768 protein-coding genes, 6 tRNA genes and 4 pseudogenes (2 of these 778 running past the window's edge) are annotated in these 922,746 nt (G+C 40.2%); 292 read left to right on the top strand and 486 right to left on the bottom strand.

Translation table 11 applies throughout. The features are described from left to right. From ABFX33_RS16265 to ABFX33_RS16275, 3 genes are all read right to left on the bottom strand, one after another. Positions 1 to 97, bottom strand: partial view of a redoxin domain-containing protein gene (locus tag ABFX33_RS16265; protein WP_346086875.1) — the 5' portion only. 1,058 nt of this gene lie to the left of the window's left edge; the window shows 97 of its 1,155 coding nt (coding positions 1-97); the start codon lies at positions 95 to 97; the stop codon falls past the left edge of the window. A 71-nt stretch (positions 98 to 168) separates the two neighbouring features. After that, positions 169 to 831, bottom strand: a complete 663-nt coding sequence (locus ABFX33_RS16270; RefSeq protein ID WP_346086876.1) for a hypothetical protein — start codon at positions 829 to 831, stop codon at positions 169 to 171. Positions 832 to 873: 42 nt separating this feature from the next. Next, the gene (locus ABFX33_RS16275) at positions 874 to 3,315 is read right to left on the bottom strand and encodes an ABC transporter permease (RefSeq protein ID WP_346086877.1); all 2,442 of its coding nucleotides are present in this window, start codon (positions 3,313 to 3,315) and stop codon (positions 874 to 876) included. Between the two features lie 138 nt (positions 3,316 to 3,453). Between ABFX33_RS16275 and ABFX33_RS16280 the strand changes: the two genes are divergently transcribed. From ABFX33_RS16280 to ABFX33_RS16290, 3 genes are all read left to right on the top strand, one after another. Continuing rightward, a complete protein-coding gene (locus ABFX33_RS16280; protein WP_257090902.1) occupies positions 3,454 to 3,906 on the top strand; it encodes a DinB family protein in 453 nt (150 codons plus the stop codon). A 46-nt stretch (positions 3,907 to 3,952) separates the two neighbouring features. Continuing rightward, positions 3,953 to 4,420: an OsmC family protein gene (locus ABFX33_RS16285; protein WP_346086878.1), complete on the top strand. Its 468-nt coding sequence runs from the start codon at positions 3,953 to 3,955 to the stop codon at positions 4,418 to 4,420. A 164-nt stretch (positions 4,421 to 4,584) separates the two neighbouring features. Further along, on the top strand, positions 4,585 to 5,820 hold the full coding sequence (locus ABFX33_RS16290) for a TCR/Tet family MFS transporter (protein ID WP_346086879.1): 1,236 nt from the start codon (positions 4,585 to 4,587) through the stop codon (positions 5,818 to 5,820). A 331-nt stretch (positions 5,821 to 6,151) separates the two neighbouring features. On the opposite strand, the gene ABFX33_RS16295 is transcribed toward ABFX33_RS16290, so the two are convergent. Next, on the bottom strand, positions 6,152 to 7,246 hold the full coding sequence (locus ABFX33_RS16295) for an agmatine deiminase family protein (RefSeq protein ID WP_346086880.1): 1,095 nt from the start codon (positions 7,244 to 7,246) through the stop codon (positions 6,152 to 6,154). Positions 7,247 to 7,337: 91 nt separating this feature from the next. After that, entirely contained in the window at positions 7,338 to 8,165 is an 828-nt protein-coding gene (locus tag ABFX33_RS16300; RefSeq protein ID WP_346086881.1) for an AraC family transcriptional regulator, read from the bottom strand. A 108-nt stretch (positions 8,166 to 8,273) separates the two neighbouring features. Here ABFX33_RS16300 and ABFX33_RS16305 point away from each other — a divergent pair, with 108 nt between their 5' ends. Continuing rightward, positions 8,274 to 9,569: a DUF389 domain-containing protein gene (locus tag ABFX33_RS16305; RefSeq protein ID WP_346086882.1), complete on the top strand. Its 1,296-nt coding sequence runs from the start codon at positions 8,274 to 8,276 to the stop codon at positions 9,567 to 9,569. A gap of 307 nt (positions 9,570 to 9,876) precedes the next feature. Here ABFX33_RS16305 and ABFX33_RS16310 read toward each other — a convergent pair whose 3' ends face one another. Next, positions 9,877 to 10,803, bottom strand: coding sequence for an SRPBCC family protein (locus ABFX33_RS16310; RefSeq protein ID WP_346086883.1), 927 nt, complete (start codon positions 10,801 to 10,803; stop codon positions 9,877 to 9,879). Positions 10,804 to 10,998: 195 nt separating this feature from the next. Here ABFX33_RS16310 and ABFX33_RS16315 point away from each other — a divergent pair, with 195 nt between their 5' ends. Next, positions 10,999 to 11,988 (top strand): GlxA family transcriptional regulator, encoded by a 990-nt coding sequence (locus ABFX33_RS16315; protein WP_346086884.1) that lies wholly within the window; start codon positions 10,999 to 11,001, stop codon positions 11,986 to 11,988. Between the two features lie 168 nt (positions 11,989 to 12,156). Next, positions 12,157 to 12,486, top strand: a complete 330-nt coding sequence (locus ABFX33_RS16320; RefSeq protein ID WP_120257434.1) for a DMT family transporter — start codon at positions 12,157 to 12,159, stop codon at positions 12,484 to 12,486. A gap of 35 nt (positions 12,487 to 12,521) precedes the next feature. Here the strand turns inward: ABFX33_RS16320 and ABFX33_RS16325 are convergent, their stop codons facing one another. Continuing rightward, a complete protein-coding gene (locus tag ABFX33_RS16325) occupies positions 12,522 to 13,244 on the bottom strand; it encodes an SDR family NAD(P)-dependent oxidoreductase (RefSeq protein ID WP_346086885.1) in 723 nt (240 codons plus the stop codon). Positions 13,245 to 13,376: 132 nt separating this feature from the next. On the opposite strand from ABFX33_RS16325, the gene ABFX33_RS16330 reads away from it, so the two are divergent. Further along, positions 13,377 to 13,664 carry a hypothetical protein gene (locus ABFX33_RS16330; protein ID WP_147430503.1) on the top strand — a complete coding sequence of 96 codons (288 nt, stop codon included), beginning with the start codon at positions 13,377 to 13,379 and terminating at the stop codon, positions 13,662 to 13,664. Positions 13,665 to 14,101: 437 nt separating this feature from the next. Here the strand turns inward: ABFX33_RS16330 and ABFX33_RS16335 are convergent, their stop codons facing one another. The 5 genes from ABFX33_RS16335 to ABFX33_RS16355 all read right to left on the bottom strand — a co-directional run bounded on the left by ABFX33_RS16335 (position 14,102) and on the right by ABFX33_RS16355 (position 23,180). Continuing rightward, a complete protein-coding gene (locus tag ABFX33_RS16335; protein ID WP_346086886.1) occupies positions 14,102 to 14,893 on the bottom strand; it encodes a phosphatase PAP2 family protein in 792 nt (263 codons plus the stop codon). An 89-nt stretch (positions 14,894 to 14,982) separates the two neighbouring features. Next, on the bottom strand, positions 14,983 to 17,013 hold the full coding sequence (locus tag ABFX33_RS16340; protein WP_346086887.1) for a heavy metal translocating P-type ATPase: 2,031 nt from the start codon (positions 17,011 to 17,013) through the stop codon (positions 14,983 to 14,985). A 37-nt stretch (positions 17,014 to 17,050) separates the two neighbouring features. Continuing rightward, on the bottom strand, positions 17,051 to 18,361 hold the full coding sequence (locus ABFX33_RS16345) for an efflux RND transporter periplasmic adaptor subunit (protein WP_346086888.1): 1,311 nt from the start codon (positions 18,359 to 18,361) through the stop codon (positions 17,051 to 17,053). A 7-nt stretch (positions 18,362 to 18,368) separates the two neighbouring features. Beyond that, entirely contained in the window at positions 18,369 to 22,700 is a 4,332-nt protein-coding gene (locus tag ABFX33_RS16350; protein ID WP_346086889.1) for a CusA/CzcA family heavy metal efflux RND transporter, read from the bottom strand. A 150-nt stretch (positions 22,701 to 22,850) separates the two neighbouring features. Then, the gene (locus ABFX33_RS16355) at positions 22,851 to 23,180 is read right to left on the bottom strand and encodes a DUF6660 family protein (RefSeq protein WP_306429380.1); all 330 of its coding nucleotides are present in this window, start codon (positions 23,178 to 23,180) and stop codon (positions 22,851 to 22,853) included. 681 nt (positions 23,181 to 23,861) lie between these two features. Between ABFX33_RS16355 and ABFX33_RS16360 the strand changes: the two genes are divergently transcribed. Both ABFX33_RS16360 and ABFX33_RS16365 read left to right on the top strand, forming a co-directional pair. Continuing rightward, positions 23,862 to 25,481, top strand: a complete 1,620-nt coding sequence (locus ABFX33_RS16360; RefSeq protein WP_346086890.1) for a hypothetical protein — start codon at positions 23,862 to 23,864, stop codon at positions 25,479 to 25,481. 57 nt (positions 25,482 to 25,538) lie between these two features. Beyond that, positions 25,539 to 25,706, top strand: coding sequence for a hypothetical protein (locus ABFX33_RS16365; protein WP_257090927.1), 168 nt, complete (start codon positions 25,539 to 25,541; stop codon positions 25,704 to 25,706). A gap of 88 nt (positions 25,707 to 25,794) precedes the next feature. Here the strand turns inward: ABFX33_RS16365 and ABFX33_RS16370 are convergent, their stop codons facing one another. The 6 genes from ABFX33_RS16370 to ABFX33_RS16395 form a co-directional block, all read right to left on the bottom strand. Next, positions 25,795 to 26,964 (bottom strand): alpha-hydroxy acid oxidase, encoded by a 1,170-nt coding sequence (locus tag ABFX33_RS16370; RefSeq protein WP_257090928.1) that lies wholly within the window; start codon positions 26,962 to 26,964, stop codon positions 25,795 to 25,797. An 89-nt stretch (positions 26,965 to 27,053) separates the two neighbouring features. Then, on the bottom strand, positions 27,054 to 27,824 hold the full coding sequence (locus ABFX33_RS16375) for an SDR family NAD(P)-dependent oxidoreductase (RefSeq protein WP_257090929.1): 771 nt from the start codon (positions 27,822 to 27,824) through the stop codon (positions 27,054 to 27,056). A gap of 60 nt (positions 27,825 to 27,884) precedes the next feature. Then, positions 27,885 to 29,522 (bottom strand): sodium:solute symporter, encoded by a 1,638-nt coding sequence (locus tag ABFX33_RS16380; RefSeq protein WP_346086891.1) that lies wholly within the window; start codon positions 29,520 to 29,522, stop codon positions 27,885 to 27,887. A gap of 9 nt (positions 29,523 to 29,531) precedes the next feature. Beyond that, positions 29,532 to 30,752, bottom strand: a complete 1,221-nt coding sequence (locus ABFX33_RS16385) for an enolase C-terminal domain-like protein (RefSeq protein WP_257090932.1) — start codon at positions 30,750 to 30,752, stop codon at positions 29,532 to 29,534. A 43-nt stretch (positions 30,753 to 30,795) separates the two neighbouring features. Then, positions 30,796 to 31,842 carry an alpha-L-fucosidase gene (locus ABFX33_RS16390; protein ID WP_346086892.1) on the bottom strand — a complete coding sequence of 349 codons (1,047 nt, stop codon included), beginning with the start codon at positions 31,840 to 31,842 and terminating at the stop codon, positions 30,796 to 30,798. 41 nt (positions 31,843 to 31,883) lie between these two features. Continuing rightward, a complete protein-coding gene (locus tag ABFX33_RS16395; RefSeq protein ID WP_346086893.1) occupies positions 31,884 to 32,321 on the bottom strand; it encodes an L-rhamnose mutarotase in 438 nt (145 codons plus the stop codon). A gap of 184 nt (positions 32,322 to 32,505) precedes the next feature. Between ABFX33_RS16395 and ABFX33_RS16400 the strand changes: the two genes are divergently transcribed. Next, positions 32,506 to 33,372, top strand: coding sequence for an AraC family transcriptional regulator (locus ABFX33_RS16400; protein ID WP_120257419.1), 867 nt, complete (start codon positions 32,506 to 32,508; stop codon positions 33,370 to 33,372). Positions 33,373 to 33,422: 50 nt separating this feature from the next. Here the strand turns inward: ABFX33_RS16400 and ABFX33_RS16405 are convergent, their stop codons facing one another. Next, positions 33,423 to 33,983: a DUF4230 domain-containing protein gene (locus ABFX33_RS16405; protein ID WP_257090936.1), complete on the bottom strand. Its 561-nt coding sequence runs from the start codon at positions 33,981 to 33,983 to the stop codon at positions 33,423 to 33,425. 201 nt (positions 33,984 to 34,184) lie between these two features. Between ABFX33_RS16405 and ABFX33_RS16410 the strand changes: the two genes are divergently transcribed. Continuing rightward, positions 34,185 to 34,258 (top strand) — tRNA-His (locus ABFX33_RS16410). A gap of 110 nt (positions 34,259 to 34,368) precedes the next feature. Here the strand turns inward: ABFX33_RS16410 and ABFX33_RS16415 are convergent. After that, positions 34,369 to 35,709: a M60 family metallopeptidase gene (locus ABFX33_RS16415; protein WP_346086894.1), complete on the bottom strand. Its 1,341-nt coding sequence runs from the start codon at positions 35,707 to 35,709 to the stop codon at positions 34,369 to 34,371. Positions 35,710 to 36,158: 449 nt separating this feature from the next. Beyond that, positions 36,159 to 36,788 carry an NAD(P)H-dependent oxidoreductase gene (locus ABFX33_RS16420; RefSeq protein WP_257090939.1) on the bottom strand — a complete coding sequence of 210 codons (630 nt, stop codon included), beginning with the start codon at positions 36,786 to 36,788 and terminating at the stop codon, positions 36,159 to 36,161. A gap of 199 nt (positions 36,789 to 36,987) precedes the next feature. On the opposite strand from ABFX33_RS16420, the gene ABFX33_RS16425 reads away from it, so the two are divergent. Continuing rightward, complete coding sequence (locus ABFX33_RS16425) at positions 36,988 to 37,341, top strand: winged helix-turn-helix transcriptional regulator (RefSeq protein ID WP_346086895.1); 354 nt, start codon at positions 36,988 to 36,990, stop codon at positions 37,339 to 37,341. Positions 37,342 to 37,687: 346 nt separating this feature from the next. Here the strand turns inward: ABFX33_RS16425 and ABFX33_RS16430 are convergent, their stop codons facing one another. Next, entirely contained in the window at positions 37,688 to 40,099 is a 2,412-nt protein-coding gene (locus ABFX33_RS16430) for a TonB-dependent receptor domain-containing protein (RefSeq protein ID WP_346086896.1), read from the bottom strand. Positions 40,100 to 40,946: 847 nt separating this feature from the next. After that, positions 40,947 to 43,193, bottom strand: a complete 2,247-nt coding sequence (locus ABFX33_RS16435; RefSeq protein ID WP_346086897.1) for a TonB-dependent siderophore receptor — start codon at positions 43,191 to 43,193, stop codon at positions 40,947 to 40,949. A 94-nt stretch (positions 43,194 to 43,287) separates the two neighbouring features. On the opposite strand from ABFX33_RS16435, the gene ABFX33_RS16440 reads away from it, so the two are divergent. Then, positions 43,288 to 44,313 carry a helix-turn-helix domain-containing protein gene (locus ABFX33_RS16440; protein WP_346086898.1) on the top strand — a complete coding sequence of 342 codons (1,026 nt, stop codon included), beginning with the start codon at positions 43,288 to 43,290 and terminating at the stop codon, positions 44,311 to 44,313. 126 nt (positions 44,314 to 44,439) lie between these two features. On the opposite strand, the gene ABFX33_RS16445 is transcribed toward ABFX33_RS16440, so the two are convergent. The 3 genes from ABFX33_RS16445 to ABFX33_RS16455 all read right to left on the bottom strand — a co-directional run bounded on the left by ABFX33_RS16445 (position 44,440) and on the right by ABFX33_RS16455 (position 47,375). Continuing rightward, entirely contained in the window at positions 44,440 to 45,150 is a 711-nt protein-coding gene (locus ABFX33_RS16445; RefSeq protein WP_346086899.1) for a hypothetical protein, read from the bottom strand. Positions 45,151 to 45,263: 113 nt separating this feature from the next. Next, positions 45,264 to 45,530: a hypothetical protein gene (locus ABFX33_RS16450; protein WP_346086900.1), complete on the bottom strand. Its 267-nt coding sequence runs from the start codon at positions 45,528 to 45,530 to the stop codon at positions 45,264 to 45,266. A gap of 39 nt (positions 45,531 to 45,569) precedes the next feature. Continuing rightward, positions 45,570 to 47,375, bottom strand: a complete 1,806-nt coding sequence (locus ABFX33_RS16455; RefSeq protein WP_346086901.1) for a serine hydrolase — start codon at positions 47,373 to 47,375, stop codon at positions 45,570 to 45,572. A gap of 480 nt (positions 47,376 to 47,855) precedes the next feature. Here ABFX33_RS16455 and ABFX33_RS16460 point away from each other — a divergent pair, with 480 nt between their 5' ends. Both ABFX33_RS16460 and ABFX33_RS16465 read left to right on the top strand, forming a co-directional pair. Beyond that, positions 47,856 to 48,044, top strand: a complete 189-nt coding sequence (locus tag ABFX33_RS16460) for a hypothetical protein (protein ID WP_257090955.1) — start codon at positions 47,856 to 47,858, stop codon at positions 48,042 to 48,044. A gap of 84 nt (positions 48,045 to 48,128) precedes the next feature. Continuing rightward, positions 48,129 to 49,811 (top strand): FISUMP domain-containing protein, encoded by a 1,683-nt coding sequence (locus tag ABFX33_RS16465; protein WP_346086902.1) that lies wholly within the window; start codon positions 48,129 to 48,131, stop codon positions 49,809 to 49,811. Between the two features lie 134 nt (positions 49,812 to 49,945). On the opposite strand, the gene ABFX33_RS16470 is transcribed toward ABFX33_RS16465, so the two are convergent. Together ABFX33_RS16470 and ABFX33_RS16475 are read right to left on the bottom strand one after the other, a co-directional pair. Further along, positions 49,946 to 50,167 (bottom strand): hypothetical protein, encoded by a 222-nt coding sequence (locus ABFX33_RS16470; protein ID WP_257090958.1) that lies wholly within the window; start codon positions 50,165 to 50,167, stop codon positions 49,946 to 49,948. After that, complete coding sequence (locus ABFX33_RS16475) at positions 50,157 to 50,477, bottom strand: hypothetical protein (protein WP_257090959.1); 321 nt, start codon at positions 50,475 to 50,477, stop codon at positions 50,157 to 50,159. The genes ABFX33_RS16470 and ABFX33_RS16475 overlap by 11 nt, the downstream gene beginning before the upstream one ends. Positions 50,478 to 50,853: 376 nt before the next feature. Here ABFX33_RS16475 and ABFX33_RS16480 point away from each other — a divergent pair, with 376 nt between their 5' ends. The 3 genes from ABFX33_RS16480 to ABFX33_RS16490 all read left to right on the top strand — a co-directional run bounded on the left by ABFX33_RS16480 (position 50,854) and on the right by ABFX33_RS16490 (position 55,052). Further along, positions 50,854 to 51,777 (top strand): alpha/beta fold hydrolase, encoded by a 924-nt coding sequence (locus tag ABFX33_RS16480; RefSeq protein WP_346086903.1) that lies wholly within the window; start codon positions 50,854 to 50,856, stop codon positions 51,775 to 51,777. A gap of 237 nt (positions 51,778 to 52,014) precedes the next feature. Then, complete coding sequence (locus tag ABFX33_RS16485; RefSeq protein WP_346086904.1) at positions 52,015 to 53,592, top strand: Na+/H+ antiporter; 1,578 nt, start codon at positions 52,015 to 52,017, stop codon at positions 53,590 to 53,592. 377 nt (positions 53,593 to 53,969) lie between these two features. Then, on the top strand, positions 53,970 to 55,052 hold the full coding sequence (locus ABFX33_RS16490) for a S41 family peptidase (protein ID WP_346086905.1): 1,083 nt from the start codon (positions 53,970 to 53,972) through the stop codon (positions 55,050 to 55,052). A 42-nt stretch (positions 55,053 to 55,094) separates the two neighbouring features. Here ABFX33_RS16490 and ABFX33_RS16495 read toward each other — a convergent pair whose 3' ends face one another. Together ABFX33_RS16495 and ABFX33_RS16500 are read right to left on the bottom strand one after the other, a co-directional pair. After that, on the bottom strand, positions 55,095 to 56,000 hold the full coding sequence (locus ABFX33_RS16495; protein WP_257090964.1) for a hypothetical protein: 906 nt from the start codon (positions 55,998 to 56,000) through the stop codon (positions 55,095 to 55,097). Between the two features lie 281 nt (positions 56,001 to 56,281). Next, a complete protein-coding gene (locus ABFX33_RS16500) occupies positions 56,282 to 56,665 on the bottom strand; it encodes a YidH family protein (protein ID WP_257090965.1) in 384 nt (127 codons plus the stop codon). 438 nt (positions 56,666 to 57,103) lie between these two features. Between ABFX33_RS16500 and ABFX33_RS16505 the strand changes: the two genes are divergently transcribed. Next, positions 57,104 to 58,285 carry a glycosyltransferase gene (locus ABFX33_RS16505; protein ID WP_257090966.1) on the top strand — a complete coding sequence of 394 codons (1,182 nt, stop codon included), beginning with the start codon at positions 57,104 to 57,106 and terminating at the stop codon, positions 58,283 to 58,285. Positions 58,286 to 58,386: 101 nt separating this feature from the next. Further along, the gene (locus ABFX33_RS16510; protein WP_104381542.1) at positions 58,387 to 58,539 is read left to right on the top strand and encodes a lmo0937 family membrane protein; all 153 of its coding nucleotides are present in this window, start codon (positions 58,387 to 58,389) and stop codon (positions 58,537 to 58,539) included. Between the two features lie 165 nt (positions 58,540 to 58,704). On the opposite strand, the gene ABFX33_RS16515 is transcribed toward ABFX33_RS16510, so the two are convergent. The 4 genes from ABFX33_RS16515 to ABFX33_RS16530 all read right to left on the bottom strand — a co-directional run bounded on the left by ABFX33_RS16515 (position 58,705) and on the right by ABFX33_RS16530 (position 61,048). Continuing rightward, complete coding sequence (locus ABFX33_RS16515; protein ID WP_346086906.1) at positions 58,705 to 59,289, bottom strand: TonB-dependent receptor domain-containing protein; 585 nt, start codon at positions 59,287 to 59,289, stop codon at positions 58,705 to 58,707. Beyond that, entirely contained in the window at positions 59,222 to 59,926 is a 705-nt protein-coding gene (locus ABFX33_RS16520; RefSeq protein WP_346086907.1) for a hypothetical protein, read from the bottom strand. The genes ABFX33_RS16515 and ABFX33_RS16520 overlap by 68 nt, the downstream gene beginning before the upstream one ends. 111 nt (positions 59,927 to 60,037) lie before the next feature. Further along, positions 60,038 to 60,337: a hypothetical protein gene (locus ABFX33_RS16525; RefSeq protein WP_346086908.1), complete on the bottom strand. Its 300-nt coding sequence runs from the start codon at positions 60,335 to 60,337 to the stop codon at positions 60,038 to 60,040. Between the two features lie 339 nt (positions 60,338 to 60,676). Next, positions 60,677 to 61,048 (bottom strand): DoxX family protein, encoded by a 372-nt coding sequence (locus ABFX33_RS16530; protein WP_257090970.1) that lies wholly within the window; start codon positions 61,046 to 61,048, stop codon positions 60,677 to 60,679. Between the two features lie 94 nt (positions 61,049 to 61,142). Here ABFX33_RS16530 and ABFX33_RS16535 point away from each other — a divergent pair, with 94 nt between their 5' ends. Then, positions 61,143 to 61,493 (top strand): winged helix-turn-helix transcriptional regulator, encoded by a 351-nt coding sequence (locus tag ABFX33_RS16535; protein WP_257090971.1) that lies wholly within the window; start codon positions 61,143 to 61,145, stop codon positions 61,491 to 61,493. Positions 61,494 to 61,533: 40 nt separating this feature from the next. Here the strand turns inward: ABFX33_RS16535 and ABFX33_RS16540 are convergent, their stop codons facing one another. From ABFX33_RS16540 to ABFX33_RS16555, 4 genes are all read right to left on the bottom strand, one after another. After that, positions 61,534 to 62,631: a DUF2891 domain-containing protein gene (locus tag ABFX33_RS16540; RefSeq protein WP_346086909.1), complete on the bottom strand. Its 1,098-nt coding sequence runs from the start codon at positions 62,629 to 62,631 to the stop codon at positions 61,534 to 61,536. A gap of 61 nt (positions 62,632 to 62,692) precedes the next feature. Further along, positions 62,693 to 63,400: a Sir2 family NAD-dependent protein deacetylase gene (locus ABFX33_RS16545; RefSeq protein ID WP_346086910.1), complete on the bottom strand. Its 708-nt coding sequence runs from the start codon at positions 63,398 to 63,400 to the stop codon at positions 62,693 to 62,695. 86 nt (positions 63,401 to 63,486) lie between these two features. Further along, positions 63,487 to 63,945, bottom strand: coding sequence for a hypothetical protein (locus ABFX33_RS16550; protein WP_346086911.1), 459 nt, complete (start codon positions 63,943 to 63,945; stop codon positions 63,487 to 63,489). A 124-nt stretch (positions 63,946 to 64,069) separates the two neighbouring features. After that, entirely contained in the window at positions 64,070 to 65,905 is a 1,836-nt protein-coding gene (locus tag ABFX33_RS16555; RefSeq protein WP_346086912.1) for an alpha-L-fucosidase, read from the bottom strand. Between the two features lie 209 nt (positions 65,906 to 66,114). Between ABFX33_RS16555 and rnhA the strand changes: the two genes are divergently transcribed. Beyond that, positions 66,115 to 66,609, top strand: coding sequence for a ribonuclease HI (gene rnhA / locus ABFX33_RS16560; RefSeq protein WP_108633818.1), 495 nt, complete (start codon positions 66,115 to 66,117; stop codon positions 66,607 to 66,609). A 193-nt stretch (positions 66,610 to 66,802) separates the two neighbouring features. Here rnhA and ABFX33_RS16565 read toward each other — a convergent pair whose 3' ends face one another. The 11 genes from ABFX33_RS16565 to ABFX33_RS16615 all read right to left on the bottom strand — a co-directional run bounded on the left by ABFX33_RS16565 (position 66,803) and on the right by ABFX33_RS16615 (position 82,154). Continuing rightward, positions 66,803 to 68,425, bottom strand: a complete 1,623-nt coding sequence (locus ABFX33_RS16565) for an arylsulfatase (protein ID WP_346086913.1) — start codon at positions 68,423 to 68,425, stop codon at positions 66,803 to 66,805. Positions 68,426 to 68,466: 41 nt separating this feature from the next. Further along, positions 68,467 to 70,059: an arylsulfatase gene (locus tag ABFX33_RS16570; RefSeq protein ID WP_346086914.1), complete on the bottom strand. Its 1,593-nt coding sequence runs from the start codon at positions 70,057 to 70,059 to the stop codon at positions 68,467 to 68,469. 33 nt (positions 70,060 to 70,092) lie between these two features. After that, a complete protein-coding gene (locus ABFX33_RS16575) occupies positions 70,093 to 71,562 on the bottom strand; it encodes a RagB/SusD family nutrient uptake outer membrane protein (RefSeq protein ID WP_346086915.1) in 1,470 nt (489 codons plus the stop codon). Between the two features lie 14 nt (positions 71,563 to 71,576). Beyond that, positions 71,577 to 74,630 (bottom strand): SusC/RagA family TonB-linked outer membrane protein, encoded by a 3,054-nt coding sequence (locus tag ABFX33_RS16580; RefSeq protein ID WP_346086916.1) that lies wholly within the window; start codon positions 74,628 to 74,630, stop codon positions 71,577 to 71,579. 580 nt (positions 74,631 to 75,210) lie between these two features. After that, positions 75,211 to 76,167 (bottom strand): thioredoxin-disulfide reductase, encoded by a 957-nt coding sequence (gene trxB / locus ABFX33_RS16585; protein WP_120257380.1) that lies wholly within the window; start codon positions 76,165 to 76,167, stop codon positions 75,211 to 75,213. Between the two features lie 27 nt (positions 76,168 to 76,194). After that, positions 76,195 to 77,148 (bottom strand): exonuclease domain-containing protein, encoded by a 954-nt coding sequence (locus tag ABFX33_RS16590; RefSeq protein ID WP_346086917.1) that lies wholly within the window; start codon positions 77,146 to 77,148, stop codon positions 76,195 to 76,197. 71 nt (positions 77,149 to 77,219) lie between these two features. Next, positions 77,220 to 78,542 carry a M16 family metallopeptidase gene (locus ABFX33_RS16595; protein WP_257090993.1) on the bottom strand — a complete coding sequence of 441 codons (1,323 nt, stop codon included), beginning with the start codon at positions 78,540 to 78,542 and terminating at the stop codon, positions 77,220 to 77,222. Beyond that, a complete protein-coding gene (locus tag ABFX33_RS16600; protein ID WP_346086918.1) occupies positions 78,532 to 79,791 on the bottom strand; it encodes a M16 family metallopeptidase in 1,260 nt (419 codons plus the stop codon). Before ABFX33_RS16600 ends, ABFX33_RS16595 begins: the two co-directional genes overlap by 11 nt. Before the next feature lie 17 nt (positions 79,792 to 79,808). Then, positions 79,809 to 80,708: an oxygen-dependent coproporphyrinogen oxidase gene (gene hemF / locus ABFX33_RS16605; RefSeq protein ID WP_346086919.1), complete on the bottom strand. Its 900-nt coding sequence runs from the start codon at positions 80,706 to 80,708 to the stop codon at positions 79,809 to 79,811. A gap of 17 nt (positions 80,709 to 80,725) precedes the next feature. Beyond that, positions 80,726 to 81,730, bottom strand: a complete 1,005-nt coding sequence (locus ABFX33_RS16610; RefSeq protein WP_120257375.1) for an NAD(P)H-dependent glycerol-3-phosphate dehydrogenase — start codon at positions 81,728 to 81,730, stop codon at positions 80,726 to 80,728. 76 nt (positions 81,731 to 81,806) lie between these two features. Beyond that, entirely contained in the window at positions 81,807 to 82,154 is a 348-nt protein-coding gene (locus tag ABFX33_RS16615) for a Rieske (2Fe-2S) protein (RefSeq protein WP_257090994.1), read from the bottom strand. A gap of 68 nt (positions 82,155 to 82,222) precedes the next feature. On the opposite strand from ABFX33_RS16615, the gene ychF reads away from it, so the two are divergent. Further along, on the top strand, positions 82,223 to 83,323 hold the full coding sequence (ychF, locus tag ABFX33_RS16620; protein WP_346086920.1) for a redox-regulated ATPase YchF: 1,101 nt from the start codon (positions 82,223 to 82,225) through the stop codon (positions 83,321 to 83,323). A gap of 99 nt (positions 83,324 to 83,422) precedes the next feature. On the opposite strand, the gene ABFX33_RS16625 is transcribed toward ychF, so the two are convergent. Beyond that, positions 83,423 to 83,719: a YgaP family membrane protein gene (locus ABFX33_RS16625; RefSeq protein WP_120257372.1), complete on the bottom strand. Its 297-nt coding sequence runs from the start codon at positions 83,717 to 83,719 to the stop codon at positions 83,423 to 83,425. Between the two features lie 134 nt (positions 83,720 to 83,853). Here ABFX33_RS16625 and ABFX33_RS16630 point away from each other — a divergent pair, with 134 nt between their 5' ends. Next, positions 83,854 to 84,699: an ATP cone domain-containing protein gene (locus tag ABFX33_RS16630; protein ID WP_346086921.1), complete on the top strand. Its 846-nt coding sequence runs from the start codon at positions 83,854 to 83,856 to the stop codon at positions 84,697 to 84,699. Between the two features lie 72 nt (positions 84,700 to 84,771). Here ABFX33_RS16630 and ispE read toward each other — a convergent pair whose 3' ends face one another. The 5 genes from ispE to ABFX33_RS16655 all read right to left on the bottom strand — a co-directional run bounded on the left by ispE (position 84,772) and on the right by ABFX33_RS16655 (position 89,925). After that, positions 84,772 to 85,593, bottom strand: coding sequence for a 4-(cytidine 5'-diphospho)-2-C-methyl-D-erythritol kinase (gene ispE, locus ABFX33_RS16635; RefSeq protein ID WP_346086922.1), 822 nt, complete (start codon positions 85,591 to 85,593; stop codon positions 84,772 to 84,774). Positions 85,594 to 85,627: 34 nt separating this feature from the next. Beyond that, on the bottom strand, positions 85,628 to 86,155 hold the full coding sequence (locus ABFX33_RS16640) for an adenine phosphoribosyltransferase (RefSeq protein ID WP_120257369.1): 528 nt from the start codon (positions 86,153 to 86,155) through the stop codon (positions 85,628 to 85,630). Continuing rightward, complete coding sequence (locus ABFX33_RS16645; RefSeq protein ID WP_346086923.1) at positions 86,142 to 87,110, bottom strand: ComEA family DNA-binding protein; 969 nt, start codon at positions 87,108 to 87,110, stop codon at positions 86,142 to 86,144. Before ABFX33_RS16645 ends, ABFX33_RS16640 begins: the two co-directional genes overlap by 14 nt. Positions 87,111 to 87,219: 109 nt before the next feature. Beyond that, a complete protein-coding gene (locus ABFX33_RS16650; RefSeq protein ID WP_346086924.1) occupies positions 87,220 to 88,524 on the bottom strand; it encodes an efflux RND transporter periplasmic adaptor subunit in 1,305 nt (434 codons plus the stop codon). 21 nt (positions 88,525 to 88,545) lie between these two features. Beyond that, on the bottom strand, positions 88,546 to 89,925 hold the full coding sequence (locus ABFX33_RS16655; protein WP_346086925.1) for a TolC family protein: 1,380 nt from the start codon (positions 89,923 to 89,925) through the stop codon (positions 88,546 to 88,548). Positions 89,926 to 90,047: 122 nt separating this feature from the next. Here ABFX33_RS16655 and ABFX33_RS16660 point away from each other — a divergent pair, with 122 nt between their 5' ends. Next, positions 90,048 to 90,590, top strand: coding sequence for a polysaccharide deacetylase family protein (locus ABFX33_RS16660; protein WP_428835650.1), 543 nt, complete (start codon positions 90,048 to 90,050; stop codon positions 90,588 to 90,590). A gap of 3 nt (positions 90,591 to 90,593) precedes the next feature. On the opposite strand, the gene ABFX33_RS16665 is transcribed toward ABFX33_RS16660, so the two are convergent. The 4 genes from ABFX33_RS16665 to ABFX33_RS16680 form a co-directional block, all read right to left on the bottom strand. Continuing rightward, positions 90,594 to 91,391: a DUF4249 family protein gene (locus ABFX33_RS16665; protein WP_346086927.1), complete on the bottom strand. Its 798-nt coding sequence runs from the start codon at positions 91,389 to 91,391 to the stop codon at positions 90,594 to 90,596. A 6-nt stretch (positions 91,392 to 91,397) separates the two neighbouring features. Beyond that, a complete protein-coding gene (locus ABFX33_RS16670; protein WP_346086928.1) occupies positions 91,398 to 93,722 on the bottom strand; it encodes a TonB-dependent receptor in 2,325 nt (774 codons plus the stop codon). A gap of 152 nt (positions 93,723 to 93,874) precedes the next feature. Further along, on the bottom strand, positions 93,875 to 94,702 hold the full coding sequence (locus tag ABFX33_RS16675; RefSeq protein WP_346086929.1) for an alpha/beta hydrolase: 828 nt from the start codon (positions 94,700 to 94,702) through the stop codon (positions 93,875 to 93,877). Positions 94,703 to 94,780: 78 nt separating this feature from the next. Beyond that, a complete protein-coding gene (locus ABFX33_RS16680; RefSeq protein WP_346086930.1) occupies positions 94,781 to 95,677 on the bottom strand; it encodes a hypothetical protein in 897 nt (298 codons plus the stop codon). A 38-nt stretch (positions 95,678 to 95,715) separates the two neighbouring features. On the opposite strand from ABFX33_RS16680, the gene ABFX33_RS16685 reads away from it, so the two are divergent. Next, positions 95,716 to 96,603: a DUF4377 domain-containing protein gene (locus ABFX33_RS16685; RefSeq protein WP_346086931.1), complete on the top strand. Its 888-nt coding sequence runs from the start codon at positions 95,716 to 95,718 to the stop codon at positions 96,601 to 96,603. Positions 96,604 to 96,856: 253 nt separating this feature from the next. Beyond that, entirely contained in the window at positions 96,857 to 97,810 is a 954-nt protein-coding gene (locus ABFX33_RS16690) for a glycoside hydrolase family 43 protein (protein WP_346086932.1), read from the top strand. A 105-nt stretch (positions 97,811 to 97,915) separates the two neighbouring features. Here the strand turns inward: ABFX33_RS16690 and ABFX33_RS16695 are convergent, their stop codons facing one another. Next, the gene (locus ABFX33_RS16695; RefSeq protein ID WP_346086933.1) at positions 97,916 to 100,135 is read right to left on the bottom strand and encodes an NADP-dependent isocitrate dehydrogenase; all 2,220 of its coding nucleotides are present in this window, start codon (positions 100,133 to 100,135) and stop codon (positions 97,916 to 97,918) included. Positions 100,136 to 100,408: 273 nt separating this feature from the next. On the opposite strand from ABFX33_RS16695, the gene ABFX33_RS16700 reads away from it, so the two are divergent. Next, positions 100,409 to 101,248, top strand: coding sequence for an aldo/keto reductase (locus tag ABFX33_RS16700; RefSeq protein WP_257091014.1), 840 nt, complete (start codon positions 100,409 to 100,411; stop codon positions 101,246 to 101,248). A 545-nt stretch (positions 101,249 to 101,793) separates the two neighbouring features. Continuing rightward, a complete protein-coding gene (locus ABFX33_RS16705; RefSeq protein ID WP_257091016.1) occupies positions 101,794 to 102,429 on the top strand; it encodes an HdeD family acid-resistance protein in 636 nt (211 codons plus the stop codon). A 61-nt stretch (positions 102,430 to 102,490) separates the two neighbouring features. On the opposite strand, the gene ABFX33_RS16710 is transcribed toward ABFX33_RS16705, so the two are convergent. Then, entirely contained in the window at positions 102,491 to 103,132 is a 642-nt protein-coding gene (locus tag ABFX33_RS16710; RefSeq protein ID WP_346086934.1) for a peptidylprolyl isomerase, read from the bottom strand. A gap of 107 nt (positions 103,133 to 103,239) precedes the next feature. Here ABFX33_RS16710 and mgrA point away from each other — a divergent pair, with 107 nt between their 5' ends. Then, positions 103,240 to 104,277, top strand: coding sequence for an L-glyceraldehyde 3-phosphate reductase (mgrA, locus tag ABFX33_RS16715; RefSeq protein WP_346086935.1), 1,038 nt, complete (start codon positions 103,240 to 103,242; stop codon positions 104,275 to 104,277). A gap of 102 nt (positions 104,278 to 104,379) precedes the next feature. Here mgrA and ABFX33_RS16720 read toward each other — a convergent pair whose 3' ends face one another. The 3 genes from ABFX33_RS16720 to ABFX33_RS16730 all read right to left on the bottom strand — a co-directional run bounded on the left by ABFX33_RS16720 (position 104,380) and on the right by ABFX33_RS16730 (position 105,634). After that, positions 104,380 to 104,907, bottom strand: coding sequence for a DUF1697 domain-containing protein (locus ABFX33_RS16720; RefSeq protein WP_346086936.1), 528 nt, complete (start codon positions 104,905 to 104,907; stop codon positions 104,380 to 104,382). Between the two features lie 14 nt (positions 104,908 to 104,921). Continuing rightward, positions 104,922 to 105,218 (bottom strand): MGMT family protein, encoded by a 297-nt coding sequence (locus ABFX33_RS16725; protein WP_257091019.1) that lies wholly within the window; start codon positions 105,216 to 105,218, stop codon positions 104,922 to 104,924. Between the two features lie 342 nt (positions 105,219 to 105,560). Continuing rightward, positions 105,561 to 105,634, bottom strand: a tRNA-Arg gene (locus ABFX33_RS16730). A 185-nt stretch (positions 105,635 to 105,819) separates the two neighbouring features. On the opposite strand from ABFX33_RS16730, the gene ABFX33_RS16735 reads away from it, so the two are divergent. Together ABFX33_RS16735 and ABFX33_RS16740 are read left to right on the top strand one after the other, a co-directional pair. Then, positions 105,820 to 106,338 carry a YceI family protein gene (locus ABFX33_RS16735; protein WP_120257352.1) on the top strand — a complete coding sequence of 173 codons (519 nt, stop codon included), beginning with the start codon at positions 105,820 to 105,822 and terminating at the stop codon, positions 106,336 to 106,338. 55 nt (positions 106,339 to 106,393) lie between these two features. After that, positions 106,394 to 106,478: transfer RNA gene (locus ABFX33_RS16740), tRNA-Ser, on the top strand. Positions 106,479 to 107,063: 585 nt separating this feature from the next. Here the strand turns inward: ABFX33_RS16740 and ABFX33_RS16745 are convergent. The 5 genes from ABFX33_RS16745 to ABFX33_RS16765 form a co-directional block, all read right to left on the bottom strand. Then, complete coding sequence (locus ABFX33_RS16745; RefSeq protein WP_257091020.1) at positions 107,064 to 107,426, bottom strand: response regulator; 363 nt, start codon at positions 107,424 to 107,426, stop codon at positions 107,064 to 107,066. A 72-nt stretch (positions 107,427 to 107,498) separates the two neighbouring features. Further along, complete coding sequence (locus ABFX33_RS16750; RefSeq protein WP_346086937.1) at positions 107,499 to 108,329, bottom strand: CheR family methyltransferase; 831 nt, start codon at positions 108,327 to 108,329, stop codon at positions 107,499 to 107,501. 2 nt (positions 108,330 to 108,331) lie between these two features. After that, complete coding sequence (locus ABFX33_RS16755; protein ID WP_120257349.1) at positions 108,332 to 108,703, bottom strand: response regulator; 372 nt, start codon at positions 108,701 to 108,703, stop codon at positions 108,332 to 108,334. A gap of 13 nt (positions 108,704 to 108,716) precedes the next feature. Next, positions 108,717 to 112,316, bottom strand: coding sequence for a response regulator (locus ABFX33_RS16760; RefSeq protein ID WP_346086938.1), 3,600 nt, complete (start codon positions 112,314 to 112,316; stop codon positions 108,717 to 108,719). Beyond that, the gene (locus tag ABFX33_RS16765; protein WP_346086939.1) at positions 112,306 to 113,790 is read right to left on the bottom strand and encodes a hybrid sensor histidine kinase/response regulator; all 1,485 of its coding nucleotides are present in this window, start codon (positions 113,788 to 113,790) and stop codon (positions 112,306 to 112,308) included. Before ABFX33_RS16765 ends, ABFX33_RS16760 begins: the two co-directional genes overlap by 11 nt. A gap of 215 nt (positions 113,791 to 114,005) precedes the next feature. On the opposite strand from ABFX33_RS16765, the gene ABFX33_RS16770 reads away from it, so the two are divergent. The 4 genes from ABFX33_RS16770 to pdeM are packed head-to-tail and all read left to right on the top strand — an operon-like array spanning position 114,006 to position 119,683. Continuing rightward, positions 114,006 to 114,989 carry a ligase-associated DNA damage response exonuclease gene (locus ABFX33_RS16770; protein WP_346086940.1) on the top strand — a complete coding sequence of 328 codons (984 nt, stop codon included), beginning with the start codon at positions 114,006 to 114,008 and terminating at the stop codon, positions 114,987 to 114,989. Further along, the gene (locus ABFX33_RS16775; protein ID WP_346086941.1) at positions 114,986 to 116,566 is read left to right on the top strand and encodes an ATP-dependent DNA ligase; all 1,581 of its coding nucleotides are present in this window, start codon (positions 114,986 to 114,988) and stop codon (positions 116,564 to 116,566) included. Before ABFX33_RS16770 ends, ABFX33_RS16775 begins: the two co-directional genes overlap by 4 nt. Position 116,567: 1 nt before the next feature. After that, positions 116,568 to 119,030, top strand: a complete 2,463-nt coding sequence (locus ABFX33_RS16780; protein ID WP_346086942.1) for a ligase-associated DNA damage response DEXH box helicase — start codon at positions 116,568 to 116,570, stop codon at positions 119,028 to 119,030. Next, positions 119,027 to 119,683 carry a ligase-associated DNA damage response endonuclease PdeM gene (pdeM, locus tag ABFX33_RS16785; protein ID WP_346086943.1) on the top strand — a complete coding sequence of 219 codons (657 nt, stop codon included), beginning with the start codon at positions 119,027 to 119,029 and terminating at the stop codon, positions 119,681 to 119,683. The genes ABFX33_RS16780 and pdeM overlap by 4 nt, the downstream gene beginning before the upstream one ends. Here the strand turns inward: pdeM and ABFX33_RS16790 are convergent, their stop codons facing one another. The 4 genes from ABFX33_RS16790 to ABFX33_RS16805 all read right to left on the bottom strand — a co-directional run bounded on the left by ABFX33_RS16790 (position 119,684) and on the right by ABFX33_RS16805 (position 123,486). Next, complete coding sequence (locus ABFX33_RS16790; RefSeq protein WP_120257342.1) at positions 119,684 to 120,646, bottom strand: helix-turn-helix transcriptional regulator; 963 nt, start codon at positions 120,644 to 120,646, stop codon at positions 119,684 to 119,686. A gap of 121 nt (positions 120,647 to 120,767) precedes the next feature. Next, positions 120,768 to 121,559, bottom strand: coding sequence for a heme ABC transporter ATP-binding protein (locus ABFX33_RS16795; protein WP_346086944.1), 792 nt, complete (start codon positions 121,557 to 121,559; stop codon positions 120,768 to 120,770). 32 nt (positions 121,560 to 121,591) lie between these two features. Beyond that, on the bottom strand, positions 121,592 to 122,623 hold the full coding sequence (locus ABFX33_RS16800; protein WP_346086945.1) for a FecCD family ABC transporter permease: 1,032 nt from the start codon (positions 122,621 to 122,623) through the stop codon (positions 121,592 to 121,594). Between the two features lie 5 nt (positions 122,624 to 122,628). Continuing rightward, positions 122,629 to 123,486 (bottom strand): heme/hemin ABC transporter substrate-binding protein, encoded by an 858-nt coding sequence (locus tag ABFX33_RS16805; protein WP_346086946.1) that lies wholly within the window; start codon positions 123,484 to 123,486, stop codon positions 122,629 to 122,631. 311 nt (positions 123,487 to 123,797) lie between these two features. Here ABFX33_RS16805 and ABFX33_RS16810 point away from each other — a divergent pair, with 311 nt between their 5' ends. From ABFX33_RS16810 to ABFX33_RS16850, 9 genes are all read left to right on the top strand, one after another. Next, complete coding sequence (locus tag ABFX33_RS16810) at positions 123,798 to 126,176, top strand: TonB-dependent receptor (protein WP_346086947.1); 2,379 nt, start codon at positions 123,798 to 123,800, stop codon at positions 126,174 to 126,176. Positions 126,177 to 126,226: 50 nt separating this feature from the next. Next, positions 126,227 to 126,982, top strand: a complete 756-nt coding sequence (locus ABFX33_RS16815) for an HmuY family protein (protein WP_346086948.1) — start codon at positions 126,227 to 126,229, stop codon at positions 126,980 to 126,982. A gap of 30 nt (positions 126,983 to 127,012) precedes the next feature. Continuing rightward, positions 127,013 to 127,600, top strand: a complete 588-nt coding sequence (locus tag ABFX33_RS16820; RefSeq protein ID WP_346086949.1) for a hypothetical protein — start codon at positions 127,013 to 127,015, stop codon at positions 127,598 to 127,600. A 292-nt stretch (positions 127,601 to 127,892) separates the two neighbouring features. Further along, entirely contained in the window at positions 127,893 to 128,681 is a 789-nt protein-coding gene (locus ABFX33_RS16825; RefSeq protein ID WP_346086950.1) for an HmuY family protein, read from the top strand. Positions 128,682 to 128,805: 124 nt separating this feature from the next. Further along, the gene (locus ABFX33_RS16830) at positions 128,806 to 129,513 is read left to right on the top strand and encodes a hypothetical protein (RefSeq protein WP_120257335.1); all 708 of its coding nucleotides are present in this window, start codon (positions 128,806 to 128,808) and stop codon (positions 129,511 to 129,513) included. A gap of 89 nt (positions 129,514 to 129,602) precedes the next feature. After that, positions 129,603 to 130,406, top strand: coding sequence for a hypothetical protein (locus ABFX33_RS16835; protein ID WP_346086951.1), 804 nt, complete (start codon positions 129,603 to 129,605; stop codon positions 130,404 to 130,406). 87 nt (positions 130,407 to 130,493) lie between these two features. Further along, positions 130,494 to 131,501 (top strand): hypothetical protein, encoded by a 1,008-nt coding sequence (locus ABFX33_RS16840; protein WP_346086952.1) that lies wholly within the window; start codon positions 130,494 to 130,496, stop codon positions 131,499 to 131,501. Between the two features lie 102 nt (positions 131,502 to 131,603). Further along, a complete protein-coding gene (locus ABFX33_RS16845) occupies positions 131,604 to 132,167 on the top strand; it encodes a biliverdin-producing heme oxygenase (RefSeq protein WP_346086953.1) in 564 nt (187 codons plus the stop codon). A gap of 28 nt (positions 132,168 to 132,195) precedes the next feature. Further along, a complete protein-coding gene (locus ABFX33_RS16850; protein ID WP_279634384.1) occupies positions 132,196 to 132,330 on the top strand; it encodes a hypothetical protein in 135 nt (44 codons plus the stop codon). A gap of 199 nt (positions 132,331 to 132,529) precedes the next feature. On the opposite strand, the gene ABFX33_RS16855 is transcribed toward ABFX33_RS16850, so the two are convergent. The 5 genes from ABFX33_RS16855 to ABFX33_RS16875 form a co-directional block, all read right to left on the bottom strand. Continuing rightward, entirely contained in the window at positions 132,530 to 133,261 is a 732-nt protein-coding gene (locus ABFX33_RS16855) for a hypothetical protein (protein ID WP_346086954.1), read from the bottom strand. A 616-nt stretch (positions 133,262 to 133,877) separates the two neighbouring features. Continuing rightward, positions 133,878 to 135,383 carry a hypothetical protein gene (locus tag ABFX33_RS16860; protein WP_346086955.1) on the bottom strand — a complete coding sequence of 502 codons (1,506 nt, stop codon included), beginning with the start codon at positions 135,381 to 135,383 and terminating at the stop codon, positions 133,878 to 133,880. 62 nt (positions 135,384 to 135,445) lie between these two features. Next, positions 135,446 to 135,952, bottom strand: a complete 507-nt coding sequence (locus ABFX33_RS16865; RefSeq protein ID WP_346086956.1) for an STM3941 family protein — start codon at positions 135,950 to 135,952, stop codon at positions 135,446 to 135,448. 133 nt (positions 135,953 to 136,085) lie between these two features. Beyond that, entirely contained in the window at positions 136,086 to 136,745 is a 660-nt protein-coding gene (locus ABFX33_RS16870; protein ID WP_346086957.1) for a hypothetical protein, read from the bottom strand. A 272-nt stretch (positions 136,746 to 137,017) separates the two neighbouring features. Further along, on the bottom strand, positions 137,018 to 138,304 hold the full coding sequence (locus ABFX33_RS16875; protein ID WP_346086958.1) for a GH36-type glycosyl hydrolase domain-containing protein: 1,287 nt from the start codon (positions 138,302 to 138,304) through the stop codon (positions 137,018 to 137,020). A 710-nt stretch (positions 138,305 to 139,014) separates the two neighbouring features. On the opposite strand from ABFX33_RS16875, the gene ABFX33_RS16880 reads away from it, so the two are divergent. From ABFX33_RS16880 to ABFX33_RS16895, 4 genes are all read left to right on the top strand, one after another. Next, complete coding sequence (locus ABFX33_RS16880; protein WP_120257324.1) at positions 139,015 to 139,335, top strand: ArsR/SmtB family transcription factor; 321 nt, start codon at positions 139,015 to 139,017, stop codon at positions 139,333 to 139,335. A 1-nt stretch (position 139,336) separates the two neighbouring features. After that, complete coding sequence (locus ABFX33_RS16885; protein ID WP_346086959.1) at positions 139,337 to 139,801, top strand: SRPBCC domain-containing protein; 465 nt, start codon at positions 139,337 to 139,339, stop codon at positions 139,799 to 139,801. Between the two features lie 26 nt (positions 139,802 to 139,827). Next, positions 139,828 to 140,412 carry a YdeI/OmpD-associated family protein gene (locus ABFX33_RS16890; protein WP_346086960.1) on the top strand — a complete coding sequence of 195 codons (585 nt, stop codon included), beginning with the start codon at positions 139,828 to 139,830 and terminating at the stop codon, positions 140,410 to 140,412. A 174-nt stretch (positions 140,413 to 140,586) separates the two neighbouring features. Further along, on the top strand, positions 140,587 to 142,146 hold the full coding sequence (locus ABFX33_RS16895) for a sulfatase family protein (protein ID WP_346086961.1): 1,560 nt from the start codon (positions 140,587 to 140,589) through the stop codon (positions 142,144 to 142,146). Positions 142,147 to 142,306: 160 nt separating this feature from the next. On the opposite strand, the gene ABFX33_RS16900 is transcribed toward ABFX33_RS16895, so the two are convergent. The 3 genes from ABFX33_RS16900 to ABFX33_RS16910 all read right to left on the bottom strand — a co-directional run bounded on the left by ABFX33_RS16900 (position 142,307) and on the right by ABFX33_RS16910 (position 143,980). Then, the gene (locus tag ABFX33_RS16900; RefSeq protein ID WP_259181473.1) at positions 142,307 to 142,996 is read right to left on the bottom strand and encodes a hypothetical protein; all 690 of its coding nucleotides are present in this window, start codon (positions 142,994 to 142,996) and stop codon (positions 142,307 to 142,309) included. Positions 142,997 to 143,113: 117 nt separating this feature from the next. Next, positions 143,114 to 143,638 (bottom strand): hypothetical protein, encoded by a 525-nt coding sequence (locus tag ABFX33_RS16905; RefSeq protein ID WP_346086962.1) that lies wholly within the window; start codon positions 143,636 to 143,638, stop codon positions 143,114 to 143,116. A 42-nt stretch (positions 143,639 to 143,680) separates the two neighbouring features. Next, entirely contained in the window at positions 143,681 to 143,980 is a 300-nt protein-coding gene (locus tag ABFX33_RS16910) for a hypothetical protein (RefSeq protein ID WP_120257318.1), read from the bottom strand. 138 nt (positions 143,981 to 144,118) lie between these two features. Here ABFX33_RS16910 and mazG point away from each other — a divergent pair, with 138 nt between their 5' ends. The 4 genes from mazG (at position 144,119) to kdsB (ending at position 147,463) form a co-directional block, all read left to right on the top strand. After that, positions 144,119 to 144,931: a nucleoside triphosphate pyrophosphohydrolase gene (mazG, locus tag ABFX33_RS16915; protein ID WP_346086963.1), complete on the top strand. Its 813-nt coding sequence runs from the start codon at positions 144,119 to 144,121 to the stop codon at positions 144,929 to 144,931. Positions 144,932 to 145,008: 77 nt separating this feature from the next. Next, positions 145,009 to 146,007, top strand: a complete 999-nt coding sequence (gene trpS / locus ABFX33_RS16920) for a tryptophan--tRNA ligase (RefSeq protein ID WP_120257316.1) — start codon at positions 145,009 to 145,011, stop codon at positions 146,005 to 146,007. Positions 146,008 to 146,022: 15 nt separating this feature from the next. Continuing rightward, positions 146,023 to 146,640, top strand: coding sequence for a deoxynucleoside kinase (locus ABFX33_RS16925; RefSeq protein WP_257091063.1), 618 nt, complete (start codon positions 146,023 to 146,025; stop codon positions 146,638 to 146,640). Positions 146,641 to 146,719: 79 nt separating this feature from the next. Continuing rightward, positions 146,720 to 147,463: a 3-deoxy-manno-octulosonate cytidylyltransferase gene (kdsB, locus tag ABFX33_RS16930; RefSeq protein ID WP_346086964.1), complete on the top strand. Its 744-nt coding sequence runs from the start codon at positions 146,720 to 146,722 to the stop codon at positions 147,461 to 147,463. A 4-nt stretch (positions 147,464 to 147,467) separates the two neighbouring features. Here the strand turns inward: kdsB and ABFX33_RS16935 are convergent, their stop codons facing one another. Genes ABFX33_RS16935 through ABFX33_RS16945 form a run of 3 tightly spaced genes read right to left on the bottom strand, consistent with a single transcriptional unit; the run spans position 147,468 to position 150,085 of the window. Beyond that, complete coding sequence (locus ABFX33_RS16935; protein ID WP_346086965.1) at positions 147,468 to 148,373, bottom strand: aldo/keto reductase; 906 nt, start codon at positions 148,371 to 148,373, stop codon at positions 147,468 to 147,470. Then, positions 148,360 to 149,091: a BamJ family beta-barrel-assembly machinery protein gene (gene bamJ, locus ABFX33_RS16940; RefSeq protein ID WP_346086966.1), complete on the bottom strand. Its 732-nt coding sequence runs from the start codon at positions 149,089 to 149,091 to the stop codon at positions 148,360 to 148,362. The genes ABFX33_RS16935 and bamJ overlap by 14 nt, the downstream gene beginning before the upstream one ends. A gap of 7 nt (positions 149,092 to 149,098) precedes the next feature. Further along, complete coding sequence (locus ABFX33_RS16945) at positions 149,099 to 150,085, bottom strand: glycosyltransferase family protein (RefSeq protein WP_346086967.1); 987 nt, start codon at positions 150,083 to 150,085, stop codon at positions 149,099 to 149,101. A 174-nt stretch (positions 150,086 to 150,259) separates the two neighbouring features. Between ABFX33_RS16945 and ABFX33_RS16950 the strand changes: the two genes are divergently transcribed. Continuing rightward, a complete protein-coding gene (locus ABFX33_RS16950) occupies positions 150,260 to 151,207 on the top strand; it encodes a zinc dependent phospholipase C family protein (RefSeq protein ID WP_346086968.1) in 948 nt (315 codons plus the stop codon). A 229-nt stretch (positions 151,208 to 151,436) separates the two neighbouring features. Continuing rightward, entirely contained in the window at positions 151,437 to 153,323 is a 1,887-nt protein-coding gene (locus tag ABFX33_RS16955; RefSeq protein ID WP_346086969.1) for a TonB-dependent receptor plug domain-containing protein, read from the top strand. A 170-nt stretch (positions 153,324 to 153,493) separates the two neighbouring features. Here the strand turns inward: ABFX33_RS16955 and ABFX33_RS16960 are convergent, their stop codons facing one another. From ABFX33_RS16960 to ABFX33_RS16970, 3 genes are all read right to left on the bottom strand, one after another. Further along, positions 153,494 to 154,207, bottom strand: a complete 714-nt coding sequence (locus ABFX33_RS16960; protein ID WP_346086970.1) for a ThuA domain-containing protein — start codon at positions 154,205 to 154,207, stop codon at positions 153,494 to 153,496. A 137-nt stretch (positions 154,208 to 154,344) separates the two neighbouring features. Beyond that, positions 154,345 to 155,412, bottom strand: a complete 1,068-nt coding sequence (gene aroB, locus ABFX33_RS16965) for a 3-dehydroquinate synthase (RefSeq protein WP_346086971.1) — start codon at positions 155,410 to 155,412, stop codon at positions 154,345 to 154,347. A gap of 50 nt (positions 155,413 to 155,462) precedes the next feature. Beyond that, positions 155,463 to 155,669: an RNA-binding S4 domain-containing protein gene (locus ABFX33_RS16970; protein ID WP_120257306.1), complete on the bottom strand. Its 207-nt coding sequence runs from the start codon at positions 155,667 to 155,669 to the stop codon at positions 155,463 to 155,465. A 95-nt stretch (positions 155,670 to 155,764) separates the two neighbouring features. Here ABFX33_RS16970 and ABFX33_RS16975 point away from each other — a divergent pair, with 95 nt between their 5' ends. The 3 genes from ABFX33_RS16975 to xpt all read left to right on the top strand — a co-directional run bounded on the left by ABFX33_RS16975 (position 155,765) and on the right by xpt (position 159,684). After that, positions 155,765 to 156,961, top strand: a complete 1,197-nt coding sequence (locus ABFX33_RS16975; protein ID WP_346086972.1) for a proline dehydrogenase family protein — start codon at positions 155,765 to 155,767, stop codon at positions 156,959 to 156,961. A gap of 314 nt (positions 156,962 to 157,275) precedes the next feature. Next, positions 157,276 to 159,054 carry an AMP-dependent synthetase/ligase gene (locus ABFX33_RS16980; protein WP_346086973.1) on the top strand — a complete coding sequence of 593 codons (1,779 nt, stop codon included), beginning with the start codon at positions 157,276 to 157,278 and terminating at the stop codon, positions 159,052 to 159,054. Between the two features lie 54 nt (positions 159,055 to 159,108). Beyond that, entirely contained in the window at positions 159,109 to 159,684 is a 576-nt protein-coding gene (gene xpt / locus ABFX33_RS16985) for a xanthine phosphoribosyltransferase (RefSeq protein WP_120257303.1), read from the top strand. A 73-nt stretch (positions 159,685 to 159,757) separates the two neighbouring features. Here the strand turns inward: xpt and ABFX33_RS16990 are convergent, their stop codons facing one another. Further along, the gene (locus tag ABFX33_RS16990; protein ID WP_346086974.1) at positions 159,758 to 160,243 is read right to left on the bottom strand and encodes a hypothetical protein; all 486 of its coding nucleotides are present in this window, start codon (positions 160,241 to 160,243) and stop codon (positions 159,758 to 159,760) included. 181 nt (positions 160,244 to 160,424) lie between these two features. Between ABFX33_RS16990 and mnmE the strand changes: the two genes are divergently transcribed. Together mnmE and ABFX33_RS17000 are read left to right on the top strand one after the other, a co-directional pair. Further along, positions 160,425 to 161,804 carry a tRNA uridine-5-carboxymethylaminomethyl(34) synthesis GTPase MnmE gene (gene mnmE, locus ABFX33_RS16995; RefSeq protein ID WP_346086975.1) on the top strand — a complete coding sequence of 460 codons (1,380 nt, stop codon included), beginning with the start codon at positions 160,425 to 160,427 and terminating at the stop codon, positions 161,802 to 161,804. Positions 161,805 to 162,196: 392 nt separating this feature from the next. Next, positions 162,197 to 163,504 carry a G protein-coupled receptor family protein gene (locus tag ABFX33_RS17000; protein WP_346086976.1) on the top strand — a complete coding sequence of 436 codons (1,308 nt, stop codon included), beginning with the start codon at positions 162,197 to 162,199 and terminating at the stop codon, positions 163,502 to 163,504. 18 nt (positions 163,505 to 163,522) lie between these two features. Here the strand turns inward: ABFX33_RS17000 and ABFX33_RS17005 are convergent, their stop codons facing one another. The 6 genes from ABFX33_RS17005 to ABFX33_RS17030 all read right to left on the bottom strand — a co-directional run bounded on the left by ABFX33_RS17005 (position 163,523) and on the right by ABFX33_RS17030 (position 167,673). Beyond that, positions 163,523 to 164,320, bottom strand: coding sequence for a DKNYY domain-containing protein (locus ABFX33_RS17005; RefSeq protein WP_346086977.1), 798 nt, complete (start codon positions 164,318 to 164,320; stop codon positions 163,523 to 163,525). 16 nt (positions 164,321 to 164,336) lie between these two features. Then, entirely contained in the window at positions 164,337 to 164,720 is a 384-nt protein-coding gene (locus ABFX33_RS17010; RefSeq protein WP_257091077.1) for a hypothetical protein, read from the bottom strand. 150 nt (positions 164,721 to 164,870) lie between these two features. Then, positions 164,871 to 166,076, bottom strand: a complete 1,206-nt coding sequence (locus tag ABFX33_RS17015; RefSeq protein ID WP_346086978.1) for a hypothetical protein — start codon at positions 166,074 to 166,076, stop codon at positions 164,871 to 164,873. A 5-nt stretch (positions 166,077 to 166,081) separates the two neighbouring features. Next, positions 166,082 to 166,423: a hypothetical protein gene (locus ABFX33_RS17020; protein WP_257091081.1), complete on the bottom strand. Its 342-nt coding sequence runs from the start codon at positions 166,421 to 166,423 to the stop codon at positions 166,082 to 166,084. Continuing rightward, positions 166,405 to 166,911, bottom strand: coding sequence for a hypothetical protein (locus ABFX33_RS17025; protein ID WP_346086979.1), 507 nt, complete (start codon positions 166,909 to 166,911; stop codon positions 166,405 to 166,407). Before ABFX33_RS17025 ends, ABFX33_RS17020 begins: the two co-directional genes overlap by 19 nt. Positions 166,912 to 167,265: 354 nt before the next feature. Beyond that, complete coding sequence (locus ABFX33_RS17030) at positions 167,266 to 167,673, bottom strand: hypothetical protein (protein ID WP_346086980.1); 408 nt, start codon at positions 167,671 to 167,673, stop codon at positions 167,266 to 167,268. 359 nt (positions 167,674 to 168,032) lie between these two features. On the opposite strand from ABFX33_RS17030, the gene ABFX33_RS17035 reads away from it, so the two are divergent. Beyond that, a complete protein-coding gene (locus ABFX33_RS17035) occupies positions 168,033 to 170,504 on the top strand; it encodes a TonB-dependent receptor domain-containing protein (RefSeq protein WP_346086981.1) in 2,472 nt (823 codons plus the stop codon). Positions 170,505 to 170,544: 40 nt separating this feature from the next. Here ABFX33_RS17035 and ABFX33_RS17040 read toward each other — a convergent pair whose 3' ends face one another. Next, positions 170,545 to 170,880: a nuclear transport factor 2 family protein gene (locus ABFX33_RS17040; RefSeq protein WP_120257291.1), complete on the bottom strand. Its 336-nt coding sequence runs from the start codon at positions 170,878 to 170,880 to the stop codon at positions 170,545 to 170,547. Between the two features lie 335 nt (positions 170,881 to 171,215). Here ABFX33_RS17040 and ABFX33_RS17045 point away from each other — a divergent pair, with 335 nt between their 5' ends. Beyond that, a complete protein-coding gene (locus tag ABFX33_RS17045; RefSeq protein ID WP_346086982.1) occupies positions 171,216 to 171,473 on the top strand; it encodes a hypothetical protein in 258 nt (85 codons plus the stop codon). 105 nt (positions 171,474 to 171,578) lie between these two features. Here the strand turns inward: ABFX33_RS17045 and ABFX33_RS17050 are convergent, their stop codons facing one another. Beyond that, on the bottom strand, positions 171,579 to 171,926 hold the full coding sequence (locus tag ABFX33_RS17050; RefSeq protein ID WP_346086983.1) for a winged helix-turn-helix transcriptional regulator: 348 nt from the start codon (positions 171,924 to 171,926) through the stop codon (positions 171,579 to 171,581). Between the two features lie 91 nt (positions 171,927 to 172,017). On the opposite strand from ABFX33_RS17050, the gene ABFX33_RS17055 reads away from it, so the two are divergent. The 4 genes from ABFX33_RS17055 (at position 172,018) to ABFX33_RS17070 (ending at position 176,315) form a co-directional block, all read left to right on the top strand. After that, a complete protein-coding gene (locus ABFX33_RS17055; protein WP_346086984.1) occupies positions 172,018 to 172,872 on the top strand; it encodes a DNA alkylation repair protein in 855 nt (284 codons plus the stop codon). Positions 172,873 to 172,965: 93 nt separating this feature from the next. Next, on the top strand, positions 172,966 to 173,805 hold the full coding sequence (locus tag ABFX33_RS17060; RefSeq protein ID WP_346086985.1) for a DUF6597 domain-containing transcriptional factor: 840 nt from the start codon (positions 172,966 to 172,968) through the stop codon (positions 173,803 to 173,805). Positions 173,806 to 173,846: 41 nt separating this feature from the next. Continuing rightward, positions 173,847 to 174,803: a nitrilase family protein gene (locus ABFX33_RS17065; protein ID WP_346086986.1), complete on the top strand. Its 957-nt coding sequence runs from the start codon at positions 173,847 to 173,849 to the stop codon at positions 174,801 to 174,803. Positions 174,804 to 175,001: 198 nt separating this feature from the next. After that, a complete protein-coding gene (locus tag ABFX33_RS17070) occupies positions 175,002 to 176,315 on the top strand; it encodes a sensor histidine kinase (protein ID WP_346086987.1) in 1,314 nt (437 codons plus the stop codon). 92 nt (positions 176,316 to 176,407) lie between these two features. Here the strand turns inward: ABFX33_RS17070 and ABFX33_RS17075 are convergent, their stop codons facing one another. The 4 genes from ABFX33_RS17075 to ABFX33_RS17090 form a co-directional block, all read right to left on the bottom strand. Continuing rightward, a complete protein-coding gene (locus tag ABFX33_RS17075; protein ID WP_346086988.1) occupies positions 176,408 to 177,448 on the bottom strand; it encodes an endonuclease/exonuclease/phosphatase family protein in 1,041 nt (346 codons plus the stop codon). 99 nt (positions 177,449 to 177,547) lie between these two features. Then, the gene (locus ABFX33_RS17080) at positions 177,548 to 179,074 is read right to left on the bottom strand and encodes a SusD/RagB family nutrient-binding outer membrane lipoprotein (protein ID WP_346086989.1); all 1,527 of its coding nucleotides are present in this window, start codon (positions 179,072 to 179,074) and stop codon (positions 177,548 to 177,550) included. A gap of 16 nt (positions 179,075 to 179,090) precedes the next feature. Beyond that, positions 179,091 to 182,393 (bottom strand): SusC/RagA family TonB-linked outer membrane protein, encoded by a 3,303-nt coding sequence (locus ABFX33_RS17085; protein WP_346086990.1) that lies wholly within the window; start codon positions 182,391 to 182,393, stop codon positions 179,091 to 179,093. A gap of 56 nt (positions 182,394 to 182,449) precedes the next feature. After that, complete coding sequence (locus ABFX33_RS17090) at positions 182,450 to 183,469, bottom strand: FecR family protein (protein WP_346086991.1); 1,020 nt, start codon at positions 183,467 to 183,469, stop codon at positions 182,450 to 182,452. A 66-nt stretch (positions 183,470 to 183,535) separates the two neighbouring features. Here ABFX33_RS17090 and ABFX33_RS17095 point away from each other — a divergent pair, with 66 nt between their 5' ends. Further along, on the top strand, positions 183,536 to 184,114 hold the full coding sequence (locus tag ABFX33_RS17095) for an RNA polymerase sigma-70 factor (RefSeq protein ID WP_257091104.1): 579 nt from the start codon (positions 183,536 to 183,538) through the stop codon (positions 184,112 to 184,114). Between the two features lie 304 nt (positions 184,115 to 184,418). Here ABFX33_RS17095 and ABFX33_RS17100 read toward each other — a convergent pair whose 3' ends face one another. From ABFX33_RS17100 to ABFX33_RS17115, 4 genes are all read right to left on the bottom strand, one after another. After that, the gene (locus tag ABFX33_RS17100; protein WP_257091105.1) at positions 184,419 to 185,288 is read right to left on the bottom strand and encodes a pirin family protein; all 870 of its coding nucleotides are present in this window, start codon (positions 185,286 to 185,288) and stop codon (positions 184,419 to 184,421) included. A 191-nt stretch (positions 185,289 to 185,479) separates the two neighbouring features. Next, on the bottom strand, positions 185,480 to 186,211 hold the full coding sequence (locus tag ABFX33_RS17105; RefSeq protein WP_346086992.1) for a DUF6796 family protein: 732 nt from the start codon (positions 186,209 to 186,211) through the stop codon (positions 185,480 to 185,482). A gap of 306 nt (positions 186,212 to 186,517) precedes the next feature. Next, entirely contained in the window at positions 186,518 to 186,802 is a 285-nt protein-coding gene (locus ABFX33_RS17110) for a hypothetical protein (protein ID WP_346086993.1), read from the bottom strand. Positions 186,803 to 186,895: 93 nt separating this feature from the next. Further along, positions 186,896 to 187,465 carry a hypothetical protein gene (locus ABFX33_RS17115; protein WP_346086994.1) on the bottom strand — a complete coding sequence of 190 codons (570 nt, stop codon included), beginning with the start codon at positions 187,463 to 187,465 and terminating at the stop codon, positions 186,896 to 186,898. 230 nt (positions 187,466 to 187,695) lie between these two features. Between ABFX33_RS17115 and ABFX33_RS17120 the strand changes: the two genes are divergently transcribed. Further along, complete coding sequence (locus ABFX33_RS17120; protein WP_346086995.1) at positions 187,696 to 187,857, top strand: hypothetical protein; 162 nt, start codon at positions 187,696 to 187,698, stop codon at positions 187,855 to 187,857. 618 nt (positions 187,858 to 188,475) lie between these two features. Then, positions 188,476 to 188,970, top strand: coding sequence for a DinB family protein (locus ABFX33_RS17125; RefSeq protein ID WP_346086996.1), 495 nt, complete (start codon positions 188,476 to 188,478; stop codon positions 188,968 to 188,970). Between the two features lie 86 nt (positions 188,971 to 189,056). On the opposite strand, the gene ABFX33_RS17130 is transcribed toward ABFX33_RS17125, so the two are convergent. Continuing rightward, positions 189,057 to 191,489, bottom strand: coding sequence for an outer membrane beta-barrel protein (locus ABFX33_RS17130; RefSeq protein WP_346086997.1), 2,433 nt, complete (start codon positions 191,487 to 191,489; stop codon positions 189,057 to 189,059). 203 nt (positions 191,490 to 191,692) lie between these two features. Between ABFX33_RS17130 and ABFX33_RS17135 the strand changes: the two genes are divergently transcribed. After that, positions 191,693 to 192,712 (top strand): LacI family DNA-binding transcriptional regulator, encoded by a 1,020-nt coding sequence (locus ABFX33_RS17135; RefSeq protein WP_120257273.1) that lies wholly within the window; start codon positions 191,693 to 191,695, stop codon positions 192,710 to 192,712. On the opposite strand, the gene nagA is transcribed toward ABFX33_RS17135, so the two are convergent. From nagA to ABFX33_RS17170, 7 genes are read right to left on the bottom strand one after another with little or no spacing between them, the layout of a single operon-like run. Next, positions 192,713 to 193,897 carry an N-acetylglucosamine-6-phosphate deacetylase gene (gene nagA, locus ABFX33_RS17140; RefSeq protein ID WP_346086998.1) on the bottom strand — a complete coding sequence of 395 codons (1,185 nt, stop codon included), beginning with the start codon at positions 193,895 to 193,897 and terminating at the stop codon, positions 192,713 to 192,715. A gap of 3 nt (positions 193,898 to 193,900) precedes the next feature. Continuing rightward, positions 193,901 to 195,214, bottom strand: coding sequence for a sugar MFS transporter (locus ABFX33_RS17145; protein ID WP_346086999.1), 1,314 nt, complete (start codon positions 195,212 to 195,214; stop codon positions 193,901 to 193,903). Between the two features lie 9 nt (positions 195,215 to 195,223). Next, positions 195,224 to 195,955, bottom strand: coding sequence for a glucosamine-6-phosphate deaminase (locus tag ABFX33_RS17150; RefSeq protein WP_120257270.1), 732 nt, complete (start codon positions 195,953 to 195,955; stop codon positions 195,224 to 195,226). Between the two features lie 6 nt (positions 195,956 to 195,961). Further along, a complete protein-coding gene (locus ABFX33_RS17155) occupies positions 195,962 to 197,395 on the bottom strand; it encodes a Gfo/Idh/MocA family protein (protein WP_346087000.1) in 1,434 nt (477 codons plus the stop codon). A gap of 5 nt (positions 197,396 to 197,400) precedes the next feature. Beyond that, on the bottom strand, positions 197,401 to 199,413 hold the full coding sequence (locus tag ABFX33_RS17160) for an alpha/beta hydrolase family protein (protein ID WP_346087001.1): 2,013 nt from the start codon (positions 199,411 to 199,413) through the stop codon (positions 197,401 to 197,403). A gap of 13 nt (positions 199,414 to 199,426) precedes the next feature. Continuing rightward, positions 199,427 to 200,974: a SusD/RagB family nutrient-binding outer membrane lipoprotein gene (locus tag ABFX33_RS17165; RefSeq protein ID WP_346087002.1), complete on the bottom strand. Its 1,548-nt coding sequence runs from the start codon at positions 200,972 to 200,974 to the stop codon at positions 199,427 to 199,429. 11 nt (positions 200,975 to 200,985) lie between these two features. Then, positions 200,986 to 204,069 carry a SusC/RagA family TonB-linked outer membrane protein gene (locus ABFX33_RS17170; RefSeq protein WP_346087003.1) on the bottom strand — a complete coding sequence of 1,028 codons (3,084 nt, stop codon included), beginning with the start codon at positions 204,067 to 204,069 and terminating at the stop codon, positions 200,986 to 200,988. A gap of 291 nt (positions 204,070 to 204,360) precedes the next feature. On the opposite strand from ABFX33_RS17170, the gene ABFX33_RS17175 reads away from it, so the two are divergent. The 3 genes from ABFX33_RS17175 (at position 204,361) to ABFX33_RS17185 (ending at position 208,388) form a co-directional block, all read left to right on the top strand. Continuing rightward, a complete protein-coding gene (locus ABFX33_RS17175; RefSeq protein ID WP_346087004.1) occupies positions 204,361 to 205,833 on the top strand; it encodes a tagaturonate reductase in 1,473 nt (490 codons plus the stop codon). After that, the gene (locus ABFX33_RS17180) at positions 205,830 to 207,464 is read left to right on the top strand and encodes a UxaA family hydrolase (RefSeq protein WP_346087005.1); all 1,635 of its coding nucleotides are present in this window, start codon (positions 205,830 to 205,832) and stop codon (positions 207,462 to 207,464) included. Before ABFX33_RS17175 ends, ABFX33_RS17180 begins: the two co-directional genes overlap by 4 nt. A 285-nt stretch (positions 207,465 to 207,749) precedes the next feature. Next, complete coding sequence (locus tag ABFX33_RS17185) at positions 207,750 to 208,388, top strand: isochorismatase family protein (RefSeq protein ID WP_346087006.1); 639 nt, start codon at positions 207,750 to 207,752, stop codon at positions 208,386 to 208,388. 168 nt (positions 208,389 to 208,556) lie between these two features. Here the strand turns inward: ABFX33_RS17185 and ABFX33_RS17190 are convergent, their stop codons facing one another. Further along, positions 208,557 to 209,150: a YdeI/OmpD-associated family protein gene (locus ABFX33_RS17190; RefSeq protein WP_120257262.1), complete on the bottom strand. Its 594-nt coding sequence runs from the start codon at positions 209,148 to 209,150 to the stop codon at positions 208,557 to 208,559. Between the two features lie 333 nt (positions 209,151 to 209,483). Between ABFX33_RS17190 and ABFX33_RS17195 the strand changes: the two genes are divergently transcribed. Then, a complete protein-coding gene (locus tag ABFX33_RS17195; RefSeq protein ID WP_120257261.1) occupies positions 209,484 to 209,966 on the top strand; it encodes a DUF4199 domain-containing protein in 483 nt (160 codons plus the stop codon). A gap of 148 nt (positions 209,967 to 210,114) precedes the next feature. Here ABFX33_RS17195 and ABFX33_RS17200 read toward each other — a convergent pair whose 3' ends face one another. From ABFX33_RS17200 to ABFX33_RS17210, 3 genes are all read right to left on the bottom strand, one after another. Further along, the gene (locus ABFX33_RS17200) at positions 210,115 to 210,687 is read right to left on the bottom strand and encodes an NAD(P)H-dependent oxidoreductase (protein WP_120257260.1); all 573 of its coding nucleotides are present in this window, start codon (positions 210,685 to 210,687) and stop codon (positions 210,115 to 210,117) included. A gap of 64 nt (positions 210,688 to 210,751) precedes the next feature. Then, positions 210,752 to 211,897, bottom strand: coding sequence for a hypothetical protein (locus tag ABFX33_RS17205; protein ID WP_346087007.1), 1,146 nt, complete (start codon positions 211,895 to 211,897; stop codon positions 210,752 to 210,754). Between the two features lie 11 nt (positions 211,898 to 211,908). Then, positions 211,909 to 212,787, bottom strand: coding sequence for a TssN family type VI secretion system protein (locus ABFX33_RS17210; RefSeq protein ID WP_346087008.1), 879 nt, complete (start codon positions 212,785 to 212,787; stop codon positions 211,909 to 211,911). Positions 212,788 to 212,887: 100 nt separating this feature from the next. Here ABFX33_RS17210 and ABFX33_RS17215 point away from each other — a divergent pair, with 100 nt between their 5' ends. Continuing rightward, on the top strand, positions 212,888 to 213,838 hold the full coding sequence (locus ABFX33_RS17215; protein ID WP_346087009.1) for a hypothetical protein: 951 nt from the start codon (positions 212,888 to 212,890) through the stop codon (positions 213,836 to 213,838). A 7-nt stretch (positions 213,839 to 213,845) separates the two neighbouring features. Here ABFX33_RS17215 and ABFX33_RS17220 read toward each other — a convergent pair whose 3' ends face one another. From ABFX33_RS17220 to ABFX33_RS17350, 27 genes are all read right to left on the bottom strand, one after another. Next, a complete protein-coding gene (locus ABFX33_RS17220; protein WP_346087011.1) occupies positions 213,846 to 215,696 on the bottom strand; it encodes a type VI secretion system baseplate subunit TssF in 1,851 nt (616 codons plus the stop codon). 10 nt (positions 215,697 to 215,706) lie between these two features. Next, complete coding sequence (locus ABFX33_RS17225) at positions 215,707 to 216,138, bottom strand: GPW/gp25 family protein (protein ID WP_120257255.1); 432 nt, start codon at positions 216,136 to 216,138, stop codon at positions 215,707 to 215,709. Between the two features lie 10 nt (positions 216,139 to 216,148). Next, complete coding sequence (locus tag ABFX33_RS17230) at positions 216,149 to 217,534, bottom strand: DUF5458 family protein (protein ID WP_120257254.1); 1,386 nt, start codon at positions 217,532 to 217,534, stop codon at positions 216,149 to 216,151. 7 nt (positions 217,535 to 217,541) lie between these two features. Then, complete coding sequence (locus ABFX33_RS17235) at positions 217,542 to 217,988, bottom strand: type VI secretion system contractile sheath small subunit (protein ID WP_120257253.1); 447 nt, start codon at positions 217,986 to 217,988, stop codon at positions 217,542 to 217,544. A gap of 122 nt (positions 217,989 to 218,110) precedes the next feature. After that, positions 218,111 to 220,615: an ATP-dependent Clp protease ATP-binding subunit gene (locus ABFX33_RS17240; protein ID WP_346087013.1), complete on the bottom strand. Its 2,505-nt coding sequence runs from the start codon at positions 220,613 to 220,615 to the stop codon at positions 218,111 to 218,113. Next, positions 220,612 to 223,008: a type VI secretion system protein TssR domain-containing protein gene (gene tssR, locus ABFX33_RS17245; RefSeq protein WP_346087015.1), complete on the bottom strand. Its 2,397-nt coding sequence runs from the start codon at positions 223,006 to 223,008 to the stop codon at positions 220,612 to 220,614. Before tssR ends, ABFX33_RS17240 begins: the two co-directional genes overlap by 4 nt. Positions 223,009 to 223,023: 15 nt before the next feature. Further along, the gene (locus ABFX33_RS17250; protein WP_257091152.1) at positions 223,024 to 223,980 is read right to left on the bottom strand and encodes a PKD domain-containing protein; all 957 of its coding nucleotides are present in this window, start codon (positions 223,978 to 223,980) and stop codon (positions 223,024 to 223,026) included. Between the two features lie 27 nt (positions 223,981 to 224,007). Beyond that, positions 224,008 to 224,502 carry a type VI secretion system TssO gene (tssO, locus tag ABFX33_RS17255; RefSeq protein ID WP_120257249.1) on the bottom strand — a complete coding sequence of 165 codons (495 nt, stop codon included), beginning with the start codon at positions 224,500 to 224,502 and terminating at the stop codon, positions 224,008 to 224,010. 3 nt (positions 224,503 to 224,505) lie between these two features. Then, positions 224,506 to 225,033 (bottom strand): hypothetical protein, encoded by a 528-nt coding sequence (locus ABFX33_RS17260; protein ID WP_120257248.1) that lies wholly within the window; start codon positions 225,031 to 225,033, stop codon positions 224,506 to 224,508. A 1,025-nt stretch (positions 225,034 to 226,058) separates the two neighbouring features. Further along, entirely contained in the window at positions 226,059 to 226,823 is a 765-nt protein-coding gene (locus tag ABFX33_RS17265) for a hypothetical protein (protein WP_257091155.1), read from the bottom strand. Between the two features lie 5 nt (positions 226,824 to 226,828). After that, positions 226,829 to 227,428, bottom strand: a complete 600-nt coding sequence (locus tag ABFX33_RS17270) for a hypothetical protein (protein WP_346087018.1) — start codon at positions 227,426 to 227,428, stop codon at positions 226,829 to 226,831. A gap of 7 nt (positions 227,429 to 227,435) precedes the next feature. Then, the gene (locus tag ABFX33_RS17275) at positions 227,436 to 230,219 is read right to left on the bottom strand and encodes an OmpA family protein (RefSeq protein WP_346087019.1); all 2,784 of its coding nucleotides are present in this window, start codon (positions 230,217 to 230,219) and stop codon (positions 227,436 to 227,438) included. Between the two features lie 3 nt (positions 230,220 to 230,222). Then, entirely contained in the window at positions 230,223 to 230,696 is a 474-nt protein-coding gene (locus tag ABFX33_RS17280; protein WP_257091163.1) for a DUF4280 domain-containing protein, read from the bottom strand. A gap of 5 nt (positions 230,697 to 230,701) precedes the next feature. Further along, entirely contained in the window at positions 230,702 to 231,700 is a 999-nt protein-coding gene (locus ABFX33_RS17285) for a hypothetical protein (RefSeq protein WP_346087022.1), read from the bottom strand. Positions 231,701 to 231,705: 5 nt separating this feature from the next. Continuing rightward, a complete protein-coding gene (locus ABFX33_RS17290) occupies positions 231,706 to 231,882 on the bottom strand; it encodes a hypothetical protein (protein WP_257091165.1) in 177 nt (58 codons plus the stop codon). Positions 231,883 to 231,903: 21 nt separating this feature from the next. Then, positions 231,904 to 233,244, bottom strand: a complete 1,341-nt coding sequence (locus ABFX33_RS17295; protein WP_346087024.1) for a T6SS phospholipase effector Tle1-like catalytic domain-containing protein — start codon at positions 233,242 to 233,244, stop codon at positions 231,904 to 231,906. Positions 233,245 to 233,251: 7 nt separating this feature from the next. Continuing rightward, complete coding sequence (locus ABFX33_RS17300; protein ID WP_346087026.1) at positions 233,252 to 234,214, bottom strand: DUF2931 family protein; 963 nt, start codon at positions 234,212 to 234,214, stop codon at positions 233,252 to 233,254. Between the two features lie 150 nt (positions 234,215 to 234,364). After that, entirely contained in the window at positions 234,365 to 236,236 is a 1,872-nt protein-coding gene (locus ABFX33_RS17305; RefSeq protein ID WP_346087027.1) for a type VI secretion system Vgr family protein, read from the bottom strand. A gap of 87 nt (positions 236,237 to 236,323) precedes the next feature. Then, positions 236,324 to 236,719, bottom strand: a complete 396-nt coding sequence (gene tssD / locus ABFX33_RS17310; protein WP_346087029.1) for a type VI secretion system tube protein TssD — start codon at positions 236,717 to 236,719, stop codon at positions 236,324 to 236,326. 61 nt (positions 236,720 to 236,780) lie between these two features. Continuing rightward, positions 236,781 to 237,176 (bottom strand): type VI secretion system tube protein TssD, encoded by a 396-nt coding sequence (gene tssD / locus ABFX33_RS17315; RefSeq protein ID WP_120257239.1) that lies wholly within the window; start codon positions 237,174 to 237,176, stop codon positions 236,781 to 236,783. Between the two features lie 244 nt (positions 237,177 to 237,420). Continuing rightward, a complete protein-coding gene (locus ABFX33_RS17320; RefSeq protein WP_346087031.1) occupies positions 237,421 to 238,236 on the bottom strand; it encodes a hypothetical protein in 816 nt (271 codons plus the stop codon). Between the two features lie 11 nt (positions 238,237 to 238,247). After that, the gene (locus ABFX33_RS17325) at positions 238,248 to 239,219 is read right to left on the bottom strand and encodes a T6SS effector amidase Tae4 family protein (RefSeq protein WP_346087032.1); all 972 of its coding nucleotides are present in this window, start codon (positions 239,217 to 239,219) and stop codon (positions 238,248 to 238,250) included. 277 nt (positions 239,220 to 239,496) lie between these two features. Next, positions 239,497 to 240,276, bottom strand: a complete 780-nt coding sequence (locus tag ABFX33_RS17330; protein ID WP_346087034.1) for a proline and serine-rich protein 1 family protein — start codon at positions 240,274 to 240,276, stop codon at positions 239,497 to 239,499. A gap of 140 nt (positions 240,277 to 240,416) precedes the next feature. Next, positions 240,417 to 240,944 carry a TlpA family protein disulfide reductase gene (locus ABFX33_RS17335; RefSeq protein WP_346087035.1) on the bottom strand — a complete coding sequence of 176 codons (528 nt, stop codon included), beginning with the start codon at positions 240,942 to 240,944 and terminating at the stop codon, positions 240,417 to 240,419. Between the two features lie 200 nt (positions 240,945 to 241,144). Further along, positions 241,145 to 243,151: a BCCT family transporter gene (locus ABFX33_RS17340; protein ID WP_346087037.1), complete on the bottom strand. Its 2,007-nt coding sequence runs from the start codon at positions 243,149 to 243,151 to the stop codon at positions 241,145 to 241,147. A 68-nt stretch (positions 243,152 to 243,219) separates the two neighbouring features. Further along, positions 243,220 to 244,068 (bottom strand): mechanosensitive ion channel family protein, encoded by an 849-nt coding sequence (locus tag ABFX33_RS17345; protein WP_120257234.1) that lies wholly within the window; start codon positions 244,066 to 244,068, stop codon positions 243,220 to 243,222. Positions 244,069 to 244,419: 351 nt separating this feature from the next. Then, on the bottom strand, positions 244,420 to 244,857 hold the full coding sequence (locus tag ABFX33_RS17350) for a hypothetical protein (RefSeq protein WP_346087039.1): 438 nt from the start codon (positions 244,855 to 244,857) through the stop codon (positions 244,420 to 244,422). A 198-nt stretch (positions 244,858 to 245,055) separates the two neighbouring features. Between ABFX33_RS17350 and ABFX33_RS17355 the strand changes: the two genes are divergently transcribed. The 3 genes from ABFX33_RS17355 (at position 245,056) to ABFX33_RS17365 (ending at position 246,243) form a co-directional block, all read left to right on the top strand. Then, entirely contained in the window at positions 245,056 to 245,289 is a 234-nt protein-coding gene (locus tag ABFX33_RS17355; RefSeq protein WP_120257231.1) for a thioredoxin family protein, read from the top strand. Positions 245,290 to 245,360: 71 nt separating this feature from the next. Then, a complete protein-coding gene (locus ABFX33_RS17360; RefSeq protein ID WP_346087042.1) occupies positions 245,361 to 245,624 on the top strand; it encodes a DUF2024 family protein in 264 nt (87 codons plus the stop codon). Next, a complete protein-coding gene (locus tag ABFX33_RS17365) occupies positions 245,617 to 246,243 on the top strand; it encodes a MarR family winged helix-turn-helix transcriptional regulator (protein WP_346087044.1) in 627 nt (208 codons plus the stop codon). The genes ABFX33_RS17360 and ABFX33_RS17365 overlap by 8 nt, the downstream gene beginning before the upstream one ends. Before the next feature lie 181 nt (positions 246,244 to 246,424). Here the strand turns inward: ABFX33_RS17365 and ABFX33_RS17370 are convergent, their stop codons facing one another. The 5 genes from ABFX33_RS17370 to ABFX33_RS17390 form a co-directional block, all read right to left on the bottom strand. Then, a complete protein-coding gene (locus ABFX33_RS17370; protein ID WP_346087046.1) occupies positions 246,425 to 248,596 on the bottom strand; it encodes an alpha-amylase family protein in 2,172 nt (723 codons plus the stop codon). Positions 248,597 to 248,678: 82 nt separating this feature from the next. Beyond that, the gene (locus tag ABFX33_RS17375) at positions 248,679 to 250,370 is read right to left on the bottom strand and encodes a RagB/SusD family nutrient uptake outer membrane protein (protein ID WP_346087048.1); all 1,692 of its coding nucleotides are present in this window, start codon (positions 250,368 to 250,370) and stop codon (positions 248,679 to 248,681) included. A gap of 29 nt (positions 250,371 to 250,399) precedes the next feature. Further along, positions 250,400 to 253,816, bottom strand: a complete 3,417-nt coding sequence (locus tag ABFX33_RS17380; protein WP_346087050.1) for a SusC/RagA family TonB-linked outer membrane protein — start codon at positions 253,814 to 253,816, stop codon at positions 250,400 to 250,402. A gap of 5 nt (positions 253,817 to 253,821) precedes the next feature. Further along, entirely contained in the window at positions 253,822 to 254,805 is a 984-nt protein-coding gene (locus tag ABFX33_RS17385; protein ID WP_346087052.1) for a FecR family protein, read from the bottom strand. Between the two features lie 60 nt (positions 254,806 to 254,865). Beyond that, a complete protein-coding gene (locus tag ABFX33_RS17390) occupies positions 254,866 to 255,435 on the bottom strand; it encodes an RNA polymerase sigma-70 factor (RefSeq protein WP_346087054.1) in 570 nt (189 codons plus the stop codon). Positions 255,436 to 255,725: 290 nt separating this feature from the next. Between ABFX33_RS17390 and ABFX33_RS17395 the strand changes: the two genes are divergently transcribed. Together ABFX33_RS17395 and bla (ABFX33_RS17400) are read left to right on the top strand one after the other, a co-directional pair. Continuing rightward, positions 255,726 to 256,175, top strand: coding sequence for a DUF6265 family protein (locus ABFX33_RS17395; protein ID WP_346087056.1), 450 nt, complete (start codon positions 255,726 to 255,728; stop codon positions 256,173 to 256,175). 9 nt (positions 256,176 to 256,184) lie between these two features. Next, positions 256,185 to 257,072, top strand: a complete 888-nt coding sequence (gene bla, locus ABFX33_RS17400; RefSeq protein WP_346087058.1) for a class A beta-lactamase, subclass A2 — start codon at positions 256,185 to 256,187, stop codon at positions 257,070 to 257,072. A 106-nt stretch (positions 257,073 to 257,178) separates the two neighbouring features. Here the strand turns inward: bla (ABFX33_RS17400) and ABFX33_RS17405 are convergent, their stop codons facing one another. From ABFX33_RS17405 to ABFX33_RS17415, 3 genes are all read right to left on the bottom strand, one after another. Next, a complete protein-coding gene (locus ABFX33_RS17405) occupies positions 257,179 to 257,397 on the bottom strand; it encodes a DUF4287 domain-containing protein (RefSeq protein ID WP_346087060.1) in 219 nt (72 codons plus the stop codon). Positions 257,398 to 257,457: 60 nt separating this feature from the next. After that, positions 257,458 to 258,306, bottom strand: a complete 849-nt coding sequence (gene estT, locus ABFX33_RS17410; RefSeq protein ID WP_346087062.1) for a macrolide hydrolase EstT — start codon at positions 258,304 to 258,306, stop codon at positions 257,458 to 257,460. A gap of 99 nt (positions 258,307 to 258,405) precedes the next feature. After that, positions 258,406 to 259,206, bottom strand: a complete 801-nt coding sequence (locus tag ABFX33_RS17415; RefSeq protein WP_346087064.1) for a helix-turn-helix domain-containing protein — start codon at positions 259,204 to 259,206, stop codon at positions 258,406 to 258,408. A gap of 226 nt (positions 259,207 to 259,432) precedes the next feature. Here ABFX33_RS17415 and ABFX33_RS17420 point away from each other — a divergent pair, with 226 nt between their 5' ends. Continuing rightward, complete coding sequence (locus ABFX33_RS17420; RefSeq protein WP_346087066.1) at positions 259,433 to 259,723, top strand: hypothetical protein; 291 nt, start codon at positions 259,433 to 259,435, stop codon at positions 259,721 to 259,723. Positions 259,724 to 259,736: 13 nt separating this feature from the next. On the opposite strand, the gene ABFX33_RS17425 is transcribed toward ABFX33_RS17420, so the two are convergent. Continuing rightward, complete coding sequence (locus ABFX33_RS17425) at positions 259,737 to 260,606, bottom strand: hypothetical protein (RefSeq protein ID WP_346087068.1); 870 nt, start codon at positions 260,604 to 260,606, stop codon at positions 259,737 to 259,739. A 320-nt stretch (positions 260,607 to 260,926) separates the two neighbouring features. On the opposite strand from ABFX33_RS17425, the gene ABFX33_RS17430 reads away from it, so the two are divergent. Then, positions 260,927 to 261,673: a hypothetical protein gene (locus ABFX33_RS17430; RefSeq protein WP_346087070.1), complete on the top strand. Its 747-nt coding sequence runs from the start codon at positions 260,927 to 260,929 to the stop codon at positions 261,671 to 261,673. A 276-nt stretch (positions 261,674 to 261,949) separates the two neighbouring features. Here the strand turns inward: ABFX33_RS17430 and ABFX33_RS17435 are convergent, their stop codons facing one another. After that, on the bottom strand, positions 261,950 to 262,186 hold the full coding sequence (locus ABFX33_RS17435; RefSeq protein WP_120257209.1) for a hypothetical protein: 237 nt from the start codon (positions 262,184 to 262,186) through the stop codon (positions 261,950 to 261,952). Between the two features lie 259 nt (positions 262,187 to 262,445). On the opposite strand from ABFX33_RS17435, the gene ABFX33_RS17440 reads away from it, so the two are divergent. From ABFX33_RS17440 to ABFX33_RS17460, 5 genes are all read left to right on the top strand, one after another. Continuing rightward, positions 262,446 to 263,054: an RNA polymerase sigma factor gene (locus ABFX33_RS17440; RefSeq protein ID WP_346087072.1), complete on the top strand. Its 609-nt coding sequence runs from the start codon at positions 262,446 to 262,448 to the stop codon at positions 263,052 to 263,054. A gap of 75 nt (positions 263,055 to 263,129) precedes the next feature. After that, positions 263,130 to 264,293 (top strand): FecR family protein, encoded by a 1,164-nt coding sequence (locus ABFX33_RS17445; protein ID WP_346087074.1) that lies wholly within the window; start codon positions 263,130 to 263,132, stop codon positions 264,291 to 264,293. 152 nt (positions 264,294 to 264,445) lie between these two features. Next, the gene (locus ABFX33_RS17450; RefSeq protein WP_346087076.1) at positions 264,446 to 267,868 is read left to right on the top strand and encodes a TonB-dependent receptor; all 3,423 of its coding nucleotides are present in this window, start codon (positions 264,446 to 264,448) and stop codon (positions 267,866 to 267,868) included. 9 nt (positions 267,869 to 267,877) lie between these two features. Continuing rightward, positions 267,878 to 268,681, top strand: coding sequence for a hypothetical protein (locus tag ABFX33_RS17455; protein ID WP_346087078.1), 804 nt, complete (start codon positions 267,878 to 267,880; stop codon positions 268,679 to 268,681). 9 nt (positions 268,682 to 268,690) lie between these two features. Further along, positions 268,691 to 269,482: a hypothetical protein gene (locus ABFX33_RS17460; protein WP_346087080.1), complete on the top strand. Its 792-nt coding sequence runs from the start codon at positions 268,691 to 268,693 to the stop codon at positions 269,480 to 269,482. Between the two features lie 167 nt (positions 269,483 to 269,649). Here the strand turns inward: ABFX33_RS17460 and ABFX33_RS17465 are convergent, their stop codons facing one another. Next, positions 269,650 to 272,433 carry a family 78 glycoside hydrolase catalytic domain gene (locus tag ABFX33_RS17465; RefSeq protein ID WP_346087082.1) on the bottom strand — a complete coding sequence of 928 codons (2,784 nt, stop codon included), beginning with the start codon at positions 272,431 to 272,433 and terminating at the stop codon, positions 269,650 to 269,652. Positions 272,434 to 272,592: 159 nt separating this feature from the next. Between ABFX33_RS17465 and ABFX33_RS17470 the strand changes: the two genes are divergently transcribed. Next, complete coding sequence (locus ABFX33_RS17470) at positions 272,593 to 273,417, top strand: helix-turn-helix domain-containing protein (protein ID WP_346087084.1); 825 nt, start codon at positions 272,593 to 272,595, stop codon at positions 273,415 to 273,417. Between the two features lie 75 nt (positions 273,418 to 273,492). After that, positions 273,493 to 274,785 carry a serine hydrolase domain-containing protein gene (locus ABFX33_RS17475; protein WP_346087086.1) on the top strand — a complete coding sequence of 431 codons (1,293 nt, stop codon included), beginning with the start codon at positions 273,493 to 273,495 and terminating at the stop codon, positions 274,783 to 274,785. A 106-nt stretch (positions 274,786 to 274,891) separates the two neighbouring features. Here ABFX33_RS17475 and ABFX33_RS17480 read toward each other — a convergent pair whose 3' ends face one another. From ABFX33_RS17480 to ABFX33_RS17500, 5 genes are all read right to left on the bottom strand, one after another. Next, positions 274,892 to 275,998 (bottom strand): glycoside hydrolase family 88/105 protein, encoded by a 1,107-nt coding sequence (locus tag ABFX33_RS17480; protein WP_346087088.1) that lies wholly within the window; start codon positions 275,996 to 275,998, stop codon positions 274,892 to 274,894. Between the two features lie 91 nt (positions 275,999 to 276,089). Next, positions 276,090 to 278,108, bottom strand: a complete 2,019-nt coding sequence (locus ABFX33_RS17485) for a RagB/SusD family nutrient uptake outer membrane protein (RefSeq protein WP_346087090.1) — start codon at positions 278,106 to 278,108, stop codon at positions 276,090 to 276,092. 19 nt (positions 278,109 to 278,127) lie between these two features. Continuing rightward, positions 278,128 to 281,484 (bottom strand): SusC/RagA family TonB-linked outer membrane protein, encoded by a 3,357-nt coding sequence (locus ABFX33_RS17490; RefSeq protein WP_346087092.1) that lies wholly within the window; start codon positions 281,482 to 281,484, stop codon positions 278,128 to 278,130. A gap of 494 nt (positions 281,485 to 281,978) precedes the next feature. Beyond that, positions 281,979 to 282,437 (bottom strand): DinB family protein, encoded by a 459-nt coding sequence (locus ABFX33_RS17495; protein ID WP_257091235.1) that lies wholly within the window; start codon positions 282,435 to 282,437, stop codon positions 281,979 to 281,981. A gap of 31 nt (positions 282,438 to 282,468) precedes the next feature. After that, a complete protein-coding gene (locus ABFX33_RS17500; RefSeq protein ID WP_346087095.1) occupies positions 282,469 to 282,870 on the bottom strand; it encodes a winged helix-turn-helix transcriptional regulator in 402 nt (133 codons plus the stop codon). A 107-nt stretch (positions 282,871 to 282,977) separates the two neighbouring features. On the opposite strand from ABFX33_RS17500, the gene ABFX33_RS17505 reads away from it, so the two are divergent. After that, a complete protein-coding gene (locus tag ABFX33_RS17505) occupies positions 282,978 to 283,769 on the top strand; it encodes an alpha/beta hydrolase (RefSeq protein WP_346087097.1) in 792 nt (263 codons plus the stop codon). 122 nt (positions 283,770 to 283,891) lie between these two features. Here the strand turns inward: ABFX33_RS17505 and ABFX33_RS17510 are convergent, their stop codons facing one another. Genes ABFX33_RS17510 through ABFX33_RS17525 form a run of 4 tightly spaced genes read right to left on the bottom strand, consistent with a single transcriptional unit; the run spans position 283,892 to position 292,888 of the window. Next, positions 283,892 to 286,063, bottom strand: coding sequence for a S9 family peptidase (locus tag ABFX33_RS17510; RefSeq protein WP_346087098.1), 2,172 nt, complete (start codon positions 286,061 to 286,063; stop codon positions 283,892 to 283,894). Beyond that, positions 286,053 to 288,206 carry a M14 family zinc carboxypeptidase gene (locus ABFX33_RS17515; RefSeq protein WP_346087099.1) on the bottom strand — a complete coding sequence of 718 codons (2,154 nt, stop codon included), beginning with the start codon at positions 288,204 to 288,206 and terminating at the stop codon, positions 286,053 to 286,055. The genes ABFX33_RS17510 and ABFX33_RS17515 overlap by 11 nt, the downstream gene beginning before the upstream one ends. Before the next feature lie 11 nt (positions 288,207 to 288,217). Next, the gene (locus ABFX33_RS17520) at positions 288,218 to 289,669 is read right to left on the bottom strand and encodes a RagB/SusD family nutrient uptake outer membrane protein (protein WP_346087100.1); all 1,452 of its coding nucleotides are present in this window, start codon (positions 289,667 to 289,669) and stop codon (positions 288,218 to 288,220) included. 12 nt (positions 289,670 to 289,681) lie between these two features. Beyond that, positions 289,682 to 292,888 (bottom strand): SusC/RagA family TonB-linked outer membrane protein, encoded by a 3,207-nt coding sequence (locus ABFX33_RS17525; protein WP_346087102.1) that lies wholly within the window; start codon positions 292,886 to 292,888, stop codon positions 289,682 to 289,684. 448 nt (positions 292,889 to 293,336) lie between these two features. Here ABFX33_RS17525 and ABFX33_RS17530 point away from each other — a divergent pair, with 448 nt between their 5' ends. The 4 genes and pseudogenes from ABFX33_RS17530 to ABFX33_RS17545 all read left to right on the top strand — a co-directional run. Then, the gene (locus ABFX33_RS17530; RefSeq protein ID WP_346087104.1) at positions 293,337 to 293,633 is read left to right on the top strand and encodes a hypothetical protein; all 297 of its coding nucleotides are present in this window, start codon (positions 293,337 to 293,339) and stop codon (positions 293,631 to 293,633) included. Positions 293,634 to 293,927: 294 nt separating this feature from the next. Next, positions 293,928 to 295,478: a PAS domain-containing sensor histidine kinase gene (locus tag ABFX33_RS17535; RefSeq protein ID WP_346087106.1), complete on the top strand. Its 1,551-nt coding sequence runs from the start codon at positions 293,928 to 293,930 to the stop codon at positions 295,476 to 295,478. A 6-nt stretch (positions 295,479 to 295,484) separates the two neighbouring features. Beyond that, positions 295,485 to 295,850 carry a response regulator gene (locus ABFX33_RS17540; protein WP_346087108.1) on the top strand — a complete coding sequence of 122 codons (366 nt, stop codon included), beginning with the start codon at positions 295,485 to 295,487 and terminating at the stop codon, positions 295,848 to 295,850. A gap of 125 nt (positions 295,851 to 295,975) precedes the next feature. Further along, positions 295,976 to 296,431: pseudogene (locus ABFX33_RS17545) on the top strand (linear amide C-N hydrolase); the annotation flags it as partial. 100 nt (positions 296,432 to 296,531) lie between these two features. Here the strand turns inward: ABFX33_RS17545 and ABFX33_RS17550 are convergent. The 6 genes from ABFX33_RS17550 to ABFX33_RS17575 are packed head-to-tail and all read right to left on the bottom strand — an operon-like array spanning position 296,532 to position 304,987. Then, positions 296,532 to 298,448 carry a TlpA family protein disulfide reductase gene (locus ABFX33_RS17550; protein ID WP_346087110.1) on the bottom strand — a complete coding sequence of 639 codons (1,917 nt, stop codon included), beginning with the start codon at positions 298,446 to 298,448 and terminating at the stop codon, positions 296,532 to 296,534. Then, positions 298,441 to 299,805 carry a RagB/SusD family nutrient uptake outer membrane protein gene (locus ABFX33_RS17555; protein ID WP_346087112.1) on the bottom strand — a complete coding sequence of 455 codons (1,365 nt, stop codon included), beginning with the start codon at positions 299,803 to 299,805 and terminating at the stop codon, positions 298,441 to 298,443. The genes ABFX33_RS17550 and ABFX33_RS17555 overlap by 8 nt, the downstream gene beginning before the upstream one ends. Positions 299,806 to 299,834: 29 nt before the next feature. Beyond that, positions 299,835 to 303,080, bottom strand: coding sequence for a TonB-dependent receptor (locus ABFX33_RS17560; RefSeq protein WP_346087113.1), 3,246 nt, complete (start codon positions 303,078 to 303,080; stop codon positions 299,835 to 299,837). Between the two features lie 39 nt (positions 303,081 to 303,119). Continuing rightward, positions 303,120 to 304,172 (bottom strand): FecR family protein, encoded by a 1,053-nt coding sequence (locus ABFX33_RS17565; RefSeq protein WP_346087114.1) that lies wholly within the window; start codon positions 304,170 to 304,172, stop codon positions 303,120 to 303,122. Between the two features lie 44 nt (positions 304,173 to 304,216). Beyond that, positions 304,217 to 304,744: an RNA polymerase sigma-70 factor gene (locus ABFX33_RS17570; RefSeq protein ID WP_346087115.1), complete on the bottom strand. Its 528-nt coding sequence runs from the start codon at positions 304,742 to 304,744 to the stop codon at positions 304,217 to 304,219. A gap of 60 nt (positions 304,745 to 304,804) precedes the next feature. After that, complete coding sequence (locus ABFX33_RS17575; RefSeq protein WP_346087117.1) at positions 304,805 to 304,987, bottom strand: hypothetical protein; 183 nt, start codon at positions 304,985 to 304,987, stop codon at positions 304,805 to 304,807. 52 nt (positions 304,988 to 305,039) lie between these two features. Here ABFX33_RS17575 and ABFX33_RS17580 point away from each other — a divergent pair, with 52 nt between their 5' ends. After that, a complete protein-coding gene (locus ABFX33_RS17580) occupies positions 305,040 to 305,288 on the top strand; it encodes a hypothetical protein (protein ID WP_120257188.1) in 249 nt (82 codons plus the stop codon). Positions 305,289 to 305,538: 250 nt separating this feature from the next. Here the strand turns inward: ABFX33_RS17580 and ggpS are convergent, their stop codons facing one another. Next, positions 305,539 to 307,788, bottom strand: coding sequence for a glucosylglycerol-phosphate synthase (ggpS, locus tag ABFX33_RS17585; protein WP_346087119.1), 2,250 nt, complete (start codon positions 307,786 to 307,788; stop codon positions 305,539 to 305,541). A 1-nt stretch (position 307,789) separates the two neighbouring features. Continuing rightward, positions 307,790 to 308,779 (bottom strand): NAD(P)H-dependent glycerol-3-phosphate dehydrogenase, encoded by a 990-nt coding sequence (locus tag ABFX33_RS17590; RefSeq protein WP_346087121.1) that lies wholly within the window; start codon positions 308,777 to 308,779, stop codon positions 307,790 to 307,792. A 178-nt stretch (positions 308,780 to 308,957) separates the two neighbouring features. Between ABFX33_RS17590 and ABFX33_RS17595 the strand changes: the two genes are divergently transcribed. The 4 genes from ABFX33_RS17595 (at position 308,958) to ABFX33_RS17615 (ending at position 313,443) form a co-directional block, all read left to right on the top strand. Continuing rightward, positions 308,958 to 310,268 (top strand): mechanosensitive ion channel family protein, encoded by a 1,311-nt coding sequence (locus ABFX33_RS17595; protein WP_346087123.1) that lies wholly within the window; start codon positions 308,958 to 308,960, stop codon positions 310,266 to 310,268. A gap of 239 nt (positions 310,269 to 310,507) precedes the next feature. Then, the gene (msrB, locus tag ABFX33_RS26760; protein WP_428835651.1) at positions 310,508 to 311,611 is read left to right on the top strand and encodes a peptide-methionine (R)-S-oxide reductase MsrB; all 1,104 of its coding nucleotides are present in this window, start codon (positions 310,508 to 310,510) and stop codon (positions 311,609 to 311,611) included. A gap of 248 nt (positions 311,612 to 311,859) precedes the next feature. After that, positions 311,860 to 312,588, top strand: coding sequence for a ferritin-like domain-containing protein (locus ABFX33_RS17610; RefSeq protein ID WP_120257183.1), 729 nt, complete (start codon positions 311,860 to 311,862; stop codon positions 312,586 to 312,588). A gap of 21 nt (positions 312,589 to 312,609) precedes the next feature. Next, on the top strand, positions 312,610 to 313,443 hold the full coding sequence (locus ABFX33_RS17615) for a ferritin-like domain-containing protein (protein WP_346087124.1): 834 nt from the start codon (positions 312,610 to 312,612) through the stop codon (positions 313,441 to 313,443). Positions 313,444 to 313,554: 111 nt separating this feature from the next. Here ABFX33_RS17615 and ABFX33_RS17620 read toward each other — a convergent pair whose 3' ends face one another. The 9 genes from ABFX33_RS17620 to ABFX33_RS17660 all read right to left on the bottom strand — a co-directional run bounded on the left by ABFX33_RS17620 (position 313,555) and on the right by ABFX33_RS17660 (position 321,107). Continuing rightward, the gene (locus tag ABFX33_RS17620) at positions 313,555 to 314,406 is read right to left on the bottom strand and encodes an anti-sigma factor (RefSeq protein ID WP_120257181.1); all 852 of its coding nucleotides are present in this window, start codon (positions 314,404 to 314,406) and stop codon (positions 313,555 to 313,557) included. A 2-nt stretch (positions 314,407 to 314,408) separates the two neighbouring features. Beyond that, entirely contained in the window at positions 314,409 to 314,975 is a 567-nt protein-coding gene (locus tag ABFX33_RS17625) for an RNA polymerase sigma factor (RefSeq protein WP_346087126.1), read from the bottom strand. Positions 314,976 to 315,207: 232 nt separating this feature from the next. Further along, entirely contained in the window at positions 315,208 to 317,046 is a 1,839-nt protein-coding gene (locus ABFX33_RS17630; RefSeq protein WP_346087128.1) for a glycoside hydrolase family 2 protein, read from the bottom strand. A 239-nt stretch (positions 317,047 to 317,285) separates the two neighbouring features. Further along, positions 317,286 to 317,468: a hypothetical protein gene (locus ABFX33_RS17635; RefSeq protein ID WP_346087130.1), complete on the bottom strand. Its 183-nt coding sequence runs from the start codon at positions 317,466 to 317,468 to the stop codon at positions 317,286 to 317,288. Next, on the bottom strand, positions 317,455 to 317,691 hold the full coding sequence (locus ABFX33_RS17640) for a hypothetical protein (RefSeq protein WP_346087131.1): 237 nt from the start codon (positions 317,689 to 317,691) through the stop codon (positions 317,455 to 317,457). Before ABFX33_RS17640 ends, ABFX33_RS17635 begins: the two co-directional genes overlap by 14 nt. Before the next feature lie 298 nt (positions 317,692 to 317,989). Further along, positions 317,990 to 318,394: a DUF5675 family protein gene (locus tag ABFX33_RS17645; protein ID WP_346087133.1), complete on the bottom strand. Its 405-nt coding sequence runs from the start codon at positions 318,392 to 318,394 to the stop codon at positions 317,990 to 317,992. A gap of 1 nt (position 318,395) precedes the next feature. Then, on the bottom strand, positions 318,396 to 319,040 hold the full coding sequence (locus ABFX33_RS17650; protein ID WP_223583110.1) for a DUF6266 family protein: 645 nt from the start codon (positions 319,038 to 319,040) through the stop codon (positions 318,396 to 318,398). Between the two features lie 593 nt (positions 319,041 to 319,633). Beyond that, a complete protein-coding gene (locus ABFX33_RS17655; RefSeq protein WP_346087135.1) occupies positions 319,634 to 320,080 on the bottom strand; it encodes a helix-turn-helix domain-containing protein in 447 nt (148 codons plus the stop codon). Further along, positions 320,043 to 321,107, bottom strand: a complete 1,065-nt coding sequence (locus tag ABFX33_RS17660; protein ID WP_346087137.1) for a hypothetical protein — start codon at positions 321,105 to 321,107, stop codon at positions 320,043 to 320,045. The genes ABFX33_RS17655 and ABFX33_RS17660 overlap by 38 nt, the downstream gene beginning before the upstream one ends. A gap of 394 nt (positions 321,108 to 321,501) precedes the next feature. On the opposite strand from ABFX33_RS17660, the gene ABFX33_RS17665 reads away from it, so the two are divergent. Beyond that, a complete protein-coding gene (locus tag ABFX33_RS17665; protein WP_346087139.1) occupies positions 321,502 to 321,903 on the top strand; it encodes a hypothetical protein in 402 nt (133 codons plus the stop codon). A gap of 50 nt (positions 321,904 to 321,953) precedes the next feature. After that, complete coding sequence (locus ABFX33_RS17670; protein WP_346087140.1) at positions 321,954 to 322,964, top strand: helix-turn-helix domain-containing protein; 1,011 nt, start codon at positions 321,954 to 321,956, stop codon at positions 322,962 to 322,964. 531 nt (positions 322,965 to 323,495) lie between these two features. Here the strand turns inward: ABFX33_RS17670 and ABFX33_RS17675 are convergent. From ABFX33_RS17675 to ABFX33_RS17695, 5 genes are all read right to left on the bottom strand, one after another. Beyond that, positions 323,496 to 323,645, bottom strand: coding sequence for a hypothetical protein (locus ABFX33_RS17675; RefSeq protein ID WP_346087142.1), 150 nt, complete (start codon positions 323,643 to 323,645; stop codon positions 323,496 to 323,498). Between the two features lie 68 nt (positions 323,646 to 323,713). Next, positions 323,714 to 324,925 carry a TlpA family protein disulfide reductase gene (locus tag ABFX33_RS17680; protein ID WP_346087144.1) on the bottom strand — a complete coding sequence of 404 codons (1,212 nt, stop codon included), beginning with the start codon at positions 324,923 to 324,925 and terminating at the stop codon, positions 323,714 to 323,716. Next, positions 324,925 to 326,277: a RagB/SusD family nutrient uptake outer membrane protein gene (locus tag ABFX33_RS17685; RefSeq protein ID WP_346087146.1), complete on the bottom strand. Its 1,353-nt coding sequence runs from the start codon at positions 326,275 to 326,277 to the stop codon at positions 324,925 to 324,927. The genes ABFX33_RS17680 and ABFX33_RS17685 overlap by 1 nt, the downstream gene beginning before the upstream one ends. Positions 326,278 to 326,288: 11 nt before the next feature. Beyond that, positions 326,289 to 329,582, bottom strand: coding sequence for a SusC/RagA family TonB-linked outer membrane protein (locus ABFX33_RS17690; RefSeq protein WP_346087147.1), 3,294 nt, complete (start codon positions 329,580 to 329,582; stop codon positions 326,289 to 326,291). A 16-nt stretch (positions 329,583 to 329,598) separates the two neighbouring features. After that, the gene (locus tag ABFX33_RS17695; RefSeq protein ID WP_346087149.1) at positions 329,599 to 329,973 is read right to left on the bottom strand and encodes a hypothetical protein; all 375 of its coding nucleotides are present in this window, start codon (positions 329,971 to 329,973) and stop codon (positions 329,599 to 329,601) included. Positions 329,974 to 330,925: 952 nt separating this feature from the next. On the opposite strand from ABFX33_RS17695, the gene ABFX33_RS17700 reads away from it, so the two are divergent. From ABFX33_RS17700 to ABFX33_RS17740, 9 genes and pseudogenes are all read left to right on the top strand, one after another. Beyond that, positions 330,926 to 331,198: a helix-turn-helix domain-containing protein gene (locus tag ABFX33_RS17700; RefSeq protein WP_346087151.1), complete on the top strand. Its 273-nt coding sequence runs from the start codon at positions 330,926 to 330,928 to the stop codon at positions 331,196 to 331,198. Between the two features lie 87 nt (positions 331,199 to 331,285). Continuing rightward, positions 331,286 to 332,080, top strand: coding sequence for an HNH endonuclease (locus ABFX33_RS17705; RefSeq protein WP_346087153.1), 795 nt, complete (start codon positions 331,286 to 331,288; stop codon positions 332,078 to 332,080). Positions 332,081 to 332,086: 6 nt separating this feature from the next. Continuing rightward, positions 332,087 to 332,485 (top strand): (deoxy)nucleoside triphosphate pyrophosphohydrolase, encoded by a 399-nt coding sequence (locus ABFX33_RS17710; RefSeq protein WP_346087154.1) that lies wholly within the window; start codon positions 332,087 to 332,089, stop codon positions 332,483 to 332,485. Between the two features lie 114 nt (positions 332,486 to 332,599). Then, positions 332,600 to 333,973, top strand: coding sequence for a hypothetical protein (locus tag ABFX33_RS17715; protein ID WP_346087156.1), 1,374 nt, complete (start codon positions 332,600 to 332,602; stop codon positions 333,971 to 333,973). An 89-nt stretch (positions 333,974 to 334,062) separates the two neighbouring features. After that, positions 334,063 to 334,287 (top strand): annotated as a pseudogene (locus ABFX33_RS17720) (IS256 family transposase); the annotation flags it as partial. 207 nt (positions 334,288 to 334,494) lie between these two features. Then, positions 334,495 to 335,127: a hypothetical protein gene (locus ABFX33_RS17725; protein WP_333889186.1), complete on the top strand. Its 633-nt coding sequence runs from the start codon at positions 334,495 to 334,497 to the stop codon at positions 335,125 to 335,127. Then, complete coding sequence (locus ABFX33_RS17730; protein ID WP_333889185.1) at positions 335,120 to 337,132, top strand: coiled-coil domain-containing protein; 2,013 nt, start codon at positions 335,120 to 335,122, stop codon at positions 337,130 to 337,132. The genes ABFX33_RS17725 and ABFX33_RS17730 overlap by 8 nt, the downstream gene beginning before the upstream one ends. 9 nt (positions 337,133 to 337,141) lie before the next feature. Continuing rightward, positions 337,142 to 339,043, top strand: coding sequence for a hypothetical protein (locus tag ABFX33_RS17735; RefSeq protein ID WP_346087159.1), 1,902 nt, complete (start codon positions 337,142 to 337,144; stop codon positions 339,041 to 339,043). An 81-nt stretch (positions 339,044 to 339,124) separates the two neighbouring features. Next, positions 339,125 to 340,357: a hypothetical protein gene (locus tag ABFX33_RS17740; protein ID WP_346087161.1), complete on the top strand. Its 1,233-nt coding sequence runs from the start codon at positions 339,125 to 339,127 to the stop codon at positions 340,355 to 340,357. Between the two features lie 366 nt (positions 340,358 to 340,723). On the opposite strand, the gene ABFX33_RS17745 is transcribed toward ABFX33_RS17740, so the two are convergent. The 6 genes from ABFX33_RS17745 to ABFX33_RS17770 form a co-directional block, all read right to left on the bottom strand. Continuing rightward, positions 340,724 to 341,239 (bottom strand): hypothetical protein, encoded by a 516-nt coding sequence (locus tag ABFX33_RS17745; protein ID WP_346087163.1) that lies wholly within the window; start codon positions 341,237 to 341,239, stop codon positions 340,724 to 340,726. A gap of 9 nt (positions 341,240 to 341,248) precedes the next feature. Continuing rightward, the gene (locus ABFX33_RS17750; RefSeq protein WP_346087164.1) at positions 341,249 to 342,319 is read right to left on the bottom strand and encodes an AAA family ATPase; all 1,071 of its coding nucleotides are present in this window, start codon (positions 342,317 to 342,319) and stop codon (positions 341,249 to 341,251) included. 448 nt (positions 342,320 to 342,767) lie between these two features. Continuing rightward, positions 342,768 to 343,085: a hypothetical protein gene (locus ABFX33_RS17755; protein WP_346087166.1), complete on the bottom strand. Its 318-nt coding sequence runs from the start codon at positions 343,083 to 343,085 to the stop codon at positions 342,768 to 342,770. Between the two features lie 236 nt (positions 343,086 to 343,321). After that, the gene (locus tag ABFX33_RS17760; RefSeq protein ID WP_346087168.1) at positions 343,322 to 343,546 is read right to left on the bottom strand and encodes a hypothetical protein; all 225 of its coding nucleotides are present in this window, start codon (positions 343,544 to 343,546) and stop codon (positions 343,322 to 343,324) included. Continuing rightward, entirely contained in the window at positions 343,537 to 343,884 is a 348-nt protein-coding gene (locus tag ABFX33_RS17765) for a hypothetical protein (protein WP_346087169.1), read from the bottom strand. Before ABFX33_RS17765 ends, ABFX33_RS17760 begins: the two co-directional genes overlap by 10 nt. A 23-nt stretch (positions 343,885 to 343,907) precedes the next feature. After that, positions 343,908 to 344,945 carry a hypothetical protein gene (locus ABFX33_RS17770; protein ID WP_346087170.1) on the bottom strand — a complete coding sequence of 346 codons (1,038 nt, stop codon included), beginning with the start codon at positions 344,943 to 344,945 and terminating at the stop codon, positions 343,908 to 343,910. A 171-nt stretch (positions 344,946 to 345,116) separates the two neighbouring features. On the opposite strand from ABFX33_RS17770, the gene ABFX33_RS17775 reads away from it, so the two are divergent. After that, positions 345,117 to 345,287, top strand: coding sequence for a hypothetical protein (locus tag ABFX33_RS17775; protein ID WP_346087172.1), 171 nt, complete (start codon positions 345,117 to 345,119; stop codon positions 345,285 to 345,287). A gap of 226 nt (positions 345,288 to 345,513) precedes the next feature. Here ABFX33_RS17775 and ABFX33_RS17780 read toward each other — a convergent pair whose 3' ends face one another. From ABFX33_RS17780 to ABFX33_RS26765, 5 genes are all read right to left on the bottom strand, one after another. Continuing rightward, positions 345,514 to 346,242 carry a hypothetical protein gene (locus tag ABFX33_RS17780; protein ID WP_346087174.1) on the bottom strand — a complete coding sequence of 243 codons (729 nt, stop codon included), beginning with the start codon at positions 346,240 to 346,242 and terminating at the stop codon, positions 345,514 to 345,516. Positions 346,243 to 346,695: 453 nt separating this feature from the next. Further along, positions 346,696 to 347,103: a hypothetical protein gene (locus ABFX33_RS17785; RefSeq protein WP_346087176.1), complete on the bottom strand. Its 408-nt coding sequence runs from the start codon at positions 347,101 to 347,103 to the stop codon at positions 346,696 to 346,698. A gap of 144 nt (positions 347,104 to 347,247) precedes the next feature. Then, positions 347,248 to 347,949: a hypothetical protein gene (locus ABFX33_RS17790; RefSeq protein WP_346087178.1), complete on the bottom strand. Its 702-nt coding sequence runs from the start codon at positions 347,947 to 347,949 to the stop codon at positions 347,248 to 347,250. 44 nt (positions 347,950 to 347,993) lie between these two features. Further along, positions 347,994 to 348,692: a hypothetical protein gene (locus tag ABFX33_RS17795; protein ID WP_346087180.1), complete on the bottom strand. Its 699-nt coding sequence runs from the start codon at positions 348,690 to 348,692 to the stop codon at positions 347,994 to 347,996. Positions 348,693 to 348,743: 51 nt separating this feature from the next. Further along, positions 348,744 to 348,995, bottom strand: a complete 252-nt coding sequence (locus ABFX33_RS26765; protein WP_428835652.1) for a DUF5378 family protein — start codon at positions 348,993 to 348,995, stop codon at positions 348,744 to 348,746. A gap of 260 nt (positions 348,996 to 349,255) precedes the next feature. Here ABFX33_RS26765 and ABFX33_RS17800 point away from each other — a divergent pair, with 260 nt between their 5' ends. Further along, the gene (locus tag ABFX33_RS17800; protein ID WP_346087182.1) at positions 349,256 to 349,417 is read left to right on the top strand and encodes a hypothetical protein; all 162 of its coding nucleotides are present in this window, start codon (positions 349,256 to 349,258) and stop codon (positions 349,415 to 349,417) included. Positions 349,418 to 349,728: 311 nt separating this feature from the next. Here the strand turns inward: ABFX33_RS17800 and ABFX33_RS17805 are convergent, their stop codons facing one another. The 5 genes from ABFX33_RS17805 to ABFX33_RS17825 all read right to left on the bottom strand — a co-directional run bounded on the left by ABFX33_RS17805 (position 349,729) and on the right by ABFX33_RS17825 (position 359,865). Next, positions 349,729 to 350,526, bottom strand: coding sequence for a hypothetical protein (locus ABFX33_RS17805; RefSeq protein WP_346087184.1), 798 nt, complete (start codon positions 350,524 to 350,526; stop codon positions 349,729 to 349,731). 141 nt (positions 350,527 to 350,667) lie between these two features. Continuing rightward, entirely contained in the window at positions 350,668 to 352,929 is a 2,262-nt protein-coding gene (locus tag ABFX33_RS17810; RefSeq protein ID WP_346087186.1) for a hypothetical protein, read from the bottom strand. Positions 352,930 to 353,192: 263 nt separating this feature from the next. Beyond that, positions 353,193 to 355,325, bottom strand: coding sequence for a hypothetical protein (locus ABFX33_RS17815; RefSeq protein WP_346087188.1), 2,133 nt, complete (start codon positions 355,323 to 355,325; stop codon positions 353,193 to 353,195). A 215-nt stretch (positions 355,326 to 355,540) separates the two neighbouring features. Next, a complete protein-coding gene (locus ABFX33_RS17820; protein WP_346087189.1) occupies positions 355,541 to 357,649 on the bottom strand; it encodes a hypothetical protein in 2,109 nt (702 codons plus the stop codon). Positions 357,650 to 357,831: 182 nt separating this feature from the next. Next, positions 357,832 to 359,865 carry a right-handed parallel beta-helix repeat-containing protein gene (locus tag ABFX33_RS17825; protein ID WP_346087191.1) on the bottom strand — a complete coding sequence of 678 codons (2,034 nt, stop codon included), beginning with the start codon at positions 359,863 to 359,865 and terminating at the stop codon, positions 357,832 to 357,834. Between the two features lie 273 nt (positions 359,866 to 360,138). Here ABFX33_RS17825 and ABFX33_RS17830 point away from each other — a divergent pair, with 273 nt between their 5' ends. Beyond that, positions 360,139 to 360,621, top strand: a complete 483-nt coding sequence (locus ABFX33_RS17830; RefSeq protein ID WP_346087193.1) for a hypothetical protein — start codon at positions 360,139 to 360,141, stop codon at positions 360,619 to 360,621. Positions 360,622 to 360,974: 353 nt separating this feature from the next. Here the strand turns inward: ABFX33_RS17830 and ABFX33_RS17835 are convergent, their stop codons facing one another. From ABFX33_RS17835 to ABFX33_RS17855, 6 genes are all read right to left on the bottom strand, one after another. Continuing rightward, on the bottom strand, positions 360,975 to 361,472 hold the full coding sequence (locus tag ABFX33_RS17835; protein ID WP_346087195.1) for a hypothetical protein: 498 nt from the start codon (positions 361,470 to 361,472) through the stop codon (positions 360,975 to 360,977). A gap of 210 nt (positions 361,473 to 361,682) precedes the next feature. Beyond that, complete coding sequence (locus ABFX33_RS17840) at positions 361,683 to 361,982, bottom strand: hypothetical protein (RefSeq protein WP_346087197.1); 300 nt, start codon at positions 361,980 to 361,982, stop codon at positions 361,683 to 361,685. Positions 361,983 to 362,004: 22 nt separating this feature from the next. Next, on the bottom strand, positions 362,005 to 362,160 hold the full coding sequence (locus ABFX33_RS26770) for a DUF7677 family protein (RefSeq protein WP_428835653.1): 156 nt from the start codon (positions 362,158 to 362,160) through the stop codon (positions 362,005 to 362,007). Continuing rightward, positions 362,141 to 362,413, bottom strand: a complete 273-nt coding sequence (locus tag ABFX33_RS17845; protein ID WP_346087199.1) for a hypothetical protein — start codon at positions 362,411 to 362,413, stop codon at positions 362,141 to 362,143. Before ABFX33_RS17845 ends, ABFX33_RS26770 begins: the two co-directional genes overlap by 20 nt. A 601-nt stretch (positions 362,414 to 363,014) precedes the next feature. Further along, positions 363,015 to 363,278, bottom strand: a complete 264-nt coding sequence (locus tag ABFX33_RS17850) for a SemiSWEET transporter (RefSeq protein WP_346087201.1) — start codon at positions 363,276 to 363,278, stop codon at positions 363,015 to 363,017. A 26-nt stretch (positions 363,279 to 363,304) separates the two neighbouring features. Then, complete coding sequence (locus tag ABFX33_RS17855; protein ID WP_346087203.1) at positions 363,305 to 363,490, bottom strand: hypothetical protein; 186 nt, start codon at positions 363,488 to 363,490, stop codon at positions 363,305 to 363,307. A gap of 227 nt (positions 363,491 to 363,717) precedes the next feature. Here ABFX33_RS17855 and ABFX33_RS17860 point away from each other — a divergent pair, with 227 nt between their 5' ends. Beyond that, positions 363,718 to 364,089, top strand: a complete 372-nt coding sequence (locus tag ABFX33_RS17860; protein ID WP_346087205.1) for a hypothetical protein — start codon at positions 363,718 to 363,720, stop codon at positions 364,087 to 364,089. Positions 364,090 to 364,183: 94 nt separating this feature from the next. Here ABFX33_RS17860 and ABFX33_RS17865 read toward each other — a convergent pair whose 3' ends face one another. The 4 genes from ABFX33_RS17865 to ABFX33_RS17880 all read right to left on the bottom strand — a co-directional run bounded on the left by ABFX33_RS17865 (position 364,184) and on the right by ABFX33_RS17880 (position 365,858). After that, positions 364,184 to 364,630, bottom strand: coding sequence for a DUF2225 domain-containing protein (locus ABFX33_RS17865; RefSeq protein WP_346087207.1), 447 nt, complete (start codon positions 364,628 to 364,630; stop codon positions 364,184 to 364,186). A gap of 2 nt (positions 364,631 to 364,632) precedes the next feature. After that, positions 364,633 to 365,409, bottom strand: coding sequence for an exodeoxyribonuclease III (gene xth, locus ABFX33_RS17870; protein WP_346087209.1), 777 nt, complete (start codon positions 365,407 to 365,409; stop codon positions 364,633 to 364,635). An 11-nt stretch (positions 365,410 to 365,420) separates the two neighbouring features. Continuing rightward, the gene (locus ABFX33_RS17875; RefSeq protein WP_346087210.1) at positions 365,421 to 365,672 is read right to left on the bottom strand and encodes a hypothetical protein; all 252 of its coding nucleotides are present in this window, start codon (positions 365,670 to 365,672) and stop codon (positions 365,421 to 365,423) included. Positions 365,673 to 365,750: 78 nt separating this feature from the next. Next, the gene (locus ABFX33_RS17880) at positions 365,751 to 365,858 is read right to left on the bottom strand and encodes a DUF3606 domain-containing protein (protein WP_346087212.1); all 108 of its coding nucleotides are present in this window, start codon (positions 365,856 to 365,858) and stop codon (positions 365,751 to 365,753) included. A gap of 727 nt (positions 365,859 to 366,585) precedes the next feature. Here ABFX33_RS17880 and ABFX33_RS17885 point away from each other — a divergent pair. After that, the gene (locus tag ABFX33_RS17885) at positions 366,586 to 367,134 is read left to right on the top strand and encodes a DUF4382 domain-containing protein (RefSeq protein WP_346087214.1); all 549 of its coding nucleotides are present in this window, start codon (positions 366,586 to 366,588) and stop codon (positions 367,132 to 367,134) included. A 16-nt stretch (positions 367,135 to 367,150) separates the two neighbouring features. On the opposite strand, the gene ABFX33_RS17890 is transcribed toward ABFX33_RS17885, so the two are convergent. Next, positions 367,151 to 367,765, bottom strand: coding sequence for an alpha-ketoglutarate-dependent dioxygenase AlkB family protein (locus ABFX33_RS17890; protein ID WP_346087216.1), 615 nt, complete (start codon positions 367,763 to 367,765; stop codon positions 367,151 to 367,153). A 453-nt stretch (positions 367,766 to 368,218) separates the two neighbouring features. On the opposite strand from ABFX33_RS17890, the gene ABFX33_RS17895 reads away from it, so the two are divergent. From ABFX33_RS17895 to ABFX33_RS17955, 13 genes are all read left to right on the top strand, one after another. Then, the gene (locus tag ABFX33_RS17895) at positions 368,219 to 369,100 is read left to right on the top strand and encodes a DJ-1/PfpI family protein (RefSeq protein WP_346087218.1); all 882 of its coding nucleotides are present in this window, start codon (positions 368,219 to 368,221) and stop codon (positions 369,098 to 369,100) included. A 396-nt stretch (positions 369,101 to 369,496) separates the two neighbouring features. After that, positions 369,497 to 370,849 carry an aldehyde dehydrogenase family protein gene (locus tag ABFX33_RS17900; protein ID WP_346087909.1) on the top strand — a complete coding sequence of 451 codons (1,353 nt, stop codon included), beginning with the start codon at positions 369,497 to 369,499 and terminating at the stop codon, positions 370,847 to 370,849. Between the two features lie 5 nt (positions 370,850 to 370,854). Next, positions 370,855 to 371,679 carry an AraC family transcriptional regulator gene (locus ABFX33_RS17905; RefSeq protein ID WP_346087220.1) on the top strand — a complete coding sequence of 275 codons (825 nt, stop codon included), beginning with the start codon at positions 370,855 to 370,857 and terminating at the stop codon, positions 371,677 to 371,679. A 17-nt stretch (positions 371,680 to 371,696) separates the two neighbouring features. Then, positions 371,697 to 372,494, top strand: coding sequence for an SDR family NAD(P)-dependent oxidoreductase (locus tag ABFX33_RS17910; protein WP_346087222.1), 798 nt, complete (start codon positions 371,697 to 371,699; stop codon positions 372,492 to 372,494). A 339-nt stretch (positions 372,495 to 372,833) separates the two neighbouring features. Then, positions 372,834 to 374,123, top strand: a complete 1,290-nt coding sequence (locus ABFX33_RS17915) for an epoxide hydrolase family protein (protein ID WP_346087223.1) — start codon at positions 372,834 to 372,836, stop codon at positions 374,121 to 374,123. Between the two features lie 156 nt (positions 374,124 to 374,279). Then, a complete protein-coding gene (locus ABFX33_RS17920; RefSeq protein WP_346087225.1) occupies positions 374,280 to 374,741 on the top strand; it encodes a protein-disulfide reductase DsbD domain-containing protein in 462 nt (153 codons plus the stop codon). A gap of 56 nt (positions 374,742 to 374,797) precedes the next feature. Then, positions 374,798 to 375,571 carry a DUF1223 domain-containing protein gene (locus tag ABFX33_RS17925; protein WP_346087227.1) on the top strand — a complete coding sequence of 258 codons (774 nt, stop codon included), beginning with the start codon at positions 374,798 to 374,800 and terminating at the stop codon, positions 375,569 to 375,571. A 126-nt stretch (positions 375,572 to 375,697) separates the two neighbouring features. Next, positions 375,698 to 376,729, top strand: coding sequence for a heme-binding domain-containing protein (locus ABFX33_RS17930; protein WP_346087229.1), 1,032 nt, complete (start codon positions 375,698 to 375,700; stop codon positions 376,727 to 376,729). Continuing rightward, the gene (locus tag ABFX33_RS17935; RefSeq protein ID WP_346087230.1) at positions 376,695 to 377,129 is read left to right on the top strand and encodes a hypothetical protein; all 435 of its coding nucleotides are present in this window, start codon (positions 376,695 to 376,697) and stop codon (positions 377,127 to 377,129) included. Before ABFX33_RS17930 ends, ABFX33_RS17935 begins: the two co-directional genes overlap by 35 nt. Before the next feature lie 44 nt (positions 377,130 to 377,173). Then, the gene (locus ABFX33_RS17940) at positions 377,174 to 378,208 is read left to right on the top strand and encodes an alpha/beta fold hydrolase (protein WP_346087232.1); all 1,035 of its coding nucleotides are present in this window, start codon (positions 377,174 to 377,176) and stop codon (positions 378,206 to 378,208) included. A 69-nt stretch (positions 378,209 to 378,277) separates the two neighbouring features. Next, positions 378,278 to 378,676 carry a DoxX family protein gene (locus ABFX33_RS17945; RefSeq protein ID WP_257097999.1) on the top strand — a complete coding sequence of 133 codons (399 nt, stop codon included), beginning with the start codon at positions 378,278 to 378,280 and terminating at the stop codon, positions 378,674 to 378,676. Positions 378,677 to 378,753: 77 nt separating this feature from the next. Beyond that, on the top strand, positions 378,754 to 379,785 hold the full coding sequence (locus ABFX33_RS17950; protein ID WP_346087233.1) for a sensor histidine kinase: 1,032 nt from the start codon (positions 378,754 to 378,756) through the stop codon (positions 379,783 to 379,785). Continuing rightward, positions 379,766 to 380,530, top strand: a complete 765-nt coding sequence (locus tag ABFX33_RS17955) for a LytR/AlgR family response regulator transcription factor (RefSeq protein ID WP_346087235.1) — start codon at positions 379,766 to 379,768, stop codon at positions 380,528 to 380,530. The genes ABFX33_RS17950 and ABFX33_RS17955 overlap by 20 nt, the downstream gene beginning before the upstream one ends. A 369-nt stretch (positions 380,531 to 380,899) precedes the next feature. Here ABFX33_RS17955 and ABFX33_RS17960 read toward each other — a convergent pair whose 3' ends face one another. From ABFX33_RS17960 to ABFX33_RS18020, 13 genes are all read right to left on the bottom strand, one after another. Continuing rightward, positions 380,900 to 381,847, bottom strand: a complete 948-nt coding sequence (locus ABFX33_RS17960; protein ID WP_346087236.1) for an alpha/beta fold hydrolase — start codon at positions 381,845 to 381,847, stop codon at positions 380,900 to 380,902. A gap of 474 nt (positions 381,848 to 382,321) precedes the next feature. Continuing rightward, positions 382,322 to 383,032, bottom strand: coding sequence for a 6-phosphogluconolactonase (gene pgl, locus ABFX33_RS17965; protein ID WP_346087238.1), 711 nt, complete (start codon positions 383,030 to 383,032; stop codon positions 382,322 to 382,324). Between the two features lie 17 nt (positions 383,033 to 383,049). Then, positions 383,050 to 384,531 (bottom strand): glucose-6-phosphate dehydrogenase, encoded by a 1,482-nt coding sequence (gene zwf, locus ABFX33_RS17970; RefSeq protein ID WP_346087239.1) that lies wholly within the window; start codon positions 384,529 to 384,531, stop codon positions 383,050 to 383,052. A 9-nt stretch (positions 384,532 to 384,540) separates the two neighbouring features. After that, positions 384,541 to 385,959 (bottom strand): NADP-dependent phosphogluconate dehydrogenase, encoded by a 1,419-nt coding sequence (gndA, locus tag ABFX33_RS17975; protein WP_346087241.1) that lies wholly within the window; start codon positions 385,957 to 385,959, stop codon positions 384,541 to 384,543. A gap of 247 nt (positions 385,960 to 386,206) precedes the next feature. After that, the gene (locus ABFX33_RS17980; protein WP_346087242.1) at positions 386,207 to 388,045 is read right to left on the bottom strand and encodes a carbon starvation CstA family protein; all 1,839 of its coding nucleotides are present in this window, start codon (positions 388,043 to 388,045) and stop codon (positions 386,207 to 386,209) included. A 31-nt stretch (positions 388,046 to 388,076) separates the two neighbouring features. Beyond that, complete coding sequence (locus tag ABFX33_RS17985) at positions 388,077 to 389,726, bottom strand: FAD-dependent oxidoreductase (RefSeq protein ID WP_346087244.1); 1,650 nt, start codon at positions 389,724 to 389,726, stop codon at positions 388,077 to 388,079. A gap of 6 nt (positions 389,727 to 389,732) precedes the next feature. Continuing rightward, positions 389,733 to 391,739 (bottom strand): FAD-dependent oxidoreductase, encoded by a 2,007-nt coding sequence (locus ABFX33_RS17990; protein WP_346087245.1) that lies wholly within the window; start codon positions 391,737 to 391,739, stop codon positions 389,733 to 389,735. Positions 391,740 to 391,745: 6 nt separating this feature from the next. Further along, the gene (locus ABFX33_RS17995) at positions 391,746 to 393,437 is read right to left on the bottom strand and encodes a RagB/SusD family nutrient uptake outer membrane protein (protein WP_346087247.1); all 1,692 of its coding nucleotides are present in this window, start codon (positions 393,435 to 393,437) and stop codon (positions 391,746 to 391,748) included. Between the two features lie 11 nt (positions 393,438 to 393,448). Further along, complete coding sequence (locus ABFX33_RS18000) at positions 393,449 to 396,490, bottom strand: SusC/RagA family TonB-linked outer membrane protein (protein ID WP_346087249.1); 3,042 nt, start codon at positions 396,488 to 396,490, stop codon at positions 393,449 to 393,451. A gap of 67 nt (positions 396,491 to 396,557) precedes the next feature. Further along, positions 396,558 to 397,640, bottom strand: coding sequence for a FecR family protein (locus ABFX33_RS18005; protein ID WP_257091383.1), 1,083 nt, complete (start codon positions 397,638 to 397,640; stop codon positions 396,558 to 396,560). An 88-nt stretch (positions 397,641 to 397,728) separates the two neighbouring features. Continuing rightward, the gene (locus ABFX33_RS18010) at positions 397,729 to 398,322 is read right to left on the bottom strand and encodes an RNA polymerase sigma factor (protein WP_346087251.1); all 594 of its coding nucleotides are present in this window, start codon (positions 398,320 to 398,322) and stop codon (positions 397,729 to 397,731) included. Between the two features lie 389 nt (positions 398,323 to 398,711). Continuing rightward, positions 398,712 to 401,207, bottom strand: coding sequence for a hypothetical protein (locus ABFX33_RS18015; RefSeq protein WP_346087252.1), 2,496 nt, complete (start codon positions 401,205 to 401,207; stop codon positions 398,712 to 398,714). A 223-nt stretch (positions 401,208 to 401,430) separates the two neighbouring features. After that, complete coding sequence (locus ABFX33_RS18020; RefSeq protein WP_346087253.1) at positions 401,431 to 401,952, bottom strand: hypothetical protein; 522 nt, start codon at positions 401,950 to 401,952, stop codon at positions 401,431 to 401,433. Positions 401,953 to 402,491: 539 nt separating this feature from the next. Between ABFX33_RS18020 and ABFX33_RS18025 the strand changes: the two genes are divergently transcribed. Continuing rightward, positions 402,492 to 403,100: a hypothetical protein gene (locus tag ABFX33_RS18025; protein WP_346087254.1), complete on the top strand. Its 609-nt coding sequence runs from the start codon at positions 402,492 to 402,494 to the stop codon at positions 403,098 to 403,100. Between the two features lie 216 nt (positions 403,101 to 403,316). Here the strand turns inward: ABFX33_RS18025 and ABFX33_RS18030 are convergent, their stop codons facing one another. The 8 genes from ABFX33_RS18030 to ABFX33_RS18065 form a co-directional block, all read right to left on the bottom strand. Further along, positions 403,317 to 404,693: a DUF3472 domain-containing protein gene (locus tag ABFX33_RS18030; protein ID WP_346087255.1), complete on the bottom strand. Its 1,377-nt coding sequence runs from the start codon at positions 404,691 to 404,693 to the stop codon at positions 403,317 to 403,319. 12 nt (positions 404,694 to 404,705) lie between these two features. Then, a complete protein-coding gene (locus ABFX33_RS18035) occupies positions 404,706 to 405,977 on the bottom strand; it encodes an RICIN domain-containing protein (protein ID WP_346087257.1) in 1,272 nt (423 codons plus the stop codon). Positions 405,978 to 406,009: 32 nt separating this feature from the next. Then, positions 406,010 to 406,891, bottom strand: a complete 882-nt coding sequence (locus ABFX33_RS18040) for a metallophosphoesterase (protein ID WP_346087259.1) — start codon at positions 406,889 to 406,891, stop codon at positions 406,010 to 406,012. Further along, the gene (locus ABFX33_RS18045; protein ID WP_346087261.1) at positions 406,882 to 408,645 is read right to left on the bottom strand and encodes a RagB/SusD family nutrient uptake outer membrane protein; all 1,764 of its coding nucleotides are present in this window, start codon (positions 408,643 to 408,645) and stop codon (positions 406,882 to 406,884) included. The genes ABFX33_RS18040 and ABFX33_RS18045 overlap by 10 nt, the downstream gene beginning before the upstream one ends. A gap of 72 nt (positions 408,646 to 408,717) precedes the next feature. Further along, positions 408,718 to 412,182, bottom strand: coding sequence for a SusC/RagA family TonB-linked outer membrane protein (locus tag ABFX33_RS18050; RefSeq protein WP_346087262.1), 3,465 nt, complete (start codon positions 412,180 to 412,182; stop codon positions 408,718 to 408,720). Positions 412,183 to 412,298: 116 nt separating this feature from the next. Continuing rightward, positions 412,299 to 413,282: a FecR family protein gene (locus tag ABFX33_RS18055; RefSeq protein ID WP_346087264.1), complete on the bottom strand. Its 984-nt coding sequence runs from the start codon at positions 413,280 to 413,282 to the stop codon at positions 412,299 to 412,301. Positions 413,283 to 413,358: 76 nt separating this feature from the next. Next, positions 413,359 to 413,928 (bottom strand): RNA polymerase sigma factor, encoded by a 570-nt coding sequence (locus tag ABFX33_RS18060; protein WP_120257119.1) that lies wholly within the window; start codon positions 413,926 to 413,928, stop codon positions 413,359 to 413,361. A 471-nt stretch (positions 413,929 to 414,399) separates the two neighbouring features. Continuing rightward, positions 414,400 to 416,190, bottom strand: coding sequence for a hypothetical protein (locus ABFX33_RS18065; RefSeq protein WP_346087266.1), 1,791 nt, complete (start codon positions 416,188 to 416,190; stop codon positions 414,400 to 414,402). 173 nt (positions 416,191 to 416,363) lie between these two features. Between ABFX33_RS18065 and ABFX33_RS18070 the strand changes: the two genes are divergently transcribed. Next, on the top strand, positions 416,364 to 416,822 hold the full coding sequence (locus ABFX33_RS18070) for a hypothetical protein (RefSeq protein WP_346087268.1): 459 nt from the start codon (positions 416,364 to 416,366) through the stop codon (positions 416,820 to 416,822). 68 nt (positions 416,823 to 416,890) lie between these two features. On the opposite strand, the gene ABFX33_RS18075 is transcribed toward ABFX33_RS18070, so the two are convergent. The 5 genes and pseudogenes from ABFX33_RS18075 to ABFX33_RS18100 all read right to left on the bottom strand — a co-directional run bounded on the left by ABFX33_RS18075 (position 416,891) and on the right by ABFX33_RS18100 (position 421,857). After that, positions 416,891 to 417,664: a leucine-rich repeat domain-containing protein gene (locus tag ABFX33_RS18075; protein ID WP_346087270.1), complete on the bottom strand. Its 774-nt coding sequence runs from the start codon at positions 417,662 to 417,664 to the stop codon at positions 416,891 to 416,893. A gap of 56 nt (positions 417,665 to 417,720) precedes the next feature. Next, complete coding sequence (locus tag ABFX33_RS18080) at positions 417,721 to 418,362, bottom strand: hypothetical protein (protein ID WP_346087272.1); 642 nt, start codon at positions 418,360 to 418,362, stop codon at positions 417,721 to 417,723. A gap of 335 nt (positions 418,363 to 418,697) precedes the next feature. After that, positions 418,698 to 419,647, bottom strand: a pseudogene (locus ABFX33_RS18085) (Rpn family recombination-promoting nuclease/putative transposase). Between the two features lie 331 nt (positions 419,648 to 419,978). Then, the gene (locus ABFX33_RS18095; protein WP_346087277.1) at positions 419,979 to 420,569 is read right to left on the bottom strand and encodes a DMP19 family protein; all 591 of its coding nucleotides are present in this window, start codon (positions 420,567 to 420,569) and stop codon (positions 419,979 to 419,981) included. A gap of 178 nt (positions 420,570 to 420,747) precedes the next feature. Continuing rightward, on the bottom strand, positions 420,748 to 421,857 hold the full coding sequence (locus ABFX33_RS18100; protein ID WP_346087278.1) for a serine hydrolase domain-containing protein: 1,110 nt from the start codon (positions 421,855 to 421,857) through the stop codon (positions 420,748 to 420,750). A gap of 457 nt (positions 421,858 to 422,314) precedes the next feature. On the opposite strand from ABFX33_RS18100, the gene ABFX33_RS18105 reads away from it, so the two are divergent. Further along, complete coding sequence (locus tag ABFX33_RS18105; protein ID WP_120257109.1) at positions 422,315 to 422,785, top strand: DinB family protein; 471 nt, start codon at positions 422,315 to 422,317, stop codon at positions 422,783 to 422,785. An 82-nt stretch (positions 422,786 to 422,867) separates the two neighbouring features. Here ABFX33_RS18105 and ABFX33_RS18110 read toward each other — a convergent pair whose 3' ends face one another. Then, a complete protein-coding gene (locus tag ABFX33_RS18110; protein WP_346087281.1) occupies positions 422,868 to 424,082 on the bottom strand; it encodes a DUF3472 domain-containing protein in 1,215 nt (404 codons plus the stop codon). Positions 424,083 to 424,460: 378 nt separating this feature from the next. Here ABFX33_RS18110 and ABFX33_RS18115 point away from each other — a divergent pair, with 378 nt between their 5' ends. Further along, positions 424,461 to 425,054 (top strand): hypothetical protein, encoded by a 594-nt coding sequence (locus tag ABFX33_RS18115; RefSeq protein ID WP_346087282.1) that lies wholly within the window; start codon positions 424,461 to 424,463, stop codon positions 425,052 to 425,054. Between the two features lie 7 nt (positions 425,055 to 425,061). Next, entirely contained in the window at positions 425,062 to 425,562 is a 501-nt protein-coding gene (locus ABFX33_RS18120; protein ID WP_120257106.1) for a GNAT family N-acetyltransferase, read from the top strand. Here ABFX33_RS18120 and ABFX33_RS18125 read toward each other — a convergent pair. From ABFX33_RS18125 to ABFX33_RS18145, 5 genes are all read right to left on the bottom strand, one after another. Continuing rightward, positions 425,557 to 425,694: a hypothetical protein gene (locus ABFX33_RS18125; protein WP_257091420.1), complete on the bottom strand. Its 138-nt coding sequence runs from the start codon at positions 425,692 to 425,694 to the stop codon at positions 425,557 to 425,559. The genes ABFX33_RS18120 and ABFX33_RS18125 overlap by 6 nt on opposite strands. Positions 425,695 to 426,020: 326 nt before the next feature. After that, positions 426,021 to 426,911: an alpha/beta fold hydrolase gene (locus ABFX33_RS18130; protein WP_346087284.1), complete on the bottom strand. Its 891-nt coding sequence runs from the start codon at positions 426,909 to 426,911 to the stop codon at positions 426,021 to 426,023. 7 nt (positions 426,912 to 426,918) lie between these two features. Beyond that, on the bottom strand, positions 426,919 to 427,347 hold the full coding sequence (locus tag ABFX33_RS18135; protein WP_346087286.1) for a hypothetical protein: 429 nt from the start codon (positions 427,345 to 427,347) through the stop codon (positions 426,919 to 426,921). Positions 427,348 to 427,356: 9 nt separating this feature from the next. Then, positions 427,357 to 427,770, bottom strand: coding sequence for a MarR family winged helix-turn-helix transcriptional regulator (locus tag ABFX33_RS18140; protein ID WP_120257102.1), 414 nt, complete (start codon positions 427,768 to 427,770; stop codon positions 427,357 to 427,359). 230 nt (positions 427,771 to 428,000) lie between these two features. Next, positions 428,001 to 428,918 (bottom strand): endonuclease/exonuclease/phosphatase family protein, encoded by a 918-nt coding sequence (locus ABFX33_RS18145; protein WP_346087288.1) that lies wholly within the window; start codon positions 428,916 to 428,918, stop codon positions 428,001 to 428,003. Between the two features lie 579 nt (positions 428,919 to 429,497). Here ABFX33_RS18145 and ABFX33_RS18150 point away from each other — a divergent pair. Continuing rightward, positions 429,498 to 430,481, top strand: coding sequence for a type I glyceraldehyde-3-phosphate dehydrogenase (locus tag ABFX33_RS18150; protein ID WP_346087290.1), 984 nt, complete (start codon positions 429,498 to 429,500; stop codon positions 430,479 to 430,481). Positions 430,482 to 430,564: 83 nt separating this feature from the next. Beyond that, positions 430,565 to 432,106 (top strand): protein adenylyltransferase SelO, encoded by a 1,542-nt coding sequence (locus tag ABFX33_RS18155; RefSeq protein ID WP_346087292.1) that lies wholly within the window; start codon positions 430,565 to 430,567, stop codon positions 432,104 to 432,106. 337 nt (positions 432,107 to 432,443) lie between these two features. On the opposite strand, the gene ABFX33_RS18160 is transcribed toward ABFX33_RS18155, so the two are convergent. The 5 genes from ABFX33_RS18160 to dinB all read right to left on the bottom strand — a co-directional run bounded on the left by ABFX33_RS18160 (position 432,444) and on the right by dinB (position 439,473). Next, a complete protein-coding gene (locus tag ABFX33_RS18160) occupies positions 432,444 to 433,238 on the bottom strand; it encodes a hypothetical protein (protein ID WP_346087294.1) in 795 nt (264 codons plus the stop codon). 3 nt (positions 433,239 to 433,241) lie between these two features. Beyond that, complete coding sequence (locus ABFX33_RS18165; protein ID WP_346087296.1) at positions 433,242 to 433,901, bottom strand: SanA/YdcF family protein; 660 nt, start codon at positions 433,899 to 433,901, stop codon at positions 433,242 to 433,244. An 87-nt stretch (positions 433,902 to 433,988) separates the two neighbouring features. Continuing rightward, a complete protein-coding gene (locus tag ABFX33_RS18170) occupies positions 433,989 to 435,080 on the bottom strand; it encodes a hypothetical protein (protein ID WP_346087298.1) in 1,092 nt (363 codons plus the stop codon). Between the two features lie 231 nt (positions 435,081 to 435,311). Further along, a complete protein-coding gene (locus tag ABFX33_RS18175; protein WP_346087300.1) occupies positions 435,312 to 438,248 on the bottom strand; it encodes a DNA polymerase III subunit alpha in 2,937 nt (978 codons plus the stop codon). Further along, positions 438,229 to 439,473, bottom strand: a complete 1,245-nt coding sequence (dinB, locus tag ABFX33_RS18180) for a DNA polymerase IV (RefSeq protein WP_346087302.1) — start codon at positions 439,471 to 439,473, stop codon at positions 438,229 to 438,231. Before dinB ends, ABFX33_RS18175 begins: the two co-directional genes overlap by 20 nt. A 260-nt stretch (positions 439,474 to 439,733) precedes the next feature. Between dinB and ABFX33_RS18185 the strand changes: the two genes are divergently transcribed. After that, on the top strand, positions 439,734 to 440,660 hold the full coding sequence (locus tag ABFX33_RS18185; protein WP_346087304.1) for an SRPBCC family protein: 927 nt from the start codon (positions 439,734 to 439,736) through the stop codon (positions 440,658 to 440,660). A 3-nt stretch (positions 440,661 to 440,663) separates the two neighbouring features. Continuing rightward, on the top strand, positions 440,664 to 441,083 hold the full coding sequence (locus ABFX33_RS18190) for a luciferase domain-containing protein (protein WP_346087306.1): 420 nt from the start codon (positions 440,664 to 440,666) through the stop codon (positions 441,081 to 441,083). 1,098 nt (positions 441,084 to 442,181) lie between these two features. Here the strand turns inward: ABFX33_RS18190 and ABFX33_RS18195 are convergent. The 3 genes from ABFX33_RS18195 to ABFX33_RS18205 form a co-directional block, all read right to left on the bottom strand. Next, a complete protein-coding gene (locus tag ABFX33_RS18195; RefSeq protein ID WP_346087308.1) occupies positions 442,182 to 443,384 on the bottom strand; it encodes a Ca2+-dependent phosphoinositide-specific phospholipase C in 1,203 nt (400 codons plus the stop codon). A gap of 12 nt (positions 443,385 to 443,396) precedes the next feature. After that, on the bottom strand, positions 443,397 to 446,201 hold the full coding sequence (locus tag ABFX33_RS18200; RefSeq protein WP_346087310.1) for a TonB-dependent receptor: 2,805 nt from the start codon (positions 446,199 to 446,201) through the stop codon (positions 443,397 to 443,399). 251 nt (positions 446,202 to 446,452) lie between these two features. Continuing rightward, on the bottom strand, positions 446,453 to 447,625 hold the full coding sequence (locus ABFX33_RS18205; protein ID WP_346087311.1) for an AraC family transcriptional regulator: 1,173 nt from the start codon (positions 447,623 to 447,625) through the stop codon (positions 446,453 to 446,455). A gap of 181 nt (positions 447,626 to 447,806) precedes the next feature. Here ABFX33_RS18205 and ABFX33_RS18210 point away from each other — a divergent pair, with 181 nt between their 5' ends. Continuing rightward, on the top strand, positions 447,807 to 448,598 hold the full coding sequence (locus ABFX33_RS18210; RefSeq protein ID WP_346087313.1) for a hypothetical protein: 792 nt from the start codon (positions 447,807 to 447,809) through the stop codon (positions 448,596 to 448,598). Positions 448,599 to 448,794: 196 nt separating this feature from the next. Here the strand turns inward: ABFX33_RS18210 and ABFX33_RS18215 are convergent, their stop codons facing one another. The 7 genes from ABFX33_RS18215 to ABFX33_RS18245 form a co-directional block, all read right to left on the bottom strand. Beyond that, positions 448,795 to 450,303 carry a RagB/SusD family nutrient uptake outer membrane protein gene (locus ABFX33_RS18215; protein WP_257091447.1) on the bottom strand — a complete coding sequence of 503 codons (1,509 nt, stop codon included), beginning with the start codon at positions 450,301 to 450,303 and terminating at the stop codon, positions 448,795 to 448,797. A gap of 19 nt (positions 450,304 to 450,322) precedes the next feature. Next, positions 450,323 to 453,484 (bottom strand): SusC/RagA family TonB-linked outer membrane protein, encoded by a 3,162-nt coding sequence (locus ABFX33_RS18220; protein WP_346087315.1) that lies wholly within the window; start codon positions 453,482 to 453,484, stop codon positions 450,323 to 450,325. A 31-nt stretch (positions 453,485 to 453,515) separates the two neighbouring features. Then, positions 453,516 to 454,514 carry a TlpA disulfide reductase family protein gene (locus ABFX33_RS18225; protein WP_257091453.1) on the bottom strand — a complete coding sequence of 333 codons (999 nt, stop codon included), beginning with the start codon at positions 454,512 to 454,514 and terminating at the stop codon, positions 453,516 to 453,518. 213 nt (positions 454,515 to 454,727) lie between these two features. Next, positions 454,728 to 457,397: a M14 family metallopeptidase gene (locus ABFX33_RS18230; RefSeq protein WP_346087318.1), complete on the bottom strand. Its 2,670-nt coding sequence runs from the start codon at positions 457,395 to 457,397 to the stop codon at positions 454,728 to 454,730. 503 nt (positions 457,398 to 457,900) lie between these two features. Then, a complete protein-coding gene (locus ABFX33_RS18235) occupies positions 457,901 to 459,259 on the bottom strand; it encodes a hypothetical protein (protein WP_346087320.1) in 1,359 nt (452 codons plus the stop codon). A 167-nt stretch (positions 459,260 to 459,426) separates the two neighbouring features. Then, the gene (locus tag ABFX33_RS18240; RefSeq protein ID WP_257091459.1) at positions 459,427 to 460,194 is read right to left on the bottom strand and encodes a hypothetical protein; all 768 of its coding nucleotides are present in this window, start codon (positions 460,192 to 460,194) and stop codon (positions 459,427 to 459,429) included. Positions 460,195 to 460,239: 45 nt separating this feature from the next. Beyond that, a complete protein-coding gene (locus tag ABFX33_RS18245) occupies positions 460,240 to 460,965 on the bottom strand; it encodes a hypothetical protein (protein ID WP_346087321.1) in 726 nt (241 codons plus the stop codon). Positions 460,966 to 461,373: 408 nt separating this feature from the next. Between ABFX33_RS18245 and ABFX33_RS18250 the strand changes: the two genes are divergently transcribed. Further along, positions 461,374 to 462,009, top strand: a complete 636-nt coding sequence (locus tag ABFX33_RS18250) for a carbonic anhydrase family protein (protein ID WP_223582887.1) — start codon at positions 461,374 to 461,376, stop codon at positions 462,007 to 462,009. 159 nt (positions 462,010 to 462,168) lie between these two features. On the opposite strand, the gene ABFX33_RS18255 is transcribed toward ABFX33_RS18250, so the two are convergent. Further along, positions 462,169 to 463,014 (bottom strand): DUF5694 domain-containing protein, encoded by an 846-nt coding sequence (locus ABFX33_RS18255; RefSeq protein ID WP_346087323.1) that lies wholly within the window; start codon positions 463,012 to 463,014, stop codon positions 462,169 to 462,171. A gap of 161 nt (positions 463,015 to 463,175) precedes the next feature. Here ABFX33_RS18255 and ABFX33_RS18260 point away from each other — a divergent pair, with 161 nt between their 5' ends. Both ABFX33_RS18260 and ABFX33_RS18265 read left to right on the top strand, forming a co-directional pair. After that, positions 463,176 to 464,447 (top strand): sialate O-acetylesterase, encoded by a 1,272-nt coding sequence (locus ABFX33_RS18260; RefSeq protein WP_346087324.1) that lies wholly within the window; start codon positions 463,176 to 463,178, stop codon positions 464,445 to 464,447. A 513-nt stretch (positions 464,448 to 464,960) separates the two neighbouring features. Beyond that, complete coding sequence (locus ABFX33_RS18265) at positions 464,961 to 465,359, top strand: DUF1801 domain-containing protein (protein ID WP_120257073.1); 399 nt, start codon at positions 464,961 to 464,963, stop codon at positions 465,357 to 465,359. Positions 465,360 to 466,207: 848 nt separating this feature from the next. Here ABFX33_RS18265 and ABFX33_RS18270 read toward each other — a convergent pair. The 4 genes from ABFX33_RS18270 to ABFX33_RS18285 all read right to left on the bottom strand — a co-directional run bounded on the left by ABFX33_RS18270 (position 466,208) and on the right by ABFX33_RS18285 (position 470,438). Further along, on the bottom strand, positions 466,208 to 467,674 hold the full coding sequence (locus tag ABFX33_RS18270; RefSeq protein ID WP_346087326.1) for a sigma 54-interacting transcriptional regulator: 1,467 nt from the start codon (positions 467,672 to 467,674) through the stop codon (positions 466,208 to 466,210). 65 nt (positions 467,675 to 467,739) lie between these two features. After that, the gene (locus tag ABFX33_RS18275) at positions 467,740 to 468,861 is read right to left on the bottom strand and encodes a vWA domain-containing protein (protein ID WP_346087328.1); all 1,122 of its coding nucleotides are present in this window, start codon (positions 468,859 to 468,861) and stop codon (positions 467,740 to 467,742) included. A gap of 129 nt (positions 468,862 to 468,990) precedes the next feature. Then, positions 468,991 to 469,590: an NAD(P)H-dependent oxidoreductase gene (locus tag ABFX33_RS18280; RefSeq protein ID WP_346087330.1), complete on the bottom strand. Its 600-nt coding sequence runs from the start codon at positions 469,588 to 469,590 to the stop codon at positions 468,991 to 468,993. A 92-nt stretch (positions 469,591 to 469,682) separates the two neighbouring features. Further along, positions 469,683 to 470,438 (bottom strand): helix-turn-helix domain-containing protein, encoded by a 756-nt coding sequence (locus ABFX33_RS18285; RefSeq protein WP_257091470.1) that lies wholly within the window; start codon positions 470,436 to 470,438, stop codon positions 469,683 to 469,685. Between the two features lie 203 nt (positions 470,439 to 470,641). Between ABFX33_RS18285 and ABFX33_RS18290 the strand changes: the two genes are divergently transcribed. Then, positions 470,642 to 471,358: a DUF3667 domain-containing protein gene (locus tag ABFX33_RS18290; RefSeq protein WP_346087331.1), complete on the top strand. Its 717-nt coding sequence runs from the start codon at positions 470,642 to 470,644 to the stop codon at positions 471,356 to 471,358. A 212-nt stretch (positions 471,359 to 471,570) separates the two neighbouring features. Next, positions 471,571 to 473,157 (top strand): discoidin domain-containing protein, encoded by a 1,587-nt coding sequence (locus ABFX33_RS18295; RefSeq protein ID WP_282253790.1) that lies wholly within the window; start codon positions 471,571 to 471,573, stop codon positions 473,155 to 473,157. Between the two features lie 248 nt (positions 473,158 to 473,405). Here the strand turns inward: ABFX33_RS18295 and ABFX33_RS18300 are convergent, their stop codons facing one another. The 4 genes from ABFX33_RS18300 to ABFX33_RS18315 form a co-directional block, all read right to left on the bottom strand. Further along, positions 473,406 to 473,831 carry a DUF3995 domain-containing protein gene (locus tag ABFX33_RS18300; protein ID WP_346087333.1) on the bottom strand — a complete coding sequence of 142 codons (426 nt, stop codon included), beginning with the start codon at positions 473,829 to 473,831 and terminating at the stop codon, positions 473,406 to 473,408. 94 nt (positions 473,832 to 473,925) lie between these two features. Continuing rightward, a complete protein-coding gene (locus tag ABFX33_RS18305) occupies positions 473,926 to 474,840 on the bottom strand; it encodes a hypothetical protein (protein WP_346087335.1) in 915 nt (304 codons plus the stop codon). Positions 474,841 to 475,126: 286 nt separating this feature from the next. After that, a complete protein-coding gene (locus tag ABFX33_RS18310; RefSeq protein WP_120257064.1) occupies positions 475,127 to 475,522 on the bottom strand; it encodes a VOC family protein in 396 nt (131 codons plus the stop codon). 106 nt (positions 475,523 to 475,628) lie between these two features. Next, complete coding sequence (locus tag ABFX33_RS18315; protein WP_257091476.1) at positions 475,629 to 476,156, bottom strand: hypothetical protein; 528 nt, start codon at positions 476,154 to 476,156, stop codon at positions 475,629 to 475,631. Between the two features lie 530 nt (positions 476,157 to 476,686). On the opposite strand from ABFX33_RS18315, the gene ABFX33_RS18320 reads away from it, so the two are divergent. From ABFX33_RS18320 to ABFX33_RS18335, 4 genes are all read left to right on the top strand, one after another. Then, complete coding sequence (locus ABFX33_RS18320) at positions 476,687 to 477,199, top strand: sigma-70 family RNA polymerase sigma factor (protein ID WP_120257063.1); 513 nt, start codon at positions 476,687 to 476,689, stop codon at positions 477,197 to 477,199. Positions 477,200 to 477,265: 66 nt separating this feature from the next. Beyond that, positions 477,266 to 478,459, top strand: coding sequence for a FecR family protein (locus ABFX33_RS18325; RefSeq protein ID WP_346087338.1), 1,194 nt, complete (start codon positions 477,266 to 477,268; stop codon positions 478,457 to 478,459). A 147-nt stretch (positions 478,460 to 478,606) separates the two neighbouring features. After that, entirely contained in the window at positions 478,607 to 481,864 is a 3,258-nt protein-coding gene (locus ABFX33_RS18330; protein WP_346087340.1) for a SusC/RagA family TonB-linked outer membrane protein, read from the top strand. A 10-nt stretch (positions 481,865 to 481,874) separates the two neighbouring features. After that, entirely contained in the window at positions 481,875 to 483,470 is a 1,596-nt protein-coding gene (locus tag ABFX33_RS18335; RefSeq protein ID WP_120257061.1) for a RagB/SusD family nutrient uptake outer membrane protein, read from the top strand. Between the two features lie 166 nt (positions 483,471 to 483,636). Here ABFX33_RS18335 and ABFX33_RS18340 read toward each other — a convergent pair whose 3' ends face one another. The 9 genes from ABFX33_RS18340 to ABFX33_RS18380 all read right to left on the bottom strand — a co-directional run bounded on the left by ABFX33_RS18340 (position 483,637) and on the right by ABFX33_RS18380 (position 491,614). Beyond that, positions 483,637 to 484,143 (bottom strand): 4'-phosphopantetheinyl transferase family protein, encoded by a 507-nt coding sequence (locus ABFX33_RS18340; RefSeq protein ID WP_346087343.1) that lies wholly within the window; start codon positions 484,141 to 484,143, stop codon positions 483,637 to 483,639. After that, on the bottom strand, positions 484,140 to 484,394 hold the full coding sequence (locus ABFX33_RS18345; RefSeq protein ID WP_346087345.1) for an acyl carrier protein: 255 nt from the start codon (positions 484,392 to 484,394) through the stop codon (positions 484,140 to 484,142). The genes ABFX33_RS18340 and ABFX33_RS18345 overlap by 4 nt, the downstream gene beginning before the upstream one ends. Positions 484,395 to 484,398: 4 nt before the next feature. Then, positions 484,399 to 485,670, bottom strand: coding sequence for a beta-ketoacyl-[acyl-carrier-protein] synthase family protein (locus ABFX33_RS18350; protein WP_346087347.1), 1,272 nt, complete (start codon positions 485,668 to 485,670; stop codon positions 484,399 to 484,401). After that, positions 485,667 to 486,104, bottom strand: a complete 438-nt coding sequence (locus ABFX33_RS18355) for a 3-hydroxyacyl-ACP dehydratase FabZ family protein (protein ID WP_120259159.1) — start codon at positions 486,102 to 486,104, stop codon at positions 485,667 to 485,669. The genes ABFX33_RS18350 and ABFX33_RS18355 overlap by 4 nt, the downstream gene beginning before the upstream one ends. Before the next feature lie 17 nt (positions 486,105 to 486,121). Further along, positions 486,122 to 487,174: a type III polyketide synthase gene (locus tag ABFX33_RS18360; RefSeq protein ID WP_346087349.1), complete on the bottom strand. Its 1,053-nt coding sequence runs from the start codon at positions 487,172 to 487,174 to the stop codon at positions 486,122 to 486,124. Then, positions 487,171 to 487,884: a methyltransferase domain-containing protein gene (locus tag ABFX33_RS18365; protein WP_120259157.1), complete on the bottom strand. Its 714-nt coding sequence runs from the start codon at positions 487,882 to 487,884 to the stop codon at positions 487,171 to 487,173. The genes ABFX33_RS18360 and ABFX33_RS18365 overlap by 4 nt, the downstream gene beginning before the upstream one ends. Continuing rightward, positions 487,875 to 489,008 (bottom strand): NAD(P)/FAD-dependent oxidoreductase, encoded by a 1,134-nt coding sequence (locus tag ABFX33_RS18370; protein ID WP_346087352.1) that lies wholly within the window; start codon positions 489,006 to 489,008, stop codon positions 487,875 to 487,877. The genes ABFX33_RS18365 and ABFX33_RS18370 overlap by 10 nt, the downstream gene beginning before the upstream one ends. 279 nt (positions 489,009 to 489,287) lie before the next feature. Continuing rightward, the gene (locus tag ABFX33_RS18375; RefSeq protein WP_346087354.1) at positions 489,288 to 490,940 is read right to left on the bottom strand and encodes a carboxylesterase/lipase family protein; all 1,653 of its coding nucleotides are present in this window, start codon (positions 490,938 to 490,940) and stop codon (positions 489,288 to 489,290) included. Positions 490,941 to 491,098: 158 nt separating this feature from the next. Next, a complete protein-coding gene (locus ABFX33_RS18380; protein WP_257091495.1) occupies positions 491,099 to 491,614 on the bottom strand; it encodes a hypothetical protein in 516 nt (171 codons plus the stop codon). 303 nt (positions 491,615 to 491,917) lie between these two features. On the opposite strand from ABFX33_RS18380, the gene ABFX33_RS18385 reads away from it, so the two are divergent. The 3 genes from ABFX33_RS18385 to ABFX33_RS18395 all read left to right on the top strand — a co-directional run bounded on the left by ABFX33_RS18385 (position 491,918) and on the right by ABFX33_RS18395 (position 494,576). After that, positions 491,918 to 492,562: a DNA alkylation repair protein gene (locus tag ABFX33_RS18385; protein WP_346087357.1), complete on the top strand. Its 645-nt coding sequence runs from the start codon at positions 491,918 to 491,920 to the stop codon at positions 492,560 to 492,562. A 408-nt stretch (positions 492,563 to 492,970) separates the two neighbouring features. Next, positions 492,971 to 493,207 carry a hypothetical protein gene (locus ABFX33_RS18390; RefSeq protein ID WP_120257052.1) on the top strand — a complete coding sequence of 79 codons (237 nt, stop codon included), beginning with the start codon at positions 492,971 to 492,973 and terminating at the stop codon, positions 493,205 to 493,207. Between the two features lie 301 nt (positions 493,208 to 493,508). Continuing rightward, positions 493,509 to 494,576 carry a 2,3-butanediol dehydrogenase gene (locus ABFX33_RS18395; RefSeq protein WP_257091497.1) on the top strand — a complete coding sequence of 356 codons (1,068 nt, stop codon included), beginning with the start codon at positions 493,509 to 493,511 and terminating at the stop codon, positions 494,574 to 494,576. A 132-nt stretch (positions 494,577 to 494,708) separates the two neighbouring features. Here the strand turns inward: ABFX33_RS18395 and ABFX33_RS18400 are convergent, their stop codons facing one another. The 7 genes from ABFX33_RS18400 to ABFX33_RS18430 all read right to left on the bottom strand — a co-directional run bounded on the left by ABFX33_RS18400 (position 494,709) and on the right by ABFX33_RS18430 (position 504,325). Continuing rightward, complete coding sequence (locus tag ABFX33_RS18400; RefSeq protein ID WP_346087360.1) at positions 494,709 to 496,157, bottom strand: arylsulfatase; 1,449 nt, start codon at positions 496,155 to 496,157, stop codon at positions 494,709 to 494,711. A gap of 20 nt (positions 496,158 to 496,177) precedes the next feature. Next, entirely contained in the window at positions 496,178 to 497,959 is a 1,782-nt protein-coding gene (locus ABFX33_RS18405) for a RagB/SusD family nutrient uptake outer membrane protein (RefSeq protein ID WP_346087362.1), read from the bottom strand. 23 nt (positions 497,960 to 497,982) lie between these two features. After that, positions 497,983 to 501,444: a SusC/RagA family TonB-linked outer membrane protein gene (locus tag ABFX33_RS18410; RefSeq protein WP_346087364.1), complete on the bottom strand. Its 3,462-nt coding sequence runs from the start codon at positions 501,442 to 501,444 to the stop codon at positions 497,983 to 497,985. Between the two features lie 147 nt (positions 501,445 to 501,591). Continuing rightward, complete coding sequence (locus ABFX33_RS18415) at positions 501,592 to 502,680, bottom strand: FecR family protein (protein ID WP_346087366.1); 1,089 nt, start codon at positions 502,678 to 502,680, stop codon at positions 501,592 to 501,594. 86 nt (positions 502,681 to 502,766) lie between these two features. Then, complete coding sequence (locus tag ABFX33_RS18420) at positions 502,767 to 503,333, bottom strand: RNA polymerase sigma-70 factor (RefSeq protein ID WP_120257046.1); 567 nt, start codon at positions 503,331 to 503,333, stop codon at positions 502,767 to 502,769. A 226-nt stretch (positions 503,334 to 503,559) separates the two neighbouring features. After that, positions 503,560 to 503,955, bottom strand: coding sequence for a nuclear transport factor 2 family protein (locus tag ABFX33_RS18425; RefSeq protein ID WP_257091510.1), 396 nt, complete (start codon positions 503,953 to 503,955; stop codon positions 503,560 to 503,562). 1 nt (position 503,956) lies between these two features. Beyond that, on the bottom strand, positions 503,957 to 504,325 hold the full coding sequence (locus tag ABFX33_RS18430; protein ID WP_346087369.1) for a hypothetical protein: 369 nt from the start codon (positions 504,323 to 504,325) through the stop codon (positions 503,957 to 503,959). Between the two features lie 128 nt (positions 504,326 to 504,453). Between ABFX33_RS18430 and ABFX33_RS18435 the strand changes: the two genes are divergently transcribed. Continuing rightward, on the top strand, positions 504,454 to 505,461 hold the full coding sequence (locus ABFX33_RS18435) for an AraC family transcriptional regulator (RefSeq protein ID WP_346087371.1): 1,008 nt from the start codon (positions 504,454 to 504,456) through the stop codon (positions 505,459 to 505,461). 868 nt (positions 505,462 to 506,329) lie between these two features. After that, entirely contained in the window at positions 506,330 to 506,470 is a 141-nt protein-coding gene (locus ABFX33_RS26775; RefSeq protein ID WP_373564931.1) for a helix-turn-helix domain-containing protein, read from the top strand. 17 nt (positions 506,471 to 506,487) lie between these two features. Here the strand turns inward: ABFX33_RS26775 and ABFX33_RS18440 are convergent, their stop codons facing one another. The 3 genes from ABFX33_RS18440 to ABFX33_RS18450 form a co-directional block, all read right to left on the bottom strand. Further along, complete coding sequence (locus ABFX33_RS18440) at positions 506,488 to 506,853, bottom strand: hypothetical protein (protein ID WP_346087373.1); 366 nt, start codon at positions 506,851 to 506,853, stop codon at positions 506,488 to 506,490. Between the two features lie 387 nt (positions 506,854 to 507,240). Further along, complete coding sequence (locus ABFX33_RS18445) at positions 507,241 to 508,299, bottom strand: DNA polymerase beta superfamily protein (RefSeq protein WP_346087375.1); 1,059 nt, start codon at positions 508,297 to 508,299, stop codon at positions 507,241 to 507,243. Next, a complete protein-coding gene (locus ABFX33_RS18450; protein ID WP_257091516.1) occupies positions 508,296 to 509,042 on the bottom strand; it encodes a nucleotidyltransferase domain-containing protein in 747 nt (248 codons plus the stop codon). Before ABFX33_RS18450 ends, ABFX33_RS18445 begins: the two co-directional genes overlap by 4 nt. A gap of 759 nt (positions 509,043 to 509,801) precedes the next feature. On the opposite strand from ABFX33_RS18450, the gene ABFX33_RS18455 reads away from it, so the two are divergent. Continuing rightward, complete coding sequence (locus ABFX33_RS18455; protein ID WP_257091517.1) at positions 509,802 to 510,857, top strand: 3-oxoacyl-ACP synthase III family protein; 1,056 nt, start codon at positions 509,802 to 509,804, stop codon at positions 510,855 to 510,857. Positions 510,858 to 511,066: 209 nt separating this feature from the next. On the opposite strand, the gene ABFX33_RS18460 is transcribed toward ABFX33_RS18455, so the two are convergent. Further along, positions 511,067 to 511,189 (bottom strand): hypothetical protein, encoded by a 123-nt coding sequence (locus ABFX33_RS18460; protein WP_262508746.1) that lies wholly within the window; start codon positions 511,187 to 511,189, stop codon positions 511,067 to 511,069. 645 nt (positions 511,190 to 511,834) lie between these two features. Here ABFX33_RS18460 and ABFX33_RS18465 point away from each other — a divergent pair. The 3 genes from ABFX33_RS18465 to ABFX33_RS18475 all read left to right on the top strand — a co-directional run bounded on the left by ABFX33_RS18465 (position 511,835) and on the right by ABFX33_RS18475 (position 512,979). After that, positions 511,835 to 512,011: a hypothetical protein gene (locus ABFX33_RS18465; protein WP_346087378.1), complete on the top strand. Its 177-nt coding sequence runs from the start codon at positions 511,835 to 511,837 to the stop codon at positions 512,009 to 512,011. A 15-nt stretch (positions 512,012 to 512,026) separates the two neighbouring features. Further along, positions 512,027 to 512,206, top strand: coding sequence for a hypothetical protein (locus ABFX33_RS18470; protein WP_257091519.1), 180 nt, complete (start codon positions 512,027 to 512,029; stop codon positions 512,204 to 512,206). A gap of 131 nt (positions 512,207 to 512,337) precedes the next feature. Continuing rightward, positions 512,338 to 512,979, top strand: a complete 642-nt coding sequence (locus ABFX33_RS18475) for a hypothetical protein (protein ID WP_346087380.1) — start codon at positions 512,338 to 512,340, stop codon at positions 512,977 to 512,979. A gap of 34 nt (positions 512,980 to 513,013) precedes the next feature. On the opposite strand, the gene ABFX33_RS18480 is transcribed toward ABFX33_RS18475, so the two are convergent. Beyond that, the gene (locus ABFX33_RS18480; RefSeq protein ID WP_120257032.1) at positions 513,014 to 513,382 is read right to left on the bottom strand and encodes a VOC family protein; all 369 of its coding nucleotides are present in this window, start codon (positions 513,380 to 513,382) and stop codon (positions 513,014 to 513,016) included. 95 nt (positions 513,383 to 513,477) lie between these two features. Between ABFX33_RS18480 and ABFX33_RS18485 the strand changes: the two genes are divergently transcribed. Next, positions 513,478 to 514,740 carry a metallophosphoesterase gene (locus ABFX33_RS18485; protein WP_346087382.1) on the top strand — a complete coding sequence of 421 codons (1,263 nt, stop codon included), beginning with the start codon at positions 513,478 to 513,480 and terminating at the stop codon, positions 514,738 to 514,740. A gap of 121 nt (positions 514,741 to 514,861) precedes the next feature. On the opposite strand, the gene ABFX33_RS18490 is transcribed toward ABFX33_RS18485, so the two are convergent. From ABFX33_RS18490 to eat, 5 genes are read right to left on the bottom strand one after another with little or no spacing between them, the layout of a single operon-like run. Continuing rightward, a complete protein-coding gene (locus ABFX33_RS18490) occupies positions 514,862 to 516,238 on the bottom strand; it encodes an aldehyde dehydrogenase family protein (protein ID WP_346087384.1) in 1,377 nt (458 codons plus the stop codon). Next, on the bottom strand, positions 516,216 to 516,992 hold the full coding sequence (locus tag ABFX33_RS18495) for a gamma-glutamyl-gamma-aminobutyrate hydrolase family protein (protein ID WP_346087385.1): 777 nt from the start codon (positions 516,990 to 516,992) through the stop codon (positions 516,216 to 516,218). Before ABFX33_RS18495 ends, ABFX33_RS18490 begins: the two co-directional genes overlap by 23 nt. Beyond that, positions 516,976 to 518,124, bottom strand: a complete 1,149-nt coding sequence (locus ABFX33_RS18500; RefSeq protein ID WP_346087387.1) for an iron-containing alcohol dehydrogenase — start codon at positions 518,122 to 518,124, stop codon at positions 516,976 to 516,978. The genes ABFX33_RS18495 and ABFX33_RS18500 overlap by 17 nt, the downstream gene beginning before the upstream one ends. 7 nt (positions 518,125 to 518,131) lie before the next feature. Next, positions 518,132 to 519,493, bottom strand: coding sequence for a glutamine synthetase family protein (locus tag ABFX33_RS18505; protein WP_346087388.1), 1,362 nt, complete (start codon positions 519,491 to 519,493; stop codon positions 518,132 to 518,134). Then, positions 519,490 to 520,812, bottom strand: a complete 1,323-nt coding sequence (eat, locus tag ABFX33_RS18510; protein ID WP_346087389.1) for an ethanolamine permease — start codon at positions 520,810 to 520,812, stop codon at positions 519,490 to 519,492. Before eat ends, ABFX33_RS18505 begins: the two co-directional genes overlap by 4 nt. Before the next feature lie 189 nt (positions 520,813 to 521,001). Here eat and ABFX33_RS18515 point away from each other — a divergent pair, with 189 nt between their 5' ends. Then, positions 521,002 to 521,466: an Lrp/AsnC family transcriptional regulator gene (locus tag ABFX33_RS18515; RefSeq protein WP_120257026.1), complete on the top strand. Its 465-nt coding sequence runs from the start codon at positions 521,002 to 521,004 to the stop codon at positions 521,464 to 521,466. Between the two features lie 57 nt (positions 521,467 to 521,523). On the opposite strand, the gene ABFX33_RS18520 is transcribed toward ABFX33_RS18515, so the two are convergent. From ABFX33_RS18520 to arr, 4 genes are all read right to left on the bottom strand, one after another. Then, positions 521,524 to 521,808: an Ada metal-binding domain-containing protein gene (locus ABFX33_RS18520; RefSeq protein ID WP_257091533.1), complete on the bottom strand. Its 285-nt coding sequence runs from the start codon at positions 521,806 to 521,808 to the stop codon at positions 521,524 to 521,526. Between the two features lie 81 nt (positions 521,809 to 521,889). Further along, entirely contained in the window at positions 521,890 to 522,603 is a 714-nt protein-coding gene (locus tag ABFX33_RS18525) for a 2OG-Fe(II) oxygenase (RefSeq protein ID WP_346087391.1), read from the bottom strand. A gap of 532 nt (positions 522,604 to 523,135) precedes the next feature. After that, a complete protein-coding gene (locus tag ABFX33_RS18530) occupies positions 523,136 to 524,191 on the bottom strand; it encodes an NAD(P)-dependent alcohol dehydrogenase (RefSeq protein WP_120257022.1) in 1,056 nt (351 codons plus the stop codon). 307 nt (positions 524,192 to 524,498) lie between these two features. Then, entirely contained in the window at positions 524,499 to 524,912 is a 414-nt protein-coding gene (arr, locus tag ABFX33_RS18535; protein WP_346087911.1) for an NAD(+)--rifampin ADP-ribosyltransferase, read from the bottom strand. Between the two features lie 607 nt (positions 524,913 to 525,519). On the opposite strand from arr, the gene ABFX33_RS18540 reads away from it, so the two are divergent. Together ABFX33_RS18540 and ABFX33_RS18545 are read left to right on the top strand one after the other, a co-directional pair. Further along, positions 525,520 to 526,089 (top strand): dihydrofolate reductase family protein, encoded by a 570-nt coding sequence (locus ABFX33_RS18540; protein ID WP_282253750.1) that lies wholly within the window; start codon positions 525,520 to 525,522, stop codon positions 526,087 to 526,089. A 219-nt stretch (positions 526,090 to 526,308) separates the two neighbouring features. After that, entirely contained in the window at positions 526,309 to 526,875 is a 567-nt protein-coding gene (locus ABFX33_RS18545) for a YceI family protein (protein ID WP_257091538.1), read from the top strand. Positions 526,876 to 526,926: 51 nt separating this feature from the next. Here the strand turns inward: ABFX33_RS18545 and ABFX33_RS18550 are convergent, their stop codons facing one another. Then, the gene (locus tag ABFX33_RS18550) at positions 526,927 to 527,673 is read right to left on the bottom strand and encodes a DeoR/GlpR family DNA-binding transcription regulator (protein ID WP_120257019.1); all 747 of its coding nucleotides are present in this window, start codon (positions 527,671 to 527,673) and stop codon (positions 526,927 to 526,929) included. Positions 527,674 to 527,783: 110 nt separating this feature from the next. On the opposite strand from ABFX33_RS18550, the gene ABFX33_RS18555 reads away from it, so the two are divergent. Further along, complete coding sequence (locus ABFX33_RS18555; protein ID WP_346087394.1) at positions 527,784 to 528,335, top strand: 5' nucleotidase, NT5C type; 552 nt, start codon at positions 527,784 to 527,786, stop codon at positions 528,333 to 528,335. A gap of 56 nt (positions 528,336 to 528,391) precedes the next feature. On the opposite strand, the gene ABFX33_RS18560 is transcribed toward ABFX33_RS18555, so the two are convergent. Beyond that, a complete protein-coding gene (locus ABFX33_RS18560; protein WP_346087396.1) occupies positions 528,392 to 529,591 on the bottom strand; it encodes an MFS transporter in 1,200 nt (399 codons plus the stop codon). Positions 529,592 to 529,936: 345 nt separating this feature from the next. Here ABFX33_RS18560 and ABFX33_RS18565 point away from each other — a divergent pair, with 345 nt between their 5' ends. Continuing rightward, positions 529,937 to 530,395, top strand: a complete 459-nt coding sequence (locus tag ABFX33_RS18565; protein ID WP_346087397.1) for a hypothetical protein — start codon at positions 529,937 to 529,939, stop codon at positions 530,393 to 530,395. Positions 530,396 to 530,553: 158 nt separating this feature from the next. Here the strand turns inward: ABFX33_RS18565 and ABFX33_RS18570 are convergent, their stop codons facing one another. From ABFX33_RS18570 to ABFX33_RS18595, 6 genes are all read right to left on the bottom strand, one after another. After that, positions 530,554 to 531,051: a hypothetical protein gene (locus ABFX33_RS18570; RefSeq protein ID WP_257091545.1), complete on the bottom strand. Its 498-nt coding sequence runs from the start codon at positions 531,049 to 531,051 to the stop codon at positions 530,554 to 530,556. A gap of 24 nt (positions 531,052 to 531,075) precedes the next feature. Beyond that, a complete protein-coding gene (locus ABFX33_RS18575; RefSeq protein WP_257091546.1) occupies positions 531,076 to 531,519 on the bottom strand; it encodes a hypothetical protein in 444 nt (147 codons plus the stop codon). A gap of 18 nt (positions 531,520 to 531,537) precedes the next feature. Continuing rightward, positions 531,538 to 532,176: a hypothetical protein gene (locus ABFX33_RS18580; protein ID WP_346087400.1), complete on the bottom strand. Its 639-nt coding sequence runs from the start codon at positions 532,174 to 532,176 to the stop codon at positions 531,538 to 531,540. A gap of 27 nt (positions 532,177 to 532,203) precedes the next feature. Continuing rightward, entirely contained in the window at positions 532,204 to 532,380 is a 177-nt protein-coding gene (locus tag ABFX33_RS18585) for a hypothetical protein (protein WP_167457157.1), read from the bottom strand. A gap of 62 nt (positions 532,381 to 532,442) precedes the next feature. After that, positions 532,443 to 532,910 carry a hypothetical protein gene (locus ABFX33_RS18590; RefSeq protein ID WP_346087402.1) on the bottom strand — a complete coding sequence of 156 codons (468 nt, stop codon included), beginning with the start codon at positions 532,908 to 532,910 and terminating at the stop codon, positions 532,443 to 532,445. A 19-nt stretch (positions 532,911 to 532,929) separates the two neighbouring features. Then, entirely contained in the window at positions 532,930 to 533,253 is a 324-nt protein-coding gene (locus tag ABFX33_RS18595; protein ID WP_120257012.1) for a magnetosome magnetite crystal formation protein family, read from the bottom strand. A gap of 219 nt (positions 533,254 to 533,472) precedes the next feature. Between ABFX33_RS18595 and ABFX33_RS18600 the strand changes: the two genes are divergently transcribed. The 3 genes from ABFX33_RS18600 (at position 533,473) to ABFX33_RS18610 (ending at position 536,985) form a co-directional block, all read left to right on the top strand. Next, positions 533,473 to 535,317 carry a helix-turn-helix transcriptional regulator gene (locus ABFX33_RS18600; protein ID WP_346087403.1) on the top strand — a complete coding sequence of 615 codons (1,845 nt, stop codon included), beginning with the start codon at positions 533,473 to 533,475 and terminating at the stop codon, positions 535,315 to 535,317. A 209-nt stretch (positions 535,318 to 535,526) separates the two neighbouring features. Further along, positions 535,527 to 536,387: an AadS family aminoglycoside 6-adenylyltransferase gene (locus ABFX33_RS18605; RefSeq protein WP_346087405.1), complete on the top strand. Its 861-nt coding sequence runs from the start codon at positions 535,527 to 535,529 to the stop codon at positions 536,385 to 536,387. A 61-nt stretch (positions 536,388 to 536,448) separates the two neighbouring features. Further along, positions 536,449 to 536,985, top strand: a complete 537-nt coding sequence (locus ABFX33_RS18610; protein WP_257091554.1) for a hypothetical protein — start codon at positions 536,449 to 536,451, stop codon at positions 536,983 to 536,985. A gap of 28 nt (positions 536,986 to 537,013) precedes the next feature. Here the strand turns inward: ABFX33_RS18610 and ABFX33_RS18615 are convergent, their stop codons facing one another. The 7 genes from ABFX33_RS18615 to ABFX33_RS18645 form a co-directional block, all read right to left on the bottom strand. Further along, positions 537,014 to 537,271: a hypothetical protein gene (locus ABFX33_RS18615; protein ID WP_120257007.1), complete on the bottom strand. Its 258-nt coding sequence runs from the start codon at positions 537,269 to 537,271 to the stop codon at positions 537,014 to 537,016. A gap of 234 nt (positions 537,272 to 537,505) precedes the next feature. Continuing rightward, positions 537,506 to 538,306, bottom strand: a complete 801-nt coding sequence (gene dapB, locus ABFX33_RS18620; protein WP_257091556.1) for a 4-hydroxy-tetrahydrodipicolinate reductase — start codon at positions 538,304 to 538,306, stop codon at positions 537,506 to 537,508. A gap of 33 nt (positions 538,307 to 538,339) precedes the next feature. After that, complete coding sequence (locus ABFX33_RS18625; RefSeq protein WP_120257005.1) at positions 538,340 to 539,140, bottom strand: class I SAM-dependent methyltransferase; 801 nt, start codon at positions 539,138 to 539,140, stop codon at positions 538,340 to 538,342. Between the two features lie 87 nt (positions 539,141 to 539,227). Beyond that, entirely contained in the window at positions 539,228 to 540,025 is a 798-nt protein-coding gene (locus tag ABFX33_RS18630; protein WP_346087408.1) for a hypothetical protein, read from the bottom strand. 70 nt (positions 540,026 to 540,095) lie between these two features. Then, positions 540,096 to 540,638, bottom strand: coding sequence for a hypothetical protein (locus ABFX33_RS18635; RefSeq protein WP_257091559.1), 543 nt, complete (start codon positions 540,636 to 540,638; stop codon positions 540,096 to 540,098). Positions 540,639 to 540,905: 267 nt separating this feature from the next. Next, positions 540,906 to 541,433: a hypothetical protein gene (locus tag ABFX33_RS18640; RefSeq protein WP_346087410.1), complete on the bottom strand. Its 528-nt coding sequence runs from the start codon at positions 541,431 to 541,433 to the stop codon at positions 540,906 to 540,908. A 190-nt stretch (positions 541,434 to 541,623) separates the two neighbouring features. Then, the gene (locus tag ABFX33_RS18645) at positions 541,624 to 541,980 is read right to left on the bottom strand and encodes a winged helix-turn-helix transcriptional regulator (protein WP_257091561.1); all 357 of its coding nucleotides are present in this window, start codon (positions 541,978 to 541,980) and stop codon (positions 541,624 to 541,626) included. A gap of 140 nt (positions 541,981 to 542,120) precedes the next feature. Here ABFX33_RS18645 and ABFX33_RS18650 point away from each other — a divergent pair, with 140 nt between their 5' ends. Further along, entirely contained in the window at positions 542,121 to 543,005 is an 885-nt protein-coding gene (locus ABFX33_RS18650) for an NAD(P)-dependent oxidoreductase (protein WP_346087412.1), read from the top strand. 118 nt (positions 543,006 to 543,123) lie between these two features. Here ABFX33_RS18650 and ABFX33_RS18655 read toward each other — a convergent pair whose 3' ends face one another. Then, positions 543,124 to 544,008: a bestrophin family protein gene (locus ABFX33_RS18655; RefSeq protein ID WP_346087414.1), complete on the bottom strand. Its 885-nt coding sequence runs from the start codon at positions 544,006 to 544,008 to the stop codon at positions 543,124 to 543,126. Positions 544,009 to 544,247: 239 nt separating this feature from the next. Between ABFX33_RS18655 and ABFX33_RS18660 the strand changes: the two genes are divergently transcribed. Continuing rightward, complete coding sequence (locus ABFX33_RS18660; protein ID WP_346087416.1) at positions 544,248 to 544,838, top strand: methyltransferase domain-containing protein; 591 nt, start codon at positions 544,248 to 544,250, stop codon at positions 544,836 to 544,838. A gap of 1 nt (position 544,839) precedes the next feature. Here the strand turns inward: ABFX33_RS18660 and ABFX33_RS18665 are convergent, their stop codons facing one another. Further along, the gene (locus tag ABFX33_RS18665; RefSeq protein WP_346087417.1) at positions 544,840 to 546,372 is read right to left on the bottom strand and encodes a SulP family inorganic anion transporter; all 1,533 of its coding nucleotides are present in this window, start codon (positions 546,370 to 546,372) and stop codon (positions 544,840 to 544,842) included. A gap of 168 nt (positions 546,373 to 546,540) precedes the next feature. Between ABFX33_RS18665 and ABFX33_RS18670 the strand changes: the two genes are divergently transcribed. Continuing rightward, a complete protein-coding gene (locus tag ABFX33_RS18670; RefSeq protein ID WP_346087418.1) occupies positions 546,541 to 548,130 on the top strand; it encodes a DUF3943 domain-containing protein in 1,590 nt (529 codons plus the stop codon). Positions 548,131 to 548,185: 55 nt separating this feature from the next. Here ABFX33_RS18670 and ABFX33_RS18675 read toward each other — a convergent pair whose 3' ends face one another. Continuing rightward, the gene (locus tag ABFX33_RS18675) at positions 548,186 to 549,634 is read right to left on the bottom strand and encodes a L,D-transpeptidase family protein (protein WP_346087420.1); all 1,449 of its coding nucleotides are present in this window, start codon (positions 549,632 to 549,634) and stop codon (positions 548,186 to 548,188) included. A 118-nt stretch (positions 549,635 to 549,752) separates the two neighbouring features. Continuing rightward, the gene (gene fbp, locus ABFX33_RS18680; RefSeq protein ID WP_346087421.1) at positions 549,753 to 550,760 is read right to left on the bottom strand and encodes a class 1 fructose-bisphosphatase; all 1,008 of its coding nucleotides are present in this window, start codon (positions 550,758 to 550,760) and stop codon (positions 549,753 to 549,755) included. Between the two features lie 268 nt (positions 550,761 to 551,028). Here fbp and ABFX33_RS18685 point away from each other — a divergent pair, with 268 nt between their 5' ends. The 5 genes from ABFX33_RS18685 (at position 551,029) to ABFX33_RS18705 (ending at position 555,586) form a co-directional block, all read left to right on the top strand. Continuing rightward, positions 551,029 to 551,262, top strand: a complete 234-nt coding sequence (locus ABFX33_RS18685; RefSeq protein ID WP_346087423.1) for a hypothetical protein — start codon at positions 551,029 to 551,031, stop codon at positions 551,260 to 551,262. 265 nt (positions 551,263 to 551,527) lie between these two features. Then, entirely contained in the window at positions 551,528 to 554,395 is a 2,868-nt protein-coding gene (locus tag ABFX33_RS18690) for a heavy metal translocating P-type ATPase (RefSeq protein WP_346087424.1), read from the top strand. Positions 554,396 to 554,482: 87 nt separating this feature from the next. Next, the gene (locus ABFX33_RS18695; RefSeq protein ID WP_257091574.1) at positions 554,483 to 554,761 is read left to right on the top strand and encodes a hypothetical protein; all 279 of its coding nucleotides are present in this window, start codon (positions 554,483 to 554,485) and stop codon (positions 554,759 to 554,761) included. A 141-nt stretch (positions 554,762 to 554,902) separates the two neighbouring features. Then, a tRNA-Lys gene (locus ABFX33_RS18700) sits at positions 554,903 to 554,978 on the top strand. A 365-nt stretch (positions 554,979 to 555,343) separates the two neighbouring features. Next, positions 555,344 to 555,586 carry a hypothetical protein gene (locus ABFX33_RS18705; protein ID WP_257091575.1) on the top strand — a complete coding sequence of 81 codons (243 nt, stop codon included), beginning with the start codon at positions 555,344 to 555,346 and terminating at the stop codon, positions 555,584 to 555,586. Between the two features lie 86 nt (positions 555,587 to 555,672). Here the strand turns inward: ABFX33_RS18705 and ABFX33_RS18710 are convergent, their stop codons facing one another. From ABFX33_RS18710 to ABFX33_RS18720, 3 genes are all read right to left on the bottom strand, one after another. Continuing rightward, positions 555,673 to 556,008 carry a hypothetical protein gene (locus ABFX33_RS18710; RefSeq protein ID WP_346087427.1) on the bottom strand — a complete coding sequence of 112 codons (336 nt, stop codon included), beginning with the start codon at positions 556,006 to 556,008 and terminating at the stop codon, positions 555,673 to 555,675. Then, positions 556,005 to 556,511: a DinB family protein gene (locus ABFX33_RS18715; protein WP_346087428.1), complete on the bottom strand. Its 507-nt coding sequence runs from the start codon at positions 556,509 to 556,511 to the stop codon at positions 556,005 to 556,007. The genes ABFX33_RS18710 and ABFX33_RS18715 overlap by 4 nt, the downstream gene beginning before the upstream one ends. A gap of 326 nt (positions 556,512 to 556,837) precedes the next feature. Then, positions 556,838 to 557,734, bottom strand: a complete 897-nt coding sequence (locus tag ABFX33_RS18720) for an NAD(P)-dependent oxidoreductase (RefSeq protein ID WP_346087430.1) — start codon at positions 557,732 to 557,734, stop codon at positions 556,838 to 556,840. Positions 557,735 to 557,856: 122 nt separating this feature from the next. Between ABFX33_RS18720 and ABFX33_RS18725 the strand changes: the two genes are divergently transcribed. Next, on the top strand, positions 557,857 to 558,171 hold the full coding sequence (locus tag ABFX33_RS18725) for a winged helix-turn-helix transcriptional regulator (protein ID WP_346087431.1): 315 nt from the start codon (positions 557,857 to 557,859) through the stop codon (positions 558,169 to 558,171). A gap of 870 nt (positions 558,172 to 559,041) precedes the next feature. On the opposite strand, the gene ABFX33_RS18730 is transcribed toward ABFX33_RS18725, so the two are convergent. The 4 genes and pseudogenes from ABFX33_RS18730 to ABFX33_RS18745 form a co-directional block, all read right to left on the bottom strand. Then, positions 559,042 to 559,275 (bottom strand): hypothetical protein, encoded by a 234-nt coding sequence (locus ABFX33_RS18730; protein ID WP_346087433.1) that lies wholly within the window; start codon positions 559,273 to 559,275, stop codon positions 559,042 to 559,044. Then, positions 559,265 to 560,104 carry a class I SAM-dependent methyltransferase gene (locus ABFX33_RS18735; RefSeq protein WP_346087435.1) on the bottom strand — a complete coding sequence of 280 codons (840 nt, stop codon included), beginning with the start codon at positions 560,102 to 560,104 and terminating at the stop codon, positions 559,265 to 559,267. The genes ABFX33_RS18730 and ABFX33_RS18735 overlap by 11 nt, the downstream gene beginning before the upstream one ends. Before the next feature lie 269 nt (positions 560,105 to 560,373). After that, positions 560,374 to 560,562 (bottom strand): annotated as a pseudogene (locus ABFX33_RS18740) (hypothetical protein); the annotation flags it as partial. 228 nt (positions 560,563 to 560,790) lie between these two features. Next, complete coding sequence (locus ABFX33_RS18745) at positions 560,791 to 561,432, bottom strand: GNAT family N-acetyltransferase (RefSeq protein ID WP_346087437.1); 642 nt, start codon at positions 561,430 to 561,432, stop codon at positions 560,791 to 560,793. A 285-nt stretch (positions 561,433 to 561,717) separates the two neighbouring features. Between ABFX33_RS18745 and ABFX33_RS18750 the strand changes: the two genes are divergently transcribed. Both ABFX33_RS18750 and ABFX33_RS18755 read left to right on the top strand, forming a co-directional pair. Beyond that, on the top strand, positions 561,718 to 562,197 hold the full coding sequence (locus ABFX33_RS18750; protein ID WP_257091587.1) for a Crp/Fnr family transcriptional regulator: 480 nt from the start codon (positions 561,718 to 561,720) through the stop codon (positions 562,195 to 562,197). A 74-nt stretch (positions 562,198 to 562,271) separates the two neighbouring features. Beyond that, a complete protein-coding gene (locus tag ABFX33_RS18755; RefSeq protein ID WP_346087439.1) occupies positions 562,272 to 562,706 on the top strand; it encodes a hypothetical protein in 435 nt (144 codons plus the stop codon). Between the two features lie 402 nt (positions 562,707 to 563,108). Here ABFX33_RS18755 and ABFX33_RS18760 read toward each other — a convergent pair whose 3' ends face one another. Then, positions 563,109 to 564,134: a ligand-binding sensor domain-containing protein gene (locus ABFX33_RS18760; RefSeq protein ID WP_346087441.1), complete on the bottom strand. Its 1,026-nt coding sequence runs from the start codon at positions 564,132 to 564,134 to the stop codon at positions 563,109 to 563,111. Between the two features lie 416 nt (positions 564,135 to 564,550). On the opposite strand from ABFX33_RS18760, the gene ABFX33_RS18765 reads away from it, so the two are divergent. Further along, positions 564,551 to 566,941: an ABC transporter permease gene (locus ABFX33_RS18765; RefSeq protein ID WP_346087443.1), complete on the top strand. Its 2,391-nt coding sequence runs from the start codon at positions 564,551 to 564,553 to the stop codon at positions 566,939 to 566,941. 364 nt (positions 566,942 to 567,305) lie between these two features. Here the strand turns inward: ABFX33_RS18765 and ABFX33_RS18770 are convergent, their stop codons facing one another. The 12 genes from ABFX33_RS18770 to ABFX33_RS18825 all read right to left on the bottom strand — a co-directional run bounded on the left by ABFX33_RS18770 (position 567,306) and on the right by ABFX33_RS18825 (position 587,541). Then, a complete protein-coding gene (locus ABFX33_RS18770; RefSeq protein ID WP_346087444.1) occupies positions 567,306 to 568,157 on the bottom strand; it encodes an alpha/beta hydrolase in 852 nt (283 codons plus the stop codon). Positions 568,158 to 568,705: 548 nt separating this feature from the next. After that, on the bottom strand, positions 568,706 to 570,466 hold the full coding sequence (locus ABFX33_RS18775; protein ID WP_346087445.1) for a LamG-like jellyroll fold domain-containing protein: 1,761 nt from the start codon (positions 570,464 to 570,466) through the stop codon (positions 568,706 to 568,708). Between the two features lie 6 nt (positions 570,467 to 570,472). Continuing rightward, entirely contained in the window at positions 570,473 to 572,497 is a 2,025-nt protein-coding gene (locus tag ABFX33_RS18780; RefSeq protein WP_346087447.1) for a M60 family metallopeptidase, read from the bottom strand. A 7-nt stretch (positions 572,498 to 572,504) separates the two neighbouring features. Beyond that, a complete protein-coding gene (locus ABFX33_RS18785; protein WP_346087448.1) occupies positions 572,505 to 574,247 on the bottom strand; it encodes a LamG-like jellyroll fold domain-containing protein in 1,743 nt (580 codons plus the stop codon). 2 nt (positions 574,248 to 574,249) lie between these two features. Beyond that, positions 574,250 to 575,863: a DUF5008 domain-containing protein gene (locus tag ABFX33_RS18790; RefSeq protein WP_346087450.1), complete on the bottom strand. Its 1,614-nt coding sequence runs from the start codon at positions 575,861 to 575,863 to the stop codon at positions 574,250 to 574,252. A 2-nt stretch (positions 575,864 to 575,865) separates the two neighbouring features. Continuing rightward, entirely contained in the window at positions 575,866 to 576,612 is a 747-nt protein-coding gene (locus ABFX33_RS18795) for a fasciclin domain-containing protein (RefSeq protein WP_257091611.1), read from the bottom strand. Between the two features lie 20 nt (positions 576,613 to 576,632). Next, positions 576,633 to 578,204 carry a RagB/SusD family nutrient uptake outer membrane protein gene (locus ABFX33_RS18800; RefSeq protein WP_120260902.1) on the bottom strand — a complete coding sequence of 524 codons (1,572 nt, stop codon included), beginning with the start codon at positions 578,202 to 578,204 and terminating at the stop codon, positions 576,633 to 576,635. An 11-nt stretch (positions 578,205 to 578,215) separates the two neighbouring features. Then, on the bottom strand, positions 578,216 to 581,380 hold the full coding sequence (locus ABFX33_RS18805) for a SusC/RagA family TonB-linked outer membrane protein (protein WP_346087452.1): 3,165 nt from the start codon (positions 581,378 to 581,380) through the stop codon (positions 578,216 to 578,218). An 11-nt stretch (positions 581,381 to 581,391) separates the two neighbouring features. Beyond that, positions 581,392 to 582,378: a DUF5007 domain-containing protein gene (locus tag ABFX33_RS18810; protein ID WP_120260900.1), complete on the bottom strand. Its 987-nt coding sequence runs from the start codon at positions 582,376 to 582,378 to the stop codon at positions 581,392 to 581,394. Then, positions 582,379 to 583,044, bottom strand: coding sequence for a fasciclin domain-containing protein (locus ABFX33_RS18815; RefSeq protein ID WP_244211805.1), 666 nt, complete (start codon positions 583,042 to 583,044; stop codon positions 582,379 to 582,381). Then, complete coding sequence (locus tag ABFX33_RS18820; protein WP_346087454.1) at positions 583,041 to 584,582, bottom strand: RagB/SusD family nutrient uptake outer membrane protein; 1,542 nt, start codon at positions 584,580 to 584,582, stop codon at positions 583,041 to 583,043. Before ABFX33_RS18820 ends, ABFX33_RS18815 begins: the two co-directional genes overlap by 4 nt. Before the next feature lie 4 nt (positions 584,583 to 584,586). After that, complete coding sequence (locus ABFX33_RS18825) at positions 584,587 to 587,541, bottom strand: SusC/RagA family TonB-linked outer membrane protein (protein ID WP_346087455.1); 2,955 nt, start codon at positions 587,539 to 587,541, stop codon at positions 584,587 to 584,589. Between the two features lie 568 nt (positions 587,542 to 588,109). Between ABFX33_RS18825 and ABFX33_RS18830 the strand changes: the two genes are divergently transcribed. From ABFX33_RS18830 to ABFX33_RS18840, 3 genes are all read left to right on the top strand, one after another. Beyond that, the gene (locus tag ABFX33_RS18830; protein ID WP_346087456.1) at positions 588,110 to 588,898 is read left to right on the top strand and encodes a hypothetical protein; all 789 of its coding nucleotides are present in this window, start codon (positions 588,110 to 588,112) and stop codon (positions 588,896 to 588,898) included. A 159-nt stretch (positions 588,899 to 589,057) separates the two neighbouring features. Next, a complete protein-coding gene (locus tag ABFX33_RS18835; protein ID WP_346087457.1) occupies positions 589,058 to 591,385 on the top strand; it encodes a TonB-dependent receptor in 2,328 nt (775 codons plus the stop codon). 101 nt (positions 591,386 to 591,486) lie between these two features. Next, on the top strand, positions 591,487 to 592,272 hold the full coding sequence (locus ABFX33_RS18840) for a DUF4249 domain-containing protein (RefSeq protein WP_346087459.1): 786 nt from the start codon (positions 591,487 to 591,489) through the stop codon (positions 592,270 to 592,272). Positions 592,273 to 592,362: 90 nt separating this feature from the next. On the opposite strand, the gene ABFX33_RS18845 is transcribed toward ABFX33_RS18840, so the two are convergent. The 4 genes from ABFX33_RS18845 to ABFX33_RS18860 form a co-directional block, all read right to left on the bottom strand. Next, the gene (locus ABFX33_RS18845; RefSeq protein ID WP_346087461.1) at positions 592,363 to 593,085 is read right to left on the bottom strand and encodes a LytR/AlgR family response regulator transcription factor; all 723 of its coding nucleotides are present in this window, start codon (positions 593,083 to 593,085) and stop codon (positions 592,363 to 592,365) included. 7 nt (positions 593,086 to 593,092) lie between these two features. Then, on the bottom strand, positions 593,093 to 594,175 hold the full coding sequence (locus ABFX33_RS18850; protein WP_346087463.1) for a sensor histidine kinase: 1,083 nt from the start codon (positions 594,173 to 594,175) through the stop codon (positions 593,093 to 593,095). A 1-nt stretch (position 594,176) separates the two neighbouring features. After that, the gene (locus tag ABFX33_RS18855; protein ID WP_346087465.1) at positions 594,177 to 594,299 is read right to left on the bottom strand and encodes a hypothetical protein; all 123 of its coding nucleotides are present in this window, start codon (positions 594,297 to 594,299) and stop codon (positions 594,177 to 594,179) included. 163 nt (positions 594,300 to 594,462) lie between these two features. Continuing rightward, positions 594,463 to 595,131: a hypothetical protein gene (locus ABFX33_RS18860; protein WP_346087466.1), complete on the bottom strand. Its 669-nt coding sequence runs from the start codon at positions 595,129 to 595,131 to the stop codon at positions 594,463 to 594,465. 227 nt (positions 595,132 to 595,358) lie between these two features. Between ABFX33_RS18860 and ABFX33_RS18865 the strand changes: the two genes are divergently transcribed. The 7 genes from ABFX33_RS18865 (at position 595,359) to ABFX33_RS18895 (ending at position 606,930) form a co-directional block, all read left to right on the top strand. Further along, complete coding sequence (locus ABFX33_RS18865; RefSeq protein ID WP_346087467.1) at positions 595,359 to 596,531, top strand: FecR family protein; 1,173 nt, start codon at positions 595,359 to 595,361, stop codon at positions 596,529 to 596,531. Positions 596,532 to 596,757: 226 nt separating this feature from the next. After that, positions 596,758 to 600,150: a SusC/RagA family TonB-linked outer membrane protein gene (locus ABFX33_RS18870; RefSeq protein WP_346087469.1), complete on the top strand. Its 3,393-nt coding sequence runs from the start codon at positions 596,758 to 596,760 to the stop codon at positions 600,148 to 600,150. A gap of 20 nt (positions 600,151 to 600,170) precedes the next feature. Further along, on the top strand, positions 600,171 to 601,826 hold the full coding sequence (locus ABFX33_RS18875) for a RagB/SusD family nutrient uptake outer membrane protein (RefSeq protein WP_346087470.1): 1,656 nt from the start codon (positions 600,171 to 600,173) through the stop codon (positions 601,824 to 601,826). Positions 601,827 to 601,880: 54 nt separating this feature from the next. Then, complete coding sequence (locus tag ABFX33_RS18880; protein WP_346087472.1) at positions 601,881 to 603,404, top strand: sulfatase family protein; 1,524 nt, start codon at positions 601,881 to 601,883, stop codon at positions 603,402 to 603,404. Further along, positions 603,401 to 604,891 carry an arylsulfatase gene (locus ABFX33_RS18885; RefSeq protein ID WP_346087473.1) on the top strand — a complete coding sequence of 497 codons (1,491 nt, stop codon included), beginning with the start codon at positions 603,401 to 603,403 and terminating at the stop codon, positions 604,889 to 604,891. The genes ABFX33_RS18880 and ABFX33_RS18885 overlap by 4 nt, the downstream gene beginning before the upstream one ends. Positions 604,892 to 605,099: 208 nt before the next feature. Beyond that, a complete protein-coding gene (locus ABFX33_RS18890; protein WP_120260886.1) occupies positions 605,100 to 605,693 on the top strand; it encodes an RNA polymerase sigma factor in 594 nt (197 codons plus the stop codon). Between the two features lie 646 nt (positions 605,694 to 606,339). Further along, the gene (locus tag ABFX33_RS18895; protein ID WP_346087475.1) at positions 606,340 to 606,930 is read left to right on the top strand and encodes a riboflavin synthase; all 591 of its coding nucleotides are present in this window, start codon (positions 606,340 to 606,342) and stop codon (positions 606,928 to 606,930) included. A 139-nt stretch (positions 606,931 to 607,069) separates the two neighbouring features. Here ABFX33_RS18895 and ABFX33_RS18900 read toward each other — a convergent pair whose 3' ends face one another. Then, positions 607,070 to 608,869 carry a chloride channel protein gene (locus tag ABFX33_RS18900; protein WP_120260884.1) on the bottom strand — a complete coding sequence of 600 codons (1,800 nt, stop codon included), beginning with the start codon at positions 608,867 to 608,869 and terminating at the stop codon, positions 607,070 to 607,072. A 6-nt stretch (positions 608,870 to 608,875) separates the two neighbouring features. Then, the gene (locus ABFX33_RS18905) at positions 608,876 to 609,814 is read right to left on the bottom strand and encodes a hydrogen peroxide-inducible genes activator (RefSeq protein WP_120260883.1); all 939 of its coding nucleotides are present in this window, start codon (positions 609,812 to 609,814) and stop codon (positions 608,876 to 608,878) included. Positions 609,815 to 610,041: 227 nt separating this feature from the next. Between ABFX33_RS18905 and ABFX33_RS18910 the strand changes: the two genes are divergently transcribed. After that, positions 610,042 to 612,204, top strand: a complete 2,163-nt coding sequence (locus tag ABFX33_RS18910; protein WP_346087478.1) for a S46 family peptidase — start codon at positions 610,042 to 610,044, stop codon at positions 612,202 to 612,204. A gap of 97 nt (positions 612,205 to 612,301) precedes the next feature. Here ABFX33_RS18910 and ABFX33_RS18915 read toward each other — a convergent pair whose 3' ends face one another. Continuing rightward, entirely contained in the window at positions 612,302 to 613,474 is a 1,173-nt protein-coding gene (locus tag ABFX33_RS18915) for a MalY/PatB family protein (protein WP_346087480.1), read from the bottom strand. Between the two features lie 259 nt (positions 613,475 to 613,733). Here ABFX33_RS18915 and ABFX33_RS18920 point away from each other — a divergent pair, with 259 nt between their 5' ends. After that, positions 613,734 to 614,129: a diacylglycerol kinase family protein gene (locus ABFX33_RS18920; RefSeq protein ID WP_346087482.1), complete on the top strand. Its 396-nt coding sequence runs from the start codon at positions 613,734 to 613,736 to the stop codon at positions 614,127 to 614,129. On the opposite strand, the gene ABFX33_RS18925 is transcribed toward ABFX33_RS18920, so the two are convergent. From ABFX33_RS18925 to ABFX33_RS18970, 10 genes are all read right to left on the bottom strand, one after another. Beyond that, on the bottom strand, positions 614,109 to 614,576 hold the full coding sequence (locus ABFX33_RS18925) for a hypothetical protein (protein ID WP_257091650.1): 468 nt from the start codon (positions 614,574 to 614,576) through the stop codon (positions 614,109 to 614,111). The genes ABFX33_RS18920 and ABFX33_RS18925 overlap by 21 nt on opposite strands. Positions 614,577 to 615,235: 659 nt before the next feature. Then, a complete protein-coding gene (locus tag ABFX33_RS18930; RefSeq protein WP_244211804.1) occupies positions 615,236 to 616,969 on the bottom strand; it encodes a thiamine pyrophosphate-dependent enzyme in 1,734 nt (577 codons plus the stop codon). A gap of 257 nt (positions 616,970 to 617,226) precedes the next feature. Beyond that, positions 617,227 to 619,008 carry a DUF4091 domain-containing protein gene (locus ABFX33_RS18935; RefSeq protein WP_346087485.1) on the bottom strand — a complete coding sequence of 594 codons (1,782 nt, stop codon included), beginning with the start codon at positions 619,006 to 619,008 and terminating at the stop codon, positions 617,227 to 617,229. A gap of 74 nt (positions 619,009 to 619,082) precedes the next feature. Beyond that, on the bottom strand, positions 619,083 to 619,865 hold the full coding sequence (locus ABFX33_RS18940; RefSeq protein ID WP_346087487.1) for a M90 family metallopeptidase: 783 nt from the start codon (positions 619,863 to 619,865) through the stop codon (positions 619,083 to 619,085). A gap of 1 nt (position 619,866) precedes the next feature. Next, on the bottom strand, positions 619,867 to 620,622 hold the full coding sequence (locus ABFX33_RS18945) for a hypothetical protein (RefSeq protein WP_346087489.1): 756 nt from the start codon (positions 620,620 to 620,622) through the stop codon (positions 619,867 to 619,869). A gap of 63 nt (positions 620,623 to 620,685) precedes the next feature. Then, a complete protein-coding gene (locus ABFX33_RS18950; RefSeq protein WP_346087491.1) occupies positions 620,686 to 621,969 on the bottom strand; it encodes a glucose-1-phosphate adenylyltransferase in 1,284 nt (427 codons plus the stop codon). A 6-nt stretch (positions 621,970 to 621,975) separates the two neighbouring features. Continuing rightward, complete coding sequence (locus tag ABFX33_RS18955) at positions 621,976 to 623,388, bottom strand: glycogen synthase (RefSeq protein WP_346087493.1); 1,413 nt, start codon at positions 623,386 to 623,388, stop codon at positions 621,976 to 621,978. A gap of 87 nt (positions 623,389 to 623,475) precedes the next feature. Then, complete coding sequence (gene glgB, locus ABFX33_RS18960; RefSeq protein WP_346087495.1) at positions 623,476 to 625,434, bottom strand: 1,4-alpha-glucan branching protein GlgB; 1,959 nt, start codon at positions 625,432 to 625,434, stop codon at positions 623,476 to 623,478. 2 nt (positions 625,435 to 625,436) lie between these two features. Continuing rightward, on the bottom strand, positions 625,437 to 627,896 hold the full coding sequence (locus tag ABFX33_RS18965) for a glycoside hydrolase family 31 protein (protein ID WP_428835654.1): 2,460 nt from the start codon (positions 627,894 to 627,896) through the stop codon (positions 625,437 to 625,439). Between the two features lie 141 nt (positions 627,897 to 628,037). Continuing rightward, a complete protein-coding gene (locus ABFX33_RS18970) occupies positions 628,038 to 628,511 on the bottom strand; it encodes a Dps family protein (protein ID WP_120260870.1) in 474 nt (157 codons plus the stop codon). Positions 628,512 to 628,660: 149 nt separating this feature from the next. Between ABFX33_RS18970 and ABFX33_RS18975 the strand changes: the two genes are divergently transcribed. Continuing rightward, positions 628,661 to 630,349, top strand: coding sequence for an RluA family pseudouridine synthase (locus ABFX33_RS18975; RefSeq protein ID WP_346087497.1), 1,689 nt, complete (start codon positions 628,661 to 628,663; stop codon positions 630,347 to 630,349). Between the two features lie 301 nt (positions 630,350 to 630,650). Next, entirely contained in the window at positions 630,651 to 633,248 is a 2,598-nt protein-coding gene (locus ABFX33_RS18980; protein WP_346087499.1) for a DUF5686 family protein, read from the top strand. Positions 633,249 to 633,741: 493 nt separating this feature from the next. On the opposite strand, the gene ABFX33_RS18985 is transcribed toward ABFX33_RS18980, so the two are convergent. Next, a complete protein-coding gene (locus tag ABFX33_RS18985) occupies positions 633,742 to 634,722 on the bottom strand; it encodes an IS3 family transposase (protein WP_346087501.1) in 981 nt (326 codons plus the stop codon). Then, on the bottom strand, positions 634,719 to 635,096 hold the full coding sequence (locus ABFX33_RS18990; protein ID WP_346087502.1) for a transposase: 378 nt from the start codon (positions 635,094 to 635,096) through the stop codon (positions 634,719 to 634,721). Before ABFX33_RS18990 ends, ABFX33_RS18985 begins: the two co-directional genes overlap by 4 nt. Positions 635,097 to 635,181: 85 nt before the next feature. Between ABFX33_RS18990 and ABFX33_RS18995 the strand changes: the two genes are divergently transcribed. After that, on the top strand, positions 635,182 to 635,313 hold the full coding sequence (locus ABFX33_RS18995; RefSeq protein WP_346087504.1) for a hypothetical protein: 132 nt from the start codon (positions 635,182 to 635,184) through the stop codon (positions 635,311 to 635,313). On the opposite strand, the gene ABFX33_RS19000 is transcribed toward ABFX33_RS18995, so the two are convergent. Continuing rightward, positions 635,310 to 636,989 (bottom strand): protein-disulfide reductase DsbD family protein, encoded by a 1,680-nt coding sequence (locus tag ABFX33_RS19000; protein ID WP_346087506.1) that lies wholly within the window; start codon positions 636,987 to 636,989, stop codon positions 635,310 to 635,312. The two genes, ABFX33_RS18995 and ABFX33_RS19000, sit on opposite strands and share 4 nt — an antisense overlap. Positions 636,990 to 637,112: 123 nt before the next feature. Continuing rightward, entirely contained in the window at positions 637,113 to 638,180 is a 1,068-nt protein-coding gene (locus ABFX33_RS19005; protein WP_346087508.1) for a PLP-dependent cysteine synthase family protein, read from the bottom strand. A 161-nt stretch (positions 638,181 to 638,341) separates the two neighbouring features. On the opposite strand from ABFX33_RS19005, the gene ABFX33_RS19010 reads away from it, so the two are divergent. Continuing rightward, on the top strand, positions 638,342 to 638,800 hold the full coding sequence (locus ABFX33_RS19010) for an Lrp/AsnC family transcriptional regulator (protein ID WP_262903069.1): 459 nt from the start codon (positions 638,342 to 638,344) through the stop codon (positions 638,798 to 638,800). Between the two features lie 95 nt (positions 638,801 to 638,895). Here ABFX33_RS19010 and ABFX33_RS19015 read toward each other — a convergent pair whose 3' ends face one another. The 3 genes from ABFX33_RS19015 to yihA all read right to left on the bottom strand — a co-directional run bounded on the left by ABFX33_RS19015 (position 638,896) and on the right by yihA (position 642,240). Beyond that, entirely contained in the window at positions 638,896 to 640,572 is a 1,677-nt protein-coding gene (locus ABFX33_RS19015; RefSeq protein WP_346087510.1) for a PNGase F N-terminal domain-containing protein, read from the bottom strand. A gap of 80 nt (positions 640,573 to 640,652) precedes the next feature. Further along, positions 640,653 to 641,507, bottom strand: a complete 855-nt coding sequence (locus ABFX33_RS19020; protein WP_346087511.1) for a UbiA-like polyprenyltransferase — start codon at positions 641,505 to 641,507, stop codon at positions 640,653 to 640,655. Between the two features lie 103 nt (positions 641,508 to 641,610). After that, positions 641,611 to 642,240: a ribosome biogenesis GTP-binding protein YihA/YsxC gene (gene yihA / locus ABFX33_RS19025; RefSeq protein ID WP_346087513.1), complete on the bottom strand. Its 630-nt coding sequence runs from the start codon at positions 642,238 to 642,240 to the stop codon at positions 641,611 to 641,613. Between the two features lie 193 nt (positions 642,241 to 642,433). On the opposite strand from yihA, the gene ABFX33_RS19030 reads away from it, so the two are divergent. Continuing rightward, a complete protein-coding gene (locus ABFX33_RS19030; RefSeq protein ID WP_346087514.1) occupies positions 642,434 to 643,369 on the top strand; it encodes an ABC transporter ATP-binding protein in 936 nt (311 codons plus the stop codon). Beyond that, positions 643,362 to 644,687: an ABC transporter permease gene (locus tag ABFX33_RS19035; protein ID WP_346087515.1), complete on the top strand. Its 1,326-nt coding sequence runs from the start codon at positions 643,362 to 643,364 to the stop codon at positions 644,685 to 644,687. The genes ABFX33_RS19030 and ABFX33_RS19035 overlap by 8 nt, the downstream gene beginning before the upstream one ends. Before the next feature lie 154 nt (positions 644,688 to 644,841). Here the strand turns inward: ABFX33_RS19035 and ABFX33_RS19040 are convergent, their stop codons facing one another. Next, positions 644,842 to 645,369, bottom strand: a complete 528-nt coding sequence (locus ABFX33_RS19040; protein ID WP_346087517.1) for a DUF962 domain-containing protein — start codon at positions 645,367 to 645,369, stop codon at positions 644,842 to 644,844. Positions 645,370 to 645,509: 140 nt separating this feature from the next. Here ABFX33_RS19040 and ABFX33_RS19045 point away from each other — a divergent pair, with 140 nt between their 5' ends. Further along, positions 645,510 to 646,163, top strand: coding sequence for an HAD family hydrolase (locus ABFX33_RS19045; RefSeq protein ID WP_346087518.1), 654 nt, complete (start codon positions 645,510 to 645,512; stop codon positions 646,161 to 646,163). Positions 646,164 to 646,320: 157 nt separating this feature from the next. Here ABFX33_RS19045 and rny read toward each other — a convergent pair whose 3' ends face one another. From rny to pheT, 4 genes are all read right to left on the bottom strand, one after another. Next, positions 646,321 to 647,874, bottom strand: coding sequence for a ribonuclease Y (gene rny / locus ABFX33_RS19050; RefSeq protein WP_120260856.1), 1,554 nt, complete (start codon positions 647,872 to 647,874; stop codon positions 646,321 to 646,323). A gap of 417 nt (positions 647,875 to 648,291) precedes the next feature. Continuing rightward, positions 648,292 to 648,582: a cell division protein ZapA gene (locus tag ABFX33_RS19055; RefSeq protein WP_077432704.1), complete on the bottom strand. Its 291-nt coding sequence runs from the start codon at positions 648,580 to 648,582 to the stop codon at positions 648,292 to 648,294. 57 nt (positions 648,583 to 648,639) lie between these two features. Beyond that, complete coding sequence (locus ABFX33_RS19060; protein WP_077432703.1) at positions 648,640 to 648,945, bottom strand: hypothetical protein; 306 nt, start codon at positions 648,943 to 648,945, stop codon at positions 648,640 to 648,642. A gap of 40 nt (positions 648,946 to 648,985) precedes the next feature. Further along, positions 648,986 to 651,382, bottom strand: coding sequence for a phenylalanine--tRNA ligase subunit beta (pheT, locus tag ABFX33_RS19065; protein ID WP_346087521.1), 2,397 nt, complete (start codon positions 651,380 to 651,382; stop codon positions 648,986 to 648,988). A 573-nt stretch (positions 651,383 to 651,955) separates the two neighbouring features. Between pheT and purL the strand changes: the two genes are divergently transcribed. Continuing rightward, on the top strand, positions 651,956 to 655,630 hold the full coding sequence (gene purL, locus ABFX33_RS19070) for a phosphoribosylformylglycinamidine synthase (protein ID WP_346087523.1): 3,675 nt from the start codon (positions 651,956 to 651,958) through the stop codon (positions 655,628 to 655,630). A 47-nt stretch (positions 655,631 to 655,677) separates the two neighbouring features. On the opposite strand, the gene ABFX33_RS19075 is transcribed toward purL, so the two are convergent. Beyond that, positions 655,678 to 656,124 (bottom strand): DoxX family protein, encoded by a 447-nt coding sequence (locus ABFX33_RS19075; RefSeq protein ID WP_346087524.1) that lies wholly within the window; start codon positions 656,122 to 656,124, stop codon positions 655,678 to 655,680. Positions 656,125 to 656,260: 136 nt separating this feature from the next. Further along, positions 656,261 to 657,175, bottom strand: a complete 915-nt coding sequence (locus ABFX33_RS19080; protein WP_346087526.1) for an AEC family transporter — start codon at positions 657,173 to 657,175, stop codon at positions 656,261 to 656,263. Between the two features lie 109 nt (positions 657,176 to 657,284). On the opposite strand from ABFX33_RS19080, the gene ABFX33_RS19085 reads away from it, so the two are divergent. After that, a complete protein-coding gene (locus tag ABFX33_RS19085; RefSeq protein WP_257091691.1) occupies positions 657,285 to 658,115 on the top strand; it encodes an AraC family transcriptional regulator in 831 nt (276 codons plus the stop codon). A 39-nt stretch (positions 658,116 to 658,154) separates the two neighbouring features. Here ABFX33_RS19085 and ABFX33_RS19090 read toward each other — a convergent pair whose 3' ends face one another. The 12 genes from ABFX33_RS19090 to ABFX33_RS19145 all read right to left on the bottom strand — a co-directional run bounded on the left by ABFX33_RS19090 (position 658,155) and on the right by ABFX33_RS19145 (position 673,172). Next, positions 658,155 to 660,479, bottom strand: a complete 2,325-nt coding sequence (locus ABFX33_RS19090) for a mechanosensitive ion channel family protein (RefSeq protein WP_346087528.1) — start codon at positions 660,477 to 660,479, stop codon at positions 658,155 to 658,157. Between the two features lie 137 nt (positions 660,480 to 660,616). Next, on the bottom strand, positions 660,617 to 662,020 hold the full coding sequence (locus tag ABFX33_RS19095) for a radical SAM protein (RefSeq protein WP_346087530.1): 1,404 nt from the start codon (positions 662,018 to 662,020) through the stop codon (positions 660,617 to 660,619). A gap of 14 nt (positions 662,021 to 662,034) precedes the next feature. Beyond that, on the bottom strand, positions 662,035 to 662,271 hold the full coding sequence (locus tag ABFX33_RS19100; RefSeq protein WP_120260848.1) for a hypothetical protein: 237 nt from the start codon (positions 662,269 to 662,271) through the stop codon (positions 662,035 to 662,037). Positions 662,272 to 662,274: 3 nt separating this feature from the next. Then, positions 662,275 to 663,036, bottom strand: coding sequence for a prolipoprotein diacylglyceryl transferase (locus ABFX33_RS19105; RefSeq protein WP_346087532.1), 762 nt, complete (start codon positions 663,034 to 663,036; stop codon positions 662,275 to 662,277). A gap of 103 nt (positions 663,037 to 663,139) precedes the next feature. Next, positions 663,140 to 664,300, bottom strand: a complete 1,161-nt coding sequence (gene lysA, locus ABFX33_RS19110) for a diaminopimelate decarboxylase (RefSeq protein ID WP_120260846.1) — start codon at positions 664,298 to 664,300, stop codon at positions 663,140 to 663,142. Positions 664,301 to 664,314: 14 nt separating this feature from the next. Next, on the bottom strand, positions 664,315 to 665,628 hold the full coding sequence (locus ABFX33_RS19115) for an aspartate kinase (protein WP_223582656.1): 1,314 nt from the start codon (positions 665,626 to 665,628) through the stop codon (positions 664,315 to 664,317). 124 nt (positions 665,629 to 665,752) lie between these two features. Beyond that, positions 665,753 to 666,700: a D-2-hydroxyacid dehydrogenase gene (locus tag ABFX33_RS19120; RefSeq protein WP_346087535.1), complete on the bottom strand. Its 948-nt coding sequence runs from the start codon at positions 666,698 to 666,700 to the stop codon at positions 665,753 to 665,755. Between the two features lie 158 nt (positions 666,701 to 666,858). Further along, on the bottom strand, positions 666,859 to 667,926 hold the full coding sequence (gene serC, locus ABFX33_RS19125; RefSeq protein WP_257091700.1) for a 3-phosphoserine/phosphohydroxythreonine transaminase: 1,068 nt from the start codon (positions 667,924 to 667,926) through the stop codon (positions 666,859 to 666,861). Between the two features lie 187 nt (positions 667,927 to 668,113). Beyond that, entirely contained in the window at positions 668,114 to 668,371 is a 258-nt protein-coding gene (locus ABFX33_RS19130) for a hypothetical protein (protein WP_257091701.1), read from the bottom strand. Positions 668,372 to 668,427: 56 nt separating this feature from the next. After that, the gene (gene icd / locus ABFX33_RS19135) at positions 668,428 to 669,690 is read right to left on the bottom strand and encodes an NADP-dependent isocitrate dehydrogenase (RefSeq protein WP_346087537.1); all 1,263 of its coding nucleotides are present in this window, start codon (positions 669,688 to 669,690) and stop codon (positions 668,428 to 668,430) included. A 25-nt stretch (positions 669,691 to 669,715) separates the two neighbouring features. Beyond that, positions 669,716 to 671,839 (bottom strand): cation:proton antiporter, encoded by a 2,124-nt coding sequence (locus tag ABFX33_RS19140; protein ID WP_120260840.1) that lies wholly within the window; start codon positions 671,837 to 671,839, stop codon positions 669,716 to 669,718. Between the two features lie 115 nt (positions 671,840 to 671,954). Continuing rightward, positions 671,955 to 673,172 carry an ABC transporter permease gene (locus tag ABFX33_RS19145; RefSeq protein WP_346087539.1) on the bottom strand — a complete coding sequence of 406 codons (1,218 nt, stop codon included), beginning with the start codon at positions 673,170 to 673,172 and terminating at the stop codon, positions 671,955 to 671,957. 149 nt (positions 673,173 to 673,321) lie between these two features. Between ABFX33_RS19145 and fmt the strand changes: the two genes are divergently transcribed. After that, positions 673,322 to 674,239 carry a methionyl-tRNA formyltransferase gene (fmt, locus tag ABFX33_RS19150; RefSeq protein ID WP_346087541.1) on the top strand — a complete coding sequence of 306 codons (918 nt, stop codon included), beginning with the start codon at positions 673,322 to 673,324 and terminating at the stop codon, positions 674,237 to 674,239. On the opposite strand, the gene ABFX33_RS19155 is transcribed toward fmt, so the two are convergent. Beyond that, entirely contained in the window at positions 674,236 to 674,457 is a 222-nt protein-coding gene (locus tag ABFX33_RS19155) for a helix-turn-helix domain-containing protein (protein ID WP_120260837.1), read from the bottom strand. The genes fmt and ABFX33_RS19155 overlap by 4 nt on opposite strands. A gap of 387 nt (positions 674,458 to 674,844) precedes the next feature. Here ABFX33_RS19155 and ABFX33_RS19160 point away from each other — a divergent pair, with 387 nt between their 5' ends. Further along, positions 674,845 to 675,705 (top strand): sigma-70 family RNA polymerase sigma factor, encoded by an 861-nt coding sequence (locus tag ABFX33_RS19160; RefSeq protein WP_028068906.1) that lies wholly within the window; start codon positions 674,845 to 674,847, stop codon positions 675,703 to 675,705. Positions 675,706 to 675,849: 144 nt separating this feature from the next. On the opposite strand, the gene ABFX33_RS19165 is transcribed toward ABFX33_RS19160, so the two are convergent. After that, positions 675,850 to 678,705 (bottom strand): M16 family metallopeptidase, encoded by a 2,856-nt coding sequence (locus ABFX33_RS19165; protein ID WP_346087542.1) that lies wholly within the window; start codon positions 678,703 to 678,705, stop codon positions 675,850 to 675,852. Positions 678,706 to 678,940: 235 nt separating this feature from the next. On the opposite strand from ABFX33_RS19165, the gene xerD reads away from it, so the two are divergent. Beyond that, positions 678,941 to 679,843, top strand: a complete 903-nt coding sequence (gene xerD, locus ABFX33_RS19170; protein WP_223582638.1) for a site-specific tyrosine recombinase XerD — start codon at positions 678,941 to 678,943, stop codon at positions 679,841 to 679,843. Positions 679,844 to 680,234: 391 nt separating this feature from the next. After that, positions 680,235 to 680,306 (top strand) — tRNA-Arg (locus ABFX33_RS19175). 123 nt (positions 680,307 to 680,429) lie between these two features. Here the strand turns inward: ABFX33_RS19175 and ABFX33_RS19180 are convergent. The 3 genes from ABFX33_RS19180 to ABFX33_RS19190 all read right to left on the bottom strand — a co-directional run bounded on the left by ABFX33_RS19180 (position 680,430) and on the right by ABFX33_RS19190 (position 683,833). Beyond that, on the bottom strand, positions 680,430 to 681,524 hold the full coding sequence (locus ABFX33_RS19180) for an acyl-CoA dehydrogenase family protein (RefSeq protein ID WP_346087544.1): 1,095 nt from the start codon (positions 681,522 to 681,524) through the stop codon (positions 680,430 to 680,432). Continuing rightward, on the bottom strand, positions 681,499 to 682,119 hold the full coding sequence (gene pnuC, locus ABFX33_RS19185) for a nicotinamide riboside transporter PnuC (protein ID WP_346087545.1): 621 nt from the start codon (positions 682,117 to 682,119) through the stop codon (positions 681,499 to 681,501). The genes ABFX33_RS19180 and pnuC overlap by 26 nt, the downstream gene beginning before the upstream one ends. A gap of 214 nt (positions 682,120 to 682,333) precedes the next feature. Beyond that, the gene (locus ABFX33_RS19190) at positions 682,334 to 683,833 is read right to left on the bottom strand and encodes a malate:quinone oxidoreductase (protein WP_346087547.1); all 1,500 of its coding nucleotides are present in this window, start codon (positions 683,831 to 683,833) and stop codon (positions 682,334 to 682,336) included. A 316-nt stretch (positions 683,834 to 684,149) separates the two neighbouring features. On the opposite strand from ABFX33_RS19190, the gene fabG reads away from it, so the two are divergent. Further along, positions 684,150 to 684,893, top strand: coding sequence for a 3-oxoacyl-[acyl-carrier-protein] reductase (gene fabG, locus ABFX33_RS19195; RefSeq protein ID WP_346087548.1), 744 nt, complete (start codon positions 684,150 to 684,152; stop codon positions 684,891 to 684,893). A gap of 171 nt (positions 684,894 to 685,064) precedes the next feature. Continuing rightward, positions 685,065 to 686,045 carry a LuxE/PaaK family acyltransferase gene (locus tag ABFX33_RS19200; protein WP_346087550.1) on the top strand — a complete coding sequence of 327 codons (981 nt, stop codon included), beginning with the start codon at positions 685,065 to 685,067 and terminating at the stop codon, positions 686,043 to 686,045. Positions 686,046 to 686,118: 73 nt separating this feature from the next. Here the strand turns inward: ABFX33_RS19200 and ypfJ are convergent, their stop codons facing one another. After that, positions 686,119 to 686,988 (bottom strand): KPN_02809 family neutral zinc metallopeptidase, encoded by an 870-nt coding sequence (gene ypfJ, locus ABFX33_RS19205; protein ID WP_346087552.1) that lies wholly within the window; start codon positions 686,986 to 686,988, stop codon positions 686,119 to 686,121. A gap of 173 nt (positions 686,989 to 687,161) precedes the next feature. On the opposite strand from ypfJ, the gene ABFX33_RS19210 reads away from it, so the two are divergent. Next, on the top strand, positions 687,162 to 687,743 hold the full coding sequence (locus tag ABFX33_RS19210; RefSeq protein WP_120260825.1) for a PhnA domain-containing protein: 582 nt from the start codon (positions 687,162 to 687,164) through the stop codon (positions 687,741 to 687,743). A 93-nt stretch (positions 687,744 to 687,836) separates the two neighbouring features. Here the strand turns inward: ABFX33_RS19210 and ABFX33_RS19215 are convergent, their stop codons facing one another. Then, positions 687,837 to 688,763, bottom strand: coding sequence for a polysaccharide deacetylase family protein (locus ABFX33_RS19215; protein WP_120260824.1), 927 nt, complete (start codon positions 688,761 to 688,763; stop codon positions 687,837 to 687,839). Between the two features lie 308 nt (positions 688,764 to 689,071). After that, complete coding sequence (locus ABFX33_RS19220) at positions 689,072 to 689,608, bottom strand: hypothetical protein (RefSeq protein WP_346087553.1); 537 nt, start codon at positions 689,606 to 689,608, stop codon at positions 689,072 to 689,074. 217 nt (positions 689,609 to 689,825) lie between these two features. Here ABFX33_RS19220 and ABFX33_RS19225 point away from each other — a divergent pair, with 217 nt between their 5' ends. Beyond that, positions 689,826 to 690,401 carry an NADPH-dependent FMN reductase gene (locus ABFX33_RS19225; protein ID WP_259180645.1) on the top strand — a complete coding sequence of 192 codons (576 nt, stop codon included), beginning with the start codon at positions 689,826 to 689,828 and terminating at the stop codon, positions 690,399 to 690,401. Positions 690,402 to 690,441: 40 nt separating this feature from the next. On the opposite strand, the gene ABFX33_RS19230 is transcribed toward ABFX33_RS19225, so the two are convergent. Further along, entirely contained in the window at positions 690,442 to 691,308 is an 867-nt protein-coding gene (locus ABFX33_RS19230) for an aminotransferase class IV (protein WP_346087555.1), read from the bottom strand. Between the two features lie 20 nt (positions 691,309 to 691,328). Next, a complete protein-coding gene (locus ABFX33_RS19235) occupies positions 691,329 to 692,375 on the bottom strand; it encodes an RluA family pseudouridine synthase (protein ID WP_346087556.1) in 1,047 nt (348 codons plus the stop codon). Between the two features lie 18 nt (positions 692,376 to 692,393). Between ABFX33_RS19235 and ABFX33_RS19240 the strand changes: the two genes are divergently transcribed. The 7 genes from ABFX33_RS19240 to ABFX33_RS19270 all read left to right on the top strand — a co-directional run bounded on the left by ABFX33_RS19240 (position 692,394) and on the right by ABFX33_RS19270 (position 698,967). Next, the gene (locus ABFX33_RS19240; protein WP_346087558.1) at positions 692,394 to 693,329 is read left to right on the top strand and encodes a 1-aminocyclopropane-1-carboxylate deaminase/D-cysteine desulfhydrase; all 936 of its coding nucleotides are present in this window, start codon (positions 692,394 to 692,396) and stop codon (positions 693,327 to 693,329) included. Positions 693,330 to 693,437: 108 nt separating this feature from the next. Then, complete coding sequence (locus ABFX33_RS19245; protein ID WP_257091729.1) at positions 693,438 to 694,001, top strand: NADPH-dependent FMN reductase; 564 nt, start codon at positions 693,438 to 693,440, stop codon at positions 693,999 to 694,001. Between the two features lie 77 nt (positions 694,002 to 694,078). Next, entirely contained in the window at positions 694,079 to 694,657 is a 579-nt protein-coding gene (locus tag ABFX33_RS19250; protein WP_120260819.1) for a DJ-1/PfpI family protein, read from the top strand. 10 nt (positions 694,658 to 694,667) lie between these two features. Beyond that, positions 694,668 to 695,045, top strand: coding sequence for a hypothetical protein (locus ABFX33_RS19255; RefSeq protein ID WP_120260818.1), 378 nt, complete (start codon positions 694,668 to 694,670; stop codon positions 695,043 to 695,045). A gap of 166 nt (positions 695,046 to 695,211) precedes the next feature. Continuing rightward, a complete protein-coding gene (gene ppk1 / locus ABFX33_RS19260; RefSeq protein ID WP_346087560.1) occupies positions 695,212 to 697,281 on the top strand; it encodes a polyphosphate kinase 1 in 2,070 nt (689 codons plus the stop codon). Between the two features lie 202 nt (positions 697,282 to 697,483). Continuing rightward, complete coding sequence (locus tag ABFX33_RS19265; protein WP_257091735.1) at positions 697,484 to 698,092, top strand: M15 family metallopeptidase; 609 nt, start codon at positions 697,484 to 697,486, stop codon at positions 698,090 to 698,092. A 2-nt stretch (positions 698,093 to 698,094) separates the two neighbouring features. Beyond that, positions 698,095 to 698,967 carry a helix-turn-helix domain-containing protein gene (locus tag ABFX33_RS19270; RefSeq protein WP_346087562.1) on the top strand — a complete coding sequence of 291 codons (873 nt, stop codon included), beginning with the start codon at positions 698,095 to 698,097 and terminating at the stop codon, positions 698,965 to 698,967. On the opposite strand, the gene ABFX33_RS19275 is transcribed toward ABFX33_RS19270, so the two are convergent. From ABFX33_RS19275 to ABFX33_RS19300, 6 genes are all read right to left on the bottom strand, one after another. Next, a complete protein-coding gene (locus ABFX33_RS19275; RefSeq protein ID WP_346087564.1) occupies positions 698,968 to 699,675 on the bottom strand; it encodes an HAD family hydrolase in 708 nt (235 codons plus the stop codon). 2 nt (positions 699,676 to 699,677) lie between these two features. Then, a complete protein-coding gene (locus tag ABFX33_RS19280) occupies positions 699,678 to 700,667 on the bottom strand; it encodes a lysylphosphatidylglycerol synthase transmembrane domain-containing protein (protein WP_346087565.1) in 990 nt (329 codons plus the stop codon). After that, the gene (locus ABFX33_RS19285; RefSeq protein ID WP_346087567.1) at positions 700,657 to 701,610 is read right to left on the bottom strand and encodes a CDP-alcohol phosphatidyltransferase family protein; all 954 of its coding nucleotides are present in this window, start codon (positions 701,608 to 701,610) and stop codon (positions 700,657 to 700,659) included. Before ABFX33_RS19285 ends, ABFX33_RS19280 begins: the two co-directional genes overlap by 11 nt. Continuing rightward, positions 701,591 to 702,475 (bottom strand): ATP-grasp domain-containing protein, encoded by an 885-nt coding sequence (locus tag ABFX33_RS19290; RefSeq protein WP_346087569.1) that lies wholly within the window; start codon positions 702,473 to 702,475, stop codon positions 701,591 to 701,593. The genes ABFX33_RS19285 and ABFX33_RS19290 overlap by 20 nt, the downstream gene beginning before the upstream one ends. A 13-nt stretch (positions 702,476 to 702,488) precedes the next feature. Then, a complete protein-coding gene (locus tag ABFX33_RS19295) occupies positions 702,489 to 703,229 on the bottom strand; it encodes a nucleotidyltransferase family protein (protein WP_346087570.1) in 741 nt (246 codons plus the stop codon). A 198-nt stretch (positions 703,230 to 703,427) separates the two neighbouring features. After that, a complete protein-coding gene (locus tag ABFX33_RS19300; protein ID WP_120260811.1) occupies positions 703,428 to 704,756 on the bottom strand; it encodes an inositol-3-phosphate synthase in 1,329 nt (442 codons plus the stop codon). 500 nt (positions 704,757 to 705,256) lie between these two features. On the opposite strand from ABFX33_RS19300, the gene ABFX33_RS19305 reads away from it, so the two are divergent. Further along, positions 705,257 to 707,116 carry a CocE/NonD family hydrolase gene (locus tag ABFX33_RS19305; protein ID WP_346087572.1) on the top strand — a complete coding sequence of 620 codons (1,860 nt, stop codon included), beginning with the start codon at positions 705,257 to 705,259 and terminating at the stop codon, positions 707,114 to 707,116. A gap of 123 nt (positions 707,117 to 707,239) precedes the next feature. Here the strand turns inward: ABFX33_RS19305 and ABFX33_RS19310 are convergent, their stop codons facing one another. Beyond that, positions 707,240 to 708,448, bottom strand: coding sequence for a CynX/NimT family MFS transporter (locus tag ABFX33_RS19310; RefSeq protein ID WP_346087574.1), 1,209 nt, complete (start codon positions 708,446 to 708,448; stop codon positions 707,240 to 707,242). Between the two features lie 96 nt (positions 708,449 to 708,544). Here ABFX33_RS19310 and ABFX33_RS19315 point away from each other — a divergent pair, with 96 nt between their 5' ends. The 3 genes from ABFX33_RS19315 (at position 708,545) to ABFX33_RS19325 (ending at position 712,291) form a co-directional block, all read left to right on the top strand. Continuing rightward, on the top strand, positions 708,545 to 709,390 hold the full coding sequence (locus ABFX33_RS19315; RefSeq protein ID WP_346087575.1) for a helix-turn-helix domain-containing protein: 846 nt from the start codon (positions 708,545 to 708,547) through the stop codon (positions 709,388 to 709,390). Between the two features lie 425 nt (positions 709,391 to 709,815). Beyond that, positions 709,816 to 711,126 carry an NYN domain-containing protein gene (locus tag ABFX33_RS19320; RefSeq protein WP_346087577.1) on the top strand — a complete coding sequence of 437 codons (1,311 nt, stop codon included), beginning with the start codon at positions 709,816 to 709,818 and terminating at the stop codon, positions 711,124 to 711,126. Between the two features lie 319 nt (positions 711,127 to 711,445). Further along, positions 711,446 to 712,291, top strand: a complete 846-nt coding sequence (locus ABFX33_RS19325) for a hypothetical protein (protein ID WP_346087579.1) — start codon at positions 711,446 to 711,448, stop codon at positions 712,289 to 712,291. Between the two features lie 5 nt (positions 712,292 to 712,296). Here the strand turns inward: ABFX33_RS19325 and ABFX33_RS19330 are convergent, their stop codons facing one another. Continuing rightward, a complete protein-coding gene (locus ABFX33_RS19330) occupies positions 712,297 to 712,962 on the bottom strand; it encodes a DUF2625 domain-containing protein (protein ID WP_346087581.1) in 666 nt (221 codons plus the stop codon). A 224-nt stretch (positions 712,963 to 713,186) separates the two neighbouring features. Here ABFX33_RS19330 and ABFX33_RS19335 point away from each other — a divergent pair, with 224 nt between their 5' ends. Next, the gene (locus tag ABFX33_RS19335) at positions 713,187 to 713,723 is read left to right on the top strand and encodes a YfiT family bacillithiol transferase (RefSeq protein ID WP_257091754.1); all 537 of its coding nucleotides are present in this window, start codon (positions 713,187 to 713,189) and stop codon (positions 713,721 to 713,723) included. 66 nt (positions 713,724 to 713,789) lie between these two features. On the opposite strand, the gene ABFX33_RS19340 is transcribed toward ABFX33_RS19335, so the two are convergent. The 9 genes from ABFX33_RS19340 to ABFX33_RS19380 form a co-directional block, all read right to left on the bottom strand. Continuing rightward, complete coding sequence (locus tag ABFX33_RS19340) at positions 713,790 to 714,020, bottom strand: hypothetical protein (RefSeq protein ID WP_346087583.1); 231 nt, start codon at positions 714,018 to 714,020, stop codon at positions 713,790 to 713,792. Between the two features lie 8 nt (positions 714,021 to 714,028). Continuing rightward, on the bottom strand, positions 714,029 to 716,602 hold the full coding sequence (locus tag ABFX33_RS19345) for a tetratricopeptide repeat protein (protein WP_346087584.1): 2,574 nt from the start codon (positions 716,600 to 716,602) through the stop codon (positions 714,029 to 714,031). Between the two features lie 9 nt (positions 716,603 to 716,611). Then, positions 716,612 to 719,089, bottom strand: coding sequence for a tetratricopeptide repeat protein (locus ABFX33_RS19350; protein ID WP_346087586.1), 2,478 nt, complete (start codon positions 719,087 to 719,089; stop codon positions 716,612 to 716,614). Between the two features lie 209 nt (positions 719,090 to 719,298). Continuing rightward, the gene (locus ABFX33_RS19355; protein ID WP_346087587.1) at positions 719,299 to 720,111 is read right to left on the bottom strand and encodes a hypothetical protein; all 813 of its coding nucleotides are present in this window, start codon (positions 720,109 to 720,111) and stop codon (positions 719,299 to 719,301) included. Positions 720,112 to 720,286: 175 nt separating this feature from the next. Further along, positions 720,287 to 720,991 (bottom strand): NUDIX hydrolase, encoded by a 705-nt coding sequence (locus ABFX33_RS19360; RefSeq protein ID WP_120260801.1) that lies wholly within the window; start codon positions 720,989 to 720,991, stop codon positions 720,287 to 720,289. 4 nt (positions 720,992 to 720,995) lie between these two features. After that, a complete protein-coding gene (locus ABFX33_RS19365) occupies positions 720,996 to 721,910 on the bottom strand; it encodes a cysteine hydrolase family protein (RefSeq protein WP_346087589.1) in 915 nt (304 codons plus the stop codon). Between the two features lie 63 nt (positions 721,911 to 721,973). Beyond that, complete coding sequence (gene nadE, locus ABFX33_RS19370) at positions 721,974 to 722,756, bottom strand: NAD(+) synthase (protein WP_346087590.1); 783 nt, start codon at positions 722,754 to 722,756, stop codon at positions 721,974 to 721,976. Continuing rightward, entirely contained in the window at positions 722,746 to 724,254 is a 1,509-nt protein-coding gene (locus ABFX33_RS19375) for a nicotinate phosphoribosyltransferase (protein WP_346087592.1), read from the bottom strand. The genes nadE and ABFX33_RS19375 overlap by 11 nt, the downstream gene beginning before the upstream one ends. Then, entirely contained in the window at positions 724,247 to 725,056 is an 810-nt protein-coding gene (locus tag ABFX33_RS19380) for a phosphoribosyltransferase family protein (protein ID WP_257091771.1), read from the bottom strand. Before ABFX33_RS19380 ends, ABFX33_RS19375 begins: the two co-directional genes overlap by 8 nt. A 399-nt stretch (positions 725,057 to 725,455) precedes the next feature. Between ABFX33_RS19380 and ABFX33_RS19385 the strand changes: the two genes are divergently transcribed. The 3 genes from ABFX33_RS19385 to ABFX33_RS19395 all read left to right on the top strand — a co-directional run bounded on the left by ABFX33_RS19385 (position 725,456) and on the right by ABFX33_RS19395 (position 727,896). Further along, the gene (locus ABFX33_RS19385) at positions 725,456 to 725,950 is read left to right on the top strand and encodes a hypothetical protein (RefSeq protein WP_257091772.1); all 495 of its coding nucleotides are present in this window, start codon (positions 725,456 to 725,458) and stop codon (positions 725,948 to 725,950) included. Beyond that, entirely contained in the window at positions 725,943 to 726,899 is a 957-nt protein-coding gene (locus ABFX33_RS19390) for a hypothetical protein (protein ID WP_346087593.1), read from the top strand. The genes ABFX33_RS19385 and ABFX33_RS19390 overlap by 8 nt, the downstream gene beginning before the upstream one ends. A 319-nt stretch (positions 726,900 to 727,218) precedes the next feature. Next, complete coding sequence (locus ABFX33_RS19395) at positions 727,219 to 727,896, top strand: YiiX family permuted papain-like enzyme (RefSeq protein WP_346087595.1); 678 nt, start codon at positions 727,219 to 727,221, stop codon at positions 727,894 to 727,896. Between the two features lies 1 nt (position 727,897). On the opposite strand, the gene ABFX33_RS19400 is transcribed toward ABFX33_RS19395, so the two are convergent. Next, a complete protein-coding gene (locus ABFX33_RS19400; RefSeq protein ID WP_257091777.1) occupies positions 727,898 to 729,088 on the bottom strand; it encodes a M20 metallopeptidase family protein in 1,191 nt (396 codons plus the stop codon). A gap of 264 nt (positions 729,089 to 729,352) precedes the next feature. Here ABFX33_RS19400 and ABFX33_RS19405 point away from each other — a divergent pair, with 264 nt between their 5' ends. Continuing rightward, positions 729,353 to 730,552 carry an MFS transporter gene (locus ABFX33_RS19405; RefSeq protein WP_346087597.1) on the top strand — a complete coding sequence of 400 codons (1,200 nt, stop codon included), beginning with the start codon at positions 729,353 to 729,355 and terminating at the stop codon, positions 730,550 to 730,552. 303 nt (positions 730,553 to 730,855) lie between these two features. Here ABFX33_RS19405 and ABFX33_RS19410 read toward each other — a convergent pair whose 3' ends face one another. From ABFX33_RS19410 to ABFX33_RS19455, 10 genes are all read right to left on the bottom strand, one after another. Further along, complete coding sequence (locus ABFX33_RS19410) at positions 730,856 to 735,031, bottom strand: hybrid sensor histidine kinase/response regulator transcription factor (RefSeq protein WP_346087599.1); 4,176 nt, start codon at positions 735,029 to 735,031, stop codon at positions 730,856 to 730,858. A 62-nt stretch (positions 735,032 to 735,093) separates the two neighbouring features. Continuing rightward, the gene (locus ABFX33_RS19415; RefSeq protein WP_346087601.1) at positions 735,094 to 737,799 is read right to left on the bottom strand and encodes a glycoside hydrolase family 88 protein; all 2,706 of its coding nucleotides are present in this window, start codon (positions 737,797 to 737,799) and stop codon (positions 735,094 to 735,096) included. A 73-nt stretch (positions 737,800 to 737,872) separates the two neighbouring features. Continuing rightward, positions 737,873 to 739,060 carry an alginate lyase family protein gene (locus tag ABFX33_RS19420; RefSeq protein ID WP_346087602.1) on the bottom strand — a complete coding sequence of 396 codons (1,188 nt, stop codon included), beginning with the start codon at positions 739,058 to 739,060 and terminating at the stop codon, positions 737,873 to 737,875. A gap of 19 nt (positions 739,061 to 739,079) precedes the next feature. After that, positions 739,080 to 741,650 carry a glycoside hydrolase family 95 protein gene (locus ABFX33_RS19425; RefSeq protein WP_346087603.1) on the bottom strand — a complete coding sequence of 857 codons (2,571 nt, stop codon included), beginning with the start codon at positions 741,648 to 741,650 and terminating at the stop codon, positions 739,080 to 739,082. A gap of 4 nt (positions 741,651 to 741,654) precedes the next feature. Beyond that, the gene (locus ABFX33_RS19430; protein WP_346087605.1) at positions 741,655 to 744,174 is read right to left on the bottom strand and encodes a glycoside hydrolase family 2 TIM barrel-domain containing protein; all 2,520 of its coding nucleotides are present in this window, start codon (positions 744,172 to 744,174) and stop codon (positions 741,655 to 741,657) included. Next, entirely contained in the window at positions 744,167 to 745,621 is a 1,455-nt protein-coding gene (locus ABFX33_RS19435; RefSeq protein ID WP_346087606.1) for an alpha-L-fucosidase, read from the bottom strand. Before ABFX33_RS19435 ends, ABFX33_RS19430 begins: the two co-directional genes overlap by 8 nt. Positions 745,622 to 745,639: 18 nt before the next feature. Next, complete coding sequence (locus tag ABFX33_RS19440) at positions 745,640 to 747,205, bottom strand: RagB/SusD family nutrient uptake outer membrane protein (RefSeq protein WP_346087608.1); 1,566 nt, start codon at positions 747,203 to 747,205, stop codon at positions 745,640 to 745,642. Between the two features lie 12 nt (positions 747,206 to 747,217). Further along, positions 747,218 to 750,307: a SusC/RagA family TonB-linked outer membrane protein gene (locus tag ABFX33_RS19445; RefSeq protein WP_346087609.1), complete on the bottom strand. Its 3,090-nt coding sequence runs from the start codon at positions 750,305 to 750,307 to the stop codon at positions 747,218 to 747,220. Between the two features lie 289 nt (positions 750,308 to 750,596). Beyond that, positions 750,597 to 752,111, bottom strand: a complete 1,515-nt coding sequence (locus ABFX33_RS19450) for a RagB/SusD family nutrient uptake outer membrane protein (RefSeq protein ID WP_346087611.1) — start codon at positions 752,109 to 752,111, stop codon at positions 750,597 to 750,599. Positions 752,112 to 752,226: 115 nt separating this feature from the next. Next, entirely contained in the window at positions 752,227 to 755,328 is a 3,102-nt protein-coding gene (locus tag ABFX33_RS19455; RefSeq protein WP_346087612.1) for a SusC/RagA family TonB-linked outer membrane protein, read from the bottom strand. 319 nt (positions 755,329 to 755,647) lie between these two features. On the opposite strand from ABFX33_RS19455, the gene ABFX33_RS19460 reads away from it, so the two are divergent. From ABFX33_RS19460 to ABFX33_RS19495, 8 genes are all read left to right on the top strand, one after another. Beyond that, positions 755,648 to 758,533, top strand: coding sequence for a helix-turn-helix and ligand-binding sensor domain-containing protein (locus ABFX33_RS19460; RefSeq protein WP_346087614.1), 2,886 nt, complete (start codon positions 755,648 to 755,650; stop codon positions 758,531 to 758,533). A gap of 258 nt (positions 758,534 to 758,791) precedes the next feature. Beyond that, complete coding sequence (locus tag ABFX33_RS19465; RefSeq protein WP_346087616.1) at positions 758,792 to 761,818, top strand: SusC/RagA family TonB-linked outer membrane protein; 3,027 nt, start codon at positions 758,792 to 758,794, stop codon at positions 761,816 to 761,818. A 20-nt stretch (positions 761,819 to 761,838) separates the two neighbouring features. Continuing rightward, positions 761,839 to 763,368 carry a RagB/SusD family nutrient uptake outer membrane protein gene (locus ABFX33_RS19470; RefSeq protein WP_346087617.1) on the top strand — a complete coding sequence of 510 codons (1,530 nt, stop codon included), beginning with the start codon at positions 761,839 to 761,841 and terminating at the stop codon, positions 763,366 to 763,368. Between the two features lie 49 nt (positions 763,369 to 763,417). Next, on the top strand, positions 763,418 to 764,788 hold the full coding sequence (locus ABFX33_RS19475; protein WP_346087618.1) for a glucoamylase family protein: 1,371 nt from the start codon (positions 763,418 to 763,420) through the stop codon (positions 764,786 to 764,788). A 3-nt stretch (positions 764,789 to 764,791) separates the two neighbouring features. Then, positions 764,792 to 766,537 (top strand): family 43 glycosylhydrolase, encoded by a 1,746-nt coding sequence (locus ABFX33_RS19480; protein WP_346087620.1) that lies wholly within the window; start codon positions 764,792 to 764,794, stop codon positions 766,535 to 766,537. Between the two features lie 13 nt (positions 766,538 to 766,550). Continuing rightward, a complete protein-coding gene (bglX, locus tag ABFX33_RS19485; protein ID WP_428835655.1) occupies positions 766,551 to 768,830 on the top strand; it encodes a beta-glucosidase BglX in 2,280 nt (759 codons plus the stop codon). A gap of 1,374 nt (positions 768,831 to 770,204) precedes the next feature. Further along, complete coding sequence (locus ABFX33_RS19490; protein WP_346087624.1) at positions 770,205 to 771,650, top strand: M43 family zinc metalloprotease; 1,446 nt, start codon at positions 770,205 to 770,207, stop codon at positions 771,648 to 771,650. An 83-nt stretch (positions 771,651 to 771,733) separates the two neighbouring features. Next, the gene (locus ABFX33_RS19495; protein ID WP_257091829.1) at positions 771,734 to 772,075 is read left to right on the top strand and encodes a hypothetical protein; all 342 of its coding nucleotides are present in this window, start codon (positions 771,734 to 771,736) and stop codon (positions 772,073 to 772,075) included. Between the two features lie 178 nt (positions 772,076 to 772,253). Here ABFX33_RS19495 and ABFX33_RS19500 read toward each other — a convergent pair whose 3' ends face one another. Together ABFX33_RS19500 and ABFX33_RS19505 are read right to left on the bottom strand one after the other, a co-directional pair. Then, a complete protein-coding gene (locus ABFX33_RS19500; protein WP_346087626.1) occupies positions 772,254 to 773,630 on the bottom strand; it encodes a sulfatase-like hydrolase/transferase in 1,377 nt (458 codons plus the stop codon). 291 nt (positions 773,631 to 773,921) lie between these two features. Further along, positions 773,922 to 774,908 carry a hypothetical protein gene (locus ABFX33_RS19505; RefSeq protein ID WP_346087628.1) on the bottom strand — a complete coding sequence of 329 codons (987 nt, stop codon included), beginning with the start codon at positions 774,906 to 774,908 and terminating at the stop codon, positions 773,922 to 773,924. A gap of 137 nt (positions 774,909 to 775,045) precedes the next feature. Here ABFX33_RS19505 and ABFX33_RS19510 point away from each other — a divergent pair, with 137 nt between their 5' ends. Both ABFX33_RS19510 and cydB read left to right on the top strand, forming a co-directional pair. Beyond that, complete coding sequence (locus tag ABFX33_RS19510; protein ID WP_223582495.1) at positions 775,046 to 776,383, top strand: cytochrome ubiquinol oxidase subunit I; 1,338 nt, start codon at positions 775,046 to 775,048, stop codon at positions 776,381 to 776,383. A 6-nt stretch (positions 776,384 to 776,389) separates the two neighbouring features. Continuing rightward, positions 776,390 to 777,466 (top strand): cytochrome d ubiquinol oxidase subunit II, encoded by a 1,077-nt coding sequence (gene cydB, locus ABFX33_RS19515; RefSeq protein WP_346087630.1) that lies wholly within the window; start codon positions 776,390 to 776,392, stop codon positions 777,464 to 777,466. 18 nt (positions 777,467 to 777,484) lie between these two features. On the opposite strand, the gene ABFX33_RS19520 is transcribed toward cydB, so the two are convergent. From ABFX33_RS19520 to ABFX33_RS19540, 5 genes are all read right to left on the bottom strand, one after another. Beyond that, positions 777,485 to 778,108: a LuxR C-terminal-related transcriptional regulator gene (locus ABFX33_RS19520; protein ID WP_257091839.1), complete on the bottom strand. Its 624-nt coding sequence runs from the start codon at positions 778,106 to 778,108 to the stop codon at positions 777,485 to 777,487. Positions 778,109 to 778,122: 14 nt separating this feature from the next. Next, positions 778,123 to 780,045, bottom strand: coding sequence for a sensor histidine kinase (locus ABFX33_RS19525; RefSeq protein WP_346087631.1), 1,923 nt, complete (start codon positions 780,043 to 780,045; stop codon positions 778,123 to 778,125). Positions 780,046 to 780,328: 283 nt separating this feature from the next. Next, a complete protein-coding gene (locus ABFX33_RS19530) occupies positions 780,329 to 780,901 on the bottom strand; it encodes an NADPH-dependent FMN reductase (protein ID WP_346087633.1) in 573 nt (190 codons plus the stop codon). A 6-nt stretch (positions 780,902 to 780,907) separates the two neighbouring features. Further along, the gene (locus ABFX33_RS19535) at positions 780,908 to 781,399 is read right to left on the bottom strand and encodes a DUF2480 family protein (RefSeq protein ID WP_346087634.1); all 492 of its coding nucleotides are present in this window, start codon (positions 781,397 to 781,399) and stop codon (positions 780,908 to 780,910) included. A gap of 45 nt (positions 781,400 to 781,444) precedes the next feature. Then, complete coding sequence (locus tag ABFX33_RS19540) at positions 781,445 to 782,071, bottom strand: superoxide dismutase (protein WP_346087636.1); 627 nt, start codon at positions 782,069 to 782,071, stop codon at positions 781,445 to 781,447. A gap of 197 nt (positions 782,072 to 782,268) precedes the next feature. Between ABFX33_RS19540 and ABFX33_RS19545 the strand changes: the two genes are divergently transcribed. The 3 genes from ABFX33_RS19545 to fabF all read left to right on the top strand — a co-directional run bounded on the left by ABFX33_RS19545 (position 782,269) and on the right by fabF (position 784,874). Further along, positions 782,269 to 782,895, top strand: a complete 627-nt coding sequence (locus tag ABFX33_RS19545) for a helix-turn-helix transcriptional regulator (RefSeq protein ID WP_346087638.1) — start codon at positions 782,269 to 782,271, stop codon at positions 782,893 to 782,895. A gap of 84 nt (positions 782,896 to 782,979) precedes the next feature. Further along, complete coding sequence (locus ABFX33_RS19550) at positions 782,980 to 783,573, top strand: TetR/AcrR family transcriptional regulator (RefSeq protein ID WP_346087640.1); 594 nt, start codon at positions 782,980 to 782,982, stop codon at positions 783,571 to 783,573. Positions 783,574 to 783,635: 62 nt separating this feature from the next. Continuing rightward, positions 783,636 to 784,874 (top strand): beta-ketoacyl-ACP synthase II, encoded by a 1,239-nt coding sequence (gene fabF, locus ABFX33_RS19555; RefSeq protein ID WP_257091848.1) that lies wholly within the window; start codon positions 783,636 to 783,638, stop codon positions 784,872 to 784,874. A 341-nt stretch (positions 784,875 to 785,215) separates the two neighbouring features. On the opposite strand, the gene ABFX33_RS19560 is transcribed toward fabF, so the two are convergent. Continuing rightward, on the bottom strand, positions 785,216 to 786,100 hold the full coding sequence (locus ABFX33_RS19560; RefSeq protein ID WP_346087642.1) for an AraC family transcriptional regulator: 885 nt from the start codon (positions 786,098 to 786,100) through the stop codon (positions 785,216 to 785,218). A gap of 481 nt (positions 786,101 to 786,581) precedes the next feature. Here ABFX33_RS19560 and ABFX33_RS19565 point away from each other — a divergent pair, with 481 nt between their 5' ends. The 3 genes from ABFX33_RS19565 to ABFX33_RS19575 all read left to right on the top strand — a co-directional run bounded on the left by ABFX33_RS19565 (position 786,582) and on the right by ABFX33_RS19575 (position 791,893). Next, entirely contained in the window at positions 786,582 to 787,970 is a 1,389-nt protein-coding gene (locus tag ABFX33_RS19565; RefSeq protein ID WP_346087644.1) for an aminopeptidase P family protein, read from the top strand. A 70-nt stretch (positions 787,971 to 788,040) separates the two neighbouring features. Then, positions 788,041 to 790,215, top strand: a complete 2,175-nt coding sequence (locus ABFX33_RS19570; RefSeq protein ID WP_346087645.1) for a S9 family peptidase — start codon at positions 788,041 to 788,043, stop codon at positions 790,213 to 790,215. A 4-nt stretch (positions 790,216 to 790,219) separates the two neighbouring features. Then, positions 790,220 to 791,893 carry a M1 family metallopeptidase gene (locus tag ABFX33_RS19575; protein WP_346087646.1) on the top strand — a complete coding sequence of 558 codons (1,674 nt, stop codon included), beginning with the start codon at positions 790,220 to 790,222 and terminating at the stop codon, positions 791,891 to 791,893. A gap of 146 nt (positions 791,894 to 792,039) precedes the next feature. Here the strand turns inward: ABFX33_RS19575 and ABFX33_RS19580 are convergent, their stop codons facing one another. The 4 genes from ABFX33_RS19580 to ABFX33_RS19595 all read right to left on the bottom strand — a co-directional run bounded on the left by ABFX33_RS19580 (position 792,040) and on the right by ABFX33_RS19595 (position 796,990). Next, complete coding sequence (locus ABFX33_RS19580) at positions 792,040 to 793,305, bottom strand: NAD(P)/FAD-dependent oxidoreductase (RefSeq protein WP_346087648.1); 1,266 nt, start codon at positions 793,303 to 793,305, stop codon at positions 792,040 to 792,042. Between the two features lie 22 nt (positions 793,306 to 793,327). Next, complete coding sequence (locus tag ABFX33_RS19585; protein ID WP_346087649.1) at positions 793,328 to 794,326, bottom strand: 4-hydroxyproline epimerase; 999 nt, start codon at positions 794,324 to 794,326, stop codon at positions 793,328 to 793,330. Between the two features lie 225 nt (positions 794,327 to 794,551). After that, positions 794,552 to 796,009, bottom strand: a complete 1,458-nt coding sequence (locus tag ABFX33_RS19590) for an aldehyde dehydrogenase (NADP(+)) (protein ID WP_346087650.1) — start codon at positions 796,007 to 796,009, stop codon at positions 794,552 to 794,554. 81 nt (positions 796,010 to 796,090) lie between these two features. Beyond that, positions 796,091 to 796,990: a dihydrodipicolinate synthase family protein gene (locus ABFX33_RS19595; RefSeq protein ID WP_346087651.1), complete on the bottom strand. Its 900-nt coding sequence runs from the start codon at positions 796,988 to 796,990 to the stop codon at positions 796,091 to 796,093. A 483-nt stretch (positions 796,991 to 797,473) separates the two neighbouring features. Here ABFX33_RS19595 and ABFX33_RS19600 point away from each other — a divergent pair, with 483 nt between their 5' ends. Next, on the top strand, positions 797,474 to 797,866 hold the full coding sequence (locus ABFX33_RS19600; protein WP_259180490.1) for a helix-turn-helix domain-containing protein: 393 nt from the start codon (positions 797,474 to 797,476) through the stop codon (positions 797,864 to 797,866). Between the two features lie 50 nt (positions 797,867 to 797,916). Beyond that, entirely contained in the window at positions 797,917 to 798,672 is a 756-nt protein-coding gene (locus ABFX33_RS19605; protein ID WP_346087654.1) for an SDR family oxidoreductase, read from the top strand. Positions 798,673 to 798,773: 101 nt separating this feature from the next. Here the strand turns inward: ABFX33_RS19605 and ABFX33_RS19610 are convergent, their stop codons facing one another. Continuing rightward, positions 798,774 to 799,304: an NAD(P)H-dependent oxidoreductase gene (locus ABFX33_RS19610; protein WP_346087655.1), complete on the bottom strand. Its 531-nt coding sequence runs from the start codon at positions 799,302 to 799,304 to the stop codon at positions 798,774 to 798,776. 156 nt (positions 799,305 to 799,460) lie between these two features. Here ABFX33_RS19610 and ABFX33_RS19615 point away from each other — a divergent pair, with 156 nt between their 5' ends. Next, a complete protein-coding gene (locus ABFX33_RS19615; protein ID WP_346087657.1) occupies positions 799,461 to 799,820 on the top strand; it encodes a winged helix-turn-helix transcriptional regulator in 360 nt (119 codons plus the stop codon). Between the two features lie 175 nt (positions 799,821 to 799,995). Here ABFX33_RS19615 and ABFX33_RS19620 read toward each other — a convergent pair whose 3' ends face one another. From ABFX33_RS19620 to ABFX33_RS19635, 4 genes are all read right to left on the bottom strand, one after another. After that, on the bottom strand, positions 799,996 to 801,678 hold the full coding sequence (locus ABFX33_RS19620) for a glycoside hydrolase family 32 protein (RefSeq protein WP_346087659.1): 1,683 nt from the start codon (positions 801,676 to 801,678) through the stop codon (positions 799,996 to 799,998). 298 nt (positions 801,679 to 801,976) lie between these two features. Further along, positions 801,977 to 803,392: a Gfo/Idh/MocA family oxidoreductase gene (locus ABFX33_RS19625; RefSeq protein ID WP_259180481.1), complete on the bottom strand. Its 1,416-nt coding sequence runs from the start codon at positions 803,390 to 803,392 to the stop codon at positions 801,977 to 801,979. Positions 803,393 to 803,398: 6 nt separating this feature from the next. After that, positions 803,399 to 804,790, bottom strand: coding sequence for a 3-keto-disaccharide hydrolase (locus ABFX33_RS19630; RefSeq protein ID WP_346087660.1), 1,392 nt, complete (start codon positions 804,788 to 804,790; stop codon positions 803,399 to 803,401). 482 nt (positions 804,791 to 805,272) lie between these two features. Next, complete coding sequence (locus ABFX33_RS19635) at positions 805,273 to 805,773, bottom strand: DUF2199 domain-containing protein (RefSeq protein WP_257091873.1); 501 nt, start codon at positions 805,771 to 805,773, stop codon at positions 805,273 to 805,275. 944 nt (positions 805,774 to 806,717) lie between these two features. Here ABFX33_RS19635 and ABFX33_RS19640 point away from each other — a divergent pair. After that, on the top strand, positions 806,718 to 807,203 hold the full coding sequence (locus ABFX33_RS19640) for a hypothetical protein (protein WP_346087662.1): 486 nt from the start codon (positions 806,718 to 806,720) through the stop codon (positions 807,201 to 807,203). A gap of 25 nt (positions 807,204 to 807,228) precedes the next feature. Here ABFX33_RS19640 and ABFX33_RS19645 read toward each other — a convergent pair whose 3' ends face one another. Continuing rightward, entirely contained in the window at positions 807,229 to 807,828 is a 600-nt protein-coding gene (locus ABFX33_RS19645) for a Crp/Fnr family transcriptional regulator (RefSeq protein ID WP_346087664.1), read from the bottom strand. A 246-nt stretch (positions 807,829 to 808,074) separates the two neighbouring features. Here ABFX33_RS19645 and ABFX33_RS19650 point away from each other — a divergent pair, with 246 nt between their 5' ends. Then, positions 808,075 to 808,401 carry a LytR/AlgR family response regulator transcription factor gene (locus ABFX33_RS19650; protein WP_120261017.1) on the top strand — a complete coding sequence of 109 codons (327 nt, stop codon included), beginning with the start codon at positions 808,075 to 808,077 and terminating at the stop codon, positions 808,399 to 808,401. Between the two features lie 105 nt (positions 808,402 to 808,506). Then, positions 808,507 to 808,896: a DUF2255 family protein gene (locus ABFX33_RS19655; RefSeq protein WP_346087665.1), complete on the top strand. Its 390-nt coding sequence runs from the start codon at positions 808,507 to 808,509 to the stop codon at positions 808,894 to 808,896. A 23-nt stretch (positions 808,897 to 808,919) separates the two neighbouring features. On the opposite strand, the gene ABFX33_RS19660 is transcribed toward ABFX33_RS19655, so the two are convergent. The 5 genes from ABFX33_RS19660 to ABFX33_RS19680 all read right to left on the bottom strand — a co-directional run bounded on the left by ABFX33_RS19660 (position 808,920) and on the right by ABFX33_RS19680 (position 813,855). Next, positions 808,920 to 809,411, bottom strand: a complete 492-nt coding sequence (locus ABFX33_RS19660) for a CPBP family intramembrane glutamic endopeptidase (protein WP_346087667.1) — start codon at positions 809,409 to 809,411, stop codon at positions 808,920 to 808,922. 325 nt (positions 809,412 to 809,736) lie between these two features. Next, complete coding sequence (gene folK, locus ABFX33_RS19665) at positions 809,737 to 810,270, bottom strand: 2-amino-4-hydroxy-6-hydroxymethyldihydropteridine diphosphokinase (RefSeq protein ID WP_346087668.1); 534 nt, start codon at positions 810,268 to 810,270, stop codon at positions 809,737 to 809,739. 337 nt (positions 810,271 to 810,607) lie between these two features. Further along, positions 810,608 to 811,717, bottom strand: coding sequence for an AAA family ATPase (locus ABFX33_RS19670; protein WP_346087672.1), 1,110 nt, complete (start codon positions 811,715 to 811,717; stop codon positions 810,608 to 810,610). Continuing rightward, a complete protein-coding gene (locus tag ABFX33_RS19675; RefSeq protein ID WP_346087673.1) occupies positions 811,717 to 812,415 on the bottom strand; it encodes an RNA ligase family protein in 699 nt (232 codons plus the stop codon). Before ABFX33_RS19675 ends, ABFX33_RS19670 begins: the two co-directional genes overlap by 1 nt. Before the next feature lie 264 nt (positions 812,416 to 812,679). Continuing rightward, on the bottom strand, positions 812,680 to 813,855 hold the full coding sequence (locus tag ABFX33_RS19680) for a hypothetical protein (protein ID WP_346087675.1): 1,176 nt from the start codon (positions 813,853 to 813,855) through the stop codon (positions 812,680 to 812,682). Positions 813,856 to 814,190: 335 nt separating this feature from the next. Between ABFX33_RS19680 and ABFX33_RS19685 the strand changes: the two genes are divergently transcribed. After that, positions 814,191 to 814,589, top strand: a complete 399-nt coding sequence (locus ABFX33_RS19685; RefSeq protein WP_257091884.1) for a hypothetical protein — start codon at positions 814,191 to 814,193, stop codon at positions 814,587 to 814,589. Between the two features lie 143 nt (positions 814,590 to 814,732). Further along, positions 814,733 to 815,344, top strand: coding sequence for a hypothetical protein (locus ABFX33_RS19690; RefSeq protein WP_257091885.1), 612 nt, complete (start codon positions 814,733 to 814,735; stop codon positions 815,342 to 815,344). 43 nt (positions 815,345 to 815,387) lie between these two features. Here the strand turns inward: ABFX33_RS19690 and ABFX33_RS19695 are convergent, their stop codons facing one another. The 3 genes from ABFX33_RS19695 to ABFX33_RS19705 all read right to left on the bottom strand — a co-directional run bounded on the left by ABFX33_RS19695 (position 815,388) and on the right by ABFX33_RS19705 (position 817,788). Further along, the gene (locus ABFX33_RS19695) at positions 815,388 to 816,548 is read right to left on the bottom strand and encodes an MFS transporter (protein WP_346087678.1); all 1,161 of its coding nucleotides are present in this window, start codon (positions 816,546 to 816,548) and stop codon (positions 815,388 to 815,390) included. Between the two features lie 66 nt (positions 816,549 to 816,614). Continuing rightward, the gene (locus ABFX33_RS19700; RefSeq protein ID WP_346087680.1) at positions 816,615 to 817,460 is read right to left on the bottom strand and encodes a helix-turn-helix domain-containing protein; all 846 of its coding nucleotides are present in this window, start codon (positions 817,458 to 817,460) and stop codon (positions 816,615 to 816,617) included. A 31-nt stretch (positions 817,461 to 817,491) separates the two neighbouring features. Continuing rightward, positions 817,492 to 817,788 carry a hypothetical protein gene (locus ABFX33_RS19705; RefSeq protein WP_346087681.1) on the bottom strand — a complete coding sequence of 99 codons (297 nt, stop codon included), beginning with the start codon at positions 817,786 to 817,788 and terminating at the stop codon, positions 817,492 to 817,494. A 455-nt stretch (positions 817,789 to 818,243) separates the two neighbouring features. Here ABFX33_RS19705 and ABFX33_RS19710 point away from each other — a divergent pair, with 455 nt between their 5' ends. The 5 genes from ABFX33_RS19710 to ABFX33_RS19730 all read left to right on the top strand — a co-directional run bounded on the left by ABFX33_RS19710 (position 818,244) and on the right by ABFX33_RS19730 (position 821,885). Beyond that, positions 818,244 to 818,648, top strand: a complete 405-nt coding sequence (locus ABFX33_RS19710; protein ID WP_257091890.1) for an NUDIX hydrolase — start codon at positions 818,244 to 818,246, stop codon at positions 818,646 to 818,648. 140 nt (positions 818,649 to 818,788) lie between these two features. Then, the gene (locus ABFX33_RS19715) at positions 818,789 to 819,727 is read left to right on the top strand and encodes a hypothetical protein (RefSeq protein WP_346087683.1); all 939 of its coding nucleotides are present in this window, start codon (positions 818,789 to 818,791) and stop codon (positions 819,725 to 819,727) included. A 157-nt stretch (positions 819,728 to 819,884) separates the two neighbouring features. Further along, on the top strand, positions 819,885 to 820,283 hold the full coding sequence (locus ABFX33_RS19720; protein WP_346087684.1) for a hypothetical protein: 399 nt from the start codon (positions 819,885 to 819,887) through the stop codon (positions 820,281 to 820,283). Positions 820,284 to 820,573: 290 nt separating this feature from the next. After that, a complete protein-coding gene (locus ABFX33_RS19725) occupies positions 820,574 to 821,110 on the top strand; it encodes a GNAT family N-acetyltransferase (RefSeq protein WP_257091894.1) in 537 nt (178 codons plus the stop codon). Between the two features lie 244 nt (positions 821,111 to 821,354). After that, positions 821,355 to 821,885 carry an NADPH-dependent FMN reductase gene (locus ABFX33_RS19730; RefSeq protein WP_120260739.1) on the top strand — a complete coding sequence of 177 codons (531 nt, stop codon included), beginning with the start codon at positions 821,355 to 821,357 and terminating at the stop codon, positions 821,883 to 821,885. Between the two features lie 93 nt (positions 821,886 to 821,978). Here ABFX33_RS19730 and ABFX33_RS19735 read toward each other — a convergent pair whose 3' ends face one another. The 7 genes from ABFX33_RS19735 to ABFX33_RS19765 form a co-directional block, all read right to left on the bottom strand. Further along, positions 821,979 to 823,127, bottom strand: a complete 1,149-nt coding sequence (locus ABFX33_RS19735; RefSeq protein ID WP_346087686.1) for a redoxin domain-containing protein — start codon at positions 823,125 to 823,127, stop codon at positions 821,979 to 821,981. Positions 823,128 to 823,135: 8 nt separating this feature from the next. Further along, positions 823,136 to 824,326 (bottom strand): thioredoxin family protein, encoded by a 1,191-nt coding sequence (locus ABFX33_RS19740; RefSeq protein ID WP_346087687.1) that lies wholly within the window; start codon positions 824,324 to 824,326, stop codon positions 823,136 to 823,138. A gap of 78 nt (positions 824,327 to 824,404) precedes the next feature. After that, complete coding sequence (locus ABFX33_RS19745) at positions 824,405 to 825,853, bottom strand: RagB/SusD family nutrient uptake outer membrane protein (protein WP_346087689.1); 1,449 nt, start codon at positions 825,851 to 825,853, stop codon at positions 824,405 to 824,407. Positions 825,854 to 825,865: 12 nt separating this feature from the next. After that, positions 825,866 to 829,528 (bottom strand): SusC/RagA family TonB-linked outer membrane protein, encoded by a 3,663-nt coding sequence (locus ABFX33_RS19750; RefSeq protein WP_346087691.1) that lies wholly within the window; start codon positions 829,526 to 829,528, stop codon positions 825,866 to 825,868. Between the two features lie 90 nt (positions 829,529 to 829,618). Further along, a complete protein-coding gene (locus tag ABFX33_RS19755; RefSeq protein ID WP_346087693.1) occupies positions 829,619 to 830,761 on the bottom strand; it encodes a FecR family protein in 1,143 nt (380 codons plus the stop codon). A gap of 99 nt (positions 830,762 to 830,860) precedes the next feature. Continuing rightward, a complete protein-coding gene (locus ABFX33_RS19760) occupies positions 830,861 to 831,454 on the bottom strand; it encodes an RNA polymerase sigma factor (protein WP_346087694.1) in 594 nt (197 codons plus the stop codon). Between the two features lie 144 nt (positions 831,455 to 831,598). Then, positions 831,599 to 831,940: a winged helix-turn-helix transcriptional regulator gene (locus ABFX33_RS19765; RefSeq protein ID WP_244211796.1), complete on the bottom strand. Its 342-nt coding sequence runs from the start codon at positions 831,938 to 831,940 to the stop codon at positions 831,599 to 831,601. Positions 831,941 to 832,052: 112 nt separating this feature from the next. Between ABFX33_RS19765 and ABFX33_RS19770 the strand changes: the two genes are divergently transcribed. From ABFX33_RS19770 to ABFX33_RS19850, 17 genes are all read left to right on the top strand, one after another. After that, complete coding sequence (locus ABFX33_RS19770) at positions 832,053 to 833,117, top strand: NADH:flavin oxidoreductase (protein ID WP_346087696.1); 1,065 nt, start codon at positions 832,053 to 832,055, stop codon at positions 833,115 to 833,117. Positions 833,118 to 833,348: 231 nt separating this feature from the next. Beyond that, the gene (locus ABFX33_RS19775) at positions 833,349 to 834,011 is read left to right on the top strand and encodes an alpha/beta hydrolase (RefSeq protein WP_346087698.1); all 663 of its coding nucleotides are present in this window, start codon (positions 833,349 to 833,351) and stop codon (positions 834,009 to 834,011) included. Positions 834,012 to 834,286: 275 nt separating this feature from the next. After that, entirely contained in the window at positions 834,287 to 834,874 is a 588-nt protein-coding gene (locus ABFX33_RS19780; RefSeq protein ID WP_346087699.1) for an RNA polymerase sigma factor, read from the top strand. A 98-nt stretch (positions 834,875 to 834,972) separates the two neighbouring features. Continuing rightward, positions 834,973 to 836,115, top strand: coding sequence for a FecR family protein (locus ABFX33_RS19785; protein ID WP_346087701.1), 1,143 nt, complete (start codon positions 834,973 to 834,975; stop codon positions 836,113 to 836,115). Positions 836,116 to 836,259: 144 nt separating this feature from the next. Beyond that, a complete protein-coding gene (locus tag ABFX33_RS19790) occupies positions 836,260 to 839,889 on the top strand; it encodes a SusC/RagA family TonB-linked outer membrane protein (protein ID WP_346087703.1) in 3,630 nt (1,209 codons plus the stop codon). 17 nt (positions 839,890 to 839,906) lie between these two features. Beyond that, the gene (locus ABFX33_RS19795; protein WP_346087705.1) at positions 839,907 to 841,457 is read left to right on the top strand and encodes a RagB/SusD family nutrient uptake outer membrane protein; all 1,551 of its coding nucleotides are present in this window, start codon (positions 839,907 to 839,909) and stop codon (positions 841,455 to 841,457) included. Between the two features lie 81 nt (positions 841,458 to 841,538). After that, positions 841,539 to 842,651, top strand: a complete 1,113-nt coding sequence (locus ABFX33_RS19800; protein WP_346087707.1) for a TlpA family protein disulfide reductase — start codon at positions 841,539 to 841,541, stop codon at positions 842,649 to 842,651. Between the two features lie 393 nt (positions 842,652 to 843,044). Beyond that, positions 843,045 to 844,100: an L-dopachrome tautomerase-related protein gene (locus ABFX33_RS19805; protein WP_346087708.1), complete on the top strand. Its 1,056-nt coding sequence runs from the start codon at positions 843,045 to 843,047 to the stop codon at positions 844,098 to 844,100. 26 nt (positions 844,101 to 844,126) lie between these two features. After that, positions 844,127 to 845,134 (top strand): alpha/beta fold hydrolase, encoded by a 1,008-nt coding sequence (locus ABFX33_RS19810; protein WP_257091924.1) that lies wholly within the window; start codon positions 844,127 to 844,129, stop codon positions 845,132 to 845,134. Between the two features lie 357 nt (positions 845,135 to 845,491). Continuing rightward, the gene (locus ABFX33_RS19815) at positions 845,492 to 845,806 is read left to right on the top strand and encodes a hypothetical protein (RefSeq protein ID WP_346087710.1); all 315 of its coding nucleotides are present in this window, start codon (positions 845,492 to 845,494) and stop codon (positions 845,804 to 845,806) included. Positions 845,807 to 845,854: 48 nt separating this feature from the next. Continuing rightward, a complete protein-coding gene (locus ABFX33_RS19820; RefSeq protein ID WP_346087712.1) occupies positions 845,855 to 846,175 on the top strand; it encodes a hypothetical protein in 321 nt (106 codons plus the stop codon). A gap of 11 nt (positions 846,176 to 846,186) precedes the next feature. Beyond that, positions 846,187 to 846,519, top strand: a complete 333-nt coding sequence (locus tag ABFX33_RS19825) for a hypothetical protein (protein ID WP_346087714.1) — start codon at positions 846,187 to 846,189, stop codon at positions 846,517 to 846,519. Between the two features lie 173 nt (positions 846,520 to 846,692). Continuing rightward, the gene (locus tag ABFX33_RS19830; RefSeq protein ID WP_257091928.1) at positions 846,693 to 847,223 is read left to right on the top strand and encodes a sigma-70 family RNA polymerase sigma factor; all 531 of its coding nucleotides are present in this window, start codon (positions 846,693 to 846,695) and stop codon (positions 847,221 to 847,223) included. Positions 847,224 to 847,267: 44 nt separating this feature from the next. Continuing rightward, complete coding sequence (locus ABFX33_RS19835; protein ID WP_346087716.1) at positions 847,268 to 848,302, top strand: FecR family protein; 1,035 nt, start codon at positions 847,268 to 847,270, stop codon at positions 848,300 to 848,302. A gap of 23 nt (positions 848,303 to 848,325) precedes the next feature. Further along, entirely contained in the window at positions 848,326 to 851,682 is a 3,357-nt protein-coding gene (locus ABFX33_RS19840; RefSeq protein ID WP_346087718.1) for a SusC/RagA family TonB-linked outer membrane protein, read from the top strand. Between the two features lie 11 nt (positions 851,683 to 851,693). Then, positions 851,694 to 853,199, top strand: a complete 1,506-nt coding sequence (locus ABFX33_RS19845) for a SusD/RagB family nutrient-binding outer membrane lipoprotein (RefSeq protein WP_346087720.1) — start codon at positions 851,694 to 851,696, stop codon at positions 853,197 to 853,199. Positions 853,200 to 853,455: 256 nt separating this feature from the next. After that, entirely contained in the window at positions 853,456 to 854,556 is a 1,101-nt protein-coding gene (locus tag ABFX33_RS19850) for a glutaminyl-peptide cyclotransferase (RefSeq protein WP_346087722.1), read from the top strand. A gap of 104 nt (positions 854,557 to 854,660) precedes the next feature. Here ABFX33_RS19850 and ABFX33_RS19855 read toward each other — a convergent pair whose 3' ends face one another. From ABFX33_RS19855 to ABFX33_RS19865, 3 genes are all read right to left on the bottom strand, one after another. Then, positions 854,661 to 855,371: a WG repeat-containing protein gene (locus ABFX33_RS19855; protein ID WP_257091938.1), complete on the bottom strand. Its 711-nt coding sequence runs from the start codon at positions 855,369 to 855,371 to the stop codon at positions 854,661 to 854,663. Positions 855,372 to 855,514: 143 nt separating this feature from the next. Continuing rightward, positions 855,515 to 856,234 carry a hypothetical protein gene (locus ABFX33_RS19860; RefSeq protein WP_346087724.1) on the bottom strand — a complete coding sequence of 240 codons (720 nt, stop codon included), beginning with the start codon at positions 856,232 to 856,234 and terminating at the stop codon, positions 855,515 to 855,517. Positions 856,235 to 856,420: 186 nt separating this feature from the next. Next, positions 856,421 to 856,924 (bottom strand): hypothetical protein, encoded by a 504-nt coding sequence (locus ABFX33_RS19865; RefSeq protein ID WP_257091941.1) that lies wholly within the window; start codon positions 856,922 to 856,924, stop codon positions 856,421 to 856,423. A gap of 297 nt (positions 856,925 to 857,221) precedes the next feature. Between ABFX33_RS19865 and ABFX33_RS19870 the strand changes: the two genes are divergently transcribed. From ABFX33_RS19870 to ABFX33_RS19880, 3 genes are all read left to right on the top strand, one after another. After that, positions 857,222 to 857,455 carry a hypothetical protein gene (locus tag ABFX33_RS19870; RefSeq protein WP_346087726.1) on the top strand — a complete coding sequence of 78 codons (234 nt, stop codon included), beginning with the start codon at positions 857,222 to 857,224 and terminating at the stop codon, positions 857,453 to 857,455. Between the two features lie 93 nt (positions 857,456 to 857,548). Beyond that, positions 857,549 to 858,052 carry a YfbM family protein gene (locus tag ABFX33_RS19875; protein ID WP_346087727.1) on the top strand — a complete coding sequence of 168 codons (504 nt, stop codon included), beginning with the start codon at positions 857,549 to 857,551 and terminating at the stop codon, positions 858,050 to 858,052. Between the two features lie 40 nt (positions 858,053 to 858,092). Then, positions 858,093 to 858,635, top strand: a complete 543-nt coding sequence (locus tag ABFX33_RS19880; protein ID WP_346087729.1) for a GNAT family N-acetyltransferase — start codon at positions 858,093 to 858,095, stop codon at positions 858,633 to 858,635. Between the two features lie 82 nt (positions 858,636 to 858,717). Here ABFX33_RS19880 and ABFX33_RS19885 read toward each other — a convergent pair whose 3' ends face one another. From ABFX33_RS19885 to ABFX33_RS19895, 3 genes are all read right to left on the bottom strand, one after another. Beyond that, complete coding sequence (locus ABFX33_RS19885; RefSeq protein ID WP_346087730.1) at positions 858,718 to 860,961, bottom strand: GH92 family glycosyl hydrolase; 2,244 nt, start codon at positions 860,959 to 860,961, stop codon at positions 858,718 to 858,720. Positions 860,962 to 860,993: 32 nt separating this feature from the next. Further along, positions 860,994 to 863,243: a GH92 family glycosyl hydrolase gene (locus tag ABFX33_RS19890; protein WP_346087732.1), complete on the bottom strand. Its 2,250-nt coding sequence runs from the start codon at positions 863,241 to 863,243 to the stop codon at positions 860,994 to 860,996. A 478-nt stretch (positions 863,244 to 863,721) separates the two neighbouring features. Then, positions 863,722 to 866,859 (bottom strand): GH92 family glycosyl hydrolase, encoded by a 3,138-nt coding sequence (locus ABFX33_RS19895; RefSeq protein ID WP_346087734.1) that lies wholly within the window; start codon positions 866,857 to 866,859, stop codon positions 863,722 to 863,724. Positions 866,860 to 867,636: 777 nt separating this feature from the next. On the opposite strand from ABFX33_RS19895, the gene ABFX33_RS19900 reads away from it, so the two are divergent. Beyond that, complete coding sequence (locus tag ABFX33_RS19900) at positions 867,637 to 868,398, top strand: response regulator transcription factor (RefSeq protein ID WP_346087736.1); 762 nt, start codon at positions 867,637 to 867,639, stop codon at positions 868,396 to 868,398. Positions 868,399 to 868,412: 14 nt separating this feature from the next. Here ABFX33_RS19900 and ABFX33_RS19905 read toward each other — a convergent pair whose 3' ends face one another. Beyond that, positions 868,413 to 869,102, bottom strand: coding sequence for a hypothetical protein (locus ABFX33_RS19905; RefSeq protein ID WP_346087738.1), 690 nt, complete (start codon positions 869,100 to 869,102; stop codon positions 868,413 to 868,415). 110 nt (positions 869,103 to 869,212) lie between these two features. After that, positions 869,213 to 869,962, bottom strand: coding sequence for a HesA/MoeB/ThiF family protein (locus ABFX33_RS19910; RefSeq protein ID WP_346087739.1), 750 nt, complete (start codon positions 869,960 to 869,962; stop codon positions 869,213 to 869,215). A 225-nt stretch (positions 869,963 to 870,187) separates the two neighbouring features. On the opposite strand from ABFX33_RS19910, the gene ABFX33_RS19915 reads away from it, so the two are divergent. Then, positions 870,188 to 870,757: a hypothetical protein gene (locus ABFX33_RS19915; protein ID WP_346087741.1), complete on the top strand. Its 570-nt coding sequence runs from the start codon at positions 870,188 to 870,190 to the stop codon at positions 870,755 to 870,757. Positions 870,758 to 870,819: 62 nt separating this feature from the next. Then, a complete protein-coding gene (locus ABFX33_RS19920) occupies positions 870,820 to 871,170 on the top strand; it encodes a DUF2200 domain-containing protein (RefSeq protein WP_257091956.1) in 351 nt (116 codons plus the stop codon). A gap of 32 nt (positions 871,171 to 871,202) precedes the next feature. Here the strand turns inward: ABFX33_RS19920 and ABFX33_RS19925 are convergent, their stop codons facing one another. Continuing rightward, a complete protein-coding gene (locus tag ABFX33_RS19925) occupies positions 871,203 to 872,459 on the bottom strand; it encodes an outer membrane protein assembly factor BamB family protein (RefSeq protein ID WP_346087743.1) in 1,257 nt (418 codons plus the stop codon). 108 nt (positions 872,460 to 872,567) lie between these two features. Beyond that, positions 872,568 to 873,776, bottom strand: coding sequence for an exo-beta-N-acetylmuramidase NamZ family protein (locus ABFX33_RS19930; RefSeq protein ID WP_346087744.1), 1,209 nt, complete (start codon positions 873,774 to 873,776; stop codon positions 872,568 to 872,570). Between the two features lie 378 nt (positions 873,777 to 874,154). Here ABFX33_RS19930 and ABFX33_RS19935 point away from each other — a divergent pair, with 378 nt between their 5' ends. Beyond that, positions 874,155 to 875,021: a helix-turn-helix domain-containing protein gene (locus tag ABFX33_RS19935; RefSeq protein WP_077432563.1), complete on the top strand. Its 867-nt coding sequence runs from the start codon at positions 874,155 to 874,157 to the stop codon at positions 875,019 to 875,021. Positions 875,022 to 875,200: 179 nt separating this feature from the next. Further along, positions 875,201 to 876,724 carry an acyl-CoA dehydrogenase family protein gene (locus ABFX33_RS19940; protein ID WP_346087746.1) on the top strand — a complete coding sequence of 508 codons (1,524 nt, stop codon included), beginning with the start codon at positions 875,201 to 875,203 and terminating at the stop codon, positions 876,722 to 876,724. Positions 876,725 to 876,772: 48 nt separating this feature from the next. On the opposite strand, the gene ABFX33_RS19945 is transcribed toward ABFX33_RS19940, so the two are convergent. After that, positions 876,773 to 878,686, bottom strand: coding sequence for an AAA domain-containing protein (locus ABFX33_RS19945; RefSeq protein ID WP_346087748.1), 1,914 nt, complete (start codon positions 878,684 to 878,686; stop codon positions 876,773 to 876,775). 224 nt (positions 878,687 to 878,910) lie between these two features. Between ABFX33_RS19945 and ABFX33_RS19950 the strand changes: the two genes are divergently transcribed. The 3 genes from ABFX33_RS19950 (at position 878,911) to ABFX33_RS19960 (ending at position 880,215) form a co-directional block, all read left to right on the top strand. Further along, positions 878,911 to 879,249, top strand: a complete 339-nt coding sequence (locus ABFX33_RS19950) for a cupin domain-containing protein (RefSeq protein WP_257091966.1) — start codon at positions 878,911 to 878,913, stop codon at positions 879,247 to 879,249. A 66-nt stretch (positions 879,250 to 879,315) separates the two neighbouring features. Then, the gene (gene bla, locus ABFX33_RS19955) at positions 879,316 to 880,065 is read left to right on the top strand and encodes a BlaB/IND/MUS family subclass B1 metallo-beta-lactamase (protein WP_346087750.1); all 750 of its coding nucleotides are present in this window, start codon (positions 879,316 to 879,318) and stop codon (positions 880,063 to 880,065) included. A gap of 76 nt (positions 880,066 to 880,141) precedes the next feature. Then, positions 880,142 to 880,215 (top strand) — tRNA-Ala (locus ABFX33_RS19960). A 97-nt stretch (positions 880,216 to 880,312) separates the two neighbouring features. Here ABFX33_RS19960 and ABFX33_RS19965 read toward each other — a convergent pair. After that, the gene (locus ABFX33_RS19965; RefSeq protein ID WP_120260678.1) at positions 880,313 to 880,741 is read right to left on the bottom strand and encodes a nuclear transport factor 2 family protein; all 429 of its coding nucleotides are present in this window, start codon (positions 880,739 to 880,741) and stop codon (positions 880,313 to 880,315) included. A 352-nt stretch (positions 880,742 to 881,093) separates the two neighbouring features. On the opposite strand from ABFX33_RS19965, the gene ABFX33_RS19970 reads away from it, so the two are divergent. Beyond that, on the top strand, positions 881,094 to 882,287 hold the full coding sequence (locus tag ABFX33_RS19970; RefSeq protein ID WP_346087751.1) for a BamA/TamA family outer membrane protein: 1,194 nt from the start codon (positions 881,094 to 881,096) through the stop codon (positions 882,285 to 882,287). A 3-nt stretch (positions 882,288 to 882,290) separates the two neighbouring features. Here the strand turns inward: ABFX33_RS19970 and ABFX33_RS19975 are convergent, their stop codons facing one another. Next, the gene (locus ABFX33_RS19975; protein ID WP_346087752.1) at positions 882,291 to 883,415 is read right to left on the bottom strand and encodes a lipid II:glycine glycyltransferase FemX; all 1,125 of its coding nucleotides are present in this window, start codon (positions 883,413 to 883,415) and stop codon (positions 882,291 to 882,293) included. Positions 883,416 to 883,674: 259 nt separating this feature from the next. Between ABFX33_RS19975 and ABFX33_RS19980 the strand changes: the two genes are divergently transcribed. Together ABFX33_RS19980 and ybaK are read left to right on the top strand one after the other, a co-directional pair. After that, positions 883,675 to 885,333, top strand: a complete 1,659-nt coding sequence (locus ABFX33_RS19980; protein ID WP_346087754.1) for a helix-hairpin-helix domain-containing protein — start codon at positions 883,675 to 883,677, stop codon at positions 885,331 to 885,333. Between the two features lie 11 nt (positions 885,334 to 885,344). After that, positions 885,345 to 885,821: a Cys-tRNA(Pro) deacylase gene (gene ybaK, locus ABFX33_RS19985; protein ID WP_121123917.1), complete on the top strand. Its 477-nt coding sequence runs from the start codon at positions 885,345 to 885,347 to the stop codon at positions 885,819 to 885,821. Positions 885,822 to 885,842: 21 nt separating this feature from the next. Here ybaK and ABFX33_RS19990 read toward each other — a convergent pair whose 3' ends face one another. The 8 genes from ABFX33_RS19990 to ABFX33_RS20025 form a co-directional block, all read right to left on the bottom strand. Continuing rightward, complete coding sequence (locus ABFX33_RS19990; protein ID WP_346087756.1) at positions 885,843 to 886,610, bottom strand: methyltransferase domain-containing protein; 768 nt, start codon at positions 886,608 to 886,610, stop codon at positions 885,843 to 885,845. Positions 886,611 to 886,652: 42 nt separating this feature from the next. After that, positions 886,653 to 887,636, bottom strand: coding sequence for a lipoate--protein ligase (gene lplA / locus ABFX33_RS19995; protein WP_346087758.1), 984 nt, complete (start codon positions 887,634 to 887,636; stop codon positions 886,653 to 886,655). Positions 887,637 to 887,880: 244 nt separating this feature from the next. Continuing rightward, positions 887,881 to 888,894 carry an ATP-grasp domain-containing protein gene (locus tag ABFX33_RS20000; RefSeq protein WP_346087760.1) on the bottom strand — a complete coding sequence of 338 codons (1,014 nt, stop codon included), beginning with the start codon at positions 888,892 to 888,894 and terminating at the stop codon, positions 887,881 to 887,883. Positions 888,895 to 888,907: 13 nt separating this feature from the next. Beyond that, positions 888,908 to 890,740 (bottom strand): peptidase MATCAP family protein, encoded by a 1,833-nt coding sequence (locus ABFX33_RS20005; protein ID WP_346087762.1) that lies wholly within the window; start codon positions 890,738 to 890,740, stop codon positions 888,908 to 888,910. After that, entirely contained in the window at positions 890,730 to 891,509 is a 780-nt protein-coding gene (locus tag ABFX33_RS20010) for an N-formylglutamate amidohydrolase (protein WP_257091982.1), read from the bottom strand. Before ABFX33_RS20010 ends, ABFX33_RS20005 begins: the two co-directional genes overlap by 11 nt. Positions 891,510 to 892,298: 789 nt before the next feature. Beyond that, entirely contained in the window at positions 892,299 to 893,567 is a 1,269-nt protein-coding gene (locus ABFX33_RS20015; RefSeq protein WP_346087764.1) for a Glu/Leu/Phe/Val dehydrogenase dimerization domain-containing protein, read from the bottom strand. Further along, complete coding sequence (gene hppD / locus ABFX33_RS20020; protein WP_120260669.1) at positions 893,539 to 894,666, bottom strand: 4-hydroxyphenylpyruvate dioxygenase; 1,128 nt, start codon at positions 894,664 to 894,666, stop codon at positions 893,539 to 893,541. The genes ABFX33_RS20015 and hppD overlap by 29 nt, the downstream gene beginning before the upstream one ends. 29 nt (positions 894,667 to 894,695) lie before the next feature. After that, positions 894,696 to 895,853: a homogentisate 1,2-dioxygenase gene (locus ABFX33_RS20025; protein WP_346087766.1), complete on the bottom strand. Its 1,158-nt coding sequence runs from the start codon at positions 895,851 to 895,853 to the stop codon at positions 894,696 to 894,698. A 313-nt stretch (positions 895,854 to 896,166) separates the two neighbouring features. On the opposite strand from ABFX33_RS20025, the gene ABFX33_RS20030 reads away from it, so the two are divergent. Together ABFX33_RS20030 and ABFX33_RS20035 are read left to right on the top strand one after the other, a co-directional pair. Further along, entirely contained in the window at positions 896,167 to 897,141 is a 975-nt protein-coding gene (locus tag ABFX33_RS20030) for a fumarylacetoacetate hydrolase family protein (RefSeq protein ID WP_257091992.1), read from the top strand. Positions 897,142 to 897,154: 13 nt separating this feature from the next. Next, on the top strand, positions 897,155 to 898,057 hold the full coding sequence (locus ABFX33_RS20035; protein ID WP_346087768.1) for a flavin reductase family protein: 903 nt from the start codon (positions 897,155 to 897,157) through the stop codon (positions 898,055 to 898,057). 101 nt (positions 898,058 to 898,158) lie between these two features. Here ABFX33_RS20035 and ABFX33_RS20040 read toward each other — a convergent pair whose 3' ends face one another. The 10 genes from ABFX33_RS20040 to ABFX33_RS20085 form a co-directional block, all read right to left on the bottom strand. Continuing rightward, positions 898,159 to 899,787, bottom strand: coding sequence for an FAD-dependent oxidoreductase (locus ABFX33_RS20040; protein ID WP_346087770.1), 1,629 nt, complete (start codon positions 899,785 to 899,787; stop codon positions 898,159 to 898,161). Further along, positions 899,765 to 901,279, bottom strand: a complete 1,515-nt coding sequence (locus ABFX33_RS20045) for a polyamine aminopropyltransferase (protein ID WP_346087772.1) — start codon at positions 901,277 to 901,279, stop codon at positions 899,765 to 899,767. The genes ABFX33_RS20040 and ABFX33_RS20045 overlap by 23 nt, the downstream gene beginning before the upstream one ends. Continuing rightward, positions 901,272 to 901,490 carry a DUF350 domain-containing protein gene (locus tag ABFX33_RS20050; protein WP_257092000.1) on the bottom strand — a complete coding sequence of 73 codons (219 nt, stop codon included), beginning with the start codon at positions 901,488 to 901,490 and terminating at the stop codon, positions 901,272 to 901,274. The genes ABFX33_RS20045 and ABFX33_RS20050 overlap by 8 nt, the downstream gene beginning before the upstream one ends. A 14-nt stretch (positions 901,491 to 901,504) precedes the next feature. Further along, a complete protein-coding gene (locus tag ABFX33_RS20055; protein WP_346087775.1) occupies positions 901,505 to 902,941 on the bottom strand; it encodes a hypothetical protein in 1,437 nt (478 codons plus the stop codon). A gap of 3 nt (positions 902,942 to 902,944) precedes the next feature. After that, positions 902,945 to 903,304 carry an S-adenosylmethionine decarboxylase family protein gene (locus ABFX33_RS20060; RefSeq protein ID WP_120260662.1) on the bottom strand — a complete coding sequence of 120 codons (360 nt, stop codon included), beginning with the start codon at positions 903,302 to 903,304 and terminating at the stop codon, positions 902,945 to 902,947. A gap of 81 nt (positions 903,305 to 903,385) precedes the next feature. Then, positions 903,386 to 905,143, bottom strand: a complete 1,758-nt coding sequence (locus tag ABFX33_RS20065) for an aromatic amino acid hydroxylase (protein WP_346087777.1) — start codon at positions 905,141 to 905,143, stop codon at positions 903,386 to 903,388. A gap of 132 nt (positions 905,144 to 905,275) precedes the next feature. Beyond that, positions 905,276 to 906,478 (bottom strand): tyrosine--tRNA ligase, encoded by a 1,203-nt coding sequence (gene tyrS, locus ABFX33_RS20070; RefSeq protein ID WP_346087778.1) that lies wholly within the window; start codon positions 906,476 to 906,478, stop codon positions 905,276 to 905,278. A gap of 317 nt (positions 906,479 to 906,795) precedes the next feature. Then, positions 906,796 to 907,665: a hypothetical protein gene (locus ABFX33_RS20075; RefSeq protein WP_346087779.1), complete on the bottom strand. Its 870-nt coding sequence runs from the start codon at positions 907,663 to 907,665 to the stop codon at positions 906,796 to 906,798. Positions 907,666 to 907,843: 178 nt separating this feature from the next. Then, entirely contained in the window at positions 907,844 to 908,263 is a 420-nt protein-coding gene (locus ABFX33_RS20080) for an SH3 domain-containing protein (RefSeq protein ID WP_120260658.1), read from the bottom strand. Between the two features lie 13 nt (positions 908,264 to 908,276). Continuing rightward, entirely contained in the window at positions 908,277 to 908,783 is a 507-nt protein-coding gene (locus ABFX33_RS20085; RefSeq protein WP_346087782.1) for a BON domain-containing protein, read from the bottom strand. Between the two features lie 362 nt (positions 908,784 to 909,145). On the opposite strand from ABFX33_RS20085, the gene ABFX33_RS20090 reads away from it, so the two are divergent. Both ABFX33_RS20090 and ABFX33_RS20095 read left to right on the top strand, forming a co-directional pair. Then, complete coding sequence (locus ABFX33_RS20090) at positions 909,146 to 910,249, top strand: DUF695 domain-containing protein (protein ID WP_346087783.1); 1,104 nt, start codon at positions 909,146 to 909,148, stop codon at positions 910,247 to 910,249. A 62-nt stretch (positions 910,250 to 910,311) separates the two neighbouring features. Next, complete coding sequence (locus ABFX33_RS20095) at positions 910,312 to 910,932, top strand: murein L,D-transpeptidase catalytic domain family protein (RefSeq protein WP_257092012.1); 621 nt, start codon at positions 910,312 to 910,314, stop codon at positions 910,930 to 910,932. Here ABFX33_RS20095 and ABFX33_RS20100 read toward each other — a convergent pair. Beyond that, a complete protein-coding gene (locus ABFX33_RS20100; protein ID WP_346087785.1) occupies positions 910,926 to 912,434 on the bottom strand; it encodes a hypothetical protein in 1,509 nt (502 codons plus the stop codon). The genes ABFX33_RS20095 and ABFX33_RS20100 overlap by 7 nt on opposite strands. A 141-nt stretch (positions 912,435 to 912,575) precedes the next feature. On the opposite strand from ABFX33_RS20100, the gene yiaA reads away from it, so the two are divergent. Further along, positions 912,576 to 913,043 (top strand): inner membrane protein YiaA, encoded by a 468-nt coding sequence (gene yiaA / locus ABFX33_RS20105; protein WP_120260653.1) that lies wholly within the window; start codon positions 912,576 to 912,578, stop codon positions 913,041 to 913,043. 425 nt (positions 913,044 to 913,468) lie between these two features. Here yiaA and ABFX33_RS20110 read toward each other — a convergent pair whose 3' ends face one another. Then, positions 913,469 to 914,809: a sigma-54-dependent transcriptional regulator gene (locus ABFX33_RS20110; protein WP_257092018.1), complete on the bottom strand. Its 1,341-nt coding sequence runs from the start codon at positions 914,807 to 914,809 to the stop codon at positions 913,469 to 913,471. Positions 914,810 to 915,083: 274 nt separating this feature from the next. Here ABFX33_RS20110 and ABFX33_RS20115 point away from each other — a divergent pair, with 274 nt between their 5' ends. From ABFX33_RS20115 to ABFX33_RS20125, 3 genes are all read left to right on the top strand, one after another. Further along, complete coding sequence (locus tag ABFX33_RS20115) at positions 915,084 to 916,676, top strand: ABC-F family ATP-binding cassette domain-containing protein (RefSeq protein ID WP_346087787.1); 1,593 nt, start codon at positions 915,084 to 915,086, stop codon at positions 916,674 to 916,676. A gap of 303 nt (positions 916,677 to 916,979) precedes the next feature. Next, positions 916,980 to 918,716 (top strand): GMC family oxidoreductase, encoded by a 1,737-nt coding sequence (locus ABFX33_RS20120; protein ID WP_346087789.1) that lies wholly within the window; start codon positions 916,980 to 916,982, stop codon positions 918,714 to 918,716. Positions 918,717 to 918,719: 3 nt separating this feature from the next. After that, complete coding sequence (locus ABFX33_RS20125) at positions 918,720 to 919,352, top strand: gluconate 2-dehydrogenase subunit 3 family protein (protein WP_346087791.1); 633 nt, start codon at positions 918,720 to 918,722, stop codon at positions 919,350 to 919,352. Between the two features lie 81 nt (positions 919,353 to 919,433). Here ABFX33_RS20125 and ABFX33_RS20130 read toward each other — a convergent pair whose 3' ends face one another. Continuing rightward, positions 919,434 to 920,312: an OmpA/MotB family protein gene (locus tag ABFX33_RS20130; protein WP_346087793.1), complete on the bottom strand. Its 879-nt coding sequence runs from the start codon at positions 920,310 to 920,312 to the stop codon at positions 919,434 to 919,436. A 102-nt stretch (positions 920,313 to 920,414) separates the two neighbouring features. Beyond that, positions 920,415 to 920,939, bottom strand: a complete 525-nt coding sequence (locus tag ABFX33_RS20135; protein WP_346087794.1) for a hypothetical protein — start codon at positions 920,937 to 920,939, stop codon at positions 920,415 to 920,417. A gap of 438 nt (positions 920,940 to 921,377) precedes the next feature. Here ABFX33_RS20135 and ABFX33_RS20140 point away from each other — a divergent pair, with 438 nt between their 5' ends. Both ABFX33_RS20140 and ABFX33_RS20145 read left to right on the top strand, forming a co-directional pair. Further along, positions 921,378 to 921,752, top strand: coding sequence for a hypothetical protein (locus ABFX33_RS20140; protein WP_257092029.1), 375 nt, complete (start codon positions 921,378 to 921,380; stop codon positions 921,750 to 921,752). A 67-nt stretch (positions 921,753 to 921,819) separates the two neighbouring features. Next, positions 921,820 to 922,746, top strand: the 5' portion of a protein-coding gene (locus ABFX33_RS20145) for a DUF3857 domain-containing protein (protein WP_346087796.1). The gene runs 1,050 nt beyond the window's last position; 927 of the gene's 1,977 nt are visible here — the first part of the coding sequence; the start codon lies at positions 921,820 to 921,822; its stop codon lies off the right edge, out of view.

Consider the following 922,746-nt stretch of genomic DNA (forward strand, 5'->3'; position numbering starts at 1 on the left):
ACTGATCTACTTTACCTGTAATGACGTAATTATTCTGGGCAAAGGTCAAAATAGGAAATAGCAAAAATATCGATAAACACAATAAAAAAGTTCTCATCAAGCTTGCCTTTAGATCTATTAATCAATTAATTACTAAAAATAACAAATTTTTTTCGATCAAACGAACATTTAAATATCCTGGGATATGCGTGTATTGGAAAATAACTTTTTCACGACGGCAATCAATTGCTCAACCTGTCTCATATCCCCCCCAATTGGAACAGCTATATACGAATCTTTTAAGCCATACAATGCCGGATCTTTTATCTTCAGCAACATTTTGCATGTACTCTTTCCAAGATGGCGTTTAAAATTAATTTCCTGAATATCATTGATAAAGACAAACTGATAATCACTCATGTATATCCCGTTGGGAGCTAACTTAATGATTCCTTTCTGGTTAAATGGAGCGAGGAGAAAATTCCCACCAAGAAATAAGACGAGAACACCAAAAATTGATTTCTCGTAAAACATACCAATTGCCGAAAAGCAAATAATTGATCCAAAGATCATCATCGCTAATACGCTTGTACTTACAGTATATGTCTCTTTATAATTTATTGTGGCTTTACTCAACGAGCGTTGATGAAAAGCTTTGTACTTTCGTACAAACTGCCCTTTTTTTGCATCTTTCTTCCATTCCAGAAAATAATATAAATTGATCAGTGCCAGGCCAACGGCACAAAAGCTCAATCCTGTCGCCTTCATATCGAATGGATAATATAACAAAAGACTGGTTACTACGTACAGTACATTGTAACCTATGATCCTATAAACTTTTTTACTATCCATTCCCTATTTATCAATTATCTGTAAAGATAATCATTCCAACTATCATTCATCCCTTAAACAATCCACAGGATTAGCCATTGAAGCACGTATGGATTGATAACCCACCGTTAATATTGTAATTCCGATCGCCAAAATTCCTGTTGCTGCAAAAAGCTCCCAGCCCATGTTAATTCGATAAGCATATTCCTGAATGTAACTATCCATCGCCCAATACGCAATTGGAAATGCAATCAAACAGGCGACACTAACCAATAGCACGAATTCACTCGATAGCATCCGGACAACAGAAAAGATAGAGGCACCATGAATTTTGCGGATACTAATTTCTTTTGTTCTACTTTCAGCCATATAAGCCGCCAATCCAAACAGACCAAGACAAGAAATGAAAATGGTAAGCGCTGCAAAGATACTGGCTAATTTCCCTGTTCGCTGTACCTCCTGAAATTTCCGGGCATATTCAGTATCTAAAAAATGATATTCAAAGGGATAATTGGGATTATATTCTTTGAATATTTTCTCCGTCCTATTCAATGCTTCTGCAGTTGCTAATTTTGGATTGAATTTAATATGAACAACGCCTAAAGGTGCAGCAGCACCTTCTATTACTGTTGGTGTAACTGGATTAAATGGAGATTCCTGAATAAAGTCTTTGACAACACCGATAATAATAAATTTTTCATCACCATCCATGATATAGCTGCCAATAGGCTGATCAAGTTTCATGACCTTGGCTGCTGTTTCATTGATAATCGCAGCCATCGAATCCGTGGGAAAACGTTTTAAATCAAAATCACGTCCTTTAAGTAGTTTTAGCCCAGTGGTCTCGATCAATCTATCATCTGCCGACTGCCGATTAAACGGGATAATGCTATTTGGATCTTTCCCCTCCCAGGATGCCCCACTCCATCCACTCCACCTTTCAGTCATTGGTGACATCGTCCGGGTGACAGCAGTCGCTATTCCCTGATCGAGTAATGCTTGCCGGATCAATGCGATATTTTGTGTTATGGTTCCCACCTCAGCGACATAGACCAAATTCTCTTTTTCAAAACCTACATCACGCTGCTGAGCATGCTGAATCTGTTTTCGGATAACAAGCGTACTAACGATCATAACAACAGCAATGACAAATTGAGTGACGACAAGAAGCTTACGTGGATTTATTTTTTGCCGGATATAAACAAACCTTCCTTTCAGTACCCGAACTGGATGAAAAGAAGACAGAAAAAATGCAGGATAGCTACCCGCCAATAAGCCGGTTAAAAGAATAAAAGCAAGGATAGTTATAAAGAAATAAGCTCGATCAATCGGAAGCGCCAATTTACGCCCTATTAAATCACTAAACTCCGGCAATAGCAGAATTACGATAATGATAGCAATAAGTGTTGACACCAATGCCAGTGCAATAGATTCTGTTAAAAACTGTCCGATCAGCGATCTCCTTTGTGCACCGACAACTTTTCGGACCCCAACCTCTTTAGCTCTTTTTTCGCTCTGCGCAGTACTTAGATTCACAAAGTTGATACAAGCAATCAAAAGAATAAATACCGCTATACAGATAAATATTCTTACCATGTCTATTCTTCCACCGACAACAACCCCATTTTTGTAGTTGTTGTAAAGGTAACTTTCGCCGATAGGTTTGAGAAAATTATCGTTCTTAACATCCGCATGTGCTTTCGAAATATGTTGCAGTTTCTGCTGGACAGCTGTCGTGTTCGTATTTGGAAACAGCTCAACAAAGGAATACACCGAACTGTTATACCAATTATTATCTGCAAAACCCATTTTTTCCAAAAATACCCAAGGAAAAAAATATTGAAACTCCGCAAATCGACTATTGCTGGGTATTTCATCCAAAATAGCAGCAACCTGCACAAGTTCAATACTATCAATCTGAATATTTCTGCCAATAATATTGTCTGTTGAGCCAAATAGCGAAAGCGCGAGATCTTTGGTTAAAACAATGTTTGATGGATCATTTAGTGCTTTTTCTATATTCCCTGCCAGTACTGGCAGTTGAAACATATCCATAAAGGTCGAATCCACAAATCCGCCACTCCCGGCAATCATCTTCTTTTCGTTGACTGTAAATAGAAAACCTCTGGTTTTATTTAATCTGCAAGTCTGCTTAACCTCGGGAACAGCTGCTTTAACCGCAGCAGCCAAAGGCTCAGGACTCACAAAATAAACGGATCGTTCGTCATTAGTTTTACCGATAGATCCGATAATATGAAGACGGTCCGTTTTTGGATATCCCCTGTCAAAATGAAGCTGAGAATCTACCCATAACATGATCAACATCGCCGCAGCCAGACCGATCGCTAGACCGATAATGTTGATCGCTGTAAATCCCTTCCTCCTCATCAGACTGCGGAAGGCTATCTTGACATAATTGCTCATCATAATTAAATCCATAATCAATCCGCCTACCAATTTAAGTAAAAAACTAATATACAGCGAATTACGAAATTTAATAATCATGTTACATGTCCGCTTTCGGACGATTATTGTTCGTTTGCGGACAGCCTTCACCTACCGGACAGCAATAAAATTTATGCTTCAACCTACCTTTAAATACTTAACTTACGTATATTTAATACCACAACTAAGTCATTCGAGATGTCAACTCCGCTAGTACAATTATGGTTATATAACGATTGGGCGAATAACATGCTCATCGAGAAAATGAAACAGGAAGCCGAAAAAACGCCTTCCGTGTGTTTACGATTATTCAGTCATATAATGAATGCACAGCTGATATGGTTATATCGACTGAATGGAGAAAAACCTCCAGTAGGTGTTTGGGACGAGCATAGTTTATTAACATGTGAACACTACCATCAACTGGCTTCTTCGGGATTTAAGGAAAAGGTCTACGCTGATGCGACTGAGATTGCAACAATCATATCCTATACCAATACGAAGAATGAACAGTTCCAAAATTCGTTTGGAGACATTCTCTTACATGTATTTAATCATGGTACTTATCACAGAGCACAAATAGCCTCAGAAATGAGAAGAAATGGCCTTGATCCGATCAACACGGATTATATTTCATTTGTTCGGACATAAAGGTGATAACACAAGTAGAAATTAATAAAAAACGCTATTTCATAGAATGAGTTTCAATCATTATTTTAAGGCCAGTTTAACCTGGTTTCAGCAAGAACAATCTACATCCTTACCAAAGGTATATAACAAGAGCCATCGGATTTCCATCCAGGGTAAAGCAGATTTACAGGTCTCTGCGGCAAAAGCCTTCAAAGGGGACCCGACATTATATAACCCCGAAGATCTTTTACTGAGTAGCCTTGTTTCCTGCCATATGATGTCTTATCTATATGTCTGTTCCAAAAATAACATCGAAGTGATTTCGTACACGGACAATGCAGAGGCGATATTAGAAACTAGCCCTGATGCAAGTGGCAGATTTGTGCAGGTTGACCTGTTTCCAGAAGTCGTTATTTCAGATCCTGATAAAATAGCATTGGCGACATCACTACATCAAGAAGCAAATCAACTTTGTTTTATTGCCAATTCCTGTAACTTTCCCGTACGACATCATGCTGTTTGCCGCACTATTTAAGTGCGGCAAACAGGTGGAAGACAACTTATTTTTTCCAGTAGATTTGACACTACAACATGCACAGTGCCTTATCGACCAACTTTCCCAATTAGCCCAATAGTTTACCAGAAATTAACCTTTTAAAATTTAGGTGAATTTTTTCAGGAATTTTCTATTTTTAGGCCATGATTGACAACTCCAAGAAAAAGGCCGCCATAGGCTTTATATTTATCACTTTACTCATTGATATCACAGGATGGGGTATTATCATTCCAGTGGTTCCCAAATTAATTGAAGAACTGATCCATAGTGACATCAGTGAGGCTGCAAAGTACGGTGGTTGGCTGGGTTTCGCTTATGCTTTCACACAGTTTATATTCTCACCTGTAGTAGGTAATCTGAGTGACAAATATGGACGAAGACCGATTATTTTGATTTCTTTGTTCGGTTTTGCAGTAGACTACATTTTTCTAGCCCTCGCTCCTTCGATAGGTTGGTTATTCTTGGGACGGGTTATTGCTGGATTGACCGGAGCAAGTTTCACAACCGCCAGTGCTTATATCGCGGATATTTCTACCGATGAGGATCGGGCCAAAAATTTTGGATTAATTGGCGCTGCCTTCGGATTGGGTTTTATTATTGGCCCCGTAATCGGAGGATTACTTGGACATTACGGCGCACGGGTTCCTTTTTATGCTGCGGCAGGCTTATGCCTATTGAATTTTCTGTATGGGTATTTTATTCTCCCCGAAAGCTTGGACAAAGATAAGCGACGGGCTTTTGACTGGAAGCGCGCTAACCCCATTGGATCCTTTCGCTTTCTGGGAAAACACCCCGAGATTTCTGGCTTGATCGTCGCATTAATCCTGATCTATATTGCAGGCCATGCTGTACAGAGTAACTGGAATTTCTTTACCATGTACAAGTTTGATTGGACAGAAAGGATGGTTGGTATCTCCCTTGGGGTTATCGGTCTCTTGATTGGTCTGGTACAAGGTGTCTTAATACGTTGGACCACACCAAAACTCGGTGAGCAAAAAAGCATTTATTATGGTCTGATATTTTATGCGGTTGGATTATTGTTGTTTGCATTTGCCAATCAGGGTTGGATGATGTTTGTCTTTCTTATCCCTTATTGCCTGGGAGGAATATGTGGTCCTGCACTGCAATCTGTCATTACCAAAAATGTGCCATCAAATGAACAGGGAGAACTCCAGGGGGCGTTAACCAGTTTAATGAGTGCGACATCGATTATAGGTCCTCCAATGATGACCAATCTGTTTTACTTTTTTACACATGATAATGCCCCATTCAAATTCTCTGGAGCACCCTTTTTTCTCGCATTTATTCTAATGACAATCAGCGTCATTATCGTATATTCAGCCTTTAAACGAAAGCGCAAAGAACAGTTTGATAATTAAATTTCGAAGACTATACCATCCAATAAAGGCCAGCCCATCTTTTGGTGGGCTGGCCTTTGCTTTTATAAGATATCAATCTGATACATTTAACGAATTAAAATACAACAGTCTACTTTCGAATACCAAATCTTTTATTTTTAAAATCAATAACAATGGTTTTATCCATAAAGAAGACATTGCCGATAATCCCATCAATATTCTCCTGTTTAAAGGAAAAGAAATCATCTTCTGTATACCAGAATTCCTTCAACCCAAATGTGTTATCTCCAATCTGGACTTTCGTATTTGTCTCAACAGATTCTCCAATTTAAATTTAGATCTCCGAAGCAGATTATTGAGGTTGTTGCTGAGTAACACAGTGAATCATTCCGCCGTTCGCGTATAGATTTCGGACATCAATACCGATGACGACTCGTCCCGGATAGAGGCTTTGGATAATCTTATTGGCGATAAGATCATTGGGGTCATTATAATTAGGCACCAATACACAGGTATTTCCGATATAATAGTTTACATATGAGCCTTTATAATCTAATTTTTTACCATACGTTGTTTCCACATTATTTTGCGTTAGCGGAAGTTTAACAATCGGATAAGCGATATCCGCACTATTTTTTGCTGCATATAGTTTGTTAATATCCTGTTGTGGAACTTCCCATTCGAGCAAATCCTCGGCATCCATCGTCACTAAAATATTCGGACTGGCAAATCTCGCAAAGCCATCAATATGCATGTCCGTAATTTCCAGACCTGCCCTACCTTCCAACCAGATAAAATTGGTTGCCCCCAGATATCTGGTAAAGATCGCTTCCGCCTGTGTCTGTGTCATGCCAGGGTTTCGATTACTGTTCAATATCGCACTTTTGGTCGCGAGCAGTGTGCCTTTACCATCTATTTCTACGGCTCCACCCTCGTTAATCATCAACTTGTTTAGATCAACGCGCTTAAGCCCTTGGTCTTTTGCTATTTTAGCTGGAACCTGATCACAGTTTTCAAATTCTGCTTTTTCACCCCATCCATTAAAACCCCAATCTTGAATCACCAATTCACCCGCTTGGTCATGCACATAGATAGGACCGTTATCCCGCACCCAGACATCATCTGTCGGATAAACTTTAAAATCAATACGGTTTAGCGAAATTCCTGCATCACGCAGCAAGGCGGCAATCCTATTTTTTTCGGTATCATCATAGGCGATGATATGGACTTTTTCCCCTCTAACCAACGCCTCAGTCATCTTGACCCAAGTGGCCTCCAGCTGACTACGGTAGGTAATACCATACTGATATTGATGTGGCCATTGAAGCCAGGTCCCCTCATGCAACGACGATTCTTCAGGCATGCGATATTGGATTGTAGTATCCGTTGAAGGACGATAATTTTCTTCTTGCTTACAGGAAGAAAGAATGCTTAATAACGTGATCATTACGATTTGCATGTTTTTTATCATTTTAAAAATTCTTATTTCCGACAAAAAACGGGATAAATCCCAATCATGTGTTGTCCAAAATTGACAACTATTTTTTCTGTAGCGGAATTAGAATTTCGGTGACATAATCGTTAACATGAGCTGTATTGGTCTCATTCTTCACATAGTGCTCCAGAATAGGATCATTGTCAAATGCGTAAGCACCTTGCAAAAGACTCTCTTTATAAATCCGTCTATACGTATCCATTATCCCGTGATAGTCCCCTTTGTGAATATATCGGAGGTATCGTCCCCCCATAATATCCCGTGGGAAAAACAACGGACTTGCAGGATCTTGATCCACACAGGCTTCGTATCTACATTTCAGCCGGTCGGTAATCAAAGGCTGATCCACGATAATGCCGTAATAATGCGCACTAAAATCTGCGGCAACCAAGGTATCAATATCCGCCCATAACTGATCAATTTCTCTATTTCGGTAGTGGTCCGTATGTATTCCAATACTAAAAACCTGTTGTGCCCTCAAAAAGACAATATCATGATGGGGAGATTGATGTTCTACTGCTAGTCCAGCAATAAATTCCTGAAAAATGCTTGTCTTCTCATCCCGTGCATCACTGGGCGAATGTGCAAATTGTTTTTTGAAGGATTTGGAAAAAGATTGTAGACTATCAAAACCAACCGAATAAGCAATCGAGCTAATGGATTCATCTGTATAAATCAGTTTCTTATACGCGTTTTCAAGTTTTAATCGTTTTTGAAAGGCCCCAATCGATTCATTGAAAATCCCTTTAAATATGCGTTGTGTATTTCGGTAGGAATAATTAGACAGTTGCTCCAGTCTTTCAATGGAAAGGTTTTCATTGTAATGTTCTTCAATGTACCTAATGATCTGTTGAATCCTTGCTAAACTCATCCTGTAATGGTAACGCTACCTATTCGGCTTTTCTAAGTTAGTAAACTTCTTTCATTTAAGAACAATCAGTTCTCTTATGTATATTCGCATAGAGAAAAACAATCTGTTATGAATAAGATACTCCAATTTTTCGATTTACATCCAGGGGAAGAACGAAAAGAAGCCGTTCTTGATAATGTAATCAACAATATTTCATTCCGCGGTGCCAATGCATGGATTTTAGCCTGTGCCATAGTGATTGCCTCTGTCGGCCTCAATGTGAATTCAACCGCAGTAATCATTGGCGCTATGCTTATTTCCCCACTGATGGGGCCGATTGTGGGTGCTGGTTTTGCACTGGGTACATTTGATTTTCAACTCTTAAAGAAATCAATCAAGAATTTATTGATTGCAACGTTGATCAGTCTGATTGTATCATACTGCTATTTTCTCCTGAGCCCATTCAAAGAGGCGCAATCCGAGTTGCTCGCCCGTACCTCGCCCAACATCTATGATGTACTTATTGCACTTTTTGGCGGATTGGTGGGGGTTATCGCCATAACCAGGGTAGACAAAGGGAATCCAATACCAGGCGTGGCCATTGCGACGGCGCTGATGCCTCCACTTTGTACAGCAGGTTATGGATTGGCCATTGGAAACCTAAGTTATTTTGCTGGGGCTTTATTTCTCTACATCATCAATTGTGTATTTATATGTATAGCGACATTTACGATCGTAAAATACCTCAGATATCCCAAGAAACATTATGTCGATCCAAAGAGGGAAAAAAGAATAGGTCAGAGTATTACACTGATTATTCTTGCCTTGGTAATACCAAGCTTATACTTCGCCTATAATCTGCTACAAGAGAAGAAATACACGAATAAGGTTAAACAATTTGTTCAACAACAATTTAGTGATAAAGGTTACACGGTCGTCTACGAAAAATTGCTTACTAAACCTAAACGTTTAGAACTAGCCTTTTTAGCGAAGAAATTTAGTGACCAAGAAATCGCTGCTTTAAAAAAATCCATGGAATCATTTGGTATCGCGCAGACTGATCTGATCATTCGACAGGATAGCCTCGATTTAAAAACAACTATTCTTAGTGAAATCGACAAACGAAGCGCTGCTGTAAATGATAAAGATCTAACCATACGGGCGCTCAACAATGAACTTGCGAAATATCAGGTAGCAAGTCCACAATTAGATAAAGATCTAACAGTACTTTTTCCAGAACTACAATCCTATAGCATAGGACAACAGCAGTATTATGCAAAAAAAGATAGTTTAGCGAATGTTGTTGCTTTTATTTATTCGTCAAAAAATCCTTTAGCTGAAGGACAACAATTAAAATTACGTCTTTGGCTAAAAAACCGTTTTCCAAAAGACAGCCTCCAGATCATAGACAGGAAGGTCAAATAGGCGATGCACTAATCGATTTCCAAGTATGAACTTTGGTCGAAATACCGACACCCTGTCGAGCGATTCCGGTATTTACCAGTTCTGTTGTCCAGTTCTGGTTCTATTTGCACAAGTCTGTCAGCGCAAAACCTCGTCGTGGACAATCCGTCTCCCACTAGATATGACAGTCCCAATTATTACGATATAATTGGGACTGCTCTTGCATCTGCGCCTAATTAAATATTTCCAGCGCTTTCTTAAAGAAGTCAATGCTCATACGGTGAGCGAAAACTGCCCCCCAATCTGAATCCAGTTGAAGCGGTCTGCTTTACTGATTGAATTCGGGGTAAGGAAAACCTTTTCCTGTTTCACACAAAAATTTGAGGCTCCTGAAGAACAATGCCCAATCATAGCTACAGGAGGCAAATTCCCCACTATAATTGTCCCAACCATCGTGATGGAATAAAAGTGTACAGCCTTGCTGATGTGGTATCAATTCAAATGTCAGTGTTGTGCCTATCCATTCCTCAAAGCCTTCCTTACATTGCCAAGCGACAAGTGCATAGGGATATAACGCAAGGACTTCCATCTTTTTAAAATAATCAGGGCCAAAGCCAAACCGCAAGATGCTTCCTACCGCAGGTGCAGCAATAGTATCGGGTGTCCACCAGCCTGCCAACCCTTCCTGAGTCGTGATTGCCCAATATACTTTTTCAACTGGGGTTTTAATCAGCAATCTATGATAGATACTTTTACCCTTTTGTTTCGCTAATAATTGTTCTTTAACTTCCGCCAGGGACAGCACGCTCTCTTTGGGCGTAGCAAGTCCCTGCCCTGTTAGAATCAATTGTTTCAGCCTTTCATGGATATAATATGTCCAGGCAGCCTGACAGACATCATAACATTCCATATCAGGTACCAGCCCCTGATGCGTAAATTTTAATTGCGTCTTACCGCCAAGATCAATAATATCAAAGATTACATAGCTCTCCACCCATTCCTGTTTATCGGTCGTAAATTTGAAATCGTTCTCCAACACCTGCCATACAACTTTGACGTCGTGCTGTATTTCAACGACCTTTACCTTACACTGGTGTATATCCTGGTAGTGATAAGAAAATACATCATCTAGTGCCTCTGTAGCTCCCTCAATGTTCTCCGACCACCAGCCACGAACATTGATAATCGCATCAAATACCTGCTGCGGTTTCGCTTCAACGATTATATCGGTTGTAAAATCCAGTTTTTTCATCATCTATTTTTTTTTGTTAGTATTTATTTTTCAATCACTTAATCATCAACTCTACCATATATAAATCAAAGATATCGACATTTTAAATCTAAAACAGGGTGCCAAATAGACATTGTGAACGGTTGATTTGGACAACACATTTTCTTATATTTGAGTAATAGATCAGCAATTAGATTAAGCAATGTTAAACCAAGAAAGATGAAACACCTAACAATTTTGGTCCCCGAAGTTCAGACTGGCCCCAATACACTGTCATGCATTGTGGGTACCTATCATATCTTTACCGAAGCCAATAGGTACTACCATCAGAATCATGATAAGACGATGTTTAAAATTGAACTGGTCGGTCTTTCAAAGCAGTCCGTTTTCTTGAACGGCTTACTTGCGGTGATGCCGCAGAAAGAAATTACCGACATCATCAAGACCGATCTAATCGTAATTCCTGCCGTCGCCCCGAACTTTACAGCATTGGATGCTCAAAACACCCCGTTTCTTGACTGGATACGCAATCAATATACCCATGGTGCCAATGTGGCCAGCATGTGTACCGGAGCCTATATACTCGCCTCTACAGGTCTGTTGGAAAAGAAAAACTGTTCGATCCATTGGAGTGCTGAAACAAATTTTAAGCAGTTATTTCCCAATATCATCATGAAGACTGACAGCATTATAACAGATGAAGAAGGCATTTGTACCAATGGTGGTGGATATTCATTTTTACACTTGCTCATTTATCTGGTTGAAAAGTATTATGATCGGCCGACAGCAATCTATTGTTCCAAGATATTCCAGATTGATCTTGACCGACAACAACAATCTGATTTCGTCATCTTTAATGGGCAAAAAAGGCATGGAGATGAAATGATCATCAAAGCGCAGGAGTATATTGAGCATAACTTCGCTGAGAAGATTTCCATTCAACAACTTTCAGAACGCTTTACTGTAGGCCGACGGAATTTCGACCGGCGATTTATAAAAGCGACCGGTAATACCCCCATTGAATATCTACAACGTGTCAAAATCGAATCTGCAAAAAAAGAACTGGAAATCTCTGGAAAAACAGTGAACGAAGTCATGTATGAAGTAGGCTATTCCGATTCAAAAGCCTTTAGGGAAATATTTCGTAAAGTTACCGGCCTCTCTCCTTTGGCCTATCGCAACAAATACAACAAATCTGCAATGAAATAATATTTTTTTGTGGTGCATGCTCGGCAATACTAGTTTATTTTGTCGCTATTTTAAGCGAAACGCAGGCCTGTCCCCCAAAAAATTCCGCGATGATTAGCCCCTTGTTTTTTAACATTTGTAAAATGTTAAAAAGATATCATTACTGATCTTTGTATAAAATAATACAATATGAATTGGGTAATTTTAATCATCGCCGGACTCTTTGAGGTTGGATACACTTACAGTTTGGGAAAAACAAAAGAGGTATCAGGCAATGCCATCTATACCTGGTACGGTATCTTCGTATTATGTCTCATCGTCAGTATGGTGTTATTGATCAAATCCGTACAAGGACTTCCCTTAGGAACCGCTTATGCAATATGGACGGGTATCGGAGCTGTCGGCACAGTCATTATAGGAATTCTTGTATTTAAAGATCCCGTAAGCTTCTGGCGTCTATTCTTTATCGGTACGCTAATCGCCTCTATTCTTGGATTAAAGTTTGTAACTGGCCATTAGAACAATAGGGATCTACATCTCCTGCATTCGGATCATTATACATTCCTGTCATTCATTGCCGGCATATGAATCTCTTTTACACAACTTGCTTTTGATGTCGAGCTAATAAATCTTAACGCCTGAATGACATCCGATAATGGAATAAGATCGCCATTTGTTTCTTGAGTGGTGGTTTCCAGATTATTCTCCTCATCAGGCGCTGTTGCGAGATAACCAAGGTTCAATATAGATACTGCAATCTGATCAGGTCGGAGTTGTTCTCTCAATGCATGAACCACACCCCGAAGCGCAAATTTTGTTGCTGAAAACGCAACCTCCCTTCCATTGTGGTTGTCAAGCCCCCATGTAGAACCGATCAAAATAATTTTGGCATTTTCGGCCTGCTTCAAATTTTCCAATGCTGATTGAATATTTAAAATACATGAAGTGACATTGGTATTGATCAGGCCGCTAATCTCCGCTACCGGAGAAGACGCAAAATCATAGTCGTCACTAAAAGCGTTATTCTCCCAAATACCGACATTATAGATAAAATAGTCAATTTTCGTATTTTTTATCCTGTCTTTGATTGCGTTAACAGCCTCCACAGGGTTGGATAGATCAGCCGGCACCCAACACACATTAGCGTTGTCCTCCAAATAATCGGGTTTACTTCTGGACACTCCAAATACAACATCAGACGGATCTGGAAGATGCAGTGTGATTGCCCTTCCCAATCCTTTACTAATGCCAAAAATAAGATATGTTTTCTTTTCCATTGTATTACAAATATAAGGTAAGCCCCCCTTTTCTATGGAATATTCCGAACTATTTTAAATTATTTTCGATCGCATGAAGGCAGAAAATAGCTAAAAAAAACAACAAATTGATATTTCCAGTGTTCTATGCTTATGGAAAGACATTATAACAAAGGAAACACAATTTCTAGTGGTCATAGCACCCACAAAGGTAAGGCTGCAAGAAAGTATATTGTCAGTGAAATTATTCTCAATGGCGAGCTTGTTGGTGTGGGCATTTATTATGATGGAACCGACGAACTTCGGGCCGCTGTTGTGGTAAATGACCAGGGACAGGGTGTCGAAATCCGCAATCTCCATGATGAACACTATCCAGAAGCACAATCAGATGATGACCTTGCGGAACTTTGGCCACTCTATGAAAAACTCGTGGCAAAATAAATGTCAGCTCTTTCAATTCAGCAACCTTTGAAAAATATATAAAATCTATACTTATATATGGATAAATTTAAATATTTCAATTTTAACGTATTTAATATTTATACGATTGTATTTATACATTACACATTTTACTTGATTAACACACTATACGTTTAGCTTTCCGGAACGATATCCGTGTCTTATCCTTTATTCGATTTAAGTTCGGACCTGATTTGGGACAGAATATGCCCTTCTTCGCCCCTCAATCGACATAAGACCATAATGAGTACATCTTCATACCACTGTTATACCGTGTTTAACTCGGACTCACCATGGACTCATGTCGGATGCATAGTGGACGCAATACGAAGCAGGTAAGACGAAAGCTATACGCAGGTTCGACCAAAAATCCTATAAGGGCTTGCTATTTTACAAGAAATTAGTGTTTAAAAAGTTTATTAAAACGATCTTACAGCATTTATTCCAAACCTATTATGTCCTATATAGGGTATAAATGCTGATTGCCCTGGTCGCTGTTCTCCCCCTTTAAATAAACCTGTCATCTTTGGGTACAACCAATAGGCGAGCTCAGTGGAGGCGATACCTATTCCCGCGCCTGCAACGATATCGCTCACCCAGTGTCTATTATTGATCACTCGATATATACCAGTAAATACCGCAAAAGGATATCCTGCAAGACCGAGCCATATATTTTTATCACGATATTCTTTATACATAAAATGGGCTGTCGCAAATGCGGTCGCCGCATGGCCTGAAGGAAAGGATTTCTTATTGGTTCCATCGGGACGCTCTTCAGCTATAAACTGTTTGGCAGGAAACACAATCGCCCCTGAAATCAGCTGCGAAGTAAGATAAATAAGCGTGCGGTGCTTAAAATCGTGAAGTCCTTCAACATTAAATGCATTGAGACCGTACACCATCACCGCAGGGAAATATTGGGTATAATTGTCTATTGTTGTCCTTGCCGGATTCTTATGCAGCACTTCATTCCGGGTCTGTAAGTCCCATTTCTTCATTTTCGGGATGGCAAAGCTACTCGCACCATAGGCTATAAGCGCTGTTGGAACGACAAACTTCCGCAACTGGAAATCGTGGTTATCAACAGCGGAAAATTGCATTCCCCTACTTGTTTTAAGTGTAAGACTATCCTGAGCGCTCAACAATATAGGGAACATTAGAAATACAAACCATAGGACAAATAGGGTCGATATAAATTGGACTATATTCATGTAATGGAGAATTAAAAATTGCACAATAGAAGACCTACCCTTCCAATATTTCAACTTGAAGGGTAAGCACATCATAAATGAAAATTGATTTAGAACTTCATCTTCTGGATACGGATGGCGTTCAGTATAGCGATTAGAGATACACCCACATCCGCAAAGACCGCTTCCCACATCGTTGCCAATCCGCCAGCGCCAAGGATCAAAACCACCCCCTTGACCACAAATGCCAATCCTATATTTTGGTAAACCACTTTTTTGGTCTGTTTACCAATATTAATTGCCATTGGTATCTTAGATGGTTTGTCATCTTGTATGACTACATCGGCCGTTTCAATGGTTGCATCACTGCCCAGTCCCCCCATAGCTATACCAACATCACTCAAGGCCACTACGGGGGCATCATTGACGCCATCACCAACGAAAGCCACACTTTCACCAATAGCCTTTATCTCCTTGACTTTATTTACCTTATCTTCCGGAAGAAGATCTCCATAGGCTTTATCAATCCCCAATTCCTTCGCTACATAAGTGACGACCGTACTCTTATCGCCACTTAGCATGGTCGCTTTCACTCCAAGTTTGTGCAAAAGTTGTATGGTCTGTGCGGAATCTTCTTTGATACTATCTGCAATGGTAATATATCCAACGAAGCGATTATCCAATGCAATGGCTATTGTGGTATAAACGATCGTATTGGGATCGATGGTATAGCGGATATTAAACTTGTCCAAAAGCTTAAAGTTACCAACCAAAAACACCTTATCATCCACACTACCCTTCAGTCCATGCCCCGGTATTTCTTCGACATCACTCAAATTTACAGATTCATCGACTTCACCCGCATATTCCCTGATTGCTGTCGCTACCGGATGACTGCTATGACTTTCAATTTTATTGACCAATTTGAGAATTGTCGCTTCATCAAAATCTGGTTCTAAACGAACTTCCTGCACTTTGAAAACGCCTTCAGTCATCGTACCGGTTTTATCCATAACAACATTCTGTATCGCTGCCATCGCATCCAAAAAGTTACTTCCCTTGAACAGGATACCGTTTCTACTAGCAGCACCGATACCACCAAAATAGCCCAATGGAATCGAGATCACCAAGGCACATGGGCAGGAAATCACGAGAAATACGAGCGCTCGATAAAGCCAATCGCTAAATACGTATTGTCCGACAAAAAAGTAAGGCAGCAGACAGATCGCTATCGCCAATAGCACCACAATCGGCGTATAGATTTTCGCAAATTTCCGGATAAAGAGCTCCGTAGGTGCCTTCTGCGAGGTCGCATTTTGTACAAGCTCAAGGATTTTGCTTAATTTACTGTCTTGATATGCTGTTGTAACCTTTACCAGACTCACGGTATTCATGTTGATCATTCCGGCCAGCACTACTTCACCTTTTGTCTTTGTGTCAGGTTTACTTTCTCCCGTCAACGCCGCCGTATTGAAGGAGGCCGTATCGGAGATAAGTTCCCCGTCCAAGCCCAACTTCTCCCCGGGCTTCAGTTGGATCAAATCACCTATTGCTGCAGCCTCAGCTTTGATCACCCGGCTACTGTTTGCTTCAACAATGGTCACCTCATCCGGGCGCTGATCCAGAAGCGCCTTAATATTGCTCTTAGCACGGCTGACAGCCAATGTCTGAAACACTTCCCCTACCGCATAAAAAAGCATGACAGCAACACCCTCTGGATATTCTTTGATTGCAAAAGCACCAATGGTGGCGATGCTCATCAGTAAGAATTCAGAGAAAATCTCTCCTTTTCCGATACTCTTCAATGCATCTTTAATCACTGGAAATCCAACCGGAATGTAAGCCAGTACATACCAAATGATCCGGATCCAGCCCTTGAACCATTCCTGTGGTACCCAATTGTCCATTGCAATGGCCACAATCAGCAGGACAAATGAAATTATTGCTGGCAGAAAGAGCTTCAATGTACTGCCTTCCGCCACCGAATGATCATGACCGTCATCATCACTGTGACTATGTCCCTGATCCTGGGCAGGCGCGCCCTGTATTAAACGTTGGGCGCCTGCCTGATTATATATTTTTTCCGTCTGTGTACAACAAAGTTGTTTACCTTGTGCATCATAAATATGTTTGTGTTCCATACCTTATCATGATTACTTCGTTAACAAATGCTACTACTTAATGTTCATGCCCACCTGTATTGCTCATCTTAGCATTGATAAAAAATGCTCCTTTCACAACGATTCTTGTTTGCGCAGGAATTTCCTGTACTGGTGTAATTGCTGTATATCCCAATGCTGAGACACCTTTTTGAATTTCAATTTTCTCAAAATTCACATTCTTACCCTGTTCAGTTGCATGTTTAGCAGCTTCTGATTCATTTTTATGTTCGTGCTTAGCCTCACCCTCATCATGCGCATGTCCATGATCATCGTGTCCCTCTTCATGCTCCTCGGCCTGCTTGCTTGTTTCTACGAAAATGTAGAACTTACCATCCGCTTCCACAATCGCATCATTCGGAACCGCCGGAGTGGTCACATTATTGACGCCGATCATCCCTGTAATATTCATCCCGTCTATCAGACCAACCTTGCTACCGATCACAGTACTATGAACAGCAATTGTTTTACTATCATTTTCAAAAGACGATCCTATCGTAAATACTTTAGCCGAATACGTTTTATCAGGGTTGTTTGTCAACTGAAAATTAATAATCTGCCCAATTTTGATCATAGGAAGGTCTTTTTCAAAAACCTGAAGATCAAGGTGCAATAGACTATTATCTATAATCTCAATAACCGGTGATGAAACATCCACATAACTACCTATCTTGGCAAAGACATTACTCACAGTACCGTTAATCGGACTTGTCACCACGAGCGACGCCCGCAAATTGGAAAGGCTCACAGTGTTGGGATTGATGCCCATGAGTTGAATCTGCTGCTGCAGCGACGCCTTTCTGGCGCGAAGGCTATTGAAATCTGCCGTCGCAGACTGCAGATTTTTTCTTGCTCCTGCGTTGCCCTCATTGAGCTCTTGCTGCCTTGCCATCTCCTGTTCTGCAAGCGTAATTTTGCTCGCCAGAGCAACATATTCTTCCTGAAGCTGAATAAATTGCGGATTCGTAATGGTTGCAATTACCTGGCCTTTGCGCACGATGTCACCTAGTTGCACATTTAAAGTCTTAATTACGCCACCATACAAGGTTGTCGCATTGGCTTTGTTGTTATTGGGAACACTGAGAAGACCATTGGCTTTGATTGTCGCTGTCAGCTCCTTTTCCTCTATAGTTCCAAAAGCAATACCTACAGCCTTTATCTGTTGTTCACTCAATGCCGCTACCGTCACAGGCCCTTCCTCATGGCTTTCTTCGGCAGCACCTTTCCCTTCCTCCTTCTTGGCATCGCCAGCACCTTTTGAATCTGATCCGCAGCTATATAAAACTGTTGTAATCGCTAGTGCAAAAAATATTTTTATGATAACTCTCATTGTTGACTTATTTATTATTGAAGTAATTGTATTGGATTGCTGATTGATTATATTGATTGAGCACGTCTAAATAGTTCTGTCTGATCCCTATCGCCTGACTTAAGAACTGGCTCATCTCCGCAAAACTTATTTCACCGGTTCTGTAACCGAGGCTCGCGGCTTTGATGATGGCGTCAGCTTGCTTGAGGCCTGCGGATTCATAGAACTGCAACAGCGCAGCATTTTTCTCAATATCAGCCAATGCATTCACCTTCTTCGTCTGAAAAACTTGTGTATCATATTCCAGTTGTCTTTGTTGTGCCTCCATTTCTGCGTTTGCAGCTTTCACCTTGCTTTTATAAGCGCCAAGGCCAAATACAGGAAATGATGCTGATACCGAGAATCCCGTAAACGGATCTTTTGCCCCCCAAAGGCGCTGCGAAAAGAATCTGCCCGAAAATTCAGGCTTATTTGTATTTTTCTGTACCGCAATATTGGAGGATGCAATATTGACATTCTGTTGCTGCAAAGCTAAAACAGGATGTGAGGCATCAACTGACGGGTTTTGGACATCCACGTCCATTTTTATCTTTTCCAGCGATTGCTCTACAGGTAATATCCATTCATTGCGGTTGAGAAGCATCATCAATTGCTGCTGCTGAACCAACATATTCTGCTTATTTTGAACCAATTGAGCCTGCAATTCCCTTAATTTCGCCTCCGCGGCAATTTTATCCAATGCTGCGACATCTCCGGTTTTGAAACGTAATTCAGTCGCCTTAAACATCGCCGAGTAGATACTGTCCAACTCCACATAGAGCTTCTGTCTATCTTGAAGATACCAGAGCTGATAATATGCTGTGCGCACATCTTTCTTAATATTAGCATTGAGTACTTCGGTATTCAGATTGGCATATTTTAGCTGTTGCTTAAAATATTCCTTTCGTGCCGCGTAGAGTCCCGGCCAAGCAATGCTTTGCGTGATACCGATTTTCATGATCCCTGTCTTATCGCTGGGTCGGTAATCTTCATTCTCCACAAAAACACCCGTCTTTGGAATTTCATTGGCGGTTTTGACATTATAAGTTGCTCCGGTTATTTCGGCCTCATTGACCTGAAATTGGCGATTGCTCTTCAATGCCATACCGATTGCGTTGTCAATCCCGATCCGTTCCTGTGAAAAAGCCTTAAATCCAATGGTAGAAAATAGGAAAACCAATACCGTCGCAATGGTCTTACCCGCATTTCCTTTTTTCATATTCAGTTTTGAGTTAAAAATAATATACAGCAAAGGCAGTACAAACAACGTTAAGAAGGTTGCTGTCACCAATCCGCCGATAACAACAGTCGCCAGCGGTTTCTGAACTTCCGCTCCAGCACTCGTACTAATTGCCATAGGCAAAAAGCCCAGCGAAGCTACGGTAGCGGTCATCAATACAGGGCGCAACCTTGTCAATGTTCCCTCCTTCACGCGCTGAAAAATATCATCCATACCTTCCTTCTTCAGTTGGTTGAAAGTTCCGATCAGTACAATACCATTTAGTACAGCAACACCAAACAAAGCAATAAAACCGATTCCGGCACTGATGCTGAAAGGCATACCGCGGAGCATCAGGGCAAAAACACCCCCAATTGCACTCATTGGAATGGCCGTAAAGATCAGGGCTGCTTGCTTAAAGGAATGGAATGTGAAATACAATAGCATAAAGATCAGCAAGAGGGAAACAGGCACTGCAATCATCAGACGAGCACTTGCTTTCTGTAAGTTTTCAAACTGCCCTCCATACGTGAAATAATAACCAGCAGGCAATTTTACTTTTGCCGACAGCTGTTGTTGGATATCCTTGACCACACTCTCCACATCTCTTCCCGAGACGTTGAAGCCAATGACGATCCGACGCTTTCCGGCTTCTCTACTGATCTGTGCGGGGCCAAGTTTATAATCAATGGCCGCTACCTGCGACAGTGGAATCTGAATACCTGTATCAGTTGGAATCATCAGATTGCGCACATCGTCTATACTATTACGGTGTGTCGTATCCAAACGAACAACTAAATCAAAACGACGTTCATTTTCATAGATCTGTCCCGTACTGCGACCAGCGAAAGCCGTACTTACAACATCATTGACATCTTGAATCGTAAGACCGTAATTGGCAATGCGTGTACGATCATATACAATATTGATCTGTGGCAGCCCCGATACTCGCTCCACCTGCGGGGAAGTAGCACCTTTAACGGACTGAATCTGTGCCGCCACGATATTCGCATAAGATGCCAGAGAGTCGATATTTTCGCCAAAAATCTTCACGGCAACATCCTGACGAATTCCTGTCATTAACTCATTGAATCGCATCTGTATTGGCTGGTTCTTTTCAAAGAAAACGCCTGGGATAACTTCTAGTTTTTCAAGGATGGCTGCGCCGAGTTCATTATAACTTCGGCCGGACTTCCATTCCTTCTGGGGTTTCAGTACAACCATCAAATCGGTCGCTTCGGGTGGCATAGGATCCGTCGGTACTTCCGCCGCTCCGGTTTTCCCAACAACCATTTTTACCTCCTCAAACTCTTTAATGATACGGGAAGCCTGCATAGAAGTTTCTATACTTTGCGAGAGAGAGCTTCCTTGTGGTAATATACAGTGAAAGGCATAATCCCCTTCCTGCAACTGCGGGATAAACTCACCACCCATACTTTTAAAGAAGAAAACAGCTATGGCAAAGAAAGCCACTGTCAAGCTGACGATAATATATTTGAAACGGATAGCTTTCTGCAATAAAGGCGCATAGATACGCTGAAGTTTTTCGATAAAACGGTCACTGAAGGTTTTCTTGTCATGATGTTTTTTAGGTAAAAACAGGGCACACATCATTGGAATGTATGTCAGCGAAAGGATCAATGCGCCAAAGATCGCAAAACCTACGGTCTGTGCCATCGGGCGGAACATTTTGCCTTCCACCCCGACCAATGTCAAAATAGGAATATAGACAATCAGAATGATGATCTCTCCAAATGCCGCACTGGTCCGGATTTTTGAAGCAGATTCGAATACCTCATGATCCATTTCCGATTGTGACAGCTTTTCAGTAGACTTGCGCAGGCCAAGATGGTGGAGTGTTGCTTCCACAATAATTACCGCACCATCGACAATAAGACCAAAGTCTATGGCACCTAGACTCATTAAATTTGCGCTCACACCAAAAACATTCATCAATCCCAAAGCAAAGAGCAGGGATAATGGGATGGCTGAAGCAACGATAAGACCAGCACGAAGATTTCCCAAAAACAGCACCAAAACAAATATAACAATCAGTGCACCCTCGATTAAGTTCTTCTCAACAGTGCCTATTGCACGACCAACAAGATCCGTACGGTCCAGATAGGGCTCGATCACCACATCATTGGGCAGAGATTTTTGGATCGTAGGCAGCTTCTCTTTTACACGCTTGACCACTTCATTGCTATTCTCACCCTTCAGCATCATCACTACACCGCCCACGGCATCCACTTCCCCATTATATGTCAGGGCACCGTACCTGACCGCATGTCCAAAACGCACATCGGCCACATCTTTGACGTAAATAGGTACAGCACCAGTTTTTTTAATCGCAATATTTTTCACATCCTCCAGCGACGTAGCCAGTCCAATGCCACGAATGAAGTACGCGTTCGGTTTTTTGTCAATATAAGCACCACCCGTATTCTGATTATTTTTCTCCAGTGCGGTGAAAATTTCCGGAATAGTAATATTCATCGCCTTAAGGCGATTAGGGTCAACAGCGACCTCATATTGTTTCAATTCACCACCAAAGCTATTGACCTCAGCAATACCGGGTGTACCGTAAAGCTGGCGCGCAACGATCCAGTCCTGCATGGTCCGTAGATCCTTCGCGTTATACTTGCTTTCGCTGCCTTTTTTGGGGTGAATGATATATTGATAGACCTCTCCCAAACCCGTACTAACGGGAGCTAGTTCGGGTTTACCGATACCTTGTGGAATTTGGTCCACAGCTTCTTTTAGACGCTCGCTGATGAGCTGACGCGCAAAGTAGATATCGACATCATCGTCAAAAACGACGGTAATCACCGAGAGTCCAAAACGGGAAATACTTCTGATTTCTTCGATCTTCGGTACCGTAGCGATACTCTGTTCGATCGGGAAAGTAACCAGTTGCTCCACTTCCTGCCCCGCCAGGGTCGGACAGGACGTAAAAATCTGTACTTGATTATTGGTAATATCGGGAACGGCGTCTATGGGCAGCTTTGTGGCACTCCAACCGCCCCAAATAATAAGTAACAAGGTCATTAAACCAATAATGATCTTATTCTTGATGCTAAATTTAATTATACTATCTAACACAATATGCTTGATTAATGCTTAAATAATAGATATATAGAATATCTTATTTCCCTGTAACCTCGAAAGTTACAGCTACACACCGATGGCCAACATTCATTAGAAAAGCAAAATTCCTCAATAATGTTTGCGTACGGCTATAAAAAGTGATAATTAAGCATCTACCTTAGGCGGCTGCCAGATAGTTCCGAAGTAGTTAGATAGAATAGGTGTGTCTAGAACCGGCATACGATTATCAAAATAAATTGAAATCGGAATACCTTCAATTTTTGGTAACTGATATTCGAAGACTGTAATATTTCCGCTACAACAGTTGCAATAACAGAAAATAGAACAGGCATCGGTGGAATCTTCACTATGATTATGAGGTTCATTGAATTGTGTTTCCACGGCTGCCACCTCGCTGCGAATGTTCGCATCGCTGCATGGGACAAAGGAAAGCCCCAAGATATAGGTGATCAATATGAAAACAATTACTCTCATTATTATACAAATTTAGAAAAATATTTCAAAAATTTATTCTTTTATAATAACATCGCCTAGTTAACGCGCTAAATTAGTTGTGATTGCAGCAACCTCCAATTCCTATCTCCCACGGCCAATCACAAACAATTTCCTGTATAGGTACTTATTATTCACAACTTAAAACTTTTCAATTTCAAACTATGCTATCTCCTTAGCGAGAAGCTCTAAGCTTTGCCCAAATTGACTTACACAGGCCGCGTTCCTTAAAATACTGTATTTACTCAGTCATATAAATAGTCTACACGAAAACTGTGCCATAATAGCAGACTTTCTATCATTATAGTCCATTCCGTCGGATTATCTCCCTAAAAACCTAAAATTAATCTACACGAAAATATTAATCCATTAGAACTATAAATAAAACAACAAGCAACACTTTCCAAAACACTTAAAATCAACGTCTAAACATCAATGGTCGTTTGTAGAACTCTCGCTACAGGAAAAATTACTTATTGAAAATCATAATGATTAAACAGAAAGCTATATCTATAATTGCATCAATAAATTTCGACATCTATCAAAAAAACAAACATGAAAATAGGCTTAGCTATTAAGCCTATAAATAAAAAGTAAAAAATCACACAAGTACAAATCAATCAAAAACACTAAGAAACGAAGTAAAATTAAATGTCTACTTACATGAAAACGAAAAATTATCGCAACCTTAAAAACGTACTAATGTTGGGATGCATTATACTGGTTGCTTCAAGTATCTTCTCTTGTAAAAAGAGTGGTGAAACCACAGCCCTAGCAGGGGAAACTGTGGTCAAAATCAATCTTCAGGGAGTTGAGGCTTATAGCGAGGAGGAAAGCAACGCCGTTGGTCAAAAGCAGGGATCCACAAAAGCCGCTACTTCCGTAAACAATGCTTCTGAAGTACAAGAGATGACTGTTCCTTTTGGCAGTAGTTCTTCCATTGACGTTGTATTGACAAATAGCTCAGCTACAACTTCCAATAAAGGATTGATGGCCTCATCGGGCAGCAAAGCAGCAACTACTCCTCAGGTAACGGAGAAACAGCTGGAGAAAGATGTTAAATATAAAGTAGTTGTTTACAATAGTCAAGGGAATTACGTTACAGAAAAGACCTATAGCTATGGTGGAGAAGCTGTAGCGGCCGGAATTGTACTTGATGCCGGAAAATCCTATACGTTTGTAGCTTATTCAACAAATAGCACAAGTACAGTACCTAATATTAACAATCAAAGTACGTTGTCCTCAGCAAGTCTCAATAATATCAATGGTGACTTAATGTATTTTACAAACACGCTGAAATTAACCCCGGGTGTTAATAACCTAAACGTTGTATTGAAACACCGTTTCAGTCAAATTACCACAACCTTGACAATGGATGCCAATATGACCGGGTCAATCACTAAGCTTGAAAACTCTGTGTTTAAACCAAGTCATACATCAGCCAATCTGAAACTTTCGGATGGAGCGCTTACATACAATGGATTGAATGATGCAGGTGTGCAAGCACAATTTCCTGCATTGGGCATTGGACTACGTACAGTTGTCAGCACCCCTTCCCTATTAATCCACCCAGGGACTAGTATAGGAGCACTTAACTTAGGAACATTGATGATCGATGGTGAAACCAAATCAAATCTTAACATTCCAAATGTAAAGATCAATCCAGGACAAAAGTATGATCTGAAACTTAATTTTAAAACTTGTACCCAAGATGTGACCAGTGATGGTCTAAACTGGAGCTACCCCGCTGTTGTCGTTAATGGTAAAACTGGAATCCGTATTGATGGTGTATTTTATCCAAGTGGAACCACTATCTCCAGAAATTTCACTGCGCCAGCTGCTGATTACGGATTTGTGTTTGATATCACCGAACTGGACAATGCTTTCAATATGGAAATTAATGGTGTAAAACTGGCAAAAAATGAAATCCAGTTTGAAGTTGGTGCTTCCTCAGCACAAAATATCCAGTTTCTTGACGGAAGTAAATATGCAGGAACTAATGTAGAAACAAATGGTAGAATTGCTCAAATCTATAATATGCAAGGAACTGCAGCCAATCCGTTGATCAAAGTTGTGATCAGCAGAACCGGTAAAGTAACCATGTTTGGTAGCAAGGTCAATGGTGGACCTTTATATGAACTTGTATTGTACAATGGTAACTCCTTCAATACTTTTCCTTGGGGAAGTACACAGAGCAACACAGTTAAAGTAACTCAGCTTGTTGATGGTCGTACGATCATTAAAGGTGTGGGTGCAGGAAAGAAGAAAATATCTTGTAGCTAGGGACGGAACAAGAATAAATTTAGCAAAAATCGAATAGAATACAATAAATAAAAGACTATGAAAAAGAAATTGGCCTATATCGCACCCAAAGTTAAGACGCTCCTGATCGAACTCGAGCAAGGTATCGCGGCCGCTTCAGCAACCGCTAGACCCGAAAACTCCAAAGGACAAGTCAGTGAACAATGGGAGGTTAGCGACACTGACAACCGAACAATAGATTGGTAACAAACCCATAGAATCAATATGTATAAAGCCGTATTAAACAACGCAAAAATACTGTTTAATACGGCTTTATTACTCCTATAGGAATATATTAAGATAATATCTTCTGTAAACGTTTTGGAAACTCGTCTATCTTCGAAATGCTCAGCTGTTTCATCACCTGAAATAAATGTGCTTTGAACATATTGATGGTATGTTCACCGCCTGCATTTCCTAGGGCACCTACGCCGTACATAAATGGTCGCCCCATGAAGTTAAATTCAGATCCCACAGCATGTGCACGGGCAAGGTCTACTCCAGAACGAATACCACCATCCAACATAATCTTGATTTTGCTTTTATAATCTGGGTTGGCTGCCAGATGAGTCAATGAATTAATGGATGATTCACTGGCGTCAAGCTGTCTTCCACCATGATTAGAGACGATAACACCATCCACGCCCAATGCAATAGCAGCCTGCATATCCTCATCTGTCGCAATTCCTTTTAACACCAAAGGTCCCTTCCATAAATCCCGAATGGCTTTGATCTTTTCAACATCTACTTTACCGGTAAACGTTCTGTTCATAAATTGTCCCAGCTGCGCTAGATCCAGTCCTTTCTCCATATAAGGCTTTAAGGTTGCAAAAGATGGAATACCATGTCTAAGTGTTTCAATTCCCCAGGTAGGACAAGCAAACGTCTGTAAGATATTAGCGATGTTCATCTTTGGTGGCATAGACAATCCACTTTTAATCTCTTTGTACCGAAGTCCAAAAGCAGGAACATCGACCAGAACAACAAGCACAGGACATTCTACCTCTTTCAGACGTCGCAGGATATCATCACGCAGCTTATTTTCTGTAGGATGATAAAGCTGAAACCAAGCTTTACCTTGTGATACCTCAGCAATACGTTCAATACTACTTGTCGATACGGTACTCAATATATAAGGGATATCATTTTCTGCAGCGGCTTTTGCTAGAATTTCTGGAGCATTGGGCCACATTAAGCCCTGTAAACCAATTGGCGAAACACCAAATGGCGCACTGTAATGGCGACCAAAAAGTTCTACAGACATATCAATTTCCCCACTCGTCTGAAGATATTGCGGCTTTAATAAGATATTGTCAAAATCATTTTCATTTCTGGCAAGATTCAGCTCTTCATTGCAACCGCCTATTAAATAGTCAAACGCAAATTTTGGAATTCTTTTCTTTGCCTGTTTTCTCAAGTCTTCAACAGCAGGAAATCGGGTATTGTATGTAAACTTTTGGCTCATGATTGATGTATTAAATATTGGCAGTGATTTATCTGCGCGCCAAATATACTATATAATTTGAAATTAGTTCGCTATTTATCAATAATCTCCTAGCTATTCCGACGGTAGCCAAGCTCGGCACCACCACTCACAGGCAGGTTTACCCCGGTAATAAACCGGGCACTGTCTGACAATAAAAACAGGCAGGTATCTGCGATTACATCCCCTTCCGGGCAATAACCCAAGAGGTGGATATCTTTTAGAAAACCAAATACCTGTTCCGGCTCCGCCTGCTCCGAAGCCCATTGCTGAAGCATAGGCGTCATCACCGCTGCGGGCATGACAGAATTCACCCTGATCCCCAATGCTGCGTAATCTATTGCCATTGATTTGGTCAGGGCATTGACAGCCCCTTTTGTTGCGGCATAAGCAGCATGGTTTTCCTGGCCAATTTCCGCCACTAGGCTACTTGTATTTAATATACATCCTCTTGAGGCTTTCAAGTGAGGAAAACCATATCGTGTTGTCAACAAAATACTTTTTACATTGACATCGAACAATCTGGTCCATTCCTGCTCCGTGGTGTCATGCAATGGCTTTGATGGACTCGCAAGACCAGCGTTATTGTGAATGGCATCTAATCGCCCAAAGGTTGCAACGGTTTGGTCTATCGCTGCCTTCACATCCTCCTCCTGGGAAAAATCAGCACAGATACCCAGATGTGGAGCACCCAATAATTCGCCTGTAGCAGCAACGGAGGCCTGATCAAGGCCGATAAAAACAACTTGGGCCCCAGCCTTTGCATAGGCCTGCGCACATGCCAGACCGATTCCAGCAGTACCACCACTGATTAATATCACTTTATCCTTCAATCTATTCACGATAAATCTATAAAAGCTTATTCAATTAATTCTAAGATCTAAAATACGACAAGTAACTTCTTACCTGAAAATTATGTATAAAATTGTGACAATAGCCAACAATAGTCCCGATAAAACGCGGTAATTCCCGATTCCTTTCCATGCGGCCCCACGAAGTGGCTCCAATGGACTCTTCCAATAGAGCTGTTCGCTTTCCGCGTTGTGTTGTACCGGATACCAATATGATAAGATAATCTGAATGATCATACAGGTCAAGAAAAGGTAGAATGCCATCATCATAAATGGAGTTTGTCCGATCCAGGAATCTGGCAGAACCTTATTCAGAATAAAGACCCCCATACCCAAAAAAGATCCAATCCAGAGGGTCAATTTAGCCGATACCGCCGAAGCTTTCCGCCAGAAGACGCCTAAGAGGAATACACAGGTTATGGGAGGCGCAATATGGGCGATCACGTCGTTGATCCCATTAAAAATACTCTCATATCTGTCCAGTAATGGCAGTAGAGCCAGCGAAAAAGCCATCGCGATCACAGCGGATATTTTCCCGATACGGATAAGCTGCTTATCCGTGGCCTGTGGCTTCCGTTGCTTAAAAATGTCGTAACTAACCATCGTGGAAATCGAATTAAGGGCGCCAGAAATCTGACTCATCAACCCGGACAACAAAGCCGCCACAAGGATCCCGATCAGGCCAGAAGGCAACAGCTGCGTGATCATCAGCGTGTATATTCCTTTGGAATTCACATGGCCTGCCGCGTCCAAGCCCAGGCTACTTAGATCAAGATGCCCACTCTTAAAGAGGGTGTAGGCGAATAATCCGGGCAATACAAAAATAAATACGGGCAAAATTTTCAGAATACCACAGAACAGCGCGCCCACACGACCATGATTCTCATCCTTCGCCCCCAGTACACGTTGGACAATCGTCTGATCTGCGCACCAATACCAGATCCCCAGAATGGGATAACCAAAGAACACTGCATACCAGGGCATGCCACTGCTGTCATCAGCGCCACGGAGCATGGACAACCGGTCGAGTCCACCTTCAGCGATCAGTACATCTTTCATCGGTATCCACCCACCCATGCGATCGAATGCTGCAAAACTGATGATAAATGCGCCGGCTAATAATACAATGGTCTGAATGGATTCCGTGACAACTACCGCACGCAGCCCACCAAGGATAGTATAGATTCCGGTAATAACACAAATTACTGTAATACTCAAATACATATTAATCCCAAAAAGTGTCTTCAGCACGATACCTCCTGCCAACATCGAAAAGGCGATATGGATCACTATGGCAGATATTATGGAAATAAATGTCAGCCAATCTCTACTGGAACGGTCATACCTTCTTTCCAGGAAATCCGGGAGCGTTGCCACACCGGACTTGAGGTAGAACGGTACAAAAAACAAAGCCAATAGGACCAAAGTAAATGCGGCCATCCATTCAAAGTTTCCATTAAGCAAACCCGTATCAAATCCACTTTGCGCAAGACTTACCAAGTGTACAGTGGATATATTTGTCGCAAAGAGTGCTAATCCGATTGCTGGCCACCGCAAGCTTTTGCCGGCGAGAAAATAACCTTCGGCCGTCCCTGTATTTCTCTTACTGCCGATACCGGCGCGGATACCGACAATCAGAATCAATGCAATATAGGCTACTGCGATACCCAAATCTATATTTCCTAACATAAGTTAATTTTAGATTAAGTCACAACTACTTCCAGCTTCCATCGGCGTCCGATAAACACCATTTTCGATGACTACGGGATGTACGAAGCGAGATTTGAGATGTGGAATATGTTCAAGAAACAGGGCTTCATGCCCAAGACTAATGTGATTAAACAACACCAGGTGCTGGTGCAGTTGTCCCATATCGCCTACATGCGGTACCACAGGGATGCCATATTTGCGACAGAGTAAACTGACCGTAATAAATTCGCTCACCCCGCCGACACGGACTGCATCTACCTGTACAAAACCTGCGGCTCCCAACTGGAGGTAGTTTTTGAATAAAATCCGATTAGGGACATGTTCCCCCATAGCGACCTTTATCGGCGCAATGGCATCGGTCAGTATCTTATGCGCAACAATATCATCTGGATGTGTCGGCTCTTCCACCCAAAATGGATTCATTGCCTTGAGCTCTTGACATATTGCCAGCGCCTGCGGTAATGTCCATTGTTGATTGGCATCCAGCATGACTGTTGCCTGATCACCAGCAACCTCCCGAACAATATGGGCCCGTCTGATATCACGGAGCGGATCCGCGCTACCCACTTTCAGTTTCATGGCCGTAAAGCCCTTTGCAATAGCCCGTTTACAGTTTTCTCTGACCTGGGCGTCCGAATAGTTAAACCAGCCAACAGAGGTATCGTAACCCGTATATCCCTTTTCGATAATTTTCATTCGTTCCTGACGACCCTCTCTATTTGTAGCAATCAGCGCAATAGCCTCTTGCTTTGTCAGCTCATCTTCCAGATAGGAAAGATCCAGGGTATTGACAATTTCCTCTGGCGTTAGATCAACCAATAATTTCCAGAGCGGAACAGCCCGGGTTTTCGCCCATAAGTCAAAACAGGCATTTGTCACCGACGCCAGCGCTAGATGCACAATACCCTTGTGCGGTCCTAACCAACGAAACTGCTGCTCATTGCTCAGTGTATTGAAGATCGCGCCAAAGTTTGCCATCAGCTCTTCGATGGCTATTCCTTTGAGCCGCTCGGCATAAAACGCTGCAGCCTGACAGACCAGTTCATTTCCAGCACCTATGGTGAATGCCAAGCCAGTGCCCACACGTCCTTTATCATCTAACAAATGGGTAACTGCATAAGAATATACAGGATCTTTATGTATAGCATCGCTACCTGCTCCGGTATTTAAGGGAAATCGGCGATCCTGGATATCGTACGTTGTAATCATACTAATACTAATTTTTATAATCTATGGATAAGTGGATTCTGCTTTATAATTTTAATTTTTCTTTCAACTGGAGCAGCAACGCGACATCTGTCTCCTTGATACGTCCTTCCCTATTGGGGCCAACATTCAAAATCAGTATATTATCCTGCGCGGTTGCTGTCCGGTAGATATCTTCCAGTTCTGCAAGCGTCTTGTACTTTTTGTCTGTTGTATTATAAAACCAGCGCTCGCCAAGTACAACCGTTGTCTCGAAAGGCATGTAGTAGATATTCCCCTGTGCGGTAAAGAGTTTGGGATCAGGTGTGCCTGGCAAATATGGATCACCTAAACGGAAGTCACTTGGGAAATAACGTATTGGGAACAAATTCTGTTGATCCTTGGGCTGCACAACGTGTTTATCCGCATTTTCGGGACTACCAATGGTCCAATTGATACCCACCTGACACTGAGGAGCCTTACTTTTGACCAGGGTATATATTTCCTGTGCGGGCCATCTATAATTCTCCTTTTCCCAGCCACCATCCAACCAAAGTTCGACGATATCTGTATACTTCTTGGTCATATCCAGCAATTCCGTCAATTGATTGAGCATATAGGTATTATAGGCTCTATCCGCTTTTCTGTCATTTACATTCCCATTCTGTTTCCGGTCCCACAAGGAATAATAAAGTCCCAGACGGATGCCTTGCTTACGGCATTCCTTTGCCAGCGCCTCCACAACATTCGTCTTGTTAGCTGAATTTGCCACATCATAATCGGTATATTTACTATCCCATAAGCAAAAACCATCGTGATGCTTGCTTACCAATATGATATATTTCATTCCAGCAGCTTTCGCCGTAGATACCCATTGTTTTGCATCAATGGTTGTTGGCGCATAAGAACTGGCAGGTTTCGATCCGTCCGTCCACTCCTGATCGTGAAAGGTATTTATACCAAAATGGATAAACATCCCATACTTGCGATCGATCTGCTCCTGTTGGTATCGATTGGGTTTATCGGATGCTGTGGGTATAACAACTTTCGTCTGGGCGAATACTTTAGCGGCCAATAAGCATAAGGTTAAACTAAAAAACACATGCTTCTTCATAATTTTTTTTGTTTTAGGTTATTATTCGGATTTTGTTTCGGTTAGTTGGTATGAAATACCTCTTCCATATCCGACCAGACCGCTCCTTTTGCACGGGCATCCGGGAGTGGCATCTGGCAAGGATCTGTTTCCTTCCACCAACGTTGCGTTTCGGGATCAGCGGCCATCCGTTGCATATCGGCATCAAAATCCGCTCCGGTATACTCAAAATAACTGAATAGATAATGCCGCCCATCGACCTCTTTCAGAAAAATAGAATAGTTCTGGATATGGCATTCCTTAATTTTCCCCAGCACCGACGGCCATGCACCCGCGTGAAGTTTTTTGTAATATTCCAATTTTTCGGCTTTTAAACCTGTAATGGAAGCATAGCGTTTAACAGATTTAGATTCCTGACCCCGTCCACAGCAAACCATTAAAATGGAGATTGCACACACGAGCGTAAAGGATACAAATGGAACTAACTTTTTTAATATCATATTTAGGTATTCTTGTTATCAATACTCCTTTTTACATAAAGCTAAACTACTACTCTTAGGACAATAAAACTGTGCCTAGATTGCTCAATATTGACACTATATTAACGACATTTCGACTATCGTTTCGTATTTATGACAAAATAAGCTATATTTAACATCCATTAAATAACATAATAACCAGTAAATGAAACCCATCTTCACTAAAATATTGGAGGGATCCGAGATAGCGACATTTGCAACAAAAGAAGTTTGCCAGCCTTTTTTTTCCACGGAATTCCATTTTCACAGTGCCTGTCAGATGACTTATATTGTCCAAAGTGAGGGTAAACGTATTATAGGGGACAGTATCGACAGTTTTTCGACCGATGAGTTGACTTTTGTGGGACCTGACCTACCCCATGTTTGGCACAATGACAGCTCGAATCAGGATTCAACAGATCTATCGCGCTCAATGGCACTTTATGTCGAACCTAAATTACTCTTAGAAGTATTGGGACAGCTTTTTAAAACACATAAGATAGAGGCTTTTCTGACTGCCTCCAAGCGGGGACTTCTATTTCGGGGAGAAACAAAGCAGCAGCTAAAACACAAACTGGAACAAATAGTTCATCTCGACTACGGTTTTAAAAAAACAATATTGCTGCTTGAAATCATCGAATTGTTGATTACAACTGATGAATATGAATATCTTTCCAGTCCAGGTTACACACACAATTACAGTTCGATGGACAATGAGAAAATCGACCGTATCTTTAAGTTTGTGTTCAACAACTTTACAAAAGAGATTCCGCTGGACCAGGTTGCGACCCTAGCGAATATGTCCAAACATTCGTTCTGTCGTTATTTTAAGTCCCGTACACAAAAGACCTTTGTTCAGTTTGTCAATGAAGTACGCATCAGCGAATCATGCCGGCTGATTACCGAAAATAAATTACAGATCACCAACATAGCCTTTGCCTGTGGTTTCAATAGCCTTTCGAATTTTAATAAAATTTTTAAATCCATTAAAGGTATTACCCCAAGTAGGTACAGATCACATATACAGCGTTAAAACAAAGCTTTCTGAGGGCAAGAAAAAATCAACATGAGCCTAACACCCATCTACTCAAAAGTAAGGTTGATCTTCGAAAAGCCCAATCCTTGCAACAATGGTTTGAACACAGTTGTTGCATTTGCTTTGGTTTGTTGCAGGATATCGGATTTCTTCACGTCATCCGCTACAGCTTTTTCAGCAGTTTTATAAGCTTCATCAACCAATTCTGCCTCTCGCAGGAAGGCCATTTTGGTATCATATACCTTTGATGCCTCGTGGTCAATCTTAATGTAACAGATCTCCGGGGCCGGCAATTTAATGGAAACAGAGTCCCCTACCACCTTAATATCCTCCGGTGTCAGTTTTGTTAAGTTCACACAGCCAACAGCATCCGCTTTGACAATTAGCAATACACTTGCTGTAGGCAAGAAGGTATTGATATTTTTATGTTCAACAACATCGCTGTAGCGATATTTCACCAATTCCAATTTCCCCATAGCTTCAATGCGATCAACCAGAAGCTGATGCTTGCTTTCCACCCGTGGTCCGCTGTTATATTTTTGATAGACAAACCAAGCTCCCACTGCCAAAATGGCTACGACAATTAAAAATTTCAAAAATTTTCCCATAAATAGTATAATACAAATAATAGACCAAGGTCCAATTATGGCCATTTGAACCGAAAATGTTACGCGAATATTATCTTTTGTCGCCTTTCAATATGCTCCGATAAAAATATACCATTTGATAGACAATTGTTTAATCAAAAAGTTTAAAAAACATTTGGAAGATATGGGCTATAATACTACTTTTGTGACATCAAAATCACGGTAGGTATAGCTCAGTTGGTTAGAGCACTAGATTGTGGTTCTAGGGGTCGTCGGTTCGAGCCCGATTACTTACCCAAAAGGCAGATCATTAAAATGATCTGCCTTTTTTGATTTTCAATATGTCCAGTCTTCGAAACCTATTGAGACAATTTGGACGCTGTAGGGGACAATGATATCAAATCATTTAATCCCTTAACAAGGTAATATCCTGAGCCGGTGCAGTTAAACTAAGGTTAGCGATTTCTGTATACACAGATTCATCAACTTTGAAGCCCCATTTTCTAAAGAAATCTGAGAGATCCTTTTGTGTAATCTGACAGGCTGAAAGCATAAAATAACGCATCTTTTCGGCATCGGTAGAAACGGTTGGTCGATTTTCACGTGTAGATCTACTCAAATTAATATAGAGGTTATCGCCAAATGCCAACCATAACTGATGGAACATAATCATTTTTAGATCATTATCACCCGCATTAAAATTACGGTCTGCTATATTCTTTTGAAAGTAAGTATCTAATTTTGGCCAGGAATTATTTGCGGTTATACGGCTCACAGGAATACCAAATCCTCTTTCGCTGGCCAATGAATAGACATTGACTGTTGTTTCGGTGAGATTGCCCCAAGTCCAGGCCTTTTGCTGATAAGTGTGCCCCACTTCATGCCAGATTCCCCAACCGTTTGTATTGGAAAGATACTTAGGTTGCAGCATTCGATACGATAAAGATTCTGTAAAATAAATAGAAATACCAGCTGCCATATACCCTCCAGCAGAAGAATCTCTAACCGTAATCAAATGTTTGTTATAAGGAATTGCATGTACGCCACTTGTTCCGCTCAATCCACTAATATAATTTGAAAAGCCGATGATAGAGTCCAGTCGGTCTACAATTAACTGCTGATCTTCGTTCTGATATAAAAGGGCTTCATCCATATTGGCGACCATAATCGTACGGTCAGAAGAGAACATGACATCCGGCGCGCTGTTTTTTAACGAGTCTAGTGTGACCAGCCATTGCGCATGTGTTGTTTTTCCCTTCTGAAAATACGGAACAGGAATAAAGCCATCTCCAAAGGTCACTTCAATTTCTCCCGGAGTACTGTAATTGTTGGCGGTATAAATCACATACACCAAACCTCCATACTGATCAGCCGTGAAGGTCTGCGTTCCAGCCTGAAGATTAAAATACTGTCTAACAGGTCGAATATTATCTCGAAAAGGCGTACCAATTGCCAGACGGGCAACAGTAGTACCCGTATTGATTTTTACATTCAGTGTAATTGTGCTATTGGGAGCGACATAAAATCCCGTCGCCTGCATATCGTTGTGATTTGCTCTGAATTGTAGCCGATCCACCTCTGTGGATGCCGATGGTGTAATTTTGAAGATCTGTACGCTGTCTGCAATGGCCAGTGCTGGGGATTGTAGATCAGCAAGAGCAGAAACCATCCGCCCAGCATCCTTTTTGCAGGATGAAAATACAGCAATACAACAGAGTGCAATAACATAAAAAATGTTCTTTCTCATTGGTTTTTAAATTAAGTTTATAAATTGTGTTAATTATTTTATTCGCAAGAATACCATCCCAGATTTTTATGTCCGTTACGTATTTTCATCATATTTTTAAATTTCTATAACAAGAAATTTCGTGGTTTAAAATCGGTGGCAATATAGGCGGAAAAGTTTTATAAAATTTCATCAAACGATTGCGTAATTACCGAAAACGTTATAGTGTACAACAAACTCTATAATACAAAAACATGCAAGCTATTATAATTAAATATTAATTATTTTAATTTCCAAAAATTAATTGTGAAAAATTAAAAAAAACTACCCTATAGGTAGTGATGCTGAGCAGGATTAAATGAATTCCAGAAAGTCAATTCCGGCTAATCCAACGGGAAGGAAACTATCCCCTATAATAAATAACAAAAAAAGGGAGCCCAGGCTCCCTTTTTAACAATTAAACGAATGATCTATAGTTCAATAAATAGCTCTTCGTGCGGTCTGCGTACCCGATCTAATTTTGACCACCAGTCATTCTCATCGTCACGATGTCCCAAGGCCATCATGACTGTACTTCTTAATCCTTGCGACTTTAGATCCAGTAGTTCATCCAAAGCATTATTGTCAAAGCCCTCCATCGGGGTTGCGTCAATTTTAAGATCGGCGGCTGCCAATAATCCAAAGCCTAACGCAATATAAGATTGTCGCGAAGCATCGATAAATTGCTCTTCTTTCGTTTTCTTATCCAGTAACCTCAAAAGGTTCAATCTATAAGCGTCAGTTGCTGTTGAAGGAAGGTTGCGGACCTGATTACTATATTCAAAAAAACCATCTACCCGATCCACGGAAATAGCATCCCATGCTGCGAAAACAAGAATATGGGAGGCTTGTAAAATCTGAGGTTGTCCCCAGGCTATTGGCGTCAATTTCGCTCTGATGTCTCGATTACTGACCACAAATACCTTGAATGGCTGAAGACCAGAACTTGTTGGCGCTAAGCGAATGGCCTCAAGGATCTGATCCAATTTTTCTTTCTCAATTGTTTCTCCGTTAAAACTTTTGGTTGCAGATCTCCAATTAAGGGCTTCTTTTAATGACATAACTTTTATCTTTTAATCGTCTTAAAATTCCAATTAATGTAATTCTTTCATTGAAATAGAATCACCTAATTCTTTTTGATGCAACAAAGTTAAAAGTTATTAAGTATCAAATTGCTACTTGTTACCTAGAGGAAACTAGTTACTTTGGAGTAACCAAGTATTGCATAAAACATTTTATACCTTTGTTTTTTATTGCATTATGAAAAAAGAAAAGATTGAAATTGCGCCGGAATGCAACGAACATATTCGTGGTGTCAGGGATACGATGTCCCTATTGGATGGAAAATGGAAAACCTTGATCATTAGTCATCTTTATTATGTCGGTAAAATGCGGTTTATGGATCTCAAAAGACAAGTGGAGGGCGTGGCGTCAAAAACGCTTTCAAAAGAACTAAAAGACCTTGAACTGAACAGGCTTATCACTAGAACACAAAATAATACCATGCCTGTATCGGTTGATTATGAACTGACTGAATTTGGAAAAAGCCTCCATCAGATTATTGATACCATGGGTGCATGGGGAATTAGGTATAGGGAACAGATCTTAAAGTAGCCTGGCTCCCATCTCGCATTAAACTATTTAGCAGAATGCTTTCTCTGTCTAGCCACAGAGGCACTTCAGTTGATCACAACCCTGAATATAGATGGTTTTACGAACAGTGATAAGAAAGCCTTATTTTCAAATCCTAAGGTAATCTCATCAGCTGTATCCGCCACAACGATGAGTGAAATCAGGGGAAAATATCTTCAATTGACTTGTGTGATAAGAAAGATAAATCGACGGTAAAATCCCGCTGTTTATAGAAACAAAAACGACAAATCAATACAATGATCTGCCGTTTTGGGGAGTCTTGGAAAGATTTCAGTTGAATCTACTCCAATTTGATAAGAATCTTCAATTACAGTTTATAGGAAACCGTCGCGACAAAATTTCTTTTTTGCTGTGGATTAACGGACCAATAACCGATATAGTATTGTTTATTATTGATATTGTTCATATTAAAGTTTACGCGGAATTTATGAAAAGAATAAAAAATACTGCCGTTTAAAAGCGCATAACTCGGAAGTTCAAATACACCCGTCACACTATTGTCTATTACCTTATATTTTCCACCGCAGTTACCTCCGATTCCAAAACCGAGATTCCGCAGGTTCCCATGCTGAATCTGATAACTTCCCCAAAGGTTTGCTAAAGTACCTGGCCCTTGTCCTCCGGGAGCACGTCCTTTTTCATTATAGAAATCATTTCCGTTTCCGGCAATTATCTGAATATCATTATAGCTAAATCCGGCCTTTACCGAAACTCCTTGGTAAGGAAGTGCTTCAATATCAAAATCAAAGCCCTTACTTTCTACCTTCCCGCCTTGTACAGATCCGGTTGGTGTACTGTACACCCTATTTGCCACAGTAATGTCGTACAATGCTAATGTGGTCCATAGTCTATCTTTGATCAGGTTCGCTTTGGCACCGAATTCCCATTGATTGGCTCGCTCAGGCTTAAATGACTTTATGCCTATTTTTACATTATTGCCGTCATAGGTTATGTTTGGAGCAATGTTATAGAAAGCGTTCATATAATTAGCAAATACAGAGACTCTATCTTTTACGATCTGGTAAACGATACCGAATTTTGGAGATAGTGCCCATTGGCTATAATCATCGTCTTTATTAGAAACATCACCTTTTGAGTCAAAATAATCTGCGCGCAAGCTCAGCATAACGGAGAGTTTATCCGTAAGATCCACTAGATCGGAACCATACACGCTAAATGAACTATTTTTAATATGGGAGGGATCTCCGGCTTTTGTCTCCGCCAGCAACTTATCTATGGCATCCTTGGTCAATGGAACAGGATCTAATACTGTTTCGTTTTCACCCAATGGTCCTTTTATTTCCCCCTGCGGGCTTACCCTACGTCCAAGCCCCCAACCAGACCCATTTTCCTTGACATCCCTCGAGAAATAGTCAACACCAACCAAAAGTCTGTTCCTTAAACCGGCCAATTTAAAATCACCGTTGAAGTTTTGCTGCAGATCATAAGTTCTTGTCTTTTGATTTTCATTGTGAAAGTACTGGTCAAAAAAATTGCCCTGATTACCCCATATATAGCTGTATATTCCATTCGACTTTACCTTTCCGTATGAAACAACAGTCTGCGAATTCCAGCTCTCATTGATTTTATAAAGCACTTCGCCCTGGATATTGGTCCGTGGGTTTTTGATCGTCAATTCATTGCTTGTAAAGGAAAGCTTGGGATCAAGGTTTAGTTCGTCTATATTTTTAAAGGTAAGCCGTGCTACCCTATCCGAATGGAAAAAAACGGGAGCGACAGCCCTTTTCATATCAAGCAATTCGGTCATCAGATTAACGGTCAACCTGTCATTTACCTGATAGGTCAACGATGGTGCAAAATAAAAGGATTTTTTAAATCCGGCATCCTGAAAACTGTGTTCATGATGATAGGCTGAATTGATCCTGAGTGCCAGGGTTTTACTTTTATTCAGGACGCCATTGAGATCAACTGTCGCCCGATGCAGCTTATTGCTACCGTAGTTGTAGGAAATTTCACCACCATTTTCAAAATATGGTCTTTTCATAATCGTATTGATTACACCACCATACCCATAAAAGCTGGCACCGAATAAAGTCCCAGAAGGTCCTTTCAGGACTTGAATCTCCTCTATTCCGGCCGGATCAAGGATACCGCTTGATAAGCCGGGAAGCCCGTTAACAAGATTACTTTGTGCTTCAAAACCCCGTAAGGAAAAATATGCGCCGCCATCCCCAGCTCTACCCGTAGATTCCCATGTCCGGCTGAGCCCCGAGACATTGCGGATCAGGGCATCATCAAAACTTGTGATTGCCTGTTGTTTTAATAGCTCATGTGAAACGGTGCTATAGACCTGCGGATTCTCTATATTGTTCAATGGCATTTTGGCTACAGCGCTGGTCGTTCGGTTGACTTTGAAAGCAGATACCAGCACCTCCTGCAGTTGTGCGTAGTTCTCATTTAAAGCGAAATCCAGGATAACAGGTTTGTTATTTTCAACGATTACTTCCTTTTCAATCGGATTTAGTCCGGTGAAACTGGCCACAATCTGGTAACTTCCAGGTTTCAATCGGTCAAATTTGTAGTTCCCACTTTTATCCGTCCGAGTCTGTCGGTTAATTCCTTTGATGGTCAAATTGACCGACTCCGCCGGATTACCATCAATTGTCGTTATTTTACCAAAGATACTCGCTGTCTGCGCATTGGCGACTCCTGTAAGCGAAAATATCGCTACTGCAATAGGTATAGATCTGATTCCCATAAAAAAAATTATGGAGCCGAATATAGTACATCCAATGGTATAAATGAAATTAATTAGACTAATTATAAATAATAAAACATTTTGCTATTGACTAACAGGTTAAATAATAGAAATAAAATGATTGCTAAGTAGTGAAAAAATTAGTAAATCGATTATCAGGTCTTTGAGTAGAACCGGTACATTGATAAAATAATTATCCCAAAAAGTATAAATTGCCGATTGGTCTTTTGTAACGATTCTTCCCCTTCTGACAGCTCTCCTGTTGATCATCATGAAATTATATATTGATCGTTTATTATAAATGCGATTTACAGATGGAGCAAATCGGCCAGAATTAGCTGTATTTATTTGAAGCTACTTTGATAGCTCTGCCCTATCCATTTGGAGTCATTTGAAGCCAATTCAGCATATTAACTATATTTAAATAATAAATATTTTTGATTAAGACAAACCTCTACAAACGGATAAAATTATTTCTCCATACGACGAAACAGTTCCCCAGTACAGATATAGTACCTCTCCAGTACAGATAAAGCACAGATAAAGTACTACTTTGTTACAAAACGATATGTGCCTTTATGGTACTATAAGGGTACATAAAGGTAGATTTCAGCTGGTTAATGGTAGACTTGTATTTTTTTCCATTTTTTAACCTATAGATAAACCAAAATCCGATCAATGCACTTGTATATGTATTGCTTTTACTTATGATCCATCTGGTATGGAATAGTATGATAAGAATATCTCAGGAAGTAAGCAGAACTGCATAAAAATAGGGATGCCCCAATTTTTTTGGACATCCCTCAGTAAAATGTGACAAATAATTTTTACTGTGTAACGGCATGTATTAGAACTTATAGGCCAGGTTCAACCTAAAGCCCTGCGGATTGACTGCCCGCCATCCATAGTGCGTATATCTCCAGGCTCCGGGATAGAAACCGACGTAATTATAACGGTTGGTCACATTGTTGACCAATAGTGCAATGTGATAGTTATTTTTTTGATAGGACGCCCCCAAGTCTATGGAAAACAAGTCATCAGGAAGGTACTTATGGTCTTGGACAACTGGCCAGGTAGCACGCTTCGCCTGATATTCATAACCTGCAGAAAATCCGAGACCTTCTAAATTCCCGTCTGCAATGGTATACTTTATCCAGGCATTGCTAATATGACGGGCTGTACCATACAACATTCCGCCAATCTTCTTGGGATCCTTATCTTTTGTAACTTTGGCATCGGTATAGGCATAATTGAATACCACATTCCAGTTTTTGTTGATAACCCCATTGACGTCTAACTCAATACCTTTAGATGTTGCTTCGCCCGATTGTTCAAATCTTCCGGGATTGTCAACTCCAGCCGCAGTGAGCATATTGGTCTTTGTCAAGTGGTAAGCTGTCAAATTGGTCATCAATTTATTCTGAAACCAGGTTTTCTTCAGCCCAATCTCTCTATTTCGCCCGTATGAAGGATCTGCTGTCCCTCCATCCAACAACAATCCTACTTGCTCCTGAAATGTTTCATCATACAACGCATAAAGGGTAAAAGTAGGTGTCAACAACCCCGTCACACTAAACCGCGGTGTAAATGCTTCATTTTTAACTTCATTACCATTATTGGCAATAGATACCTTCTTTGTTGCAGTATACCGTAGACCAGCAGCGACCCTAAGTTTGTCCTGCAAAAAACGAACTTCATCCTGAATATGGACAGAACTGTATGAGTAATCCGATAGATAATTGGCACCACGTTCCCGTAGTGATTTGGAGCGGTCATATACCGGTAACATATCCTTGGTCAAATTGCCATAAACCGGATTATAGATATTAAAGATTACCTCACCATCGGCATTGACCGGCAGCTTTTTGCTTGGATCAACAATACTACCTGCTTCAGACCAATCCGCGACATAGAACTTTTTGCCCATATCTAAACCAGCCAAAATATTGTGGTTGACCTCTCCTGTTTTGAATTTTCCCCGTGTAAATACCTGCCCGACAGTCGAAGTATTCAAAGCATCATTGATACTCAAATTACGTGTTACATCGCCCTTCTTAACACCGTTAGCACCATCTTTTAAAGCAATCGTATTGTAATTCGCATACAGGGAGGCTCCTTCCATTTCAGACCGTACATAACCGAACTGTGCTGTCAACAGCCAATCCTCATTAAAGTTATGGTTGATTGTTCCATAGATATTATGTTCCCAGGACTTGGTCGGATCCATAATCGGATCGCTAAATGAAAAGTTCTTTTTCACCTCCTTAAAACCGTCGATGCCATAGGCATATTTTGAAAATCCACCTTCAAAATTATTTTGAGAGAGGATATATTCGAATATTACATTTGTATTTTCGCTGGCATTATACTTAAAGGATGGGTTCAAAACAAATTGTTCGTGACCGACATTTTGCTGAAAATTTCCCTTCTTGGTTCCCATGACGTTAAACCGTCCTAAAAACTTACCGTCAGTGCTCAACCGCTGGTCAATATCAACCGCAGCGCGCAATAAATTGTAACTCCCCAGGGTCATTTGTGCTGTTCGTTGATTATTTCCCGATGGTTTTTTGGTCACGATATTATAGAAACCACCGGGCTGTGTATTACCCATCATAAAACCTGCTGGTCCCTTCACAAATTCTACGCGCTCCACGAAAGCCATGTCTTCACGTAGTGGCCCGAAACTACCACTTACGTCCATCCCATTACGGAGATTCGACGCTTGAAATCCACGTACTGCAATCCCTACACTCCCCTCTTCCTGATGTGTGATCGTCCGTACACCACTTACGTTCCGCGACAGACCTTCAGCAGTCGTTAATATCATTTGATCATTGAGTAGACGCTGGTCTATAACCTGAATATTTTGCGGTGTGACCAAAAGATTTTCGCCCAGACGTAAAGTCGAAGATGGTATTGTTGTTCTGTTGGCAACAACGTTCGCGGTCGACAGCACATAGGATTTTGTGCTATCCACCTTCGTGGAGTCGACAGCCGGATTTATTTTATTCTTCTCTTTTTCCGTCTTGCCGCTCTGAGCCAGTACCACAGTGGGCAAAACCAAGATGCTCCAGAGAATACTTTTCTTTAACATACTCTATTTAGAATTAATATAATTAAATTTACAACGCAAAAGTAGAGCACATTTGGGCAATCAAATTTCGAATTCGGGAGAAAAACATTAGAATATGGGAGAAATTAAAACAAATCGGGAACTGATGGACGAAGTATTATGCTTTTATGATCAGGACGAAAATGACCAGACGATAAAACATCTAGAAACTCCTTTGGGAAATTTTACCACAACTTATATCTATGACAGTCCGGAATTTATCATTAGGGATTACGCTTATACTTACGCACAAGATATCACATTAACGTATAGAACTTCTACAAAAAACTATATTCAGATTGCCTTTTTCCTGAATCAGCAGGTGCTAAAGGATAGCATTAACAACAGGGAAAACAGCTATCTGCCGCAGCACAATTATATCTATTTCACACCATCTGAATCCGATGTGGAGATATTTTTCAGGAAAGACATTGCCTATCGCAATTTTGATATCTATGTGGAATCCGACTATTTTCATCAGTTTGTTGCCGAAATGCAGGTGGTAGACTCATTTATCGCCCAGGTCGACAAGAATAATTTTGTTCGTTTGGTTGAAGAGGGCGTTCCCCTCAGTCCACAGATGCTTCATATCCTACAGGAGATGAAATCCTGTCGCAAAACAGGCATTCAACGACAATACTTTATGAAAGGCAGAACAATGATCCTCCTGCAATTGCTATTTGAATGGATTGATCAAGAAAAAAAACAAAGTGATATAATTAGTAGTTATGGAGAGACTGAGGCCAATATCTTCTATACAGTTCAGGATTTTATTGTAAAAAATACTGGTGAATTTTATACCATCGAGCAACTGGCTATCAAATTTGGCGTCAATGAATACAAATTGAAAAAAGGATTCAAGGAAAGATTCGGTATGGGTCTCTTCCAATTTGCAACTCAAGTACATATTCAGGAAGCAATCTCCCTCTTGAGAACAACTGATCTATCCATTAAAGAGATTGCCTTCAGAACAGGGTACTCGTCGCCCTCGTCCTTTTCCGTCGCATTCAAAAAGCAATGTGGCATAGCGCCCAATCAGATTCGAAAGAAATCGCATACTGTGCATGAAGAAAAAGCTTCTTTTAAAAGGTCTGATAATTGATTCAGACGACTTTTGTTCTATTACTTCAAATAGATTATAGTAAATTTCCAAAAGCTATACAGAAACTCAATCTTGTCAATCCGGATGCTGAGAAATATTCCATAAAATAAAAATTACGGCAATCTGCTATTCTTCTATCACCGGTTTATTGTTTTCACAACGTACGTTTTTGTGAGAAGCAAGTAAATTTTCACATTTTACATAGTTGGGATCTAATTTAGCCAGTCTACGAGATAAGGCTTTATGTTGACGATAAATAGCATTAAAATCCTTTCTGCTTTCGCTATTTGAATCATTTTGAAATAGCACATATTTCAATTTGCAGTCTTTAGCTATTGGTAGCGCATACCAATTACTCGGGTTATGACAGATTGGATTAGCATAGAAAGTTTCCAATGCCCTTATATTCGTATTCAATTTTTCTCTCGTTTGCTCAAGATTGAAATCCGATGCCAACAGTACTTTTGGAGAACCATCAATACAACCGATGCCAAAATGAGGTTCGGATTCGACTAACATATCAAATATTGGCCGTTCATCTATTTTTCTAGCGGCCTCCAGCAACGATATATATTCTGATTTTAGTTTATTGTAGGCATTTTTTATCTCATTACCTACAGGGAAGTATTTGTAAACGCTATTGTAACCGCCATTATACCCTCCAATAACACTATCAATTTGCAAACTGCTAAGATCGTTACAAGATGATGTTTTGACCAACTTTTCTATTTCAACAAGTTTCGCATCGGCTTTTTTATAGTGCTCTTCGTAGGACTGATTATCTTTTTTACAAGCTACGCAAAGAACTATCAGGAAAAATAGTCGGATTAATTTCATAATTATCAGGTTTACTATATAATGTGTTATTTACATAATACGTAAAACATACCCTCCTTGCTACAAAAAATAAAAAAACTGACATAACGGTATTATAGAACCGTCCAATCCACTTAATCCTCTTCCAAATAAATATTGTGGACGACAAACTTAACATTCTTACTGAATAATAGCATATCATCGACATCCTCCGAATCTATCGCATAAAGTGTATCGAGTTCTCCCCCATCCAAAAGCTCCGAATCAGGTATCAGCTCAAAAAAGGTGATCCCCTCGATGGTAGACAACTCTTCTACCTTAATATAGGACACATCTTGGTTCTTCCAGGTCGATAGAATCTCTTTGGAAAATAATTGATAGGTATTTGCTTGCATTGACATGGGTGCAAATTAGCAAAAAATTGGTTCATTACACTTTTATTATAAGGTTTCTAAAATCTTACTTACTTTTTCGTTTTTAGGATTGATTTCAAGCAACTTTATATAGTTCTGCTTTGCTTTGTCTCTTTTGCCCGCTTTCAGATAAGCTTCTGCCAGGCTATCATATACATTTTCGCTCATCGGATATAAAATCGTATTGACCCTAAAAATATCGATCGCCTGGATCAATTTCTTTTGAGAAAGGAGCTCATAACCTGTACCATTCAGAAAACCTTCTGAAAGCAGCCTATGCTCACTATCCTCTTGTTTTGCACGTTGATAAGCTTTTACGCCCTGTTCAAAATGACCTTCCAAAATCAGCTCCAGCGGAATAACATCGCCTGCATTAAGTTTTGGATTTCTGGCATGGATTGTTTTATCACGCAAAACCTGAACAAGCTCCTGCTTACCTGTAGCTTTATTCTTTACAAAGGCCATTTTATAATCCCAGTCATGCATCGCGAATGTGTCTACCCCCACTTTAATCAGTTCGACAGGGGCGTCTAGATTCTGTATGGCCATCAGTTTGCCATTTTCTTTGTAGACTTTGATTAATCCATATTTATCGGCACGATAACGTCCGATATAGGAGCTTAGCTCTTGTGCGGTTGATGGTAAAATTTTATTAGCTGGAGCAATGTAATTGGGCCATTGATAGGTTAAAGCGACCGCGCGAACGAGTTCGTTGATAAATAGAGGTTTGTTGGTATTTGTCAATACGACAACCCCGTCACCACTTGTCTTGCTTGCTATAAAATAAGAACTAAAACCTTCATTCCAGCCACCATGACAAAAGTAAACAGCTCCCGCATAGTTTTCAATGAACAGCCCTAGACCGATAAAGGATTCAATGAAAGGGCTGGTAAACTCTTCTGCTGTCCTTTTGGAAATAACAGTGCTGCTTTTGCCTGCCAATGTATGTTGAATATCGATCACAAACTTGGCATAATCTTCAGCTGTAGACCACAATCCTGCAGCAGCCTGCTCCGGATAAACATGATATCTTCCTTCAACAGGCTTTCCATCTTCGGAATAGGCTGTGGCGGCAAACTCTGCTTGTGTAGCTGGAAGTGGTTGTGCGAAAGTGCTATTCTTCATTCCCAATGGCAGCAGCACTTTCTCATTCATAATGCTTGTGTAATCTTTCCCTTCGATATCCATAAGCATCTGTTGCATTACCGTATATCCACCTCCTGAATAGCGAAAATTTGCTCCAGGAAGCTTATCGACAAATACCGCAGGGGTGTTGGCGGGTTTTCCTCCATTCAACACCTCCACTGCCGTGGGCATCGGATCCGTTACCTTATAGCCCGGAAATCCACTTACTGTAAAACCAGCAGTATGGCTGACGATATTCTTGAGGGTGACTTTTTTCGTTTTAGTCCATTCGTTGTCTGGAACTTTCCACGACGTTAGGAATGAATTCACATCCGTATCTGTAGCTAATTTACCAAGCTCTACCTCCTTGAGCGCAGCGTAAGCACTGACAGGCTTGCTCATCGAAGCAACCTGAAACAATGTTTTAGCGGTGACTGGAGCCTTGGACTCAAGATCTACAACGCCGTAGCTCTTACTCCAGATGACCTTAGAATCTTTGATAACAGCTATACTCACACCGGGAATATTATAAAACTTCATGCGTGAGGCAATATCCCAAGATCGCTCCCCCACAAAGCGTACAGGTGGTATCAGCCCTGATTCAACCCCGGAAATTTCTTTTTGGAGCTGACTTTCGGTTTGCGCACAAGCTGTTGAGACCATTAGTCCGAAAATAAGGGCAATAGGTAAAGATTTTATGATTTTCATAATATGTTAAGTTTAAGACGCCGAATAACATGATCCATGTCGTTTTTTTTGGTGTTTGTGACAAAAAAGGCGATGGCTTCCGCGTCATCTTTTACACAATTTTCTCGATTAACTTCCTTATCAACTCGCTTGCCAAAACAGTATACTACTGTTAAACAGCACACTAAAACATATTTATAATCAGAGATTGATCATAATCGGACACCGAATGTTCAGAATCGAACGATACAACAACGAATCCAACATCAAATCTACAAACCTAAAATGCAAAGCAAAAAATCGCTAGTACTAGCGATTTTCCCTCATTTGGATCTTCTGTAAATTTGGATAAAATCTACGGTCATGAAAACTGTGTCATTCTTAGCCGATTTTCTTTGGAATCCTCCATTGCATTCCGTTAAGTTAATTGACAACGATATAACACAACAAAATTTACGACCTCAATCATCAAGCAATAGTAAACCTATAAAAAATTGAATAATGAGAACCTCAAATAGAAACAAACTTGTCGATTCGACAAAGGAGAAGTACGAGCGACCTCAAATTAAGACCGTTCAAGTGAAAATGGAGAATGGCATCGCCGCAGATTCCGCAACCACCAAACCTAATAATAGCGTAAGTACGGAATGGCAGCAAATGCCAGAAGCTTCAGCCGACTTAGATTGGTAGATACTTCTGATCGTAATAAAGATAAAAGGATTATTTGATACAAATAATTGATTAAGGGACTTATTAGTAACCGAAAGAGAAAAAATGAAAAATAAGATTTTAAACAACAGAATCAATTCTACCATGGAAATGGGTGCGTTTCTTTTTTTTGTTTTATTTGCCCTAATTGGCTGTCGTACGAAAGATGATCATCCTACTGTCTCAACAGAGAAGGCTGTGGTTAAAGTCAATATACTTGGTAATCATTATGACAATCAGGAAAGTATAGAGAAGAAATCCACAGCAGGGATTCCTGCAACAGAAATGAGCAGGATCCAACGACAGGAGGTTGCCTTCAATGGTGAATATACCCTGGAGGCTGAACTGGCTCCAGCAAGTTCGTATGAGCCTATAGGCGCAAAAGCAAGTACCAAAGCCAGTACAGAAACAAAACCGCTTGATCCGGGAATACGCTATAAAATGGCTGTGTATAAATCTTCAGGTGAATACGTCACCGAAAGGGATTATATTCGTGGTAATGAGGGTAACACCTTACAATTGAGTTTAGATGGCGGACAAAGTTATACCTTTGTCGCTTATTCCGTAAACAGCGCTACAGATCTTCCGCCAATAACCTTTGCGAATCCAGCGAACAAAACATTAGTGACATCAAGTTTAGAGGGACTTTCCGGCAGTGCCGACTTGATGTATTACAAAAAAGATAATATGGTTGTCAGTGGCAATACGGTCAATTATGTGGATATTACATTGACACATAAGATGAGCATGATCACCACAATCATTGACGCTTCGGCAACGGGATACGATGTTACTGCCATAACTGCTTCTATTACTCCTCATTACCCGACAACAGCTATTCAATTGTCTAATGGCACACCAGCACAATCAGGGCAGATCGGGAATGCTCCGATCATATTTCAAGCACTTAATGCGGGAACTGTTGTTTCGGCACCATTGATCTTAAATGCGATAACAGTTACAGGCACTCTGAATTTAGCATCTATTACGGTAGGTCCTATGACACAACAGAATATTGTAGCCCTTAATAACGTAGTCATCAACCCAGGTGTGAAATATGATCTCCGAATCCGTATCAATCCAAAAGATGTTTTTCTGGATCATCAGGGACAAAAAGCAGCACGTATCAACGGTGTCGTCTGGATGCGTTATGACTTGGGCGCCCCTGGTTCAACTTCCAACATCGACCCCGATCAGGATCCGTCAATCATGGATCTCTATGGTAATTTTTATCAATGGGGAAGGATACCAGCAATAGGGACAGCAAATTGGCCCGGTGTATCGAGTTGGAGTTCAAACATTGTACAACCCGATAATGCATGGAATAGTGGAACTGAAATTGCTCCAGTAAAAACGGCTACTGACCCATGTCCGAGTGGTTACCGTATCCCCACCAAAAGAGAAGCCGAATCCCTGATCAGTGGCACAACAGCAAGTAATATTGGCTTATGGGCCGCTAGCCAGACGAATTATAGTGCTGCAAAAGTACTGACCAGTATCCGCAACAAAAATGTAAAATTGACCCTTCCTGTCGGTGGACGTGTTCAAACACATGACTATGGAGGTATTTATGCTCCCCTGGGCTATGAACAGCGCGGACAATTTGCCTATTTCCATACAAGTTATACCGAGGGAAATAATATCTATTATCTTCAGGGATCTTCTACGGGTATGATGGTAAATACACCCGGCGATAATAATACTATGAATAAATTTCAGGCTTTTCCAATCCGTTGTGTAGCGGAGTAACGAATTTAATTTGTTGATTTTTTTAACTGACTTTAGCCGTTATCATAGAAAAGAGGAACTATAGTCCCTTTTTTCTATGATATGCCTATTGTACCGTATGAGATCTCTTTTGATGTAGTCAAAATAGAGTTGATTTATGTATTGGTCATTACATCTTTAGACCCAAATAATAGCACGACAAAATTAATTCCGCCATCACCAATTAGAAGTACATCATCCTTCCCATTGGCCATAAATGGCGTCACATCTTTACCATTTAAAAGCAAAAGGCAGCTTTCGACGTCGTCATCCGATTTTACAAATCGCGCAGTTCCCTTATTAATATTACGGATCCACCTGTCAATGTTAAATATCATAATGCTTTGTTTTATTTAACTCAACCATTTGTTCGACCAATAACTTCAGCACCGATCTCTCGGCAATCAGGTTGAAACTCCAGATATCGTCTGTAATAAACACATAATGACCGGAAAAACTGTAGATGTAATCCCCTCCTTCTATTCCTGTTGACCAGTTTTCCTTTTTTAAATCAGGAAAAGTCCTTAGTACACGCCAGCAATATTCCTTTATTTCGCTTTCACTCCAAGTAGCGTCCAAGCTATCGATCAAACTCTCATCTGTACTAAGCCCATACATTTCCAACATTTTCGCAACGGTATTTCCCATGGTTGACCGATTATCCTAATTGTATCTAAATATATTGTAACGTTTGATGCTCCTCTTTCTTTCACTAAAATAGTGAAAATAGTACGTGTACAATAACATCTTACGTTTTTCAATTTCTCCAAATTTTAAAATGCAAACTCCTTAAAATATCCACTAAGAAGTAAAAGTGTCAACGGCACTAAAACAATAAGGAGCATGTCTTGTCTACCTTGTTCTATTTTACCCTCTTATTTGAATTGATAATAATTATTACCCTAGTTTGATCGGGTATTTATTCTTTTGTCGTTTTTCCCCCTTGAAATTGTCGGATATCCGGTCTAAACTCAATATCAAAAATGAATAGATTTGCTTATAAACTTTTAACAATCAAATAAATATGAAAACAAGAAAGACATTAGGGCTAATAATAACACTAGTTTTTGGGTTATTGCTATCCTGTCAACACACGAACGATCGAACAGGTACTTCAGAAAATTCATCAGTTGCTAAATCAGCTAAACCATCAGAAACGGGTTATGTGGATGTAAATGGGTTAAAAATGTATTATGAAGTTTATGGCGAGGGCAAACCTCTTGTATTGCTTCACGGATCTTATATGACGATCCCATTGAACTGGTCTCATGCTATCCCCATGTTTAAAGGTCGGAAAGTAATAGTCGCGGAGATGCAGGGACATGGACGTACCAGAGACATTGCACGAAAAATCAGTTATGAAGGGATGGCCGATGATGTATCCGGTCTATTGAAATATCTTCAAATAGATAGTGCCGATATATTGGGCTACAGCATGGGTGGTGGCGTAGCTTTTCAAATGGCTATACGTCATCCCGAGCAGGTACGAAGACTTATCGTGCTGTCCGGCAGTTACGCACATGATGGATGGTGGCCCGATGTCGAAGCATCTTATTCATCGATAACTGCGGATATATTTAAAGGTTCACCCATTGAGAAGCAATACGACAGTCTTGGCAATGATCCAAAACATTTCCCCGAATTTGTAAAGAAAGTAATTAGTATTGACCTGGAACCTTACGACTGGTCCAAAGAAGCAAAAAAAATAAAAGCGCCCCTATTTATGGCCATTGGTGATGCCGATGGCATACAATATGAACATGCATTAGCATTATTTCGTGCCTTGGGCGGTGGGAAAATGGGTGATATACATGGATTACCTAAATCTCGTTTAGCCATCCTACCGGGGACTACACATATCGGTATGATGTACCGCATGGATTGGTTAGTTCCGATGATTGATGACTTCCTGAATTCTGACCTAAAAACTACGGCACCAACTTTTTAGTGTTTTCTGACAGATCAACTTCATTTTTATGCTATCGTAGCCAAGAGCCAACTCGTTGGGGTTGACTCTTGGCTACAGAATGGAAAGGTGTTTTATGCTTCCCTAGGCCCCGCTCCAGTCACTAAGAGAACGATATCCCTAAAACGGAGATCGCAGCTTTTAACTCGGTTTAAATTTTAAATGAGCTTTAAATGTTTTTAAAAATTTAATATATATTTATGTATCTAAAACGAATACATGTTAGAAAATTTCGCATTCTATCTCTTTTTGGTTCTGTTGATTACCATGCTCATTATGCTGGCTAAAAAAATTCAGGTTGCATACCCTGTTTTGCTTGTGTTGGCGGGACTTTTAATAAGCTTTATTCCGGGAGTACCGCCTATAAAAGTAGAACCTGAATTAATATTTATTATTTTTTTACCACCATTATTGTATGAAGCAGCTTGGTCAACCTCCTGGAAGGAACTCTGGCGATGGCGCAGAATTATTTTCAGTTTTGCTTTCGTCGTTGTGTTTTTCACCGCATTATCGGTTGCAGTTTTCGCAAACTATTTTATCCCCGGATTCTCTTTAGCCTTGGGATTTTTATTGGGTGGAATCGTTTCTCCTCCTGATGCAGTAAGCGCAGGTGCAATTTTAAAATTTGTAAAAGTACCAAAAAGACTGGCTTCAATTCTCGAGGGCGAGAGCTTACTGAATGACGCTTCTTCACTGATTATTTTCCGATTTGCTATGATTGCTGCTGCAACGGGGCAATTTGTATGGTATGAGGCTGCAGGAAGCTTTGTCTGGATGTGTGTCGGTGGCGTAGGTATTGGACTTACACTTGCGTATATTTTCTTGAAAATGCACAAAATTTTGCCAACCGATCCGAATACAGATATATTACTGACTTTTATCGCACCATTCTCCATGTATCTAGCGGCAGAGGAGCTCCATGCTTCCGGAGTTTTGGCCGTGGTAAGTGGTGGATTATTTCTCTCCTACCGTAGTCACGATTTTTTGAGTAGCGCATCCAGAATACGCACAGTAACAGTCTGGGAAAGTTTTTGCTTTTTGCTAAACGGGATTGTGTTTATGCTCATTGGTTTGGATTTACCCGAAATAGTGAACGGTTTAGGGGATACTGATATTTACACCGCAATTGGATATGGAGTTGCAGTTACTGCAGTACTCGTTGTTGTGCGAATTTTAGCGGGCTATGCAGCAGTCATTACCACTTTAGTGATGCGCAACTTTATCACTGTGGCAGATGCACAGTCTCCAGGCTGGAAAACGCCCATGATCATTGGTTGGACTGGAATGCGGGGCGTAGTCTCCTTGGCTGCGGCACTTTCAATTCCCCTAACTTTAGAAAATGGGGTTCCTTTCCCACAAAGAAATCTGATCCTTTTTATCACATTTGTCGCTATTCTGTTAACACTGCTTGTACAGGGACTTACGCTTCCTTTTTTATTAAAGAAATTTCCGCCAATAGATCGAGATTTTGTGCGGACAGAAAAGGAAATCGATTACGAGATCCAAAACAAACTTGCCCAAGTAGCTGTAGAGAAAATTCGTAAAGATTACGCGGACAAAGTAGACAGCTTTCCGACATTGAAGGATCAATTGCAGAAATATGAAAACCAATTGACAAGTTCGGAAATCATCATTAACTATGCTGAATATAGAAAAATCTATATCGACATCATAGAAACTCAAAGAATGTGGTTGATCAATAAGAATCGTGAAGAGCTTTTATTGGACGAAGAAATCATTAGAAAACACCTTCGCATACTCGATCTCCAAGAGGAAAGAATGAATATGAAAAGCTAATCTTCCTTTTGAACAGCAATCCTACGAATTGCTGTTCAAAAGAGGATTAAATCGATACTAGTAGGAATTAGTGTTGCCGCTCTTCAAGCTCTAGCAACCATTTTTTTCGCCAGATACCTACGCCGTAGCCGCTTAGGTGACACATTTGTTCGAAACTTAATTCCATAATGCAATTATTTATAATGATAGAACAAATCTATAGCGAATACATTCCTTCTACAACCGAAAAATTGACAAGTATTTTTTTATTTACGAGGGATTGCAGGATATCTTCTTTTTTGCTATTTTATCCAACAAATATCTGTTGGAGCATTTGATAACCACGACTATTTTGGTCTTATATTAAACGCACGAAACGATATTCACTAACAAGTAACATGAAGAGAGCCTTTCTATTTTTTATTGTATTATTCTGGGTGCCGAAGCTACATGCACAGGTCAATCAAACACAGCAAATGGTGATCCAATTTCTGGATACCCTACAAAAAAATGCCTATATGGGAAAATCTATGCAGTGGGATTCCATCAGGCCAGCGTTCATAGCGGAGACTCGTCATATTAATGAAGTCAACCAATTAAAACCATATTTTGAGAAATTGTTAAAGACTTTAAAGGATGGTCATTCTAGCTTGTTCTTTGAAGAAACGGGACAGGATAAGGAATCAGAACAGGACCAATTTGAAAAAATGGCGGTCATGACGGACAAAGAAGCAGGTATACCTCCGAAAAACTTTCAGCATTATATGATCAATAGCAAATATGCTTACATCAATGTACCTCCCGTAATGCTGGAAAACAGAAAATATGTGGATACCATAGGCATACAACTGAAAAACTTGGACGCTCAGGAACCTAAAGCGTGGATCATAGATCTAACGGAAAACAACGGTGGAAATATCATGCCGATGATCTGGCAGTTTCCGTCCTTATTGGACACCGATAAAACATACGCTTATATAGATTCGCAAGGCAAAGAAACGACGGCTATTACTTATTATACTGTTGAAAGTCCCGAAGATCTCACATATTTCCAACTTTTTCAATTGGAACCTGATCAGGTAAAGCCCATAAAATTGCGGCATAATGATATCCCTATTATTTTATTGACAAGCAACATTACCGCTAGTTCCGGAGAGTTCTTTACCGCTCACTTCAAAGGACAGAAAAATGTAAAAGTAATAGGGCAAAAAACTGGTGGTCTCACTTCTGGCAACGCTCCTTTCAATATCAACAAGAATTGTATGGTCATGCTTACAACCTCAGTCCTAAAAGACCGGAATGGCAAAGTATACAAGATCGCCGAGGGTATAGAGCCTGATATTGTTTTTCCCATCGACATGAAGCCAAAAAATGGTAAGACCAAACTGACCTATAACGAAATGCAGGAAGTCATAAAAAATGCAAAACAACGTTACATAGATCAGGCAATAGCGGTCATCGAGAATAAATCTGGACGCTGATTCCAGGGACACGATCAAGCTTGGCGATTGCCTGATGAATATTTATCTTACAATTTGCAATGCCGTTTCTCCTTTGGGGATGTATAACAGCATATCTACGAATGTTTTTCTGTTCATACCATTTTTATCTGTATCCATATAGCCCAATAAAGATTCTCCCCTATCAACACCTTTTCGTGGTTCAAGTCGAACCATTCTACCCTCAGCATAGAATTTCATGATGTAATCCTCCAGTACATAAAATGTTCGGGAATTTGGCTTCGAGTTCGAAAACCTTGTTGCGACAGATTTGCCTTTTCGACCTTTCACTGTTTGAAACTTAGTAATTATATCTTGGGAAAAATACTCAGATTGGTACCATTCAGCATCTGCCTTCAAAAATCGTGCATTTAAATCATCGTAGTCACCTGTTTCAAAAGCAGCTATCATCTCCTTATAAAAACTAAGTACATGCTCTTCGAGCTGTTGAGAATCCAACTGAGTCAAATCTTGGCCATTCTTCCATCCGGCAAGTTGATAGGGAACAGTAGCCGTAAAGCTAATATCGGTTTTATATGCTGTCCGTTTGGTTAAATCCACTTTTTCGTCAACAGCCTTATAAGACACAATTTCTTCAGGCTCCTTTAAAAGACCATCTTTCCCCCAACCAGTTTTCTCTATTTTAAGTGTAAATTTATCACCTGCTTCAAGATAGGGCTTACTAATTCCTTGATCATCATAACCCGGATAGAGTTCAATGGTAACTTGTTGTTGCCCACTTTGAAGAATATAGGGATTGATATTTATCCTCCCCATTCCCGGAATTTTATCGAAATTTGAATAAACCGGACAACCGTTTACCAATACGCTGAAACTAAACAGGCTTTCAACTTCCAGTTGATAAAGAGGTTCATCTTTGAATCTGCGAACTTTTTCTGAAAGATAGCTTATACGATTAGTTGTTGGCATCGTCCTCTCTTTTTTTTCTTGTGCACATCCCCCACCACATATTACCGTTAATAGCAAAACCATTATCAATTTCACCATATCTATTGAACTTTGAGCATATTTATTCTGTCGCATCGTACAAAGTAAATAGATATTTTCACCTGTTAAGTATTCTTTTAAAATTCGCTGTAGTTCATTTAATATCCGTAACGCCAGTCATGGCATTCCTACTCATGAGATTTATGGTCTATTCTTCAACAGCACCTGATATAAATCGTATTATCCAATGGCAGATATTGATTTTATAAGCTATCTATCAAATGCCACCCGAGGAGAAGACCGATAATAAGAAAACATGCAGACATCAAAGCAATACCGTATGACCCATAAGTAAAGTTTTCTGACTCAATCTGTTTTGCAACTTTTCTATACTTAATATAAGCTAGAACAACTGTAATGGATCCTATAATAACGATTGAGACACCGACAACTCCGGAATATTCGGGTTCTATGTCCATGGACGTCTTTGAATTCAACATCAATGTGATCTGCTGTATAAATAAGGAAAATTTGACAACAACAAAACCAAAGCCCATGATCCCCAAACTCGTTGTTATCCAAGCTAAAAATGTACGTTCATTAGCTAAATGGTCGTTGATTTTTTCGGTGTTATTTTTTTCTATCATAAGGTAAAAAAGCGAATGTAGTGGAAGTTTCACATGATAATTCCCTAGTCAATCTTGTACGGTAAACCAACAGTTGACCTGTTTTGTTTAGGCCGCATGTAAAAATAGTTGGAAGGCCAATTTGAAGAGCTAACATAAATTTTCTTTCATGAGGGAAAAATACCTACTCCTGTAGTGTTTGTGCGGTAAACACTGTATCACTTTACGGATTACGCCTTTGTAAACTACGGATATGAAATAAATGCCCCGCTTTGGGTACAGCTTTTGATGCATAAAACGAAACAAGATACCACCTTATATTATTAAAATGTCATATGGAAAATATAGATCAAAAAGCAAAGAAAATGGGCCTGGAAAAAGGATATTATCTACTACTCATGGCTATTTTGGATATTCCGGTAAATAATGAGGAAGACAAGGAAAAAGAGGATTAAATGTATGAAAAGAATCGTTATTATAAGTACCTTTCCACCCCAGGAATGTGGATTGGCGACTTTCACGAAAGACCTCAGAAAAGGAATGGGATTGGACCAGACGGCATCCATCGATGTAATTGCTGTATCCAAATCCGGTTCCGAACAGTTTGATCCGGCAGTACGCTTTGTTATCGACAAAGAACGACTTGATAGTTATATCCAAGCCGTACATATTATCAATGGCGAATACGATTATTGTATTATCCAACACGAATATGGAATATTCGGTGGCGCTGATGGTATATTTATCAATCAACTGGTCAATCACTTAAACATTCCTTTATTGACAATATTTCATACCATATTGCAATCTCCATCCTTGCGACAAAAGGAAATCATGGAATTGCTGCTTAGCAAATCCCAAGCAGTAGTTTCGCTATCGCCGAAAGGACGTGAATTATTAAAAGATCTCTTTCCACTGGTCGACAGACAGAAAATTCATGTCATCGCCCACGGTGTACCCCAATTTGATTACAATCAGGGATTGGCAAAATACAGATTGGGCCTACAGGATAATTTTGTGATGATGACTTTTGGTCTGATAGGGCGAAGTAAAGGCTTAGAATATGCGATCCGCTCATTGGTAGGGCTCGATTTACCAAATTTTAAATATTTAATTATGGGCAAGACGCATCCGAATGTACTGGCACATGAGGGTGAATCGTATCGTTTTGAATTACAAAGTTTAGTAGATCAGTTACAATTGCAGGATAAGATTATTTTTATTGATGAATTTATTAATGATGATCAATTGAAAGAATACTTAACAGCCTGCGATATCTACCTTTCTCCTTATCAACATGAACAGCAGATCAGCAGTGGGACATTATCGTTTGCGGTCGGTGCCGGTGCTGCCGTAATCTCAACACCCTACTGGCACGCAGTAGACCTATTGACGGATGAACGGGGCATCCTCACACCTTTCAATGATGTCCAAACCATGGGTGCTCATATCAAATTATTGTATAGATCGAAACGATTACTTGCATGGCATCGTTTCAAAGCACGTTGTTATGGGGAACAGACGACCTGGAAGACGATCGCCAAAGTATATCTAGAACTGCTTTCAACACTCGCTACGCCTGTACGATCGCTGGTACATTATAAGAATTACCATACGTTTGATTTAAAACAAGAAGCATAACGACGAAGCGTTGAACAGCAGTCATGCATAGATAGTTTGATTTATTTATTATAAAACATTATTCAAATGGATGTTGTTCTAATTAAAAAAACATTAATATTATGGGAAATTTATTATACATCATTGCCGTTATTTTAGTTATCATCTGGGCAATAAGTTTTTTCGGAGGTTACGCGACAGGAAATATAATCCACACGCTTTTGGTCATCGCAATTATTGTGGTGCTGTTACGTGTTATTCGCGGTGCCGCATAAGCGGTGTCAGGATGGGACAAAATATAGAATGTACCTGAAAAAGATCTCTTGAAAAGGCTAATTTGATCGACTATGGAATACGGTAGTCTTTGCATCCCTCTCATGGCCTGCAAATTCACCGTATTCCATTGTAATAGTCAGCCCAAAATCAACTATTACCACGGTTTAAAATTTGTAGCTCAAACCTGCTTTGATCATAAAAGGCGTTCCAGGTGTAAAATGCATTTCTGAAACAGGTTCTCGTTCATTACGAAGACGGGTTTCGGTTTCAAATTGTGCATCATTCCATTTCGTATTGAATAGATTCTGCGCCTGGATCAGGAAATTCCATTTTCCTGAAGCATAATTTAATAGAAGATCATTGACAAAATAGCCTTTTGCCTGTACAGTGTTATCTTCAGTCGCGGGCTTTGTGTTCATATAACTATACCTCAGATTTGCCGAGATTCCCCAAGGCAATTGCACAGCAACCCCACCTATACTGGTCAACGAAGGCACCAATGGGATATAGTCCTCTCCTTTCGGTTCACCAACTGCTCTCGCATAGGCGTAATTGATATCACCATCCACATATAACCAAGGTGTTGCCTGATAACGAAGACTCAGGTCAGCTCCCAAACGTCTGGTCTTGCCCGATGGCTCCACCACAGCCTCATCGCCAACATATACAATCGCCAACAGATTACCAACCAAGAAATAGCATACCCGCTCCACAAATGGATAGTACGCTGCCACTAATAGCATGCACATAGCGATCTATCTTTTCTGTATCGAGCAAATTGTAACCATAGATTCCCAACAGCACCATACCGACCATCGTGATCACTGTTGTAATAGTAAACACACTGATCAGTGTAATGACTTCGGGTATAGACCGATGTGCTCCCGAGAAAAACAAAAGCGGTATCAAAGGCTCTGAAGGCCCCATAACGAAAATTGCAAATAATACAAAAGGTGTAACTTTTGTCTTGTGATGGTGATGAGTATGGGAACTTTTACCATGACTATGTTCATGCACATAAACTTCATTGCCGATCACATCAAAATGCTTATGGGATTTTTTGCTATAGATCTTCCAGATACCATAAGATAGATAACCGAGACCAAAGATAAACAGCGCCCAACTGGAAAGATTTCCACGTACATCTTGCAACCAGCTAATTTTATTTAGCTGCCAGCCCAGATATACGCCGATAATTCCTAAGATAACCGAACTAAAAACATGTCCCAAACCGCAGACCACGGTCCAAAGGATTGTTTTACCGAGCGACCATTTTTTGGATTTGGATAATACTATAAAAGGCAGATAATGGTCAGGACCAGATGCCGTATGAAAAAAACTGATTGTAATGGCCGTGATGGCCAATGCGTAAAGTGTCGTACTCATGTGTACAGATGATGTTGATGTTAAAGAAGCGTGACTTCCAAAACAAGAGTGAAACATCACATAGCAATAAAAAATGCGCTATGTGTAATTAACCAAGAAATAGCAGGAAGTTTAGCAGTAAAGTCTAAAGGAATGGTAAAGGATATACCGATCAGGAATCCTATTGGACAGGTATTTATTCTGAAAATCATAAAAGCTGTACCAGGCTTTCTTCGCCATAAAGAAAAAAGCGATCGACAGAAGTAAGCCCAAACTACATAACCACAAAGCATAGGCTAAATGTTGTTCATAGCTCAATTCAAATGAACATTCTTCTGTTGAGCCTAAATAAAAATCATCATGTTTCTGTCCTGATGCAACAGTAGTAACGGAATGATGGTGACTAGCTTTCGCAGCGGTTTCTCTACTCATTTTTCCTGCAGGTGAGCTACAACAAAAAATGAGCATAATGACTATAAAAAAATGTCTGATATACCTGTGCATAATACCGTCAATCCATGCTGGATTTGCTTTCAAATTTATTACATGAACCAAAGCTTCAAGTAGCACAAATCTTGAATTTTATAGTCTTTTTATAATCAAGATATATTTCATGATCATAGTGCTATTTCATTCAAAAATTCATTAAAAACTATTTTAAATAGCAATATAACCAAATAAAACACGAAATAGTATGGATCAAAATAATTAAAAAGTAGCACAAATCATGAATATATATCAATTAATTTCGATTTGTTCTACACAAAAAAACTAGACGGTGATTTTAAACTGTTTGTCTGTCGCCAATAAGACAATACTCAGCACACACATGATTAGCGAATTATAGAAATGATGGTATTCCTGATGAGCCATATGTGCTGTCAACGCCCCCACCGCAAACGGAAACAGAAGCAAGATACCGATATTCTTAAACTCTGGTTTGTATAAACCGATCAGAAGAAGTACAACACCGAACAACTCTCCTATTCCAATGCCCAACGTCCATGTTTTATTAAAGCCTAATGAATCCATGCTCTGCATCATAGACTGTTTCTGAAAGACTTTAAACAATGAGGCGTATCCAAATACGTATAGGTAATAGGCATAACTCAACCAATGTACAATAGATTTTATAGTTTCCATTTTTATATTTTATTAGATGAGCTACAAATTTCTTTATTAAATTGCATGAATAACAGTACGTACCAAATTGTATGATACCAACAAAAAAGTAAGTATGAAAAACAGAAAAGAGAATTCCACCAATACAATCAATGAAACGTATTGGAAAGATCATTGTGGTATTGCATTTACCTTATCTACTATTGGTGGAAGGTGGAAAATAAATATACTGTCTTATCTCCTCCATGAGGAAAGGCTACGTTATAGTGAGTTGCGAAAAAGATTGGTTGGCATTTCGGAGCGCATGCTTATCGCTAAATTGAAAGAACTGGAGCAGGACGGATTGATTAATCGAATTGTCTATCAACAAGTACCGCCCAAAGTAGAATATGAACTGACCGAGCTTGGTCGCTCACTGGAAAAAATTTTGGTCCTCATAGATGAATGGGGTGAGAAAAACATGTAAAATACAGTCCTTATATCAATGGAAATATAAGGACCGTATATTAATTTTTAGAAAGCGCATATAGGGCAAAAGTACCCAGCCAATGCGATCCCATATAATCATCTTTGGAAGTGATATTGGGTAATGAATATTTTAAATGTTTATTGGCCAAACCATGCAGATGCTTCAATTCAGGGAGTGCCTTAGCGATGCCATTCAGACAGGTAGCCCGGCTAAAATTCAATCCATCCAAATGAACCAGATGTCCATCCGTACGATCTTTTACGATACCTGGCTCCAAATTAAAATCCGGATTAAAAATTTCAGGAAGAAAATCTTTCAACCATTTTCGATATTGGTCCTCTCCTAAAACTACACTCATGCAGAGCGCTTCCTCAAGGCAGGGTGAAAGGAAATCGCTTCCACTGGGTTCAAAAGAGATATTACAGTTTTTATCATGATCATATAGTCTCACAGCGTTTGTCGTCAACGATTTTTCGAAGGCGACATTGTTTGTCCCCCGTGCATAGTCCAATGCCAATGAAAGACCAAAAGCTGAATTGTCGTGATAGCCTGTCCGGATCGGATAGACCAATTTCGGTAAATATTCCTGGTAAGCTTTCATAATATGTTTTGCCATTGGATCCAGAATTTTTGCCCAACGTTCCGCATCCGGATCTTTCCAGGTCAATAATTCTTTTTGCAACTGTAAGAGCCAAGCCCAACCGTATGTTCGCTCAAAGTTCTTATTATTTTTATCCTGAAAGAAAGCTAATTCTATTGCTGCATTTTCGGCAGTGATATTGTGATTAAGTTGCTTCCGTATAACTCCAGATTTATCCAAATCCGGAAATTGCTTCAAAATCCGCACGATGGACCAATAGCCGTGGACAGATGAATGCCAGTCAAAACAGCCGTAAAAAATGGGGTGCAGCGTCCTTGGTCCCTTCAAATCCTGATCACTTCCAAGCACCTGTCCCAATTTGTTCGGGTATTCAACTTCAATACAGTGCAGGGGCAATGTAAGGAGATGTTTTGCCTGTGCGCTATCCAATTGTATCGGCGCATTGTTTGTACTTGTGTTTACTTTTACCTCCGAGTTGTTGTGGCAGGAAATCGCCAAAACAGAACCACAGAACAATCCTATTATTCTTTTCATTTTTTAAAAATTTTATTCCATTTAATTCACAACCAAGACAGGTTCATAATTCATTATTGTATTAGCTTTTACCCGAGGCTTCCTGAAGTAGCTGTGTTACCAAATTTGGTACTGCCACCGTCGCAGCCTGTTCAAAACATTGTACACGGCCCAACGCTGTACTATTCGGGATCTGTTTGTCTATTAAAAACGATCGGCAATGGCTCGGTGCAAATTCCCGAAGTCCCGCGGCAGGATAAACCTGTAACGAAGTTCCGATAATAATCAGGATGTCTGCCTCAGCAACGTGCAACATCGCCCGCTCAATCTCGGGGACAGCCTCACCAAACCAGACAATATTTGGTCGCAGTTGACTACCTTTTTCGCAGAGTTCGCCCATTTTTATCTCGTCCCCCTGAATTGGATAAATCAATCGATCATCAAGGGATGACTTGGATTGATCCAAACGGCCATGTAAATGGATAATCTTTGTGGAACCAGCCCGCTCATGCAATAGGTCAACATTTTGTGTAATGATCGTCACCTGGTAAGCTGACTCTAATTGACGCAAGGCCAGATGTGCTGCATTTGGCTGTGCGGCCAATGCTACTTTCCGTCTAAGGTTGTAGAATTCCTGCACCAGTACTGGGTTTTTGTTCCAGCCTTCGATGGAGGCTACAGCCATCACGTCATGCCCTTCCCATAGTCCATTCGCATCCCTAAAAGTAGGTATACCACTTTCGGCAGAAATACCCGCTCCTGTTAATACAACGATCTTTTTCTTTTCCATTTGGCTTTTTAGTCAGTTAAAAATAAGAAAATCTCCCGATTCTGATAGATTCAGACATACTTTCTTTTGAAAATGAACAACCTGTCTTATTCTCTTATCAACCTAGTGGCATAATCATCTGGAAGCTCCAACCGAATCGAATCCCTGCTAGCGGCAGCCTTTCGGTTCATCTCATCAAAAGACCGTTGGTAATAGACAAATGCTTTGTTGGGTATATGTAGATCCTTGGCTTGTTTTACAGCAAATTGATATCTGTTATCAACAAGTTTGACATGTTTGTAAATCCGATAAGTCACAAGCTGAATCTGTACCTTATCAAAAACAGGAATTGTTTTCAAATCGGAAGGCTCATGAAAATATTTTTCATCGAAATACATAAATTCATCGGATTCCGCCAATTGCTCCAGGTTTAATTTTCCATTGATTACTTCATTGCACAACGAATCCGCCCGTTGTCGTTCCATGTTATTTCCATCTCCGGCACTGCAGGAAGCTAAGAGTATAACCGTTAACAAAGACAGCCGAAAAATATACGATAGACTCATCTGCCTAAGTTAATATAAAAAATGCTTCTCTCCATAAGATAAACATCAAATATTATCAATCAACTAGAACTAAAAAGCCCAAGATAGGGTTATCTTGGGCTCGAAATAAATTAATAAAAGGGAGTTACAGATTATTTTCAATTGCGCCTACCTTTTCGCGGTGCAATGCTAAAGGCGAATCCAACAATACCGCAATCACTGTCATATTTTTATCCAAACGCTCTTTTGGTGCCTGGATATAAACTATCCCTGGAATGCTGCTCCAATACAGTTTATTGAAAATCTCATGGTTGATCATAGAACCTTCACCTACGACTCGAATACGTGCGATACCATTCTTTATTCCTTTAAGTGCAATAGGTCCTGTCGGAGTTCCTTCCACAAAAAGATAGAGGGTCTGACGATCCTTGGAAAGTGCACTTAAGCCTTCATAATGTCCCTCTGGCAAGCCTTTTCCGGTTTCATAAAGTGCTTCAGCATTCTTTTTGACCCAATCCAACACGGCTGGATTTGTCAGGTTGCCTGTAGGCAACTTAGTCTCCATACCGTCTAATGTCAAACCGGAATGATCGAAGATATTCTTTCCAACATGCAACGTTGACGCAATTTGATTTAACGCACTACCAATATGCTTGTTATTTAAAACATTTTCCAGACTTGCCTCTTTTTCCTGAGGTGCTTGCCATTGAACCTTATCTTTGAATTTCAACGCCAAAACAGTAACATCTTGGTCGAAGTTAACTTTTGTTAGATCCAATTGGATTGCGGCATCGGCAGCCGTTGCTGTCACCTTTGAGGCGGCGTCCCCCACAACGGAAAACTCCGGAAGAGCTGTATTCAGCAAGCCCTTTAGTTGTAATTGCGATTTTTGCTCATATACATAGAGATAAAGGGTTTTCCCATCTTTTGACAAAGCGGACTTTCCTTGATAATTCTCAAATGGAATGCCTGCTCTTGTCCCATAGATAGCCGATGCGTGTTTATTTGTCCATCTTCCCAACCGCTTCAAAATATTCATTTGCTCTTCAGGAATGCTTCCATCGGCTTTTGGACCGATATCCAACAACAGATTTCCACCCATCGAGATACAATCAACCAAGGTGCGGATAATCATGTTGGGTGATTTGTATTTCTTGTCAAATGGTTGATAGCCCCAGGAGTCGTTCATGGTGTAGCAGAGTTCCCAAAACTTAGTTTCCGGACGGGTTACAGGAATACCTTGTTCAGGTGTTTCGTAATCACCGTGATGGTTCAATCGCGAATTAATAATGATATTCGGATTATGTTTACGCAACAGCGCCAGAGTTTCCTTTGCTTTCCACTCTTCGGCACTATGCTCCCAGTCCCCATCAAACCAGATCAGTTCGGGTTTATATTGCTGTGATAACTCGCTGAGTTGTTTCTGATAATATTCTACATAATGGTTCCAACGGTTGGGTTCTTTGGCCAGTTCATAACGCTTTCTTGCGCGAGTAAACACATCATAATAGGGATGGCTCCAATCTGGCAATGAATAATATAAACCTGTATGCAGGCCCTCTTGCTGTATAGCTTGCACAAATGGTGTAATAACATCCTGTTTTGCAGCAGCATCTTTCACTGTTGTAATAGCCTTATCCGCTTTGGTATTCCATAAGGAAATCCCATCGTGATGTTTTGTTGTGATAACCGTATACTTTGCCCCAGCCTGTTTGATCAATTTAGCCCATTCCTTAGGTTTATAATTTTTGGCTGTAAATCCATCAAGCTGCTTGATATAATTATCGTGGTTAATATAATTATTGAAGAATGACCACGACTCTGAGATTCCATCAACGGAGTAAATACCCCAATGAATAAAAATCCCCAGTTTGGCATCCTCAAACCATTCCATTTTTTGTGCTGGTACATTGTTCTGGGCGGTGACGTTTAGGCAGGTCGACGCCAAAAGAACAAAAAGAGAAACCTTTTGAAACTTCATAAAGCTAAATTATCAATTACATAACGAGTTTAAGACGGCAAAATACATATAAATCGTCAGAATCCTATTGTGTAAGCGATAATTTACAGCGAGGAAGCCTTTGCTAAACCGTATAACTCCTCAATATTAGTGACAGAGTACCAAGCTGTAGAGGCAATGAGCATAATTATAATTGTATTTCAACACAAATTTATCTAAGTTTGAAGGGTATGATCGAATTATATACAGACGGGGCCTCAAGCGGAAATCCGGGACCAGGTGGTTATGGAACCATTTTGAGGACCATTTATACAGGCGACAACGAAGCATTTAAAGGAAAACTCATCGAAAAGGAATTTTCAGGGGGGTATCGAAAAACGACAAACAACCGAATGGAGCTAATGGCTGTTATTGTGGGGCTGGAAGCATTAAAAAATTTAAACCAAGCGGTTACTGTATATTCCGATTCCAAATATGTCATTGATGCGATTGATAAAAAATGGGTCTATGGCTGGATCCAAAAAGGATTTGCCGGAAAAAAGAATAAGGACTTATGGATGCGTTTAATGAACGTTTATAAATTACATAAGGTCAAGCTGGTATGGGTCAAAGGGCATGCTGGCCATCCTTTGAACGAACGTTGCGACCGCCTGGCTGTTGCAGCTTCCAAAGATAAGAGTAACTGGAAGATTGACACAGTATTTGAAGTCGAAGAAAACAAATAGTGAATGTAACTATTCCAAAAGTCAGCTTTCTAAAATTGAACCCAATTAGGATTGAATATCGAATGTTCAATTGTTATAGCAGAGCAGCAAATCCTTTGGATTTGCTGCTCTTTTGTTTGGTCTAGACTTCTTCGGATCAATTTGCATGTTCTCCCGTATACCTGACGTTCAGTTTTATCAATTTTTCCACCTCCTAAAAGCGAAACGCTGGTACAGCGATTTCTTGGGTTTTACTCGCTCTAAATTCCTTCATACTGACAGGTTCCTTGCGCTCCAATTCGGCGAAATCCACCACCCCATTATCCCTTGCCCAGCGAAAATAAGCTGTTGATAAACGTGATACAACTTCGTGATGTTGGCTCGCTATATCTTTTCGCTCTGTAGGGTCTTGTTCCAGATCGTATAATTCCCATTTATAGGAAGGCCAGGTTGACACCAATTTCCACTTTCCGATCCGCGCGGCACGATTACCTGCCCGTTCCCAAAACAGACCTTCTTCCCGTTTGACCGTATCCTGCTGCTGTAACAGTACGGGAACCAGGCTTTTCCCGGGAAGCTTATTCGCCTGATGTCCTTGATATTCTTTTGGATACACAGCTCCAGCCAAATCATAGAAGGTCGGCGCCAAATCTATGATATGCCCAGTACCCTTTTTAATACCCTGTGCGATCTTGCCCGGAAACCAAGCTATAAACGGCGCGTTGATACCACCTTCATAGGTATAATCTTTAAAGGCCTTGAATGGTGTGTTTGATGCATAGGACCAGTTTTTACTTTGTGATTCGAATGAGCCCACCGTGCCAACCGGACCATTATTTAATCGAGCACCATGAAACCAACGAACAAGATCCTCTGCAGGTGCTCCATTATCAGACAGAAACACGATTAAGGTATTGTCCAATTGTCCGTTGTCTTTCAGTTTTTGCAATAGTTTGCCTACAGTCTGATCCAAACGGTCGACCATCGCGGCAAATACCTCCATTTTCTTGGCCCATAACTGTCTTTGATCAAAAGATAAACGCTCCCAATCGTAAATATCCTCATCAGCAACAGAGAGTGCTGTCCCATTTTCAACAATACCCAATTGCTTCTGACGCTCAAATCGCTCACGACGGATACTTTCCCACCCTTTATCATAGCGTCCTTTGTACTTGGCAATATCTTGTGGTAGGGCAACTAAAGGCCAGTGTGGCGCAGTATGTGCCAAATACAGAAAGAAGGGTTTATCTTGACCTTTGATCTGATCCAGAAAGCCTTCGGCTGCCCGATTGATCAGCTCTGTGGAAAAGGAACTTTCCAAAGGATAACCTGCGGAATCTGTTGTTTTATGGAAAGTTGGAGCGCCCGAATCAGCATTCTTTTCCTCTCTCGGGAAAACTAAGTCAAAACCGCGATCCCAAGGAAGACTCTTGCCTTTACCAGACACATGCCATTTGCCTGATGTCGCTGTGATGTAGCCATTGGAGCGAAGGACTTCAGCGATGGTCAGCGACTCTGCATTGATATAACCTTGATAAGCCGGTAGGCCCAGATCATTTGAGAAATACCCCACCCCTGCTTTGTGCTGATACTGCCCCGTAATCAGCGATGCACGTGTAGGTGCGCAGATGGAGTTATTGTAAAACTGTTTCAGGCGTATCCCTTCATTGGCCAAACGGTCGAGATTGGGGGTTGCAATCTCTGAGCCGTAGGCACCCAAATCTGAATACCCAAGGTCATCCGCGAGAATCAAGATAATATTTGGCTTTTTACTTTGTGCCAGAACAGTACCTGCCCATCCAAAAATAAGGGCTATATATAATGTTATCTTTTTCATCCGTATAAATTATTTGTTCATCAATTAGTTACTTCCTGCGCTTAGCGGAATTGACCGGTCGGTTTCAGCAGTCTATAATCTACTACACCATTCTCTTTTGCCCAGACTGTATAACGAGCTTCGAGGTCTTTGACGATCTCAGGGTATTGATCCGCGAGATCTCTATTTTCTCCGCGGTCTTCGTCGATATTATAAAGCTGCGGCTTATTTCCTTCTTTAAATAAGGAGACAAGTTTCCATTTACCATAGCGAACAGCTTTGTTCCCGGCCCGTTCCCAAAACAAGGGCGCTTGACGGTCAACCTGGTTTTTGTCCGTATGCAATAGTTGCCGTAGACTTATACCTGGTAGTGGGTTGGTGGTCAAGTCTCCTTCTTTCGAAGGATATTTCGCTTGTGCAAAATCATACAATGTAGGCGCAATATCAATCAGGTGTCCTGTTCCCCGCTTCACAACATTGGCTTTAACTTCTTTGGGATACCAGACAATAAATGGTGAACCAATACCCCCTTCGTAAGGATTGTCCTTATAGCTTCGCAAGGGTGAATTGCCTGTTTGGGACCAACTGCTATTTTGTATATCATAGGAGCCTGGCAAACCAACGGTTTCGGTATTTCGGGATGTATAAATGCGATTACGCTCACCACCTTGAGCGCCGTTGTCTGATAAAAAGATGATAATCGTGTTCTTATCTTTTTTTAGTTCTTTTAATGTCTGCCGCACCTTTCCAATGCTCTGATCCACGCGATCGACCATTGCGGCAAACACTTGTTGCCGACGTTGCCAATATTGTTGTTCATCATAGGTAAGCTTGTGCCATTCTTGCACACTGGAATCCTTCGCAGCGATCAGCTGACCTTTAGGAAAAACACCTTTTTGAAGTGCATTTTCGTAGCGTTTCACACGCAGGCTATCCCAACCTTGTTGGTATACGCCATTATATTTTTGGGTTTCCTCTTCCGGAGCCTGCAAAGGCCAATGTGGTGCATTAAAGGCGAGGTATAAGAAAAATGGTTTTTTATCCTGTGCTTGCTCGCGCAGAAAACCGATTGCCTGATCAGTGATTTCGTCTGTTAGATACCGATTTTTAGGTAAATAGAAGGCTTTATTGTTTCTATACAATGGTACGGTAGGATTTTCGGGATCATTGATTTCATAAAAATTAGAGGCTCCCCCCACAAAATTAAAGGAGCGTTCAAACCCACGTTGTGCAGGCCATTGATCATTATCATCGCCGACATGCCATTTCCCGGAAATAATAGTCGAATAACCTGCTCCTTGCAGTATTTCGGCCAATGTCCGCGATTCGTGATTCAGAAATCCCTGATAGGCCGGCAAGCCGAGGTTAACGTTAAAATAGCCCATACCGGCACGATGGGCATATTGCCCTGTCAACAATGTTGCTCGTGTTGGGGCACAGATCGAATTGTTATAAAACTCCTGAAAACGTGTGCCCTGTTGTGCCAATTCCGTCAAATTTGGTGTATGAAAATCCGTTCCGCCATAAGGCTCGATATCTGAAAAACCCAAATCGTCGACCAGAATCAAGACAATATTTGGTCGCTTATCCTGCGCTGTACTTCTATTCAGCAAGCAACTTAAACCGGTCAATAAAAGAATAAATACTGTTTTCATAAATTATCTCGTTTTGTTGAACTTATATCTTTATTATTTCGCCAGCCAATCTGGATGTTGGACCAGTTTTGGGTTTAAATTCAGCTCTCGCTGCGGAGTTGGAAAATGAAGATGTCTAGCTGCTGCGTTTGTTTTTCCGGCTGCTTTGAGTTTTGTGATGTAATAGTTTGCTCCCCGACGTACGAGGTCAAACCAGCGCTGGTATTCATACACCAATTCCTTGCGGCGTTCTTCAAATACAAGCTCCCGAAAACTATCTTTATTCTCCTTATCCAGCACGTTCTCCACCCCTGCCCGTGTACGTACCGCGTTGATTGCATCTCTTGCTTCCTTAGTGGAACCATTTAACTCATTTTCCGCTTCAGCAAAAATAAGTAAGACTTCAGCATACCGGATGATGGGTGTATTCTTCCCAGACTGTGACTGGTTACCGACCACGGTTTCATCGTAATACTTATTGAATTGTGGCTTAGCCAATGCATAGTATTTCCCGTCGGTAGGTGATGTCATGCCAGTTGTAAATGTGATGGGGAGACGTTTATCGGTTGCTACGAAGCTTTTGTAAAGTCCGCCTTCGGCATGTAGGGCGTCGGCGTAATCCCCATTGATACCTGGTATATCGGCTGGTGCCGAACGACTGGCCAATGAATTGCCCTGATAGCCACTGTTCCCTTTAAACTGTGCCGAGAAAATATGTTCAACACCATTTTTTTTCTCTATATCGAAGACATCAGCGAAGTTCGGAAAAAGTGCATACCCCTCTTTATCAATCACCTCCTTAGCAAGCAGTTTGGCATTTGTCCAATCCGCTCGGGTTAGATATACCTTAGCCAAAAGACTTCTCGCCGCTCCGGATGTAGCACGCCCCTTATCTGCATCGCTATAATTCTTATAATTTGGTAGACTGGAGGCCGCTTTCAGATCAGTGATGATCTGTGCATACACATCATCTTCAGAAGCCTTTGTCACATACAACTCTTGCGTGGATAAGGTTTCTATAGGACGTACCACAAGTGGAACTGGACCAAACCAGCGCACCAGGTTGAAGTAGTGCAATGCACGGAGAAATTTTGCCTCATTGATCAGACGCTGCTGTACTGTTGCATCAATCTGATTTTGCGTCATCGCTTCGATATGGACAATGTTTAGGTTTGATGCATTAATTGCATCGTAGCTCTGTTTCCAGAGTTGCTCCATTCGATCATTTGAGGCGTCATGGGTCAGATTGCTTAGGGCACGTACATGGGCATTTCGTGCTCTGGGTCCAGCTTCATAGTCATCTGTTGCCATCTCCACACCAATCTGGAATAGGCTGTTGTAAAGGGATTGCCCTGTCTCATACAATTTTCGATAAGTACCGGTTACAGCGGCAACTGCCTGCCCCTGATTGAGGTAAAACTGTTCTGAAACCAATGCGCTTTCGGGGTTTTCGGTCAATTTTGAGCAGGATATCCCTGTCAGCAAAATCAACACTACAGTAAGATGGAAATGTATTTTTTTCATTGGTATCTGTAAAATTAAAAGGTTAAGGAAACACCTAAGGAAACAGATTTGGCAGCTGGGTAAATGCCGGCATCCGTCCCAATCTGAACATTGCTACCCGAAGTTACCTCTGGATCGAACCCCCTATAGTTCGTCCAGGTCAATAGATTTTGCGCTGCCAGGTACAGATTCAGATTTGTAATGTGCGCATTCTTTAGCCATTCTTTTGGAAAGCTATAGCCAAGTTGTAAGGACTTCAATCGTGCGAATGAACCACTTTCAACAAATTGATCCGAAAATATTGGGGCGGGATCTAGTTTCGCTCTAGGATACAGTTGACTTGGATTACCCGCGGTCCAGCGGTCAAGCGCATCGATGGATGCATTCTGTTGCCCCGTAAACATCTCAAGATTTTGACGGTTGATATTCAGTAGATCGTTACCAACTGTTCCTTGAATCAAGAAAGAGAGATCAAACCCCTTATAGGAAAAAGTATTGCCGATACCGAATATAAAATCAGGTTGGGCATTACCGATTAGTGTGCGATCATTGGCGGTTGTAAATTGACCGTCTCCATTAATATCCTTATATAAGCGATCCCCAGCCTTTGGATTTGCATTTCCCGTCAATGCACCTTTACTACTTTCCTCCCCGAACTGTAGAATACCGTCGGTAACGGTACCATAAAAAGTGCCCAAAGGCTCACCTACCTTAATAATGTAGTTTCCAGAAATATAAGATGTCGCACCTTCACCGATAGTTAGTACTTTATTGCGGTTAAACGAAATATTCAGGTCGGTATTCCAGCTCAGATTGCCTTGTAAATTTTTTGATTTCAAACCAAACTCCACGCCTTTATTGGAAACTGAACCAAAGTTTTGCAATGAAGTGGCATAACCCGAAGTCCAGGGGATCTCCACGTTCAATAATAGATCCTTTGTCTTTTTATAATAATAATCAATCGTAAACTGTAGTCTATTGCTCAGGACGGCAAGATCAAAACCAGCGTCGTATTGAAAGGTTGTTTCCCAACCCAGGTTTTTGTTGGGTATCCGTTGCGATGCAAAGCCTGTGACTACATTATTTCCAAAGAGGTAATTTAAACTATACAGGGTTGAAAGTGACTGGTATTGACCGATCTCCTGATTTCCTGTGGTACCGAAACTGGTCCGTATCTTAAAATCACTGATGCCGGGAAAAGCTTGCTTAAAAAAAGACTCATTCGCGACACGCCAGGAGAATGCCAAGGAGGGGAAATTTCCCCATTTATTGTCGGCACCAAATCTGGAACTTCCATCGCGGCGTATGCTCGCTGATGCATAGTATTTATTTGCATAATTATAGTTAACCCGCGCCAGGTACGAATGGAGCACCCAATTGTAGGTATCCGAAGAAGGGCGTGTAATGGTGGAGCCGCTTTGTAGGCTATTGAAAAGCAAATCGTCGGTAACAAAATTCTGTGCTCCAGCCCTAAAAACTTCATTTTTATTTTCCTGCTGTGTAAAACCAAGCAAAGCATTAAAATTATGCTGTCCGATAGCGCCGGTATAGGTTAAGGTATTTTCATTCAACCAGGATGTTCCATCTAAATTTCCTAGACTTGCCTCACCTTTTGATCCACTCCCTTCATAGATGTAGGATGGTAGATAGAATTTATCATTACGGCTGTTGAGATCAACCCCAAAGAGCACTTTAGCTTGTAGGCCCTCTAATATACGATACTGTGCAAAGGAAGTGCCCAGAATACGTAAACCATTTGATGTATTTGTGGTTTCTTTCAATGTCGCAATGGGATTTGCAAAAATATTTTCAAATGGATTGCGTAGGGTATACGCACCATTTGGCTCGTAGATTGTTGCTGTGGGCGGCATAATGAGCAAGGCATTGACAATACCCGTTGGTGCAATCTGTGCATTGGTTTTATTGATAGATACATTGGCTCCTACCTGCAAACGGTCAAAAGGATTTGCATTGATATTGGAACGAAAACCCAAACGTTTGAAATCTGTATTTACGATAACACCCTGTTGATCAAAATAATTGGCACCGAGAAAATACTGTACTTTTTCAGCACCACCAGACAGTGCAAGTTGATGATTTTGTATGTTACCTGTCCGAAAAGCTTCTTTTTGCCAATTCGTTCCTTCGCCTAATTGATCTATCTCTGCCTGTTTACGATATTGATATGGACCTAAGCTGGGATTAGCATCATATAAAGCTTCGTTACGAAGGATGGCAAAATCATGGGCATTCAAGACATCAATTTTCTTGAGAACACGCTGTACACCAATACTACCGTCATAGGTCAATTGTACATGGCCAGCCTTACCTTTTTTAGTCGTGACCAAGATAACGCCATTTGCTCCACGAGATCCATATATTGCCGTTGCAGCGGCATCTTTTAAGACCTCAATGCTTTCTATATCTGCTGGATTTATGCTGGCCAGCGGATTGACAGGGGTGCCGCTTCCAACACCAGTACTTTCTGTCTGGTTGTAGACTGGAAATCCATCGATGACATACAGCGGTTCATTTCCGCCTTGTATGGAAGCCCCACCCCGAATGCGGATGCTCACTCCCCCGCCAGGTTGTCCCGAAGTTTGTGTAACCTGAACACCAGAGACACCTCCTTTCAAGGTCTGATCTAGCGAAGAAACAGGCTGCCGGAGCAGATTTTCTGGCACAGATGCCACAGCTCCTGTCAGATCACGACGCTTTTGAGTTCCGTATCCCACCACGACGACCTCCTCCAGATCTTCGGATGAAGGAACCAACTCAATAATTGCCGGTGATGTGTTGACGATGATTCTTTTCTTCTGGTAGCCAACAAAAGTTAAGATTAATGTAAAAGGCAGTTTTTGCCCGGTTACGAATTGGAATTTCCCTTTCTGATCTGTTTTTACACTATGTGTAACAGCCTCCAACTGTATGGTCACCCCCTCGATGGGTTCTTTGGTCGTTGCGTCAATAACTGTACCTATTAGGGACGCGTTGATAATCGGTTGAGGTTGCTGTGCCTCCGCAAATACGAATGTATTGAGAATAAGCACGACTAAAATAGCATACGGAAGTACACTGAAATTTTTCATTGTCAGTTCTATTTAATATGAATATGCAAACAAGTGCCAACGCCATTTGGTACTCTTGTTTTTTTAAAACTCGAATTCCTTGTTTAATGATTTATAAACAAGAAAGATGGTTGTGTTTAACTACACATTCGCATTCGACAAATGAAGAAGAAAAGATTAAAAGTTGGGATAGGTTTTAGGTTGCTTGTTAGCGGTTTTAGATAGTCGTTTTTCATACTTGTTCAAAATTTGTAGTCTAGTTTTTATGTTCGTTGCCAACGCCAATTGTTAACGACAGTACAAATATATAAATAGTTTTCAAAAAGACTACTAAACAAGTAGTCTTTTTGAAAACTATTTATGATTTTCTTATAAAGGTCTGTTTATCGTGGTGAAATGAATTAATCAGGGAGATTAGTGGCAGTTCTTTTTTAAAAAGATTATTTATTGTCGTAGGATAAATCTATCAGGAGGATTATTGTAGAAGAGAGTGCCTAAAACAACATAAGCCCGATATTGGATCGGGCTTATGTTTACAATTTTTTTGAGAATTTATCCTCACTAGAGCAGATATCCCAAAGGTATTTACTATTTGGGGATCTTATTCTCCACTTTCTTTTGCAGCAAGATATCTTTCTGCTTCAAGCGCAGCCATACAACCTGTACCAGCCGCAGTGATCGCTTGGCGGAATATATTATCTTGTACATCTCCACAGGCAAAGACTCCTGGTATATTGGTTGCAGTACTATCTGGCTTGGTAATCAGATAGCCTGTTTCATCCATTTCCAATACGCCAGTAAATAACTCCGTATTCGGTTTATGACCGATTGCAACGAAGAAACCTGTTACTTCAAGATCTTTCTCAGATTGATCTTTATTATTGATTACACGGATTCCTGTCACCACTTGACCATCCCCTAAAACCTCTTTAGCTTCGGAGTTGTAATGTACTTCGATATTCGGTGTGTTCATGACGCGGTGCACCATTGCTTTTGATGCGCGGAACTCATCACGACGCACCAACATGTGTACTTTCGAACACAATTTTGCGAGATAGGTCGCTTCTTCTGCAGCTGTATCGCCAGCACCTACGATGGCAACTTCTTGATTTTTAAAGAAGAAACCGTCACAGACAGCACAAGCTGACACACCAAAACCATTATATTTTTGTTCAGATTCTAAGCCCAACCACTTCGCTGTTGCTCCTGTAGCAATAATCACCGTGTCGGCAGTAACCTGAACTGTTCCATCAATTTCTACGCGGTGTACATCACCTGTGAAGTCTACTTTTGTCACATAACCAAAGCGTACGGATGTTCCAAAGCGTTCAGCTTGTTCCCGTAAGTCTTCCATCATAACTGGACCGGTAATCCCTTTTGGATATCCCGGAAAATTGTCCACTTCTGTGGTTTGTGTTAACTGCCCCCCCGGTACAATACCTGTATATACCACCGGTTTCATATCCGCACGGGCAGCATAAATTGCTGCAGTATATCCCGCCGGTCCTGAACCAATAATCAGACACTGTACATGCTCCACTTCTTGTTTGAATTCCATAATCCTTTTTCTAAGCTATTAATAAAGTTATTTTTTAAATTTATCTTGCAATCCTTTCAACATGTCCAAAGAAATATTTTGAGGTTTCTCCTCTTTTTGTTGATTAAATTCCTTTTTAGCAGTTTTTTTATCTTCTACTGAATGCGTCGGAGCCGCTTTAGCTTTTTGCTCGCTTTTTTCTTTCTTATATCTGATCCAGATATTTTCCAGTACTTTTTTGGTATATAAAGGGAAATCACCGTTCTGCATCCAAGCATAATAGCTAGGCTCCTGTTCAAAGACTTCTACAATCGGTTTTCCTTTGTGCTTACCAAAATTAATAGTCTCCAATCCATCTTCGTTGTAGACGATGCGGCCTGCAAAATCCACGGGTTTACTTAAATTTGTAAATTCGTGCAATGCGGCAACATCATTAACAACAGGATAAGATACAACGCCATGACGATCTTCAAATGCTGATCCTTCGTATTTCGTCAACTGTGCTTTTAAGACTTCATACGTAGCACGCACATCCGCTTCAGCAGTATGTGCATTTTCAAGATTTTCATTACAATAAAACTTATACGCTGCCTTTAAAGTACGCTGTTCCATTTGATGGAAGATGTTCTGTACATCAACAAAAGCACGCCCTTCCAACGAAAAATCTACACCTGCACGCAAAAATTCTTCCATAAGCATAGGCACATCAAACTTATTTGAATTGTATCCTGCCAAATCCGCATCGCCAATAAATGCAGCTAATTCTACTGCAATGGCTTTAAACGTCGGTGCATCTTTGATATCTTCATCACGAATACCATGAAAGAAGGTTGATTCTGCAGGAATCGGTCTTTCTGGATTAATTTTCTTCGTATATACAGTTTCTTCACCACTGGGCATCACTTTCAAAAATGATACTTCTACAATACGATCTGTCGCGACATTAACTCCCGTCGTCTCTAAATCGAAAAATACCAATGGTCTTTTTAATTTTAATTCCATGCTGGATAGTATGCTTTTTTTACAAAAACCAAAAATACAAAGTTGAATTTGATTTTTGTAGTCTGTGAAATTTAATTTACAACCGCTTGATGAATCGGTTCCAACTGATTGAATTTACCTACGACAACCTTAATCATTTGGTTAAAATCGAGATATTTATTTGCGATATCACGAACTTTCTCGGGTGTCATGTTTTTGACCTGCTCCATGTAATAAGAATAATACGTTAAGCTCATATCGTTCAACAAGACATTTTTGAATTTATCCGCGTGAGAAAAGATACTCTCCAACGAACCCAACATCGATCCCTCCATATAGGTTTTCACCAGCTCGACTTCTTCGTCCAGGGCTAATGTGGTCTTCAACAGGTTGATTTCTTTCTCGATCTCTCCTAATGTTGCATTTGTTACATCGACACCAACTTCCGTAGCAATTGTTAAAAAGCCAGTATGTTTTAAGGTTGCAACCGCCGAACCAATACTGTAGGTATATCCTTTTTCCTCACGGATATTTCGCATCAATCGCGAACCGAAAAATCCACCCAGCAATGTATTTACAAATTGTAGCGCAGGGTAATCGGGATGGATTCTCGAAATGGTTTGATTCCCTAGACGAATAGCTGATTGTAGTGCATTTTCTTTTTCTTCGTAAGCTATACCACCGGCATCTTGAATAAATACCGGATTATTTGCCGTAGTGACTGCTACATCTTCTAGCCATTCGAATCCAAAAATCTGCTCCAACTCTTTCATCAAATTATTAGAAACATTTCCAGACACAATCAATGTACAATTACTCGGTACAATTTCTTTCTGATATAATGCAATCAATTGATCACGGTTAATCGCATCATAATCATCTATTTTTGGTGTACGACCATAACGGTTGCTTTCACCAAAAACCAAGTTGTAAAACTTACGTCTTGCCAGATAATCATTTTTTTGAATGGATACCTGAAATTTTTGTTTGTTGTTACGGAGATACGTATCAAGTTCCTCCTGTGGAATAGATGCTTCTGTCAGTATATCTTTGACAAGGGGCAGCAGAACCTGGCTATGTCTGTTCAATGTGTACAAAGACAAGGAGGTTACATCAAAGGAGTATTCGGGGACAAGAAATGCACCATAAAAATCTACTTTGTCCGCAATCTCGGCACTTGACATACTCATTGTACCCTCTTTTAACAATGCACTTAATACACTATTCAGGAGCGGATTTTCATTTTGTGTATCGAGGTATTTATTTTCAAAAATCCATTCAATGCGGACAAGTTCCTGTTCAGGAGAATGAAATACATACACTGGCAATCCGTTTGCGAACTGCTTTTTGACAGGTTCTTTCAAACTTATATGACCAATTTCACGGAATTCAGGTGCTTTTGTTCTATCCAACATGTCGTATCTCCTCCTCTTGTGCTTTATACATTAATACTGATGCGTTTTCGGGATTAAAAATAGCTTGTGCTTGTGCTTGTACTTCTTGGGCGGTTACAGCCAAATATTTCGACACTTCGGTATTGATACCATCGGCATCACCAAGCAACTCATGAAAGGCCAAATTCATTGCTTTATCTAAAATTGATAATTCAGCAAATACATTGGTTGATTCGATTTTATTTTTAACTTTTTCCAGTTCGGTATCCGACACCAATTCTTTTTTCAACAGATCGAGTTCACCCCATACTGCACGTTCGGCTTCTTCCAACGATATTCCTTCGGAAGGTTTACCTTCGATAACAAACAGATTATTATCGATACTGCCCATCACGTAAGCATTTAACTCACTAAAGAGTTGTTCTTCTTTTACTAGTCTACGATATAGTCTTGATGAAGATCCTCTGGAAAGGATATCTGAGAGTAGATCCATGGCAAAGTAACCATCTTCCAGTCGTGCTGGTCCGTGAAAAGCCATGTAAAGTGCATCTAATGGTACTGGAGCAAAGGCCGTTTCCCTTCTTAGTTCCTTTTGTATCGGTTCTTGCGGTAGCTGACGATTATATTTTTGACCGGGATCAATATCACCGAACCATTTCTGAACCAATGATTTAACTTCTTCATAATATACATCACCAGAGACAACCATAATTGCACTCTGTGGATTGTAATGCAATTTGAAGAAAGCCTTAACATCCTCCATGGTCGCATCTTCAATATGTTTTAGCTCTTTACCGATGGTAGCCCAACGGTATGGATGCACCTTATACGCTAAAGGACGTAATTTGAGCCAAGCATCCCCATAAGGTTGATTGAGATAACGCTGTTTAAATTCTTCACTTACTACATTCCGCTGCACTTCAAGACTTTGAGCTGAGAATGCTAAACTTAACATGCGATCCGATTCTAACCAAAGTGCTGTTTCCAGATTTGAAGAGGGTAAAGTAATATAGTAATTGGTGATATCATTGCTTGTAAAGGCATTATTCTCACCACCTACTTTTTGTAATTCTGTATCAAAACTAGGGATATTGACGCTACCGCCAAACATTAGGTGCTCAAATAAATGAGCAAAACCAGTCTGCTCCGGCGATTCGTCCCTTGCACCTACATCGTACAATATATTTACACAGGCCATTGCCGTGTTATGATCCTCGTGTACCAAAACACGTAGGCCGTTTTCTAAGGTAAATTTTTGGTATGAAACCATCTAGTTCTTTTTCGATTTTATGAAATCCAGTTAATACCTTTTCGCAACAAGGATAAGGTTTTGGCTTCTTCGGAGCCTTCTTCAGGGTGATGATCGTATACCCAATTGGCTTGAGATGGTAGACTCATCAATATGGACTCGATACGGCCATTTGTTTCCAGTCCAAATTTAGTACCAGAATCCCAGACCAAATTAAACTCAACGTAGCGTCCCCGACGGATTAATTGCCAATTTTTCTGCGTTTCGTTATATGCTTTATTTCTATTTTTTTCGACCAGCGCAGTATAGGTCGGCGCAAAGCTACGTCCTAAGTCACAGGAAAATGCCAAGATATCTTCCATAGCCATGCCCGTTTTGGCTGTATTTAATTTATCGTAGAAAACTCCTCCTATTCCACGGGTCTCTTGTCTATGACGAATAAAGAAATAGTCATCTGCCCATTTTTTAAATTCATCATAGAAAGTCGGATTATGCTTATCACAGACTGTTTTCAATTGTTGATGGAAAAACTGGGCGTCGTCTTCATTCACGTAATGTGGTGTCAGATCAATCCCCCCTCCAAACCAACGCACCTGTTCATTCAATTCGAAATATCGGATGTTCATATGAATGATCGGTACCCATGGATTATTGGGATGAATGACAATCGAAACCCCTGTGGCGAAAAAATCATCTTCATCGACACCAAACGCTTTTTTAATTGTTTCAGGCAGTTTGCCATGCACAGCGGAAAAGTTGACCCCACCTTTTTCCAATATATTGCCGTTCTGAATAATCCGTGTTCGGCCACCACCACCACCTTCTCTTTCCCATAGTTCCTCCTCAAATCGGGCCGAACCATCCAAGCGTTCCAAAGCCTGGCATATTTCATCTTGAATTTCTTTATAAGCTAAAGCTATCGCTTCTTTTGTAATCATCTACTCTATCACTACGTTTATGTTAATTTTTCGCTCAGGGCTTGAATAATTTTAGATGCAGGCTGATGTTGATATAAAATTTGGTATACGGCATCACAAATAGGTAATTCGACAGCATATTTTTCGGCATATTCCTGAATACAAGCAGAAGCATAATAACCTTCGGCCACCATATTCATTTCGAGTTGAGCCGATTGCACGCTATACCCTTTACCGATCATATTACCAAATGTTCTATTTCGGCTAAACTGCGAATATGCCGTGACCAACAAGTCTCCCAAATAAGCTGAGGTATTGACATCCCGAGATGTATCGCCATCTACTTTAGCAACAAACCGACGCATCTCGCGGATAGCATTGGAAACCAAAACTGCCTGAAAGTTATCACCATAGCCCAACCCATGGCATATACCTCCAGCAAGGGCATAAATATTCTTTAATACCGCTCCAAATTCAATTCCTAAAATATCTTCCGATAAGATCGTTTTAATGACTCTGGAAGACAAAAACGAAGCAACCAGGGCTGCACTATCCAAGTTTTTGCATCCAAATGTCAGGTAAGACAGCTTACCTAAGGCGACTTCTTCCGCATGGCAAGGTCCTCCGACCACACAGATCCGTTCGATATCGACTGCGTAATGCTGTTCCAAAAACTCACCGATAATCAGGTTATCTTTAGGAATTATCCCTTTGATGGCTGACACGACTATTTTGTCTTTAAAATCTTCCTTTGTGACTCCTCTCAATGCATCTTTTAAATAAGCTGCTGGCGTATTTAAAATAACAATATCTGAATTAACAACAACATTTTTGGCATTGGTATCGATGGTTGTAATACTCAAATCAACAGAAACACCACTCAAATAAGTCGGGTTGTGTTTGAATTGTTGAATATACTCCGCATCTTCCTCTTTTCTAATCCACCAAAAAATATGTTTGTCTTGGTCATTTTCGCATAGCATCTTGATCATGGCCGTCGCCCAGCTTCCGCTACCAATTATACCAATCTTTTTCCCCTGCATGTTTTTAATTTGTTTTCGAAAGCAAATATACTTATTTACTGCTTAGATATGCGATTGCATCAAGAGATATGATACTTTAGTTACTTTTAGAACCGAGAAAACTTTGCCAAAACCCTTTCTCAATACCCACATAATAGGCGTTTTCTTCCTCTTTAACAGGGTAAATATGAATAAAGTCATGTTGGGTAGGATTACCCTTGCCTGTTACAAGATCAAATTCATGGCGATGAAAGGGACAGATCACTTTACCACGTTCACACCAACCATTTTTGAGCGGAGCGCCCGCATGTGGACATTTCCTGGAGAAGGCATGTAATTGATCTTCAAACCAAGTAAGACAAATGGTTTTTCCGCCAAACTTATGCTCTGTTATCCCCTCGTCCTTTAGAAATTGGGCATTATCAATTTTGTACCATCGAAGCATTCCACAAGATAGTTAAAAATTACAGTGAATTTTCTATCTTTGTGCAATTTCAAAAATTTGCACTATATATGGCTTTACAATGCGGTATCGTAGGTTTACCAAACGTTGGTAAATCAACATTATTTAACTGTCTGTCGAATGCGAAAGCGCAGGCAGCAAACTTTCCATTTTGTACTATTGAACCGAATGTTGGGGTAATTACCGTACCGGATGCCCGTCTAAATAAATTAGCTGAGTTAGTCAATCCACAACGTATCGTTCCAAATACCATTGAAATCGTCGACATCGCCGGGTTGGTAAAAGGAGCATCAAAAGGTGAAGGATTAGGTAACCAGTTTTTAGGAAATATCCGCACAACAAATGCGATTATCCACGTTTTGAGATGTTTTGATGATGGTAATGTTATCCATGTGGATGGTTCAGTAGATCCAATCCGAGATAAAGAAATCATCGATACAGAATTGCAACTTAAGGATTTGGATACTGTGGTAAAACGTATCCAAAAAGTGGAGAAAATGGCAAAAACGGGTGGAGATAAAGATGCTAAAAAGACTTTTGATATCCTATCTGTCGTTAAAGAACATTTGGAGGCAGGCAAGTCAGCACGTACAGCACCTATTGAAGCAGAAGATTTTGAATTTATCCAAGACTTAGCCTTGTTAACCGCAAAGCCAGTACTTTACGTATGTAATGTGGACGAAGGCTCTGTCAATACAGGCAACGCTTATGTCGATCGTGTAAAAGAAGCCGTGAAAGATGAAAAAGCTGAAGTATTGGTTATATCTGCGCAAATTGAGTCTGAAATCGCTCAATTGGAGAGTTACGAAGAGCGTAAGATGTTTTTGGATGACCTTGGATTAGAAGAATCTGGTGTCCATAAATTGATCAGAGCAGCATATTCCTTATTAAATTTAGCGACCTACTTTACAGCAGGCGTTCAGGAAGTACGTGCCTGGACAATTGAGAATGGTTTTACAGCCCCTCAGGCAGCTGGTGTCATTCATACAGATTTTGAGAAAGGGTTTATCCGTGCTGAAGTAATCAAATATGATGACTTTGTTAATCTAGGTTCAGAAAGTGCAGTAAAGGAAGCCGGAAAATTGTCTGTAGAAGGAAAAACTTACATTGTACAAGATGGTGATATTATGCACTTCCGTTTTAATGTATAAATAGCTGATTAAACAGCGGGATTTAAAACATAAACGGCCGAAAAGATGATTTTCGGCCGTCTATTTTTAAAATCTGTTTTAGCCCCCCAATACCTATCGTTATTTAACAAAATAACGATGTTCTATTACCTCAACTTTTTTAACATCTTTATCTTCCAACAATTTTTTGACATCACAATGTCCTGTCACACCACGATAAATTAACGTCCCGCCAAGGGTCAATCCTGAAAGCCCAGCCAGTGGAGATTTAAATATCTTTTTTACGCCCAAACCTAAAATAAAGCCCCCCGCAATTACAGATAATACGCGTTCGGAAGCACCGATATTCTCCTCAATGCAATCATCTTTTATCTTAGCTTTAATCTTGTCAAATGCAAATAGCAATAGGTTACTCATAATTATCTATATTTAAGTATTGTTTCTTTATGTAAACAAATTATGATCCAAAAAAGTTTAGAAATAGAATAATAGTTTTTATATGATTTCTCGGATCACATCCCTTATATTCGTATTTATCAAATTAAATATCCATGCAAGTCAAAAAATATTCCGGTGAATTAGTCCCTTTTAATGGAGATGCCCTACGGCATTCGCTTTCCCGTTCGGGAGCAAATAACGATCAAGTAAACGAAGTATACAGCAGTGTTTTAGGTGAAATATACGATGGCATTTCAACCAGGGAGTTGTATCAGTTGGCTTTCGATACACTGAAGACTGTACGAAACTCTTTTGCCGCGCGATACAGCCTAAAAAAAGCACTACGTGATCTTGGACCTGAAGGTTTCTATTTTGAAAAATACATCTCCCATTTGCTTCGTTCAATTGGATATGAAAGCACCACTGGGCAGACCGTACAAGGCCATGCTGTTTCCCATGAATTGGATGTGGTTGCTTATAAAGATGGTAAGTTGATGACAGCGGAGTGTAAGTTTAGAAATGACATTGACGCCAAGATCTCCGTTACCACAGCAATGTACTACCTATCGCGATTCAAAGATATCAGTGGAATTGACTATAATTTCTTTGGCAAAAAATTACAATTTCAGGAAGGTTGGTTGATCACTAACGCGTACTTTACATCAGATTCAATCGATTTTGCAACCTATTACGGCATCAACTTGCTCTCTTGGGATTATCCTAAAGAGAATAGTATCAAAAGAAGAGTCGATAAAGCCGTCTTTTATCCGGTCACCTGTTTGACTACCCTTTCGGACCTGGAAGAACAGCAGCTGTTAAAAAATCAGCTGATTTTGGTAAAAGACATTGTAAACAATCCGGATAAACTGGATATTCTTGGACTTAACAAGGAAAGAAAAGAGAAGGTCCTCAAAGAAGCCACTGAACTATTAGATTACAAAGTGGAGGAAGAATATTAATATCATCAATGTAAAAAGCAATAGGCATACATGCAGACTGAAGTATGGTCTATTGCTTTTTACAAACTGTAATTATCTGTCTAATGCAATGGGATAGTAAACCTTACCATATCTGGAAAACTCGCTTAAATCCATCTTTTCCCAAAAAATGGCATAGATTGCAGCACCGGAGCCTGACATTGACGTGTATATTGCCCCTTTATGATACAAGGCCTCTTTAATTTCTTTGAGCAAGGGATAACGCTCAAAAATAGATTCTTCAAAATCATTTCGAATATGGAATTTCCATTCCTGAATAGGCAATCGGATCGCCTCCTCCAAATTAACATCTGAGAGCATCGGTTTCACCCCACTATAAGCTTCGGCAGTAGAGACATGGATATCAGGCATAATAACTGCAATGTGGTATTCATCCAGATCAAGCGATATCTCCGTAAATTCTGTCCCTATCCCAGTTGCAAATACGGGTTTATTTGCGATAAAGAATGGGCAGTCTGCCCCCAATTGTGCGGCATATTTCGCTAATTGCGTACTTGTCAAATTTAGCTTAAACAGCTCATTAAGTCCTTTCAGTACAAAAGTTGCATCCGCAGATCCGCCACCTAATCCAGCTCCAATTGGAATTTGTTTGATCAGACCAATCCTGACTGCAGGAATATCAAAATCTTTTTTTAACAATGCGTGCGCCCTTAAACAGAGATTATCTGCGGAATCCCCAGGTATGCGGTTCCCCTGGAGTGTCAGCGTGCAATCTTGTGCATCCGTCTCCAGTATCTCTATAATATCATAGATTGGTAAGGGGTAGAAAATGCTATTCAATTCATGATAGCCATCCGGTCGCCTGGCAACTACCTGCAGTCCGATATTTATTTTAGCATTTGCAAAGAGTATCATACGATATCGTCTAAATCAACACTTAAATTCTACATTAATAGCTCACCAGTGAGGAGATCGTATCACTAAACCGAGACAATCTGCCTTTTGCTTTGAGAAAATCCAATGAAATGATAAAACTATAGGCCGCAATCACTCCACCCAATTTTTCAATAAGTTTGCTGGCTGCGACGACAGTTCCGCCCGTTGCCAACAGATCATCATGGATCAAAATGCGGCTACCCTTCTCGAAGGCGTCTTCATGGATTTCTATCGTTGCCTGACCATATTCCAGGGCGTAAGACTCAGAAATCGTTTTAAATGGTAGTTTTCCTTGCTTACGAATTGGAATGAAGGGCAACCCTAATCTGTTGGCCAGTAAAAACCCGAAAAGAAATCCACGGCTTTCAATACCTGCAATAGCATCAATTTCTATTCCTTGAAGTTGGTCAATAATCGCGTCGATCATTTCATTGCAAAGTTCAGCATCTTTCAACAAGGGGGTAATATCTTTGAATACAATACCCGGCTTTGGAAAATCCACAATATCCCGGATTTCCAGTTTCAATTTATCTTGAATCATTCTCAAATATTAAATACGGTGCGATTTTAGCAATAGCAAGATCTGAAAGTGTACCTATCTTGGTAAAATCTTCTATATTAGCGTAATTGCCATGTTGATCTCGATAATTAACTATTAATTTCGCATCCTTTGGGCTAAGATACGGATGTTTGCCCAATGAATTGGCATCAATATGGTTAATATTGATTTTTTTGATTCCTTCTAAATTAGACACCATAATATAATCCTTGATGAGGTCATATGTTTCCGGAGTGACTCCATATACTTCCTTTAACTGCTCTATTCGATAGAACCCACCAAGCACCTCTTTATACTTCAAAATGCGCTTAGAAAGAATTGTACCGATCCCTTTGAGGCTCATCAAGGCTATTGTATCGCAGGTATTAAGATCTATAAGTTCAGCATGATTGGTTTCAAATTTATCATAAAGTAAGGGGGCTTTAGTTGCCGTACTTGGTCCTGCTGTCTCTGCTTTAATAGCAATATAGGGTTCGAGCTTTTTATATAATTTCGCGTTGATGGAATATATTTTTCTAACATCATTTTTATCTTTAAACCGGCCACCTTTTTTCTCATAATTCTTGATCACGGCAATTTGCTTATCCGAGAGACCGAGCTCGCGCCATGCCTCGACAGATAAATTATTGGGATCAAAATAAAATAGCTTAGTATCTACAACGTTATTGTCTGTACTGGGATCCGGATCCGAACGAGCCCCCCTCTTTTCCAAATGAACATCGGCTACATTAAATTTCTTATTTGGATAATCTGCAGCATCGGTTGAGTCATGAAATGACTGTTCAAAAACCCGTGCCTGATGAGCAATCGGATCACTTTTATCTTCTCTACTAACAAGGGAATATATAATACTAAAGACAATGATTATCACCAATATAACGAAGAACCCATTTTGCTCTGTTTTGTTAAATTTAAAGTAAGTCAATAGCCTTTTCATAAGCTGTTAGGGATTGGGTTGTATAAATTTAATAAATTAGAAGGAAAATAAAAAGGGAGATATTAAAAAAACACCTCCCTTTTGTTATAAATAATGTACCGATATAATTTTACAACGCGGATTTATCTACTTTTTCCACTTTACTACCATCCTTTAGCGTTTTAGAGATCGCATCAAATGGTCGAGAAACAACTTGATCTCCTTTTTTCAATCCGGATAGAATAATAATGTTTTTATCATCTTGAATCCCAGTTTTGATCGGAACTTGTTTTACTGTCTGATCTTTTAAAACGAATACATATTCCTGTATCTTCTTATTTGTATTCGTAGAATCTTTATCATCCGATCTTACGGTAACCGACTGTATAGGTACTACCAAACCTTTATCATGTTTTGTAAAAATCTGTACAGTAGCGGATAATCCAGGTTTGAACGGCGAAGCGACATTTTCTTTGATCAGATCCTGATAAGATTCTGCGCTGATACGCACTTTTACATTAAAATTTGTGACTTGATCTGTTGATGAGGTTGCAGCTGTTGTTGTTGCAATATTTTTGGACGAACTTGCTATTTCAGTCACAATGCCTTTAAATTTTCTATCTTGAAAAGCATCTACTTCAATTTCAGCTTGATTTCCTACTCTGACGTTGTTGATATCATTCTCATTGACATCAACATTTACCTCCATCGAAGACATATTGGCGATGCGCATAATTTCAGTACCAGCCATTTGTGCTGTTCCCACCACACGCTCTCCCTGTTCGATAGACAATAAAGAGATAATACCGTCTGTCGGAGCATAAATGGTTGTTCTATTTAGGTTATCCTGAGCTTCTTTGACAGAAGCTTGTGATTGATCAATACCATATCTACTTGATTTTACAGTCTCTCTTTGTGCCTGAATGGCCGCAAGAGTCGAAAAGTACTCAGAAGAACTCTTATCCATTTCAGCTGCGGAAATAACCCTTTTTTCAAAAAGTTCTTGGTTTCTCTTGTAAGTAGCAGCTACATTTTTGAAATTTTCTTCCTGTTGTTTTAGCTGTTGTTGTGCAGCAGCGAGATTGGCACGTTGCGAATTCATTGCTGCTACAGAGCGATCATAGCCGGACTGTAAGATATCGGGTTTGATCCGACAGAGTACTTGTCCTTTTTTTACAAAGTCACCTTCTTTGATATTTAGTTCAACAACCTCACCTGAAACTTCCGAACTCAGCTTAACCTCTATTTCCGGTTGTATTTTTCCACTGGCAGACACCAATTCATCTACATCCGTTTCCTTCACGACGTCTACAGCGACTTTAGTAATCTCTCCCTTTCCAAACCAACCGGCCTGAAAGCCGATAAAAACAAAAATTGCCAGGAGCGCTACGACTATTAATAGAATCTTTACTACACTACGTTTTTTCTTTGCCATTGTTTTTGCTAATCAAATAGGTTAATTGTTGTCGAATTGAATTGGATTTCCCAAGTAATAATCGATAATCTTAGATCTGAATATTACGTTATATTTTGCTTGAATCAGATCAAATTCTGCTTTGTTCCGTTCAGTTTGCGCGGTAAATAATTCAAGGGAATTTGCCATGCCGATATCGTATCGTTCTTTGGTAGCTTTGTAAGCCGTTTCAGCACTTTCAAAGGCTGTCGTTGCCGAAGTATATTTTTGTTTGGCGGCATTAACGTCCAATACAGCTTGGTTTACAGCTTTATTTAAATTGTTCTTGGCTAATTGCTCAGCAGCTTCAGCCTGTTTTAGCCCGATCTTAGCTTTTGCAACGTTAACCTTATTCTGATTCTTAGAAAAAATTGGAACTGCAAGTGATAAACCAGTAAAAAATGATTTGTTTTCTGATATTTGATCACTAAAAGGCACACGATATCTCGTTTTGATATCTAATGGATCGGTTTGTCGTGTTGTGGCAGAAGAATAATTTGTGCCGTAACTCACACTCAAATTGAGTGTTGGGTAATATCCCCCTTTGGCAATATCGATCTGTTTTAACGCGACCTCCTTATCCAATGCAGATTTAAGGATATCCGGTTGCCTTATTAAAGCCTTTTGGTATACGTCTATGGCATTTTTATCTTCGGCATTTACCAAAACAGATTCTAAGCTCGGACGTTCCAAAGAAATAACTGTTTCTGGAGGCATTTCCATCAATTGTTTCAAAGTTAACAAGGACATCTCATAAGAATTCTTCAAATTTACTTTGTTCAATTCATTCGTAGCAACCTGATTCTTTGATTTTGCAATATCAGCGATAGTCTTATTCCCAACAGCAAACTGTATGGAGTCTAATGAAAATTGTTGTTTTGATAAAGCAATCTGATCTTCACTGGCTACCATCAATTCATGATTAGTAATAGCTTCCAAATAATTCACCAGGACATTTAGAACAAGGTCATTTTTCACTTTCTCCACCTGTGTAGCAGAGGATTCCAACTGAAACTTATTTGCTTTTATCTGATTAACCTGTTGAAAACCTTGAAATATATTCACACTGGACCCTACCGATCCATTCGTAGTTCTGGTCCAGGCATTGTTAACAATTTGGGCCGAAGTCAAATCGAAGGCAAAGCCATAACGGAAATTCTGTTCAACGGAAGCTCTTAAATCAGGCAATAAATTACTTTTTGATTGAAATAAATCCTGAGCAGCGAGATCTTTACTCAGTTCGGCTTGCTTAATTTGCACATTACGTTCCAAAGTCATGCGTATCGCTTCGGCTACCCCAACGACCTGTTGAGCTTGGATTAGGTTGTTCGTTCCAAGAAAAAAACCAGTAAATATTACTGCAGAATAATAAAATCTTTTCATGTTCATATGTAGAACCATACAATTTTTATAGATTTGAACTTCATTTATCGGTTATGTATTTTGTCAAATCCCCTTTCTTCCTTCGTTGGCTTTACCCCAGATCAGTCTGGCATATGCCGAGGATGGAAAAAAAAGTCTATCTTACTTTTGATGATGGTCCAATTCCTGAAATTACACCTTTTATACTCGATATCCTAAAAAAATATCAGGTCAAGGCAACATTTTTTTGTGTTGGTGAAAATATTAAAAAAAATCCACATTTGTTTCAAAGAATTTTACAAGAAGGACATCAAGTAGGTAATCATACCTACAATCACCTCAAGGGCTGGGATACAAATGACGAGGTCTACATCGACAATGTAACTCAATGTCAGGAGCTAACACAAACCGATCTCTTTCGTCCACCTTATGCAAAAGCAACAAAATCACAGCTTAAAAAGTTATACAAAAATTATCGTGTGGTAATGTGGGATATCATGTCCGGCGACTTTGATCAGAAGCTAAGTCCTGAAAAATGCCTTGAAAATGTACTTCCCAATATACAGAATGGCTCGATTATCATCTTCCATGACAATATCAAAGCCATTCCCCGAGTTGAATACGCTTTACCTAGAACGATTGAATTTCTCCTAGCAAATCAATATCAAATAGTAAGACTAGAATAAGTATTAGGGCCTAGATCGCGATAAAACCACTTCAGATTCGTAATATTTACCTACACTCACACTGAAATATCCCAAAACATTATTGGACAGATTTGAAATCGGATTGGAAGGTGACGCTGCTCCAGGATTAATCATCTGGAAGCTATTCCAATAGTTATATGCGCCCAGATCAATGCATTGACGCAAAACCCGTACCCGATCTCCTATCTTGAGATCTCTATCGCGGTCGACAATATCATGTTGTACTTGCAGCCCATTATTATATTTATCACTAAACACATCGATAAAGCGCAACTCTCCCCCGTTCACAGACATCTTATACTTATAATAGTTCCCTTTTTCTGGGGGATCGTTAAAGACCAGTGTAGGATAATATATGGTGTCTGTAAATATGATCCGTTCGGAAAGTCCTATCGAATCCACATCCACATAGGACGGTACTGTCGAAGTTCCTTCAATTTCTTTGCCATCAGCGGTTTTGACATACAGTCGATAACTGGACTTTTCCTGTAGTCGCAATGTCTTATTGGTATACACACCATCGGATCCAGGCAAAAAGGTATATATACGATTATTTTGCAGATTTCTTATGTAAACTTCCGCATCTGTTATTGGAGCTAACATTGATTCTTTTAAACTGACGACTTTTTGAATACGGATCTCATGTAGTTGATCCGACACCATTAGATCAGCTGTAATCACGAGCTGGCCCGTGTTTTCAGGTAATTTCAAATCAATTTTATCTTCACAACCAATCAAAGTTATCCAAGCTATGGCGATCAATCCTACTATCTTTCTCATGTTGTGCTAAAATTTAAAGTTCCAAGTAATGGAGGGTATAGTTCCAAACAACGCAATCCTATAGATCTCTGTTATATTGGATTGTCCTTCTTTCTCTCTAAAATCAATCAAATAAGCATTTTTGCGATTATAAGCGTTATAAATTCCGAAAGATAAACTGGAATAAGTATTTTTTGTACGCTTGATATCATAGGTCGCGGCGAGATCCAAGCGGTGATAAGCCGGCATACGTTGGCCATTCCGCTTATCGTAATAGAAGATGGTTCTATCGTCAACAAAATATTTCCCAGCAGGCATGGTTACCGCATCACCCGTATAATAGACAAAGTTTGCGCTTAGATTCCATTTAGGATTCAATTGATATTGTGCCACGACTGCGATATTATGAATCTTATCCTGACGCGCGTTAAACCACTCTCCATCATTGATCTGGTCAAATTGTCTTTCACTTTTGGATAATGTATAACTTATCCATCCACTAAGCCTCCCCAATCGTTTCTTTATAAACCACTCAACGCCATATGCTCTTCCTTTTCCAAATAGCAGTTCACCATCCAGGAGTTCATTCGCCTGTAGATCAGCTCCATTCCTATAGTCGATCTGATTTTTAAGGTCTCTATAGTAACCTTCTACAGAAAACTCATACCTATTAGACGCAAAATTCCGAAAATAACCCAAGGAATATTGTGTTGACAATTGCGGTTTTATGGTATTGTTGCTTAACACGTACTGATCTGTTGGCAAGCTACTTGTTGTATTGCTCAATTGATGCAGGTACTGGACATTCGTATTATAAGAAGCCTTTAATGTTGTTAATTCATTCAAGGCGTAGTTCAGCGAAAGACGTGGCTCCAGGTAAACATATTTTTTACCCATTTCTCCACTCCCCACATAGGTTGAATCAACAGCCTCTCCAGCATTATCATAGGTATAGAACATCCCCGGTCCTAAAGCGGCATACGCTGTTGCCCTAATACCATAATTCAGTTTGAATTTATCATTTATCGCCCAATCATCCGAAATGTATGCGGCAACATCCAACCCTTTGCGTTCTTGAATACGTAATGAATTTACTTTGGAATCTTCACCGGCTTCGATACTTGCTGGACGAATCTCCTGTAAGGCCGCCTGTAGACCAAACTTTATATTGTGATGGTCCGAGAGGCTATATTGAAAATCCTGTTTAAAGTTATAATTGAAGATATCCGAACGAATCTTGAAATTATTGTCGTCTTCAATCTTCACCTGATAATTAAATTTACTGAATATCAATGTAGTATTACTGAATAAGCGATTGCTCCAAACATGATTCCAGCGCATCGTTCCGGTTGCGTTCCCCCAATTGAAGTCAAATAAATCATGGTAAGCCATGGCATCTTTACCGAAATATCCCGATAAATAAAGGGTATTCTTATCGTTAATCCTATAATTCAACTTGGCATTCAGGTCATAGAAGAATAATGCGCTTTTCTTAATGTTCTCATCACTTGAAAGCTTCAGGAATAAATCGGCGTAGGTACGTCTACCGGATATCATAAATGAACTCTTCCCTTTTTGTATAGGCCCCTCGACCTTCAGTCGTGACGCTATTAACCCTAATCCCCCTTCAACATTAAAATGCTGGTTATTTCCATCCAAGGTTGTTATTTCCATGACCGAAGAGATCTTTCCTCCATACTGCGCGGGTACACCACCTTTATAAAAGTTGACATCTTTGATGGCATCAGAGTTAAAGGTTGAAAAGAAACCAAAAAGGTGAGAGCTATTGTAAACTGGGGCTTCATCCAACAAAATCAGATTTTGGTCTCCACCACCTCCACGAACATAAAAATTGCTACTTCCTTCGCCGCCACTTGTCACGCCTGGAAACAATTGAATTGTCTTTAAAATATCTTTCTCTCCAAATAATACAGGAACTTTCTCAATCTCCTTCGGACTAAATTGCGTCAAGCCGGGAGTCAAATCTTTGATCGATTTTCTTCTATTTCCAGTGACAACCACCTCAGCCAATTGATTTTCTTCGGGTACCAATTGTACAATGTAAGTAGAGTCTTTTCCTATTTGGACCGGTAAAACCTTTGTTCTATATCCCATTGAGGAAACTTCCAAGAAGGCCTCCTCTCCACGAAGGGATAAACTAAAAAATCCATATTTATTGGAAGCCGTCGATTTTCTTTCTGTGTCATTACGGACCAAGGCGCCAATAATATTTTCACCACTTATACTATCTCTGATAAATCCTGATATAGATTTGGATTGTTGACCATAGGATTGCTGTGCGCAAAACAAAATAGAAGAAAAATAAAAAACAACCTTTATAGGTTTAAGCATAACAGATTGAAATCAAAAATTTATTGAAAATAATAAAAAAGCCTTACAATTTGCAAGGCTTAATAATAAGTTTATAATTTGTTAGTCAAGATCTTCTGGAAACAAAAATAGCATTTTATTCATTTAAGCCAAATATTTATCTATTTTTAATACTATTTTTTTTCTGGCTGATTGAAAAATTCGTTAAAAAAAGCCATTTGATAGATAATTGAGCGTGACCAATAGGCCCAATTATGCCCACCCTCACTTGTAACAAAGGTGTGGTTGATGTTGTGATACATGAGTTTGTCATGCAGCGCGATATTGACAGTATAGAAAAAATCCTCTTTACCACAATCAATCATCAGACGAAGTTTATTATTCAGCAATTTCGGGATCATATTGATCACCACTCGATCGTCCCAAGCCTGTGGCACATCTGCATAATTACCGATACGATCCTTAATTTCCCAATTTAAAGGGAAGGGTCTAAAATCAACACCACCTGCTGTACTACCCGCTGCTCCATAGAGATCCTGATGTTTTATCGCAAGCGATAAGGCCCCATGCCCTCCCATACTCAGTCCGGTAATTGCTCTACCTTTTCGATCTTTGACTGTCGTGTAATGCTGATCGATATAATCAACGAGTTCTTTGGAAACAAATGTTTCATATTGATAATTCCGATCGTTGGCACTATCCCAATACCAACTTCCAAATCCCCCATCCGGACAAACCACCATATATCCATATTGGTCTGCCAAAGAAGCTACAGTGGTATTTTTAACCCAATTACTATAATTACCTGAATATCCGTGAAGTAAGTAAAGCACAGGATATTTCGTATTCGCTGAATAACCTTTGGGGAGAATAACGACTGTTTTAATCTCTTTTGCCATACTCCGACTTGGAATATTCAAGGTATCCACCTTGGCAGCCTTACTAGCCCATACAAAGCAAAATAGCGCAAGTGATAAAAGTAAAATTTGTTTTAAATTCATGATGTTAGCAATTGGTATATATGTTCATTCGATCTATTCAGACCGCTATCAATGATCTGTTTTACTGAATTGAGCTTGTTACTTATCCGCTGATTTAGAATTTTTTTCAAAATAATAAAGATAGGATTTTAATCCAAATGGACGTTCACTAATTGTATAAAAGCCAGTCCCCTTATTATCAAAAGTGATCGCTTCCCCCTGGGGCTCTACCGTATAAGGCACCTCGATTGGTTTCCGTTGCAGTGCACCTCCCCAAGATTCCCCCGGTTTTCTCTTCCAATAAAAGATATGTGTAATATTCTTGATAAGCATCTCTCTTCCTGTTGGATCGATAGCCGAAGCTGTAGCAAAAGTAAAAGGAAGTTCGGCGACTTTGGTTAACGTAAAATACTGTTGTTGAACACCTTTAAAAACAGCAGCAGCATATACTGTGGAATGAAATTCACGCTTAGAAACGATATACAACATATTATCACGGGGATCAACCATAATGGATTCCGCATCTAAACGTTTTTGCCCCGGAAATTTGACAAATATGGTTTTAATATCTTTTTTGGATATGACGAGCGAATCATTGGCTGAAGGCTCAGGAAATACATACAGGCTTGCCCAAGTCCGCTTCCCAAGATTATTGCCGATATCAGCCAAAACCAGGTAATTTTTACCATTGATTTTGACGCGATCCATATCCTCACAATCAACCACATCCACACCTTCGAGTCTAAACTTTTTGAGTAGATTGGCCTGACGATCGATCAGATAGATGTTTGCACCATCCCCACTATCATTATGAACCCAAAAACAGCCCTCTTCTTGAGCCGCCACAATTCCAGACACTTCTTTTAACTGTGCATCTTTCAATTCGCCTAAGGGGATTTGTGTTTTAAAATAATCCTTGTTATTTTGGGCATATATCCGTAAGCCGGACAAAAAAAGTACAATCATCACGAGTACTTTTGTTCGTGCAATATTCATGTTTAAAGATACGTTTTTATTGATATTTAATGCCCATTATGAAGAAATCCATTAAATCAAGTTTGTTTTTTATCCTATTATTTCTATTCCAATATACTTTACAGGCACAAAGCACTTCGTTTCGGATAAAAGTAAAATCTGGACTTGACAATACGCCACCTTATCTTGTAAAGTATTACAATAGTAAAAACTGGGAGAATTTTTATGCGGAAATTCAACAGTTTAATTACAATGCCGCGTTTGAGTACAATATTCGTGTAAAAAAGACAAAAACAGCACAAGCGTCAATCTACACATTGGAGGAAATTATTAGCAAATTGAAAGTTGATCATTCTGACATCACCATTTGGGATGTCGGTGAGAATTATGTCAATGACCCAGTGTCTGGAAAATTGACCTGTCTACAGATAAAATCCAACAAAAAAAACAAATGGGAATATATTTCGGTACCCATTCTCGGTTTTGATTACCAGGAACAGTATCGTTATCGCATCAAAGTAAAGCAAACGAAAGCAAAAGATACCGACAGTATACATTATGAATTGCTTAATATTATTTCCAAAGATAAAGTCACCGAGCTCCCCAGTGTTGCCTCATTCCTCGCCAGATTTAAGTGGAATTTGCTGCAGTTAAATGGCAAAGATGTAACAAGCAACAGCGCCAACATTGGTTTCGACGCAAAAAATGGAACGATCGCCGGATCGACGGGATGTAATAAATTTTGGGGAAATTTTAGCATTAAAGGCAATATGATAAGCTTTCCGAACTTGGCAAGCACCATGAAGTCTTGCAATGGACCCAATATTGAAAATGATTTCTTCGCGGTTGTTGAGCAAAAACAGATTCAATTTGATATCGCCGAGCAGACACTAAACTTATATATAGACGGAAGGCTAGTGATGATCTTCGGCTTGGAGCGTGAATAAAAAAAACACCCGAAGTCTGGGGGACTCCGGGTATCTTAGCCATATTATTAACCTATTTTATGAAAAGTATTTATGCCATTTGGAAATGACATAAACAAATATGTGAAATAAAGCGGAAAGAATCGAAAGTACCACCTCATTTTAACATAATTTTAACACTTTGAAAATATTGAGAAAAATCCGCATAAAAATGATTTTTTTTTGAATATCCCAACCGACAAGATATCCTATCTTAACCATTTAAAGCATAACGATGATCAGAACATTTTTTACGACAACATCTCTATTATTGGCAACGACACTCTTTGCACAACAGAATCCCGTCATTCGTGGAAACTATGCAGATCCGGAGGGTATCATCTATGGAAACAAATATTGGATTTTTCCCACCTATTCGGCACCTTATGAAGAACAGGTATTTTTTGATGCTTTTTCTTCATCAGATCTGACTAGCTGGACAAAACATCCCCGTGTACTTCAAAACAATCAGGTAACATGGGCAAAAAAAGCGATGTGGGCTCCTGCTGTCCTCGAAAACAAGGGCAAATATTATTTATTCTTTAGTGCAAACGATGTCCATCAGGGCGAAATCGGCGGAATTGGTGTCGCTGTAGCAGACAAACCTGAAGGGCCTTATACAGATTTACTTGGCAAACCTTTGATCAATGACATTATCAATGGTGCGCAGCCTATAGATCAGTTTGTATTTAAAGATAAGGATGGAACATTCTACATGTATTATGGTGGCTGGAAGCATTGTAATTTGGTCAAACTTAAACCTGATTTTACGGGCTTGCTTCCCTTCGATGACGGGACCTATTACAAGGAAATTACACCAAAGGATTATGTAGAAGGGCCATTTATGTTTATTAAAAATGGTAAATACTATTTTATGTGGTCCGAAGGTGGTTGGACTGGTCCGGATTATAAAGTGGCTTACGCAATTGCCGATTCTCCTTTTGGACCATTTGAACGTATCGGAACAATTCTCGAACGTGATCCAAAGGTTGCTGTCGGTGCTGGGCATCATTCCGTTATCAAAGTACCCAATAAAGACAAATATTTCATCGTCTATCACCGTAGGCCATTAGGAAAGGAAGGAGCCAATGAACGTGTCACCTGTATCGAAGAGATGAAATTTGACAAAAATGGTCATATTCTCCCGGTCGAAATGACCTTTAAAGGTGTCAAATACCCATTAAAATAGATTATTTTTCCCAAGGGAGTAAGAAATATACATACAACCAAACCTAAACAGAAGAGCCCCGATCGATGACCGGGGCTCTCATTATTTAATTAAGACAATTAGCAATTAAATACCCGCTATTGCACTATTTAATGTCTCTGAAGGACGCATAGCTTTTGTTGCTAATTCGTCATTAGGGAAGTAATAACCACCGATGTTTTGTGCCTGACCTTGTGCTCCGATCAATTCTTCATTGATTTTAGCTTCGTTATCTGTCAATACTTGTGCAACACCTGCAAATCGATTTGCTAAATCTGCATCTTTCGTTTGAGCAGCTAAAGCCTGAGCCCAATATAATGTTAAATAAAAATGAGATCCACGGTTATCAATCTGCCCCACTCGACGCGCCGGAGATTTATCATTTGCCAAGAATTTCTCTGTTGCTTCGTCTAACGTCTCTGCTAAAACCAGCGCTTTAGCATTATTTTGCGTTTGCGACAAGTGCTCCAAAGAAGCACCCAGTGCCAAAAATTCGCCTAATGAATCCCAACGTAGGTAACCTTCCTGAAGAAATTGCTCTACGTGTTTTGGAGCCGAGCCACCTGCACCAGTTTCAAACAAACCACCACCATTCATCAATGGTACAATAGACAACATTTTTGCTGAAGTACCAACTTCCAAAATAGGGAATAAATCTGTCAGATAATCACGTAATACGTTACCTGTTACAGAGATTGTATCTTCGCCTTTACGGATACGCTCCAAAGAGAATTTAGTAGCTTCTATTGGTGAAAGGATTCTAATATCCAAACCTGTTGTATCAAAATCAGGCAAGTATTTCTCTACTTTCTTGATGATCTCTCTATCGTGAGCACGGCCTTTATCTAACCAGAATACTGCTGGAGTACCAGACAAACGCGCGCGGTTTACTGCTAATTTTACCCAATCTTGAATAGGTGCATCTTTTGTTTGACACATGCGGAAGATATCACCTTCATCAACCTTTTGCTCCATGTATACATTACCTTCGGCATCTACGACACGGATCACACCATTACCAGCAGCCTGGAAAGTTTTGTCGTGTGAACCATATTCTTCCGCTTTCTGAGCCATCAAACCAACATTTGGAACAGAACCCATTGTTTTGGGATCCAAAGCGCCATTTGCTTTACAGTCTTCTATTGTAGCTTCATAAACACCTGCGTAAGAACGGTCGGGAACCATGGCGATGGTATCTTCTTCTTGGCCTTCCTTATTCCACATTTTACCACCGATACGGATCATTGCTGGCATAGAAGCATCAATAATTACATCAGAAGGAACATGGAAATTTGTAATACCTTTATCTGAGTTAACCATTGCCAAAGCAGGACCTTTTGCGATCGCAGCATCGATAGCAGCTTTCACTTCCGCTTCCTTTGCGTGACCTGCAATTTTAGCATATACTTCACCTAAACCATTGTTTTTGTTGACCCCCAGTTCTTTGAACAAGTCGCCATACGCTGCAAACACATCTGCAAAGTATGTTTCAACCACTGCTCCAAAGATAATTGGATCGGAAACTTTCATCATTGTTGCTTTCAAATGCGCAGATAACAATACACCAGCAGCTTTCGCTTCTGCTATTGCATCAGCAACAAAACCTTTCAATGCATTCAAGCTTAAGGTCGAAGTATCTATTACTTCACCAGCTTTCAACGGAGAAAGACCTTTTAATTCAGTAACAGCACCTTGTGCATCCACAAATTCAATTTTGAATTGACCTGCTTTTTCTACTGTTACAGATTGCTCTGAACCATAGAAATCACCAGATGTCATCGATGCTACCTTCGTTTTTGAATCCTTTGCCCAAGCACCCATCTTATGTGGATTTGCTTTAGCATAATTCTTCACCGCCTTAGGTGCGCGACGGTCAGAGTTACCTTCACGTAATACCGGGTTTACAGCTGATCCCAATACTTTCGCATATTTAGCCTTGATGGATTTTTCTTCCTCAGTAGTTGCTTCATCTGGATAGTTTGGAATAGCATAACCAGCTTTTTGTAATTCGGCAATAGCACCCTTCAACTGTGGAATAGACGCAGAAATATTTGGCAACTTGATAATGTTTGCCTCTGGAGTTGTTGCCATCTGCCCCAACTCTGCCAATGCATCGGCAATTTTTTGATCTTCTTTTAAAAATTCTGGAAAGCTTGCAAGAACACGACCTGCTAAAGAGATATCTCTCAATTCAACATCGATATCAGCTGTAGCTGTAATCGCTTGTACAATAGGCAAAAACGAGTAAGTCGCCAACAAAGGTGCTTCGTCTGTTTTTGTCCAAACAATTTTTGATTTGTTTGACATAGTAATCTATTAGAAATATGTTTAATTTTTAATGCTATGTGAAATCAGTGAAAAATCTAAATTTCTCAAAATTTCGCCTAAAGATAAGAATTAATGCTATAAACCATGCGTTAATCCGACCTTTTTGACAATAAAATTGTGAAAATAAATATATTTTGGCAATACAGAATAAGTTTGCCATCATCGCTTTAAAAGACAGCCCTCTTGACATTTCAGTGACGAGATAATAGGATTGAAATCCTAATTTAGTCAAACAAAAAATTATTATTAAGCATGAAATCATTCAAATTGAACAATGGAATTGATATTCCAGCAATTGGATTTGGAACCTGGCAAATTCCGGAAGGAGAAGACGCATACCAAGCTGTTAAGGAAGCTCTGGCAGCAGGATATACACATATTGACACTGCGGCAATTTATGGTAATGAGAAAAGTGTCGGCAGAGCGATCAAAGATAGCGGAATAGCTCGTAATACGTTATTTATAACAACCAAACTTTGGAATACTGAACGTGGTTATGATAAGACAATAGCTGCATTTGAAAAATCCCTTGCAGACTTGGAATTGGAATATCTGGACCTGTATTTGATACACTGGCCAGCCAACGAAACTCAATTTGAGGATTGGGCAGCGATTAATGCCGATACCTGGAAAGCCCTTGAATATTTATACCAACAGGGAAAGGTGAAAGCTATTGGGGTTAGCAATTTCCCGAAAGAGTATCTCGCCAAATTATTGGAAACAGCAACGATCATCCCGGCTGTCAATCAAATTGAATTCCACCCTGGTTATCTGCAAGAGGAAACTGTCGAGCTTTGCAAATCAAATGATATTTTGGTGCAGGCATGGTCTCCACTAGGCTCAGGAAGAATATTGCAGGATGAGACCCTGATCGCTTTAGCGGAACAGAAGTCTACCAGTGTCGGACAGATCTGTATTAAATTTGCTCTCTCGCAGGGCATTTTACCACTACCAAAATCCACCAATCCGGCAAATATTAAACGAAACTTGGATATTGATAGCTTCGATCTTACGGAGGAGGATATCAGGACAATTCGGACATTACCAGCAATGGGCTTCTCCGGATCGGATCCTAAAAAAGTAGCATTCTAAATCATCGATAGTATTCCAAATCACATAGCAAGAGTCCTCCAAGCGAATATGCTTGGAGGACTCTTTTTTTATCTTTTTTCCACCTCGAACCTGTTGATTTTGAATTGCGACAGCAAGTTCCCCAACTACATGCTGCCTGTGAATAAATTGACAGCTTCCCGTTGTTGATGCGGCAAGTTCCATTCTTTTAGCCCTACCCCACGCTCTTAACACGATTTGCAAATTCCAAAAAACAAGAAATATAGGCTTGCTCGAAACAAAAGTTTAGCGCAACTGTTAATACTGCATACATTAAATACAATAAGGCCTACCCACGACGTGATGTGTCGATATACAACAAAACGTTTGCTGATAGGAAGTAGTATATTATTGAAAAAAAGTATTTGAACCAATTGGCGAGTTGACACGAATAATCTATACCATAGGCACTTCCATTTCTAAATTCGCAGCGGGATTGAAGTCTGCAAATGCTGAAGTCAATATTGTATAGGCATCTTACACTATTTTTAAAGAATCCGGAAAGATTTAAATTTAACAACACTATTATGGCAAATTCATTTTTAAAAACAATCAGGTCCTCCATTAAACATTGGTATATTCCGCTTATCATTGGAATTCTTTTGATTTTATTGGGTTTCTATACGATATCCACGCCAGTCGCATCCTTTCTCGCATTGAGTATGTTGTTTTCCTGGTCATTCATTGTTTCTGGGATACTAGAAATTATTTTTGCCTTACAAAACAAAAATGAGGTTGACGGTTGGGGCTGGTACCTTACCGGTGGTATCCTTTACGCCTTATTTGGAATTTTATTGATGACCAATCCCCTGTTATCTGCAGGAACTTTGGCTTTTATTGTCGGATTTTATGCTTTGTTCAGATCTTTTCAATTGTTGTCTTTCTCCTTTGATCTCAAAAACTATGGCAGTAAATCTTGGGGCTGGATTACATTATTTTCGGTACTAGGTATTGTCTTTAGCTTTATTTTACTTTGGAACCCGCTTTTTGCAGGGTTATCTCTTGTGATATGGACCGGAATGGCAATTAGTACCGCTGGCTTTGCTGCCTGTGTATTTGCTTTTCAGCTGAAAAGCCTGAAAAATATCCCCGACAAACTTCCTAACGAATGGAAAGAACGTTACGAAAAATTAAAAGAAGAGTTTGAACAACACAACAAATAGAGAAAGGTATATAAAAAGATAGCTTCCTACTATAAGAATAAAACCATCTTAAAAGATGGTTTTATTCTTTGATCTCCACGATGCTAAAAGGAACTTTTTCTAAAGGGAAGTCCTGTTGATCTGTTTTCACCTGGCTAATCTTCAAGATCACATCAAGACCCTGATATATTTCGCCAAAGACTGTAAAATCATGATCAAGCCTAGGTTGTCCACCGTGCGCTAAATATTCCTTGCGCTGTTTTTTACTGTATTTTATACCCTTTTTTATTTCCAGACTATCGAGATCAGCAGAACTGATCTTCTTTCCAACGACAAAATAGATTTGATTCAAGAAAGAGGCTTTTTCAGGGTTACCATCACGTCCCGCCCCCAATGCGCCCATTTTGTGAAAAGCACGTTGGTCGAATTCGGCAGCCAAACGGGGTTTGCGGTGCTGGGGATCTACCGCCTCTCTCTTTTCAATATCTATATCGTGCTCACCACCTTGTACCACAAAATTTTCAATAATGCGATTAAATAATGCGCCTTGGTAGACAGTATCCTTTATGGACTTTAAGATCAGATCCCGATGATTTGGCGTAAAATCATAGAGCACCACCTTAAATTCTCCAAATGCGGTTTTAAATAACAGCCGTTTTGACTGGGCATTACTGTTACTCATGCAGATGAACAACAGGCCTATAATCAGTGTGATTTTCTTCATATTTATTAACAGAATCAACTTATTCAAAATTTCGTATAAAAATACACTAAATTTCAATTCGAGGAAATCCGTTTATTATTATATTTGGATTATAACAATTCAAATTTATGCAGTATATCCCAAACCCTGATCGCTACCAACAGATGATATACAATCGTTGTGGTAAATCCGGTCTTCAGTTACCAGCTATTTCTTTAGGTCTATGGCACAACTTTGGAAACGACACAGCCCACCAAACCAAAGTTGATATCTGTACGACAGCTTTTGATCTTGGAATCACGCATTTTGACCTTGCCAATAATTATGGTCCGCCTCCAGGAAGTGCAGAAACCGCATTCGGACAAATTCTTAAGCAACAGTTCGCTGGCCACCGGGATGAATTGATTATTTCGTCGAAGGCAGGGTACCACATGTGGGATGGTCCTTATGGCGAATGGGGCAGCAGAAAGTATATTATTTCCAGCTGTGATCAATCTTTAAAACGTCTAGGTACAGATTATGTTGACATTTTCTATTCACATCGCTTTGACCCAAACACACCATTAGAAGAAACCATGTTGGCTTTGGATCAACTTGTACGGAGTGGAAAAGCCCTTTATATTGGTATTTCGTCTTATAATTCGCAACGTACCAAAGAGGCTTACGCAATATTGAAATCCTTAGGAACACCGTTTATAATCCATCAGCCCAGCTATTCTATGTTAAACCGATGGGTGGAGACAGATGGGCTATTGGACACACTGGATGAAATCGGTATTGGCTCTATTGTTTTTTCGCCACTCGCCCAGGGCATGCTAACGGACAAATATTTACATCATATCCCAGAGGATAGCAGGGCATCACAATCAAAATCCTTGCAGACAAAGTTTTTAAGTGAGGAAAACAGACAGAACATACAGGCACTTCATGCTATTGCACAACGCAGGGGGCAGTCTTTGGCCCAAATGGCCATCGCTTGGGTCTTTCGCAACCAGCAAGTGACTTCGGCACTGATCGGCGCATCCAAGCCACAACAGGTCATCGATTGCGTAGGGTCGCTCAAGAACCTATCATTTAGTCCAGAAGAAATTCATGAGATTGATCTGTATGCAAAAGATGGACATATCAATATATGGGCTCAATCTGCGGAGATTAATAAAGGCTAGATCAAAGTATAAATTACTTCATTAACATAAAAGCGTATTGATTATCTTAAGGTAATTAATACGCTTTTTACATATAATTCCATTAAATCAACACACATTGATTTAATGCATGATCTTCAAAATTTTCTCAAATGTATTCACATTCCTGCTTGTGAACTTATCTTTCAGATTTTTCTTACCCAATACTTTTCCGAATGTTGAATCCAATGTATTTCCTTTAGGGACCTGCCAGTAAAACAGTCCATTGATCACTTCCGCTTTTTCATTATTGGCTTTGGTACTTTTATTAAATTCATCTAGGAGAACTTCTTCTATCCCATGTAAACCTACAAAACCATAAATATGAAAATCAGGATGTTTTTCAAAGGGAATGTTACTCCAAAATAAACTCGTTTCTTCCTGCGACTTAATGAAAAGGAAGGATTCATAGGAAAAATAACTGGACATCGCTGCTTCCAGAACTATTTTAAGTTCTTCCGCGGACCTATCCGAAGAAAAAACAATATTTCCGGAAGCCAACACCGAACTTACCTGATCCATCCCAGCATCTTTAAATACCTGGCATACATCGACCATCTTCATGTTGGTTCCCTTTACATTTACCCCTCGTAAAAACGCGCAGTATTTCATCTTTTATCGATTTATTAAACTTCATCCATCGGATTCCAAAATATCTTTTTAAAATCCTTGATCCTGAGATTATTTATTCCAACGCCTTCGTTTTCGAGTTTAGACTGAAACTCTGGAACCGACAGTACTCCGCCACTTGAAATCACCCGATGCGCAGGCACATCTTTGGGACATCCTCCCATTGCTTTTCCAACATGGCGGGAATGATTTGGATAACCCAGCGCTTTAGCAATTGCGCCATATGTTGAAACTCGCCCTTTTGGAATTAATCTCGCCAATTCATACACTTGCTGTTTAAATGTTTCATCCATATTGTATCTATTAGATCCCTAACTCAACTTATCATTAGGCCCTACAGATCGTTCAGATCAGTAATGATAAGCCAAAATCAATATAATTCAATGTCGACTAAAGATACAAAAAAACAGATGCTTAACGATAGCATGACTAAACTTAAATTGTGGATAAATTTATCCTCAGGCTGCATAGTTCCGCTAAAAACAGTGCGTGTTTTAATAAAGGAGATAACTTCAAAAGGAAAACAACACCTGTTCAGATCCTAGGTTAAGAAAGATTCATCTAGCATGGCTACAAATTGCTAATAAGTAAAAAAGGTCCTTAATATAATTATTAAGGACCTTTTTACAATTTTGTACGCCAATCAGGATTCGAACCTGAGACCGTCGGTTTAGAAAACCGATGCTCTATCCAGCTGAGCTATTGGCGCGTCGTTTTCGGTAATGCAAAAGTAGACATTTGTTCAACAATTCCAAAATATCATATGCTTTTTTTTGCGGTTTTTCAATAACTGATTGCTTTTCAATAAGATTATTTTATTGATCTAGGTCAAACAAAAATTTAAAAGCTGCTGTTACCTTTGTATTATTAAACAAATAAGAAAACACAAAAATTATGGCACAAGGAAAATGGGAATTAGACGCTGCACATAGCGAGATAGAATTCAAAGTAAAACACATGATGATCACAAATGTTAAAGGAAACTTTGACAATTTTAAAATAGATCTTGATACAGACGATGATAATTTTGATAATGCTCTTGCAAAAGTAACTATCGATACAGCATCAATCAATACACGAAATGAACAACGGGATGGACACTTAAAAAGTGCTGATTTTTTTGACGTAGAAAAATATCCAGCGATAACATTTGAAGCAACAAGCTTAGCGAATGAAGAAATCAAAGGAAATCTGACTATCCGGGACGTGACTCGACCTGTCGTATTTGAATTGGAATTTGCAGGTATTCAGAAAGACCCTTGGGGAAATACCAAAGCTGGATTTATCGTAGAAGGAAAGATCAAACGCTCAGAATTTGGACTTAATTGGAATGCAGCTCTTGAAACAGGCGGTGTGATGGTGAGTGATGACGTAAAATTTAGTGCTGATATCCAGTTTATAAAAGCAAAATAAGAAGTATTTCTAAAATAAAATTTGGCAGGAGAGCAAAAATTCGTACTTTTGTCGCGGAGAGTTGGCAGAGTGGTCGAATGCGGCGGTCTTGAAAACCGTTAACTGTCACAGGTTCGGGGGTTCGAATCCCTCACTCTCCGCAGAATAAGCCTTTCAGAAATGAAAGGCTTTTTTCGTTGTATTTGGATGCGAACCAGAAGGGTTGGCCGGGGTTCGAACTTTATCATCGCGGGTTATGGCAAGGGGGTGTGGGACGCGATAAATCCCTCACTCTCCGCAGAAAAAGCCTTTCAGAAATGAAAGGCTTTTTTCGTTGTATTCGGATGCGAACCAGAAGGGTTGGCCGGGGTTCGAACTTTATCATCGCGGGTTATGGCAAGGGGGTGTGGGACGCGATAAATCCCTCACTCTCCGCAGAATAAGCCTTTCAGAAATGAAAGGCTTTTTTCGTTGTATTCGGATTCGAACCAGAAGGGCTGGCCGGGGTTCGAACTTTATCATCGCGGGTTATAGCAAGGGGGTGTGGGACGCGATAAATCGCTCACTCTCCGCAGAAAAAGCCTTTCAAAAATGAAAGGCTTTTTTCGTTGTATTTGGATTCGAACCAGAAGGGTTGGCAATTGGGGAGGCATAATACACTTCTCCATGTACGGTACAATAAGTCTACAAAGGTCTGTAGGCTATAAATCGTTTGTCAGTAGGACATATCAATAGTACGATTTTTGTTAGATATGTTTATTAACAATACCTTCCAGATCATCAAGATCAAAGGGCTTGGACAGGAAATCATCTGCCCCGGCACGAGCAGCTAATGATTCAATATCGTTATTGGCGGACACATAAATAACAGGAATATGTTTGAACCGGTCATCGGCCTTCAACAGCCGGGTTGCCTCTACTCCCCCAATATTTGGGATCCAATTGTCCATCAAAATAAGATTAGGTTCTGTAGTTTCAACCTTCTGAATAATATCGTGTGAAGTCTCGGAGACTTCTACATGAAATCCCAAATCTGTCAGCACGACTGTTATGACCTCTAAAATAATCGTATCATCTTCAAATATCAGTACAGTTTTTCTTTTGCTCATATAGCTTAATTTATGTCTTTTATAGGGGCCTACTATGGTCTGAATGTCATACCATTTCTAAATAGAACCATATTATAACGAATAAAGTTTTTTCCAAATTTTTTGATCACCCACTGCGGTGAAATTCTGTTGTATACTGGAGAACCTTATGGTTTCCTTGCTGCCCAATGCAAGATATCCCAAATTTTCCAGACTCGCATCAAACAGTTTAAAAACCCGGTCCTGCAAATCCTTGTTGAAATAAATCAACACGTTCCGGCATAGTATCAATTGAAAGCTGTTAAACGATGTATCTGACACCAAGTTATGGGTTGATAGGATCATTTTTTGTTTCAGCTCTGGGTTAAATTTTGCCCATTCATAATTTGCCGTATAATAGTTAGAGAAGTCCTGCTTTCCGCCGGATTCAATATAGTTTTCTGAAAACGACTTAATCTGGCTTAAAGGATAGATTCCATTACGCGCTATTTCTAATACGCGCGGATTAATATCGGTAGCATAGATTAACGATTTATGATGCAGATTGGCCTCCTTCAATAAAATTGCGAGCGAATAAGCTTCCTCTCCACTTGAACATCCAGCGATCCAAATCCGTATCAGCGGATAGGTCCCCAGTTGCGGCAAAATCTCCTCACGCAATTGCCTAAAAAACAGCGGATCCCTAAACATCTCAGTCAAATTAACCGTAATCTCCTCAACAAAATGCTGAAGAAACTGCGGATCGTCTCTTAGCGCAAACCGGAGTTCCGCAAAACTCGCAAATCGGTCATTCGTCATGATTCTATTAATCCTTCTTTTGATCGAAGCCCGACTATATTGTATAAAATCGTAGCCATAGCGTTGGTAGATATCTTCCAGTAAAATATCTATCTCCTCATCTTTAATTATATTATGGCCCAACATCGCTAAATTAACTGTTCTATTTCAACCATTAGTATATCCACATCAATTGGCTTTGACACGTACGCCTGTGCCCCCGCTGCGAGGCATTTTTCTCGGTCTCCACTCATTGCCTGTGCTGTCACCGCTATAATGGGAAGATCTTTAATAGCGGTAGAACTGCGAATCAAACGAATAGCCTCATACCCATCTATTTCAGGCATCATCATGTCCATCAAAACCAATGAAACATTATTTTCAGCCTCCAATAATTCTATTGCTTCCTTTGCCATGGCGCAACTAACGACCTGATAACCCCTCGCTCTTAAGGTTAGCCCCAGCGCGAAAATATTTCGGTTGTCATCGTCCACAATTAATATTACCTTATTTCGATTCATTAAACCGTCTCCATTAATTCTCGTACAACCATACCCGCAACAATGAAAGAAGCTGATCTATATCAACAGGTTTTGAAATATAGTCTGAAGCTCCCGCTTGTATACATTTTTCCCGATCGCCAATCATAGATTTGGCCGTAACCGCAATGATAGGCAATGTTGCAAATGGAGGTGTCTGTCTAATATTCTTGATCGTTTCATATCCATCCATTTCAGGCATCATCATATCCATCAGCACAATATCAATAGCCTCGCCCGAGTTCAGCACTTCTAGGGCTTCCTTGCCGTCCATTGCCGGAATGACTTGCACCTGAAATTTTTCCAATGCCTTTGTCATCGAAAATATATTGCGTACATCATCATCGGCCACTAATACTTTTTTCCCTTTCAGCACATCGGTCAAAGCCCCCAAGCCATTGTTTTTCCGTCTCACATCATCTGAATTGTTAATTTCAATCAAATGCAGAAATAAGCCAACCTCATCAAGGATACGCTGATAGGAATGCGCAGTTTTGACAACAACAGAGTCTGCATATTTTTTAATTTTCAGCTCCTCAGATTTCGATAGATTTTTGCCAGTAAATATGATTATAGGTAGATTTTCAAGTCCTTCATGCTGTTTGATGGCTTCCAATGTATTGTAGCCCATTTCATCAGGTACCCCCATATCCAAGATTACGCAGTCTACCTCGGCCGTTCCCAATGCATCGATACTATCAGCCACATTATCCTTTACTTCAAGTGAAATATTAAAACTACTTAAAAAATAAGCGAGTGCACTTGCATGTTTAGGATTTTCTTCGACAATAAGAACCTTTTTCGGGGACCTACTCAATGCGGATTCAATTTTCTGGAACACAGATGTCATCTGCTCTAGTGCTACGGGTTTATTGATAAAATCAATCGCACCTTTGAGCAGACTTTCCTTTTTCACTTCAAGCGAAGACATGATATGTACAGGAATATGCCGTGTCTCCTTATCCCCTTTTAATTCATCCATCACAGCCCAACCATCCATTATGGGTAACTGAATATCCAATAACACAGCCTGCGGATGGTACTTCTTGGCTGCTGGTAGCGCGTGATCTCCCCGTACCACAACAACACCTTTATAGTGCTGGCTATGCGCATATTTCAATAGTGCTTTCGCAAAATTGATATCATCTTCGACAATCAGAATAACCTTATCTCCATCGGTAATATGATTCCGATCATCAGGCAGCTCTTCAGGTATACGTATTGTCGCAGGATTATAGACATCGTCCATGACAAGCTCACGCACCTCCTCAATTTCAGAATGGATCTCTTCCACGAGCTGCTGCTCCTTTGAGCGAACTTCATCAGGTTCCACTTGATGATTCGGAATGATAAATAAAAACGTACTACCTTTCCCTTCCTCACTCACTAATCTGATTTCCCCTCCGAGCAAGCGGGCAATCTCCCTGCTAATGGATAAACCTAATCCTGTACCACCAAATTTCCTCCGCGTGGAACCATCTGCTTGTTGGAAAGCTTCAAAAATTATCTTTTGTTTCTCTAATGGTATCCCAATACCGGAGTCTACAACTGCAAAAACAAGTTTATCTTTAGCTGCACTGTCCTCATAAATATCCAATCTTACTTCGCCTGCCGCAGTAAATTTAATCGCATTAGAGATCAGATTACGCAATACCTGATCTATTCTAAGCCGATCTCCCTGAAAACGTTGGTTGAGGTTGGGATCAATATTGATCGTGAAGGCCAAGCCTTTCTCATTGACCAATGGCAAGAATAAATTATTCAGATCTGCAGAAATATCGTTTAAATTTAGACTCGCATATTCCAAGGTCATCTTACCAGATTCAATCTTTGAAAGATCCAATATCTCGTCTATTAATGTCAATAGACTTGTTCCGGAACTTTGGATCACTTTAGCCGATTCAATCTGATCCGAACTCAGATTCTGTTCATTATTTTCGGATAACAGGCGAGAAAGTAGCAGAATAGAATTTAGCGGCGTACGCAGTTCATGAGACATATTTGCTAAAAATTCCGACTTATATTTTGTACTCAACGCAAGTTCTTCCGCCTTCTGTTGAATTTCCTGATTCCGTTCGGCAATCAATAGATTTTTATCCTCCAACAATCTTGAACGTTCCTCTAACTCCTGGTTAGATTGCATCAATTCTTCATGTTGTACCTTCAGTTCCTCTTCAGACGACTGTAAGCGCAGGGTCTGGGCCTCCAATTCCGTATTTAGATTCTCAAGTTCAGCATGTTGTGACAATAATTCCTCCGATTGAACCTGTGTTTCCTCCAAAAGTGCCTGGATTTTGGCACGACCTTTTGCAGATGCTATAGCGATACCAAGTTGTCGGGCACATTCGGTCAGAAAGGTTATTTCTATTTCTGTAAATGGCTGACCATGTCCAATCTCCAAAACACCCAATACTTGATCTGCCGATACGATAGGTACAAAAATAAGATGTGGCACATTGATTTTGCCACTGGCAAAACTAACCAGATAATCTTCTGTACGGATATTATTGACGACTTTTAATTCCTTATCGACGAATACTTGTCCCACATAGCCTTCACCCGGAAGGAAGTAGAGCTGTGTTTTCGGATCCAATCCATAACATCCTGATCGTTCAAGTTTTTCTTCATTGAATATATATATCGCTCCCGTGATAGCGCCAATATAATTTACTAATCCTTTTATTGCATCTGTGGTGAGTAATCTTTCGGTTTTGTTGCCGACCAATCCCGTATAGAGATCAGCATATCCCATATGTAACCAGTCATTATCTTTAAGCTGATCAAACGATTTTTTCAAGGATTTTGACATCCGATTCACAGATTTTGCGATCGCACCGAGATCATCTTCCTCGATATCTTCTGCTTTTACATTGTAATCACCGGCAGCAATACGATTGGTGATTTGTTGAACCAGATTTAGTCTACGTGCAATTCCTTCATCCTTTTCCACCAGCGATTTTTCCAGTGCTAAACGTTTTAGAAAGTCAGCCCTCAGCCGAAAATAAAAGTATGCTGTAATAATCAAAGATAGTAAAGCACTGATAACGATAAATAAGGTCGTTATAAAAGAAGAGTTATCTAAATTGGCAGATTTCTGATCGATATCGTCATCTTCATAGTGAATAATATCCTTGATAATGGTCCGGCATTTGTCCATGGCGGATTTGCTCTCGTCGAGATGTGCCAGACTTACAGTCCCGCCATTCCTTTTGATATTCACTGATTCTTTTAATACAGCTAACCTTTGCTGAGCCGCTGTAAATAAACTATCTACGCGAACCTTTTGGTCCGGATCTGCTTCCGTCAGCTCCTTTATTTCCTTCAATTCAATCGGCAGGTTCTCTAAAGCTTGGTTGAATGGCTCCAGGTAATTCTCTTTCCCTGTGAGCAAATAGCCCCTGTTTCCCGTTTCAGCCCCCTGTAAAGAATTCAGGATAATATTTGATAAACTGATTATTTTCCGGGTAGCGGTCAACTCCCGACGATGTTTATTCTGCTCTTTAATCCCTAGATAGGAGGCTGTGGAACTAACCAACAGTACAAATAAGGATAAGCCAATTCCTATAGATAAGTTATTCAGTGTTTTATTTGGCATCTGTAGGCAGATTTAATGGTATTGTAAAATAAAAAGTGGCTCCCTTACCGGCTGAACTTTCGACGGCAATTGTACCTTGATGGCTACGTATAATTTCCGAACAAATATAAAGGCCTATTCCCAGGCCCTGAAAATCAAACGAAGTTTCTTCTACGCGGTAAAACTTATCGAAAACTTCAGACTGCTTGCTTTCGGGTATTCCGATTCCGAAATCTATCACACTCACTTTGACAAAGTCTACCATGATTTCACAATCAACGATTACCTTCTCTGTTCCAGCCGCGTATTTATAAGCATTGGTTAAAAAATTAACGAGCACCTGTTCAAGTCGTATCTCATCTCCATATATCATTAAGTCGGAAATATCTCCTTGCCGATATAATTCCATATTGCTCTGATCATGGGTCTGCACGATGGAATCAATGGCGTTCTGAACCATACGTTCAAGCGAAAAGACTTTTTTATTGATACCTAATTTGCCATTGTCAATTTTTGATAAATCGAGCAAATCGGTAATCAGACTATTGAGTTTTTCCACTTGATCCTGAACTCTGTTGACATATTTGGCCTCAGCACAACCTTTGTCAAGTTTTAGCTTTCGGGCAAGCAACTGCATATAAGCTTTAATACTCGTCAATGGAGTCTTGAGTTCGTGACTGGCTATACTTAAAAATTCATCCTTTTCTTTCTCAGCTTTCTTTTGGACATCTATATCAGTAAAGGTTCCTACCCAATTATTTTCACCATTCTCTAAAATTGGCCAAACCCTTAATAATTGATAAGAATACCCCGATTCATCCCGCTTTTTGACCCGTACCTCCATTTCCAGAGGTTTGCCGGATTCAAGACTTTCTTGCAACTCGGTAGCAATCGGTCTGTCATCAGGATGTGTCTGCGGAAATGTATGCTCATTGTCCGAAAATTGAAACCAACGACCATTGACAAAGCCGATATTCCCACGATGGTCACAGGTAAACGCAATTTGGGGCAATGATTCCAGTAACGTATGCAAATAATCCACTTTCGAACGAAGCTCTTTTTGTGCCTGCTTTCGTCTCTCTACCTCCATCTCCAAGGTCTGCTGGATATCTTTTAACGCTTGCGTCTGCTCATATAGCCGGTAGAATGTTTTGACTTTGAGCATCAGGATATCCGGATCAACAGGTTTGGTTACATAGTCCAAACCTCCAGAATCATAACCCTTTGTAATAAAGCGTTTATCTGTATTGACGGCAGACAAGAATATGATAGGCGTCTCCTTGGTCTTACTGAATCCAGCAATGTTCTCGGCAACTTCAAAACCGTCCATATCGGGCATCTGCACATCCAATATGATTAAAGCATAATTATATTTTAAAATCTTCTTTAAAGCTTCTTCGCCAGACTGGGCGGTATCGACTTTAAAATTTTTGGATTCTAATAACTTTTGTAACGAATAAATATTATCTGGGTTGTCATCGACTATTAATATCATAGAGAGCTAAAACTAAGAATCAAAGTAAACAAATGTAAAGAAATTAACCGAATCCACGCGAGAATCATTTCAGGCAAAAATTTCATTACAGCCGCAATTTAAATACTAGGATTGACTTTCACTAAAAAATAAACAAAACTTTAACTTATTGCTACCTGTTTGAATACATAACATACTAGAGACAGAAGTTATGTTGTCAAAAACAAGGATTCAATATGATTCAATTCACATCAAAAGGCATTTATTGTATCCCAGGCAAATTTTACCTGGATCCATGGCAACCAGTTGATCTTGCCATCATTACACATGGACATGCAGATCATGCGCGTCCAGGTATGAAAAAATATCTCTGTCACCATTTTACAGTTGGTATACTGAAAAGTCGTATTGGCCCCGATATCCAGGTGGAAGGCTTAGCTTACAACGAATCTATCCATATCAACGGTGTAAAAATTTCTTTACATCCTGCTGGGCATATCATTGGATCGGCGCAAATACGTATGGAATACAGAGGAAAAGTGACGGTCTTTACTGGAGATTACAAGCTCCAGGATGATGGCCTCTCGACCCCATTTGAACCCGTAAAATGTCATGAGCTAATTACTGAAAGTACCTTTGGTCTACCGATTTATCGCTGGGAAAGTGTTGAAATGCAAAATCAACGCTTGAATGCATGGATCATGCAAAACCAGGGATACAAAAAAACATCCGTATTTATTGGTTATTCATTAGGCAAATCCCAAAGGATATTAAACGCAGTAAAGGATATGGGCGAAATATATGTACATTACAGTATCGCCAAATTAAATATGGCCTATAGTGATGCTGGTATAAATTTACCGTCTTATCAAATTATCGACCCTACCACAGATATGAAACACCTAGACGGCAAGATTATATTACTCCCTCCAGCATTACTCGACACGAAGTTGCTTCAAAAGATACCACATGTTGCCTATGCAATCTGTTCTGGCTGGATGCAAATTCGCGGCGCACGGAGGTGGCGCAGCGCAGATGCTGGCTTCGCTATCAGTGATCATGCAGACTGGAACGGATTGTTGCAAGCGGTGAAGGAAAGTGGAGCCGAAAAAGTATATGTAACCCATGGACAGACGGCCTCATTTAGCAAATACCTAAATGAAATAGGCATTGGGGCTGAAGAGGTTAACACAAATTACGGGGAAGAGTTAAGCGTATGATAGAATTTGCAACATTGGTCAATGCGCTGGATAGCACCAATAAAGCCAGCTTAAAAAAAGAAGCTATTATACGCTTTCTAACCTTTGCACCTGAGAAAGACAAACTTTGGTTTCTGGCCTTAATGACTGGCAAAAGGCCAAGGCGCCCAATTTCCACTAAAGAGCTTAAAACGTGGGTACTGGAAATTACCAATATCCCAGAATGGTTGTTTGTAGAATGTTATGCCGCTGTCGGTGATCTCTCAGAGACCTTAGCACTATTACTGCCCCCCGCTTCTGAAAAAATAAACAAAAGCCTCAGTGAATGGATGGAAGACATCCTGCAGTTGGCAAATGTTTCAATGGCAGAAAAAAAAGCATTTGTGCTCGCTTCCTGGAATAGGCTAAACAGCATTGAGCGTTTTATTTTTAATAAATTGCTAGGCGGCAGCTTTCGTTTAGGGGTTTCTTCCAAAGGGCTAATAAATACAATTGCGACACATTTCCAGATCGAACCAAGCGTTGTCACCCATAGTATTATGGGGGAATGGAACCCTCATGCCTACGCATTTGACAAACTCGTTCGAGGTGAATATAGCAATACAAACCTTTCAAAACCTTATCCCTTCTGTCTCGCTTACCCTATTGAAAAAGAAGTGGAAGAACTTGGCGCAATTACAGAATGGCAATGCGAATACAAATGGGACGGTATACGCGGACAGCTGATCAAACGAGACAACGAAACTTTTATTTGGTCAAGAGGTGAAGAACTTGTCACCATACAGTTCCCCGAGATTACCGATGCGCTCAAAAAATGGAAAGGAAGTTTTGTTCTAGATGGCGAAATCCTTGCCGCAAAAGACGGTCAAATATTGAATTTTAATGAACTACAAAAAAGGATCAATCGTAAGCTAATTTCCAAGACTTTACGTGAAGAAGTCCCCATTGTTGTATACCTTTATGACCTATTGGAGCTAGATGGTCAAGACCTCCGATCTGAGCCGCTGCAAGAAAGACGCAAGTTATTGGAACAGCTGTACCAATGCAATATTGGTCCTACGATATTATTGTCTCCACTTATTTCTTGCGAAAATTGGGCCGATCTACGGATCTTACAACTTGCATCGCGTGAGCTAAACAGTGAAGGTATTATGCTTAAAAAGAAAGACTCCGTATATTATGTTGGCCGAAAAAAAGGTGGTTGGTGGAAATGGAAAGTCAACCCCATGACCATAGATGCGGTGTTGATATATGCGCAGAAAGGCAGTGGGCGAAGAAGTGCGCATTATACGGACTATACCTTTGCGGTTAAAGATGGTGATCATTTAGTAAGTATCGCAAAAGCATATTCAGGCCTTACAGATAAAGAAATACTTGAGGTTAGCCGCTATATTCGACAGAATGCACTGGAGAAATTCGGGCCAGTAAGAACTGTCAAACCCGAGCTGGTATTTGAAATTGCCTTTGAAGGAATAGGTTACAGTAAACGTCACAAATCTGGTGTAGCTTTGCGTTTTCCACGAATTTTGCGTTGGCGTAAGGACAAAAAGGCAGCAGATATAGATACATTGGAAAACATCAAAAAATTAATAACATAAATTGAGTCAGAAGATAATACATAGTGAAGGATTCAAGATCGTCAATCGTTATTTTGAATCCTTGGGTAATACCCCTTTTGGCTTTCAGGTTAAGACCTGGGATCGGTACATGCTGGGATACAGCGGAATGGTGATTGCTCCTACAGGATTTGGTAAGACATTTTCGGTATTTATGGCTGTCTTGATCGACTACATGAATCATCCTGAATGCTACCAAAAAGGATTAAAGTTACTTTGGGTCACGCCTTTGCGCTCTCTGGCAAAGGATTTGGCCAAAGCAATGCAGACCGCTATAGATGATATCGGATTAGATTGGGTTGTACAAGTGCGTAATGGGGACACTGATCCAAAGATCAGAGTGCAACAGACCAAGGCAATGCCCGATATTCTTTTGGTAACTCCTGAAAGCCTTCATCTCTTGCTCGCCCAAAAACAACGTGACAAATATTTCAAGAATATACGCTGCATTACTGTAGATGAATGGCACGAACTTATTGGAAATAAACGTGGTGTCATGGTAGAACTGGCATTATCATACTTAAAACACCACCATAAAAATCTCCAGATTTGGGGCATCACCGCCACCATAGGTAATCTGGACCAAGCAATGGATGTACTGTTGCCGGGAGAAAAAAAGAGCGTGCAGATTGTCGCAAAGGAGAAAAAGAAAATTGCAATCAAATCCATCTATCCAGATAAAGTAGAGCTCCTTCCCTGGGCAGGCCATCTTGGTGGCAATCTCGTGAATCAGGTCGTCCCTATCATACTGCAAAGCAAAAGCACCATCCTTTTCACCAATACCCGTAGTCAAAGTGAACTGTGGTATCAGCTATTGCTGCAAGCACATCCAGATTTTGCCGGACAGATTGCATTGCATCACAGCTCGGTAGATGCTCACATCCGCGAATGGATCGAAGACAATCTGAGCAATGGAAAGCTAAAAGCGGTGGTATCCACTTCATCACTTGATCTGGGCGTAGATTTTAAGCCTGTCGATACCGTAATTCAAATCGGATCAAGCAAAGGTGTCGCCAGATTTATGCAACGTGCCGGAAGAAGTGGACACAGCCCTTTTGAAACATCGATCATCTACTTTGTCCCGACACATTCATTGGAGCTCATTGAAGTGGCCGCATTAAAGGAAGCTGTCAAAACCCAAACGATAGAAAACCGCGACCCCATGGTCCAGAGTTTTGATGTGTTGGTACAATTTATGGTCACGATCGCTCTCGGAGGTGGTTTCCAATCGACAGAACTCCATCAGATCGTTGCCCGGACCCATGCCTTCAACTACATGGAAGATGAGGAATGGCAGTGGTGTATGTACTTTATCACCGCGGGTGGCAAAATCGGCAAGCGCTATGAGGAATTTCACAAAGTAGTACAAGACAGTGATGGCAACTGGGTTATAAAAAATAGACGCATTGCCCTTCTCCATCGATTGAATATCGGTGCTATTGTTGGAGACGCCATGATGCGTGTAAAATTCCTCTCAGGTGGATATATTGGTATGATTGAAGAATATTTTATCAGCAAATTGAAGAAAGGCGAACGATTTAACCTTGCTGGGCGAATTCTTGAACTCGTTATGGTCAAGGATATGACCGTATTTGTCAAGAACTCATCCGGTAAAGCCATCACACCAAGCTGGTTGGGAGGCAGATTGCCCCTATCTTCCAATCTGAGCCATTTTCTCCGTAAAAAACTTGCGGAGGCAATAAACCCCGACAACGCCGAAAAAGAACTACGCTTCCTGGCACCGTTGATCCAGAAGCAGCAAAGCCTTTCGGCTGTGCCTAATGAATCAGAATTTCTTGTCGAACATATTAAGACCAACGAGGGGAATCATCTGTTTTTCTATCCACTGGAGGGTCGATTGATCCATGAAGTCATGGCCGCATTGATCGCTTACCGCATCAGCAAACGTTATCCCATTAGCTTCTCCATGGCCATGAACGACTATGGTTTTGAACTCTATTCCGACCAAGAAATCCACTTGGACCAAACGCAATTAACTGAGATCTTGAGTCGGGAGAATCTTATGCAGGATGTGATCAGTAGCATCAACTCCGCGGAAATGGCGAGCCGTAAATTTCGCGATATTGCTGTAATTTCCGGATTGGTAGTACAAAACTATCCCGGCACACAACAAAACAACAAATCCTTACAAGCTTCCTCCGGAATTATATTTCGTGTTTTGATGGATCATGATCCTGACAATCTATTATTAAAACAGGCTTTCACCGAAGTGTTCAATCAACAACTCGAAGAATACCGTCTGATAAAAGCATTTGAAAGGATAAACAATAGCCAAATCATCTATACCTTTGTAGAGGAATATACACCACTAAGTTTTCCGATCAAAGTGGACAGTTTACGTCAGTCCCTTTCTAGTGAAGCGTTGATCGAACGAATTCAACGCATGGAGCATGCAAATAAATCAAAACGTGGACGAAGAAAATGAATATACAGGAACAGCACATTACATTCAATAAACAAAAACTTATCCTTAATAATCAACGTACTATCTTTTGGCCGAAGCAGAACACCCTCATTCTATCTGACCTTCATCTTGGTAAAGCTGCGCATTTCCGTAAAAATGGTATTCCGATTCCTTCAGATATATCTAGCCTCGACCTGCAAAGACTAGCTTCTTTAATTGATTACTACCGAGCAGAAAACATTTTGGTTGTCGGTGATCTTATTCATGCGGGCATCAATCAGGAAGTCCTTCTACTGGAAGAATTTAAACAAAACCATGCCAGCCTCAATTTTCATTTGGTGATAGGCAACCATGATCGACAGGTGGAAAAATTAGCTAAGCAGATTAATATAATCTATCATCACGACAAATTCGAGCTGGAGCAAATCCACTTTGTACACGAACCGGCAATAGATCTTTCGCTTTTCAACATCAGTGGACATATTCATCCGGGCGTCAGTATCAAACTTCCACCCAACAAGCATCTCCGTCTACCCTGTTTTTGGGTTTCTCCACAACAGATTATTCTACCGGCATTTAGCAAGTTTACGGGACTGGATAGCCGAAAAATGTCAGAAGAATACGATTGCTATGCTTTGCACGAAGAAATAATCCTCCCACTAAAGAATAGCTAGTTACATTTTTAGTTCGCCCGGCGAGATTCCATAGTATTTTTTAAAGGCACTGCTAAAATTATTCTGATGACCATAACCTGTTAATAAAGCAACTTCATAAACGGTCATCTTATCATCCAACAGGTAGCTTTTTGCTTTTTCCATGCGGATTCTCGTCAGATAGTCGTGAATGGTCACTGAAAAATATTCTTTAAAATCTTTTCGCAACTTACTTTCGCTCGTCAATACCTCTGCCGCCAGTTCTTTTTGTGTTGGCGGATTGGCAATGCGCTGTTCGAGAATCTGCCGCGCCATTTCCAAACGTTGTACATCCTCTTCGTGGAATAAAGAGACAACCTGTTCACTTTTCTCGTTGTACTGCTCAAATTGATACATCAGCAACTCAACAATACGAGATTCGGTATGAAGCCTTCGTATCTCACCTTTTTTCTTGGATTCAATAAGCTCCGCTATGGTATGCTGCATCTCGTAGGTTGCCATCAGATCTTCTTCTGAAAACGATGTATACTCTCCTTTCTCGATTTCATGCACAAATTGCTGGTGCAATAACGAATCCCGCTTAATAAGATTCAGGTAATATTCCTTGGATATAACAGCAATAAAATACGTATACTCAATACCGGGTTCCACTTGATGAACCGATTTGACAGAAGGAATATATCGGATATTATGCCTACTCATCCCATAGGGCAATTTACTGGCCGCCGGTTTAAAAAATATAAATTGACTGGTAATGGTCTCCCCTTCGATCTCGGTCAATATTTGAACAGGCCGATCAAATTGCATTTTCGAATGCAATATAAATAAGCCCGATGTAGAGAGCTGAAAATTCTCCATGTGAACGGGCTCCGTATGGATTGTGATTTTATTTTCAACCAAAGGCTTGTCTGGCACATAGCCATCCGGTATTTCTTCTTCAAAAAGCCAATCAGCCAACTCAACTATTTTACTTTTCACCAACATGATTTCAATCCAAATAAGCCCGAAGCAATTAAAATTAACAAATTAGAGTGGTAATTAAAAATTATTTATAATCTATCTAAATAATTTTTTGTAAGACATAAAAAAATAGAAACCATTAGATCTACTCTAGATCAATCTCCATCTCCTCCAATTGTACATAAGGTTTTAATGTACGTGGATTCATGATCACATTGGATTCAACCGAAAAAATGGTGTAGATTTCCTTCTGTGCTAAAACCTCCACTGGCGTTCCATGAAAGAGTTTACGTCCATGTTTAAGCATCAGGATCCGGTCGGCATACATCGCTGCAAAATTAACATCATGGACAACCAAAATAACCATAAATCCTTTACGGGCCAGTGCTCTGGCTATAGCAAGTACTTTTTGCTGATAATGTAAATCTAAGGCAGAGATAGGTTCATCCAATAATAAAAGGGCATCCGGATTATCCCATATCTGTGCTAAGACACGTGCAAGATGAACCCGTTGTTGTTCCCCTCCCGAGAGGTTCAGAAAATCCCGATCGGCAAAAGCGGTTACACCACAGAGTTCCATCGTCTCGGCCACCACCTTATAGTCGTGCGCTGTGGGCGTATTTCTATAATGGGGGTATCTGCCCATTAAAACAATTTCTTCCACCTTAAAACTCAATGTCATCTGTTGCTGCTGACTTAAGAGCGCCCTGCATTTGGATAATGCTGCTGCATCATACGCAGATAGTAGCTTTCCATTGAAATGGATCTGTCCAGAATCAGGTTTTTTCTCCCCACATAATACCCCCATCAAGGTGGACTTTCCGGCCCCATTGGCACCAAGTACAGCCAAAATCTCACCTTTACGCACCTGAAAGGTGATATCTTTCAGTAGTTTTCGGCCTTTCAGCTCATAGTTGATTTTCTCTACACGCAACATAAGACAATATTATTTAGACATCCGAACGAAGACTATTTATCCTTGATTAAAATATACAAAAATATAGGTGTCCCTAATAGGGCAGTAATCACACCAATAGGCAATTCTATCGGTGCTACCGATACGCGGGCGATAACATCTGCCAGTGTCAGCACCAGAGCCCCTAAGAGCAGTGAGCCTGGAAGCACAAAGCGGTGATCTGCCCCCCCCATCAGGCGTACGGTATGCGGAACAATAAGTCCTACAAAACCTATAATTCCCGATACAGCCACTGAGGCCCCAACGGCCAAAGTCGATAAGATGACCACCCATCTTTTTACGCGATCACTACGCATCCCCAATAAATCCGCTTGAAGTTCGCCCAGCGCAAATGCATTCAAAGATTTTCCAAAAAATGGAAGAATAAACAAGGAAATACCTATAAATGGGCCTACAGCTAATAAATTATCCCAGGTTGCACCGCCCAAGCTGCCTAGCATCCAAAACGTAATGGTGCGGAGCTGCTGTTCTGTAGACATGTAAGTCATCAAACCTGTAAGTGCACCCGCAAATGCATTAATGGCTATTCCCGCCAACAGCATCGTAGTCACATTGGGGCGACCATTTTTACTGGCAATACGATATACCAAAAAGGCGGTTAATCCAGCTCCTACAAAAGCCCCCAAAGCCAAAATATAATAACCTATCCATGCTGAAAGTGAAGTCAGCAAGAACGTTTCAAATGCAATAATCAATACCGCAAACAAGGAGGCACCAGAAGAAATACCGATTAATCCGGGTTCTGCAAGCGGGTTTCGAAAAATCCCCTGAATGGCAGCACCTGAAATACCTAAGGCGGCACCGACCAACAACCCCAGTAATAAGCGTGGCATGCGGATCTCAAATAAAACGTTGGTCTGCATACTATCCTGATCTGGTGCTGTAGACAGATGCAGCTTCTGCATGAGCATGGATAAAATATCTCCTGCCGGTATATGATAAGCACCTAAACCTAATGCGACAATACAAGTAATAAATAATATCAGGCTCAAAGCCAGCAATATTAACTTTTGTTTCTTCTGCACCTGATCTATTTTGAATCCATTACCTTTCCAAATCCACGGTGCAGTTCCAAGATCGCATCAGGCAGCCGATTACTGAAATTAACGAGCAAGGAAGCATTCATTACCAATATGCGGTCGTTTTTACCCGCATTTGTAATTCGCATCCCTGGCAATTTAAGAATAGCTTCCTCCCCTCCCAGGCTACTCGCACCAAAATCAAACAATAATATTATATCTGGATTGGCCTGAACTAATGCCTCTGTCGTATAGGGCTTAAAATCCGAAAACTCCTGTATAGCGTTCTTTCCACCGGCTAAATTGATCATCGCATCCAAGCTACTACCCTTTCCTGCAACACTCATTGTTCCTGTTCCGCGTGCATACAAAAACAACACTTTGGGAACAGCTTTTCCTTTATTTTCCTTTTTTACCAGCTCCAATGTGCGATCCAGGCTTATTTTTGTACGGGATACCAAGGCTTTTCCCGAAGCAGGTTCACCGACACCATTAGCGACTTCCTGAATATAGCGCAGAGCTCCAGCGGCAGAATAATCTGGTTTGACTGCAATAAACTTTACGCCAGCTGCTCGGATCTGCTGGATTACGGCATTGGCCACATCGCCCTCATTTGCCAGAACCAGTGTAGGCTTAAACGACAATAAACCTTCAGCCGAAACAGAACGGTTTTTGCTTACCCTTGGCAATGCCGCCGCAGCCTTTGGTGATATACTGGTCACATCTGTCGCAATCATACGATCCCCTATCCCGAGCCCGTAAATTGTTTCTGTCAGTGAACTGTTCAATGTAATAATCCGTTGCTGTACACTTGCCCATCCTCCAAGATGTAGCAAACAACAGAGCATAATTAAGTAAATTCTACGCATCTCTTTCTGTTAACTCCATTAGAACCACACAAGATTTTGTTCCTTGTTTTCTTGTATGGCAATCATATTTGATTACAAAACAAATCAATAATCAGTCTAAATACAAATTATTTTCAATTCACCTAAATAAAGGCATACAGCAAAATAAACAAGCTATCACACTGTAATACAACAAAGTAGCACACAAAACTAAGCTCATTATGAATAACAAAAATCGGATTAAATAGAATTTATGACAATTTGCATATAGAAAAATCCAATAGTATTACCTTTTTTTGCAACATTATTTAGAATGATTAAAAATAAAAATAGTGTCTAAAAGCCTCTCTTCTATTCGAATAAGTACAGTAATCGCCCTATGTTCCTGCCAGATCTTAGCTGTGCAAGCGCAGGAAAAATGGAAGCTATCCGGAACCTTAAAAAACGAGTCCAACAAAGCGATAGCCAATGCAACTGTTTACCTCTATCCGGATAAATATGCTTTCAAAACAGATACCGCTGGAAAATTTCAATTCAATAAACTTTATGCTGGCCGTTATGAACTTGTCGCACAAGCGTTAGGCTATAAGGAGCTGCGTCAATTTGTAGACTTGACGGATAAGAACCAGGAACTGACCCTTACGGTACAGGCAGATAGTCGTCAAATCGGCGAGGTCGAAGTAAACCGTAAATTGGAGGCCGTCGATAATCTTATCAAAGCCGAAAACGCTGCTATGCCGGTCAAGGTCATCACAAAAAGAGAGATTGAGCTTATGGGCAGCCGTAGGTTAGACGAAGTCCTGAAAGAGCAGACTGGTATTGCTATCGTCAATGATATCGCCGGTGGCTCTAGAGCTGTTGGCGTTCAAATTCAAGGCTTTAGCAGCAACTATGTCATGGTATTGGTCGATGGACAACCCATGCTTGGCCGTAATAGTGGCAATTTTGATCTTTCACGTATTTCGGTGACCAACATTGAGCGTATCGAGATTATCAAGGGTGCATCCTCCTGTCTCTACGGCAGTGATGCACTTGGTGGCGCCATCAATATTATTACCCGTCATGGCGCCATAACCCCACAAGTACATGCTTCCCTCCTCTATGGCAGCTTAAACACAGTTGACGCAACATTAGAAGGCGAAACACCATTTTCCAATCAACGGGGTAGCGCCGTTGTTTCCGGAAATTATTACCGTACAGATGGATTCAATACGGACAAACAATACCTCAACTCAAAAAGTACAACATTCCCGCCTTATACCAATTACAGTTTTCAGGGGCGAGTACGCTATCGCACGAGCAAAAATGGTACAGTGGGAATGACAGGCCGATTTGCTGCCCGCGAATCTGAAATGATCAATGCCTGGTCTGAAGACCGCACCCTGCAGGACAAGCAAAAAGATCAAGATATCAATCTGTCAGTCAGCTATGACCATAATTTCGAATCAGGACTACGCAGCATGACACGTTATTATTTTTCCAGGTTCCATTCCCAGATCGCGGCACAATGGTTACGACAAGGGGTTTTGGCCAATGCTGAAGAGTTTGGTCAAAATGTACACCGCATTGAGCAGCAGTTCGCCTACAGTCCAATCCAACAGGTCAAGTTTACGGGTGGAATTGGTGGTAGTCTAGAGCAGATGGATAATCAGGACCTGGATGCCAAACGCTCGTTGAACAGTGCGTTTGTCTATCTCCAAACGGAGTGGAAACCGGTAGACCGCATGCTGACGACACTAGGGCTACGTTATGACCAGACCAATGTTTATAACGGGCATCTGAGTCCAAGTCTAGGTTTACAGTATCATATCAGTCCAACATTATTGGTCAAAGGAGGTGTTGGCGCCGGGTTCAAAGCGCCGGACTATAAGATGCGTTATCAGGTATTTTTCAATCCTGCCGCCAATTATTTAGTTGTAGGCACCGAACGGGTAGCCGATGTGGTTGCTGCCATGGACCAAGCGGGTGAATTAAGTTACAAGAACAGCTATATGCTGAATTTAGTCGCAGGTAACTTAAAGGCCGAAACTAGCCTCTCCAACAATATTGGGCTTACCTGGAATCCTTCAACCAAATTTCAGGCAGATTTTTCTCTTTTCTATCACCGTATCAACAATCAGATCAATACGGTCAGTGTAGGCAATGGTACAAGTATCGCGCAGATCTATAGTTACCGTAATTTACCGAAAGCGATGAATAAGGGTTTTGAAGTTTCAATGAGTTATCAGGCTACCAGGGATCTGCAATTATCCATGGGCTATCAATACCTCATCGCAAAAGATCTTAGTGTATTGGATAGTATCGCAGCGGGCAACTACCCTTATAATCAGATCAATGATGCTGCAAGCGACCTCTATCGACAGAGCAAAAAATCGGACTATTGGGGCATTGAGGATCGCTCGCGCCATATGGTCAATTTCAAAGCACAATATGAATACAAACCCTGGGGAGTCAATGTTAATGCCCGCGTCAATTTCAGAGGCAACACCCCTTTTCAGGAGAATAATGGAAATCAATTTATTGACAAGTATGACATCTTTATCCCCTACCATACACTCCTGAACATGACGATCGAAAAAAGTCTGATGAACCGGAGGTTAACCTTTCGTCTGATCGGGGACAACCTGTTCAATTTTACCAGCCGCTACCTATTGGGTCAGCCCGGTAGAGTGATTATGGGCGGAGTCAGTTATCGATGGATGAAGGATTAGAGATTGGAGATTAAAGCTAAAGAGAAGTACACAAAATAGTAGATAAAACAATGAGAACAATTAACATCATTATAGCGGAATGCAGCATCTGGCTTTCATTTCATAAGATTGGACGTTGTATTTTTTCAGGTTTTCTGGCATTTATGTTCCTTTCCTGCGGGAAGGACAAAGACTATACGATTGGACTAGAAGATGGCAAGAGTATTGTCATCAAAGATCTGGCCGGTGACACCGATGCCGCCATGGGTGACGGTGCCGAGGGTAAAGAAAAACGACCCTTCTATACATTTCTATTTCGTTTTAAGGATAAAAAACAGATATGGATCAAGACAAAGGCCGATTCTGTACAATGGCTGAAGACAAAAGACTGGGATATTGCATTTACTGGGCCCTATAATTCTGAGGTTTTTGTCAACAATGCCATGGATGAGTTTAACCCAGGTTATCAAGGTGAAGCCAACAATACAGCTGTCATGCTCCTGAAACAATCCTACCAAAGCCTTATGGTCGCCCCTTCGGATGAGGAGTTCAATAAGAACGGTACCGGTAAAATCGGCTGGGCGTCCAATTCCGAATCGCTCGGCTGGTTTCAGTATAGTCTAAGTACCCATATTATGCAAGCGCTGCCAAATCGCACCTATGTTATCCGACTTCCCGATGGTAAATATGCCAAGTTACAATTGATCAATGCCTATAAAGGAAATCCATCGGCAGTGACCAATATGAACTGGCCGGCTCCCTATTACACCTTTAAATATTATGTACAGGAAGATGGCAGTAAAGATTTAAATACAAACACATTATAAATAAGGAAAAATTACACAAATAAATTAAAGATGAACAAATTATTTACAACAGCGGCACTTTTATGTGCATTGAGTCTAGGTTTTACTTCCTGTAGCAAGGATGATGATAAAGTTGAAGAAAGCAAACTTAACGATGCAACGGCTATAACTGCAGTTGCAAAAATTGAAGTTCCCGCAGGCGCAAAAGTTTTTTATGATTTCAAAACAAATAGTGTTCAGGAGGAAGCAAAAAGTATGATAAATCTATCTGGCATGTATGGTTCTACTTTGCAAAATACATCAACTGAAAACTATAAAATGGGATATTTCGATCAAGAGAATACAAATATTGAAAAATTGACATTAGCGGCAGTACTAGGTGCCAATATAACCTCCACAGAAAAATTAGGCATAGATGCTTCCAATGCTGGTGCTCCAGCCACAGGCCCCACATGGATAATCTATGACTTTAAGAATAATCATGCAGTATACCCCACCCCTAACCGTTACATCGTAATGTATAAAGGGGAAAAGCTAAGCGATAAGAGCGACGAACTCTTTGTGATTCAGGCAGCTGGAATTACTGCTCTCAATGGAAATGCAACGTACAATATTAATTTTAAAAAGTTTGTAAAATAATTTATTAAAAGGTACGATCAATCTACTCAAGTAGTTAATGTCTCCAAATATATTTAAATCAAAAAAACCTACATCAATTAAATTTGGAGACATCATTATTATTTTTCCGATCAAAAAGCTCTTAATTGAAGTTCCATTAACATTATATGCAAAGAACATATAACATATTAAGTCAAACGGCTAAAATCAAAATTAATATATAAAATATCATTTTTCATACACAAGTAATGGGGTAAACTCTTTACCTTTACTATTATTTAGAATGATTTTAAATAAATATAAAATGTAACACATGAACATATCAAGACAGCTTACCAGAACAAAATATATTGCATTGCTCTGCATCGGTATGGCAATCCATACTGCTTGCAGCAAATCGGATCCAGTAACCGAACCCGTTGTGGAGCCGCCGAAAGAAGAAGAGAGCAATACCGGGCTTTACAATAAATTGATTACCGTACGCGATTTCGCTGCTACAGATAAAAACGATGGCCAAAATGCTGCCCCTACAGTATATTATAGCTTGGAAACCAATAAAGGTATCGCGGAAACAAATCGTCAAACGCGGAACTGGGACATTGCATTCAGCAATATCTTCAACAGCCACGTGTCTGGAAATAACGGGACGAACAATACGAATTTTGGTTACGGCAATAACGCAACCGGTGGTATCCTAATCGTTGAAAAAGCATTTGATGAAGTAACAGAAGTACCGGCTGACACTGAATTCAAGGTAATCGGCGATGCGATCGGAATGGATCAGAATGGTGATGAAGGAAATGGAGTTGGCTGGTTATTGTATGACTTTTATGGTCGTCTGGTTCGGCAGCACGCTGTTCAGAACGAACATGTTGCTTATGCGCTTGGAAATGGACTAACATTACTGAATGGAAAAGTAATCAAACCACGAACGTTAATTGTTCGTACGGCAAAAGGCAATTATGCGAAAATTAGACCGATTTCAATGTATAAAGGTCTCTATAAACCCGAGCAATGGCTTAAAGACTCCCCCCATGTATTTATCTCTTTTGATTACGTTATCGTACCAAAAGGCAGCAAAACATTTGAGATAAAACCTTAAATAGTACAATTCTTATTCAAAAAAAACCGGATATACGGTCGAGGTACATCCGGTATCAAATTGACTAATTAACATATATTTATTAACTAGCCCACTGTAGAAGTGGCAAAATTACGAAAAAGAAATGAAAATCAAATTCAGAACTTTATCAATTGCCTTAGGTATTGCCGCGATTGGCATGACCGCATCATGTAGTAAAGACAATTCACTTGCTCCTAGTATCGAAGAGCAATCACTCAGCAAACGTGCTGTTACTCCTTCGACGACAATTGGCGGTACGGTAAACTTTACCGCAACCGGTACAAAAGGATATTTAAAAACGATCGCTACAGGCACCTATGGTGCACGCAATTTCCACCAAGGTACAGTGCCAGATTTGGTGGACACAACGCAATGGAAAAACCCAGCCAGCACCTATTACTACAACTTGATTACCAATGACGGTGGTACATCCACTAGCTATGATTTTCAATTTAGTGGTACAGCAAATGCGAGTTTGACCGTAAATACGACGAAGTATAACTTGTATTATGTAAATACAGCTTTTGAATCTGTTTCTTCAAGTACTACAGGAACATTAATTGCAAACGGTACAGCAGCTTCCAATAGTACAAATGGAACAGGCAACCCGAGCAGTACTGGCTGGTACATCTATAACATTAGCAATCATATTATGAGCAGTTATGGGCCGAGAACGTATATTTTAGAAAACAAGACAACCGGCGATCAATGGAAATTGCGTCTAAATAGTGTTTACAAGGACGAAACTCCAAATGCGAGCTACGCCGCAACAAACTTTCCGTTTATGAGTTTCGATTATAAGAAACTATAATAAGCCTTAATACCCTTATTTTTTAATAAGAATTGTAAATTTTAAATCCGGTGCCAGCCTTGCTGGTACCGGTTACTTTCCAGACTAAAATGAAAAATCAGTTATTAACCACCCAAAAATTTAAGATCGCTACGGGCCTTATATTGAGCAGCTTGTATTTAAGTTCTTGTACCAAAACAGAAATTCAACCCTATGAACCCGAGAGCATGGCCCGGATCAGTAGTTTCAAGATTGTCAATACCAGCAAAGAAGTCATTGGCGCTATTGACAATGACGCCAAGACCATTACGGTTACGCTGCCCGAAGGACTCTATATGTCCAGCCTGGAGCCTGAAATAAAAGTTGCCAAAGGCGCAACCCTAAAACAAGGCTCGGATACACTGATCACCAATATGGTCGATTATTTTTCCAAAGGTCGTACCATTCAATACCCTGTTGCCGCTACAGATGGCAGTACAGCCACCTATACGCTGATCGTCAAAAGTGATCAACCATCGCTCAATTTGCAGGAGGTTAGTTCGAACTCAAATGAACCAGTTGAATATGATCAATCATACTGGTATACCTCAAATGATATTTACATTTACAATAACTTCGCTAGTTACCCCTATATCGCGACTTATGAGAGTGATCTGGAACTAGTTCGTGCTAGCTTAGTGGATAAAGACGGGAAAGAGTATCCATTTAATATAGCTGTGACCGGAACTCCCCCCTCGATCGAAAAATCCTATATGCATCTTGTTCTAAATGATATTAAAGGACGCGTCACAGGCAGCGGTAGTTCCCTGACATATAACAAAGTGCCGGCAGCAGGTGATTATTATGTCAAATTGCGTTACTACAGCCGCGAGGAAACCTTAAAAAATCCTATCCGAATTATTTACAACAACTAATCATTGTTTTCAAAAGCGAGGTCATGACCGCATTCGCTTTTAGGTATTGACGGAAACACTCCCCGGCGATAGAAATTTACCCCAAATATGAAAAAAACAACCACATTATATCGCATTCCTACCCTATTGTTAGCAGTAGGAATCACACTATTCTCCGCTTGTAAAAAAGAGTACGAAACTGCGCTAACGCCTTACACAGAAATCACTTCTTTTAAAATCCCTTACAACGCAGGCAAAGATACCATTGTAGCAGCTGTGGATGGTGAAAACATTTATGTCTCCTGGCCCGGATCAACCGAATGGCCTATTCCGGAGACTGTTGCTCCGATTATTAATATTTCAAAAAATGCAAGCATAAGCCCTGCCTCAGGAACGGCAATCGCACTCAAAGATGGACTGCAATATCAGGTAAAAGCCCAGGATGGCACCATAAAGACCTATACGATAAAATTGTCAAATGGGTCACTATTACCTTCCTTTCGAGACGAAGAAACGCAGATTACTGCTATCGTGGGTCAAAGCAATTTCAGTATCCCAATGAATAATCTTATGCTGGATGGAAGTGATAGTCTGTACCTCGTCAACGATCAAAATAAAGCCTATAAACTTATGCTGAATAAAGTTGAAAACGGACTTATTATTTTCTATGTGGATCAGCAAGATGGCTCGGGGATTCCTTCAGGTGATTATTATGCACAGGTGATGAACAAATTTGGTATTCCTGTTAAAAGCAGTAAAAAGTTCGTAAGCGTTGCAGCCGATCAGGCACTTCCTTATGTCTATTTTAACCATGCAAAAGAATGGCAGGTCAAAAGAGGCGAAATTATAAATCTTCCTGCAAGACATTTGAACAAAACGTCAGATATTAGAGTTGTAAATTTAAATTACACCGAAGATGGTTTCCCCAACAGTTTATCTTTGAACTTTCTCGGTATTTCAGATGATTTAAAATCCATTAAAGTGCAGATACCCGAAGATGCTCCAATAGGCATTTCTTCGGATTTAAACAATGGTATTAGCATACGGGTCCGTCTTGATCGTTTTATTACACAAGTGACTCCCTATTATAATTATCCAATCAAAATCGTAGAATAAAAATCCTGTCGTTTTTCATAGATGATAAATCAGAAAACAGCATAAATATTTGGAAATAAATACGAATCTTTGTATAGAATCGTTATAAATAAAAATAAGAACATGTTAAGTCAACATATCAAAGAGCAAACGCACGCTGCTCACCAAAACGTAGAAGGAACGATCGTGCGTCAATTAAAAAATATTCGTTCTGAAGCAGATTATGCTGAGGTATTAAAAGGGTTCTATGCTTATTTCCGTGCCGTAGAAGATAACATCGCTCCTTTTGTTACGGCTGAAGTATTACCAGATCTTGCCGAACGCCGCAACTCGTCCTATATTAAAAATGATATTGAGACGCTAGGTGGCAACGTCGATAGCCTCCCTGAGGCAACAGCACCTACTGTTAACAATGTGTTGGAAGCGTTGGCATCTTTATATGTGCTGGAAGGTTCTATCATGGGTGGTCCGTATATCGTACAGATGCTGAACAAATATGGTGTCAACAAGGGAACCTCTTTCTTCGAAGGTTATGGTGAAAATAGCCGCGAGATGTGGGCTGGCTTTACGGCTGTATTAAATAAATATGCTGAAGATCCCGCAACTTATGATCACGCAGTAGAAATTGCAAACCAAACTTTTTATAACTTTGGAGACGTATTCACTCCGATCACAAGTGCAAACTAAAAAGGCGTGATATTGTTTAATCCTTCAGATGGAGCAAAAAGACAATAAATCAAAATGGTTGAAGCGTGCCGGCATGGGGGCATTCCTCTTCTTCCTGGCAAAAGGACTTGTATGGCTTGCGGTATTTTTCTTCGCGGCTAAGTCCTGCAGTGTATCTATTTAGTATTAAATAAGAAGCCGTCTCCCAATTGTATTAAAGAACAATTTCGGAGACGGCTTCTATTTTGTTTCCCTTTCTTGTTGTTATTTCTTTAGATCCGCCATAAGTTCTGCGGCATCTGGCATAAATAGTTGCAATATTTTTTCATATACACAATACATTCCTCAACTAACTTTTTAATAAGATACTGTTCACCATATCCCTAGGATAGCTGAAAGGCAGCTAGAATCGAAGCTGGATTAAAATCTATTTCGTTGAGCACATTCGACCGTCGGCTACTTTTTTCCAGATACAGTATGGTAAATCCAACAAATATGGAGCTACCTACAAAATCGCTACATTTGATAGTTAAGGTCTTTGCTGGTATCCCATCCGATTTAACATCGTATTCCCACTCGATATCTTTTATCTCTGTAGGCTCAAACTCGTCGAAGTCAAATGAGACTGCAAAAAATTTAAATACTACCGCATTGCATTTTTCAGGAAGGACCAGCGCTCTTTTTATATCAAAATCCGGAAATGATATTTTAAGCTCATTCTTCTTGTTCAGGGAGATTACCGGATCGATAAAAAGATAATCCTGCATATGACAGTTTTCATTGAACTGAAAATTTACCAAGCGATCCAATACGCAGTTGCTCAGCGTCCGGCTGCCCTTTTCGCAATCAAGATTTGTCTTTATCGCGCGATAGACCTGCCTATTTAACCGATTGCCCATCTGTCCATCATGGAGATCCTGGTGGACTTCCCCAAAACACGTGCGGATCATTGCACCCGCGCGGCTTACCTTTCCAAAATCTTTACCTGCCCGTTTGGTATCATCCGTCTGTTTAACGCGATATGGTCTGCTTTGCAGGTAGTTTTTATTGCCAACTTTTCTATTCACCAGCGGGCCAACCAGACCCCTGATAAATCCATTATCATTTATTCCCATACTTAAAGATACGACTGTAAATAGCTGATGTCAAGCATCTTATATATTTTTAGCAAATTTCAAATTCGAGTAAAATGACAATTATAAATATTGTAATTTTAAAGGGACTTCGTTGTAAATAACTTAGGGACAAGTTCGCCACAAGCTCGCCCTCCTGCCGACTTGTAAAAAACATGCAGGCACAGTGAAAGCACCTTAAAAGGTGGACTCAAGGTGGACTCACTGTGCATTCAATCTGCTTACAGGCCGAACTTGGTAATAACTTGGTCTTAACTTGGTCACCACCAGTCCCCTCTCCCAACCAAACGTCACCATCAAACATCAACAAGAAACCTGTTTACGCTTTTCTTATCTGAACCCCCTGATTCTCTCATCTGACAACTTCATTGCCACTCTATCCCGTTTATCCTCAGGGCAAAAAAGCTTCTAGAGTATACTTCAAATTGTGAGGCCCTTTTATTTCTCTTATTTTGCAATTTTTAATAAAAATAGACTTCGAATACATAACGTCCAATTTTTTAAGCGAATACAATTGAACAACCTAAAAACGTCAACCTATCTCAGGCCAATTTAGCAATAGCGGCATTTCAAAGTAAAGAATAAGCGTGTCAACGCATCAATTTTTCATTTTTTTCTGCAATTCCCTCAACTGCTCGTAATTATCTTTTTCTATAGTATGAGGTCCAATAGCCTTAATTAATGTCAACGTCCGGTCACCGGAGTGGTAAACATAGATATGATTTTTATCGCGAAAAAAATAGTTGTATTCAATCACCACGGGTATCTGCCCCCTGCCCCCATCGCAACCTTCAATAACATCTACAGTAGAACCGAGCAATTCCATGCTTTCCCGATCTGCGCTGTTGGGGATCTCTTTATTTTCTATCAGCAATTTATCGTCATAAGCGTAAGCTAGTTTCAGATCTTTTAAAGTGGACTGATGTGTTATTGTTCTTTTCTTGGTCAAGGTATTATCGTCAAATACCAATTGCCTACCATCATCAAAGAAATTGGGAATTCCTTTTTGATAAGAATAGACTCCATTGACAAACTTGCTATCTTTATTGAGCCAGGTCACAGGCTCTAATGTTCCCGCTCCATCTTGGTCCTTATAAAAAGCTGTGCCATCAAAATAGAATCCAGAGGCAGTGATCTCCAATGATCTTGGTTGTGCAACAGCTTTCAGGTTCATTGGTGGCTGGTCATTGATCAGATCCCAACCATTATAATATATCTTACCTTCTTTATCGATAAGTTCATGTTGTTTATTCAGCCATTGTGCTTTTACTGGATACAAGTAAGCAGTTGTACCATCCTGCAATCCCAGTCCCGCCGAAATATAGCACCAGATATTTCCATCATTAAAATCAACAAACGAATTCAGCCAGTTTCGTGCCACCTCTTTAATTGTAAATGGCCGTTTCAGATCAAGATTCAGAAGTAATTCGGTAATATCCATTTGATCAAAAATACTGACATCATAAATGTAGGCCATATTCCCATCCGTAAGCAAATATTTATCCTCATTATTTTCTAGTTTGAGGCATTGTATGGTCGCAGGGTTCAGTCCCTCAATTATTTCAGCCGTTAATTGTCTACCTTCATAGCAATAGACATGCTTATCGTCCTTGAGCAGATATCTACGGTTTTGGAATTGAGCGAGTACAACAGGTTTATCAGGAAACACCCTGGTAGCTGTCTTGGTTATTTTTTTTGCGTATGGATCAAAGGAAAAAGAAAACCATTTTCCATGCACATAAAGTAGATCTGCGTCAAATGTAGCCTGCACATCTTTTCTAGCTGCAATTTTTACTGGCGTTACTTGGTTAACATCAGAGAATTCGGCCGCAAGTAAATAGTAGGCATTATCATCCATCAGGAGCATATTATCTCCATTTCGATTGATCATTTTCACATCCTTACCGACCTGTGACATGGATATACACCGTTGATGCGCCATACTCATACCATTAGGATCCATAACAGTAATCTCTAAAAAAGGGCTACCTTTTACCTGAACAATTTTATAGGTTGTCTTTGTATGGTAATGATAACATTCGCTCGCCCGCAGCACAACCTGGGCGAGCAGCAAGAATAAGGTGATTACAATTACTTTTTTCATTTCCTAAAGCTATTATTTTATCAAAATTACTGCCCAGCATTGGCTAATCACGCTATCCATTATTAGCGATACCGTTGGTGGTAATCTGCAATCAGATTTTTAAGTTCATAGAAATCAACAGACAATTGATCGGCCGTCACGGCTATTCCATTACTAATAACAAATTGTTGCAACTGCGATGAGAGATTTTGAAAATGATCTTCTGGATTCCGCAATTTCAAAGAGATAAATGGAGCACGATGGGCAACTCCCTCCGATACAGACTGCACTGCAGTCCATTTTATTAAGCCAATCGCTTTCCCCAGGGGTGTTCCCTTAAAATGGATACCATCTGCATTCAAAATAAGACCTGTTTGGTCTTTATCAAACATACTCTTTGTACCGGAAATTAAACCATAACAACCAAGGCAGCCCATCATAAACATCAATGTACCAAAGGTTATATTTATTCTTTGAGCTACAAAGAAAATGTAATAAGCAAAGGTCAACGTCGCGACAGTAAGCACCATACCGAACACGACTAATTTTAGGCACTTTTTGCTGTCAAATTCTATAATAGTCTCATTCATATATCTGTTTTTTAAACTTGTTTACAGGTCACTATTTCCTTATTGGGCTTTTCACTAATTCCATTGGCTGCTGCTTTCAACTTTGATCTATCTGAAGGAAAACGGCTCATCTCATATCGGCATTATGGTCAATTTATTGACCAATTAATGAAGCATCCGAACCAGCAAACCAAATAAACAGAATAATCAACCACTGCATAGCGATACAGATCCAAAAAGGCTTATTGTTGGCCTCAGTCAGCATTTCCAGTACATCGATGAATTTGGACTTTACAATATCGTAGAAGTTGTTATTGTTATCGAGATCTAAGCTGTCGAAGCTTATTTTGTTCAGGCCAAATACCACAATACGCTTGATCCATGGATTTTCAATCTTTGTGTTTTTCACTTCATTGATCAATTTGAGTTTCGCAAAAGTATAATCCCCCGCATTCTGAATAAGATCAGGCTGGTTGGATTGAAAAACAAGTAACACCTTGTCCAAAACAGGAATAATTAAATCATCCTGCCGCTCTTCAACAACTTTACTGGCAACAGTCGAGAAAACATATTTATTGCTAAATAGGAAAAGCAAGATCGGCAACAAGATCAACCCAATCAACCACAGAAACTTTCCAACGGTCTGTATAGACCCGGTCATTGAAAAGAAGGCGCCATCTGCGTTGCTCCTGAGCAGAAAGTATCCGACTATGAGGTACAATATTGTTGACAGAATAGCCAACAAATAGCACTTCAATAAAGTTTTTGTTCCTAGAATAGTTAATTTTTTAATATAGGCCAAATGTGTATTCATAAAGTTGTCATATAATTTATAGTACTAAATTAAAACTATTCCCTTCAAATTTATAAGCCAACTCCAATTCGCCTAGAACCATTTTAAATTCGCTACAATTTCGCGTCTATTCGCTTTTCCGCGATCTGCATTTGGGTAAAATAGAATAAGGTCCAAATTCATTAAGAACTTGGACCTTATCCATTCATTAAACTGAGATTCCAAAATTTTATCTGGTCATATATACCAATATTTGTTTTTTGGGTAGTCGCTCCTTTAGTGCTTCGAGACTATTAACTCTTTTTTTTCTCAAGATCTGTAATCGCAGTCCACAAAACACCAGCTTCTCCCCTGAAACTAGCTGACCCCTGTGGTTTGTTGTCTGGTGTATACCACTCATAAAAACCTTTATTTTTAAGTACACGATCTAACATTGGTTCAAGTGCCTCACAAGCTTCAACAATAAGACCATAACGGATCAATTGTGAGATCATACGTCCACCAAACCAGGTCCAGTCACCGCCATTCTGGTAGGAATATGGTCCCATACCGCCGTTTTTAAAGAAGCCCTGTGGATATACCGGATAAATTGTCAATCCTATGGTTGCCGCATTTGCTTTCTTGACGTTCTCCTGCATCTTTCTATACGCCACTTTTACCTCAGCCTTACTGAGCAATCCCGCTTCTATTGCCACAGCTGTTCCGCCGTGATAGTAAATTTCGGACTCATTGAATGAATCTGGAAAAGGCGAACCGTTCAGATAAATATGTGGTATAAATTTCTCATTCTTTTTATCCCAAAGGTGCTTACGGACATTCTTCGCAATCTTGTCTTTAATATCCTTCCAATGTTTCTGTTCAGCCTTGCTCAGGTCTGCAATCTCCAGAAAATCATTAATGGCAATGATAAACATCGCATTATCATAGATGTCAAGTGTCAGGTGGGAATTTTCATCCAAAACAACCCCCCAGTCGTGTTCCGGCTGAACATCACCCCAATCGACAGTTGTCGCTCCCCATAATAATCCATATTTTTCATTATACCGTTTGGTCAATAGAAAATCCATTGCCCGCTCAAGCCCCTTCTGTACAGAAACTCCACCAATCTTATTATTCAAAATACTTTTATCTCCTGTACTTCTGACGTATTTTGCCACTGCTTGGATTAATGAAGTTTCCTGATCAGTCTCCACCGTATTCTTATGTCCGGCATACTCCGGCGCTAATGCGGAATGATAATAATTGTAAGGAACGGCGCCTTTCTTGACGGGTACATAGCCATCCAGAATACCACCATCAGGCTGTTGAAACTGAAAAAAAGTAAGCAAATGCTTTTTTATTAACTCTTTATCATTAACTGTACTGGCAACGGTGACAAAAGTATTCAGGTCTCTTATCCAGACTTCACCATAGCCATCACCTGCGGTAAAGCCTTTTTTAACCAATTGCTCCGCCATTGTTTTGACAACATCCGCTTTGGGTTTAATTTCAACTCTTCCTGAGTTCTTCACGGCTTTCACATGCTGTCCATAACTGCTCTTACTCACGGTAAAAGTACATAGACCTACTAGCACTAACATTTTTACATTCATTTGTATCTGATAATTTATAATTGATTTAAACTTTTTATTTATTCCTGTTTTTGGTATATACATTCAGTTCCCCTATCGTGGAAAAACTATTTCCAGCACCTTGATGCAACAGAAATACGGCAGCATTATCTTCCCTTCCTACTTTCCCTCCCATTTTAATTGTCAAACGAGTAGACAAAACTATACACGATTGTATATATTCACGATCAAAAAACAAACGGCGAAATAATCCCATTCTAATATAAGAAATGATACTTCAGCGCTTAATTCTGGCTGGGTTTAACTTGGTTTTCATAAAACAAATTTTAATTTGTATATACATAATTACTCATTAAAGTTTTAATTTCAAATTTTTTTTCTGTTTTTAAACAGAAAAAACTCAAGCAAGCTTTTAGACAAAATAACACGTATAGAGCTAAAAACAAGTACATTAATGTAAAAAGCAGTTGTTAACAAGATAAATTCAAATCAATCTCGCTTCTTATTAGCTATTCTATGGGCATTATGTAAAAAATTAATTGTATACACATATATGATATTTATAGCTGCTAGTCTCTTTTTAATCTTAAAAACAGACTAGACATTGGTCAGTTTAACCAGATCATCTTTTCTTGAAGTACAGCGAATTTCGAAAAAATACAAAAAACACTTGCGTAGTTAAACGGCAACATATAAATTTGTAGTCAAATAACTTCACAATGAATTTAAGACGAGATGTTTTTCAAGCTATTGCGGATCCAACCAGAAGAGCTATACTTCTTCTTCTGGCTTCACAAGCGATGACTGCAGGGGCTATTGCCGCAAACTTTAATACCGCAAGGCCAACGGTTTCTAAGCACCTGCAGATTCTAAGCGAATGTGAGCTACTAAAATCCGAGCAAAATGGCCGTGAAATTTACTATCAGCTCAATCCATCAAAATTGAAAGAAATAGCTGATTTTATTGAACCGTTCCGCGACATGTGGGATGTGCGATTTAACAAATTGGAAGAAATTATGAAAAACTATAAAGACAAATAAGATGGAAAAGAAAACAAAAATCCATGCCGAAGAGGGTAAACAGGAGATTTTGATCACCAGAGAATTTGACTTACCACTAACCCTCTTATTCAAAGCATATGAACAACCTGAAATCTTTGAACAATGGATGGGAACCAAGGTTTTAAAATGGGAAAATAGAAAGCATGGCTCTTATGCCTTCGAAACCTCCCATGACAATCGTGTTGTATTTAAAGCGAACGGAACGATACACGAATTTATTCCCAATGAGAAAATCACACGAACATTCGAAATGGAAGACAGCCCCTTCCCAGTGCAATTGGAATATCTGAGCTTCGAAAAAATAACCGACAATAGCAGCAAACTTCTCATGCATATTGTATTTCAATCTGTGAGCTCCCGCGATCAGCTTCTTCAAATGCCCTTTGCTCAAGGCATCAATATCGCACATAACAGGCTTCAGGAAATCGCAACCAAACTTATCTAACCCTCCATTATCTAAACCAAAATAGAATGATAAACCTAAAAGCAGAACAGTTCTTCGAGAATACCAAAAGATGGAACGAAGAATTCAATTTACTACGGGAAATTGTCCTAGAAAACCAATCGCTCGTAGAGGATTACAAATGGATGCACCCATGTTATACCTTTGAAGGAAAAAATGTTGTCTTGATCCACGGTTTTAAAGATTACTGTGCCTTATTATTTCACAAAGGCGTCCTATTGAAGGATACGGCGCAATTATTAATTCAACAGACTGAAAACGTCCAATCAGGCAGACAGCTCAGATTTACACATATCGGACAAATTGCAAACCTCAGAGAGACAATCGCAAATTATATCCAGGAGGCTGTAGCAATTGAAAAGTCCGGTGCTAAAGTCAACATGCGAAAAACGGAAGACTACCCCGTTCCCGAAGAATTCACGAAAGCCTTAAATGGGGATAAGGAATTGCAACATGCATTTCTATCGCTAACTCCCGGTCGTCAAAAAGGATATCTATTTTATTTCAACCAGGCAAAACAGGCAAAAACACGTGAAGCAAGGATTGAAAAATATTATCAGCATATTCTGGATGGGAAAGGCATAGATGACTAAGAGAATGGAAAAAGCTGGAGTCAATGCAGACGCAACCTGGACTTTTGGCAGTCACAGCATGAATATGACTGGAATTTGGTAGCTTTGTTATACAACATGAAACAGAGCCTAAACCAGTATCTGTTCTGTTGATGCACTACGCGGAATTACATAGCACAAACAAGGAGAATATACATGAATAAAAAACTATTTTTGTTTATCTGTGGCTTACTACCATTTATAACACAAGCCCAGCAGAAAATCGACAACAAAACTCGCCCAAACATTATCTTTATCCTGACTGACGACTTCACTGCGCAAGCTTGGGGTGTTTATGGCGGAATTTTAAAAGATATTGTAAAGAATCCAAACATTGATAGCCTTGCCAAACAAGGTGCGATACTCAATAACGCATTCTGTACAAATTCCATCTGCACCCCCAGCCGGGCAGCCATTCTTACAGGGCAATATAGTAACAAAAACCAAGTTTACACGCTCGATGATGCACTGGATCCAAACAGAGCGAATATCGCCAAAGACCTACAGCATGCGGGCTATCAAACGGCTGTTTTCGGGAAATGGCATCTTAAAAAGAAACCTTCAGGATTTGATGATTTTAAAGTATTGCCGGGACATGGTGTTTACCACAATCCAACATATCTTTCCAAAGACAACTGGAATGACAATGAAGAGGCTGGCACGCCATACAAAGGTTATGTAGATGATATTACAACACAGCTGAGCCTAGACTGGTTGTCCCAGCGCAGCCCTGACAAGCCATTCTTTTTGATGTGCCATTACAAAGCAACGCATGAGCCTTTTGACTTCGCAGATAGATTCAAGGACTTGTATCAGGGTATTGAATTCCCCTATCCTGCAACTTTTCTGGATTCTGGTGCAACGACAACCGGACGATCTTTTGAAGGCCAGCCGCTCGAAGAGCTCGGCAACCGTTACGAACAAGCATCCACAGGCCCCTTCTGGACCTCCTACCCCGATCTCCCCTTCTCCACCAAAGGCATGAGTGCCCTCGACGCCCGCAAAAAAATCTATCAAAAACTTATGAAGGATTATTTACGTTGTGTCGCAGGTGTCGATGATAATCTCGGAAAAATTATGCGCTATCTGAAAACAGCTAAAATTGACGAAAATACGGTGATTATCCTTGCGTCCGATCAAGGTTATTTTCTTGGGGAACATAATTTTATGGACAAACGCCTGATGTATGAAGAATCGCTACGAATGCCATTTGTTATCCGCTACCCAAGGGAAATTAAGGCAGGTAGTAAAATTAATGATATGATCCTTAATATTGACTTTGCAGCGCTTTTTGCAGACTATGCCGGCATAAAAAAACCTGCGTATATACAGGGAGAGAGTTTTCGTAAAAACCTAGCGGGTGACACGCCAAACAATTGGCGTAAATCTATGTACTACCGATATTGGCAACATGCTCCTATCCGCCCGGCTCATCTTGGTGTACGTGACGAACGCTACAAGCTCATCTATTTTTATGGCCAACCACTGGAAATGACCGGCAGTGATAAAAAAACTACAGCACCAGCTTGGGAATTCTACGACCTTCAAAATGATCCTATGGAAACGCATAATGCGATCAATGACAAGCAATACACAAAAGAAATTAGTCGATTAAAAAAGAAACTCATTAAACTTAAAGCCGAAGCTGGAGACAGTGATGTAAACCGTCCTTTTTTCCAGCAACAGTTGATCAATGAAAGTTTAGTCAAAAAATAACAAGGTCATGAACCAACACCGTTCATTATTTTTTTATTGATTACCTGAAGAATCGACTATTGGAGTAGCCGATTAAAAAGTGCGGCGCCATAAAGATAGATGGCGCCGCACTTTTTAATATTATAGGTACAATAAAGAAGTATCCTCACCGTTAGTCTAACTAGTTTTGCTCCTGAAGCTGTGGGTATTTTTGATACAACCTGTTCAGAAAAAAACGTCCCATCAGCTGAAGCTTCGACTGTGTTTCAAACATACCAGAACCGGGAGATATGATACCATCAGGCATTCGTTGCACAGCACCATAATAGATGATGTCAAGGCCATTTCCATTGATATCAAGATGCATTTTTTTAGGCTTTAATCCCATAATGGATCCCATACGGGTGACCTTTTCCGAATTACTGATTTGAGCGGGGCGCGCATTCAATAGAGATTCATGGTCAAAAACCAAATGATCTTTGGCTTCACCATCGTCAAAAAAGACATAATGCAGTTCATTGTTGCTGAGCACAAGATAGGAGGCGTTGTCACGTTCGCTATATCTCGCTTTTACACCTACTGCGGCCCAAGCTACAGTTTTAGCTGCCGTCGCTGCCGCCGAAGCCACCTTATCACCAACTGTAGCAATGTAGGCACATTGTGTGAACGCCTCGATTGGAGCTCCATTCATTTGTTTGGTTAATTCTTGAAACTCTTGAAGCAACAGTTCATCTTTGATACCCGGAGCCAAAGCAATCCCTGCATCTCCTTCATACTTCCGAGCTGTCTCTTTTTGCTTTTTCATCATCATAAGAGAGATAAAAACACAGACAACTACGATCACAGCAAAAATACCGATGTATAAAATCATATTAATTCTAATTTAGAAAATGGTTAATAATTCAACAATAAATTTAGCGTCAAAAAAGAGGATACTGAAAATCATTATCCTCTTGTCGTGTTTGTTAATAACAAAAATTTTGCCAAACTAGAGTATCCGATCCGGATAGTGGATATTGTTCAACGCAGTCTGATGCATATCTACCCAAACATCATTATAAGGCTGCTGTAACAACCAATTTGGGGAACTACGCATATCCGCGTCTTGATCATTGTTGTAAATAGAAGGAAACTCTGATTCCTTCGCACGGAGTAGTACTACTATTGTTCCTTTCATATATAGTGGGAGATCTCCTAAAATGAGATTATAAAACCCTTCTTCAACCAGCCCCGGGCTAAATCGTTCAAGGCTATCGTAACTCCTTTCCAGTTTACCAATGAGCTTTTCCAGTTCCTGCGGATAATGTCGCTCGACGTAAGCCTCAAAAAGCCCTGTACCTTTATTATAAAACCCTGCTTTCATTAAGTTGAGCGCTTCATTGCGGTATACCTGCAACAGACGATCCCCATTTAGATCGGTATAGCCTCCATCCAAAGGTTTACCATCGCGACGCAAAGCCCATATCTTAAGTTCTTTGAGTCTTTCAGATTCAGTAAAACTATTTCCTTCCATACCTTAATTATATTAAAAGCTACTATTAGGATAGCTTTATTACTAATGTTCTCTTTCTTTTAGTTCAAGCTGCAGTAGAATATCCCGCTTTTTTCCTTCAATCAGTGATAAATTGCCCGCTACAAAAACACCTTTTTCTCCTGAATTTCGGCTTATTCCATATACAGTAGACTCATCATCGGGATCTGACGCTCCCTCATAACGAAACAGGTAATCAATCTTAAACTGGTCTGCATGGGCCAATAAATCATCAAATTCGATGTTGTAATCTATTTTATATCCCAAGCCGCTTAACTTCTCCAATGCCACACTAGCTGACGAGTACCCATGCATTCTTTCCATAACTAATTCTTCTTAAGTTGATCTAAATAATCTTTTTTTATTATAAAACGACCATTTACCCCCTTTTGTTTTCCTCAATTTCAAATAGTTTATTCAAAATCATATTTCTATTTTTGTAAGACGAAAACTCAATATCATATGGCAAATCTCGCAGCTCCGGCTTATCAGCATACCCCTCAACTAGCATTCCAACGTCTACTCGATGTCTTGTACACCTTAAGGCTTGAATGCCCCTGGGACAAGAAACAAACCATGGAATCTTTGCGTCACCTGACGATGGAAGAGTTATACGAGCTGACAGACGCTATCCTGGAACAGGATTATCCCGAAATAAAAAAGGAGCTTGGTGACGTTCTGATGCACCTCTTATTCTATGCCCGTATCGCGGAAGAAGAAGGGCATTTTAATATCGTTGATGTCCTGAATGCAATCTGTGACAAGCTAATTACCCGCCATCCCCATATCTATGCTGATGCGAGTGCAAGCACGGAAGATCAAGTGAAATCCAACTGGGAAGCCATCAAGCTTCAGGAGGGCAATAAATCCGTCCTTGCAGGTGTTCCAAAAGGACTACCGGCTCTGGTCAAAGCCTACCGTATCCAAGATAAAGTCAGAGGTGTTGGTTTTGACTGGGAAGACAAAAGACAAGTATGGGAAAAAGTCGAAGAAGAACTTGCCGAATTTAAAACAGAATTCAATATCGAAACCACCGAAGCCATCGACCGTGAAAAAGCAGAGGCTGAATTTGGCGACCTATTATTTTCGCTCATAAATTATGCAAGGCATATTGGTATCAATCCAGAAAATGCCCTGGAACGCACCAACAAGAAATTCATCACCAGGTTCACCTATTTGGAGCAAAAGGCTACGGAAAACAAGCAACAATTGCAGGATATGAGCCTTGAAGAAATGGATGTTTATTGGAATGAAGCAAAAAAAATAAAAAAATAACAACAATCCATTAAAAGGCACCGGAGTCAAGGAATTTAATTCTACTTTGTCAAATTTATCCGTAAATTCGCAGGAATATGGAAACAGTTGTTAGTGGTATCAGAAGTACCGGAAAATTACATTTAGGGAATTACTATGGCGCATTGAGCAATTTTGTGAAAATGCAAAATGAATATAATTGCTTTTTTTTTATTGCGGATCTGCATTCTTTGACGACACACCCTACACCACATGGTCTTCAGGGCACTGTACGTCAAGTTATCGTTGAATATCTAGCTGCGGGTATTGACCCCGAAAAATCAACTATTTACGTTCAGTCTGACGTCCCCGAAGTTGCTGAGCTTTACTTGTATATGAACATGAACGCTTACTTAGGCGAACTTGAGCGAGCGACAGCATTTAAAGATAAAGTACGCAGCAACCCCGACAATGTCAACGCTGGCTTGCTAACCTACCCTGTGTTAATGGCTTGCGACATTCTGATCCACCACGGAACCAAAGTACCTGTTGGAAAAGACCAGGAACAACATCTGGAAATGACACGGACATTTGGTAATCGCTTTAATCGTTTATATAATGTAGATTATTTTAAAGAAGCATTTGCTTTCTCCTACTCGGACAAATTGGTTAAAATACCAGGGTTAGCAGGTCAAGGTAAAATGGGTAAATCCAATGGTGAGGCTGATTGCATTTATCTTTCGGATTCTGCTGATGCTATCCGTAAAAAAGTCATGCGTGCGGTTTCTGATTCAGGTCCAACTGAAATGAACCAACCCAAACCCGAAGCGATCCAGAATCTATTCGATCTAATGAAAGTGGTTTCAACAGCCGATACATTGCAACACTTTGACGAGCTTTACAATAAATGTGAAATCCGTTATGGAGATTTCAAAAAGCAGTTGGCAGAAGATATGGTATTGGCTACAAATGATGTACGTCTTCGTATTGAAGATATATCGAACGATGATGATTATATTGCGAAAGTTGCAAAATTGGGAGCCGAGAAAGCCAGTGAGTCTGCACGCAAGACACTGAAAGAAGTTCGTGAGATTATTGGTATCAAGAGATTTTATTAAACAAGGAAAGAGAATATGCATATTGCTATCGTAGGAAATATAGGTGCTGGAAAAACGACGCTAACGGAATTATTGGCGAGTCATTTCAAATTTGAACCTCAATTTGAGGCCGTGGACAATAATCCCTATCTAGAAGATTTTTATTCAGACATGAAACGTTGGGCCTTCAACCTTCAGATCTTCTTCTTAAATAGCCGTTTTAGGCATATCGTAAAGCTTCAGGAGACGGAGATTAATATGATTCAGGATCGTACAATCTATGAAGATGCCTATATCTTTGCCGAAAACTTATATGATATGGGCTTAATGAGTGCCCGTGACTTTGAAAACTATAGCAACATATTCCAAAGTATTATTCACTACATTAAACCTCCGGATCTATTGATCTACTTAAAAGCTTCTGTCCCCACTTTGGTTAATAATATCCAAAAAAGAGGCCGTGATTATGAATCGGCCATCCGATTAGATTATTTGTCCAAATTGAATGATAAATATGACAAATGGATCAACAATTACAAGGAGGGTAAAGTAATGATCTTAGATAAAGATAATCTTGATTTCACAACTAATCCAGAGGATCTTGGTGGAATCATACAAAAGATAGAAGCCGAATTATTCGGATTATTTGAATAACAATATATAACAGATAGATAAAAGCCTGTAAATTGATAATTTTACAGGCTTTTTATTAAATAGAAATTCACAAAGTATCATGAAATTTTTAGGCATTATTCCTGCTCGATATGCTTCAAGCAGATTTCCGGGCAAACCTTTGGTTGATATTGAAGGCCAGACCATGATCCGACGGGTATATGAGCAGGTAAAGAAATCAAAAAAATTGACCGAAGTAATTGTCGCGACCGATGACCAACGTATAGCAACAGAAGTGCTCTCCTTTGGCGGCAATGTAGCCATGACGTCCGACACACATCAGTCCGGTACAGACCGTTGTGCTGAAGTCATTGCCAATGATCGAGCATATGATGTTGTGATCAATATCCAGGGCGATGAACCTTTTATCAATCCTGATCAAATAGATCTTTTGGCAACTTGTTTTGAAAATCCGCAAACAAAAATTGCAACCTTAGTAAAAGAAATCGGGACTCCAGAGGAATTATTCAATCAGAATATTCCAAAAGTTGTCCGAAACACATTTGGGGAAGCAATTTATTTCAGCAGGCAAACGATTCCTTTTTTAAGAGGAGTTGATCAGGAACAATGGCTTAAGAAACAGACTTTCTACAAGCATATTGGCATTTATGCCTATCAAGTGGGTACTTTAAGAGCTTTGACGCAATTGCCCGTATCTATACTTGAGGAAGCTGAAGCGCTCGAACAATTACGTTGGATAGAAAATGGGTACGCAATCCAAACGGCAGTTACCACACATGAAACTGTAGCAGTCGATACGAAAGAAGATCTCAATAAAATTTTAAAACTATTTTTTAATAAATAGACACTTACCGGTGTTCGGTGTAATATAAAGACCGGACACCGTCCAGTAATTTCTTCTTGTCTAATTTATCCAATTGCTTAATCCGTTGTGTTGTCGATAGCAATTCATCCAACTGCAATTTAGTGCTCACACCTACTACAGCTGTTGCTACTGCGGGATTGGATAGCACATAGGATAGCGCTTCAGTCGCCCTACCTTCTCCTGATTTTTTTGCCCTATTATCCAGATTGCGAAGTATATGCGCGACCTCTCCAGAACTATATTGAAGATAAGGTTCCACAGGCTTATTCACCAAAAGTCCTTTTGCTAATGCTCCTCGTGCCAGCATACTGGCACCATTGTTAGCCAATAATGCATCGATCTCCTCCTCTGGTCTCCTATCCAAAACACTATATTGCATCATCACTGACGCAATAGAAGATTTTGATAGAAATGCCTTAATGACATTCGGACGAATAGACGATAGCCCGTAGGCACGGATCTTTCCTTGTTTCTTCAGCAATTCAAAAGCTTCAATGATTTCGTCAATTGGATCATCAATTGTACCACCATGCAATTGATAAAGATCAATATAATCTGTTTTCAATCGTGATAACGATCCTTCAATAGTCCTGATGATATAATCTTTCGACGCTTTCCAGTCCCAGCCTGAACCGTCAGCCCACCAGAGATTACCGACTTTACTAGCCAAAACAATTTGCTTGCGAAAAGCCTGTACGCTCTCACCAACAACGGTCTCATTTTGACCTTTGTCATAGAGATCAGCGGTATCAAAAAATGTGATTCCCTTATCGAAAGCCTTTTGGATTATATCTTTGGATTGTTTGGGTTGATTGCTTTTTAACGACATACAACCCAAACCAATTTCCGAAACCATTAGACCACTTTCGCCTAATCTACGTTGTTCCATTTGTATTGAAATCAATCAATTCCACCTCAAATACTAACGTACTATTGGCTGGAATCTCGCCTGTAGCTCTTTCACCATAGGCCAGTCTGCTTGGTATAAAAAATTTATACTTAGCCCCTTTGGACATCAATGGAATACCAATTTGCCAACCTTTAATCACTTGTCCCAATGACAGTTTTAATGGCTCATTGCGATCATACGAGCTATCAAATTGTTTACCGTTTAATAATGTTCCTTTATAATGCACAGTAACCTCATCATTCACAGTAGGCTTCGCTCCTTCTGTCTGGGTCAAAATAAGATATTGAATACCCTCAGCCGTTGTTTTCATTCCCGCTATTTTCGCATTTTCAGCGAAGAATTTATCTTCTTGGGCACGACTTACGGCTTCTTTTTCAGCGCGTATATCCATAATGGCTTTTTGGATGACTTCTCTTGTTTGTCCATCTTCCAATAAGGTTTTCTCATTTTTCAAGGTGGCAGCAATCGCTTTTGCAATAACATCAGCTTTTAAATATTCTACTTCAGTAGATTTTAATGACTTTCCAATATCCATACCGAATGCATAGGATACAGAATCCGCTTTGGTTACCAACAAATTTGCTGCGTTTGTTTTTGTTGTCACTGTTTTTTTCTTGACCGAACTGGTCTTTTTTTTCTGCTGAGCAAATCCAGTTACGGTAGTCAGAGACAATAGGGCTAATGCGATGTACTTCATGTTTTATTTAACGGTGCTTTTGCACAATTTCTTCAATAATTTCCTGTGTTATATTAGGGTAATCAACTTCAACCCTTGATTTACTGTTGAGCCAAGCCTCAATGGCTAGCATATTTTTCTGTTTTAAACTGGATATCACTGGCACCCCCATTTCTTCGAGTGATGCCGCATTTAGATGCTGTTCATACTGATTTTTCATCGGGACAACCAATAGTTTCTTTTTCAAATATAACGCTTCTGCGGGGGTTTCAAAACCCGCACCGCATAAAACTCCGGCGGAAGAAGCCATACTTTCAATAAAAGCTTGGTTATTGATCGGTTTTATGGTCACATTTTTCATCTCAAAAGGCCGGGAATTGTGCTTGCTGAATACATCCCATTTCACGTCCGGAAACTTCATTAAGTGTTTCAACAGATGCGCATCATCATAAGCGGGCAAATAAACGGTGTAATGCCCTTGGTCAGTAACAGTAAGATCACGGACAGCATTACGGATAACTGGAGGAAAAATATTCTTGGCGTATCTTTTAAAATGGAAGCCATATGAATGTGTTGCAGGTGCATAATTTTTCATAATAAACTTGCCCAACATATCACTTTCTTCCGGTTTAGGACTTGCGGGATCCAAAGCCCCGATCTGATGACTTAGTCCAATGCATTCCAGGTCCTTGGAGTGACAGGCCCATGCTGAAATCGGCTCAAAATCATTGATAACCAAATCGTATCCTTCGATTGGCAGACTTTTGATCTCGTTGGTAAATTTACGAATGGTTGAACTCATAAATGTTTTCCATAAGTCTACGCCTCCCGATTTTCCGAAAATAAAGCTTAAACCATGAAAACGATACTTTACTTCAAAAGGTAGGGAGAGATCTGCCTGAATTCCACTGACCAAAACATCCACTTCTCCCAAAGCTTTCAAACAGGGAACAATGTCCATGGCACGACTCAGATGTCCATTGCCAGTCCCTTGTACGGCGTACAATATCTTCATAACGACTGTATTTGTGTCGGCAAATTAATGAATTTTAACGACTATCAATATTATTTTATTGTTTAGTTATATTAAGAAAAGATAAATTAATACAATGAATCTATAGCGTTAACACGGTTTTTCTTCTATTTTACGTATATTTAGTATTAACAATTATTTAATAACCAATTTACTATGACAAAGTCTCCTCTCCTTTGGATACTTTCCATTGTTGCACTGTTTACATTTAACTCATGGGGATTTTTTGCACATAAAAAAATCAACCATTACGCAGTCTTTGCACTCCCTGCAAAATTGGCCAAATTTTACAAGACCAATATCGACCTTATTACGGAAAAAGCCGTAGATCCAGATAAGCGTTGTTTTATTGACAGTACTGAGGGGCCACGGCACTTTATTGATATTGAAGATTACCGAGAAGATAGGCAGATCGACTCAATACCCATACATTGGTCACAAGCAAAGGATAAATTCCAGGAACGACAACTACTTAAAAACGGAATTATTCCTTGGCAAATTAACTTTACCTATCTAAAGCTTGTTAAAGCCTTTCAATCCAAGGATTATGATAAAATCGTCAAACATTCAGCAGATTTAGGTCATTATATCGCCGATGCCCATGTCCCCTTACATACGACCAAAAATTATAATGGCCAATTAACTGGGCAGATCGGCATTCATGCTTTTTGGGAGAGCCGTCTACCCGAAATGTTCGCCGGCAAGTATAACCTACTTGTTGGAAAAGCCATTTATATCGCAGATCCTTTAAACGAAGCATGGGATATTGTTCGCGAAAGCAATCAACTCGTCGATTCTGTACTCCGTATTGAATCGCTTCTCAACAAAGGGTTTAAAGCGTCTCAAAAGAACTCATTTATCGAACGGAACAATCAATTGTTATGGACTTATTCCGATAGTTATGCTAAAGCCTATCATCATGCATTGAACGGGATGGTAGAACGGAGAATGCGTAAAACAGTTCTTCGCGTAGCCTCCTACTGGTACTCAGCCTGGCTTGAGTCTGGTCAACCCGATCTTTCTAGCACCATCAAAATTGAAAATAAGCAGGATAGCATTACTACAAACGGTAAAAAGCCTATCGGCCGCGAGGAATGGATGTAAATAGACCGCAGATAACCGACCGGACTACACACAATATTAGTACCGGACTATTTACTTTCTTAATCAACTGAACTAGTTTTGCGGCATAAAACCTATGAATTGCCCTCTAGTGATTTTACAAACAAGACAAAATACTATAATGGCGTAAATCAAAAACAGGTAACAAGGATATATCGAATCCCTTTACGGACTACCGGTTTATGATTAAATAGGATAATTAAAAGAAATCATGTTGAATAAAAAAATAGCGTTAACAAAGCTCGCCATCGTCTTGACTGTAGGTGCTACCCATGCGCAAATGAGGGATACGACAGCATTGAATGAAGTCATTATTAATCAGAACAGACTCCAGATCCCCTTCTCAAAGCAAAACAAAAACGTACAGATACTGACACAAGAAGACATCCAACGGCTACCCAATCGTTCGATAAACGAACTACTAACAAATATACCCGGTGTAGATGTACGTCAAAGAGGACCTTTTGGTTCACAGGCTGATGTAAGTATAGATGGTGGCTCATTTGAACAAACTGCTATCCTATTAAATGGTGTTAAAATTACAGATCCACAGACTGCACACCACAATATGAACCTCCCCGTACCTGTAGAATCTATTGAGCGTATCGAAATTATCAGAGGCCCAGCCTCCCGTATCTTCGGTATCAATGCGCTAACAGGTGCGATCAATATTGTTACAAAAAAAATCGAATCCAATCAGATCAGTGCACAGGTCTATGGTGGATCGTCATTTAAAGACAATGAACAAGCAAGCTCTGGTAGATATTACGGCAAGGGAGCCCAATTAGGCGCGCAGTTCAACAGCGGACGCACCAGTCACGGCTTATATTTTGGTCACGAAGATTCCAACGGCCAGCGTTATAATACAGCCTCCAATAATAACAAATTGTATTACGACGGAACTTATCAGCCCAATGAATCCAATCAGATAAAAGCAAACTTTGGCTATATCGACAATCAGTTTGGGGCCAATGGATATTATGCTGCCCCGACGGACAAAGAAGCTTATGAACATGTTAAAACAGCATTCGCATCCCTACAGTCGAAACATCAATTGAGCAAGGACTTTTCTATCAGCCCTCGACTCAGTAACCGATATAATGAAGATGAATATTGGTATTTGGGAAGGCAAAACAGCAAAGGTAGATCCAAACATTATAGCAATGTTTTTGGGGCCGAAGTAAATGCCGCATTAGAACAGCATTACGGAACTTTTGGTTTGGGACTAGAGAGCCGATTCGAGCGAATCAATAGTACTGCCATCGGCTCCCATAACCGTGAAAACTATGGTGGTTATCTGGAATTCAAAACTGAAGCGATTGCCAAACTAATGGTCAATGCGGGAGCCTACGTAAATTATAACTCAAAATTTGGCTGGCAGGTATTCCCTGGCCTCGACCTGGGCTATAGTATAACCGAACGCTGGAAATTTGTACTGAGTGCAGGATCTGCCCAGCGTATTCCATCATTTACCGACCTCTATACCAATCAGACGGCCAATATTGGAAATCCAGCGCTAACATCAGAGAATGCCTATCAGATTGAGGGTGGTATCAAATACCTGTCCAACCGTATCGTTGCTCAGGCGAGCTATTTTCACCGAAATATAAATGATTTTATAGACTGGCAAAAAACCGAGGGCGCTGTTGCTGAGGGAACCGTGGTTCCATGGAAACCCTCCAATATTGGAAAAAATACTGTTGATGGAGTCAATGGATCTTTTCGTTATCAGCTCAATGATCCAATGGCCACCACACGATATTACACGACAATAAGTTACAACTATCTAAATCCAACGATCAAAGTTGAAGATGGCATCCGCTCTAAGTATGCCATTGAAAATTTAAGACATCAGGTTATTCTCAATTTTACGGTGAATCATAAAAATTGGATGCTGACAACAGCTAATCGTTTCAACGAACGTATCAGTTACAAAAATTATTTTATTGCAGATGTAAGAGCTTCCTATCAGCTTATCAACCTCAATATTTTTGCTGATATTCAGAACATTTTTGACAAGAGCTATATTGAAGCGGCAGCTGTACCAATGCCAGGAAGGTGGTTTAGTCTAGGTGCAAGATATAAATTCAGTTACTAAAAACTTAAAATCGTCGCAAAGAGATACTTCTGAATAAAAATACATACTGTCTCTTATAGCTAAAATACCCCATAAATGATGATCAATATGGGGTATTAGACGTTTATTGGATCTTTAGCATTAAAGCACGCAGACTTTTGGATGATTATCCTAACTTTGGGCTAATGACATTATTTTTTCGGAAGTACTGATAAAATCCCGCCAATCAAGTGTTTTTGGAATGCAGGTTCATCATAAGACTCTTCTGTATGCCCCAGTCCTGTATAAAAAACCTTTCCTCCATCATAATTTTGGCTCCAGGAAATCGGATGTTGATCCCCCATTTTTCCGCCATTATAACTCTTCTCATCCAAATTCATCAATACATGTAGACCTTCTTTAACATCTTTAAAATTGTACCATTCATCCTTATGCCACCATACGGGATCAAGATGTTTGGTAGCGATATGTTTTCTATCAACAACATCTATTTTAGCATTCTGTACAGCAGGATGTGATGCAAAATAAGCCCCAACCAAACCATTATACCATGGCCAGTCAAATTCAGTATCCGTTGCTGCATGGATCCCCACAAAACCTTTGCCCGATTGAATATAACGGACAAACGCATCTTGTTGTGTCTCATCCAAAATATTACCTGTAGTACTTAAAAAGATAATCGCATCATACTTTTTCAAACCTTGGTCCGTAAACAGCCCTGCATCTTCGGAATGATCAGAGGTGATCTTTTCCTTGTCCAACAATTGTTTCAGCACCTGAGCACCTTTTTCGATACTACTGTGCCTAAACCCTTGGGTTTTACTAAAAATCAGCACTCTTTTTTGTGCAATGGCGGTCATGGTCACCGCAAAAAAGAAAAACAGAAAAATGAAGAATTTATTCATGATATAGTTGGTTATTATTAAAACTTAGTTTAGGTTTTTTTATGAGCTAAGGTCATAATTTTCGGCAGTTCATTTAAACCTTAGATCATAATAGAAAAAGCTGTATACTCTCCCCGTACACAGCTTTTTCCAAAATTCTAACCGGCGGTTAGCTCACGGTAAAAATCAAGACTTTCAATAATATCATCCTCAGAAACGAAAATATCATACTGACAGCTACCTATTTTATCAAGGAGTGCAAAGCCGATCTGATTAGATAGATTTTTCTTATCATTTCGCATCAGATCCAATAGCGTTGTATCGATAGCCGAACTGAACGTATAATCTTCAAAGTATCTTCTGAAAGTAGCAATGAGATCATTTAATTCATCCAAAGAAAGTCCATTCAGTTTATGAGAAAGGTACCCTTCACAGATCATTCCAACAGCAATTGCTTCCCCATGTAATAAAGGATTGCGATCGTTCAACAGCGAATATCCCTCAATAGCATGACCTATGGTATGTCCAAAATTTAGGATTTTACGAAGTCCTTTTTCTTTGGGATCTTCTAGGACTACTTGATTCTTTATGGAAACAGAATGTTTAACCAGTTCATTATCTACCTGTGTTATATCCAGTAATTTAATACGTTCGTAATACGCATGATCAAAGATCAGTCCGTGTTTAATGACTTCAGCAAATCCGGAGATCAACTGCCTTCTATCCAATGTTTTTAAAAATTGGCTTGAGATAAATACAGCCTGCGGTTGTGTAAACGTTCCGATTATATTTTTCACGCTTCCCATATCTATTCCAGTCTTTCCACCGACAGAAGCATCTACTTGCGAAAGTAAAGTTGTCGGAATCTGAATAAAGTCCATCCCCCGCTTAAACGTGGATGCCGCAAAACCACCCATATCAGTGACAACACCACCGCCAAGATTGATCAGCAACGAGTGTCGGTCAGCTCCAAAATCAAGCATATTCTGCCACACTCCGATGCAGAAATCTATATTTTTATTCTCTTCCCCCGGATCTACCTCTATGACGTCATAGTTGGATAAATTAGGTAAAGCTTGTTGAAACAATGGTAAACAATTGTCTAAGGTATTGGTGTCTACCAAAACTATAATTTTTGAATAATTCCGTTCCGCTAAAAACGTCTCCAAAGAGGCCAACGTATCATCAAAATATACTTGATAGCCCAAACTTTCTATGACTTCCATTCTACGATTCTTTAAGGTTTAAGTTTTCTATTTACCAATATTGTTTAATATTACACCAATTTTACTTCCATCCCATCAAATTCAACAACATCACCAGGCTTCAATTTCAGTCTTTTCCGATAATCAACCTGACCATTATACTTCACGTACCCTTCAGCGACAACCCATTGAGCCATAGCACCATGCTCCACCCAATTTAAAGCTTTAAGTAACTGAATAAGCTGTATATATTCCCCTTCGATTTTAAATTCTTGCATTTCACAAAAATAGTGGTTTAACCGAGGAATACAAGAATAATCATCGTTTTAATGCTTACTAAATTACTACATTTGCCTTATTGCAAATAAAGATTATGATTGAGAATTCTGAGCCCAGAACATTGTCCTTTGATAATACAGAGATCGCTTTTAAAAGTAAAAGTGATAAGGATTTAGAAAGAGCGTATTGGTTATTCAAAATAATAGCGAATAACTTTTTAACAAAAGTAGGTCCATCAATGACCAACTTTGCGCTGAACATTGGATTGCCGATCCAGGGTATAATCCGTAGTACAATCTTCAAGCATTTTTGTGGAGGAGAAACCATTGAAGGCTGCGAAACCGCCATCAATGAATTGGGTGAAAATGGCGTTGGAACCATATTAGACTATTCGGTTGAAGGCGAAGAGACCGAAAGTGCTTTTGATGCCTGTTGCGAAGAAGTACTACGTACGGTATCCGCTGCCAGCAAAAACAAGTATATCCCTTTTTCAGTTTTTAAACCAACGGGATTAGGTCGTTTTGAATTGTTCGAGAAGGTTAATGCCAAAGAAACATTAACAGAATCAGAGCAAGCAGAATACCAACGCATGTTGGATCGCACAGACCGTATCTGTAAAGCTTGTCATGAAGCCGGCGTAAAGGTATTGGTTGACGCTGAACATTCCTGGATCCAGGATGCTATTGATGACATCGCGCGCGAAATGATGGAAAAATACAATATGGAAAAACCTATTGTTTATAACACCTATCAGCTTTACCGCAGTGATAAATTAGCTTCTTTAAAAGCTGATTTTGAATATGCCAAGGTCAGAGGCTTTCACATGGGAGCAAAAATTGTACGAGGTGCCTATATGGAAATCGAACGTGCACGTGCTACACAAATGGGCTATGCTGACCCTATCCAACCGAATAAAGCTGCATCTGATACAGATTACAACGAAGCTATTGAGTTTATATTGGACCACTTGGACAATTTCGGACTGATGGCAGGTACACACAATGAAGACAGCAGTATGTTATTGGCCGAGGAAATAGACAAACGTGGTATCGACAGATCGACAGATCGGATCTACTTTGCTCAACTATTGGGAATGTCAGACAATTTGAGCTTTAATTTGGCTGCCCACGGCTATAATGTTGCTAAATATATGCCTTATGGACCGGTTAAAGCTGTGATGCCTTACCTATTCAGAAGAGCACAAGAAAACACCTCCGTTGCCGGAGCCACTGGTCGGGAGCTTGGGCTATTGATCAAGGAAAAACAAAGAAGAAAAGCTAGTCGTCGATAACGACTAGCTTTTTCTTTTTCAGCGTGTATCCACCCATTCGATCTCTACGATTCAATACCCCATCTTCGTCTCCAATGAGAGCAGCGATTATCTCGTGACTACCTTCTCCCGCTCTACTTTCCTCATTTATTATAAATAGCGATAATGTTTCATAAAAACAGAGTTCCTATTTCAGCTTCTCGACATTGGAATAAGCTAATTACAAATTGATTCCAAATTATTGAAACAATTATTTATGTTTGCAAACTTTTCCCTTAAAATAAAGTTCATAGGGAAATGATGTTCCCCAGGAACAATAAGTATATATATTTGAAATGGAAGAAAAACTTAGATTATTTGATCTTGCACGTCATCAGGTCAGCAAATATCCCGATCTTAACATGTTTGCTCACAAACTGGATGGCAAGTGGAACTATATCAAAACGGCTGATTTTCTTAAAAATGTGGACAATCTGTCCAAAGGACTGATTGAACTCGGTGTCAAGCCCAACGAAAAGGTTGGTCTTATTGCAGGCAGTAGTATGGAATGGCACATGATAGATTTTGCTATTCAACAAATTGGCGCAGTGGTGGTAGCCATTTATCCCAATATTACCGACGCCGATTACCAATATATTTTTAACGATGCTGAAATCAGGGTCTGTATCGTCAGTAATAAGAGTCTATATGACCGCTTGATGAACCTAACGGAGTCCATCTATACATTAAAATATATCTTCTGCATTTCGGAACAGGAATCTACCCGAAGCTGGAATGAGCTCAATGATCTAGGGGTCAACTGTCCAGAAGATAAACTGATTCAGTTACGTGATCAGATCAAACCTGAAGATCTGGCTACATTAATTTATACTTCTGGCACAACTGGTAAGCCGAAAGGTGTTATGCTTTCCCATAATAATATTTTTTCCAATGTGCTTGGAGCAGCAGAAATCACACCCTGCAAGGCTTATGATCGAGGACTAACTTTTCTCCCTCCTTGTCATGCCTATGAGCGAATGGTACTCTATACCTACATGTATCTGGGCTTTACCATACATATTGCAGAGTCTTTTGATAAAATTGGCGATAACCTAAAAGAGGTAAAACCACATATCATGACTGTGGTTCCCCGTATCCTCGAGAAGGTCTATGAGAAAATCATGAAAACAGGTCATGAGCTTACCGGATTCAAAAGAAAAGTATTTGATTGGGCCGTTAATATCGCTGAAGAATATGATCCTAATCCTATCAAGAGAAGTTTCACTTATAATATGAAGCTTAAACTTGCCAAACAGCTTGTACTCAATAAATGGTACGAAGCCTTGGGTGGTGAGCTGTTAACTGTTGCTTCTGGTTCGGCCTCGCTGCATAACAGACTAACGCGAGCTTTTTTGGCTGCTGGAATTCCATTATATGAAGGATATGGTATGACTGAGGCATCACCTTTGATCTCGGTTAACCATTACATTAAAGGAATACGTATAGGTACTGTTGGGCTCCCCGTTCGGTTCGTAGAAATCAAACTAGCTGAGGATGGTGAAATTTTGGTCAAAGGGCCTAATGTGATGATGGGCTATTACAAAAATAAAGCCGAGACAGACAAAACGATTATTGATGGTTGGTTGCATACAGGCGACATTGGCAAATGGGAAGATGAGAAATTCCTAAAAATTATAGATCGCAAGAAAGAAATGTTCAAGATTTCAGGTGGCAAGTACGTTATCCCGCAACCTATAGAGACCAAACTTGTCGAATCTAAATTTATTGAACAAGCTATGGTGATTGGTGATGGGATGAAATTTGCTTCTGCATTTATTGTACCCAATTATTCCCACCTATTGGATTGGGCTAAAAACGATGCTCCAGAACTTGCAGATATGACCAAAGAGGACTTCTTGACTAATCCTGCAATTATCAAAAAGGTAAATCAGGAAGTACGCCACGCCAATCAGCACTTTGGCAACTGGGAGCAAATCAAAAAGCCTATTATTTTAAGGGATGAATTCACGATTGAAAACGGAGAACTAACACCGACATTGAAAATGAAGCGTAAAGTTATTCTCGAACATCATCAGGAAGAATTTAATAATCTATATCAAATGGAGATCGATTAACCAAAGTCACTCCTATTTTTATATATCTTCGCACTTATTTATAAAAAGTATCACATGAAATTATTAAAGGATAGAATCCTTAATGACGGCAAAAGCCTCGCTGGAGGCATACTCAAAGTAGATAACTTTATCAACCATCAGATGGATCCTGTATTGATGAAGTCTATTGCAGTAGAATTTGTACGTCGTTTCGCAGATCTACCCATCAACAAGATCATAACAATTGAAGCAAGTGGCATTGCACCGGCGATTATGCTGGGCTACCTATTAGAACTGCCTGTTGTTTTTGTTAAAAAGGCAAAACCTAAGACTATGGGGGACATGTATGTTAGTGAAGTACATTCTTTTACCAAAAATCGAACCTACGATATCTGTGTGAGTAAGGAGTTTCTCTCCGCAGATGACAAAGTGCTCTTTATCGATGACTTTCTTGCCAATGGAAATGCAGCGTTTGGTATGCTAGATCTCATCCAACAGTCTGGTGCCGCATTATTGGGTATGGGCTTTATTATCGAAAAATCCTTTCAGGAAGGTGGTAAAAGATTACGGGAATTATCCGATATCCGAATAGAATCTTTAGCACGTATAAAATCTTTGGAAGTAGATAAAGTCAGCTTCGAAGAAGATTAACAACACAAACAAAAGCCTCATTTCTGTAAAGAATGAGGCTTTTTAAGTTTAAACAACAAGATAAATTATATTTCTAATCCCAACGATAGTCGTTGTAAAAATCTTCTGGATGTCTACTGATCGGCACATCCTTCACCACACGTATGTTGGCTGCCCCTAAGTTAACGTTTAACATGAAAGAAGGTACATTAGCCGAAAAACTCCAACGTCCGTTTCTCATATAAACATATCCATTGCGATAAGGATCATAAAATGTTTTATAGTCTCTAAAATAAACGTGATGTCTATTATCATATCGATGTGCTCTCGCCCAAGCTGGCGGACCATGCCTATATTCCTTACGATAATACTTGGCTACTTTTTTATGATATTTCCGATCTTCTTTATCTCTTTTTTCCCAGTATTTCCGTTCTTCCTTGTCCCTTTTTTCCTCGTATTTCCGATGCTCTTTCTCATGCTTCCATTCGCGGTCATTTCCACGACGCTGAGCTGACGATTCCTTTGGAGTTATTAATGCAAGTCCTCCTATTGCTAGTGCGAAGTATATTATCTTTCTCATAACCAGACAATTTAAATTTATAAATCAAGTACAATACCGCCTATTTTTTTTCACCGTTTTATAAGCGTTTCTATTGGTATGACATGCGTGTCTAAACAAAGGTTTAATTCCCCATCGAAAATTTAATTTGCTGGGATATTTATGCACTTTCATTCCAGCCAATTTAACGTATCTTTGCAGCATGTCCAATACAGGTTATATTACTGAAGATACAATTGTCGCATTGGCGACATCGGCTGGTGCCAATGGTGCGATTGCTGTAATTCGCGTTTCAGGTCAACAGGCTATTAAAATCACCAACGACATTTTCAAGGGTAAAGATCTGCTCCAGCAAGCCTCCCATACCATTCATTTTGGAACCATTCGCGATGGAGAAGAGATTATAGATGAAGTGCTCGTATCCCTTTTTGTAGCTCCAAACTCTTACACAAAAGAAAATTCTGTAGAAATCTCTACACACAATTCCAAATATATTATTGAGCGTATTATTAGTTTGCTCATCAAAAAGGGAGCTCGAGCTGCCCGTGCTGGTGAATTTACGCTTCGCGCTTTCCTCAACGGTGGAATGGATCTTTCACAAGCCGAAGCTGTAGCCGATTTAATTGCTTCCAATTCGGCAGCATCCCATCAAATTGCCATGCAGCAGATGCGCGGCGGATTTTCCAATCAGCTTAAATCCCTCCGTGAAGACCTGATCCACTTTGCATCCCTTATTGAACTAGAATTGGATTTTTCAGAGGAAGACGTAGAATTTGCGAATAGAGATCAGCTCAAAAATCTAATCAATAAAATAAAAGTAATTGTTCAAAAACTGGTTCAGTCTTTTGAACAAGGAAATGTGTTAAAAAATGGTGTACCTGTAGTCATTGCGGGGAAACCAAATGTAGGTAAATCAACCCTATTGAATGCTTTCTTAAACGAGGAACGTGCCATTGTCTCGGACATCGCCGGGACTACACGTGATACTATTGAAGATGAAATTAATATCCATGGTGTGACCTTCCGGTTTATAGATACAGCGGGTATTCGCGAGACGGCAGATATCATCGAAGCGAAGGGAGTTGAGCGTACACGCGAAAAAATGAAACAGGCGAGATTGATTATCTATCTTTTTGATCCAATGCAAGATAAAATAGATGACGTTCAATCACAGTTGTTAGAAATTAAAAATCTTCAAATTCCATTTTTGACCATCATCAATAAATCTGATTTATTATCTGACAAACAAAAAGCAGAATATGAACCGCTCAATCCGCTTTATATTTCAGCAAAAGAGCAGATAGGCGTAGAAGAATTGAAGGATGAACTGATCAACAGAGTACAGCTGGGAAATTTAAATACAGACGATGTCATGGTAACTAACATCCGACATGTAGAAGCCTTGCAAAAGACATCCGATTCTCTGGAGCGCGTATTATTCGGTATTGATAATCCGGTTACTTCAGATTTCCTAGCTATGGATATCCGTCAAGCCTTATATCACCTTGGAGAGATCACAGGCAGTGTGTCTACAGATGATTTACTCGATAATATCTTTTCCAAATTCTGTATCGGAAAGTAACTATATTATAATAACCTTTGGCAGCCCAAACAAGGTATTGAATGTTTCCTTTTACTTACAAGAAAAGGAAACATTCACGACTTCTTTGACTTTTCTTTCCACAGAAAGAAGATATTCATAAAACACATCGCATATTTCTTGAATGCTATTGAGTTAGCAAAAATAATGATAGCTGCTTAAGGCCGGAATCAATTATTGAACAAGACTGGACAAATAGCGATTAAAAAATGGTCTACATGGTGTCGGGGCTCATTGTCATATTTCCAAGTATTATCCTTTACGGTTTAACCAATGGAGAAGCGATTTCCACCCTCAACACTTGTCTATGATGAGGCAATTATTTACCTTAGAAGACAGAAAATAGACTTAACTCAGTTATTATATTGGAGCACTTGAATAAAGGAACAGAGCGCCCTAGAAAGGGTATTCTATTAAAATCTTTTTGGGTATGTTTAATATTTATGGCACTCTATGTCATTGGTTTTTATACACTACCCCTACCTGGTAATAACGAATTAAACTATATTATATTTTCCCCCATTGTATTTGTTCTTAGCTGGGTGTTCTTCTATGTCTTTATCCTCCTGAAAGGTGGGAGTCAACTAAAGTACTTTCTACTCGGATGTTTGCTGCTCGCTTGCTTTTTCATCTATGTAAATGGAATTTTTAATGTTGATATTAGGTTGGAGAATGCATTCAATTTCTCAAAATTGCCAAAAGAGTATGAAAAATATGTGGATATCAACAACTCAAAAAACACATTTGGCAAACATGAAATAGATCTGTTTATAGCAAGTGACAATCCTGTTTATCAATTGTTGACCCAAAATAATGAATTAATTATACACAGCACAACAAGTCCACAACATACAAATGATCCTTTTCCAACCATCCATGATTTTTGCAAGCTTGACAAAAATGGCAATCAGATAGATCACTATTCTTTTCGGCAGGATAGCGATGATGATAAAGAAGTTTTATTTGAGGGCTATCTGATTAATGTTTCTAAAAACTATTTTCGGAACTGGCCGTTACGCGGTGATACGATAAGAAAGACGATCGAGATATTCAATGAAGACTTAAAATGGTCAAGAGATCAGCAGCGTCAGAAATTAACAGAAATAGAAAAGGAAGCGACCTATCTGATGTCAACCCCCGTTTATCATTCTGATCGTAATAATGAATACGCTGGCTCTTATTATAAGATAACCTATTTAATAAACGATAAATGGTATACATTTTATGAGAACTTTTCAGATGAGGAATATTTCCCTTACAAGATAGAGCCAAAAGGTAATCTCGTTAATGATCTTTTTGGTCAATGGGAAGAAGATCAACTTGAACCGTCCGATAATGCTCCCCCTCCAAATATCAGATCTGTATATTATCAAAAAGTACAACGTATGCGCGATCGACATGATGCTAAAACTGGAGAATATGACCGTGGGGATGCATGGCAGGGATATTTATTTTCGCAGCTGATTGTAGACAATGATACACTGAAATTTAAAGATAAGTTATACTTGGATGAGGAATGGCATTGGTCAAAAATTGAAATAAACAATAAGAATATTGGGGCGCTTTCCTTTGAAAATACCGAACAATTTAAGGTATACAGTTTCTATTCAAATCCAGCTTTAAACTATCAACTTTTCACCAATCAACGCAACCGGTTATACCTGATAAAGAAGATCAAATAGTAATATGAGCTCACTGTATTATTTATCCAATTCGCTAATCGCCTGTTTTACATATTCATCATTGAGATCCTCCTCTGTAATCCGATCACCCCAGGACAAATAGCCATCTTTATCTTTGGCAAAACAACCGGACATCGTACTTTTTACTTTAAAGGTCTTATAGTCTACATGATCCAAAATACCTTGGCGATTCTCATAGATATGCCTTTTATCTTTAGCATAACAATCACCAAGTGCTACAAAAGTTGCCTGATCAGCTTCTTCAAAAGTAGAAAAGCTTCCGCCATAAGCCATTGCATAATAGCGATAAATATGTTTTTTATCTTTATAAAATGCACTGTTTAGCTTTTGAAAGGTACTAGTATCAATAATAGCATGCAATGGTTCTTCTGTATTAAAGCCCATTCTTGTAAGATAACTATCAACAAAAGTAATACCTTCATTTCCAACAGGGATCATTTCCTTTAATCCGATATCTCCATTTTTATTAATCCATAGATCATCTTTCAAAAGCCTCCATTTTAAGCTCCTATTTGTGCTATCAATAGCTTGTGCAAGCATTTTGTCCCGCTGTCTATCCTTCTCATTAGGGCACCCAATATCCTGTATTCCAGCAAAGGACAATAGCCCACCAAGTTTCTTCAGTTTCTTTTCTTTAATAATATTCGTATCTATCTGATAGATTCCCATGCGATATCGGTATAGATTATCCTCACCGCAGCTGTTGGAATATGGTATCGGCTTCAAAAATGAAATCAGGCAAAAAATACATGCCAATAGTATCACCACCACAAATATAAATTTCAATAATTTCATATTAGGAAGTCTTTTATCAAGAATAGGGCTTCCGGCGTATCAATATCACGAAAACGATCAATATCAATTGCAATACAATGATCAAAAGAGCTAATATTTGTGTTTGAAAAGCCCGCCCCGAAATCTGCCTTTCATTAGCACGCTTCAGATCTATTTGATTTTTAATAATTTGTTTTTCGCAGGAATCGATATCGCTCCGTTGATCCACCCGCCACTTTTGCTCACTTGCAAACTGATCATTTTTATTGGACGGAATATCCAAAGAGCTCACCAGACCAAGGATGAGCCAACCACAGATTAAAATAGTCATAGCGGCCAAAACAATAACAACACTTTTCTTTATCATAACACCATAGCTCCCATGATTTCGATCTATACTACCATTGCTTTCATTTTCCATAATCATTAAGATAATAGAATAAATATTTTCGGTTAAACTGTCTATCCAAAAGAAAAATGTTATAGATAACCCCTATGCTAATTTTTTTAATACATATAGCCTTCTTTATCACTAAATATGATTTAATATACATTTTGTTGGCAATTTCCATTAATTGTTATTGACTATTTTATAAGAGGCTTCCATAACCCCATCCAACGAACTATTTTCAAATAAATATTTCTCCTTTTTCATCTTAAATATCTTAGTTTTGACAGGCATCTCTTCCTTTGTTGTATCCGTTATTTCCTCCGTCAATTCTCCTTTTACCACATCATAGTAAAGCGATTGCCAAGAGCCAGCACCCACATTATAAGTCTCTACATAAGTCAACACCAGATCATCCCCAAAATATTTAAAATGCCCCCAAATATTGCCCTGCACACCAGCAAGCCCATAGAAATTAAGGTGAAGCTCGCCATTTACGATATTAATATCCTCTGTTCCATATATTTTTGATCCATCCTTATTAAATTCAACCGGCATGAGGAGGTTCGAAATTTTGTCCAAACGATAAGATTTGTCTTTATTCTGAAGTAGTACCAAGATTGATCTGATCGCCATTTTATTTGTTTTATCTCTTCGCACCATCACGATATCAGACAGACCATCCGCATTTAAATCTCCTTTTGTTTCATATTGAATCTCAAAAACAGTAGGATCGACAATAAAGTCCAAAGCCTTTTCCCCTGTTAAGGGGAATGTAAATGCTGGATCTTCATCTGATTCAACATAATCAGGATTAGTTAATATCAAATCCTTAGGTTTGCTAATTTCCACAAACTTTTCCTTTTCTAAGTCAATACGCCATATCCTGCTTATTTGAGTAATCTTCTCACTATCATTATTATAAAACGCTACGATATAGTTTTCCTCTCTGTCATCTTCGATTGCCAATCGGAAATTCCCAAAGCAGATTGCCGGATAGTTGGCCACCACATCCAGTTCATCCACAATCAAAAACACAGATCTACCATTCGCATCATGACGCAGAAATCGTTCAATGACAAATTTGCTTTGTCCGTGTTGGCAATGATCGATGATAGCGGAATACTGCGCAAGTGCATACTTATCTTTCAATGCATTTTCGGATAACATTACTCCCAAGCATTCATGCATCTTTGACAAGTCAATATCGGTAGTTGTTAGACCAATAAAAGAGCGAATTGAAGTATCAGCCTTGTTTAGGCTATCAAGTTGTATTACGGCTTCCTTTGTTGTTGGAACTACCCCTTCTTTGACATGATCTTGTGTTTTATAACGACAAGATTGCAAGAAGGTACTAACCGCTAAAATAAATATGAAGACTCTTTTCATAACACTTATTGTTTGCCGAGGTTTTTAGTTCGATCCTGATTCTTAGCTATTAAATTCCGCCAAAGGAATAGGAGACTTAATATAACAGAAAGCCCGACGATAATCACGGTGGACAGATCAAACAAAACCTGACCAAAGACCTTACTATCGCCAAAACATTGCACGGAATCACCCCAAATATCAGTTCCCATTGCACCTTCGGTATCGCAACCGACACAAGCAAGGTATTCAGGTACAATAAGGCCAAGGTAAAACAGAATAACCAGAATATAGATCCCTCCAAGAATAACTTGGACGACTTTGAGGATGTTAATTCCTACATTATTCTTTATTGCTCTTGCTCCCATAGCTTTTCAATATCTTGAGGTGTCAATCTCCGTTTAAAAATCAATGTTTTTCTTTCAAATGGAATTGCAATTACACGTTTAAAATATTGACCGCCACTATAAAAGTAGTTGGCCTTTCCCGCTAAAACCTCTACGGTAATAATCTCATCATTTAGGATAACAAGCTTCAATTTGACAGTCTTGCTTTCCGCACTGAATCCATTATTGCGATATCTAAGTTTCAAACGATAATCTGCTTGTATTCCAAAACTGGCTGCAGGTGTTTGTGTATGCTCTCCAATCTGATAGCAGATCGTATCATTTGATACAATAAGTGTTCTTCTGATGGTTTTCTTTTCAAAGTTTAGCAAATTCTCTCTTCCCTTTCCAAGGGTATCAGGCGAAGTAATATCAGTAAATTCGTATACACCACTCTTTAAAGAAGCTTGGGCAAACGCTGCATTCGTTTCCATTATCACAAAAATCAATATGCAAAATATCCACTTCATACCAGATTAGTTTTCCAGCAATATACAGTTGATTTTTGTAGTGTATAAGGTTATTTTATAATTCGTTAGCAGATATTTATTATTCGCTATGGCCTCATCATTATCCGTATAATCTCATTCTGGTAAATTTCTTCTAAAGACCAAACTGATCAACCAACAAAAAAATGATCCCATACATAGATAAATAAGTGTTTTGATTAAAAAGAAAGGCCATGAAATAATTGCTAGCCCAAACTGATCGTCAATTGGAGCCGTATCGGAGTAACTAACCATGGTATCCCAAAAAGAAAACAAAACACCTGCTATTCCGCCAATAATAATAAAAATAAGTCTCATTCAAGGACGCTTAAAAAATCATCTTTTCTTTGAAATAGATCGAATCTGTTTAATTGAAAGATAGATGAGCATAATAGAAAAACCTATAAAAACAACAGTCTGAAAAGCAAATCGTATAGGTCTGGTAGTCCACTTGATCATTGTATACCCACCACCTGTTTTGCTAAACCTCAACTTATATTCGCCCATTCCTAGTCCGTCAATAGCCATACTGGCAGTCATGCCCGCTAGCGCCAGCAGAAATATTATCATACCTATCTGCAGTACATAATATGCTATGGTAAAAAGCTTTGCAATCAAATTTTCCCAAAAGCTCTTTTCTGGTAAAAGCGTAAGAGCAAAATACAATAACATCAAAATTATGCCAGCAACTAAGCCGACAATTCCAATGCACAGTATGACCACAAATATTTCTGTTATACCCACTATCTGTTATGCTTTAGTGATTTCTATCCTATTATCCGAAATAGCACAAATTACTGTTCCAATCCATTAACTTTCAAAGAAAGATCTTTAACAAGAAAGGCCTCAATCCCCCTGAATAATAAATGAACAACTGCCGAATCAAAGATATCAAGTTATTTTCGGTCAACACGAAACGAATCTTAAGTCAATCTCGGCGAATCGTAATTGTTTGTAATGACAACAGGAGCCATTCGTACATTCAAAAAAATATTGCAAGAGAGATATTCCAAACTTACACCATATTATCCTGCAACATAATACTAGCTTATACGACATACAACTAACGGAGTAGACATACAACGTTGATAGAAATATAAAAAATGCGAATTCAACGAAACCTCCACATGATCATGCTCAACCATTCGAAAGCAAGTTGCATTTTGATCATATTCATAACCTTGCTACTGTCTGTATCGGCAACCAAGATCATGGCACAACAGGTTCAGAGAAATGACTTTATATTATCTGGAAAAATAGCGACCACAGAAATTGCCTCACTGGAAATTAACCTATTCAATGCAGAGGCTAAGCTGATCAGAACTGAATTTCCCAATCAGCAAGGTGAGTTTCGATTTGATGCCCTTAGCAAAGGAGCTTATTACTTCAAAATTCGTCGTGGTCAATCAGACCTCTACAATTCGGAGGTCATTCAAGTGACGGACCATGATATAGGTTTACCTGAAATTCGGATAAACGAACAACGACTGGAGACCGTCGTCATCAACAAATCACGTCCTTTTATTGAACGACATGACGGTAAAATGATCTTAAATGTAGAAAGTAGTCTTCAAAATACGGGTGGATCTGTGTTAGAAATACTGGGAAAAGCACCTGGTGTTACAATAGATGGGAATGACAACGTTATTTTACGGGGGAAAAATAATATTTTAATACAGATTGATGGGAAAAACTCACCACTTACCGGCGATGAGCTAGCCAATTACCTCCGCGGACTCCCCGCATCTGCGATTGACAAAATTGAACTCATCACCAACCCATCTGCAAAATATGACGCTGCCGGAACTGCCATTATTAATATAAAACTAAAAAAAGGAACAAATAAGGGAACCAACGGAAGCTTTTCTACAGCGTTAGGTGCAGGTAGATACGTTAAAAATAACAACAGTTTTAATATCAACCATCGTAATAATAAGCTCAACCTCTTTGCCAATTATAATTTTGCTTATCGCAAAGCATTTAACGAGCTCATGATCGATCGAAAGTTTTACACGGAAGGCAATTTAGAGAAAACATACCTACAGGACAATTTCTTTAAGTTCAATACCCGTAACCATAACGGTAAAATCGGCTTCGATTACAATCTAACTGAAAAAAACCTACTGGGTGCATCTGTCAGCTTCACAAGTAATGTCTTTAAACCACGTGGGGATAGCAAAACGGCCATCCTAGGTCCCAACGATCAGCCACTCAGTCATACCGTCACCTTAAGTCAAACGGCCAATACCTTGAAAAATATCTCTGCTAATCTCAATCATAAATACAGTATGGATACACTGGGGTCCGAACTTAGCACGGATATAGATTTCATTCGCTATGTCAATACATCGAACCAAAGTTTTGATACCAAAACCAACAACAACGAAGATGAACCTATAGGTATACCCTATATCTTGAGAGGAAAGACTGATGGCGGTTTGAACATCTATGCACTAAAAAGCGACTGGATTAAGATCTTCCCTAAAAACCTCAAACTGGAAGCCGGCTTTAAAACGAGTTACGTTAAATCAGATAACGATATTGAATTTTATAATCATAGTACCTCGCCTGCTGTAAGGGACACCAATAAATCGAATCATTACATCTACCAGGAGCACATCTACGCAGCCTACGGTAATGTATCAAAAAAATGGAATAAGCTGAAAACCGTATTAGGTCTACGTATTGAAAAAACCGATGTGACAGGAACACAACTAACCACTGCACAAATTAATAAAAGGCAATACACTCAGCTATTTCCAAGTGCCGTTTTTTCCTATGAGTTCACAACAGATCATAATCTCGAAGTCAATCTCAGCCGTCGCATCAACCGTCCTAATTATCAACAGCTCAACCCCTTTAAATACTATATTAATGCGACAACATATCGTGTTGGCAACCCCGATCTAAATGCACAAACATCGCAAAACTATGAACTCACCTATAGTTTCAAAAGTAGATATATAGCCACCCTGAGTTATAGCAAAATAAGCAACAATATCACGACTGTCATAAAACCCGTAATCGAAAATGGGGAAAATATCACCGTTCAGACAGAAGAGAACCTAAAATCAGCATCCTATTACTCTCTGAATCTCATTCTACCGATCAAGCCGACCAATTGGTGGGATATAAACAATAGTGCAAACTTCTATTACGGTTCATATACAGGAAACGTCTCAGGGACACAGATCAATAATATTGGCAATTTTACCCTCGACATGAATAGCCTCCATACCCTTAAATTGGGTAAAAATTTCGTCGCCGAATTAGCGGCCAATTATAAAGCTACCGAAGTATATGCCTTCGTCCGTATTGACCCTTATTGGTATCTCAATATCGGGTTACAAAAGAAATTTAGGGACAAAAACACCTTGAAGCTCGCCCTAAGTGATCTATTCAACAGCAATACCATAAAGGGAGTGACTGTCTACAATGATTACAAAGAAAATTTTAAAAGCAGAAGAGAACCCCGCGTTGTGATGTTGTCCTATAGCTATAATTTTGGATCCACCAAAACAGGACAGTCTCGAAAAACAGGTGCCGCCGACGATCTCAAACGAAGGGCCGAATAGCTTGACTCAAGAGTTTGGATTCACAAACTCTTGAGTCAAGCTATTTATCTTTCAGAAGCGGCCGTGGATCAAAGACAACCTTTATCTTCAGGATCAGCTCGTTTTCTACTTGATACCAGCCTGCACTAAAGATCTCCATTCCCCCCATATCAATGTTATAGAAGATAGCCACATGATTACCATTTGTCATTACTTCTTTAATATTGTATTTAAACTTCATTTTCTTCATATCCGCAATATAATGATCTGCAGTATGCCGACTCCCAAGCACCCCCTCGAACACCATATCACTATCCAATAATTCATATGCAGCAGTAAAATCTTCTTTATTCAGACTTTCGAGAAAACTGAGCACAATGTATTTCGCTGATTTCATTTCTTTCTTTATTATGGTTATTTATACTATTCCTTATCTGGCCATTACTATTATGAATACTTAAATAGAAATTCACAACATCCAGTCCCTAGACTAGTTAAATAAAAGAACAACAAAGTTGACCAAGCGTTTGATAATTTTTTATTTTTTCCTTCCCTTCTATCATTTATACCCTTATATTCCCGGCAACCCAAAGATTCAGCCTTGAAAAGCAGCTCTTATCTAGCTTTACCACCGGCATCAAAAAAACTTGATAGGGTCAAAAATTTATTTAAATTTGTTTCTAACAAGAGAAGTATATAACCCTTCTTTATAAACCCTAACACAATTGAACCATGCCAGAGAATAAAGTTTTATCTCAATTGACCAACGAGGAGTTAAACAAAAAGAAAAAACAGTCCATTGGAGTCATGATATCTTTTGGTGTTGTCATGTTTATAGCTATTGTAGTTTTGGTCTACCTCTCCTTTAAAACAAAAAAGTACGCTCTTTCAGGTATTGCAGCTTCCTTATTTTGTGTGTTTATACCGATTTATGTGAATAATATACAGATCAACCAAGAACTCAAATCGCGCCAATCCAAGAAGGACTAAATTGCAATTTTGTAGCTGTATAGATCGCTGTAACGACTATAGAAACTAAGTACGTGATGTATTGGAACAATATGGCCCACTATCGATCATAGAATGAGTAGGCTTTTAACAGTGAGAATCATTTTTTTCAACTAAAAGCGATTCACCCCAGTCGTTTAATTTCCAGAGCACCTCTACCAGACTTTTACCTAGCGGTGTCAGTGTATATTCTACCCGCGGGGGCAGCTCTTTAAAGACCTCCTTGCGAAGTATTCCGTCACGCTCCAGCTCCTTTAGCTGTTGATTCAATACACGCCGATCTACTTTAACAATACCACGCAACATTTCGCTTGGACGCTTTTCACCCTGATTGATACGCCAGACAATCGGAATTTTCCATTTCCCACTGATCGCATTGACTGCAAATTCTAATGGGCATATTTTTTCTTCTATGGCTCTATCCGTTTTTTTCATAATGTTGACTTTTTTAGCCCATAGTGACAATTTTATGCGTTATTGTACTTATGGATTAACTTTCGAATCTTTGCAAAGATTAGGAATAAATATGAAAAATAGACAAGAGGATATGCCAGTATTAAATAAAAATTCAGCAAAAAAGTTGTCAAAACCAAAACGAACAGGTGCACGAAAAACAAGTGAGATACCAGTATCTATTCTGGAACAATTGAACAAGGGCGAGATTGAAACTGCCAATCTTGTCGAATGGCTAGCCGTAGACCAACCTGTTTTGCTAAACCATCTACTCACACAGCATGATCGGACAGCCTATCTTAAGCCTATATTGAAAAGAATTAACCAGTTAAAAAAACAGACTGTTAACAGCATCAATGAAGCCATCGGAACCGGACTTCTTGAACAGATCACGCAGCAAAACGACGCTGTTTTCCTCCAGACGATATCGCTTCATCCTGCTGATCTGGTTCGTTGTTGGGCCGCATATACTGTTGGGAAAAATAAGGATCTAAGTACCTCCGAAACACTAAACCGGATACAACAGTTTGCTGCTGACCAACATTTTGGTGTTCGAGAAATCAGCTGGCTAGCCGTACGAGAAAAAATAAGCAGCAACTTGCAAGAAAGCATTTATATTCTTACCGAATGGACCAACAACGTCGATGAAAATATTAGGCGCTTTGCTTCAGAGGCTATACGGCCCAGAGGTGTATGGTCTGCACATATTGATGCGTTAAAACAAAATCCCGCCATCGCCTTATCAATATTGGAAGCCTTGAAGTCCGATCCATCCCGATATGTGCAAAATAGCGTGGCCAATTGGCTGAATGACGCCGCCAAGACCTGTCCGTTATTTGTTAAAGAATTATGTACCAGATGGGAAAGAGAAAGTAAAAGTAAAGAAACCATATACATCGTAAAGCGAGCGATCAGAAACCTCAGTTGAGACGACAGATAACGCTAAATATCAAATCATTTTTAATTTTTCATACAACAGGAAATATGTACATTTGGTATACATCAACTCACGGATTAGGCCATGCAGATACTCCCGCCAAAAGAATTATTGCCTTACATCAAACACTACCTCTTTTTGGAAAGCGCTGCCGATTCGCAAAAAACGCTACGCTTATTCTCGGACGGCAATACAGGAATGGTATTTCTTTTGAATCAAGGCCGATTATCCATCAACCGAAACGATCATCTCCCGCAGTCATTTTTGTATGGTCAGATCAGTCATTTTAAAGATCTCTGTGTAGTCGAACGCATTTCCTTTATTATTGTTGTATTTCAACCCGATGGTCTCTACAAATTACTGGGTATACCGGCACATGAGCTAAGAGATCAAATCATTGGCTTAAAGGATATCTTTGGACAGTCAGCAGACCGGCTTTACGATCAGCTTATGTACTGCAAGTATCCAACAGCTAAATTAAATGCATTAAACACCTTCTTTTATACACTCGCCATTCAACACAAATCGCCAGGTCAGACCTGCTTTTCTAACGTATTAAAATGTATTACCGACCACAAAGGGCTCCTCTCTGTGGAAGAATTACTCAAACTCAGTGGTCATAATGAGCGGCAGATGGAACGGTTATTTGCCGAACAGGTCGGTATGAGTCCCAAAAAATTCGGAAGCATTGTCCAACTCCATTTCTTTTTGAAGTTACTTCGCAATAAACCTGATGGTACAACACTGACGACCATCTCCTACGAAAGCGGGTATTTTGATCAATCTCATCTCATCAGGACATTTAAAAAATATACTGGTTTTACACCATCCATATATTTGAACAATACAAGCAGACTGGCAATCAATTTTATGGAGCTCCAAGCCTTGCCTGATCGTTTGTCGGATTTGTACAATTTATCTTAACAACTTACAAGTAGATTTGTCAATAGATCAAAGAAAGAAATATGGACAAATTAAGAATTGCTACAGCACAATTTGAGCATAAAAGTGCGGATAAAGCCTATAATCTGACAATCATCGACACCCTTGCGCAACAGGCCGCAGCCCAAGGTGCTGATGTGATTGCTTTTCACGAATGCTCCATTACTGGTTATACTTTCGCAAGAAATTTAGATAAACAGCAAATGCTCGATATTGCCGAACTCGTTCCTGAAGGAAACAGCACCCAGAAGTTGATCGAGATAGCAACCAAATACAATATCACCATTCTTGCCGGTTTATTTGAAAAAGATGAAAACGATAATTTATATAAGCCCTATATCTGTGTCGACAAAGATGGCTTAGTCGCCAAACATCGCAAATTACATCCCTTCATAAACCCCTATCTGACCCCAGGTCAAGCTTATACGGTATTTGAGATCAAAGGATGGAAATGTGGCATTTTGATCTGCTACGACAATAATGTCATTGAAAATGTACGCGCAACAAAATTATTGGGAGCTGACATTATCTTTATGCCACATGTGACCATGTGTACTCCTTCATCTAGACCTGGAGCGGGCTTTGTGGATCCTCAGCTCTGGCATAACCGTGAAAATGACCCAACCTCCCTGCGATTGGAGTTTGATGGAATGAAAGGACGCAGCTGGTTAATGAAATGGTTGCCAGCCAGGGCCTATGACAACGCGGTTTACACCGTGTTTTCAAACCCCATCGGAATGGATGACGATCAGTTAAAAAATGGTTGTTCAATGATCTTAGATCCTTTCGGGGATATTCTCTCAGAATGCCATACATTTGACGATAGTTTTGTCATAGCCACAGTCACACCCGAAAAACTGATACAGGCTGGCGGACATCGTTATATCAGCGCCCGACGACCAGAACTCTACCGCAACATTATTGGTCAGCAACATGAAGCAGAGCAAAAAGTAGTCTGGTTACATACAGAAAATAGCTAATCTCCATCAATCCAGCAACTGATTTAAGGTCTCTCAACCGAAGTCTTAAATCAGTTGTCTCACGATTATCCACCAGAGGTACCCCAGCCATCTGTCAATTAAAGTATTGCGAACATTTTTTTCGCTAAGCATCGCGCTACAACACCTTATTTATGTTAATTTAGCGGATTAATATTCACTAGCAGTTTAAATAAAATTATGAACTATATCCGAAGATATTGGAACATACTCACGAATATCGGAACGCATCCGGATATGTCCTATATCGACCTCAAAAGGATACAGATGGTCAATTTGATTGCCATACTTTGTTTATTGCCCACACTTTGCTTTTTTATCCTTAATATCATCGACCAACGTTATCTGCTGTCAACGATCAACCTATCCAATACCATTTGTTCTATTTCGGTACTCTTTCTACAATATGACGGTAAACATAACTTTGCGAAGGCGATGTTATTGGTCAGCAATTTCATCTTTTTTCTTTTGGGTGCTATGTTATTTAAAAATGGCGGCGAATATTTTCTATTATGCACCCTGATCGCGTCCATGTTACTCTATGACGACCGTCGTATCCATATCTTTTTCTGCCTTGCTACTGCTTTCGCCATTGCATTGCTCTATTTCTTTCCGACCATTGTTCCTGTAGCCCAACGTGTCCCCAGGCTAAGACTGATCTTCAACATTAGCAATGCACTTGCCTTTATTGTTATCGCTGTCAACTCCTTCCTACAGATTATTTACAACAATATGGAGAAGATTGAGGAACAGCGTCGAAAACTGGAATCTATGAATCGCGATAAGGAGAAAATATTTTCCATTGTCGCTCATGATATCAAAAGTCCATTTGCCAGTTTGGAGGCATTGGTATTGATGCTTCGCGACCAGATTCTCAACAATACCGTATCTAGAGAATACATACAACAGCTTTATCAACAGATTGTACATCAAAATCAAGCGCTGGACGACTTTCTGCAATGGGGAAGTAGCAGTATGCGTGGGATTACCAGCCCTGCTATTTTAGTACTGATCGAACCATTGATCCGCGAAATCATCATATTGTTTACCGATCAAATACAAGCAAAACAGCTCAAGATAGAAGTTGCTATACCCGAAGGAACACATATCTTCGCCAATAAGGATCATACCTCCATTATTCTCCGAAACCTTATTAGTAATGCAATCAAATTTAGTTATGTGGCCGGAAAGATAAGTATTTATTGCAGTAGAAATGAGATTCATACCAACATTCATATCCAAGATGAGGGGGTTGGAATTAATCCCTCCAAATCGGCCTTACTCTTTAATGTAATACAGCATAAATCATTCGGTACGGAAGATGAACCCGGATCGGGCTTAGGGCTCGTATTATGTAAAGATCTGATCGAGCGCAACAAAGGTACAGTCGATATTCAGAGTATTCCCAATAAAGGTTCAATTTTCACTGTTGGCTTACCGTCATACCCCACCAGAAACCAGGGCTCCAAAAAAGAAGCACAGACCTATTGCTAAAAACCTGTCCGTGCTTCTTATGCCGTGCAATATCCCCATGTATTCCTTTAGCACCGTATTCAATCAACAGCAGTGCAATTGAATTTCCTTTCCTAAAAGGTAAAAGTCACCAACAGGGCCTTATGATCTGTAGGCCATATTCCTTTTGGAAGCAAAAATTCATCTTCGCTATCTTTTTCCTGCTTTTTGGCATATTTCACCGTTTCCGCAGGTCCCACAATTCTCGCCCTCACCACTTTTAATGGTAGCTTACTACGATAATAGACATAGTCTATTCTGTCCCGATCATCCGCTGTAGGTGCCCAGACCAACTTATCAATAGGCACATCCTTATTGAACGCCGGATAGGTAAAGCCGGGATGACTTACCGGGTTAGGATACTGCACACGAAAACTATCTTTAAATCCTGCCTTTTCCAATAGAACTGAACAGTCCCAAGGCACTACAGCACCCCGATGGTCAAACAGATCCTTTGTCGCTACAGTCCAATCCAGATGTGAAGGTTCATTAAAATCACCCGCAACAATAAAAGATTGCAATTGCTTCTCCCCCTCCACATCGTGTATAATATCACGTATCGCCTCATCCCTTTTGCTTTTACGATTGGCTTCCACAATTGCCGATACCTCAGTAATCGGATTTTCCATTTTCTTCCAGGTTACACCATCATACCCCCTAGGTAGGTAACAGGCATAATTGGTATAATCCAGGTGTAAAGAATAAAAGACAAAATCGCGTTTGCCAACTTTGATCTTACTTTTCAACACACCTCCCATCCCACTATCTTTGCCATACAATGCGTGTTGGTCCGTCACTGGAAATTTGGAGATCAATCCAACATCCAGCTTTTCATCACTTGACTTACCAAAATAGCTTGCTCCTTTGGATTTTAATTCTGCTAATATCCGCTGGATATAGTCTGTCCCTTTGTAATTACGTACCTCACTAAAGAGCACGATATCCGCATGCTTGTCGATGATTTCATCTGCAATAGCCGGGAAACCATTGGGTACGACTGTCCCCTCCTGCCAAATATTGATCTGCAACACTTTCAATTCGGTTTTCCCCTGAGCGACTATGAACTGCCCAATGCTGAGCAGTAGCAACAGCATTATAAATTTTCCTATTTTCATCTATGGTATATATTAATGCATCAGTATATAAAACTTGCCCTAGCGAACTAAGGCAAGTCTAATCTTCAAATATCCAAAGACTTTGGCACAAGTCCTATTTTATTTTTGTAACAACCATATGATTTTGTCTACATTGTCTACACCACCCCATTGACGTTGTATCGCCGCATCCACATTCTCCCGATTGGTATCAAATTCTGAGCTTGGATACATCCAGCGCATCGGCATTTTTGTATTCGTGATATTCTGATTCGTATTCGGATTAATCGGAAATTTCGGATATCCTGTACGTCTATAGTCATAATACGATTCCCACTCGCGTTGCATAAAAGACAACAGGTATTTCTGATACATAATTTTCTCCAAATCTGTCTCAAAGTTTCCGGTTAAAAGGTTTGACGGATGGTTTTGTACAGCTTGTATATTGGCACCATCAATCTTTTTATTATGGTGATAGTCCGCAACATCCGGTGTATTATCGGCCACAAATAGCATACTCGCACGGATGGCTTCATTGTAGTAGCTACTCGCCTGGCCTGGAATCCAGCCACGCAAGGCAGCTTCTGCCAAAATAAATTGCTGTTCAGCATAGCCTAACTTAACAATAGGCTCCCCGCTAGGCAATTGCGTATAACGTGCATTAATTCCTGAGAATTGACCAGAAGACCATCTTTTGCTGATCACATCAAATGAAGCTGAAGGGTCAACACTTAGATAAGCATCCGGACTATTGGCTGGCACCTGTTTATCTGTTTCGCTTTTTGCCGGTTTGGCAAAGTAATACAATCTGTTATCTGAGCTTTCCTTCAATTTATCGATGATTAGATAACTCAACATCGCATAGGGATTATGATTAAGCCGTGTAAAATATACAGGATAATATTCTTTGGCATTATTGGAATAAATGCGTTGAAAGTTGTCCGCATTAGAGGTCATCAAATCCGATTTCGCATAATTTTGAAAGCGGCTGGCCACTTTCAGGTCATTATCAGTCTGTTTAATAGACAAATGCATTAATACTTTAAGCTGAAAAGCGCGCACAGTCTTTCGCCATTTGACCGGATCACTCTTAAAAATTGGATCAGCCTCCAGCTTGACTCCTTTACCAAAAGCCTCATAAGATCGATCCAGATCATTTAAAATAGCCAACAAGGCTTCTTTCTGCGTATCATATTTAGGTTTCAAAATCCCGCTTTCCCCTTGGAACGCTTCAGTATAAGGGATATCTCCTAAAGTCATCGTTAGATAAAACATCTGATAGGCTTTAGCAAAGTAATATAGTCCCTCATAAGCCGGCCTATTTGCATCAGTCGTCAACTCCAACATTTTATTACCGTTGATTACTGTACTGTAGCCGCTCAGGTCCGATCGACCAAAAGAATTATATTGGTTGCCATCTGCGCTTTCTCCCCAGGCCAAGCTTTTAGATACCAGCTGGTTGGCGTAAAATGGCTTACCCATACTACTCGAAGTCAAATCCAAAATAATATTTGTCGCTAATAGCGGCCTTGACGCTAGTGTTGATCCATTGGGATCAGTATTGATATCCTCAAAATTATTACACGATGTAAAAGTTGTACCCAAGGTCAATACTAGTACAAATAATTTATTTATTTTCTGTTTCATGATGCTGCTGTTTAAGTTAAAATTGAAGTTTTACATTCATCCCGATATATCGGATTGACGCTGAGTTTAAGTTTTCTTTACCGATATCCGGGTCCGAATATTTAAAGTCCTTGGCCCACATCCACAGATTCTGCCCGATTAAACCTACCGATGTATTTTTGGCTTTGATCTTCTGTGACCAGGCAACTGGCAAACGGTATTCTAAGCTCAGATCTCTTAATTTGACAAAGGTCTGCGAAAACATAAATTGTGATCTTGGACTACCAATATAAGGTGCCATACGAATTTGATAGTTTTCATAGGACACTGGTACATCATTGGCAGTAAATACACGGTCATCTCTGGTGATATTACCATACGAATCGTAATCAACCGAACCAGAAAGCACCTTCACACCTTGACCTACATAATTATTCTTTCCATTGACCACCATATCATAGCGGTATTCGTTATCACTATCAGGGTGACTTCCCGAATTCCACATGGCCTGATCAGTCACACTTTGAGCAATACCACCAACACGACCATCAAAAGATAGGTTTAAGGTAAACTGCTTGTATGAAAAAGTATTTGACCAGCCCCAGATAAAGTCAGCTTCGTTAAATCCAGCGACAGTTTGGTAGGCACTCGCTCTAGGTAATCCGCCATAATGGATAATATTACCACTAGGGTCTCTTTCCCAATCATTAATAGCCACCCAGTTCCATCGAGCACCATCTTTTACCCAAGGTCTATCTGTGGAGTAATCCGGATCCACCCGATCATACGTATAGCGTTCTCGAGACCAGTTGATTTTGGAATTCCAATTAAAGTCAGCACTTTTTATAACGTCCGCACCTAGCATAATCTCCACACCGCGTCTGCGTAGGTCTTCTTTGATATTGATCTGTGTTCTAGAAAATCCTGAGGCAGAGCTGATAGCCGCATCACGCTGTTGGTTAAATGTTAATGCGTCATAGTAGGTAAGATCAAATTGTATTCTATTTTTCAGTAAATTGATTCCAGTACCCAATTCCCATGAATCCATTGTGACTGGTTTAATCGAAGCATTTCTTAACGTGGATGGATAAGAAGCTGTTCCTAACCCCTGCCAAACATCGCTATTAATTGTATACTGTTGGTTAATGGCGTAGATATCGGGAGCCGTTTTTGTCCTTGTCCAAGAGCCTCTTACCTTCCAGAAACTAATGGCTGAAGGCAGATTCAATAAGTCAGAGAGTACCACACTGGACAATACCGAAGGATAGAAAAATGAACGATTATTTTTGTCCAATGTAGAGCTCCAATCGTTACGTCCCGTCACTTCCAAAAAAACGGCATTTTTCCATGAAGCAGTAAATCGTCCATATATTGCATTCTCCTGGCGCCGCTCGAGTTGAGATGTTGTTGTTGCTGGATTGACCGAAGCTTTTAGCGAATAGAATCCTGGAATCGTTAGCCCACCTGAGGTGCTTCCATTTTGGTTATCCTTATTGCGGTAGTTTATTCCCGTACCCACGAAGCCCTCAACATTGAATTGGCCAAACTGTTTCTTTGCTGTTGCCATCAAATCTCCATTCACACTATAGCCACCCTCACGGCTTGTTGAGAAATAGCCTAACCGGTGCCATCCCCCCACGGCACCAATTGGATTTTGGTATTGGTCGAGCTGCGAATAAACATCCGAACCCAGACGTGCCGTGATTGTCAGCCAGTCGTTTGACTTAAACTCGGTATTTAGGTAGCCATTTAGGATATTGTAATCACCGGAATGCACAATTTCATTAGCGATAAAATACGGGTTATCATACCAGGAAGCATCCATCCAGTTCTGTTTTTCATTAGGTGTCACCCAATAATTCTTATAATCCCTAATATCGTATTCGGTTCCCGACCAAACAGTTAAGTTGTAAAGAATACCGCCACCACCATACCCTGTGGCTCCCATATTTGGATAGTACCGCTTATTATAATTCAGCCCGCCCTCAAATTTAAATTTACCAGCAGTCATATCACCGGAGACGGAGTAAGTCATCTTGTTCAGCTTGTTGTTTTCATACTGGCCTTTATTATATACATGCGTAAAAGAAGCTCTGACGCCACCATTTTCACCCCGTTGAGCGATACTTATATTATTATTGGTAATAAAGCTTTGTTGTTGAAAATTTTTCAGATTATCTTTTCCTACAGATCGTAATTCGGTATCCTCTTCCTGAAAAGTATAAGGGTTATAAATCTTTGCGGTTCTTCCGATATCCAACTTATCGCCCCAGACATAACTTCCCGGTTTATATTTACCGCCCTGTCCTGTACTATAGGATGTCTGGACCTCTGGTCTCCGCAGATAACCCGCATTAAACATTGTACTACTATTAAGCTGCACATCCAATCCCTTTCCCTTACTCTTTTTTGTGGTAATCATGATGGCTCCGGCACCGCCTCTGGAACCATATAACGCCGCAGCTGTTGCTCCTTTCAATACGCTGATATCTTCTATATCATCTGCCGGAACATCCCGTAGACTAACAAATTGCGACGCTACCCCATCAATTACAATCAAGGGTGTACGCCCGCGTAGTTCAATTGTTGGCGTAGTGTTAAACTCAGTGCTATTTTTAATATTCAGACCGGCCACACGCCCTGTCAACGAAGTCGCTACATCCACACCTTTAGCTGAAGAAAGTGCTGCTCCACCTACCTTTTGGACAGCATAACCCAACGCTTTCTGTTCACGTTTTACCCCTAAGGCGGTCACCACGACTTCATCCAATGCCCTGTTTCCTGTGTTCAACTGGACACGAAGTTCATGTGAGCTTGAAGGGCTCAGCTCCACACTTTCAAAACCAAGAGCATTGACGAATAGATTTTGATCAGCTTGAACACGGATCGTAAATTTCCCCAGTTGATCCGTACTTGTTTTTCGTTCCCCTTGACTTACCGTTGCTCCGGAAAAGGGCTTTTGTGATTCATCCAATACGATACCACTGACCGTAATCAGCTGCTGTTGCCCTTCCGATTTCGTAACACTTGATTTTTCCTTTACCGAAAGGATGATATTTCCTTCCATAATACGGTAACTGATTTCAGTGCCTTTAAAAAGTCGCTCAAGCACGGCATTGATATCCTCGCCCTTGGCATTGACCGAAAAACTACGCTTAGTGTCAATCTGATTGTTGTTGTAGAAGAATCGAAAACCCGATTTCTTTTCAATTTCATCCAGGATTGTCTGCATGCTTTTGTTGCTGACAGACAAAGTCAGTGACTTCTGCTGGGCTTGGACAAATTGGAATGCAGAGATTCCAAAACCCAATAAGATCAGTTTTAATCTTAACTTGTTCATGATAATGGTTAATAAATTGTATAAGTAGAATTTTATTGTTTACATAGTAATAAGGCTTATTTATAGAGTTCCACCGTGATCGAACCATCGGTTTTGCTACCATCATTGATCATATTATATTGGATCTGCGAGGATATTTTGATATGCTCCAACACCGTAATCAATTGTTGCGAATCAAACACACCCGTAAACCGTTCGTCATTCAGTTTCGACGATTTCAAATTAAACTTGACATTGAATCGCTTGGATACAATTGTCAGTAACTCAGTTAGACTCGTGTTCTTGAGTACGATCTGATTATCTTTCCAGGAGGTCAGGGTCTTCTCATTTAATTCGTTAGGCACTATCGACTGATTTTTCCTGTTATAGACTATAGTCTGGCTCGGTTGCAGTAGCAAGGATTTAGACCCTGTATTGGATTGGTAATTAAACTGTACACTTCCCTCTTCAAGCGTTGCCCGCACAGTCGAGTCCGTATGGTAGGCATCTACATTAAAACGGGTTCCCAATACCTCAATAGCCGCCTGCGCAGGAGTCTGTACTTTAAATTTCTTTTCAGGATTTTTTGTTACATCAAAAAAGGCTTCACCGTCCAGTTTGACAAGTCGCTCTTTATTGAATTTCTGCGGATAGCTGATCACTGTATTTGCATTCAACCACACCGTTGAACTATCTGGCAATCGTATTGAAGCTACCATTCCTGGATTGGTCCGCATGGTAACCCAAGCTTCGGAACCAGAACGGTTGTCGTACCATTGATACAACTGAACCAGCAACAGTGGAATAAACAGTACAGCCGCTGCACGTTGGAGTACCCGGAGATAGCTCAGCGATCGAACCGGCCTAAATTCACCGATTTTCCCGGTCATTTTCTCAAATGCCTGATCAGTATCAGTGCTCTCCAAAGTTGTGTAGGCATCGATCTGATGGTAAAATTCACAGAAGGCACGTGCTCTGTCTCGATTGCTTTCTGATTCCAGCAGCCAACCCCGCAAAAACTCCTCTTCATCTGCCGCTAAATTATTATTAACAAAATTCAAAAGCAGAGTTTCTATATATTCATCATTTTTATGCATTTTTACAATGATTTTAAAGGATGACTATTTAAGGGGAGTATATCCTAAAAATTTTTTTATTATTTTATGAATACGAGTTTAGGCGACGAGATCCTCGTCGAAAATCTGGTTAAAGGAGATAAATACGCATTCGAGTCTATTTTCAAAAAGTACTATGCCCCGCTATTGGCTTATGGGAAGCAATATGTGGAATTAGCTGATGCACAAGAAAATGTACAGGACTTGATGTTATGGCTCTGGAACAACCGTGAGAACCTCTATTTTAGTACTTCCCTAAAAAGCTATCTATTTGCAGCTGTACGCAACCGCTGTTTGACAGCAATCAAGAAGGAAAAAACAAAAGCAAGTTCTTTTTATGAATTAAGCCAGCTGAGTGGATTCGAGCTATCGAGCCAGGATCTCTATTTTGAAAAGGAACTGAAAGAGAAGATCGATAAAGCAATCGCCAATCTGCCTAGTCCGTTTCGTGAGGCTTTTGAATTGAATAGGTTTGAGAATTTCACCTACAAAGAGATTGCGTTAAAATTAGGAGTTTCACCCAAGACCGTTGATTACCGCATCCAACAAGCGCTGAAAATCCTGAGGAAAGACCTCAGGAATTACCTGCCTTTATTGGTCTATTTTTACCCCATGCTACGCATATAACTTTCCCGGTTTCTATACTCGACCCTTACGCATCAAGTTGAAATACCTTTTTGTTATTGAGCTTATTTTTTACTGGATTATCTGCTACCATTTAAAGCAAGAAAGCGTCTTAGTCGCTATTCGAATACTAGGCCTATCTATAAACAAAAAAACAGAGAGGCTTGTTATAAAGAGTACATTATTCAAAAAATATCCCCTAAGCTTTTGAGCTTAGGGGATATTTTCATAACGAAATCAATTAACCGATAATTATATTCGGCAACCGTTTTTAGCAGAGAATAGTACAGTGGTTTTCCATTAATGATTATTCAAGTGTACCAAATTTACCAGCCTGAAAGTCTTCAAAAGCCTGATAGATTTCCTCTTGTGTGTTCATTACAAAAGGGCCATAGCTTACAATAGGTTCGTCAATAGGTTCTCCACTCATAAACAATAAGACAGCTTGCTCATTGGCCTTGATCACGACTTCTTCACCATCGTTTTCAAACAGCACAAAACTATGTTCTTTGGCCAACTGTCCATTGACCTCCGCTTCTCCATTGACCACCAGAATGGCGGAATTGTGATGTTGCGGAACACTAAATGCTGTCTGATGTCCCTTTTCCAATTTAATATCAAAGAGATTGACTGCAGTATAAGTTTCGGCAGGTCCCTTTATATCCTGAAATACACCGGCTATGATATTGACGATCCCGCCATTTTCAGGCAACTGTACTTTGCCCATCTGATCTGCCGTAATACCCTGATAATGTGCTTCGGTAGATTTATCCTTTGCAGGAAGATTAACCCAAAGCTGTACCATTTCAAAGGGGCCACCAGCTCTGGAGAAATTCTCCTCATGATACTCTTTGTGCAATATTCCTGCTCCAGCTGTCATCCATTGAACATCCCCAGGATTGATCACTCCGCTGTTGCCTGAACTGTCGTGATGCGCTACACTGCCTTTATAGGCGATTGTAACTGTTTCAAACCCTTTATGCGGATGAACATCTACCCCACGAATATGATCTGATGGACCAAAATCAAATTCCGCATTGAAATCCAATAAGAGGAAAGGACTCATCCGTCTCTTGGTAATGCCGTTACCGGGAACCATATTATAAACACGGAATCCGTCACCTACCATACCGGGCTGTGCAGGACGAGGGAAGATTTTTTCAATTGATTTTTTCATTTTTAATACTCCTATCTTTTGAATTCATACATCACCGAATACGCTCCGCTTGCTTGCTTGCTTGCTTGCTTGCTTGCTTGCTTGCTTGCTTGCTTGCTTGCTTGCTTGCTGTTCGATTTTGTATATTCAAATTTACGCAAACAAAGAGGTATAAGCCAATAACCTAGCTTAAGCTAAAAGCTTAATGTAGATTAAGAATCCTTCAGCGTCTCTTGAGCTGCAGGTTTTTTAAAAAGCAGCCACAACAAGATAAAAAAAATCAGGTAGGCAATATTAAATCCCGCTGCGAGTAACCAACCCTTCAGTACAGACGAGGGTAGGAATCTCAAGGGCAACTGATATATAGTGATAAAAACAGGACTGATAAAGGCTGCCCAGCGAGGTAACTGTGTCCTCCGCATAAAAACCAGTATCGAAAACAGCAGCCAGCCTACCATCAACACCACAATAGCCGTCCCCCAAGCAATATACAGTACCTTCGTAAAGCCTGATGCTGTCTCCAACAGATATGGATGAGCGACCGGATCGCTGTGGTATATCGCTTTATATATTTCACCCGTATAATAAAAGTCCGCATGACCTAGCGGCATCAACATAACACTGACTATTAACACAAAATAAGTCCCCCAGGCATACCACCTTGATTTGTCGTTAAAATACTGATAGGCCAGCCACACGCCCGGTAAGAATAAAGTAGCTGTCATCGAGGCAATCAGTGCACCAAACATGAGACGTTCGCTCGACCCTTTCAGCATGAGTACCGCAATACCCACATCCACCTGCTCCGCATAAGTCTTCGAAAAAAGTGGATATTCCCCAGGATCTACATCAAAACCCGCGACAAACATATCTCCGATAATCCAACATACCGCTGCCAGTATACTAGCAATAAATGACCATTTAATTTTTGTTGTGTAAAGCATATCAAGAATTATTCTAAATAATATAAATATGCTGCAAAGATATTGTTAAGGAAGCTATACAGAATCCGTCTAAAGGAGCAATTTATCCGCAGAAGGGATTTTTTGAATGGATACTGAGAATACGCAACAGTCGTCTCTGCTTAAAAAACATTAAATCACTCAAAAAACAACCATAACCATTGGTTATAAGCATGCATTTTTAGCACTACACTTTTAATTCATATAAACAATATAACCAACTAGATTACAAACAGAAAACACACACAAAACACAATTAAAAATCCCAAGTTCATCGCTACAAATCCATTATGGATATCCGACTCCATAGGAATCTATATTACCGATTTTATCATGCACAAAATAGTATTTTATCAAAGCAGTCGCTTCGCTCATCGTCACTGCTGTGACGGCAAATTTGATCAGATATTCATCTATTAGTATCTCCACTTTGATTACTTTATTATCCGCTACTTCAGTCCTATCTAAGGGTTTCAACTGTAAATAAGAATCCCCGAATTCTTGGTTGTAAAATGTGTTTTCATCATCCCAATTCAGCGTATAGAACAATGCAAGAGCCTCTTGATAATTCATAGTTATTCCATAATGACCTTTGGATTTACTATGTATTATTTTCCGTAATATCATATTAAAAGCGAATTATTGAATTTAAAATAAAAGCTCCAGTCAGAATTCCGCAATGGAATAGTAGATCCTGGTTATTCCTTTCCTGTTTTCTACCATTTTGTTAAAGCCTCTTTCTTTGGTAAAGATAGTATCCAGTTTATCTCTTTCCTCCAAAATAGGTTTGCCAAAGATCAAATTAGCGAAACCTACATGATACTTGATCAACTTATCCTGGTAGTTGATCACGATTTTAGCATAGTCGGAATCATTCCAAATATCAAAACTCACGATCTTGTCCAAATTAAACTGTCGTACCCCGTCCCCTTGCACCACGATGCGATCTGAATAAAATGCCATGATATATTTTTTAGCGAGGAATTTCGAAAAAATAAATGCGACACAAACAAAGGACACAATACCTAAGCCTCCCATAATACCGATTATTTGTCCCCTATTCAAATCGGTGATATTATTGTGCATTACAAAACCCATAAAGGCTGCTACCGGGATCAGAATAGCCATCAGGATCAGTCCAATGGCTATCTGATATCTTTTGCTGCTAAGTGCTCTAAATGTCAGATTTCCGATCACTGTCAACGATATGGTATTATTTTCAATATTTTTTTCCATGTCTTAATTTTCCGATTTATAGAATTTATCTTTTATTCCCCTACTAATAAGCACCGCCCCATGACCACTATTTCAAACTAGCCATTAGCATATAGCAGTTCAATACCGACTAATACCCTTTTACAAAAAAACATAATAACAATTAATAATCAACACACTACAATAACCAAATTAAACACAAACTTCACCACTATCCATCCATCAGATCGGTGAAATTATGTGAGGCAGAAATGACTAAAAAAGTTATTCCATTGTCCACTATCTATGGAGTTACGTTTAAATATAAGGCAATTACAGACCGGCAACAGCGGCAAATTGATATCCGGTACATCTTATTTACCATTCGTTGTATGCAAACTATTATCCGTGTAAATGGATGTACGCTTTCGTAAATACCTGGGAATGCTGGCTAATATGGATTTCTACTTTTTTATACTATTCTTGACAACAAAGCTATTTGTGTAATATAAGGTATCAGATAATATTATATTAAATTTTCGTTAAGCGGTAAAGTCATTCATAGCCCTATTTATCATATCATATGAAAATAATATACAAAAACTTAAGTCGAAATATATTATTTTCATCTTTAACCACAACATCGCTACATGCCCAAGAGAAGGTCAATGTGATCCTTCTTGGAATATACCATTTTAATAATCCAGGTAATGATGCGATGAGAATCGCTGAGCGAAATATTTTGTGTAAAAAAGATCAGTTGGAGCTTGAGGAAATAATCCTCTGAAAAACACAAGCCTTATCAAGTAGTTGTGGAGAGCGCGTTTTCCAAAAAGAAACATTTGAATTACCTACCGATTATATCAGGGTAATCAATACAATCTTTATACAGATACCTTGCAGAACAAAAGATCTAAGCGCTATACATTGAGGGCGAGACCTTTCAGCTTGCGTGATGATCGCTTTAACCCAAAACACACATACACAAACTTTAAACTATCCCCTTCTAACAATTGTTCCTTTCTAAAAAAGAAGAACTAAAACTGACAGTCATGAATGATATTTTGATAAAAGATCATATTCAACAATTAAAGGATGTCGAAGCAGCTGACCTCTGGATCGACGAAAATTTTGCAAAGAAACTAGCTCAGGTGGACGGAACAACAGCTTTTGAGCGTCCCATCCCTGAAATGCACAGCATCGCAGAACTAGCATCCCATTTAATCGAGTGGCGCAGGGAAGTTTTAAGCCGCCTAAAGGGAAATCCAAGAGGACTTGAGATGAGTGATGCAGCAAACTGGCGAAATAATGATGAGTTAAGAAAACGTGGTTGGGAAAATCTAATGCAGGATCTTCACGCAACACAGCAAAATATTATTTCTTTTCTGGAAGGAAAAGATGATTCTTTCCTTCATACTGCTTACCCACATGCTGACAGCTCCTTTCCGCACAATTACAAGTACCTGTTAACGGGTTTAATTCATCATGACATGTACCACCTCGGGCAGATGGGTATTACGATTAAGTTTCTGAAAATTCAACATTGAGATGTTAACACATCCATTCTCAATGGCTTTACAAGAACGCGATATTTAGAAAACACAGGAGCTGATTGACATCCTTTATTTTTTCGTTACTGTATTCGGCCACTTTCACTTTCGAGCGCTGACTTTCGACTACGCTGTTCCTTTGTCGCCCCACGGCTAAATCTATAGCCAAAACTAAGACGCACCTGCCTTGACTCATAATAACCATAGCTTGATGACTGCAAGCCGGGTAAATTCTGCGTGTATTTAATCTGGTTGCCTTTATAGACATCCGTCACGGCTAGTCTAAGCGTCGCCTTGTCCTTCAATAAACTCTTTTGTAATGCAATATCCACTTGACTGATCGGTCTACTTATCGTATTTGCTCCACCCAGCCGCTTCGAGTTGTAGACCATTGAAATCTCACACCGCATCTTATTCGGCAGCTTAAAAGACTGAAGAAGGCTAACACGTCCAGCAGTCTGCTTTAAATTGAGGTTTTGGTACTGGTCAAATGAAACATCATTGTGAATATAATATAGCAACCCATTCAAGGTAATATCCCACCAAGGTTTTGGTGATAGCGTCTGAGTCAAGGATAGCGACCAATGCTTTTGTGTACCCACATTTTTGCTGATCATCATTATTTTATCAGCTTCCAATGTATCCGTTATTTTGGCATTCAATTGATCCGTATACGCATAATTTAAGCCGACAACCGTCGAGCTCTTTAGGGAATAAAGTAAGGAAAATCGTTGGGTCAGTGAAGGGATCAAAAAAGGGTTTCCTTTCCAGAAAGACAGCTCATCGAGCATATAGACAAAAGGATTCAAATCCTGATAGGCTGGTCGTTCAATACGCTTAGCGTATGACAGTGAAATCGTCTGTTTATTGGCCAGTTGCCTAGTGATAGATAAAAAAGGGAAAAGATTAGTGAAATTTCTATTGATTTGATCATCCAGATCCTTTTCTTGCTCCCTATAAAATAAAACACCCTTGGAATTCGCATTTTCTAGCCTTAGTCCAGCTTGGAGAGACCATTCTCCGATCGTTCTTTTATAGTCAAGATATGCACTAGCTATGCGTTCGTCAAAATGAAAATCATTGGACCGTCTATTATCGAGACTATCACTTACAGGGCCGACATGATAAAACCGGGAATTGTTTTTAGAACCTACAGCCGAATATTTGGCACCTGCTTCCAATTTTCCGTCCCACAGTTTCGTAGCGTAATCCACCTTTAGCCCTTTTAGATCAATATCGATATCATTCAGCGTACGGTACAGATTCTCGTCAAAGACATTTCCCCCATTGTCCCGATAGGTATTCGATTGCAGGTTTTTATTCCATTTATCAAAAAGACCGTAATCCAAATCCACATTTAAGCTACGGCCCAACGTATCTTCATATTTGTAGTTCAGATTAAAGTTGTAGCGCTTGGTGCTCTGGCCGTAGTAATCGTTGATAGCATCAAGAGATCCTTCCAACACTACCGAGGGAAGTGTAGCAATCGTCGTAGCTGTATTGGTCAGTCCGCCACCGAAGATAAAATTACCGTTTACCAAAAGACCTATTGTATTTTTATCATTGAGAAAGTAATCTATCCCCACCTGAGCGCCCATTTTCTGGCGCTTATCCACATCGACCGTGTGGCTGTCATAGGATTTGCCGTTTTGCTGACGATTAGTGCCATACAAGTAATTGTAGTGGCCAAGTGTATGGTTATAACTCCCAAATACATTAAGTTTATTCACCCGGTAATTGAAGGTCATATGCTGCAATTGCTTCGGGCTGACACCATAAGCAAAGGCACTTGTTATACTTCCATTCAAGCCCTTCAACTGATTTTTCTTCGTTTTGATATTGATAATACCAGCTGCACCGCTCGCATCATATTTAGCCGAGGGACTATTGACAATTTCGATGGATCTGATGTTATTCGATGACATCGACTTCAATAGATCGCTGAGCTCCTTGCCCGAAAGAAAAGTTTGTCTTCCATCCAACAGTATCTGCACCCCGCTTTTACCATTGAGCGTAATATCGACTTCATTTTCGATCTGTACACCAGGAGCTCTTTTCAATGCATCAAAGGCCGAAATATCCTGTGCTCCGATACTATTTTCTACCTGATAGACAATGGTGCCGCCATCAACCGTCAGCACCGCTCTTTTGCCTTCGACTGTCACTGCTTCCAGCTTATTTTCCTGTCGGGAGAGTTTTACTATCTCCAAATTACTATTGGCAAGGTCAAATAGCGTGCTCCTATAATCGTGGTAGCCAAGGTGTTTCACTGCGATAAAATATTTACCCGGAATTTTACCCCGAAGCTGAAAAGTCCCGAGACTATCGGTGTTTGTACTGGATACCAATATCCCACTGCTACTGTACAGGCCTACTGTAGCCAAGGCAACAGGTGACATCCCCGGATCAACCACCTTGCCTTTGACCAGGTCACTATCATTCTGCCCATAGAGTATTCCACTCCATAAGAAGACAGTTGCAATCAATACGAGTTTTATAAAATCAAATAGGATCATTGGCTACCCTTAATCGTACGTAATAACAGATAAAAAAGCAAGCTAAGCAATAAAACGCAAAAAACCTCTTCTTTATTGATGCTCAATAAAGATAAAAAAATCATAGTAACTGAATTCTGACAGGGCAATATCATATATCACAATCATATATAAATAGTTTTTAGTAAATTGTAAATCGAATAATTCGAACCAACCTTTTATCTATGAAAAATCCCATCGGCATCAAGGATATTGCTGAAATGCTTGGCATTTCTGTTTCCACTGTTTCACGAGCGTTTCGAGACACGCATGATGTCAACCCCACAACACGTCAGAAAGTATTGTCACTGGCCAGGGAACTTAATTTTAAGCCCAACAAAAATGCAGCGGCATTAGCCTCAGGTTCAACAAAAAATATTGGCGTTGTCATTCCATTCATTACCAACTATTATTTCTCGACAGTTATTTCAGGTATTCAGGAGGAAGCCTATGAACAGGATTACAATATTATTCTTTATGTCACCAACGATAGTATGGCCCGTGAGCAGAGCCTACTGGAAAACCTATCGACCAGTAGCCTCGACGGACTTCTAGTCTCCATATCTTCGGATTCCTATATCAACGAACATTTTGAACGACTGATGGCTAAAGGGCTACCTATTGTATTTTTCGACCGGGTCCCAAATAATATCGTAGCATCGAAAGTTGTACAGGATGACTTTGCGGGCGCTTTTCAGGCAACAAGATTTCTACTCGAGAATGGCGCCAACCGTATTGCCCATATTGCTGGTCCGAAAGACCTCAAATTTACACAACAGCGGCTCAACGGTTATATTGAAGCATTGAAACAGTGCAACAGACCTTTAGAAGAGAACCTGATCGTACATTCCGGTTTCTCGCAAATTCACGGCAGTGAGGATACAACCAAACTACTGGCACTACCTCAGCGTCCCGACGCCATCTTTGCCGCCAATGACCGCAAAGCTGTCGGTGCAATCTTGTGCATCAAAAAACACAACTTGCGCGTAGGTATTGATATCAGCGTTATTGGTTTTACAAATGACCCCATCTGCACCGTAGTCGAACCCAATCTGACCACCATAGAGGAACCCGCCTTTGATATCGGAAAACGTAGCTGTGCCCTGCTGATCCGTCACATAAAAAATAAAGACTTCGAAATTCAGGATATTATACTTCCCGGAAAACTGGTGGTTCGTGATTCAGTGATCAACAAGATCACCTAATTAATTTTTATAACATAATTTGCCGGATATAAAAGTATAGTGTACCCGTATATCTTGATCAAACAGAACAATATCCGCATCCTTGCCGATATCTATCGCACCCATACGATCGTCGCAGCCAAGTAATCTTGCAGGGTTTAGCGTCATCATCTTTATGGCCGTTATAAGATCTAAACCAGCCATATTGATCATAGTCCTGATTAGCCGATCGGCGGTAGCGACACTCCCGGCAAAAGAAGAGTAATCAGGTAGTTTAGCAACGCCATCTTCAACAATAACTTCAATTCCACCTGTAAGACTTCCCAATATACTTTTTCCTTCGGGCATACCTGCGGCCCGCATGGCGTCTGTAATCAGAATGATTTTATCATCACCCTTGATTTTATGGATCAATTTTAAAAAGGGTTCTGGCAAATGAACACCATCGGCGATAATCTCGACATCAATAGCATCTAGAAGCAGACAGCTTTCTATTGCCCCAGCATAACGATAAGCATTCCGTCGTGTCATTCCAGACATTCCCGAATACAAATGAGTTGCCAACCGATAGCCGTGTTCAACTGCAGGGAGGATTTCTTCATAGATAGCATCTGTATGAGCCAGGGCCAGTAAAATTCCATAGTCATGGACTTTCTGTCCAAAATCAAGCGCCCCCGGAAGTTCAGGAGCGGCACTCCATCGTGCAATCAGGTGATGATACTGCTCGAGAATAGGCAGATACTCATTCGGGTCTGGATTTCGAATATAACGTGGATCCTGTGCCCCCCGCTGGTTCATCGCAAAATAAGGTCCCTCCAAGTGCAACCCCAAAAAGCGCGAGCCGTGCACGTTGCGGTTTAAAGCCTCCATATAGGTATCAAACAAAGCCAATAACTCACTTGGCTCACTGGTCAGTGTCGTCGGCAACATCGCTGTGGTACCATAACAGACATGTGTCTGTGCAACTTTTAGAAAAGCATCAACCGTATTATCCATAAAATCGGCACCACCACCCCCATGCACATGGATATCAATAAATCCCGGGGACAAAAAAAGCCCCTTGGCATCCAGCCATTCACCTGGCTGCTCTTCCGCTGAAACTCGCTGCGTAGCGATATCCACAATTTTTCCCTCAGCAATCCTTATTGTTCCATTTTCAATGATGCGATTGGGCGTAATGATGTTAGTGTTTGTAATCGTTAGCATAGCTCAATTTTGTTTATTAAATATATTCCATGTGCGTAACCTATGGCCTTTGAATGCATAGAAAACTAAATATAGAAAACAAGGTATCAATATCCAATAGGCAGACCTTACATCAACAGCATCTGCCCATAATCCATACAGCAACGGTAATACGGCATTCCCACTCAGTCCCATAATCAACAATGCAGACCCCTGTTTTGCATAACTTCCCAAGCCTTCCAATGCTAGGGGCCAAATTCCAGCCCAAATCAGGGCATTAGGTAGCCCGATCAGTACGATGAACCAAACCGAAATATCCAAATCTTTATTCAAAAAATAGACAGAGCCATGCGATGTACAAACTAATAACGCCAGCATTAACCCAAGGATCGTACAAAATTTAAGCGCGAGTCGTTGGCTGCAGATCTTTGGGATCAGCACAATACCACAGAGATATCCACAGATCGTAGCAGTTAATGTATAAGATGGCAGAGCTTTGGCTTCCAACAGGGATACCCCCATCGATCCGGCATAATTAATTATGGTATCGATCGCAATGACTTGCGTTCCCACATGCAAAAAAATTGCCAGTGCCCCAAGTACGAGGTGAGGGAACTGAAAGATTCCTTTTTTGTTTATCCTTTGTCCATCCGCTATAGGGGCTTCCTGTTGATCCAATTCTGGGAGAATGGAAAACTTGACTAATACCCCAATCAGAAACAGCACCCCACTTACGACAGTGTAAGGCCAGACGACACGTAAAATCAACTCATCCAACGCAATGGCACGGGACACCTCATCCATTGCTTCCAGTTGATTAAAAAGCGTATTGTCCTGAGGCCGCAGGATAACATATGAAAAGATCAGCGGAGCCAGTATCCCGGCTCCTTTGTTACAGATCCCCATCATGCTGATTCGTTGTGCTGCCCGCTCTTTTTCACCAATCAGTGTAATATACAGGTTAGCGACAGTTTGCAGCACCGTCAATCCGGTACCCAAAGTAAAGAGACCTACTAAAAAAATAAGGTATGTACGTCCATAAGCAGCCGGGACGAACAACAATGCTCCCATTGCCATAATCCAAAAACCGACCATAATCCCATTTTTATAACCCAGCTTCTTTAATATATAAGATGCAGGCATCGACATCAACAAGTAGGAAATGTAAAACGCAAACGCGACCAAATACGACTGAAAATTACTTAATTCACATGCGATTTTAAAATAAGGAATCAGTATCGCATTTACCCAGGAGACAAATCCAAAAATAAAGAACATCAGTCCTATGATCCCTATGGATACCAATGTTGTCTTTCGATCTAAAGCAGTTGATGTCATCGCAGCGGATTATAGTAAAGAAGCTGATTCTTTGTCGAGATAGCAAGTACTATCCGTGTGTTGCTGTAATATGCTCGCAGGGTGCCAGTTCGAGATCATCCCGGAGAGGCAGTTCCGCACCGCCTCTGCTTTTCGTTTATCTGGTACTGCACATATAATTTTTCGGGATAACATAATCTGTCGAATAGACATACTGATAGCCTGAGCAGGAACTTCGTCAATCGATGCAAACCATCCCTCGCCCAGCTGTTGCTGCCTGCACTGTGTATCAAGGTTTACTACCAGATAAGCTCCACTGGCATCAAAATCCGCAGGCGGATCGTTGAAAGCTAGGTGTCCATTTTCGCCTATCCCGACAAAGGCAACGTCAATGGGATGTGCTCCGATTTTTTTGTCGAGACGTTCACATTCAGCTTGGGGATCCCCTTCTCCATTAATGAGCACGACCTCTTTTAAAGGAGCTACAAGATTAAGAAAGCGCTCGGTCAAATACTTACGGAAGCTTGCTTTATGTGTTACCGGAATACCGATGTATTCATCCAGATGAAACATCCGTACTTTGCCCCAATCAATATCCGTCGCCGCTACCAGCGTTGCCAAAGTTTCAAACTGGCTCTGTCCTGTCGCCAGAATAATATTTACCTCACCATTTTCCGCTATTGCAGTTTTAATAGCCTCGATTCCGGCCTTTCCAGCCGCCAAACCCAGTTCTTCGCGTGTTTTAAAAGTTTTTAAGTTCACTTGATTTTATTTAGTTGATTTCAATACTTGTGTTGTTCCACCTTTTGTTAAGTTGATATCATGTACCAGATTATCTTTCCAGAGGCCATTTGTAAAATCTGGTATTTCAATCGGTTGAGAGCCATTAGCCACAGACCATTCGCTCAATGGGCCGATAACACTCCAGCTTGCGGCATCGTAGACATCCATATCGACTGGAAGCCCATTTCTAAGACAGTCGATCAATCGCCAATCCATCATAAAATCCATCCCCCCATGACCACCAATTGCTTTTGCTAGCTCGCCGATCCTGGTGATAATACCAGGAGCATACTTCTTTTCCAATTCAGCCATCTCGGTTGCTCCTAAAAAATCATCATGCCCTATAGCAATCTTTCCAGGCAATGGATATTTTTGAGCAAAAGCCTTTGTACCACTCACCAGATGAATACGCGAATACGGACGCGGTGAACTTACGTCATGCTGCAACATCATCGTACTACCGTCTGAATTCATAATGTTCGACACATTAATATTTCCGCGGAAAGGTTTATCGACATAACTTTCAAACTGCTTATCTACCTGTGCCATTTCCTTTGCTTTGGAATTAAGCATAAAGTCCTTTGAAGACATTGAGTTCATATAGTCCATTTTGTTGCCACGATTGATCCGAAGTATCTGGCAAATCGGCCCCAGTCCATGGGTTGGATATAGATTTCCGTTTCGAGCAGCATTTTCTTTGAGCCGCCAAAAATCGTATCGCTTTTTCTCATCAAAAAGGCTGTCCATGATATCATGGATATAAGCCCCCTCACAGTGGATGATATCACCGAAAAACCCCTGTCTTGCCAAGTTGAGCGTCAATAGCTCAAAATAGTCGTAACAGCAATTTTCGAGCATCACACAATGTTTTTTTGTTGCTTCGGAGGTTCTCACCAATCTCCAGCAGTCCTCCACGGTAATTGCCGCGGGGATCTCGAGTGCGACATGTTTACCCTGTTCCATGGCATAGATCGCCATATCAGCATGCATGCTCCAATGTGTAGCAATATAGATCAGATCAAATTGATCCGATTCACACATCCTTTTCCAATCTTCTCCAGTTTTGGCATAAATTGTGGCAATATGCCCTGACGTCTTAATCCGCTCTTTGGCTTCATGGGCTTTCTCCGGCCTGATGTCACAGATACCATGAATGCTGACACCAGCAATCTGGCTCATTCGTTCTACCGCCGCCGAGCCCCGGTTTCCAACACCAATAAAACCCACGCGTACAGTTTCAATTTTGGGTGCGGCATAGCCCGACATGTTAAAAATGCTGTTATATTTTTTAGATGCTTCCAGCCGGATATGATCGAGTTTAGTACCCGAGGTTTTCTTTTCCTGTGCAGTGCAACCGGTTATTAGTCCAAAACCGGCTAGACCAGATAATTTTAAAAATGATCTTCTATTTGTTCCCATGGTCACTAATTGATCTGGAGAGTTCCTCCAATGTTAAACTTTCTTTTATACGCATTTACCTTATTCAATAATTGCTTTTTATCCTTTTCTGGGCAGCTTTTACCACTCCAGGGCATCAGCTCATCCACATTAATATCTTCCCTACTCAATGCCAACAACAAGGGTATATCGCCCCACTTTAAAATTCCAGGAATATGGACGGCCATGTTGAAATTTTCCAGACTGCCGGTCATATCTGGCAGGTAACTGGCGGGCAATCGCCGGAGCTGCAGTATCCGTTGTTGTGGCGATAAGTCGCTGCTGATCAAGGCGGCCAAAGCAGTTTCGCGATCGGCATGAACAATCATCTTATGGTTACCGTAATGTTGCTGCAGATAGTCACTTACGAGCGTAATCTCGTTGGCCCATATTCCCATCATAGTTTGTCCCATCCAAAGCATTGAACGTGAGATGGTATGAAAACGAGGTAGCGCCCCATCAATATGTTCGGCACTGGCTGAAGCTCGCTCCCCGAGGCCAAAGAGATCTACGATCGCAATGCCCTCGCCCCTCGCGACCATCTGGTCAATTTCCGTAAGATTAAGTCCCTGTTTGCCCTGATCGGGGAATAGCACGTGCATCATCTGCCCTCCTCCAGCAGGCTCCTTAACGAGCAGAGGAATCAGTTGCCGCTGAGCCGTTTCGAGAATAATTCGTCGCCATCCTGCCTCAGGTAATAACGTTCTTACCGAAAGCAGTCGATCCGATTCGACCTTGGAGAGCAGCAGGCGGAGCTCCTGCAGATAGGTTTCTGTGCTCCGCCCATTAGTAATGATTAACTTATTTTCAGCTAGTTTGAACTCCCTATTCACAAAGGCTGGTATCGTCATTATTTTTTCGCTTTTAATCCCATATTGCAACACCGACAAACGACTGGTATCGAGCATATGTACCGCATTTAGCTCAATTGGTAAGGACTGGCGATAATTAAAGCTTTTATTAAACCAAGAGAGCATAGCTTTATTCATTTCAATTGTATAGCTGTGCGACTCATCAAATAATTCATACGCTAATCGATCAGCCGAGTCCTGTTGTTGATATGCTAACTTGCCAAGACGATACGACTTCAGCATCTGATGAACGTTAAATGCGGCGTTCCCATCTTTTAGGGCTGTAATGATCTTTACAGCCTTAGGAGCCATCGCCTGCAAGAGCTGCCCCTCTTCAAAATGCTGCAGGCCATTAGGATGTAACTCACAGACACAGTTGCTATTCATAATATAAGAGCGGAAGGTACCTACACTGACTACCGGGACAGCAGCTTTGACGCGAGCATCCATTGCTGTTAGCCACATGGTCTGATTGCCACCACCACTGGCACCAGTAGCGCCAATTTGCTCTTTATTCACATAATCCAAGCTGCATAGCAGATCTATAGCACGTTTATTTTCCTGCAGCTGTATCCCCATTAGGGGTGTCCCCATATCCAGTAATAATGACCCCAGATTGGCCCCATGATATTCATGTTCGTGTCGACGTCCACGTTCCCCCGCCCCCATAGCATCGATACTAAGGCATACATAGCCATTGCTTGCTAGTATTTGAGATGTCCGTTGCACGATTTCACTACGACGTCCCGGTGCCCAATGACCGTGGCTGTTTAATATCGCTGGAAAAGGCCCTTGCCCTTTGGGAACATAGAGGTTGGCTGGGACGTATACGCCCGGCAGACTTTGAAAGATCAGATTATATACCGTATAGCCACCACAGTCCAGGCTAGCAACAACCCGCATATCCAGATCGCTATCGTCGCTGTTACCCAATTGAAGATTGGTATGAATCTGATTTAAGAGTTGTTCAGGGTCTACAATACGATCCATCGGCAGTTTATACAAGAGTTCATCCGCCTGACTTTCGATTAATTCCTTGAGCGGATCAATGTCCTTTGGGATGGATAGTATTTCCGGTAGGGCTGTCTGTGCAGCTACCTGCTGTCCGAATGTCATCATAAGCGTGACTGTATATAGTTTAAAATTCATCCTTATTTAACCCTTAATCCACGTCCCACCAAAGTTTAGTTGCGGCGTTATCCGCTCCACCGAGCAAGGCACGACCCTTTGTCAATTCGGCAAAGTTGTCTGTCACTTCCGTCAAAGGGTAAGGCAACCTCTTGATAAATGTTCCAGCCGGCAGGTCGGGATTGTCGGACTGTAGCACCGCATACATCTTTGGGTATCCTGAACGACGGTATTCAGCCCATGCTTCCATACCGTTGGGATAGATTGCAAGCCACTTCTGTACACCAATCTGTTCACGCTGTTCAGCCTCCGTACCGCTCCATTTAATTGGAGTTACGGCAACTGCTGGAGAATTATGGTAATCGCCCGGAGCGGTCGGTCTATTCGTTGAGGAAAGGTAATTGCGGATGATTGTTTCATCATTGACACCCCATTGCGCCATACTCAGACGTATTCCTTGTTCGTAGAGCACCTGTGCTGTACCATCCATATTCCAACCATTCAGAGCGCCTTCCGCACGCAGCATAAACGATTCGGCGGCACACATAATATGAAAATTCTGTGTAAAATTACCTTCAAGCACTTCGCCATTGTAGCGCACCCAGTAGGTACCCACATTGGAATTGGCTCTCGACTGATTTCTTGGCTGCCCAAGATCGGTGGCTATAGCTCCATTACGTACGCTGTTAAAGACTTTTCCACTCAAGCTGGGTTGAAAATAAATACCCAATCTTGGATCTTCATAGCCTTTGAGATATGAGGCTATCGTTGAACTCATCGAAAATTCGTTCCAAACAGCCACCTGCGACAGACCGTTGGTATCGTTGCCCGAGAGTGACTTGAGCATGGTGGCATTTTGACCATTACTGGTCATCACACCTGCTGCCACCGCAGCTTCAGCTTCAAACTTTGCCTTTATGGGATCTACTTTTGATATCCGAAGAGCGAGCCGTAGGCGCATGGAATTCGCAAAGCGGATCCAATTTTCCACATTTCCGTTATACATTAGATCATATCCCTGAAAGATTGTTGCACTCGCAGGCAGGGCTTTCAGCTGGTCTACCGCTGTCGTAAGACGAGTAAAAAAATCCGCATAGATCTTATCCATCGGATCGTAAGGAATGACATCGCGAGCCTCTGCTGCTGCAAAATAAGGGATCGGACCAAAATGATCAGTCAAGCGGTGAAAGGCATATACCCACATAATATTCGCGAGTGCCGCTTCCCCTGTACCAGACTCGGTATTATCCATAATACTTTTAAGCTGCGGCGCGGTATCAACATACACCACAGTCCAGAATCGCCGCTGCCAGTCAGGTGTCAGCAGGTAGCGATCCGTACTGAAAGAATTAGTTGTCAATGCAAAATACTGTCCATAGAGATCGGCGCCAAGATTCTGTACGGTTTGGTAAAAAGAACGGTTCATCGCAGCCGAAGACTGTGCTTTTGCAAACATAAAGGGCAGCTCACGCTGTGTGATCACCGTGATGTTGTTGGGATCGCTGTTAATCCGATCAAAATCTTTGCTGCAAGAAATAAGGCTCAATCCTAGCAAAGCACCATATAGCATGTTTCTTCTCATGTTTACAACTGTTAAAAGGTTAATTTTAAGTTTAGCCCGAATGTCCGTACCGACGGTGGTAGTCCAACTTCCACACCCTGATAATTGCCAGCTCCCAGCGCAGCCTCGGGGTCTATCGGGTTTTTTGTCTTCCCAATGCCCGGTATATCCAGTTTGGATTTTCCGCGGTAGATGAAAAAGAGGTTACGTCCTGTTAGGGATAGCCCAGCATTCTTGAATACCGAGGTATTCTTTAAGTCCAACCTATAAGTAATGGACAATTCCCGGAGCCGCACATTAGTCATGTCATAAGTAAAAAACTCACCCCAACCATCCCGGCCATTTTGCGATACACGTGTCCACAACTGCTGCGCGGTGATGGCTTGTGTATTGGCGGCACCATTGGCATCCACAGCATCCAGTACGAGACCACCTTCGCGATACATTGAGGTGTAGTCTGCTACACCAAAGGCTGCGAGGTAGGCTGAAGTTCCTGAGACTATTTCTCCTCCAATTCTTGCATCCACTAATGTATTGAGCGTAAAACCCTTGTATGAAAAGGAATTGGACCAACCCAATAAAGCCTTGGGATTAAAGTTACCTAATTTTTGATTCGCTTCTACCACCGGCAGCCCACTACCATCCACCACAAATTTTCCACGCTGTGGATCACGTTTCCAAGCATAACCGTAGAGGTCACCATACTTCTCTCCTTCGTTTACCACAACTGTGGCATACCTGTTATTGTCGGTAATATTGGCTCGTTTTGTTTTATCGTGCAATGCGATTATCTTGTTGGTGTTACTGGCAAAATTCAACGTCGTCTCCCAAGAAAAATGTTCGCTTTTTATAGGCGTTGCCATCAGCTGCAGTTCAAGTCCTCGGTTTTCAATATCCCCTGCATTGATGTATTGCCGGCTATAACCGCTAGCCATAGGCAGCCCCAGAAAGAGTAGCTGATTTACCGTATTGCTTTTGTACAAAGTCAGGTCAAAACCTAGTCTGTTTCCAAAGAATTTCATATCAAGACCTGCTTCAAATGACTTGGTCAATTCGGGTTTTAGGTCTGGAATAGCTTTAATCGGCGAGCGGGAAATAAATCCATTTCCGGCTCCCAATCCAAATGAATAAAGCTGTCTGAGCAGATACGGATCAGCATCATTACCGACCTGAGTATAAGATGCTCTAATTTTTCCAAAATTGACCCAAGCAGGCATCTGTAACAACTCATTGAATATCGCAGACATACCAACAGAAGGATAAAAATAACTGTGCGGTGCTTTCAATGTTGAGGTCCAGTCATTACGGGCAGTCATATCCAAAAAAATAGTATTGTCAAAGGATAGCTGTGTACTGGCATAAACGGAATTGAGGCGGCGCTCGTAGCCTGCTATAGCTAAAAACTCAGGCGTCGTTGCCATTTTCAGGCTAAACTCATTTGGAATGGATAGACCATTGGCCATATTCTGAAAACTACTGTATTTCCGACGTAATGTACTAGCCCCGAGATTGTAGGTAATGGCGATATGTTCTGTCAACGGATTTTTACCGTTGATCAGAAAGTCAAGGTTACTTTCTTGGTACCGGGCATTCGTCTCATAATATTTCCCCCCTTTGCGCACATCGCCAACAGATACTGTACTCGCAAAAAAGGAACCATCCGTATTATCAATATATTTATCAAAGCTATATCTGCCCATGATGCTGATCCAGTCCCTAAGCTGATAAGTCGCCGAACCCAGTGCTGTAATGCGATCACGTACTTCATTGACAGATGTACGGTTGATACTCCAATAAGGATTATCGTAAATGGCCGATCCCGACCAGTATTTACGTAGGGGCTGACCTGTATTGGGATCGATGGTCTCATAATCCATCAGTTCATTTTTATCCATGTCCCGTGGAATAATATAGGCTTCAACAGGAATCCCCATATCCCCCAGGCGTGGCCGGTTGTCAATCTGCTGATTGACATAATTGAGTTTGACATCCGTTTTCAATTTGGGAATAAGCTCCGTATTGACGCGCAGATTAAGGCTGTTACGTTTAAGTGAGTTACCCTGGATAATCCCGCCGATTTTGTTGTTGGCATAGGAAACATATCCCTGCAGCTTCTCTGTACCACCATAGGTGCTGATACTGTTATTGAAAGTTGCCGAATTTTCATAGAAGTCCTTAACATTATTTTTATAGGTTTGTGCCTTTGGTCCCCAACTCTCCCCGATGTTTGTCCCGCTGACACCACCATTTCCTCGGCCATAGGTATTTTGAAACTCGGTAAGTAGGTTGACCTGATCAAAGAAGGCACTTCCGTTGTAATCTATCGTATATCGTCCCGACTTTCCCTGTTTGGTCGTGATCAGAATTGCCCCGTTTGCAGCTCTGCTTCCATACAACGCCGCTGCTGAGGGACCTTTGAGTACGTTGATGGATTCCACATCATCCGGATTGATATTGGCAGCACCATCACTGGTACCGTAGTTATAGGTCGTACCAGTCGCCTGCTGTGCACTTGAATTGTCATATGGTACGCCATCGACAACGATCAGGGCATTATTATTTCCTGAAATGGATTTGTTACCGCGGAGAACCACCCGTGCTGAAGCACCGGGACCGGAGGCGGCAGTGGTAATAACAGCACCGGCCACTTTACCCGTGAGACTGCTCATGATATTCCCGCTATTGTCCCTAGCGTCATTAACGGCACTGCCACTAAGCTGCTGTGTTGCATAGGTAAGTCCTCTCGTTTCCCTTTTGATACCAAGTGCTGTTACCACAACCTCATCGATGGTAAAATTCTCCTGTGCAAGGCCAACGGTCAATAAGCCTGCTGCCGTCACAGGCAACTCCGCCGATTTATACCCGATCAAAGAGAACTTGAGTCTATCCCCCACCGCAGCCCTGATACTAAAATTACCTTCTTGGTCTGTGTGCTCCGCCAGCTGCGTGCTGAGGTTTAGCACCGTCACTCCCAGTAGCGGTTTCTGATCCGTCGTGCTGATCACCTTTCCTATCCGGGTGCTTGGCTGTGCATGAGCTCCCTTGGTAAAAAGGAAGAAATAACAGCCAATTAGCCCCACAAAAAACAAATGTTTACTGTCGATACGAGCTATCATAATTTATCGATTTAAATTGTTGGATTTTAGTTTATTTCCATTGCGTTATACCCAAAGAAAGACCTTTGGAGAAAGAAATCCAACAGATTGCCCGAATAAAGTAGCGGTAGCGTTACCGAAAATCCGCCCTCTATATAAAGCGTTCAAACGACCAACAAAACTTTTCTGACAGTTTGATCAGAGCAAATCGGACCGATAACGTTATCATTGATTTTCATTGTTGCTTTTCATAATAAACAGTAGAATTGTAAATCAGATCAAAACCCAATTGCCGCGCTAAAAAAACGAACAATGGAAAATAATAAAGCCACATTATCTTGGAAGCAGCTGAACGCTATAGATCCCACATGGGTCGATATCCCCGAGCTGTCTCTATTGACACTACCTGAACGGGTGATCCAATTTGGCACTGGAGCCCTTTTGCGTGGCCTACCTGACGACTATATCCACCGAGCCAATCTCGCTGGCATCTTTCAAGGCCGAATTTTAGTCGTCAAGTCGACCGATCAAGGCAGTACAACAGCCTTTGAACAGCAAAATTCGCTCTATACTTTACTTGTACAGGGGTACGAAGATGGACAGCATATCGTCTCTAGACAGGTCAATGCTGCTATTTCCCGCGTATTGTCTGCGCAGCAACAATGGCATGAAATCTTAAAGACCGCCAGATCTCCCGAAATGGAGATCCTAATTTCCAATACCACCGAAGCTGGTATTGTCGGCTCCGAAGGTACAATCCATGACAGTCCTCCAATAAGCCTTGCCGCTAAAATACTTGCTTACCTATACGCTCGTTATCGGCATTTCGATGCGGATCCGACCAAAGGGTTGGTCATTATACCTACCGAACTCATTACAGACAATGCTGCTGTACTTAAAGATATTATCCTCAATTTATGTCATCAGCAACAACTTGAAGACACCTTTATCGATTGGGTTGATCAAGCAAACTACTTCTGTAATTCGCTAGTAGACCGGATTGTCCTCAATAAGGTAGCCCCAGAGACACTGCCCTATGTGGATTCACTTGCGATAATGGCAGAACCCTACCGGCTATGGGCCATCGAATCGGATAGCAGTGTTGTACACAACAAGCTGTCTTTTGCAGCCCTGGATCCATCGATCAAAATAGTTCCAAATATCACTAAGTACAAAGAGATTAAGCTCCGCCTGTTAAATGCGACTCATACACTCTGCTGTGGTCTGGCTATACTTTCCGGTATTGCAGATGTCAAAACATTCTTTACAGATGCAGTCCTGGACTGTTATATCCGTCAGATCCTTTTCAAGGAAATTGGCCCTAGCCTCCTGCAAACAGGAATCCTAACTACAGAAGCTGACCAGTTTGCCCATACCGTCATTGACCGTTTCAAAAATCCATTTCTGTCCCATCAATGGATTTCCATTGCCATACAATTCAGCAGTAAGATCAAGACCCGTGTGCTTCCTATACTGCCTTATTGGTATGGCCAGCATCAAGCTCCCCCCACAGGGGTCGCCATCGGCTTTGCAGCCTATATTTTGCTGATGCAGCAGACCACTGAAGAAAACGACTTTCATGACGATTACCGCACTGCAGTGCAATTACATCTGCAACAGCCTGATCCCGTTCAATCCTTACTAGCAGACCAGCAGATCTGGGGTGAGTCTCTCCTAAACTACTCTGGACTTGCCTGCATGGTCAGTGAAATTTTACAACGTATTAAACAGTTGGGACTACGCAGCACCATAGTTGATTATCTTTTCGAACAGCAAACAGTATGAATACACTTAAAATACATCCCAAAGACAATGTAATTGTCGCACTGAGGGATTTATACGCACAGACTACCGTAAGAAACGGATCCAACACGTATTACCTCCATAATGATATTCCGGCCAAACATAAATTTTTTATAGAGGACCTGAAAGCTGGGCAAGAGGTCCTGATGTATGGTGTCGTCGTTGGCCGTTTAACGCAAGATGTGACACAAGGCAGTCTGATGGACACTGCCAATACCCAACATGCTGCGGATTCCTTTCAATACCGAGGATTTTCACAACAATGGACACCACCAGATGTCAGCTCATTCAAAGATCGACATTTTATGGGTTACCGCCGTGCAGACGGTCGTGTAGGCACTGCGAACTACTGGCTATGTATTCCAACCGTTTTTTGTGAAAATAGAAATATTGATGTCCTCCGGCAGGCCATGGAGGAAGAACTGGGTTACGGCAGTTCCAATATATATAAAAATTATACCCGGGCTCTATTGCGCGCTTATGATTCTATTGAAAACCTAGAGCAAGTGGATCTATCACCCGAAAGCACGCAACATGAAGCACGTGTTTTTACGCACGTTGACGGCATTAAGTTTTTACAGCATCAAGGTGGTTGCGGGGGAACCCGGCAAGACGCAACTGTACTTGCCCATTTATTAGCCGCCTATGCAGATCATCCCAATGTTGCTGGTGTTACTGTATTGAGCCTAGGCTGCGAGAATCTACAAGTCGAAGACTTTCGCGCTGCACTATTCCATCGCAATCCCCAATTTAACAAACCGTTGCTTGTATTTTCGCAGCAGCAAATAGGAAGTGAAAGAGCTCTTATGCAGCATGCCATTAAAGAAACATTTATTGGCATGGTCGATGCCAATAAACTGCGACGAACACCACAACCAATCAGCAAACTTACCCTTGGCGTCAAATGTGGTGGTAGCGATGGCTTCAGCGGCATCTCTGCCAATCCCGCAGTAGGTTACTGCTCGGATCTTCTGGTTGCTCTGGGAGGCAAGGTTCTCCTGGCCGAATTTCCTGAACTCTGCGGGGCCGAACAGCAGCTCATCGACCGCATGCAAGATGCACAAACCGCTCATAAATTTATAAAGCTGATGAGTGACTACAGCTTTGCAGCTGAACAGGCTGGGTCCGGCTTTCATATGAATCCTTCACCTGGTAATATTAAGGATGGCCTTATTACTGATGCCATAAAGAGCAATGGAGCTGCAAAAAAAGGAGGTACTTCACCTGTAGTAGCTGTTCTGGATTATACCGAACCGGCAAACAAAGCTGGACTCAGTCTTGTCTGCACCCCTGGCAATGATGTGGAAGCAACGACAGGAAAAGCCGCCGCTGGAGCAACCCTCATGTTATTTACTACAGGTCTAGGCACACCGACAGGCAATCCAATCTGCCCGACGATCAAAATAGCCACCAACAATCGACTAGCCACCCACATGTCTGATATCATCGATATCAATACAGGAGCCATTATCGAAGGCCAGAAGACAATTGAGCAAATGGGAATAGAAATCCTTGAATATTGTATTTTGGTAGCCAGCGGAAAAATCATTCCTAAAGCAGTACAACTTCGACAGGACGATTTTATTCCTTGGAAACGTGGCGTGAGCCTTTAAGTCTTCTTTCCATCAAACAGAACTATTTTAATATCCACTTGAGAAGACTTATAATTTGTTAACCGTAACTAAATTCTCCCATTTGCATACTAAGGTGCCCATGAAGGGTTGTTCCATCAGTTCCGAACTAGAATGTATTCCTAATGAACGGCCTCTTTCGAAACAGTTCATTTCCTAAGACTTAATGTACCTTAAGTCTTAGGCTTAATCTGCTTTATTTTCCACTACAAATACGCTGCCTACCTTTAACCAAAGATTTATTATACAAATTAAAATTTTAAAATTATGGCACTTACAACAAGAATCAATGCAGATGATGTTGCATTTTTACTAATCGACCACCAGAGTGGTCTATTCCAAACAGTCAAAGATATCGAAGTACCTACATTACGAAACAATGTCGTGGCACTAGCCCAAATTGCCGCAATAGAAAATATTCCGGTCATCACTACCGCATCAGAACCCAAAGGCCCCAATGGACCATTAATGCCCGAAATCCACGAAAATGTGCCACAGGCTGTATATGTTGGTCGTACTGGAGAGGTTAATGCCTGGGATACTCCGGCTTTTGTTCAAGCAGTGAAGAATACCGGGAAGAAAAAATTAGTGATTGCGGGAGTACTGACCAGTGTCTGTGTTGCCTTCCCTGCTATTTCAGCGATCGCCGAAGGTTATGAGGTATTTGCGGTCATTGATGCCTCTGGCGATATGAGCCCGCTATCGACTCAGGTAACTCTTGCAAGACTACAGCTGGCAGGAGTTATCCCAATCACAACTACTGCTGTTATCAGTGAGGTATTAAAAAGCTGGCAACACAAGGATGCGACGAAATATGCCAAAGCACTTTCCATGGTCATGCCAAATTACCAGGCCTTGATTGAAAGTTACTACAAAGCGCAGGAAGTTGCACTTGAGAATAAATAATAACCACACATTAGACTGTCGTAAAAATTATGGCAGTCTAAATAAAAAAAGACTAATCTCACGACTAGTCTTCCTATGAAACAACAAATTTAAGTGCTTATGTCGTCTCGAAGATAAGTGTTATTTAGAATAATTACAAATAATAATTTATTTATTCAATCATTAAGATTATCGAAATTGCTTTGGTTTCATTTGGCAAGCAGCCTGTTCCGCAATTTCCACGATCCGTTTGTTTCGGGTTTCAGGACGCTTCGCTAACGCAATCCATTGCAGCAACATTTTTTTTGCTGATTTACTCAAACCGGCAAAGAATGCTTCAGCCTCGGGATAGCTCTTCAATGCACTGTCTAGATCTTCCGGAATAAACAGTTCCTCTACACTATCGAGAGCGGACCACGAGCCGTTTTCCTGGGCCAATCTGATTACTTCCAGTCCTGCTGGAGTCATCTGTCCATTCGCAATAAGCTTCACTATTTTTTCCTTGTTGACCCTAGACCAAGTTCCCTTGGACTTACGTCTGCTGAATAACTGCTTAAAAGAGCCTTTCTGAATTGTTTTTCTTGTACTATCAATCCAGCCGAAACACAATGCTTCATCCACCAATTCACTCCAGGCTACAGCCGGCTGCCCCGAATTCTTTGTATGACAGATAATCCACACGGATTTCTCCACAAGATGGTTATCCATTAGCCACTGCCGCCATTCCGCCTGTGTGTGAATACTGATGGACTGCACTTCCTTTACCTGATGTATCTTATTCATTTGTAGTTTATTTATTACTTCCGGATCTCGACGGGATTATCCCCACAGAAATATTTCTACAGGGTTCAGCATTTTACTGCATTATCAACCCGCCCTCCCTATTATTGGTATATAAAATTAGTAAAACAAAAGACAACAGTTTGTCAGTACGGAATAATTCTACAGGATTACCTCGGAGATGAATCGCTTTAGATGGGGAGTTTAGTCAATTTAGATACCGCAAAAAAGCAGGTAAAGCCTTGTTTTTTCTATCCAAATTAATATTATATTTAATAAACCGATTATTGATGGTTTTCCAGAGAAATAACAAGATACTGTCTAAAACTGAGCATTATGAAAAATATTAAAATTGAGATTAAATGGGCTATTTTTTTCACACTGATGACTTTAGTGTGGATGCTATTAGAAAAAGTGTGTGGGCTCCATGGCAAGTATATTGACTATCACCTTTACCTAACCAATCTTTTTGCCATCCCGGCAATCCTATTTATGGTACTGGCACTGAAAGATAAGAAGAAAAATTTCTACAACGGTAATATGAGCTATATCCGGGGATTAATTTCGGGCTTAGTGCTTTCTGCTATTATCGCTTTATTAAGTCCGCTGACACAATGGATTATTTCTTATGTCATCAGTCCGGAGTATTTCCCCAACGTCATCAAGCGATCGGTCGAAATAGGTTATTATAAAACAACAGCCGAAGCGGAAGCAAATTTCAACTATAAGAATTATGCCATTAATTCTACTATTTTTGCTTTCATTTTCGGTGCTGTCACCACAGCGATCGCGATGATTTTTATACGTACAAAAAAGTGATCCCCTACCCAGAACTTTTAAATGTCTGAATAAAGTTGGATAACAAAAATTTACAGGGAAGTATCACTTTTCAATTGGGAGTACAAGAAATTAATGGACAGATTTATAACAAGGGTCATCAAGACAAAAAAGAAGCAAGCCTTAACTTTTAGAGCAAGTCTATTCTTCCAAACCGAGCTAACTTTTCGGCCCATTTTTCACTGTATGAATTTTTTAAGTTATGCAACTCTCCCATTGCCGAAGTTCGCACCGGAGAGATATGACACCTTTCAAAAACATCCTTCTTGATACTCATAAAGTTTGTTTTCTTAAACTGACTATATTCATGAAAAAGCTCATTATCCAATATACTAACAATACGTGCAGATTTCCCATAAAAGTTATTGTCAATGCGATTAGGGTCTAAGTTGCTCTGATTGGACAGGAATAAACGATCAAAGAACCCTCTTATTTTGGAAGGTATATAGGAGCGATAGACTGGGCAAAATAAGACAATATGTTTTGCCCAATGTAGCTCACGCAGTGCATCCTGAAGATCAATCTCTAATGGACTTGAGTAGATGGACGGAAGTTTGATATTATAATTAAAAAGCAAGTCAACGATTTTCAGATCATGCACAATACCATCGGCTTGGTAAACACCAGCGCGGTAAGCATCCATCAAAAAATCAGTGGACGCTGTTTTAAAAAGGTCTCCGTTGATTAACAATACGTTCTTCATCTTCTGCTAACATAAGCAAAAAAATAAAGATTCAAAGGCCTTACTTATTAAAATAATAAATATGTTAATCTAACAAAGACCAAGTACGTCTTGTCTGCACTTCCTGAACAACCTTCTGCTCCGCAACAACAATATTTTCCCGTCGCTGACCGATATATTCCAATGTTGCTAATTTGCCCCATAGCGACACCATAACATCCATAAAATCAGCAACACAGCTCATGGCCTCAGCAATCTCAAAATGATTATACCGCATTTCAATGAGATTGGATAGGCGTTCCTCAAAATTACCTGGTGTCACATCTTTCCATTCATAGAAATATTTAAGCATTTCTTCCCGTTCAGCAGGTTCAACTAAACGTACTGCATTGAAAAATACATGGGCAAAATCAGAAAAATATTTTAACAGATATATGGGTGCCCGTTGTGGGAGAACAGATCTATATTCAAAAAATGTCGTAGCCATATATTCCAAGATCTTTTCAGTAATAAAGCGGATATTCAGCCCCAATTCCGTGATTTTAGGTCTGTTAACTGTTTTATCCATGATCTTATAGGCAGCCGTTTGAAATTCATTCAGCAAGCGATAGAAGCGATTGTGATAATCCATCAATAGCGGATGACTCTCGACGTACATACTTGGAATAATGTATTGCTGTATCAATATGGTCTCCTGTGCTTCTTGAAACAACTTACCAATCGGCAGAAATGATCCTGTCACTTGCCTTTGATTGACATCAGATTTACTCACAATATCGATTGTATACTCTTTTTTAACATAGGGATAACGGAGCGGAGACTCTTCCGGATTAGGTTCGCCAAAAGCTGATCTTTTAAAGGGATTTACATGTAAAACCACATAATGCTCGCCGAGGGCCAATTTAGAAACATCCATATAGGCACTGAAACTTGCTTCAACTGCCCCTTGCTGATATGCTATGTTGATTCGGTTACCATCGCTGGTCACCGCATTACAAAATCGAACTTCAACTTCCAGATAACTTGTTGTTTTTTTGATAAGCGATATATCGTATGAACGTTCATATCCCGCAAAAGCTGGTAATAAACCAAAATTAGTACCATTCAGCCCCACCGAAATGCTATCGCGCACGAGATCCTGCGTAAAAAGATCCGTATGAACAAAATCCCCGCTGGAAAGTTTCATACCATCAATCCAGTTGATGCCTTCGTAATTTAATGGTTTTTGCATATCCTTCTTTGTTAACCTATTGTTTCTGAAACACGCTTAGCGTGTATGGTCATTTTTTCTGTAATCTGATTTCCCGAAATATCCAAACTTGGATCGATATAGACATTTCGCTTGAAAACAGACCGTTTCACAACAAATATCCATTTCTGATATTCTCCGCCAATATCGGCATAGCGAACTGGCGCATTGGGAAATTTACTATTGTAATCTTCGATAAATTTTTGAAACCACAAACCGAAATTCATCTTTTCAGGGGCTTTTACCTTTACACGTAATGGTTCGACATCTTTGCTATCCTTGTATAATTCCAGTTCCAATACCAGCAATTTGTCAAAATCCAGGTGGTCCAAATTAATTTCTTCAGGAAATCGTGGATACTCCCAGACTCGATGGATCTCCATCGGAATAGAAAGCAACGCAATATAAGTCCACCAAAAAAACATCGGCACAAAGAAAATCGAAACGCTAGTCGCTGCCCACCACCCTAATCGGAAAGGACTCATCCAATCAAAAAATAGTTTATAGATGTATAGTCCGAGCAACAACATGACCAACATCACAAAAAACACGAAAACCTTTCTATTTTCTAAGCTATTCAAGTCCCATTTGCTAAGCAGATATACCCATAAAACCCCCAGCCCAAATGCATAGATCATTGTCATGAAATAGCCCCAGGGCATAAATGCAAAACCCAAAAATCCGAAAAAACCAGGCAATGCCAATGCCAATCCTCCCAACAAGATCGAAATGATAAGCTTCTTATTACTCAGAAGACTATTCTTTTTATTCCAGACCGACATTACAATGGCCGAAATAAATACCAATAAAGGCGCAAGGATGTACCTTAAAAAAACTGTTTGAACTTCCATTTCAACTGTTGCACTATTCACAAACAAATATACTATCTTTAAACAAAAATTTACAATACTGATCACTCATCTCAGTTAAATTAGCTGATCGAGTTTTAGGGTTCAAGAAATAATTCTTTCAATGAAAAAAAAGGACAGTTTATTTTCAAGCAATAGTATGGTTTCGGATATCAAAGCAAGCCAAAAAGCCGCCGACTTGATTCAGCGCGGTGTTGATCCAGATCACATCATCTTTCGCTGCGCGGGTTCGAGCCGTCGTCCTTTCTCGAAAGAAATCCAACAGGTTGACACCTATCTATCTGAAAGCAGCAATGAAGAGTTTGTCCGAATCAATATGAACCGGGAAGGACTTTATGATATGCTTCCAGAAGGTCTCTTTCATACCCTACATGCGGGCAGTGAAATCCTTGACGAAGATGTTATGATTCAGGATGTGCGCAACAAAAGACGCCAAGAACAGAATGCAAGAAAATTCTTCGCTCCATTTGAAAACGAATTATTTTATCTACGTACTCTGTTGGATCAATATGAAAGCCGTCTTGACATGCAGACAAGCCATCAAGAAATGAGCGACCTACTTTTGTCCAACTGGCCTGAATTACAGAAACTCAATGCACGCCAACGTGTGATCTGGATGCATTTTATTCCTGAAATTCATACTCATAAAAATGATCTCGGCTATGCACAACAGCTCTTGCGCAATCTGCTCAATATTCCCATCGATCTCAAGCTATCAACGCGTGACCGTGTCCTAGATTGGACTGAGATAGATATATCTTCTGGCCGACTAGGTCATTGTCAGCTTGGAGTCGATAGTTTGACGTCCATGACATATGAAATTAACGAGACTTATCTCGCGATTCTGATAGGTCCTTCCTATCCCCAACTATTAAAGAACTATTTGCCTAATGCCAAGGATGAATATATTATTCATCTTGTGCTAGACCATCTATTCCCCGTTCAATTAAACGTTCATATTACATATGATCTCCTACCCGAAGTAAAACACAGCTACTTAAGTGACAAACATGGCCACAATCAAAGTATCCTCGGGCATACGTCATACTTATAAAACTAGGCTATTTTACTAATAATCTATAATGTACTTCCATACTGCTGCGTACCTGTAATTTCCCCAGCACTTGGGCTAATAATTCCTTCCATTCCGAGCCTTCTAAATCAAAAGCCAGATCCGGTTCTACATAGATATCCGTTGTCTTTTGAAATCCTCTCCTCGGATCACTGTCCATAACCACTCCAGGCTTTATTTCAATACGTTTTACCACATTGCCAAGCTCAAGCTTGATAAAATTGATGATATCGTTTTTACTGACAATACGATCTCCGGTAGTTACATTGTATTTGAAAGCTTGTAAACTATCTCGCCGGTTGAGTCTAGAGCGACCACCTTTACTATTGGTCAACAATACTAGCTGTTCATAATTTTTTGCGGCCCCCAGCTGTAGCTGCAATTGACTGCCAACACTGATTCCGTTTGCCAATTCAGCATGTGTCAGCCACATTTTTGTGAACACGAGATCACCGTCATTTTTGGCGTTCATAACAATATATTGTTTAAACTCATTCTGGCTCAAATGCAGTGCTTTACCCTTTTGCTGGATTAACGCTAGGTTTTTATCCAACTCACGAAGTATAGTATTCAGAAAATCAGCATTATAAGATGCAAATGCCGCTTTCTCATCTCTAATCAACTCAAATAAGTAATCCAATAGGTCTTTGGCTGTCCGACCGTCCAATCGCTCAACGCCGCCCTGCCGCACGGTATAAAATCCAGCATCGGCATGTACCCCAGACCGGTTGTAGGGCACTTCGCTATAGCGTTCGCCCTCCTGATCCACGACATCCTCTACCGTGAGCAGCTGTTCAAGTTCGGCAGTTTCTATTGCGACAATATTTTTAAGCGCCTTCACCCGATGTTTGCCTTCAACCAGACGTTTATTAACAACTGGAAACGCATTTATCTGTACATGTAGTTCCTCCAAAAGCTGATTTGGGAGCGAAGTAGGCATATCAATTCTGATCCAGTCCAGATCCTGATCCAGTTTGCTGACGATCTGCGCATCAAAATTAGCCGTAATTCCCTCAGGTATACTTTGTTCCTTTCCAAAACAGGTCTCGTCCAGATCATCATCCAACGTCAAAAAATGCTGCTGGTAGTACCCTTCGATATCTTGGCTCAGATTAAAAAGATAATTTTTACGGCCAAAGAGCTCTTCTTCTGATCGCCAATTTTTCTTTAGGAATCTATTCTGATGATGCTTCACTGGGACTCCATTGAGATACCATTTTCCCAAGTTCAGTACTTTGTACATCTCTCGGTTAACTTGGTAATTTCCCCAGTCAAAATAAAAATTCAATCCTTCAAAAGATTTCATCTTATGCTCCTCCAAGCATTTGATCCCCAAATAAATGGCATGTTCTGTCGTCAGGTGTACCGATTTCCCCAATACTTTTTTCGAGTTGGGCTGCACTTCGTACAATTGGCGGGCCGTAGCCATATAACGGATCTTCCCATGAAACAGATCAACCTCCTCCAAACTTGAAAAATTCATTTCCATCATCTTCTCTCCTTTTGAGCCCCCAGCTGCAATTTTCTTCTTCATGTTCATCTGAAGATAAGGGCTTACACGCACCTCATTTTCATTGGGTTGATAAAATAGAATAGCATGAGCCGGTAGCGGAGCGACAAGATAATCCGGTGCCAGTAGACGACCGATCTTATCGAAAATTCGGTTTTCAAAATCGTGCACATCATTGGAAACTTGAAAAATCTCACTGCTCAGTACCTCCATTAATAACAGAACCAAAGGATCAAAGTCAAAGACCTTTTGAATCCCCCAAAGTTCTTGTGCTTTCTTGATGATCCTGTTCCGAATCTCCTCTTTGCTCGAATAAAAAATATCGTTCATTTAAATCTCACTATTTAGATAATGGGCTTAGAAAAAGCGAAGTGCTGAACGCATATCGTTCGCCCGTTTCCACCATCTTTCCTTCCACATAGATCATCACCTTCTTTTTAATTTCAGCCACATTCCGTTTTGGAAAAAAAGTCTCCACTTCAGAAATATTGACCTGTACCGTAACCTGCTGAATACGCCATTCATATCGCGTGATCGAGTCCAGCAACGATTTTCGGAACTTCTCTTCCCAGAGGCTTTCGCTGACAATAAGCTCAAAATCAAGATCCCAGATTGCACAGCCAAAATCGGCGTTGAATCGATGTTCACCTTTTCGCGTAAATATGATCAGCTCCAGGTAGTTTGAAATGGATCTCCCCAGGTCGGCCTCTTTTAAGCGTTGACTTTGAACCGGAAGGTCCAGCTGCAGTGGTTTATCTAAGTAAAAATCCATTTCAAATCACTTATTGTTGGTTATATTCACTTGCCCAAGTTGTGCTTTCATCCTCCCCTTTATAACCATCAAGTTTTACCATAAAACTTTTTGCCGGAAAATAAGGTGTGATGTGAATGTCCAAGTGAATCTTATCTTTCTGCTGATCATCACGTTCAAAACGCATAATCTTAAATCGTTCAATTAGTCTGTCTGGTCCTTGGATACTGTCCAGAAACTTAACGATCTGTGCACGAAGGTCTTTTTCGGTTTTGGTTGTCCAGTTCTCAAAAGCTCTTCTGTTTAAGAAATCAAACAAGACTTTGGTGACATAATCAAATACGCGGACAACCGAATAAGTTTGTAGACCAATATTATCGCCATTGAACAATGTTTTGGCCGAGAAAGCCATTACTTTACCATATTCATTGACCATCGGTACTAGACCGATACGTTCAAGATGGGAGATCTCACTTTTTTTCAAGTCGAATTTTACACCATCGACCTCATTGATTGTACCATGTTTTTTACCAGCAGTCACCTGCGACATCAATGTGTAGTACATTTTCCCCGCCAAAGCAGCAGAGCCTGGTACAGTCAGATCCTCCTCTTCGCCAACAGTGGTATTTTTTTCACGCCCGATCAACCAATTGGTTGTCATAATGACATTCGACTTATAGGCTTCGGCACTGGTATAATTACCTGAAGTAAACAGATCGATGACATCATCAGGTTGATCCAGATCCGCAAAGTCTGTTACCAGCATTGCTTTATTGACATTGGCAATCTTTGCCCAACGGTCCAACACCTTATTGGAACCTAAATAGCCAGGGACCACTAATAGCGAATAATTATCCCGAAGATCCAGACGATCATAATTTTGTTTAAATTCTTCGGAAACATATTCGATAAATCGAGGATTGTCCAGGTCCGTCAGTTGATCCATACTTGCATTCATCAAGACCACGTTGTCCAGTTTATCCGACTCTGTATTTTTGTAGAATAAATGTACCGAACGGTAAGATTGCTCCAGTTCACGGCTAGCTTCCAATGCCACCCCCAAATTACGATTCAAGGTCTCTTCAGCAACTTTTAATTTTTCAGCACTTTTCTCCACCATTCCAGCAACAGAATCCGAGTTCTCCAAAAGATCCACCCATAACTCCATCTTCTTCTTCAGCTGCTCCCGTTCTTTCTTTTTCTGATCATCACTCAAAAAAATCTGCTTCCGTGCCTTCCTTTCAGGATTCAAATTCTGAATCCCGTCCACAGAGGCTTCCAAAAGGTCAAAACCACCGACACGAACCAATTTATCCAAGCTATCTTGCAGGTTCTCTTTCGCTGACCTATCTTTTACTTCTTTATATCCGGCAGCGGTACCCGCTTGCGCCGCTTTTTCTTGTTGTGTATTTGCCATCTGTTTCCTATTTATTTGCTTCCAATTCTGCGATGAAATTTTTTAGCACATTAATAAATGCTTCTTTAGTCTCCGCGTTTTCAATTGCTGATTTCAACGTTTTATTTGACTTCAGCTGTTTGATTACACTCGCAGAAAGATCTTTCTGTACACTAATGTTAGATAAAAAATCGCTTTGTTGCGTTAGATTCTTGGCCGAAAAATCGCCAAGATTTTGAAACTTCAAATTCTCGTTTACTGCCGCTCCATCTTCGTCCTCAAACGATACATCCACATTCGGTTTAAAATGTGCAAAGACATCATCTACTTTCTTTAGTCCTTCAACTTTTTCAGGCCTTAAAGGCTCGTTGTCAGTCAGCTTCTGAATAAACATCGTTTTATTGAACGAGATGTCCACAATGGACTCCGAAGTCTCTACTTTTCTTTCGTTTCCACCAATTTCGTACTCAAACATATTTCAAAAAATTAAGTTTATACTTATTTAAATTTTTCCTATTTTATATACAATATAACAAAATATTGGTAAATATTCATTATTTACGTCCGCTATTCCACTGTCCTAAAACGACATACAGGTTATTTCTGTTTTATATCCCAGATCAATTTTTCTGCCTTTTCATCCCAGTCCACCGTCAACAGATCGCCCCGGTTCAGTTCGCCCGCGATCAGCATTTTGGAAATGGGTCTTCGCAGTTCATTTCTGATTCCTGCAGCAAGTTGTCGTGCACCATATTTAGGTGTAAATCCTTTCAGCGCAATCGCCTTTTTCGCCTCTTCTGTCAATTGCAGTGCTACAGCCTGCTTATCCAATAGTTGGATAAGCTGCCGCAATTGTATATCAAATATCTTCACGACATTACCTTCAGATATAGGTGCAAAAGGCACAATTTCAGATATTCTGGCCAAAAACTCAGGTCTAAAATGAGCGGTCATAATATCCATGAGTTGATTATGTTTTGGAAAGCCCTGCCCTGATTCAATTTGCCCTGCAATCCATTCACTACCGATATTGGAGGTAAACAAGATCAGCGCATTGCTAAAATCACCTTCTTTACCCAAACGATCATGCATAAGCCCCTCATCCAATATTTGAAGAAAAGTATCAAATACCGACGGATGCGCTTTCTCAATTTCATCGAACAATAATACAGAATAGGGCTGCTGTCTAATTTTGTTGACCAATAATCCACCCTCCTCATAGCCCACATATCCCGGAGGAGCACCATACAGCAATGCGGCACTATGCTCTTCCTTAAATTCGGACATATCAAAACGAATCATTGCTTTTTCGTCATTAAACAAAAATTCAGCAATTGATTTAGCGAGCTCCGTTTTTCCCGTTCCAGTCGGCCCCAATAAGAAAAACGAACCTATCGGCTGACCTTTTTTATTCAGCCCACTTCTTGATTCTAATATCGCTTCGGACACTGCTTTCACAGCCTGATCTTGTCCCACAACACGTTTTTGGAGGTAACCTTCGATCTGTAGCAGCTTTTCCTTTTCTCCGGCCTGCAGTTTACCCATAGGGATCCCTGTTTTATAAGCCATCACTGCCACAATATCCTGTTTAGTAACCGTATCTGAGAGCTGTTGGGCCTGCTCCTTTAACAGAGGAACAATCCGCGTCAGATAGTCATTGAATTGCGCTGCGGAGTCAAAATCTTCAAAACTTGTTTCTTCAGTCAGCAAGCCCAACAGAATCGGACTTAACTTATTAAAAAGTACCTCCGTCAGCCATTTGTAATCATTCAGGAGCTGAATTTCATTTTTTTGCTGCTGATCCGATTTCAATACTTCAAATTCCTTATCGGCATTTTCAAGAATTTCCAGTGAACCACTTTGTGCCAGTTTTAATGCAGCCATACTACGGTCCATCAGATCAAATGCCGAGTCTGGCAAATGTCGGTCTTTCATGTAGCGCTTTGCCAGTGTCACTATGACAGGAAGTGCATCTAGCTCAACTTTTAGACCATGGTGTTGTTCGTATTTATCCAATACTTTCTCGAGCATCTTGATGGTTTTTTCTTCTGAGGGTTCTGCCACCTGGAGCAACTCAAAGCGTCGGTTAAATGCCTGTTCAGGTTCGATGATCTTTCGGTACTCATCCAAGGTTGTTGCTCCTATTACCGTGATTTCACCCCTTGCCAATTCGGGCTTCAGCAGATTTCCGGCACCAGAGCCTATCGGTCCTTTATTGTCCAACAACGTATGGATTTCGTCGATAAACAAAATCGCCTTATCAAAACCTTTTATTTCTGTGATAATCTTTTTTAAGCGATCTTCGATTTCCCCCTTGTAACTTGCCCCGGCGATCAAAGCCCCCAAATCCAGTTCGAATAATTGAGCATCTTTCAACAGTGCCGGCACATTTCCATTCACAATATCAATCGCAAAACCATCCACTAGCGCAGTTTTACCCACCCCGGCTTCACCAGCAATAATAACATTGGGTTTGTTGCGCCGACAGAGGATCTCCATCATCATCCGGATCTCCTTATCCCGCCCCACAATCGGGTCAGATTTACCTTCACGCACCAATTGCAGACGATCCACACAATACTGATGCAATGCTCCTTTTACCGTAGCGCTACTATTCATATCGCTACTTTCATTTCCACCTTTCGAAACAGCCTGACCGATTTGATTCTGATCTACGTAGAGGTCATATATTTCTTTCTCCTTGATCGGGAAGGATTTTAATTGATTGACATCAAAAGCAATTCCTGCCTTTGAAATGGCCGTGAGCAAACAGATGGGTGTGATTAAATCAAGCCCGAGTTTGATCCTGACGAGATCAGCCTCATCCAGCAAACGAATGACCCCTTCATTTCCTTTTATTTCTTCGGCTGGAACCGCAATATTCGATCGCTCCAACTCGTCCATACGAATTTCGGCCCACTCAGCGATATACTGATCATCTTTATGAATAGACTGAACAAATTGGCGCAAGCCAACATCCTTATGCATCAACGCTTTCAGCAAATGAGCTGGACCAAATTGGTTCTGATGATATTCCTCCGCTAAAGCTTGAGCAATATGAATGGCTAATTTAACAGATTCACTAAAGTTGCTGATCGTCATTTGCTGGTTGTTTGAGGTGCATTGATATTAAAGAAACTACCACGGACACGGTAATATTGCTCCCCGTTAGAGAAAAATTTACCTTGATTTTGAGCATACGATCTAGTCATTGCCATCACCTGCTGCAGATAAACAATATAAGCTTCAAAAGTTTCCAGTGTCATTTCCTTCTTATTTTTTAATGCTTCCACTTTCATATCTGTAAATGTATTGTGGATAATAGGAAGCCCTAACATAACTGAAAAATACTTTCCAATGGTCCATTTGTCGACAGCTCCAGCACTATACATTGGCCATTTCTTCTTATAGGCCTCAATGTAATTCTGATACAGTTTCTTTCTGAATGAATTATCATCTTTGACCAAATTATCTCCGGTCATCACAGACAAGGTGCTGTTGAATTCGTTGAACTCCCCCGTATTCAAAACAAGATCAAAATCCAAACCCTTAGTTAATTGGTACTGCAAATCAGGGCTAAATTTCAGCATAGAAGCAAACTTAAAGGCATTATGTGGCATTGATTCACCGACATCCTGGTTAAACTTGCCACCCAATGACTTAGCAACACTTGGATTGATGTTGGCATTTTCTATTCCCGTTAGGCGAAAGGCACTATCCAAGCTGTGTATATGTGAGCGTATATCCTCGCGGGTTTCATCCATGAAACGGTAAAACGCCACATTGAAACTCTTGTTGTTGAGCGATGAACCCCGGGTTGGAAACACCACTCCGCCCTGGATAAGGCTATTTTTCGGAAAATCCAAGTAATACGATATTGAATCCGTCAGATTAAAATCGTAGGATTGATTTCCGAAAGCTTCTCCTTTAACCAATTGAAATTTACGTCGTTCAGCAGCATAATAAGCTTCGCTGGACACCAGTTTTCTCGATTGTACGATGAAATCATTGAATGTTGTCTGCGTGCTATTATACGCTTGTAACATAACCATCCGACCTTCTACATCCGCAACCCTTCGGGCAATAGAGGAGATCTGACTGGGATTGGCACCGCCTAAATTGCCTGTAGATCCTACAATTACAAATAGATTCGTTTGCTTTGCCACATCTTTAACCAAGTTGGTCGCCTCGCCTATGCCTTCAAAAAGAGGTTGTTCAGAATTACCGCGATCGCAGTTGCTTGTGATCTTGGATTGCTCGCGCAAGAAGCCCGTCAACTTGCGGAAGTCTTCGGTAAGTTCCATTTTTGCGGTTCGTCCACCACAAGAAGAAGGGTTTCGGAAGACCACACTACCATACTTTATGTTCTGCTTGTTAAAAATCGTTTCAACACTATTTTCAAATCCTTGAATAGTATTAGTCAAGCTCGCAAAGTGGTTGCGCATGGCATTTCCACCATCGATAACAAAAATAATATTGATTTTCGATCTATTTTTAATGAGGTTAATTAACCCAGGGTAAGTCAATTCGGCACCGTTGATCGTCAATAGTTTATTATTAGTTTTATTGAATACGTCAATGGCATAGTTTGTCACGATTCCCGATTCATCTACCGTTTGCACAGGTACGCCCAATAAAGTAATGTTTGCCGTATCGATCAATGGGTCTATTTTGTAAGGCTCAAGTCCATCGATACGATCTTTATTGATCTTCTCCATAACAACATCAGCTTCTGGAGACTGGAAAGTATAGGGCGCAAAATACAAACGGTGGCCCCAGTTCTGAACAACAGATGAGGATACCCATCCTTTCACATATTTGCCAGCCTCTCTGGGAACAAACTGATCAGCCGAACCGATAAGCAGCTGCTTGCCATCATCCGATTTTTTAAAGACATATACATAATTATGAAGTGCAACTTTCGCTTTTCCATTTTTCAGATCTGGTCCATCAAAAACATAAATCGAATCTTTTTTGTCAAAATAATATTGTCCGGCGACCAAAGGTTCAACATCATTAATAATCGTCAATGCCTTATTTGGAAAACGGGTCGCGACATCAACAAAAGAGCGTTGCCATAACAATAATTTATCTTTAGCAATCCATCCCACACTTTCTGCATGTTTTTTGTCTTTCAATTTAAGCCCACGCACCATATTCTCGCTGAAGCGTAACAGCTTTAGATAACCATCTTTTTCTTCCGAAACATAGAATGGCTGCATAAAGGTCAACTTCTCCATCATCAGTGTTCCTCCTGGCGAGGTCGTGGTGTAATTATCATTACGGTCAGAAAACACAATCCAAGGAAGATTAGATTTGCCCAGAGACAATTTAGTCGAGGTCGCAGGATTGGGTTCAAGATAAGGCACGGGTAGACCGACAACACTTCCACCAAAGGATGTTGCAGATTGCGCTTTGATAGCATCTGTACCCAACGCTCCCCATAACAAGCCAAGGCATAAGGTATAAGGCAGGAAATATTTAGCTATACTCATAGTAAGACTTTGCTATTATTTTGATTGTTTAACTTTGATTAATGTAGGACATTCTTTTGTTGCATTTGGTGTCGAAGCACTTTCTACAGTTACCTCATTGATCGTGACACCTTTGGAAAAAGTAAGTCCCATCAGATAGGTGTAGATATCCATTTGCTTCTTTTTCCCGTCCATCTCTACATTTACCTTGACCTTTTCATCTCCACACAGATATTTTGAAAGGATATAATTATACTTTGCATTAAAATCTGCGCCATTTGCAATATCCTGTATTTTTTCTTTCAGATCATTGAGTGCATCCTGAGCTCCTTTTCCTGGAGTGACAAGCTGGTTGATATCAGCTGTTGGATCGACGATACGTATCGTGTGAAAAACAAATTTTGGGCTTTTATCCGAACGGAGCTGCACCTTATAGATACCAGGTTTTGTATAGGTATAGAGCGCAGATTTACCTATTGCATCCACTTTTCCTGTCTCTCCAAACCACCATTCAAACACTTCGCCAGGACCATTTGCTTCCAGTCGTATCTCCTCCAGTACAATGCCATTGGTCGAACCACTGATAAATAAGGTTGTATCCTGTGCCAAAGAATGAACGACACTGTCTTTCACCGACACAAAAAACTGTTCACGGAGTTTATCGTTTACCGTGAGCCTTAAGACATAGGAGCCTACAGCCGGAAAGCGATAAGTCCCTTGTTGTTTTGTCGATTTATCGCCATTTCCAAACTCCCAAACCCATTTCTTTGCACCATTGGTATTATCTGCATAGATCAGATCCTCATTCAAATAAATTTCAGTCTTGTTTATCTTGGCGCTGATCTTCTCTTCTGCTTTGGTATAGATTTTAAAGAAATATAGCAATCCCGCTAAAATCGCAATGACTAAAAAGATGATGATAAACAAATAGATACGAGGGTTACTCTTGGAAACCTTCTGTACTGACTCCTCTTCAATAAAATTATTATCCATTTAGCTATAATTGATTATTTATATGTATTAACGCGCATTCATCATATTGATGGTCTGCTGCAATTGTTTCCTGTTTACGATGCAATCATCCAGATTTTTAGATATACGGTCTATATCATTTATATTGCCTTTAAGCTCCCGACGGTCAACATAGTAATTCTCATAGAGGACTGCTGCCTGTGCAAATATGCCATATCTGTTGTCGAAACTATTCTGCGCATAAATGGCATTGACATCATTAAATGTTTTTTTAATATCATTTTCAATGAATACAGCCTGCACTGATGGATCAAATCGCTTGATCTGCAAGGAGGCACTATCCACATAGCGTAAGGCCATTTTTGCAGACTCTTCAAATTTCTGGTCATCCTGGATACGCAATGCAAGGTCTTCTTTTGATATTGCAAACCGAGGACCGTCACTATAGAAAAGAACAAAGCCTAATATTGTCATTGCCAGTACAAAAGCTCCCAGCAATAAAAGAAAATGTTCACGTCTTTCAGCTAAACTAAGTTTTATCATATTTTACCTCCCTACAATCGAGCCTTGGTTTACAACTTTGTTAATTTGGTTATTCATTAGGATACAACTTTCGAGCTGCATACGTTTACTTTCAATCAGATTTTTGGTAGAAAATAATGAATCTTGTAAGCGGGAAACTAAAATCACATCTCTATTTAACTGTCGATAAAATTTCAGGCTAGCTCTGCTACTATCTGCCTTTAAACCATCAATTACTCGACTGATATGGCCCGAACTTTTGGCAATTTCATTCTGAAGCACCCGTTTTCTGGCGATAGCTGACATATCCGCATTCCCCTGACCAATATCTCTAAAATATTGATTGATCTGTGCAAATTGTCTATTGATATCCGCCCTCGAATTCATCAGATTTTCGACCTCTTCATACTGCTCTTTCAAGACCACATACTCTTTCTCAGCAGCTTTCAAGTAGAGAAAAAAACTCGATAGTGATACCAGTAAAAGCATCGTAAACAAAATAATAAACTTGCGATAAGCCGCACTTATTTCCTTTTGGTTTATTGGTTTCATAATTTCAATACTCCTTTTTCTAAAACTATCGCAATCATATATTCCAGCATTTGGATAATTAAAACAGATCAAAATAAACCTAGTGGCACAAGCATTAATCTATTCAATATATGAACTAACGTTAGTATGATACTTCAAAATACTTCGTTGAACGTAAAAGCAAAAAACAGGCCACAAATAGGTAATTATTTATACTAGACACCTGATTTAGCATATTGTAATACTGCAACGGAGAACTACAATACCTGTTTTTCCTTTTGATCACACAAGCTAAAATGCTCAAAAAGCATAGCGGTAAAACATTAATAATCAAAATCATATTTCTTAAAAAATATCCCCACAGCACTTTTCGTATAATATCCTAAAACAAGTAAAAAAGACAAGTTTCCATAGTTATATTAATTTATTATTATTATTTAAGCGGTGATTTTTTTATTTTCTTCCCGATCCTTATAACCTATCGCAGGCTAACTCTTTTCTCCTACCACTACGACAATTCTTTTAAGTGACTAATCTATTTGTTGTAAAGTTGAACTTACCTTATCGTTAACGCTTCTTATCCTGACACATTCCAACACCTAAGCTACTGCAACAAAACCAATGTAATATTAAGGCATTGCCTGTTAGAAACAAACAACGGTTTAAAATCCGTCAGTTATCATCTTAAATCCGTTGGATATTTCCTTAAATTCGTATCAGCCCCAACATTGGATGAAGATTGCTATAAAAAAGCCCAACAAATATGCTGGGCTTCCGAAATACTATGCGAATTAGTTTTACCTTATTCTTTACTCTTTTTCTATAAATTCAAACAGATCATTTTTATCCCCTTCGCTGCTTGCTACATTTTTAATATTTTTTGGGGCTGCTTTACCTAACTACAGAAAAATCTACTTGTTCATTTGGGTTATTAGCTGTACAACCGATCAAAAAACACAAAGACAGCAGTATAAATAGCACACAAACCCCACGCCTATTTAGTTCAAATTCTTACCTTACCCCTCGAACAATCCTAGTCAGTTTTACTAGAAAACAGTTAAATTGTTATTTTTATCCTGGCTTAGCCAAAGTTCAATAATAAGCTCCTCCGCTGTTTCATTATTTTCTAATGCCAATGCCGAATTTCCATCTATCCGTACCAAGCGGCACAATCGACCATTGCCAGCTACTTCAACAACACTGTGTTTATCCAGATCCATCATCTTGAAGCCCTCCTTAATATCCTTCCTTATGGCATCTACTCTGCTTTTCACCTCTACTTCAGAAAGATAAAGAGTCAAAGCATTCCTCCTTTCGGTGAGCTCAATAGCAGCAAACAATTTGTTATAGTCACCTTTTTTACCAGCGTCTATGATCTCGCGATATATCCTAAATAATCTCTCTTTGAGATCATCTTCATTTACATTCCCGAGATCTCCCCAATTGGATACAACATAGGGAACATCCGCATGAAAGACACCCTTGCTCAGAAGAAAAGGTTTAGGTTCTGGCTCAGGTCCAATCTGATGTTTTCCAAAACTTTTTATAAAATCCCAATTTGGTGTATTTACGTCAACAGCTTTTACTTGGTAATGAAAATTTGCTTGCGGATTGAGCAGTTTTTCACCCTCCAGAGGCAAGGCCCTAATTTCAATATGTTGTTCACCACTACCGAATATTCCACCATTCAAAGGTATTTCAGAAGCCACTTGGCCATCAATATTTAACATAAAGACCTCAAGATCATTCACTTTAATTTGAAGTTTACACATCGTCGCTCCAAAATCCAAATTGTAATATGGCTTTTGCATGAGTTTTAATTTTTAGGATACATCATATTAAAATTGTCCAAAATGGTATTGTAACTCGTATCCTGACTATTCTCTACACGAGTTCCTTTCTTTACATAGAGGAAATTAGAATTTAGGAAATCTTTGCCATTGCTATCCACAGAAACACTTGGATAATAGAAAAGCCAGGCATTTAAAGATTCTATATCCCAAAAGTAAACCTCACCGGTTGAATCTTTTCTTTGTTCAAATTTTGGATATTTTTTCTTCAGATAATTAACTAATTCCTTTATTTCATCCTGTTTTACCGTAGTATACCGGAAACCTAAATATTGCTGAGAAGTTCGGTCGTCCACATATACTTGTATTCTATTAAAATCTGCTACTGGGCCATTCGGATACTTGTAGGTCGACAAATCTATATCTCCGATTTTGAATCCTTCCAACTTATCTGTTTTAAACGTATAGATTCCATAATTCGGATCTTGGAATTCTTCCAATTTTTGCGCACTAATCAAGGTGGAAACGGATTGATTAAAATGAATTGCCAGCAAATCATTCCTATTTTGAGAATTACAGGAAGTAACTCCAATTAGACATAGTAACATCAATAAATATATTTTCATAGTTTTTTTAGTTTGTAATTAACGGAATATTTGCGTCAACATTGAAGGTCTTTTCAATTTTTTCTATTATATCAAATTTTGGAATAACGTTATCATAATTACCCTCTGCGAGCACGACTTTCTTTTCCTCAGTCATTTCCATTTTCGTTTGATCTTTTTTAATTTTCTTTGCCAAAGAGAGCGATACAGCTACAATATATTTGGCATTCAAACCATCAAATCCTAGAATAGGGCGATAGTATAAGCCTTTAGCATCATAATTTAATTTATGTCCAAACGTTATAGATCCTTCTGCGGATGCAGATGCTTCGAAATATCCTTGCACTTTAACCACAACCAGAGAAAGTTCACCTTTGACTTTAATACCTACCTTCAGTTCTACTTTCAATCTGCCTTTTGCGGATATATCAATTTTAGAGTCAGAAGGTTTTCCTACCGTATTAAAAGCAAAAGTACTATCAACTAATATTTCGTTCGTTATAACCAAGTCCATATATATATCTACACTCGCTTTAAACCCCAAATCGTCTGTCCCAACATTCGCGCCAGTCATCAACTGGTCTTTGATTTTTTGATACAATTTTAACACACCTGGTGCCGCTGCGCCCCCCGAGATTGCTCCCGAAACTCCCCAAACAATTGCTCCTAGCAGGTCTATTGTGATTTCCAAGGCTATTAGTGGATTAGCAGCCAACTTAATTGAAACCTCCGTTCCGATCTCGTCAACATTTGCACTATTCTTCACTTTTTTAAGAAACCATTCCCCTTCCAAGCTCAAATTAGGTGGTTTGACCGCTATCATCACTGGAACACCTGGAATACTCGTTTTGACGGCCCCCTTTGTTTCAGCAGTAATGCTTTTTGCTAAATCCCCCATCGAGGAGAAGATATCATAAAGCTTCTTGAACTTTCCTTCATATGAAGTTTTGAGTTCTAGTTTTGAGCCATAATTTTCACCAGACTTGTTCCATTGAGCCAACAAGCCAAAACCAAATGAAGCATCTTTTTGCTTCCACCTATTCTCCGCGCCAATTTTACCAGCTTTGCTCTGGTATTCTCTATGTTGCTCTGGTGTAACATTCTGCCACTTAACACTTAAGTCATTTGTTAAATTAAGAAAGAAATTTAGTTTCCATTTGATATCTGGGAACACCCTGATTTTTAGAGGTGGATTATTCTCAACAGAAAAGTACCTGCAGGAATGAAAATGAACTATATAATCGTTAGCCGAACTGAAAGACCCTATATTGGTCAGACAGTACCTCGGCCAGATATAATTCAGTGGTACGAGATTCGTATCTGATAGACGAGAGATAGCTGGAATACTGCCCCCAAGTCCATTTTTGATATTGGTGTTCGAAAACTTAATTTCTTTTTTGTGTTTGGTTTTACTAAAACATGCCTTTGTATCAAAATTGACAGGATCAACGGTTATGGTTGTGGGTTTACTACCCAAAATTGTATCATAAACAATTGTATCAGCATTATGTCCGTAATATTCAAATGAAATATCAACCCTACGATTATTGATATAATCTTTTTCATCCTTATATTTTAGATTGTCCCTTCCTTTTTTATCGTCGGTAGGATTTAGTTCGCCATGGCCCACCGTTGTGATCCGGCCTCCCGCCAATTTTCCTTTAATAAAGAATTCCTTAACCGTCTTTGACCTATTTTCCGAGAGCACCTGGTTGTCAATCTGCTTACCAATCACACAAGCGTAACCATCCAATCGGATAGAAGAACCATTATGTTCCAAAATAAATTGTAAAATGGTATCCATCTTCTTGCGACTATCCGGGGTTAATTCTGTTTTTCCTATTTCAAAGAATATCGATTCCAACACAGGTTCCCTAGGGTTTGATTTATTTTTGACACCGCCGCCGTGATCAAATACGATAACAGGCGTTTTCCCTACTTCGGTAATTTTAATTTGCTCAAATCTGCAGGGCTCAAATCTGGCCGCATTCTTATCCGGTTCATAAATCGTTACAGGCACCCTATTTTGAGGGGTTTCTATTACTTGGGAAACCTCATTATCCTTGATTCTTAAAAACCGAGCATGAGCTGTACTGGGCTTCGGCATCGTATCTGCGATATATTTCTTGGTGACGGGATGTACTACCCTAACGTAAAATTCCTCCACAGATGCCCGATCGGGTATACTCTTACCCCAAGAATAAGTATTTGGGATACGCAAATTAATCTCCCCATTGATAACCTGGCATAAATAGATTTTCCGGGTTACTTCATCATCTTTCGGAAGCAGGCCAAATGCAGATCTCAATCGTCTAAAGACACGTACTTCCACATTATTATACCCGTTTAGCCCTTCGGTAAAAAGACGGAGCCAAATCAATTCACCATACGAAAATTGATATGTTTTCCGCACGTCTTCCCCTCCTTCATTTCTCGTCCATCGGCTATCAACAATTCGCGCTGGAGCTTCTCCACGGAGACTTAAGCCTGCTTTACCATCAAAGTTGCCACTCCAAGAAGCCTCCACATAAAAGGTATAAGGGCCACATAATTTTCTGGAAAGACGAAACCCATATTTGTAGTTCCATCCTAGCGTCTTTTGGTATTCTATTCTTCCTTCTTTATTTTGTACAGCCCATTTCAGATCCTTCTTTTTTTCCGTTTCGGTAGTACCCGGATGCCAATCCCCCACCTGAAACCATACGTATTCTCCGGGAGCTATTACAAGTAAAGAATTTGGAACAGATCCTTTTGTCCCGTTGTAAACTGGCCCCTCCCCAGTCCATTTTATTTTTCTAACACCTTTAGCCATAATTTATCGTGTTGCGACTTCAATACCTTCAAAAGATCCTTGATCAGTTATCATATTTGCCATAGGATTCAATTGTCCCTGTACTTCTTTCGAGCTGTTGTCTATATTTTTTTGAGACGGTTCCGCTTGCTGACCATGTTGAATCACACGGATACAGTCAGCCCCTCCTATTGGACAGCTCGCTTTGCTATCCTCCAATAGTACTTTTCCACCATTCGATAAAATAGTATCCGGATAGAACCCCGACCAACTCTGTACAACAGCATTACAAGGTTTGTTATTCATTTTGGAACAGGATCCAAACATATTTTTTTCGAATGTAGTTCCAATATCTTTTGTTGTAGCAATCGGTTTCTTACTTCCTTGGCTATCATTTGCAAAGTCCTTATCATTCGTTAGCACCTTCAGTTTATCAGGCGCTGTACCGAAGTTGCACATACATTGTGCCCCTTGAACAACTACATGTTTTTCTGCCATCTTTTTTAAAGGTTAAATAATTTCGCCCAGGTACTCTTTTCATCTTTTTGTTTATTCAGGCTTCCCGTACCAAGATCGGCCTGTGCAGTTGTATTATTTTTTTTATTATAATCAAACACAAAATCGCCATCCTCTTCCGGCAGATAGAACATCCTCAGCCCCACTAGCACCTGGTTACCTTCGACCTTGGACTCCCAATAGCCATTGGCAGCCAATAAAATCCGCGTTTGTGGATGAAAAATATAATGTGCTTCGCTACGACCAGAACAGATTATTCCGTAATCAGCATCTTGTTCCAACAGCCCCTGTTGTATTAATTCTATTGCCCCGAAATGATTCAATTCTGGCATCATGTTTTCTATGAGTTGATACTGCATCGACAATGTTGGAAGGTTTGGAAAAAATTGCCTTCTAGCAATATTTTGAGCAGGATACAACTTATAGAAAGGTTGAAAAAACACACGTATAAACCAATCTGTCCTGTTGATCGCCGAAAATATATTATGCTCATGAAGCATCAGTTTTTCCATCTTTTGAAGATACTCTTCAAAGAAATCTCCTTGGAAGTAACTTCTGAGTGCATCTTTCACGCCAGGCCAACGACTCTGTATCTGGTTTGTATTGGCAATACCGCGTAATTCACCGGATGGATCAACCATCAAATGCAAGGGATAGAAAACCTTACCTACTTCAAAAGCCAATTTATCTGCTATCAGATCGGGTAGTATTTCGTCAATATATACTGCACTTGTCCTATTCAGCTCAAACACAAAATTGCCTTCAGCATCGTTGGAAAGTCTAGTCAAACTGCAGGTATATTTTAATTCTGTCTGCTTGGATTCAGGTCCAAAATTCAACAGCATACCGTAATCCATTTTTTGACCAACCCTCCAATTGAACGACGACAACACACTCTCGAGCAGCAATTTGTTTTCTTCAACTACCGCACCTACGGGATCCAGCTCCCCTTCTTGAAAGAAAATACTTTTGCTTTTGTTGAACATAATGGTTACACCTCCTTATTTCCTCTTCCATGTATGACTTTATTACAAGCCAATACCAGATTGCCTTCTCTAGCTTCTACATTCAGCTTGTCAGCAAGCTTTTGCACCTTACCAGCCACCTCTAAATTATAATCAGACTGAACACGTATCTTGATATTAGCTGCTTGTTTTAATATTGCCATAGCCTATTTATTTTAATCAAATTATTCCTCCAGTTCCACTCTCTTCCAATCGTTGTTTGGATCCATTCCAACACCTTCCCTTCGCGCCGAACGATGGAAATAGCTGTAACGCAGTGTTTTTAACTCATTTAAATTCGCTGCATTCAGTTCCCTGCCAGCATAGGGATAAGGAGCACCATCAAAAACATAGGCTTTCAGCTTTGCTTCCACACTGACCAAGGTAGGATGCCCTTGTATGCTATACTTGCCTTTCATTTTTTCTTGGTCTATTTGTGCATTATGATCTTTACTAAAATATCCCATAAAATGCAATGGAATAAAGCTATACTCCTTGTATACCAATTGTTTCTCTCCACGCAACGCCCAATACCAGCCACCAGTGATTGTCAACTCCCCAGGCTTGTACCATCCATCTGCAATCAAACGGTCCCGAAGAGTTTCTAACTTTCCATAAGAGAGCTTCGCCGTTTCGATTTCTTCCTTCACCTCGCGACCGGTCAGGTAGCTCCCCCCGATATCGGAGTGCACCCCTGGCAAATCTCTTTCGAGCCCCTTTGGCGATCGAGTCAGCGAAAAATTTTCCCGCATCTCGTCCCTAGCGGTAAAATGGACGACATGCTGTGCTTTGCCCAGCGTATTGAGGTTCAATTCGCCGATATCGTTTGAAAATCGGGGTACAGGAGTCGGTGAATAAGAAGCTACAGTATCAAAAATGCCCAGAAAATTCACTTTCACAAAAGCCGGATTTAAGGTTACCCCTTTGACTTTGAGCGCGTAACCTAAGTGTCCACCTGCGGGCATTTCTTCCCGACCGGGCATATTGTCGCTATCGGAATAGGTTGTCACCTCTTCGGTTTCAGTTTTTCGCCCTTTATAAGCAGCCTTCCCAATTTCATAGACAAAATTCCGCGCAGCAGCGGCACCGCGACTGAAGCCATATACATTAAATATAATTTCCCGCAACACTTTCCCCTGATTGGCATCCATTTCTTTTTTGATAATAGCGGCCGCTTGTTCACAACCCTTACGCACTTTAAACCGAATACCTGTCCAGCCCGACCCAAAAGCGTAGCCCATTGTCGAGTCACCCTTAAGGTCTGTAGTACCTATCCCCTCAATATACAAGAGATTCGGATTGGTACAGTTCTCCCATAATCGGGCAACATTGGACCAGTCATTCTGGTAACTGGACTCATCGTCCGATTTACCGTATTTTTCAAATGAACTGTGATTGTTCACTCGGGCATCCGAATTACTCTTATTGTTTTTGGTGCCATCAAAAAATATATTTATCGTTACTGAATACGTTTTTTGCGTATTCCGAGGCGATGGATTATAGTCTTTAAATACAACATTTGCCATAAATTCATTAATTATCTACCGGTACCAAGGCCAGATCATATCCAACAATTTTAACCTGCTTTGAGGATGACTTCAGATAAGTATTCAATACATTTGAAGCAATATCCACCTGAATCAGAAGATCTATTTTTTCTGCAGGATCAAATTGTTCAAAAGCTTTTTTTATCACATCATATTTAAATCTTGTATCTGCAACCCAATGCTGCTGTTTGCTATCCTGCCATTTGACAGATATATGTTCAGGGATCGCTTTCGGCAGATCCGTATTGCCATCACTTGTATTGAGCAACTGATCTCTTTCACCATTAAAGCATTTGTAATAAAAATAATCTTTGGGACCTATGCCAATACCTTCCACTGCAAATTTCCACGCATACTTTTTGTTATAATCGAGGTATAGCTTAGGATCCGGCCACCCTTTGCCCTGCAATTGCGCGTAAAGCTCAGTGCCGTATAATTTTTCCGGTGTATACGCCACATCCCTATATTCTTGACGAAAGAAATGCTCAAAATCCGGATTTGCAGTTTCTTTATTGATTGTAGTATCATGTGCCTGAAAAGTAGCCAATAGCACTTGCCGTGCCCCTTCGGCCCACAATGCGACATTCCCTCCGGGCGCTAAACCAACAATTAGTGTTTCAAACTCTTCTTTAGTCCCTGTTTTTACATTTAGGCTTCCCTCCTGCCAGACCTTGGAAATTTGCTCTTTATCCAATTTCCAATTTCCCGTATAGAATTTTTGTTCTTGAATAGCGTACCAAGTCATCTTTAGTTCATCCGGAAATTCAATGGGCGTATCCGGTCTACCCATACTTTTACCTGACGAACTCCAGCCCTGTTTAAGTATCCCGTAGATCGGGCCAAAGTTATAAGCGTACTCATTACTGCTCAATGCACCATTATAAATCTCTACTGGATATTCCTTGGGCGCAACAACAGCACCAGCCCACACTTGTTTTTTTTCGTTCATCTTTGATTCTTGACAACTGGAAACCACACTCAGTAACATGAATAATAACAAGAATATCTTGTCTGCACAGATCGATTTCTTGCCAGACCCTTGCTGTCTAGGCGAAGGATTTATTTCAATATTCCATGTTCCTTTAATCTCCCACATTCATTAAAAGAGTTTAGATTTCTCGACACTATTTATTTCTATGGTTTTTCCACTCTGCAGCGTCATATTCTCTTTGTTGCTGAACATGGTCATTTCAGAAGCGAGTTCATTCGATGTTTCAGATTGTCGGCTAAAATCCTTGCTGGCAATTTCAGTCCGATTGTCTGAGTCTTCAGAGATATCTCCTGTCGCCGAAAGTGAATAGTTATTTCCGGCTGTCGTAGCGATATCTTTAGTGACTGATACAGTTTGATTGTTGCCCACGGAGGTACTCTGATCTTTTCCGACCTGTACATCCATATTTTCAGTCACATTGATCTGCATATTCTTACAATTCAAGGTCATATTTTCGAGTGCAGTAATGGTTACATTGCTACCCTGGCTGTCTATATGGACAATATTCCCTTTGATATCTGTGATTTTGATCCCTTGACTGGACTGGCTGTCATCAAATTCGATTAAATGTCCTGTGCGTGTCGTGATGCTTTTTAGATGATTTTGAATCTGCGGCGTGCTATCTGCTGTACTTTGGTTATATAAGCTCCCCAGTACAACAGGGCGGGCTACACTTCCTTCTTCGAAGGCTACAATAACATGGTCGCCGATCTCGGGTATGGACATAAAACCACGGTTCATGCCACGGTCTCCGGTGCCCGCATTTGGCGTGATCACGCGCAACCATTCGGTTTCATCGTTATTTGCACATTGCCATTTGAAGCGCACACGAATTCTTCCCTGTCCACTGGGATCGTTGTTATCAATTACGTCAGCCATCTGCATATCCGCTTGCGGGCGCAGGTAATCACGTACAGGAATACGTTCTGTGGTCGCTAGGATGCCATCAAAGCGGTTGGTATATCGGCCGACATCATCAAAGTGATGCTCGACATTTGTGATCAAAAACTTACCCAAAGTATCCGTTACGAAGTTGAGATCCTGGCGCAAGCTGGTTTCGATTTCCACTTGTGCACCGAGCCTGATCTGTGGCGAGTCGCTATCGCATGATACCTGCAGCAACTGACCAACATTAGCTTCTTCTTGCTGTTGTACAACACGTTGCAGCTCACCTTGGCTATCCACCCGGATATCCAGTGGCTGGCTAAATACTTTACTAAAGGTTTCCGAAGCCCGCTGCATCGCAAAAACCTGATCCGGATGGCCTTCAGCTTTGATGTTACTTGTGCTTTCAAGCAGTTGATCATGTAGCGGTATATAGCTAAAACGGCAGTGATTGACAGGACGGATCTGGATTCCATAATCCAGTCGGCTCACTTCGCGGCCATAGGTCACTTTTCCAGCGGGCAATTCTGCCGGCTTCCCAAAGTGTAAACGTTCACCATCATAGAAAAACCATTCCAGATATTCTGCGGAAAGTCTATTCAGAAACTCAAAGTCGCTTTCGCGGTATTGGATCAAGTAGTCTATAGGTTCAGAACGCGTTGGATTTACATTCATATGCAGGTCGTTCTGTACGATATCTTTGGTTGCAAGCTTTACAATATCGTTCAGGGTCTTACCATAGTAGGATCCCAGATCCTTACCACGGTCGATCAAGATGGTGGGGCTATATCCTTTGATCAGCAATATCCCCTGGTAGCCATGGCTCTGCGTTAGGGACACATCTGTGATGATACCCGAAAAATTCTGCATGCTGGATTGCGCATATCCAAAGGAAATGGCCAAGGTGCGGCCCACATATGATCGGCTATCCTGCAGATTGATCAATCCCGGAATCCCCAATTTGCCATGTTCGATACGAAGTTCAAATTCGTGGTGGGCATTGAATCGCTGACGGATATTAAAAGAAAGAAAATGCGTTACCTCCTTCCCCTCAATATGCATCTCAATGATTAATTTTGGTTTATCAAAATACATAACATTACCTTTTAAAGGAGTTTATAAAAAAGACGGTCTTCAACTTGATAGACCGTCTTTCCAAATTTCATGGTCTAATCTTTAAGACTAAGCTTTAGGCCAATCGTTTTCTAATGTTGCATTTTGCATTTCCAATACTCGGGACGACAGCACCAGTGTCAATGTCATTGGTCGATCGTTCGTGATAGAGATGCCCTCGTTGTACTGGATGATATAAGCGTCTTGAAATTTCAGCTCTTTCATGGTTGCATCTTCTTCGCTCTTTTTGAAAGTGATTTTACCATTGACAGTTTTGTACTGGTTGTTCACCATAGCTTCAATGACCGAAGTATCTTCTGTAGACTCAACCTCTACTTTGATTGTTCCACCATATACTGAAGATGAAGGACGTCCTTTGGAGTCCACATCACGATGTAATGAAAATTTACATTGGATAACATCGTATTCTTTCCCGCCTAGGGATAATCTTGTTTTAAATGACATAATCGTAATTTTTAATGGTTACAAATCTTTGTTAAATCTCCTGGTGCAAAACCTCCTGTGGTTAAGCTTTAGGCCAATCTTGTTCGCTCGTTGCCTCGCCGATACTGATCGATCGCGCAGAGATCACAAACTTGTAGGTCATTGCATGCGATCCTACAATATTGATTCCCTCTTCGTAGCGGATAATGTAACCATCTTCAAATCTGATCTCTTTCATTTTGGCATCTTCGTCCGGTTTTTTGATCAATAGTGTACCAGCGATCGGCTTGTATTGGTTGTTCACCATTGCCTCGATCACCGAAGTGTCTTCTGTAGATTCTACCTCTACATTGATCGTTCCACCATAAACTGAAGATGAAGGACGTCCTTTTGAATCGACGTCACGTGTGAAGGAATAGTCAGCATTCAGTACGTCATACTCGTTACCTGAAAACTGGAGTCTTGCTTTGAAAGCCATAACTTGTGTTTTTAAGTTTAAAAAAATTAGTGAAATCTTTCCATGATTCCTGTTGTTCTAAGTTACATCAAACTGCATTCCAAAGAACAAACTTATCGTTAAAAAAAATGTTAAATCCTACCAAGCCTTGCAAAAAACCGCGCTTACGCTGCAAAAAAAAGCATTCATACGTCAATTATTTTTTGTGCAGAATAAATTGATATGTAACAAAACACATACATTTTTCTATCCGGCCATATATTTATTATTGTTGCACAGGAACATTTTGGGTTCCCGCTTTATCGGTATACAAGATGTACATAACCTCTCCCGACGTCAGATCTTTCAGCAGGATCTCATTTTCCCTTCTGTCCATTTTATATGTTTTTTCGGGTCCCTGACGGTCACTTATTCCTACGTAATAGACTGGTTTAGACATTCCTGAGCCTGTTTGTACGGGATAGTCATAACCTAGTTTGTATTTAAACAGCGTGCTATCGCACATGCAATATGCGGCATCCGACCAGCTTCTTTCAGTACATATTATCCCATTCTCCACTTTGTGGCTCCCTTTGCTCATACGCTCAAGCCTCTTTGTCGGCAACAAAGTTTGCAATAAAGATTTACTGATATCTGGCATTCCATTTTCGTTGGCCCGCCGTAGGACAAAGGTAAAATCATCCCCATTTTTCATCTTGAGGTCAATGACCGAGTCTGCCACCGTGGTCAAGGTCATATCTTGATAGTTAAAATCCTTCATTCCCAATTTAAACGGAAAATAAGATCGTGTACCCTCGTAGCGATAACTCAGAAAAGCTCCCTTTTCGTCTATTGTCAGCACCATAGGCGAACGATCCGGCAATACTGAATCCTTGCCCAATAGGTAGTCCTCTAGACGGCTGTTTATCCATATTTGTTTGTCTTTGCGCTCTTTGTGCGAAAGCAAATCCATTGAATCTTTTGCTATAAAAGCATTCAATGCTACCAGCGAATCAGTTCCACCAATTTTATCCTTGTTGCCTTTGGTATTGCAGGCCCAACAAAAAAGTAATATGCCACCAAAAAAAGTAAATCTTATCATCCGTTCTAGTCTTATTCTATTTCAAAAAAAACAATGGTCGTTGCGTCAAACATCTGTATATCGAATCCACTGACCAATGCAGATCCATTCCAAACTTCGATGTGCGCATATGAATGGCTACGTCGTGGTCGTTCATTTTCAATTTCGATGAAATTCTCAAAATAGAGTATGCCTGTTTTATCCCGTACAATATCATAAACACGCTGCTTTGTTCCATCATACGTTGTTCGTCTTTTCCAAAAGTGTAAGGTGCCGATATGTTTCATTAAGTTGAATGCACCAAGTACATGCTTGTGCCCGCAATAGGTCTGACCACCAGGATTGGAAAGATTCTTTACGTTATCGAGTGCGATTCCAGATTTCATTAAGGCTATACTCATCCGGATAGCACATTGATTAAAATGACCTTCGTTACAAGGCTTGGATGTATATGGCTTTGGATAATTCGCATAAATTTTTGGAAACAAAGGTTCATAATATGTCAGACTGACGCGACCACAGAAAACATTGCTCACATTATAAAAATAGAAATCATCATCATCGGCATAAAAATCAATAAACGATTCGGTCTTATCCTTGATATTATTGGCGACAATAGACAAACTGAAACTCGAACCATAGGTTTGCTTTAGCTTGATCGAAGACTGCGCATCGCTAGGCTTTTTGCCTGGCGGAACAAATTTCAGTTTATCCGATTTCACGGTAATATTACCCCGGTTATCGTTCGCGCCATTATTGCCCTTATCAACTTTAAAATTTAGGATCATATAATTTTCCCTGTAATACAATTGCTCCAAATTTTGCTTCACCTTATCCGAATCCAGATGCGAAGATAGTGTTGTGATTCTCTTCTGTGGATTTTCCACATAGAAGCAATTAATTGGATCACCCCAGTTTCTATTGTGCGACACAATCGGAATAAAGTCATTTTCTACTTTCTCCACCTTTTGTGGGGAATAGCTACCAAATTTTACATTCGCCATATTACCAAAAACCTATCTTTTACAAGGTGCCGCTCACATTTGGTTCACGTAATTTCTATCAAACTACATTCCAAAGTGTAAGCATAGGCATCAAAATCAATGTAATATTAAGTCATTGGTCATTAGGAACAAACTAGCGTTTTAAATCCGCCGGACATCAACTTAAATCCGTTGGATATCAACCTAAATTCGTCCAGCCCCCGCTGATGGGATTGAGGTGCTTATAAAAAAAGCCCAACAAATATGCTGGGCTCACTGTATACCTTAAGAATTAGTTCTACCTTATTCTTTGCTGCTTTTCAATGAAGTCAAGCAGATCGTTTTTATTACCCAGGAAAGTAAAGTTTCCTGTCAATGTGGAATAATTTCTTTTGTCCGAACAATTTCCGTAGGCAGCCTTGGCGACTTTCAGCTTTTCGTCATCCCATTGAAAACGTTTCATGATTTCACTAATCTGTTCAACGCGAAGTGTTGTCTCAGAAAAGATCGGGTTAATTATTTTGAATTTTGCATCGTCAAAAGGTTCCCTGTTCATAAGACTGAATAAACGATCCAATTCTGCCCTGCTGATCGGTGTAATGGAATTTATTGGTGGAATCCCCATATCCGGATTATCCCCCAGATGAATAGGTCTGCCCGGCGCACCGTAAGCATAAGCCACGCCATTGCCATTGTCTACCAATGACATGTCTATTGGAATTTGAGCAAATAGATTAATAAGCTGGCCACGGCTCCGTGTATTACGCTGGCTTCCGACTTTAAAGATCATCTCCACAAAATCACCATTTTCATTACGTACGGTAATCTGTCTCCGTTCCATTTCCCGCTGTCCTCTTCCACTTATCAGGGTGCTAATCGCATACAATTGATCCGAAAGTCCATCTATGGTCACTTGCAATTCCGGCCGATCGTTATAGGCGACCCCATTCAAGGAAAGGATAAAGGGCTGACTGTCGGAGACAACTGTAATTCTTCCCATATTGGAAGGACGATATTGGGCTTGTAGATTAATTCCGATCAACTGAACCAGAAAAAAAACGAGGGTATATTTCAACATAAAATACAGATTATTTAAGACTATGACTCTTTCGCTCGTATAAAGATTAATTCACCCCACAATTTTTTAATAAATTTATTTAATCAATCATACCGCTGCATCGTGTAGCCCACTAGCAGCACTATTTAAAGCCGTTATTCTTACTTTTTACTATATTTTTTTATAACGTTAGTGAGTACGGTTTCTGTCAGTTCGTGGTCTTCCAAGGTCGGAAATCCTTCCCAACGGACAATACCATCAGGATCTAGCAAAATGCAATGTGGTATCCCCTGTACTTCAAGTTCTTTTTTCAGCTTGCCTTTAGTATCTACAGCACTGTAATAATCAATTTTAATTTCCTTGGCATTTTGAACTACAGAAGCCGCTTCGTCCGAAACACCGATTATCGCGAGCTTGTCCCCATACTTTTTATGCCACTCATTCAATTCCGGAATGACCCTGCGGCAAGGTCCGCACCATGTGGCCCAGAAATCAATGAGCACAAATTTGCCCTTTGTGTCCGGCGCATCAGACAGCCACTGCTCTACCTCCAGCTTTGGTGCCTTCTTATTCAAAATTGATTTTGCCCATAATTTTTTATTATTGTTGCTCTCCTGTGCATGACCAATGGTACATAACAGACAAAGGGACATCAGCGCAATAGCTTTTATTTGTGTTTTTACATTCATAAAATTGATCCTATATTTTCTACGCTAAATATAGGATTAATATCTCCTATTATTAAACCAAAAAAGTACTTAACGATACCTGTGTTGAATCCTCTACGTCGATATCGTTAAGTACTGATGTCAGTGTTTTTTTAATAAATAAGTGCTTTTTACTTTTTCAACAGGCAAAATCCAGCGACGGTAAAAGTATCACCATCGTTTCAACTCATTTTCTTGTTTGCATTACTGCTGATAAACATTTCATTTTTCTCTTCTGAAATAATTTCTAAAAAGCGTTCATAATGTTTGAGTACATCGCTGATCAACTCGTTTTTAGTAAAGTATTGTACGTCATACCCCTCACGTGCATCGCCAAAATAAGATTTCGGAAAATAGGTCTTCTTATCTTGAAGATCCGGAAGGTTTTCCTCCTCCATAACATAGTCAGAAACCACTTTAACTTGGTTTTTGACACCATATATAAAGTTGTTGACCAGATCGTAGCGGATTTCGATTTCCACTCTTTTGGGATTATCCAATAGTTTTATCTTGGCTTCAATATCGTTCTGTTTAAATTCTGCCTGCAGCTCTTCGAAGGCGGCCCCTACCGTAGTTTCGATAAATTGATCGACAGATTCGCGGCTTTTGAACGAAACAATTTGTTTTAGTCGATCCTTCCAAAACTCTCCAGACCAAGGCACTGTGCTGGCCGAAAAATCCCGTTCATAATAGCTACTGTCGATCACCAAGGCTTTCACCAAGCTGACACAGAAAAGCAGCATAATAATGGAGAATGGCAAAGCCGTAATCAGCGTCATGGTCTGCAAGGCCTGCAATCCGCCTGTATTCAACAACATTAACGCTAGAATGGCCAACAAGGCTCCCCAAAAGACCATCTGCCATTTTGGAGACTTCATGGCATTCTTGGTGGCGATACTGTTCATCACAAATATTCCAGAATCTGCTGATGTCACAAAAAATATGATAATGATCAGGATGACCAAGTAGTTGACCAAGCCTGATAAGGGCATATAATCCAAAAATTTAAACATCAGCGCATCCGGATTATCCGCTAAAGCACTCAGTGCTCCTTTGGCGATATTGATGTCAAACCAGATGGCGCTATTTCCAAAAACAGACATCCATATAAAATTGAACAATGTTGGAATAATTAGCACGGCGGCAATAAATTCGCGTATCGTCCGTCCTTTTGAAATTTTTGCAATAAACAATCCCACGTAAGGAGACCAGGAGATCCACCAGGCCCAGTACAGAATTGTCCAGCTGTAGAACCAAGGTAAAGTAGCTTCATCATAGACGTGGGTATCAAATGTCAGGCTAAAAAAATTATTGATATAGTTGCCGATTCCCTCCGTAAAACTACCGATCAGATAAACCGTTGGGCCGAGCAGGAGGACAAACAATAACAGCACGACCACCGTAATGATATTGATCTTACTCAATAGCTTCACGCCCTTATCCACCCCTGAGGTTGCCGATATAATGGAAAGCAAGGTCAAAACGCCGACAATAATGATCTGATAAGTAAAACTACTTTCAGAGACAACACCCAGTGTCTGAAGACCTGCATTGACCTGAACTACACCAAAGCCCAAGGTTGTCGTAATACCAAAGAATGTACTACACAGTGCAAATACATCAATGGCATTCCCCCATTTTCCATTGATTCTGTTTTTCAATAGCGGATAAAAACAACTGCGTAAGGAAAGCGGGAGCCTGTAGCGGTAGGCAAAATAAGATAGCGCCAATCCCACCACCCCGTAGATGGCCCAAGCATGGATACCCCAGTGGAAGAAGGTATAGAGCTGCGCATTCTTTGCACGATTGATATAATGATTTGTAGCAAATACTTCAGTCGAATAATGTTGCATGGGCTCAGCCACACTAAAATACATCAATCCAATACCCATCCCAGCGGCAAACAACATGGAGATCCAGGAAAAGAAAGAATATTCAGGTTTACTATCATTGCTACCCAGTTTGATATTCCCAAACTTACTGAACATCAGGTAGACCAGAAAGATCACAAACAAGGTCACCCCCCATACGTAGACCCAGTTGAGGTTAATAAAGATAAATTCCTTGACAGTATCTAAGATATGTACTGTCAATGTTGGGAGAAATACCGATAACAAGCAGATCCCGATAATAAAGATCAGACTGGGGATAACAATTCCTTTTTTAAAAGTCGATTTGGATAAGAACACTAAATTTTATTTATATAATGGAAATAAACGGAGATTAAATCATAATCTCCGCTTGTGATTTTTAACGATTATGCGTTGCTTCTGATGTGAATATCGCGTTGCGGAAAGGGAATTTCAATTCCGGCCTTATCCAAGGCCTCCTTACTATCGATAATCAGTTGTTCCTGCATGGTCCAAAAGTTTGCGTTTGAAGTGGAGACCCTCACGGAGAGATTGATCGCGCTGTCACCGAGCTCAGTCACCACCACCTGTGGAGCGGGTTCCTTAAAAGCGAATTCATTTTTCTGGGCAACATCAAGTAAAATTTCCTTGGCTTGTTTTAGGTCAGAATTATAGGCAACGCCGATATCAAACCAAGTACGTCTCGTACCGAGCTGGGTAAAATTGGTAATGCTACTGTTTGATAAAACTCCATTTGGAACAACCACTTGTTGATTTTGCGGCGTGGTCAATTTGGTATTGAAAATATCTATTTCATTAACGGTTCCAGATACATTCGCACTCGATGAAATATAATCACCTACACGAAAAGGCTTTAGCAACAAAATAAGAATCCCACCAGCAAAATTGGACAATGACCCCTGTAGCGCCAGACCGATGGCCAATCCGGCAGCACCGATAATCGCGACAAAAGCTGAAGTTTGTACCCCTAACTGGGTGACGACAACGATAAATAATAATATATTTAAGATCCAACTGATCAGATTGCTTAAAAATCGTCGCAGAGAAATATCCATCTGGCGCTTTTCAAAGCCTTTATCAATCATCCGCTTGATCAAACGGATGATCCACGAACCTATCAAATAAATGAGTAAAGCGGAAATTACGGCAGTGATAACACGAGGAGCCCAAGCAATCGCTGAGGAAATAAAGTTATCCCAATGTTGCTGGACATCGTTCAATTCTAAATTGTTCATAGCACTAAAAGTTATTAAAAATGTAAAGTAAGGGGCTCAATATAATCAAAGATTAATTATTCTTCAAACAACAGCTATTTTATTTACATTTTCAACAATCAAAGCGCATAATTGTTCACAACAATTATGAAATTAATAAGACTCCATTACCGTTAAACCAAGAGTATAGAGACAATAGATACATAAAAACGATCTTATCAATATAATCTATGTATTATTTAGAAAGCGACAGAAACCCACGATAGATCCGTTATTTGACAACAGCAAATTTAAGTTTCCGAGTACGGAGTTCTGGTCTAAAAAAACAAGATTGAAGCATATGCGGTAATGGCAAGCTACAGGCCCTTACCTTTAAATAAAATCATAAACACCATTCTTCCAGCCCAATATTTTGGAAGAATCTGCACCTAGCCAGTTTTTCAATAGCGTGGCATACACTTTTCTGAAATCCTCCGAATAAACCAGATCTCCTGCAAAGTTGAGTTGACCACGCAGCTGATCCTCCGAATGAACCATGGCTGTCAGAAAATTAAGGTTGATCTCAATATTCCGTTGTCGGTTTCGCTGCTGTATTTGTTTTTTCGCTACAGCATCCAATGTTGAAAGTGCGGCATAATCAGCGTCCCTGTCCGTACTGTTGAAACTTATTGGTTCGAAGTCGCGTGCCCTCGCATAGCTTTGCCAAACCTCGGCGGTCGACTGCCGTTCGAAAGTCGCGATCTTTTCAAGGCTAATTCCAAATCCGGCACGATTCGCCAAATGTTTATTTTTGATAAATTCAGAAACCATTTTATTCCCGTTTATTGCTAATTAACAACTTAAATTACAAATGTTTTTGAAGCCAGGCAGACATTTAACAAACCTTAAGGTAAATTAACAATACCCACCAGTTTGCGCTAAATTTCGACATTCTGGATCAGCCACAAGTTAGGACACCTAACTAAGTTTGTATTGACAATAAGGTCATCACTTAATGATTCAATTATCATGAAAAAATCAATTTTTTATCACGCCGGCTGTCCGGTTTGTGTCAGCGCAGAACAAGACATTATTGGCCTTATCGGCGAAGCGAATGTAGAAGTTGTCAATATTGGCGAAGACCGGGCACGTATCGGCGAAGCGGAAACAGCAGGGATCCAGTCAGTACCGGCGCTGGTCACACCCAATGGAAATGTTTTACATATCAACTTCGGCGCCTCCCTGGCAGATGTAAAGGGCTAGCTGCAAAGGCTGCAAGAGCACCACTACCTTGCAGCCTTTTTTCTTGTTTTCAATCTTAAAAAATTAAAAAAATGAAAGTAACAGTTTGGGATACCTATGTAAAAAAACAAAATGGCGATACGATGCATTTTGATATTATTGCTCCGGAGTACATCCGTGAGGAGGCCATTATCCATCAAATGGGGAAAGAATACCTGGCCACAAAACAACATGCAGGTTTGCTGTTAACAGCCAAGGAATGCCGCTTATGCCATCAGGAAATTGCCAGTGCGGAGATGCTGGAGAGCCTGCATACAAAAGGTTATTTTATTATCGAAATGGAAGGTTGTGATTAGCTCCTCCAAAACAGCAGTCAGCACTCCGACAACGATCGACCGTAAGATCGCATCTGCCCTGGAGAAAGTATCGCAGGTGCTGCGCACGCTTGCCTGGAAGAAGGCGACCGAACAGTCCATCAACCCGATACAGCTACAGATCCTTATTTTCCTGCTCCAGCGTCCGGAGCAGCAGGTTAGCGTAAGTCTACTTTCCGGCACGTTTAATATCTCCAAAGCCAGCATCAGCGACACCATTAAACTACTGGAACGTAAAATGCTGATTGAAAAAGTATACAATCCTTCGGACTCCAGAAAGTTTACGATCCAGCTACTTGCGAAAGGCCGTACGAGCGCATTGGAGGCCGCTCTTTTTGACAGGGCGCTGCTGTCGGGCATCGGAGAAATGGCTGATACAGATAAAGAAAATCTCTTTTCCACCCTTTCGCAGCTCCTGCACAAGCTATACTGTATCAATGTCATCAGTCATCAGCGAATGTGTCAGACCTGCCAGCATTACCGAAAGAAAGAAAACCTTCACTACTGTAATCTGCTGCAACAGTATATGGCTGTCGCAGCATTACAGATTGATTGTCCCGAACATCTGGCCCTAAATAGTAGACAAAGGCTTGAAACATAAAAAGCCCCTCCAAAAATAGAGGGGCCATGCAGCCTGTTAAAAGCACACCCTACTGTAACAGATACCACGCCTATTCTTTTGCTGGAATCTTCACCCCCAGCTTCAGGATATAATCCCTATTCTAAGCGATCACCATAGTCGCTCATACCCCTGTGCTCAAGCGATACCGCATCCAGGGGATTTACTCCACCGTAAACCAACGGTAGCTCTCAGCCGGTATGGTGATAGTCATTGTTGTTTTAGCCAGATGATCTAAAGACGCCGTTTTTACCGTCTTGTCATCAAAAGTTATTTTCGCACTTCCCTTTAATCCCGTGTAGTAAAGAGGGATCTCAATGGTCCTTGTGATGGCAGTTTTCAACGGATTAAACAGCATCCCCAATCCCTTGCTCCCTTTCTCAGCTGCATTCACATGCAAAAAGCCATCCCAATCGCGGCCATCTGCACGGCGCAAGTGGATCAGGTCGGCATTGAGGATCGTACGGTATTTTTTATACCATTGGATCACATCAATCACTGTCTGCTTGGTCTGCTCCGTATCATAGAGACGGGGACCGCGGTAGCAGGCCTGCACCCCAGCACCATAGTATTGCATCATCAGCTGCTTATAATCCTCCTGATGCTCATGCAGTGGTTCCAATACCGCCTCTTTTCCTCCTCCCTGATAAGCAGTTAAGGGTACAAATCCCCAGCCCATGGATGGGTTCTGTTCCCAAAGTGCATCAAAGATATTCTGCCTGTTGAGGATACGCTGATTTTCGCGAGGGAGTGAAAAGTTCACTTCCCGATACCCTATTCCCGTCTTGTTGGAACCGTCCAAAAAGTACCAGTCCGGAGAATTGATATATACGCCACGGGCATTCAGCCAATGATAGAGCTGCTTTTGCATATTAAATTGCACCCATTGGCTATCTTCGAGTCCATGATGACCAGGGTGGCTTGTTGAAGCACATTGATCCCCCGGAAAAGGGCCATCATTTTCCCAGATATCAAATCCTGTTTTCTCAAAAAATGTTTTGATCCGTTGGGCATAACCTATCCCCCAGTTTGAGCCAAAACAAGGTGCATTCCCGAAAAACGTTCCACCTGTCTTTCCCGTCTTCGGATTGATAATATCATCCGCTTCACTGATCTTGCGCGAACTAAATAAAGAGTAGGCTCCGATTTTTATGTTTTTGCTATGCGCATAATCTGCCAGCTTTTTCAAGGCCACAAGGTTTCCGGCTGTTGTATCCTCCATATTTACATGGCTACCAAAGCTTAGGATGAGTGCTTCGTACCCTGTGGCGGCGCACTGGTCAATGGCGGTGTAAACCTGCTCATCTTTTTTGCTCACCAGGTGCATAAAGATCGGATTAGCGGTAGTCCATGGCGCGATGGTCCGATACATCTTTCGGATGGCCAGTCCACGACGCTCCCGATCATAACTATCCATCAGCAGCTCCCAGGAGCGGATCGAGCTGAAGTTGTCCTTTGCGGCAAGTTTGATGCCTACACCCACCGTCGGGTACACCTCCATGATCGCGGGAGTTTTTAAGTCGTAGTTCACCTGTGAGGTATAAGTAGAATCCGCTTTCCAATGTAAAGACTGATCGCTCAAATGATACCGCATGGCATTATTGAAAGCAAAATTACTTTCGACGTAAAGGCCATGTTGTTTTTTCATGTCCTCCACCGAACCTACCACCGCACTTTCTTCTTCAACCAGCGCCAGCTTCTCGTTGATCACCTGATTGATCTGCACGGTCTGGTCGCCGCTGTTCTGAATGGTTACCCATTTACTGATCAGCGGGATTCCATCGTAGATGGCATAATGTACTTTCACTTCAATTCCGGGTAATGCGGCGGCGGCCGGAGCAGCATAGGTAAAAGTCAGGACCTTCCCTTTTCCGGCAGCCTTATGTGTAGACCACCACTTGTCCCCCTTCCAGGGCAACAGTGGATCCAGTTCACTGATCTCATATTTGACATAACTAAAATCTTCAGGTTTTGCCGTAAATGTAGGCATCCATTCCGGTCGCAGGTAAGCGCGTTCCTTCTGCCCATCCACCCCACCGACATTATACCACTTGCCGTTGAGCTGCAGCTGAGCTTCAGGCTCTACGGCACGAATCAACTGTTGTCCTGTAGTTAAGTTGGTAAAATCATAGCAGAAGGCATTCGGCTTGATCCAAAAAGAGCGGCGCACGAGCCCGTTGTCCAAGACGATATTCTGGCCATCGACCGCAATGCGGGATTGGTAAGGTGCAGCACCACTGATCAGCCAGTCCTGCGGCTTATTCTCCTTTTTCTGTGCGAATCCATTTTCCGCGGCTATTAACGCTAATGCAACTAAAAGTAACTTCAATCTCATGTTCTGTATAAATTAGGAAAGTAATCGTCGTTTCAATGTTGCCCTGCTGGTGTTGGAGCAGGGCACTCGTATGTTATTGGGTTTATAATCCTGCCAATGGATCAAATATACCATTTCCCCAACCCTTTGTCTGCTGCAATTTTGCATTGCCCTGCATGGTCGCTGTAGATAAGGGTAGAAAATACATATTCTGGTTATAGATCATCGGTGAAAAATCACGTTCGGTCAGGGTATACGTATACCCTCCCGGCGCTCCTGCCTGCTGATGCAATACCAAAGCGAAACGTTTCTGTTGGCCTACCATGATCTGATCCATGGCTTTCCATCTACGGAGATCCCAGAGGCGTTTCTGTTCAAAGGCAAATTCAATATAACGCTCATCCCGTACTGCCTGCCGCATTTCTGTCTGTCCCATAGCAGGGTTCAGTCCATAAAGCTTACCCGCCAGTTCGGGATCCCCGGCCGTCGTTTCGGTGATGCCCGCCCGTTTGCGAATGGTTTTCAGCACATCAAAAGCTTCAGCCAGACGGCCTGTCTCCAGGGCCGCTTCAGCCATATTCATCAGCACTTCGGCATAGCGCATTTCGATAAAATCCGTTCCCGAGATCTGAGAATTGGTGATATCCAAAGATTCATCGATCGCCTTACGCGAATAGTAACCTGTCAGTGAACCATTTTGCTTACCATAAGCGTAGCCATTTTGTGCATTATCATAGAGCGCCATGGTCGTCCCCAGGTAACTGGCACCATTGTACACAATGGTGGTGTAAAAGCGGTCATCCCGATTTTGCCAGCTCAGCGATGCATTACCGTTAAATTGTGGGCTATTCCACTGTACTTTCTTGCCGCTTTTGAGCGGAAAGGCATCCACGAGTTTCTGTATTGGATGGCAGCCGCCCGTTGCATTGGCCGTAAAATCAATGGGGCGAACCGCAGCATCCCGGTTTTGGCTTCGTCCAGGTTGCAAGTAGCGGATGGCAAAGACCACCTCTTTGTTCATCTCGGCCAGGAATAAACTTGTGTTGTCATATTTGTCTACCAAACCATAGCCATTGGCATTTAAAAACGTTAGTGCCTCCTGATTGGCCTTGTAAGCTGTCTCCCAGGTCGATGCTGTATTATTGGGGTTAAACTGTGGGCTGGCGCGAAACAGCAGCACACGACCTTTCATCGCCACTGCCGCAGCCTTGGTAACCCGTCCCAGATCATCTGCGGATGTATATTTTGCAGGAAGCTCATCAGCCGCCAGATTTAGTTCATTGACGATAAAATCAAAACATTCCTTTGTGCTGTTACGCTCCACGAGCAAATCCTCGGTACGCTCCTGTGGTGTTAAGATCAACGGTACACCACCATAACGTTTTACCATCTCAAAATAGGTATATGCCCGGATAAAGCGTACCTGCCCTTTCAGCACCTGACGTGTTTCTGGGGCAATGGTACTCTGAGGCCCATCAATTTCCTTCAGGAAAATATTCATTTTCCGGATATCACTATAGGGCCAATATCCAGGTCCACCATTATCAATAGTCGTTGTTCCGTCGATCCAGCTTGTTTTTCTGGACGCTTCATCCGTAGCGTCTGCAAGACCGACATCCCAACCGGGCAGTGTCATGTATATATTGTTGACAAAGGCAGTCGCCAATTTGGGATCCGACCAGACCACAGGTTCACTGATCGCCGATAGATCGTTCTTGTCCAATACCTTGCTGCACGAACTCATCACGAGTACCCCAGCGGCTAATAAACTATATAATGTGTTAAAATTTTTCATTGCTCAAAAAGATTAATTGATCATTGGGGTTAAAATTTGAAGGATAAACCAGCCGTAACACTCTTCATAATCGGATACTGGTATACGCCATAGTCACCCGCTATTGCCTCCGGATCGGCCACCTTGATGCTGTCAAATGTCAGCAGATTGGTTCCCGACACATACACCCGCAATCCACCAATCCCCAGGCGTTTGATCAATGAGTCACTGAGCGTATAGCCAATCTCCAGATTTTTCAAACGCATGTAGTTGCCGTTCATCAACCAGAATGACGAAGCGTCCCTGCTGGCGCCAAGACTACTGGCACCGATTCCACCTACCCGAGGATATTTTCCATTCGGCGTCTCCGGCGACCAGCTATCCGTGAAAATACGGAGTACAGCTTGTTCGTCCCATAGGTCCGCTCGATTAGGAAACATAATTTCGCGGTTGGCCACGCCTTGGAAAAATGCATTTAAATCAAGTCCTTTCCATTTTCCACCCAAGGTAAATCCGTAGATGATTTCCGGATTGATGCTTTTTTTACTTAAGACCACATTATCCGCACCAGTAATATTACCGTCACCATTTTGATCCTTGAGCATTACATCGCCTAGGCTATAAGCAAATCCATTATAGGTAGGTAGCCCTGCAAGGTCAGCGGCTGTACGAGCGATCCCTTCCGATTGGTAGCCCGTAATGAAATCGATCGGTCTTCCCACACGCTGTTGATAGTCAAATGCTCCGGCCAGGACATCCCATTTTTCCACTTTGTTACGTGCAAAACTGAAGTTTCCACCCACAAAATAACTCAGGTCTTTATTGATCTGCCGATCGTGGCGCAGCGAAAGCTCGATCCCATAGTTGTTCACAATACCATAATTTTCTCTTGGCAACAGGGCGCCAAAGGTATTTGGTGTTGACGCTAGCCGTTGGCCAAGGATATCATACGTGTGTTTTTGAAAATATTCCAGGGCACCACTAAGTCCACCTTTTAAAAAACTAAAGTCAACTCCGGCATTGGTAATACGGGTCTTCTCCCAGGTAATATCGTAATTCGGTAAGGCACCAGGCATAATTCCCGCTGTGGCGCCGCCAAATACAGCACCTGGTGTGATTGAATAACGATTGATATAACCATATTCAGCCACATTGTCGCCACCATCATTCCCCAGAAGTCCATGGGAAATACGGAGTTTGAGATTGTCCACAAAACTCCATCTATCTTTAACAAAAGATTCCTCTGACAACACCCAACCTACTGCAACAGAAGGAAAAAAACCCCAGCGTCCTTCGGGTGCAAATTTTAATGAAGCATCGTACCTGAAATTGGCTTCCAGGAGATAGCGATTGTCATAGCCGTACGTAAAACGGCCTACGTAGCCCAGCCGACCAGTTTCGGTTTCACTACCCGTCGCATCTTTATTTTCTGCGGCGGCATCACCAATAAAGAGCTGTTCGATCGAGGTCGACAGCATTTTATTGCGGAATCCGTAGAGATAAGCGGTATTGCCCTCGCTCTGTTCATACAGGAAAAGTCCGGTCACCGCGTGCTTACCAAAGATGCGGTTATAATCCAACGAGAGATTCAGGGTATAGGAATTATTCTGATTAAAGGATGCATAGGCACTGTTTTCCCAGTCCCCCAGCTGCAAAGTCCGGATCACCTTATCTGTCGTGATGTGATTGTGTCCACCTGTTGTTTCAAATTCAGCCACATTATATTTCTTCCGGACGGTCTTATTATAATCATAGTATTTCCGGTAGTTCATCGTCGCATTGGCTTTCAGTCCTTCAATACCCGGTATTTTATAATCCAGACGCAAAAGCCCATTGAAGGTATTGCGGTTCCATTTGCTAAAACCTGCATTATCAATCAATGCAATTGGATTCCATTGCTGGTAGGCCCGCACATAGTTATCCCCGATTTTCCAGGGCATCATCGGCGGTTTGTTGAGTAGGCCACGATAGAGGTCAAACATTCGGTCATCATCACCACCATCGTAAGGCCAATAAGGTCTTGAGCGCCCTTGCAGGGAGGCATCCAGGTTGAGCGAAACACTCAGCCTTTCGGAGATCTTTGCATCGACATTCGACCTCAGGTTATAGCGGTTATAGTCCAGGTTGTTGAACGCCCCGTCCTGATAATAATAGCCAATGGATGAGAAATAACGAATATTTTCGCTCCCGCCATTCACCGTCAGGTCATGCTTGGTATAAACGGGATCATGCCAGGCACCTTTAAACCAGTCGTAATTGGTCTGATTGTCCTTAAAATATTGGATTTCATCATCCGTATAATAACTTGGATCCGTCAGAGGGAGATTATTGAATTTGGCTACCCTATTTCTATAGATCGAATGTTCATAGGCGTTCATTCTTTCGGGCACACGGGTATAGGTATCTTTTCCCACAAAAGAGGAATAGGTGATGACGGGCGCCTGCGTACTGCCGCGTTTGGTGGTGACCAAGACGACACCATTTGCCGCCCGGGCCCCATATACGGCTGCCGATGTGGCGTCCTTCAGAATGGAAATCGTTTCGATCTCTTCCGTGCTCAGCGCCTGAAAATCATTGAGCGTACGCGGGATACCGTCGATGACATACAGCGGAGCGGTACCATTGGTCGTGCTTTTACCGCGGATGACAATGTCCGAACCCGAACCGGGGCCGCCACTGCGCTGGCTGGCAAATACCCCATTCACACGCCCAGCAAGGGCATTGGTGATATTGGATGTTGGGAAGGTATTCAAATCCTTGCCTGACACGCTGGAAATGGAGCCTGTGATATTTCGCTTCTTTTGATTGCCATAACCGACGACAACCACCTCATCCAGACCGACGTTAGAAGATGATAATACGATTTTTAGTTCACCTAGATTTTCTAGAATAAGTTCCTGCCGGTCGTAGCCCACCGAGCTAAAGACCAAGCGGTCACCAATTGCAGCTTTTTCTAATGTGAAACTACCATCTTCGGCCGTCTTGGTGCTAGTTGCCTTGCCCAATACAGCGACGCTGACACCGCTGATCGCTTCCCCTTTGTCGTTTCTTACGGTCCCCTTGATCCCCTGCTGTTGTGCAGTGATGTTATTTGTGGCAGATTCCATCGCATTTAAATTTGTCGTACGACGTTCGCGGGGCGCAATGGAGTACAGCTCATTATTTAGTTTGGTGACTGTGGCATCCGGCATCAGTTCTTGCAAAAATTGGATCAGCTCCCCTTTTGACTTTGGCGCTTCAGATCCATTGGCCGAAATCTCTTTAAGCAAATCCGGGCTGTAGCTAAATTTTACGTTGAATTTTCGCTCAATTTTGTTCAGCAACTGGATGATAGATTTTGACGTTTCCACACGTTGCATGGCGACTCCTTCACGCCAGGTACTCCCCCAGGCCAGGGCAGCAGGAGACATTGCCAGTGCCGTAAGGACAAATGTCGGCCCAGCAATTCCTTTCAGAATTTTACTCATAATAATTAGTTTAATTGGTTGGGTTCAATAATATATTTGCCGTCGATGAGCTCCACGGTACAATTCAATGATTTACTTAAGGTATTCAACGCCAGGTTCAGGTCATTCCGCGGTATATAGCCCGTAAATGTCATCCGCGATAAATTGGTATCTGCGATTTCAATGGAGCAGGAATATTGACGTCCTATTTTCCGCACCACGTCTTTCAGCAGATCGTTATCAAAGGCCAGCAAGTTATTTTTCCAGGCATTATAGAAGACCGTATCGACCGATTTTTTTTCCATGCGCTGCTCCAAAGTACTGAAAAGAGCCCTCTCCCCTGGTTGCAGCCGCAGCTGCTGATCCGCAGCATTCACTTCGACACTACCTTTATTGAGCACCACATATGCTTTATCTTTCCAGGCGCTCACATTAAATTCGGTACCCAATACCTTGACATTCATGCCAGCAAGGGTATGCACGATAAAAGGCTTTTTCTTGTCATGGGCGACACTGAAGTAGCCATCCCCTTTGATCCAGACCTCCCGGATGGAATCTATGCCGAAATGGTTGGATACCTCAAGCTCGGAACCCTTGTCCAGCGTAACTGCTGTCCCATCCGGAAGCTGATAGATTTTCTTTTCATCTGCTGCACGATAGACCGTTTTAATACTTTTGGGGATCTGCTGTACCGTAAAGAGATAATATATTCCTGATAGCATCAGCAATGAGGCAGCCACCGCCCACCACCTTCCGGGCCTGAAACGTGGATCTGCAACTGGCTGAGCTGGAATTTCCGTCGCGACAATCGCTGCAAAAATACGGCCCGAAGCATCCGCTGTCAGTACATCTTTTTTGGAAATAAATGGGGCAATCTGGTCATATTCAGGAAAGGCATCCCTATACTGTTCCTCTTTAAGGACTGATAGCAATACATCTATTTCAGCCTGGGTACACTGCCCATGGATAAACTTGATATAAAGCGCGGTTACTTCTTGGTTGGTCATCATATTTACTCGGTTATCTAGAGCTAATACAACCAAGTCAGCTAGAGGGACGATCCTCTTTTTTTATTTTTTTTGAATATAATGATAAAACACTAACAATAAGCTTGTTAAATTTGCATTTACCTCCAGGTAATGGCGAATAAACTTAAGTGATTTCACCATTTGGTCCTTGACGGTATTTTTGGAGATATGCAGTTGTTCCGCAATTTCCTCATGGCTCAAATTCTCTTCGCGGCTCAGTCTAAAGATGCGCTGACGCTGGCTAGGCAGCTTCTCTACCGCCTGATCGTAGATCCCTTTCAGTTCTTTATAATGGACGAGTTCTTCGACCGCATTGCTTTCGATGGAATAGTTGTAGAAAACATCGTTCAAATAAGTCTGCTGAACCACAAAAGACTTCAATTTGTTGTAAATGGTATGTTTGGCAATGGTGAAGATATAAGACTTGATATTTTTATCGCTATCGATTGACTCCCAGTTGAGCCAAAGTTTCATAAAAACATCCTGCACCAATTCTTCGGATAGTTCCCGCGACCTAAAAAAACGTAAGGCATAACCAAACACATCATCTTTGTATTGGTCAAAAAGAGCCTTAAAAGCATGTTCTTTACTTAGGTGATCGGTACTACCCATTGTTTATAAAACAGTTCTGTCGGCGAAATATAGGAGATTTAATCAAATTGCAAAAAATTAAAAGCCATGCAATCGATTGTTTAAAATTTTATCAGACATGGGGTATACAGCACATCTGTAGAAGGTAATGCACATCTTTCACAACATTTGCATTGCAATCGGCAAGGTTTAATATTTTCGGAACTCGAAATTTTTATTAAATTTAAACTATTATTAGCTATTTTTTTAATGACTCGTCGCCCCCTTGATTTTTACCCCCGTATTTTTTTGAAATTAAAGTGAAGAAAATAATGAAAGTTTTAATAATGGTCGTAATTGCTTTTGTTTTTATACAATGCACAAACAGACAAAATGAAAAATCGGAAAATTTTGATTGGCTATTGGGAAAATGGCAACGTACCAATGAAGCGGCCGGTAAAAGAACGTTTGAGAATTGGGAGAAAATTAACGATTCAACGTATGCTGGTTTTGCTTTTACCCTGCAAAAAGACGACACCATCAATCAAGAAAAAATGAATATCATAAAGACCGACGATAACTGGAAATTACGTGTAAAAACACCAGATGAAAAGGATTTTATTTTATTTGAAATGAGTACTATAAACCTTGGTCAATTTGAATGCAAAAATGACTCTCTACCATTTCCGAATAGGATAAAATATTGGCGAGATGGCGAGCAATTAAAAGCAACGGTATCAGGAGATAGCCTGCAAATTCCATTCGAATTTAAGAAGCTTTAAACAATTTCGATGAAAAATATATTCCTGATCATTACCTTACTGGTCATCAACGTTCAGCTCAAAGCACAATCGACGCTGCAACTAAAAAAACAATTACAAGAAATTATAGCTCAGAAAAATGCGACAGTCGGAATTTCAATAAAAGGCATAGCAGATAAAGATACCTTAAGCATCAATGGGAGTTTGAAAATGCCGATGATGAGTGTCTTCAAATTTCATATTGCACTTGCTGCACTTCATCAAGTGGACAAGGGCAAATTAAGGCTCAACCAAAAATTTTTTATCAAAAAAGATGAACTGCTTGAAGATACATGGAGCCCCATGCGGGATGATTATCCCAATGGAAATATTTACCTGACCCTGGATCAACTCTTACGCTATACGGTATCCCACAGTGATAATAACGGCTGCGACATCTTATTAAATCTGCTTGGCGGTCCAGAAAAAGTGCAGGATTTCATCCGCCAACAAGGCTTTAAAGATATCACCATCAAGGTCAATGAACAGCAAATGAGGACCTGGGATAATCTGTACCTCAATACCACCACACCAATAGCGACCACACTGCTTCTGGAAAAATTCTATCACGGTAAAATACTAAAAAAGGAAACCAGCAGCTATCTCTATCAGATCATGGTCGAAACATCCAGAGGAACAACCTGGATGAAAGCCGGCCTTCCGCAAGGGACAGAACTCGCACACAGAACTGGAATATCGAATACAAACGAGCAAAATCTCAGAGCTGCCATGAATGATATCGGTATTGTGAAATTGCCCAATGGTCATCATTTTACGCTTTCGATATACCTAATGAATATTACAGAAAAGAGAGAAGACAGTGAAAAATTAATTGCCGACATCACTGAAGCGACCTGGAAATACTTTACAGGTAATTAGCCGCTGTCTTATTATGCCTCTAAATGAGCTAGCACTGCCCCTTACTACCCAATAACGGTATTGAATGGTCTTTGATTCAGTGGAAAAACGATCATACAATTTTTGTTTACTCGCGTTTCCCCGAAATATAAGCATACATCGCGGTGGCATGGCCATGACCTAATTCGAAATCCTCTTTTAGCCAATTAACGATTTGGGTTGCTTTAATTCCTTTTTTTAATTTTCCCTCCTCAGTAAACCCTTTTTCAATCGCTAACTTTTCAAAATCAGCGCGGGACTTTCCCGTCTTTTCTTCAATGTTTTTAATATAGGTTTGAAATGACATAAGATTTTATTTTTTATTAATTTATATTTTAAGTTCCATATTTTTCGAAATTTCTTTCAACTACTTCATGAATTCGTTCAATCTGTTTATGATCAGATCCCAGTCATTATCATGAAGTTCATGTCCCGTACCGTTTAATTTCAAAAGTTCTGAATTTTTAATCTCCGCTAATAGTTTGTCCGTATGGCCAAAATGCCATATTTTATCTTCAGAACCATGAATTATCAATGTTGGTGATTTGATCTCATTTAACCGGTCATAGTAGACCTCCCCTCCTTGTAGCAAGGCATGGTTAAACATACTCCGGTAATTTATGGATCGATGAAAATCTGCCCGAATTCTTTCTTCTTCTTTCGCATAGTTTACTGGTTTTTGGCCCGCCATCAGATGCGCACTTTCTAGCATATACTTTACTGTGGCATTTTCATCGTCCCAATTTACATCTGTTGCTTTGACCTGAAAGTCAATAATCTGCTTATCCATTTCAGGAACTTTAGGATCAGGTGTACCCCATGGTCCAGTAGACATTAAAACGAGTGAACCAACCCTTTCAGGATACTTGATCGCTACAATTTGGCCGATCAAACCACCTAAAGAAATTCCCATAATATTCGCTTGTCCTATATGATATCCATCCAAAATATGAATGGCATCATCAGCAAGATCTTCCATACTGTAGGAGATAGAACCAGGCTTTCCTGTCGTCGATTTTCCGACGTCTCTGTTGTCGTATCGAATGACAAAAAAACCTTTTTGGGATAATTTTTCGCAGAACTCCTGGTCCCAATATAATAACGAAACAGTGGCCCCGGCTATTAATAAAATCGCTGGATTTTCCGGTTGTCCAAAATGTTCTGTGTAAATGGAAATTCCATTCTTGATAATTATTTTTTCAGCATGTGATTTCATACAACTATTTATTAAAATGAAAATGGGTAAAAAATTCCGATTCTTTTCATTCCCAAAAGTACCATCAGTCTAAAAACTAAAATTGTATAAATTCGACATCTATTCTTTTACAAATAATGACAGGTCCTCAGAAAAATAGGCTACTGGCTTTTTACCGGTAAACGCTCTAAATTCTCTAATCATATGTGACTGGTCGAAATACCCTGCCTGCAATGCGACTTCGGTCAATGATAAATCCTGATTAATGGCATTCTCAATACTTTTTTCAAAACGGACAATTCTTGAAAAATTTTTAGGAGAAAAGCCTGTCAATAGCTTAAAGTTACGTTCAAATTGCCGCTGAGATAGAAATTGCTGCTGGAGAACTTCTGTCATTTTCGTACTACCCTTATGAAAAACAATATGCTGTATTGCAGGAATGATATCAGCTAGCCTGGGTGAAAATTTATTTATCCTTTGTTCTAGGTATTTGGTCACCACAGCAACTCTTTCTTGTGTATTTACACAGTTCAAAACCTTTTCCTCTAAAAAAACGCCCTCCTTCCCCAATAATTCAGCTATTTCAATATTTTGATTCGTGATTTCAGATGTAGGAAGGTCAAAGAGAAATGGTATAGCATAAGGTTGAAAATAGATTCCAAAGACACCTACTTTTTGCTCGGCAGACAGCTGGCAAAAGGTATCTGTTTGCGACTGAAAACCACTATTGAACAAATTGATTGCTTCATGATTTTTGGAAATTTTCATTCCCGGAATATATTGAAAGGCTAATTTCGGATATATCGATGCTACAGATGAATGCTGGTACGAAGATGTTGCATCAACATCGGCTTCAAAATTCCAGAAAAAACAAACCAAGTGCTTGATACTTTCCTTGGGATATACTTTCTCGTAGTTCATCTTATCGTATTTAGAATTGAGAATTTACAAAAATTAATTACTGAAAACAAAAGGAATAGCGCAAAAGGTAGCTTTCTCCTCAACATGTGAGAGATCAGCGCCATTATTCTAATTTAGGCTATAGCTTATTTGGACTAGCGCTGGAACGGGCGGTGAAAACAGACTACGGCCGCTACATAAAATCAGCGATTTTGAATTCAATAGTTTTGATGAATATATTTCTAATTTGGTATTGCCCGCATTTGCCGAAAGTCCATTACCGGACTTGCAACAATATGCCGGAACCTATCCACTGGGGGGTGGCAAAGCATCATTCCGAATATACCAAAAGGAGGGCAAATTATATACGATTTATCTAACAGACATCTTTGCGGATACCGCCTTAAAGTTCTCAGAAAATACCGCTCTGATCCTGGAAGATCAGACCGGTATTTCCGTCCGCTTCGAATTTATGCGCGATAGGAAAAGAAAAGTGTCCCTGTTAAATTTAAATCAATTGATGTGGAAAAAAGATTGATTTGCAGATACCCTTAACCAATAGGTTCGGCATGCACCCAATATTGAAAAATATCGTCAAATTCACGCTTCTGGTACAACAAGGCAATATTGGATTTCTTTGTTTTCCAGATTTTCAGCACTTTATCTTTGGCTACGGATGATTTAAAGAGTTGCTTAAACTGTTGGTTTAAAACCGCTTCGTCACCTTCAAAAGCTGCTTTGCCATACAACTGCGTGATATAGGCTGAAAGCGCCGCCTGTTCTTTATCAGCCAGCCCAGGATTCGGTTTCATATAGTCTGTGGAATCAAAACTGACTCTTAGACCCGAGAATAGTACATCATCCTTTTTCTCAGTCAGAATATGAAATTCATAGCCCAAGGTGCCATTGCTTGTATAGCCAGTATTTTGACCTAAATTTTTAACCTGGTCCCAACTGACATTCAAAAAATCAGCTGAGGCTGAAATATTGACATTCATCGAATCCCTTACCAGCCTATTATTGTCCTTATACCCCGATAAAAAGATTTTATAGGTACCCGGAAGGTAGAAATGATGTCCCCATTCCGTAGTGAAAGAATAACCACCTGCCTGTTGACGCAAAAGATTAAACTTTTGGGAGCTCCCCTCCACTTGCCAGATCAGCGAATCCAAGTTGCTATATATCAGGGGTACCACCATCGATTCATTGGGTCCTTTATACGTGCTGTCCTTTAAGGTGAAGAGCACCATATCATAAATGCCCGCCTTTTTAGTATCAGCAATAAGATGCAATGGCAGTGGTTTTACGGTCTCTTCTTTGGGTTCTTTATCCTTATCATCTTGATCCAATTGTTCGTATTTATCTGAACAACTAAAGACAAGTAAAGTCGAAAAAGCAAAAACACTTAAATATTTTAACATAGAAATATAAATTATACAGCAATTAACTGGACCATAAGATCAGCAAACCTACAAAATATTTCATTAATTAAACAACACTACAACTTACTTTTAACATCTTAAAACAACTTCGATTTTTTAATAAATAAATAAAACTTAATTAGATCAATCTGCTAAAGCTGTAGTGAAAACGGATTTTCATGTTTTTTTTGGAAGAGGATATATTTTACACTTATTCTCAAGGATATATCAAATAAAAATAAATGCCAATAAAAATATCTGATTTTTCTTAGTAGATAAAGAAATAATAGTTACTTTTGAATTTAACTTATTAATAATTTATGAATAGAAAAATATTTGCTAAAGCGTCATGTCTAACTCTTTCTTTGTTAGCAACAATTACTTCCTGTCAAAAGAATAATGACATGTCTGTCGACACGGGAATTCTAAATGGAAATATTAAAACAAAATCTTCAAATCAAACATTAAATTCATCCACAGGATGTAACGCTTTTGCTCCAAATTTTAGTACAGGTTCATGTGGATGGCCTTCGAATTGGTTTAATAACTATGTAATCAAAAAAAAGTTACCCACAGTTACATTGGACACAGTATATTATCGAAGATCTATTATAAGACCTGAGGCCAAAATAAATTTCCCAATCGGCATTACTAGCCCTAACAATAGATACACGCTAATTGGACAACCAGATGGGAATCTTTATATCCATGATAACTCAACAAATAAAGTTTTATGGGACGCGGGTTCATATAAGTATGGAAATCAGTATCCTTATCAAATGAGATTCCAAGAGGATGGAAATTTAGTGATATATGCAAATAAAACTGGTTTATTTGATCATGCGGTCTGGGCTACAGACAATCTTTATGTCCCAAGCACAGATTACTTCTACAGTACAATAAGGTATAATTCCATGTACATTTTACAAGACGACGGGAATTTAGTACTATATAGAGATATTAACGGAGGCGGACTTGTTCCTGAAACTGTAATACGTCTACAACCAGTTGCGCATACAGGAACATGGGATGGAAGAAAATCCGCTCATTGGAGAGAGATCAAGTAGTTATACTGCCACCTAATTATTGATAAAAGCCTAGACCAAAATCCAGGCTTTTATTAATTTGGTTTTCCGATAGATCCCGAGACATCTAATTTAGTCAAGTTCGTCAAATAAATATTTCGACTTCTCTAATTGCTGGGATAACCCGTTTTACTTTCTTTAGATTATGATTTGATCATCGCCAACGCAAACTGAAATTGCGATAAATAATATACATTAAGTTAATAGATTTTTTCGATATACCAAGAAAAGTTTGTGTGATTCAAAAAGGACTATCGCTTACGCGCTCTCTGTTGCCGATAAAAACGCTGCATTAAATCCTCTGATTGCAATAAGATTCAGAATAGCGGCCTCATCACGTTTTAAGGTGCGCACCGTAATTGTACATAGTTTATCCTGTAAATCTGCCGAAATATATTTTAGATCAGCAATATGCCGACTGAGATAGGTGATTAGATCTGCACGTTTGGCCAGCACCTGGGCCGAAACAGCGAAGGTTAGTAAGTAGTATTTCATTTTTCCCTGTATTTTTTGTCCATGACGAAATCCTTAGCGACAAGCCGATTGTCCCGATCAGCTTAAGCTATCTCCCGTTATATAGCGTAACAAATATAAAAATTTTTGACCATTAAACAACAATAGTCAAAAGTAAAGAATAAAAAAAATAAGAGCCCTACAGTGCTACAACAGACCAAATGAATATTAATAATTTATTAATATTCGTAAAACGCAGAGGTATAATTGCCTATCTATATTTGGTCTTTGCTTAATTATCATGGCTAATTATGAATTTACAGCGCTTACAGATCAGGAACTGCTCGATTTGGTCCAATCGCAAGACAACAAAGCTGCTTTTTCTGAACTCTATAACCGCTATTGGGAGACCTTGATCAATCTCGCCGGGAAAAGGACGCTCTCCCTTGCTATGGCAGAGGAAATCGTTCAGGATGTTTTCGTCAATTTTTATTTACGGCGGAAGGAAATCCAAGTCAGCCATTCCCTTTCGGCTTACTTAAAAACAGCGATTAAATTTCAGGTCTTTAAAACCTATCGGGCACAAAAGATCCAGGATAAATATATCGAAACAGTAGCTTACAGTGGCTATACGGCTCCTATTCAACCTGACAATATCCTAGAGGCGAAACAAATCCATGCCGAGATTTTTCAGATCACCGAAAAAATGCCGGCCACCTGCAAAGAGGTTTTTCTATTGAGTCGTTTCGAAAAACGTTCCAATCAGGATATTGCCGACCAATTGAATATTTCCGTGGCCATGGTCCGTAAGCACATCACCAAATCCATGAATATCATGCGCAACGAAATCAAAGAACATCAAATGGATATTTTCTATCTGGTACTGCTACTATACACGCATAAAAATTAAGTAAAATCATTTTTTTTGAAATTCCTGTTCCCGCTTTTAAATACTTAGGGTACTAGTTAGTATAAAGCAAAGGAAATGGACGATCAAAATCAACAGATACTCGATATACTCGCTAAATATGAAGCAGGAACCATCACCGAAGATGAGTTGCAGCAGCTTGAAGATTGGTATGCTTCCTTTGAAGCCAATCCAGATCTTATCGAAAGTTTAAGCCCCGAAGAACGCCTAGTCAGAAAAAAACAACTTCAGGAAAAGATCTTCGATCAGCTTGGGCCCGAGACATCCTCAGTAGCAGAATTGTCCAAAAAGCGATTTTTCCTAAATCCGGGCAATAGGCTATGGCAAGCCGCCGCATCCTTAGTTCTCATCTGTGCAGTCTCATTTTATATCTTCCAGAAGCAGGCCGACAAGCCCAGCAGCGCAGAAGAACTAAGCAGCAACATCAATCCCGCGACGGATCAAGCCACCTTAACACTCGGTAATGGTGAAAAGATCCTATTGGATAACTCCAAAAATGGAGAACTCAGCGCCGAAGGCAACATTCACATCAACAAACTGAAACCTGGCAATCTGGTTTACACAGCCAGCAAAAAAGTCAGCAAGGTGCATATCAATACACTTTCTACCCCACGGGGTGGCAGATACCAGTTGACCTTAGCCGATGGCACCCAAGTCTGGTTGAATGCACAATCCTCGATCACCTACCCTTCCGCCTTCCAGGGGACTTCACGGGAAGTGACGATCACAGGCGAAGTGTACTTTGAGGTGGCGCACAACGCTGCCATGCCTTTCCGCGTGAAGTCTGAAAATCAACTGATCGAAGTGCTAGGCACACACTTTAACGTCAATACCTACAACGCCAAATCTAGTGCTAAAACAACCCTCTTAAGCGGTTCCATCGCCTTGACCAATAGCCATCAGCGCATTATCCTCAAGCCTGGTGAACAAGGTATTGTAGCCGCACATTCGATGTCCGTAAAAAATGTGGACCCAGTAGAAGCAATCGCATGGAAAGAGGGCTATTTTGACTTTACGGATGCCGATATCGGCAGCGTTATCGACGAACTGGGCCGTTGGTATAATGTGGACATCCGCTATAATGGTACCGCAACAAAGGAAACCTTTACGGGAAGAATACCGCGGTCCTGGCCTTTTGAAAAAGTATTAAATCTATTAAAAACGTTTAAAAGCATTCAGGTAGAGATGCAAGGAAGGAGGCTTATTGTAGAAAAAAAATAACACACAACCTGATGCCCAATTCCAAAAAAAGCCAATAGTGGTCCTAACACTACTGGCCTATAGCCGGAATAGGCAAATGAATTTCTCGATCCGATTTAACACATATTTCAGCTTAACAAATGTATAAAAAAAATACAAAAATACGATTGAAAATGAAGCTAACCACCTTCATGACACTTTTTGGCATGCTACAGATCAGCTTTGGGGCGATAGGACAAAACATCAGTCTCTCCGAGAAGAACAGCTCCCTGGCCAAAGTATTCAAAAAAATAAGTACGCAGACAGGTTATGGTTTTTTAGTCGAAGGCAGCCTTCTTAAAATGTCCAGACCGGTCACAATAGAAACGCGCAACACCGATATAAATCGTGTACTGACAGAAATTTTCAGAAACCAACCGCTGACCTTTGTGCTGAAGGATCAATCCGTGATCGTTTCGGCAAAAAAAACAGCAGTTATCCCCCTTTCACTATCCCACAGCGCAGACAAAATCGGGACCCAACAACAGGGAAATATCAGCGGAAGGATTACAAACGAAAATGGTGAAGCACTCGCAGATGCAAGTATCACTGTGCTCCAAACCAGCCAGTCTTTAAAAAGTAAAGCCGATGGAAGCTATACGTTGAATATTCTGGCCGGAACCTATACCATTGAAGTCAGTTACATTTCCCATCAGACAAAAAGGATCACTGACATCGTTGTCCATGCCGGGAAGCAGACCAACCTAAGCATCGTTTTAAAAGATGTGATCAAAAGCTTGGAGCAGGTCGTTGTCACAGGAAGTTATAAACAGGAAAGTATTGCTTCTCTATATACCAAGCAAAAAAATGCAGCGACGATCTCCAACGGTATCAGTCGCGAGCAGATAGCTGTTTTACCGGACAAAAACGTTGGTGAGACTTTAAAACGTATCGCTGGTGTCAGTACCAATGACAACCGCCGTGTTGTGATCCGGGGTATTGCCGAACGGTATAACCTGGCCATGATGGATGGCGCCACCCTCCCGAGTACCGACGTGCAGGTACGGGACTTCGAATTTGATATTGTACCGAGCAACCTGATCGACAATGTCGTTATCCACAAGACTTCATCGCCAGATCTGAGCTTTGGTTTTGGTGGTGGACTGGTCCAGATCAATACCCTGGCCATTCCAGTCAAAAACTTCACCTCCTTTTCACTGGGAAGCAAATATATCAATGGGTCAACGGGAAAAGATTTCCTGGGCTACGGCCGTGGCGGCTGGGACTACCTGGCATTTGACGATGGCACACGGGGCAATTTCCCAAGGGATTTAACCGTGTTCAACGGTATCAATTATGATCCCGCCAACCCTTATAAACCCGTGCCTGAAGGCGTGACACCTTTTACACCGGAAATGATCGCTGCACAGAACAAACGTATCGGCGGATTAGAACGTTTGGGTACACGAAAATATACGGCGCTACCCGGACAAAACTATCAGTTCAGCCTGGGACGGAGTTACAATACGATGAAGGGCATCTTTGGATTTGTCGGTTCGATCAGCTATCGAAATGAACAGTCTATTGATAATATCTCCAATTTTGAACGCGGCAATTGGCAGAAAGTCGAGGGGACAACCTACGATATCAGCACTGGAAAAGAAATCCATCCGACGACCTCGATGCAGTACAACTTTAATTCGAGCTTAAGCGGATTGATCAACCTGGGCTGGAACAGCAAAAACCACAAAATAACCTCCCGCAACTTTTATTCCCGCATGTTCAACAATCAATTTTCCGTGATCCAGGGCTGGGGAAATGATATCGGCTACGATTCGAGACCTGCCATTCGAGAATATGACCGCCCCAAATTTATCAATATGCTCCAGAATAGGTTGGACGGGGAGCATCGCTTCGGCGATTTTAAGCTGGAATGGAATGTCGCCCGCAATCGCCTGAACAACCTCGAGAAAGATGCCACCGAAGCCTGGCTCGCCCCGATCGGCCTCCTAAATGATACCATTTACAATATTACTCCTTCGCACTATGCCAATGCCGGGGACGGGACATTTACACGCTCCGAATACCATTATACGGAGACCAATAAAATTGCGGAGGGTGCAGTGAGCTATCAGACCAACTGGTTGGGGCAAAAGCAGATCCTGAAAGCCGGCTATCAGTTTATGGATCGACATGGCCTTTTTGAATGGGTCTCGCTGCCGATCGTTTCGGTCGGTGCCAACACCCTCTCCCCTGTAAATACCTGGTCGAAATACCTGGAGCTTAAAGATCCTTTGCATGGGATGTTCTATTATCCCGCGGCGTTCTCCATCAGCGCCTATGAAGGGAAAAATAGCAACCAAGCGGTCTATGGCATGCTAGACAATCGGTTCAATTCCTGGATTCGACTGACATGGGGCTTACGTGCCGAATACTTCAAATATAAAAGTTTGCAAAACGGCGATAATGACCTGCAAATGGATGCACGCACCATTGCCATGCAGAAACAACGCTTTGTGGATCCAGCGACCGGAAAATTGGTGGGCATGACGGCAGATCCCGAAACCGAAGAAAAAACCTGGCGCTACCTCCCATCGGCGAGCCTGACATTGACGCCATTACAGGATTTCAATATCCGGATGGCCTATTCGCAGTCGGTTGTCCGTCCCGCATTGATTGAAAACTCCAGGATGGTGCGTCAGGATCCGGCACTGGGCGGCGCTTACCGTCGGAATGAAGGCGTCCTGTCTACCGTAATTAACCACTATGATATGCGTTTGGAATGGTATCCTTCGATTGCGGAAGTCATTTCAATCGGATTTTTCTATAAATATTTCCAGAACCCGATCGAGTTGTACCAGCAGATGATGGATTCCTCACACCGCATCTATGTAACGACCAATAACTCGGAATGGGCCAAAATAAAGGGACTGGAATTTGATATCCGCAAAAACTTAGGATTTATACTTCCGGGCTCCCTGCTGGAGAATTTTAATTTCAGCGGAAACGTCACACTTCAACGCTCAGAAGTACAATCAGCCGAATTCAGGACCAAGGGCATCGGCACCGATAAATATGGAAATACCTTTGAATACCGCGAAAAACAATTCCTAAAAAGTAAACGTCCCCTCTATGGACAGATCCCTGTCGTCTATAATGCGGCATTACAGTACGCCGGAGACCGCTTAGGTGCCAACGTGGCCTTCAACCATATGGGGTATAAAACCTTTATGACCGCCATGAGCGAAGAGCTGATCGAATACGAACGCCCCCGCAATCAGCTCGATGCACAGCTGAGCTACAAATTACTGAAAAACAAGAATCTGGATCTCAAACTCAACCTGAGCAATCTGCTGAACAGTCCATTCCGTTTTTATGTAAACAGAACCGAAACGTTCAAAGTGCAAGATCGATGGAAAGGCTTGTCAAACTCCGAGTGGCCGACACAAGAGTGGGATGAGATCTACGAATGGAAGTTTGGCTTTTCCCAAAAATATGAGGAAGGTTACTACGAGACCTCTGCAGATGGAACCAAAAAGACACGTGTAGGCGACAAAGAAACCTTCAACCGGAAAGTAGGCAGTTCCTTTAGCCTATCCATTGGATATACATTTTAAATCACTATTATGACACCAAAAATAATCTTAACAGCCACGGCGATCTCCTTTTTTCTGTTCTTCAGCCTATTGTCATGCAATAAAGGCGGGGACGACCTTTTGTATCATTCCAATATACATCTGATCAATTTAAGTGGTTATAATAACAGCAATGAGGAACTTATTCTTCAATTGGATACCTTTCCCCCTACAGTGACGCCAGCGTTTAGCAAAATCGCTTTTGGAGCCAAGTATAATTTCAATGATCCAAACAAACAGCACTTAAAATTTATCATGAAATCCAAAGTGACCGATAAAATTCTGCTGGAACGGGAAATCAAAGCTACCGATACAGCTGCTGAGACAAATCTCAATCTGATCTATATGAACGGAAAGGTAGGCGATTTTCCGGTGATTCCGGCGCCGGTAGAGGGCAAGGTTCAATTAATCTATATGTTCCAGTCCAATATGTTAAATTACCGCGAACCGGTGGATATCGTATTTAAGAAATACTATTTTATTCCCAAAGTGTTTGAAGAGGTCATCCGCATCAAAAATTTAAAACCCAATGAGTTCTCACAGCCCATCTCTTTTGCCCCCTTTCCCTTAGGCGTACAGGAATATAATGGGCAGAAAACGCCCGTATTGTTTCGGGCCCATATTTATAAAGCCGGGACAGATATACCGTATACAGCGGGGACCTCCTTTCAATTCGACCCGCTTATCTCTGTTGCGCCGGTCCCCTCACCCACAAAGGCCGCTTCCAAGTTATTCATCATCAACGAAGCTCCGGTCAATAATATGATACAGTTTAATAAGGTTTTAGAATTATAATTTATACAGATGAAAAATTTGTTGACAAAGACATTTTTCCCATGCATTGCGCTGCTGCTGATCGGCATTCCATTTTTTTTCAGCGCCTGCAACAAGGATGCTCCTGAGGTCGAACGCGCGATGCATATTCTGATCAATGGCTATAATGGCGGAGAGCATCCTTTGGTCGTAGCGATTGATACCACCGTATTTGATCATAAGGATGGTAAATTTATCATCCAGCCTCAGAGCAATATTCATTTTACAACTGCTTATAGCTACAAAACAGCAAAGAAAAGACTGGTGACGTTAACTGACACCGTGACAAAGAAAGTGGTCTACAGTGCCGAATTGCCTGAAAACACCATCAGAGTAAATTTCAACTACCTCTATTTTGATGGAAAGGTACAGGCGGTGGTTCCACCCGCTGCTGACCCCAATGTCAATAAATTGGGCTTTTACATTTATGATAAAAGCGTTGACTTCCCGATTGATATTTCTTTACAGAAGATCAATGCAACTTCGGGCGATGTCCGTAAGGAGTACATTGCAAAAAATGTGCTTCCCGGAACATGGGTCTATATCGATTATCTGCCACTCAAGGATTTTGACAAAACCGCCGATCTGAGGAGTGCTACGGTTCATTTCACAAAGGCCAATACAGAGGAATGGGCTTTTGAAGGTGATGAAACAAAAAGTAAGCTCGGTGCTGAGGGATTCTTTTTCCCAAAATTGAACGATAAGGGAAAAATTCAGCCCTATTTTATTGCACCCAAGGTGCCTAATCAAATATTCAGCCGGCTTTTCTTCTATTTGGATTAACCGGATTCAGAGCTAATCATTGGCGATCAGATAAACCTCCAGATTTATCTGATCGTCATTGTTAGCAGTAATCGTCAAACGCGACTTTCTCGTCCCTCCTTTTCCAGCAGTGGCTCGGTACCGTCATCGCCCTTTGCACCACAACCAAACTACTATTATATACTACCTTAAAAATGGTATACACCAGGCTGCAATTCAAAGACCAAGTAATTCTCCTCTGTCGCTAACCGACGGATCCTTTTTTCATCTGGCAGCAGCTGTATAAGATCTTCCTTTGGAACCTTTAGGGTGGCTATCGTATTGGGCGGCACCGCAGTCTCCAGCTGCAGCCTGCCCGCCTCCCTTTGCCAGTGGATCTTGATCAAACCACTCGGCGCCCTAAAGGCTGTCTTCACCCAGCTGATAGGCACATCCTGGCTTCTCGGCACCTGTATGACAAAGGAGCGGTACCCGGGGCTCAAGGATTTTATCCCCGCAAGCCCATCGATATACCATGCGCCAGGATATAAAAATGAACTATGGAGGAGCGAGTGTCCCGGAAGATCTTTTTCCCACATCTCCCAAATCGTTGTGGCTCCGTTGGCCTTCATATAGCCCCAGCTGGGATAAGTTTCCTGCTTCAACATGCTATACAGCAGATCATGACGACCGACAGACCGCAAGTACTTGAAAAGTAATGCTCCGCCCGTGATCCCCGCATGGATATGCCCCTGATGCTTGACCAGGATATCCTCTGTCAACTGTTCAAGAATCTTTGCCCTGTCCTCCACTTTAGCAACTTCGGACAACAGCGCTAGCGCCTGATTGGCCATGGAGCCATCAGCATACAGCTGCGTTTTCGAATTGTAAAATAAGCTGTTAATGGCATCCGTTGCCAAATCCGCCTGTTTTTCCCATTCGTCTGCCTGCTCCTTTTCGCCGATCGCCAAAGCAATCCGAACAGCTGTCCGCAGGTTGTATACCCTGTACAGATTATTGAAACAAATGTTTTCGGCTTTGTTGTTATTCATCCCCTCTGAAGTGGCATTCGGCCACAGCCAATCTCCCAAAAAGTCCCAGGTACCACCATAAGGTTGAAGGATATGATCATGAACATGGGTATTGATGTACGCGATCCAGGTCTTGATCAGATTGAAATTGTTTTTTAATATGTTCAGATCACCATAGTGCTGATAATGGCTCCAGGGGAGCATAACGACAATTCCGCCCCAGGCCGGACCACCACCACCCCAATACGTCGGGGCAGTATGCGGCAGTATACCATTATTGAATATACGGCCACTTGTTTCATTCTTTCGGGCCCAGGATGGATCGTTCATATCGCCCACCATAGACTCTGTGCCCTGCACATCACGCCAGTCCTGCATCCATTTTTCATAGAATGCCGCCATATTGAAGTTGGCCATCCCTGTTTCTGAGGTGGCATGCGCATCGCCACCATAGCCCATACGCTCCCGTTGTGGACAATCGACGATCATTCCCCCCAGGGAAAGATTGCTGTAAGTCCATAAGATACGGTCGTAGATCCAATTCTGTAAACTATCTGAACAGCTAAATTCCGTCACTGGCGCAAATCCCGTACGAATAGCCCAGCCTTTTATCGCGCTCAGTTCCGGCTTTTCCTTTGCCCCCCGGATTGTAATCCATCGGCCAGAACTGTAGTTGAATCTGTTTCTGAATGTACCCTGCCCTGTCGGTCCGATGATATAGGCACTCCGATTTTTAAAGGTCATCTCCTCCTGTGCCCGTTCGGAATAGTGGAAATCAATCCGCTTACCTGGACTGCCTTTTACGTCAATCTCGGTCCAGCCCGCAAAATTGACGCCCATATCAACCCGATAATCACCATTTGGCAGGGATGCTATACCTATTGGGTGGATTTCTTGAAAGAGGACATTGTCTTCGACAGCCTGGGCGGATAACGCAAGCTTAGGCTGAAATTCCTTTGCATGCTGCCACGATTTATCCGAAAAATCCGGCAAATTCCAATGGGGAATATCTTTATTCGCGTCGAACAATTCACCGCCAAAATTATTCGGCGACCAATTGCCCAGGAGCTTATTAGGGCTGGGATGCGTTTTCCAGCTTTTGTCCGTTGTGATCAGGGCGAGCTGTTTTCCACGGGTATCGTACAGTGCGCCCTGTGCGCGAAGCAGCGGGCTTCGGGGTTTGTCCGCTGTTGCATAAGGCGCATAGATGGACCAGCCGGTACCAAGCCAAAATGCGATTGTATTCTGTCCCCGGTGCAGATAAGCAGCGATGTCATAGCTGACATAACGGGCCCGCTTGCTATGATCGGTCACTGCGGGCGTTAAAATCGGGTTCCCGATTTTTTTCCCATTGACATAGAGTTCGTGAAATCCGATCGAGGCAACATAGATCCTAGCATCAGCCACGGTCTCCTTCAATGTGATCGTTTTCCTGAACCAGGGATCATCCAGATTACAGTCTTTCATCTTCGGGTCATAGGTATCCCCCGTTCCTATCCAGCTGGATGTCCAGTCCTTTTCGTCGAATAGCGCGCTGGTCCATTTTGCAATCGGACTATACGCTGATATTCTCCCCTGTTCATCCTGAACAGCGACACACCAAAAATAGACCCGGTCCGAAGTCAGTGGCTTACCTTGATACAGGATATGTTGCGTCTCGGATGATTGAATCCAACCGGAATCCCAGCACTCCCCTTTTTTGCGAACTAATGCCGCAGAATCTGTAGCGACGAGAATTCGGTAAGCGCGCTGTCGTTGGCCATAAGCACCGCAATTGGTCGCCTGCGGCAGCCAACCTAACCGAGGTTGCCTTTGATCTACGCCTAAAGGGTTTGTCCGGTATTCGCAGGTCAGCTGAGCGGGAACAATGGATGCGCCGGATTTTTCAGCAGCCCGCATTACCTGACCATAGAAAAAACATAAAAAAATGCTATAAAATACTTTCTGTATGTGCATGTTCATTCTCTTGTTCTTTTCAATGACTGATTTAACTGATTACTAAGCCAATGATCCCTCCATGACTACAGGATCCCCTGGAGATACATTTTTCCCGAAATTTTTCATACAGCACTGATTGGACTTTGTTAAATTTACGCAACTAATTGATTTAAAAAAAAACCGATGATCCTAAAAGTCTATCAGCCTGAGAGCCCAGTATTGAAGCGCTACATCGAATGCTTCTATATCCTGGAGAAGACCGCAGCCGAGAAGCCCCTTACCTATTTTACTTTTCCCAGTATCTACAGCATCGTCACCATCAGCGCAGAGACCAGCACCTTCGTCAGCCCTGACAAAATCATCACAACATATTGTCCCACTGCCCCCATAGAAACCAACCTGGTCTGCGACTTTAATCAACCCGTCCTGATCAGCTACGACGGAAAAATAAATGAAATCACCACCTACTTCAAACCGCTGGGGCTAAGTGCTTTTATCGTGCACGACCTGCAGCATTACAACAGTGGAACGTTTCCCGATTTTAATCCCCACGCCGATTATAAAGGGGCCATGACTGCCATTCTCGCTATCGCAGATCATCAGGAGCGAATCAGGGCCCTGGAAGCCTATTGGATCTCAAAACTCCGCCCTTTTGAAGATCCGTTGCTGGAAAATGTGCTCCGCGAAATGCTCCACACCAACAACCTCAATCAGTCCATGACGACATTGTCGCGTAAAATCGGGCGATCAAGGACAACGATCAATAAGCATTTTGATCAGCATATTTGTAAAAGCCCATCCCAATTCAAAAAAATAGTCCGCTTCCGGGCAGCTATTCAAAACCAGCTGGATGACAAAAACAACATAGGCCGATCCTATCATGTTGATTATTTTGATCAGTCGCATATGATCCGGGATTTTAAAAAATTAACAGGCTTTACACCCAAAGTGTTCTTTTCCAAAATAGCAGCCCTGGAGCGGAATGAAATCAAGTGGATTTTTATTTAAGAGGTTTACAAAAATACAATGACCGCGTTTGTTTTTATGGTAACATTGCTGCATAATTAATCGATGCAACAGTCCATGAAGTTTATTCTATTCATTATCCTCTGTCCGGCGCTGGTTTTTGGACAGCAGAGCACATCGGCAAAACTCGCCCGTTATATGCAGGCACAGGTTGCTATACATCAATTTAGCGGAACCGTCCTTGTGCAAAAAAAAGGTACTGTTTTACTCAAAAAGGCCTATGGTCAGGCCGATTATGAGTGGCATATTCCCAATACGGTAGACACTAAATTTCAGCTGGCATCGGTCACCAAACAATTTACCGCGACTGCGATCCTGCAATTGGTCGATCGCGGCCAATTATCCCTTGATGATAAACTCAGCCGTTTTTTTCCAGATTATCCAAAGGCCGACAGTGTCAGCATCCATCAGCTACTGTCCCATTCCTCTGGGCTGGCCATGGGTTTCAAAGAAATCGCGCTATCAAGTATCAGCAGTGATTCGGCCTATGCAGCCATCAAAAAGATTCCTTATGAATTTTCACCCGGCAGCCAAAGTGCATACAGCAACATCGGTTATTACCTGCTGGCAAAGATCATTGAAAAAGTTTCAGGTGAACCTTATGCCGTTTTTTTAAAGAAAAATATACTTGAAAAAGCAGGCATGAACAATACGGGTGTTAGCAATAATGATTCGATTGTGTCCAAAAAGGCCAAGGTCTATTACCGCGATGCGCATGGCTTTATTCATAATCCTTATATCAACTGGCAGATCAATGTGGGCCATGACGGTGTTTACTCGACCGTCGAAGATTTAGCGCGATGGGACAGCCTGCTTTATGGAACCACTATTTTATCGGCCGAGATGAAGAAAAAAATGTTCACACCCCACAACGCTGAAAACTGGGGCTATGGCTTTATCATCAACCCCTTTTATAACCATGGACATCAACTGATTGCGCACGACGGTGGTTTTTTCGGTACCATGAGTTCTTTTAACCGATTTACCGATGACAAACTTTTTGTCACGGTGCTTTCCAACAATGAATCACTCGCTCATATGATCGCTTATGGGCTTTCGGCTATTGTATTTGGAAAAGAAGTCGAACTCCCGTACCGGCATCATCGTGCTCCGGTGGACTCCACCTTGTATAAGCACTATGTGGGCCAGTACGGTCAGGTTCAGATCATCCATAGGGATGGCAAACTTTATTACAATAATACCGAAACAGAACTTATCCCCGAGTCTGACACAAAATTTTTCAGATCCGACGATAACGACAGGACCATTGAATTTATCCGAGACAAAACAGGTGTCTTCAATTCGATTATTTTAACAAAAGCCGGTGTGAAGGAAATTCTGAGAAAATAGGTTGTTCTGTACAAGATACCCAGTCCCATTTTTCAGCACAGCTAATTTTCCGATTTCTGTAGTTTACCCTATTGTATCGGACGCGACAGTACGGAGACGGCCCTATCTACTCCTTTCCTTCCAGCAGCGCATTGACGCACCACATATAGGCCGCCTGGCCGTGGTAATCGCCGCTGTGGCGGGGACGATCATAATAATACTGTTTATCATTCTTTTTGTTAGTGCCCACGCAGATCTCCGACACCGCGCCCTGATCGTCCACATAGTTAGCCAGCGCCAGCCAGGCACGACGGGCCACAGGACCATACTGTTTTGCACCGAGCCAACCCTGTTTTACTCCCGAAATGATTGCATAGGCAAACATAGCCGACCCCGATGTTTCGGCCCAGCAGTCAGCCTCATCGATCAGCTGATTCCACATCCCACTTTTGCGCTGCTGCTGTTTCAGACTCTTCATCATCCTACGGTAGCCCTTCAATATACGGGGCCGGTCCGCATGATCCTCTGGGAGCATATGCAGCAACTCGGTCATGCCTGCTGCCATCCATCCGTTACCACGGCCCCAGTAATAAGGCACATCTGGCGCATGATAAAACAACCCATTGGGGCGCTGTAATTTATCCAGATAAAGCACCATTTCTTTGGCTGCGCGATCGAGATATTTCGATTCGCCGGTCGCTTTAAACGCGGCAGTTTGTACGATGGTAATCATATACATATCGTCAATCCAGAGTCGGGTCTGCCAGGAGTACCCTTTTTGTGCCCAGTCCTTCTCGGCCTGACTGACATTGTCCGGCAATTCCCATTGCGTATCGGCATAGGGCAAGCCAAGGTCCAGGTAGCTTTTATCTTTGGTCAGCTGATAAAGCCGCAAAGGAAGACTCCCGAACATATTTAAGTCGACGTGATTTTTAATGGGCAGCAGCTGCGGCTCGCTTGCCGTTAATTTGGAGAAGCGGCCTTTCATGGCCTGCATCAACTCCACATCACCGGTTAAGTGTGCATAGTTAATGGCACCCGTCCAATAAAACGTCTCCGGATAACTGATCCATTTCCCTGCGTGCAACATATGCTTGCCTGCAATGAAACGACGTGCAATGCGGTATCCCACTTCCTTGGGGTCCGCAGCAGCCGGAAAATTTACCAGATCGGCCTGTGCCATTAGAAAGTGAACAGGAAGCACCCATAAAAACAGAAAGATTTTCTTTATCATACCAAATCATTTTACGTTTTAAATTACTGTGTTAAAAAAAATCCTGAACCGATCTTCAAGAGAGCGGATCGGTTCAGGAGCATCGACAGGTCTAGTCTGCTGTTGCTTCATCCGCAACGGCATCCTCCCATTTATCCCATACCGGAGTAGCGGGGTTATAACCGTCGTAGCCATAATTTTGCTTTAACTGGCCTTTAATGTTGGAGGTAATCGCCACATTTGGAATCGGCCAGTACATATTCTTTTTGTCCATGGTATACTTGATATCACTTAGACCAGTTGCATTGACATGAATGATGCCTTTGTTATATAAGCTATAATGCACGATACGCTGGTACCAGTAGCTTCCACCGATCGCATCGGTACCACTCTGTTTGTCGAAATTGTCCAGATTGTATACATTTCCCCATTCATCAGGTTTACCACTGCGTGCCAGGCAGAGCGATACCCTTTTGAGCTCCACATTGCGCCATTCCTCCCAGTAGAGTTCGCGGGCCCTTTCGTTCATGATATCCCCAATGTTCACGGTCCCCTGATACAGTTCGGTACATTTTGCGCGCTGGCGCACGGCGTTTAGGTCGTCTTTGATCGTTCCATCGGTCGGGTTGATATAATATTTGGCTTCGGCGCGCAAGAGGTAAGCCTCGGCCAGGCGATACAGGTACCAGTCGGCAACACTGCCATTGGTAGCCCCCCGTGAACCGTCCGAACCGCTGATATTGGCCTCACTAACGGGATCATCCAGGAAAAATTTATAGTGTGGCACATCGTACCAGCGGCGGATGGAGTCGCTACAAAGGAGCTTACCCGTTTCGGGATCTTTCAGCGTGACAGGTTTTCCAAAATCCTTTGAAGCTTTATTGTTTACCTTGTAATCTTCCATGCGCACCCAGTTTCCCACTTTGGCGCTATGGCGCAGATCGCCTTCATCTTGCTTACCGTTTACAGCCCATACCCCCTTCGATTGGAAAGATGTTGGCCGGAAAGTCGCGATACCGCGACCAAAAGCGCGCATATAGTCATATTTTGCATTATAATCCCCACTGTTGCGTTTGATGTTCAACAAGGCCTGTTTACCATCCGTTGTCTGTATACGGGTGTCAAACACAAAGGGATATAAGATCCGCATGGTCAGCATTTTCACAAAAGACTCCGCATCGGCACCCCGGTTGGGCATCCCCATGATCACCTCGCGGTTGGCCGGAATCAATTTGTTTTCAGGACGGTGCATATCCCAGATGACGTTACGCGTGATGGGCCAGGTCTGCGCCTCACCCCCATCATTGAAGGTTCCGAAACTTTCGGTCATCAACGCATAACCCGATTGATCGATCAGCATATCGGTCTGTTCCTTGGCTTTCTGATACGCTCCCAGGGCCAGGTAACATTTGGCCAGCAACATCCGGCAGGCACCTTTGTTGATCATGCCGATCAGGTTCATATTTTTCTGGTCGGGCACCCATTGTACGGCAAATTCCAGGTCTTTGGTAATCATCTGCAGAATGGCGTCACGTTTGGTGCTCCGGTAATTTTGTTTGGGTACATCGATAATGGTCGTGACCAAAGGGACATCGCCGTATTCAAAGACCAAGGCCATATACCGGAATGCACGGTGAAAATATGCCCGTCCCTTATAGGCATTTTTATCCTGTTCGCTCAAGGTCTGCACCTGATCCACATATTTGATAATGGTATTGGCATAACTGATGCCTTTATAAGTTTCCTCCCACAGGTACCACATACTATTGGAGCGGTCGAGGTTCTGTAGGCTGGAGTTGTCGCTTGTCGGGGTGAGCATATTGGCCACATCCGCCATCATGCTGCGTTTGTCGGTATTGCTGGCCACCATCAGTTCGGAGAAGATATACTCCGTACCGAGGGTCAACATCTCATTATGATCTGTGGCCCAATAGCCCTTGAGGTGGCGGTCACAGATAGCCATGGCCGACAGCAAGCCAGACTCGGTATTAAAGGTTTCATTGGGCAAATAGATAGACAGCGGGTCAGGCTGCAGAAATTCCTTCGAACAGCTACTTATGGTCAGCGCAGCAGCAAGTAGGATGACGATCCCCCTGTTACGGGATCTGGATTTATGTATTGTCAAGTTCATAGCGATCAAATTAATCAGGTTATAAAGATAAATTCACACCGAAGGTAAAGACCCGCGAAGCCCATCCGTTCGGGTTATTACTGGGATGGAACGTCTCCGGATCACCATACTCCCATTCTTTGGTCCAGGTGGCCACATTGCGGACAGTGCCATACAGCTTCACCCGGTTCAAGTGATATTTGGATGTAAATGCCGTTGGCAGCGTATAGCCTACGGAAATATTGTCGAGGCGGATGAATGAACGGTCATAAAGCCGCTGTGCTCCCTCGGCCCCGATGGGTCCTTTGGCCTCAATACGGCCATAGCGATCTGTGGGATTATCAGGGGTCCAGTATTCTTTCGCTGGCAGGTTGGCCAGTCCATAAGCCATCCGTCCGCCATCATCATCGTTGTTCAGGTAATTGCCCGACAGGCTTTTGTGCCCCATATACGAATAGATATTAAACGAAAAGCTAAGGTCTTTCCATAAAGTCAGCTCATTACGCATCGACCAGCGGAAACGCGGATCGGTCTGTCCCAAAAAGACCTTGTCGTTATTGTTGTACACCGGTTTTGTACCGTTGGCATTGACCGCATCATCTGCCATATACACATTGGCTACTTTGGGGTCGCCGGGTGCTTGCCCATATTTGGCTGCGTCGGCAGCTTCATTGGCCTGCCATATGCCCGTCACACGATAGTCCCATATCGTGCCGATGGGCTGACCGATAAACCAGCCATTCGAAATCTCGTCCATTTCCTTGCTGCCGACCACGTTTCCATTGGCATCCAGCACGTCTTCGTAGTTCTTATACAGATGCACAATCTGGTTCTTATTGTACGAGAAACTGAAGGTGCTGGACCATTGCAGCTGCTCCTTTTGGAGGTTTACCGTATTTAAGGTCAGTTCAATCCCCTTGTTGTCCACTTGCCCCAAGTTGGTGGTGATGCGGCTAAATCCTGTAAAATTGGGCAGCTTCTGTTCCATGATCATATCGTGGGTCTGCATCAGGTAGTACTCCAGCGTACCCGAAATCCGGTTCTTCAAGAAGCCGAAGTCGAGGCCAAAATTCCATGCGGTGGTCTTTTCCCATTGCAGATTGGGATTGGCCAGGCGGTCTACCATCAGGTACCGATACTGGAGGAGTTCACCGGCCGAGTTGAGGTAACCATGCATTTTGCCGTTGCCTGAATACAGGTTGGCAAGTGCCAGGTTGGGATCAGCAAGCTGTCGATTACCATTTTTACCGTAGGAAACACGCAATTTTCCATAATCCATCACATCGGTCCATTTGAAGAATTTCTCTTTGGTAAAGTTCCAGGCCAGGGCCAAGGAAGGAAAGGTCGCATACGGATTGGAGGTCCCAAAGGCCGAGTAGCCATCCCGCCGGATGGAAGCCGTAAGCATATAGCGGTCGTCGTAAGAATAGAATAAACGGGCCAGTAAGGCATCTGCTGTCTGGTGCGTGTCGTAGCTATTGAAGCTGCTGTTTTCCTTCGAGCCATTTTCGGTATTGTGAAAGCCCAGTGCATCCGAAGGTAAGATATTACGGGCCTCAATGCGGTCTTTCCAGGATTGCTGCTCCTCCGCTTCCTGCACCAAAGTCAGCATCAGGCGATGCTTGTCCGCAAAGGTCTGCTCCCAGCTGATGGTATTGTTGAGCGACCAGTCAAAGCGTTTGGTCTGCTCGCGGTTTGCCCCACGATCGGCGGGGTTAGATCCGGGCAGCTCGGCCGACATAAAATAGCGGTCGTGGAAATACTGCAGCCGCGGCGACGCGTTGAAGGAATAGGTTATGTTAAAAGGCAGTTTAATTTTCGCATTGAAAATGGAATTAAATACCGTATATCCTTTGTCCAGCTCGAGATATTTCTTCTGAAAATCATAGTTATAACCGCGCTGGCTGAACTGCTCGCTGAGTGGATATTGCAGGGGATTGCCGTTGGCATCGGCATAATCGGCGTAAGGGCTGTTGCGCAGTGTCTGATCCATATCGATATCGATGTTTCCATCGGAGCGATCCTGAAAATTCACATTGGCGCCCAATTCCAGCCAGTTGGTTACATGCGCGTTGATTTTCATGTTGGCGCGGACAGCCTTGTATGTATCGCTGACGACCGTACCCTCATTTTTGAGGTACCCCATGGATAGGTAATAGTTGACTCTATCGCTGGCACCACTGACGCTGGCATTATAATCCTGGTTGAACCCCGTACGAAAAGTATGGTCAGCCCAATCTACCGTTTTTCCGTCCAGAAAGTTCTGCAGTGCATTTCCCTGCAGGCCCAATCGGCGGCCCCAGATACTCTGGTCAGATTCACCAGTCTGATTGGTCGACTGCGCGCGCCAGGCATCGAGCGTTAAAGATGCGGGCAATTGGCCGGGATTAAGGTAAAAGCCATAGGGCACGGTGAGGTTTCCGTTGTCGTCACGCGTTTGATAGGCCCCAAAGATCCCCGTCGTCGGATCGATGCCGTAGGTATTCTTGGTATACCAGTCTTCCCGATGCTGCATATACGCTTCCGGACTGAATCTTTTGCGGTATTCGCTCAGTTGGGTAGCACCCGCATTCATGGTCATATTGATGGTCGGCTTCCCCTGTTTGCCCTTTTTGGTGCTGATGATAATGACACCACTAGCAGCCTTGGACCCGTAGATGGCCGCCGCAGAGGCATCTTTTAAGATGTCGATCTGCTCGATATCATCCGGGTTGATTTCAGAAAGCTCACCATAGAAAATCATCCCGTCAAGTACCAGCAGCGGATTATTGTGCCCGCTGTTACTATCGTAAACCGAACGCTTACCACGCACCTCAATGGAGCCACCGCCTTTTGCGGAGGCATCATAACCGATATTCATCCCTGCCGAACCACGGAGGATATCCTGTACGGTTTTGGGGTTTTCATTGGCAATGCGATCCGGATGGATCTGCAATACCGAGCCCGTCAGGTCCTTTTTGCGCATGGTACCATAGCCCACTACGACCACTTCGTCCAGCTCACCGGTAGCGGAAGTCAACTGCACATTGTAGACTTTGGACGGCGTCAGGTCAATTTCCTGGCTCTTGTAGCCCAGCAGCTTGAATACCAGTTTTTTTGTATCCAGGGGTACCGAAATGGCATAGGTACCATCAGCTTTTGACGCGGCACTAATGTTGCTGCCGGGTACATTGACCGTCACTCCGGCCAGCGGCTGGCCATTGCTATCCGATATCTTACCCGTAATTTCGCGGTTTTGTACCTCCAGGCTGACGATGGAGTCCGAGGGCACATTGGCTTTTAAGGCCGTTGCAGGAGCAGCCAGTGAGACTAGACAGAGCAAGCAGGAACAGGGTATCCATTTGCCAGCTCCAAAGCGATAAAAGCGATTTTGTTTTAGCTTACAATTGTTTCTCATAAAGAAATATTCACTTTAAGTGATTTAGAAATTTTATAATTGGCTCCCTCGTATTAAGGGATTTTAACTGTAAAAGTGAAGATTAGCCCTTAGAAAAATAGGACGCAATCGTATCAAAAAAGTGCTATTTTGTCTCAATAACACGATTTTCAATATAAAAAATCAATATGAGTAGGTGGATGGGTACGGAATTGTACCAGAAACTTTCAAAAAGCAGCGCAGACAAAATTTAACTACAACGTTTTCGTAATTTAACTATAACGTTTTCGTAATTTAACTATAACGTTTTCGTATTTTTATTATTACAGAAATATAAAGCGCTAAAGGAGTAATATTTGGGATCAAATAAGACGCTCTTGAAGCAGGCCTTTGGTCAATTGCAACATGTTGAGCCTATCTTTCAGATAAACATTGCTCATCACATTGGAATTAGGGGATAATATACTTGCTTAATGAATTAAAGCAGGATGTACCTTAGTATTCCATGCGTATAGCTACACAATAAACTTTCTGATGCTCATCATATAACCTAGATGCAGCCCTTCATGAAAATTATTCCATTCGAAGGCATCGTATATTGAAGTGAGATGAAACCCCGTGCCGGTTGTCCGTTCCTGATAGGTCACAAACTTTTTGTTGTTAAAATCACGGATGGTCGGTTCAATCTGCTCAAGGAGCAATCTTTTCAGCAAGTCAGCTTCCTGTTGCGATACCGCTGCTGAAGGCCTTGTTCCGGACTGGTAGTTCAAAAAGACTTCCTCGGGAATATGTCCTTCTACCTCAGATCCGATATAAATTAATTTATGTTGTGTGGCAATGACGTGCCCGATATTCCAGATCAGGTTGTTGCTGAAGCCATCAGGAATGCGATTGAGCTGTCCCAATGAATAGTTTTCAAAGAATTTGAGGTAAGCCATTCGGCTCGTTTTCCATGCGCGAAAGAGTGATTCCATGAGATATAAATAGGGTTAACAAGCGTGATCCTTATAGCTTTCCGCTTACCACATTCAGTTGGCAATAGTCATTGCCAGTGATTTTCCATTTTAGCCCCCAGTGGTGTAGGTCAAGGATAATCTTCAGCAGTTCTTTACCTTTTGCTGTTGGGCTATAACGAATCTGAGGAGGTATGGTGTTTTCGATATCTTCGGTAACGACAAGCGCTTCTTCTTTCAGCTCCTTTAAACGTTTGCTCAGTACCTGATCTGAAAGTGTTGGAAACATTCTTTTTAATGTGCTGAATTGCGATACATCTTCTGCAATACAATATAAAATCTGCATTTTCCAACGCAATGATATTTGCAGCAATACTTCGTTCACATCGCATGCCTGTGCCAACGTCTGCAGATTCTCCGTGTTGGTCGATTGTTCTTTTCGGGGTGTTGCCATTCTAAATATCAATTTATAGCTACTCACTTCAGGATGAGTTATTGTGCGGACAAAAGCTTGCCTATACCTTTGTCAGGTATTAAAAAACAGTATAAAATTATAAAAAAATGAAACAACTGAGAACTTTATTTCTGCTTCTCCTGCTATTAGGAAGTATGTTATCCGGTTACGCTCAAAACCAAGATCGTCGTCCGACCTATGTGCTGGTGCATGGCGCTTGGCATGGCGGCTGGTGCTGGCAGGCCGTCGGACAGAGGCTAACTGATGCGCATTACAAAGTCTACGCCCCTACGCTAACCGGACTTGGCGAGCGTAAACATCTGATCGATCCATCGATAGATATCGACACCCATATCCAGGACATTGTCAACCTGATCGAGATGGAAGATTTGCATGATGTGTATCTGGTGGGGCACAGCTATGCCGGTGCCGTGATTGCCGGAGTTGCCGATCGCATTCCGTCACGATTGTACAAATTGATTTTTCTGGACGCTATGATTATTGAAGATGGTCAGAGTCCCATTTCTTTGCAACCCAAGGCTGTGCAAGAAGTTCAGCTCAAAAACATTCAGCGGAAAGAAAATTTTGCTCCTTTTGATGTTACTTTGTTTGGTGTTACAGCACCCAGCATGGTCGCCTGGGTCAAGGATAGGCTCAGTCCACAACCCTTTGGCACATTCGCCCAGCGGCTGCACTTAAAAAATCCATATGGTAATGGATTACTCTTGGTCTATATCGCATGCACGGATCCCCAACTGCCCATCATGAAGGAGATGAGTGAAAAAGTACGCGCCGACCACAAGCTCAACTGGCAGTATCGGGAGATCGCTACGGGGCACGATGCCATGCTCACAGAGCCGAAAAAATTAGCGGATATGTTTATGGAGCTCGTGGATTGAATTTTGGTTGATTGCCGAGAAAATAGACTTGGCAATCAACCAAACTAAGCAACCGCTGCTAAAGCCTTTTGGACTTCAATATAAAAGTTTGGATGCTCCATCATCATCGTTAAGCATAAGAATCAGTGCCGATAACGTTCAAAGAATTCATAAGTGCGCAACAGCTGATCGAGGCGTTGGCCTACATCTCCGGAGCGTGTGATCTCATGATCGGCGTGCGGGTGTCTGACATATTCTGTATCACGTCCCAAATATTTGAGCTGCTTGTATAAAAAATCACTCTGCACAGGGCCTGTACGATTGTCCTGCTCCCCATGGAAAATAAGTAAAGGTGTTTTTATCTTCTCGGCATAAGTTGTAGGCGATTGCGCCAAAAGGATATCCCGCATCCCCTTTTCCCACGGAAAACCATCAAAATAGCGTTTCAACATGGGCCACACATTGGCGCTACCAAAAAATACATAGAGATCATACACCCCACGCTGACTTGATGCAGCGCGGAACCTACGCTCATGCGCCAATATCCAGGTGGTTAGATACGCACCATAAGATCCGCCAGTGATAAACAGCTGCGAGCTGTCGACAATCCCGGTCGCAAGCGACAGATCCACGGCCTTAAGGACATCACGTGATGGTCCAGGTCCCCAGTCTTTAAAATTAGCTTTTAAAAAACTTTCCCCATAGCCACTCGAACCGCGTGGATTCGAAAACAATACCGCATAGCCGCGCGCGCGAAAATACTGGTACTCGTGCCACATACTGGCATCCGCAGGACCGAACATGGAAGCTGGTCCACCATGAATCTCTACCAGAAGCGGATAACGTTTGTCCGTCTGGTAATTTGCAGGCTCCAAGAGCCAATAGTCGACCTCCAGCCCCTTTTCATTTCGAAAACTGCTTTTTTGTGCAATACCAATATTTTTTTTCGATAGCCATCCTGAATTGATCTCACTAATGACAGCACTATTTTTAAAATTGGCGTCCGCACGGTACAGCTCTGATGGATTTGCGAAAGTAGTTTTTGTGTAGAAAGCTTTCTGACCATTTACCCAATAGTCACCGATCCCCTCTTCCATCGAACTCAAGGTGCGTATATTGCCGGTTTTTATATCCGCGCGATTTATGGTACGTCCGCCTCTATCCGACGCAATAAAGTAGACTGATTTTTCATCTGCTGAAAACTGTATATTACTTAGGCTACGGTCTACAGCCAAGCTATTACCTTTCCACTTTTGGGTATTATAGATAAACAATTCACCGACTGTCAATGAATTCTGCCGACCTCGATTCACGGCAACCCATTTTCCTGATGCCGATACCGCAGCCACCTGAAAGCGATGTATGCTATCCCCCAGAATTACCTGTCTTTTTTTACTAGGCAGGTCAAATAAGATCAGATCCGTCGATGCTACGCGGTCCGGATGAAGGCCATTTTCGGTCTCTACGCTTAAAAGCACCTTGTTGTTCCCTAAAAATTCCGCTCCTGTATAGCTTCGAAAGCCTTGGGTTAAAGGAACAGGCTGTGTGTTGGCTGCGAGATCCAAGATGTACCAATGTGTAAAGCGGATTTCGCCCGTCGTTGAATTTTCTGTCTGAAACTGCAATTTGTTGGTCACTTTGGCGATACCCTGCTGTTCATCATGTTTGAGATAGGCAATTATTTCTGCTAGGCCGCCGTCACGATCTTCTTGCGCAGGTTCAGCTAATAAGGATGCATTATGGCTATCCGCCGGTTTTTCCGTCGACCATGGTGGCACATAGCCAGCAGGATTGAAATCTTTACTTTTTACCAGCTCGCCAAGCGTAAAGCTAGTTGATAAAAGTACCTTTGAACCGTCCGGACTGAATCGTACAGTACCCAGCCCCTGCTCGAGCTTGGTTAGCTGTTGAGGCTCTTGACCGTCTGATGGAAATAAAAAAAGCTGCGAACGTTTGTTGCTTCCCTTGCCAACAGCCCATCTGCGTCCATCCGGGCCGTACAAGATTTGTGTAAATTGCTGGCCCACCTTTAGCGGATCAGCCTTTGCTGTCGATACCGTTCTGTTTACATACCAGAGCGTTTCATAACGAAAACCGCCATGCTTGGTCGTATCGGCAACAATCCCGCGCACGGCATAAGCCAGTTCACTTCCGTCCGGTTTCACCTGCAGGTCAACGATATTTTTTATTCGAACCAGATCACTCGCCACGATCAAACTATCCGTCGCCGGTGCCCCGGCAAAAGCTGGAGAAATACTCCCCAGCAGCAGACAAATTAGGTAGCACTTCCAACCTTTGTATTCACTAGCTTTCATTGAGTTTTTCGATTAATTTTTGTGCAGAAATACGGGCTTTGCGCTGTATAAAATCAGCGTCGGTATTGTCGCCAATTTCATAGACCAATGCTTCGGTATTATACGTTTTATACAAATAGCTATAAGCCGTAAAGGTCGAGCCACCCAAATACAGGGGCTTCACCAGTGGTTCATACCCTGGAATAGCTTCCTTGACCGCGGTTATCCAGGTGGGAATAAAGCCAGGAAACCGACTTGGCAAGGCAGGATCCACCGTGTAGTAAATATCGCTTCCCGTAGAATGAAAATCGATGGCAAAATAAAGCTCGCGGCCCTGCTGCTCGATTTCTCGTTTAAAATAATCGCGCAGCGCCACAGTCTCAGGCTGGTTAAATTCGGCCCAGTCACGGTTGAGGTCAACGCCATTGGCATTGGCACGCCAATGCCCTAGATCCACTCCGTCGGGATTAACGATGGGGATCAGGTAAATACGATATTTCTCACGAAACCGCTTTGCATCGTCGCTATTACCCAAGAGGTATTCGACAAAGCTGGCATATGCATAATGTCCTGTAATTTCGGGTGGATGCTGTCTCCCGAGGACCGCAATAGCCTTTTTACTTTGCGGATTGCCCGCCACATATACATTAATTGGTTTGCCAAGGGCCGTTTTACCCACTTCCTGTTTTTGTATTTGAACAGCAGGATTTACCTGTTCAATCCAGCTATATACTGCTTTCGACGGAATATTTGCCTGTGCCGAGATCCATGTTCTCTTACTGGAGATCGGCAGGTCAAAAGAAGCACCGTTGATCTTATTCCAGTTCGTTCCGTCTATACTCACTTTCGGGTCGTAACGATGACGCACGCCGGAAGGATAGTCAAGCTGGATTTTTATCGTCGTATCGCGGTTGGACCAGACCTGAAAACCATACCAGGGACTAGGATTGATCGGCGTGCGTTCCGGCGCGACCTGCAGGTGGTATACGCCTTCACTGGATTTTGTGAGTCCATTCAGTCGGGCACCATCGTAATCATTGCTAAAAAAGACCCGTTGATCCACTGTGAAAGTGCCGCGTTCCTGTTTGACGATAGCTTGGGATTTGGTCGATTCATAGCTAATCGGATTCTGCCCTTTAAAATCTTTTTTCAGTCCGCCAATCTCGGTTTTCCCTTGATTAAACAAACTGTCCAAAACCTTTCCCAGTTCTTCGCCACGGACATTCTTGGCAATGATTGTCCCCTTATCATCCACCAAAAAATTGGCGGGAATTGCCCGAACAGCATAAGTAGTGGCAATTTCGCTGTTCCAGTATTTTAATTCGGAGACATGCTGCCAGGTCAGGTGATCGTCGGCAATACCTTTGAGCCAAGCTTCTTTCTTCTTGTCCAGTGAAATAGCATAAATTTCAAAGCCCTGGGATTTATATTTTTGATAATTAGCCACAATATTGGGATTTTCCTTCCTGCAGGGAGGACACCATGAAGCCCAAAAATCAATCAATGTATATTTCCCCAAATGATCGTAGAGCGCCTGCGGGTTGCCATCAGGGTCATTGGCGACAATGGCCGGGGCTTTCTTGCCTACGGCTACCTGCCGCGTCACGGCGATGATTTTGCGAAGATCCTGTATATAACGCGATTGCTGCTGAGGCCCGGAGAGCAGGGCGATATGCGCTTCCAGTTCTTCCGGAGACAAGCGATAGGACCATTCCCTGTAGAGAAGGTAGCTTGAAACGATATTATCCGGATATTTTTGGATGAAGGATCGTATATCGGGTTTGCGCTGCGCCCGATATTCTTCAAAGAGTTCCTGGCTTTTCGACCCAGATAATGATACCGACTGTCTGTTGTCATCTTTTGCATCGATCGTCACTTTATTATCCCCTACATCGAGAAAAACATAGCTCGGAACCACATCCCGCTCTGTAGAAATGCCATACAGGTCAGGCAACGGAAGTTGCTTTCGGAAAGCAAAGGAGCCCTTTTTCACCTGAGCAGAATCAATCACTGTAAATATTTTATTTTCAAAACGTTGCAGATACACCACAGTAGCATCGCTATTCTTGACCGTTCCTTTGAGTGACAGGGTCTGTTGTTGTGCGTGTAAGGATCCTGCACTGACCAGCAGTAAAGGAATAAGGAATTTACTTGTCTTATTCATGTTTGACTAGTTTAGTTAAAAAGTTTATTGGTCGCCAATTCGGTATTAGGCGCTGGAAAAATATAGTTCTGGGCTGTTGTAGGTACCAAAGGTGTCTGTATATTCGCATCACCTTTTGCAGGTAGCTCTTTCAATTGACGGAGCAAATCGTATCCCCGCAAGCCCTCACCGAGCAATTCTATTCGTCGTTCTTTGGCAATGGCTTCCAAGATGGCCGTTTTGCTTGCCAGAGCGGGCCCAGGAAATTCAAAACTCGCATCAGATCGTTGGTGTACAGCCTTTAAGAGTGAGCCTGCGATCGTTAGCTGTTCAGCCTGCGCAGCAGCTTCTGCATAATTTAACAAGACCTCAGCATAGCGAATAACCGGAATATAGTCTACGTAAGGCGAAGCCTTAGCATACTTTTTCAGGTACTGTTTGTCACCATTTGCCTGAAGGAGGCTACGCCGTTTGTCCGCCTGACGCCACTGCGTGTCGTTTAGAATACCATTTGGATTAAGATAATATTCTTTATTGACCAGATAGACATAGCCTATCGCAGACTGCCCCGAAAGTGCATCCGTTGTGCTCGCCGGCATACTTAAAATAGATTCCGGCGTGGTATAATTGCCCCCAAAAATCGTCGTAATATCTGTCTGTAGCTCATTCGCAACGCCTTGCTGCGCCTTAAATGGTGCAATTTGCTGCGGGACGATCTTTTTTGCTTCCTCCAGTACCTTTGCATAATTATTGATCGTCAGGTAAACCCTGGTTTTGAATGCCCGGGCTGTATTTTTATGCGCCCGCGTCGTATTGAGCAGCGCGGTTGAATAGTTTTCTGGCAAATCCTTTTCAGCCTCATCGAGATCGCTCAAGATCTGTTTGTACACCTGTGCAACCGTACTGCGGGCCAGATCATTGTTGTTTCCGTCCACCTCGGCCTGCAGGCGTAAAGGTAGTCCCGGCGAGGCCCCCTGATCTTTGTTGTAGGGTTGCGCAAATACCGTCACCAAGCTAAAATAAGATACTGCACGCAGGAACTTTGCTTCTGCAATATAAGCTTTGGAAAGTTCAGTGCCGATGACTTCAGTCCCGGGACTGAGGGCAGCAATCAGGATATTCGCGCCGTTAATCGTAGTATAGGCCGCAGACCAGAGGTTGTTGATATCATTGGATCCCGAACTGTAGGAATTGTTCCAGCTTTCATAGGCTGTATAGCTATTGGCCGTCACATTGATAAAATCCTCGCCGCGGACATCCTGGTAAAGGAGATAACGTCCGCCATACAAACTGGCCGATTTTAAGCTTTTATAAATGCCATTGACGACCCCCTCGATCCGAGCAGGCGTATCAAAGACGTTTTTATCCGATATAGAGGTAGTCGGCACAGGAAACAATCCGTCATCCCTTTTGCAGGAGTTCAGGGTAGATACCAGTAATAATGCGCTGACTAAGTACAGATTTCTTTTCGTATTAATTTTCATGTTTTCAGATTTTTAGAATGAGACATTTAAACCAGCTGTCCAGGTACGCCCCTGTCCGATCGAGTTCTTTTCCACGCCGATGGAGGTATTAGAATTTCCGTTGGAAGAAGACTCAGGATCTGTACCCGAATACCCCGTGATCAAGAAAAGATTCGACGCCTGACCATAGATCCGGATACTGGAAAGACCGATCTTATTAAACAGATTACCACGGAATGTATAGCCCAGCGTTAACTGTTGCAAACGTAGGAAATCAGCTTTCTCGGCATTTTGATCGATGGAAAATCCAGCGGAACCGTTTGAAATCACATCGTTATAGACCAGTCGAGGTATGTCAGTCTGCTGCCCTGCTGTAGTCCATCGATTGAGCACTTCGACCGAATTGTTGTAAAAACGCTGATCCAATAGCGTACCTCTTGTACCGTTCATGACTTTATTACCACCTGCAAAGGTGAAATTGACCGCAGCATCAAAAGCTTTATAGCGGAATGAATTATTAAAGCCGCCGTAATAAGTTGGCAGTGCCGTCCCCAAGACCTGATAGTCGGCTACCGTGATCGGATTAGCAACGCGGCCGTCCAAATAGGTCCAATTGCTCTGGCCTGAAGCTACCGCAGCACTATATTGCACACGCTCGCCATTTTTATTTATAAATATCCGCTGCCCATTTTCAGGATTTACACCATCGGTGACGGCACCGTACAGGCTACCCACCGCGTACCCCACACGTGTAATGTTGTTGGCTTCAGTGGTGGTGTGCGTATAGCCAATGATATCGGCATTGCCGGCAGACAGCGATGTGACTTTATTCTTTACATGCGTAAAATTAAGCGATGAGTTCCAGGTAAAATCCCTTTTTTTGACGATATCGCCACTGATAGCAAATTCGATCCCGCGGTTATACATGCTGCCGACATTTTTAAGAATACTGTTACCTGGAATACCTTTTGATGGTGACTGCGGTACATCCAGAATAAGTCCATTCACATTGTTTCTAAAGTAATCGACATCCACATGCAGGCGCTTTTGGGCTAAGTCCAAGCTCAGCCCCAAATTAGTCTGTTCGGAAGTCTCCCAGCCCAGATCCGGATCACCCGCCTGCGACATGCTCCAGGTAGGCACTGTTCCATAGAGCGATGAGCTATAGAGATTGAGTGATTCATAAGCCGAAAGATTTCCATTGCCGACCTTACCCCAGCTCCCCCGGAAACGCAAGTCGCCCAGTAGGTTTGCCAAGCTGCTATTCTTATAGAAATCTTCTTCAAAAACAGACCAGCCCAGCGACACGCCACCAAAATCACCATACTTGCTGTTTGCTCCCAAAGCCGAATTACCATCCCTTCTAAAATTGGCCGTCAGGAAATAACGCTTATTGTAGTTGTAGGTAGCACGGACAAAGGTGGAGCGATAGAAACGCTCCGTAACACTCCCGCCAGCCCCGGATAGTGTCGTCCAATTGCCCTGAAAGTTTTCAAAAAACGGATCAGAGGCGTTGTTTTGCGATGCATTCCAGCTATCGTTGTCATATTTCTGGATATCGTAGCCCACTAACAGCGTCAGGGCATGCTTTTCGGCAAACACCTGATCATAGCTTAGGCTGTTGGTAAAATTCCAGTTGTTGCGCAGGCTGCTCACATTGGTGACCGATCCACCATTGGTATAGCCCGATGAGCCTAAATTGGGACTCAAATACGTTTTGGTAGTCGATAGGTTACGGTCTACCGCATAGGTCGTGGTGAATTTTAAGTTTTTCAACAAATTGAGCGAGGCATGCAGGTTTCCCAAGATATGATCGTTGCCAGTCGTGTATTTGCTGTAGGCAAATAATGCTTCAGGATTGTAAAGTGTGTTCGTAAACAAGTTGGCTCCGGGACCTAATAAACCCGTGCTACTTAAATTGTAGCTGCCGTCATCTTTATATGCTGAAACATTTGGCGGCAATACCAGCGCCAATCGAGCGCCACCGATCAACAGCAGCTGGCTGCTGGGCAAGGAACCCGAATTTTTGGCGTCGTTGAAGGTATTGTTGTAAGTCAGGTTGCTACCAAGCGAAAACCAATCGTTAACTTTATGCTCTATATTAAACCGCAGGCCTTTGCGGTCGAAGCTGTTTTTTGCAAAAAAGCCTTCCTGGTCCGAGTAATTTCCCGAAAAATAATACTGTGTATTTGCGTTGGCTCCGCTTACGGCGAGGCTATGGTTGTGGCTATAGCCGGTGTTATAGACATGATCGTACCAATTCGTTTCAACCAGCTTACCATCGGCATCATACTGCGGGAAGAAAAGCGCACTCGCCACCTTATCGTTACTGGCGTTTCCTGACAAGATCTTGTTGTTCAATACAGCTTCATTTTTGATATCGATATACTGACTGGCATTCAGCAGCTTAGGCAAACGTGTCGCGGATACGGCAGAACCCCAGACGTCGTAGGTAACTTTTGCGCGGCCTTGTTTGCCTTTTTTGGTTGTTACGATCAATACACCCCCTGCTGCCCTCGAACCATAGATTGAAGTAGAAGCCGCATCTTTCAAGACATCTATCGATTCGATATCCGAGGGATTGATATCTGCGAGCGGATTATTGGCCACATTAGATGTGCCAATATTACCCGTATTGACGGGAATACCATCGATGACGATCAAAGGATACGAACTGAGGGATATCGAATTCAGGCCCCGCACCCGTATAACAGGTGGATTATTGAGCAATCCATTCGGCAAAGATATACTTACGCCCGAGGCCTTACCCGCCAGGGCCTGGTCAAAACTTTGTACGGGGATATCTTTGATTGCTTCTGCTGAGATCGTTGATGCTGCACCCGTAAAGTCTTTTCGTTTTTGGGTTCCATAGCCCACAACGACGACTTCTTCCAGCGTACGGTCCTCGCGAACCAAGCGTACAGTATCCCCCGGCTCTTCAATAAGGGCGATTTGCTCTTTATAGCCGACGGATGAGACGACGACTCGTGCAGGTAGCTTTTGTCCAGTGACAAAAGCAAAATTGCCCTTTCGGTCTGTGGTCACAGCATGCGTAACACCATAAAGCTTGACCGTAGCACCTTCAATAGGCTGGCCATTTTCGGCATCAATCACCTGCCCCCGGAAGGATGCATTTATAATCGTTTTTGGAGTTTCCTGTGCGTAAGTTACCAATGGCTGTTCTGCCAGGCCTGCCAATAACAGGTACGCCGAATAGTGTAGTATTCTTCTCTTATTCATAGGTAGAATCGTTTAGTTTAAAAAATAGATGTCCTGGCCATAAACATGTTTATAGCAAAAGGATAGTGAGCAATACTAGAATTATTGCCCTTATTATCAAGAGTTGGAGAATTTTACTAGCTACACATTCGAGGCGCAGAGAACGCCCTATAAGCTTTTGGAAAAGATAGATTACTTACTTTGAAAAGGTGGTTTAGATAATGCTGTTTCATTTTTACTTTGTTTAGATAGTGATTAAATCGTCGCCAACGCCAATTGAAACTACGATAAAACAAATGTAAGCATTAAAATAAAATAATGTATACTAAAATAGTAGATTTTTTTATCGATCATTGTGTTCGTTCTAATAAAGGGGACCAAAAGTCGTCGATTCGTTTTTTATTGAACTTTTTGATAAGCGTATTGTTTATTTTAAAAGGAATATGGTTCAATTTTTAAAGAAGAACGTATGAAAGCACAAATCGGACTGATTATCACGGCAATTGCTGGAGCAGCATTGCTTGTATACAGAAGCTGGAAACAAGGTTCTGTACAAGAATCAACAGAAAAAACAGATCGCAAAGAGACGGGCAATTTAGCGAACCCACCTTCATGGTACCGCCCGCTTAAAATGCCCGACATCGACAGCATCGATATTGTGTCATTGCAATATGCACCCGTCATGGTATCGCCCGAAAGAAATGATGCGGCGCAAGGGATCAACAAACACATTTCGTATTACCATAAAGGCAATAGACATCAATAAGGCAGTGATACGGAAATATTTGCAGTTTAAGCGATTTCTACAGCTTAAAAAGTGCCCAAGGTCAGTATACAGCGCTGAACCGCGACAATAAATGCGCGCAGTTCTGCGTTCCAGTTACATCGGTTCAGTCAGATCAAAAATAGGTGTCCTGCTATCATTTGCACTGATTATATTTTCTTATATTTTCGGCAGGGATTTATACGGGTTTTGAATTTAGACATGCCAAAATCCGCTTCAATTTCAAAATTATCGACTAAATTGGGACACCTTAATTAATATGGGAGTTTAAAATATATGAAAAAAAATGCTTCCGGCATAAACAATTCAAAGCAACGTATTGAAAACAAGAACAATGATCTAGATCTTTATCTAAAAGCATTGAATTCTGCCTATTCGGGTATTATAATTACAGACAATCTGCAGTATGATAATCCCATCATTTATTGCAATAAAGCTTTCGAAACCATCAGTGGGTATGCCCACGACGAAATTATTGGCCACAACTGCCGATTTTTACAGGCTCAGGACCGTTCGCAAGCCGAACGTAAGATTATCAAAGAAGCTATTGAGCGTGGCGAAGAATGTAAGATTGAAATCCGAAATTATCGTAAGGATGGAACGCTTTTTTGGAACGAACTTTTTATTTCACCAGTGAAGAATGATGAAGGTCAGGTAACTCATTTTATTGGTGTTCAAAATGACATCAGTGATCGAAAAAAAGCGGAGCATGATCTTCGGGAAGAGAAGTCCCATGTGGAGCTCAAAATACAGCAAAGAACCAAAGAACTGCAAGATAAAGAAAGCTTTCTGTCCAGTATTATTGAAACCGTACGAGAAAGTCTCTTGGTTCTCGATGCCAATTATATCGTCCTGAGCGCCAATAGGCATTTTTTAAACTCGTTTAAAGTCACCACAGAGGAAACAGTAGGAAAACTATTATTTGAGCTCGGTAATCAGCAGTGGGATATTTCTTCCTTAAAAGAGATGCTCACTCGGATACTGCCCACCAATAACCCGGTTATCGATTATGAGGTAGACCATATCTTTCCTCATATTGGTCGAAAAGTCATGCTGCTTAATGCTTATCGTATTGAATTCGAGGGCCAGTACAAAGACCGGATCCTAATCGCCATCGAAGATATTACAGAAAAGAAGGAGCAGGATCGGCGTAAAGATGATTTCCTGTCGATCGCCAGCCACGAACTGAAGACTCCGCTCACAACAATTAAAGGTCTCTTCCAGATCTTGCAGCGATTGAGTGCCGAAAATACCGATCCGAAGTATGTCTCAACTTTAGATAAAATCACAGCTTATATCGATCGCTTGAACTTACTGATAGCAAAACTCTTAGATACGTCTAAAATTCAATCTGGAAATCTTGAGCTGCACATGGAGCCTTTTGAGATCGATAAGACCATCCAAGATGCCGTTGAAAGCATGCGATTGGCGGTACCTGATTCTGACATCCACCTTACAGGAAATACGGGTAGTATCGTCGAGGGCGACGAGCTACAGATTATCCAAGTGCTGAACAATCTACTATCGAATGCAATTAAATATTCACCCGAGTCGAAAAAAGTTGAAGTCAGTATCCACAGGGTAGCCAACTTTGTTAAAATCTCCGTACGTGATTATGGTATGGGCATAAACTATCAGGATAGACTAAAAATTTTCGAACGATTTTTTCGCGTCAGCCATATACAGAAAAAGTTTCCGGGTTTAGGCATCGGGCTCTATGTTTCGCATGAGATTATCTTACACCACAAAGGAACACTGTGGGTCGAAAGCGAGCCAGGAGAAGGATCCACATTTAATTTTACATTACCCATTCTAATCAACAAATAAAAAAATATGCAGCCTAAAAAGATAATGATCTGTGATGACGACCGAGGGATACTCGAAATGCTGGAGCTATTTTTAGAACTAGAAGGATATAATGTCATATGCGAAATAAATAGTACACACCTGACAAAGCAATTAATTTCGCATAAGCCAGACCTCTTGCTGCTGGACCTGTGGATGCCCATAATTTCTGGTGACCAGCTGATTAAAATTATCCGCAGTACACCCGAAATCAAAGAAACTCCTATCATTGTGCTATCAGCAAGCGTCGATGGACCTGAAATAGCAGAAAACTTAGGCGCAAATGGCTTTATCGCCAAACCCTTTGATTTAACCGATATCACAGATAAAATTAATAGCATACTGAAAAACTAGTCGGCAAGTACACGCTGACCAGGCACACATAAAAGCTTTTTAAAGAAAAAGTGCTTTTATGCAGCTGATGTGATCATCCTAAGACGAACGCTTACGATTCGCTCAATTTATCCACGAGAAGTAATAGATCGTCCAGTTCAAATGGTTTGCAGCTGGCGCTCAATAATTATTGGCGGGGAATTCCGGGTACCATCATGTTGCCTGGTACCAACCGTGCGGCAGACCGATTTGTGCGTGCCTCCTTTTATATTGATGCAATTCCACAGACCGATGACGTGAGGAAATCCGTTGCAAGTGTGTTTAGCGTAATTCGCAACTGTTCTGTTCCTTATGGAATTTCCTCCAAGGAAGAACCCAATATCTCGACGACACGTTGGCGTTCAGTAGCAGATCATAAAGATTTGGTTTACTATTTTGAAACAGTAACCACACCGGGTACCTTTTGGATCAATCTAAAAGATCTGGATCTGAGCGAAAAAGGTCAGGTCCTTAAACTTGATGTGGAACAAAACAAAACCTATACTGGATTGAGTAATGAACATCTAAAAAAAGTACAACCTTTTAAATTTATGGGGTTGTGATCGATATGATATACGCAATTGCTGTTTCATTGATGTTGTCGTAATACTATCTCAATGAAACAGCACATTTGCGAACAGCTACATGGACGTATCCAACATTTTAGTGCTCCAATTCTTTCAGGTATTCGATCATGGCATCGAGGCTTTGTAAGAGCTTTTCACCTTCAAACCCCACCTTTCGAAAACGAATGTTTCCTTTTTTGTCCAGGATTAAGGTTGTCGGAATTGACGTGATATCCAGCTTGCTACTGAGCTTTTTATCTTGGTTGTAATAAAATGGAAAGTCAAATTGGGGATTGGCCTGTGCCCATTTGTAGGCGTCCTCCCAGCTATTTCCACTGCCCGAATTGAGTACAACGAATTTCACTTGCGGATCGTCCGCATATTTTTTGTACACCTGATGCAAATAAGGAAAAGAGGCAATGCAGGGCTTGCACCAGGTGGCCCAAAAATCAATGATCACGATCTTGTCCATGAGTTCTGCCTTAAGCAATGGTTTCTTGTCCATATCAACTAGGCTGATATCTTCTGGAAATGGCGTATTGCCGATGATTTTCTCAAACTCCTGGTAATACCCCTGTTTCCATTGCTTGTCAAGTTTGCTAAAATAAGCTTGCCGTTCGGCAGCATTGCCCATCCCTGTTTTAACGAGCGCGCCGTCGAGAAGCTGCCGGATCTGTAGGTCAAAAGGAGCATGCCGATAGGCTGCCCCCAGCAGGGGAATAGCACTGTCTGGATCATTCCACTGCTGATACTGCAGGGCAACGGCCCGCAGTAGCGCAGCCGATTGAAGTGTAGGGATGCTTTTGGCAAACCATTCTCGGGCAGCTTCGGGCTGATTTAACTGCGCGGTGATCAGTCCCTGATTGGCCATAATTTCAGCTTTTATCGCCCTGAGCTTATCGGCCTTGGCCGGATCATGGGACACCAGATAACCCGTTTCCGGGAAATAACGTATTAGACTCACGGGATAGGCCGCAACACTATCAAGAAGATATAAATTGAGTTTGGACGCCTCCTGCAGCATCAGCTTATGATCCAATAGCAGCTGCACATATTCATTGTATGTGCGCCATTTATAGGGATCTTGTTCCCAACGGGTAATCAACGGCAGATATTTCCGGGCCTGTACACTGTCGCCATGCCGCACATAGTAGGTAAAAAGATATTCGTAAGCGCTGCCATAGGCCGCCTCGTTATCGGCCGTTTTGAGCGAAAGAAGCTCCCCTATCTTTGCGACCACGGCGCTGGAGTCCTGCTCGCGGAACAACTTATTGAGCCGATAAGACAGCCCGATCTTCTTGTTGGGAAACTCGTTGATCACGACCTGACGGATCGAATCCACTTTTTGGTTTTGGCCAAGTATCAGATAGCCCATGGTCACCTTGTTGAGGTTACCTTCAAAGAGTGGATTGCTTCTGAATCTCTGTTCCACCACGGCCAAACCCTTGTTCAACAGCCGCGCCTGCTGGGCCGGACTACCGGTTTTCATCTGTAGCGCAATCAGACGGAGCTGTGCCTCATAGTTGTCGGGATATAGACCCAACTCTTTTTTGAGGTAATATTCCTGTGTAGCAACGATACGATCCGAGGTTTTATCCTGGACCGGTACGCTGTAGGATTTTCCCAGGTAATTACCCGCGATCAGTTTCCCCTGCTGATAGACGTAGATCTCATATTGACTGCTATCGCTTGCCTGCTGTACAAATTTCTTGTCTTTGTCGGCGATCGTAAAGCAGGAAAAGTTGGCATAGGCGGGCAATTTAAACCGTACACGCCACAGTCCACCTTCTTGCTGCATGGGCAGCCGGCTCGGAAATTCATAAAAATTTGAATAGTTGAAATCCACGAAAAATGGCCCCGCACTCTGGGCCGCAGCAGATTTACCCGGATCAAAGCTGATGGTCACGGTATCACCGGCCGCTGCTTTTTCCGGCGTTATGCTGACTTGTGCCTGCAACAGCAGGCTTGCCTGGAGCAAGCAAAGCAGCAATGCGTATCTGAATAGCTTAATCATTCTGTTGGAGGTTAGCATTGGTGATTAAAATAGCACTGGCGATCGGTATTTTGATGTCGCTTTCAATAAAGTCTATTTTGACCTTTGAAAGTACAGGCAGGGCCCTGTTTGTGCGGACCAGGTCAAACCAACGGTGGCCCCATTCACCGAGCAGTTCCAGCTGGCGTTCTTTTTCAAGCGCTAGGGCGATGCCCGCCTTGTCCATCGTTTGTGGTAGCGCGACAAGGCCTGCACGCTCACGGATCAGATTGATATCCTGTAGTGCCGCCTGCAACTTATTTTGGTTCAACCGCGCTTCGGCACGGATCAGATACTGCTCGGCAAGTCGTAGCACGGTATTGTATTCGGTAACAGGTGCACCTGTACGCAACTTGTACTTATAGGGCATATAAAGCGTCTTATTATTTACAACATAAGGTTTTAACCACATGGCTTTACGCAAGTCATTCTCTTCATAGGCCGCTACCGTGGTATCATACACCTGATAGTAACTCCGTGCTGTAGCTACGGCCGGAACGATGCTGAAACCCTCCCAGGTGTTGACCCCGGCAGTAGAAAGATTAACTGTCTGCAGCTGCCAGATCGCCTCTTTGCTCGTTTTCAAAAAAACGGTATTTAGATCACGCGACAGCTCATACCGATTATCAGCGATGACTTTGTCAGCCATCTCTTCGGCATTGGCCCAGTCTGCATGATACAGATATACCCGGGCCAATAGCGCGTCAACCGCTTTTCTATTGGGGCGGGTACGCTCATTGCCCTGATAGGCGTCGGAAATATCGGCAGCAGCCTTCTTCAGATCATCTACCATGAACGCATAGAGCTCCTCCCGGGAGGCCGGACCTTTTCGGTTGTTGGCCTCCAAATCTTTGGTATCCGTGATCAAGGGTACTTTGTTGAAGAGGTTGCTCAGGTAAAAGTAATTGAACACCCGCGTAAAACGGGCTTCAGCCGATAGCTGTGCCTTTACCGTGCTGCTGAGCGCCGAAGCTTCCACTCCTTCGATAATCTTATTGCTGTGATTGATATAGCTATAAGGTTGCGACCAGAGCCGATCGAGATAAGAGGTCGCCGGACTTAGTTTATTGTACTTGTACTCATCGTAGCTTGTAAAGGCTGAGTTGTAATCGTCGGCCAGACTGGACAGCACAATGGTCATCAGCCCGCTAGCGAACTGGTTATTGTAATTGTTCATACTGGTATAGAGTCCGCCCACGGTTGCTGTGGCCGTCTTTTCGTCACTGAAGGCCGATTCTGCCGCCACTTCTGTCTTGGGCGGGTCCACTGCCAGAAATTTATTGCAGGATATGTTCATCAGTGCTGTCGCAAAAAGGCTGTAGATGATATATTTATTCATGGGATAAGTCTTTAGTCGTTTTATGATCATTAAAAAGTGAGCTGAACCGCAAAAGTATAGGTACGCATCGATGGCGTGGCGCTGTTCCGTACCGAACCAAAGACATTGACATCCGAGAGATAGCTGCGGTCAAAACCCGGCATCTCGGGATCCATACCCCTGAAGCTTGTCCAGGTAAAGAGGTTCTGTGCATTAAATTGTACCAGCGCCCTGCTGATATTGATCTTCTGGGTCCATTTGGAAATATCATAACTGAGCGATACATTTTTTAAGCGGATAAAAGAAGCGTCGTCCCATACGGCCGATGAATACCGGTAGTAATTGCGGTAAGCCAGGTTCGCTTCGTTGGCGCTATTGGCCGTAGCGCGTGGCACATCCGTTACATCTCCGGGCTGCTGCCAACGGTCCAAGACATATTCATCCAGATTGCCCAATGCGCCAATGGTCGTTGCCTGCGGGCCATACCCAATGGATGGTCCCTCCTGTTTAACAAATTGAAATAGGAATCCAAGGCTCACACTGCCATAACTTAGATTATTGCCGATACCACCATAATACTTGGGTAGCAGTGAACCCAAGGTCACATAGTCATTGAAATCACTGATCTTTCCATCGCCATCCACATCCCGGAATTGAGCGACCCCAGTTTGCGGATCTACTCCGGTAAACTGAAATCCACGGACGATACGTGTGGACTCGCCAATGACGTATCGCCTCGCATCACTAGTATTTTCAAGCCCAGGATATTCCAACAGGGTATTTGATGGAAAAGTTATATTGAAATTGGTTTTCCAGCTGAACTTCTCTTTTTGGATATTAACACTGCTCAGCTCAATCTCCCAGCCCTTATTTTCGATCAGTGCCGGGGTATTCCCAAAATAGGAATTATAGCCCGTCTGCGGCGCGAGCACGATATTGATCAACTGATTATCCGATCTATTGTTGTAATAATTGGCTGTGAGGAAAATACGGTCCCTGAAAAAGCCAAGGTCGAGGCCCAGTTCTTTCTTTTTAATTTCTTCCCATCCAAAATTGGGATTAAACACCCGCGTCGGATACAGCCCGGTGATGCCCTGGTAGGCAAAGCCCGTTCCCCAGGTATCCAGGTACTGGTAATCTCCGATCTGGTCATTGCCCGTCACCCCCCAGCTGGCACGTAATTTTCCGAAGCTCAAGATAGACTGATCTTTTAAAAATTCTTCGCTACTGAATACCCAGGCTGCACCAATCGACCCAAAATTACCGTACTTATTGTTGGGTCCAAAGCGGGACGAACCATCCCTTCGGTAGCTGACATTCACAAGGTACCTATCCGCATAGGCATAATTGATACGTGCAAATGCAGACTGGTAGCGGTAATCCGCATACTGATTGTTGCGGATTGCAATGACACCTGCGGCAGCCATGTTGGCTAACTGGGAATCACTTGGATAGCTGCTGCCATCCAAGTATTTACCTTCGCTGACCCGCTGCTGCCAGGTACCGCCCAAAAGGAACTTAAATTCATGTTTCCCAAAGTTTTTACTGTAATTCAATTGCGGCTCAACGATATAGGACTGATAGTCCGAGTTCCCGTAAGAGGCGGTTGAACCTGTACTGGTCAATGGATTAAATCCGGCATTGGGCAGCAGGCGTGTTTGGTCCATGCTTTTGAGGTTATACCCTACATTGACTTTAGCAACCAATTCGGGCAAGATCGCGTACTCGGCTGAAAAGTTGGCCAGCAGGGATTTTGATTTTGATATACTCGACCGCTCCATATAGGCGGCTGGATTCTGTAAGCTCTGCTGAAACCAATAATAGTCTCCCTTTTCATCGTATAAGGGATAATTGGGTGCCTGGTTGTAAAACTGTGCAATATCCGTCGGTACCGTATTGTTACGGTCCAGGTTGAGGTTGAAACTGCTATTGAGTTTAAATCGCTGATCTTTGGACTGTGTAGACAGATTCAACAGCGCCCCCCAACGCTGATAATTTTGATTACCGGGCAATGGATCCCCCTGGCGATTGAAATTGGCACTGGCCAGGTATTGTGTATATTCGTTTCCACCCGAAAACGACAGCTGATACGTTGAGAAAGGAGCAGATGCACCGTAAAACTCTTTTTGCCAGTCACTGTAAGCGGACTGATCCCAGGTCAGTAGATCCGGCGCATTATCTGCCGTCGCCGTCCAATTATCGTTTTTAAATCCCTCCTTACGGATTTCCAAATATTGCTCCGTATTGAGCATCTTGAGATTTCGGATGGCTTTACCGGAGCCAATATTGGCATTAAAATCTATTTTAAGTCCGCTTTTATTTCCCTTTTTCGTTGTGATCAGGATTACTCCATTCCCCCCCCGGGAGCCATAAATGGCTGTTGCATCGGCATCCTTAAGCACATCGATCCGTTCAATATCCTTTGGATTGATCAGGCTTAGCGGGCTTTGATTCCCATTGGCCGAGGTAAACTGATTCATGCTCTCGTCCGAAAATGGAATACCGTCGATAATGTAAAGGGGGCTACTGCCATTGCTCAGCGAATTGACACCACGCAGTTGCACCTGAAAAGAGCTGCCCGGTAACCCCGAATTGGAGGCTATATTGAGTCCGGCCACGCGGCCCTGCAATGCTGCCAAAGGATCCAGCACCGGTTGTGTCTCTATTTCCTTGCCGGTCACACTGGATACCGAACCCGTATTTTTGCGTCTCGAAGATGTGCCGTAACCGATCACCACCACCTCATCCAGGTTGCCAGGATCGATCTCGAGACTTATTTCAATGATGCCGTTGCCCGCGATCTTAACTTCCTTGCTGCGGTAGCCAACATAACTCAAGAGCAGTATATCATCCTGCTGCAGTCCATTTAAACTAAAACGACCGCTGGCATCGGTAACCGTACTGACGACCTTGTTTTTAACACGGACACTGACCCCTTCAAGCGTTACACCCGAAGCATTGCTGACCCGACCACTGATCGTAGCCTGCTGGGCTTTGCCAGCTGCTTTCCCCTGAAGCACGATGGTGTTTTTGACAATTTGATAGCGGATGCCTTTTGCCGAGAATGCCTGTTTAAGTAGTTCAGGGATATTGGCATTGCTCAAATTGACATCAACATTGAGATCGGGGCTAATTTCATTGGGATCATAAACAAAGCGATAATCGCTACGCTGTTCGATTGCTTTGACGAGCTGTTTAAATTGAACATGGTTGGATGGTTTGTCTCCCTGCTGGCTAAAGGCATAGCCATTGACATGCATCAGCATAAATAGCAGTGTTTTTACGGACTGTTTCATAGGGTATTTAGATTGAAAATTCGTTTGTTTGGTCTTTGGTTAGGGAACAAGTAAGAGTCTGTCCTTGTCGATTGTATAATTTATGCCGGCGAACCGCAATATCTTCAGCACTTCGGCAAAGGACTCTTTTTTGCTGATTTTTCCGCTAAGCACTTTATTTTTATAGACGGGAGACAGGCTATAGGTAAAATTGTACCAACGGGCCAGATCAGCCAAAATCTCAGGTAGCGGTGTCTGGTCAAATTCAAAGTAACCGTCTTTCCAGTTGGCCGCATCCTGCTGTTTGTTTTCTTGCTGAAGCTGGAAGTCCCCATTCATTACATTCAGCTGGATGATCTGTCCGGGGAGCAGAATCTCCTGCAGGCCGGCATTGCTGACCCGTATTTTTCCTTCGTCAAGCTGTGTGGTTAAGAGCTGACTATCATTGGGGTATAACTTGACATTGAAAGCAGTCCCCAGGGCTTCAATGCTCGTCTTGCCTACATGCACAATAAAGGGCTTCGCTTTATTTTTTGCCACTTTAAAATAAGCTTCCCCCTCCAAGAATACAGCCCGTTCCTCTACATTGTATCCCGGTCCGATTTCCAGCTTACTGGCTGCATTTAACCACACCGTCGTACCATCGGGAAGTTCCATCTTGAATTCTTGCCCCTTTTTGGTCTTGATTGCCACTTGATCCCCCTTGCGTTGTTCCATCCATGCCGGGCTGAACGGCTTCTTTTCGTCCAGGCTGACCACCTCATTTCCGATCAGCAGATCGGCCTGGAATTGACCGACACTAAAAGGCAGCGGCTGTGGGGATCGCTGGCGTCCGGAAAAGAAGTACATCGCTGCGCCCGCCATCAAAAAGAATACAATACTGGCTGCGACCTTCAGATAGGCTCTCCTATGGCGATTGGCCCGCAATTCGGGCCCAAAAATATGTTGTTGGAAATACCGGTCTTCGGCAGCCAGATCAAGTTCCGGAATATCTTTTGCGTTATTTGTCTTGCTAAGCTGATTGTACCAACTTTCGACATACGCCATTTCCTCGGCGCTGCACATCCCCTGCTGATACTTCTGCAGTAATTGTTTCGATAATCGTTGCTTCATAGGTTCTTTCCTGTTTACAGTTTAGAAGACAGGATAGCGCCCACTTAGTGGTAGAAAAAAATAAAAATAGTTCGTATTTTTTTTCTTAAAACCGTCAACGCATTGTATATCTGCTTTTTGACAGTCTGCTCAGAGATATCAAGTTCCTCGGCGATCTCCCGATAACTCCGTTGTTCGAAACGACTTTTTTTGAAGATCAAAGCCATTTTGCGCGGCAGATTTTCAATCGCTTGATCAATCTGTTCCGCTAATTCTTTCTCCCGCAGCAGCTCGTCGGGCATAATTTCAAGGGCTGGGGCTGCATGTTCAAGGTAATGCTCATATTTACGTCCCACATCTTGGCTTGCAATGCGGTTGATCACCAGATTACGGGCCGAACGAAAGAGATAAGCCTGATACGAATGCTCGATTTCCAGCCGCTCCATACGGTCCCAGAGATTTGCAAATATTTCCTGTACAATATCACGGGCCTCGTCCCGATCATTTAACATCCGGAAAACATGTACATACAACTTCACCCAATTTTCTTCGTAAAGCTGGGTAAACAATTGTCTGACATGTGCTACATTCATCCCGATGGTTTAGTTATTGTTGATCACTCAAAATTAGGCTTTATTTTTAGGAAAGTCAATTTATGATGGATTTCTAATAAAACCAGTAGAATAATGCAACCAAAGACCACCTTTTGTTACATTTAATTTATTTGCAATCTGAATCACGATGGATAGACCGATCGCCGAACCTTTACAATTTAGGCCCGGAACTCCTAAAGAAGGTACATTTTCGTTCAATTGTAAGGATGTTGATAAGGCCATCAACTAAACGAAACAAAGCCTATTTCCTATTTTTTTCGTATCTTATCTCACTATGAAAATAGTAGACATCACAAAAGACACTTTAATCAGTGCTCAGAAAGAAGGATTTACAGTTTTAATCACGAAATTTAATTCAGATCCGTTAAACCCAACCTGGATTGTTGATAAGGTTGAAAACAGCAAAATAGAATCTAGCAAAAAAATGCTGAGCGAAAATTACCAGCTATGCTATTCCATTAAAGAAGCTATTACGACGATCGATAGCCGCCCCTTTATCGGAAAATTACAGCTGAGCCATTAATATCGTTTGATCAATTTATAATTCAATACGCAATCGGAAGAATGTGTTGTTTCACTAACCCCTTAGACGGATGCATCACAACGGGATGATTACGGTAAAATACAAGCACGAGAAAAGGCAGCCAGAGGAGGCTGCCTTTTCCAGTTTCTGGGAACCATTGAAAGAGGCCGGTCACGCTATACCGCAAGTTTAACCCTTGGCTTATTGCGTTAAACAAAGCGGGGGCTAGATTAGCCCCCGCAATTGTTATTTATAGTCGCTTGCCCGATTTCTCGAGCTCTCTGACAAAATCCCGCCCCCAATAATGGATATCGTAGTGCTCAATATGCTCATACAGCCTACGCGCTCTGACCTGGGCCTCTCCGGTTTCCATGACCAATGCTTTCAACAGCGCATCTTTCATGCTCTTGCGGTCATAGGGATTGGTCAATATAGCATAAGGCAACTCAACCGAAGCACCCGCAAATTCCGAAAGCACAAGGACCCCAGCAGTTTCCAGTAGTCCATGAGTTGCAATGTATTCCTTGGCGACCAGATTCAGCCCGTCACGCAAAGGCGTAATCCAGGCAATATCGCTCAACGCATAGTGCTTGACCACTTCCTCAAAGGGCAGTGCCCGGTAAAAATATTGGATCGGGGTCCAGTTCATCGTCGCATATTTACCATTGATCTCACCCACGGCCTGATTCACCTGGTCGCGGATTTCATCATAGATCGTCATCCCTTGCGATGGCGGTGTACAGACATTGACCAGTTCAATCTTGCCCCTAAATTCCGGATACTCGGCAAGAAATTCGCCAAAAGCCTGAATTTTTTCCAAAGGTCCTTTGACATAATCCAGGCGCTCGATGGATATGATACGCGTTATTCCCGATTCAGCTTTGCGCTCTTTGAGCGTATGGATCTCCGCTTTCACGTTATCATCCGTCAGAATCTGTTCGATATGATCCCTGTTGACACCCACCGGCTGTGCCCCCAGCCTGATCTGCCTCCCGTCCACCTCAATGATCTTGGTCATCTGATCGACACCCAGCGCACAGCTATAGGTCAGGAACTGATTGGCGACGTCTACTTTTTTGACCACTTTAAACGGCGTATGACTGCGGATCACATCCACAAAATTCTCCACATAACGTGGGATATGAAAACTGACAAAATCACAGAGCAGCAGGCTGCCGATAATCTCCTTGCGCCAGGGAATAATATTAAAAATATCTGCTGCCGGAAATGCCGTATGGTGAAAAAAGCCAATTTTCAGATCGGGACGCATGGTCTTTAAAAAAGAAGGTACCATCCACAGATTATACTCATGGATCCAGACCAGCGCCTCCTCGTCGGCCTCGCGAGCGATCCGCTCGGCAAAGCGCTTGTTGATCATCAGGTAATGGTCCCAGTCCTCGTGGTTGAACTTTGCCCGGTCCACAAAGGAAAAGATCGTCGGCCAGAACGCCTCCTTGGAGAATACACGATAGAACTTATCGATATCCTCTTTTGACAGCGATATGGTGGAAGCGACCAGATTAGGGTACCGGCTTTCATCCACCAGCTGATTTGGAACCGGCTGCCCGTCCTGCTGGATGACTTCCTCCCCGATCCAGAGACCAGACCGTCCTTTTTCAAATAAGCCCAGCAGCGAGGGAATAATGCCATTTGGACTTTTGGGTGCTACCCGCACCGTCTTACCATTGACCGATTCCTTTTCAAAAGGCAGCCGATGGTAGACCATCACCAGCTGATCGGATTTTTTGGACTTTCTTTTTTGAGGCACTAATTTTTGTTCTCCACGAATCAACTGCTGAAACGGGCGGTATTTGCCCATATATTCCAATATACCGCCCGCCCCGGCAGCTTCTGCGCTGTACGCTGTATCCAATTGATCAATGGCCTGCAGCAAGCCCGGTTCGGACTTTCCGACCGCAACACCCCGAAAACCGATCTGAAATAAGGCCAGGTCATTAAGGGTATCACCGGCCACCATCACATCATCCGGATCGACAGCCAAAAATTCAACCAGTTTCTTTAATGTTGTCCCCTTATTGACACCTCTGGGGAGCAAGTCCAGGTATTTATCGGCCGAAGTAATAATATCACAGTCATACCTGTCAGCCACCTGCTGCACCAGACGATGGTCAACCCCTGCTTCATAATAAAATGAACTGCGGCGCTGCTGCGGTACATGTTGGTAATTCAACTGCGGTATTTCCTCCAGCGCTGCCCGGATTGCATAAGTCTGCGGCCATTTTTCCTCAATCTCACTTTGCAGCGGTTCAATTGCTTCCAGGCTATGGCCGTTAACGACCGTGGCGCCCACATCCGCAATAATGAAGTCCGGCACCGGAATGAGCGGATCGCTCAGTAGCGGCAATACCGACTCCAGTCCTCGTCCGGTTACAAAAACCAGCTGCATATTCGGGCTGGCCTTGATCAGTCTATATAATCTGAGGCGGTCTTCCATCTTTCCGCCTAAAAAAGTTCCGTCTAAATCTGTTGCTAATAGCATATTATCTTATATTCCTTTCTAAAAGTTTAAATTCATCAATTGCAGCCATATGGTTGTATAGCACACGGTAGGCTGTCTGTAACAAGGGTAAATTGAGTCCAAGGCTCGTGACCGTCGCCATCAGCCCCTTGGTTGCAAAATATCCTTCGGCGACCATGCCCATGAGCTGACGGGCTTCGAAAACCGAATACCCCTGGCCAAGGTATTTACCAAAAGTCCGGTTGCGGCTATGTGCGGAGTAACCCGTCACCAATAAGTCGCCCAAATAAGTAGAGCCACCCAGCCGGACATGGGGTGCACCGACGGCACGCAGTAGCAGTCCCAGTTCGTCAATGGCATTGGCAACCAGCACCGCCATAAAATTGTCGCCATAATGCAGTCCTTCGGCCATGCCACAGACAATACCAACCACATTTTTGTAAATGGCTGCGTACTCCACACCCAGGGTGTCGGGACTATAATTCACCTGCATATAGCTTGAAGCAAACCCACTGGAAATCTTACTGATAAAGGTTTCATTCGGACCGCACAGCGTCATATAGGTTTTCTTGTTCCGCGCGATTTCTTCGGCATGGCAAGGCCCTGCAATGATCGCCTGCTGAAAATCTTTCAGTTCAAAATACCGGGCGAGGTAAGCACTTGGGAGCAGATTTTCGGGGCCGACGGTCCCTTTAATGGCGGTGATGACAAATTTTTCAGCAAGGTCCTCTTTGGGGATTTCGGCGCAAACACTGTCCAGATGCGCACTGGGCACGACGAAAAGAATTACTTTCGATCGGGCCACGATCTCCTCCAGCTGATCGGACGCATAAATTTTTGTATTGTCAAGTTTTAAAAACGATAGGTAGTCAGGGTTAATAGCATCCTGGTTTATCGCGCGCACCTGCTCGGAACGCCGCATGTACCAGTTGGTATAAATGCTATTTTCTGTCAAAATTTTAACCAGGGCCGTGGCCCAACTCCCACCACCTATCACACTAATCTCATTCAAATCGTTGGGGGTTTTTAAGACGCGAAACAGAAAATTTTCGCTATCGGGTTATCTATTAATTTACAAATATACGTAAAAATTAATCAATAAGCAAACTTTAAGCGTAAAAATAGGTATAAAAGGGTATTTTACACCTCAAAACCCGTTTTTATATTTCTCCGTAAATTTGTCTGTTCATATGAAAAATTTAGACATGCTTAACTTCAGTGAACAACCAACAAGTTCAATTTATCAGTACATTTTCAATCTCTTTGCCAAATTAGGTTTACCCGATCAGCAGGCGCATATTGTTACGGCCGCTGGATTACTTTTCGCTTTCGCAGTGCTGCTCTATGCCCTCGATTATATCATGCGCAAGGTCTTTTATTCCGCATTGAACAGGATTGCCCGGCGGACCTCAACCAAATGGGACGATTTTCTGTTGGAAAACAAGGTGCATGTACGCGTGAGCCGCACTATACTCGTGCTGCTCACACGGCAGCTACTTCCGATGATCTTCCTTGGTTTTCCGGTGCTGACCGCTGCCCTTGTCAAGTTGCTGGATATCGTGGTATTGCTGACCATCTATCATCTGGTCAATAGCCTGTTAAAAACCTGCCGCGATATTTTTCGCAGCTCCAATGCGTTCAAAGACAAGCCCATCGACAGCTACCTGCAGGTGGTACAGATCTTTTTGATTTTTGTAATCGGCACGCTGGCCGTTTCCCTCCTGACGGGCAATTCGCCATGGTCTTTTCTGGTATCGCTGGGGGCGGCGTCCGCCATCCTCATGCTGGTATTTAAGGATACTATTCTGGGCTTTGTGGCCAGTATTCAGGTCTCGGCCAATGACTCGGTCCGCGTGGGAGACTGGATAGAAATGCCCAAATATGGTGTGGACGGCGACGTGTTGCAGATCAACCTCAACAATGTGAAGATACAGAACTGGGACAAGACTATTGTCACCATACCGACCTATACCTTGCTAAGCGATTCATTCAAAAACTATCGTGGGATGCAAGAGACGGGCGGCCGTCGGATAAAGCGGGCATTGAACATTAAAATGTCTTCGGTGCGCTACCTCAGTGAGGAGGAAATCAGGGCATTAAAAAAGATCCGCTTGCTGGCTCCCTATATCGAAAAACGTGAACGCGAGATTGCTGATTACAATAAAACCTGGAATACTGACAGCTCCTCGCCCGTCAATGGCCGCAAGATGACCAATATCGGTCTATTCAGGGCCTATGTACTCGCCTATGCCAAGCATAACCCCAATATCCATCAGGAATTAACCCTGTTAGTGCGCCAGCTAGCTCCTAGTGAATACGGCATTCCGCTGGAACTCTACATGTTTACCAAGGGTACACAATGGGCTTATTTTGAAGATACAATGGCCGATATTTTTGACCACCTATTGGCTGCCATTAAACACTTTCACCTGCAGGTATTTGAACTACCGGCATCCGACGATCTCCGGCTGCTCGGCGCGCAACAGGCCAGCACGGCCTAGCTGGCGACAGTTTTTGCATAGCGGTATCGGAGACCTCCCACCGCGGCATCCTTATCACTTTCCGTGTGTGGATAAATCAGCAGATAGCTATTTTAGAGCCGGTTTTAATTGAAGTATTAGGATAATGTTATCCAGGCATCTTATCACTAATAAAGCAAATTTGCAAATAATTTTCAAATGCTCAAAACCAATGCAGGTGTTTGCTTCGTATATCTTAAAAACAAGAATGGAGAAATGCGATGAAACAGGTATTTTTATTATTAGTGCTAGGCTTAGGCTTATTTATGCTCAGCAAATTCGGATTTTCACAGAAAACCAATCGTTCCAACACAATTAAAAAACAATCTATGGATCAGACAGATAAACAGAATCAGGTTATTTATTTCGCAGGCGGATGTTTTTGGGGTACTGAACATTTTTTCAAGCAGGTGCGCGGCGTTACCGCAACAGAGGTCGGTTATGCCAATGGCAATTTACCGGATCCGAGCTATGAGCAGGTATCCACCGGAAAAACAGGCTTTGCCGAGACCGTCAAAGTTACTTACGATCCAAAGATCGTTGACCTGAAGCTGCTCCTGGATTTATTTCTAAAAACAATCGATCCCACATCACTCAACAAACAAGGGAATGATATAGGGACACAATATCGCACTGGTATTTACTACACAAATGGCTCAGCCGTGCCCGTGATCAAGGAAAGTTTGGCCGAACTTGCCAAAAAATATCCTTCGAAAATTGTGGTTGAACTCCAGCCCTTGCAGAATTACTACAATGCAGAAGCCTATCATCAAAAATATCTCGACAAAAATCCCGGTGGTTACTGCCACATTGGTCCTGAATTATTTGATATGGCCCGCAAAGCCAATCCTGCTCCCAAAGATACAACTGCGACACAAGCTTATAAAAGAAAGGACCGAAGCACACTTAAGAAAGAACTTACCCCATTGCAATATGACGTGACGCAGAATCAGGCAACCGAACGTGCTTTTGACAATGCCTATAATGCTGAGTTTAGAGATGGTATTTATGTAGATATTACGACAGGAGAACCATTATTTATTTCGACAGACAAGTTTGAGTCGGGCTGCGGATGGCCCAGCTTTTCGAAACCGATCAATACCAATTTAATCGAAGAATTATCCGATAACTCCCACGGCATTCGCCGTACAGAAGTACGAAGTAAAACCGGTGACGCTCATTTGGGCCATGTCTTTGAAGATGGCCCTGCAGACAAAGGCGGGCTACGCTATTGTATCAACAGCGCATCACTCAAATTTGTGCCCAAGGAAGAAATGAAGGCCAAAGGTTATGAAAAATATCTGCCCTTACTGACCAAGAAGTAAGTACAGTCAATTGAAGTAAATTTTAATGAGCAAAAAGCTGATGTGGGTTTGCATCAGCTTTTTTGTGCTCTGCTTACCAGAACAATAGGGTGCTGACCTATTCTGTTACCATCAGGCTATCTTTATTTACGTTAATTGAAAACCCGCCAAAAAAAATAAAAATAAAATAAAGTTTTGCAATCCAAGCTTTCCAAAAAGTCGTAAATGATTATAAGTACAGAAAAATTATAAACTAAAAGACTTTTGTTATGGAAAAGATAACAACTTCCCAAAATCAAGATTCACTATTGACTTCCAATGGTGAACATGAAAAAAAAGACCTCCGAAGGAGAGACTTTTTGAAATTTGCAGGTGCAAGTGCAGCCTCACTCGCCATACTTGGTATATCTAGCTGTAAGAAAGACCGCGATGACGGTATGGACAACGGCGGGAAAGGCTTGTATTTCGGTAGCGGTGACATAGCCATCCTAAATTATGCTTATGCACTCGAGCAACTTGAGGCCGCATTTTATATTCAGTTGGTCAATAATCCTTATTCAGGTATGACGGATATGGAAAAAGCTTTTTTTACAGATATCCGTGATCACGAAATCGCACACCGCGAGTTTTTCAAAATTGCCTTGGGCGGAAAAGCGATTTCCAGTCTCGAATTTAATCTTTCGGGTGTAAATTTCAGCAGCCGAGCCAATGTACTGGCTACGGCCAAAACCTTTGAAGACCTGGGCGTGTCGGCTTACAATGGTGCCGGATGGCTCATTAAAGATCCCAATTATTTGTTATTGGCTGGAAAGATCGTTTCGGTAGAAGCGCGGCATGCCGCCTGGATAAGGGATATGATAGACAACGGCAGTTTTGCCAATCAGGAAGTCGTTGATTCCAATGGACTCGATGTTGCCAAAAGTCCCAGTGTCGTTTTGAGCGCCGCTGCACCGTTTATCAAATCCAAAATCGATGTATCGGATCTACCCACTTATTAATTCACCTAAATTTTGATTATCATGAATCTCTTAAATGTTTTTGAACAAATAAATACTGTAGATCCTGAGTTCAGCGATCGTATCAGTCCACGTCGTGAAGCTATCAAAAATTTAGCTTCGGTGAGTAAAAAGATAACGATGGCCGCATTGCCATTCTTTGTCAGTGAACTCTTTAAAAAAGCATACGGCGCCACCGCGCCCACAGACGTCAATGGTGTACTTAACTATGCACTGACGTTGGAATATCTCGAAGCAGAATATTATACTATGGGTGTTGCCAAAGCGGGGCTAATCCCTTCGGGCAAGCCGCTTGGTGCGATTACCACCATTCGTGACCACGAGGTAGCACATGTCAACTTTTTAAAACAGGTATTGGGCAATAAGGCCGTATCAAAGCCAACATTTGATTTTACAGCAGGGGGCACATTTGGAAATGTCTTTAGCAATTATGATACATTTTTAGCGGTTGCACAGGCATTTGAAGATACCGGTGTGAGGGCATATAAGGGGCAGGCAGGTATCTTGCTTGGCAACCGCGTTGTGCTGACAGCAGCATTACAGATCCATTCGGTGGAGGCAAGACATGCCTCGCATATCCGTCAGATGCGTCGTGCCCGTGGCGGCGCTGCTGCAGATCAAAAACCTTGGATTACTGGGGCAAATGATACTGGCATCGGTGCTGTTGTAAATCCCATCTATGCTGGAGAAGACAATGTAAAACAGGCTGGAGTTGATATTACGTCACTAAGTGGTTCGATGGGAAAAATCTCAGCTAGTGCAGCCACACAATCTTTTGATGAGCCATTATCTGCAGAAGCTGTACTTAATATTGCAGGTTTATTTATCAAAGCTTAACAAAAGTCTTACTCTACCTGTGAAAATGGCCCTGGTTTGATCTTCAAGCCGGGGTTTTTTCATGGTTATTACACGATGTCGCCAGAAAAAGTTGTATAAGTAAAAAAACGGCTAAATACTGCCCATGACGCAGAGCTCAGTGAGTGTAGGGGCATCTTTCCCCCCTTCATCTTCCAATGTAATGGCAAATGCCTGTGCTTTGGCAACATCCAGCATTTTACTGGCCATTTGAGTCTTGGCATCCAACGGGAACACACCAGCACTGACAGGCTGACCATCCACCATTGCCCAGAGCTGATACTGCTTGCCTTTTGGGGCGGCAGGCATATGCTCAAGACTCAAGAATACAGCTTTGGATTGCTGATCCCAATAGACAAGCGCATGCAGATCAGGTTTAGTCTCGATACCTTTTAAGGAAATCGTCTTAATTGCTGGATTTTCGACCAAGTCCCATTTATCCTGCAGCGTTGCAAGCATTGCTTTTTTGCTATGTAGCTCATTATTTGCTGCTGCTAGCATCTCGCTGGACTCCTTTTGCTGTTGATAAAAGAACAGATTCGCACCAGCACTCAGGACAAATAATATACTTGCCGCTATGGCCCAGTTATAGGATCTAATAGGGACGGCCTGCTTAGGTTCCTCCTCAGCGGATGAGGTTTGTTGTTGAATACTATCGTCTTTGGATAACGTCTGCGTCGTCGGCAGAAGTTCTGGCTGATTATCATTAGCAACCAGATTCTCATCTTGTAGTCTATTCCAGATCTTCTCTTTTAAGGCCATAGGCATCCCCACCGCCTGGATCTCAGCTAAGTCCTCGAGCATTTTTTCAGCCTCGGCAATTGCCTGATCCACTGCGGAATTATTTTTACGAATACAGTTCAGGATACTGACTTCCTCTTCAGAAGCGACTCCCAAAACGTACGATTCAATAATCCCTGACGATATGTAAGCTTCGATATCCAAAATTAACGATAATCCTTTAACAATGTTTTTAACTGCAAAAACGCCGCTTTTGTCCGTGTTTTTATTGTACCCAAAGGAATGTCAAGTTGTTGGGCTATCTCCTGTTGGGTATATCCTTCATAGTAGGCCATTTCGATCAAGACACGACATTCGGGCTTCAATTTATCTAAAATATTTTTAAATCCAATAAAATCTGCCTGTGCATTTCGTTCGTTCTGGCTCCGATCTTGTTCCTCTTCTCTATTTACGATATTTGAGAGCGGTTGGTTTTTCAATTCATTCTGCACCCCCTTAGATTTTCGGTAGTCGAGTGCTGCATTTCGGGCAATATTGATCATCCAAGTATATAACCTTCCTTTTTCTACATCAAAAAGATCGACGTGCTTCCAGATCTTAACAAATACATCCTGGATCACTTCCTCCGCGTGCTCTGCCGAAGTTACAATCCGGCAGACTACTCCATAAAGGGAGTCCGCATAGTTATCATATAGATAACTAAAGGCCTGCTGGTTCTTTTTTTTGAGCAAAAGAATTAATGTTTCTTCAGAAAGGTTGTGTAATGGACTCAAATTTTGCGTTTATAACGCCTAAAGATCTTTATTAAAATTGAAAAAACAAAGTTCGCAACACAATTCAGGTAAAAAATACTTAAATATTAAGAAAAGCGTATAAATACTTGTCGATATAAATGCATCACTTTTTCATATAAATCATAAACCACTTTATCACGATTTAACGATTTAATTTATAAATAGCTGTTTATTTCAAATGCATTTAACAAACATTGAGCTAAATTTACGGCTACTCCACCGGATACAGCCTTGAAATTGAACTTATTTTTTTCTTTTTCCCTAATCTTTCGCTGTTGCGGATGATTGCTTGATTTATATCCTTCACTTTCTTCATGTCGAACTTTTCCACCTGCCGATCATAGGTCACCAACCCGTTGATTTCATGCTCCACATCTGACGTTTGTGTAAAGATCGCACAGCTTAAACCGCTGTACAACATACGCTGTTCGATCTCATTGAGCAGGTAAACGTAGGTATCCGAGAGTATATCCCTATTGATGAGGATCTCGTAAGCGTTATTTTCCACAGGCCACATATGGTCGCGCACAAAAAGCCCCTTCCCTCCGAATTCGCCCAACGATGCGGCCCGATTTTCGTCTGGCTGCGGAAAGGCTTTATCTTCCATCTTTCTATAGTGGTGCCTGTCCACAAAGTCGCCATTCCCGGGGTCACCCTGCGCAGGCCGATATCCAGGTGCGTAATTATACCCCGAATTGCCGTTTACTAAGCGCGTAGGATCATATGCTTTTGTCCATTTGGTAATATCTGCCACTTCAAATGCCCCCCAGTTTTCATTGAAAGGTACCCATGTGACGATCGAAGGAACACTAACCAGCTGATCCATCATCTGCTTCAGTTCGGTCCTAAACTGTTGACGTACCGCTACTGAATCTGTATCGTCCGGATACCACAAGTTGGGCATATCCTGCCAGACCATTAAGCCAAGCCGGTCACAGTGATAGTACCAGCGCATGGGCTCCACTTTGATATGTTTACGGATGACGTTAAATCCAGCCTTTTTCGCCAGTTCAATATCGTACAGCAAAGCCGCTTCGGTCGGTGCCGTAAAAATACCATCAGGCCAATAGCCTTGATCAAGCACACCGATCTGAAATTGAAATTTGCCATTTAGCAAGGTTCTATTGATGCCGTCGACCTTACCAATACTGATTGAGCGCATCGCGAAGTAAGAGTCCACCTGATCCACTGTACGCCCCTTTTTATCTTTAAGTTCCACTTTCAGCTGATAGAGAAATGGATCTTCGGGGCTCCATAAATGTGGCTTGCTGATATCGAGGTAAAATGCGTTGTGATCCGTTCCTGTCGCTGTCGCCACCTGCTTGTTATCCGCATACGCGGTGGCAACCACTGTGAGGTCTTTGCCTTGGGTGAGCGCCGTTAGCTGCAAGCGGTTATTTTTCAGTTCAGGGATCAGTTTCAGCTGGCTGATGTATTTTTGCTGTACAGGTTCCATCCAGACTGTTTGCCAGATGCCCGAGCTAAATGTATAATCACCTTTATCGCCATTCTTTCCAGATGCTGTTTTACCATCATTCGCGTCGTAAGCACCCACGACAAGGGTATTGTCGCCCGTCTTTAGAAAATCCGAAATATCCAGGCTAAAAGCATGGTATCCACCTGTATGATCACCTACCTTTTTACCGTTAACAAAGATCACCGCATATTGGTCTACCGCACCGAAATGCAATAAAATACGTTTACCCTTCCATGCGGATGGAATGGTAAGAGCGCGTCTGTACCAGAGAAATTTCTCCCCGCTCCGGGCAATTCCCGATAGTTCGGACTCGGGCGCAAAAGGCACGCGGATTGATTCGGTTTTTGCGGGAAATGTCGGTGGAGCGCCAGCTTGACGCGGATCTTGCAGCGAACTGCCGCCCATGTAATCCCATCGTCCGTTGAGATTCTGCCATTCGCTACGTTGCATTTGCGGGCGAGGATATTCCGGCAGCGGTATCTCGGCTTTCAATGCCTCGGCCGTCCAAGGGCTGGGCAGTGTAAAATCATCTAGGGATTGCGCTTTTGCCACTTCGAGTGCTAAGTACGCCATGATCAGGATTATCAGTCGACATTTCATTCCGTTCATCATTTCAATTCAGTTATAAGCGAAGGTTAGTTTATCACTCAAATATAAGAAAACAAGCAACTAAATCGAATTATTACTCAATAAACAGCGTAATTGGCGGAGATCCACAACCAGGGCCAGGAAACAATACTACGGCAATAAAAAAGGTCGAGACCTTTAATCTCGACCTTTCAATTAAAACTAATCCAGCTCTCCCATACTACTTAAAGTTTCTTATTCCCAGCCTTTTTATTCCAGCGTCCCAGGAGCCTGCTTGTCGCAAAGCTCACGATGGTACCCAACGCAGCGGTCAATACCGTCTGCAGCAAATCGCCCAGCGAGATACTTGCCCAGATCGAGCAGATGGTACCGCCAATCGCAGAGATACGCATATCATTGATTTTCATCGGCCTCACTCCTTTCCCCCATAGCACTATCGCCTGGATCAGCATTGCCATCCGGCTGATCTATCCCTCCGGGCGGTGGCTTATCCTCTTCTAAGACTTTCTCAACAATACCAAGCCCCAATGCCAAATACTTAATTATATTCGCTGCCTTACCCGGCAGTTTGAGCGGCGCTGCGAGGACCACCTGTAGCACCTGCCCGATTTTGTTTAAGATTTTTTTCATACATATTAGTTTTTAAAGAGACTGGATGAACGGTCAAAGCCTAATATTCGAACTGACCGCCATCCAATCATCCCCCTCTTTATTCAAACAATATGAGAGGACAAAGAATTCAAAGCATAGCATTTCGACTGCCTATCGCTGACGCAATATGACGGTAGCATAAATCACTGTCTGAACGCAGTGAGTTTGATTTATGCCGTCAGATTGCGAAGAAGATGGTACAAAGGAATGCAGCGCCAAATTCATGTCCTCGAATCCATACTACATTAGAAAGCCATGATCTATTCCGGCCCTTCATTTATCGAATATTCAAATACACCTCATCCCCCATATCCCACAGACTATACACCAATGCTTTAAGTTTTGCTAAAGCCTTACCACTGTAATCACCAGTACCTTCACCTGTTAAGGTCGTTACCGGTGCGATACAGCCATGCAATTCCTTCATCGCATTGTTCGCTGCATGGATCAGTATTGCTTCACGGCCCAGCACATTGGGGATACCGATCTGTTCACCATGTTTGGGGTAACGCCGCTTTTCCAGCCTGTACCGACCGACAGGAATACAGCTGATCCTGGGGAGGTTGCTAAGATCTGGCAATTCAATCGTATGGCAGATAGGCTCCCCCTGATAGCTGACGGTCCCATTGGTTCCCTGTGCTCCATACTTTCGTTGGAGCAGCAGGGTGTGTTGGACAGCCATGTTAGCTAATGGTCAGTTCGCCCAGGTGGAAACTCGGTGAAGTCTTGACACCATCCCGATGGCCTGTAAAGACCCAGCCTTCGAGTACATCACCCGCGTAGCTTGCCGGCAATGTGAAACTCAGATTTGCTGCCGCCCGGGTCGAAGACTCCAGAATACTGAAGAAATTCTTGTTCTTGTTGTACATCAACAGGATGACCGAATCATCAGCAAAGGAATTGTATTTGTTGAGCTCCGGTGCCCATGTCAGGGCGATCTCCTGCGGAAAAGGTTCTGACCATTCGGGCGCCATCAGATTGGACAATGAGCCCTTGGCAATAACGATCTTTGAATAATCGATTTCCAGCGTTGGGTAAGTACCCGTCACACCACCATTGTTCATCAGATATTGCAGCGCCTTGTTATAGCCCGTTGCTTTTCCCTGCAACTTGTCCGAATAGCCCAGGTTGAGCAGATCCATGATCGGCGACAGAAAGGCTACCGCCATTGCAAATTTAGCCCGTTGGGCAATCTGTCCTTCACTTGCTTTTTTGTTTGAGATCTTGGAGAGTGAGCGTACATAATCCACTCCTCGCCAACTGCTTCCTATTACACTTCCCACTTTCCCAGAGTAGGCCCCGTGTATACCTTTTAAGAATCTTGCCATGATTATACATGTTTGATTTATAAATAATTACGACTGTCATGAGCAGTCTTTGTTTTGCTAGCAAGAGCTAAATTAGGAGGACTTTTGCCCTTAAACGAAGAAGTACAGGGATTGATTTTAAATGATTGCTAGCACTGTTATTGCCTGTCAGATTACAGCAATAGATTGAGAGTTTGATAAGAGATTGGCGCAGCCATTCGGTGAATGTAGCATTGGGAAAGGCCTAGAATTTACCATCCCACGAGGTCTGTGGCCCGGCTACTATTGGGGTAATTATTGGCTGTCCTTCGGGCCATGCTCGACTCGGGGTGCGGACAGGTTCGGCTCCGCCTCGGCTGCTGTTCGGATACTGTTCGACTGGAAGTCGAAGCCGGGCCGAAGAGCTCTCGAAGCCCACCCGAAGGAGACCCGAGCATGGGCCGAAGCTGTTCTGGAGCGGAGCCAAACGAGAGCCGAACATCAGTAGGAATGTGCTGATAAATCCAGCACATAACCCGGCGATTAAAAAAAATAAAAATATATTTTATAAACCAACATTGGCAAAAATGCCCAATACTAAAAAGGGAGCCGAATGGCTCCCCCTAGAAAACAAGTTAAATCCGCCCCTTCCGCCTACTCTCTTCAAGCTGCTGTTGCAGATCTGATGGGTAGTAATAATGCCGTTTGCCAAGCTTCCTCGGCCTGAGCTTTCCCTCGCGGACCAGCCGATAATACTTTGATTCAGAAATACCCAATTTATCGAGTACATGAGCGATATCAAGCATATGTTCCAGTTCGGCAGATATTTCCACTGTTCCCGCAGGAACTTTATTCATTTCCTCTGTTATATACTTCAAGATTGCTTGCAGCAAAGAAGATATGACCTCCAAAAGGTCACATATGCGATTCATTAAATTTAACATAACCATGCAATTAGACATGCTGGTCGCCGAAACGAGCCGCTTCGCACAATGGGCATTGTGCAGGGGCCCCATCACCACAGCGTTAAACAATACATCCATTTTAAGCCAGATTAAACTCTTCCTCCAATTTTGTTTCATCCAGCGATTTTAATATTCCCCAAAAATCTTTTAAGTTTTTGCTGAGGTCACGGGAGGGCGTGATCAACCTTTTGAGTTTGTCCTCCGGCAACCACCGTTCTAGTTTCTCCTTTATCTCAGCATTGAGTTCCAACTTATTAGGCAGGTTTACAGGCACCCGAAAGTACAACATATTGACATACACCCGTGCCCGTATTTTGACCAGCCAGGGATTTTCCTGCAGCTCTTTGGTGGTCACATCTATCCGGCAGAATTTACCATCATGCATATACACATCCGCCGTACGCTGTTCTTTATAGATGATCACAGCGTGCAGGCATTTTATCGTATTACTATCTATCAGCCCTTCACCCTCCCATTTGCGCAATAGGTATACCATCAGTGCCAGGCGATCCCGATCGCGCTCCCATAGACTGAGCAGCGTAGCCTGGGATTCTGCTTTTGTCAAAGACGAGAGATCCATCTCTGTCGTCTGGACATTATCCCAGGAGAGCTGCCTTGGGCTCTTTTCCAACTGGTCAGTCGCATGCTCACGGACATCTTGATTTTCACAAGTTCCGGTTCCAATCTCTAGTAAAAGTGGCGCTGGATGTCGATCGAGCTGAGGTTTCGACTCCGGTAGATGAATCGTCACCCGACCAAAGGATTGCCAGTCCAGCAATACCCATTTTGGAAACCTATGCACAAACAGTATATACGCGGCCACGATCGGAAAGAAAAACCAAAAATCAGTCGTCAGATACCATCGCGAAAGCAAGATTAATCCCGGCCTATCAGGTAGCAATACTTCCAGTACAACTCCGTGAATAGCTAGGATAACACAGGATGAGTAGAGCAGATAAATTATAAAATTCAGCTTGGCATTCCTACTGAACCGCTGCCGAGCCACCAAGGCTGTATGCATATAGCTGATCAGCATAGCGTAGACCAACAGAAGCAAAACCGTACCGATCCATACCGCCATAAAGCGCTTGTTTTGGACACGGTCCACCACCTTGCTACCAGCGGAACCCAGATTTATGATCAACGCAATGATAAAGAAAAGGAAAATATAAAGCGGATAAAAGAATATTCGGCCCCATCGGCGAGATGGAATTTTTAATAAATACGAAAACAACCTTCTACTTTTATTTAATTTACCGAATCGCATAATGATTACAAATTGGTTAGGTAATTGGCTTTAAAACAAATAAACTGACATTTTTAGGTTGGTTATTAGAATCCAATTTCAGCATCAACTATTCATCAGCATCAGGCCCTAAAAAATACTTATCTCAAATTTACAAAATTTCTTTAAAATAACACTTATTTCGCTATGAAACATTCCGTCAAAATATACGGAATCCTGTCATTTCTGATCGAAACACTTGTTTTCCGTGGTTTTAGCCGATTTATTTGTGGTTTTACTTAACAGCAAAAATATGAAAAGAACATTTGACCAAGCAGGTGTAAACGACCTGCAAGAAGAAGTATTGACCGCCACTTATGCTGACCGTCTTGCTATGATCAACTTTGTCATGAGTGACCTCGTCGGCTTTATGCTTGCCTATTTTGATCTCCGCCTCAGCCAGATCCAATATCTGAATACAATGTCGCTCGCGCTCAAAACCGAACTTAGCATCGGGATTGCCGATAGCTGGAATAACAATCTAGCGGTCGATTTCCAAAAAGAAAGCAGCTCAGTCGATGAGGAGGAAGATACACCCAAGGATATCATCCTATCACGATACAATTCATCCAGTACCCCACCTGTCACCAATAGCTTATTGCCGACCGGTTATTTTTCTATCCGCATTGTTTATCGGAATACAGCATACCGCTAGTCCGTGTTTCTCCGAAACAAACATGGAAATTCCCCAAAATCAACAGCTATATGCCATCCGAGTCATTCAAGTTGATAGAAGCAGAAATGGATTTTGTGAGCAAGAGTACGCTCACAAAATCCTTTATTCAGCGGCTACCAGGTAGCCGAACAAGACTGCTCAGCAATAACCAGATCAGTATTTATGAAGAATATTTAAAAACAGGCAATCTCGAGAGTTACAGTTACGTCATCGAGGCCAGCGCCTCTACCCAGATCAGTTTTGAGATCCTAAGCCCACAGACCCACCTACTTTATCACTTGGAGGGGCGGCAGCCCGTGCATTATCATCAGCCCCAGGTTCAGGAAGAGTTTCACCTCCGTCCTTTTCATGGTGCATTTTTCTATGCCCCCATTACGATTATTACGTTACATTTTGAGCCAGGCAAGTATCATATCCAAGGATTTACATTACCCTTGGAGCTACTCGATTTGAATGAATTGTCAGGCTTTGATTATCTGGATGAAGTTGTGGCAGCCCATAGGCAGCAGCATGTGCAATATCGGGTGAGCCTCGATTTTGAGGCCATGGAGCATACCCGACGTATCCTGGGCGAGCTAAGCACAGAACTGCTTAAAAAGCCCCTGATCCCGAAATTATGTATCCTGAAAAAAATTCAGGAGCTGCTTTACTTGATCAAGGACAAAATGCTCAGAGCAAAGGGCTTATTGCGCCACCCCGATCTCATCGTACGTCTAGCACGGGAGCTGATCAGCACCCGGATTGCCGAAACTGACGGACCGGTATTGATCATCCACATTGCCGAAAGCTTATTCGTCGAATCCCAATATCTAAATTATCTTCACAAGGAGCGCTATGGCGTACCGATAACGCATTACAGTAATCAGGAGCGATTGAAAAAAGCCAAACATTGTCTCGAGCAGCGTCTATCGATCAAAATAACCACCAGCCGATGTGGCTTTAGTGACCAGTCCAGCTTCTGTCATTTCTTTAAGCGGCATACCGGCCTGACACCGAGCGAATACATCAGCTCCCTATTGCCGCCCAAAGCTGAAGATTAACTATGGGTTTGACCAAAGCAAAGTCTGTATTCAATCAAAAAACAGGACATTTTTGCCTCTATCTTAGGATTAATGAAATATATACCCCTAGGACTGGGTGAATTTATAAACAGAAAAGTATGACAGGGCAAGAGCATATACAGCGTACAGAACGAGTCAGGATGCATTCTTTAGACGAGAAACCATTCGCCGTGGATTTGAGAACCCCATATCGGCAGTGGCCATCACAATTGTTGCACTTGAAGTATTCTGGTCCTTCAAAGATGAACCTCCTGCGGTCAATGACCTGCTGCTGTGCCGGCCCTGTACGTGACCGGCATGGACGCAGGTTTACGACATTCCCGTGTGTCGGTACGATACAGCATTTACTCAAAAAGGACTGACCTAGTGAGGTGTTTCGGTCAGCGCCAGCAGAATCTGTGAAACCGGATAAATCTCAGATGTATCTGAATAATTAACACGATTTGACTATTAAAATTTTGCAACATGGCAACATTTCAACAACCCAAACGCTCCCGGCAATCCAGCAAGCTACTCATTGGGTACGCCGTCTTGTTCAGGAAATAATTCAATCTGTACAATTGAAGCACCCAATTCAGGAGGTGTCCCTACGATCTCGTCTGCATTAAAGGACGAAATGCTACAGGCTTTGAATACCAGAACCAGCACGACTAACGTCAAATTAAAAGCATAGACCCGCCCGACTGGGTCTATAAAGAGAGGGCTACCAGCGCGGTAGCCCTTTTTGATTATCTAATCACTAAACAAGGAATATTTCTCTCCTGCTGAACCAATATAAAGCCTTTTTTCTTTAATTCAGTTTGCACATCTTTAAATCCCGAGGCTCCGTTAAAGTTGTAAGCCCGGGTGTCAGTAGATTCATTAATAACTGGCGGAATATCTCCATTGAGGTCGAGCATAAAAGCAAAGTCAGCGATCGTCTGCCCATCCTCTATCTGCTGTGCCTTTTTGCCATCGGGATCATCCATGATCACCCAGCATACGACAGATCGAGGTTCCAGCGCTGTTTTGACCCCCATTTTAATCTCCATATCTGCGATCATCGCTCTGGCTTTATCTTTGGGATCAGCCTTGATCTCAAAATTAGCTTCATAGCTCATCCCGTATTTACGCCTCCAACTCTCGCGGTATTTAGATTCAATTTTATCAAAGACAAAACGCTGCTTATCTGAGCGTTCCACCACGATACGACTATCTTTTATAAATGGGAGCGATTGTAGTTTTCCATAGCAGTATAAATAAGCTGCTATAATCTCGCCATTAACAATATATTCACGAACTGTACCATTTACACTATCCACTTGGTGCCCGAAGTTGCTATTGGCCCCTTCGATAAATCCTGTCAGAAAAGAATACCTCCCTGCTTGGCTTCCTATCAGCGGACGTGTAAAGTCAAAAGTCAGGAAATCATCTTTGATCGGCAAATTAATTTTACCATTCCTGATCACCTGATCCACCATTTCCTGGCTTACATATTCACTATGGGTGATGGCGATTACGTTACCCTTGTAGATCCACACCATATGCGAGACCGTCTGGTGTGGAAAATATTTGGACCATATGGAGTCTTCCACAATAAAATCAAGTTTATTTGAGCGAAAGAGTTCATTATTTTTTCTAAAAGCTTTTACCCGATCTGTTTTCTCGTAGGATATCGAGATGATCTTAAGCTTATTATTGTTTGCTTGTTGCAATTGCCCTAAACGTGGCAGTGCAGCAATACAGCTTGTACAGGCTGTATTCATAAAATCCAGGATGACCAGATCTTGCGGTAAGTCACCAATGGGCGGTATGACCTTACCGTCGAAAGTCTTACCAAGCAATTCTTTGGGTGCATCCATGCCTATTGCTATACCTGCGGGTACCTTCAGGTTTTTATTGCTTTGACCAAAAAGCAACACCGGGAATAAAAGAATAAATATTTTAAATAGCTGTTTCATTATCGTATTGTTTGTGTTAAAGATGAATTATTGATTACTTCACGTGGGATCAGCATCGTGTAAAAGCTAGCGCCCGGCTGCAGCTGATACTCCTTGCCCGCTATCGTCCGTTTCAGCGAGACTGCCGTGGCCGGATCCAGATTCAGCCGTTTCAGATCCGCCCAGCGCCGTTGCCGCATCACCAATTCTTTCCTCCGCTCCTGCAAAATAATTTCAAGCAGTAACGCAGCATCGTTTGTGACAACAGGCTGATACGCAGCTTTTTTATAGCGCTTTATCCCCAAGAGATTAATTGTCTCCTTCGCCTTGTCTAACTGATTCAAACGAACCAGGCATTCAGCTTTGTTCAGTATAAGTTCGTCGACAGCAAGGCCACTGAAGGGCGATTGATTTAATTCGCCATCATAGTTTCCCTTAAAGGAAAATGTATCATCCCCATTGTCCATGTAGTAGAGCTGCTTTCGGAGATCATGATCCGCATAACTGTTGTAAAGCTGGGGCGAGGCTTTCCATATGGTATAGTAAAACGTAAAGCTCCCGGAAGAAATAGCCTGAAAAATCACTTCCGGATTGAATTGTTTAAACGGACTTTCCTCATACATGGGTAAAGTGTTATAATCCATCAGGGTATTTTGCTGATCAAGAGCGGTGTTGGCGTAGGCCAAGGCCTTTTCATAATCCTGCAAATACAGATAGATCCGCGATAAGAGCGCTGCCGCAGCCGTGCTGTTCGGCCGCGATGGAAGCCCAGCCGAGCGGGAAAGTAATTCCCTAGCGTTATCCAGATCCGTCAACAGCAGAGCAAAATACTCCCCCAGGGGTACTCGCTCCACCTTTTCCTCGATATTTGGAGAGGTACGGTACGGCAGCGCCATTACCCCCGCATTGCCACCATCTTTTAAGGGAATCGGAGCAAATAACTCTGCCAGTGCAAACAATGCATATGCACGGTAAAAGTAAGCGGCTCCCTCCATCTGCTGACGACGTACCCCCTCGGGCAAGGTCTTCAAAATCGCAAGCACCTGATTAGCGATATAAACCGTCTGGTAAGGTCCGGCCCATTGCGACTGTGGTGGGGTAACCTGATCATCCCAGATATAGAGCATGCGGTCTTCATACACTTCTAGACCAGCCCAATATTCCGAGGTCAGCGAGAAATCGTTGGTACAGAGTTCGCCAACATACGGATAGCTCATGTTTACCGTACCATACCCATCCAATAAGGCCTGACAATCTTCGAAGCTATCGGGAATAGCCAATTTGGTATCCGGTTTGGTTTCCAAAAATTTGTTGCAGCCCTGCAGGCAGAGCAACGCGATGCCTAGCAGTAAATAGTAATGTATTTTTTTCATGATTTTATCAGTTAAAAAGTAGCTTTCATCCCTAGCGTATACATTCTTGGTGTCGGAATCAGAAAATTGAAATCAGGATCATTATTATAATCCGACTTGCGCCAGAGGATAAAATTCAGATTATCCGCATTGACATAGACCGTTAACGATTTTACCCCTTTAAGCTGCGTATTCATAGTATATTGCAGATTGATATCTTTCAGGCGGATATGATCAGCAGGTTCAATCAAGATATCCGAGTTCTGATAAAATAGGTCGCGTTGACTATTCATGGGATAGATCATTGCCGGTACATTGGTATGCAATTCATCCCCCGGCTGCTTCCAGCGCCTATCAAAGTCATCATTCATCCACCAGAACTGTGCTAGTCCATTGTAATTGATACTCTGTCTCCGGTAAAAGTATTTGAATTTGTACTGTAGGTTTGCCCGAAGCGACCATGATTTCCAGGAGAAGGTATTCGCCAGGAAACCACTATACAGCGGTACACTTGATCCTAGGTAAGCCACATCGTCAATGCCCACCGACATGATCTTCGCATAATCTTTGGACACTTCACCCTCGTAATACCCCTGCGGTGCACCCGTATCATGATCCAGTCCGGCAAACTTAAAGGCATATAACCCATATAGGTCCCTGCCGACAACAGGGTTTGGTGCAGTCGTTGCCCACATATAACTCTCCACATTCGCGTGTCTGTAATTATATTTTGTAACCACGCTTTTGCTATAGGTAAATAACAGATTTGAATTCCACTTAAAATCGCCGGCATTTATATTAAGACTCTGTAGATTGATTTCCAACCCTTTATTTCTGAAATCGGCAATATTGACCGCCTGGGTATAGAAGCCTTTTGTCGGATCGATATTGCTGAGTGCTACCAGATCTTTTGCATCTTTTACAAAAAAATCTATCGTACCATTCAGTCGTTTACCTGCCATAGCCCAATCAGCGCCGACATTGACGATGCGTACCCTTTCGGCCCGGTAGTTCGGATTTGGCGGGTTGACCATATAAGCATTGGTATACCCTGTATATGGAAATACGCCATCATAAGCAATCGTAGGGTAAGCGGATATCTGCGTGGTCACATTGCCATTTACCCCATACGTAGCCCGGAGTTTTAAGTACGAAAACAGCTCCTTCGGAAAGAAATCTTCTTTACTCAGTTCCCATGCCGCCCCTATCGACCAGAGCGGCTGCCACTTGTTATTGGTAGCAACCCCAAAGAGGTTGGCCGCATCCCGGCGCAAACTGCCGGACAATACATACCTGTTTTTCAAGGTATAGGAACCATTAACGAACATGGAAAAAAAGCGCTGCCTGTATTCCTCCAGCTTATTACCGTTGATAATCTGATCCCGTCCCTGCAATCCATTGAGCAGCGGAAAGGAAGATTTAAAGTCTACAGGCGTGAACTCGATCCGGTCGGTATTGTACCCATACAACTTATAACCTTCAATACGGTTATCCATACTTTTCACTTCCATCCCCGCCAGCATATTTAGCGTACCGGGCCCTACTTGCTGATCAAATGTGGCTGTACCTCTGAGGTAATGCGAAAAAAGATCTCCAACCCGTCTTGAATAAATATCCCCTACGGGCACATTGTACGTCAATGTACTGGGTGTAAACTCGGTAAACAGGTTGATATAATGCTGCGCGAAATACGAATCGATAGACTCATTGTTCGTTACCTTGCTCAGTGAACGCTGAAACTGATATGAAGTATTCAAACGTAATGCATCACTCAAGCTATAATTTGCACCTATACTCATGGTTACATCAGTGACACGTGCTAGGTTTTCGCTGGCGTACAATTCATTCAGCATATTGTAATGCGCAAGGAGCATCCGTCCATTTGCCAAGGTATCAATATACGATTTACGTAAGGTCGTTGTCTCAAGATCTATCCCCTTTCCATCCTCATCCACAAGGCGTACATAGGGATAAAAAGCCTTACCCGCTCCTGAATAGAGCGATCCGTAATCAACCTTAGAATCATTGCCCTGCGTTTTGCGTCCGTTGTCCGAGAAGCCGATATTCAGGTCTACAGAAAAACGATCAGTAGGTCGTATAGAAGTTGTAAACTTGGTACTTATTCGGTCAGTACTATTGTTTCTGACATTCTCGGCGCTCCGATCATAGCCCACGCTCCCCCTAAAATCCAGCTTTTTGCTTCCATAGGCCAGACTCGTATAATACTGCTGAGTTAAGCTATTGCGGTATACATATTTCATATAGTCATCCCGCACATCATACCGCTGAAATTCATTTTTCTGTTTTTCATAGGTATTTTCGTCGATTTTCCCATTCCGCAATTCCCCCAGTAATTTCACAATCGGAGAAACGGTATAGTCGGGATAATTCAGCATCCAATCGTAGTATTTATGCTGAAATAAGATCTCCTCAGCTTCAATAAAGCTTTTGCTCGACATATAAGGAAGCTTATAGATATCTGGCTTCTGCCCTATCTGAATATTGGAGCTCGCCTCTAGTTGCATACGATCCAGCTTGGCGCCCGATTTTGTTGTCAATACAATAACGCCATTTCCCGACCGGGTACCCCATATGGATGCCGCAGCTGCATCTTTAAGGATCGTTATATTTTCAATGTCATTTGGATTGATATTGCTGAGGTCACCCTCATACGGAAAATTGTCCAAAATGATCAGAGGGCTCCAGGCACCGAGCAAAGTTGAATTGCCCCGTTGATAGATCTGCTCCTCGGGCTTTAGATTAGGTACACGCTTTTCAAAACGCAGCGATGGCGAGAGCCCCTCCAGCCTATTAATAAAATGCGAGGATTTACTGACATTGATCTGTTCATTTGTCAGCAGCTCAAAACTCCCCGTCGCCCGCTCCTTTGGAATTTTTTGGTAGCCAGTAGAGACTACCTCCACCTCATCCAATTGATTCTCCAATGGTATCAATTTTACTTGTAGTGATACCCCTGCGACATAAGATAGTTGTAAGCGCTTGAATCCCATGTGGGAGAACGAAACTGTACCTTTGGTACTCGAGACTGGCAATGAAAAGGAACCATTCTTATTTGTAGATGCCCTCCCCTTTTCCCCTTCGACACGAATGGAAACTCCTTGGATCGGCTTTCCGTCGACAGACGATACCACAGTACCGCTGATGGATAACAACCCTTCCGCCCCGCTGTCCTTGCTGGGCGTCTGAGCCGATAAACTAAACATAGAAATTAATATAAACATGATTACAAGAATTGTAATCTGTATACATGGAATATTAACCACCTTATCCGATAAGGCAGTTAACGATTTTGATTGTTTCGTCATGTGCTTATTGTTAAGGTTAGTCTACAATCCGTCCAAAGAATTCGTGAATACGCTTGGTGATCTCCAGCTCATCCAGACTAAAACCTGTTGTTTCAGCGTCCGAAAAATCTAATTTGCTCATGTCCACATAGTCTTTATGCACGTGGAAATAAGCAATCAGTACCGCTAATAGATCGAAACCGAATACCTGCTTATGGCAGAGCTCCAATATATTTTCATTAGGCCAGCGGTCTGCTGACTTTTTAAGAAGTAAAGAAATGGTATTCTGGATGGTACGGATATCATACTTTTTCCAAAAATCAGCGATTTTATCTGCGGGATCGTAATCCCTATCGTGTACTTGGTATATGGCTAGCTCTAGGGCGAGCACATTTGAATATTTTTGATTCATTTTTAAGGTTCATAAAGATGACTTGAGCCCTGCCCGATCAAATGCAACGGGCATAGCTTCCCCATTAGCGATTTTTCCGCTTTAAAAATGGTTGCCATTAGCAGCATTTGTTTAACACTGCCATTCAACAAATAAAAAATTAACAAATCCGAAAAGCGCCCAAAAATTGGTTACAAGTCATTTATAGGGGGCGTTATGGCGCTTCCTCTCGGAAAGAAATAAAAGCCCGATCTAATTTATATAGAATAACAATACAAAATTATAGTTTTTAATTTTGTTGTTTAAAAATAAAACGCTACTTTTAAGATGTCTTACGGCTCGAAAGAGCTTTTATTTAACTTACACAAAATTAAAGGGTAGTGTATTGAATACAGATCGGGAAAACCTAGTCTAAGGGCCTTTCTAGTGAATACCTATTCGGCACAAACTATTATGCGGATGCCGCTGCCCCTATTTTGGTTTTATATTTTTAACCGATTATTCTGGCCCTGGAATAATCTTACTTATTAGAATTGAATAGGAAAACCGAATGCTAACCTCCTTGAGATAAGCGCGGCGTTTTTGGCGGTCTTTGAATCGTTTTATCATAATCATTTTTGGTTATAAAACGATGAAACTCAACAGCTATAGGACGGTCGAATTGGTTGAATAACCAATAGAGCGAACTTCAACGCTTTGAACGTGGCGCCGCCAAGCAACCTACTTAAGTCGAAACTTAAGCTCCACAAAGTCTTACAAGAAGTTCGCTCTACTGAATTATGTACGAATATACAAAAACTCAATAGAATACGAACTCCGTGTCAACTCATGTGGAATTTTTGGCGGCTTTCGTTCACGAGTGACAATCGTTTTTTGAAATGCGAGCATTTCAAAATTGTCGTAATTATTTAACTGATTCAAATATACAAAGTTTGACGTTAAACGCCAAACTTTTCAAAAAAATAATGACAATATGGGATTAAATAGATTAAAAGAAGTTTTCAAAAAATATAAAGTCCAAAATAGAATCATCGCCAAGTATTTCGGCAAATCAGAAGAAACTATTTCAAAGTGGGTAAATAATAAGAGACAACCTTCTGTTGAGGAATTGAACTCTATAGCGAAGTTATTAAGAATTGATGTCCGGTTATTATTAACTGAAACAACTTGGGCAAATGAAACCTCAGAGACTTATGATGAGGTTAAGGAAAGGTTTAAAGAAGACGCTGACAAAACAAATATATAGTCTTCTTCTAAATGAACGAATTAGACTACATGAAGAATGGAGAGCGACCAATTAAGTAGAAACTCTACCATTGAACAGATTGTATAAATGATGAAATACGTTATTATAACTGAAAACGACGTTTCTCAATGGAAGGATAGTACAGGAAGAGAATACCACTTTCCTAAACGCTATTTAAAATATTTGACAAAAGGGACAAGCGTTATTTATTATAAAGGACTAATGAAAGATCGGTCATTTGCATCCAAGCGTATGACCGCATCTGCGCATTACTTTGGAATTGCACAAATCGGGGACGTCAAACAGGACAATGATTCCGACAAAAACGACTACTATGCAGAGATAGTCAATTTTAGACCTTTTTCTTCCCCAGTTTTAGCAAAACAAGATGGGCAATTCTTAGAATCAATTCCCACATCAAAAATCAAAAACTATTGGCGCGACGGCGTTCGTGAAATCAATGAGGAATGCTTTAAAAAGATTTTCTCCTTATCAGATCTTAATGATTTCGATGCAACAAATGATAGTGACCAAGGAGATCTTGAATCTTATAGTCGGTCAGAAGGAAAAAGCAAGCTCGTTTATTCGACGAAATACGAACGTGATAATACACTAAGGGATAAAGCTATAGAATATCACGGTCTGACTTGTATGGGTTGTGGCTTTAATTTCGAAAAAGTATATGGTGAATGGGGAGCTGGATTTATCCATGTGCACCACACTAAACCATTATCTAATGGTGAAGGTGAGCGCGAGGTAAATCCTCGAACCGACATGGTGGTTCTTTGCCCTAATTGTCATTCAATGATACATCGACGCAAAAATCGAACATTAAATTTAGATGAGTTGATCATATTGCTAAAAACTAAAACTCCCAATTAATCCCTTATGGCCATTATTAAAGTTGTTTGCGGTATTATATTCAAAGATGATCTAGTCCTCATCTGCCGACGAAAAACAGAGAAGTCGCTAGGCGGTTATTGGGAGTTTCCAGGCGGAAAAGTCGAAGGCTCGGAATCTTACGAAGAATCTTTGCTCCGTGAACTGATTGAAGAACTCAACTTAAAGGTCGAAATCAAACGGCACTTTTTCGATACTGTACATCATTACGATAAAGGCGCTATTGAATTGATTTCTTTCATCTGTTCAACTAGTGCTACTGTGGTTGAGTCTACAGATCACGATCTAGTAGAATGGGTTAAGGTCAGTGATCTATTAAATTGGAATCTCGCTCCTGCTGATATTTCAATTGTGCAAGCAATAATTGAAGAATATGCATTTGAATAAATGCATTATAAAAACTAATAGAATTGTTCCTTGTCCAATAAATCTATCAAAAAGAAAAAAGTGTAATCAGTTAAATACTTATATTAGTATAGTATTCTTAACATCCTAAATTTTATGGCCATTACTGAAAAAGAAATTCAATTATATATATGGGGTCTAAAAGATCAATGGGTCAATTTGATTCAACCGGTAAAGTTTCCCGAACCGAATTATTTTAATGAAGAAGAATACGATATATATTCTTTAAATCCTAGACAAGCGTTTTTAAATTCTGCGTACAACAGATTAACCGAATTAGATCAATATGTACGCAGTTCAGATTTAATTGGTTGTGAAGTTCATTTAAAAAAAGATTTTGATTCAACTATAAGAGCAGACCTTTTGTGCTGCTCTGAAGGAACTGGTGGATTTGGTATTATTGAAATTAAAAAGAGTGCACAAACAGAGAGACAGGCATATACAGAATTACTAGGATATGGTAATCATATACATGGTTTATTTCCAGGTATGTCAACGGAGGATCTGGTATATATACTAATATCTCCAATGCAAGAAAGAATTGTTCGAGAAGCGACATTATTGAGTTTACTTAAAGATGAAAAACCTGTCTATTGCCTAATTCCTAAATGGCAAAACAATGATATTAATACACTTATATTAGAACCTTGGATACCTGAAGAGAATGATATATCACAATTATCAAATGCAATGTTCCACCCTTCAAATATTGATATATTTAAATATTCATGGGATTATGTTGAAGGCTGGAATTATAAAGCTCCAGATAAAAACCCAAGACAATTCATGCTTGATACCGTTAATAAGCTTTCTATTTATGCTGCACAATTAATGGAATCAAAACACATTTCTGGTTTTGTTTATGTGTCACAACCCTGGGAAGAATTACCTCTACTTCCAAATTCTTTGGTCATTGCCGGAATAAACCCTTATAAGGTGAGTAAACTTCTTAAACTTATTAAGAATAAAGGGATTGACATTTACAGATCAGAAAACATTGACACTTCAGGTATCAAACTGAAAGATATCTTGCCAGAAATAGATAATGTTCATAACAAGTCCACTGAAGACTACTTAGAGGATTTTTCAACTTCATGGATTAATACATTACAAGGTATTTCAATAGAAACATTTAAAACTATGACTATAAATTCAGAAAATATTACCTATGAAACTGATCATGGATCAATGACTTGGGATCAATATCAAAAATTAGCACTTGAAGATGTATTTGTACATAATTATGATGTGAGGCCGACTGGATTATTAAGAGTATTATTTCAAGCGTATCAAGAAATTGATTATAAATATTTAACAAAATTTGGCTATGAAAATCATTCTACCCATAGTCATGGTGATATTTCAAATTATGGAATAGACAATTGGTATAATATTTCATTTTTTAGAGATTTTTTGGATAGACTATATGATGAATTACATAATTTTAGATTCGATATAAATGATGCCTAAACAAATGCAAAGACACTGTAACGTGAACTGTGTCAAAGGAATAATTCAATAAGATTATTTTTATATTCAATTATTCAAACGACACGGTCATGAAAGAAAAGACCCGATTCTACTTTGAACGCTTCAAAGCAGAAGCTATCCAAGGTCTCTGCGAAGGTAAAAGTTTGTCTCCCATTGATGGTGTCCTAGTGCCATTGGCGAAGCATCGATTGGAATCGATGACGGATGGCGAACTGGCCAACCACCCTAACGAAGAGAAAACTCCAGGTAATAACAACCGGCGAAATGGCAAGACCAAAAAGACTGTCCGAGGAGGTTCTATCCGCACTTTACTTGGTGATATAATAGCATTTAGACTACTGTTGTGTTATTTTGAATAAACAAAAAAGGAGAGTTTATAATATATTTCATGATCAACTATCTAATAATTTGAAAAAAAAAAAGACTTTATTTTTAATTATTTACAAAAATGTACATATTAGTGAAATAAAGCTATATTTAGAATCTAATTATTATATCTAATGTCTGTTAAAAATACAACTGTATTTCAAGATGCTATAAGATTGTTATTTATCCTGGTAAATGGTGGTGAAAAATTAAGGAAAAGTACCGAAAATTTTGTCTCCATATTTGAGGGTAAAGCGAAACTACACGCTATGGACTTTTGGGTTAGATATCCAGATTTTCTTGCCTATGAACTTTTAAATAAGTATGAAGAAACTCAGGAAAAGCGATTCCTAGAAATCGCAAAAACCATTTTTAAAGAACAAGAACCTGATCTGAGGAATATCCCGATGATTAGATTTCGTTTCGGGGCATATGATGATTTAAACGAAAGTTTATCCATTCTTTTGTCAAAAGGTCTTATCGTTCAAAAAGGGGCAAAGACAAAGGAAAAAATTGTTAATTACAATTACTATATCACTGAAAGTGCTGAAGAACTTATAAAAAAAATACTTAAGGAATTTAAAATTTTAACTTGGTATGATGAGAGATCAAAAATTGTAAAAGATATTTCGAGCAATTTAGGTGGTGGGGCCCTAAAGGAAAAGCAATACAAGCATGTTGCATATGCAAATACTTTGCTAGGTACAAATATTCCGACTATAAAGAATGAGGTTGAAGCCAGACTTAAAAATTTCATCAATGAATAATATCACAAACGACGTAACTAATAAACAGTGGTTAGACGTTATTGCAGAAAAAACGTTATATAGTAAAAAAGATATCCAAAAATTTCTAACCAAGTATAATGTTACCCAATCTCCTTCTATAGGAAATCCAAGAAGGATTCAGCTATTGGATATTGAATTTTCTGGAACTAAAAAAGGGAATTTAGAAAACGATTTCAAGTTTGTTTTTAATGATTTAGGCCCTGGACTATATGGACTATTCACGGACAAAAACTTAAGAGGTAAATCAACTGCAATAGAGGTTATTAAATGGCTTATTAAAGGAAAGCCTTCAGAAAATTTTCAACCAGGCGTTAAGAGTTGGATAAAAGAGGCCTCATTAAAACTGAAGGTTGATAATGATTATTTTATTATTAAAGTTAATCAAGATGAAGATTTCGTCTCTGGACAAATTGAGAGATCTTTTGATGGTAAAATTTATAGCGCATATAAGGAGTTTTCAGGTGAAGAAGATATGGCCAATAAGATTTCTGATTTTATGATGAATATACTTGATTTAGAAAAAGTATCATCATTTCGGCAGAATTCAGATGAATTAGAAGTTGGTTCCGAAATTTCGCATGGGTGGCCAGCACTTGCATCAGCTATGTTTATTGGGACCACATACAATGCAATTTTTGGTGATTTAACATTATCGGGACTTCCAAATAGAATTTTGAACATGTATTTAGGGCTACCATGGATACCCACGCATGCCGCATTAAAAGCCGTACAAATTCAATTTAAAAACCAAGGAACTGTCGACGAACGAAAAGTTGACACAATTTCTAAAAGTCGAGCAATTCGCCTGAAGCAAATTCAGCAAGAGTTAAAAGGAAAACAAAGAGAATTAAGAACATTAAAAGCACCTACAACGAATAGTAATCGCCTTCAAGAATTATTAGATGAATTCAATGACCTATATAGTAGGCAGAAAGAATATGAAAGAAGACTTTTAGATTTTACCTTAGATTTTGATAACACTCAGAATCTCTATATAAAAGATAAACAGGCTCTCAATTACTTTAAAGAAAATAAAGCTGCAACAAAAATTTTTAAACAATTAAACCCCACTTGTTGTCCGCACTGTGAGCAAAAAATAACATCAGAACAAATAGAAAAGGAAAAAAAAGAAAATAAATGTTCTGTTTGTGATAAAACAATGTTAGAAAGTGAGGATTTAGAGGACTACTTCCAAGAATTAAGGAAAGCAGCTGAGGCTTCGGAAACTGCATTTAAGCAAGGAAAAAAGGAGCAAAAAGTCAGGGAGAAAGCATTAAATGATGTTTCAAAATTTTTAGCTAATAAAAAATCAGAACTGGATAACTACAAACAAAAAATAGTTGACGAAAAAATTTCCTCAAATAACTATGTTTCACTCAAAAACGAAATTGAAAGACTGGAAATACTGGAAAAAGAATATGAATCATCAGAAAACATTCTAACAACAGATTTGGAAGAAAATAAATCAATAGGAGGTTCCTCTGATATTGATGAAGAAAAAATTTTAAAAGAAGCAATTAAAGAAACAGAACTTAGGTTTAGAAATTTACAGGAGGAACTCTTAATTGACGTCAACAAAAAAATACTTGAGTATTGTCCAAAAGTTGGACTGAGTCAATATAAAAATATTGTTTTAAATAGTCAGCCATCACTTAAAATTTTTAAAGATGGAGGAGACACAACGTTCTCTAAGGTATCAAAAGGTGAACAATTAAGACTTAAGGTGCTAGCGACTGTAGCTCTTATATCAATTGCAGAAAAGAGAAAATTAGGAAGACATCCTGGGTTTATATTAATTGATTCCCCTGCTGCTCAAGAAGTAAATAAGGAAGATTTAAATAATTTGATAATTGGCATAAAAGAAATGTGTAGTGACATTCCTCATTTGCAGGTTATAGTTGCCTCAACTGCAAATGATACTATTCTTACCCATATTCCAGAGAATAGAAGGAAATATGCAAAAGGTGATGACTATCTTTGGTAAATAACTACTATGACTAGCATTGAAATAAATGTTATGGATGCGCTTGAAAAAGGGGAATCTATTTCTTTAAATGGTATTGGAGGTATAAATACTCTTTTAGAACAAGATGATAATTTTTTCAAATCGAAAATATTAGATGAAATATTACAAGTTGTTATAAATGAGATAAATGAAGCATCCCCTAAAGTTGTTAAAGACATTACTAGTTTCATAAATAAGTGCCTTAACTTATGTGACGACGAATTTGTTTTAAAAGAGATATCCCTAGCCATCTGTACGTACGCTAATCGATTAGAGGGATGTTTTAAAGAACTAATTTCCCTTCTTTTAAATTCCAACAAAAAGGGATTTTTTCGATCACAATATTTAATATCAGCATTCTCAATTTCACTGACTAGTGCTACAAAAAAACATTCGCTCATTGCCTACCTGCTTGAAGAGGAAAATTATCTTGAAGATCTCTTTCAAGATTGCTATTATAAAATACTTGGTTTATCATATTCCCATTTCAATGTTGAAGAATTACTTCAAAAACTTGAAGAATTACTAACTGACGAATTAAACAATGATGAACTTCTTTATGAAATAGGAATGGCCTACCTTAATAAAGGACTAAATGCTGATTCTAGAAACCTAGTAATAGATAACTTTAAAATAGCAAAGGATCATTTTCGTGGAGTAGACAGTAATGTTTACCCTAATGCAATTTGTTTTGAAAAGGTCTTGCAAATATTTTTAGATTTTTTTGAGTCAAACTATAAAGGTATAAATCTTGAAATCTTAACTGAATTAGAAAACGACCTTCAATTTGCAAATTTATGGCAGCACTATAATAATTCATTTACTTGGCAATCGTTAAGAGAATCAGAAATGATCAATTGGAAGACACTCGTTTCAAAACTTAAATTTACCGCCGATTATCTATCCGAAACATCATGGTTCGAGCCAAAGGTTGTCATTGAGAATTTTCTACTGCAGCTATATAAATGTAATAGAACAATTTTTTATAAAAAGGAATCAAATGGAGTGGATCTATTAATTGAACCTTATATATCCGGTAAACTAATTGAAAATGACACATATTCTTTTTTATTAGATCAATGGTTAATAAGAAACCAAGAAGATCCATTATGGGAAATTGGAAATTCATTTTATACAACAATTAATGAATACAAGAAGTTGGGAAATGAATTCGGGGTTACTTTAACTAAAGATAAAGTAACCCCAACTGAATCAGATATTAAAAAATTTGAAACCAAGTTTGATACTTTTAGTAAGGAATATAGAAAAAATCAACTTGGAGGAACTTCCCTCATTTTAAAATCAGAATTTGAACGTTTGTCACATTCATTAATTGAGCACGACATTTTCCATAATGATGAAGTAAAATTTAACTTTCAATGGCTACTCTACAATTCATTATTATTCTTAGAGAGCCGAATAGATTCGACAAAAAAGAATAATCCTTCCGTATCCTATCTTTTCACGAAATCTCCTTTACCAAAGGAAGAAGCATTGCAAAAAGATTATAGCCTTTACATGGGAGCTGTACCTTCAAATGGAACTACAGAAATAGAAGTAATGGATATTGCAGGTGGTAGAGCAGATGTAGCCTTTAAATTTATTGATCATAGATTTATTGTGGAGGTAAAACGTGAAATAAATAAAACCGGATTTGATGATCTAATTTCAAAATACTCTGGTCAAAGTTTTGAATATCAAAACACAAATGTTAAAGCTGGTATATTACTCGTTTTAGATCTAAATAAGGCCAATCTTAATGGTATTAAATCATTTGAACAACAAGTCAAACTGCATATTATTAGTGATAAGGATGGTACTCTTCGATCATTGATTATTATTAAAGTACCAGGAAGAAGGAACACTCCCAGCCAAATAAAAAATAACTAATAATTTATTACGGGAGCTATTGAAATAATAGCGCAATAAACTATTCTTGTCCTTGATGTCAAGAGAACAAAACCAAAATAGATGAAGATATTCGAAAATGAGAGCGCTATGCAGCGATGGATTAGTGAACAATTCGCGAAGGGAAAATCATTGGCTGATTTTGTTACAAATTTTGATGATTTTGAGCACTCACTTTCAAATAATCAGAGCTTCAGTCTTCGCAAAGTTATTGATACCTTCAGGTTTTGCCTTTCCTCATTTGACAATAATGAAGTAATTGTAGAGAACAGGGATATATCATTAAGTGATCAGGATATTCTAAAGCCAGATTTTCTTGTTTACGCACCGACTACACAGAGTGTAATTATTATTGAGCTTAAAAACCTAAAAGGTCCAACCAGAGAGGTTGGGACTGAAATTGGTGCCTATGCAGCAGAAGTAAAAACTCATTTGCCTTTTCTTGCTGATGGAGATGTAATTAATGTGGTTATTGCATCGCATTGGCCGACTTTACTTCGTCATTATTTGTTTAATGATATCGTTTGGATGGACAGAAAACTGATCTGCCTTCAGCCGATTAATACACAGGCAGGAATCCAACTTGAAATTATTTCACCATCTTTAATTGCTGATACTTCTCCAGAGATAAAGTTCAACGCACAGGAGCTTGGAGGATACCATTTGTGCTTATATGATGAAATGCTATATGGAGGTGCGGATTACTTCAGAATGGAGGATAATGAGAATCAAATGAGATGTGCCCTAGCCGTAATGGCAGCGAAAGGTAATTCATTAAAAACTCACGGATTTGCCTTTTTATGGCGTCATGCCTTTGAAGTTGGATTGGCGCCGTATGTAATTACTATGGTTAACCTTTCATCGTTTCAGGCCTTACCACGTCTTTTAAAAAATTCGAAGATTGCACTTAATGAAATAACAAAAAGACTGCTTAGAATTTTGATGGATCACGATCCGAATGGTCATGGCCATTTGCTTGATTCCATTTGTGATGAAGGGATACGTTTTTTAGAAGGATTCAGTAAACCTGTCCCCGAAGATTATACTGATTGGAATACTTTAAAAACGAGAATATTTGAAAATACAGATGCATTAGCATTTGTAGGTTGGGGTATATTTGAGGAGCTTTTCTTTGACCGTTTACATCAAGAATATGAAAATGGAGAATTTGACCACAGTCATATAGATCCTCTGGTGGCTATTTCCATGTTAAATGAAATAATTGGAAGTGAAATCCTATATCCGAATTGGGAAATGCTGGGTTTTAACCAAGAGGATGATAATGAAGGATTTTAATGCCTATTAAAAATTCGATTGTATTGAGCACAGTCAACAATTACAATTAGTCTAGGGCAGTTGGTCCGAATACCTCCCTCCGCTAAAAATTCAACTGCCATGAATATCCAAATTCATGGCAGTTTTGGTTGATACACAATATTATGTACATAAAGACTGAAAAATTCAAGACGTTCTAATCCCTCCTTTCCCTGAACATAGTCTGTATTGAACAAGAGTTTATTCAAGAATTTTAAAAGAGCTGCCTCCTTCTAACTAAAAAGGTAATTAAAGGTCTAAAAGCTATAATAAATTTCTATGATATACTGTAATTAAAAGTTTCCGGGATGGCTAATAAGAAATAAAATATTGATTCGATGACAAATATTATCGAACATACTCAATATGTTCTGCTGCACTTGAATGTTCAATAACAGAATATGTATTGATTCCGAAAAGCATGGCATAAGGTTTAAACCTATTCCTATAGCGCTCATTGATTAAGGGCACAGCGGTTTTTTGACTGGAATTGCAATGAATTATATTTATAAAGTTAAACACAGTAGTCTCGTTTGGGTAATTTTCTGGGAAGCAAGGACTAATTTTAGTTTGGCCATGAGTGTATTGGTGTTTTGCTGACAACATCATTGATAAGCTATCAACACTTTTCTTAAGCAAATCCAAAACCCGTTTTTCAATTGAATTTTGATCATCAATGTTTGCTATTGAATAATCTTTTAATTCAAATAACCAACAAATATTTTCTTGCACGTCAAACCATCCGGCATCCATTTCCTTAAAACTAAAACCAGAGAGTTCTTGATAGCCTCGACAATTAGCAAATCTAAAATGATTGTCATCTGGAAAATCTAGGGTTATACTACTTTCTGTAAATTGTGGCATTATTTTATTTTAGAAATTTATACCAAGATCTAGTTTGGTTTCATCATCAGCCATTTTTACAGACTCGTCAGAAATCGGATTTTCTGGAAATGAATTTTTTAAATCAGTCCATTTCACAGAAACAGATTTTCCTTTTTCCCGTTCCAAAGAATAACAACTTGTTTCAACACTATCTCTTCGTGCAGATAAATGAAGTTGTTTTAATACAAAATAGTTATGTGTTGCGATGAAAATTTGTATTCCAGATTTCGCCATCAAAATTAGCATTTCTACTAATTCCCGTGTAGCCTCAGGATGCAGGGCGGTTTCCGGTTCATCTAAAAACAATACTGAATGTGCATTTAATTGCCTATTTCTAATTAAAGTTGTTAATATACCAATTTTCTTTACCCCCTCTGCAGTTAATTGCATAGGAAATTCTGTATTCCCTTTTTTGAATACAAAATCGTCTTCGACCTGCTGCTCTATCTGCCCCTCAAATAAATCTTCTAATCTCCTATTAACGCCTTTGAGTTCTTCAGTAATATTCCCTTTTTGAGTTGGTATAACTAAGGCACGGATCAAATCAAGATAAGTATCATCAAATCCAGGCATATGCAAATTATCTCTAGTTGCTCGTATTGCTTTTAATGAAGTTAAAACTTCTTTTGCAGGAATGAATAGGCATCTAAAGTTATCCGATATTGGTTTAATAGCCTCTTGTCCATCAACAATAGTATTATTAGTTGAATCACCAAAAGAGAAATGAAGTCGATCTTCATATCCCAATTTATTGTGCTTATACTCTATATCTACTGATAGTTTTTCCTTTGTAATTTTACTAACAAGTTCTCCCAATCCTCTTTTTCCAGGTTGATAGGTATCTGTTAGTTTTTCAGCTAATAATTTCTTAAAATTAATCTCAGCACCTTGACTTCTTCTACTGTATATATCTAAACATTTTGTAGTCGCATATAATAATTTTAAAAGCCCCGTTTTACCTGTATCATTTTTTCCAATAATTACATTTAAATCCGCAAAATTAGAGGACTTAAAAGAACTATATCCCATAAAATTCTTAACACTTATTGATCTTATCATGGTAATACAAAATTGATAATATTTGCTTATTAATGCACATAAAATAACTTGGCAATTAAAAACAAATATAGGTAATTCACGAGTAGTTTTCAAGGTGAAATTAACAATTATTAGACATCATTAATATTCCCATTGCAATTTTCAATAAACCAAATTCAATGGCGGTTTTTTAATGTTGTATTGCAAATTTCAATTTAAAAAAGTATATTGTTTCTAAAGTTCTGTTACAGGCCTTTAACATTTCCTGAGAAAAGGTGGGTAATTGGCTCTTCATATTTTTTTCTGCATCCTTTACTACCGAATCATTTTCACTTCGTTTCCTTTAATTGTATGAAAGCGTTCTAACATATCCTGAGCATCTAAATAAATGAAAAGCTTATTTTCTACAATTTTCAAAAGCTATTGCCCGAAGATGTCTCGCCTTAGAGAAATAATATCAAAGGGGGCGTTATTTGAACGTCCTAAGAGATTTACTGAAGACAAAACCCAAATGATCAGCTAACCCGATAAGTTTAATTTTATTTGTACAGGTAAACACAGCTCTATTTAAATGTTCTACACCAAAATCAATAGCTTCTATTTTATCCTTTGTGTTGTAGATACCTTGGTCAAAAAATGCGACTATTGAAAACTCGATTTTATTTAATTTTTCATCAAATGATAATGAAAGGTTTTGAATAAAATAGAAGAAAATCTGAAATTCCCAGTTGTTGGGCCTATCAGAAAACTCAGGGTGATACAGATTTACCAGATGCTTCTTGCCCATTTCGTAAAGCATTTTTCTTCGTACCTAAAGCAAATAAAAGGCATGTTGTATTTTATCAGAAGGGTTTGTCAAGGATTCTAGTAAGCCAGTTTTGTCAATATTATTTATGATCAGCGAAATAATAAGAATTTTCGCTATTTTGGTTAGCAGACGTGTTTTTTACTTCATCTGCAAATAAGAAACTTTTAATATTGTCAAGTTAATCCATAATTAAACGTTGTTTTTAGGTATTATACTTATTCAACAAGAGATTTACGAAACGGGCCGATCAGATGTGTTATCTTATCCAATAGAATGATTCCTTGTTCGTCGCTAAGCCTGACAATTTTTATTTGATTTTCATTTTGAAGTCTATACTCAAAAAACGGAATCTTACCGTCGTCAAGATTGTAAACGATGATCCAGCCATTTATAAAGAACATAACAACCGGCTGCTGTTCCAGCATCACTCTCACAGGCATAATATTGGATCAACATCCTGGTGGACATCTATGTTATAATTTGGCGGACACAGCAATTTCAAATTGGCAGTTACACCAATTTCAGCCAACCTTCCACGAATTAAATCTGCAAAATATTGCTCATACGGTGAAAATGTGTTGTCACATTCAATACAATATAGTGCGTTATCGAAAAAAGCGTCCTGCACCTTATTTGGCGTTTCCAGGTCGGCAACATTCACGTAATGTACTTTGCCATACTCACGAAAAATTGATTTGAATAAGGCTTTGGAAATGACATGTGCCCGCATAAACTTTTTCTTTTCTTTGCACAAGGCACAAATTCCAATTTTTTCCATATGAATTATATTAAATAATTAGGCTACGGCTTTGCCTCAAATACATATCTACCGAGCTTTTCTTCAAGATATTCCTTTACAAAATGGGATATCCTAACAGAATCCTTTACAGACGGTCCCGCTATGCCTGGAACCTCGTATTTACCCAACTCGGTATTGTAATTGGGTAAAATATCCAAGAAATGACGAATACCTTCTGTTTTTTTCAAAAGGCGGTTTGGATTTACCATAACGATGTTAAATCCGTCATCCAAGGTCCAGCTGGCTGCAACATTTTTTTCTAAGACTTTATTGTGTTTAAAATACTGGTTTGTAAAAACAACAAGATCAACGTTCTGATAACATCTCCTATCCGCAAAAGAATCTTTGGTGAATAATCCTTCATGAGCATACAAATAATTAACCCAATTTTGAATATCATAAACGTCATCACAACCTACCAATAATATGTTAATTTCTGTTTCAGATGGATTTGGATTAAATTTTTCATGTGCTAATTCCAGAAATTCTTTCAGGTTATTGTCCATATTCTTTGATACCAGAAATGGTTTTATTTCTTCACCTTTTTTAGTAAGACTTTCTATTAGTGCGTCGGTAATGGTGTTAATAACTTTCTGCCCTTTGTCCGGCAATCTTCCTTCGGTGACAAACTTAAAGGCATCTTGCGAATCAATTTTCTCTTTTGACTTGAAATCTGAACATTTTACTTCAACATTATACACAAAGCCATTATCTATAAATTGGCAATCAACATCTTTATAATTCTCAGGATTTACCTTTGCCTCCACTCTAAACCCTTCAGGAAATTTGGTACCAAAGTATTTGGCAACTGTTGTTTCCACAGCGTATTGAATGAATTTCTTTTCCGCAAAGGGCTTTTGTTTTAGTAACATCTTTTCTGTACACCAATACTCGAACTCCTTTTCGGTTAGTATGGATTGTATAGATTCAGCAGTTGACATAAAACCTTCAAAATAAGGATGGGAGGAGCCCGAAGCTCTTACAAGGTAATGGTTGGGAATATTAGCCAAAAGTGCTAACTTGTCATTTATAACTTTCATATTTTATCTTAAATTTAGGAATTAAAGATAATGTTTATTCCTAAATCCAAATTTGCTTTTACCCTATTTTATATCCTACACACCATTTAGCAAAAAAACATTGCCTTGCTTTAAATCCATACAATAGCGAAATTAATCCCGTCCCAAGAAACCTATTGTACAAAAACCTAAATGAACAATCAAGGAGTAGCAGGCAGCAGCAGAAAAACAACCGATGGTGCTATCAGAAATAAGGAGCGTACCATGCAAAAGATCATTTCGCCTGTTGGTGAAGTTTTAAAGGTCCAAGGATATGCTTTTACATATAGTGCTTTTAATTTTAAATTTTCAGATAAATTTTAAAATATTATGTATTTTTGATAATCATCGTCGGATGATGACTCATTGAACGAGATAAAAATCCATATTCGTGGCATTTATAAAAAAGTACTCAAAAAGTGCGTTTAAATGGTCTGGGCCAATTGGTTCGGTTCCCTCCCTATCTGCTCCATCCAATCATCTTGATGAACACTCGCTAAAATTAATAGAGGAGTATCCATCAAGTAGTAAGTGCCAAATAATGGCGGCTCTACTGATTAAGATTCCGATAAATACACGATATAAAATTCAAAAATCGAGATTTCTTTTTTACATCTGCCTTGGCTGTATTCACTACCAAATGTTCAGGTTTGATACACATAAAAATTAGAGATAATTGTGAATATCTTCTTGAATTAGAATTAAAAAAATCATTGATAATAAAATGAGCAGCATTCCACAATGCAGCTAAAATTATTAAAAAAGCTACACACATTTTGAGGAACTCCAGATACTCCTTTACATTATTAAAAGAGACAACAATCGTAAAACAGATTGCAACAATACTTAAAAAGATACTCCATGAAGCATAATCCTTCTTTTGGGAACAAGAGAGTTCGTAAAAATCTTTTTGTGCCTTAGTAACTTCTTCAAATGTCATTTCTAATTCTATTACCATTGCTAGTATTTCATCTTTTTTCTTCTCAAATAGAGAATCATAATCTCCTTTGATCATTAGCTCTGCTCGTTTGAAAAATACGAAGAGGAGATAACTTACAATTAAGAAGAGAATCATAATACCATATTGAATACAACCTAAAATGGGAGAATACCATAAATAGAGTATGGCAATTAAAGAAATTATCCAAATGAGTCCCAGGACTATTCTAGTGACCCTCTCTTTTAAGGGCGATTGACCATTAAAGAACATTCCCATAATTGAATACCTTTTCATTATTCTCAAAAAATCATAGTGATAGATTTGGATTTTACTTTTCATATTTATTAATTAGAATTTTGTATGTGTTGACTAAGAATATATCCCATAATGATATCATTATTATTTCCTTCTTTAAAATATAAAAACAATTTGTGTTATTCGATCCATTTCCGGATCGTTTAGAAGTTTAATTTAGAAGTTTAATAAAGCGAGTAAGTACAAAGTCTTGGGCATGACCTTAGAATACGCTGTTATAAATATTAAACATTTGTAGTTTATTTTTTAATCTTTAACCCCAAAAACAAAAAAACCTCCCTCCTAACCGGCAGAGGGAAGCAATTTGGCTAATCTGTTGGTCGAACTAACCGTAAACCGACGTGTGGTTCTTCAATACCTAAAGATATGTATGTTACCTTAAATAACTATTGATCATTTCCGAGAAAATGTTGATTAAATCCTAACTATCATAAAAGGTCTGTCTCCTATCCCACTATCCTACCCGATTAATTTACCCTAAACACCTACATTGTTGGAGATTTTCATACGATCTTGTACTACGCCATTCTGTATCGTAATTTTATTGCCAATGGCATCCTCAAAATCATTATCCGCTATAATATACTTGGGATTTCGAGCGGGCAAATTAGACTCAACGATTACTGAATTAGTCATCAGCTTAGGGCTCTTATTATCCCTAGTGGTACAGCCTATTATTTTAACCGCATCGGTCGCATTATTAAAATAGAAAGCCGATACACCTGGGTTTGTAATCTTCAAACCGCTAATAAGTACATCTTTGCAATCTGTAAAGCCTGCTCCATAATTACCGATATTGGAGATATAACCGCACTGTATTGCTGTGCCCGTAAACCCGAACCAATCGCCGCTGACACGGATACCTACACTATTACATTCATTCATCTTGGCGTTGTCGATGTTACAGTTCTTTGTGCCCCGTATCCGGATGCAACCTACTAGGAATACCCAACATGCTAATAATAGAGATGCCTGCTTATAGAATAGGCGTCCGGACAGTATAATAACTATAATTTTTGAAGGAGCAATCTATTTCTTTTGCCATTGCTTAAAATAGCTAATTATATTTTGATCATTTGAAGATAAATCATGGCTAACTTTACAAAAAATTTCGACCTTGCTCTGCTCATTTTTATATTTTGATAGAATTTCCAACGACATACATGTCCCTTTGAATTTAAGATCTAAATCTTCGCTTATTGGATGAATATTTATCTTATTAAACATCAACTGATCCAACGTAATACGGTACTCGGTTTCTACACCATCCTTATTCTTTAGAAGTCTAAGTAATTTTCTAGTCTGTCCTTCCACTACTGTGTCACCAGAAACCTTAAAATCGGCTATCAAAGGTGCAATAGGACTTATGTTTCTTTCAAATAGAAAGCCGTTCTTTTTGTCTGATCTAGGAATTTCTTTAATAAAATTGTGCTTTGCGTCAAAAGTGTAAGCTTTATTGGTATTCACCGAAGATACAAAGTAGCCGGCAAGTGAATCTGATGAAAACGAATTTTCTGTATCGACCTCTTTTTTCTGATCATGATAAACATTCATCTTAATATGATTTTGCTTGATCAAATATGGTTCTATAATAATAGTATCAAATCCCCAAAGATATGTATTAAATGGAGATAGATTATTTATCCGCATAGTTACAGTCAATTTATAGTCAACAACTTGTCCCGGAGCCCCCTTGATCTGAGAACTTTGGCATGCAAGAGTAAAACTCATTGTCAATATTAGGCAAATGAAAAAGTTATTAATGAAATACATGTTTAATACTCTTTAGCCGTTATCACACAATAATTTCCAGTAGTCCATGACCACCCCATTGAGACACTTCCTAATACTCTAACAATACAATTGCGAGTTTCGTAAGTTAAATTATCCGCAGTTGGATAAATATCGACGAGATTTTCACTCCAAGAAACAGGCAGAGGAATAAACCCTGTTCCTTTGATATATGATCCCAAATGTGCAATTGCATGAATATATGTTTTGCTCCATGTACCATATTTTTTTAGAGTTATCGTTTCTTCTGAAAAAACATTCCAGAGACCTGCCCTATTGGTTAGAACTGTCCATTTCACGTTAGCATCGTAGCTGGGTGTTGTAGAGGAAAGACCATCCAACATCGCGGAAGCGTCATAGGTATAGAAATTTTTCCAATCTTCAGCACTAGGTTCTGCTTTTTTGCTTGAGAATGCCTTTTTTTGGATACTGTTATTAGGAAGATAAGCATTTATAGTATCCTGCTTTTTATCTAATCCAAAAGAATAATACAATATTTTGGAGCCTGTTTCTTTATTTTTCTGCTCAAAAAATTTTTGTATAGCCAAATTATCATCATTTATTCCAGCTGCTCTTTTGAACGTTTCGTATTCATTTAGCTGCTTCTCTTTTATAGAGGTTACATCGCTCTTGTTACAACCCAAAACAAGAGTTGTTAACACCAGAATCATTAGTTTTTTCATATAATTTATTGTTTTTTGGAATTGATTTGATATTTAATTATTTAGTAAAATTTATCTACTGATAAAATTAGACTGCCCAAATACAGCCATGTTTGTACCCGTTCGGACTCCTTTTATCTTTTTAAGTAGAATAAGTACGTAAATACTACCGACGAATGGCAAATATATTATAGCTAACACATACAAGAGGAAATTGAATGGTCGTAGTCTACGCCTATTCGAAATCAATAGAAACAGCGAAATTAATTTCAGTAAAAACTCTAACAAAAATAGAAGTTGCCATAAAGTTAGTCCTAATAACATTATTTTAGTTTAAAAATGTAATTGATAATTGTTTTATATTAAGGTAAACGGCTATAGCACCAAGTTGTCCCTAAAATTATTAAGTTATTTTTCTGCATTCGAAAAATGCGCTATCCTTCAAACACAAATTCAATAAGAAAAACAAAAGAAAAAAGACGTATCTTTCTGTAGAGGCAATACAAGCTAGCGCTCTCCTATTCCATTCACGAATGGGAGCCCAGGATTGAACTGCCGGGAAATTTTTAGAATAATAAGACGCCATGAGATCCTTTTTATTAATTGTAATCGCCATCATTGCCAATTTTACACATAGTTATGCTCAGAAAGATCCGGAGCTTAAAAATGCACTCGGAAAAATGACTGCGGCAGTAACTTCAAACAGCGCAAGCTACTGTAAATTTGACGTCACCAAGGCTAATTAAACCGATGGGCGGAAGAGAGCGTGCTTGACAAGCGCTACTAAACAACAAATTATAGATGATTTGTCTGCAAGTCTTCACAACATTCCCCAACGTTAATGAAAGGTCAACTATAAATGCGGATTATGAAATGGGATATAAAGGAAAAAAATGTAAATATTCGATGCTGACTAATATCCTTATAGTTGTACACCATCATAGGCGCCGTTCTATAGTGCATCGATTTCAGTGGGAAATAATGTTTTCGATACAGGAAAATGAAAAAAAGCCTAGACTAAAAATCTAGGCTTTTACTATTTTTACCTGTAAAAAAATTATTTGATTGCCCCTATATGGTTTGATATGTTTCCATTAGCCGTTCCTGTCTCTGCTACTGGATGTAGGCGTAAATTAGTATCCATTATATTTCCTGATGCTGGACCTAATGATCTATAAAGTACGAAGTTCCCATCATTTTGTAACAGATAAAATGAATTCCTTGCTACATAAGCAAAAGAGTCTGTAGCTGGAACTGATAAATTGTCAGTTGCCCAAACTACTGTGTCATAATTTCCATTTCCGTAAGGACTTGCATAAATAACCAGGTTACCATCTCCATGAAAGGATAACCTATATGGATATCTAGTTCCATATTTTGCATTAGAACCAGCAGCCCAAAGAATTCTCCCGTTCGAGTTATCTTTAAGTACTAAATTACCATCAGTTTGTCCAATCAAAGTAAATCTTCCATTTTTGCTCGAAATACCAAATGGGAAATTTATACTAAAATCGGGTCCGAAACTTCCTGGACTAAGATTGGCTATATCTATTATCGTACCCTGTTGCTGCTTTGGTATTATAAAATTATTATACCATTTGGTGGGCCAGCCACAAAAATTAGGTGTATAATTTGGAGCGAAAACATCACAGCCTGATCCTCCTGATGGCCAGCCTTGGCCTTTTTTTCTAATTGAAGTGCTGTCAATTCCTGAAACATCTTTCTTTGAAGATTCGTTTTCTTTTGAAATTTCGTTTTCTTTTGAAATTTCGTTATTCTTTTCACAAGATGTAAATGAAATTAAAAGACAGCTCACTAATAGTGAAATTTTAGTAAAAAATACTTTTCTGTTCATAAATGTAAATTAATTAAACCCTAATATATGAAATGTTATTTAATCTATTGAGTAAAAAAATACAAAAAGTGCCCGAATACTTTAATCGGATAGCTTCTCCTTGGCGTTTGGTGATTTTCATAGAATAGGATATATCTGTAATTACGTAGCCAAAACACCGGCATTCCTTAAATTTGTTTTTAGATTCCGAAGTTCTGTTAGCAAACTTTGTACTTCTTCTTGAACATACGTGGCTCCCGGTGCAGTTGCTGAATCTGTACTAGCCAGTGCCTGCTTTACTAAGCCCGCTACCGAAGTATTCGCTAGAACTGGTATCTTCGCGATTGTATGCCATTTGTTCTCTTTAAATATAACTTCCAATAACTGCCCTTCAGCACTCAACGTCACAGCAGCACCTCCATCTATCGTATGCTCTGCGGCTGGACTTATAACCACTGTATTCGATGAACTGTCAATCTTTTTAATCAGAATGGAACGGCCATCCTTACTTGTCGTCGGTAAAGTAATGGTTCTATTTCCTAATGTAGCATCAAATAAAACCACATCCAGGTTGTCTGTAAAAGTTGGAATATTTGCGCTGACTACGGCAATATTTCTTCTGATATTGGTCGTGAACAACGCATTAGACCATGATGCATCATTTGTTTGGTACCAAACACCGTTATAGCATAAAAACTCCAATTCCATTAGGCTCCCTGCTGTATTGGCCGAAAGAGCAGTGATGGTATTTTGAGATAGTTTATAAGATGTTTCCGAAAATGCGATGGTTTTATAGTTAGGGCCTCCGGCTGTCAACAACACAATTCTCATTTTGGTATTATTGATATTGTTGACAGGCGCATTGATTACTGTCGGAGAATCAACAATCCGAAGAAAGACAGCTTCATTATCTCCTTTACTATTATCCGGTATTATATTCCCTCCACTAATATAATTTAGGGGCATAGCTCTCTTATATTTATCAGCCAGACCTCCGCCCGTACAAGCCACCCTTCCGTTGCCGATAGACGCAATAAATTGTGCGTCGAAAGCTTTCGGGGAATTATTTAAAATAGCGGGATTCACTATTGTACAAGCGGGTGGTGTTGCAGATGGTTCATAATATCGAAATGCTGCTCCAGATTTATTATTAACGACAGTATTTATAAATTGTACATTATTCACATCGGTAGCATAATGCGCGGATAAACTATTGCAGTAAACAATTTCGAAAGTATCGTTAATAGAGGTAAAACTTGGTGTATGGCCCGCATAGGTACTCGATGTACTATATTGCAGTATATTGCCTTTATTATTTATCGAATAAGAATTTTCTACTCCAGTGAATCTCGCCCAACCGGTAGTTCCAAAGTCGCAGTCTTTCACTGTGATTCGCTTGAGAGGTCTTCTATTTGAAGCTGCTGGGGCTTCAGCTACCAAATCCATACCTTTACCACTGATCCACCGACATCCATGTATAAGAATATCTTCCATTTTATCAAAGCTATCTTTTATCGGATCGTCTTTTTTTTCCTGAAGGGAATATTTGACTTCCAAATTGTACGAATCGGGATCAATAGCAGTGTCAAAAGTTATATTTCTAAAGATACCCTTCGAACTATTGATTAAATAAACGTCGTGAGTATCTCCATTTACTAAATAACCATTGTCTTTAAAAAGGATATTATCAAGCTCAAAATTATTAACAAAGCCGCTCACTCCTGTTAAAATATTATTATGTATTGTTCCATTCGTTACCTTTAATCCGGTGCAATAATAAATTCTCAGTCCTGATGTCATCTTTGATAAATTGAATTCATCTATAGTAATATCTGTGCAGCTATCAAATCGTAAAGAAGAAGAAATATCTGAATAACCAATCGAACCGTTGCTAGTTAACGATCCCTCCGCTATTAGTCCTTTAATCCTAATGTTTGCCGAATTGGTTGATGCAAATATCGCGTCCTTATCGGTTTGAACAGTTTTTTGTACGATAGACTTATTAAAGTATAAAGTTGTGTTGGACGGTAGATTGATAACTGCCTTTGTGATGTACGTGGTCTTCTCAGAAAATAGCAATGGTATTTTTCTAGTAGCTGAATAATTCACTGCCTTTTGGATACCTTCAGTAGCGTCCGATAAACCTTGGCCAGTCGCGCCAAAATACGATACATGTAAATGATCCATAAAATGGTGGACAAGTTTAATTCCGCCAGTTTCAATGAGGCTTCCACTATTATCCAACCCCGGATCAGGCGTCGTTGGAGCGAGATAATAAATAATAGGTGCTGGGGTATCCCCTTTTTGATAATAGCCCAATAACTGAACTCCCTCATAAGTTCCGTTTTGTAAAGCTGTGACTTCATTGGCAGATAAACCTCGCATAGCTGCCATCGTTTCCTTAACTAAAAATTGATTTGCCATATTCTTTTGTTTTTATGTGTAGAGCAAAAGTATGGCTGTGTGCGGGGCTATTTGAGGAAAAGAAGGTTTATGTAAGCGGTATCGGGGAGATACCGAAAAGTGTGCTTCATTTAAGATCCCAGAGCTACGAAGAAAACTAAACAAAATTGCCCCCCTTTAATCGCAAAGGGAGGCAATTTGGCTATTCTATTGATTTCACTAGTTATGGAATATTTATTGCCCATTTCCGAGAAATCGTTGATCAAATCCTGACACGGAATAGCCTAATTAAATTTAATAACACCATTTTTAGAAACTGGTACCGTAAGAGACGAATCCAATATAGGAGAAGAATTGGTTGAATTGTGAGATAATCCATTGACTATATATTTCGCTCCAGAATTAAAGGACATGACGGGGGCATCCATCACTAACATATCATAGATATTCGCAAACGATACATTCGCATTATTTGTATTTCCACATATGATAAAAGTTTTAGGTGCCAACGTGGACCGTGTAGTTCGTATCACATTTGTAAAACATGAACTTTTAATATAGTCTTGCACACCAATCCTTAAAGAGGATGTTCCGTCATAAAGCAGATTATCCACAGTTACGTTTTCTCCCATGATATCCAAATGGCTGACGTTTGTCGCTACATTATCCGATACTTTGAGCCTTAGATTGTCAATAGCATATCCTTTACCTCGAGTAAGTAAAAAACTCCTATTTGAGGTTAAGAAAGCTGCATTTACATTGAGAATGTTAATATTGGTATTTACGATTGAAACATTTGCATAGTTGTTTACTGAGGATGACAAACCAGTCGACAAAATACTGCCACCTGCAGTGCTGTTTCCGATATAATTGGTATTATCCAATGTTATATCCAGACCGTTAATAGAGATATCTGTCCCGGAAAGCGCAATATTCGCGCCGTCAATTCTACAATCTTTGAAACTCACTCCACAGGTGAGATCTACACTGCTTCCCAATCTAACAGCATATTTATCGACAAGATCCTTTGCTGGTAGTGCAACACAATCTTTAAAACTAATTCGCTTTTGTGAAGCTACCACCGTTCCACCTTGTGTTATAAAATAGTTGGAATAACTATCAATTGTGATATTTTCGAACTTCAGATCTCTTATGTTCTCCGTATTCACTGGAGCAATCTGAATAGCCCCATCAACGTAATTGGCGTACACATTTCTAACCTGTAAGTTATAATTGCCCTGCATTTGTAAAAATATCGTACATCTATCACTTAACGTTGAAGCATAAAATTTTAAACCGTCCACAATGGTATCAGCGTCAAGTTTTATAGCTGAAACCATCGGATATTGCATTGCTGTTGCATACACTGTCAGATTATACATTTTTATACCACGACACAATCCTACCCCAGACAATTTTACGGCTCTTTTAGAGATATTTCTGAATATACAATCTGAAATCGTGATATCGAAATAATTGACACCGCCAGCAACGCTATAGAACCGGATACCATCCGCATCTAAATACCCTGAATATGTATTAAAGTCTAGACCATCATCGAGTATATTGACAATATTTTCAAAAGTACACCCTTTGATGATACCACTGCTACTATTGCTTGTAGGTGTGGTTGGTTCTGAACCGTTATATAAAAATATTCCGCCCGTAAATCCTTGCCCTACCATTGGGGTACCACTTACAGCTGTATTATTATATTTACGGATATCTTTGAATACACAATTGTGGATGGAAAAATTCCGAACACCATAAGGGGACAGCATTAGGCCATACGCATTATTACTCGGGTTGCCTCCACTCACAGTAGCAGTCAGATTTTTAAACTCAGTCTTGCTAATTACTACATTCTCACTGTTATCGGCAACGAACACCAAGGAGAAACTTGGTTGCTTGTTATTTCCATCCAAGACAATATCAGTTACTTCAACATTACTATTGTTTACTGTTAAGATTCTATCGCCAATTCCGCCATTAAATTTTAATGTACCGTTTTTGATTTTTGAACCATCTACAACAGTTTGAATATTCTTACACAACACTTCCCTTGTACCCAGATCTACCTGTCCAAATTTCTTTAAGATAATATTCAAGGCAGGACTAAAATCTGTATTTGACTGGTGTCCATAATAACTAATATCTACAAATCCCTTAAATTTATGTACAAGCTTAATGCTGCCAGTTACAATGACACTTCCGTCGTCATTTGGTCCCGGATCAGGATCGTTTAATGGGTCTACATAGTAGTAGATAATCGGCTCTGGGGTGTCCCCTTTTTGATAATAGCCCAATAACTGAACTCCTGCATAGATTGGATTGTTCCCTTTCAATCCATCGATTTCACTTGCCAGCAGATTTTTCATCTGCATCATTGTTTCTTTAATTAAAAATTGATTTGCCATATTCTTTTGTTTTTATGTGTATAGCAAAAGTATGGCTGTAAACTAGGCTATCTAAGGAAAACAAGGCATATTTGAGCGGTATCGGAGAGATACCGAAAAGTCTTTGAATCCATGCATTTCAATCTACATACCATGAACAAAGAAATGCGGTATCTTTGAGAATATCGCATTTCTTTCACCTAGCTATTTAAGAATTAAATTCCAATCACAGACTTTTAGTCTGCTAATATTTTTGCAGCCTTTAATTTCGTCTTTAAATCCCGAAGTTCATTCAATACACTTTGGGCTTCTGATTGTGCATAAGTAACACTTGGCACCAATGCTGAATCTGCTGATGGAATAGCCTGTAACATACCGATAACCCCAAAAGGAATCCAATTGCTGCCAATATATTTCCAACCAAGGGGCTGTCCAATAATATTTGTACTATTATAAACTTCATCTCCTTGTTCTCCACTGATACTAGGGATTGTGGCGGAATATCTTGTTAAATTCTTGTTCTTAAAACCACTTAAAAATCCATTGGTAGTTATCGTTCCGAACTGCTCAACAATTTCCCATTTGTTTCGACCGACACTTCTCACCCTAATTCTATCTCTATTCGTTCTAAGAACCAAGGATGTTGCGGCATTATTCACACTGTTACCTATACTATCGCCTGATTTTACGCGTATTTGGGAGACGATAGCATTTGGATTTTCGAATTCATACTCCAGGCCTACGCTATTATTTGCCAATGGAAGGGTAAACACATTGTCAACAGTCGATGACAAAACAATTCCGTTGAAAGATCCCGATACGATGTCCAAGTCTGAAGAAAAACTTCGGTATTTCTTTACCGCATATTCATTCTTAAATCCATTGGTCTTACTTATGATAATCTCACCATTGCTAACCGATTTCTGCCCATAGGTATTAATATTTTTTATGTAGAAATTATCAATACTCTGGCTGGTACCACAATATAACCATATCGGTACGAGCATCCATTTGGTAGTTCTGTTATCAACAATGGTAATGTTTTCGATGCTAACTTCGCCATGCCCCAATTGTAACGATTGAGCCGGGTCTATGTAGGCAACTACAGCACATTGGCTCTCATTCGTACTAACAATATGATCTTGATTACAATTCTCAATATAGATATCTCTCAGAACAACTTTCGGAGATCCCTCAAACCAACGTGCAAAATCTATGGATCGTTCCTTTGAATTTAATATCGTCACTCCTTGAATAAATATTGCGCCATAAATTTTTTCAGATGGTCTCATTCCATTCGCTTCCAATGGCGGGTTTGCAAAGCGAATCGCACCACTTGTACCATCATCTACTGAGGTATAATTTGTTATCTTAACATTATAAGATGGATTTATGTATTTCGCATCGGTAAGAAATCCGGGGACCAACTGCAAACCTCCTTTTTTATTATTTCTGGTCGTTACATTTGTTAAAGTAACATTGATAATATCGGTACCTTTTGCATTTGGTTCGATATCAATACCGTAGCCTGGCGCTTTGAACAACGTTTCTCCTGTATTGATATATGCGCCTCCGTTGACTACACCTTCTTCCCAGCTAACGATGCTCAACCCCTGTCGACGATTATCGTCTGCGATACAATTAAATAATCCTCCTCCTTTTGTCCCTTTACTATCAGAACCTACATAGTAACCATCCCCCCAACATTTGGAGATATAGCCTTCATATACATTGATATTTTCACAATCCACGATATAAATACCATAACCATCCTCCCCTAGAATGTTAAGGTGTTCCCCCACATCTCCGATTATCTTTGGAGCATAAATAGAAACATTGGAGACATTGACACAGCTTATAAAAGTATATGCGTCGGCTGCTGTTGGCTCCATTTTTAGGGTAGCTTGATTAATAAAGCTCAATGTACTGTTGGTTCGCAATTTAATTCCACCACCGAATTTAGAAGCTGGATAATTGCTATCTACTGGATTTATTAGACAATCTTTGGAGATGACGACAGATTTATAGTTGTCGATCACCTTTTGAATAATTTGGGTTACATTACCTGCTTTGTATGCGCCAAAATAACCTACATCTACTTTTTCCGGAAACTTGTGTATTAATTTTATTCCGCTTACGGCAATGACGCTACCTCCGTCATCAGGCCCGGGATCAGGAGTAAGTGGAGCTAGATAATAAATAATCGGGGCTGGGGTATCACCTTTTTCATAGTAGCCCAATAACTGAACTCCCTCATAAGTTCCGATCTCTAGTGCATTGATTTCAGCGGTAGATAATGTTGTCATTGCCGCCATGGTCTCTTTAATTAAAAATTGATTTGCCATATTCTTTTGTTTTTATGTGTATAGCAAAAGTATGGCTGCTACGGAGGCTATCTGAGGAAAACAAGGTTTATGTAAGCGGTATGGGATAGATACCGAAAAGTACACTCGTTTGCAAGAGGCTAAATAAAAAAAGCCTCCCTCTGCCGATTAGAGGGAAGCTTTTTGGTTTATCAAAAGATAGATTAAGCTTGTTGGCCACTGGCTCTATCGGCAACCAATTTTGCATTCAACGATCCACGGACCTCGCTGGTCAAATTACGGAGATCATTGTATTTATCAATCAGGGTGTTCAAATTAGCAACTACCTCGGGCAACGTATTCGCTACCGAATCTGCCACTGTATCTGGCAAAGGACTTGCTGAACCTGCCACAGCTGCGGACTTCTTCACCAAGCCTATTTCAGAATTGTTCGCCTCCAAAGTAATATTTTGATCCAATACCTTTACAGATGCCCCCGATTCATTGGAGATCCTCTGCACAAACTGTCCAATCAGAATATTATTTTTAATATAGGTTTCGGAAAGCGACAGAGAGGCTCTAATACCTACAGATAAAGCATTTGCTGATTGTAATATTGTATTATCTTCTATTACAATGTTTGTACTGGCAGCAACTCCTGTGATATAAATACAGGGACCATTTGCCCGACCGGAGCTGTTGAAATTATTAATGACATTGCCTTTCACAATGCAATTGGACAACATCCCACTATTGGAGAAAAAGCCCATACTTAGGTTTGAACTGTTATTGTTGTAAATGAACAAATCGCTACAATTGCTATAATTATAGGCCATGACAGAGGCACCTATCTGCTTATTAATCGTGTTGGAATAAACCTTAATTCTGGAACTATTGCCTGCAGACACCATTGCATGCATTAATGTGTCAACAGTATTCGCATGAACGGTTAATCCCTGAACTTCGGTTTGACATAACACAAAATGGAATGATCGCCAGGAGAAATTAGAAGCAATGACAACATCGAAGACCGTGTCAAGTTTAATCGAAGTGATGTCGAGGCTAGTTGCAAATGTATTGCCACTTATATCAATAGCCTTTGCGGATCCATAGCAATAGATAAATGTTGTTATTTTATGCGTTCCTTTAGTTTCAAAGGATAGATGATTATTTTTAACAGTGATATTTTTCACCACCATATCCTCCTTAAATCTTTCAGCATTAACCTTAATCAAAGCGCTTACTGTTGAAGCTTTTTCCTCAGTAGCTTGGATCGTGTTATTGTAAAAATTCACGTTCTTGATCTCAGTATTTGGTCGCATGCAATTGGCTTCGAAATCATGGCCAACATTATTCATAAAAGTATTGTCATAAATATTTACATTGGACACGCGATTATTTTCATTCGGTTCGATGTCAATTCCATCCATTGGCAATTTCCCCTTAACTGTCCCTGTATTACTGATTGTAGAATTAGAAATACTGATATTATTTCCTTTAGTGACGGTGATACCCTGACGTCCATTTTTGTCTACTATAATATGATTGACGGAAATATTACTGCTGGCATTGGATAAGGTATGAAGACCACCTATCCATATGCCATCTCCCCAGCATTGCTCAATCGTAATGTCTTGGACGCTGATGTCCTTACAGCCATCGGAAATACTGATACCGTTCCCCCATTCTCCCGAAGTCCCAGTATGTGCTTCGATATCGCCCACGATCCGACCTCTACCAAAAACACCACTATCGGTAACGTTTGAGAATAGAATAATTGCATACCGCGGATAATCATTAGCGCGAATAGCAATTGTGGCATTCAGTTCCAGATAAACATGCGACTTCATAATTATACCAAAAGCATCGTAGCTAACAGGCAGACTCAAAAGAACATTTTGACTGATTTCTACAATTTTCACATTGCTACTTTCTGCGTATACTATAGCGCGATTGATTCTTTCGAGACAATCGGCAACGCCACCAATTGCACCAAAATAGCTGACATCCACTCGATCACAAAATTCGTGAAAGAGGTTGATTTCACTCACTGTGATCACACTTCCCCCATCATCTGCACCGGGATTAGGAGTCGTCGACGCCAGGTAATAAATAATCGGTGTTGGGGTATCCCCTTTTTTATAATAGCCTAATAATTGTACACCGTCGTAGGTTCCGTTTTGTAAAGCCGAAATTTCAGCAGCAGATAAGCCTCGTATAGCTGCCATCGTTTCTTTAACTAAAAATTGATTTGCCATATTCTTTTGTTTTTATGTGTGTAGCAAAAGTATGGCTGCTACGGAGGCTATCCGAGGAATACAAGCGGTATGTAAGCGGTATGTGGTAGATACCGAAAATACAGATTAAGGGACCTAACGATTTATTATATTCCATCTATAGGAACGCAATAAATACATCCGAAAATAAATTTTGAACCGTCAAGATTTTACGTAATTTAGGCAAGTTCAAATTGATGGAATACGCCATATAATGATCAACTAAATAGACGCTCAGATGAGCTAAATATTGCAATGCATTTTTTAAAAACAACAATTACTTCCTCATTGTTTGTCATTGGTGGGATGATCCTTTTGTATAAAAGCAATAGAGAACGGTCTGATTATATCAAGAATCCAGGAACAATAACTTATCTATCAAAAGAGTATAAAGAACTTCCTAAGAGATTCCATGGCAAATACAGATATCTTAAAATAGACAGCTATCCTTATGTTTTTGAGCTTTATATGCCCAATAGTGTTTTAACCGAGCAAGATATAGATGATCTACATGTAGGTGATAAAATTGAAATATACTACAGCGAAAATTCGGGTATAAAAGAGACTGGCATTAATGATGATGTGGAATTTATAGATTATCAAAAAACACCATTTTTCATTAACATTCGATTTGAAGATATATTCAGATATATATTTATATGGTTCGGAGTTGTGCTTTTCATGATAGGTTTGTTTCACAAATTAAATAAGAGTCGCCCATGGAGGGGGTATCATTAATTGGAGGGTGCTCCCGTCGCATATTAACGGTGCTGACGAATGAGATAAGCATGGTCATGGCAGCTTATCAATCAAAATTAGTAGTAAAGCCCTAAATAACTGATGTCATGCAGGTCTTTAAAAATGAAATTTAATACAATTAATTTTCTTGGACTGTTGGATATGTAGTATCCACTTGCTGACTTTCGTAATACACGCTCTGTGCAAAAAGATTCTTAGCTCAGGGAAGCACTTTCTATCATGACAAAAGCATAGCTAAAACCGTCAATCATCTAATGGAACTTATCGATGAATCGATCAAAAAAAGTAATTAGCTTTAAGTCATTTGATCTTCAGGGCGCCAAACATAAGCATTACCAAACTGCGACCCAATAAATTATATTTTTCTCCAATTTATTGACAGCGACACCGTAAGTAATCCCATGTTTCCAATGAAATGGCATTGATGCATTTTCACCAAGAATTTCATTTTTAAACTGCCTTTCCTTATTGTCAGTATGGATAATATAAAATTCATAATTAGGATCAGCGGGTATCCCATTTTTATAACTGATAAAATTTGGAACAGGAACATCGCCTTGTAAATTAGCACTGTCAATCTTCGGAAATTCACTAAAGCCATCTATGATCTTTTCATTTCTATTGATGATTAAAAGATTTTTATCGCTCCCTCTATAATACTTAGTATCTTTCAACCTATTAAGTAATTTACTGATTTTTTTTTCACTTACGTTGCGTTCAACCAGGTATAGATTGAGATTATTATTTTCGATGCCTTCATTATAAATGATATCCACCTCACTTCCCAATTGCTGAGGGAAATGATCTGTAGACTCCTTCGGAAAATTCATCCTATGCTCAGCCAAAATCTGAGTACTCTTGAAATCAATATGATTCCTTCCATCGCAAGAACAGAAGAATAAAAATACTATAAGGCAGTTCAATATTTTCAATATACTTAATAATGATTTGACGACTTTGCTATGCATCGTATTTTGTGTTTTTGTGTCTCATTGTAGCTTTAAAAGCTTTTGTTTAACCGTTTCATCGATGGTCTTCCCCTAATTGAAAACTAGATAATCGTCCAGTGCTTCATTTTCTTCATTTAGGATCAATGCATAATAACCGACATTCGATTCTTTCGACAACAGATTCAACCTGACTTCGAGGACATAGTTCTCACTACGCATATCGTTATATAGAAATTTTATCGAATTCCTTTCAAGTTGGATATCACTAGCGGATATAGCTATTTCATTAAATAGGCAAGAATTCTCCTCTAGTTCGATACAGCTGACATAGGAATCGATCGCCCTTTTAAAACAATTCTCCAATATTTGATTATGTAAATCCGTTATCATAACAACTTATATTTTAAAGAAATTAGAGATCTTCTCTATAATTGATGTCTTTTAGTAGTTCATTATCTCCTATTACATATTGCAAAGTTCCATTTGTATAATAATAGACAAAATGTCTTAAAGCACTTTTGAAATCATCGGAAAGTTTGTATTTAGTTTTATTTATCCCAGATTTCATAGAATTCCTCTTTTCTAATTTCGCCGTTGGAAAACTCTTCACGATCTAAAGGTTGGTCGGTTAGAAAACCATATTCATTTTCAAAATTTTGCAGGTCATATTTTAATGTTCTGTCGTTTTGGAAGAGCTGCAACTGTTTGGTCACATTTAGATTTAAATCGGTTTCAAAATAATAGGTTGAGTTTCCCCAAGAATCTGTCAATTCGTCTCCAGTACTCTCATTCCAAAATTTCTTAAAATATCTTGAGTTCATTTGCGTAAGGGCTTTTCATAATCTTGCATACACGGAAAAAGCAGGGGCGAAATTTAGGCTTTCGAAGAACAAGATGTTTAATAATGACCAAACCTTGCAAATGCTTTTTCTAGTATACTAACTTACAAAAATTTGCAGATTTGAAAGCATTTTACCAAAGGAAAAAGACGAAGAATTAATAGAAATATTTATCCCGAACAACCAATCGAAATTTAAATGATCCCCTTCTAGGGAGAACATCTACCCCACAGCTGTTTAGGGGATCTAAAACCTGAAACAGGTTAAATAGCATATGCTGAAATTTTAAGAAAGTCTATATCGCAAGTTATAGTCCGGGTAGGTGATTATTATACAAGAAAAGGAAAAAGAATCAGGGAAGAAATCTGGACCCTTTCCTATAACCAAAAAAAGGAATCATGGCAGCTTGCAGAAAGTTTAAATTAAGACAATTTGGGTCACCATTATTCAGAAGTTTGATGAATGAATTGAGCTCAATGATAATTCCATTATTTTCTTGTTTAAAAAGCCATAATTTTAGCCTCAGAAAGATTATAAAGCCTCCATTACCCTTTAAATAATCATGCCCCTTCCTGCTTCTACTTTAATCAGAATTATCCTTATATAAAAAATAGCAGATAAAAAGACAGCTATTCACCAAGACTGCAAATGCATTCGAGAGAATAATGGGCAATTCATTTTTTAAAACTCCATACCATACCCATAATGAAAGACCACAAATAAGAACTAAAATCATGACCCATGACAAATCACCGACATTCTTTTCCTTTATTACTTTGATCAGTTGAGGGAGCATGGCTACAGAAGTCAATATTCCGGCCGCTATTCCTAATAAATTTTCATTCATTGTTAAAATCAAAACATTTTTAAAAGTTAAGCCTCATCCTTAGTGTTCTTTACAAGGCCAATGCCTGCGAAAAAGAAGATTAGGCCGAGAACTCCTACTACACCTAAGGTAGTATAAGCCTGGCTTTTCCCAATTAGTTCGTAACCTGTGTAAATTAATCCTATGATTCCAAGGACGGTAAGAACTGTTCCAAAAATTCGTTTAATATTCATAGCTGTTTTATTTAAGAATGCAAATATTAAGGCGCTCATTATTCCTTTTGTTATATCACAAAGCTCAATATGAAATGGTTTTCTCAGAGTTTACCATAAGCAGGAAAATTGATAGGTCAAATAACGACCTTATTCAATAAAGTTATTGTTCAACATTGCGTTGATTCTAAAAACATTCATTTTTTTTCAAAGCGCTTTTTTTTGTAATTTGTTAAAAAATAAGCCATATGGAAGGGACCAATAAAACTTTTGAGTTTCATTATGAAATAGATGAAAAACCTTATACAGTTAAGGGTAGTATATCCTCGTTTGAATGTGAGGATGATATAACAATTGAAAATATTGATTTGGAAAAAGACAAGGAATTTATTTTCAATGTATCTCTTATCAGTAATCCAAAAATAAATCTTAAGATTTTTGACAACACTTCTGCTCTCATTTATATCATCGGATATAAAGGGAAAGAAGGTCAGTTAGGATATATCGAAAATAACATTTTTATCCCGGAAAATGATCAGAATGAATTAGTAAGACAGATTTCTGTTAGCATCCTTGAAATTCTGCTTATAAATGGTTCAGGTCATTTTACCGATCAGTAAACCTATTTAGTTGAACTCCATCTAAAGCAATATTTAGCAGAAGTTCATTCAGAATATACATTTCTAAAATTTTGTTGAAATAGAGCCCCAGGTTTCACTTCTTTGCCCGCGCTACAGCTTTCTTTTTTTGCGGTTTTGGAGGTGTTTTAATTTTTTTCTGAACCGTTTCCAGCCGTTTTCTCCATGTTAGGATCTGCGGATCTTCATAAACTGGAAGACCTTTGTCGTTGAGAAGCCCCATTGATTTAGCCAGGCTGAGACTGAGCCGTGCAGATTTACGGTTTGCCTTCTTCCAGGTTTGTTGATCGTCCTTAATATCTTTTTCATATGCGCCGATGGCCTGCTTAATAACTGCCAATTCTTTTTTGTAATCTTTTAGCTTTCGATAAAGGATCATTAAGCGATTGTATGCCCCGGCCTGTAGTGGGTATTTGCTTATAATTTTGCTGTAGCTTTTTATGGCATCTTGCATTTTACCCTCGAGTTCCTGCAATCGTGACTCCTTTAGCAGCTCATTTTTGGATTTCCTACTAGCAGCCATAATTATTTTTTATCTTTCAATATAATCCAGACCGGCGCATGGTCACTGGCTTTTTCCCAGCCCCGCACCTGTCGGTCGATCCCACCTTCCAATAGCAACGGAGCAACGATTGGGCTTAAAAGAACATGATCCAGCCGGAGCCCGGCATTTCGACCGTATGCATTCCTAAAGTAATCCCAAAAGGTATAAACCTGTTGATCTTTAAAAAGCGTCCGTATCGAATCGAGCCACCCTTGGCCGATAAGCTGTTTAAACGCTTTTCGGACTTCAATGCTAAAAAGGGCATCTTCTATATATTTTTCCGGCTTGTAGACATCCTGTTCCGTAGGGATAATATTGAAATCACCAATAAGGATAGCAGGCACTTCCATTTTTATAAGCGCTTTTGACCGTTTCATTAATCGCTTTATCCAGGCCATTTTATATTCAAATTTAGGTCCCGGATAAGGATTACCGTTGGGCAGATAAAGACAGCAAATTAGAATCTGGTTGATGATAACCTCCAGGTAGCGGCTATGGCTGTCCTCTTTATCACCAGGTAACTGCCTTGTCACTTCGGCAATTTCAAATTTAGAAAGGACAGCTACACCATTCCAGCTTTTCTGCCCATGCCACACCGCGTTATAACCTGCGTCATTAATGGCCTTTAAAGGAAAGCGATCCTGTGGTGCTTTTAGTTCCTGTAAACAAACGATATCCGGCGACTCCTCCTTTAACCAGCGAAGCAATACGTTTAGCCGCCCATTAATACCATTGACGTTGTAGGTTGCTATTTTCATTTATCGTTATTTCAATTGTCATCCTTGTTACGGTCAACCTCTAATAAAAAAAGCAATTTGCTGATGGCAGGTTTATGCCACTGCTCCGGCAGATCACCTTTGATATAAGCCAGGTCTTCATCTAAAATCAGCTGGCAGCCGTCCATCGTAATGCGAGCATACTTGCCGCTCTCTCCCTCCTTGCCAACTTCGAAATCAAAATATTTTTCAACTCCTTCGCTATTGGTTACCGGGATTCCTGTAAATGTGGTTCTATCTGTCATATCATTTCTTATTATTTTTTAGATGTTTAGTGATTTCTTCCTGCTATTACTGATCTTCTCAATTGCCGCTTCGACTTCCTAAAGAGATACGCCAAGTTCTTTTGTGATGTAATCTACTTCATACGATTCGCCTCCTGCAATTTGATTGCGGTCCCTTGGGTCCTTTTGATTTTTATTGTCTGCCATACAAAACAGTTTTTTGAATAGAACAAGCGCCAACACATACAGTTTGCCCGTTTTGACATATTAACAAAACAGGTAATATTCAACAACTAAGGGCATGTGGTTATATTTACCAGAAAAGTCGTATTATGAAAAATATGACAGCCCATATAATCCCGATGCATTGTACCCAAAGATCCGTTGGACAGTGAAGGGTATCTCTATGAAGTGAAATGGGATGGTTACTGGATCGTTTCATTTGTAGAGAAAGGAAAGGTACACATGGACTCCCGTAGCAGGTATAATTGCACGGTTAAGTATCCTCCGGTAGAAAAGGCGCTAAAGAGTAAAACTAAGTCAACTCTATTTTAGATATTTTATAAAAAACCAGTCCGTTGTCGAAATGATTTTATCCTTATTTCTTGCCTGTATCTTATATCGATGAACTTGTGCTCCAGCAACTATCAGCGCTATTTGATACGTTTAAAAACTCGTTGGACTTTTTGAGCATCTTGAGATCCGATTCGGTTTCCCATTTCGTCCCAAAGGACTTTTTAGGTGTCAGTACATTTACCTTGATGTAATCGAAAACCAAATTTGCGATCTATCCGTCAACTCTTGGTCGCTTGAATAAAATGGAGGTTCTCGACATCCCCTGGGCAATTATTGATACTTCTTGCGACCGGTTTTTAAAAAAAGCAAACGATGGATGCTCCTCTTGTGTTCACCTTAAAAAACAATTATGACCTTCATGTCCAATACAAAAAATACACAGTTAATTGCCCGCAGGATGTCTGCAGTATTATATCTGATGCCCTTGGCCCTACTCATACTTTTGTGCAGCTGCCATAAGGACGATAGCCCCCCACCTGAGCAGGCGCACCTAAAAGTGAAGGTAAAAAGTGACGGTGATCAGTATGAGGCAGTATATCTCGATATCCAACAGCTCTGGACCCGCACGTCCACAGGTGGAGGAAAAATCGAGGCGAATAAAAGATTAAACATACTGGAGGTACAAAAGGATAGCATCATTGCAGGTGGCCATGTCCCGCATGGCACCCTACAGGAAGTTATGCTAAAAGTATCCCCAACGGGCAATCAGATAGTCAGGAATGGTTCTTCCTATCCTATAGGGACGCCACAGGGACAATATATTGCCATCAATATCCCTGGCGACAAGCTGCTCATACCGAATGAATCGCATGCCCTGATGCTTGATATCGATCTATCAGATTTTATCGAAGAGACGGCTAGTGGAAAATTTGTGCTTAATCCCAGCATAACTGGGGTACTGGATTAGTGCAATAATGAAATTGTTACGATTTACTTTCGCCGATCAGGCGAAATGTAAGGTTGATACGTGCTGTCATCTTTTGAGCGGATTTTGCAATACGATGTTCCCAGGTTTCCTGCAGATTGCCTTTCATCAACAACAATGAACCGTGCTTGAGCAGCAATGAATACTTCCTGCTATGATCATCCACTTTCCGGAAATCAAAATAGCGCGCTTGCCCCAGACTCACAGATCCGATCACGGGCCTGTTGCCCAGTTCGCTTTCTCGATCGCGGTGCCAGGCGACCGAATCATTGTTATCACGATATAGATTTAACAGTACTGAATTAAATGTACAGTGGAACTGTTGTTCAATCCGCTCCTTCAACGCTTTTAAGGGCATGAGCCATTGGTTTGCGGGGATGGTCTTTCCGGCCAGCTCATAACTCGTATCCTCATCACCATACCAAGCCGTCAACCGCGGTGTCAATACCGATCGGTCGTACATTTTTCTAAATGTCTGCTGCCAGGGCACCGCATTGAGCAAGAGATCAAACAGCTGATCTGCTTCCTGTGTTGTAAGAAAACTAGGCTCAAAATCCAAGAGCTCCTCGGGGAAATGATAACCTTCATTTTCAAATAAGCTAAGCTGATCCATGTTGCTATTATTTAAAATTTATAACAATGTGCCAATTCTCTCAAATGACCGTCCGACAAAGAAAGAACAATTTTTCCGGCAGAGCGTTTACCATTTTATTCAAAAATGCGTATTACTAACTCCGCGGATCGGGCTTTAGCTGTAGATCCATGCCCGCAATACAAGCTCCTAATCCAGATATCGACCTCCTCTACCTGTAAGTACCCAATTTTCCGACAGCTGGGATTGAACTTTCCTAAATTACGGTACGAATTGATTTATTTGTTTTTTGTGTCCCATACTTCCGTATAATTCTCTCACCTTCTTTGAGCACTGCTGCTTTCCATAAACATTTTTTATCTGAAACAGCATGGGCTTGGATATTGTTATCTCTTAAAGATTTACAAAATGTGGAAAGTTTGACATTCGAAGCTAATCAATAGCACGAATTTCAAATACTAAAAAAATATTACTATGTCATTATTTTCAAACGATTTGAGCAAAGAGCCTGTATTTGATGGCATTGGCTACGAACCTTCTTTTTTTTCAAGAAAGGCGATGGTTACGACCAAGACAAATTACAGCAAAAAAAAGTACAGTGATGTCAACAAGGACACCCGAAAAAAGATCCTCGTGCTTTGCACAGAAGAGCGCTATATGACCATGAAAAATGGAAAGAAATTTTCGACGGGTAATCATCCGGTCGAAACACTGGTTCCCATTCTTCATTTCGAACAGGCTGGATTTGAGGTTGACTTCTACACCCCCACCGGTGATCCTGTAAAATTTGAGATGTGGGCTATGCCCTATGAAGATGAAAACATCGGTAAAATCCTCGACAAGTATAATACGCAATTTTCAAACCCGCACAACCTAAGGGATTTTATAGCCGACACGAATAAAGGATATGTTGACTACGTGGCCGTTTTTATCCCAGGCGGGCATGGCGCAATGCTCGGATTACCTGAAAATAATGATGTAAAAGAACTTATCAAATGGGCAGTAGCTGAAGATAAATATCTATTGGCAATCTGCCATGGTCCAGCAGCGCTCTTAAGCGCAGCAGATTGTGGAAACGCTGAGTTTCCCTTCAAGGGGTATAAGATCAATTCGTTTCCCGATGAAATGGATAAGACTTTACCAGAAAGTGGATATCAGCCGGGCGAGATGCCTTGGTTTTATGGCGAAAAACTCAAACAACTTGGAGTTGAAATTTTGAATAAAAAAATTGCCGGCGATTGTCACGTTGACAGAAAATTGATCACTGCTGATAGCCCATTAGCAGCTGATAAATTCGGTAAACTCTGCGCAGATGAACTTCTCGCCTATGAAAAATCAAGAGTGGAAAATGGATAGGCTATTTCTTTCAACTAAAAGGCTCCCTTATCGGTTAATAAGGGAGCCTTTTGGCTAGGTGTCCGCTTGAGCCAAATGTTAAACCGGCTTTGAGCATAGATCTAATTTAAAGTTAGGTATAGTGTTGGATTTCAGTGTATTTTTTCGTTAATAAAAGGGCTATATCCTGTTTTGCAAGCACATGGCCTTTATTGAATTCTAAGACCGAGCCCCAAATAGTTGAGCCTTTCAACAAAGTAATCTGGGCTTTCTAACAAACCTTTAAAGACAGCAGCGAAGTAATTTTGTGTCAGTAACAACGATGCTCTTGAGCTAAGTTTAAAAGACAGCAAAATGAAAATAATCAACCAGCATTACGTCGATGGTCAATTTCGGCCTTCGACAGGTACCGAGCAGATGGATATCATTAATCCTTCGGACGAAAGCCTCATCGGCCATCTCGTATTGGGCACTGAGCAGGATATGGAGGCTGCAATAGTTGCTGCATCAGCAGCTTTACCTTCTTTTGCACAAACATGCAGAGAACAGCGCATGCATTACCTACAGCAATTACACAATGCGCTGATGGAGCGGCTCGACGATCTGCAGGAAGTAACCACTACAGAGTATGGTGCAACGGAACAACGGTCTCGCTGGTCAAACCAGTATGCCGCAGAGACCTTCCTTTGTTTCAAGGAAATCCTTAAAGATTTTTCTTTCGAACGCCGCATAGGTCAGTCGGCAGTCACTATGGTGCCTATTGGCGTAACTGGGATCATGACGGCCTGGAATGCCAATTCAGGTTCTATATGTGTAAAACTCGCGGCGGCAATTGCTGCTGGCTGTACCGTAGTAATCAAACCCAGTGAAATGAGTGCGATTCAATCGCAGGTTCTGGCAGAATGCTTCGACCAGGCAGGACTTCCAGCCGGCGTAATCAATATGGTGCATGGACGTGGAGATATTTTGGGAACGGTATTGTCTACCCACCCTGCTGTGGCCAAAATTTTGTTCACAGGTTCTACAGTGGTCGGCAAGATCATTGCCCGTAATGCAGTAGATACCATGAAGCGCGTCACGCTGGAGCTAAGCGGAAAATCACCCAATATCATTCTTGATGATGCAGATCTCAAAACTGCAATACCAATGGCGGTAAATGCGGCCTTTATGAATAGTGGTCAGGCCTGTATTGCTGGAACACGACTGCTGGTGCCGGAAGCTGCCCTGCCAGAGATTAAAGCTATCTTGCTGAAAACGATGGCTACACAAAAAGTTGGCGATCCAAGAGATGAGCAGACGGTCATTGGGCCGATGGCCAGTCAGAAACAATTTGACCGGATTCAGCATTACATCAGGCGGGGGATCGACGAGGGTGCAGAACTTTTAATTGGTGGTCTGGGCAAACCGGATGGATTAAAGAACGGATTTTACGTCAAACCCACTATATTTACAGGTGTAAGTAATGAAATGACGATTGCGCAGGAAGAAATTTTCGGTCCTGTATTATCCGTTATTACCTACAAAACAGAGCAAGAAGCTATTGCCATTGCCAACGATACCATATATGGACTGCATGCTTATGTAAGCAGTTCAGACATGGCGCGGGCGCAGCAAGTGGCTGCACAGATTAATGCAGGCAGGGTAGCCATCAATACGATCTATCACGATGCGCTGGCACCATTCGGCGGATTTAAACAATCTGGCTTGGGTAGAGAAGGCGGCCGATATGGCCTCGAGGAACAATTAGAACCAAAAGTAATCATAAGCTAATCGCTATGGAATGCAAAAATGATATTTCCGAAAAAGCAAAAGATGCGGCCACAGGCCCCAGAATAGTGCTAAATACGTATTCCGGCAATACGATCGAAGGCGAAGCTTTTGTAGCAGACCATATCTTCAGTTATATTCTCCAGGGAAAACAGGATGTATGGCTTGCTGACCACAAGCATTCCTATCGGGAAGGTGACTTCCGTTTTTTTCGACGTAATCAGCTAACCAAATACGTAAAAAGTACCACCGATGGAAGTTTCAGGTCTATAGCGGTGCATATCGATCAGTGCACCTTAAAGGAAATGAGCGAGCAATATGGACTGAAAGCCGATAGCATAATTAATCCCCACACCGCACTTCTTATCCAGCCAGGTGCATTGATAAAAGGCTTTGTAGATTCCTTGGTTCCTTATCTACAACAACAAATGGATGACCGCATTGTAGCGATAAAAGCCAGAGAGCTTGTTTTACTACTTATTCAGCTTAATCCGGCATTTAAAAATGTGCTGTTTGATTTTAATGAACCGGGCAAGATCGACCTCGAAGCTTTTATGAACAGCCATTACCGCTACAATGTACCATTGGAACGTTTCGCTTTTCTTACGGGCCGCAGCCTTTCCGGTTTTAAGCGCGATTTTGAAAAGCAGTTTCATACCAGCCCGGGCAGATGGCTGTTGCAGAAGCGCCTGGATACAGCCCGCTTCTTGATCGAACAGCAAAAAGGGAAACCATCCGATGTATACCTGGATCTGGGTTTTGAGGATCTCTCCCATTTTTCCTTTGCCTACAAAAAGGAATTTGGTTATGCGCCAAATAAAAAACATTCATAACATAAAAATCAAGTAAAATGGACATACAATTAAAGGGCAAACGTGCCCTGGTAACCGGATCTAGTTCCGGATTGGGCGAAGCCATTGCTAAAATGCTCGCAAGTGAGGGTGCCATGGTAATAATACATGGACGTAACCTTAAACGGGCCGAAGATGTAGCTGCGGAGATTAACGCTTCTGGTGGTTCTGCGGCAATAGCGATCGGAGATCTTGCGACAGATGAAGGCGCAGATGCAGTAGCTGCAGCGGCACTCTCAGCCGGACCGGTGGATATACTTGTTAATAATGCCGGAGTTACTTCCCACAAATCATGGGACGAAGCAGATACGGAAGACTGGTTAGCGTTGTACAATACCAATGTGGTTTCATATGTACGTATGATACAGCGCATCGTTCCACAGATGAAGGAGCTCGGTTGGGGTAGGTTAATACATATTGGTGGAGGATTGGCCATACAGCCCATAAAGGAACAGCCACATTATAATGCTACCCTTGCCGCGCGACATAATATGTCTGTATCGCTCGCAAGGCAGCTTAAAGAGACGGGTATCACTTCTAATATCGTATCTCCAGGAGCCATCATCAATCCAATGGTAGAACAATGGCTTGAGCAGGCAGCACCTAAATTCGGATGGGGAACGGATATGGAAGAGATTAAGTACAAAGCAGTTCAGGAGCTTATCCCAAATGATGTCGGTAGGTTTGGTGCACCTGAAGAAATTGCGGGTGCCGTTGTCTACCTATGTAGTCGTTTTGCTGACTATATTAGCGGTTCTGTCCTACGGGTCGACGGGGGGACGATCCGTTGTTTATAAAATCTGACCGACAAAGTGAAACAGCGGTTTATCTACTGCTGTTTTCTATTTTTGAAATTTTTGCATTCATAATAAAGCTTTTGCTCTGGAGACCAATATGATATATCCGCCAACTTTCAATGGAGGATAAGCTAATCAATAAAGTTATAGCTCATCCTATTATTATTTATATTATTCAGAACATGATCTACGATAACGTCATCTTGTTCGCGGATTAAAATAACCAACTCGACGGCTATTATGTCCACTTGAACCGATTGTTTCTTTCTAAAGCCTTTGGGCTGGTCTACATTTGTTTCAACAAAAAGAAATCAGAACAAAAATTTAAAACAAGAAACAATGAAAACAAAACTTACAACTGCTCTTTTAGCTGCAGCATTCTCTCTAAATGTACCTACCATTGCCAGTGCTCAAAACAACAAAACAACCAGTACGGTTTCAAAAACAGACACCAGCATCCGGCCATTTAAGATCAACATTCCACAGTCAAAGCTTGACGAGCTCAAACGACGTATCGCGGAAACTCGCTTTCCCGATAAAGAAACTGTGAATGATGCATCTCAAGGCATTCAATTAGCACAGTTGAAGGAACTGCTAATGTATTGGGGAAAAGGATATGACTGGCGAAAACTTGAAAAAAAATTAAATGCTCTTCCACAATACATAACAAAAATTGATGGTTTGGATATCCAGTTCATTCATGTCCGCTCAAAAGAATCCAATGCACTTCCGATAGTCCTTACCCACGGTTGGCCAGGGTCACCGCTAGAATTCATAGATGCCATTGGCCCGCTGACGGACCCTGTAAAATATGGTGGAAAAGCAGAAGATGCGTTCGACGTGATTATCCCCGCAATTCCAGGATATGGCTTTTCGGAAATCCCCAAAGAAACCGGCTGGAATCCGGACCGTGTAGCCAAAGCTTGGGATGTATTGGTAAAACGCCTTGGCTACACAAAATATGTTTCGGAAGGGGGCGATCATGGGTCAGTGATCTCCGATGCGCTGGCACGACAGGCTCCAGCCGGGCTTCTTGGAATACACCTTACGATGCCCGCAACAATTCCAACTGAATTGGTAAAACCCATTAACGCTGGTGACCCTATCCCTGCTGGACTTTCGGAAGATGAAACTAGAGCATATAATTCTTTAAGTACATTCTTTGGAAGAAATGCAGCTTATGGTGGAATGATGGTTACAAGACCACAAACAACAGGTTATCTTCTGTCTGATTCTCCGAGTGCACTTGCAGCATTCTTGTACGAAAAAATTGCAGAATGGACAGAAAGTGACCTACAACCAGAAAAAGTAATCCATAGAGATGCAATCCTGGATGACATTACGCTTTATTGGTTGACGAATACCGGTGCTTCCTCTTCACGATTCTATTGGGAAAATAATAACAATAATTTCAGTTCAGACCATCAAAAAACAAAGACTATAAAAGTTCCTGTGGCTATTTCCGTATTCCCACATGAAATCTACCAGGCACCTGAAAGCTGGTCAAAAGCCGCTTATCCCACGTTGTATTATTATCATAAAGCGAAAAAAGGAGGACACTTTGCAGCATGGGAGCAACCTCAGATTTTTACGGAAGAGCTTAGAGCTGCGTTCAAATCCCTTAGATAATATGGTTTAATGGTTTCAACAAATTGGAAAAGGGCGGTCATTTCGCTGTTTGGGAGCAACCCGAACGCTTTACAAAAGAAATGAAAAATGCTTTCAGATCATTAAGATCAAATCTGCATAACAAAACGACTTTTTTAACAAAAAAGAATAAGAAAAATGAACAAGCTAGCAATTTTAATGATCGCAGTGCTAATGATATTCTGCGGTTATTCCAACGGCCAGACTTCCCATAGTCAGGTAACTTGGGAATGTATATTCAAAAGAAAATCCCCAGATGAAGGGGAAATTTCCATGAAAGCAAAAATACCCCTAGGGTGGCATATGTATGCACTGGGTAATAGCTCCAAAAGCCCCATAAAAATGAACTTTAAATTCCTGCCTGATAAATCTTATGAACTGGTCGGGAAAGTGAGCCAACCCACGCCAATCCGAAAGTTCGAAAAAGTATTGGGTATTCCTGTAACCTATTTCGAGAACGATGTTGAGTTTAGACAAAGAATCAAAATAAAAGGAAAGAACGGCACGATCAGGGGGACAATTCAGTTTATGCAATGCAGCGATGAAATCTGCATTCCACCTCAAGACTTCGGTTTTGCCCTCAAAATCTTTAGTTTATAGTTGACAAACCAACATCCTTAATTCATCTTTTCATCAATAAAATAAAAATCAACAGCATGAAATCGATAAAAGAGATATTATACGTCTTAAGTCTTCCTTTGATCATCACACTGATTATGGCTTTCAAAGGATTTGCAGATGACCAGAAATTGGAGAACATCAAAGCAAAAAACTCGGGTAAAAGCTTCGCCGTCGTCGAACTGTTTACTTCCGAAGGTTGCTGGAGCTGTCCTCCCGCAGACGAACTGATCGCTAAGCTCGAAAAGGATAACGAAAACAAGAAACTTTTTATTCTGGCATACCATGTAGATTATTGGGATCATCAGGGATGGAAAGACCGTTTTAGCAAAGCCAAGTTCACAGAAAGACAAAAAGAATATGCAACGTGGATGAACATAGGGACCTTATACACGCCTCAGATGGTAATCAATGGTAAGACAGAAACAGTGGGCTCCGAATCCACCAAAGTATTGCGCAGCATTCAGTCGGCAATGCTGGAGTCCCATGCGGAAAACCTGATTGTAAAAATAGAAAAATCCGAAGGTAAATCTATTCAGATCGGCTACACATCAAAATCAGCATTGAAAAACTCCACAATCTTCATGGCACTTGTTCAAAAGAAAGCCTCTTCGCAGGTGTCCGCAGGTGAAAACGCCGGAAAAGCGCTATCACATGTACAAATTGTAAGGGACCTGCAAAGCCGAACACTTCAAGCCAATGGCAGCTTCTCATTCAAACTTCCGGATACTAAAGAAGATTGGGAAATTATCGCTTTTGAACAGAACCAAAATACTGGAGAAATCATTGATGCGGCCAGCGTAAGTTTATAGGGAAATCCTGTCCGGTTCAACACCTAAAATTCTTTATTCAACTTTCAATATGTCCGGTTCAACGCCTTTGATCTTTTCGACTGGCATTGTTTACTCTAATTTTATCAAAACAAAAGAGAAAGTATCATGAAGCACGCAAAACAAATAAGATTATTACCCATTGTATTACTCTGTACCTTAGCAGCTTTTATAGCCTTACAGTTTTTCAATGCACCGATCGAACAAAGGCCGGTGACCGGGCCTATGAAAGATGTACCTCAAGAGGTTACTCAGATCTTAGAACGTTCCTGCTATGACTGTCATTCAAATGCGCAGCATCTCACTTTTTTAGATAAACTCGCTCCGATTTCTTGGATCGTCAATAAAGACATCAGGAGAGCCCGCGAAGTAATGAATTTTTCGGAATGGGACAAAATATCCGAAGCTGAGCAAAAGGGGAAATTCTACGCAATATTCAATATGGTTCGTGCCGAGAAGATGCCTCTTCCCTCCTATGCTATGACGCACTCGGGAGCTAAACTCTCACAAAATGAGATTGAGATCATTAAGCAGTTTGCTTTGTCTCTTTCAAAAAAAGACAGTTTTATTCCTGCACATACGAGCCCTGCGGACGCAGGTCCTAAAGTACAACTTTTGACCACTGCCATACAAGCTGAAGTCCCCGTTTCTCCCAATGGGATCAGCTATAATGCCGACTTCAAAAATTGGAAAGTGATCGGCATGAGCACACTCATTGACAACAGCATACGCGTAATCTACGGAAATGACATCGCTGTAAAAGCGATTCAGGAAGAAAATTTTCATCCTTGGCCAGATGGAAGCGCAGTGGCAAAGGCAGTTTTCAAACAGACAAAAAAAGCGAATGGTGAAATTGTACCGGGTGAATTTGTGAACATGCAATACATGGTCAAAAACGGGAAAGAATATACGGAAACTGAAGGCTGGGGATTTGCAAAATTCAATGGACAGGAATTAAAACCAACAGGAAAAACAGCATTGTTCGCACAGCAGTCATGTATCAGTTGCCACAGGCAGCTAGCGGAATCGACAGGTTATCTTTTCAATGTACCACCAAAAGTAAATTCAAGGAAATTAATTGAACAATACTTAAAAACAGCTCAAAATGAAAAAACTCTTATACATACTGCTATTCAGTAGTTTAATTTTTGGCTCATGTGCCAAAAATCCTGAAAAAGAAGCTGGAAAAATCCGCTTTATGTTTGATCCGGGAAGCCTGAAGTTTATTTCATCTTCTTTTAATCCAAACCTACAGACCATGTCTGCGCTTTATGGCAACCAAAAGGGAATTTCAGCACTGGAAACAAAACAAGGAATTATTGGAGTAGAGCTTAAGCTCGTGACCTATAGGATGCAGGATGATCCAAATTATTTTGGAAGTAAGGTCAATGGTGAGTTGTTAAGCGTCGAAACCGTTAAAACCGGTCAAATGGGAAATCTCGACTACGGAATTGAATTCGGAAAGGTTTCTTCGGATGAATCCAGCGAGCAGCGCATCAGTTCGATCCTTGATTACCAGCCCCTAAAATTACCGCAGTAATTCTCCAACGCTTAAAAATTTAAATCCACTTAAATATTGACACCATGAATATGCAACTAAATACAATAATAAAGATGCTCACATTTTCCATCATCATGATGATGGGAGCAAGAGTTTCCAAACTGAATGCACAAACCTCGGTTAATGAAAAAAAGAGCGAAACAGAAGATATGATAAATTTCCAGCAGACTAAAACTGTCCAAGCAGGACTTCTAAACGTAGGATATGCTGAAATAGGCCCAAGAAACGGTAAGCCGGTTATCCTTCTTCATGGATGGCCATACGATATCCACAGCTTTGAACAGTCCTCCGCTATCCTTGCCAAAAAGGGATACCGTGTACTGGTACCTTACCTGCGGGGGTACGGAACCACAACATTTCTTTCTCCCAAAACTATGCGAAATGGGCAACAGTCTGCGGTCGCACTTGATATCATCAAATTTATGGATGCCCTGAAAATTGAAAAGGCGATTATCGGTGGGTTCGACTGGGGGGCCAGAACCGCGGATATTATCGCAGCATTGTGGCCTGAACGTTGTTCGGCGTTGGTCGCTGTAAGTGGGTATCTTATCGGTAGCCCCAAAGCGAACGAAACCCCGCTTCCACCAAATGCCGAATTTTTATGGTGGTATCAATATTATTTCTCCACTGAAAGGGGCTATAAAGGCTATAAAGCAAATACACAGGAATTCAATAAACTGATCTGGAAAACAGCTTCACCAAAATGGAATTTTGGTGACCAGACCTATAAACGTTCCTCAAAGTCATTCGATAACCCTGACCATACGGATATTGTCATCCATAATTACCGTTGGCGGCTGGGATTGGCCAAAGGCGAAAAACAATACGACGAACTTGAAGACAAGCTCGCAAAATCTCCAGATATTATTGTTCCCACAGTGACCCTTGAAGGCGACGCAAATGGGGCTGCCTTTCCGCCGCCTGCAACCTATGCATCAAAATATAAAGGTAAGTATAAGCATCATACTTTAAACGGTGGCATCGGCCATAACCTACCACAAGAAGCACCGGAGGCTTTCGCCGATGCAATCATTGAAGCCGACACAATGACACAGTAAACAACGATTATTCATCAAAACATTATAAACAATTTTTATAACAGGTTCAAAAGGCAAAAAAAATTGATCATGCAACATTCAACTTACACAAAAATTTATCTTAGCGGGCGCATCTTTATGTCATTATGGTTTGGCGCTAGCGGTTTCTTTGAGCTGACCAGAAATCCGGTAGTCTGGGATATTACACTAAAACTTGGATATCCGGCACATTTCATTTATATACTAGGTATATTTAAAATTGTAGGAAGTATCATTTTCCTTATTCCAAATCGTTTCAATAGGATTAAGGAATGGATTTTTGCAGGGATGTTTTTTGACATCACTTTCGCTTTCCTCTCAAAGATTGTAGTGCTTGGCTTGCCTTCGGCAATCGATGCGCTAATCGCCTTTATAGTCCTGGCCGTGACGTACTACGCGTTTAACAAAATCCACTGTATTGATTACACTGGGAATTTGTCTCAAGATTAAAAAATGCTTTTTTATGAGTTTTGATTTAAATAACCCATAAAAAACATAACTTCAAACAGAAAACAACCTTCATTAAAATGTTTAAACCCAAAAAGCAAATACCTTTTGAAATTTCAGATCGCCTGATATGGATTAGTTCGATTTCATTGGGAATATTAACCTCAATCCCTAAAATTGTAGACCATCACTTTGTTGTGGCCGAAGGTATAGCCGATTTCGCTGTAACATCCGGTTTTGCCTTATTGATCTGGTATTATAATATCTATTCGATACCTGCTTATACAAAGAAAACAGGCAGTAAAAAAGTACTGTCAGGTCAGCTGTTTAGGGGATTGGGAGTGGGTTTAATATTGATGTTTTTCCTTTCTTCTATTCAATACTACATTCTATCTCACCTAAATTTCGGCCCCCAAATATTGATGTATGAGGTTAGAGGGATATTGATCAACCTAACGTTTTATATGTTTATCCATATATTATACCAGACTTATCTTAATCAACAATTCGTACGCGAACTGGAACGTTCGATGGCTGCAAATCTTGAAGCACAATATGAACTTTTAAAACAACAGGTAAATCCGCATTTTCTTTTTAATAGTCTCAACACCCTAAAATACATGGTAGAGAGCCATGATGGGCAATCGTCGGAATTTATCTTAAAACTTGCTGACTTCTACAGATTTACGCTTGGAAGTTTAAAGCTTAAAGTCCTCACATTAAAAGAAGAACTGGCCATTATGGAATCGTACGTATATCTATTGAAAGCCCGTTTTGAAGAAGGCTTTTTTGTGACACAAAATATTGGAAGTGATAGCTATGACACTTACATTCCTCCTTTTACACTGCAGCTATTAGTAGAAAACTGCATCAAACATAATATTGTTTCGTTGGAGAAACCACTTTACATTGCGATCTATCAGGAAGAAGATTATTTGGTCATTGAGAATAACTTGCAGGAAAGGAAAATTCCCGAACCTTCCACGGGAATGGGACTCAAAAATATCAATCAACGGTACCTCCATCTCACCCAGAAAAATATTATCATTACGGCAACAGACGAAAAATTCACCATAAAACTTCCCATATTATATGAACATCCTAATAATTGAAGACGAAATTAAAGCTGCGCGTTCACTTGAAAATCTGATATTACATTTGCAGCCAGGTTCTCGGATTCTGGCAAAGATCCAAAGTGTCGAAGGCGCTATAGACTATTTGTCCAATAACCCATCGCCAGAACTTATTTTTATGGACATCCAGCTTTCCGATGGTATTAGCTTTGACATCTTTAAAGCTGTCAAAATCGTATGTCCAGTAATTTTTTGCACAGCTTTCGGTGAATATGCTATGGAAGCTATCAAAGAAAACGGGATTGATTATCTGCTCAAACCATTCTCGGAAGATGATCTAAAAAATGCCTTTGAGAAAGTGCATAATTTTAAAAATATTTTCCAGAAAACCTCTGCCAATGATCTTGTAGATATAATCAGTCGGATCAACGATCAAGAAACCAAGAAAACGAGTTTCCTGGTTTTTAAAAATAATAAATACCTTACAGTCAAAACGGATGATATCGCCTATATTTATATCAACTATACCTCCCCTTCCCTTGTAACCTTTAAAGGCGAACAATATGATGTTAACCAATCTTTGGATCATTTGGGAAGCATCCTTTCCGATAAACAGTTTTTTAGACTTAACAGACAGTATCTCATCAATTTTTCTGCCGTAAAGGAAGTTGAGCATTATTTTGGAAGAAAACTCTTTGTAAAACTGACCGTTCCAACAGAAGAAAAACTTTTGATCGGCAAAGATAAAACCGCCATGTTCCTGAATTGGCTGGAAGAACGTTAGGGAAGTGCTAATATTATGTAGCATCAATGAACGATTACCACTTTACATACGCTCAATTAGGTGTAGGACGCCAGATATGAGTATTCTGGACGCGTCAACAAACAGCCCTTGATATCTTGTTGAAATAGAAAGCTTTTAAACCTAGCAGGTTCCATGGCGCCTGTTGGATTTAAAAGCTTTATCGTCACGATAATTTGTCCCTACAATACATTCAAACCCCATCAAACCGTTTCTGGGTAGCCTGTGATGTATTTCTTCTATAGGCGAGATTATCTGTCTACCTTCCAGGAATTGACAAAGAAATCGGCGAACAGCTTATTGCACTTGCACATCAGACCTGTCCATATTTCAAAGCAAAGGAAGGAAACATTATTGTGCTAAAAATGCGAGTGCTTTTGTTAAGAATGCTTCATGATTCTGATAGAAAGCCGCATGTCCAGAATCTGAAAACTCAACGAGTACAGCGTCCTCTAAATTTTGTTTCATATTATATGCATTTTGAACAGAAATTGGAAGATCCTTATCGCCATGAACGATTAGAACAGGTTTTTTAATGGTTTTAATTTCCTCAAGTGCATTTGCATCAGGTTGCGCCCATGCAAGTACCGCAGTAAATTGAGCGGTTGAGGTAGCATCACTTAGTGCCGGATCTCGATCAACAGTACGTAGATGTACACGGGCAAACGATGCTTTTCCTGCCGCAATGCTTGCTTGTGAATCAGTAAATCCAAATTTTAAGTAGGATTCTTCTGCGGTAAGTCCAGCAGTTCCTGCAACAATATTTGGAAGATTTGCGAGACCGATTGCTCCTTTAGGCCCACTATCAGCCAAAATAATCTTATTAACTATTGCTGGATCTGTTAACACAATTCTTTGGGCGACAAATCCTCCCATTGAGAATCCCATGATATTTACGGTTTCAAGGTTCATTGCTTTGATAAAATCAATAGCGTCATTAGCCATTGCTTGAACCGAATTAGGAGTTGTCCCTTTGGATGAAGCTACTCCCTTGTTATCAAAAATGATGATTTTATATTGTTTTGCGAGTCCATTGGTCACCGCGGGATCCCAATCGTCCATAGAACCACCAGTTCCTGGCAATAACACTAGAGGTGTACCTCCTTCCTTACCCCAGCTGCGATAAGCAAACTCTACTCCTTTCACGCTGATAAAGTTAGTTTTTGCATTGTTATGATTTGCCGGCGACGACTCCTGTTCTGTCGGAAATTCGTTATCATCACTACATGATATTGTTACAGCGGAAAAAAGGGATACACATAATGCTCCTGCGATTGTAAATTTTCTAATTGTTTTCATTATTATCTTTTTAAGAATGATTATAAAGCAAACTTAGATCAATCATACAGGCTAAAGAAGGATAGTATAGTTAAACCGGACCAATTAGCACTTGGATCGGACATTCCAGATGTTAAAGAAATACTGGAGCCCCTAACACTATATTTATAAGCAGAATCATGGCAGTTAGTTTAAAGTAACTGAAAATGTAGCATTATGCTAATTTCAAAAGTATGGTTCGAGATTAAACGGAGATCACACTTCCAGACAAATAGTACGCGTTAACGTTGGCCAGTACATAATCATTATCAATAAATTAGAACGAGCTGTACATCCCAGCCTACATCGCTTTCCAGCTAATATTGTGTGGATCGGTAAAAAGCGTGCAAGATGATTGGATCCTGCTGTTAAAGCAGAAAATGGGAAATAAAAAAGCTCCCTTATTAATCGATAAGGGAGCCTTTTTAGCTAAATGTCCACTATAGTTAAATGATATTAAATTCCAGCTTCTTTATCGGTAAAAATCTGGACTCCTGCTTTGTCTTCAATTAACTGTAGCGGATATAGTTCAGGATTATATACACCATTAAGAACTTCATTCAAAGCGTTTTTCTTGGATTTACCAAATGTAACAATCAGAATATTTTCAGCTTTATTGATAATAGGTTCAGTCAAAGTAATTCTGAACATTGCCTGTGGCTTTAGATAGTAGGCATCAACCCATTTTTCTTTTTCTTGTAAAATCTTTTCACCTGGAAACAGAGAAGCTGTGTGGCCATCATCTCCCATTCCTAAAAGGATGAAATCAAAAATACCGTCATCTCCCAAAACATTTCTGATCTGAGCTTCGTATTCTTTAGCGTAATTTTCAGGCTCAATTCCCGCTTTATACATGGGAAAAATCTGATTTTTATTGACTGGAACCTTATTCAAAAGCACTTCCAAAGTCATCTTAAAATTACTTTTATCATCTTCAAGAGGAACCCATCTTTCATCTACCCAAAAAAAATGGATTTTGTTCCAAATTATTTTATCTGCGTACTCGGGCGTAGCTAATAAACTAAAAATGGCTTTCGGTGAAGAGCCACCACTCAACGCAACCACAAACTTATCATGCTTCTGGATTGCTTTTGTCGAAAGCTCAACAAATGTATCTGCTGCTTTTTTATATAAAGCATCCAGGTTATCAAATATCGTAATATTCATTCTCTTTTAATTAGATTTTAAACCCACTGATGTCCCTGCCGCTCCACCAGTGCATCACTGTCATCAGGTCCCCAGTTTCCCGAAGCATAATTTGGGAAAGAAGGGTCTTTGGTTTTTTCCCAGGTTTCCTGAATCGTTTTTATCACATCCCAAGCTTCTTCTACCTGATCAGAGCGCATAAACAGTGTAAGGTCGCCCACAAGTGCTTCCAATAAAAGCGTTTCATAAGCTTCGGGCGTATCCGTCTGACAGGCAAAATTATCGAAAATCATTTCTACAGGTTTAAGCTGTAAAGACAAGCCTGGTTTTTTAGACATAAACTGTAATCTGATGTCCATTTGTGGCTGGATATTAATAATCAATCGGTTTGCCGACAGCAGCGAGCTGCTTTCTGAAAATGTAGAATTTGGAAGTGGCTTAAACTGAATTGTTATATAAGAATGCTTTTCTTTCATCTTCTTCCCGGTACGAACATAAAAAGGAACATCCTCCCATCTTTCATTATCCAGGTAAAACTTAATAGCGACAAATGTTTCGGTATTGGAGTCATGAGCAATTCCCTCTTCCTGGCGATAGCCATTTACTTTTAGCCCATTTACTTTGCCTCGTCCGTACTGTCCCCTTACCGCATAATGATCTACTTTGTCGGGAGAAATCCTACGGATGGATTTTAAAACATCAACTTTACGATCCCTGATCTCTCCTGATTCAAGTGAAGCCGGAGCTTCCATAGCAACCATACAAAGAATTTGCAAAAGATGGTTCTGAATCATATCGCGCAAAGCTCCTGTCTGCTCATAAAAACTGGCTCTTGTCTCCACGCCTACTTCTTCGGCAACGGTAATCTGCACCGATTCGATATGTCTGTGATTCCAAAGAGGTTCAAAAATTGAATTTCCGAACCTGAACGCCAAAATATTCTGAACGGTTTCTTTACCTAAATAATGATCGATACGATAAATCTGTTCTTCCTGAAAAGTTTGTGAAAGTAGATTATTGAGCTCAATGGCAGATGCTTTATTGTGACCAAAAGGTTTTTCGATAATAATTCGATCTGTTGCAGGATCAGATGCTATTGATGTATTTTTAAGATGATTTGAAATGACCGAGACAAAGTTTGGTGCAATCGACAAATAGAAAAGTCTGTTTCCCCTCATTCCGTACACTTTATCAAAATTTTCCAGTTTCTGATATAAATTCCGATAAGAGCTTTCTTCATCAAGCTGATGCTGAAAATAGCTGATGTGAGCCTGAAAACCTGCCCAGTCTTCCTTGATTACAGCCTTCCTGGAAAAACTCTCCAGATTTTCTTTAATATAAGCCCTGAATTTTTCATCCGTATTTTCGGCCCTTCCTAAAGCTAAAATATTAAAACCTTTTGGCATTCTGCCATCGATATATAAATTGTAGAAGGCAGGAAAAAGCTTTCTTTTTGCTAAATCCCCTGTTGCACCAAAAATAACGATGGTTGTTGGATGCAGGATTGTATTGTCACTCATTGTTAGGATTTAGTTATTTGGGTTTTGCCATGACGTATGAAAGACTCCTGCTCTGTCAGTTCTTTGGTAAGTGTGTGCACCAAAATAATCACGCTGCGCCTGAAGCAGGTTTACAGGTAAAGATGCTGTGGTGTAAGCTTCGAAATACCCAAGGGCCGACTGAATTCCTAAGCTTGGAATTCCGTTTGATACAGTAAAAGCAGCTGTTTTTCTTAATGAAGAAATTTTATCTTTTACAATTCCTGCAATTTCCTGATCCAATAAAATATTAGATAAGTTCTCGTCTTTTGAATAAGCCAGATAAAATTTTTCCAATAAAACCGAACGGATGATACATCCACCCCTCCAGATTTTAACAACATCTTTTAACGGAATTTCAAACTGATATTCTTCAGAAGCTTTTACCAATAGTGCCAAACCTTGCGCATAACTGATTAAAGTAGATAAATACAAAGCTTCCCCCACCTCTTTGATGAACAATTCTGTATTTTCAGGAGTTTTTACTTCTTCCTTAGCATATAATTGAGAAGCTTTCACGCGCTCATCTTTGTAAGCGGATAAAATTCTTGATGTGACTGCAATATCGATTGTTGGAATAGACACCCCAACTTCCATAGCCTCCTGGGAGGTCCATTTTCCGGTTCCTTTTGCTCCTGCTTTATCCAAAATCTTGTCGACAAGATAACCGTCTGTTACATCATCTTTTTGCTGGAAAATATCTCTTGTTATTTCGATAAGGAAAGAATTCATCTCGCCTTCATTCCATCTTTTGAAAACTTCATACAATTGTTCATTGTTAAGATTAGCTCCTTTTCGCAGTAAATCGTATGCTTCACTGATCAATTGCATGATGGCATATTCAATACCGTTGTGAACCATTTTAACATAATTCCCTGCAGCTCCTTTTCCCATATAAGCGGTACAGGGCTCCCCGTTTACTTTTGCTGAAATAACTTCCAGCATAGGCTTCACCAAATTGAAAACTTCCAAATCTCCACCCGGCATAATACTCGGTCCTCTTCTTGCGCCCTGCTCTCCTCCAGAAACTCCCATTCCCATAAAATGCAGGTTTTTAGAAGCTAAATCAGCTATACGTCTCTCGGTATCTTTGAAATAAGAATTTCCCGCATCAACGACAACATCTTTTGGACTCAGAAGTGGTGTTATGCTTTCAAGAACAGCATCAACCGGTTTGCCTGCAGGAACCATCAAAATAACTTTTCGCGGACTGTCTAGACTCAACACAAATTCCTCTAGAGAAACAGTTCCAACAACCTTTGTACCTGAAGCCACTCCTTTACGAAGTTCTATTACCTTTTCTTCATCTAAATCGAATCCTACGACAGAGAAACCATTATCGGCAATATTGTAAAGCAGATTTCTTCCCATTACACCCAGACCAATGACCCCGTAATTATACTTTTCCATTCTTACTTAAAGTTTATGTTATGCATCAAAATTACTGAAATGCATGCCAGTAAAAAAATTATCTAAAATTTTCTTTCAATTGTGACATTTTTATCATCAACTGGACATGTTGAGAAACTCCAGATAGCCAGTCACATTATGATGCGGATGAGATTCGAGCACTCTTTTAAACTTTAAGATGGTAGCTTCAAATACAGGAACTACTTTACTTACCGTGCTATCACTATGTACGGTACCAATAAGGCTGCTAGCGATCCACCAAAACTTTCACTGATTCGCCATTTTGGTCGATAAATGTAGTCTGCGTTTTAAATAATTGATACCACTTTCGGAACGTACCTATAAATACAAGCAGCATCAGGAGCATGGCCAATATCGCCAGTGAAGCTAATAGGAGTTGCCCTTTGGGCAAATAAATATCCACTACCTGCAGATAGCCTGCCCAAAAGGTGATACCGGCCATAAATACGCCTGGTATCGCCGTAAATAAAGCATATTTCTTCCTATTCATCCGAATAAGCATTGTCGTACAGACAATAAGGCCACAGGCAGCCAATAGCTGGTTGCTAATGCCAAACAAGGGCCAGATACTGCTTACATTGCCGGTAAAAACAAGATAGCCCCAGGAAAAGGTGAAAAGAGCACTGCATAGCCAAACGCCGGGTTTCCAATCTTTGTCTTTAAAAGCTGGAAAGACATTGCCCAGCATTTCCTGCAAAAAGAATCGTCCGACCCGCGTCCCGGCATCGATAGCCGTAAGGATAAACACGGCTTCAAACATAATGGCAAAATTGTACCAGTAAGCCATCACATCGTTCATAAAGGGAACTTTATCAAAGATATGGGCCATCCCCACGGCAAGGGAAACAGCTCCGCCTGTACGACCATGGAGGTCTACTCCTATCCGATCTGAAAAATGCTGTAGATCCACGGCTTTTAATTCGGGATGCCGTGCCAGAAAATTTGCATAATCGCTGACTGGTGTGTTGATCGCAAAATAGTCGCCCGGTAACAGGGTGCATGCTGCGATCAAGGCCATTAAGGCCACAAATCCTTCCACCAACATCGCGCCGTAGCCTACAAAAAGTATCTCTTTTTCGGTGCCCAGCATCTTAGGTGTCGTGCCTGTGGCAATAATCGCATGGAAACCCGAAATTGCCCCACAGGCGATCACGATAAAAATAAATGGCAGCACAGGCCCGCCGATCACAGGGCCGCCGCCCTGAATAAAATTGGTCAGCGCAGGCATTTGGATTATCGGATGCACAAAGACAATGCCCACGGCCAGCATCAGAATCGTGCCAATCTTGAGATAGGTGGAAAGGTAATCCCTTGGAACAAGAAGCAGCCAGATGGGTAGCACCGAAGCCAAAAACCCGTAAATAGCAATCGCAATCGAAATGGTCTTGACATCCCAATCAAAAAGGTTGTAAATGACCGGAATCTCCATCAAACGATGGCCTGCAATGATGCCCACGATCAATAATATTCCCCCTAATATACTGGCCAAGGTAACGGATCTGGCTCTATAGCGCATCAATAGTCCCATAAATATGGCAATCGGCATGGTCAGAATAATGGTAAATAAGGACCAAGGTGCCTCATGCATGGCGCTGATACAGGCAAGGGAAAGGCCTGCCAAGGTCAGGATCAGGATGAACAGAACGGCTATACCGGCTATACCGCCCACAACGGGACCGATCTCCTTGGACGCAATGGTAGCCAGGCTCTGCCCTTTGTGCCTTACCGAAGCAAATAGCACAACCATATCGTGCACCCCTCCGCCCAGGACACAACCAATCAAAATCCAGAGTGCACCGGGAAGATAGCCAAACTGGGCCGCAAGTACTGGCCCTACCAATGGCCCTGCAGCAGCTATGGCAGCAAAATGATGTCCAAACAACACCTTGCGGTCTGTCTTGACATAATCATGGCCATCGGCAAACTCGACTGCTGGCGTCGTGATGGCATCGTTGAGCCGGAGTACTTTCTGCGCCATAAAGACCCCGTAAAAACGGTAGGAGATTGCAAAAATTAAAATTGATGCAAAAACCAGTGTAAGGGCATTCATATGATCTAAATCCATCCTATATCCAGTATAATTCTATTTCAATATATTATTTTTTTTCCAATACTTGGCCCGACTCCAGCAGTTGTTTTTTTAACATGCCGTAATCCACGTGCTGCACACCCCCATCATTATCAAGCGCTAATACCGCAGCAGCTCCTGCGCTCTGCCCCAATACCATAAATACGGGCTCCATACGGATAGAACCAAAGGCAATATGCGAACTGGAGAGGCAGACCGGAACGAGTAAATTGCTGCATTCATCGCTTCTTGGGATAATCGATCCATAGGAAATGGCGTAAGGTGCTGGCACATGGACACCAATATCGCCCTCATTCTGGACAAATCCTTCTTTGGTCACATAGCGTTGGGTATTGTGCGAATCCAAGGTATATGAGCCCATGCCAATCGGATCTTCTACTTTGCGCTTGCCCAAAATATTGTGTTCGGTCGTCACATAGTGTCCTAGCATCCGCCTGGCTTCTCGTATATATAATTGCCAAGGCCAATTGTCATTATCTTCAAATTCATCTTTTGCCAGCCCCCATTCGGCCATCTTTGTCCTGATTGCTGTTGGGACGGAAGGATCATTGGCCATAAAATAATATAGGCCCTGTTGATACCGGCGATGGGCTTCGATAATGGACTTGCGTTCGGCATAGCTTGCTTCGGGATAATTATAATTCATCCCAATAAAATCTGTGCTGAACGGACCATGGTTATTGGCATCGGTCTTATGGTTGGGCACCAGATCAAATTTTTGAAAGGCTTCGTCCCAGCCCGCGCGGAATAAACGCTGCAGCAAGACATAATACTGCGGATCGTAGGCAATAGGTTTGGCAAAGGGCTTCCGATTGCGGGCATCATTGGTCAGGCACATGCGGAAGCAATAGGCCTGCAGCTTCTGATCTGCCTCGCCATATTGCCCAGGATCTTGTGCTGAAACGCCGTATACCAGGCCGCTGCTCGGATCTCCCTCGCGCTTGTAGGGGCTGATCTGAGCGATAAAGTGGTGCCTGTGCTGAAAGACTCCGGTCTGAACACCATTCCACTGCTCCTCATAGGTGTGGTTGGCCTCCCGCCCGATCGTGTAACTGACTTTGGCCAGCGCCATCAGATCACCTTCATAAGTGGCATCAATAAATATCTTCGCTTCATAGATCTTTCCGTCTACCGTTTTAATGGTCTTGATGGTTGTGCCTTCTTTAACGATAGCACTTTCCTGCCGATCTAAATATGCCCCACGAACAACATCAATCTGATGATCCCGCACCCAAGAATCAAAAATGTCCTCGGCTACATGGGGTTCAAAAATCCACATCGTCCGATGCGCACTATCCATCGCGACGGTGCCCTGTCCACGATTGCCAAAGGAGGCCCGGGATTGCCAATTCCAGCTCGACTCCCTGGAGTAATGGTTATATACATCCTGGTAGAATTTTTTGGCCAGACCACCAATAACTGCTTTATTGCCAGTATCGGTATAACCCAGTCCACCTGAACTCAGACCTCCCAAATGCTGATCTGGTGATAAGAGAAGCACAGATTTGCCGGCCTGTTTTACTTGCAATGCAGCGGTGATGGCTGCCGGTGTACCGCCGTAAACGACCACGTCTACCTTCGTGGTCGAATGCTGGGCCTCAACCTGCAGAAAAGCCAAGACAAACATTAATTTTAACCCTATTTTTATCTTTTGCATATGTACTTAATTTTGGTCTGAGACGGGAACCCACAAGATGGCATTTGCAGCCAATATGCCTTTTGCGTCCGAGGTAATCTCAACATAGGGCTTACTTCTTCCCTTTTCAAAAGCATATTCGCCGAGCGCTACCCAAGTACTTGTGGTCTGTCCGAGAATATTGACTTCCTTAAAATTTATTGTTTTTTCGATCCTTGTCTTCCCTGTATGGATAATGAATGTCCCCCTCTCGGCGCTTTCGGCGGTTCTAGGAAAATAGCTGTACAGCATATATTTTCCACCGGCAAAATCTTTACCGGGAGTAAAACGGGCCATGGCCCCGGGGTTGCTGTCGGCTTCCTGGTAACTCATGCCATAACCTTTTTTTGCGGATTTACGCCAATTTCCTTTCAACATAACCTGATCTTTATCGTCTACATGAATGATATAATCGGCACTACGGCCATCTGCCTTTGGGTTGTCACGCAATATTTTTTGCACGCGTCTTATATCAACATCCTGAACGGCAGTTTTGTTGTCAATTGCCTCGCAGGCTGCCACAGCAGCGGACTGCCCCAGCACCATAAATACAGGCTCCATGCGAATGGAACCAAAGGCGATATGACTTGCCGACAGGCACACCGGGACCAAAAGATTATTGATCTCTTCTTTTTTGGGGACGATCGCTCTGTAGGAAATCGGGAAGGGAGAAAATCCGCCAACCTCAACGTTCCCTTCATTTTTGACCATGCCATTGACGATCACTCGATCACAATTGTGCGAATCCATGGTGTATGCGGCATAGCCTACCCCATCGAACACGACTTTTCGGCCCTGACAGTGGTCTTGGGTCATGACGACATCACCAATCATCCTTCTGGCTTCGCGGATATATAATTGCGGTGACCAATGTCCATTGTCAGGATATTCGTCTTTGGGGTAGCCCCATTTTTTGAATTCGCTTCGGATCGGCTCCGGCACCGAACGATCGTTTGCGACAAAATATAAAAGACCTTTGGTGTAATCTTCATGGGCCTGAATAATCTCTTTCCGTTCGAAAAAATCGGCTTCAGGGTAACGCCAGTTCATGCCAATCATATCTGTTGAAAATCCATTTCTATTATTGATATCAGTCTTTCCATTGGGCATAAGACTCCAGATAAATACGTCTTGGATACTCTTCCAGGGCTGTATCTCCTTTTGCCGCTTTAAGAGTTCATAGTTGGTTGCGTCGTAATTGTGGGGTTTGGTGATTGCTATTCTGTTTTCAGGGACATTGGTCAATGTGATCCGATAATTATAGGCTTGAACCTTGGCGTCTCCCGTTCCATTTTCTTTTAAGGGCCCCGTATTGATCCCCCATAAAACACCGCTCCCGGGATCACCTTTTATCTTATAGGGATCTACACCGTCCGGAAACTGATGACCATCAAGCAATTGCACTCCGTTAATCGTTTCACCATAGGTGCTATTCGACTCCCGCCCCACATGGTAGGACACGCCAGCTTTGGCCATAAGATCGCCCTCATAGCTACAGTCCATAAAGACGTTGGCCGTAACCGTTATATTTTTGCCTTCCCTGCTTCCACTCGGAAGCAAAGTTATGCTTTTGATGGAACGATGCGCAGTCTCTACACCTATCAAACGATGCCCCATCAGTGTTTGTGTGCCAGCATGTGCCAGATAGTCCTTAAAAATAGATTCAGCAACCTTGGGTTCAAAAATCCATTGTTCAAAGCTGCCATAGTGCTTGCCCATTTTGCGGTAAAAATCAAGGGCGAGCCCGGTGACGACATATTTATTCCCGATATCCGTCTGCCCCAATCCACCAGAACTGAGCCCACCTACCCGTGTGCCCGGATCAATCAGTAACACTGATTTTCCTGCCTGTGAAGCTGTGTAGGCGGCTATTACTCCGGCTGAAGTGGCACCATAGATACATAGATCTACCTTTCTGTCGGTCTGCCCTTTGACTACATGCCAAAACATAGTCAAAAGGCCAATGGTCATTAAAAGTGTTTTTCTCATCATCATTGGAATTTAATAGCCTGGATTTTGTTCCAGGTTTTTATTGGTTACAATTTCAATATTCGGGATCGGCCAAAGGTAATTCTTGTTGGGATCGAACTTGCGTAACTCGATAACCCGCATGTCTTTCTGATTAGCAACATTTTTATAATTCACGTAACTATCTTCATCGATCGTCGGCGCATTGGCCAGCAAGCCTTTTGGAATGCGGCCATAGAATGTTGAATTCATGAATTTATCGGCCAGTTTCCAACGCCTCAAATCGACCAGACGAAAGCCCTCATTGGTCAATTCATAAAGTCTTTCTTTGCGTACGATCTCGCGCAGCTCAATTTGCGTTTTACCGCTGGATATTACTGGCATGTCAACGCTAGGACGCTGCCGAATACTGTTGATCGCATCATACACCGTTTGGTCGATCTTATTGCTTTCGATCATCGCCTCGGCATAAATCAACAAAACTTCAGCATATCGGCTCTGAATAATATTTAACTCCGATTCCATGGTAAAATCCTTGTCTTTGATATCGACATATTTTTTCCAGCAATAACCAGAAAAGGTCGCATAGGCATTGATCGCGTCCTGATTTTGGATGCGTACTGCCGTAGAAATATTGTAGCTGTAGTTCCAGCAGGTTATGCTATCCTTATGGGTCTCAAACTGAAAACCAAAAAACGTGCTGCCGGGAAGAGCAATGGTATAACCCAGACGCGGGTCCCGATTGGCAAATGGTTTTTTAGGATCAAATCTGGAAGATTTATCAATGGCAAATCCGTCGGTACAGAGATAACTATCAACAACGGATTGTGACGGAATTTTGTTGGAAGTTCCCTGTGCGTTGCGTGACAGAAATCCGCGCGTAGCACTGTGGGTCTTTGTTTTTTGTAATCGTAGATATTGAAAAGCAAAAATAATCTCCTTGGATGCCTCTCCATCATAGGTGAACAATTGGCCGAAGTCGGGGTGTAAGGCGTATACTTTCAGGTCCATGACTTCTTTGGCAGAACGCGCTGCTTCTTCCCACAGCCCATTATTGAGTGCTGCCCGAGCCCGTATGGCCAAAGCCGCTCCTTTGGTAGCGCGTCCTACGTCTGCCGAGCCATAGCTCACCGGCAAGATAGCTGACGCTTCAGCAAGTTCTTTGAGGATGAATGCTGCAATTTCGGCCTTTGCTGTTTTGGGGACATTGGCCTCCGCCAGGCTCAGGCCGCTCGTCACTAAAGGCACTCCGCCGAAATAATCAATCAAATATTGGTAGACATAGGCCCGGATAAACTGTATCTCTGCTTTATAACGCTTTTGAAGATTGGCATCCATCTTTCCATCCAACTTCTGGATATTGTCGAGTATAAAATTACATTTGCCAATGACCTTATAGGAATTGGTCCAGATATTCCGGATGTAACCATTGTTGCTGTCGTGATCACCTCTTCCCACAGCCTGTAAATCAGAGGTATTACGATCCCACCCAATATCGGTGGCATCATCAAGTGTGAGGTTGATAGGCATGTCGTCCGTGGGATGAAATGCCAGGGCACTGTACAAACCATTGACAACCAATGTCAGCTCATCCTGATTTTTGAAATAATTTTCGTCCGAAGGACCATCCAAGGGAGATCTGTCCAGGTATTTTTCGCATGCCCCCACCAAAAGGAGAACTGCAATCGATAGCGTATATAATACGAATTTATTTAGAGTTTTCATACATGCCAAGTTTATAATGTAATATCCAATCCAAAAGAATACACCTTTACCTGTGGGTAAAAGTTACCATAGCCTACAGGTGCTTCGACGTCATAACCGTCCCAAAACTTGTCTACGCTGAATAGGTTTGAGCCATTGACAAATACCCGGAACCTATTCAGTCCGATAGACTTTAGCAGGTCCGCCTGGAATGAATAGCCGAGCTGCAAATTCTTCAGCCGAAGGTAGGCAGCATTTTTCATCCAAAACTGGGAGGACTGCTGGTTGTTATTCTGTCCGAAAGCCAGGCGCGGATATTTAGCAGCAGTATGGTCAGGCGTCCATCGGTCTTTATTGTCCTCACGGATCGTCCCCCCAATTGCCCCCGTCGTTGTAAAAGGCTGTATACCTGCACCATAGAGGTAACCATCGGCTTTTCCCACACCCTGCAACAGAAAACTGAGGTCGAATCCTTTGAAACTGAAGTTAGAATTGAGCGAATAGGTATATCGTGGAATCGTACTCCCGATAATGACCTTATCGGATTCATTAACTACGCCATCGCCATTTTGATCGCGATATTTGAGGTCTCCCGGAGCCAAGGTACCAAACTGTGTGGCATGCGCTTTCACTTCGTCGGTCGTCTGGAAAAAGCCTTCCGAAACATAACCAAAGATCGAGTTAATGGGGTAGCCTTCCCGATTGACCGTTAGACCAGTCTGATTGATTCCCCGCATATCCAACACTTTGTTTCTGACATCAGAGAGGTTAAACGTAAAATTATATTTAAAGGCTTTGCCCGGATCACTCCGATAGCCCATGGAAAGTTCCCAACCTTTATTTTCGACCACGCCCGCATTTTGATAAGGCTTATTCAAACCAATGATGAGCGGGATGTCCAGCTGTAATAATATATCGCTGGTTTTTCTGTTGTATAGATCTGCGGTAATAGTCCATCGCTTAAATAGGGTAAGATCAATCCCGATATTTTTCTCCTCAGTAGACTCCCATGTAATATCAGGATTGGACATATCATTTAGCGCTGCCGTATTAACGATGCCATTGCCCAATGTATACGAACCTAGGTTTAAAGATGCCACGGCCGGATAGGTCCCGATATTCTGATTTCCCAGTTTACCCCATGATGCCCTGATTTTTCCTTCTGTAAGCCAGCCCTTGGATGCGGTTAGGAACTGCTCCTCAGAAAAACGCCATCCTGCAGATGCCGACGGAAAAAAACCATAACGATTACCTTTGGCAAATCTGGACGAACCATCGTAGCGTGCATTGAGTTCCAAAAGATAACGATCTTTGAAAACGTAATTGATCCGGGAAAATAAAGATTGTAACGCCCACTCGGAAGCACTTCCCGTAGCTGACTGATTCAGTGCCGACCCAGCATTGAGCACTTCATAGTCAGGGAGAACATAGGTGTCCCTAAAACCCTGAGTGTAATCAATCTTGTAGTCTTCGCGCGAACCACCAATCAATGCTTTAAACTGATGTGGACCAAAATCCCTGTTTAGCGTAAGGGTCGCTCGCATATTATTAAAAAGTTCCTGGCTATTGTACTGGGTAAGTGCTGTACGCACAGGGACCGAGAAGCTCGGCGTACCGTCTGGAAAATAGGACTGCACTGCTTTTCGGAAATTCTTATTTACCTGCGTCGCATATTTCGGTGCATAATTGACCTCGGCAGTCAACCATTCCTTGGGTCTGTAGATCAATGATGCGTTGATACTACCAAATGGACTTTTGTTGGTCGCAACACCGCCATCTGCAGCCGCCGAGACGGGATTATTACCATTCCAACCTAGTCCCCAGCTACCATTAGAATTTCTAAAGGATTGATTGGCGGGAATACTGCTCATCCACTGAAAAAGCTCTTCAATACTCGCTGCGGGTGAGGTGACGATCGGATTGACGTATTGAAAGTCAAATTTAACGGCGAGCTTATCTGAGAATTTAACATCCACGTTGTTGCGGATAGTATAGCGCTTAAACGAACTATTCAGTGTCAACCCCTTCTGGTCGAAATAACCGACCGAAGTCAGCATTTTTACTTTATTTGTGCCTGCATTTACTGTCACAAAATGGCTTTGCTGAAATCCATTCCCCTGCAACGATTCCTTTTGCCAATTGGTATTGGGATACTCGTCCGAACTACCATTGCCCTGACTTCGATAGGCGGCAATGATATCCTCTGGATATAATGGACTCGCACCAACATTGGTATACGCTTCATTAGTCAGCAGCATATGATCCAGGGCATTGACGATTTTGGGCATATTAGTCGCCGACTGCCAACCGAAATAATTATTGTAGGCAATAGCGACTTTATCAGAACTTCCCCTTTTGGTCGTGACCAAGATGACACCATTGGCGGCTCTCGAACCGTAGATCGATGCGGAGGCGGCATCTTTTAATATGGAAATATTCTCTATTAAATTGGGGTCGATATTATTGATAGAGCCTTCGATCCCATCAATCAGCACTAAAGGTGCTGCGTTGCCAAGTGTACCGATACCGCGGATACGGATATCCGCACCGTCCGCTCCCGGCTTGCCAGAACGCTGTGTGACGGTGACTCCCGAGGCCATGCCCTGAAGGGCCGAAGAGGTTTGCCCTGCGGGCCTATTGTTCAGATCTTCTCCCGATACGGCGGAAACAGCGCCCGTCAAATTGACCTTTTTCTGAACACCATAGCCGACGACAACAACTTCGTCTATCATTCCGGTATTTGGTTTCAGACGGATAAGCACGGTGTTTTTGCTGGTAGCGGTTGCCACAAAATGCTTAACAGAATCGGTATCGTAGCCGAGATGGTGGGCATAGATCGTATAATTTTCGCCAGCAACAAGCGGGGTTAAAACAAACAATCCGTTGTTATCGGCCACAAAGTGGAGTTTTTTACTGCTCTTCTCGTGGACAAGATCAATAGTTGCACCGGGTAATGTATTACCTTCGTTGTCTACTATTTTACCATTTACTTTCAGGTTTGATTGCGCAAATCCTACAGAAAAGTATGGAAATAGCAATCCCACGAGCATTAATTTGATTAGAATATGCTTCATAATTGTTTACAGTTGGTTACTCTGGTTTATATGTTGGTTTATTTTTCTGCGTCGGGTTGATTCTATCCTACTGTACGTCCTCCTTTCTTCCCGAATTACTGATGTTGACAATACCATTTTTCACTTGGAATGTACAACCGTTCAATTGGCAGAAGCTGGTCAAGAAATTGGCTAGCGATTCTTTGCTATTTAAACTTCCTGTAAATGAACTGTTGAGTAAATCAGGATTATCGCATATAATCGAAACGTCATAAAGGCTTTCGATTACTCTTAGGAGTTGAACGTTTTTGGTTTGATTAAATTTGACGGACTGATTGGTCCATTCTACATTGGCGGTTAGATGTGGAATGAGTTTTCTTAACTCCTTATCCACACGGGCAGGCTGAGATTTTGTCAATTCGGGCTCCGAAAACTTAATCATCTGCTGAAGTTTTAAGTTAACCAATACTTCTTCTTTTGGTTGGAGGTATATTAAATTTCGGCTATCTGCCGTAACTGATCCGACAGATATTTTGCCCTCCATTAGTTTTATTAGTACATGATCGGTATCCTTGGGGTCTACGCTAAATATGGTGCCTAAGGCAGTGGTCAAATATCCTCTGTAATTGACTTGAAAAGGTGCATTTTTGTTTTTGTGCACCTTGTAAATAACCCGACCTTGCACCTGCTGTACATCGCGGTGGCCTTGGCCGCTGTATTCGAATCCGATTTTAGCCTGTGGATAAAGGATAACAGTCGTACTATCAGGAAGCTGAGCATAGATCGTATAAGCATTTTTATTTTCATACCAAGTGACCTGGTCCTTGATTGAGGTAGAGAAATTTTTCAAAAAGAGAACCGACAGTACACAGAGTAGAACGGCGGCACAGGAAGCCCAGACCCACGGGCTTATGCTCCGGATTGGTGTAGGCTTGGGCGGATCTACGGCATAGATATGATCGAGCACTTTTCGATGAACAATGCTTAAATCTGGCAAGTGAATCTGTTGTACTACTTGTCCTTCATCCTGATCCAGCATCTCAGCGATCCATAATTCCAGAATTGCAGCATCCATCTCGGCCATTTCGTCAAAAAATGACTCATAATACTGCGCCTCCAAGCGGTTGTGGATATACGCCAACAATTGATCTTTAAAGGATTGCTCTTTCAAAATTTTCTATAATTAGTTCAATACATTGCTGTATTTGTTACTCTATACGTTTGGCAAAGAGAATCACACTATTGCTTTTTTATTTTTTTTATAGCTTAAATAAAAAGGCCGCAAAAAGACTGATTATATACTCATCTCGGTAATTTTCCTGAATATATTTTTTGATATCCTTGAGTGCGCTCACCAATTGATTGCTCACTGTAGATACTGAGATACCCAGTAAATCGGCTATTTCTTTGTAACTTTTTTCCTCAAATTTATTGAGCATCAGAATCTCCTTTCGTTTGGGGCTCAGGGAGTCGATTGCATTGTTCAGCATCTGCTGTTTATCTTTGAAAAACAGTTTTTCTTCGGTATGATAATACAGTTCTATGGCTGAAGCCCATATTTCCAATTGAAGTGCCTTGTCTCTTTGCACTTTTCGAAAAAAATCCATGGCCAAATTATCCGAAATATGATTGAGAAATGAGACAAATCCCTTATTAGGGTCAATCTTTTCACGTTGGAGCCATATTTTGGTAAATACTTCCTGTAAGATTTCTTCCGCAACAGTTTGATCTTTGACCAGTTTGATCAATCTAATATAGATCTTTGGAGAATAATGGAAATAGATTTCATTAAACGAATTGAGGTCTCCATTTTTAAGTTTTTCCAGTATAGCAGCTTCTTTAGGAGATTTCATTTGGCAAATTCATATAATTGGTACGAACGTCGATGAATATAATGATAAATTTACTAAATCAAAATCATTGGTACCATAAATAAAATTTTATATTTCCTATTGATTGGCTTGCTCTCTTTTAAAACATTGTTTTCGACTGCAGAAAGATTCCTCATGTCCTACTTCGCGTCTTTAATTAAAAATTGATTTGTCATATTCTTTTGTTTTTATGTGTATAGCAAAAATATGGCTGCTACGGAAGCTATCCGAGGAAAACAAGCTGTATGTAAGCGGTACCGGAGAGATACCGAAAAGGTCCTTTTATTCTTTAGGGCCTGAGCAGATACTCCAAATAAAAAAGCTTCCCTCTTTTAATTTGAGGGAAGCTAACCAATCTATCTAACAGGTATTTAGACTGCAAGTAATCCTGCACTTCGCAGTTTAGTTTTTAGATCTCTTAATTCAGCCAAAATAGCTTGAACTTCCGACGGTGTATACGTGTTACTGGGATCTGCTGCTGTGTCCGGCGAAGCGGCAGATTGCTTCCCATCGACCCAAATAGAACCATTCCACCATACGGGTCGATTCAATGTGGTGTCAAAATATTCCTGCCCCACAAGCGATGTAGTAGGCCGTTGTAATGTAGTTCCTCTAGCATTATAAGAGTCTGTTTGGTTGAATACATTATAAACCCTTGTGTTAGGCTGGCTACCCAGAAGTTCTACACTAAAAGGTGTCGCATTGCCCACAATTTCTGAAATGGTATTACCGCTGCTGCCTGAGCCCAAACTTACAACTGGATATGAACCTATCCCCCTAGAAAACACGTTACATATTTTACTATTGATAATCCGATTGGTTCTGACAACTGGATTATCTAAAGCGGTTTGTGTTAGATTAAAAACATCTGATATAAATAATCCGGTCTTCGCGGTATTACCTTCAAGTGTATTAACAAACATGCCCGACTCAGAGTCTAGTTTGATGTCTGTTATATGTAAAAAGCTACCTTCGAAAATAATAGCTGCTCTTAATGGAGCAGGCAGATGAGCAGCGTATTTATAAGTTACGTTTTGGACCTTTAATCTATCCCGATTAAAATTGACGAGCTCTTTTCTGTCATTTATACTTAAATCTGAGCCAACAATAGCAGCATCAAAGTAGCTCGCCGAAATACCTTGAATATCAATCGTAATATTTGTTGCCACCGGTGTCCTAGTAATCGATGCACTACTGGTAAAAATTGGGACACTGTCTCTATGTGATGAATTATCGCCCAAATCCAATATATGGTTAAATTTCCTCCAAGCCACATTTGCGGAATTGCCCAGCGGATTGGTAGAACCCAAAAAATTGGGATTATCAATTGTGATATGCAAACCATCGATATTAAACATTCCGCCATCAACTCTGACATCACAATTTTTGGTTCGGAAGTTCTTTATAAATACTTCATTTTCTTGCCAACCAAAGGCTGCGTTAAGTGCTTGTACGGAATTTCGGGTTGGATCCGCTTCCATATAAATATTTTCCAACACTATATTCCTAGCGATCTTGGCATAACCATTGTTTGACAAAATTCCTCTTCTAAATAGATTTTTAACAACGATATCTTTTATTAAGATATTGCGGATTTCGCTATCCGCTGACTGGAAAGAAGGATTAATCTCATAAAAAACTTCACATCCATCCACGATGACATCTTCCAATACGATATCTCCACCATCATCACTCTGAAAAGCTATTTGTACGCTGGAACCATTTCCATAATACCGGACTCCTTTCACGCTCGTACCTTTGTTAATTTTAATAAGGGAAATCATTTGGTACTGGAGACCGTCAGCTTCAACGGATATATTATTCACTTTCACATTCCCCATATAACTTATCTTAATAGCCCTTTTTCCGACATTCTTAAAATAGCAATTATCTATATTTACATCGCAGTTTTGAGCTTTACCTCCCCCATAAAACCTGATTCCATCGGCATCGTTGTAAGAAGTGTATGCACTTTGGGATAACCCATCATCTAACTTGGTCATGATGTCGGAAAATCTAGAATTTGAAATATTTCCGGTGACAAAATCAGTTTGCACTTTAGCATTGGGATGAGCCGCATCAACTCTAGGATCGCTAATGTAGATACCGCCACAAAATCCTTTTAAACTTCCTGCTTGAGTGCCTGTATTATCATTTTTAATATTGGAGAATAGGCACTGATCAATAAGAAAGTTACTAACCCCATAAGGACTAATCATTACTCCATATTGCTGATCATTACTCGTACCCGCTTTTATACCCAAAGCATTTTTGAAAATACAGTCAGTGATACTTGGATTTTTAATGTTGTCTGTTAAATGAATAAAGCAATCTTTCAATTGTTTATCCATCGCGTCAAATGTTGCGCCATGGACACTAAAGTTGTCAGCTTCTACGCTTATAAATTTAGAATCAAAGTCTCCAATAAATTCAAATACCAGATCATCTCCAATAATTTTTGTCCCTAATTTTAATACGTTGAGTGTGGAAGAAACCTTATATCGGCCACTGAATTTAAAAGTTGTATTTTCCGGTTGCGTTATTAAAAGGCTTTTAATTTTATTTGTGTAATCGTCGGTCTTGTTTCCTATAATTCCAAAATAAGAAACATGAATAAATTTCTTGAAATCATGAAATAACTTAATACCTCCCGTTTCAATTACACTCCCGTCATCTTTTGGTCCTGGATCAGGGTCTGTTAATGGATTAACATAGTAATAAATAATCGGTGCTGGGGTGTCCCCTTTTTGATCGTAGCCCAATAACTGGACCCCATCATAAGTTCCGTTTTGTAATGCTGTAATTTCGGCAGCAGATAAACCCTGCATAGCCGTCATCGTCTTCTTAATTAAAAATTGATTTGCCATATTCTTTTGTCTTTATGTGTATAGCAAAAGTATGGTTGACGAGGGTGCTATCTGAGGAAAATAAGGTATATGTAAGCGGTATGTGGGAGATACCGAAAAGTCTATTTTATTCTTTTAAAGCCTGAGCAGATACTCAAAATAAAAAAGCTTTCCTCTTTTAATTTGAGAGAAGCAGTCTTAAGCATTTATACTAATGACATATTGTATGAGTACTTCAATATGCTTAGCGAATGCGTATTTCATTAAACTTTTTAAGATTCTTATCAGTCCTAGGGATTAATGTTATCATGTACAGATCTTCTAGGTCACCTACAAACTTCATAGGAGAAACAGAAATCAGCATAATATTACTTTCATCAACTAGAACTTCCCTGGGATTATTTTGAACAAATCGATCATCAATCTTAAATATTACTCGTTCAGATTTTACATTTGTATATTTTTTTACAATATCTGACAAACTCATTAAAACAGGTTTGTATTCAGGCGTCAATTCAATTATCACTACCCCTCTTTCTTTGTTAATATCTACTGACTTAACTCCTTCAGATTTTAAGGACCACATGGCATCGCCTAAGTAATTTTCACCTCGCATCTCTATCTTAGGCAAAGGTCTTTCATTAAGGTCTTTGTAAACAACTCTAGGCAAAGTATCAGTTTTGCTATATAAAGGTTTCAATTGCTGTCCATACGTTAAACTTAAGCCGAAAAATGACAGAAGAGAGAATAAAAGCGTTTTTTTCATTTTTAATTATTTTTATATTTATTACGATATATCACTGACTATAAGGCTATTTATTAAGCATTTATGGAAATAATAGTTATACATTGATCTTAATCAATTCCCAAAATAGTTTATACAACTTATCATAAACTTCGGTATCCTCTTGTTGACATCAGACCTTATGATAAAGTCACTTGAATTTCCCTATCAAGTTGTATAATATGCGCAAAATTTCCGAAATCCAGATAATTTTCCCATAACGGATTTATATCTATTTTTTCGTTAGCGAAGTCTCTATTTATCCCCTCCTGATTTTCAATCACTTTTCTTCAAGAACTAATTCTCATTGAAGTGAAAGTCGCTTCCCTCCGCCAATTAGAGAGAAGTTTTTTGGTTTATCAAAAGATAAATTAAGCTTTTTGGCCACTCGCTCTATCGGCAACCAATTTTGTATTCAACGATCCTCGGATCTCACTGGTCAATGAGAAAATAACATTAGAACATATAATATTCATTTTTGGCATAGATCTAGCACTGAAAGATAAACAACTAATCGCATAATGAATAAGCTATATATTATCTTCTTTCTTCTCGTTTTCCAGGGATGTACGATGCCTAAAAGCACGATGACACCTATACAAAAAGATAAACCCAAAATCTATGAAAATAAGTCACTCCAGGGAGACTATGTTTCTATTCTAAAAACAATTTTGTCTGATGATTCCGCTGATATCAGGCTGCAGCGCGAGGGAAATGAAACGGTGTTCATCCATAATAAGTTTCAAAGGGATTCTATCTCCTCATTGCAGGACAAGAATTATGTTTTCTACAATGTCGATCCACAGAAGCTGATGAAAATGCTAGGTAACCAGCTCAAAGACTCGCTGGATATGCTTATTCAGATGAACGAAAGGAAGGCAATCATCCCAATTCCAGCCGCTATCAAAGCAGCGTATGCTGTAGATGATGCCGATAAATATAGGATGAACCGTAATAAAAGCATTTATTACTTTCATCTTCCTATTATCGGGTATAACCGAAAAAGAGCGTATGTACCGGTTGACTATGTTTGCGGCTCTTTATGTGGAAACGGTAATGCATTTCTGCTTGAAAAAGTAAATGGTAAATGGGTTATCATACGACGATTCTTTAACCTCTGGATCTCTTAAAAATACAATAGAACTCTTTATTAACAATATCACTCTTGAGGTAAAGGAAACACTGATTGCTATGATCAAGTTTTCCCTAATAACATCGATAGATTTTATAACCGTTTGCTCCAAGCCAACGGTCTATCTTTAGTAATAAGTGCGGAACAAAAAAGCGCAACGCCATGAAATAATCCATACGTTGCGCCAAATTGAACACCACTACCTACAAAATTGTTAATTCATGGGCAAATTATTAAGATCTATATTGGGAGCAGTACCATTAGCAGGTCTTGTAAAAACAGTATTTTCTGCCACGAAATCATTAAAAAATCCACCGTTTTGCAAAAAGAACTTCCCGTTCTCAACTCCACCTCTATAATCGCCACGTTGATTATTATCACCTGCGCCGTCCACACTAAATTTACAAGAAGTTGATTCGATCCATGTACCCGTTGTTGACCTAACCCAAAAATTTGAATAATATCCCTTTCGGCCCAAGTAGCCCATCGTATTATTGAAATTTTCAAGAAAAGAGTACGCACCTTTTATGTAGGTCGAAATAGCCGGTCTCTTAAAGGTGGCAATATATTTCCATGTTCCTAACTCTGGAGCATAAAACCAGGATGAATACAGTGTATTTCCTAACCCGTCCGGTCTTATTCTTGTCAGGAACTTATATGTCGTCCCGGTTGACCAGTCGTATGTCCAATTACTTTTTCCGCCTGTCCCCTCTCCACCGAAACCACTGACCACCACATCTGTACCACTACTCACTGCAGTAGTTTTACCGTCAGCCTCATTGCTTGGATCCCATACAGAAAATATAATTTTTCGTTGTGTAGCTGAATTGACCTGAAAGCCAAAATACCCTTGTCCAAATCCATTTGCCATGTAATAACTACCCACAGGATCCTGTCCAGCGGGAACAGTCACTTCATTATACATCCATTCATAGGAATTTCCAGTAGGAAGACTTGGTGTTAAATGTACCGAAGGGCCACGACGTGAAAAATAATAGCTTGCAGGTATGTTCGCATACGTAAGACCGGAGGAAGCTGCCGTACCACCGATAAGAATATCGGTCATATTACCGATATAAGTCGAAGTTTTGCTTATTCCCTGCAGATCTACTTTTACATAACCAGGTGCTGCTATCTGCACTGCACCTGCATAATAATCTTTTGCGGGTGCTCCACCGGTCATGGTCACATCGAAGCTCTGTCCATTGACGGTCAAACGGACCACACTCGTGCCCGTGGTAACGTAGCCTCTTATCCCCAAATGTAAGGTACCCGATTGTGTTACCTTAAAATAGGTACTTACCAGAGCCGAAAGACTAGTCCAATTACGCAACCCGTAATTTGAATTATCAAAAATCTCTGCTCCACTAGATCCATTGGTCACAAATGCATTCCCGCCCATCGGAATCGCAAGCGTCAGATCATTGCTATCTCCCTGGATCAGACTCGAACCCTTTTTGTTAACTATTTCGGACGGAGTATGCTCTACGGCATGATCTCTTTCACATGAGAGAAGCAAAAAACCTGCAAAACTCAAAACCGTGAAAAATAGATATAGATATTTGATCTTTACTATTTCAGTTGTTGTCATGATAGCAGTTTCTTATTGTTTAACCAACCTGAATTTCTGCGCGTTGCCTGTATGCGCTGAATAGATTTGTATCTGCGTATCGTTGGCGGTACTTGATCCATTTACATCAAGGTTTTTGCCTACGGCAGATGCTGGCTCAAGGTTATAATTGCCGCTTCCAACATAAGTAATCTTCCACCGTTGTGCCGAAGTATTTGCAAATGTGGCCACCTGAACAGGAGTGCTGTTTGCAGATCCACCTCCCCTGACTTCCAATACTTTAGTCGTATCAGCCACATTCTTCAAGGCATAATATCCACTTCCTACACTTCTCAATTTCCAGACCTGATTGGGCGTTGTCGGATAATTATAAGTCCATAATGTCACATCTTCACCATTAACCGGAGGATTACCGTTAGCATCAACCAGCTTGCTCGGCTCTTTCGTTAATGCAGATACGATTTTGTAATTGGCACCATCTGTCAAAATACCTTGTGGCGAGTAAAATGTAATCAATAATATATCAAGATGTGAATACCCTGCTAGTTTGCTTGCGAGGTCTGCTTCTCCGTAATAACGTGATAATGCCCATGCATACATCTTCACACGTTCTGTGCCAACGGTTTTGGTCGGAAAGTAAGATTTCATCGCATTATCGACAGATGCATCGTAACTAATTCCATCCACTCCATAGGTAGTCAACTTGCTGTACATAGCGTCCATGACAACCTGTTGCTGCGCCGCTGTCTTGCCGCTCAAATCTGACCAATTACAATAATAGCTTACCTTCCAACCAAGCTGCTTAAAGCCTGTCAGATGCTCTGGATACATACTTTCTATCAACACTCTATTTTTAATGGAATAAAGGCTATCCATTTTCTTCAAGGTCTTTAAAAATAATTGTTCATTTGTGGCACTATTCAAGTCTTTACAATCCAACCAAAGCGAAGTATAGCCCGGAAGCTTCTGATTTAGGTTGGCAAAATACTCTTCCAATGTCTGTCCTGTTGCTGTTCCGGCTTCATGGCCGATCAGGCAGGTTGGTTGGCCGCCTTTATTGGCAACATAGATATCCACCTCAAGGCTATTAATCCCTTCGTTGATAATCTCATCAACCTTAATCAGATCATTGGCCCGATGCGCACTTACAAAGGTCGGACCAGCCAATGTCGTATTGACTTTGCCCATTTTTTTTGGCGCGTTTTCCTGAATTTGGGAAATATCTTTCTGACAGCCCACAAATAGATAAGTCATACAGGCAAACATGCAGACTGCTTTGCCAAACGTTAATGTTGTTTTTCTCATAATTTTTATATTTTAATATTAAGTTTCTTCGTTTAAAAATCAATTTTTCTGGTTGTCATCCGCCCTTCTCCATGAATATCCAGCTGATGATCATTGAGTTCCAAAATACCATAAGCATTCCGGTCGGCGGTTTCGATCATCCCCTCCAGTGTAATCATCGGAATACCTTTATAGGTTGCAAAATTACCGGGATGATGATGGCCTGAGATCACCACCTTTACAACCGGATATTTTTCGATAAGGGTCAATATCTCTCGGTTATTCAGTGCTTCAAGGCCATTCTCGGGGTACAGGGGATGATGTGTGAAAACGATCACCTTTTTGGATGCTGACTGGGCTTTGTGAAGTTGCCTTTCCATCCATTTCAGCTGTTTTTCGCTTATGCCTCCATTCCAGGGCTGATCATTGTTTCTTTTTGCAGTCTTCAGTATATCATTGATTTTCTTCCAAGCCTCACGTTGCCCTGATCCCGCCTTAGTGGCATAGTCGGCAAGTTCATTGGTATTGAGCAGTATAAACAGCCATTCACCCTTTTCTACGGTATAATAAGGATTCGGCATTTTATATAACTTATATAAATGGCCCCCGTCATCAACATCCACATAATCGTGGTTTCCCAAGATATTATAGACCGGGCTTTTGAGCTTGTTGAGTCGCTGAAGCGCCGGCTGCAGATCTTTTGGCCCTACATCGACCAAATCGCCAAGCATGACCGTAAAATCCACTCCTTCCCTGTTGATCGCTGTGACGGCCGAATCCAATTTGTCAAGTGAGTTTCGGTAAAAACGGCTCCCCCGGGTATCCTTATCTGCGTACTGTGGATCGGCGATAAGACCGATCCTAATAACAGATTGAGCCTTGCCCATGCTATAAAATAGGATGAACAGCAATGGCAAAAATACTTTTATTCCCATCCTGGATTTTGTTTTAAGTTATTGTTCAATGTGATTTCATTTAGCGGTATACATTCCAGATAATCGCGGTTTTCCTTAAATCCATAGCCATTCGGTAGCTGCGTTACAAAAGGATCGAGCAAACCGTCCGCATCAATTTTATAGTTGATTTTTGTGCCCGTCCAGTCCGAAGCCGCAAAGGGATAACCTTTGGGGCGTTTCCCTTTCAGTAGTTTATGGGCGGCCCATCGTCGGATATCGTCATAGCGAAATCCCTCGGCTCCAAGTTCGACAGTACGCTCGCGGCGGATTTCTTTTAACTGGTCTGATATATTATAACCATAGTCGGCATATCTGTCCTTATTTGGATCGTCGGTAATAGCAAAATCCGGCATACCTGATCTTTTGCGGAGCAGATTGATTGATTTGGTATAATCGACTGTTTCGCCAAGTTCAGCCTTCGCTTCAGCATAATTCAATAAGGCTTCGGCATAACGAAAGATGATGGCACCAGTTTCATCACTTGAGCTCCAGGAAACACCACCACCCGCTAGAGCCGATTTTGGATCATTTCCCTTCCGGATCTGAAAACCGGTATTATTCAAGGCCTCGCCGGATTTGTCCAGAAATGGCTTTTTAAAGGTGGCTTTACCAAAGGTATTATCCCACATCAAGGCACCTGGTGTCCAGATCGTCTGGGAAAGCCGTGGATCACAATCGGCCCGTATTTTTTCTAAAAAAGCATTACCTTTCACAGTCTTACCAAGGCTAAAATAATCGTATGGCTGACCATTCCGGCCCAGGTAATGCTGTACCTGTTCAAATGTCATCGATATCCCCGCTGTGCGATCGGACACGTAGATCTGAAAAGAGTGTGACAGATCACGGTTGACCGAATAAGCTTTCCAAAGGATCACCTCTTTATTGGCAAGCTGATCTTTCAGGGAAAATAGTTTACAGTAATCGTTTTCGGGGTCGTTGTTGCTATACAGCGACATGCCATATTTTGCATCCATCAACGTTTCGGCAGCCGCAGCAGCTTGCCGGAAGTACTTAGAGGGATCAGCGCCAGCTGTACCAAATGCTGTACCTTTGTGGTATTTCTGCCAGCTGCCTTCAAATAGGGCGACCCTGGATTTGAAAAGCAGGGCAGCCTGTTTAGAAAGCCGATTGTTTTTACCTTTTACTGTAGCCACAGGTTCCAGATATTCAATCGCTTTATCCAGGTGTGCCAAAATTGAGTCCACTACCGTTGTCCGTGGATCACGTGCTTTGAATAATTCTTCAGAGTCCATCTCCAATGGATCCGTATACCAAGGGACATCACCGTAGAGCCTTACTTTTTCGAAATAAAACCAAGCTTTAAAGAAATGGGCTTCTCCTAAAAACTGCTTATATTTTTCAAAAGGATCTTTGCATTTCGTATAATTCTTGAAAAAGATATTGACACTGCGGATATTACCCCAGCCCCAGTTTCCGCCGGATGAAACCGGCGATTCGGTACCGTTCCAGACTGTACTCGGCGAACTGGAAATCTGCACGTCAGATCCTCGGCTGCCATCCCAGCCAATCACACCGAGAAAACTGCCGACTGTATTAAAAGCGGGGAATACTGTATAGAATTGAACCGTATAATTCTCTAGGTCTTTGGCTGTTTTCCAATAGCTTTCGTTTTCAATCTGTGTCAATGGCGGCCTGTCCAAAAAATCTTCGGAGCAGGAACCGACCAACAGTAAAATGACTGTCGTATATAGTAAGATTATTATTTTTTTCATTGGTTATTAATTGCTAGATATAATTTTCCTTCGCTACCTAAGTAGTTACCTTTACATTCAAATCAAATGATATTAAAGCGAAATATTTATCCCGAATGCCCAAATTGCCTGTGAAAACATGCCTTTGCCATTCCCAAATTCTCCCAGTATTGCTGTTTCAGGATCAAATGCGCTAGGGAGTTTGGATAAGGTATAGATATTCTCGCCGGAAAAATAAATACGTGCCCGTTTCAATCCGATTTTCTGGAGCATCAATGGAGGAATGGTATAGCCTATCTGTAGATTTTTAAGACGTGCATAGGCTCCATTCTGCAGGTAACGTGTCTGCATTTGCTTATTCTTGCTATCTTGGGTGGTATTACTGTAAGGCCGCGGAAAATAAGCTTCAGTATTTATACCAAGTCCGGAATAGCGATCACCTTCGGTATCCCGATAGTAATCCATGTGGTGCGGGAAAAGGGAGGATTGATTCCAGGCCCTAAAACCCCAGAATACATTGCCATCCAACCATAGATCACGCTTTCCAGTACCTTGGATAAACACAGCGATATCAACATTTTTATAATTGGCGGTTAAATTAAGTCCAAACTGATAACGGCGTGTCGAATTACCAATGATTTTAAGGTCACCATGGTCATTTATGGTGTTTTTGCCCTTATTGATTACCCCATCTCCATTGAGATCGCGGTATTCAACATCCCCTGTCTGCCAGAGCTGTCCATTGATAAATTTTTGGTAACCAGATGCATTGATCTCGTCCGCGCGTTCCTTGGTTTTAATCAGGCCAACAGTTTCATAGCCCCAAATTTCACCAGCATCTTTGCCTACGTAATCCGTTGTCAGGATACCCGTTGGATTGGTGTACTTTGTAATTATATTTTTGTAATCAAAAACATTAGCCGCTACGGAATAATTAAAATCCGAGCCTATTTTTCCATTCCAACGCAAGCTAAAATCCCAACCCTTGGTTTTGAGTTCCGAGTTATTTTCTCTGGGAATATTCGCTCCCAATACCGCGGGAAGTGCCTGCGCTGGTCCAAGACGGTCATAGGTCAGCCGTTGATAGTATTCAAATTCAGCCTGCAAGCGGTTTTGAAAAAATCCCAGTTCGACCGCCGTATTCATTGAACGTGAGGACTCCCAGGTAAGAAAGCGGTTTACCAAGTTTGGTGCCGTGGTGTATGCCGGCCGCATGCCATCAATAAGCCAGCCTAGGTTACTTTGTACCCCCAATAATGCCAAATCCTGATAGGAGGCAACATTCTGATTACCCAGCTTCCCCCATGATGCTCTCAGTTTCATAAATGGTATATAATCCTGTAGAGGCTGCCAAAACAATTCTTTAGAAACCACCCATCCCGCGGATACGGAAGGAAATGCCCCCCAGCGTCTGCCACGGGCAAATTTGGATGTACCATCATAACGGACATTTGCCTCGATCAGATATTTGTCTGCATAATTATAATTTAATCGTGCAAAATAGCCTAAAGTAGACCAATGTGTGAGACCATCGCCCACCTGCATTTCACCTGTTGCTGTTGTAAAAGATGGGATATCAGGAACGATGAGTTCCCTTCTCAAGCCATTCATCGAATCCAGTTTACTGATTTCATTCTGAAAACCGGCAAGTACCGTAAAATGGTGATCCTTTCCTAGATCTAAATTATAAGTTGTATAAATATTAAGTGCTTTGTAGGTGGTATTGGATTTTTTCTTTTCGATATACGGAGGGACGGTAAGTGCTATTGGCACGAGCGTACCATCTACTTCATCTTCATAAGCCACTTGATTAACACCGGCATAATCAAAAATCTGATAATCTATCGAGTAGTCGGCATTTATTTTCCAGTTTTGGAGCGGACTGATTTCTGTGGCCAAGCGTTGTACCAGCGTATTATTTGTCAACTTCTGATAACCGGCTTGCATCTGCGGCACACGTGAAAGTTGCGAATAATATCCATTTGGTGATTTAAGAAAAACCTCAGGGTGCGTTCTCAAAATCTGATGGATAATCATGCCATATTCACCCTCACCGTTATATATAGGCCTGTCACGTACGGCATTTGTGAGCCTTGTATTGGAGCTGATCTTCCACCAGTCTGTGATATTGGCATCGAGTTTAGCTTGAAAATTGTAGCGTTTATACTTATCATCGACCATTCTCAGCACCCCTTTTTCGGATGCATGTCCGAGAGACAAGAAATAGGCCATGTCCTTGGATCCGCCCTTAACAGATAGATTTTCCTGCATGCGGCGACCATTGCCATAATGGATATCTATCCAGTCATTATTACCATTTGAAAATTGATAGGTGGACCACTTACGTGGGTTGTTGGCATCAGGGACAGTTTCAGGAAGCGTAGGGTCATCAATATATGCAATAATCCGATCGATGGTGGATTCAGAAAACAACCTAGCAACCCCTTGGTTGTCATGCATTTCATTCATTGCACGGGCAAACGTGTAGGAATCAACCATCTTTGGTTTATTGATAATGGTTGTAGGTCCTCCATTCATGGAAAAATCAACTTGTGGTTTCTGATTAGCTTTTCCTGATTTGGTCGTAATCAGTAAGACCCCATAGGGTGCGCGGGCACCATAGATTGCCGAAGCGGCGGCATCTTTTAAGATAGAAACACTTTCTACCGTATTCGGATCGATGGTATTAATATCTCCGGCGGTGCCATCGATCAGGACATAAGGTTTACCTTGGCCCCTGATCTGTACCGACGGTGCAGCGCCAGGTTCAAAACCATTGTTACCATATGCGATGGTCAGACCGCTGACTGTCCCGTAAAGTGATTGTGAAACGTTGTTTACCGGTCTATCCTGTAAACGTTTTCCATCAACAACAGCAACAGATCCCGTAAGGTTAACTTTCTTTTGGACGCCATACCCCACCACCACGACTTCATCAAGTTCGCGTGCCTGGTCAGCGGCCAGCCGAATCACAAAATCTCCGGTGAGATCACTGTTAATTAAAGTATCTATCGGTTTAAATCCCATAAAATGCACGGATAAGGTATCCGAAGGAAAGATCGAATTTAGCAGAAACATCCCTTTGTCATCGGTTTTGGATTTTGTGTTGGCGCGCTTTAAATTTAAGGTAGCACCCGAAACCGGTGTACCAGAAGGATCGACCACTTTTCCGGAAATAGGTGTTACCTGGCGTTGTACCTGTCGCGCCAAAACAAAGCCACTATCTGTCTTTTTTACCTGAATACCGTAAGGTGTCAATAACCTCCGTAAGACTTGTTCCAAAGATTCATTTTTTGTGTCAAATTTGGCTATGTTAATATTTTTTAGCCCCAGGCTCTCCGTAAAAGAAATATCTGAGCCAGACCTCTTCTGTAGATCCAGGATAACATCCCGCAGCGTTGTTTTTTGGTAGTTCTGGTTATAGATCTTGGCATTCTCCTGTGCAAATGTACTGTTCCAAGGAAAAGTACCGGATAATAGCAGTAGCGCTCCACCAAGACCTAAAGAAAGGTATTTGTTGCTTCTTTTTTCTTTTATTATTAGTTTTTTGTTAATCATTTGTTAATTTTGTATTGATTAAAGGTTTTACATCCATGAAACCGATTATGGAATCGGGTCAGATAGATTCCATAATTTTCTGTAAAGGGTCTTACACTATGTGAGCCCTTTTATTTTTAGTATAGAATGATCTCTTTTCCCTCCTGCTTATTTTTGATACTGATTTTTTTTCCGGTCAATAACTGAATCTCTTCCAGTGCGGCTGTCATTGTTTTAGATTTTCGGAAATTAATATTATAACGATCCTTTAACAATTTCTCATCGGCTGTATGGAGTGAGAATCCGTAGAAATTCTTAAAATTTTGGTTTAATTCTTCAAAACTTGCCTGATCCAGCTTAACATGGTCCGATAGCCAAGAGGTCTCTAAAGAATATTCAGCATTAGTCAATTTAAAATTGCTTGATTTGCGGTCGTAAGATATATTTTCATCAGGCAGCAATGTGCGCAAATTTTTCTCGTTGTTGTCAACCTGAACTTTACCTGTACGCACCGATACGGATGTATTACTGATATCGCGATAGGCCTTAACATTAAAACTGGTACCCAACACCTTGATATTTAATCCACCGCCATGTACCGTAAAGGGTCTGGACGGATCTCTCTTGACATCAAAGAAGGCTTCGCCATTGAGTTTCACATCGCGCACGTGGTCGTAATTGCTGACCGTTATGCCTGAGTTGGCATTCAGGATCACTTTCGTACCATCGTTCAGGATGACGGTGGTCCGTTCGGCAGTACCAGTGGATATCGTTCCTCTATCTAGATATACTATTTTGATTGGCTTGATCAGACGGTCAATCTGCGAGGGTGAAAAATACTGATGATATAAAACGGTTGAAAGCATAAACAGCATGACGCTCGCAACAGCGACATATATAAAACGTCGTCGGTCAATGGATCGCTTATCTACGTATTCAGAAGCAGCCCAAACAATCCGCTGCTTGAGATTTTTGCGGTCTGGAAGAAAATCTATTTCTGAATCTTCGGTTTTTTGCTGTCCCAAGGATTCATACCAATATTCCACAACAAATTTTTCCGCAGCACTCGCTGTACCTTCCTGGTACTTCTTGATTAGTTTTTTTAACTGGTTTTGATCCACTGGTAATCCTTTCTAGATGTGTTCTTTCTAGTAAGACAGCTGGTGACAATCAAAAGTATGTAAGGAATTAAAAAAATTATTTGACCAGCAAAAAAGAAAGCATTACTGTCAGGGAACGGGCGAATTCGGGATGACGCTCTATTAACATGGCTTTAATACGGCGATGCATTTCTGCACTGTATCCTTTGACGGTCTGTTCGGCCAATCCTAAAGCGACAGCAATCTCCTTGAGGGTAAAATCTTCATTTCGTAGTTTAAAAATCTTTTGCATGTGATCCGGTAATTCGCTCAAAATTTCCGAAAACAAAGTGTTTAGATCTTTTTCGATCAAAAGATTGACCAAGGAAAGATCTACGACTTCAAGGCTCACCGCAAGCTTATTCTTCACATCCTGGCGAAGCTTGGCCTTAGCAAAATAATTCATAATTTTATTACGCAGGGACACATAGAGGTAATTGTAGACCGGACCATGTACAACAATGGACTCTCTTTTGATCCAGAGATTGATAAAGAGATCCTGTACAAGATCTTCCGCATCCTGCAGGTTTCCAATTTTTAAGAAAGCAGTCTGTGTCAGCTTGTCGGTATGCGTATTCACCAACATTTCAAAATCTGAAATATCTTTGATCAACAATTTTGATTTCATAATTTAATTGCTGGTTTAATTGCTTATAATATTGCTGTTCGTAATCAAACATACTGGATTTTTTTTGCATTAAAAGTCAAGCCTTTAAAACAAACGTTTGCGTAAATTTTCATTTTATCTCTTTCTGGATAGGGATGATCTAGAGGAACAAGCGAATTGTTTTCAGTCAATGCAAAGTCTAAAACCCATCTACCTAACAATTTATTGCTTGGCGTGAACAATGCATAAGCGAATAGCAGAAAAACTAAAAAGGCAAATATGGTCTTCATGTAAATTAAAATGGTATCAATATACAATATATTTACCTTTACTTTAGTATAAATGCATCATGCAGTATTCTACCTGAATACTGCATGATTATTTTTACCTCAATTAGTCGAAACTCGATTGCCCAGACACCCGTATTTCTCAACTTTGTTTTTAGATCCGTTATTCTTGCGAATATTCCTTATCGCTAGTGGTTCAATATCGTTAACTTGCTTGTTGACCACTCGCTCGATCTGACTGTAACTTCGTATTTACCTGAGCCTTCAACTCGTTGATCAAGTCTACAGCCTGATTGTATTTGGATTTCAGGTCATTCACCAGGGCTACGGAAGTAGCTAAATCTGCAGCATCATTAAGAACTGATTTTGCACTGTTACTCGCGACTACATTGGCTACTACCGCAGACTGTGAGACAATGCCTTTAACCGTGGTGGTTGCGAGATTATTGTCGTGAATAAGCCTACGTAAGGGCGACCAATCCGTTATCGCTCCAGTACCAAAAAGCTTTTTGGTAAAATATAGTTCATCCAGGGTGTTTGATTTAGAATATATCCGAAAGGAACTTATGGAATTAGTATCATTGAAATTCCCTGTTCTATCAACTCCTAGTGCTACACCTAGGGTTGGCCAAAATGGCGCCGCCTCCTTGACGATAATTGGAGAAAATCCTCCTATGGGATTAATGCTGTTAATTGGCGTAAGGATATCATTTTTTTCCTTTACCTTATATGAATCGCTAGCTACTGTCCCATCGATCTCTATGTTTTGTTTTATAAATTTTTCTGAGTCAAAATCCTCTACATTAACAAAGGATGTGCGCTCCCCTAAATCAACAATTCCTTTTGCTCCATTTTTAAATCGGTTGTAGACGGAATTCTTGATTTCAATATATCGTGCTCCATCCTGTATTTCAATCCGTCCGATCATCGCTCCAACAACAGAAATCTGCTTGGCTGTGCTGCCTATACGCAGGATATTCCCGAAATAGCAATTGGTATAGGTACTATAACTCGAACTATCGGAAACATCGACAGGATTGGCCTCCAATCCGACACCGATAAAGGTATTTACTTTACAATCCTTACCAACAACGATACCATATACACTATTGGCTTCTGCGCTACCGCCGATGAAGGTATTTTCGTCAGCTTGGGACATCAATACACCAATGCCCAAACCTTCAAAATAGTTTTGATAAAATGTGTTGTTAGTGCTGTTACCAGCAGTGATACTACCACGCTGTCCCAAGCCGATAAATATACCTGCATATGGGACGCTCGTCATCGGGGTGAGATACTTGCTACACCCACAGCCCAAAAATTGTGTCAGCTGTACGGAAGCGAGGTACCAACCATATCCATCACTGCTATTCTTGCCATCGCCTACCCACACATTGGAGAACTTACTCCGTGCAATGCCCCTAAGGTATAAGGTAATGGTAGTGTTGGCATTTCCGGAGAAGACGATATCGCTGATGGTGATATTGTTGATAAACTGGGTCGTTTCGGTACCGCCTTTAAATGCATCAATCTCAAAAGCTTTGTCTGCAGATCCAGTAAACTTTAATATGGTGCCTTTTCCCTGTCCTCTGAGTTTGGCACCTTCGAAAACAAAGTTTAGCGTCTGACTATAGGCGATCGTTCCGATGGGTAAAATGCCTTCTAGCGCTTTGTTTTCCTTTAGATAGTCAAAAAACACAGCCAATCTAGCTGCATTATCAGTTAGTGAGACACTGACACCGAAATAAAGTGCATTGACATGTTCGATAAATTGATGTTCCAGTTTAATACCTCCCGTTTCGACAATACTCCCGCCGTTGTCTGCCAGTAAAGTTGTACTCAGTGAGTAAATAATGGGTGTTGGGGTATCTCCTTTCTCATAATACCCCAATAGTTCCACTCCTGCACAGCATCCGCTCTGTAATGCCAGGATTTCACAAGCAGATAAGCCGCGCATATCCACCATCGTGTCTTTAATTAAAAATTGATTTGCCATATTCTTTTGTTTTTATGTGTATAGCAAAAGTATGGCTGTGTGCTTGACTTGTTGAGTAAAACTAGGTGTATGTAAGCGGTATAGGAGAGATACCGAAAAGTCGAGATTTGAAATACCAAATCTCACAGATATAATATATTCTTATTAAATTGTGGAGGAAATTGCTAAAAACTATGAAATCAGTTTTCACCTTAAAATACATATTACATAATGGAGGCTGGGCCGCTCTTGAAATTGGCAATATTGAAAAGACTGTCACACTCAATATTTCCTTTTTTCACGATTCGTTGAAGGAATTGGCACAATCTGCAATTGAATTAAGAACTAAAGGTGAAAAATCAGTTGTTTTTATGGATGAACCTGGCGAGCATAAACTTATATTGAAAAAAAGTGGCGCTAGCATTTCCTATGAACTCCGATGGTATAAAGATTGGGCTAGTTGGCACCTCATAAGTGAAGACAATTTTGAAATTATACTTTCGGGAGCTACTACCCTACCGAAATACATTAATTTGGTACGGGAGAATCTGATAAGAATATGGAATGAGAATGGATCAGAAGGCTATAAGAAAAAATGGTCTAAACATGATTTTCCCCTCAGTGAATATGAACTTCTGAAGGGATATCAGTAACCTCTATTTAAACGCGGTACTATTTTTAAGAACTTATTATTCTTCCGACTCCGATGCCCCTGTTTGACTTACCATTTATACTCTTTTAAGTTTATAAGTCCACTCGTATTAAATTGGGTAATCGCACTTGGCCTAAAGATTGGTGGTTCAAAATAGAGTCTTTCCAATGCTGCAAGCCCCGTCACATTGATCTTTTGCAGTGGGTTACCATTCAGATCTGCATCTTTAAGCTTGGAAAAAGGCCTCAGATCAATTTCGGTTATTTGATTATTCGAAAGGTCCAGCTCTTTAAGTTCAAGAGATCCCTCAGCGTTGAATGTCGTCAACTGATTTCTGAAAAGGTTTACACGCTCCAATTTAGTTTTTTTGCTCAGATCAATTGATGTCAGCTTATTTACATTGATCCGTATATCCCTTAACGCTGCGAGCCCAGAAAGGTCCAAAACAGATAATTCATTTTGGTCCATAAAAATCACTTCCAGGTTTGTACAGCCTTTCAATAGGAGTCGTTTAATCCTATTGTTGTTTCCATAAACATATTTAAGATGTTGCATCCCTTCAAGATCAACAGTGGTTAAATGGTTATTCAGAAATGCAAGCTCTTCAAGACTAATAAAATTTTTAATACCCTCTAATGAGGAGATATCTGCATTATTTACATGAAGCTTTTTAATTTGCGTAAGTTCTGATTTTTGGATTTTTCCATCCCCGTTGGCATCAATCCCCTGGGCAATTAGAGCTGCTTTGAATTGCTCATCCGGAAAGTTGATGCTCTGGGCTTTCGATTCAACAACACCCAAGTAAAGGGACAGGTTTATGAGAAATATGGCAATTGATTTCATCTGTTTAGTTTTTTAATTAATTCCATAAAGAGTGATAGGCGTTGAGATTACCCGCTTTATTTCGCGATATTGATTACATTGGGCTTATGATCAGCAGCTACCTCAATGTAGTCACCAACTTCTTCCTCATAGGCGCTTGATTCATAGCGCATTTCTGCGGGTACATAACCTCCCCCCATCTGTATTCCGAGCATATTATAGTTGGCTATGACTGGCCCAGATTGAACTTTGTTACCACGCACTTTTTCCCATATCACTAGACTCACCACATAGTATTTTCCTGGTTTCAGGTTGGTAAACACAAAATTTCCCTTGTCATCAATTGTCTTTGTTTCAATACGGGCCATGGCCGCTTCTTTTGTCATCGCTGCTTGCTTTTTCTTACTGTTGTATTTCTTTTTCAGTTCAATAAATTCGGTAAGATGAGCTGTTACAGGATATAATAAAACTTTGGACTGATAGCTTGGATAGTTGACATATCCCCTTTTTTTAAATGAGATAGTACCTGTTATGGTATTGCTTCCTTCGTCAAGCATTGTATAAGCTTCCGTTGAATTAAAGGCTGCCTTAGGAAGTACATAGTCCACTTTTTGCTGTGCCGTTGCCGTAGACAAGGAGCACAAAATAAGAACTATTTTAAAACAGACGGATAGCTTCTGTCTGTTTTGAAAATCGGGTATCAACTTAAACCTTTTCATATCCTTTTTTTTCAAAATTAGGATATTAGCGATCTTTTAAAGTGGTCATTTTGAGCAAAAAATGGTCATGTACACCCCTTTTTCGCAGGTACTCGACATAGTTCTTCAGCAAATGGTAACACAAGGTTATCGAGGATTCGACACAGTCGATGGAGAAAAAATTATATGGAGAAATTCAGTTGGAATACTAGCTTTTTAAAGGGGCCGATTTTCCCTGTCAATGAAAATCAAACCAGCATTGCGCAACTTCAAAGCAGAGAAACTTATCCTATAAAAAGAAAAAGGCCGCTTGGACAGTATCCAAGCGGCCGCAAAACCTTACATCGTTATATGCTTTATTTTCCTTTAGCTATCTCCGTCTGGACCTCATTTACAAATTCTACAGTGACGTTCGATAATTCGGCAATCTCCGAATTCGAAAACTTATTCGAAGACAAAAGGTTTTTTATTACCTCCGCTTTTGCCTTAGTTTCTCCTTCAGCTTTTCCCTTGGCTTCTCCCTCTGCTCTTCCTTCGGCCATTGCTTTTTCGCGTGCTCGTTTCAATTGCTCTTCCTGACTACTTCGGATACTCTCGGCATCCCATTTATTTCTTAAACTTGCATTGTACATCTCTCGTTCCTCCGGTTTTAGTTTGCTATACTCTGCTAACTGAAATAACTTTTCAAATATCGGCTTACGCAGATATTTTGAAAGTCCCTTTAGCGAGGACATGTTTTTGAGTATATAAAGCCAACGATCCAAATCATTATCTAACTCTGCCTCAGCTGTAACAAAGTTAACCAATTCCACATATATAAAGCCCAGATCCTCGTAAAATATTTTACCGTGATCCCGATAACATAGACAAATATCGTGTAAAAAATACATCTCATCACCCGCATCAGGCATCGTAAAACCATCCATCAATACAATAATATAGACTTCACTAATTGCATAATTCCAAGCCCTTCGGTTGCCTTTGGGTGCCTGATCCGCTATCAATTTACTACTGTAGTAAAACATGCGCTTTTTCAAATTATCCTGCGCCGTGCGCTGCACTTCAATAATAAACCGTTCGCCCTTATCTGCCGACAGGTCAGGTCAAAAATAACAGTACCGACATCCTCTGTATCTCCGACATGCTCATTTTTGTTATAATATAAATCAGCAATGACCTTGCGCCCTCTAAAAAGCTCGTTTAAGAAAGCGATCAGAAGATCTTTATTGGTATCTGATCCGAAAACTTTTTTAAAGCCATAATCCGTCGTGATATCGATATATTTAGACTGCTTCAATTCACTCATAATATGTTGTTTTTAAATTGGTTAACAACACAAATATAAGTAAACAAATACATCCGCACTAATATTTTTAGCAAAAATAATATTATTTTATATTTCTTTTAAAACAATGTCTACGATGAATACGATCATATAGTCTTTTATCCATTTGTATGTTATTTGAGAATATAGCAAATGCTTATTCAACTAAACTTGCTTCATCTTTCAGATCTTCGCTATAGTTGTTGTCTTTTAGCAGTATATGGAGGTAAAATAGTTTAAAGATAGACCGCTCAGGAAAAAACTTTTGGTGACTTGTTCAAAGGGATTGTACAGCATAGGGCTAACTTAGGATTTAATCAGTAAACTCTTTCCTGTTCTTTCGGATGTAGTCAACCTGAATTTTTTGTAAGTCTTTGGTTTCATTAAGTTTGTAGAATTCCTCGTCAAATTTGTTCAACGGATTGTTTTCGTAGGATTTACTAAAACCTTCTACCGTGCCATCCTGATCTTTAGTTATTTTTGATTTCTCTTTTTCAAACGTGCTATTTGCTCGCTCGGTCAGGTCAGCAAATTTAGTAGCGCCGACCAATTTCAACGCTTCTGGCAGTGCGGCAGCAAATTGACCGCTTGAATTGAAATAAAATTGATTATACCCCCCATTATTTACTTCTGTTTGTAATTGGCTGATCATATATATTGCTTGCCTAGATTTGTTCCAAGACAAGACAATTTCATATTCTTTATCATGTGTTGCCGATAACTTACGATAGAGATTATCATAAACGACGTCTAATAACAAATCATCTGAAGTCGTATCAATAATTTGCTCGGTTAGTGGATTCTGGATTGATGGTTTATTATTGTTTGGTTTAGTACGTTCAGAACAGCCAAACAAATTTAAAATCATTATTATAATTCCAATGGTAATAATTTGTGCTCTCATTGATTTTATCATCTTTAAACCTTTTTAGTACTCAAATATATACATTGCTTTGCCATATTTTTATGTTTTTATGTATGTGGCAAAAGTATGGTTGCCACGGTGGTTATCCGAGGAAAACAAGGTGTATGTAAGCGGGAGATACTGAAAAGCCTGTAACAGTAGAAGGCAGGAAAGAAAACTATTTTATCTCTGCTTTATTAATCAATAACTTTTGAAATTCCTTTCCGATAACAGGATTAATAATATGTTGAAAGTTTTTTTGTAACGTAAAAACGGTAACTGTAGCATCAGATTCCGGAGAATAAATAACATCAGTCCCCCACCAACCGCCATGGTAGTAAGCATTGAATCCCATATCAAAGTGATAAAGTCCCAGACAGTATTTGGATTGATCTGAAGGCAAAACGTAGGTATGCATAGCTTTCAGGATCTGTTTGTCCTGAATGATTTTTCCATCAAATAGATATTGGAAAAATAGGGCTGATTCTTTGGCCGTCGCGGCAATTCCACCACCACCATACAAATCCCAGGAAGGATTAATAGCGTACGAATCCCATTTATACTCACTTGCATATTGATGAGCAAGTGCTAGGGTGTTGGCGGGATAATTTTCCAAATCAATAAACCAGGTTTTGGTTAGATTGAGTTCTTTGTATTTCAATAAATCCCGAATAGCTGCATAAAATGGCTGATGTGTTTTTTGCTCAATAATTTCGGTTAGGAGTAAGTAATTTATATCTCCGTAACTAAATTTTTCACCTACAGGCTCAGGATCTCCAATTTCAATCGATCTCTCGATTTGCTCCTCTTTTTTCCATTTGTATGTCGGATGCTGATTTACGAATTTAAAATAATCTTCGTCCACATAATCCTGAATTCCAGATGTATGAGACAATAAATGCTTTATCGTAATTGCGTCCAGAAGATACCCATCTTTTTCAAATAATTGACGCGTTCGCTCCGATAATAAATTTTTGATCGGCTGATCGATGGATAAGCTGCCTTTTTCGACCAATCTGAGTATTGCTGCAGCGACGTAAGGCTTTGTATTACTGGCTATGAGAACAGGTTGTTGACTATTTAGCGGTTTATTTGTTTTGCTATCTGCGATTCCAGTTGCATAGCTCCAAGAAATATTTTGCTTGGGTGCTTCGACATGAACAATAATTCCGATGGCATCCTTATTTCTTTCGTAAATCGAGTCTACTTTATTTTTAAAAACTGCCTGTAATTGGGCTGACCCGATCAATGGAATCCACAGTGTATTTAATAATAATACTTTTTTCATATGTTCTTTTGGATGATACCCGTAAAGCTATAATTAATATAATGTCTGGATTTTGTACACTCAGACTGCTATTTACTGCTTAAACAGGTCTGCATTGAGAGTTCAAATAGATTACATGGCGATAGGTTAATATACCATTTAGTTTGAACCTGTCTTCACAACCAAATATAGACCTTTTATTTATCTTTTAAAATAAAAATTATTACTCCTATTTGACCGCTAATCGAAACAGATGACCTCCCCTGACTCACATTCTGGGAATTTATTGACTTGCCCTATTCTCTTGTTTTTATGTATAAAGCAAAAGTATGGCTATGGCCGTGATTATCTGAGAAAAACAAGCTATATGTAAGGGGTATGCGGGAGATACCGAAAAGTATGGTACGCCGCAGTTAGGAACCTTATTTTTAATAAAAAAAGCATTCTGCTTTCTTTATATTTGTTATAAATCAGTAATATGACTAAGGAATTATTTGAATTTGAAATTTTAAAAGCTAGCAGAACTAGGCTATTACAATTAATAGAAACAGTTGATAACAAAATATTATTTAAAATTCCAGAAAACTTTAACAATAATATAATTTGGCAAATTGGTCACTGTATCACATCTCAACAGAGGCATATGTATATGCGTAGTGGATTGCCCATGTACATATCACAGGAGTTTATGGAAGCGTTCAAAATTGGAACTTCCCCACATACTTGGAAAAATATTCCAGACGTTGATGAAATAAAACATTTATTACTTTATACCGTAAATCAACTTAGTAAAGATCTAGAATCAGGCATATTTGTTAAATACCAACCCTTTAGCTTACCGATTGGTATCTTTATAAATAATCACATTCAAGCACTTCAAGCTGCTAACTTTCACGAAGCCGAGCACAGTGGAATAATATTAAACTACTTAAAACTTCTTATTAAATAAGATATATTTATGCCATATCTATTAGCATTTAGTATAAAAAAGCCGTAGGATCCTACAGCTTTTCTGTTTTTAGCAAGTTGCACTATTTCAGCACGCGAACTGTTTTCGCAGTGGATTGCTTATTGAAAATATCTGTAATGGTCAGACGAACATTGTAGTTACCTGTGGCTAAGGTATTATTCAACGTATCGGCACGTTTCTCTGGCCTAATCAATTCTTTATTTGCAAGTACCACCCCATTAGGATCGAGTAGTTCAATTTTATAACTTAACTGTGGCGAACCGGTATCACTAACCGCCCAGGATACAATGACTTTATTACTTTGATATTTTGCGGATTCATTACTGCTGTTAAGTGCCGTTAGCGTTGGAGCGGTCCCCTGATTAGCTTGCTCCGGCAAATCTAAAGTACGCCCTGTCCCAAAAGCGGCATCTGGTGTTACGGAACCACCATGCTCCATAAAATGTGCATTTTCTGTCGCATCATATCCGGCATTAAAGGCGCGATCGAAATAACCATTACGACCTGCGTCATTGTCATTCGCTGAAAAATACCGACTCGTAGATTTCTCCCAAACGTTGTCTACACCTAAGTTCCAACAATCTTTAAAGAATGCTTTGCGATGAAATCTACCATCCCATGAAGGATTATCTCCTACCCAATTTTCAAGAAATGCGCCATTGCCAACACCCAAGAATCCGGATTCAGCTTGTCGTCCAATCGTGGAGGTATGAAACCACTTCCCTGTCGCTTCATTACGGATAAAGTTGGCAATGTAAATTTTTCCATTCTCCTTCCATGATCGTAGAACCACGTTATACCAGGTGTTTAATTCCCATCCGTAAGGGTTGACGGTTTTCTGTCCATCTCCTTCTCCGCCAAAGCGACTTGCCACTGTTGTCGGTGCCTTGTAAGAATAAAAAGCATAGTTCGCAGCACTGGTATTGAGATCCCACAAAGATGCAATCAAGGTATAAGGTGTGGGTGTATTCTGATCGGGTGTATCTTGCAATCCAGCATAGCCCCCCTGATAATTGTGTACGGAAAAGTATTCGGTCTTGGCGGTATTGGTAATTTTAATCTTATGCATCTTCAAGACAGCGTCATTCTTAAACCTATACACTAGGTGTTGCGAGGGTGCAGCATTACTTCCCGACAGGTTCAAATTGGGCAAGTCTTTGTCGCTTTGTGTTTGGCTGTTGTATTGCTTCAGTTTTAAATCGGGTCTGGTACTTTTAGAACAAGAACTGCTTAATAGAACACTCAATAAGATCGCACATTGTGAGGCTTTTATCATAATTACAAGTTTTATTAAAATTAGTTAACAAGTCTGACTGCTGTTAAAAAAGCGTCATTACAATAAATTATTTATAAAATCTGAGATTATAAAACTTCACCTAAACGAAATCGATTGCATAATCTTATGTGTAACAGAATGAATCTTTAAATCGGGTTCGGATTGCATCACGGAATGTTTATCCAGCGTAACGTGTCCAAAGATCCGATCAAGGATAAAATTACAGCAAGTTAGTTTAATAAATTTCCCTACCACATCAACCGCTCGCAAAATGCGATAAGTAAATAAAATTATATCTTTTAATCGCCAGTGATAGAATTGAAATGATTAATTTTAGTCAACGGGATATGATGAATTGTAAACCACTAAAAATAGCGTATGAAAAAAATATTTTTTGCTGCTGTCATGGCGTTATCTATTCTCTCCTGTAGAGAAAATAAAGCTGATAATTCCCCTGCAGACAACGTAGTAGATAATGCAGGCTCTTTAGTTTCCGGTTCCCTAAAAAGTTATCGGGGCGACGAAGTAACTGTAAACAGTATCTATTTTAAATTGATTAAAAATGATAAAAATCTGACGGCGCTCAATACCAAAATAGCAGACACCTTCGAGGAAACCGAAAAAACTTTGGCCGTCTATAGAAATATACTTAACACCTCTACCTCATATTATCAGGATGCTCATCTCCAGATAAAATCTATCACAGATTCATTAGTCAGGCAACAGGTAGAAAAGGAAATTACCGCCAGTTCTGACCAGTACGATCTTAAAGTAAAAAATATCAAGGAACGGATGGATCTGATCAACAAAAATAGTGAGACCTTGACAAGCCTCTATACCGCTTTTAAAATCAGAAAAACGCTCCCTGAAATTGAAAAATACCAACATGCACATCCTTTACAAAAAGATAGTCTGGATCATTTCATTAATAAACAGAATAAACTTCTGGAAGAATTAAAAAATTTAAAATAATACATTCATGACTTATACAACGAAATGGCTGACGGATAAAACACGTGTTGAAGAACTTGTAGATTTTTTTATCGCCCACAAAACAGACTCTTACATCTCACACAGTGAAATCATGTATGGCAGAGCCATCGATTCTAAGCATTGGAACCCTGATCTCAGAGCTGTATTTACAGAACAGCTTATGAACGATTATGATTATAGCGGGACTTCACAACTTAAGATTCTGATTGTAGAAAACGAGCTTAGAAAAATTGTGGGCATGCTTGTTCTTACTGTGATCAGCAGCCCTTTTAAAAAATATGCGGTGTTAGAGGACATGCTTTTGGATGGATCTGTCAGAGGCCAGTCTCTTGGAAGCAAACTGTTGGAAGGCGTTATACAGGAATCCAAAAACTGGAATGTTAGTTTTATCATGCTGGAAAGTGGCGTCAATAATCATGGTGCGCATCATTTTTTCAGTAAGTATGGTTTTGAAAAAGTATCCGAAAGTTATATGTTAACATTATAAAAATTGATTGAAAACTAAGTAATCGTCCAATTCCTGATTTTCTTCATTTAGGATCAATGCATAATAGCCGACATTTGACTCTTTTGACAACAGATTCAACCGGATTTCGATGACATAGTTCTCACTACGCATATCGTTATATAAAAATTTTATCGAATCCCTTTCAAGTTGGACATCACTAGCAGATTTAGCTATTTCATTAAATAAGCAAGAATTCTCTTCTAGTTCGATACAGCTGTGATAGGAATCGATCGCCCTTTTAAAATAATTCTCCAATATTTGATTATGTATATTTTTTATCAAAGCAACTTGTATTTTAAAGGCATTACATCTTCAATCCCCACGGTTAAAGTTACAATATTGCCCAGTATTCCGTTCGATAATAACAGGGGAAATACCGAAAAGTAGGATAATACTCCCATTTTGTGGGAAGAGGTCAATTCTTTACTGTTATTGAATTATTTAGTGATAAAAGCTGAAATATCCTCTATCAATGACGGAAACAATGCCTCTGGTATAGCGTGTCCCATTCCATTTTTTAGGATCAACTCGCAGTTAGGTATATTATTTTTTAAATCAACCGCATGTTCTGTACTAAATAGCGCATCTTGATCGCCGTGTATCACCAATGTCGGCACATGGAGACTATGTAGGACATCTGGGTCGTATTTATAGCTTACAAGGGCAATGATCTGACGAAAAGGTTTTATCAGAGATGACTTTCGGCATTCGTCCTCGATAATTAGCGCACACTCCTTTTCTTCATTAAAACTAAATTGGTTTCCATAGATAGCTTTCATAAAGTCGATTTTTTCCTTTATGAAAGTTGGTTTATTATCTTTAAAACTTGTGGTTGAGCTTGTCATTTTTCTTATCAAAGCATCATCTGCCTTCGGGAGAGCAGGATTAAAGGATGAGGACATTAATAAAATCAACGTCTTGGTCAATGCGGGGTATTTATATGCAAATAGCTGTGCTATGATTCCCCCCATTGATCGCCCGACAATATGTGCACGTTGAATGCCCAGTGAATGTAGTAGATCTCCGATGTCATCGGCCATATCCATTAAGGAATAAGGAGCAGTATGTTTTTCGGGATGCTGTAAAAAATCATTCAGAGAAAAGCTATGGATATCGTTACTTCTATCGGTAGTAAAAGTACTTTTTCCACAGTCTCTGTTATCAAAGCAAATCACACGAAATCCTTCTTCTACAAGTTGATTACAAAATGAAAGTTCCCAACGTGTCATTTGGGTATTTAATCCACTGACCAGCACGATAGTTTCTCTTTTTTTTTCGCCATATATTTCATAATAGATGGCGGCATTTTTCAGCTCAATATATCCCATAAATAATTTACAGTAATGCAATTTCCAAAGGTAAAAGTCTTGAATCCAAGATAGCGGCGGAACGATGTCCTGCAATTTGCATATAACCCGGATTTTGCTCAAATGCGAAAAAGTCCGATACGCTTTTTTGCCTGATCAGCATGCATATATGCCATTGCTCGTCCTGAGGACCAATCAAAAAGCGGTCTCCTTTCCCGATGAAAAGTATTTCCCCGCCCCCCTGTTCTACAAATGGTTTGGCCAGTTGTATATATTGCATAAAAGCATCATATCCCGAAATTTTGCTGACAGGTGCAATCTTAGGAAAATCGGAATAATCTGCAATTTCCTTCAAACGTATCAGATTTAAATTTACAATTGATCCCTGAATATTTTTTAGCGCAAGATCCCGACCGGCTTCATAAGTGGGATGTAAATATTTTTTGTCGATATTCATAATTAATGTTTAGATATCACCCCCCAATGACTTCAGCTGGTTTGAGAAAATTTCCAGATCTTCTGCCGCCATTCCATCTAACAGTTTTTTGGAAATGTAATCTGCCGTAACGCTCGCTTCCTTATAAACTTTATCTCCGGCTGTACTGAGCTTAACATAGCTTACACGGGCATCCCTTTCATTACTGTCCTTTTCAACAAGCCCAATTTTTTCCAACGGTAAAATAATGCGCGTAATTCCCGATGCAGTTAAACCAGTATTTTCTGCTAGATCTATTCTTTTTAAACGATTGCCGGGGGCTTTGCTTAAAATATGCAAGATCATAAAGTCTGTAAGACTTATTCCATGCAGGCTCAAACCGTCAAACTTCTTGGTAAGGACAGATTGAATTTTTATGATGTTTAGAATTGTATTTATTTCCATGACTATGATATTTGCAATATACTTGACCATTCAAGTATATTGCAAATATATGTATTTTTTTTATCGCCACGAAATGATGCTTTTTCTATTATTTGATCTTGCCAAAACAAGCTTTAGGTATCGTCATTTTAATGGCTTTATTCCAACGAGACTGTCTAAATAATAATAGCAAATTGAACAGGTATACGAATATATAATTGGGTTGTATTGCTGATGTGATTATGCCCCTTTTACCTTACTTTAAATGTTGTCACGACAAAACCATGATCAGAAGGGTATAAAATTTCTTTGCCATTCAGTTTTATGGTGTCATTAAAAAACACTTGGTAAGACTCAGATTTTATGGCTTTTAACTTCGGACTCTTGTAAAATATATAATCGATCCTATGGTCATCATTTTCTCCTTTGGTATGCCATGTTATACCCGGATGTGTGACGGGATTTGGGTTCAATGTTCGATACGTATCAAGCAATCCGATATCTGCCAATACTTTTGTTGAATACCAGGGAACCACCAGATTATTGTGAATTTTCTTGGTATTCTTGTCCCAATCCAAATGAGAAGGGGTATTTAGGTCTCCACCAAGAATCATGGGTACTGAGTCTGCCTGTGCAGCATACTTTTTTAGATAGGGTAATACTTTCTGTATCATTTCGTATTTAGCACCTGATCTTTCCCAAACAAGAAGCTCTTCGGCTGTTTTACCCAACTTTTCGGGCTCGTTTTCCCATGGTAAATAGTGAAACCAGTTCGAGAAAAACCGGATCTTTTGGTTTTGGATGATAACTTCTCTTCCGCCCAGAAAAAAAGGAAATTCAGTATCAATTCGTTCTCCAAAAGGATATCTTGATATAATTGACAAATTAACTTTTTTATCATTTAAAGCTGTTCCCTCGGGAGCAACTAAATGAAAATTGTAACCTAAGGAATCGGCTATCTCTTTACCGGAGCCGTAAGTTTCCACCATCAATATGACATCCGGATTTATTTCTCTTATAATCTGAACCGCATGGGCTTTGCCGTCTTTGCTATCATTGGCTCCGTGCAGTATATTCCATGCCATCACCTTAAAGGTTTCGGGATTCTTTTGAGCTACGCAGTTAAAACAAATAAATGCGAATGTTAAAAAGAGAATAGTAAACTTCATTGTCTGTCTTTATTAATTTAAAAATTTTAGAAGATTCATAAATGTATTGCAGGGTCAAGATTAATCAAAAAATAAATATGTACAAACATATAAAATTCGAAAAAAGCACCATTTTATAACCAAAGTTGATATTAGCAGAAATAGAAATGGGAAACGGCTCACTATGTACAAACATAATTATTTAATAATGATCTGCAAATATCTTGTATGTCAATTCCATCTGTGGGCTTTATACATTTTCAAAGATGCGTCGAATTGCGGTTTTAGACTGTTTTTGTCAGCTTTTGATAAAAAAAATGACAAACGGAATTAGACTTTACACATTTATAATCAGTATATTACAAAAAAATTCAATAATTAATAGCAACAGCTATCTTTGGTTTTTCCTGAACAGTGACTTTGCAATAATTCCATTACCCTAGCTATAAAACGTTGGACAGTTTAATAATCAGTAAAAACTACTCAGTGACTTTAGCAAAGGGAATTTCTTGACCAATGTCAATCTTTTTTATCGGAAAATAGAAGAACTTAGACAATACATTAAATAGAAAAAATATAAACAGAATTAAAAGGAATGTTATGAAAAAGATTGCTATTAATGGATTTGGCCGCATCGGACGCGCCGCTTTAAAAATAATAACAGAAACTGCCGACCTTGAGGTTGTCGGAATCAATGATCTGATGAGTATCGAAAACGCTGCCTACCTCCTCAAATATGACAGTAATTATGGTAAATATGAAAAAGATGTACGTATCGAGGGAGATACACTTGTAGTCGATGGAAAAGCTGTTAAATATACGAGCATAAGGGAAATTGAAAAATTACCCTGGAAAGATATTCAAGCTGACATCATCATCGAAAGTACAGGTATTTTCACGAACAAAGCCGATGCTGAAAAACATCTGACGTCCGGAGCAAAATTTGTAGTGATCTCGGGCCCGACCAAAGATACGCCCACTGTTGTCCATGGTGTAAATACCGAAGATGGAAAGGTTTCTGTTTTTTCATGTGCAAGCTGCACGACCAACAATATCAGTCCAATCATCGAAATTTTAGGAAGAAGAATTGGAATCAAAAAAGCAATTCTGAATACCACACACGGTTATACTGCTTCGCAGGCACTTGTAGATGCTCCTTCAAAAAAAGAACCGCGTATGGGAAGGGCTGCAGGAATTAACCTCGCTCCTGCCGCTACCGGTGCTGCAATAGCAACTACAAAAGCACTTCCGCAATACGCTGGAAAGTTTGACGGCATAGCAGTTCGGGTGCCTGTTCCGGTGGGATCCATATCTGATATTACGTTTATTGCTGAAAGGCCCACAACAATCGAAGAGATAAACCAGGTTTTGATCGATGAATCCAAAACTGATCGCTATAAAAAGGTGCTAACCGTAACAGACGAACCACTGGTATCTACCGATATCATCAAAAGTCCGTTTGCAGCGACAGTTGATCTGGAAATGACAAGAGTTGTCGATGGTGATCTTGTAAAAGTAATGGCCTGGTATGATAACGAATGGGGATTTACCAATCAAATGATTAGACAAATTCAAGCTATTTAGAGCAATAGCAATGAGAAACTGAACATTCAAGACCTTTCAATAATTTGGAAGGTCTTATCTTTTATAATTAATATCTTTGAGGTATGAATATCGAAAACATCGGACAACCTTTCCTTAAAAAATTTCCCGGAGATTTTTCCAATAATCCAACGCAGAGAAACACACCAAAAGTTTTATTTGCTACGATTAAACCTGCCGGGTTTGACCATCCCCAACTAATTGCTTTTAACGAGACTCTATCTGAAGAAATAGGGCTGGGAAAATTTGAAGAAAAGGATCTTAATTTTCTGGTGGGATCCCAGCTTCCCGACAATATTCAGAGCTATGCCACTGCTTATGCCGGACATCAATTTGGCAACTGGGCAGGACAGCTGGGAGACGGAAGAGCGATTCTCGCTGGGGAAATTACCAATGCTACGGGTAAGAAAACAGAGATCCAGTGGAAAGGAGCCGGTGCAACTCCCTATTCAAGACGTGCAGACGGAAGGGCTGTATTGCGGTCTTCTGTACGCGAATACCTGATGAGTGAAGCGATGTATCACTTAAGCGTACCCACTACCAGAGCTTTGAGCCTGGCCTTTACTGGAGAAGATGTTATTCGGGATATCATGTATAACGGAAATCCACGATACGAAAAAGGGGCCGTAGTCATAAGAACTGCTGAAAGCTTCCTCCGTTTCGGGCATTTTGAATTGATGTTTGCTCAGGGCGAGCACAAGCTGTTACAGGACCTGCTTGATTTTACGATTGAAAATTACTTTCCCGAAATTGTTTCATCCGATCATCAGAAATATAAAGATTTTTTCGAAAATGTATGTATCCGGACAGCTGACTTAATGGTAGAATGGTTCAGAGTAGGTTTTGTTCATGGTGTAATGAACACAGACAATATGTCGATCTTAGGGTTAACAATTGATTATGGCCCCTATTCTATGATGGATGAATATAATTTAAATTTCACGCCAAATACTACGGATCTTCCGGGAAGAAGATATGCCTTTGGAAAGCAGGGACAGATATCACACTGGAATCTCTGGAAACTTGCAAATGCCCTTCAGCCAATAATCAATGATGAAAAATTTTTGGAAAGCACGCTAAATAATTTTGGAGTTTATTTTTGGGAAGCCCATGACAAAATGCTTTGTAAAAAATTCGGATTTGATGGGCTCAGAAAAGAGGATGAAGACTTTCTCACCAATTGGCAGGGTATCATGCAGGAGTTGGAATTGGATCATACTTTGTTCTTCAATCAATTAGAAAAAATAACTCCAGATACGGATTTAAAGGAATATTTCAGCCCTGCAGCTTATACTGTTTTAAATGAAGAAAAGCTCAGAAAACTTGAAGACTTTATTGATCAGTACCAATCCCGTCTGCAATCAAATACGATTTCAAGGGAAGAATCCCTGGAATTAATGAAAACGACAAATCCTAAATTCATACTGAGAAACTACCTGCTTTACCAGTGTATCGAAGAAATTAGTAACGGGAAAACAGAAATGCTAACTAAACTAACGCAGGCTTTAGAAAATCCATACCAAGAACTATTTCCAGAATTTTCTGTGAAGCGCCCTTCCAACTATGATGACACCGCAGGATGCTCTACGCTTTCATGTAGCTCATAACAAAAGTTAATCAATTGTAGTCTTTTTATAAATACGAGAGTCGCTCAGGACCTGTCCGTACGGTTATTTTTTTAATAAAATAAAGAAATAGCTAACTGTGGGGATTCACACAATTGATTTCATTCTATGATTAATGACTTTTTGGCCAATTATCGGTCTTGTTGTAACTTTATTTTTCCTCTACTTGATTTATAGAGCTATAGTTTGACTGATCAGGAAGTGTGTAAGAGAAGAGCTGGCTAAAACAGAAAAAATGCCCAAAACTTTTGATGTGAGCAAGTTGAAATAGTGTCATTCGCAAAGGTTTTTCAATAGCATTTTATTTTAATTGACCGCATTAAAATAAAATTTGGTACAAACCCAAACTAGGAGCAAAAAAGTACTGTTTGCCTTTTAAGGTTACGGTTTTGGGCACTGTCATATCATCGCACTTAAAGCGTTGCTTTTTCAGTTCGTAATAAGCCAAATAATCCAGACTGGGCAGTTTGCCATTGCGCCAACCAATCAAAACATCGTCATCGAATTTAGGAATTTCAGTTTTTGTTATATCAAGTTCGCTTTTAAAAAGATCTGTTTGTCTAACGACCAAAGTCTGGTTGATCACTCGAAATACATCACAGCGCTCGGTATTCACGATCGTGTAGGGACAAGGTTTGAGTCCATATGGTTTCAACATTTCTACTTCGTATTTTTTTAAAGCGTCCATCTGCAAGCTATCATTCAGATCTTTCAATTCTTCCGATTTTTTATGCAAACTATCGGCGATAACCATCATTTTGAAATCTTCTTGTTTTCCATAATCTGGATAGAAAAACTTTTTGCCGTTGAAATATAAGTTCCCCTGTTTATCGATGTAAAATGGCTGTTCCCAGTTGTAAATCTTTTCAAAGATTATGTTTTTATTTACATCAATAATCTTTAGGGGCGAATTGCTGTTGTCGGGTTTTAAAAGTATTCTGTCGTCGTTTAAAAAAACTAGACCACTTAGTCCAGTCATATCTGTCACTTTTCTGAACTTGCTTTCATCTTTTAGCAATTCGATCAGTTGGGGCACATCTGGGTGTTTATCTTTTTTGGGGATAGGATTACAGCCTACAAACACGAGCAGTACAAAGAAAAGAAGGTATCTCATAAGCTATTCTTTTGTATAATTTGATTTTCCGTTTATATCAACTGGCTCACCTAGATACCTTGGTTTTCTGCCCCTTATAATATCCAAAACGGCTTTTGTGACGGATAGCTTTTCCCGAAATGCATAGTATTTATAACCTGGATAAACGCCCCTATCTGCGCTATAACCCAATGATTTTATACCCAATTTATCACCTAGGTAAATACATCTATTCAGGTGGTATTTCTGAGATACCAAAATTGCGGTATCAACATGAAAAATATGTTTCGCACGGTACATGGTCGAGTAGCTATCAAACCCAGCATAATCGATGTAAATTTTTGTGGTATCGACACCATTTTTCTGACAATATAACTTCATTACCGTAAGCTCATCGTATTCATCTCTTCCATTATCTCCCGACAGCAATATTTTATCCACTTTGTTATTTTTGTACAGTGAAATCCCCGCATCCAGCCGATCTTTTAGATACCTACTTGGTTGATCGCCGTTTATACCAGCGCCAAAAATGATGACTACCTTCGTTTTTGGCACATCTTTAAGTTCGGTGAGAATCAGCTTTTCGGTTTCGGCTGTTACGTTGCTGTTGGTTACCAAAACGACAGCTAGCGTTATTAGGCCTAGGATGATAACTGGTAAAAGGAACTTTTTAATCTTTTTCATGTGCTTGATTTTACAAGGATCTATAAAAATCGGGTTCTTTTATGTCTTCGACAAAAGGAACAGATATTTTTTTATAAAATACTGTTATTAATTCCCAATATTTTTAATAATATACACGCCCTGCTTCTTGTTTTCGTGAAAATTGGTGCTATAATCGTAGGTCAAAAAACGCACATTACTTTTAGCAGCATATTTAGCTGGCAATTCGAATACATGCAGATAAGTTTCTATGTTGCCTCCAAAAGATGCTCTATTAGCCACGGTTTTAAAATTCAAAACCGTGTTTTCAATTGCTAAGTCATAATATGCTGTTCCATAAAATTCGTTGGGAATACCTGGATTCAAATACCCCTCAGTCGTGTAAGTTTCTTTTGCAAAAGCCTGTGTTTTTACCTTCCCTTTGTTGGTATAGTCCAATTTTTGGTCAGGGAAAAACGTATTGTCCGAATTAAAAGGTGTGATGTAAGCATCCGTATACCTGAGCTCGTTTGAGTAGGTTGCGTTTTGCACATCTTTCAGAAAGTGTTCATCCTGCCATTTCGGCAAAATTTGTTCCTTATTTATTTTACATTGTATTTTTGAACCTTCTGCATAAATAAATGATGAAGATTTAGGTGTATAAAGTTTTATCCATTTGCCATTCTGACGAAAATATACCGCCTCTCTACTGATCAGTTCGGTATGATAGCTGTACAATACAGCATCCGATGTGTTGTAAAATTTACCAAAAAAATCTTCAACCCAAACTTTGTCTGAAATAGTACTGTCTGTATTTAAGATCTCAGCAAAATGTTCTATATGGGGTTTTTCTGCCGAAAAGTCGTAAATACCATCTTCTGTAGTTACATAGCAATTTATGGCGTCTAAAAACTTTAATCCTGGACTGTTTTCTAGTTCAAACACCTTATTTCCAGCACGATCTATTTTTATAAAATAAGGAGAGCTCGCTATTAAGAAAAAATTCTGTTCGGGGAAATATCGAATGCTACCATTCCTATTTTGAGTTACCCTATACATCAAAAAATTATCCCATTGCAATTTTTCCTGCAGTTCGGCAAACTTTTTATACTTGGCTCTATTCCACAATAAACTTGGTGATAAATTGATAACAGAACCGCTCTGTATGGCTGCATAGGCTACTAGAATTATTACGATAGAAATTACCATTTTTTTCATCATTTTATTTTTTGAAAAGCAAGTTCTTTTGTTCATCAATCCTGCGATTAAATTTTATCCTATAATTTCCATTTAGAAGCTTGCTATTTCTCTTTAAATAAGCTAACAGCCATTGTAGTCATTAAAGATGTGAACTTTATTTTACGCTTAAATTTAGCTGTAAAAACTCTAGGAAATTGGACGAATTATAATTCGTTGGAGATAAATTATCATTCGTAGGCATTTGCAAAAAAACTACTCACTCCTCGGATCGGGTTTTAAAGGCATCTTCGCACAGCGGAGCACTTCAATGGATGGGCATCCGTATTCGACGATGACCTTGCCCTCGATCAGATAGATCCCCGCTCCTCTTAGGGGATATTTTACGAGTGTTTGTGGAAAATGTACGGTATCAAAGAAATGCCCTTCAGCGTCCAGGAAGGTTCCGAATTTCATCTGGTCTCTGTGCTTGGTTTTGACAAACTTCTCACAGATAAAATCGCCGACAACGCGTACAGTTTTACCCTCGTGAAGATGAAGTTCCTTAGATGGCATATCACCACGGTAATCGCTTTTGGCAAGATCAAAGAGCGTCCCTGTCACACAAAAACCGATCAGCTCCATCTCATCGTAATAGTCCTCCAAGATATCTTCTTCCAAAGGGGGAAGAATCGGCTTGCGGCTCTCAGTCTCAAACAGGACCATACCTACCACAGCGGGTTTATGTCTGCTCATCAACAGGTGGGCCTCCCACAGCAATTCCTTCTTCCCTAGGCCCGTAAACCGCAAAGCACCGACACGGATCAGGATAATGACCTGCTCAAGGCCCGCTTGCGTCCTTTTGACAAAGTCCCCCATGCTCTGATAAGCTCCGTAGCGCTCACGCTCGGAGATAATTCGACGGGCTAATTTCCCTTCGAGATTCTGCAGACAATCGAAACCGAGATAGATATCCTTACCCTGGATCGAGGTGTTGAAAATCGACTGGTTGACACAGGGAAGGCAGATCGTTCCACCGGATATACGCGCCTCATTAACATAGACCTTACGATTGTAAAAACCGCCATAATTGTTGAGCACCGCAACCATAAATTCCAAGGGATAATAGGTCTTGAGAAAGAGGCTCTGGTAGCTCTCCACGGCATAGGATGCCGAGTGTGCCTTATTAAACGAGTATCCGGCAAAGCTTTCCATCTGCCGCCAGATCTCCCGGCTGATTTTTTCGTCATAGCCTTTGGTTTTGCAGTTGGAAAAGAACTTGTCCTCGATCTCAATCAGATGATCCTTGCTGCGATATTTGCCCGACATCATACGTCGTAGCACATCAGCGTCGGCCATATCGAGTCCACCGTAGGCATTGGCGATTTTCATCACATCCTCCTGATACACCATCACCCCATAGGTCTCTTCGAGCTGCTCCTTAAATACGGGATGTGGATAAGCTACTGTGCTGGGATCGTGATGGCGACGGATATATTCACCCATCATGCCTGAACTGGCTACACCCGGCCGGATAATAGATGAGGCCGCCACCAAGGTTAAGTAATCATCACAGTGAAGTTTGGTCAGGAGCTGTCGCATGGCCGGGCTTTCGATGTAGAAGCAGCCGATGGTATTGGCGGATCTAAGTTGTGCGGCAATATTGTCATCCTCGAAAAAGCGCTTTGGATTATCGGTGTCAATGACAACACCCAGGTTCTCCCGAACGATGGTACGGCAATCTTTGATATGGCCGATGCCGCGCTGAGAAAGGATATCAAATTTTTCAAAACCGATATCCTCGGCAACATACATGTCAAACTGCATGGTGGGTAGTCCTTTGGGTGGATTGTCCATGGCGGAATAACATGTCAGCGGCTCCTCGGAAATCAGTACTCCACTGGCATGAATGGTTCGTTGATTGGGAAAATCGGCCATGCGATTATACACGCTCAAAATGGTGTTGGTCACTTCATTTTTATTGAGCATATGCTCCGGCTCGTGCACCAGTCGGTCGATCTCTGCTTTGGGAAGACCATATACCTTACCGAGTTCACGCAGGATACTACGCGACCGAAATGTACTCATGGCACCCATTAATGCGGTATGGCCAGTCTGATAACGGTTAAAAATATATGTATACATTTCGTCCCGCTCATTCCAGCTAAAGTCGACATCAAAATCGGGTGGACTTTTCCGCTTCGGATTGAGGAAACGCTCAAAAGGAAGGTCGAGGGCTATTGGATCAACATCCGTAATCCCGAGGCAATAGGCCACAGCAGAATTGGCTCCTGACCCACGGCCTACATAATAAAAACTGCGGCTACGCGCATGCCGACAGATATCATCGGTAATAAGGAAATAACTCGAGAAACGCAGGTTTTCAATGATTTCAAGTTCGCGCTGTATTCGATCGGCAGCGATACCATCATTCTTGCCATAACGTTTGGCAAAGCCCTCCATGCAATACTTGTGCAGCAATTGCTTATCGTTGTACCGATTGTCGGTAAAGGTCGTTTTATTCTTGACACTTGTAAAATCAAAACTGAAGGAACATTGCCCTAATATACGGTTGGTATTGGCAAGCAGTTGTGGTAACTCGGAAAATAGTTGCAACAGCTTGACCTTAGCAACAAAGACTTCGTCTTCAGCAGCGACCTGCTCCCTTTCCAATTGGGATATCAGCAGATTGTTGTCAATAGCTCGCAGTTGCCGATGCAGGGTATAATCAGCTCGGCGGAAACTAACTGGTGCCAGGATGACACAGCGGTCAAGCAGCTTGCGTTCCAACAGTTGCACACGGGTACGCTCACTCGGGCGGATTCCTATGTATTCAAAGTTCCGCAATTGAAATGTATTGATCCGGCTAAAGGGATAGATCACAAAGACCTGTTCAAACTCAGGTGCACGCGCGGGTGTGGTACGGTTTTCCATATTGAGCTTGGTTCGGTATTCGTTGATCTCCCGGAATCCCTGTTCATTCTTGGCGATGGTGACGAAACAAAGCTGATCGCCATCACGGAATTCCATGCCCGCAAGGAGATTGAGTCCAGCTTCACGTCCCATTTTAATAAAATCCAGCGCCCCAGAACTGTTGTTGATATCGGTCAGCACGGCGGTATCATAACCGCCTGCTCGCATCCCCGAAATAAGATCCTGCAGACTCAGTGTACCAAAGCGTAAGCTAAAGTAGCTATGTAGATTTAAGAGCATGCTCCCCTCCTTTCCCCGGTAGTGGTGCACAGATGCCTTTCATCAGAAATTCGGCACCATAACGTTTTCGGATCTTGTCCATCGCCTGCATCAGGTTGACCTCTTCGGCACTATCATCAAAGAGGTCGGTCTGATAGGAACCGTAGATTAGTCCGGAGAACTTGATCCCGATAAGGCGTATCAGCATCCTGCGGCTATAGAGTTTCTTAAAAAGAGAAAGCACAACCTCCGTTAATTTTCGGTCAGAGTTGGTATAACCGACCTGCAGCTGTTGGGTATGGGTATCGAAATTGCTATAGCGGATCTTGAGGGTGACACAACTCGTCAGCTTCTGATCTTTCCGCAGATCGAAGGCCAGTGTATCGACCATGCTGATCAGGGTGCGGCGGAGTACATCCATATCGATGGTATCCTGCTGAAAGGTGTTCTCCTTGGACATGGACTTCTGCTCACGAAAAGGTATGACCAGTGAATCGTCCAGACCATTGGCTTTACGCCAGATGTTAATCCCATTCTCGCCGAGGACTTTCTGCATCGTGAATACTTCCATCTGCTGTAAGGTTCCGATCTTAGAGATCCCCATATTGCGCAGCAGGGTAAAAGATTTTTCACCGACCATGGGGATCTTGCGGATGGACAGTGGAGCTAGAAATCCTTTTTCGCTTCCGCCTTGAACTTGCTTTTCGCCGCAAGGCTTGGCTGTGCCGGTCGCGATCTTAGAAACGGTCTTGTTGACGGATAGTCCAAAGCTGATGGGCAATCCTGTTTGTTTGATAATCCGCTGGCGGAGTTCCTGCGTCCATTTCCAACAGCCAAAAAAGCGGTCCATTCCGGAGACATCAAGGTAGTGCTCATCTATACTTGCTTTTTCAACAATGGGGGTTTCCTCTTCGATAATCTGCGTCACAATACTGGAATACTGACTGTACATATCATGATCACCCCGCACCACAATAGCTTCGGGACACATACGTAGCGCAAGCCGCATCGGCATAGCGGCATGTACGCCAAATTTACGGGCCTCATAGGAACAGGATGCAACTACCCCACGGTCGCTACTCCCCCCTATGAGCACGGGTACTCCGATTAGCTTGCTATTCTGCAAACGCTCAACAGATACAAAGAATGTATCCAGATCACAATGTACTATACTCCTTTCCATGTTTTTCAATTCGCTATCCAGTCGTTCCGCACGACTTTTATTTTCGGTGGTTGTGGTATTCAAAATTACTAATATTATTAGTAAATATTCAATACGGGAGATTGATTTAATTTTTATCACACTCAGGATCAACCACATAAATTTATAGGCTATATTGATTTAAATAAGATTGTACGGTTGGTTTTTACGAAAAAATTATGGATATCGTAATTTAAGATCATCAATCTCTTAAATTCTTACTAAATTGTAAAGGAATGCAGACAACGCCACAGTTTTAACTAAAGACCTCATTTTTAATAGACTAAAACCAACGATCGAGTACAATGAATTTGAAAGAAACGTTATATAAAGTAGTAAATTCCAAAACAGTTCAAGGAATTTTGACAGCCAATATTTTCGCATTCTTAGTCATTGGCATCCAGTCTTCATTGATGCCCAAAGATCCAGGTATACTTGTTTTTTCAGAGTTTGTGATTATTCCAATGTTGATGGGTATTATCACTGCTTGGTTTTGGAAAGACACTAGGATAAGGGGAAAACAAATCACTGGACATTCTGTCGTGAACTGTCTTATTGCGATCTCAATGAGTTTTTTCTTCCTAGGTGAGGGCTTTATCTGTCTCCTAATTGTTTCGCCTCTTATTTTTAGCTTTATTATCGCGGGCGCCTTTATTGGAAGAGCAATGTTTAAAAAGAGAAATCAAAAATTGAATATAAGCATTGTGAGCCTATTACTTGGAATTTTTATTGTTGACTCCCTAAGTGACCATTATCACGAAAATATGGTTTCTGATGAGATCTTGATTCATGCGACTCCAGCAGAGGTGTGGCAGCACGTGGTCGCCTTTGATCCGATCCACCAGAAGGAAAACTATTGGCTCTTTAAAATAGGGATGCCCAGCCCTATGGCGACAACGGTAAGTGAGCATAAACTGGGTGCAAACCGAAAATGCATTTTTAGCAATGGATATATCTTCGATGAGAAGATTGTAAAATTTGATATCAATAAAAACCTGATTTTTGATATCGTTGATCAACCCAAAGACCCTGAAATTATGGGACATATCGATATAAAAAGAGGTGAATTTATATTGAAGGACAATGGAAATGGCACCACCACCCTTGTGGGGAACAGTTGGTATAATCTTCATGTCTTCCCTACTTGGTACTATGATCTCTGGGCGGAAAGTATCACCAGGAATGTTCATTTTAGAGTAATGGAGCATATTAAATTATTAAGCGAGAGATAGTCTATGTTTTCTTTTGTAGTGAAAAGAGCTGGCTTTTTAAAGGATATCCCTTTAGTCGCCATTATATTTGATAGTCTCATGAGATTTTGGATGTTTGTTACCAAACCTGAATTACTGGATTGGATCGATGAACTGGAGGAAGATATGGCGCAGATGCCTGAAACTACGATTGGAATACATAAATATGGTGGGACTCAGTTTAATTATAAAGGAAAAGAGTTTGCACATGTACACAGTAATGGCTTATTGGATATCTTATTAAATAAAGAGCTAAAACAATCGCTGATATTTGAAGGGAAAATTAAGGATCATCATGTATTTAAAAATTCAGGATGGATAAGTTTTCAGCTTCACAATAAACAAGACGTAGGCTATGCTTGTTATCTCTTGAACATGGCTTACGACCGTGCCAAACAACAGTAGAATTTTGTATATCACCTAAAGTAATTGAAATAGGTTATAAAGTAGGGACAACACCCATCCAATCGTAAAAAAAATCCAATATTTTCGTAATGGACTATAACTGTCTTGAGAGGAATATTTAAGCATTATTCCCAAGAAAACTAGGCCAATCGCTGCGATATAACTTAACATAATTTATTATTAATTTGAACAAAACCCAATATTCAAAGGTAATCACATTTCTGGTCTTGAAAACTAGGTAGTCGTCCAATGCTTGATTTTCTTCATTTTGAATCAATGTATGGTAGCCGGCAATCACAAGATAAATATAATCGTTTAAAATCTTCTTTTTAACAAAGAAAGTAGAACACTTTGGTTATATGTATTATAAGTCAATAGAGTCCTTTCCGCGTGAAAAAGAGGCTTCAAGAACGACATAGTCTTGAAATGGGCTATTCCAGAAATGTGAATACATAGGCTTTCGTTTGAATTGTTACAAAGATGACAAATACGTTTTTAAGGATAAATTGCTATCTTAGAAATAGTATAAAAAGCTAATCAAGAACCTATACAAGTAAGCGTCTATAGCGAGCAAAAACAAAACTAGATCAACAAACTTATTATGATTTATGGCTCAAATGAATCTATCAATAGAAATATTAAATTATGGACTCCAACTATCCATGGAATTTGGGAAAAATTGGTTAAAACCTATAAATGAAAGGCTGGAAATTAAATTTCCTAATCTAAATAAGCAACAACAGGAAGAATGCAATCTGATCTGCAAAAGGGTACATCAAATTGCACATAACTACGTGGCCGAGAATCCCATTCGCTCCGATTCAGGAGTTGAATTTGTAGCATTCAACCAATTCAAACAATTTATACTCACAAAATATTGCTGGCTTTCGACTGCAAATTTACAACGTCTTTACAGTCAAAGTTGTTATTACGCCAGTAAATAAAAATTTAATCAATAGCGTTACTTGGTTATACTGGAATCTGAAACAACAATGGGGCAATAATCTCTTGGCTTCACATCGTCAACCTAAGTACCGCTTCGCTATTGAAACGGTACTATTTTATTCTTTATTTTTATTGTTTTTGAGCCTCTAGGCTTCACTTTCTTCCATTGATAGGATTTGAACGAGCGGGGTTGCCATGAGGCAACTTCACATAATAGGATGTATGGTAACCATTACCGGGTCTAAAAAAATCGGTGGATATAATTTGGGCTCCGCTATTAAAAGCCGCATCTGCCCTCGTATAGTCATTGATCTTTGCTTCGTAGGTTTCGATATCTGAACGGCTACGAACAATATAACCTTGTTTTACAAGATTTTGAATTTCATTTTGACGAACTAGCGCATTGTCCAACAGGATAAAAGATGCAAAACTATCATTGGGTTCCGACTGTACAAACATGATACGTTTTTCAAGATTGGGTCTGTCTTTAACATAAGCAGATTCAAGGTTCATTCCAGCAGTGGCCGGAAGTAACAAGAAAACAAATTTTCCACGGGATGTTTTAATGGTCGGCCAGTTGCCCGAACGCACCGCCTCACGTAAGGTGCTATGCTTTCCACGTACATCATCTGGGGTAATAAGCTTATCTTTTCCCAATATTTCGACAACTTCGGCATCCAGCTGATCGAATGCCTTTTCATCAAAAGGGAGAACCTCAGCGCTATTTGGAAAGATTGGTATGCTTTTGTCCTTTGCTTCGACCATAATAAAGATCGGAAGATGTCCGGGATGTCTGTCGGACCAATTTCTTAACGCTTTCAAGCCGCCTCGGAAAGTAGCATAATGCGATCGAAAATCAAAATCTGCAATATGGAGCATCTTGAAACCTGGCTTTTCCAAATCTTCCTTTTGATAGGGCGCCAGATCCGAAACAGCCATGCTACTTAATACTTCGTACCCAGCGGGCTTATTGAAACGATGTCCTGTAGGGTCATAATAGACATCCATTTCTAAACTCCGAATACCACTGTCGAGCTGTACATCAAAAGATGGGTGATCATATTTCAAGCCTTCGCTCATCGTCATCGGATTTGGATGAAACTCCTTAAATGACGCAAGCTTGTCCGCGGGGATTAATGTGGTCATCTTTTCCATCATTTTTGCAAAAATAGGGTCAGCATAGGCGGCAAGACGTGGATCTACAGGCCTAGCATAACTATTATGCGTACCAAGCACCTGAATCTGATTGATCTTTAATGCATTAAGCTGTGGGAGCTCGGATTGCTGAGCATGAATAACTCCAGTACCTAGTACCAGGGTGGACAACGTTGTTAGGATAATCTGTTTGAATTCCATATTTGTTATATTTTAAAAAAGTTTTGCACTGATCCCCACTTGACCACGGACAGAATACCATTCGGCTTGTTCGGCACGATCGTATACACCATGATAGTAGCGCACCGGGGCTCCAGTAATATTATTTAACTCGGCGAATAATCTGAATTTCGAGTTGATACTATAGGAAGAAGAAAAGTCTACCGAAAAATTGCTTGAATACCAACGGTAATGCTCAGGTCCTGCGACCTGACGAATGGCATCAAGATATTTACCTTTATAATTGCCGGCAATACGTGCCATAAACTTGCTATTCTCATAGATGAAGGAGACATTGAACAAGTGTTTTGCCTGCTTAGGAATCACGCTTTCATCTTCTATCAATTTTCCTTTGTCAAAGCGCGGAACTTTCGCTTTTGAGTCTGTATAGGTATAGTTGGCATCTACTCCAAATCCTTTCCATATTCCTGGCAGCTCTGTAAATCGCTTGGATATACCGGCTTCAAAACCTAACAGCCAGGCATTTTGAAGATTCTTGGGCTCATTTACATTGAATAAAACACCATCAATATCTTGTGTAGATTGATTGGAATAGATCAGGTTGGAAAGTTTTTTGTAAAATGCGCCTGCCGAAAACATACCTATGCCGCCAAAGTAATGTTCGGCCATGAGATCAAAATTGCTAGCGAAAGTGGGTTTCAAGTTTGGATTACCACGGGTGATGACACGGTTGATATCGTCCTGTGTCGTACCGGGATTAAGGCTACCAAAATCGGGACGGGTGAAACTTCGCGTAAATGCCAGCCGAATAATGTCATTCTTCGTCGCATTGATCTTTACATGCAACATTGGCAGAAAAGCATTATAGCTATTGTCCTGATTGATTGCTTCTACTTTAGTCGATTTGTCTGCGAGCGTTGATACTTTGTTGCCTGAAAAAGTAACTTTGTTGTACTCGTTTCGTATTCCTCCTATAATGGTGAGCTGCTCTGTCAATTTAAATTCAGCAGAACCATAAATTGCATATACATTTTCCTTTCCACTGTAGTAGTTGGCGGCACCTGATGCGTTGCTAGCTGAATCGACGCGGAATGGGTACAACTTGTTTTCGGCAATACCCTCCGGTGATGCAAGTTGCCTCACTGATGCCATAGCTACCTGATCAATAAGCACATTGTTGTAGGGCGATCCTATTTCGGTCAAAAAACCACCCCGATAGGGATAGGGTTCCGTACCTAGGCTGGCTAATGTTGGAGCAGCTCCAGAGATACCGGCTACATAAATACTATAGGGGTTTTCTACCTGCTTATCCTTGTGGATAAACTTTCCACCAAATTTAACGATCAACGAATTGCTAGGTGTATATTTCAAGTTTACTCCAACACGCTTGTTGCGTTCTTGATTTTTGCTCCTGATATTGACAACCTGTGTTAATTTCATGGCTTCTGCGCTAATCGCTGTAGTGGAAGCAAGATGAGGTAGGATATGGTCAATATAGTCCCCTGTTCCATCTGGCGAATCCATCGCGAGGTATTTCTTTCCATCTGGAGCCAAGCCATCATAATCAACCTTTTGGGAAAAGGTTGCCATTGGATAGTAATCGGGGTCCATAAATTTAAAAGCGGACTTATCCATGCTCAGTGCCCAATCCAATCCAAATCGTTCTGAAAAACTCGACTGCCCGCTAAGCTCCCCAGAGTAAAGGCTTGTATGGTAATCTGCGGCTCTGGTTGTTATGGTCGCTGTTTTAGTATTAAAATAGAAATAATTCTCACGGACACGCTGAGCGTCCATATATTCGCTATAGAGTCCCTTAGCCATGATTTTGTGCCTTTCATTAAATGCATATTCAAGTCCACCATTAAATCCCAATGTACGCCGGCGTGCAATATAATCCCGCAATTGTAGATCTGTGATGGAAAAAGCCTGCATAGCATTACTGTTCGAAAAATCATAGTTTAGGTTATATCGGTCCTGAGCAGCTGTTCGGTCCCAGATTACTGCCGAAAGGATATAACCCAATTTTCCCTGCGCAACACGGTCGCCAAAGAGGATTGAACTGTTGTATGATCCGCGCTGAGATTGTCCGTTATAGCCGCCAGCCGCATTGATATGGAGTGTACGTTTTAAGGGAGCTGCTTTGGTAATAAAATTGATAGATCCTCCGATCGCATCTCCTTCCATATCCGGAGTGATTGCTTTTGATAGCTGCACATATTGAATCATCTCTGAGGGGAAAATATCCATCTGAATCCGTCGATCTGCATAGTCAAGACTAGCGGAAGGAAGCCGGTTCCCATTTAACAAAGACGCACTCCACTGTATGGGTGTGCCACGTACGGAAACATATCGCCCCTCCCCTTGATCTCGTTCAATGGAAACCCCTTGAATGCGTTGTACCGCTTCGGCAGCATTGCGATCGGGTAATTTACCAATAGCATCCGCCGCCAATACTTCCATAATAGCATTTGCCGTTTTTTTGATGTTTAATGCCTTGAGCTGAGAACCAGCTGAAGAACCGACAACTACAACCTCGCCCAGGCTATTATTGGATGGCTGCAATTTGATTATTCCCAAATGAACTCCCTCGCCTGAAACAAGTGTATCTAACGCGAATGCTTGATAACCGGTGTATAAAATAGCAAGTCGAGCAGGTCCCTTTTCCTTTAAAATCAGTGTAAACTTGCCATCGAGATTGGTTTGTGCAGTCAACTTCCCCACTTGTATTGTAGCGCCAGGCAATACCTCGTCGGTCATTGAAGTGACAGTCCCTGTAATTTGTTGTGCCTGTAAAAAGAAGGGCATCAACGAAATCAAAAAGAGTAATGTTCTTTTCATATCATGTAATCAATTTTTGTTATTTGCTACGAAATTGATATTTCATGAGATGCCTGTCGTCTTTCTCGATAAAGAAGTACGATCAATTAGCATCAAACACCACAAAACACTCATTTAATGACATTTACAAACATTAACTTTGCATTAAGATTAGGTTACCGATAAATTGATACGCTGATCGCGACGTGGAAACACCGCTTTTAGGATTAATTAATACCCGCTTTTCCAGCCCGATGGACAAGCATATTCACTTAGGTATTCACTAGGTTATAATGTGGTTTTGCTTTGAGATAGGCCGAAGGCGTGCAGCCCTGAACCTTTTTGAAATATTGATTAAACGAGGATTTGGAATGGAATCCAGCCTGAAATGCCATCGCAAGTATATTGATGGTCTCTCCTTTGCTTTTGTGCAGATCCATTAATGTAATAACCTCCTTAATTCGATACTCATTGACATACTGATAAAAGGACTTTTCCTGGTACTGATTTAACGTTTCGGAAAGATGGTGACGTGATACATCGGCCTTTGTAGCAAGAATATCTAATGTGAGACTTGGATCTAAGAAGACTTTATGCTGGGACATCAGATTTTCTACCTTCGCCAAAATACCTACATAGTCTATACCGGCATTCCTTTCATTTTCCTCAGCAGATGGGCATCGGGATTTCCCCATCGAGCTGTCCAACCGATCTTCATGCTGATGGTCAAGAATACGCGGCTTTACTTGCTCCTGCTGATATAAATGAACGTATAGGAAGGAGCTTACTTTGACATAAATAATAGATATGCAGATAACCGCCAATATAGAATAAATAATCAGACGGAGCCACAGATGGATAAGATTAAAATAGACGGATATATCAGATAGTCGAGTCCAGATGCTGATGATTAAAAATGCGAGTCCAACAAACAGGAACAGGGAAGCGGCCAGTCTAACCATACGTTTTTCAAGTTTCCAAAATGTCGGTATCGTATGTGTCTTAGCCAAAATTTTTAACGGGTACACGATATATAATATCGTATATGCATAACCAGATATTGAATTGTACAGTTTGATGAATGGTGGTAATTCGCCAGAATGGTTGATCACATAGGCAGCAATCCAAAAGTAACCAATAGATGCACCTATCGATGGAAACATCGCCAAAAGAATATCGATGGACTTTCCCTTATGTTCGAGAAAACGTATATAACACCATAACAAACCGGGATATGCCAATGCGATAAATGTATTGAATTGCTGATGGATTTTTGAATTGGGCCAAAAGACGTTCAATGCAAAACTGATTGCCAGGTGCAAAAAAATGGAGGCTAATAAATAAGAAAGGATATTATCATGCTGTCCATTATTTTTTTTGTCCTTCAATAAAATTCCCAAAGCCATTAAGGCTTGGGTTGCCCCTACGATAATAATATAATTCACGTTCTTAATCTAATTAAGCTGTCCTGCAAAGTTAATAATCAGGTATTATCAAATTGTTAAATGTACTTTCAGCAAGTTCTCTTTGCCATTTCCTATTATGTGATTCCTTTTCAGCTTCTTATTTATCAGAATTAAGCTGTAACTTAAACGCCTATAACGTTTACAAAAGCTCAAATTCAACATGACATTTCTCCGTAGATATCTTTCTTTCATCGCCTGCATAACTACCCTACTATTTTCCGTGAATGGATTTGCGCAAGAGAGGACTAAAACAGACAGCACGGTAATAGCACTTAAATTCGTTGACACATTACTTCCTGAGGGTAACTATATTGTAGAGGTGTTGGGATCCCCTCCTTTGAATGCCGCTGAGTCGGAAATTCTCAAAAAAATGAAACTTGCCATTCAACAGAACCAAGATTGGTTTCTAAAAACAATGAGCGGATTAAAACCTGGGGAACTTATGCCATATCACAAAAATCTAGGCATTAGCGAACAGGAGTACGCGGTATTTATACAAGTTTCACAATCGGCAAAAATAGACAAAATAGGGATCGTAAAGCTTAAGATCATTCACAAAGACAACAGCATTTATTTCGAGCCCGAAGACTTTCCTCATTATTTAAAGGAGCTCACAATTCACCTTAAGGACTATACGATCGTGATCGACAGTATACCCTTGAAATACAAAAGTCAACGCATCATGGACAGCAAAAAGACAACACTAGTTGCGGGACCATGGAAGGGATACTCCTGGGATTTTGAAGAAATTAGGAAAGACGGACAACTAATTGCAGACCCCGATAAGATGGATCCATCGGAAATTAACACGCTCGATATCAAATCGGTAAAACTGACTATTGGTAAACTCGACCATAATGACCAATGTTTTCTTTATCTAAGAAGTAATATTGTCAATAAAGGTCATGTGCTCGCAAAACAGGATATAGCACTCTTATTAAAAAAAGAATAAGGTAAATCTCGCTTGCTAGCTTATTCATTAAGCGGAAGAAATTCGTCTTGATCAATAAATGGAACAAATGACCAACGGCAGGCTCATTCCCTGATTTGATAGCTAGCTTCTTTTAAAATAAAGCATTTAAATAAAAGGCCACTTAGCGTTTTTCTAAGTGGCCTTTTAGTAACTCCTATAAGCAACTGACCATTGATTAGTTTTGCAAGTTTGGGTTATTATTCAGTTCGTTTAGAGGTATTGGAAATAAAAAATATTTGCTATTTGGAGATAAGTTAGATCCATCTGGAAACTTGAGAATATAATGTCCCATTACTGCTACTGTCTTTCCAGCATCATCCACAAAGGTCTCATTAGCCTCGCGACGTACAGGCGCCGTCTGCGTCCGCAGGATATCGTAAAGACGGAAACCCTCACCCCATAATTCTTTACGGCGCTCCAATAAAACTTCCTGTACCGCCTTTGCCTTATCAAAATTTGCGACATCGAGATCTTGCAAAGTCCGTTTACGTCTTAATTCGTTCAGGAGGTCTATAGCCCCTTTTACATCGTCCAGGCGAGCTCTACTCTCGGCTTCGATAAGCAGCTGTTCCGATGATCGCATTAAAACGATATGTCCATCACGGTTAGGGTGCTTATTTCTAAACTTACGGTAACGATAAGAACGATAGATCGCCTCAGCAGGTTGCTTGGCAATCTCAAAAAGCGATTTACGCACATCAGCAGCTGTAAATAAGCTGATAAAATTGGGGTCAGGAATAATGCTATTATAACCAAAATATAGATTTACACCTTTGGCATCTGTTGCGTAAGGAGTTGTCTCAATATAGGCTAAGAAAGAAGCTCCACCCAAATTTTGGGTCGCGGTCTGTGGGTGTCCCCAGATCCACTCCGGATTGCTGACATCGTTAAATCCTTCCTTGTACTGCTCTGCCGTCATAATTGGATAACCGACACGTGCTCTTGCTGCATAATCACGTGCTTGCGCCCAATTTTCCTGTGTCAAATATGTTCTAGCCAGTAGACCATAAATGACATTGAGGTCGAGTCTGTTCTTCACTTTCCGCTTGAAACCCACGAGTAATTTTTCGGCTTCTTTTAAATCGGAAATAACCTGCTCATAAACCTCCTTTACTGTAGCCAGTGGTTTGGGAACCGTCGTTGGTGTCGTCGGTTCGGTATAAATCGGTATTGCCTTGACATTTGGGTCTTTCACATAGGTAAACTGGTACTGACGTACGAGATTGAGATAATTCAATCCCCTCAAGGCATAGGCTTGCCCCTTGAGGTGTTTTAAGCTTTCTTTGCTGTTATCGTCAATTTTCACATTGGCTATCAGATTATTGGCATGGTCAATAGATTTATATTGCAAGGTCCAAAAGAAAAGCGCCCGGCGAGTGGTGTTGTCAAAAGGATCTTTATAGGGATATGAGTCCCGAAAACCATAACGGCCGTCACGTGCAATAGCGTCCTCTCCCATCACTTCATGTGTGAGGAATATGGTCGGGAGCCCAGGATTGTCCTGAGAGGTGCTATTTTCCATCAAAAAGCGGATCGATCCGTTGATAAAGGCATCAATATTATTCTCAGAAGAAAATACCTCGGGAGTCGTAATCTGGGTTGCAGGAGCAGTCTCGAAGAAACTGTCACGGCAGGATGAGAGTACCAATAAAGGAAAAATGATCGTGATATATTTTAATTTCATAATAAATCAAATATGCGTGTTAAAAGGAAACATTGAGGACCAGAGCGTATGACTTCTGTGCCGGGTAGCGATAGTAGGTAACTCCACCTACCGTTTGCTCTGGGTCCAGGCCCTGAGTTCCATAGAACGTCAATAGATTTTCACCTACAAAACGTATCCGAACATCGGAAAGAGACCATTTTGACACTAGATTACGCGGAATAGTATAGCTTAAGCTCAAATTCTTTAGGCGTCCATAGCTTGCACTCCGTAGAAAACGTGTGGAGGGAATACTATTCCAAGAATCAGTCACGTAAGACAATCGGGGGAAATCGGTATCTCTATTTTCGGATGTCCATCTATTGAGGGCCTCCTTGGACCAGCTTCGCCCCGGTGCTGAACCCACATGCATAATCATGGGTTGATCACCATCAAAGATTTTTCCTCCTAGACTATAGGAAAACAAGAAAGACAAATCTATTCCTTTGTAACTAAAGTTGTTACTAACACCGCCATAAAGATCCGGCAATGAACTTCCTTCAAAATAAAATGATGCTTCATTTTGATTCGTTGTCGTCGTGCGCCCAGTTATATTTCCTGTTGCATCTTTTACATCCTTATACCAGGTCGCCTTGCCGGTCTCCGGATCTACTCCGGCCCATTCCTTGATATAAAAATCATAGATGGAACCACCTTCAACCATTTTTTTCGTGTTACCATACTGCCCAATGGATCCAGTGAGAATTTCTTTTTGTGGTAGTTTGGTGATTTTATTTTTGTAGTGTCCCACATTTGCCGTAATAGACCATCTGAAATCTTTGTTTCGAATAGGCACACCGGTAATCTGCCCATCAATTCCACGGTTGCTCAATGAGCCGATATTGGCATCGATCCCGCTATAACCTGTAGACGGTGAAAGTGGCTTTTGGAAAAGCAGGTCTTTTGACTTCCGATCATAGACATCAATCTGTGCTACCAACCGATTGTTAAATAAAGCGATATCAGCGCCGATGTTGAGATTAAGATTTGTTTCCCATTTTAAGTCTGGTGTAGGTAAATCGGAGGGTAAAAGCCCCAGATTGTCCAAACTGTTATAAATGGAATAGAATCCACCATAAGCATAGTTACCGACTTTATCATTTCCCTGAGCTCCATAACTCGCCCGTAGATTCAGGTTGTTAATCGTACTGATTTCTTTCAGGAAGGATTCTTTTTTCACGTTCCAGGCCGCACCGATAGACCAGAAGTTACCCCAACGTGATTGTTTACTGAAGCGGGATGAACCGTCTCTACGGTAGCTTGTAGAAAAATGATAGCGGTCCAGATAATCATAATTTACCTGCCCCAACCAGCTTGCGAGCTTATAATCGGAAGAAGTCCCGTTAAAAACACCGCTCAGTGTCCCTGCGGATGGCTCCGTTTTACCAAGCACCTGGAAGCCCGTGCGGTTACCTGATAGTGAAGAAGCTCCCTCTACATAGATTTCGGGACCAACCAGCGCACTAACACTATGTTTATTACCAAATGTAGTCGCATAGTTCAGAAAGCTATTGACCGTATAGTTGAGTGTACGGCTCGAACTTCGGCTTGCGGATCCCGCTCCATCTGTAAGGACACCAGTACTATAGTACGAATGCGAATAGGTATGTGAACTCGTGTTTCGGTAGTCGATATTGGCCGAGGTCTTCAGGAATAAATTGTCCGCAAATGATATTTTGATATTGGTCCCCAACAAAACTGACTCATTGTTGGTACCGGAAATTGCATTTTCAGCGCTACCTAAAATATTTGAACCACTCGCAGCTGTGGTTGGGCGCCATAACCCATAGTCCCAGATCTTATTGCCCTGTTCATCCAGCACATAGCTCCCATCAGGATTGCGCTGATAGACGGGATACAGATCGGACACTAAACGCTGAAAGTTGGCGAAGTTGCCGGTATTGCTATCGCTCTGCGTAGGCGCACGTTGAAAGCCTGATGACAAGGCAACATTCCCGCCAACTTCAAACCAGTTGTTCACCTTAGATTGTATATTTGTTCGGAAATTATACCGCTTGAAATCAGCCATGCGAATCCAGCCTTGTTCATTGAGGTAACCGGCAGAAAGATAATAACGAGTACTTGCGCCGCCACCACTCAGACTAAGGTCATATTGCTGGCGTATCCCCCTTCGGGCAATTGCTTCTCCCCAGTTATCGTTCCAGAGCGATGTTGCTCCTGCAACCAGCTTTCCATCGAGCCCTACGGGTTTTGGATAGTTAGTCCCAAAGATGTTTACTTTAAGCGCACCATCGACCAAATAATCTGTGGCGTACTGGGCAGCATCGCCGGCGGATTTCCCTTGATCGAGCTGCGTATTGCGGATTGCTTCCCATTGCAATTCATAATATTCTTGCTGGGATAGGTATTCATAATCTTTCACTGCCCTCCCTGTATAACCGTAATTCGCCGAAAAGTTAACGGCAGTCTTACTGTTCAGTTCACCGGATTTTGTTGTGATCACGATGACGCCATTTGCACCACGTGAACCGTATAGTGCACTTGCTGTCGCATCTTTTAAGACCGAAATAGAAAGGATATCTTTTGGATTGAGACTATTGGGATTGGCCCCGGGGGTACCATCTACGACATAAAGCGGTGCTGTTGACGCGTTTACAGAGCCTACACCCCTGACAAATAATTCAGCATCACTCCCAGGCTGACCTGCTGCGGCAATGGACTGTAGCCCAGGCACCGTCCCTTGCAATGCTTTCCCAATTGTCGTAATCTGTAGATTATCTAATTCTTTGCCACTTACGGTAGCTACGGATCCTGTATAACTTGATTTTTTAGCCGTAGTATAACCTACTACGACGGTCTCCTCAAGTGTATGATCCACAGGCTCAAGTTCAATAACCACTGGAGAATGATCTATGACCAAGGTCTGACTTGTATACCCCACAAAGGAAATTGTCACTGTAAAGGGCAATTTCTGTCCGGTTACAAATTGAAACCTCCCAAATTTATCGGTACTTACATGATGAGTTACATCCTTTAGACTTAAGGTTGCACCAGCAAGAGGCTTTCCAGTGGCAGCGTCCTGCACAACACCACTGAGTACAGCATTTATAATAGATTTTGTTTGCTCCTGTGCGAAGGAAGGTGCCACGGCCCCACTGCCAGCTAATGAAAGAAGCAAATAAAACAAGCTTGATTTTCTCATTGTTTTTCTGTTTGATGTTTTTGTTTGTTCTTTACTCGCCGTAGATTTCCTTTAATTTCTGCAATAGCGCATCGCCTTTAATGTTACGGGCCACGATAATACCATGCTCGTCGATAAGTAGGTTGCTCGGGATAAAACGGACACCATACAGAGCTGCAGCTTCTGTATCCCAGAACGAAAGATCAGAAACCTGAGTCCAATCCAATCCATCGTCCTTAATGGCTTTTAGCCAATCTGCTTTTTTCTTATCCAGTGATACGCCAAATACGCTAAATCCATGGTTTTTATATTTCTGGAAAGCCGCAACAATATTGGGATTCTCCCGACGGCAAGGACCACACCAGGCTGCCCAAAAATCAAGCAATACGTATCCTTTACCAAGATGCTCACTGAATCTTACTTTATTTCCATCGGGACCAGTAGACACAAAATCCAAGGCTTTATTCCCCGGCAATACGGCACGCTGTTTTAAGATTAAATCTTTCAAGATGCGCACATATTGTGTTTGTTGCAATGAGGCATCCAGCAATTTTGTATGCTCTTCGAGCTCATCCGGCGACAGATTATAGGAATAGTTACGGAACAATGCATACGCAGCGACAATAGATTTGGGATCCGCTTCAATAAACTGCTTAGCAGTATACTTACGTTGCTCTTTATTTGCGCGCTCAAAATAATCTTGAGCTTTTGACCCTCTCACAGTAGCATGATCGCCATTTTCTCCAGACTGGATGAGCACTTCAATTGGAGCATCCTCCAAGAAAAGTTGGACGGGATAACCTTCTTCTTTCAACTTCAGACCATAGAGTTCGGGTAACTGCACTTGAGTCCCGAAACTAAATCGACCGTTGTGGACTGAGGCTGAATCAATCGTCTTAAATACTTTATTATCGTATTGTTGAAGATATATTTTACCTTCTTTCAATCCTTCTATTTTTCCAGTTAAACGTAGGGCTGCAACTTTTTGGGCCGATGCCTGTGTGGCAAGAAACAGCATCGAAACAGTAAATAATGTCAGTTTATTTTTCATCTATTTAAATTATTTAGGAGTGTTTATTTTCACTGGTATAAATGAAATCACTATGCCCAGTTTGCTTTTTCCAATAAAACTGCCTGATATATTCATTTTCCAGTAGGAGTATTCATGGATATTTTGCTTTTCAGCTATATTTATGAACTCCTCACTCTCCATTGAATAAATCATAGTTTTATCCTATTTTATTGGTTGTTAGTTTGTAATTGTTTATCTTCTTATCCCAGATTGAAGAACCTGTCCGAGCAAGACCGCATTAAAAAAGCTGCGTGCATTGCCAAAGGAAATACCTCGGAATAAGGGATCGTCAACAAAATATACAATACGTCCATTCCCACTATTTTCTACGATAATGCTGGCTGTACCTGTGATGTTCTTTTGGTTTTCGGCCGATGCGTATCCATTTAATAAGGGAGACTTGCTATAAATTGCAACATTATTATAGGCCTGGTCACCTAGTTCAACAAAAAGAGTGTGATTGCGGTAAACAGGTTTTGTTTTCTGGGTGTAACCATAACCGATGGGATGGGTTCTGTCAATTTCAGTGTTAAAATAGGTTCCACCAATACGTTTTGTTCCTTCCCGACCTTGGGCGGAAGCATAATCAAAACGTTCCTTTGTTTTCGTTGGTTTTTCCTCTTTCGGCACTACACTATCGCTCCTTCCGTCAAGAAATTGAAAAGAAGCAATCTTTTGTCCTGCAAGCCATTGTCCAGTACGTCCAAAAGCAATTAATGTTCCCCCATTTTTTACCCAAGCACGGATACGCTCAATAGCCGCCGAACTCAATCCGGTGTACTCGCCGCTAGCCAATACAAGTACTTGATATTCCTCAAGGTTTACACGACTGAATTGATCAAGATTTAACCGTAAGATCGGCTGTTCCAATTGGCGCTCAAATGTATACCACACTTCTCCGGCCTCATAAGCACTAATCCCATTTCCGGTTAAAAGCAATGCATTTTGAGGTGCGAGGCTTTTAAATCCACTACTTCCGAGATCTATTCCCTTTCCGCTGTATCCCGTGGAAGCGGATGTAATCGTTATATTTCCTCTTTTATTCAATTTCTGTAAGAGATCAAATAATTCATCTGCTGAGATGGGCTGACCTTGTATGGGAATCAGCAGACTTCCATAATCAAACCCTATTGTCCTGCCCTGATCAGATAGTTCAAAGGGACTGCTAGCGGACTTCACAAGGATGCCGCGCTGTAGCAATTGGGATAACAACCAAGCTGCTCCCTCCTGCCGCCAGTCTACGAGATAAGCATAATTGCTCCTTGTCAGGGCAATAGCTTGCGGATTGATAGCAGAACTTTGATCGCTCTCTCCGTTGTCCACCCCTTGTTTTAGACTAGCATAAGAGAAGCCATAGAGGTAAGCAATGGAATTGCCCGAGCCATCATAAAAAACGCTGTCCACATATGTTTTGGTCTCGTCAAAGATGACTTTGACCAGCCGATAGTTTGCCTGCGCCGTCGGAATAATGATGGAAGTTCCTTTCTCAAAATCTTTACCATCTACCTTACGGTCACGATTGTTCGTTAGGTAACGGATTTGATGCCTGGCAAGAAGGTCCTTGAAATGTGCTGCTGTGTTATTATTGTACTTTAGATCTACCAAGTAACCTTTAACTGGATCTTTTTGAGCTAATTCGAACGCCGACTGGAAGAATCTCAGTTGATTTTCCAAAAGTGTCGTACGATGATCAATAGATGCTGTAATGCTCGCCAAGGCTATTCTGAAGTGGTTTCGAATAGCAAAGGGGTAAGTTAGATCACCATTGCTTGTTTTTTGAAAGAGGCCTCGTGGACTTGCTTGCTCAAAGAGGATTCCTAGGCTTCCGACATGATCAGGATAAGTAGATCCATAGGTTGGATTAATATTATCAAATTGTTCTTTGGTGAAATAAAAAGATCCTATTTCATCCAATGCCTTCGCATAATAAGTAGCAAATTTCTGATTTAGCTGATATGTACTTTTAGGGACTAAGGGAGATTCTTGAGCATCGGTCTTTGTGGGTTCGAAGAAGAAGGAAGATGCTGCTCCCATCTCATGGAAGTCGCCTTGAAAATGGGGCAGCCAATGTTGAAAGTAGCTGACACGCGCCTTACTTTCGGGATTTACCTGATTGATCCAATCGCGGTTTAAGTCAAACCAATAGTGATTTGTTCGGCCTCCGGGCCAAACTTCGTTGTGCTCTCTATCCAGAGGGCTTCCGTTTGGTGGAAATGCTGCATTAGCATTGACCCAATTGACATAACGATCATAACCATCTGGATTACGAACTGGGTCTATAAAAAATATTCCCTTTGCTAGTGAGGTCTTAACAGCTGGGTCTTCGGCAGCTGCTAGGTAATAAGCGGTTAAAATAGATGCTTCGGCAGCTGAGGTTTCGTTACCGTGCACACTAAAACCCAAAAATACCAATGCGGGCTGTGCTTCATTAGATACGATCCGGTTCTCTTTTGCTTTGTTAATCGTTTCGATATGCTGTTGACGAATTTGTTCACTATTGCGTATGTTGTCGGGTGAAGAAGCTTTCAGCACGATCAGCGGTCTCCCTTCCCAGGTACGACCAATCGTATCTATCTTTATCCGGCCGGAATGTTGCTCAAGTATCTTAAAATAATCAACAATCTGGTCATAACGGGTATGACTATGACCGATTTGATGATTGAAAAATTGACTTGGCGTGGGGATGTTTGTCACAAAACGGCTTCCTGCCGGAAAATAATAATCTTTCTCCAAGTTTTGCCCAGCGGATTCATTTTGAAACACTTTGGGCACTGAGCCCTCCTGGGCAGGAGCAAAAAGAATACTGCTCCACAGTAAAAAAAGCAATAGCGAGCACTGGAAAAATACTTCGTATTTTTTCATAGGGATGAATTAGTTTAATAAGTGAATACTGACAAGTAGGATGATGCTACTTGTGGCATGATTGATAATAAGAGAAATACTATCCTTTACTATCCATTAAAAAAGTCTAGAAGAAAAAATTTAAGCGCAATAGCGCATTCGAAATGGAGTAAGATTAAATCGAATGTTTTTCATGTTGTGAATGACGGAAAAGGTTGATCTTTGTGGTTTCATTTGAACTTTGTTTTTGTTAGGTTGTATCGCTGCCAACGCCAATTGATAAACGATTTGATCACAAATATAAAACATCTTACTGATAAATACTACTAAACAAGTAGTCTTTTTTTACTTTTATCAGGAATCACGATTTTGTGACAAGGATATCATTGCCCAATACACCTAAGACGCCGGACCAAGGATAGCTATAAACTTTTCGGGGTATTTAATTTATCCAAAGCAATGGTAATCATTTCCTTTAGATTATTATTCGTGTTTTTAGGATTTCGACAGAGGTGAGTTTATCTTCATTGTGAAAGTGCTCCAAGTGTGAGGTACGTTGCCCAGATACTGGCTGCTAGAGCGAACAAGAGACTGTACCAGAGAATATCTATTGGCCTTCTGATCTTTATCAAAAAAACTATGACAAACATCAATGGGCAAACTGTGATAAAAATAAAGATAATTGTCGCTAAAGTCTCGAAAATATCTTGACTATAATTCATAAGCAATAACATGATCCCGACATAAAACAGCCAGACGAGGAGCGGTGAAATAAAGCACAACAGCAATCTCCACAGTAATTTGAGCTTAAAATGATCCGGGATGGCCCTGCGATAATTTCTATATAATAAATAACATATCCCCGCCAGACTTAGGACCAGAATTACCAACTGCAAATAGATATTAAAAATGGTGTCAGCACGGGTATTGATATTTGAAGAGGATTGGAGTTTATCATGGCTATAGTGTTTGATATTGATTGTTTCTCCATTAACAAATCTCTTTATGACCTTATCGGCACTGATCGCGTCCCTGATTATCCAGGTGGAGTCTTCCAATCCCATCTTATAAAATCCTTCAATAATAGTCTTACCTCCTTTTGTCCTGATGAACCGTCCATCAAGTCGCCCACCATTAAATCTTAAAGAATCACTCCCCTCTTCAGTATTGACTGTGAGCAAAGTTATTTTTCCGGGCGAAACCAGGCTAGCACTATCTGCTAAACGATGTAAAATGGCAAGATCAAGAGTTTTGATTGATTGATTCTTATTGTAATCATCGTTCCGCTCAGGCCTACTGGTAGATAGATAATTTATTTTGACAACAAGTAAGGAATCGCTTTTATGAAATTCCAATTCATCATCAAAATTAAGGTGCTGGATTGTCGGATCTTTTAACAGTACATACTGCGGCTGATCAAAAGATTGGATATATCTTTGCTGGCTGGTAGCACAGAAAGAGAAAATTGCGACAGCTGCGCTAAAATATGTGCTCAATCGCGTCATTAAGACTGGATTGACGGACTGTTGTGCCCTCCTTTTTGTGTAGAACCATGCCAACAATATCATGGGTAATGCGATCAGATCCGAAAGATCCACGGTTCTACCAATACCAAAGTAGGGCTTCATAAATTGTATGATAACCGAGGAATATTCACTTTTCCAAAAGACAAATAAGACTGCTGTGGATATAAAAACCGTTAATTTTTGTTTAGGGAAGATAACGGACCAGAAAATAGGAAAAATAAAAAGTCCACTGAAATCAGATAGTTTTCCGGTAAACGTATTATGGAATACCGCTTTGAGAAAAAAATCATTGATAATTAATAGAACAAGAAAAAAAATAAAAAGCGGCGAAACAAGATGCTTTAGGCGTTCATACATACTTTAGCGTTTACGTTTTCTATTGATACTTATTATGCAATTTGGTAACCCAAAGACTACAGCAGTTGCGAAGACCATTTTCACAATAGTTATGGGGATATTGTTTAAGATTGCGAAAGTGTGATTTTCGGAAAATAACGGCAAAAATAGAATGGTTCATTCGACCATTAACATCCCATCGGGGTTTTAATAATAATTAATTTGGTTACTTTTTGTCCATTGTCTTTCCGCTTACCTACGATTCGTAAGAAATATCGACTTAAACTTATGGCACAAGGATATTCACGTGGAGAATTTGTTTTTTCCAAAAGTTTAAACCAATCCTCTCCACACTGCTCTTTTACTTTTTGCTTCAACTCATCCATCGAGACTTCGGGAAAAGTATTATAATCCTCTTCGGTGTATTTATCACCTACAAATTGCCCATTTGAATTTTGTTTTAACGACTTCCAGTTGGAATTAAAATGCTTCCAATCAATAAGATCACAGTGAGGCCCTTCATTCATAATGGTTACACTCGTTTCATAGCGTTGCTCAATGTTCAAACCGATAAGTTGCTCGCTCGAAATGGATATGGTACGCCCTTCAATGGTTTCTCCAACTTCAGCTTCGATCTCAGCAGTATCTTTTTGAATCCGTTCCATTTTTTCTGCATCAAAAATAGCCATGCCATTAATGACTACTACAAGTTCATTGAATTTTATTTTTGTAATTGTGTTAGATTCATTCGTATTGTGTACAGCGGATAGGTCCACGCTATCGCTACCTCCTAGCTGCATATTCTTATTTTCAGTCAGTAGAACTCCTGCAGTATCTTTCTTTTCATCCCCAGTGATAACTGCATGTTGTGGATCAGTTCGGTTTTTTTGTTTTCTTTCGTTTCTACAGCTTAAAGCCATTAGCGCGAGTATAGTAAGCGTAATATTTTTCCACATGATAAAGTCGTTTTAAAATCCAGAACGTCCACAATGAATGGTACTTTACTTGATATTTATCTTATTGTTTAACTCAGCAGTGTAATAAGTAAACTGCTTACTTCTCTCATTGCCGACCTTTTTAAGTGTATAAGCTTTTACAATTATGGTATTCTGATCGATCCATCTAATATTTTCGACTGCCCAGTTTTCGGTTTGAAAACTACTGTTTTCGGAAAGACGAATCCGAAATGGAGTTCCTTTTCGCACGTCAAGAATTCCTATAAAACAGCTATTAGGTGCGTACACCTCATTGTAATAATATGCCAGAAACCGTCCGTCAGGGGATGGAATAGGAATTTCAACAGCACCATCACCTACCGAAGCAATCCTATGTTGGCAACCCTCAATGCTATCCAACAAAACCAAATCGCTAAAGCCCAAACTTTCGGCAACAGAATGGCTTATCAAAATATACATTTTCAGCTGTGGAAAATAGCCGTTATACTCCCAACCCCGGAATCCATCTCCTTGGCCTGCTGAGGAATTATACTTTTTAAATTTTAACTTACCTTTTCCTGTTGGAATCACAAAATTTTTCTTTTCAACTTCAGGCCTGATATCGACGACGGTATTGGCGCTGAATGCCTTTTCATAGTTTTCTGCTGCCGCGGTCTTGAAATTTATCTTAGGCAAGCTGTCGTACCGATCTCCATAGCCGACAGTCAGATTTTTATCGGACTGCCCGTAAACAAGGCTTATGGAAAAAAGAATAATAAAAATCAATTTCATATTTATTTCTCGATTATGCGTAGCAAGAAAAGTTTTCCTGATACTATTTGACAAGCAGATTTATAACTTCCTAAAAGAATTAAAAACCAACTCGATATAAAGGTAACTTACATAACAACAAAAGTTAAAGGCTATTTAATATTTGTTTATAGCTGTTTATGATTCGTAGCTTCATAAGCTTTTTTTGCTTCGCGGTGGCATGAGTCATTGTATCAGCAAATTTGACGGCAATCTAGTATATATTAGGCTTCTATCTACCCGTTTAACAGATACCGAAAAAATAGTCCTACATGTGCTGTGCATTGCTTTGTACAGCCAGAAAATTCAAGGGAGAAGAAATTGGAGCTCTTTTTGCCATTAAAATTTAACGAATTTATCCTATCTTTAATATTCAAATATTTAAATTTTATGAAGGCACATACGTACGAAACACAATCGACAATTACTCCTGAAAAAGCATTAGACTTCTTAAAAGAAGGCAATCAACGCTTTGTCAATAATCTAAAAGCAAACCGGGATCTACTCGAACAGGTGAATGCTACTCGTGAGGGTCAATGGCCATTTGCTGTGGTATTAAGCTGTATCGATAGCCGCACTTCTGCTGAACTTATATTTGACCAGGGTTTGGGTGATATTTTCAGTATCAGAATTGCAGGAAATTTTGTCAATCAAGATATTCTAGGCTCTATGGAATTTGGCTGTAATGTTGCTGGATCTAAACTGGTTGTCGTTTTAGGCCATACCAAATGTGGTGCTTTGAAAGGTGGATTGGATGCTGCACAAATCGAAAAAATGGGAATGGACAACTTGAACCATTTAGTTAATCATTTTGATCCTATTATCAATGAAGTGATTGATGAGAATGAAGAGCGTTCATCAAAAAATAGTGTATTGCTGGAGAAACTTAACCAACAGAATATTAAACATGCAATTAAAGATATTCGCAGACAAAGTTCAACACTTCGTAAACTTGAAGAAGAAGGTAAGATTAAGATTGTTGGTGCCAATTATGATGTTGAAACAGGAAGTGTAAATTGGTTATAAGCTTATTAAACAATGTGATTACTCTTTTGAGGATCAAAATTTGAGGACTTATTCAAAGAACTGTACTGCATAACACGAAGACATGTGTTATGCTATAAATATAAAAAGGCCGTTTGGAAAGTATCCAAATGGCCTTAAATTACCTTGTATTCCTACTATTTATTTCAGATAATTTTCAATATCAACAAGCTGGTATTTAGGACTTCTCTGCATGAATTCATCCAAAAAAGCGCTATGGGTAGCTCCCATTATTATAAAAATTCGATCATCGTTATTGACTGGTATTTGGTTTAAATTGGAGAATATCCGCAGATTTCGTCTATAAAATTTGCTCGCTTCATCTGCCCCTTCGAAATTGCCTTTAGTACTGTTGTGAGTTAATATATCAGCATTTAGATTTATAAATTTTTGGAAAGTCGCTTTGCGATTAAATAGCTTCAATTTTTCTAGCACAGAAAGGTTTTCTGCGGCCATAAATTCTTTAAGAATACTGGCGTTGTATTTTTTTGAGGTTATACTGTCTACCTGATTTTCCAGTTCATTCCCTATATTATAGTTATAAGCTGCGGTCTGCTGCTCGTCGATACCATATATTTTGTTTACGCCAGTCATTTTACCAATTTCGTAAGCAATTAAGGCGATCTCCCCTCCATATTTTGGGGTATAATCTTTAATTTCCTTAAAACTCCTGTAGTCTGCATTCAATTCCTCATTTTTGGTAGGAAGTACTTCCACACAAATTATTGTCGGTTTGAATTCCGCCAGCATCTTTGCTATTTTATAAGCCTCATTCTTATTTTTATCATCCTTTTCATTAAATTTTACTTTATGTGCATCAGGTGTATATGTCATGTGAAAAGTCGCAAAATTTAGGACTTCAATTTTTTGCGCATAAACTTTTCCCAAAAAAATTCCAAAAAGCAATATGAGGATGATTTTTAAATTGATCCCTTTTGCTCTGTTAGATAATTGAATCAACTGTGCTGTGTTTTTCAGGCTTTTCATGTGTTAGTTTGTTCTTATTGATTCAAAAATATCACAGTTTGCTCGAATACAGGCTACACTTGGGTGTAGTTTTATAGGTGGGCCTAGGCGGAATCGCTTAGCTCATTCTTTATGGCTAATGAAAGCTTCCAGAACAGCTTTAATATGCAAAAAGACAAATTATGAAAAAATTAATACCTTTGAGCACTATGCTGCAAGTAACCTGTGCGATTATACAACACGCTAATAAAATTCTGATTTGCCAACGCTCTGCGTCGATGAAGCTACCATTGAAATGGGAATTTCCGGGTGGGAAGATTGAAGCCGAAGAGTCTAAAGAAGACTGCCTACGCAGGGAGATCAAAGAGGAACTCAATATTGATATTACTATACATAAAGCACTCACGGTGATAGAGCACCATTACGCCGAATTCTCGCTACAGCTCTATCCATTTGTATGCAGTCTGCATTCGGGTGAAGTGGATACACTGGAACATGCGCAAGCGATATGGGTAGATGCCGCTGAGCTAAAGAATTACGACTGGGCAGAAGCGGATCTGCCTATAGTGGATGAGTATTTAAACGGACAACAAGATAATAACAAACATATGGTACATTCTTTTCTGATGGTTGGCCAATCTAATATGGCTGGAAGAGGATTTTTAAATCAAGCTCCCCTACTTTTTGATGAAAGAATAAAAATGCTCCGCAACGGATGTTGGCAAACGATGTGGGAACCTATTAATTGTGACCGTCCAACGTCTGGAATCAGTCTTGCATCAAGCTTCGCCGCTGCCTGGCTGGAGAAGAATCCAGATCGTGAGATCGGACTTATTCCATGTGCTGATGGCGGAAGTAGTCTGGATGACTGGCGCACCGATGGTCCACTCTTCAAAAATGCTATTTTTCAGGCCAAACTAGCCATGGAAAACAGTTCCTTGGATGGCATACTCTGGCATCAGGGTGAAAATGACAGTTTAATGGGACGTTCAAAGCAATATGCTGAAAAATTGAAAAATATAGTCGATGCATTCCGGAATGCCTTGGAAGCGGCCGACATTCCTTTTATTTCGGGTGGCCTTGGCGACTTTTTACCATTGGGGCGCTACGGACAATACTTTCCTGAATCCCGCGAGGTGAATGAAGCTTTATTAGGTTTTACCGAAAATAGTGACAATTGTTATTTTGTGAGTGCTAGCAAGCTAAATTCCAATCCCGATGGATTGCATTTTGATGCGCCATCCCTGCGAAAATTTGGGCTGAGATATTTTCAGGCATTTCATCGGCAGACTAATATACTTGGTGTGCTGGACAATGAGGAAGAAACAGTCCAAAGATTAGAACAGCGACCATTGACAGCAGCAGAAAAGAAAACGGTGCTGGAAATTAGGTATGCCTCAGGGCTGCTCTCGCAATATGAATATGAGAAACAATCGCAACATTTAGAACGGTGATTTTGAGCAGAGGTTAGCCTATCTCAGGGCTCCATCCTCACAGTAATCTTCAATCGCTGGAGAAACATGGACTAATTATAGTTGCAGCATCTATTGTATTCCATGATTTCCTTCCAATTAGCGTATCTTAGTATTGCTGCAATTTTATTGTTCTTTCCCAGAGGCTCAAAAATAACACTTTGCCCCCGTCGATTCCTTATCTTAGGTTATATATTCCCACAGAATATGGTTCTCTGTTTTCAATTCAAGGCCCTTCATTCTGGTTGGTTCGCCCTTATTAAAATCGAACGCATTGATATAACCGACCTCTGGTTTTACATTTAGCTTTTTAGTCCAGATTTGATCAAGACCTTCTGTCGTCATAAACGTTTGATACACCTTAGAAATCGTACCTTTCGACCAGCTAGTCTTTAAACCTAGGAGTTTATTTTTTTAATCTAGAACTATAGCTGAATCAAAGAAAATTGAATAATTTTAGATGGTAAACAAAAGACCTAGGGACGATAAAAAATTATGGAAATAGAACAATATATCAGTACACTTTCGCAAACCGAGCAACAAGCGATTAGTCAATTCCGAAAAGTAATATTAGAAAATGACAAAGCTGTTTCTGAAAGTTTTGGAAAATTCATGTCTAATCCCAATGCGATCAGTTATAATGAACAGGGTGTTTTCAAATATGGACTTACAGTTGCTAAAAACTATATCTCATTCCACTCGTTGGTGATGTATTCCAACCCCCAACTCATAGATGAGCTAAAATCAAAATTGCCCAAAGCCAAATTCCAAAAGGGTTGTATTAATTTTAAATCGTTGGATGAATTTCCGGAATCGGTTTTGATAGACCATATGCAGATATCTTCCAAAATAGACTTCAGTCCAGTAATAAACCGGTACCTGAAAAAGAAGTAAAACCCATGCGAATTTATAGATTGACCAAAACTGGGGGATGTGCTCAATTTGTCCTTTTATTTGGTATATGATCTGAATTGGCAAAGAGGCGTATTATCCATCCCTATTTGCAAACAAAATGCATCAAATTTATATTGGAGTAAACTATGATAAGGTCGACAGGCAATGTAAAGAAGATTATCAGCAATATCCTAACACAGCCCATTCTTTGTAGGATCATCGGTGTACTAATGGTCCTATTTAACAGTTTAATTACTTTTAGTGATATTCATACCCTCTATCAATATCATTTTTGTAAGAGTTGTTACTGGTACGAGATGGAGCTGGAGTCTATTCTTTATTTCAGAATAACTATTGGAACCATCAATATATTACTAGGAATGGCATTAATAACACTAAAAATTAGGTCCTGGTTGTTGGTTTTGATTATCTACATATTAATATTCAACATTAGCTTCGAATTAGAAAAGATAATCCATAGGGTAGAAATCGGTGATCCTCAGGAGTCTTCGTGTGCAGGAGATAATACTCAACTTGTATCAGATTATGCTATAGTATTTTGGAGGAAGATCTTTTCCTATATTGCCGCACGGAATCCGTATAAGAATGGAACCCAGCAATATATTAAATATATATAGGAAAAGTCATCGAAATATAAAGTATGCAGCCAGCAGCCGAGAGAAATCAGGGACTAAATATTCTGCAAATTTCACTATCAATGGATTTATATTCGTTTGGAAAAACAGTCAAGGCTTATCTTTATTCCCTGCTATATATCCTACAATGGATAAACACATAAAACAAAAAAGCTTCCCTCGAACTGACAGAGGGAAACTTTTATCCGATTGTTATAGATTGTTTCTCAGATATCCTTGAAAGTTATCTTGAAACTGCAGGCCATTGCCTAACCTATATTTACTTAATTTGTTATTTAGCGCTAGCCCCCAAAGTACAAATTCGGTCAGGAAGTAGCGATCCTCTGCCTTGGTCTCTGGCTGATATTGTTGTATCAGCGTTTGGATAGGTGTCATTTGATCTAATAAGCTCTCATAATCCGCATCAGTAAGTTCATCGGAAAGCTCAATACCTTCCGATTCCGAAAACCAACGAACGATATCATCATAGGGATAACGCTCGTTTTCCTTTTCAAGCTTCTCAATTTTGGGAAACAAGATCGGAAAGATACTTTTTACTGCATTTTCGATCAACTGCAACGCCACAGTAGCAGCCCCCTCCTGTTCCCCTTCGTAAACCAGCTCCACCTTACCGGTTATAGCCGGTACGATACCCATAAAATCGCTCAAGCGCACCGCAGTCGCTTTTGTTTTATTTCTAAGCATACGCAATTCGGCTGTACTTAACAGATTTTGAAATGCTGTAATGCTCATCCGTGCGCTGACACCACTTTTTTCATCAACATATTCGCTATTTCGGGCTTCAAAACTGATCTGCTCAATTAATTCACGAGCCAGCTCGGGAACGTATATTCGCTCCTTCTGCGCAGCTTCCAAATTGGTCTCTTGGGCAGTAATTGTCTTTGCCACCTCAACAGATGCGGGGTAGTGTGTTAGTATCTGGGATCCTATCCGATCCTTCAACGGTGTCACAATACTTCCCCTATTGGTATAATCCTCTGGGTTTGCAGTGAACACAAACTGTACATCTAATGGTAGACGTAACTTAAATCCACGAATCTGAATATCCCCCTCCTGCAAGATATTAAAAAGGGCCACCTGAATCCTGGCTTGAAGATCGGGCAGCTCATTAATCACAAATATGGAACGGTTTGCCCGTGGAATCATGCCAAAATGAATCACACGATCGTCCGCATAACTCAACCGCAGATTAGCGGCTTTGATAGGATCTACATCACCGATTAAATCTGCTACGGTCACATCAGGAGTGGCAAGTTTCTCAGCAAAACGGTCGCTTCGATGAAGCCAACTTATCGGGGTGTCATCCCCGTTTTCCTTCAATAATTCCTGCCCGTAGCGCGATATAGGATTAAACGGGTCATCATTGATCTCCGAACCTTGTAGCACAGGTATATATTCATCCAGCAGATTAACCATAAGCCTAGCCAGGCGTGTCTTTGCCTGACCACGAAGACCTAGAAAATTAATATTATGCTTTGAGAGAATGGCTCTTTCAAGTTCGGGAATAACTGTGTCCTCGTAACCATGTACACCAGTAAAAACGTTTTCGCCTTTGCTTATTTTTGTAATCAGATTCTGGCGCAATTCTTCTTTTATCGTCTTAGGTTTGTAACCTGATGTTTTCAATGCGCCAAATGTTGTAATCTTCGTATAATCCATATATTCCTAATGATGAAGCGCAAACGTTGCGCAAGATGATGTCCTATTATCGATAAACGATGTGTTTATCGTATTCTTTTTTTGCGATTTTCTTCGTAATCTTCAAAAATCATTCCGCCCAAATCTCCAAGTCCTGTGTAGTATGCTTTGCCCTGGTTTGAAGCTGTAAATTCATTGACAAATTGCTGCAGATAAGGATCTGAAGTGATCATAAAGGTGGTAATGGGTATCCCCAGCTTTCGGGCTTGTGCTGCCATGCTATAGCACTTGCTGGTAATAAAAGGATCCAAACCCATTGGATTCTTATAGTAAGTGCCATCCGGCATATTTAAACAACTCGGCTTTCCGTCAGTAATCATAAAGATCTGCTTATTGGCATGCCGTTTTCGTCTGAGTATATCCATTGCCAACTGAAGGCCAGCGACAGTATTGGTATGAAAAGGTCCTACTTGCAGATAAGGCAGATCTTTGATCGCTATCGGCCAGGCGTCGTTACCGAAGACAATGATGTCAAGGGAGTCTTTGGGATAACGTGTGATGATGAGCTCCGATAAGGCCATAGCCACTTTCTTCGCGGGTGTGATCCGGTCTTCCCCGTATAGAATCATACTATGGCTGATGTCAATCATCAACACCGTACTCATTTGCGATTTAAACTGCGTATCCTCCACAACCAGATCATTTTCTGATAAGCTAAACTCTCCTATCCCGTGATTGATCTGTGCATTTTTCAAGCTCTCGGTCAATACGATTTTCTCTAGGCTGTCTCCAAACTGAAAGCTTCTAAAATCGCCCATATTTTCGTCGCTCCGCCCCTGATGATTGGTTTTATGGTTACCTGACGTTCCTTTTCGCATCTTTCCGAAAATCTGATCTAACGCATTCTGTCGCAAAGCTTTTTCCAGCTTGGAGGTAAGATCTACACCGCCATCACCGCCAAAGCCCAATTTTTCTCGGATATATCCTTTGTTCTTGAGATCCGCAATGAAATCATCGATCGTATATTCTGGAGTGGTCAATTTGAACTCTCTGTCCAATTGTCGCAGCCAATCAATAGCCTCATCAAAATCACCAGCAGTATGTGTAATCAGTTCTTTGAAAATAGTAAATAACTTATCAAAAGGCGTCTGAAACGGCTCGGTATATTGTGTGAAGAGAAAGCCCCTATTTCGTTTCGTACTGTTCATGTATTTGTTGTATTAAGGATGAAGAAGCTAATTATCTATAGACATCGGAATCGCTTCATAGAATAAATTTACGAAATAATAATTCTTATAAAGAGCCGTATATTCAAAATTTCGTCCCGATTATGCCAATCACAACAACGGGTTAATGCCTATCTTTTTCACTAATTCATTGACTTGTTCCTGATGTTTTTCCCGCACATTGTCAATTGCCAAGGTGCCCCCTAGTATTAGCATTTCCTTGTGCTGAAAGCGTTTCCCTAACCTGTCCTCAAGCATAACTTTCTCCATGCTTTGGGCAATGCCGATTTCCTCCAAAAAGTTATTGGGATGACCTGCAGTACAGATGACTATTCCATATTTGACTATTTTCATTTTAGGCAAGTCTGGCTTTTGTCCATAGGCATAGCCAACCGAATATACCCGGTCAAACCAACCTTTCATCATTGCCGGACAATCGCTCCACCAGACCGGATAGAGAAAGATAATACAGTCCGCATTTTCAATTTTTTGCTGCTCTTCAATCACATCCCTAGGAACTGGCAGCGCTGTATCCGCATTCCCTTCTCTTTGGTATTCCGTTGCGGTCATAATACCCTGAAAATTATTTGCATATAAATCAGAAACTTCAACATTCCATTTTTGGGCTGCCAATATATTCTTCAGATGGGTGAATATCTCAAAAGTATAGGATTTCTCGCTCGGATGACTGTAAACAATTAAAATATTCATAATGATACGATTAGAATTACATTTTCTTTTGCGAATCTTGTCGAAACTTCGAATCGCTTTGTTTAATCAAAACGAGATTGGCAACGGAACACTCATAACAACCTACTATTCAAAGCAAAGGTCAAGGCCTCATTCATATTGCTTACGCCCAATTTTTCAAATAATTTTCGCCGATGAAATTTCACCGTATCTATTGAAATGAAGATCTTCTCGGAAGTTTCGTGGATAGTAAGTCCGCGATGATAATAACGTAATATTTCGATTTCACGTTCTGTGAGATTAATTTTTCTACGGGCGATCCATTTACCGGTCAATAGGTCAAGCTCCCACAATAAATCAGAATGAAGTTTTTCTATGGTTACATTTCCTGAAGATACATTTGAAGATAGAGATACGATACACATGGCCTTCCATATCTTTCCCTTCTCGGTTAGAAAAAACGGTGTTAACTTGTGATTGATCAAAATATATTTCTTATTTGCATCTTGTATTTGAAAATCATAGGATATAACGTGAAGCTTCCGCTCCTCCAATGGAATATTTTCATAGAAATTAAAGCCAGCATTGTTGATCTGAATGAGCATCTGAAAATCCGTCGCGGGGACATATTTTTGATAAAATCCGTATCCCATCTCAACAACCTGTTTTGAACTTAAACCTGCCAGAAACAACGGATTATCTGAAACAAATTCAAATGCTTTCAATTGATAATCTATCACATAGATACTTTGGTAAGTAATACGTGCGAAAGCTTTAACTATTTCTATATAATCTTTGGTCTGTTCTAAATCTTTTGCTGAAAGACTATCCACCGTATTTTTGGGTGAAAATAAATCGTTAACATCCATGTTCAAACTCTATACTTCAAAAATAAATAAAACTACACTCAGGTGTAGCTTTTATTATGATAATCTGTAATATTTTTGAGCAAAATAGAAATCAATAGGCAGCCAAAAATCTATTGACTACGTGGACAACAATTATCCCTAATCGGAGAGCTTTGGCGAACAACAAACCGAAACATATCATTACAGCCTTAATTACCTTAAAAATGACAAATTGCAAAAACTGTGAAACTAATATCATCTCCAATTTTTGTCCAAATTGCGGCCAGCCTGCGGTCCTAAAAAGGATAGATGCGCACTATATCGCCCATGAGATCGAACACGTCCTTCACTTCGAACGTGGCATTTTATATACCATTCGAGAACTAGTCACCACTCCGGGAAAAAATATACGGAATTACATTTCCGAAAATCGAAGTCGCTTGGTCAAACCTATTATTTTTATTATTGTCACATCACTGATCTACTCGATTGTAAGCCATTATTTTCATATCGAAGACAAATATATTAGTTACTATAATTCCCGACACTCCACTACAGGCACTATATTTATCTGGATCCAAACTCATTATGGTTATGCTAATATTATGATAGGGATATTTATTGCATTTTGGGCTAAACTATTTTTTAGAAAATATGGTTTCAATCTCTTTGAAATTATCATCCTGTTGTGTTTTACTTTGGGAATGACTATGTTAATATATTGTGTTTTTGCAATAATAGAAGGTATTACCCATATACATCTCATGATGTATGCTAGTAAAATTGCATTCATATACTGTGCTTGGGCAATGGGACAGTTTTTCGATCCCCCTAAAATAGCTAGCTATTTAAAAGCATTAGTCGCCCATATTTTAGGATTTATAATGTTTATAATAACGGCTTTTATTATTGGTTCGACGATAGATCTTATCTTTCATTGACAATAATAGTTTTCGGATCTATTTATAAAAGGGATAAATCACCTCCGTCTTATAACTTAATTTTTATCAACTGAATTAATAAATGTTACAAAACAATTATTAAAATCCATTTATCAATCGATTGACTAAACAATATTGGATAAAAAATATAATTTTTTTTCTAGATAATAAGCTCAATGGTTTATATTCATTATTATACAATATAAACCATTATGAGAAAACTTTTAAATTTATTGATTGCCACCTTGGCTCTGGGTGTAGCGTCGTGTAATAAGACGCTCATCCCAACGGATGAAAACAGTGAAAATCTAAAACTAAAAGCATCCAGCGCGACGATTACGAATGAATGGCGCCAAAATCCGTACAAACTCAATGTCATTTACTTCGTGCCTAATGATGTCGATTCAATCCCTAACTTTAGAAAACGAATCAGTAGAATCCTTCTTGATGCACAGGAAATGTTTGCCTCGAATATGAACCGCGAGGGTTTTGGGCGCAAATCCTTCGGATTGGATCTGACAAATGACACCCTGATCAATATCCATTACATTGCCGGAAAATTTGGTAAGTCAACTTACCCCTATTCAGGTGGTAGCGGTGCTGTAAAGTCCGAAGTAGATGCCTATTTTGCACAGAACCCCACGTTCAAAAAAAGTGAGCATAACCTGATTATTATTCCTACTTATAATACCGATCCGGCCAATCCAGGGGGCCCGCCATTCTATGGTACTGGCACGACCTGTTATGCATTGGATTACATTAATCTGGATGCCAAAAACCTCGGGATAGGTGGAGATATTGGCTGGAAAGCGACAGTCTGGATAGGTGGAATGATTCATGAACTTGGCCATGGCTTAAATGCTAGCCATAACCGGATGAACAAGACATTGGCTCCGACTTTAGGTACTGCATTGATGGGGTCTGGCAATTCAACTTATGGAATCTCCACCACTTCATTGACAGCTACCACAGCAGCAACCTTTAATAACAGTCAAGTGTTTAGCACTGTGACAAGAAATGACTGGTATGGTGCGGCATCTGCGGAGATCACTTCATTATCCTCAAGCTACAGCAATGACAAAATCATTATTTCCGGAAAATTTACCACAACCAAACCTGTAAATGATATCGTCGTTTGGCATGACAGGGAACCTTTTGGTGGCAATAATGATTATGATGCAGTACAATGGGCGACAAAAATCATTGGCCAAGATAGTTTCAGATTCGAGTGCCCGCTGGCAGATTTTTATGATTTAAATGGAAATTATGAAATGCGTATCGGCTTTATGCATGTCAACGGAAGCCGCTCAACATTAGGTTATGCTTACAACTTTGTCAATAATGTTCCTGATCTCAGCAAAGTTGTCACTCATAAACTATTACCAACAACAGGCTGGTCAATCTTAGGCAGTGACAGCAACGAATCTGGTGCTCCCGCAAGCAATGTGTTAGATATGAACAGAAGTACAATCTGGCATACACCATGGTCTTCAGCCCAAACACCACAACCTCACTTCTTCTCTGTGAATATGGGTGCTCTACGGTCGGTAAAAGGACTTGCATTTCGAAACCGCGATAATCTGAATGGAGCGATGAAAGATATTAATATTTATACCAGCACCAATGGTACAAGTTGGACCTTAATTAAATCTGCTCAGCTGAGCAAAGTTTCTGGTTCCTGGATCAATGTTAATCTTGATTCAACAATTAGCACGCGCTATCTTAAAATAGAGTCTGTGAATTCCTGGGGTGATTTCTTCTATTCACACCTTGCGGACTTTGGAGTCTTCTCTAATTAGCCTTCAATTCGCTTAAACCTATAGAGGGGTGTCCACGAAGGTCGGACACTCCTATTTTTTTTATTTCGCAACCATCTACACTATCTTTTTCAAATATTCAATTCCTGGAGCACATTTTTGATTTTTGAACTGCTCCTTTTATTTATTCTAATATATTTGGTATCGACCGCTAATATAGATCTATGTAATTTAAAAATTAAGGGCAAACAGATCATTAATACGAGAGCAAAAAAACAGGACAATATCCCTTATAATAAAACGGCTAAAATTCCATTGGAAAGTGATAAAAACAGGGATAACGGACTATAGATATAGGTATCCCGCGATGCAAATACCGACTGTCTATACTTTTTAAATATACCAACATATTTCAGATCACCTATAAATCGCAAAAAGAAAATACCGCTAATCACATACATACCATAAAGAACATAGTGATTCTCGAAAGGAACCTTTACCACCCCAATGGCAGAGAGGTTTATCAATGCAAAAAATAATAATCCAATGGCGACAAGTAAAGTCCCCTGCCAACCAGGATTAAATAACCTTCTTCCATTCAAGTCCGTAGGTATGGTAGCACTAATCCCCCACTGACCTCCGATTACCCAAAAGAGATGAAGTAATGCCAGCAAAATAAAGATATTGGCAATTACTATTGATAATATAAATTCCATTCGATAAATATTAAAATATTCTTTAGAATAGCTCCGTCTTTAAATACATACTGACCAAACATATAACAATGGTATCAGCCAGCCCCCTGTCCTATTATTGCATGAATTGATATGATGTATTGATAATGAGTGCCATTTTCCCATAGGATAATTTAAGTTCTTCCAATAGGCGGCTGTTATCTTTAGATAAGTATCCGCTTTGTAGATGTTGTATGACCAGTCCCCGTTCGTTATCTATTAATGTGTATGTTGTTCCATTTTGCTCAACATTGAGCTGAATGAGAAGATCATCGTCAGAGTTGATAGGCTTGCTAAAACTAGATAAGGTAGTTGATCCCGGAATATCAAATTTTAACGCTGTTGCACCTGACTTAACACCCCTGATCACCTTGGATTTAAAAAGCGGGGCTTTGCCCAGCATAAGTTCACCCTTGTTTCTGTATATTGAAACAAAAACATCAACGGGCTCCTTCGAATTTAAGTTCCAATTAAGATATGGACTACTAAAAGAAAGGAAGTCAATACCAATAGAATCAATTTGTCTTTTATTGACAATCTCAACAAGCTTTGAGACAGAGTCTAAAGGGTTAGCTATATCTCTATATGCTACACTAGCATAAGTATATTGTATAAGTTTATATTTCCCTAACTCATAAAGTTCTAATTGCAGGTCTTCCATGTTAGAGGTTTTGACTAATTTGTTATCCTTGGTATCAATTACTTTCCACGATAAAACGACATCCTTGGTCAAGTCGCGACCTTTGCCCCATGTCCAGTGCGCATTGTTTTTGAAGGTTGCCCCAGCATAGGCACTAAGCGAATTGTCGATATTCATAATAGATCCAGACACGGGTAAAATGATCAATGAGTCGCCAAACTCTTTACCCTGTGGATTCAGGTAAGAAAAGCCAGCCTTTAGCATATTCTGATCCTTACCACCCAAATTATTTTCGTCTTTTTTACAGCTAAAAGCAAAAACCGACAAGATAACAATGAAAATAAAACGCATATTATTGTAATTATTTTTTCTGTAAATATAAATTTTATAATTTATATTTACAGAAAAAATAATAAAAATTTAAAACACGGTATTTCTTTTAAAATATACATCATGCCTTGAAAGTATTTTTTCACACCATCATAAACCGTAGCTATAACGACAATTCAATATGCTTTGAAACTATTTAAATAGCTAATTTATGATCTCTTTTGCAAGCGCCTAGAGAAAAAGTAATGGGTAAAGATTGGATAGCATTACAAATGTGCCTTCTCAATAGGGCCTAATGTTAAATTAGCTACATCTTGAAGACATTAAACTTATGACCATCAGGGTCAGCAAAGACAAATCCATAATAGTTATTACCGAAACTGGTCGGTTTGGATACAATCGTTCCCCCAGCACTTTCAACTTCATTAGCCCATTGATCTGCTTGTTCTTTGCTTTCTGCGGAAAGTGTGAATATGATCTCATTGCTTATCTGAGAATCGCCAAAATTGACATCTTTTACATTCGATTCCAGTATATTTTTCAGAAAAAAATGAATTATAAAATCATTTTCCCCAAAAAAGAAGCTGACCAGGTCATTAGAAGTATGGGGATTATTGGGTTTAAATCCCAGTACTTCATAAAATTTCTGTGTGCGTTCCAGATTAGCAACCGCCAAATTGGCCCATATCATTTTAGGTTTCATATTATCTCATTTTTGTACAGCATAAAGTTAATGGTTTTCAACAGATTAAAGATTGTCATGGGACAAGTTTTTCCTATTCCTCTTGCTTTGTCAAACAAGCACGCCTTTATATTTTCGCAAAAAAATTAAAGGTATGTTGAGCGATGAGCGCTGGATTGATAATTGATGTGTCATTAAGTCGATCTTCATACAATTCGATTTGTATCAATTTAACATCATTCGGTATTTTATACGTTTCATCTTTTGTATAATTATAACCGCGTACATCTGCATTTTCCTTGCCAGGAATTTTCTTGATTTCAACAAAGTAGCGCAGTGTAATGGTATTACCATATTGTTCGCCTTTTTCGAAACGAATTTTTCTGACCCGACTCATCGTATGTCCACTGGAATTAATATTTCCTTGTAGACGAAATTTTAGCGTTTCAACAGTTTTGGAAAGCATAAAAATCTGGGATGCGAGCCGCTCTGTTATTTCATTACGGCTTGTAAAAGTATATGTTGTACCAGTTTCGGAATTCTCTTTTGCCACTCGTTTTGGTACGGTTTGAATAGCAGAAATCTGCAATTTCTGTGTATTGATTTTACAGCCAGCAAATGCTACAAAGGAAATTAAAACCAGGATCTGTTTCATCGCACTATTTTAATCATATTAGATATCAAAAGTAACTAAAGGCATCAAACTAAAATATCCCTGAAAATGATGGTTTTTTTAGGTCTAAAGTTGATTTTTAGACTTGGATTAAGCCAGAGCCAACCCATGACATGCAACTGCTGCTGAGATCCTTACGGTCCACCTGGATTTGAGCTTGCACCGATAAGAGTGAATACAGTATGCATAGGAACATTCAGAACAAATCCCTAAGGTATCTAACTGAACTGGAAAAGAGGAAAATCCGCGCAGGATTCAAAACTGGTGAAATAATTGTAGCCGATGTTGGAAGTTTCTTGGGATAAATACAAAACTTTTTTTGTTACAATTTTAGAGCAAACAAGATAAAAACAACAGCCGAATCATCCCACTAAAGCAAAAAAACAACGCTTAAAAATGTTCATTTCAATTATTTATTGGCAAAAACAGCTCTGGTATCGCTTTGTATGAATTAAGCACATTGTTCCCAATATTTTTGTATAATAGCTATATTTTTAAAAAATAGCTAGGTAATGTTATCCATCGAATATTATTTTAAAACATATTTTCTACAGCTCTGTACGTTTGCCTTTCCATGGGTCAACTCGGAGGAAATAGCCAAGGATATTGTACAAGATGCTTTTATTGTCCTAATGGATAGACCAGAGCTATTGGAGAAAGGAGAACGGGTTATCAAAAGTTTTCTCTACACCTCCGTAAAAAATATGGCAATGAACACCAAACGACGGGATATGGTATTTGATAAGATACGCAATTCCATCACTGTAGAAGAATCCGACAATCATAATATCCTGGACGATCTTATCAATTCCGAACTGATTGGCGCATTACACCGCGAACTTGACCAATTACCTGAAGGCTGTCAGCGAATCTGCCGTTTAATCTACTTGGATGGCATGAAATATGACGAGGTAGCACAGGAATTGGATGTGTCCGTCAACACCGTAAAAACCCAACGCATGCGTGCAATAAACCTTTTGAAAACCAAATTCCTAAATTTAATTTTAAACTTCCTTTTGTTTTAAAGATTATTCTTTTTTTTTATCCCGAGTCACCCTTTTTGATTCCTCAAGTTATTTAGTTATTGAATTATGATAGAAACCGATAAAATAGTATTGGCTGAATTGGCTTCATTACTCCTGAAAGATGGACAATTATCTACTGCACAGGAAAATGAGCTAAAACGTTTGTTGGAAAAATATCCCCAGGCAAAGGATAGTTTACGCCACCGTCTTGCGAATACGGATATCCAAGTTCCATTTGATTTACGCAGCACCGATCTAGAGCAGGAGTGGGAAATTTTAAAAACCAAATATAATGAAAGAAAAATTGCTCCAAATTATCGTAGGTGGAATGGAAAATGGAAAACTACTATCGGAGTAGCTGCTGCACTATTATTACTCTTTACTTTTGTTTGGATCTGGAAATCCTATCTAAAACCTATCAATTATCTTATCCCAGATAAGGTCTATGGACAGAAAAATGATGTCCTTCCAGGGGAAAACGGTGCTATCCTGAAGATTAAAGGAAAAGAAGACATTAACTTAATGAATAAACAAGTCGATCAAAGCCTCTCTCAAGGTATCGAATTAAAAGATGGAAAATTACTATACTCACAGCTCAAAACCGAAGAGTCTAACCCGATACACACCTTAATTGTGCCCAAGAGATCTACTATAGCGATAACGCTAAGTGATGGTACACGTGTATGGGTGAATTCGGAATCAGAACTGATTTATAAAGCAAATTTCACTGAAAATGAACGGAAGGTAACATTAAAAGGTGAAGCTTATTTTGAAGTTGCCAAGGACACAAAACGACCATTCATCATAGAGGCTAATGACCTTAGTATTCAAGCTATAGGAACAGCTTTTGATATCAATTCCTATAAGCCCAACGCCAAAGTACTATTAACAGAAGGACGCCTAAAAGTCAATGGACAAGAAAAAGAGATTTTTATAGATGCTGGAAATGGAGTAAAAATGGTTAACAGTCAATTGGTAGCCTTTCCTATACCAGATATGGAAGAAGCAACGGCATGGAAAGACGGCTATTTCTATTTCGATAATAAAAATATGCAGCAGATTCTCGATGAATTAAGCAGATGGTATGGTATCAACATTGAATCCAACGTTTCATTAGACAAAAGGCGTTACAAAGGAGGTATAAAAAGAGATGTGACCCTTGCAGAGGTCTGTAATCTACTGAAAGACCTGACCGGCTATCAGTTAACAATCGACAAAGAAAAATTAATCGTTAACAAACTGACTGACAAAAATAAATAAACTATCTAACTAAGAAAAGGAGGACTTATAATATGTAAGAAGATAAATACCTAAATATTGTATGAAAAAGAATGCAGAAGTACTCCAATACTCCTGCATCTAACTGAATTAACAACTGATCATAAACTATTAATTCTCTACCAAATTATGAATAATTTATTTTATTCAAAAGGAATTCTTTGTCCTATAGACAAAGGAAAAATTTTGAACAATCTAATCAAAATGAAACTGACAGGAATATTATTAGCAACATCCATGATGGGTGCCTATGCTTCAAGCTCTGCTCAGATTACACTGCACGCCAAAAATGCAAAGATTGAAACGGTCCTCAAAAACATCACCAAGCAGACAGGAGTACGTTTCATCTTTATGGAGGGCTTACTGAATAATGAAAAAGCAAATCTTGAAATAACAGATGCAACCCTGAATAAAACACTTGATCAGCTCTTTAAAAATAGCGTATTCTATTACATGGTACATCGTGGTACTGTCGTCATAAAACGGAAACAGGAAAATGTACCTGATGATCAATCAAGTAGCGAAATGCTGTATCAGCAACGAACTATTAAAGGGAAAATACATGACACAAAAGGAAATCTATTAAATGCAGTCAGCATTTTGCTCAAAGGGACAAACATTGGAACCTCAACAAATGCTAGAGGTGAATTTCAACTTTCTCTACCAAATGGAAATAGAGGTACGTTGATCTTCAGCGCGGTGGGGTTTAAGCAACTTGAACTTCCCATCAACAACAAAACTGAGCTCAATATCGTCATGGACAACGACGAAATTGGGCTTGAAGAGGTGGTGGTCGTTGGATTTTCAGAGGTCGATAAAAAGCACCTCGCCTCCTCCGTATCCCAAATGGATATGGAAAAAGTAAAAAACCGTCCAATCTATAAAATGCAGGATGCCTTTTCGGGAACAATTGCTGGTGTTACAATGATGCGAGGGAATAGCCTTCCTGGCAGTGTACCTGGCACCATTTCTATTCGCGGTATCAGTACACTACAAAATGCCGATCCTCTGGTCATCGTAGATGGAATGGAACAGAGTATCCACGATATCGATCCTAACCAAGTGAAAAGTATTACGGTACTTAAAGATGCGGCTTCAGCGTCTATGTATGGCTCCCGCGGTGCCAATGGCGTTATCATCATCGAAACGGAGCGCGGACAAACTGGCCAATTCAAGGTTTTTACAAATAACTGGTATGCAATAAACAAACCGATAGATCTTCCAGAATTTGTTGGCGCAGTTGATTTTATGAAATTGCGAAATGAAACACTGATCCAACAAGGGCAACCAGCGATCTATTCTGATGAAACAATTGAACAATATGCGAGTGGAAAAATAAAAGGAGTTAACTGGCTGGATGAAATAATGGAACGCACCTCTACAGCAATCAACAACAACGCTAGTATTTCTGGTGGTGGAGGTGTAGGTACTTTTAACCTGATGTTGGGTCATATTAAGGAAAATGGCCTTAACAATATTGAAGGGACGCAAAAATTCTCGGCCAGATTCAACACAAATATCAATATTGCAGATAAATTTGTTTTGATGGCCGATTTTTACGCGCATCGTTTACAAGTCAATAGGCTGATGGCAAATGATGATGGTCACGGGCTCTATCAACAAGCCTGGCGCCTAAACCCAACACAACAGATCTACTATGATGTAGACAGGCCTGAACCATTCATTCTGCATAACAACATTAATCCGATAGCTTCGATTAAACATGGTGGTACCAAAAACTATATGCATGACCGTAGTACGATCAATCTCCGACCTAAATACAATATTAACAGTAACCTAAATATCGAAGGAAATGTATCATACATGATCAATAAATCTGCCGACAAACAAAAGCGATTAACCTATAAATTCTTTGATGAAAAAGGGGCGCCAATCAGCATATGGGGTAACGATGTGAATGCCTCACAGGGAGTAAGTGAGAGCCAGCTGACTGCGCGAGCATTGGTAAATTACAATAAAGAACTACGTCAGGACAAAGACAAAATCTATCTCACCGCAGGTTCTGAGATCATGAGCTATACCTTCACCGATTTTAGAGAAATTAGCAAGGCTTCTTTTTTTGGTAAATTAAACTATTCATTTGATAACCGTTATATATTTGAATTAACAGGTCGTTCGGATGGAAGCAGTAAATTTGCACCGGGTCATCGCTGGGGATTCTTTCCATCAGGGGCCTTTGCATGGAACCTGCATAATGAACGCTTTTTCAAACCTATTCTCGAATCCGAGGCGATCAACAATATTAAAATCCGTGCCTCATACGGTTTAATTGGTAATGAAAATGTAGCCCCGTATCTGTGGCAGGAATCTGTCAATACTTGGGGATGGACAATGCGCGTTCCTAATTCTAATTTTTCATGGGAGAAACAAAAACAATGGAATCTTGGTCTCGATATGAATGCCTTCAAAAATAGACTTTCTTTAACAGCCGAGGTATACCATAAGAATTCGTATGATTTAATCTATGATCAATTTGCTGTTCCGCCCCTAACAGGCTCATACACCTTAGTCTCAGCAGTAAATATTGGTGCGGTAGAGAATAATGGCTGGGAAGTTTCGATAAACTGGTCTGACAAGAAAGATGATTTCTCCTATAAGGTCGGTGCGATGCTATTCAATAATCGCAATCGCATACTCAAGGCTGGCTATAATGAAAATGACCGCTTGATTTTCAAAGGCAATAATGATCAGATATGGTATAAAGGGATCCCAATCAATAATTATTATGGCTTTCAATCAAATGGCTACTTTCAGAATCAACAAGAAATTGATGAAACAGCAGCAAAAATGCCCAATTCTAGACCTGGTGATATCCGCTATGTCGATCAAAACCAGGATGGTCTCATTAACGACAATGACCGTGTTTATCTGGCGGATCCACTTCCCTATTACAATTACGCTATCAATATTGACCTGCATTATAAACGCTGGGATTTTTCTGCGTTAGGTCAAGGTGTAGGTAAGAGAACTGGTAGGCTAGCTGGTCAGGAAGCCTATCCAGTTTATGTAGATGGAAACAGCAATGATCTAGGGGCGCCACGTGTTGAATATGTTGCCGACCATTGGAGTCCGGAAAATCCAAATAGCCGTTTCCCACGTTTATGGACAGGCTCTACGCCGAACACACTTTTGAGTAATGTATGGCTCAGCAATGCGGCCTATTTCCGTGTTAAATCACTTCAACTTGGATACACTTTTCCATCCATTGGTAAAAGTGTCAAAAACCTACGGATTTATGTAAACGCCCAGGATGTATTCACCTTGACAAAGTGGGAAGGACTAGACCCTGAGCGGATCGGTAGCGGTAATGGAAATTACCCACGGATGGCAACATACAGTTTTGGATTAAGTGCGAGCATTTTTTAATATCATAACAATGAAAAAGAAAATTATTACCCTGATAATAGCATTGGCGACACTTAGTAGCTGCGAAAAATTTCTTGATAAACGAGATCCAACAGCAACTTCCTTTGATGAGTTTTTTAACACAGAGGAGGATTTACGTCGTGTGGTCTATAGCAGCTATTTGGATGCTTTTATGGGTCCTGGTGAACGTCGTCTCCTTTTTTATATGACCGAAGGTCGTTCGGACAATGCTTATGCCCGCATTGAGACAGACCACCATATGATCATTGCCAACGGCAATATGACCAGCAACTCTGCTTTAGCTGTTTATTACTGGAATTTACACAATCAGCATATAGGACGCATTAACACCTATTTGGCAAATGTTGATGTACCCTATGTCGAAAATGAATCTACGCGGCAAAGGTATAAAGCAATTCTTGAAGGTTTGCGCATCTGGCATTACTTCAGGATCACAGAATTTTGGGGTAATGTCCCTTTTGTGCTTACTCCTGTTAAACTGGAAGAGGCAACACCAGCTGTGACCCCTAAAGCCGAAATCCTCGACAAGCTCTTTGAAATGAGTGAAGATGTCGCCAATAGACTTCCGGAAAATGAAGGTACTACAAATGCATATATGTTCAATAAGTATTCCTTTAAAACATTGGTTATGCGCTATGCGCTCTATAATGGAAGGTACGAACTGGCGGCGAGGCTTGCTAAGGAAATAATGGATAGTGGAAAATATCAACTGCACCCTCAATACGCCAATCTATTTAATTATCAAGCAGATAAAACCAACAAGGAATTTATCATCAAGTTCGATATGGAGAGTCATAACAACTCAGCAACGGCGTCATTTCAACATCTGGCACCACAATATCGAACCGGAAATGGACAATCTTATGTCGTTCCTCTAAAAGCACTCGTGGATAGTTATTGGACTTTACAGGGGCGACCAATTGACAACTGTCCATTACACAGCAAGCAAGCCTATGAGCTTAATCCAAAATTAAACCGCGATCCACGGTATGAAGCCAGTGTATTTGGTCATGGCGATCTCTTCAATAATGAAAAAATAGACATCTATGATTCCAAAAGCGCTTTTTACTACCAAAACCTACGCAGTAGTAGATCGGGATACTGGTTTAAGAAATTTGTGGACCAAGCCGATGCGTTCCGTACTGGTGGAAATATGCATTTTTCTTTAGCCCGCTATGCCGAAGTACTTTTAACCTATGCCGAAGCTAAGATTATGTTGAATGAAATAGATGAACTGGCTAAGAGTTGTATCAACCAAATTCGCAAAAGAGCCGGACTTGATATGAGCATTGCGGATGTCAATTTGGTTGCAAAATCACAGCAGGAATGGATTGCGCTCATCCGCAACGAAAGAAGAATCGAATTTGCTGGCGAAGGATTACGCTATAGCGATATCTTGCGCTGGAAAACGGCAGAAACGGTACTTAATCAAGCAGCTCTCGGTCACATGCGTTTGAATGGTGCTGGACAGTCTGAGGTACTTAAAATTGAGGATCGAAAGTTCTTAAATCACCAATACCTATGGCCATTTCACGAAAGTAGTTTTCAGGTAGAACCTAACTTGGTGCAAAATCCGGGCTACTAATCCAATACAACAATATTCTTTTATCCGATATTGCAAAAGCGGCATGCCCTATGGAATGTCGCTTTTGCATTTTTATTTTTCTTTTGTTCAACACAACTTTTAATAGGAATAGCCTACCTAAGCGAAAAGAGAGACCTTTCCGAGCAATGCCAAGAAGTAGCTTACCTTATATGCGCAAAATAGCAACAACTTTTTCAAAACGACCATGATTGCTTACTGAAGCTGCAAATAGTTCTGTCCCCCCCTCTACAGCAACATATGGAATGCCAAAATGGTCTTTGACAATTTCATTTTTTTCGATTTCAATAACGTAGTCTAGAAGACTAAGAACGCTAACGGCTATGGAATGTACAAAATCAGGCGCAAGAATTGTTTCTGTATAGTAAATATTCCCTTCACAAACAACCCGGCCATAAGCTTTAGTGATCGACTGCCGGAATATTGTACAAATCAGTTTTTTAGGCATGTATTTCCTGACCTTGGTTTCTCTATTCCATATCTTATAAGCTGCCTCTTTCATACTCCATAAGAGCCATAGCGTAGTCTCGGGATCTGGACTACTTGCTATTAACAATTGCTCATTAGCACCAAATAATTTCGGAATAAATCCCCTACGTCGCCAATTACTGTCTTTGCGGGATTGCGCCAGATCGATGACGTCATTACCAATCATTTCATTTGAAGTTTGCTTGCTATAATATCAATAGCTGCCTTTACATTGAGCATGCGTTCCATATCGAAATTATCAATAATAATATCGAATTTTTCCTCAATATCCAATACTATATCAACCAGATTGGCAGAATTGATTTGGAGGTCGTGAATGAAATCAGTATTCTCGCTAAGGTTCCCAAAAGCGTCATCATTTGTAGTATATGGTGCTATGATAGGCCTTAATGCGTCAATTAGTTCTTCTCTGTTCATAGACTTAGTTATTAAATTTTTTAAATATTAGACAGGCATTTACATCACCAAAGCCAAAACTGGCTTTGGCTACAATATTAGGTCTCAAGTAGGTTGTTCTCAGCGGTACTTTCAGCGGATCTATAAGAGCAGCGATGTCGGGATGTAGGTCATTACAGTTGCTATTACCGAACAAGAACCCTTCGTACAGTTGCAATACTGTAGCGACACATTCAATACTACCTGCCGCGCTGAGGCAATGTCCGATCAAGCCTTTGAGCGAATTGATGTAAGGGAAGTTTTTCCCGTTACGTTCAAGCGCCTTAGTCCAATTTTCTATCTCGAGCGCGTCCTTGGCTGTTGCAGTAAGATGCCCATTGATGGCATCAATATCCATAGCAGAAATGCCAGCATTTTTAAGTGCATCAATGATGCATCGTTGCACAGCATCGCTATTAGGAGCTGTCATGCTCCCCATTCCACGCTGACCTCCCGAATTGACCTGGCCCCCAAGCAATTCTGCATATATCTTTACACCACGCGACAAGGCGCTTTCTAAATCTTCTAATAGTAAAGCACCTGCTCCACTACCGGGGACAAACCCTCCGGCCGTTGCACTCATTGGCCGGGCCCCTTGTTGTGGATGTTCATTATATTGAGAGCTACAGACCCGCAGGGCATCGAAGCCTGCCCAGATGTAAGGGCCACTATCTCCTGTACTTCCTGCTACCATCCGTTTTGCTCTTCCCGAACGAATGCGGTCATAAGCCATCAGAATGGCTTCCGTACCCGTAGCACAGGCTGATGAATTGGTTGTCACTTGATTTCCAAGCCCGAGTTTTCCCCCTAGGTATGCACTGACTCCACTGTTCATCGTCTGTGCCACTACTGTACTTCCTAGCCTCCGTGTTTGCAGATCGTCTACTTTATAAATGCTTTCACGAAATTTATCTATGCCGGAGGTACCTGAACCAAAAACAGTTCCACTATCCCAATCCGGTTCAGAAGAAACATCTATTGGTAGCTCTGCATCTGCCCATGCTTGCATACCAGCAATGACGCCGTACAATATTCCGGTGCTATTAAATCCTCTCAGTTCTAAGTCGGTAAAATACTGTCTTTTGAGATCTTCAGATATCGCTGGCGTTCCAGCTATCTGGCAAGAGAATTGTAGCCTTTCCAGTAGAGGATCATGCGTTATCCCCGAAAGTCCATTTTTTATGGCCCTTGAAAAGGCGGTTACTCCTACTCCGTTTGGGGCAACCACCCCTAGTCCAGTTATTACAACTCTATTCATAGCTCCCTCTTCATCATACCTGACAGGGTTCCTTTACAAACCTCATATCCAGCTTCGTTTTTCAATGTGACAGCGCACTTGAGCTTCCCGAACCTAAAATATATCTTATCCGAAAAAACGGTAACCTTTTCCTTAGGATACACCGGTTTTAAGAATTGTATTTCACTTGAGGTCAATGCCATCGCAATACCATTGTTTAAATCACTACCGAGCAAATAAATTCCAAAGCAGGCCAGCCCTATCTGAGCCATTACTTCGGTCAAAATAACGCCGGGAGTAATTGGATTACCGCAAAAATGCCCTTTGTAAAAATCCAGATTTTCATTGAAAGTATAGTTTCCTATAATACCTTCTTCATCTACATGCACCAATTCATCCACAAATAAAAATGGCTCCCCATAAGGCAATTGCGCAATAATATCATTCAAATCCATCGACTTGTTTTTTAAGGTTACCATTGTAATAAAACTCGCTGTGCTGAGAAACCGGGGCCAAAACTCAACATTAACCCTAGTTCTCCGGCCTGAGGCTCGCGTGCCATGATACGCTCGAGAACATAAAGAACTGTAGCACTTGACATATTGCCATACTGGGCCAGAACGGCCTTGGTATCTGTAATATCTTTGCCAAACTCGGCAAAAATCTGCTCCATTGTTGCGACAATCTTTTTACCTCCAGGATGAAAAATCATATACTTTATGTCTTCAATTTCTAAACTATTCTCCTGTAAAAATGGATGTATGACTGCATCAAAATGCGATGCGATCACATTGGGAACCTCAACATCCAATATCATCTGCATACCGCCATTTGTTAGCTTGAAACCCATAATATCTTCAGTATCATAAAAATGGTACATCTGTTGGTCAAGTATCACAGGTCCTCGATCTGCTTCATGAGATGAAAGTAAACAACAGGCGGCGCCATCTCCAAATATCGCAGCGCTAACTATATTGGACATTGAAAAGTCTGACAGCTGAAAGGTTGCTGTTGGTGCTTCGACGGCAATTACAGCAGCACGTTTTCCAGGATTGGCCTGCAAGAAATTTTTGGCGTAAATAATACCGGAAACTCCAGCAACACAACCCATTTCAGTAACTGGCAGCCTGACAATATCCTGCCGGAGCTTCATCTTATTGATAAGATATGCGTCCAATGAAGGTATCATAATCCCTGTACAGCTGACGGTGATGATATAATCCAGAGATTGGGGTGTCCATCCTACCTTTTCGAGAGCCTTACGAAGTGCTTCCTCACCTAATACTATGGCTTCCCGCATGTAAATATTATTTTTCTCCTCGAATGATGTTGCAGTAAAAACCTCATTCGGATCCATAATAGCATACCTTCTGTCGACAGCCGAGCCCTCAAAAAGTTTCTTTACTTTTTTTATAAACCGGTGCTCCTGGCCCTTAAGCCATATATCCAATAGCGGAAGTATTTCAGCAGTTGTGCTGGAGTATTTGGGCAGTTGCTTGGCAACACTTATTATTTTAACATTCATATATTGGAAATTATCCATTGGTAACGAAATGCCCATTTCCACTGGACCATATAGTTTTTTAAATGTAATTGTTTGCAGAACTCCTCAAGCTCATTTTTCTTAAAGCCACGTAATATTGAAATAAGTCCATCCTTCTTGGTCATATTGTTTAACTTAAAAACAACACAAATGGTTTGAAAAAGTCGATAGGCAATTTTGCTTCGCTGCAAATCGTTGATTACTATCCCTAGGTTTGAAATTTTGACAAGGATATTTATTAGTTCTATAATCTGATCAGTATCAAAATGATGTAATGTAAGAGTACATAGTGCAATGTCAAACTTTGCCATTTCAAAATTCTTATCGAATACATCGCCGCACAGGTATGAAATATTGGGATAATCTTTTGATAAAACTTGAGCATAGTTAACAGTGAATGGATTGGCATCTATTCCCACTATTTTAAGATCTATATTATTACTATAACCATAGTCGCTCAACATACGTAACATCTCACCATTACCGCAGCCGATATCGACAATGGTTAGTGTTTTGGTTGTATCGGCTTTTAACAACAATGTCCGGACGCCATCTAAAGTAATCTTGTTGCCCCCCAAAAAATGATTTATTTTCGATATTTCGTCCAAAGTAATGCGGAGTTCATCACCTTCAAGTGAAAAATCGTCCATAATTTCGTTTTTCTTAGTTCTAAACTTTGTATTTATTCCCATTTTATTTGCTTCATATTTCCGTGAGTTTGTTTGATTATCCATGTCAACCCTGGGGGAAAAATTGTGGCAAGCCACATTAAGACCCTAATACCAACTTCGTATCGTAGCACTGTTGCTAAAATCCTTCCGAAAAATAGGCGTCTCGCAAAGTTTTTTCGCCATTGGTTGATGTAACGTTTTTCCAGTCCTTCACGTGAGATTATTTTGCCAGCATAATAGTCCACAATAAGTTCGGAAGCTATTTTTGCACTGTGTATCGCCATCGCCATCCCATTACCGCAAAAGGGGTGGATCAGGCTCGCCGCATCGCCGACCATCAGGATATGATCTTCTATCACTGTTTTTTTTTCAAATGAAATCTGGCTAATGGTAAGTGGTTTATCAAAAAGTACCGTATTGCGTTCAAAAAAACATTTTAGATGACTATTCGTAAACAAGATATGCTTCTGATGATCGACGACATTTTTATATTTTCTAAACGTCTCTACATCTGTTAAATAACATAAATTTATCGCATTATGCTCGATTTTTGAAATGCCGCAGTATCCTCCCGGAAAATTATGCAACGCAATTAGGCCGTCCGGAAAATCACCTGAATAATGTGCTTTAACCGCCATCCATTTCGATGTCTTTTTCATGAAATCACGAGCTAAAATCTGATCGATATTGGCACGTTTTCCAAAAGCACCAAGCACAATCTTTGCTCTCAAAATCTGATCTTGAACCGAAACCTCAAATATATCGTCACTAAAAGATATTCCAGAAACGCTGGCTATCACAATCGTACATCCATTTGCTTTTGCTTTGTGGTATAAGAAATCGTCCAAACAATACCGGCTTACGCCGATACCGCCCAAGGGCAATTTGACCTGAGCCGATTTTCCATTTTGCGTCGTGAATTTAAGATGTTGAATATAGGTTGGATGCAATTCATTTATATTGGCGTTAAGCCAGCACAAATAGGGTACAATCTCATTGGAAAGATATTCTCCACACACTTTATGGTGAGGATAGTTGTGCTTTTCGACTAATGTTACTTTTAATCCTTGTTTGGACAGATGAAGTGCACTCGTGAGCCCGGCAAGACCGCCACCTATAATTATCACATCAGGATTCACTGCCATAAGTCACAATTCGCTTTACATTGGTAATCTTTAACATATCATCTTCATAAGTCATTACAGTCTCCAATTGGTCAATCCCGTTTGATTCAAACAAAATAACGCTAAAAAATAAGCACACTCAGCAATGTAACTCACAAGCCTTATGATTAATCTGGTTTATGAAAAGTTTCTTTGATAACAGCGATGACCATAAATAGTTTTGATCTTGCGGCAAATAGAAAACCAAGAGCTTCCCCTCACCCTTGTATTTTTCATCGATCAGAGCTTTAACTGGATTGGCTATGGACTTTTTAGAAATCTTTGCTCCTTTTCGACAAATAAACCGTCAAGAAAAAGATACCTTTCTCTGAATTGCTCGGGAGATGCCTTTGCTTCAATAGCTATGTTAAGTATATTCATAAATTTATCTGTTGCTGTGGTTTTTGGCCACACAGCAAGGTCTCTTCCATTGGGATTACCGGTCTTAATAAAATTGATGAAGTAGCGCTGTCCCAGTAGTGAAGTTTTATAGTCATCCTTCGTCCAGTCAAAAACATCGTTGCTGTTCAGGTTGCCCAATAGATATTCAATATCACTGGCATGGGATGCTCCTGGGAGGGCTGGTGGCAGATTCTCTTTGTCCGTATTGTCAGATTTTTTATTTATCCCACCAGCGAGCCCTGTCTCCACGTCGCTATAAGCTGCTTTCATCGATGGCCGCGCTTTGCTAAATATGTAAACATAAACAGGTTGACCACTGTTTTTTCGTTGCAAATCGAGCCACTTCCAAGTACTGTAAACAATAAAATTATCACTGGCTAGTCCAGTCGCCGATTTGAGGACTTCACTTTCTGTTTTTCCGGGATACAATTTGAGCACTTCATCAGCTCCAGTGCCAAACTGTTCGCGTACTAACCTTTCGTAGTTGTTCGGTGATGGATAAGACTTGCCTGTGAAGGCGAGATAAGGAGCCTCTGTAGACGTCCAGCCCGCAAGTAGAGGAACTTTGGACTGCTCCCCTGCTTCAAATATTTCCAACGGTGATTTGGGGAGAAAATAACCATCTATGATCAGACGTGTCATAAAGGCGCCGGGCTCACTGGCCCAGTCAAGTAGTTCTGCGGCAGGAATTTTACGCAATTGGCTGAGATTGCCTGCGTTGACTTTGGCCGCAAATGTAACACCTCGTTGTTCTTGCTCCCCAAGGGAAATAGTGCCATATCTTAAATTAAAAACACTTCCGCTCTGACCGATAGCACGCTTAAATAGCCCTTTAGAAAGCGGACTGCTCATCTGAGCGGAAACAGACATGCTTCCTGCAGATTCGCCACCTATGGTAACCTCATCAGGATTACCTCCAAAGGCAGCTATATTCTTTTTGACCCATTTTAATGCCGCATATTGATCCAGGAGACCATAGTTCCCTGATGCATTTTTTTGTGATTCTTGGGTTAGTTCCGGATGCGCAAAGAAACCAAAGATGCCCAAACGATAATTGACCGTAACGACAATAATGCCTGCTTTGGCAAAACTCTCTCCATCGTAACGATTTTCTGATCCATCACCGGCATTAAAGCCGCCACCATAAAAATAAACTAAAACAGGAAGTTTACCAGATCCCCCCGCCTTTGGTCGCCATATATTCAGGTAGAGGCAATCTTCACTTATACCCGGAGAACGAAATCTCATATCCCCATAGATCGGTTTCTGCATTGGTGAATTTCCAAAGCGATCTACCTTTCGAACCCCTGTCCAATGATCGGCAGGTTGTGGTTCTTTCCATCGCAAATTGCCAACCGGCGGTTTTGCAAAAGGGATTCCACGGAATGCCTGCACTCCGCTGGATAACGTAATTCCCTCCATTATCCCCTCCTCAACCTTTACTTGAGGCTGTTGGGCAAAAACAAATGATATAATCAGGAACGCGGTGACAGTAAAAAAAATCTTTATCATAATAATGTTCGCTTAGTTTATGCTTTAGTATTCGCTCAGTTAAAATACTAAAATAAAATTAAACGAACAGGTTTTCAATATCTTACACAGGACTGCACCATTTAGATAAACTCTCGCTTGTAGGCATTTGTCAAATTACAAAATCCAATGCCTTTACCTTATCTCGCACCGTCATTCCATAATTTTTCAACAATTTCGTTTTGATTATATTCAAAATAATTGCCCTGTTTATCTTTTTGTCTTTGAAAAAGACAGCGGTCAAAAGTTGTAAAATTTAAGGTTAGAAAATCAATGAAATAATCATCAAGATGATAATGAAACTGCCCTTTCAAACTTTTATCATCCTCGTCCTGCATAACAAAAGTCTTTTGACGTCGCACAATTTCTACCAGTTCATCCTTTGTGATATGTTCAATAATTTTCGGAGCGGGAAGTGATATTCTGAATGCCAAAACTTCAGCGCCTTCTTCCTCCCACCATTCCCAAAGATTAAACTGAGACATATCTTTACCGGTCATTTCATGAAGCGTATTTTCAAGCTTTTGATATTCGGTATTATCTTCATCCCCGTTCTCTTCACAATAGTCAGAATATGCTAGAATGAGTTTTAGAACTTCCGGATAGCGTTTTTCCAATGTTTGAAAATCAGGTTCAATTTCTTTTCTTAATTCCATTATCCAAATGTAACATCAAAAGTAACTTCATCTTGTTGAACGGCCTCCGCACATCCTTAGCTTTATACCAAACAAGTAGGTTCTAATCTTTTGCTCAAAAAGACGAGGGCAACAAACAAAAATAGAATAATAATTTATACCGATTATATTTTACCATATTATCGGCAGTTAAAAAATTAGTAAATTCACGATATAATAACGCTTGATCAACACATAAATATAATAAGATGCACCTTACACTAGTGTCTTGACAATGAGTAAGCAAGTAAATGTCGTACATCTGTTATTTATCGGAAAACAATTATGGAACTATCATCGACAGCAGAAAATATTATCACGCAAATTAGCGACAAGAAGACCAAACTTGGTGACTTGCGTAAAATTGCTAACGTTATAAAAAAAGACCACGAACTAGCCATGGAACTGTGGTCTACAGCACACTACCTTGCCCGACAATTGGCGATCTTACTGATGGACAAGAAATTACTTTCTAAAGAAATTATTGACAGGTTGGTCAGTGATATTGAACAACATCGGGAAGACGAAAGACTGCAGCTGATTGATTGGCTTATGGCGAATCAACTTGCCAAAGACAAACGCACAATCGCATTAATGGAAAGTTGGGAAAATAGTACATCTCCCCTTCAAAGACGTACTTTTTGGTACCATCAAGCCCGATTGCGATGGGTGGGACAAACGCCGCCGCCCAATAGCGAGGAGTTGCTTTCGAAGATTGAAACCCGAATTGAAAATGAAGTATCTGAAGTCCAGTGGGCGATGAATTTTACTGCCGCTCAAATCGGTATTTTTCAGGAGATTTTCAGAAAAAGATGTATCAATATCGGTGAGCAAACAGGGCTTTATAAAGACGAAATGGTGGCTAAAAATTGTACACCAAACTATTTACCAAAGTTCATCGCCATTCAGGTTGCAAAACTCAATAAATAAAATCACCGGATTTCTTGTAAAGTTGTCCGGTGATATATCCCGGTGTCAAAAAATTGAGATCACACAGCGGAAAATCTCAATTTGAGATATTAGCGGTAAAATGTCCGATTATTATTTTCCACGGCAGCAGTGATAACGCCGTCTACTATGGTTCCTCTACGAAACTTTCCAAACTGTTAAAAAGCTCAGATCGTTTCATCACATTAAACAATGAAGGGCATAATGACTTCTCGAAAAACAAAGTTTATCTGAAATGGATTAGCACGATATTAAGATCAAACCAACATGCGAAATAAATGACGATAATACCATTATTGGCTATAAATATTGACAGTCGCGAAAGGAATATGACAATTGACACCGAATTACCAATTACTCTTCCTACCTTTGTTTCCAAATAAAACACATATGCCAAAAGAAACAAAAGCGGGACTTTATCAGGGAACCATAGAAAAAGATGCCAATGGAAATTACTTTTGTGGCCCTTATCTATTGGATTATCAAATCGTAGAAGCTTATTTTAAATTGGGTGATCGGGTCAGCTTAAAAAGTATCATCAAAAATACCAGCCGTATGAGTATGGAAACTTATCCACAAAAATCAATTAAGTTTTCATATGCTACTGAAAATCATGACAATGATTAAGATGAACTAAATCGTTCAATACTGAATACACTTCACCTGTTTTCATACCCCTTTTAAAACGGGACGTATGAAAACAGATGGATAATAAAGTGGTCAGCATCAGCGAATTTGAAGCAGCAACCTATTGCAACAGCTCGTTAATAAATCCTCAGAATATGAATCATGACCGTCATTTCGAATTATAGGATCTCCACATTAATTTTCGGCTAAAATGATCCATCTCATTTACGTTTGAGATATGGATCACGATGATCCTTAATCATTCTGCTTAACTTAGTCTATATTCAAAAAAGGAGATAATATGACGAATACAATGAAAGCCGCACGTTGGTATGCTGCAAAAGATATCAGAGTAGAATCAACTGAAATTCCTGAACCGAAGTCTGGTCAAGTTAAAATAGCTGTTCATTTCGCAGGAATCTGTGGATCTGATCTACATGAATATGTACATGGTCCCCAATTAATCCCGGTAGATCAACCTTATCCACTAAATGGGCATCAAGGAACCACTACATTAGGGCATGAGTTTTCAGGAGTAATAGATGCGATTGGTGAAGGCGTCCATCATTTAAAAGTAGGTGACCGTGTGGTCGTAGAACCGATTTTTAAAAACTTCGATAGTCCTTTTATCGCAAATGGTGCATATAATTTATCTGAACCTTTGGGATTTGTAGGCCTATCCAGCAATGGTGGATTTGCGCCGTATGTCGTCGTCGAAGACTATATGGTACACAAAATACCTGATAGCATGTCGTTCGAAAAGGGGGCATTAGTGGAACCTGCCGCTGTAGCAGTTTATGCAGTACTCCAAAGTGGACTTAAAATCGGAGAAACGGTATTGGTCTCTGGAGCTGGCCCAATAGGTTTACTGTGCGTTCAGGCAGCACTTGCCGCAGGTGCAACAACAGTTATTGTGACTGATATCGCTGACAAGCGTTTGGAGAAGGCTAAAGCCATCGGTGCTACCCATATCATCAATGCAAAAGAAGAAGGTATACCACAAAAGATTAAGTCCATCACGGAGCTTGGAGTGGATGTATTTCTAGATTGCGCTGGTGTACAAGCCTCCTATACAACTGGAATTGATAGTTTAAAAAATGGTGGAACGGCTGTTTTAGTTGCACTTTTTGGCAAACCTGTAACTACCGATGCACTGGATCAAGTCTTGCGGGAAATCACCATTAAAGGTATTATCGCTTATCGCAATATCTTTCCACAAGTTATCGCGCTTATCGATAGTGGACGTATGCCCGTAGAAAAACTTGTGACACGCAAAATAAGCTTAGACAATATCGTTTCAGAAGGATTTGAAGCTCTGGTTAATGATCCCACTGAAGTCAAAATCTTAATTGATATACAGAAAAATTAACGCCGTCAGGATACCGAAAATAATAAGCGATATATCGAAAAAATAATGTGATCGCTATAAATATGGCCGCTTGGGATACCCAAGCGGCCATATTTATTCGGTTTGCGAAATCTTTTGTAAATGATTTACATTTTATTTGGTATTATTGGTCAATGGGAAGATAGCACTCTCCACATGCGCTTTCTCAATCAAGCGTTGCAATTCCTGTACTTTTTTCGGATTGCTATTCGCAACATTGTTCTGTTCTTTTGGATCTTGTTTGAGATTGTACAGCTCTTTAATCGGAGTACCAGTAGTTACTTTCTGCAAAATGAGTTTCCAGTCACCTTTTCGTAAGGCCTGACGTCCACCATCTTCATGGAATTCCCAATAAAGATAATCATGTTGCTTTTGTTGTTTATTCTGTCCCAATAAAGTAGGAACAAAAGAAACCCCATCTGTATATCTGGGTTTATCCGCCTTAGCAAGTTCGACCATCGTTGGCATAATATCCCAAAAAGCACCCAAATAGTTTGATGTCTTTCCTTCGGCTATTTTTCCCGGCCAATAGGCAATGAACGGGGTCCTGATACCTCCTTCATACAAATCGCGCTTATTTCCACGCAAACCTCCAGAACTATTGAAAAAATTAGGATCTGCTCCCCCTTCTTTATGCGAACCGTTGTCACTTGTAAATATGATTATGGTATTGTCAAGCAAGTTGTTTTGACGTAGTTTTTCTACGATCTGACCAACATAAGCATCCATACGACTTACCATGCTTGCATACATAGCATGCGGTTTCTCTACACCAGCATAACCCGGAACTGTTGCCTTTGGTCCGTAATCATTTCCTTTATGTGGTTTTTCATCAAATGAATTGGCATATTGCTGGTAATATTCATCTTCTGGACCAGAAAGTTCGGCATGGGGAAGCACAGTAGGTACAAAGAGAAAGAAAGGTTTGTCTTTATTCGCATCAATAAAGGCAAGAGTTTTCTCTTGGATCAATGCTGGTGCATATTGACCTTTGGCCAATAATCCATTACCATCAAGCTCAATCCGCTCTTTATTATGCCAAAGGTGAGTAGGGTAATAACGGTGGGATTGACGTTGACAATTGTAACCATAAAACTCGTCAAATCCTTTCTGATCTGGCGCTCCGGTAGTATTGACCATCCCTAGCCCCCATTTTCCGAAAGCTCCTGTCGCATAACCCGCCTTCTGCAACAACATAGCGATTGTCTGTACCGAATCTGCTAACGGTTGTTGTCCCTCTGGTTCGATTTCTTTATTTCCTCTTACATAGGTATGCCCAGTATGCTGTCCTGTCATTAGGGAAGAACGCGAAGGAGCACAGACAGAGGTACCAGCATAAAAGTTCTCAAACTTCATTCCCTTATTGGCTAGTGAATCAATATGCTTGGTTTCAATTTTTGTCTGACCATATACACCAAGATCCCCATAACCGAGGTCATCCGCCATAATAAAAACAATATTGGGTCTTGTCGCCCTATTTTGAGCAAATGTGGCTCCTGAGATAGCCAGTAAGAAAACAGCTACAGCTACCTTCTTATTATTAATAGATTTTAGTAGGTTCATGTATATCCAAAGTTAAGTAATTACCAACCTTCATTTTGTTTTAAATTTTTATTTTGTACAAGTTCCGAAGAAGGAAACGGGTATAAATAATAATACTCCGGAAATGGTGACGGCGCCTTACCTTCGTAAGAGATATACCCTTTTGTCGATCCATTTTCAATTGGGATAGGTGTATTGGCCGGAACGTCCACACCTTTAGTAATATATCGGCCCAATTTTGTCGCTACTGCATAATCCATTTTTCTCCATCTTCTGAGATCGTCGAATCGAAAACCTTCTCCCATCAATTCCACTGCCCGTTCCCTACGTATTTCCCAAAGGATGGCATTCACCGATTGATCGCGTGTAGGATCTTGTGGGATTGCAGTTAACTGCAATGGCGCCACCCCACCCCGTGCTCTCAATTTATTTATCGTTTGATCAATAATCTGCTGGCTGATTTCGTCTAATTCGTATTTTGCCTCTGCATAGCTGACCAAAATTTCACCAAGTCTAAATATTGGTGCATCATTGATATCAACATTTTGGATTCGATTGATTTTATTGCTGAATTTATAGAAACGATAGCCCGTATAACTTACACTATAGGGCTGTCCATTTGTAAAATCTACATAATGGGGTTCTTCTTTCAATATCAGACCTTCCCAGTTCATCCATGGTAACGTTTTATGCTTATCGTCAGATAATGTAGACATTAAATCTATATATTCCCGATCATTTGGATTATCCGTATATTCCCATAGTAAATTTGTTTTCCCCATTTTTACTCTGTAAGGAGGTGGAATGGTATAGTATAAACGGGTATCCCGATTCCGAAATTCGTCGTAAGCACTTTGATCCCCATCAAATGCAGTACTTGTCCAACGGGTTTGCCCATCTTTCATCAGGTACATATCGACGGCTTTCTTGGTGAGATCCCAACGACCAGCTGAATTACGGGCTCTAGAGGCCAGACCATGTGTAATCTGATTCAATTCATACTGTTTGTAAAGAAATACTTCGTTGACATTAGCCAATGACTCGCTGTTAAAAAGCAAATCATAATTGTTTATCAACGGAATATTATTGACCAAAATCTTCTCCGCAGCTAAAGCTGATAGACGCAGGTATTTTTCAGCATCTTTAAGTTGTCGATATTTACGCCAAGTACCTTCACGCAAACCGAAGCGTGCGGTCAAGGCCAATACAACTTTACGGTTTATCGTATTAGGTCCATCACCGTTTTCTTTGATATTTTCTCCCGCATAGCTTAGCATTTCCAGAATATGAGCAGCGATTTCATCGCGGTCGCTCGGGGTACCATATAAGATTTCCTTATCGCCATCATCGATGGTATGTTCTACCCAGATCGCGCTGCCGAATTTGTTCAACAGGTCCATGTATTGGTAAGCTTTGAAAAAGTACCCGATACTGCGAATATGTTTTTTCTCAGACTCAGACAATTGGCTGGCTTGATCAATATTATCCAAAAGAATATTAATGGAACGAATCTGTATAAATGGATCCTTATAATCTGCGCTCGTTGAAGGAACAACCATACGCTGCCAGATCCAGTCCGAAGTACTATTGGCTTGAGCAGTTGCAAATAAATCGCTGTTCACCTCTGAGTCTGGAATTGAAACGTTGTATCCTGGGAAGGTACCATAAAACTGCCAGGCATACGAAATAAAATTATTGTAGTTAGTGAATGTGCTCTGTTCGGTTAAAGTCCCCTCGGGATCCAGATCCAGTAAATTGCTACAGCTGGATAAGGATGTGCTCAAACCAAGGAAAATGATATATTGGATAAATCTCTTTTTCATAATATTTTACGTTTTTCTAATGATTAAAAAGTAACATTGACACCAAAACTGTATTTTTTCAGGAATGGATAAATCCCTCCCGAACCGATGTCCTCTCCATCGGCTTCCATCCCTCTGGGCATATGGTCGGCTTTAAATAGATTTTCACCCGACACAAAGAATTTGATGTTGTTGACCACTTTACTGCGTAAAATTTTATTGTCCACTGTATATCCTACCGTAATATTCCGTACACGCAGATAAGATGCATCTGAAAGATATTTCGTCTGCCGACGCCTATTGGCACTGGTATTTAATCCAGCATTTGCATATATTCTTGCATAGGTCGCATCCGTATTCTCCGGAGTCCAATAATCAAGATTGCCCTTATAGAGCGTTCCAAACTGATTATTATAGGGCCACATCAGGAAATTATCTAACCAAATATCCCGCTTACCCACCCCCTGGATGAAAACGCTCAGATCAATATTTTTATAAGAAAAATTACTATTTAATCCAAATTGAAAACGTCTATTGCTGTTACCGATGATCTTCATATCGCCCGGATCGGATACCGTATTGGTGCCATTGAAAATAATACCATCTTGGTTCAGATCCGCGTATTTCATGTCACCGGGGTTCTGCGCCACTCCCTTGAAAAAAGGTATACCTTCTTTAAGTTTGCCATTCATCAGATTAGCATCCAATGTATTAGGCTGAAAGTCGTCATTTGTATAATATCCATTACTTACATAGCCCCATATCTCACCAATTTCTTTCCCTTTGTAATAACCATCTATCAATCCCGCGCTATTATTGATCTTGGTAATGAATGCCCTATTGTCGGAAAGATTAAAGGTAAACGAATATTTAAAGTCTTTGATTTTGTCCTTCCAGGAAAGTTCGAGTTCCCAGCCTTTCGATTCAAGGTCAGTCACATTTTGAAATGGTGGTGCAGATCCCAAAACTGCCGGTAAATCTGCTCCCTGATAAAGCATGCCAATTGTCTGACGTCTGAACCAATCAAAACTTCCATTCAGTTTACTGTTGAACAATGCAATATCAACACCTAGGTTTAAGGTGCGAACCTTTTCCCAGGAAAAAGTCGAACTGATTAAATTGGGCGGATTGATCGTCAGATAACGGACACCCGTATTAGGGTCTATCCAGTTGGCATTACCCGTATTCATTTGTGGAATTGTTGGGAAATAGACCTGATTTTTATCGGAACTCAATACTACTTGGTTGCCTATCTCTCCATAAGAAGCCCTAAATTTCAGCATTGGAATGCTGTTTTTAAGATGCTCCATGAAACCTTCCTCTGCGACGTTCCATCCCGCGGACACAGAAGGAAAAAATCCAAACCTACTATCTTTAAGAAAGCGGGAAGAACCATCCAAGCGACCATTTAGCTCCAAAAGATAACGGTTTTTGTAATCATAGTTAATTCTTCCGAAATAACCCAACACAGCGTATTGACCGAAACTATCGGATGTATTTTGTGTCCCCGTACTTGTCCCCAATGAAGGCGAATTTGGGCTCAATATGCCGTACCTTGTGGCTGAAAAGGATTCGATATAACTTTTCTCATAATTTGTTCCTACCAGTACTTTCAGATTATGATCTGTTATCGCACGACTATAGCTCGTATAAAAATTTAAGGCATTATAATCTGTCTGCGAATTTGACCGGGTATAAAAATCCTGATTAAATAGATATTCCGTATTGAAATTGTTCGGATTCATATACCTATTTCTATTCTGGGCATTTTTATTGTTTAGATTATTTTTGCTAAAGGTGTACTCTGCGGTTATATTCCAGCCGGGTAAAGGATTATATTCCAATTTTCCAAAAAGCCTAAGATTTTCCTCATATCTACGTGCGGCATCCTCGTACCTAAGGTAATTGTTTGGAGTTCCATAGGGAATAGTTTTTCCATCGTTATCAACGGTTTCACCCGGATTGAGATAGGATCCGAATGTGAGAGCTCTGTAAAACATTTCGCCCATATTTGCTGGAGTCAGGCGATTATCCTTTTTATAAAATACATTGACACTTGCATTAAAATTCTTAAACAGTTCAGCATTCACAAAAGCATTAAAATTATACCTGCTGTAGCTGTCTTTTTTGGTAATCATAATGCCATCTTCATTGCTATACATACCGGATAGCCTATATGCTATCTTTTCGGAACCGCCCCGGATAGACAGATTGTGTAAATGCTCAAATCCTGTCTGGAACACTTCATTATAGAGATCGTATTCTTTCAAAGGATATTTTGTATTGTTTATCTCGGCTATACCATCGGCATATTTAGAGGGATTGGTCTGATATTCCTTTAACAGTTCAAGCCAGGTATCCACATTTTGACCTGCCCAATTTGAACTGTTTCCGAAGTCTTTTAATGCCTGAACGAACTCCAAAGGAGTTGCCTTTTCCGGCAAAGTTGACGGCCGGCTCCAAGTTAGATTACTGGAGTAATTGATGCTGGTTGGTTGATTTCGAGTCCCCTTCTTGGTTGTGATGAGTATAACACCAAAAGCAGCTCTAGCACCATAAATTGAAGCCGCAGCCGCATCTTTCAATACAGTGACATTTAGAATATCTTTTGGGTTGACATCATCCATATTCATAGGTACATTATCCACCAAAACCAAAGGAGATCCACCATTAATTGAAGGTAAACCACGAATATTCAATTCGGTTGAAGTTCCCGGACGCCCCCCACCAAATGTCACTTGAAGCCCCGGTAATGCACCTTGTAAGGCTTGGGAACTACTCGTTACCGGCCTATCGCCCAATACCTTTTCCATATCAACGGAAGCCACAGATCCAGTAAGATTTGCCCTCTTCTGTGTACCATAACCAACGACAACAACCTCTTCTAAAGAGGTTAAATCTTCTTGTAAGGTAATCGCCATAAAAGATTGGCTAACTGAAACTTCCTGACTTATAAAGCCGACATTACTAACGAGCAGTACTGCATTGGGGCCACTTACTCTGAGCGTAAATTCCCCTTTGTCGTTGGTACTTGTACCGCGATCCTTGTCCTTTTCAACCAAGGTTACACCAGATAGCGGGAAGCCCTGACGATCCACAACTTTTCCTTTGATATCGAGACCTTGTAGTGATTTAGCATTAACGGTTATCACATAAGTATTCTCGCTCGTGTTTTCCATTCGAAGCTGAAATCTATTCAGCAATGGCGCCAAAGCATTGTTCCAATTTTGATTTTCGACAGAGATTAAAGGTAGGTTTTTATCATCTACAACATTGTCAAAATAGATGAATTTAACTTTGGTTTGCTTTTCAATCGTTTTTAACACAGTTTTAAGATCAGTATTCCTGATTTTTAAAGATACCTTCTCTTGAGCTTTGGTGCTTATTCCGAAAACCTTTACGGTAAATGCAAAAGTGAGCGCTAGCGTTAATTTTGTCATTAATGCATATTTAATGGTACTTGATTTTCGTGCAAAAAATACCTGACCATGTAAATTATTTTTCATAGTTTTAATTTGATTATGGAACCATAGAGTACATTATCTTTCTCAGGGACCTTGTACTCTTTATTTCATGAACTTAGAGGATACATCAACCGGTGTATCCTTTTTTTGATGGGTTATGTGTAGTCTTTATTCATCGTTTATTTAGGGTTAATATAGAATAATTGTGTCATTTTCATGTTTAACACGTATAGCTGGATTAGCCAGTGTAATAGTCTTTAAAGCCATGTCAAGATTATAACCTTCCATAGTTCCTGTGAACGTCGTATTTTCAAGCTCAGTATTGTTAATTATAATATTTCGATTATACCATTTGCTAATTTTAGAAGCGACGATAGACATCGGATCGCCTTCAAACGAGAGCTTATTTTCAAGCCACAAAGTCTCTGATGGCATTTTTTCCCCTTCTTGAATTTGGAGTTCTGTACGTTGTACCAATGGAATGCGAGTTTTTCGCAAGGCCTGCTGAACTAATTTTTCCGCAATAGTTATTTTTTCACCCGGTATCATACGGTAGGTTTCGCCATTCGTTCTATCTGTCATTTCGATCGCACCTTCTACGAGTGAGGTCTGTATTTTATGCTCGTCAGGATATGCTCTGATATTGAACTTGGTGCCAAGAACCTTCACTTCAGCGTCTTTGTATGACACAATAAAAGGATGCCTTTTGTCTTTCGCTACCGAGAAGAAACCCTCGCCAATTAATTTGACATGACGATCCTTTTTGTTGAAACCTTTGGCCAAATAAAGTTTACTATCTCCATTCAGCCAGACCGTACTGCCATCTGGAAGATTAAGAATTCTCTTCTCTCCTTTAGCACTACTATAATGCATTCCATACTCAATGGATCTTGCTTGATGTTTATACCACCAAATGCCGGTGGAAAGGATAACTAGTACAGAGGCAGCGGCTAAATAAAAAGGATAGCCCACTTGCTTAACTTTTAATTTCAGCGTCTCAAATAAAGATAAGCGTAACGACGGAGTCGCGACCTCCTCGGATTTCACTGTGTTGATTTCTGACTCAGTGCTTTCTATCTGTTGCCATATTTGATCAAATGCGGATTCAGTATTTGGGATACTCGATTGCGAAGATTGAACTTTACTTACAATAAAATTATAAAGAACTTTATTTCGACTATCTTCATTGATCAATTTCTCCAAAAGCCGCTTTTCTTCAGGATTTAGTGTTCCCTCAAGCTGTCTATTTAATAAATCTAGAAATTGATCTTGGTTCATAGTTCCTTTTGATTCTTTAAAATAAGAGCCAAAAGAGGATGAATGTCACCAATTGAAAATGAAATAAAACTTCAAACAACTGTATACTAGCTATTTATTTTTTTTAAAGAAATTGATTCTCTTAGGCGACGCAGGGCAAGCTGTATATGCCGATCCACCGTATTTTTGGAAATTTCCATAATAGCGGCCGTTTCGTGGTACGTACAGCCAAGGTCTTTTACGAGGGTAAAAGCCATTTTGCATTTTGAGGGCAGTTCCTCAATAGTTTGTTGTATAATTTTCAGATTCTCATTTGATATATATTCCTGTTCAACACTTGGAGATTGATAATTGAAATCAATAATCTCAGAAATATCAACATGAGAGGGTTGTCTTTCAAGATATTTTATGGCATTGTTTCTAACAGACCTAAAGAGATAAGTTTTAATATTTTCTATTTCCATTAACTTATCTTCCAATAGCCACAATTTCATAAATATCTCTGAGATAATATCTTCTACCGGTTCCGACGACTTAATTATAGCGACACCAAACTCATATAGATCGGGGTGAAAACTTTTGAATAAGGTTTTAAATGCAACCTGACTTCGATCGAACGCTATTGCATATCGCAATTCATTCCATAGGAAGGGGGCTTGATTAAAATCCTGCATTTATTTATGAAAAATGGTCTATATAAAATAAAGATATTAATTTTTACACATATACAAGAATACAAAAACCATACTTTTTTAGCCAAATACTATTTTTGGTTTGCTAATTGTTTCAGTGAATAGATTGCATATAACTGTTCAGTTGGTACATACCCTCCTTATATAAAATGTATAAATTCTTTATTGAATTTATACATTTTATCCTATTCATTAGACAAGGCAACCTTTATAGCAAAGCCTCTGAAACCGCATAACTGTCTTCCAAGAGCGTATATTCGATAATTTTATGGTTGTGTATCTTCAAGTGAATAAAGAATACAGAACTGACCAGCTTTCCTGTTTTCAACATCTTGGAGGTAAAATTCCCTTTTATAATAGCCTGATCTTCGTTGGTCAATACGGTCTGTATAGCTGCGCCTACAGGTTCAACAGCTGACCATAGTAACTTAAAAAGTTGTTCCACCTCCGGTTTCGACCTTCTCGATCCCAGCCATTTTATCTTTGCTGTATTGCCCGGAATTTCCAGGTAAAACTCTTCAGCAAAAAGATCAACCAGGTTTTTCAGTTCTCGCCGCTGCAAGCTAGCTAGGAAGGTATCCACAAAAGCATTGATATTTTCCATCTCAAATAGTGTTTAGATTTCTGTTTTGCAAATAAGCCATCATTCCAACCCATACGGCAACAGCTAGGATCATAACAGAACCTATCATACTGATTGTATAAAATAAGGAGATGACAGCAATAACGCTGGCAATAACCCAAATAACATCTAACGTAATGATAAATTTGGTCCAGCTTTTCGAGATAATTTTCTTCATAGCCGTTGCCAGTACAAATACAGAAAACACGATCAGAAAACCTCCAACCAAGGTAAATGGACTACTGTGTGGTGTTTTAAATAGTTGTGTAAATAAAGAAGGCATGGTCGCTAATAAGAGCCCGGTCATTCCTGAGCTGATCGCATTGGTCAGCAATACATTTTTTAGTGTCATAATTTCTATCTTTTTGTTACTCAAAAGTACTGCTGTACGGACGGCTTTTTATTATCTATAAGCGACAGGGTATTGACATTATGCGACAATCAGATACAAACTGTAAAACATATCATTAGATTTACAGTATGAATTATAGACAGACCATGTTGCAAGCCTTGATTGCCTTTTGTGGTGAGCGTGGGCTAGATAATGCTAAAATTACTGCATTATCAGGATTTTCGATTGCCCAGTTAATGAACAGCGCCAGGTTTGATATCTCTAACCAACAGGTGGAAAATCTGTGGAAGAACATTGTTCAGTTTTCCAACGATGAGCTGATAGGCTTGCATTTTGGAGCTACAATGCAGTTAGCGGCACTGAATATTGTCGGACAGATTATCCAAACGAGCAGCACCGTGAAAGACGCTCTTCTACAGGTACGATCGATGATGCACGTAGTCACGGATCTTTATACAATGGAAATAGAACTGGGACCTAAAACATGTGTCATCCAATACCTTAAAAATGCAGGTTTTGACCATTTCCAGATGACCCAAAGACAATTCGGGGACTTCCTGATAGCGTTTACAATTTATGAATTGAAAGGGCTTTTACTTAAAAATCTGAAACCCACGAAGGTTGGTCTACCAAGCTTTCAGAAAGATCGCTACATGGACTACGAGATAATTTTGAAATGTCCAATAGTTAAGGCAGAATATTATACGGTAGAATTTCCCAAAGAATACCTGGACTTTCCAATCATTACAGCCAACTATGAGGTGCAAACTTTGCTCATTAACCAAATGAACAAATTGCAAAATCCAAACGAGTTAACAGGTGCTCTTTCCAAGAGGATATTCAACTACCTTCTAGCGAACTCTTACCTTTATTCACTCTCGATCGAAGCGGTAGCCGGAAATTTCAATATCAGTGTAAGGACTTTACAACGTAAACTCAAGGATGAGGGAGCTTCTTATGTACAAATTGTTGAGGAGGTGCGTAAGTCACTGGCTGTCCATTACATGCAAAACAGTAGTTCTTCGGTAAAAGAAATTTCAACCATTTTGGGCTATGCTGAGCCAAGTGCCTTCGTTCGGGCATTTAAAAAATGGACAGGGAAAACTCCTACAGCATATCGAATAGCTGGTCTCTAGATTAGTATGGTGTTTATGAGTTTTCCAAGAACTATTATTGTCGCGATTTTAGGTTTTATAAGCCTCCGTTATATTAATCAACAGCAGTATGGAACTTCGTTTATAGCTGATTTCTTTTGGATATTCATTCTAATATGTGATATCCTATTAACCATTTTTGTAATTTTCAAGGATGTCCAAGGATACAAAACGAGTAAAAAGTTAAGTTCCTTTTTACTAACACTTGTGTGCATATGTATCACGATCACTGCCTTTTTAATAAATCATAGTGTAAAAAAGGAACTCAATAGGCCTGTTTTAATGGAATTATATTTTAATGGTGATATAAATGGTATTTGTATTGGGCTACGGAGTGATGGTACTTACATATATGAAAGTGTATTTTTGGTTGGCTCGGATATTTCATATGGAAGATACAAGACCACTGACAGTACCATAACGTTAGATCCTCCCTTCAAAGGCTCAAAAATTGATTATCATAGCTTTAAGCTTATGCCAACAGCGAATGGAATACAGGCAAGTCCCTTAGATAAGAACAATAATATTCTTAGCCCCTACTACAATTTTAATATTATTGACCATAGGAAGTGATTTCTGATCCAAACAAACGAACTATTTCTAGCCTTTCATACAAATAAACATGGTCGTGCAACAAAAGAAAAAAATGAGTATTTACTAGAATATATCAGCCCCATTTTTGGGTGAAGCTGATATATCTATATATAGCGTATAATAATACAGTCCCAACATATATTTTGAAGTGACACGCAAACCTATTAGAATGAAACCTTACCCCATTTTATTTATCACAAATCATCAAAGATTTCTTGAATGACTCTCCAAAAGGATTGATAGATAGACAGGTTACATTGAAAATAAAGGCTCTCCTACGAGCACAGATTTATCCATTAAAGAGATAACATACCGTCTCAATTTTGAAGACAGTTCGTATTTGACACGTTATTTTAAGAAACAAACAGGTATGACCTTAACGCAATACAGAAAATAATTTACGGGAACGCTTGATCATTCCCATACCTCCCATTCCCCACGCTGGAAATCATACTTTGCGTATTCCCCACTGTCAGTAAATTCTGAAGCGACCATTCCTACTTCAAAAATTGAGTTTTCATTCCAGCTTGCTGTAAAGTAGAGGGCATTTCCTGTTAATAAGGCAGTGCCAAAATCACCATCGGAATGGCTAAAATGTAGACCATGATCATCCTCTCCTGTGATCTTGTAGTTGTAGCTTAAAAGTCGCTCTTTAAGCTCTTGAAACTGTTGTCCAGTAAAAGGAACAAGGTTTTCCTCTTTTTCGAAAAAATCCGCATCATGAGCATTTTCCTCCCTTACCTTTGTTTCAGTCCTGTATAGTGAAATATCGTAACTCATCTGTTTTGAAATGTTTTTATTATTCTTTTTCAATTGGCATATTTTGACAAATGCTGACCGAGTCTTGTGGTACGCTATAAGATCCCTTGTAACGCCTTAAACCCCAAAATACCATTATTCAATTTTACTCATAGCCTTTCCAGCAACCGAAATATGCACTTTTAATTAGCTTTATAAATATAGTAAGTAATGATCCTGAATACCAGATAGATTTATGATTTGGGTATTAGGACTTAATATCCGTCCAAAATAATTGATTATTTGCAGCATCATTAATTTCAAATTAAGCTTCTTGAATAGACCACACATATCGATTGTAGAGATCTATCGCAACTTGAGGCGAACTTCAATCAATCGATGAGGTTGCGCCTCGAAGTAGGACAAACATCAGCGGTAGAGTTCTTCCCGTAATTCCACCAAAAGTTTTGTCAGCATAGCCTGATCCGGTGCGGCTGGAAGCATGCTCGATAAAGAAAGATCCTGTATCTCTTTAAAAAGCTGTTGGGAGCGCAGAAAAAGTTCCTCATAACTGTATGTTCCACTTTTAATGAGCAGGAGCTCTTCCCTATTTGGTCGATGTACATGCAATTCACCATTGTACAAGATCTCTTTTGCCTGTTCCAACAAGCGGATCGTGTGCATCATGTTTTTTGCATCATACCCCTGACCATGGCGCACTGTGCCCTGAAAACGAACCTCATTGCGTTTGGCCACCCAAGTAAAGTACTCATTGTAAGTCTTACAATAGGAAGAATAGGCTTCATGATTAACAAAAAGATATGCACTGGACGTTTGCTCCTTTGCAATCGAGCTACAGGAGACCTCATTGCTTTCTGTGGATGAGATAATACCTTTGTATCCGAACTTTCCTGTCAAATCATAAAACAATGTATACATAGCTTTGGTATGGTCTATCTTTGCCAATCCACAATTTTCCTGTTTCCATTCGCGATTGACCAGCCATTGTTTCAACTGTTGACTACCATTTCCTTCGATTACAAAACAGAAATCAAGCAAGCTTTTACGTTCATTGTCCATGGGGTTGTTAATTTTCTTGTTCAATCCTTTCGCCTTATGTACCTGAACCATTGCGTATTGGGCAAAAGTAGTCACAGCCTCGCGAGTCATAAATTCCTGAATATTAAACCGTTCAAAGATCGGATCTTTGTATAAGAGACATTCATCGGCACTAGCCAGAAGTTCCAATATATTGGGATTACTTTTGGAAAGGAGTTCCACAAAACGCCCCAATTCATAATAAACCTCATCATTACTCGAATTGGCAACTTGAGCAATATATTTATTTCCAAAAAAATAATCGCGCGGTAAATAAAAAACGCCCTTGATATCTGTATCCGAAGTAGCGGTCGCCAGTCCATAAGCCCGACTTCCGACCACTGCCTCAAACAGGATCAGTCCATTATCCCGAAGTTCATGTATAGTCATTTCAGTATAGTTTTAAAATAATCTTCTAGCCCCTCCTTATAGGACTTGACCATTGGAAGATCATGCACTTCATGTTCCAAATGATTAAATCTTTCTTCCAGATAATCTTTTATTATTGCGGGACAGCTAAAGTTGAAACCTTCGTCTACCTCACTCTTCAATTGTACTAATTTCGCGACTTCGGTTCGTATACCCTCAGGCATTAATCCAGATAAATCGGCTAAGGCCATTGGTGCATAAGAACGGTGGGTGATGCACCACTCTGCCGCCAGCAAAGATCTCAAGATATAAAATAGGGTCTTGAGTCGTATAGTCCCACCGCAGAAATCGCCGATCTTACTGCGAACTATTCCCAGATAATGATGCGCTTGTCTGCGCGCACTAAAATAGTCTTCGATCAATGGCAGAAAACCTTCTTTAAATCCGGAAGTTTCGTGATATACAATTGGCGACTGTATCCATTCGAATGGGCTAACATTGCTTTTGTACAACAACGCCAGTACTTTAATTAGATCCCAACCGGATATATCCAGTTCTCCAGTTATCGGATAGCGCAATTCTGTTTCTAACGGAAAAACGCTGGAATAATCTGAAGGTTTCCTTATGTAGAAAAACCGGACATCATAATCACTATCTGTTGAAGGGAATCCCCAGCCACGGCTCCCCGATTCACAGCCAAACAGTATGCTTATGCCTTCTATTTCCGCTATTTCATTTAGCCTATTTTTTATCTTTGTTTCCATGTTTGATATTTTTATGTGTTTTTCCTTTTTCGTTGTCACAAATATCAAACTGGGATACTGTAGCCTTTTTGCGTATTCAAAAAAACAGATAAAAATTCTTATATCTAACTTATTTACAGTAAGATATTTTTACATAAAAAAAAATGCTACATAAGCTATTCCTTAAATACGCAGATAGAATACGTAGTTTTTCCATCGCATGATATCCCTTAATACAATACGTATCTTATTGTTTGACTTGATTATTTTTTGAAAACCCATTTTTTTGATCAGAAACAACGCCTTTTATATAACTCATTTTCAGCTAAATTACATGGTAGTACCTACACAAATCAGGGGTTCACCTAACGTAAATCTGCAAATAAAATAAAAACTATTTTGTACAGATCGATAGCTGTCATTACACGATGGTATCTGCCCCGATTGAGTAAATTTATGTAAGATGCTATTTCCCGAAATCACGATGACAGACAGCTTACTAAGCTTATCTGAGGACCCAAGATCTCGAAATGCGTAGCCCCTCATTATGAATTTGGTATGCATTTCCAGCATATATTCCGAAAACAATGAGCGAGTTTCCTTTTATTTAACTTGTATAGGGATATCTTAAATAATTTTGGTAAATTAAGCAAAAGAAGGCTCAGTCAAGAAAATGTCTACATTGAAATTTATAAATCACTGGGCATCGTAACCAATTGCTGCTGTCCACAAAGAACAATACAAAAACAAACTCAATAATTGAGAAACGGAGGGAAATTAATGAATATAAAAATTATTGGGTCAGGTAGCTATCTTCCGGACAATAAAATCAATAACGCAAATTTTGAAGATCGTATTTTTTTGGATGAGGCTGGTGAGCCTATCAAATACCCTGAATCCATTATAGGTAAGTTTAAAGATATTACTGGCATTGAGGAACGTCGTTATGCAAATAATGATCAGGTGGCTTCTGATCTAGCGTCTATTGCCGCAGAGCGGGCAATCGCCAACGCTGACATCGATCAAGAGACACTTGATTATATTATTGTCGCACATAACTATGGCGACGTACCCTATGGAAAAGTTCAATCGGATACTGTTCCCAGTCTGGCAACACGAGTCAAGAAAAAATTAGGTATACGAAATCCACATTGTATCGCCTATGATCTTTTATTCGGCTGTCCGGGCTGGAATGAAGGCGTTATACAAGCTAATGCGTTTATCAAATCAGGCATGGCTAAACGCTGTATGGTTATCGGTACCGAGACTCTTTCCCGTGTCGTAGATCCATACGATCGTGATTCAATGATCTATGCTGATGGTGCTGGCGCAGTTATCGTAGAAGCGACAACAGAGGAAGCAGGATTACTATCCTTTGAAAGTGCAACTTATGCATTTGATGAGGCCGACTATCTTTATTTTGGAGGCTCCTTTAATAGCCAACATGAAGAAGGCACCCGCTACATTAAGATGAAGGGACGAAAGATATATGAATTCGCGCTGAGTAAGGTTCCTTTAGCTATGCAAGTCTGCATAGAGAAAGCTAATCTTGACATTAATGCCATAAAAAAGATATTAATTCATCAGGCCAATGAGAAAATGGATGAGGCCATTATTTCGCGATTCTATGGATTATATCATATGCAGCCGCCAGAGGATATCATGCCGATGTCCATTCATAAATTTGGGAACAGCAGTGTTGCAACTATTCCAACACTCTATGATTTAATTAGGCAAGGAAAAATTGAAGGACATTCATTCAATAAAAATGATATCATCTTATTTGCCTCTGTAGGTGCAGGAATGAATATCAATGCATTCACCTATAGACTTTAGCAATTCGTCAACATGTCTAGTCAACTTACTTTCAATGAGCGGAAACAAAACAAGCTCAATCTTATGATAGAAGGCTTATTTAATAGCTAAGAGCGTTTAAAATTTTATATCAAAAGAGCGAGCAAAAGCCTGGTCTAATACTCCACTCTTTATACTCGCTCCAAATTAATAATCTACCATTATTAAATTAAGCTAACTTCTACAATTGCTTATTTCTTTTTTTTACGAAAGACATTATCTGTTAGATCCTTTGAAATCGAGTCCTTTTCTTTTTGATATGACGACTGTGTTTTCTCTTTCGTACTTTTTTCCTTTTTTTGATCTTTACTCATGACTTATATTGTTTACATTGTGAGGGTGTGTCCCATAACCATGGGTACATGAATTGTGGGGATTAAACTTGAGTGTGGTTGGTTCTAAACAGAAAATTTCACGATGATATAATTGGAGAAATTTAAAGATAAAACGAGAAGCTTTTATCATGTTTGGTTTGTCGAATGGGTTATATGAATAACAAACCTTATTCCTAAAGATACAAATAATAACTGATATCCCATCAATCCCAAAGGTTTATTAACAATAGCATAGCTTTATCAGCTCATCTCCTATCCAGAAAATAGCAAGGTATCCGATTTTTGTGTGGTTTATCGCTTGCGGAACTTGTCTTTGATCATTTTGTTACCTTCCTATGAACAGTAATAATGGTATTTATTTCAGTAATTCATATAACTTTATATACTAGCGTATTTCGCAATTTTGAAAAAGATATAATTTCAATAAGATCCTAAAGAAAAAAATGCGTTAAACTTTAGGTAATATCCTGAAGAAGAAGCATTCACTCGGAAGAAACGGATTTATTGTGTCGATCGTGTTAGTATATTGGTAACGCATTCACAGGGGGCGGCCCGGGATGGTCTACGGCAATTAAAAACAGCCGACTTAAAGCCGTTGTCGCCTTTGAACCATATAGCAGCTTCATGTTTCCGAAAGGCGAACTGCCACAACCAATCCAATCCACAGGACTTTTTGGTGAGCTCAAAGGTGTTGAAATTCCATTAGCAGATTTCGAAAAACTCACCAAAATTCCCATCGTGATTTACTACGGAGATAATATTGCCAAACAACCCACCAAAGTCTGGAATATGGATCACTGACGTTCAGGACTAGAAATGGCCAGAATATGGGCGGCAACAATCAATAAACATGAGGGTGACGCCACTGTCGTCCATCTTCCCGAGGTTGGTATTCATGGAATTACACACTTTCCCTTTTCTGACCTCAATAATATTGAAGTCGCCAACCACCTATCAAAATGGCTGAAAGAAAAAAGGTTGAGCTCAACTGATTAAATTTAAGATTCGACCAACGGCATAGGTTAGCAAAACTATAGGATAATTTTTCTGAGAGTCAAAATACTTGCCCTAGGACAAGTATTTCAAAGAGAATTTCTTGTAGTTTTATATCGTAAATCTGCATTTCTATGCCTGTAGTTTTTTCCGTTTCCACTTTAGCATGCCTCATTTTATTTGGACTCGCTTCCCCCAATAAAATGGTGGTCATTCCTATTGCAATATGGGCATTTGCACTCTCAGCGGTGTCATCCCTTAATATTTTTCTGATTTTCCCACCTACTTTTGTACTTGTCTTGGTGAGCGCGCTCTTACTGAGTATCAGTTACTATAGATTATCAAAAAATTTAAGCTTGAACGCTTATTATCTGCTTGGTATCCATATCATCAGACTCCCTATTGAATTCATTATTTTTCAACTTTTTAAGCATAAAATGCTGCCTATAGAAATGACATTTTTGGGTTGGAACTATGATCTATTTTTCGGCATTACTGCTGTTCTATTTTTAATCTTTAGTAGCTTCAATCCAAAAATACTAACATCTGCATTTTTCAAAGCATGGAATATTTTGGGTATCTGTTCACTACTAGCTGTTGTGGTCATTGGTATATTATCATCACCATTACCTTTACAGTCAATAGCATTTGATCAACCTAATATTGCTGTATTACAGTTTCCTTATGTCTTACTTCCAACAATCATAGTACCTATAGTAATGTTATCACACTTTCACCTGCTGGGAAACAGCGCTATTGCTAAACACCAAGAATAAACTGATGCTAACAACATAGCCCGAAATCAGCATTTTATCGCTTTTGCTGCAAATTGAACACGGTACCAGCGGGGTCGGTAATCCAATGCATATTTTCCGGAAGTTCCTCAATTTCGTCACAGGTTTCCACCCCACTTGACAATAGATAATCGGTCGCTTCAGCAACATTCGGAACAGTAAGCTGCAACCAAGTTTCGGAATGAGTGTAGTTATCCACACAATCAAGCCAAATAATATTGTGCCCAAACTTCACCTCATGTGTCCTGGAGACCGTTGGGTTATCGATCGGCTTCTCCTCGACATCCAATTTCAGAATATCCCTGTAAAAAGCTACCGTCTTTTCATATTTATTTTTGGGAATTTTTATGGCAATATTAATCCCAGCTTCAAATTTTGTATTCATATTTGTTATTTTTAACGAAAATACAAGATAAATAAATTAATTAGTCAGGACGCTTGCCCTATGGCAAGATTTGGTTCAGACAAACATACTTTTATATGATCCCACAATTATACAGTTTCTTAAAAATCATCTTTATATTTCTTCTCTTTGATATTTTAATATATTTAAGGCTATGCAGACTGGCCGTATGGAAATCACAACCATTAACCGCAAATGTAATCTGGTGGTTATTGAATATTTTCTCTTATGCCTGCATGTTCCTGGATTTATTTTTCGAATGGAACAATTTTATCGCTGCTTGTTTCATGTTCTTCCCCATTTCATTGCTACTTGCAAAGACAATCCTTCTTTTCTCCATCGGCGTGGATATACTTTCGATATTTTTTAGAAATATAGGCAGACGACTAACAAACAATAATACAATACCGGATGTAAATAATAAGACCATAGGAAGATCTGATTTCATCATCAAAAGTGGTCTTTTGTTGAGCAGTATCCCTTTAGTCGCCTTAACCCGTGGTTTTATATCCAATATCTATAATTACCAGATCAAACAGGTCAATTTGATTTTACCCGATCTCCCAAAATCGTTCGAAGGTAAGACCATCGCTCAGATTTCTGACATACACGCGGGCAGTCTTTATAATTTAAATGCTGTAAAAAATGGGATAAGCCTATTGCTTTCACAAAAGCCAGATATTATTTTCTTCACAGGAGATCTGGTGAATGACTTTGCCGATGAGATGGATGACTACCTCTCCATATTTGGTAAACTAACGGCTCCCTTGGGTGTCTTTTCTATTTTGGGAAATCACGACTATGGGGACTATCATTTTAATAGGTTCCATTTCAACAATGAGCGTAAGTTGACCAAACAACAGAACCTGAACAATGTAAAAGATATCCATCGCAAACTTGGCTGGCAGCTGCTATTAAACGAATCGAAGGAGATTGTCTTAAATAATGAAAAAATCACGCTTGTAGGTGTAGAGAACTGGGGGGTAAACAACCCGCACAATTATGGCGATCTCGATCTGGCCATGTCCAAGGTTGATCCTTCTTCACCTATCAACTTCCTCCTTTCACATGACCCGTCACATTGGAGGGCTGAGGTATTACCAAAATATCCGATGATCGATGTCACCTTTAGTGGACACACACATGGTGGTCAATTCGGCTTTAGCAATCCAGATTATCAGTGGAGCCCAATTAAATATGCTTATCGTGAATGGGCCGGTCTGTATCAGGAAAAACATCAATCACTTTATGTGAATGTAGGTTTCGGCTACCTAGATTACCCCAGTCGAGTGGGAATATTACCTGAGATCACGATATTCCATTTAAAAAGTAAGGTTTAATACGATGTCATGAACGACAGTATTAAACCTTACAGAAATAAACAGACGTTTTTTCAAAAAACGACTTAAAACCTTGAAAGTAGGGAATCAATTCCTTACAAACGATATTTAGACAAAAAAGCTATGGTCGCAGATGGTATGCTTTGGGCTGAACAAAAGCGCGGATTCCCTGCGCAGATAGGGTTGATCCCAGCCCTGAGTTTTTTCGTCCAGACCAAGGGACGTTGGGACTTACCCGATCACAGCAATTCCAATACACTGTTCCCGTGTTCATTTTTTCCAGTATTGCCATGGCCCTATCCTGATCAGCTGAAAATACGGCTGCAGTCAGGCCATACGTGGTATCCTGCATTAGATGGATCGCCTCATCATCTGAAGCCACCTTTTGGATGCCAATCAACGGGCCGAAACTCTCCTCCTTCATCAATTCCATGTCGTGATTGCAATACTCAAAAACTGTAGGTGCATAGTAATAACCTGTATCTTCCAGTGTATGCCCCCCCAGGCGCAAGGTTGCTCCCTTTGCAAGCGCATCTTTTACTTGGGCATCAAGCACAGTCAGCTGAGCGGCTCTGGTTAGTGGCCCGATAAATACATCTTGCTTCATCGGATCTCCAATGGTATAAGAGGCTACTTCCTCGACAAAGGCTTCAACAAACTGATCGTATATTTTGTCCGATACATAAATACGCTCCACAGCACAACAGCTTTGTCCATTGTTGTAAAATGCACCTTCTGCTGCTGAAATGGCGGCTTTCTTAATATCTAAGATATCATCAGCAACATACAGCGGATCCTTCCCGCCTAGTTCCAATTGGACGGGAACTAATTTATGCGCTACTGTGGTCGCAATATGGAGACCAGTCTTATATGACCCTGTAAAAAAATAGCCATCCAGAGGTAGCTCCAATAATTGCTGGCCAATCTCGGCATCTCCGACAACACATTTGAATACATCTTGGGGAATACCCGCTTGATACAGATATTTCTCAAACTGTATACCTGTACCAGTAGCAAACTCTGATGGCTTATAAAGCACGGCATTGCCAGCTACAAGTGCATATAGAAATACATTAAACCCAACATTATAAGGGAAATTCCATGCGGAAATATTGGCGATCAGCCCCAGTGGTTCATACACAATCTTTTCGCGGGTGGCCCCAGTTGTTGTAATGAGTTCCTCAGAAAGCCATTTGCTCGCATTTGTCCGAAGATGTTCGATACGGTTTTGCGCTCCTACAATTTCGTTTAGCGACTGGGTAATCGGTTTTCCCGTTTCCTTCGTAAGGATTTCGGCAAGTTCTTGTTTATTGGCCAGAATTAACTGTCCAAACGCAATTATGCAATCTAAACGTTGTTGTAATGGCACTTTTGCCCAAGAAAGTTGTCCTTTTTTTAAAAGAGCGACCGCTGTATCTAATTCGGATGCTGTGATAACAGGGATCACAGCATCTACCTCCCCCGTAGCGGGGTTTCTAATTTCTATGTTGTTTTGCATGTTCTAGAAAAACATTAAAAATCAATTCTTCATCCAACAGTTTTCCGGCTTGGGTAACAGAAAACTCCGGATGCCATTGTACACCCATCACTTTTCCTGGAGCTGCTTTGGTATATCCAAATGCCTCGATAAAACCATCATCCGAATGAGCGTATACTTCCAAATCTTGTCCAAGCTGTTTGACCGCCTGATGATGTACGGTGTTTACCTTAGGATTAGAGATATGCCCATACAAATCCCCAAGCAAGGTTCCAGACACAAAGTTTATGGGATGATTAATCGTATCGTATAATTCTGCCGACCGATGGGCTCCTGCTCCAGGTATCTGTGAAGGAATATCCTGATAAAGTGAACCCCCAAAATAGACATTCATCAATTGAAATCCCCGGCAGATCCCCAATATGGGCTTCTCCTTCCTGATCGCATAATCCAATATCTTTAGTTCATACTGATCCCTGTAAGCGTCTCCTCTCCATATCCCTATGGGATCCTCACCGTATTGCGCTGGAGCAATATCGCTCCCCCCTTGGAGGATGATACCATCCATCTGATCAATAATATCCGTCAACAGCTCCCCCTCTAAATCGGGAAGCAGCACCGGAAGTACGCCTTTTTTCCCTATCCAACGGGCCATATCATTTTCCATATAGCTCAGTGATTTAGGACCAAAGACTGTACGTTCCTTGTCAGGATAAAAGAAGCAGGCGCTTATACCAATTTTGATCATACTATTTTTATTAGAATGCTGTTTCATAAATAGCAAGAAAGTCTTCTGTTGTCACCGGCTTCGGATTTGAAGGATGACAGAAATCCGCGTATGCAAGTTCCGACAATGGTGCAAGATGTTGCTTTTGCACACCGATGGATGATAAATGGGTAGGTAAATCCAGGCGTGTATTCAGTTCAAATAAATAGTCCACGACTTTATCGCCAGCGTTATTGCCAATACCGAGCGCTACTGCCATTTTATCAAAACGATCTTCGAATCCCGCATAATTAAATTGCATACCGTAAGGTAGATTAATGGCATTCGCAAGTCCATGATGAGTGTCTAACAACGAGGAAAGAGGATGTGCCAGACTATGGACAATACCCAGCCCCTTTTGAAAGGCCACTGCCCCCATGAGTGAGGCCAAAAGCATCTTCGAACGAGACTGTAAATCAGATTCCTTGGTTGCCTTTTCAATAGCTGTTGCCACCATCGCCATTCCCTCTAACGCTATACCATCACACATCGGATGATATCCTTTTGCTAAATAAGCTTCCATATTGTGTGTGAGGGCATCTATTCCTGTAGCCGCTGTGACGAATGCCGGAAGATCCATCGTGAGGAGCGGATCCGCAAAGACTATTTTCGCCATCAACCTAGGGCTGAACAAAATACGTTTCTTTTTGGTTTCGTCTTCGGAAATAATAGCACTACGACCAACCTCACTTCCAGTACCTGCTGTAGTGGGCACAGTGATCAGATGTGGAATCTCATTGGTTACATAAATATCTCCACCGATAAGATCGTCGTAGTCAAAGAGATCACGATGATGATGTGAACGCAGTGCTATTGCCCGCGCAACATCAAGTGCAGCTCCACCTCCAACACCGATGATGGAATCCCTATTGTTCCCCCGATAGACATCACCACCTTGCAGCACATCGGATTTAACCGGGTTTTTGTGCAAATCATGAAACACAATCACGTCTATCCCTCTGCCCGTCAATTTACGCTGGATTTCCTTAAAAAAAGGAAGTTCGGCAATAGTTGGATCCGTTACCAATAAAGGGCGGTTAAGACCATTGCGCAATAGGTAATCCGGTAATTCATTGATCGCTCCTGCACCGAAACGAATCGGTGTCGGAAAATTAAAACCATAAATTTTATCTGTATCCATCTTGCAGTTAAATAATTTCAAAATATCTTTTTGTTTCCCAATCTGTTACTTGTTCTGAAAACTGCCGCCATTCCCATAACCTGGATTTACAGAAGTGGTCAACAAATTTTTCACCGAATAATTCTGATGCTATTTCAGACTGCGCCATCCGGTTCGTAGCCTCATAGAGATTTCTTGGTAAAACGCCATGTTGCAAATCTTTATAACCATTACCCACAGTATACGGATTGTCCAAGGATAGTTTATGCTTGATACCGTAAAGTCCACTCGCTAGACAAGCCGCTATGGCGAGGTATGGATTAACATCCGAACCAACCACCCGATGTTCAATACGTGTAGCCTTTGGTCCACCATCGATGACCCGCAGGGCCGTAGTCCTATTGTCTATCCCCCAGGTTAAAGTCGTGGGAGCCCAAGCGCCCTCCGTGAGCCTTTTATAGCTGTTAACAGTTGGTGCAAATAAGGGTAAAATATCCCGCAGACAATACAGTTGTCCAGCAAGAAATTGCTTCATCAGTTCACTCATGCCTAACTGATCGTCGGCATCATAAAATAGATTTTTTTCTTTTTTTAGGTCCCAGAGGCTCTGATGTACATGACCGCTACAGCCCGGCAGTTCTTTCGTCTGCTTGGCCATAAAGCTAGCGACAATACCATGTTTTTTACCGATCTCCTTTACTGCTGACTTAAAGAGTGTAGCCCGATCTGCAGCTTCAAGCGCATTACTGCATTGAATCGCCGCCTCCATTACGCCAGGTCCTGTTTCAGTATGCAAACCTTCCAAGGGAATACCAAACTGTTCGAGCATCGCAAGAAGATCACGAAAGAACCCATAATTATCAGACATCCGCAAGATGGAATAACCGAACATTCCGGAGGTAATCGGTGTCATTTCTTTAAAGCTGTTCTGTGATGCATTGATATCACCTTTAATAAAATTGAACCATTCAAATTCCTGTGCAAAAATGGGTTTGTAGCCAGCCTGTTCAGACTGTGCTATGATATTTTTTAACAGCGCCCTCGGGCACACATTTTGGTCTGTAGCATGTGACGATTCAAAGTCAGCCAGAAAAAATGGAACATCCTCCTGCCAGGGTATCTTCCGGAAGGTATTTCCATCTATACGAGCAGGAAAATCTCCATAACCGGTATGCCAGCCTGTAATTTCCACATTGTCATAAACTTGGTCATTGACATCCCATCCAAACACGACGGAACAAAAGCCGAATTCATCGTCCAATGAAGAGATAAACTTATCACGGTGCATAAATTTGCCTCGCAATACGCCATCAATATCTGCTACGGCGACTTTGACGTGTGTACTCGTACTTGCCTTTAATTTGGAAATAATTTCTTTTTTGTCGATCATGATTTGATGGTTTTATCCTTGTCAAGGAAGATTAAGAAATAGAGATATGATAAGATGACAAGCCCAAAGAATAGTAAGGCTGTCAATGGGTTGTAGTAAATCATAGCAACCAGGCAGATCAGGGCGATGATCAGCGCAAGCATAGGAAATAAAGGATACAGAGGAACTTTAAATGGGCGCTCCAATGCGGGTTCTTTCTTGCGTAAGGCGAAAAAAGACCACATGGATATAATATAGAGACTGATTGCACCAAAACAGGCAATGGTAATGATCCCAGCCGTTTTCCCCGTCAGTAGCGCGACTATACCAACAGCCATATTGACCAATAGCGCATTAGCTGGTGTTTTAAAGCGTGAATGAACTTTTCCTAAGATAGATGGTGCATATCCTACTCGCCCAAATTCAAAAGTGGCACGTCCCCCGGCCAAAATAATACCATGGAACGACGCAATAAGACCCAACAACCCTACCCCAATTAGTAATTTGTATAGAATATGGGAGCTATCAATGACGTTGGCAATAGCAAGAGGTAAAGGAGAATCCGAGGCCTCGGTACTTCCCGGTGGATAGACAACTGCTTCCCAACCAGCGACACCAACCGCTGATAAAAATGTAATGATACACAACACGACCAAAGTAACGATAGCTGACCCAAAACCGATCAATACATTTTTCTGCGGATTGATGGTTTCCTCAGCCACATTGGCGACCCCTTCAATGGCTAGAAAAAACCAGATGGCAAATGGAATGGATGCAAAAATGCCTGAATACCCATTGGGAAGTGCATTTTGTTGAAGATTAGAAAATTCAAATGCTGGCAGCGTCACACCGGCGAATATCAATAATTCAATAACCGCAAGGACTGTCACAACCAATTCAAACGAAGCAGCGAGTTTCACACCTAAAATATTCATTGCTGTAAAAATCAGATAGGCTCCGATCGCAAAAGCAAGATAGCCTACCCCAGGATGAAGCAAATGAAGGTAAGCACCTATCGCCGCTGCAATGGCCGGCGGTGCAAAAACGAATTCTATATTTTGAGCAATCCCTGCAACAAACCCCAATTGTTTTCCCAGTCCCCTATTGGCATATTCAAAAGCCCCTCCAGCTTTCGGTATGGCACAAGCCATTTCTGTATAACTGAAGGTAAAGGTTAGGTACATAATTATGACGAATATAGTCGCAATGGCTAACCCTAAGGTCCCTCCTTCTGCCAGACCAAGGTTCCATCCAAAATACATTCCTGAAATTACATACCCTACCCCCAATCCCCACAACATGACGGGGCCAAGGACTTTCTTTAATTGGGGATCACTCATAATTCTTTTTCTAGGTTGGTAATTGATATTAAGTAATATGAATTTACTACTTTAAATTAAATTATAGTGTTAAATACCTGCAATTAAACTTATTTTAGTAAAATTATATTGAAATATTATTATTTTTAGAATTGCTATTCCAACGACAGGCTTATACCCCTTTGTTTTTAGATTTAAATTACTACAACAATGAAATTAGATGAAAAAGATCTTATGATCTTGGACCTTTTGCAACAGGATGCCAACATGAGTAACAAGGAAATTTCCGATCGGGTCAACTTATCCATGACTCCTGTATACGAACGGATTAAGAAGTTGACGGCTACAGCTGTGCTCAAACAAAAGGTATATTTGCTGGATCGAAGAAAACTGGACCTGAACCTGATGGTTCTTGTATCGATCAGTATGGAAAAGCATTCGAACGAAAGTGCTTTGCTATTTATGGAAGAAATACAGAAATTTCCGGAAGTGGTCGAATGCTTCCATGTGACAGGAGCTTTTGATTATCAGCTCAAGGTTATGGTCAGAGATGTCGACCATTATCATGAATTTAACTTCAATAAGCTTGCAACGATTAAAGGAATCAGACATATGGAAAGCTATTTTGTCATGAAAGAAATTGTCAACGCGACACGACTTCCACTTTTCCTTTAACGATCTTCATCTGGCAAACTAAAATGTGATTGCAAATTTTCAGACGGAGATCTGCGTTTATTTTAAGCATGCACTAGCCCCTGCTGCTTTAGTTTTCCACTCCTTGTACTTTTCCCGCATACAATGACCACATGGTCTATATCCATGGCTGACGGCATCAGCCTCATCCCGAAAGAAAACACGATGTTCGACTTTCATCCGTTTACCCGTGGCACAGTTTAGACGACCGTAAATCTTAGCCTTTTTATATCCGCCCAAGGTAATTTCACCCTTTCGAATGAAGGAACTTAAGGACTTGGTTCTTTCAGCCGCTGTCCCTCCCAAATCCATATGTCTGATCATATTTCGTTTTTAATTTTTGTTCTATTGTATACATACCTATAATTCAAATGGGTTATTTTTTACCTGCAAGAATCTCCTATCCTAGCTAAGACCATCATGGAATATAATCCCAAGGCTATGCCGGTGACCCTTGTGCAATGGACTAACACCATGCTTCATATGGACCCGATAATAGCCTTTGGAGCCTTTCGCTGCGCGAAAATTAGTCGTAAAGATGATCATATCGCCGCGCTTGGGTTTTAAGACATTAACCTTAGACTGCGCCCTTGGTATCTGTTCCGTGATAACAAACTCACCACCGGTATAATCCTGATCCACCTGATCCAACAGCAATACGATTTGTATGGGAAAGTAAATTTCACCGTATAGATCCTGGTGTAGCGTATTAAATCCGCCTGTATTATATTTTAAAATAAGGACGGTAGGTTCCATCTGTCCATGCTGCTGACAAAGTTCACGCATCGCAGCATGCGAAGCCGGAAATCTTCGGTCCATATTAAGCTCCTCCATCCATTGATTGGCGACTGGTGCAATCAATGCGTATACTTTTTCCCTTATTGTCGTAATCAGCTCGGGCAAGGGATATTGAAAGTATTTATATTCCCCCAAACCAAAGCGATAACGCTCCATTACAATAGTTTTTCGATACCTATTGTCAACACCGTAAGCTGCAACCAGCTCATCGCATTCGACTTGATTTAATAGATCAGGTACAATCACAAAGCCCTTATCATGCAATTCCCTGGTGATGACTGTCCAATCCCTGGCCAGCAATCTAGATACTATATTTTCCATGACGATAATTTTCAACAGCTCAAAATTAGACCTATCAATCAAGGTAAAAAATCCGAAACCTGCTGTTTTTCCTTTTTTGGAGATATATCATCAATCTTGACACAATGCGCAACAAATTATCATTTTTATCCAGCACCATTTTTTGCTAAAACGATCGAAAAGAGCCGTTTAAACAAAACAACGAGCAGCTTCAGTATAAAAACTAAAAAAGGTTTTAAAGATACGAGCCAGAAAATCAGAAATAAATACAGATCGACAGAATAGCAGATTTTCGACCGCAGACAAACAGGCTAGAGAAAGCTTTTTGAGAAAAAGCGATTAAAAAAATAAAAGTGAATCCTTTTAGAAATGAATATTTAGAAAGAGACTTTAAGGAGACAAAAACAAAATTAAAGAATAAAACATAGGTTAAATGGAAAGAGCCCGGTGGAATACCGAGCTCTAGTACAAAAAACTTAATTTTGTTAATCCGTCTAGCTTTTGAGGTTCACTTCAATAGTGGACGACTCCTATTTTTTTTATGTTGTTGACACTATTTATTTAATGAAGCCATATCAATAACAAACCGGTATTTTACATCACTGTCCAATACACGTTGGTAAGCCTCGTTCACATAATCAATGTCAATCAATTCGGTTTCTGGAAGGATATTATGTTCAGCACAAAAATCAAGCATATCCTGTGTTTCCTGTATACCACCAATGCTTGAAGCCGTCAAAATTTTATTTCCTCCCATAATCGAGCGTCCGTTAATTTCCATTGGCGCTGCTGGGATACCAACACAGATGTATACACCCTTGGTTTTTAGTAATGCCAAATAGAGATTATAATCATGAGGCGCCGATACGGTGTCTATGATAAAATCAAAATAGGCTGAAAACTCCTTTAACTCCGAAGATTCATGCGTATTTAAAAACTTCTGGGCACCTAACAGCGCCGCATCTGCTTTTTTACGGGGCGAATGGCTTATCATCGTAACTTCAGCTCCCATGGCGACAGCGATCTTCACTGCCATGTGGCCTAAACCACCTAACCCTAGCACGCCAACTTTATGCCCCTTGCTGATATTCCATCGTTTCAAGGGCGAGTAAGTGGTGATCCCCGCACAAAGTAAAGGAGCCACCTTTTTGATATCAAGCGATTCCGGCACATGCAAGACGAAGTCTGCATCAGCCACAATATTATCGCTATACCCACCATAGGTGCAAGAGTGATCGTGCATCACATCCGTACTATTATAAGTCCACACCGTTTTCTTCTCCGAACAAAACTGTTGCTGATCCGATTTACAATTATCGCACTCACCACAGGATGCCACCATACAACCAACACCGGCTAGATCACCTTTTTTAAACTTGGTCACCGCACTGCCTACCGCACTGATGCGGCCAACGATCTCATGCCCCGGAACAATTGGATATTGTGTCCCACCCCACTCATCATGCACCTGGTGAATATCTGAATGGCAAATACCACTATACAAGATATCGATTAGCACATCATTTGAACCAAGTTCTCTTCTTTCAAATTCCCAATATTCAAGCGGGGAATTGCCATCCTTCGCCGCGTAACCTTTCGATTTAATCATTCTTTTGTTTTTTATAAAATACCAATTGGATCCAAATTATCAATAAATAAGATCCATTTACCACGTTGTGCGAAGTTAATGGGGATTTGCCCGAAAAAAAGAATCTTTCAGACATTATTGACATTGAACAAACAATGAAAATCGCAAAATGTTCTTGGTCAACCGCTCTGAACAGTCAATTTGATCCTTTTCAAATTTTAATCCCTTTCAAAATCAATCTCATAACCCTGATCATCTTCATGAGCTTTCTTTAGAAGCACCAATCTAGCATTCTCTACATATTGGACAGGTAATATGCCTCTTGCATTTAATTGATTATTTCTCCATTACCCTTCGCCAAACGTTCACGGAACCGCTGAAGCTCTTCGGGGCTCGGTCTGACCCAGTCACTTACTTCACCGATGATTTTCAATGCCATTGTGGAACGATAAGAACGCGTCGGGTTACCTGGGAATTTTTTATCTGTTAGATTTGGATCATTTTCATAGCTTCCCATTGGTTCAATAATATAAACACGTTCGCGACCATCGCCCCTTGCCAAAGCCGCCGCGAGTCCGGCTCCGTTAACTAATGCGGTGAAATAAATATGGTTCATGGTAAGTTCAGATTGATAGTTGGAATTACCTCCCGCTGTCAATAGCGCACCCACTGGTAAATCAGCTCTTGTACCATGATAAAATGGACCTGTATCTGATGGTTTTTCCCCCAAGACTGCAGCCAGATCAGCATATCCATGCGACTTATCACTATCCCCCAGCGCTTCATAGCATTTAGCCAGGTTCAAATAAAGATTTGGCAAAGCACTCTTAACCGTATCATCATTTAGTTTTAATGCATGGCTCAAGGCCGCCTCCAACCATGTCAATCTGTCGGAAATAGCCTCTTGATTCCTAGCGATATAATAAGCCGCAAGAAAGTGTTCGTGATCGTCTGTGGCTTCGTTCCAAGCTTGCGTAAATAAGTTAAGGGCTTCTTCAGTATGCTTGGCCTCTTCCATGCTCATACCCTGAAGACAAAGTTTAACAACGTTGTTGAAAGGTGAAAATTCCATATGCGTATCTTTTTTTACATCGCCGAATGTACCGTTGGCACAGGGAGATTTAAAATCCACATGCACCGGTATCTGCAGGATTAAAGTTCTATATATTTTTATACATTTCCGTATGTTGTTCGTAAATCGTATTGCATCGACCTTCGTACAATTCGTAATTATTCCTAAAAACAACAGATTGACCTAAAGGTTTTACCCCCTTATATTGTCGCAATTGCACCTCATCCGTGCTTCTAAACTTCGCTAAATTTGAATTGATAATCAAACACTTGAAACAATGAGAAAGATCAGAATTTTCGAACACATCTCCCTTGATGGCATCATCGAACACGATGGAGATTACGCCTATGGCGCATGGACAACTGCCTATAGAAGTCCCGCAGGAGCGGAAATGCTCTTTCAGGCATATGGCTCAGACTTCGACCTTCTTTTAGGTCGTCAGACTTATGATATCTTTAGTGGCTTCTGGCCCAATGCGGGAGATTTCCCTATGGCCAATGCCATAAATGCTGCAACAAAATATGTCGCAACACACCGTCCTGACAGTCTAACCTGGGGGCCAGTAAAAAATTTGGAAGAAGACATTCTCGCCGCGATTCATGCCCTCAAGTCAATGGATGGTCCCGATCTGATTGTTGTAGGTAGCTCTACACTGACCTCGCTATTACTTGAGCAGGGTCTCGTCGACGAAGTGGTACTCATTACCTACCCAGTTTTGCTGGGACATGGCAAGCGCCTACTCTCAGATAAGGTTTACGCCCAGGAACTTGTCTTCCTCGACTCAAAGATAACCCCGACTGGCATATTCATCAATAGCTATAAATATATTGGACCGCTTAAAAGATAATATTCCTACAATGGATAAGCTCCCCTCCTAGCCAACTTTATACGGGTTAGGAGCTAATATTTCCTAATTTTACAAAATAAATCATGTCATAAAAATCTACCCATTTTTTTCAGGAATGGTTACAATCATTGATTTAAAACTATCGTTTATATAATCATTACCTTACTCATTTGAATATGCCTACTTTCTTGTATATTTGATTTTAAACAAATCATCTCTATGAAAAGAACCTTATTATTCATTGCTATTATTTGCAGTACTTCCTTTGCTTTTGCGCAAAAAACAACCTATAAAGTCAGTACACAATCATCAATAATCAAATGGGATGCGAAGAAAGTCGTCGGTGGTCATGTTGGTACCATTGCCTTGAAAGACGGAACGATCCAAACAGATAAAGGTAAAATTACCGGTGGTGGATTTACCATTGATATGAATTCGATGGCATGTACTGATGCGCCAAAACTAACTGGCCATCTTAAAAATGAAGATTTCTTTGATGTACCGAAGTATCCAACAGCAAAATTCATTATCAGCAAAGTGGATAACAGCAAGGCTACTCCAGTAATCACAGGGAATCTTACCATTAAAAACAAAACGAAAACGATATCTTTTCCCGCAAAGGTAACCAGCACCACTGACGGACTTTCGGCCGAAGCATTAGGTGTAAAGGTAAATCGATTGGATTTTGATATCCAATATCGTTCGGCCAGCTTTTTCTCTGACCTCGGGAATCGGGCGATTGACGACGAATTTACATTGGACATTCAGATCAAAGCCGCAAAATAGCTATGATAACAAACAATGATGTAGCAAAAAAACTGCGACATCATTGTTTGTCTAAAGCAGCTCGATCCCCTGAGCGATATATTTACGCATCTGAGGGCTCGTTGATTCATGTTCTGTCACAATGATATCAAGCTTTTTGGTTTTATCGATGATAAAGCTTGACTCCGTATCAAATTTATCGGAAGTACACAATCCAACGATGCGAACACTCTGTTTCATCATTGCACGTTTCGTTTCAGCATCTTCCTGATAATTACAGGACAAATTTTCAGGAGTAATTGAACAAACGCCCAAAAAGTATAAATCAGCTTTAAAATTGGCAATGCTTTCCAACGTAGTATTGCCAAAAGTGGTAAAGGCGGACTTATAAAGTCGGCCTCCCAAAAATATGATATCGATCAAAGGATGGTCTTCGATCACACTCGCGACAGGAAAACTATTCGTAATGATAGTGACTTTAAGATCCTTTGGTAAAATTTTAGTCAACTCCAGGATAGATGTCCCCCCATCAAAAAAAAGTACCTGATCATCTTTTATTAATGATAAAGCTTTTTGTGCAATAATCTTTTTCTGTTCCAACCCTGCTTTCTCGCGATCACGATAATGATATTTTTTTTGCACAATGCTGTGAGCTCCCCCCCGTACTGCGCGAAGAAGATCCCGATCATTCAATTCCTTGATATCTCTCCGTATGGTATCTTCAGATACCGAAAGCTTTTTGCTCAAGGTTTGAAATGAAACCGAGCCCTCCCTATTGGTGATATCTAAAATGGTTTGCAGACGATCGTACTTTAGCATAGGAACAAATATATAGATTTACCAGAATAAAATGAATTGCAAAAATTTGCTATAATTGCAATATTTTGCAATTAAATAATTACATTTGTGCAATAATAAAGATAAAACTTATGATAAAAAAGACAATTTCCATTGATATGGACGGTGTACTTGCAGACATCCAACGGCACTATCTTTCACATTATTTTGAAGAAACGGGTATACGGATAAATGAAAACGACATCGTAGGGCTGAAGGAAGCGGATTGTTTACCTGATCAGACGGCAGTCTTACGCTATTTGCATAGACCAGGTTTTTTCCGCAGTATTCCTGTTGCACAAGATGCACAAGACGTGGTGAAGGAATTACAAAACTATTATGAGATTTTTGTTGTATCTGCCGCAATGGAATTTCCCAATAGTCTTTTAGAGAAACGGGAATGGCTACAGGAATATTTTCCATTTATCTCGTGGAAGAACATCGTATTCTGTGGGAATAAAGGTATTATCGACACAGATTTTCTTATTGACGATCATCTAAAGAATCTAGACAGTTTTTCTGGAAAAGGGCTTATGTTTAATACATTTCACAATGTCAATGAGCACCGATTTGAACGGTTGAAGAACTGGACTGATGCACATCGTTTTTTTGTTGCTGACCTGCAAAATAAAACGTTCAACTGAGTATTTATAGCTGGCCAATCACAAGAGGTAATTGCCCAGCTATAGTTTGCAAGAATTTATTTTCTAGCCTGGAATTTCCAATAAATCCAATAAGACACGGCAAGTGAAAGCATAAGAAAAGCAACGACGATAAGCGAGACTGAAATTCCATAAAATTGGGCAACTCCACCCAACAAGGCGGGGCCCAACAACTGTCCCGAGTGCCCCAATGTTGACATAACCGGAATACTTGCTGATGCCCCAACCCCTTTTAAATTTCCGGCATGACTAAATAAAATCGGAACAATATTAGCGGCACCAAAGCCCAATAGGATAAATCCGGCTAATGCACCCCAATAAGAAGGTGATAAAACAGCTACCAGCAAACCGAATACCGCTAAGAGTCCCCCTCCGACCACAACAACCCGATGATCTAACCGGACAACAAGTACATCGCCAAAAAGTCGCATTGTTGCCATGGCGATGGAAAAGGCAGCATACCCTATCCCCGCAATTTCAAGCGGTGCATTTTTTTCCTCATGCAAAAATACCGCACTCCAATCCAACATTGAACCTTCGGAGAGATAAGCACAGAAACAGAGCATGCCCAGAAATAAAACATGCAAATTGAACCAACCAGCCCATTTGGACTGACCTGCAGCCATTTTCTTGTCATCATGATGACTATTAATGCGTATTTCATCATCATGCGCATACAACCTACGATACATGACGAACATAATTACAACGATCAGTAAGGAGATCAATAACATGGCATAGGTAGCCTGAAACCCTAACTTTATCAACAGTCCTAATCCGAGCGACCCCGTTAATCCTCCCACACTAAAGATACCGTGCAGACCGGATAAGATAGGCCGATCAAAGAGTTTCTGGATAAGGATTGAGTGCGCATTTGCGGAAACTTCTATTCCTCCCATACACATACCAAAAAAGAATAGTGTAATCCCCATTGTTATGATGGAATTAGCAATTAACAACATCGGCAGTATCAATGCGAGCGTGATCCCCGAAAGAAAGATAATTTTTCTTGTTCCAAATTTATTCAGAAGGATGGTCGAAAATGGCATAATAAAAAGAGCTCCGCCGCCGATAAGAAGCATCAAAAGTCCCAATACACCATCATCTATTCCAAGCCGTTGCTTAACATAAGGAACGACAGGTGCCCAACTGGCGAGTCCCAACCCACACACAAAAAAGATAAACCTGACAGCATTTCTCGCTGTATCCGGACGAATGGGTAATGATTTAATTTCCATATAATTTGAGATAAACTAAAATAGTATAGCAATAGACTTGTCTAGGCTTAGTCGTACAAAACTATCAATAATAAATCAAAATAGAAGCATATTATTGCATAATATTGCAAAAAATGCAAATTAAAGCAATAAAACAACCAACCCCATTAAATAATACTGTCATTAGTAATCGTTTACAATTTTTATTTCAAGGACTACTATCTCCATACATTTTTTGGCGCATTAATCTTCACCCTCTATTTTTGCTATAATTGTGATTTATACCTAAATTGCTATTAGAAAGTGAATTCTTTCCAACAAAAAGGCTTGCGTCATCCGGTATGGGCAAAACGTTTATTTTACCACATGAACTATAAAACGATAGGCTATTTTCTTTTATCAACACTAATTATAGGGTCACTCTATACAAATGGTTGGTTTAATATATCTTATACATTCCGACAGCTTATAGGGATTATATTCATCATAGCTTACTTTGCAGGAACGGTCTTCTTCATTCGCGCACCTATTTTGAGAGATAAACAATTAAAAAGACATCTCTTAATAAGATTGGGTATCTTAATACTAATTGGCCTTATTATCATTATTTCTCAATGGTATATGCATAAAGAAAATGATCGTTTGGGTGCTGGCTATTTATTTTATTTCGAAATGCTCGGTTTTGGAATTCCGCTCCTCATTTATACAGTAATAGAATCAATTTGGTTATTAGCGAAGAAGAAATATGCAGCGCTGTGCATCAATCTACTGTTGGCGATGGGAATCTATTGTATTGTTATCTTTAGCGGACTCTTCGGTTTTTAAATTGGCTGTCATTTGCCGCGAGGCAGATCCAAATATTTTAAGATCACTAGAAAATAAACCTATTGCTGCAATAAAAATTCATATAACCATTTTACCTGGACTGATTCCCATTGTACGAATACAGTTGCATATCACGCCGCCCAAAAACAGTATACTGACTAACTAAGCAATTCCACTATTGGGTTCAATATCTCCTTCTCATATGCAAAAACAGCTTTTTCCGAAGCCTTCCCTGACCCAAAATCAGGGCTGATTTTATAACTTTTCAAAAACTGTTTTTCCTTGATCCCTAAACAATAATGCCAGTCACAAGATTCTGAGCTCGTGATGATGACCGCCTCTTCAAATCGCATTAATTTTCGTCGGCCAAATGGTAAATTCTCCCGATAAATTACCTGATTATTGCCATCAAATATATAGCGGACATTCAATTTAAAAATGAGATCATATAGTCCATGAATAAAAAGATATACCATGATAGCACAACAAAGTATTCGTCCTCCCTCTCCTATTCTTGCATTGAACAGCCCCAAAATTATCGCCGTCACAGCTATACCCGCAACAAACCCATAGAGACTGGACATTATTCCCCGATATGGGCTAAATGCAATGCAATTATTCCCGATTTCGAGTCGCAGTTTATCCTTCAAATCCATCTATTTTCATTTAATTATTTTGAGCTAGCGTTCGATAATCTCATGAATTTCATTTAGTATACTTTGAATAGGTTTGGTATAAAAATGTTGAGCAAGCTTCAGCTCCTTGTCTTTACCATTTTTACTATAATTAGCCAATAGGGTAACGTTTGTCGTAATAAACCCCATCTGTTTCAATTTATGAATTGTAAACCCTTCAAGATCCGAAAGTGGCATCACCTTTACACCGCTAAACAAACTCACTCTAGTTCGAAATTCCTCTTGGTCCATATCTATTGTCAGGAAACCTACATAGAAGGATAGCGTTAATAGCGTCGTAATTCCCAGCATCCACCATTTGAATGTAGATTCAGGTATTTTAACAAACCCTAGAATAGTTAATAAAAGAAAGAAACCAATTAATGGAACAAACAACCCATATTGTTTGTTCAGGGTATATACATTACCCTCCTTTGTGAAATTTTTCATATTTTTTTTAAAATCAGTTTAAGGCATATTGAGCATTTTATATTCAACACCATGTTTGTCGGCATATGGAATAATCAGATCATGAACCGCATTAAACTTTTCATCTATGATCCCGCCTTTATTTGAATCGAGCTCTGCAATAGCGGCATCGATCTCAACATCAGGCCTCCCTTCATCAATCATTTTAGCAATGCGGGGAAAATCAACTTTATAGATTTGATCGACATAGGTAAACATATCGAGCGCAAGTGTCAAAATTTGAGCTGTTTCTGCTTTAGATTCCAATTCCTTTAAGGACTTAATATCGGCATCAAACATCCGCACATAATGATTTTCGACATAGGCTACAGCGCCAACCTTTTTGACCTCATTCTTTTGGGTTACAATAGTTAAACTCCCCGCCTTAAGTTGTGCCCTAATCTCATTAAAATGCCGCTTAAAACCATTTGGAATCTTGTTCCCATTCAATGCCACGCGTTCAAAGACCTGCTCTGGGTAACTTTTTTCACCTATACCACAAGAACCTAAAACAAGAAAGAATAAACCAGTCAAGAAGAAGATAAAGTTCCTTTTCCAGATTATTTGCCTATTATGACCAACCTGACACATTAAATCATGAGTCCTCGTTATTTCATTCAATTCCATTTCTATTTTCATTAAAACCTTATTTTTAATAAGAGATCGTTATCTATTTTTATTATACAGGATCAAGCCCGGAACCAACAAAGCCAAGGCTAATATAATCAATGGCCAATTTCCATATTCAAACATCCAGGCTGTTTCTTTTGATATGCCGATTTTTAGAATAACCACCAATGCAAATCCAATAAGAATAAGCATAATACCAAGTGCTTTTTTCATTTTCTCTTTATTTTAAATCTTTTAATTATTTAGTTTAATACTATTTTTCTGAAACAAATATGCTATACTTGATCCCGGGTGATTAATTTTCCCAGCTCATTGGACAATACCTGCATTGGCCCCCTCCCAAACGATTGACTGACCACATGACGACTGGTTTTTCCTTCAAAATTAAATCTTGCATAGAGCGTGCTATTTATTGGAATACGCAGCCAATAAATGGTGTCCATTTCAAAACTGCTGAAATCTGAAAAGGAATACGAATCCGGTGTTTTTTCTAGCTTGGCTCTGTCCACCTGAATCCGTTGATCTTGCGGACAAACCCTGAATTTAGATGGTCTTAGGATCATTAGAACCAATATCAACAGTGTAAAAGAGACGATACCAATACCTGTTTTTATATACTCACCATAGGCAAACATAAAAAGCCCAATAAAAAACCAAATAATCAGTATAATATGCTGTAGGGCAATAAAGGTCCTAATCTTGTAAGCATTCCCCTCCATAATCAGATATTTATAATATTTCATAACCATCCCGCTTTTACTCCTATCCGATAAAGGCAAATTTATGTTCAAACAATTTGCCGATCAGTGGCAAGGGTTTGCTTACTTCATTTGCAGCGTTTATCATACCGAAAATCATCAGCGCTAAAAAAGCAAAACTACTATAGTACAATATCCCTAATGCCGGAACAATCGTCACAACGATTGCGATGATCATGTTGCCAATGAACCAAGTGATGACTAATCCCAAAGATTGGCGCAAGTGATACTTCAACAAGCCGTCAGCTTCTTTATTAGGAGAAAAATAGGCTATCAACCAGCCAATCAAAGTGATGTACGATACAATAGAGCGTGTTTTGTTGTCCATAATTTTATGATTTGTTGTTCATCCCAAAATTCATCTTTCATCATTTTAAAACCAAAGGATAGGATCCTACAAAAGGTCTACTGTCAGTAAATGCAACATCTACAAAACGTCTACACGCATACACAACAAACTAAAAAACAACAATTTACAACAACAAAACAAAGACAACAAAAAGAAAAAAGGCTCGTATTAGGTCTACAGCTTTTGTACATTTGTAGCATGAACAAGATAATTGCTTTTGTACTATTTTGGGCGGGTCTCTTACCAATGGGCTTCGCAAATAACAGCTATGTCGATAGTCTACAAAACCTTTTAAAGACGAATTTGACGGCGACAGAACAAGTATCGCTCCAACAGCAATTAGCGGACTGGTATCGCGCTAATGAACAGTATCCACAGGCCATACAAATGGCCCAAAACAGCCTCAAGTCCGCTCGCAGAATTTCTAAAAACAACCTTGAGATGACCAAATCATATTGGATTCTGTCAAATATATATACCAATACACAAGATTTTGAAAAGTCGCAGAAGTTTATCGATAGCGCTTATCATTCCGCTCAGAACCAAAAAAATTCCCTTGCAGCAGCCTATGCAAACTATGCATCAGCGGTATTACACACAACACTCTTTGACAGTGAAAAAACAGTGCAACTGTTACATCAGGCGCTTTCGCAGATTGGTGACAAGGAGCGGGAACCTCTTCTGACAGCGCGAATTTATTACCTTCTTTATGGCGTTTATACGGAATGGAATGACGAAGCCCAAGCATTGAATTATATCCATAAATCGTTGGAATTCGCCCAAAAATCAAAAAACATCAATATGCTGGCCAATTGTTATACAGCCATATCGGTTGTGTTTTCCTTTAAATATGAAACCACTCATCAAAAACAGCATTTGGATAGCACCATGCTGTATCTCGATCATGCGATCCTATTACAGAAGCAATATCCTGATCAGGTACCAGCCAACACCTATGCCAATAGTTATAACAACAAGGCAAGCTACTATTTAAAATATTACAATATAGGCGATCCAGAAATCAAGCGAAAAATACGGCAACATATCAATGAAGCCCTGCGTGTGGCTCCCGCCACAAATGAAGAAGCAATGGCAAGTAGTTATGGTATGCTCAGTGAATTGAGCATGGAGGAAGGTGATCTTCATGCTGCAGAAATGTACCTCAATAAAGCCTACATCATGCTCGCGCAAAAAAAGAAGCCTTATTATCACACCTTAATCAATGTACTGAACTCGATGGTTAGCCTATACACGAAAAAATCAGATTTCAAGAAAGCACTGGATTTTCAGCAAAAGGTAGCTGAGTACAGTAACCTGCTTTTTAACGAAGAGATGGCCTCAACCACCAAGCGCTTTGAAGCACAATATGAACTAACAAAAAAAGAACAGGAGATTAAAAGTCTACAAGAAAAAGCAACAAACCAGCAAACACAAAAATATTTTATTTTAGGACTTTTTGCCCTCGCTGTCATTGGATCATTCTTTATGTTCCGCTCTTACCATTTTAACCTCAAGTATGCATTGGCGAGGGAAAAACAACTTACTTCCGAAAAAAACGAAAGCTCCCTGCAAATAAAATATGAAAAAGAAGAACGAGCCCGCATGCAACTAGAACAGGAGTTATTGGAATTGCAGCAACAAAAACTACAAAATGAAGTTATGACAAGTCAGCTGCAATTACAGCATAAAAGTAAGGTCCTACAACAAGTCAAGGAAAAACTAACAGGAGCCGAAACCGCCAATATACAGCAGATCCTTAGAGAAGAGTCTCTAACAGATACTGAATTCGAAAAAGCAAAGTTTAGAATAACAGAACTGCACCCCAATTTCTTTAAAAATATCAATGAGCATTCGAAACAGAAATTGACCGCTTTAGATCAAAAATACTGTGCCTATTTCTATCTTGATATGGATACCAAACAGATTGCCAACTTACTTCACGTAGAACCCAAAAGTGTACGGATGACCAAATACCGAATCAAACAGAAGTTCGGTCTGGATAGTCAATCCAATCTTACAAATTACCTAAAAATGATTGTATAGCTTTCATCGACTATGCTTTAAATTAATAAAAGCTTAATAGGATGACACCCATCTTCTGCATGCTGATTAATAAATGCTCTTGTCCGGTAAACAAAAATTTTTCGTATATTTTTAATGTTAGTCGTTCCGACACCTTTGCGAAGCCAACGGCCGTAAGTCGTGCTTCTTTAGAAATGAACGGGATTATTCTCCATAAATAAACTAAAAATATGCAAACTCGAGCAGAAAAATTACAGCAGATTATGGATTGGGCACAAAACAATACGGATATTCAGGCAGTTCTCCTAACCAGCTCCTTGGTAAATCCACTGGCACCAGTTGATGAGTTAAGTGATTTAGACATCGAACTTGTATTTGATGACAATACCACGTATGTCGCCGATAAGAATTGGCTAAATAACTTTGGCTCTCCTATCGCCATGATTGAAGAGGATGAAAGCTACTTTGATAGCAAACATGCCATGAAAATGGTTTTATATACAGATCACATAAAAGTTGATTTTAAGTTATATAGTAAGCCTAATTTTTTGGAAGAGGTACGCCAAAGCCCGTTATGCGAAGATTGGGATATTGGTTATCAAGTACTCCTTGACAAAGAGGGGATAACGGAAGCGATCCAAAAACCCTCCTATCGGGTGTCAATCATAAAAAAACCTACCGAGCAAAAATTCAGACAGCTACTCAATGATTTTTGGTGGGACTGTACTTATGTCGCCAAATGTCTTGTCAGAAAGGATATTTTTTATGCAAAATTTATGTCCGAAAACAATATACGTACCGATTATCTGGTACCGCTGATTGAGTGGTATATCGCTAGCCAGCATGATTGGAATATCACAACCAATAAACATGGACGCCTATTTAAAAAATACCTGACCGAGCAAACCTGGGGAAAAGTAATGCGGACTTTTTCAGCTGGCGATATCAATGAAAATTGGACGGCGCTATTCGCAATGGCCGATCTTGTCGCAGAAATTGGCAGGGAACTAGCAAATAAATTGGGCTATACATACCCTATAAAACTCGAACAGGATATCAGGATATATCTCAATGCCATAAAGACGAAATGAATTTGATTAATTTTTTAATATCTTTAATTATTGTATTTTCCAGAACTTAAAATTGATCACTATGATGATAAAAACACTAACATTGAATATGTTCTTCCTGCTATTGACCATGAGCGTTTTCTCGCAAAACCATGCAGGAATAAAATCGCTCCTAAACAAGGATTCAGAATTTATTTTCCCACAGACAGTGCAAAAGATCGAAGCAGCTTTAAATGCGAAAACGGTCTACTATGAAGATGCCAATGAAGAAAAATATGCCAAATGGTTGACCAATTCCGGTCTGGAACTCTATACCAGTCTTGGAAAAGGTAATACCATCAATGAAATCTTTTTTGATATCCCAGAAGATCAAGCACTTGTTGTCGAGGGCTTGCCTTTTAATCTTGTGATGAACAAAACCACGCTTAAGGAAAGTGCAGCTAAATTCAGTAAATATGCAGCCAAAACGCAAAAAATGGAGGAAGGAAGTACCTTTCCAGGTGGTTCAAAACTTACCTTTAAAAAGGGAAAACATTATGCTACTTTAATTTTTGACAACAAAAATCTACTGAGATTTTTAGGCCTCACCACTGAACTTATTGGACCTGGCGTAAATTAAATAAGTAACTGGGAGGCTTTGATTCTTATCAAAGTCTATACCGGAGAGAGATGGCCCGCCAGATATGATTTGCAAGATCCTGATCCAATTCATGCTGTTGAAAAGACCATCTCTCTTTGTTCTTAACCAAAGTTTGCAATAGACCATCTAACAGAATATCCAATTCTGTTTCTTCTTTTGTCGGACACTTTTTCAACAATTGAATCTGAAAATCTCTTTCCTGATATGTAATGCGGAAAATCTGTCCTTTATATGCTGTATTTAACTGTCCAATCGTATCTTCCATGGCATCTAACTCAAATTTAGTCTAATCTCTCAAACCGTATGGTCAGCCTATCTATAGCTCTTAACCACATTGGAGCATCCATACACCTCTCCTAAATATCCAAAATAGGCTTACGAATAAGTGTTCACATGCTAAATAAGTATGTAAATATAAAAATAAAAAACAGTATTATACTAATTATTTTAGCATAAAATAATCTAATTTTTTAATCCCGATTATTCGATATCTTCGCTTCTATATATCCATTACGGTGTCCAATCCGCGCTTCAAGCCCTCAAAGGTCGACAACTTACTTACAGCCATCAAAATCCCTTTTATGTACGGTTCTGCGCCATTGCCTGCATCGTGACGAAGGATTAACGTTTCGTCCTTTTCACCAAATATCGCCTCGACACCAAGAATATGTCCCGGTAAACGCACAGAATGCACCTGTATACCATTTATGCTTGCCCCACGCGCATCCTTTCGTCCGACAGTATCGTCAATTGCTACCGCTAATTCCGGTGTCTGAATTTTGGAAAGGCGATATGCAAGTTCAGCTACGGTGCCACTTGGGGCATCAGGCTTATCCCCGGAAGCATAATCAATAATTTCAAAATGTGGGATAAACTTAGCCGCAATTTCCGCAAACTTCTGTAGAAGCACTGCCGTGATTGCAAAATTACCGGCAGCTAAAATTGCCGTATGATGCTCATCTGCCACCGCTGCGATTTCTTTAAAATCAGCATCTGTTAGCCCCGAAGTTCCCAACACAACCCGCTTCCCTCTTTTTAACGCTGCAATAACATTGCTCTTGGCAATTTCTGGTTTGGTAAAATCAATCATCACATCAAAATCCACTAAATCAAGCGCATCTGTTATATTATCAAATAATGGAATCGGCCCGTTTCCCAGATTTAAAATTGGTGCTAAATCAGCACCACCTTTGGAGCGGGACAGACCACCCACCAATTGTAAGTCCTTTTCCTGCGTTATCCTTTTGCTTAGCTCAGTTCCCACCCATCCTGTTGCACCCGCTATAAATACCTTTATCATAATTCCTTTTTTTGATCGTCCAACGCTCAGATGTTACTTCTTTATGGCCACTATAGCATAGACCATTGGAATTTTGTCCTCAAGTAGTTCAATCCGATATTTATTCTTTTCAAATTCAATCGTCCCGTTAAAACAATTATAGGGGGAATAATCAAATTCATCAAGTTGCGCGATTTGCAGTCCATTTTTTATCAGACTATTGACCACTTCACTTATACCGTGATTCCACATGACATACTCCTCTGTTATAGCCGCATTTCTATCCGCATAAGTTCCGTTTGCAGTTTCTATAATAGCTCCTGAATTAAAATATCGATAACCTATTTTTTCAAAATTATCATCAAACATCCAAACAACAGGATGGAACTCAACAAAGACAAATTTCCCATTGGGCTTCAAAAATCTGGAAATAACCTTTGCCCATTTATCTAAATCAGGCAACCAGCCGATTGTACCATAACTCGTAAAAACATAGTCAAATTGCTGATCCAAATGATTCGGCAGATCGTATAGATCACAACAGATAAAACGAACATCGGCATTTGTCTGTTCAGCAATTTTTCGTGCACTTTCAATAGCCTTATCGGACAAGTCGACCCCAGTTACTTCAGCACCGAGCCGGCTCAGTGAAATTGTGTCTTGACCAAAATGACATTGCAAATGTAATATTGTTTTCCCCTGAATATCATCGAGCAGATCTAGCTCAATCTCATTCAAAGAACTTCTCCCCTGAAGAAAACCCGGGAGATCATAAAATTCCGACTTGAGATGTGAATCCGTTCTACTATTCCAGGACGCTCTGTTTATATCCAAATAATGCTGTTCTTTATTCATAGCTTAAATCTACCTTTTTTATCCGTATTATTTATATCATTAACCCATGCTTAAAGAAGAATTAATGTTCTTAACAGCTGTAATACTTCATTGTTTTAAGAAGGTCAGATTAATATTAGAATGCAGATAACGTCCTAACCTATTATTTTCTGTTAATTTGAGTCTGTTGTCCGCAAGCACAAATGTCAGTCCTGTAAAATCGTAATAACTCCAATAAGCTCTTGTAAAAAAGTGGAATGAACGAAAAGGAATATGATCAAAGTCAAAATAATAACTGTGCGCTGTATTCATGCTGTCTATGATTAAAAGCTTATTGCTTTTAGGTTTTTCAATAATTAAATATTGGTACAATGGAATCTGGTCGTTTTCCGTTTTTATCCAACCAAAGTCTCCATCTGTTACACAGGCTTTCACCGCCAATTTTTCAACTCTTCCTTTCGCTAATTCAAATGCCCGATAATATTGTGGTTCAGCAATATTGTCAACATATATTTTCACGCTATTGCTATCAAGTTCCTCATTGGTTTGATATAAGGGGAGAAATTCCGTACTCGTAGACCAATCTGTTTTAACATCGATCTGCGATGGCATCTGAGAGAAAAAAGTCAGGGTATCATTTTTAATTACAAAGGACCCTCTAGATTGATTCTCATAGCCCACATCCTCCCCCGCTTTCAGGGGAAGGTTTGTTTCCTTATAAAAATAACTATGATCCCTGAAGTTCAGCACCAATTCATTGGTAGAATCGCTTTTATATGTTATGATTTCAGCATCATGATCAGCCAGATGAGATGTGTCGCCGCCTGTTTTCTGGCCATTATTCCCACAAGATTGCGATGCAAATAGTACAAGCAGCAGTATTTTATAATTTTCCAGTGCTAACATGACGTTCAAATTTTAAAATATAACATGATTCATTTATGATCCTTTTGCCTCAAAAACCCATGAAAATCAACTATTTCGCCTTTTCAATTTTTATATCAGATGGCCCATCTCCATAGTATGTAGGTTTCTGTTCGACCATCTTTGGATTGCCATTTTCGTCTTTTTCCAATTTTTTAATACCCGTTCTTGGTGGACGTTTGGTATCCAGATCCATCTCGAAAGAAATGGTAATTTTATCATTTATCCCAAGACTGTTTCCTTCATTATCAAAAACCTGCAAATCATCCGCTGTAAACTTATCAGGAATATACATTCCGTTTTTATTGTCCTTGTAGCCCAAATCTATACTACCGATATAATCTCCTTTTCCCTTTGGTTCAGAAAACAACGAAACAGCAATTTCCATATCGCTTCGGACTGTTACGTCACTGTTAAGGTAAGGGTACCCTGTCAAGCTAAAGCGCTTGCCGGCATTATCCTTGTTTTGATCTAGTTTTTCAAACTGATCCGCATTAATTGGAGTTGACGGTTGATCCTTTCCACCACCACAACTTGATATCGCAAAAGTTGCAGCCGTTAGCAGAGTCATCACTGTCATTTTCATTGTTTTCATATTATTATCATTAAAAGTAATACCTTAATTAAACCATTCTGTTGTTGTAGCAGTATCCTGAGATAACAAACCCAACAATCAAATATAGAATAAGCAGGCACCACTTTTAGACCGGTCTAATATTCGCCTGAACCCAATGAATATCCGTCTATCAATTACAAGGTTCCGGAGCTAGAATCGCACAGGAATTGATCTAATTTAAGCGTTTTCACCCCTTACAATTTGTTCATTACTACTTTTATCCGTTTTTATGAAATCCTTATTTTATCAATACTGCAAATAATAATACAGTTGCGTACCTAATGAATAAGCTAATCCTAGCAATATCATGACTGGTAAAACATATAATAAGGAATAATATTTGGCAATAAAATCAAAAGATCCCTTACTGCTCCTTACCCCCTCTTTTTCAAAATAGTTTTCCAGATCTTGCTTTGCCGAAACTGGAAGATAGTGAATATACTGCTGGCCTGTTTTTAAGGTTATTCGCAAGACAAAGTACAACCTTAACGAATCAAATATGCGAAAGAATTCAATATCTTGAATAGCGATGTTTTTCCCGTTCAAAATGATTTGGTTATCCTCAAAAATTATAGCATCTGCGCTCGATTTTATTTTCGACACAAATAATGAATACGGGAAACCTATGACTAAGACTGCATTCCATAAGGGATGAATATTGCGAATTAATAGTGTGCTAGCGAACATGAGCGCGAAAGAAATCAAAGCGGCATATAAGCTATACAAAAGTATTCGATCAAAGTTAAAGGCTTCAGCTTGGAGTGGCTGCTTCATATACAATTATCTTTTCTGGATTAACAGCAGGCTATTTTTCAAATTGACCCTTATCAAAAGCCGAACAGGTCTTATTTTATCTGACTGCTGGGATAAAGCTAGCGCTCTACCGCCACAATAATATATTTATTTACAATTCGCTATCGTCCTTTTACAATATGTCTGTTTTCATGATTTTAAGGGTTCAGTATCAGCCTACAATCTGCTCTCTCAAATTTTCAACCAAATGGTTGTTTTCAATACCCCATTTATCAATGATTGCTATAACTGGCAATAAGCTAATCCCCAAGTCAGTCAGGCTATACTCGACTTTCAGCGGAAATCCTTGATAAATTTTCTTCACGATAATACCAGCTTGTTCCAATTCATAAAGCTGCATATTGATTACTCTTGGGCTTGCATCATGAATAGCACGATGCAATTCACTGGGACGTTTTATACCTTTGTTGATACCATCCAATATACAGGCTTTCCATTTTCCACCAAGTATTTTCATTGTGACGACTATGCCACAGTCAAGATCTTCGGGAATCTTTCTACTATACATAATTTCATAATTTTCATTAAAACTAGTGAATTTTGCAATTCCATAGGGAATAATTTTTCCCTGGGTGAATCCTTTTTCCCTTATTGCCAGCGTACCGGCTTGTCCTCATATTTGTTGTATAAAAATAAATGAGGAAACACATGGAAACATTGAAAAATCAAATCAGCATTATCGGCCTAGGTCCAATGGGTATAAAAATAGCGCAGCTCTATCTACAAAAAGGTTTTCAGGTCACTGTATTCAATCGAACCACAGCTAAAGCAGATCAACTGGTAAAAGAAGGTGCTCGATTAGCGAAAAACATTAGCGAGGCCATTGAGGCGAGTCCAACGAGTATTGTTATCGTTCATAACTATGCGGTAGCGAATAATCTTTTTTCATCAATCAAAACGGGGAATGCATTAGCCGGCAAACTCATTGTGCAATTGACTACAGGTACATCGCAGGAAGCACGTTTAAGCGAAACCTGGTTTAACGGTAAAACAGCCGGTTACCTTGATGGAGCGATACAGGTGGCGCCAGAACAGATGGCACAGCCCGATACAACAATATTGTTTTCGGGCAATAGCGGAAAATATCTGGAAATCGAAGATACATTGAAAATTCTGGGTGGAAATCTAAAATATCTAGGCGAAAATATTGGGGCTGCGGCAGCCATGGATACAGCTACACTCTCCTATATCTATGGTGCAGCAGCAGGTTTTCTACATGGTGCTTTAATTGCCGAATCTGAAAATTTTGACGTCAGGGAATATGGCAATATCATCGCAGAAATTGCTCCGGGAATGGGCGAATTTTTAAAGCATGAGGGTGCAGTGATCAGTAGTGGAGATTTTAAGCTTTCCCAAAGCCCACTTGCTATCTCTGTAGAGGCAACAGAAAGAATCCTTGCAACAGCAAAATTAAGTGGAATAAATAGTGAATTTCCCCAATTTGCAGCAAATTGGCTCAAAAGAGCAAAAGATGCGGGCTATGAACAGGAAGAATTTGCTGCTGTGATTAAGACATTGCGGACACCGCGATAAACAGAAGCCCGACCACCTAAAAGTGGCTCAACACAAAAACGTTATGATCGGATAGCTTGATGAAACCAAATCTGGAGATAAAGCTATCTGATTACAACTAAAATTTACGACCAACCGCTTAAAGAATATAATAGAATTCCTCGGCAGGTGCCGTTGGCTTCGGAGTAGGTTCGCCAATAGCCTCCAACAGATTCATCTCAATGGTCTGGCAGATCGTTGTCATCGGCGTGTCCATTGGTTTATTTTCAAAAGGATCTTGCATTAAGATGGCAGTACGTTCGATAATAATAAAAATAATGGGAATTCCGATCGTCAGCATCATTTTGACCAAGATAACATCATCATTCAGACTAAAGGGTAATAAGAGCGCAAATAGATAAATCAGAAAATGGATCAGCTTACCATAGGACACCGGAAAAACCGTATTTTTTATCCGCTCACATCGACCCATTGAATCCGAAAACCGCGTTAGAATCTCATCTGCAGCAACCTGCCGAAATTCAGTAATCAACTCCTCCTGGGCCAATAAACGCAAATGCTTTCCATGCGCATTTAAAATTCCGTAAACAGCATTGGTGTCCTTGATTTGATAATTTTCCAAATAGTCGCTTACCCGTTTTGAATACGGCTCCTTGCGCAGCGATTCGCTCAAGGCATAATTCCATATAATCTGTCTTTCAACAAACATTTTTAGATGTATATCCTGATCTTTACTGATAAAAGTCTGCAAAAGACGAATTAAGCTGCGTGAATCATTGACAATTCCGCCCCAAACGATACGGGCTTCCCACCATCTATCGTAAGATTGGGCAGTTCGAAAAGCCAACAAAAGCGATATGGCTGTACCAACGATGGCTATTAACGATAAAGGAATTTCCAATGTAAGAAAGTCTTTGTGTTTTGCCAGTAGGCCCACCAGACAGCCAAAAAATACAATTCGAACCAGATCAGTCTGAATGGTTTTTAAGAAGTATGAGACAGAGATCCTCCTATTAAGTAACATATAACAATCATTCTTTAGTTGAAATAATACATCATATAAATCCGAAAGTTGTTTTTTTGTTTTAAAAGACCAAAAACAAAATGTTAAAAACCTACAATAAAGCGAATTATTTTTTATCATCTCTATTGAGATTATTACGAATCTTATGGACAGATTTTCAGGTAAAAAACAAAAATAATGCCGTATTACACAAGATTTCCTTAAATTGTGTCCGCTTGATTTAACAGGTATATAATACGATGGATATATTGGATTTGGATAAAGAATATTGGGACAATCGCTATAAAAACAGGGAGACCGGATGGGATATCGGTTATGCCTCACCGGCATTAATCGAATATGCGGAAACGGTGATTCCCAAAGAGGCTTCTATTTTGATCCCTGGCTGTGGAAATGCATACGAAGCGAAAGCGCTACTTGACAAAGGGTTTAAAAATATCACTTTACTTGATATCGCACCAACTTTAGTCAATCAGGTTAAAAAAGAGTTTGGCGAAACTACACCGATCCGGATTATCTGCGAAGATTTTTTTGAACATGGCGAAAAATACGATTATATTCTCGAGCAGACTTTTTTCTGTGCATTAGATCCGATTTTACGTAAAAAATACAGTAACAAAATGGCCGATCTACTTCATCCACATGGTATCCTTGCAGGTTTAATGTTTAACAGAACATTTGAATCAGCAGGCCCACCTTTTGGCGGAAACAAAACGGAATATCAACGACTGTTTCAGGTAGCCTTTGATATTTTAAAAATGGAAGACTGTTTTAACAGCATACCTCAACGACAAGGTAGTGAGCTTTTCATTGCATTAAGGAAGAAATAGCTTATTTACCAGGCATCACCTGATAAGTCGGATCCTCCATAATATTAACGATAGCGATTCCCTCGGCATTTTTGAGTAAAGAGCGACAATCCTCACTGAGGTGCCAAAGCTCTATCTTCTTCTGTTGTGCGGCATAACGCTCCGTGATTTTATTTAACGCATCCACAGCAGACATGTCCACCACCCTACTTTCCTTAAAATCCAAAATGACGCGATCGGGATCCTCAGAGATATCAAATTTATCCAAAAAATTGGCGGTAGATCCGAAAAAAAGGGGACCATATATTTCATAATGCTTTATGCCATCTTGGTCGAGGTATTTTCTGGCCCGTATCCGTTTTGCATTATCCCAGGCAAAAACCAATGCAGACACGACGACTCCAACAAGTACAGCTAAGGCCAAATTGTGCAATAACACTGTTATTCCAGCAACAAGAATACCAACGAAAATATCTGATTTCGGAAATTTATTGATGATCCGGAAACTTACCCATTGAAAAGTTCCGATCGCAACCATCATCATCACTCCGACAAGAGCCGCCATTGGGATCTGCTCAATAAAGGGAGCACCGACCAGGATAATCACTAGGATTGTTATGGCACCGATAAAAGCAGATAGTCGGGTCCGTGCACCGGCATTCAGATTCACCAACGTCTGGGCCACCATGGCACATCCTCCCATTCCACCAAAAAATCCGTTAACCGTATTTGCTATCCCCTGCGCCATGGACTCACGATTTGCGTCCCCCTTGCTAGCTGTAATTTCATCGACCATATTAAGGGTTAAAAGAGACTCAACAAGTCCCACAGCAGCCATCACCAGGGAATATGGAAAGATCAATTGCAATGTCTCCCAATTCCAGGGAACATTGGGCAGATGAAAATGTGGTAGTGATCCGCTGACTGAAGCGATGTCCACGACCTTCTTGGTTTCGATACCCAGCAGGGAAACAAGACCAAAAACGACTAAAATAGCGATTAACGAAGCAGGAATTGCTTTTGTCAGCCGGGGAAAACCGATCACAATCAACATCGTTAACAACGTAAGTCCCCCCATAATATATAGTGTCGCCCCCGACATCCATGCTGTACCTGTTCCACTGCTCACTTTAAATTGGACAACTTGTGCCATGAAAATAATAATGGCCAATCCGTTCAAGAAACCATACATAACGGGCTGCGGAATCAGCCGAACAAATTTACCCCATTTAAAAAGACCGACCAAAAATTGCAATAGACCTGCCAGGACCACAGCGGCGAAAAGATAATCGATACCATGACTTGCTGCAAGCGCCATCAGAACAACAATAGTCGCACCGGCGCCACCAGATACCATCCCTGGTCTTCCTCCCAAAACAGCTGTCACAAGCCCCATTAAAAAGGCCGCATACAGCCCCGTCAGAGGAGGCAAGCCCGCTAATATTGCAAATGAAAGTGATTCCGGTATCATGGTCATGGCAACCGTCAAACCAGCAAATAGCTCGTTCTTAAAATTGATGGATCGCACATTAAAAAATTCAAAGGTATTGTTCATATCAAAATCAGTTGAACAGTTATAAAGCCCTGCAAAGGTAACAATCCGTACCGCAAATCAGCAAGCTATGCGCTGCTAAAACACAAAGAAATCACAATCCTAAAAACACTTTTAACAACTATTTGTTATTCATTACAAGTTTTATTGCAAAACAGTATATTAGCCCTTATGAAACAGCATTCAGGTACATATCGTTCTATTTTATTTTTATTTATAAATCTATTTACTACTCTTTTTGGAACCTTGGTATTTGCTAATTCCACAGCTAGCGGATCCACTTATACAAGTCAGTTTGTCGTACCATTTTCAATCTTAAATCCCTCATTGCTAACAGATAGTACGCAGCTAAAATCATCAACAGACAGCATAATTCCTATCGGCCCCTCGAAAAAAATGACGGATAGCATCACCGTATCCATGCAACAGACGAAATGGATTTCCGATCGGATCAATGCCAAATTACCCGATAGTATCGTAAATTATCAAAAGAAAAACTTTCTACGGGCTGGAATCGAATGGTTTTCTATTCAGGCCATACCTGCTTCAGTCAATTATTTCATACGGAAAGATCCTGTCTCCCATATTTCCTTCAAAAATTTCTTCAGTCATTTGAAGTTTTCCGCTTGGACCTGGGATGACAATCTCTTTGCTACAAATCAGATCGCCCACCCTTACCATGGTCAGTTCTATTTCAATTCATTTCGATCAAACAATTTTAGTTTCCTACAGTCTACGCTCGCGACAGTTGCCGGAAGTTACATCTGGGAGACAGCAGGTGAGACAGAGCCACCTTCGATCAACGATATTATCAATACCAGTTTTGGTGGAACAATTCTCGGTGAGATGACTCATCGTCTTTCACACCATGTGCTCGCCAGACCAAGTCTTACAAAAGGACAACGTAATAAAAAGGAAATTTTGGCGATGTTGATCAATCCGATGAATGGTTTAAATCGGCTGCTCGATGGCCGTTGGGGAAATACAACCAAAGGTGCCGTGATTGACAGTTCTTTGGTTCATACCGAAGTGGAGCTGGGGATCCGCAGATTTGATGCCAAGGAGCATAACGTCCTGAGCCGGGGGAAGAATGACATCTACGCGCGCATTAAACTGATTTACAACAACGATGATGTCGATAAAAAGAAACCATTTGACGACTTCTTTCTAAATCTTGAGATTGGATCAGATGACAGCTCTATGGTCAATGCAGTTAATGTTTACGCTTCTCTCTATGGGAATCGAATATTATCCAATTTAACAGGCCGACATCGTGGTATCGTTTCCGCTCATTTTGACTTTTTGCGTAATGAAGCGTTCTATTATGGATCACAAAGCATCAATTACAATATTTTTTCCAATTATAACATCAGTAAACGGACCAAGTTGACCACCATTCTGGGTGGTGGCCCAGTCGTACTGGCCGCAGTACCGGATCCCTATCTTCATTTTGGCGAAAGTCGTACCTACGATTATGGCCCCGGAGCAGACGTCCGGGCATCAGCAACACTAAGTACGCTCAATCGCTTCAAATTTGGTATAGATTACCGTGGTGGATATTTCGTCACAATCAGTGGCAACAAATCTCACCACTATCTTCATACCGCATCCACCAGTGCATCTGTGCGGATCTGGAAAAACTTTGGGGTCAACCTTTACTCCGGATATTTTAGACTTGAAGGCCATTACCAAGACCATAACAATGTCAATAAAGATTATCCTTTTATCCGTTTGGCTCTAGCCTACAACTCCGAATACTAAGACAAAGCAAACGATTAGAAAAAAGACCTAACCGTCTTCCGGTTAGGCCTTCTTTTTAATTTGTCCAATATTTTTTCATCGCCTCTTTCAAACGCGGGTCATACCCATAAATATCTGGATAAGAAACCATTTTACCGTCATCGTCAAGCCAGGTGGTATAATAAGTCAAGTATACAGGCATCTGACGTTTCAGTGTTACCCAACGCGACTTGGTGATAGAATCCGTTGTAATCTCTTTCGCAATCTTCTCGGCCTGCTTTTCATTATTGACCAGGTAACCGGCCAGGTCCACAGGCTTTTCAACGCGCACACAACCATGGCTCACAGCGCGGTTAGTCTGTCCAAACATTTGTTTGGCAGGTGTATCATGGAGATAGATCGAATAAGCATTTTCAAACAAAAATTTCACATTACCCAACGAATTGTCTGAACCCGGATTTTGTTTAAAACGGAATTTCTCCACCGAATCGGATTGCCAATTTACGGTACTGGGATCCACCTGCTTTCCTTTATAATATGCCACCATATTACGTGAAGCTAGATAGTTGGGGTTGTTCCGTACACTTGCCAATAATTCTTTTTTCACAATACTACTTGGGATATTCCATACAGGATTGACCTGCATGGCATCCAAGATGCCCTGCATGACCGGAGTTTCATGGTTTTCACCTTTACGGGTATATGCCGGGTTATCCGTTTCGCCAACACACACATTCATCAATTGGCTGGTTTTTCCATCTTCCATGATGTGTAGTCGCTGTTCAGGAATATTGACAATAACATATTTCTCGGGGAAAGACTCCCCCATCCAACGTAATTTTTCCAGCACCATCAATACTTTCGTTCTTTGCGCATTATCCAGGTTACCCTTTTCCAACAAATCCTGAAATTGAATGTAATACTGGTTTTTAGGTTGAATTCCAGCCAGTAATGGCCCAATCTCCACACTATCCAGTAGATGTACAACGCCAGCATAGTTCATACGTTTTTGAGGAACAAAATACCTTCCGTACAAACGTTTTGGATTAATTACACCATATTTTATACTGCTTACATAAGCCACTAAGCCATCTGTCCCTAAAAGATCCAATTTGGCCAAAAGCGGATAAGATTCCGCTACATCCTTAGGCTTCAGTTTACGAAGAGAAAATAAAGTTTCCTTGATCTCTGTTGTATGAAAGTAACTGCTACGAATTCCATGTTCTTCGCTTCGTTCAAAATAATTCAATAGGGTATCAATACTGCCATCGAATAGATGGCCAGCGATTAAAGTCATCCCCTCGGTAGAGTCAGACAACTCCTTCATCCAACTCGGATTATGCAGTTTGGACTTCTGTTTACCATACACCTCATGGAATACCTTCAGATAGGCCGTTGTATCAAATTCTTTATAGGATTTTTGCTCAAAACCCTTTGCGAGCACATCGCCATAAGTCGGAGGATTCTCTTTACAGGAAAAAAATACAATTGAAACGAAGGAAATAAAAACTAAAATACGTAACATACAACAAATAATGAAAAAGAAATGGCTTCGCAATAATGAAGCCATTTTCTGATCACAAAGATAAATAATTCTAATTGGCAAACGAATTTTACCTGTCATTGAATCACTACAGAATGAATTACTGCTGTTTTTCCAGAAAATCTTCGAGGAGTTCGACCATCTCGGAGTTCCCCAGAAAAGCTGCTGTTCGTTGGTGTAATGTCTTTGGTTCAATATCTAAAATACGTTGATATCCATTGGTCGCTTTACCTCCGGCTTGTTCAATAATAAAAGCGATCGGATTACACTCATACATCAATCGTAATTTTCCATTCGGATGGGCAGAGGTGGTTGGATAAAGAAATATCCCTCCTTTCAATAGATTACGATGAATGTCGGCAACCATAGAACCAATATAACGTGACGCATAGGGGCGCTGGGTAGAAGCATCTTCCATTTGGCAGTATTTGATATATTGCTTAACGCCGTTCGGAAATTTAGAATAGTTTCCCTCATTGATCGAATAAATATGGCCAGCTTCAGGAATCTTCATATCGGGATGTGATAGGCAGAATTCACCAATCGAAGGATCCAATGTAAACCCATTCACACCCTTTCCAGTGGTATAGACTAACATCGTTGAACTTCCGTAAATTACATATCCAGCTGCAACCTGCTTAGTTCCATGTTGCAGAATATCATTGCTATTGCACGATACTCCGGTATCCGAAAGCCGACGGTAAATCGAAAAAATGGTACCCACAGAAACATTCACATCAATATTACTCGAACCATCCAGTGGATCTATACAAACAATATATTTTGCATTTTTGGAAACTCCCGACTGCATGTAAACTGGATTTTCATGTTCCTCAGAAGCAACCACACAGCATTCGCCCCCACTTTGCAGCGCTTTAATAAATTGCTCATCGGCGTACACATCCAGCTTTTTCTGCCCTTCCCCCTGAATATTGGTTTGACCTGCATCCCCCAGGATATCAACCAATCCAGCCTTATTGACTTCTCTGTTAACAATTTTTGCTGCAATTCCGATATCACGCAAGAGTCTGGACAGCTCGCCTTTCGCGTATGGAAAATCGGCTTGTTTTTCAATAATAAATTGACCTAGTGTTGTTATACCACTCATAATAGTGTTTTATTGGATATTTGTTGCACAAAGCTAAAAAAGTAAAACATATTTTAGCAAAGTCAACCCCCTGTTCAGCTAAACTTTAGCAGACGAAATGCGCAATCGATTGCGCATTTCCTTGAAAACTTTCATTTGCTAAAACGATTATCAACTACAAAAAGATAACAAAGCTCAGCCAGAAGTAGATATCTTCTAAATATTGCCAAATAAAAAAAAACTAAAAAATGATAAGTATTTGGTAATTTTGGCAAAAAAGATTGATACAATGCAACAACTTATACAGCTCGTTGAAAAGGAAAAACTAGGCAGCCAACTTGTTACGCAACATACGCTGATTATTGACGAAAAGCAGGTCAGCCATGGTGCACTTTTTTTCGTTAAAACAGCGCGTAAAACCTTTAAAATAATGGTTCCAGCACCTTTTCACGAAGCATTGTTAGCAGGCAAACTAACTGTCCAGAGCTTAATGAAGCATCCAGAAGCCATGCTGCTTTCCTAAAAGCCGACTTTTGGCCCCCAATACAGCTGAGCTCACTCCCTATCCTCCCCGTCGCCGCTCCTGTTTCGTTGGGTATTATCACGCTAAACAAATAGCCCACTTTGTTTGTTTATTTTAGGTGTGGTATCGAGATCATCGTTTATCCAACAGGTTGATTTTCTTTCCGAAAGGACGGATATACGCTTTGAAATATTACAAATAAACAGTGTAAAAGTATAACATTACCCAAGCAATAACCCTTAAATTTATTGTACAACAAAATGCTATGCAATACCAATATAAACTTTCAGGCATGTCCTGTGACGGGTGTAGAACAACAATTGAGAATGCTATCAATCAGCTTCCTGAAGTTCGGGCTAAAGTTACGCTAGAGCCACCGCTACTGACAATAGAATCTGCAATAGAAATTCCGACAGAACAACTCCAGGAGACCCTCGCTAAATTAGGTAATTATCATATTGGCGAACTGAATAAACCTGTACAAGAAATCCTAAATACGGAACAACCAAAGCTATCTGCGTCAAGCAAGTACTATTGCCCTATGCACTGCGAAGGTGATAAAACCTACGATCAACCGGGACGCTGTCCAGTTTGTGGGATGTACCTTGTACCGATGCAAAATAATGAAAACAAACATCATCATCCTGATCATAGGCACAGCGCAGACCAAACTCCAACGGTTGTCACACAGACAAAGATAGAACAGCAGCATGAATCCATTATGCAGGAACATAATCATGCTGGACAACAACATCAATCTGAAGCACAGGATCATGACCATCACCAACATGAATCGGTACAACATGGTCACGATTATAACCAGCATAAACAAGCCCATAATGACCATTCTGCCGCTGCAAAACCCAATCAACGGAAAGCGAGTTCAGCGGGAAAATACTACTGTCCCATGCATTGTGAGGGCGACAAGCTCTATGATAAACCGGGCAACTGTCCAGTTTGTGGGATGAACTTGGAGAAAGTCCCCGAATTAACCAAAAGCACACAATACAGCTGTCCGATGCACCCCGAAATTGTTCAGGATCATCCTGGAAGCTGCCCGATCTGTGGTATGGATCTTGTCCCTATCGCTGGAGGAAATGATACCGACGATGATAGGACCTATAGAGATCTCCGGATGAAACTGTGGCTATCCATCCTGTTTACAGTTCCGATATTTATACTATCCATGGGAGAAATGCTTCCCGGTAATCCGATCGGAAAAGTAATTCCAACGGATTGGTCAGGCTGGATACAATTATTTCTATCCCTGCCGGTGGTCTTCTATACCTGTTGGTCCTTTTTCCAACGCGGTTGGATTTCTTTTAAAACCTGGCGTCTGAATATGTTTAGTTTGATTGCCCTTGGCGCTGGCGCGGGGTTTGTATATAGTATTATTGGCCTTTTTTTCCCACAGTTATTTCCAGCCGACCTAAAAAATCATCACGGATATATCGCATTATATTTTGAGTCCGTTACTGTTATCCTAACATTGGTTCTCCTTGGACAGGTGATGGAAGCAAAAGCCCATTCCAAAACCAATTCAGCAATCAAAGAGCTCATTAAACTCAGCCCCTCTGACGCTACCCGGGTCGAAAATGGTATCGACGTAAAAATTGGGGTCGATCAGATTAAGATCGGTGATACGCTGAAAGTAAAACCCGGAGATAAAATCCCTGTCGATGGACAGATTACAAATGGTACGACGAGCATTGATGAATCCATGCTGACAGGCGAACCTCTACCTGTCGAAAAGCAGGAAGGTGACAAGGTCAGTTCCGGAACCATCAACGGTGAACGAAGTTTTCTCATGAAAGCAGAACGTATTGGTTCAGACACCTTATTGGCTCAGATCATTCAGATGGTCAATGATGCCAGCAGAAGTAAAGCTCCAATCCAACGTCTCACAGATAAAGTATCTGAAATATTTGTTCCAATTGTGATCGTTATCGCATTGTTGACATTCTTCGCTTGGTGGATCTGGGGTCCTGCGCCATCATTGGCTTATGGCTTTGCCAATGCATTGGCAGTGCTTATTGTTGCTTGTCCTTGTGCGCTTGGTCTGGCAACTCCGATGTCCGTCATGGTCGGTGTCGGCAAGGGAGCCAAAAATGGTATTTTGATCAAAGATGCTAGTGCATTAGAAAAAATGAACAAGGTTGATGTTGTATTAACAGACAAGACGGGAACAATCACTGAAGGCAAACCCACCGTTGATGACATTCAACCCACTGCTAAGAGCAGTATCAACGAAATATTATCCTTAGCCGCCGCTCTCAACAGCAACAGCACCCATCCACTCGGGCAGGCTATTATTGATCGGGCAAAAAAGGAAGGAAATAAAATAGAACAACAGGTTGAAGATTTCGAAAACGTTGCCGGACAAGGTATCAAGGGGCATATTAACGGCCAATTGGTTGCCCTCGGTAATCAATTGTTGATGGAATCCATGCAGGTGATCATCCCAGACGAAATACGAAAAGCTGTCGAGTCAGCCCAATCCAATGGCAAAACCGTTTCCTATCTCGCGAAAGGAAGTGATTTACTTGGCTACTTTAGCATCTCCGATCAGATCAAGACCTCTTCCAAACAGGCCATCCACTACCTGCTTCAGCATGATGTAGATGTAATTATGCTTACTGGAGACAATGCACACACAGCAAAATCCGTCGCCGGACAGGTCGGGATCAAACATTTCAAAGCAAATGCATTACCGAAGGATAAATTACAGGAAATACATAAGCTTCAGGAACAAGGACATATTGTAGCAATGGCTGGTGATGGTATTAACGATGCTCCTGCCCTTGCGCAAGCCGATATTGGCATCGCTATGGGAACAGGAACAGATGTAGCGATACAAAGTGCGTCTCTGACCCTGCTACAAGGAGACCTATTAGGCATCGCTAAAGCCAAAATATTGAGTAAGAAACTTCTCCGAAACATTAAAGAAAATTTAGGCTTTGCTTTTATCTATAATATTTTGGGCATTCCCTTGGCTGCAGGACTCCTATATCCGAGCTTTGGCATCCTGTTATCACCAATGATAGCTGCTGCTGCAATGAGCTTTAGTTCCGTTTCGGTGATTTTAAACTCACTACGCTTAAACCGTGCAACAATAGAGGTAGATAAGAAGTAAACAAAAAGAAAGGCGCTTGATAGCAACGAAAATAGATAATTAACTATATTCGCTATTCTTAATGACATATATTTATCATTATTAATTATGCGTAATATACTTTTAATACTTCTATCGGTTATCGTAACGCTAGTTTGTGTCAAAAACCCGCAAACAATCAATATTGATCTTTTTGTGGAGAGCAAAGTAGCATTATGGAAACTCCTATTGACATTTTTCGCAATGGGAGTACTCTTTGCCTTTCTCCTAAAAAGCGGTAAAAAGACGAAACAGCAGGAAAACACGGCGGCATTTGATCAATCAGAAGACGACAATCGGGCCCCTAAGTCTACATTATCCGATGAAGATCGCGATTTTTTGTCTTAGTGGTAAAAATAAATAGCTAAAAATGAAGGTTTAAACACATTAAAGGCATTTTTATCACATAAATAGTTGCGAGGAATAGAGATTAACCCTATCTTTGCATCACTTCAAACAAGGAACGATAGTTCAAAAACAAAGAAGTAAGATTCCGTAGCTCAGCTGGTAGAGCAATACACTTTTAATGTATGGGTCCTGGGTTCGAATCCCAGCGGGATCACCAAAAGAAAAGCTAATCGCAAGATTAGCTTTTCTTGTTTAAAGCATATCTTTTCAGCATTTCTGCACTAATATTCAATTCATTTAAAGTCATATTAAATCATATTATCTGGTGTCCATTCGAATGGCTTAATTTTGGACAACACGAAGAGTGATTGACAATGATAATTGGTTAAAGCGTTAACCGTTTTTTAACGTTTAAATATGTAGGAATTGAAAAAGATACGTTCTTCTTCTTGTGGATGCTTTTCAAGGTAATATGCAAGGTGATGGCCGTAGAATCCCTCGAGCCAATGCCCTAGGAGGGCAAATAGCTTTTTGAAGAGGTGCTTTAGAAAGTGATCCCTGTACCAATTTATAGGATTACCAATGTCCAGACCATCCACGTCCAAAGTAAAAACGATCACGCGGGCTGAAATAATTGATGCTCATAAGCGTTTACAGTTGGTTATACCCAAATTTAAGGGATTAACGGTCAATTTTTATCAAGGGAAAAATGGCAAAACACAAGACTTAAAGACTTCTATGCTGTACCTTTTATCCCTTTTTACTGTTATCTTAAAAGTAGTGGCAATACATCCGCGGACCAATCCTTATCGTTCCGATATTTAGGGTAACCTTGAGAGTATCGGAAAATAAACTGAATAACGCATTTTTTTCCAATACATTTCTTCTTTAGTCATCTGCGTTGGCAATATTTATTTACTAGGTAAATTTCCATAATACACCTTGATTTTAATAATTTTTGCTCCTTGAATTTGAAAATATTCCGCATTTTCAAATTGATGATTGTCGTAAGTGATTGCCCGATAGCTTATAAATGCTTCATCATTATTTTCAACGAATTTCAATATTTCATACCGATCCACCTTTTTGTTAAACCCCCAACATTTCTCAAAATATGTTACTTTGTCTAGCTTCTCGTCGTGTGGACTGCTGAATTCAAGTCTATCATCGATAAGATTTTCCAAAGTGTTTCTGTCGCTTTTCTCGTAGCAAGAAAAATATGCCTGTATAATTACGCGTGTTTTCATTTTTTTATATTATTTGTCCTCAACATATCCTCTAATTGGCGAATGTGTCTATGCGTGTGATAAATATTAAACCATATCCATTCGAACCGTGTGAATTCACCATATTCAGGAATTGAAAAATCAACACAAGTTAAAGATAGATCTTTCGTTTGTATGACTTTTTCTATTTGCGCTATCTTTTTTTCTAAACCACTAATTATTTCTACTTTATTTGTTTTTTCATTAGTGGGTACAATAGCTTTTGGGGCGTCCATTTTAATTGAATCATCAGCGAACATTAATTTAACAGGTTCCAATTTTTGATCAATAGGTCGTTCCGTTTTTCTTGTCTCTCCGTTCAATGTTCTAACGAATGCGTAAGATTTCAACAAATGGTCTCCAAACTGACCAGCTGACCAGCCTTCCTCTGGTTGAAAGTTTATTTGTTCTTCCGTTAAAGCGTTTAGAATATTTAATAATCTTAACGCTGTTTTATGAAATTCTTCAAATGTGGTCTCTTGCATATTTTATTTAATTTACTTTGAGAAACAATATCGTATTTGCCCCCCCAAATATGAAGCTATGCCAATGATAATTTGCCATAGCAAAAAAAATAAGAGGCTCCTTTCTCATGCCTATTCCAGGTTGGAACAATATTATACTCGGGAAAGCCATTCATATAAAAATAACCTGAATTAACATACCTAAGGATTTAAGTCATTCAAATTTATATTAATTAACAAAATCACCTATTGCCATATGACAAGAATAGCATCAATGGTTATCGCAATAAAAATAAATCCGAATGCTATCGTTTGTCAGATTAAAAAAAGTCTGATTGTCCCGCGAATCATTCTGGATGACGTAGCACTTTAATAATTGCCGCGTGTTTTTCCTTTCCATATCCTGCATCCACTGCCAGCTGGAACAAATTGGCTGCAAATGTTGGCAGCATAGCACTAATACCAGCCTCTTTTGAATGCTGTACCAACAGGTGCAGGTCAAGTGCCGTGGTGTGGATGGTACTTTCAGGATCGCCAAATTTGCCCTGTTGTATCGCTTCACCCATATGGATCGAATCGGCTGCCAATAGCGACGACATACCTGCAGCAAGGTTCCCAAAGGTATCGGCGCGCATCCCTTCACTTTCCATAATGAGTGCACCGTGAGTGAACCCAATCCAACTACCTGCCAAATAAGCCATTGTAGCGGAGAACATCACGGCTGATGCACCGGATTCCTCACCTACAAATTCTACTGTTCCCCCAAGCGCTTTTAACGCTGCTGCCGACTTTTCAAATACTGATTTGCTCCCCGAAATGGTGATCGTAGCTTCACTGCTGCCTATTTGTGCTGGCCAAGCAAGGATATCACCGTTCAGTGCACTGCCACCGAGTTTCTGTATCCATCCGTCAAAACTCCTTGCTTCTTTAGGCGTTCCGGAGCTTAATTGTATGATGGTTCGGTCTTTCAGTAAAGTTACATCGGCACTGCTGAATATTTTATGGGTTACTTTGTAGTCTGATACACATATTACCAGCAAAGGACTTGCTACAATTGCTTCATTGGGATCTTTTGCCAGTACAGCGCCTCGGGACAATAGCGAAGCAGCTTTTGTCACATCCCTGTTCCAGACGGTTACGGAGTACCCATTAGCAATAAATGCACGCGCAATGCCTGACCCCATTAAGCCTAACCCGAAAACGGTTACTTTTTTTTCATTAGAATCTGTATTACTTATTTTCATCGCTTTTTTATAGCAAATCTATTTGATAATTACATTATTTTTACTATCAATTACCTCAAGGTAAGTAACTGATTTTTTTAATGAAAAAAGAAATTGACTGTACTATAGATAGATCCTGTAAAATGGCAACATTGGAAATGAGAGATGCCATTGAGCTACTTGGCGGCAAGTGGAAACTTTTAATCTTACAAAGTCTTTCTTTTGGTACAAAACGGTTCAAAGATTTGCAGGAAGCGCTTGTTGGTATCTCGTCAAAGGTGCTGTCTAAAGATCTTCAGGAATTAGAACAAAATCTTCTTGTTACAAGAACCGTAAATAACACCAAACCCATCACTGTTTCTTATTCACTTACCGAATATGCATACGAAACAATACCTGTCTTTGAAGCTTTATTTGATTTTGGTGCCAAACACAGAAAGAAAATGAAAAACAAGTGATGTTCTGTACCAAATAGTCCCGATAAGATTTTTATAACCTCTTCTTGTCAAGCCAAAATGTGCAGCAGCCTTAATTCAATAAGGTCATCAAGTCTCATAACAAATTGATATTAGATGTATCAGGTAGTACCTAAATCTATTTATCAAGATTATTTTCCATTTTTTTCAAATTCAGATTCTGCACGGGTCAGGTCTATCGATCGTACATTAGGAGACTCCGTAACCTGGGGAAGATTTTTATAAAGAGGATTTCCACATTCACCATATTTTTCTTTGACGTAGTTTTTCTCGGAGACTCATCGAGTTTATAGAACCTGTTGCAGCCTTTTCCAATTTTTGCTTACATACCACATTACGAAAAAGATAATATCAAAATGTACTGTTAAGTACAAAAAAATGGTAATGATATTGAAAACTGGGGGAAAAATTTTGGCTTGAACATTACATCATCTATAAAATGAAGTTTGAATAGACTGTTTAGAATTTATAAAAATGTTTGACAATAAAATTTGTTTTCAGCCAAATATATAATATATTCAATTATAGCATTTTCAGACAAAATGTATTAGAAAAAGGTGTGTTATTCGGGGAGTCCGATAACAGAAGCCCTTCAAAATATTGTTAATCGCTGGGATTCGGACTAGGTTCGAACCCCAGCGGGATCACCAAAAGAAAAGCTAATCGCAAGATTAGCTTTTCTTGTTTAAACCGTATTAGGATTCAAAAGAAGAGTCGGCGGGGTTCGATCCATTGGAGGCTCAGGAAGGCGCGCGGGAGCTGAGGGACTGAGCCAATCCCAGCGGGATCACCTCTTGGGACAAGTCTAAAAAAGAAAGACTTGTCCTATTTTTTTCACCTTGTAACTTACTGTTATTCTGACAGGTATGAGTTGATACTGAATTTATTTTTCTTTCTTACCCTTTTCATTAGACTGTAATTACACGCTCTGTTTTCTGCATATTCAATTTTATGTTCAGATAGAAGCTGTACAATTATTTCGTTTGTTTCATCTTCGTTAAGTCCTATTTTTTCTCCGAGGTCAATTTCATTGAGTTGACCGTCATTTTCTATTAATGCTTTGTAATATTTTGCTTTATTTTCCATAATTATACTTTTTTTGCACCGCTATCATCATGTGTGGACTAAAGGGTAAAAGATAGCTGTCGTTTTCAGTAACTTGAATAAGTTCCATTAATGTTCTTCGTTTTTTGTCATTCAGCATATTGACAAAGTATTCTTTATCTAACCATGCCATACCCTCAACCGCATAAGTATTTAGATAGGTTAAGTCTTGATTTATAAATTCATCTTTTAGCTGTTCGGGATTATGATAAAATGCTTCAGCTAAAAGCCAAGGGAAATCATGAGGTGGATTATGTATACCCCTTGTTAATTCTTCTTTGCACATTTCAAAAAATGGTTTTTTATGAATTAAGCCGCTTAAAAGACCAACCAATGTTGATGCCGTATAGTTAATGGCAAACCCCAAAATAATTCCATTATTTTTTAAAATACGTTTAGCTTCGCAGATGGCTAAATCTCTATCCTCCTTTTTTTGAAGATGATAAAGAGGGCCATGCAGTATTATTAGGTCTGCATAATTATCTGGAAATTCCAATTTTCGAGCTTCTCCTAAATGTACAGAAAACCTGTTCTTTAATCTATTCGCCCTGTTTTGGGCTATTTGTATATGTTTTGCAACTGGCTCTACCAAATGAACTTGATGTCCTTTTTTAGCAAGCCATTCCGAATACTTTCCCGTACCACCACCAATGTCTATTATTTTTGAAGATGAAGTTGGTATATATTTTTCTACGAGTGATTTAATTCTTTCAAATTCAAATACGCCCATTCCTTTGTCAAGTCGAGTTTCTTCGGATGCTCTATTGTAAAATAGCTCTATATCTCTACTTATTAACTGTTTACTATTCATTTTTATTCATCGTGTCACCACATTTTGAAATGTTGAATACACCGCAAAAGTGATCATGCAATCGATTTGATAATCGTTTGTTTTGTTTAAGATTAAGAAATAAGTCGATAGGATTATCTGTGCATTAAAAACCAAAAGATTTCAATGCATTAATCACTCTGTTTTTAGAGTTGTCTTTCGAGTAAGACCAGATAATATGTTAGATATAGTATAGCAGACCACAAAGATAGAAAATTTGGATTAATTCTCAACGGTGAATTGGCACTAATTCACTCCTGTTGTATCAAATGCTGTAAATCGGGGTCGTTCTTAATCCGTTCCCTCTCGCTTTCTACAATATGCACAACATCCGCCTTGACCTGCCTGTAATTGGCTTCAACGACCTGCTTCATATTGTCGTTGCCGTTTTCATCGGCAAAGGATAATATGTTCGGTATATCCTTATAGGCTTTGGTTTCTCTATATCCAACTTATGCTCATATAGACAGTCTTTTAAATTGGTTCAATGATCATAAATATTCCAAAAAAAGTTCGAGTTTCGTACAAATAGGATCACCAAAAGAAAAGCTAATCTTGCGATTAGCTTTTCTTGTTTAAACCGCATTAGGATTCGAAAGAAGGGTCGGTTGGGTTCGTCATCTAAAAAATAATTATAAGCGATTTTTTTACTTTATACTCCACATGCATTAAAAAGGAATAACCACTGAAGTATAAAGACTACAAATTTTCCACCCCAAAGATTGATATAACAATTTTCCTTGTTCTGTTGCTACCAAGAAATTTCTGTGAACGTTTTTCGATAAAGCAATTTGTTCAAGCTCCTTAATCAAAAAAGTAGCGAGACCTTTTCTTTTATGATTTTCTTCTGTTGAAATTCTATCATAGACAGCCAAATCATCTACAATAACAAGCCGACCTATGGAAGCCAACTCCCCATCTTTAGTCACAATTTTAACAACTGTTGTTGAATTATAGCCATCAAATTCTATCTCGTAACCGTCGGGTAGGCGTTTATTTGGAATATTCATCGGAGAGATACAAGACATCATATATCCCTGTGGTTGAATTACCCATTTTTCAGATAGCTTATTTTTGATTTCTTTAGGAGAAACACAAACTTTCAAAAAAACCCAAGTTTCATTTATAGTCTCTGAAAGTTTAATAAAGTCATTATTAAACTCTCTAAACACATAGCGAGCCTTTTGTTTCTCATAACCAACGTCAACTTTATAGCCAGATTTAAACTTAGTCGGTAGCGGCAATTCTCGTGATAATGACCAAGCATTAAGCCACTTCTCTAAAATATCTGAAGAAACACTATTTGCCATTTTTTTACCTTAATAAATAACATCGAAAGATAACGATTTCCAGCCATGCTCGATGTTTTCAACAACAAAAAATGAACTGGATAGTGTGATTAAATAAAAAAAGACAATTTAGCAACTTTACAGCTAGTCGTGGTTGGAGGAATGCGGATTTTGTTCTTCATACCAAAGTTTTTTTAACTTTGAGTTATCAGCTCTTTTTTTAGATATATGGTAAAAATCCATTCGGATGTCAAGCCCAAAATTGCTATCCGTAATTGCTAAACAGATAACACAACAATAATTAGTATGACAGGAAAACTAAAATATTATCTTAAAAACAATACGGACATCACCGATAAACAAATCGACCAAATAAGTGGATGCTTCAGAACAAAGACTGTAAAAAATAATACCCTATTACTTTCAGAGGGAGAAACTTGTAAAGAGTTATATTTTGTACATAGCGGTTGTATTATTTCGCAAAAAAGCTCGTCTGAATTTGTCGAAACGCTCGAAAATTCTGAACTGTATGCAATAAGTAATAAAGATTTTTATCAGTTGGTGTCAGATATCCCCTTATGGGAAAATTTTTACAGAAAGTTTTTAGAAATGGCTTATTTACATCAAAATAAGAAGATAGAAAATCGCATAACGCTTTCAGCTAAACAACGCTACGACAGGCTAATGCGTGAAGAACCAATGTATATTCAACGACTCTCAAATAAAATCCTTGCGTCCTATCTTGACATTACTCAAGAAACATTGAGCAGACTTAAATCGAGATAATTTTTTGACTTATATCAAAGTATCTAAAGTTTTCATGCTTTAATTTTGCTTGTACACATTTTAGACTAAATTATATGCATTTTGACCCAAATAACCACGTTATTAAACTTTGTACTCAAGGTATGGACATTGAGGGCAGACCAGAAGAGGCAAGTAAACTATTTATGCAGGCTTGGCACGAAGCAACAAAGGATTTTGAAAGATTTATCGCATCTCATTATGTGGCAAGGCATCAAAAAAGTATTGCGGATAAATTGAAATGGGATGAGACAGCGTTAAATTTAGCCTTGAAAATAAATGACGATACGGTTAGCGGAGCTTACCCCTCACTTTATTTGAATATTGGTAAATTTTATGAAGATTTAGGCGATATTGAGCGTGCGAGTAAAAATTATCAATTAGCACTTTCGTTCACTGACAGATTAGCTGACGATGGATACGGAAATATGATTAAAGGTGGTATTTTGAACGGAATTGAAAGATTAAAGTTATTCAATGAGAATAAATAACGAATGTCGACTTTGAAAATAAAGCGAAGTGGAGCAATTCCAGAATAAAACAGCAGTATTTCTTTGCTTATCCTTTGGTTATTTGTTGCTATTTCTTTGCTTATTTATTGGTGATCCTTTGGTTATTTATTGGTGATCCTTTGGTTATTTATTGGTGATCCTTTGGTTATTTATTGCTTATTCTAGGCCGTTTCTAGGCCATTTCTTCGGTCTTTCTAGGGTCCTAGCTTGCTTCTGCTTTGGTATTGCTTTGCTGTTTCTTTGGTATAACGGCAATAAAATAGGCTTCAAACGGCAAAGAAATAGCAAGCTAAGTAGTGTGTTGTCCCAAGCGAAGTGACAAGAATATCCGAATAGACGGTATTAAACATTGAAGAGAAGACTGGAAATAACAGTTCCGGGTTAGTTTTTCTGCCCGCCATTGCCTTTAAAGTTCGTGATAGTCTTTCCGTCATAACGATGCACCGCAGATCCAGATCCAAACCAAATGCTTCCATCGTTAGCCTCCAATATACCCAAAAAATCCATTCTTCCTCCCGACTTAATTTCGGTTACCCTGGGCACTTGATTGTACAGGGATTTTACATCATAACGTGAAAGTGCCCAGACTTTCGGATTTATTTCACCTGTAGTCCAGATATTCCCCTTTTTATCTTCGACTATAGCATATGCCCCCCGTTGTGATACCTTAGTAGAGGTTTTGCCATTGTAACGCCAAAGGCCATCAGCGTCGCCGAACCAAATATTTTCCTTTTTATCTTCAATTATTGACCAAACGTTGTAAAAAGGTTTACCGTCCTTATTTTTGAAAACGGTAAATTTCTTTCCGTCATAATAGCAGGCCTCACCTCTTGTTCCAAACCATAATTTGCCATTTTTGTCTTCCATGATCGCATTAATATCATTATTGGGCAGTCCGTCTTTCGTTGTAAAATTCCGAAAGGACCTCCCATCATAACGACTTGCACCACCTTTGGTTCCAAACCAAATATTACCGGCTTTATCTTCATAAATATGAAGCGCTGAATTACTGCCAAGTCCATCCTTTGTTGTAAAATGCAGATAGGATTTACCATTGTAATAATAAACACCTGAATCCTTAGTGCCAAACCAAAGATTTCCTTTTCGATCTTCCAGAACATCCCAGAAGCTAGCGAATCTAGGCGAAATTATTTCACTTGTTAGATTGGTAAAAGATATTCCATCGTACCGAAAGACACCTAAGTAAGAAGCGATCAAAATATTTCCGTCCCGATCTTTCTTTACATTCCGAACCATACTCATAGGCACCTTGGAGGCAACTGCCTCTCTAAATTGAGACTCAGAGTAGTGTCCTTTACTAATATTATCTTGTCCTGTCTTTGTCTGGTTCTGTCCACAGGAGATGTTAAAAACCAAGAGCAATACATATACGTGTGCCTGTTTCATAATTTATTTATTTGACTTAATAGCGTAATAGCTGCGAAGTTCTTATCACCCTCCATGCAGTTGTCCTTTTCATTGTTCAGCAAACTCTAACATATTTTTATTGTTCACATCCATTTGATGTAGCAAATTTACTTTGGAATCTTTCAGTGGGGGAATTGGGAAGGTAAATAAAAATGTAAACTTTGTAAATATATCGTAACTGGTAGGTATCGCTGTAGTCCTTTCGCTTTCCGTTTAGAGCCTCCTCACCAGCGGCAACGATGTTCGGTTTCGGACAAAACCTGTCCGCAATTGAACATATTTAAAACACAACAACAAACACAACAACCTGAATACAAAATATTTAAATCAATGGCAAGAGGTTTGGATATCGACAACTTAAATTCGTGTAACTCAGTTTAACGACTCAGATCATTATGATAACTAATTATTTAAAAATAGCATTCCGTAGTCTTAGAAAGAACAAAGGTTTTACGACAATCAATATCGTTGGACTGGCCATTGGGATGGCTGGTGCATTGATGATTATGCTATGGTTGCAAAATATGCTGACGATGGATCGATATCATGAAAAAATTGATCGCTTGTATGTTATTAACAATAGAGATGAAAATAAGGGCGATAAATATGCCTGGCCAGCTACACCAAAAATCCTAGGACCATCATTGAAAGAAAGCTTTCCAGATATAGAATCTTATTCGAGATACAGCAATTTCCACTTATTTTTAACCACCTATGGCGACAAAAAATTAAAATCCCAATTAGCATTCGTTGATTCCGGATTATTTGATATGTTTAGTTTTTCTTTTATATCAGGCGATAAAACTGGATTGCTAAAAGATCCCAATTCCATCGTATTAACAGAGAAAAAAGCCAAAGATCTGTTTGGATCTGAAAACCCAATTGGAAAGATAGTCAAAATAGATTCTGTCAATCAAGTCAAAGTTCAGGCTGTGATTAAGGATATTCCAACAAACTCAAGCTTCGACTTTGAGGGGTTGATTTCCTGGGAATATGGTAAAAAAATTGGCTTTTACGACGATAACTGGGGAAATAATTCGATTAGAACGTTTATACTTCTAAAAAAAGGGACATCGCTCGGTAATTTTAACGAAAAAATTAAATCTTTCACCAGAGACCATATTAATGCTGATAGAACATTGACAAAGAACGTTTCTAAAAGTACTGTTGACCTATTCGCGTTCCCTTACAAAGATTCATATTTATACAACAATGGGAAGGGCGGTGTTTACAAATCTGGCCGTATAGATCTGGTTAAACTGTTTGGTTGGATCGGTGGATTTATTCTCTTGGTAGCTTGTATAAATTTCATGAATTTGAGCACTGCGAAATCCGAAAGGAGAGCAAAAGAAGTGGGCGTAAGAAAGGTAATTGGTGCTACCAAGAGGAGTCTTGTATTTCAATTTCTGACAGAGGGCATATTGATCAGCTTTTTCGCAGTCGTTGTCGCTATTATCTTAATTATTATAGCCCTTCCCCATTTTAATGCGTTGGTCTCTAAAAATCTTTCTATTTCATTTTTAACAGTATCGACTTGGTGCTATCTTTTGGTATTTTCATTACTAACTGGCGTTCTAGCCGCTGTATATCCCGCATTTTTCCTTTCCGCTTTCAAGCCTATCAGCACTTTAAAAGGTAGATTTAAAGGTAACAGTAAAGGATTTAACATCCGATCCATTTTAGTAGTCTTTCAATTTACATTGGCCATAATCCTGATTATTGCGACTGTTGTGATATCAAGACAAATTCAGCATACAAAGGATCGTGATCAAGGATATTTAGGGGATGGTTTATTATATACGGAAATAGAAGGGAATATAGCAAAGAATTATACAAGCATAAAAAATGATCTATTGGCAAGTCAAGCAGTTGTTTCGATATCAAAAAACATGTCCCCTATTACAGATTATTACGCTTCGGGCCAGGGAATTATTTCCAATGCATCAAATGAGGAGGATAAGCGCATCAATTACCTCTGGTTTAGTTCGGATGCTGATGCTGTTAAAAATTTAGGCTTCACGCTGGTTGCTGGTCGGGATATAGATATTTACAATTTTCCAACAGATAGTTCGGCGGTATTGATTGATGAGGCGGCAGTCAATAGCCTCAAGTTAAAAAATCCAATTGGAAGTACCATTGAGGGTGTAGACTCAAAATGGACCGTCGTAGGTGTTATCAAAAATTTTATCATGGACTCTCCGTTTGGTAAAAATCAGCCAACAATCATTTTAGGTCCCAAATCCTGGTTTGATGTGATTCATTATCGATTAAATCCAGCACGTTCCACCAGTGATAACTTAAAAACTATTGAAGGAATCTTTAAAAAATATAATCCTGAATACCCTTATTCTTACCATTTTATTGATAAGATGTTTCAAAGTAAATTCAAAGAAACACAGGCAGTTGGTACAATTGCAATGTTCTTTGCCGGGTTAACCATACTAATTGCTTGTCTAGGTCTCTTGGCCCTAATTGCCTATATAGCCGAGACAAAAATGAAAGAAATTGCCGTTCGGAAGGTATTGGGGGCGTCTGTTTCTCAAATCACTTCCCTCCTTTCTTTGGACTTTATTAAATTGATTATTATTTCTCTTCTCATTGCTTCACCAATTGCATGGTGGGTAATGAACAATTGGTTAAAAGATTATGAATACCGGATCAATATTGAATGGTATTATTTTGTGATTGCGGGTTTTACAGCTATACTTATTTCCTTTGCGACCATTAGCTACCAGTCCATAAAAGCAGCATTGGCTAATCCCGTTGATAGTTTAAGGGACGAATAGATTTGCTAAACTATGGAGTAATATATCCTTTTGATTATTACGAAATATTCGTAGATTTATAACTATATTTAGTTAGCGAAATCATGAAGCATATTCAACACTATATATGGAGCGTTATGTTCTTTTTGGCTTATTAGCGCACCGTAAAAGCCTTAAACGGTAGAGAAGTCCTCGAAAGGTCTTATCATGCAATTACGAAGAGATCAGGTAATGGCTAGAATTTCATCATAGCTTATGGACTATTGCCGATCATCGATTTCAATTTTTGCGCGCCTATTATAAACAGTTTAAGCACGGTTCCTTAAAACTTGCGAAAGGAAAACGCTATTCTAATGATTGTTTTTTCGCTTAATAGTATCAGAGATCAATCGTTCTTATTAAACAGATCTAAACCCTTAAAAAATGTAGGGAACTGCGTGTCCATGTGATCGAGATTGGAATAGATATCAAAAACCAGGTTTTCTCGACCTATATTTTTGTAAAGCGTATCAGCAATCGCCTCGAGCCTTAAGCCAGTTGGGTCATCTGTGTTTTCAATTCCCCCATAAGTGATATAAACTTTCTTGGAATGAGCAGACTTTTTTTGGTACTGCTTGGTCAGAGAGAGTAGGTAATAATCGTTATAATGAAGAGAGGGACTGGCAGCAATAAATTTATTGATCTTACTAACCGGAGCGCTCGCCCCTTTTAAAAACGAATATAATGTAAAATAGCCCCCAAGGGAATGTCCGTAGAGTACGACATTTGTACTATCTATTCGATAAGATTTGGAAATCCGTCCATAAAGTTCCTTCTCAATAAAACTCAAAAATTGATCCGCACCGCCGCTTGTACTCATTTCATATTCCGCTTTCGCTATTGGATAAGTGTAGTCGCGCTGCCGCAATGAATCCATTGCAGGAATATCTTTATAGCCGATCCCGACAAGTACGGCCTGGGGAGCTAGGCCTACATTTGCATAATCCCGGAGCGCTTGGGCAAATGTATCAAAGTACAGATTTGCATCTAAAAGGAATATGACAGGATAAATATTGCCCGAAGTACCGTATCCCTCAGGCAAGCTAACCTTGATATTGAAATCATCTTTGACATTAACAGAGGTCATCTTAAAGGAATCTATTAACGATCCTTTCTCGACGGAGTCAGCTTTTGGCGACTGACAACCCATCAATATCAAAAAAAACGAAATAATTAAGTAAGCGAAAGTACCTTTCATATTGTATTTATTTTTGCTTAGCCTAAAAATACCCGATCCGCTGTATATTATCGTATATTTAACATTACTTAACCAAATAATTATCAACAACTTAATAATCATCAAATCTTCAGCTGATTATTAAATAAAAACCTCAACACTGAAAGCATAAAGATTGGTTTTTTCATATTTCGGAAGCGTGTTTCCCCCACCGGATCTGTAAAATCATTGTGTATTTAAACTTACATTTCTTATCAAAGACATCAACGAGATATATTTATTAGGTATTAAGCAAAATAGAAGTATTTCCTTCGTACCGTGTATGAAATACTAAAGTGATACTTAGTCAATACTTGAGCGATACTTAATGTATACTGCAAGCCTGCTTTTCCTGTGCTTCATTACTGGTTAGAAAACCTTGATTTCATACGCCTTTATTAAAGGTTCTAAAATCGATCATTTTTGCTAGTCCGGAGATTTCAAAACACGGGTTTCACAAAGCTTCCTCGGCGCAAGCGCCAAGGAAGACTATTAAAAATAATATTTCACAATGAAGATCCTATCGAAGATTATTTCAGGAATTCCATTTCATATTTATCCAAGAAAAGCTTACCATCCAACAGCCAGGAATCCTGCGGTTTGATATCCATCCAATAAGCGATTTGTGGCACGATATCATATTGGTTCATTATAAAAAATTTGGCATTTTCCTGTTCAGATAGACAATTCCACTTCGCATTCAAATTCCAGATGTAATTACCATTAGGAAACTTGAAGTCTGTATCCAGCGATGTTGCTACCTTGTTCTTAAATGTTCGCTGTCCAATATCATCCATGGACCAAAATCCGGCAGTTTGACTCCAAAAAGAAGTACTTTCATCTACTGTCCCCAAACAGTTATACGACTGAATTTCCTCATCCGATAACGCTTTAGTGACAAAAACCAGATTATTGACCATACCGTTAAAGGTTCCAACCGAAGATACATTACCCGAGCCGACAAAGAAATTTGCTGTTGGCGCCTGAAAACTTCCTCTACCAGTGGTAATATCTCGTTCTTCGCCGGCAACACCATTTACGTAAAACTTCGCGTAGCGCTTACCGTCGTCCTTTTTATATAATTTCACAGCAAGAGTCTCCCATTTTCCGGCCTCCCCTGCTAGCGATCCAACCACTTGTAATTGATTATTAGAAGCATTTTTATCCGCCAAATAAAAACGATACTTACCTGTATTAGCTCCTTCAATCATAAAAGCCCATCCGTTACCACCCGTGTAAGCATGAGTGACTCTCCCCAATATTACAGCGTGATTACCACCTGTAGGTTTTACGTTATTTTTCACTTTACACATAATCGTATATTCTTTATCATCCTTGATGTCATAGATATCCGTATTCGCGGCAGTGATCGTTGGCATATTCGCATCTTTGGTTTTAATTTCCATTGAATTTACCAGTGCTGGTGCCTCCATTTTCTGTCCTACAAAATTAGGGTTATAGAGAATAATAGGGATCTTTCGTTCTTCCAGTGAAGCGCCACCATATCCTTGCCCTAGACCACCATGGTTAGCCGTTACTACAATTAGCCAATCTTCATTTTCAAACGCGGACCTTCCTTCAATTGCAGCTTTTATTTCACCAATATAGCCGTCTATTTTATCAATAGCAGCCTTATATGCAGCATTGCTTAATGAAAATCCACCGCTTTTCCCCGCTTCATTGACGCCTCTGAAATTGATAACCCCAAATGATGTATTGGTGAATGTAGATTTCAGTGTATCTATTGCAGTCTTCTTCACTTCCTCGTCATTTGCTTTCACAATTCTTGTCTCTGCATAATCCAGTGCATTATCATCCAATTCTTGCCAAGAAGTTGCCGAAAAGCTTCTCATACGTTTGCCCTGTTCGAGTATACGTTGAAAAAAAGTTATATAGCCTGTGGCCTGACCAGAGGAATTGTGGCCATGTGGGTCATCTTCATCGATATCTTCTTCGAATGAGTCTCCATATACGCCATGTTTCGCAGACGATTTTCCGGATAATAATGTTGCCCAGGTAGAAGCATCTCCGCTTGAGGCATCGGACAATCCAGCGTAGGTATATTTAGCGTGCTCCAATAATTTTTGGATATGTTGAGGCGTGTATTTTTCCAACGCTATTCCCGATAGACCGTCTACAGCTATAATCAATACTTTCCGGGTTTTCACCTTTGTATTCTCAGGCTCCTTTTCAAAGATTAGTGCCGGATCTACAAATTTTTTGCAGGACATCATTAGCATAATCAGCAAAACTCCCCATCCTACTTTATACCATATTGCGTTTCTTTTCATCTTTTCTTATTTAAAAAGTCCTAACTCATTTAAAGCTGCATTGCCACTGGCATCACCATTGACATCAGATTTATTGATTTTAAATCGGATGTATCTAAAGTTCTTCAATGTTCTAGTCTCCGCATCAAAATAAATCACTTGTTCCTTTCCTACCGCTGTGCTACCATACTCCAAATCAAAAACACCAACCGTTGAAAATGCATCGATACTATTCCCAACTTCAACCGTGATTTTTTTCGCGTGGTTTGTATTGCTATCGTGACGCTGTACCAACGTAAATCCTTTAGCATCTATCGCGTCTTTTGTATCAATCGTGATAACAAAAGTCCGGTCCGGAACTGCAGTGTTAGCGTAATTGGTTGGTGGTGTACAACCGCTGATACAAGGATGCCATGTATTTGTCAAATTATTATCAATCAGATTACTCGGTGGTCGATTTTGTGCCCCTCCGCGAGTATCCCAACTATTTGCATCTGCAGTCCAACCTTTCTTTTCTAGAAAAACTGGAGCAACAGTAGACGCATTCCCTCCGGTATGGGTTACCGGATTAAAATTCCATACATCGCGATCCAATAATGGAAAAGTCTTGTTCTGAGACACATATTGCTTAGAGACAGAACTGACATATAAGCCCCATTTATTAAGGTAAGGTTCCATGTCAGTTTTCGTAAATTCACTCAAAGCCTCATAGAAAAAATCAACCTTTGATTGATCATTGACGGAGGTAAAGCGTGCATCACGACCTCTCTTATAAATATAGGTCATAAAATCATAACCATACCTTTCCAGTATCTGTGCCCACATCATCAATCGGATATCACTTGATTTACTTTTATATTTATTGCCATCTACATCCATGCTTGCCCAATTTATACCACCTGTTTTCGACTTCGGCTCTGCTATATAGGGTACTGCAGCGCTCCAGACTTCAGCAATTTTGTAACTCTGATGACCAAATATGCGCGATACTTTAAAATGGAATAAATTATTGGTTACCTCACCATTACCGGCAAAGCTCCAGGTGGACCCCATTTGCATATTATGGCCCAATTCGTGATAAGTTCCCCAATTGGTATTTTTTACGCCCTCAATATCGGTTGCCTGCCTGAAATAAGATTCGTTATTACGTGCATATACTGGAAATCCCGAATATTGGGCTACGCCATCTTTGAACAGGACATCATGGACAATACGCCATTTATTGAAAGGTGCCCTATGTTTGGGGTCAGTACTTCCTTCAACCAAGCCGGTCCAATCCCAATAACCTTCCTTGATCGCTTTATCCCACGCTTCCATCAATTCATTTGGGTTGCTTACACCATATTTTTGCGCTTTAGCTGTTTCCATCGTAAACACAATACGGTTACCTTCCAATTCAAACCAAGGCACAGCAGATTTTTTGATCTCTTCTGCCCAAGCGATAGGATCTGTTACCCCAAGTTTGAAACTCGGTGCTTTAGCAACTCCGGAAAATGCAAGCTCAACCTGGCGACCTAATGGTGCAGAAGGAAGAATATAGATGAGCCCGCCATACAGATTTCTGAGGTAATTTTTCCCTGGGAACAACACCTGACGGGAATATACCACTAAGTCACGTTGTGGTACAGGAATTCCCTCTGAACCCGTTGTCGTATGAGCCCCAATTTGTGCATAAAGTCCGTAAATTCCCTCAGGCACATCAATCACAACGAGTTCCCCAGCCGGCGCATACATGGATGTACTCTGCCAATTCCCCGGCGCCACAGATATCCTCAAATCTGAACCTTTTACCTGTACATAATTGAGGTCTACTGTAACCTTATAATTTTGCAGCCGGGGTTCTTTATTATCCACCAATCCGGGAAAAATACGTGCTTGCGTATATTTGGATCGATCAATAAACTTCGGATCTCTGTTGACATTTAGTCCCAATGTATCATCGATATTGTTTATCTCGAAACCATTTTCAAAATCATAACCATAATTTTTCGTACAAGCTACTGTGGAGGAAAGCAATGCCAATACACCCACAAATTTTAAAATCCTTTTCATCGTAAGCTTAATTATTTGAATAGTTTGGCGTCCAAACTTTTGAGTCAAGATTAAATTTATCCGTTCCTAATATCCCCAGCCAGTTATAAATCAGAACCGGAGCATCGACCGAACGGATCGTAGACAATTCTAGATTTTGTGGTGCTGTGGGACATAAACTACCCGAGCGCTCCGAAAATGCATTCCAGCTTACTTCGCCAGTAATATTAAAATTTATTTTACTCTTTGATTTATCGACAAGTACATTTCCTGCACCTTCTATCGCTGGCCAATACCCAATCAAATCGTTCCAATAGATGTTATCATCGTAAACCGCTGTCTGGCAATAATTCGAAGCGATGTATTCATCGGGTAAAGCCTTATTATAGATCCGTACGTCAGTAATTGTATGGGAAGCTCCGCTACCATAAGTAGCACCAGAGCCCAACTTCAACGACTGTGATGAACTTCCTTGAACGCCATTAATACTACCCTCAGCTTTGAGTACACCATTTCTGAATACTTTTGCTTTTCTGGTTCCTTTATCGTTATAGATTTTTGCAGTTAAGGTATACCATTCGTTAAGATTGAAAACTTCATTGTCAATAACCTGTGTTCCCTTCACTTTCAATCGCCAACCGATCCCACCATTGTGAATAAAAGACCACCCATCGTCCGAGTTGCCAGTATTACCCATTTTGGAAAAAAACGTAGGATTTAATGAACCTCGATTATGAAACTTTATTTTCATCTGAATTGTGAATTCTTTATCTACGGTATTTCCCAAATTATAAATATCGGCTTTGTCAGCATCAATCACTGCACTTGTCGCGGTACCGGTATATCTGATCGCTGATCCATCATAGGTCGGGTCTGATAGATCCACGCGTTCAATAAATTTATATTGGAATTGATTGTTGTAAAAAAGGACAAAATTGTTTCGGAACGGAACTGAATATAACGAATGATCGTCTTGTATTGGATCCAATTCGTAAGTCCCGCCTCTATTTGAAGCAACAACAATTAACCATCTTTCGGAGTTATAGTTTAATCGTGACTCGATCGTGCCTACAATCTCCTTCAGTTGTTTATCCACTGTATTGAGCGCAGTGAGATAGGCTGCGCTTTTCGGTCCATACCCCTGTGTTTTCCCAACTTTATCCGCTCCGTTTAAAGTGACCAACGTAAAATTTGAATCGTCCCGTTTTAATTCTGTTTTCGCTTCTTGTACAACTTGTTCATCCGAAGCCAATACTTTTTTATTATCAATCGTCGAGTTTTGACTCAATTTGTCTACAATAGCATTTGAGGTAAATACCGCTGTACGGGTTCCCAGATCCTTTTTCAACCGATCGAAAATAAGTGGATACTTATCAAAGGCGGCTCCTGAAATGTCATCAGAGACAACTTTATGTTTATCTTTTTTTACACCAGTCAATAAATCCGCATAAAACGTAATATCCTGTGTAGCATCGGAAGCAATCGAATTCCAGCTAAATAGGCCTTTACTCGTCATTGATGCCAAAAATGGCATCTTATTATAATCCGTTGCTTCTGTGGCCACGACTGAGCCGACGGCTCCTTCTATCACGATATAGGCAACTTTATAGCTTTTTTCGCTATAATCGTCCTTAATATCATCTGTAGAAGCAAAATGTGCCTTATTCTCAATCTCTTTATTACAGGAAACTAACAGCAATAAGGGTAACACGGCATAAAATAGTTTATACACTTTGCTTCTCTTCGTATTATATTTTAAGATATTCATCATCGTTAATCTTGAATAGTTAGTCGAACAATATTTCCCAAATCAGACTTCCCATTAAATGAAAGGATAAGACCAACCAAAGTAATGGTGCGTTGTCCGATCGAGTTCACCCCGATATAAGAATCAGTTACACTGCCCAAAAATCGCCCCGTATTGTTATAGCCTTTGGCTAGGCTACCATCGGAATTTAAAATCATTAAACCTTCTCGAATCACATTATCATATCGTTTGAAAGTTCCCGACACCAACAATAATCCATTATCCAATACCGCTAAGTAGTCTGGAATCCCCCCCGTAAAACTCTTTGCTTTAAAGCTTGGGTCGACCGATCCATCCGCATTGATTAATACAATATTATTTGTCTGCTGCCCTTTATAATTCAAAAAACTTCCAATCAGATAGAACTTGTTCCCGACCGGTACAATTTTATAAATGGTATTATCGGCTCCAACACCAGCATTAAATTCTGTATCCAATTCGCCTGATGTCTTTAAACGGAGAATTCTACTTGCACTGATTTTATTGTTGTATTGCGTAAAGGAGCCCACCATCGTCAATGTGCCTTTGTCATCCATTGTTGCATCGAATACACCTCCGTTAACCCCATAAGATCCACGTTTTGGAAATGAGCTATTGTCAACCAAAAAAGTAGAATCCAATGATCCATCTAAATTGACACGTGCAATGCTGGCAGACTGAAAGTAATCACTTAGGATCTGGTTGTAGGTTGAGCGTGCATAATAATTACTGGTATAGCGTTTAAAGCCCCCTACCACTGTTATTTTATTATCCCTGTAAAACGCTTTAACGATTCCACCATCCAAAACACCTCCATTAAAAACAGGTACGTTCAATGTACCTTTCGTCGGGTCATCTGTAAGGTTTAATATCTCTACAGACTCTTTATTCAATGATCCCGACACATTTAATATGCTCATGCTACGAACAGTTTTATCCGTATCGTATTGCGAAAAATTACCCGCAACAAATAAGCGTCCATCTGGAAGTTCGACGATATTATTTATCGTCCCCCCTTTGGCTCCTTCACCGAACGCCATTCCCGACACAAATTCACCTGTAGCCGTTATCCGTGCAATTCCATTGATTTCACTCAAAGCCTTACTCCCATTATAATCATCAAAATTTCCTCCCAGAAAAAACTGGCCGTTATTCAATCGCTTAATGGTATGCAGTATCCCTGATGCTCCGGTACCCGCATTAAAAATCGGATCTATTGCTACCTTACCAATAATTGGTGTCAATGGTCCGGCGAAGGTCTGCCCATTGATAACCAATCTTGCACTACCGGTACTTACCGTCTCTGGCAGACGCACCGTTATCGTAGAATCTGTGGCAGCAATGATCTCTGAAGGATTATTATTGACAAAAAATGTCATCGCTGTTTTATCGATACCTGATAGCCCCACAAGTTTGTATGTTACCTCTTCTCCCGGACGCGCCTGACTTGGAGAAGGCGCTGCATCCGCAAATTTCAAATCAAATGCATGTTCACTGGTTCCATAGGGATCCGTTCCATAATCAATACTTTTTGTACATGAAATTGCGAAACCGCCTAAACATAAGGAGGCTAAAAGCATATGTATTGTATTCTTTTTCATACCTATTTCTCCTTATATTTTATGCCATATTCTATCGCAAGGTCAGAAAACCGAGCATAGTTATTAAATGAAAATCCAAATTGATGATCGATGTAACGAAGTACATGAAGTCTGCCATTTGTAGGCTCTATATTAGATGTAGCAACATAACCATTTTTCCAAAAACTCTTTGGTCTACTCATATCTGGAATATAAGAGAACAATAGCTGTCGTGGTCCCTGGTATTTGATTGTCACACCATCATTTTTAAGATCATGGAATACAGTACCGATATTCACTATGAGATCATCATCCAAGGTTTGATAAAGTCTACCAGAGAAGGCATTTAACGCCATCGTATCTACCTGAGGGAAGTCTACAATTCCAAGATTCCCCTTGATCATATAACCTTGCAGCATCTTTTTCCATACACGCGGATCAATCTCGTTCAACGCCGTCACCGTATCTTGTCCCGCCTCAAATAACGTTTTATTCAAGATGCGAATAGCGCGGCCGATACTTGGATCTGTTGGCGCAAAAAAGGTAATTTGTTCATTTGCTATGGTATTCTCCAAGCCGGCAAGGTTGATGACCGTCAGCAAAGTATCAAACAGACTACGTTCATCTTTCCCTTTAGATTGAAGATATTGTAGCATATTGCCATCATACTTGGCTTGATGGATACCCGAATCATCGTAGTAATTTTTTGAACAGCTAAATCCGGACAGGATTAATGCAAGTAAAAAAGGTAAAAAATAAGCTTTTTTCATCTGATTATATAATTTTAATCTTATTTATTCCAATAATTAAGTGACATATGTGGATTGTTCTTTAAAGCCTCTCTACTGATTGGCCATGTCCATGCCCCAGCATTAAATGTAGAGAATGTTAAAGGTGCTAGCGTATACTCTCCACTCAAGATCCGCTTGGTACGCACGAGATCAAAGAAATAATATCCTTCCCCCATAAGTTCCTTGCCGCGTTCATAGAAAATAGCTTGTGATAAACTTTCATAGCCATTTGCTGGATACAAAGACGCATTCGCTCTGCCACGTACCCGATTGAGCAAAGTGGTAGCTTTATCAGCATTTCCCAATCCAACACATGCCTCAGCTTGCAATAGTAATGACTCAGCCAGACGAAATACCATAATGGAGTTGGCATAATTTTCAGCGGTATTTGAGCCTGTAAACTCAAAATTCACGAACTTATAAAGGCGGAATTTCCCGTTTCCAGTTTTCCAGTTCGCCTCGTCAAACCATTCCGCGATACGACCATCTGGCTCTCCTTCCGGATATAGTTTTTCGATATATTGGGGAATGTAAGCCATCTCCGAATTCTCACGGTCCTGATTCAGGCGAACGGTGTAACCGTCCAATACGTAAAAAGGAATCATCTTGCGCGAGTTTGCAGGAACAAAACCTTGATAATTCACACTATTTGATATTTCAAATAAACTCTCCCGCGATCTACCCTGAAAAATCTCCTTAATCCGATTTATAGGCAATAACTCATAAGCTTTGTTTTGTTGCTCACCTTGTTGAGTCAGTTCATCACCAAGTTCATCGGCCTGTTGATAATACTTTTGTTCGTTGCCTGTATCAAAGCCTGCAGCCCACATATTGAAATGCATCATCAATGCGACCACTGATCCACGCATTGCACGCACACCCCGATTTGCAGGTTCGTCATATGTCCAAGGCAAATCATTCTTAACCGCTGCTAAGTCCTTTAGACACATTTTGGCAATCTCGATATGTGATGTTCTGGGCAGAGGTTTATCATTGTATGCATTTGTGAAGTAAGGCACATTCCCATATAAACGTATCATAAAGAAATAGGTCAGACAACGCATAAATACTGCTTCGGCCTGATAATGCTTCACTATTGCTGGCGAGATGCTTTTATCATTTTCGGCGAGTCGAAGAACATTCTCATAGAGAATATTACTTGACTGGATCACCTTATAAAAGGGCTGCCAGTTATTCAGAATATCCCACTCGACGATATAGGTCCAAAAAGTATCGGCATTCGTTCCTGGTAGGGGGCGTTGTGTGGTTGCCAAGCTCTCTACATCTCCAATCGCCGCATAATTAATATCGAAACGATTCGGGTAAGACTGTGTTCGTCGAACCATCCCATTGCGCAACTCACCCATGATAAAATAAGGTCCTTTCAATAAAGAAGCTTCTCTAAAAAGTCGATACAATTCCAGTGTAAAGGTCTCCGCATCACCTTGGTCTTTCCAATAATTATTACCCGAAAGGCTGTCAATAGGTTCTACGTTGACAAATTTATTACAGCCCATCAGCGAAAAGATCAGCAGAAATGAACCAACGATTTTATAATAGTATTTTTTCATTTTTTCCTCTATTAAAATTGTGCACTAATACCCAACGTGAAAGAACGTCTATTTGGATAGCCATCCGAACGATCATATCCCATACTGGAAACCCCCTCTGGGTTGACACCTTTATAGCTGGTGAATGTATAAATGTTATTTGCTGTGAGGTAGGTATTCAACCCATGCAATTTGTAACGCTTTATCCACTCCCTTGGAAATGAAAAACGTAGGGTTGCTGAATTGAACTTAAGGTAGCTCCCATCTTCCATAAACAAAGTCTGGTTGGGGCGAAATGGCTTCATACCACCTTGTCGCTGATAATCAAAAGGATTCGGATAGGTCGCGACATCACCTTCACGCAGCCAGAAATCATATCTATCCAATGGCAATAAAGCAGCATTCTGACGACCATTACGATCCTGATCCGTCATAAAGGGATCGAAATAGGAGTTCAACTGTTTGGCCAATACTTCGTTGATAATATCACGCCCTCTGACATAAGAGAACATCATATTCAAAGACCAATTTTTATAACTTAAAAATGAATTGATACCACCTGTTACTCGGGGTTGTGAATTCCCGACATAGACCATATCCTTTTCATCAATAATATAGTCACCATTCACATCTGTCCAATTGGGATCTCCGCCCTGAAAATAATAGACCGTATTGCCATTTATCATTTTCATCCGTTCACCGCTGCTTGGATTGACAGGTACATCTCCGTCGGTACTGAACACACCTCTATAATCATACAAAACATGAGAAAAGGGATTTCTACCCAAAATATAAGCCTGGTGGTAAGTATTGTATACTTCGTCATAAGCAATATGTAGGCGGCGTGAGTTAGGTAGTTCCGTCAATGCTTCTTTATTTATTGCTCCATTGAGCTCAATACGCCAATTCCAATCACTTCCGCGATCAAAGGGACGATAGGCCAACGTAAATTCGTAACCATAGGTGACGTGAGCCAGATCGTTTGATTGTTGTTTCCCAAAAGCATTATGATCAGCCATATCAATCTGCATCAACTCATTTTCAACCTGTTTGTAATAGACCTCCTGAATGGTATTAAATTTATTATCAAAGAAATCCCCTTCCAATGCAAAGCTCATAGACGTCGTTGTTGCAGGTTTTAGATCAGCATTTGGCATATTTTTCCAATCAAAACCAATTGTTGGATTATTGTTAAAATAGCCTGTATAAATATATTTACCGAAGGCATCGAAAACTGTTCCTGTAGGTGTAATATTACGGCCCCAGCTTCCTCGCAGTGCCAGACTGTTTACATAACCGGCATCTTTGAGATTTTTCATAAATCCTTCGCGCTCCATATTCCAACGCACAGCAACTGAGGGGTTTTGGATCCAGGGTTTTTCTGCTCCGGTAGTAGAGGTCTTATCAATACGATAGGTCAGATCCACAACGTATTTCAAATTATAATTATAAGAGAAACTCGCTCCAAAGCCGGCACTACGGTAGTCCGACACCCCCGTTACTCCCCCCTTGGCAGCAGACAATCCGAAAGGTCCCTCCAATTGATCATTCGCAAAGCCATCTTTTAGGTATTCCTTTCTGAGGTTGTCTTTCATGTCCAATTCATTAAACACATAGGTATTAAAAGTGTGCTTACCGATTTCTTTCAGATAAGACAAGAAAAACATATTATTCAACGAGTTGGTCTGCGAGTCATAATTATAAAAGCTCGACCTGTTGTTGTTTGCTATAGCAGGTTTATACGTGTCCGTTCGATCTGTAGAATAGTTATAAGAGAAGGTATTTTTTGCCCTGAAATTCTTGAGGATATCAAACTCGAGCTCCACCATACCGATCAGGTTTGTACTTTTATTATCATTACGACCATTCAATGCAGCGATCAAATCTGAAGTAACAAATCCTTGTGAGGGTGAAGGCAATAAAGAAGAGGCTGTTGCTGCCGAGGCTACTCCACCCTGGCTCACAGAAGTACCACCGCCGAGTTGCTGCTCACCAATCTTACCCGACATGGAGGCAAAAAGACGTAGACGCTCATTGGGGGTATATTGGGTGTTCATATCAAGTGTGTAGCGATTGAAACCTGTATTCTGCACGATACCATTCTCTTTGTAATAATTTCCATTTACCTTATAACTGAATTTATCATCACCACCGGATGCTGAAATATTATGCGACTGATTGTATGTTGGCTTGTAAAATACGCCCTGCCAATTAGTCGAATTATTAAAGTATGGATTTAAGCTATCCGTCAGTACCTGATGTTTATTGATATCATCCCGACCTTGCCAGTAGCTATCCGCATAATTATAGACTTGATTAATACGGCTCAAACGCTCATCCTTCCCACCCAACACGTTACGGAGGTTCGGTGGTATAGAAAGAAACTGATTGGTTGTATATTGGATACGAGGCACTTCCGACCGTCCCCTTTTAGTCCGGATCAAAATCACGCCATAGGAACCTCTGGTACCATACAATGATGTGGAGGCCGCATCTTTCAAAATCTGCACCTCTTCAATATCTTCAGGTGGGATCAAGGAAAGAGGACTTATACCTGTACCCGCTCCCCCATATCCATATTCGAAATTGGTATTATCATCTACGCGCACCCCATCGATAATGTAAAGTGGAGAAGTAGGGATCAAGTAAGTATCCACACCGCTACCGACGGTTCCCAAGTTAGAAAGACCACGTAGCAAGACTGTACCCCGTGTACCAGGAGTACCGTTATTCATCTGTACATTCAGACCAGCGACCTTACCCTGCAATAGTTCAGTTATATTGGCTACTGGGTTATCCTGTAAGTCCTTTCCGCTTATGGAAACTGATGACCCCGTCAAAGTCTGTCTAGAACGTCTAGAAAATCCCTGAACAACAGTCTCCTCGAGCATATTCTGTGCAGTCGACATTTTTACGTTAATCACAAAAGAATTTCGCCCTGTCAAGGAAATACGGGATGCTGTGTAACCCGTAAAAGAAAAAATCAAGTCATCATTACTTGTTGTGCTGACACTGTAGGCTCCTGTTGATCCTGATGCGGAAAGTACCTTGTCAGTTTTCGCCGAACGCACCGAAACACCTACCATTGGCCGATTAGTGACCGCATCCAAAACCATCCCTTTTACAGTCACCTTAGTCTGCCCATGTGACATGACCGAAGTCAGCACACAGCTGATTAATATTATATATCTTTTCATACGTATCTTAGTTAGTCATTGTCAAATAAAGGTGCTTGTGTAGGGAAGTAGACAATAATTTCCCAATCCCCTTTCTGATAAATGGTATACAGCAGTTTATAGGTCGACGAAATACGTGCACCTCCAAAAGCAACACGATTGTACTTAAAAGTAGAAAAAGCTTTTTCCCCTTCATTGAATCGCGTATTTAGTGTAGGTACCAAAGGCATTGGATAAACCACATCGTAGGTGACGGAACTGGAATCGGCGGCAAACTTTGGATTAAAACCATGAACCAGATACTTCCAATCTTCTGCTGTCATCCCATTAAATTTCGAAAGTTTAATCGGTTTCAATTTTGAATCAAGAAACTTGAAAGTAATAGAACTCCCGTCGCCGGTACGGTTCAACCAGAATTGTTGATCCAAAATTGGCTGTCTCGTAGAATCCCCAACAACATTCTCTGACTCATTAAAATATGCGCTGGCAGGTATTTCTTTTTGGGGTTTCAATTTAAAGTCTTTGAAATATCTTTTTCCACCAGAGTTGGAAACCTCTACATCAAATAGATAACAGGAATCTGGCTCGACACGGACAAAATCCGATGAAGCAACATTCCACATCGTAAAGGATCCCGAATGCAAACCGATCTCCCAAAGTGGACGGTTTACAATCTCGCGCTTGGCATTGATTTCTTCCAATGATGTTTCCAAACCCGTATACGGCTTTTTCCATACCTCAACCGGGAAAGGTTTTAACAATTCGGGAGCTTCACTGCCATCGAAAGCCCGCACATTTAAAATCCGGAAATTTAGTGGACGTGTCGACTGATCATCATTAAAAAAGTTCTGATTATAATTTCTCCCCAAAACCGGTCTGAACTCTGTTTGACTAAAAGCCATATCCAAGCTAAAGGCGGCTTTTTCACTCGGTACGAAGTCCTTAACACAGCTTTGCAAACAACACAGTGCTGTCGAAAACAAGAGACTGCTTCGTAAGTATATATTGAATTTTTTCATTTATTTATTCATTCTGGTTAAAAAATCGCCAAATCCAAACTCATGACGTCCCCCTAAAACATGCACCACCCCATTGCCCGTAAAAATATTCACGGCCTGAGAGCTGGCTCTTATCCATTGCGACTGGAAAGAGTTATTTTTAGTATCACTATAATACATGATTTCTGCACCACCATTTACCAAACCTGATGCATTCTCCTTGATTCGTTGTGCGTGCATCGGGTGCCTTATGCCATAGGTTTCGATAAATAGTCCATCGATATAGAGTGTAGAATCCGTAGTTACGATCCCCGCGCCAATATATTTGGTCATGAGGGTATCCAATTGAGCGATATCCAAGTTCTGGATGCTCAAATGTTCTTTCTTTTGATTGTCTCGCACAAGGTTTAAATTGGAAAGTGCAGTTTGAAAGGTGCTATTTGTTGGTGCAAAAACAGTCACCTTTTCGTTTGCTACTGCATCCTTGAGATAAGGTAATCTATCCAACACCAATAACACGGAGTCAAACACCCCCGGTTTGGATTGTAAATAGGCCAGTGAATTCCCGTTAAATACCTTCTCAGTATTTTCATATTCATAATAGCCCTGGTATTTTGTACAAGCCGTTATACACAAGAGCATCCCCAATAAAATACTTACATTATATCTTCTATTTATTTTCATCATTTCCAATATGTATTTTGTTGCAATTCTTTATTATTTGCCAATGCATTCTGACTAATGGGCCAATAAATTCCCTTTTGGGCAATCAACTTCTGGAAAGCAGGATCATTCTTTTTTATTTTATTGTAACGCACGACATCAAACCAGCGCCAGCCTTCCCCCATCAGTTCTTTGCGGCGTTCCTGAAATACGGCATCGATCAGATCAACATTGGGTCCTATCTCAACAAGGCCTCGATTTTTGCGGGACTGGTTCAATATTGCAGTAGCCAATTCTGTACGTCCTAATACTGCATTTGCCTCAGCTCGCAATAAATTGATTTCTTCAAAACGACTGAATACCAAAGTTGAAGTGAAAAATGGGAGTGAACCATCTGTGCCTGATTCCCCATTACGAATGATGTGTATCTTTTTGAAAATTGGTCGGATACCTCCAAAATCAGCAAAATAACTGGTTTGAACAGTTCCAGTAGAATCAATACGAAAACGTTGGTCCCCTGCCTCATTAAAAATATCGACGATACGCTCTACTTTCACATAAATATCGGGATTGGGTTTTGACACCAATGGTTTAGCCAATGTCAGCGACTCGATATGCCCATCTGTTCCGCCTTCATTACTTGAATTTGGAAAGGGAAAACCGATAATATGTTTGATGCGGTTACCAAAGAAAAAACCTACGTTGGTTGTATTCGTTATATCTGCTATATCGGTTGCAGCGATACCGCCACGCGTCGCATTCGCGATCACATAATCCGCAAACACCGATGCTTCAAGATAATTTCCCGATAACGCATTAATATGGGCTAAAATCGTATATGCAGATAGCCTATTAAACAATACACCGGACCATTTCACAGAAGTAGAGCCCAGATAAAGATCTGCAGGTAGCACGGGATCATTAAAAGATCCATAAAAAAATGGCAATTTATCTTTAACAGCATTTATTTCGTTTTCGGCGTAGGTTAGCACCTGATCCACAGAAGAAGCTTTGATCTTTGGGAAAGCCCCTTCATAAGATTTGTCCCAAATGGGAACATCACCCCAGGTTCTTGCTAATAAGTAATAAACAAAACCTTTGACAACACGCATTTGAGCGACGTCGATCTCATGCAAAGCGGCAGTATACTGTTTATCATGTTCGAGAACTTCATATGAGCGTTCAATAAATAAATTTGCGGCATTGATCACGGCATAAAATCTTCGCCAATCCGAACCTTCCTGAATCAACTTAGCCGAAGAATTTAGACGTCCATCCACAATATCCTGTAGATCACGACGGTTCAATGCAGTAAAATCACCATTCCGCAGTTCCCCATATAGCCAATGTGCATTGTTTTCGGCCAAGGCGGTACGCAACAAACCATATACCCCAAGAAGAGAACCCCGGATATCATTGATATCTTTCCACTTATTTTCCTCATTAACAATATGATTGGATTCAACATCCAAAAATTTTTCACAACTACTTGTCCCAAACATTACGGAGATCGCAATCGTCGAACAAAGTAAAAAACGAAGTATTATATTCTTTCTCATCATAGGTTTAAAAGTCTAATTTGACACCGAGGGTATACATTTTTGGATAACGGATTCCTGTACCAGTGTCGTAACCGTAAAAATTGACCAGCTCAGGATCGCGTCCAGAATATTTGGTAATAGTCAATAGATTACTTCCTGTCACATAAACGTATAGTCGATTTAACTTTTTATTGTTCACTACTTTAGTCAAATCATACCCCACCGATAAATTTTTAAGTTTCACAAATGAACCGTCTTCCATAAACAGATCCTGCTCAGCCTGATAGGGAACTACCGAAGACCAAGGATTATAAATTGGATATGCTGTTTCGTCAAAACTTTTCTCCCAGGAAGTGATTTCACGTACACCATACAAATTCTTGGATTCAGCGACGTTAGCGAAATCATATTTTTTCGAGGCTTGCTGGTTTATGATCTCGCGGCCTAGATTAAAATACAAGAGGAAGGAAAGATCAAAGTTTTTATAGGCGAATTGGTTTGTAAATCCGCCAGTCCATTTGGGAATTATATTACCCATTAATAAGCGGTCCTCATTATTAATATCAAAATTACCATCTTGATCTACCCAACGAGGATCGCCGCCTTTCATATCAGTGCCATTGTAGGTCATGCCCCTGTTATCGCCATCACGGACAGGCACTTCCGCATCGGATTGATAGCTTCCTCTATTTTGCAACAGCCAGTACTGATCAATTCGTTCCCCTACTTGCAGCTTATTTTTCCCTACCACGATAGCATCCAATTGATTTGGAAGCTTTTTCAATTCGTTGGTATTGTAAGCAATATTGAACGCACTGTTCCAACAGAAACCGCCAGTACTGCGCGGCATTGTATAATTTAGCGATACATCGACACCCCTATTTTGGACATCCATACCACTTGCATATTCAAACTTATATCCTGATTCAGCCACGGTAGGGACTGGCAGGAGCATATTTTTAGTGGTTTTATTGTAAAAATCCACATGCAAACCAAATTGCTTAGCCATTGAAAGACTGACCCCTATATTATACATATCTGTAAATGACCAGGGCACATCATAGCCAACCCAGCCATAAGAATAAGGGCGTGAGACTGTTCCAACACCATTGTAAGACATGATTCCAGTATTTTTATCCCAGCTCAATTGTGAGGAATATTGTGGGCCTGCTGCCTCTGTATCTGAATTGGGCAAATTACCGATATGGCCGTAGGAGGCCCTGAATTTTAGGATATCTATTTTATCGTTTTCGATTTTGGAACTCAGATCATACTCACCGTTCACAGCATACGAAGTATACCAACGCTCGGATAATTGTTGCCAAGAGGAACCATCCCGGCGTATCAATCCTGAAAGTTTTAGACCATTCCATTCGTAAGTCGTTCTGAAATACGTATTGATCAGATGATGAATGGTCTTGTCGCCATAGATATAAGGAATAAAACCTATGGAAACAAGATAGTTAGTCTTGTTCTTATCGCCCTCTACTTTATTGATCTTGATATAATCATTGGGTCCTCGATAGGCTTGGAGATAATTGTATTTTTGTCGATCTGCCTGTATTTGAAGCCCAGCTTCGAACAATAACTTCCCCGTATTCAGTTCCTTGACATAACTTATATTATTGTCAAAACTCAAACGCTCATTATATCCCAGATAATTAGATGTATAATTGTTTCCTTCCATCAATGTTGAAGGCCAAAATACGTCCCTACGGTTTTCATTATAATCCAATGCTATCCTGGAAGTAACGTCAAGGCCTGGCATGATGTTGATATCTAGTCCCAACGAAGCCAGGACACTGGTATTATAGTTGTTATCCAGTGTTAATTTGTCAAAATTTCGTAGATAGAGATTATACAGACTTTTGTTCGGCGCCAAAGGTGTAGATAAATCCGGCGTATACTTGGTCTCTGTATACCTTTCGGTCAATGATCGATTTCTGTCCCGCGCCAAGCGACCGATCTGGATATTACCACTGACTTTGAACCAAGTCGTAGGCAACATATTGATACTGAATCCACCATAGGTTCTATTAAACTTGGTATCATCTGCCCCAGAGACATTTTGTGTATGATTCGCAAAGAATCGGAAATTCGAACGGTTAGTTCCGCCCATCAGAGCACCATTGATCGAATACAAGGGTGTGAGTTTATAATATTGATCTACCCAGTTTGACGGACCGTAATAATTGGTGTTCGAAGAATCACTCAGATAACTCGGATAGGCCGCAATCTGTTCGGCACGTGCGTATTTATCGTAAAATGTTTGTCTAAAATCCCTTTCGAATTCGGCATTGACTGTAGTGATGTTGTTCGGAACAGCAAATCCAGAATAGCCATTAATGGAGATTTTTTTATCTCCGGCTTGTGCAGTTTTCGTTGTGACATACACAACACCGTTTACAGCTCTTGGTCCATATTTAGCAATCTGCCCGGCATCTTTTAATACTTCGATAGACGCAATATTATCGAGGTCAAAAAGAGATAGCATATTAGTCGCAGCCCCGATAGGTTGTGTTTCCTCGTTTTGTATGTTATAGATAAGACTGGTTTCATCAATGATCTGAATACCGTTAACAACAATTAGTGGACGGTTTTCCTTAAAATTTCTTGCTGTAAAAACGGGTCTTGTAATTCCGTGAACCAACATATTTTGTTGCACTGTGCCTGGTTCTGCCGAAGGTTCCTGCACATACACACCAGAAATATTGCCCTTCAGTATCTGCTCTAAAGTAACGAGGGGGTATTTCGATAATTCCACGACTGAGATTGTATCGGATCCCAACACAGGTATCGTGGAGAACTTACTTGTTGCTGTCAAAGAATCGACATTGGATTTACTCTTCATCCGAGCCCTACCGGCCCTTTCTTTAGCTATTTTTGGACCTGGCGTCAGACCGGGATCACCAGCTTTCACTGCCGAAGACTCAAAAAGTAGCATAAAGAACGCTAAATTGATCATGTAAAACTGTCTCATTTAGAATTGAACTTTATTATTTAGGATTATAGATAGTTTCTTCTCTTGATATTGGTTAGTACTATCACTTTCCAACAATTTTACATAAAAAAATCACCCCAAATTATCGTTCAACAAACACAATCGTTTGCATAATTTACTACAACGTTATCGTGTATTTTATACATTATGTTTTTTCAGTTAACAATCATATTTTCAATAAAAACTACACTATATTTACTTAAAAGAAAATATATTAAACCTTAAAATTGCCGCTTAAAAAATAAACAACAATCTAAATATCAGCTATTTAAGACTAATAAACTTTGTACATCTTGCGATTAGCTAGAAAAAAAATACTGTCATTAGATTTTTCAACAAACTTTAAAAATTGCAGAAGTATGCGTCTAACTAACCATTTAGTTTTAATGATAAATACAGTTTAGAGTTAAACAATGCAAAACAAGTCCTTTGACCGCTCATCGGGTGATGAAAGGACCTCGCATCCACTACAAAAACCCCTGATTTCATGGATATTAAATGGATCAATATTGCTGTATTTTTGATATATTAGAAAAAACACAACTAGATGCGTTCCATTTTCATATTTCTTTTTTCACTGCTAAGTACCTTTACTTATGCGCAGACGAACCCTATAACCAAAAGCTTATCCTACCCCGAATTAATCCCGGTACTGGTGAACGATAGTCTATATGGCTATTGTGATAGTGTTCTTGACATAAAATTGTCACCGGTGTATGAAAAGGCGGAACTATTTGAAGAAGATTTTAATTTCCAGATTTTCCATGTCAACAAACCCGAAATTGTAAAGTATGGATCAGCTGAATACGCGTGGGTTCAACGCCATGGTGAGCGTTATCGTATCGACAAAAATGGTGATCCGGTTTATAAGTATGATGCAGCAGATTTTAAAACTGGAGAAACACTCATTCAGCTCTTTAAAAATTCCACATCACATACGATAAATAAAGTGGACGAAACGACCCTATTCCAACAAATAAAGAACGATCAAACGGGTCAAATTGCATTTCCTGACGATCGATCCATGGCTGACTTTAAAGAAAAAAATAAAACATTTATCGACGAAGGAATCCGATTGATTTATTATCCTAAATTCACAGAAATGCCATATACCTACTTTTCCGATGAACAGACGCTACTCCAGGGAATAAAAAATAAAGAAACAGGTGAAATCATGATCAAAGCACAATATGCCTCTATTGAAGAATACTACAATAATCCCTTACGTGTACATCAGTATCCCTTGATTGTCGCATTTAGTGGGGATTTCAATAAATACATATACGTAGGGCTCAACGGAACGGAATATGTACTTTATTCAGCCAAAATAGAATAAAGACATCAGCTCGTATACCAAAAAAGCTGAATACCAAAAGTAAATTTCAATTCACTAAAAAGTCGCCAAAACAATAGGTTGCTATAATATCTAACCAAGTTGCTATAAAAGAAATTTTTCACAGTTCACTAACCCCTATTTTCGTGAAAAATTCGCAATATGCTCAGATCATTACCCATTTTATTACTTTCTATTTCACTTGGCAGCACTGCCCTTGCACAAAAGCGCTATACATTATCTGGAACAATCACCGACGTATCAACAGGAGAAACACTTATTGGTGCGTCGGTCAAACTACGCGAACTTCCCCAATCTGGAAGTTCCAGTAATTCTTATGGTTTCTATTCCATGGCTGCCCCCGAAGGAAGGTATCTACTCTCCACCTCCTATGTAGGATACAATACCCGTATTGACACAATCGAATTAAACAAAGATCAAGCCCTTAATCTCACGCTGCGATCACAGACCTTACTGGATGAGGTTGTCATCTCATCCAACAGACGTAATAATAAAAATGTTTCCTCGCCACAAATGGGGGTTGAAAAACTCAATATGAACCAGATCAATCAGCTTCCCGTAGTTTTAGGTGAACGCGATATTTTAAAAAGCATCACATTAATGCCGGGCATTAAAACCTCCGGTGAAGGAAATACAGGTTTCTATGTCCGTGGTGGTGGTGCCGATCAAAATTTAATTTTACTGGATGAAGCAACCGTCTATAATGCCACTCACCTACTCGGTTTCTTTTCTACGTTCAATTCAGATGCCATCAAAGATGTCAGTATCTATAAAGGCGGTATGCCTGCTGAATATGGAGGACGGCTGTCATCGGTGCTCGATGTAAAAATGAATGAAGGTAATAATAAGAAAACCACTGTTCAGGGTGGTATTGGATTAATTGCTTCCCGCATTAAAGTAGAGGGTCCACTGGTTAAGGACAAAGGCTCATTTATGTTATCCGCCCGTCGTACTTATATGGATCTCTTTATGAAAGCCTCCTCGGATACAACAATTAATAAAAGTACGCTTTACTTTTATGACATCAATGCGAAGGTCAACTATAGATTCAACGATAAAAATGCGATCTATCTATCCGGATATTTTGGTAAAGATGTATTGGGGCTCCAGGATATTTTCGGCACCAACTGGGGAAATGCAACCGGAACCCTACGGTTCAACCATATCTTTAACAATAAATTATTCTCAAACACTTCAGTTGTCTATAGCAAGTTTAACTATGTCATCGAAGGGTTGGACCGCAACGATGGCTTTAAGGCAACGTCTAAGATTACCGATCTAAATTTTAAGCAGGATTTCCAATATTATGCAAGTTCTGACCATGCGCTAAAATTTGGATTGCAGGTTACCCGACATGATATTGCTCCGGGTGATATTACGACAACAGCCAGTTCCAGTTTCAATGACAAACATGTCGAACATCGCTTTGGTTACGAAATGGCAACCTACGCCAGTGACGACTGGAAGGTAAACGACAAGCTGAATATGGCCTATGGCCTGCGTTTAAGCGCGATGTTGCTGGTTGGTCCAGGAACTTTTAGTACTTATGACGCGGCGGGTAACACCATTGGCTCACAACAATACAAATCCGGAGAGCTAGTACAACATTATCTCAATTTGGAGCCTCGCTTTAGTGTAAGTTATCTACTCAATGAACAACAGTCCATCAAAGCTTCTTACAATAGAAATACACAAAATATTCACCTATTGACAAACTCTACAAGCGCTAGTCCGACGGATCTCTATGTGATGAGCAGCAAGAATATCAAGCCCGAAATTGCTGATCAGTTCTCCACGGGTTATTTCAGAAACTTTAAAGATAATCTATATGAGTTCTCCGCGGAGGTCTATTACAAAAATCTACAAAATCAAATCGATTATAAAGATGCCGCGCAATTGCTTGTCAACCAAGACGTCGAATCCCAACTGGTTTATGGCGTAGGGCGAGCCTATGGTGTCGAATTATTTCTGAAGAAAAAATATGGCCGTTTTAATGGCTGGGTGGGTTATACCTGGTCTAAAACCGAACGCAAATTTGATGAGATCAACGCAGGAAAATACTTTCCTGCAACGCAGGACCGTACCCATGATGTATCTATTGTCGGTATCTATAAGCTCAATGAAAAGTGGACTTTCTCCAGTAATTTCGTTTATGGAACAGGAAGGGCTGTCACTTATCCAACGGGAAAATACATAGTCGGTGGCAATACTACCTTCTCTTATTCGGAGCGTAATGCTTATCGTATGCCCGCATCACATCGCTTGGATATTGCCGCCACCTTTGAAGGAAAACCGGGGAAACGTTATCAATCAAGCTGGACATTTGGCATTTACAATGTCTATGGGCATAAGGATCCTTACAGAATCGCATTTAGAGATAGTAAAACCGTTGCCAACGCAACAGAGGCTGTCCAAACAAGTATTTTTGGTATCCCTATCCCCTCGTTTACCTGGAATTTTAAATTTTAATCCCAGATTTTCAAAAACATGAAATGCCTCTATTTCAAGAGGGGCAAACACTGAGGAAAATAAAGCAAACCGAGCATAGCGCGCTCATAAAATATTTATATATGAAACATATTATTGTTATCTCCAGTATACTTATCCTTACGACCTTCATTTCATCCTGTGAGAAAGTCATCGATATTCAGGTCAATGATGAAGTTGGCCGATTAGTTATTGAAGGCGTCATCAATAACACAACAACAGAACAAGAAATAAAACTGAGTCGAAATGCAGCCTTCTCTGGCGGCAACAATTACCCCGCGGTAAACGGAGCGACGATCGTGGTAAGGGATCAGAATCAGAACGAATATACATTCGTGGAAACCGAAGCCGGAACATACAAAGCGCAAAAATTGACAGGAATCCCGGGGGAGACATACACAATGGAAGTACGCATTGATCAAGATAAATATCAAGCAACTTCGCAAATGCCGCAAATCGTTTCACTGGACTCTATTGCTGTCGAAAAACCAAAATTTGGCGATAAGGAAAAACGGAATATTAAAGTCTTCTATAAGGATCCGGCAGATCAAATCAATCAGTATAGATTTATCGTTTTTCTAAACGACAAACAATTGAAAGATATTTATGCGGTCAACGACGACTTCAACAATGGGAATGATATCAATTTAACATTGCGTCCAGATGATGTCGATATATTCCCTGGTGATCGTATTCGTGTAGAAATGCTCTGTGTAGATAAAACGGTATACAACTACTGGTATAGCCTGATGCAGCAATCGGCCAATTCGGGTGTGACACCAAGTAATCCGCCTACTAATATTAGCCCCGTAACACTCGGCTATTTTAGTGCACATACCTTCTCGACCAAAAGCATACAGGTTGATTAATTGAATATATTGTAACAGCGAGGAGATGATGCTGAACGACATTATCTCCTCGCTACTAAATTAAGCAAATGGCCCATTACAGTCTACCTTTTACCGATTAATGGTTTGCTTTTTTATACGTTCCAAAAGATCCTCTTTAAAACTTGCTCCCAAAGGCATCTCAAAGCCGGCGATTGTCACCCAATGGTTGTCTACACTCTCCACTTTATTTAGATTGACCACAAAGGATTTATTGATCCGCACAAAGTCTGTATTGGGCAATTGATTGAATATCGTTTTTATGTTCATTGCCACCATTAATTTTTTATCTTTTGTATGGATCATCACATAATCTTTCATGGCTTCAATGTACTGAATTTCATTTAGCTCCAACCGAAAAAGCTTACGGTCAGCCTTTACAAAAATATGATCAGTAGGCAATACAACACCTTTCTCCGGAACCTTTTGTTGAAAATGGCTGACGGCTTTATCCAAAGCCTTCTTTAACCGATCCTCAGCAATAGGCTTTAACAAGTAATCCAACGCATTCAGTTCATAGCTTTCCAATGCATAATTGGGATAAGCAGTTGTAAATATAATCTGTATATGGGCAGGGATAAATTGAGCAAAATCCCAACCGCTTTCTTCGGGTAGATTGATATCCAAAAAAATCAAGTCAAGGAGCTGATCCTCCATCACCATACGGGCATCCTCCGTATTGCCATACATGCCGAGGCATTCCAAAAAATCGTAACCTTTCAATAATTTTACCAGCCCCCTTCTCGCCAAAGGTTCATCTTCAATCACAATGTATTTAATACTTAGCTTGTCCATAGTCTTATTACGTTCCCATCGGAATACTTAAAAACACCTTATACCTATCGTCGAAATCATCAATTTGCAAATTATAGCTATTCGGATACAAAATTTCTAATCGTTTTTTGATATTACTCAATCCGAGACCACCATAGGCAGCAGCCTGTATTTTTCGTTTCTTCGGATTAACACAGGTAAAACAAATACGTTCAGCCTGAATTGAAAAAGCAATCTGCACATGCTTTCCTCCCTCCATCGCCTGATGTGCACTATGCTTAACAACATTTTCAACAAAAGGAATAAATAGAAATGGTGGAACATGCAGCTGTTCCATCTGTTGGTCAATAGTAAAATCGACGACAAATTTATCCCTACGAATGTCCTCCATAAAGAGAATATTTTTTAAGACAGCAATTTCTTTCCCTAATTCGATCGAATCCCCCTTTGACAGATAAAGTTGATTTCTGAGTACATCACTTAATTTAAGCAGTACCTTGGAAGCCAATTTAGGGTTTTCATCAATCAAGAAATTGATATTATTGAGTGTATTAAACAAAAAATGGGGATTAATTTGGCTTTTAAGCTGCTCCAATTGAATCGTCAGTGTATTATTCTCAAATTCTTTGAATCGAATGAGGTTAACAATCCACACCTTAAACAGCTTCATGCTACTGACTGCTGCTATAAATATGGTCAATAAAATAACGATGATCAAATAATCTTCCCAATCCAGATAGGACCGATCCGGCTTTTGGATAAACCGCAATTCCTGTCGCTCCAAATACATCAACACTAAAAAAATAAGTGTATAAACGACAAGAAGACTCCCCGCATAAGCTAAAAACCGACTTCTCAGTACAAATGCAGGGATTAGGATATAATGATTGATGTAAAAAAGACTCAACAAAATAGTAATGGACAGCAAAGTCTCGAAAAGACGCCACAGGCTACTCGTAGGATCTACTTCCGCCTTCTTGCTTGGCAAAAAATGAATACCAACAATCACACCGATCAACAAACAATGGCGAATCCAACGATATTTTTTATCGACAACAAAATCTATAAAAAGACTATTTTCGTAACCGATGATTACCTGTGAATTTTTCATGTTAGCGATCTGTCAAAAGAGATGTATTCAACACAATCCACAACCAACTTAACTGCATACCATCTTCCATAAACCATTTTCTAGCATCTTGACTATTTCCCTTTGCACCAACATTCTTAAGCATTTATATTCAAACAAAATGATAAAACCCTATTAGACTGACCATTATCAACTAAAAAACAGCGCTGCAATTGAAACCAAAAAGCAGCTAATAAGGCTATACCGCAATTGTATGAAAGGTTTAAAAATAGCCATATCTATCAACATTTCAAACTAATTCGGACCAGTTAGTATTTAAATTTTACCCAGTCACCATCAACAAGCTCCAAGTCAAGGATTGCCTCCATTGAGGAGTTTTTACAGATAAATAATGACATGCTGGGCCGCTCATTGACAATTCTTAAATCCTTGTCTGGAATTCTTGCATTAATCTGTTCTAGCCGCTCAGGTTGTGCTGGATTAAAAATTGAAACAACTTGAAACACCTGTCCTTTTCCCTCCCAAGTATAACGATACATACGTGTATAGGTCGAACGAGCAATAGAATCCACCTTAATCGGATCACCAAAACCTGCATTAAGATCCTTATACAAATTATTCAATTCAACACCTGTAAGCTCAGCCTGGGCATTGACCAGCTTAAATTTTCGATCTTTTCCTACGATGGCATTCACCTGATTAAAATTCACCTTATCAAATTTAGCAACGATGTCTTTGCTGGAAAATTTCTTCACTTCAAACGTCGACCAACCGTTCCCGAGGTCATGGACTTCAACAAATTGTTTTTTACTATCAATGTCAAGATTAGATTTTTGTGTTGCTGACTGATAGAAAAGCTCAGCATCCCTACTAAAATCAAGATCTTTTAGATCCAAAATTTCCTGCTGGTAGCTGGGACCATCTGTTGAACATGCCCCCATAATGAGGGTCAAACCAATTATTAAACTTTTGATCATTAGAAATCTGAATTTTACTAATCTTTCTGTCATTGGAGTTTTGAATCTTTCCCAAAGGTGCGAATATTCCCAAAAATTAAAAAGCGACAACAAACATTCGCAGATACAGAACTCATATTTAACTATTTGCAGACAAGATCTATCCTATTCGAACAGTTAATACAAATTTTTTATTTTTTTACTAAGATTTCCTCTCCATGCTACGTATCTATCTAAAATTATAAACCATGAGGCTAACAGAAGATATCAAGCAACTGATTGTAAAATGCATAAAAGGCAATTTATCGCCGGTGGAAAAAAATGCGTTGTCCTCCTGGTTAGCCGAATCCCCTGCGCATGGCATTTATCTTGATGATTTGTTGCAAAAAGAAGATCTTGTACGGGATTTGAGACAGCGGATCTCACTGGAGGAATCAGATGCTACAGATTGGTCCGAACGCCTCAAAACAAAAACCCTGGCAACGATCCATGCACAAGAGAAACCTGTTCGTATCAACAGGATCAGGCGACTTATGCCTTATGCTGCGGCTCTATTCTGTGTTGTTCTTGCGGGATTAATCTATCAATTTATTTGGAAGCCTTCGGCCCCCAATGCCAATAGAATCGTCCTACATGATGTCGAATTACCGAATAATCATACTGAAATACGGCTTTCGAACGGAAAAGTAATCCAACTGGACAATGAAAAAGGTGCATTGGTCACATCTGGTGGCTTGAAATATACCGATGGTAGTCTTATCCAATCGGCAGTTCCAAATACTGATTTGATTGCGACCGTCAATACAGCAGCTGGCAGCATGCTCCAAATTACCCTGGCAGATGGGTCTCAGGTTACTCTTAATGCAAAGACCTCATTCAAATACCCCCTACAATTCGCAAAAGACCAGAGACTTGTGGAAGTGGATGGAGAAGCCTACTTTAAAATCGCCAAAAATAAAAAAGTGCCCTTCCGTGTAAAGTCCAATGGTCAATTGATTGAAGTAACAGGTACCGAATTTAATGTCAACACCTATTCAAAACAAAAAAGCAGTACGACACTTGTCGAAGGTTCGATCAATTTATCAGCCAATGGACAGCAAATACAGCTCAAACCCAATCAACAGGCCACCCTGTCATCGGGACGCCTTTCACAAAAAAGCGTAGACCCACACAATTACATTGCCTGGATTGACAATAAATTCTATTTCAATGAGACAGACCTCCATACCGCCCTACAGACGATTGGTCAATGGTATGATCTCCAGATTATTTATAAAAATAACATCAAAGAGACCTATTTATACGGTGAAATTCAGCGGACAAAAAGTTTGTCCGCAGTATTGGAAATTTTAAAAAGAAGTAATATCCAGTTTGAATTGATCCAGGAAGATGGCGTCCGTAAGCTCATCGTATCCAATTAACCCATTATATAACCAAAAACCAAATTATACAGATGAAAAAGCCAACTTAACGAAGCTAATCAGAGCCGCTAAAAAAAAGCCGAATAATGCTTCCAACATTAATCGGCCAATACATTAGCGATCTCCATTTTTGACCGATTCACTCAATCAGTTTACAAACAGATTATATCCCTAATTCAACAAATTTATGAATTTTAAATTTCTTGTTCATAGAAAAGCTATAGCTATGGACATACCCAAACAATGGAAGACCAAAATGAAGCTTAGCGCCTTTTTTACGCTTGCATGTGTTGTCAAACTCTCAGCAGCTGGATACGCACAATCTATTACCATAGATGCAAACAAAACATCGCTTATACAGGTTCTGCGAACCATCCAAAAGCAGAGCGGTATTCCCTTTCTGTTAAATGGTAAGGAACTCGCCGAAATAAAAATTGAGGGGCATGTAAAGAATATGCCTTTAGAAAAAGCGATGTCAGTACTGTTGAAAGACAAACCCATTAGCTGGAGTTTCAAAGACAATATGCTTGTCGTCACCGCAGTAAAAGCAAATAACTCAGCTGTCATTACTCCAACAAACTATGCGTTTATGTTGCAGACAAGGACCGTAAAGGGAAATGTCCATGACAGCCAGGGGCAGCCAATCTCTGGGGCAACAATTACTCTCAAAGGAACAAGCAAAGCAACCACAACAGATGCCAGCGGAAATTTCCAGCTGGATGTCAATGATCGCAATGCCATACTTGTTGTTAAGATGATTGGATTTCAGCAGAAAGAAATCCCCTTAAATACACAAATCTATCTTGATGTTACGCTTAATCAACAGATTGACGCCTTAGAAGAGGTGGTGATCGTGGGCTATGGTGCTACGAAAAAGAAGGAATTGATCGGTTCGGTCTCCCAGATTGATGGTAAGCAGCTTGCCAAACGAACGGTTCCACAACTTGCGCAGGCACTAACGGGACAAATGCCTGGTGTGACAGTGATCCAACGTTCGGGGCAACCCGGTGCGGCCAACAATAGCATACAGATCAGAGGTGTGGGCTCTTTCGGTGCCACCACCGATGCATTTATACTGGTCGACGGTATTCCAACCAGCTCATTCAATGATATCGACCCCAATGATGTCGCCTCCATCTCTGTTTTGAAAGATGCCTCATCAGCAGCAATATATGGTGCCAGAGCCGCCAATGGCGTTATTTTGGTCACCACAAAAACAGGTTCAACAGCCGGAAAATTAGCCGTTAATTATAGCGGATACTTTGGCATTCAAAAACCAACAGCCTTTCCCGAGTTTGTCAACTCCTGGGAATATGCCAGCCTGCTCAATGAAACCACAAACGGTGGTGGTGGTTATACCGAAGAAGAAATTCAAAAATTTAAGGACGGATCTGATCCTGACAATTACCCCAATAGCGATTATATCGGTAGTACATTTAAATCACAGGCAGCCCAGACTGGACATAACCTGAATATTTCCAATACAACCGAAAAAATACAGTATACCCTATCTGCCGGGTTCCTCAATCAGAAAGGTATTGTCATTAAAAACAACTTTAATAAATACAATGTTCGACTCAATCTGATTTCCAAGCTGAGTGATAAACTTAAATTAACGACAAGGGTATCGGCGATACAGACCGACACCGATGAACCCGCTGCACCAGCAACGCTTGATTTTTCGCGAATGACAGATATTATCTCCCAGGTTATCCGCTATCCCGCAACATTTCCGATCCGTATGAGCAATGGCGACTGGGGAGCTGGAAATAATCTAAAGGGAACACCCGTCTCTTTTCTTGAAAGCGAATCATTTTACAAAGAGAAAGTATCCGATATCTCCGGAAATGCACGTTTCGACTGGAATCCAATTTCTGATCTGACACTCTCGGCAATTGGTGGTTATACCCAAACCAATGGTCGTTCTAAACTGTTTCGTGCAGCACAGCGCATTAATAGCTCCATTACACTTGCTCCTTCTACACTAGAACAGAGCGCCCCTTATACGACATATAAAACTTTTCAGGCATTAGCCGATTATACCAAATCATTCAACGACCATTCCGTTAAAATCCTTGCTGGTTATTCCTTTGAAAAAGGTTACAGTGAAGGACTGTCGGCCTCTCGTCAAAACTTCCCGAGCAATGAGCTTACAGAATTAAATATTGGTTCACCAGATGGACAACTTAACTCGGGCTCGGCATCCGAATGGGCATTAGAATCGCTCTTTGGTCGGGTTCAGTACAATTACGCAAAAAAATACCTCCTAGAAGGGGTGATTCGATACGATGGTTCATCCCGCTTTCCTACAAGTAAACGGTATGCTATTTTCCCTTCACTTGCTGCAGGTTGGTTAATCAGTGAAGAAGCTTTTATAAAAGATAAGTTTGACTGGATTACTGAGTTGAAATTAAAAGGCTCCTATGGTGTTTTAGGTAATCAGAATATTGTCGAGAATCTTACCTCAAGAGTAGTGTCAAATTATCCCTACCAAAACATCTTAAATACGGGTTACAATTATCCCTTCGGAAATAGTATATCGCCTGGGGTCGCCCGTGTGACGATTGTAGATCCAAACTTACGCTGGGAATCAACCCGAACTGCTGATGCCGGACTCGAAATCGCATTATTTAAAAATCTACTAACCTTTAGCAGCACCTATTACAATCGTTTTACTTATGATATTTTAGTCAGCCCCAGCTCTAGCATTTCAAAGGTATTAGGCTTTGATGTTGGTATACAAAACTCTGGAAAACTTAGAAATACTGGCTGGGAATTTACGTTAGGCCATCAACATAAGGTCAATGAGTTCTCCTATAATGTCAATCTAAACTTCTCCACGGTCAAGAATAAAGTCGTCGATTTGGGTATTGGCAATATCAATCAGTCCAATGGCATGATTGGTAACGGATCCGATTTGTTTATCGGCTATCCAATACAGGCTTATTACGGCTATCAGACTGACGGTTTATTTGTTGATGCTGCTGATGTGGCATCTTGGGCAGATCAAAAAAGTATTAATCCACAATCACAACCTGGCGATATCCGGTACAAGGATATCAGTGGACCGGACGGTGTCCCTGATGGTAAGGTGGATGCAACTTACGACCGAACGGTTATTGGATCCCGTATTCCCAAATATACTTATGGAATGAATCTTGGATTTAATTACAAAGGTTTTGACCTTGGTCTCCTACTCCAGGGTGTAAGTGGTGTGCAGGGTTTGTTAAATAACTACGCTGGATTTGCATTAACTCAGAATGGCAATATTCAGCGTTGGCAAGCCGATGGCCGATGGACTACCGCAAATCCAGATCGAAATGCCATATACCCACGATTCGAACAGCTACCAAGTACCGGAACACCAAATACGCTCTTATCAGACTATTGGCTGCTTGATGCGAGCTACTTGCGTTTAAAAAATATACAGTTGGGATATGCTATCCCAAAACAACTGGTTTCCAAATGGAAATTGTCAGGTTTACGCATCTATGTAAATGCTGAGAATCTTTTTACAAATAGCAATTATAGAAAAGGTTGGGATCCGGAGATCAATTCAAGTGGGGCATACTACCCCATTATGCGCAATTTCACGTTCGGCGTAAATCTTAGTTTTTAAATCAACTCAATAACCATAACATGAAACGTATAACCTATAAAAATATAAAACTGATCCTTTGTATATTTTTAGCTTCCAGTCTAACCATGAGCTGCAAAAAACAATTGGATACAAATCCGCTGGATAAATTTGCTAATGACACATTCTGGAGCAGCGAGACTAATGCAAGACTTGCAATCACAGGCCTTTACAAAGGCGAAATCCAAATGAATAGTTTAGCCGAGTTTAGTCCCTCAGACTGGTGGTCCTACCATGGTTTGCTCTACCTAGAGTTTGCCTCCGACAACGCCTATGACCGACGCGGAGATAATTCTGCATTCAATAAATTGTCCGATGGTACACTCACCAGTAATATTGGTATATTATCCAACTATTGGACGCTCTCCTACAAACGGATTGCCCGTGCAAATTTCTTTTTAGAGAATGTGGACAAAACGCCTGTTTCACCTGAGCTTTTGGCCCGCTTTAAGGCTGAAGCACGTTTTATTCGCGCCTGTCAATACTTCTACCTATCACAGTATTGGGGGGATGCCCCATTGGTGACCAAAACATTAACAGCTGACGAAGCCAATCATGTTATCAAAAACAAAAAGCAGGAATTGGTTGCCTTTGTGGAACGCGAGTTGCAGGAAGCTGCAAATGACCTTCCAAGCTATGGTAAATTACCCGCAGCAGAACGGGGTCGCGCGACAAAACAAGCCGCTTATGCATTTCTGGGGCGGCTACAATTAGCCGAAAAATCTTACGCCGCAGCAATTAAGACCTACGAAAATATCATCAATGCCAATGAAAATAGTATTGATCCCAACTATACAAGTCTTTTTGATGGCAGTAATGAATCCAGTAAAGAAATCATTTTTGCCACACAATATCTTGTAGACCTTGCCGGAAATGGTATGTTTCAACATAACTTTCCAGCAATAGCCGGTGGCTGGCATCTCCATTGTCCATTGGGAAGCCTAGTGGAGAGCTATACCTTTACGGATGGAACAGCCTTTTCCTATACTGATCCCAGATATAATTCACAGAATATCACCCAAAATCGGGATCCGAGATTAGGATTTACCGTCATCAGCAACGGGGACCGTTTCAAAAATCTCCGGTATATCTCGCATCCAGACTCAACCCTGTCCATTGACCAGCTCACAACCACCAAGCAAGCAACACGCACGGGTTATGGTCTTCGTAAATTTAACGCTGAAAATTTTAGCGGCAATTTACAGAATTCCGGAACAGATCTTCCTATTATTCGCTATGCTGAGGTACTATTGAGCTACCTTGAAGCCAAACTCGAAAATGGGGATCCCCTGACAGCTGAGCTACTGGATAAAACCATCAATGCAGTCCGCCGACGTAGCAGTGTCAATATGCCTCCTATCGCTGTCACAAACGCGACTATAGTCCGGGCAGCATTACGCAATGAAAGACGTGTGGAACTAGCCTTAGAAGGTATCCGCTATTGGGATCTTTTGCGTTGGGATACAGCAAAAGATGTTTTAAATGGTGATTTCTATGGCGCCGCATTTCCCGATGCCAAAAATATCCGCGTGAAAGCAGGTAGTAGCAGAGACAGCTATAGTCGCTGGTATGTAACCAAAAAGTCCTTCAGAGCAGGCCAGGATAATCACTGGCCAATTCCCCAAAGTGAAATTGATATCAATCCAAATTTAAAATAGTATATTGGGTGTCGTCAACAAAAAGACGACACCCTATCAACGTATTTGCACAATATGAAAAAGACCCTATCTCTTACGATCCTACTTTCTTCGAGTCTGGCGATGACAGTTCCCCTGACTTCATTTGCACAAAAACTGAATAAACCGAACGTTATCTATATCTATGCGGATGATCTTGGTTTTGGTGACTTGAGCAGCTATGGAGCCCAACAGATTGAAACCCCAAACTTGGATAAATTGGCGCACAGCGGTACGCGCTTTACCAATGCACATAGTACCTCCGCAACCTGTACGCCATCTCGCTTTGCTTTGATGACCGGTACCTATCCATGGCGCCAGACGGGTACAGGCATCCTGCCCGGAGATGCCAAGCTGATTGTACCAACAGACAAAATCACATTGCCCAAAGTATTCAAAAATGCAGGCTACGCTACAGCAATTGTCGGTAAATGGCATATGGGACTTGGCAACGAGGTCAAAAAAGACTGGAATGCAGCCATCAAACCCGGACCCAACGATGTTGGTTTTGATTACTCATTTATCTTCCCTGCAACGGCCGATCGTGTTCCGACCGTTTTCTTAGAAAATGATCGGGTTGTCGCCGCTGAAGCAAACGATCCCATCCTTGTCGATTATGAGAAGAAAATAGGCAACGATCCTACGGGCAAAGAGCATCCCGAATTACTCAAAATGCAATCCTCTCCCGGCCAAGGGCACAACCAGACTATTGTCAATGGCATCGGACGGATTGGCTACATGAGCGGCGGCACACGTGCACGCTGGGTAGACGAAGAAGTTTCCACAACCTTTCTACATAAAGCGCAAGATTTCATTTCACAACATCAGGATAAGCCATTCTTCCTCTACTTCTGTTTAACGGAACCCCATGTACCACGTATGCCGGCCACACAATTTAGGGGCAAAAGTAAACTAGGTTACCGCGGAGATGCCATTCTACAATTGGATTGGACAGTCGGACAGATTCAACAGCAATTACAGCTACTCGGCATGGACAAAAACACCATTATCATTTTCAGTAGCGACAACGGTCCGGTATTGGATGATGGCTATGTAGACGGTGCAGTGGCCCAACTTAATGGACATCAGCCCGCAGGACCGCTCAGAGGTGGTAAATATAGTATCTTTGAGGGAGGGACACGTGTACCTTTTATCGTCAGCGGACAAGGGGTGGCCAAAGGAAAGGTATCCAATGCATTGATCAGTCAAATGGATCTGTTGGCAACAAGTGCGCAGCTTGTAGGTGTAAAATTAAAAGCTGATGAAGCAAAAGATAGCAAGGCCTTATTGAAAACCTTAACCGGCGAAGATCCCAAAGGACGTAGCACCATGATCCAACATGCACAAACCTTGGCTATTGTCAAAGACAACTGGAAATATATTGCGCCAAGCAACGGTACCGCCTATATGAAATTGACGGATACAGAGACAGGAAATCTTCCCGAAGATCAATTGTACGACCTCAAAAATGATATCGGAGAAAAAAACAACGTTGCTGCTAAATATCCTGAAAAAGTGAATGAGTTGAAACAGTTATTGGAAGGAGAACGCAAAAAATGAAAAAAGGAATAGGTCTTACCCTCATCCTACTGGGATGGGGGATGCTTTTTGCACAACAAAATCAAGCAGCTAAAAAGCTGCCCAATATCATCTTTTTTTATGCGGATGACTTGGGCTATGCCGAGACAGAACCCTACGGACAACAGCTAATCAAAACCCCCAACCTACAAAAGTTGGCGCAGGAGGGACTTCGTTTTATCAATCATTACACAAGTGCTCCAGTTTGTGCCCCAGCGCGTTGCATGTTATTGACAGGTAAACATGCTGGTCAGTCCTATATCCGGGGTAATTATGAATTGGGCGGGTTTGCCGATAGCCTCGAAGGTGGGCAAATGCCCCTACCCGAGGGAACCTACACCATGGCTCACCTATTTAAAAAAGCTGGTTATCATACTGGGGCCATCGGAAAATGGGGACTCGGCATGCAAAATACAACCGGAAGCCCAAACAAACAGGGGTTTGACTACTTCTTTGGTTACCTCGACCAAAAGCAGGCCCACAATTACTATCCAAGCCATCTCTGGGAAAACGAGCAAAAATATCCACTCCAAAACAAAGAAAAGTTTGTGCATATTCCACTCGACTCCACCAAAGCAACGGCCAAAGATTTTGAGCAATTCAGTGGCAAACAATATGCTCCGGAAGTTATGACGGAAAAGGCATTGGCATTTATTGATAAGAACCGAAACCGTCCTTTCTTCCTCTATCTTCCGTACACCCTACCCCATCTTTCTCTACAGGTACCCCAGGAATATGTGGATCGGTATAAAGATCTTTTCCATGACCATCCTTACTATGGGCAGGATGGCTACACGGCCACGCCTTATCCAAGAGCTACCTATGCAGGCATGATCACTTATCTGGATGACCAAGTGGGCCTGATCATGAAACATATTAAATCCCTGGGTCTGGACGACAATACCATTATCTTGTTTTCCAGCGACAATGGCACAGGTTTCAACGGTGGTATAGATTATCGCTTTTTCAAGAGCGTCGATTCACTCAGAGGATTAAAAATGGATGTGTTTGAAGGGGGAATTAAAGTTCCATTGATCGTCCGCTGGCCCAAAACAATCAAAGCAAACACCGAGACAGCTGTCATCTCAGCACAATATGATCTGATGGCTACCTTTGGACAGTTGGTCCAACAGGATCCCGGTAATACCAATGGACTGTCCCTGCTGCCAACCTGGTTGGGACAAAAGAACCAGAAAAAACACCAATACCTTTACTTTGAATACCCCGAAAAAGGTGGTCAGGTAGCCATACGTGAGGGACAATGGAAAGCAATTAAACTGGATTTAAAAAATAATCCAAAAGCAAAATGGCAATTGTATGATCTAGAAACGGATCCCTGGGAGCAAAAAGATATTGCAAACAAACATCCCGAATTGCTCCGTCATTTTGATGAAATTATCCGCACTGAACACCGTCCTGCACACATAAAAGAATGGGAAATCATAGACAGTAAGCTGGTAAAAAAATAAATTTCTCCGGATCTCATTTATTCTCCGTTAAAAAACTTGGGTTGTCGTGTTTTCAAACATGACAACCCAAGTTTTTTTATGTAACTTCGTTGTTAGTATCTATGTTGGGAGGCTGCCCGTAAATATCCTATTGAACAACAACAAAGGCCACGATATCGGTCATTATGTCCATCTTAGGGCAATGAAAGAAAAATATTGATAACCAAACATGCTTCAACTAGAGTCGCATATTAACGCATTAAAAGAGGGGAATGAAAGCGCATTGTGCTTTTTCATGGACCATTTTGGCCATGCGCTACGTTATTTTGCCTTTTCCTATCTACGCAGCAAAACCGATGCTGAAGAAATTGTGTCGGATATCTTTGTCAAGCTCTGGAATCACAGACAGAAAGTGGACAATTACGATAGCCTCAAAGCATTTTTGTATATCGCGACCAAGAATGCCTGTATCGATATGAAAAGATCGGCCCGATTTAAAATGCAGACCGAAGAATTGGATATCCTTCAGAATTTATCCCTACCCGAGGACGATATTCTGAAAAAAATATTTAGAACAGAGCTAACGGAGTTATTACTGGCCGAAATCAACAAACTACCAAAACAGCAGGCTAAAATATGTAAAATGAGTTTTTTGGAGGATTTAGATACTGAAGAAATCTGCAAGATACTAGATACTACCCCATCAAATGTCTATTATGCGCGGTCCAAGGCACTTCTCGCTTTAAAAGAACGCTTCAGATCCAAAAATTTCGAATACCTTCTGCTAATCTCAATGTCCGCTTTACATATTTTCAAAAGCTAAAAAAATCAATCGGTTCCGATAACAGCATATCGTATAGCGATACAGAAAAAATAAAAGTTCATGCTTTCACAAGCAGCAACAGCTGTCAAAACCAAACGAAGATTCTTTCAGGCAAATACACCCAAGGTAGCAAGCTCATCGATACCTTAATTAAAAAATACGAATCAATAAAAAAACAGGCAATTCAGAAAAAAGGAAATGATTGGGCGGTATGAAAATATAATCAACTGTAAAACAGCATATTATTGTAAAATAAAAAAAGCTTAGCATTTGGTCGGGCGACCTGCTAAGCTTTTATAAATACCTCTTTGTAAGAGGCAATCAACCTAAACCTATGACAAAGATAATGCTTCAAATGATATAAACAAAAATTTTGTAATATTTTTTTTCAACTCCCATAAATTTGTTTTGGCATAGCCACGACAAAAGGAATAGTAAGTGTACTATATACACACAATCTTTTTGCTATTTTCAAAAGCTCTTTTTTTAGCATACTATATCAAAGCAGATTCTATTACAGTATTTATCCCTTCCATGAATTATATTTACCATAAATTATTCTGTCATTCATGCGTCGATTTTGTTGGTAAAAACCATGTTTCCTTCGATTATTTAGTAACTTTGATTGAATCAAAAATTTTAGTTCATGTTTACCGGAATCATAGAAACCTTAGGAAAAATCGAGCGTATTGAACACGAAAAAAGCAACATTCATTTTTATGTGAGCTCCCCCATCTCCAATGAATTTAAAATAGATCAGAGCATAAGCCACAATGGTGTATGTCTGACCGTTGTTGGGCTGGATGATCAGGTGCACAAAGTAACGGCGATTGATGAGACCTTACAGAAAACGAATCTAGCACAGTTGAAAGTTGGAGACCTGGTTAATATCGAACGCTGTACCTTAGCCGGTGGAAGATTTGATGGGCATATTGTCCAAGGACATGTCGATCAGACCGCAACCTGTATACAGAAAACCGATGAAAATGGTAGTTTTATTTTTACCTTTCAATACGATCCTTCCAAACAGAATATTACAGTAGAAAAAGGATCCGTTACCGTTAATGGTATTAGTCTGACAGTGGTAGATTCTCGCGATGACCAGTTTTCTGTCGCAATCATTCCTTATACACTCGAACATACCAATCTTCAACAGGTTGAAGTAGGTACGACAATCAACCTTGAATTTGATATTATTGGAAAATACGTGACAAAAATTATGGCAATGCGTGGCTAATTCAGCCCAAACTATACTTACATGGATTTCACCTCCTTTAAGTCCATGTAAGTATCTGGTCAATAAACGATTTCCCACCAACCATCTATCCGAGAACATGATGTTACTCCAGATTATGTTTACACCAATCCTGATCCGTTTACTCTAGATAATGTCCCTGACGGATAAGTAATGCGCGATATTTATTAAAAACGCTGGACTTGGATACAAAGCCCATATATTTATTTTCATCCCCAAGTACCGGTAATATCCAAGTGTCATCTTTGTTCATCTTAGCCATTACAATTTCCATGTTCTCGTTGATCCCCACGGTATCGTTTGGTTTCTGTGCCAATTTTTCAAATGGAGTCTCTCCCCCTTCGACCTCCCCTAACAGCACCGAAAATAAAAATTCGCTATAGAGAAGCCCTATAAATTTACCTTCATAACTCACCACCGGAAAGATATTACGTTTACTGTGGATAATATCCGACTGCCTACTTTTGGGCGTTTCATCGGGTCTCAAAATCACAAAATTGGTTTCCAGAACATACTTAATCCGCATCATGCTCAAGACAGAACGGTCCTTATCTTCGTAAGAAATGAGATCGCCTGACTCGGCTAATACTTTTGTATAGATCGAATGCTTCAATACCGCGCGGTTAATCAAATAGGAAAGTGAACAGACCAACATCAGGGGTACCATTAAGGTATAACCTCCAGTGACTTCTGCAATTAAGAAGATACCCGTCAACGGTGCATGCATAATACCACTCAACGCACCTGCCATACCGGCAACTACAAAATTTGGGACGTTAAGCTCTGCAATTCCGGTCAGATTGACCCCATAAGAAAAGGCAAAGCCCAATAGACCGCCCATCACCAGACTCGGTCCAAATACCCCGCCGTTTCCGCCTCCATTCAACGTAAATAGTGCAGCAAAAGATTTACCAAATAAGGTCAAAATGGTATAACCCAACACCACCAATCCCATATCTTTATAATCAGAAAACAAGCTGTTTTTTACAATTGAGTTAAATTGTCCATTGAGAATCTGCTGGATCGTAATATACCCTTCACCATAAAGTGCTGGAAATACGAAAATCATAATCCCTAAGGATATTCCGCTTACCCATACTTTGTTATAGGGATTCTTTATTTTAGCAAACCATTTTCCTACTGAACTGGACACACGGGCAAAATAGATGGTATACAGTCCAATCAATACCGCCAATAACAAATAAAATAACAAGGCAGAAACCTGCCAATCCGAATTGAACGTACTAAATAGCGGTTCACTGTACAAAAGCCGCGATACAACGGACGCCAGAGCCGAAGAAATCAAAAGTGGAATAAAAACCGGAATGGAGAATTCCGGAAGCAATATCTCAATCGCAAAGATCATTCCCGCCAAAGGGCTATTAAATGCGCCCGAAATTCCTGCTGCCGCGCCACAGGCCAAAAGCATGGTGACTTCTTTATATTGCAGACCAAAAAAACGGGCAATATTGGAACCTATCGACGATCCCCCCAATGCCACCGGAGCCTCCAATCCACAGGAACCTCCAAATCCAACCGTAATCGCCGAAGTGACGACCTGCGAATAGATATTACTCGGGTCCAATCGGCTTCCCTTTCGGCTGATGGCATAGATAATCGGGGTGATACCATGCTCCATCTTCTTTCCTTTCAGAAATTTCCGAACAAAAAACACACTCAGTAAGATCCCGATCAACGGGAAAATCAAATAAACCGAATATTTAACCTTCCAATCAATATCATCCTGGATCGTCGCCGCAATAAAATGCGTTAGTCTTTTTAATACAGACGCCATCAGACCACCAACAATTCCAACTAAAAACGCCAGGAGAATAATAAAGTTTCTGTTCGAAACTTTTTTCATTCGCCATTGATTGATCTGATCTATCTTCTTAAAAAAACGTACACTGAGATTTGCCATGTCTTCTTATTGAAAGCTCAACACTTCCTTTTTCTTTTTTGTTTTAAATTTATCGGGTACAACCGCTAATATTTCCTTTTCCAATGCCTGAATTGCATGTCGTTTGACATAATTTTGTGTCGTGACCAACGATATTTCGCGGACGGGTTCCGGTGATTTGAAATAACGGATCTTATCCAACTGCTCATCCACATAATCTGAAATCGAAAGCTCCGGCAAGATTGTGATACCATCATTGATATCCACCATTCTTTTGAGTGTTTCAACACTACCGGTATTATACTCAAAACGTCCGGAAAGATCTTGATTATGCTTATGATGACAAATATTAAGTACCTGTCCACGCATACAATGTCCTTCATTGAGCAACCAGAGCTTATCATCGGCAATATCGTCTCCACTCAGCACTTTCTTGGAAAACAAGGGACTATTTTCAGATATATAAGCGACAAAATTTTCATAAAACAGAGGAGACTCCAGTATACCCTGATCATTTAAGGGAGTCGATAGCACACCGCAATCCAAAAGCCCAACCTTCAGCTCATGCACAATACGTTCGGTAGTATATTCCCAGATCTGCAATTGCAATTTTGGATACTTCTCCATAAACGTTATCAATACCTTAGGCAATAAGTAGGGCGCGATTGTCGGGATAACACCGATTTTTAGCGTCCCCTCGATTTCCCCCTTCTTGTCCTGTACAATTTCATTGATCTTACGGCTTTCTGTCAGTACTGATCTTGCTTGAAGTATAATCTTCTCCCCAATTTCAGTAGGCACAACAGGCTGACGGCTCCGGTCAAAGATTTTAGCTCCCAAAGACTCTTCTAGTTTCTGGATCTGCATACTTAAGGTCGGCTGTGTCACAAAACACTTTTCGGCTGCGGCAACAAAACTACGATAGGTATCAACAGCAATGATATATTCCAATTGGATTAAGGTCATGTTAAAATCTTTAAAGCGCAAAATTACGAATACTCCTGCAAAACGATGGCAAATACACAATATTTTAAGGCTCGACCATTGCTTCCCCGATCATATTATACAATAAATACCTTGCCAAAAAGCGAGAATTAGCCAGCTATTATGACAATTGTTGATCGAAAAGTCGAATTCATCAAAAAGCTTTTCTTAAATTTGGAGATTTATAACAGTTGATATTAAAAAATCCCATGAAGTTTATACATCATACGACAATTGCACTAGCACTATTATTATCCGCAACGAACATCCCATACGCTAATGCGAACCCAGACGAAGGGATGTACCCCTTGAGCGAATTAAATAGAGCGGGTTTAAAGAAAGCCGGATTAAAGATCAGTGAGAAGGATATCTACAATCCCGGCCAAGTTGGATTAGTGGACGCCCTAGTTCAAGTCAGTGGATGTACAGGATCATTCGTCTCCAACCGTGGTCTGATTATTACCAACCATCACTGTGCCTTTTCTGCAGTTCAGTTGGCCAGTACCGCCATCAACAATTATCTTAAAAATGGCTTTGTCGCACAAAATCAGGAACAAGAGATTGAAGCAAAAGGATTGAAGATCAGAATTACAGATTCATACGAAGATGTATCTGTTAAAATATTAAATTCCGTAGCCAATATCAGTGACCCTGTCGAGCGCATCAATACCATTAAAAGAAAACAGGAAGAACTTGTTAAACAAGCTGAAAAAGAAGACCCTACGATCAAAGCTGAAGTATCCGAAATGTTCATTGGCAAGAGCTATGTCCTATTTCGCTACAAAACAATCGAAGATGTGCGTCTTGTTTATATTCCACGTCAAAATATTGGTGAATTTGGTGGCGAGACTGACAACTGGGTATGGCCACGTCATACGGGCGACTATTCCTTCCTTCGGGCCTATGTAGGTAAAAATGGAAAATCAGCTCCCTATTCAAAAGATAATGTGCCCTACCAACCAAAGAAGCACCTGAAAGTCAACCCAAATGGTGTAAAAGAAAATGATTTCACCTTTATCCTAGGCTATCCAGGGAAGACATTCAGACATCGTCCGGCACAATATATCAAATACCAACAAGACTATTTATTGCCTTACGTTTCCAATTTGTATGATTTCCAGAACAAACAAATGGAGGAAGCTGGGAAAGACAATACGGATATTGCACTCTCTTTGGCGACACGGATCAAACGCAACGCCAATGTGCTTAAAAACTACCGTGGCAAACTCAAAGGCTTGCGCGGCATAGATCTCCTGTCAACAAAAAAGCAGGAAGATGAGGCGCTTGCAGCATTTATCCTGAGTAAACCCGAACTTAAAGGTAAATATGGCAATCTATTAAACGATATTGCCGCTTACTATCAAGTCAGTGATCAAGATGCCTTAAAAGAGCTTTGGATCAACAATATTTATAACAGTACCAGCTTACTGAAAGTTGCCCGCGATCTCAATACCTTAAAAGTAGCAATGGGTAAAGAGCGCTCTTCACATGCCGCAAAACAGTTATTCGACTATAATGTCGAACAGCTTAAAAAAAGTATTCAAGAAACTTACGAAAGCTACAACAAACAGGCAGACCAACGTATTTTCGGTAGGATGCTTGCCGATGCAGCTGCTTTCCAAGGTAAAAATCAACTTGAATCAATTCAGAAACTCCAATTGAATGGGGAAACAGCCAATACCTATGCTACACAGCTCATCAATAGCAGTAAACTGGCAGATCAAAATTATATTCTAAATACAGTTTTGGCGAATGCAAACGCATTAAGCCAATTTGATGATAAACTATTAAGTTTTCAAAATGAGCTGGACAATGATATTGTCATCTTCGCCGCTGAGCAGAAAAGACGTGAAGGTGTGTTGAATAAACTGATGGGTGACTATGTCGCTGTCAAGGAAATCTTTCAGGCTAAAAACTTTATTCCTGATGCTAACTCCACCTTGCGTTTGACTTATGGACATATTAAAGGTTATGCTCCTGCAGACGCTACCTATATGAAACCATTCACAACCATTGAAGGTATTATTCAGAAAGGGAATCTTGGTCTATCCGATTTCGACTATCCGCAAGAAATCAAGACGGCGTATCTCAATAAGAACTTTGGCCCCTATTTAAAGAAAGACCTGGGCTCTGTTCCTGTCAATATATTGTATGATATGGACACCACAGGGGGCAACTCAGGTTCGCCGATCATGAATGCAAATGGTGAGTTGATCGGTGTAAACTTTGACCGTGCCTATGATGCGACAATCAACGATTTTGCATGGAACGAAAGCTATAGCCGCTCCATCGGTGTGGATATCCGTTATGTACTTTGGGTTGCTGATAAGATTGATAATGCTCATTTTATTTTAAAGGAAATGGGTATCTAATCGCTACCAAAAGCATTTTATACATTAAAAAGCACCTGAACGGTTTGGTTCAGGTGCTTTTTTATATTGGAGTAAACCAATAATGTTAAATAATTCGTTATTCTTTTGGCAAATTCAGCAACACCTGTTTCAACCTCGCTAACCCCTCTTGTAAAATAGACCTCGAACAGGCGATATTCAACCGGATAAAAGAATCACTTCCCTTACCGTACATGGCACCGACATTGACCTGCAGATGGGCCTCTTTCAATAGTATTTGTCCTAGTTTTCGGCTGGAAATATTTAATGCAGTACAATCTACCCAAACCAAATAGGTGCCCTCAAGCGGAATAATTTTTAAAGCCGGCAGATGCTCCGCCATATAGCTGTTTAAATAAATATAATTATTATAAATATAGGCTAGCGCTTGTTGCAGCCAATCCTCCCCTTGTTGATAGGCGGCTATTAAACCCGTGATCGCAAAAGGACTGATACTCGCAATCTCATTAACAAGAAAGGCATCCTTCACCTTCTTATTTAAAATAGGATCGGCGACGATGACTGCAGCGACTTGCAATCCTGCAAGATTAAAGGTTTTGCTTGGGGCAATACAAGTGATTGTATTCGCTAAAAAGGCTTGATTGATCGTTCCAAAAGGAATATGCTGATGCCCTTCAAAAACCAAATCACAATGGATTTCATCCGAAATAACAAGAACATTGTGCTTTAGACAGATCTCCCCCAAGCGTTCAAGCTCGGCTTTTGTCCAGACCCGACCCGCTGGGTTATGTGGGCTGCAGAGGATAAAGAGCTTTACCTTCGGATCACTCGCCTTAGTTTCAAAATCTACAAAATCAATTGCATATTGCCCATCTTTATACAATAGGTCGTTGGAAACCACCTCGCAGCCATTACGTTCGATCGATGAAAAAAAGCAATGGTATACAGGTTCTTGGATCAGTACTTTATCCCCCGTTTCTGTTAATGCTGCAACAATTGCCGACAAAGCTGGCACCACACCTAAAACCGGAAGTATCCACTCGCGCTGCAAATGAAAACCATGTTTACGATTAGACCAGTCCGATACCGCTTCATAAAAAGCATCCGGCACTTTTGCATAGCCATAAATGCCATGTTGAACACGTCTGGTCAACGCGTCGATAATCTCTTTGGATGCAGGGAAATCCATATCAGCAACCCAGAGTGGAATTAAATCGGCGTAGTCCTGTTGATTCCATTTTACCGAATCAGTCCCCCTACGGTCGATTATTTTATCAAAATTGTAGATCATAAAGCAATTTACTCAAAAATACTACGCATTTCAATAATACTTTTGGTAAAAATCAGCGACAAAAATGAAAAAAATACAGACTAAAATCCGCTGCCCTTAAAGTTCTATCAGAGCAGCAGCTATTTGCGATAATCGCCGTTAAAGTACAAGTCACAATACGGAGGACAGGCTACAATGAGGGTTCTAGCCTAAACAAAAATTAAGGCCAGTCAAAAACGAAGGGAAAGGTTATATTTACATAAAATATAGCAGATTGACTATGGCCCGAAGCAACTTTTCATGGAAAGATAGAATCCGAAGTTTTAGCTATGCCTTTAACGGGTTAAAAATCGTTTGGCAAGAAGAACACAATTTCAGGATACATCTCATTGCCGCAGTTGTAGCAATCGTATTGTCGTACCTCCTCCGAATAAGCCCTTATGAGTGGCTAGCCATTATTTTTTCCATTGGTTTTGTTCTTGTCAGTGAGTTGCTGAACACGGCATTAGAACATCTCGCTGATTTTGTCTGTCAAGAAAGAAATCCCAACATCAAAAGGATCAAAGATGTTGCTGCAGCAGCGGTCATGCTGAGCAGCATCACAGCGCTACTAGTCGGACTGATTATATTTATCCCAAAACTCCTGTTATGGTGCTCATTGGTTCAGCTTTTCTAGGACAAATTTTTCATCATAAGCCAATTTATCAGGCGCAACAAAAGACATCTTCCCTCCTTTTTCTTCCATATCCCCAAAGCCTTCAACTGCCCCGTTTTTGGAGAATTTAAAAGCAACCTGCCGAACGGATTGCTGCCCTTCGGAAGCAAAGGTATAGTCTGCCAACAAGATACCGTCTTTGAGGATACCGTCAATATGCCCAACATTTCGGTCTTTTTCTTTCCAGTTGTAGTTGAGGTCACCATGCACTTTATCCCCATCAATGGCAATTATTAACGAGATTGTATCACCATTTTTGAGGTATTGATAGGTTCCATTTTCAGCAATTGCTGCGGCAACGGTTGTGGTATCCGATCCCATTTGTGCCTGGTCATCTTTCTTTTTGTCCTTTTGCTGACAAGCAGTAGCAAAAATCAGTAGTGACAATCCAATATTGATTATTTTCATGCGAATAATTAATTTTTCTTAAATACGTGGCAGCAACTGAAAAAAATCAGCGCCAAGGGGAATTTATTGATGAGCTAATCGCAGCTTATGAACAATAGATTCCGCCTTCCCTGTTTATTAATATCAATAGCAATCAAAACAAGATATTGTTTTAAATAACTAACATTTAATATTTTGGAATTCACAAAACAAAAATTACAGCAATATTGTTTATAAGTTACAGTCCGATAAAAGATTAAAAATAAACAATTTAGTAACAATAAAATTATTCACAGCTTATTGTAAAGCTAATTTTTATTAGTAAATTGTACATTATAAAATTCAGAAATTCTTAACCAATATTAGTATGAAAGATGTAAGCTTTAAGAAATTTGATAGTGGGTGTACATCCCTCACTAAATTATCCATTGAAACAGATTTGGCTATTATTGTTAAAGAGAATGTTTCTATTTCTTCGGAATCGAAAATAGAAAAACTTCGACGCTGTAAAGAGGAATTATTGAAGAGCCTTTGGTTCGTTCAACGCCAATGTTGATCAGTAATTCACTTCATTCAATCAATAGTCCGAATACCCTATTTTTTTCCTAGACAAAAAGCCTCCCCAACTATTTTATATTGGAGAGGCTTTTTTGCATGATAATACAAGTTATCTACGCTTATCAGAGCGATTTCAAGTGTTTATAATTTGACTTAATAGTGTCCCATACTTCCTCAAAGTTACCCGATAGCATCAATTTAGCCATACTTTCGGTCATACCCTTCATTTGGCTAAATGATATTTTGGGTGGCATGGCTAAGGCATTGGGGCTGGTATAGATATCGATAAGTACCGGCTCGTCAGTTAGACTAAATGCTTCATCCAAGATACCGTCGACCTCTTCTGGTTGCGTCACCGTAAAAGCACGAATCCCCATCGCCTGTGCCACCATCGCAAAATCTGGATTCACCATATTAGTTTCCTGATCTTTTAAACCGGCAACCTGCATTTCCAATTTGACCATTCCGAGTGAACGATTATTAAACACAATCAGTTTGATTGGCAGATTATACTGCTTTATCGTAGCCAGATCTCCCAATAACATCGAAAGCCCGCCATCACCACAGAAGGCTATGATCTGTCTTTCGGGATGTGTCAATGCTGCTCCAATCGCCATCGGCATCGCATTTGCCATAGATCCATGATTAAATGAGCCGAGCATTTTGCGATCTCGTCGCTGATTGATATAACGTGCTCCCCATACACAGGACATGCCCGTATCCACTAAAAAAATAGCATCATCGCTCGCCTTTTGGTCAATCGTATGGGCCACAAACTCCGGTTGAATAGCACATTCACTGCCCGAATCTTCGACATAGATCATCAGATCTTCTTTTACTTTCTCGTAGGCCGCCAATTGTTTTTCGAGAAAACTTGAATCAGTTCTCGCCTCCACAAAGGGTAAAACAGCTTTCAATGTATGCTCAATATCCCCCACCAAGCCATAGTCTACGATCGACCGTCGACCGAGTTTCTCGCCCTCGATATCGATCTGAACAATCGTTTTATTGGTGGGTATAAAATCCTTGTAAGGAAAATCAGTTCCCAAAAGTAGGATCAGATCCGAATGGTGCATGCTCTGAAAGGCCGATGCCGTCCCCAAAAGTCCCGTCATACCGATTTCATTGGGATTATCCCGTTGAATATCCAATTTAGCTTTAAATGAATACCCCACAGGTGCATGGATTTTCTCGGAGAGTTCAACAATTTGTTTCTGCGCATTCCGGGCCCCTACGCCACAGAATAAAGTCACTTTATCCGCCTGATTAATATATTGTGCCAAACGTCCAATTTCAAGCTCTGAGGGCCTGATCTGCGGCTGTGTAAAGAATACCTTTGCCGAAGTGTTCATATGGACGGCTTCCATTTCGGAAACATCCCCTGGCAGACCGATAACAGCAACATCCCGTTTTGAGATTGCCTGCTGTAATGCATTCTGAACCATACGTTGCACCTGTTCCGGCCGGGTAATCATCTGATTATAACATGAACAGTCGTCAAATAATTTAATCGGATTAGTCTCTTGAAAGTAGTCTGTACCAAACTCATAGGTGGCGCAGGTTGAAGCAATCACTAACATTGGAACACGTGTCTTATGTGCCTCATAAACGCCATTGATCAGGTGAACATGGCCCGGCCCACTACTTCCAGCACAGCAGGCGATCCCATGCAGATCCGCTTCGGCGGTCGCCGCAAATGCACCAACCTCTTCATGCCTGACATGTATCCATTGCATGGTTCCATCCTCATGAACTGCCTCATTAAAAAAATTCAAACTATCTCCTGTCACGGCATAAATACGTTTGATTCCCGCATCTTTTAAAATACCAACGATCTGGTGTGCTACATTTTTCATACCCATATGATGATTTAAGATTTTGATATCACGACGATGTGTTGATTACGCTATCGCTTCTTTATAACAACAATATTGCGAAACAATGGTTTTGGGTATTCTACTATTGAAGAAAGTACATGCAGATCGATCCGCAGTTTTCAGAACAGAGATGACGATTGCAGGCTACACTTTGCAAGAAAGACGCTACCTAAAAAAACAGGCTGCTCCCATCGTATCGAGGAGCAGCCTGTTTTTTCAACGCTATGAAGATTTTATTACTTGACCTTATTGGATAATTCGGTTACAAATGCTTTAGCATCATTGAGATCATCATTCCAGGCAGCATAACGTCTAGATTTTTTTAGTTTGGCAATTTTTGCATTCAGTTTTGCCAAATTCGTTTGATCGTTAGATTTTTCCAACTTTTCTTTCAGTATATTGACTTTGGTAAAATCCTGAATACCTTCCAACATACGCTCATAACGAATCGAGCTACGACCTTGCGGATAAACAATATAAGTGTCTCCAGCAGGCCATGTACGGAATCGTGAATCCTGCAGCGGATTGGCTACCCAGGAATTAAAGGCCCAACGTAGCGCGCCATCAAATCCTGCAGCGAGTGCGTACCATCCCATATAGGTCGATTCTGCCGGATCAGAAAATGTAAATTGATTCGGAAACTCATCTGAACAGCAAACATAAAATGTAGTGATATACCCTTTTTTACGTCTTTCAATTAAATCATTTTGATCGAAAGGATCGCCTACAGCAACACTGATATCGGTACTTTTTTGATAGCGCTTATAACTTTTATGATTGTCTGCAAAAGCAATTCCAAATTCAGGTACCACACGTTCCAAAAGTTCTACTGCTGGATCCATTTGCTCCTGTGCCCGCTCATCCATCGCGATATTGGTAATTTTCAACCAGCCCTTGGCGCTGACATGTTTACTAAAATCTTTTAAGAAAGGTGTCCATAGCTCCTCAAATACTGGTGTTCCGGGTTTTGCGACAACATTGACCAGTTCATTTTTTGCTTCATCAAAATAATGCACTTCATTATTCCATGGCAATAATGAATAACAATTGATCTGTTTGTTAATTCCTAGGTCCATCATAAATTGCACCCACCTGTCAAATACCGCATAATTATAACTCCAGGATCCGTCTTTTGCTTTCTTCCAGGTGATCATATCCGCATAGGGATCATAGGTCTGTACATTCCAGGCATCCTTATTTAACGTCGCCGTAATGACTTTCTGCCCAGCAGCAGCGAGTTGCTTCATTGTTGGCTTTAAGGCTTCAAAATGCTCATCACTCCACATCTTAACATTGTTGACACGTGCTACGGATGATGGATGTTGCCACTGATCCAAATGGAATGGCCATTGTGAAGCTGGTGGTAACACTTGATCTTGAACATTAACATTCAGATCCAAATTCTGTATCACCTTACCTTTTTGTTTAACAGCAATGACTGTCTTATATTGACCTGCCGCTGCTCCAGCAGGTACTTTTACCGTAATCCATACTGGACGGACGCGCTTTGCTTCGAGATTATAGCTTTTGAGATCATCCAGCATATCTGCAGAAAGCGCGGCTTTAAAGTCTTCAGGTTTACGATAACCACATCCCTCCGCAAATTCATCTGTCATCACATAGCGAACAAATCGTGCTTGTACCGCTTCCGCGGAAATAGATTTGCCGGTAGTTGATTTTAACTCACCAGGCGAAACAACAACATCAGAGGCTGCTGCACTAGTCCACAGGAGAATCTGCGCAGATACCTGCTCCCCTTTCCAGGCATCCACCTTGTTATTGGGCTGGATAGCAATGTTGGGATTTAAAGATTTTGGAAAACGTTTATCGATCGACACAAACGATGCGTGCACACCAGGTTTAACATTTGACCAATCAGAAAGCGTATCCCTTGACGGGTCCGCCATTTCAGTAAAAGTCGTTCCCACAGCATAACGCCCCTGAGAAAAACCTTGATTATTGCCGCAAAATAATAGACATGCGAGTGCAATAGTAGAATAAATAGTAGTTTTAGGCATAACAGTTGTAATTAACAAAAAAAGCAAACATTTTCTGTTTGCTTTAAAAATACTAAAATTTTATTTATCTCCACTTAACTTTGCTCAAAAATTTTAGAAAGTGCAGTATAAAGTTCTGGATGGTTTTTTTGAAATTTCGTTGGATTTTCAAAAAAGTATTCGGATGCGACAGCAAAAAATTCACCCGGATTGGTCATACCATAGGTATCAATATCCGATTGATGCTGTTTTATTTTGTTGATTTCCTCCCGTATTAGATTCATAAACGGAATCACAGCCGCCTTATCCAATAAATAACTGGGCACACCGTCTACAGTACCATCTGTTTTATCGATGAGATGTACAAATTCGTGTATAGCCGTATTCTGTCCATCACTTGCATTTTGGAAACCATATTCTAATGCTGATTTAGATAAAATCATCTGACCATTCATGGCACCTTCTCCGACCATTCCCATGATATTCCGGTCTGCATGGCCTTCAAATTGATAATCGGCATTGAAATGTGCGGGATAGATCATAATATTGGTCAGATTTGGATAAGTCCATTTCTTAAATGCAAAGATTGGAATAATTGCACTGGCTGCAATCAGCATATAATCTTTCAGCTCCAACGTGACGCCCACCCCCTCGATCTTGACCGTATCCAGAAAAGCAAGACAACGTGATTCAAATTCCTGCTTATCTGCAATAGAGAGACGGCGGTAATAGGCAACCTCCCTTTCCAGGATATCCTTCCCCTCATCACTCAAAACTCGTTTGATAGCCTTATTATTTTTCGCGGTACGATTTAACAGGTAATAGACAACATAGATGGTTACTGGTACGAGCAGTATAATAAAAATCTTTCCTAACATATTATTTTATCTTGACCCAATGGGGATCTCTGGCTTGCAAATTACGCAAAAAGCCTTTAAAATGAGATGTGCCAAATAAGATTAAAATTTTCTGCTGCGGAGCGTCAGCCACTAGAGAAGCTAGATTTTCCTCGCGTTGTTGCATGACAAACTCTTTGTCAAACTTATTCTTGAGCGCGGTTTTGATGGGTTTGCAGCTATAGGGTGCGCTTAATGGGGTATCATAATCACAGGCATCCAGCTGTATGGTACCATAACGATACTCAAAATCATCCAATAATTTATTTTTAGGAATATCGGCATTAACTGCGGTTCCATAGTCAACCAGAAAAAAAGAATAATCCGGTTGGCTGATAATGCGTTGTCCCAATTTACGGTACAAAGGTGCTCTTAACACGCGGGAGGTATCTCCGGGAGTTTCAATACATTGTTGTAAGCCGAGACGATTACCGGTCAATTTTCTGAACTTACGATCGTATAGATCACGTTGTGCGGCGCTATCCACCTGATAGGCGATGCTTTCATAAAAGACAACATAGCCCGATTTTTGGAGCGAATCTACCGCAGCCTGTACCTGATCATAATATACACGTGTCCCTAAATGCCGCATCGGGATATAAATAATATGACGGTCACCATTATGGAGTTCAAATTTTCGTGAAGCATCCCGTAATACACCTGTGCTCTGTACCATTAAGGAGGTATCGCAGGCGACAAGTGTGATCAATACAAAAAGAAGGGAGATAATCTGTTTCAAAGCATTTATTTATTACAATAACATGCAATTATAACAATATATTATCTCCCTTGTTTAATAAATTTATACTGTTGCGAGCCCGATTGTCGTTCCACTCGGGATAACCGCATTTTTTTTGATCACAACAATACCATCACAAACGGTATAAGTCTGATGGTTGGCGCTCAACAAATGGGGGCCACCATTGATGCGAACATCATTTCCAATACGACAGTTTTTATCCAGAATCGCATTTTCAATATAACAGCGTTCACCCACACCCACAATGGGCATATTTTTTCTTTTCGCTTCATCCATATCCGAGAAATCCTCGTAATAATCCGATCCCATCATATAGGTTCCTCTTACGACAGAACCGATACCAATACGTGAACGCACGCCAATCACTGAACGGTCGACCTTATCGGCATGGATAATACATCCATCAGAGATAACCGAATTAATCAATGTCGTGCCCGAAATCTTAGATGGCGGCAGCATACGTGGTCGGGTAAAAACCGTATTTTTATCAAATAGGTTAAAGGCTGGAATATTATCCGTCAGTCCAATATTGGCTTCATAAAATGACCCTATTGTTCCAATATCTGTCCAATAGCCTTCATACTGATAGCTGAGTACGTTGATATCTTCAATCGCATCCGGAATAATTTCCTTTCCAAAATCCATTCCGTTATTTTCCTCCAACAGGCGTTTTAGGACACCTTTACTGAACACATAGATCCCCATGGATGCCAGGTACTCACGGCCCTCGGCTTTCAAATGATCGTTCACTTCTGAACTCCAGTCCACCAACTGCTCACTATTGGGCTTTTCTATAAACGATGTGATGTGGTTGTGCTCATCCGATTTAAGGATTCCAAAACCTGTTGCATCTTTGCCATTGACAGGAATGGTCGCAATTGTCAAATCGCCTTCATTCTGTACGTGAAAATCCACCAGTGCATCAAAATCCATCTGATAAAGCTGATCCCCCGATAAGATTAAGACATAATCGTAATCTATGCTTGCCAGCTTCTTGAACGATCTACGCACAGCATCTGCAGTACCTTCAAACCATTTGTCACCATCATTAGTCTGTTCGGCCGCCAAAATATCGACAAAGCCTTTACTAAAAATACTGAAGTTGTACGTATTCTTAATATGCGAATTCAACGAGGACGAATTGAACTGTGTCAATACAAAAATCTTATTGAACCCCGAATTGAGACAATTCGAGATGGGGATATCAACCAAGCGATATTTTCCTGCAATAGGAACAGCTGGTTTAGACCGTTGGTCGGTCAACGGATACAGACGCGAGCCCCTTCCTCCGCCCAAGACGATAGCTACTACATTGTGATGTGACATATCAAATTAAATTAATTGGTTATATAGATTTAAGTATTTCGCTGCGGATTTATCCCAGGAAAAATCCAAACTCATTATTTTGTGTTGGTTGTCTTCAAATTTAGACTTATTTTCATAGTATTCGACAGCGCGGACAATAGCCTTTCTGATATCAGCTACCTCAAGCGTGTCAAAACCAACACCGTACCCATTGTTTTCCAAATCGATGACTGTATCTTTTAGCCCTCCCACGCTGTGAACAATCGGCAAGGTCCCATATTTCATGGCATAAAGCTGATTGAGTCCACAGGGTTCAACCCGTGAAGGCATCAAAAGAAAGTCTGCACTTGCATAAAGCCAATGCGCAAGATTTTCATCATAACCAAAGAACACATCAAAATTTTCTATCTGTTTATCCACGAGCATTTTTACCCGTGCCTGAATCGCTGGATCTCCAGCACCCAGTATAAATATACTCAATCTTCCGGGAAAATTTTCAGTCAAATCCAAAATTATATCCGGCAGTAAATCGGCTCCTTTTTCCGTCGCAAAACGACCAATAAAGACCAATAATGGAAGTGCTGGGTCAATTTTATACTGCTGTGCTAGTGCCTGTTTATTTTTGAGCTTACCTGCAAAGGCCGAGGCAAGATCATAATTTTCAATCAGGGTATAATCTTTATCCGGATTCCAGATATCCCAATCAATTCCGTTGACAATCCCGACCGACTTATGCCGCTCATCATAAAATAAGTGCTGCAAACCGTTCGCATCTGCATAAAGCTCTTCAAGGTAACCCTCCGAAACAGTCGTATAGGCATCACAGCACTTGATCAGCGCTGCAAGTGGATTGATCAGACCATCCCAGTCCAGGAGTCCCCATTTCCAACTATCAAATCCAGGCAATAAAATCGCTTTGCTCCAGTGTGTCCAACCTTGGTACTGGCCATTGTGAACTGTCGCAACCGTCTTTACATCAGCAAGGAAATTATATTCATTGCTATATTTCATCAAAAAAGGCATTAAACCGACATGATGATCATGGCAATGGACAATATCAGGTACAATCGCTTTTGCCTTGAACCAGTTTAACACAGCATGTTGAAAAGCGATAAACTGCTCTCCCTCATCGGGGTAACAATAGACTTCCTGACGATCCAATTTACCTGGAATTTTAATCAAATAGAGTTCAAAACCCAGTATATTATCTCTTTCCTTGAAAACACTATAATCTAATCGTTCGGATCCTTGAAAAAAAGTCCCCTCATAAACAACATCAAAAGAATGATCCTTGACAAATGGGCGGTCGTACCATGGCATAATGACAGCGGCATCCACTCCAAGCTTAGTTTGATACTTGGGCAACGCTCCCACCACATCCGCTAGACCGCCAACCTTGGCTATGGGATAGCATTCGACACTTAAATGAAATACTTTCATCTGTACATATTTTTTTCCATCATTCAGATGGAGCTTATCCTATTTGAAATTACTTTTACCTACTCCTTCAACCGATAAAACATACGATCACAGCGGAACACGCTCTCCCGGTTTTACAGGTACCGCTTCTTTCACAACCTTCTTGCGTTTAAGAATATAGCCTCCCAGCGGCGGAAGATTGACCTGAGCAGATTGCACCTGGTTCATCCAATGCAGGTGTTCACTTGCCACATGTTGACTACACACTCCTGAACCGAAATATTTAAGATCGTCCGAACTCAAAACAACTTCCCATTCTCCTGCATAAGGCAGTCCGATACGAAAATCTTCGCGTATAACAGGTGTTAAATTAATCACAACCACGGTATCATCCCATTGATCAAATGCCTTACGCCAATAGACCAAGACCGAATTTTCACGGTCGCCAGCATCTATCCATTCAAACCCTGAAGCATCAAAAGCCTTTTGAAAGAGGCTGGGTTGTTGTTGATAAGTCGCATTTAAATCGGCTACAAATTTTTTCATACCCTGATGTGGCATAAATTCCAACAGATGCCAGTCGAGCGATTGATTCACATTCCATTCGGACGTTTGTCCAAACTCTCCACCCATAAACAGCAATTTCGTCCCTAAGAAAGTATACATGAACAAGTATAACGCCCTTAGGTTAGCAAACTTTTGCCACTCATCGCCAGGCATTTTATAAATCAGGGGCTGTTTTCCATAAACAACTTCATCGTGTGACAGCGGGAGCATAAAATTCTCATGAAAAGCATATACTGTGGCAAAAGTGATACGGTCGTGATGGTATTTTCTATTGATTGGATCTTCCTTAAAATAATCCAATGTATCGTGCATCCATCCCATCATCCATTTCATTCCAAATCCCAGACCACCGGCATAGGTTGGTTTACTGACACCAGGCCATGAGGTCGATTCTTCGGCGATGGTCTGTACATCCGGAAAATGTGCATAAACAGCCTCATTAAATTCTTTTAGGAATTGTACGGCTTCCAGGTTCTCATTTCCACCGAATTCGTTCGGAATCCACTCACCGGCATTGCGGCTATAATCCAGATACAACATCGAAGCGACTGCATCTACGCGAAGTCCATCGATATGGAAACGATCCAACCAGTAAAAAGCATTACTGATCAGAAAAGAGCGCACTTCATTGCGACCATAATTAAAAATATACGATTGCCAGTCAGGGTGAAAACCCTTTCGTGGATCTTCGTGTTCATAAAGACTTGTACCATCGAAGCGATAAATTCCATGTGCATCACCGGGGAAATGTGAAGGTACCCAATCCAATAGTACCCCAATTCCGGCCGCATGGAGCGCTTCGATCAGGAACATTAAATCCTGCGCAGAGCCATAACGCGAGCTTGCAGCAAAATAACCTGTAATCTGATATCCCCATGAGGGGTAATAGGGGTGTTCCATCAAAGGCATAAATTCTACATGCGTAAAATTCATTTCCTTGACATACGCCACAAGCTGTACAGCAATCTCCCGATAGTTTAATAGCGTATCTGGGCTCTCCGGATCTCTTGCCCATGAACCAAGGTGCAGTTCATAGACTGACCATGGCTGGTCCAGTCTATTTTTTACGATACGCTCCTTCATCCAGTTTCCGTCATTCCATTCGTACCAATTAGAATGGACGATGGATGCCGTTTTAGGTGCTACCTCCCATTTGAATGCGAATGGGTCACCTTTCTCAAGCTCTTCTCCTGAAGAGGTCTGAATACAATATTTGTAAGTTTCACCATTGGCTATTCCGGGAATAAAACCTTCCCAGATTCCACTTGTGTCCCAGCGGACATGTAAAGGATGACTCCCCTTGTCCCAGAAATTGAAGTTTCCTGTTACGGAAACGGATTTTGCATTTGGGGCCCAAACCGCAAAATAAACGCCTCTTTCACCCTCTACTTCCAGTTCATGCGAACCAAATTTTTCATACAATTTGAAATGCCTGCCCGATTGGAACAGCGCAACATCAAATTCCGAAAAAAGACTATGCGGTATTACTTGATTGGCCATGTTTAACCCTCTATCAATATGTTTTCAAATTCACGTGCGACATTAATCCAATATCGCCCTTGTTCATCTTTTTGTATTTTTGTATCAATCCCATCTGTTTTCACCTTTTTAACAGCAAATGGTAGACCTATCAATTGCAACTTATACTCTTCATATCGCTCGGTAAATAATCCGTCGCGGGTCTGCTTGATAGAAAGGGAATCTTTTAATCCAGACAGTGTAAAACATTTTTCCAAATAGATATCTTGTTCATACGCAAACGTATCACCATGATCAGAATACACGTATGAACGATGTACTCCTTCAGAAAAATAGATATTCAATTGCAGTTCTTCCACTTTCTTTTCACCAGTGTATTGCATGACTGGATATTCTGGAATAACAGATCCACCACGAATAAATAATGGCATTTCATCCAGCGGTGTTGCGATAGTATGTTCCTTTCCACCAATATAAACCTCATTATTAAAGTAATAGAACCAGTCTCCCGCAGGAAGGTAAACGATCTTGCTCTTCTGACCGGGTTGCAACACTGGTGACACCAATATTTTATCGCCAAAACAGAACTCTTCTTCACGTTGCCAATTGGTTGGAATATGTTGCTCTACCATCGAAATTGGACGCAAAATCGGATAACCATATTTCGTTTGTTCCCAAAAACAGGTATAGATATAGGGTAACAGTTTATATCGCAATTCTATAAACTTTTTATTTATTTTCTCCCAGTCTTCACCAAAACTCCAAGGTTCACGATCACGGGTATCCCCTGCGGAGTGCACACGCATAAATGGCGAAAAAACACCAAATTGCATCCACCTTGTAAACAGCTCCCCATCGGGTTCCCCTGTAAATCCACCAATATCCGTTCCGCAAAAAGACATCCCTGACGTCGACAAACGCTGCAACTGCAGGGTGCCAAGCTTGAGATGCTCCCAACTCGCTAAATTATCTCCAGTCCAAACCGAAGAATAACGTTGTGTGCCAGCATAAGCCGCTCGTGTAATGGTAAATGGCCTTTTGTTTTTATACAATTTCTTTAAGCCATCATAGGTAGCACGCACCATCTGCATACCATAGACGTTATGTGCTTTGCGGTGCGATCCACGATGTCCATCGTATTGATGTCTGACATCATCTGGAAAAGTCCCACGACCAAAAACCGCTGGTTCATTCATATCGTTCCAAAAACCTGCCACACCATCCTCCACCAGGCCCTGGTATAAGGTTCCCCACCACTGTCTGACCTCAGGGTTTGTAAAATCAGGGAATTGACAGCGCCCAGGCCAGACAAATCCCTCCATAAAATAATCATCGCCACGGCGACAGAAATATTTATTCTCTTTACCTTCCCGAAATACCCAATAGTTTTCATCCACTTTAATTCCCGGATCAATCATGACCACTGTCTTAAAACCCTCGTTGGCAAGATCAGCAATCATTTTTTTCGGATTTGGAAAATATTGTTTATTCCATGTAAAACAGCGGTAGCCATCCATGTAATCAATATCCAGGTAAATGGCGTCACATGGGATTTGTCTTTTTCTGAATTCTTCGGCCACTTTACGCACATTGGCTTCCGGATAATAGCTCCATCGACATTGATGATAACCAATAGCCCAAAGTGGAGGCAAATAGTGAGTTCCCGTCAAGGTATGATACCTACGGATCACGTCAATAATATGCGGACCATGGATATAGTAATATTGTAATTCACCACCTTCCGACCAAAAGCTAGTCTTTCCTGGATCCTCGGCAGCAAAATCGAAATAGGTCTTAAACGTATTATCAAAGAAAATACCATAAGCTTCACCATCCTTTAGTCCAATGTAAAAAGGAATGGTTTTATATAAAGGATCCTGATCATAAGCAAAGGCATAGGTGTCCGAGTTCCAATTCTTTAATCGCTTACCACGAAGATTAAGCTTAGTGGCCTTATCGCCCAGTCCATAAAATGCTTCATTTTCAAAAGCAACTTTAGTACTATAAACATAATATCCGCCAAAATCCGGACTTTCTTCCCAGTGCATTGGAGCCAAATCGGCATTAAACAGTTTACCCGCTCTGTCAGAAAAGGAAATCAAAAAGTCGCTTTTATTGATGCGACATGAAATGGTGTTTGTATGAACACTATAATGGTCTACCTCCTCTTTACATTGGTGTATACTGACGCGATGGTCTTTCTTTGCCAGGGCATAGGAAAAATCTTCCAAAAATGTCCCCTGTGGTGCCAATCGAACACGTACAATCTCATCCGTTACGATCTTAATCTCGACTTTTGCCTTACCATCGGAAAAATAGTATGATTTGTCATTTTGATTGTGGGATACAACTGTTTCGAGGTATTTCTTTTCAATTTTAGGTAAATCCAATACCGGATTATTCACATGATGCATACTTTCCAAAGTACCATCATTTTCTTCCTCGTTTAGTGTGGTTTGATTTAGGTTGTCGTCTTCAAGCATAGCTGTAATATGTTAAAAGTTTCTGAAGGCTTAATTCCTCTTTAAGATAGAAAAATTATCCTGCGCCGACAACAAAACATAAAAAAAAATCCCGTTCCTTAAAAGGAGCGGGATTATCCATATCAGATGGGACTACATCTACTATTTTATAAAATGAGCGCGCAGCATCCAAGCCATTTTCTCGTGTTTTTCCAACAAGCCCACCAAAAAATCTTCCGTACCATTATCAGCGGTTCCCTCCACGACAGCAATATCCCCACGAATTGACATCGCAATAGACTCGTGATCCGACAGCAGCTCTTTATAATAAGATTGACTATCTGTCTTTTCAGATGTTGATTCTGTCAAACGCGTTAATTTTAGATATTTATCAAATGTACCTACCGCATAGTGACCCAATGTACGTACACGCTCCGCCACTTCATCAATAACTTCTGCCAACTCATCGTATTGGGATTCTAAAAATAAATGAGCAGCGTGAAAATCAGCTCCTTCAACATTCCAATGCGCATTGCGTGTTTTCATATAAATAATATGCTCATCGGCCAATAAGACATTGAGCAATTTCGCAACTTTTTTTAAGTCTGCATCTTTAATTCCAATTGAAGTTTTCATATTGTGTTTATTTGTTAACTATATCTTTTAATTGCTTAGTTAAATTTACCCAAAAAAGAAGTGGAAACAAAAAAAACTGGGCTTAAAATGTCATTTCAATAGCATAATAACCGTATTTTTGCAGGCAGAATATTATTAGAGGGAAAACTGTGGGTACTTTAGACAACAACGCTTATTTTCATGCATTCAAAGAGGATATTTCGGGTATCGAACTCCCCCTGCGATTTACCTTTCCATTTTGTTATGAACCACATGCGCTAGCCATTATCGCTGCGGAAGAACTTCAAACTTATTTGGAGACGCAAAACGAGTGGACGCATAACTTTGGTCTCGAAGAAAATAACGATAGTCTTGCCATAGGCAAGATGTTTGGCATACTGGTTGTCCGCGATCAACAGCATCGGCTCGGATACCTTGCCGCTGTATCCGGCAAGCTTGCTGGCAGCAATAAACACCAATACTTTGTTCCCCCAATATTTGACATGCTGGAAGAGGATGGCTTCTTTCTGAATGAAGAGGTACACTTAAATGCTCTCAACAGGAAAATTGAATTTCTTGAAAACAGTGAAGAACTTGAACAGACAACAAGCAATCTCAATAGATTAAAAGGCTATTGGGACACACAGCTTGAGCTGCTCAAAACAAAGCTTAGAAGTCAGAAAAAAGAACGCAAGGAAACCCGAACAAGATTGCGTCCCCTCCTATCGGATGAAGACTTCGAAATGCTCATGGAGGATATGCGCAGTCAAAGCCTAAAAGACAAACAGGAACTCCAACGCTATCAGTATGACATGCATCTGGCGCTGGAATCTGAAAACCTTAAGCTCCAACAATTGCTTTCCGAGATTTCTGCATTGAAAGAAGAGCGTAAGATACGATCTGGAAATTTGCAAAAGAGACTTTTTGAACAATATAATTTTTTGAATGCAACTGGGCAGCACAAGAATGTTGTTGCTATTTTTCAGGACTTTGACCAAAGCACGCCACCCGCGGGCTCCGGAGAATGTGCCGCACCGAAATTATTGCAATATGCCTACAGCAACAACCTTACACCCATTGCCTTGGCCGAATTCTGGTGGGGTTGCTCCCCTTCCTCCGAAATCCGCAGGCACAAAAACTATTACCCGGCTTGCCGTAAAAAATGTGAACCTATTTTAGGTTATATGCTTCAAGGACTAGACGTTGACCCGAATCCTATGCAACAGGAAACAACACTGCAAACGGAGCTCCCGCAAATCTATGAAGATGAAGATATTATCGTCTTCAATAAACCAGCTGAGTTTTTGTCTGTCCCTGGGATATACGTCAAGGATTCAGTCTACAATCGTGTACTCCAACGTTATCCTGCAGCGGGCCCTATTATTATTCATCGGCTGGACATGTCCACTTCAGGGCTGTTGGTTGTTGCTAAGAATAAAGAAGCCCACCAATTTATACAGGATCAATTTATACAACATACCATTGCAAAAGAATATATCGCTTTACTCGATGGCATTGTTGAACAGGAATCTGGTCTAATTGATCTCCCGCTCCGTGTGGATCTCGATGACAGGCCCCGACAAATGGTCTGCTACAGCTATGGCAAGCCTGCACAAACCAAATGGGAGAGAATCGCAATTGAAAACGGCAAAACAAGAGTTCGTTTCTATCCACTAACAGGCCGGACGCATCAACTTCGCATGCATGCCGTACATCCAAACGGACTGAATACACCTATTCTCGGTGATGATCTTTATGGCAGAAAATCCAATAGATTACACCTCCACGCCGCTTTTATTAAGTTTATACACCCAGGTTCCAGACAGGAAATCAGCTTTCATATTCCTCCTGATTTTTAACGCAATTGACTATATCGTTACAAAAGTCAGCAAATATTTGATCGGAAAATCATCGTGAAGTCAAAATGTGGATGATAAATTATTGACCTAAATCAATAATTTGAGACAAACAGCTGCAAAACAACCATTTAAACCCAAAAACGATTACGCACATCTCCTTTATTACATTACAATAAAATTTTAATTATTCTTAATTTTTTGCTTCCTTTGTTCACTGATTTTTTGATTTTAATACTTATAAAGTCAGAAATAAAGTAAAAACAACAAAACAATTTTGAATTTTCAAGATTATAGCAATATAATGGAAGCTAAAATAAACACAAAAACCTTCATAACTAAACTCTTTTTCTCGATAACATTTCTGCTATCAGCATCCATGGCCTTTGCTCAAACCAAAACGGTTACAGGTACGGTCAAAGACGCAAAGACAAAGACCCCCATCGCTTATGCCACCGTCGCTGTAGTGGGTGCGCCTGCTGCTGCGGGAACTTCTACGTCGACCAACGCGAATGGAGAGTTTAGGCTGGTATTTCCGACATCTTATGTCAAAATCAGAGCAAGTTATGTCGGTTATGATAATAAGGATGCTTTCGTGACCAATGATGCTGTACAGTCAAAAGAAATTCTGATGGACGCACAAGACAATATGCTGGAGGAAGTTGTTGTCAAAGCCCAGAAGAAAAAATATAGCAATAAAGACAATCCCGCAGTCGCCCTGATCCGTAAGGTTATCGAAAATAAAGAGAAAAATCGCCTATCGGGACAGCAATACGCCGAATTCGATCAATACGAGAAGATGTCTTTGGGATTAAGCAATCTTTCTGAGAAGTTTGTCAACAAAAAAATCTTTAAAAACTATCAATTTCTTTTTGAAACAGACGATTCGGCCAAAACGGCAAATAAATATGTGTTACCGGCTTTTATCGAAGAGAAAATGTCCAAAGTGTATTACCGTAAAGATCCAAGTAAGACCAAGCAGTATATACTCGGTGATCAACGGGCACAGTTTGACCCCAAATTTATCGATAATGATGGTCTAGCAGCATACTTTAACAAGCTCTACGAACAAGTTGATATCTATGATAATAACATCTCATTGGTAACAAATCAGTTTTTGAGTCCGATAGCAAACTCTGCACCTACATTTTATAAATTTTTCATCACTGATACCATTAAAACTTCTCAACCTTGGTTGGTTGAGCTGAGCTTCGTTCCCCGCAATAAAGCAGACATGTTATTTAAGGGCCAGCTGTATGTCACGTTGGATGGTAATTATGCCGTTCAGGGTGCTAATATGACTGTTGCCGATGATATCAACCTAAATTTTGTGCGCGACCTTCAGATTCAGCTCAAATTTGAAAAAGATAGCAAGAGCAGATTTTACCTGAAAACCAGTACATTAGGCATTGATTTTTCACTAACGGAAAAAGGGATGGGAATTCGAGGAAGCCGGACGGTCAACTATAATAATTATAAAGTTGGTATTCAGCAAGCAGATAGTATTTACGATGGTCCTTCTACGGTTATTGCTTACAATATCGAAAATAAGAAAGCAATCAAATCGTTATTTGAAACACAACGCCCATTGGCTTTGGCGCAAAATGAATTGAATATTTACCATAATATTGACACGCTACAGAAAATACCTTCGTTCAGAACCTTCATGGATATTGCTGCCTTGGTTCTTTCAGGTTATAAACAAGCCGGACCTGTAGAAATTGGCCCAGTGAACACATTCTACAGCTTTAACCCTGTTGAAGGATTTCGCTTGCGCATAGGTGGTCGTACAACAGAGGCATTGAGCAAACGCTTCTATGCCGAGACCTATGCAGCCTATGGCTTCAAGGATCAAAAGTGGAAGTACTTTTTTAGTGGGACCTATGCTTTCAATAACAAATCAGTATATTCCTTCCCTATGCACTACATCCGGGCGTCTTATAAAAAAGATACCAAGATCCCTGGACAAAAGCTTGAGTTTATTCAGGAAGACAACTTTTTACTATCCTTTAAACGTGGTGATAATGACCGTTATATCTACGAAACTAACTACGGTTTGGAGTATAAAAAAGAATTCTTGAACCATCTGGCTATTGGTGCCGGATTTAATATCAACAAACAATCTCCAGCAGGTAGCTTAACCTACCAGATGTTGGATGAAAATGGACAAAACAAATTGTTCAACGAATTAAATACAACAGAATTATCGGTCAACTTCAGATACGCGCCGCATGAAGAGTTTTATCAAGGTAAAATCTACCGTACTCCGATTTTCAATCAATACCCGATATTCACATTCAACTATACAGCAGGAATAAAAGGCCTGGCAAAGGGAGAATATAATTACCATAGTTTTAACGTCGGTGCATTCAAACGCTTTTATTTAAGCCAGTTTGGCTTTGCAGATGTCACAGCAGAAGGGAATTACATTGCCGGAAAAGAGATTCCATTTCCTTTTCTAACGATCCACCGGGCAAACCAGACTTATGCGTACCAGTTAAACTCGTACAACTTAATGAACTTCCTGGAATTTGTCAGTGACCACAACGCTTCCATCAATGTGCAGTATTACATGAACGGATTCCTATTGAATAAGATCCCATTGATCAAAAAGCTTAAATTACGGGAGGTCTTTAGTTTCAAAGGTGTTTATGGTGGTCTTCGCAAAGAAAACGATCCAGACGATCCAAATTATGGCTCTAAAGTGTTTGCATGGCAACGCAATGCAGACCAAATTCAAAGTTCATATACATTCGGTTCTGAACCTTATATGGAGGCCAGTATCGGTTTATCCAACATCTTTAAGATTTTGCGTGTAGACTACGTCAAACGTCTAAATTATCTTGACCATGTTGATGCTCCAGCTTGGGGGATCCGCGCCAGAGTCAGATTTGATTTCTAAGAGTTTCCGTAAATTTATATTATAATTTTGAGGCCCTGTCGATTGAGAGAATGACAGGGCCTCTTTTTGTTCTATTGAACAAATCCGGCCGGCGGGGTTCATCTCAACTTTGATCAGGTATACAAAGTTAATCAGAAAACCTCCGATAACGACTCGACTTTGCACCGCGACAGCTATGCAATATCGGGTTGTCCATTCCTTGACAACTGTTCAGCTGAGTTTCGAGATCGCTTCGACTAGTCTTCGGAACTTCTTCGACTGTTGTTCGAGTGTGCTTCGGGAGCGCTTCGACTGGCCTTCGACTATTCTTCGACAAGAAGTCGAAGACCAGTCGAACAGTTGTCGAAGAAATCCCGAACCAGTTCGGACGCTGTTTCGAAGCTGTACCGAAAAGATTCCGAACAACTCACAATGAATATCCGAATGTCTTATACTGAAATAGGTTTACATCTACCGAACAGATTACTATATAGATTTTACATCCTATTTTTTTCTACTGGATGTGGGTGTCATTGTCTGTTTTCTTACTGTTATCAGTTGTCCTTTCCCTTGCTACTGTTTCCCTGGTTTTGCTGCGGAACTTTTTTGCTTCGAGGCTACGTCTTTGAAACACTTTGGGCACTTTTTGGCTCTGCCATTCCTGATGGGCCTGCTGTGGAGATATCATGTTGCAGGACATATGTGGCCTAAAATGATTGTATATATTGACTGCTTTGACCAGCTGTGCAAGCGCCGTTTTGTAGTCCGGGAAAGTTTCGGCCATCCGATATTCGTTTTTTAGGATACCATTTAACCTTTCTGCCACGGCATTGTCGTATGGGCTCCCGGATTGCGTCATGCTTATTGCAATCCCATTTTCCTGCAATATATTGACATAATTTGTGCTGCAATACTGGATGCCGCGATCGGAGTGGTGGGTCAGACTGCTCTGTGGGTAGATTCTATGTGATATGGCCATCCTGAGCGCTGATATACAGGCCTGGGCTGTTGGTCTGTGGGTAAGTTTGTAGCCCACGATCTTTCGGGAATAGGCATCTGTGACCAGGCAGAGATAGATCCATTTGTCCCGGATGCGGATGTAGGTGATATCACTTACCCATATCTGCTCGGGACGCAGGGCCTGCCTGCGCTGCACAAGGTCGGGCCACTTTTTGAAACGGTGGTCGGATTGGGTGGTGATGGCATACCTGCGTTTGCACTTGACCAAAAGATCATTCTCACGCAACAGTCGGAAGAAAGCATCCCTTCCCAGTCCAGCCATCGCGCTGCCCATTTCTTTGGCCAATATGCTGCGGAGTTTAAGGGTACCCATGCGATGGGAGTCCTTCCGAATTTCACGTACCCGCTCCAACACAAGCCCGCTGCGAACAGAATATTCCTGCTCTCTGCCCATATATTTATAATAGGATTGCCTTGTTCTGCCAAATAGTCCACAAAGTCTGGAGACCGAAACATTCTGGTAACACGACTTCATTTCCCGGACGATTTGGCCCCAGACTTTTTTACAAAATCAGCCCCATGGAGCTCCTCCGCTTTTTTGATCAGCATCTCCAGGGCAATAATCTTAAGGTTCGCCTGGAAAAGTTCATCCCTGAGATCCTGCTCATTTTTCACCCCGGCATCTTCTGATTCCACAGTCTGGGGAACTTCAAGCTCCAGATTGCTTTCCCACTGCTGGTACCATTTCATAAAATAACGCGGAGTGGCTTCCCCAGGAAGATTGTACTTCTGGGCAAGTTGTGAATAACTCAGCTTGCCGGCAAGGTATTCTCTGGAAACGAGGATTTTGAAGCTATCACTGTAAACTTGCTGTCCCCCTGATTTACGTTTTGTCATACGCTTTTTCATAATATTAAATTTAAGATTTTAATATTCGGTTTTTGTAAACCTTTTTCAGGAATGGACAGAAGAAATCCCGCGTAGGTCATGAAAAATGATAGGAAAAAATTCCTATGCCGAAGAAAGAAAGAAAGAAAGAAAGAAAGAAAGAAAGCATGATCAAAAAACAAAAAAATCCCCCTTGCAAACAGCAAGGAGGATAAAATTAGAATATGACGATGGTTAGTTTTTCTTTTTAAAAGCATCTACACCGCTCTGTAGAAATGCCTTGTATTGTTCAACATTGTAATTTGCGCCACTTTGAGGAACCAATATCTGACCATTTGGGTCGACGATTACATATAGTGGTTGCGAATTACTATTGAATGATGAAGCTTGAAAATCGCTGTTTTTATTTCCGATAGTCTTTATTTTTTTATTACTATACTTGGAAACATATTGCTCATTGGCAGGCAATTCAGTTTTATCATCCACAAATAACTCTGCCATAACAAATTCTTCTTTCAACAATTTGGCTACCGCAGGATCTGTCCATACATTTGCTTCCATTTTACGGCAGTTGACACAATTCCATCCAGTGAAGTCTATTAAAACGGGTTTGTTAAGTTCTTTTGCTGTTGCTAAAGCCTGATCGTAATCATAATAAGGATCAAAGCCCTTTGGTGTACCACGCTCATGGAATATCTCTGCATATTTTTTAACTTTTCCATCCGTATGTGCTGCGGAGCCACTTCCAACTCCGGTAGATAAATCAAAATCTTGGGTTGCAGATGGCGGTAAAAAGGCTGAAATAGACTTCAAAGGTGCACCCCATAAGCCCGGAATCATATACACAACAAAAGAGAAAACAACAATAGCCAATATCGTTCTTGGAACGGACAGAAATTTAAGATCACTATCATGAGAAAACTTAATCTTACCTATCAGATAAAGCCCCATCAAACCAAATACTACAATCCATAGCGACAGAAACACCTCTCTGTCTAACCAATTCCAATGGTAAGCCAAATCTACATTTGACAAGAATTTCAAAGCTAGCGCCAATTCTAAAAATCCAAGTACCACTTTAACACTGTTCAACCAGCCGCCTGACTTGGGCAGAGATTTAAGCATCGATGGGAACATCGCAAATAACCCAAAAGGAATTGCCAAAGCGATAGAGAATCCTAACATACCAATGGCTGGGCCCAATCGTTCACCTTTTGAAGCAGCTTCCACCAACAGAGTTCCGATGATCGGACCCGTACAGGAAAACGATACCAACGATAAACTAAATGCCATAAAAAATAGACCAATAAGCCCACCTTTATCCGATTTGGCATCCATTTTATTGACAAATGAACTCGGTAAAGTTATTTCGAATGCACCGAAAAAAGATGCGGCAAATACCACTAACAGTAAGAAGAAGATAAAATTAAAAATTCCATTGGTTGAAAGTGCGTTGAGTGCATCAGAACCGAATGCAATGGTAATAATCATCCCCAAAGCAACATAGATCACGATAATAAAGAGACCATATAATAAAGCCTTGCTGATACCACTGGCGCGACTACCAGACTGTTTGGTGAAGAAGCTCACCGTCAACGGAAGCATCGGAAATATACATGGCATCAATAAGGCAGCAAAGCCCCCAACCAAGCCCGCGATGAAAATACTCCAAAGCGATTTTTTACCGTTTTTAGCAGAATCTCCCGCATTAGCGGTCGCAGCGACCGTTTTGCTGGAATCAACACTTGCCGTCACCGTGTCCGGTGACTCTTCGAATGATAGCGAATCCGGACTGATTGTACCATCCGTAAATTCGATACCTTCCATATTAGCCGTGCTATCCTGCTGCGCAAACATAGCGAGAGGAAGAATAAGCAGGAGTAAAAGGATTAATAGTTTAAAATTAGTTTTCATCAGCGTATAATGTGTTTTTCATAATTTATTTGCTTTGAGACCTATTTATCGTTCCAATGTAAATAAAACCCGAGGAGTATGACGCTCCCCGAGTTAACTATAAACATATGAAACTAAATCTTATTAGGCTCCAAATACAGGATTTGGTAGTCTACATATCGGTTGAAAGCCCAGAAAATCAACATCACTGGATAGATATCCCGGTTTAACAGGCTCTTCCTTAACCAAATCTGTGCTTAAATATTTTTTATTATCATCACATAGTAGCGTAACGACTACTGCACCATCCCCCAGCTCCTGTTGTAACTTAATGGCACCAATAACATTTGCGCCCGAAGAAATCCCAACGGCAAGTCCCAATTGCCTTGATAATTTCTGCGCCATAATGATCGAATCGCCATCATTGGCACAAACGACCTCGTCCAATTCATTCAGATCAACAATAGCCGGTATAAATTCATCAGATATACCTTGAATACGATGTGAACCTACTTTATGTCCTGTTGTCAATGTTGGACTCTCCGCAGGTTCCAAAGGATGTACACGAACACTTGGATTCGCCTTCCGTAAACTACGTCCTACCCCCATAACCGTTCCGCCTGTTCCCACTCCTGCTACAAAGGCATCTGCCACTAGCCCCTGCTCTTCCAATTGTTTGACAATTTCGTAACCAGTCGTTTTTTCGTGTGCCTCCGCGTTATATTGATTTTCGAACTGTCTGGGTAGAAAAACCCCACCCGCAGCAGCAAGCTCTTCACTCAAACGAATACTGCCCAAAAAGCCACCCTCTTCTTTGCTGATCAACTGAATATCAGCGCCCATACTTCTAATAATATCGGTACGCTCTTTACTCAACCAATTCGGCATAATAATCTTCACCTGATGCCCCAAAGCCTTACCAATTGCTGAGAAGGCAATCCCAGTATTTCCACTTGTAGCTTCGATAACAACATCTGTTGGTCTAATTTGGCAATTCATATATGCTTTATACAAAATATACAAAGCCATTCTGTCTTTGATACTACCTGTTAAATTGTAATTCTCACATTTTACAAATACCCGGCCTGGCTTACCTTTGTAGGTATACTGCAATTCCAACATTGGCGTGTTTCCAACCAATCTCCACAAATGCTTAAATCTTTTGTCCAATGCAGGTGATAAACATGCACTTAGTAATTCTTGTTCAGCCATTTTTATATAAATGATTATTCTGTTGCAAAATTGACCAATAACAAGATATTATTCAATAGATAACTATAATTTCAAAAAAAATTAAATAAAAACAGATAAATAACAATAAATTATTCACTCAAACATTGTAATTTTGTAGCAACACCGAAAATATTCAGATTATGGAATTGGATGAAATTGATTTAAAACTGCTACGCTTATTACAGCAAGATGCTTCATTAAGTAATAAAGAACTGTCTTTCGAATTGAATAAATCAATTGCAGCAGTACACGAAAGGGTAAAAAAATTAAAAAGACTAGGTTATATCAAGAAAACTGTGGCAATCTTGGATCGGCATAAGATCGGTATCGGATTAATTTCGTTTTCGCAGGTATTCCTCAAAGCACATACCTTCGAAGTACTGAATGAATTTGAAAAAGAAGTGGCTAAATTTCCTGAAGTCATGGAATGCTATCAGATGGCCGGGTCTTATGATTTCATGTTGCGTATTGCCACCAAAGACATGGATGCCTATCATATCTTCTTAAGACATCGCCTTGCTGTATTACCGCAAGTCAATACAGTACAGACTTATTTTGTGTTATCGGAGACAAAAAGTGAAACCGCCTATCCCCTCTAATGAAACAGAGCCTATCTAAAAAATTGAGGTATTGATTTATACAAAATCAATACCTCAAATATATCAATCAATCAATCAATCAATCAATCAATCAATCAATCAAATAGTAAAGTTCCGCTGACATTCCAGCTACTGAAGCTTGTCCCTTCAGGAGCTCCTTGCGGGATCTGAACCTGTAATTTGTAATCACCAGCTTTTAAATCGCCCAAGTCGATATAAATCGGTGGAGTCACAGTTCCTGGGCACCAGTTGGAACGGCTCAGATCAGATGAAGACAATCCAGTGGCAAAATTACCTGAAGCAGGGTTGGATAAACGATAAGAGCCACAATCGTTGCGCCAAGGCGTGTATTTAAAGAGCAAGGTATCGTTTAAGAAAATACGGTTTTCTTTGGGAACAAACTCATCACCATTTCCCCAGCCTCCATGACCGGTCGTGATATAACGTAATTGTACGTTTTTAGCATCCTGATCCAAACGAAATGACAGTGTCAACCCTTTATCCTTATCGAACATAGATCCATACTCCTGTCCACCCATTTCCATCACATTGGTCGTCGTAAATAATGACATCGTCTTTTTCAGATTTCCTTCCGAACCCGCCTCAAACCCTGGGTGAATTGTAAGCTCAACACTAACTTCATGACCATTCTTATCATAGTTGCCAATGAAAGCACCTACGTACACTTCCTGCTCACTTAACATTCCTGCAAGCTCAGACACGTCCTGTCTGTAAAGAACAGAATCTTGCCAAACCTTATCCTTTAACTGAAGATAGTTAAATTGCTTAACACCAAAGGGTGTAAAGAAACGCATCAATTCAACGATAGGTTCGAAAGTCGCTGTTCTTACCACTCCCTGATAACTCTTGCCATTTCCATTTTCGTACTTCGGTAAGGTTGACATGCCATTTTTCATACCGTCCAAAAAGCTCTGTGCTTTATTGGCCGGAATAATAAAAACGGATCCGGTACGGTCGTATGCATCACCTTTTGATTGCTCCACAAGTTGAACGAACACGTTATCGCTAGCTTTGATTTTTGGTATTTTGACTTTCTTGACAATCACTGTACCATTGGCAAAACGTAAGATTGAATCCGACTTGGTATCATCTGAAAAACGAATGCGTTCCTTTTGGAAAATCGGAAGTTGAACAAAACGGTTTTTCCAGATAAGATCTTTATAGGAAAGTTCGTCATAACGTTTCTCGCTTCCTTTTAATTTCAATTGCTCCGGGATGGTCTTGACTTTCTCTACTTTTGTTGCAAAGGTACGTGTATTGCCATTTCTGATCACCTCTAAAACCAAGCCAAGGTCCTGCCCGAGTTCGCTCGGAGCTCCTTTTACCCCAAGTTTGTCCGTATACCAGATTTCAATCTTATTGGAATTGATACTGGTTTCCACTTTCTTACAGGGATACCCCAAGATGGTCTTGGTTTCGTTAGTCGGGTTGAATTTCTGTTTGGAGAGCGCCAAAGAGTCTCTTGTCAGAATAAGGGAACCATCTTTCAGTTTCGCAATCTTAAGCAAGGTATTTCCAGACGATCGCTCCACCAGTACGCGTTCGTAAGGCGGCAACAATTGTCCTTTTATATCTTTTTCCGAACTCACATAAGTTTCATTTGCATTGGCATAGACCAGTACCCCATTCTGATTGGCGGGTGTATTGCCATTAAAACTTTGATTGTACTGGATCACATAGCTTGTTAGCTTCTGGGCATAAGAGGACAATGACAGACATAAAATTGAAACAAAAAGGATATTTTTCTTCATAGTACGCATATTGGATTAGACACAAAAATAAGAAAGGCTTTAGGAATTCCTAAAGCCTTTCTTATTTTATGCTAAAACGTTTATTTTATCAACCAGATATCTAAAAGATAAAAGACCGCAAAGATGACGGAAGCGTAACCATTGGTGGTCATAAAATCACGGTTTACCCGACTTAAATTTGTCGATGAAAACAGCGTATGCTGATAGATCAACAACCCACCATAGAAAACCACACCTAAATAATAAATCCAGCCGACAGGCATTAAAAACGCTGGTATTAAAACAAATATAAAAGACAGCACGTGTAAACATTCAGATACCCGCATCGCTCCTTTGGTTCCCAACCAGACTGGAATAGAGTTCAACTTATTGGCGCGGTCAAAAGCTTCATCCTGCAAGGCATAAATAATATCAAAACCACTCACCCAGGTCAGTACAGCAAAGCCATACAGGACAGGTACAGTTGCAAATTGCCCCGTGATAACGAGATATGCTCCGATCGGCGCTAAACCCAATCCTGCTCCTAATACCAAATGGCATAAAGGCGTGATACGTTTGGTATAAGAATAAAAAAGCACCACAAAAAGTGCAATCGGCGACAACATAAAGCACAGGGAGTTTATAAAATAAGTCGCTGTGACAAAAAGTAAGCAGTTGACGATGGTAAAGATCAGCGCATTTTGGGCAGAAATCTTCCCTGCAGGAATATCCCGCATTGCAGTTCTCGGATTGATCGCATCAATATCGCGATCCAAGTACCTATTGAAAGCCATCGCTGCATTTCGCGCCGTTACCATGCACAATAACATTAATAGTAACAGTTTCCAATAGAAAGCATATTCCGTGGTATGCAGCGCCAAAAAGAAGCCAATAAGGGCAAATGGCAATGCGAATACACTGTGGGCAAATAAAACTAAGGAAAGATACTTCTTCATGAGATGATCTTATTAGACTTTAAAACGTTCGTCATCCTATCCCCGACAATGATCAGATTGACGAAGCTATTGTTTTGAACCAATATTTATTTTTTAGAAATACTTAAAACGGCATTCTTTCTTCCGGCTCGGGCCCGACAAATCGGCGGTTGACCTCATCAATGGTCTCCAAAATAGGCTCGTGACCTAATTTCTTTTCTGCCGAAGTTAAAAAGACCGTTGGCACCTCCTCAAACCATTGCAAAAGCTGCTTCTTAAATTTCGCGATATTTGCATCAGATTTCACTGCCGATTGTTTGTCTGCTTTGGTAAAGACCAGCATAAAAGGTAAACCGCATTCACCCAACCAATAACAGAAGTCAAGATCGATCTTCTGTGGCTCAAGACGACTGTCCACCAGAACAAATACACATTGCAGATTATCTCTATGTGTCAGGTATCTGCGAATGAATTTCTCCCATTCATTGCGACTCGTTTTGGATGCTTTCGCGAATCCATAACCGGGCAAATCGACCAGATACCATGTATCGTCTATAATAAAATGATTGATCAATTGAGTCTTACCAGGTTTTTGAGAGGTCTTGGCAAGGCCCTTCTTATTTGTCATTGCATTGATCAAAGAAGATTTACCTACATTAGAACGACCTATAAAGGCGTACTCAGGCAAATTTGGCGCAGGTAATTTGTCAACTCTCGTGTTACTACACACGAATTCGGCTTTTTTTACTTCCATGGAACAAAGGTACATTAAATGAATCCGTTTGACAAGGTTTCCGCCGCTTCTATACCAGAAAAAACTTCATGGTCATGCTGTAACATTTACGGGCATTTACATACTAATAGTCAAAATAAACAAGTGTATCTTTGATAACACAGGATATATGCTCTTTTTTCTCCATACAGAATTTAATTAAACCTTAGAAAAGATGTTACTCGAAATCAATCATGTCACCAAGGATTACGCCAATCATCGCGCATTGGACGATGTATCCATCCAGATTCCAAAAGGAAAGATTTTTGGGCTACTGGGACCCAATGGGGCTGGAAAAACATCACTGATCCGTATCATTAACCAGATCACTGCACCCGATTCCGGTGAAATCCGATTTAATGGGGAAGTATTAGGCGCACAGCATATTGCCCAGATAGGCTATCTTCCGGAAGAACGTGGTCTCTACAAAAAAATGAAAATCGGGGATCAGATGCTTTACCTGGCGCAATTGAAAGGGCTTTCAAAAAAAGAAGCTTTACATCGAATACACGATTGGTGCGAGCGACTTGATATAACTTCATGGTGGGACAAGAAGATTGAAGATCTCAGCAAAGGAATGCAGCAGAAGGTGCAATTTGTAGCCACGGTTATTCACCAACCGCAATTGATTATCCTTGATGAACCCTTCTCAGGTTTTGACCCAGTGAATGCTAATATCATCAAAGAACAGATCCTACGCTTAAATGCGGAAGGTGCTACCATTATCTTCTCCACCCATCGTATGGAAACGGTAGAAGAGCTTTGCGATCATATTGCTTTGATCCACCGCTCCAAGAAAATCCTGGATGGTCGCGTACAAGATATCAAGAAAGACTATAGAAATCAAACCTATACGTTGGAATTTACCCTCAATGCAGAAGGCATTGACATCAGCAATGAAAGTCTATTTAAAATTGTCAGCTCATCACAAAAAGAAAATATTTACAATACTACTATTCAGCTAAATAAAGATGTTAATATAAACAATATATTAACATCTTTATTACCAAAAATACAGCTCAATCAAATCATTGAGCTTGTCCCTTCCATGGCAGATATTTTTATCCAGAAGGTTACTGAGGTCTCAACTTTATCCCCAGATCATGCATAAGATATTACTCATCATCCAACGGGAATATCTATCCCGAGTCAAGAAAAGATCATTCATTGTAATGACTTTCGCGGTCCCGCTTTTCTTTTTTGCGCTGTATGCAGGTATGTTTTACCTGACAAAAAAGAGCTTTAAAGATGCCCATACAGAAGTCTTTATCATTGATCAACAGGGCGACTTCGCTAATAGGCTTCAAAGCAATAAAAATGTAAGCTACAAGAAGAGTCAGCTACCGCTGCAGCAACAAAAACAACGCCTGGCCCAAGAGCAAACCAAACAGGCGATCTTATACATCCCTCAAGATATCCTGACAACACAAAAGGCTGAATTGATCACCAGCGGCAAAACAAGTTTTGTCACGCAGGAGATTATCAGTGGTCAGTTGGAAGATATCATTCGGGAAAAAGAATATAAAGCCAAAGGGATAGACCTCAAGCTGATTCAATCCATTAAACCTAAGGTGGATATTGAAGCGAAAGAAATAACGGCAGACGGTGAGGAAAAAAACAGCAATACGGCAATAGCCATGGGGATTGGCGTCGCCTTGGCTATTTTGGTTTACCTGTCCCTCTTTCTCTATGGCGCGCAAGTCATGCGGGGTATCATTGAAGAAAAAAGCAATCGCATTATAGAAGTTATTATTTCCTCTGTAAAGCCCTTTCAGCTTATGATGGGTAAAATTGTGGGCATCGGTATGGTTGGCCTTACACAATTTGTGATGTGGCTTGTACTCACGCTAGGGCTCTTTCTTGTGGCTACTACATTATTTGTCAATCCACAAGATATACAGGAAGTCGCCGCCGGTCAGCCTGGAGCGGCCAATATGGGAACAGTATCCAAAGCAATGGGACAAGGTAGTTCTGCCTCTATTCTCGCTTCAATCCAAAGTTTCAACTTCACAGAGGTTATTGTCTTCTTCTTTCTGTTCTTTATTGCAGGTTACCTCCTCTATAGCGCTATATTTGCCGCTGCGGGTTCTGCTGTAGATAACGAAACCGAGGCCAATCAGTTTTCCATGCCGATCACCATGCCCCTATTGTTGACGTATATTCTTTCTTTCGGAGTTATCATTAACGATCCCAATGGTCCAATCGCCACCTGGCTGAGTTTTATTCCATTTACATCCCCCATCGCTATGCTGGTTCGCATTCCTTTTGGTGTCCCCTTATGGCAGATATTGACTTCATTGGCTTTGCTTATTTTAACCTTCCTACTGATCACTTGGGTAGCCGCACGTATCTATCGTGTAGGGATATTGATCTATGGAAAGAAAGCCAGTTTCAAAGAAATCATCAAATGGTTCAATTATAAAAATTGATCGGACTGATCAATAAAGCATATAAAGAAGCGAAGGCTGGATTGTACAGTACAATCCAGCCTTCGCTTGTTATCAACCCAACTGTCAAAACCTCAGTTCAAACAGCTCTATAGACCTGTTTTTCCTTCAGTATGACAACTACAGGGCAAATGGGTTAATATCTAATATTGAACTTCTGAAATACAAAATGCCATAGCCATATCGGGCCTATCAGTAGAAATTGCAGAAACTGCTTTCCAGTAATTGCCTTTTTCTCTTTTCCTTTACCAAGAAACAGTGCGACTAGTGCAAGCAGTGCTATCGCCAAGCATACCCATATCACCGCAGGACCGCCGTTTTTTTGTACATATTCCAACTGAACAATAAAAAAGCTCATTGCTCCTATCGAGAACAAAATTGCATAAGACAGGGTTGCGGATAATTTCAGGTAAAAATAGATGATAATTGCAATGAAGAAAGAACCCCAATTCAAAAAGGTGTGCCAATTGAGCTTCACTAAAAATTCAAACTGTGGAAAAGGAATCATCCAAATACAGCCCATCACACCGAAGAATAACAGCGGCAAAAAGATGATCTGAATAATACGATTGGTTGGATCTTGAAAATTAGCATCCAATTCCTCAAAATAGGTATCTACTGGACGTTTCGGTTCTACTTCCTGAACTTTCTTCTTTTGTTTCATTCGGCAAATTTAATAAATATTGATCTGCATAAACCGTTGAACGGAATAATATTCTCATTTTTTTAGTCTGTCGCTTGTCATTATATGCTTTCTTCGACCTTTAACTGGCAATCTCCTATCCAATTCCGTAATATTGCAACATGAAGTCTTACAAACATATCTTATTTGATCTTGATGGTACCCTGACGGACCCTGCTGAAGGCATCACCAAATGCATTGCGTATGCACTCGAAGCAAAAGGAATACATACGCCTGATTTAAATAGCCTGAAGCCATTAATTGGCCCTCCGTTGAAAGATACCTTCATGCATACCTATGGATTTGACGAAAAGGAAGCTTTGGCTTGTGTGGACAAGTACCGTGAGCGCTTTGCGACCCAGGGTTTATATGAGAATCTGCTCTTTGATGGTATCCCCAAATTACTGGAAGGGCTAAAATCGAAAGACTACAAGGTATACTTAGCGACCTCTAAACCCGAAATTTTTGCACATAAGATTTTACAACATTTTGCAATCGACAGTTACTTCGATTTTGCTGGCGGAAGTGCATTGGACGATTCTAGACCGACCAAGACAAGTGTCATTCAGTATGTATTGAACAAGGCCAACCTGGTTGACCCACAGCACTGTATTATGATCGGCGACCGCAAGCATGATTTAATTGGTGCCCGGGAAACGGGCATGGATGCCATCGCTGTGCTTTATGGTTATGGTAGTGAGGAAGAACTTATGAAAGAAAAGCCAACCTATCTGCTGCATAGTGTGGATGATTTAATTCAGTTTTTTGACGCATAAATAAACTTTCGACGGGAACGACTATTCCGCGCGACTGGACAGGTATTCCCCGCATCAAAATATACAGCAAAAAAACGCCCCAATCAATGATTGAGGCGTTTCTATTATTATTTGTTTACCAAAGATCCTGTTTTGTTTTTCAGGACTCTTCCATACGTTATTTTGCGTAAGATACGGATCTCGTCTCCCGGATGACAGTCACTTTAATCTGACCTGGATAAGTCATTTCAGTCTGTATACGGTTTGAAATATCAGCTGCCAATATTTCTGATTGCGCATCCGATACTTTTTCACTCTCAACGATGACACGTAATTCACGACCTGCCTGTATCGCAAAAGTTTTCTCAACACCAGGGTAAGATAGTGCCAAGTCTTCAAGTTCTTTCAAACGTTTGATGTAGCTTTCAACAACTTCACGACGTGCTCCAGGGCGTGCTCCTGAGATAGCATCACAGGCTTGTACAACTGGAGAAATTAAGGCTGTCATCTCAATTTCATCGTGGTGAGCGCCAATGGCATTACAAACATCTGGATGCTCCTTATATTTTTCAGCCAATTGCATACCTAGAATTGCGTGTGGCAATTCAGGATTATCATCAGGCACTTTACCAATATCATGCAATAGTCCGGCACGTTTGGCATGTTTTACATTCAATCCCAACTCAGCAGCCATTGTTGCCGCAAAATTGGCAACCTCACGGGAGTGCTGTAGAAGGTTCTGACCATAAGAAGAACGGTAACGCATGCGTCCCACCATACGGATCAGCTCCGGATGTAAACCGTGGATACCCAGATCGATAGCTGTACGTTCACCAATCTCAACAATCTCGTCTTCAATCTGTGTACGTGTTTTTGCTACGACCTCCTCGATACGAGCTGGGTGGATACGGCCATCCGTTACAAGACGGTGTAAAGCCAAACGGGCGATCTCACGACGTACTGGATCGAAACCAGAAAGGATAATTGCCTCCGGTGTATCATCCACAATGATCTCTACACCTGTTGCAGCTTCCAATGCACGGATATTACGGCCCTCACGACCAATAATACGGCCTTTGATCTCATCATTTTCGATATTGAAAATGGAAACTGTATTTTCGATTGCAGATTCAGTAGCGGTACGTTGGATCGTTTGGATAACGACTTTTTTTGCTTCTTTCGTCGCGGTCAATTTCGCTTCATCTACAATATCCTTGATCTGAATCATTGCTTGGGAACGCGCTTCCTCGCGCAATGAATCCACCAATTGGTTTTTAGCTTCGTCAGCTGTAACACCAGCGATACTCTCCAATTGTTTGATCTGTTGTAATTTTAAAGCCTCGACTTCTTCGGATTTCTTTTCATTAAGTTCAACCAATTTATCCAATTGCTTCTTTTTGGTATCCACATCCTGCTTATCGCGATTGATGCTTTCAAGCTTTTGGTTAATCGATTGTTCTTTCTGTCTCAACGTATTTTCCTTTTGGTTGATGGTGTTGTTACGTTGATTCACCTCCTTTTCATGTTCGGATTTTAATTGAAGGAATTTTTCTTTAGCCTCTAAAAGGCGTTTCTTTTTAATGTGTTCTCCTTCTTGCTCTGCATCTTTTAGTATGCTATTTACCTTATCTTTGGCTTCCTGTTCTTGTTTTTTGAATAACAGAACCAACAGATAACGACCTATAACTACACCAACAATCAGAGAAATTATGATATAAATTGCGACGTCCATGTATGTATAATTGTATTATATATGTTTGTTTTTATTAATTATTAAATTTCAATAGCATAAATATCTTCGCCATTTTTTGAACTGGACACCAGCTGATTTTATGCCATTGGTATTCCGATATACTTCTTGGGAATACCAACGATTGAATCAGACAGGGTTTACATGGTATGCAAACAGGCCCAACGCATGATGGTTTCAAAACAAAAAAAAACCGCAATTAAATTTAAACAGGTCTCATGTATTATTAAACTTCGTGATTACATAATTAGGCTTAGATTATGACCCAGATGGCTTTCGCAAAATGGCCTATATCTTTTTGCGCCTGTAATATTGAAGCGTTAAGTTTAAAATAGTGACAACCCGAATTTAATTGCGGCAAATTCGTCGTTTTAAGCTCTAAATATAAAGAACGTAAATTTATTTGTTAAAGAAATCCGTCAACAACTGATCAAGCTCCTGTACTGAATTCTCCAGCCCCACTTCGTGGTTCTGGGACTGTCGCTCCGCATTTAACATTCGCGTAGCGAACTGCAATACACACATGGACAACAAATCCTGCTTATCTCTAACAGTATAGTTTTCCTGCAATTCCTTTACTTTTTCATTTATCAATTTCGCAGCATGTCGAATCACTTCTTCCTCCGCGCTTTCCACCCGAAGGGGATAAACACGATCTGCGATATTTATTTTTATGGAAATCTCTCCCATTTCTTTGAGCTTTTTAACGTTGTATTAGTTTAAATTCCGATAATCTCCAAATTCCAACTACTTCAACAAACTAATACACTTGTCTATTTCTCGCACAAAATCGTTAATTTTTTGTTTTGTGTCAAGTATTTTTTCATTAATTGCTTCCTTATCCGTTTCTGAATCCAAGGTTCGGGCTACTGCCAGCGCCTTGACTTTCTCTTCCAACTGCTTGCTTTTATCGTTGCTCGCGTCGAAAGCCACTTTTAAGGATTGTACCTCTAATTTAAGCAAATCATTTTCTTCTTGCAAGACTTCGCACATTTGAATTAAGTTTTTCGTTTTCTCAACGATCAGATTCATTTGTGAAGACAATGTTGCCATAGCGTAAATCGAATATTACCAATTAATGTTCTATATCTAATTAACCACGCACCTCTGCGCTTAGTTCCTTCTCAAAATTAACAATTAATTTTTGAACTATCGCATCAATTTGTTTATCGGTCAATGTTTTTTCTTCGTCTTGCAGGATAAAGCTCAGAGCATAAGACTTTTTCCCTTCCGGAATTTTATCACCTTTATACACATCAAACACATTTACCTCCTTTAAAAGCTTGCGTTCGGTCTTTTGAGCGACAAATTGAAGCTTATCGAAGCTCACATTTTCGTCAATCAACAGGGATAAATCACGACGTACAGCAGGAAATTTCGACACTTCCTTATATTGAATACTATTCTTGCGAATGATTTTCATTAAGACATCCCAGTCAAAATCTGCGAAGAAAACCTGCCCCTCAACATCTGCTTTTTTCAAGTTGGCATTAGCTACCGCACCGAAAGAAACCAGACATTTCTGACCTTTCATATAACTCAATCCGTAGGCAAAATGATTGCTCGGTGCATCTTGTATTTGTATGCCCTCAATCTTTAGACGTTTGACAATGGTATCAACTGCAGCTTTGAGGTTATAGAAATTGACATTACCTTTTTTGCTATTCCACTGTTCAGCTTCCTCTCTGCCGGTTATTGCAAAAGTCAAATGCTGCGTTTCTTTATATCCCTCACCGTCCAACGCATAAGTTTTACCGAATTCGAAAAATTTCAGATCAAAATTTCTACGCTTCTGATTATATTCAATGGCATTCAACACGGAGAATAACATGTTTTGGCGCATGGTATCCAAGTCCGAGCTCAAGGGATTGAACAATCTGACAGCAGTTTCACTGTCATCTGCATAATCAAGCTTTGTCAACGAATTTGCCAATATTTCACGGAATCCATTACCGATCAATAAGTCCGCAAGTTGATTTAAGACGACCTCTTTATCTGGTTTTTCGACCGTGTTTAAGGAAGCCTTAATTTGGGATTTTAGTTCAATGTTATTGTAGCCATAAATCCGTAATACCTCTTCCACAACATCTACTTCGCGGGTTACATCAACACGATAAGCAGGTACTAAAACATCTAGCCCGGCAGCTGTCTCCGAAGCAATCTCAATACCAAGGGCAACAATAATAGCTCTAATTTCTTCATTTGGGATTGCTTGTCCAATTAAACGTACCACGTTCGCATAGCTCACATGGAATGAGAATGGTTTAATTTCGGCAGGATATACATCTTTCAAGGTCGAAGATATCGTCCCCCCGGCAATTTCCTGAATCAACAATGCCGCACGTTTTAACGCTTCTACAGTAATGTTAGGATCTGTACCACGTTCGAAACGGAATGAAGCATCTGTTTTCAGACCATGTCTTTTAGAGGTCTTACGCACTGATACGGCATTGAAATAAGCCGATTCCAAAAACACATTGGTTGTTTCTGTCGAAACACCTGAATGTGCACCACCAAAAACACCAGCGATACACATTGGTTTTTCAGCATCAGCAATCACAAGGTCTTCAGCAGAAAGCGTCCGTTCCACAGCATCTAGGGTCACAAACTTTTCCCCTTCTTTTGCTGTACGGACAAGCACCTTGTTACCAGCAATTTTATCCGCATCAAACGCATGCAATGGTTGGCCAAGGTCATGCAATATAAAATTGGTGATATCGACAATATTATTGATTGGACGTACACCGATCACATTTAATTTTTCTTTCAACCAATCAGGTGATTCTGCAACCTGAACACCGGAAATATTGATTCCGCTATAACGTGGACAAGCCGCAGTGTCTTCGACAACAACAGCTGTACCTGCTTCCTCAGCCGCTTGAAAGGCCGAAATATCCGCTTTTAGAATATTTGTACGGAAATAAGCAGCGATATCGCGTGCTACACCTAAATGGGATGCCGCATCCGCACGATTCGGTGTAAGGCCTATTTCATAACGGTAATCATCCTGAATATTGAAATGATCTTTCACCAATGTCCCTACCGCAACATCAGCTGGCAATTCAACAATACCGGCATGGGATGTGCCCAAACCGATTTCATCTTCACCACATAACATACCTTCGGATACTTCGCCACGAATTTTAGATTTGGTAATCTTAAAGGGTTCTCCACTCAACGGGTGACATGTTGTACCTACTGTTGCCACAATTACTTTCAATCCTGTACGGCAATTTGGCGCCCCACATACGATATTTAGTAATTCAGAAGCGCCTACATCAACTGTAGTAACGCGCAATTTATCAGCATTCGGGTGTTGCTCACAAGTTTTTACTTCGCCAACGACCAAACCATCCAATCCACCGGGGATACTCTGTACGACGTCCAGTGCCTCTACTTCCAATCCTGTGTTTGTCAAGATCAAAGATAATTCCTCCGGCGTCGAATCTATATTAACGTGTTGTTTTAACCAATTATATGAAATGTTCATCTCGAATTTGATTTGATGCACAAACTTAGATAAATTTGACTTTGTATGCAATTATAATTGCGTAGTATATCAATTTATCCCTGTCAATACATGCATTTTCCCTGGCGCTCGTCCTACTATAGTTTTACTGTTCCTCACATTCTTTGCAATCTGCCATATCCTGATTGCCACCCACCTTGCTCGTTATAATGCACTGGGAAAACAGGATTCTTAAAGATTGAAAAAAATCGAATAGAAGATGATTATGAAGTTGGTTAATCGACAGCCTAATTCAATCTTTGCCTTGGGATGCGCATTAGATCCACATCCCAAGGCTTGATCATGTTATACGCATAGGGAATAGGGTTTACGAATCTACCACCTACAAGCGACCTATCCTAACAGCAGATAGAATGATAACATTTATTTACACGAATTAACACTACTTTATATTTATTTGCATTAGAACCGTTATTTCACTGTTTTTAAACCGAATAGTAACCACTATTTTTTAATCAAAATTCAATCATTTCCATAAAAATAATATGTAACTTTGTGCTTTAATTTGAAGAACGTTCAAAACAAACATTTATAATGATTCATTTCTTTGAGAACCCATCGAACACCGTATATGGTGTTCAAAGCGTAAACTCTTTATCACAAGAAGACATTACTAAACTCAACTGGCTATTCGGCAACGCCAAAAAACTCGACGACCAAACCCTTAACCATTACTTTGTAGGCCCCCGCGCAGCGATGGTCACTCCTTGGAGTACCAATGCAGTAGAAATCACACAGAACATGGGTATTGAAGGAATTGTTCGTATCGAAGAATTTCAACCGGTACCAGCAGATTTCAATGATTTCGATCCAATGATTTCGCAAAAGTTCAGTACGTTGACGCAGGATATGTACACGGTCAACATCACACCAGAACCTATTTTGGAAATTGAAGACATTGACGCCTACAACAAATCCGAAGGATTGGCATTAAATCCGGAAGAAGTAGCCTACCTAAACAATCTTGCCACCAAATTGGGACGTCTTTTAACAGACTCCGAGGTCTTTGCTTTTTCACAAGCCAATTCTGAGCACTGTAGACATAAGATTTTCAATGGTACATTTATCATTGATGGTGAAGAACAACCTACTTCCCTATTTAAATTAATCAAGAAAACTTCCGAAACAAATCCAAATGAGATTGTTTCAGCGTATAAAGACAACGTTGCTTTTATTAAAGGCCCACGGGTCACCCAGTTTGCACCTAAATCCGCTGATAAGCCTGACTTTTACGAGGAGAAATCTTTCGATTCTGTTTTATCCGTAAAAGCCGAAACCCACAATTTCCCAACAACTGTAGAGCCTTTTTCTGGAGCGGCGACAGGATCAGGAGGTGAAATCCGTGACCGTATGGCCGGTGGTCAAGGTGCGATTCCTTTGGCGGGTACCGCGGTCTATATGACAGCCTATTCACGTCTATTGCAAGATCGTCCCTGGGAGAAGGCAATGGCAGAACGCCAATGGCTTTACCAAACACCAGTGGATATCCTTATCAAAGCTTCCAATGGAGCTTCTGACTTCGGTAATAAATTTGGACAACCCTTGATTACGGGATCTGTACTGACCTTCGAACATGAAGAAGAAGGCCGTAAGCTTGGTTATGACAAAGTCATCATGCAAGCTGGTGGTGTCGGTTATGGAAAATTGGATCAAGCCAAAAAACATACCCCAAAAATAGGTGATAAAATCGTCATCTTAGGAGGTGAAAATTACCGTATCGGTATGGGAGGTGCAGCAGTATCCTCTGCTGATACAGGTGCTTTCGGGTCAGGAATTGAATTGAATGCCATTCAACGCTCAAATCCGGAAATGCAAAAACGTGCGGCCAATGCTGTACGAAGCTTAGTTGAAGCAGATCATAACCCAATTGTTTCTATCCATGACCATGGCGCTGGTGGACACCTCAACTGTCTATCCGAATTGGTAGAGGAAACAGGCGGTTTAATCGATCTTGATGCGCTTCCGGTAGGTGATCCTACCCTTTCAGCAAAAGAAATCATCGGCAATGAGTCTCAGGAAAGAATGGGCTTGGTGATTGCTGAAGATGATATTGCAATCCTAAAGCGTGTTGCTGATCGTGAACGTGCACCAATGTACACTGTAGGTGATGTCACCGGAGATCACCGCTTCACATTTGCATCAAAAAGCAATGGCGCCAAGCCAATGGATTATGCCTTAGAGGATTTCTTTGGTTCATCACCAAAGACCTTTATGCGTGATAAAATCGTTGCTCGTAATTATACAGATCTTACCTATGATTCTGCGAATATCCCAAGCTATTTAAATCAGGTACTACAATTGGAGGCTGTGGCTTCCAAAGATTGGTTGACCAATAAAGTGGACCGTTGTGTGGGTGGCCGTGTTGCCAAACAACAATGTGCTGGTCCATTACAGTTACCTTTAAATAACGTTGGTGTCATGGCTCTTGACTACAAAGGAAAAGAGGGTATCGCAACAACGATAGGACACTCCCCTGTCGCAGCATTAATTGATCCGGCAGCGGCTAGTAAAACTGCTATCGCAGAATCATTATCAAATATCGTATTTGCACCGATTATAAACGGTCTTGCAGGCATCTCATTGTCAGCCAATTGGATGTGGGCAGCAAATAACGAAGGTGAAGATGCTCGACTTTATCAAGCTGTCAAAGCTTGTTCGGATTTTGCAATCGCACTAGGAATCAATATCCCTACAGGAAAAGACTCCTTATCGATGAAGCAAAAATATCCAAATGGTGAGAATGTAATTGCTCCCGGTACATTGATTATTTCAGCAGCTGGAAATTGTACGGATATTACCAAAGTAGTTGAACCTGTCTTAAACAAAAATGCAGGATCCATTTACTATATCAATCTATCAAAAGACAACTTCAAATTAGGTGGTTCGTCTTTCGCTCAGATTGTCAACAAATTAGGTACAGAAGTTCCTACAATCCAAGATGCAAACTATTTCAAAACAGCATTCAATACCGTTCAGCAATTAATCAACGATAACCAAATCGAAGCCGGTCATGATATCGGATCTGGTGGTTTGATCACGACCCTTTTGGAAATGACATTTGCAGATGTGAATTTGGCCGCAAATTATGACCTTTCGGGATTAAATGAGTCTGATGCTGTAAAAGTATTGTTCAGTGAAAATATTGGACTTATACTTCAAGCTAAAAATGATACTGTTTTCGAACAAGCTTTTAAAGAAGCTGGCGTAGAAGCCATAAAAATTGGCCAGGCAGTAGCAGGAAGCACCGTTACCATCAAAAACGGAGAAGAGAACTTCAGCTTTGATGTTGCGGCAACACGTGATGTTTGGTCGACCACTTCATTCCTATTGGATTCGAAACAATCGAAAAACGGAACTGCACAACAACGTTTCGATAACTATAAAAATCAACCTTTAACATTTACCTTCCCAAGTCAGTTCAACGGCAAAAAACCGGTGATCGACGGAAGTAAAGCACGTCCAAAAGCGGCAATTCTTCGGGAAAAGGGCTCCAACTCGGAACGCGAGATGGCAAATGCGATGTTCTTAGCAGGTTTTGATGTGAAGGATGTCCATATGACAGACTTGATTTCAGGCCGTGAGACATTGGAAGATATCCAATTTATCGGTGCTGTTGGTGGATTCTCCAACTCGGATGTACTGGGTTCGGCAAAAGGATGGGCCGGAGCATTCCTCTACAATGAGAAAGCGAAAAAGGCATTGACCGATTTCTTTGCACGCCCAGACACGCTTTCGGTTGGTATCTGTAATGGATGCCAGTTGTTTATGGAACTGGAAATGATCAATCCGGAGCACGAAGTTCATGGTAAAATGTTGCACAACACTTCGGGCAAACACGAGTCAAATTTCATTTCCGTGAAAGTTCAGGAAAATAATTCCGTTATGCTTTCTACATTGGCAGGAAGCACATTGGGTGTTTGGATTTCACATGGTGAAGGAAAATTCAATTTACCGTATGCAGAGGAACAATACAATATTGTTGCGAAATACGGTTATGAACAATATCCACACAATCCAAATGGCTCGGATTACAATACAGCGATGATCTGCGATAAAACTGGTCGCCATCTGGCCACAATGCCGCATATCGAGCGCTCAATTTTCCAATGGCATTGGGCAAACTATCCAAAAGGACGTCAGGATGAAGTTTCTCCTTGGTTAGAAGCTTTCGTCAATGCACGCAATTGGATTGACAATCAAAGCAAGTAATAAGCACTACATAAAAGCTCCTTCATCTATGAAGGAGCTTCTTTTTTTTAGATATCCCTTTTATATCCAGGTTTGTTCATCATATTGTCAAGGGAATATTTTCCAGATCCCATGACCATAAAAAAGATCAACAAAAAGAATACGACTATAGAAAGCCACAATTCGGAATTCACATAACTAAAACCATTGGTGATATTAACAAAAAAGACAGCTCCCACCAAGACCGGTAACAATAATAAAGAAGCTAAACGGGTTTGAAAACCCAAAATAAGGAATAACCCGCCAACCAAGTGCGTAAATACCACATAGTGAACAGCTCCCCAAACAGACAGGTGAAAGCTACTTTGTTCAATCATGTGCTCAACCACTTGCCTATCGTTTACAAAAGTTACGCCTTTGGCGAAAATCATAATACCCAAGGCAATTCTTAGGTAATCAATCCATTGTGGGTGATGGACATTTCCCCAATGCTCAATTCTATGTATCAGGTTCATAACATACCTCCTTTTATAGATGGTTATACTGCTATAACAACTGAATAACAAAAAAGTTGTTGCTCAGTATCATTTTAATACACAGATCATTGTCCTTACATGGGATCGAAATCCTTCAAAAAGGTTGAACGAAACATTAGGCTATCGCAAACCGGATTACAAGATCCCATAAGGCCGTTGTCATTAGCCCGATTACAATACTAAACCCGATAACAAGATTCACCAACTTTGCATTGAGATGATATTGTTCAGCGATGATCCCTGAGGTGACCAAGGTAGGCATGGCAGCTTCGAAAATACTGATTCGCGCCACAGGCCCCTTTACTCCAAGCAACAACGCAAATAGTAAAACCAATGCGGGAGCCAAAATTAATTTATAGATCATGGCTGTACTAATCTGTGCGAATTGTTGGCGCCAGCCCTCGAATTTCAACTGTAAACCGATAGAAAATAGCGCTAATGGCCCCACGGTCGCCACGAGTTTATCAAAAAAAGGTTCGGCAACACTAAAATCAATAAACTGAGATAAAGTCAATGCAAGAAGACAACCGATCAATGGTGGGAAAGTAATCAGTTTCCTGATCATAAATTTGGCCTCAATGGATTGCCCTTCCTGAAGATTTGCTTTCAGCGCATTGATGATACCAGCAGTAGATAATAATATAAATGTCGTCTGGTCACAAATTATAGCAATCGGTAATTGCGCTTCGCCAAAATAAGCCATAATCAATGGAAATCCGATGAAGGATGTATTGCTATAGCCTGCCGCCAATTCCAGACTGCTCCTGGAACGCTGCTTATAGGATTTTCGCTTACAATACCATTCCATAAACAACCAGCTTCCGGCCCAGACCAAAACTGCCGAAAAGATCGGAAACAACAACTGTGACGACCATACGATCTTTGGAATATATTTAAACGAAACCGCCGGAAGAGCAAAATAAAGTATCCAGGTATTGATTCCTTTATGCGCCTCACCGTGGATTAAATTTGTCCTTCGCAACAGCATGCCAGCTGCAATACAAAACGCAATCATTATAAAATTAACCATGTTTTTCCTACAATTTTATACGACACAAAAGTGCAATAGTATACTTAGGAAAAACATGTATAAATACATTATTTTTATGTACATTTAATACGATATACCAAAAAAAATCATGCGAAAGAAACAATTCGAGCCATTACTGATCAGTGAGTTTGTGGAAGATACTTTCCATCTACCTATGCATGAGCAAAATTATTATGAACTTGTTTACATACGCAGCGGACAGGGAAAACATGTGATCAATAAATTTGAATTGGATTATGAACGTGGTGATATTTTTCTTGTTAGCCCCGCAGATAAACATTACTTCAATATTCATGAAAAAACACATTTCCTATTCATTCTTTTTACGGATAGCTATTTTATGCAAAATCGGCGTCAGCAAAAACTGTACGCCTGGATTATGGAGTTAATGAACGACAGAGGATTGCGAGAAAGTAAATTACACATGACCGATCACGATCGTTTGATTTATTCCCATCTCATGGAAGCGGTCCGGCTATACTGTATTACCGCTATCAACCAGACATCACAATGGCTGTTTGATCAACTGGTTGCTATCTTCGGTCGTTATAAGGAAATATCCGAAATACAGCGCTTGCCACAGGCACATACACTGCACATCGACAGCTCCATTTCGGCTTATATCCATCAGAATATCTTTATCCCAGAGTATCTTCAGCTAAAAACAATTGCCCAGAAATTTAACCTCTCCCCGACTTATTTTGGCATTTATTTCAAGAAAAACTTTGGTAGTAGCTTGAGAGACTACATCACCATGTACCGAATCGAATTAATCGAACATCGGCTTAAGTCCACTGCATACACACTCAAACAGATTGCCGAAGAACTGGGGTTTGTCGACGAGAGCCACTTATCCCATTTCTACAAGCGCACAAAGGGCTACAGCCCCAAAGCCTATCGACAGCAACAGGCAAAATAATTCTATGATGTACAACAGACAAAAGATACGAGTTGCCTATCAAGATTTAGGAGGCAATACACTATAGAATTTCAGTCCCTTTTCCTCAAACTGTTTATAGAGGATAATTAATACATCATTTTTAAAAGAAGAGGTATTCGCCGCAAAATTCACCCAGCAGGAAACGCTTAAATAAATCATTTCTTCACTGATGTCTTGCACACTGATACCACTATCTCTTTCTTTGACAAAATGTGGACTCGCCGCCATAGCATCTTTGATCCATTGTTTAGCCTCGTCAAGGTCGGCTCTTCGATCAATGTGGAGGACGAAACTTGTCTTACTATATTCTTGTGATAATGTCCAATTGACAACCCTACCCGACAGCAAATCACCATTTGGAATAATAACATCAGCACCATCGGCAGTTTTCAGTACACTTGCACGAATACCAATCTCCTTGACACGCCCCTTTTTATCAGCGAGTTCGATCTGGTCCCCCACGCGGAAAGGCTTATCAAAAACGAGAATAATCCCAGATACAAAGTTGTTGATGATATTTTGCATACCCAAACCTATCCCCACACTCAGTGCCCCGATAACAACAGTAAGTTTATCCAAGCTCATCCCTAAAGCGGAAATAGCCATGAAAAAGCCGATCAGAATAATCGCCAGACGAAATAACGGAAACAGTGTCATTTTTTGATTGTAGGCCTGATTTAACTGACCATCTTCACCACCGAGTACGATGAGGCTGATATTCTTTTGAAACCAATTGGCAACCAGTAAGAGCAAAACTGCAACAACAAGATTCCCCAAGGTGAACGATATGCTGCCGATATTACGTACCTTTCCAAAGAATGTTTCACTAAGCGTCAATAAGGTTTCGATAAACTGAAGATTATTGGCCACAACAATAATTGCCAACAGAATACATACAATCCGAAGGATCTCCGTTATTATTGCCAAGGTACGCTGTTCGTTAAAGCGCATCCAAAATCCCGCTACCAAACGGTCTTTTTTGAATTGGTTACGGACATCCAATTTGATCATGTCCGCAAAATATTGTAGGGTAAATGACTGCACCAAACCTACCGCACAGGCTATACTGAAACTGCGTGAATGCTCCACATGCCCAATGACATTCAACGTGATCGCGGTGATATTTAAGATCGCAAATACCACATAGATAAAATTACTGATATAGCCCGGACTCTCTGGATTCTTTATACGTCGTTTCGTATAGCTTACCAATCCCAATGCGATTAGATTAAAACCAATACAAACAATACGCAAAAACAGATCATCACTCACAATCATATTGACAAAAACATCCAATAGGTAAAAGATGATCAGAATCAGCGCGATCTTACGCTGCTGTCCAGTCATTTTATGTCTTAGTAAATACATAAAAATCAACATGATCACCAGTTGAGATGCCTGTAAGATGAACGTTGGTGTAAAGAAATTGACAAAGGGCAGTAAGGTTAGCAGAAAAATAATCGTTTTCCCAACAATCGCATCAATGGCTATCTTATTGGATGGATCATTTTGTTTCAGCACATAGGCAACCCGCGCAATCCAATACGAATAAGCCAGTCCCAGCACAATCAACAGAATCCGGCTCGCCCAATCTGTACGATTGACATATTTATCAATGGATGTATTGTTACTATAATTACTGCGAATATTGTTCAAAATAACATCTTTCGAGATACTTGTTGTATTGGCCTTCCAAATGGAACTTTTACCGGGAGCGGTAGTAGACTTCTTCGCAGCAGTTTTTGTTTCAGTAATCAGATCCAATCTATTGAGGTGCCGCTGGTTCTTTAGGATAAGCTCATCTATCGTGCGATTGATCATTTCCAGCGAATCCATCTTTGACGATAACTTAAGTTCTGCGCTATTCAGGTATTGATGTGCCCTAGCATGATTATTGGCACTGATATCATAATGATTGATGATATTACGGATTTGGTCTTTCGTGCCACTTAAACTGTTGGAATAATTTGCAATACTCCCTTTGATGGATTTAAGTTGTCTGATTTCTTCGGAAATCACATTTTTTATTGTCGCAACAGAATCTTTTGCGGAGTTGGCACTTGTCGTGGCATAAGAATTGGATTTTTCATTTAACTGAGCGACAAACTCAGCCATAGAGCTTGTACGGATATTGGACAAAAATGTCAAATTTACCTTACGTAGGTCATTCCGTAGCGAATCATTCCCTACTCTTGTCGAATCGGTACCAGATCTTCTATTTAAACCGGTATATGACTGTGATCTATCGGCACTGACACCTCTTCTTACCTGAACCGAATCTTGTCCGATAGCATACAGATGCAATGCCAATAGACTTATTATAAAAACAATGAAATGCTTCATGCTGTTCAATTTCATACGCCCAATTTGTTAATCTCTCTAAATAATAATCTATGTCTCACAGGAGAACTCCGCAAAACGAAGTTTCAGGAAAGCGGATGATGTTTATTATTTTTCCGACAAAAATAGCTTATCTAAGCTTAAAATCGTATAGCATCCGAAAATTTAAGTTCCTCCAAACGCTTGACTTTGTCATCTCGGTAAAACAGATTCATTGTCTCAAAGGGGATTAACTTTAAATCTTTGTTGACAATATGTACGCAGGATTTTTTGACCGCACGGACATCGAAGTCATAAGCATCCATAAAATTCATGATAATGATGCGGAAAAGATTATCATAATCCAGCTCAGGAGCACACACATCAGGCAGGCAACAAAGCAATTGATTGACCTTTGGTTTTACTTTATCCACCGAAATACCCGTACTAAAAATATCCAGCAATTGCATCTGAACACCAGTATCCTGTTCGTACACAATGGTATTGCGTGACTGATTATTCAAAAGTACAGCGGGGTCAATATGCCGTGTTAGCGGAATCCTTTCATCACCAATCTTAAGCACATAGCCCATAGCCAAAGCATCTGGGTTGCAGGGTACCGGAATGATATCATGCGGATTCAAGAGCGGATACTGATCCAAAATTTCCTGTCTGACCTCAGTGAGGGTCATCTTATGCTGATGTGCATTCTCCGCATTTCTACCGGCAATTTCTACGGGCTGGAAGGTTACACCACGAACACAACGCTGGTTCAAAGCATAATCCAATATCGCTCCGATCTCATCATCGTTGGTTCCTTTTTCCAGGACAACGACAAGTGTCGTACTTAGGTTCAACGCATTGAGCTTGTCGATTGCCTTTTTCCGTACATCGGTCAAATCCTTTCCTCTAAATTTCTCCAGCACAGCCGGGCGGAAAGAATCAAATTGGAGGTAAATTTCAAATTCCGGAGCGTAGGTGGCAAGCTGTTCAGCAAATCCAGGGTCATTCGCAATACGAATACCATTGGTATTCAGCATCAAATGCTTAATTGGCTTTGTTTTAGCGATATCCAAAATCTTAAAAAACTCCGGATGAATAGTTGGTTCTCCGCCGCTGATCTGAACAACATCAGGCTCCCCCTCATTTTCGACAATCTTGTCAAACATGCGTTCGATTTCCTCCAGCGAACGATGCCGCCCATAATGAGGTGAAGACATGGCGTAGCAGGTCGGGCATGTCAGGTTGCAACGATCGGTCACCTCAACGATAGACAAGCAGCTGTGTTGTTCATGATCGACACAGAGGCCACAATCATACGGGCAGCCAAAATGAACCTCGTTCTCAAATTTCAATGGCGTCTCAGACGCTTTGTTATAATTCCGGATATTTTTATAGTATTCAACATCTGTGGCGATCAGGGTTTTGAAAAAACCATGATCAGGGCAATTTTTGGTCATAAAAACCTTTTCATCTTCGATGATAATTTTTGCCCCTACACGCGAAAGACAGGTCGGACACAGGCTAATGGTATAATCGTAATAGGTATAATTTCTAACTGGCATATATCTTATCGTTATTAACTTAATGCTATTCCACAGGCAACTCCACCTGCGATCATCGCTCCAACACCACCCAAAAGCACTTTAAGCCAAAGGTTGACATTAAATGTAGACTCTTTATTATTGGATTTCATAATCGAACCAATAATAATGACCAAAAGCGCTATTCCGATGACTATAGCTCCTCCAAACAGTAAAAACAAGCCCAATACAGCTGTGTTTTCCGAACCAAATGACCCTTCGAGTAAATACATAATTTAGACCTTCCTTTCTATATGCGTATTATTCAATAAATAAATATAATAAATTATCACGACAAGACAGGTAATTTGTATTGTACTCATTCCGAAAAGAATAACTACCCTTGGCTTGATAAAATCCAATAAAAAACGAAAGCTGAAATAGGCGAGCATGAAAAACTGAAACAGTACGCCATTTTGGAATATAAATCTCCGTTTAAACCATTGCAGGGAAATAAATAGCAGAATCAAAAATGCAATTTCGTATAAGGCAACCGGGTGCCGGCGATAAGCATCACCAAGGTACATCCCCAATGGACATTCCGTAGGCAAGCCATAGGTCTGCTCAAATACCCCAGTATAAAAACAACCTATCCGCCCGATCATGATCGCAACAATCAGCGGAAAGACCATGCGGTCCCCCGTGCTCTCTTGCTTGCGCATGATTTTTTTCATCAGTTCCACCCCGACCAGTCCACCGGCCAGCCCCCCTACAATCGTATTATTTAGCCAGATATAACGCCATTTACTCAGGGCACCAAACAATTCTGCCGGGCGCTCAAGCGATCCGATCACATGAGATCCGATTAAGGCTCCTACAGCGGCTGCAATGACAATTAAAAGTGAGTTGGTGTGACCTAAGCTCTCCTTATCTTTCCATTTCAGGAGCTGATAATAACGCATACCCATAAACATCCCCAAACCTTCCATAAAGGGATGGAGGAGAAAGGTCTTTCCAAATAAATCAATGGTAACAGGAAATTCGATTGCAGTTAGCATAAGCAAGTATACAAAAGACAATTCAGATATCGATCACCAAAAAACAAAAGCCGGTTCATTTGTGAACCGGCTTTATCTCCTTATCTTCGTCTAGGATAGCTACCTACAATTGATCGCTGTAGACAAATCTGATTTCTTCTCTCAAATTATAGCGGGAAGCCATAACTTCACCATAAGCTCCTGCAGAACGAATAGCGATCAAGTCACCACGTTTTGATACCGGCAAAGGTACTTCCTTTCCAAAACAATCCGAGGATTCACAGATTGGCCCTACGACATCGTAGTTTAATGCTTCTGTAGCACTGCCTTCACTAATATTTTCTATTTTATGGTAAGCTTGATACAAGGCTGGTCGCATCAATTCAGTCATCCCTGCATCCAGTACCAAAAAGTTTTTCTTGACACCATTCTTAACATATAATACACGGCTCACCAAGCTTCCGCATTGAGCAACCAAAGCCCTGCCCAGTTCAAAATGAACTTCCTGATGTGGCTTACGCTCTAGGAAACGATCAAAAATGTCAAAATAAGCTTCAAAATCTGGAACTGGATTACCATCTGGATTTTTATAATCTATCCCAAGGCCCCCACCGACGTTCAACACACGAATCTGTGTTCCACGCTCCTCAAACCAGTTTTTCCACTCGTTAACTTTTACACACAAACTTTTGAATACCGTCATATCGGTAATCTGAGATCCGACGTGGAAGTGTAAGCCTACCAATTCTATAAAATCACATTTCTTGAGAACAGCGGCACATTTCTCCAGATCCGCATTTGGAATACCAAATTTGTTTTCGTCGAGTCCTGTTGTAATATAATGGTGTGTATGCGCGTCAACATTGGGGTTTATTCGCAATGCAACATTCGCTTTCACACCTTGTTTTGATGCCAATTCGTTAATAACTTCAAGCTCCTGAATAGACTCTACGTTGAATGCAAAGATATTTTGTTGTAATGCGTAATTGATCTCTTTATCCGATTTCCCAACGCCGGCGAAGGTAATATTCTGAGGCGCAAAACCACACTCTATAGCTTTTTTCACTTCATTTCCGCTCACACAGTCCGCACCGAAGCCGATCTGTTGCATAGCTTTTAACAACACATCGTTAAAATTAGCTTTCAATGCATAATGAACATGGAATCCCCTTTTGTGGGAAGCTGCGTAAGCCGCTTCCAAGGTTTTGTTTAACACGGCCAAGTCATAGTAATAAAACGGCGTTTCTTTCTCTGCAAATTTTGCCGCAATAGCTGTATTTATCATATAAAACCTAATTCTTAAAATAAACGATTATGCAATGAACGTAAAGCCTCTGTTTTATGATCCGAATTCAATAAAATGGATACATTAAAATCCGAGCCACCGTATGAAATCATACGGACCGGAAGATGTTTGACAGCATCAAGTACACGTGCAGCATAGCCATGGCTATTCAAACCAAAGTCACCGACTACACAGACAATTGTCTGATCGCCGTCTACGGTAACAGATCCAAAATCTTCTACTTCTTTAATGATATCGGCTAAATTTGTGGTATCATCTATGGTCAACGAAACGGCTACTTCTGAGGTAGTGATCATATCGATCGGTGTTTTATAGCGTTCGAAAATCTCGAAAACACGACGCAAGAAACCGTAAGCAAGCAACATTCTTGAGGAATGAATATGAATTGCGGTGATACCATCTTTTGCCGCAATTGCCCGGATACATCCTTTTTGTGCACCATCTTTGCTAATTAATGTTCCTTTAGCATTTGGCTCCATCGTATTTAACAGACGTACCGGTACATTATATTTTTGTGCAGGAAATACCGATTGAGGATGTAATATCTTCGCCCCAAAATAAGCTAATTCTGCTGCCTCATCGAAGCTAAGATGTGCTATTGGTGTTGTCCCTTTTACGACACGCGGGTCATTGTTGTGCATACCGTCAATGTCTGTCCAGATCTGAACCTCATCCGCACGGATAGCTGCGCCAATCAATGAAGCTGTATAATCCGATCCGCCACGGCGTAGATTATCAATTTCACCAAACGAATTTCTACAGATAAATCCTTGTGTAATAAACAAGGTATTTTCGGGATGTTGAGCAAGAATAGTACTCAATTTCTCACCGATGTATTCCACCATTGGCTCATTGTCCTCATCGATTTTCATAAAATCCAACGCTGGCAATAAGACAGACTGAATTCCGATTTCATTGAGGTAAAAATGCCATAATGCTGTAGACATCAATTCACCTTGCGCCAAAATAATTTTTTCTTCTATCGACGTAAACAGCTCGTTCGCCAAGCTAGAGATCAGGTTAAAATGATAGTCGATTAATTCCTTCCCGTTTTTATAACCGGCTTCAGTATTAAAAAGTTCCTTAATAAGGTCTTCGTACTTATCCTTGTGCTTCTTGATCAAATCCTTAGCCTCGTCCTTCTTACCTGCTGTGTAAGCTTGACCAATTTCTACTAAAGCATTTGTCGTTCCAGCTACTGCGGACAACACAACGATTTGACGTTCCGAAGGGTTTACAATATCCAACAACCCTTTGATACGTACTGCACTTCCTACTGAAGTACCACCAAATTTTAAAACTTTCATACTAAAGTTACAATTATTAAATTTCTGTGCGCCAATATAGGCAATTCATGAATGTATATAAAAAAAAATGCGGCACAAAATCATGAAAGTTTTGTGCCGCATATATTTGTTCTATGCGGAAGAATTACTTCTTCAAGTTTTCGATCAGTAAACCGGCCAATTCTTCGCCGATTCGTTCTTGTGCTTCATTTGTCGCCGCGCCAATATGTGGTGTCAACGAAATCTTTGGATGTTTTAAAATTTCCTCACGTGGTGTAGGTTCGTTGTCGAACACATCTAAACCTGCAAATGCTACTTTACCTGCATCTAATGCCTTCACTAATTCCAACTCATCAATAACACCGCCTCTAGAAGCGTTGACCAGTCCAACACCATCTTTTAACAGCGGAAACTCTGTTGCGCCAATTGCTGGTTTGTCCAAAAATGGTACGTGTAAGGAAATAAAATCGGAAACTTTCAATAAGTCTTCCATTTCCACCTGTTTGATCGGAACCTCAACCTGAATACCACCAGAAAGTTCAATCGTTAAATCTTTGGGTCCTTCAAATAGATCTGTATAGACTACATCCATTCCCAGACCGATCGCGATTTTAGCTACTTCACGACCGATACGGCCAAAACCAACAATACCGATTGTTTTACCGCGAAGCTCAGTTCCGGCACCATAGGCTTTTTTCAAAGCACCGAATTTGGTATTTCCTTCAACAGGCATCTTGCGGTTGGAGTCATATAAAAAGCGTACACCGTTTAAAAGGTGCGCAAAAACCAATTCAGCTACCGATAAAGAAGATGCAGCAGGAGTATTGACAACAGCAATACCTTTTGAACGTGCGTATTCCACGTCAATATTATCCATTCCTACGCCACCACGACCGATTACTTTCAAATTTGGGCAGCTATCAATTAATTCCTGACGAACTTTAGTTGCGCTACGTACAGTGATTGCATCATAAGCAAGCAGCTTTTCAGCTAACTCCTCTTGTGGTATATGATTTGTATCTACAGTATGACCAGCATCTTCCAACATTTTCTTTCCTAGTGGATCGATACCGTCATTTGCTAATATTTTCATCCTTTATATTTATTTATGAATGTCGGTTTTTCATTGTATACATGAATCTGTGACACCCTGATTGTTTATTTAAGCGATGAAGCAATCAGATTCATTTGGACAGCGACGTGAACGGAATGAATCCAATGATTTCATCAAAATATTTTTGACCGAATAGACTATTTGCGTGTGTCTTCAAATTCTTTCATGGCATCAATCAATGCATTTATACTGCTCAATGGCAATGCATTATAGATAGAAGCTCTAAAGCCACCTACCGAACGATGTCCTTTGATACCAATCAGATTACGTTCTTTCGCCAAAGCCAGGAATTCCGCTTCCAATTCAGGAGTATCCATCACGAAAGTCACATTCATGCGCGAGCGGTCTTCAACAACAGCAGTGCCTTTAAATAAAGGGTTGCGGTCGATCTCATCGTATAAAGCACGTGCTTTAATAATATTCTCTTGCTCTAAAACTGGCACACCACCTTTTGCTTTTAACCAACGTAGGTTCAACATGGAAACAAAGATCGAGTATACCGGAGGAGTATTATACATGGAACCGCCATCGATATGCAATTTATAATCTAACATCGAAGGTAGAACACGTCCGGATTTACCTAAAATATCATCCTTCACAATAACTAGTGTTACGCCAGCAGGACCCATATTTTTTTGTGCTCCAGCATAGATCAAATCGTAATCTGCGACATTGATCTCGCGGGAAAAAATATCTGAAGACATATCTACCACCACTGGTAATTCCGTCGCTGGTTTTTCAAACACCTCAGTACCATAAATCGTATTATTTGAAGTATAGTGAAAATAGGCAGCATCCGAAGGGATTGAATACCCTTTAGGTATATAAGAATAGTTTTTATCTATCGACGAAGCTACAACATCTACTGTTCCGAATTTCTTCGCTTCTTTTAAGGCCTTTGTTGCCCATACACCTGTATCCAAATAAGCAGCTTTCCCGCCTTCAGGTAAAAGATTAAGTGGTGCCATCGCAAATTGCAGACTCGCTCCACCTTGCAAGAAAAGAATCGAATATCCTTGTGGTACGGCTAATAATTCCCTTACTAACTGAGTCGCCTCATCTATCACTGCTTCAAACTCTTTGGAACGGTGAGAGATCTCTAAAATTGATAAACCTGTGTTGTTAAAATCAATTACAGCTTCTGAGGCTTGTTGAAATACTTCCTTTGGCAGAATACATGGACCTGCTCCAAAATTATGTTTCATTGATGTTATAGTTTGTTTGATTGCTCATTCAGAACCCTAGTAAAGCAATCTGTTGTTTTAAAAACCAAAGGTAAAATAAAATTATATATTTTTCAACTATTCTGTTTTTTTATTGAAAATTTACAAAATTCTGAATCATTTCAATAAAAATATTACACAAGTAGATCCCTATTGGCTATTAAAACAATTACAGAAGAATCACTTTCCAAGCCATATCTAATTGATTATCTTGTAAATACTCCTTTGCTTTAAGCTGAAGATGAACGTTACGGGAGGATTGGTCCCCGATAAAGGCATTTAACAATTCGTAAATTTCGGGTAGGGACGTAATCTCATCCACCTCCAACGGTGTAGGCAGTCGGTCTAACTTTGCCAGTTTAATTTTATCTTCCGTACTAAAAACGGTGGATTCCCTTACAAAAGGAGGAAGTTGGTCGTAGTCCATAAAAAAAGCAGAAATTTTAGTCAAATCTCTGCTTAATATCTTAAAAAAGAAAATCCTTATAATTTTTCGATGATCCGATCAGCAAACTCACTTGTTTTCACTAGGGTCGCATCATCCATCAGATTGTAAAAATCAACAGTGACCGTTTTCGCAATAATGGTTTCCCCCAATGCACGCACAATTGCCGCCGCTACTTCTGTCCAACCCAGGTATTCAAACATCATCACACCGCTGAGGATAACGGATGAAGGATTCATGGTATTGGTATTCGCAAACCGAGGTGCTGTACCATGGGTAGCTTCAAAAACAGCGTGACCGGTTTTAAAGTTGATATTGGCCCCCGGTGCAATTCCTATCCCGCCGACCATGGCTGCCAATGCATCCGAGATATAATCGCCGTTTAGATTCAGGGTTGCCACCACAGAAAAGTCGCGTGGATTAAGCAAGATTTGTTGCAGGAAGTTGTCCGCGATAATATCCTTAATCAAGATTTTACCCGAAGCCAAGGCTTCTTTTTGTTCCTGATTGGCCGCGGCCTCACCTTTCTCCGCTTTAGTTCGCTCCCATTGCCCCCAAGTATAGGTCTTATCCGCAAATTCTGTTTCTGCAACCTCGAAACCCCAGATTTTAAAGGCTCCTTCTGTATATTTCATAATATTCCCCTTGTGCACTATAGTCACCGAGGGTAATGCATAATGGATCGCATGTTCAATCGCTGCTCGAACCAAGCGTTTGGATCCTTCTTCAGAAACCAGTTTGACCCCTACCCCTGTGGTACTCGAAAAGTTATAGTCGATATCAAGTTCGTCATGTAAAAAATCCTGTAGTTTATTGGCTTCTGCACTTCCCGCCTGAAACTCAATCCCGGCATAGATATCTTCGGTATTCTCCCGAAAGATGACCATATCCACATATTCTGGATGTCTGACCGGAGATGGCACACCTTGGAACCACTTCGTCGGTCGCTGGCAGACATAGAGATCCAAATCCTTCCGTAAAGCAACATTCAGGGAGCGTATGCCACCACCTACAGGTGTGGTCAAAGGCCCTTTTATGCCAACTAAGTATTCGCGCAATAGATCCAATGTCGCTTTGGGCAACCACTCTCCGGTTTCATCAAATGCTTTCTCCCCTGCCAAAACTTCCTTCCAACTGACTTTTCGTTGTCCGTTATAGGCTTTCTCCACAGCTTTATCAAAAACACGCACTGCAGCATGCCATAGGTCAGGACCTATACCATCACCTATGATAAAAGGAATCGTTGGGAAATCTGGAACCTGTAATGTTCCATCGCTTGACATTGTAATCTTATTTGACATAATCAGTGTTTTTTGCGGATAGCAACTATCCTTTATTAAACATATTTCCAATCTCTTTACTAATCTTTCGGAATATCGGAGCAGCCTCAACATCCTCGTATTCGTCAATGTGCGCATTCTCTACCCTACTAGGAAACACCAAAACAAGGTTTTCGTTTGCATAGATCCGATCTAATTTTTTTGCCACACCATCCAACGAATCGCGATATGAAACCTCTCCATTTCTTGCGGACACAAAAATGAACATGGACTCTTCGTCCTTAAACGCTTTTAATCCTTGTAAATTATCCCAGTCATCGTAGTGTTTAAAAGTAACTGGCACGGAGTTCTTTATTTCGACCAGGTGCGCCTCAATTGCAGATGTGGAGCGTGTATCCACCACAAAAGAGATTGGAACAGATAATTCCTGTGCAAGTTTAATAACCTTCTCCAACCAATACTCGAAACCAAACTCTGCCTCACACATTGGCGGGGCAAATACAACGATAGCTTTATTGGAAATAAAAGGTTTTCTAAAATGGCAGAGCATCACGTTGGCCGAGGTTCTGTTGAGGATACTTTCTGTTTTTTCGCCAACAAATTTATCCATAAAATTCGCTGCGCTTGGCCAACCAAGCACAATACAATTTGCGGAAACTTCTTTCGCTGACCGAGCTACACCGCTTGCAATATTTAAATCTATCGTTGCACTGATATTAACATTGGTCTCCGAACCAGAAGCATAACGCACCATATTGTCCAAATTTTTGCGGGCTTTACTCATATTCAGCTGTGCCTGTTCATTATCTTTTACCACGGATACAATATTCACAGGCTGAGTGCATTTTTTACTCTTGATGTAAGTGGAAAAGTCAAGGATAGGTTCCATATTGTCCATATTTGCAATAGAGATCAATATATTTTCGTCTTTCTCCTTCACCACATCAGTATGTTCTTCATCTTGCTCCCCATCCATAACCACTTTCCGGGAAGCATTCCCTGTCACAATAGTAGCAACAATACAAGTTACCAAGATCAACAAAATCGTACCATTCAAGACATTTTCATCAATGATCCCATTTTTATAACCGACCATAATAACAGCCAAAGTCGCTGCAGCATGGGCGCTGCTCAAGCCAAAAATCAAGTTGCGCTGCCCACGGCTATATTTAAATGTTTTCTGTGTCAGCCAAGCAGCGGCATATTTCCCCACGATTGCAACGACGGTCAAGGTACCTGCTATAATTAATGCCTGAGGTCCTTTTAAAATGACACTCACATCTACGATCATACCGACTGATATGAGGAAGAAAGGAATAAAAATCGCATTCCCGATAAACTCGATTCGATTCATCAGCGCCGAAGAATGCGGAATCAATTTATTCAAGGCCAGACCAGCCACAAAGGCCCCGATAATAGGTTCCAATCCCGCAATTTCTGCTAAGAAGGCCGCAAAAAACACAACGGAAAGTACAAAAATATAGTTTGATGTCTTTTCGCTGCCCAACCGTTCAAAAAACCATTTGGCGATCCGCGGGATAATACCGAACATGATAAAGAGGAATATGGCGAAGGAAATCCCCAGTGTAACCCAAAATTCATTACCAATATTACCCTGTGAAACTCCGGTAATAACAGCCAATATAATCAGTACTGCCGTATCGGTCAGGATCGTACCACCAATCGTAATTGCCACAGCTTCCATCTTGGAAATACCATAACTATTCACAATGGGATAAGATACCAAGGTGTGCGTCGCAAACATACTCGAGATCAAGAGACTCGCCAGTACATCGTAACCCAACAACAAATGACAAACAGGATAACCTATGCTTATAGGCACAATAAATGTAAAAAAACCAAACAGCAAACTTTTGTTCTTGGTCTTTTTAAATTCATTCATATCCAATTCCAAACCGGCAATAAACATGATATACAAAAGCCCTATCGTGGAAAACAGATTAATTGCAGAGTTTTTTTCCAGCCAATTTAATCCATGGGGTCCAATAATAACACCAGATATGATCAAACCAATAATGCCCGGCACCTTGATCGGTCTGAGGATAATGGGTGAAAGTAGGATAATAAAGAGTACCAGTGAAAAAATAAGTACGGGATTCTGTAGGGGCGCTTCGAAAGCGTGGGAAATATGCTCGAAAGTTTTATTCATATGTGCTCGTATGCTATCGGTAAAATGTGTCAACTTATTTTTCGTTACCAGCCGTAAAATAGCTAACAGCTTTAAAAATACAATTTTTCCAACAAAACGACGTCTAAAAAAGGGCTTACTTAAAAGAAATTGCTTTTATCGGACTAATCTTGGTGATTAACATCGAAGGAATAAACAAGGAAACCATGCCAATAAATACCACCGCAAGATTGACCAAAATAACGTCAGACCAATAGAGTTTTACGGCAACATAAGAAATGTAGTAGGTCTGCTGATCCAGTTTGAAAAAATGGGTATAATCCTGTAGAAAATAAAAGCTCAACCCGATGAGATTTCCAATCAGTAAACCAAGTCCAATGAGATACAGGGCACTATACATAAAGACCCGGCGTATACCGGCATTATGGTAACCCAAAGCCTTTAATATACCAATCATGGATGTACGCTCAAGGATGGTGATCAATAAAGCTGAAATCATATTGATAATAGCTACCACCGTCATTAAGATAAAGATAATTTTGGTGTTCATATCCAATAAATCCAACCACTGGAAAATATCGGGCACCTGGTCTTTAATATTGATTGCCTGCATATCAATAGGCAGCAAATCTTCTATTTTTTGTGTTGTCTGTTGGAGTTGGCTGAAATCCTTGATTCGAATCTCATAGCCACCGACCTCATTATCATCAAGATTGCTCAGCTTCCTAATGACATTCAAAGATCCGATTACGTAAACTTTATCAAGCTCCTCCGACCCGGTATTAAATATCCCCTTGATGACAAACTTTCGCTTACGGATGGGCTCCTGGACAAAATACATAATAAAATCGTCGCCTACTTTCAACAACAATCTATCTGCCAGATATTTAGAAATTAAGATCTGATTATCGGTGTTCTCGGATTTAAAATCTATCGTACTCCCTTCGAGCAGCATATTTTTTATAGGCTGCTGATCGTATAGCGAATCAATACCTTTCAAAACCACGCCTTCCACTTCGTCATTCACATTGATAATCCCAGCTTTAGTTGCAAATGGATTAATGGAATATACTTCAGGGTCTGCTAATATAGACTTATGGAGTTGAGGCGTAAGAGAGATTGGTGAATTTTCATACGATTTATTGAGATCATAACGTAGCACCAATACATCTGCAAAAAAACCACGTTGCTTGCTGATGATCTCCCCCTTAAATCCGCGCAAAACCGCAATAGATATGATAATGGCAGCAATGGCTAGCGCAATTGCACCGATCGTAACCCGAACGATCAATTTTGAGAACGTCCGTTTACCTGAAAATGCTATTCGATTTGCTAAAAAATAAGGAAAATTCAAGCTTTCAATATATTTATGTAACTTCGCAAAGTTATAAAAATTTGTTATTTACAAAACTTTAATAGCAAATTATTAGCGTTTTTGCAGATGATTTCTAACATCTCAACGATTTTATTGATTTTAAGGATTTTACAAAAAACACAGCTCTTATGCGTATTATTTTCATGGGCACTCCTGACTTTGCCGTTGCTTCACTTGATGCACTCATTCAATCTGGCGAACAAGTCGTTGCTGTAGTTACAGTACCGGACAAACCGGCAGGCCGTGGGCAAAAGATACATGAATCAGCCGTTAAAGTATACGCTACCCAACACCATATCCCCGTCCTTCAACCAGTCAAACTTCGGGATGAGGCCTTTCTTGCCGAACTCAAAAACTATCAAGCCGACCTTCAGGTCGTGGTGGCATTCCGTATGCTGCCTGAAGTTGTCTGGAATATGCCGAAACAGGGCACCATTAACGTCCATGCCTCTTTGCTCCCACAATACCGCGGTGCAGCTCCAATCAATCATGCCATTATGAATGGGGAGAAAGAATCCGGAGTGACTACATTCTTATTGCAACATGAGATTGATACTGGAAATATACTTTTAGCCGAAAAAGTTACAATAAATGAAACTGACACCGCTGGAGATCTTCACGACAACCTGATGGTTGCGGGAGCCAGAACTCTCCTTCAAACGATACAACAGTTGAAAGCGGGAAATTTACAGCCGAAAAGCCAAGACGATATCCTCCCAACAGAAACGTTGAAACATGCGCCGAAAATTTTTAAAGAAGATTGTAAAATAAATTGGAACCAATCTACTGATGTTGTTTATAATTTTATACGCGGACTTAGTCCATATCCAACGGCATTTACTGTACTCAATGATAAGGTATTAAAAATATATAAAACAGAAAAAGAGCAAACAGCTACTACTGCTGCACCGGGAACAATAGAGACAGACCAAAAAAGCTATTTAAAGTTTGCGACACAAGATGGCTATATCATGGTATCGGAACTTCAACTGGAAGGCAAGAAGAAAATGAATGTGGTAGACTTTTTAAAAGGCTATAGATTCTAGTTTTTCTCATCATCTCCATCATAGTATTGCAACAAATCACCAGGCTGACAGTCTAGCGCTTTGCATATTGCTTCAAGTGTATCTAATCGCAGGGCCTTAGCCTTTTGATTTTTTATGATTGAAAGATTAGAAAGTGTAATCCCTACACTGTCACTCAATTGGTTAAGTGACATTTTTTTCTCTTTCATTATTTTATCCAAATGAATTAAGATTGGCATAATATAATTTTTATTCCTTTAAATTTATTTAATGTCTCTTGTAAAACAAAACATATATCTTTTTGTTTTATCATAAAATTATCATTTTAAAATAAATTCAAAGAATACGTTTTACGTAACATATCTGATATCATTAGATAAATTACTTGAGAATAGAAAAAAATAAAATTTGTTAGCGCTTTAAATATCAATCAGTTGAATATTACAGCCACAATTGAGAAAGAAAAACAATTTTAAATGGAATAGTTTTTGATAGTGTAAAATGAAGATTTACAAAATCATAACTCATTATAGATGAGAGGTTAGATAATCCATTTTCCATTAATAATTCAAAAATTTTTCGTATTTTCGCAAACATTTCTTAGAGAGGAGAATTAATAAAAATTAATGAGACAGCTCAAAATTACACAATCTATCACCAATCGTGAGTCCCAGTCTTTGGACAAATACTTACACGAAATTGGTAAAGTAGACTTAATTACAGCAGAAGAAGAAGTAGAATTAGCACAGCGCATCCGCGAAGGCGACCAAGTTGCCTTGGAAAAATTGACTAAAACCAACCTTCGTTTCGTAGTATCAGTAGCAAAACAATATCAAAATCAAGGATTGACCTTAGGTGATTTAATCAATGAAGGCAACCTGGGCTTAATTAAAGCGGCTAAACGTTTTGACGAAACAAAGGGTTTTAAATTTATTTCTTATGCCGTTTGGTGGATTCGCCAATCTATTCTTCAAGCAATTGCTGAACAATCACGTATCGTACGTCTGCCATTGAACCAAGTAGGTTCTCTAAGCAAAATCAGTAAAGCTTTCTCAAAACTAGAACAAGAATACGAGCGGGAACCATCTCCAGAAGAATTGGCGGATATCCTTGAAACCACAGTTGACAAGGTTTCGGATACCCTAAGTAATTCTGGACGTCATGTGTCTATGGATGCACCTTTCGTTCAAGGTGAAGAAAACACACTCTTGGATGTATTGGAAAACCATGACCCAGACACCGATAGTTCTCTAATTGATGAATCTCTATCAGAAGAAATCAAGCGATCATTGGCAACTTTAACAGAAAGAGAACGTGAAATCATCGTTCTATTCTTTGGATTAGGTTCCAACCACCAACTGTCGCTCGAAGAAATCGGTGAGAAATTCAATTTGACACGTGAACGCGTCCGTCAAATTAAAGACAAGGCTCTTCAACGTTTGAGACACACTTCAAGAAGCAAAATCTTAAAATCTTATTTAGGTTAAAAGAGATATTTATTGAAATTTTTGGTAATCCCAATCAGAAATGATTGGGATTTTTTTGTGTAATAAAGTTTTTTGTACAACAAAGGCTGCTTGCTTTTCGCAAACAGCCTTTACCCTGCATTGATCCAATATCAATGCTATTCTTTATTTAGAATCTGGCATTAAAATAAATTCGAAAAGCCGATCTTTCTTCAGGTATTTTCCAGCTACATCTTGTATTGATTTTGGCGTCACCTTATTCAAATTCTCCATCCGACGTGTATATCTAGTGATATCCAAATCATTTTGATAGGAACTCGAAATGTAATTCAGCCAGTAGCCGTTTTCACGTAAACTCAATTCATTCTGTCTTTTTTGTTCAGCCACAAATTTTTCAATATCCACTTTATCCGCACCTTGATCCTGTATCTTTTTCACTTCATCCAAAGCAGAAGCAATCAAAGCATCCGCTTTATCCACTGCCGAACCAAAACCAATTGAAAAAGCATAGCGTGCTTTAGGTAATTTACCGAAGCTGGCACGGGCACCAACACCGTAAACACCACCTTCTTTCTCGCGCAGTCGCTCAAGCAATTTGATTGTCAATACACTTTCTAAAGCTTCCATATTGACATTCTCACTTTCACTATAATTATAGTCTCCGTAATAAGCCAATTGGGTACTTGCTTTTTCTTCCTTGCCTTTATGAACAACCACACGTTCCCCTTTATTCGGTTCCAGAATATTTAAGTCTTTGTAATTCTCTCCTCGTTTGACCGCAGGTAGGGAAGCAAGATAAGTCTCAATGAACGGTTTAATCTGTGCTTCATCAAATGAGCCTACAATGGTAAATACAAAATCTGAAGCATCTGCAAATCGCTCTTTATAAATTGCCAATGCACGATCACGGTCGATTTTTGTTAGCGTCTCCACAGTAGCATTTTGTCGGCGAATGTTATTCCCATAGAGCACCGCCTTCACTTTATCTGAAAAAACATTATTTGGATCGCTCAATCTATTTTCTAGTGATCCTTTTGCTCTTGTCATTGTACTTTGGAAAACGTCACTATCCAGACGAGGCTCTGTAAAATAGCCATAAATGAGCTCAAAAGCATTTTTCAAGCCTTCTTTGTCCGTGCTACCTGAAAGACCCTCATATCGTTCTGAGATATATGGCGAGATCGACACCTCTTTTCCGGCAAGATATTTAGTCAGCTCCACGTTGTTCATTTGTCCGACACCGCTCGCATCGACTAATGAAGAGGCATTTGAAGCGGAGAAGTAATCAGCATCAGCATACAACGACGTTCCTCCAGGACTATAGGCCATAATCTGGATTTCGTCATTTTTAAAATCTGTAGGTTTTAAAATCACCTTCACGCCATTGCTCAAAACCAATTCTTTAGCTTGGACAGCTGTGACATCCTTTGAGGACACGATTGTACCTTTAGTAGGTTCTTTGGAAAGCAAGGGAAGATTGGAGACCTTATCCTCATAGGCAGAAACCGGGCTATCTTCGACCGCCTTCACCCATCCCAAAACAGCTTGTTCTGTAGGCAGGTTCGCCTTTTCCTTTTCTGGCCCCATAATTAATATATCACGATTTAAATCCGTGTAATACTTTTTGACCAGGCTATTCACCTCTTCGAGTTTCAATGTAGGCAACAACTGTTTCGTTAAGCTATAAGAAGCTTCATTGCTCAAGGCCGGCTCATTGTCGATGAAATAGTTCAGGTAACGGTTGACATAGCTATCGGATTTCTTCTTATCCCGCTCGATATATGCCATTTCATTTCCTTTCTTCATATCGGCGAGCGCACGATCCAATTCGGTCTGCGTGAAACCATATTTTTGAATGCGTTCAAATTCAGTCAGCATGGCCTTAAATCCAGATTCCAGTTCACCCGGTTTAGGTACAACCAATAAAGAGAAGGTATTTAAATTCGCAACAAAATCACCAATACTACCACCAGCTTGCATAAAAGGTGGATTCGGTTGCTGCATCAGTTCAGAAAAACGACCAGCAATCATCTGATTGAAAATATTTTTGAGTAATTCATTACGGTAGTCTCCGACAGTCACAACCTTGTCTTTCTCATTTTTGATTAAGATCTGAGCGACAGTATAAGGCAATTCCGGATCCGAAATAGTCAAAAATTGGTTTTTATTCAGTAAATCGACCTTGTATTCTTTGCGTGGAAGCACCTTTTTCGGCATTGTCATATCCGAAAATAATACTTTCACTTTTTCCTCGATTGCTTTGGGATCAATATCACCTACAATAATGAGCGCCTGTAAATCTGGTCGATACCAATCCTGATGAAATTTACGTATTTCAGTATACGGAAAAGTCTTTAAAATTTCTTCGGTACCAATAGGTAGACGTTTGGAATAAAGGGAGCCATTAAGCACCATAGGAAAATACTGATCTTGCAGACGCTGCTGCACACCTCTTCCACCACGTTTCTCTTCCAAAATAACACCACGTTCTTTATCAATTTCTTCACCGTCCAATAAAGCATCCTGTGCCCAGTCACGCATGACCTGTAGTCCATTTTTTAATAATTCCGGATCATCAGATGGGATAGGTAATTGATAGACGGTCTGATCAAAGCTTGTGTAGGCATTCAGGTCCGAGCCAAATCGTACACCAGCTTTCTGAAGGTAATTGACAAGTTCATTTTTTGGAAAATGCTTCAAGCCATTAAAGTTCATGTGCTCCAAAAAGTGCGCCAATCCCAGCTGTTTTTCGTTCTCTAGGATTGAACCCGCTTTCATACCCAAATACATGGTAACGCGTCCCTTAGGCTCTGTATTTTTGCGGATAAAATATGTAAATCCATTTTTCAATTTACCAGTGACAACTTCATTGTCGAAAGGTAACTTTTGATTTAAGGCCACACTATCCTGCGATAGAATAGCCCTGGCATGTGCCGTTAAAGTAGTTGGCATTTTTGCCTCTACGCCGTAAAATGTAGCCGGAAGTAAAAAGGCTAATGCAAGTGGTTTAATGAATTTCATACAAAAAAATCTCTTTTTTTTAGTCAGTTATTTTTTGCTAATTGTTTATATTAGGGTAAACGGAACTGGAGACCAATTGTCCCGATAAATAGTAAAATACAGATAAATAATATTTATTAATATCCCTTATGGGATGGAGCGTATCATTGCTATAGCTTATGGTTTGTAAAAAACACGTTTAAAAATACAGAATATCTTTCGAAAAGAACAATAGTTAATTGTAATTTTGTTGCAAATGGATTTTAGCAACTGGCAGGTCATTAAAAAAGAATTCGAGCAATTTCTAAAGTTCGAACGGGGTTTGAGCATTAATTCGATCGAGGCTTACCTCAACGATGTCTCCAAATTCCAAATCTATTGTGAGGACAACGGACTCCTTTTAAACAAAATCGTCAGGAAGGATATTCAGGATTTTCTACACTGGTTACAGGAGTTCAATATCTCACCGTTCACACAATCCCGCTTGATATCCGGACTAAAAACCTTTTTTAGTTTTCTGATCATTGAACATGAACTAGATAATAATCCAACAGAATTGCTACAGGCTCCACGTCTTGCGAGGAAACTCCCTAGTGTACTGAGTATTCATGAGATCGATCAACTGATAGCTGCCATAGATCTTTCTTCCACGGAGGGGCAACGCAATAAAACAATTATTGAAGTTTTATATGGTTGTGGATTGCGTGTGTCCGAGCTCGTCAATCTCAAGATCTCCAATTTGTTTCTCGACGTAGAATTTATCAAAGTGGAAGGTAAAGGTAGCAAAGAACGACTGATTCCGATTGGCCAACAAGCGATCAAACATCTCAGGCTTTATTTGGATTCCATTAGATCACATATTAAGATCAAGAATGGAAATGAGGATATTGTATTTCTGAACAGAAGAGGTTCGGCTTTGTCTAGGGTGATGATCTTTCTGATCATTAAGGAGCTTGCTCAGAAAATTGGACTACAAAAGATAATCAGTCCCCATACCTTTAGGCATAGTTTCGCCTCCCACCTCGTTGAAGGTGGTGCAGATCTAAGGGCTGTACAAGATATGCTGGGGCATGAGAGTATTACGACAACCGAAATATATACCCATATTGATCGAGATTACCTCCATTCCATCATCACACAATACCACCCTAGATCGTAATCAGTTAACAGGTTTATGCAAGTCATTGTATTCGCTATTCTTTGCCCCTGGGACAATTCATGAACTTTAGTTATCGATTTAACGACAAGATTCTCTACCCTACCTTTGCTGAAACAAGATTCGATTTATTTATTTCAGTTTGAATCCCAAAAGGAATTTGAGTTCAGAATAAAGCCAGCGAATAAACATCGTAGTATACAACAAGGGCTCACTTGAATACATATCGCTTATAGACAAAAAGTTAGCGCAGAAAAGCGGAATGACGCAAATTATAAAAGCAGGGAGGTCAAAAACCACTAGAGATGTACATCGTAAATTCCCAGTTCAAAAGTTTAAATTTTATAGCAAAGATTATTTGTAAGATCTAGAAAATAGTATATCTTTGCGACACGTCCCCGTAGTTCAATGGATAGAATTTCAGATTCCGGTTCTGACGATATGAGTTCGAATCTCGTCGGGGACACTTCCTATTTAACAATAAAAAAGACGATCAATTGATCGTCTTTTTTATTTAACAATTATAACTCCAAAATTGTCAGAAATCTCCAGTTAAAATTCTACTGCAGATCCAGATCCAGCCTAACGTTTAGGACAAATTCTTTTGCAGTAATTTATGCTGAGATGCCGTAAATATATTCCGAAACAAAATATTGATTTCATTGTCAGCGGCTGCGCCCGAAATCCCCGTATGGGGATAGAGTTTAATGACATTGAACAAAATAATCTCCACAAAGTCTCTACTTTCTATCGCTATACGCTCATATAATGAGGTATTATCAACCTTATTTTTGAGATTTTCCCAAGAACGAGTCGCAAGCTCCAGAATACTATTTTCCCTAGCTGTATAGTCCTGCTGCATTTCATCCAATTTCCGGAAAGCAGCTTTACTTTCCTTTTGCTCCCATTTCCCCTGATTGGACTTCAATACAAATAACTTCTCGATCAGATCCAAAAACCGATCGTACATCCCCATAAAATTCACCAATAAGGTCAACTCCGCAAATGGCATAAAAGGATATTGATAGAGCAGCTCAGGTCGTGTACTTTTTGAGGCATCAATAAAAAAAGACTGGTTGTCGTCTACCCATATATTGTCTAGTGAAAAAGAATGCGATGCTGTCGCCTCAAGGCCGAAAGTATCCCAATCGTAATGAATCAATGCAAATTCACGCGCGACAAAGAAAGATTTTACAAGTGGATTTCCATCCTGATCCAACAGTTGTTGTCCATCCGCCTGAATATAGGCGTTCAAGGTAAAATGTGTCAGGTGGGGTGCTCCAGTAGCATATTTCCAAAGCCCTTTCAAGCGATAAGACTTGCCCTCACGTTCAGCGATGCCTGCAATCTGCCCACTTCCTCCAAAACATATCTGTTTTGAAGTGAAAATATCCTGCCCAACTTCGGAGTCAATAAAACCAACAAAAAGATTCGCTCCCGCACATAAAGTTACCGTCCACGCCAATCCCCCATCCCAGTAGGCTAGCTCCTTCAACAGGGAAAGCCCACTAACCAGATCCAGCCCCAAGCCATTCAGAGATTCTGGTACCCAGATTTTAAACCACTTGTTCAGGTATATCAGTTCAAGCTGCTCATCAGACAAACTCTTTTGCTGAATTGCTTTCTGTTGCTGATCTTTTAGAACAGCAATAGCTGCATCAGTCAGTTGCATATTTTTTTTCATCACTTAATATTCTCCGCCAATTAAAATAGCCACTAAAAGCCATCACAAATAAAAATAAGGTTAAACCAGCATAAAGGAATAGACCTTTGTGTATAAGCAAGGGAATTGCCATCAGGTTACTGATGTTCAATAAAATCCAATTTTCAAGTTTACGCTTTGCCAGCAGCCACATCCCTGCCCAGGCTGTACAGGAAACAAAAGAGTCCCATAACGGAACATCCGAATCAGTTAAATGCACCAGACCAAAATAGAACAATAGGAAACCGACTACACAGATAAAACCAACAATCTGCCAATCTCGGGCTGTACTACGGCTGATCGGTACGATCGTATCACTGCTATATTTCCAATAGATCCAACCATAGACGCTCATCACCAAATAATAGAGATGCAACAAGATTTCTGCATATAATTTTGCATGGAATAATACATATACGGATATGATAATGCCTATTATCCCAAAGAGGTAATTGATCGATTTATTTTGCCTTGAAAACCAAACCTGCAAGATACCAAAACATACCCCCAGCCATTCAGCTATGGTGGCTTGCTGCATTTGCTGAATAAAAGCCTCGAAAATTGTATCAGAAGTCATTCAATTGTTTATTAGTTCGTGTAATTACATAATAAACTTATGAGCGGAAAAAACGGATGTTTTTATTGAAATTAAAATCCCTACGCCAGCATTATCCGGATCAGGTATATAAAAGCGATTGCACAAGGTCGTACAATCGCTTTTATTGGGTATAATCTCAGCCCAGATGACATTGTCATTTCCGAGCACCCCATAAGTATATTGTTTATTGAAATTAATCTATATCAATCAATTTCAACGCTTTATGCGTACGGATACGCGTCTCTCTACAAAGCTCAGCATCATCATTTAACGATTTGCCATGAGAAGGAATCATCTCGCGTAGTTTCTTGCGGTATTCATCTGATTTAGCACGCTCAGGGAAACATTTCTTCAATAGACTGATCATGATTGCCACCGAAGTTGATGCACCTGGAGAAGCTCCCAATAGCGCGGCGATAGAACCGTCTGCACTTGAAACCACTTCTGTACCAAACTCCAAAATTCCACCTTTCTTCTCATCCTTTTTAATCACCTGAACACGTTGACCGGCTTTCTCAATAACCCAATCTTCCAATTTAGCTGTTGGCATAAATTGTTTCAGCGATTCCAATTTATCTTTAGGAGATTTCATCACTTCCGTAATCAGATACTTCGTCAACGGCAAATTGTCAAGTCCTGCCGATAACATCGGACGGATATTGGATAATTTGATCGATGCAGGCAAATCAAAATAAGAACCTTGCTTCAAGAATTTGGTTGAGAAACCAGCATACGGACCGAAAAGTAAGGCTTGTTTTCCATCGATATAACGGGTATCTAAGTGCGGTACAGACATCGGTGGCGCGCCAACAGATGCTTTACCATAGACTTTAGCATGGTGCGTATTGATAATTTCTTCGTTTACGCATCTCAACCATTGTCCTCCTACAGGGAATCCACCGTAACCTTTTGCTTCTGGAATACCAGATTTCTCCAGCAATAACAAGGAGTGACCTCCAGCACCGATAAAAACAAACTTCGCTTTTAGCTCCCTCTTTATCCCCGTTTTCAGATCTTTCACTTCGATTTCCCAACGGCCATCGTCTTCACGATCGATATCAACAACTTCGTGGTTTAAGGAAATTGAAATATTTTCTTTGTTTGCTAGGTTATTAATCAAATCACGTGTCAATGAACCGAAATTCACATCGGTACCTAAGTCCATCTTGGTTGCAGCAATTTTCTCACTTGCATCCCGCCCTTCCATCATCAAAGGAATCCATGACTTCAATAGCGTTGCATCTTCGGTATATTCCATGCCTTTGAACAAGGTCTGGGTGTTCATTGTTTCCCATCTTGTCTTCAGGAATTTCACATCTTTTTCACCAAAAACCGCACTCATATGGGGAATGCTGCGGATAAAGTTCTCTGGTTGGGCAATAATACCCTTATCAACCAAGTACGACCAAAACTGCTTAGAAACTTCAAATTGCTCAGCAATTTTAACAGCTTTATCAACTTTTACGGAACCATCTTTTTGTTCCGGTGTATAATTCAATTCGCACAAGGCCGAGTGACCTGTACCAGCATTATTCCAAGCGTCAGAACTCTCAGCCGCCACAACATCCAAACGCTCGAGAATTTCAATATTAACGTCTGGGCTTAATTCATTGATTAGAGTACCCAAAGTAGCACTCATAATCCCGGCGCCGATTAGAACAACGTCAACTTCTTTATTTGATTTTTTGCTCATGTTTTTGTGATTGATGCAAATTTAATATAGTTTTTGGTAAACCCCCAAGTCTTTTGTCAAAAAACTGTACTTTTTAGAAACACTTATTCAAAAATACCATTGATTTATTAAAATAATCCTAAGCATAATTGAAATTCCACTTTTTCCAGTTTTCTAAGGCCATACATGGGATATCGTTCATCGATACGGCAGTAAATAGTCCCAAATAAGACAAAGGCCCATTGCTTTTTGAATCGTTATTTATCGAAAGATTTTGTGTTATAATATAGTTTTAACATTTTTGCAAAAACATCAACGAATAACATTACACTCTTATATGAAACTACTTGAAGGAAAAATTGCTTTGGTAACTGGAGCATCAAAAGGAATTGGAAGAAAAATTGCGGAAGTGTTTGCACAACACGGCGCCAATGTTGCTTTCACTTACCTTTCGTCTGTAGAAAAGGGACAAGCGCTGGAAAAAGAGCTTCAAGCCTACGGAACAAAAGTAATCGGCTACCGTTCTGATGCTTCGAAATTTGAAGAAGCAGAACAATTAATCAATGCAATCGTTGCAGATTTTGGAAGCCTGGATATCGTAGTCAATAATGCTGGCATCACAAAAGATGGTCTGCTCATGCGTATGACGGAAGAAAACTGGGATGACGTCTTAAACGTCAACTTGAAATCCGTATTTAATGTTACAAAAGCTGCTTCAAAAATAATGATGAAAAACCGTAAAGGTTCTTTCATCAATATGTCATCCGTTGTTGGCGTCCAAGGGAATGCTGGTCAATCAAATTATGCCGCTTCCAAAGCTGGTATCATAGGATTCACCAAATCCGTTGCTAAAGAATTGGGTTCACGTAACATCCGTGCAAACGTTGTTGCTCCTGGATTTATCCGTACAGAAATGACAGATATATTGGATCCTAAAGTGATCGCGACATGGGAAGCTGGAATTCCTTTGAAACGTGCTGGATCTCCAGAAGATGTAGCCAATGCCTGTCTTTACCTTGCATCTGATTTATCCGCATACGTCACTGGACAGGTTCTTCCTGTTGATGGTGGTATGTTGTAAAATATATCAAATACTGGTGTCCTAAAGTCGACACCAGTGTTTTTCTATAATTATTCCGAATACCAAAATTCGCCCGCAGACGCTTTTACATTATTCCGACTCTCCAGCTTTGGCTTTGCTACCCAATATTTCTAAATTTTAGCTAATTTTGTCCATCAAAATTTAAATGCTATGACGAATTGGACGGATTTTTTTGCAATTCAAACAGAGGACGACTTTAATCAACATTGTTTAGAAACTTATCACTTCCAACTGCAGCATTGTCAGGTTTACCGAGACTATGTTTCGCTGATAGGTAAAGAAAAAAATCAAGTCAAGCATTATACGGACATCCCCTTCCTGCCGATAGAATTTTTCAAAACACAAAAAGTTCTGGCTGCCGGAATGGCTCCCCAAATTGTGTTTTCAAGCTCAGGCACAACAGGCATGGTCACATCCAAACATCTTGTTGCCGATGTGTCCATCTATGAGCACACTTTTCGACGTATATTCGAAGATTTCTATGGACCGATTACGGATATCGCTGTTTTGGCCCTACTCCCCTCCTATCTGGAAAGAAATGGTTCGTCCCTGATCTACATGATCGATGATTTGATGAAACAGAGTAAACAAACAGAGAGTAATTATTTCCTCTACAATCATCAGGAGCTATACGATACACTTGTCCAATTAAAAGATAACGGAACTAAAACCATCCTTTTTGGTGTCACCTATGCCTTGCTTGATTTCATTGAGCAATATGCTTTTGAATTTCCGGAACTGATTATCATGGAAACTGGCGGAATGAAAGGTAAACGCAAAGAAATGGTGAAACAGGAAATTCACCAACTGCTTGAGGATGCTTTTAAGGTCAGTGGGATACACTCAGAATATGGTATGACCGAATTATTGTCACAGGGGTACTCTTCGGGTCAAGGGATTTTCCATTTGCCCAAATGGATGAAAGTATTAATTCGTGATACAAATGACCCGTTGAGTTTAATTTCCGCCGACAGAACCGGAGGCATTAATGTCATCGACTTAGCCAACCGCTACTCGTGTTCATTTATAGCAACACAGGATCTCGGAAAAGTGTATCAGGATGGTTCATTTGAGATACTGGGGCGTTTTGACCAAAGCGATATTCGAGGCTGTAATTTATTGGTTCAATAAAAAGCCCCATAAAAATTTATAGGGCTTATCTTTACTATACCACAGTTGGTAGCACTTATGGAATCTGTTCTTACTATCTCAGACTTGGATCTTCAAACGTATTTCCAGCGCGCATGTCTCCTGAGTCATATCCTTTTTTAAACCAAGTCATTCGTTGCGCTGAGGTTCCATGTGTAAAAGATTCTGGAACAGCATAGCCTTGCGCAGCCGTCTGCAATTTATCATCCCCTACCGCTTCCGCGGCTTTCATACCATCCACGATATCGTTATAATCTATTTTTATATCCGTGTATTCATTGAGGTAATGCGCCCACACACCGGCATAGAAATCGGCTTGAAGTTCAGTCATGACCGAAATCTTGTTGTTTTCACGTTCACTCAGTTTCCCACGGGCCTGGTTGGTTTTGGGTAATAATCCGACCAGCTGTTGAATATGATGCCCTACCTCGTGTGCAATAACATAAGCCATGGCAAATTCCCCCTTGGCACCAAATTTATCGGAAAGTTCGCGGTTAAAGGTCAGGTCCAAATAGATTTTCTGATCTCCAGGGCAATAAAATGGCCCATACGAAGCCTGTCCCATCCCACAACCGTCTGTCTGCGTACCACCATCATAAAAAACCAGGGTAGTTGGCGTATAATTTTGCTGCATTTGCTCTTTAAATAGCTTAGCCCAGACATCTTCTGTACTCTGAAGTACAGTCAACGAAAACTCAGTCAACCTCTTTTCCTCAGGATTTAGTTCGCGCGGTTGCCCAGACTGCTCCGTTTGCCCACCCATATTTTGCGCCTGTTGCAACAACTGCATGGGATCGCCACCCATCAGAAAACCAATAACCAAGACGATGATCCCCCCTATACCTCCCAATGCTAGCTTTCCACCACCGGACATACCTCTACGATCCTCAAAATTGCCACTTTGTTTACCTCCTTGCCATTTCATATGATTTGTATATTTATTTCAGTTAATAATCTTTTCCAACTTCGTTAGCGTACAAATTCAGTACCAATATAACAGCTCATCCTATTTTTTTTTAGAGAAAGACCAGCTTTATTTTAGCAACGACAACTTACTACAATTTATATTCTTATTTTTGGGCTTTTATAGAAACAGATATGAAATTAGAAGAACAATTACTAGCGCGAGCTGGCGGAAAATGTGAGCTGACAGACACTGTAACGGACTTAATAACCTATACATTACCTCCGGAAACCAGTTCAACTTTGGATAACACCCTACTGATTTCAGCAACATTGGCCAACCAGCTCAACAAAACAGAGCAATTAAATCCCGAAGACTGGAAATTTCTGCCAAATGCCATGTGGTCAGAAATCCCTGCTGTTCAGATTGTCTGCTGGCGCATGTTAAATCGTCTGAAAAATGAAGGCTGGGCTTCCGAAGCACTCGATATCCTCTACCTTGATGATGAAACATTAGCGGAGGCAAAGAAAACCGGAGATCATGAAAACGACGGTTACGTTTCTTTTCATGAAGATAGCATCGGACAGCGATTATTAGAAGGCGATACTGTTGTGCTGACAAAAACACTGGATGTAAAAGGCTCTTCACTCAAAGCAACCCTAGGTACCGTGGTTAAAAATATCCGATTAGTAGCTGATAATATTGAGCAGATCGAAGGGAAAATTGAAGGCCAGACAATTGTCATATTGACAAAATATCTACGCAAACAAAACTAAGGAGAGGAATTCTTCCGCTATAAAAATTTAGCCCTAAACCAGTAATCTTATACTACTGATTTAGGGCTAAATTATATAGATTGTGTAAATTCCCTATTGTGGATAATTGCGCATAAACTCAAAGCGATAGTTCGGATGTTGTTTAAGACTATCTATTAAATCTGACAGTAATTTCTGTCCTTTTTTCGTTTGGTACATATTATCATGCGTCAACAGGACCACATTATTTTTTGTGTAGGATGTACCTTTACGAAGCAAGTTCTTCATCTGTGTATACAGCTGGTTAACCGATAAATCCGGCTTACCTGTCACACCATTAATCTTCCATTCGCAATCCCAACCCATAATTTTATAACCATTTTGGTGTAGTAGCTCTGCGGTAGAAGCGCCGCTTTTTAGATCAACCTTTTTACGGTCACCCACATACCAGATATTTCTTCCGGGGAGTCTCACGATTTTGTGCTCCAGGCCCAGAGATTGTTCTGCCAATTCAAAATCTTCAAACGCCGTCTGGGGATTTGAATAAAATGTACTATACTTATTATGCGCATGCCAATAACTATGATTGTAGCAATCGACCAGCGGATTATTTTTATACCGTTCTGTATAGCCGTGCAATTTTTTGCTCATCTTATCATGTTCGCCAATCAAAAATGCATTGATCTTGATACCCTTCGCTGTTGCGATAGAATCCAAATACTGGCTACCATTAAGCGGGCCGTCATCAAAAGTAAGATAAATATATCGCGGCGAAACAGAGTCCGTCAATAAAACTGTGGTATCTTTGGCACCACTATAGGAAACATTCGCCTCCATTTTGGTAATGGAATCCTTGCGCAACGAATCCACTTTTGTAATAGAATCCTGCACGACAATTAGACTATCTTTCTTGTGCTGTACAGAATCGACAGTAACACCCTTTTCTTCCTTTTTACCGCTGTTTTGATTACAAGACTGTAATCCTAAACTAGCTATTCCCAAGCCCATCAATACAAAGCTTGATTTAATTACTTTTCCCATTACATAAATTAACTTACACGCCACATGCTATCTTTTGCACACAAAATGCCCTACTTTATTAAAGTCTCTTCGTATGCTCGTGTCGCAAAATTAAGATAATTTTCATGAATCAACGCTTTATATCCTGTGATTTATTCCTTACACTTTATTTTATTGAATATATCGTTATAAAATTTTAGCATCTATCTAGAGATTACCCTATTCCAAAGACTAACTCAACCGAAGTCAATGCTATAAAAAAAGGGCCTGTCTTGCGACAAGTCCCTTTCCTATTAAACGATTAAGATATTCAAACTAGACACATCCAATTAATCTCTATGTCTCCCCCTGTGTCCATGCTCGTGTCGGTCATTATCTCTATCTCCGTATCCGCGTCCACGTCCTCTATCGTTATGTCTTCTATTGCTCTCACCCCAGGAATGATCTCGTCTTACACTACGCTCACTCGCAAAGGAATATCCACTACGTCCATGGTGACTATCCCGGATAGAAACCTGTCTGCCCCGTGAGTGGCCATATCTGCTTCTATAACGGTCATGGTGATGCCAAGGTGTGCGATCATTGATCACTACTTTATGCGCCCTATAAAAATCATAATGCCGATATCTTCTTGGTAAACTAGCCCTTCTTATCCAACCTCCATTGTCATAGTAAACATAACATCTCGCGGGTACATCATAATACATATTGTATTCAGGCATGTAATAATAACGGGCATAATCATAACCCACCGGTCCCCAACTTGGCTGACTCCCAATATTTACGCTGATACTTACCTGTGCATCAGCCGTCCCAGCCACAAAAAGACCTGCAACGATAGCAGCGGTGTAAAACATTTTTTTCATAAGTAGCTCCTCCCTTAGTTTTGTAATTTATTCTTTACAATACGACAACAAACTGTATGCAAAAGATTAAATGATAAATGTTAATTTTTGTTAACAAAAACTTAATCTATTCAGCACAAACAACTTAGTTTTATTTTTACATTCAAAAACAGGGAAACTTTTTAGGGAGCAAATTGTTCAACCAATAATACTTTTAATACTTTAATTGAACTTCAGTATGAATACTTACAGCATTGGAATCATCGTCGGCAGTTTAAGGAAACAATCCTATAATAGAAAGATAGCTGATTTTATTCTTGAACAAACACCTAACAAGTTTAACTATCGTATTCTTGAAATTGGTGATCTCCCCTTATACAACCAGGATTTTGACGACGAAGGCAATCCGCCCGAAAGTTATATCCGGTTTCGTAAAGAGGTCGCAGCACTGGATGCTATTCTGTTCATTACCCCCGAGTATAATCGCTCGGTACCTGCTGTACTAAAAAATGCAATAGATGTAGGATCCCGGCCATACGGGAAGAATAAATGGGATGGCAAACCGGGAGCCATCATCTCCTCTTCGACAGGAGCTTATGGAGGCTTCGGTGCAAATCATCATATCCGGCAGTCCTTGGTATTTGTCAATATCTTTCCGATGCAGCAACCCGAAGCTTATCTTGGTAATATAAAAGATTGTATCGGCGAGAGCGGAAAAGTTGAATTACAAAAAACAAAAGACTTTCTGCTTGACTTCAAAAAGGCTTTTGAACACTGGATCATCAGAATAGTACATACAAAAAGCCAAGATTAATCTTGGCTTTTTGTATGTTTATTATTTATTTCTTGCAAACTTAGCTTTGCTCCTCGTTTGAATCATAATTCCAACTCAGCAGCTTTTCTTGCAATATCCGTGATATTTTATTGAAATAGCGTTTCTGCTTGTAGCCCATGACCCATTGCACCCCTTGTACCGTATTGGTACAAAAAATCTCATCCGCTCTTTTCATGATTTCAGCGCTTATTTGTGCCTCCACAACTTCAATCCCTTCAGCCCGTGCCATATCCATCACTACCCGTCGCATGACACCTTCGATACATCCCTCGGATAGCGCAGGTGTATATAATATTTTTTCATAATACACGAAGATATTTGAGGTAAGGGACTCACAAAGGTAACCTTCCTGATTTAAGATCAATACATCATCAAAGGCCATTTTTTTCTTGTAGATACCCGCCAGTACATAAATTTGCGAATTGAGCGATTTTAGTTTTGACAAATCACTATAAGGCTTTTTGAACTCACTATATAAGCCCACGATCAGACCGACTTTCTTATCTCGTAGATTGGGTTCTATGCGTTGTACCTGCAAGACAAATCCCGGTTTATTTGTGGTTGGACTATACAATCCTCCACCCATCCGAAATACAATCAATCGAATACGTACCTGCTGTCCCAACATGTTATTCTTACGAATCAGCTCCTCCGATCTTGAACGGATAAAAAATTCATCAAAAAGATTCGCATCATCAAGGTGTATCAATTCCATCCCCTGTTGCAAGCGCGCTACATGAAAATTCAGAAAACGAATATCACCATCCTTATACAACATGGTTTCAAACAATCCATCACCATAGCGAAAGCCTCTATTTTCTACGTTAAATATTTCCTGTTCTTCCGGCACTACATTGCCGTTAAAATTGATATAGTTTGTCGGCATCTTTATTTGTTTTCTAAATTTTAATCATTTTCTACAGCCATGGAATTTGCGGCGTAACCACGCCACTTTTCTAAAGCTAAACGAAAATCTTCAGGATATGGTACCTCAAAATAGATATTTTCTTTTGAAGTCGGATGAACAAATCCCAATACCTGTGCATGAAGGGCTTGCCTTGGAAGCAGGTTAAAGCAATTGTCCACAAATTGTTTATATTTTGAGAAGACAGTTCCTTTTAATATTTTATCCCCGCCGTACATTGCGTCATTAAACAATGGATGACCAATGGATTGCATGTGCGTACGAATTTGATGTGTACGCCCCGTCTCCAACTGGCATTCGATCAAAGTCACATAACCCAATCGTTCCAGTACTTTGTAATGCGTCACTGACCATCTTCCTTTGTCCTCACTGTCGTACATGGCCATAATACGTCTATCTTTCAGATGACGACCAATGTAACCAGTAATCGTTCCATCCTCTTTCAAATCACCCCATACCAAGGCAATATATTTACGGGTAATGCTATGATCGAAAAATTGCTTAGCCAAAAATGCCATTGATTTTTCGTTCTTAGCGATCACCAACAATCCGGAAGTATCTTTATCTATTCGGTGTACCAGACCGGGACGGTCGGAATTTCCCGGCAACTGTGGCAGCTGCTGTATATGATAAGTCAATGCATTGACCAATGTACCTGTATAATTATTATAACCTGGGTGAACGACCATCCCAGCTTCTTTATTTACAATAAGGACATCGTCATCTTCGTATTTTATGTCTAACGGAATATTTTCGGGGTAAACCTCATTATCGCGTGGTGGATCTGGTAATACCAAGGTAATGACATCCTCTGGTCTGACTTTATAGCTCGCCTTGATCTCTTTTCCGTTAACCATGACAGAACCTGCTTCAATGGCATGCTGAATTTTGCTTCTTGTCGCATTTTCCACCCTATTCATCAGATATTTATCAATACGGAGTAAAGCTTGCCCCTTATCCACTTCAATGCGTAGATGTTCAAATAACTCTTGTTCTTCTTGATCTTGCGATCCCATTTGTTCTGTCATTCTACAAAAATAAACCAAATGAAACAATTTTCGTTAAATTTGTTTTCATTTAATGTTATGTTGCCATTCAAAATCCATAGCCCCGAAACAGAAGTCACATTACCTTTATGGGAAAAAAAGCACATCAAGGTAACACTGAAGCGGGACGACCTGATCCATCCTTTTATTTCGGGCAACAAATGGCGAAAATTAAAGTACAATCTTCAGGAAGCATTGCAGCTCCAAAAAAATCATATCGTTACTTTTGGTGGTGCATGGAGCAATCATTTACTAGCGACCGCTTGTGCAGGAGCAACATTCCGGCTCAAAACGACAGCTTTCGTCAGAGGTGACGAACAGGTTAATAATCCGGTTCTGACCATGTGTCAATTATTCGGGATGCACCTTATTTATGTGGACCGGGATTCCTATAGGGACAAAGAAAAGCTCTATAGCGACTATTTCGGTCAGGATCCAACGGCCTTCTATGTCCATGAAGGAGGCTATGGCCTCTTGGGAGCCAAAGGCTGCGCCGAACTTGTCGATGAGCTCCAACAGGACTACCAACATATCTTTACTGCCTGTGGTACTGGAACTACGCTTGCCGGAATTGCCAACGCAATTGACAAAAAAGATCTTTTCACCCAGATACACGGGGTACCCGTACTCAAAAACGGCAGCTTTATCAATGATGAAGTTGCTCAACTCTACCCCCATCTTGCCGCACCTATTTTACATCTGGACTATCATTTTGGAGGATATGCTAAGACTACACCCGAACTCCTTGCATTCACACAGCATTTTATCAGCAGTACAGGGATTATGATCGAGCCTACTTATACCGGAAAATTGCTTTATGCTGTAGATGATCTCATCAAAAAAGATTATTTCACACCAGCAGATCAGCTACTGGTTGTTCATACAGGTGGGCTCACCGGATTACTCGGGATGTATGAACGCTTCGCATTTCATTGATCTAGGTCAATAAATAGGCTATTATGCCCCTAGCAGACATTTTGCTGACATTTTTTTTGTGATTATGTTGTAAGTTTGACCAGTTTAAAAATTAAAACTGATACACAAATGAAAATATTAGCATTTGCAGGAACAAGTAATAAGAATTCTATCAATAAAACTTTTGTAACAAGTACTTCCAAATATTACAAAGAAGCTGATGATAGTGTAGAGCTTCTTGACCTCAATCATTTTGAAATGCCTATCTATTCTTATGATAAGGAAGTAGAATTGGGCATTCCACAATTAGCGCATGATTTTGCAGCAAAAATGGATGCCGCGGATTTCTTGCTTATTTCACTGGCGGAACATAATGGCTCCTATACTTCAGCTTACAAAAACATTGTTGACTGGGTATCACGAATTCCGAATCGCAAAACCTTCAATGGTAAGCCTGTTTTCTTATTAGCTACTTCTCCGGGTCCAATGGGCGGCTCAACTGTACTGAATGCAGCAGTCAATAGAATTACCTGGGATGGTGCTGATATCCTGGACTCATTCTCCCTACCTGAATTTCATAAAAATTTTGAGGAAGGAAAAGGTATTACCAATCCTACTTTAAGAAGCCAGCTCGAGGCTAAAGTACGTAAGACTAAACGTGCTCTTGCAGAAAAATTAACGGTTCAAGGTTAACAAAAGATTAACAAATAACCATTGTAAAAACCTCTTTTAATATGTAAATTCAGAACCTACTAAAAGAGGTTTTTGATATGGCAAAAAAAATATTATTACTTGTTGGAGACTTTGTAGAAGACTACGAAGCGATGGTTCCATTTCAAGCGATGGGATCAATAGGAATAGCAGTTGATGCCATTGCCCCTGACCGAAAAAAGGGCGATGTGGTGCCTACCGCGGTACATGATTTTACAGGTGATCAAACCTATAAGGAATTACGGGGTCATAATTTCGCGATCAATAAGGATTTTGATCAGGTCAACCCTGAAGAATACGATGGACTCTATATTGCAGGTGGCCGTTCGGCGGAATATATCCGTCTTAACCAACGTGTATTAGAAATTACCAGACATTTCTTTGAAAAAAATAAGCCTGTTGCGGCAATATGCCACGGGATTCAGGTATTGACAGCAGCAAAGGTTCTGACCGGGCGTACATTGACAGCCTATGTCGCCGTAGGGCCGGATATTGAATTGGCTGGTGGTATCTGGAAAAATATTCCCGCTGATCAGGCTGTTGTAGATGGAAACCTGGTTACATCTCCTGCTTGGCCCGGACATCAGGCTATCTTAAAAGAATTTTATAAATTATTGGATATAAACATTACTATTTAAGCGTATTTTAATGAAGAAGAATAAAAAGGTATGGCTTTTGGTCATCCCGGTTTTAGTGTTGTTGGGTTTTATTTTAAAAGATACTTTCAATCAAAAAAGTATCGAAGATCTTCCTGGCGGATTTAAGGAAGTTGCTTTTGTTAGGAATGAGCAAAATAAAGGTGGCATTATCCGTATCTATGCCGTTACAGTAGGCGACCTATTGAATGCAGATTATACAGCCTGTCTGGAGCTCCTGCCCGTCAACGATTATGGCAGTACGACCACCGTATATTTTTTCGATCGTACAGCTCCTTACCCTACGACATTGGCAATTGATGCCCCGCATTTTGATGGCACCAAGTACAAAGCGGTCCAGATTTCAAAAAAATACGGAAAAAAGAAATAACAACACAGTCAACGATATTGTTCGCCCCAAAAGGTCTTGCACTTTTTGGGGTATTTTTTTGGAAGTAGATGAAGAAAAAATAAATTAATAATTCTTTAACACGAAAAAGTTCGTTTATCGCGCCTATACCTATAGTTTTGCTTCTTAAATTTATGTATATTTAGCTATGGCGAAAAGATTTATTCCTAGAGATATCAGTTGGTTGAGCTTTAATGGCAGGGTATTACAAGAGGCTGCAGATGAGACTGTACCTTTGCCCTTAAGGATCAAATTTTTAGGTATATTTTCCAATAACCTGGACGAATTTTTTCGTGTACGTGTGGCAGGGCTCAAACGTGCCATAGACCTCAAGGACAAAAGTGCCAATCAATCCTTTTATGAAGATCCGCAATTAATTTTAGAAGAACTCAATATTCGGGTAATCAAACAACAAAAGAAATTTGATAACACCTGGAACCGTATCCAAAAGGATATGGCCAAGCAAAACGTCTTTATCAAGACGAGTGAGGAGCTTAGTCCGGAGCAACAGCAGTTTGTCAGTGAGTATTATCAGGATGATGTGGAGTCGAATGTCATTCCGTTAATTCTAGATGATGTTCGCCCAATGCCGTATATCCGTGACAAGAGCCTCTATTTAGGTATCGCCATGGGAAAAAGCGAATGGCAATACGAAACTAAGTTTGCACTAATTGAAATTCCCACTAGCCAGAACGGACGCTTCGTCCAATTGCCGGCACCAAAGGATGAAAAACATATTATTCTTCTCGAAGATGTCATTAAGTTCAATCTTCCATTGATATTTTCGTATTTCGGTTTCGATGTATTCCATGCACATGTGTTTAAGGTCACGAAAGATGCAGAATTCGATATCGATAACGACATCAATACAACGCTGGTTGAGAAGATAAGCAAAGGCGTCAAAAATAGACGGAAAGGTAAACCGACCCGTTTTATCTTTGATCAGGATATGGATCCAAAACTCGTCGAGTTTCTGATCAAAAAACTCAACCTATCCAAAAAAGATAGTATCATACCTGGACAAAAGATCCATAATTTCAAGCATTTTATGGACTTCCCGAATGTGTTTAAGTCCTATCACCAACCACAGGAGAGAACTTCATTTCCACATCCCTATTTTCAGAATTATGAACGGGTCACCGATACAGTTTTGAAGAAAGATGTTCTGCTCTCCTTTCCTTATCATGAGTTTCGGCCTATCATTGACCTGCTACGTGAAGCAGCAATGGATCCGGATGTGAAAACCATACAGATTACAGCCTATCGCTTAGCTTCGAATTCCAAAGTCGCCAATGCATTGATAAACGCTGCCCGGAATGGCAAGGAAGTAACGGTCATGCTTGAACTGCGGGCGCGATTTGATGAGGAGAATAATCTGGACTGGAAAGAAAAACTTGAATTGGAAGGCATCAAGGTCCTAACGGGAATTCCCAATAAAAAGGTACATGCCAAATTATGTGTCATCAAAAAGCGGACTGGCGCAAAAACAATTCAATATGGCTTTGTCAGCACCGGTAATATCAATGAAAAAACGGCCAAATTATATGGGGACTACTGCTTGTTGACGAGCAATAGAGATGTCATTGCGGATATTAATAAAGTCTTCAATTACCTCAGAAGACCAAAATCAGACCCCGCTGAGATGATCAAAAACTGTAAAAGCTTATTGATCTGTCCAATTGATATGCGCAGGGAATTGCTGCATTTTATCGATCTGGAAATCGCAGAAGCTAAGGCTGGTCGAAAAGCAGCGATCATTGTCAAAGTAAACTCGCTGAGTGATAAAGATATGATTAAAAAGCTTTATGATGCTGCAACAGCTGGAGTTAAAATAGACCTTATCATCCGTGGGATCTATTGTGCGACAAACCAGAAAACATTTAAATCTCCGATGAATGCAATTTCAATTGTCGACGAATATCTAGAACATGCCCGAGTCATGTATTTTTACAATGCCGGTAAAGAATTAATGTATATCTCCTCGGCGGATTGGATGACCCGAAATTTAGATCATCGTATTGAAGCTGCTGTAAAAATCACCAGTAAAAAAATCAAGGAAGATTTAAAGGAAATGCTTTACATTCAACTAACCGATAATGTTAAAGCTCGCATTCTGAACAACTCCCTAAGCAACCACTACGTCGAAAATAAAAAGGAGCCTTGCCGCTCGCAGATTGAGATCTACAACTATTTAAAAAGAAAAATAACAGATCATTAAGTCCGATTTCTGACAAGCCTCAGGCATTCATTTCCTGAGGCTTTTCTTATTCATCTTCTTGTTATTGTTTGCATTACGTTTTAAGCGCATAGCCGAATGCTAGAATTGAGCATCAAATTTGTATCTTCATCCTATGAAACTCAACTTCTGTCTATCCATTTGTCTTGCTTTTTTTGCCTTCCAAACGAAAGCCCAACAAAAGATGCCAGCAAACTTCGTTTACGTAAAAGAATTCATCCCGACAATTACCCTCGAAATACGTTATTTTGGAAGCCACAATTTTACAGGAAAACCTATCCGTGGCTACGAAAAACCTGTTGCGATCCTGACGAAGCGTGCCGCATTGGCCTTACAGCAAGTTGAACAACATCTAAACAATCAAGGCTTGGCATTAAAAATTTTTGATGCCTATCGCCCGCAACGCGCAGTTGATCATTTTAAAGCCTGGTCACTGGCCACCCAAGATACGATCGCTAAGCGGGAGTTCTATCCAGAGCTAGATAAGAAAAACTTATTTAAACTCGGTTTTATTGCGACCAAATCAGGACATAGTCGCGGTAGTACAGTCGATTTAACATTGGTCAGTCTTAAAGATCACAAAGAAATAGATATGGGCGGTCCTTTTGATTTCTTTGGTGCCGTCTCTCATCATAACTATACCAAACTAACTGCAAAACAAAAGGAAAACCGCAGGATACTACGGGAGGCTATGGCTAAATTTGGGTTTAAGGCCTACGATAAGGAATGGTGGCACTATACCTTAAAGGATGAACCCTATCGTAAAACATATTTTGATTTTATTGTAAAGTAAGCATGTCCTCTATCGATAAACTCATTGACAACAGAGATTTTTTCGCTTTTCACATCAAAGGAAACAAATCCAAACCGGTCTTCAGCCCACAGCAACAACATATATTGGCGAACAAGAGCCTTTATTCACTCTGCCTAATAAAAAAGGGGGAAACCTCTTTTATTATAAATGACGAACGGGTACAAGTTGGACAGCATCATCTGCTCTTGACTCATCCCTCGTCGAAAGTCAATGGAGCATCTGTCACCAAATCTTGGGACTGTGAAGTCTATCTGATTTTCTTTAGTATAGATTTTACGTTTAAATTGGAATTTCAAAAAGACTTTTTTGACTTCACAAAAAAGTCGCTCGCATTGGATAGCAATCACATTTTTTCACTTTCGGCACCCGATGCCGCAAACCTGTCTAACCTATTCAAGCAGTTTATTCATTACGACAAGCAAAGTGGGGACTATATTTTCAAGCCACAGATTATCAAGTCGCTGACGGAAGTGCTGTTTTGCGAGATCGCGCGTTTAGCCAGCCAAAACATAAAAAATATTCCCGTGGTACCTTCACGGAAAAGGGAAATATTGGCCAATTTCTACTTGCTATTAAAACAATCTTTCCGTCGGGAACATATGGTACAGTTTTACGCTTCAGAATTAGGTATTACACCCAAACACCTCTCGGTGATCACGAAAGAACTCACCGGAAAGCCGGCAATAGAATTGATTCAGAATGTTTTGGTGGAAGAGGCTAAATGTTTGCTCCGTCAAGGGCTATCGATCGGAGAAATCGCGAAACAGTTACATTTCTCAGATCAGTCTTTTTTTGGAAAATTCTTTAAGCGAAATGTAGGCATATCGCCTAAAGAATTTAGGCAAAAAGCCTGATTAAACAAAATCCTTGAGATCAAAGATGGTACTAAATTGTTTATCTGCGGCAGAAGTATCCTGTAGTTTATCTTCTCCCCAAGTCTGTCCTTTCAGCCATAGCGTCTGACAACCGACAGCCTTTGCTGGCGCCATATCCTTACTATAGGAATCACCCACGACTAAGATCTCAGCAGCAGGCAAACCCATCGCCTCGACACCAAGCGCATAAATTGCAGGATCTGGTTTACGTACTCCCACTACCGCAGACTCAACAACCGCTTTAAAATAGGATAAAATTCCAAAATCAGCCAATACAGCTTTTAGATTTCCATAGAAGTTGGATACCATCACAATGGGATATTGATCGCCCATAACGGCCAATAATGGCTTTACCTGTGCAACAGTATCTTTGGCAAGAGAATAACCGTCAAATGCGATTTTATCAGCCAATTGCATATCCAGATCATAGCCGGCGGCAATAAGATATTCAAACTGTACTTTCAATTTCGCTTCAAGTACTTCCAGGAAATTAAAATCTGGTTTGATAATCGGCTGAATCGCCATTTGACGTTCGGCGTAGGCGTAGGCTTCTTGAAAGGAATTCAGGTTAACCGGAACTTGATATTTTTCGTAACCGGACCATATCACTGCCCCCCAATGTCCCCCATTCGTATCTAATGTACCTCCGTAATCAAAAATGATTCCCTTAATTATAAACTTATCCATTGCTATTTCTTTTTAACTAAACTCATCCAACCTAAACCAATCATAATCCAAACAATCTCTCTGATCCTTGTCACAATCCCCATAAAAATACCGACCGAAGCAGGCAGGCCTATGCTCATCACAGCCATCGCCAAACCACCTTCACGAGTCCCTAATTGCATTGGGAAGAAAAACACCAAATTAGCAAATAGCGAGGATCCGGAACTAATGATCATCGCATCAATAAAATCAATGTTGATATCCAGTGCCAGGCCGATAAAATAGATTTCAAAACAGCCGACTACCCGGGCAACAAATTCCCAGAGGAGAGCTGTATAAAATCGGTCTCTACGATTTTGAAATAGATTCTTCACCTGTTGGTCAACATCGTTCAATGTTTCGAACTTTGCCTCCAGCAGATTATTGATTTTCTTTCCAACTAAGGGCAAGCGCGACAGGGTCTTTAATAAAGAAACTGTAATTCCTTTTTTATAGAATTTTGTAAATAACCAGGTACATACAATAGCCATAACAAAAATTACGGCACAGGCAACATCAACCAGGGTACTCGCCGGTACAAACCATAGAATCAGGAAAACAGATACCACCCAAAATAAAATATGGGATAGAATGTGCATAACACCATATAACAGAACGGATGATCCTGCTTTTGAACCGCCAACATAATTTTTCAGTTCGATAATGCGGTAAGGTTCTCCCCCTAGCGCCACAAATGGCGTAATGTAATTAATGGCATAACCAGACACCGTTAATTGCAAAACTTTCCAGAAAGGAACATTGGTCTGCGGCAATTGCGGCTCCTGAATAATCGCTTTAAAAGCCATGGCATTCATCCAGTAAAGAACAGCCCAGCTACCCAATACCGGCAAAAACCACCAACCAATTTTCTCCAGATTCGTCCAAATCTCCTGAACCCCCATTGCATGAATCATATAGGCCAAGGTGCCTATACCAATCAGCATAAAGAGTACTTTATAGATTTTACTCCCCATAAGTTGGATCGTTTGTTAATTTATCAACAAAATAACCACTTACCTTTTCCTGTCTATTACACATATAGATTAAGATCGGGTTTAAAACAAACATATCAAAGAAAAAGTAAATCCACGGTTGACCGATAAACAACCAAACAAAAAGGAAGATTACCCGTGTATTGAACTGCACAATGTTGGTGTACTTCATCAATGGTTTATTTTTCATTCTGAAATCAACCATCAATTGTTGGGGCAAATCATCTTTGTATCGGGATTTGACGATATGCAATAACTTCTGCAATTTTGGGGATAGCTTTTCCTGATTTCGGGTGTAGCCCCTATAACCATTCAACACAAACTTGCTAAAAAAGTTCTTCCGCCAGGATAAGGCATCGTAATCGACTTTCAAATCACGCGTATTATCCAATTCGCTTCCTGCCTTACCTTTGATAAAAAAGAGGTGGACATTGCGGTAATAGTCAGCCATTGCAGATTGCAACATATGGGACACCCCAGCAAGGATACAAAATACCCACAACCATTCCGGCCAGCCTTCATTGATACTGCGCAAACAGATGGCAATATGGATGGAAGCAAACCAAAAATCGCCCGCAAAGCCGTCCAAAATGCGACCAAAGCGACTTTTATTATCTGTCATCCGGGCCAACTGTCCATCTGCACTATCCAAAGAGTTTGCAAAGACCAACAACAGCATTCCGATCACATTAATCCATAGTTCTTGGTAATAAAATAAAATACCGGCCGCAACACCAAAGAAAATACTTATGATTGTTACAGCATTGGGTGTAATCCCAATTTTAGCACATACCTGTGCAATACGAAAACCAATTGGTCTATAAAACCAAATATCTATTTTCTCTTCTGTATCGTTGGATTTTAAAGATTGTTCGAATGCACTCAAATTCTCTTCTTCGATTACATTAACTTGTTCTCTCTGCATTGTGGTTCTTTTCAATAAATTTATGGTAAACCATTTGCGCAATGGCTTCAGCTGCTTCTGCCCGACAAGGAGCAAAACTGGGCCAATCATTTAGATCAATAATATGAAAATCTCCATTTGCATCAATAATCACATCACCGCCATAGATATGGACATCCAGTACTTCCGCTGCACGATTGGCTACTTGCTTTAAATTAGCCAAATCAAATGGAAAATGGACAACTTCATCATTGATCTGTTCGTACAAATCGTACTTATGATGATTATGTTCATAGGGATAAAAGTAGAAAAAGAAATCGGTATCCCTAACCGCATAAAACTTTAATAGATCTCCTGCCAGATGCTCAGAGATAACGGCTTCCTTAATCCCCCGGAGCGCATATTCGTTTAGGATATGCTGTGCTTCTTTGAGACTGGCGGCAAAAGTGACGTCTTCCTTATGGATTGCATGGAAGTCACCTCGTTTGATCCAGACACCCTTTCCTTTCAGTTTCTCAAAAATAGCCTGTATGTCTGCGACCGTTGAAATGACGATACTCTTCGGATAGGGAATCCCCCCTTCCAGCAACTTAAGCGTCATATTTTTCCGAAAACAGCTTTCAATACCGAAACCTGAATTCAATACATTAACACCATTATTTTGAAGGGATTGCAGCTTCTTAACCAAAGTCTTTGTTCTTCCCATTGTCAGAACATTCTTCTGTTTGATAGCATCCAAAGCTAAGAACTCGTCTTCATTACAAATTTCAACTGACGCACCTTGCTCGGTCAATTTTAGCACAACTTCATTAAATATTGCAGCGTCATTCCCCACATGATTGGGAGAAAAACGGTTTTTACGCGTCACGCCTAAAATAGAAATCATTTCGCTCATTTTACTAACTAACTTCCTCACTCAAAAACTGTTCCGCTACAACACGGTCTTTCAAGTGGTCGATATCGACTACTTTTTCAAACACAAATGCCTCAACATGCAAATCGTTTTCCAAAAGCGCACGTTGAAAGTTACGCATTCTGGAATTTCCTGCCGCAACGGAACTTAATGCACAGCACATTGCCGCTTTACGAAAGCAATAAATACCCCCTGAAACAAATTTTGTTTCCGCTGTAGCCTGATCTAAAAATGCTTCCACCTTTAGCTCCTGATCTGTGTTCACATAAAGCGGGCTCTCGTCATCGACAAATGGTGTGACAGCCATAAAAGCGTCTGCATTTTCCTTTTGTTGGAAAGCTGTTAGGTATTCGTGAAATTCATGGGGTCTAAAAACAGTATCTGTGGTTGTCAGACAACAGGAGGTCCAATCTGGATTGCTTTCGACCAATAAGGCAAAACTATGTAGGGAGCTTGGTGTATCCTCCTCGATCAGGACGATAGGAAGCTCGAATGCTGTATGCGTTAAAAATGTCTTCAATTCAGGTGATTGTCTGTTGATAATAACGTGCACTTGTTGCGCACCTTCTTTAGCAAAGACACGAATCAATCGTTCAATTAATGGAACACCATGTAAAGGTAGCAGGGGCTTAGGCAAATTAAAGCCTTCTTTTCGCAATCGAGATCCTTCTCCCGCCGCAATGATAGCAAATTCCATTCCTTCTAATTGCAAAATAAAATCATTCATTAAAAAAGTAAAACCCCTGTCACGATCTTAACGTTTGCAAACGCAAAAATTTACAGCGGGTTATTTCCGGACAATTGCTTGATAGCCCCCTCCATCATCTCTAAATAGAGCGGGTTATACAAGTTCATGTAATAATTGTCCCGAAGAAAAAGGGGAAGAACTGCCCGAAGCAATTATTCCCCTTTTTATAAAGGTAATTTATTGAATACTGTCTACTAACTCTTGGTAATAATCTAATCCCAAGTGCGTAATCAAATCCTCGCCCATAATATGACGCAAGGTATTTTGCAACTTCATTAATTGTTTGAAGATATCATGCTCAGGAGGTAAACCTGGTGCAGTTTGTGGGGATTTCAAGTAGAATGATAACCACTCTTGGATACCTGACATGCCAGCACGTTGCGCCAAATCAATAAATAATGCCAAATCCAATGCAACCGGAGCCGCTAAAATTGAATCCCTACATAAGAAATTAATCTTAATTTGCATTTTGTAACCTAACCAACCAAAGATATCGATGTTATCCCAAGATTCTTTGTTGTCCCCGTGAGGTGGATAGTAATTGATACGTACTTTATGGTATAGATCACCATATAGTTCAGGATTCTTTTTCGCATCTAAGATTTCTTCCAATACGGATAATTTAGAAACTTCTTTCGTTTTGAAGTTTTCAGGATCATCCAATACCAATCCATCACGGTTACCTAAAATATTTGTTGAGAACCAACCTTCAACGCCAAGCGCTCTTGCCTGAAGACCAGGAGCAACAATTGTTTTCATCAATGTTTGACCAGTTTTGAAGTCTTTTCCAGCAATTGCAACACCATATTCATGAGCTAACTCAACGATCGCAGGAACGTCACATGTCAAGTTTGGTGCACCATTAACATAAGGAGCGCCTTCTTTTATAGCCGCATAACAATAGATCATGCTTGGCGGAATGCGTTGATCGTCATTATCCAAAGCCTCTTCTAATTTTGCAATTGTTGAGAAAGCTTCGTTTGTTTCAATATAGCGTTCAGTAGAACCACACCATACTAATACGACACGGTCTAAGCCGTTTTTTTCTTTAAATTCGCGAATATCACGTTGTACGGCATCAGCCAATTCGCGACGTGTTTTCTCTGATTTGATGTGCGTGCCGTCCAAATTTTTAACAAAATTGCGATCAAACACAGCTTTCATTGGTTGAATTGCTTCCAATTCAGCTTTTACAGCATCAAGTTGGCCTTGTTCTAACACCTGTGCTTTTGAAGCAGCTTCATATACGTTATCTTCATATACGTCCCAACCACCAAAAACGACATCTTCCAACTTTGCCAAAGGGACGAAATCCTTGATTAAAGGATTTCTATTCTCCGTGCGCTTACCTAAACGGATTCTGCTCAATTGAGAAACAGATCCTATTGGTTTTGAAAAACCTTTGTTTATAGATGCCACACCAGCGATCAATGTTGTAGCCACAGCACCCAATCCCGGAATAAGAATCCCCAATTTACCATTGGCATCTTTCACTTGTTGTCCCATATTAATTCTATATACTTAAATTGTTATTTAATTGATGTTTTATGATAAAATAATTCTTAAAATTAGCTTAAAAAAACATATTTCATATCCATCGTCACTTTATTTATAAAATCATGACAATTGCTGTTTCGATGCCTATTCGAAGGCAAAAGAAACGAGATGAAATGAATAAGCAGCCCGAGCTTATATCGTCCATCTCACTGAAATATAAGGTATTCGATCATAGTTGCGAAAACAAAATATAATCATAACTAATTTAACTCAATATATTAACATTAAAAAACTAATCCAAATACAATTCGAAAAAAGTTATTCTTTCTAAAAAATTGGTCAATTTTTCTTTTTCTATTCTATATAAATATGACAATAAAATTGGAAAATGACTTCGGGAGCGTTACCTTTAGGCTGATAATTGATGAAACCGTCGTGAGTTTAGGCTAAACGACTGTAAGATGTTTATGTAAACCATGAAAAATCAACATTCCTAAATAATTATTTCAATGAAAACTACCATTTCGTTTCTGGCTTTAGCATTGTTAACCGGGAGCCAGCTCCATGCACAGACTGCCACAGATTCCGCTTATGTTCGGGATTATTATGAGAAAACCGAAGTAACGGTTCCGATGCGAGATGGCAAGAAATTGTTTACCGTAATCTACAGCCCCAAAGATAAATCCAAGAAATATCCAATTTTATTAAACCGAACACCTTATACCGTGGGGCCTTATGGCCAAAATGAGTACAAGAAAAGTTTGGGTAACTTCCCATCGATGATGCGGGACGGCTATATCTTTGTCTATCAGGATGTCCGTGGAAAGTGGATGAGTGAAGGTGATTTTGAAGATGTTCGACCAACAAACCTGAGTAAAGATAAAAAAGCGATCGACGAGAGCACAGACACCTATGACGCTCTCGAATGGCTACAGAAAAACGTGAAGAACTACAATGGAAAAGCGGGTCTCTATGGGATTTCCTACCCGGGTTTCTACTCCACAGTGGGGCTAGTCAAGACCCATCCCAGCCTCAAAGCGGTCTCGCCACAGGCTCCGGTGACCGATTGGTTTATTGGGGATGATTTTCACCACAATGGTGTATTATTCCTGCAGGATGCTTTCACATTTATGTCAACATTTGGTGTGCCACGTCCAAAACCGATAACCCCCGATCAATTCAAAAGTAACATTCAGATCAACGAGGTCGATAAATATAATTTTTTCCTTGAAGGCGGAACCGCCAAAGAGCTCAAAGAAAAGTATTTTGGCGATTCGGTCAAATTCTGGAACGACCTCTTTAAGCATCCCAACTACGATGAGTTTTGGAAATCACGTGTCATCACCAATTATCTACAAGATGTCAAACCAGCTGTGATGGTTGTTGGCGGTTTTTTTGATGCCGAAGATGCCTATGGTACATTTAAAACCTATCAATCTATTGAAGAAAAAAGCAAAACAAATAATTCGATTTTGGTTGCGGGTCCCTGGTATCACGGTGGATGGGTTCGCGCAGCAGGAGATCATTTGGGCGACATTCAATTTGAGAAAAAAACAAGTATCACCTATCAGGAAAAATTTGAACAGCCCTTTTTCAGTCACTACTTAAAAGAAGAAGGTAGCTTCTCTGCTGCCGAGGCCAATATCTTTATTTCGGGGAGTAATGAATGGAAGCAATTCGAACAATGGCCACCCAAAAATGTCGAGACAAAAAAACTTTATTTTCAGCCACAGGGCAAACTTGGTTTTGAGAAAGTCCAACGCACGGATTCATGGGATGAATATGTAACGGACCCCAACAAACCTGTTCCGCATCAAGGCGGACTCATCCAAAACCGTACACGCGAGTACATGGTCGATGATCAACGTTTTGCCGCCAATCGCCCCGATGTCATGGTCTACCAAACAGCAGCTTTGACCGAAGACATTACCATTGTCGGCCCGATCAAAAACTTCCTTAAAGTATCATCAACAGGTACCGATGCGGATTATGTTGTTAAACTCATCGACGTTTATCCCAATGATGCCCCCAGTTTTGAAGGAAAAACAATGGCGGGATACCAAATGATGGTTAGAGGCGAAATCATGGCTGGAAAATACAGAAACGGCTTTGACAAACCACAGGCGCTGACTCCCGGTCTCGTGGAAAAAGTAGATTTTGTGATGCCGGATGTTGCGCACACCTTTAAAAAAGGACATCGTATCATGGTTCAGCTACAAAATTCCTGGTTCCCATTGGCGGAACGGAATCCACAGGTATTTATGGAACCCTATACTGCGACCAAAGCCGACTTCCGTAAAGCAACACAGCGCATTTTCCATGATGTCAATAATGCGACCTATATCGAATTTGACATCTTAAAAGATTAAATCGAGGTGAACCAACTTGACAATATCAACAAGTGGTTCATGAGTAAGCTATCCACATAGACAGCAGCCCCATTATTTTAAAATAATGGGGCTGCTAGCATTTACCAAATGTTGTTTACGCGATTATGATTCTTCCACGAATTTATTTTCTGCCGCTTTTATTCCTGTCAATAACAACAGGACAATACTAGCCGCAAGAAAATAAAAGGAGTAGTTCCAGGATGGGTCTATCTCATGCAATTTTCCAAAAATCGGTGGGCCGAATGCAGCAATCAAATACCCGACTGATTGCGCCATTCCCGAAATTTTGATTGCATTCGCTGTCGATTTTGCCCTTAAACTAAAAAAGAGAATAGAAAGGCTAAACGACAGGCCATTGGAAAGCCCTAATAATATGGCTGCAACATAGATCCCATCTAGCTTATATAAAAAGAAGATCAAAATGCTGCCCAACATACCCACCGCAACAGCAACAGCCATCAGTCGCTGATCTTTCATTCGGTGCGCAATAATAGGCCCGACAAACATAATGGGGATCATTGCAATCTGGATCAAAAACAACAACCAACCGGTGTCTTTGGCAGCCATCCCATAATCGACCAATACCTTGGGCAACCAGGAAATCAAACTATAATAAACCAATGATTGAATTCCCATAAATATACTGATATACCAAGCCAATCTGGATTTAAAAATATGCCCAATCCCAGTCTGCACTTGCTTTTTCTGCTCCGGAATAACATTCTTCTGCCCACGTAACTGGTCAAAAAAAACAGCAATAATCGATCCTATCGCCAACACTACCCAAACACCCAGGGAACCTCTCCATCCAAAGCCAGTCCATTCCCCCAGACGTAGACTAAAGCCTGATGCGAATGCTGCCGTCAAGTTCATCGCTACAGCAAAAATACCAGTCATCAGCCCGATGTTATTGGGAAAACTGGTCTTAATATATCCTGGAGCTACAACATTACCCACACAGATTCCTAAGCCGATCATGACGGATCCCACAAACAAAGAGGCTGTACCGCCCCCTACCCGCACAATGATGCCCACAGCAAGGACAATCAATCCAAACAACAAAAAACGATGCATACCCTGAACGTGGGAATACTTACTCACCAGGACCGAACAACTTGCAAACATAAAAAGAGGAATTGCCGTCAATAAACTACTTTGAAAGCTATCTAATGTAAGATAGTCACTGATCTGCCCCAAAACAGGCCCCACAGCCGTAATCGGCGATCTCAGATTCGTTGAAACTAAAATAACAACCAATACAGACAACCAGCTCCAGGATACAGTGTTTGATTTTTGCATATTATTATTCATATAAATTATTTATTTCTTGGGTGTAATAGCTAATGTTTAGCGGATGGATCCTTCCACTAGTATACGGTATTACCGCATGATGAATACACCTACAAGATGATTTGTTGCAAAGATATATTCAGTTATTTAATTAAATTTGCCATTGATTTAATTTATAACGACATGGGCTGTTCCAATCATATTGATACAATTGATAATATAAAAAAATCTAATTTTGTCTGGTTCGAAGAAAATTGGGTTCACGACGATGCGTTACATACCCATCGTAAGGCGCAGTTGATTTACGTCGAGCAAGGTTTTCAATACCTCACCGTTGAGGGAAAAATGTACCTCCTCCCCCAGAATCATGTGGCGTGGGTTCCCTCAAATGCTTTACATAAGACCAATTCACATTCCGAGAGTATCAAGTTAATGATCGTCTTTTTTGATATCGAACAGGAAGATCCATTTTTCGAAAAGGTTCAAATATTCGCTGCTCCGAAGGTGTTAAGAGAGATGATCCTATATGCCGAAAAATGGTCAAAATTGACGGAAGAAAATGAACATGAAACAATTTTCCTTCGTGCACTCCTTAACGAACTCCCCGCCTTCGGATCCCGCTTATTGCATCTAGAAATTACGCTGCCGAGTGAAAATAGATTACAGATAGTCTTAAATCACCTACACGACCACTATACCCATCCTATTAAGATGGAAGAAATTGCGTTATTATCCAATCTTTCCCTGCGCACGATCGAACGATTATTTAAAAAGGAAACGGGAATGACACTGGTTAAATACCAGCAATTGTTGCGGATAATTAAAAGTCTTGAATTATTAAGCACAGGTGAACTGACCATATCCCAGATTGCCTACAAAGTTGGGTACCAAAGTGTACAGGCTTTTACAAATAGTTTTTATGCTGTCATGGGTTACCGGCCCTCCGCTTTTATTGAGCTTTAACGGCATAACAAGAAAGTGTTTGTAGTTTTTTAGCTACAAAATTTAAGCGATTCATTAAAAATAATAAACAACATTTGCATATGTGTAAAATACACACTATCTTTGTTGCATCATAATTTAGGTTTATAATTGGTTATTTAAGGTTTTCATTCTCCCCGTTTGAAAACCTTTTTTTTGTCCCTATACTTCCTATTAAATTCTATTTTACGTACCTTTTATGGCTGATCCTGTTATAATCTCATGTATAAAATAGGGCAGGAAATCTTACTAAATAGCAGCCTTCAGAAAATCATCATTCAAATTAAATTCTTAAAAAATTCAATAATTCTTCAACAATAGTGTATTTTTAACCATATGTTCAAAATAGGAGAATCCTATTTCGTAACATAAACATACAAATACATCGAAAATATAAATAAACACATATGGCAGAGCATGGGGATTTACAAATCGCAATATTAATCGATGCGGATAATGTTTCTTATCGAAAGATCGAAGAGATTCTGAACGAAGTCAAACGCTACGGTATCCCGACGATCAAACGGATCTACGGTGACTGGACCAATCCTTATGTCGAAAAATGGAAGGATAAGCTCCTCACCCATGCGATAACCCCCATCCAGCAGTATAGCTATACCCAAGGTAAAAACTCCACCGATTCAGCTCTTATTATCGACGCGATGGACATCCTACATTCCGACAGGGTCGATGGCTTCTGTATCGTATCGAGCGACAGCGATTTTACAAGATTGGCAACCCGTTTAAGAGAATCGGGTAAGTTGGTGATCGGTATTGGAGAGAAAAAAACGCCGAAACCTTTCATCGCTTCTTGCGACAAATTTATTTATGTTGAGATCTTTGAAAAGAATCCAAAAAAGGAACCTAATACAAAGAAAAAACAGCAGAATCAACCCAAAGCGGCACCTGTAGACAATCCAACCAGCATAGCTGTGCTTGACGAAGAGACACTGGAATTATTAAAAGACACCGTTGATGACACCGCAGATGAAAATGGATGGGCATTTTTAGGGGAAATTGGTAGTCTTTTCAATAAAAGAAAACCAGATTTTGATGCGCGAAATTATGGTTACGATAAAATGTCCCACCTTTTTAAAGCCTATACAGAGGATTTTGAAATCGAAGAACGTAACACGGATAAATCGCGAATAAAACATTATTACATTCGAAATATTATCAAACGACCTTTATCTGCTGTCAGCTCATCACCAACAGATGCAGACAAAAAAACAGTAGCAACCACTGACGCAAAATCACAGGAAGTTACGGCAAAACCTACCAATCAAAATGCACGAAAAAAAGGTCGCCAAAATAAAAAGCCGCAAGATGCAGTGGTAGCGGAAAATCCTCCCAAAGAGCTTCCAGCAGTTCAACACAAAGAGGAACAACAAGCAGTAGAAAATATCGCTCAAAATGATTCTCCCAATCGTATGTTATTTCCAGCAGCAGGAAATAAAATTACGGCGGATGACACAAAAAAAGCGCAAATCAGAATTACGAAAGATTTTAAGCCTCTATTTCCAACGAAATCACAAAAGCTCCGGATCGTTATTGATTCCAATGAGTATGAGTGCAATTTCACGTACCGTGGTCGTGGATTCCATGTCCTTAAACTAGGAAAAGAGGCCGCAACCCAACTTGGACTAGCGGAAGGTATCCAGCTAGAAATTACGAAACTCAACGAGCATACCTATACACTCCAAAATCAATCCCGCTAATTTTAGCGCCAGATGAACTGAAAAAAACACTTGAAGTACAGATTGAACCCAAGATAATTGTTCAATCTGTACTTCAAATGATACAAAATCTTGCACGTTCTCATGTACCTATTGCATCAGCAGCGTCTGATCCAGCAGCAGATTAAAATTCCCTGAAAACAAGGAGTATATCATCACTATTTTCCAGCTATATTTGTTTATATTCAGAATGACCTTAGACATTATTTAAGGATGATGACCCTGATAAAAAAATCCAAGGCAGACTAAATATCGGAACTGATGTACCGACAAATAAGATCATTCATTCTTGTTTAATACAATGGAGATAAAAAAGGCTTTCAATTATATATGGGTACTAAGCAGTACCCTCATAGTTCTCGCATGTGGGCAACGTGGCGCCGCAGATTCAGCGCAACCGTCGACTAGTGAAAATAATCACACGGACGTTCTGCCTTATGATTCCACAACGCGTACAATTCATGTACTTGTCGCATTATGTGATAATACTTATCAGGGAATCGTACCTGTTCCCAAAGCAATCGGTAACGGTCAGGATCCGGCCAACAATCTTTATTGGGGCTGCGAATATGGTATAAAAACTTATTTCAATCGCAGTAAAGATTGGAAATTTGTAAAAAAGTATAAAGCAAAAGGTGCAATCCTCGAGCGTTTGGTCTATAAACACAGATCTGAAAACTATTACCTTGTTGCGGATGCCTATGATGGCAAAGAGATCAAGCTATGTACAGTTGATTTTCTCCGAGGCCTTCATGGCCAGCTAAAAGATACACTACAGGTAGACAACAAGATTATCGGAATAGCAGGCAATGCAAAACTCAATGCTTATATCGGACATGATGGCCTTATGGATTTCCAACTAGACCAGCGTTTCAAAAACACCGACCGCCAAAAGCGGAATGCGATTATCCTCGCTTGTTATAGTAAAAAGTATTTTGCACCTCATATCGATAAGGAAACTGTAAACCCCATTCTCTGGACAAGCCATTTGATGTGTCCAGAAGCCTACAGTCTCCATGATGCGCTAACAGGGTATATAAACGGAGAAAGCAACGAACAAATTCAGGAAAGAGCAGCAAAAGCCTATTCCAAATATCAGAAATGTAGTCTCCGTGCGGCAAAGAACCTGTTGATCATCAACTGGTAACAGGTTTATCTTCCACTGGCAAACTCCATCGTGAAATGGTAGTTTTCGTCAATAGGCACTACTTTTCTATCAACCTTGCGCAGATCACGTGCTTCTTCTGTCCATAGAAAAGGATAGAATGAAAACACCTGATTTCCATCCAATTTTTGTACATCTTCAGCCCATTCCTTCCATCTAAATGTTTCATAAAATTGACGGATGTCACCCTTCAATGTCCAATAAATAAAATCAGAATAGCCGCACTCCAAACTTTCCCATTGCAAGGTGTCCTGTGCAAAATAATAGACCTGTCCTATGCCCTCGCCCAAAGCTCCAGCATTAATCGCGAAATATCCGCCCAAAACATCATCGGCAATTAACAAAAAACCACCTTTCTCCCCTTCTTTGTCAAAGCTTTTCCCTTTGTTCCACTCCATGATACCTCGATTCAATTTAGTCGAACCAGAGCCTAGGATCCGTAGCCATCCGCCATCGATGAGTATTCCACCGGTTTGATGAATAATAGCACCCATAGGTGATTTTGTGGTCATCTGAGCTCGTAGTAACTCCTCATCTGCCCGTTTTGGATTTCTGGGCAGTACCTCATAAGAATTGCTTGCTCCCTTCATCCATTCTTCGACCAGACCCCATCCTGAATCTGTCGGATTAATCAACTCATTTAGACTCTTCATTCCTTGTCTTTTATATTCAAAACAAACCATACTTACTTCCCTTACGACCTCATCTGCCGTAGAAAGAAGAATAAAGCGACGCATCTTGAATTGCCGAAATTACCACAATTCTTCCTGTCATCCAAATCACATAAGTTCATTAACTAAAGTCCAAAACAGGATTTAACCGTTACTTTACGCACAAAACATAAGAACATTGAAGCAATTTTCGTTAAATTTAAACCATGCAACATGAATTAGAAAAACTTAGGTATCCCATAGGCCGCTTTGCCGTACCAGATCATATAGACAAGCAACTACTGAATGATTGGATAAAAACAATCGCAGATTTCCCCGCGCGACTCAAATCCGAAGTCAGCGACCTGCCAGATATCGCTTTGGAGAAACGATATCGTCCAGACGGTTGGACCATCAGACAGGTGGTGCATCACTGCGCTGATAGCCATATGAATAGCTTTGTCCGTTTTAAGTTAGCGCTGACAGAAGATGACCCTACGATAAAACTCTATGAAGAAAACCTGTGGGCCGAACTTCCGGATTCAAAACACAATCCAATCGAAAGCTCCCTTAAATTATTAGAAGGCTTACACCAACGTTGGGAAATCTTGCTTAAGAGCCTGAGTGATGAGCAGCTTGAAAGAGCCTTTATTCATCCGGTTACAAAACGGTATATTTCCCTTAAAGTAAATATAGGTCTCTATGCCTGGCATTGTAATCACCATTTGATGCATATCGTCAACGCAAAAAATAGATCGGTCTAACGATAAAGTCTTATTTTCAGGTAACTGCCAAAAAAATCTATGCGCCCCCTTGAGAATTACCTATTCCTAGGCCATCAGCGACAGCGTGATCATAAAGGCACCAAAGGCTCCCAAAGCAAGGCCTACGATACCGGCGATCAAAAATGTCCGCAGATAATAGCCAAACGTTTTGGTCTTTTTCTGGACGATATGGATAATCCCCACAATCAGGGAATAACCTGCACCTACGCCAAAAAATAGCATAAAGGCTAGGTCGATCAGCATACCTGTGAAATCTAAATTCGCAGAAGATAACATCGTGCAGGTTATTTTTTCTTTTTAAACAGTTTACTAAAAAAGGATGAACTACTATTTTCTGTAGGTTCGTCCTTTGCTTCTACTCCCCCACTTTTCTCATTCGCCCAAATCAACAATTCGGGTTCAATATCCAAGTCGTGTTGTCGGGCAAAGTTCGACCAGTAGGCATGTTTTTCCTGATCCATAAAGTCGGGATCATTTTTATAATAACCCAATAAGCTTTCTGTAGCAGACTCATAAACACCATAATGATTTGCCCGCTCAAAATAATGAACGGCTTTTTTACTGTCCTTTTTAAATTTTAACCCCGCATCATACATCAAACCGTAATAAATATTGGAATAGCTATCCGCTTTATCTTTCTTCAGATAAACAAGTAGACGGTCATAGTCATCTAAACTATAATAAATCGAAGCAATATTGCGATTATTTTCAACCAGCTTCAATTCCGCTTTTTTGTAGTAATCCAATGCTTTTTCGAGATCTTCCTCTACATAGGTCCCACTAAAATAGAAATAACCCAAATTGGATAATGCATAGCCATTCCCAAGGTCAGCCCCTTTGTTATAGGCCTCAAAAGCTTTTTTTAGATCCGAAGTATAACCTATTCCATGCTGATAAAGATAACCGATGCTATTCCAAGAAGCTGCATATCCCTTTTCGGCGGACCGCTCATAGTATGCAATTCCTTTTTTCAGGTCCAGAAAACGTTTATCTTCATTATCGGTATCCGTATAGATATTACCAAGTTCATACATACTGCTTTCATTGTCCTGATCAGCTGAAAATGTAAAGTAACGGATAGCACTTTCGACGTCTCCATTTCTGCAGCAATCCATGGCCATGTGATACAAGGTATAACTATCATAAGCAGATTCAAAATCTACGCCCCGATCCGCTTTCCACTGGGTAAAAAAATGATCAAAAACCTCGAGCTCCTTCCCTTCCAGCTTGTCCAATGCCTTGATATAATATCCATACTGATCTTGGGGCACCTCTTCCAATCCCTCATATCCTTTATTGAACAGTTTGCGGTCGCGCAACATCATTAGATCTTGATAATGCCGTACACTACCACAGATGAAATCGAAGGATTCACTCAGTTCTTTGCTATCAGTATCGTAGTAATAATACCCGCCCACCTGATCTTGCAGGATAAAATAGTCCATCAGCGCATAGCTGATCGTGGCATAATATGCTGACAATGGTAGCAGCCAGCTTTTAGTCTCCGTGTGATAGATTCCTCTTTCCGATTCGGTTTCGATGATATAACAATTATAGGCACCATTACCAAAATCGGCACCTCCCTGTATAGATTTAATCGTCAGATCTTGCAGAAGAAAATCCCGACTAGCGAGGTCATACAGAAAATATTTGCCTTCCGAAAGGTAATATAATGCGCTGAGCCCATTCATGGCATTTAGCACAGCCACATCTTTTACCAAAAGGGAGCCGTCTGCTGCATGGACTGATTTCTTTTTTTTATTGTTTAAATTGACCGCGTAAAAATCAAACAACAATTCGTTCAAAACCCCTTCTGGATATTTGCCCAATAGAACACCTTGATTGGAATAATATTTACGTAGTTTGCTGTTTGCTATCGGCTGATAAATAAAACCCTCGTAGTCTATTTCAAAAGGTTCATCAGAACCTTCCGTATGAAAGCCCTTACCTTCGGCATCGATAATGTCATATTTTCCGTCCCGCTGTCCCTGATAGAATCCATAAGCAAAATCGTCCAAAACCGCATAGTTCAAGGGAATAATTGTAGCGCCAGTCTCCACGTCCACCAAGCCATGCTTGCCCGCTAAACTCACTTTTCCTACAATGGTACCACGGCCGCTCTGTACAGGCGCTGCAGAGGCGTACATACAAGGGATGGTCTCTTCGCCCTTTCTATTTAAATAACCAAACAAACCTTCTTTCGCAACAACTGCAAAGCCATTGTAATCAAAGTCTCCGATCTCGTCATAACAGGGTTCAACTTTCACCTCAGCCTTCGCATTCCGGATTCCCCAGCGTCCATTTTCTTCAAAAAACTGGTTATCAAGACTATCAATCGCTTCCGTATTCCACCAGCCCAATCCATAGTTGCTCCACTCAGCCTCTAACATCGCTAAAAAGGAATCATAACCTGAACGGCTCAAGATAGGATAAAGCGCTGATAACGACTGCTTCTCTATTGCTTTTTCGTAATACAGGTTCTTCTCATAGATTTCAAAAGCAAAATCCTTTGCTTGTTGGCTATGTTTCACCTCAGACATATTAAAAACATCACGCGCATTGATCTGGAAGCATTCAAATGGAAGTCCATGCAGAAAATCGAACATTTTTTCGATGGTCAATAGGACAGCAGCATTGGATATCAAGTTATACTCCTGAATAAGCAGATCGAAGAATCTCCTTAATCTTAAAACACCCGCTTCTTTTTCAGCATATACCAAGGTACCTTTTGCTTTTGGATTTGCGGCAAACAGGGGCAGCAACAAATCTGGAATGACATAGTTCCATTCACCCAAATAAGCATGGAAATACTCCTGATCTTTTTTATCCGTGTTATAAATATAAATTCGATGTGCCATATTCTTTTTTTATTCTTCAATATCAACGTCATTGTTTTTGGCAAAATCCAACCAAAAGTTGTATTTAGCGGCATCTGCAAACGCTCCATTTTTATAGTAATACAAGAGACGATTGACGGCATAAGCATAGGTAGCGTTTTCGTTTGCCTGTTCGTAGTAACGCAGCGCCTTTACCATACTCTGTTTTACGCCCCAACCTTCTTCATACAAAATCCCATAATAAATTGCAGCATACTGTCCCGCTTTATCCTTTTTCAGATAACGTAAAAGATTAGTGTAATCTTTCTGTTGATAATAAATTTCAGCTATCTGTGCATCGTTGTCGATGCCTTCTTTTTCAGCCTGCTTAAAATAATACAAGGCTTGCCCATAGTCCTGTTCAAGATGTTCTCCTTCATAATACCAGTGACCAAGATTGCTCATTGCTTGCGTTTCCCCCAGTGCCGCAGCTTTTTGGTAAGCTTCTAAGGCTTTGGGAATGTCAAGCGGCAGACCAAGGCCCGTAGCATAGATGAACCCTAAGTTCGTCCAAGCTTGCGCATGATCCTGTGCGATAGCCTGCTTGTAGAAGCCGATCGCTTTAGGAATATCCAGAAAATCTTGATGATCTGTATCGCAATAGATATTGCCAAGAAGGTATTGGCAGTCGGCACTACCTCGGGAGGCACCGATAGTCAACAAAGGTATAGCCTCGGCTATCTTACCGGCCCAATTTAGTTTCCGCGCTTTTTCGTATAACGTATCGTTATCAAGATAAGATTCGTACCCCGCTCCTTTTCGTTTTGTCCATGCTTGATAAAATTGTACAAAGTAGCTCTGGTCAGCTCCCTGCAAATTATATTTTTCGGCATACAAACGGCCAAATGCTGTTTCAGGAAATTCAGCGACATTTCGTTTTAGATCTACATAAAACAGCCTTTCTCCTTTAAATAAAAGTAAGAATTCACCTTCGCTTCGTTCCGGATGAGGATCATGAATCGGCGCACTGACATAATCGTAAAGTTCGCTACAGAAATTCACTTTGGTATCAAAATAGCGCATTCCTTCGGATTGTTGGATACGCATAAAGTCCATATAGCAATATTCGATTTTTAGATAAGCCGGATCAGGTTCGAGTAGCCATTGATCAAGATAAGCTTCATATATCCCTTGCCCTTCGGCACAGGCGACAACAAAGACATCTTTTCGTAAGTTTTTAATGCTATCGACCAAGATTTTAGCAATAGATCGATCGACTAAGCGGAATAGATCATGCGCGAGTGCGTAAATCTGCCATTGTTTATTTTTCAGGTATGCGATGCTACGATAATCATCCAGGACGATGATACGGTCAATCTCTTCATCCAGCACAGTACCATCAGGCTTGATGATTGAAATCTTGCGCTGCAACTTATTGGGTTTGATCCAGAAATAGGCGTTGGGAAGAGCCTGTAGGCTATCTTCCAGAAAACTACCCAAATAGTGACCATCCATACGAAAGTATTTCCGCTTCATGGTCCCTTTTTGCCGCTTATAAAAAAGCTTACTGTAATCGTATCCAAAAGGTTCATCCGCCGATTCGGTAATAACCTGTGTTCCATCAGCAGCAAAAAGAAAATAGTTATCACCTTGCTTTGCATTCAAAAAACCACGGGCAAACCAGTCCAAATCATCATAGGCAGCAGGTAATGAAAGTTGTTTGCTATCAATATTCAATATACCTCGTTTCCCTTCGATTTCAACCTCAGCATAATTAATCCCATCGATAACACGCGCGTCAAATGCCTCAACGTACTGACAGGGTACGATCTCCTCTCCCCGATCATTGATGTAACCAAATAGTTGATCCAGTTCAGCCACAGCAATCCCCGCTTCATTGAACTCAAATAGCTCATCATATTTCGCAGCGACCCGAATATTTCCAAGAGCATCCTTTAATCCTTGTTTTCCATTTTCTTCAAAGACTTCGGTTCCCTCCTGCTGAAAAGCATGTTCTTCCCACAAACCCAAACCATAGTTAATCCAGTCTGTCTCGAGCATTTCCAGAAAAGTATCATAGCCTGATAATTGCAAGATCTTCTGAAGAGGATCCAAACGCTGCTGCTCAAGGGCCTGTGTGTATAAAGCTCCCGTCGTCCTGATCTCATCTACCCAGTCACTTGCCTGTGCTGTATGTTTTTCTACATTCATATTGAAGACATCCCGTCCATCGATTTGAAAGGTATCGAATGGCAAACTTTCCAAAAATTCAAACATCTTGTTGACCGGTTCTGCATACTTCTTTTTGTAATGCAATTGATAAACATCAGCAAGCAGCGCATAAAAATAGCGTAACCTTGCAATACCGTCTTCCTTATTGGCATAGAGCTGTGTTCCTTGGGAACGGATACCCGAAGAAAATAGCGGGAACATCAGAGCTGGAATTTCATAATTCCATTCGGCCAGATGTGCTTCAAATGTTTCTTTTGTTTTAGGATTTACGTTATATATATAAATGCGATGCGCCATAACCTTATTGCCCGATAGTCTTAAAATAGATCGCGCTTACCTCAATAGATGAAAACGGCAAGCACTGTACCTGATGCAGTAAAAATACAGCTATTATTAAATATTCTGCTTAGCGGAAAACAGGGATTTTTCCTTTTGCTAATTCCTACTTGCAAGGGCAGTTTGCCAGGAAAAGCAATTTGAGATTCGATGCATCCCTATTGATGACATCAATTTTCGGAAATAATATCCAGTCTATAGAAACCCGCTCGCTTATCGTGCGGTGCCCCATAGAAAAAATTCCGAAAGTATAGCTGCTGATCTCCTTTCCAAAAGATCTCTTTTAGGGTACATAGTTCAAAGTTATCATTCCAGTCCAGGGGAATCTGCGCATAGGTCAGATAGACCTCATTTTCCTTTTTTTGCAAAAAGTAACTGGAACATTCCTGCCCGTTAAACATGCCATTCAATCTATATTTCTTATGCTTAGAGAAATAGACATAGTCTAAATTGCCGATTTCTTCGATATCCCATTTCCCCTGACGCAAATCAAGTGCCTGATCTGTCGTATGTCCTCCTTCCAACAACAAAATCTCTTCAGATGGAAAATATTTTACAAACATATTCTCCAACAGATCAATGGCACCTTCTGTTTTTCCGGCCGTTAGTAAGCGACCATCATTAAGTCGTACCTGAGCAATTACATCCCCCTCCACCAATGTATCAATTTCCATGGCCTTACCTGGAATATAGTCTCCAAATACGACACGGCCCTGCAATAGCTTTTTCGCGACTTTTACATCGCTGATCGAAGCGATGGTATCTCTCCTATAATCCGTCTTTTGCTGTTCCTTAAAAAAGCTGATGGAATCTATCTTATAAATTCTGATCATTTTATCCTGAAAGACAAGCGAATCGACCGCTGGCTTTTCGCTTACAATAGCCTCCTTTATTGGAGGAGAAACAGGATTTTTTACCTTGTTTTGTTGACATGCCATACATAGCGACAAAACAAGACCAGCGCAATAAAGTACTTTTTTCATACAACAGATAATTCACCATTAAGATATTTCAATCTAATATCGTATTTCAATCACATAATAGGAAAGGTAAGTCAATTTAAGCGCTGTGACAATCGATATTCGACTTGTAAACGCTAAATATTGAAATGGATAAAGGCTCATGTTGTTTCATGAGCCTGATGGATAAGGTAAATTGTCAGATTTCGAAGTAAAATCCTGTTTCTTTGAGTTCTTCGTATTTTTCTTTATCAAAACTATAGATTTTTGCTGCTCTGGCATGTCTATCCTTTTGCATGTCGCTATGGTCGATCAACAGATCCATGCTCAGTATCTTTTTGCGAAAATTACCGCGATCTATCGAACGCTGCAGAATTGTTTCATACAATTTGTGCAGGTCAGGTAAGGTAAACTGTGCCGGCAGCAGTTCAAATCCGATGGGCTGGTAACGGATTTTACCTTTGAGGCGTTCGACCGCAACAGACAAGATCTGCTGATGATCGAAAGCCAAATCAGCTACCTCCTCCAAACTAAACCATTGCACCGCATCGATATCAAGTCCAGCCTCCAGGATATATTCGTTAGGTTTAACTAAGGCATAATAGGCAATACTGATGACCCGTCCCCGGGGATCACGGTTTAAATCCGAAAAGGTATAGAGCTGCTCAAGAAAGATATTGCTGAGTCCAGCTTCTTCGGACAATTTACGTAGCGCACATTCATCCGCAGTTTCATCCTCCTGAATAAAGCCACCGGGAAATGCCCATTTCCCTAAGTAAGGTTCTATCGCCCGTTTGGTTAATAACAGTTTAAGTTGATTTTTTTCAAAACCAAAGATTACACAATCGACTGTAACGGCGGGTCTGGGGTATTCGTAGTTATATGTTTTTGGAGTACTGACCATCTTGTTATAAAATTACGTCTGTGGACTTTTTGATCTGTATGCCGTATTTTTCATGCAGTGAATCAAAAGCCTGCTGTGTAGATTCTTCGAAACCAGCAATAGGTGACATACAGTCTATCAGTAGGGTAATGCGGGACGTAATCGCTTTATCCGCCGCAAAATATTCCAATATCTGCATTGCAGATGCCAATACACAGTGACTTGATGCCTGTCCAGCGATATAAATGGCATCGTAGGCCTGGATAGCCTCGAGCACGGCATGATTGACAAATTTATTGTCATCGTATTCGGCTTTGATGATACCGTACATTTCAGTGTAGGGATCCTGTCCTTTATAAACCAATAGGGGTTTGACTTGACGTACAGCGCTGTGAAAATAGAGCATATTGGTAAATTGACTTTCCAATTGCGCCCCCGAGCTGCCCTCTAAACAATGATAGGGCCAGATGCAAAGCTCCTTTTTCCCTTCGGTTTCTAAATTTTTAAGATACGCTAGAGATTGTTCAGCTGTGTCCGCATTGGCGACAGTCCATGTTCCATCGATAAGATCCTTGTGACGGATGACCGTAAAAGGTTTGGGCTGATTTCCTTGCTTATCCACCCACCAGTCTGCATGGAAAATCTGCAGCAGTGAATGACAGTCAAGGCTGCACATGACCTGTGTCAGAGAATCCATGTTGTTGTACATCCATTGAGTCAGCCGTTGTACATCAGCACGCGAACCAGCTACCGGTAGACTGCCAATGGATTCCATAAAATCGTTCTGTACATCAATCGCCAAAAGCAGTGTACGCTTTTTATCCGATGCAGCAGGCAGGATTTGCTCCTGCCCAACCAATGACAATATGGACGGAATATGATCCCTTTTTTCGGATGCGATCTCTCTTACATCAACAATCTGTTCATATCTTGTTTTCATCTTCAATAATTATGTATTGTATGTGTCCTAAACCTAACCTTTTCCTATCAGCTCTACTTTTTACTAGCCTTTGAAAGTTGGAATCGCAGCAAACTTATGAGCAGATTGTTGTTGACGTCTACGGATCAGTTCATCTATCGTCGGCTCACCGGATGTTCCGGTCAGAATAAATCCGTCAATCTGTGCATAGCTCATGCCCAATTCTTCTTCATCTGTCTGTCCTTCCCATAGACCTGCTGAAGGACTCTTATATTGAATGGATTCGGGGACACCTAGGTATTTTGCCAGTGTATATACTTCTTGCTTGGTCACCATAGCCAAGGGATTAAGATCATAAGCGCCATCTCCCCATTTGGTAAAGTAACCTACGGTCGCTTCGGCCATATTGCCGGTACCGATCACAAAACGGCTTCCCAATTGTGCAAATTGGTAGAGGTAAGTCATGCGGACCCGTGGCCGGATATTGGCTAAGCTCAAGACACGGTTGGATTCGCTTGAAGCTGCAATATAGGCTTCGTTATTGATCGTCAGCGCATCCACCGCTGGTTTGATATCAAAGATATGGTAGGGAAAATCAAATTTTTCAATAAGCTCCATCCCATGTGCATGACTCTTGCTATTGTTCATGTCACTACCATAGGGCATCATCACTAAATGGACATCTACTTTCGCCAAGTGGCATAAACAAGCAACCACACTACAGTCAATCCCGCCGCTCATGCCCAGTACCAAACCTTGACGGTTTGCCGCATTCACTTGTCCCGCAATCCATGATGCCATTTGTTGTGCATACTGTCCAACGTTTTCATCATTGATGAAAAACGGTTTTCCTAGGTTATTTTCCATATACTCTTATTGATTCTGTTTGTAATCTATTTCTTATTTCCTTAAAGCTAGCTGTGCTGACAAAGGCCCCATCCACAAAACATTCTTTGAGCAGGTTGCTATCATTCAATTGTTCGATGGTCGTTGGATTGAGATCGTCTATCAAGCGAAAATCATTGTTTTCAAATACAACGGCAACCATACCTTTTTGGGATTTCTTAAAATTACCGGTGTCTGTGGCCGGTCTTTTTTGAATAGCTTTAAACTGACCGTCCACAATTTCGGCCGTTCCCTTTAAAGCGAAGCCAAAGGTATCTCTTGTGACATACTGATAGGTATAGGATCCTATTCCAAGTATTGTGTTGGTCGAGGCAAAACCTTTCGCCATCAAACCTTCGCAGATCTTAGTTGCCCGTTCCACAGTGATGGAGTCGCCATAGACAACACCAATATGTGGATCAAGTTCTTTGAAGCCTTTCGCATTGACCGTCCCGCCAAAGAGTTCAAATAAACGGTCGACAATCCCTTTTTGAACTGTTTCGTGATCAGCTTCCGGATCACCACAAATAATTTTAACAGGATCGCCACTGTCTGGTCGAATGACAACTTTTCCTTCCCGTCCCATGATCAGGTCTTTCAATTGTGGCAATACGTGATCCACAACATGCCATAGGTCATAGGTATCGGACACAATAGAAATGTTTCCGCTGGGGTAAACCTCCGTAATCAAATGTCGGAAGGCTTCAACCTCCTGTTCACCGTAAGAACACATCACACTATGCTCTGTTGAAGGCGTGTACATCATGACATCACTTGTGGCTGCGTAATAGGTTTTGAGGTATTCCCGAACAGAGAGTGTTGCGGAAACGCCGAAGCTTAGTAAATGTCCACCTGCAGTGCGATAAGCGGTTTCAGGCGATCCCATACCACGCATTGAGAAGTCTCCAGCTTGGGTGAATACTTTATTGATATCGCCTGTTTTTTCAGCAAAACCTGTCAACAATCGCTTGTATTGATCGGCGATAGTCGCCGCGGTCATTGGCGACCAGATATAAGCAGAGAGTTGCGTTTCAAGATAACCTGGCAACCAGAAGAAATCTGGATGGGTATTCTCGATCGTAAACATCGGCACGCCTATCGGTACGAGACTCCCCTCTTTCAAAGCTTTCACCTTAATCGGAAGATAGCCCAAACGATGTAAATCGCGTATATGTTGTGACTGATGTGTGCGCGCAAAATTGCTATTGGTCATCGCGAAAACTTCACGAATGGCTTCTTCATACTGCGCAACAACTGTATCCTCAGGTTGGGTGAAAAAATATTCATCGAAAGAATTACTGATCTCCGCCAGAGCACCTTGCAATCCAAAGAAGGCAACATGGCTTATTCCTGCGATCCGGGACATCCGGGGAGTCCAGGTTTCGTATACCCATTCTGTATGTGCTGGATATTGATCCTTGTGACACAATTTGTAACCGTCGGTCCAGAGAATCGGATTTTTGCTCATTGCTCTAAACATAGCTTTCAGTTGTTAAGTTGATATAATTTAATTTCGGATGCATGGTATTCATCATAGAATCTGTGGTGAAAACAAGGTCGATCGGTGAATCTTCCTCCAACAAAGTACCTTTGAAAATCCTTGGCTCACAATGGGTCACCAACAGGTAGATTTCATTTGCCCCCATCTCCTTTAGAATTTTTCCAGCCCAGAGAAATGTTCCACCTGCAGAACATAAATCATCGACAATTATGCATTTGGCACCTTTTACAATGTTACCTGTTTTTAATTTCATCGCTTCGATACGTCCCGTTTGTGGGTTGCGTTGCTTTTCAAAGACACAGGCATCTTCGTAGCCACTATTTAAATAGCGTGCCGCGGCCCCTTTATCCGGAAATACAATTCGGTCATTATCTGAAAATTCGAGTTTTTCCATGAGTTTCGGCAACCAATCTAGCGCAGGATAAATCGCTACACTATTTTCCAACAATGTGAGGGTTGTTTCGGAATGTGGCTCTACAACATATACTTTATCAAACTGCAGGCTATTGATAAATGCAGCGACATATTTTAGGGTAAATAGGTCGCCCTCAATTTTGCGATCCATACGACTATAGGGCATATAACGAATCCATAATTTACAACTCGCTCCTGCTTCTTCAAGTCGTTTCTTTACAAAAAACAAACGGATCAAATCGCCATCTTCCTGATAGGTAAATTCGAGCAGATTATCCGCTTTGATCCACTGATCGAAATCCTTCACTTTCGTTTCTCCATTTGGAAACTGTTCGGTGATGAGCTGATGTTTATTTAATATAATCATTTTTCTTTTTTTACAACCACTCTATTTGAGTACTTTTTACTCAACAAATATGCGTATTATTTTCACTTTGGCAAAATATATTGAGTACTTTTTACTCAATAAATCAAAACAAAAACACAAACTCTTAAATACCAGTAAAATAACTCTTATTAAAAACACCTTATTCATTAATAACGCGCAATAAAAAATCACAGTTTTACTTTCTTTGGCATCTAAGCATACACAAACAAACGCTAAAATTCGCTTGAAAATGAGAAATACAAAACGACCAAGAGGCCATATAAAATTAGCTGAATACAGGGATAGTACCTTTCGCTGAAAATCGGATCTTTGTCTTTAAGACAAATAAGTCAAGCGAATTGATCGCAACATTGACTGCCAAAAGAACAAAATATTCGCATGAACAAAGAAAAATTAATCAATAAGGATATTGAAGCTATTTTACAAACTGAATATCAGGACATCACGCAGTTGGTCGAAGATTATCAGGAAGTTCCGGTCAGTGAGGAAAATCAGGAAGCCTTATACGCTTATAACCTGCTTTATATGAATATACATTCTTTATCGGAACAGGAATATCTTGATGCATTCAATCAATTGGGTGAAAAATACCCCAATTACGGCCTAGCGGCAGAAAATGACCACAGCAGAACAATTGCCGAACTGGAGCGATTGAAACAGGCATTCAACCAACTATACTTACAAACCGAGCAAGGGCAATATTTACTTCAACTCAAACTCAGGAGTATTGAGCTGGACATTCAAGTATATCGAAAACTGATGCAATTGCCGATTACTCCTAACATTCAAGCTGAAATAGATCTACTGGAATCAGATTCCTACAAACTTATAGATGAGATCGAAACAATTTTAACACAATATGTTGATGAATAAGTTGTATTTCATTCGAGCATTGCTCTTGCGAACATCAACATATATATGCTGCTTTTTCGTTAGCATAAGCACAGTCCTATTGCCGCAGGGGGCTTGGGCGGTTTCTCGTAATCAACCCCAACAGCAGTCGTTCAGCCCCTATTCGATCAGTGACGATGGCTATTTACACTACAATCTACAGGTAAATGACAGCAGCTATCTTGCTATAGTATTGAATCTGAATACCCTATTCCCAGGCACAAACGCCGAAAATCTTAGGCTGAAACAATATGAATTAACTGACTCAGAACTTAAAATCAGTAGTTATCAGGGGGCTCCGATGTCCGTTAATTATCGAGTTACTGACAACGAACTCAACATATTAAGAACAAGCAATTTGCCATCCGAACCCAGGTTAGTCAACCATTTGTTTTCCTTAGAATTCATTGAAGAGCTGACAGCACTGTTTGCGGCAAACGATTTGGAACAATTAAAGCGACTCAACTGGGGGACCGTCCCCAAAGAAAACATACTCTTGTTTTTAAGCCATTTGAACGATTTCTCCAACACAGCAGAATTTGGTTACAATGCGATCCACAATATGTTAGCCAATAAAAACTACGCTGTGGCAAAGTTCTTTTACAACTCATTTTTGACAAAGAATAAGAATTTCAATGACTTTGAATTGCTTAAAATAGCGATCGAACAGGACGACATGGATTTTATCAAAAAAACATCCTTAAACAGTTTAGACATCTTGGGTATAGATGAGGTCAAATTCGACTACAGTTTTACACAATGCACCTTGCTCGGTAAAGCAATACAACAAAAAAACAAGGTTATCGCACGCTATCTTTTGGATCATGGTGCTTCAACAGAAAAGGTATACAAATATGAAACAGAAGTACTTAATGCAATCCAACTCGCAGAGCGGGCGAAAGCAAAAAAGCTATCTGATCTTTTTAAATAAAACAACACTTATCACACATCAAACTATCTATCATCCTAATAGCTAAACTTAAAAACAATTCATAACCATAAGATAAGGACAACAACTTATGCTATGCACTACTTCTGGTAGTATAGGGATTGAATAACAGCATAACTATTTAAGGGAATAACAAGATTGAAAAAGCAATTCATAATCAGCGCATACTAACAACAGCTAAAATAACGTTACCAAAATAAAGTCATACAGATAAATCAATAAATTATGCCGATACGTTTCGTATCTTACTGGAATAAACGATAATAGCAGATGATATGATCCTATTAAAAAAATTACACAGATGAAAAAAATAGCTGTATTTATCCTGATAATCATTTGCACGCTGCTGATCGGGCGATATTATTTCCATATTAATGCAACGAAAGCTCAAAACGGATCTTTAGATAAAAAAGTTAAAAGTAGCGCGATGCTACCTCAGTTAAAAGATGGCGATATGATCTTTCAGTCATCCGTCTCGCCTCAATGTAAAGCTGTACAACTGGCCACAGGTTCTCCTTACTCTCACTGTGGTCTTATTTTTCATGAGGATGGAAAACCTTACGTGCTGGAGGCTGTTCAACCCGTCACAGTGACCAGCTTGACAGATTGGATTGCTCGAGGAAAAAACAAACATTATGTCATCAAACGACTTAAAGAAGCAGAGAAAGTACTATCAAAAGAAGCTTTAGCTAAAATGAAGGGAATCGGTGAGGGATTTTTGGGTAAAAACTACGATGCCACATTCGAATGGTCGGACAACAGAATTTATTGTTCGGAACTGATCTGGAAAATCTATCAACGCGGTGCTGGAATCGAAGTAGGCAAACTGGAAAAACTCAAAGATTTTGACCTCAGTAGCGCCGAGGTCAAAAGCAAACTCAAAGAACGTTACGGCAATCTGATTCCTTTGGAGGAAACAGTCATTTCACCGGCATCTATTTTCAATAGTAAGCTTTTGACAACGGTAGCAAGCAACTAATTTAAGACTCGCTCAAGAGGGACAGTGCAGCATTTACAAAAACTGAAATTCCTATTTTAAATGCCTTTTCGTCGAGGTTGAACTGAGGATTATGAAGCCCATGTTGGGTCGCATTATCGTTATTATTCGTCCCCACCAACATAAACAAAGCCGGATATTGATAAGAGTAATAAGCAAAATCTTCTGCTGCCATCCAAATTTCCAAATCCTGTACCACATCATTTCCCATGGTTGTCTGTATGATATTTTTTATCTGCTGGGTCAATTCAGGGTTGTTGTTCAACGCAGGATAGCCATGTCGAACCTCGACATCCACTGTCGCTCCCAAAGCTACAGGTAATGTTTGCGAAATTTCGGCAACTGTTTCCAACGCTTCTTTACGCCAGGCTTCGTCCATTGTACGGAAGGTTCCGGCCAGTTTGACTTCTTCAGGGATAACATTAGCTGCCCCCTCACCGATAAAACGACCAAAAGTAAGGACGGATGGGATATCCGGATTCGCCTTACGGCTGACCACTTGCTGTAAGGTCGTGAGCAGCTGCGCAGCGATCATAATGGGGTCGATGGCCCGATGTGGCTCAGCAGCATGGCCACCACGCCCTTTGATCGTCATGTAAAATTCATCACTCGAAGCCATAAACCTCCCTGGTCGTAAGCCTATTTTTCCCAACGGAACACGTGGACTTACGTGCATTCCCAAAATAGCTTTAATCTTTCCACCAAAAGATTCCAATATACCGGATTCCAAAATCTGGATTGCCCCACCGGGAATTTTTTCCTCCGCAGGCTGAAACAGTAATACAATCTTTCCTGAAAATTCAGCTTTATACCCCTTTAAGACTGAAGCTACACCCAATAGATTTGCTGTATGAAAATCATGTCCGCAAGCGTGCATGACACCTTCATTTTTAGATTTATAGAACACATCATTCTGCTCATGAATCGGTAAGGCATCAATGTCAGCCCTTAAAACCACAATAGTATCACTAGGCGATTTTTCGCCCTCCAATAGGGCAACCACACCAGTATTGGCCACAAGTTTAAATGGGATATCGAGTGCGGTTAATTGTTGCTGGATATAGGCACTCGTCTCATATTCCTGAAAAGACAGTTCAGGATGCTGATGGATATGCCGACGGATAGCAACAATCTTCGGGAAAATAGCATCAATTTCAGCGTTCAAGTCTTTCATTATCGAGATATTAGTTAAAAACGATATTTCTATTATGATAATCTTATATAAATCGTCCAACAAGTTAAGTTAAAAATATTGTATGCCAAAGCCAGGGGAAGAAATACCAAGTCTATTAGGCGAACCCGCACAGCGTCATAATCGCGTCAATATTTTTGCTTTGGGGGCATTGTGATCAGGCTGTTTGATTTTCACAATAATTTGTTTGAATTCTATATATTTTGTATCCATCAATGGAATTATTTTTGTCGACAAATTATCACGATGGAAAAAAACACTAAACCCAGACAATCTTTTGTTCCAACGATACTGGCTTTTGCACTTGTTCCAATTACAGGTCTTGCTACTGATATCTATCTTCCTTCGATGCCTCAAATGGCCTTGGAGTTTGGTCTCAGTGAAAGCCGTATCCAGTTAACACTGTCCTTATTTCTGATCAGCTACGGTGTAGCTCAATTCTTCACGGGCGCACTCGTGGATGCGTGGGGAAGATATAGAATCAACCTGATTTCACTCTTTCTCTTTATCCTTAGTTTTTGGATAACCGCAACTACTGATGATATCTGGATTATTTACGGCATGCGTATTTTGCAGGGAATTCTTTCTGCGTTCGTCGTCATTTCCAAACGGGCTTACTTCGTCGATGTGTACGAGGGCGAGCAACGCAAGCACTATCTCAGTATCATGACCATCGTCTGGTCTATCGGACCTATTATAGCCCCCTTTATTGGTGGATACTTACAAACGCAGTTTGGATGGCGTTCAAATTTTATGGTCCTCGCAATCTATAGTGCGATACTTTTTGTCCTGGAATTTATCTTTTCTGGCGAGACAATTAAACAAAGAAAACCGTTACACGTCAACTATCTTATCGGCGAATTTAAAATGATGTTAAAGACAAACGATTTTACTTTTGGCGTGTTGATGTGCGGAATATCTTACGGTTTAGTCATGTTTTATAACCTTAGTGGCCCATTTTTTATCGAGCATCAATTGGGTTATGGAGCAATCACGACAGGCTACACCTCACTAATCATGGGATTAGCTTGGATGTGCGGTGGTTTTATTGGGAAAGCGCTGATCAAAAGAGCCTTAATACCAAAGCTGCGAATCGCTAATTTTATCCAGATTATCCTGGTACTATTGATGATTGTGGTATCCCCCTATCAAACAAATTTATATACATTGACATTCTTCGCATTTGCAGTACATTGTTCCGCCGGATTTATATTCAATAATTATTTCAGTTATTGTTTGGGTCGATTCCCATTGTCAGCAGGAATAGCTGGCGGATTGGTCGGTGGAATTACTTACCTGTTAACGTCCTCTCTGAGCTACGGTACAGTGAGTTTAATCAATCCCTCTTCTCAACTTGAAATCGGATTGGGATATGCCGTATTTGCGGTTTTGGGGCTGCTCACACTTTTTTTTATCAGTAAGCTAGCTAAAACGAATAGGCTATAGCTAAAACGCATAAAAAACTTTGTCAATTTTAAACTACACAATTCAATAAGGTTGCTAATTTATTTTCAGATGAAGTTTAAAACAACTATATTTGTACTATCATAATTTAGGTTTATAATTGGTTATTGAAGGTTTTCATTCTCCCCGTTTGAAAACCTTTTTTTATGCCTAATTTTATTGATTCTTTTTTTATCAAGGGACCAGTCAGCGTCCAACACTCTGCTTATTGACCGGAAAGAACCCGAAGTCAATTTTCATAATCGTTTTCCCTGTGACAGCATGAAGATTGATGGTATGGTCATCTTAATTATTTTTAACACTAAATTTCTCGATATAGGTACGTGGACTTTCTTTATAGAATTTCTTAAAGGTTTTACTAAAATATTTTGGATCATTGAAACCTACTTGATAAGCAACTTCGCTAATACTCAATTCACTATTATTCAACAGTATTTGTGCAGCTTTTTTCAGACGTACCATATTGATAAATTCAACCAGATTCAAACCAGTTTGTTGTTTTATCTTACGGTATAAAACTGATCGGCTCACACCTATTGCCTTGGTCAGCTCCTGCACACCGAAATCCTCGCAGCCTAGGTTTTCCTCCACAACACGCAATACCTGATCCAAAAAGCGTGTTCTTTCGGTTGTCTCTGTACCCTGTCCCCCCAAAAGATAATTTTGAACAAATTTTTCCTCCAAACGTTTTCTCGTCTGTATGATGTTTGATATTTTCTGAATCAAATGTGGCATACTGAATGGTTTGGTAATATAATCATCAGTTCCCACTTCAAAAGCCTCGGTGATATAGGGGTCGGCGGTTCGCGCCGTCAATAAAATAACCGGAATGTGATTAGTGCTATTATCATTCTTTATTTGTTGCAACAATGTTATACCATCACAGTTTGGCATCGTCACATCTGAAATAATAATATCCGGCTGTTTGGCCTGAACCAATGCCAGCGCCTCGTTTCCATCGTTTGCTTCTAAAACCACATATTTCTTGCGTAAGTTTTCGCAAAGAAAACATCTCAGCTCGACATTATCTTCGGCAACAAGAATAATCGGCTTCTCATCTGCTGTCCGGTCATTTTCAACTTCCACAAGCTCCTGATCGTCGACCAATTGAGCAGACTGTTCAGAGACATTCGTTTCTTCAATTCCGCTTAATATATCAGTTGTAAATGAAGCATCTATATGTACATTCTGCTGCGGCAGACTGATCCTAAAGACGGTATTATAAGCTAAAGGTTCTGCGGCCATATTACTTTCAACAGTTAACAAGCCGCCATGTAAATGGATAATGGATCTTGACAATGCAAGTCCTATACCACTACTAGTGGCGACAAAACCCTCGGTGTTTGCCTGATAGAATTGTTCAAATACAAAGGGTATATCTTTTGCGGGGATACCTCTACCGGAATCCCAGACGGAAACAAGTAATTTAGACGCATCGTCATTGCCCTCACGTTCAACTTGTACTTTTATCCGTCCCCCCTTATCGGTAAATTTAAAGGCATTGTAAATCAGATTGACAAGCACTTTCTCAAACTGCTCAGGGTCAAAATATGCCTGGTAATCGGTGGAAATATTATTTTCAAGAAAAAACTGGATATTATTCTTCTCAGCTATAAAATGGAAGTTTAATAAAACGTTTTTAAGATATTCAGATACAAGGACTTTCTGACTGTGCAGCTCCATTTTTCCGCCTTCATGTTTCCGGAAATCAAGTAATTGATTGACCAAATTCATCAAGCGATCAGCATTTCGTGAGGCGTAGCCCAGATGTTCCTGTGCATATTCAGATAGCGAATGATCCGTTTTCAATTGATTCAATGGGCCTATAATCAAAGAGAGGGGTGTACGGAATTCATGCGAGATATTTGTGAAGAAATTCAGTTTGGCTTCATGCAGTTCCTCCTGCTTCTCGGAAGCAATCTTTCGGATCAAAAGGTCACGTTTTAGTTTATTTCTACCATGAAAAAAACGGATAATCAAGAACACAATAAAGCCCAAAATCAAGAAATAACCTGTATAAGCCCACCATGTTTTCCAAGGTGCTGGGAGAATTCTTATTTTTAAAACCCGCGCCTTTTCATTCCAGATACCGTCATTATTTGACCCTTTTATCCAGAGTTCATAATTTCCCGGATCCAAGTTTGTATAGGTAGCGACTGGATTGGTGACATAATTCCATTCCTGGTCAAAACCTTTTAAATAATAGGCATAGTTATTTTTTTCAGGATGGACATAATTTAACACGCTGAATTCAAGACTGAACACATTCTGATTGTGATCTAATACCAATTCATCCATCATGGATATGTCCTTAGGGATTACACCATCTATTTCGGGTCTAACGGTACGATTAAACAATTTAAGATCAGTAAACTGTATCGGCGGAACATAGCTATTGACGCTAAGGCTGTCTGGATTGAATAGGGTAAAACCAGAAAAGCTCCCAAAAGCGAATTTTCCGTCCCGCAGCATGGTGGCTGCATTTTGAATATATTCATTACCAGGCAAACCATCCACTTTTGTATAACTTCTAACACTTCCTGCTTGCGGATCGAAACAGGTAATCCCTGTGTTGGTACTTAGCCACAATTTGTTCTTTAGATCACTCAGAATACCAAAGACATTATTGACCGGAAGGCCATTTTGTTCATTGAAACGTTTAAAGGCTTTCTTTTCGGGCAGATAGCGATTTAAACCTCCCATATAGGTTCCAATCCAGATTTGTCCTTTTCTATCTTCGTGAATACTGATAATATCATTACCACTGATTGAAAGCGAGTCATTTTTGTGATTCAAAAACGATATGAACTTATCGGTACCTGCTATTTTAAGATTTAGTCCATTAGAAGTACCAATCCATAAATTACCTCTGGAATCCTCCATGAGTGCTCTGACCATATTAGAGCTCAACTGTTTACCGGCAACGTTAAAGATCTGGAAATAACCGGGTTTTTGATTTTTCCGCTGTACCTGCAAACCGCCACCAAATGTTCCGATCCAAATATCGCCCTGGCGATCCTCCAGTAGTGCATACACGTTATTGTTTGCCAGTCCATTGATGACATTCGGATCAAAACGAAAATGTTCGTAAACCTGTTGTCCTTTACGTCTTAAATTTAATCCACCATCATAAGTGCCGACCCATAAATTACCCTCCCGATCGCGACAGATAGACTTTACATTATTATGGCTTAGGCTTCCCGCGCTACTTTTATCATGTCGTTCATTAAAAAATGAATTGGTATATCGGTTGAAATAATTCAATCCACCACCCTCTGTTCCAATAACCAGCTCACCATTTGGGTTCTCTAAAAAAGCACTGACAACATTGTAGCTCAAGCTATTTCGCCGAGATTGATGGGTGAAATTTTGAAAATTTGGGATGTCCTTATCGTAGATATTAATCCCGCCAAAATAAGTACCGATCCAGATAGACCCTCTTTTATCCTGAAATATTGGTCGAATAGAGTTGTTACTCAAACTATTGGGATTGTTATCGTCGGCCTGTATAAATAATATTTTCCCGTTTCGGTATAAGTAAAGGCCATTGAATGTCCCAATCCAGATGCTCCCATCGTCAGCCTTCTTCAAAGAGCGTACATCCTGATTTGCCAAATTTGCAGTAGGACTATCATCCGTACTCAAAGAAGATACCTCTCCTGTATTTTCATTGATTATTTTTATCCCGTTGTATTTCGTTCCTACCCAAAAAACACCGGGAGCAAATTCCAGAACGGCCTGAAATCGTTGATTTACTTTATTAATCAGTCCTTTCTGATTGAAATAGGTGCGCAACACTTTCAATCTATTGCCATCCCTGGAAGCTGACTGCATCAGCACGATTGCATCATCTGTACAAAACCATAATCTTTTCTTCCCGTCCTCGTATATCGTTCTAAAATTTCTAAAATACGAGCGGCCATTGCTCCCTTCAACCGTAATTTCATTGAAAACAAGTTCTGCCTCCAAATGAGCGCCTTCTTTTATCCGATATAATCCAACATTTGTAGCAATCCAAATTACACCATTTGAATCTTGGAAAATCTGATGCACATTCACTTCTATTTTTCCACTTGTGCTCTCAACGACTGGCAAAGGAATACGCGTAAAATTATCTGCATTCCGATTGTATAAATTAAGGCCACCTGTTGTCCCTACCCAAAGTCGTTGTTTCTTGTCTTGGGTAATTGCTTGTATAAAATTATGTTCCAGGGAAAGGCTATCCTGAGGATTGCTTCTATAAATTGTAAACTTACGTGCATCATATTTATTCAGGCCATCACGGGTACCAATCCACATAAAGCCCAGGTGATCTTGTTCGATAGCAAAAACACTCCCTTGTGATAAACCTTCGTTTACATCAAGATGTAAAAAACGATAGTTCTTCTCCTGTGCATTAGAAATAGAAAGGACAAACAGCGTACTAAAAACCCAAAGTATACAAATACGTAATGGCATCATGAGGAATATAATTGAAATTGGATACGATAAAAATAATCATTCCATTCTATAAACACCAATAGTTATTTATTTAATCTATCGTTCAATTGTTGCTCATAAAGTGACTCTAAGAGCAATTTTTTATTTTGATTTTCCCAAAAACCGGCAGTCCTGTCTTTAAACCGACCATGATTGTTTTCGCCATTCACCCCTATTGCAAAATTTTGCCCGGAAGCCCAAGGTTGTTGTACGGCTGCACGCTTGACTTTGCAATTCCACAATACCTGTGTCACGCCGGCCCAACCGTGTCCACTGCCCCAGTTACCGCGATCCTGAATATTAATCTCGCCATCGGTTGTAATCTGATCGTACAGGGTGCCTACTGCCCAACGATGATGTGGGCCAATATCCGCATGGGTATTCGTTGCAGTGGACAAGCTAAAAACATTTGGCCCCAAAGTTCTTGCTCCCGTGACATAATCATGCCGCCCTTCTGTGGTATATAATTGTCTAAATAAATTGAGTTGACCATTGTTATTGAATGAATACCTACGTCCCCCTGTAATTTGAGATTTTGGATCCAGGCATTTCGAATTGATGACGGATGTTTGTTTTGCGAAGGCACCCAAGCTTACTGCCGCATAACCAAAATAGCGTGCCGTAATGTTGCGTACCCATGCATTCTCAATTTTATCAAACTCAATAGCGATCCAAGCATGGTTTTCGTCTGTTTCGTTGGCAAATTCGGATTCAAAACGTAAATTTTCAACCCCTACTTCCTGAATACGTCCCGTAAACTTAAAAGGTACGACAGAAACTTTACCAAACTGTGGGTCTATGGCCATGACAACTGGATTATCTAAAAATAGCGTGTCTCCACTAATGGACGAAATAACACGTTCAAATTTTAGTTTATATTCCTTAGTTGTCCATTGTTTTGTTCCTTCCCTTGCTATTATTTGATCCATTTTGACCGCTTTAATCCACGCCGCATTGAGTTCATAAGAAAGGAGTACTGATGCCCCTTTCTGAAAATCACGACTATCGTCGACAACAACATACTTACTTCCGACAGGTATATATATTGCTTCAAGCATCTGTGCTTTAGCCTGATCTTCGACATAGTTTCCCTCACCAGAAATTTTCAATAAGCTACGTTGTTGCTTTCCTGTTGCACGCAATAAGGTTTCACCTTCCGCGTCCCCCTCTCCTCTCAATACAATACCGCTCGATTTGATCAGTAGACTTCCTGGTATATTGTAAATTCCTTTTTTCAGCATTATCGCCCCTCTATATCCGTTTTTATCAAGGGGTTTGTTTGCGATTTCATCGATGGCACGTTGTATCATCTGTTGATCAGTTCCATCTGCTGTAGGATGTAACGAAATAGCGTTGGCTACAGTGGGGAGCTGTCGATTTCCTTGATGATAACCAACCCGACTGAAATCAGGGATGATATTTCCCCTATCATCCGGAAAATAGATGAGTTTACCCTCGGGGTCTTTTCGAACCAGACTCGACTGTGCCCGTCCTGCGCGCAAGTTTTCCTCCCGAAGCAAAGCTTCTAAAAAATAGTAATCTGCGTAACTTAATGGTTTATCTACTTCAGTATTGGAAGGTTTTGATCCTGTACTATGCAGTAATATAAACCCTTTATTTTTATTCGGAGGGGACATATAGTGGTCAATCAGATTAGACATTATTGTCTGCGCTTTGCTCAAATAGTCTTTTCCCTGATTGCTGAATGTACTCAACTCCAATAGTCCCGAGGCGATCACGGTGGCAGCTGAAACATCCCTCGGTTCATTCGGAATATGAGGTGCATCGAAATCCCAATAAGGGATTAAATCCTTAGGCATACGTGGATGGCCAAAAAGCCAGTGCGCAACCTTTTCAGCTTGCTGCAGATATTTTGGATCACCGGTCTCACGATAGCACATGGTATAACCATAGAGTGCCCATGCTTCTCCCCGCGCCCAGGTAGACTCATCACTAAATCCTTGATGTGTATTTTTGTGCTGTACTTCACCTGTCGTAGGATTATAGTCAATTACATGATAGGTGCTATAGTCCGATCTAAAATGATTCTTCATCGTTGTGTTTGCATGACTTACAGCGATATGATAATAGCTAGAGTCCCCGGTCAATTTTGTTGCTTCAAAAAGCAATTCCAGATTGAGCATGTTATCAATAATGACCGGAAAATCCCAACGATGGCTATTATGATCCCAAGAACGGATGCATCCGACCTTAGGATTAAAACGTGTTGCCAAAGTTTTAGCGGATTGGATAATGACATCCCGATAATGTGCATTGGCTGTAAGACGATAACCGTTACCAACACTACAGAAAATCTTAAAGCCCATATCATGGGTTTTCCCATTATACTGTTCGCCTTCTATACCTCTGGTCAATTCACCCGCCAGTTCTTTCCATTTATGTTTTCCGGATTTCTCATATAAATACCATAAAACCCCAGGATAAAAACCACTGGTCCAATCGCCACGTTTAACGGCCACCAATTCGTTATTTTCGGAGAGTGTACGTGGAGATGCTAATGTAGAATCAGCTTTTTTTAGCAGCTGTAGCTCTTTATAGAGCAATTGCGACTGTCGATCCGCAAGATCCCAGGCTTTTTTCAATTGGTTTGCATTCTGCGCTTTTGTTTCCTGAATGCCACAAAGTATAGTTGTCAAGCTCAGTATCGAAATAATAAATCGCCTTTTTGGGATAAAACGATTCGAAACATCTCCATGTTTTGACAGCAGCATATTCATTTTGAAAATCATATTACATTTAGGTTTGTTTAAGTAAAAGGTTAATTGGTCAGATTTATAGCTGGATAAAAATGGTCTTCCAGCATTACAACCATATTAAAGGATTACGGATGGGCAAGTTGCGAATGACCTCTTCCTCCTTGGGATTATGATTGAGCTCAGCCCAAAGTTTCAGATAGCTGCTGTCTTGGTAAGCGGTTGCAGCAAAGATGAGAGCAGGTTGAGCAATAGGCCATTGCTCCCAGTACATCACGTCTTTTTGATAAGGCCATTTGTTCTTATCACTGATATAAGGCATCATAAAATCCAGCCCTTTTTTGATTGTACGTCCATCGGGTAACGAATATTGCCATAGCGGTTCATTTGTTGTAGACAGGATATGGCAAATCATGGTCATGGCATCTAGATTAAAGAGGGAATATCCAAAAGGCTTGGTCCGTTGGAGCTCCCGGGGAAAGCTACCATCTTTTTCCATCTGGCTGGGTAATAAAATTTGCTGGTAGCGTTCAGCACACATCTTGAGCAAAGCCGTATCCTGCACTAGACTGGCAAAGGATGCCACCTGCATCACCCAACAGGTGCCATGATTGTTTGCTGCATTCATTTCGTCTTTACCGTATTGGTGCTCAGTCAACCAGCGCAGATATGTTGCAAACCAACGATGGATGGCATCTTTGGTTGACTGTGGAAAGTTTGGATCATTTTCGAGCACTTTTACGCCCTGCGCCACTTCCATTAAATGAATGGTATCAATAATGCCTATACCGCGACCTGTAAATCGTCCTTGTACAGCTTGGGCATACAGCAGATTTGGATTCATCATCGTCTCCGAGTCGACAAACCAAGCTTGCAAATGAACCAAGGCCTGCTGCACATATTTTTTATCCGGATTCAAACGGTAGGCCGAAGCTAGGGCGCCGATAATTTGGCTAAAACGGATCATGGCTTTTCGATGGTCAACAAAGTTGGCTGGATTACTCATACCATCCCTTTGGACATAGGGGGCACTCGCATCCATTGGATCTGGCCACCAATAGTCGCCTTCCGAGTAAAAGTCATGGATACCACCGCTACTTCGAACTGCAGGGTAAGCCGTCACGGTCAAGGGCTTTTGCTTCATGGCCCATTTTGATTGCTTTTTTATAATAGGACGCAAAACCGTCACGATTTTACTCTTGAAAGATCCATTGGGTTCATTCGCCCCAGCGAACAGGGGAAGCAGCACAATCCCAATAAATGTGCACGCTAGTCTGAAGATCGATTTTAAATTCATTTCCTTAGATTTTTATGAGCTATATCGGGATAATGCGGTACTCCTTGCCCTTGACTGTTTGAAATTCAATTTCAAAAGTTTCTTTGGTTGATAAAGGCGATAATTTTTCGCGGTCGAGGATATGGTATTTCAATGAACTTGGCTTGTATAGCAATTCATTTTCAGCCCCATTGACTTTATTCCCGTTCGTTCCAATTACTTTCACTGGTATAGGGGTCCGCAACTTGCATATTCCACCTATATTGGATACGATGCGTGTCTGTTGCAATTTATTATCCTTCCAATCGATGTCTACCGTAAAGTTTCCCCTGGCTTTAATTCCCTTAATATGCCCTGTCGACCACTCATCGGGCAGCGCTGGCAATAGATGAATAGCACCATCGTGACTTTGCAAAAGCATTTCAGTCATTCCGGCCGTTGCGCCAAAATTGCCGTCGATCTGAAAAGGAGGATGGGCATCAAATAAGTTCGGATAAGCACCACCACCGCTCATCTGAGCGCGATCCAGTTTGGGATCAATAAAGTTCAGCGCATCCTTAAGAATTTTATACGCGTGGTTTCCATCCTGTAATCTTGCCCACCAATTTGTTTTCCATGCCATCGACCAACCTGTGCTCACATCACCACGCAAAAGCAGTGATTTTTTTGCGGCAGCGGCCAATTCACTATTTGCTGTAACGCTAATCTGGTTACCAGGATAGAGTCCAAAAAGATGCGAAATATGCCGATGCTGATCTTTGGGATCATCCCAATCTTTAAACCATTCTTGCAGTTGACCATATTGTCCAACCTGATAAGGATATAATTTTGCACTCGCCTGTTCCAATGTCGACTTAAACTCGGGGTCGATCTGCAGTACATCGCAAGAGCGAATAACCGCAGTAAATAGCTCGCGGATAATTGCCATATCCATCGTCGATGCCCTGGTCAATTGATATTCCTTTCCTGCTATTTTAATTGTATTTTCAGGCGATGTAGAAGGATTTGTTATCAAGTATTTATTTTCAGGATCAGCGATCAGCCAATGTAACATAAACTGAGCAGCGCCCTTCATCAGTGGATAGGCCTTATTTTGGAGAAAAGATTTATCTCCTGTAAAGCGATAATGCTCCCACAGATGTGTGCTGAACCAAGCTGCGGCCATTGGCCATGCAGACCATCGTGGCATACCTTTAGGATCCCAGTCATAGCCTCCCGGAGGAGAGGTCTTGGCCCACAGGTCCGAATTATGGTGAACGACCCAGCCTTCCTTTATATTGTAATTTACAGCGGCAGTTTGCGCTCCATTGACCGCCAGTTCCTCCATAAAATCAAACAGGGGCTGATGGCATTCGGACAAGTTGGTATTTTCTGCCAACCAATAATTCATTTCGGTATTGATATTCGTGGTGTAATTACTTCCCCAAGGCGGCTGTACATGATCATTCCAAATCCCCTGTAAATTGGCGGGTCTTCCACCTTGTCTCGAACTTGCGATCAGCAGGTAACGTCCAAAATGATAATACAGAGTCAGTAAATCCAGATCTGCAGGACCTTTGGAAAATTGCATAATCCGCTGATCGGTCGGTAGATTTACATGTGTTGAAATTCCAGCCAGTTCAAAATATACCCTGTTAAACAGCGATCTGTAATCCTTCTGATGATCAGCAAGCAGTGTTGTAAAGTTTTTTACTGCGACCTGTTTCATTAAACTGTTAACTGTCGCCTTTACATCTTTTCCAGCTTGGCTCGGCGATTTGTCGAAACCATTAAAGCTGGTCGCTTCTGTCAGTAATAATAGTACCTCATCAGCACCAATGATACGAAGCTTATCCTTTTCTTGCTGTACCTTCCCTCCTTTTGCCTGTACTTTAACACGCATTTCGAAAGTCATCCCCTTTCCCTCAATGCTATCATAAACCACCTGTTTAGGTTCGTAATCCCGATTAGCCACAAAACTGGGGGCTTTACCCACAAGGCTTAGTACATCTTTGCCGCGTGCTGAAACCGTACTTTTCAGTTTACTGGTCATGGACAGATCCAAAGTGATCGATTTAGCTTTATTTGCTTTTAAGCGAATGACCAAAGCTTTGTCGGGGTAGCTGACAAAGCTCTCTCTTTGATATTGAACACCTTGGTAAGTATAACTTACCGTGCTCACCGCCCCTTCCAAATCCAAATCTCTTCGGTAAGCTTTTACCTCTTTCTCCTCTTGATGAAAATCCAGCCACAGGTCACCCATGGGTAAATAACGTGCTGAATAAGGGCCTTGCATTTTCTTCCAGAGAACAGCAGCCTCTTCATATTTCCCAGCTAAAATAGCTTCACGTACCGATGGTAAAATTTGCGGACCATTGGGGTTGTTTCCAGCCTCAGGTTCGCCCGACCACAGGGTATTATCATTAATCTGAAAACGATCCCTGCTCACCCCACCAAAGACCATTGCCCCTGTCGTACCGTTCCCCAAAGGTAATGCCTCCTCCCAATATGCAGCAGGTTTATCGTACCACAGTTGGCGCTTCTTTTGTTTATGTTGTGCATGACCACAGGTAACAGTGGCCATTATTCCGAGCAAAAGAAAAAAGCTCAAATTAGTGTTTAATTTTATCATCTCACTATTTTTCAATTGTCAACAAAGTACTTTTTGATTCGTCCATCCGTCCGGACACAACTGCTTTTCCTGCGGATAAGCGAAGCCGTATCAGGGCTCTTCCATTGTATGCCTGTACTTTTCGCGCGCCTATGGATGTTCCCTGATCAATAATCAGCTCACCATCTCCTGTAGCATCAAAATAGATCCAGTTTTTGGCATCCAGACAAAGAATACCATCTTTATCCAATACCTTAGCCTGCACCGTTATGATATCATCTTCCCGTGCAATTTCTTCAACCTGTAATTTCGCAGGTTTGCCCCAACGCTCTGTCTGATACACTTGTTCGATCTGATCTGTCATAAGCTCCTTACCATTTTTGGCAACAGCTTTGATCTGATTTTTTCCCTCACGTAACTTCACCATCCAACGCAATCCGGCAGCGGGGAAATCTTGGCTATTTCTTTTCTTTACCCCCTGACTTTCGCCATTGACAAATAGTTCGACCTCCTTCGCATTGGAATATACTTTGATCATCTTTGCCTCATCCCCCCCGCCCCAACGAACAGGCCAAGAGTGTCCGTAGATATGGAGCATGGGTTTTGAAGTCCAATACGATTGAAATACGTAATAGGATTCTTTCTTCGTAAAATCGCGTTCGACAACACCTTTCTGGTTGACATAGGGAACCGGATTATCTGGACGAACAGGTGTCGAAAAATCTTTAAAAGGCCAATACGCGGTACCCGTAAGCCAAGGCATGGTTTCCTGTTCCTTGAGGTGCCAATCGATCAAGTTACAGATATAGCTTTCACTCCAGTCACCATCCTTGGAAACTCTCGCTGCACCACCCACGAGGGATGCATCGCCAGCCCGTTCATCGGTGGTACCGTCGCCTTCTATTTTGGCTAGTGCGCGATCCGGATCCTCTGCATGGCGGCGAGCATGACTATCTCCGCCCCATTCCACATGAAGAAAATGTTTGACCTTTTTCATTTCCTCTGTCGAGGCCGTTTTATAATCTGTATACACTCCACGATACCAACCAGCCCAGATAGAGGGTGAATACACATCAACAATATCTTTACAAAAGTCACAACGTCGTATGGCTGTTTTTCGACTGGGATCCAATTGGTGGGAAAGTAAATGCAATTCAAGCATAAATGTTCTGATTTTCTCCTTGTCGAATTCGGGGAAATCACCGGGCCAATCATTTTCATTACCTAGTCCCCAAATAATGATCGAAGGGTGATTATAGTGCTGCTCAATCATATTTGTCAACATCCGTTTCCCTTGTTGCTGATAGATTTCACCGCCCAAGCCACCGCGACACCAAGGGATTTCCTCCCAAACCAAAATACCAAGACTATCACAGGCTTCGAGCACCCTGCGGCTTTGTTGATAATGCCCCAGCCGGATGAAATTGACGCCCATCTCTTTCATCATCGTCATTTCCTGTAAAATCTGTGCATCTGTCATGGCCGCTCCTACAGCAGCATGATCTTCATGACGATGCGTGCCCCGAAGCAAAAGTCTTTTTCCGTTTAATAAGAAGGGGCCATTATCTTTAAATTCTACAAGCCGGAAACCAAAAAGGCTCTCTTCTTTAAATATCTGTCCATTGCTTTTGACGATGGTTACCAAACGATACAAAGCGGGATGATCCGGGCTCCACAATTCAGGTTTTTTAACCGTTAGTTTTCCAAAGTCAAGAGATCCTTCCAGCGAACGAACAACCGGTGTCTGACGCAGCAGCAATTTACCTGAAGGGTCATAAAGCTGTGTTTCGACATCAAAATTTGAGCTGTTGGATTGTGTCAATAGGCGACCACGGATTTGTAATAACCCCTGTTTTCCATCTGCATCCACTGTAGGGCTAACAAAGACTTTTTCTAAGGCCGTCTGTGGTACATATTTCAAATTCAGATGGCGATAGATACCTCCATATAGGTTAAAATCGGATAGGTCTGAGGGAATCATTTCGAGGTCACGCGAGTTATCTACCCGAATTGAAACCGGTATCTTCCCTTTAAACTGTGTTTCATAGGCTTCGGTTTTTTTAAACTGTTCGACAGCCTCAGTAATATCTACTGTCCATTCGTCATAGCCGCCGACATGTTCCCCAACCTTTTGCGTATGGATATAAACCGTAGACTTTTGTCCCGCACCTTCAAAATGAAGCAGTGTACGACCATTTGGATACGGATTTTCAATGGTTAATGTCTTTCTATACCAACCTGGGCCCTGATAATAATTGACAGCTGGATCAACAGCATCTAAGGCATTGTAACAATGAGGCAAACTAACGGTTTGCCATAGTGGAACGGATTCTGGATTGCCCGCCCCAACCGGCCGTACAGCTTCCCAAATCCCCCCAAGATCGCTCTTCAGAAAGTCCCATTCCCGGTCGATTCGCTTTGATTCCTGAGCCTGGAGCTGTAAAGCTCCAAATCCCAATAGCAATGCAAGTATTTTATAAAACTTATTTTCCTTTATCATTAAATATGGTTCTCTTTTCTTAATATTTGGATTCAGCTTATTCATCCAAGGCTCCGGTTTTCATTTTCTTTGCTGTGACAGTCTTATCTTTTTCTAGTTTTCCAGCCAACTCAATTTTGATCACAGTTGCGACAGGATCAATTGCCTGTTTAGAAACGTCAATTTTGATCGCATCAGACTGCGATTTCACTTTAAGCGTTTTACCATTCGCTAAAAAACTAGCTTTTAAAACTTTATTTTTTACTGGAAGAACGACCGTTCCATCTTGAGGCCAGTCAAATATGGTCAGGTAAAGTAGAGTCTTGTCGCCCTGTTCCTTCATTGTGCATCTTCCCCACTCAAAGGGTTGCAACGGGCTGCTTTTGGTTGCGTAAATTGCTTCACTGTTTATTTTCATCCACTTGCCTATCGCCGCCAATCTGTCTATGCTTTCCTGTGGAAAGCTTCCATCGGGTTTCGGACCAACATTGAGCAAATAATTCCCGCCTTTAGAGGCGATATCAACCAAATTACGGATCAATGTTTCTGCCGACTTCCATTTATGGTCAGACGTACGAAATCCCCAGGTTCCGTTCATAGTCATACAAGTTTCCCAATGCTTTCCTTCCAATTCACTCCAATCTGGAATTTTCTGTTCTGGCGTCTTTGTATCCCCCGGAAAATTTGGTCTTTTCAAACGATCATTGGTAATAATATTGGGTTGCAGGCGCAGTTGTTCCTGCAACATGCTCGCAGCTTCATCCGTCATATTTGTTGGCGTATCCCACCACAAGACAGAAATATCACCATAATTACTCAAAAGTTCTTTCACCTGTGGTACAGAGACATTTTTGATATAGTCATCAAAACTCGCAGTTTCTTGCTTTGGGTCCCAATGGCCTTTATGCGCTAAGGTATAGGCATCTATTTTAGCCGAGTCCGGATTGGGCCAGCCTTCGCGCATGAGTTTCCGCGCTGCCGAACCTCCAGGATTATTCCAATCTTGCGCTTGCGAATAGTAGAACCCTAATTTGATACCATACTTTTTACAGGCGGCGGCCAAAGGCTTTAACAGATCTTTACCATAAGGAGTCGCATCGACCATATTCCATTTGCTGGTTTTGGTTTCGAACAACGCAAAACCGTCGTGATGTTTGGCTGTAATAATGAGGTATTTCATACCGGCATCTTTCGCCATTCGCACCCATTCGTCGGGATTATATTGTATAGGATTAAACTGGCCTGCCATTGCCTGATATTCATCAACAGGGATTTTTGAACGGTTCATAATCCATTCCGCCCCACCCCGAGCTTGTTCATGACCACGATAGACACCGCCAAATTGTGCATATACGCCCCAATGGACAAACATACCAAATCTGGCTTCCTCCCACCATTTCATTCGTAGACTATCAGGTAACTTATTTTCTTGCGCTATCGATATGCTACTTGACATTCCTGATACCAAGAGTATCAGGAATAGTATTTTATACATCTTGAGTTTAGTTTTCATGCCTATAAAGGTTATATTTTAGAATCCTATTGTTTGCTTAAATTTATCATTTCCCAAACTTTTAGCAATATCTACTTCGGACTGTGGTACAGGCCATAAGGTATCCCGTTCTCTAAATATCCGTGGAGCGCCAGTAGGATCCTTGATTGCATCCATTACTTTCTTGATCGTTCCCCAACGCTTTAAATCAAAATAACGTTGCCCTTCCAGAGCCAATTCAACACGCCGCTCGTGACGGATAATATCACGAAATTCTTCTTTTGTCAATCCGGAACTAAATTGCAGCAAAGGCATTTTTACGTCTGCACGAGATCGCACCTGATTCAATGCATCGACGGCGGTTTGCTCAGGTCCTGCGCTTTCATTTTTTGCTTCTGCATACATCAGCAGAATATCAGCGTAACGAAGAAATACCCAATCTTGATCACTCTGTGTGGCATAGCTCGTTGGCCATTTGGCTTCGTTGATATATTTTCGGGGTAGAAACCCTCCCAAAACACCTTCCGCAACAGGATCAAACGCAGAAGAAGCTGTTGTTCCACGCCATACACCTCGATAAATTATAGATGCTTTCAGACGAGGATCTCTATTTTCCAAAGGATTGATTGAATCGTATTTAGCAGATGTCTTAATATCCTTTCCATCAACGCAGTAGTAAGCATCCACTAGGTAGCTCAAGGGCTGTATTGTTTTCAGATAGGAATACATCATATCGGCCGGACTATACATATTAGGTGGTAAAAATCGCGCCGAAAACATTATTTCGGGATTGTTGGTCTGCCCCGGTTTTCTGAACAGATCCCGATAACCGCCCTGATAAATCGAAAATTTATTTTCATCTATTATCGTTTTAGCCACGGCGGCAGCCTCAGCCCATTTTTTCTGGGTCAATAATACTCTTGTTTTATAACCTAGTGCAGCACCCCTGACAGCATGTCCTTTATATGCCGTGTTAGGCAGTTTCTCACTGGCATAATCAAGATCAGCTAAAATTGTTTCTATGACTTTATCTTTGGCTTCTCTGCCCAATTTTGCACTTGCATCATCCATGCCCAAAGGTTGTAGCGTCAAGGGCACATCTCCATAAAGATTAGTCAGCAAAAAATAATAATGGGCTCGTATGAAACGTGCCTCAGCGCTATACCGATCCCGATCCTGTTGGCTCATGCTGGTGATACGATCGATATTAGCGATCAGCCGATTACATGCAGCTATCGCCTGATAGGAAATCTCGTAGCCTTCTGTTTGAATTCCCCCGGTAGTAGAGGTCAACCCGCCCCTAGAAATTGTATTAAAATTATTCGACGTACTTGACACAAATGCATCATCGGAGAGACCATCCCAAAACATGCTGGCTCCACCCCAACCCCCACGGGCATTGGATGAAGATGTCGCATTATATCCCCGACATAGAAATTCATACACTCCTGATAGCGCGAGGTCTGCATCCGCTTGGGTTTTCCAAAAGGTGGATTCAGGAATTTTATCGGTAGGGTTTTTATTCAGAAAATCTTTGGTACAGCCACTTAACAAAGTACCGGTGGCCAGACAAACATATAAATAGGTTTTAATTTTATTTTTCATGATTTCATCTTTTTAGAAGGTGATGTTCGCACCAAATGCAAAAACTTTATTTTGGGGATGGGCTACATAACGTCCCGAAGTAGCACCACCACTGGACGAAACGCCGCGTTCGGGATCTAATCCGGGAAACTTAGAAAAAGTAACCAGATTATCTGCAGCAAAATAAACCCGCAGTCCCGAAATACCTGCCTTTGCCAATGTGCTTTGTGGAATACTATAGCCTATTTGAATATTTTTCAATCGTAAAAAAGATCCATCTTTCAGGAAAAATGTAGAGGCACTTCTCACGTTATTTGCAGCAGGTGACTCATCTAATCCCACGATAGGTAGTGAGGCGTTTGGATTTTCCGGCGTCCAGGCGTCCAGCCAATCTCGCGTAAAGGTTCCGCCTTGCCTAAAAGGAACGATTCCCCATTCGCTAACAAATATTTTTTGACCTTGGGATCCAAAGAAAAATGCCGTAAAATCAAAATTCTTCCACACTGCAGTTGCATTGAATGAATAGTCAAAATCAGGGTAGGCACCAGAGACCACTGTACGATCATTATTATCTACCACTTTATCCCCATTGATATCAGCAAACTTCAAATAACCGGGCTTGGCAGGTATCTGCTGCTCTGGAGCGCTTTTCACCTCCTCTTCCGATCGGAATATGCCTACATTTTGCCATAAATAGAAGCTACCATATGGTAGGCCTTCACGGATAATTGTATTACCCGAAATACGTTCAGCCCCATATTTTATGACTTTATTGCGGTTGGCCTGAATATTACCATTTAAGGTTAAGAACACTTCTCCGATTTTTTCACGGTACTGGAGCCCAAGCTCGATCCCCCTATTACGCAAGGTGCCATAATTTACAGTCGGTGCAGTAAGACCGATATAGGAAGGGAATGCTGTCGACGGTGACAGAATATCAGAGGTCACTTTATTGTACCAATCAAAAGAGGCTGTCAACTTATTATTCCAGAATCCAAGGTCAACACCAAAGTCCAACACTTTGGTACTCTCCCACTTGATACGTTGGTTTGCCATGGCAACCTGACGTGCTCCTTGTTGTAGGGTTTCTTCAAATGGATAGGCAAAAGCAGAGCTATAAACGGTCTGATAAGGATAGTTTCCGATATTCTGATTCCCAAGGGTTCCGATGGAAGCTCTAAGTTTGACTTCATTGACTGTCTCTTTGAGCCGTTCGCCAAAAAAAGCTTCATCTGAGATCTTCCATCCTGCTGATACAGATGGGAAAAAGGCCCATTTTCGATTTTCGGGAAAACGTGAAGAAGCATCATAACGGGCATTTCCTTCTAAGAGATACTTACCTTTGTAATCATAATTCAAACGGCCATAATATGATCTCAAGGACCATTCATTGGTTACTCCACTATTTGACTGTTGCCCAGCTCCGCCGCCGTCCAATTCAAGCAGATCTTTATTAGGGAATTGCAATCTACTGCCGAATAATTTTTGCGCCTTGTTATATTCTGCTTGAGTGCCAGCAAGTACTTTCAAATTATGGTCGCCAAATGACTTATCGTAAGTCAATTGTGTATATCCAACAGGATATACGTTATTGTCATCAGTCACCTCCAATCCTTGCCCACCAACATCCAATTGCCGCGCAGGAAGTGCATCTGGTTTAGCCTGCCACATATACTGATTGATCACCGGTTTGTTGGTGTAGTTTTTGGTAAAACCATAAGTTAGACCCCCGCTAGTTTTCCACTCCAAACCATCCAGCAATTTTACATTGACGAAAATATTGCCCTGCATAAAATAATTGTTTAGCCTTGTGAATGCATTTTCAGCAACAGCTACGGGATTTTTATTAGGTGACTGAAATGGGTAAGCGCGGGAAGTATATCGGCCACTACCATCAGGAAGCACAGGACCATAGAGTGGAGATTGGCTTATTGTTGATAGGAATTGATCTTCAGCTCCGTTTCTGGGATATTTTCGATCACCGTAATTCAGTGTGATGCTCGAACCAAAGCTTATTCGATCATTTATTTTCGAGTTGAGGTTCAGCTGCAAATTATACTTTTTAAAGGACGTACCGATCATAATATCGGGCTGATCGACATAACCGAGAATTACATTATAATTCGTCCCACCGGCACCGCCACTTAAACTTAGATTATGTGTTTGTACTGGTACAATTTTAAATACGGCATCCAACCAATTAAAGTCAGGATAAAGTGTTTTGTCGGTCGCATTTTTATATGCATCAATCATTTCCTGACTGAACAGCGCATTTGCATTGGTTGTACCTGAATTTTTAGCAGCTTGATTGTATAGGGTCATGTAATCTACCGAATTATAGACCAAATCAGGCAATGCTGAAGCCTTTGTGATTCCGACATTATAATCATAGCTCAGCTGTGCTTTCCCGGATTTCCCCTGTTTGGTTGTCACTAGGATGACACCGTTTGCAGCTCTTGCCCCATAAATTGCTGCGGAAGCGGCGTCTTTTAATACCGTAATATTTTCAATCGCCTGTGGATTCAGGTTTTCCAAACTACCAGGAATCCCATCTACGATGACCAATGGTGCAGACGATGCCCCGTAGGAGCCCAATCCCCTAACCTGTAAATTCACATTTTCATTCCCGGCCTCTCCGGAGCCCTGTGTCACGCGAAGTCCCGGCATACGCCCCTGAAGTAATTGGGTAGGATTTGTTGCGATCCGTTTGTTCAAGGTTTTTCCATCCACTGCCGCAACAGCCCCTGTTAAGTTGCTCTTCTTCTGGGTACCATAGCCTACTACGACAACTTCATCCATAAGACTACTTGATTCTTGTAGGACAAGATTGATATGATCTTTTTTATCAACAGCTATTTCTGCTTTTTCTCTACCTACTAAAGAAAAGATCAATACATCAATATCTTTAGCTACAATTTGGTAATTGCCGGATACATCTGTAACAGTCCCATTCTTTGCGCCTTTAATCAGTACTGTCACCCCCGCGAGTGGTTCGCCCGCAGGTGAGGTTACTTTTCCGGATATTTTTAACTGAGACTGTGCAAACACATTTGGTGCAGCCATACTCATCAGCGAAAATAAAAGCAAACCCTTCCCTACCGTTTTGGTTATCGGTGTTATCATAGTTCTCTTGGTTTATGTGGTTATTTTGAACTCAATAAATGAAACCAAATATCAAAAATAGTCGGTCTCTAGAGGGAGATTTTTCGTTCGAATAGGTGGAAAAAATGTCTTTTTTCTTGATTTAGTGCAGAATTAAACGGATTTTGAAGAAAATTAAATTTTCAATCCCTGTTTCATTCTTGACGATAGTATAAAAAAGGTATTATCTATCCTTAAAAAGAAAATATCAACTTACGAATAGGTTGATATTTTCTTTCTTTTAACTCCAAAGAATTCTGATATTGCTGTTCTAATACCCTGGATTTTGAGGCAGTAAATTTGTATTACGTGCGATTTCGTCCTGAGGAATAGGCATCAGTGCGTGAAAATCTTTTACTTTTGGTTGGCTTTCATAGGCTCCCTGCTTAGTAAAAGCATCCACTACTTGTCCCCAACGTTTGATATCGTACCATCTTTTCCATTCAAAAGCTAATTCAACACGACGTTCTTCCTGTACAGCTTTTCGAAAGTCTGTCTGCGACATACCCGTTGCCAGGTCAGCAGGATAATTCTGTAGGCCCTGTGGCGTATACCTTGCTCTAGCCCGAACAGCATTTATATAGCTATATGCCTTTTGCGTTGGCCCGCCTTTACTTTCATTTAATGCCTCAGCTGCCATTAAAAGAACTTCAGCATAGCGAAAGATAACATGTTTGATATCGGAGTCAGAACCATCCGCTCCAGCATTAGTGCCCGGATGCAAACACCATTTTGCGGTATGTATACGAGGCCATTTCCACTTCTGATAGGGTGTCATCACTCCTTTTACCGGTGTTTCGGTCAGAAAGCTAATTTTCTTTCTGTAATCTTGATCAGAAAAGCTATCATATACACCATTTGATGGTACAATAACGCTCCATCCCAACATATCGGCGTCCCGCACACCGGTCATCGGCGCTGTATAATCTTGGTTGGATGCATTTTCTCCGGTAATTCCCCCCAGAAAATCAACTACCCAAACATGCTCGGTCTGAAAACCAAGATCAGCATCCCATAGGCTATTATAATCTTTGACCAGAGCATACTGGTATTTGTTTGCATCATTAATTACAGCCTCAGCCATCTTAGCGGCATCATCCCATTTTTTCAAGACCATATAGACCGAAGCTAACAAAGTCTGGGCGGCGCCTTTGGATGGTCTTGCTTTGTTGTTATTGGCATAGGTATCTGGCAAATTCACTATCGCATATTCACAATCTGCGATGATATTGTCATAAACCTTTGCTGCTGGAGTTTTGCTGATAGCAATTACCTTGCTTGGATCACTGACAAATTCCCCAATATAGGGAATGTCCCCAAATAGTTGAACCAAGTGATAGTAATATAGCGCACGAAGTAACCTCGCTTCGGCAATGAGGGCGGATTTTTTAGCCTCATTCATTGTGACGGCTGGAATACCATCTATTGCGGCGTTTGCAGCGCCGATACCCAGATAAGCTGTTTTCCATACCGCGAGCAGATCCTGATTACTTGCATCATGTGTAAAACTGTTCAACTGAATCCGACTTGATTGCGTACCAATATCCGCAATATCAATGTCGTCACCCAACAATTGCAGTACCATGGTCAATCGCCGTCCATAAAAATCTGCATTGGCTAACAGCCCGTAAATCCCCATCACGGAAGCTTCTGCATCCGCTTCCGTCTTAAAATATTGTTTAGGATCCAAAATACTTACCGGTTCCTCGTTCAGTTTGGTACAGGAAAACAAGCTGGTAAAACACAGCGTCGTAAGTATCATACGATATATCGTTATCTTTTTCATGAGCATGAATTATTAACAGGTGCCTATTTCGAGCATCAGCTGAAAATTGCTGCACCCAGATTATTTATTTTTCATTTAACTACCATCAATAGTACTTAGATGGTTCTTAGTAATGTCAAAACCTTATATTTAAGCCAAGGGTGTACGATTTAATATTGGGGTAGCCCATGTAATCTAATCCGACATTTCGGTTAGAATCCTGATAGCTTACTTCAGGATCAAAACCCGTGTAGTTGGTCCATGTCCATATATTTTGTGCACTGACATATATTCTTAAATATTTTAAATGAATTTTCTCGAGTGACTTTTCTGAAAAATTATAGCCAAGAGCAAGATTCTTTAACCGGAGGTAAGAGCCATCTTCTACCCAGCGCGAGGAAACTTCGGGATTGTTGGTTGAGCTTGCCCTTGGTACGTCAGTATTGGTATTTTCGGGCGTCCAGCGTCGTAGTGCATCCTTTGTCGCATTTCCTTTTCCGGCCATCCAATCGAGTTCCATTCGTGTGATGTTCAACATATCATTGCCATAACTTCCTTGCATAAAAATATTCAGATCAAAATTCTTATACTTAAAATCATTGTTAAAACCGAAGGTGAAATCAGGATTTGGATTGCCTATAATCGTACGGTCGTCGGCATTGACAACACCATTTGCACCGGCGATCAATTGATTATTTTTATCGCGCCCAAATAAATCCTTATAGCGAATATCTCCAGGTTTCTTATTTGGTTGTGCGCTAAAATCATCGCCCTGCTGATAAATTCCATCTGTCACCCATCCAAAAAATGCGCCGAGTACCTCTCCTTCACGTAGCAGCTGCGAATCCGTTGAAAGCATGTGACCAGGGATCGTATTATATCGAATCTCGCCTCCAGGAAGCTGCAAAATCTTGTTGCGATTGAAACTGATGTTAAAATCTGTTTTCCATCCAAAGGCGCCGTTGAGATTGGTTGTCTGCAAACCAAATTCCCAACCTTTGTTTTGTACACTTCCCACATTTTGGAGCGCCGTAGTAAAACCTGAATAGAGCGGCAGTGGCACCTGATACAAGAGATTGATCGTTTTTTTGTAATAATAGTCTACTGATAGGTTGATTCGGCTCTTTAGAATACCGATATCCAATCCGGCGTCTGTCTGTTTGGTCGTTTCCCAAGTCAGATTCGGATTGGCAACATTGGTCGGCCGCACTGCATTAACTGGACTTCCGCCCATTGTTGTCAAGGTTGGTGAAAATCTGGCCAAGGATTGGTATGAACCAATTTCCGAGTTTCCGGTTTCGCCATAACTTGTTCGCAATTTTAAATTGCTCAGCCAGTCAATTGATTTCATAAACGGCTCTTGACTCAGATTCCAGGCAAGTGCGCCAGAAGGAAAGAAAGCCCATTTGTTGTTGTCACCAAACTTCGAGGAACCATCGTACCTCCCTGTAGCAGTAATAAAGTAACGATTTTTGTAATTGTAGTTTAAACGTCCATAAAATGAAGACATTACCCAATCTTCGAGATTCGAAGATGCATTTTGATAATTGGAACCAGCACCTAGATTCCAATAGCTAAAGCTGTCTGAAATGAAATTTCGATTATTGGCTTGCCAGGTTTCATTTCTAGAACTCTGATAGGAATAACCAGCCATCGCATTCAGATTATGGTCTTCGTGAACGGTTTGCGTATAGGTCAGGAAGTTTTCATTAATAAAATTGGTATTTTTATGTGCCGCGATCGATCCAACTCCACCGAAATTTCTTCCTTCGACAAGTTCTTTTGAGACATAATTACCTGTACGTTGATTGCTGACCTGTACACCAAAGGTGCTGCGAAAGGTTAGATTTTCTAAAATCCCCAACTCCACAAATCCATTTCCCTGAAACAGATCTGTAATCACTTCGTTTTTCCTTTCCATAGCAGCAGCCACCGGATTGTCATGCGGGTCACCGAACTGCTTCAAGGTGTATTTTCCTTCCTCATCGTAAACTCCCTGTGTAGGTTCAAACCGCAAGGCTGCGGAGATCACCCCTGCACCCGTCGTTCCGCTACTTCCTTCCTGTGTCCTCACACCGTTTAATTTATTGCGATTAAACAGCAGTCTCGTTCCGATTTTGATGCGATCAGAGACCTTCATCTCTAAATTTGAAGTCCCGGAAAGTCTTCTAAAATCCGAATTGATCACAGTTCCCTTTTGTCCAAAATGACTGACGGAAGTATAATATCTAATATTGTCACTGCCTCCCGACACGGAGACCTGATTATTCAACTGGTTTCCATTTCTAAAAATAAGATCCTGCCAGTCGGTTCCTTCACCTAGAGATCCCGGATCTTTAAATGGTAGATTATTATTCCCAGCATTCTTATAGGTATCGTTAATATAAGAGGCAAATTCCGACGCATTTAATAGCGAAAGGCGCTTCCCTACTTTCTGTGAAGCAAAGGAATTATTTAATTCAATAACAGGTTTGCCCGAACGTCCTTTTTTTGTTGTAATCATGATCACTCCATTGGCACCTCGGGAACCATAAATAGCTGTTGCAGAAGCATCTTTTAACACTTCGATAGATTCGACATCTTCGGGAGCGGGGGCCGAACTACCAGGAAAGCCATCAACCACATACAATGGATCACTACTCGCATTGATGGAACTACCGCCCCTAATCCGTACGCGCGGAGCTTTACCGGGTTCTCCATTCGTGCTGGTGACTGAGACCCCAGCAGCCCTTCCCTGTAAAGCTTGTGCAGTACCGGCCAATGGGAAAGCATTGATTTGATTTGCGTTAATGGAAGATACAGAACCTGTTAAATCGCTTTTTCGCTGTGTTCCATACCCCACCACGACAACCTCATCCATAACAGACTCGTTCGACTCTAAAGTAAGCTGTATAGTCTTTTGATTTGTAGCAAGTTTAATTTCCTGCTTAGCGTAACCTACGGACGAAAAAGTTAATGTTGCTTGCGCAGGTACCTTTAGCATAAACTCACCTTTTTCGTTGGTCTGAGTACTCCGGCCAGGAACTCCCTTTACGCTAATAGAAACTCCTTGCAAAGGCGAATTGTCTCTATTGACAACCTTACCTCTGATTTCTGATTCTTCTTGATTAATGCGATGATAAATGCCGCTACCTTCGACCCTAGTTGCTCCCATTGATAAGCCCGGGGACAAAAATATGGCCATGGAAGCATAGGGAATAAGCGCACAGGGCCCTCTTCTGAAAAGCTTTGATTTCATAATTTTACTGTTTAGTGTTTTTGGGTTTACGTTTTAAATTGGATTCACTCCTTGAGCAATTCGTTTGAATCCAAATCTAATTTCTAAAGATTTGTTCAAGTCATAATCATGTTTTATTTGGTTATTTGTTTCCAAGGTAATTAAAAAACGAGTAGACTTTACTGAATCGGACTATTAAAAATGCGAAAACGATTTCGACTTTTTAGTCAAAAAAATAAGCTTGAATGCCTATAATGACATTCATCTGCTGTAAGTATTCTGCCATTTGCGATAAAATCTATATATTGCTTTTCAAAATCAATTTAAAGTGAGGGATTCGATGATATCAAAAAAATATAGCGTTGCCTATATCTTTTGGTTTTGCGCTTTTTTTATACTGAATATGAATACTGGCTATGGCCAGACAATCATACCTACAGGCACACCTTTTGTAAAGCAGTACAAGAAAAGCCAATACAAGGCTGGAAACCAAAATTGGTCTTTGGCTATTGATCACGAAGGGCGAATCTATAGTGCCAATACAGAGGGCTTATTGCGGTTTGATGGACAATACTGGCGCATATACCCACTCCCCAACCACTCGACTGTCCGCAGTGTAGCTGTTGATAAAGCTGGAAGAGTGTACACCGGTGGACGAGGGGAATTTGGCTATTGGACATCAAAGGCATTTGGGGACATGAGCTATCATAGCCTTTCCAAGCTGGTCAAAGACAAGACTTATTTTCCAAACGAAGAAATATGGAAAATTATCGTTGAGGATCATCGTGTATTTTTTCATACTTTCTCCAAGGCCTATATATGGGAGAATAATACAATAAGACCACTTACGGCTAAAGGTGAACCCTTTTTATTTCCGCATCAACTCAACGATCAACTTTTTTTTGAACAGCTCCCGAGTGGTCTTCATGAATTCAAAGCGGACAAATTGGTCCCTGTACCAGGTAAAGATATCCTAAAAGATAAAAATGTACTGGCAATATTACCATTTGATAAAAATAATTCTCTTATCGCAACCGCCCATCATGGGCTCTATCTTATGGATTCCAGCGGAAATATTAGGCCTTGGTCAATTCCCGCTAATCCAATACTACGTCAATCCCAAATCAATAATGGAATTTATTTATTCGGAGGGCAGTACGCGTTTGGAACCATTCAAAATGGTGTAATTATTATCAATAAAAATGGAGAAGTAGCTCAACATATCAATAAAAATAACGGACTACAGAACAATACTGTACTCAGCATCGCAAAAGATAAACAACAGAATATCTGGGTAGGGCTGGACAATGGGATTGACCGAATTGAAATCAACTCTTCTTTGTCTTTTTATACTGATTTTGTAGGCAAAATCGGTACGGTATATACATCAATCATCTATCAGGGGAAAATTTACTTAGGGACAAATAAGGGCTTATTTGTCAGTGAATGGAAGGGACTAAACAATTACAATTCCTTAGATTTCGTTCAGGTTCCCAATTCAAATGGTCAGGTCTGGACATTGGCCATATTTGGTACCGAACTGATCTGCGGTCATAACGAAGGAACCTTTAAACTGGTGGACGGTAAATTGGAAAAGATTTCCAAAATTACGGGCGGTTGGATATTCAAACCTATATTCGGTACAAAGAATATTCTTCAGGGAAATTATACAGGTCTATCAAAGTTCATATTAGATGATATGCAGCTTCGATTTGCGCAGCAATTTTCCTCGATCAAGGAACCCGTTCGATTCCTCGCCCAAAAAGACAATCATTCATTCTGGATTGGAGATTGGGGACAAGTACAGCTGATTGATCTTGACCCAAACTTTCAACAAGCACAAATTCAATTTACCTCAAAGCAAGATAGTCTTGCTTCCAAAAGAAGATTTACGGGCATTTACACATTAGAAAACAATCTTGTTTTTGCTACTGACAGTGGATTCATGCAGTTTGATAATATCGTCAAACGCTTTAGTTATGCAAGCGAATTAAATAATGCGTTAGGAAGTTATAAAAATTCAAATAAGGTCATCCCGATCAATACCAACAGCTATTGGTTTATCCAGAAAACAAAAATCGCCAAGGTAGATTTTGATAGCAAAGGAAAGCTTAAAATAGATTCCAATCTGCTCAGCCCTTTGCAAGATCGTATGATGAGTAATTATGAAAACATCCTACCGATCGAAAATCATTATTATCTCATCGGATTAGATGACGGTTTTGCCATTTATCGGAATTCAGGTCAAGATCATAAATACGTATTGCCCCCGCCCCAGATTGCACAATTGACCAATCTCACAACCGGAGAAACAATCATACCAAATGGAGATCTTAAGTTGACTTCATCTGAGAATAACCTCAGGGTGAGTTTCTCAAGCCCCTATTACTCTTCTTCTCCCTTACAATATCAGTATTACTTAGAAGGTTATTCAGATAAATGGTCGGACTGGAGTGAAACAGCTTATCAAGATTTCACAAACCTACCATATGGACATTTTGAAATTAAGATAAGAGCTAGAACCAATACCGGCTTGACTTCGGAAATACAGACAATATCTTTTACAATTACATATCCCTGGTACCTATCATGGTGGGCAAAAATCTGCTATATTTTAATGGTTACGGGATTGATTTATCTTATATATAATTTCAATCTTCAACGAGAAAGAAAGAGACAGTTTCAAGCGAAGCGAAAATGGCTGGAAGAAAAGAAAGTTGCATTGGAAAGAGATGCCGAACAACAGGAGAAGGAATGGATTAAATTAAAGAACCAACAGTTGGAAGCTCAGCTCAGCCTAAAGAACAAGGAGCTGGCCAATGCTGCACTCAATATCGTTTATAAAAATGAAATGTTGAATAATCTACATGATGAACTCAAACAGCTCAAAGATGCAGAAGGAAACAAGCTCAGTTCCGACGAATTGAAAAAAATAAATAAGCTAATTGAAGACGCGCATAACGACGATCGTGACTGGCATATTTTTGAGAAAAGTTTTAATGAATCACATGAGAATTTCTTTAAAAAATTAAAGCAGGAGTTTCCGGATCTTGTTCCCAATGATTTAAAACTATGTGCTTATTTACGGCTCAATATGTCCAGTAAAGAGATTGCTTCACTACTCAACATCAGTACGCGAGGTGTAGAGATCAGACGTTACCGTTTGCGCAAAAAACTGGGTATACCAACTGACAAAAACCTGTCCGAATTTCTATTGGAACGTTAAAATTCCGCTACATAGACTACATCATTACCACACAGGCGCTTTAGTGTAAAAACAACACTAAAGCGCTCTTTTTTTTACATAAAAAATAAACTTAAACACCTCATTAAAAATATTTTACCAAACAACACAAGCTATACTGAGAAAGAACAAATTCAGTGTAGTAGTGATGTGAAAATGTTAAATTTTGGCAAACTTGTACTACATCAACATATTTGCTCAGGGAATAACCAATGAATTTTTAAACAAATACCAAAACTTATGAGGAATTTATCCGCATTATTTTTGACATCCATGGTCATATCAGTTGCCTATGGACAAACCTCTATACAAGGGGTAGTCAAAGATGGATCCAGCATGATATCCATGCCCGGGGTCACCATTAGTATCAAGGGGAAAGCAGCATCTACCAAAACCGACGCAACGGGTAAATTTCAAATCAACGCCTCTCCTACCGATTCCTTAGTTTTCAATTTTCTAGGCTACCGCACCCAAACGGTATACATCGGAAACCAAACGCAACTTAATGTTTTTCTGGAAAACGAAAATAAAGCCTTGGAAGAGGTTGTGGTCATTGGATATGGTACTGCAAACAAAAATGATCTTACCGCTCCCGTCTCAAATGTTAACATTGAAAACCTGACCAAGCGAACAACGTCTAATCCCATGCAGGCTTTACAGGGAAGCGTATCCGGTGTGCAAGTGATCACCAGCGGTGCACCTGGAAGTAGCCCAACAGTGCGAATACGAGGTGTAGGCTCTCTAAACAATGAAAATCCATTATACGTGGTTGATGGCATGTTTTTGGACAACATTGACTTCCTGAACTCCAATGATATTGAAAACATGTCGATTCTGAAAGATGCTTCAGGCGCAGCAATTTATGGTGTCCGGGCTGCTAATGGTGTCGTTATCATTACCACAAAAAAGGGTAAGATGAACATGAAGACGCGTGTAAACTATGAGGGTTATATTGGATTCCAGCGTCCCGTAAATATGCTCAAGATGGCAAACGGATCGCAATATGCCGCTATGCAGCTTGCCAAAGGCATAAAGGCAGATTCCCTATACGTAGTGAATTCTGTAACAAAATTTGGAGGTACAGGATTTTCTCCAAATACCAGCACCGATTGGTATGGCGAATTGTTGAAAAACAATGCTCCGATGCAAAGTCATTCGCTCGACATTATGGGCGGCACCGAAAAAATAAATTATTCTTTTGGAGCGAATTTGCTCGACCAGGAAGGTATTATGAGCGCTAAAAATGAATACAAAAGATATAACTTACGCTTTCAGATGGAAGCAAAGGCATTTGATTGGTTGAAACTGGGGTTCACAGCGCACTTGAGCAACTCCATCCTATTTTCCCCCAATAATGGTGCTTTTATGCTGGCCTATTATGCTTCGCCGCTGTACCCCGTTTATGACAGCAATAACACATTGGCCACAGACGGATTTGCATCATCAACCAGTATTGGTTACAACAATGGTGTTTTTAACAATCCTGTGGCAGCGGCTCATTACAATTATGATAGGACCAAAGCTTTTCAGCTTTTACCATCTTTCTATGCTGACCTAAATATCTGGAAAGACAAAATTACATTCAGAACCCAGTTCAGCCAAAAATTAGGTTCCAACCATAACTACAATTACAGACCTCAGTATTATGTAGACAATACACAGCGTTCGCAATTATCAAACTTAAAATCCGTTCAGGACAGATACACAAACTATATCTGGGACAACCTGTTAACGTATAAAGACAATGCAGGGGATCACAACTGGAGCCTGTTACTTGGACAATCGGTACGCGAAGACCGTTGGCGTAAGACGGAAGTATCCGCTGACGATATTCCTAAAAACGAAGAAAGCTGGTACGTAAATTTGGGTACACGATCAATTACAGGTTACAGCGAGGACGGAACACGCAATGCCGGTCTTTCTTATTTTGCGAGAGGTACATACGATTACAAAAAAACATACCTGCTCACGGCTACCTTCCGTGCCGACGGTAGCTCTAAATACCAAACACGTTGGGGCTATTTTCCTTCAGTAGGTTTGGGTTGGGTATTGACCAATGAGAACTTCTTAAAGGATCAGAACGTGCTGAACCACTTAAAACTGAGAGGTAGCTGGGGTAAACTAGGTAATGACGGTATCAATGCAAATGCGGGTTATGCCATATTGAATACCGGCAACGACTTCTCTGGTATTTTTGGAAGTATAAACAGCGCTAACGGTGCTTTTGTACCCGGGTATACCATCGAGTCACAGTTTAGCCGCATAGGTTGGGAAGTCGTGGAAGAATGGGATTTTGGATTGGATTTTACACTTGCTAATCAAAAGTTAAAAGGATCTGTGGACTACTATCACCGCCTTACAACGGGACTCGCCTTCGATCGAACCCGTGCGCTTCGCGGTGGGACCATTTACGGTAACTTTGGCGACGTTGCCAACAGCGGGTTTGAGTTTAATTTAAACTGGGCTGACCGTGTGGGCGAATTTGGATACCATATCGGTGGTAACTTAACGACCTTGAAAAATGAAGTGAAAGACTTAGGCGGTATCGCTTATCTGACCGGAGGACAGTCAGAATTCCCCACCCGGTCACAGGTAGGAAGCCCCTTAAACTATTTCTACGGCTACCAAATTGCAGGTATTTATCAAAACCAGACACAGATAGATGCCGATCCTATCGGAAAAGCCAACAATGCTAAGCCGGGCTACTTTATCTACAACGACCGCAACGGCGATGGAATATTAGATGAAAAGGACCGCACAAATTTAGGCAGCTATTTACCCAATATTACCTATGGTTTTAATGTGGGTTTCGACTACAAAAATTTTGACCTCAGTATCGCGTTTCAGGGACAAGCGGGCAATAAAATTTTAAACCAGAACAGGGCACAGCGTTCCAAATTTTCTATGATGAATGGTGATGCTGAGTTTGTAACAAATCTTTGGAACGGGGAAGGTTCTACCAACCTCTACCCTTCTGCTTATGCAACCACCCAAAATTACAATTTCGCGGCAAGTTCATTCTGGGTTGAAAGCGGTTCATATTTCCGTATTCAAAACATACAGCTTGGTTATAATTTTCAAATCAGCAAAGGTGAGAAAAAAACCGGTTTAAGAATTTTCGCTACAGCAGATAGACCGGCCATATTTACTAAATATAGCGGCTTTACACCAGAGGTTACCGGTGACGGAATCTCTGCAAGAGGCTACGACCTGAATGTCTATCCTGTTTCCGCGACATATAGCTTAGGAGTTCGCGTATCTTATTAATTGTCTTAACACAGAATATCATGAAAAAATATATAAATATCGCATTATTTTCATCTTTGATACTGCTTGGAAGTTGCTCTAAAGACTTCCTAGACAGGCCAAAGGAAAATACAAAACCTGCTCAAACGATCGACTACAAAGATCTTTCGTTGATGTATCAGCCTGTTTCAGGCGTTTACAGAACCGCAGCCAAAGCAGCGCCGGGTTTTGTCCATTGGGTAGATCTCGGTATTCGTGGCGTGCGCGGAGACGATTTGAACAAAGGGAGTTCACCAAGTGATCAGTCTGCGCTTACCGATATTAAGAACTTCAAGAATTCAGGGGTATCAGTTCAATCTTTTTGGGGTCTCAATAATTGCTGGACAGATTATTATGGTATCATATTCTATTGTAATGAAGCGCTCATAGAACTTGATAAATTTGCAGCTAATATTCCTGCTGGCGATGGAGCAAATCTTACTTTAAATCAACGTTATAAAGCGGAAGTCCGATTTATGAGGGCTTTTGCACATCTCATTGTATCGCGTGTATTTGGGGCAGTACCTATTTTGACAGACAATCCGGTCATCAATGAAATAGGTAAAAGTAGTGTGGACGATATACGCAAATTCATTATCGCCGAAATGGACCAAACGTACAATGACCTGGAAGATAAAGCTCCCCGGGAAGCGCAACATGTCGGAAGCATTACCAAACATACTGCCCTCCTCCTTAAAGCCAAAGCAGCGAGCGACTTGGGCAAGAATGACAATGCCAGCCCATATTGGGATATGGTCCTTGATGCAACCAACCAGGTTATAGCCAGCAATAAGTTTACCTTATTCGCCGACTATTATGAGCTATTCAAAAGACCAGGTAAGATGAGCACAGAGACGCTATACGAGATCCAATACAGCGACTTTGGAACTCCCTCCGGTACAGCTGTCAGTCCGGATGCATTTTTTGCATTTCAAGGGCCTTCGGGGCCACAACAAGGTAGTCCCATCAGTGGTTGGGGATTTTTGACTCCATCACAGAAAATCGTAGATTTCTTAACCGCCCGCGGAGATCAGATCCGATTGAAGACGACCATACTCTATGCCGGAGCAACTACCGCAACCTTCGAATCGACTCCAAGTGGAGATAAAATCTATGGTAATAACAATGGTGACCGGTATTTTAACGGCAAAGCCTATATGCCACACAACCAAATGACTGCAGGCCGGACATCCTACGGTTCGGACAATAACGTCCGGGTATTACGGTATGCAGATGTGCTATTGCTAAACGCAGAAGCAAAGATCCGAAAAGGCCAGAATGGCGACGGTCCTTTAAACCTTGTTCGCCAGCGCGTAGGCCTCACTCCTATCCTGGGAGCGACATTGCAAAACGTTCTGGACGAACGTCGTGCCGAATTTGCTTGCGAATGGTGGGGCGAACGTTACAACGATTTAATTCGGACAGGTACTGCAGCAACAGTGCTCAAAGAGTATGGGTTTGTTGCCGGACAAACGGAATACCTGCCTATTCCCCAACTTCAAAAGGACTTGAATCCTAATTTAAATAAGTAAACAACAGCAGCAAGCACCGGCTTTTGGCCGTGCTTGCTTATATCATGCTATGAAAAATAACTTCTTATACTTAGCCCTCTTATGTAGTTTTTGTGCTTGCAGTTCGCCAGGCAAAAAATCCACCATTAATGCAGACAAACCCAGCTACGACAACACAAAAAAAGACAGTGACTCTCTGCTCACTTTGGTACAACAGCAAACCTTCCAATACTTTTGGGACGGTGCCGAACCCAATTCGGGACTTGCGCGCGAACGCATACATATCGATGGTGTTTATCCCGAAAATGACCGCAATGTCGTTACCATCGGCGGTAGCGGGTTTGGATTGATGGCTATTTTGGTGGGAGTACACAATGCTTTTGTAAGTAAGGAGGAAGGACGGCAGCATATCGAAAAGTCGCTAAATTTTCTGGATACTGTACAACGCTTTCAAGGGGCCTGGTCCCACTGGTACTTTGGCGACACGGGCAAACCAAAAGCATTCAGCAAAAACGACGACGGCGGCGATATTGTCGAAACAGCTTTCATGGCAGAAGCTTTGATCTGTATCCGCGAATATTATAAAAATGGCAACGACGCCGAGAAGAAAGTTGCCTTACAAGCAGACAAACTTTGGAAAGGCATCAACTGGGATTTCTACCGTAACGGCAAAGATGTGTTGTACTGGCATTGGAGCCCAAATCATGGCTGGGGTATGAACCACGCTATACAGGGATTTGATGAATGTATGATCTCCTATATTCTGGCAGCGGCATCCCCTACCTATCCCATTCCTGCATCTGTCTACCACAAAGGCTGGGCGAGAGGCGGTGGTATCCGTTCATCTGCCCAAAAATATGGTATTCCAACAATTGTAAAACACAATGCAAAAGATGGCGAAGTCGGGCCGCTGTTTTGGGCACACTATTCCTTTTTAGGGTTAAATCCAACAGGCCTATCTGACCAATATGCCAATTATCTGGACGTGGTTACCAATCACACCAAAATCAATATTGCCTACGCCGATGAAAATCCAAAACGGTTCAAAGGCTACGGAGCAGACAAAGGATGGGGCTGGACAGCCAGCTATTCGACCAATGGCTACAACGCACATCAGCCCGACAACGATCCGACAGGCGTGATATCCCCTACAGCAGCTCTATCCTCTATGCCTTATACCCCTAAAGAAAGCATCGCTTTTATACGCTACCTAAAAGACAGTATCGGCGAAAAGATTTGGGGAAAATATGGGTTTTATGACGCCTATAGTGAAACAGAAAACTGGTTTCCGCAACGCTATTTAGCGATTGACCAGGGGCCTATCGTAGTCATGATACAGAATTATAAGGATGCTCTTATCTGGGATTTATTTATGAATGCTCCCGATGTGCAGCAAGGATTAAAAAAATTGGGTTTCAACAGCAGCTATTTTAAACACTAAAATATGCGCATATTATTTTTAATCATATGGACCACGGTGGGGACAGCGCTTCTGGCTCAAACCAGCAACAATTTCCAGACCTATTGTAATCCCATTAATATCGATTATGGCTACACGCCTATTCCTAATTTTTCGGAATGGGGACGCCACCGTGCTACAGCAGACCCCGTTATCGTCAATTATAAAGATGATTATTACCTATTCAGCACCAACCAATGGGGCTATTGGTGGAGCCCGGATATGAGCAAATGGACATTCCAGCCACGCAAGTTTTTGCGCCCGTGGAACGGCAATGTATACGACGAACTCTGTGCCCCCGCTGTTGGCGTGGTAGGCGACACCCTGCTGGTTTTTGGGAGTACTTATACGGATAAGTTTACGATTTGGATGAGCACAGACCCTAAAAACAATGAATGGAAACCGCTGGTGGATAGCTTTGCAATAGGCGGTTGGGATCCCGATTTCTTTACCGATACCGATGGCCGGTTTTATATGTACAACGGCAGCAGCAACCGTTACCCCTTGTATGGGATCGAACTAGACCGTGGCAGTATGCAGCCCAAGGGCACCCGAAAAGAGCTGCTCCACCTGGAAGACTGGCGCTACGGATGGCAACGCTTTGGGGAATATATGGATAACACCTTTTTAGATCCCTTCCTGGAAGGGGCGCATATGACCAAGCATAACAACAAATACTATTTCCAATTTGCCGCCCCCGGAACAGAATTTAGCGGTTACGCCGATGGTGTAGCTGTGGGGGATTCTCCGCTTGGCCCATTTGTCAAACAGTCAGATCCGCTAAGCTACAAGCCCGGCGGATTTGCCCGTGGAGCCGGACATGGTGCCACCTTTCGCGATAAACATGGCAACTATTGGCATGTGTCTACTATCGTGCTGGGTGTAAAAAACAATTTTGAGCGACGCTTAGGTATCTGGCCAACCTATTTCGACCGTGACGATATCATGTATACGAACACAACTTTTGGCGACTATCCGCATTACCTGCCCGATAGCGACAGCCCGGGACGATTTACGGGTTGGATGCTCCTCAATTACAAAAAGTCGGTTTCAGTTTCCTCGACTTTAGGTGCTTATGCGGCAAATTATGCGGTAGATGAAAACATGAAAACATACTGGAGTGCTTCCTCGGGTAAAAAAGGCGAATGGATCAGTACCGACCTGGGTGCTGTTTCCACAGTACATGCTGTACAGATCAATTATGCGGATCAGGACGTAGATAGCACATTTTTGGGAAAAATAGACGACATCTACCATCAATATAAATTACTGGCCTCTATAGACGGCAAAAAATGGGAAATTATTGCAGATAAAAGCGTAAACAAAACAGATGTACCGCACGACTATGTGGAGCTTGCCACGCCCCATAAAGCTCGATACATCAAACTGGAAAACGTCCATATGCCTTCAGGGAAATTTGCCCTTAGTGGATTACGTGTATTCGGAAAGGGTATAGGAAAAGTTCCTGAGCCGATTAAACAGTTTATGGTAATGCGCACCGAAAAAGATAAACGCAGCGCCTGGATCAAGTGGAGTCCAGTAGACAATGCTTATGCATATAACATATATACAGGACTGGCGCCTGATAAACTATATAACTGCATCATGGTGCATGACGCCAACGATTACTATTATAAAGCAATGGATAGCCAAAAGCCGTACTATTTTTCTATAGAAGCAATCAATGAAAACGGCACTTCGGTACGCTTTCCTGTAGTCAAAGTAGACTAAAATAAATATGACTATGACAAAGATAACGATATGGATAGTCGGCGCACTGATAACCTATAGCGCAGCCGCAAATGCCCAAAACGATCCTAAAATGGATCAATTTATAGACCAACTTATGGCTAAAATGACTGTCGAAGAAAAGATCGGGCAGCTGAATCTGGTCACTGGCGGTGAAGCGACAACAGGAACTACGGTTTCCACGGATGTGGAAGCTAAAATCCGAAATGGTCAGATTGGTGGTATATTCAGTATGAGTACACCATCCAAGATTCGGAAAACCCAAGAAATTGCAATCAAACAGTCCAGGCTTAGGATTCCGATTATCTTTGGTATGGATGTTATCCATGGCTATCGCACGGTTTTCCCTATTCCTTTAGGACTTGCAGCAACATGGGACATGGGATTAATTCAGCAATCTGCCCGTATTGCTGCTGAAGAGGCAACAGCTGACGGAATTAACTGGGCTTTTTCGCCGATGGTAGATATTTCGAGAGATCCAAGATGGGGACGAATTTCTGAAGGTGCCGGTGAAGATACCTATCTAAGTTCAAAAGTTGCTGCGGCTATCGTTCATGGTTTTCAAGGCGATAATTTGGCTGCACACAATACCATGATGGCCTGCGTGAAACATTTTGCATTATACGGCGCCGCAGAAGCTGGTCGGGACTACAATAGTACCGATATGAGCCTTCATCGTATGTACAATGAATATCTACCTCCCTACAAAGCGGCCATAGATGCTGGCGCCGGGAGCATCATGACTTCTTTCAACGACATCAATGGCGTACCTGCTTCGGCCAATAAATGGTTGATGACCGATGTATTACGCAAACAATGGGGCTTTAAAGGCTTGGTCGTAACCGACTATACCGCTGTTAATGAACTCTCAGCACATGGCCTTGGAGATCTGCAACAGGTATCGGCGCTCAGCTTAAATGCCGGAGTTGACATGGATATGGTGGGCGAGGGTTTTCTAACCACGTTGAAAAAATCACTTGATCAAGGTAAAGTCAAACTCACCGATATTGATCGAGCTTGTCGTTTTGTACTGGAAGCAAAGTATAAACTAGGATTATTTGAGGACCCTTATCGTTATTGCGATGATCAACGCGCAAAAAACGTCATCGGTTCTGCAGCCAACCAAGCCAAAGCAAGAGAAATTGCGGCAAAATCATTTGTTTTATTGAAAAATGAAAATCAGATTCTCCCATTAAAAAAATCGGGCACAGTCGCTGTGATCGGCCCGCTGGCCAATTCTGGAGCCAATATGCCGGGCACCTGGAGTGTGAGTGCTGAATTAGAGAAAACAGCATCATTGGTGGAAGGAATGAAAGCGGTGTTGGGTAACAAAGTGAATCTCCTTACGCACTTGGGCAGTAACTTGATGGAAGATCCTACTTATCAAAAACATGCAACAATGTTCGGCCGTACAATAGCGAGGGATCCCCGAAAAGAAGATGAAATTATTGCGGAGGCGTTGAAGGTTGCCGAACAAGCGGATGTCATTGTTGCAGCACTTGGGGAATCCTCAGAAATGTCAGGTGAAAGCTCAAGCCGCTCTCAATTAGATATTCCCCATAATCAGCAAAATCTATTGAAAGCATTGTTATCAACCGGAAAGCCAGTTGTGCTTGTTTTATTTACTGGTAGGCCGCTAACCTTGACCTGGGAAGATGCACATGTCCCTGCTATATTAAATGTTTGGTTTGGAGGCACAGAGACCGGAAAGGCCGTTGCAGATGTATTGTTTGGAGATGTCGTTCCCTCTGGAAAGATTACAGCAACTTTTCCGCGCAATGTCGGGCAAATCCCCATCTACTATGCGCACAAAAATACCGGAAGACCTTATGGAAATTCTGGGGATTTTGAAAAATTTAAATCGAATTATTTAGATGTAAGCAACTCACCGCTCTACCCCTTTGGCTATGGATTGAGTTACACAAGTTTTACTTATGGTGATATTCATCTAGATAAAAACACATTGGACAACAACAGTAGTATTCAAGCGAGTATTAATATCAGCAATACCGGGAAATATGATGCCGAAGAAACAGTTCAGCTCTACATCCAGGACTTGGTTGGCTCTGTTACCCGCCCGGTAAAAGAATTAAAAGGATTTCAGAAAATATATTTGAAGAAAGGTGAAATGAAGACGGTTAAATTTGAGATTAACGTAAAGGATCTCAAATTCTTCGATAATAATCTGAACTACGTAGCCGAGCCAGGAGATTTTAAAATCTATATCGGTCCCAATAGCCGTGATGTTAAAGAGGAGGATTTTAAGCTACTTTAAAGTCGATCTGCCACATTCGCAGCTGGCTTTACTTTTAGATAGCATTCACTCGACACTTATTGAGCACAAATTAACTACTGATTAATACCAACTTCTCCTTTGATAGGGGTTTAACAGGGATATAGCAGGGGGTTAACAGGGGTATAGCAGGGGTATTCCCCTATTAACCCCCTGTTAATACCTTATAAAATTCCTACTGATCTGGTTTTATCTACGAAATTGGTATTAAGTTGGTCATAAGTTAAGTACTAGCTTTGTAAACAACCCATTAAAGCAAATAGGTACGATTTCCACAATAGATCCAATATTCCTTACCGAGAAATTAGTACTGTTAACGTATATCCCCTAATCTCTTTGTTATTTCATATTCCCATCAAAGTTTTCAAACAGTAAACGTAATTCCACCGCTTTCTCGGTATAATCCGCTAAAATATTGGTTCGCTCACTTGGATCCCAAGCAATATTATGCAATTCTTCTACCGCATCGTAGGGTTTTCCCTATATTTGAGACCTGCTGGTATGACCGTTGCAAAAGATCTCGTAAACAAATCACGTTCGATTTTTATAGCATTTTGAACAATTAAACATATTTCTCACTTGCAATAGTCTTAATCTATATATTGCTTTTCAAATCAAATTTAAATGAGGGATTCGACCATATCAAAAAAAGTATTTGCCTATATCTTTTGGTTTTGAGATTCAATGTTTCAAGCCATGAAATAGCAGGTAACAAGGTTTACAATCGTTTTTAAGAATACTCCGTACCTGTAGTGGGAGAAATATTGCACAATCTACTTTTGAAAGTAGATGGACTGATCTGCCTTCAACCAATGTACATCTTGATACTGTAAGGGTATTTTTGGCATCAAGCTATTTCTTGAAATCAGACAATTATTTCCTGATAAATATTATTATATTGGGTTATACTTTCAGCAAGCTTAATATTGCAAAATTAAAGTCTCACAGGCATTTTATGAGTAGCGGTCTCGCAATTCAATTATCATGGATACCAGCTTTAAGCTCGTGTAAGTGTTAATTTTAAGCAGTGACACAAATCGCTAAACCTGGGAAAATATACACATGATCTACCGCGTTCCGTAACTCTGAAAGTGTAAAATAGGGTCGCCTTTCCTCTAAGACATACAGATAATCACGATACGTATAAATATTTTGAAATAAAACTAAGTTGATCAAGCCAACCTTCTCCATTACTAACAGAATTAAAACTATTTTCTGATATATTGTTACAATTATAAACAACAAAAACAAATTGATAATCAAGATATTTTATATTATATTTTAAAAACACATATTTATATTCGATTTTCTTATATTTTCCTTAATTTTAAAAAATTATAAACTAAATCCATAAATATGAAAAGATTAATATTATCAGCATTGCTGGTTCTTACTTTATTTGGATTTTCATCCTGTGAAAAGACTACTGAAAATCAAGAAAAAAACCAGCATAATCATACGAATGAAGATGGTTTGCTTTGTCTGACGAAAATGCCATCAGCGGAAGAAATTGAACGTAAAATGAAAGCTTCCGCACATGCGACTACCGTCGATATAAATCAACCTGTCTGCATAAATGTTTTCTTTCATATAGTACGTCCTGACAACGGAATAGGAGGATTATCACAATCAAATTTAACCGTGACAATAGATAGCCTCAATAGATTTTTCAATAAACATGGTATTTATTTAAAATCAACCGGATCTGATTTTATCAACAACTCACAATTGTTCAATGTTGACACTGAAACTGAGCAAAACCAGTTATTCAATGTTAATAAAACCTCAAATGCTATTGATATTTATTTTGTAAACACATTGGGGGGAGCTACTGGGGGAGTTGCGCAAGGTATTACCTCGAAAGCATTTATCGTGACTAATAATTATTTCAATAGTCATGTGCCTGCACATGAAATGGGACACTGTTTGGATCTGTGGCATACCTTTCAGGGTACTAGACCTGGTACTAGTGGATGTGCTGAAAATAAAAATGGATCAAATTGTACAACATGCGGTGATTATGTATGTGATACCCCTGCTGATGATAGTTATGGGACGTCGAATGGTTTTAATCCTAATTTTTTTAATGTTATGTCATACTATGGAATGATAGGATCATACTTTACTGATGGACAAAAAACAAGAATGAAAACGGCAATTTTAAATTCAACACTTTTGAATGCTGTTAGAAGTACAACCTGTACCTATCCGGTTTTAGCATCTAACAAAACATTATATTGTTCGGATACTGAAAATCTTTCCTTTACATTACAGAATGGTGGAAACAGTGTCACATGGAGAGTTTCAAGTAACGCTACCATAATCTCTCAATCAAATAATGCGATAACAATTCAGCCAAATGTGCAAAGCAGCACAAGTAGAATCGTATGGGCTGAAGCTGTTTTGCCTTTTCAGACAATTAGAAAAGAGTTTTATATTGGGACACCAAGGGTAGCTCTGACTGCATACTGTACTGATAACAATTCTTCTTACTGTCACCTTAACTGGATGGGATTCCCAACACAAAGTGTCGGACAGCCTTTCTCATTGTCGATATCGGGTCAGGGAGATACATGGGTAGATGCAGATTATGAATGGGAGAAAATTAGCGGGGACTTCAACTTTACAAATGATGGTGGTTACCAAACTAATCCAGTGAACAATGGAACCAAAAATATAGGAAAAACCGCTACCATAAAAGCAAATAGTTCTGGAGGTTCTTCTAGCATGCACTTTAAAATTCGGGCTAAAAATGGGTGTGGGTTTGGACAATCCCAACAAATTTCATTTGACGTTCTATAATTAACGATAGGTAACATAAATAGATACATATGCAATTTTCGGCTTTAATAATCACTACTGTCATTTTATTGTCTTGCAATAAAATGACAGTAAACAAGGACTTCAACGGAATTCAAGGCAGATGGAAGGTTGTCGCAGCAAACTCTGGTGTACCAGATAATCACCATAATGTTGAAAACGGCCCAGAACTGATGTTTAAAAAAGATGGAACATTCTGGTCGAATATGCACAGCTGTCAGAACGGAAAGTATATAGTCACAAAAGATACCATTACACTTGAATATACTTGTACTGATGTCGAAGAAACAACCTATAGAATTCAAAAACATTCGTATTCGCTAAAAAATGGCATATTAAGAATGAAAGAGTCGTTTCTAAATTGTTTTGAAGATTGTTATTATGATTACAAAAAGATTTCGAATTAATAGTATTATAGGCTTATTGAAATGTCCACATTCCATTTGGACAAAAAGAGAATCAATCCCGCTCATTGACTTGTTGTTATGTTAGGGCAAAGGCTTTCAAACTCCTTTAGAATAATAATGAGGCAAAAAACAAATAAAGCGACATTTTTTTGAAATTGTCGCTTTATTTGTTTTAGAATTAATTCTTCGCCGGCTTCATATTCCCATCGAAGTTTTCAAACAGTAAACGTAATTCCGCCGCTTTCTCGGGATAATCCGCTAAGATATTGGTTCGCTCACTTGGATCCCAAGCAATATTATGCAGTTCCTCTACTGCGTCATAGGGTTTTCCCGATATCTGGTTGACACCCGCCGGTACTCGTCTATATTTCCAATCACCCGATCGAACAGCTTCAACGTGACCGTAGTTTACTAAAAATATAGGTCGATGCACAGCCTTTAAATCCTCTGTTTTACCACTCAATAAATCATCTATTACCTGGCCATCGATGGATTTTTTTGGAAGAGGAGCTCCCGTCCATTTTGCTATTGTCGGTAACACATCTAAGTTGCTGATCGCCTGTCTAATTACCTTACCTTCTTGCGCATATCCTTTTCCGTATACGATGAATGGAACACGTACTCCACCCTCGGTCGTTTCGGCTTTTGATCCCTTAAATACTCCAGCGGTACCCACATGCCAATTTTTTGTTGCATGGTCATCTGACATCCGTGAAGGATAGGCAATCCACGGGCCGTTGTCACTTGAGAAAATCAGAATAGTATTATCTGCCAATCCTTTTTTCTCAACTGTCTTCCAAAGTTCGGCAAAGTTATGATCCAGCTCACGCATCACCGCTCCTAATGGGCCTGCATTCTGTTGATCGGCAAACTTATTCTTTTTGTTCGCAAAAGCCAATGGAAGATGTGGGAAATTGTGCGCATAATATAAAAAGAATGGGTGGTCTTTATCTTGATTTTCAATGAAATCTACTGTTTCCTTATGGTATAGGGCACTTAAATCCGAATCATCAGGTGCGACAACCTCTGGCTTTCTATTTCTAAATATTTTAATCACAGAATCCGTTTTTACGTATGGGTCGCGATAGTCATGACTATACAGCATCCCATAGAAAAAATCGAATCCTTGTTTATTGGGGTGATGATAAGCTTGTTTATCACCAAGATGCCACTTACCGATCAGCCCCGTACGGTACCCTACTTTTTTTAGTAACTCTGCAATAGTTTCCTCCTCATCCGGTAGCCCGAGATTTGATCCGGGACCGATTGGGGCAGGTAGATTATAACGGGAAGCATAACGCCCGGTCAGCAAAGATGCCCGCGAGGGGGTACAAGAGGGGGTTGACACCATAAAATTTGTTGCCCGCACACCTTTACTGGCGATTGAATCCAAAAAGGGGGTTGAAATATTCGGACTGCCATAACAGCCGAGGTCACTGTACCCTAAATCATCTGTAAGAATCAGGATTATATTAGGCTTCTTATTTTGTGCATTAACAAATGTAACGAAGAGAAACATGGCCATTGCCATGAAAAGTTTGGTATACCGCATCATGATAGTATTATTTAATTGAAAACACTATCGCAATATAAGAAAATACGAACAAGTGCCAACGCCAATCGAAAACTTGTTTCTATTTTGAAGACAGTAGGGGAAGCGAGCGCCTCCCCTGCTGTCTATTTGAGAAAAGATAAGGGAAATTTATCTATCACAAATATAAAAGATATTTCAATATAATCTACTAATTCTATAGATTTTATTAAAACATATGTAAAATCCGGTTTAAGAGTAGAAAAACACGCAATTAAACCCTAACTACCAATAGCTTATAAACTTAAAATTTATTTATTTCAAGGACTTAAGATAATCCTTGATTAGTACTACACCTTCCTCATGAAGTATAGTAGTTCCCTTTTGAGGCATATGCATCTCACCTAGTACAGACATTCGTCCGATAATTTTTGCCTGTTTGAGCCAAATCCCAGTTTCGTTTATAGGACTTTCAAATCTGAGATCAAGCATAGTCATATAAGCGGTTCCCTTGGGATTATGACAATGCGCGCAATTCACCTCGAGATAAGCTCTTGCCCGGTGCTCGGTAGATTGACTAAGGTCATCATAGCTAGGTAGCGAAGTTAGTTGTCTCAATAACGGAATATCTATTATACCTTTATCTTTCAGATATGCTAACTGTTGAATTGTGTCACGATCCCGTAGCACCACCCGATTTAAATTTTTGACTTTGGGACCTATCGGGAGCATACGATCTCCCTGACGATGACATGCAATACAGTCTGTACGTGAAGGAATGATATAATTTGTCTGTCGTTTCACGCCTTTATTATCTAAAAATGAAACCGGTACAACTGCACTATCGGCTAATAAGAAGGCCTCATCTTGGGTCGAATTCCATTGATAGGTTGCTGCATTCCACTGCCCCCCCTTGTTGATCAGGAGACGTGTCTCAAGCAGCACGAATGTAGACGCTTGTACAGTGTCTTTCTTTGGGTAAAAAAAAGATTTGGCAATAATGGTTCCATCCGGAAAATCTGGCAATCCATCATCAGAAGCCACTATTTTCTTTCCTTTTGGCAGGAAAATAACACGTTTTTTGTCGGCATAATCTGTAAATAGTGCGGAAGCCAGCTCATAAGAAACCCCTTGATCATTGGGTACGAGATCAGCTATTTTCCCTTTGAACAATCCGTAATCGGATAATTTATCCCTAAATACGACATTATCCGCCGCTAACTTGCCTCTGTCCTTGTTGTTGAGTAGAATAAAAAGTATGGGTATCAGCAAAACACCCATTAAAATTATCGCTTTTTTCATACCTCTTGTGCTCCGCTTCCCTTTCGCTATTTTCTGTTGTCGGAAGCGAAGATAAGACAAAAAAATAATACACTTTGAAGGGTAGGTACGACAAAAAAATAGCTATATTTAAATGTCATTAACCAAAAATCGGATCCATGGAAGACATGATTCTTTACAATCGGCTTCAATTTGCCTTTACAATCACATTCCACTATTTATTTCCCCAATTGACTATGGGATTATCATTGATGATTGTTTATTTCAAATGGAAATTTTTACAAACACACAATGAAGATTACAACAATGCATCAAAATTCTGGATGAAAATCTTTGCACTGAATTTCACCATGGGTGTGGTGACAGGTATACCCATGGAATTTCAATTTGGCACAAATTGGGCAAAATTCTCTGAGCTCACAGGGGGAATCATTGGGCAGACCTTGGCCATGGAGGGAATGTTTTCATTTTTCCTAGAGTCTTCTTTTTTGGGCATGTTTCTCTTCGGAGAAAAATTACTTGGTCACAAGCTACATTTTCTCTCCGGTTTGATGGTATTCATTGGATCTTGGGCGAGTGGATTTTTAATTATTGCCACGCATTCCTGGATGCAGCACCCTGTAGGTTATGAAATTCTCGAAAATGGCAAGTTTGTACTCAACAATTTCAGTTCTTTATTTAGCAATCCGTGGTTATGGCCTTCTTATCTCCACAATCAAGCTGGATCTCTGGTTACAAGTTCTTTTTTTGTTGCCTCTATAGGAGCTTTCTATCTCCTCAGCGATAGACATAGCAAATTTGGAAAGATATTCGTTAAAAGCGGGGTAATCTTTGGTGCCATTTCATCTGTCATGCTCGCATTTCCTACAGGAGATCTAGCTGCCAAAAATGTGGTAAAATATCAACCTGCATCATTCGCAGCGATGGAGGGTATCTTCAAAACAGAAAAAGGGGGATCCGAAATTATCCTGATCGGCCAACCTGATATGGAAAACAAAAAACTGGACAATAAAATTGCAGTACCTAATGTTTTAAGCTTCCTTACCTATCAACGTTGGGATGCAGAAATAAAAGGCCTGAATGAATTTGACGACTCATTGCATCCAACGAATGTCCCCGGGCTCTATTATAGCTATCACATTATGGTTGGTTTAGGCACAATATTCATTGGAATCATGGTATTGGGTAGCTTCTTACTTTGGCGAAACAAGTTATATCAGACCAAATGGTTACTGTGGATCATTATGTTTATGATCCCTTTTCCTTATATCGCCAATACGGCAGGTTGGTATACATCCGAACTGGGACGACAACCTTGGTTGGTCTACAACCTGATGCGTATGGTAGATGGGGTTTCGCCCACAGTATCTTCTGGTAATACCTTATTTACTTTACTGGGATTTGTCGGACTCTATATTCTTTTGGGATTGTTGTTCCTTATGTTGGTATTGAAAATTATTCGAAAAGGCCCCGAGCCTCATATTGCTTTAAACTAATTTGTTATGGAAATATTCTGGTTTATCGTATTGACTTTTATGTTGGGCATTTATGTTGTCCTCGATGGTTATGATTTTGGAGCGGGCATTGTACATTTATTCTTTGCAAAGACCGAAGAGGAAAAAAAGGCCGTAACAAATGCTATCGGGCCTTTCTGGGACGCTAATGAAGTTTGGCTGATCGCATCTGGTGGTGTTTTATTTTTTGCTTTTCCAACACTTTATGCCTCATCTTTTAGTGGGTTCTACCTCCCGCTGATGCTCGTATTATGGTTACTGATCTTTAGGGCAATAAGTCTTGAACTGAGAGGACAAGTGCATCACCGACTTTGGGAAGCATTATGGGATAAAGCTTTTGGTTTAGCTAGCTTACTCCTAGCACTATTTTTTGGCGCTGCATTAGGCAACGTCGTTCGGGGAGTCAATCTGGGGATGGTTGAAAACGGGGTATCCACGCAAGAACCACATTATTTCTTCCTCGCACTCTGGAACCCAACTTTCGACCCTTTGGCTGAACATCAAGGTATCATTGACTGGTTTACACTGATACTAGGTTTAGTAGCAGTCGTCACCCTGACTATCCATGGTGCGGGATGGGTTATATTAAAAACATCCAGCACCCTAAATCAGCGTCTTAAAGACATCATATTTAAATTGAATTTCGTATTACTTGTATTGGTCATGCTATCTGCTTATGTCTGGCATTATGTAAAACCAATCTCCTTAAATAATCTGCAAAATCATTATTGGCTCTGGATATTCCCCTTGATTGCAGCGATTGGCCTGCTGGGACAATTTTGGATCAGGACGTTCAAAAAAGATGGTACGGGTTTTATGTTCTCTTCCCTATTTATACTGGGAAGCTTTGCAACCACAGTGGCCTCTATGTTTCCAACCTTATTACCATCAACCAATGAGGTAAACCCCTCGCTTACCATCCAGAATGCCGCAGCACATGAATATGGCCTATCCGTAGGTTTGGGATGGTTTATTTTTGCAGCAATTTTGGTCGTAGCCTATTTTATTATTCAATTTAGGGTCTTTAAAGGAAAACTGGATGATGTCGGTTATGGTGAGCATTAGCATAATGGCTCCGACAAGCTAGAACCCCAACAATTTATGTGTTAGCGCAAGTTGTACCAATTCGATCATATTTTTCACTTTAAATTTGGTCAGAAGATTGCGTCGGTGGGTTTCAATCGTAACGGGACTTAAAAATAGTTTCTCCGCAATCTGATTACTGGTATAGCCATCGGCAACCATCGTCAAAATCTCTTTTTCCCTTCGTGTTAAACGTGGAAGATCTTCCAGGGACGTGACCGCTCCGGCATAAAGATCCTTTGCTTTATCGCAAAGCGCTTCTTTCCCTTCAAGTCCAAGTTGTACACAACGAAGGAATTCGTCATTAGAAACATCCTTTAGGATATAACCATTCCCGCCATTTCGCATAAACTGAAAAATAAGATTACGATCTGCTAAATTGCTCAATGCAACAACTGGAACTACCGGAAACAGCTTCTTCACCTGTAGACAGACGTCCAATCCGCTGGTATTCAAAAGCTGCATATCCATAAGGACCAAATCTACTTCCGTCGTATCCAAGAATTCGATCAATGATACTTGCTCCAGAAATGAATATATCTTATACCCTTTTTGATTATTGAGAAAAGAAGTCACCCCTTCCAATAATAAGGGATGATCGTCCAACACGGCAATAATTTTCATACATTAGTTTTTAACTAAACACCTACTCCTATTTCAATCTGTGTACCCGATCCAAGTTTGCTCTGCATAGCAATAGATCCATTGATCCATTTGATCCTGTTGACCATATTATTTAATCCCATTCCATAATTTGCTGCGGAAGAATCAAACCCTTTTCCATTGTCTTCAATCAAAACCTGCAATATTCCCTGTGATTTACTTACCTGAACAATAATAAGGTCTGCATCTGCATATTTCAATGCGTTTGAGATCGCTTCCTGGACGATCCGATATATTGCCAACCCTTTTTGGAAGTCAAGGTGTACTTCGTCCTCATAATTTTCAAATTGGATCTGCACCTTATTATTCCGCATCGAAAGACACAATTGTTCCAATGCTGCTATTAGACCAAATTGCCGTAATGAATCGGGCATCAGATTATGCGATATCCGTCGAACTTCGCCCAAAATATCGTTCAGTTTTTGCGGTAGTTCATTCGTCAAATCGAATTCGCCCTTCTGCTCTCCAGCGATCTTAAATTTCAATCCTGTCAGCATGCCACCAATACTATCGTGCAAATCTTGTGCAATACGCTGCCGTTCCTGTTCTTCAGCTTTGAGCATCGACTCGGAGATTTGCAACTGTTTTTCCTTCGCCAGTTTCTCCAAAGCAATCTCATGATTGATCTGGATCTGTCCATTCAGCTTCCGTTGTTTTCGATAAGAAAAGGCGACAAATAAAACAACGATGAAAAGTAAAATAGCAATGCCTAAAACGAGAAAGATCTTAAATTGATTGCGATCTTTCTCAGCACGCAGATTTAAAATCAATTTTTCTTTTTCTACGGTTTTGTATTTCGCCTCCATTTCGTTCATCTTCTCCAAAAGCTGGATTTTCTGAATACTATCAGAGAGCTTACCCGCCACATTGGACATCTTAAGTGCTTCTTTGTAATCCCCCATCAATTCATTCACAGCAGCCAATTGGCTATAAACAATTTTACTGTTGTAAAGATCGCGTGTCAACAATCCATTTTTTATGATCTCCTCCAATGGCAATTTCGCTTCAGCATATTTTTTCTGCATCAAATAGACATTAAACTTTCTGAAAAGCATCATCTGGTAGGATTTCCAATTGTTCATTTTCTTCGACCATTCCAAACCGATATCCAACATACGTAACGCTTCATCTGTCTGTTGCTTTGTCGTAAAATAGAGTGCTTCATTATAATAATAATTGGGGAGTTGGGAGGAGTTGGGTCTGTCTCCTAACATGACCTTGGCCTTATCTAACAATTGTCGGGCCTCTTTTGATTTAACCTGGTAGCAATAGGTGCTAACGGCATTTAAATAGGCTACCAGTAGTGCTGTACTCGCTGGTTGTTGTTCCAGCTGTTTGATCGCAATCTGATGATACTCATCTGCTTTTGCCAATTGATTGGATGACATAAAGGCCATACCGATCATGGTATTTATCGCACCTTCCATGAGCGGATCGTGTGCCTTGGCATAGGGCATACATTTACCATTGAGTATATCCAGTAAATCAGCAAAACCTTTTTTTGGAAATCGAATTAGCCCCAGATTATACCAAGCTCTGGCCAAAAGTCCCTGTTGAAAAGGCTGTTTGGCATCTGCAAGAATATCTACGCACTTTTGTGCTTCAATCCCCGCACGTTTACTGTCTAAAAATTGTCCATAGTAGAAGCTTTTGTAAAGCGCTCCCATTGCGTGAAGGCTTCGAAAAGGTTTAGCCAATCGCTCCCCTTGTCGCATATTTTCCCAAAATTTCACGGTATCCCGAAAACGGTAGTAATCTGCCAGATAAAAGTATTGTATTGCCTGTATACTGTCACTTGAGGTCGACTTCAATAACATTTCGGCATCCGCCCGATATTTATCCTCATTTAATGGCAGAAAACTTTGGGCATTTGTATGCTGTATAGTGAAACACAGCATACAATAGGTAATTAACTTTAACAAAACTCTACAATGTAACCTCATTAATCAGATACCTTATATAATATGAAACAATAATAACAGTTTATTGCATTTTTTTGAGATGCAACGCCAAAGATGTGCTATTCTGGAAAATTGAGTGAATACGACGAACACTTCAACACACAGTTTCTCAAAACTAAGCAATTTTGAAAACATATAAAGCACCTCAATGGAGATCGAGGTGCTTTATTATTACTGATGCAGCAACAATTTTTAAACTGCTTTTAGGAAAATACTATTTTCAGGAACGTCCCGGCAGTGTTTCAAACACTGCTGTTCGTGTGGTTGCGATATTGATCAACAGATCCAATTTACGTTTATAATCCGACGATATCTCCTTTGAGCCTGTGTTTTCAAATAGTTCCCTTTTTACAATAGGTACACTAAAAGGTAAAGTCCATGCCCGTAATGATTTTGCTATTGCATCCATAGCGTTGATCCCTTGTAGAGCCTGTACGCCATCCGCCCAACAAACCAGTCCTATATTTTTATCGGTGAGATATGCCGGACTGTTCTTTGCGCTTATCTCTAGCCAATCCAAACAGTTTTTCATTACCCCCGGTACACTTCCGTGATATAAAGGAGATAACCAAAAATGCAGGTCTGCCTCCAGAAAGAGATTGTTCATGATCTTTACACTATTGGGTATCCTGCTGAGGCTTGTATCAAATAGTGGTATTCCACTATCCGCCAGGTTAAAAACACTATTCTCAACACCAAGCTGATTCAATTGTTCAGCGAAATAATTAGACAATACGCCGGAAGTAGATTCTTGCCTACGCTCCAAGGCGCCATTAAATATGAATGCTTTCATTGTTTCTTATGCTCTTTTAAAAATAACTTTTGGCATTCCGACCTCTCCGTACATCAATGTTGTAACAATCGGAATTAAGCGTGCAGCAGCTAGCATATAAAGTGATTCTGGCATATTTGGCCTTGCTCTCACAACCACTTTTTGATCCTTATACTGAGACAAATCTGCCCGCTTCAAATTCTGGGTCCATAATTCCAATTCCAATGTTTCCACGCTTTTAAAATCGTAATAAGCCACATCAGGATGGAATTTATCGGCTAAAGCCATATAGATCCAAGGGGGAATGATGGCATCAACAGAACAAGTAAAAGCAACGGCTTTGCCTATAAAGGGTGTCAACTCCAATGCAGCAAGAGCCGCTTTAAACTCCTTTTCTTTGACGATCATTTCTTGGTAAAACAATGTCTTGATGTCAAATTCTATAATTTCAAGTGTGGTTTTGAAATCAATGAGATCGAGCGCCAAAATACCCGAATTTTCAACCTTATTTACAAACATGTTATTTTATAATTATTATCTCCGCTTGATCGCATGTTCAAGGTTTTAAATCAATTTATCGATCGCTTCTTCGTACTGCTTTTCGACGACAGACCAATCCAAGACAGACCAAAACGCATCCAAATAGTCTGCTCTCTTATTCTGATATTTCAAATAGTAGGCATGCTCCCATACATCAACACCCAAGATTGGTACACCTCTACTTGTCAATTGTGTATCCATTAATGGATTATCCTGATTAGGTGTCGCTACGACGTCCAAAGTACCATTGTATTTGATATAAAGCCAAGACCATCCAGAGCCAAATTGTCCAAGTCCTGCATTTTTTATCCTCGTTTTCAACTCGTCTAAAGAACCAAAAGTTGCATCTATTTCCTTTGCCAACTTTCCGGTAGGCACTGTTTTCGGTGTTGCAGATAAAATTTGCCAAAACAAGGAATGATTGTAGTGCCCGCCTGCATTGTTGCGAATAGCAGGACTATATTGACTCACTTGCGCTAGGATATCCTGCAATTCAACACCTTCAGCACCTGTACCAACAACGGCTTTATTTAAATTGTCGACATAGGCCTGATGATGTTTTTGATGATGAATCGTCATTGTCTCCTGATCAAAATAAGGTTCAAGTGCCCCATAGGCATATGATAAATCTGGTAATTGAAATTTGCTCATGTTATTTTAGTTTTATTGTTTTAATAATGAATCAAAACTAAATAATAGACATTAATAAAACAACTAAATAGTTGTTTTATTAATGTCATAAAATTATGCGTTTGCTTGGCAAAAACTTTAATGCTATTCATTATGGCAACAATTGAAAAAATAGTATCTTTGTTTAGAAAACATTAAAACAACTTTTTAATTGCCAAATGCAGAAGACTCCAGCAGATAGAATATTAATGTTATTAAAAATGAGAGGCGAGGTTACCGCTGCGCTTATTGCGGCTGAGCTGGGTATTACAAAAGAGGGCGCCCGCAAACACCTGCTCAATCTTGCCAATCAGGGCCTAATCGAATCTTATGCGAGAAGTGAAGGCATAGGCCGACCATCTACCTACTATTGTCTTTCAACATTAGGGCTGGCAAAATTTCCAGATAGTCATGCTGACATTACCGTACAACTCCTGCAATCCATTAAACAATTGCTTGGTGAGAATGCCTTGGATCTATTGATTACAGATCGAGAATCTAAAGTATATCAGAAATATATGAATGCTTTGTCTGATACCAAATCAATCGAAAAAAAACTGGATATTATTGCAAGCAAGAGAACGGAAGAGGGATATATGGCCGAATGGAAAAAAGAAGCCGAGTCCTATCTCCTTATTGAAAATCACTGTCCCATCTGTGCCGCAGCAACTGAATGTCAAGGTTTTTGTCGTTCAGAGCTTCACAATTTTCAACAACTTATCGGCCCATCCTATTCGATCAGCAGAATAGAATACATTATCGAAAATGGTTCCCGTTGCACTTATCGTATAACTGAAAGAAAATAATGTAAATTTTCAGTCGCATCCTACAGAAAACAATAATATACCAAAAAGTATTTTTTATCTTTGAAACCAAAGAACAGTCTCATCATGGCAAAAGCAGAACAGACCCGACAATTTATCATTGAGAAGACAGCCCCTATCTTTAATAAAAAAGGATACTATGCTACTTCACTTTCAGACATCACTACAGCTACAGGTTTAACTAAAGGCAGTATCTACGGTAATTTTAAAGACAAAGATGATTTGGCGCTTCAGGTTTATACCTATCAAAGTAAAAAAATAGCCGATGGCGTAGATCAACAGCTTAACCAACACAGAACAGCTTTAAAAAAGCTTTTCGCATTTTTTGATTTTTACAAAGAAAATTTCAAAAACATCGCTGCATCAGGAGGATGCCCATTGATGAATGCTGCTATTGAGGCCGATGATTCGCTCCCTTTTTTAACGCCAAAAGTCAAACGATCATTTGCGCTTTGGCGGCAACGATTGATTTCAATATTAGAAGAAGGAATGACGAGTGGAGAGTTTAAACAGCATATTTCTGCTGAACACTTTGCGATTACCTTCATGGCGATGATTGAAGGTGGAATTTTACTTGCAAAAATCTCTGGGCGGGGTAAAGATCTTACCATCGTATTAAATAATATGAAAGAAATGGTCGATCGGGAGATCAGAATTTAATTTTTTTAACAAAACAGATACCAATCGGTATATTGACACATTAATTCTAAAAAAACAAAAAAATGAAAAGAGTTGTAATTACCGGCATGGGAACAATTAACCCATTGGGAGAGAACGTTGATACATTCTGGGATAATATCTTACGTGGTGAGAATCATACAGCGATCATCAGCCGTTTTGATGCGTCTCTGTTTCGAACGCAAATCGCAAGTGAAGTCAAGAACTTTCAACCGGAGAAATACTTGGATAGAAATGAGATCAAGAGAAGTGACCTATTTACGCAATATGCTTTGTATAGCGCATCTCAGGCCTTAGAAGATTCCGGTTTAGACCCAAGCAGCATGGATCCATTTGATATTGGAGTCATTTGGGGTGTTGGTCAGGGCGGAATGGAAACATTTGAGAATGAAGTTGAAAGTTATGTAAAAGGCAATTATATACCACGGTTTAGTCCATTTTTCGTCCCTAGACTGATTGTCAATATGGCTTCAGGAATGATATCGATGAAATTTGGCTTGAAGGGAATCAATTATACAACGGTATCCGCCTGTGCGACCTCCAATACTGCTTTCATGGATGCATTTAATTATATTCGGTTAGGCAAGGCTAAAGTTTTTATTAGCGGCGGTTCAGAAGCTCCTATTACTCCGGCTTCAGTTGGCGGCTTTTCCGCGATGAAAGCAATGTCCAGCAGACATGATGATCCTAAAACGGCAAGTAGACCCTTTGATCGGGATCGCGATGGATTCGTCATGGGCGAAGGGGCTGGGGCTTTGATACTGGAAGAGTATGAGCATGCTAAGAAAAGAGGTGCAAAGATATATGCCGAGCTTGTCGGTGCTTCGATGACTGCCGATGCCTACCATATGACTTCACCTCATCCCGAAGGCATAGGCGCAGCAAAGGCAATGTCACTTGCAATGGAAGAAGCTCAAATCAACAGTGACCAATTGGACTATCTGAATCTTCATGCCACATCTACCCCTGTTGGTGATATCGCTGAACTAAAGGCTATGCAACTTGCATTTGGCAAATCCAACAACCTCTGGGTCAGCTCAACCAAGTCAATGACTGGGCATCTGCTTGGTGCAGCAGGAGCAATTGAAGCAATTATCGCCATAAAGTCAATCAACAATAATGTAATTCCAGCAACGATAAATATCGAAAATATTGATCCTGCAATTCCTGAAGGCATCAATATTGTTGTCAATCAACCCATGGAAAAGACTGTTCAAACGGCAATGAGCAATGCTTTCGGCTTTGGTGGGCACAATTCAAGTATTCTCTTTAAAAAGATTTAATATTTTTTAGAAATATCTTGACAAAGTGTAATAAACACACTATCTTTGTTGTATCATAATTTAGGTTTATAATTGGTTATTTAAGGTTTTCATTCTCCCCGTTTGAAAACCTTTTTTTATGCCTATTCAACTTCCTTAAAGATAAATAAATCTAACCTTCATTATTTTTCTCACACAATAGACCTGATAAAAAGTGTCTATAAATCAAAATTTTGACCGTTTCTACTGCGATGAAAGCCATCGAAATTCCCCACACACCTATGCGATGACAATTGATTCCAAATGCTATTCCCAAGATCAAGGAGACCGTTATTTTAGGAACGACTCACTTCACTTACCAGTTATATAACGGAGTACAGTGTTTGCTTATATTGTTGTACATATTCTTTTGGATTGCAGCCAATGATCTGTTTAAATACTCTATTAAAATTTGTAATACTATTAAATCCACAACCGTATGCGATAAACGAAACACTATCTAAGTGATCTTCGGTCAGTTGATTGCAGACCTCTTTCACTCGAATTCTGTTGAGATAAGTTACAAAGGTAACGCCACAATGTTTTTTGAAATATCGACAAAAAGCCTGTGGTGTAAGATTTGCATAGTCAGCAACTTCTTCTAGACTAAGGTCGTGTTTGTGATTTTCTTTAATATAATTACAGATTATATTGATTCGATTTGAACTATGAATCGTATCTAAGATTACCTCTGCTCTTTCTGCACAAAGCGGATCTGTCTCCCTTGATATATTCGCCAAAGATCTTAATAGATAGAAAAAATGCATCAATTTATCCATTTGATCTGAAGATTTCAGTTGTAGTACTCGTTCCGAAATTTGATCAAAGTATTCCTCTGGAATTTTAAAACCACAGGAATTAGTATAAATAAACTGATTTAATGATTCAAATTCTTCCAATGAGAACAAGAACTTGAGTTTGCCATTCGGATCAAAAAAAATCGAGATAGAACGAGATTCATTTGAAAAACCATCCAAGGAAGAAGATTTAAATACATGTGGCTGATTTGCCCCTAAAAAGAAAATATCATTTTCCTTAAAAGGATGTAAAGTATCTTCAACAATCAACACTCCCCTTCCCTTTACTATCCACATGAGCTGTGCTTCCTGATGCCTATGTAGGTGCGGGTAAAAAGTTTCTAAAATATCTTCTTGTATCGTTAGGCTTTGGCCTTGCATTGTCGGCACATTAAACTGGAGCGCTTTCATAGGTTTTCATAAGTTTATATTTGCAATTACCACTGTTTAGTTAATATAAATATAACAACTACGAAACAAGTAAACATATCAATCATAATCCATGAAAAAATAAAAACAAAATATGTATATAATGTGATAATATTTAGCAATCGACAGATTTTCCATTCAGTATTTAATAAAATCAAGTATTAAAACTTGGTATCTTATAAAAACAAGGTTAAAATACAATTAGACTTTGATAAATTGTGATAATTAATATTCAATAGAAACATAGAACTTTATTAAATCCCGATATTATTTTGTTTTCATGTACCAATCATTAAAAATAAGCAATTGTAACAACGATAAAATGTCAAACACAATACCATTTTTGAATAAGAGTCTTCAAGATTAAAAGATTAAATTTTGCGATATTAGCTTCTGTATTATTTATGTAAATAATATCGCTTTAAATCTTAATTATACGTTGCCTCTCTTAATTTTCACAAATATGTTTAAGAAAGAAATCTATACTACCCGCAGAAACGAACTCATCTCAAAATTTTCTTCTGGAAAAATCCTTTTTTTAGGAAATATTGAAAACCCAATCAATTTTGAACACAATACCTATCCTTTTCGTCAAGACAGTAGTTTTTTATACTATATCGGTATAAAAAGCCCACGACTAGCTGCTGTACTCGATATTGATTTGGGAGAAACATTACTATTTGGTGATGAAATGACCATCGACGATATCATCTGGATGGGACAACAACAGACCTTAACAGAAAAAGCGGCTCTTTCGGGGATCAGTAAATTACTACCCTTTGATCAACTCTTTGACTATCTGAAAAAAAGCGATCAAAATACACTCCATTACCTTCCTCCCTATCAATCGCACAATAAAATATTGCTTGGGAAATTGTTTAATTGCCCCGTTGATCTGCTTCAACCATCTATAGCTTTAATTCAAGCTGTTGCTGCACAACGCAGCATTAAATCAGTGGAGGAAATTATCGAACTGGAAAAAGCTGTAGATGTTGCAGTAGACATGCACCGTCTCGCTATCCAGATGACCAAACCCGGGTGTTATGAATATCAAATTAGCAATGCCATGCAGCATTTTGCACAGGATCAGGGCATGTCTTTTTCTTATCCACCAATCGTGACCAAAAGAGGTGAAATCTTGCACAACCATATGCAGTTCCATCAAGTTCATGAAGGCGACCTTCTTCTGAATGACTCTGGGGTTGAAACATCATTGGGATATGCTTCCGACTTAACCCGTACCTTTCCTGTTGGTAAACGTTTTACCTCTTTACAGGAAGAAATTTACCAGGTCGTTTTACACGCATTTAAATCCGCTGAACAATTATTAAGCCCGGGAATCCGTTTTAAAGATATCCATTTAAAAGCCTGTGAAGCACTCGTTGAGGGACTGATACAGGTCGGGTTTATGAAAGGCAACTCTCAAGATGCTGTTGCCAACCATGCTCATACCTTATTCTTTCAATGTGGACTAGGTCATCTGCTCGGGTTGGATGTACATGATATGGAAGATCTGGGCGAACAATATGTGGGCTACAGCACATCCGAACCTAAAGATACCAAGACCTTCGGTCTTAAATCTCTGCGATTGGGTAAGGAACTGGAAGCTGGCAATGTACTTACCGTGGAACCTGGCATCTATCTCATTCCTGAACTGACACAGCTTTGGGAGCAGCAAAATCTGCACAGGGATTTTGTCAATTATGACTTTCTGAAGAAACATCTCGATTTTGGAGGAATCCGTATTGAAGACAATTATCTTATTGCGGAAAATGGTTATCGTCGTCTCGGAAAATACCTCGCGCGTGAAGTGCAAGAAATCTATAGCCTAAAAGACAATGCAATCGATTAAATACTGTGGAGATCCCAAGTAACACATCCCCTCAGGACTAAATAATTGATAAATAATAAATCATATACAAATGAATAGCATTAGACATTTTATTATCGCAAAACTGTTGTTGGTTCTTTACCTATCCAATCCTCTCTTTGCGCAAAGGCTCTGGACAGATATTGGTGACCAATATTATGAGTTTTCGGATAAAGGAATTGAGATCGTCAATCCAAAAAACGGGTCCCGCGGAATCTTTTTACCCCAGCAATCTCTTATTCCAAAAGGCAGCAATGCGGCAATAAAAGTTGAGGGTTTTTCTATCTCCAAGAATAGGGAACTAATTTTAATTTACACCAATAGCAAAAGGGTTTGGCGTGAGAATACAAGGGGTGATTATTGGGTGTACAACAAGAAATCCAATCAATTGACGCAATTAGGCCGCCAATTTCCATCATCCCAACTGATGTTTGCCAAATTTAATCCTCAATCGAATAAAGTGGCTTATGTTAATAAAGCAGACCATAATATCTATGTGGAGGATCTGACGAATGGAAATATAAACGCCGTAACGAGGGATGGGACAGACCGTATGATCAATGGGACTTTCGATTGGGTTTATGAGGAAGAATTTGGTTGCAAAGATGGTTTTAGATGGTCGCCTGATGGTCTCTCTATCGCCTACTGGAAACTTGACGCAAAAAGTATCCGTAATTTTCTAATGATTAATAATACGGATAGTCTCTATTCATTTACCATTCCTGTAGAATATCCGAAAGTGGGGCAGTCTCCAAGCGCATGTTCCATATGGACTTATGAACTTGCTAGTGGAAAGAATAACCGTATAAACATCCCTGGAGATCCTGAGCAGCATTATATTCCACGTATGGAATGGTGTATGGATAGCAAACAGCTTATTTTTCAGCAACTCAATAGGAAACAAAACGAGAGTAAGATCTACACAGCTTCCATCGCCACCCATGAAGCTCAATCAATACATCGCGAAACGAGTGATTCCTGGATCGATATCAAGGCAAGATGGAATAACAATGATCCTTCGGGCTGGGATTGGATACAGGATGGAAAAGCATTTATCTGGGTATCTGAAAAAGATGGCTGGCGAAAAATCTATCAAATTGACTTGAAAGGTAATGAAAAGCTCATTACCAAAGCAGATTATGACATTATTAATCTTGATTTTCTTGACCCGAAAGGAGAAACAATCTATTTCACGGCTTCTCCCAGCAATGCGACCCAAAAATATCTGTATAGTGTCTCTACGAAAGGCGGCTCACCCAAAAGGCTCACACCAGCATCTTTCGGGGGAACTTGCGACTATGATATCTCAAAAGATGGCAAGATTGCTATCTTCAACTTTAGCAACCGTGCCGAGCTCAAGCAAGATGCTATTATCGAACTCCCTACACACCGGACAGTAGTGGATTTTGAGGTTAATCGTGAAAAGAAGGTCAGTGATGGCATAGCCGAATTTTTCAAAGTTAAGACTACTGAAGGTGTTGAACTAGATGGCTGGATGGTCAAACCGCTGGATTTCGATCCTAATAAAAAGTATCCGGTAGTCTTTATGGTATATGGTGAGCCTGCTTCACAAACTGTAATCGACAACTTTAGCGCGGGTTATAATAGCTTATATAAAGGAAATATGGCCCAGGACGGATATATTTATATTTCTTTGGACAACCGTGGCACACCTGCACCTAAAGGTAGCCTCTGGCGCAAAAGTATCTACCGCAATATCGGTCAGCTCAATATTCGCGACCAAGCATTAGCCACACAGGAAATATTAAAATGGTCTTTTGTCGATAATTCGCGCATCGCAGTCTGGGGATGGAGTGGTGGTGGTTCGAGTACACTCAATTTACTTGGACAATACCCACAAATCTATAAAACAGGTATAGCAATAGCCGCTGTTGCTAATCAACTTCTTTATGATAATGTCTATCAAGAACGTTATATGGGACTTCCACAAGAAAATTTAGCCGACTTTGAGAATGGTTCACCATTGAAATATGCAAAAAATATTAAAGGAAATCTACTGTATATACACGGCACTGGAGATGATAATGTTCATTATCAGAATGCGGAAGTTCTTATAGACGAATTCATAAAAAATAATGTACAATTTCAGTTAATGTCCTATCCTAACCGTAGTCATTCTATTAGTGAAGGCGAAGGCACACATGAACATTTAAAAACATTATTCACGAATTATTTAAAACTACATTGCCCTCCGGGCGGAAGATAAGCGAATGAAAAGAACACTATTATATACACTAAGTACCTGTGGTATTTTAGTCGCAGGCCTCCAGCAATCCAATGCGCAACTGATGAAGGAAAAAAATGAATTCACGCGAGCGGATTCATTGCGGGGATATCTCACACCATTGCGCACTTGCTACGATATCCAATATTATCATTTGGACGTGAAAGTGGATGTAGACAATAAATTCATTTCAGGTTCAAACTTATTCCGCTTTAAGGCCACAGAAGATTTTGAACGTCTACAATTTGACCTATTTGCGAATCTTAAAATTAATAAGGTTATTTATCAAGGGAAAGAGCTCTCATTTACAAGAGAATATAATGCTGTTTTTTTGAACTTTCCTACTAAGATCACCAAAGGCACGCAAAGTGAATTCACAGTGTATTATGAAGGTCATCCCACAGAGGCAGCACGCGCTCCCTGGGACGGTGGTTTTGACTGGAAAAAAGACAGCAATGGCAAACCCTGGGTGGCTACCGCCTGCCAAGGTATGGGCGCTAGCGTCTGGTGGCCTAATAAAGATCATCAATACGATGAAGTCGACAGTATGATGATTTCTATTGCTGTCCCAAAAGAAGTAATGAACGTATCTAATGGGCGATTGGTAAAAGTGGAAAAAATGAAGGATGGTTACAACAAATACCATTGGAAAGTTGCCAATCCGATCAACAACTACAATGTAGCTATCAATATCGGAGACTACATTCATTTTCAAGAAAAATACAAAGGTGAAAAAGGGCCTTTGGATGTCGACTACTATATCTTGCGGGAGAATGATAAAACAGAAAAAAAGGCTCATCTTCAAAAAAATGCCAGACAGACGCTAGAAGCATTTGAGCATTGGTTTGGCCCATATCCTTTTTATGAGGATGGTTACAAACTGGTCGAAACCTATCATACGGGTATGGAACATCAAAGTGCTATTGCCTATGGCAATCATTATCAGAATGGATATCGTGGAAACGATGCTTCGGGAACAGGTTGGGGGCAAAAGTGGGATTTCATTGTAGTCCACGAATCGGGCCATGAATGGTTTGGCAATAATATCACTTCGGCCGATCTCGCAGATATGTGGATTCATGAGAGTTTCACCAACTATTCTGAGGGTTTATTTATAGACTATTTCTACGGCAAAGAAGCCAGTCAGGCATATGCGCATGGTATCCGAAGTGGCATTCACAATGATAGCCCCATGCAGGGGCCATATCACGTCAACAAAGAGGGGTCTGGTGATATGTATCCAAAGGGAGGCGTCATGCTCAATATGATCCGCACTATGATAGATAATGACGACAAATGGCGTGCTATTTTACGTGGTTTGAATAGTAAATTCTATCATCAACAGGTAAATTACAGTGATATTGTGAATTATGTAAGCCAGCAGTCTGGTCTGGATCTATCAAAAGTATTTGAACAATATGTTCAGCATACTTCTATTCCAACACTAGAAATCCAACAAGATGCTTCTGGTAGAATAATGGGTAGGTGGATTAGCGAGGTCAAAGGATTTCAGATGCCAATCCATATTGGAATAAAAGGCGAAAAGAGACAGCTCATTCAACTAGATCAACAGTTCAGAACGATAAAAATTGCGGGATTAAATAAGGGAAATATCGATGTCGATACATTCAATTATTATATAGGCCTTTTGTCAGAATAACAGCTATTCAAAAGCATGTTGGAAGCTTCGATACGATACGATACGATAAAATAGCATGATTTTGAAGGCTTTGGAGACAAAAATTCAACAGTTGCCCCAAAAGCAGGTAATCCTATTTTTGGGGCAACGGTTTATAAAATGGATTGTTAGCGGTCGAAACGATCTGGTTTAAATCCGACAAGACTGGGCTCAATTTCTCGAGCAGCCAATAGGTCACAAACGATCTTGCCATAGGCGGGACCCAAGCTCAGCCCCATCATTCCCCCTCCACCAGCTACAACAGCATTGCCGTATTTTTTTAATCTTCCCAAATAAGGCAATCCATCCGGTGAACAGGGTCTGTAACCATACCATATTTTGTCTTTAGGATAATCGATCTCTAGTTCGGGATAATATTTTGGAATAGATTCGACAATCCCTCTTACTCTATTTTCATAAATTTTGTCGTTCGCAGCTCCCAATTCCATGGTGCCACTAAATCTGATCTGACCGTTCATTGGCGTGACAGCGACCTTGGCCTCAAGTAATAATGCCGCGTGATTTAATTTCCTTTCCCCTTTTGTATCATACATAAAGGAATAACCTTTTCCGGGCAAAAGTGGTGTATGGACATGCAATTTTGACATCAATTGCGGTAAATAGGCTCCCCCTGTTATTACAAATGCATCAGCTTCGAAATTTCCTGTGCTGCTGATGGCAGTTTTAATGGTATTTCCGATCGGAATAAATTTGTGAACTTCAGTTTTCTCAAAAAATACCACACCTGCAGTTTTCAAATACTGAATCAACTGTTGCATTAGCTTTTGGGGATATAATTTTCCATCACAACGATAAAGAACCGCACCCAAGACATCTAGTTGGAGCTTCGGTTCCAGTACTTTTACAGCGTCTGCATCTAACAATTCTACGTCTAACCCAAGATCTTGTGCGCGATGTGCCAATTCGGTTTCTTCGTGCTTTATCTCGTTGGATTTATACATCATCAGAATACCATTTTGTTCCAACTCAAAATCGAAACCTTCTTCTGCATCCAACTCGTCATATAACCGGCTGCTGTAGAGATTTAGGTCACGGATCGCAGTCGCATGCTGGTCAACATGTGCCCGATTTGCATGTTTTAAAAACTTCAGTCCCCAATCTATTAATCGTGGATTTAACGAAGGCCGTACATAAAAGGGGCTTTTGCTATTAAACATCCATTTTATTCCTTGCGCTACCATTCCCGGTGCTGCCAATGGTGTGAAATGACTTGGTACAATCATTCCCGCGTTGCCATAAGAACAATTATTATCAACCTCATTTTTCTCCAGGATTTTCACATCCCATCCATCTTTAACAAGATAATAGGCCGAAGCAAGCCCCGCAATTCCAGCACCTATTACGACTACCGTACCTCTTTTATGTTCTTTCACTTTCTTATTATCAATTAATCTATCAAATCACTTGAAAACCGCCAAAATATGGATCTTCATCATCCAAAAAAATGGTATTGTATCCTGTTATTCTTGCCCAGCCTTCCACCGAAGGTATGATTGCGGGCTTTCCGTCGACCGTGGTCTCTGCTTCTATTTTACCAATAAATTGAGAGCCAATGTAGCTTTCGTGTACAAATTCATCACCTTTTTTCAGCCGACCTTTTGCATACCATTGTGCCATGCGTGCCGAAGTACCCGTGCCACAGGGAGAGCGATCCAACGCATTCTCGCCAACCAAAACAGCATTCCGTCCAGAGGAGCCAACATATACAGGCTCTGCCGTCCACTGTATGTGACTCAATCCATGAATATTGGAGTCCTCAGGATGGATGAATCTATATTTTTCATTGAGTAATTTGCGAATTATTTTACCATAGTGGATCAACTGACTCGCTGAATAAAATTTGATATCTTTAAAATTAACCTGGGGGTCGATGATACCATAAAAATTTCCGCCATACGCTACATCAACAGAAATAAGGCCCAAATCTGGGCAATCGACCGTTAGGTCTTCTGCATATAAAAAAGATTTTACGTTTGTTAACTTGACACTTTTTACTTTTGATCCTTCCTGAACGTAGTCGATATGCACCAATCCGGCAGGAGTTTCCAGTCTTAATTTCCCTGGTATCTTTGGTTGGATTAATCCCTCTTCAATAGCGATGGTAACTGTACCGATTGTACCATGCCCACACATAGGCAGGCAGCCGCTGGTTTCAATATAAAGAACAGCGATATCATTTTCTGTATCGAAAGGTGGATAAAGCATGCTTCCGCTCATCATGTCATGTCCACGGGGCTCAAACATCAATCCTTTGCGAATCCAGTCATATTCTTGCATAAAATGCAGTCTCCGCTCCATCATTGAGTTACCCTTTAAAAGTGGGGCGCCGCCAGCAACCAATCGTACCGGGCATCCACAGGTATGCGAGTCAATACAAAAAAAAGTCTTTTTCATTTGTATAAATTATTTGTTCATCATTTATTTTTAGATTAAGGTATTATTATTTATTTTCAATGGTATTCATGAGCTCGGTTCACAAAGCTTTTGGTGATATAAGTGTTGGTCTCATCGGTATAAATGAAGTCGTTTACTCCAGCAAATTGGTATTTTGAGGTATTTGTGAGCTCAATCGTCCGGTTTGAATAAATCATGATAGAATTATAATCTTCTTTAGCGTTATTATTCTTTTGTCCAATGCTGATTTACCAATCGTTCTATTTGCAGCGGATTGCCATCTTGCAATTCTTTCGGCAAAAACTCATCTGGCCAATTTTGAAAGCTGATGGGACGGAGAAAACGTTTGATGGCATCGGGTCCTACAGAGGTAAACCGTGAATCGGTCGTCGCTGGAAATGGTCCACCGTGTTGCATAGCGTGTTTTACTTCAACACCAGTTGGCATACCTTGAAACAACAGCCTTCCGCATTTGTTCTGTGCAATCGTGAACAGATCCTGGTATTTCCACATATCATCCTCAGATGCTGCGAAAGTCAAGGTTATCTGACCAACCAAATGTTCCATTAAAATCTTCATTTCATGACGATCGGCACAAGAGATAACTAATCCAAATGGTCCGAAAACCTCTTCTAGCAGTTCCGGATTGTGCAATACCTGCGCTGCATCTGTTTCCACCAACAGCGCTTGAGCAAAACCTTCTTGCACATTATCTGTGCCTTCTGCCAATATATTGACCCCATTGCATCCAATCATCTCGCCTCTCAATTGATTATAATGATTCAATATACCTTGGTGTAACATTTTACCAGCAGCAACAGCTTGTATTTCGCGCTTCAGATCAGCTTTGAGTGTATCCAATTTTTCTCCCTCAAGGCCAATCAACACCCCGGGGTTGGTACAAAACTGCCCCACACCCAACGTTAATGATCCAATATATTGTTTTGCAAATGCTTCGCCATTATCTGTTAGATAGTCCGGCAAAACAAATACAGGATTTATACTACCCATCTCTGCAAAGACCGGAATGGGATCAGGTCTTGATTGCCCTAAATCAAACAGTGCCTTCCCGCCAGCAAACGATCCCGTAAAAGCCACCGCTTTTACCAACCGGTGTTTGACCAATTGCTGCCCTATTTCAAATGAATTGGACACAACATGGCTAAAGATATCAGCAGAAGCGCCGTATTTTGAAATTCCCCGATGGACGGCGTCGGCCATCAATTGAGATGTTTTGACATGTGCGGGATGGGCTTTCACAATGACGGAGCATCCAGCTCCAATGGCACTTGCGGTGTCTCCACCAGCAGTGGAAAAAGCAAACGGAAAATTGCTCGCTCCAAAGACAACCACAGGCCCTAATCCTTTATTGTATTTACGTAAATCGATCTTTCCATCGGGACTTTGGTCAATTCTCGCCTCACTATACAAACCTGTATGAACCGCATTTGCATACATACGCCACTGATTCACTGTTCTTGCTTTTTCACCTTCAAGTCTACTAACAGGTAGAGCGGTCTCCAAATGAGCAGTTTCTATCAGCATGCTGTCAATTGCTTCAATTTCGTCAGCAATCGCATGCATCAATTTCGCTCTTTCAATCACATTACATTGTTGTAGAAACTGAAATCCTGCTTCAGCCTGCTTTACTACAACATCAATCTCATTTTCGTTTTGAATCATTCTCTTCTATTTTGGCTATTTCTAAATGTTCAGTAGAAACTTTTCAAGTCTTCTCCAGTGGAATAGACTTGAAAAGCCCCGCTATAAAAGTGGTCTTGTTGCTATTGCATCAGCAATGATCTTTTTAACCCGTTGCTCTTCCTCCCCAATCAAGGGTAATCTCGGAGCTCTTGTATATGGTGTTGAAATCCCTTCCGCTGTAGCGGCCAATTTGATATATTGAACGAGCTTGGGATGGATATCCAATTCCAATAATGGCATAAACCAGCGGTATATCGCTATGGCTTGCTTATACTCGCCTTTATTGACCAGATGATACATTGCAACCGTCTCCCTTGGAAAAGCATCCACCAACCCTGCAACCAACCCATCTGCCCCCAGCATTAAAGATTCTAAACACAATGTATCCACTCCCCCTAGGATCTTTAAGCGATCGTCGAAACGGTTTTTCAGACGAGTAATATTGGTTACATCACGTGTTGACTCTTTCACGGCCTGAATATTTGGCTCCAGCAACAGTTCCTCAAACATATCCAAAGACACATAGGTACCATAATCAACAGGATTATTATAGATTAAAATTGGTAATGTTGTGCGCTGCGCAACAGCGCGAAAATAAGCAACAGTCTCCCTATCATCAGACTTATAACGCATAGGAGGCAACAACATCAATCCATCCGCGCCCAAATTTTCACTGGTTATCGCGACTTTGATTGCATCAGCAGTTGTATTCTCCGCAATATTGAGCAAAACAGGAACACGTCCATTCACGACTTTCAATGCATGTTTTAATAACTCGTATTTTTCCTCATTACTCAAAACACTCGCTTCGCCCAATGACCCTGCAATAATTAATCCGTGGACTCCGGCCTCCACCTGCGCTTCAATGTTCTTTGCAAACATATCAAAATCCAAATTTCCCTTCTCATCAAAGGGAGATAACATTGCTGGGTAAATTCCTTCCCAATTCAATTGTGCCATAGTTTAATAATTTTTTAAAATTCCTTAACACAAAGCTATATGCAATAAGTTGCTCAGTCTTCTTATGAATTAATCAACTCTGACCTAATATTGACCTTTTATGAGTAACCACTCGTCAAAGACTTATAACTGGAAAATAAAATTAGAATCAATATAATAAAACATCAGTTCGTAATATCATAACCGGATAACTAAATAAGATACAAAACGAGCATTTTATTCAAAAATCCTTGCAAGTGTGTACAAAACACACTACCTTTGTCCTATCATAATTTAGGTTTATAATTGGTTATTTAAGGTTTTCATTCTCCCCGTTTGAAAACCTTTTTTCGTTTTTACATTACACTAAAATTTGTAAAATATATTGCGTTGATGTATTCTTTAAATAAATCCTAATCAAATCAAATTGTGTGGTTAAGAAAGCAATAGTACCCCAGCACACATAATTTACTTATATTTAGAATATTATTCAGGATAATTAGCATGACGGAAGTATTATCACCCCACAATAAGAGAAGAAGTGAAGAAATTACAATCCAATACTTTGAATTGTTGGACCGTCATTTATCTGAGCTCGTTAATGGCACAGCTATGGAAATGTTGGAATTAAAGGATATAGCCAGTGTACTTTGTATCTCTCAAAAACATCTTATTAAAATAATACAGGAAACCAGTGGAAATCATCCTTGCCATTTTTATGTACATAAAATATTGACATGCACAAAGGATCTCCTGACCAACAGTACATTGACCATCTCGGCCATCGCTCAAACACTTACTTACGATCCATCTAATTTCACCAAATTTTTTAAGAAATATGAAGGTATAACCCCATCTGAATTTCGTCAATTGAAAAAAGCGAAAAGTTCACCATAATATCCCCATTTACTTTCATGAAATTTGTTATAATCAAAATATAAATTATTATGGCAAGGAATGATGTAAAAGGAAAAGTTGTATTGATCGCTGGTGGTGCGAAAAACCTTGGCGGTTTGTTGAGTCGCGATTTTGCTGCTAAAGGCGCCAAATTGGTGATCCATTATAACAGTGAGCACAGCAAGTCAGATGCGGAAGAAACCCTGGCAGTGGTAAAGGCTGCTGGCGCCGAAGCGATCCTGTTTCAAGCGGATCTTACCAATATTGAAAATATTAGCAAGCTCTTTGATACGGCGGTGTTGCAATATGGAGGAATCGATATCGCAATTAATACCGTTGGTAAAGTTTTAAAAAAAACGATCGTAGATACAACAGTGGATGAATATGACAGCATGAGTGATATTAATTCCAAAGTTGCCTACTTTTTTATCCAAGAAGCAGGCAAAAAATTGAACGACAACGGTAAAGTTTGCACGATTGTCACATCGTTACTTGCGGCCTACACAGGGTTTTATTCTACCTATGAGGGACTGAAAGCACCCGTTGAGCATTTTACGCGTGCTGCGTCCAAAGAATTTGGCGATCGAGGGATTTCGGTTACGGCCGTTGCTCCTGGTCCAATGGATACACCATTTTTCTATGGCCAAGAGAGTGAAGAAGCGGTAGCTTACCATAAATCCGCTTCTGCACTTGGGGGCTTGACTGACATTAAAGATATTGCTCCTTTAGTCGAATTCCTGGTAACAGATGGTTGGTGGATTACCGGACAAACTATTTTTGCCAACGGAGGGTATACAACACGATAGTGTACCATTGTCAAAGGCATCTTGCTATATAAAAGATGCCTTTGATGTTTAGTAAGTCTAACTTACCAGATCCTGTAAAAATTTCAATTCATATTAATGGTCTAGAACTGTTCCAAAAAATTGAGATAATGGCCTACACTCTGTTCAACCCATTCTTTGGAAGCATGTTTTTCGATACCATAGTATGCAAAAAGTGGTTGATAATTGGCATGAACATAGTTGAATGTAATCTCAAAAGGACTTGTCAATTGATCTAGGCTATATTTATACTTCCCATTTGCGCTATATTCCACTTCGTCAACCCCAACAGAAAGAGCCAAAGCGATCTTCTTTCCTGCTAACTTGTAACCACTCGACTTTCCATATGCCCAGCCATAGGTCAATACCTCATCCAACCACTTTTTAAAAAATGGAGGGCAGTTAAACCAATAAAATGGAAATTGAAATATGATTTTATCATGCTTTTCAATCAACTGCTGTTCCGCGGTAACGTCAATTTTTTCATCTGGATATCTTTCATGTAATTGATGGATTTCATAGTCCTCCGGATGTTTTTCCAATTCTTCGACCCACCTCTTATTAATAAGTGATTCTTTAATATTTGGATGTATTACAATGACCAATGTTTTCATTATAGCTAATTATTCAATAGTTTGGATGCTCATTATCACGGCATTCGATAGCCGTAATTGTTTATTAACTCAATTATTTTGATTCAAAAATAGCGAGATATTCCTTATTTTGGCTCACTGGTAGCCCAATGTTCGGTACTATAAAAAATGTGTGTGATGACAAAAATCAAAGAGAGTTCAACAAATTTTGCCAATAAACAAATTTTAGCAAATGATTGCCCTGAGGTATTCGCGGCTAATATTATTGGTGGCCAATGGTCTTTGGCTATTTGTTGCTATCTAATCAACGGAAGCCTCCGATACAATGAAATCAGAAAATGCCTTCCTAATATTACCGAACGCATGTTGACTTTACAATTACGAAAACTAGAGGAAAGTGGAGTAGTCAAACGTACGGTATATGCAGAGGTTCCACTACGTGTAACGTATGAATTAACAGTTATTGGTTATGAGCTATCTCCCATCATTCGGGAACTCGGAAAATGGGGGGAAAAATTAAAGGGTCTTTCGATTTAGGACTCTATCATATTAAAAAAAATATAAAATAAATTTGCATAGTGTAAAAAATACACTTAACTTTGTACTATCATAATTTAGGTTTATAATTGGTTATTGAAGGTTTTCATTCTCCCCGTTTGAAAACCTTTTTTCATTTTATCTAAGTACTTATTTTCCGTTCTTCACTCTGCTATTAGTCAGACCAAATACTTTTTAGTGTATATAAATCAGCTTGATCCAAAACCGCTTGACCATTTGAGACACTAATACCATATTGCAAATTATTGTGGTCAAAATTGTAATTTATTGGCATGTAGATTTCCCCATTTTGGGCAAAAAGCTCAAGACCAGTACGATCTACGAACAATCTCAATACTAATTTGCCATCTCTTAGAGGAACAATTGCCCGCACATTGTCTACAACCATTTCTTCTGTAGCAACATTATAATTCATAACTAACCCACGCACATTGATTTGTATATTTCTGGCACTTTTAGGCGTTATAAGCAATTTGAGTTCAGCAACATCGCCGCTAAAATGCTGCAATTGATTTAGCTTGCCGGCCTTTAAGCTGATTTGACCAATGTGCAACTTATCCTTTCTTAAATTTTGTAATTCAGCTACCGGTTCCCTAAATAAACGTATACCTTTTTCAGTCGTTTTTAACTTCAATTCCATTGGTATACTCATAGATTGATTAAAAGCGGTAGCACCCTGATTAGTATGGGTTCGCCACCATCCGATCTCGATACGACGTCCGAGAGGCTCGTTGCTAAACGTCTGTGCAGCATAATAATCACGACCATATTGACTAAACAACCTTTCTGCCTCTGGGGTGAACTTTTTGCCATCAAAACTCCCTATAGCATATTGGCTATTGGCCCCCGTTAAAATCCATTTTTTTTGTTTCGGATTATCATCCACCGCCAGTTCAAAAAATTCGGGGCATTCAAATAGATACCGGTCATTTCCTTTACCACCATAAACTTTACTCGCAAACTCCCATGTTTTCATATCCTTTGAAGTAAATAAATGCATGCTATGCTGTCCATGTTCTTCCTCGACATATAAAGTTAACACCCACCGTGCCGAAGGCCCGTGCCATATCACTTTAGGATCCCGGTTACCAGTTGAAATCTTTTCCAAGATATGGTTTGGCAACTTCTTAAATTCCTTTCCATCCAAAGAATAAGCCAGTCCTTGCTTCCAAGATTGTTCAGCTGCAGTGTAAAATAAGACCATAGGAGCCATTAAATTATTATTTCCTAATCCACTGCTATTTTTAGTATCTACCACTGCCCCGCCACTAAACATCACTCCCGATTCATCGGGATATAAGGCCTCTCCCAATTCTTTCCAATGGATCAAATCGCTAGATACAGCATGTCCCCAGTGCATATTTCCCCAGCTAGTACCGTAAGGATTATGTTGAAAAAAAAGATGATATTGTCCTTTGAAGAAAACAAGCCCGTTAGGATCATTCAGCCACCCACGTTTTGGAGAAAAATGAATTTGTCCACGTTCCTTTTCAGTATACACCGCATTATCATCCTGCAGATCAACTTGCTCAAAGGAATTGAATCCGTGGCTATTCCGATCGGGAGTACTTATGGACAGTTTAAGGGATTGCCCCTTCCATTTCTCAATATCCAAATAAGCGATCCAATCGTATACACTATCCGCTAATTCAACATCAAACCATCTTACTTTTTCATTATTCAACCAAAGTTCAACATTACGTTTGGGGGCTCCATTTTTAACCGGAATTTTTAAGTATCTATGTGAAACATAAAAAGTCTGCGTTCCAGAAGTTTGGCCATTAGCATGAAAGACAAATGTGAGAACACCAATAAGAAGCATAAGAGTCCTTTTCATAATTTTTAAGGTTAAATATCAAAATGAAACTGTAGACTTTTAAAGGTATTGACTTCCATCATCAACCAATCTCAAAGCCTCCTAACAAAAATATCTACAATACCCCATATATTTAAATCAAGCTAGATCAAAATACATTCGATTTGTCTCAATTAATAGAATGGATATGAACACATTGCTGGTCAGCACCAACGACGAAAAGAGTCAACTCGCTCAAGGATAAAATTCTTAAAAATAAAAAGGCGAAGGATATTATATGTACCCTTCGCCCTTTTATAGATTAAATATTCCTCTCGGATTACATTTTATAATACTGTTCCCAACCTCTTGCGGGTGGAGGTCCTGCCAACAATGCGTTCGCAAATTTATCATTGCTGATTTCCTTTCTTTGAGGATCAAAAATGAGTTTAGTATTTAGACGCTGTGCAATTACTCCCAAACAGAACACTTGACTTAAAGGCCCTGCAATTTCAAAAGCCGACCTTGTCTTCTCTTCTCCTTTACATGCTTTTAGGAAGTTGGCATAATGATTAGATGGTGATTTCGGAACCTCCGGAAGACGGGATTCTAACTCCTTTGCCTTCGTTTCAGGTATAATCTGCAAAATACTTGCGTGAGAACCTCCTTTGAAAGTCAGATCCTTTCCATAAATAATTTTTCCAGGATTTAATTTCGCCGGCTCTAACTTACCTGTACTGGGTGCTGGAATGTTCGGATCCAATCCCGAAACCCCATAGCCCTCTGGGATTGGTGGCAAATTATCTAGGCCATCATACCAATTAATATCAACCGCAGGCATCTTTTTTCGCTTCGGAAAATGAAATTTCAGCGTCGAAGACATCGGAAAAAAATACGAATTATGTCCATCAAGCTTTACCGCACTTACTTCTGTTGGTAACCCAAGATCCAAAAATTCATGTGCAGTATCTAAGATGTGCGCTCCCCAATCACCAAGAGCTCCCATTCCAAAATCATACCAGCAACGCCATTGTCCGTTCACAAAATCTTTATTATAATTATGACCTAGCGTCTGCATTTGCCACAGTTCCCAGTCTAATGTGTCTGGTGTAATTTCAGCCGCAGGAAATCCTTTCATATTCACATCCCATCCATGCCATCTGCGGGGCATATTCATATGCGCATCTATGCGCGTAATATCTTTAATTATCCCCGCATCCTTCCAGGCCTTGAATTGAAAGTAATTCGCTTCAGAGTGCCCCTGATTCCCCATCTGAGTTATAAGTTTTGGATTCTTCCTCGCTTTATTTGTCATTAACTCAACTTCGAGAAATGTCCTAGCCATTGGTTTTTCTACGTAAACATGCTTTCCAAGATCTAGAGCCAGCATCGTTATGGCAAAATGGGAGAAATCTGGTGTACCGATACTAACCGCATCGATTTGGTTACCCATCTTATCAAACATAACTCTAAAGTCTTTAAATTTTGGTGCATCTGGAAACATGCTCAAAATTTCCTGTGTGTGTTTAGCTCCCAAGTCTACATCACAGAGTGCGACAATATTACAAAGGCCTGTTTTATAGAGTTCTTTTATAATATCCGCAGCTCTATTGCCCAGACCTACACATGCCAAATTAACCCGTTCATTCGGCGATGCCAAATTGACCTTACCAAGTACGCTATTCGATAACATAACAGCCCCCGCTGCAATAACAGATTGTTTAACAAAACTTCGACGTGATAGATAATGATTCATATAAGCTTAGTTTTGTGTATTAATCTTTATACTGCGAAATGAAACCCGATCACCATGATCCTGTAATAGAATGGAGCCTTCTTTTGCTTCACCAAAGTTGTCCCAGTCCTTATACTTACTAATCGCGACAAGATCCTTAAACTCTTTCGATCCTCTTTCGTAACTCAGCATCTTTATTCCATTCAGATAATGCTCAACCTTGTTATCCGCTGTAACGACTACGCGACCTCTATTCCAGTCGCCTATTGGTCTCCGGGCACGTGCATCTCTATTCGATGTGATGAGATCATATAGTGATGCCAGGGTACGGTTACCGTCCCGACCTAGTTTTGCATCAGGATGTAAGGCATCATCAAGCACCTGAAATTCTAGACCAATAGCCGATCCTTTGGATTTCTCTTTCAATGTGACAAAATATTTTACTCCACTATTCGCTCCAGGACTAAGTTTAAATTCAAAAGAGAGGTCAAATACAGTATATTTATCCTTCGTTATGATATCACCACCATTAGTAGATTCTCCGCCATCAGATTTCAAAACAGTTAATTGACCATCCTTAATTTCCCAACCACGATCAGGAAATTTATCGCCATGGATGCTTCGCCATCCATTATTAGTTTTACCATCAAATAACAGCTTTACTCCTTTCTTCTTTTCGGCAGCCACTATTTCATTTGGCTTTAGATTGACGATATAAATATCTTTCGGAAAATCTTTTGACTTCAGATCAGTGGTCTTTATTTTAACATTTTTGAAATAGACTTTCTTGCCATCTAATTCTGCAGGAATACTATGTACTTGTAATCCGATGAATCCAGTTCGATCGATTGTATCTACTACATAAGAAACAGGGATATCATTGATCCAGGTACGCATCTCATCACCGATTGCCTCTATTCTGATGTGATTATACTCTTCGGCTTTGTACGCTTTCTTTGCATTTTCATTGAGATCGAGGGGATAAAGCCAACCGCGGCGGGCTTCATCATAAATACCACCCGTCCACGCCCTCGATGACGGGTCTATCTCCACTTGTCTTCCATAGACTTTGCCACGGCCATCATTCGCTTTTGGATCAAGATGACTCCGGGTCTGGATTCCTGAATTCGTTTGACTACCTTCCAGCTTAACATCTAGTTCCAATATAAAATCGCCATATTCTTTTTCTGTGATCAAAAATGAATTAGGCGTTCCTTTAGTCATTCGCCCCACGATTGCGTCCCCCTCAATAGAATAAGGAGCTTTCCCTCCAACGGTTTTCCAGCCATTCAGCGTTTTTCCGTCAAAAAGATTTGTCCAACCTTTTTCTATGGCCTTATTCACCTGCGCATGCGATAAAATTGTATTTCCAACCATCACTGCCACTAAGACAGACTTAAATAATGTGTTTCTTTTCATTGAGATAATTACTTCTTGAGCTCGTATGCCCGGTTTATTTATTGAATATTGGTCTATTAATCACACCATGTGTACGCTATTTTTCAATATTGGGATATTAAAGTTATTATACAGTTTAATCCCTCTCGATTTAGGAGATCGGTACACCGCCTTCAGCCATTGGTTATTTTTTCAATTGGCTTTCATAAAACAAGATATCAATTAATAAAGGTGAAACGAATCAAATGGTACGATTTATTTACGAAAACGTTTGAAACAATAGAAAAGCCAATACGTAAAACAATCGTAATGAAAATATGACAAAAACACCGTATAGCCTTTGCACTTATAGCGCAAACAATTAGGTATAAATACACCTAAAGAAAACTAAAAACCACGAAAACAAATAGATACACTATGCTAAAATAGTATAGTTCTAAAACGAACCTGCATCGAAAGAATAGGCTTCTAGGTAAAAATGAAACACTAACGATTCGAGAAATCTAAGTCACAGAATTAACTCGTCTGACAGCCTCATCTCTACTAATACCATTCGACCAATCCTGTACCAATGGATGTTCAGACTCATAAGGTATTAATAATGGACGATAACCATTCAATTGGCATGAGACCTGCATATAAAGTCCAATTGTAGAAATTTCATAATCTGCTATCTCATTACATAACATACCAAAATAGCTTTTTTCCTCGGCCTCCTTAGCCGAAAATATAAGGCGATAGTCGTCTATCGTTTCTTTGCTTACCGAAACCCAAACACCATAATCTAAGGTTTCGTCATGATCCAAAATAGGAATCTGCAAAATAACACGGATAAAATAATCGATCTGATCTTTATGATTGATGACACAAAAATCATCATCTTTATCCGCAAGCTCCTCTTTATCAACAGGGTCTAATATATCATAATGAAAAGGAGCATTAAATGATAAGGATGGTAGTTCCATATGTTCTGCGCCGCAATTTTGGCAAATAAAAGTATTCATATAAATCGTACTCAAAAAATTTTATTCCAAGGTATTTCTTCATTACAAACTTAATCAAACTTTCAAATTCTCCTAAAATAAATCCTATCTATGAGGATCAGGTAAAATTCATAATCTCAATTCTTCTGTTATAGCAGTTTTTTGAATTATTATAATAAATTTTTAAAAAAATTTGCTAAAGTGTACAAAGTACACTACCTTTGTCATATCATAATTTAGGTTTATAATTGGTTATTTAAGGTTTTCATTCTCCCCGTTTGGAAACCTTTTTTTATTTCCATTTATTGACGATCCATACGCTTATTTTATTCAAAATACATTTTCAAACAGGATATTCCAATCATTCAAGTTCTCTCCATTGTTCAACTCATACCACATCATAAATCATCGTTATTCTCTGATTCATATTTGGTTTAACACTTATTCCCAATACAGCCCCCTCTTCTCGTTACATCGGTACAATTAAATAGTCTCAGTCATTTACAATTGTTATATAACTCTTTTGAAAGGCTATTCCTATTCAGGATAATAAAATAGTCCATAACTAAGATAATAGCCCCTTACTATCCATATCAAAATTAACAGTACTTTTTCATGTAAGCGTCAGTGATCATTATGACTATAGAATTTCTGACCACACAGTCACTATAGTCATTTGGAAATTTCTAGGGTTCTTAATAGGTTTTTCTCTTTTACCCCAAAACAGATCCCCCTCTATTTTAAAAAATAAAATAAAAACAATCAGTAAAAAATTTGGAGAATACGAAAATTATACACAACTTTAAAGCACAAACATATATTCCAAATAGGCTACAAAGTAGACAAAGGAAATTTTTTTATTTTAAAAAGACGATTTTATCTTTGAAGATCTCATTGATGAAATTTTAAATTGGTTTTTTTGCAGAAAAACTTCACTTAACTTATAGACAGTAGCATTTTAAAATATGACAACCAACTCCATTAAGGTATATACGGTAGTTTCAAAAGAAATTAAAGAAGATCCAGATGTATTCACTAACCTAGAAGGTGTTTTTTCTACTTATGAAAAAGCACAGGAATATATTGATCATTTTTTTGGCAACGCGAAATATGGCTATCGTTCTATTGTACCTACTTTTTTGGATCCCTTTCAAGATGAAATCCAGAATAATGACTCCTATTATAGCATTTCCTCACAATTGATTGACAATAAATTAGAAATTGAAATCTGCAAAACTTCATTTGCCGTGGTTCTTTCAGAAGTCGGTCGACTCCGTGTAGATGAAGCTACGTCAGAAAAACCAATGGAGATCAACTTACATTGTTTTGCTCGATCTGAAGAAAAAGCTATTGAAAAATTCAATAATTTGATTAGCGATTATGCAAAAGAACACAATCTACATTTTCTAACTAGCCCTTATCGGATAACCGATTCGGACCAGTGTTATTAGTTTTCTCTGCAATGTTAGGGGCCTTTTAGGTATTTATTTTTTTTCGAATTTCACTCAGATATTCTGGAGTAAAGCCCAAAAAAGATGCAATAAGATATTGTGGTACACGTTGCACAAACTCGGGGTATTTACGTAACATATCGCGATAAAACTCCTCTTTAGGTAATGAAAAAAGATATTTAACACGCATTTGTGCCGCTGCATATGCTCTCTGATATACAAAACGAAAATAGCGTTCCATCAATGGAAATTCCGCCATCAATTTTTCCTGATTTTCCTGACTAATATATAAAACTTCCGAGTTTTCAACAGCTTGTATATAGAATGAACTCACACGCTTATTTTCATAAGCCATATTGTCCGTGAGCCACCAGTTTTCAATAGCAAATTCAGTGGTTTGTTCCACACCTTTTTCATTCACAAAAAACTTACGTAATATTCCTTTTAACACAAAATAGTGGTACCTGCAGATTTGGCCTTCTTCCAGCATATTCTCCTTTTTTGCAACTGAATTTATGTTAAAGTATGTTGATATACGCTCAAATGTTACATCATCAATCTGAATAAATTTCTCCAAATGTGCTCTAAATCTTTCCAATGCTTTCATTTTATTTTGACAGTTCATATTTCACCATCTAATGCAAGGTACTATAAAAAGTTAATTCGGACAAAGCATAAGTAACACTTTCAAACACAATAAACAAGATTGTAAAAATCAACACGGAGGTTTCTGATCGCTAATTGCTCAAAGAACATACCTCCACTTTATTGACAAAGATCTTTCAATAGAAGGTATTAACATCTCCAGCTTTTCTTCTCATAATTTCTATATTTGAATTATTAATGCTCATATGGCTTAATGGAGACTATCATGGAAGATCGGACTTTTGCCTTTATCAAAACAGATAAAAAATTGCTAAAGCTTTTTTTTAATGAAATCAACGTGATCAAAGGATTGGGAAACTACGTCGAAATTCATACGACAAGGCACAAAAAGTATATCTATTACAAAAGTCTCAAAGATCTAATCGAAAGCTTACCGCAAGAATTTATGCGCGTTCACAATTCGTACATAGTTAATCTCAACAATATTGAATCTTTTGAAGACAATCAGCTTATATCCGGTGATCTAAAAGTAACGGTTGCAAAGAGCTATCGAGATTGTCTTACCAACACGCTCAATAAGATGATGCTCTGACAACCTACATATCCTAAAGAGCCATTCACATATTATTTTTAGCAAGCTACATAAAAAAGTTTCTAGCCCCTCTCCTTCATTTTAATTTTGAAAAAAACAAAGAGAATGTGTAAACAAGAAGTATTAGATTACATCCAAAACAATAACCTCATTGGTATAAAAGCAGGGGTTGAAAGACCTAATTTTTTAGATATCTGGATGGTGGTTGTTCAAGGTCGAATATTTGCAAGATCGTGGGGATTGGCAGAGCGGAGCTGGTACAATAGCTTTCTAAAAAATCCAATGGGCCAGATTAAATGTGGTACAATTCTTTGCCAAATATGGGCTACAGTCGTAGATGATAGCCCTGAATTGACCACTGCAATTAATCAGGCCTATCTCGCAAAATATAACCAGAACTACAATAGTGTTTATGTACAATCTATTATCGCTGAAAAGCATGTTGCTAAAACTATGGAATTTATGATCGATGAATTCAAGTCCACCGTTATATAAACGAATTCAAGCATTGTTTGAAATCATGGCGACGAATGACCATATTTCCGAATATATAGATATCCAAATAATGGGAGCGCAAGCATCTGGAAAAGAAAAATCAATAGTGAGACAAGGCCTTGAGCTTGGTTATCATTAGCTCTAACCAATAGTTGTGCCCCCAACGGTCCATTGGAAAACAGCAAAATATTAACGATATTCCAACCTAGGTGAAGGGCTACTGGCAGATAAAGAGATCGTGTAACATCATAAGCTTTGGCCAATACCCATCCAAAAAGTCCCGTCATTAACAATATTATCAGCATCTGCATTGGATTTCCAAAAGCACCATAAGAAAACCAATGGTAAATACCAAAAGCTCCGGCCGAGAGCAGGCATCCCCATCTAGGTCCCAATTTTTTTATAAGGATATAAAGCAGAGCACCTCTAAATAACAGTTCTTCAAATAGGACAGATTTTATAATCCACCACGTACTATTGATCAGATTAGAACCAGATAGTTTTGAATTAAGCATCCAACAATTGTGTACTGCTGTAACTTTTATAAGATGATAAATAGCACAGAGCAGAGCCGCCATAAAAAAGCCTACACAGAAGTTTTTAAGCCTGTTTTTCGTTGGTTTAAACCCGAGAACGCTAAGATTCTTCTTTTCGACCATCCACAACAAAGGCCAAGATATAACCAATATGATTATTAAACCTACCATACCAATAAATGCTGTAGTAATAACATACACCTATAGATTAAAAAAACAAAATTGCTTACGGCTATAAATTATTTGTGGCTATTCACTAAAATAAGGTAATCGTCTACCAAATATACAAAAGATCACGAATTCTCTATTGCCATTTGAATATTTCGGGTTGCAGTTGTTTTACAAAGTCATACAAGAAAGGGAGCTGTATAATATCTTTTTCATCGGCAATGCTTCCATTGAAAGTAATTATATCGAGATCGATAATTCGGGGAGTATTCTTATTGTCGTTTCTGAGGCGTCCCATATCCAATTCGATCTGTTTTAATTCACGCTGTAATTCCTCCCAAGGTAAACAGGTATGCAATAATAATGCGCCATTCAAAAAATCAGGCTGGGCTTCAAATTGAAGGGGTTTAGTATAGATAAAATCCGTTTGGTTTCCCATCGTTCCCAATTTCTGAATATAATTCAAGGCGCTGATGATATTTTCTTCAGGATCGATATTAGAGCCTAACAAGATCAAAGCCGTATTGATTTGATCGTCTTTAGATCTCTTTACATTATCCGTAGCGTACAGTGCATATGCTTTCGTTCCTTTCATTTTCTTCTTATGTCCCTTTTGAACCAGTCGGTGAGCTAAACGTTCAACGCCATCAATATACAGGATCCGTCCCATAATAAAGGAACTATCCTGCTAAAATGCAAAGCTATTTCCGAGCTGAACTTTTCATTATGCGGTCCCCATTTGTCCATATGGTTTAAGTAAACACTACTTATCATCATCGGATAAACTCTGTAAGCAATTTTTTTGCCAATAAATCATCCAAATAAATTAAGCAATATTCACTCCTCCAAAATACAAGAGATAGACTAACCTACCAACACCAAAGATCCCGCTTCCGAGCATTTCATGCTCTAAATAAGCGTTCACTTGGTGATGAGGTTTATCAAAAATATTGATTTTTTAAATAGATTTTTTATTGCGTAACTCAAAAACAACCTGAGGTTATGAGTTATTCAACTATATAACGGAGCTCATGTGCTTCCGTCAGTTGTGGTACTTCCAAGTTATGGAGCATTTTATCCAATACAGCATCTGGCAGCGGATAGGCTCTATCTCGATTTTGTACGCGCCATTGACGGTACGGTTTTTCGATATAGACGAGCTCAACATAGGCCTGATAACTAACAAAGAGGTCTATCAACTGCTTCCGCATTAAGGCCGTGATATTAGTTGCATTCCATATAAAGTCTTGGCCCTGGCGTAGATAAATCTTAGCCTGTTCTTTCGCTTGTTGCACTACCCAACCATTCCGCTTTCTATCTGTTGGTTCGATACGATATTTACGACGAATATCGTCAAGACTAATAACTGGTATATCCTTGTTATAGTTAGCGATATAATGATCCTTTCCCATACCAGGCAACCCAGACAGCATGATGACCGTTGATCTAAAATTATCAAAAGGAATATAATCCACATAACCATCCGCGCTGTTGAAGTAGGTAAATTGAGCATTTGGGGTCGAAAAAGATCGAGGTGACTCCCAGCAGTCAATCTCTTTTACATACAGTTCAAATAGCTCTAGCGCATCAAGCAATGCTCCTTGATCCTGACATATTCGCCCTTGGGCATCAGCCTCGGCCAGAAGTTTCAATTCTAGCATATTTACCCTTAATGATGCCTCTAACGCGCTACGCATTGGATCAACTTTGTCCATCAGCCAGAGCGGCAGACCATGAAAACGAACCAAACCTACAATTTCTTCCCGTAGGGAAAAGGGAGTTTCCACATCACGAAACAATATTTCACGTGCTGTCTGTGCACCTTTTCGCGCATGACTTGGCGAACTAATCCGTCCCTGTCCATCGACTACGGTCGTAGACCTTTTTTCGACGTCGTGCAGTAATGCGGCAGCCCAAAGCAGCTCTTGTCGTTGCCTACCTAATCTCCTATAGATATTGGATTGTTGCAATTGCTCAAGCACTAGCTGGGTATGAATAGCAACATTACCTTCTGCGTGATGAATCGGATCCTGCGGAACATTCCGCATAGCTTCTACCCAGGAAAATTGCTTTTCCAGTTTTAGCCAATCTTTATCTGTTGTTAATTTCCATTCCATTAGTTTTTTCCCCTTTCCCAAATAAGTTTCGTTCTTTTCCAGGCTTTAGTCCAATGTTCATCCGTCTGTACATGTCCTTTGCGCACATACTTAAAGATATTATGCTGAAATTTGGAGGCGGGATAAGCCCCCGCATTTCGGCAAACCAGACCTTCTGAGGTACAGCTAATTCCTGTTCCAGGATCTACAGACCCAAAGATCGAAGGTTGAGATGCCAGGTGTTGTACAGTTTTTTCCAACTGTGTTTCCGTCAGATCTCGTACACTGTCCGATCGCAATACTGGTACCATCGGCAAGTCAAACAAGTTAGCATAGAAGGTAACTTCCTCCCATGAAAGCCAGACCTCGTTGATTCGAGCCGCAAATACAAAGTAATAATGCTCCAACTGTGTATACGCTATAGAATGAACCGCATAAAGGTTTTCACCGAAAAACTCCAGGTCGCCCAAATCATTTTTCAATCGTCCCCAATGTTCCCGTAATTGTGCTGTCCAGGGGGATGTCGTTGGAGCAGCATGTGACCGGGCAAATACACCTCGTTTGGATAGACAATTGTTTTCGCCATCCAATTTTTCAGTGTAAAGTAGCTGTGAAAAGGATTGTATATCCGTCCAGTACTCGTGATTAAAACGATCGTCACTGCTGGTTCCCGGTGAAAAAGGAAAATGGTAGGTACGACCATATTTTGTTGATTCCATTTTTTAAAATTAAAGTGAATAATACTGATTAAAAACACAGGTATAGCAGTAATCGAGTTGGGTATCTATCCCATCTGATTAAATTCTTCCTGCATATTGGCACAGTATTACATGACCTTACGTTCTAAAAATGTATAACAATTATGATCTATTTTGGCAAAAATAGATAAATTTCTATAAAAATAAAAAACCGCTATACCATCAGACATAACGGAAAACCAAAACCTATAAATAAAGCCCCTTTATGCAGGGTTCATATGGCTGTTATATTCTAATATGAGCATCCCATCCCGCACGCGTGTAATCTTGTTGATTATTTAAGAAAAGCTTAACATTATGTCCTCTAAGGCCTTTCCCACTTCTCAATATTTCACTAAGCTGTTCCCGCTGAATATTTTGCAACAGCATTTTCTCAATAAAGGGCTGTAATTTCAGGTCATCCGCCACACGTTTTATTGGGTATTGTACAAAGAACATATTGATCGCATAATTTTTTGATATTTTGACAATCCAGTCTTCCATCCCGATCTTCTTTAACTGATCAAAGATTGTCGGGCAATCCAATGTTGTACCGTTACGCAAGATAACACATTTAGTTTCTGCTGTTGTATATACGGCGACAATATCAACAAATCTCAGTTGCTGCAGGTTGATCTGTTGTACAAATTCTCCCCGCTTATCTAACAGGTCCCCCAATAGATATACATCGATGTTATCAATATCCACTCCATAGGGCCTTTCTTTCCTCTTCATCCCACTCTCTTTTATGGTTCGCTTTTCGTTTAGAGAAATTATCGCAGGGGTCTGTTCGAACTGTTCAAATGTGGGTCTTTTTTTGATAAATGGTCTCCTTTTTGTCACCATTGGCTGTGGAGCTGGTAGTTCTTTTTCTAAACTTACATTGTGCACTATCTGCATGAGTGGCCGATTATAGATAACAGCAAGGTTTTGCCGTTGGCCAACAGAATGATAGAGTAACGACCAGTTTTCTCGCATATAGACCATTAGACTATATGAAACAAAAATAGTGGCATAACGAATACCATAGATCTGCATATGTAATTCAAAAAGCATCGATCGTTCCACTGACGACTGACTGTAAACAAAGATAACAGCTACATATAAAAGTATGAATGGAAAAACAGAAACCAATAAAAGTGAAAAGAAAGCGATAAAATGCAGAATAATATCTAGTCCGGGTATGTTTTTGGCCTGTTCCCCCAGTCGCTCACGCATGTAAGGTACACTCCAGTACGTAGGCAAATTAAGTACTAATGATACTATTGTTGCTCCAATCCAAAAAACACAGAGCATAATAACAACCAAAATCCAATATTTCAACTGATCTGACCGGTCCAAAAAACCTTGAAACGATATTGTTTTTAGATTAAAAACAATAGACAGCATCAGCGAACTCAAAAAATAAATGATAGATTTCATGACGTTTCTCCGAATTAATATCTGGTTAGGATAACTAAATTAATAATATCTACTCACAAAAGTATACTAATATAACAAACACTATCGAAATCACAAAACAAAACATTACGCAAACGATAATATTTATAAAAAAATAACAAAAGAATAACACGATTAAAAGCTCTGATACGATGATAAACGAATGTTAATTGCTATTTTAGAAAGTCAATTGATGTATTAGAAAGGTATAACCGACCAATAACCTACATTTCACTGTCGTGTTATCATATTTTTAAGCAAAAATCACACTATTTATGATCAAAGATTGAGATATTGTAATATAATAAATTTAAATAATGAAACAGCAATTCAACAACCATGGTGTAGCCAAGGTACAATTTAGAATCTTGGCTTTGCCAGAAAGTTTGCTCGCAGTCGAGGTAAATGCTATTCGTCAAAACTTTCTATCCTGGATGGCCGCAAACTTCGCATTGACCACTAGTCAAAAATTTCAATTGATGACTATGCCTGATGATTTACAGGAAACTTTAAGCCAAGCTATCGCTAATAGCTACGAACTTGGGCAGGCCGTTCAGTTTTTCAAAGAAACAGCTTCTAAGGATGATCAACCTGATTTGAAGGATATCGTGATCAACGGTGCCGAAACAATGGCTGAGTTAAACAGCCAAGGTCTCAGAAAAGCTGATTTCACAGGACAGCTGGCAATTAATATTCGCTATAAAGTGAGTATGTAATTTATTGAACGAATATCTAGTCCAAAACAGGGCTAACCCAATAAACACCTTTAACACTAATATCCGGTTTCTTTTCAATCCTCGGGATAGAAAAGAAACCGGATATTAATACCAAGGGCTTTCTTGACGCTATTTGTAATGAAATGAAGATATTGGATAACAAAATCAGATCGCGATTTAATATGCTATTTATCTGGCCTCAGAAATTATATACCTACAGTAGCATTGGCCAAGGTTTTGATACGGCTACGCAATACAACATACATTGCGCTAATATAGCCAGAAGCCTTACACGACTATCGAGCAGACCAATTACAGTAGATAAATTCCTTTCTCCCGCGGCTTACAGCAAACAATGTAACAATTCAAATGAACGGGTTCCGCTTCCCTTCAAAACATGCTACACTGTTTGCCTTTGGCAGCCTTATTTTTGGTTAACTGACACTTATTCGGCCTTGATCCAAGGCAATGATCAGCTCAATCTACTCAATGACGCCAACCTCCATACAGCTGCAGCTCAAGCCGACATACTTTTCTTTAGTAGTGGTGGTAACTTTTCGGTCAATGACATTTTAGAGCAAATCGACCTCAGTGATAAATATGTTATTATTATCTCCACCTACAGTGAACAAGAAATACGTACGAATATCAAGCACCGCATCGACCATTATCAAAATGCATACCTCGTCGATTCACAAGCTGAGTTTGACCAGTTCATTGCCAATGTGCTAGTTAAGGCTACCAAACAGGATTAACAGCAAGCTAAAGCTTGTAGTCCTAGCCATCGTTAAGGTTTAATTATTTATTTTTCTGAACGATCAAAATCCACATGGATACTGCTGCTGCCAAGCCACCGAAGAAATAGATGGATTGATACCCATGCCATCCTGCGATAATACCCGCAACTGGTCCGGCTATTCCTAGCGAAATATCAAAAAATGCAGCATAGGCGCCCAATGCCGTTCCACGCATCTGTGGACTTACCTTTTGTATAGCGAGCACACCAAGTGCTGGGAAAATTAGTGAGAATCCTATTCCAGTGAGACTACAACCTATAATCGCCATGGCTTCCGAACGAGCGAAACCAATCAGCATCTGCCCTATCATTTCAATCGCTAAGGAGACCATAGCCACCTTATAACCACCAAATCTATCCGGAAAAGAAGCACAAAATACTCTTGTCAAAACATAGAAACCACCGAAAGTTAAAAATGCTAAGGACGGATTTATCCAGCTTTTCTCCGTAAACAGCAGCGTGATAAAAGATGAGATACAGGCAAATCCTATGGAAGAAAATGCTAACGCAAGCCCCTGTTCAGAAATCATCCCGATCACCTTATAGAAAGGCGTCCGTTGATGCGAGGGATCCACTGGCAGATTGGGTAGCTTGATTGTGCAGATCCAACTTATGGCAGACAACATAATCATTAACCCAAAAACATGGCTCGTACCCCAAGATGCGGATAGATAGAGAGCTAAGGGCGCCCCCAAGGCAATACCCGCATACATGGCAATACCATTCCAGGTCATAACTTTCCCCGATTTTTGATGCCCCACTAGTCCAATACCCCAAGTTAAAGCGCCAGTAATAGCCAAACTTTCAGCTATACCATGTGCTATTCTTGCAACAAAAAGCATCAATAAAGCCAATAAGTGAAAATCCCGAAGATGATATGCTGTCATATAGATCAGGCCTGTTAGCATTGTCATAATGACACCATACTGCTTAGCGGTCTTAGCACCCTTGGTATCAGCCATTTTTCCAGCAAAAGCTCTGGTTAACAAGGTGGCAATAAATTGAATTCCCACTACCGCTCCCACAATTAAAGGGCTAAAATGAAGTTCATTTTTTATCAACGCAGGAACTGTTCCCAACGTGATACCGATGCAGAGGTATATCGCAAATACCGAAATCATAATCGGACTGATTGTCCACATCGATTGGTTTTCTTCTTTCATATCTGTATATATTATTTAAATTTTACAGATGCAAAATTAGATAGCCGTTTAGTATATTATAGGTCGTTATTCATGCATATGATTGGACAAATGATGGTTATTTTGTCGAAACTGCCCTGCGGTGCACCCCAAGTTTTTCTTGAAAAACCTCGTAAAGTAGGTATGGTCTTCGTAGCCGAGACTAAAAGCGATTTCTTTGACATCCATATTTGTATAAAATAGTAGTCGTTGTGCTTCCAATAATACTTCGTTCTGTATCCAATAGCTAGCAGTAAACCCTGTTATCTCCTTACTTACTTCGTTGAGATACAACGGTGTTATATGGAGTTGCTCAGCGTAGTCTTTTACCTGTTTAACTTCCTTAAACTGTTGGCTTATTAAGTTTTTAAACATCGTCACAAGCAGGTATTTGTGGCTACCTGTTTTCTTATGTATTTGACTTTGGGGTACAAAAGCTGCTGTTAAATACCCTATCAAGGCATTGACCTGTGCATGGAGAATAGATTGATAGAAGATTTGCTCTCCTTGTTCGATAAAATCGTATAAGATCGCAGCCAGTGTAAATACAGGATGATCTGGTTGCAAGCTGATAACCTGTCGATTATACATAAAAGAATCCATCATAGTTCTATATTCCGTAGGAATCAGTTTAGGCTCTACAAAAAGCATCCAGCATTTGGCTTCTTCATTTAATAGACATTGGTGAACTTGACCGGGAGCTACGAAACAGATCGAAACTCCTTCGACTGTCCATTGTTTAAAATCGATGGTCCAACATGACCGCCCCTTTTGCTGTAGGATAAACATATAGTGATCGTCCCGATGGGGTACGGCAGGTCCTTGAGAGAGATCCTTAAAGGGAAGCATCTCAATTCCCTGGGTGGATAATTCCTTGTTATGGATGGGTATCATAGTTTTCAGTAAGCTGCAAAATCTATACCTTCTAAAGTTGCGACTGCAATCGGATCCAGTTCAAGATAAGAAGTAAAATAAAGATACCAAGGATATACTTTTCGACTTTATTAACTTTGACTGCACCAAATTTCCAGACGCAGCCCCGATCGATAATGAGTAGGAGCAGGTTTGGAATCAGACCAAATATCCCAATGTACATCGCCATTAATTTATCAGGAGCAGAATGCCCTGTGGCCAATACTATAATAGTTATCACCACACCGATAAACCCAAGTATCCCAAGGATGAAAAAGATCGTACCTTTTGCTTGTAAGAATTTTATCATCTTTAGTTTTTTATTCAATTCCACTTGAAGTAATGTTGGTTTGTTGTTAAGATTGCTCAAAATTACGGATTTCAATGCTTTAAAAGATAAAAAAACAAGCCCCCGAAAAATTCGGGGGCAAGTGGTCCAAAGTCGGTTCATTTTTCTAGTTCACTAGGGAATGTTCCGAACCTTGCAACCAAGGATAATAGCTAAGTTAGTTAATTTAAATCACACTATTATCCATGAGCTTTTATTTAGCGCTCCAGTTTAATAAATCCAGCCCATTATAATGCAAAAATTTGTATTTAGTTTATTATTATCTAAATCGGTTTTATTGAGGATATCCTCGTTATTTAGTTGGTTAACGAGGACGATGATCATATGAAAATTTGCACTCGAAAATCTTGGAGTGAGTAAATATGAGAAAATTTGTTAGCTACATTTTTGTTATATTCGACCATTAAATAACACACATGGACAATAACATCATTGATAAGGTCGCATTAATTCATATTTCCAATAAAAAAATTTTAAGTACTCGCTCCAAATCTAAAGACAAACTGTACTTTCCCGGTGGAAAAAGAGAACATGGTGAAACTGATTTAGCATGTTTAACGCGAGAAATACATGAGGAGTTAAATGTCAATATTGTAGAAAACTCCGTCAGTTTTTTTGGTGTTTTTGAAGCAGTGGCTGATGGACGTGAAAAGGATATTGTAGTACAAATGTCCTGTTATTTTGCTGAGTTTACTGGCACATTGACAGCTTGTAACGAAATAGAGCACTTTGAATGGATAAGTTTTGCTGATAAAGATAGAACTTCAGCCGTAGACCGTTTAATACTACAAAAGCTATACGATCTAAAGCTTATTGATTAAAGGAGAGTAGAAAACTTCTATTAAGCTATTGTCTCTCAAATCGCTTTATTTGTTTCTCTCAGTCAGACACTGGTCTGCGCATCAGATCAACAACACCGCTCAATACGACATTGGAAAATTAATTTTAGTTCGCATTTATAATGGATAGAATCAAACCTTTATTGATATTTATAGCTTTAGTATTGTCCCTCAAGTCATTTTCACAGGAACAACTCTATTACTTTACCAATGCAGATAGTAATCTGGTTGGCGTGCGTACACTATCTGGCAAGACAATTATCCCATTGCAATTTCCAATGATCGGATACTATGATTTTGAAGACCCCATAACGACAGCTTTTATTGAATTTTCCTATACACTACCTGATACAATGACCAACCGGATGAACCCCAATCAATCAGTAGGCTGCGTATATGATAGAGAAGGAAATTTCATATATACTCCATTTCTTTATGATAATGGTCCTGACTATTGGCAAGAAGGCATCCGTCGTTATGTCTCTGATGGTAAGGTGGGCTATGTTGATATAAACAATATAATCTTAACCCCAGCTAAAACTGGCTTTGCAGACATGTTTAACTATGGTTATGCCTCATTCTATGAAGGGGCTGTATCAAAAGTCTATGAACCTGGAGGTGAACACTGGACAGTATCCCCCACCGATGGCAAGGGCGAAAAATATCTGGTCAACCGAGACGGGCAAAAAGTGCTTGGAAATAAAAGCCCAGCTTCGACTAAAGACTATTACTATGAAGGGTTGTACTATCCATATCCTTTTCGCTACACTGCTGCCGAACAGCTTATCCTGAATGGTTTAAATCAATTTACAGCGATTCAGAAAGTTGATAAACTGTTATTTTCGAACGGTCAGGCCAAATCAGATACTATTCAATTTGAAATCGTTGGAAGGCCTTCAAAATTCACTCCTTACTACACCGTACAGGGATATAAAGGGCAGCATGCAGACGACAATTGGGTAATTGAAGCTACAGCAAATGGCCAATACTTTTATACGCGATATAGTGAACGAGTTGCGCTCGGGAAATGGATTGATGAGCAGCTAGCAAAAAATCAATAACATCTATAATAAAGTAAAATAATGTAAGAATCTAGAAAATAGAACAGAACGCACACAATTAATTATAAACTTTTATTATTAAATAAATTTATCGATATTTAATTTGATACGCTTTATTCTCGAATATATTTTGTAGATCTTTACTCAAATTAACCGTATGAATAGTATAAAGGCCACTGCAACCCATTTTCGCTATAAAAAGCATCCTGGAGATTTATTTAGGGACACTTCTGTTCAATTACTACCACACCCCTATAAAAATCAGTCAGAGTTTTGGGTATGGTTTCATCCCTCGTACCATCGCAGTGAAGATATTGCCGATCTGAACGAGTTGTATAAACAACTCCACAATTTTTCCTGCCGGGAGGAAATCACAGAAGCTAATCCGGAATTATGTTATGCCGGCATACCCAAAGAACGAATTACCGAAGAAATAAAACTTCTTGAGCACAAAATATATCAGGATTGTTTCGAAAACTTCTATTTATTGATTATTGAAGGACATATTGAATTAATAGAGAACAATCAGCATGGGAAAAATGAATCTCTATCTTAATTATTGTTAGCCACTATTATTTTAGACTGTCAGTTTTTAGCTAACCTACGCAATGAATGTTCAGCCTCATATTGTGGTGGTATACATATTTAATTGTATTGATTATCCTGAAGTATCCGTATACAAATGAGTAAAAGCTGATATTTATGAAATTCGACCTTATTCAAAAAAGTGGAAGAACAAAGATAATTGTAAAAGCGGATATCATTTTAAAAATGATATGTAAATTTGTCTTAAATACTTGGCAACCTTAATTCAATTGTTTACAACCATTTTATAACACCGATAAGATGAATGACTTTCCTAGATTAGAAACAGATAGACTTATTCTCGACAAAATAACTGTGGAAGATATTCCGCAGATAGTAATATACCTTCAGGACAAGATCTTTTCTGATTATACGTCAAATATTCCATACCCCTATCGGAAGGAAGATGCTGAATTTTGGCTTAAACTATCGGCCGAGGCCTTTAAAAATCGAAAGGGATTTACCTTTGCAATTCGGGATAAAACGGGGAAATTTCTTGGAGCTATAGGTCTTCACGATGAAGGTTCGGATAAAGCGGAATTAGGTTATTGGATTGGCATTCCAAACTGGAATAATGGTTATGTTACTGAAGCGGCAAAAGCTATTATCGATTATGGGTTCAGAGAATTGAATTTCAATAAGATCTATGCCACTTATTTTCCTCACAATCCTGCTTCAGGAAAAGTCATGGATAAAATAGGTATGAAAAAAGAGGCCCTACTGAAACAGCATCTGAAGAAAAATGGGAAATATTATGATATCCCAATGTATTCTATTTTTAAAGAAGATAGGAGATAATATTTTACGCGCTTAAGGAAATAACAGTCCAGTTGTTGTTCGATCTCAGCAGAATTGGATTTGTTTTTACTTTCTAGCGGATAAGATATTGTTGATGATACTAGACTCATCTTTTCAAGCAGATATTTACCTATCAGCATATAAAATAATACTACCCTACTATAATCCAATAATGAAATTGAGGAGCCGTTTTTATCGAAAAATTCGGTAAATTCACGGTATAGACAAACACACAAAGCACAACATGAAAGTATTTGCATTTGCTGGAAGCAATTCTTCCACCTCAATCAATAAACAATTAGTCAAGTTTGTTCTGAAAAGTTTTAGTGACCATGAAATAAACTTGATTGATCTCAACGATTATAATATGCCTGTTTTTTCTGTCGATCTGGAAAAAAATGGTTTTCCAGAGGAAGCACATCGTTTTCTGGATAATATTACCGAAAGCGATATCATTATCTGTTCATTGGCGGAGAATAATCGTTCGTATAGTGTTGCCTTTAAGAATGTTTTCGACTGGGCTTCCCGGATAAACGTAAAGGTATTTCAAGACAAACCAATGTTACTAATGACTACCTCTCCTGGCGGCTATGGTGGTGGGAATGTCATGGCCGAGGCTCAAAAATTCTTCCCGCAATTTGGCGCTATCATCAAAGAAAGCTTTTCACTGCCAAAATTCTATGAAAATTTTGATCTGAACAATGGTGTCATTAACCCCGAGCATCTCAGCACACTCAACGAAAGAATAGACAACTTTAAGAAACAACTATTCTAATCATTTTTTCAATCGCATGGATGTTGACACAGAGAATCCACTTTTTTTGAGTTAAAAAGGGGGCATTGCATTGAAATGTCCCCTTTTATAATCTTATTTGATTAATTCTGTGAGTCTATCAGTTAGTTGTTTGCCTTTTAAATTAATACCGACGATCTTCCCCTCAGGCGATATCAAATAATTTTGCGGGATAGCCTGAATACCATATAGCTGGGCAGCGTTATTTTGCCAACCATTTAAATCAGATATCTGCGGCCATTTCAAACCATCTTGTTCGATGGCTTTTGTCCAATTATCTTTCTTTCCTGGTTTATCGAGTGAGATTCCCAAGATTTCAAAACCGGGTCCTTTAAATTGCTTATAGATTTCAACTAAATGTGGGTTTTCGGCACGACAAGGACCACACCAAGAAGCCCAGAAATCCAATAGTACATATTTACCCTTGAAATCCGATAATTTAAGCAAGCGACCATCTGGTGTCAATTGTCCGAAATCTGGTGCTGGTTGTCCAATTCCCAATTTCTTGGCAAGTAGTATTTCTCTTTCAAGCTTCTCTCCTATTGTTGTTTTTTGTAAGTCAACAGATAATTTGAGAAACAGAGGTTCAATCTGGCTGACATCACTTCCATGCCGTGCTACTTCCTGAAGTGCCAATAAGCTAAAATAATTATCCGGATTTTCGACAATAAATTTACGCTGTGCCTGTACACGCAGCTCTTCGATTTTCTCGATCTCTGTCGAGACCTGCCTCAGTGCTTCTTCGTTTCGACTTTTATCCTGATATAAGTCAGCACGTTTGGATTGCTGAGTGATCAGCTGCTGCTCATAGGAATGTAAATAATCTTGATATTTCCGATAAGCAGCCTGCAATTGCCCTCCTTTTACAATAGATGATTCAAAAGGATCTTTAATAACAATTTCTGTATTAGCCTCAAGAGGGTCTACATAAAATGTAAGGCGTTGCATGGGTCCCCCCTTTCTATGGAAAAATGAAGTACCATCTTTAGAATAAAACAATATGACCTGTGTAGGTTCATCAATTTGTCCTTTGTAAGCTACATGTGAAGAATTTAAACTTACGGAATCTATTTTCAGTTTTTGACCAACAAAATAGCGGACAAATACCTTGGCCTCTGAAGAAGGAGACTGTCTGTTGAGAGTCAGCTTAAAATCTTGTTTTTGTCCCACGACAATTCCAATCATAGATAAGCTCAAAAGAGCTGATATAAATATTTTTTTCATGTTGATTGTTAAAGTGCTTTGGCACGCTCCAGTAGCGCATCCGCCAGCTTAATGATTTTTGAAGTTTCCAATTCAGCCAAGCCTCTCGCAGCTTCTGCCGCTTTGACGGCTTCCTTCTTTTTATTCAATGCAATGCAGATATCTGCCAGGGTTCCCTGATTGGAATAACTCGATGGATTAATCTCTGCTGCCTGTTTTGCAAGGATGTAACATTGTTTAAGGATAGCAGGTTTAGCAACGTCTCCTTTTGCATTGGCATTACGCCGTGCAATAAAACTAAGCTTCTCATCCTCGTCTTTTAGGAGTCCCTTCCGCAATTTTTCAGTCAACGAAACAAACTCTTTTTCTGTACCATGAGCTGCGATCCATTCAACCTGATACATTGCAGCGTCAATCTTGTGTTCCGGTTTATTTGACTGCTCAAAATAGACCAGTCCTTTTCTAAATTCGTCGGCTTTGCTATCACGGATGTAACCATACATCGCATATCGCAAGAGCTGTATTTCCTTATTCTCAAATTCAGTTGCCAAGGCTATGCTTTTAAAATACGTCTTATTTGATTCGAAAAATTTACCATAGCGATCCTCCATACTCTGTGCCATCATTTTTATCGTTTCCCAACCATTTGGGCTTCTTAAAAACTCATCAGTGGCAACACTATCCAAAGCTTTTTTGGCATTATTTGTAGCCTTATTGTCCGTCTGTTCCATAACTTTTATATAGCGCAACAGAAAGTTAGATTCACGAACTCCCTGATCATACTGCTTACGCAGATTGGGAATTTGGTAGTTGGAATCATTCGCCTGTTGTGCCTGCTTCAGGAAAAGATCGGCCTCCATACGGGACTGCGTTCTATAGATCAATGTCCCCTGCCCATCCAGAAACAAATAGGTAGGAAAACTTTTTATCTGATAATTTTTTGCAATGTCCACTCCCTCACCTACCTCACAATCAAACTTGGTATTAATAAATTTCGAATTAAAGTAATCGGCAACTTCAGGCTGTGAAAACACATTACCTTCCATCCATTTACAAGGGGCACACCAGGAGGTAAAACCATCTAAAAAGATCAGTTTATTTTCTTTTTTTGCTAATTCTTTCGCTTCGCTAAAAGTCACCTTTTGGAATTGTATATGTTCTTGCGCCAGCAATATTACAGACTGTATGAAGGCCAGCGATGTCAATAATAGTTTTTTCATGAAAGTATTTTTTAAAACTTGGAACCAATCTTTGCTTATAATGGGCAAAGATTGGTTAGGTAAAAGCATTTATATTTTTTATCGTTCATACTGTGGAATTCCCGGATTTAGGGAAAGTACTTTGGGTGGTACCGGAAGTATCATTCTAAGGTCTGTTGACTCCATTTCAAATACTTTACTGGCCAACGGATGCTTAATTGATTTCTTATAATTATCCGCAATAACCAAACGTTTCAAATCGATAAGTCTAGTCGATGCCATAAATGGCATTTCACGTCGTCTTTCATCTAGGGCCAACTGCAGCACAGTTTTCGGATCACCTGCTGTCAATGCTTTATTATTTTCAATACGACTATTTCTTAGTGTATTCAAGAATTCTAAAGCTTCCCCCGTATTTCCTGTACGTGCAGCTGATTCAGCAGCGATCAGAAATAATTCTGGTGTATTAAATCCTGTACTAAAGTCAACATAGGGCGCATAAAGTACACGTCCAGGAAATTTAATTAAATTAGGACCAAAGGAGGCTTGATCACGACAGAAAAATAATTCGTAACGCTTGTCATTTGCTCCGACCGGGAGATCTTTTGCATAGGTATCAATCAGTTCCTTGGATGCATAAAATTCAGCATTTTGAGAGCCTAAACTACTTGTACCGGAACGAGTCCATATTGACTCTACATTGGTTCTAGCATCAGGAAACTGTGAGGAATTATCGGTCTTGAGACATACACGGCCAAAAGTTGTCTTATCTTTATTTGTATATAGGTTGTAGTTGATCAGATTTTTATTCAAAGCTAGCGCCTGTTTAGCATTCTCCAAAGCCTCTTTGAATTTCCCCTGATATAGGTATACCCGACTCAAGAAAGAATACCCCACAGAACGTACGGCCTGAGATTTGTTTGACTGTGCTGTACTCAAGTGCGGAAGTGCATCATTAAGGTCGTTAAGCACTAGGTCATAAATGGCTTGCACAGATACACGTTCATATTTTTGATTAATATCTTCCTTTAGAACCAAAGGTACACCCAAATCCTTAGCCGCATTAGCTGGATTATAATGAGCGGCATAGATATTGACCAGACTCAGATACTCAAATGCCCGGCCGATCTTTGCTTCCGCCCAGACCCTTTTCTTCTCAGTTTCCGAACCATCTGTCGCCACGAGCACATTATTTATAATCACATTGTAGGTAAAAATATGGCTATAAGCAGTCTCCCAATAAGGATCGTATTGACCATCCTCAAAAATTGCACCATGAGCGAGACTATAAAGCTGCTTCTTAACATAATCATAGTAATCAAAACTAGCCGCAGATTGTACGTCTTGCGGATCGCCAGACTGTAGATTGTCTGTTAGGTAATTGGGATAAACTGGAGAAGCACTAATTAATCCCTGATCATTTAATAATAATTTGTAGTCATTAAGATTTTCGGGAATAGTAAATCCCTTGGGTTTTATATCTAAGTATTTATTGCAGCTACTTAACGTCATTAAGCCAAATAACAGTCCTATATATATTTTTTTCATGATATCTTCTTTTTAAAATCCTACAGAAACACCTAAGTTGTAAATCACCGGAGCTGTGACTCCACGACTAGGGCCCGAAATATTTGTACTCGTCGCTGTCGTATAACCTACCCAAGCTTCTGGATCGAGATTTTCCTTGTTAGCCGCCCAACGCCAAGCATTCAATACCTGCCCAGTCAATCGGATATAACTTAGTTTGGTCGGTGCAATCCATTTGCTTGGAAAATTATAAGACAGGGAAATATCTCTCAATTTAATGTAATCTGCCTTTTGTACAAATTTATGTGCAGCATTATAGATGTCCGATATATTACCGGAGGCAGCTGAAATGAACGCTGGAGCAATATCCGGATTATTTTCATCGCCTGGTTTTTTCCAATAATTCAACCAAAGCTTATCGAAATTACTGTTATAGTTCAGTTCGGCGTATTTACTTAAAAACTCCGGATGAACACCCCGCATCACATGACCACCATTGAAAATAAACATAAAGGAAAGGGTCAGATCTTTGTATTTAAATCCATTTCTGAAAGAAACATTATATGGGGGTATTGTCGTTCCTTCGTAAATTAGATCGTCGACTGTCAGTTGCTGTGTACTTTCGACCAAACTGCCATCAGCCTTTCTCGCCAACGGTCTTCCTTTATCGTTCAAGCCCGCGTAATCGATGCTATATAGACTTCCCATAGGCACCCCAACACGATTTTGAGGCATATAATAATAATAGTAAGGTGTATTTTGCTCCACAAAAAGATTCGTGATCTCATTTTTATTATAGCTGAAATTCAGGGTACTATTCCAACTAAATTGTTCATGATGAATCATTTTACCATTAAGTCCCAATTCAATACCCCTATTCTGCATATCGCCATAATTGAGCAGCACGACATCCCACCCCAATGTTGGATCCAAAGGTGTATTACCTAACAAGTCTGTCGTTTTCTTATTATAGAAATCGATACTTCCTGAAAGTCTATTTTTAAATAAGGAAAAATCCAGTCCAGCATTCCATACAGATGTGCGTTCCCAGCGCAATAATGGATTTGGGGGTGAGTCAATTGTAGCCTGTAGTTCACCACTATATGGATTAACCGTTTTACCTACTCTTGAAATCAAATATGGTCCATTGTCTTTCGGGACATTCCCGTTCACCCCATAGGTCATCCGTATTGCCCAGCGATCTAATGGTTCCCAATTTAATTTTGGTAATTGGTACAATGCGCCAATTGACCATAGCGGTTTATATTGATTTTTGATATCCGTACCGAAGAGGTTGGATTGATCCATTCGTATACTTCCACTTAATGTCAGCTTTTTGTTGTATGTATAAGATCCGTTCGCATAAAAAGAGACAAATCGATCAATTACATCACGGAAACCCTCATCTTTATTTCTGGAAATAGTATAACTATTGAACAGTGCTTGAGTATTTGGAATCATTATACCAAACAATTCTTCGTTAATTCCTTTAAAGGCTAAACTACTCTCATCATAACCGTATTTATAAATATTGGTATAACGATTGTGAATCTGCCTCCGTTCCGCACCGGCAATAGCGACGATCTCATGTTTATCCTGGATATTATTCTGATAGCTGAATTGACCACGGAGGGTATAACTATTGACATCATTGCGTTGCTCAAAAAATTGCCCACCTTGCGGTATATTGCGTTTAATCACCCCGTCTTTTCCAATCTGTGTGGCATCATTAACCATACCAGCGACCGATTGCGCGTTCTTTCTATTTATTGTACCCTTGTACCCTTCGGTTCGTTCATTTTGATAAGATAGATCAAAATCCAACCCTTTAATAATCTTAAAGTTGGCCGCAAAATTGAAATTAATATACTTATTATAGAACTTTTCATGCACAGCTGAAACATGATTTAGTGGTATATAAGTTTCATCTTCCAGGCCTAATCCATTTAGTCGATCTATCTCAAATTGAGATTTAGATCCGTACCATTGAGCCGGTGAGCCATCTTCATTACGCAATAAGAAATAGGATGCTTTCGTACCAACATACTTTTCATTAAAACCGATATAATTGTCATAGAAATTAAAGCCGATATCGCCCTCTCTATTTTGGTTTTTCCCTAAAATATTAGCTCTAAAATTGAACCAATCAGTCACTCTAAAATTATTTTTCAGACTGAAACCTAACTCTTTATTCGTAGCCCTTCCTTTGTTATAGTCACCCGGTTGTGTATAATTAATGGAGTAGTGATAAGTGTAACGATCTGATCCACCAGAGATCGCCAAATTATGCTGTTGATCAAACCGGGTCGTATTCAGAAATTCCTCCATTTGACTAAATCGATCGCGATTACGATAGACATCCAATTGTTTTTCCATTTCCGCTTCGGAGATTACTCCCCCTTTGTGGTTATAAAGAATTCGGTAAACGTCGTTCATTGATTTCCGAGGATCAATCGCGGCATAATCACCTGATCTATAATTGAACATCTGTTTTTGAAAATCAACCAGCTCTGAACTGCTCATCTGGTTGAGATACTTCCGGCTTGGGAGACCACGGAAAGACAAGGTATTGCTATAATCAACCTTAGTTTTACCTGCTGTACCGATTTTTGTTGTTATCACGATAACACCATTGGATGAACGTACACCATAGATTGACGCAGCTGAAGCATCTTTTAAAACAGTAATAGACGCAATATCATTGGGATTGATAGCAGTGAGATCGCCTTCATAAGGCATACCGTCAACGACAATTAAAGGTGCGGCCTGCGCATTGATTGTCGAACGGCCCCTCACCTCAATACCAAGATTATTTTTTTCATTTTGGGGACTGGAGGTGTTACGAACCAAATTCAGGCCAGGAAGCAATCCGTCGATCCGATCCAAAAGGTTCGGTTGCAATCGTCCTTCCATATCTCTGGCAGTCACCTGCGCAAACGAACCAGCCGCGCGCTCTTTACTGATCTTTTGATACCCCGTATTTACGGTTACATTAACCTCCTGCAATTGTGCATCTATTGCATGCAGCCTAATTGTTCCAAGATCAGATTTTACAGGTAGTGAAAGTGGTGAAAATCCGACCATCGTAATCTCCAATAAACTGTTTGCACTGACGCTACTGATTTCAAAATACCCATTTTGATCTGTCGTCGTACCTTGAGGTACACCTTTGACACGAATGGTCGCACCTTGTAAAGGACGATTGTTATCATCAACAACAAAGCCCTTGATCAGCATCTTTTGATCTGATAAACTATTGTAGTTCGAAACAATTCCCCCTTGTTCGGCTTTTTCACGTACAACGATTATCTTTCCCTTAATTTCAAAACTAAGATTCAGATCGTTCAATAATCTCTCAAGTGTTCCATTCAATGTTCCCTTTTCAACATTGAGCTGGATCTTCGTATCTGGATCAATAGTCTTTGCTGCCCATACATAGGAGTAGCCTGTCTGTTTATTGATTGTCGAAAAGACTTTTCTCAACGAAACAGATTTTTCATGAATAGATACACTTTGTCCGTAAGTTTTAGCTCCTACATGAAGCAAACAACAGGACATCATAATGGTAGTAAGCGATATACGCATAATGTTTCCCCTCCAATGCGACCTTCCCCAAAAGTCTGTGCGATCGCTGTTTTTCATAATTTCCGCTTGTCCGTGTAGGGCACGACAAACTTCTGCATAATTTTTATACATTTGTTTTAGGTTAAGAATTAAAATTCAGTTACAGTTAGAATTGCTTGACCAGAAGCCCTATTTGTTGCAAGCTTTTAGGGCTTCGTCTTTTCATTTAGATTGCTTTTTATCTACATAAATCGTGTTTTCTTTAAATTTGAAATTGACTTTCCCCGTACTCTCTAGTACATTGATAATATCTTTTAAGCGGCTATTACGGGACAACATCCCTTCAAATTTTTCTGACTTTATCTCGTTATCGAGGTAAACCACATTGACGTTATACCAAGAAGAGATATCCTCCATAATAACAGACAGCGGTTCAGAGTTGAATATAAAATAACCGTCTTTCAATGCATTACCGATTTCAGTATCTATGGTTCTGCGTTGGATATGACCAATATTGATATATGCCTCCTCTCCAGGAGATAAAATAATCTGCCTTTCTCCTTGCTGAACCTTCACTTTTCCTTCATATAACGTAGTCCTAAAGTCACTTAGACTTTTATTTGCCTTAATATTAAAATGCGTGCCTAATACCGTCACATGAATATTTCCGGTTTGAACATTAAATGGTTTCACTTGTGATAATTCTCCTGAGGAGAAGTATTTCTTTGCTACTTCAAAATAAGCTTCGCCGATCAATCGAACTTGTCTGAGACTATCTGTTTCATAATAATCCAATTTGGTCTCAGCATTCATCCAGACCTTAGTACCATCTGGTAAGAGAACGGCCATTTTACCACCTTTTGGGGTAGAAATAAGTAAGCTATCATTGCCCTTAGTCAGGTTATAGGGTAGAGTAGCCAAAGACATTACAGTATCTTGAGGTGAAATAGCGATCGAATCTCCATTTTTCAGGTAGATTTTACCTGCGGTTTGAGCGGGGAGGATTTTTACGTCTGGATTTGCCTGATATCCAGTATCCATCAGGTAACGAACAAAAAATAATGTTAACGCACCAATTAGTACTGCAGCGATTCCATACGACCAAATCCTTCTAAAAGGGAAAATAGTTTTTGGAGCGCTCAGATGCTCCTGTTCAAAAGTTTCAAAGGATGCTTCCCAATCGTAAGCATATAAGCCCTTCAAATCTCTATCTAACATCTCCTTGTTATCCAACATATCACATACTTCTCGGTTCGAAGCCGCATTGAGGCGCCAAGAATCCAGTTGCAATTGCTCCTCATAACTTAATCCTTCAAGTTTTGATTTACTCAATAAATAGATGATATGTTCGGTTGTATGCTCCATATTGCTTTATATACTTAAAACAATATTTTGATTTCGTTTCTCTAAAGAGATGGGGAATATTTTTATAATCAACTGAAAATCAAATTTATAATTTACAACCTAATAATACAGAAGGAGTAACAGTAAACAAAAAAACTGATCAGGCCTAAGCCTTTGCCTGAGAAGTTCAATTCCTCTTTTCTTTTGATTGTATACGGTACTTGTGGTAATACCTAAGGAAATCGCAACTTCTTGTGGACTTAAATCTTCGACGACCAGCTTGTATATTACATGTCGACACTGTTCTGGCAAGGTCTCTATAGCGTCGTGAACCTCACGTAGCGTTTCTAAATAGATCATTTGATGGCTGACAGGCAAATCTATCAGATCAACCTGTGTGATATAGTTATCAGCAAGCTTTTGTGATCTCTTACGTTGTTGAATCCGATTAAGTGCCGCGTTTCTGCAACTTGTATATAAAAAACTCCGGATCGACTCAAAATGATTAAAATCGCTCCGTCTTTCCCATAGCTTTAAAAACACATCCTGGACAATTTCCTCAATAATAACTTTATCCAAGTTCATTTTTTCGAGAAAATAACACATTGGACTATAAAAGGTTTTGTACAAGAACTTCAACCCTTCTCTTTCACCTTCACGAAAAGATTCGATGAAATCTTGTTTATTGTGTTCTTGATTTACCTTGTTTTTCACAATTCAATATTACCTAAATTTTAAATAAATATGAACCGTCTGGGTTTAAAATTTCATATTCTGTTAGTTATATATATTCTTGTTATTACATTTCAGTAAAAAACAGTATATATAAACCAAAAAAAGTAAAGTACTTGCTATTTCTTATAATATCAACGGTGCAGGCTCCTCATAATATTCCTCATTCCATTTTGCTAACTGACACATAATCGGAATAAGTGCCTTTCCCTTTTCAGTCAGAGCGTATTCCACCCGAGGAGGTAACTCTTTAAATTCCTCCCTCAAAATAATACCATCTTCCTCCAACTCTTTTAAAGAGGATGTCAGTACTTTTCTTGAAATATTTTCGATCAATGCATCGAGTTGTCCAAATCGGGCTTTTCGATCTCTTAGTGTGTATATAATAATGGGCTTCCATCTTGTCCCCAAAATTCCCATAGAGCGTTGCATCGCGCATGAACAATTCTTAAAATCTGTTCTTTTCATTGCCAAAACATTTGATAGTTACGCAAAGGTAACTACTTTATACTATCAATAGTTACAAAAATACACTATTTAAAATATCTTTGTAAAGAAATTCGCAAAATGATATAAAAAAATGAGCATACAAACACTTTTCAGTCCGTTCCAATACAAAAATCTTATATTAAAAAACCGTTTCGTCATGGCTCCCATGACACGAGCATTTTCTACTGACGGGATCCCTGGAGATGTCGTTACAGGTTATTATGAACGACGGGCAGCCGGGGACGTTGGTTTGATTCTAACCGAAGGAACTGTAATCGAAAGGCCAGCGTCAAAAAACTTAAAGGACATTCCAAATTTTTATGGAGACCAAGCTTTAAACGGCTGGAAGAACATTCTAAATGCTGTCCACGCAAAAGGAGGTAAAATAGCACCTCAAATATGGCATGTAGGGTATACCCCAATGCAGTGGACTCCGCCAGCAGCTTTTGAAAGTCCCGACACAATGACTTTGGCCGATATAGAAAATACTATCCAAGCCTATGCTGATGCTGCAAAATCTGCAAAAGAGCTAGGTTTCGATGCCTTTGAAATACATGCCGCACATGGTTATTTGATTGATCAATTCTTTTGGGAGGGGATGAACCACAGATCAGATGAATTCGGTGGTAAAACGATAAAGGAGCGTTCCAGATTTGCTGTCGAAGTAGTGAAAGCAATGCGAAAAGCCGTTGGACCGGATTTTGTAATTATCATCAGACTATCCCAATGGAAACAACAAGATTATACGGCAAGATTAGCCCCTACCCCAAAGGTAATGGAAGATTGGATTTTACCATTAGTTGATGCAGGCATAGATATTTTCCACGGAAGCCAACGACGCTATTGGGAGCCTGAATTTGAAGGCAGCGATTTAAATTTCGCCGGATGGCTGAAAAAGGTTTCTGGCCAACCGACAATAACCGTAGGGTCGGTAGGACTTGACAAAGATTTTGGTGAAGTATTTACCAATTCAGAATTTAAGTCGTCTCCAGCTTCACTAGACGAATTGGTACGTCGATATGAAAGAGGGGACTTCGATTTGGTCGCAGTAGGTCGGGCGATCTTACAAGATCCAAATTGGGTAAAAAAAGTTCAAGCAGAACAATTCGAAGACTTATCTATCTTTGAGGCTAAAAGCTTAGCAACATTGTCTTAGCTAGATCAGTGCGCTAAGTATTCTAATAAATTCATATTAACAGTTATATGTTAATAATCCGTAAAAGACGAGCATTCGCTTTTATGGATAAAACAAGATATCCACTCGTTTTTGGGTATCTTGTTTTTTGTTAATAAATCATATGAACTTCCCTAGCCTAATATTTTTCTAATTTTGGATATCGACACATTATTAATAAATTGTAGTCAAAATACTTTTAAACCTACCATTATGTCCGATACCCATATTTATATACTTAGTGGACTAGGTGTTGACCGAAGGGTTTTTGACAAAATAAATTTTGGGGGCTTAAAAGTCATACACTTAGAATGGATTCCTCCAATTTCGACAGAATCAATTTCATGCTATGCACGACGATTATCCACTAAAATTACGACTGAATGCCCCGTTCTTATTGGATTATCTTTCGGTGGTATGGTTGCCATGGAAATAGCTAAAATTATTGATGTAAAACAAGTTATTTTACTCGCATCAGCAAAAGATGATAACGAACTTCCTAAACTTTACAAACTTATCGGAACACTGAGAATCCACAAATTTATTCCTGCTTCAGCTCTAAAATCACATCATATTTTATCAAATTACTTCTTTGGTATAAGCTTAAAAGAAGATAAAATGATGCTTAAACAAATACTACAAGAGACCGATGCTAAATTTCTGTCTTGGGCGATCAATCAAATCGTAAAATGGAAAAACAAGACTATTCCCAACAATTTGGTTCATATCCATGGCTGCAAAGACCGCATTATCCCAGTTAGAAATGTAATCCCCACTTTTATCATTCAAAGAGCCGGTCATTTTATGACAGTCACTCATGCAAAAGAAATTGAATCCCTCATACAGAAGATACTACACAAAGATCTAAACCATTAATAACTCTATCTAATCAGTAACGATCTATCAGCCGAACCACTGCGATCAAGAAGCTTAATGACTAACTTTGGATAAATATTAAAAACAGAAACAATTCAATTTCCCTTCCATTTGATAGTAGCTTATATTTTCATGTTATCTTTCAACGAATGAAAATTGTCACCATCAATTATGTTAATATCAGGGGAAAAATTATATAACCTCTTCTATCATCCAAAATCTTTTCTTATCCTTTCATTTATGTCTAAAAATTCATTAATTTGTTCTACCAGTACATGGAAGACGCATTAAACGAATCCAAATTATTCCTAGCTTTTTTAAGAAAAGATGAAAAAGCTTTTGAATTCCTATTTCATAGGTTTTATTCACCATTATGCCTATATGCAATCAAGTTCGATATAGAAAAGGAAAGTGCAGAGGAACTTGTCCAAGATGTTCTTTTAAAAATTTGGTCAACAGACTTTCATTTTGATTCTTACGACAAGCTAAAGTCATTTCTTTACCTGAGTACAAAAAATGCAACTATCAATTACCTGGACAAGCGAAAAAGACGCTTGACAAATTATGACAATTATGCCAATCAAATAAGCAGTATTGTTGAAGACGATAGCAGGTGGATTATTTATGCAGAAACATTACAACTGATCAAAAATGCCTTAGAAAAACTACCTACTCAATGTGCTACCATTATGAAATTAAATATCATAGATGGCCTAGATACGAAAGAAATTGCGGAAAAATTAAATATAACTAGCAGCACTGTTTACACACAGAAAACAAAGGGGTTGGCTTTGCTAAAACAGCTATTAGACAATGGCGATTATCTTCTATTATTATTATTAATCGACACATTGAAAAAATAAAGACACTAACAATCAAACAATTACAAATAAAACTAAAAAAGGAATAGCAATTCTAGCTTCGAATTCTGTTATAATCATAAATACTAACCAAAGAATTTATGGAGCTGAGCCCTTTCGAAGTAAGTGAATTAATATCTGCAAAAAAGCTTGGGATCTTATCCAATGAGGGTGAGACAAAATTGGATCATTGGCGGTCCTCCTCAGCACATCATGAAGAATTATTTCAAAGCTTGGTTTCAAATAATACCTATGAACAAGATGTCGATTGGGCTTTTTCTTTACCAGTTCATGAGGTAATTGAAAAAGCAAAAAGTAAGATTACATTTGAAAGACCTAATCTTTTTCATCTTATTATTAAAAAATATGGGATTGCAATTGCCGCCTGTACAATTGCCGCGCTATTTATCCTCCTTTGGAATCTTAAGCTCGATCATACCTCACGGAATATTGTTCCAGGCAGTTTTCGCGCTTCCATTCAACTTGAAGATGGAAAATCACTACAACTACCAGTCGAAAAAAGATATTTCAACATTTCTGAAGAATTAAAAGAAATCACGTCAAATAATCCTTTAAAACAGGGAAAAACACTGATTATAAGTACTCCAAAAGGAGGTCAATATGATATATTGCTTCCCGATGGCAGTGCAGTTAAATTAAACGCCGCTTCTACGTTGATATTTCCGGAGAAATTTGATCGTAAACAAAGGACAGTAAAGCTTATTGGGGAGGCCTTTTTTGAAATCAGCAAAATTAAAAATGGAGATGGTACCGCTGTTCCATTTTTCGTACAATGTAATGAACAGGAAATCCAGGTGCTGGGCACAAAATTTAATGTAAGCAGCTATAGTGAAGACAAATCGACAATCACAACGCTAATGGAGGGATCTGTAAAAATCAATTATAATAGTACGGCTACAAAAGAAGCTATCATTTTAAAACCAAACGAACAGGCCGTATCGACACTTGGTCAAAATACGTATAAACGTGAAGTAGATAATCAATCCGATATTGCCTGGACTAAAGATCAGTTCGAGTTTGTCGCAGAGCCCTTGGAAAACGTCATGGTTAAACTTGCACGGTGGTATGATTTCGATTTTGAATTTATAGATCAAAAACTAAGGAAGGTAAAAATTGAAGGAATTATTCCGCGTTATGCCAGTGCTGAAGATTTATTTAGGTTATTATCGAAAGCCAGTAACGCCAATTTTATTGTAGAAAAATCAAAAGTTAAAATAAACTAACGTTATTAATCTAATATCACTAAAAGAAAGGAGAACACACCCGCAAATTTATGTCAGATCGATTAAGGAGACGCGCCAACGTCCCCTTAATTAAAGTTAAAGGATCGTAAACTACCATTATTTAAAATCAATTAACCGTAACAAATGTATCATTTTTTTACCAAAAAAGATGTTGGAGACTTCTTTTGTGTAGTCCCGACAGATGAACAAAGTACAGGTGAAAAATCTGTATCGCGTATATTTACCAATGCGCTTATGAAAATCTCTTTATCATCACTATTACTTTTAGGGATGATGGGGGTCCAGGCCAATACCATGGCACAAAGAGTCAATATCAACAAAAAAAATGTTAGTCTGCGAAAGATACTGCAAGAAATTAACATTCAGACGGGTTACCATTATTTATGGGCAGCACCAAATATTGATCCATTGACCTGTACCTCTGTCTCATTTAACAATCTCCCTTTACAAGAGGCATTAAAAACCCTTGAAAAGAATACCCCCATCTTTTTTGAACTGGAGAAAGATATGATCATGGTTAAACCGCGTCAGTCTAAAATTGGTGGTATTCAATTAAAAGAAACAATACTATTACTTAATCTTAAAGACCAGTCCAAAATAAGGGGAAAAGTTGTTGACGAAAATGGCAATGTACTTGTCGGTGCCAACGTAATGATACAAGGAAGAAAAAAAGGCACCATCACCAATGGTAATGGAGAATTCACTTTAGATAATTCTTCCGTAGGTACAAATATCATCATATCCTATATAGGGTATGAAAGTATCACTATCCCAGTCACAAACAATCTTGGAGTTATCACACTGGCATTAAAAACGGGGACATTAAATGAGGCGACAGTAGAAGTCAATACTGGATATCAGAAACTCCCCAAAGATCGCGTCACTGGATCTTTCAGTTATGTTAGCGGTGAAAAACTGGAAAGAAAATTAGCTACGGATCTCAAAAGTGCTCTTGAAGGACAGACAACAGGACTCACTATTGATAAGGCTGGCAAAATAGAAATTAGAGGTGTCTCGACCTTTAATGCACAAAAAACACCTTTGATTGTCATTGACGGTTATCCCGTAGAAACAACAATAGATGATATCAATCCAATGAATATAGCGAGCATAACCGTGCTAAAAGATGGCGTGGCCGCATCAATCTATGGTTCTAGAGCAGCCAATGGCGTTATTGTTGTTACCACAAAGTCTGGACAAAACAGTGAGCCTAAAATAAGCTACTCTGGCTTTGTAAATATTATTCAGACACCACAGTTAAAGTATCTGAATAAAGCGACAACATCAGACTATATTGACGCAGAGATAGACCTTTTCAACCTGAATCCAAACGGTCCCTCAACGATGGATCCATATAATATGAGCCGGGTAACCTATCTATTGATGCAAGAGCGTGAAGGGAAGATTAGCCACCAAGATGCAATGGCCGAGATCAATGGACTACGCGGTATCAATGCTTTAAATCAAATCCAGGATCTGTTTTTCAGAAATAAAGTAACCCATCAGCATAATATCAATATCGCCGGCGGATCGCCTAAAAGCAGTTATAATTTTTCCGTCAACTATCAACAGACCAAGGATAATCTCATTAACAATGATTCAAAACGATTAATCACCGATTTTAAAAACGAATGGCAGCTTTTTCCATTTTTAACCGCTGGAGCTGCTGCCAATTTCACGTATAATAAAGGCAATAGTACTTCATTTACATATTCTACCATTTACGGTCCAGAATTGGCAGGCGACAATTATCAGACTTTAGCGGGTTTTTCAGGAGGATCAATGATTATGCCGTATACCAATCTATTGGACGGCAATGGCAATCCGGCGGCAATATGGGGTATCAGTCAATATAAGGTAAATACCTACAAAAACACCCCCGGCATGAAGTCCTGGGATTATGTTCCTTTAGAAGACATGGGGAAAATGCCCAGTTATAGCAATGTCTATAATTTCAGGATGAGCGGGTTTCTAAGAGCCTATATCGTAGAAGGACTTACAGCAGAACTCGGAGGTAACTGGGTCAAAGGAACGGCAAATGTCAAAAATATCCAACGGGCAGACTCCTATAATGCTCGCATCGCCTATAACGATGGCACCTCCAAATCAAATCCCGCTAATCATTATATTCCCGATGGAAGCATCTTGGACGAATTCAAAAATATCAATGAAACCTGGACGCTCCGTACACAGCTCAATTATAGCAAAAACTTCTCCGATAACAAACATCTGTTGCACGCTTTAGTCGGAAACGAAATCAGAAAAATTACTTCTGACAACAATAGATTGGCTACCCGAGCTGGCTATAATGAAAATGCAGGTTCATTTATCCCTGTCAACATCAATGATTTTACTGCCGGAATTTACAACGCAGATATGCTCTTCCCCAATGGAAGCGTATCACTCACCGATGGTTCACTAACATATGGCGATAATCGCTTTGTATCCTGGTATGCCAATGGATCATACGAATATGACAATAGATTTATCCTAAGCGGAAGTATACGCCTGGATCTCACAAATTTCTTTGGTACAGATAAAAAGTATCGCTACAAACCGATGTGGTCACTTGGAGGAACTTATAAATTAAGTAATGAGAAATGGTGGGATAAAGCCGTTTTCAGTAAACTTAATATCAGAGGTTCCTATGGTATCAATGGAAATATTTCCCTGAGAAATGGTCCGTTTTTGATTTTGAGTGTTGGCAGCTACAGTCCTACAACGGGAGGAGTTTCCTATGGCATCTCCTCGCCTCCTAATAAGCAATTGCGTTGGGAAAAAACGAATATTGCCAATGCGGGAATAGACTTCGGCTTGTTCAACAATGCGATAGAAGGTAGCTTTGATTATTATAACAAGAACAGTTCTGACCTCTTAGCTGCTGACGCCGCGGATCCGACACTAGGTTTTAGCTCGCTAACAAAAAATGTAGGGAAAATGACCAATCACGGATTTGAGCTTGGGCTCAATGTCCACGTCATCAAAAACAGTAGATTTAGCTGGGATATTTTGCCCAATATTTCCTTTAACGCAAACAAAGTAAAACACTACAATGTAAACCGTCCGTACACAGGTAGTTACACTACTCCAGGAGGAATCATGGTTGCTGGATACCCTTCAGACGGCTTGTGGGGCTATCGTTTTGCAGGTCTTAATGAACTCGGTCAGACACAAGTGTATACCAGGGACAATCAGGTTGTATTGGCGAGCAATGCTGAAGTTACCGACTTGATCTATCAGGGAACCTTTAGACCAAAATGGGATCTTGCTTTAACAAATCGCTTCAGCTATCAAAACTGGGACCTATCTTTTATGTTTATAGCAAAGCTAGGGCATAAATATAGAAAGGATACGTTTAGTGGATCCAATTATCAAAACCGACATGTAGCCGAAAGATGGCGGAAACCTGGAGACGAAAAGAATACAATATATCCCGTTCTGGAAGAATGGAATATGGATATGTTCTCCTTCCCTTTTGCGGATGTCAATGTAGGTAATGCAAGTTATGCCAAATTAAGGGACATCACACTTTCTTATAATCTCGCGAAACTGAGCAAAAGAATTGGTCTTACCAACGCAAGAATATTTGTCCAGGGCAGAAACCTATTTCGTATTACGGCCAAAGGCGTGGACATAGATCCCGAAACCACAGAATTCAATGTAAGTGGTGGTACGGGGGCAGGAACAGATCAAGGATTTACGTCACTGCCTTTACCACGCGAGATATTTATTGGTTTACGATTCGGCCTCTAACCTAAAAACTAATTGAAATGAAAAAAATAATATACCTTGCACTGGGCCTGGTCTCCATATCGACCTTCTCCTGCAACAAATACCTGGATGTTAAACCTATTGGACAGTTGATTCCTTCAAAAGTCGAAGATTTGGAGAATTTATTGAATAATACAAATACCATTAGCTCATTTTATGCAGACAACAACAGAGGTTGCTTCTATGCTTTTATGGGTGACAACTTAACGATCAGTGAAAATCAGGCTATATATCTGTACAAAAGTACCCACCCGAATGTAGATCGTTGGGCTGCATTTAAATTTTATTACCCCTATACGAATCCGATAGATCCCCAATACACATGGGAATGGGCCATCTATCGTGCTGTGGGCATATTCAATATCGCCATTGATGAAGTTTCAAATCTCAAGGGGGAAAATTCAGATCTGGGCAAAATAATTGTTGCACAGGCAAAAGCTGGAAGAGCTTGGTCCTATCTGGTCGGCGGACTGGGTTATGGTCCAATGTACGATCCTGAAGGTAAAAATGATCAAAAAGTACTTCCCTACCGGACAACAGGTTCACCAAATACCCCCAATCCGGGTCTCTCTAGCACAAATGAAATTATGGATCTTGCAGAAAAAGATCTGCTCGATGCATTGACCGGTGCTCCAAATACCGTTGGAAACCCTACCCGTGCAAGCAAACCAGCGGTTAATGCTTTGTTAGCACAGCTATACATGTTCAAAAGAGATTGGACCAAAATGTCCAAATATGCAAATGAAGCATGGGCGCAAGCCATAGCGGCCAAAGGTAATACTGATAATCTTATCTATAACCTAAATAAATTCAGTTATAGACAAGATCCAAATGCATCCCCACCAGCTGGTACCGATGCCGAAGTTGGTCTTGAGTTACTAGGCGAAGATAATTTATTGAAACAGACTTACAACAGGGAACAACTATTTTATCGCCCTACCCCCTACAGCTACTCTCCCTATCCTTCGGAAGAATTTATCAATCTATTTGATAAAAATACAGATCGGAGATACAAGCTATTTATGCTCAAAACCCTGGGTTATTCGGTGGTTGAAGGCGGTGTAAAACATGATGATGGTGTACGTCTTAAGTATTATAGGGACAACAAAATGATCGCTTCACAGGGAATGACTTATCCCGAGTTGCTATTGATAAAAGCGGAAGCAAATGCAAGGTTAAACCAATTGGGACAAGCGTTAAGCGATCTCAATATGCTGCGCAAATACCGCTATTCAGGTGCAAATACAGATCTTCAAAATGGTGGGGCTTTCAGCCAGGATCAATTACTAGAGGAAATTCTGAAAGAACGTAGACGGGAAATGCAGCTTGGCACTTATCAACGGACATTCGACATCAAGAGACTGGCACTAGATAAAGGAAAACCTTGGTCGAAAACACAGGTCATCCATACCATAGGTAACAAATCCTACAAAGCGGATGTCATCAGTAAATTTTTTACATTACAGATCAATAATCCGACCATACTTGCCAATCCAAGCTGGAATTTACAGCCCAATAGCGATCCATATTTACCTGCTGGACTAAATTAATAGATCCATCAATTGTACATTAAAATTTAAACTTTATTGAAATTTATCATGAAATCTAAAAATATAATAATAACAGTCCTTGTGGCACTATTTTTCTTCTCATTGAATACCCTATTTGCTCAGATCGATCTGAAAATAAAAGGTAAAGTGACTGGCGACACAAAAGGATTTAATAAGATATATATTGTCAAAGGTCAGTCTCAAGATTCCACAGTAATCAGTCCAGATGGTGAATATCAGATAACTATTACATCCGAAGCTCCGGATGTAATGTATTTCTATCTTCAATATGATAGTAAGGTCAAAGGTTATGTCTCTCCATTTTCTCTATTTATTGAAAAAACAGGAACGCTACAACTTGATTTTGACATTGACAAAGGCATCTCCTCAGCCCGAATAAATGGACCTGCACGTTCAGTTGCATATTTTGATTATTCCAAATCCAAACAGTCTATTCATCGAAGGATCAACAAGGAAATCACAAGTAAATTCGGTGAAGAAGCACTGAAAGAAGGGACCACTAATTTTGAAAAGGCAATGGACTATTTCGAGAAGCGTGAGACACAATTAAATGACTCGCTATTTGCAAAATATTTTAATCCGAATGGAGCAGATGCACCATTTATGTTATTAGGAAGGGTCAGCAGGCTATCTCTCGCTCAATTGGAGCATAATTATTCCCAATTATCCGCCCCACTCAAAGAGACCAAAGCAGCCAAGCAGTTATATGAAAAAATTACTAGCAAAAAAAGATCCAGTATAGGATCTACTGTAGCGAACTTCGTCCTTCCCGATACTACCGGAAATGATTTTTCGTTCAATACCCTCAAAGGAAAATATGTATTGATTGATTTTTGGGCATCCTGGTGCGGTCCATGTCGGATCTCATTTCCTAGACTCAGATCGGTTTACCAACAGCTAAAGGGTCAGAACTTCGAAATTATCAATATCTCCATTGACGCAAAGCTTGACGACTGGAAGAAAGCGGTAAAAGAAGAAAATAATCCCTGGCCGCAACTACACGACAAAACAAATTTATCAAAATCTGCTTTTTTTGTCAGCGGAATTCCTACTGCATATCTAATTGATCCGGATGGAAAAATTGTGTTCAGTAGCGTAGGATCCGACGAGAATGGCGGTGGACCGATGGAGGAAAAACTTGAATCCGTATTTGGTGTCAAATTAACCAAATAACGAAAAACCATGCCCCGCTGTCGAAAATAGTGGGGCATGCCATTTTCACCAAAAGCTGTTCCCGCGATAGCGTTTACGACTTTCCTTATCCCTCGCAGCGAACCGATACGCTCGTCTTCCCAATACCCAACGGCTAACTCCTGATCGGGGTGAAAAATCCGAATTGCTTTCTCACGGTCCTTGCACCACGAATCCATTCCATCTGAACTAACGGGGCTATCCGCTCACCTTATATAATAATCTTATAAAACAATAACAGTAAAAAAGAAGTTATAAAATAGAATATTGCTTTTCACAATTCGTTCAGCACGGTCGTCAGATCTCAAATAAATACCAAGTATGTTCAAAAGACTTTTATTTTATTTCCTATTCACTCATCTATTATGCTCTACAATGCAAGCACAAGAAAAACTCGCTCTAGATCCGAAACTAGAAGTCGCGGCATCTTTTGGACCCTACCGTCCCATAGGCGTCAGCGCAACTTCGACAAATAGATTATTCGTATCATTTCCTAAACAAAACAAAGATTATCGGTACGCCCTTACCGAAATCATTGATGGTAAAAGCACCCCCTATCCTAATGAAGTATGGAATAGTCAAGGGGACGAAAGTTCACATTTTGTAAACGTTCAGGACATCTTTGTGGATGCACAGGACAACTTATGGGTCTTAGACTCTAAACCTTCAACCTCTGGCTCTATTTTCGGTCCAGATAGTACAGCTCCTACCGGACAATTCAAACTCCTTAAAATCGATACAAAAAATAATCAAATAGCACGAATTTATACCTTTGATGATCTTGACAAAGCGAAATCAGGTTTGAACGATGTACGCATTGACCTTGAAAAAAATCTAGCCTATCTTTCCGATCCTGGTCAGGCCGCAATAATTGTGCTTGATCTTCAATCAGGAAATAGTAGAAAAGTACTGGAAAAAAGTTCCTTCACATTAGCTGATCCGGAAGTTGTCATTTCCTATTCCGGCATTGACATGCGCTATAAAGACGGTAAACCCTTTCTCTCTCACGTTAACGGGATAGCGCTAAGTCATGACTTTAATTATTTCTATTTTAAACCAATTAATAAAAAGCACTTATACCGCATCGCTACAAAGTACCTTGCGGATGATACACTATCCCAATCAGCCCTGCAAGGCAAAGTAGAAGACATGGGAAATGTAGGCGTCACACATGGCTTACTCGCGGATCGGAACGGTAATATTTATCTGACGACCTCAATGGATTACAGTATCAAATACTTGAGTCCAGATGGACAAATTCATCTATTGACACAGGATCCCAGATTGTTATGGCCGGATTCTTTGGGTATAGATGGGAATGGTTATCTTTACTTTTCATGTGCACAGCTATCCAGAGATCCGCAATGGAACAATGGCATAGACCGAGTTAAATTACCCTATCAGGTTTATAAAATAAAGTTGCCAAAGTAATGATGTATATTTAAAAAAACATACAAATGAATTTATTGATAAAACAGCTCGCTCTAGTACTGCTCAGTCTCGTCTATTCGTTATCAAACGCGCAGACAGATCGCCCTGTACTGGATATTATGCTCAATAATTATCAATACCCTTATGAAGTACATTACTTGAATTTAAAGAGTCAGGGTGAAGAAATAAAAATGGCCTATATGGATGTCAGCTCACAACAACCAAATGGTCACACCGTGTTATTACTGCATGGCAAAAATTTCAACGGAGCATACTGGAAAACAACCATTCAGGCACTAAATTCGGCTGGGTATCGTGTTATAATACCTGATCAGATTGGATTTGGCAAATCTTCGAAACCCACAGCTTATCAGTTTACTTTTCAGCAGCTAGCCCAAAATACAAAATTACTTTTAGACAAGTTGGGACTTGATAAGGTCGCCTTACTTGGCCACTCTATGGGCGGGATGCTTGCAACGAGGTTTACATTAATGTATCCTGAAACTGTGGAAAAACTTATTTTAGAGAATCCCATTGGGCTGGAAGACTGGAAACTTGTCGCTCCATATACTTCCATCGACCAAAATTTTCAAACGGAATTAAAAGCTGGATATGAAGCTGCAAAAAGGTATCAAAGTGCATTTTATTATGACAACAAGTGGAAGCCGGAATATGATGAATGGGTATACCTACTTACGGGTTGGACAAAAGCTAAGGATTATTCCATCGTTGCGATGGTAAATGCCAAAACATCAGACATGATCTTTACCCAGCCTGTTGTTTATGAATTTCAGCATCTAAAAACACCCACCCTCCTCATCATCGGTACGCGGGATAGAACTGCGATCGGTAAAGCCACCGTAAAAGATCCTAAAGTAGCCGCAAAAATGGGACTGTATCAGTATTTAGGAAAGGAAACACAACAAAAAATCAAAGGATCAAAACTCGTCGAGCTTGATAACGTCGGACACCTGCCCCATATTGAAGCTTTCGACCGATTTATCAAACCTCTTGTTTCATTTCTGAAAGACTGATAGCATCATTTCCTCTGCTTAAGGGAGCTCAACAAAAAATTCTTCTGTATATTATTGTTGAATAATGAGAAGCATTCCCCCTACACATTATCTTTTCAAACACTTTTGCTACAAGATGTCATGTGCTCTACCAAAGCTAAGCAGTTGCACAAACTGCTTATTGCTCCTTTAAAAATACAAACAACTACCGATCAAACAGATAAGAAAATCCTTTTTTTATCATTAAGTTTCTGCCGATAGAAATAAAGCTAGATCGCTCTAATCCTAATAAACAATATATTTAGCAAAAAAATCAATAAAATTTTATAAAACTAATATTTTTAGTATATTTGAATATCAATTTTAGACAAGGTCTTTATGGAACAGGCAAAAGGATATGACAATAAGGAATTACATGTTGGCGATATTGTTCGCTTCCATACCCCCTATCCCGATGAGGATCCCAATACAATCTTTATTGTACTTTGGTCGTATTACGATCCGGAAGGTAAATCGTCAAGAGCTGAAGTGGTTAAATTTGATCCAGTTCTTAAACATTATCCTGTGATTCAAAAATGGTTTATTCGAGACTTGGAAAGAGTACCCGAAGTCAGCCCTGAATTACTCCAACAGATTGCGTTATTTATGAAAAGTAAACTGGGGAATGCGATCATAAGCAAGTTGATAGTCTAACTAAAGTTGATAGTCTAAATAAAGTCCGACAAAAAAGTATAAAACACAATGGAAAATAAATTCAAAGCAAACAGAGAATTCACATCACGATCGATATGGTCCGATTGGCGTGAACAACTTAAAGAAAGTGAAATAAATGGTTTACTTCAACGACTTGAAGTGATGGATCGGGGGGTACTCCTTGATTGGTTACAATGGCATAACCCAAAAGGCAACTACACTGACCGTAAATGTGTGGAAAATAATGTAAAACCGCTTTGCAAATCAAAAGCCGTAGAATATACCTATAGAGAGATCTTGCGCAGTCATACGAAAAAGCAGTTTAATAGCATTTCGAATGGCCCCATACAACTTATGTTTAACAATTAATTGCTCAAACTATGGAATCTCTCATCAAACAGATTATCGGTTATCAACTACCAAAAATCATGGCAATGGAGTCTCAACGAAAAGATTGGCGCTATCAGCTGCTGGATTTAAAAGATAAAGCACTTTTTGATAGGCTCTCACTTATGAAACGACAAGAATTGCTCCAATGGCTTCAATGGAATGATCGCAATGGGATTTATACAGACTATGACTGCATCCGAAAAGGCATTCCTTTATTCACAAAAATGCAGGCTCTAGCCACAGTCTATCATCAGATTATGCGCGACCATGAAAATTGGGATGGTTATATGGGGAAAGAATATATCCGTGGAAATATCCTTTAGACAAAAAATGAGCTTCATTAACGAAGTACATAACACGATTCATTGTAGGACTCGCTATGGATGCACCTCCTTATCTTAATGTTTTACTTAACGTTTTGACAAGTCTAAAAACTCTACCTAAATTTATCTTAAATCATTTAGTTTAGCTATATTAGAGATTCCAAGTCTACGCTATGGGAATCAATTATTCGCTAAATATCCAAACATTTGAGGAATACTATGATCAATGGAGTCCCAAAGTATTCCAGTATGCGTTCAATAAAACCAGATCTTCTTATTTAGCCGAAGAAACTGTACAGCGTGTTTTTATTAAGCTTTGGAAAAACTTAAATGAAAAAAATATTGATGCCACTGTAGAATCCCAGATCTTTTGTATTGCAAGGACAACAATTTTGGACCTAATCAAAGAAGAATATAATAGAAAGAAACTTCTTCAGGTAGAAAATGAGCTCATTCAGCGCTATTCCCCACAAGATGATTACTATGCCAAACAGCTTGAAACTACATTACAACATATCATTAATCAATTCCCCGAAAAGCGAAAACAGATTTTTATGTTGAGCCGATATTCCAATCTATCCCATAAACAAATCGCGGATAAACTCTCTATATCATCCAAGACAGTAGAAAATCAAATTACGCTTGCGCTAAAAGCAATAAGAAAAGCATTATTGCTCTCCATACTGATGCTAAATCTTTTTTAATTTTCTTTTGGGGGATACCTTATTTTCAATCGTAATTAATATGTATGAAGATTACGAAAGAACTCGTCGAAAAATATCTCCGCGGAGAAGCAAATACCGAAGAAGTTAATGCGATTCAAAATGCACTGGATAATAACCAACTAAATTTGGATGATTGGCTTCCAGCAAGCGAATGGCATAATATAGAAGAACATATAGCTTTTGAACAGCATGACTCAATCAAACAATCCCTAATTAAAAAAATTACGATCAGGGATACAAAACAACGGATCTATGCCCTATTGAAATATGCTGCGATACTTTTACTTGTCGGAACACTAGGCTGGGAATCTTTTCATTATTGGAAGACAACAACAAATACACCTACGATTACTTCTGTGCAAAAAAAACAAACTCCGAAATTGGAGTCCCCAAGCAACTTCTATTATATTAATTCTGGCAATTCGCCGATGCAGGTAGATGTTCCTGATGGATCAAAAATTGAACTTTATCCTAATTCGGAAGTTAGATTTGCAGATAACTTTTCTTCGCTGTCTAGCCGTGATATTCATTTAAAAGGAAAGGCAAAGTTTGTTGTTGCCAAAGACAAGTCAAGACCCTTTAATGTACATACCACTGGGTTAACAACAACGGCATTAGGTACAATATTTAGCGTAGATGAGCTAAAATCTTCGCAAACAAAAGTCAAATTATTTGAAGGACGTATCCAATTAAAGAGTCTAAAAAATACAACAGGCTCCCCTCCTCTGCTCCTTGAATTTATTCCAAATGAAGAAATAACCATCGATCATCAACAACTTCAAATTATTGCGGAAGAACGAATGAATTCGTCCAAATTCAACAGAAGAGGTTTTTATTCCGAAAAACAAAATACACTAATCTTCAAAAATTTAGCCCTTAAAGATCTACTGCATATTATAAGTCAAAACTATAATATCAAACTTGAATTTAATTCCGAAGTTATCGAAAATAAATATTACAGTGGCACCTATGAAAATGATCCTTCTGTCTTCCGAAAAATACTTTCAGATATACAAGAACTCCACCACATTACTATAACCATACAGAATAAAATATAATTCACTTATTTAATCCATAAATTATGCACAATTATTTACCTTCCAAACATGGCCTACTAACCATGTTTATGCTAAGAACCAATATCCGTGCTGATGTAAACTGGGGTTTACGTCTTGGACTAATGGGCCTTTTGGCAACTAGTTATCAGATCGTTAATGCACAACAGCAGGCAGCGATCAACGGCGTCATTCGCGACGAAGCGGGTAAGCCCATATACTCCGCAACAGTCACTATCCAGAATGTGACTAACAAATTCAAGAGGGCAACGACTAGCGCTGCAGATGGTACCTTTTCCTTTGATCAGATCCCAGCTGGCCAAGGATACCGAATCACCATTTCCTCTATCGGATTTAAAACCAAGGAACTGACAGATTACAACATCTCTGAAAGAGATAAGCTTGCCATCAATGTCAGTCTGGAATCGGTATCGGAAAATCTACAAGAAGTAGTTGTCACTGCACTAGGTATTAAAAAGGAGAAAAAAGCCCTTGGTTATACTGTTGCGGAGCTAAAAGGAGATGAATTGACACAGGGTAAAGAAACAAATGTTGCCAATGCACTTTCAGGAAAGGTCGCTGGTGTGCAAGTAAGCCGTGCCGCTTCCGGTGCTGGAGGCTCTTCGAAAGTTGTTATTCGTGGTAACAACTCACTTGTTGGTAATAGCCAACCGCTTTACGTAGTCGATGGTGTGCCGATTGACAATCAAAACATTTCAGCACCAAACCAATCCGGTGGTACAGATTATGGCGACGGTATTGGTAATATTAACCCCGAAGACATTGAGACCATGTCCGTCTTAAAAGGGCCCAATGCCGCGGCGCTATATGGTCAAAGAGGAAGCAACGGCGTCATCCTGATTACAACAAAATCAGGAAAAGCTGGTAAAACACGCTTCAGCTATGGTACCGACTATTCCTTTGGAAATGGTTTGGTACTCCCTGATTTTCAAAATGAATATGGTCAGGGACTAAATGGCACATTTACCCACTTCCGAAAAGACGATGGAACCATCGTTTCCATGAGTGAAGCCATAAAAAACGGTTACAGTGGTATCCCAAAAATGAGTGCGGGGCGGGACCGTACAACACGTGCCAGCTGGGGAGCGAAAATGGAAGGCCAAACTTATGAAGATGCCTATGGAAATGTACTGCAGCTAACACCTAAACCTGATACCTATGCATCTTTTTTCCAGACCGAAAAACAATTTGTCAATAACTTAAGCGTAGACGGCGGTAATGAAAAAATAAACTACCGTTTTTCTTTTGCCAACACAGATGTGAAGGGATATATCCCGACCAATACTTTGAAAAGGAATAATTTTGGTTTACGCACACAGGCAAAAATTACGGACAAACTTCATATTGATGTAAAAGCAAATTACATCGCTCAAAAAGGAAACAATAGACCAACATTGGCTGATGCAGCCGATAATCCAGCCTATTTATTTATCAGTCAGCCACGAAGCCTAGGGAATGATATCATGTCCCAATATAAATGGACGACACAGGAAATAAGCAGGCAGCTTGGTTTTTCGGGACTAACGGAAGGCCTGGAAAAAACTTACGCTACGAACAGTTCCACTGCCAATCCTTTCTGGACAATCCATGAAAATCACAACGAAGATCGCCGCGACCGCATCATTGGATTACTCCGCCTAAGCTATGACTTCGCCCCTTGGCTCAAAGTAGCAGCGACAGGAGGAACCGATTTCTATACAGATCAGCGATTCCGATACAGACCGATCAATACCTATCAGAGCTTAAACAGGAAAGGCGATATCAGAGAAGAAGTTATTCGATCCCGCGAAGATAACTTTGACATCCTTGCCAGCTCCAATTTCACTTTATCGGATAACATTAAGCTCAGCGCCAACATAGGGGCAAGTCATCAAAGTCGATATCTGCGAATGACCGGAAACGCCGGTAATCAGTTTATCGTACCTAATCTCTTTGTCATCAATAATACCACTACGAATACCTATATATTCGATCTTATCGAGTCTAAAATCAATTCGGTATACCTCTCAGGCCAATTTAGCTATAAAGATTATTGGTTTGTCGATTTTTCGGCGCGCAATGACTGGTCTTCAACATTATCCAAAAATAATAATTCGTTTTTCTACCCTTCGATAAGTTCTAGTCTTGTGCTATCTGATGCATTCAAATGGCAGTCAGACGCGCTGTCGTTTGCCAAGATCCGAGCTTCCTGGGCACAGGCCGGTAGCTCCGGAAACCCCTACCAATTGACAGGTGCGTATAGTCTGAATCAATATACACATGGCGGTGTACCGATGGCTTCATACACCGAAATTATCCCTGATCCCAACTTAAAGAATGAGTTGACCACCTCTATCGAGGCTGGTGCAGATCTCAGGTTTTTAAAAAATAGACTTTCACTATCCTTTACTTACTATCAGGCGAAAACAAAAAACCAGATTCTAGATGTACCGATTGCGCCATCAAGTCTCTACGTGAAAAATCGCATCAATGCCGGAGAAATCAGTAACAGGGGGATCGAATTTGTACTAGGGGCCACTCCCCTTAAAACCGAATCAGGATTTGAATGGAATACAACATTTAACTTTAATAGAAACCGCAACAAGGTTGAATCGCTTTACCCTGGTGTAGAAAGTTTCCTTTTGGCAACGGATAGAGGAATCAACGTCGTCGCCGAAGTAGGAAAGCCATTTGGTCAGCTTATTGGAACTCAATTTGCATGGATTAAGGATGAAAATGGAAACCGATTAATTGATCCAACGACAGGGCTCCCTTTACGTACCGCGGGACGAGTGGAAACTGATCTTGGAAATGCGCAACCAAATTGGATAGGCGGTTTCGGCAACACATTAAAATACAAAGGCTTCAACTTATATGCACTTGTTGATATTCGTCAAGGAGGAGTGATCTTCTCACAATCCAATCGAGAACAAATAATTTATGGGACGAGCAAAAAAACGTTAGAAGGACGTGAGGGTACCTATGTCGCTGATGGGATGGTTGCACAACAAGATGATGCAGGCAACTGGACAAGCACCGGAACAAAAAACAGTAAACAGGTGAATGCTCAGGATTATTGGAATATGGTTGCTAGTGATAAAGAAGTCATGGTATCTGAGGAAATGATTAATGATATGAGTTATATTGCAATGCGCGAAATCAGTCTCTCATATTCATTCCCGAAAAATCTGATACCACATCGTATGATTAATTCATTGAAATTGGGTCTATATGGCAGAAACTTATTCTATTTCCAGCGAAAAACAGATGGTTTTTCTCCAGAAGCTTCTGCTTTCAATGTAAACAATAGCTCCATAGGTATTGAATCCACTTCCCTACCTATGATGAGAACATTTGGCATTAACCTTACCGTTGGTCTTTAAAACACTGAATTATGAAAACGAAAATGATAAAAAACAGATTTGTTATCGCTCTTGTCTCCGTTGCAACATTTAGTGCCTGCACGAAAGACTTTGAAAAAATAAATACGCCACCAACATCAGTGACAGCAATAGATCCCGCATTGCTTATGGCTAGAATCCTCCGCGATGGAACCTTTCAGGAGTCGGGAGAACTTCCAAACAATAAGTTTGGTTCTTGGATCCAGCATTGGGCGGGTGGTCCAGTGGTACCCGTATCTCGTTATTTTGAAGGACCAGAAAACCTGATATGGTCGCAGCATTTTACCTTGCTCAGAAACATCATTCAGATAAAAAAGGAACTCAGCGGCAAAGAAGAAAGTCCCGAAGGTAGAAGTAAACTGGCCATAACCGAACTTTATGAAGTTTATCTATACCAACGATTGACTGATCTATTTGGAGACATCCCCTATTCGGAAATTACAAAAGATAGCAGAGAGATTAATCGAACCCCTAAGTTTGACAAACAAGAGGATATCTATCCCGCACTGGTCATAAAGGTTGATGCCGCTTTGGCACGTCTCACCGCTGGTGATCAATCTTATGGTTCCTCCGATTTTTTCTATGGCGGTAATATTGATAAATGGAAAAAATTCGGAAACTCCTTAAAACTGAAATTGGGCATGAGAATGCGTTATGCCAACCTCTCATTAGCGCAAAAGACCGTTACAGAAGCAATGACTTCTCCACTTGGGTTAATCTCAAGTAATAGTGATAATGCTGCAGTTCCTACATTTAATAATGCCCAAGCCGAAAACCAAAACCCTATATTACGGCAGATGACTACTGGGAGCGCCGACTTACGGTACTTAGCCAACACATTGGTAAACAAATTGAAGGAGTATAATGATCCACGCTTAGGTCTACTTGCAGAACCTGTCACTATAGGCGGTGTTACCACCTATCAAGGAATTGGTGTAGCATTAACCGATAATGAACTTTCTCAACTGATCAGAGCAAATTACTCTACGGCCAATAAGTCAACATGGTTTAGCTTGAATTTTGCGCCAATACCAAGTTATGCAATGACCTACTCAGACATTTGTTTTTACAAAGCCGAGGCTGCATTGTTAGGTTGGGGCGCGACAGGTACAAATGCGCAATCATTCTTTACAGATGGGGTCAAAGCTGCCTTTGCCCTTCCTCCGTACAATCTAACTTCCATCCCCTCATCCTATGAGCAAAATGTCATCAACCTAAATGGATTGACAGACGAGCAAAAGATGGAGAAAATCGCTACTCAAAAATGGATAAGTTTATTTGGCCGAGATATGGAAGCATTTGCCGAATGGCGACGTACTGGTTATCCAAAATTGACACCTGGTCCAAATCCGGGATCCACCAATAGACAGATACCACGTCGAGCTATTTACTCCAGTGAAGAGGCTGAATTAAATCAAACAAATCTCAAAGACGCTGTTTCCAGAATGCAGAACGGAGACTCCTTTTTGTCCAAAGTATGGTGGGATAAAAAACAATAACAATAAAGGTTTGAGCGATACGAAATAATTTCGTATCGCTCAAACCTAATTACCAAAATGCTGCTTCAGATTTTATCCCCTCACCTATTCTGTATAGCTATTCCCGCAACAAGGTCTTCAGGACTATTTTAGAGCAAAACAACCTAATTGTTTTTCGTGCTGAATCTTTTTCAGCGATGATTTAGGTTTCTTTTGAAATTATATTTATCTTTCTTTAAGTATAAAACAAATCTCACGATCTTCAAGCTTTACAAAAATGAAAACAATCTCTTCACTATTTTTGCTAACAGTAGTATCTCTTTTTATAGGCTGTGGAGAAAACGGTAAAAAAGCCACATCACCGTCTCCAGATAACTTACCAAAAAATAACCCAAGCTTTAGCTTCGAGGGGATAAAACAAGATTATACAACAAATGAAGAATTATCGTTTCAGATTGCAAATACTTCTAATTTAAAAATTGATTCCATCCTTTATTATATTAATGATTACCTGATTGCTAAAGTCACAGAAAACAATAAAGTAACATATAGATTATCAAGAGAGAAATTTGGCAAGCAAATCATTAAGGCGGTTGTATTTCATACTGGAAAATCCGAAGAAAACACAGTAAACATAGACTATCTGCCATCAGACCCGCCTCGAATTTTAAAGTACCGAATAGTTAATACCTACCCACATGATATCAAAGCTTTCACACAGGGGCTAGAGTTCTTTGGAGAAAACTTGATGGAAAGTACGGGCAATGGCGTTGGGTTAAGTGGAAATAAAGGTAAGTCAAGTATCCGCATTGTCAATCCTACAACAGGACAAGCAATCAAAAAGATCGAATTAGCAGATTCAATATTTGGTGAAGGTGCAACCATATTAAATGGGAAATTATATCAATTGACTTACAAAAGCAATCTTGCCTATGTCTATGATATGGCAACACTAAAGACAATAAAAACACTGCCATATTTCAAAAACATGGAAGGATGGGGACTGACCTCGGATGGTAAAAATTTGTATATGTCTGACGGTTCAGAAAATATCTATATACTCAATCCCAATGACTTTTCTAAAATTGATTATATCCGTGTTGCCACAAATGAGAAAATCGTTAACCAGATAAACGAAATGGAATGGGTAAAGGGAAAGATTTATGCTAATTTCTTTATGGAAGATGTTATGGGTATCATCGACCCAAAAACAGGCGCTATTGAGGGGCTAGTCGATCTTTCCAAATTACGAGAAAATGTGACACAACATGTTGATCTAGATGTATTAAACGGAATTGCGTACAATAAAAAATCAAATACCTTTTTTCTCACAGGAAAAAATTGGGACAAAATATTTGAAATACAGTTACTGGATTAACTAATCACTCGTTAGTCTATAATGTACACAATCATAAAGACAGTCTATTCATTAAAGTGCTATTCCCGATCTGGAAATAGCACTTTCTTACTTCAGGACAACAATTATTTCTTAATGATTTTTCCATCTTCATAGAGTGTATACTCTTCGCCATCGGCCTGTTGCACCACCATTTTTCCGTCGACAAAAATATTGCTAAATGTAAAAACAGGATCGGTTAATATTTTGCTGTTGTAGTCCATCAATCCCCAATGCTGTGGTGATTCCATATACATGATCCTATTTTTACCCACAACGTCCAAAACCTGATATTTAAAAGGAATCACAATAGCGCCATTATGATCAATAAATCCCTGTTTGCCATCTTTCGCAACTTTGATGATCATACTATCAATCGCCATAAGACTGGCATCCAAAAAGACAGACTCATACTGTGGCGAAACAATCTCCACGCCTTTCTCATTGATCAATCCTACACGTTGTTTACTATCTTGTACTTCAAAAAAACCAAAATGCGGTTTTGTCGTAGTACTGAAATAGTTGGGCTGTACAATAACCTTTCCTGTTTTATCAACGATGCCAACAGTTCCTAAATCGCCATTGGCATCCGTCCGATGGAAAGTTGCAAGACTTTCGCCATCAAATCGTATAAATTGTTCGTAAGTAGTATCCGGATTCTCCCAGATATCTTCTGCCGCATTATACTTTCCCTTTAATTGACTGATAGGTAAAACAGTCTCTTCAACACCTTCTTTAGCAGCTTTGGTTGCATCCTGTCCCTGACAGGAGCCGCCTAAAAGTACAATTATTGCCACTATGCCTACAATTTTATATGGATTGTTTATTCTCATACTATTTCAAAATTATGCTTATTTATCAAATGTTATATAACCCCTATACTTTGAACAGATACATTTTAAAAACGGAAATCTTCGACTCGACATTATTTTCTTATCTGCTAAGGCAATTCTTCAAGCTTGTTAAAACCTGTTGTTATCATCTGCTGCAATTGAGGTGTAAACAAGTTTGTTGAAAGTGGCATTTTCTTGGCTTCGCTATTTAATCTCCATTGTGCACGCTTCTCAAGCAAAAATTGCAATCGCTGTGCTGTTGTCAATCCCGGCAATGTATAATATATACTATTTTCGCCTTCTTTTCCTTGCTTTTGAATATATCTCCCGGCAGTTACCTTAAATTTATTTCTTTCCTCAAAACTTCGGATAAAAGAGCTATCCTGATCAGCGATATCCCACATTGGATCACGAGGGCAGCAGACAGAACCATAGCTTTCCTTCCAATATACTGTTAATAGGTTTTCGGGCACCATAGGTTTAGCAAAATCAATCACTGGATTTTCCAATCCCCCAAGCCGAACGCTATCAACTTTTACATTGTCCTCTTCCCGTCTGATATAGTAATAATAATTAGTGGTTTCAGGTTCCACGCACATTCCATTTTTTGAAGCCATTTTATTGACTTCACTGTAAAACTTCCAATCAGGAACAATAAGAATAAATTCCTGCAATTCAGGATAAAACGCCGAAGGCTTCTTGAAAAGTTCTACTGGGATCTTTGCGCTCAAATAAAATACAGCTATTGAATCCGTCTTAAACTGCAATGGCAGATCCAATAGATAATTACCCTCTAATCGTGCCACCTGACGATCTTCAATATTCATTACTCGATCATACTTTTGAGCTAGCCAATACGGTCGTACAGTTTCCTGTGGATCGGGGGGTCTGATAGCCTGTTTTATGGCTTTAGTTTTACAGGATACAACAAGTAGAAGTAAAACAAACATTAAATAAAACTTATCAATTGTTAAGCATGTTCTCATTGGCTGAAATTATGTTTCATGAATTATTTATTGTGCAGCGGCAACCTTTATCCCCACCTTATTTAAAAACTCAACCTGTTTTTCCAAACAAGTATCTGCCAGGACTGCTATTTTAGCTTTTTCATCAGTAATATCTCTTAATAAGGCCTGTCTGGCACCTTTTTTCTGCTCATCCACATATTTGACCAACAACGTACCATAACCATCTGTAATTCTCGTCATGTAAGCTATTGTAGTCAAATGGAAACTCTTCGCAGCTTCACTAGGCTTTAATGCATTAACTTCACTCTTTATTCCTTTGATATAGCTGCTCAGCGCCTGTACCTCTTTGAGCTTCATTTCGTAGGATAATTCATCCGTTTTATCCGCATCATATTCTCCTTCCAGTAATTTATTGTAGCTTTCATCCAACTTTTCTTTACAACTATAGAAAAGGCGGGCAATCTTCTCATTATATCCGAAGTCCAAATTACTGCCACAGGACGTCAATGCGAATGTACTGATGATTAATGTCAAAATAATAATTCTCATATCTCGATTTTTCAACAAATAACGCATTTTCAAAACAAGCTCTTTAAGGCATTTAATATTCGTTACCTATTTTTTAAGATTCGCTATCATTTGGGTACAGTTTTATCCCAGACAATGGCACCGATAATTACCCGATTAGCAAATACTGTAAAACAAGTCAAGGACAACAGCTTGTTTCTTAAGGAAGAATTGCGGAACTTAGAAAAATAATCTAGACTAGATTAGAAGACCGACAATTTTAGACGAATCAAAAAAATCGATGCGGAGTCAAAAACGAAAAGAACTGAATAAAACACTATGAAACAACTAGCTTTATTGATCATGTTCATCGGAATGTCGAGCATGGTTTTCGGACAAGAAATTAGCCGTTCAACGACCCAAACAATTACGCAATCCGGAATTGGACTTGGTTCTGTAATTGCTGTCGTTACTTCTTGGGATCGTAACAAGTCTATTCTCTGGGCGCTGATTCATGGCATCTTGAGCTGGCTATATGTTATTTATTTTGCATTTACACGGAGCAATAATTAATATTTCTCCAGTTCATATTTTCAATACAATCAACAGTGTTATATCCTTCTGTAAAACAGAAAATAAAAAGCTGTCAACCAAAATCGAAAGATCATGAGCATGATACAAAATTTCCTCCGGGTCAATTTGGAAACATTGAATAGTTTTCTCACCGATAGTCATTCATTAAGCAAAATGGTATATAGCAAAGAAGCTATACATTTGGACAATTTGATAGATATTGACAAAGCTTGGGAAGGTATTTTCTTTTTATTGACAGGAGAATCAATCGGCACATACGATCAGGCCGCTCCACCCTTATCCTGGCTATTAGTTGGGCCTAATGACATTGATCGCAATCAGGACATGGGCTATGGCCCAGCAACCTATACAGATATAGAACAAACCAGACAGATTGATTTAGCGTTAAAGGAAATTTCAATAGATGAATTAACACAACGTTTCGACTCTGCCACCATGCTTGAAAAAGATATATACCCAGATATCTGGGATGATGAAAATGCATTAGATTATCTGCTTCAATACTTCGAAGACCTAAAAGCATTTTATCAGATGGCCGCCTTACGTCATGAAGCAGTAATCCTATTTCTCAATTAAAGAGCGACTATTTCACGCTAATAAAAACCATAAAATAACTATGCTTATTTCTGATAAGAGAAATATCCACATTGAAGAATTAAAGGAAGCAAATAACATAGCCGTTTCCGACCTGGTCGCATTAACATTGGATATTGTCCAAGGAGGGGCCTCAGTGGGATTTATGCAGGACTTAAGCGAAGAAAAAGCAAGAGAATTCTGGAACAATGTCCTGGCGAAGGTCCAGCAAGAAAAAACAGTGCTACTTGTTGCAAAAGACAGCTCATCCCACCAAATCGTTGGGACCGTACAATTACAAATAGACCTTCCTCAAAATCAGCCTCATCGGGCCGATGTAGCAAAAATGTTGGTGCATTCCGCTTTTCGACGTCTTGGTATAGCGGAAAATTTATTGCAACATCTGGAATTCATTGCGAAAAAAAAGAGAAAATCACTACTGGTGTTAGATACTGTAACAGATAGCCCAGCTCATGCTTTGTACTTAAAACGTGGCTGGAAGGTCGTGGGAAACATTCCAAATTATGCACTTTTTCCCAATGGTAGCCCCTGTAGTACAACCTACTTTTATAAAAACCTTGAATAGTATTGTTATTCGCAAAAAGAACCTCCAATAACTGTTAACTTATTGGAGGTTCTGTTGACAAAAACAATGATATTGCTCCTGACTATTTTTTGTACCACACCGGACCAGGTTTGCTTCCCATTTGGAAAACAAGGGTAGCTCCAGACATGATCTGCTCATGTGTGATATAACTTGTTTCAAGAGGCTTTCCATCCAAAGTAACCGACTGGATGTAAATATTGGTTTTATTTACATGATCCGCTTTGACAGTAAACTTTTTCCCATTCGCAAGTTTAAATTCGCTATGTTCAAACAATGGCGTACCGATTTCATACCTTCCACTCACTGGATCTACTGGATAAAAACCCAGCGCACTGAATACATACCAAGCAGACATCTGTCCGCAATCATCATTCCCGCTTAACCCTGACGGATTATTTAGATAAAGTTTTTCCATCACTTCGGCAGCATATTGCTGTGTTTTCCATGGTTGCCCAATCGCGTTAAACAAATATATAGCGTGATGACTTGGTTCATTTCCATGTGCATATTGTCCAATCATGCCCGTACTGAAAATAGGTAGTTTACTGGTGTCTGATGGGTGGAAGGTAAACATGCTATCCAATTTCTGCCCAAAGCGTTCATTTCCGCCGACGAGATTGATCAATCCCGGAATATCATGTTGAACAGACCAGAAGTATTGCCAAGCATTGCTTTCACAGATATGTGCACTATATTCCTCTGGATCAAATGGCGTTACAAAAACACCATGACTGTCACGCGGTTGCATAAATGATGTAGTGGGATTATAGACATTTTTATAATTTTTTGCTCTTGCAAAAAACGTAGTTGCCACCGCCTTGTTCCCCATCTTATCCGCCATAACCGCAATACAATGATCATCAAATGCATATTCGAGTGTGCGTGACAAAGACCAGTTCTCAGCATTGTATTTATCCACAACATCATAAGGTACATAACCCAACTTTTTATACAACCCAATACCTCTATAGTTGTCTATGTTTGCTGTTGCCACACAAGCTTCCAGCGCTTTATTGACATCAAAATCACCTATTCCTTTCAAATAAGCGTCCACAATAACTGGGATTGCATGATTGCCAATCATCATATCGGTTTCACTGCCATAGATATTCCATACAGGCAAGCGACCATGCTGTTCGTAAAATGCAATAAATGATTTCACCATATCATTTACCCGATTTGGATCAAGATAAGTAAATAGAGGATGTGAAGCGCGATAGGTGTCCCAAAGCGAAAAAGTACTGTAATTGGTCCAACCTTCAGCCTGATGTATTTTTCTATCCGCTCCAAAATAAGTCCCATCTACGTCTCCAAATATGGTAGGGGCCAACATCGAATGGTACAATGCTGTATAGAACTTTACTTTAGCTTCTTTGTCTGTAGTCTGAATAGCAATCTTACCAAGCTCTTTGTTCCAGTTATTCTCAGCTTGTTTTAAATAGTGATCAAAATCATCTGTTGGCACCTCAGCTTTCAGGTTTTTGGAAGCACCATCCATACTTACCCCCGAAAGAGCTGTGCTAAGCGTTACTTGTTCACCAGTAGATGTTTTAAAATCAAAACGTGCCGTGAAAGCAGTACCAATACGTTTGGTCGTTTTTGTTATGCTGTCAACACTTGACTGTATCGCCGAGCTATCGATGTGAACTGCAGTAAACGGCTTTGAAAATCGGGTTTCAAAATAGACACGTTGGCCTCTGGCCCAGCCTTCTGAAAATCGGTAGCCACGCACAGTGACCGAATCAACCACCTCGATGTATGAATCTATTGTGGCATCCCAGTTCATTGCTTTCTTTAGATCCAAAAAAATAGCCGATTGAGCCTCAGGGAATGTATAACGTTGGATACCGCAACGTGGGGTTGCCGTTAGCTCTACATCGATATTATAGTCTGTCAACTTTACTTTATAGTACCCCGCATGTGCCTGTTCGTTTTGATGCGAAAACTTGGAATGAATACCCAAAGGCGCCACGGCCTCATGATAAGGCAAGGTAACTGGCATAAACGATATATCATATAGATCCCCAGCTCCCGTCCCACTTAAATGGGTATGACTAAAGCCCGAAATCGTGCTATCGGGATAAAAATAACCCGAAATACGATCCCAACCGGGCAATCCATTATCTGGGCTCAATTGTACCATACCAAAGGGCGATTGTGCTCCAGGATAGGTGTTACCCGTAAAATCCGTCCCTATAAAAGGATTGACTGATTTTGCATAAGAACCTTCAGCCGAATCCCGCTGTGAGGCACAGCTCAGTATTCCCAATAAACCTGCGCATGCCAGGTATTTCATATATTTCATAGTGTAGATAGCTTCTTTAATCTGCGTGTCATTTATCTGTCTCCCGTAACAATCAGGATATCTTTGCTATTGACCAAAACTTGATGACTAATTTTAAAACCTCCTAATGGCTTTCCATCGACGATAATTTTTTTGATGAATTCTCCATTGCCCTCTTTTTGGCGTCTAATGGTCACACGATCAGACTTAGGGTAATACTTTTTATCAAGTTGAATAGTTACTTTATCAAATACCGGCGTAACGATCGTATAATCTGGTCTGCCGGGACAAAAAGGGTAAATCCCTATCATATTCATTAATGCCCAGGTCGACATTGTTCCTGTATCATCATTTCCTGGGATCCCACCGGGACTATTCGTAAAATGTTTATCCAGAATTTGCTTAACCAACTTTTGCGTACGCCATTCCTCACCTTTTATTTCCGAAAAAACATGTGGATAAAGCATGTCAGGTTCGTTGGTAACATCAAAATACCCTTTATCAAAGGTAGCCTGTAATCTGTCCACAAATTTCCTTTTACCGCCCATCAGTTGAACTAAACCAGGGATATCAAATGGTATTGCAAAACTATAATTCCAGGCATTCCCTTCATGGAATCCATGGTTAGGCTCAAAATTAGCCCCCATCAATGGATTGAAAGGTGTCAAAAACGAGCCATTGGGAAGAATAGGTCGAAAGGTTCCATACTCTGGAGAATAGTAATGTTTGTACCCCTGTGCTCTCTTACCAAAAGTCTGTGCGTCTTTAGTTTTCCCCAATGAGTTGGCCAACTGTGCTAAATTCCAATCAGCAACATAGTATTCAATCGCATGGGAAACTGAATTATCAAAAGAATCGCGAAGAGGAACATAACCATACTTGACATAATCGGCATTGTCCGGACGGATTCGATTCGTCGAATCCGTTGTCGTCGCCGACTTCAAAAAAGCCTCATAAGCTGTATTGATATCATAGTCCCGAATGCCTTTCATCCAGGCATCAACGATCACAGGTACTGCTGGATCACCGTCCATGGTATAGCTTTCACGGCTATAAAGTTCCCACTTAGGCATCCATCCATTTTCTTTATAAATATCAATCATGGAACGAATCATTCCAACCTGTTTATCTGGATAGACCAACGACATGAGCGGCTGTACATTTCTGTACGTATCCCATAAAGAGAATACGGTGTAACGATTATGATCCGCAACAAGGGTCTTTCTATTTTCCATAGCCGGATATTCGCCGTTAACATCCTGTAAAATATTTGGATGAATCATGGCATGATACATAGCCGTATAAAATACCGTTTTTTGATCTCCGGTACCTCCTTCAACCTGAATTCTTGATAATTCATTATTCCACAAAGATGAAGCTTGTGTCCTGATCCGCTCAAATCCAAAACCAGGTTGCTCGACTTCCAGATTTTTTCGTGCATTTTCAACGCTTACGAAAGATACCGCCAACTGAACCTCTAAGCTCTCATTTTCCTGAACATCAAAACTCAAGAATGCCCCAAGATCGTCTCCAGACAATTGGCTCGAATAATCGGTAAAAATCTTGTATTTGCCCGCATCTTTATTCCAATCATTCTCCCATTTTTCACCGGCACGCTGAAATTTCCAGTAACCTTTCTTTGCGGGCTTTTTATTCACTCGCATCACGAAGAAAATCGGATATACGGCCTGATTGTTGGTATAACAGAACGAACCCAATAATTTCGAACCTTCAAGTTCCGTATCACTGACATAGCGAACCGTGGCCCCCGTTTCATTCGTCAGTCCCTCGCCTAAATTGAGTAGAATATTAGCCTGCCCTTTAGGGAAAGTAAATTTAGATACACCCACACGAGCAGTTGCGGATGTCTCAGTTTTGATACCGTATTTTTTTAACACATTACTATAATAACCTGGATGAGCCTCTTCCTGTGTATAAGTACTTCCATATTGATGGTAGTCGACTTCTAGTTTTCCAGCCGTTGGCATCAGCAACAAACTTCCCATATCAGGACAACCTACACCACTCAGATTGACATGTGAAAAACCGGTAAAATAGCTATTGCTATGTTCGTAAGGTGTAGACCACCAACGTGCATCCTTATCAAAGGCATTAAGTGATGAACCCATCACATTAAAGGGAGACACATTCATTAGACCATGAGGTACCTGAGCACCGGGATTGGTTGTACCATAGTTACTGGTACCAATAAAAGGATTGACATAGTCGGTTGGTAGTTTTTGCGCAGCCGCTTGCTCCCAAACAAATAATCCCAAAAGAAAATAACGGATAAACTTGATCATATCATCTTGATAAAGACAATCTACTTTTTTCTGATACAATGAACAGTAGATTGCACATTTTTAAGTGTAGTCACAATACTACTGATAATACCAAAGATTTACAAATATCGACAGCAGTTATATCTATCATTTTACAATGTTAATAGGATTTAGCAAGACTGAAAATAGATGCGAATTCATCAATCCGATAGGTATCTTAAAGTATAGTCGTATGATCAAAATATAGTCGCTAATGCAGGTTAGATCCAAGGAGAAAGATCATTCAACAAAAAATCCTGAAGCGGGGAACTTCAGGATTTTTACTAACTAACCAATTATTAACCTAAATTATGAAAACTACATTGATAACGCCATTCCCCGAGCTTTGTTATCCTATTCTTTTATGTTTAACCAAACTTTAACAAACGGTGCCGTTCGTTGCGGAAAACTACAATCTGAAGATATCATCTCCCATTAAAGTCCTCTCAATGATACGTGATTAATGTGACAAGCCCCATTGCATATTCGGTTTATCCCCCATTTCCAAAACTAGTTCACCTCCTTTTAGCAATTCCGCAGCGTCAAAATAGAATGTCTGTAGCGGTTTACCGTTTAGAGTTGCGCGCTGCACATACATATTCTTTTTGCTTGCATTTTTAGCTTTAATAGTGAATTGATCTCCTCGCCCATATTGCCGTCCCAACTTAATCTTAATTTCTTCAAAAGATGGACTACCAATTTCATAAATTGGCTTTGTTCGCGTTCCTCCGTCTAGCTGAAATAATCCGATTGCATTCATGATATACCAAGCGCTCATCTGTCCTTGATCCTCATCTCCTAGATATGCGTTAGAAATACCCTGTCCGTAATATCGTTCCCCGATAGACCGGCTCCATTTTTGTGTAAGCCATGGTTTGTTCAACCAGTTAAAAATATAGGCGAAATGCATAGACTGTTGATTTCCCTGCACAACCGGATAATCCCAGTATTGATCATTTGGTCCATTATATCGCCATTTTTCACTTTCTCCGAACCCCCATTCCAAACGCTTTAGAAACACATCCTCACCAATCATTTTAGCCAATGCAGGAATATCCTGAGGCACAAAGAATGTCAACTGCCATGCATTTCCTTCAACATAATGATGATTGGCTCCAGATTTAAAGGGATCAAAGTCCTGGTACCATTGCCCCTTGGCATCTTTCATCCGCGCATAGCCACTTTTAACATCTATCGCATTCTTCCACCAGCTCCCTCTATCATTAAAATAACTGTATTCTTTTTCCTTTCCCAAGGATTTTGCAAATTGTCCTACAGTCCAATCGTCAAAACTATACTCCAAGGAATTTGAGAAACGTCCCAGGTCATAAGGCACATACTTATACTTCAGATAAACATCCAGATCCCGGTTACCGGCAAAGCCACCTTCAAATTTTAGCGGACTTGTTGTCTGCATTTTCTTGATCGCTTCAAATGCCTTTGTGACATCGTAATCACGTATTCCCATCTGATAGGCCCCTACAATCAAAGGAATCTCGTGTTCAGCAACCATCACTGGAATATATTCCATACCAGCAGGCCCTTTTGCCAGCCAACCGTCTGCATCATACATAGCCAATTGCGAACGCACCCATTTATTCGACCATTCCGGTGTAACCAGATTCCAGAATTGGTTTAAATTCCAGAACGTATTCCAAAATGCATCACAGCCCAGGGCAAGGTCCCCCGGATGTTTCATCGTTCTGATCGTCTCATCAGAAGAGCGCCATTGCCCGTTAACGTCGCTAAATGTATTACGGCTTGCCAGGGTACGATACATATTTGTATAAAACTTCTCTTTTTCCAAATAGTCATCACTTTTTATCTCCAGGCGCCCCAATAATTCATTCCACACCCGATGTTGGTTGGCGACCACACGTTCAAAAGACCATCCAAATGGATCTGAAAGTTCTGTTTTTAAATTTTCTGCAGCATTGGCGATACTGACATAGGAAATCCCGGTCCGCAGCTGCACTTCCTTGTTTTTACGAACATCGAACTCTACATACATACCAGCGGATTGAGCGCTGTCGGCAACCAGATCAGACTGATCTGTTACGCGACCATTATGCCAAGTTCCGAAATTGATAATCGGTTTATCAAACTCCATGACGAAATAGACAATATAATCTTGTTTCGCATCGGTAGACCAAACATTTTCGGACAATTGGTTACTGTAGCCAATAACCTTATAATCAGAAACCTTTTTAAGAGAGAGGTCTTTGATCTTATAATCATATTCTCCGTTCACTTTAAGATCAATCATAATACGTCCAGTATCTGATTTATGATAGGTATATTTCTGGAAACTGGAGCGTGTTCCTGCGGTTAACTTTGCGTCAATATCCTGGTCAAGAAGATGAACGGCATAGTATCCCAATGGAGCCTGTTCACTTGCTTTATCTATTGCCGAACGATACCCTGAATGCGTACTATATTGGTCTCCGACACTAGTCTTCAACTGGCCTGCTGTTGGAAATGTGCCCAGTCCAGCCATTGTCCATTCGTGTATATGGCTAAATGTACCAATAGATTCTATTGAAGGTTCATAACCAGCCTGCCAGCCAATATTTTGATTATCGGGACTAATCTTTACCATTCCAAATGGCATCCACGGTCCCGGTGCCAGCATCCATCTGGAATGTGCAGCCCCTATCATGGTGTTGACATAATCCGAGACCCCACCCAATCTTTTGGGAGATCGTTTTATAGAAGATGTTTGAATTAATTTATCGTTGATATATATTGCATATTTACTTCGTACCTCTTTCGATGCATAAGGCATTGGAATCTCAAGTCGAGATAGGCCCTTCTCATGAGTTTTATCATAGATTTTCTTTCCATCCAACAACACTTTTATACGCTCATCATCTTTCAATTTCAAGATATCAAGGAGCATATACTGTATGCGCTCGTTTCCTTTTTTCAGTTCAAAATCCGATTGCCGTACCTCTTTGATTATTGAAGTGTAATCTTTCAACAATTTCACCTGTTGAGGACCCAATAATTTAAAGGAGTCAAACTCAACCCACCCCCCTTTTATTACCGTAAGTGTAACCTGGTTAAATCCCTCCGAAATAAGATGCTCAGGCAATGCTATCTGGATCGTAGAAGCTCCAGACTTTGAACCCGTACCTACAGGATCAATGGGGCCGTCACCATTCTTCAGTTCGTAATTATGGGATTTACCATTGATCGCGATTTGTAAGGTCGGTTTATTCTGAGGATCACTATTTGCCAATTTTACTTCCAGAGCCCATTTCCCGTTTTCAACTTGACCACTTAATACACTGTATAAATTCAAAAAATGGGTCCTTAGGCCAGAGGTTCCACCAGTCCCGCCCCATCCATTGGCTGGTCCGGGTAACACGTAAGGCAGATCTCTTGACAACGAAGATTGCCCAACCACAAAGTAATTGTCTTCGTAGCCAAAATCATGTTCCAGAAATTTCTTGTAATCGTGTGGAGCCAGTGCGAACTCTCTGCTGGAGCCATCTGAACTGCCCAGTTGCCAAATGGTATTCTCTTGCCCCGAAACAAGCTGTCCTGTCATTAACAGTAAGCTGGTGAAAACGGAAATGGGGAAATGCATTTTCATAATTGATGGATTTTATAATAAAAAGTATGCTATAAATGCCTATCCAAGTATTCAGTTCTTTTGCATGTTTCAATTTATCATCCCACTCCAAATTAAGATTTATAAATCTTAACCATCTCCCAATTATTCAAACAATCAACCTTTGCCAAATTGTATATACATAACAAAAGAGGCCAAAAACACAATAAAAAGCATTAAAAATTAGATTCAGCATACAATAATACTATAAAAAACAAGAAATATCAAGTAAAAAAAAATAAATGTACATACATACTAATTTATATAAGAATCCCATTTAAAGCATTTGTAATACACTAAAGTTAAGGATCACTTCGTCCAGTCAGATTGAATTAAAAATGGTAATAACCAGGGGGAATATTAGGAATATATTTTCTTAGAAGCTGTCATGGGATTAAAATCTTTACTAAAATCCTACATAAAGCAAGATATACCATTGGGTATTTTGAATCCAATAGACTATATTTATATAATTTTAAATTGCTTCGACAATATCAAAGATAGAAAGTAAAATACGACATTTTATCAAGGGGAATGATATTCTACCCATTTGTGTAGGATATTATGTCATAAAGGTTTAATGAAAAAATTGAATGCTCTGTTAACCAAAGTCTTAAATAGACATATAAAGGTCAGAAAAGCCTATTTTTCGTTAATTACTTTAGACTGGGCTGTTATTTCTTTAATTTGCGAACAGAAATAAGATCAGTCTAATTGGAAATTTCGAAGCGACAATAGATCATCTTTGTGATTTACACTATGAAAATAAAAATTGAAGATTTTTTTAAGCCGATACATGTTAAAGACAACTTTAGCGAAGATGATTATGAGATCGTAAATGCATTTATTAATTTCGCAAGATCCTTAAGCCGACTAACATATCAGAGCATCTATCTTATAGATTATTCAAAGAAAAGTTTTTTATTTGTTTCCGACAACCCTATTTTTTTATGTGGAAGTACACCTGCGGAAGTAATGAAAGAAGGCTATCATCATTATGTAAGTAATGTCCCAGAAGATGATCTTCATTTATTAAAGAAAATAAACGATGTTGGCTTTGATTTCTATGGCAAATTAACTGCCGATGACCGTTTAAAATATTCCATATCATATGACTTTCATCTGAAACAGCCCGGTAGCAAACCATTACTTGTAAACCACAAATTGAAACCCTTGCTTCTGGACAACCATTCAAACCCATGGATCGCACTCTGTTTAGTTTCTATGTCTTCACACCCCAATGCAGGCAACATCAGATTCAAATCGGATGAAGATGGGAGGCAATTTGAATATGATCTAGTCAAAGATATTTGGGTAGAAACTCCGCGCGTTAAATTAAAACCCCGAGAAAAGGATATACTACTTTTTTCAGCGCAGGGGCTTACAATGGATCAGATTGCTGATAGACTCTATGTTTCGATTGATACCGTTAAATTTCACAAAAAACAGATATTTTCAAAGTTAAAAGTAAAGAGTATAACGGAAGCTACAGCATTAGCGATCGAGTTGTCTCTTTTTTAATGGCTCTTTCAGTACTAATTGTTTTTGGAATCTAACAACATATCTTTTGACATGGCTATAAATTTTTGAATATCCTTATCATTCCCGGTACTGCACTGTGAAATCTTATTTTTTTTGATAAAGGTTTCTAGCCATTGGGATTTGATATAAATGGGCAGTGTTTCGGAATAAAAGTAAATAATCGGATCTCCCAATTGGTAAGATTCAATTTCCAGTTTACGTAGCGTGTTCACCACTTTCCGGTCGCATTCGGCAATTATTAAACCATTCCCCAAACTGTAGGGACCATAAAAGGCATCAAAGAGCATTTTTTTGAGAATATTAATCCGATTTCCAATAATTTTCCCAGAAATTACAAAGCGCCCGATATGCCAAAAATTGTCTACTTCGGGAACCAACAGATCTTTGGTTTTAATACCGAATAACTTCTGAATAGGCAGGCAGATTTCCTTATCCCAATAGGTAATCCGAATCGAAGCATGGATGGCATTATTTGTCTTACTCCGCAGAACATAATAAATAGACTGATCAAAAAAAGCTGAATCCTCCCCTATCAATGATTTATAATCGATATCATAATCTTCTTTAGAATACTCATCCAGTTTATAGTGTTCTTGGACGGTAACCAAATAAAAATGAATAAGTTCAGGCAGTTCTGCACTATTAAGTTTCGTAAAATAATAATTTTCTGGAGTCCAGTTCATGCAGTTGAAATTCAATATTATTTACAAAATAGCCTTTGTTGATTAGATTCGCACGGAGACGTAGATACAATACAAAAGTATAATAATTATTGTAATTATTATAGCTTATTTTACTCACGCATAGATAAATAGTACGATTCAGGAAAAACCCTTATCGCTTTGTCCGTAGCAATATTGAAAACAACCTGGCATACCATTCCAGCTAATAAATATAACCCCAACGATAACTGTGGTGGCGGTGAATCCATTGCGATTTCACCATATTCCGAAAGAAAATCTTCCAACCATTTTGTATCAATGTTCTTTTCCTGTAGTCTCTCAACAATAAATTTCCCTACGTTTATTTCAAATGCGTGATGTTCTTTATTCAAAGAGCGTAAATTGTGACTCTCTGGTGTAATGACAGTTAAAAAACCGGCCCAGCCCAAATTGTACGGATGAACAACAGGGATATTTTTCTGTGCCATGTATTCATCAAATAAAAAAGGGATATCGGTGGAAAAATCCAGGGCATTAATAGCGATCTTACAGTTTAAATCAAAGCTATACAAATTATTTCGATCAAGAAATTCGGGATAAGCCGTAATCTTTGCTTCGGGATTAATAGCCATCAATCGTTCTTTTAGAGCCATAGCTTTATTTATACCGATATCTCCTTCCACATAATTCTGGCGATTAAGATTGGTCAGTTCCACAATATCACCATCGATAATGATCAAATTTTCAAATCCCATCCGCAACAGACACTCAGCGATGTAGCTCCCAATACCGCAGCCCCCAATAAGCACCGGAAAATCCTGAATACGTTGCTGTTCTTCTTCCTTTATATGAATGTTATTACGTTTATATCTCAAACTCATTTTTTAAGACAATTTTGTATCCTATAAAGATAGGACTATAATTTAAAAATTATTACATCATCTTTATCAATTAACCTTAAAGATTCTTTCTTACAAGCACCTAATAGCACATATCGATATTGTTTCCATTCATTATATTTACTGTTACAATAGATTCAATCATATTCAAGGTCTGAATAAAATCTATGCAAAAAAAAATCCTATTTTAAACAACAAATCACTACAATGAAAAGTAAAATACAAATACTATATATTGTCATTACGCTATTACTGGGTATGGATATGCTCGCTTACTACCTGGAAAAAATAAGTTTAATCGGCTATTATAGTGACGTTTTACTTTTCTGGATATGGCTAGGACTGACTATGACCGTAATCGTCATTTTCTGGAAAAAGATCCTGGCAAAGATTATGTTGTCTGGATTACTATTGGGGTTAATTTGTAGCATCCTGCCAATGATGCTACCCTTTTATACATTGGTATTGTCCATGTCTTCTTTCGGTCTACGGACGACGAAAGATTTAAACGAAAATTATCGTGCACAAATCGTTGGATATAGTGTTTTATCCCCACCTTGGTTAGAAATAATTGAGAAAAAAGGAATAATTGAAAAGCGGGTGCTTAGCTGTACCGACAATGCATTAAATAATGACGGGACTACCCTAAGAATAGGGAGTGCAAAAGACATCATTTTCAATTCGGAAACGGATAAAATGCTTCGCATTACACTCTTTTATGGAGGTATCAACAAAACCATTACTTTTGATAAAACGACAGGAAAAATGATATTGTAAAGAAATTTCACATCAAAAAAATGGTAAATTAGCAAAAACCACAAAAGATTATCAGTAGAAAAATGGACAATACTAGAATTTACCGCATGTCATTTGCTGGAGTATATCCACATTATATACAAAAAGCAGAAAAAAAAGGTCGCACAAAAGAAGAAGTCAATGAAATCATATTTTGGTTAACAGGTTATAATACCCAAGACCTGCAACAGATCATAGCCGACAAAACCGATTTTGAACATTTTTTCAGCCAGGCACCGCATTTCAATGCCAATGCAACAAAGATTACTGGTGTCATTTGCGGCTATCGTATAGAAGATATTGAAGATCCACTCGTTCAAAAAGTCCGTTATTTAGATAAACTGATTGATGAACTGGCGAAGGGCAAGTCAATGGAAAAAATTTTAAGAAAATAAATCAATCAACGTTCGAATACAGCTCACAGATATTATTCAATGGCATAAACAGCACCATCTGCAGCTCCAAAATAAAGTGTATTATCCGCTATCCAGATCGTAGAAAAGATACTGCCCATTTGCAAATAGTCAGTAAATAACCCATTGATATCATGCGCGTATTTCTCTTGCAAATCGCCTCTTAATTTCCCTTGCTCATCCACAAATAGATGGCGATTTCTTTTACTCGATTCTGTCTGAAAAATAGGTGTCGTAATTCCTTTCGCAAGATCAAACCGATAAATGACCCCATCCAATGTACCAAAAAATGCGTTCGAACCAGCAATGGTTGCACTACTAAAAGTGTTTAGGGGAACAGCCTGTTCAACCAGTTTTGTACCATTTATTTTGTCCAAGGCCAATACGCTATAAGAGTCTGACATCGTTACAATCAACTTCTCTCCTGACAAGCTGGGTACACTTGTCCAGCTCCCCGGTTGATGATATACCCAATATCCGGTCCCATCTTTGATATTCAATGCGTACATGTTGAAATCCCTTGCTCCAAAATAGACCGTACTATCGGTAGCAACGGCATGAAATTGAATTTCACCTTTTGGAAAATAGCGTTCACCAATTGTTTTGAACTTCCAACGCAACTTCCCGTTTTTCTCCAGACAATAAAAGTAACCATCAAAACTCCCAATCATTACCCCCTCCTTTGCCAATGTTGGCGAAGCATGGACAATTCCTCCAGTAGGAAACTTCCAGTGAAGTTCTCCACTCTTGCCATCAACCGCATAAATATGCTTATCTCCGGATCCAAAATATACGATTCCATCGCTGATTGTTGGTGAGGAATGAAAGTAATCCCAAGTATCCTGTTTTTTTTCGCCTTGTGTGGCAAAGGTCCAGCGTCTTTCTCCCGTTTCTATACTTAGAGCATATAACAGACCATCTGAACATACAAAATACAACAGGTTTGAATCGATAGCTACTGTGGAGCGGATTTCTCCTCCAGTTTTATATTTCCATATTATTTTACCGCTCGTTTTATCCAGCGCATAAAGGTTACTGTCACAGGAACCAACGATCACTTTATCCTTAAAAACAATAGGAGAAGCAAATATTTGTGCCTTAGTCTGAAACTTCCATTTTACCGTTGGCTGTAAACGAATTTCAGCATCGCTGATATAATTCTGTCGATCTGAGCTCCGCGCTAGCTGTTGCCCATAGAGTTGGTTTAGATTTGCGATAAGCCCCCATAAGAAAGCAACATAACAACAATAATATTTTCGATTAAACATCATTTACTTTTCAGGTTAAATAGTTAGGTTCAGATAAACTTGCCATAGGCACTTATCATATTTGTAGGGACAACCACAATTCCATACAAAATCTTGTGCCACATAAATAGATTATGGATAAATAAGATATTTCTTTCTCATTTCCTTATAACGCGTTAATCCAGGCTCCCAGCTTTTCCGGATTTCTTCTTCTGAAACACCTTCAGTTATCTGTCGTCGAAAGGAATCAACACCAACCAATTTTTCTATACTGCCAATCTGCTTGGAAAATGACTGATCAAAGAATTTATCTTTTTCTGGAGAATTCCGATAGAGCTCCTGCATCCAGGAAAGATTTATTTTCTTACTGTCCACCAGCTTCTGCAAATCATATTCACGTAGATCTAAACCATAACATACTTCATTCATAAAGAGTGGTGTCTCACTCATTCCTTTTTTACTCACTGGTGTAAACGAAAAACGATATACATCTTTATAGGCTGGACTTCCAAAAACGGTAAAGGGATAATCCGTCCCCCTTCCATGATTGATCTTTACACCTTCAAAAAGGCAAGTACTGGGATAGAGGAGAATACTTTGTTCGGTATTTAAATTTGGAGAAGGATTAACCGGAAGTTTGTATAACATTTGATGATTATATGCCGCTACGGGTATGATCTTTAGCTTACATTTTTTTGTCGTCGCCATCCAGCCTTCCCCGTTAATCATCTGGGCAAATTCAGCGATTGTCATCCCATGAGCAATCGGAACCGGAAACTGACCGATACCCGATTTATATTTCATATCCAATATAGGGCCATCGACCAAATACGCATTTGGATTAGGGCGATCTAAAATCAAGAGTTCCTTCTCATTTTCGGCACAGGCTTCCATGATGTCCCGAAGTGTGTTAATATTCGTGTAAAATCTTACCCCCATATCTTGTACATCAAAGATGAACACATCAATATCTTTTAGGTCTTTCGCTGAAGGTTTTTTTTTACTTCCATAGAGCGAGATCACCGGAATTTTGGTTGCTGGATCGACTTCATCCCGCACTTTTGTTCCGTTGCTGGCATTTCCACGAAATCCATGTTCAGGCCCAAATATTTTTACGATTTTAATTCCTCTGGCGAGTAGGCTATCCACAAGATGTTTTTTCTTGATCACGGTAGATGGGTTACCTAAAATAGCAACCCGCTTACCATTGAGGTAAGGTATATATTGCTCAGTTCGCTCTGCACCGGTTTGGATGTAATCATTACAGTAATTCATCCGGTCCTGTGCCCGAATAGCAACAACAGAAAAAAATAAGGATATAAAAACAAATACAATTTTCATACTCGCTCGGTTTATAATAAAGAAATCGTTGAGAAACAAACGATTCAGCTTTTGCTAAGTATTAAAGCTAATGATAAACCTTCATTTTCCCAAATTATTCTCATCGGTCATTACTACCACCTCGGCTTTATATAGATAGAAAATCCGATTACTTTTCCACCCCTACATAGAAGTGATCATGGAGTTTAGTTATTAGTGACAATGGTAGTATATTGCACCTATTTTTGAAAATCATCATATATTTTATATTGACAAACCTATTTTATCCCGTTACCTTTGAAATATTATCCTGATATTACGTTAAATCCGTTTGCAACGAATAGCAATAATCGGAAAATAGGAGAATTTGATGTTTTTGCAAAAACATAATGGACAAAAATGGAAAAGCAGGTAAATGCAGGTGAATTTGTAGATAGATTTATGACTGGTAGTCTGGAACACCTGAGGTACCAGCAATCTCCCGTCAAAATCTTCCAGCTTAGTGAAATCGCTCCATATATTAAATTCCCTACACCGCCCATTTTTTTGGGATACAATCTCCTTGTACATATAACAGAAGGCCATTTTAAACACAAGATTGGTGCAAAAGAATATGTGGTAAAAGCGCCAGCGATTCTGATTAGCAACTACGGAAATATTTCGACGATCAAATCTGTGGACAAATCGGCAAAAGGACATTGTGTACTGATCAACGATAACGCGATGACATCGATTTTTCGGGAACAGGAGATCCTGAATATCTTTAACATTTCACCACTGCTCAACTTAGCTTCACAGGATAGTACCGACCTTAACGAGCTATTCAAATTGCTCTATAATGAATTGCTTTCTGAGTCTCCTTATAAAGAACTCTTCGAAAGTTTACTAAAATCCCTTTTGCTAAAGATTATCAAGCTATCATCTTCCAATCAAGCACTCAACCGAAGGCAGGAAATTGCAATGATGTTCAAACAGCTTGTGCACAAAAACTTCAAAAAACAAAAACATATCGGCTTTTATGCTGACCGGCTCGCGGTGTCAACCAATTACCTAAACCGCTGCGTATTTTCGGTGTTCAAAAAGTCTTCGAAAGAACTGATCTTAGAAGTACTTATCATGCATAGTCAATTTCTTCTTTTTGAATCAAATAAAAGTATTGCCGATATCTGTTATGAGCTGGATTTTTCTGATCCCTCCTATTTCTCCCGTTTATTCAAAAAAATCGTAGGAATTTCCCCTACTTCTTATCGTAACAAGGCAACTTAATATTTTTCAGATATGCACGATTTGTCCTATCTTTTATACTGAAGTGGACAGACCAATCACAACGATATGGATTATTTTTGTATAGCGATTAGGATGTAAGCAAAATTCACAGCTATCTTTTGAGGCTTTATCGTATACATCTACTATTGCAAATGTTTCATCATTTAATTAATATAGCGATGTCTAACGTTTTAGATCACACGAACAAAGCCCAAAATTTCGATTTATTTATCGGAAACTTTAAAGAAAGATTATCAAACTTATTCCATACCGAATACGACTATAATAACCTGAGTTTAACACGTGGTTTACCCCCTCAGTTTTTAAGCGAAATCATGGCAATGAGACCATTGTCTGTTGCTATTCCGGAGCATCACGGAGGCCGTGGCCTACATGTAAAAGAATGTTTAGGAGTGCTTGCGGCGGCGTCTTATGAATCACTTTCACTGTCTTTGATCTTCGGGATCAATATCGCTTTATTCTTGGAGCCTTTTGCTAAATACGGCAATACCTTACTTCAGGAAAAAGTTTTCCATCAATTTCTAGAAAATAAAGCCATGGGTGGGCTGATGATTACCGAGCAAGCCTATGGTAGTGATGCCCTCAATATGCGTACCTCCTACCAACAAGATGGAGATAAATACCGTATTAACGGAGAAAAACATTGGCAAGGTTTAACAGGTGCTGCTGACTTTTGGCTCGTTACTGCCCGAAAGAAAAATGAGAATGGTGAACTTGTACGTGATATAGATTTCTTTGTTACCGACAATTCCATCGAAGAACAAAAGATTGAAGTAACAAAAAAATACAATAGCTTAGGATTATATGCTATTCCTTATGGTATCAATAAAATAAACATCGAAGTACCCGTCGACAATAGGTTAACACCAGAAAGCACTGGTATAAAACTGATGTTGGATACTTTACACCGGAGCAGACTTCAGTTTCCTGGCATGGGAATGGGGTTCATAAAACGTATGCTGGATGAAGCCATGAAGCATTGCACGGAAAGACGTGTTAGTGGAATTCCGTTGAACGAACTAGATTCTGTTAAGTTTCAATTATCTCGTTTGCAGGCTGCTTTTACGATATGTTCAGCGATGTGTGCATACAGTAGCTCGATCAGTTCAATTCAAAATGATCTTTCTGGCCACAGTGTGGATGCCAATAGTGTCAAGGCACTCGTGACAGACCTGATGCACGAATCTGCACAGATCTGTGTACAATTATCTGGAGCAAACGGTTATAGATTGGATCATGTTGCTGGTCGTGGTTTAGTAGATAGTAGACCTTTCCAAATTTTTGAAGGATCGAACGAGATGCTCTATTCGCAAGTAGCGGAAGCAATTGCTAAACTGATGCGCAAAAGCAAAGAAAGCAATCTGCTTTCGTTCCTGAAAATAAATCCGGCAACCGAACTTGCGGCTCCATTTTTCTCTTCTATTTTGAATTTCGACTTCCCGCTTCAACCTAAACAGCGCGAGATGGTCACTTTAGGGAAAATAATTGCACGTGTTGTTTGCTTCCAATATGTCCTGCAAATCAATAACGCTGGTTTTAATGATAAAATGACAGAAATTGCCCGTCAGCATGTTAGTATGGATCTGTACATGTTGGTCGGTCAACTCTCCAATAACAATAATGCCGAACCGCTTATACATTATGACGAAAAGGCTGATTGGATGAATTTCACCTCTTTATAAAAATTGAGAGGGACTGCGAAAGGAATTTCATCGCAGTCCCTTTTTCTATTACATCTCCGCAATATCCCATTCCCAAACACTATGGTAGTGGCCAAGATTTTCTGCGTAATCAATAAATTTCTGGTAGAACGAATGAACCCCTATCGTGGCACTATCGCCAATAACGACCAACTTCTTTTTGGCCCTTGTCATGGCGACATTCATCCGTCTCACATCGGATAAAAACCCAATCTGTTGTTCGTTATTACTACGCGTCAAACTGATATAAATAATATCTTTCTCTTGCCCCTGAAAACTATCAATGGTCTGTACTTTAATAATAGCAGCATACGGCCGTAATTCTTCATCCTGCTCCAACATTTCCTTTAATACAGACACTTGCTTCCGGTAAGGTGCTATTATCCCAATACTTGGCCATTGTTCGCTTGGAGAAGACTCTACCCAAGTTGCGATGGCTGCCTTTAAATGAGATCTCAGAAAACTGGCCTCCCCAAGATTATAGATCGCACCATCACTTTCAGTTTCCTCAAAACCTGCCCCAGCCGTATCAATATAAACAATCGGTTCCGAATCGTTCGCTATTGTCCAATGCGCAACTGAACAATCAGCTTTCAAGAGACCTCCATACAAAGCTAAGGACGGATAATTCATGATCTGTTCGTTCATTCGATATTGGATATCGAGCAGCGAAACCGCTTGGGGATAAAGATTGATGAGTTTTTCAAACAGCGTATAGCTAAGCTTATTGTCCATACCTTTATTTGATTTCACTGTTGGTGAGAGTTGGCAATGATCCCCGGCCAACACCAATTTGTCTGCCTTTAATATCGGAATCCAGCAGGCAGGCTCCAGTGCCTGAGCAGCCTCGTCAATAACAACCGTCTCATATCTTCGGTTTCGTATAACATCTTGATTTGCCCCTACGAGCGTCGCGGTTATTACCTGAGAGCGATCGAGAATATCCGCTACGATAAAATCCTGAATCTTATCAACATCTTTTCGAATTCTGTAAGCTTCGTCGAACAATGCTTTCCTTTGTTCGCGCTCGGCCTTGCCAAAATTGCGTTTATATTTTTGGGCCATATCCGTATAGGTCCGAACTTGCTTTTGCAAGGACTTTATATCCTTATTCGCGCTATGACGGTCTATTCTGCTATCAAGGGTTAACTCCTGTAGATGTTCAGATACTTTAACCGGATTACCTATCCGAGTGACAGATATTCCTGCCGCATCTAAACGCTCAGTCAATAAGTCAACCGCAGTATTACTCGGAGCCACGACCAATATTTGCTTGTTATTGCTCTTTGACAAAGCAGCTATTGCCTTGATTAATGTTGTCGTTTTCCCAGTCCCCGGAGGGCCATGTACAAGTGCGATATCTGTTGTAGCTAAGACCTGTTGAACAGCGCTATTTTGGCTGACATTGAGATCTGGATGTTCAAAAAATTTATCTTTTTCTCCAGTATATAATTGTTCTCCACCAATAAGCTTTCTGATCAATTTGCCTTGTCGTGGATCAGTCGCAAGCTCCTTTGCCTGTCGCAATGCATTCGCCATTTCACGGTATGAGTGTTCATCAAATAATAAGTCCACACCAAGTTTCCCCCTTCTACTCCAATCCGGCAGCTCATCTACACGAAATGAAATCCGCATACTTTCCTTATTAACCGAAGATATAATGCCGTCTATTCTGTCCACATTTGGGTCGTGGTTTGAAAATAGAGAAACAGGCATCCCAAAACGAAATCGATGATCTACATCGAGGTGATTTGTTTTTTTTAAACTAACTGACAGATAATCTCCCCGCCCCAGTTCGCTATCCGTGATCTGAACAGGAAACCAGGTCACCCCCTGCATTCTTCTTTCATTTAAACTGCTTTTCAATAATAATGCTTCATGCTGCATCTTATCATATTGCTGTTCTTCGTGTAATAGCGTAATAAGTTCGTCGAAATAATTCATATTAGTACATTCACTTTGATCAGACACAAAGTAACAGTTTTTTCAATACTTTACCTTTCAGTCATCCATGTTCTTCTATTTTTCTTAAGAAAATCGGGGTATTCTCTCATCAACGCAGTACACTTATCAAGAACTTCTCAAGCTGAGCTACAAAAGTCATAATTATTTCCTATCATTGGTGATAAAGATTTGTTGGTTAATTTTTCAAAATAAAAGCGATTAAAATGAGCGAAATATTCCTACACGATAATGCGCAGAGCTGGACGGATCTCGGCGATGGTGTACAACGTAAAATATTAGTTTATAACGATGAATTGATGTTAATGAAAGTACGTTTTCAAAAAGGTGCAATCGGTGCCCTACATCAACACCCACATACACAAATATCTTATGTCAGCGCCGGAAAGTTCAGCTACCACATTGATGGCGCAGATCAAATTTTAACTGTAGGTGATTCCTGTATCATTTACCCAAATTTAATCCACGGCTGTGAATGTCTTGAAGAAGGCGAGTTGATAGATTCTTTCACACCGCATCGAGAAGATTTCATTACATCGTTGTAGCCAAAAAAAAGGAATTTTACTGGTCCATCACAACAATATTCATTCCGAACAATCGTTTATTTACTTATGTTCAAAAATACTATTTCGCTCTTCTCCGCCAAAGTAGCCACGTTACTTCTCGGTCTTTCTGGCTGTGTATTGCCATCTTTGCGTGCACAGGAAAAACCATTATCCATTGAAAAGATCAATTCACAGCTATATCTTTACACGACTTACAATACCTTTGAGGGTACCAAATATGCCGCTAATGCGGTCTATCTAATCACCAAGAAAGGTGTTATTCTATTTGATACGCCTTGGGACTCGACACAATATCAACCGCTTTTGGACAGTATCAAACAAAAGCATCAGCTACCTGTCATTGCGGTATATGCCACACATTGGCACGAGGATCGCGCGGGAGGCTTTGCATATTATAATCGTATGGGAATTCCAACCTATGCGACAAAAATGACCAACGATCTGCTTAAGGCAAATCATAAAGCCCAAGCTACACATCTCGTTAAAATCAACAAGACCTATAATGTGGGTGGTCAGTCCTTCGTTTTGAACTTTTTTGGAGCAGGACATTCTTTGGATAATGTCGTTGTCTGGTTTCCAGACTATCAAATTCTGGATGGGGGTTGCTTTATCAAAAGTTCGGAAGCCAAAAACCTGGGCTTTGTCGGTGATGGTGATGTCAAAGCCTGGAAGCCTGCATTGGCAAGATTGTTAGCGAAGTATCCACAGATAAAAATGGTTATTCCTGGACATGACGCATGGAAGGACAATCAGCAGATAAAACGTACTGAGGAACTACTTACTGAGAAGCAATAAATAATAATATTTAAAAAAATAAAAAAGCAATTTTGTTTTTAGAAAAAAGGTACTATCTTAGCGACAGAAAAAACAAGGGGCATTAGCTCATCTGGCTAGAGCGCTTCGCTGGCAGTGAAGAGGTGATCAGTTCGATCCTGATATGCTCCACAAACAAAAGAGGCTACTTTTCACAAGTAGCCTCTTTGTTGTTTTTATACATTGATCAGTTTTCCCGAAACATCATTTCAATTTGTGGCAGTAATTCCTATTTGTAAGAATTAACTGATTTAGAAACTTTCCATGCACCATTTTCCTTCACAAGTGTGATCAAATCGGTCTTAGAGAAACCATCAAATTGCATGGTTACTTTCGCAATAGCGTAATCTGGTAATTCTTCAACGATCTGCGTTGTTGTTTTGCAGTTCATTTTTATTCCTTTTTGTTTTTTCAAGAACTCGATCATCTCCGAACGACTGTGATTTAAATCCTGTTTACCACAGATTTTCTGGTTAAAATCAGAAGTGAATAGCTTATCTAAATTCGCTACCTGACCTTCGGTCATCGCGCCAACATATTCATCAATCGCTAAATCAGCTGTAATTAAATTACGTTCTTCTGGTTTAACCGAAGCCATTGAGCAAGTAGAAATCGCTATCATTGCTGCCGCTACAAATGTTTTTACTAAAGTTTTCATATCTTTTCTATTTTATAATGTATTAGTATATTTTCTTATCCTATTGTCGGAGACAATCTAAATTTGTTGCACTTTTTTCTTATTTATTTTCTGATTCAAATTTAAGACAACTGATGTGTTGATTCTATTACATTTAGATTAACATTACATTAAAATCGGTAAACGCTATTTTTTTCTAGGTGAATGAAATTTTGATTTATTCTATCTATAGACAAAACGCGACAGAATAGATAAAATCTTCTTTACAATATTGTAATTCTGTACAATTCCTCTTAGATTGCAGGCGTTCATGACACACTACAACAGACGGCATCTTTTTTTATATCAGCTTGCTACTTTAACATTTTCATTGGTGATATTTCGATCTGAGCTCTATGCACAGCGCCCCGTCAATGAAATAGAAATCACCGAGCATATTGCAGATACGAGTAAACAAAGGGATCTGATCGATATCGGAAAGGAGATTCTCAAAATCAAGCCTCCGCAATCTGTCGATAGTACCGGCAAAAAGTTTTACTTTTCATTTCTGCCATTTTCGACAAATGTCCCTGGAGGAGGGCACGCTTTAATTACGAGTACCACAGCGGGGTTTTATCTTGGTGAGCGAAATAGCACCTATATGTCTAAGGTTACTTTCACGCCATATACCAATTTTGGAAAGCGATTCGGCCTCCCCATCCGCTCTTATGTCTGGTTAAAAGATAATACTTGGGTTATCGATGGTGATATCAGGTTATTAAAATACCCACATGAGACTTGGGGAATAGGCAAAGAGCATCACGGTGATCAACAGATCAATTTGGATTATACTTATTTTAGACTATATCAACATGCGTTGAAAAGAATCCACGGCGGGTTGTTTATGGGCATTGGCTATGATCTGGATTACCGTATGAATATCAAATCCACGAGTGCGATCCCACTTGACGAGTACACCTCCTACCCCTATGGCACGGATTTAAAAGATCATACTGTTTCTTCGGGACTTAGTGTCAATCTCATTTATGATACACGTGCGAATTCTATTAATACCTGGTCCGGCAATTATGCCAATCTACAGTTCCGCCTTAACCCGGTTTTCATGGGAAGTGATCAGAATTGGAAGTCCTTATTCCTCGAAATCAGGAGATACCATCGCTTGACCCAGGATCCGAATAAGCAGAATATGATTGCTGTGCGTAGCTTTTTCTGGACTGTTTTCAATAGCAAAGCACCGTACCTTGATTTACCTAATTTGGGTTGGGACCCTTACAACAGTTCCGGAAGAGGGTTCCCAGTAAGTCGGTTCCGTGGCAAATCGTTATATTATCTGGAAACAGAATACCGCCGCGACATCAGCAGCGATGGTTTATTCGGCTTTGTGGCTTTTATAAATTTCACCACGGTGAACGGCCCCAAAAATAGCATGTTTGCAGATTGGAACATCGGTACCGGTGCCGGCGCCAGAATTAAATTTAACAAAAACTCGGGCACCAACATCGGCATAGATTATGGTGTTAGCACCAATCACCGTGGAGTAAGATTGACCCTGGGTGAAGTATTTTAATACTTAACTCAAATGATAACTTTGATTTTTAAATTCCATGGAGGCATAATATCGATACTTCTCGTTATCCAACGGATAATCCCAACAGCCCATTCGGTGATAGATCTCACCCCCAAAACCAGTTTTAAATCTATAAAGTCCGTATAATGGATGGGATGGATCAGCCTGAGGTGATACACCAAAGAAATCATATTCCGTACAGCCTTTTTCCTTTGCAACCTGCATGGCACGCCATTGCAAGGCATAAGTCGCCATATAATTGCGATTTTCGGAAGCGGAGGCACCATAGAGATAGGTTCCCCGATTTGCAGCAATCACCAGAAACATTGCAGCCAGAGGTTGATTGTCTATCGCTGCAACCAATAAATAAACATCTGCTGGAGACAACGTATCATTTGCCTTGGCAGATAGTACAATCTTGAAATAGTTGATATCGTGCAAGAAAAAATTATTCCGAAGCGCAGTCTGACGATATAACTCATACCAGATCTCCAGGCTCTCTAAGCCGAGAGAATGAACCTTTACGCCTTTCCTTTCAGCCAAATGAATATTATAACGCGTCTTTGATTTCATATTGGCCAAGAGGAGATCCTCCTCTTTTCTAAGGTTCATAAAAATGGTATTAGAAGGAAGAATATCTGTATTCGCTTTATGAAAATTCCAGTTTTCCGTATTAAAATTAAAGCGCATTTCCTGAATACGTTTTTCAGGGACACCTAGCCAATTGCCATAGAGGTCATAACAGTCATCTTCTTTTGCCCAATGGGATTCCCAGGAGAGATCATAGCGTATCATAATGCAATTGGGCGGCAAATAAGCACGTAAACTCTCCGAAAGCTGTTCTAAAAACGCCCCTTGATTTTCTTCCGATGGCTCTATTTCAGGACCATATGGTACATACGCGATGCTATGCTCATGATCTACCGCCTGAATAATAATCAATAGATCCCCCACAAAATAGGTATCGTCTTCCACTCCGATATAAAGATCAGAGTGTTTCGATTTGAAATTAAAAGCCTTCGATTCTATCCCTTGCATCTTTTTCACAGCAGACCAATAGGCTGTCTGTTGAATAATGCCTGTCTTGTAGAGACCACTTACTTCTTTGTCATTTATATCTGCTATCATAACATTCCTATTGTTGTCGAATATTTTCAAAAAACACGATAAACCTTATCGATTTCAACATCCAAAAACGGCAAACTTAGCCAAAATGACCGATTAAGTGAGTCGTCATTTGTCACTTTGTTGTTAATTTTAAAAAACAGCACATGATTTTGGCCAAAATCAGCTTTTTCACATTATTTAACGGCATTTTATTATCGACTTGGTTGGTATTTTGGTTCAAAATTTAGGATATTTGTAGCCTAACAACTCACCGACAACGATGGACAATAAAGCGATCTCTAAAATTTTTAAATTGTGTAGCCAATTAATGGAACTTCACAACGAAAATCCATTCCGAACAAAGGCCATGGCTAGTGCATCTTTTAAATTGGACAAATTGCCCTTTCGCATTGATGACGCTTCGCTTGAAGAATTGAGCGCACAGCCGGGCATAGGAAAAAGTACCGCCGAGAAAGCGAAAGAGGTCGCACAAACCGGAACGTTTAAGGAACTCCAGGACCTATTGGCGAATACGCCATCAGGAGTTGTTGAAATGTTAAACATAAAGGGCCTGGGCCCTAAAAAGGTTCAGATTATCTGGCAAGACCTTGGTATTGAAAGTGTAGGCGAACTACTGTATGCCTGCAATGAAAACCGTCTAGTTGAAGCCAAAGGATTTGGCTTAAAAACGCAGGAAGAAATAAAGAAATCCATCGAATTTTCAATATCCAATCAGGGATGGTTCCTATACGCCAAAGTATTGTCCCAGGCTGATAGATTTTATGCTATTTTAAAAACACATTTCCCCTCGTCTCTTCTATCCTTTACCGGAGACTTTAGAAGAAAATGCGAAGTGTTAAGCACAGTGGACCTACTCATTTCCGAAAGTATAGAAGCGGTGGAGAAATTCCTAGGTGATTATACATTGGTGGAGAAAACAGAGAATTCACTGGAAATTACCGATGAATTAGGTTTTACATTCAAGGTTTTCAGTACGAATATCAATGATTTTTATCGGGACCTTATTCTCAGCACAGGATCGACCGCACACTTGGATCTTTTATTCAATATTCTTCCTGACTTACCTTCACTTTCCAGTGAAGAGGCTATCTATCGTAACTTAAGGCTTGATTATATTGAACCTGAATTGCGCGAGGGTCTCGACGAAATTGAACGCGCACAGAACCATACTTTACCTCAATTAATCCAATTTAAGGATCTCAAAGGGACACTGCACAACCACTCAACTTATAGTGATGGCGTTCATACCTTGGAGCAAATGGCTCTTCATTGTAAAGATGCATTAGGTCTCGAATATCTCGGAATATGTGATCACTCCAGAACGGCAGTTTATGCAAATGGTCTTTCCATCGAAAGATTGGAAGAGCAATGGAAAGAAATTGCCAGCTTAAATGAAAAACTAGCCCCTTTTAAAATCTTTAAAGGAATAGAATCCGATATCCTAAGCGACGGATCACTGGACTACCCTGATGAAATATTAGCACAATTTGACTTTGTTGTCGCCTCTGTCCACTCCAACTTAAAAATGGATGCGGAAAAAGCAACTGCTAGATTGATTAAAGCAATTGAAAACCCATATACAACAATTTTGGGACATCCAACAGGCCGCCTTTTATTAAGCAGATCGGGCTATCCACTTGACTTTAAAAAAATAATTGATGCCTGCGCCGCGAATAGGGTTGTCATCGAAATTAATGCAAATCCTTTAAGGCTAGATTTAGATTGGAGATGGCATCGTTATGCTGTGGAAAAGGGCGTATTGTTGTCCATTAACCCTGATGCGCATCGCACCGAAGGGCTGTTGGACATGCAGTATGGTATTTTTGTTGCACAAAAAGGTGGTCTGGAAGCAAAAAATTGTCTGAATACATACTCCTTGACAGAGATTACAAACTATTTTTCCAATCGTAAATCTTAAAAAAGCTTATCATGTCGCATAAAACCAATGCAGTCCGCTTGTTGGATACGGCAAAAGTAAACTATGAATTAAGAGAATACGAGGTGGATGATCATGATGTCAGCGCGGAGCATGTTGCCTTGTCCTTAGGTCTATTACCTGAAACACTTTATAAGACTTTAGTATTGAAAGGAAATATAGATCCTTACATTGTTGCTGTAATTCCCGGAAATGCCCAACTTGACTTAAAAAAGATCGCTAAAGCATCAGGTAATAAAAATTGTGAAATGCTCCCCATGAAGGATCTGTTAGCTGTAACAGGCTATATCCGTGGGGGCTGCTCACCTATTGGCATGAAAAAACTATTTCCAACATTTATCGAGGAAGCAGCTCAATTGGAAACGGAAATTTCTGTCAGCGCAGGAAAACGAGGCCTTCAAATGATATTAAATCCCAACGATTTAGCAACGCTGACCAAAGCGATCTGGTCCGATTTGATCAGCATTTAACACGAACATTCTCGCTCGATTTCAGCTCTTTCGCCCATACAATAAAATACGTTTAAATGGATATATCGCAGGAAATCTGGAAAAATGCTGTTTAATACGTGCCTTAAAAGCCTCAATAAAAACAGATCGTTTATCTTCGTCCAGTCGCTCAATATAAGGGATCAATGCCGATCCGGAAATAAAGTCATAAAGTACTTCCGCTTCGGCAGCTATAATTGGGTATATACGAAGCGAGAGATCCAATTCCTCCAAGCCCGAATGAAACAAAATCTGTGCATAGTCATCTATACTTAGCACCGATGAAGCCCTATTCCAACCATCCAAATAGCTGCGGTAAGGTTCTTCACCAGCCAGCTCAGATAGCAGTTTATTTAAGACATTTTCCGGCTGGTAAGGCATCTGAACGGCCAATTGCCCACCACTACTCAATTTGGAAATGAGATGCGGAAAAAGCAGTTGGTGACCATCCAGCCATTGCAATGCCGCATTACTGAATATCAAATCCCAGGAACCCGCTGTCTCCAGAAATTTTTCAACACTACTATTTTCAAATTTTAGGTGTTCATGTTCAAGCTTACGGCTCATCGATAACATTTCTGGAGATGCATCTATTCCAAGGAATGTAGCCTGTGGAAATTTATCGCTTAAAATAGCGGTTTGCTCTCCGGTTCCACATCCGAGATCTACCGCTTTCATCGTTGTTTCCGAAGCTATTAGTTCGGATAGATCAAAAAAAGGTTTGAAACGGATGTCTTTAAACTTATTATAGATATCTGGATTCCAAGGCATAATATTTTTTATTTAAGTCCCAATGGGATAATACAATAGCTATTATTTAAATAGCTCCAAAATTTCAACTACATCAACTTTTCCAAAATACGAAGTTAGATCTATGGCTTCCAACAGCGCTCTGATTTCTTCCAACTGATGTTTTTTTCCAATCAATAGTTGCTCCAGTTCATGAATAGATTCAGAAGCAAAAAAATCCCCGAAAATCTTAGCATGCTCAATAGAACCTCTATGTACATCTAAATGTAATTCGATAAAACCGGCGGGGATCTTGATTGCCTTTTTAAAATTATAATTCGGAGAGAAACCGAAATTCCAGTCCCAGGTTTCATATTTTTCCTTCACAAGATGTTCGATATGCTGGATATCAGTTGCAGAGAAATGAACGATCTCCGCATCAGGATTTTCTCGCTGCATTTCTGCGATCAATAGTTCCTTAAATTTTACCGTTGTAAAACCCTGAGGTAGATAACCGATCAGATTTGTTACCCTCGCACGGTTGGACTTAACAGCTTTATCGACAAATTTAAGCGGGTTTACCTTCAATGCATCGCTCAATATCTGCATCTGTGAATCAATTAAAATAGTACCATGCTGAACCATTTTACCATTTTTTGCGAGCTTAGCATTTCCACTAAACTTCTTTCCATCCACCAGCAGGTCATTCCTTCCTTCCAGTTTTGCCGGAATATTCAATTTGTTCAAAACAGAAACAATAGGTTGCGTGAAAGTCGAAAAATCCATAAAATCAAGATTTCCCAATAAGGTGTGAAAGGAAAAATTGAGATTTCCTAAATCATGATATACGGCACCACCACCAGACATTCTCCTAACAACCTTAATCTTATTATCATTCACGTAATCAAGGTTAATTTCGGCCAAAGTATTCTGAAATTTGCCGATAATAATTGACGGATCATTCATGTACAATAAGAAAATGGGTTCTTCCGGATATTTCGTGAGCAGGTATTCCTCAGAAGCAATATTGAAATAAGCATCATGGGAAGGTGAATCAATAATAAACATCGTATTTTTATATTTTCTTAAAATTAACAAGAATTTAAATGCCTTGATTCATCTCAAACTCATAATTTCCATCAATCCCGCGTTTTGTCAGCTTCCTATTACAACAATCCTAATTGCCGCTAAAAGATTTCAAATGACGCCAAAAAACAACTTAGTTCTCGGGATCAGGTATGTTTTTAGACAGCCCACGCGATTATTGATCTTTGGCCCCTTATTATAAAATCAATTACATATAACCGCCTTACTATACACCCGATGAATTTCTAGCAGATCTTATTTTTTCTTCAAGGTTTTTGATAATCAATGCGGAAAAATCTTCTTTCACAATCTCTTCTGTTTGGCATAAAGCTCCCGGACTAAAAACATTTATCTCCATAATACGATCGCCCACAATATCCAAACCGACAAAATACATTCCATCCTGTATCAATTTGTCTTTGATTTTATCAACCATAAGTAGCAGCTCCGGCGAGATTATCGCGGCTTGGGTTTTTGCCCCTTGGTGCACGTTGCTCCGGATCTCATTCCCCTGCTGCACACGGTGAACAGCAGCATATTTTCCATTGATGGAGACGGGTTCACCATTCAACAGAAAAAAACGGATATCCCCAGCAGCTGCTTCTGGCAGATACTCCTGTCCAATCACATAGCCATCCCTGGCAATCGCCTCGACCGTTTGCTTTAAATTCTGTTGATTATCTTTATTGATCAAAAACACATTCTTCCCACCAGACCCCTTTAAAGGTTTTAAAATAATCAATTTATTTTGTTGCTCAAAAAACTCAACAACATCAGCATAATTTCTGGTTACAATTGTTTTGGGTCGGATAGACTCGTCAAAACCCTCGAGATACAATTTGTTACTTGCCCGGCCCAAACTATCGGGATCGTTAATGACCTGTACACCTTTTTCTTTTAATAAAGAGGCGAACTGCAGCGCAGATGAAGCTGCCCAGGGCCGATTCACCATATCCAAAACAGGATCGAATCTAAGCCAGATCACATCCATCTTCTCCAATTCCATTTTTGTCTTTGCTGTAGCTCTCAATACCTCCATCAACTGCTTTGCAGAGGTAATCTGTTGTGTAGGAAGCACCTCACGAACATGAGCGGCAATATGGGCAGATTCATAATAAAAATCGGCCAGTCCGATGTAATAAATTGCATGCCCTAGCTGATGTGCTTTCAATGCGAGCAGGGTTGTCGTGAAACGTTCAGTTTCTTTATGGGTCTGATTAATAACAAATGCTATCTTCATATAGTGTCGCTGATTATTGTATCATCTGAAATATTCCTTTACTTTTCTTGAGATTGGTTAATGCATCTTTATAGGGTGAGGTCAAGTATTTGGGTGTCAAAACAGGAGCATTCAGAATCCCCTTAAGCATTAATTCTTCGACTATCGGGATATAATCTTCCCTGATCTTGCCCATAGTCAGCAAGGTGAGATCCCGACCACTTTTTATATAATTTATCAATTCGATCAAACCACTGAGATACAACGCATCTTTTGTGAGCCCTCCGCTTCTAAAAACACGCATGGTCATCTGAAAAGCCGTCTCTGGCAGAAACTGATATTTGTCCACCAACAGCGCGAATGTGTCTAAAAAAGTATTTCCCTGTTGCATGTGATATACCGCCACCACCCTACCGGCTAATATGCGTAATCGATTATTTGTCAAGCCTCCAACCAAGTATTCGGCGAGTACGGCCAATCCCTCCTGAAGCTTCTCATATCCTGGAACTCCCAATCTAAAAAGACTGAAGGGCTGTTGCTTGCCATTATAGTAGGTGACAATATGAGTCCCAACTTCGTGTTGGATCAATGCCTGTACCCGATGTCGGGGCAGACTATATTGTTTACTGATATTTAGCACCCCTTGATTCACCATCACTCCATAGATATCATCCCGAAGCCGTACAGTCGTACCAAAATTAGGATCTTGGCTTTTTAAATAATCCAGTTCTTCCTGTGCTAGTTTCGCAAACTCTTCTGCATAGACGACATCCTCTTCCTTTGTTTGATGCTCCCTGTCAGTCGCTGTAATTGTTAATATGGCCTGCGCTTTTTCCAACAGCTTTTCGTTGACGGTACCAAACACTTGCATGCTGCCCAGTAAAAATCCCTCTTTCCCCCTTTCGCTCAGCATGCTCATCATCTGATCGAGCTCTTTGCGTTTATCCCGAAACAAATAAGCTATGGAAGGGTCATAAAGGTCTTCAATATGTAGATTATAGAGGTTACGTTTAATAATATCGGGATCAATCGGCATGGGTCTATAATGAAAAACAGGAACCCTGCGATAGTTTCCCTTTTTGAACTGCAGCCAGGCGTCATAGGAATTTGTCGGTGTTACCAACAATAGAAAATCAAACCGCTGGCTTTCACGGGCCAATTTTTGATCGATTTCCCAAGCCAAAGGAAGCATCTTTTTGGGATGACTAATTTTAAATGATGTTGGCTTTGACAGGGTATGTATGCGAATAAATTCAAAAAATGTTTTGGATAAACTTCGGGATATAGCCTCACGAAAATGGCGAAGATCAATGGGAAGTATTTGTTGGTTGGCCCCCAGCAGATACTTCGGTTTGATTTCTAATCCCATATACAAGATATTACTATTTAGTTTATCCAATTGTATACTCGCTGGAGAGAGACTCTGTGTCGCATTGGTTTTCGTGTCGGTCACAATTTCGACTTTTGCAATAGATTCCTCCGTTTCCAATTGCTTTCCAAGATATTGTGCAATGGATTGTACATTTTTCCGGGCAATATGGATCTGAATATCTTCTTGCTGCCCCGGGCTTGCCGTCCAAGCTTCAATAATTAGACATGCACCAAATTCTTCGACGAACTGGTTAAGTATCGGTGCGATCCAGTCCGATACATTCATTTCTGGGTCCTTAACTCTAAAATACGCAGGTTCGGATTTTACCAGTTCCGCCAGCATCGGATCCGGACTAAAAAACTGTCGATACAAAAATAAATAAGGCACAACCTGATTGAATACCATTTTATTTTTTGGTGGTATCTGCGTATGAAAAACCTCCTTATTTTTGATTTTTTTTAGGATAGCCGCTAACTGCTTCGCATTATCTTTCATAGGCAAAATAGGATTCGAGGGTGTCAGTGGTTTGCATTAAAAGTTGCTTATATTCCTGTAACTTTTGAGGGTAGACCTCTCCGGTCCATTCATTCATAAAGTCCTTGCGAAACTCAATAGAAAACACACAACCCTTATCGCCAAATTGCTCATTTAAATAAGATGACAAAAAGCCACCCTTAAATTTAACATTCTCACGCACGTCATAGACCTGCCCATCTTTACCCGTACGAAGCACATCCATCAATGAGCTGGTCAATTCCCGCCATTTGCTGTGATTGTTTGCTGTTCCAATATTAATCTGTGGATTGTTTACTTTGTCAATCATAGCCGTCGGCCCATCTCGGAGCGCATTATAGCTATGAATATCATAAACAACAAAATAACCATAGCGGTCAATGGTGTTTTGAATCTGCTGCGTTATCTTCCGGTACAACATGTCATAAGATTCGTATAATTGATCTTTTATTTGTTGCGGCAACGCTGACCTCCAGACCTGAATTCCCCAGGACTGTTCGGGAGTCAGATAAATCGCTCCATCCTTACTCCGATTTAAATCCAGTTGGAACCTCGATGTGCCACAAACAAATCGATTAAAGGGCAATTCTGCCAAAATTGCTGTATATGGATCCTCCTCACGTAAACGATCTTCGGGAGCAATATGTAAATACGATTCTAAATCCGCATCGATATGATGACCATCGTGGATAGCAAAAGCCCAAAAAGGGCTTCTATAATTTTCGAATTGATAAAGATAGGATAAGGACATGTACTTTATATTAAACAGTTTCACTGATTATTTGCTCACTCTGCTTAAGTAAACATTTACAAGCGATAAAAGGTTTGAAAAATAAAATACGACAGCCTTGGTACAATGGAATACAGACCTGCTGGCCATAGAAAGCGTTAAAAATCGTTAAACTGACTGATTGATTTATGCCCTGGCATTCTTATTGAAAGTTATTTACTAGTTTCATAAATTTAGGTTAATAATTAGTTAGTTTATAAAAAACCTGTTAGTCCCCGCTAACAGGTTTTTTATTTTCTAATACGAAAAGAATGTTAATACTAGAATATTTTACTGAAAATCAATATAGAAATACTAAAAAATGTTAAAAAATGCAAAAAAGTAAAAATAGTTGAAACATTTTATGTCCAGATCACGTTATACCTGTACTTTTCATAAATTTAGGTTAATAATTGGTTAGGAAAACTCCTGTTGCTCCCCGCTTCAGGAGTTTCTGTTTATCAATAGTTTACAAAAAAAATCAACAGTAATAACCCTTGGTGTATCCGCATACTTTAACACATCCGCCACCTACGACGATTCATTCGAGAATCAGTTTTGGAAATCTGCAAAATCAGGTGTTTATCCAAAATAGAAGCGAAATTATAAGTTAACAAAAAAATGACAATTTATTCATCTTAGGTAAATAAGTTTTGGCACAGGTATTGCACTGTTTTAAGCATTCATAAATTTAGGTTAATAATTGGTTAGTTAAAACACTTGAAGTTCCCCGCTTCAAGTGTTTTTCGTTTAACGACTCTTGTAAAAGAATCAGACCAATTGTTTCAATGCGATTTCATACGCTCTCGAAGAGATCTGTGTACGGTCTGCGGAAGAATCTCTTATTTTTTTCAAAGCTTCAAAAATCACCTTTGAAACATCAGAGAAGATCGCATCATCACTCATTTCTATATTTCGCTGCATTAAATAAGCAAATACCCTTGCCATACCACAATTAGCAATAAAATCAGGGATCACCGCAACATGCTGATCAGCAAACTCCATCACTGGTCCATAGAATATTTCCTGATCAGCAAAAGGGACATTTGCACCAGAAGCAATGACTTCAAGCCCATTTTCAAGGAGCTGCTGGATCTGATCTTTTGAAACCAAACGTGATGCTGCTGCTGGAACAAAAATATCGGTCTTCAATCCCCATATTTCTTTCTGAATCTGCTCAAAAGACATCAAATCCGGTGAATTAAGCTCATTTCCCTTGCGATCCAGGAATAATTGTGTAATTTCCGCTTCGCTGAAACCTTCCCGATTGATTAAACCACCAGCCCGGTCGATAATTCCGACAATTTTCACACCCAGCTTAGAGAGGTAGAAAGCCGCGGCGGCGGCAACATTTCCCCAGCCTTGGATCACTGCACGTTTTCCTATACAGTCACTTCCAAAAAGTTGATAATAATGGCGGATAGATTCAGAAACTCCATAGCCTGTTATCATGTCTGCAACCTTATATTTACGCTTTAAATCCGGACTGTAGGTATTATCTTCCAATACTTTGGACACTCCATAGCGCAACTGTCCTATTTGGTGGATACGGTTGCTCTCATTTACCTTAAAATGTCCATTCAAGATACCTTCCTGTGGATGCCATAGACCATATTCTTCGGTCAATGGAATGACATCATGGATTTCATCGATATTAAGATCCCCTCCTGTCCCATAGTAATTTTTTAATAACGGTGTCACCACCTTAAACCAACGGTCTAAAACCTCATTTTTGCGTGGATCATGTGGATCAAAGTCGATACCAGATTTGGCACCACCGATAGCGGGGCCTGAAACTGTAAACTTTACTTCCATTGTTTTGGCAAGGGACTCTACTTCATGCCGATCCAAGCCTGCACGCATCCGTGTGCCTCCGCCCGCTGCACCGCCCCGCAACGAATTGATAACAATCCATCCTTTTGCATCAGTTTCACTATCTTTCCACTCAAATACGATTTCCGGACTCCGGTGCTCAAATGCACGCAATAATTCTTTCATACCCAACATATCCTTATAGATTACCTCTGCGTTCCTGTTCACGTTCGATTGCTTCAAAAAGTGCCTTAAAATTGCCGGCGCCAAAACTCTGCGCGCCTTTTCGCTGAATAATCTCATAGAATAAAGTTGGTCTATCTTCTACAGGTTTGGTAAAAATCTGAAGGAGATACCCCTCTTCGTCACGATCCACCAAAATACCCAGTTCTTGGATAATCCGGATTTCCTCATCTATTGCTCCAACCCTTTCCGGTAGCATGTCATAATATGCTTCTGGAGGAGCTCCTAGAAATTCAACCCCTCTGGATTTAAGTTCACGCACCGTACGTACAATATCCTTCGTTGCCAATGCCGCATGCTGCACACCTTCGCCCTCATAAAATTCAAGATATTCCTCAATTTGAGATTTCTTTTTTCCCTCAGCAGGTTCGTTGATCGGAAATTTTACATAGCCATTGCCATTACTCATCACCTTACTCATCAATGCCGAATATTCGGTATTGATCTGCTTATCATCAAAGGACAGGATGTTGACAAAGCCCATCACATCCTGATACCATTGAACTGTTTCATTCATTTTATTCCAGCCTACATTGCCTACGCAATGATCGACATAGAGCAAACCGGTCTCTGCTGGGTTATAGTCGCTTTCCCATTTTTCATATCCGGGCATAAATAAACCATTGTAGTTCTTTCGCTCCACAAAAAGGTGCACCGTTTCTCCATAAGTGTATATCCCTGCAGTCCAGACTTCCCCTTGTTCATCTTTGAGAAGTTGCGGTTCCTGATAGACTTTTGCTCCCCTTTTGGTTGTTTCCTCAAATGATTTGCGGGCATCATCAACCCATAAAGCCAATATTTTGACGCCATCGCCATGTTTTTTGACATGCTCAGCGATAGGATGGTCTGATTTAAGGGCTGTGGTCAGGACCAGCCGTATTTTATCTTGCTTTAAGACATAAGATGCACGGTCTCTAATACCGGTCTCTGGCCCTGCATAAGCCTCCGACTGAAAACCAAAGGCAGTTTTGTAATAATGCGCGGCCTGCTTCGCATTCCCCACATAAAATTCAATGTAATCGGTTCCATTAATAGGTAGAAAATCTTGCGCTTGGGCAATCTTCTCTGCAAATGTATTTGCCATAATTTATATAAAGGTTATTCGTATTTAATTTAACTCATCCAGGATTTAAAGTAATCGGGATCTTCAATTTTTAGCGCCTCTTCGGTCAACATCAGGGGACGGAAAGGGTCGATCATGACCGCCAGTTCCTCGGTTTTAACTTGTCCAATACTTTTTTCGACCGTACCGGGATGTGGTCCATGCGGGATACCGCCCGGGTGTAATGTAATCTGTCCTCTTTCAACCGATTTCCGACTCATAAAATCACCATCCACATAATATAGCACTTCATCCGAGTCTACATTGCTGTGGTTATAAGGTGCGGGTACGGCTTTTGGATGATAGTCATACAGACGTGGACAAAAACTGCACAACACAAAGGTATCAGTCTCAAAAGTCTGATGAACAGGTGGTGGCTGATGCAATTTTCCGGTAATTGGCATAAAGTCATGAATGGAAAATGCCCAAGGGAAATGATAGCCATCCCAACCAATAAAATCAAAAGGGTGGCTTCCATAGATGTAAGGATAAATCAATCCCTGTTTCTTGATTTTCACCTCAAAATCACCAAGCTGGTCAAAAGTTTCCAGATCCTGTGGTACACGGATATCCCGCTCAAAAAAGGGAGCATGCTCCATCAGCTGGCCAAATTCATTACGATACCGCTTTGGCGTACGTACCGGCGAAAACGACTCAACAATAAACAATCGGTTGTCTGTCTGATCAAATTCCATCTGGTAAATTGTACCCCTGGGCACAACCAGATAATCACCATACTGAAAAGGAATACTTCCGTAGCCCGTCTTGAGTTTCCCTGTTCCCTGGTGCACGAAAATAATCTCATCAGCCTGACTATTTTTATAAAAATAATCCGTCATGGACTGACGGGGAGCAGCCAGTGAAATGTGTAGGTCCTGGTTGACCAGAACAGGTGTACGGCTTTCTAGGTAATCATCTTTGGCCTGAACCTGAAATCCTTTTAAACTGGTATGTTTAAGATGTTTTTCACGGGCAATCTTTGGAGTAACATCATAAGGTTCACGGATCTGCTTGACCAACGTAGGCGGGTGGCAATGATACACGAGCGAATAAAGACTGGAAAAGCCATGGGTAGAAACCAATTCTTCAGCATAGAGCGTATGATCGGGCTTTCTAAAAACAGTATGTCGCTGTGCTGGAATTTGCCCTTGTTTAACATAAAATGGCATAATTCTACGATTTAAAACGGTTATAAAAAATAAATGAATATCAACGTTGCCAATAGCATCGATTGGCAAAAAATTCGAGGGGATTAGTATTGGGCGAAAACGATATCAGCTATAATTGCTCTATTAAAAGCAATATAGGGCATGGATGACGCAAAGCGATGTATTCCACGATTGATCATTTTTACTAGTTTATAATGTTATAATAAAGGTAAGAATATTTTTCTATTTTCAAGGGAAGAAATATTTTTTTCAAAACTTATACGATATATTTGTGTCGCATTCAAAGATTGAATAACCAATAGAATATTCCGATATGAGAATTGTTACGTGCACGAAAAATGGCCAACATGAATTAGGTATTATAATCAATGACCGGGTATACAACTGCTCGGAGATAGCTCCTTCCCTTCCGACCGATATGGCTGATTTTTTGATCCGTGGAGATGAAGCCATAAATGATTTAAAGTATTATCACAGTGCATTGCTGGAGGGACGGATATCCAGACCTCACCAGTTATTGCAAGATATTCAGCTTGTTGCACCAATACCGCATCCGACATCAGTGCGTGATGCCTATGCTTTTCGGCAGCACGTAGCGACCTCAAGAAGAAACCGCGGACTGGATATGATTCCGGAATTCGATGAATTTCCTGTTTTTTACTTCTCCAATCATCAGGCCATACAAGGCCCAGGCCCGATACAATGTATGCCACTGCATCTTGAGCAACTGGATTTTGAACTTGAGGTAGCCATCGTAATCAATAAAACAGGTATAAATATCCCTGCCTCAGAGGCTGATAAATATATTGCCGGATACATGATCATGAATGATTTTAGCGCTCGAAAACTCCAGATGGACGAGATGAAATTAAGCTTGGGCCCAGCCAAAGGAAAGGATTTTGCTACAGCAATTGGCCCATGGCTAGTCACCAAAGACGAATTGGAACCTTATAAAATTAATTCTTCAGGAGATCATATTGGTGACAGATACAATCTCGACATGTCATGTCGCGTGAATGGTCAACAGGTTTCTTCCGGTAATTTTGCTACGATGCACTGGACATTTGCCGAAATTATCGAACGCGTCTCCTATGGTGTACGTCTCTTTCCGGGAGATGTGATCGGTTCCGGAACAGTTGGAACAGGATGTTTTTTAGAACTCAACGGCACTGGACGCATGGAGAATCCTGCTTATCAGGATCAATGGTTGCAGGTAGGCGACCAGATCGAGCTGGAAGTAACAGGCTTGGGCAAGCTTTCCAATTCCGTTGTATTATACCACCAATAAATCTATACAAAAAATGAATTCTTCTTCTTTCGATACAGTTACTTTTGAGTCCTCGGCTGATAAAGCCATCATTGATAATTTAATCAAATATGCTATTGCACCTCGTCCCATTTGTTTTGCGAGTACAATCGATACAGCGGGCAATGTCAACCTGAGTCCTTTCAGCTACTTCAATCTGATGTCACACCAACCACCAATATGCGTGTTCTCGCCCTTGCGTCGTATGCGTGATGGCAGTACCAAGCATACACTGGACAATATTCAGGAAGTCAATGAGGTCGTCATCAATATCGTAAACTATGCGATGGTACAGCAACAGTCACTGGCCAGTACTGAGTACGGCAAGGAGGTAAATGAATTTGACAAATCTGGATTTACACCGATCCCATCCTTACACGTTCGCCCACCGCGGGTAGCGGAATCTCCGGTTCAACTGGAATGTCGTGTGAGAGAAGTGATCGCCCTGAGCGACGAACCCGGCGCAGGAAATCTCGTTATTGCAGAAATACTCTATATGCATGTACACAAAGAACTCTTACACAAAAACAATACGATAAAACAAGAGGAACTAGATCTGGTCGCCCGTCTCGGCGGTGACTGGTACTGCCGTGTAACCAATAAAAACCTCTTTATTGTTCCTAAACCACTCCGCAGTCTGGGTATTGGCGTAGATCAGCTGCCCGAAGGTATTCGCCTTTCCAAAGTACTTACTGGAAACCATCTCGGGTTACTGGCCAATGTAGAATCCTTGCCGGTTTTAGAGCAGGCCTCCCAGGAGGATAAATATTTAAACTATCTCCGACTGAACTTTCAGCAAGATTCAGCACAAATGACAAAAAAAGTACATGAATACGCGGCGCAATTGTTGGATACCGAGCAATTAGACAAAGCATGGCAGGTACTATTGAGCCTATAAGAACTTCGATCCACAATACTACAGATAGACAAACCTGTTAAATATCGGGGACCGCAATACCTATTGCACACAAACAGAAATCCGGAGGCATAGGCCGACAGCTATGCTTCCTTTTGACCAAGGTCAGCTAGAACCTGATCGGTTATGGTGATTCCCTGATAAAAGGCTTCCTCAAAGATAGATATACCACTTAAATCAGAATGTGCAAAATAGACTTTATCAGCAATAGGTTTTGTCAGTTCGATACGCGCTTCGTCTGATAGAAAACCACTGACAGGGCTGATCATGCCATGCCCGTGTCGAAAAATTTCTATACTGATGACTTCATTTTCTATTCCATAATGTGCCTTCTCCAGATCTTCCATAATAAACTCTTTCCATTGCTGGTCTGTCCACTGATATAGTTGCTTCCGGTTTCCGTTGAGGTCCCCATCTCCCAGACTATGATAATAGGTAATCACAAAAGGGCTTTGCAACTGATTGAGGCTCTGGTGCTGATCATAAACATAACCCAATCCCTTTCCGTTATAAATAATATTTTCCCAGGAAAGTGTCGCACCATCTGTAAAAGGGAAACGATGCAAGACAATAGTCGCCACGATCCAAGGTGCATAATGAAATTTTTTCGTCAATGCCGTACGGTTTGGCAATAGATACTGATTGACAAACTGTGGGCAACAATTGATCACCTTCTGGGCTCTGATGGTCTTTGACAATTTCGCTTTATCGTCGAAGACTGACACTTCCACAGCATCTTGCCCAACATGTATCTGATAAGCCAGATGTTTATTCAATACCCTACCATCCGCATATTTTTTTAAATGGCTGACCAATCGCCCATTCCCTTCCTGCCAGGTGAGCACCAGATCCTGGTAGGCAGACCAATCGTGCTTTCGGCTCGCAAAGTAATGTATAGCAGCAAAAGCAGAAGTGGCTGCGATACCGGTACCATAATCGTCACGACAACAGTAGTTCACATAACTAAAAACAGGTTCCGTCTTATACCCCTCTGATTCCATCCATGAACGCATCGTCAGGACATCCAATCTTTTGAGATCATCCGACTGCGAAGCATTGCGCATCGGGATATCAAAAACGTACTTTCCATCGCTACCTTTCAATTGCTTAAACTGACTCATCTGCGCCATAAAACGATCAATTTCAGCCGCCTCCTGCTGGGACACTCCATAGCTGGGAACAATGCCTTCCTGCCAGATGTTATGGATGAAAAGTCGTTCCTGCGGAGCAAAGGACAATTGTTCCTCATCAAATAATGGAACACCCCCCTCCGTCCAGCCGACGATAATTTTCGATTCTTCCAAAAACCGCAGCAACTCCTTATTGGAAGCATTCGGAATAGGAAGATAATGTGCTCCCAGGGGATAACGACTATAAGCATTCTCGCCATGACGCGCATTGCCTCCTACTTCAGACTCCATGTCCAAAAGCAGAAAATCGTTCATTCCCCGTTGTTGCAAACGATAGGCAGCCGATAGTCCGGTTACACCAGCACCTAGAATCAGAATAGGTATTTCAACCACTGCTGTAGATTTGGGGAAATTTTGGAATCGCAGACGATGCCCCAAAATATGATCTGTCCCCGTCAGGCGCAAAAAAATACGGTTCACCTTTTTCTTACAGGCCTGAGCAAACTGCAGGCCGATTGCCCCCAAGAATGCAAGCTTGAGAAAACCACGCCGCGAGGGATTAAATCTTACTCCATTCTTCATCAAAATACCGCACTAAAATCTGATTGTCCAAACGGTTTATTTCTACATGATCCGCACGCATGTCAGCCGGAAACTCAGTCAGTTCTCTAAAATGATAATTGTAATACCGCAGCTTATCCACCCGTCGGACGATATGCTTAAATTGTTGTGTCATATTCGCTGAAAATAGACAAAACCCCCATTCGCCGAAGGATGGTACATAGGTGTGATAGGCGACAGTATTTGGAAAAACCGTGCTGATTGTCTCATGGATACACCAGTAAGATTTGGGTGCAAAATAAGGCGAAGTTGTCTGTACGGACACCATGGTATAGGGTGTCATCAGCGGCAGTAGACTTTGATAAAAACTTGTCGTGTATAATTTTCCAAGACTATAGTTTGATGGATCCGGAAAATCGATAATCATGACATCGTATTTTTCCTTTGCAGATTTTGCCCAGATAAATGCGTCCTGATTGATCACTTTTACCCTTGCGTCGTTCAGCGAGCCCTTGTTGTGACTGACCAGTAGTTCATTTGTCTGGAACAATTTGGTCATACCTTCGTCCAGATCCACCAATGTAACCTTTTTTACACCTGGATATTTCAGAACCTCCCGGACAGCGAGCCCGTCTCCACCACCCAAGACCAATACATTCGATACATCTTTGGCCATAGACATCGCCGGATGCACCAAAACCTCATGATACCGATATTCATCTTTGGTGTTGAACTGTAAATTATTGTTCAGAAACAATTGATATTCACCCTTGCTCTCTGTTAGAACAATACGCTGATAGGGTGTAGAATGTTTATAGACAATATTATTCCCATATAATTGACTTTCGGAATATTTAAGCAAATCATCGGAATAAAAAAACACAACCGAAAGCAATACCAGACAAATTATTGATTTGGCTTTAATCCAGTTGGGATTTTTAAGTCTTTTAGCGAGATAGAATGATAGAAAAACGCCTACCAAAATATTAATGATCCCAAAAAACAGCGATGTTCCCATCACACCCAGCCGGGGAATCAACAGGATAGGAAACAAGACCGAAGCGATCAATGCGCCGATATAATCAAAAGCAAACACATTGGAAACCAATTCCCTAAACTGAACCCTATCTTTTAGAATATTCATCAATAAGGGTATCTCCATACCGCAGAGACAGCCCGTCAGAAAAACAAAGAAATAGAGTACAAATTGAAAGTGTTCAACCTGCTGAAACAGTAAAAATAAAACGACAGAACTGCAACCACCAATGACGCCGATCAACAGTTCGATATCAATAAACCGGTCAAAAAGGTTTTTGGTGATGTACTTCGCTAAAAAAGATCCCACCCCCATCGAGAACAGGTAGGTACCGATAATAAATGAAAACTGCTTGACTGAATCTCCTAATAAATAGCTCGCCAATGCACCTGCAACCAGTTCGTAGATAAGCCCGCAAGTAGCAATAACAAATACCGCAAATAAGAGAAAAATGGGCAGATTGCTCTTTTTACCCATGTATTGCCGCAGCTATTATAATCGATATGCCTAATATAAAAGCCGCAAAAACAATTGCCAAAGCCATGTTTTTATTCTGTACGATCTCTTGCCAAGACTTTTCTGGTGTCAGTCGCTCGATAAGCCAATAGGCCAATAACAATACAGCAATTCCAATAAACGAATAAATCAATGATGCTGCAATTCCTTTATAAAACAATTCGTAATTCATTTTTATATTAATTTTTATTTATGACCTGAACCATATCCACTATAACTGCCACCGCTACCATAAAAGGATCGACGATAATGCGATCTTGACCCTGTATAAGTATGGTCTTCCAAGTTGCTTGTCCGCATTGTAGTCCTGCAATCTGTGGAGGAATTTACAAATAGATTAACTGCAACAAAAAAGGCAAAAAATGCAACTAAAGCTACACCCAACCGATCAAATTTTAAGATATCGAAATAACCTAAACCTTCAGCCCGAGCAACAAAATCTTTATTTTTAATCGCGAGAATCTTGCTTCTAAAAATCCCCACAAGGACAACAATACCCACTAAACAAAGAATTAAAAAGGTATAACTGGTACCTCCGTATGTTAATTTATAATCCTCTGTGAGTTCAAAATTAACATCCATATCGGCCGCACCATTGGTTGAAGAGGTTACAAAAACAAGGTGATAGATCCCCGGTTGGATACGACAAAAATCGACGGTCAATCCACTTGCATAATTAACGTCATTATTCTCGTGCACAGCTGTACCAGACTCAATAATCTCATTTGTCTTTTCATTGACCAATTTAATCATCAGCTGGATGGGATGGCTTTTAGATTCCGATATTCCCTCCAGTACCAGCTTCTTGGGTTTATTGCCTTTTAATTCAAAAGAGGCGCCGACAAATTCCGAGTTGGCCTTTTTTGCGGGGAATTTTTCATCAAACTTATAGGTATCCTTACCGATCTGTCCCCAATTTAAAACCCAGAATAGAACTGCTAGCAGCAAAACAGCAAAGACACCAATATTTCTCAGCTTCGTCCCTACCCCCTCCTTTCGGGCAATGTAGTCGTTATAAGTGTCAAAAATTTTATAATAGCCCTCATCCTCCAGGTAAATCCCCTGGTAGTACTGTACGTCATTATCAATAAATTCCTGAGAAATAAAACGATCCTCATTAACTGTTTGAATGTAGGTCAGGGTCGTTGACGTCGATTCCAGATCTTCAAATATAAAGCCCTCTGCATAGACAACAGTTTGTTCATCCGTATACTCCAGGTCATAGTGTCTATTACCAAACTTACATGAGTTGCTTTTCGGTAAAAGCGTCACCTGTTCCCGATCAATGGTGTGTAAGGCACAAGTATAGTCCACGCCATCGCTGAAGTAGATATCGTCTTGATTCGCGTTTAACCCCACAAACTCATTTCCATATTCGCCACTTTTTGTAAAGCGCTGTATCTTGGAGATAATATAATAGCTATTTCTCTTGAATTGAACAGACTCGCCCAAAGTAGCCCATTGCATGACTAAGGGAGCCGAAAACTCCTTCACATAAGTTAAGGTTTCGACCGTCTTACCTTTAAAATAACTATGACAGTTTGCACAAACGAAACCTGAAAAATCGGTTACCTCGATCTTAAAGCGGTGTGCATGGCCACATTTTTTGCATATCACATCCATAAACTACCGATTAACCACAGTTTCGTTAATAACTATTGCATTAAAATAAGTTTTAAAGAGCTTACCCAAATGCAAAACTTTTTCACTGTTATCTTTTAGATAATTACAGAGATAAACATCTAATGTCAATTGTCCAAATTCCGGCCAGGTATGGATACAGATATGGGATTCCATTAAACAAATTGCAGCGGTAAATCCACCACCCTCAAAAGAATGGGTGGAAATACCTACAATTTGTAAATTATGGATATTGATCTGCTTTTTTGTAAACTCCAAAAAAGGATCTATAGTAGTCAATAATGATGCCTCCTCGACCTGCAATGTCATCAGCAGATGTTTTCCGGGAGTATACTTTTCGTTCATCAGAAATAACTGGATAAATTAAACGTTCCAAATATAAAAAGTTTTACCAGATTTTTATACTACGGGAATCAATCATTTCACTCAGTGATTATTTAACGGCTCTTCTTTTGCCACCCGTAGACCATCATCTATCAGTTTTTTCAGGCTGGGTCGAATTGTAATAATAGTTTTAAGCTTACCTTGTGCACTTTCAGCTAAATCGTAGGCATGATTCGCCCAGGCGATCTCATAAAGTTCTATTAGAGCGAGCCAGTTATCTGTTATTTCAGCAGACAACTGATCAAAGATATTCGTCCAATGTTCCGTATCAAATGTCCCCGACCGCAGTGTTCCGATCAGCGCATGCAAGGACAGCAATTTTGAGTCTTCATTTTGTGTATACAATAAAGTCGATGGTTCTGCGATCTCTTCGCCAATGGACTCATAAGCATCTTTATCAACTGCACCTGCAAAGACTGAAATAATCTCCGTACCAACAGCCATGTCGTAAGTTCCCCACTCCGGTTTAAAATAAATTTCCTTCCGGTCATTTCGGTAGACTTCGCAATCTTCAAACGAAATCAATACAACTTTGCCCGCTTGACGCACAACCTCCAAAACAACGCCCTCAACCACGATCCCTGAAGAATAACGCAAAGAACATCGCTTTCCTTGACTAATGCCATAAGCACTCAATTCTTCATCTGAAAAGTCGGCCAGGTCTTTGTTGTTGCCTGTCAGGTAACCAACCGGAGATCCAAATCCCTCCCGATGATAACTTATGCCATGTCCTTCTAATTGCTCCCCTGAAAACGCCAGTGCCGTGGGGCCTGTTGTCTGTATATAGGAAATAGATTGATCATTATTCGCCGCTTTAAAAATACCTGACACCTGCAATCCAGAACTATAAACTGCAGTACATACAGCCTGACAGTCAATCGCTTTCTCCAAACTCTGCTTACCTCCAAGCCGGAAAGCCATGGTATCTGCAAACTGATTCAGGACATCCATTAAATGTTCAAAATCGGGTGTGACAAACAATTGCGGCTGTGGCTTAGTAATGTCATAGGTATATGCGACAGTATTTAAATCATAAGGTAGCTTTGGCACCGATTTTTGCATACAACTGGCACTTTCGCCAATGGAAGACAGTAAACCTGCACCATAAATCTTAGGATCATCAAGGCTACCAATCAGACCATACTCCACGGTCCACCAATGCAACCTACTCAGCAAAGCCATTTCCGAAGGTTCGCCCATATTGTCCTGAACGGTCTTCAACTTGTTTTCAGCTTCCGCCAATTCGGCTTCGGTTGTACCTGCGTGCTCTTTTAAAATTGATAAATGGCGAATAGCCTCATACAGTTCGAAATCCTTCCGTGACGACAATGCTTTTGTTCCAATTTCACCAAAGTACTGCAAATAAACCGCATAATCGGGCTCACCTATGATCGGTGCATGGCCAGAAGATTCATGAATGATATCTGGTGCGGGGGTATATTCAATATGTTCTAATTGTCGGATATCTGCGGCTATAACCAATACCCGATGTGCCTGAAATTCCATAAAAGCTGCAGGTGGTATAAATCCATCGACCGTTACTGCTCCCCAACCAATTAATTTCAAACTATCGTTCATCTGTTGCAGATCCGGTATATGTGCAATAGAGAGCCCCGCTTTCTTCAATCCCGGTATGTATGGGTAATAAGCAACATCTTTTAAAAAGGAATAATTCTGACGCATGACATACCGCCACAAGGCTTGATCCAAAGCCGTATAACGTTCGTATTGCTGGGCGACTACATAGCGCTTTAAATGTTTGGGCAACTGCTCCAAAACAACATTATTATATGTTTCCATTTATAATCGGTATCAAAATAAAGTGTGAGACTTTGTATGAAGGTAGAAAATATTTATGGTTTCCAAAAGGCCAACCTTACATTCTCGCACTTTTTTACAAAATATATCAAAGGTATAACTCACAAAACCTTCCTAAACAAATCTAAAAAAACTTCTTTTTCCTAATTTAATTCTAAAACCAGTTTCCAGATCAACGGGCAGATCAGCATCCAGCCATTTGTTCGAATCAATCTGTACTGCCCCCTCAGCAATGAGTCTGCGAATAGCGGACTTGCTCAGATCTTTCTTTAAAAAGTGACAAAGGTCGACGAGCTTTGCAACAGAACCCAATTGCGCATGAACATGTTGCAAGGATACCTCTTCAAAACTTTTATCATCAAATGATTTTTGCTGGAACTGTTTAGCAAAAAAATCCAATGCCTCTGCAGCTGCCTGCGGATCGTGGTATTGGACTACGAGATTATGCGCAATAAGCTTTTTGACTTCCATCGGGTTTTCGCCTATTTCCAGCCGTGATTTTAGAACCTTCTTTTCCGTCGGGGTAAAGTCTGTCGTTAGGTCTATATAATCTGGGATTAAGCCATCGGGAATAGACATCGCTTTGCCAAACATTTCATTCGGTTCATCCAACAGCCCAATGGTATTATGCAGCGATTTGCTCATTTTCTCCTTACCGTCCAATCCTCTGAGCAGCGGCATACATAAGACAAGCTGAGGATCGAGATTAAAAGATTCCTGAAGCTGGCGTCCCATTGTACAATTAAACAATTGGTCTGTCCCCCCCATTTCAATATCGCTTTTGATTTGTACGGAATCAAACCCCTGCAATATCGGATAGATAAGTTCATGCATTGCGATCGGCTGATTATCTGTAAAGCGCTTATGAAAATCATGCCGCTGCATAAGCTGCGCGACCGTCACTTTGGAAACAAGCTGAATAACCTCCGCAAAATCCAATTGATCCAACCAATCACCATTAAAGACAATTTTTGTCTTTGACATATCAATAATTTTAGCTAATTGCGCAATATAGGTTGCAGCATTCTCAGCTATTTTTTCCTGATTCAAAGGTTTGCGCGCTTTATTTTTACCCGTTGGATCCCCTATCCGCGCGGTAAAACTCCCAACCAAAACAACGATTTGATGGCCCAGTTCCTGAAATTGCTTAAGCTTTTTCAACACCACAGCATGCCCCAAATGAAGGTCTGGAGCCGTAGGATCAAACCCGAGTTTAATAATCAGCGGACGCCGAGTTTCTTTGGATTGTTGCAATTTGGACCTCAGCCCATCCTTTGGCAACATAATTTCAATGTTCTCTTCTAAATCTGTTAACATAATGCTATAAAACAAAAAAAGCCCGAACGTTATGTTCGGGCTTAGCTATATAAATAATTAATTTTTCTAAATTTTAATAGGCATAAGGTTCCCGAACTACTATCGGGAGATAATAATTAAAGAAAAATGGAAGACGTAATATGTTGTTCATTTTCTTCATTGCCTCAACAAAGTTAACGCTATATTTCCAAAAATCAAAAAAGCCACGATAATATAGTAATACCATCCCCTCTTATTCAATACCACATGATAGCTGACTCCAATCAGCTCTTATCAGCCGCCCAATTACACTTTATCCTCTCCTATTAAAAACTCAACTACACGTTATTCTCATCTCCTTTTTTCGATCCACTACCATTGCTTTTCTCCAGTAATTTACCCTCGGCATTATATACATATCTCTCAACTTGGCCATTTCGTTTTTTCTCAACAATTTTCTTCAATAATAATTGGTTCTTAAAATATTCCCTATAGCTCGAACCATTGGATTTGTACAGCCGTTCGACAAGATTATTATGCTGATATAAGTCGGTATAATTGATGTTATCTTTTTTATAGGTATGTTTAAGTAGTTGGCCGTCCCTATTGAAAGACTTCGATTCGACGACCTGGCCGACACAATCCAACTTCGCTTTATAAAGTAACTTGTTATCCAGGCCATACTCCGATTTACTGTGGTCAAACTCATTTTCAATGGTATAGTAGCTGTCAAAAAAAGTCTTTAATACTTTCTTCTTTCCGATATTAGGTTGATAAATCACGATCTTTTCCTGACTGATTTTACCGTTTCGGAAATCACGCTGTACACTTGAAGTATCCGTAATTGTATACTGAAAATCCAATGTCGCATCAGTCTGCACATCCATTTGCTGCATCACACCATGCCTGACCTGAACTACAGCACGCTTCCCTTCCTTTTCAATCTTAAAATTTCCATCCACTAAACCATCTTTGTTGACCGCAATAAAGGCATTAGAGGGGCCCATAAATTGATTTTGTTGCACAATATATTTTCCTTGCTTCAATTTAGTGACTTGTCCTTGTTCAACGATGTTAATAGTGTCTTTTGGAGATTCTGATAAATGTAACTGATACCTGTCTTTATCCAATCGGACATACTCCTGGGCTACGGCTATCTGTCCCAGCAAAGCAATACATGGGAACAAGAAAAATTTCAATTTCAACATATTGTAATAAGTTTGTTGCAAAACATATATTACAATTATTACACCAAAAACCGCAAGTCCAGATAAAACTAAATTCAAACAGGATATATTAAAACCTTAAAACAATGGCATACAGACAAAAAAAGGAGAAATATCCTTAAGATAGATCTCCTCATATTTTATTCAGGGACTGATCGTATTAGACAGACTCAAGGTATTGCGCATAGCAATACCCTTCTTCATTATCGTTGGTCCGAACTAACCACCATTGCTCATTAGCTTTGCTGATCAATGTGATAATTTCACCCTTCGCTGCTTTTCCTACAATAGGCTGGTCAGTTCCGGGGCCTTTTCGAATATTTAAGTTGCTATTCTCTGTGATTACCTTTACCTGGCTTCCGGGCACCTCTGTAGCCACATCAACATTTAAGACAACATCACCGGTCTGGAAGTTGGGATCTATATTTCCATAAATTTCCCACAATTTATTTTTCACATCAGCGGTCGGTGCAGTACCCCTAATCTGAAGCACACCATCCATTTCAGCGTAATTCAGATCGTTAACTCCTGAAGATTGCGCAGTATCCAAAAGAACTTTATATTTTTCTTGTAATGACATAATTTTTGCTATTTTATTTTTTTACAACAATACCACTCAAATCTACTTTTTTTGGATTTAGATTATCCAAACCTTGTTTCAACGTAACAATCTTTGCCTGTTCCAACGTTCCTGTTACCGAGATAATTCCATCTTTAACACTCGCCTGAACGGATGGAAAATCTTTCATAAACGTATTTACAGCTGCTCCAAGTGTAGCATCATTATTTGATACTGTAATAGGTGCCGGTGTTGTTGCAACAGGTGCACTCACAACAATATCATTTTGAATAGATTTGACATCCTTATCCCCTGCTGTTTTTGCGATCGATTCAATTTGTTGCTTTTCTTCCTCGGACGCTACAGTGCCGCTAAGGATTACTTTTCCTTTTTCCACCTCAACATCAACAGTTTTACGTCCCGTAAGTGCATTTTCGATCTTTTCCTCTAATTTATCATCCGATAACCCCGATTTACATGCAGAAAAAGAAATTACTGCAGATGTTGCCAAAAGGCAAAATGTTAATTTGTTAAATTTCATATTTAAATAATTATTTGTTCATCAATTATTTTCTGATTAAAGTATTCACGAACTCTACGCGGTATAAGGATCTATTCTCATTGCTATATCCGAACGCGATACCCCTGGTTTGTTTTTTATCAAATAGAATATCCTGATTATTCGCGCAAATCTGTTTGCTATCAGTCATGGCTATTTCAGCTGCTCCATCTTAATTTATATTTTCCAATACTATCCTTAACAAACTGCTAGACCAATTGTTTGTCACATAATTTTTAAACAGCAAATCACTTGTTGGATCATAATTATATCATTAATTTTAAAAGCAAAGGTGTAACAGGGCTTACATACGATATAGGGTTCCAATCGAATAAATAGTAACTATGGGGTTTTTTAACAATATTTTTGGAAAGAAAGAAAACAAAAAAGATAGCATACAGGATTTTTGGAATTGGTTTGCAAAAAACGAACAAAACTTTTTTCAAATTGTAAAAAATGGGGATCAGATTGATCAGAATTTTTTCAGCAAGCTCTCCCCAAAAATTGACGCGCTTCGAAAAGAACTCTATTTTTTAACTGGAATGTACAGCGACGATATTGCTGAGCTTGTTATTACCCCCGATGGGGTTGTGAAAAATATCGCGTTCGTCGAAACCTTGGTCGGCTCAGCTCCAACGCTCCCAAATTGGAAGTTTACCGCCTTAAAGCCGGCGATCGAAGACATGGAAAAATTCAAAATAACGATGTATGGATTTTCCTTTGACATTAATGACATGTATTTTTACCCCATTGAACACAAATACCGCCCGGATGATGTCGATATTGTAATTGTACACCCCAATTACACGGAAGAAGACAAAGCCAACATCGCTCATGGAGTTGAAATATTCTTAGATAATTATATCGGCGAGCTAAACTCGATCATCACCATTGACAGTTTAAATGTCACCTCCACTGACCAGGCAGCAGGAGAGCTCATTCCATTGATCAAATTAAAAGACTATTTAATATGGCGGGAAAAAGAATTTGTCGAAAAATATACAGATGTCAGGCATGAGACCGAAAATGATTCCTACACTGCTTTTGAGGGCATGATGCAAAACGATCTACCTATCTTGGCCATAATAAACACAACACTTTTGGACTGGGACGGAAAGGCATCACACCCCTGGATCGTAACGTTGCGGATCAATTACGATGGAACTTCAACCAATGGTATGCCTGACCAGACGACATACGATTTAATGGATAAATTCGAAGACGACTTAATGGCTAGACTTCCACATGATATTGGCTATCTCAATATTGGGCGAGAAACTGCGGACAACATACGGGAAGTTTACCTGGCCTGTACAGAATTCAGAAAATCATCCCAAATAATAGATCAGTTAATTGCGCAATATCGAAATAGGCTTGAAATCGACTATGCGATCTATAAAGATAAATATTGGAAATCCTTTGCGCGATTTAATAAAACAATAGAATAACAAAATAGGCGATTGAAAAATAATTGTGCATACTTCGCTGAACAAAAAAACCAACCTAATAAATGAATAAGTTCATTCTACTCATTATCGTGATCGGGATAGGTCTGATTGCTTTCAAAGTTTCCCGAAAGCACACATTTGCTGCAGACAATACCGAAAACACTATGGCATCAGACTCAGCGCGGTATATTAGCGCATTCGATCGGGTCAAAGATCTCATTAAAAAGGATAAAAAATACAATAAGAACATCGCTTTTCTTCTCGACATGAAGAAGCTTTCCGGAAGGAATCGATTTTTCGTTGTTGATCTCCACAACAACCGGATCCTGGATCAAGGTTTGGTAGCCCATGGTTCGGGTTCGGAAACCGGAAAAGCCGGCAGATTAAAATTCAGCAATCAAGACAACTCCTATGCAACCTCATTGGGCATGTACTCCATCGGTACAGCATATAACGGCAGTTTTGGAAAAGCTTATAAGTTATATGGGCTTGAAGAATCCAATAGCAACGCCTACAGCAGAAACATCGTTTTACATAAATACGATAGGATGCCCGATGATGAACAGATTGCTCCCATATGTTTAAGTCAGGGTTGCCCAATGGTAAGCGTAAAATTCTACGAAAGACTGCAGCCTATTATTGATTCCTCTCCAACACAAATTATCTTAAACATATATTATTGATCCTTTTTCAGCTCCGATTTCCTAACCAAACTCAATAAAGCCTGATAGGGGCTTTCCGATGTGACTAGGGATTTTAACCAAGCGATGAACCCCAGCACAAATAAATCCTGATTTTCTGCATGATCGGCCATCACCTCGATATCGGTTATAAAAACAGCATTCTTTACGACCGATGGATTTTGCAGATACTTTTCAACCAGTCTTAAAAAATTAACAACCCGACCTTCCCGCACGGTTTCCAGGTATTTTTTGTACCGACGTTTAAAGCTTTTTACGCGTGAAATTGCTAGATCAATATCCGCAAACTGAATATGTATCAATATCTCCAACAAGCCCTTACGAATCGTCCATAACATCCCCATTTTCTTCTCATACCAAGCATCCGTTCGAATCAACTTTCTTAATTCTGCTAATGCAAGTTTATCTTGAAATTGTGTCAGAAACATAACCAGGCATAATTGCAGGTCTGCAATATCGGTCTCGTTAGACTTTAATGTTGATTGTTGGATCCCTAAACGTAAAATAGCAAGTGCCTTTGCCCCTTCCCCCATGTAATGGTAATTGAGTGCCTTGAGCAAATAATAACGTAAATGAAACTGAACCCGATGAACACTCCCCGGAGAACAACCAGCAATCAGCTGCTCCAAATACGCTAAACTTTCGTGAAATAATCTATTCCGCAAATTGAAATTAGCGAGGTAATAGAGAATATGCAGATAGTAAAACAGGTGGTGCACCGAATTTACCTTTTGCTTTGTTATAAACTCATCACTTGTTTTCAAAAACGACAGAACTAAGGCATAATTCTGATGTATCGTAGCATATTCATTGGCGATAAACAATAGCTGATATAGCGACTTAAAAGACAATAGTTGCCGTAATGAAATATCATACTTGCCAATTGTATCGATCACCAACCGATTTAGATCAACGATCTTCCCTTTCAAATGAATATCTTGCAATTCGACCCTTAGAAATGCATAGGCAATTTGGAATTTCACCTCTTGCTGCATTTTATGTTGATTTGCCATCAAACGATCAATCAGCAATTCTAAATTAGGTCTGGATTCCACATATGCATATTGCAACCTCAATTGCAGGATTTCATTGAGCAAGCTAAACTGCTCCAGAAGTAAAGCCTTTTGTTCGGCCCGTTGAAGGCATTTAAATCCAGGTTTTATCAGATCATTCTCCAACAAAAAACGTCCAACAATAAGCAGTCTCAGGGCTTCATGCGCCTCACTGTTATCCCGTTCAAAGGTTTTATTTGAAATAAACAATAGTAGGCTATCATGTAATCTTTTCCTTAATGCATGATAAGCGTCTTTATTTTTTGAAGATCCATAGAGTTTTTTTAACCTATTTATATCATCAGTTTCTAAAATTTCGAGCAACCTGATATTCTTGACATCATTCCGCTTATTTTTCCTTTTCAGGAAGCTTTTAAAGTCCTTAATATCATCATTATCTAATACACTAATAAGCTCTACAATTGAATCCATATCGCCAAATTTAGCAGAAAATCAAATTTAATAAATAAAAATATATCATCAGTATTTTTTACAAATTGATTTTATATCCTATTGAATACTCCTGATATTTGAATCAACAAATAACAAAAACAACAATAAAAAATTAAAATTATGGAACCGCTAAAAAACATGATTGAAGAAAAAATTTCAAAAAAGGATTCGAACACAAGAAATCCTTTCAAACCTACAGGAGCCTTCATTGGCGCATCGTGGACAGCGCTATTGGTAGGAACTATTGGTTACTGTGTGGGGTTATGGAATGCGACTATGGCGCTCAATGAAAAGGGATATTATTTTACCATTCTATTGTTTGCCCTATTTGCTGTTATTTCTGTTCAAAAAAGTGTAAGAGATAAAGCTGAAGGGCTTGCTGTCACCGAACTTTACTATGGTCTAAGTTGGTTCGCAACAATTGCTGCGGTAGTCTTATTGATTATCGGATTATGGAATGCTGATCTGCTACTGAGCGAAAAAGGATTCTACGCCATGTCTTTTTCACTAAGTATATTCTCTGCGATCGCCGTTCAGAAAAATACACGGGATGCTAAACTTATTGATGACAACGAGATAAAACTTTAGCGGTTTGCCGATCCTGTGGCCGCTGGCTGCCATGCCGCAGGATCTATTGTAAATCATTAAAGGGAACAAAAAGGGACTGTATTGAAAAGCAGATTTGACAAATGAAGCTAAGATATATGTCCCTTTTCCTTTGCTTATTTATTGCTATTTCTTTGCTTATTCTAGGCCGTTTCTTCGAAGCTTCTTTGGGCTTTCTAGGGACTTTCCTTGGGTTTTCTTTGCCGTTTCTTTGCTGTTTCTTTGGTGTTTCTTTGGTGTTTCTTTGGTGTTTCTCTGCTATAATGGCAATAAAACAGGCTTCAAACGGCAAAGAAATAGCAAGCCAAGTAGCATGCTGGTCCCAGCAAGGTGTTAAGGAATACCGACAAAACAGCCTCAAAGTCAAGAAAACAAATGCAACAAGACGAATTGTGTTTAGTCTTGTTTTATTGCATTTTATACTCCTCAATTTTCCGGTACAATGTTGCTACACCGATCTCCAGCAATCGTGCAGCTTCGGCTTTATTCCCATTTGTGTGTTGCAATACACGCTGAATGTGTTGACGTTCTATATTTGCCATAGAGAAACCGGAAGACAGCGCTTGTTCCGATTTCAAACTATTCATTCCAAAAGGAAGACTGCTCAGATCAAGCTGCCCATCTTCACTCAGTATGACACTACGTTCAATCACATTTTTCAATTCACGGATATTTCCCCGCCAAGGATTTCGTTCAAGAGCAGCAACAAATTCAGCCGTCATTTTTAGCGGTTTGATATTCGATTTTACCGCAAAAATATCTGCGTAATATTGAGCCAGCAAGCGAATATCCTCAATACGCTCACGTAGGGGTGGTAGTTGAATTGTAAATACGGACAATCTATAAAATAAATCGCTTCTAAAATGTTCTGAATCGATTTCAGCTTCAAGGTCTCGATTTGTTGCAGCGATAATACGGACATCCACTTTCGTCGGCTTGGAATCACCTACTTTTAAAAATTCACCGGTCTCCAGTACACGCAGAATTTTGGCTTGGAGTTCAATCGCCATCTCACCGATCTCATCCAAAAAAATAGTTCCCAAATGAGCCTCTTCGAATAGACCACGCTGGTCCTTTGTCGCTCCTGTAAAAGCCCCTGCTTTATGTCCAAACAGTTCATTTTCCAACAGATCTTTTGTGAAAGCCGCACAATTAATAGCGACAAAACTACGCTCCTTGCGTGGGCTGGCCTGATGAATCGCTTGTGCAAATACCTCTTTACCTGTCCCTGTTTCCCCTGTTAACAGGACCGTCGTACTTGTTACGGATACCTTTTGCGCAAGCGCAATAGCCGATTTAATCGCAACAGAACTTCCTATAATTTTGTCAAATGAAAGCCTATTACCTAATTGCTTTTCCAACTGTCTTACCCTGCGCGCTAATGCTACTTTCTCACAGGCTTTATAGAGTAAAGGAATAATCCGGTTGTTGTCATCACCTTTGGTAATGTACTCAAAAGCACCATTTTTAATCGCCTGAACTCCATCCGGAATATTACCATAGGCAGTCAATAATATGATTTCAACAATTGGATAGCGCTCCTTAATCAATTTCGCAGTCTCCACACCGTTGCCATCAGGCAACTTAACATCGCATAATACTACATCGACGTCGAAAATATCAAGCTTTTTCAAACCAGATTTGATATCAGCAGCTTCGATTACTTCAAAACCCTCCAAGCTGATGATCTTAGCAAGCAGTTTACGAAGCTTCTCTTCGTCATCAATAATAAGTATTTTATTCACCATGTTTTTTTTCAAAATTACGATTTGTTCAACGCAAATAGCAATAATTTACATTCAAAATTTGGGGCACTATTACACAAATATATGTTTAAACATTAAGGGATTTGACTATAGATAAAAACAGTTGTTTTGAGATTAGAAATAAACTGGTATATTTGTGGCTCTTAAACTCGAATAAAAACTGTATGTAAGATTAAGATTCTTTAGAGCGTAATAAATACCAACGGTAAATAACTTACCGAAATGGCCTGTTTTTAACATTATAAAGAATTTTAGCATGATTTCATTACAACAGATATCCTATATACATCCGAATAAAGATTTATTGTTTGAAAACATAAGTCTAACAATCAACTCACACGAGAAAATAGCATTAATTGGCAACAACGGTGTTGGTAAATCAACATTATTACGCCTGATCGCCGGAGATCTATTACCCACAACAGGCGGTATGCATAGTGATACCCGCCCTTTTTATGTGCCACAAATTACCGGACAATACAATGATTTAACGGTCGCACAGGCTCTTGGTATTGACAAAAAACTAAATGCTTTTTATGCCATCTTAGCGGGCAATGCCTCTGAGGAAAATTTTAATATCCTTCAAGATGACTGGACGCTGGAAGAACGCTGCCAAGAGGCTTTTGGATATTGGAATTTGCCTGAAATTCATTTGACGCAGAAAATGTCGGATCTCAGTGGTGGCCAAAAGGCAAAAGTTTTGTTGGCAGGGATCCAAATTCACGAATGTGAGCTTATCCTGTTGGATGAGCCCAGCAATCACCTGGATATTGACAGTAAAAAGCTGCTTTATCAATGGATACAGTCTTCAAAACAAACCATCGTTGTTGTCAGCCATGACCGAACACTGCTCAATCTATTGGAGGACACACTAGAAATGACGCCGAGGGGTATAAAACGATACGGTGGAAACTATGCATTTTATGAATCTCAAAAAGAAATAGAACGCTATGCACTAGAACAGGATATCCATCATCAGGAAAAAGCGATCAAAATAGCCAAAGAGAAAGAAAGAGAGACGATTGAACGGCAAAACAGATTAAACAATCGTGGTCAAAAAAAACAGGAAAAAGCAGGTGTTGCCCGGATCATGATGAATACACTACGGAATAATGCCGAAAAAAGTACGGCCAAAATCAAAAGTGTCCATCAGGACAAAATTGGAGACATGAAATCCAATCTGCAAGAACTTAGAGGTACGAAAGCGGCCTTAGATGAAATGAAAATTGATTTAGGAAACAGCGACTTCCCACGCGGAAAAAGTATGATAAAAGCGACCAAAATCAATTTCAAATACAATACAGATGAGCTTTGGCAGGAAAATATCGATCTGCAAATATTCAGCGGGGAGCGTATTATCTTGCAGGGAAAAAACGGTTCCGGTAAAACCACATTGATCAAAATTCTGTTAGGTCAGCTCTCCCCCTCTCAAGGTCAGGTTGAGCGACAGCGCTTTAGCGCTATCTATCTCGACCAGGAGTATTCGCTTATTGATCTCCGGTTGAGTGTTTATGAGCAGGCTCAATATTATAATAGTGAATCGCTACCAGAACATGAGATCAAAATCAGACTCAACCGCTTTTTATTTGGGAAGGATGACTGGGACAAGCCTTGTCGACTTTTAAGTGGTGGCGAAAAAATGCGCCTGATCCTATGCTGCTTAACGATTAGACAACAGGCTCCGGATCTTATTGTATTAGATGAACCGACCAATAATCTGGATATTCAAAACATTCGTATCCTTACCCGAGCGATTCAACATTATAAAGGCACGCTTCTTGTCATCTCCCATGATGAAGTGTTTCAAGATGATATCGGCATAGACAGAACGATCAGCTTAAAAAATTAGGTAAAACAAAAAAAGCCGATATTTCTGATGCACTGATATCGGCTCAATTTTTATCTCAGCATACTCAACCAATCGAGTCTCATTCCAGCGAACTACACATTGTTTTGTAACAATCTCCTATTCTTTATTTGGAATAATGCTAAAACGATAAATTAAATTGAAAAAAAATAAAATTTTATCAATATATTCACGATGATTTTAAACATGAAACAATAACCATCAATTAGTTGAACCTTCCCGCAGATATAGCATTTCTCAAAAAATGTATCTCGCAGACTTTTCAATTAATTACTCAATTTAATTATGTCAAATTATCAAATTAAAGAGAATCCCGAATTGTTTGACGCTATCGTCGTAGGCTCAGGTGCAGGTGGAGGTATGGCCGGATATATCCTCGCACATGCGGGTCTCAAAGTATTGATGCTGGAGGCTGGCCCATTTTACGATCCCGCAAAAGATTCGTTGCAGTTACGTTGGCCTTGGGAATCACCCCGGAGAGGAGCTGGTACCACACGACCTTTTGGCGATTTCGATGCGGCCTTTGGTGGCTGGCAAATCGAAGGAGAACCTTACAGTAAAGTTAGTGGAACCGAATTCGAATGGTTCAGAGCAAGGATGCTTGGTGGTAGAACCAATCACTGGGGCCGCATTTCATTACGTATGGGTCCAGATGATTTCAAACCGAAAGATGGTACCACCGATGAATGGCCTATCACTTATGATGAAGTCAAACCATTTTATGATCGCGTGGACCGTATGATCGGTATTTATGGTACAGCCGAGGGTATCCATAATGAACCTGATGGTATTTTTATGAAACCTCCTAAGCCTCGTCTTAATGAACTATATATTGCAAAAGGGGCTAAGAAAGCGGGTGTACCTGTCATTCCGGGACGGGGTGCCGTGCTAACCGAAGTATCCAAAGATATTAAAGACCGAGGCACTTGTTTCTACTGTGGCCAATGTGGTCGTGCATGTAAAGTATATGGTGATTTCTCATCCTCATCCTGCTTGGTCATTCCTGCGATGAAAACAGGGAATTTAAAGGTAATCGACAATGCAATGGTACGGGAAGTATTGACCAACGACGAAGGGTTGGCTATCGGTGTGTCCTATGTTGACACAAAAGATTTACAGGAATATACGGTAAAAGGAAAAACTGTAATTCTTGGAGCCAGCGCCTGTGAAAGCGCCCGGATTATGTTAAATTCAAAATCTAAAGCACATCCGGGTGGTGTGGGTAACAGCAGCGGCTTGGTCGGTAGGTACCTCCATGACTCCACTGGAGCCAGTCTCTCTGGTTATTTGCCACAATTACTCGACCGCAAAAGATATAACGAAGACGGCGTTGGAAGTGTCCATATCTATTCGCCCTGGTGGGAAGACAACGCGAAACTGAATTTCCCGAGAGGATACCATATTGAATATGGTGGCGGTCTGCATATGCCTTCTTATGGATTCCTAAATTGGGTACCAAAGGTAAATGACGCCGGAAAAGGTGGCGATGGAAAAACAAAACCAAAGGGTGGATATGGCTCAGCGCTTAAAGAAGACTACCGTAGTTACTATGGCGCAAATGTTGGTATGGCTGGACGTGGCACTGCATTGGCAAGAAAAGATAACTACTGTGAAATCGACCCGAGCCAAGTTGATAAATTTGGTATCCCTGTACTCCGTTTCAATTATAAATGGGCAAATGAAGAAATCGCCCAAGCAAAGCATATGCAGGAGACATTCCAATCTATTATGCATGAAATGGGTGCTGTCATCACATCAAAGATTCCAGGTGCGGACACCTTATATGGTTTGGAGGCTCCCGGAAAAATTATTCACGAAGGTGGCACCACTAGAATGGGTAACGATCCGAAAACCTCGGTATTAAACAAATGGGGGCAGGCACATGACTGTAAAAACCTCTATGTGGTCGATGCGGGCCCATTTGTACAACAAGGGGATAAAAACCTGACATGGACAATTTTAGCGCTATCAATGCGTACCGCAGAATATATATTGCAGGAAAAGAAAAAATTAAATGGTTAAAGCATGAATAGAAGAGAATCGCTAAAAGCATTAGGCTTTATTGCTGCTGGATCAGGTCTTTTAACCGCAGCTTGTAACACAAAAGACGCAAAAAATACAACAGCCGCAAATGCAGATAAACTATCCGGTGTCCAAGATTTTGAATATGAACGGACAGCACGGCTAAAAGAGGAAAAGTTTTTTGATGAACATGAAATGGCAACAATTACCGTTTTAGCCGACATCATTATTCCAAAGGACAGCAAATCAGGCAGCGCTTCCGAGGCAGGTGTTCCGGATTTTATCGAGTTTATAGTAAAGGATTTGCCCGACAATAAAATCCCGATGCGCGGTGGACTACGCTGGCTCGATCTTCAGACCAAAAGACGACATGGTAATGTATTTATAAAATGCGACACAAAGGATCAGCTTGCGCTCATTGATGAAATTGCCTATCCTGAGTTGGCAAAACCTGAAATGCAGCAAGGAGCAGCCTTTTTTTCATTGATACGCAACCTGACGTCTTCTGGATTCTATACCAGCGAAATTGGCATCAAAGATATCGGATATGCCGGCAACAAACCAGGCGTATGGAATGGTGTTCCGGACGATGTACTGAAAGAACATGGTTTTGATCCAACTAAATTCTTTGGATAAAAAAAATCCTTTCCAGCTTTTGGAAAGGATTTTTTTATCCTGTACACAATATCGAAGTGACAGCTATTTATCCAATTTTCATTATTGTACGGGTGTAACCTCAGTCGGCTCTGGAGCTTTGTCGATCAATTCCATAAATTGATCCAACTTAGGTGTAATAATAATCTGTGTTCTCCGGTTGCGTTGTTTTCCAAGAGCCGTTGAATTGTCAGCTACAGGATTATACTCTCCCCTACCACCGGCTGTCAGTCGCTTCGGATCAACACCGTACTTGGTCTGTAACGCCTGAACGACAGAAGACGCCCGCAATGTACTTAAATCCCAATTATTCCGAATATTTGGTTTCGAAATCGGGTCTGTATCCGTATTACCTTCTATCAGCACTTCATAATCTCTATAATCTTGAATAATCTTCGCTATTTTGCTTAAAGTCATATCAGCACGATCACTGATTTCATAACTTCCAGACTTGTATAGCATATTATCTGCAAGTGAAATATAAACGACACCTTTTAACACCTGCACATCAACCTCCTGTAATTCCTCACGACTCAGTGAGCGGGTCAGATTATTTGTCAATACCAAATTCAACGAGTCAGACTTGTTCTTGGTCTCAACAAGGTGTTTAATGTATTTATTTGAAGCATTGATTTCATCAACAAGCTTGGAAATATTGACATTTCCCTGTGAGTTTTGATTGATACTCTTATCCAAAGAACCCTGCAACGCAGCATAAGCAGCTTTAAGATCAGCATTATTTTGCCGTTCTGAAGCTAACTGATCTTCCAAACTCTTAATTCTTGTCCGACTTTCAGTCAATTGAAGCTGACTATCCTGATATTGTGTCTGCAGATTTTTATACTCTGTCTGCAAACCTATATATGTTTTTTTACTGACACCACATCCCGTAAAAAATAAGCTTGCGGTCAGTATGGACATCGGAAAAACTATATTCTTCATAGCATTCTAATTTTGTAGATGTTGAATTAATTCGTTGAACCAAGATAAAGCAATATTTCAGCCAAAAAAATAGGATCCTATCGAATTAACATCCTTTAACGTCTATTGTGCCAACTCCTTTAATTCTACATTAGTGAATATCTGCTCACCTTTCAAATAAGGATTAGCTCCTTTCAGATAATTGTAAATAATTGATTTCGCCTCTTCATTGGGCAACTTATGCAGGTTTTTGACCAAGAAGTTTTTGTCTTCTATGATATTATCTTTATAACCCAAAAAAGACGGCGCATGGACCTGTACACTCCATCGAATAAACCTTGCTTCGATATGATTGGGGTTATCTTTGATCAACTCCTCCAGATGCTTTTTACCTTCTTTAAATTGGCTTACTTTTTTAAATGGATTGCCCATGTGTTTTGCTATTAATATCTCATAGGCGGCACGATAGACCTTCTCTGTAGTGGATTTAGCCCCGTCATCGAGTACTTCAAAATTACGTTCACACAGATCCTCGTCCTTTACTGCCTCCGCATAATCTTTCCGGATCTTATCAATATTCAGCTGCTGTCCCAGTCCCATCTTTGCTATGGTAAATAGAAATACTGTCAATACTATTCGTGTCATCATAATTATAAATCAGGCTTTTTCAAAAAATTCATTTTCCGACTTAAATTACTAAAAAAATCGAATTCAAATATTAATTTTCAATTATCATACCACAAAGCCTAAAATCTCTTGTCATCATATCACTACAGGAGGCTTTTTCCTCGCTAAATTTCTTTACAAAAGGATATTTTTAACCCATTTTTGCGCCATGAAATTAGCATTAAAAACAAGCCCCGTATGGTTCAAAGTAAGTCTATCCATTCTTTTTGGAATTCTATTGGGTTGTCTCTTGGGTGAAATGGTTTTCAAACTTCTACAGTCTTAACCTACACTCAGCTGGGACAAAGGAAAAGACCTACAACCTGTATGTCTTTTTCAGAGAAATCTTGTCGTCATCCTTGCTTAGAATAGAATTATTTTTAGTATATTGCTTATACCAATATAAATTTAAAGTGAGCTATGGAGACAAAAGCGGAGTATCAGATTTGGGACACTATCGTCAATAGTGCAAAAACTAAATTCGATTATAAGCATATTCGTGCTATGTTCAAAAAGGAAGATGATGAAATAACCGATAAATTTCTATTCCATATTATCGCAGGATTTGCCTGTGGAGAAAATCACCAGACTATCTCAACAAACTTGTTCAATGAATTGCAAAGCATCAATTTTGAATGCAATGAACAACAGATTGATAAGTTCATTGCAGACAAACATGTTAAGTTTAGCCCTGAGATCTACGCAACCTACCTCGCATTTTCAATGTTAGAAGATGGTGAGGATATTGATAATATTACCGAAGTCATTGAAAATCTACTACAAATAGACAAATAATATTTTTTAGAGGTATCGTTTAATTTTGGCTAAAAACTTATATTCGTATACAAATTACGCCTAAGTTATGCGCCATTTTTTAACGCTATTTTTAATATTTTGTTTTTGTTCGAACATCTTCGGACAGAATTTCGATTTTGGTAAGGTCGCTATTTCAGATTTCTCGACTACAGCACTCGATAGCAATGCAAATGCTATTGTGCTAAAAGAATTTGGGCAAAGCTCAGTTTTCGTTGATGACTATGATCATCGCATAAAATTAATGCACGAATACCATGTCCTCATTCGTATAAATAATAAGGAGGGTTTTAAAAAAGCTAATTTCGAGATCCCGTCCTATAAAAGAGGAAGTTATATCCGTGACTACTTAGACGAATTGAAGGCTGTTACTTACAATTTGGAAAACGGACAGATCATTCGAACAGAACTTGAAAATAAAAAGGTTTTTAAAGAAAATTACTCTACTTACCTCGATCTGAACAAATTCACGCTTCCAAATATTAAAGAAGGATCCATCATAGAAGTTTCTTATCGAACCCTCGAACAGGATCTATTTAATTTTAAGACATGGGAATTTCAGGATGATATCCCCAAATTACAAAGCCAATATATCGCTATCATACCAGCATCTTTTACCTATAATGTGGTATTACGTGGCCCCTATAGACTTGATGACCAAAAAAAGGGAGAAGTTTTGAAGGAATATCTTTTTTTGGATGGAGTAAGAATGGATTGTTCAAAGCTCACCTATACGATGTCCAATATTCCGGCTTTTGTTGAAGAAGACTTTATGACTTCTCCCAAAAATTTTAAATCCGCCATATATTACGAACTCGAGTCCATATTTTATCCAAGCACTGGTGTCAAAAAAACATTTAGTAAAACATGGAAAGATGTTGACACAGAATTAATGAATGAAAAGACCTTTGGTGGACAATTCAAAAAAACAGATCTATTCAAAACTACGTTGTCAACGCTTTTATCTCCGAATGAT

The sequence above is a fragment of the Sphingobacterium ginsenosidimutans genome (genome assembly GCF_039536865.1).
In the GTDB taxonomy this organism is placed as follows: Bacteria; Bacteroidota; Bacteroidia; order Sphingobacteriales; family Sphingobacteriaceae; genus Sphingobacterium; species Sphingobacterium detergens.

Coding starts and splice junctions, on each gene's coding strand:
- ABFX33_RS18160 (WP_346087294.1), bottom strand. CDS start 433,238: ATGAGATACCTTCTTTTCTTTGTACTGCTCGTGTTTGTAGGCTGTAAT.
- ABFX33_RS18585 (WP_167457157.1), bottom strand. CDS start 532,380: ATGAAAAAAGCACTTGGTATTATGCTTATTCTTATTGGATTTGCATTG.
- ABFX33_RS16820 (WP_346086949.1), top strand. CDS start 127,013: ATGAACAAATTATTTACAACAGCGGCACTTTTATGTGCATTGAGTCTA.
- ABFX33_RS17980 (WP_346087242.1), bottom strand. CDS start 388,045: ATGGATTTAGATCATATGAATGCCCTTACACTGGTTTTTGCATCAATT.
- ABFX33_RS18400 (WP_346087360.1), bottom strand. CDS start 496,157: ATGAACCTACTAAAATCTATTAATAATAAGAAGGTAGCTGTAGCTGTT.
- ABFX33_RS18425 (WP_257091510.1), bottom strand. CDS start 503,955: ATGGAAAATATCAATGCTTTTGTGGATACCTTCCTAGCTAGCTTGCAG.
- ABFX33_RS18590 (WP_346087402.1), bottom strand. CDS start 532,910: ATGAAATATTATAAATATCTGATTATGGAGGGGAATGCTTACAAGATT.
- ABFX33_RS16305 (WP_346086882.1), top strand. CDS start 8,274: ATGAATAAGATACTCCAATTTTTCGATTTACATCCAGGGGAAGAACGA.
- ABFX33_RS19300 (WP_120260811.1), bottom strand. CDS start 704,756: ATGGGACAACAAGTGAAAGATGCCAATGGTAAATTGGGGATTCTTATT.
- bla (WP_346087750.1), top strand. CDS start 879,316: ATGTTCAAAAATACTATTTCGCTCTTCTCCGCCAAAGTAGCCACGTTA.
- ABFX33_RS18030 (WP_346087255.1), bottom strand. CDS start 404,693: ATGACAACAACTGAAATAGTAAAGATCAAATATCTATATCTATTTTTC.
- ABFX33_RS18795 (WP_257091611.1), bottom strand. CDS start 576,612: ATGAAAAAAGCTTATTTTTTACCTTTTTTACTTGCATTAATCCTGTCC.
- ABFX33_RS19550 (WP_346087640.1), top strand. CDS start 782,980: ATGGCAAAAGCAGAACAGACCCGACAATTTATCATTGAGAAGACAGCC.
- ABFX33_RS18310 (WP_120257064.1), bottom strand. CDS start 475,522: ATGAAACCTAAAATGATATGGGCCAATTTGGCGGTTGCTAATCTGGAA.
- ABFX33_RS16425 (WP_346086895.1), top strand. CDS start 36,988: ATGAAAAAAGAAAAGATTGAAATTGCGCCGGAATGCAACGAACATATT.
- tssR (WP_346087015.1), bottom strand. CDS start 223,008: ATGAGTATAGCTAAATATTTCCTGCCTTATACCTTATGCCTTGGCTTG.
- ABFX33_RS18765 (WP_346087443.1), top strand. CDS start 564,551: ATGATAACTAATTATTTAAAAATAGCATTCCGTAGTCTTAGAAAGAAC.
- ABFX33_RS20050 (WP_257092000.1), bottom strand. CDS start 901,490: ATGAATTACGAATTGTTTTATAAAGGAATTGCAGCATCATTGATTTAT.
- tssD (WP_346087029.1), bottom strand. CDS start 236,719: ATGTCATTTAAAACAAGATTATCCCTAGGCGGGAAAGAATACGATGTT.
- ABFX33_RS16745 (WP_257091020.1), bottom strand. CDS start 107,426: ATGAGCAAAAGAAAAACTGTACTGATATTTGAAGATGATACGATTATT.
- ABFX33_RS16850 (WP_279634384.1), top strand. CDS start 132,196: ATGGAGCAAAAAGACAATAAATCAAAATGGTTGAAGCGTGCCGGCATG.
- ABFX33_RS18480 (WP_120257032.1), bottom strand. CDS start 513,382: ATGAATACAAAATTTGAAGCTGGGATTAATATTGCCATAAAAATTCCC.
- purL (WP_346087523.1), top strand. CDS start 651,956: ATGATTCATTTCTTTGAGAACCCATCGAACACCGTATATGGTGTTCAA.
- ABFX33_RS18140 (WP_120257102.1), bottom strand. CDS start 427,770: ATGGAAATAAATACAATTCTAAACATCATAAAAATTCAATCTGTCCTT.
- ABFX33_RS17175 (WP_346087004.1), top strand. CDS start 204,361: ATGGAAAATAATAAAGCCACATTATCTTGGAAGCAGCTGAACGCTATA.
- ABFX33_RS19940 (WP_346087746.1), top strand. CDS start 875,201: ATGTCTAACGTTTTAGATCACACGAACAAAGCCCAAAATTTCGATTTA.
- ABFX33_RS17205 (WP_346087007.1), bottom strand. CDS start 211,897: ATGCAAAAACCATTAAATTACGAAGGCATCAACTGGATTGATGGTATG.
- ABFX33_RS18410 (WP_346087364.1), bottom strand. CDS start 501,444: ATGAAAAATAATTTACATGGTCAGGTATTTTTTGCACGAAAATCAAGT.
- ABFX33_RS19245 (WP_257091729.1), top strand. CDS start 693,438: ATGAAAATATTAGCATTTGCAGGAACAAGTAATAAGAATTCTATCAAT.
- ABFX33_RS19385 (WP_257091772.1), top strand. CDS start 725,456: ATGAACAAAGAAAAATTAATCAATAAGGATATTGAAGCTATTTTACAA.
- ABFX33_RS19090 (WP_346087528.1), bottom strand. CDS start 660,479: ATGAAGCATTTCATTGTTTTTATAATAAGTCTATTGGCATTGCATCTG.
- ABFX33_RS16300 (WP_346086881.1), bottom strand. CDS start 8,165: ATGAGTTTAGCAAGGATTCAACAGATCATTAGGTACATTGAAGAACAT.
- ABFX33_RS16905 (WP_346086962.1), bottom strand. CDS start 143,638: ATGGAAGGAAATAGTTTTACTGAATCTGAAAGACTCAAAGAACTTAAG.
- ABFX33_RS18950 (WP_346087491.1), bottom strand. CDS start 621,969: ATGTCACATCACAATGTAGTAGCTATCGTCTTGGGCGGAGGAAGGGGC.
- ABFX33_RS19685 (WP_257091884.1), top strand. CDS start 814,191: ATGAAACAGCAATTCAACAACCATGGTGTAGCCAAGGTACAATTTAGA.
- ABFX33_RS16530 (WP_257090970.1), bottom strand. CDS start 61,048: ATGGAAACTATAAAATCTATTGTACATTGGTTGAGTTATGCCTATTAC.
- ABFX33_RS16950 (WP_346086968.1), top strand. CDS start 150,260: ATGACAAAGTCTCCTCTCCTTTGGATACTTTCCATTGTTGCACTGTTT.
- ABFX33_RS19805 (WP_346087708.1), top strand. CDS start 843,045: ATGCAAGCACAAGAAAAACTCGCTCTAGATCCGAAACTAGAAGTCGCG.
- ABFX33_RS17725 (WP_333889186.1), top strand. CDS start 334,495: ATGTCTGTTAAAAATACAACTGTATTTCAAGATGCTATAAGATTGTTA.
- lplA (WP_346087758.1), bottom strand. CDS start 887,636: ATGTTTATTATTGATTCACCTTCCCATGATGCTTATTTCAATATTGCT.
- ABFX33_RS18445 (WP_346087375.1), bottom strand. CDS start 508,299: ATGACTATACATGAACTTCGGGATAATGGACTGATCCTGTTTGAGGCA.
- ABFX33_RS16655 (WP_346086925.1), bottom strand. CDS start 89,925: ATGAAAAGATTTTATTATTCTGCAGTAATATTTACTGGTTTTTTTCTT.
- ABFX33_RS19440 (WP_346087608.1), bottom strand. CDS start 747,205: ATGAAAAATAAAATTAAAACCTATTTATATGTTTGTCTGGCCACCGGT.
- ABFX33_RS18850 (WP_346087463.1), bottom strand. CDS start 594,175: ATGAAAAATTCACAGGTAATCATCGGTTACGAAAATAGTCTTTTTATA.
- ABFX33_RS19320 (WP_346087577.1), top strand. CDS start 709,816: ATGGCAGAGCATGGGGATTTACAAATCGCAATATTAATCGATGCGGAT.
- ABFX33_RS18440 (WP_346087373.1), bottom strand. CDS start 506,853: ATGAGTTACGATATTTCACTATACAGGACTGAAACAAAGGTAAGGGAG.
- ABFX33_RS19900 (WP_346087736.1), top strand. CDS start 867,637: ATGAAAATAAAAATTGAAGATTTTTTTAAGCCGATACATGTTAAAGAC.
- ABFX33_RS18545 (WP_257091538.1), top strand. CDS start 526,309: ATGAAAAGAACCTTATTATTCATTGCTATTATTTGCAGTACTTCCTTT.
- ABFX33_RS16545 (WP_346086910.1), bottom strand. CDS start 63,400: ATGGAAAAGAAAAAGATCGTTGTATTAACAGGAGCGGGTATTTCTGCC.
- ABFX33_RS17155 (WP_346087000.1), bottom strand. CDS start 197,395: ATGGGAACAAATAGAAGATCATTTTTAAAATTATCTGGTCTAGCCGGT.
- ABFX33_RS18185 (WP_346087304.1), top strand. CDS start 439,734: ATGAATTTGAAAGAAACGTTATATAAAGTAGTAAATTCCAAAACAGTT.
- ABFX33_RS17890 (WP_346087216.1), bottom strand. CDS start 367,765: ATGGATCAGCTTAGCTTATTTGAAAATGAAGGTTATCATTTCCCCGAG.
- ABFX33_RS18095 (WP_346087277.1), bottom strand. CDS start 420,569: ATGAGAGCACAAATTATTACCATTGGAATTATAATAATGATTTTAAAT.
- pheT (WP_346087521.1), bottom strand. CDS start 651,382: ATGAACATTTCATATAATTGGTTAAAACAACACGTTAATATAGATTCG.
- ABFX33_RS17940 (WP_346087232.1), top strand. CDS start 377,174: ATGAATATGCAACTAAATACAATAATAAAGATGCTCACATTTTCCATC.
- ABFX33_RS18640 (WP_346087410.1), bottom strand. CDS start 541,433: ATGAAGCAGCCACTCCAAGCTGAAGCCTTTAACTTTGATCGAATACTT.
- ABFX33_RS18460 (WP_262508746.1), bottom strand. CDS start 511,189: ATGAGTAAAGATCAAAAAAAGGAAAAAAGTACGAAAGAGAAAACACAG.
- ABFX33_RS19395 (WP_346087595.1), top strand. CDS start 727,219: ATGAAAAAAATAGCTGTATTTATCCTGATAATCATTTGCACGCTGCTG.
- ABFX33_RS18890 (WP_120260886.1), top strand. CDS start 605,100: ATGCTTCAACTAGAGTCGCATATTAACGCATTAAAAGAGGGGAATGAA.
- ABFX33_RS19060 (WP_077432703.1), bottom strand. CDS start 648,945: ATGGCAACATTGTCTTCACAAATGAATCTGATCGTTGAGAAAACGAAA.
- ABFX33_RS18115 (WP_346087282.1), top strand. CDS start 424,461: ATGAAAAAAATATTTTTTGCTGCTGTCATGGCGTTATCTATTCTCTCC.
- ABFX33_RS19750 (WP_346087691.1), bottom strand. CDS start 829,528: ATGTATAAAAATTATGCAGAAGTTTGTCGTGCCCTACACGGACAAGCG.
- pgl (WP_346087238.1), bottom strand. CDS start 383,032: ATGAATATTACGATATTTGATAACCTGGATGCTTTATATAAAAAAGCA.
- rnhA (WP_108633818.1), top strand. CDS start 66,115: ATGATCGAATTATATACAGACGGGGCCTCAAGCGGAAATCCGGGACCA.
- ABFX33_RS17855 (WP_346087203.1), bottom strand. CDS start 363,490: ATGAATATTAAACGAATTTTTGGAACAGTTCTTACCGTCCTTGGAATC.
- ABFX33_RS19755 (WP_346087693.1), bottom strand. CDS start 830,761: ATGGAGCATACAACCGAACATATCATCTATTTATTGAGTAAATCAAAA.
- ABFX33_RS18155 (WP_346087292.1), top strand. CDS start 430,565: ATGAATATCGAAAACATCGGACAACCTTTCCTTAAAAAATTTCCCGGA.
- ABFX33_RS16625 (WP_120257372.1), bottom strand. CDS start 83,719: ATGAGTAACCTATTGCTATTTGCATTTGACAAGATTAAAGCTAAGATA.
- ABFX33_RS18125 (WP_257091420.1), bottom strand. CDS start 425,694: ATGCGTAGTGAGAACTATGTCATCGAAATCCGGTTGAATCTGTTGTCA.
- ABFX33_RS19585 (WP_346087649.1), bottom strand. CDS start 794,326: ATGAAAAAGACTTTTTTTTGTATTGACTCGCATACCTGTGGATGCCCG.
- ABFX33_RS18915 (WP_346087480.1), bottom strand. CDS start 613,474: ATGATCTACAATTTTGATAAAATAATCGACCGTAGGGGGACTGATTCG.
- ABFX33_RS16685 (WP_346086931.1), top strand. CDS start 95,716: ATGAAGAAATCCATTAAATCAAGTTTGTTTTTTATCCTATTATTTCTA.
- ABFX33_RS18925 (WP_257091650.1), bottom strand. CDS start 614,576: ATGAAAATAATCAATATTGGATTGTCACTACTGATTTTTGCTACTGCT.
- xpt (WP_120257303.1), top strand. CDS start 159,109: ATGAAATTATTAAAGGATAGAATCCTTAATGACGGCAAAAGCCTCGCT.
- ABFX33_RS18350 (WP_346087347.1), bottom strand. CDS start 485,670: ATGAATAGAGTTGTAATAACTGGACTAGGGGTGGTTGCCCCAAACGGA.
- ABFX33_RS18360 (WP_346087349.1), bottom strand. CDS start 487,174: ATGAATGTTAAAATAATAAGTGTTGCCAAGCAACTGCCCAAATACTCC.
- ABFX33_RS17230 (WP_120257254.1), bottom strand. CDS start 217,534: ATGGCAAATACACAACAAGAAAAAGCGGCGCAAGCGGGTACCGCTGCC.
- rny (WP_120260856.1), bottom strand. CDS start 647,874: ATGGACGTCGCAATTTATATCATAATTTCTCTGATTGTTGGTGTAGTT.
- ABFX33_RS18340 (WP_346087343.1), bottom strand. CDS start 484,143: ATGATTGGTAATGACGTCATCGATCTGGCGCAATCCCGCAAAGACAGT.
- ABFX33_RS17240 (WP_346087013.1), bottom strand. CDS start 220,615: ATGACGATCAGCAACTTTAGTGAATCTGTTAAATTAGCCATTCATATT.
- ABFX33_RS18520 (WP_257091533.1), bottom strand. CDS start 521,808: ATGATCAGACATATGGATTTGGGAGGGACAGCGGCTGAAAGAACCAAG.
- ABFX33_RS19595 (WP_346087651.1), bottom strand. CDS start 796,990: ATGGCACAATTGAATTGGGAAGGAATTTACCCAGCAATGTTATCTCCC.
- ABFX33_RS19425 (WP_346087603.1), bottom strand. CDS start 741,650: ATGATAAAATTAAACACTAATTTGAGCTTTTTTCTTTTGCTCGGAATA.
- ABFX33_RS16405 (WP_257090936.1), bottom strand. CDS start 33,983: ATGGGAAAATTTTTGAAATTTTTAATTGTCGTAGCCATTTTGGCAGTG.
- ABFX33_RS17135 (WP_120257273.1), top strand. CDS start 191,693: ATGAAAAATCCCATCGGCATCAAGGATATTGCTGAAATGCTTGGCATT.
- ABFX33_RS17250 (WP_257091152.1), bottom strand. CDS start 223,980: ATGGATAATAATTTTATTGAAGAGGAGTCAGTACAGAAGGTTTCCAAG.
- ABFX33_RS16335 (WP_346086886.1), bottom strand. CDS start 14,893: ATGAATATAGTCCAATTTATATCGACCCTATTTGTCCTATGGTTTGTA.
- ABFX33_RS16870 (WP_346086957.1), bottom strand. CDS start 136,745: ATGAATACACATTTGGCCTATATTAAAAAATTAACTATTCTAGGAACA.
- ABFX33_RS18720 (WP_346087430.1), bottom strand. CDS start 557,734: ATGAAAATAAGTAATACAGATTCTAATGAAAAAAAAGTAACCGTTTTC.
- ABFX33_RS18305 (WP_346087335.1), bottom strand. CDS start 474,840: ATGCGTTTTATTTTCATTGTTATCTTGTCGGTTTTTGCTTTTAGCTGT.
- ABFX33_RS17995 (WP_346087247.1), bottom strand. CDS start 393,437: ATGAAAACTCTAAATAAATTCGTATTATATACGCTATCGATTGCAGTT.
- ABFX33_RS17045 (WP_346086982.1), top strand. CDS start 171,216: ATGCCAGAGAATAAAGTTTTATCTCAATTGACCAACGAGGAGTTAAAC.
- ABFX33_RS16565 (WP_346086913.1), bottom strand. CDS start 68,425: ATGAAAAAGATAACATTATATATAGCCCTTATTTTTGGATGGGCAGGT.
- ABFX33_RS19055 (WP_077432704.1), bottom strand. CDS start 648,582: ATGGGAGAGATTTCCATAAAAATAAATATCGCAGATCGTGTTTATCCC.
- ABFX33_RS16525 (WP_346086908.1), bottom strand. CDS start 60,337: ATGAGTAGAGAAACCGCTGCGAAAGCTAGTCACCATCATTCCGTTACT.
- ABFX33_RS19790 (WP_346087703.1), top strand. CDS start 836,260: ATGTATCATTTTTTTACCAAAAAAGATGTTGGAGACTTCTTTTGTGTA.
- ABFX33_RS18060 (WP_120257119.1), bottom strand. CDS start 413,928: ATGAAATCAAAATTGTTGATCAAAGATATTTCAGATTTTGAAATGTTG.
- ABFX33_RS19180 (WP_346087544.1), bottom strand. CDS start 681,524: ATGAAAAAAAATATGCAACTGACTGATGCAGCTATTGCTGTTCTAAAA.
- ABFX33_RS20090 (WP_346087783.1), top strand. CDS start 909,146: ATGGGGTTTTTTAACAATATTTTTGGAAAGAAAGAAAACAAAAAAGAT.
- ABFX33_RS20140 (WP_257092029.1), top strand. CDS start 921,378: ATGGAGACAAAAGCGGAGTATCAGATTTGGGACACTATCGTCAATAGT.
- fabF (WP_257091848.1), top strand. CDS start 783,636: ATGAAAAGAGTTGTAATTACCGGCATGGGAACAATTAACCCATTGGGA.
- ABFX33_RS16440 (WP_346086898.1), top strand. CDS start 43,288: ATGGGAGAAATTAAAACAAATCGGGAACTGATGGACGAAGTATTATGC.
- ABFX33_RS16310 (WP_346086883.1), bottom strand. CDS start 10,803: ATGATGAAAAAACTGGATTTTACAACCGATATAATCGTTGAAGCGAAA.
- ABFX33_RS17710 (WP_346087154.1), top strand. CDS start 332,087: ATGGCCATTATTAAAGTTGTTTGCGGTATTATATTCAAAGATGATCTA.
- ychF (WP_346086920.1), top strand. CDS start 82,223: ATGGCTTTACAATGCGGTATCGTAGGTTTACCAAACGTTGGTAAATCA.
- ABFX33_RS18150 (WP_346087290.1), top strand. CDS start 429,498: ATGAAAAAGATTGCTATTAATGGATTTGGCCGCATCGGACGCGCCGCT.
- ABFX33_RS18275 (WP_346087328.1), bottom strand. CDS start 468,861: ATGAACAGTACGAAACGAAATAGGGGCTTTCTCTTCACACAATATACC.
- ABFX33_RS16610 (WP_120257375.1), bottom strand. CDS start 81,730: ATGCAGGGGAAAAAGATTGGTATAATTGGTAGCGGAAGCTGGGCGACG.
- ABFX33_RS16325 (WP_346086885.1), bottom strand. CDS start 13,244: ATGGAAAAGAAAACATATCTTATTTTTGGCATTAGTAAAGGATTGGGA.
- ABFX33_RS17690 (WP_346087147.1), bottom strand. CDS start 329,582: ATGACGAAACAATCAAAATCGTTAACTGCCTTATCGGATAAGGTGGTT.
- ABFX33_RS19240 (WP_346087558.1), top strand. CDS start 692,394: ATGAAACAATTTTCGTTAAATTTGTTTTCATTTAATGTTATGTTGCCA.
- ABFX33_RS17415 (WP_346087064.1), bottom strand. CDS start 259,206: ATGAACTACGAGAAAGTATATCCCAAGGAAAGTATCAAGCACTTGGTT.
- ABFX33_RS16790 (WP_120257342.1), bottom strand. CDS start 120,646: ATGTTGGTGAAAAGTAAAATAGTTGAGTTGGCTGATTGGCTTTTTGAA.
- ABFX33_RS16705 (WP_257091016.1), top strand. CDS start 101,794: ATGGCAAATTCATTTTTAAAAACAATCAGGTCCTCCATTAAACATTGG.
- ABFX33_RS26770 (WP_428835653.1), bottom strand. CDS start 362,160: ATGAAATCTGGGATAAATAAAACTAAATACAAACTTTCCGATGATTTC.
- ABFX33_RS18390 (WP_120257052.1), top strand. CDS start 492,971: ATGCCAAAAGAAACAAAAGCGGGACTTTATCAGGGAACCATAGAAAAA.
- ABFX33_RS17440 (WP_346087072.1), top strand. CDS start 262,446: ATGGCTAATTATGAATTTACAGCGCTTACAGATCAGGAACTGCTCGAT.
- ABFX33_RS19355 (WP_346087587.1), bottom strand. CDS start 720,111: ATGAAAAAAGTACTTTATTGCGCTGGTCTTGTTTTGTCGCTATGTATG.
- ABFX33_RS19865 (WP_257091941.1), bottom strand. CDS start 856,924: ATGAGAATTATTATTTTGACATTAATCATCAGTACATTCGCATTGACG.
- ABFX33_RS16725 (WP_257091019.1), bottom strand. CDS start 105,218: ATGGATGAAACATTTAAACAGCAAGTGTATGAATTGGCGAGATTAATT.
- ABFX33_RS19350 (WP_346087586.1), bottom strand. CDS start 719,089: ATGGCGCATCGCATTTATATATATAACGTAAATCCTAAAACAAAAGAA.
- ABFX33_RS16760 (WP_346086938.1), bottom strand. CDS start 112,316: ATGCCAAATAAAACACTGAATAACTTATCTATAGGAATTGGCTTATCC.
- ABFX33_RS17220 (WP_346087011.1), bottom strand. CDS start 215,696: ATGAACGATATTTTTTATTCGAGCAAAGAGGAGATTCGGAACAGGATC.
- tssO (WP_120257249.1), bottom strand. CDS start 224,502: ATGATAAAACTTAGTTTAGCTGAAAGACGTGAACATTTTCTTTTATTG.
- ABFX33_RS16295 (WP_346086880.1), bottom strand. CDS start 7,246: ATGATCACGTTATTAAGCATTCTTTCTTCCTGTAAGCAAGAAGAAAAT.
- ABFX33_RS19330 (WP_346087581.1), bottom strand. CDS start 712,962: ATGAAGAGTCTAAATGAGTTGATTAATCCGACAGATTCAGGATGGGGT.
- ABFX33_RS16935 (WP_346086965.1), bottom strand. CDS start 148,373: ATGGAACAACGTAGATTAGGCGAAAGTGGTCTAATGGTTTCGGAAATT.
- ABFX33_RS20080 (WP_120260658.1), bottom strand. CDS start 908,263: ATGTCATTACAAGAAAAATATAAAGTTCTTTTGGATACTGCGCAATCT.
- ABFX33_RS19345 (WP_346087584.1), bottom strand. CDS start 716,602: ATGGCACATCGAATTTATATTTATAACACGGATAAAAAAGATCAGGAG.
- ABFX33_RS17260 (WP_120257248.1), bottom strand. CDS start 225,033: ATGAAACCAATAAACCAAAAGGAAATAAGTGCGGCTTATCGCAAGTTT.
- ABFX33_RS19270 (WP_346087562.1), top strand. CDS start 698,095: ATGTCCTCTATCGATAAACTCATTGACAACAGAGATTTTTTCGCTTTT.
- fabG (WP_346087548.1), top strand. CDS start 684,150: ATGAAACTACTTGAAGGAAAAATTGCTTTGGTAACTGGAGCATCAAAA.
- ABFX33_RS18355 (WP_120259159.1), bottom strand. CDS start 486,104: ATGGATTTGAATGATATTATTGCGCAATTGCCTTATGGGGAGCCATTT.
- ABFX33_RS17480 (WP_346087088.1), bottom strand. CDS start 275,998: ATGATAAAGAAAATCTTTCTGTTTTTATGGGTGCTTCCTGTTCACTTT.
- ABFX33_RS18230 (WP_346087318.1), bottom strand. CDS start 457,397: ATGAAAAAATACGAAGTATTTTTCCAGTGCTCGCTATTGCTTTTTTTA.
- ABFX33_RS17850 (WP_346087201.1), bottom strand. CDS start 363,278: ATGAATGAAAATTTATTAGGAATAGCGGCCGGAATATTGACTTCTGTA.
- ABFX33_RS18650 (WP_346087412.1), top strand. CDS start 542,121: ATGGAAACATTGAAAAATCAAATCAGCATTATCGGCCTAGGTCCAATG.
- ABFX33_RS17860 (WP_346087205.1), top strand. CDS start 363,718: ATGGAAGGGACCAATAAAACTTTTGAGTTTCATTATGAAATAGATGAA.
- tyrS (WP_346087778.1), bottom strand. CDS start 906,478: ATGTTAACAGATTTAGAAGAGAACATTGAAATTATGTTGCCAAAGGAT.
- ABFX33_RS16420 (WP_257090939.1), bottom strand. CDS start 36,788: ATGTCATTAAAAGAAGCCCTTAATTGGAGATCTGCAACCAAAAGTTTT.
- ABFX33_RS19475 (WP_346087618.1), top strand. CDS start 763,418: ATGAAAAATAACTTCTTATACTTAGCCCTCTTATGTAGTTTTTGTGCT.
- ABFX33_RS19010 (WP_262903069.1), top strand. CDS start 638,342: ATGGAATTGGATGAAATTGATTTAAAACTGCTACGCTTATTACAGCAA.
- ABFX33_RS17070 (WP_346086987.1), top strand. CDS start 175,002: ATGAACTATATCCGAAGATATTGGAACATACTCACGAATATCGGAACG.
- ABFX33_RS18560 (WP_346087396.1), bottom strand. CDS start 529,591: ATGGAAATTAAATCATTACCCATTCGTCCGGATACAGCGAGAAATGCT.
- ABFX33_RS19160 (WP_028068906.1), top strand. CDS start 674,845: ATGAGACAGCTCAAAATTACACAATCTATCACCAATCGTGAGTCCCAG.
- ABFX33_RS17380 (WP_346087050.1), bottom strand. CDS start 253,816: ATGAGTAAAATTCTGAAAGGAATTGCTGGGCCGACATTTGTCCTTACG.
- ABFX33_RS17195 (WP_120257261.1), top strand. CDS start 209,484: ATGAAAAATATTAAAATTGAGATTAAATGGGCTATTTTTTTCACACTG.
- ABFX33_RS16815 (WP_346086948.1), top strand. CDS start 126,227: ATGAGAACAATTAACATCATTATAGCGGAATGCAGCATCTGGCTTTCA.
- ABFX33_RS16555 (WP_346086912.1), bottom strand. CDS start 65,905: ATGAAGTTTCAAAAGGTTTCTCTTTTTGTTCTTTTGGCGTCGACCTGC.
- ABFX33_RS18855 (WP_346087465.1), bottom strand. CDS start 594,299: ATGCTTAAGAATGTTGGTGCAAAGGGAAATAGTCAAGATGCTAGAAAA.
- ABFX33_RS16805 (WP_346086946.1), bottom strand. CDS start 123,486: ATGCGTAGAATTTACTTAATTATGCTCTGTTGTTTGCTACATCTTGGA.
- ABFX33_RS19890 (WP_346087732.1), bottom strand. CDS start 863,243: ATGATCAAGTTTATCCGTTATTTTCTTTTGGGATTATTTGTTTGGGAG.
- ABFX33_RS19255 (WP_120260818.1), top strand. CDS start 694,668: ATGAAGAAGAATAAAAAGGTATGGCTTTTGGTCATCCCGGTTTTAGTG.
- ABFX33_RS18325 (WP_346087338.1), top strand. CDS start 477,266: ATGATAGAAACCGATAAAATAGTATTGGCTGAATTGGCTTCATTACTC.
- ABFX33_RS16480 (WP_346086903.1), top strand. CDS start 50,854: ATGAAAACAAGAAAGACATTAGGGCTAATAATAACACTAGTTTTTGGG.
- ABFX33_RS17780 (WP_346087174.1), bottom strand. CDS start 346,242: ATGAAAAGTAAAATCCAAATCTATCACTATGATTTTTTGAGAATAATG.
- ABFX33_RS17455 (WP_346087078.1), top strand. CDS start 267,878: ATGACACCAAAAATAATCTTAACAGCCACGGCGATCTCCTTTTTTCTG.
- ABFX33_RS17335 (WP_346087035.1), bottom strand. CDS start 240,944: ATGAATGTAAAAACACAAATAAAAGCTATTGCGCTGATGTCCCTTTGT.
- ABFX33_RS19100 (WP_120260848.1), bottom strand. CDS start 662,271: ATGTATTTACTCGAAGGGTCATTTGGTTCGGAAAACACAGCTGTATTG.
- ABFX33_RS18020 (WP_346087253.1), bottom strand. CDS start 401,952: ATGAAAAAAACGCTTTTATTCTCTCTTCTGTCATTTTTCGGCTTAAGT.
- ABFX33_RS19210 (WP_120260825.1), top strand. CDS start 687,162: ATGAAATTAGAAGAACAATTACTAGCGCGAGCTGGCGGAAAATGTGAG.
- yihA (WP_346087513.1), bottom strand. CDS start 642,240: ATGGAAGTAAAAAAAGCCGAATTCGTGTGTAGTAACACGAGAGTTGAC.
- ABFX33_RS19035 (WP_346087515.1), top strand. CDS start 643,362: ATGCATAAGATATTACTCATCATCCAACGGGAATATCTATCCCGAGTC.
- ggpS (WP_346087119.1), bottom strand. CDS start 307,788: ATGCTATTAGCAACAGATTTAGACGGAACTTTTTTAGGCGGAAAGATG.
- ABFX33_RS17095 (WP_257091104.1), top strand. CDS start 183,536: ATGAATACGAGTTTAGGCGACGAGATCCTCGTCGAAAATCTGGTTAAA.
- ABFX33_RS17490 (WP_346087092.1), bottom strand. CDS start 281,484: ATGAGAAACAATTGTAAGCTAAAACAAAATCGCTTTTATCGCTTTGGA.
- ABFX33_RS20025 (WP_346087766.1), bottom strand. CDS start 895,853: ATGCCATTTTATGTTAAACAAGGGCAAATTCCAGCACAGCGACATACT.
- ABFX33_RS18835 (WP_346087457.1), top strand. CDS start 589,058: ATGCTCAGATCATTACCCATTTTATTACTTTCTATTTCACTTGGCAGC.
- ABFX33_RS18405 (WP_346087362.1), bottom strand. CDS start 497,959: ATGAAAAAGAGATTTATCCAATATATCATTTTCCTTGGTTTGAGCACA.
- ABFX33_RS18785 (WP_346087448.1), bottom strand. CDS start 574,247: ATGATGAATATCTTAAAATATAATACGAAGAGAAGCAAAGTGTATAAA.
- ABFX33_RS17025 (WP_346086979.1), bottom strand. CDS start 166,911: ATGAAGTGGATATTTTGCATATTGATTTTTGTGATAATGGAAACGAAT.
- ABFX33_RS18470 (WP_257091519.1), top strand. CDS start 512,027: ATGGCCAGAATATGGGCGGCAACAATCAATAAACATGAGGGTGACGCC.
- ABFX33_RS19930 (WP_346087744.1), bottom strand. CDS start 873,776: ATGAAAATTGTATTTGTTTTTATATCCTTATTTTTTTCTGTTGTTGCT.
- ABFX33_RS17840 (WP_346087197.1), bottom strand. CDS start 361,982: ATGATAACGGATTTACATAATCAAATATTGGAGAATTGTTTTAAAAGG.
- ABFX33_RS17740 (WP_346087161.1), top strand. CDS start 339,125: ATGAAGATATTCGAAAATGAGAGCGCTATGCAGCGATGGATTAGTGAA.
- ABFX33_RS17615 (WP_346087124.1), top strand. CDS start 312,610: ATGAATCTCTTAAATGTTTTTGAACAAATAAATACTGTAGATCCTGAG.
- fbp (WP_346087421.1), bottom strand. CDS start 550,760: ATGAGTGGTATAACAACACTAGGTCAATTTATTATTGAAAAACAAGCC.
- ABFX33_RS18830 (WP_346087456.1), top strand. CDS start 588,110: ATGCGTTCCATTTTCATATTTCTTTTTTCACTGCTAAGTACCTTTACT.
- ABFX33_RS18990 (WP_346087502.1), bottom strand. CDS start 635,096: ATGAAAAAGCGTATGACAAAACGTAAATCAGGGGGACAGCAAGTTTAC.
- ABFX33_RS19130 (WP_257091701.1), bottom strand. CDS start 668,371: ATGGACTACGACCAACTTCCTCCTTTTGTAAGGGAATCCACCGTTTTT.
- ABFX33_RS18170 (WP_346087298.1), bottom strand. CDS start 435,080: ATGATGAAAAAAATGGTAATTTCTATCGTAATAATTCTAGTAGCCTAT.
- ABFX33_RS17105 (WP_346086992.1), bottom strand. CDS start 186,211: ATGCTTTACACAACAAAAATTAAATGGTCATTTATTGCTAGTATACTG.
- ABFX33_RS17950 (WP_346087233.1), top strand. CDS start 378,754: ATGTTTAAACCCAAAAAGCAAATACCTTTTGAAATTTCAGATCGCCTG.
- ABFX33_RS18435 (WP_346087371.1), top strand. CDS start 504,454: ATGAATTATAGACAGACCATGTTGCAAGCCTTGATTGCCTTTTGTGGT.
- ABFX33_RS16675 (WP_346086929.1), bottom strand. CDS start 94,702: ATGAATTTAAAACAAATTTTACTTTTATCACTTGCGCTATTTTGCTTT.
- ABFX33_RS17565 (WP_346087114.1), bottom strand. CDS start 304,172: ATGAAGCAACGATTATCGAAACAATTACTGCAGAAGTATCAGCAGGGG.
- ABFX33_RS19655 (WP_346087665.1), top strand. CDS start 808,507: ATGTGTAAACAAGAAGTATTAGATTACATCCAAAACAATAACCTCATT.
- ABFX33_RS17470 (WP_346087084.1), top strand. CDS start 272,593: ATGATCCTAAAAGTCTATCAGCCTGAGAGCCCAGTATTGAAGCGCTAC.
- ABFX33_RS17430 (WP_346087070.1), top strand. CDS start 260,927: ATGAATAGAAAAATATTTGCTAAAGCGTCATGTCTAACTCTTTCTTTG.
- ABFX33_RS18010 (WP_346087251.1), bottom strand. CDS start 398,322: ATGAAATCTCCTAAAGAAGCTGCTATACTGGAAAAACTTAAAAATGGA.
- ABFX33_RS19770 (WP_346087696.1), top strand. CDS start 832,053: ATGAGCATACAAACACTTTTCAGTCCGTTCCAATACAAAAATCTTATA.
- ABFX33_RS18730 (WP_346087433.1), bottom strand. CDS start 559,275: ATGGAAAATAAAGCAAAATATTACAAAGCATTAATAGAAAATGACGGT.
- ABFX33_RS17445 (WP_346087074.1), top strand. CDS start 263,130: ATGGACGATCAAAATCAACAGATACTCGATATACTCGCTAAATATGAA.
- ABFX33_RS17845 (WP_346087199.1), bottom strand. CDS start 362,413: ATGAACTCAAGATATTTTAAGAAATTTTGGAATGAGAGTACTGGAGAC.
- ABFX33_RS17930 (WP_346087229.1), top strand. CDS start 375,698: ATGAAGCACGCAAAACAAATAAGATTATTACCCATTGTATTACTCTGT.
- ABFX33_RS18815 (WP_244211805.1), bottom strand. CDS start 583,044: ATGATGAAAATAAATAGAAGATATAATGTAAGTATTTTATTGGGGATG.
- ABFX33_RS16520 (WP_346086907.1), bottom strand. CDS start 59,926: ATGAGTACGACACTTTACGCATTGGCCATCACGGCCATTACAATCAGT.
- ABFX33_RS19740 (WP_346087687.1), bottom strand. CDS start 824,326: ATGAAAAAACTATTATTGACATCGCTGGCCTTCATACAGTCTGTAATA.
- ABFX33_RS17985 (WP_346087244.1), bottom strand. CDS start 389,726: ATGCAAAAGATAAAAATAGGGTTAAAATTAATGTTTGTCTTGGCTTTT.
- ABFX33_RS19365 (WP_346087589.1), bottom strand. CDS start 721,910: ATGAAAACAAGATATGAACAGATTGTTGATGTAAGAGAGATCGCATCC.
- ABFX33_RS19705 (WP_346087681.1), bottom strand. CDS start 817,788: ATGATAAAATTCTTACAAGCAAAAGGTACGATCTTTTTCATCCTTGGG.
- ABFX33_RS16750 (WP_346086937.1), bottom strand. CDS start 108,329: ATGTTGGGCCATAATATAATTAAAGATGAGGAGATAGATATTTTACTG.
- ABFX33_RS18940 (WP_346087487.1), bottom strand. CDS start 619,865: ATGTTAGGAAAGATTTTTATTATACTGCTCGTACCAGTAACCATCTAT.
- ABFX33_RS19680 (WP_346087675.1), bottom strand. CDS start 813,855: ATGAAATCTATCATTTATTTTTTGAGTTCGCTGATGCTGTCTATTGTT.
- ABFX33_RS18365 (WP_120259157.1), bottom strand. CDS start 487,884: ATGGGAATAAATACAAAGTTTAGAACTAAGAAAAACGAAATTATGGAC.
- ABFX33_RS19830 (WP_257091928.1), top strand. CDS start 846,693: ATGGGAATCAATTATTCGCTAAATATCCAAACATTTGAGGAATACTAT.
- ABFX33_RS18600 (WP_346087403.1), top strand. CDS start 533,473: ATGAACAAGATAATTGCTTTTGTACTATTTTGGGCGGGTCTCTTACCA.
- ABFX33_RS19910 (WP_346087739.1), bottom strand. CDS start 869,962: ATGAGTTTGAGATATAAACGTAATAACATTCATATAAAGGAAGAAGAA.
- nagA (WP_346086998.1), bottom strand. CDS start 193,897: ATGCTAACGATTACAAACACTAACATCATTACGCCCAATCGCATCATT.
- ABFX33_RS17935 (WP_346087230.1), top strand. CDS start 376,695: ATGAAAAAACTCTTATACATACTGCTATTCAGTAGTTTAATTTTTGGC.
- ABFX33_RS16645 (WP_346086923.1), bottom strand. CDS start 87,110: ATGAAAAGGCTATTGACTTACTTTAAATTTAACAAAACAGAGCAAAAT.
- gndA (WP_346087241.1), bottom strand. CDS start 385,959: ATGGAAAAGTATAATTACGGGGTCATTGGTCTGGGTGTAATGGGAAGA.
- ABFX33_RS18380 (WP_257091495.1), bottom strand. CDS start 491,614: ATGGAATTAAGAAAAGAAATTGAACCTGATTTTCAAACATTGGAAAAA.
- ABFX33_RS19115 (WP_223582656.1), bottom strand. CDS start 665,628: ATGAAAGTTTTAAAATTTGGTGGTACTTCAGTAGGAAGTGCAGTACGT.
- ABFX33_RS17360 (WP_346087042.1), top strand. CDS start 245,361: ATGAAAGTAACAGTTTGGGATACCTATGTAAAAAAACAAAATGGCGAT.
- ABFX33_RS17275 (WP_346087019.1), bottom strand. CDS start 230,219: ATGGCTAAAGGTGTTAGAAAAATAAAATGGACTGGGGAGGGGCCAGTT.
- ABFX33_RS16925 (WP_257091063.1), top strand. CDS start 146,023: ATGCATATTGCTATCGTAGGAAATATAGGTGCTGGAAAAACGACGCTA.
- ABFX33_RS18710 (WP_346087427.1), bottom strand. CDS start 556,008: ATGAAAACACGCGTAATTATACAGGCATATTTTTCTTGCTACGAGAAA.
- ABFX33_RS16290 (WP_346086879.1), top strand. CDS start 4,585: ATGATTGACAACTCCAAGAAAAAGGCCGCCATAGGCTTTATATTTATC.
- ABFX33_RS18895 (WP_346087475.1), top strand. CDS start 606,340: ATGTTTACCGGAATCATAGAAACCTTAGGAAAAATCGAGCGTATTGAA.
- ABFX33_RS19780 (WP_346087699.1), top strand. CDS start 834,287: ATGGAAGACGCATTAAACGAATCCAAATTATTCCTAGCTTTTTTAAGA.
- ABFX33_RS17560 (WP_346087113.1), bottom strand. CDS start 303,080: ATGAAACAGTCCGTAAAAACACTGCTATTTATGCTGATGCATGTCAAT.
- ABFX33_RS19420 (WP_346087602.1), bottom strand. CDS start 739,060: ATGAATTTAAAATCGATCTTCAGACTAGCGTGCACATTTATTGGGATT.
- ABFX33_RS18885 (WP_346087473.1), top strand. CDS start 603,401: ATGAAAAAAGGAATAGGTCTTACCCTCATCCTACTGGGATGGGGGATG.
- ABFX33_RS18625 (WP_120257005.1), bottom strand. CDS start 539,140: ATGAATAAAGAACAGCATTATTTGGATATAAACAGAGCGTCCTGGAAT.
- ABFX33_RS18790 (WP_346087450.1), bottom strand. CDS start 575,863: ATGAAAAAGAATACAATACATATGCTTTTAGCCTCCTTATGTTTAGGC.
- ABFX33_RS18515 (WP_120257026.1), top strand. CDS start 521,002: ATGAAATTAGATGAAAAAGATCTTATGATCTTGGACCTTTTGCAACAG.
- ABFX33_RS17100 (WP_257091105.1), bottom strand. CDS start 185,288: ATGAAAAAATCAATTGAAAAAATCTTCCCTCGTCCTGCACAGCCCGGT.
- lysA (WP_120260846.1), bottom strand. CDS start 664,300: ATGATAAATACAGCTATTGCGGCAAAATTTGCAGAGAAAGAAACGCCG.
- ABFX33_RS18705 (WP_257091575.1), top strand. CDS start 555,344: ATGTCCAGACCATCCACGTCCAAAGTAAAAACGATCACGCGGGCTGAA.
- ABFX33_RS18800 (WP_120260902.1), bottom strand. CDS start 578,204: ATGAAAAAATACTATTATAAAATCGTTGGTTCATTTCTGCTGATCTTT.
- ABFX33_RS17635 (WP_346087130.1), bottom strand. CDS start 317,468: ATGAAAATCAATGATATGCGTATCTCTGCGATTGGCGGTACCATCTGC.
- ABFX33_RS16280 (WP_257090902.1), top strand. CDS start 3,454: ATGTCAACTCCGCTAGTACAATTATGGTTATATAACGATTGGGCGAAT.
- ABFX33_RS17160 (WP_346087001.1), bottom strand. CDS start 199,413: ATGAATTTTAAACTATATACAGTCACGCTTATGATGACATTCGGACAG.
- ABFX33_RS18570 (WP_257091545.1), bottom strand. CDS start 531,051: ATGGATTTGAAGGATAAACTGCGACTCGAAATCGGGAATAATTGCATT.
- ABFX33_RS19235 (WP_346087556.1), bottom strand. CDS start 692,375: ATGACAGAACAAATGGGATCGCAAGATCAAGAAGAACAAGAGTTATTT.
- ABFX33_RS17295 (WP_346087024.1), bottom strand. CDS start 233,244: ATGGCAAATGTTGTATTTAAAGACTATAATCCATCGCCTCGGAATACG.
- ABFX33_RS19275 (WP_346087564.1), bottom strand. CDS start 699,675: ATGGATAAGTTTATAATTAAGGGAATCATTTTTGATTACGGAGGTACA.
- ABFX33_RS19540 (WP_346087636.1), bottom strand. CDS start 782,071: ATGAGCAAATTTCAATTACCAGATTTATCATATGCCTATGGGGCACTT.
- ABFX33_RS19535 (WP_346087634.1), bottom strand. CDS start 781,399: ATGTTTGTAAATAAGGTTGAAAATTCGGGTATTTTGGCGCTCGATCTC.
- ABFX33_RS16835 (WP_346086951.1), top strand. CDS start 129,603: ATGAAAAATCAGTTATTAACCACCCAAAAATTTAAGATCGCTACGGGC.
- ABFX33_RS17960 (WP_346087236.1), bottom strand. CDS start 381,847: ATGAAAACAATTAGAAAATTTACAATCGCAGGAGCATTATGTGTATCC.
- ABFX33_RS16435 (WP_346086897.1), bottom strand. CDS start 43,193: ATGTTAAAGAAAAGTATTCTCTGGAGCATCTTGGTTTTGCCCACTGTG.
- ABFX33_RS19470 (WP_346087617.1), top strand. CDS start 761,839: ATGAAAAAATATATAAATATCGCATTATTTTCATCTTTGATACTGCTT.
- ABFX33_RS18175 (WP_346087300.1), bottom strand. CDS start 438,248: ATGCTCTTAAATCTACATAGCTACTTTAGCTTACGCTTTGGTACACTG.
- ABFX33_RS17830 (WP_346087193.1), top strand. CDS start 360,139: ATGCATTTTTTAAAAACAACAATTACTTCCTCATTGTTTGTCATTGGT.
- ABFX33_RS17550 (WP_346087110.1), bottom strand. CDS start 298,448: ATGATTAAGCTATTCAGATACGCATTGCTGCTTTGCTTGCTCCAGGCA.
- ABFX33_RS19290 (WP_346087569.1), bottom strand. CDS start 702,475: ATGATTTCTATTTTAGGCGTGACGCGTAAAAACCGTTTTTCTCCCAAT.
- ABFX33_RS18475 (WP_346087380.1), top strand. CDS start 512,338: ATGCCTGTAGTTTTTTCCGTTTCCACTTTAGCATGCCTCATTTTATTT.
- ABFX33_RS17535 (WP_346087106.1), top strand. CDS start 293,928: ATGAAAAAAAATGCTTCCGGCATAAACAATTCAAAGCAACGTATTGAA.
- ABFX33_RS18845 (WP_346087461.1), bottom strand. CDS start 593,085: ATGGACAAGCTAAGTATTAAATACATTGTGATTGAAGATGAACCTTTG.
- ABFX33_RS17475 (WP_346087086.1), top strand. CDS start 273,493: ATGAAGTTTATTCTATTCATTATCCTCTGTCCGGCGCTGGTTTTTGGA.
- ABFX33_RS18500 (WP_346087387.1), bottom strand. CDS start 518,124: ATGGATACAGATAAAATTTATGGTTTTAATTTTCCGACACCGATTCGT.
- ABFX33_RS16380 (WP_346086891.1), bottom strand. CDS start 29,522: ATGTTAGGAAATATAGATTTGGGTATCGCAGTAGCCTATATTGCATTG.
- ABFX33_RS17285 (WP_346087022.1), bottom strand. CDS start 231,700: ATGTTCAACAAAAGCAAAAGTATTTTCTTTCAAGAAGGGGAGCTGGAT.
- ABFX33_RS18110 (WP_346087281.1), bottom strand. CDS start 424,082: ATGATAAAAGCCTCACAATGTGCGATCTTATTGAGTGTTCTATTAAGC.
- ABFX33_RS18665 (WP_346087417.1), bottom strand. CDS start 546,372: ATGAACAATACCTTTGAATTTTTTAATGTGCGATCCATCAATTTTAAG.
- ABFX33_RS17955 (WP_346087235.1), top strand. CDS start 379,766: ATGAACATCCTAATAATTGAAGACGAAATTAAAGCTGCGCGTTCACTT.
- ABFX33_RS20065 (WP_346087777.1), bottom strand. CDS start 905,143: ATGGAAACATATAATAATGTTGTTTTGGAGCAGTTGCCCAAACATTTA.
- aroB (WP_346086971.1), bottom strand. CDS start 155,412: ATGGAAGTCATAGAAAGTTTGGGCTATCAAGTATATTTTGATGATACG.
- ABFX33_RS17460 (WP_346087080.1), top strand. CDS start 268,691: ATGAAAAATTTGTTGACAAAGACATTTTTCCCATGCATTGCGCTGCTG.
- ABFX33_RS17465 (WP_346087082.1), bottom strand. CDS start 272,433: ATGAACATGCACATACAGAAAGTATTTTATAGCATTTTTTTATGTTTT.
- tssD (WP_120257239.1), bottom strand. CDS start 237,176: ATGGCTTTCAAAGCAAGACTCCAGTTTTCAGGTAACGAGTATGACGTA.
- ABFX33_RS19265 (WP_257091735.1), top strand. CDS start 697,484: ATGCCAGCAAACTTCGTTTACGTAAAAGAATTCATCCCGACAATTACC.
- ABFX33_RS17190 (WP_120257262.1), bottom strand. CDS start 209,150: ATGAATAAGATACATCAGGTAAAGGAAGTGCAGTCCATCAGTATTCAC.
- cydB (WP_346087630.1), top strand. CDS start 776,390: ATGGAAATATTCTGGTTTATCGTATTGACTTTTATGTTGGGCATTTAT.
- ABFX33_RS17645 (WP_346087133.1), bottom strand. CDS start 318,394: ATGGCTGTCCAACACACCCTGCTGCTCCAACGAAAGTATGGAGCACAG.
- ABFX33_RS19435 (WP_346087606.1), bottom strand. CDS start 745,621: ATGAAAACTAAACTCAAGATGTATAAAATACTATTCCTGATACTCTTG.
- ABFX33_RS19635 (WP_257091873.1), bottom strand. CDS start 805,773: ATGAATACTTTTATTTGCCAAAATTGCGGCGCAGAACATATGGAACTA.
- ABFX33_RS18280 (WP_346087330.1), bottom strand. CDS start 469,590: ATGAATATTTTAATTGTTTACAGTCATCCGAGCGAGAAATCCTATACT.
- ABFX33_RS18750 (WP_257091587.1), top strand. CDS start 561,718: ATGACAGGAAAACTAAAATATTATCTTAAAAACAATACGGACATCACC.
- ABFX33_RS17665 (WP_346087139.1), top strand. CDS start 321,502: ATGAAAAGAACATTTGACCAAGCAGGTGTAAACGACCTGCAAGAAGAA.
- ABFX33_RS18505 (WP_346087388.1), bottom strand. CDS start 519,493: ATGATCGACAAAAAAGAAATTATTTCCAAATTAAAGGCAAGTACGAGT.
- ABFX33_RS18965 (WP_428835654.1), bottom strand. CDS start 627,896: ATGCTTGAAGACGACAACCTAAATCAAACCACACTAAACGAGGAAGAA.
- ABFX33_RS19895 (WP_346087734.1), bottom strand. CDS start 866,859: ATGAAAATGCATTTCCCCATTTCCGTTTTCACCAGCTTACTGTTAATG.
- ABFX33_RS17795 (WP_346087180.1), bottom strand. CDS start 348,692: ATGAAAAAACTAATGATTCTGGTGTTAACAACTCTTGTTTTGGGTTGT.
- ABFX33_RS19400 (WP_257091777.1), bottom strand. CDS start 729,088: ATGAAAGACTTGAACGCTGAAATTGATGCTATTTTCCCGAAGATTGTT.
- ABFX33_RS18550 (WP_120257019.1), bottom strand. CDS start 527,673: ATGCTAAAGTACGATCGTCTGCAAACCATTTTAGATATCACCAATAGG.
- ABFX33_RS16755 (WP_120257349.1), bottom strand. CDS start 108,703: ATGAATCGAAATAAGGTAATATTAATTGTGGACGATGACAACCGAAAT.
- ABFX33_RS20120 (WP_346087789.1), top strand. CDS start 916,980: ATGTCAAATTATCAAATTAAAGAGAATCCCGAATTGTTTGACGCTATC.
- ABFX33_RS18430 (WP_346087369.1), bottom strand. CDS start 504,325: ATGACACTAAAAAATGTATTGCTGACCAATGCGATCAGCTCAGGAATG.
- ABFX33_RS18935 (WP_346087485.1), bottom strand. CDS start 619,008: ATGCCTAAAACTACTATTTATTCTACTATTGCACTCGCATGTCTATTA.
- ABFX33_RS19225 (WP_259180645.1), top strand. CDS start 689,826: ATGAATACTTACAGCATTGGAATCATCGTCGGCAGTTTAAGGAAACAA.
- ABFX33_RS19190 (WP_346087547.1), bottom strand. CDS start 683,833: ATGAGCAAAAAATCAAATAAAGAAGTTGACGTTGTTCTAATCGGCGCC.
- ABFX33_RS17805 (WP_346087184.1), bottom strand. CDS start 350,526: ATGAACAGAAAAGTATTTTTTACTAAAATTTCACTATTAGTGAGCTGT.
- ABFX33_RS19775 (WP_346087698.1), top strand. CDS start 833,349: ATGTCCGATACCCATATTTATATACTTAGTGGACTAGGTGTTGACCGA.
- ABFX33_RS17320 (WP_346087031.1), bottom strand. CDS start 238,236: ATGATAAGATTTACTTTTTTTGGTGGCATATTACTTTTTTGTTGGGCC.
- ABFX33_RS19250 (WP_120260819.1), top strand. CDS start 694,079: ATGGCAAAAAAAATATTATTACTTGTTGGAGACTTTGTAGAAGACTAC.
- ABFX33_RS17500 (WP_346087095.1), bottom strand. CDS start 282,870: ATGGCAACACCCCGAAAAGAACAATCGACCAACACGGAGAATCTGCAG.
- ABFX33_RS19630 (WP_346087660.1), bottom strand. CDS start 804,790: ATGAAAAGAAACACATTATTTAAGTCTGTCTTAGTGGCAGTGATGGTT.
- ABFX33_RS16415 (WP_346086894.1), bottom strand. CDS start 35,709: ATGAGAAAGAACATTTTTTATGTTATTGCACTCTGTTGTATTGCTGTA.
- ABFX33_RS17515 (WP_346087099.1), bottom strand. CDS start 288,206: ATGAATAAGACAAGTAAATTCCTTATTCCTTTACTGCTGGTCAGTGCA.
- ABFX33_RS19200 (WP_346087550.1), top strand. CDS start 685,065: ATGACGAATTGGACGGATTTTTTTGCAATTCAAACAGAGGACGACTTT.
- ABFX33_RS16385 (WP_257090932.1), bottom strand. CDS start 30,752: ATGATTACAACGTACGATATCCAGGATCGCCGATTTCCCTTAAATACC.
- ABFX33_RS17595 (WP_346087123.1), top strand. CDS start 308,958: ATGAAAAATTTAGACATGCTTAACTTCAGTGAACAACCAACAAGTTCA.
- ABFX33_RS17065 (WP_346086986.1), top strand. CDS start 173,847: ATGGACAAATTAAGAATTGCTACAGCACAATTTGAGCATAAAAGTGCG.
- ABFX33_RS17170 (WP_346087003.1), bottom strand. CDS start 204,069: ATGATAGCTCGTATCGACAGTAAACATTTGTTTTTTGTGGGGCTAATT.
- ABFX33_RS16970 (WP_120257306.1), bottom strand. CDS start 155,669: ATGCAAGAATTTAAAATCGAAGGGGAATATATACAGCTTATTCAGTTA.
- ABFX33_RS17530 (WP_346087104.1), top strand. CDS start 293,337: ATGAAAGCACAAATCGGACTGATTATCACGGCAATTGCTGGAGCAGCA.
- ABFX33_RS17875 (WP_346087210.1), bottom strand. CDS start 365,672: ATGACAGATAGAACCACATTTACAGGAATCCCGGTAACCAATAGCGAA.
- ABFX33_RS18840 (WP_346087459.1), top strand. CDS start 591,487: ATGAAACATATTATTGTTATCTCCAGTATACTTATCCTTACGACCTTC.
- ABFX33_RS19455 (WP_346087612.1), bottom strand. CDS start 755,328: ATGAAATCAAAGCTTTTCAGAAGAGGGCCCTGTGCGCTTATTCCCTAT.
- ABFX33_RS19560 (WP_346087642.1), bottom strand. CDS start 786,100: ATGAAAGCGCTCCAGTTTAATGTGCCGACAATGCAAGGCCAAAGCCTA.
- ABFX33_RS20100 (WP_346087785.1), bottom strand. CDS start 912,434: ATGGATTCAATTGTAGAGCTTATTAGTGTATTAGATAATGATGATATT.
- ABFX33_RS20005 (WP_346087762.1), bottom strand. CDS start 890,740: ATGAAAGATAATGCGAAGCAGTTAGCGGCTATCCTAAAAAAAATCAAA.
- ABFX33_RS18775 (WP_346087445.1), bottom strand. CDS start 570,466: ATGAAAAGAAACGCAATATGGTATAAAGTAGGATGGGGAGTTTTGCTG.
- ABFX33_RS19230 (WP_346087555.1), bottom strand. CDS start 691,308: ATGCCGACAAACTATATCAATTTTAACGGCAATGTAGTGCCGGAAGAA.
- ABFX33_RS19525 (WP_346087631.1), bottom strand. CDS start 780,045: ATGCTGTGTTTCACTATACAGCATACAAATGCCCAAAGTTTTCTGCCA.
- ABFX33_RS18825 (WP_346087455.1), bottom strand. CDS start 587,541: ATGAGACAGTTTTACATGATCAATTTAGCGTTCTTTATGCTACTTTTT.
- ABFX33_RS17185 (WP_346087006.1), top strand. CDS start 207,750: ATGGCACTTACAACAAGAATCAATGCAGATGATGTTGCATTTTTACTA.
- ABFX33_RS16370 (WP_257090928.1), bottom strand. CDS start 26,964: ATGAGCCAAAAGTTTACATACAATACCCGATTTCCTGCTGTTGAAGAC.
- ABFX33_RS19785 (WP_346087701.1), top strand. CDS start 834,973: ATGGAGCTGAGCCCTTTCGAAGTAAGTGAATTAATATCTGCAAAAAAG.
- ABFX33_RS16470 (WP_257090958.1), bottom strand. CDS start 50,167: ATGATATTTAACATTGACAGGTGGATCCGTAATATTAATAAGGGAACT.
- ABFX33_RS19820 (WP_346087712.1), top strand. CDS start 845,855: ATGGAAAATAAATTCAAAGCAAACAGAGAATTCACATCACGATCGATA.
- ABFX33_RS17165 (WP_346087002.1), bottom strand. CDS start 200,974: ATGAGAAGAAACATGCTATATGGTGCTTTGCTAGGATTGAGCCTTATT.
- ABFX33_RS17685 (WP_346087146.1), bottom strand. CDS start 326,277: ATGAAAAAAATACATTACTATTTACTGCTAGGCATCGCGTTGCTCTGC.
- ABFX33_RS17145 (WP_346086999.1), bottom strand. CDS start 195,214: ATGACATCAACTGCTTTAGATCGAAAGACAACATTGGTATCCATAGGG.
- ABFX33_RS18225 (WP_257091453.1), bottom strand. CDS start 454,514: ATGAAAAATAAACTGACATTATTTACTGTTTCGATGCTGTTTCTTGCC.
- ABFX33_RS18105 (WP_120257109.1), top strand. CDS start 422,315: ATGACTAAGGAATTATTTGAATTTGAAATTTTAAAAGCTAGCAGAACT.
- ABFX33_RS18920 (WP_346087482.1), top strand. CDS start 613,734: ATGGCCCGAAGCAACTTTTCATGGAAAGATAGAATCCGAAGTTTTAGC.
- ABFX33_RS17450 (WP_346087076.1), top strand. CDS start 264,446: ATGAAGCTAACCACCTTCATGACACTTTTTGGCATGCTACAGATCAGC.
- ABFX33_RS18955 (WP_346087493.1), bottom strand. CDS start 623,388: ATGAAAGTATTTCATTTAAGTGTCGAATGCTATCCCATAGCCAAGGTT.
- ABFX33_RS19810 (WP_257091924.1), top strand. CDS start 844,127: ATGAATTTATTGATAAAACAGCTCGCTCTAGTACTGCTCAGTCTCGTC.
- ABFX33_RS20130 (WP_346087793.1), bottom strand. CDS start 920,312: ATGAAGAATATAGTTTTTCCGATGTCCATACTGACCGCAAGCTTATTT.
- hemF (WP_346086919.1), bottom strand. CDS start 80,708: ATGATTACAAAAGAAGCGATAGCTTTAGCTTATAAAGAAATTCAAGAT.
- ABFX33_RS19905 (WP_346087738.1), bottom strand. CDS start 869,102: ATGAACTGGACTCCAGAAAATTATTATTTTACGAAACTTAATAGTGCA.
- ABFX33_RS18145 (WP_346087288.1), bottom strand. CDS start 428,918: ATGAAGTTTACTATTCTCTTTTTAACATTCGCATTTATTTGTTTTAAC.
- ABFX33_RS18485 (WP_346087382.1), top strand. CDS start 513,478: ATGATCCCACAATTATACAGTTTCTTAAAAATCATCTTTATATTTCTT.
- ABFX33_RS16900 (WP_259181473.1), bottom strand. CDS start 142,996: ATGATTTTATACATCGGTATTTTTGCTGTGATCGTAGTTGTCTGTGTT.
- ABFX33_RS17825 (WP_346087191.1), bottom strand. CDS start 359,865: ATGGCAAATCAATTTTTAGTTAAAGAAACGATGGCAGCTATACGAGGC.
- ABFX33_RS18685 (WP_346087423.1), top strand. CDS start 551,029: ATGCAACAACTTATACAGCTCGTTGAAAAGGAAAAACTAGGCAGCCAA.
- ABFX33_RS16880 (WP_120257324.1), top strand. CDS start 139,015: ATGAATTTAAGACGAGATGTTTTTCAAGCTATTGCGGATCCAACCAGA.
- ABFX33_RS17520 (WP_346087100.1), bottom strand. CDS start 289,669: ATGAAAATTAATACGAAAAGAAATCTGTACTTAGTCAGCGCATTATTA.
- ABFX33_RS18235 (WP_346087320.1), bottom strand. CDS start 459,259: ATGTATGAACGCCTAAAGCATCTTGTTTCGCCGCTTTTTATTTTTTTT.
- ABFX33_RS17885 (WP_346087214.1), top strand. CDS start 366,586: ATGTCCAATACAAAAAATACACAGTTAATTGCCCGCAGGATGTCTGCA.
- ABFX33_RS20135 (WP_346087794.1), bottom strand. CDS start 920,939: ATGATGACACGAATAGTATTGACAGTATTTCTATTTACCATAGCAAAG.
- ABFX33_RS19450 (WP_346087611.1), bottom strand. CDS start 752,111: ATGAAAAAGATAACGATATATCGTATGATACTTACGACGCTGTGTTTT.
- ABFX33_RS17330 (WP_346087034.1), bottom strand. CDS start 240,276: ATGTTGAAATATACCCTCGTTTTTTTTCTGGTTCAGTTGATCGGAATT.
- ABFX33_RS17215 (WP_346087009.1), top strand. CDS start 212,888: ATGAAAAAAAAGGACAGTTTATTTTCAAGCAATAGTATGGTTTCGGAT.
- ABFX33_RS17055 (WP_346086984.1), top strand. CDS start 172,018: ATGAAAAATAGACAAGAGGATATGCCAGTATTAAATAAAAATTCAGCA.
- pnuC (WP_346087545.1), bottom strand. CDS start 682,119: ATGACTTCTGATACAATTTTCGAGGCTTTTATTCAGCAAATGCAGCAA.
- ABFX33_RS16590 (WP_346086917.1), bottom strand. CDS start 77,148: ATGGAATTAAAATTAAAAAGACCATTGGTATTTTTCGATTTAGAGACG.
- xerD (WP_223582638.1), top strand. CDS start 678,941: ATGGATTTTAGCAACTGGCAGGTCATTAAAAAAGAATTCGAGCAATTT.
- ppk1 (WP_346087560.1), top strand. CDS start 695,212: ATGGCGAAAAGATTTATTCCTAGAGATATCAGTTGGTTGAGCTTTAAT.
- ABFX33_RS16855 (WP_346086954.1), bottom strand. CDS start 133,261: ATGGGAATAAATGATAATGGATTTATCAGGGGTCTGGTTGGCCCGCTG.
- ABFX33_RS20095 (WP_257092012.1), top strand. CDS start 910,312: ATGAATAAGTTCATTCTACTCATTATCGTGATCGGGATAGGTCTGATT.
- ABFX33_RS17650 (WP_223583110.1), bottom strand. CDS start 319,040: ATGGCAAGATTCTTAAAAGGTATACACGGGGCCTACTCTGGGAAAGTG.
- ABFX33_RS18025 (WP_346087254.1), top strand. CDS start 402,492: ATGAATAAGCTATATATTATCTTCTTTCTTCTCGTTTTCCAGGGATGT.
- ABFX33_RS18645 (WP_257091561.1), bottom strand. CDS start 541,980: ATGTATAGTAGAAAGATTCCCGAAGATCTTGACTGTGGCATAGTCGTC.
- ABFX33_RS16830 (WP_120257335.1), top strand. CDS start 128,806: ATGAAAATCAAATTCAGAACTTTATCAATTGCCTTAGGTATTGCCGCG.
- mnmE (WP_346086975.1), top strand. CDS start 160,425: ATGTCCAATACAGGTTATATTACTGAAGATACAATTGTCGCATTGGCG.
- ABFX33_RS19870 (WP_346087726.1), top strand. CDS start 857,222: ATGAAACAACTAGCTTTATTGATCATGTTCATCGGAATGTCGAGCATG.
- ABFX33_RS17735 (WP_346087159.1), top strand. CDS start 337,142: ATGACTAGCATTGAAATAAATGTTATGGATGCGCTTGAAAAAGGGGAA.
- ABFX33_RS19375 (WP_346087592.1), bottom strand. CDS start 724,254: ATGTTTAGAGCAATGAGCAAAAATCCGATTCTCTGGACCGACGGTTAC.
- ABFX33_RS17350 (WP_346087039.1), bottom strand. CDS start 244,857: ATGGTTTCTGAATTTATCAAAAATAAACATTTGGCGAATCGTGCCGGA.
- ABFX33_RS19520 (WP_257091839.1), bottom strand. CDS start 778,108: ATGAAAATTATTGCCGTGTTGGACGATCATCCCTTATTATTGGAAGGG.
- ABFX33_RS18450 (WP_257091516.1), bottom strand. CDS start 509,042: ATGGAAACAAAGATAAAAAATAGGCTAAATGAAATAGCGGAAATAGAA.
- ABFX33_RS19325 (WP_346087579.1), top strand. CDS start 711,446: ATGGAGATAAAAAAGGCTTTCAATTATATATGGGTACTAAGCAGTACC.
- ABFX33_RS19040 (WP_346087517.1), bottom strand. CDS start 645,369: ATGAAACAAAAGAAGAAAGTTCAGGAAGTAGAACCGAAACGTCCAGTA.
- ABFX33_RS20035 (WP_346087768.1), top strand. CDS start 897,155: ATGAATTCTTCTTCTTTCGATACAGTTACTTTTGAGTCCTCGGCTGAT.
- ABFX33_RS18465 (WP_346087378.1), top strand. CDS start 511,835: ATGTTTCCGAAAGGCGAACTGCCACAACCAATCCAATCCACAGGACTT.
- ABFX33_RS17905 (WP_346087220.1), top strand. CDS start 370,855: ATGGAATGCAAAAATGATATTTCCGAAAAAGCAAAAGATGCGGCCACA.
- ABFX33_RS18330 (WP_346087340.1), top strand. CDS start 478,607: ATGAATAATTTATTTTATTCAAAAGGAATTCTTTGTCCTATAGACAAA.
- ABFX33_RS18905 (WP_120260883.1), bottom strand. CDS start 609,814: ATGACCTTAATCCAATTGGAATATATCATTGCTGTTGATACCTATCGT.
- ABFX33_RS18065 (WP_346087266.1), bottom strand. CDS start 416,190: ATGGCAAATCAATTTTTAATTAAAGACACGATGGTGGATATGCGCGGC.
- ABFX33_RS20115 (WP_346087787.1), top strand. CDS start 915,084: ATGATTTCATTACAACAGATATCCTATATACATCCGAATAAAGATTTA.
- ABFX33_RS19920 (WP_257091956.1), top strand. CDS start 870,820: ATGGACAATACTAGAATTTACCGCATGTCATTTGCTGGAGTATATCCA.
- ABFX33_RS17075 (WP_346086988.1), bottom strand. CDS start 177,448: ATGAAAATAGGAAAATTTATAATGCTGTTGCTACTGCTCAGCATTGGG.
- ABFX33_RS19410 (WP_346087599.1), bottom strand. CDS start 735,031: ATGATGCCATTACGTATTTGTATACTTTGGGTTTTTAGTACGCTGTTT.
- ABFX33_RS16345 (WP_346086888.1), bottom strand. CDS start 18,361: ATGAGAGTTATCATAAAAATATTTTTTGCACTAGCGATTACAACAGTT.
- ABFX33_RS17755 (WP_346087166.1), bottom strand. CDS start 343,085: ATGGGCAAGAAGCATCTGGTAAATCTGTATCACCCTGAGTTTTCTGAT.
- ABFX33_RS19305 (WP_346087572.1), top strand. CDS start 705,257: ATGAAAACTACCATTTCGTTTCTGGCTTTAGCATTGTTAACCGGGAGC.
- ABFX33_RS19845 (WP_346087720.1), top strand. CDS start 851,694: ATGAAAACGAAAATGATAAAAAACAGATTTGTTATCGCTCTTGTCTCC.
- ABFX33_RS18930 (WP_244211804.1), bottom strand. CDS start 616,969: ATGAAAAATGTAGCACACCAGATCGTTGGTATTTTAAAAGATGCGGGA.
- ABFX33_RS20000 (WP_346087760.1), bottom strand. CDS start 888,894: ATGAAGATAGCATTTGTTATTAATCAGACCCATAAAGAAACTGAACGT.
- ABFX33_RS20085 (WP_346087782.1), bottom strand. CDS start 908,783: ATGAAATTTAACAAATTAACATTTTGCCTTTTGGCAACATCTGCAGTA.
- ABFX33_RS18980 (WP_346087499.1), top strand. CDS start 630,651: ATGGAAGCTAAAATAAACACAAAAACCTTCATAACTAAACTCTTTTTC.
- fmt (WP_346087541.1), top strand. CDS start 673,322: ATGCGTATTATTTTCATGGGCACTCCTGACTTTGCCGTTGCTTCACTT.
- ABFX33_RS17005 (WP_346086977.1), bottom strand. CDS start 164,320: ATGAAATTATTGAAATTTATATTTGTGGTGGTGATACTATTGGCATGT.
- ABFX33_RS18335 (WP_120257061.1), top strand. CDS start 481,875: ATGAAAAAGAAAATTATTACCCTGATAATAGCATTGGCGACACTTAGT.
- ABFX33_RS17200 (WP_120257260.1), bottom strand. CDS start 210,687: ATGAAGAACGTATTGTTAATCAACGGAGACCTTTTTAAAACAGCGTCC.
- ABFX33_RS19600 (WP_259180490.1), top strand. CDS start 797,474: ATGACGGAAGTATTATCACCCCACAATAAGAGAAGAAGTGAAGAAATT.
- ABFX33_RS19335 (WP_257091754.1), top strand. CDS start 713,187: ATGCAACATGAATTAGAAAAACTTAGGTATCCCATAGGCCGCTTTGCC.
- ABFX33_RS19950 (WP_257091966.1), top strand. CDS start 878,911: ATGAGCGAAATATTCCTACACGATAATGCGCAGAGCTGGACGGATCTC.
- ABFX33_RS19120 (WP_346087535.1), bottom strand. CDS start 666,700: ATGAAAATATTAGCAAATGACGGTATCGATCCACTAGGAAAGAAAATG.
- ABFX33_RS18240 (WP_257091459.1), bottom strand. CDS start 460,194: ATGTGGAAAAATATTACGCTTACTATACTCGCGCTAATGGCTTTAAGC.
- ABFX33_RS20125 (WP_346087791.1), top strand. CDS start 918,720: ATGAATAGAAGAGAATCGCTAAAAGCATTAGGCTTTATTGCTGCTGGA.
- ABFX33_RS17895 (WP_346087218.1), top strand. CDS start 368,219: ATGTCATTATTTTCAAACGATTTGAGCAAAGAGCCTGTATTTGATGGC.
- kdsB (WP_346086964.1), top strand. CDS start 146,720: ATGAAATTTTTAGGCATTATTCCTGCTCGATATGCTTCAAGCAGATTT.
- ABFX33_RS19935 (WP_077432563.1), top strand. CDS start 874,155: ATGGAAAAGCAGGTAAATGCAGGTGAATTTGTAGATAGATTTATGACT.
- ABFX33_RS16360 (WP_346086890.1), top strand. CDS start 23,862: ATGAAAACGAAAAATTATCGCAACCTTAAAAACGTACTAATGTTGGGA.
- ABFX33_RS16890 (WP_346086960.1), top strand. CDS start 139,828: ATGATAAACCTAAAAGCAGAACAGTTCTTCGAGAATACCAAAAGATGG.
- ABFX33_RS17630 (WP_346087128.1), bottom strand. CDS start 317,046: ATGGCGTACTTAGCACTCGAAGTGGCAAAAGCGCAATCCCTAGATGAT.
- ABFX33_RS17085 (WP_346086990.1), bottom strand. CDS start 182,393: ATGAACAAGTTAAGATTAAAACTGATCTTATTGGGTTTTGGAATCTCT.
- ABFX33_RS17390 (WP_346087054.1), bottom strand. CDS start 255,435: ATGGGTAGTACCGATCACCTAAGTAAAGAACATGCTTTTAAGGCTCTT.
- ABFX33_RS19085 (WP_257091691.1), top strand. CDS start 657,285: ATGCGAAAGAAACAATTCGAGCCATTACTGATCAGTGAGTTTGTGGAA.
- ABFX33_RS16840 (WP_346086952.1), top strand. CDS start 130,494: ATGAAAAAAACAACCACATTATATCGCATTCCTACCCTATTGTTAGCA.
- ABFX33_RS19885 (WP_346087730.1), bottom strand. CDS start 860,961: ATGAAATATATGAAATACCTGGCATGCGCAGGTTTATTGGGAATACTG.
- ABFX33_RS16690 (WP_346086932.1), top strand. CDS start 96,857: ATGATCAGAACATTTTTTACGACAACATCTCTATTATTGGCAACGACA.
- ABFX33_RS19140 (WP_120260840.1), bottom strand. CDS start 671,839: ATGAATAAAACTTTCGAGCATATTTCCCACGCTTTCGAAGCGCCCCTA.
- ABFX33_RS17750 (WP_346087164.1), bottom strand. CDS start 342,319: ATGATAAGATCAATAAGTGTTAAGAATTTTATGGGATATAGTTCTTTT.
- trxB (WP_120257380.1), bottom strand. CDS start 76,167: ATGGAATTCAAACAAGAAGTGGAGCATGTACAGTGTCTGATTATTGGT.
- ABFX33_RS18985 (WP_346087501.1), bottom strand. CDS start 634,722: ATGAAGTCGTGTTACCAGAATGTTTCGGTCTCCAGACTTTGTGGACTA.
- ABFX33_RS18655 (WP_346087414.1), bottom strand. CDS start 544,008: ATGTTACTTAATAGGAGGATCTCTGTCTCATACTTCTTAAAAACCATT.
- ABFX33_RS17060 (WP_346086985.1), top strand. CDS start 172,966: ATGCAGATACTCCCGCCAAAAGAATTATTGCCTTACATCAAACACTAC.
- ABFX33_RS16795 (WP_346086944.1), bottom strand. CDS start 121,559: ATGTTGCGTGTAGAGAAAATCAACTATGAGCTGAAAGGCCGAAAACTA.
- ABFX33_RS16650 (WP_346086924.1), bottom strand. CDS start 88,524: ATGGCAAAGAAAAAACGTAGTGTAGTAAAGATTCTATTAATAGTCGTA.
- ABFX33_RS17900 (WP_346087909.1), top strand. CDS start 369,497: ATGGATATCATTAATCCTTCGGACGAAAGCCTCATCGGCCATCTCGTA.
- ABFX33_RS16505 (WP_257090966.1), top strand. CDS start 57,104: ATGAAAAGAATCGTTATTATAAGTACCTTTCCACCCCAGGAATGTGGA.
- ABFX33_RS16460 (WP_257090955.1), top strand. CDS start 47,856: ATGAGAACCTCAAATAGAAACAAACTTGTCGATTCGACAAAGGAGAAG.
- ABFX33_RS16575 (WP_346086915.1), bottom strand. CDS start 71,562: ATGAAAAAAATACATTTCCATCTTACTGTAGTGTTGATTTTGCTGACA.
- ABFX33_RS19215 (WP_120260824.1), bottom strand. CDS start 688,763: ATGGGAAAAGTAATTAAATCAAGCTTTGTATTGATGGGCTTGGGAATA.
- ABFX33_RS19405 (WP_346087597.1), top strand. CDS start 729,353: ATGGAAAAAAACACTAAACCCAGACAATCTTTTGTTCCAACGATACTG.
- ABFX33_RS18210 (WP_346087313.1), top strand. CDS start 447,807: ATGACATTTCTCCGTAGATATCTTTCTTTCATCGCCTGCATAACTACC.
- ABFX33_RS19480 (WP_346087620.1), top strand. CDS start 764,792: ATGCGCATATTATTTTTAATCATATGGACCACGGTGGGGACAGCGCTT.
- ABFX33_RS16735 (WP_120257352.1), top strand. CDS start 105,820: ATGGCACAAGGAAAATGGGAATTAGACGCTGCACATAGCGAGATAGAA.
- ABFX33_RS18805 (WP_346087452.1), bottom strand. CDS start 581,380: ATGAAAAGATATATAATATTAATCAGCTGTGTGCTGACTTCGGTCATG.
- ABFX33_RS18250 (WP_223582887.1), top strand. CDS start 461,374: ATGAAGGCACATACGTACGAAACACAATCGACAATTACTCCTGAAAAA.
- ABFX33_RS18050 (WP_346087262.1), bottom strand. CDS start 412,182: ATGATTAACAAAAAACTAATAATAAAAGAAAAAAGAAGCAACAAATAC.
- ABFX33_RS19415 (WP_346087601.1), bottom strand. CDS start 737,799: ATGATTTTCAAAATGAATATGCTGCTGTCAAAACATGGAGATGTTTCG.
- ABFX33_RS16285 (WP_346086878.1), top strand. CDS start 3,953: ATGAGTTTCAATCATTATTTTAAGGCCAGTTTAACCTGGTTTCAGCAA.
- ABFX33_RS18420 (WP_120257046.1), bottom strand. CDS start 503,333: ATGCAGGATTTTAATCAAGCCCCCTTCCTATGGAATGAATTGCGATAT.
- zwf (WP_346087239.1), bottom strand. CDS start 384,531: ATGAGTGACAATACAATCCTGCATCCAACAACCATCGTTATTTTTGGT.
- ABFX33_RS19445 (WP_346087609.1), bottom strand. CDS start 750,307: ATGATAACACCGATAACCAAAACGGTAGGGAAGGGTTTGCTTTTATTT.
- ABFX33_RS19925 (WP_346087743.1), bottom strand. CDS start 872,459: ATGATGTTTAATCGAAAATATTATTGTTGTTATGTTGCTTTCTTATGG.
- ABFX33_RS16400 (WP_120257419.1), top strand. CDS start 32,506: ATGAAACCCATCTTCACTAAAATATTGGAGGGATCCGAGATAGCGACA.
- ABFX33_RS17525 (WP_346087102.1), bottom strand. CDS start 292,888: ATGAATAAGAGAAGAATACTACACTATTCGGCGTACCTGTTATTGGCA.
- ABFX33_RS20010 (WP_257091982.1), bottom strand. CDS start 891,509: ATGTCCTTATCCTATCTTTATCAATTCGAAAATTATAGAAGCCCTTTT.
- ABFX33_RS17035 (WP_346086981.1), top strand. CDS start 168,033: ATGCGAATTCAACGAAACCTCCACATGATCATGCTCAACCATTCGAAA.
- ABFX33_RS18970 (WP_120260870.1), bottom strand. CDS start 628,511: ATGAAAACTTCAATTGGAATTAAAGATGCAGACTTAAAAAAAGTTGCG.
- ABFX33_RS17225 (WP_120257255.1), bottom strand. CDS start 216,138: ATGGATTTTTACTTAGATAAACCACTGCAGCTGGACCTTCCGGTTCAA.
- ABFX33_RS18900 (WP_120260884.1), bottom strand. CDS start 608,869: ATGGCAAATCTCAGTGTACGTTTTTTTAAGAAGATAGATCAGATCAAT.
- ABFX33_RS18120 (WP_120257106.1), top strand. CDS start 425,062: ATGACTTATACAACGAAATGGCTGACGGATAAAACACGTGTTGAAGAA.
- bamJ (WP_346086966.1), bottom strand. CDS start 149,091: ATGAAGTACATCGCATTAGCCCTATTGTCTCTGACTACCGTAACTGGA.
- ABFX33_RS18290 (WP_346087331.1), top strand. CDS start 470,642: ATGACAAATTGCAAAAACTGTGAAACTAATATCATCTCCAATTTTTGT.
- ABFX33_RS18615 (WP_120257007.1), bottom strand. CDS start 537,271: ATGGAAGATACGATTGGACAGTTAAATACAGCATATAAAGGACAGATT.
- ABFX33_RS19310 (WP_346087574.1), bottom strand. CDS start 708,448: ATGAATAATAATATGCAAAAATCAAACACTGTATCCTGGAGCTGGTTG.
- ABFX33_RS17670 (WP_346087140.1), top strand. CDS start 321,954: ATGCCATCCGAGTCATTCAAGTTGATAGAAGCAGAAATGGATTTTGTG.
- ABFX33_RS16365 (WP_257090927.1), top strand. CDS start 25,539: ATGAAAAAGAAATTGGCCTATATCGCACCCAAAGTTAAGACGCTCCTG.
- ABFX33_RS20040 (WP_346087770.1), bottom strand. CDS start 899,787: ATGAAGAATGGAGTAAGATTTAATCCCTCGCGGCGTGGTTTTCTCAAG.
- ABFX33_RS16455 (WP_346086901.1), bottom strand. CDS start 47,375: ATGAAAATCATAAAATCTTTACCTATTGCCCTTATTTTCGGACTAATG.
- ABFX33_RS18995 (WP_346087504.1), top strand. CDS start 635,182: ATGATAGGAAAAAATTCCTATGCCGAAGAAAGAAAGAAAGAAAGAAAG.
- ABFX33_RS18495 (WP_346087385.1), bottom strand. CDS start 516,992: ATGAAACAGCATTCTAATAAAAATAGTATGATCAAAATTGGTATAAGC.
- ABFX33_RS20045 (WP_346087772.1), bottom strand. CDS start 901,279: ATGGGTAAAAAGAGCAATCTGCCCATTTTTCTCTTATTTGCGGTATTT.
- ABFX33_RS19875 (WP_346087727.1), top strand. CDS start 857,549: ATGAGCATGATACAAAATTTCCTCCGGGTCAATTTGGAAACATTGAAT.
- ABFX33_RS17050 (WP_346086983.1), bottom strand. CDS start 171,926: ATGAAAAAAACGGATAGAGCCATAGAAGAAAAAATATGCCCATTAGAA.
- ABFX33_RS16515 (WP_346086906.1), bottom strand. CDS start 59,289: ATGTGCATGCTATTAGTGGCAGCGTACTATCCATTTGTGGAGCGGGTA.
- ABFX33_RS19390 (WP_346087593.1), top strand. CDS start 725,943: ATGAATAAGTTGTATTTCATTCGAGCATTGCTCTTGCGAACATCAACA.
- icd (WP_346087537.1), bottom strand. CDS start 669,690: ATGTCAAATAAGATTACAATGTCAAGCGATGGAACATTACAGGTTCCA.
- ABFX33_RS17405 (WP_346087060.1), bottom strand. CDS start 257,397: ATGTCATTTCAAACCTATATTAAAAACATTGAAGAAAAGACGGGAAAG.
- ABFX33_RS19720 (WP_346087684.1), top strand. CDS start 819,885: ATGAATAGTATAAAGGCCACTGCAACCCATTTTCGCTATAAAAAGCAT.
- trpS (WP_120257316.1), top strand. CDS start 145,009: ATGGAAACAGTTGTTAGTGGTATCAGAAGTACCGGAAAATTACATTTA.
- ABFX33_RS17375 (WP_346087048.1), bottom strand. CDS start 250,370: ATGAAAAATTTTAACACATTATATAGTTTATTAGCCGCTGGGGTACTC.
- ABFX33_RS17610 (WP_120257183.1), top strand. CDS start 311,860: ATGGAAAAGATAACAACTTCCCAAAATCAAGATTCACTATTGACTTCC.
- ABFX33_RS17925 (WP_346087227.1), top strand. CDS start 374,798: ATGAAATCGATAAAAGAGATATTATACGTCTTAAGTCTTCCTTTGATC.
- ABFX33_RS19015 (WP_346087510.1), bottom strand. CDS start 640,572: ATGAAGAAAAATATCCTTTTTGTTTCAATTTTATGTCTGTCATTGTCC.
- ABFX33_RS17715 (WP_346087156.1), top strand. CDS start 332,600: ATGGCCATTACTGAAAAAGAAATTCAATTATATATATGGGGTCTAAAA.
- ABFX33_RS17730 (WP_333889185.1), top strand. CDS start 335,120: ATGAATAATATCACAAACGACGTAACTAATAAACAGTGGTTAGACGTT.
- ABFX33_RS17395 (WP_346087056.1), top strand. CDS start 255,726: ATGAAAGTTTTAATAATGGTCGTAATTGCTTTTGTTTTTATACAATGC.
- ABFX33_RS19730 (WP_120260739.1), top strand. CDS start 821,355: ATGAAAGTATTTGCATTTGCTGGAAGCAATTCTTCCACCTCAATCAAT.
- ABFX33_RS19495 (WP_257091829.1), top strand. CDS start 771,734: ATGACAGTAAACAAGGACTTCAACGGAATTCAAGGCAGATGGAAGGTT.
- ABFX33_RS18490 (WP_346087384.1), bottom strand. CDS start 516,238: ATGCAAAACAACATAGAAATTAGAAACCCCGCTACGGGGGAGGTAGAT.
- ABFX33_RS16595 (WP_257090993.1), bottom strand. CDS start 78,542: ATGTTGGATAGAACAAAAGCACCTGAATTCCGTGAAATTGGTCATATA.
- ABFX33_RS16980 (WP_346086973.1), top strand. CDS start 157,276: ATGGAAGAAAAACTTAGATTATTTGATCTTGCACGTCATCAGGTCAGC.
- ABFX33_RS19360 (WP_120260801.1), bottom strand. CDS start 720,991: ATGGTCAGTACTCCAAAAACATATAACTACGAATACCCCAGACCCGCC.
- ABFX33_RS17915 (WP_346087223.1), top strand. CDS start 372,834: ATGAAAACAAAACTTACAACTGCTCTTTTAGCTGCAGCATTCTCTCTA.
- ABFX33_RS17010 (WP_257091077.1), bottom strand. CDS start 164,720: ATGGAAAATGAAAGCAATGGTAGTATAGATCGAAATCATGGGAGCTAT.
- ABFX33_RS17655 (WP_346087135.1), bottom strand. CDS start 320,080: ATGAAACAAAATTGGAGGAAGAGTTTAATCTGGCTTAAAATGGATGTA.
- ABFX33_RS17810 (WP_346087186.1), bottom strand. CDS start 352,929: ATGGCAAATCAATTTTTAGTTAAGGAAACGATGGCAGCTATGCGAGGT.
- ABFX33_RS19795 (WP_346087705.1), top strand. CDS start 839,907: ATGAAAAAAATAATATACCTTGCACTGGGCCTGGTCTCCATATCGACC.
- ABFX33_RS16680 (WP_346086930.1), bottom strand. CDS start 95,677: ATGAATATTGCACGAACAAAAGTACTCGTGATGATTGTACTTTTTTTG.
- ABFX33_RS19615 (WP_346087657.1), top strand. CDS start 799,461: ATGACAAAAATCAAAGAGAGTTCAACAAATTTTGCCAATAAACAAATT.
- ABFX33_RS19945 (WP_346087748.1), bottom strand. CDS start 878,686: ATGAATTATTTCGACGAACTTATTACGCTATTACACGAAGAACAGCAA.
- ABFX33_RS19725 (WP_257091894.1), top strand. CDS start 820,574: ATGAATGACTTTCCTAGATTAGAAACAGATAGACTTATTCTCGACAAA.
- ABFX33_RS18345 (WP_346087345.1), bottom strand. CDS start 484,394: ATGAACAGAGAAGAACTAATTGACGCATTAAGGCCTATCATAGCACCA.
- ABFX33_RS17385 (WP_346087052.1), bottom strand. CDS start 254,805: ATGATGACCAACCAAGAAGTAACCGCGCTTTATATCAAGTTTATCCAT.
- ABFX33_RS18195 (WP_346087308.1), bottom strand. CDS start 443,384: ATGGAATTCAAACAGATTATCCTAACAACGTTGTCCACCCTGGTACTA.
- ABFX33_RS19080 (WP_346087526.1), bottom strand. CDS start 657,175: ATGGTTAATTTTATAATGATTGCGTTTTGTATTGCAGCTGGCATGCTG.
- ABFX33_RS18770 (WP_346087444.1), bottom strand. CDS start 568,157: ATGAAAGGTACTTTCGCTTACTTAATTATTTCGTTTTTTTTGATATTG.
- ABFX33_RS20075 (WP_346087779.1), bottom strand. CDS start 907,665: ATGTTGAAATTGAAATTTTTCTTGTTCCCATGTATTGCTTTGCTGGGA.
- ABFX33_RS18315 (WP_257091476.1), bottom strand. CDS start 476,156: ATGAAACAGATCCTGGTTTTAATTTCCTTTGTAGCATTTGCTGGCTGT.
- ABFX33_RS18375 (WP_346087354.1), bottom strand. CDS start 490,940: ATGATAAAGATTTTTTTTACTGTCACCGCGTTCCTGATTATATCATTT.
- ABFX33_RS19980 (WP_346087754.1), top strand. CDS start 883,675: ATGGACAATAAAGCGATCTCTAAAATTTTTAAATTGTGTAGCCAATTA.
- ABFX33_RS18000 (WP_346087249.1), bottom strand. CDS start 396,490: ATGAAGCATATTCTAATCAAATTAATGCTCGTGGGATTGCTATTTCCA.
- ABFX33_RS16445 (WP_346086899.1), bottom strand. CDS start 45,150: ATGAAATTAATCCGACTATTTTTCCTGATAGTTCTTTGCGTAGCTTGT.
- ABFX33_RS19340 (WP_346087583.1), bottom strand. CDS start 714,020: ATGTTATCTTCTGCGAATTTAGATTTCACAGGTATGCTGATCGACCTA.
- ABFX33_RS19645 (WP_346087664.1), bottom strand. CDS start 807,828: ATGAACTGTCAAAATAAAATGAAAGCATTGGAAAGATTTAGAGCACAT.
- ABFX33_RS19500 (WP_346087626.1), bottom strand. CDS start 773,630: ATGATGCGGTATACCAAACTTTTCATGGCAATGGCCATGTTTCTCTTC.
- ABFX33_RS18135 (WP_346087286.1), bottom strand. CDS start 427,347: ATGAATATCGACAAAAAATATTTACATCCCACTTATGAAGCCGGTCGG.
- ABFX33_RS18190 (WP_346087306.1), top strand. CDS start 440,664: ATGTTTTCTTTTGTAGTGAAAAGAGCTGGCTTTTTAAAGGATATCCCT.
- ABFX33_RS16510 (WP_104381542.1), top strand. CDS start 58,387: ATGGGAAATTTATTATACATCATTGCCGTTATTTTAGTTATCATCTGG.
- ABFX33_RS18245 (WP_346087321.1), bottom strand. CDS start 460,965: ATGAAATTGATTTTTATTATTCTTTTTTCCATAAGCCTTGTTTACGGG.
- ABFX33_RS18735 (WP_346087435.1), bottom strand. CDS start 560,104: ATGAATAGTAAACAGTTAATAAGTAGAGATATAGAGCTATTTTACAAT.
- ABFX33_RS18760 (WP_346087441.1), bottom strand. CDS start 564,134: ATGAAACAGGCACACGTATATGTATTGCTCTTGGTTTTTAACATCTCC.
- ABFX33_RS18820 (WP_346087454.1), bottom strand. CDS start 584,582: ATGATGAGAAAGAATATAATACTTCGTTTTTTACTTTGTTCGACGATT.
- ABFX33_RS16330 (WP_147430503.1), top strand. CDS start 13,377: ATGGAAAGACATTATAACAAAGGAAACACAATTTCTAGTGGTCATAGC.
- ABFX33_RS18875 (WP_346087470.1), top strand. CDS start 600,171: ATGAAACGTATAACCTATAAAAATATAAAACTGATCCTTTGTATATTT.
- ABFX33_RS17705 (WP_346087153.1), top strand. CDS start 331,286: ATGATGAAATACGTTATTATAACTGAAAACGACGTTTCTCAATGGAAG.
- ABFX33_RS19915 (WP_346087741.1), top strand. CDS start 870,188: ATGAAAAGTAAAATACAAATACTATATATTGTCATTACGCTATTACTG.
- ABFX33_RS16535 (WP_257090971.1), top strand. CDS start 61,143: ATGAAAAACAGAAAAGAGAATTCCACCAATACAATCAATGAAACGTAT.
- ABFX33_RS17510 (WP_346087098.1), bottom strand. CDS start 286,063: ATGAAAGCTAGTGAATACAAAGGTTGGAAGTGCTACCTAATTTGTCTG.
- ABFX33_RS19850 (WP_346087722.1), top strand. CDS start 853,456: ATGAAAACAATCTCTTCACTATTTTTGCTAACAGTAGTATCTCTTTTT.
- ABFX33_RS18320 (WP_120257063.1), top strand. CDS start 476,687: ATGTTATCCATCGAATATTATTTTAAAACATATTTTCTACAGCTCTGT.
- ABFX33_RS19460 (WP_346087614.1), top strand. CDS start 755,648: ATGATATCAAAAAAATATAGCGTTGCCTATATCTTTTGGTTTTGCGCT.
- ABFX33_RS17090 (WP_346086991.1), bottom strand. CDS start 183,469: ATGCATAAAAATGATGAATATATAGAAACTCTGCTTTTGAATTTTGTT.
- ABFX33_RS16390 (WP_346086892.1), bottom strand. CDS start 31,842: ATGAAGAAGCATGTGTTTTTTAGTTTAACCTTATGCTTATTGGCCGCT.
- ABFX33_RS19295 (WP_346087570.1), bottom strand. CDS start 703,229: ATGAATGATTTTATTTTGCAATTAGAAGGAATGGAATTTGCTATCATT.
- ABFX33_RS16430 (WP_346086896.1), bottom strand. CDS start 40,099: ATGGGAATCAGATCTATACCTATTGCAGTAGCGATATTTTCGCTTACA.
- ABFX33_RS19700 (WP_346087680.1), bottom strand. CDS start 817,460: ATGATACCCATCCATAACAAGGAATTATCCACCCAGGGAATTGAGATG.
- ABFX33_RS18130 (WP_346087284.1), bottom strand. CDS start 426,911: ATGGGATATATTGAGCTGAAAAATGCCGCCATCTATTATGAAATATAT.
- ABFX33_RS19690 (WP_257091885.1), top strand. CDS start 814,733: ATGAAGATATTGGATAACAAAATCAGATCGCGATTTAATATGCTATTT.
- ABFX33_RS16860 (WP_346086955.1), bottom strand. CDS start 135,383: ATGAAAAAAGTAATTGTAATCACCTTATTCTTGCTGCTCGCCCAGGTT.
- ABFX33_RS18565 (WP_346087397.1), top strand. CDS start 529,937: ATGAACTATAAAACGATAGGCTATTTTCTTTTATCAACACTAATTATA.
- ABFX33_RS16775 (WP_346086941.1), top strand. CDS start 114,986: ATGATAGAATTTGCAACATTGGTCAATGCGCTGGATAGCACCAATAAA.
- ABFX33_RS19165 (WP_346087542.1), bottom strand. CDS start 678,705: ATGAAATTCATTAAACCACTTGCATTAGCCTTTTTACTTCCGGCTACA.
- ABFX33_RS18300 (WP_346087333.1), bottom strand. CDS start 473,831: ATGGAATTTATATTATCAATAGTAATTGCCAATATCTTTATTTTGCTG.
- ispE (WP_346086922.1), bottom strand. CDS start 85,593: ATGATACTCTTTGCAAATGCTAAAATAAATATCGGACTGCAGGTAGTT.
- ABFX33_RS18080 (WP_346087272.1), bottom strand. CDS start 418,362: ATGAAAAGGTTTAAGTTGATACCCGATTTTCAAAACAGACAGAAGCTA.
- ABFX33_RS19880 (WP_346087729.1), top strand. CDS start 858,093: ATGCTTATTTCTGATAAGAGAAATATCCACATTGAAGAATTAAAGGAA.
- ABFX33_RS18810 (WP_120260900.1), bottom strand. CDS start 582,378: ATGAAAAAATTCAATATATACTTACGAAGCAGTCTCTTGTTTTCGACA.
- ABFX33_RS17425 (WP_346087068.1), bottom strand. CDS start 260,606: ATGTTAAAATATTTAAGTGTTTTTGCTTTTTCGACTTTACTTGTCTTT.
- ABFX33_RS17125 (WP_346086996.1), top strand. CDS start 188,476: ATGAATGATATTTTGATAAAAGATCATATTCAACAATTAAAGGATGTC.
- ABFX33_RS16875 (WP_346086958.1), bottom strand. CDS start 138,304: ATGTTAGTGCTAGTAGGTCTATGTACTTTTACCGTGAGTAAGAGCAGT.
- ABFX33_RS19625 (WP_259180481.1), bottom strand. CDS start 803,392: ATGAATCATTATCTATCACGTCGAAGTTTTGTTAAACAATCTGTTATT.
- ABFX33_RS16570 (WP_346086914.1), bottom strand. CDS start 70,059: ATGAAAACAGTATTTATTCTTTTATTGACCGGTTTAAGTTGCTTGCTG.
- ABFX33_RS19835 (WP_346087716.1), top strand. CDS start 847,268: ATGAAGATTACGAAAGAACTCGTCGAAAAATATCTCCGCGGAGAAGCA.
- ABFX33_RS17040 (WP_120257291.1), bottom strand. CDS start 170,880: ATGAAATCAGCGAAATACATTGTGCTCAGTTTTCTCGAAAGTCTGAAT.
- ABFX33_RS17290 (WP_257091165.1), bottom strand. CDS start 231,882: ATGGCAATATTAAAACAAGCAGCTAATATCAAGATACGTGTTCAGTCT.
- ABFX33_RS16580 (WP_346086916.1), bottom strand. CDS start 74,630: ATGAAAAATTTCAGTGTACTTCCGTATGCTATTTTAGTCGTGCTTATT.
- pdeM (WP_346086943.1), top strand. CDS start 119,027: ATGAATATACAGGAACAGCACATTACATTCAATAAACAAAAACTTATC.
- ABFX33_RS19545 (WP_346087638.1), top strand. CDS start 782,269: ATGCAGAAGACTCCAGCAGATAGAATATTAATGTTATTAAAAATGAGA.
- estT (WP_346087062.1), bottom strand. CDS start 258,306: ATGAAATCACATGCTGAAAAAATAATTATCAAGAATGGAATTTCCATT.
- ABFX33_RS17345 (WP_120257234.1), bottom strand. CDS start 244,068: ATGAACAATTTAGAATTGAACGATGTCCAGCAACATTGGGATAACTTT.
- ABFX33_RS19990 (WP_346087756.1), bottom strand. CDS start 886,610: ATGCCTTGGAATCCAGATATCTATAATAAGTTTAAAGACATCCGTTTC.
- ABFX33_RS19815 (WP_346087710.1), top strand. CDS start 845,492: ATGGAACAGGCAAAAGGATATGACAATAAGGAATTACATGTTGGCGAT.
- ABFX33_RS17080 (WP_346086989.1), bottom strand. CDS start 179,074: ATGAAACAGAAAATAAATAAATTATTTGTACTAGTATTGACCTTGGGT.
- ABFX33_RS17745 (WP_346087163.1), bottom strand. CDS start 341,239: ATGCCACAATTTACAGAAAGTAGTATAACCCTAGATTTTCCAGATGAC.
- ABFX33_RS18255 (WP_346087323.1), bottom strand. CDS start 463,014: ATGAAAAGCCTGAAAAACACAGCACAGTTGATTCAATTATCTAACAGA.
- ABFX33_RS18870 (WP_346087469.1), top strand. CDS start 596,758: ATGGACATACCCAAACAATGGAAGACCAAAATGAAGCTTAGCGCCTTT.
- ABFX33_RS18610 (WP_257091554.1), top strand. CDS start 536,449: ATGATGATAAAAACACTAACATTGAATATGTTCTTCCTGCTATTGACC.
- ABFX33_RS19660 (WP_346087667.1), bottom strand. CDS start 809,411: ATGCTTAATTCAAAACTATCTGGTTCTAATCTGATCAATAGTACGTGG.
- ABFX33_RS19735 (WP_346087686.1), bottom strand. CDS start 823,127: ATGAAAAAAATATTTATATCAGCTCTTTTGAGCTTATCTATGATTGGA.
- ABFX33_RS19965 (WP_120260678.1), bottom strand. CDS start 880,741: ATGAAAACTTTAGTAAAAACATTTGTAGCGGCAGCAATGATAGCGATT.
- ABFX33_RS19000 (WP_346087506.1), bottom strand. CDS start 636,989: ATGAAAACTAATTTTAAACTATTAATCCTTTTACTCCTGCTTATTCTT.
- ABFX33_RS18605 (WP_346087405.1), top strand. CDS start 535,527: ATGCAAACTCGAGCAGAAAAATTACAGCAGATTATGGATTGGGCACAA.
- ABFX33_RS17270 (WP_346087018.1), bottom strand. CDS start 227,428: ATGAAAATATATTTATTGATGTTACTATGTCTAATTGGAGTTACTTCC.
- ABFX33_RS16765 (WP_346086939.1), bottom strand. CDS start 113,790: ATGATATTAATAGTCGATGACAACCCAGATAATATTTATTCGTTACAA.
- ABFX33_RS19570 (WP_346087645.1), top strand. CDS start 788,041: ATGAATAGCATTAGACATTTTATTATCGCAAAACTGTTGTTGGTTCTT.
- ABFX33_RS18265 (WP_120257073.1), top strand. CDS start 464,961: ATGGAAATAGAACAATATATCAGTACACTTTCGCAAACCGAGCAACAA.
- ABFX33_RS16670 (WP_346086928.1), bottom strand. CDS start 93,722: ATGCTTAAACCTATAAAGGTTGTTTTTTATTTTTCTTCTATTTTGTTT.
- ABFX33_RS19380 (WP_257091771.1), bottom strand. CDS start 725,056: ATGATTATATTAAATAAACATCAGCTCATCACCGAACAGTTTCCAAAT.
- ABFX33_RS17775 (WP_346087172.1), top strand. CDS start 345,117: ATGAACAATCAAGGAGTAGCAGGCAGCAGCAGAAAAACAACCGATGGT.
- ABFX33_RS17280 (WP_257091163.1), bottom strand. CDS start 230,696: ATGGCAGAAAAACATGTAGTTGTTCAAGGGGCACAATGTATGTGCAAC.
- ABFX33_RS26765 (WP_428835652.1), bottom strand. CDS start 348,995: ATGTTATTAGGACTAACTTTATGGCAACTTCTATTTTTGTTAGAGTTT.
- ABFX33_RS17990 (WP_346087245.1), bottom strand. CDS start 391,739: ATGATGATGAGAAAAACACTTTTAATGACCATTGGCCTTTTGACTATG.
- ABFX33_RS19005 (WP_346087508.1), bottom strand. CDS start 638,180: ATGGCTGAACAAGAATTACTAAGTGCATGTTTATCACCTGCATTGGAC.
- ABFX33_RS17580 (WP_120257188.1), top strand. CDS start 305,040: ATGAAAATAGTAGACATCACAAAAGACACTTTAATCAGTGCTCAGAAA.
- ABFX33_RS20110 (WP_257092018.1), bottom strand. CDS start 914,809: ATGGTGAATAAAATACTTATTATTGATGACGAAGAGAAGCTTCGTAAA.
- ABFX33_RS17555 (WP_346087112.1), bottom strand. CDS start 299,805: ATGAATAAATATATCATCTACAGCCTTTTTGCGACAGCACTGATGAAC.
- ABFX33_RS18285 (WP_257091470.1), bottom strand. CDS start 470,438: ATGGATGTTAACGATTTATTTTCACCCAAAAATACGGTGGATAGTCTT.
- ABFX33_RS16845 (WP_346086953.1), top strand. CDS start 131,604: ATGTTAAGTCAACATATCAAAGAGCAAACGCACGCTGCTCACCAAAAC.
- ABFX33_RS19650 (WP_120261017.1), top strand. CDS start 808,075: ATGGAAGATCGGACTTTTGCCTTTATCAAAACAGATAAAAAATTGCTA.
- ABFX33_RS17820 (WP_346087189.1), bottom strand. CDS start 357,649: ATGGCAAATCAATTTTTAATTAAAGAGACCATGGCGGCAATGACAACA.
- ABFX33_RS18070 (WP_346087268.1), top strand. CDS start 416,364: ATGAAATCAGTTTTCACCTTAAAATACATATTACATAATGGAGGCTGG.
- ABFX33_RS17785 (WP_346087176.1), bottom strand. CDS start 347,103: ATGAATGAATGTAATAGTGTAGGTATCCGTGTCAGCGGCGATTGGTTC.
- folK (WP_346087668.1), bottom strand. CDS start 810,270: ATGGGACGGATCCTGTATATTGATGGCGTTGAACGTTTAGCTCACCGA.
- ABFX33_RS16960 (WP_346086970.1), bottom strand. CDS start 154,207: ATGAATAAATTCTTCATTTTTCTGTTTTTCTTTTTTGCGGTGACCATG.
- ABFX33_RS17325 (WP_346087032.1), bottom strand. CDS start 239,219: ATGGCGAATGTAAAATTTGGTAGCTATTCCCCACAAAAGGTGGAGAAA.
- ABFX33_RS18540 (WP_282253750.1), top strand. CDS start 525,520: ATGAGAAAGATCAGAATTTTCGAACACATCTCCCTTGATGGCATCATC.
- ABFX33_RS16640 (WP_120257369.1), bottom strand. CDS start 86,155: ATGATTCAAGATAAATTGAAACTGGAAATCCGGGATATTGTGGATTTT.
- ABFX33_RS17180 (WP_346087005.1), top strand. CDS start 205,830: ATGAATACACTTAAAATACATCCCAAAGACAATGTAATTGTCGCACTG.
- ABFX33_RS17265 (WP_257091155.1), bottom strand. CDS start 226,823: ATGCAAAAGCCATATTACAATTTGGATTTTGGAGCGACGATGTGTAAA.
- ABFX33_RS17695 (WP_346087149.1), bottom strand. CDS start 329,973: ATGAATCAAAAATATTCAAATGTGCTCGCCCTAGAGCTAGCCATATAC.
- ABFX33_RS18860 (WP_346087466.1), bottom strand. CDS start 595,131: ATGATCAAAAGTTTAATAATTGGTTTGACCCTCATTATGGGGGCATGT.
- ABFX33_RS19640 (WP_346087662.1), top strand. CDS start 806,718: ATGACAACCAACTCCATTAAGGTATATACGGTAGTTTCAAAAGAAATT.
- ABFX33_RS17570 (WP_346087115.1), bottom strand. CDS start 304,744: ATGAATGTAGCACATGTCAGACAATTGTTTACCCAGCTTTACGAAGAA.
- ABFX33_RS17355 (WP_120257231.1), top strand. CDS start 245,056: ATGAAAAAATCAATTTTTTATCACGCCGGCTGTCCGGTTTGTGTCAGC.
- ABFX33_RS18530 (WP_120257022.1), bottom strand. CDS start 524,191: ATGATTAAATCGAAAGGTTACGCGGCGAAGGATGGCAATTCCCCGCTT.
- ABFX33_RS19505 (WP_346087628.1), bottom strand. CDS start 774,908: ATGAAAAAAGCGATAATTTTAATGGGTGTTTTGCTGATACCCATACTT.
- ABFX33_RS19045 (WP_346087518.1), top strand. CDS start 645,510: ATGAAGTCTTACAAACATATCTTATTTGATCTTGATGGTACCCTGACG.
- ABFX33_RS16320 (WP_120257434.1), top strand. CDS start 12,157: ATGAATTGGGTAATTTTAATCATCGCCGGACTCTTTGAGGTTGGATAC.
- ABFX33_RS19565 (WP_346087644.1), top strand. CDS start 786,582: ATGTTTAAGAAAGAAATCTATACTACCCGCAGAAACGAACTCATCTCA.
- xth (WP_346087209.1), bottom strand. CDS start 365,409: ATGAAAATAGCAACCTACAACGTCAATGGTATTAATGGGCGGCTAAAC.
- ABFX33_RS16500 (WP_257090965.1), bottom strand. CDS start 56,665: ATGATAGAAAAAAATAACACCGAAAAAATCAACGACCATTTAGCTAAT.
- bglX (WP_428835655.1), top strand. CDS start 766,551: ATGACAAAGATAACGATATGGATAGTCGGCGCACTGATAACCTATAGC.
- ABFX33_RS18670 (WP_346087418.1), top strand. CDS start 546,541: ATGAAACAGCATTCAGGTACATATCGTTCTATTTTATTTTTATTTATA.
- ABFX33_RS19030 (WP_346087514.1), top strand. CDS start 642,434: ATGTTACTCGAAATCAATCATGTCACCAAGGATTACGCCAATCATCGC.
- ABFX33_RS16710 (WP_346086934.1), bottom strand. CDS start 103,132: ATGAAGAAAATCACACTGATTATAGGCCTGTTGTTCATCTGCATGAGT.
- ABFX33_RS17865 (WP_346087207.1), bottom strand. CDS start 364,630: ATGGCTGCTAGTAGGAAATCCAAAAATGAGCTGCTAAAGGAGTCACGA.
- ABFX33_RS18780 (WP_346087447.1), bottom strand. CDS start 572,497: ATGAAAAGGATTTTAAAATTTGTGGGTGTATTGGCATTGCTTTCCTCC.
- ABFX33_RS16315 (WP_346086884.1), top strand. CDS start 10,999: ATGAAACACCTAACAATTTTGGTCCCCGAAGTTCAGACTGGCCCCAAT.
- ABFX33_RS16695 (WP_346086933.1), bottom strand. CDS start 100,135: ATGTCAAACAAATCAAAAATTGTTTGGACAAAAACAGACGAAGCACCT.
- ABFX33_RS16355 (WP_306429380.1), bottom strand. CDS start 23,180: ATGAGAGTAATTGTTTTCATATTGATCACCTATATCTTGGGGCTTTCC.
- nadE (WP_346087590.1), bottom strand. CDS start 722,756: ATGGAAAATAACCTAGGAAAACCGTTTTTCATCAATGATGAAAACGTT.
- ABFX33_RS18270 (WP_346087326.1), bottom strand. CDS start 467,674: ATGGATTATACGAAGATTACAACATTTGGCGCATTGAAAACATCAGGT.
- ABFX33_RS20030 (WP_257091992.1), top strand. CDS start 896,167: ATGAGAATTGTTACGTGCACGAAAAATGGCCAACATGAATTAGGTATT.
- ABFX33_RS17540 (WP_346087108.1), top strand. CDS start 295,485: ATGCAGCCTAAAAAGATAATGATCTGTGATGACGACCGAGGGATACTC.
- ABFX33_RS16945 (WP_346086967.1), bottom strand. CDS start 150,085: ATGAAGATATTGTACGCCGTACAAGGGACTGGCAATGGACATCTGAGT.
- bla (WP_346087058.1), top strand. CDS start 256,185: ATGAAAAATATATTCCTGATCATTACCTTACTGGTCATCAACGTTCAG.
- serC (WP_257091700.1), bottom strand. CDS start 667,926: ATGAAACATAATTTTGGAGCAGGTCCATGTATTCTGCCAAAGGAAGTA.
- ABFX33_RS18660 (WP_346087416.1), top strand. CDS start 544,248: ATGGATATATTGGATTTGGATAAAGAATATTGGGACAATCGCTATAAA.
- ABFX33_RS19710 (WP_257091890.1), top strand. CDS start 818,244: ATGGACAATAACATCATTGATAAGGTCGCATTAATTCATATTTCCAAT.
- ypfJ (WP_346087552.1), bottom strand. CDS start 686,988: ATGAAATGGCAAGGAGGTAAACAAAGTGGCAATTTTGAGGATCGTAGA.
- ABFX33_RS19315 (WP_346087575.1), top strand. CDS start 708,545: ATGATTTGTTGCAAAGATATATTCAGTTATTTAATTAAATTTGCCATT.
- ABFX33_RS17235 (WP_120257253.1), bottom strand. CDS start 217,988: ATGTTTGAGTACGAAATTGGTGGAAACGAAAGAAAAGTAGAGACTTCG.
- mazG (WP_346086963.1), top strand. CDS start 144,119: ATGGCAAATCTCGCAGCTCCGGCTTATCAGCATACCCCTCAACTAGCA.
- ABFX33_RS18370 (WP_346087352.1), bottom strand. CDS start 489,008: ATGGCAGTGAATCCTGATGTGATAATTATAGGTGGCGGTCTTGCCGGG.
- ABFX33_RS18675 (WP_346087420.1), bottom strand. CDS start 549,634: ATGTTACGTATTTTAGTTTTTATTTCCTTCGTTTCAATTGTATTTTTT.
- ABFX33_RS18045 (WP_346087261.1), bottom strand. CDS start 408,645: ATGAAAAAAATAATAATCTTACTATATACGACAGTCATTTTACTGTTG.
- ABFX33_RS19280 (WP_346087565.1), bottom strand. CDS start 700,667: ATGGGGAGTAAAATCTATAAAGTACTCTTTATGCTGATTGGTATAGGC.
- ABFX33_RS16720 (WP_346086936.1), bottom strand. CDS start 104,907: ATGAAATACTGCGCGTTTTTACGAGGGGTAAATGTAAAGGGAACCAAC.
- ABFX33_RS19575 (WP_346087646.1), top strand. CDS start 790,220: ATGAAAAGAACACTATTATATACACTAAGTACCTGTGGTATTTTAGTC.
- ABFX33_RS16665 (WP_346086927.1), bottom strand. CDS start 91,391: ATGAGAAAGATAGTAGGATTGATCGCCATAGCTTGGATAACTTTGATT.
- ABFX33_RS17680 (WP_346087144.1), bottom strand. CDS start 324,925: ATGAAACAGCTATTTAAAATATTTATTCTTTTATTCCCGGTGTTGCTT.
- ABFX33_RS17300 (WP_346087026.1), bottom strand. CDS start 234,214: ATGAACGAAAAAAAACAAGTGTGGGCTGGTGCTGTTGTTGCGCCCAAG.
- glgB (WP_346087495.1), bottom strand. CDS start 625,434: ATGGCCAATCAAGTAATACCGCATAGTCTTTTTTCGGAATTTGATGTT.
- ABFX33_RS17435 (WP_120257209.1), bottom strand. CDS start 262,186: ATGAAATACTACTTACTAACCTTCGCTGTTTCGGCCCAGGTGCTGGCC.
- ABFX33_RS17800 (WP_346087182.1), top strand. CDS start 349,256: ATGAGATCCTTTTTATTAATTGTAATCGCCATCATTGCCAATTTTACA.
- ABFX33_RS18525 (WP_346087391.1), bottom strand. CDS start 522,603: ATGGAAAATATAGTATCTAGATTGCTGGCCAGGGATTGGACAGTCATC.
- ABFX33_RS17835 (WP_346087195.1), bottom strand. CDS start 361,472: ATGAATTTTCCGAAGGAGTCTACAGATCATTTCCCTCAGCAATTGGGA.
- ABFX33_RS17770 (WP_346087170.1), bottom strand. CDS start 344,945: ATGAAAGTTATAAATGACAAGTTAGCACTTTTGGCTAATATTCCCAAC.
- ABFX33_RS18215 (WP_257091447.1), bottom strand. CDS start 450,303: ATGAAATTAAAATATATCACGATCATTTTTCCTTTATTGGTACTCTCA.
- ABFX33_RS19715 (WP_346087683.1), top strand. CDS start 818,789: ATGGATAGAATCAAACCTTTATTGATATTTATAGCTTTAGTATTGTCC.
- ABFX33_RS16340 (WP_346086887.1), bottom strand. CDS start 17,013: ATGGAACACAAACATATTTATGATGCACAAGGTAAACAACTTTGTTGT.
- ABFX33_RS16495 (WP_257090964.1), bottom strand. CDS start 56,000: ATGCCAACAACTAATCGTATAAGCTATCTTTCAGAAAAAGTTCGCAGA.
- ABFX33_RS16450 (WP_346086900.1), bottom strand. CDS start 45,530: ATGTCAATGCAAGCAAATACCTATCAATTATTTTCCAAAGAGATTCTA.
- ABFX33_RS16700 (WP_257091014.1), top strand. CDS start 100,409: ATGAAATCATTCAAATTGAACAATGGAATTGATATTCCAGCAATTGGA.
- ABFX33_RS16990 (WP_346086974.1), bottom strand. CDS start 160,243: ATGAGAAAGATAATATACTTCGCACTAGCAATAGGAGGACTTGCATTA.
- ABFX33_RS17495 (WP_257091235.1), bottom strand. CDS start 282,437: ATGGAATCACTCTTTCGCGCATGGAAAACGAGCCGAATGGCTTACCTC.
- ABFX33_RS19745 (WP_346087689.1), bottom strand. CDS start 825,853: ATGAAAAAAATATATATAGGACTGTTATTTGGCTTAATGACGTTAAGT.
- ABFX33_RS17305 (WP_346087027.1), bottom strand. CDS start 236,236: ATGTATTTTGATAAACCAAAATTAATCATTGAGATGCATATTGAGGGG.
- ABFX33_RS18415 (WP_346087366.1), bottom strand. CDS start 502,680: ATGAACCAAGATCAATTTCTAGATTTATTAAATAGACAGCTTGAGGGA.
- ABFX33_RS18715 (WP_346087428.1), bottom strand. CDS start 556,511: ATGCAAGAGACCACATTTGAAGAATTTCATAAAACAGCGTTAAGATTA.
- ABFX33_RS16825 (WP_346086950.1), top strand. CDS start 127,893: ATGAACATATCAAGACAGCTTACCAGAACAAAATATATTGCATTGCTC.
- ABFX33_RS19490 (WP_346087624.1), top strand. CDS start 770,205: ATGAAAAGATTAATATTATCAGCATTGCTGGTTCTTACTTTATTTGGA.
- ABFX33_RS18100 (WP_346087278.1), bottom strand. CDS start 421,857: ATGAAAAAAGTATTATTATTAAATACACTGTGGATTCCATTGATCGGG.
- ABFX33_RS18630 (WP_346087408.1), bottom strand. CDS start 540,025: ATGTTAGCACTGGAAAATTATAAAATACTGCTGCTTGTACTATTTGCA.
- ABFX33_RS17640 (WP_346087131.1), bottom strand. CDS start 317,691: ATGAAAAAAATCTTAAACAAAATCGGGCAGGTGCTACAGGTGGTCCTC.
- ABFX33_RS16550 (WP_346086911.1), bottom strand. CDS start 63,945: ATGAGTCTATCGTATATTTTTCGGCTGTCTTTGTTAACGGTTATACTC.
- ABFX33_RS17760 (WP_346087168.1), bottom strand. CDS start 343,546: ATGCCTGTGAGAGTGATGCTGGAACAGCAGCCGGTTGTTATGTTCTTT.
- ABFX33_RS19075 (WP_346087524.1), bottom strand. CDS start 656,124: ATGAACCTGATACATAGAATTGAGCATTGGGGAAATGTCCATCACCCA.
- ABFX33_RS19860 (WP_346087724.1), bottom strand. CDS start 856,234: ATGAATATTGAAGATCGTCAGGTGGCACGATTAGAGGGTAATTATCTA.
- ybaK (WP_121123917.1), top strand. CDS start 885,345: ATGTCGCATAAAACCAATGCAGTCCGCTTGTTGGATACGGCAAAAGTA.
- ABFX33_RS17485 (WP_346087090.1), bottom strand. CDS start 278,108: ATGAACTTGACAATACATAAATCCAGATCCCGTAACAGGGGGATCGTC.
- ABFX33_RS17880 (WP_346087212.1), bottom strand. CDS start 365,858: ATGGCAGACAATAAAAATCAAAAGGACCCAAGGGACCGCAATCAAATT.
- ABFX33_RS18295 (WP_282253790.1), top strand. CDS start 471,571: ATGAGAAAACTTTTAAATTTATTGATTGCCACCTTGGCTCTGGGTGTA.
- yiaA (WP_120260653.1), top strand. CDS start 912,576: ATGGAACCGCTAAAAAACATGATTGAAGAAAAAATTTCAAAAAAGGAT.
- ABFX33_RS18075 (WP_346087270.1), bottom strand. CDS start 417,664: ATGAAATCAATTGCCATATTTCTCATAAACCTGTCCCTTTACTTGGGT.
- ABFX33_RS18865 (WP_346087467.1), top strand. CDS start 595,359: ATGAGGCTAACAGAAGATATCAAGCAACTGATTGTAAAATGCATAAAA.
- ABFX33_RS19510 (WP_223582495.1), top strand. CDS start 775,046: ATGGAAGACATGATTCTTTACAATCGGCTTCAATTTGCCTTTACAATC.
- ABFX33_RS16770 (WP_346086940.1), top strand. CDS start 114,006: ATGATTCAATTCACATCAAAAGGCATTTATTGTATCCCAGGCAAATTT.
- ABFX33_RS20055 (WP_346087775.1), bottom strand. CDS start 902,941: ATGGATGTGATATGCAAAAAATGTGGCCATGCACACCGCTTTAAGATC.
- ABFX33_RS18695 (WP_257091574.1), top strand. CDS start 554,483: ATGCGTAATATACTTTTAATACTTCTATCGGTTATCGTAACGCTAGTT.
- ABFX33_RS19285 (WP_346087567.1), bottom strand. CDS start 701,610: ATGCAGAGAGAACAAGTTAATGTAATCGAAGAAGAGAATTTGAGTGCA.
- hppD (WP_120260669.1), bottom strand. CDS start 894,666: ATGGCAAATACATTTGCAGAGAAGATTGCCCAAGCGCAAGATTTTCTA.
- ABFX33_RS19670 (WP_346087672.1), bottom strand. CDS start 811,717: ATGGAATGGAAATTAACAACAGATAAAGATTGGCTAAAACTGGAAAAG.
- ABFX33_RS19610 (WP_346087655.1), bottom strand. CDS start 799,304: ATGAAAACATTGGTCATTGTAATACATCCAAATATTAAAGAATCACTT.
- ABFX33_RS16630 (WP_346086921.1), top strand. CDS start 83,854: ATGCAAGTCAAAAAATATTCCGGTGAATTAGTCCCTTTTAATGGAGAT.
- ABFX33_RS17110 (WP_346086993.1), bottom strand. CDS start 186,802: ATGAATTATCAAGAGGCTCTTGCATTGTTCTATACGCTGAATTGGGAT.
- ABFX33_RS16895 (WP_346086961.1), top strand. CDS start 140,587: ATGAATAAAAAACTATTTTTGTTTATCTGTGGCTTACTACCATTTATA.
- ABFX33_RS17815 (WP_346087188.1), bottom strand. CDS start 355,325: ATGGCAAATCAATTTTTAATTAAAGAAACAATGATGCAGATGAAAAAT.
- ABFX33_RS17130 (WP_346086997.1), bottom strand. CDS start 191,489: ATGATCCTATTTGATTTTATAAAACTCGTATTGATTGCAACTGTCTTC.
- ABFX33_RS16465 (WP_346086902.1), top strand. CDS start 48,129: ATGAAAAATAAGATTTTAAACAACAGAATCAATTCTACCATGGAAATG.
- ABFX33_RS19825 (WP_346087714.1), top strand. CDS start 846,187: ATGGAATCTCTCATCAAACAGATTATCGGTTATCAACTACCAAAAATC.
- ABFX33_RS17790 (WP_346087178.1), bottom strand. CDS start 347,949: ATGAGTTTTACTCTTGCATGCCAAAGTTCTCAGATCAAGGGGGCTCCG.
- ABFX33_RS18220 (WP_346087315.1), bottom strand. CDS start 453,484: ATGAGAAAATCAAGCTTGTTTTATTTGCTTCTTTCATTAGCTGGCAGT.
- ABFX33_RS18395 (WP_257091497.1), top strand. CDS start 493,509: ATGACGAATACAATGAAAGCCGCACGTTGGTATGCTGCAAAAGATATC.
- ABFX33_RS17505 (WP_346087097.1), top strand. CDS start 282,978: ATGAAACAACTGAGAACTTTATTTCTGCTTCTCCTGCTATTAGGAAGT.
- ABFX33_RS17920 (WP_346087225.1), top strand. CDS start 374,280: ATGAACAAGCTAGCAATTTTAATGATCGCAGTGCTAATGATATTCTGC.
- ABFX33_RS19620 (WP_346087659.1), bottom strand. CDS start 801,678: ATGAAAAGGACTCTTATGCTTCTTATTGGTGTTCTCACATTTGTCTTT.
- ABFX33_RS18575 (WP_257091546.1), bottom strand. CDS start 531,519: ATGAAAAATTTCACAAAGGAGGGTAATGTATATACCCTGAACAAACAA.
- ABFX33_RS18755 (WP_346087439.1), top strand. CDS start 562,272: ATGCATTTTGACCCAAATAACCACGTTATTAAACTTTGTACTCAAGGT.
- ABFX33_RS16615 (WP_257090994.1), bottom strand. CDS start 82,154: ATGCTTCGATGGTACAAAATTGATAATGCCCAATTTCTAAAGGACGAG.
- ABFX33_RS19020 (WP_346087511.1), bottom strand. CDS start 641,507: ATGAAGAAGTATCTTTCCTTAGTTTTATTTGCCCACAGTGTATTCGCA.
- ABFX33_RS17910 (WP_346087222.1), top strand. CDS start 371,697: ATGGACATACAATTAAAGGGCAAACGTGCCCTGGTAACCGGATCTAGT.
- ABFX33_RS19975 (WP_346087752.1), bottom strand. CDS start 883,415: ATGATAGCAGATATAAATGACAAAGAAGTAAGTGGTCTCTACAAGACA.
- ABFX33_RS16910 (WP_120257318.1), bottom strand. CDS start 143,980: ATGGAAAGAATGCATGGGTACTCGTCAGCTAGTGTGGCATTGGAGAAG.
- ABFX33_RS17020 (WP_257091081.1), bottom strand. CDS start 166,423: ATGGGAGCAAGAGCAATAAAGAATAATGTAGGAATTAACATCCTCAAA.
- ABFX33_RS17015 (WP_346086978.1), bottom strand. CDS start 166,076: ATGAAAAGAGTCTTCATATTTATTTTAGCGGTTAGTACCTTCTTGCAA.
- ABFX33_RS16490 (WP_346086905.1), top strand. CDS start 53,970: ATGAAGAGAGCCTTTCTATTTTTTATTGTATTATTCTGGGTGCCGAAG.
- ABFX33_RS19430 (WP_346087605.1), bottom strand. CDS start 744,174: ATGAATAAGCTGAATCCAAATATTAAGAAAAGAGAACCATATTTAATG.
- ABFX33_RS19530 (WP_346087633.1), bottom strand. CDS start 780,901: ATGAAAGCATTCATATTTAATGGCGCCTTGGAGCGTAGGCAAGAATCT.
- ABFX33_RS16475 (WP_257090959.1), bottom strand. CDS start 50,477: ATGGGAAATACCGTTGCGAAAATGTTGGAAATGTATGGGCTTAGTACA.
- dapB (WP_257091556.1), bottom strand. CDS start 538,306: ATGATAAAGGTATTTATAGCGGGTGCAACAGGATGGGTGGGAACTGAG.
- msrB (WP_428835651.1), top strand. CDS start 310,508: ATGAAACAGGTATTTTTATTATTAGTGCTAGGCTTAGGCTTATTTATG.
- ABFX33_RS19765 (WP_244211796.1), bottom strand. CDS start 831,940: ATGAAAAGAACAGATTTTAAGAATTGTTCATGCGCGATGCAACGCTCT.
- ABFX33_RS17115 (WP_346086994.1), bottom strand. CDS start 187,465: ATGGAAAAAAATATTGAAAATAATACCATATCGTTGACAGTGATCGGA.
- ABFX33_RS19840 (WP_346087718.1), top strand. CDS start 848,326: ATGCACAATTATTTACCTTCCAAACATGGCCTACTAACCATGTTTATG.
- ABFX33_RS18200 (WP_346087310.1), bottom strand. CDS start 446,201: ATGAAAAGAACATTACTCTTTTTGATTTCGTTGATGCCCTTCTTTTTA.
- ABFX33_RS16485 (WP_346086904.1), top strand. CDS start 52,015: ATGTTAGAAAATTTCGCATTCTATCTCTTTTTGGTTCTGTTGATTACC.
- ABFX33_RS19695 (WP_346087678.1), bottom strand. CDS start 816,548: ATGAAAGAAGAAAACCAATCGATGTGGACAATCAGTCCGATTATGATT.
- ABFX33_RS17700 (WP_346087151.1), top strand. CDS start 330,926: ATGGGATTAAATAGATTAAAAGAAGTTTTCAAAAAATATAAAGTCCAA.
- ABFX33_RS16660 (WP_428835650.1), top strand. CDS start 90,048: ATGGAAAAAAAAGTCTATCTTACTTTTGATGATGGTCCAATTCCTGAA.
- ABFX33_RS16395 (WP_346086893.1), bottom strand. CDS start 32,321: ATGATATTAAAAAAGTTAGTTCCATTTGTATCCTTTACGCTCGTGTGT.
- ABFX33_RS18035 (WP_346087257.1), bottom strand. CDS start 405,977: ATGAGAAAAACAACATTAACGTTTGGCAAAGCAGTCTGCATGTTTGCC.
- ABFX33_RS17945 (WP_257097999.1), top strand. CDS start 378,278: ATGCAACATTCAACTTACACAAAAATTTATCTTAGCGGGCGCATCTTT.
- ABFX33_RS18745 (WP_346087437.1), bottom strand. CDS start 561,432: ATGGCAAATAGTGTTTCTTCAGATATTTTAGAGAAGTGGCTTAATGCT.
- ABFX33_RS16975 (WP_346086972.1), top strand. CDS start 155,765: ATGATTGAGAATTCTGAGCCCAGAACATTGTCCTTTGATAATACAGAG.
- ABFX33_RS16600 (WP_346086918.1), bottom strand. CDS start 79,791: ATGGTTTCATACCAAAAATTTACCTTAGAAAACGGCCTACGTGTTTTG.
- ABFX33_RS18040 (WP_346087259.1), bottom strand. CDS start 406,891: ATGGGAATAAAAGTATTTTTGCCATTGCTGTTCATCCTATTTTATAGC.
- ABFX33_RS18595 (WP_120257012.1), bottom strand. CDS start 533,253: ATGGACAACAAAACACGCTCTATTGTATCGTACATCACTTTGATTGGC.
- ABFX33_RS19465 (WP_346087616.1), top strand. CDS start 758,792: ATGAGGAATTTATCCGCATTATTTTTGACATCCATGGTCATATCAGTT.
- ABFX33_RS19675 (WP_346087673.1), bottom strand. CDS start 812,415: ATGGAATCAACAAAATATGGTCGTACCTACCATTTTCCTTTTTCACCG.
- ABFX33_RS19605 (WP_346087654.1), top strand. CDS start 797,917: ATGGCAAGGAATGATGTAAAAGGAAAAGTTGTATTGATCGCTGGTGGT.
- ABFX33_RS18690 (WP_346087424.1), top strand. CDS start 551,528: ATGCAATACCAATATAAACTTTCAGGCATGTCCTGTGACGGGTGTAGA.
- ABFX33_RS18455 (WP_257091517.1), top strand. CDS start 509,802: ATGAATATAAAAATTATTGGGTCAGGTAGCTATCTTCCGGACAATAAA.
- ABFX33_RS20060 (WP_120260662.1), bottom strand. CDS start 903,304: ATGAACGAAAAGTATACTCCCGGAAAACATCTGCTGATGACATTGCAG.
- ABFX33_RS18910 (WP_346087478.1), top strand. CDS start 610,042: ATGAAGTTTATACATCATACGACAATTGCACTAGCACTATTATTATCC.
- eat (WP_346087389.1), bottom strand. CDS start 520,812: ATGAGTGATCCCCAATTAAAGAAAGTCCTTGGCCCCGTCATGTTGTGG.
- ABFX33_RS18260 (WP_346087324.1), top strand. CDS start 463,176: ATGAAAAAATTAATACCTTTGAGCACTATGCTGCAAGTAACCTGTGCG.
- ABFX33_RS18555 (WP_346087394.1), top strand. CDS start 527,784: ATGATAAAAAAGACAATTTCCATTGATATGGACGGTGTACTTGCAGAC.
- ABFX33_RS17765 (WP_346087169.1), bottom strand. CDS start 343,884: ATGGAAAAAATTGGAATTTGTGCCTTGTGCAAAGAAAAGAAAAAGTTT.
- ABFX33_RS18165 (WP_346087296.1), bottom strand. CDS start 433,901: ATGAAAAAGATTAAAAAGTTCCTTTTACCAGTTATCATCCTAGGCCTA.
- ABFX33_RS17120 (WP_346086995.1), top strand. CDS start 187,696: ATGACTAAAAAAGTTATTCCATTGTCCACTATCTATGGAGTTACGTTT.
- ABFX33_RS19155 (WP_120260837.1), bottom strand. CDS start 674,457: ATGCCAATCTTAATTCATTTGGATAAAATAATGAAAGAGAAAAAAATG.
- ABFX33_RS16540 (WP_346086909.1), bottom strand. CDS start 62,631: ATGAAAAGAATAATAGGATTGTTCTGTGGTTCTGTTTTGGCGATTTCC.
- ABFX33_RS18385 (WP_346087357.1), top strand. CDS start 491,918: ATGGAACTATCATCGACAGCAGAAAATATTATCACGCAAATTAGCGAC.
- ABFX33_RS18880 (WP_346087472.1), top strand. CDS start 601,881: ATGAAAAAGACCCTATCTCTTACGATCCTACTTTCTTCGAGTCTGGCG.
- ABFX33_RS16270 (WP_346086876.1), bottom strand. CDS start 831: ATGGATAGTAAAAAAGTTTATAGGATCATAGGTTACAATGTACTGTAC.
- ABFX33_RS16885 (WP_346086959.1), top strand. CDS start 139,337: ATGGAAAAGAAAACAAAAATCCATGCCGAAGAGGGTAAACAGGAGATT.
- ABFX33_RS19105 (WP_346087532.1), bottom strand. CDS start 663,036: ATGCTAACTGCAATCGAATTTCCTGTTACCATTGATTTATTTGGAAAG.
- ABFX33_RS17370 (WP_346087046.1), bottom strand. CDS start 248,596: ATGAGATTGAAGTTACTTTTAGTTGCATTAGCGTTAATAGCCGCGGAA.
- ABFX33_RS16865 (WP_346086956.1), bottom strand. CDS start 135,952: ATGAATGAGACTATTATAGAATTTGACAGCAAAAAGTGCCTAAAATTA.
- ABFX33_RS17575 (WP_346087117.1), bottom strand. CDS start 304,987: ATGGCCTTATCAACATCCTTACAATTGAACGAAAATGTACCTTCTTTA.
- mgrA (WP_346086935.1), top strand. CDS start 103,240: ATGCAGTATATCCCAAACCCTGATCGCTACCAACAGATGATATACAAT.
- ABFX33_RS16955 (WP_346086969.1), top strand. CDS start 151,437: ATGTTGAATAAAAAAATAGCGTTAACAAAGCTCGCCATCGTCTTGACT.
- ABFX33_RS18015 (WP_346087252.1), bottom strand. CDS start 401,207: ATGGCAAATCAATTTTTAATTAAGAAGACGATGACGGCTATGCAGGGT.
- ABFX33_RS19220 (WP_346087553.1), bottom strand. CDS start 689,608: ATGAAAAAAATGTTTTACACCGCTGCTATCGTTGCAGGTCTTTTTGTG.
- ABFX33_RS18635 (WP_257091559.1), bottom strand. CDS start 540,638: ATGAAAACAATGAAAATGACAGTGATGACTCTGCTAACGGCTGCAACT.
- ABFX33_RS16275 (WP_346086877.1), bottom strand. CDS start 3,315: ATGATTATTAAATTTCGTAATTCGCTGTATATTAGTTTTTTACTTAAA.
- ABFX33_RS18725 (WP_346087431.1), top strand. CDS start 557,857: ATGGCAACATTGGAAATGAGAGATGCCATTGAGCTACTTGGCGGCAAG.
- ABFX33_RS19095 (WP_346087530.1), bottom strand. CDS start 662,020: ATGCCAGTTAGAAATTATACCTATTACGATTATACCATTAGCCTGTGT.
- ABFX33_RS18580 (WP_346087400.1), bottom strand. CDS start 532,176: ATGAAAATAGAAATGGAATTGAATGAAATAACGAGGACTCATGATTTA.
- ABFX33_RS19590 (WP_346087650.1), bottom strand. CDS start 796,009: ATGATTCAAAACGAAAATGAGATTGATGTTGTAGTAAAGCAGGCTGAA.